At 28.8% G+C, this 670,341-nt stretch carries 592 protein-coding genes, 27 tRNA genes, 5 rRNA genes, 2 other RNA genes, 2 pseudogenes and 1 other annotated feature (1 of these 629 only partly in view); of the genes and pseudogenes, 341 read left to right on the top strand and 287 right to left on the bottom strand.

What is annotated here, in order from left to right; genetic code table 11:
- Positions 1–453, top strand: the 3' portion of a protein-coding gene (locus QIA22_RS01685; RefSeq protein WP_301611449.1) for a hypothetical protein. Its footprint begins 249 nt before the window's first position; only the last 453 of its 702 coding nucleotides appear in the window; its start codon lies beyond the left edge, outside the window; it ends in the stop codon at positions 451–453.
- A 15-nt stretch (positions 454–468) separates the two neighbouring features.
- Entirely contained in the window at positions 469–3,384 is a 2,916-nt protein-coding gene (locus QIA22_RS01690) for an insulinase family protein (RefSeq protein WP_301611450.1), read from the top strand.
- A gap of 35 nt (positions 3,385–3,419) precedes the next feature.
- Here QIA22_RS01690 and QIA22_RS01695 read toward each other — a convergent pair whose 3' ends face one another.
- From QIA22_RS01695 to QIA22_RS01730, 8 genes are all read right to left on the bottom strand, one after another.
- Positions 3,420–3,665 (bottom strand): type B 50S ribosomal protein L31, encoded by a 246-nt coding sequence (locus QIA22_RS01695; RefSeq protein ID WP_014023479.1) that lies wholly within the window; start codon positions 3,663–3,665, stop codon positions 3,420–3,422.
- 60 nt (positions 3,666–3,725) lie between these two features.
- The gene (rho, locus tag QIA22_RS01700) at positions 3,726–5,273 is read right to left on the bottom strand and encodes a transcription termination factor Rho (protein ID WP_301611451.1); all 1,548 of its coding nucleotides are present in this window, start codon (positions 5,271–5,273) and stop codon (positions 3,726–3,728) included.
- A 78-nt stretch (positions 5,274–5,351) separates the two neighbouring features.
- Positions 5,352–5,759, bottom strand: a complete 408-nt coding sequence (locus QIA22_RS01705) for a bactofilin family protein (RefSeq protein WP_301611452.1) — start codon at positions 5,757–5,759, stop codon at positions 5,352–5,354.
- A complete protein-coding gene (locus tag QIA22_RS01710) occupies positions 5,760–6,086 on the bottom strand; it encodes an HU family DNA-binding protein (RefSeq protein WP_301611453.1) in 327 nt (108 codons plus the stop codon).
- A 12-nt stretch (positions 6,087–6,098) separates the two neighbouring features.
- Entirely contained in the window at positions 6,099–6,356 is a 258-nt protein-coding gene (rpsT, locus tag QIA22_RS01715; RefSeq protein WP_183220342.1) for a 30S ribosomal protein S20, read from the bottom strand.
- 73 nt (positions 6,357–6,429) lie between these two features.
- Positions 6,430–7,257 (bottom strand): hypothetical protein, encoded by an 828-nt coding sequence (locus QIA22_RS01720; protein WP_301611454.1) that lies wholly within the window; start codon positions 7,255–7,257, stop codon positions 6,430–6,432.
- Between the two features lie 15 nt (positions 7,258–7,272).
- Positions 7,273–8,379 carry a redox-regulated ATPase YchF gene (gene ychF, locus QIA22_RS01725; RefSeq protein WP_301611455.1) on the bottom strand — a complete coding sequence of 369 codons (1,107 nt, stop codon included), beginning with the start codon at positions 8,377–8,379 and terminating at the stop codon, positions 7,273–7,275.
- Positions 8,380–8,411: 32 nt separating this feature from the next.
- Positions 8,412–10,418, bottom strand: coding sequence for a hypothetical protein (locus QIA22_RS01730; protein WP_301611456.1), 2,007 nt, complete (start codon positions 10,416–10,418; stop codon positions 8,412–8,414).
- Between the two features lie 148 nt (positions 10,419–10,566).
- Here QIA22_RS01730 and lnt point away from each other — a divergent pair, with 148 nt between their 5' ends.
- Positions 10,567–12,132, top strand: coding sequence for an apolipoprotein N-acyltransferase (gene lnt / locus QIA22_RS01735; protein ID WP_301611457.1), 1,566 nt, complete (start codon positions 10,567–10,569; stop codon positions 12,130–12,132).
- Here lnt and QIA22_RS01740 read toward each other — a convergent pair.
- Both QIA22_RS01740 and QIA22_RS01745 read right to left on the bottom strand, forming a co-directional pair.
- Entirely contained in the window at positions 12,072–12,842 is a 771-nt protein-coding gene (locus tag QIA22_RS01740) for a hypothetical protein (protein WP_301611458.1), read from the bottom strand. The genes lnt and QIA22_RS01740 overlap by 61 nt on opposite strands.
- Before the next feature lie 58 nt (positions 12,843–12,900).
- A complete protein-coding gene (locus QIA22_RS01745; RefSeq protein WP_014023488.1) occupies positions 12,901–13,503 on the bottom strand; it encodes a deoxynucleoside kinase in 603 nt (200 codons plus the stop codon).
- 408 nt (positions 13,504–13,911) lie between these two features.
- On the opposite strand from QIA22_RS01745, the gene QIA22_RS01750 reads away from it, so the two are divergent.
- The 3 genes from QIA22_RS01750 to QIA22_RS01760 all read left to right on the top strand — a co-directional run bounded on the left by QIA22_RS01750 (position 13,912) and on the right by QIA22_RS01760 (position 18,073).
- Positions 13,912–14,676, top strand: coding sequence for an MIP/aquaporin family protein (locus tag QIA22_RS01750; protein ID WP_301611459.1), 765 nt, complete (start codon positions 13,912–13,914; stop codon positions 14,674–14,676).
- A 43-nt stretch (positions 14,677–14,719) separates the two neighbouring features.
- A complete protein-coding gene (gene glpK / locus QIA22_RS01755) occupies positions 14,720–16,225 on the top strand; it encodes a glycerol kinase GlpK (protein ID WP_301611460.1) in 1,506 nt (501 codons plus the stop codon).
- Positions 16,226–16,489: 264 nt separating this feature from the next.
- Complete coding sequence (locus tag QIA22_RS01760) at positions 16,490–18,073, top strand: glycerol-3-phosphate dehydrogenase/oxidase (RefSeq protein ID WP_301611461.1); 1,584 nt, start codon at positions 16,490–16,492, stop codon at positions 18,071–18,073.
- 98 nt (positions 18,074–18,171) lie between these two features.
- Here QIA22_RS01760 and QIA22_RS01765 read toward each other — a convergent pair whose 3' ends face one another.
- Genes QIA22_RS01765 through QIA22_RS01775 form a run of 3 tightly spaced genes read right to left on the bottom strand, consistent with a single transcriptional unit; the run spans position 18,172 to position 20,233 of the window.
- Entirely contained in the window at positions 18,172–18,666 is a 495-nt protein-coding gene (locus tag QIA22_RS01765; protein WP_301611462.1) for a YaaR family protein, read from the bottom strand.
- Positions 18,653–19,207 (bottom strand): bactofilin family protein, encoded by a 555-nt coding sequence (locus tag QIA22_RS01770; RefSeq protein ID WP_301611463.1) that lies wholly within the window; start codon positions 19,205–19,207, stop codon positions 18,653–18,655. The genes QIA22_RS01765 and QIA22_RS01770 overlap by 14 nt, the downstream gene beginning before the upstream one ends.
- Positions 19,208–20,233, bottom strand: coding sequence for a M23 family metallopeptidase (locus QIA22_RS01775; RefSeq protein WP_301611464.1), 1,026 nt, complete (start codon positions 20,231–20,233; stop codon positions 19,208–19,210).
- A 195-nt stretch (positions 20,234–20,428) separates the two neighbouring features.
- Between QIA22_RS01775 and rdgB the strand changes: the two genes are divergently transcribed.
- The 7 genes from rdgB (at position 20,429) to QIA22_RS01810 (ending at position 29,289) form a co-directional block, all read left to right on the top strand.
- Entirely contained in the window at positions 20,429–21,034 is a 606-nt protein-coding gene (gene rdgB, locus QIA22_RS01780) for an RdgB/HAM1 family non-canonical purine NTP pyrophosphatase (RefSeq protein WP_301611465.1), read from the top strand.
- Between the two features lie 119 nt (positions 21,035–21,153).
- A complete protein-coding gene (pepF, locus tag QIA22_RS01785; RefSeq protein ID WP_301611466.1) occupies positions 21,154–22,926 on the top strand; it encodes an oligoendopeptidase F in 1,773 nt (590 codons plus the stop codon).
- Between the two features lie 13 nt (positions 22,927–22,939).
- Positions 22,940–23,644, top strand: coding sequence for a phosphatidylcholine synthase (gene pcsA / locus QIA22_RS01790; protein WP_301611467.1), 705 nt, complete (start codon positions 22,940–22,942; stop codon positions 23,642–23,644).
- Positions 23,641–24,258, top strand: a complete 618-nt coding sequence (locus tag QIA22_RS01795) for a DedA family protein (RefSeq protein ID WP_301611468.1) — start codon at positions 23,641–23,643, stop codon at positions 24,256–24,258. Before pcsA ends, QIA22_RS01795 begins: the two co-directional genes overlap by 4 nt.
- Before the next feature lie 20 nt (positions 24,259–24,278).
- A tRNA-Leu gene (locus QIA22_RS01800) sits at positions 24,279–24,362 on the top strand.
- Between the two features lie 101 nt (positions 24,363–24,463).
- Positions 24,464–26,986, top strand: coding sequence for a leucine--tRNA ligase (gene leuS, locus QIA22_RS01805; protein WP_301611469.1), 2,523 nt, complete (start codon positions 24,464–24,466; stop codon positions 26,984–26,986).
- 14 nt (positions 26,987–27,000) lie between these two features.
- Positions 27,001–29,289: an efflux RND transporter permease subunit gene (locus QIA22_RS01810; protein ID WP_301611470.1), complete on the top strand. Its 2,289-nt coding sequence runs from the start codon at positions 27,001–27,003 to the stop codon at positions 29,287–29,289.
- Here the strand turns inward: QIA22_RS01810 and lon (QIA22_RS01815) are convergent.
- Positions 29,286–31,706, bottom strand: coding sequence for an endopeptidase La (gene lon, locus QIA22_RS01815; protein WP_301611471.1), 2,421 nt, complete (start codon positions 31,704–31,706; stop codon positions 29,286–29,288). The two genes, QIA22_RS01810 and lon (QIA22_RS01815), sit on opposite strands and share 4 nt — an antisense overlap.
- A 269-nt stretch (positions 31,707–31,975) precedes the next feature.
- Here lon (QIA22_RS01815) and recJ point away from each other — a divergent pair, with 269 nt between their 5' ends.
- Genes recJ through rpsU form a run of 3 tightly spaced genes read left to right on the top strand, consistent with a single transcriptional unit; the run spans position 31,976 to position 35,263 of the window.
- Entirely contained in the window at positions 31,976–34,102 is a 2,127-nt protein-coding gene (gene recJ / locus QIA22_RS01820; RefSeq protein ID WP_301611472.1) for a single-stranded-DNA-specific exonuclease RecJ, read from the top strand.
- Positions 34,095–35,039 carry a M23 family metallopeptidase gene (locus QIA22_RS01825; RefSeq protein ID WP_301611473.1) on the top strand — a complete coding sequence of 315 codons (945 nt, stop codon included), beginning with the start codon at positions 34,095–34,097 and terminating at the stop codon, positions 35,037–35,039. Before recJ ends, QIA22_RS01825 begins: the two co-directional genes overlap by 8 nt.
- Positions 35,040–35,053: 14 nt before the next feature.
- Complete coding sequence (gene rpsU / locus QIA22_RS01830; RefSeq protein ID WP_002656880.1) at positions 35,054–35,263, top strand: 30S ribosomal protein S21; 210 nt, start codon at positions 35,054–35,056, stop codon at positions 35,261–35,263.
- Positions 35,264–35,300: 37 nt separating this feature from the next.
- Here rpsU and QIA22_RS01835 read toward each other — a convergent pair whose 3' ends face one another.
- The 4 genes and pseudogenes from QIA22_RS01835 to QIA22_RS01850 all read right to left on the bottom strand — a co-directional run bounded on the left by QIA22_RS01835 (position 35,301) and on the right by QIA22_RS01850 (position 41,637).
- Positions 35,301–37,664, bottom strand: a complete 2,364-nt coding sequence (locus tag QIA22_RS01835; RefSeq protein WP_301611474.1) for a DNA translocase FtsK — start codon at positions 37,662–37,664, stop codon at positions 35,301–35,303.
- Positions 37,661–38,462, bottom strand: a pseudogene (locus tag QIA22_RS01840) (undecaprenyl-diphosphate phosphatase). The gene QIA22_RS01835 and the pseudogene QIA22_RS01840 overlap by 4 nt, the downstream one beginning before the upstream one ends.
- 12 nt (positions 38,463–38,474) lie before the next feature.
- Entirely contained in the window at positions 38,475–40,628 is a 2,154-nt protein-coding gene (locus tag QIA22_RS01845; RefSeq protein WP_301612200.1) for a flagellar assembly lytic transglycosylase, read from the bottom strand.
- The gene (locus QIA22_RS01850) at positions 40,621–41,637 is read right to left on the bottom strand and encodes a hypothetical protein (RefSeq protein WP_301611476.1); all 1,017 of its coding nucleotides are present in this window, start codon (positions 41,635–41,637) and stop codon (positions 40,621–40,623) included. The genes QIA22_RS01845 and QIA22_RS01850 overlap by 8 nt, the downstream gene beginning before the upstream one ends.
- 206 nt (positions 41,638–41,843) lie before the next feature.
- On the opposite strand from QIA22_RS01850, the gene QIA22_RS01855 reads away from it, so the two are divergent.
- Positions 41,844–43,226, top strand: coding sequence for a tetratricopeptide repeat protein (locus QIA22_RS01855; RefSeq protein WP_301611477.1), 1,383 nt, complete (start codon positions 41,844–41,846; stop codon positions 43,224–43,226).
- Positions 43,227–43,233: 7 nt separating this feature from the next.
- Here the strand turns inward: QIA22_RS01855 and QIA22_RS01860 are convergent, their stop codons facing one another.
- Positions 43,234–44,487 (bottom strand): peptidoglycan DD-metalloendopeptidase family protein, encoded by a 1,254-nt coding sequence (locus tag QIA22_RS01860; protein ID WP_301611478.1) that lies wholly within the window; start codon positions 44,485–44,487, stop codon positions 43,234–43,236.
- Positions 44,488–44,548: 61 nt separating this feature from the next.
- On the opposite strand from QIA22_RS01860, the gene lepB reads away from it, so the two are divergent.
- Positions 44,549–45,055, top strand: coding sequence for a signal peptidase I (gene lepB, locus QIA22_RS01865; RefSeq protein WP_301611479.1), 507 nt, complete (start codon positions 44,549–44,551; stop codon positions 45,053–45,055).
- Positions 45,056–45,080: 25 nt separating this feature from the next.
- Here lepB and QIA22_RS01870 read toward each other — a convergent pair whose 3' ends face one another.
- The 49 genes from QIA22_RS01870 to QIA22_RS02110 all read right to left on the bottom strand — a co-directional run bounded on the left by QIA22_RS01870 (position 45,081) and on the right by QIA22_RS02110 (position 88,270).
- The gene (locus QIA22_RS01870) at positions 45,081–46,550 is read right to left on the bottom strand and encodes an Hsp70 family protein (protein ID WP_301611480.1); all 1,470 of its coding nucleotides are present in this window, start codon (positions 46,548–46,550) and stop codon (positions 45,081–45,083) included.
- On the bottom strand, positions 46,528–47,046 hold the full coding sequence (locus tag QIA22_RS01875) for a DUF6115 domain-containing protein (protein WP_301611481.1): 519 nt from the start codon (positions 47,044–47,046) through the stop codon (positions 46,528–46,530). Before QIA22_RS01875 ends, QIA22_RS01870 begins: the two co-directional genes overlap by 23 nt.
- A 19-nt stretch (positions 47,047–47,065) precedes the next feature.
- Positions 47,066–47,368 (bottom strand): hypothetical protein, encoded by a 303-nt coding sequence (locus QIA22_RS01880; protein WP_301611482.1) that lies wholly within the window; start codon positions 47,366–47,368, stop codon positions 47,066–47,068.
- A gap of 26 nt (positions 47,369–47,394) precedes the next feature.
- Positions 47,395–49,299, bottom strand: a complete 1,905-nt coding sequence (locus QIA22_RS01885) for a FapA family protein (protein ID WP_301611483.1) — start codon at positions 49,297–49,299, stop codon at positions 47,395–47,397.
- Positions 49,300–49,301: 2 nt separating this feature from the next.
- Positions 49,302–49,781: a hypothetical protein gene (locus QIA22_RS01890; protein WP_301611484.1), complete on the bottom strand. Its 480-nt coding sequence runs from the start codon at positions 49,779–49,781 to the stop codon at positions 49,302–49,304.
- 6 nt (positions 49,782–49,787) lie between these two features.
- Positions 49,788–50,675, bottom strand: coding sequence for a MinD/ParA family protein (locus tag QIA22_RS01895; RefSeq protein ID WP_002556868.1), 888 nt, complete (start codon positions 50,673–50,675; stop codon positions 49,788–49,790).
- An 11-nt stretch (positions 50,676–50,686) separates the two neighbouring features.
- A complete protein-coding gene (flhF, locus tag QIA22_RS01900; protein ID WP_014023517.1) occupies positions 50,687–51,853 on the bottom strand; it encodes a flagellar biosynthesis protein FlhF in 1,167 nt (388 codons plus the stop codon).
- Between the two features lie 3 nt (positions 51,854–51,856).
- Complete coding sequence (gene flhA / locus QIA22_RS01905) at positions 51,857–53,950, bottom strand: flagellar biosynthesis protein FlhA (RefSeq protein WP_301611485.1); 2,094 nt, start codon at positions 53,948–53,950, stop codon at positions 51,857–51,859.
- An 8-nt stretch (positions 53,951–53,958) separates the two neighbouring features.
- Positions 53,959–55,077 carry a flagellar biosynthesis protein FlhB gene (gene flhB / locus QIA22_RS01910; RefSeq protein ID WP_301611486.1) on the bottom strand — a complete coding sequence of 373 codons (1,119 nt, stop codon included), beginning with the start codon at positions 55,075–55,077 and terminating at the stop codon, positions 53,959–53,961.
- Complete coding sequence (gene fliR, locus QIA22_RS01915; protein WP_301611487.1) at positions 55,077–55,865, bottom strand: flagellar biosynthetic protein FliR; 789 nt, start codon at positions 55,863–55,865, stop codon at positions 55,077–55,079. Before fliR ends, flhB begins: the two co-directional genes overlap by 1 nt.
- 32 nt (positions 55,866–55,897) lie before the next feature.
- Positions 55,898–56,161: a flagellar biosynthesis protein FliQ gene (gene fliQ, locus QIA22_RS01920; RefSeq protein WP_002556873.1), complete on the bottom strand. Its 264-nt coding sequence runs from the start codon at positions 56,159–56,161 to the stop codon at positions 55,898–55,900.
- An 8-nt stretch (positions 56,162–56,169) separates the two neighbouring features.
- Entirely contained in the window at positions 56,170–56,934 is a 765-nt protein-coding gene (fliP, locus tag QIA22_RS01925) for a flagellar type III secretion system pore protein FliP (RefSeq protein ID WP_301611488.1), read from the bottom strand.
- 10 nt (positions 56,935–56,944) lie between these two features.
- Positions 56,945–57,571: a flagella biosynthesis regulatory protein FliZ gene (locus QIA22_RS01930; RefSeq protein WP_301611489.1), complete on the bottom strand. Its 627-nt coding sequence runs from the start codon at positions 57,569–57,571 to the stop codon at positions 56,945–56,947.
- The gene (gene fliN / locus QIA22_RS01935) at positions 57,564–57,905 is read right to left on the bottom strand and encodes a flagellar motor switch protein FliN (protein ID WP_014023523.1); all 342 of its coding nucleotides are present in this window, start codon (positions 57,903–57,905) and stop codon (positions 57,564–57,566) included. Before fliN ends, QIA22_RS01930 begins: the two co-directional genes overlap by 8 nt.
- Positions 57,906–57,951: 46 nt before the next feature.
- Positions 57,952–59,010 (bottom strand): flagellar motor switch protein FliM, encoded by a 1,059-nt coding sequence (fliM, locus tag QIA22_RS01940; protein ID WP_002656446.1) that lies wholly within the window; start codon positions 59,008–59,010, stop codon positions 57,952–57,954.
- Positions 59,011–59,030: 20 nt separating this feature from the next.
- Complete coding sequence (fliL, locus tag QIA22_RS01945; protein WP_011600934.1) at positions 59,031–59,567, bottom strand: flagellar basal body-associated protein FliL; 537 nt, start codon at positions 59,565–59,567, stop codon at positions 59,031–59,033.
- Positions 59,568–59,615: 48 nt separating this feature from the next.
- On the bottom strand, positions 59,616–60,398 hold the full coding sequence (gene motB, locus QIA22_RS01950; protein WP_044054945.1) for a flagellar motor protein MotB: 783 nt from the start codon (positions 60,396–60,398) through the stop codon (positions 59,616–59,618).
- Positions 60,398–61,180, bottom strand: coding sequence for a motility protein A (locus QIA22_RS01955; protein ID WP_014023526.1), 783 nt, complete (start codon positions 61,178–61,180; stop codon positions 60,398–60,400). The genes motB and QIA22_RS01955 overlap by 1 nt, the downstream gene beginning before the upstream one ends.
- Complete coding sequence (locus QIA22_RS01960; RefSeq protein WP_014023527.1) at positions 61,177–61,401, bottom strand: flagellar FlbD family protein; 225 nt, start codon at positions 61,399–61,401, stop codon at positions 61,177–61,179. The genes QIA22_RS01955 and QIA22_RS01960 overlap by 4 nt, the downstream gene beginning before the upstream one ends.
- A gap of 20 nt (positions 61,402–61,421) precedes the next feature.
- Positions 61,422–62,750 carry a flagellar hook protein FlgE gene (gene flgE / locus QIA22_RS01965; RefSeq protein WP_301611490.1) on the bottom strand — a complete coding sequence of 443 codons (1,329 nt, stop codon included), beginning with the start codon at positions 62,748–62,750 and terminating at the stop codon, positions 61,422–61,424.
- Positions 62,751–62,754: 4 nt separating this feature from the next.
- Positions 62,755–63,198, bottom strand: a complete 444-nt coding sequence (gene flgD / locus QIA22_RS01970) for a flagellar hook assembly protein FlgD (protein ID WP_301611491.1) — start codon at positions 63,196–63,198, stop codon at positions 62,755–62,757.
- Between the two features lie 13 nt (positions 63,199–63,211).
- A complete protein-coding gene (locus tag QIA22_RS01975; protein ID WP_301611492.1) occupies positions 63,212–64,390 on the bottom strand; it encodes a flagellar hook-length control protein FliK in 1,179 nt (392 codons plus the stop codon).
- A gap of 7 nt (positions 64,391–64,397) precedes the next feature.
- A complete protein-coding gene (locus QIA22_RS01980) occupies positions 64,398–65,015 on the bottom strand; it encodes a periplasmic-type flagellar collar protein FlbB (RefSeq protein ID WP_301611493.1) in 618 nt (205 codons plus the stop codon).
- Positions 65,008–65,439 carry a flagellar protein FlbA gene (locus QIA22_RS01985; protein WP_301611494.1) on the bottom strand — a complete coding sequence of 144 codons (432 nt, stop codon included), beginning with the start codon at positions 65,437–65,439 and terminating at the stop codon, positions 65,008–65,010. Before QIA22_RS01985 ends, QIA22_RS01980 begins: the two co-directional genes overlap by 8 nt.
- Complete coding sequence (gene fliI, locus QIA22_RS01990; RefSeq protein WP_301611495.1) at positions 65,436–66,746, bottom strand: flagellar protein export ATPase FliI; 1,311 nt, start codon at positions 66,744–66,746, stop codon at positions 65,436–65,438. Before fliI ends, QIA22_RS01985 begins: the two co-directional genes overlap by 4 nt.
- Positions 66,747–66,764: 18 nt before the next feature.
- Positions 66,765–67,685, bottom strand: coding sequence for a flagellar assembly protein FliH (gene fliH, locus QIA22_RS01995; RefSeq protein WP_301611496.1), 921 nt, complete (start codon positions 67,683–67,685; stop codon positions 66,765–66,767).
- Positions 67,686–67,699: 14 nt separating this feature from the next.
- Positions 67,700–68,734: a flagellar motor switch protein FliG gene (gene fliG, locus QIA22_RS02000; protein ID WP_002556889.1), complete on the bottom strand. Its 1,035-nt coding sequence runs from the start codon at positions 68,732–68,734 to the stop codon at positions 67,700–67,702.
- A gap of 15 nt (positions 68,735–68,749) precedes the next feature.
- Positions 68,750–70,459 (bottom strand): flagellar basal-body MS-ring/collar protein FliF, encoded by a 1,710-nt coding sequence (gene fliF, locus QIA22_RS02005; RefSeq protein WP_301611497.1) that lies wholly within the window; start codon positions 70,457–70,459, stop codon positions 68,750–68,752.
- Between the two features lie 14 nt (positions 70,460–70,473).
- Entirely contained in the window at positions 70,474–70,809 is a 336-nt protein-coding gene (gene fliE, locus QIA22_RS02010; RefSeq protein WP_301611498.1) for a flagellar hook-basal body complex protein FliE, read from the bottom strand.
- A 12-nt stretch (positions 70,810–70,821) separates the two neighbouring features.
- Entirely contained in the window at positions 70,822–71,280 is a 459-nt protein-coding gene (flgC, locus tag QIA22_RS02015; RefSeq protein ID WP_184107401.1) for a flagellar basal body rod protein FlgC, read from the bottom strand.
- A gap of 23 nt (positions 71,281–71,303) precedes the next feature.
- Positions 71,304–71,711 (bottom strand): flagellar basal body rod protein FlgB, encoded by a 408-nt coding sequence (gene flgB, locus QIA22_RS02020; protein ID WP_014023538.1) that lies wholly within the window; start codon positions 71,709–71,711, stop codon positions 71,304–71,306.
- 33 nt (positions 71,712–71,744) lie between these two features.
- Entirely contained in the window at positions 71,745–73,091 is a 1,347-nt protein-coding gene (gene hslU / locus QIA22_RS02025) for an HslU--HslV peptidase ATPase subunit (RefSeq protein ID WP_301341460.1), read from the bottom strand.
- A complete protein-coding gene (hslV, locus tag QIA22_RS02030) occupies positions 73,084–73,632 on the bottom strand; it encodes an ATP-dependent protease subunit HslV (RefSeq protein ID WP_301611499.1) in 549 nt (182 codons plus the stop codon). The genes hslU and hslV overlap by 8 nt, the downstream gene beginning before the upstream one ends.
- An 8-nt stretch (positions 73,633–73,640) precedes the next feature.
- Complete coding sequence (gene dprA / locus QIA22_RS02035) at positions 73,641–74,585, bottom strand: DNA-processing protein DprA (RefSeq protein WP_301611500.1); 945 nt, start codon at positions 74,583–74,585, stop codon at positions 73,641–73,643.
- A 9-nt stretch (positions 74,586–74,594) separates the two neighbouring features.
- Complete coding sequence (locus QIA22_RS02040; protein WP_301611501.1) at positions 74,595–75,287, bottom strand: tetratricopeptide repeat protein; 693 nt, start codon at positions 75,285–75,287, stop codon at positions 74,595–74,597.
- Positions 75,288–76,487 carry a cell division protein FtsZ gene (gene ftsZ, locus QIA22_RS02045; RefSeq protein ID WP_301611502.1) on the bottom strand — a complete coding sequence of 400 codons (1,200 nt, stop codon included), beginning with the start codon at positions 76,485–76,487 and terminating at the stop codon, positions 75,288–75,290.
- A 21-nt stretch (positions 76,488–76,508) separates the two neighbouring features.
- The gene (gene ftsA / locus QIA22_RS02050; RefSeq protein WP_301611503.1) at positions 76,509–77,750 is read right to left on the bottom strand and encodes a cell division protein FtsA; all 1,242 of its coding nucleotides are present in this window, start codon (positions 77,748–77,750) and stop codon (positions 76,509–76,511) included.
- Positions 77,750–78,493 (bottom strand): cell division protein FtsQ/DivIB, encoded by a 744-nt coding sequence (locus QIA22_RS02055; RefSeq protein ID WP_301611504.1) that lies wholly within the window; start codon positions 78,491–78,493, stop codon positions 77,750–77,752. Before QIA22_RS02055 ends, ftsA begins: the two co-directional genes overlap by 1 nt.
- A 35-nt stretch (positions 78,494–78,528) precedes the next feature.
- Positions 78,529–79,623, bottom strand: coding sequence for a putative lipid II flippase FtsW (gene ftsW / locus QIA22_RS02060; RefSeq protein WP_301611505.1), 1,095 nt, complete (start codon positions 79,621–79,623; stop codon positions 78,529–78,531).
- Positions 79,624–79,629: 6 nt separating this feature from the next.
- Positions 79,630–80,685 carry a phospho-N-acetylmuramoyl-pentapeptide-transferase gene (gene mraY, locus QIA22_RS02065; protein WP_301611506.1) on the bottom strand — a complete coding sequence of 352 codons (1,056 nt, stop codon included), beginning with the start codon at positions 80,683–80,685 and terminating at the stop codon, positions 79,630–79,632.
- A 17-nt stretch (positions 80,686–80,702) separates the two neighbouring features.
- Positions 80,703–82,094, bottom strand: a complete 1,392-nt coding sequence (locus tag QIA22_RS02070) for a UDP-N-acetylmuramoyl-tripeptide--D-alanyl-D-alanine ligase (RefSeq protein ID WP_301611507.1) — start codon at positions 82,092–82,094, stop codon at positions 80,703–80,705.
- Between the two features lie 22 nt (positions 82,095–82,116).
- A complete protein-coding gene (locus QIA22_RS02075; RefSeq protein WP_301611508.1) occupies positions 82,117–82,398 on the bottom strand; it encodes a hypothetical protein in 282 nt (93 codons plus the stop codon).
- Positions 82,395–83,285, bottom strand: a complete 891-nt coding sequence (gene rsmH, locus QIA22_RS02080) for a 16S rRNA (cytosine(1402)-N(4))-methyltransferase RsmH (protein WP_301611509.1) — start codon at positions 83,283–83,285, stop codon at positions 82,395–82,397. The genes QIA22_RS02075 and rsmH overlap by 4 nt, the downstream gene beginning before the upstream one ends.
- The gene (locus QIA22_RS02085) at positions 83,278–84,114 is read right to left on the bottom strand and encodes a hypothetical protein (protein ID WP_301611510.1); all 837 of its coding nucleotides are present in this window, start codon (positions 84,112–84,114) and stop codon (positions 83,278–83,280) included. Before QIA22_RS02085 ends, rsmH begins: the two co-directional genes overlap by 8 nt.
- Positions 84,111–85,187, bottom strand: a complete 1,077-nt coding sequence (locus QIA22_RS02090) for a hypothetical protein (RefSeq protein WP_301611511.1) — start codon at positions 85,185–85,187, stop codon at positions 84,111–84,113. Before QIA22_RS02090 ends, QIA22_RS02085 begins: the two co-directional genes overlap by 4 nt.
- A gap of 30 nt (positions 85,188–85,217) precedes the next feature.
- Positions 85,218–85,976 (bottom strand): hypothetical protein, encoded by a 759-nt coding sequence (locus QIA22_RS02095; protein ID WP_301611512.1) that lies wholly within the window; start codon positions 85,974–85,976, stop codon positions 85,218–85,220.
- Positions 85,977–86,288: 312 nt separating this feature from the next.
- The gene (locus tag QIA22_RS02100; RefSeq protein WP_301611513.1) at positions 86,289–87,128 is read right to left on the bottom strand and encodes an NAD(+)/NADH kinase; all 840 of its coding nucleotides are present in this window, start codon (positions 87,126–87,128) and stop codon (positions 86,289–86,291) included.
- Complete coding sequence (locus QIA22_RS02105; RefSeq protein ID WP_301611514.1) at positions 87,118–87,648, bottom strand: chemotaxis protein CheW; 531 nt, start codon at positions 87,646–87,648, stop codon at positions 87,118–87,120. Before QIA22_RS02105 ends, QIA22_RS02100 begins: the two co-directional genes overlap by 11 nt.
- Positions 87,649–87,691: 43 nt before the next feature.
- A complete protein-coding gene (locus QIA22_RS02110; RefSeq protein ID WP_301611515.1) occupies positions 87,692–88,270 on the bottom strand; it encodes an SAM-dependent methyltransferase in 579 nt (192 codons plus the stop codon).
- A gap of 50 nt (positions 88,271–88,320) precedes the next feature.
- On the opposite strand from QIA22_RS02110, the gene QIA22_RS02115 reads away from it, so the two are divergent.
- Entirely contained in the window at positions 88,321–89,364 is a 1,044-nt protein-coding gene (locus QIA22_RS02115; RefSeq protein WP_301611516.1) for a polyprenyl synthetase family protein, read from the top strand.
- Positions 89,364–90,050, top strand: coding sequence for a tetratricopeptide repeat protein (locus QIA22_RS02120; RefSeq protein ID WP_301611517.1), 687 nt, complete (start codon positions 89,364–89,366; stop codon positions 90,048–90,050). Before QIA22_RS02115 ends, QIA22_RS02120 begins: the two co-directional genes overlap by 1 nt.
- 1 nt (position 90,051) lies before the next feature.
- On the opposite strand, the gene QIA22_RS02125 is transcribed toward QIA22_RS02120, so the two are convergent.
- The 5 genes from QIA22_RS02125 to QIA22_RS02145 all read right to left on the bottom strand — a co-directional run bounded on the left by QIA22_RS02125 (position 90,052) and on the right by QIA22_RS02145 (position 95,666).
- A complete protein-coding gene (locus QIA22_RS02125) occupies positions 90,052–90,858 on the bottom strand; it encodes an ABC transporter permease (protein ID WP_301611518.1) in 807 nt (268 codons plus the stop codon).
- Positions 90,859–91,791 (bottom strand): ABC transporter permease, encoded by a 933-nt coding sequence (locus tag QIA22_RS02130; protein WP_301611519.1) that lies wholly within the window; start codon positions 91,789–91,791, stop codon positions 90,859–90,861.
- Positions 91,788–93,248 carry an ATP-binding cassette domain-containing protein gene (locus QIA22_RS02135; RefSeq protein ID WP_301611520.1) on the bottom strand — a complete coding sequence of 487 codons (1,461 nt, stop codon included), beginning with the start codon at positions 93,246–93,248 and terminating at the stop codon, positions 91,788–91,790. The genes QIA22_RS02130 and QIA22_RS02135 overlap by 4 nt, the downstream gene beginning before the upstream one ends.
- Positions 93,248–94,300: a BMP family ABC transporter substrate-binding protein gene (locus QIA22_RS02140; RefSeq protein WP_301611521.1), complete on the bottom strand. Its 1,053-nt coding sequence runs from the start codon at positions 94,298–94,300 to the stop codon at positions 93,248–93,250. Before QIA22_RS02140 ends, QIA22_RS02135 begins: the two co-directional genes overlap by 1 nt.
- Positions 94,301–94,607: 307 nt before the next feature.
- Entirely contained in the window at positions 94,608–95,666 is a 1,059-nt protein-coding gene (locus QIA22_RS02145; protein WP_301611522.1) for a hypothetical protein, read from the bottom strand.
- A gap of 273 nt (positions 95,667–95,939) precedes the next feature.
- On the opposite strand from QIA22_RS02145, the gene QIA22_RS02150 reads away from it, so the two are divergent.
- On the top strand, positions 95,940–97,076 hold the full coding sequence (locus QIA22_RS02150) for a LysM peptidoglycan-binding domain-containing protein (protein ID WP_301611523.1): 1,137 nt from the start codon (positions 95,940–95,942) through the stop codon (positions 97,074–97,076).
- 90 nt (positions 97,077–97,166) lie between these two features.
- A complete protein-coding gene (bamD, locus tag QIA22_RS02155) occupies positions 97,167–97,526 on the top strand; it encodes an outer membrane protein assembly factor BamD (protein WP_071983318.1) in 360 nt (119 codons plus the stop codon).
- A 20-nt stretch (positions 97,527–97,546) separates the two neighbouring features.
- Here bamD and QIA22_RS02160 read toward each other — a convergent pair whose 3' ends face one another.
- The 3 genes from QIA22_RS02160 to QIA22_RS02170 are packed head-to-tail and all read right to left on the bottom strand — an operon-like array spanning position 97,547 to position 102,431.
- Complete coding sequence (locus QIA22_RS02160; RefSeq protein ID WP_301611524.1) at positions 97,547–98,656, bottom strand: vWA domain-containing protein; 1,110 nt, start codon at positions 98,654–98,656, stop codon at positions 97,547–97,549.
- Between the two features lie 50 nt (positions 98,657–98,706).
- Positions 98,707–101,514: a periplasmic flagellar collar protein FlcA gene (flcA, locus tag QIA22_RS02165; RefSeq protein ID WP_301611525.1), complete on the bottom strand. Its 2,808-nt coding sequence runs from the start codon at positions 101,512–101,514 to the stop codon at positions 98,707–98,709.
- Positions 101,515–101,534: 20 nt separating this feature from the next.
- Positions 101,535–102,431, bottom strand: a complete 897-nt coding sequence (locus QIA22_RS02170; protein WP_301611526.1) for a 1-acyl-sn-glycerol-3-phosphate acyltransferase — start codon at positions 102,429–102,431, stop codon at positions 101,535–101,537.
- A gap of 405 nt (positions 102,432–102,836) precedes the next feature.
- On the opposite strand from QIA22_RS02170, the gene QIA22_RS02175 reads away from it, so the two are divergent.
- The 7 genes from QIA22_RS02175 to QIA22_RS02205 all read left to right on the top strand — a co-directional run bounded on the left by QIA22_RS02175 (position 102,837) and on the right by QIA22_RS02205 (position 112,066).
- Positions 102,837–104,408 (top strand): peptide ABC transporter substrate-binding protein, encoded by a 1,572-nt coding sequence (locus tag QIA22_RS02175; RefSeq protein ID WP_301611527.1) that lies wholly within the window; start codon positions 102,837–102,839, stop codon positions 104,406–104,408.
- A gap of 114 nt (positions 104,409–104,522) precedes the next feature.
- Positions 104,523–106,109, top strand: coding sequence for a peptide ABC transporter substrate-binding protein (locus QIA22_RS02180; RefSeq protein ID WP_301611528.1), 1,587 nt, complete (start codon positions 104,523–104,525; stop codon positions 106,107–106,109).
- Between the two features lie 129 nt (positions 106,110–106,238).
- Positions 106,239–107,864, top strand: a complete 1,626-nt coding sequence (locus tag QIA22_RS02185; protein WP_301611529.1) for a peptide ABC transporter substrate-binding protein — start codon at positions 106,239–106,241, stop codon at positions 107,862–107,864.
- A gap of 363 nt (positions 107,865–108,227) precedes the next feature.
- Positions 108,228–109,148: an ABC transporter permease gene (locus QIA22_RS02190; protein WP_301611530.1), complete on the top strand. Its 921-nt coding sequence runs from the start codon at positions 108,228–108,230 to the stop codon at positions 109,146–109,148.
- Between the two features lie 12 nt (positions 109,149–109,160).
- Entirely contained in the window at positions 109,161–110,210 is a 1,050-nt protein-coding gene (locus QIA22_RS02195; RefSeq protein ID WP_301611531.1) for an ABC transporter permease subunit, read from the top strand.
- 11 nt (positions 110,211–110,221) lie between these two features.
- Positions 110,222–111,094, top strand: a complete 873-nt coding sequence (locus QIA22_RS02200) for an ABC transporter ATP-binding protein (protein ID WP_014023575.1) — start codon at positions 110,222–110,224, stop codon at positions 111,092–111,094.
- Positions 111,095–112,066 (top strand): ATP-binding cassette domain-containing protein, encoded by a 972-nt coding sequence (locus QIA22_RS02205; protein WP_301611532.1) that lies wholly within the window; start codon positions 111,095–111,097, stop codon positions 112,064–112,066.
- 20 nt (positions 112,067–112,086) lie between these two features.
- On the opposite strand, the gene QIA22_RS02210 is transcribed toward QIA22_RS02205, so the two are convergent.
- Complete coding sequence (locus QIA22_RS02210) at positions 112,087–112,818, bottom strand: early set domain-containing protein (RefSeq protein ID WP_301612201.1); 732 nt, start codon at positions 112,816–112,818, stop codon at positions 112,087–112,089.
- A 138-nt stretch (positions 112,819–112,956) separates the two neighbouring features.
- On the opposite strand from QIA22_RS02210, the gene eno reads away from it, so the two are divergent.
- Positions 112,957–114,258: a phosphopyruvate hydratase gene (gene eno, locus QIA22_RS02215; protein ID WP_301611533.1), complete on the top strand. Its 1,302-nt coding sequence runs from the start codon at positions 112,957–112,959 to the stop codon at positions 114,256–114,258.
- A gap of 65 nt (positions 114,259–114,323) precedes the next feature.
- On the opposite strand, the gene rpsI is transcribed toward eno, so the two are convergent.
- The 9 genes from rpsI to QIA22_RS02260 are packed head-to-tail and all read right to left on the bottom strand — an operon-like array spanning position 114,324 to position 123,196.
- Positions 114,324–114,734: a 30S ribosomal protein S9 gene (rpsI, locus tag QIA22_RS02220; RefSeq protein WP_004790427.1), complete on the bottom strand. Its 411-nt coding sequence runs from the start codon at positions 114,732–114,734 to the stop codon at positions 114,324–114,326.
- A gap of 1 nt (position 114,735) precedes the next feature.
- Positions 114,736–115,194, bottom strand: coding sequence for a 50S ribosomal protein L13 (gene rplM, locus QIA22_RS02225; RefSeq protein ID WP_301611534.1), 459 nt, complete (start codon positions 115,192–115,194; stop codon positions 114,736–114,738).
- A 51-nt stretch (positions 115,195–115,245) separates the two neighbouring features.
- Positions 115,246–116,055 (bottom strand): hypothetical protein, encoded by an 810-nt coding sequence (locus QIA22_RS02230; RefSeq protein WP_301611535.1) that lies wholly within the window; start codon positions 116,053–116,055, stop codon positions 115,246–115,248.
- Positions 116,048–117,505 (bottom strand): Asp-tRNA(Asn)/Glu-tRNA(Gln) amidotransferase subunit GatB, encoded by a 1,458-nt coding sequence (gene gatB, locus QIA22_RS02235; protein ID WP_301611536.1) that lies wholly within the window; start codon positions 117,503–117,505, stop codon positions 116,048–116,050. Before gatB ends, QIA22_RS02230 begins: the two co-directional genes overlap by 8 nt.
- On the bottom strand, positions 117,495–118,940 hold the full coding sequence (gene gatA / locus QIA22_RS02240; RefSeq protein ID WP_301611537.1) for an Asp-tRNA(Asn)/Glu-tRNA(Gln) amidotransferase subunit GatA: 1,446 nt from the start codon (positions 118,938–118,940) through the stop codon (positions 117,495–117,497). The genes gatB and gatA overlap by 11 nt, the downstream gene beginning before the upstream one ends.
- A 10-nt stretch (positions 118,941–118,950) precedes the next feature.
- The gene (gene gatC, locus QIA22_RS02245; RefSeq protein ID WP_301611538.1) at positions 118,951–119,226 is read right to left on the bottom strand and encodes an Asp-tRNA(Asn)/Glu-tRNA(Gln) amidotransferase subunit GatC; all 276 of its coding nucleotides are present in this window, start codon (positions 119,224–119,226) and stop codon (positions 118,951–118,953) included.
- 9 nt (positions 119,227–119,235) lie between these two features.
- Positions 119,236–121,332 (bottom strand): ATP-dependent helicase, encoded by a 2,097-nt coding sequence (locus QIA22_RS02250; protein WP_301611539.1) that lies wholly within the window; start codon positions 121,330–121,332, stop codon positions 119,236–119,238.
- Positions 121,333–121,334: 2 nt separating this feature from the next.
- Positions 121,335–122,534 (bottom strand): BB_0345 family helix-turn-helix protein, encoded by a 1,200-nt coding sequence (locus tag QIA22_RS02255; RefSeq protein ID WP_301611540.1) that lies wholly within the window; start codon positions 122,532–122,534, stop codon positions 121,335–121,337.
- 11 nt (positions 122,535–122,545) lie between these two features.
- Positions 122,546–123,196: a LolA family protein gene (locus QIA22_RS02260; RefSeq protein ID WP_301611541.1), complete on the bottom strand. Its 651-nt coding sequence runs from the start codon at positions 123,194–123,196 to the stop codon at positions 122,546–122,548.
- 195 nt (positions 123,197–123,391) lie between these two features.
- Between QIA22_RS02260 and QIA22_RS02265 the strand changes: the two genes are divergently transcribed.
- The 3 genes from QIA22_RS02265 to amrB all read left to right on the top strand — a co-directional run bounded on the left by QIA22_RS02265 (position 123,392) and on the right by amrB (position 127,099).
- Positions 123,392–124,810, top strand: coding sequence for an NFACT RNA binding domain-containing protein (locus QIA22_RS02265; RefSeq protein WP_301611542.1), 1,419 nt, complete (start codon positions 123,392–123,394; stop codon positions 124,808–124,810).
- A gap of 97 nt (positions 124,811–124,907) precedes the next feature.
- Positions 124,908–126,341, top strand: coding sequence for a pyruvate kinase (gene pyk, locus QIA22_RS02270; RefSeq protein ID WP_301611543.1), 1,434 nt, complete (start codon positions 124,908–124,910; stop codon positions 126,339–126,341).
- 17 nt (positions 126,342–126,358) lie between these two features.
- Entirely contained in the window at positions 126,359–127,099 is a 741-nt protein-coding gene (gene amrB / locus QIA22_RS02275; protein ID WP_301612202.1) for an AmmeMemoRadiSam system protein B, read from the top strand.
- Positions 127,100–127,117: 18 nt separating this feature from the next.
- On the opposite strand, the gene rpmB is transcribed toward amrB, so the two are convergent.
- On the bottom strand, positions 127,118–127,396 hold the full coding sequence (rpmB, locus tag QIA22_RS02280) for a 50S ribosomal protein L28 (protein WP_014023591.1): 279 nt from the start codon (positions 127,394–127,396) through the stop codon (positions 127,118–127,120).
- A 17-nt stretch (positions 127,397–127,413) separates the two neighbouring features.
- Positions 127,414–128,979 (bottom strand): hypothetical protein, encoded by a 1,566-nt coding sequence (locus QIA22_RS02285; RefSeq protein ID WP_301611544.1) that lies wholly within the window; start codon positions 128,977–128,979, stop codon positions 127,414–127,416.
- A gap of 109 nt (positions 128,980–129,088) precedes the next feature.
- Between QIA22_RS02285 and QIA22_RS02290 the strand changes: the two genes are divergently transcribed.
- Positions 129,089–130,222: a hypothetical protein gene (locus QIA22_RS02290; RefSeq protein ID WP_301611545.1), complete on the top strand. Its 1,134-nt coding sequence runs from the start codon at positions 129,089–129,091 to the stop codon at positions 130,220–130,222.
- Here the strand turns inward: QIA22_RS02290 and QIA22_RS02295 are convergent.
- Genes QIA22_RS02295 through QIA22_RS02320 form a run of 6 tightly spaced genes read right to left on the bottom strand, consistent with a single transcriptional unit; the run spans position 130,219 to position 136,288 of the window.
- On the bottom strand, positions 130,219–132,018 hold the full coding sequence (locus QIA22_RS02295; RefSeq protein ID WP_301611546.1) for a hypothetical protein: 1,800 nt from the start codon (positions 132,016–132,018) through the stop codon (positions 130,219–130,221). The genes QIA22_RS02290 and QIA22_RS02295 overlap by 4 nt on opposite strands.
- A 12-nt stretch (positions 132,019–132,030) precedes the next feature.
- Positions 132,031–132,981: a hypothetical protein gene (locus QIA22_RS02300; RefSeq protein ID WP_301611547.1), complete on the bottom strand. Its 951-nt coding sequence runs from the start codon at positions 132,979–132,981 to the stop codon at positions 132,031–132,033.
- 33 nt (positions 132,982–133,014) lie between these two features.
- Positions 133,015–133,503 (bottom strand): CarD family transcriptional regulator, encoded by a 489-nt coding sequence (locus QIA22_RS02305; protein WP_301611548.1) that lies wholly within the window; start codon positions 133,501–133,503, stop codon positions 133,015–133,017.
- Positions 133,504–133,542: 39 nt separating this feature from the next.
- Positions 133,543–134,136, bottom strand: a complete 594-nt coding sequence (locus QIA22_RS02310; RefSeq protein ID WP_301611549.1) for a hypothetical protein — start codon at positions 134,134–134,136, stop codon at positions 133,543–133,545.
- Positions 134,129–134,860 carry a 16S rRNA (uracil(1498)-N(3))-methyltransferase gene (locus QIA22_RS02315; RefSeq protein ID WP_301611550.1) on the bottom strand — a complete coding sequence of 244 codons (732 nt, stop codon included), beginning with the start codon at positions 134,858–134,860 and terminating at the stop codon, positions 134,129–134,131. Before QIA22_RS02315 ends, QIA22_RS02310 begins: the two co-directional genes overlap by 8 nt.
- Before the next feature lie 3 nt (positions 134,861–134,863).
- A complete protein-coding gene (locus QIA22_RS02320) occupies positions 134,864–136,288 on the bottom strand; it encodes a S41 family peptidase (protein WP_301611551.1) in 1,425 nt (474 codons plus the stop codon).
- Between the two features lie 169 nt (positions 136,289–136,457).
- Here QIA22_RS02320 and QIA22_RS02325 point away from each other — a divergent pair, with 169 nt between their 5' ends.
- The 5 genes from QIA22_RS02325 (at position 136,458) to mgsA (ending at position 141,421) form a co-directional block, all read left to right on the top strand.
- Positions 136,458–136,778, top strand: coding sequence for a hypothetical protein (locus tag QIA22_RS02325; RefSeq protein WP_418456800.1), 321 nt, complete (start codon positions 136,458–136,460; stop codon positions 136,776–136,778).
- Positions 136,779–136,781: 3 nt separating this feature from the next.
- Positions 136,782–137,924: a MinD/ParA family protein gene (locus QIA22_RS02330; protein ID WP_301611553.1), complete on the top strand. Its 1,143-nt coding sequence runs from the start codon at positions 136,782–136,784 to the stop codon at positions 137,922–137,924.
- Positions 137,924–138,910, top strand: coding sequence for a prolipoprotein diacylglyceryl transferase (lgt, locus tag QIA22_RS02335; protein WP_301611554.1), 987 nt, complete (start codon positions 137,924–137,926; stop codon positions 138,908–138,910). Before QIA22_RS02330 ends, lgt begins: the two co-directional genes overlap by 1 nt.
- Before the next feature lie 20 nt (positions 138,911–138,930).
- Positions 138,931–140,943, top strand: coding sequence for a cyclic di-GMP phosphodiesterase PdeA (pdeA, locus tag QIA22_RS02340; RefSeq protein WP_301611555.1), 2,013 nt, complete (start codon positions 138,931–138,933; stop codon positions 140,941–140,943).
- A gap of 94 nt (positions 140,944–141,037) precedes the next feature.
- Positions 141,038–141,421: a methylglyoxal synthase gene (mgsA, locus tag QIA22_RS02345; RefSeq protein ID WP_301611556.1), complete on the top strand. Its 384-nt coding sequence runs from the start codon at positions 141,038–141,040 to the stop codon at positions 141,419–141,421.
- A 41-nt stretch (positions 141,422–141,462) separates the two neighbouring features.
- Here mgsA and p22 read toward each other — a convergent pair whose 3' ends face one another.
- Positions 141,463–142,050: a lipoprotein P22 gene (p22, locus tag QIA22_RS02350; protein ID WP_301611557.1), complete on the bottom strand. Its 588-nt coding sequence runs from the start codon at positions 142,048–142,050 to the stop codon at positions 141,463–141,465.
- A 125-nt stretch (positions 142,051–142,175) separates the two neighbouring features.
- Between p22 and QIA22_RS02355 the strand changes: the two genes are divergently transcribed.
- Together QIA22_RS02355 and QIA22_RS02360 are read left to right on the top strand one after the other, a co-directional pair.
- Complete coding sequence (locus QIA22_RS02355; RefSeq protein WP_301611558.1) at positions 142,176–143,552, top strand: aminopeptidase; 1,377 nt, start codon at positions 142,176–142,178, stop codon at positions 143,550–143,552.
- A 7-nt stretch (positions 143,553–143,559) separates the two neighbouring features.
- Complete coding sequence (locus QIA22_RS02360) at positions 143,560–143,835, top strand: PTS sugar transporter subunit IIB (protein ID WP_301611559.1); 276 nt, start codon at positions 143,560–143,562, stop codon at positions 143,833–143,835.
- Between the two features lie 24 nt (positions 143,836–143,859).
- Here QIA22_RS02360 and QIA22_RS02365 read toward each other — a convergent pair whose 3' ends face one another.
- The 6 genes from QIA22_RS02365 to QIA22_RS02390 are packed head-to-tail and all read right to left on the bottom strand — an operon-like array spanning position 143,860 to position 152,065.
- Positions 143,860–144,918 (bottom strand): NAD(P)H-dependent glycerol-3-phosphate dehydrogenase, encoded by a 1,059-nt coding sequence (locus QIA22_RS02365; protein ID WP_301611560.1) that lies wholly within the window; start codon positions 144,916–144,918, stop codon positions 143,860–143,862.
- Between the two features lie 17 nt (positions 144,919–144,935).
- Positions 144,936–147,227 (bottom strand): AAA family ATPase, encoded by a 2,292-nt coding sequence (locus tag QIA22_RS02370; RefSeq protein WP_301611561.1) that lies wholly within the window; start codon positions 147,225–147,227, stop codon positions 144,936–144,938.
- Between the two features lie 10 nt (positions 147,228–147,237).
- On the bottom strand, positions 147,238–148,455 hold the full coding sequence (tyrS, locus tag QIA22_RS02375; RefSeq protein WP_301611562.1) for a tyrosine--tRNA ligase: 1,218 nt from the start codon (positions 148,453–148,455) through the stop codon (positions 147,238–147,240).
- Positions 148,452–149,789, bottom strand: coding sequence for a glycine--tRNA ligase (locus tag QIA22_RS02380; RefSeq protein WP_301611563.1), 1,338 nt, complete (start codon positions 149,787–149,789; stop codon positions 148,452–148,454). The genes tyrS and QIA22_RS02380 overlap by 4 nt, the downstream gene beginning before the upstream one ends.
- 17 nt (positions 149,790–149,806) lie before the next feature.
- Positions 149,807–151,285 carry a glutamate--tRNA ligase gene (gene gltX, locus QIA22_RS02385; RefSeq protein ID WP_301611564.1) on the bottom strand — a complete coding sequence of 493 codons (1,479 nt, stop codon included), beginning with the start codon at positions 151,283–151,285 and terminating at the stop codon, positions 149,807–149,809.
- 12 nt (positions 151,286–151,297) lie between these two features.
- Positions 151,298–152,065, bottom strand: coding sequence for a hypothetical protein (locus QIA22_RS02390; RefSeq protein WP_301611565.1), 768 nt, complete (start codon positions 152,063–152,065; stop codon positions 151,298–151,300).
- A 124-nt stretch (positions 152,066–152,189) separates the two neighbouring features.
- On the opposite strand from QIA22_RS02390, the gene pdeB reads away from it, so the two are divergent.
- The 4 genes from pdeB to QIA22_RS02410 are packed head-to-tail and all read left to right on the top strand — an operon-like array spanning position 152,190 to position 155,710.
- On the top strand, positions 152,190–153,329 hold the full coding sequence (gene pdeB / locus QIA22_RS02395) for a cyclic di-GMP phosphodiesterase PdeB (protein ID WP_301611566.1): 1,140 nt from the start codon (positions 152,190–152,192) through the stop codon (positions 153,327–153,329).
- 22 nt (positions 153,330–153,351) lie between these two features.
- On the top strand, positions 153,352–154,065 hold the full coding sequence (locus tag QIA22_RS02400) for a 5'-methylthioadenosine/adenosylhomocysteine nucleosidase (RefSeq protein ID WP_301611567.1): 714 nt from the start codon (positions 153,352–153,354) through the stop codon (positions 154,063–154,065).
- Positions 154,062–155,240, top strand: coding sequence for a methionine adenosyltransferase (gene metK / locus QIA22_RS02405; protein ID WP_301611568.1), 1,179 nt, complete (start codon positions 154,062–154,064; stop codon positions 155,238–155,240). The genes QIA22_RS02400 and metK overlap by 4 nt, the downstream gene beginning before the upstream one ends.
- Positions 155,237–155,710 carry an S-ribosylhomocysteine lyase gene (locus QIA22_RS02410; RefSeq protein WP_301611569.1) on the top strand — a complete coding sequence of 158 codons (474 nt, stop codon included), beginning with the start codon at positions 155,237–155,239 and terminating at the stop codon, positions 155,708–155,710. The genes metK and QIA22_RS02410 overlap by 4 nt, the downstream gene beginning before the upstream one ends.
- An 11-nt stretch (positions 155,711–155,721) precedes the next feature.
- On the opposite strand, the gene QIA22_RS02415 is transcribed toward QIA22_RS02410, so the two are convergent.
- The 23 genes from QIA22_RS02415 to QIA22_RS02525 form a co-directional block, all read right to left on the bottom strand.
- Entirely contained in the window at positions 155,722–156,384 is a 663-nt protein-coding gene (locus tag QIA22_RS02415; RefSeq protein ID WP_301611570.1) for a hypothetical protein, read from the bottom strand.
- 26 nt (positions 156,385–156,410) lie between these two features.
- Positions 156,411–156,830, bottom strand: coding sequence for an HIT family protein (locus tag QIA22_RS02420; protein ID WP_301611571.1), 420 nt, complete (start codon positions 156,828–156,830; stop codon positions 156,411–156,413).
- Positions 156,831–156,880: 50 nt separating this feature from the next.
- Positions 156,881–158,245, bottom strand: coding sequence for a magnesium transporter (gene mgtE / locus QIA22_RS02425; protein ID WP_301611572.1), 1,365 nt, complete (start codon positions 158,243–158,245; stop codon positions 156,881–156,883).
- Positions 158,246–158,298: 53 nt separating this feature from the next.
- Positions 158,299–159,723: an MGH1-like glycoside hydrolase domain-containing protein gene (locus tag QIA22_RS02430; protein ID WP_301611573.1), complete on the bottom strand. Its 1,425-nt coding sequence runs from the start codon at positions 159,721–159,723 to the stop codon at positions 158,299–158,301.
- 112 nt (positions 159,724–159,835) lie between these two features.
- Positions 159,836–160,861 carry a nucleoside ABC transporter substrate-binding protein BmpB gene (gene bmpB / locus QIA22_RS02435; protein WP_301611574.1) on the bottom strand — a complete coding sequence of 342 codons (1,026 nt, stop codon included), beginning with the start codon at positions 160,859–160,861 and terminating at the stop codon, positions 159,836–159,838.
- Between the two features lie 96 nt (positions 160,862–160,957).
- Complete coding sequence (bmpA, locus tag QIA22_RS02440) at positions 160,958–161,971, bottom strand: nucleoside ABC transporter substrate-binding protein BmpA (protein ID WP_301611575.1); 1,014 nt, start codon at positions 161,969–161,971, stop codon at positions 160,958–160,960.
- 41 nt (positions 161,972–162,012) lie between these two features.
- Positions 162,013–163,074 (bottom strand): nucleoside ABC transporter substrate-binding protein BmpC, encoded by a 1,062-nt coding sequence (gene bmpC / locus QIA22_RS02445; RefSeq protein WP_301611576.1) that lies wholly within the window; start codon positions 163,072–163,074, stop codon positions 162,013–162,015.
- 302 nt (positions 163,075–163,376) lie between these two features.
- Entirely contained in the window at positions 163,377–164,402 is a 1,026-nt protein-coding gene (gene bmpD / locus QIA22_RS02450) for a nucleoside ABC transporter substrate-binding protein BmpD (RefSeq protein ID WP_301611577.1), read from the bottom strand.
- Between the two features lie 97 nt (positions 164,403–164,499).
- Positions 164,500–164,973, bottom strand: a complete 474-nt coding sequence (rpsG, locus tag QIA22_RS02455; RefSeq protein WP_014023624.1) for a 30S ribosomal protein S7 — start codon at positions 164,971–164,973, stop codon at positions 164,500–164,502.
- A 24-nt stretch (positions 164,974–164,997) separates the two neighbouring features.
- The gene (rpsL, locus tag QIA22_RS02460) at positions 164,998–165,372 is read right to left on the bottom strand and encodes a 30S ribosomal protein S12 (protein WP_002656492.1); all 375 of its coding nucleotides are present in this window, start codon (positions 165,370–165,372) and stop codon (positions 164,998–165,000) included.
- Between the two features lie 67 nt (positions 165,373–165,439).
- Positions 165,440–169,573, bottom strand: a complete 4,134-nt coding sequence (gene rpoC, locus QIA22_RS02465) for a DNA-directed RNA polymerase subunit beta' (RefSeq protein WP_301611578.1) — start codon at positions 169,571–169,573, stop codon at positions 165,440–165,442.
- Between the two features lie 15 nt (positions 169,574–169,588).
- Positions 169,589–173,056 (bottom strand): DNA-directed RNA polymerase subunit beta, encoded by a 3,468-nt coding sequence (gene rpoB / locus QIA22_RS02470; RefSeq protein ID WP_301611579.1) that lies wholly within the window; start codon positions 173,054–173,056, stop codon positions 169,589–169,591.
- 84 nt (positions 173,057–173,140) lie between these two features.
- On the bottom strand, positions 173,141–173,515 hold the full coding sequence (rplL, locus tag QIA22_RS02475; RefSeq protein ID WP_301611580.1) for a 50S ribosomal protein L7/L12: 375 nt from the start codon (positions 173,513–173,515) through the stop codon (positions 173,141–173,143).
- A 70-nt stretch (positions 173,516–173,585) separates the two neighbouring features.
- Complete coding sequence (rplJ, locus tag QIA22_RS02480) at positions 173,586–174,074, bottom strand: 50S ribosomal protein L10 (protein ID WP_301611581.1); 489 nt, start codon at positions 174,072–174,074, stop codon at positions 173,586–173,588.
- A gap of 4 nt (positions 174,075–174,078) precedes the next feature.
- Positions 174,079–174,759: a 50S ribosomal protein L1 gene (rplA, locus tag QIA22_RS02485; protein ID WP_301611582.1), complete on the bottom strand. Its 681-nt coding sequence runs from the start codon at positions 174,757–174,759 to the stop codon at positions 174,079–174,081.
- Positions 174,759–175,190: a 50S ribosomal protein L11 gene (rplK, locus tag QIA22_RS02490; RefSeq protein WP_014023630.1), complete on the bottom strand. Its 432-nt coding sequence runs from the start codon at positions 175,188–175,190 to the stop codon at positions 174,759–174,761. The genes rplA and rplK overlap by 1 nt, the downstream gene beginning before the upstream one ends.
- 51 nt (positions 175,191–175,241) lie before the next feature.
- Positions 175,242–175,796 carry a transcription termination/antitermination protein NusG gene (nusG, locus tag QIA22_RS02495; RefSeq protein WP_301611583.1) on the bottom strand — a complete coding sequence of 185 codons (555 nt, stop codon included), beginning with the start codon at positions 175,794–175,796 and terminating at the stop codon, positions 175,242–175,244.
- Positions 175,797–175,819: 23 nt separating this feature from the next.
- Complete coding sequence (secE, locus tag QIA22_RS02500) at positions 175,820–175,990, bottom strand: preprotein translocase subunit SecE (RefSeq protein WP_002556990.1); 171 nt, start codon at positions 175,988–175,990, stop codon at positions 175,820–175,822.
- A gap of 27 nt (positions 175,991–176,017) precedes the next feature.
- Positions 176,018–176,090 (bottom strand) — tRNA-Trp (locus QIA22_RS02505).
- Positions 176,091–176,098: 8 nt separating this feature from the next.
- A complete protein-coding gene (gene rpmG / locus QIA22_RS02510) occupies positions 176,099–176,278 on the bottom strand; it encodes a 50S ribosomal protein L33 (protein WP_002556991.1) in 180 nt (59 codons plus the stop codon).
- Between the two features lie 27 nt (positions 176,279–176,305).
- A tRNA-Thr gene (locus QIA22_RS02515) sits at positions 176,306–176,378 on the bottom strand.
- 72 nt (positions 176,379–176,450) lie between these two features.
- A complete protein-coding gene (locus tag QIA22_RS02520; RefSeq protein ID WP_301611584.1) occupies positions 176,451–177,299 on the bottom strand; it encodes a hypothetical protein in 849 nt (282 codons plus the stop codon).
- Positions 177,300–177,312: 13 nt separating this feature from the next.
- Positions 177,313–178,344: a hypothetical protein gene (locus tag QIA22_RS02525; RefSeq protein ID WP_301611585.1), complete on the bottom strand. Its 1,032-nt coding sequence runs from the start codon at positions 178,342–178,344 to the stop codon at positions 177,313–177,315.
- Between the two features lie 337 nt (positions 178,345–178,681).
- Between QIA22_RS02525 and QIA22_RS02530 the strand changes: the two genes are divergently transcribed.
- Entirely contained in the window at positions 178,682–179,341 is a 660-nt protein-coding gene (locus QIA22_RS02530) for an ankyrin repeat domain-containing protein (protein ID WP_301611586.1), read from the top strand.
- A 9-nt stretch (positions 179,342–179,350) separates the two neighbouring features.
- Here QIA22_RS02530 and QIA22_RS02535 read toward each other — a convergent pair whose 3' ends face one another.
- Positions 179,351–180,901: a hypothetical protein gene (locus QIA22_RS02535; RefSeq protein ID WP_301611587.1), complete on the bottom strand. Its 1,551-nt coding sequence runs from the start codon at positions 180,899–180,901 to the stop codon at positions 179,351–179,353.
- Between the two features lie 107 nt (positions 180,902–181,008).
- On the opposite strand from QIA22_RS02535, the gene QIA22_RS02540 reads away from it, so the two are divergent.
- Complete coding sequence (locus tag QIA22_RS02540; RefSeq protein ID WP_301611588.1) at positions 181,009–182,211, top strand: dicarboxylate/amino acid:cation symporter; 1,203 nt, start codon at positions 181,009–181,011, stop codon at positions 182,209–182,211.
- A gap of 11 nt (positions 182,212–182,222) precedes the next feature.
- Here the strand turns inward: QIA22_RS02540 and proS are convergent, their stop codons facing one another.
- Both proS and QIA22_RS02550 read right to left on the bottom strand, forming a co-directional pair.
- Positions 182,223–183,689, bottom strand: a complete 1,467-nt coding sequence (gene proS / locus QIA22_RS02545) for a proline--tRNA ligase (protein WP_301611589.1) — start codon at positions 183,687–183,689, stop codon at positions 182,223–182,225.
- Between the two features lie 52 nt (positions 183,690–183,741).
- Entirely contained in the window at positions 183,742–184,419 is a 678-nt protein-coding gene (locus tag QIA22_RS02550; protein WP_301611590.1) for a DUF2259 domain-containing protein, read from the bottom strand.
- A 165-nt stretch (positions 184,420–184,584) separates the two neighbouring features.
- On the opposite strand from QIA22_RS02550, the gene QIA22_RS02555 reads away from it, so the two are divergent.
- From QIA22_RS02555 to QIA22_RS02565, 3 genes are read left to right on the top strand one after another with little or no spacing between them, the layout of a single operon-like run.
- Complete coding sequence (locus QIA22_RS02555) at positions 184,585–185,001, top strand: hypothetical protein (RefSeq protein ID WP_301611591.1); 417 nt, start codon at positions 184,585–184,587, stop codon at positions 184,999–185,001.
- Positions 184,998–185,609, top strand: a complete 612-nt coding sequence (locus QIA22_RS02560) for a DUF3996 domain-containing protein (protein ID WP_301611592.1) — start codon at positions 184,998–185,000, stop codon at positions 185,607–185,609. The genes QIA22_RS02555 and QIA22_RS02560 overlap by 4 nt, the downstream gene beginning before the upstream one ends.
- Positions 185,610–185,619: 10 nt before the next feature.
- Positions 185,620–186,231: a DUF3996 domain-containing protein gene (locus tag QIA22_RS02565; RefSeq protein ID WP_301611593.1), complete on the top strand. Its 612-nt coding sequence runs from the start codon at positions 185,620–185,622 to the stop codon at positions 186,229–186,231.
- A 50-nt stretch (positions 186,232–186,281) separates the two neighbouring features.
- Here the strand turns inward: QIA22_RS02565 and manA are convergent, their stop codons facing one another.
- Both manA and QIA22_RS02575 read right to left on the bottom strand, forming a co-directional pair.
- Positions 186,282–187,397, bottom strand: a complete 1,116-nt coding sequence (gene manA / locus QIA22_RS02570) for a mannose-6-phosphate isomerase, class I (RefSeq protein WP_301611594.1) — start codon at positions 187,395–187,397, stop codon at positions 186,282–186,284.
- Positions 187,394–189,271 (bottom strand): fructose-specific PTS transporter subunit EIIC, encoded by a 1,878-nt coding sequence (locus tag QIA22_RS02575; RefSeq protein ID WP_301611595.1) that lies wholly within the window; start codon positions 189,269–189,271, stop codon positions 187,394–187,396. Before QIA22_RS02575 ends, manA begins: the two co-directional genes overlap by 4 nt.
- 171 nt (positions 189,272–189,442) lie before the next feature.
- On the opposite strand from QIA22_RS02575, the gene QIA22_RS02580 reads away from it, so the two are divergent.
- Genes QIA22_RS02580 through QIA22_RS02590 form a run of 3 tightly spaced genes read left to right on the top strand, consistent with a single transcriptional unit; the run spans position 189,443 to position 191,723 of the window.
- A complete protein-coding gene (locus QIA22_RS02580; RefSeq protein WP_301611596.1) occupies positions 189,443–190,072 on the top strand; it encodes a hypothetical protein in 630 nt (209 codons plus the stop codon).
- Entirely contained in the window at positions 190,069–190,947 is an 879-nt protein-coding gene (locus tag QIA22_RS02585) for a DNA/RNA non-specific endonuclease (protein ID WP_301611597.1), read from the top strand. Before QIA22_RS02580 ends, QIA22_RS02585 begins: the two co-directional genes overlap by 4 nt.
- Positions 190,944–191,723 (top strand): hypothetical protein, encoded by a 780-nt coding sequence (locus QIA22_RS02590; protein ID WP_301611598.1) that lies wholly within the window; start codon positions 190,944–190,946, stop codon positions 191,721–191,723. The genes QIA22_RS02585 and QIA22_RS02590 overlap by 4 nt, the downstream gene beginning before the upstream one ends.
- Here QIA22_RS02590 and QIA22_RS02595 read toward each other — a convergent pair.
- Positions 191,718–192,332: a diacylglycerol/polyprenol kinase family protein gene (locus QIA22_RS02595; protein WP_301611599.1), complete on the bottom strand. Its 615-nt coding sequence runs from the start codon at positions 192,330–192,332 to the stop codon at positions 191,718–191,720. The two genes, QIA22_RS02590 and QIA22_RS02595, sit on opposite strands and share 6 nt — an antisense overlap.
- Positions 192,333–192,582: 250 nt before the next feature.
- On the opposite strand from QIA22_RS02595, the gene QIA22_RS02600 reads away from it, so the two are divergent.
- Genes QIA22_RS02600 through QIA22_RS02620 form a run of 5 tightly spaced genes read left to right on the top strand, consistent with a single transcriptional unit; the run spans position 192,583 to position 197,561 of the window.
- Positions 192,583–193,440 (top strand): protein-glutamate O-methyltransferase, encoded by an 858-nt coding sequence (locus QIA22_RS02600; RefSeq protein WP_301611600.1) that lies wholly within the window; start codon positions 192,583–192,585, stop codon positions 193,438–193,440.
- 32 nt (positions 193,441–193,472) lie between these two features.
- Positions 193,473–194,600, top strand: coding sequence for a chemotaxis-specific protein-glutamate methyltransferase CheB (locus tag QIA22_RS02605; RefSeq protein WP_301611601.1), 1,128 nt, complete (start codon positions 193,473–193,475; stop codon positions 194,598–194,600).
- A gap of 24 nt (positions 194,601–194,624) precedes the next feature.
- Positions 194,625–195,839, top strand: a complete 1,215-nt coding sequence (locus QIA22_RS02610; protein WP_301611602.1) for a TraB/GumN family protein — start codon at positions 194,625–194,627, stop codon at positions 195,837–195,839.
- A 36-nt stretch (positions 195,840–195,875) separates the two neighbouring features.
- Positions 195,876–196,511 carry an adenylate kinase gene (locus tag QIA22_RS02615; RefSeq protein WP_301611603.1) on the top strand — a complete coding sequence of 212 codons (636 nt, stop codon included), beginning with the start codon at positions 195,876–195,878 and terminating at the stop codon, positions 196,509–196,511.
- A gap of 24 nt (positions 196,512–196,535) precedes the next feature.
- Positions 196,536–197,561: a hypothetical protein gene (locus tag QIA22_RS02620; protein ID WP_301611604.1), complete on the top strand. Its 1,026-nt coding sequence runs from the start codon at positions 196,536–196,538 to the stop codon at positions 197,559–197,561.
- An 18-nt stretch (positions 197,562–197,579) separates the two neighbouring features.
- Here the strand turns inward: QIA22_RS02620 and rrp1 are convergent, their stop codons facing one another.
- From rrp1 to QIA22_RS02660, 8 genes are all read right to left on the bottom strand, one after another.
- Complete coding sequence (rrp1, locus tag QIA22_RS02625; RefSeq protein WP_301611605.1) at positions 197,580–198,503, bottom strand: cyclic-di-GMP-producing response regulator Rrp1; 924 nt, start codon at positions 198,501–198,503, stop codon at positions 197,580–197,582.
- A gap of 2 nt (positions 198,504–198,505) precedes the next feature.
- Complete coding sequence (locus QIA22_RS02630; RefSeq protein ID WP_301611606.1) at positions 198,506–202,984, bottom strand: ATP-binding protein; 4,479 nt, start codon at positions 202,982–202,984, stop codon at positions 198,506–198,508.
- Positions 202,985–203,082: 98 nt separating this feature from the next.
- Positions 203,083–203,193 (bottom strand): 5S ribosomal RNA (gene rrf / locus QIA22_RS02635).
- A 23-nt stretch (positions 203,194–203,216) separates the two neighbouring features.
- A 23S ribosomal RNA gene (locus QIA22_RS02640) occupies positions 203,217–206,145 on the bottom strand.
- A 181-nt stretch (positions 206,146–206,326) separates the two neighbouring features.
- Positions 206,327–206,437, bottom strand: a 5S ribosomal RNA gene (rrf, locus tag QIA22_RS02645).
- A gap of 23 nt (positions 206,438–206,460) precedes the next feature.
- Positions 206,461–209,389: ribosomal RNA gene (locus tag QIA22_RS02650) — 23S ribosomal RNA — on the bottom strand.
- Positions 209,390–209,590: 201 nt separating this feature from the next.
- Entirely contained in the window at positions 209,591–210,430 is an 840-nt protein-coding gene (locus QIA22_RS02655; protein ID WP_301611607.1) for a Cof-type HAD-IIB family hydrolase, read from the bottom strand.
- 131 nt (positions 210,431–210,561) lie between these two features.
- Positions 210,562–211,122: a DNA-3-methyladenine glycosylase gene (locus QIA22_RS02660; RefSeq protein ID WP_301611608.1), complete on the bottom strand. Its 561-nt coding sequence runs from the start codon at positions 211,120–211,122 to the stop codon at positions 210,562–210,564.
- Between the two features lie 356 nt (positions 211,123–211,478).
- On the opposite strand from QIA22_RS02660, the gene QIA22_RS02665 reads away from it, so the two are divergent.
- Positions 211,479–211,552 (top strand) — tRNA-Ile (locus tag QIA22_RS02665).
- Between the two features lie 278 nt (positions 211,553–211,830).
- Positions 211,831–212,328: a sequence feature (16S ribosomal RNA rRNA prediction is too short), on the bottom strand.
- Positions 212,329–212,558: 230 nt separating this feature from the next.
- On the opposite strand, the gene QIA22_RS02670 is transcribed toward QIA22_RS02665, so the two are convergent.
- From QIA22_RS02670 to rsmI, 4 genes are all read right to left on the bottom strand, one after another.
- Positions 212,559–212,632, bottom strand: a tRNA-Ala gene (locus QIA22_RS02670).
- Between the two features lie 172 nt (positions 212,633–212,804).
- Positions 212,805–214,340, bottom strand: a 16S ribosomal RNA gene (locus QIA22_RS02675).
- A 211-nt stretch (positions 214,341–214,551) separates the two neighbouring features.
- Positions 214,552–215,100, bottom strand: a complete 549-nt coding sequence (locus QIA22_RS02680) for a 2'-deoxyribosyltransferase (RefSeq protein ID WP_071983401.1) — start codon at positions 215,098–215,100, stop codon at positions 214,552–214,554.
- A gap of 94 nt (positions 215,101–215,194) precedes the next feature.
- Positions 215,195–215,869, bottom strand: coding sequence for a 16S rRNA (cytidine(1402)-2'-O)-methyltransferase (gene rsmI / locus QIA22_RS02685; RefSeq protein WP_301611609.1), 675 nt, complete (start codon positions 215,867–215,869; stop codon positions 215,195–215,197).
- Between the two features lie 207 nt (positions 215,870–216,076).
- On the opposite strand from rsmI, the gene QIA22_RS02690 reads away from it, so the two are divergent.
- On the top strand, positions 216,077–216,394 hold the full coding sequence (locus tag QIA22_RS02690; protein ID WP_301611610.1) for a hypothetical protein: 318 nt from the start codon (positions 216,077–216,079) through the stop codon (positions 216,392–216,394).
- 29 nt (positions 216,395–216,423) lie between these two features.
- Here QIA22_RS02690 and QIA22_RS02695 read toward each other — a convergent pair whose 3' ends face one another.
- Positions 216,424–216,813 carry a DUF1893 domain-containing protein gene (locus QIA22_RS02695; RefSeq protein ID WP_002557021.1) on the bottom strand — a complete coding sequence of 130 codons (390 nt, stop codon included), beginning with the start codon at positions 216,811–216,813 and terminating at the stop codon, positions 216,424–216,426.
- 113 nt (positions 216,814–216,926) lie between these two features.
- On the opposite strand from QIA22_RS02695, the gene QIA22_RS02700 reads away from it, so the two are divergent.
- The 3 genes from QIA22_RS02700 (at position 216,927) to QIA22_RS02710 (ending at position 219,110) form a co-directional block, all read left to right on the top strand.
- Positions 216,927–217,532: a YigZ family protein gene (locus QIA22_RS02700; protein WP_301611611.1), complete on the top strand. Its 606-nt coding sequence runs from the start codon at positions 216,927–216,929 to the stop codon at positions 217,530–217,532.
- Between the two features lie 109 nt (positions 217,533–217,641).
- Positions 217,642–218,394, top strand: a complete 753-nt coding sequence (locus tag QIA22_RS02705) for a ParA family protein (protein ID WP_301611612.1) — start codon at positions 217,642–217,644, stop codon at positions 218,392–218,394.
- A 2-nt stretch (positions 218,395–218,396) separates the two neighbouring features.
- Positions 218,397–219,110: a hypothetical protein gene (locus QIA22_RS02710; protein ID WP_301611613.1), complete on the top strand. Its 714-nt coding sequence runs from the start codon at positions 218,397–218,399 to the stop codon at positions 219,108–219,110.
- A 265-nt stretch (positions 219,111–219,375) separates the two neighbouring features.
- On the opposite strand, the gene QIA22_RS02715 is transcribed toward QIA22_RS02710, so the two are convergent.
- The 3 genes from QIA22_RS02715 to gyrB form a co-directional block, all read right to left on the bottom strand.
- Positions 219,376–220,158 (bottom strand): ParB/RepB/Spo0J family partition protein, encoded by a 783-nt coding sequence (locus QIA22_RS02715; protein ID WP_301611614.1) that lies wholly within the window; start codon positions 220,156–220,158, stop codon positions 219,376–219,378.
- 118 nt (positions 220,159–220,276) lie between these two features.
- Positions 220,277–222,709, bottom strand: a complete 2,433-nt coding sequence (gene gyrA / locus QIA22_RS02720; RefSeq protein WP_301611615.1) for a DNA topoisomerase (ATP-hydrolyzing) subunit A — start codon at positions 222,707–222,709, stop codon at positions 220,277–220,279.
- A gap of 11 nt (positions 222,710–222,720) precedes the next feature.
- Positions 222,721–224,625, bottom strand: coding sequence for a DNA topoisomerase (ATP-hydrolyzing) subunit B (gene gyrB, locus QIA22_RS02725; protein ID WP_301611616.1), 1,905 nt, complete (start codon positions 224,623–224,625; stop codon positions 222,721–222,723).
- A 187-nt stretch (positions 224,626–224,812) separates the two neighbouring features.
- Here gyrB and dnaA point away from each other — a divergent pair, with 187 nt between their 5' ends.
- From dnaA to fbaA, 9 genes are all read left to right on the top strand, one after another.
- Entirely contained in the window at positions 224,813–226,279 is a 1,467-nt protein-coding gene (dnaA, locus tag QIA22_RS02730; RefSeq protein WP_301611617.1) for a chromosomal replication initiator protein DnaA, read from the top strand.
- A 230-nt stretch (positions 226,280–226,509) separates the two neighbouring features.
- Positions 226,510–227,667, top strand: coding sequence for a DNA polymerase III subunit beta (dnaN, locus tag QIA22_RS02735; RefSeq protein ID WP_301611618.1), 1,158 nt, complete (start codon positions 226,510–226,512; stop codon positions 227,665–227,667).
- Between the two features lie 91 nt (positions 227,668–227,758).
- A complete protein-coding gene (locus tag QIA22_RS02740) occupies positions 227,759–228,058 on the top strand; it encodes a hypothetical protein (RefSeq protein WP_301611619.1) in 300 nt (99 codons plus the stop codon).
- Between the two features lie 95 nt (positions 228,059–228,153).
- Positions 228,154–228,309: a 50S ribosomal protein L34 gene (gene rpmH / locus QIA22_RS02745; RefSeq protein WP_004789541.1), complete on the top strand. Its 156-nt coding sequence runs from the start codon at positions 228,154–228,156 to the stop codon at positions 228,307–228,309.
- A complete protein-coding gene (gene rnpA, locus QIA22_RS02750; RefSeq protein ID WP_301611620.1) occupies positions 228,290–228,625 on the top strand; it encodes a ribonuclease P protein component in 336 nt (111 codons plus the stop codon). Before rpmH ends, rnpA begins: the two co-directional genes overlap by 20 nt.
- An 11-nt stretch (positions 228,626–228,636) precedes the next feature.
- Positions 228,637–230,271 carry a membrane protein insertase YidC gene (gene yidC / locus QIA22_RS02755; RefSeq protein ID WP_301611621.1) on the top strand — a complete coding sequence of 545 codons (1,635 nt, stop codon included), beginning with the start codon at positions 228,637–228,639 and terminating at the stop codon, positions 230,269–230,271.
- Between the two features lie 11 nt (positions 230,272–230,282).
- Positions 230,283–231,014, top strand: a complete 732-nt coding sequence (gene jag / locus QIA22_RS02760; protein WP_301611622.1) for an RNA-binding cell elongation regulator Jag/EloR — start codon at positions 230,283–230,285, stop codon at positions 231,012–231,014.
- A gap of 45 nt (positions 231,015–231,059) precedes the next feature.
- Positions 231,060–232,127, top strand: coding sequence for an NAD-dependent epimerase (locus QIA22_RS02765; protein ID WP_301611623.1), 1,068 nt, complete (start codon positions 231,060–231,062; stop codon positions 232,125–232,127).
- 164 nt (positions 232,128–232,291) lie between these two features.
- Complete coding sequence (gene fbaA / locus QIA22_RS02770; protein ID WP_301611624.1) at positions 232,292–233,371, top strand: class II fructose-bisphosphate aldolase; 1,080 nt, start codon at positions 232,292–232,294, stop codon at positions 233,369–233,371.
- A gap of 454 nt (positions 233,372–233,825) precedes the next feature.
- On the opposite strand, the gene aspS is transcribed toward fbaA, so the two are convergent.
- From aspS to QIA22_RS02805, 7 genes are read right to left on the bottom strand one after another with little or no spacing between them, the layout of a single operon-like run.
- Positions 233,826–235,586: an aspartate--tRNA ligase gene (gene aspS / locus QIA22_RS02775; RefSeq protein ID WP_301611625.1), complete on the bottom strand. Its 1,761-nt coding sequence runs from the start codon at positions 235,584–235,586 to the stop codon at positions 233,826–233,828.
- 3 nt (positions 235,587–235,589) lie between these two features.
- Complete coding sequence (locus QIA22_RS02780) at positions 235,590–237,695, bottom strand: cation:proton antiporter domain-containing protein (RefSeq protein WP_301611626.1); 2,106 nt, start codon at positions 237,693–237,695, stop codon at positions 235,590–235,592.
- Positions 237,692–237,964: an HPr family phosphocarrier protein gene (locus QIA22_RS02785; protein ID WP_301611627.1), complete on the bottom strand. Its 273-nt coding sequence runs from the start codon at positions 237,962–237,964 to the stop codon at positions 237,692–237,694. Before QIA22_RS02785 ends, QIA22_RS02780 begins: the two co-directional genes overlap by 4 nt.
- A gap of 12 nt (positions 237,965–237,976) precedes the next feature.
- A complete protein-coding gene (locus tag QIA22_RS02790; RefSeq protein WP_301611628.1) occupies positions 237,977–238,270 on the bottom strand; it encodes an HPF/RaiA family ribosome-associated protein in 294 nt (97 codons plus the stop codon).
- On the bottom strand, positions 238,260–239,519 hold the full coding sequence (gene rpoN / locus QIA22_RS02795) for an RNA polymerase factor sigma-54 (protein WP_301611629.1): 1,260 nt from the start codon (positions 239,517–239,519) through the stop codon (positions 238,260–238,262). Before rpoN ends, QIA22_RS02790 begins: the two co-directional genes overlap by 11 nt.
- A gap of 2 nt (positions 239,520–239,521) precedes the next feature.
- Positions 239,522–240,055, bottom strand: a complete 534-nt coding sequence (locus tag QIA22_RS02800; RefSeq protein WP_301611630.1) for a chromate transporter — start codon at positions 240,053–240,055, stop codon at positions 239,522–239,524.
- Positions 240,056–240,069: 14 nt separating this feature from the next.
- Positions 240,070–240,657 carry a chromate transporter gene (locus tag QIA22_RS02805; protein ID WP_301611631.1) on the bottom strand — a complete coding sequence of 196 codons (588 nt, stop codon included), beginning with the start codon at positions 240,655–240,657 and terminating at the stop codon, positions 240,070–240,072.
- A 207-nt stretch (positions 240,658–240,864) separates the two neighbouring features.
- Here QIA22_RS02805 and QIA22_RS02810 point away from each other — a divergent pair, with 207 nt between their 5' ends.
- Complete coding sequence (locus QIA22_RS02810; protein WP_301612203.1) at positions 240,865–241,707, top strand: mechanosensitive ion channel family protein; 843 nt, start codon at positions 240,865–240,867, stop codon at positions 241,705–241,707.
- Here QIA22_RS02810 and QIA22_RS02815 read toward each other — a convergent pair.
- Complete coding sequence (locus QIA22_RS02815) at positions 241,704–242,852, bottom strand: glycosyltransferase family 4 protein (RefSeq protein ID WP_301611632.1); 1,149 nt, start codon at positions 242,850–242,852, stop codon at positions 241,704–241,706. The genes QIA22_RS02810 and QIA22_RS02815 overlap by 4 nt on opposite strands.
- 56 nt (positions 242,853–242,908) lie before the next feature.
- On the opposite strand from QIA22_RS02815, the gene holA reads away from it, so the two are divergent.
- On the top strand, positions 242,909–243,898 hold the full coding sequence (gene holA / locus QIA22_RS02820; protein WP_301611633.1) for a DNA polymerase III subunit delta: 990 nt from the start codon (positions 242,909–242,911) through the stop codon (positions 243,896–243,898).
- 3 nt (positions 243,899–243,901) lie between these two features.
- Positions 243,902–244,525 (top strand): hypothetical protein, encoded by a 624-nt coding sequence (locus QIA22_RS02825; protein ID WP_301611634.1) that lies wholly within the window; start codon positions 243,902–243,904, stop codon positions 244,523–244,525.
- An 89-nt stretch (positions 244,526–244,614) separates the two neighbouring features.
- Here the strand turns inward: QIA22_RS02825 and uvrC are convergent, their stop codons facing one another.
- A complete protein-coding gene (gene uvrC, locus QIA22_RS02830; protein WP_301611635.1) occupies positions 244,615–246,426 on the bottom strand; it encodes an excinuclease ABC subunit UvrC in 1,812 nt (603 codons plus the stop codon).
- Positions 246,427–246,547: 121 nt separating this feature from the next.
- Between uvrC and QIA22_RS02835 the strand changes: the two genes are divergently transcribed.
- The 4 genes from QIA22_RS02835 to QIA22_RS02850 all read left to right on the top strand — a co-directional run bounded on the left by QIA22_RS02835 (position 246,548) and on the right by QIA22_RS02850 (position 249,662).
- Positions 246,548–248,065, top strand: a complete 1,518-nt coding sequence (locus QIA22_RS02835) for a fibronectin type III domain-containing protein (RefSeq protein ID WP_301611636.1) — start codon at positions 246,548–246,550, stop codon at positions 248,063–248,065.
- A complete protein-coding gene (locus tag QIA22_RS02840) occupies positions 248,058–249,368 on the top strand; it encodes a tetratricopeptide repeat protein (protein ID WP_301611637.1) in 1,311 nt (436 codons plus the stop codon). Before QIA22_RS02835 ends, QIA22_RS02840 begins: the two co-directional genes overlap by 8 nt.
- 62 nt (positions 249,369–249,430) lie before the next feature.
- A tRNA-Ser gene (locus QIA22_RS02845) sits at positions 249,431–249,519 on the top strand.
- Between the two features lie 56 nt (positions 249,520–249,575).
- A tRNA-Ser gene (locus QIA22_RS02850) sits at positions 249,576–249,662 on the top strand.
- 23 nt (positions 249,663–249,685) lie between these two features.
- On the opposite strand, the gene QIA22_RS02855 is transcribed toward QIA22_RS02850, so the two are convergent.
- Positions 249,686–250,399: a hypothetical protein gene (locus tag QIA22_RS02855; RefSeq protein ID WP_301611638.1), complete on the bottom strand. Its 714-nt coding sequence runs from the start codon at positions 250,397–250,399 to the stop codon at positions 249,686–249,688.
- A 74-nt stretch (positions 250,400–250,473) separates the two neighbouring features.
- On the opposite strand from QIA22_RS02855, the gene QIA22_RS02860 reads away from it, so the two are divergent.
- The 16 genes from QIA22_RS02860 (at position 250,474) to QIA22_RS02935 (ending at position 262,259) form a co-directional block, all read left to right on the top strand.
- Positions 250,474–250,547 (top strand) — tRNA-Arg (locus tag QIA22_RS02860).
- A gap of 16 nt (positions 250,548–250,563) precedes the next feature.
- Positions 250,564–250,650 (top strand) — tRNA-Ser (locus QIA22_RS02865).
- A gap of 3 nt (positions 250,651–250,653) precedes the next feature.
- Positions 250,654–250,750: signal recognition particle sRNA small type (gene ffs / locus QIA22_RS02870), an RNA gene on the top strand.
- A gap of 231 nt (positions 250,751–250,981) precedes the next feature.
- Entirely contained in the window at positions 250,982–252,664 is a 1,683-nt protein-coding gene (gene dnaX, locus QIA22_RS02875; RefSeq protein ID WP_301611639.1) for a DNA polymerase III subunit gamma/tau, read from the top strand.
- A gap of 4 nt (positions 252,665–252,668) precedes the next feature.
- Complete coding sequence (gene efbC, locus QIA22_RS02880) at positions 252,669–252,968, top strand: nucleoid-associated protein EbfC (protein ID WP_014023693.1); 300 nt, start codon at positions 252,669–252,671, stop codon at positions 252,966–252,968.
- Between the two features lie 169 nt (positions 252,969–253,137).
- Positions 253,138–253,647 (top strand): nucleoside-diphosphate kinase, encoded by a 510-nt coding sequence (locus QIA22_RS02885; RefSeq protein WP_301611640.1) that lies wholly within the window; start codon positions 253,138–253,140, stop codon positions 253,645–253,647.
- Between the two features lie 283 nt (positions 253,648–253,930).
- Positions 253,931–254,458, top strand: coding sequence for a hypothetical protein (locus tag QIA22_RS02890; RefSeq protein ID WP_301341624.1), 528 nt, complete (start codon positions 253,931–253,933; stop codon positions 254,456–254,458).
- Positions 254,455–255,150, top strand: coding sequence for an LptA/OstA family protein (locus tag QIA22_RS02895; RefSeq protein WP_301611641.1), 696 nt, complete (start codon positions 254,455–254,457; stop codon positions 255,148–255,150). The genes QIA22_RS02890 and QIA22_RS02895 overlap by 4 nt, the downstream gene beginning before the upstream one ends.
- Positions 255,128–255,919, top strand: coding sequence for an LPS export ABC transporter ATP-binding protein (gene lptB, locus QIA22_RS02900; protein WP_301611642.1), 792 nt, complete (start codon positions 255,128–255,130; stop codon positions 255,917–255,919). Before QIA22_RS02895 ends, lptB begins: the two co-directional genes overlap by 23 nt.
- Complete coding sequence (gene pgeF, locus QIA22_RS02905; RefSeq protein WP_301611643.1) at positions 255,916–256,605, top strand: peptidoglycan editing factor PgeF; 690 nt, start codon at positions 255,916–255,918, stop codon at positions 256,603–256,605. The genes lptB and pgeF overlap by 4 nt, the downstream gene beginning before the upstream one ends.
- A 1-nt stretch (position 256,606) precedes the next feature.
- Positions 256,607–257,353: a Nif3-like dinuclear metal center hexameric protein gene (locus QIA22_RS02910; protein ID WP_301611644.1), complete on the top strand. Its 747-nt coding sequence runs from the start codon at positions 256,607–256,609 to the stop codon at positions 257,351–257,353.
- Positions 257,354–257,363: 10 nt separating this feature from the next.
- Positions 257,364–257,876 carry a signal peptidase II gene (gene lspA, locus QIA22_RS02915; RefSeq protein ID WP_301611645.1) on the top strand — a complete coding sequence of 171 codons (513 nt, stop codon included), beginning with the start codon at positions 257,364–257,366 and terminating at the stop codon, positions 257,874–257,876.
- A gap of 44 nt (positions 257,877–257,920) precedes the next feature.
- Positions 257,921–258,100, top strand: coding sequence for a hypothetical protein (locus QIA22_RS02920; RefSeq protein ID WP_363323322.1), 180 nt, complete (start codon positions 257,921–257,923; stop codon positions 258,098–258,100).
- A gap of 13 nt (positions 258,101–258,113) precedes the next feature.
- Entirely contained in the window at positions 258,114–258,935 is an 822-nt protein-coding gene (locus QIA22_RS02925) for a TIGR00282 family metallophosphoesterase (RefSeq protein WP_301611646.1), read from the top strand.
- An 89-nt stretch (positions 258,936–259,024) separates the two neighbouring features.
- Positions 259,025–260,308 carry a UDP-N-acetylglucosamine 1-carboxyvinyltransferase gene (murA, locus tag QIA22_RS02930; RefSeq protein WP_301611647.1) on the top strand — a complete coding sequence of 428 codons (1,284 nt, stop codon included), beginning with the start codon at positions 259,025–259,027 and terminating at the stop codon, positions 260,306–260,308.
- A gap of 586 nt (positions 260,309–260,894) precedes the next feature.
- Positions 260,895–262,259: an MATE family efflux transporter gene (locus QIA22_RS02935; RefSeq protein WP_301611648.1), complete on the top strand. Its 1,365-nt coding sequence runs from the start codon at positions 260,895–260,897 to the stop codon at positions 262,257–262,259.
- A gap of 95 nt (positions 262,260–262,354) precedes the next feature.
- Here the strand turns inward: QIA22_RS02935 and QIA22_RS02940 are convergent, their stop codons facing one another.
- Positions 262,355–262,744: a hypothetical protein gene (locus QIA22_RS02940; protein WP_301611649.1), complete on the bottom strand. Its 390-nt coding sequence runs from the start codon at positions 262,742–262,744 to the stop codon at positions 262,355–262,357.
- Positions 262,745–263,161: 417 nt separating this feature from the next.
- On the opposite strand from QIA22_RS02940, the gene tuf reads away from it, so the two are divergent.
- The 31 genes from tuf (at position 263,162) to QIA22_RS03095 (ending at position 280,528) form a co-directional block, all read left to right on the top strand.
- Complete coding sequence (tuf, locus tag QIA22_RS02945) at positions 263,162–264,346, top strand: elongation factor Tu (protein ID WP_014023706.1); 1,185 nt, start codon at positions 263,162–263,164, stop codon at positions 264,344–264,346.
- 53 nt (positions 264,347–264,399) lie between these two features.
- Complete coding sequence (gene rpsJ, locus QIA22_RS02950) at positions 264,400–264,711, top strand: 30S ribosomal protein S10 (protein ID WP_002557068.1); 312 nt, start codon at positions 264,400–264,402, stop codon at positions 264,709–264,711.
- A gap of 35 nt (positions 264,712–264,746) precedes the next feature.
- On the top strand, positions 264,747–265,367 hold the full coding sequence (gene rplC / locus QIA22_RS02955; protein WP_301611650.1) for a 50S ribosomal protein L3: 621 nt from the start codon (positions 264,747–264,749) through the stop codon (positions 265,365–265,367).
- A 9-nt stretch (positions 265,368–265,376) separates the two neighbouring features.
- On the top strand, positions 265,377–266,006 hold the full coding sequence (rplD, locus tag QIA22_RS02960; RefSeq protein ID WP_014023708.1) for a 50S ribosomal protein L4: 630 nt from the start codon (positions 265,377–265,379) through the stop codon (positions 266,004–266,006).
- A gap of 20 nt (positions 266,007–266,026) precedes the next feature.
- Entirely contained in the window at positions 266,027–266,323 is a 297-nt protein-coding gene (gene rplW / locus QIA22_RS02965) for a 50S ribosomal protein L23 (protein WP_002557071.1), read from the top strand.
- A gap of 21 nt (positions 266,324–266,344) precedes the next feature.
- Complete coding sequence (gene rplB, locus QIA22_RS02970; protein ID WP_301611651.1) at positions 266,345–267,178, top strand: 50S ribosomal protein L2; 834 nt, start codon at positions 266,345–266,347, stop codon at positions 267,176–267,178.
- 9 nt (positions 267,179–267,187) lie between these two features.
- Positions 267,188–267,466, top strand: coding sequence for a 30S ribosomal protein S19 (rpsS, locus tag QIA22_RS02975; protein ID WP_002557073.1), 279 nt, complete (start codon positions 267,188–267,190; stop codon positions 267,464–267,466).
- Between the two features lie 6 nt (positions 267,467–267,472).
- Positions 267,473–267,835 (top strand): 50S ribosomal protein L22, encoded by a 363-nt coding sequence (rplV, locus tag QIA22_RS02980; protein WP_071983452.1) that lies wholly within the window; start codon positions 267,473–267,475, stop codon positions 267,833–267,835.
- A 3-nt stretch (positions 267,836–267,838) separates the two neighbouring features.
- Positions 267,839–268,720, top strand: a complete 882-nt coding sequence (rpsC, locus tag QIA22_RS02985; RefSeq protein WP_301611652.1) for a 30S ribosomal protein S3 — start codon at positions 267,839–267,841, stop codon at positions 268,718–268,720.
- A 4-nt stretch (positions 268,721–268,724) separates the two neighbouring features.
- Positions 268,725–269,141 carry a 50S ribosomal protein L16 gene (rplP, locus tag QIA22_RS02990; RefSeq protein WP_301611653.1) on the top strand — a complete coding sequence of 139 codons (417 nt, stop codon included), beginning with the start codon at positions 268,725–268,727 and terminating at the stop codon, positions 269,139–269,141.
- A gap of 2 nt (positions 269,142–269,143) precedes the next feature.
- The gene (gene rpmC / locus QIA22_RS02995) at positions 269,144–269,344 is read left to right on the top strand and encodes a 50S ribosomal protein L29 (protein ID WP_301611654.1); all 201 of its coding nucleotides are present in this window, start codon (positions 269,144–269,146) and stop codon (positions 269,342–269,344) included.
- Positions 269,345–269,346: 2 nt separating this feature from the next.
- Positions 269,347–269,601 (top strand): 30S ribosomal protein S17, encoded by a 255-nt coding sequence (rpsQ, locus tag QIA22_RS03000; protein WP_075552160.1) that lies wholly within the window; start codon positions 269,347–269,349, stop codon positions 269,599–269,601.
- Between the two features lie 27 nt (positions 269,602–269,628).
- Positions 269,629–269,997: a 50S ribosomal protein L14 gene (gene rplN, locus QIA22_RS03005; RefSeq protein ID WP_002557079.1), complete on the top strand. Its 369-nt coding sequence runs from the start codon at positions 269,629–269,631 to the stop codon at positions 269,995–269,997.
- A gap of 14 nt (positions 269,998–270,011) precedes the next feature.
- Positions 270,012–270,317 (top strand): 50S ribosomal protein L24, encoded by a 306-nt coding sequence (gene rplX / locus QIA22_RS03010; protein ID WP_301611658.1) that lies wholly within the window; start codon positions 270,012–270,014, stop codon positions 270,315–270,317.
- 5 nt (positions 270,318–270,322) lie between these two features.
- Entirely contained in the window at positions 270,323–270,871 is a 549-nt protein-coding gene (gene rplE / locus QIA22_RS03015; protein ID WP_301611660.1) for a 50S ribosomal protein L5, read from the top strand.
- 16 nt (positions 270,872–270,887) lie between these two features.
- Entirely contained in the window at positions 270,888–271,073 is a 186-nt protein-coding gene (locus tag QIA22_RS03020; RefSeq protein WP_002557082.1) for a type Z 30S ribosomal protein S14, read from the top strand.
- 9 nt (positions 271,074–271,082) lie between these two features.
- A complete protein-coding gene (gene rpsH / locus QIA22_RS03025) occupies positions 271,083–271,481 on the top strand; it encodes a 30S ribosomal protein S8 (protein WP_184107264.1) in 399 nt (132 codons plus the stop codon).
- Between the two features lie 16 nt (positions 271,482–271,497).
- Positions 271,498–272,040: a 50S ribosomal protein L6 gene (rplF, locus tag QIA22_RS03030; RefSeq protein WP_301611664.1), complete on the top strand. Its 543-nt coding sequence runs from the start codon at positions 271,498–271,500 to the stop codon at positions 272,038–272,040.
- 17 nt (positions 272,041–272,057) lie between these two features.
- Positions 272,058–272,417 (top strand): 50S ribosomal protein L18, encoded by a 360-nt coding sequence (gene rplR, locus QIA22_RS03035; RefSeq protein ID WP_301341639.1) that lies wholly within the window; start codon positions 272,058–272,060, stop codon positions 272,415–272,417.
- 12 nt (positions 272,418–272,429) lie between these two features.
- Entirely contained in the window at positions 272,430–272,927 is a 498-nt protein-coding gene (gene rpsE, locus QIA22_RS03040; RefSeq protein ID WP_002557086.1) for a 30S ribosomal protein S5, read from the top strand.
- Positions 272,928–272,930: 3 nt separating this feature from the next.
- The gene (gene rpmD / locus QIA22_RS03045) at positions 272,931–273,236 is read left to right on the top strand and encodes a 50S ribosomal protein L30 (RefSeq protein WP_301611668.1); all 306 of its coding nucleotides are present in this window, start codon (positions 272,931–272,933) and stop codon (positions 273,234–273,236) included.
- Complete coding sequence (gene rplO / locus QIA22_RS03050) at positions 273,236–273,673, top strand: 50S ribosomal protein L15 (protein ID WP_071983458.1); 438 nt, start codon at positions 273,236–273,238, stop codon at positions 273,671–273,673. Before rpmD ends, rplO begins: the two co-directional genes overlap by 1 nt.
- 12 nt (positions 273,674–273,685) lie before the next feature.
- A complete protein-coding gene (gene secY, locus QIA22_RS03055; protein WP_301611670.1) occupies positions 273,686–274,990 on the top strand; it encodes a preprotein translocase subunit SecY in 1,305 nt (434 codons plus the stop codon).
- Between the two features lie 12 nt (positions 274,991–275,002).
- Positions 275,003–275,116, top strand: a complete 114-nt coding sequence (gene rpmJ, locus QIA22_RS03060) for a 50S ribosomal protein L36 (protein ID WP_002557090.1) — start codon at positions 275,003–275,005, stop codon at positions 275,114–275,116.
- Between the two features lie 17 nt (positions 275,117–275,133).
- Positions 275,134–275,511 (top strand): 30S ribosomal protein S13, encoded by a 378-nt coding sequence (rpsM, locus tag QIA22_RS03065; RefSeq protein WP_301611680.1) that lies wholly within the window; start codon positions 275,134–275,136, stop codon positions 275,509–275,511.
- A gap of 27 nt (positions 275,512–275,538) precedes the next feature.
- Positions 275,539–275,931 (top strand): 30S ribosomal protein S11, encoded by a 393-nt coding sequence (rpsK, locus tag QIA22_RS03070; RefSeq protein WP_301611681.1) that lies wholly within the window; start codon positions 275,539–275,541, stop codon positions 275,929–275,931.
- 15 nt (positions 275,932–275,946) lie between these two features.
- Positions 275,947–276,981: a DNA-directed RNA polymerase subunit alpha gene (locus tag QIA22_RS03075; protein WP_301611682.1), complete on the top strand. Its 1,035-nt coding sequence runs from the start codon at positions 275,947–275,949 to the stop codon at positions 276,979–276,981.
- A gap of 20 nt (positions 276,982–277,001) precedes the next feature.
- The gene (gene rplQ / locus QIA22_RS03080) at positions 277,002–277,373 is read left to right on the top strand and encodes a 50S ribosomal protein L17 (RefSeq protein ID WP_301611684.1); all 372 of its coding nucleotides are present in this window, start codon (positions 277,002–277,004) and stop codon (positions 277,371–277,373) included.
- 72 nt (positions 277,374–277,445) lie between these two features.
- Positions 277,446–278,978: a ribonuclease Y gene (rny, locus tag QIA22_RS03085; RefSeq protein WP_301611686.1), complete on the top strand. Its 1,533-nt coding sequence runs from the start codon at positions 277,446–277,448 to the stop codon at positions 278,976–278,978.
- Positions 278,968–279,756, top strand: coding sequence for a TIGR00282 family metallophosphoesterase (locus tag QIA22_RS03090; protein ID WP_301611688.1), 789 nt, complete (start codon positions 278,968–278,970; stop codon positions 279,754–279,756). The genes rny and QIA22_RS03090 overlap by 11 nt, the downstream gene beginning before the upstream one ends.
- Positions 279,737–280,528 (top strand): TlyA family RNA methyltransferase, encoded by a 792-nt coding sequence (locus QIA22_RS03095; RefSeq protein ID WP_301611689.1) that lies wholly within the window; start codon positions 279,737–279,739, stop codon positions 280,526–280,528. The genes QIA22_RS03090 and QIA22_RS03095 overlap by 20 nt, the downstream gene beginning before the upstream one ends.
- On the opposite strand, the gene QIA22_RS03100 is transcribed toward QIA22_RS03095, so the two are convergent.
- Positions 280,525–281,277 carry a GerMN domain-containing protein gene (locus QIA22_RS03100; protein ID WP_301611690.1) on the bottom strand — a complete coding sequence of 251 codons (753 nt, stop codon included), beginning with the start codon at positions 281,275–281,277 and terminating at the stop codon, positions 280,525–280,527. The genes QIA22_RS03095 and QIA22_RS03100 overlap by 4 nt on opposite strands.
- Before the next feature lie 86 nt (positions 281,278–281,363).
- Here QIA22_RS03100 and der point away from each other — a divergent pair, with 86 nt between their 5' ends.
- From der to trxB, 7 genes are all read left to right on the top strand, one after another.
- Complete coding sequence (gene der / locus QIA22_RS03105) at positions 281,364–282,665, top strand: ribosome biogenesis GTPase Der (RefSeq protein WP_301611692.1); 1,302 nt, start codon at positions 281,364–281,366, stop codon at positions 282,663–282,665.
- Positions 282,662–283,921: a hypothetical protein gene (locus QIA22_RS03110; RefSeq protein ID WP_301611694.1), complete on the top strand. Its 1,260-nt coding sequence runs from the start codon at positions 282,662–282,664 to the stop codon at positions 283,919–283,921. The genes der and QIA22_RS03110 overlap by 4 nt, the downstream gene beginning before the upstream one ends.
- A complete protein-coding gene (locus tag QIA22_RS03115) occupies positions 283,918–284,604 on the top strand; it encodes an HAD family hydrolase (RefSeq protein WP_301611695.1) in 687 nt (228 codons plus the stop codon). The genes QIA22_RS03110 and QIA22_RS03115 overlap by 4 nt, the downstream gene beginning before the upstream one ends.
- A 19-nt stretch (positions 284,605–284,623) precedes the next feature.
- Positions 284,624–291,124, top strand: a complete 6,501-nt coding sequence (locus tag QIA22_RS03120) for a SpiroCoCo family coiled-coil protein (RefSeq protein WP_301611696.1) — start codon at positions 284,624–284,626, stop codon at positions 291,122–291,124.
- An 11-nt stretch (positions 291,125–291,135) separates the two neighbouring features.
- Positions 291,136–292,707 (top strand): phenylalanine--tRNA ligase subunit alpha, encoded by a 1,572-nt coding sequence (pheS, locus tag QIA22_RS03125; RefSeq protein WP_301611697.1) that lies wholly within the window; start codon positions 291,136–291,138, stop codon positions 292,705–292,707.
- The gene (gene pheT / locus QIA22_RS03130) at positions 292,685–294,385 is read left to right on the top strand and encodes a phenylalanine--tRNA ligase subunit beta (protein WP_301611698.1); all 1,701 of its coding nucleotides are present in this window, start codon (positions 292,685–292,687) and stop codon (positions 294,383–294,385) included. Before pheS ends, pheT begins: the two co-directional genes overlap by 23 nt.
- Positions 294,386–294,455: 70 nt before the next feature.
- A complete protein-coding gene (trxB, locus tag QIA22_RS03135) occupies positions 294,456–295,436 on the top strand; it encodes a thioredoxin-disulfide reductase (RefSeq protein WP_301611700.1) in 981 nt (326 codons plus the stop codon).
- Between the two features lie 59 nt (positions 295,437–295,495).
- Here trxB and rlmB read toward each other — a convergent pair whose 3' ends face one another.
- Genes rlmB through grpE form a run of 4 tightly spaced genes read right to left on the bottom strand, consistent with a single transcriptional unit; the run spans position 295,496 to position 299,826 of the window.
- Positions 295,496–296,236, bottom strand: coding sequence for a 23S rRNA (guanosine(2251)-2'-O)-methyltransferase RlmB (gene rlmB, locus QIA22_RS03140; RefSeq protein WP_301611702.1), 741 nt, complete (start codon positions 296,234–296,236; stop codon positions 295,496–295,498).
- A gap of 1 nt (position 296,237) precedes the next feature.
- Positions 296,238–297,332, bottom strand: coding sequence for a molecular chaperone DnaJ (dnaJ, locus tag QIA22_RS03145; protein WP_301611704.1), 1,095 nt, complete (start codon positions 297,330–297,332; stop codon positions 296,238–296,240).
- Positions 297,332–299,239, bottom strand: a complete 1,908-nt coding sequence (dnaK, locus tag QIA22_RS03150; RefSeq protein WP_301611706.1) for a molecular chaperone DnaK — start codon at positions 299,237–299,239, stop codon at positions 297,332–297,334. The genes dnaJ and dnaK overlap by 1 nt, the downstream gene beginning before the upstream one ends.
- 23 nt (positions 299,240–299,262) lie before the next feature.
- Complete coding sequence (gene grpE, locus QIA22_RS03155) at positions 299,263–299,826, bottom strand: nucleotide exchange factor GrpE (RefSeq protein ID WP_301611708.1); 564 nt, start codon at positions 299,824–299,826, stop codon at positions 299,263–299,265.
- A 376-nt stretch (positions 299,827–300,202) separates the two neighbouring features.
- Between grpE and nadE the strand changes: the two genes are divergently transcribed.
- Positions 300,203–301,741, top strand: coding sequence for an NAD(+) synthase (nadE, locus tag QIA22_RS03160; RefSeq protein WP_301611710.1), 1,539 nt, complete (start codon positions 300,203–300,205; stop codon positions 301,739–301,741).
- A gap of 250 nt (positions 301,742–301,991) precedes the next feature.
- A pseudogene (locus QIA22_RS03165) lies at positions 301,992–302,181 on the top strand (inositol monophosphatase family protein); the annotation flags it as partial.
- A 24-nt stretch (positions 302,182–302,205) separates the two neighbouring features.
- Here QIA22_RS03165 and QIA22_RS03170 read toward each other — a convergent pair.
- Positions 302,206–302,628, bottom strand: coding sequence for a hypothetical protein (locus QIA22_RS03170; RefSeq protein WP_301611711.1), 423 nt, complete (start codon positions 302,626–302,628; stop codon positions 302,206–302,208).
- 103 nt (positions 302,629–302,731) lie between these two features.
- On the opposite strand from QIA22_RS03170, the gene QIA22_RS03175 reads away from it, so the two are divergent.
- Together QIA22_RS03175 and QIA22_RS03180 are read left to right on the top strand one after the other, a co-directional pair.
- Positions 302,732–304,552 (top strand): hypothetical protein, encoded by a 1,821-nt coding sequence (locus tag QIA22_RS03175; RefSeq protein WP_301611713.1) that lies wholly within the window; start codon positions 302,732–302,734, stop codon positions 304,550–304,552.
- Positions 304,545–305,333 (top strand): type III pantothenate kinase, encoded by a 789-nt coding sequence (locus tag QIA22_RS03180; protein ID WP_301611715.1) that lies wholly within the window; start codon positions 304,545–304,547, stop codon positions 305,331–305,333. Before QIA22_RS03175 ends, QIA22_RS03180 begins: the two co-directional genes overlap by 8 nt.
- Before the next feature lie 19 nt (positions 305,334–305,352).
- Here QIA22_RS03180 and QIA22_RS03185 read toward each other — a convergent pair whose 3' ends face one another.
- From QIA22_RS03185 to QIA22_RS03200, 4 genes are all read right to left on the bottom strand, one after another.
- Entirely contained in the window at positions 305,353–306,300 is a 948-nt protein-coding gene (locus tag QIA22_RS03185) for an aldo/keto reductase (protein WP_301611717.1), read from the bottom strand.
- An 88-nt stretch (positions 306,301–306,388) separates the two neighbouring features.
- The gene (locus tag QIA22_RS03190) at positions 306,389–307,198 is read right to left on the bottom strand and encodes a TIGR02757 family protein (RefSeq protein WP_301611719.1); all 810 of its coding nucleotides are present in this window, start codon (positions 307,196–307,198) and stop codon (positions 306,389–306,391) included.
- Positions 307,182–307,796: a glucosaminidase domain-containing protein gene (locus QIA22_RS03195; protein ID WP_301611720.1), complete on the bottom strand. Its 615-nt coding sequence runs from the start codon at positions 307,794–307,796 to the stop codon at positions 307,182–307,184. Before QIA22_RS03195 ends, QIA22_RS03190 begins: the two co-directional genes overlap by 17 nt.
- Positions 307,797–307,798: 2 nt before the next feature.
- Positions 307,799–309,094 (bottom strand): hypothetical protein, encoded by a 1,296-nt coding sequence (locus QIA22_RS03200; RefSeq protein ID WP_301611721.1) that lies wholly within the window; start codon positions 309,092–309,094, stop codon positions 307,799–307,801.
- Between the two features lie 194 nt (positions 309,095–309,288).
- Between QIA22_RS03200 and QIA22_RS03205 the strand changes: the two genes are divergently transcribed.
- From QIA22_RS03205 to QIA22_RS03220, 4 genes are read left to right on the top strand one after another with little or no spacing between them, the layout of a single operon-like run.
- On the top strand, positions 309,289–310,047 hold the full coding sequence (locus tag QIA22_RS03205) for an MBL fold metallo-hydrolase (RefSeq protein WP_301611723.1): 759 nt from the start codon (positions 309,289–309,291) through the stop codon (positions 310,045–310,047).
- Between the two features lie 20 nt (positions 310,048–310,067).
- Positions 310,068–310,835, top strand: coding sequence for an exodeoxyribonuclease III (gene xth / locus QIA22_RS03210; RefSeq protein ID WP_301611724.1), 768 nt, complete (start codon positions 310,068–310,070; stop codon positions 310,833–310,835).
- Positions 310,836–310,850: 15 nt separating this feature from the next.
- On the top strand, positions 310,851–311,624 hold the full coding sequence (locus tag QIA22_RS03215; protein WP_301611725.1) for a hypothetical protein: 774 nt from the start codon (positions 310,851–310,853) through the stop codon (positions 311,622–311,624).
- Positions 311,605–314,406, top strand: a complete 2,802-nt coding sequence (locus QIA22_RS03220) for a M16 family metallopeptidase (RefSeq protein WP_301611727.1) — start codon at positions 311,605–311,607, stop codon at positions 314,404–314,406. Before QIA22_RS03215 ends, QIA22_RS03220 begins: the two co-directional genes overlap by 20 nt.
- A 162-nt stretch (positions 314,407–314,568) precedes the next feature.
- Here the strand turns inward: QIA22_RS03220 and QIA22_RS03225 are convergent.
- From QIA22_RS03225 to fusA (QIA22_RS03250), 6 genes are all read right to left on the bottom strand, one after another.
- Positions 314,569–314,641: transfer RNA gene (locus QIA22_RS03225), tRNA-Lys, on the bottom strand.
- 107 nt (positions 314,642–314,748) lie between these two features.
- Positions 314,749–314,821 (bottom strand) — tRNA-Lys (locus QIA22_RS03230).
- A gap of 48 nt (positions 314,822–314,869) precedes the next feature.
- Complete coding sequence (locus tag QIA22_RS03235) at positions 314,870–315,514, bottom strand: tetratricopeptide repeat protein (protein ID WP_301611728.1); 645 nt, start codon at positions 315,512–315,514, stop codon at positions 314,870–314,872.
- Complete coding sequence (locus QIA22_RS03240; protein ID WP_002557125.1) at positions 315,511–315,867, bottom strand: bactofilin family protein; 357 nt, start codon at positions 315,865–315,867, stop codon at positions 315,511–315,513. Before QIA22_RS03240 ends, QIA22_RS03235 begins: the two co-directional genes overlap by 4 nt.
- 65 nt (positions 315,868–315,932) lie before the next feature.
- On the bottom strand, positions 315,933–316,631 hold the full coding sequence (locus QIA22_RS03245; protein WP_301611730.1) for a Bax inhibitor-1/YccA family protein: 699 nt from the start codon (positions 316,629–316,631) through the stop codon (positions 315,933–315,935).
- Between the two features lie 23 nt (positions 316,632–316,654).
- On the bottom strand, positions 316,655–318,736 hold the full coding sequence (gene fusA, locus QIA22_RS03250) for an elongation factor G (RefSeq protein ID WP_301611732.1): 2,082 nt from the start codon (positions 318,734–318,736) through the stop codon (positions 316,655–316,657).
- Between the two features lie 306 nt (positions 318,737–319,042).
- On the opposite strand from fusA (QIA22_RS03250), the gene QIA22_RS03255 reads away from it, so the two are divergent.
- From QIA22_RS03255 to QIA22_RS03275, 5 genes are all read left to right on the top strand, one after another.
- Positions 319,043–319,270 carry a KTSC domain-containing protein gene (locus tag QIA22_RS03255; protein WP_301611733.1) on the top strand — a complete coding sequence of 76 codons (228 nt, stop codon included), beginning with the start codon at positions 319,043–319,045 and terminating at the stop codon, positions 319,268–319,270.
- A 238-nt stretch (positions 319,271–319,508) separates the two neighbouring features.
- Positions 319,509–320,036, top strand: a complete 528-nt coding sequence (locus QIA22_RS03260; protein ID WP_301611734.1) for a tetratricopeptide repeat protein — start codon at positions 319,509–319,511, stop codon at positions 320,034–320,036.
- Between the two features lie 120 nt (positions 320,037–320,156).
- A complete protein-coding gene (locus QIA22_RS03265; RefSeq protein WP_301611736.1) occupies positions 320,157–320,807 on the top strand; it encodes a hypothetical protein in 651 nt (216 codons plus the stop codon).
- A 200-nt stretch (positions 320,808–321,007) separates the two neighbouring features.
- Positions 321,008–322,228 carry a ribose-phosphate pyrophosphokinase gene (locus QIA22_RS03270; protein WP_301611738.1) on the top strand — a complete coding sequence of 407 codons (1,221 nt, stop codon included), beginning with the start codon at positions 321,008–321,010 and terminating at the stop codon, positions 322,226–322,228.
- A 3-nt stretch (positions 322,229–322,231) separates the two neighbouring features.
- Entirely contained in the window at positions 322,232–323,596 is a 1,365-nt protein-coding gene (locus tag QIA22_RS03275; protein WP_301611740.1) for an FGGY-family carbohydrate kinase, read from the top strand.
- Here the strand turns inward: QIA22_RS03275 and QIA22_RS03280 are convergent.
- Genes QIA22_RS03280 through QIA22_RS03305 form a run of 6 tightly spaced genes read right to left on the bottom strand, consistent with a single transcriptional unit; the run spans position 323,579 to position 328,890 of the window.
- On the bottom strand, positions 323,579–324,388 hold the full coding sequence (locus tag QIA22_RS03280; protein ID WP_301611741.1) for an SPOR domain-containing protein: 810 nt from the start codon (positions 324,386–324,388) through the stop codon (positions 323,579–323,581). The genes QIA22_RS03275 and QIA22_RS03280 overlap by 18 nt on opposite strands.
- The gene (gene coaE, locus QIA22_RS03285) at positions 324,372–324,989 is read right to left on the bottom strand and encodes a dephospho-CoA kinase (protein ID WP_301611742.1); all 618 of its coding nucleotides are present in this window, start codon (positions 324,987–324,989) and stop codon (positions 324,372–324,374) included. The genes QIA22_RS03280 and coaE overlap by 17 nt, the downstream gene beginning before the upstream one ends.
- Positions 324,971–327,697, bottom strand: a complete 2,727-nt coding sequence (polA, locus tag QIA22_RS03290) for a DNA polymerase I (RefSeq protein ID WP_301611744.1) — start codon at positions 327,695–327,697, stop codon at positions 324,971–324,973. The genes coaE and polA overlap by 19 nt, the downstream gene beginning before the upstream one ends.
- Positions 327,694–328,092, bottom strand: a complete 399-nt coding sequence (locus QIA22_RS03295; protein ID WP_301611745.1) for a hypothetical protein — start codon at positions 328,090–328,092, stop codon at positions 327,694–327,696. The genes polA and QIA22_RS03295 overlap by 4 nt, the downstream gene beginning before the upstream one ends.
- Positions 328,082–328,501 (bottom strand): flagellar export chaperone FliS, encoded by a 420-nt coding sequence (locus tag QIA22_RS03300; RefSeq protein ID WP_301341686.1) that lies wholly within the window; start codon positions 328,499–328,501, stop codon positions 328,082–328,084. Before QIA22_RS03300 ends, QIA22_RS03295 begins: the two co-directional genes overlap by 11 nt.
- 8 nt (positions 328,502–328,509) lie before the next feature.
- Positions 328,510–328,890 (bottom strand): response regulator, encoded by a 381-nt coding sequence (locus QIA22_RS03305; RefSeq protein ID WP_301611747.1) that lies wholly within the window; start codon positions 328,888–328,890, stop codon positions 328,510–328,512.
- Positions 328,891–329,131: 241 nt separating this feature from the next.
- Between QIA22_RS03305 and ligA the strand changes: the two genes are divergently transcribed.
- Entirely contained in the window at positions 329,132–331,114 is a 1,983-nt protein-coding gene (gene ligA / locus QIA22_RS03310; protein WP_301611748.1) for an NAD-dependent DNA ligase LigA, read from the top strand.
- A gap of 21 nt (positions 331,115–331,135) precedes the next feature.
- Here the strand turns inward: ligA and QIA22_RS03315 are convergent, their stop codons facing one another.
- On the bottom strand, positions 331,136–332,626 hold the full coding sequence (locus tag QIA22_RS03315; RefSeq protein WP_301611750.1) for a hypothetical protein: 1,491 nt from the start codon (positions 332,624–332,626) through the stop codon (positions 331,136–331,138).
- A 280-nt stretch (positions 332,627–332,906) separates the two neighbouring features.
- Between QIA22_RS03315 and QIA22_RS03320 the strand changes: the two genes are divergently transcribed.
- The 6 genes from QIA22_RS03320 to crr all read left to right on the top strand — a co-directional run bounded on the left by QIA22_RS03320 (position 332,907) and on the right by crr (position 338,798).
- Positions 332,907–334,772, top strand: coding sequence for a hypothetical protein (locus QIA22_RS03320; RefSeq protein WP_301611751.1), 1,866 nt, complete (start codon positions 332,907–332,909; stop codon positions 334,770–334,772).
- Positions 334,759–335,226: a hypothetical protein gene (locus QIA22_RS03325; protein ID WP_301611752.1), complete on the top strand. Its 468-nt coding sequence runs from the start codon at positions 334,759–334,761 to the stop codon at positions 335,224–335,226. Before QIA22_RS03320 ends, QIA22_RS03325 begins: the two co-directional genes overlap by 14 nt.
- Positions 335,219–336,088, top strand: a complete 870-nt coding sequence (locus tag QIA22_RS03330) for a xanthine dehydrogenase family protein subunit M (protein ID WP_301611753.1) — start codon at positions 335,219–335,221, stop codon at positions 336,086–336,088. The genes QIA22_RS03325 and QIA22_RS03330 overlap by 8 nt, the downstream gene beginning before the upstream one ends.
- Positions 336,089–336,224: 136 nt before the next feature.
- Positions 336,225–336,485, top strand: coding sequence for an HPr family phosphocarrier protein (locus QIA22_RS03335; RefSeq protein WP_301611755.1), 261 nt, complete (start codon positions 336,225–336,227; stop codon positions 336,483–336,485).
- A gap of 19 nt (positions 336,486–336,504) precedes the next feature.
- Complete coding sequence (ptsP, locus tag QIA22_RS03340; protein ID WP_301611757.1) at positions 336,505–338,226, top strand: phosphoenolpyruvate--protein phosphotransferase; 1,722 nt, start codon at positions 336,505–336,507, stop codon at positions 338,224–338,226.
- Between the two features lie 2 nt (positions 338,227–338,228).
- Positions 338,229–338,798: a PTS glucose transporter subunit IIA gene (gene crr / locus QIA22_RS03345; protein WP_301611759.1), complete on the top strand. Its 570-nt coding sequence runs from the start codon at positions 338,229–338,231 to the stop codon at positions 338,796–338,798.
- Positions 338,799–338,833: 35 nt separating this feature from the next.
- Here crr and htpG read toward each other — a convergent pair whose 3' ends face one another.
- Positions 338,834–340,684 (bottom strand): molecular chaperone HtpG, encoded by a 1,851-nt coding sequence (gene htpG, locus QIA22_RS03350; protein ID WP_301611761.1) that lies wholly within the window; start codon positions 340,682–340,684, stop codon positions 338,834–338,836.
- 112 nt (positions 340,685–340,796) lie between these two features.
- Here htpG and gnd point away from each other — a divergent pair, with 112 nt between their 5' ends.
- On the top strand, positions 340,797–342,191 hold the full coding sequence (gnd, locus tag QIA22_RS03355) for a decarboxylating NADP(+)-dependent phosphogluconate dehydrogenase (RefSeq protein WP_301611762.1): 1,395 nt from the start codon (positions 340,797–340,799) through the stop codon (positions 342,189–342,191).
- A gap of 24 nt (positions 342,192–342,215) precedes the next feature.
- On the opposite strand, the gene QIA22_RS03360 is transcribed toward gnd, so the two are convergent.
- From QIA22_RS03360 to QIA22_RS03370, 3 genes are all read right to left on the bottom strand, one after another.
- Entirely contained in the window at positions 342,216–342,758 is a 543-nt protein-coding gene (locus QIA22_RS03360; protein WP_301611763.1) for a DUF3996 domain-containing protein, read from the bottom strand.
- Between the two features lie 170 nt (positions 342,759–342,928).
- Positions 342,929–343,453, bottom strand: coding sequence for a DUF3996 domain-containing protein (locus tag QIA22_RS03365; protein ID WP_301611765.1), 525 nt, complete (start codon positions 343,451–343,453; stop codon positions 342,929–342,931).
- Between the two features lie 82 nt (positions 343,454–343,535).
- Positions 343,536–344,138, bottom strand: a complete 603-nt coding sequence (locus tag QIA22_RS03370; RefSeq protein ID WP_301611767.1) for a BAPKO_0422 family outer member beta-barrel protein — start codon at positions 344,136–344,138, stop codon at positions 343,536–343,538.
- A gap of 208 nt (positions 344,139–344,346) precedes the next feature.
- On the opposite strand from QIA22_RS03370, the gene QIA22_RS03375 reads away from it, so the two are divergent.
- Genes QIA22_RS03375 through QIA22_RS03400 form a run of 6 tightly spaced genes read left to right on the top strand, consistent with a single transcriptional unit; the run spans position 344,347 to position 350,789 of the window.
- On the top strand, positions 344,347–344,889 hold the full coding sequence (locus tag QIA22_RS03375; protein ID WP_301611770.1) for a chemotaxis protein CheW: 543 nt from the start codon (positions 344,347–344,349) through the stop codon (positions 344,887–344,889).
- A 12-nt stretch (positions 344,890–344,901) separates the two neighbouring features.
- The gene (locus QIA22_RS03380) at positions 344,902–345,213 is read left to right on the top strand and encodes an STAS domain-containing protein (RefSeq protein WP_014023782.1); all 312 of its coding nucleotides are present in this window, start codon (positions 344,902–344,904) and stop codon (positions 345,211–345,213) included.
- A 15-nt stretch (positions 345,214–345,228) separates the two neighbouring features.
- Entirely contained in the window at positions 345,229–347,382 is a 2,154-nt protein-coding gene (locus QIA22_RS03385; protein ID WP_301611773.1) for a chemotaxis protein CheA, read from the top strand.
- Between the two features lie 57 nt (positions 347,383–347,439).
- On the top strand, positions 347,440–348,597 hold the full coding sequence (locus tag QIA22_RS03390) for a CheB methylesterase domain-containing protein (protein ID WP_301611774.1): 1,158 nt from the start codon (positions 347,440–347,442) through the stop codon (positions 348,595–348,597).
- A gap of 2 nt (positions 348,598–348,599) precedes the next feature.
- Positions 348,600–350,375, top strand: coding sequence for a BB0569 family chemotaxis protein (locus QIA22_RS03395; RefSeq protein ID WP_301611776.1), 1,776 nt, complete (start codon positions 348,600–348,602; stop codon positions 350,373–350,375).
- A gap of 39 nt (positions 350,376–350,414) precedes the next feature.
- The gene (locus QIA22_RS03400) at positions 350,415–350,789 is read left to right on the top strand and encodes a response regulator (RefSeq protein ID WP_002557158.1); all 375 of its coding nucleotides are present in this window, start codon (positions 350,415–350,417) and stop codon (positions 350,787–350,789) included.
- A gap of 191 nt (positions 350,790–350,980) precedes the next feature.
- Here the strand turns inward: QIA22_RS03400 and QIA22_RS03405 are convergent.
- Together QIA22_RS03405 and pyrH are read right to left on the bottom strand one after the other, a co-directional pair.
- Positions 350,981–351,064: transfer RNA gene (locus QIA22_RS03405), tRNA-Leu, on the bottom strand.
- An 8-nt stretch (positions 351,065–351,072) separates the two neighbouring features.
- The gene (pyrH, locus tag QIA22_RS03410) at positions 351,073–351,762 is read right to left on the bottom strand and encodes a UMP kinase (RefSeq protein WP_301611781.1); all 690 of its coding nucleotides are present in this window, start codon (positions 351,760–351,762) and stop codon (positions 351,073–351,075) included.
- A gap of 201 nt (positions 351,763–351,963) precedes the next feature.
- On the opposite strand from pyrH, the gene QIA22_RS03415 reads away from it, so the two are divergent.
- The 4 genes from QIA22_RS03415 (at position 351,964) to pyrG (ending at position 356,535) form a co-directional block, all read left to right on the top strand.
- Positions 351,964–353,040, top strand: a complete 1,077-nt coding sequence (locus QIA22_RS03415) for a glycosyltransferase family 2 protein (protein WP_301611782.1) — start codon at positions 351,964–351,966, stop codon at positions 353,038–353,040.
- Between the two features lie 71 nt (positions 353,041–353,111).
- Positions 353,112–353,918 (top strand): ATP-binding cassette domain-containing protein, encoded by an 807-nt coding sequence (locus QIA22_RS03420; protein WP_301611783.1) that lies wholly within the window; start codon positions 353,112–353,114, stop codon positions 353,916–353,918.
- Between the two features lie 6 nt (positions 353,919–353,924).
- Positions 353,925–354,776: a hypothetical protein gene (locus tag QIA22_RS03425; RefSeq protein ID WP_301611784.1), complete on the top strand. Its 852-nt coding sequence runs from the start codon at positions 353,925–353,927 to the stop codon at positions 354,774–354,776.
- A gap of 157 nt (positions 354,777–354,933) precedes the next feature.
- Positions 354,934–356,535, top strand: coding sequence for a glutamine hydrolyzing CTP synthase (pyrG, locus tag QIA22_RS03430; RefSeq protein WP_301611786.1), 1,602 nt, complete (start codon positions 354,934–354,936; stop codon positions 356,533–356,535).
- A gap of 16 nt (positions 356,536–356,551) precedes the next feature.
- On the opposite strand, the gene QIA22_RS03435 is transcribed toward pyrG, so the two are convergent.
- Positions 356,552–357,076 carry a DUF1761 domain-containing protein gene (locus QIA22_RS03435; protein ID WP_301611787.1) on the bottom strand — a complete coding sequence of 175 codons (525 nt, stop codon included), beginning with the start codon at positions 357,074–357,076 and terminating at the stop codon, positions 356,552–356,554.
- A gap of 140 nt (positions 357,077–357,216) precedes the next feature.
- Here QIA22_RS03435 and QIA22_RS03440 point away from each other — a divergent pair, with 140 nt between their 5' ends.
- From QIA22_RS03440 to recG, 5 genes are all read left to right on the top strand, one after another.
- The gene (locus tag QIA22_RS03440; protein ID WP_301611789.1) at positions 357,217–357,804 is read left to right on the top strand and encodes a hypothetical protein; all 588 of its coding nucleotides are present in this window, start codon (positions 357,217–357,219) and stop codon (positions 357,802–357,804) included.
- 242 nt (positions 357,805–358,046) lie between these two features.
- Positions 358,047–359,216 carry a methyl-accepting chemotaxis protein gene (locus QIA22_RS03445; RefSeq protein ID WP_301611790.1) on the top strand — a complete coding sequence of 390 codons (1,170 nt, stop codon included), beginning with the start codon at positions 358,047–358,049 and terminating at the stop codon, positions 359,214–359,216.
- Between the two features lie 103 nt (positions 359,217–359,319).
- Positions 359,320–362,805 carry a DNA polymerase III subunit alpha gene (gene dnaE, locus QIA22_RS03450; RefSeq protein WP_301611791.1) on the top strand — a complete coding sequence of 1,162 codons (3,486 nt, stop codon included), beginning with the start codon at positions 359,320–359,322 and terminating at the stop codon, positions 362,803–362,805.
- 11 nt (positions 362,806–362,816) lie between these two features.
- Entirely contained in the window at positions 362,817–363,395 is a 579-nt protein-coding gene (locus tag QIA22_RS03455; RefSeq protein ID WP_301611793.1) for a YggT family protein, read from the top strand.
- Positions 363,396–363,404: 9 nt separating this feature from the next.
- Positions 363,405–365,465: an ATP-dependent DNA helicase RecG gene (gene recG, locus QIA22_RS03460; protein WP_301611794.1), complete on the top strand. Its 2,061-nt coding sequence runs from the start codon at positions 363,405–363,407 to the stop codon at positions 365,463–365,465.
- Here recG and QIA22_RS03465 read toward each other — a convergent pair.
- A complete protein-coding gene (locus QIA22_RS03465; protein ID WP_301611795.1) occupies positions 365,462–366,250 on the bottom strand; it encodes a M15 family metallopeptidase in 789 nt (262 codons plus the stop codon). The genes recG and QIA22_RS03465 overlap by 4 nt on opposite strands.
- A 124-nt stretch (positions 366,251–366,374) precedes the next feature.
- Here QIA22_RS03465 and QIA22_RS03470 point away from each other — a divergent pair, with 124 nt between their 5' ends.
- From QIA22_RS03470 to murD, 3 genes are all read left to right on the top strand, one after another.
- Positions 366,375–367,724, top strand: a complete 1,350-nt coding sequence (locus QIA22_RS03470) for an MATE family efflux transporter (protein ID WP_301612204.1) — start codon at positions 366,375–366,377, stop codon at positions 367,722–367,724.
- A gap of 165 nt (positions 367,725–367,889) precedes the next feature.
- On the top strand, positions 367,890–369,236 hold the full coding sequence (locus tag QIA22_RS03475; protein WP_301611797.1) for an MATE family efflux transporter: 1,347 nt from the start codon (positions 367,890–367,892) through the stop codon (positions 369,234–369,236).
- An 18-nt stretch (positions 369,237–369,254) separates the two neighbouring features.
- Positions 369,255–370,610 carry a UDP-N-acetylmuramoyl-L-alanine--D-glutamate ligase gene (gene murD / locus QIA22_RS03480; protein ID WP_301611798.1) on the top strand — a complete coding sequence of 452 codons (1,356 nt, stop codon included), beginning with the start codon at positions 369,255–369,257 and terminating at the stop codon, positions 370,608–370,610.
- On the opposite strand, the gene QIA22_RS03485 is transcribed toward murD, so the two are convergent.
- The gene (locus QIA22_RS03485; protein WP_301611800.1) at positions 370,607–371,650 is read right to left on the bottom strand and encodes a lipid II:glycine glycyltransferase FemX; all 1,044 of its coding nucleotides are present in this window, start codon (positions 371,648–371,650) and stop codon (positions 370,607–370,609) included. The genes murD and QIA22_RS03485 overlap by 4 nt on opposite strands.
- 5 nt (positions 371,651–371,655) lie before the next feature.
- Complete coding sequence (gene metG, locus QIA22_RS03490) at positions 371,656–373,860, bottom strand: methionine--tRNA ligase (protein WP_301611802.1); 2,205 nt, start codon at positions 373,858–373,860, stop codon at positions 371,656–371,658.
- A gap of 158 nt (positions 373,861–374,018) precedes the next feature.
- On the opposite strand from metG, the gene QIA22_RS03495 reads away from it, so the two are divergent.
- Both QIA22_RS03495 and pta read left to right on the top strand, forming a co-directional pair.
- Positions 374,019–374,813 carry a 5'-methylthioadenosine/adenosylhomocysteine nucleosidase gene (locus QIA22_RS03495; RefSeq protein WP_301611804.1) on the top strand — a complete coding sequence of 265 codons (795 nt, stop codon included), beginning with the start codon at positions 374,019–374,021 and terminating at the stop codon, positions 374,811–374,813.
- Positions 374,814–374,920: 107 nt separating this feature from the next.
- Positions 374,921–375,958, top strand: a complete 1,038-nt coding sequence (pta, locus tag QIA22_RS03500; RefSeq protein ID WP_301611806.1) for a phosphate acetyltransferase — start codon at positions 374,921–374,923, stop codon at positions 375,956–375,958.
- On the opposite strand, the gene rsmA is transcribed toward pta, so the two are convergent.
- Positions 375,941–376,786, bottom strand: a complete 846-nt coding sequence (rsmA, locus tag QIA22_RS03505; RefSeq protein WP_301611807.1) for a 16S rRNA (adenine(1518)-N(6)/adenine(1519)-N(6))-dimethyltransferase RsmA — start codon at positions 376,784–376,786, stop codon at positions 375,941–375,943. The two genes, pta and rsmA, sit on opposite strands and share 18 nt — an antisense overlap.
- Before the next feature lie 36 nt (positions 376,787–376,822).
- A complete protein-coding gene (locus tag QIA22_RS03510; RefSeq protein WP_301611808.1) occupies positions 376,823–378,073 on the bottom strand; it encodes a ComEC/Rec2 family competence protein in 1,251 nt (416 codons plus the stop codon).
- Positions 378,074–378,188: 115 nt separating this feature from the next.
- On the opposite strand from QIA22_RS03510, the gene QIA22_RS03515 reads away from it, so the two are divergent.
- The gene (locus QIA22_RS03515) at positions 378,189–378,902 is read left to right on the top strand and encodes a CPBP family intramembrane glutamic endopeptidase (protein WP_301611809.1); all 714 of its coding nucleotides are present in this window, start codon (positions 378,189–378,191) and stop codon (positions 378,900–378,902) included.
- A 25-nt stretch (positions 378,903–378,927) separates the two neighbouring features.
- Positions 378,928–380,865: an AMP-binding protein gene (locus QIA22_RS03520; protein WP_301611810.1), complete on the top strand. Its 1,938-nt coding sequence runs from the start codon at positions 378,928–378,930 to the stop codon at positions 380,863–380,865.
- Positions 380,866–380,893: 28 nt separating this feature from the next.
- Here QIA22_RS03520 and argS read toward each other — a convergent pair whose 3' ends face one another.
- From argS to QIA22_RS03535, 3 genes are read right to left on the bottom strand one after another with little or no spacing between them, the layout of a single operon-like run.
- Complete coding sequence (gene argS / locus QIA22_RS03525) at positions 380,894–382,651, bottom strand: arginine--tRNA ligase (protein WP_301611811.1); 1,758 nt, start codon at positions 382,649–382,651, stop codon at positions 380,894–380,896.
- Positions 382,644–383,270 (bottom strand): hypothetical protein, encoded by a 627-nt coding sequence (locus QIA22_RS03530; RefSeq protein ID WP_301611812.1) that lies wholly within the window; start codon positions 383,268–383,270, stop codon positions 382,644–382,646. The genes argS and QIA22_RS03530 overlap by 8 nt, the downstream gene beginning before the upstream one ends.
- Before the next feature lie 21 nt (positions 383,271–383,291).
- On the bottom strand, positions 383,292–385,439 hold the full coding sequence (locus tag QIA22_RS03535) for a methyl-accepting chemotaxis protein (protein ID WP_301611814.1): 2,148 nt from the start codon (positions 385,437–385,439) through the stop codon (positions 383,292–383,294).
- A gap of 267 nt (positions 385,440–385,706) precedes the next feature.
- Here QIA22_RS03535 and QIA22_RS03540 point away from each other — a divergent pair, with 267 nt between their 5' ends.
- Complete coding sequence (locus tag QIA22_RS03540; protein WP_301611816.1) at positions 385,707–387,914, top strand: methyl-accepting chemotaxis protein; 2,208 nt, start codon at positions 385,707–385,709, stop codon at positions 387,912–387,914.
- A 9-nt stretch (positions 387,915–387,923) separates the two neighbouring features.
- Here QIA22_RS03540 and murB read toward each other — a convergent pair whose 3' ends face one another.
- Entirely contained in the window at positions 387,924–388,832 is a 909-nt protein-coding gene (gene murB, locus QIA22_RS03545; RefSeq protein ID WP_301611818.1) for a UDP-N-acetylmuramate dehydrogenase, read from the bottom strand.
- 51 nt (positions 388,833–388,883) lie between these two features.
- Here murB and QIA22_RS03550 point away from each other — a divergent pair, with 51 nt between their 5' ends.
- From QIA22_RS03550 to QIA22_RS03565, 4 genes are read left to right on the top strand one after another with little or no spacing between them, the layout of a single operon-like run.
- Entirely contained in the window at positions 388,884–390,326 is a 1,443-nt protein-coding gene (locus tag QIA22_RS03550) for a cysteine--tRNA ligase (protein WP_301611819.1), read from the top strand.
- 3 nt (positions 390,327–390,329) lie between these two features.
- Positions 390,330–391,889, top strand: a complete 1,560-nt coding sequence (locus QIA22_RS03555; RefSeq protein WP_301611821.1) for an IPT/TIG domain-containing protein — start codon at positions 390,330–390,332, stop codon at positions 391,887–391,889.
- A complete protein-coding gene (glyA, locus tag QIA22_RS03560; protein ID WP_301611822.1) occupies positions 391,886–393,139 on the top strand; it encodes a serine hydroxymethyltransferase in 1,254 nt (417 codons plus the stop codon). The genes QIA22_RS03555 and glyA overlap by 4 nt, the downstream gene beginning before the upstream one ends.
- 25 nt (positions 393,140–393,164) lie before the next feature.
- Entirely contained in the window at positions 393,165–393,917 is a 753-nt protein-coding gene (locus QIA22_RS03565) for a J domain-containing protein (RefSeq protein WP_301611824.1), read from the top strand.
- Positions 393,918–393,972: 55 nt separating this feature from the next.
- Here the strand turns inward: QIA22_RS03565 and QIA22_RS03570 are convergent, their stop codons facing one another.
- Positions 393,973–395,829 carry an integrin-binding adhesin P66 gene (locus QIA22_RS03570; protein ID WP_301611826.1) on the bottom strand — a complete coding sequence of 619 codons (1,857 nt, stop codon included), beginning with the start codon at positions 395,827–395,829 and terminating at the stop codon, positions 393,973–393,975.
- A 247-nt stretch (positions 395,830–396,076) separates the two neighbouring features.
- A complete protein-coding gene (locus tag QIA22_RS03575; protein ID WP_301611827.1) occupies positions 396,077–397,579 on the bottom strand; it encodes an L-lactate permease in 1,503 nt (500 codons plus the stop codon).
- Between the two features lie 70 nt (positions 397,580–397,649).
- Between QIA22_RS03575 and QIA22_RS03580 the strand changes: the two genes are divergently transcribed.
- The 13 genes from QIA22_RS03580 to QIA22_RS03640 all read left to right on the top strand — a co-directional run bounded on the left by QIA22_RS03580 (position 397,650) and on the right by QIA22_RS03640 (position 409,321).
- The gene (locus tag QIA22_RS03580; RefSeq protein ID WP_301611829.1) at positions 397,650–398,867 is read left to right on the top strand and encodes a D-alanyl-D-alanine carboxypeptidase family protein; all 1,218 of its coding nucleotides are present in this window, start codon (positions 397,650–397,652) and stop codon (positions 398,865–398,867) included.
- A gap of 4 nt (positions 398,868–398,871) precedes the next feature.
- A complete protein-coding gene (gene cheD / locus QIA22_RS03585; protein WP_231011786.1) occupies positions 398,872–399,363 on the top strand; it encodes a chemoreceptor glutamine deamidase CheD in 492 nt (163 codons plus the stop codon).
- A gap of 2 nt (positions 399,364–399,365) precedes the next feature.
- Complete coding sequence (locus QIA22_RS03590) at positions 399,366–401,342, top strand: ATP-dependent helicase (RefSeq protein ID WP_301611832.1); 1,977 nt, start codon at positions 399,366–399,368, stop codon at positions 401,340–401,342.
- A 116-nt stretch (positions 401,343–401,458) separates the two neighbouring features.
- Positions 401,459–402,889: a beta-Ala-His dipeptidase gene (gene pepD, locus QIA22_RS03595; RefSeq protein WP_301611833.1), complete on the top strand. Its 1,431-nt coding sequence runs from the start codon at positions 401,459–401,461 to the stop codon at positions 402,887–402,889.
- Between the two features lie 131 nt (positions 402,890–403,020).
- A tRNA-His gene (locus QIA22_RS03600) sits at positions 403,021–403,093 on the top strand.
- A 24-nt stretch (positions 403,094–403,117) separates the two neighbouring features.
- Positions 403,118–403,191 (top strand) — tRNA-Arg (locus QIA22_RS03605).
- 80 nt (positions 403,192–403,271) lie between these two features.
- Positions 403,272–403,352: transfer RNA gene (locus tag QIA22_RS03610), tRNA-Leu, on the top strand.
- Between the two features lie 5 nt (positions 403,353–403,357).
- A tRNA-Gly gene (locus tag QIA22_RS03615) sits at positions 403,358–403,429 on the top strand.
- Positions 403,430–403,469: 40 nt separating this feature from the next.
- A complete protein-coding gene (tig, locus tag QIA22_RS03620; RefSeq protein WP_301611834.1) occupies positions 403,470–404,834 on the top strand; it encodes a trigger factor in 1,365 nt (454 codons plus the stop codon).
- A 14-nt stretch (positions 404,835–404,848) separates the two neighbouring features.
- Complete coding sequence (gene clpP, locus QIA22_RS03625) at positions 404,849–405,433, top strand: ATP-dependent Clp endopeptidase proteolytic subunit ClpP (RefSeq protein WP_301341740.1); 585 nt, start codon at positions 404,849–404,851, stop codon at positions 405,431–405,433.
- 23 nt (positions 405,434–405,456) lie between these two features.
- On the top strand, positions 405,457–406,749 hold the full coding sequence (clpX, locus tag QIA22_RS03630) for an ATP-dependent protease ATP-binding subunit ClpX (RefSeq protein WP_301611836.1): 1,293 nt from the start codon (positions 405,457–405,459) through the stop codon (positions 406,747–406,749).
- Entirely contained in the window at positions 406,736–409,129 is a 2,394-nt protein-coding gene (lon, locus tag QIA22_RS03635) for an endopeptidase La (protein WP_301612205.1), read from the top strand. The genes clpX and lon (QIA22_RS03635) overlap by 14 nt, the downstream gene beginning before the upstream one ends.
- A gap of 39 nt (positions 409,130–409,168) precedes the next feature.
- Positions 409,169–409,321 carry a hypothetical protein gene (locus QIA22_RS03640; protein WP_301611838.1) on the top strand — a complete coding sequence of 51 codons (153 nt, stop codon included), beginning with the start codon at positions 409,169–409,171 and terminating at the stop codon, positions 409,319–409,321.
- Between the two features lie 62 nt (positions 409,322–409,383).
- On the opposite strand, the gene rpsD is transcribed toward QIA22_RS03640, so the two are convergent.
- From rpsD to QIA22_RS03655, 3 genes are all read right to left on the bottom strand, one after another.
- Positions 409,384–410,010, bottom strand: a complete 627-nt coding sequence (gene rpsD / locus QIA22_RS03645) for a 30S ribosomal protein S4 (protein WP_231011797.1) — start codon at positions 410,008–410,010, stop codon at positions 409,384–409,386.
- Between the two features lie 28 nt (positions 410,011–410,038).
- A tRNA-Met gene (locus QIA22_RS03650) sits at positions 410,039–410,111 on the bottom strand.
- Positions 410,112–410,192: 81 nt separating this feature from the next.
- The gene (locus QIA22_RS03655; protein ID WP_301611840.1) at positions 410,193–411,536 is read right to left on the bottom strand and encodes a cation diffusion facilitator family transporter; all 1,344 of its coding nucleotides are present in this window, start codon (positions 411,534–411,536) and stop codon (positions 410,193–410,195) included.
- A 121-nt stretch (positions 411,537–411,657) separates the two neighbouring features.
- Between QIA22_RS03655 and QIA22_RS03660 the strand changes: the two genes are divergently transcribed.
- Positions 411,658–412,026, top strand: coding sequence for a hypothetical protein (locus tag QIA22_RS03660; protein ID WP_301611842.1), 369 nt, complete (start codon positions 411,658–411,660; stop codon positions 412,024–412,026).
- A 22-nt stretch (positions 412,027–412,048) separates the two neighbouring features.
- On the opposite strand, the gene cdd is transcribed toward QIA22_RS03660, so the two are convergent.
- Positions 412,049–412,486, bottom strand: a complete 438-nt coding sequence (cdd, locus tag QIA22_RS03665) for a cytidine deaminase (protein ID WP_301611843.1) — start codon at positions 412,484–412,486, stop codon at positions 412,049–412,051.
- A 116-nt stretch (positions 412,487–412,602) separates the two neighbouring features.
- Here cdd and QIA22_RS03670 point away from each other — a divergent pair, with 116 nt between their 5' ends.
- On the top strand, positions 412,603–413,565 hold the full coding sequence (locus QIA22_RS03670) for a DHH family phosphoesterase (protein WP_301611845.1): 963 nt from the start codon (positions 412,603–412,605) through the stop codon (positions 413,563–413,565).
- On the opposite strand, the gene QIA22_RS03675 is transcribed toward QIA22_RS03670, so the two are convergent.
- Positions 413,543–415,138 (bottom strand): glycoside hydrolase family 3 N-terminal domain-containing protein, encoded by a 1,596-nt coding sequence (locus QIA22_RS03675; protein WP_301611847.1) that lies wholly within the window; start codon positions 415,136–415,138, stop codon positions 413,543–413,545. The two genes, QIA22_RS03670 and QIA22_RS03675, sit on opposite strands and share 23 nt — an antisense overlap.
- Before the next feature lie 209 nt (positions 415,139–415,347).
- On the opposite strand from QIA22_RS03675, the gene QIA22_RS03680 reads away from it, so the two are divergent.
- A tRNA-Met gene (locus QIA22_RS03680) sits at positions 415,348–415,421 on the top strand.
- A gap of 13 nt (positions 415,422–415,434) precedes the next feature.
- Positions 415,435–415,983, top strand: a complete 549-nt coding sequence (locus QIA22_RS03685) for a DJ-1 family glyoxalase III (RefSeq protein ID WP_301611849.1) — start codon at positions 415,435–415,437, stop codon at positions 415,981–415,983.
- A gap of 69 nt (positions 415,984–416,052) precedes the next feature.
- On the opposite strand, the gene QIA22_RS03690 is transcribed toward QIA22_RS03685, so the two are convergent.
- Together QIA22_RS03690 and mfd are read right to left on the bottom strand one after the other, a co-directional pair.
- Positions 416,053–417,273: an acetate kinase gene (locus QIA22_RS03690; protein WP_301611851.1), complete on the bottom strand. Its 1,221-nt coding sequence runs from the start codon at positions 417,271–417,273 to the stop codon at positions 416,053–416,055.
- A gap of 25 nt (positions 417,274–417,298) precedes the next feature.
- Positions 417,299–420,673, bottom strand: a complete 3,375-nt coding sequence (mfd, locus tag QIA22_RS03695) for a transcription-repair coupling factor (RefSeq protein ID WP_301611852.1) — start codon at positions 420,671–420,673, stop codon at positions 417,299–417,301.
- Positions 420,674–420,769: 96 nt separating this feature from the next.
- Here mfd and QIA22_RS03700 point away from each other — a divergent pair, with 96 nt between their 5' ends.
- From QIA22_RS03700 to QIA22_RS03710, 3 genes are all read left to right on the top strand, one after another.
- Positions 420,770–421,732: a hypothetical protein gene (locus tag QIA22_RS03700; protein ID WP_301611854.1), complete on the top strand. Its 963-nt coding sequence runs from the start codon at positions 420,770–420,772 to the stop codon at positions 421,730–421,732.
- Positions 421,692–423,788: a LysM peptidoglycan-binding domain-containing protein gene (locus tag QIA22_RS03705; RefSeq protein ID WP_301611856.1), complete on the top strand. Its 2,097-nt coding sequence runs from the start codon at positions 421,692–421,694 to the stop codon at positions 423,786–423,788. The genes QIA22_RS03700 and QIA22_RS03705 overlap by 41 nt, the downstream gene beginning before the upstream one ends.
- A gap of 42 nt (positions 423,789–423,830) precedes the next feature.
- Positions 423,831–423,902, top strand: a tRNA-Asn gene (locus QIA22_RS03710).
- Here the strand turns inward: QIA22_RS03710 and rnmV are convergent.
- On the bottom strand, positions 423,884–424,429 hold the full coding sequence (rnmV, locus tag QIA22_RS03715) for a ribonuclease M5 (protein WP_301611857.1): 546 nt from the start codon (positions 424,427–424,429) through the stop codon (positions 423,884–423,886). The genes QIA22_RS03710 and rnmV overlap by 19 nt on opposite strands.
- 2 nt (positions 424,430–424,431) lie before the next feature.
- Entirely contained in the window at positions 424,432–425,703 is a 1,272-nt protein-coding gene (locus tag QIA22_RS03720; RefSeq protein WP_301611859.1) for a M18 family aminopeptidase, read from the bottom strand.
- An 80-nt stretch (positions 425,704–425,783) separates the two neighbouring features.
- Here QIA22_RS03720 and QIA22_RS03725 point away from each other — a divergent pair, with 80 nt between their 5' ends.
- Positions 425,784–426,509, top strand: coding sequence for a hypothetical protein (locus tag QIA22_RS03725; protein WP_301611860.1), 726 nt, complete (start codon positions 425,784–425,786; stop codon positions 426,507–426,509).
- A gap of 20 nt (positions 426,510–426,529) precedes the next feature.
- On the opposite strand, the gene QIA22_RS03730 is transcribed toward QIA22_RS03725, so the two are convergent.
- Entirely contained in the window at positions 426,530–428,398 is a 1,869-nt protein-coding gene (locus tag QIA22_RS03730; protein ID WP_301611862.1) for a fructose-specific PTS transporter subunit EIIC, read from the bottom strand.
- A gap of 90 nt (positions 428,399–428,488) precedes the next feature.
- Between QIA22_RS03730 and pfkB the strand changes: the two genes are divergently transcribed.
- Complete coding sequence (gene pfkB, locus QIA22_RS03735; RefSeq protein ID WP_301611863.1) at positions 428,489–429,412, top strand: 1-phosphofructokinase; 924 nt, start codon at positions 428,489–428,491, stop codon at positions 429,410–429,412.
- A gap of 74 nt (positions 429,413–429,486) precedes the next feature.
- Here the strand turns inward: pfkB and QIA22_RS03740 are convergent, their stop codons facing one another.
- The 6 genes from QIA22_RS03740 to QIA22_RS03765 all read right to left on the bottom strand — a co-directional run bounded on the left by QIA22_RS03740 (position 429,487) and on the right by QIA22_RS03765 (position 440,096).
- Positions 429,487–429,804 (bottom strand): hypothetical protein, encoded by a 318-nt coding sequence (locus tag QIA22_RS03740; protein WP_301611864.1) that lies wholly within the window; start codon positions 429,802–429,804, stop codon positions 429,487–429,489.
- Positions 429,805–429,952: 148 nt separating this feature from the next.
- Positions 429,953–430,026 (bottom strand) — tRNA-Asp (locus QIA22_RS03745).
- Between the two features lie 37 nt (positions 430,027–430,063).
- Positions 430,064–431,896: an exodeoxyribonuclease V subunit alpha gene (recD, locus tag QIA22_RS03750; protein ID WP_301611865.1), complete on the bottom strand. Its 1,833-nt coding sequence runs from the start codon at positions 431,894–431,896 to the stop codon at positions 430,064–430,066.
- Positions 431,893–435,402 carry an exodeoxyribonuclease V subunit beta gene (gene recB, locus QIA22_RS03755; RefSeq protein WP_301611866.1) on the bottom strand — a complete coding sequence of 1,170 codons (3,510 nt, stop codon included), beginning with the start codon at positions 435,400–435,402 and terminating at the stop codon, positions 431,893–431,895. Before recB ends, recD begins: the two co-directional genes overlap by 4 nt.
- A gap of 5 nt (positions 435,403–435,407) precedes the next feature.
- Entirely contained in the window at positions 435,408–438,647 is a 3,240-nt protein-coding gene (locus QIA22_RS03760; RefSeq protein ID WP_301611867.1) for a PD-(D/E)XK nuclease family protein, read from the bottom strand.
- Positions 438,648–438,650: 3 nt separating this feature from the next.
- Complete coding sequence (locus QIA22_RS03765; protein ID WP_301611869.1) at positions 438,651–440,096, bottom strand: nicotinate phosphoribosyltransferase; 1,446 nt, start codon at positions 440,094–440,096, stop codon at positions 438,651–438,653.
- 127 nt (positions 440,097–440,223) lie between these two features.
- Here QIA22_RS03765 and zwf point away from each other — a divergent pair, with 127 nt between their 5' ends.
- From zwf to QIA22_RS03780, 3 genes are all read left to right on the top strand, one after another.
- Positions 440,224–441,660 (top strand): glucose-6-phosphate dehydrogenase, encoded by a 1,437-nt coding sequence (gene zwf, locus QIA22_RS03770; RefSeq protein WP_301611870.1) that lies wholly within the window; start codon positions 440,224–440,226, stop codon positions 441,658–441,660.
- Between the two features lie 306 nt (positions 441,661–441,966).
- On the top strand, positions 441,967–443,310 hold the full coding sequence (locus QIA22_RS03775; protein WP_301611871.1) for a Na+/H+ antiporter NhaC family protein: 1,344 nt from the start codon (positions 441,967–441,969) through the stop codon (positions 443,308–443,310).
- A gap of 157 nt (positions 443,311–443,467) precedes the next feature.
- Positions 443,468–444,781, top strand: a complete 1,314-nt coding sequence (locus tag QIA22_RS03780) for a Na+/H+ antiporter NhaC family protein (protein ID WP_417281427.1) — start codon at positions 443,468–443,470, stop codon at positions 444,779–444,781.
- A gap of 46 nt (positions 444,782–444,827) precedes the next feature.
- Here QIA22_RS03780 and QIA22_RS03785 read toward each other — a convergent pair whose 3' ends face one another.
- The 5 genes from QIA22_RS03785 to ylqF all read right to left on the bottom strand — a co-directional run bounded on the left by QIA22_RS03785 (position 444,828) and on the right by ylqF (position 449,457).
- On the bottom strand, positions 444,828–445,874 hold the full coding sequence (locus QIA22_RS03785; RefSeq protein ID WP_301611873.1) for an ABC transporter substrate-binding protein: 1,047 nt from the start codon (positions 445,872–445,874) through the stop codon (positions 444,828–444,830).
- 18 nt (positions 445,875–445,892) lie between these two features.
- Positions 445,893–446,684, bottom strand: a complete 792-nt coding sequence (locus QIA22_RS03790) for an ABC transporter permease (protein ID WP_301611874.1) — start codon at positions 446,682–446,684, stop codon at positions 445,893–445,895.
- Between the two features lie 3 nt (positions 446,685–446,687).
- Entirely contained in the window at positions 446,688–447,491 is an 804-nt protein-coding gene (locus QIA22_RS03795) for an ABC transporter permease (RefSeq protein WP_301611875.1), read from the bottom strand.
- A 5-nt stretch (positions 447,492–447,496) separates the two neighbouring features.
- A complete protein-coding gene (locus QIA22_RS03800) occupies positions 447,497–448,540 on the bottom strand; it encodes an ABC transporter ATP-binding protein (protein ID WP_301611876.1) in 1,044 nt (347 codons plus the stop codon).
- Positions 448,541–448,617: 77 nt separating this feature from the next.
- Positions 448,618–449,457, bottom strand: coding sequence for a ribosome biogenesis GTPase YlqF (gene ylqF, locus QIA22_RS03805; protein WP_301611878.1), 840 nt, complete (start codon positions 449,455–449,457; stop codon positions 448,618–448,620).
- Positions 449,458–449,619: 162 nt separating this feature from the next.
- Between ylqF and QIA22_RS03810 the strand changes: the two genes are divergently transcribed.
- Together QIA22_RS03810 and QIA22_RS03815 are read left to right on the top strand one after the other, a co-directional pair.
- Positions 449,620–450,318 carry an N-acetylmannosamine-6-phosphate 2-epimerase gene (locus QIA22_RS03810; RefSeq protein WP_301611880.1) on the top strand — a complete coding sequence of 233 codons (699 nt, stop codon included), beginning with the start codon at positions 449,620–449,622 and terminating at the stop codon, positions 450,316–450,318.
- 51 nt (positions 450,319–450,369) lie between these two features.
- Complete coding sequence (locus tag QIA22_RS03815) at positions 450,370–451,914, top strand: maltose/glucose-specific PTS transporter subunit IIC (RefSeq protein ID WP_301611882.1); 1,545 nt, start codon at positions 450,370–450,372, stop codon at positions 451,912–451,914.
- A 29-nt stretch (positions 451,915–451,943) separates the two neighbouring features.
- On the opposite strand, the gene QIA22_RS03820 is transcribed toward QIA22_RS03815, so the two are convergent.
- From QIA22_RS03820 to QIA22_RS03830, 3 genes are all read right to left on the bottom strand, one after another.
- Positions 451,944–452,927, bottom strand: a complete 984-nt coding sequence (locus tag QIA22_RS03820; protein WP_301611883.1) for a lipase — start codon at positions 452,925–452,927, stop codon at positions 451,944–451,946.
- On the bottom strand, positions 452,924–453,454 hold the full coding sequence (gene bosR / locus QIA22_RS03825; RefSeq protein WP_014023862.1) for an oxidative stress transcriptional regulator BosR: 531 nt from the start codon (positions 453,452–453,454) through the stop codon (positions 452,924–452,926). The genes QIA22_RS03820 and bosR overlap by 4 nt, the downstream gene beginning before the upstream one ends.
- Positions 453,455–453,553: 99 nt before the next feature.
- Positions 453,554–455,242 carry a histidine kinase gene (locus QIA22_RS03830; protein ID WP_301611885.1) on the bottom strand — a complete coding sequence of 563 codons (1,689 nt, stop codon included), beginning with the start codon at positions 455,240–455,242 and terminating at the stop codon, positions 453,554–453,556.
- A 190-nt stretch (positions 455,243–455,432) separates the two neighbouring features.
- Between QIA22_RS03830 and groL the strand changes: the two genes are divergently transcribed.
- The 6 genes from groL (at position 455,433) to QIA22_RS03860 (ending at position 461,635) form a co-directional block, all read left to right on the top strand.
- Positions 455,433–457,070, top strand: a complete 1,638-nt coding sequence (gene groL, locus QIA22_RS03835) for a chaperonin GroEL (protein ID WP_301611887.1) — start codon at positions 455,433–455,435, stop codon at positions 457,068–457,070.
- A gap of 63 nt (positions 457,071–457,133) precedes the next feature.
- Entirely contained in the window at positions 457,134–457,430 is a 297-nt protein-coding gene (locus QIA22_RS03840; protein WP_301612206.1) for a hypothetical protein, read from the top strand.
- Entirely contained in the window at positions 457,423–457,740 is a 318-nt protein-coding gene (gene yajC, locus QIA22_RS03845; protein WP_301612207.1) for a preprotein translocase subunit YajC, read from the top strand. Before QIA22_RS03840 ends, yajC begins: the two co-directional genes overlap by 8 nt.
- Before the next feature lie 83 nt (positions 457,741–457,823).
- A complete protein-coding gene (gene secD / locus QIA22_RS03850; protein WP_301611889.1) occupies positions 457,824–459,584 on the top strand; it encodes a protein translocase subunit SecD in 1,761 nt (586 codons plus the stop codon).
- On the top strand, positions 459,568–460,467 hold the full coding sequence (secF, locus tag QIA22_RS03855; RefSeq protein WP_301611892.1) for a protein translocase subunit SecF: 900 nt from the start codon (positions 459,568–459,570) through the stop codon (positions 460,465–460,467). The genes secD and secF overlap by 17 nt, the downstream gene beginning before the upstream one ends.
- Before the next feature lie 25 nt (positions 460,468–460,492).
- Complete coding sequence (locus QIA22_RS03860; protein ID WP_301611894.1) at positions 460,493–461,635, top strand: hypothetical protein; 1,143 nt, start codon at positions 460,493–460,495, stop codon at positions 461,633–461,635.
- On the opposite strand, the gene QIA22_RS03865 is transcribed toward QIA22_RS03860, so the two are convergent.
- Entirely contained in the window at positions 461,632–462,462 is an 831-nt protein-coding gene (locus tag QIA22_RS03865) for a DnaJ domain-containing protein (protein ID WP_301611895.1), read from the bottom strand. The two genes, QIA22_RS03860 and QIA22_RS03865, sit on opposite strands and share 4 nt — an antisense overlap.
- 107 nt (positions 462,463–462,569) lie before the next feature.
- On the opposite strand from QIA22_RS03865, the gene psgB reads away from it, so the two are divergent.
- Complete coding sequence (gene psgB / locus QIA22_RS03870) at positions 462,570–463,703, top strand: HemN-related non-iron pseudo-SAM protein PsgB (RefSeq protein ID WP_301611897.1); 1,134 nt, start codon at positions 462,570–462,572, stop codon at positions 463,701–463,703.
- On the opposite strand, the gene rpiA is transcribed toward psgB, so the two are convergent.
- Positions 463,690–464,376 (bottom strand): ribose 5-phosphate isomerase A, encoded by a 687-nt coding sequence (gene rpiA, locus QIA22_RS03875; protein ID WP_301611898.1) that lies wholly within the window; start codon positions 464,374–464,376, stop codon positions 463,690–463,692. The genes psgB and rpiA overlap by 14 nt on opposite strands.
- 145 nt (positions 464,377–464,521) lie before the next feature.
- Between rpiA and gpmA the strand changes: the two genes are divergently transcribed.
- Entirely contained in the window at positions 464,522–465,268 is a 747-nt protein-coding gene (gene gpmA, locus QIA22_RS03880; protein ID WP_301611899.1) for a 2,3-diphosphoglycerate-dependent phosphoglycerate mutase, read from the top strand.
- A gap of 68 nt (positions 465,269–465,336) precedes the next feature.
- On the opposite strand, the gene lysS is transcribed toward gpmA, so the two are convergent.
- Positions 465,337–466,902: a lysine--tRNA ligase gene (gene lysS, locus QIA22_RS03885; RefSeq protein ID WP_301611900.1), complete on the bottom strand. Its 1,566-nt coding sequence runs from the start codon at positions 466,900–466,902 to the stop codon at positions 465,337–465,339.
- A gap of 82 nt (positions 466,903–466,984) precedes the next feature.
- Complete coding sequence (gene era, locus QIA22_RS03890) at positions 466,985–467,857, bottom strand: GTPase Era (protein WP_301611901.1); 873 nt, start codon at positions 467,855–467,857, stop codon at positions 466,985–466,987.
- 105 nt (positions 467,858–467,962) lie between these two features.
- Here era and QIA22_RS03895 point away from each other — a divergent pair, with 105 nt between their 5' ends.
- From QIA22_RS03895 to QIA22_RS03905, 3 genes are read left to right on the top strand one after another with little or no spacing between them, the layout of a single operon-like run.
- Positions 467,963–468,319: a hypothetical protein gene (locus tag QIA22_RS03895; RefSeq protein WP_301611902.1), complete on the top strand. Its 357-nt coding sequence runs from the start codon at positions 467,963–467,965 to the stop codon at positions 468,317–468,319.
- Positions 468,320–468,328: 9 nt separating this feature from the next.
- Positions 468,329–468,739, top strand: coding sequence for a hypothetical protein (locus tag QIA22_RS03900; protein ID WP_301611903.1), 411 nt, complete (start codon positions 468,329–468,331; stop codon positions 468,737–468,739).
- Positions 468,740–468,758: 19 nt separating this feature from the next.
- Positions 468,759–469,208: a DUF192 domain-containing protein gene (locus tag QIA22_RS03905; RefSeq protein WP_301611905.1), complete on the top strand. Its 450-nt coding sequence runs from the start codon at positions 468,759–468,761 to the stop codon at positions 469,206–469,208.
- A gap of 8 nt (positions 469,209–469,216) precedes the next feature.
- Here the strand turns inward: QIA22_RS03905 and QIA22_RS03910 are convergent, their stop codons facing one another.
- Positions 469,217–469,888, bottom strand: coding sequence for a hypothetical protein (locus tag QIA22_RS03910; protein WP_301612208.1), 672 nt, complete (start codon positions 469,886–469,888; stop codon positions 469,217–469,219).
- Between the two features lie 57 nt (positions 469,889–469,945).
- On the opposite strand from QIA22_RS03910, the gene QIA22_RS03915 reads away from it, so the two are divergent.
- From QIA22_RS03915 to QIA22_RS03950, 8 genes are all read left to right on the top strand, one after another.
- On the top strand, positions 469,946–470,905 hold the full coding sequence (locus QIA22_RS03915; protein ID WP_301341789.1) for a glycosyltransferase family protein: 960 nt from the start codon (positions 469,946–469,948) through the stop codon (positions 470,903–470,905).
- Positions 470,898–471,896 carry an N-acetylmuramoyl-L-alanine amidase gene (locus QIA22_RS03920; RefSeq protein WP_301612210.1) on the top strand — a complete coding sequence of 333 codons (999 nt, stop codon included), beginning with the start codon at positions 470,898–470,900 and terminating at the stop codon, positions 471,894–471,896. The genes QIA22_RS03915 and QIA22_RS03920 overlap by 8 nt, the downstream gene beginning before the upstream one ends.
- A complete protein-coding gene (locus tag QIA22_RS03925; protein ID WP_301611907.1) occupies positions 471,886–472,428 on the top strand; it encodes a flagellar filament outsheath protein in 543 nt (180 codons plus the stop codon). Before QIA22_RS03920 ends, QIA22_RS03925 begins: the two co-directional genes overlap by 11 nt.
- 77 nt (positions 472,429–472,505) lie before the next feature.
- Positions 472,506–473,531: a flagellar filament outer layer protein FlaA gene (flaA, locus tag QIA22_RS03930; RefSeq protein ID WP_301611908.1), complete on the top strand. Its 1,026-nt coding sequence runs from the start codon at positions 472,506–472,508 to the stop codon at positions 473,529–473,531.
- Between the two features lie 66 nt (positions 473,532–473,597).
- A complete protein-coding gene (locus QIA22_RS03935) occupies positions 473,598–476,192 on the top strand; it encodes a chemotaxis protein CheA (RefSeq protein WP_301611910.1) in 2,595 nt (864 codons plus the stop codon).
- 7 nt (positions 476,193–476,199) lie between these two features.
- On the top strand, positions 476,200–477,600 hold the full coding sequence (locus QIA22_RS03940) for a CheR family methyltransferase (protein ID WP_301611912.1): 1,401 nt from the start codon (positions 476,200–476,202) through the stop codon (positions 477,598–477,600).
- An 11-nt stretch (positions 477,601–477,611) separates the two neighbouring features.
- Positions 477,612–478,097 carry a chemotaxis protein CheX gene (locus tag QIA22_RS03945; RefSeq protein WP_014023886.1) on the top strand — a complete coding sequence of 162 codons (486 nt, stop codon included), beginning with the start codon at positions 477,612–477,614 and terminating at the stop codon, positions 478,095–478,097.
- Positions 478,098–478,136: 39 nt separating this feature from the next.
- The gene (locus tag QIA22_RS03950) at positions 478,137–478,577 is read left to right on the top strand and encodes a response regulator (RefSeq protein WP_002557259.1); all 441 of its coding nucleotides are present in this window, start codon (positions 478,137–478,139) and stop codon (positions 478,575–478,577) included.
- 40 nt (positions 478,578–478,617) lie between these two features.
- On the opposite strand, the gene QIA22_RS03955 is transcribed toward QIA22_RS03950, so the two are convergent.
- Genes QIA22_RS03955 through QIA22_RS03970 form a run of 4 tightly spaced genes read right to left on the bottom strand, consistent with a single transcriptional unit; the run spans position 478,618 to position 481,692 of the window.
- Positions 478,618–479,133 carry a hypothetical protein gene (locus QIA22_RS03955; RefSeq protein WP_301611922.1) on the bottom strand — a complete coding sequence of 172 codons (516 nt, stop codon included), beginning with the start codon at positions 479,131–479,133 and terminating at the stop codon, positions 478,618–478,620.
- Entirely contained in the window at positions 479,130–480,176 is a 1,047-nt protein-coding gene (locus QIA22_RS03960) for a hypothetical protein (protein ID WP_301611923.1), read from the bottom strand. The genes QIA22_RS03955 and QIA22_RS03960 overlap by 4 nt, the downstream gene beginning before the upstream one ends.
- Positions 480,170–481,033, bottom strand: coding sequence for a hypothetical protein (locus QIA22_RS03965; protein WP_301611925.1), 864 nt, complete (start codon positions 481,031–481,033; stop codon positions 480,170–480,172). The genes QIA22_RS03960 and QIA22_RS03965 overlap by 7 nt, the downstream gene beginning before the upstream one ends.
- Entirely contained in the window at positions 481,030–481,692 is a 663-nt protein-coding gene (locus QIA22_RS03970; RefSeq protein WP_301611926.1) for an HAD family hydrolase, read from the bottom strand. The genes QIA22_RS03965 and QIA22_RS03970 overlap by 4 nt, the downstream gene beginning before the upstream one ends.
- A 258-nt stretch (positions 481,693–481,950) precedes the next feature.
- Here QIA22_RS03970 and QIA22_RS03975 point away from each other — a divergent pair, with 258 nt between their 5' ends.
- The 5 genes from QIA22_RS03975 to QIA22_RS03995 all read left to right on the top strand — a co-directional run bounded on the left by QIA22_RS03975 (position 481,951) and on the right by QIA22_RS03995 (position 489,953).
- Positions 481,951–483,561 (top strand): ABC transporter ATP-binding protein, encoded by a 1,611-nt coding sequence (locus tag QIA22_RS03975; protein WP_301611927.1) that lies wholly within the window; start codon positions 481,951–481,953, stop codon positions 483,559–483,561.
- Complete coding sequence (locus QIA22_RS03980) at positions 483,562–484,713, top strand: ABC transporter permease (RefSeq protein ID WP_301611929.1); 1,152 nt, start codon at positions 483,562–483,564, stop codon at positions 484,711–484,713.
- Positions 484,685–485,611, top strand: coding sequence for an ABC transporter permease (locus QIA22_RS03985; protein WP_301611931.1), 927 nt, complete (start codon positions 484,685–484,687; stop codon positions 485,609–485,611). Before QIA22_RS03980 ends, QIA22_RS03985 begins: the two co-directional genes overlap by 29 nt.
- A 154-nt stretch (positions 485,612–485,765) precedes the next feature.
- Positions 485,766–488,021: a methyl-accepting chemotaxis protein gene (locus QIA22_RS03990; protein WP_301611932.1), complete on the top strand. Its 2,256-nt coding sequence runs from the start codon at positions 485,766–485,768 to the stop codon at positions 488,019–488,021.
- Positions 488,022–488,051: 30 nt separating this feature from the next.
- Complete coding sequence (locus tag QIA22_RS03995; protein WP_301611933.1) at positions 488,052–489,953, top strand: methyl-accepting chemotaxis protein; 1,902 nt, start codon at positions 488,052–488,054, stop codon at positions 489,951–489,953.
- Positions 489,954–489,993: 40 nt separating this feature from the next.
- Here QIA22_RS03995 and mnmA read toward each other — a convergent pair whose 3' ends face one another.
- Complete coding sequence (gene mnmA, locus QIA22_RS04000; protein WP_301611935.1) at positions 489,994–491,061, bottom strand: tRNA 2-thiouridine(34) synthase MnmA; 1,068 nt, start codon at positions 491,059–491,061, stop codon at positions 489,994–489,996.
- 92 nt (positions 491,062–491,153) lie between these two features.
- Between mnmA and QIA22_RS04005 the strand changes: the two genes are divergently transcribed.
- The 6 genes from QIA22_RS04005 to mvk are packed head-to-tail and all read left to right on the top strand — an operon-like array spanning position 491,154 to position 497,436.
- Positions 491,154–492,377, top strand: coding sequence for a hydroxymethylglutaryl-CoA synthase (locus QIA22_RS04005; protein ID WP_301611937.1), 1,224 nt, complete (start codon positions 491,154–491,156; stop codon positions 492,375–492,377).
- Entirely contained in the window at positions 492,361–493,425 is a 1,065-nt protein-coding gene (gene fni / locus QIA22_RS04010; protein ID WP_301611939.1) for a type 2 isopentenyl-diphosphate Delta-isomerase, read from the top strand. The genes QIA22_RS04005 and fni overlap by 17 nt, the downstream gene beginning before the upstream one ends.
- On the top strand, positions 493,415–494,683 hold the full coding sequence (locus QIA22_RS04015; protein WP_301611940.1) for a hydroxymethylglutaryl-CoA reductase, degradative: 1,269 nt from the start codon (positions 493,415–493,417) through the stop codon (positions 494,681–494,683). Before fni ends, QIA22_RS04015 begins: the two co-directional genes overlap by 11 nt.
- Positions 494,667–495,605, top strand: a complete 939-nt coding sequence (gene mvaD / locus QIA22_RS04020; protein ID WP_301611942.1) for a diphosphomevalonate decarboxylase — start codon at positions 494,667–494,669, stop codon at positions 495,603–495,605. Before QIA22_RS04015 ends, mvaD begins: the two co-directional genes overlap by 17 nt.
- Positions 495,596–496,549 carry a GHMP family kinase ATP-binding protein gene (locus tag QIA22_RS04025; RefSeq protein WP_301611944.1) on the top strand — a complete coding sequence of 318 codons (954 nt, stop codon included), beginning with the start codon at positions 495,596–495,598 and terminating at the stop codon, positions 496,547–496,549. Before mvaD ends, QIA22_RS04025 begins: the two co-directional genes overlap by 10 nt.
- On the top strand, positions 496,543–497,436 hold the full coding sequence (gene mvk / locus QIA22_RS04030) for a mevalonate kinase (RefSeq protein WP_301611945.1): 894 nt from the start codon (positions 496,543–496,545) through the stop codon (positions 497,434–497,436). The genes QIA22_RS04025 and mvk overlap by 7 nt, the downstream gene beginning before the upstream one ends.
- Before the next feature lie 8 nt (positions 497,437–497,444).
- Here the strand turns inward: mvk and QIA22_RS04035 are convergent.
- Positions 497,445–497,518 (bottom strand) — tRNA-Val (locus QIA22_RS04035).
- A gap of 43 nt (positions 497,519–497,561) precedes the next feature.
- On the bottom strand, positions 497,562–498,029 hold the full coding sequence (locus QIA22_RS04040) for a BB0689 family surface lipoprotein (RefSeq protein WP_301611946.1): 468 nt from the start codon (positions 498,027–498,029) through the stop codon (positions 497,562–497,564).
- An 84-nt stretch (positions 498,030–498,113) separates the two neighbouring features.
- Here QIA22_RS04040 and QIA22_RS04045 point away from each other — a divergent pair, with 84 nt between their 5' ends.
- From QIA22_RS04045 to rnc, 14 genes are all read left to right on the top strand, one after another.
- On the top strand, positions 498,114–498,650 hold the full coding sequence (locus QIA22_RS04045; protein WP_301611947.1) for a Dps family protein: 537 nt from the start codon (positions 498,114–498,116) through the stop codon (positions 498,648–498,650).
- Positions 498,651–498,723: 73 nt separating this feature from the next.
- A complete protein-coding gene (gene fusA, locus QIA22_RS04050) occupies positions 498,724–500,733 on the top strand; it encodes an elongation factor G (protein WP_301611949.1) in 2,010 nt (669 codons plus the stop codon).
- 277 nt (positions 500,734–501,010) lie between these two features.
- Positions 501,011–502,219 (top strand): host adaptation transcriptional regulator BadR, encoded by a 1,209-nt coding sequence (badR, locus tag QIA22_RS04055; protein ID WP_301611951.1) that lies wholly within the window; start codon positions 501,011–501,013, stop codon positions 502,217–502,219.
- Positions 502,220–502,281: 62 nt separating this feature from the next.
- Positions 502,282–503,616: a signal recognition particle protein gene (ffh, locus tag QIA22_RS04060; protein WP_301611953.1), complete on the top strand. Its 1,335-nt coding sequence runs from the start codon at positions 502,282–502,284 to the stop codon at positions 503,614–503,616.
- A 12-nt stretch (positions 503,617–503,628) separates the two neighbouring features.
- A complete protein-coding gene (rpsP, locus tag QIA22_RS04065) occupies positions 503,629–503,889 on the top strand; it encodes a 30S ribosomal protein S16 (protein WP_071983611.1) in 261 nt (86 codons plus the stop codon).
- Positions 503,890–504,138 carry a KH domain-containing protein gene (locus QIA22_RS04070; RefSeq protein ID WP_002557283.1) on the top strand — a complete coding sequence of 83 codons (249 nt, stop codon included), beginning with the start codon at positions 503,890–503,892 and terminating at the stop codon, positions 504,136–504,138.
- Between the two features lie 3 nt (positions 504,139–504,141).
- A complete protein-coding gene (gene rimM / locus QIA22_RS04075) occupies positions 504,142–504,642 on the top strand; it encodes a ribosome maturation factor RimM (protein ID WP_301611958.1) in 501 nt (166 codons plus the stop codon).
- Positions 504,639–505,358, top strand: a complete 720-nt coding sequence (trmD, locus tag QIA22_RS04080) for a tRNA (guanosine(37)-N1)-methyltransferase TrmD (RefSeq protein ID WP_301611959.1) — start codon at positions 504,639–504,641, stop codon at positions 505,356–505,358. Before rimM ends, trmD begins: the two co-directional genes overlap by 4 nt.
- Positions 505,336–505,701: a 50S ribosomal protein L19 gene (gene rplS, locus QIA22_RS04085; RefSeq protein ID WP_014023911.1), complete on the top strand. Its 366-nt coding sequence runs from the start codon at positions 505,336–505,338 to the stop codon at positions 505,699–505,701. The genes trmD and rplS overlap by 23 nt, the downstream gene beginning before the upstream one ends.
- 368 nt (positions 505,702–506,069) lie before the next feature.
- Positions 506,070–506,609 carry a hypothetical protein gene (locus QIA22_RS04090; protein ID WP_301611960.1) on the top strand — a complete coding sequence of 180 codons (540 nt, stop codon included), beginning with the start codon at positions 506,070–506,072 and terminating at the stop codon, positions 506,607–506,609.
- Between the two features lies 1 nt (position 506,610).
- Positions 506,611–507,102: a pantetheine-phosphate adenylyltransferase gene (coaD, locus tag QIA22_RS04095; RefSeq protein WP_301611961.1), complete on the top strand. Its 492-nt coding sequence runs from the start codon at positions 506,611–506,613 to the stop codon at positions 507,100–507,102.
- A gap of 63 nt (positions 507,103–507,165) precedes the next feature.
- Complete coding sequence (rpmF, locus tag QIA22_RS04100; RefSeq protein WP_301611962.1) at positions 507,166–507,348, top strand: 50S ribosomal protein L32; 183 nt, start codon at positions 507,166–507,168, stop codon at positions 507,346–507,348.
- 23 nt (positions 507,349–507,371) lie between these two features.
- A complete protein-coding gene (gene acpP, locus QIA22_RS04105) occupies positions 507,372–507,614 on the top strand; it encodes an acyl carrier protein (RefSeq protein ID WP_004789379.1) in 243 nt (80 codons plus the stop codon).
- Complete coding sequence (gene rnc / locus QIA22_RS04110) at positions 507,614–508,351, top strand: ribonuclease III (RefSeq protein ID WP_301611968.1); 738 nt, start codon at positions 507,614–507,616, stop codon at positions 508,349–508,351. The genes acpP and rnc overlap by 1 nt, the downstream gene beginning before the upstream one ends.
- Here the strand turns inward: rnc and QIA22_RS04115 are convergent.
- Positions 508,322–509,554: a CCA tRNA nucleotidyltransferase gene (locus tag QIA22_RS04115; protein ID WP_301611970.1), complete on the bottom strand. Its 1,233-nt coding sequence runs from the start codon at positions 509,552–509,554 to the stop codon at positions 508,322–508,324. The two genes, rnc and QIA22_RS04115, sit on opposite strands and share 30 nt — an antisense overlap.
- 113 nt (positions 509,555–509,667) lie before the next feature.
- On the opposite strand from QIA22_RS04115, the gene QIA22_RS04120 reads away from it, so the two are divergent.
- From QIA22_RS04120 to QIA22_RS04205, 18 genes are all read left to right on the top strand, one after another.
- On the top strand, positions 509,668–511,437 hold the full coding sequence (locus QIA22_RS04120; RefSeq protein ID WP_301611972.1) for a hypothetical protein: 1,770 nt from the start codon (positions 509,668–509,670) through the stop codon (positions 511,435–511,437).
- 5 nt (positions 511,438–511,442) lie between these two features.
- Positions 511,443–511,766, top strand: coding sequence for a hypothetical protein (locus QIA22_RS04125; protein WP_301611974.1), 324 nt, complete (start codon positions 511,443–511,445; stop codon positions 511,764–511,766).
- Positions 511,767–511,853: 87 nt separating this feature from the next.
- Positions 511,854–511,927, top strand: a tRNA-Thr gene (locus tag QIA22_RS04130).
- Between the two features lie 5 nt (positions 511,928–511,932).
- Positions 511,933–512,014: transfer RNA gene (locus QIA22_RS04135), tRNA-Tyr, on the top strand.
- 209 nt (positions 512,015–512,223) lie between these two features.
- A complete protein-coding gene (gene mltG, locus QIA22_RS04140) occupies positions 512,224–513,255 on the top strand; it encodes an endolytic transglycosylase MltG (RefSeq protein ID WP_301611976.1) in 1,032 nt (343 codons plus the stop codon).
- A gap of 5 nt (positions 513,256–513,260) precedes the next feature.
- Positions 513,261–515,042, top strand: a complete 1,782-nt coding sequence (dnaG, locus tag QIA22_RS04145) for a DNA primase (protein WP_301611978.1) — start codon at positions 513,261–513,263, stop codon at positions 515,040–515,042.
- 3 nt (positions 515,043–515,045) lie between these two features.
- On the top strand, positions 515,046–516,941 hold the full coding sequence (gene rpoD, locus QIA22_RS04150) for an RNA polymerase sigma factor RpoD (RefSeq protein ID WP_301611980.1): 1,896 nt from the start codon (positions 515,046–515,048) through the stop codon (positions 516,939–516,941).
- A gap of 12 nt (positions 516,942–516,953) precedes the next feature.
- On the top strand, positions 516,954–517,712 hold the full coding sequence (locus QIA22_RS04155) for a zinc ribbon domain-containing protein (protein WP_301611982.1): 759 nt from the start codon (positions 516,954–516,956) through the stop codon (positions 517,710–517,712).
- Positions 517,713–517,738: 26 nt separating this feature from the next.
- Positions 517,739–518,090, top strand: an RNA gene (gene rnpB, locus QIA22_RS04160) — RNase P RNA component class A.
- A 24-nt stretch (positions 518,091–518,114) separates the two neighbouring features.
- Positions 518,115–519,083, top strand: coding sequence for a tetratricopeptide repeat protein (locus QIA22_RS04165; protein WP_301611983.1), 969 nt, complete (start codon positions 518,115–518,117; stop codon positions 519,081–519,083).
- 10 nt (positions 519,084–519,093) lie between these two features.
- Complete coding sequence (locus QIA22_RS04170; protein ID WP_301611984.1) at positions 519,094–520,143, top strand: rod shape-determining protein; 1,050 nt, start codon at positions 519,094–519,096, stop codon at positions 520,141–520,143.
- Between the two features lie 3 nt (positions 520,144–520,146).
- The gene (gene mreC, locus QIA22_RS04175) at positions 520,147–520,992 is read left to right on the top strand and encodes a rod shape-determining protein MreC (protein ID WP_301611985.1); all 846 of its coding nucleotides are present in this window, start codon (positions 520,147–520,149) and stop codon (positions 520,990–520,992) included.
- The gene (gene mreD / locus QIA22_RS04180; RefSeq protein ID WP_071983626.1) at positions 520,992–521,474 is read left to right on the top strand and encodes a rod shape-determining protein MreD; all 483 of its coding nucleotides are present in this window, start codon (positions 520,992–520,994) and stop codon (positions 521,472–521,474) included. The genes mreC and mreD overlap by 1 nt, the downstream gene beginning before the upstream one ends.
- Positions 521,474–523,273, top strand: coding sequence for a penicillin-binding protein 2 (gene mrdA, locus QIA22_RS04185; RefSeq protein WP_301611988.1), 1,800 nt, complete (start codon positions 521,474–521,476; stop codon positions 523,271–523,273). Before mreD ends, mrdA begins: the two co-directional genes overlap by 1 nt.
- Before the next feature lie 4 nt (positions 523,274–523,277).
- A complete protein-coding gene (rodA, locus tag QIA22_RS04190; protein WP_301612211.1) occupies positions 523,278–524,594 on the top strand; it encodes a rod shape-determining protein RodA in 1,317 nt (438 codons plus the stop codon).
- A gap of 165 nt (positions 524,595–524,759) precedes the next feature.
- Entirely contained in the window at positions 524,760–526,505 is a 1,746-nt protein-coding gene (thrS, locus tag QIA22_RS04195) for a threonine--tRNA ligase (RefSeq protein ID WP_301611990.1), read from the top strand.
- A 4-nt stretch (positions 526,506–526,509) separates the two neighbouring features.
- A complete protein-coding gene (gene pgsA, locus QIA22_RS04200) occupies positions 526,510–527,139 on the top strand; it encodes a CDP-diacylglycerol--glycerol-3-phosphate 3-phosphatidyltransferase (RefSeq protein ID WP_301611992.1) in 630 nt (209 codons plus the stop codon).
- Positions 527,126–528,571: a hypothetical protein gene (locus QIA22_RS04205; RefSeq protein ID WP_301611994.1), complete on the top strand. Its 1,446-nt coding sequence runs from the start codon at positions 527,126–527,128 to the stop codon at positions 528,569–528,571. Before pgsA ends, QIA22_RS04205 begins: the two co-directional genes overlap by 14 nt.
- Here the strand turns inward: QIA22_RS04205 and cyaB are convergent.
- Positions 528,545–529,078, bottom strand: coding sequence for a class IV adenylate cyclase (gene cyaB / locus QIA22_RS04210; protein ID WP_301611996.1), 534 nt, complete (start codon positions 529,076–529,078; stop codon positions 528,545–528,547). The two genes, QIA22_RS04205 and cyaB, sit on opposite strands and share 27 nt — an antisense overlap.
- Before the next feature lie 92 nt (positions 529,079–529,170).
- Between cyaB and QIA22_RS04215 the strand changes: the two genes are divergently transcribed.
- Genes QIA22_RS04215 through QIA22_RS04230 form a run of 4 tightly spaced genes read left to right on the top strand, consistent with a single transcriptional unit; the run spans position 529,171 to position 533,636 of the window.
- On the top strand, positions 529,171–530,493 hold the full coding sequence (locus QIA22_RS04215) for a TrkH family potassium uptake protein (protein ID WP_014023932.1): 1,323 nt from the start codon (positions 529,171–529,173) through the stop codon (positions 530,491–530,493).
- A gap of 5 nt (positions 530,494–530,498) precedes the next feature.
- The gene (locus tag QIA22_RS04220) at positions 530,499–531,281 is read left to right on the top strand and encodes a potassium channel family protein (protein ID WP_014023933.1); all 783 of its coding nucleotides are present in this window, start codon (positions 530,499–530,501) and stop codon (positions 531,279–531,281) included.
- Positions 531,282–531,290: 9 nt separating this feature from the next.
- A complete protein-coding gene (locus tag QIA22_RS04225; RefSeq protein ID WP_014023934.1) occupies positions 531,291–532,262 on the top strand; it encodes a MinD/ParA family protein in 972 nt (323 codons plus the stop codon).
- 30 nt (positions 532,263–532,292) lie between these two features.
- Positions 532,293–533,636 (top strand): ATP-dependent 6-phosphofructokinase, encoded by a 1,344-nt coding sequence (locus tag QIA22_RS04230; RefSeq protein ID WP_301611998.1) that lies wholly within the window; start codon positions 532,293–532,295, stop codon positions 533,634–533,636.
- A 25-nt stretch (positions 533,637–533,661) separates the two neighbouring features.
- Here QIA22_RS04230 and QIA22_RS04235 read toward each other — a convergent pair whose 3' ends face one another.
- The 5 genes from QIA22_RS04235 to QIA22_RS04255 all read right to left on the bottom strand — a co-directional run bounded on the left by QIA22_RS04235 (position 533,662) and on the right by QIA22_RS04255 (position 541,259).
- A complete protein-coding gene (locus tag QIA22_RS04235) occupies positions 533,662–534,993 on the bottom strand; it encodes a CoA-disulfide reductase (RefSeq protein ID WP_301612018.1) in 1,332 nt (443 codons plus the stop codon).
- A gap of 14 nt (positions 534,994–535,007) precedes the next feature.
- On the bottom strand, positions 535,008–536,399 hold the full coding sequence (locus QIA22_RS04240; RefSeq protein WP_301612020.1) for an L-cystine transporter: 1,392 nt from the start codon (positions 536,397–536,399) through the stop codon (positions 535,008–535,010).
- Positions 536,400–536,462: 63 nt separating this feature from the next.
- Positions 536,463–538,055 carry a glucose-6-phosphate isomerase gene (locus QIA22_RS04245; RefSeq protein WP_301612021.1) on the bottom strand — a complete coding sequence of 531 codons (1,593 nt, stop codon included), beginning with the start codon at positions 538,053–538,055 and terminating at the stop codon, positions 536,463–536,465.
- 21 nt (positions 538,056–538,076) lie between these two features.
- Positions 538,077–538,478 carry a ParB N-terminal domain-containing protein gene (locus tag QIA22_RS04250; RefSeq protein ID WP_071983638.1) on the bottom strand — a complete coding sequence of 134 codons (402 nt, stop codon included), beginning with the start codon at positions 538,476–538,478 and terminating at the stop codon, positions 538,077–538,079.
- Between the two features lie 6 nt (positions 538,479–538,484).
- Positions 538,485–541,259 (bottom strand): penicillin-binding protein 1A, encoded by a 2,775-nt coding sequence (locus tag QIA22_RS04255; protein ID WP_301612023.1) that lies wholly within the window; start codon positions 541,257–541,259, stop codon positions 538,485–538,487.
- Positions 541,260–541,572: 313 nt separating this feature from the next.
- On the opposite strand from QIA22_RS04255, the gene plzA reads away from it, so the two are divergent.
- Positions 541,573–542,358, top strand: coding sequence for a c-di-GMP-binding receptor PlzA (plzA, locus tag QIA22_RS04260; RefSeq protein ID WP_301612025.1), 786 nt, complete (start codon positions 541,573–541,575; stop codon positions 542,356–542,358).
- Between the two features lie 126 nt (positions 542,359–542,484).
- Here the strand turns inward: plzA and QIA22_RS04265 are convergent, their stop codons facing one another.
- Positions 542,485–543,498, bottom strand: a complete 1,014-nt coding sequence (locus QIA22_RS04265; protein ID WP_301612026.1) for an L-threonylcarbamoyladenylate synthase — start codon at positions 543,496–543,498, stop codon at positions 542,485–542,487.
- A 105-nt stretch (positions 543,499–543,603) separates the two neighbouring features.
- On the opposite strand from QIA22_RS04265, the gene QIA22_RS04270 reads away from it, so the two are divergent.
- From QIA22_RS04270 to valS, 3 genes are all read left to right on the top strand, one after another.
- A complete protein-coding gene (locus QIA22_RS04270) occupies positions 543,604–544,389 on the top strand; it encodes a septal ring lytic transglycosylase RlpA family protein (RefSeq protein ID WP_301612027.1) in 786 nt (261 codons plus the stop codon).
- A gap of 236 nt (positions 544,390–544,625) precedes the next feature.
- Entirely contained in the window at positions 544,626–545,618 is a 993-nt protein-coding gene (locus QIA22_RS04275) for a tRNA dihydrouridine synthase (protein ID WP_301612029.1), read from the top strand.
- Between the two features lie 4 nt (positions 545,619–545,622).
- A complete protein-coding gene (gene valS / locus QIA22_RS04280) occupies positions 545,623–548,250 on the top strand; it encodes a valine--tRNA ligase (RefSeq protein ID WP_301612031.1) in 2,628 nt (875 codons plus the stop codon).
- An 82-nt stretch (positions 548,251–548,332) separates the two neighbouring features.
- Here the strand turns inward: valS and QIA22_RS04285 are convergent, their stop codons facing one another.
- The 3 genes from QIA22_RS04285 to groES all read right to left on the bottom strand — a co-directional run bounded on the left by QIA22_RS04285 (position 548,333) and on the right by groES (position 550,274).
- Complete coding sequence (locus QIA22_RS04285; protein WP_301612033.1) at positions 548,333–548,929, bottom strand: hypothetical protein; 597 nt, start codon at positions 548,927–548,929, stop codon at positions 548,333–548,335.
- Between the two features lie 80 nt (positions 548,930–549,009).
- A complete protein-coding gene (gene mnmC2 / locus QIA22_RS04290; RefSeq protein ID WP_301612034.1) occupies positions 549,010–549,687 on the bottom strand; it encodes a tRNA (5-methylaminomethyl-2-thiouridine)(34)-methyltransferase MnmC2 in 678 nt (225 codons plus the stop codon).
- A gap of 314 nt (positions 549,688–550,001) precedes the next feature.
- Positions 550,002–550,274: a co-chaperone GroES gene (gene groES, locus QIA22_RS04295; protein WP_006433722.1), complete on the bottom strand. Its 273-nt coding sequence runs from the start codon at positions 550,272–550,274 to the stop codon at positions 550,002–550,004.
- Between the two features lie 143 nt (positions 550,275–550,417).
- Between groES and QIA22_RS04300 the strand changes: the two genes are divergently transcribed.
- The 3 genes from QIA22_RS04300 to QIA22_RS04310 all read left to right on the top strand — a co-directional run bounded on the left by QIA22_RS04300 (position 550,418) and on the right by QIA22_RS04310 (position 556,012).
- The gene (locus QIA22_RS04300) at positions 550,418–552,049 is read left to right on the top strand and encodes an ABC-F family ATP-binding cassette domain-containing protein (protein WP_301612037.1); all 1,632 of its coding nucleotides are present in this window, start codon (positions 550,418–550,420) and stop codon (positions 552,047–552,049) included.
- A 35-nt stretch (positions 552,050–552,084) separates the two neighbouring features.
- On the top strand, positions 552,085–553,782 hold the full coding sequence (locus tag QIA22_RS04305) for a PQQ-binding-like beta-propeller repeat protein (protein ID WP_301612039.1): 1,698 nt from the start codon (positions 552,085–552,087) through the stop codon (positions 553,780–553,782).
- A 103-nt stretch (positions 553,783–553,885) separates the two neighbouring features.
- Positions 553,886–556,012 (top strand): P83/100 family protein, encoded by a 2,127-nt coding sequence (locus QIA22_RS04310; RefSeq protein WP_301612041.1) that lies wholly within the window; start codon positions 553,886–553,888, stop codon positions 556,010–556,012.
- Positions 556,013–556,095: 83 nt separating this feature from the next.
- Here QIA22_RS04310 and QIA22_RS04315 read toward each other — a convergent pair.
- Together QIA22_RS04315 and QIA22_RS04320 are read right to left on the bottom strand one after the other, a co-directional pair.
- Positions 556,096–556,168, bottom strand: a tRNA-Pro gene (locus QIA22_RS04315).
- Between the two features lie 7 nt (positions 556,169–556,175).
- A tRNA-Arg gene (locus QIA22_RS04320) sits at positions 556,176–556,249 on the bottom strand.
- A gap of 100 nt (positions 556,250–556,349) precedes the next feature.
- Between QIA22_RS04320 and QIA22_RS04325 the strand changes: the two genes are divergently transcribed.
- A complete protein-coding gene (locus QIA22_RS04325) occupies positions 556,350–556,985 on the top strand; it encodes an endonuclease III domain-containing protein (protein WP_301612042.1) in 636 nt (211 codons plus the stop codon).
- Positions 556,986–556,993: 8 nt separating this feature from the next.
- On the opposite strand, the gene QIA22_RS04330 is transcribed toward QIA22_RS04325, so the two are convergent.
- Genes QIA22_RS04330 through QIA22_RS04340 form a run of 3 tightly spaced genes read right to left on the bottom strand, consistent with a single transcriptional unit; the run spans position 556,994 to position 559,299 of the window.
- Positions 556,994–557,854, bottom strand: a complete 861-nt coding sequence (locus QIA22_RS04330) for an ABC transporter permease subunit (protein WP_301612043.1) — start codon at positions 557,852–557,854, stop codon at positions 556,994–556,996.
- Positions 557,854–558,834: an ABC transporter permease subunit gene (locus tag QIA22_RS04335; protein WP_301612044.1), complete on the bottom strand. Its 981-nt coding sequence runs from the start codon at positions 558,832–558,834 to the stop codon at positions 557,854–557,856. Before QIA22_RS04335 ends, QIA22_RS04330 begins: the two co-directional genes overlap by 1 nt.
- Before the next feature lie 6 nt (positions 558,835–558,840).
- On the bottom strand, positions 558,841–559,299 hold the full coding sequence (locus QIA22_RS04340; protein WP_301612045.1) for a septum formation initiator family protein: 459 nt from the start codon (positions 559,297–559,299) through the stop codon (positions 558,841–558,843).
- Between the two features lie 97 nt (positions 559,300–559,396).
- Here QIA22_RS04340 and QIA22_RS04345 point away from each other — a divergent pair, with 97 nt between their 5' ends.
- The gene (locus QIA22_RS04345) at positions 559,397–560,530 is read left to right on the top strand and encodes a hypothetical protein (protein ID WP_301612047.1); all 1,134 of its coding nucleotides are present in this window, start codon (positions 559,397–559,399) and stop codon (positions 560,528–560,530) included.
- Between the two features lie 215 nt (positions 560,531–560,745).
- On the opposite strand, the gene QIA22_RS04350 is transcribed toward QIA22_RS04345, so the two are convergent.
- The 6 genes from QIA22_RS04350 to QIA22_RS04375 all read right to left on the bottom strand — a co-directional run bounded on the left by QIA22_RS04350 (position 560,746) and on the right by QIA22_RS04375 (position 567,189).
- Positions 560,746–561,759 carry a DUF4340 domain-containing protein gene (locus QIA22_RS04350; protein WP_301612049.1) on the bottom strand — a complete coding sequence of 338 codons (1,014 nt, stop codon included), beginning with the start codon at positions 561,757–561,759 and terminating at the stop codon, positions 560,746–560,748.
- Positions 561,760–561,778: 19 nt separating this feature from the next.
- Positions 561,779–563,287, bottom strand: coding sequence for a GldG family protein (locus QIA22_RS04355; RefSeq protein WP_301612050.1), 1,509 nt, complete (start codon positions 563,285–563,287; stop codon positions 561,779–561,781).
- A 4-nt stretch (positions 563,288–563,291) separates the two neighbouring features.
- Positions 563,292–564,026, bottom strand: a complete 735-nt coding sequence (locus QIA22_RS04360; RefSeq protein WP_301612051.1) for an ABC transporter permease — start codon at positions 564,024–564,026, stop codon at positions 563,292–563,294.
- Positions 564,023–564,952 carry an ABC transporter ATP-binding protein gene (locus QIA22_RS04365; protein WP_301612052.1) on the bottom strand — a complete coding sequence of 310 codons (930 nt, stop codon included), beginning with the start codon at positions 564,950–564,952 and terminating at the stop codon, positions 564,023–564,025. Before QIA22_RS04365 ends, QIA22_RS04360 begins: the two co-directional genes overlap by 4 nt.
- A gap of 8 nt (positions 564,953–564,960) precedes the next feature.
- On the bottom strand, positions 564,961–565,920 hold the full coding sequence (locus QIA22_RS04370; RefSeq protein WP_301612053.1) for a ribonuclease Z: 960 nt from the start codon (positions 565,918–565,920) through the stop codon (positions 564,961–564,963).
- Positions 565,921–566,121: 201 nt separating this feature from the next.
- Positions 566,122–567,189 carry an NAD(P)/FAD-dependent oxidoreductase gene (locus tag QIA22_RS04375; protein ID WP_301612054.1) on the bottom strand — a complete coding sequence of 356 codons (1,068 nt, stop codon included), beginning with the start codon at positions 567,187–567,189 and terminating at the stop codon, positions 566,122–566,124.
- A gap of 200 nt (positions 567,190–567,389) precedes the next feature.
- On the opposite strand from QIA22_RS04375, the gene QIA22_RS04380 reads away from it, so the two are divergent.
- The 3 genes from QIA22_RS04380 to QIA22_RS04390 all read left to right on the top strand — a co-directional run bounded on the left by QIA22_RS04380 (position 567,390) and on the right by QIA22_RS04390 (position 568,843).
- A complete protein-coding gene (locus QIA22_RS04380; protein WP_301612213.1) occupies positions 567,390–567,986 on the top strand; it encodes an ATP-dependent Clp protease proteolytic subunit in 597 nt (198 codons plus the stop codon).
- Positions 567,987–568,032: 46 nt separating this feature from the next.
- Positions 568,033–568,692 carry a hypothetical protein gene (locus QIA22_RS04385; protein ID WP_301612214.1) on the top strand — a complete coding sequence of 220 codons (660 nt, stop codon included), beginning with the start codon at positions 568,033–568,035 and terminating at the stop codon, positions 568,690–568,692.
- Between the two features lie 67 nt (positions 568,693–568,759).
- Positions 568,760–568,843 (top strand) — tRNA-Leu (locus QIA22_RS04390).
- A 12-nt stretch (positions 568,844–568,855) separates the two neighbouring features.
- Here QIA22_RS04390 and QIA22_RS04395 read toward each other — a convergent pair.
- Both QIA22_RS04395 and QIA22_RS04400 read right to left on the bottom strand, forming a co-directional pair.
- On the bottom strand, positions 568,856–569,710 hold the full coding sequence (locus tag QIA22_RS04395; protein ID WP_301612056.1) for a DUF368 domain-containing protein: 855 nt from the start codon (positions 569,708–569,710) through the stop codon (positions 568,856–568,858).
- A 38-nt stretch (positions 569,711–569,748) separates the two neighbouring features.
- On the bottom strand, positions 569,749–570,078 hold the full coding sequence (locus tag QIA22_RS04400; RefSeq protein ID WP_301612058.1) for a nucleoside triphosphate pyrophosphohydrolase family protein: 330 nt from the start codon (positions 570,076–570,078) through the stop codon (positions 569,749–569,751).
- 114 nt (positions 570,079–570,192) lie between these two features.
- Between QIA22_RS04400 and QIA22_RS04405 the strand changes: the two genes are divergently transcribed.
- The gene (locus QIA22_RS04405; protein WP_301612059.1) at positions 570,193–571,080 is read left to right on the top strand and encodes a LysM peptidoglycan-binding domain-containing M23 family metallopeptidase; all 888 of its coding nucleotides are present in this window, start codon (positions 570,193–570,195) and stop codon (positions 571,078–571,080) included.
- Between the two features lie 254 nt (positions 571,081–571,334).
- Here the strand turns inward: QIA22_RS04405 and QIA22_RS04410 are convergent, their stop codons facing one another.
- The 14 genes from QIA22_RS04410 to flgF all read right to left on the bottom strand — a co-directional run bounded on the left by QIA22_RS04410 (position 571,335) and on the right by flgF (position 584,110).
- Positions 571,335–572,693: a sigma-54-dependent transcriptional regulator gene (locus QIA22_RS04410; protein WP_301612061.1), complete on the bottom strand. Its 1,359-nt coding sequence runs from the start codon at positions 572,691–572,693 to the stop codon at positions 571,335–571,337.
- A 2-nt stretch (positions 572,694–572,695) separates the two neighbouring features.
- Positions 572,696–573,844, bottom strand: coding sequence for a two-component system sensor histidine kinase NtrB (locus tag QIA22_RS04415; RefSeq protein WP_301612064.1), 1,149 nt, complete (start codon positions 573,842–573,844; stop codon positions 572,696–572,698).
- On the bottom strand, positions 573,841–574,887 hold the full coding sequence (locus tag QIA22_RS04420) for a hypothetical protein (RefSeq protein WP_301612066.1): 1,047 nt from the start codon (positions 574,885–574,887) through the stop codon (positions 573,841–573,843). Before QIA22_RS04420 ends, QIA22_RS04415 begins: the two co-directional genes overlap by 4 nt.
- Before the next feature lie 10 nt (positions 574,888–574,897).
- Entirely contained in the window at positions 574,898–575,386 is a 489-nt protein-coding gene (locus QIA22_RS04425) for a CvpA family protein (protein ID WP_301341887.1), read from the bottom strand.
- Positions 575,383–576,474 carry an undecaprenyldiphospho-muramoylpentapeptide beta-N-acetylglucosaminyltransferase gene (gene murG, locus QIA22_RS04430; RefSeq protein WP_301612067.1) on the bottom strand — a complete coding sequence of 364 codons (1,092 nt, stop codon included), beginning with the start codon at positions 576,472–576,474 and terminating at the stop codon, positions 575,383–575,385. The genes QIA22_RS04425 and murG overlap by 4 nt, the downstream gene beginning before the upstream one ends.
- A 148-nt stretch (positions 576,475–576,622) precedes the next feature.
- Complete coding sequence (locus QIA22_RS04435; protein ID WP_301612069.1) at positions 576,623–577,417, bottom strand: PfkB family carbohydrate kinase; 795 nt, start codon at positions 577,415–577,417, stop codon at positions 576,623–576,625.
- On the bottom strand, positions 577,392–578,432 hold the full coding sequence (gene tsaD / locus QIA22_RS04440) for a tRNA (adenosine(37)-N6)-threonylcarbamoyltransferase complex transferase subunit TsaD (RefSeq protein WP_301612070.1): 1,041 nt from the start codon (positions 578,430–578,432) through the stop codon (positions 577,392–577,394). Before tsaD ends, QIA22_RS04435 begins: the two co-directional genes overlap by 26 nt.
- Positions 578,429–579,310, bottom strand: a complete 882-nt coding sequence (locus QIA22_RS04445) for a divergent polysaccharide deacetylase family protein (protein ID WP_301612072.1) — start codon at positions 579,308–579,310, stop codon at positions 578,429–578,431. Before QIA22_RS04445 ends, tsaD begins: the two co-directional genes overlap by 4 nt.
- Before the next feature lie 50 nt (positions 579,311–579,360).
- Positions 579,361–580,161, bottom strand: coding sequence for an RNA polymerase sigma factor RpoS (rpoS, locus tag QIA22_RS04450; RefSeq protein WP_301612073.1), 801 nt, complete (start codon positions 580,159–580,161; stop codon positions 579,361–579,363).
- Between the two features lie 152 nt (positions 580,162–580,313).
- Positions 580,314–580,649, bottom strand: coding sequence for a rod-binding protein (locus tag QIA22_RS04455; protein WP_301612074.1), 336 nt, complete (start codon positions 580,647–580,649; stop codon positions 580,314–580,316).
- The gene (locus QIA22_RS04460; RefSeq protein ID WP_301612075.1) at positions 580,639–581,637 is read right to left on the bottom strand and encodes a flagellar basal body P-ring protein FlgI; all 999 of its coding nucleotides are present in this window, start codon (positions 581,635–581,637) and stop codon (positions 580,639–580,641) included. Before QIA22_RS04460 ends, QIA22_RS04455 begins: the two co-directional genes overlap by 11 nt.
- A 180-nt stretch (positions 581,638–581,817) precedes the next feature.
- Entirely contained in the window at positions 581,818–582,252 is a 435-nt protein-coding gene (locus QIA22_RS04465; RefSeq protein ID WP_301612077.1) for a hypothetical protein, read from the bottom strand.
- Positions 582,253–582,451: 199 nt separating this feature from the next.
- On the bottom strand, positions 582,452–583,249 hold the full coding sequence (gene flgG / locus QIA22_RS04470) for a flagellar basal-body rod protein FlgG (protein ID WP_301612078.1): 798 nt from the start codon (positions 583,247–583,249) through the stop codon (positions 582,452–582,454).
- A gap of 12 nt (positions 583,250–583,261) precedes the next feature.
- Positions 583,262–584,110 carry a flagellar basal-body rod protein FlgF gene (flgF, locus tag QIA22_RS04475; RefSeq protein WP_301612079.1) on the bottom strand — a complete coding sequence of 283 codons (849 nt, stop codon included), beginning with the start codon at positions 584,108–584,110 and terminating at the stop codon, positions 583,262–583,264.
- A gap of 246 nt (positions 584,111–584,356) precedes the next feature.
- Between flgF and QIA22_RS04480 the strand changes: the two genes are divergently transcribed.
- The 17 genes from QIA22_RS04480 to QIA22_RS04560 all read left to right on the top strand — a co-directional run bounded on the left by QIA22_RS04480 (position 584,357) and on the right by QIA22_RS04560 (position 597,285).
- Complete coding sequence (locus tag QIA22_RS04480; protein ID WP_301612080.1) at positions 584,357–584,914, top strand: DUF2147 domain-containing protein; 558 nt, start codon at positions 584,357–584,359, stop codon at positions 584,912–584,914.
- Positions 584,915–584,977: 63 nt separating this feature from the next.
- Positions 584,978–585,508 carry an adenine phosphoribosyltransferase gene (locus tag QIA22_RS04485; RefSeq protein WP_301612081.1) on the top strand — a complete coding sequence of 177 codons (531 nt, stop codon included), beginning with the start codon at positions 584,978–584,980 and terminating at the stop codon, positions 585,506–585,508.
- A gap of 56 nt (positions 585,509–585,564) precedes the next feature.
- Positions 585,565–585,876: a 50S ribosomal protein L21 gene (gene rplU, locus QIA22_RS04490; protein ID WP_014023986.1), complete on the top strand. Its 312-nt coding sequence runs from the start codon at positions 585,565–585,567 to the stop codon at positions 585,874–585,876.
- A 5-nt stretch (positions 585,877–585,881) separates the two neighbouring features.
- Positions 585,882–586,202 carry a ribosomal-processing cysteine protease Prp gene (locus tag QIA22_RS04495; protein WP_301612082.1) on the top strand — a complete coding sequence of 107 codons (321 nt, stop codon included), beginning with the start codon at positions 585,882–585,884 and terminating at the stop codon, positions 586,200–586,202.
- Positions 586,202–586,447 (top strand): 50S ribosomal protein L27, encoded by a 246-nt coding sequence (rpmA, locus tag QIA22_RS04500; protein WP_002656482.1) that lies wholly within the window; start codon positions 586,202–586,204, stop codon positions 586,445–586,447. Before QIA22_RS04495 ends, rpmA begins: the two co-directional genes overlap by 1 nt.
- Positions 586,448–586,501: 54 nt before the next feature.
- Positions 586,502–587,488, top strand: coding sequence for a GTPase ObgE (gene obgE, locus QIA22_RS04505; RefSeq protein ID WP_301612086.1), 987 nt, complete (start codon positions 586,502–586,504; stop codon positions 587,486–587,488).
- A gap of 82 nt (positions 587,489–587,570) precedes the next feature.
- On the top strand, positions 587,571–588,152 hold the full coding sequence (gene nadD / locus QIA22_RS04510) for a nicotinate (nicotinamide) nucleotide adenylyltransferase (protein WP_301612088.1): 582 nt from the start codon (positions 587,571–587,573) through the stop codon (positions 588,150–588,152).
- A complete protein-coding gene (locus QIA22_RS04515; RefSeq protein ID WP_301612090.1) occupies positions 588,149–589,333 on the top strand; it encodes an LCP family protein in 1,185 nt (394 codons plus the stop codon). The genes nadD and QIA22_RS04515 overlap by 4 nt, the downstream gene beginning before the upstream one ends.
- Complete coding sequence (rsfS, locus tag QIA22_RS04520) at positions 589,308–589,658, top strand: ribosome silencing factor (RefSeq protein WP_301612092.1); 351 nt, start codon at positions 589,308–589,310, stop codon at positions 589,656–589,658. The genes QIA22_RS04515 and rsfS overlap by 26 nt, the downstream gene beginning before the upstream one ends.
- 113 nt (positions 589,659–589,771) lie before the next feature.
- Positions 589,772–590,065: a DNA-binding protein SpoVG gene (gene spoVG / locus QIA22_RS04525; RefSeq protein ID WP_002557374.1), complete on the top strand. Its 294-nt coding sequence runs from the start codon at positions 589,772–589,774 to the stop codon at positions 590,063–590,065.
- Positions 590,066–590,129: 64 nt separating this feature from the next.
- Positions 590,130–590,201 (top strand) — tRNA-Gln (locus QIA22_RS04530).
- A 23-nt stretch (positions 590,202–590,224) separates the two neighbouring features.
- Complete coding sequence (locus QIA22_RS04535; RefSeq protein ID WP_301612095.1) at positions 590,225–590,773, top strand: 50S ribosomal protein L25/general stress protein Ctc; 549 nt, start codon at positions 590,225–590,227, stop codon at positions 590,771–590,773.
- Positions 590,774–590,777: 4 nt separating this feature from the next.
- The gene (gene pth / locus QIA22_RS04540) at positions 590,778–591,344 is read left to right on the top strand and encodes an aminoacyl-tRNA hydrolase (RefSeq protein ID WP_301612097.1); all 567 of its coding nucleotides are present in this window, start codon (positions 590,778–590,780) and stop codon (positions 591,342–591,344) included.
- Positions 591,344–592,666: a tRNA lysidine(34) synthetase TilS gene (gene tilS, locus QIA22_RS04545; RefSeq protein ID WP_301612099.1), complete on the top strand. Its 1,323-nt coding sequence runs from the start codon at positions 591,344–591,346 to the stop codon at positions 592,664–592,666. Before pth ends, tilS begins: the two co-directional genes overlap by 1 nt.
- Positions 592,663–594,579 (top strand): ATP-dependent zinc metalloprotease FtsH, encoded by a 1,917-nt coding sequence (gene ftsH / locus QIA22_RS04550; protein ID WP_301612101.1) that lies wholly within the window; start codon positions 592,663–592,665, stop codon positions 594,577–594,579. Before tilS ends, ftsH begins: the two co-directional genes overlap by 4 nt.
- Positions 594,580–594,589: 10 nt before the next feature.
- Positions 594,590–596,074: a hypothetical protein gene (locus tag QIA22_RS04555; protein ID WP_301612102.1), complete on the top strand. Its 1,485-nt coding sequence runs from the start codon at positions 594,590–594,592 to the stop codon at positions 596,072–596,074.
- A 107-nt stretch (positions 596,075–596,181) separates the two neighbouring features.
- Positions 596,182–597,285: a thymidine kinase gene (locus QIA22_RS04560; protein ID WP_301612104.1), complete on the top strand. Its 1,104-nt coding sequence runs from the start codon at positions 596,182–596,184 to the stop codon at positions 597,283–597,285.
- Here the strand turns inward: QIA22_RS04560 and QIA22_RS04565 are convergent.
- Positions 597,282–597,911, bottom strand: coding sequence for a hypothetical protein (locus QIA22_RS04565; RefSeq protein ID WP_301612106.1), 630 nt, complete (start codon positions 597,909–597,911; stop codon positions 597,282–597,284). The two genes, QIA22_RS04560 and QIA22_RS04565, sit on opposite strands and share 4 nt — an antisense overlap.
- A gap of 13 nt (positions 597,912–597,924) precedes the next feature.
- The gene (gene tmk / locus QIA22_RS04570; protein WP_301612107.1) at positions 597,925–598,533 is read right to left on the bottom strand and encodes a dTMP kinase; all 609 of its coding nucleotides are present in this window, start codon (positions 598,531–598,533) and stop codon (positions 597,925–597,927) included.
- A gap of 86 nt (positions 598,534–598,619) precedes the next feature.
- Between tmk and QIA22_RS04575 the strand changes: the two genes are divergently transcribed.
- The 18 genes from QIA22_RS04575 (at position 598,620) to QIA22_RS04660 (ending at position 625,838) form a co-directional block, all read left to right on the top strand.
- Entirely contained in the window at positions 598,620–603,026 is a 4,407-nt protein-coding gene (locus QIA22_RS04575) for a translocation/assembly module TamB domain-containing protein (RefSeq protein ID WP_301612109.1), read from the top strand.
- 17 nt (positions 603,027–603,043) lie between these two features.
- Positions 603,044–605,509, top strand: coding sequence for an outer membrane protein assembly factor BamA (bamA, locus tag QIA22_RS04580; protein ID WP_301612110.1), 2,466 nt, complete (start codon positions 603,044–603,046; stop codon positions 605,507–605,509).
- 19 nt (positions 605,510–605,528) lie between these two features.
- Positions 605,529–606,062, top strand: coding sequence for an OmpH family outer membrane protein (locus tag QIA22_RS04585; RefSeq protein ID WP_301612112.1), 534 nt, complete (start codon positions 605,529–605,531; stop codon positions 606,060–606,062).
- Between the two features lie 165 nt (positions 606,063–606,227).
- A complete protein-coding gene (gene mutS / locus QIA22_RS04590) occupies positions 606,228–608,819 on the top strand; it encodes a DNA mismatch repair protein MutS (RefSeq protein WP_301612113.1) in 2,592 nt (863 codons plus the stop codon).
- Position 608,820: 1 nt separating this feature from the next.
- Positions 608,821–609,438 (top strand): ComF family protein, encoded by a 618-nt coding sequence (locus tag QIA22_RS04595; protein WP_301612114.1) that lies wholly within the window; start codon positions 608,821–608,823, stop codon positions 609,436–609,438.
- A 101-nt stretch (positions 609,439–609,539) separates the two neighbouring features.
- Positions 609,540–609,977 (top strand): ribosome maturation factor RimP, encoded by a 438-nt coding sequence (gene rimP / locus QIA22_RS04600; RefSeq protein WP_301612115.1) that lies wholly within the window; start codon positions 609,540–609,542, stop codon positions 609,975–609,977.
- 13 nt (positions 609,978–609,990) lie between these two features.
- Positions 609,991–611,439: a transcription termination factor NusA gene (gene nusA / locus QIA22_RS04605; protein WP_301612116.1), complete on the top strand. Its 1,449-nt coding sequence runs from the start codon at positions 609,991–609,993 to the stop codon at positions 611,437–611,439.
- Positions 611,440–611,441: 2 nt separating this feature from the next.
- Positions 611,442–614,057, top strand: a complete 2,616-nt coding sequence (infB, locus tag QIA22_RS04610) for a translation initiation factor IF-2 (RefSeq protein WP_301612117.1) — start codon at positions 611,442–611,444, stop codon at positions 614,055–614,057.
- 25 nt (positions 614,058–614,082) lie between these two features.
- Complete coding sequence (rbfA, locus tag QIA22_RS04615) at positions 614,083–614,445, top strand: 30S ribosome-binding factor RbfA (RefSeq protein WP_301612119.1); 363 nt, start codon at positions 614,083–614,085, stop codon at positions 614,443–614,445.
- 2 nt (positions 614,446–614,447) lie between these two features.
- On the top strand, positions 614,448–615,296 hold the full coding sequence (truB, locus tag QIA22_RS04620; RefSeq protein WP_301612121.1) for a tRNA pseudouridine(55) synthase TruB: 849 nt from the start codon (positions 614,448–614,450) through the stop codon (positions 615,294–615,296).
- Between the two features lie 170 nt (positions 615,297–615,466).
- On the top strand, positions 615,467–615,733 hold the full coding sequence (gene rpsO, locus QIA22_RS04625; protein WP_014024011.1) for a 30S ribosomal protein S15: 267 nt from the start codon (positions 615,467–615,469) through the stop codon (positions 615,731–615,733).
- 14 nt (positions 615,734–615,747) lie between these two features.
- Positions 615,748–617,916: a polyribonucleotide nucleotidyltransferase gene (gene pnp, locus QIA22_RS04630; protein ID WP_301612125.1), complete on the top strand. Its 2,169-nt coding sequence runs from the start codon at positions 615,748–615,750 to the stop codon at positions 617,914–617,916.
- 6 nt (positions 617,917–617,922) lie between these two features.
- Positions 617,923–619,434, top strand: coding sequence for a ligand-binding sensor domain-containing protein (locus QIA22_RS04635; RefSeq protein ID WP_301612127.1), 1,512 nt, complete (start codon positions 617,923–617,925; stop codon positions 619,432–619,434).
- A complete protein-coding gene (locus QIA22_RS04640; RefSeq protein ID WP_301612129.1) occupies positions 619,409–620,698 on the top strand; it encodes an LptF/LptG family permease in 1,290 nt (429 codons plus the stop codon). Before QIA22_RS04635 ends, QIA22_RS04640 begins: the two co-directional genes overlap by 26 nt.
- A complete protein-coding gene (locus tag QIA22_RS04645) occupies positions 620,695–621,762 on the top strand; it encodes an LptF/LptG family permease (RefSeq protein ID WP_301612131.1) in 1,068 nt (355 codons plus the stop codon). The genes QIA22_RS04640 and QIA22_RS04645 overlap by 4 nt, the downstream gene beginning before the upstream one ends.
- A gap of 29 nt (positions 621,763–621,791) precedes the next feature.
- Positions 621,792–622,919: a tRNA guanosine(34) transglycosylase Tgt gene (gene tgt / locus QIA22_RS04650; RefSeq protein ID WP_301612133.1), complete on the top strand. Its 1,128-nt coding sequence runs from the start codon at positions 621,792–621,794 to the stop codon at positions 622,917–622,919.
- Positions 622,912–624,432 carry a murein biosynthesis integral membrane protein MurJ gene (murJ, locus tag QIA22_RS04655; RefSeq protein WP_301612135.1) on the top strand — a complete coding sequence of 507 codons (1,521 nt, stop codon included), beginning with the start codon at positions 622,912–622,914 and terminating at the stop codon, positions 624,430–624,432. Before tgt ends, murJ begins: the two co-directional genes overlap by 8 nt.
- Positions 624,429–625,838: a HEAT repeat domain-containing protein gene (locus tag QIA22_RS04660; protein WP_301612137.1), complete on the top strand. Its 1,410-nt coding sequence runs from the start codon at positions 624,429–624,431 to the stop codon at positions 625,836–625,838. Before murJ ends, QIA22_RS04660 begins: the two co-directional genes overlap by 4 nt.
- Positions 625,839–625,866: 28 nt before the next feature.
- Here QIA22_RS04660 and coaBC read toward each other — a convergent pair whose 3' ends face one another.
- Positions 625,867–627,039 (bottom strand): bifunctional phosphopantothenoylcysteine decarboxylase/phosphopantothenate--cysteine ligase CoaBC, encoded by a 1,173-nt coding sequence (gene coaBC, locus QIA22_RS04665; protein ID WP_301612139.1) that lies wholly within the window; start codon positions 627,037–627,039, stop codon positions 625,867–625,869.
- Between the two features lie 116 nt (positions 627,040–627,155).
- Here coaBC and QIA22_RS04670 point away from each other — a divergent pair, with 116 nt between their 5' ends.
- From QIA22_RS04670 to miaA, 9 genes are read left to right on the top strand one after another with little or no spacing between them, the layout of a single operon-like run.
- On the top strand, positions 627,156–627,308 hold the full coding sequence (locus QIA22_RS04670) for a hypothetical protein (RefSeq protein WP_301612215.1): 153 nt from the start codon (positions 627,156–627,158) through the stop codon (positions 627,306–627,308).
- A gap of 3 nt (positions 627,309–627,311) precedes the next feature.
- Positions 627,312–628,703, top strand: coding sequence for a sodium/pantothenate symporter (gene panF, locus QIA22_RS04675; protein ID WP_417281428.1), 1,392 nt, complete (start codon positions 627,312–627,314; stop codon positions 628,701–628,703).
- An 8-nt stretch (positions 628,704–628,711) separates the two neighbouring features.
- Positions 628,712–629,659, top strand: a complete 948-nt coding sequence (locus QIA22_RS04680; protein WP_301612143.1) for a pseudouridine synthase family protein — start codon at positions 628,712–628,714, stop codon at positions 629,657–629,659.
- Positions 629,628–630,575: a hypothetical protein gene (locus QIA22_RS04685; RefSeq protein ID WP_301612144.1), complete on the top strand. Its 948-nt coding sequence runs from the start codon at positions 629,628–629,630 to the stop codon at positions 630,573–630,575. Before QIA22_RS04680 ends, QIA22_RS04685 begins: the two co-directional genes overlap by 32 nt.
- Entirely contained in the window at positions 630,565–631,971 is a 1,407-nt protein-coding gene (murC, locus tag QIA22_RS04690; RefSeq protein WP_301612146.1) for a UDP-N-acetylmuramate--L-alanine ligase, read from the top strand. Before QIA22_RS04685 ends, murC begins: the two co-directional genes overlap by 11 nt.
- Positions 631,972–631,981: 10 nt before the next feature.
- Positions 631,982–632,848, top strand: a complete 867-nt coding sequence (locus tag QIA22_RS04695; protein WP_301612147.1) for a YicC/YloC family endoribonuclease — start codon at positions 631,982–631,984, stop codon at positions 632,846–632,848.
- A complete protein-coding gene (cmk, locus tag QIA22_RS04700; protein WP_301612148.1) occupies positions 632,845–633,387 on the top strand; it encodes a (d)CMP kinase in 543 nt (180 codons plus the stop codon). Before QIA22_RS04695 ends, cmk begins: the two co-directional genes overlap by 4 nt.
- 35 nt (positions 633,388–633,422) lie before the next feature.
- Complete coding sequence (locus QIA22_RS04705) at positions 633,423–633,623, top strand: DNA-directed RNA polymerase subunit omega (RefSeq protein ID WP_301612150.1); 201 nt, start codon at positions 633,423–633,425, stop codon at positions 633,621–633,623.
- Entirely contained in the window at positions 633,610–634,530 is a 921-nt protein-coding gene (miaA, locus tag QIA22_RS04710; RefSeq protein WP_301612152.1) for a tRNA (adenosine(37)-N6)-dimethylallyltransferase MiaA, read from the top strand. Before QIA22_RS04705 ends, miaA begins: the two co-directional genes overlap by 14 nt.
- Positions 634,531–634,671: 141 nt before the next feature.
- On the opposite strand, the gene QIA22_RS04715 is transcribed toward miaA, so the two are convergent.
- The gene (locus tag QIA22_RS04715; RefSeq protein ID WP_301612153.1) at positions 634,672–635,043 is read right to left on the bottom strand and encodes a hypothetical protein; all 372 of its coding nucleotides are present in this window, start codon (positions 635,041–635,043) and stop codon (positions 634,672–634,674) included.
- 80 nt (positions 635,044–635,123) lie between these two features.
- Between QIA22_RS04715 and QIA22_RS04720 the strand changes: the two genes are divergently transcribed.
- On the top strand, positions 635,124–635,669 hold the full coding sequence (locus QIA22_RS04720) for a hypothetical protein (protein WP_301612155.1): 546 nt from the start codon (positions 635,124–635,126) through the stop codon (positions 635,667–635,669).
- On the opposite strand, the gene QIA22_RS04725 is transcribed toward QIA22_RS04720, so the two are convergent.
- From QIA22_RS04725 to topA, 4 genes are all read right to left on the bottom strand, one after another.
- Positions 635,662–636,444 carry a phosphodiester glycosidase family protein gene (locus QIA22_RS04725; protein ID WP_301612157.1) on the bottom strand — a complete coding sequence of 261 codons (783 nt, stop codon included), beginning with the start codon at positions 636,442–636,444 and terminating at the stop codon, positions 635,662–635,664. The two genes, QIA22_RS04720 and QIA22_RS04725, sit on opposite strands and share 8 nt — an antisense overlap.
- Positions 636,437–636,952, bottom strand: coding sequence for a hypothetical protein (locus tag QIA22_RS04730; protein WP_301612159.1), 516 nt, complete (start codon positions 636,950–636,952; stop codon positions 636,437–636,439). The genes QIA22_RS04725 and QIA22_RS04730 overlap by 8 nt, the downstream gene beginning before the upstream one ends.
- A 128-nt stretch (positions 636,953–637,080) precedes the next feature.
- A complete protein-coding gene (locus tag QIA22_RS04735; RefSeq protein ID WP_301612161.1) occupies positions 637,081–639,549 on the bottom strand; it encodes an ATP-dependent RNA helicase in 2,469 nt (822 codons plus the stop codon).
- Between the two features lie 2 nt (positions 639,550–639,551).
- A complete protein-coding gene (topA, locus tag QIA22_RS04740; RefSeq protein ID WP_301612163.1) occupies positions 639,552–642,104 on the bottom strand; it encodes a type I DNA topoisomerase in 2,553 nt (850 codons plus the stop codon).
- 74 nt (positions 642,105–642,178) lie between these two features.
- Between topA and QIA22_RS04745 the strand changes: the two genes are divergently transcribed.
- Genes QIA22_RS04745 through QIA22_RS04755 form a run of 3 tightly spaced genes read left to right on the top strand, consistent with a single transcriptional unit; the run spans position 642,179 to position 647,222 of the window.
- Positions 642,179–643,420: an exonuclease SbcCD subunit D gene (locus QIA22_RS04745; protein WP_301612164.1), complete on the top strand. Its 1,242-nt coding sequence runs from the start codon at positions 642,179–642,181 to the stop codon at positions 643,418–643,420.
- Complete coding sequence (locus QIA22_RS04750; protein WP_301612165.1) at positions 643,407–646,253, top strand: AAA family ATPase; 2,847 nt, start codon at positions 643,407–643,409, stop codon at positions 646,251–646,253. Before QIA22_RS04745 ends, QIA22_RS04750 begins: the two co-directional genes overlap by 14 nt.
- A 33-nt stretch (positions 646,254–646,286) precedes the next feature.
- Complete coding sequence (locus QIA22_RS04755) at positions 646,287–647,222, top strand: ROK family protein (RefSeq protein ID WP_301612166.1); 936 nt, start codon at positions 646,287–646,289, stop codon at positions 647,220–647,222.
- 16 nt (positions 647,223–647,238) lie between these two features.
- Here the strand turns inward: QIA22_RS04755 and QIA22_RS04760 are convergent, their stop codons facing one another.
- From QIA22_RS04760 to QIA22_RS04775, 4 genes are read right to left on the bottom strand one after another with little or no spacing between them, the layout of a single operon-like run.
- Positions 647,239–648,063: a hypothetical protein gene (locus QIA22_RS04760; protein WP_301612167.1), complete on the bottom strand. Its 825-nt coding sequence runs from the start codon at positions 648,061–648,063 to the stop codon at positions 647,239–647,241.
- A complete protein-coding gene (gene ileS / locus QIA22_RS04765; RefSeq protein ID WP_301612168.1) occupies positions 648,057–651,185 on the bottom strand; it encodes an isoleucine--tRNA ligase in 3,129 nt (1,042 codons plus the stop codon). Before ileS ends, QIA22_RS04760 begins: the two co-directional genes overlap by 7 nt.
- A gap of 14 nt (positions 651,186–651,199) precedes the next feature.
- Positions 651,200–653,419 (bottom strand): AAA family ATPase, encoded by a 2,220-nt coding sequence (locus QIA22_RS04770; RefSeq protein WP_301612170.1) that lies wholly within the window; start codon positions 653,417–653,419, stop codon positions 651,200–651,202.
- Positions 653,420–653,441: 22 nt separating this feature from the next.
- The gene (locus QIA22_RS04775; RefSeq protein ID WP_301612172.1) at positions 653,442–655,151 is read right to left on the bottom strand and encodes a phospho-sugar mutase; all 1,710 of its coding nucleotides are present in this window, start codon (positions 655,149–655,151) and stop codon (positions 653,442–653,444) included.
- A gap of 137 nt (positions 655,152–655,288) precedes the next feature.
- Between QIA22_RS04775 and uvrB the strand changes: the two genes are divergently transcribed.
- The 3 genes from uvrB to QIA22_RS04790 are packed head-to-tail and all read left to right on the top strand — an operon-like array spanning position 655,289 to position 663,546.
- Entirely contained in the window at positions 655,289–657,295 is a 2,007-nt protein-coding gene (gene uvrB / locus QIA22_RS04780) for an excinuclease ABC subunit UvrB (protein WP_301612173.1), read from the top strand.
- 3 nt (positions 657,296–657,298) lie between these two features.
- Complete coding sequence (gene uvrA, locus QIA22_RS04785; RefSeq protein ID WP_301612174.1) at positions 657,299–660,151, top strand: excinuclease ABC subunit UvrA; 2,853 nt, start codon at positions 657,299–657,301, stop codon at positions 660,149–660,151.
- Positions 660,106–663,546: an LPS-assembly protein LptD gene (locus QIA22_RS04790; protein ID WP_301612175.1), complete on the top strand. Its 3,441-nt coding sequence runs from the start codon at positions 660,106–660,108 to the stop codon at positions 663,544–663,546. The genes uvrA and QIA22_RS04790 overlap by 46 nt, the downstream gene beginning before the upstream one ends.
- A gap of 9 nt (positions 663,547–663,555) precedes the next feature.
- On the opposite strand, the gene QIA22_RS04795 is transcribed toward QIA22_RS04790, so the two are convergent.
- Genes QIA22_RS04795 through QIA22_RS04805 form a run of 3 tightly spaced genes read right to left on the bottom strand, consistent with a single transcriptional unit; the run spans position 663,556 to position 666,304 of the window.
- Positions 663,556–664,104 carry a hypothetical protein gene (locus QIA22_RS04795; protein WP_301612216.1) on the bottom strand — a complete coding sequence of 183 codons (549 nt, stop codon included), beginning with the start codon at positions 664,102–664,104 and terminating at the stop codon, positions 663,556–663,558.
- A complete protein-coding gene (locus QIA22_RS04800; RefSeq protein ID WP_301612176.1) occupies positions 664,073–664,672 on the bottom strand; it encodes a ribonuclease H family protein in 600 nt (199 codons plus the stop codon). Before QIA22_RS04800 ends, QIA22_RS04795 begins: the two co-directional genes overlap by 32 nt.
- 6 nt (positions 664,673–664,678) lie before the next feature.
- Positions 664,679–666,304, bottom strand: coding sequence for a hypothetical protein (locus QIA22_RS04805; protein ID WP_301612179.1), 1,626 nt, complete (start codon positions 666,302–666,304; stop codon positions 664,679–664,681).
- Positions 666,305–666,486: 182 nt separating this feature from the next.
- Between QIA22_RS04805 and arcA the strand changes: the two genes are divergently transcribed.
- Genes arcA through QIA22_RS04820 form a run of 3 tightly spaced genes read left to right on the top strand, consistent with a single transcriptional unit; the run spans position 666,487 to position 670,234 of the window.
- Entirely contained in the window at positions 666,487–667,716 is a 1,230-nt protein-coding gene (gene arcA, locus QIA22_RS04810; protein WP_301612181.1) for an arginine deiminase, read from the top strand.
- A 58-nt stretch (positions 667,717–667,774) separates the two neighbouring features.
- Positions 667,775–668,758 (top strand): ornithine carbamoyltransferase, encoded by a 984-nt coding sequence (argF, locus tag QIA22_RS04815; protein WP_301612182.1) that lies wholly within the window; start codon positions 667,775–667,777, stop codon positions 668,756–668,758.
- Between the two features lie 51 nt (positions 668,759–668,809).
- Complete coding sequence (locus QIA22_RS04820; protein ID WP_301612183.1) at positions 668,810–670,234, top strand: YfcC family protein; 1,425 nt, start codon at positions 668,810–668,812, stop codon at positions 670,232–670,234.
- The last annotated feature ends 107 nt before the right edge of the window (positions 670,235–670,341 follow it).

The following is a 670,341-nucleotide window of genomic DNA, read 5'->3' on the forward strand; positions in this document are numbered from 1 at the left end:
GAGCTTAATGAATATGTGAGCCAAATTGTAGCAAGACTTGAGATTGTTAGTAAAGAGCTTAAACCTGAGAATAAAAAATTCAACTTAAAAATAGACTATGAAATTCACCATGGATACAATATTTATACAATAATACTTATTGCAACTCAAGAAATCAATGATAGCCCTATTACAAATTACAGAAGCTATTACATTCAAGATAAAGGAAATTATATTTATAACATTGACGACATAATTAAAACAGACGAAGCATTCCCATTTTTTATAAAAAAAATTAAAGAAAAAATTTTACCTAATGAATTATTATTTGATTTACAACAGGCAGTAATTTACTTTGAAAACAAAAAACTTATTATTAAATTCCCTGAATATACATTTAAACTAGACGACACAGAGGAGCTGCCAAACATATTTGAATTTAATGAAAGTGAAATAGCACAATTTGTAAAATAAGGATTAAAGACATAAATGAAAAAGAAAAAAATTTTCAAACTAATTTCGAAAACTTATTTAGAAGAACATGATGCAGAAGGATTGTATTTTAAACACGACAGCGGTCTTGAAGTATTTCACTTAAAAAGTGATTCTTTTAAAGAAAATGCATTTTGCATAGCTTTCAAGACAATACCTTCAAACAATACTGGAGTTGCGCATGTTTTAGAACACACAATTTTTTGCGGCTCTAACAAATATAAAATAAAAGACCCATTTCTTTACCTATTAAAGGGAAGCCTAAATACATTTTTAAATGCAATGACATTCCCAGACAAAACTATCTACCCAGCAGCATCAACAATTGAAAAAGACTACTTTAATTTATTTAATATCTATGCCGATTCTATATTTAACCCATTGCTTAAAAAAGAATCATTTATGCAAGAAGGATACAACATAAATCCAAAAGATTTTAAAGTATCTGGGATTGTCTTTAATGAAATGAAAGGTAGCTATTCAAATAAAAATTCTCTAATAAACGAAATAGCAAGTAGTTCTCTTTTTGAAGAAGGAGCATATAAATACGATTCGGGCGGAATCCCAACAAATATTATTGATCTTACCTATGAAAGTTTTTTAGATTTTTATAAAAAATACTATACACTTGAAAACTGCAAAATATTTTTATACGGGAACACTCAAACTGAAAAAAATCTAAATTTCATTGAAAAATACATAATAAGGCCTTATAAAAAAGAAAAAAGCAATGTTAATGTTGACATAGAAAACGTTAAAAGATGGGATAAGGGGAAAAAATTAACATACAAAATTCCTAAAGAAAACGATAATTCTCTTGGGGTATACACAATAAACTGGCTTTGCACAGAAATTAACAATATTGAAGACAGCATTGGTCTTGAAATTCTCTCAGAAATACTTCTAGATGATTCTTGTTCATTCACAGTCAATATCTTAAAAAGCGGAATAGGTGAAGACATAGCCCATATTAGCGGAATCAATACAGATTTAAAAGAATCGATTTTCTCATTTGGACTCCAAAATGTTGTTGAAAACAAAGAAAAAGAATTTAAAAATTTAGTTTTCAGCGAGCTTAAAAATTTAGTAAAAAATAAAATCCCAAAAGAATTAATAAAAGGAATTCTTTTTGGCTACGAATTTGCTTTAAAAGAAGAAAAGGGACAAAATTTCCCTATTGCCTTAATGATAAAAAGTCTCAAAGGCTGGCTAAATGGCCTGCATCCAATCAAAACATTACAAACAAGCTACTATATAAATGAAATTACAAATAAACTGGAAAAAGGAATTTATTACTTCGAAAATTTAATTGAAAAATATCTAATATTTAATAATCACTATACATTAATAAGTTTTATTCCATCACACGACACAGAAAAGGAAATGGAAGAAGAAATTGAAAAAAAATTAATGGCAAAAGAAATTGAACTCAAACAAAATCCAGAAGAATTTTTACAATTTAAAAAAGACTATAATCAGTTTAAAAAATACCAAAATAAAAAAGACTCTAAAGCAGATATAGTAAAACTTCCCTTACTAAAAATAGAAGATTTGCCAAAAGAAATAGAAAAAAGTTTAAATCTTAATGAAATAAAAGAACTAAATTTACATTCTTTCAAATTTAAGAATAACAATATTTTTAATGTAAATTTATTTTTTAAACTAAATTTTTTAGAAAAAGAAGATTATGTATACCTATCTTTATTCAAAAGGGCTCTCCAAGATTTATCTACAAAAAATTATTCTTACATAGACATTAATAATAAAATCCAAAATACTTTAGGACAAATAAATATATCTGAGAGTTACGACGAGGACATTGATGGGAATATTTTAAATTCATTTAATATTAGCTTTAAATCTTTTAATAATAAAGTTAAAGAATCATTTGAACTGATAAAAGAAATTTTAACGAATATTAACTTTCATGATTATGAGAGATTAAAAGAAATAACACTAAGCTTGAAAAATGATTTTAAAGCCTTATTAATCCCCAAAGGACATCTTTTAGCAATGTTAAGGTCCAAATCAAAACTAAAATTAAACGAGTATTTAAAAGAATTGCAAAATGGAATAACAGGTAGAGAATTTTGGCAAAAAGCAAAAACCGATACAGAATCTTTAAAAGAAATTGCAAATAAATTAGACAATTTAAAAAATAAAATAATTTTAAAAAATAATCTATCTGCACTAATAATGGGAAATACTGATGATATTCTTAAAAACTTAGAAAATGAATTTTTCAATCTAAAAGAAAGCCTAGAAGAGAGCAATTATTACGATAGATTGCTCAATCTTGATACAAACAACAAAACATTAAGAGAAATAATAATTATCCAATCAAAAGTAGCTTTTAATGCTATATGTTTCCCCAGTTACAAAATCAACGATGAGAATTATCCAAAAGCAAACTTTCTAGAGCATGTATTAAGAAGTGGAATGTTTTGGGAAAAAATAAGGGTAATGGGGGGTGCATACGGAGCAAGTGCATCAATCACTAATGGAATCTTTTCTTTTGCATCCTATAGAGATCCCAATTTCACTAAAACGTACCAAGCTTTCGAAAACTCCTTAGAAGAATTAGCTAATAATAAAATGACAGATGGGGATATTTATACCTATTTGGTAGGTTTAATAGGGACCAACATCTATGTAAAAACTAAAGCTACAGAAGCTTTACAAAGCTATAGGAGAAAAATGCTAAATATTACCGACAGCTTAAGGCAAGATATTCGAAATGCCTACTTTACAATTACATCGCAAGATATTAAAGAAATATCTACAAAGATTTTAACACAAATAAGACAACACAATAGCATTGCGGCTTTAGTAAATAACCAAACATACGAAGAAGAAAAAAATAACCTAGAAAAATTAATAGGAAAAGAATATAGTGTGAAAAAAATTTATTAATATTTTATCAAAATTTTATACAAAAAAGCCAATTTTTAGGACTTTTTATACCTTTTATTAAATTTATCAATTCTCCCTGCTGCATCAACAAACTTTTGTTGGCCAGTATAAAAAGGATGAGATTTGCTTGTAATCTCCACAGTAATCAATGGATATTCCTTTCCATCAGTATATTTAATAGTTTCCTTTGAGTTTAGAGTAGACCTGGTTAAAAACATTGCTCCATTTGATCCGTCTTTAAATACCACTAAATTATTTTTAGGATGTATATCTTTTCTCATAAAACCTTCCTCTTAATCTTCAATAAAGTTTAATTGACATTAGAAATAATGTCAATTTATTTAATTACCATTGCTCATTGTCTTTAAAAAAATTTCATTGTTCTTGCTTTTTTTCATCTTTTCTATCAAAACTTCAACTCCCTCGTAATCATCAACACCTCCGAGTATTCTTCTAATAAGCAAAATCTTAGAACGTTCCTCTTCACTAAGAAGTAATTCTTCTTTTCTGGTACCTGACTTTTTAATATTAATGGCAGGGAAAAGCCTTCTGTCTGCCAAACTTCTATCAAGAATTAATTCCATATTCCCGGTACTTTTAAATTCTTCAAAAATAACTTCATCCATTTTACTACCGGTATCAACCAAAGCAGTAGCTATAATAGTCAAGCTTCCCCCTTCCTCTATATTTCTAGCAGATCCAAAAAACCTCTTTGGCTTATGAAGAGCATTAGAATCTACCCCTCCCGATAAAATTTTACCAGAAGTTGGCATAGTTTGATTATATGCCCTTGCAAGCCTTGTAATAGAATCAAGTAAAATAACAACATCTTTTTTGTTTTCAACAAGCCTTTTTGCCTTTTCAATAACCATCTCTGCTACCTGAACATGCCTACTGGCCTGCTCATCAAAATTAGATGCAATTACTTCACCTTTAACACTACGAATCATATCTGTAACTTCTTCTGGTCTCTCATCAATAAGCAATATCATTAAAATAACATCTGAATAATTAGTAGTTATTGCGTTAGCTATTTTTTGAAGCAAGGTAGTCTTTCCCGCTTTTGGAGGAGAAACTATTAAAGCCCTTTGTCCCTTACCTATAGGTGAAAAAAGATTAATAAGCCTTGTAGAAATATTGCAATTTTCATATTCAAGATTCAATTTCATATTGGGATAAAGGGGGGTTAAATTATCAAAAGGTATTCTGTTTTGAGCAAACGTAGGATCTTGATCATTAATAGATTTAATTTTAACCATTGCAAAAAATCTCTCACCATCTCTAGGAGATCTAATCTGGCCATATAAAATATCGCCTGTCCTTAAATTAAAAAGTCTAATCTGAGAAGGAGAGACGTAAACATCATTGCCTCCTGAAAGATAAGAATTTGATGCGGTTCTCAAAAACCCATAACCATCACTAAGTACATCAAGCACACCCGTAAATAAAACATTAATATTATTTTCGCTTAATATTTTTACCAATAAAAATATTAATTCTGTTTTTTTCATTGTTACAGCAATAGTATGATTAGTCCCAAGGCCTTCAACAATTTTTCTAACCTCTGTAATTGGCTTATCATAAAGTTTTTCAATCTCTACATAATCTTTACCATTAAAAAACTTGATGATATTACTTTGCTCTAAAGTTTTAATATTATTTTCTAAACCTGAAGAAGGAATATCATAATCAAATTCAGGAAATACTACACCGTTTGAATCCTTTGCGCTACTTAAATCTGCAGATTTTGCCAAGTTAGACGCAGAATCCTTTTTAGCAACAACTTTAACCACTTTTTTTTTCAAATTATCTTCAATCTTAAACTCTTTAGAAACATCCAACCGCCTTATTTCACTTTCTAAATCAAATCCACCATTTTTTTTATCCATATTTTCCTCTAAGAATTAAATTTTTAAGAAAGGATTTTATAAAAATCTACTTATTATTAATTAATAAAAACACTGACCCTATTGCAAAGTATCTTTTATTTGTGAAACGGTGAAAGAAAACAAATCTACAATTTCATTAGACTTTATCATTTCACACTTCCCATCAAAAATTATATTATCATTAATAAATATTTTTTTTGTTTTTACATCCCCATATATTTTACAACCGCTGTTTAAATAAACTTTACTAGTAGCATTAACATTGCCCTTCAAAATTCCTTCCACTATTAATGTATCACAAATCACCACATTGGTAATAACCTTACTGTTCTTACCAATAAAAAGCACACCCCCTTCCGAAGATATTTCACCTTCAAAAGAAGAATCAAGATACAAAGTTCCTTCAAATTTTAATTTTCCCCTAAAGGTTAAACTAGAATCCAGCTTACAATCCCATTTATAAGAATCTACAATATTAACCGGCATTTAACCTTTAATACCCCACACTCTCTCTTTCAAATCCTTGCCTGGACGAAAATAAGCAACATGATGATCCAAAACCTTAACATATTCCCCTGTTTGAGGATTGCGAGCATTTAAACGTCCCTTTCTTTTTCTAAGTTCGAATGTACCAAAAGATCTAAACTCAATAACATTATTCGAACAAAGATTGCTTTTAAGCTCTTCAAAAAAAGCATCTATTACAAGTCTTATGTATTTTTTTTCTAATTTTAGATTATTATTTCTAATATTTAAAGATATTTGATCAACAATGTCTGACTTAGTAACCTTTGGTCTTCTTGAAAAAGACATAAACTAATTTCCTTACTTTAACAGCAAAACATTTAAACGAGATTTTTTTCTAGCAGCTTTATTTTTATGAATTATTCGCTTTCTAGCAGCAGTATCTAGTTTTTTTGCAACAAACTTAAAAAATTCAATAGCTTCGTCTTTTTTGCCCGATTTTATCATGTTGATACAGCGTTTTTCTATTGTTTTTAATTCACTTTTTACACTTACATTTCTAATCTTTCTTTTTAAATTTTGACGAGAGCGCTTCAATGCAGATGCATTTTTTCTCAAGTTATACTCCTTAATAATATTATTAAACAATAACTTTAATATATCAACTAATTTAAATATAGTCAATCAAAGCTTAAGTTAATTTGGTACAATAGTTTTGATTAATATATTCAAAAACCTTTTGCATGGAACAAGAAATTTTTTTATTCAAAATATATACTTTTTTTGTTTGATGATTTCCTTTATACAAAAAGCATAAATAATTTTCATTGTTAAATTCAAATTCTCTAGCAATAAAAATTTTTTCAAAAAATTCATAAAAATAAATTTCACTTTTAAAAATTTTCCTTTCACAAACTGAATCTTTTCTAAACTCGTAAAACAACACTATATTGCTAATAACTGAAAAATCCCCTAACAAAACTTTAATATCAATCAAAAAAACAAATAAAAAAATAAATATATTGCTTAATGAAATATAATAAACAAATAAACCAATCATAATGCGAGCTAAAAACATGAAAAGATAAGCATAAGACAAATAATATCTTATTGGAAAATTTTCCAATTTTGGGACAAACAAATCTTTTCTTTTAATTTTAAGCTCTTTGAATAATTCACCTGAACCGCTGCCAGTCCAAAAACAAACCTTAATCTTTTTTTTATTTTTTAATTTTAAAATCAAAACATTATCTGATAATCTTTTTTCAAATAAAACAATATCATCAAAATCAAAATTATAACTTAAAAAAACACCCTTATAATAAATTTTAGACCCCTTAAACGAAATAGAACAAAAATATCTTAAATAAAAAAAAATTACTAAAAAATTTACCAAAAGAAGCGCCAGAACAAAATAAAAAAAACTTGCATCATAGAAAAACAAATAAAGCAAACAAATCATACTATTAAAAACAAACAAACTAATTAATTTCACATTATTGGAAAATAAATTACGCATAATATAAAAATAAATCTATACATTAAATTTAAAAAAGATTACATCTCCATCTCTTACAATATATTCTTTGCCTTCAATTCTAACAAGCCCCTTCTCTTTTAATTTTTGAACACTTTGATGTTTAAATAAATCCTCACAAGAATAAACTTCTGCTTTAATAAAACCCCTTTCAAAATCACTATGAATTATTCCAGCAGCTTTAGGTGCTCTCATGCCTTGCTTGAATGTCCAAGCTCTAACTTCTTGCAAACCTGCTGTAAAATAGGTTCTAAGACCCAAAGTATAATAAGCTTTTTTAATTAAATTACCAAGGCCGCTACCATTTATTCCAAATAATTCTAACATTTCATTTTTGTAAGATATATCCTTTATTTGGGCAAGCTCAGATTCAATTTTGGCACATAAGATTAAAAAATCATTTCCTTCTTTTAAGGCAATATTTTTTACAATATTTGTATATTTATTGCCGCTAAGTGAATTTTCATCAACATTACAAACATACAAAACTTTTTTAAAAGTCAAAAGATTTAATGATCTAATAAAGTTATATTCAAAATCATCAAATTTAAACTCAACAGCGGGATTCATATTGCTTAAATGGTCTTCAAGTCTTTTTAGCATTAAAACAATTGCCTTAGAAGATTCACTAATTTTTTTATCGGTGCTTTTAGTATTTTTCTCTTGTTTTTGAAGACTTTTTTGAACAGTTTCAAGATCAGATAGACAAAGCTCAACATTAATTGTAGTTATATCTCTCTCAGGATTAATATCATCATTAATATGAATAACCTCTTTTTCTTCAAAACATCTTACAACATGAACAATAAGAGAAACTTCGCGAATATTAGCCAAAAATTTATTACCAAGCCCTTCGCCTGCTGATGCTCCCTTGACAAGGCCTGCAATATCTACAAATTCCATAACAGCAGGAATAATTTTGCGTGGAACAATGCACTCTGAAATTTTTAAAAGCCTTTCATCAGGAATCTCTACTATTCCTATATTTGGCTCAATGGTACAAAAAGGATAATTCGCGATCTCAACATTAGATGATGTCAAAGATGAAAATAAAGTAGATTTACCCACATTGGGAAGTCCTACAATCCCTGCATTAAGTCTCATAACCTAAACCTCTAATAAAATCAAAAAGCAATCTAATTAATAAAATATGCAAACTCCCCTCTTCCTGTCTGTTGATTTATATTTGCCTCAACAGATAAATTAAAATATTTATTAGGCTCTTGAGGGCCTGGATAATAATATTCCAACAAATAAGTACCTGTTTTTTGCTCTAAAATTAAATCATAAACTTTAGATACTCCTTCATAAGATGAAAAAGGAATTATGGCACCGCCTGTTTCATTAACCAAATACTGAAGCTTACTATTAACAGGATCATTGCCAAATAGTATTAAGTAAAACCTTATATCATTATTTTTATAATAGCTTACTATTGTATCTAAAGAGTACTTTTCAAAAGCTTTGCGATTTAAAATACCACCACTAAAATAAACTACTGCTCTTCTTGAGCTTTTTGACATAAGCCCAGAACCTGCCAACTTCAAACTAACGTCTGTTTTTACAGCATCTGTACTATAAGGACCAAGAGAACTTGTATTTCTAATGCTATTTGTCAAGCTTTCAATATTATCTATAATAGGCACACTTGTTGCATTTATAAAACTAAAGTTTTTATTTTTTGATAACTCCATTAAAGCATTCAAACCTACAATTTGATCTAGATCATATTTTTTCATATAAGAAGATTTATCAAAAACAACTGCTATATTAATGTCTTTTGAAGCATTTACATTATATGCTACCTTAGGATTGACAATGTAATAATTTTCATTTGAAATTGAAAAATTTTCACTTTTAAGTCCAACAACTGGTAATCCGCTTTTACTGCTAACATTAAGCTCAACGTAAATTTTAGGCCCCCCAAGCCTAACTATTCTCCTAACATCAACATTTAAGCTGTCATAAAGACTTGAATCACTCTTGTAAACTGAAACCTTGGCATTATTAAAATCTGAGACAATCATCTGATAATTGGCATCCAAAATAGATGAAGAAATTTTAGAATTCATTTTGTCTGCTTTTAAAATTTTTGTAATTGTCTTTTTAGCAATATTATATTTATAAACACCATCTTTTGAGGATACTATAACATTATTACCGACAAAATCACTACTAAGCCCCTCTATTCCCTCAATAGAAGTAAAAACTGAATATAAATGATTACCACTGGTATCAAAAACTTCAATGGTATTCCTCAGAGAATCTGCAACATAAATGTTTTCATTCAAATACGCAATGCCTGTGGGACCTAAAAGACCCTTATAGCCTGAAGTCCTAGAGCCAAAATGCAAAATAAAATCACCCTCAAGCCCAAACTTACTTACTCTTTTATTTCCCCATTCGCTTACATAAATATAGTTTCTCTTATCAATAGCCATATACTGAGGAGCAAGCAATTCCCCATCTTTTGTACCCTTTCTCCCAATAGATTTCCTTTTAACTCCAAGAACCTTGTCATAAACACCAATTTCATCACTTGAATAAAGAGTCACATAAAGCAAATTATTAGCTTCAATAACATCATAAGGTGATTTTAAATAACTAAAGCCATCTTTAACTAAAGTATTAACATTATTATTAACATCAAAATACAATATTTCATTACCTACAAAGTTAGCAGCATAATATCCGCCGTACTTATCAGCCCTCAAAGATGTAATCTGATACCCGTGCGGCCTTTTATAAATAGAATTATCAAGAGAGGCAACTTTTACAAGTTTTTTAAAATTAAGTTCATAATTTGAAAAAATACCCCTCCTTTGCTCAATAGTAGAAATCAAATGTCTAAGATAGGGAACCTTATAACCTTGATCTTTTAAATTTCTCCATTCCATTAAAGCTTCTTCAACGTAACCCAATCTATAATAAACATTGCCAGTCCAAAAATGATAATCAAGATTATTAGGATCAAAGCTTAACATTTTTTTAAAAGATAAAAGAGCATCATCATAAATTCCATTATTATAAGAATTAAGAGCCCATTTAAACTCTTCTTGAGCATCTTTATTGGTAACTATTCCTTGAGCATGCAAACTAAAAATATTTAAAAAAAACAAACCAATAAAACCAAAAATTAACATAATCCCCTTTACTCTTTAAAGACCTATTATAAGCGTAAATTTTCTAAAAAATAATACAAAAAAATTAATACTATCATATAAAATTATTAATGATAATGTTAAACATATTACACCATTATGTTACTAATAATAGTAAAAAAGAGGAAAAATGAAAACTAGATGCTTTTGCCTAGCCGCATTTTCAGGAATTCTTACAACACTTGCAATTCCAAATGAAATTAAAGAAACCGGATATTCAATCCTGGGATTTGTTGCTTATGTACCACTTTTTATAGCTTTAAGTAAACTAGAAGATAAAAAAACATTAATAGGATTAACGGTATTTTACTTCATAATAGCCAACAGCTTGCAAAATTTTTGGCTTGGATTTTTTCATGCATTTGGATGGATTACATTCATAGGAGTGGTAATAGGGTACATTCCATATTCATTAACTTTGGGCTATTTCCTTTATTATTCTTTAAAAAGCTTTAAAAATAAAGCCATGAGTATAACAATGCTTTTTACATTTTATGATTACTCAAGATCAATTGGATTTTTAGCATATCCCTGGGGGCTTGCGGCCTTTACTGTAAATAACTTCAATAATTTAATTCAAGTAGCAGACATTTTTGGTGTATTTTTTGTATCATTTGTAGTCTACCTTTCAAACTCAGGAATTGCAGACTTTCTAATCCATAAAAACAAAACAAATTTACTAAACATAACACTTCCAATATTATTAATAACAACATCTTTTATTTACGGAATGCTTAAAAAAACAGAGCTAAAAAGCTTATTAGCAAAAGAAATAGACAGTCTAAACATTGCAGCTATTCAGCTGAACACTGATCCATGGTTGCCAGGAAATGACAAAAAAGGAATAAGAGATTCTATTGAAATTACAGAACAAGCTTTAAAAGAAAATCCAAAAATAGAATTTGTAATCTGGAGCGAAGGGGTACTAACCTATCCTTTTAGCGAAGAAGATCGGTACTTTAAAAGCTCTGATTTGCATAATGAGCTTAAAAATTTTATAAAAGAACGAAAAATCCCATTTGCTATTGGAGCTCCCTCAAATGTGAACAAAACTATAGGGATTCAACAAAATTCTATTTATATGATAGAGCCAAACCTTAACATTGCAAACATATACTCTAAAATATTCTTAGTCCCTTTTGCAGAAAAAATTCCATTTTACGAATATGAATTTGTAAAAAACTTTTTTTTAAAAAATTTTAGAATTTTGGGACAGATTGAAGGAAATAAAATTGAAATATTAAAATTGAAAAAGTTTAAATTTGCTCCCTTAATCTGTTATGACGATGCATTTCCAGAACTTTCAAGGTTTTATAAAACCCAAGGCGCTAATACATTGTTAAATTTTTCAAACGATTCTTGGTCAAAAACAAATTCAGCAGAATGGCAACACTTTGTTGTGGCTAAATTTAGAAGCATTGAAAACGGAATCAAAACTATTAGAGCTACAAATTCAGGAATTACTACTGTTATCAACGAATACGGAGAAAGCATCAAAAGATTAGAAACTTTTAAAAAAGGATACTTATTATCAACCGTAAAACTGTCCCCAACATTTACAACCATTTATGAAAAAATTGGAGACTTGTTTATACATATATTGGTGATGATGTTTTTAATCACAACACTAAGATTTCAATTTATAGAAGACAAAAACCAATTATTATCATCCTTTTTAGTAAAAATCAAAGTCTGACGTTCTTTCCAAAATGGAAAATTTTTAGTAACATCATTTTTTTTGGCATTTACATTAACAGAAAAAGAAGTATCGTTTGATTTTGAAATTTTCAAAGACTTTAAATCGTAATAATCATCAACTGACAAATACTCTAACTCATCAGCATTAGCCTTAGATGAAGCGCTTGATAAAGTTGATATAAAATCATCTTTTGATTCAAATTGGCCCATGACATTAACTTTATCTGCAATAACAGAATCAAACAAATCAAAGTTTCTAGAAATTAAAGCTCTTGCAAACTTTCCAAATTGAAACTTAATAATTTTATCTTGATTTTTGATTCTCTCTTTTTGAGCAATATATTCTATTTTAGGAGCATTTGTAAACTCATTGATTTCTATTTTTTCGTGCACTATTCCAGGTATCTCTTCAAGCTTAACATCCTCAAGCATAACAACCTTGGAATTGTCATCCTTAATCCTAGCATCAAGCTCTTTAACCGCAAGCTTAATATTAACTCCCTTTTTCAAATCTGGATAAATTTTTAAAGCTTTTGCTTGAAAAAGCTTTCCCTTTTTAACTTTACCAACGTTTATATATCTTTGGCCAACCTCGTAATAAAAAATAGCAAGCTCTTTTTGCTTATCAACATAAGAAGAACCACCTTGAGCAAACAAATTTAAAAAAACAAAAGAACATAAAAAATATAGAAGAAATAATCTTCTCATAAGAACCTCCATTAACACTCAACCTTAAAATAAAAGAATGTCAATCCACTATAAATAATTATAATACAAGTTTATCTCTAATTAAAGAAATCACTTTATTCTTATCTTCTTCACTAAAAATATTTATATTATCGTAAGAAAATTTTATTTTTGACGACAAGTTGTATTCATCGTACCACTTTAAATATTTCCTATTAAGCCCCTCAAGATAATCTCTGGGAATATTCATTTCAAAGCTTCTATTTCTATTTTTAATTCTGCGCTCAACCTCATCAATACTACAATCAAGGTAAACAAGCAAACTTGGTCGCTGAGAATGTTCAAGCATATTGTCAAGAAGATCGATATATATTTTATACTCCTCATCAGAAATGTGCCCATCACAATTTAAAAGAGACGCAAATACACAATCACCATAAATAGATCTGTCTAATATGCCCCCTTTTGTTCTAAATACACCTTTTATTAATTTAAACCTCTCATTAAGAAAATTAATTTGAACTGGAAATGCCCATCTGGATTTATCCTTATAAAATTTGTCCAATACAGCTAAAGTAAAATCATTATTCAGTTCACTGTAAAAAGGAACTTCCAACTCCCTTGATAAAATATTTCCAAGAGTAGTTTTTCCTACCCCAATTAAACCTTCTATTACAATCACCAAGTCTACCTCCAAAATAACTTAAATAAATTCACAAATAAGCTAAAAAAAGAATTACTAAAAAATAAAACTTCATTAATTAAAAAATCCAATGTAAAAATTTTAATATAAAATAAAAAATCCTTAAACAAATTTCAAAAAAGAAATTCACAATTTAAAAATTAAAATTTTTAAATTATTGACATTAATCTTAATTAAAAATAAGATATTAAATATAATTTTAATAAAACTTTTATTAAAAAAATTAATTATTTTTAGTGAAAAAGGCTAAAATATAAAAATTCTAACCATCTTGCAAAAAACACAGTAAAATTTAATTAAAAAATTTAATATATTCGAATTCAAAAATCAAAAATTAAAACTTTTAAGAAAAAATAAAAATTGTTATAAAAATAAGGAGATATAATTATGAATTATACAAAATTCCAAGAATTTATATCGGAATTTTTGGGAACATTCATCCTATTGGCTTTAGGAACTGGATCTGTTGCAATGACAGTATTATTTCCCTCAAGCCCCGAAGTACCAGGAGAAATAATAAAAGGCGGATATACAAATATAGTATTTGGATGGGGATTGGGTGTAACGTTTGGTATTTATACAGCAGCAAGAATAAGCGGAGCACATCTAAATCCGGCTGTTAGCATAGGATTGGCAAGTACTGGAAAATTTCCCGTTTCAAAACTTTTACATTACATTGTGGCGCAAATATTAGGAGCATTTACAGGTGCATTAATGACACTTGTCGTATTTTATCCTAAATGGATAGAAATGGACCCTGGGCTTGAAAATACTCAAGGAATAATGGCAACCTTCCCTGCTATTCCTGGATTTTTGCCTGGATTTATTGACCAAATTTTTGGAACTTTTTTACTAATGTTTTTAATTTCTGTTGTTGGAGATTTTACAAAAAAACACAGCGATAATCCATTTATTCCATTTATTATAGGAGCAGTAGTTTTATCAATAGGAATAAGTTTTGGGGGAATGAACGGTTATGCTATTAATCCTGCAAGGGATCTGGGGCCAAGACTTTTACTCTTATTTGCCGGATTTAAAAATCACGGCTTTAACAACCTTAGTATATTTATTGTACCAATAATCGGCCCAATAATTGGAGCAATTTTGGGAGCTACAATTTACGAATTTACACTAAAAAATAACAAAGACTAAAAGAAAAGATATTTATCTTTATTAAAGAAAAAAGGAAAAAACTATGAAATACATTTTATCTATTGATCAAGGTACTACTAGCTCAAGAGCAATGATATTTGACAAAAATGCAAACATAAAAGGGTTTGCTCAAAAAGAATTTACTCAAATTTATCCACAACCAAGTTGGGTGGAACATGATCCTAACGAAATATGGGGGTCACAACTTGGAGTTATAACAGAAGCTATGGCAAATGCAAGAATTTTGCCAAATGAAGTTGATGCTATTGGAATAACCAATCAAAGAGAAACTACAGTTGTATGGGAAAAAAATACAGGAAAGCCCATCTATAATGCAATAGTGTGGCAAGACAGAAGAACTGCAAAAATTTGTGACCAATTAAAACACCAAGGAAAAGATAAAATTATTTTGGAAAAAACAGGCTTGGTACTAGATTCTTATTTTAGTGGAACAAAAATAATGTGGATCTTGGATAATATAGAAGGTGCCAGACAAAAAGCTGAAAATGGCGAATTGTGCTTTGGAACAATAGATACATGGATATTGTGGAATCTGACTCAAAAAAAAGAACATGCAACTGATTACTCTAATGCTTCAAGAACATTATTATTAAACATTAAAACATTAAAGTGGGATGATGAACTTTTAAGCATATTAAATATTCCAAAAGCAATTTTGCCTGAGCTTAAAGAAAGTTCTACAATATATGGCAAAACAGACAAATCACTATTTGGAGCAGAAATTCCTATCGCAGGAATTGCTGGAGATCAATTTGCAGCAACATTTGGACAAGCCTGTCTTAAAAAAGGTATGGCCAAAAACACCTATGGAACTGGTTGCTTTTTAACAGTCAATATAGGAAAAGAACCAATCATTAGTCATGACAAGCTTTTAACTTCAATTGCATGGGGAAGAAAAAATTCTGTAACTTATGTTCTTGAAGGAAGTGTTTTTATTGGCGGAGCTGTAGTTCAGTGGTTAAGAGACGGCCTTGAATTTTTCAGAAAAAGCTCAGATGCAGAAGCATTAGCAAGCTCTGTCTTAGATAATGGTGGAGTTTATTTTGTGCCAGCATTTGTTGGGCTTGGTGCACCCCATTGGGATTCTTATGCAAGAGGAACAATCATCGGAATAACAAGAGGGTCAACAAAAGCTCACATTACAAGAGCTGCTCTTGAGAGCATCGCATTTCAAAGTTTTGATATACTAAATGCCATGAAAAAATCCATTTCCAACTTTGAAATTCAAGAATTAAGAGTAGACGGGGGAGCAAGTCAAAACAATCTATTAATGCAATTTCAAGCTGATCTTTTAGAATGCAAAGTCGTAAGACCAAAAATAACAGAAACAACCGCTCTTGGGGCTGCCTACCTTGCAGGACTTGCAACAGGTTATTGGCAAAGCGCAGAAGAAATTATAAGCCTTTGGCAAGTAGATAAAATATTTGAACCTTCAATGCCTAAAAATCAAAAAGAAATGCTTCTTGGGAATTGGAACAGAGCAATTGAAAAATCAAAATCCTGGATACAGAATTCTAATGGTCTATAAAAGTTCAAAACAAGACTTTGAATATCTATTGATATTGTGCATGCATTCAAGAAATAAACTGCCCAAAGTTTATAAAAAGGTCCAATTCATTGGAGTAATACAAAAAATGATTAATATCATATTAAATCTAAAGAAAAAGCACAAAAAATTGAAAAATTTATCAGCGCAATTGGTCTATAGTGCTATTCAATAAAATTAAAACAAATGGTCTTTTCGAATTTCTTAAATCTAGTATTTAACTAAAAAGAAAAGAAATTAACCAAAATGGAGGAATATTTAAATTTCATGGATAATAACAAAGAAACAAAATTAAAAGATCTTGAAAATCAAGAATTTGATCTTATAATAATTGGAGGAGGCGCAACAGGGCTTGGCATTGCAGTAGACGCAATTACAAGGGGATATAAAACAATACTTATAGAAAAATTTGATTATGCAAAAGGCACTTCCTCTAGGTCAAGCAAATTAATTCACGGCGGAGTAAGATATTTGGCCCAATGGAATATTTCTTTAGTTAAAGAAGCTTTACACGAAAAAGCCATTCTTGAGAAAAATGCACCTCACTTAATTAACGAATGCGCACTTATCACCCCTATTTATAATGTTTTAGAAATACCTTATTATTATTTTGGATTAATTTATTACCACAATCTTATGGGTAAAGAAAAAACGGCCAAATACAAAACTAAATTACTATCCAAAAAATCTACCATTGAAAAAGCTCCTAATATTAAAACAGAAGGCCTTAAATGCTCTGTTCTATATTACGACGATTCATTCGATGATGCTAGAATGGCAATAACATTGTTAAGAACTTTTACCGAAAAAGGAGGTATTGCCCTTAACTATACAGAACTTAAAAAATTCAACAAAGAAAACGGAAAACTTTCGGGGGTTCTCATACAAAACAAATTATCAAAAGAACAAATTTCATTAAAAAGCAAATGTATAATAAACGCAACAGGAATATTTTCAGATGAAATAAGAAAGCTGGATGATGAAAAAGCCTTAAACATTATCAAACCTTCCCAAGGTAGCCATTTAATAATCAAAAAAGACAAATTTCCCCAAAATCATGCAATATTAATACCTAAAACTAGTGATAATAGGATTTTATTCGCTATTCCTTGGCATGATGGTGTTGTTTGTGGAAGCACTGACATTCCAATAAAAGAAATAGAAGAAGAACCTAAAAGATTTGACGAAGAGATTGACTTTATAATAAATAATTTAAATGACTATTTAAATATTAAAATAGAAAAATCTGATGTAAAAAGCGTATATACCGGAATAAGACCATTAATAATGGATCCAAAAGCTAAGGGAAACACTTCAAAAATCTCAAGAAATGAAAAAATATTTATATCGGATTCAAATCTTATTACAATAGCAGGGGGCAAATATACTACATACAGAAAAATGGCAGAAAAAACCTTGCTTAAGGCAATAGAAAAAAATTTAATACCAAATTGTGCATCAACTACAGAAGATTTAAAGTTACACGGTTATCTTAAAAAAGAAGAGGCAATGAAAATTCCTGAACCTTTTAGAGCTTATGGTAGCGACTTTGAAATTCTAAAAAATATGCAGGGTTTTGACAAAAAAATACACGAAAACTTAGATTTAAATGAAGCTCAAATAGCTTTTTCAATTGACTTTGAGCAAGCCAAAACGATTGAGGATGTTTTAGTAAGAAGAACAAGATCGCTACCTTTAAATCCTCAAGCCACAATTGAGGCTGCTCCAAGAGTTGCTGAAATAATGATGAAAAAATTAAATAAATCTGAAGAGTGGAAAAATGAACAAATAAAAAGCTTTTTAGAAATAAGTAAAAAATATATAATTTAAAATTAATTTAATTCATGCTATTAAACAAAGGGATTGTTTAACAATCCCTTTTAATTTAAAACTTAAAATATTAAAATATTAAAATTCTTAAACCCAATTCACATTAGCAAATTCACAAGCAAGCCTTGAATCTCTTCAATACTATCTAAAAGTTTAATCTGGGTCATTTGATTTTGTAAAACAGAATAAGCAAGTCTATCCAACTTGTCGTTAATAATTTTAATAATTCTATACTTAGGACGTTTAGGATCTCCCAAACTTCCCCCTTTTTGTTCTTTCAAGCAAACAGAAGATGATATAATAATGGATATAAACTCTGAAATAACTTTTTTGTAAAAAATCACATTTTGCCTGGAGGGCTCACTCAAAAGTCTCTCGCCAGTCTCATTAATTCCATCTAACATACTTTTAATTAAATCAAGATTAAATTCTCCATTTTCAAGTAAAATAAAATGTTTATCCTCTTTAACACTTTCGGTCTGAAACACCGAAGAAAAAAGATTGTTCTTTTCAAAAGATACCTTTTTGCCACTTTTTTTATAATCTTTTGAATTAAGATTTAATGCCCCAGCAATTAAATTATTTACTTTCATCTATTTTGTTCACAACACTTGAAAAATATTTATCATCTTTGCCTTCTAAAAGTTGAAAAGATTTTTTTTCTTCTTGATGTTCCTTATTGATTTCAATTAAAAGATCTTCGTTGACCTTGTAAGAACCAGTATAAAAAAATGTATTTCTTTCAGGAGCTCTAAGATACTCAGCACCAATATCCATATATCCATCAATAATAGCGCCTTCTTCAACTTCAATCGATTTACAAGAAATATTTCCAATAACACACCCCGATGCAAATATTTTAATCTTGCTTTTAGCATAAATATTGCCCACAACCATTCCAGAAATAACAAGTTCATTAGCATCAATGCTAGATTTAACTCTACCACTCTCTCCAATAATTACTCTTTTCGTAGAGCTAATAGTGCCCATAAAATCGCCATCAAGCCGAATAAAATTATTTGAAACCAAATCTCCTTTAAAAAAATCACCAACACCCACTATTGTTTTTATTTCATCAAAAATAAACAAAGACGGGGCTTTTCTTTCTTTTTTCACAGTCAAAAAATTTAACATCTATTGCGAAGCTCCTGTTGCTAAATTTAAATACATATCGGGATTAATAACTTGAGAACCTACACGAACCTCATAATGAACATGTGGGCCTGTTGCATAACCTGTCTGCCCCATAAACCCAATTATCTGCCCCTTTTTAACATAAGACCCTTTAGAAGTATTAAGACGCGACATATGTGCATAAAGAGTCGCAAGCCCATACTTATGCTTAATTTGAACAAAATTGCCATAGCCTGCTGACTGATAACTTGCCCTAACAACTTCCCCGTCAGCAGTTGCAACAATAGGAGTTCCAATTCTAACTCCCCCAAGATCTATACCTTTGTGAATATACCACTGCCTAGTAAAAGGCTCAATAGCGGGGCCAAAATGCAAAGTAATAATTCCAGCTCCACCAGCAAGAGGCCAAAGAGAAGGAATATCATTTAAAAGTTTGTCTTGAGCGTGCAAGACCTTAACTATGCTTTTAAGAGGAGGAATTGAGCTTTCTATTTTGCTTTTAATATTTTTAAGATCGCTAAGCTCTTTTATTGAATTGGCTTCTAAAATTTGCAAATCAATAAAATCAGAAAGATCTCCATCTAGTTTATTTTTATTTAAATCAATACCATTAGAATTGATTTTTAAAGAGGTTTTAAGCTCATCTAAAACTTTAGAAAAATTTTTTGCAACAGAATTAATTTCTACAACTGTATTTCTAAAATCTTCAATCTCAGATTCTGCTAAAGAGTAATTTTTTTCTGTAGATTTGACAATTGATGAGAGAGTAACATAATTAACGGCAAGCAAAACAAACCCTATAAACCCGCCTAAAAAAAAAGTAGAAAAGAAAAATAAAGTCAAAAAAGAAATTTTAATATTTTTTACATTCCCTTTAACATGGGGAATGATAATAAAGCTAATATTTTGCTTAAAAAAAGAATGTATGACTTTAAGGGCTATAAAAAAAGAATTATAAATAGCTAAAAAAAACTTTAAAATTCCTTTAAAACCCAAAATAATCTTAAATTTAATTCTTTTCTTCATAACAAACCTTATCAAAAATTACCATACTCAAACAAAAAAATTAAAAATTTATTTTAATCCCTTAGATAAAAATCCAAATTTTTCGATAAAAACCTGGTACAAAAATACTTAATAAATAAACAAAATTAAAAAGAATAATACTTAAAACCAATATAATTATACAATTAAACTCATAAATACTTTATTATTATATAGATGAAAACACTATTTTTTGCAACAACAAATGAAAATAAAATAAATGAAGTAAAAAATATATTAGATATACCTAATTTAAACTTAATAGCCCCTCAAAATTTTAACATAAAAGAAACAGGAAAAACATTTAAAGAAAACTCTTTGCTTAAAGCAAAAGCACTGTTTGAAATTTTAAATAAAAATCAAAATGTTTTCGGAGAAGATTCTGGACTGTGCATTGAAGCACTAAACTTGGAACCTGGAATTTACTCTAAAAGATACGATACTTATAAAGTATGTAAAAAATTAAGCACTAATGAAAAAAATCAACTAATTTTAGACTTAATGAAAAATGAAAAAAACAGAAAAGCATATTTTATATGCAACATAAGCTATATATCAAAAAATGGACAAATATTAAATTTTGAAGGAATTATTAAGGGAGAAATTGCCCTAAGTTTAAATAACAAGAAAAACTATGGATTTGGTTATGATTCAATATTTTTAACTAAAAATAATAAAAAACTTAGCGATCTAACACTCGAAGAAAAAAATAAAATATCCCATCGAGGAATAGCATTTTTAAAATTTAAAAAATTTTTATTAGAATCTTTATTCAACAGTTAATCTTAAAGGCCTTTTATATATAAAGTTTAGACTTTATTGTAAAATAAAAAGCACAATGTTTATAAAATTTAGACTTATTATTTCTTTCAAAACAATAAAAAAAGATCGAGGAGAATTTAGTGATAAATAGAAATGAAATCAATGAGAATGATAAATGGGATTTATCTTTTCTATTTGCAAATGAAGAAGAATATACAAAAGCAATCAATGCTATTGAAATTAAAACCAAAGAATTTAAAAAATATGAAAAACTGGAATTAAATTTTGAGTTATTTAAAGAAACTTTAAACAACTACTACGAAATCATGGAAGATTTAGAGAAAGTTTCTTACTATGCAATGCTTCAATTAGAAACAGATGTAACCAATACAGATTCAAACAAAATATACTCTATATGTGTCAATTTAGCTACAAAAGTATCTGATGCTACCTCATACTTCATGCCTAAAATACTAAAAACAAACGAAAAAAAAATTCAAGCTTGGATAAATGATCCAGAGCTTAAGGATAAAAAAATTGCAATTGAAAAAATACTAAGAGAAAAAAGTCATATTTTAAGCGAACAAGAAGAAAAAATACTTGCTAACTACACCCCTCTTTATTCATCTTATCAAAACATATTCTCAGCACTAACAAATGCTGATATGGAATTTGGAGAAATTAATGGACATCCTTTAACCAATTCCACCTACACACTATTTCTACAAAACGAAGATCAAAAAATACGAAAAGAAGCTTTTTTAAGATTTTATCAAAAATACAAAAATAATGAGAATACACTTGCCAATCTTATTATATCAGACTTTAAGAAAAGTCATTTTATTGCAAAGACAAGAAAGTTTCAAAATACTTTTTCAATGCAACTCTTTTCAAACAATATTGATAAAAAAGTTTATACAAATTTAATCGAAACGGTCAATGAAAATTTATCTGTGCTTAATGACTATTATGAGTTTAGAAAAAAAGTTTTAAACCAAGAATATCTATATCACTACGATGTTTACGTGCCATTAACAAAAGGAATAACATTTAAAAATTCATTTGAAGAAGCTTGTGAAAAGATATTAAAATCTTTAGAAGTACTAGGAAATGAATATACAAAAATCTTAAGAAACGGTCTTTTGAAAGAAAGATGGGTTGATAAATACGAGAATACTGGAAAAAGATCGGGGGCTTTTAGCGCCGGATCATACAACGGCAAACCTTATATACTTCTTAATTACAAAGACGAATCAATAAGAGATATGTTTACGCTTGCACACGAAGCAGGGCATTCAATGCACTCTTACTTTAGTATAAAAAATAACCCATTCCCGCACTACAATTATTCCATTTTTGAAGCAGAAATAGCATCAATAATCAACGAACAAATATTAGCAGAATACTTGCTTAAAAACGAAACCGATACTAAAAAAATAAAATATATAAAACTCACACAAATTGACGACATGATTTCAACATTCTTTAGACAAACAATGTTTGCTGAATTTGAGTACATTATCCATGAAATGATTAGTAAAGAAGAGCCTGTAGTAAAAGAAACACTAATAGAAACTTATATGAATTTGCTAAAAAAATACTTTGGACCTAGCCTAAAATTTGATGAATTAAGCCCCCTTGAATGCCTTAGAATCCCTCACTTTTATTCGCCCTTTTATGTGTATCAATATGCTACAGGCATTGCAGCTGCTCTTTCAATATACAAAGATATTAAAGAAAATAAAAAAGATGCAGTAGGAAATTATATAAAATTTTTAAAAACAGGTGGTTCCAAATATCCACTAGATTCCTTAAATATTACTGGAGTAGATTTAACAAAAAAAGCAACAATAGAAAACACTATTAACATTTTCAAATGTAGACTCGAAGAGATAAAAAAAATATTCCAATAAAAGGAGATTTACTGTGAAAAATATCAATTTGATTTTAGCTTGGTTTGTACATGTTTTTACAGCATCTGGCTTGATTGTGGGACTTTACTCAATAATTTCAATTATAAATGGTGATTATTCTCTTCTTTTAAAACTAACAGTAACAGGGCTTATAATAGATGGAATTGACGGAACTATGGCAAGAAAACTTAAAGTTAAAGAATTAATACCTGAAATTGATGGCACTCTGCTTGATAATATTACAGACTACATAAACTATACATTCATACCTGTTATATTTTTTTATTTAGGAGAATTTATTGAAGAAAAATATAAAGTCGTCATTTGCATTGGAATTTTGCTCTCATCAGCGTACCAATTCTCAAGAACAGATGCAAAAACAAATGATAACTACTTTAGGGGATTTCCTTCCTTATGGAATCTCTTTGTGATATTAAACATAATCTTTAAAATGGAACAAATAACAAATCTTATTGCAATGTCAATATGTATTATAACAAGCTTTATCCCAATAAAATTTATTTATCCATCAAAAACCAAAGAATTAAGGAAAATTACCATACCAATAACAATAATAAGTTGCCTAATATTTGTTGTATCAATATTTTCAGAGCTGTCCACAACAGCATTAAAAATAGCAAAAACGGTTCTTATTCTTTACTTTGCATATTTAACTTTAGCAAGTATATATTTAACTTATAAAACAAGAAATAGATGATAAAAATGCATATAAACACAATAATAGAATCGATTGATTCAAACATAGCTTATTCCCCAATAGTATTTTTTTCTTTGCTAATTTTAGCAGGACTTAATGTTCCTATTTCTGAGGATGCAATAGTACTAATGGGTGGAATTTTATCTAGTAGAAAAAATGAATATACTGTATTAATATTTTTAGGAATTTTTTGGGGAGCCTATCTTGGAGATATAATATCTTTTTACATTGGAAAATTAATGGGAAATAAATTGTTTAAAAACAAAAAAGACAATAACCTGCTTGACAAAATAAATTACTATTATGGTCAATACGGAGTATTAACTTTATTTATAGGAAGATTTATACCCTTTGGAGTTAGAAACGCAATATTTATATCAGCAGGAATGGGTAATATGAAATCCAATCTATTTATTGTTTCTGACTTTTTTGCAACTTTGCTCTCAGTAATAGTTTATTTTACCCTAAGCTTTAAACTAGGACAATCATTTGAAATAATATTTTCAAAAATAAAAATAATTATATTTGCAATATTTATTACTTTAATAGCAACAACAATAATAATAATCTGCGTAATTAAAAAAAAGAAAAAAGTTGACAAAAATTTAAAATAAAAAATATAATGGTTAATAACGCTGTGGTGGTGGAAGTGGTAGACACGCTAGCTTGAGGGGCTAGTGGGCGCAAGCCCGTGCTGGTTCAAATCCAGTTCACAGCATCAAAATTATTAGCAGCTTATTAAATAAAATTAACATAAATAGGATCTAAAAGGATACTAGAAAATAAGTTGTTGTTATAGATTAATTTTCAAGAGGACAAATGTCTAAATACGAATTCATAAAAATTGAAAAAAAATGGCAAGAATTTTGGGATAATAACAAAACATACAAAGTAGAAGAAGATCCAAACATTCCTAAAGAAAAAAGATTATATATACTAGACATGTTCCCCTACCCTTCTGCCAACGGGCTTCATGTTGGCCATCCAGAAGGATACACAGCCACTGATATATTTGGAAGATACAAGATTTTGAATGGATTTCATGTACTTCACCCAATAGGATTTGATAGCTTTGGACTTCCTGCTGAAAATTACGCAATACAAACAGGAACTCACCCTCAAAAAAGCACAGAAGAAAATATTAATAAGTTTAAAAAACAAATAAAAGCTTTGGGGTTTGCCTATGATTGGGATAGAGAAATTAGAACACACGAGGAAAATTACTATAAATGGACACAGTGGATTTTTTTACAATTATATAAAAAAGGCTTGGCTTATGTAAAAGAAATGCCTGTATGGTACTGCCCGGAACTTGGGACAGTACTAGCAAATGAAGAGATCATTCAAACTCCAGACGGACCAAAATCTGAGAGAGGATTTTACAACGTCGAAAAAAAATATTTAAAACAGTGGGTTTTAAAAATTACAAAGTATGCTGAAAGATTGTTAGAAGACCTTGAAGAATTAGAATGGCCTGAATCTGTAAAAGAAATGCAGCGAAATTGGATTGGCAAATCAGCAGGGGTTGAAATTGACTTTGAAATTGAAGGTCACAGTGATAAAATCAAAGTTTTTACAACAAGACCAGACACAATCTTTGGCATCACATATTTAGTTATCGCACCGGAAAATAAACTAATAGAAAAAATAACAAAAAACAACTTTAAAAAAGATGTCTTAAAATATGTAAAACATGAAGAACTCAAAAGTGATCTTAAGAGAACCTCTCTTGAAAAAGACAAATCGGGAGTTTTTACAGGATCTTACGCATTTCATCCAATAACAAATGAAAAAATTCCAATTTGGGTTGGAAGCTACGTACTAGGAACTTACGGAACCGGAGCTGTAATGGGCGTTCCAGCACATGATGAAAGAGACTTTCAATTCGCTAAAAAGTATCAATTAAAAATTTTACCTGTGATATCAAAATCGGGGAAAAATGAAATATTAGAGAAAGCATTTATTAATGATGGAATTTCAATAAATTCTCCTAATGAATTTAATAATCTGAAAAATTCTGAAGTAAAAGACAAAGTAATAGAATGGCTTACTAAAAACAAAAAAGGGAAAGAAAAAGTTACCTATAGGCTTAGGGATTGGATTTTTTCAAGACAAAGATACTGGGGTGAGCCTATCCCCATTTTGTTTGATAAGCTTGGAAACGCAATACCTTTAGAGGAAAATGATCTTCCCTTAAAGCTTCCAGAAATTGCAAACTATAAACCTTCTGGAACAGGAGAATCTCCACTGTCAAGAATTAAAGATTGGGTAAACATAAAAGAAATGGGTCTTACAAGAGAAACAAACACAATGCCTCAATGGGCAGGCTCTTGTTGGTATTATTTAAGATACCTAGACCCTAAAAATCCAAAAGAGTTTGCAAACAAAAAAAAAATTGAATATTGGATGCCAGTTGACCTATACATAGGTGGAGCCGAACATACAGTATTGCACCTGCTTTACTCAAGGTTTTGGCACAAGGTTCTTTATGATCTAGGGTACGTAAATACTAAAGAACCTTTTAAAAAGCTAATAAATCAAGGCATAATAACATCATTCTCTTATCAAAAAGAAAATGGGGGTTTAATACCTAATGACCAAGTTATAGAAAAAGACAATAAATTTTTTGACAAAAAAGACAACAAAGAAGTAATCCAAGTAATTGCCAAAATGTCAAAATCTTTAAAAAATGTAATAAATCCAGACGACATTATTAAGGAATTTGGAGCAGACTCAATGAGAATTTATGAAATGTTTATGGGACCGCTAACAGATTCTAAACCTTGGAACACTAAAGGCATTATTGGTATTTTTCGATTTTTAAACAAAATTTGGAACTTAAGAGAAAAAGAACTATCAAAAGACAATCCCCCAAAAGAAATAGTATCTGAACTACATAAAGTAATAAAAAAAGTCACAGAAGACACAGAAAAACTAAATTTTAACACGGCAATCTCTGCTATGATGATATTTATAAATGAACTTTTAAAGTATGAAAAAATTTATTTAAACATATTTAAGCCGTTTATCATTATTTTATCTCCCTATGCACCCCATTTAGCAGAAGAATTGTGGGAATATATTGGAGAGCTTCCCAGTTTATTCAAAAATTCAAAATGGCCAAAATTCGATGAAAGTCTTATTATTAAAGATAAAAAAGAAATTGTTTTGCAAATAAATGGAAAAATAAAAGACAAAATTTTACTAAATAAAGAGACAGACGAAGAAGAACTAAAAGAAATAGCAATGGAAAATAGCAAAATAAAATCAAATTTATTTAATAAAAAAATAGTAAAAATAATTGTAATTAAAAACAAGCTTGTCAACATAGTGATAAAGTAAAAAAGAGGCATGACATGGACTTTGAAGGTCTAAGTATTAGATATAAAGGAATTATATTCACAATATTTATCCTAATTACTATCTTTTTAGGATTTTTTTTAAAAAATCTTAAATTCGATGCAAACATCTTAAAGCTTATACCTAAGACTAAAGAAACTGAAAGCTTAATAGACATTGACAAAAGTAATTCACTTTTATCTACAATAGTAATATTTCAAGATAAAAAAAATATTTTCAATAAAAAAAATTTTAAAACAATAAACAGCGTAATCGACGAAATAACTAAAATTTTAAAAGTATCTCCAAATGCGGTTACAAGCATATTTTCTTATTTTCCGCAATTTAAAAAAGAAATCTACACAGATAAAGATATAGAAGAAATAAAAAATAAAATAAAGTCAACTCCATTTGTAAAAAACACATTCTTAGGCAACTCAGAAAATTTAATATACTTTATAATAATCCCATCAGAGAGCGACAAAATCAACTTCAGTAGAAACTTAAAAACTGAACTTGATGAAATGGAAAAAACAATTAAAAAATATGAAACTGACGATTTAAAGTTGTATCTTACAGGAGATTTAATAGTAAGAGAAAAAATCTTAAACTACATGGTTGAAGACTTCAAAATCTTAGGCCCTCTTGCTACTTTTGTAGTAATAATTTCTCTTTATCTTATTATAAAAAATCTAATTGGAGCATTAATTCCTATTTTTATTGCATTATTATCATTGATTTGGACTTTTGGAATTAAAGGGCTTGTACAATCCCCTATTACAGTGCCAGAAACTTCAATGATTGTTTTACTTATTTCAATCGGATGCGCCAATGCTGTACACATAATAAATGAAATATTTAAATTAATAAAAAAAGAACAACTCTCAAAAGAATCCATAAAAGCAATAATTAAAAAACTCAAAACTCCCATTCTGTTAACATCTCTTACAACTGCATTTGGATTTTTATCTCTTACAACCTCTTCAATTAATGCTTACAAAACAATGGGTATTTTCATGTCAATTGGAGTCATTATCTCAATGATAATCTCATTAACTGTTTTACCTGGAATAATAACATTAATCCCATTTACAAAAAAAAGATCTTTTGAAAAAGAAAATAAACCAAACAAAATATTTTTCCTTGAAAGACTTGCCAAACTAAATATACAAATAACAAAATCTATATTAAAAAGAAAATATACATCCTCTATAATGGTCCTCATTATACTGGGAATTTCTTTTGTGGGTCTTTTAAAAATTGAAATCAATTTTGATGAAAAAGACTACTTTAAAGAAAGCACAAGTGTAAAAAAAACATTAAACCTAATGCAAAAAGAAATGGGGGGAATATCGATTTTCAAAATAGAGCTTGAAGGAAAACCTGGTGAATTTAAAAATGCTAAAGCAATGCAAACCTTAGACTTAATTACAGATAAGCTTGATGCATTTTCTGCAAAAACTCAATCCAGCTCTATTAATGGAATTTTAAAATTTACAAATTTTAAAATTAAAAAAGAATCTCCACTAGAGTATAAACTACCTGAAAACAAAATCATACTAAACAAACTAATAAATTTGGTAGATAGAAGCGATTGGACTAAAGACAATAAAAAAATGTATATTAATGACGATTGGTCATTAATATCTATCATAGTAAGAATTGAAGACAACTCAACTGAAGGAATAAAAAAATTTGAAAAATATGCTATTAAAACAATTAATGAATACATGCAAAATAATAAATATCATTTCTCAGGAGTTTATGATAAGGTGTTAATAGCTAAAACAATGGTAAAAGAACAGATTATGAACATTATAACAACTCTTGGATCAATAACTCTGCTACTTATGTTTTTCTTCAAATCTATAAAAACCGGAATAATTATTGCAATCCCAGTAGCATGGTCAGTGTTTTTAAACTTTGCTGTAATGAGATTATTTGGGATAACCTTAAACCCTGCAACAGCAACAATTGCGTCTGTAAGCATGGGAGTAGGAGTAGATTATTCAATTCATTTTTTCAATACGTTTATTTTACAATACCAAAAAAATCAAATCTACAAAACTGCACTTCTTGAATCAATACCCAGTGTATTTAATGGAATATTTGCAAATTCCATTTCTGTTGGAATAGGATTTTTAACTCTAACATTTTCGTCTTATAAAATAATATCAACTCTTGGAGCAATAATTGCTTTTACAATGCTAACGACATCTCTTGCATCGCTAACTCTTCTTCCATTATTAATTCATTTATTTAAACCTAGAGTAAAACTCGCCTCAAATAACAATTTAAAAAATTAAAATAATAATTTAATGACCTCTCGCATATTATCTACAAGATAAAAATTAATGCCGCTTTTAATGTTAATAGGAATCTCTTCTAAATCAACTCTATTTGCCTTAGGAACAATAATATGCTCAACACCACTGCGCTTTGCTGCAATTATTTTTTCTCTAAGGCCCCCTATCATCATTACATTCCCAGTAAGAGAAAGTTCTCCAGTCATAGCCAAATGGGGTCTAACAACCTTATCAAGAGCAAGAGAAATAAAAGCACTGGCTATTGTAATTCCCGCAGAAGGCCCATCTTTTGGGGTAGCTCCTTCTGGAATATGTAAATGAATAATATTTTTTTCAAAAAAAGATTTACTAATGCTCAAATCTTCTTTAATGCTATTAACATAAGTATAGGCAATATTAGCAGATTCTTTCATAACATCCCCAAGTCTACCTGTCAATTTAATTCCACCCATTTTGGACTCTGTCTTTACAGTCTCAATCATTAAAGTTGAACCCCCATAATTTGTCCAAGCAAGGCCCATTACCATCCCTGAATACATAGCATTAGGCATGCTTTCCTTTCTAAAAACAGGCACACCAACATATTCTTCCAGATTGTCATTGGAAATTTGGTAAGACTTAACCTCGGTATTCTCAATAAGCTTTCTAGCAACCTTTCTTACAATTTTGTTTAAATATTTTTCAAAATTTCTCACCCCATTATCTCTTGCATATTCTTGAGCAATTTGAACAAGAGATGAACTTTGAAATTTTAAAGAATCTTTATCAACTCCGTTTTCACTTAAAACTTTGGGAATTAAATACTTTCTTGCAATCTCTATTTTTTCGTTATCAACATATCCAGAAATTTCAATAACCTCCATTCTATTTAACAAAGGTCTTGGTATTGTTTCAACAGAATTAGCGGTTAAAATAAAAAATACATTTGAAATATCAAAAGGAAGATCAAGATAATGATCTCTAAACCTAACATTTTGTTCAGGATCTAAAACTTCAAGAAGAACTGAAAAAGGATCTCCATAACTTGAAGATGAAATCTTATCCACCTCATCAATTAAAAAAACAGGAGAATTTGTCTTAGTAATTCTTAAGCCCTGAATAATTTTTCCAGGCAAAGCACCAACATAAGTTCTTCTATGTCCCTTAATTTCTGACTCATCACGCATTCCACCAACAGAAAATCTAAAAAACTTGGTACGCAAAACCTTTGCAATAGCTGCCCCAATAGAAGTTTTCCCCACACCAGGAGGTCCCACTAAAAGAATAATCGCCCCTTTTTGGGTTTTTCTTAATTTAAGAACAGAAATATATTCAATAATTCTATCCTTAACTTCGTTCATTCCATAATGAGTTTTATCTAAAATTTTTTTAGATTTTTGCAAATCTAATTTATCAAAATTTTTTTTCAAATCTCGCCAAGGAAGCTCAGTAATAAGTTCAAGATAATTTCTAACAACAATGTATTCAGCCGAACTTGTCTCAAGAAGTGAAAATTTTTCTAACTCTTTTTCAACTACCTCTAAAGGTTCCCCCTTTAACTCTAAAGCCTTTAGCTTGGTTTTAAGCTTTTCCAAATCGCTGTTTTTTTTATCTCCTATGCCAAGTTCAGCTTTAATAGCCTTAAGCTGTTCTTTTAAAAAAAACTCTTTTTGCTGTTTCTCTAATCTCTCTTGAATGCCTTTAGCAATTTTATTTTGAATTTCAATTAAATTAAGCTCTTCATAAATCAGTTCTAAAACTTTTTTAAGCCTGTCTTTTATATTCAAAGTTTCAAGAACTATTTGATGATCATTTTTTGAAGATGAAATAGTGCTGGCCACAATATCACATAGTTTTCCCTTATCCTCAATATTAACCATATTTAATTGAATTTCCGGCATTTTTCTATGCGCAAATATTTCTTTAGTTCTAAGCAAAATACTACTGTAAACTGCCTTTGACTGAATATCATCTTTTCTAACTGGAATTTGCTTTAAATAGTCAATCTCAATTATGGGGAACTTGTCATTAAGAACAACTTTAACAAATTTAATCCTATCAAAAGTTGAAACGAATATATTGTAACCGCCGTCTGGAAGATTAATTTTTTTTATTATCTTTCCAGTAACTCCAACAGAATAAATATCTTTACTATAATCAATAATTAATTTCTGTTGAGCATTATTGTTGTTTTTCCCTAAAAATTTATCATTCAAAACAAATAAGGCAATGATTCCATTGCCTTTCATAGCATAATCGATTGCTCTCATGTCAGAATCAGAGATTATAACAATCGGAATAAACATCCCTGGAAAAACTGGGTGAGAAGGAACCGCTATTAAAGGAACTCTTGCGGGCTTATTAGAATGAGGCAAAATTGCAGCTACAACTTTTTCTTTTTTTTTATCCCCTGACCTAGCTTTCTTAGATTTATCCATAAAACTTGAAATCTCCTAAGCTAATTATAACAAAACAAATATTTTATGGAAATTCATTTAATAATATTTTTTTTTATTATAAAATGATAAAATGAGAATTTTCACAGTTAAAATTATGCCCATGAATTTGGATTACAGTAAAAATTACAATCCACTAAAACTACACCATTTAATAAAAAAATAATGGCTACTACTTAAAATTAATCTATGGTGAAGTTAGTAAAGAAGATCCTTGAAAAATCGATTAAAAATGAATTCTAGAGAAGTAAATGAAAATTTGGAAACAAAAAGAAACTAATATACAAGCCCAAGAATTAACTCGAATTGCCAAGCAATACAATATTAATGCCCTTGAAGCAACTTTACTTATAAAACGAGAAATCAAAGAAGAAGATTTTATGTTTTTCCTTGAAGACAGTGTAAATTTATTACACAACCCATTTTTATTAAAAAATATAGATAAATTTATAAACAGAATTAATAAAGCAATCAAAAATAATGAAAACATATTAATCTTTGGAGATAAAGATGCTGATGGAATCACCGCAACAATAATAATGTATGAAACTCTTAAAGACTTTGGGCTTAATGTAAGCTATAAAATACCTTCAAATGGGGAATTTTATGGACTTTCAAACGAATTGATCAACAGAGCTTTAGAAAAAAAAATCTCTTTAATAATAACTGTTGATAACGGCATTTCTAGCATTGAAGAAATAAATTATGCAAATTCTAAAGGAATAGAAATAATAATAACAGACCACCATCTTCCAAGCGAAGACTTTAAAACTAAAAGCATAGTTATAAATCCTCACCTAAAAGATGACAAATATCCATTCAAAGAAATAGCGGGATGTTGTGTAAGTTTTAAAACCTGCCTTGCTCTTAGTATGTCCTTTACAGACCTTTATTCTAAAAACCTTGTATTTTTATTTTTAGAAAAAACAAAAAATGAAATTATTCTTCATGCAATAGAAATAAACAACTACATTCTAAAACAATATCTAAGATTAAATAATAAAAATGAACCCTTAATTAACTCAAACAAACTAGAAAAATTTATACAAAACAAATACGTAGTAATCTTTAACAAAGAAGATCAAAACCAATTATTAAATAAACACTTCGCAAGAGGTATAGACATAAACACAATTGATATTAGTGAAAATTTTATAAAAAAATATCCAAATTTTAGAAAAAAAACATTAACAGACTTAATCCAAGCAACTAAATATTTCAAATATAAAGAAGTTGAGATTAAAGACAAGCTTTACTATATATTTTATAATATAGTTTTTGAAATTAACAAAAATTTGCTCCAAAAATGCCTAAAAAGACTTAGCTTTGCTGCAATAGGAACAATAGCAGATAATATGCCCATTATTAATGAAAACAGAATAATCCTAAAAGTAGGGCTTAAAGAAATCGCACTAAGAGAGAGAATGTCTATTAACTATCTATTAAAAGATGCAAACATATTAACAAAACCAAATATAAATTCAATGGATATTGCATATAAAATTGCACCAATACTAAACTCAACAGGAAGGCTTGAAAAAGCAGATATTGCAATAAATTTTTTACTAACTAACGACATTAATCAAATAGAAAATAAATTTAAAGAAATAAAAGAAATCAACGAACTGAGAAAACACAAAGAAGAAAAAGCTTGGAATTCGCATAATAAAAATACTATTTTTAAAAACGATAAATTCATAGTTTGCTATGATAAAAATACCCCAAAAGGAATAGGTTCTAGAATTGCAACTAGAATTTCTGCTTACTACCAAAAAGTTGCTATTTTTTTAACAAAGCAAGACAATATTATTAAAGGATCAATTAGATCAAACAATAAAATCAATTCAAAAACACTAATATCAATAATACCTTCCCATTTAGTAATAAATTCGGGGGGGCATAAAGCTGCTGCTGGATTTACGCTGCATGAAAATTCACTAGAAGACTTTATTAAAGAATTAGAATACGCAACTACAAAAGTTGAATATGAACCTACTGATGAAAATAAATCAATACTAATAGATGCTATTCTTCCAAAGAATTTAACAAAAGATTCTCTTTTCAAAACAATAGAAATATTTGAACCTTATGGCTATGAATTTAGAGAGCCAATCTTAATGATGGAAAATGTTTATCTTCAAGAACTCAAAATAATTGACAAAAATCATAGCTCAAAACATATAAACATGCGCATTAAATCACAAACTGATTACTATAAAGCTATTTTTTTTAACGGAACAAAAACAATAGAAGAATTAGATATAAAAGAAGATCAATACTTGGACATCATTTTTACAGTTAATGAAGATTTTTATTGTCCTAGGGAAAAAATTTTGAAAATTATAGACATAAAAAAGAGCGCTCAAATCAATGCATAGAATACAAAAAACCCTACTCATATTATGTATTCTAGGAATAGAAAATATAAATTCAGAAATAACAAATACTGTTCCTAAAGTTCAATATAAAAAAGAGGCATTTCAAGGAGATTACATATACTTTGCAAGTAACGAAAATTTTAAAAGTTTATCACTTTTAAGCACAAATAAAAATCCAATCATAAGCTCTTCTCCATTTAAATTTACAGTGGGAAGTAAAATTTATTACATAGCATTTATGGGAATTACGCCAATGATAAAAGAGGGTAAAAGAAAAATTCAAATAGAATTCGAAAATAAAAGCTACATTAAAGAAATAGAAATAAAAAAATTTAACTTCAAAAAAACAAAAATTAGCTTTAATAAAGAAAAAGCCAAGCTTATAACCCAAAAAAAATCCACAAAACAAAAAGAACAGGCTTTGATTTTGTGGAATATTATTGGCAATACTGGAGACACAACAATATACCACTATGATGCTTTAGTTAAACCAATAAAAGATCAATATATTGTAACAAGCCAATACGGAGATTTAAGGCTTTACATGCAAGGTAGCAAAAAAATTTCAAATTATACAATGCACAATGGAATTGATTATGCCCCATTTAAAAGAGAAAATACTCCAATTTTTGCTGCTGGTAAAGGCAAAGTTGTATTTGCACAAAATAGAGAGCTAACAGGCAACACCCTTATAATACAACATTTACCAGGCGTATTTACAATTTACCTTCACCTCTCAAAATTAGGAATAAGTGAAAATAAAATAGTTAGTGCTGGGGAATATATTGGACATACTGGAAATACGGGCCTCTCAACAGGCCCTCATTTACACTTCGAAGTAAGAATTAATGGCATAGCAATAAACCCAGATTTCCTTTTAAATGGCATGCTTATTGACAAAAATAAAATAATAAATAATATTAAAAGAATAGAGTAAAAGGAGGTAATTTTTTGGTAACAGTCACTGTGGACAAAAATGAAAATCTTGAAAAAGCATTAAAACGTTTTAAAAGAATGATTGAAAAAGAAGCAATTATTCGCGAATGGAAAAGAAGAGAATACTATGAGAAACCATCCACAATACGTGTAAAAAAGGAAAAAGCTTTTAAAAGAAAACAAGCAAAAAAAGTAAGAAAGTTAAAACAAAAAACTAATAGATAGAGATCACAAGAGATGTTCAAATGGATATCTCTTTATTTTAAATTAATACCTCTCTTGGTTTTGATCCATTAACAGGTCCTACATATCCCATATCTTCCATAATTTCAATAATTCTGGCTGCTCTATTGTAGCCTATCTTCAATCTTCTTTGCAGATAAGATGCTGATGCTTTTCTTGTGACTTTAACAATCTCAAGAGCTTCATCAAACATTGGTTCATCAGAAGGGCCAAGAGCAACTAAATCTGGCTCTTTTATGCTATCAATAAATATTTCATCATCAATATAATTTGGAGAACCGAATTTTTTAACCTCCTCAACAAGTCTGTAAACTTCTCTTTCCTTTAAAAATCCGCCCTGAATTCTTTGGGGAAAAGGATTTAAAGAACTAATATAAAGCATATCCCCTTTTCCTAAAAGCTTTTCAGCCCCAGAAGACCCAAGAATTATTCTGGAATCCATAGAACTGGCTACCATGAAAGAAATCCTTGAAGGAAAATTGGCTTTTATTACCCCCGTAATAACGTCGACTGAAGGTCTTTGGGTTGCAAGAACCAAATGAATCCCCACGGCTCTAGCCATTGCAGCAAGTCTAGAAATTAAATTTTCCAAATCTTTTCTTGCAGAAAGAATAAGATCTGCAAATTCATCAATAATTATTACAAGATATGGCAAAATCATTAAATTCAAATTCTCATCTTTTATTTTTTTATTATAAGAAGAAATATCTCTTACCAATAAATTATCAAGAAGCACATATCTTCTCTCCATTTCATCAAGACACCATCTAAGAGCTTCTAAAGCTCTCTTGACATCTGTAATAACTGGGGTTAATAAATGAGGAATATCATTGAAAAGTTTAAGCTCAACTATTTTGGGATCTATCATAATTAATTTCACTTCATCTGGGGATTTTGAAAAAATAATTGAAGCAATTAGCGAGTTCACACAAACAGATTTACCCGCCCCAGTTGCACCAGCTATTAACAAATGTGGAGAATTAACAAGGTCAAAAACAATATTTTCACCACTAATCTCTTTTCCAAGAGCAAAAGGAATTTTAAAATCACCTCTGAATTCCTTGCTGTCTATTATCTCTGAAATCAAAATAAACTCACGCCTTTTATTAGGAATTTCAATTCCTACAGCTTCTCTGCCAGGAATTGGAGCAATAATCCTAACCCTAATAGCTGCAAGCCTTAAGGCAATATTATCAGAAATAGAAGTAATCTTAGAAAGCTTAATTCCCTTATCTGGGCGAACAGCATACATTGTCACAACAGGGCCCTTAATAATATCAATTAATTTGGCATTAATATTAAACTCTTTTAATGTCTCCTGAAGAATCATTGATTGCTTTTGAATTTCTTTATCATACTCAATATCCTCTACATCATTTTTAATCTCTTTCTGGTCAAAAACTGAAATATCAATAACGTAAGAATCGCTTTTTTTATTCAAAGATACATTTTCGTTATAAACATGAGAAGTAGCAACTTGACTAATTATGCCCTTAGTCCTTATCTCACAGGCTTTAACTTTTCCACTAAGAATTAACTTATTATCCTCAAGATTGTCTAAATATTTATACTCACAAGACTCATCAATTTCATCTACATTTTCATCTGAATTTAAAGCGCTATCATTTAAAGTCTCCTTATTTAAAGAGCTTGCTTCTTCGAGATCTGAGCCTTCAAAAACAGTTTTGTCTAAATTAATATTGGAAGGTTTTTTATTGTTTCTTAAAAAAGCGCTAAATGACCATAAAGCTTGATATTCCTCATCATTAATAATATTCTCTTTATCATCAAAAACTTGAGAATCTTTTAGATCATCTGCAGAATCTACATAAACTTTAATATCTTTTTTTACATCTAATGAATTTGAAAAGGGGAAATAACTTAATATGTTTTCAAACAAAATTTTAATCTTAAACTCTAAAAACTTAAAAGCATCTAAAATAAAATTAATATCTTTAAAAAAGACATAATTCAAGTAAATCCAAACAACAAATTCTAAAATTAAAAGAGTAAAAATAAAAAAATTCCCTAATACTATACCAAAATTAATAAGAAATATCTTAATAAAATAGGACTTTTCAGTATTAGAATTAATTTTTATTAAAAATATTAAAGTGAAAAACAATATTACGGTATAATTCCAATTAAATACAAATCGTTTAGTAAAAATATGTTTTTTATAAGCGTACCAATTAACAATTGGATATACTATTAAATAAAATGACAAAAATGAAAAAACATTAAGAAGTATTTGTCCCAATAGATTAAAAACAAAAAATATAAATACATTGCTTAAAGGGGTCAATGCTACAAAAAGAGAAAAAGAAATAACCGAAAGCATGAAAAAAAACAAAAATTGAAAATACTGATAAAAATCTTTCATATTCTAAAAAAATAACAAACTTATAATTGAAAGTGCAAATAAATATATCGAAAAATAATACAGCTTTTTGTTATTAAGCATTTTAAAAAAGAAATTTATTGAGAAAATACCAACAACAAAAGCAACCAATGCTCCTAAGTTTATTTCAAAAAAATTTAAAACCACAAAAATATCATAAAATTCTTTATGTTTTAACAAAATCGCTCCAAAAACTATTGGGATTAAAGATAAAAATGAAATTTCAAATGCACTTTTTCTATTAAATCCAATAACCGAAGCGGAAAAGATTGTAATTCCCGAACGAGAAATCCCTGGAAACGCACCTAAACCCTGCATCAGCCCCATAAAAATTCCCACTAACAAAATATTACCTTTAAAATCAATTTTAAAAAAATTAAATTCTAGCATCAAAATTAAAATCCCTGTTATAATAAAATTAATTAAAACAAAAGGTAAAGTAAATATTCTCTCGTATTTTGAAATAAAAATCCCAACAACTCCGGTAACAATAGTTATTATTAATATCAGCAGTATTAATTTTAAATTTTCTAAATCGGATTTACCAGTTTTTCTTAAAGAAAATCTAATAAAAGTTAAAAAAAGCTCTAAAATTCTTTGGCGATAATAAATAATAATCACTAAAACTGTTGCAAGATGTAAATAAATGTCAAATATTATTGAGAGCTTTAAATTCATAAAATGCCTAAAAAGCAATAAATGTCCCGAACTAGATATTGGCAAAAACTCTGTAATACCTTGAACAATACCCAAAATAATTGCATTTAAAATATTTGTCATTAATGCTCCATGCTAATTTTTGGGAAATTCGCCCATAATTTTAACTATTACCGAATCTATTCCCTTTTTTTCATACAAAGCATCATAAAATACCGAATAAACCAATATTTTTTTAATATAATTTCTAGTCTGACTAAAAGGAATTGCTTCAATAAAAAGCTCTTTTGACAAATGTCCATAACTTTTTTCCCACTTTCTAACATTGCCAATGCCTCCATTGTAAGATGCAAGAGCCTTATAAAGACTGCCAGTCGTAGATATTCTTTTTTTTAAATAATATGTTCCAATTATTATATTATCTTTTGGAATCTTTAAATTATAATTAAAATACTTAAGTTCTTTAGAAATATCATTTGCTGTTGATGGCATAACCTGCATAAGGCCAACAGCACCAGGCTTTGAGACAGCATTTTTTTCAAAGCTACTCTCCGCTTTTATTAAAGAAAATACAACACTGGTTTCAAGCCCCCGCCTTTTAGACCAATATTCTACCAAAGATCCATACAAATAAGGATAAAGCCTTTTATAATCATTTTCCATTAAAGCCGATTCATCTTGATTTACAAGATAATTAATCACAAGAGTTGCATCGTAGTAATTTTCACTCTTTAAAAGTTCATCGTATACTTTTCGATAAAAATCGAGTGAAAATTTATATCCATTCCTAAAATCCTCAGAAATAAACCCTCTAACATAATTGGAAAGATTGAATTTTAAAAACCCTTCCAAAAAAATCTCATAATCAGATTGCTCATATTTAATATCAGACCCACCTGTAAAAAATTCATCAATATTTTGATCTAGCAAGTATCTGCTCATAAATGAAGAATAAGACCATTTATCATAATTAACAGAAGAATGTAAAAGATTCTTGTATTCTCCGCTTACACCAGGTTTAATTAATTTATGATATATAAGCCTTGCATTAATAAAAGCAAGCTTAGACAAAATAGAATTAGAAATAACTTTCTGAGCATTAGAATAAAGCTTATAAAGATTGCCATAGTCTTCAAGCTGAATTGATTCTAAAATATAATCTTCTAAAATCTTAATAAAAGTAGAATTTTTTTTATCACCCTCAGTATAAAACTTGGCTACGCTTTCGGCAAAATAATCTCTTGCACTCTTAGTAAAAATTAAATTGCTAAAAGCAGTATTAAGCAAATCAAGCCTATTAACCTCATTATTAAAATTTAAACCTTCAAGATATTCTTTTAAAAGAAGAAGTCCTAAATTATTTTTTTCTCTAAGATTTAAAATACCTAAATAATAATTTTTATATTTGCTCCTTATTTTACTAAAAAATGTTAAAGCATTTGAAATTTTACCAGAACTAATAAAGGCCTTATAAATATCACTTAATACAATGTTATTATCATAATAATCATTTAAACCATTTTTATTTAATATATTTATTGCACTATTAAAATTGCCATTTGCCACTTCATACTTAAATCTAACAAGATTTAAAAAATTTGCACCAAATAGCTTAGACTTATTTTCAATAATAAAATAATCATAAGCTCTTACATGTAAATAATTTGCAGGTAAATTCTCAAAAAGTTCATTAAAATAAATTTTTGACTCACTTACATTAGAAAGATTAAGATAAAGAGCTGCTTTTAATAAAATATTTTCATTTTCCTGATAATCAGAAAATTCCATCTTATCAAGCTTATTTAAAAGACTAATCGCCTTATCGTTTTTCTTTTGCCAATAAAGACTTTTAAAGTAACCTAAGATAATAAATTTATTATTTTCGTATTTTTTATAAAGCTTCTCCCCAATCAATTCAGATGCAAAATATTCTTTTATTGAGTTAAAATATTCAATAAGCTTAATTCCAGCAAACTGGGATGCAATACTATCCCCATTAGCTATAGCCTTTTTCATATACTCTACAAATTTCTCTTCAAATCCTATTTTTTTAAATAAATAAGCAACATATACATAAGAACTCGGGTCTATATTAAAATGCTTGTCAAAATTTTTTTTTGAATAATCAAAATTCCACAACCAATTCAAATTATTTAAATCAAACTCTTTTGAATGTGCCCTAATAAAATTATTGCCTGAGATTTCTTTTTTTGCAAAGCAAGAAACTAAACTTAAAAATAAAAAAAGAAAAAGAAAATTTTGCAATACAAAAGAACCTCTACTAAACATATTGATCTTTTTCATATCTCTCAATTCTCTTTTTACCATATTCAAAGTAATATGAAACAAAATCTCTAGGCTTTAAAATTTTTGAAAAAACTAAAAACAAAGAAAAAAATATCAAAAGAAAAAGAGAAATAAGGCTCAAATACAGCATAGGAGAGTGAACCACTCCTTCACTTGTATTTAATTTAAAACCGTTTTTCATCTCATCATTCTCAAAATCTTCTCTAAGATCTAGTTCAACATCTTCATCTGAAGTATCTATTAACTCTTTATCAATATCTGCAATAATGTCTTCAACGCTTAAATCACGCAAATCTTCTTCTTCCTCTAAAGAAGAATCTTCTAATTTTTGAAACTCAAAATTATTAAGATTTAAAGATCTCTCGTCAATATGCTTGATTTTTTCATTTTCTAAATTAAGCTCTTTAGGATCAACAAGACTATCGTCGTCATTATCATCAAAATCTTCGAAATCTGAATCATTTGTCTGAATTTTTTGATCTTCTTCGGTTTTTAGATTTAAAGAATTAATAGTAGGTATGCTTATATCAGAAACATCTTTTTTGACAAAATCATCTTTTTCTTCAAAATTTAAATCAAATTCAGAACCCAAATTTTCAACAGACAAATTATTGCCAATATCACTTTTAAAATCATTTAAAAGGTTATCTCTATTAGATTCTTTAAAAGTTTGATTAAAATCTACAAGACTTAAATCAAACTTCGATTTATCTTGAATCCCATCAGACTCACTATAAACATAAAGTATTTCATCCATAACTTTAAAATAAACATTGACACTTGAACTTTCCTTTTTTAAATTATCCAAGAAAAAAGAACCAACTAAAAAAGGATCTAAAAAATCTTCATATTCGCTAACATAAAAATTCAACTTAATACTGGTATCACCTTCAACCTTGCCCAATATTATTCTCTTAACAGAACTATCATCTAAATTTAAAACCGAATAATACTCATTATTAGATAATTTTATCGCTAAAAACCCTTTCAAAAATCATAACCTCTTTGCTTTGTTAATTTTATTGAAATCAAACTTATGTACTAATTATAGTTATCATTATTATTATAACTATAATATAATATAAATAATGTGATATTCAACTTACAAATTACTTTTATTTTAAGCAAATAACTTTTATTAAAAGTAAATATGATGATGCAAATTAATGGGATATTTTTAACTTAGGAGCAATACAAGTGCTGTCACTATTTATATTAATCTCTTCATTTACAGTATTTATTTTAGTATTTTTATTTTTTAAAATAGCATTAAAAATTACAATAGGCAAAAATATAGGGAAAATTAAAAAAGATGATGAGAGAACGCGAAAATTAATCGAAAGAGCAATTTCTCTATTAAAAACAAATCCAAACGAAATAGGTGCACTTGAAATTTTAAATAATTACTACTATAAAAATAAAGACTATGAAAATGGCATAAAATATGCAAAAAAATTATGCCAATTAATAGAAGACAACCCAATAAGTCAAGAAATAAACACATTTAAAGCTTTTTTAAGCTATGGATTTTATAATCTTAAAAGAAATTTTAACAGAGAAGCCTTGGAATATTTAAGAAAAGCTTTTATGTTAAAAAAAACAGATGAAGATGCAAATTATTATCTTGGCATAGCATTCTTAAAAAACGAAATGTATAAAGAAGCTCTATACTATCTTAAAAAAGTTCACAACTTTAATAAAAATAATAAAGATGTCCTAAAATACCTGGGAATGACTTTATTTAATCTGGAAAGCTATAGACAAGCTGTTATAATATTCAACAATATAAAAAAAAATATACAAGACGATATTGAAGCTCTTTTGGCATATGCTAAGTCTTTGTCAAAAATGAATCAAGACCATCTAGCAATAGAGATTGCCAACAAAATAAAACAAAAAGACGGAATGATTTATGAGGCTTTATTGATTACATCTGAGATTCATTCAAAAAATAAAGAATTAGAAAAATTAGAACAAAATATTAAAGAAATAATAAAAGTAAAACCTGACTTGCCTAAAAAAATTTTCCTTGAATTATTTTATAATCTTGGAGAACTCCAAATCTCTGATGAAAATTATCAAAAAGCTACAGAAGCTTTTACCAAAGTTGAAGAGATTGATCCAAATTATAAAAATATTAAAGAAAAATTAGAATTTAGCAAAAGGTTAAACGAAAATATAGCTTTAAGAATATATTTACGCAGTTCAAAAGAAAATTTTGAAAAAATAGCAAATGAAATTATTTTAAAACTATATTTAAATAAATTCCAAATAAGAGATTCTAAAATAAACGAAATAACAACACAATTTATTGATATAAACTTTCACTTAGCTAACAATCAATGGGAAGAAAATTTAATAGTGCGCTTTGTAAGAACTGAACAAGATACTTTTGGTGAATTGTTCTTAAAAGATTTCATTTCAAAAATAAAAGAAAATAAAATAAAAGGACTCTGTATTGCTCCATCAAAATTCTCTTTAAAGGCCAAACAAATGATTGAGGGAAGACTTATTGATCTAGTAGAAGGCAAAAAACTAACTCAAATACTTAAAAAAATTAACATATCTAAATACACATGAAAAAACATTATCTTAAATATTTCATAGGATTTTCAGTTTTGCCATTCTTAAAAATAGTAAAATGCAAATGATTGCCTGTACTATAGCCAGTGCTTCCCATATAACCTATTACTGCCCCTCTTGAAACTTTTTTTCCAACCTTAACGGCAAAAGAATTCAAATGTGCATATAAAGTTTGAAATCCGTTGCTGTGAGAAATAACAATATATTTTCCATACCCTCCCGCATTAAATCCCACAGTTACAACAATGCCTTCTCTTGAAGCTTTAATAGGGGTATTAGCTAAATTTGCAATATCTATTCCATTGTGAAAACTAATAACTCCTGTAAAAGGATCTGGTCGATAACCATATCCTGAAGTAATAACACCCTGCACAGGATAAATAAAAGTTTCTCCTAAAACCTCTTTTAAAAAATCTTTGGGCAATCTTCCTCCAGGAATAAACAATTTTTGCCCTAAAGATAAAACTTCATTATCAAGATTATTAGAATCTAAAATATCAACTTTGGGAACATTATAAACGCTAGCTATAGATGAAATAGAGTCATTTTTTTTAACAACATAAACAATTCCTTTCATATTAGGAACTTTAATAATTGAATTTGGCTTAATATTTCTTACATCTTTAATTTCATTAAAAGAAATTAAAGTTTCACTAGTTATTTGATATCTAGCTGCAACATGTGAAAGCGTTTCTCCAGGCTTAATTTTATGATCAAATACCTTTAATACAAAATTTTTTTTAAATTCAGGAACATTTGAAGAAATATTGGATTCAGGCAAATAACTACTAATTTGAGCTACATCTTGATCGCTATAATATAAAAATGTATCAATAAAATAATCTTTGGGCAAAGAAAGCCTATTTAAAAAAACATACGAACCATAATAAGAAAAAATATTAATATAAAATGTTAATATAAAGACAAAGATTATTACATTAAGCTTAAAAATAAGCCTATAATCGAATTTTACACTAAAGATATCAAAAATTTTCTCTCTCAAGCTCTTATAATAATATTTATATTCATAATGATTAATATTTTGTATTTTAAGATTATAGAAAAATAAAGAAACTTTTTTAAAAAAATTGATTTTTTTTTTAAAAAAGTTCTTAAACTTAAAACCTTTTTTTCTTCTTTTGCCAATATTAGAAATATTTGCAAAATCTTTTAATTCAAAATTAACATTCTTTTTACTATTGAATAAAAAATTTTTTTTACGTTTTTCTACCCTTTGCTTTTTTTTTGGTATAATCATATCATGCTATTTCATTATACAATAGAAAATTGCATTTGAATGAAAGCATCGCTTAAAAGTTATGAGAATATTTAAAGCTCACAAATATGAACTAGCATCGATTTTAGCCGCTTGCTTATTTTTAATAACCTTAATAAAGTTATTCTTATCATTTTACATAGTAAAAGGCGAATCAATGAGCCCAACAATATTTGAAAAAAATTGGATTGTAAATCATAAGTTTGCATATGGAATTAGACTTAAAAAACGCCAAAAATACCTTTTATTATGGAAAAATCCCAAAAAAAATGAAATGGTACTTATTACAGACCCCATAACAAACAAAATTGCCATTAAAAAAATTTTTGCAATTCCAGGAGAAAAATTTAAACAAATAGAAAAAAATAAAATATGCATACATGATTTAAACTTTAAAATAGATGAAAATATTTTAAAAAAAAATACTAAAAAAATTCCTGAAGACCACTATTTAGTTATAGGAGAAAATAAAAAGATCTCATTGGACTCAAGAGATTACGGATTTATAAAAATTGACAACATATTGGGAAAAATAATTTATTACTTTTAAAAAATATCTTTGTTTATTTGAGTTTTTAATCAATAATACTTGTAAAAGTGTTTGAAAGACTTTCTTTTGCTACATTGTCAGATGAACTTGTAATTTTTATTTCAATAAAATTAGAAGAATTGGTTTCTAAATCTTTAGCATTAACGCTCAAAATACCACTTTCATTTAAAGTAAAGAGTACCTCTATTTTAGGAATTCCCCTTAAAGCTTTTTGAATATTGCCAAAAGAAAACCTACCTATAGAATAATTCAAAGAGGCTTTTTTATATTCACCTTGAAGTATGTGAATCTCAATTTCATCTTGATAATCATTGGTAGTTGTAAATAGTTTGCTCCTAGAAATTGGCAAAGCAGCATTTCTCTCTATTAAAGTAAAAAATTCATTGTCCTTTATCTCAAGCCCAAGAGAATAAGGAGTCACATCCTTAAACTTGATAACAGAGTCATTTCTAGAAAGACTAAAAGCATGAATACCTGCACCGATAGCTACAACTTCATCTTGATTTAAAGCATCTAAAATTGAAACAGAAGGAAAAGATTCCTTTAAAACTTTTTCAATCAAGGGAATCCTTGTTGAACCACCAGAAAGTATGATTTTTGAAACACTACCAATATCAACCCCAGAATCAGCAATACATTCCATAGATAACTGAATAGTTTTGTCAATATATTCACTTATCATTGAATTAAATTCATCCCTTTTAAGATTATAATTTAAATGCTTACCATCAAGGAAAAGCAAAGTAATATCAACCTCTTCCATAACAGATAAATTTTTTTTACCCTCTTCAATTCGCTCTCTTAGCTGTTCTAGAAGAAAGATATCTTCCAGATTAAAATCAGGATATTCATTTTTAAAACTATCTAAAACATGCTTTTCAATGATTTTATTAAAGTCATTACCTCCAAGTCGACTTTGCCCTTTAACCGAAAGAACAGTATAAGTGTCGCCTTGTTTTTCCATAAGAGTTACATCAAAAGTTCCACCCCCAAGATCATAAATAAGAAAAATTCCATCAATCTGTCTTTCAAAGGCATAAGCAATAGCAGCTGCGGTTGGCTCATTAAGTATGGCCTTACAATTCAACCCAGCAACATTTGCAGCCTCAACAACACATCTTCTTTGAATCTCAGAAAAATATGCAGGGACTGTTATTACAACATTTTCAATCTCTTCATCTAAAAATTTTTCAGCGTTCTTTTTAACACTAGAGAGCAAATGTGCTGAAATATATTCTGCTCTATAAAATTCGTCATCTACTTTATAAAAATTATTAGAACCTATGTTAGTCTTAAAATCATAAAATGTTTTTTGTGGATTGACTAATATTTGATTTTTAGCGGCACTTCCAACAAAAACATCCTTATCTGAGAAAGAAACAATGGAAGGAGTCATTCGCTCACCCATTTCATTTAATATTATCTTAGAACTAACATCAAAATACGATGCCACAGTATTTGTGGTTCCAAGATCAATACCTATCCATTTTTTCATGAATACCTCCCCTATGTATTGAAATAATTAACTCTACCTCACCTAAATCTAACTTAAACTTTTTAGCAATAGCTTCAAAAGACATGCCTTGTTCATGAAGTAAAATAATCTGACTGCGAACATTATAACTTTCTTTTATTATATTTTTTTCAATAGTAGGCATAGAATAATCCAAATTGCTTTTATAAATTCCATCACTTTTCGATCCAAAACTAGAAGGACTATTACCAGGAATAGTGCTGTTAAACCCTAATAGCCTCTGATCAAGAATCTCAATTCTCTCGTCAACCTCTTTAATGATTCTATTTAAACTTTCAATTTTTATTTCAATAATATTTATATTTCTATCTGTAGCCTGATTAATTTCAATAATTGTTTTATCTACCTCACTTTTGAACTTTCTAAGTATGCTATTAGATTTTATTTTCAAATTAACATACACATGAAAATATATAAACATAAATATAATTAAAATAAGATAAAAAACAATAAACATATAAAAACCCTAAAACATCTTATCTCTTAATATTAACATTCTTGCCAATTTTAGGATCTTCAAATTTATCAGAATATAAACTAAGCATTACCTTCTCTTCATTCTTATTTTTTTTAACTGGAAACGAAAGCAAATAATTATCCTCTACCTTGCTAACTACACACACATTGCTAACCTCAGAATCAGTATGACAATCTCTTAAAAATCTATATCTAGCATTTTGATTAATTTTTAATCTTTTGCGCTTTTCACTTTCACTTAAAAATTGTCTAGCTTTAAAAGATCCAACAACAGACATCTTAAAAACTTCAAATGTATCCATATACAAATCCTTATATTAAAGATCATTCACCTGGCCTTAAAAGGAATATAGGTCATAACTTTAATATAATTATCATCCTCTACAAAAGTAACATTGTTATAATCTTTTGAAAGCTCATAAAAAGCATTTTTAATATAAAGCTTAACGCCTAAACAAGCTATATTTTCAACAGAAACTTTACCCTCTATCTTAGTATTTTCAAGCTCATTTTGCAAATCAATTCGCTTAGCCTCTATCATTTTTATTTCCATTCTAAGAATTCTACTCTCATTAACAAATTCATTATAACTATCAATCTTTAAGGATTTTTCTGCCTTATCTGTAATAAGCACAATATTCTTTTTCAAAGCAGCAATATCTTTAGTTAAAACTTCTAATCGCTTTTCAATCTTTTCAAGATGACTAGTAAACCTAGTTAATAAATCTTTAATTTCAGGATCATAGCCAACATCAATGCAAGTTTCACAACTTCTATCAGAACCTATAGAATAAGCCCTAACCTCTTCTTTGGCATAAACATTAGAACCAACTATTTTTGATTTTTTACCGATACAAAGAACTCTCTTTTTAGAAGAAACTGAAGAATTCACAATACCTCTTAAAACTTCAACTTCCCCGCCACAATTTAAAGTAACATTTTCTAAAAACTTAGCCCTAACATTCCCCCGAGCATAAATTTTAGAATCACCCTTACCATTCACACCACTATGAAAAATAATAGACCCATCCGTTTTTAAATTGCACCGCCCCACCAATCCTTTCACTTCTATTCCACTTTTGGCCATAATATTGTATCCGTCCAAAACATTGCCCTGCACAAGAACCATCCCATTATTTACTATATCCCCAGTAGCAGGTCCAACATCACCTTTGACTAAATAAATATTATGAACAGATATTACACCGTCTGAAACAGACATATACCCATTACATTTTGCCCGAATTTTATAACCATCTTTAAAAGTATTCTCACCCAAAATAAAATTAATATCCTGTCCACTCTCTGATTTCAACACTTTGCCAAAAACGGTATAACCATCTATACCTTTACCAAAAGGAATAATTCTGGCTAACTCCTCGCCTTCAATAACATTTCTAAATCCTATGCTTGAAACCTCATACTCGCCAAGCCTATTATTTTCATCAACAATAAAATCAATATAAGAATCCTTGCCCTTTACTGGCTCTAACCCTTTTGCAAGTTCAACAGGCTCGCCATAAACAGGATAATCCACAAATTTTGCTACTTTATCCTTAAGTATTGCAACATCTATTACTCCATATTTTCTAAGAATATTAAAAATATCTTGTGCAAAAATTTCAGCTCCATTAATTCCAGGCGCAGTAAATTCAATGGTAACTGACATTGAATTTTCTGATATTTGAACCATCATTGTAACATTTTCAGAAGGATCAGATTCAAAATCAGCAATTTTTTCATAATATCCACTAGCATTCTCAACTATACCCTTCACAATGTCTTTATTAAAAATTTCAATATTGCTATGTAATTCTAATTTAGAAATAACATCTTGATAATTAATAGGAATTCCTTGTCCCTTTGGTGAGATAACCTTTAAAAATACACCCTTTGAAGATTTTCTGATAAAAAATTCACCATCTGATGAAATCACCTCTTCTTTTTCTGAATCATTTTTTGAATCAAGAGACACCTTAGGCTTGCTAGAAGAATTCCTATAGGCAACTATTTTCCATTTTCTCTTCCCATATCCCAATATACCACTACTACCTTTTGACAAAATCTCATAGTCTAATTCTTTATAAGGCACCGAAAGCTCCAAAGAAGCATCATTTAAGGCCTCTTCAAGAGTATCTGCTTCTATTTCCATCAAATCAACATGACTTTCTCTTTCCAAGTAAGATCGCATCTTATCACAAAGTTCAGAAAAATTTATAGCCCTGTCATCCATACTTATTCCTTCTTGCTCATTAAAGTTTTAATAGCATCTGCAACAACTTTAGGATCATTATCTTCAATAAATGAAATTTTTTTATTTTTGTCGCTCCCCCTACTCATGTCTTCAGTATCAAATTTATACTTTTTAACTTCTTCTATAAAATCAACACTACCACTGTTATTTTGAGACTTCTCATAAAGAGAATTTTTATTTTGAAAATTAAGATTCTCTTTAAAATCCTTATCATTTTTCTTATCATCTTTAAGCTTATTTTCCATATCACCAGACAATTCCGTTGAAAAAAGATTCGATAAATATTTCTTATAGATAAACTCAATTAAAAGTCCAATAATAAAAAAAAATACAAACTGTAAAAAAGATCTCATTAAGATTGTAAAAAATGATAAGCCACAAAACAAACCTAAAACTGCTGAGATAAAAAGTGCTGATACACTAGCTAATAAAATATACTTTAATTCCCTGCTTACAAACATAATGTCTTATTCCACACCAAAAAATCTTAATATAAAACCTATAACCCCTCTTCTTTTTCTATTATCTAGAGAAACCTCCTCAAGAGTGGCAACAATAGAATCAAGACAATAGCTAGCTTTGCTATTTGGATTTACCAAAACAAAAGGCTTTTGCTTAAAAACAGAACTTCTAATGTTTTGATCCTCATAAATATGACCCAAATAATCAATATTTAAATTTAAAAATTGACCCGAAATATCTATAACCTTTTTAGCAACTCCCTTAGCCTCACTAACATTAGCTACTCTATTCACAATAAGTCTTAAATTTTTTAAATTCTCCATCTTATAAGACAAAACCTTTATTATTCCATAAGCATCGGTAATAGAAGTAGGTTCTGGAGTAGTAACAATAACAACATCGTCACTAGAAAGCAAAAACGAAATAACTTGCCTTGAAATTCCAGCACTAGTATCTATTACAACTATATCATATTCATATATTTTTAATAATTCTTTTATAAATTTATTAACATCAACATCAGAGAGATCTAAAAGCTCCATTGTACCAGAAGCACCGGCTAAAAGATCAATATTGTACTCTGTCTTTGTTATTACTTCTCTGATATCACGACTTTGAGCAATCATATGATATATACTATACTTAGGGATAACTCCAAGCAAAATATTAACATTAGCCATTCCAATATCAGCATCAAGTATTAATACCTTTTTACCAAGCTCAGAATATTTAAGAGCAAGTCCAATTGCAATATTGCTTTTACCAACACCACCTTTGCCACTACTAACGGCAATAAATCTTGTTTTACTGTTTTGAACTTTCTCATCAACTGAAAAATTAAATTTGCCGTTTAATCTCATCATATCTCTTAAACTTTGAGCTTGATCTTCCATTATAACTTTCCTTAATAATAAGATTTACTTTTTATCTTCTTAATAAACTCTGAATCATCGCTTATTCTGTAGCCATTTATTCTTCTAATAAAAGTAAGTGGTTCTGCAACACTGATATTATGGGGAACAATTTGCCCATCCGTAACATAAGAAACTACTTTCTTCATTTCATAAATCAAACTTATTAAATTTCCAACACAAGTGGTTTCATCCACTTTGGTAAAAATCACAGTTTTATAATTAAAAGGAGAGAATTGGTGAAATATTTCTTTTACATCTGATGTTTTTGTGGTAGAACTTACAGCCAAATGAAATTCGGCATCTCTTCCACAAGCATTAAGAAGTTCCTTCATTTCAGCAAGCTTCATAAAATCTTTAGGACTTTTACCAATTGTATCAACAAGTATAAGATCGAAATCCTTTGAATCAGTAATTTCATCTTTTAAATCTTTAAAAGACTCAATTGCTCTAACAGGAATACCCATAATATCACCATAAGTTTGAATTTGTTTTTTAGCTCCAATACGATAATTATCAATAGTAATAATTTTAATATTTAAACTCTTAGATTCTCCATTAATACCATAAATTGCTGCAAGTTTTGCAATTGTGGTAGTCTTTCCAACACCTGTTGGACCAACTAAAATAAAAACCCTTTTCTTAAGATTATCAATAATAGATCCTGAACATTTAATTGTCTTTGCAATATATAAAACAACATCCTCTCTAACTCTCTCATAATCATCAAGATCTGACAAACTAAATTCTCTCTTAATAAACTCATTAATGTCTTTAATATAGTTTTCAGAAAAATCATTTTCTCTTAAAATGTCTTCAATTTTTGTAATTGTTGGATGATTAATATTTTCTTTTTTATGAGCAAGTTCTGTTTTAAGAGACTTAACTTCTTTAAGCACATCTTCAATTGAAGAATTTTCTTCTCTTTTAATGCTTTGAAGAATCTTTCGCTTTTCATCTTCAACATTAATCTGTTGATTGCCAATGTCATATCTAACATAACCTGAAACTTCAACCCAATCTTTGCTAAATAAACCTAAAATTCCTCCATGAGGAACGGTTTTATAAGTCATAACCCTAGCATTCTTACCATATTTTTTCTTAATTATTTCTATGACTTCATTATAAGTTGGACCTTTTTCTGTAAAATACTGAACCATATATTATTCTTCAACCTCTACTGTTTTAAGAACATTAACTTTAATATTTTGGGGAACCTCTAAAACAGACATAACAACAAGATCTGGAATCTCTCTACTTGTTATCACTTTTATTATAGGTCTTGACGATTCGCTTGAGAGAATAACTGGATAAAATCCTTCTGCTTGAACTTCGTTTACAATTTTGAAAAGTTCATAAATAAATTTGGTTTTTAATTTAGGATCAATTGAGCTTATAAGCTCATGATTGGATTCTACACGAGAATCAATTATTATTTGCTCAAAACCGGAGTTTAAAGTTATTACATTAAGCTCAGAATTTAAATCTAAATACCCACTAGCTATTTGCCTTCCAATTGATTGCCTACATTTTTCAATCAAGAAAAATATGTCCTTAGTAATACTTGTGAAATCTGCAATTGTTTCAAAAATTGTAACCAAATTGCGAATTGAAACCTGCTCTTTTAAAAGACCTTGTAAAACTCTTTGAATCTCGCCAACTGAAAAATTCTTAAGAACCTCTTCAACGATAGCCCCATAATCCTTTTTAAAAACATCAAGAGTATTTTGAACATCTTGACGAGTCAAAATTTCGTAAGAATGTCTTTTAATAAGTTCTGTCATATGAGTAGCAATAATCGAAGGAGGATCTACAACAGTATATCCTAATTTTTCAGCAGTTTCTCGCCCATCATCATTTACCCAAAGAGAAGGAAGTCCAAATGAAGGATCTTTAACAAGATCTCCATCTATTCCAGAATCAATTCCAACATTTATCACTAAAAATTTTCCAAGCTTAATCTCGCCTCGCCCAACCTCAACTCCTCTTAGTTTAAAAGAATAAGCATTAGGCTCAAGCCGCATATTATCAACTATTCTAATCTTAGGCACAACTATTCCAAATTCAAATGCAATCTCACGCCTTATCTTAACAATACGATCAAGCAGTTCAGAAGTTTTTGTATCATCAACTATTGGAACAAGATTATATCCAATCTCAAGAGCCAATGGATCAAGCGGAACAATAGGGGCAACATCTTTGTCTGAATAAATTGACGCTTGCTCTTCTTCGAGTTTCATTTTTTTTTCTATTTCTTCTTTTTGTCTTATTCCTGAAAGAGAATAAGCTAAAAATGCAATTAACAAACTTATAAACATAAGAATTAGGGTTGGGAATCCAGGAAGAAAAGCTAAAAAAAACAAAAACCCAGAAACAATCCAATAAATTCCTAAATGATTTGTGAATTGCTCAAAAATCTCACCACCAAAACTATTTTTTGAAATCGACCTAGTAACAATCAGGCCTGTAGCTGTTGAAATTAAAAGAGCCGGCAATTGAGACACAAGCCCATCACCAACTGTCAATGAAACATAATTATTAAGGGCTTCGCTAAAGTTAAGACCTTGCAAAGTTATTCCCACTAACAAACCACCAAGAATATTTATAAGGGTTATTAAAAATCCAACCTTAACGTTTCCTGATACAAATTTAGAAGCTCCATCCATTGCCCCATAAAAATTTACTTCTGATTGTAAATCGTTTTTTTGCTTTGTAGCCTCTTCTTCTGTCAAATTTCCAGAACTGTAGGCAGAATCAATGGCCATTTGCTTGCCAGGAAGTGCATCAAGAGCAAACCGAGCTGCAACTTCAGCTACCCTTGTTGCTCCTTTGGTAATTACAATAAATTGAACAGCAATAATTATTATAAATATAATAAATCCAATAACAAGTCCTTGAATTCCAGAACTACCCACAACAAATGTCCCAAATGTTCTTATCATTTGCCCATCAAAATTTATACCTTTAGTTAAAATTAACCTGGTAGAAGAAATATTAAGAACGAGTCCAAAAATAGTCATCACAAGCAGTAATGTGGGAAAAACAGAGAAATCTAGAGATCTCTTAGAATAAAGAACAATTAAAATAATTAAAAGACTTATTACTAAATTAACCGTAATCAAAACATCTAAAATAACTGCAGGAAGAGGCAAAATAAATCCAGCAACAACAAATATCAAGCCGACCGAAATTATTAAATCAGACTTATTATTAAGCCCTAAATACCCTAATACAGAATTTTTTCTAGCATCCAACAATAGAACCTCTAATTAAACTTTTTAGTAATAGAATATACTCTCACAAGAATTTTTGAAACAATCTCCCAATATTCTCTTGGAATCTCTTCATTAACCTTAACATTAGTATAAAGCGCTCTTGCAAGTAGCTTATTTTCCATTAAAGGAACATTATTTTCTCTTGCAATTTTTTTAATTGTGAGAGCTATTTCATCTTGACCTTTTGCAAGCACCCTTGGAGCTAACATTGTTTCGCTATCCCACTTAATAGCAACTGCAAAATGTTCTGGATTTGTAATTACTACATCTGCTTGAGGAATAGCTACTCTTAAATTGGTATTTAAAATAACCCTCATTCTCTCTTTTATTCTAGATCGAAGTAAAGGATCACCTTCCATCTCCTTTCTTTCCTGCTTTACCTCTTCTTTTGTCATTTTCAAACTCTCAATGTACTGAGACCTTTGAAACAAATAATCAAACACCCCTACAATTGCCAAAAACATTACTGAGAAAAAACATATCTTATAGGCAAGAACCAACACAATAGAAATCCCAGATTGGAGCGTATACTCCGAAAGCTTAGAAATTTTGCCTATATTGTTTTCTATAATAAAATAATATATTAAGCATATTATAACAACTTTTAACAAACTTTTAAACAAATTGAAAAAAGCCCCTGCTGAAAAAAAAGAATTTTTTGCCCACCTGGAAAAATTAAAACTAATTCTATCCCACTTTGGCTCTAAAGATTTAAAAGTAATAAAAAAGCCTACTTGAATAATATTCACAAAAAAATTAACGGCTAAGGATGCAAAAAAAAACAAAACAACATAACCCAGAATAGATCTAATATATGCAAAACCCATAGCATAAATACTCATACGCATAACTTCAGGAAGCTTGCTTGCCTGCTCTTTAAAAACAGCTATTAAATCTAAAGCAAAATACGAAAGCATGAAAAAAAACAATGCAAATAACAATAAAAGACTAACAGCGGTATTAATTTCAGTAGACTTTAATACCCGTCCTTCTTCTCTTGCTTTTTGCTTTTTCTGATCAGTAGGTAATTCGGTTCTTCCCTCATCATCTGCAGAAAAAAAATCAAGAGGAATATACCAACTTTTAATCAAAAATTCATCTTTTGTCATTATTTTAAAACTCTAGAAAACAATTTTAAAAAACTAGCAAGAGAATCTAGGGAAAGTTCAATAACTCTTTTTGCAGATATTACTAAGCTTGGAAATCCAATATACAAAATTAACAACCCTAAAAATAGCGAGGTTGAAAAACTAATTATTAATAAATTAATTTGAGGCGATGACTTTGAAAGTATCCCCAATACCAGATAAAAAAGTAAAAGCAAGGACAATATTGGAAACGAAATTAATAACGCTTTTTCAAAAAGAAATCCAAAAGACATAAGCAAAAGCTTGACAAATTCTGAATTTCTCATATTGACCAAATGTTCAACCCTGATATTTAAAACAGAATCATGTATGCCAATCACAAAAAACCTAAGTAAAAAATCGCTTGATAAGAACAAAAGCAAAAACATATAAACAAAAATTTGTGAAATAATCATGCTTTCTTCTTCTGAAAAAACATCAAAAATATTTGCATAAGCAAGCCCAATTTGATTAGAAAAGAAAAATCCAACTAAATGAAAAACATTAAAAATTATATTAACAAAAAATGCCTGAATAAGGCCTAAAATAGCTTCTCCTAATAAAATTAACGTAAAAGAAAGCATATTGTCTAAAGGATAAATAATTTGAATCTTTTCAACAACAATTACAGAGAGAATCAAAGAAAAGAAAAAATTAAAATATCCAATTTTTATTGTTGAAAACAATGGAGAAAATTTTAAAAACATAAAAATTCTAACCATCACAGGTAAAATTGTAAAAGATTTTAAAACCAAAAAACTCAAATTCAAAACTTTATCCCAATAGTACAATTAAGCATAAATTAAACATTTTGTAATTGACTAAAAATCATATAAGTAAACTGCATAAGCTTATTCAAAATCCAAGGACCAAAAATCACAATAGTTAAAAGTATAACAATAATCTTTGGAATAAAACTTAAAGTTTGATCTTGAATTGAAGTAATAGCTTGAAAAATTGAAATCAAAAGACCAACTATAAGGGCTATAATCAACATTGGAGCTGATAAAATAATAATGTTTTCAATAGAAATTCTAATTAAATAAAGAATGTGTCCTGCAGTCATATATAACCTTACATAAAACTTTTAATAAGACCACTAGTAATTAAAGTCCAGCCATCTACCATTACAAAAAGAATAAGCTTAAAAGGTAAAGATATCATTACAGGGGGCAACATTATCATCCCCATAGCCATTAAGACAGAAGCAACAATAATATCTAAAACTATAAAAGGCAAAAATATTAAAATTCCCATCTTGAAAGCTACTTTAAGCTCATGCAAAATAAAAGCTGCAATTAAAACATGTGTTGGCACTTCGCTAAAATTTTTTGGTCGATTATAATTACTCATACTCATAAATAATCTAATCTCTTCATGACGTCCATCAGACATCTGCTTATACATAAAAATTCTAAGAGGAGCAATTCCTTTGTTATAAAATTCATCAAAATTTATTTTTGACTCTTTAAGGGGTAAATAAGCTTGTTCATATATAGAATTAAAAGTTGGCCACATGGTAAAAATGGTTAAAAATAAAGCCAATCCCATTACTATCTGCGTAGGAGGAGATTGTTGAAGAGATAATGCACGCCTAATAAAATCCAAAACTATCGATATTCGCAAAAACGAAGTCATTAAAACTAAAAACGCTGGAGAAAGGGTAATAATGGTTAATAGAATCAAAATCTGCAAAGAAAAAGCTATTTCTGAACCACCAATATTGTCAAAATTTAAAAACGGAAAATTAAGCCCATTAGTAGTCTGCAAAGATTTTGTTTGAGCAAAAGATAAGCTTGTTACACTAAAAAATAAAAAAAAATTAAAACACTTTCTCAAAATAAACCCTCTAAAATTTTTTTAATCTATCTTGTTTATCCTTAAGTGAAGTCTCAATTTTCTTCTCAAGCTTAACATAATCATTCCCAGAAAAAGGAATCTCTTCTTTTTTGAGTAACATTTTCTTAAAGATTGATTGAAAAGAATCTTTCTTAGCAGAATCATTAATTTTGCTAAGCCTAAGTTTTAAATCCTCAAGCTCTTCTTCAGATTTAATCTCTTTAAGCAAAGTAGAAGAATTGCTAGAAACTAACAATATGTAAACATTGTCTAATATGTTTATGATTCTTATTGAGTTTTTAATATCTATCTCGTAAAAAACAAGCTCCTTAATTAAATTAGAATTTTGTTCGTATTTGCTTTTTTTTGAATAAAAAATCAACTTCTTTAATAAGAAAAAGATAAAAAAAGCAATAAGTAAAAATAAAACTATTTTAACCAAATCCGAAATATTAAAAAGAGAAACCGGCTGAGCACTACCATTGTTAGCAAAATTTGCCTTATCATCTTCAAAGATTGGCAAACTAGATTCATTTTCTAAGCCAGCAGATACTAAATTTAGCTGCTCTTGTGAATTAGCATATGTATAAAAATTAAAAAACGCTAAAAAAACTAAAAATAAAAATTTATTATTCATTTTTAGTTTTAATTATCTCAGTAATTCTAACTCCAAAATTTTCATCAATTACAACTACTTCGCCCCTGGCAACTATTTTACCGTTTACTAAAATATCTACAGGCTCACCGGCAAGTTTATCAAGAGTAATAATCGTGCCCTCAGACATGCCAAGTATGTCTTTTATTTTGCGCTCTGTTCTTCCAAGCTCTACAGTAAGCTGCATAGAAACATCCATTAAAAGCCCAAAATTACTAGGATCAACCCCTTCTGGCAAAGTATCAATTAAATCAGGAAGCTTAACCCCTTTTATTTCTGGTTTTTCTCCATTATCGCTTTTTTCATCTACGCTCATAATTTTAACCTCTTAATAATTTAAGTTTAAATAAATAAAATAACTATCACTCAACCTCTTCTGTAAGCTCTTTTAATAAATCAAAACCCTTTATATCTCCAATTTTTTCTGTAATTTGCACTGAAACTTTATTCCCCATTAAACCCATTCTACATTTAAACTTTTCTTTAGTACCAACTTTTAAAGTTAAATCTTTATTTATTAGAGAAGATTCAAGATTTAAAACATCACCCTTGTCAAGCGATAAAATTTCTCTTACTTTAAGTTTAACTTCTCCTATTTCTGCTACCAAAGGCATCGCAGTATTTTCCAACTTCTCACGCAAAGCATCAAGATTCTCACTGGTAGTTCCAACCCCAATCAAAGAATGCCAATATCTTGTTGATAATTTTGAAACAATAGGTTCTATAGTAATATAAGGCAAGCAAAAATTCATAAGCCCTTCTACTTTTCCTATTTTAACCTCAAGAGTTACTAAAATAATCATTTCTGTAGGAGGAACTATTTGAGCAAACTGTGGATTGACCTCAATATGCCCAAATCTTGGCCTTAAATCAACTACTTGAGACCAAGCTTCTCTCATATTGGCAAGTATACGAATAATAACGCTTTCCATGACAGACTGCTCAATTTCTGTTAAATCTCTACTTTTATCTTTAATCGTGTCTCCATCTCCCCCAAAAAGCCTATCTACTATAGCAAATGCTATAGTTGGATCAACTTCAAAAATAGCAGATCCCTTAAGAGGGTCCATATTTATTATTGCTAAAGTTGTAGGGTTGGGTATTGACCTAATAAACTCTTCATAGGTTAATTGGTCAACTGAAGCTACATGAACATGAACCATTTTTCTTAAAAGAGCAGAAAGTGAGGTTGTAGTATATCTGGCAAATGCCTCATGAAAACTTGAAACTGTTCTAACCTGCTCTTTTGAAAATTTATCTGGCCTTTTAAAGTCATAAACCTTAACTTTTTGCTTTTTGCCTGTAGGACTAGATATGACATTAGAAAGGGATTCGTCTAAGGATAAACTTTCAGACGAGTTGATAGACTCTAAAAGACTATCTATATCATCTTGAGATAAAGCTCCTGGATTGTTTGCCATTTAAAATTCCTTTAAATTTATTACATATCAAAAATATCAATTTGGGTTAATGCTATTTCTTTAATTTCTCCATTTCTAAGAATACTATTAATTCTTGCCTTAATTTCTGCTTTTATTTGACTTTCATTCTTTATTTCTTGCCCAGTTCTTTGGCTAAAATATTCTCTAATAATATCTTTTAAGCGCACTTTTTGCCTTCCAAGTTCATTGAGAATATTAACATTATTCTCTGCATACCCTAAAGCAAGCTTTACAACAAAAGTTTTTGGAGGAACATCTAAAGTATTGCCTCTAATCTCATCTATACTTTCATACCATATAAGCATAGGTGGCTTTCCTAGGTATTCATTAGAAAAAACTGGAAAATCGCTAGGAGCTCCACTTTGGCTTACCACCATTTTAGAAACAAAATAAGAAACAATTATCATTATTGCAACGGTAAATATTCCTATTGCAAGTATTTGCAAGATTTTTATTATAATATCGGGCAATAAACCGCCTTTTCTACCAACATTGGAATCTCCCATATCTAAATTTTCATCGTCTTTATTAGGCATAATAAAATTCCTCCTATTAATTTCTTCTTCACAGTTAAAAAGAATTACTTACTGCTTAATTTCCTTGGGGAAACTTAAAGATGCATCTGTAGTAATTAATATATCAATTCTTCTATTATAAGCTCTGCCCTCAGGAGTATCGTCTGTTGCAATAGGCCTGCTTCCGCCAAAACCAGATACTTCAAACTTATTTTCAATGCTTTTAACATCAGATTGATCTAAATAGTTTAAAATATGTTCTAGCATATTAACAGATCTAGCAGCCGAAAGCTCCCAATTGCTTTTCCAAGGTCCATTTACATCAGTATCAATATTGTCTGTATGCCCTTCTATCTTAAAATTATAGCCTCTAGAACTTAAAACGCCAATAAAAGATGCTATTTTTTGAATAGAATCTCTATTCTCTTCAAGCTTAACATCTGCACTAGCAGAATCAAAAAATGCATCTGCTGCAAGAGATATCACAATGCCTCTTTCTTCTTGTCTAACTACAATATTTTTAGACTGAATCTTCTCAATAAATTCAATCATAGATTTATTTTTAGCAGTCTGAGATGCTTGTTTATTGCGCACAGTAGAAGGCAAAGACATAAAACTATTACTCAAATAAGATAATTTACTAAAATCTAAAGTTTTACCACCCTTGAAAAATCCTGCGCCTGTGAAAGAAGCAGACATTATCCTTATCACATTCTCTTGAAAAATAATATCATTTAATGAAAACATTGTAACAAAAAACACAAGCAGTAAAGTAACCATGTCTCCATAAGTCAACATATAATCTGGGGCGCCATCATCACATTTTGAGGGTTTTTTAATTCGCAAAGCCATTATTCACCCCCAATGCTACTACTAAGCTGGCTTCGATCTTTGGGGGTCAAAAACGTCATTAATTTTTGCTCTAAAATTCTAGGATTATCTCCAGACTGAATTGATAAAACACCCTCAATTATCATTGTCTTTACTGCAGCCTCCTCAGAATCAATTTTCTCCAGCTTAAGTTGAACAGGAATAAACATTAAATTTGCCATTATAGTTCCATAAAGAGTTGTAATAAGAGCAACAGCCATAGAAGAACCAAGCGCAGACTTATCCTCTAAATTGCCAAGAAGAGCTACAAGCCCAATAAGAGTGCCGGTCATACCAAAAGCTGGAGCAAGCTTTGCCCAAGTTTTGAAAAGATCTGAACCAACCTTATGCCTTTCTTGCATTTGATCAAGCTCTAAATAAAGCATAGTTCTAATTACCTCAGGATCTGCACCATCAACAACAAGCCTCATTCCTGACTTAAAAAATGGGTCATTAATTTGTTCAAGCTCATCATCAAGAGATAAAAGACCTTCTTTTCTGGCCTTTTCTGAAAGCTCTACTAATATTTTTATAATAGAAATCTTAGCATATGAATTTCTTCTAAAGAAAAATCCCAAATACGTTGGAATTTTTTTTACAGCAATAACTTCTGAAGAAGCCATAAGAGCAGAAAAAGATCCAACAACAGTAATAAAAACAGAGCTTAAATCCCAAAAAACGCCAAGTCCTGTGGGGGTAAATGCCATAGAAATTAAAATAGCCCCAAATCCAACTCCCCACCCAATTATACTAGCTAAATTCATAATTCAACGCCCCCATTTCCTTCTCCTAAAATTTTTTCAAAAGAAGCAACTTCTTTCCTATACAACTTAATCCTATTGACCACCTCTTCAACTTTTTCTTTCACAATTAACTTCTTACCGTTCATAAGAAGAATTGTAGTATCAGGATTGGCTTCAATACTTTCAATATGATAAGGATTTAAATAATATCCATCACCATTAAGCTTAGTTACAAAAATCATATGCTAAAAACAATCTTAGATTAATTTTTCAATCTTACAAGTTCTTGCAATAATTGATCAGAAGTAGTAATGGTTTTAGCGTTTGCTTGAAATCCTCTTTGGGTCACTATCATATCTGTAAACTGCTCTGCAAGATCAACATTGGCCATTTCTAAAACACCAGATCTAATATCACCAAGTCCAGCAAGTCCAGTTTCGCCTATTCTAACTTGACCTGAATTGCTTGTTTCTACAAAATTAGTATCACCTGATTTCGCAAGTCCTCCAGGATTCATAAAAGAAGCAAGAGCAATTTTGCCAAGATCTCGTCTTATACCATTTGAATAAATGCCAACTATAACACCATTTTGATCAATTTCATAATTTTCCATATATCCCATGCCGTATCCATCTTGAATAATAGCCTTTGTGCTACTAGAATCAGCAAACTGAGTGATTGAATCGGTGTAACTTCCAACTGTTCCCAATTTCAAATTTACAGTTTGTTGCTCACCAACTTCACCTACATTTGCGCTCAAAACATTAAATGTTATAGGAATTTGAAGAATGTCTCCTTTTTGGCCTGGTTGGCCATTTAAAGACGCTAATGCTCCTTCATTGTCAAACCCAAGTGTAAAATTTGAATTTTGCTCGCCATTTATGAACACTGTTGCATTCCATAAATTGGGTGTATTTAAATCTTTTACAACCCTAAGTTCAAGAGTGCTAACATTTCCAAAACTGTCATACAATGACTTATTGACAACCCAAGTTCCACGTGCAATATCTGCAGGACTTGCACCTTCTTGAATTAAAGGCAATCTCTTATCAAGATTACAAGCAAAAGTAACATTTTTAGTAGACTTTGCTCCCTCTTTATCCCCAATCGGAATAATTAGATCCTCAATATCAGCCGCTGTATTGATAACCTTTTCACCTTCTAAATCTCTTGCCATCCAGCCTTGAATTCGCATTCCATTTGCAGGATTTACAAGATGTCGATCAGAGTCCACATCAAAGGCACCGGCTCTTGTATAAAACAAATTTTTACCTTCTTTTAAAATAAAAAATCCATTGCCACTAACCCCAAGATCAGATGCTTTTTGAGTGCTTTGAAAAGCTCCTTGGGTATGAATAGTGTCAATTGAGGCAACATTCATACCTAATCCAACTTGCTTGGGATTAGTCCCACCACGAGAATCAGTAGGACGAGAAGCCCCAGAAATAGACTGCGATATCATATCTTGAAAATTTACTCTTCCCTTTTTAAAGCCAATTGTATTTACATTAGCGATATTGTTACCAACAACATCCATTCTTGTTTGATGATTCTGAAGCCCAGAAACACCAGAATATAAAGACCTCATCATATAATTACTCCTCCAAACCTACCGATAATATGTTTTTATATATATAATAATTACCATTAACCATAACTTGGGGTATTGCGCCTGTTTTAATGTTTGTAACACGACCTTCAACAATCTCCCCATCACCATGCTGAAATTTAATTACTTTACCTAATAAATCCAAATCTTTTCTTATTCCCAAAGAAGATGAAAGCTTTTCAAATGATTTACTCATATTAGTCATTTGCTCAAGAGCCGAAAATTGCGCCATTTGAGAAATAAATTCTTTATCCTTCATTGGATTTGTAGGGTCTTGATACCTAAGTTGAGTAATGAGCAACTTCAAAAAATCATCCTTACCAAGATTAACCTTATTAGATATATTCTCAACATTAAAATCTGTTTTTTCTTTAATTTTGCTGCTAATATTTAAATTAGAAACACTTTCAACACCGTTCATTTTATTCATTTAACTCCACCCTCTAAACAATTAAATTAACATTTTTATCTACATCGTAAGAAAATTCAACTTCTTCTTCAATTTGAAAAAATTTATTATAACCAAAATGGAAATTTTGATCCTTAGGGCCATCTTTAAAATCTTTAGAAAAAGAATTTAAGTTCTCACCCGCAAGAAAAAGATTTAAGCTGGCATTAAAACCACTCTCACCAAGCATTTTATTTAATGAATGCATATTTTGGTCGAAAAGCATTTTAACATTTTGATTATCCACTACAATCTTTCCCAATAAATTATTATTCGAATCAAGGTTTAAATTAATTCGTATACTACCAAGCTCTTTGGGCTTTAAAACCAACTTAATCTCTCCTGTATTATTCGATTTTAACACAACTTTAGCTTTATCCACAATATTTTTATTAATCTTAAGATTCCATTCAGGCTTTAAGCTGCTGACAAAATCAAAACCTTCAAACTCTTTAGCGTTTTTTATATTATAATTAGCAAATTCTTCAACAAAGCCTTTTAAAGAATCGTTTAATATTTCTTTAACTTTATACCTATCAACAAAATTCTGACCATCAATTGCATTCAAGCCAAACTTTGAAAAAACAAAATCATTATGATCATTATTATTCTTTTTGAAATTTTTCACATCAATGTTAATAACATTCTTTTCTTCTTTTTTATCATTTAAGCTTATCTGATTATAATAATCATCAGTCAAAGCAGTTAAAAAATCAAATCCTAAAAAAGAACTCAAATCATTAAAAGATAAACAAAGTTTTTCAATTTTTTCAAAAAATTTTTCTTTGCCGAGAAAATCAAAATTAGATGATAAGCTTTCTTTAATGCTATTTAAACCTTCAAAATCTACAAAAACGCTCATTCTAGCAATCAAGGATTTCAAATCGGAAACAAAAGCCTCATTTTCAAGTTTTTTTAAAAAAGAGGATTTATCTAAAGGTGATTCTTTAAAATTTTTAGCAATAAGTCCATTGTCTTTAAAAAAATTTAAAAAATCAAATATCATAAATTTTGTTTTAGCTAATTTTTTAGATTCAAAAGACAAGACATTTAAAAAAGAACTTGCATTTTCTCTGGGTTCCATTTTAGAAACATTTAAATTTAACCCTTTAATTGTATTCAATAAATTTAATTTGTTACCATAAGCTTTACTTAAATTTAATAAATTAATCATATAAACACTACTCCAATGAACTAACAGACATTTTTCTAATCAATATAGCAGCTTTTTTAGAATCCATAAGAGACAACCAATAAGGAACAATTGATAAACGACCCTCTTTTTTAGAAAGCTCTTCAATTTTTCGCATATAAGATATTGCAAGCTCGGGATTTAAATCCTCAAGCCGCCTAACAGCATCTTCTGGCGGCATATTCATTAAATATACAGCTGTTTGCAAAATATTTGCTTCCTCATCACTATATTTATTTATAATGTCATCTATTACCTTTTGTTTTAAATCTAAATCTTTCTGCTTTTGTTTAAGCTCAAATTCAAGCTTATTTAAGCTGTCTTCTTTTAACTTTAGATCTTCTTTAAGTTTTTCAATCTGCTGATTCTTAATATCAATAGCTTCTCTTTCCTTAACAAGTCTAGCTTCATCAAGAATTATATTAGAATTATGATCAAAAACCAGAGAAGTTTCTCCTAAAAACTTAGTTCTTACAAATTCGGGGAAATATCTCTTAGTATTATACATTCCAAGAAAATCAATAAAGAATAATACAAAGAAAAACAAAACAACAATTATAAATAACAAAAAAAATGCCCTAAAAAAGAACGATAAAAAATTATTCACTTTCATTCCTTAGATTTTGACAAACTTTATAATTTACATGCTCATCTAGCAATAAACTTTCCTTTTTTTCTCTATTTTTAATTATAGAATTATTTAAAATTTTTATTAATATCTTAATCTTTTTTTCTTGTCTATATTTATCCACGTAAATATCATAACGCTCGTTATAATGCTTTTTAAGCTCTTCAAGAATTTTAAAATTTTGGGTTTTCTTATAATTTAAACAGTCTATATAACCTCTTATGTAAAGATCATTAAAGTTGTTCAAGTTTTTTAAAAGATTAGGAATTCCATCTGAAAACTGATTTATTTTTGAAATTTTATTATTTACATTCATTAAGTCTCTCTCGCTTAGCTTTCGAAAGTAAGCTCTAATCGTCAATATTTTATTAAGCTTTTGTTTTCTAAAGTTTAAATCATTCAAGATAATATTTCCTTTATTTCATCTTCTAAATTTTTAAAATCAAATGTTTCATTTATTCCTTGAGAAATAAAATCAATAATCTTGGGATACTTGGAAATTGCAAAATCAACATCCTTATTAGATCCTTTAAGATAAATCCCTGTTCTAATAAGATCTTCATAATCTTTATAAATAGACAATAAATTTCTAGCTTTCAAAATTAATTTTTGTTTTTCTGCGCTCATTATCCTATGAATAGATCTTGAAGTTGAACTTAAAACATTTATTGAGGGATAAATTCCTCTGTCAAACAAATCTCTGTCTAAAATAATGTGTCCATCCAAAACAGCCTTAATATTATCAGCTACAGGCTCTGTAAAGTCATCTCCCTCAACAAGAACAGTATAAAACCCAGTAACACTTCCCCCATTACCACTAAAGCCTGATCTCTCAAGCAAAATTGGAATTTCAACAAAAACAGAAGGCGGATAACCTTTAGCTACTGGGGGCTCTCCTAAAGAAAGAGACATCTCTCTTTTAGCATTTGCAAACCTAGTAATAGAATCAAAAAGCAAAACTACATCTTTGCCTTGCTCCCTAAAGTATTCTGCTATCATGGTAGCAACATAAGCTCCCTTATACCTTGATATGGGCGATTCGTCAGAAGTTGAAACAACTAAAACGCTTTTTTTTAAACGCTCTTCACCAAGTTCATATTCAATAAACTCATTAAGCTCTCGACCTCTTTCCCCAATAAAAGCAATAACGTTTACATCTGCATTTGAATTTTTGGCAATCATGCCAAGCAAAGTAGATTTACCAACCCCAGAACCAGAAAAAATACCAACTCTTTGCCCTTTTGCGACTGGTAAAAACCCATCAAGAACTTTAACTCCTGTTAATATTTGCTCTTCAAAAATACTTCTATTAATTGGATTAATTTTTTCAAAAATTAACTCTTTATAGCTATTGTTCAAAAATGACCCCTTATTATCAATGGGCCTGCCAAGAGAATCAATAACTCTTCCTAAAAGCTCATCACTAAGATTTATTTCTAACCCTTTGTTTAAAGAATAGACTTTATTTCCAACTTCAATCCCGCTAAATCCTTCATAAGCCATAAGGCTAACATAAGGACCATTAAATCCCAAAACCTCAGCACATACTTTTTTATCATTTCTTTGATCAATTAAACACAAATCTCCAATAGCACACTGAGGCCCCAAACTTTCAACTAAAAGACCTTTTATTTTTTGCACCCTGCCAACAAAAGAAACAGTTTCAATATTATCTACTTGTCTTAAATAATTTTCAAAAAAATTGCTCACTAAAATTCCTTTAGATACTTAACTTAATAACGAAAAATTTTTAAACTTTTCCTCTATTTTATCAAGTTGAGAAGAAATGCGCGCATCAATCTCTCCAAAATTAGTTTCAATTATACAACCACCTTTGCCTATGTTGGGATCTTCTATAATCTCTAAATTTTCTATAACATCAAATCTAGAAATAAAATCATTCTTTTTATGTCTAACAATGTCTAAATCATCAAGATTTACGCGGATAGTAATCCGTGTTTTATCTTTTACTCTTTTTAAAACCTCTTTAACATTTTCCAAGACAATATCTTTTTGAGAATCTGTAATCCTCTTAATAACCTTAATTGCAATTTGCATAACAAGACTTACTATCTGAGCACTCGAAGATTCAAGAATACCTTTCCTTTCAGCAATCAGAGATGCCATTATAGAATGCAATTTTCTCATAACCTTGTCAAAATCTTCAAAACCACTTTCATAACCCTGTCTGTATCCTTCTTCTCTTCCTTTAACTGTTGCCATCTCAAGATCTGCTTTTAATTTTTCCTCATACTCTCTTGCTAATCTTTCAATCTCAGCATTAGATTCAGCATCAATAGATTCTTTCTTATAAATAGCTTCTCTTTGTAAAAGATCTGCTTCTTGCTTGGCTGCCTCTAATACTTCATTGGCCTTTGCCTTAGCCTCTTCAATAAGCCGCTTAGATTTAATTTGGACTTCCTCTTTGGCAAGCTCTTGCCTCTTAGCAAGCTCTTCTTCAAGTCGTAATTTTTCATCTCTTAAAAGTTGTAACTCTTCTTTAAGATTGGTGATTTGATTGTCTATGTCGTAAACCTTGCCTTCCTTCTCCTTGATTTCCAAAGATTCAAAAACAGGCTTTGCTATCTCAACAAACTCAAACTTTACTAAATTATCAACTTCTGATGATTTATATAAAACCTTAGGCAAACAAAACTCCTTTATCAGACAAGCACATCTTCTTCACCACCCCTTGAAATAACTATTTCTCCCTGTTCTTCTAATTTTCTAATAAGAGAAACAATTTTTTGCTGCGATTCCTCAACATCCTTTCGCCTAGTAGGTCCCAAAAATTCCATGTCCTCCTTAAGCATTGAAGCTGCTCTTTTTGACATGTTTTTGAAAATTTTTTCTTGGACAGGAATATCTACAGATTTTAATGCTTTTGCCAGCTCTTGACCATCTATTTCTCTTAAAACCCTTTGTATAGATCTGTCATCAAGCAAAACTATATCCTCAAATACAAACATCTTCTTCTTAATCTCTTCGGCAAGCTCTGGATCTTCTTCTTCAAGAGATTCAATAATAAACTTTTCCGTCTTTCTATCAGCCATATTAATTATCTCAACAACATTGTCAACTCCTCCTGCTGATGTATAATCTTCTGAAGAAAGAGAAGCCAGTTTTTTCTCAAGAACTCTCTCAACCTCTCTTACAACCTCAGGAGAAGTTCTATCCATCAATGCAATTCTTCTTGCAACATTGGTCTGTACCTCTGTGGGCAAACTAGAGAGAATAAAAGAGGCCTTTTGAGGATCAAGATATGAAAGGATTAAAGCAATTGTTTGGGGATGTTCTTGTTGAATAAAGTTTAAAATATTTGCAGGATCTGCTCTTCTTACAAATTCAAAAGGTCTAGACTGTAAAGCGGAACCCAAATTATTAATAATATCAACTGCTTTTTGAGTTCCAAGAGATTTTTCAAGAAGCTCTCTTGCATAATCAATTCCACCCTTTTGAATAAATTCTTGAGCCATCATTAATTCTTTAAACTCCAAAAGAACATTATCCTTAAGCTCAGAAGTAATTGTCTCAAGCTTTGCTATCTCAAATGTTAAAGACTCTATCTCTTCTTGAGAAAGATACTTAAACACTTTAGAAGAGATTTCAGAACCTATTGAAACCAACAAAATAGCGGCCTTTTGCTTACCTGTTAAAGCAGAAACATCCAGAATCTCCTTTTCTTTCTTTTCTTCCATATCAATTACTACCTTTTAAGCGTTTTTCAAAAGCCATGTTCTTATAAGCTTAGCAACATCTTCTGGCTTTTCTCTGGCCAAAAGCTCAGCATTGCTTTGAAGCTCATCGCCTTCTCTAATCCCACCAACAACATCGTCAACGCCAATATCATCACCACCATCCATTAAGGCTTGTTGACGTCTTAAATGTGCTTGCTTTGCCAATTCTTCTTCTCTAAGACGTCTTCGTCTTTCAAGTTCTCTAGAAATAGCAAAAAATATCGTAAATACTAAAATTAATAATGAAAATACTATGCTTGCAATAAATAAAAAATATTTAAACCTTTCACTTGCAAAATAATTTTCATCTATTTTTCTAAATTCATTCATACGATCAAAAGATATATTTCTAACCGTTATTGAATCGCCTCTTTCTGGCTTATATTCAAAAGAACTTTGCAAAACATCTTCAATATTTTTTATTTCTTCTAATGCCATAGGCTTATATTCTCTTTTTCTCATTCCATTTTCTATTACGAAATCTCCCTTCTCATCATACACAAAATTCCAAATACCATCCACGAAAATACCAAGAGAAACACCTACAATCCTAGCAGGCTCTTTTTCGCTTGTAGATTTTTTTTCATTCAAAGCAACATTTTTGATCTCTTGCGACTCATTATATTTGCCAGTAATATCACTTAAATCCTGATATTCAGGAGGTGTATTGCCTTCCTGCCCAGGAGGTCCCCAAGGACTATATCCTTGACCCTGATACTCTTTTTTTTGAGTCTGAGAAGAAATAATAGTTGAATCGCTTACTTTTCTGGTATTATAAGACGCTTTTGGATCTTGAGATTGAAGCTCAATAGGAGCATACTCTTTAGACTCTGTGGTTTCTTTTGAGGTATCAAGTTTTACATTTACTCTTGCTATCATAAATCTATCAACTGACAAAACCTTGCTTAATGCAGAATCTATTTCACCTCTAAGCATAGCTTCATACTTAAGCTTTAACTTACGTTCTTTTTCTGCTAAGTCTATTCTATCTATTCCATCTAAATTAGAAAAATCATTTAAAATTGTTCCACTATTATCAACAATAGCAATATTATCAGATTCAAGACCCTCAATGGCATACTGAATAAGCTTAACAAGTCCTTCAACTTTTTTTCTATTGGTAATAATATCCGAACCAGGCCTTGGGGTAATTCTAACAGATGCCTTAACGGGCTCTTGAGACTCTTTAAAAAGGGCTTTTTCAGGCATAACAAGATTCACGCTAACAGCATCAACGTCATCTAAAGCTACAATATGTTGTTCAACCGCCCTTGTAATAGATCTTCTAAGATTAATACTTCTTTCAAAATCAGTAATAGTCCACCTATCAATATCAAATAAAGCCCATGGATCCATATGAACAGGTACAAGCTCTTCTCTGACAAGAATTGCTCTCATTTTTTTTGCAAGCTTTTCATCATCTAAATAAATTCTTCCATCAGAACTCAAAAAATACTTAACATTTTCTCTGTCAAGTCTTTGCGATATCCTGTCTAAGAGATATTGATCTTTAATTTCAACTCCAAAAAGAGCAATACTTTGTCTTTTAGTAGAAAACCCTATTAAAAAAACAAGCGCAAGAATCACAAAAAAAATAATCAATCCTAAGGCTACTTTCTGAACTGTACTAGCTTTTTTGAAGACTCCTTTTGCTGAAACAAAAAATTTAGTAAAAAAATTGCTCAAAATCTTATGGCTCCTTAACGAATATTGATTATATCTTGATAAGCCTTCACACCTCTCTCAACAACAGCCTTTAAAATGCTTAAATTCATATTCGCTCTAGACATTGCTATTACAACGTCATGAACATCAATGCTACTAGGTCTAAGAATAGCTTGTTCTGTAACTTCAGAAACATTTAATTGGCTTTTGTTGACATCTGTAATCGAATTTATTAAAACATCCTTAAAAGTTTTAATATCATTGTCTTTGGCATTACTTTTAGAACTAAAAAGATTTATATCAAAATGCAAAGGACTTTTTTTAACCAAATTGACATTATTCTCTTTAAAAAAAGCATCTGTTCTCACCAATAATCTCTCCTTTTAGCCTTGAAGTATAGCTAATGCACTTCTAAACATAGATTTACTACTATTGATGACAGTAGAATTTGCCTCATAAGCGCGAGAAGCTGAAATCATATCTACCATTTCTTCAACTAAATTAACATTGGGAAGCTCCACATAACCTTTCTTATCCCCAGAACTTATTGAATCGGGATGAGTGGGATCATATTTTAACTTTAATGGAGATTTGTCTTTTTCAATGCTAGCAACCCTAACTCCTTGACCAATGCCATTATCAAGATAATCTGGAATAAAAGGCCCTTTCCAATAAGGATTATTAACCCTTGGTGCAAAAATAATCCTTTGCCTTCTATAAGGCCCACCATCAGGGGTTCTAGAAGTAGAAACATTTGCAATGTTATTAGAAATAACATCAATCCTCAACCTTTGTGCAGTTAATCCCGTTGAAGCTACATTAATGCTTGAAAATAATCCCATTTTACATTCCTTAAGATATTAATTTATTTTAATACAATATTTATACTTTTAAAATAATGCGCTTGAACATTGGTCATAAGATGATACATCATTTGATTTTGCACAAGTGCCTTAATCTCAGAATCAATATCAACATTATTGCCATTATTATTCATAGTTGAAAAATGGTCAAGAACTCTGTGGGGCTTGACATCTGAATACTTTAAATTTTTAAACCCAGACAAGTGCTTGTCACTAGATTTAATTAAGCTTAGATCATTTTTATCTTTATTTAAAAAAGCCTTTTCAAACTCTGACTCAAAAGAAATTTTGCTTCTTTTAAAATTTGGAGTATCTACATTTGCTATATTATCAGAAATGACGCTTTGTCTTAAACTTAGAACATCTAAATACCTATGTGAGAAATCTAAAGACCTTTCAAAATCATTCAAATTAAAACCCCCTCTGTTTAAAATTGCTTTTAACTAAATTATATAATAATTTAAATCTTTTTGTTCGCTAATTTGTATTTTTTTATTAACATAGTCCAAGTTTATTTCAAATTTTTTCAACTTACTACCAGGCACTTCAAAAAAAAGATCTGCAAGCACTCTTTCCATTACACCATGAAGTCTTCTGGCACCAAGGTTTTCATTTTCAAGATTCATATTAAAAGTAAGTTCTGCAATTCTATCTATAGCCTCTTCGCTAAACTTTAAATCTAAGTTATAAACCTTAAACATAGCAACATATTGTTTTATTAAAGAATTTTTTGTTTGTTTTAAAATTTTTTTCAAATCGTCTATGCTTAGGCTCTTAAGTTCAACCTTAATTGGAAATCTTCCTTGAAGCTCGGGTATTAAATCAGAGGGTTTGGCCAAATTAAATGCTCCTGCTGCAATAAATAAAATATGAGAAGTATCAACTATTCCATATTTTGTATTAACTTTAGAACCTTCAATAATTGGCAAAATATCTCTTTGAACACCTTCTCTGGACACATCATTACCACTCCTATTCTTAGCAGCTATTTTGTCGATCTCATCAATAAAAATAATTCCCATATTTTCAACTTTAGATTTTGCAATATCTGAAATGTTTTCGTGATCAACCAATTTCTCAAGCTCTTCTGCTAATATTATCTCTTTTGCCTTTTTAATCTTCAATTCTCTTTTCTTTTTTCTATCAAATATATTACCCAGCAAACCACCAATTCCCATATCGATCTCTTCAAAATTACCGCCCGTAAATATTTCTATTGTGGAAAATGGCATTTTACTAGAAATTTGTATTTCAATAGTAGTATTATCAAGCTCGCCTGCTCTAAGCTTTTTTCTAAGTTTCTCTTTTACCTTTTCTTCTGCCTTTATTTCATTTGGATCCATATTCTCAGAATTGCCAGATCCTTTAAAAAGACTCTCAACTATTCTCTCCTCTGTTCTTACTAAAGCATCATCTCTTACGGTGCTATACATCTCTTCTTTTACCATATTAACTGCAATGCCCATTAAATCCCTAACCATAGATTCAACATCACGACCAACATAACCAACCTCAGTGTATTTTGTAGCTTCAACTTTAATAAAAGGAGCTTTGATTAATTTAGAAAGTCTTCTTGCAATCTCGGTCTTTCCAATGCCAGTTGACCCAATCATAATAATGTTTTTAGGCATTACCTCATCTTTTATTTCTTTTGGAAGTCTAGACCTTATATATCTATTAACAAGAGCAATTGATACTAATTTTTTAGCTTCGTCTTGACCTATTATATATTTATCAAGTTCTGCAACTACATCTTTAGGAACTATATGGTGCTCTTCTAATTTATTCATTTTCAATCTCCTCAAGCACAATGTTAGAATTAGTATATATACACACTCTTGCTGCTATTTTCAAAGATCTAAGCGCAACCTCAAAAGCACTTAATTTTTTGTTCTCCATGTAAGCAAGAGCCGCTGAATATGCATAATTGCCACCACTGCCAATTGAAATAACATCCTCTTCAGGCTCAACAACATCACCAGTGCCAGAAATCAAAAGAATATTGTTAGAATCAGCAACAAGCATCATAGCCTCAAGCTTATGAAGTATTTTGTCAGAACGCCAATCTTTTGCAAGCTCAACAGCTGCCCTTTTAATGTCAATCAAACCATCGCCTTTTGCCTTAATTTTTTCTTCAAATTTTTCAAAAAGAGTAATTGCATCGGATGTTGACCCTGCAAATCCTGCCAAAATTTTCCCATTAAGCAATTTTCGTATTTTAATAGCATTACTCTTTAAAACAGTATGTCCAAAAGTTACTTGTCCATCTGCTGCCACCACAGTCTTACCATTTTTTTTTATTGCAATAACTGTGGTTCCTTTAAAGCCCATATTACCCCCTATTTATATATCTCTTTTAAAAGCTCTCCAATAAGAACATCAGATACATTTTTATAATCACAACATTCTTTAGAATTATCTTCAATATTATTGGAATCTACATATTTAATATTTAATAAAGCATAAAGATCCTTAACGGTTTTTATCTCTTGAGCGCCAAAATCATGCAATTTTACAGCTCCATCACCACAAAAATCTAAATCATAAACATAAATGTCAAGTCCCAAGTCAAGACCAAGTTCGGCCGTAATTAAAGCTCCTGATTTTAAAGGCGCATAAGTTATAAAAATAGCATCTGAGAGGCCTGAAACCAATCTATTTCTTTTAGCAAAAAAATAATTTTGAATTTTATCAAATGGCAAAGTCTCAGTAATTATTCCTCCACCTTGTTCTAAAAGCTTGAAAACATATTTTCGATTTTGCTTAGGATAAATATTATCAATATCTGTTGGAATAACGGCAAATGTCCTCTTATTCTCATTTATTGCTGCTATATGAGCCTCAATATCAGCCCCAACTGCAAATCCAGAAACAATCTCAACGCCATTTTTTGCAAGATGTGAAGAAAATTCTCTTGTTTTCTCAGCAAGAGTTTTACTAATTTTTCTAGAACCAACAACAGCCCAAGACAATGAAGAATAATTTGGCAAATTACCCTTGTAATAAATCGCAAAAGGAGGGTCATAAATTCTTTTAAGCTTATTAGGATAAAACTTAGACCCTAAAATAACAACTTTGGCCTTTGTCCTTTGAATAACTTTTTCTTGCAATTCTACTAATTTTAAATCGGGCAATTTAAACAATCTTCTAAATGATTTTAGAAGATAAGACTCAATATCCCTTTGGGTCAATTTAATAACATCATTAAAATCAAAACTATTAAAAAGTTTTAATTTTTCTTTGCCTTTTAAAAATTTCAAATTATCAATATAAAGCAATTTCATCATAAATAATTACTTCAAATTACTCATGATCCTAGAAACACTTTCTTTTTGCTCCTCAGTTGAAGCCTTTTTACTAGCTTTATTATAAAACAATATAGCATTACCAAGATCACCTAGCGAATAATAATTTGCACCCCTTAACATGAAAAACTCAAAATAGTCCTCACCCATATCATCAAGTTTGTTTAAATAATTTTTAGCTTCAAGTTGTTTGTCAAGATCATATACATACATATTAGAAATGGCAAAAAGAGAATCTTTAAAATCATCTCTAATTGAAAGTGATTTTAAAAAAGAATTTTCAGCAAGAATTATGTATTTTTCAACTTCATCCTTTACTCTTAAATTTTTAGCTAAATTATAAGAAGCAACACCTATGTAAAAGTGAGATAAATAATTATTAGGATTGATTTCTAAATTTTTAGCAAAATATTCAATAGCAGGTCCGTACTGACCAAGCTTAAAAAATTCAAGACCAATTAAATTAAAAAATCTGGCTTTCTTATCGATAGAATTAACTATCTTTAAAATATTTTTATCTTCTTTTTCAATAAATTCTTTATAAACTTCAATCTTAGATTCAGATCCACCGCCTGAAATTTCCAATTCTCTTAATCTAAGCCCAAGATTTGATTTTTCTTTAGACTCATTGCCACAAGATAAAAATAAATTAACAAAAATTATTAACGACAAAATTTTCATCTAATCATCGCTACTTTTTTTATTTAAATTTCTAAGAAATGTTGGAACATCAATGTCATCATCAAAATAATTAACATTTTTGGATTTTGCCGCAAAAGAAGAATCTTGTTGCTCATAAGATCCAGAAGGAATATTTTGATTGCCTGACATTAAAGTATCAAACTCTTTAGAGCTTAGAGTATTATTTTCTGGTACACTTGAAATTTCTTTTTGCTTTTTAGATGCAAAACCTGTAGCAACAACTGTAACGTAAATCTCATCTTCAAGATTTGAATTAATGGCATGACCATATATTACAGTAGCCTCATCATCAACACTAACCGTGATTATTCCCATAATTTCTTCAAGTTCAAGCAATGAAAAATCATCTCCACCTGTAACATTAACAAGAAGTCCTTTAGACCCTTCAATACGAACTTCTTCAAGTAATGGATTACTAATAGCAGAAGTTGCAGCATCAACAGCTCTGTTTTCGCCTTTGCCATATCCTATTCCCATTAAAGCATCGCCTTGACCTTGCATAATACTTTTAACATCAGCAAAATCAATATTAACCTCTCCATGCTCAATAATAAGCCCCGCAATGCCTTGAACACCCATTCTAAGAACATCATCTGCACGCTTAAAAGCATCTTTAATGGTGGTCCTTTTGTCAACAACAGTTAAAAGCTTTTGATTTGGAATAATAATTAATGTATCTACAGACTTCCTTAGGTTATTTATTCCTTGCTCAGCAAGTCTCAGCTTTTTAGGACCTTCAAACTTAAAAGGCTTTGTTACAACTCCAACTGTTAAAATACCAAGCTCTTTTGCAACTTGCGCAATAACTGGAGCCGCTCCGGTTCCTGTCCCACCTCCCATACCAGCAGTAATAAACACCATATCGGCACCAGAAAGATGGTTGCGTATAACATCTATGTCTTCCTCTGCTGCAGCTTGCCCAATCTCAGGCTTTCCCCCAGCACCAAGTCCTGCTGTAACTTTTGCTCCAAGAGCAATTTTTATGGGAGCAATAGAAGTTTGGAGTGCCTGAAGATCAGTATTGGCCACAATAAATTCAACGTCTCTTACCCCATATTCAATCATACGATTAACAGCATTACTACCTCCTCCGCCTGCACCAATCACCTTAAGAATTGTAGGATTTGTAGTAGAATCAAATCTTCTTGTATGGCTATCAATCATATTATAATCTTTCATTAACACTTCCTCCATGATTGGTCAAAACCATTCTTTCAAAAACCAACCTTTCAACTTTGAAGATATTTTATTTTTTCTTTTAACTTTACTGCTTACCTTCTTTAATTTATTGAATTTTTGTTGCTCGTGCTTATAAAGAACAAGACCAAGAGCTGAAGAAAACTTAGGATCTATATGCTCTTCTCCAATTCCATTAATACTCATTGGTAAACCTATTCTTGCAGGATAATTAAATACCTCTTCTATTAAATTAGAAATACCTGGGAATAAAGCTCCTCCGCCTGTTAAAACTATCCCACCATTAATTTTATTATAAAGTCCGCGCTTAAGTATTTCCGCTCTCATCATTTCAAAAATTTCTCTTAGTCTTGAATTAATTATTACAGACAACTCTTTTCTACTTTTCTCTTGAGGAGGTCGAGTTCCAAGATTTGGAATAATTACAGTTTCCATTTGACTCTCAAGAATAGACGGATGAGCAAGGCCAGCTGTTATTTTAATATTTTCAGCAACATCCTCAGGAACCTTCCAAACTTGAGCAATATCAAGAGTCACTCTATTAACACCAATAGGAATTACGCCTGTATAATAAGGAGAACCATCAATATAAAGAATAATATCTGTTGTCCCCTTGCCCATATCAATAAACAAAACACCCATCTCGCGCTCTTCTTTAGAAAGAGTTGCATAAGATGAAGCTAGGCTTCCAAGAACAACCTCATCAACGGCAAAGCCAGCTCGATTTACGCATCTGACTAAATTTTGACTAGAAGAGCTAGAACCCGTAATAATGTGCACTTCTCCTTCAAGACGAATACCCATCATGTCTATTGGGTTTTTTATATGGGGTATTCCATCTACAATAAATTCTTGAGGAATAACATGAAGAATTTCTCTATCCATTGGAATAACAATTGCCTTTGCTGCTTCAATTACTCTTTCAACATCTTCTTCGTTAATCTCCCTTGTTCTTGAATTTATTGCAACAACACCGCGTGAATTGGTTCCCTCAACACTACTTCCAGACATAGAAACTGAAAGTGACGTAATGTCACATCCTGATATAAGCTCTGCAGCCTCAATAGAATTAGATATTGAATCAAGAGCCGCTTCAATATTTATTAAAACTCCCTTCCTAACTCCTCTTGATATGCTAGTGCCTATTCCAACAATTTCTAATTGATCATTTAAATTTACCTCAGCAACAACAGTACAAATTTTTGAAGTCCCAACATCTAAACCTACTATCAAATTCCTAGACACTAACCTTCTCCTAACAAAATGATATCACCACTTCTTAAATCTATAACGCCGGGTTTTCCTTTAAGTACATTAACCGCAAGAAATACTTTATGCATCACATCCATTAAATCCATATCAACTGTTATCAATATTTTATTATATATACTTTTAATATACAAAATTACATTATAATCATAGAAATTCAATTTTAAAAAATTGACCTCTGATATTAAATTATACAAATATTTTTGATTTATTTTAAGATAATCAAGGCCTCTTACAACATTAAGCATTCTATCCTCTAGAAAATCTCCTACATTATTGTCACTTAAAACTAATCCGCTAATTATAGGTAAATCATAAATTAAATGCTTACTTTTTTCCAAAATTACACCATCTGATGCAATACAATAATAAGTAACATTACCATTTGCGTTTTCTAAAGCAACAGCAACGGGTATTCTTTTCTCTATTTTGATATTGATTTTATTGGGAAACTTAAGATCAACCTTAACATTTTTTACCCTTAAATCTTTTTTAAGATTCTCCTCATATATTCTAACATTAGCGTTATGATAATATGTATTGGGCTTGATTCCTGAAATCTTGATTATATCCTCTTTGGAAAGAGAAATATCATTATTGATACTAATATACCTAATCAAAAAATAAGGAGACGCAAAAATAATAATTATTATTTCAAAAAAAATTAAAGACGTCAAGAAATATATATACTTAATTAAAAATTTTCTCTCAAAAATCATAACCTAACTCAATTTACGCTACTAGAAAAATCCAATCAATTATTACTTAAGTTTTTTGAAACATTTGAAATAAGGCCAGAGAGCGCCATAGTAACAATAATAGAAGATCCTCCAGACGAAAAAAACGGTAAATTTATCCCGGTGGGAGGCAAAAGACCAATTGCAATTAAAATATTCATTATGCTTTGAAGAAAAATTGCAAGACTTGAAATAAATGCAATAAAAAATTTAAACTTACTATTAGAATGAATAGCTATAAAATAACCAAAGTAAAAAAACAAAAAAAATAAGCTTATGGCAAACAAAACACCTAAAAATCCCAATTCTTCTCCAAGAACTGAAAAAATAAAATCCGAATTGGCCTCTGGCAATTTTCCAAGTTTTACCTCTCCCATTCCCAGTCCCTTACCTAAAATTCCTCCACTTTTTAAAGCATTAAGAGATGCTATTATCTGGTAACCTTTTCCAGAAGGATCGTCGTAAGGATTAAGAAAGGCAAAAATTCTAGAAACCCTATAAGGCTCAAGCATCAAAAATATAGCAGAAACTGGCAAAAAAGTAATCACAATAGCAAAAACATAACTAAATGCCATATTAGAAACAAACAAAACAATAAAAAAAAGAATGGCAAAATAAATAGCTGTTGAATAATCGTTTTGCAAAATTATTAACACCCAGAAAATTGCAAAAATCAACATTGGCTTTATCCAGTATGAAATACCACTGTTTTTTCTTGGATCAAACTTACTCAAATAAGCCGAAAGATAAATAGTAAAAGAAATTTTAAAAATCTCAGAAGGTTGAATACTAACACCTTGAAAGAATATCCATCTCTTTGCTCCAGAAATACTTGGAGACAAAAAAGTTGCCATAATTAAAAAAAGAGTTATAATCAATACAGGAAATATTGATTTTTTCAAAAAATTTAAAGAAATTCTCTCAAAAACAAGAAAAGCTATAAAACTTAAAAAAAGATAATTAAGTCTTGTAAAAAATAAAAAATTTGGATTACCTGTCAATTCTAAGCTTAAGAAAAAGGAAGAAGTATAAAAAACTACAAGGCCATAGGCTACTAACAGTAGCAAAACAAGTAAATAGCATGTTCTAAGTGAATTTATCTCTACAATCATAATAAATTATCTGATTTTTATCGTGCTTAAAGCAATTATAGCAAATATTAACCCTATTATCCAAAACCTAATAACAACTTGCATTTCAGACCATCCAAGTTCTTCAAAATGATGGTGAAGTGGGGCCATTTTAAATACTCTTTTTTTAGTCTTTTTGTAAACAAGGACTTGAATAATTACAGACATGGTTTCAATAATAAAAACACCCGCAAGAATTGAAAAAAGTATTTCACTTTTTAAAATCAAAGCTGCCATTCCAAGAATGGCACCCAGAGCCAAACTACCCGTATCTCCCATCATAATTTTAGCAGGATAGGCATTAAACCATAAAAATCCAAAACTACCCCCAAGCAATGCCCCAAGAAATATTACAAGCTCTTCAGAACCTTTAATATTTGGAATATGCAAATAAGCTGCAAAATCAGCTCTGCTTGTAAGATAAGCAACTATTATTAGAGCTCCTGTTATAACTATGCTCAACCCAATTGCAAGACCATCAAGCCCATCTGTTAAATTAAAAGAATTAGAAGCAGAAATTAAAATAAACATGCCAAAAGGAATGTAAAATACCCCTAAATCTATTTGAAAAGACTTAATAAAAGGAAAGTAGATTATACTAACATGCTCACCACCAAAATAATATAGAATGCAAACAGAAAAAAAAGAAAATATTATTTGCCCATAAATCTTAAATCGAGCTTTAAGTCCATCTGAGGTTTTCTTTTTAATTTTCAAAAAATCATCTATAAAGCCTAAAAAAGCAAACCCAAGCATAACAAAAACCATAATCAAAAAATAAACATTTAAAATATTGCTCCAAAATGCTAAAGAGATAAAAACACAAAAAAAAATAAGAATGCCCCCCATGGTAGGAATTCCTGCTTTTTCACTCAAATGTCTTTTAGGTCCATCTTCTCTTAAAATCTGATCGGCTCTTAATTTTTTTAACCTTAAAATAATATAAGGGCCCACAATCAAAGAAAGTAAAAATGCAAAAATTGTAGCATAAGCCATTCTAAAGGTAATATATTTGAGTAAACGCAAACCTAAAAGGTAAAACATAAAAACCCCATTATCATCTAAATATAATTTAAAATTCTCTCAAGCCTATTAAACCTTGACCCCTTAATGACAATAAAAACTGAAGGTTCCAAGCTTTTTAAAAAAAATTCAATAAATTTATCAAACTCGCTAAAGTAATATAAACACTTTTCAACTAAATTCTCAGAATCCCTAACGTCCAAAAATTCTTCACCTATTAGAAAAATTCTATCAAAATTCATTGAAATAGCCTCTTGAATTAAATCTTTGTGCGTTTTGTATGCAAATTCTCCAAGCTCTTTAAAAGATCCAAGAACTATAAATTTTTTGTTTTGGATATTAAGATCCAAAATCATATTTTTTAAGGCCATAAAAGAACCCATATTACCATTATAAGAATCATTTAAAATCAAATATCCATTTTTTGTCAAAATTTCTGCCCTACCCTTTTGAAAAGCAGTTTCAATAAGACCCTCTCTTATTTCTTTTTCTTTCATTCCTAAAAATAAAGCTAAATTAATGCATCCTATTGCATTAAAAATATTATGCCGACCTAGCAATAAAATAGAGTATTCAAACCCTTTGTAAACAAAATCAAAAGAAAATTTTCCTTCTAAAAAAGAAAATGATTTAATACTAAGATTTTCAAAATCAAAATAAACGATTTTAACATTTGGATTTGCGTTTTTTGCTCTGTTTTCAAGATAAACACAATAATCATTCATTTCATTTGCAACAAAGATTTCAATGTTTTTGCCAATTATTTTACTCTTTTCAAAAGCAATAGCTTGCAACTCCTTGAAGGCTTGCATATGTGCATAGCTTATATTCGTAATAATAACAATTTCTGGTTTTAAAATTTGAGATAAAAGATCCATTTCTCCAACATAACTAACTCCAACTTCAAAAACAGCATATTCTTCATTGCCTTCTACCCTTAAAATACTAAGAGGAAGCCCAATGTCGGAATTTAAATTACCCCAAGTTTTGTAAGTTTTATATTTTTTTGAAAGTATGCTATAAAGCATCTCTTTGGTTGTAGTTTTACCATTGCTACCTGTAATAGCAATTCTTTTAAAACTTGTTTTTTCAATTAAACACGATGCTAAAGTTTGAAGAAGTTTTATTACATTACTTGTAAGCAAAAAAACTAACCCTTCATTGTCATTTAAATATTTAACACACTCGGATTCATGATCTCTTGAACATACAAAACATTTAACACCCAAATCAATTAAATATTTAACAAAAGAAAATCCATCTACTTTATTTCCCTTATATGCAAAATAAAGACTGCCACTGATATTATCATCCTTTATTTCGCGACTATCTAAGGAGTAAAAAGACACTACTCTTTCAATATTTTTTATATTCCCCACAAATTTCACATCTTTAGAAGAGATTAAAATATCCTTAATCTTTATACGCATTCAAACCTCATTCTAAAATCTTTTACTCAACAAAAATATTTATATCTTCATTAGCTTTTTTTTCCAAATCTAATTCTCCAAAACAAAAACTCTCTATTCTATCAATATTTTCAAGTTCATATATTATTGTCAGCAATCTTAAATTATCATCAATAATATTTTCCTGTTCATTGTCTAAGTGGTTAAATTCTCTAAGCTTTACAACATATCTGAAATTTAAGTAAATATTAAAACATAATATAACTGTTAATATCAAAATTAAAATACAATAAATCTCAAATTCAATCTTACTTATGCTATTCATAATTTTTTTACAACTCTAAGTTTTGCGCTCCTTGAGGGTTTGTTTTTTTTAATCTCATCAAAACTTGGGATGATAGGCTTTTTTGAAATCTTAGCATACAAATCGCAGTTCAAACTTCTAAAAAAATCTTTTACAATACGATCCTCTATTGAATGAAACGTAATAATAGCTAAAATTCCATCTTTGGCTAAATTTTCTACCCAAAAAGGCAAACTCCTTTTAAGCCTAGCAAGCTCATCATTTACATAAATTCTTAACGCTTGAAAAGTTTTTGTAGCTGGATTTATTTTAACTTTTGAAAAAGGATAAACTTTGCTTATTATGGATTGTAGCTCTTTTGTGGTTTGTATTTTTTTAATTTTTCTATATTCTACAATAGCTTTAGAAATTCTTCTAGAATAATGTTCATTGCTTAAATTATAAATCAAAGCTTCAAGGTCATATTTACTAAAAGTGTTTACAATCTCGGCTGCACTAATTTTGCAAGAAGAAGAACAAAGTCTCATATCCAAAGGTTCATCTTCAAGAAAAGAAAATCCTTTTTTACTGCCCTTGTAATGAAACATAGAAATACCAAGATCAACTAAAATAAAATTGGCTTTAACATTTAAAGGATAATTGACAAAAAAATTATCAAACCAATCATTAAAATATGTAATTCTCTCTTTAAAAACAAGAAGAAACTGCTTTGCTCTTTCTAAAATTTGAGGATCTCTTTCAATTCCAACCAAACTTAAAAAGTCATATTTCTCAAGAATTGCTTTTGCATGAACACCTTCTCCAAGAGTAGAATCAATGTATATTAAATCACCTTTTACGGGCAAATCTTCTATAAGCTTACAAATTGCATCAAGAAGTACTGGAAAATGAAAAGCATTATTATTCATTTAATTTAAACCTATAAATTATTTTTTTTTCATTTCCATAAACATCACCATATTTTATTTTAAGCTCATTTTTGCCCTTAATAAAATTAAGATCATTTATCTTAAGGCATCCCCCATCTTTTTTAATATTTAAAATATCTAATCCATAATTTTTCTCTTGAGCTAAAGTATGTGTATTATTAATCAAAAAAATATTTTGAAAATCTGAACGAAGAATGTTTTTATTATTCAAAATAGCTTCAAAATAATAAATTCCTTTAAGAGAATTTTCAAAAGATTCTGCTTTTTGAGTATGAAAATATAACAAAAGACTATATTGGCCAGAATCGACATTTAAATTTATGTTTTTTGATAATTCCAATCTTTCATCATCACCCTTTCCCTTTAAAAAAACCCCGCCTAAAGTATAAACTGTCTCAGCAACTACATTGTTCCAATTTTTGATAACAAACAAAGGATTGATAATCTTTTTAGCACCAGAATCATTAACTACTAAATCAATAACGCTCTTTTCATCTTTTAAAAAAATCTTTCCAAGCTTATAAAAAAACCCCCCAAAAACCTCTAAATTCAAATTTAAATCATTATCAAAAATGATTAAAATACTACCATCCCTATTTAAACTATTTTTTGAATATAAAATTTTATAATTATTGGAAAAAACAGATACGGCCTTTTCCAAGGGCCTTAACCTTACTCCAATATTTAATTTATTATTATCTAGCACACCAAAATCTTTAACTAAAGCAAACTTTTCATCATTTCTAAATTCCAAAAATGGATATAAATCCAAAATATTAAAGAAAAATATAAAAATGGTTAAAATCACTGCGCCAATCCCAAGTATTTTAAATCATTATTACTATTAAAATACAAAAGTCCCTTTCCAAATTCAACAAAAGAGCTTATTTCATCTTTAATAAAAATATTATCAAACAATTTAAAAGAATTTGCAGAATAAGTTTTTATATTAATAATTTTTTCACTCTCAGAATAAAAATACACTCTATACACATTTTGAAAATAATCATAGGACGCTCTTAAAATAGAATTTTTATTTTCAACTTTAAATATTCTACCACTTTTAATATTTATCACCACAAGTGAATTTTTGCCTTCAATAAATAAATTATGATAATCATCTATTTTTATAAAAGTCTCAAAACTATTAATAGTTAAATTGTTTAATTCTAAAATTTTTTTATAATTATTCTCTAAATCAATTATTTCTAAAAAATACTCAGAATTACCTTTTAGTGAAACCAAATATTTATTATCAGAGCTTAATTTAACAAAACATGTTGAAAATTTTCTCTCTAAAAAATTTTCCATATAAATTATTTTACCTTGTTTGTATATATGAATCTCGCCATTAGAAAGCCCCAAAACCAAAACTTCATTATTGTAGTCCACGCTTAAAATTGAAGATAAAAAATTGAGCATTAGTATATTATTCCCACTAGAATCATAAACCTCTAAAGTTTTATGTAAATTGTTTAAAGTAAAAATTAAATTATTTATTGCAAAAACAAAATCCTTTAACTTGAGTGTAAATAAAAATTTATTGTTTTTAACAGAAAAAACAGAATAATCCTCGCCAGAATTAAAAAGCACATAATAATAGTCTGAGTAGCTTATTAAGTTATCACTTAAAAGAGAATAACAAGATTCCTTGAAATTAAGACTTAAAACCTTATTTGATACAAAAACATTCTTGCTTAAATTTATATTTCTACAATCAGATTTATTTTCAAAATTCTTAAAATCATAAAAATTAGATACATTCATAGTAGCTCTTACAAAAAAATCAATCAAAATTATAAATAATAAAAACAAACTTAAGATCAAAAAAAATTTTAATTTTTTGATCTTAATAGTGCCCTCTTCTACATTAAAACTCAATATAACTACTTTTCCCCCACCTTAATTTATCTATTTTACTTTAACTAAATCTGAACTAAACTTTGAAGACCAAACTCCATGAAACCTTGAAAATTTTTCAGCAGCTTCTTTTTGAGAGGCTATAGTAGCCAACGCTCTTCCAGCTTCAAGATACGCAAGAGAATGTAGTCCAAATTCATGAGATCCACTAATCTCATATTTGCCCCTTAAAATAAAAGCTCCTTCTTCTAAAAGCTCCAACACTTTAACAAGGTGTTCAAATTGAAATTTATAATAAGGACTCTCAAGTTTTAAATTCTTAGAAAAATCTCTAAAATCAATAATATTTTTAGAAAAAACAATAAATTTGAGATACATATCCTCAAGAAAAACAAGAGTTTTAGAATCTTTTTTGCTAAAAATTTTAGCCAAATCAATTAAATAGCCCAGTTTTTTAACAATTAAAAACCTCTCTTCGGGATTTAAATTAAGAGCCTGGGGCATTTCAATTAACTCCCTTGGAGTAATGCTAAGAGCAGGACTAATAACTAAACTAAAATCAGAAATCAATCCAGACAAAATTTTTTTTATAGAATAATTTACTTTCAATCTAGGCCTAGTATAAAAATAATTTAAAGAAGAAATATAACTTAAAACATTTAAATTGAAATCAACAAGATTAAATGAAAGTTTAGCATTTGATGTAAATTCGCCAGCCTCTTTTATAGCTGCTATATCATTTAAAGTCCTTAAAATAAGATTATTAATATATACTATTTTTTTATAATTTTCATTATCAATTAAATCCATAAACACCTGCCTAAACTCATACAAAGGTGATTTATCAGTTATTCAATATATTGATTTTAGCAAAAAACATATTAAATATTTTAACAAGTTATAAATTTATAAAAAACACCCTTGAAACATTCACTCTGCGAATAAACAAAACATTAAAATGCTTATAATAAATTATGTAAAATTTTAACTAATTTTTAAAATTACCAAGTCTTAAAACATGCAAAACCCTCTAGCCTTATTAAAGATTAGATTAAATCAAACATTCAAATATAACCAAGAAAAATTTTCATTAAAAAGAACACTGCTTTAAAAGCATTGAACTTACAATAATTTGTTTTTCAATCTCTTAACAAAAGTATCCGTACAAAATGAAACAAAATTCAAGCTTCGAGAAGAAATTTTAAATTCAAAAACAACATCAACTCCGAAAGAACCAAAATTAATTCCATCCAAAAAAATTGATGCTGATGCTATAAAATATTCCTTTGAAAAAGAAATAGAAAGTTTACTTAATTTAGAAAACACAAAAGAACGATTATAAACAGAATGAGGAGAAATAGGTGTAAGTAAAAATCCCTCAAGATCTGCTTCTAAGATAGGGCCCCCTGCTGAGAAAGAATATCCTGTTGAGCCTGTTGGAGTAGACACAATTATCCCATCACTTTTATATGATAAAAAACTCTCAGAATTAACCATAAGATCTACATAAATCATTTTATTAAGAACGCTCGATCGAATAATAATATCGTTTAAAGCATATTTAGAAATTAAATCTTTACCCTGCTGATAAATTATCACATGGAGTAAAAATTTTTTATTAATAACCAAAGAATTGTTAAAAAATCTATCTATGACTTTTTTAAAATCCTCAATCTTAATATCTGCTAAAAACCCCACCTTGCCCATATTAATTGAAATAATTGGAATATCAATATTTTCATTTTCAAGAAGCAAATTAACAGCCAAAAGAACTGTACCATCCCCCCCTAAAGTTATCAAAAAAAGAAAATTTTCTTTTGGAAAAGAAAATAAAGGCACACCAACATCTATTAACACTGCCTCAACAAAATGCCTGGTTTCTAAATAAACTTTAATATCATTGCCTAAAATACTAGCTCCCGACTTTAAAGTATTAATGCAAATAAGAACTTTATTCTTCATGCTGATCTTTATAAGGAATATTGTCAAATTCGCATTTATCAAAAATTTTTGCAATATCAATTAATACTAAATACTCGCTCTCAAGATTATCAGCCTCCTCAAGCTTTACAACCCCAGATATATATTTTCTATCTAAAGTTTGTAAAGTAGCAGGAGGTTCTTGAACCCTAGATTCATCAAAGCTAATAACTTTAAGAACTCTATCAACAAAAATGCCTAAAAGTTTATTTTTAATCTTAACTATTAAGTATCCTGTTAAAAGCATATCTTCTTCGGTTTTTGAAATAGAAGGAACCCCAAATTTAATATTTAAATTAACTAAAGGAATAATATTGCCTCTAAGATTATAAATACCTATAATATATTCAGGAACATTTGGTATAGCATAAACCCCTTCTGATGGAACTTTAATAATTTCTCTAATGTGCTCTATTGACACCCCATAGCTTTCTTTTCCTATTTTAAAACCTGCAACTTGAAGCTGTGAATTTGTGCCTTTAAAACTTTCTTTTCTAAACATATTTTATACCTTTAAATTTGTTTATAACAATTTGATTAACTTGCTACTTGCCAAAACTTTTACCTAAAAAATAAATTTCAAAAGAATTTTTCCTTACAGCCTTGGGTCTAATTTTTTTTACAAATTTAAAATATTTCTCAAACTTTTTAAAAATTTGCATCTCATCTCCTCCCTGAAAAACTTTAACAAGTAAATTTCCTTTTTTAAGTAAAACTTCAAGCGATAAATCTATTATTCTCATGCTTAAGTTAAAAGAATTGCTGGTATCTACAAGTCTATTTCCAGTAGTCTTTGGAGCCACATCGCTAATTACAAGACTATAAGGTCTAAACGTATTAATTTTAAAAAATGTATCATCCGAAAAGATATCTCCCTTTATAAAATAAAAATTATCAACATATCTAAGACCAATATCATTTATATCAACAGACACTAGAACTCCTCTTTTAAGCTTTTTATAAGCATATTGAGAAAAGCTGCCGGGTGACGCTCCAATATCTAAAACATTGCCAGAAGAAAATAAAGAAAATTTTTCATTAATTTCTATCAACTTATATACAGACCTTGCCAAATATCCTTCTCTTTTGGCTTTTTTAGAATATTCATCATCCAATCGATACAAATCAATCCCTTTAATACACTTTATTATACTTTTTCATTATAATTCTTATTATGCAAAATAAACTATTTTTAAAAAATATTGAAAAAAATATTAATAAAATCTTTTCAACAACTAATTTTTTAAATTTATTCAAAGATAACGATTTAAAATTTACTTTTAAAATAGAAAAGAATACCCTTGATTATATTAAAGCACCAGCAATTGAAATTATTAATAGGGGCGGGAAACGAATAAGGCCAATGATAATGATTCTTTTGGCATATGCATTGGGTTTAAAAGAAAAAAATGCTAAATTAATATATAAATTAAGTTTACTGCTTGAACTTCCTCATTCTGGAAGCTTGATTATTGATGACATCGAAGACAATTCGCTAAAAAGACGAGGCACAACAGCAATACATTTAATCTATGGAATAGATAACAGCATAAATGCTGGCAATTTAATTTATTTTTTGCCTGCAAAATTAATAGAAAGATCAAATTTAAAAGAAAATCAAAAATTACTAATTTATGAAAATTTCTTTACAACTCTTTCAAATCTCCACCTGGGACAAGGAATTGATATTAAATTTCACAATGAATCATACATCCCAAGCATTAAAGAATACATTTCTTTAGTAGAATTAAAAACAGCTTCACTTTTTGGAATGGCTAGCTTTCTAGCTGCAATACTTACAAACAATGAAGACAAAGCTAAAAAAATTTACAGTACATTTTTAAAGCTTGGCGTTTATTTCCAAATAATAGACGATATTAAAAACATTAAAAATAAAATTAATGGCAAAGAATTCGGAGATGATTTGCTTGAAGGAAAAAAAAGCTTGCCAATAATTTATTTTTTACAAGAAAAAAAATTTGAACCAAAAATTATTTCAAAATTTAATCAAATAAAAAATACCAAAACTACTAAAGCAAGAAAAGAAATATTTAAACTAACGGAAATGATAAATTCATCAAAATCAATAAAAAACTCAACTATTGTTGCCTTAAAATATTTAAACGAGTTTAAAAACGAACTCAATTTATACCCGCTAAAAAATAGATATAAAAATCTACTAATAGATACTATTGAACAAATAAAAGAAGGAATATAATGAGAAAAACAATCATAATGACACTTTTTTATGGCCTAATAACAAATATTTATCCTGCTAAAATAACATCAACATTAAAACTTAATGAACAAGAAAGCAAATATGTAATAGAAAAACTTTATCAAAAATCAATGTTACTAAAAAATTTAAAAAAATATAACAAAGCAATAGCAAGTCTAAAAAAAATAATTAACATGGATCAAAATCAAGTTGATGCTCATCTTTTGCTTTCAGAATTAGAATATTTAAATAAAAACTGGAAAAAAGCAATTATTAAATCTGAAGATTACTTAAAAATAATAGACTTTAAAGATAAAAAGAACTTTTTAGATATCTCTTGGGCATACTTTTTAATAGGAGAAGTTGAAAATTCAATGGACTACATAATTAAATTTTTCCAAAGCGGTAAAGAATTGTTTAGAGAAAATATATTTATAGCAATTGATGCCCTTTTTAAAAAAAGTATTTACCATTTTATAAACAATGAAAATGCAGCATTTAATACAATATTATCCTCAACGTTTCAATTAGCGCTAAACGACGACACATTGTTTATAATTTTTTTAAATAATTTAGAAATAATAAAACAAATACCCTTCTATTATTTTAATAGAAAAAAATTAGAAGAATTATATCTACAAATCAACACTCTAAAAACAATTCAAAACACAACGTGCAGAACTTAAACTAAGGTCTATCTTTTCTCTTAATCAACGAAACCAATATATTTATTATTATTGCTACATAAAATTGAAAAGAAAGAGAAAAATAAGAATTTATATACTCTTGGGTGCGAAAAAATTGATATTCAAAAAAAACTATCAAAAAAGAAATTGGAAAAATTAATAAAGGATTTGAAAATGCAATATAAAGAATGCAAATAGCAAGCCAGCCATTGTTTAATCCTAAATTATAAGAGTAAGCATTAAGGCTTACCGCAATAAATGAGCCGGCAAGACTTGCCGTGAAAATTGATACAAAAATTGCAAAAGATTTAAAGAGGTTGCTTATTTTCTCACCCAAAATGTCTTCATAATTACCCGAAGAAATAAATTCAAAAACTGCTCTAATTCTTGAATAACTTATAACATAAACAGTAATAAATAGAAAAATGAAAAAAATAGCAATAAAAACAAAAATCTCAAAATTGCCAGATAAATTTAAAGTAAAACCAGGAATAAAATTAAAATTACTCTTCATCAAATAATCAACAAAAAAATAACAAAAAATATTAATGCCTATTCCTGCTATAAAAATATCATAATTTTTCTTTACTATAAAAGATAAAAAAAATCCAAACAAAAAGCTAATAAAAAGAGTGAAAATGGTTGACATAAAAATGCCATATCCCAAATAGATGAAAAAAGACGTTAAAAATATTGAAAGATATGAAATGCCCTCAATAGATACATTTAAAAGCCCTATTTTTTCTGTATAAAGAACTCCAAGTGCTAAATACGAAAATACAAGAGCCTGCTCAAAAATGCCAAACATCTACTTTTTCCTAACTTTAATCAAAAACAAAGATAAAAAAATTGCAATAGATTGACAAAGGCCAATAAATTCATACTTAAAGTCATAATTTATATTAAGAAAATTATTAAATTCGATTAATATTGAAAACAATAGGCTAAAAAATAATACATAAATATAATTAAATCCTGAAATTACAGCAACAATTAGACTACTCCAACCAAGTCCTGAAGTTAGCCCTAAGACCAAATACGGTTTAAAAAACACCACAAACATAGAACCTGCTAGACCATTTAAAAAAGCACTGCCAAATACAGCGAAAAATTTATATTTAAATTCATTTATATTAAAAAAAATATCTATCTTTTTTTTATTGCTTAATATTTCAAGCTGAAGCCCATAAATGGTTTTTTTGTGCATAAAAACATAGAAAAGCCAAACTGATACACCAAACAAAACCAAGTAAATAAGTGATGAATCTAAAGCAAATAAACTATTAATCCTTTTTGTCTGATTCGATAAACTACCCGTTTTTAACATATTCAAAATAAATCCATCTACCAATCTTTGATTTCCATAAGATATTAAAAGGCCTGTTAGAGCTCTATTTAATCCGAAAAAAAAAGTAATAAAAAAGGGAATAAGCCCTAAAAGTCCTACAAAAAAAGAACTTAAAAATATCCAAAATATAAAATTAAAATGGCTTAATCCAAAAAAACTTGAAAATATATAAACAAAAAATGCCCCAAAATAAACCTGGCCTTCATTGCCAAGATTTAATGAATTACTCTTGGCACAAGTGGCAATGCCTGTAGCCATGATTAAAAATAAAATAAAGCGCCAAGATATCATCTTGATATAAGAAAATTGAAAAAAATCACCAAAAAAATAACTAATACTTAATATCGAAAAAGAAAAAATTAATGCCATAAAGCTATTTCTAAACAGAGTCATAAAAATAGCAATTCCTTTAATTTTTCTTTACTAATTTTTTCTCTAGATACGTTTAACAAAACTTCTCCCATTTTCATTGCTAAAATGTTATCAGAGAGCAAAAATAATTCATCTAAATTTGAAGTAATCAAAAGAACTGGCTTTTCTTTTGAATAATTACGAATAGCAACAGACATTTCATTATAAGCTTTGTGATCTAAATTGCTCAAAGGAGAAAAACAAATTAAAAAACTTTTTGCAATATACATCTCTCTATAAAGAGCAAATTTTTTCAAAGTTCCTCCAGAAAATGCCAAAGATTTGGAATAAAGAATTTTATATATTTTTTCTTCACTATAAAATTCCATTTTTTTTTTAAAAAAATCTTTAATCTGATTAATGTAAGATTGCCTGATAAAAATTTTATTTTCAAAATTCATAAATTTAGCCAAAAAATTATCTAATATGCTGCTATTATCGGGGAATAAATTGCCAATACCTAAAGGTAAAAATCCCGCTTTACACTCAAAAATATTTATTCGCTCATATCTAATGCCATCAATTTTTATACACCCAACAAAAACAAGCTCCCCTAAAAATAATTTTTCCCAAGTTTTAATTACAGCTTCTTCGCCAATTATTCCTAAAACACCCCTTTTATTTAAAGAAAAACTAACATCATATTTCCAAAAATCTTCGAAAAACAGATTGAACTTAATAGGATCTTTTTCAAATTTATTAAAATTAATATTTACAAAAAACATTTTATCACTAGAGGATTCAAGCTTACTTAAAATAGATTCCTTGTTTATTGTTCTAAAGCACTTTCCATCTTTTAAAACAATAAACTCATCGCTAAATTTTACAGCATCTGTAATTTCACTATGGGTAATAAAAAGAGATGCAATTCCTGATTTCTTAAGCAATACAAGCAATTTTATAAAAGCTTGCGCTTCTTTTTGAGAAAAATAAGCGGCACTCTCATCAAAAATAATTATTTTTGCATTCTCTTTAAGAGAGGCAATAATAAGCAGAAAATAAATCTCTTTAATATTTAAATCTTTAATTTTTTTATCTAAATCAAAAGAAATTTTATAAAATTGCATAAGCCATCTATAATATTTATAGGTCTTAGATTTATTCATTGGCATGAAAAATGCATAACCAAACCAATATATACTCAAATATTCCCATACTCTTAAATTCATTTTCAAATTAGGAACTTGAGAAACAAGATAAATGCCGTTATTTTGAGCTTTATCTACATTCCAAGTTTTTTGCTTAATGCCATTTACCAATATTTCGCCACTGTCAAATTCAATAAGTCCGGCAATAATCTTGGCTAGAGTACTCTTTCCTTCTCCATTTTTACCAACTACTGTAAAAATTTTAACTTCCCCAATTTTTAAATTAATACTGTCTAAAATAGGCTTATCAATATCTGGGAAATACTTAACTATGTTTTTAAACTCTACCATTAATTTTGTTCCAAATTAATTTTTATACCCTTTTCACTAACCTCTTCTATTTTTTTTAAAAGATCTTCTTTTAACTTTTGACTGGTTTTCTCTAAATAAAAAACATTCGAAATATTAAATAAAACTCCTTTATGCTTTATGCCAAAAATATCAGAACTTCCATAGTTAATCTCTGACTTAAGAGCCTTATCTAAAATATATGAAACATAATATTTTTGATTTGTAATTCCTGAACCAATAATATTTTCTTTATTGTCTAAATAATTCTCACTATCAAAAAGAACAGCAGATACATCATTCTCTCTAACAGAAGAAAGCACCCCTTCAACAGCAGGCCCTACAATAGGAAGTATTACCAAAGCCCCCGAATCTTTAATTAAAGAGTCTGATAGCAATTTAGCTAAATTGCTATCATGCCAATTGCCCAAAACTCGATAATAAACCTCAGATCTCATACCAGTATCAAGAATGCCTTTTTTGAAATAACGATAAATATAATCACTCATGATAGGATAATTTTGACCTGCAATCAAAGCAGCATTCCCAAAGCCAGATTTAATAAATTCCTTTAAAAAAAGACCCACATAATACCCTAGAATATACGCCTCTTCTGCAACATTATAAGAAACCGAATAAACTTGCTTGTTGGTATTTTTTACCAAAGAGTCAAAAATGAGAAACTTGGTATGAGGATAATTACTTGAAACACTATCAACAATGTCTTGCATAGCATTATTTGTAGTTATTAAAAAATCATATTTTTTTGAGGTTAATAGTTTTTCAAGCATTTCTATCCAATCGCTTTGATTAAATCCAGCTTCTAAAACTTTAATTTCAAGATTTACATGCTTTTTTTTAAATTCAAACAAAGAATCATACATTTCTTTATAAGATGGAGATCCTGAAATAACACCAGGAATAAATAAAGCAATATTAGTTTTATTAGAAATGTCAACCTTTTGCTTCTTAAAAAAAATTAAATAAACAAATAAATATAAATGAAATATCGTAAATAAAATCCAAAACCCTTTAAAAAACACGTTTTTACTCATACAAATAAAACATCCTTTTATTAATTATTTATTAAATTCGCCTTAATACCACAAAAGTCAAAGACAAAAAATATCAATAACAAGCCATAAAAAATAAAGCCGCCAAAACTAATTAAAAAATTAATTATCCGAACGCCTGAAGAACACATCTCTATCCTTATTATAAAATTTTGGCAAACAATTTCTGAGCCCAAATTTAATAAAATATTAAGCAAATTCTGAATGTGAATTTTAAATTCCGTTGTATATCATGTCATATAACCAATAACTAACCAATAACTTTAACATAAAGCCAAATATATAAAAATTAAAATTCTCTAGGACGCAATAAATACAATTCATTAGCATTTAAATTGCTAGTAATATCATCATTTGAGCGTCTTAAATACATCTTTAGAGAATGGATTGTTTTAAAAAACTTATTTTTTAAAACATTTTTATTAGCTTTGTAATCTTTTAAAAATTTTGAAATGGGTCCATGAACAGTTATTGAATTATCGAAAAAAGTAGAAAAATATTTCAAAATATCATCTACAAAATAAAACCTATTAGCCAAATCAACAAAATTATTAAAAAGTACTCCAATTCTACCCTTTAAATAATTAACATTTTTAATCATATCAACCCTGTTACCAAATTTATAATTTTTATCTTCCAGGCTCCATTTTGAATATACAGAATTAAATTTAAAATCTTTCATTAAATAATTATACATAAAGTCAAATCTAAAACTATCTTCAATATATTTTAAAATAAAAAGATATAAAAACCTTTTATTTAAAGACATAAAATTATCTTTAGCCGTCCTTATAAAATTTTGATTAATGCCCTTTAGAGTACCTTCATTAACTTTGTGTAAAAAAGAATTTCCATTAAAAAGCAAAAGACTAGTATTGGGAAAAATTAAATATTCGGCTTTATTAATGTGCCTGATTCTACCCTTGTAAACATTAATAAAAAAATTATTAAAATAATCGCTATTGACATAAAATTTTGAAGTATTTTCAGCTTTAAATAGATTATTATCTGTTATAACAGAAAATGAAGATCCTTTAACAATGTTATAAACTATAGCATCAACACTTCCTCTAAATAAATATACTTTTGCATCTTGCAAATCTTTAAGAGAAGAATAAAACACAAAACTATTTGTATTTGAATAAAAAATTAAATCTGCAGAAATACCATTTATTTCATATAAATTTACTTTAAGCTTTGAATTTTCTCCAACCTCAATAAAATCATACTCAAAAATTTCGTCATCTAAATCCAACTTAACAGGAAATGTATTTCTAACAACATTAACTTTACCTTCTATTTCTTTTACAACTGCCACTTGAGAAAATAAAGCTCCATTTGAAAGCAATATTAAAAGGATAAAATGATATATTCTAAAAATATAGTTCTCCTGATCTTTGAAAAACTTATAAATTTAATTATACCTTGTTTTACATAAATTTATTACACTTTGAACAATAGCGAAAAAGAAGTATAATTTAATTTAAGAATTAAAAATATTAAGTTTTTATTGACATACTATAATTGCTATACTAATAAAAATAGTTAAAGTAAGAACTTTAATATTTAGAGGTTCTTACTTTAAAGATAATAGAAGCCAAGTTATTAGAAGGGTGTATTTATGAATATAAAGAATAAATTAATATCGCTACTGCTAATTGTAGTAGCAATCTCTTTTATAGCATGCAAAACGCCTCCAGAATCAAGAGAGAGTAAAAATGCTAAAATTGCACAACAAGATAATAAAAATTTTCAATTAAGAGATATAAAAGACATTAAAAATGTACTAATAAAAGAACGGGGACATCTTTTTTATTCCAAAGAGTTTAATGAAGCTGAAAAATTAGAAGAAGCAATGAAACAAAGTTTTTTAAAAAAAAAAGCAATAGAGGGAAATGAAATTGCTCTTAAAGTACTTGAAAGATACAAAACAATAATAAAAGAAACTCGGGAAAAAAAAGAAAAAACAAATTACCTTAAAGAAAATATTGAAAAGTATCTAAACGATGCAGAAGCAAATGAAGCGTACATATGGATTCCATTGGAAATCGACGAAGTAAATAACTTGTATTTTGAAGCAACAAGAAAATATAAAAATTACGATCTTGACAATGCCCTTGACATGTATAGCAAAGCCTTCAACAGAGCACAACAAGCAGCAAAAAATGCCAAAGAAGCCAAAGCTTTAAAAGAAACTGATGAGAGAATGTATAAACAATTAAAAGCACTTGAAGCGGCTTCCAATTTACCAATTTATAGCAATAATAAGCTTATAAAGCCATCTCCATGGAATGGTAGAGCATTTATTAAAGAAAGAAACAGTCACTTAAACCTTTTAAATACTAATAAAGATGCTTATCTTCTTGGAGATGCAGAAACTTCAATTCCAATAGTACTCGCATACGAAGAAAAGGTAGAAATAGCAAAAAATTCTAAACCTCAAGAACAATTCAAAACACTAGAACTTATTGAACGATCTAGAACATTATGGGAAAAAGGGGTTGAAGCTAAAAATGTAAAAAACTTTAGACTTGCCAATGAATTATTTTTAGAATCTGCAAGATACCTTGAAGCTTATCAAAGCAATGCAAGCAGTGAGCTTTATGTAATAAAAATAGGCAATACCTTATGGGGCATTTCTAAAAAATTATACAACGATCCTTATTTATGGCCAAAAATTTGGTTTGCCAACAGACAAAAAATACAAAATCCAGATCTAATTCATTCTAACTGGAAGATAATAATTCCTGCTAAATAAGCAAAAACAATCATATAGCAAGGCCTTTGGCCTTGCTTTCTTGTTTTATATCTAATAAAATTAAATAAAAATATTCTAAAAGAGACAAAAATGAAAAAGCTAATATTACTAAACTTAATATTTATTTCCTGCTATACAATTAACTTAGAAAAATTAACAAAAGAAACTCCTTATGGAATTTATCTCAGAGAGGCTCAAAAAGCTATCAATGTTAATGATTATAACTCTGCTTTAAAAGCATATGAAAAAATGATTCAAAATTTCGCTCACAATCCAAATATAGTTGCTACTGGCAAATATGAAATTGCATTCATATACTATACAACAAACAAAACAGAAAAAGCAAAAAAAATCTTTCAAGAGTTAATAGAAAATAATATGGAAATGCCTAAATGGATTAAACCTTTAGCTAAAAAAATATTAAATAAAATAGAAAATAATAAAAAATAAGAATTTAAGAAATAAAATTTTTACTGGAATATTATTCCATAAATTGTAATATCTTTTTCCTTTGCAGAATTGATAACATCTTTATAAACAACAGACCCTCTTGGATACTCATGAGGAGGTGCATCTCCTATAACAATAATAAATCTTCTTTCTGCCCGCCAATCAAATTGGGTCACAGCAGCATCAATCCCCTCAAACACAGCTTCTGGATAATCCCCCCCGCCACCAACATTAACATATTTAAGAATATTATTTAAATAAGGAATGGTATTAAAATCAAAAGCTTTGGTTAAAAAATCTTCAAGATAGTCTTTATAAAAAACAAGACCTATTCTGTAGGATTTAAACTTTTGAAGTTGAGGCTCTATTATTGAAAACAAATGCTCTTTTAGAATCTCAATATTGCTTTTCATGCTGTCAGTAACGTCAATAACAAGCACTAAATCTAAATCATAAACTGAATCTTCTGATTCTTTTAAAATTTTGTTTATTTTATCAACAATATCAATGCCATTATTAGCAATAACAACTTCATCTGAAAATTTTGTAAAAGTATCCTTTAATTCATTAAATTCAATTTTTCCATGTTTTTGGTTATCCTTGAAAAGCAATTCATAAGCATTGTCTTGATACCTACCCAAATAATCATTATACTTTTTCTCAAAAGATCTTATAGAAAACCAAAAAGGCTCTTTTTTGGTTTTTAATATCTCTAAGTCAATCTCACCACTTCTTGTTGAAAAATTTGGAAATCCATATTTTAATTTTTTTGGAATCAATATATGAAAAGCTTCTCCAAACTTTTTATTAGGAACAGGGGTAGAAGATGTCAATGATAAAAGCTCTTTATTCTTAATAACTCTTCCATTTAAAATCCGAATTTCATCGCCATTAACTTTATTATAACTTAATGTACGAAATGAATAAGTAGCCACATCTTTTTTCTTATCGGGAATTTCAAAAGACTCTGTCAATATTACTGATTTGATTGCAGGTTTTTTTCTAATAAAAAGATGAAATCCCTCTTCATGGGCCTCAACATAAACATCATCAATGCCTATTTTTAAAGAACCATCTTCAAATCCAAACAAATAAAAGCCAATAAAAAGAAATAAAAAAATTTTCTTCATAAGGAAACCGCCCTCATAAATAACTCAAAACCAACGAATAATATTTATAATTAAAGTTTTTCAGATAAATTTTCATAAAATAAAACATTTGATTTAGAAAAACTATTCTTAAAAATATTTCTGAGATTTAAACTAGCAAGATCTTTTTTAACACTTTTTACCATATCTTCATCTCTATTTAATATATCAAAAATCCTAGCTGATTCACTTAAATTACTAACTCCAGAATTAAAAAGTTTGGCATCTCTTATGGATGAAAAAGAAGCCATTACTTCTACAACCCCAAGATTATTATAAGTTTCAATTTCTTTTAACAAAAGAGTTTTATGATAATCATTTTCTTTGGGATTAAAATTCAAAACATTAGCCTTCTCTAGTTCTAAATTTTGCATCACCCTTAAATAATAGCTCCTAGAAGCTAAAAAATCTCCTATCTTATAAAGAGTTAAGGCAATAGAATTTAAAACTTCGTTACTACTTGAAAACCCAGCCATGCTCTCTACTTTAAATAAGTATTTCAATGCATCATCATAATTATTTTCCCTGTAACTAAGTAGTCCAACTTTATAGTAAACATCTGGATAATCAACACCCTCATTTATTGCTAATTTGTAAGAAGATATCGCAGACTTAAAGTCATTTAAAGATCTAAGAATATCACCCTGCTTTTCATAAATTGAAGAAATCTCCTTAGATCCTTTTATAAGATTGTGTTTTTTATAAAAAGAATAATCGCTCAAGGCCAAACCAATAATATTGCTAGCCCTAAGAGAATCTCGAGATTTTTCATAAATGTCTGCTAAAATTTTATAAGCCAATATCTTGTCCCCAGCATCTTTAATTGAATTTTTATGCCTAAAACTATTTAATGCTTTAAGTAAATAAACTTCGGCCTTCTTAAAATCCCCTATGTAATACGAATATCTTCCACTTTCAAAAAGCGCCTTGTCGTAATTGGGATTTTTATTTAATATTTTTCTGAGAATGTATTCAATCTCTGAATTCATATTAACATTATTGTCAAGCTTAAAGACAGTTCTGCCATCATTTCTTTTAAAATCAGAAAATTCCTTATTCAATAAATTTGTTTGCCCATTAAGATAATTTAAATTTATAGCAAGATTATTTGCTCTCTGATTATAAGTCACAAAAGAAATATACTTGTCTACAAGCTTTTTAGCATATTTTGTATAAACAACCTCATCAATATCTAGAATTTCATTTGACTTAATAAAATTATTAACATTGTCAGACTCGGTATCTAAATTAGCCTCAATATAAGCATTGAAAAGTTTAAATAAAATTTCCTTTTTTTGTCCATATTTAGAAAGCACAACCGTATAGCTATTAATACTATCTTTATAGTAATTAGAATTTATCTTAGCCCATTTAAAATAATTATCTCCCTTTAATACTAAAGCATCATAATCGTAAAGATCATAAGATATAATCTCGTCAAGTATTGAATTAGCCTCAGAGTGTTCTCCAAGGCTAATTTTCATAGAAGCATACGCAATATATCCTTCCTTATTAAACTTTTTTCGCCTTCTATTTGTAGAATTTTTAGAAAAAGGCTCAATGGTAAACAATTCTTCATACTTCTCTTCAGCACTATCAAAATCTCTAACGTCTTCAAACGCTTTAGCATAATTGACAAACCATTTATCATTAGGCCTAATATAATAAGCATCTCTAAAGATGGCTTTTGCAAGCTCTCTTTTATTTGCATATATAGATTCTATGCCCTCTTTATACTTGCTCTCAGAAGCAACATAAAAAAATACTACATCTACTATAAAGTATAAAGAAACTAAAACTAAAACAACAAAAATAGAGGCTATTTTTATCAAAGGTAGCAAAGCCCTTGAAACTCTATAGCTTAATTTTTGCTGAAGTTTGCTAAATTCTTCAGCCTTAAAATAAATTACGGGTAATTTAATAGATCGCCCAACAATATCACCTACAAATTTAGCAATAAATTTTAACCTTTTTGTATTTTTTTCAACAAGGTCAATTAACGCTTCAAGTTTAAACCTTGAAACATTCTCCTTAGTTAAAGCCTCAGCAATTGCAATTCTTAAATTTCTAGGATAGGAATTTAAATGTTTTAAAAATAATGGATAATTAACTTTAAATTCCAAACGTTTAAAATTTGAATTTTGATCATACTCTAAAAATTTAAAATCATCTGCAACATTTTCAAAATCATCCTCATCGGTGCCTAAATTCAAACTGTCTCCAGCAAACATCTCTGATTGTTCGTCTGTTTGGTTTTTACCATTAGCCACATCACCAATATTAAATTCATTAGATTCATTGGATTGTAAAAAATTACTATCCCCTGCTGAAACAGAAGAATCATTACTAGCTTCAAAAAAATTATTATTACTCTGATTATTAATCAATTCCTCAGAATTAAGTTCTGAGGAATTGATTAAATTATCAAAATCAAGCTGAGAAGCAATTTCTAAATCAACAGAATTATCATCAAGAACTTTGTCAATATCATTCTCAAAAGAATCACCAGAAGAAACGTCAAAATCGTTATCCAAAGTTGAAAGCTCTGAATCCACATCAACCCTCAAGTCAGAATCACTTAAAGGTAATTTGGCATTAAAAATGTCAGAATAGGGTAACTTATCCTCACTCTCAAGAGCATCAAGCATAAAATTTAAATCAAGCTCATCATCATTTTCTTCTAAAGCAAGATCCTCTCCTATCCAAGGAACAATACTCTCTCCAGGCTCAGGAAGCTTAACCTCCATACTCACGCCAAAAGATTCTTTAGACAATCTTTCATTAGAAAGATTATCTAATATTTCTCTTTTAAATTGTATTATCTTATCTAAATCAGGCATATTACAATCAAGTTCCTAGCTCATAAAAAGCTCTTTTTATAAAATTCAAGCCCTTCTGCATGAAGAACATTAAAGCGATTTTCTAAATCTTCAGCAATTTTTAAACCCAAGACTTCCTTTGTAATCTCTGTCTGAGAATCTTTCAAGCTGTTTAAAATTTTATCTCTATATTCAACAATGCTTATAACCTTGTCAGCATTATAGATAAGGGAGTCTCTTTTAAAAACATCATGAGACATATCTCCATCCTTAGAAACTTCTAAAACATTTCCATTGACTCCGATCATCAAATAATAATCAAAAATTTTAAAATAATTGCCAATTTCTAAAATTACTTTTTTTGTTTCAGGCCTTCCTTTTCTATACCTAGTAGCAGTAGGAAAAATAAGTATAATGTACCCACTATTTTTCTTTTCATAAATATATTTCATAGAATTAGCATTAAAAACACGCCTTTGCCTAGCATGCTCTAAACCAACCCCAATAAATGCGTGCGGTGGATACACCAATATTGCATTGTATCCCAAAGAAAGGGTTTTAACAAATAAATTATCTCTGAAAAGCTTAACTCCAGCTATTGGAATAATATGATCTGCAATATCACGGTAGCCCATTTTATAAAGTAAAAATTGGAAACAAGGAAAATCAAAATTACTATAATGCTCCATTAATATAATTGAAGACTTGCCAGATTTAGTCTTTTGGTAAAGTTCTAAAATATTTTGCATGCCAACAATGGTAGATCCACTCTCAAGAAGTCTCTCTATCATTCTGTCTACCAATTTTCTACTATTAGAATCTGCATTTCGATAAGATTTATCCAAATAATTAACATTTTCAACAGACTTAAATTGACTTAAAAAGTCGCTTTCCATGTCTTTAAAATATTTATCAAAACTTTCATTTTGTACAAACATAAAACCAGCACCCTTTAAAGCATTCTATGTTGCCGCTTAGCCATTAGTTATATTTTTTACTTACTACAAACAAAAAGCTCTCTAAGACTAACAATAAATAACTAATATTAAACAAGCATACATTTTTGAAAACATTTCAAACCATTATACCTTATTTATTACACAAATTAAAGTAAAATTTTAGCTTGTAACAATAGATAAATAACACTAAAAACTATTAAGGTTATTAGACTTTTTTTATTGCAAGAATTAAAGTAAAATTTAAATACAAGACAAATTAAAGTATTGGGGGCATATATATTCAAAATTAAAACAAAATAAATATTCTTTATTAAAATTTATTAAAAAAGATTAATAAAGAATGCGAACAAAAAATATATAAAAATATTGAAAAAGGAAAATCCCATGAAATATACAAAAATAGCATTGATGCTAATAATTTTCTCTTTAATAGCATGTATTAATAATGCTAAAAAAGAAAAAATAGTTTTCAGAGTATCAAACTTAAGCGAGCCATCATCACTTGATCCTCAGCTCTCAACAGACCTTTACGGCAGCAATATTATTACAAACCTATTCTTAGGCCTAGCAGTAAAAGATTCTCAAACCGGAAAATATAAGCCAGGACTTGCAAAAAGTTGGAACATTTCTGAGGATGGAATTATTTACACATTTCATCTAAGAGAAGATATAGTTTGGAGCGATGGAGTTGCCATTACTGCTGAGGAGATAAAAAAATCATATCTAAGAATTTTAAATAAAAAAACAGCTGCAATGTATGCTAATTTAATAAAATCTACAATAAAAAACGCACAGGAATACTTTGATGAGACAGTGCCTGAATCTGAACTTGGCATAAAAGCTATTGACAGCAAAACACTAGAGATAACATTAACATCTCCAAAGCCTTATTTTCCTGATATGCTAACAAACACAGCATACATACCAGTTCCAATGCATATTGTTGAAAAATATGGAGAAAATTGGACAAATCCTGAAAATATGGTTGCTAGTGGCGCATATAAACTTAAAGAAAGATCAATTAACGATAAAATCGTAATAGAAAAAAATGATAAATATTATAATGCAAAAAACGTAGAAATTGATGAAGTAATATTTTACCCAACAGAAGGTAGCGTGGCTTACAATATGTACATAAATGGTGAAATCGATTTTCTACAAGGAGCAGAAAAAAATAATTTAGAAGAAATTAAAATAAGAGACGATTATTACTCTGGATTAAAAAACGGAATGGCATACATAGCATTCAATACAACAAAAAAACCACTGGACAATTTAAAAGTTAGACAAGCCATTTCCCTTGCTATTGACAGAGAAACTTTAACTAAAGTGGTTTTAAAAGGAAGTTCAGATCCAACAAGAAACCTAACTCCAAAATTTGATGATTATTCTTATGGAAAAAATTTAATACTATTTGATCCTGAAAATGCAAAAAAACTTTTAGCTGAAGCTGGATATCCGGATGGGAAAGGATTTCCCACATTAAAATATAAAATCTCGGGAGGCAGACCAACAACAGCAGAATTCTTACAAGAACAATTTAAAAAAATACTAAACATTAACTTAGAAATCGAAAATGAAGAGTGGACAACATTTTTAGGAAGCAGAAGAACTGGAAATTACCAAATGTCAAGCGTGGGATGGATAGGAGACTATTTTGATCCTTTAACATTCTTAGACAGCTTATTTACAACAGAAAATCATTTTTTTGGAGCATACAAATATTCAAACAAAGAGTATGATGCTTTAATAAAAAAATCTAATTTCGAACTTGATCCAATAAAAAGACAAGACATTTTAAGACAAGCTGAAGAGATAATAATAGAAAAAGATTTTCCTATGGCACCTTTATATATACCCAAATCCCATTACCTTTTCAGAAATGATAAATGGACAGGGTGGGTACCCAATATTGCAGAAAGCTATTTATATGAAGATATTAAAACTAAAAAATAATAAAATTAAGTAAAATAAGTAATTTTAAAATTAAGATTTAAAATTAATATCTACTGAAAGATGAAATTAAAATTAAATTTTAAAGCAAACTTTAAAATGGAGGTATAAAAATTTATGAAATTACAAAAGTCATTATTTTTAATAATATTTTTTCTAGCTTTTCTTTGTTGTACTAACAAGGGAGAAAAAGAAGGAGTATCATTTAAAATAAGCTTGGGGGCAGAGCCAAGCAGCCTTGACCCTCAATTAGCAGACGATAATGTTGCATCAAAAATGATAGACACAATGTTTAAAGGACTTGTTACAGGAGATCCTAATACGGGAGGAAACAAGCCTGGACTAGCAAAAGGATGGGATATTTCTCCTAATGGAAAAGTTTACACATTTAACCTAAGAGAAAAAATTACTTGGAGCGACGGGGTTGCGATCACTGCAGAAGGAATTAGAAAATCTTATCTTAGAATCTTAAATAAAGAAACTGGCTCAAAATACGTTGAAATGGTTAAATCAGTAATTAAAAACGGTCAAAAATATTTTGATGGCGAAGTACCTGAATCTGAACTTGGAATTAGGGCAATTAACGAAAAAACATTAGAAATAACACTAGAATCTCCAAAGCCTTATTTCATTGACATGTTAGTACACCAATCATTTATTCCAATACCAATTCATGTTACTGAAAAATACGGACAAAGCTGGACAAGCCCTGAGAACATGGTTACAAGCGGTCCTTTTAAATTAAAAGAAAGAATTCCTAATGAAAAATATGTCTTTGAAAAAAATGATAAATACTACAACTCAAATGAAGTTGAAGTAGAAGAGATTACATTCTATACAACAAATGACAACGCAACAGCATATAAAATGTACGAAAATGAAGAACTGGATGCAATCTTTGGATCCATACCACCAGATTTAATCAAAGACCTAAAATTAAGAAGCGATTATTACTCATCAGCTGTTAATGCCATATACTTTTACGCATTCAATACACAAATCAAACCACTTGACAACGTTAAAATTAGAAAAGCCCTAACCCTTGCTATTGACAGAGAAACGCTTACATATAAAGTTCTTGACAACGGAACTACCCCTACAAGAAGAGCAACTCCCAACTTTAGTTCATATTCTTATTCAAAAAATTTAGAATTATTTAATCCCGAAATTGCAAAAACCCTCCTGGTTGAAGCTGGATATCCTAATGGTAATGGATTTCCAATTTTAAAATTAAAATACAATACAAACGAAGCAAATAAAAAAATTTGTGAATTTATTCAAAACCAATGGAAAAAAAATTTAAATATTAATGTGGAACTTGAAAACGAAGAATGGACAACCTACTTAAGCACTAGGGCAAATGGAAATTATGAAATAGCAAGAGCAGGATGGGTAGGCGATTATGCCGATCCTTTGACATTTTTAAGCATATTCACACAAGGATACACACAATTCTCATCTCACAATTACTCAAATCAAGAATACAACGAACTTATTAAGAAATCCGATCTTGAACTTGATCCAATAAAAAGACAAGACATCTTAAGACAAGCAGAAGAAATAATTATTGAAAAAGATTTCCCAATAGCCCCAATATACATATATGGAAATAGCTACCTTTTCAGAAATGACAAATGGACAGGCTGGAATACCAATATTTTAGAAAGATTTGATTTATCTCAACTAAAATTAAAAAATAAATAATTAATACTTAATTTAATCAAATAAAAATCGTCTATTAATTTATTTCTTATGGACGATTTTTATTGACTTTATTCTAAAAAAAAGATAGCTTAAAATTTATAAATAATTTTATTTTGGGAAAAGGTTAATATGAAGTTTACTAAAACTAAAAAAATAGGTAAAAAAATTAAAATAGTAACACTGCTTATGCTTGCCGTGTCTTTAATTGCATGCAATAATAATTCAGAAAAAGAAAAATTATCATTTAAAGTATACATAGGGGGAGCACCTTCATCGCTTGACCCTCATTTGGTAGATGAGACAATCGGAGCAAGAATTTTAGAACAAATATTCTCAGGACTTTTAACATTAAATACCAAAACAGGAAAGATAAAGCCTGGACTTGCTAAAAATTGGGAAGCCTCAAAAGATAAAAAAACATACCAATTTTATCTAAGAGATAACCTTGTTTGGAGCGATGGTGTTGAAATTACTGCTGAAGGGATAAGAAAATCTTTTTTAAGAATTTTAAATAAAACAACAGGATCTACACATGTTGACATGCTTAAATCAATAATAAAAAATGGACAAGAGTATTTTGATGGCAAAGTATCTGATTCTGAGCTTGGAATCAAAGCAATTGATAGCAAAACATTGGAAATAACGCTTACATCTCCAAAGCCCTATTTTCTTGAATTACTTCTACATCACACATTCATGCCAGTACCTATTCACGTTATTGAAAAATATAAGAGAAATTGGACAAACCCTGAAAACATGGTTACTAGCGGTCCTTTTAAATTAAAAAAAAGATTACCTAATGAAAAAATTATATTTGAAAAAAACGACCACTATTATAATGCGAAAGAAGTAGAACTTGATGAGCTTGTCTACATTACATCTGACAATGATCTAACTGTATACAATATGTACAAAAACAACGAAATTGATGCTATTTTTAATAGCATCCCACCGGACATTGTAAATGAAATAAAACTACAAAATGACTATTATCAACACAAAAGTAATGCAATTTATTTATACTCGTTTAATACAAAAATAAAACCCCTTGATGATGTTAGAGTTAGAGAGGCCTTAACGCTAGCTATTGACAGAGAAACTTTAACTTACAAAGTGCTAAATGATGGTACAGTTCCTACAAGAGAAATAACTCCTGATCTTGAAAATTACAATTACGGTAAAAAATTGGCTTTATTTGATCCTGAAAAATCCAAAAGGCTTTTAGCAAAAGCTGGATATCCTAATGGAAAAGGATTCCCAATGCTAACACTAAAATATAATACAAACGAAACTCATAAAAAAATTGCCGCATTTATTCAAAACCAATGGAAAAAAATTCTAAATATAAATCTTATGCTTACTAACGAAAATTGGCCTGTTCTTACCAACAGTAGAAATACGGGCAATTTTGAAATAATAAGAGTTGGGCGCATTGGGGAATACTTAGATCCACACACATACTTTACTATATTCACAAGCGAAAATTCACAACTTGCATCCTACAGATATTCAAACCCAAAATTTGACAAACTAATCAGAGAATCGGATTTTGAAAAAGATCCTATAAAAAGAAAACAATTACTCAGAAAAGCAGAAGAAATAATTATTGAAAAAGATTTTCCTGCTGCACCTATATACATATATTCTGGGCACTATCTTTTTAGAAACGATAAATGGACTGGATGGAGCCCTAATGTATCAGAAGTTTATTATCTTTCTGAATTAAAACCAATTAAAAATGCAAAGCATAATTAATTTTTAAAAGGGCTTAATATCAATAAAAATAATATTTAAGCCTAATATAAAAGCAAAGCTGCCCAAGTCTTAAGATAATAGCTTTGTTTAAAGCAAAAATACACAAATAATGTGTAAGATTCTATGATAATTTTACTTAGAATCTTACACAAAAAAATTCTTCTAAAATCAAGATAATAAAATTTTAAATAAAAAATTAAAAACAAAAAGTACATTTTATTGAAAATAAAATCATTAATTATAATACAAAAAGCCTCTTATTCTATCAAAAATTATCAACTATAGATTGAAAAACAACAAAGACTATATGATATAATTGACTAATACGTAATGTTGCCAATATCTATTCACAAAGGAGCAAAAATGTTAAAGTTTACTTTAAAAAAAATAATAGGAATGATACCAACTTTACTAGTAATAATTTTTCTATGCTTTTTTGTAATGAGAATGGCTCCTGGAAGTCCATTTGATTCTGAAAAACCCATTGATCCTCAAGTAAAAGCAAGATTGATGGAAAAATATCATCTTGACAAACCTTTTTATATTCAAGCTTTTTATTATATTTCAAATGCTCTCAAAGGAGATCTGGGACCTTCTTTAAAAAAGAAAGATCTTACAGTTAATCAATACATAAAATTAGGATTTCCAAAATCACTTACACTAGGAGTAATATCCCTTATTATATCACTATCAATAGGAATACCAATAGGCATATTAGCTGCTATTTATAAAAATACTTATATAGATTATATAATAACATCAATAGCAATATTAGGGATTTCCATACCATTATTCGTAATAGGACCAATTTTACAATACTTTTTTGCAATTAAATGGGGGTTGCTTTACACCTCTGGATGGATTACAGAAAGAGGAGGATTTTCAAATTTAATTCTACCCATAATAACTCTTAGCATGCCCAATGTAGCTATTTTCGCAAGAATAATCAGAGGATCAATGCTAGAAATAATACAGAGCGACTTTATAAGAACTGCACGTGCAAAAGGGCTAAGCTTCAAAAAGATAGTTATAAAGCACATGTTAAGAGGAGCAATGCTGCCTGTAGTAAGCTACATAGGCCCAGCATTTGCTGCTATAATATCTGGAAGCGTAGTTATTGAAAAAATATTTAGAATTGCTGGAATGGGAATGTTTATAACAGAGTCCGCATTAAACAGAGATTACCCAGTATTAATGGGAGGATTGTTAGTATATTCAATAATACTACTTATTTCTATATTAATATCAGACATTATATATAAAATGTTGGATCCAAGAGTATAAGGGGAAATCAAAATGAATAGCCTTGAAAAACAAAATGAGCAAAATAATTCTAAACTTGAAAGAAGAGCTTGGTCAAGATTTAAAGAAAATAAACTGGCATTTGGCAGTCTTTTTGTAATTGGATTTTATATCTTAATTGCCATTTTACAACCAATATTGCCAATATATAAATACCATACTCAAATAGTAGAGCATTCCGATTTGCCACCATCTTTCCAGGCTGCTGGAGAACTCTGGTATAATAAAGAAAAAAAATTTATTGAAAAATTAGCAAAAAAAGAAAAAAGAGAAATAAATGAAGAAGAACTAAAAAAACTCGAAGACATAAAAAGAAAAATAGAAAATGAAGTTCAAATTATAGATAAAAAGAAAGTAAAAATACATAAAAGAGTATATTTGCTTGGTACAGACAATCTTGGAAGAGATTTGCTTGCAAGACTAATACAGGGAAGTCAAATTTCTCTTTCTGTAGGATTTATTGGGGCTTTTTTGTCCATGATAATAGGAACTATTCTTGGATCAATAGCGGGATTTTTTGGGGGATTGACTGACAAGGTAATAACTAAAATAATCGAAATTCTTTATGTATTGCCCTATTTACTTATTGTAATAATACTAATGGCAATAATGGAAAGAAGTATAATAGGATTATTCATAGCACTTGCATTTGTATCATGGTTAACAGTGGCTCGAGTTGTACGAGGCCAAGTACAATCACTATCAAGTTCAGAATTTATACAAGCGGCCAAAACTCTTGGCGCAACAAATCAAAGAATAATCTTAAAACACTTAATCCCTAATAGCATTGGAATGATAGTTATATTCACAACAATAAGGGTTCCAAGCTTTATTATGGCTGAAGCATTTTTATCCTTTTTGGGACTTGGAATTTCAGCTCCAATGACAAGCTGGGGAGAATTAGTGCAAAATGGAATTGCAACATTTGTTGAATATCCATGGAAAGTTTTTATTCCAGCTATAGTTATGACAATATTTCTATTATTTATGAACTTTTTAGGTGATGGGCTAAGAGATGCTTTTGATCCAAAAGACAGTATCTAGGGAGAAATTGAATGGAAAAAGATAATATATTGGAAATAAAAAATTTAACAATTGAATTTAGATTAAAACATACAACAATTCATCCCGTAAGCAATGTTAACCTATCTGTAAAAAGAGGAGAAATTAGAGCTATTGTTGGAGAATCTGGAAGTGGAAAATCAGTAACAAGTATGGCTATTTTAAAATTATTGCCGGAACTTACAACAGTATATAAAAGTGGAGAAATACTATTTGAAAATCAAGATCTGCTAAAACTTAGCGAAAAAGAACTTTTAAAAATCAGAGGGAATAAAATATCAATGATATTTCAAGACCCAATGACTTCATTAAACCCATTTTTAAGAATATCAACTCAACTTGAAGAAACAATAATCTTGCACCAAGGATTAGGGAAAAAAGAAGCCAAAGAAAAAGCAATAGAAATGCTAAAAACTGTTGGTGTTGTAAACGCAGAAGAGAGAATAAAACATTTCCCACATCAATTTTCAGGGGGAATGAGACAAAGAGTTATGATTGCTATGGCTCTTAGCTGTCATCCATCCTTACTAATAGCAGATGAACCAACAACAGCCCTTGATGTTACAATCCAAGAGCAAATATTATTATTAATCAAAAATCTATCTAAAAAATTCAATACTTCTACCATATTTATAACTCATGATCTTGCGGTTGTTGCTGAAATTTGTGATACCGTATCTGTAATGTATCAAGGAAAAATTGTAGAAGAAGGAACAGTGGAGGAAATATTTAACAATCCTAAACATCCCTACACCATTGGGCTTTTAAAATCAATTCTTACGCTAGAACACGATCCAAATAAAAAGCTTTATTCAATAAAAGAAAACCCTATTAAGATCACAAAAACCAGTGCTGAGGAGTTTTAAATGAGCAGTAAAAAGGAAATAATTCTTAAAGTAGAAAACTTAATGCAAACATTCACAACAGGAGAAGATTTTTTATTTTGGAAAAACAAACAAAAAGTAAATGCAGTAAACAATGTTAGCTTCGAAGTTGAAAAAAATAAAACTTTGGGCCTCGTAGGAGAATCTGGTTGTGGCAAATCTACTACTCTTCGATCAATAATGCAACTTTACACGCCAACTTCTGGAAATATTTACTTTAACGGGAAAAACATAACTAAACTTTCAAAAAAAGAACTCTTAAAAACAAAAAAAGATATGCAAATGGTATTCCAAGATCCTCATACTTCGCTTGATCCAAGAATGACAATAAAGGAAATAATAGCAGAACCACTAGAAATATACAATGAAAATAAAATTCTTCCAAAAACAAAGCAAGAAATAGAAAAAAGGGTAAACGAACTAACAGATATCGTCGGATTACATAAAAGTATGTTAACCAGATATCCTCATGAATTTTCAGGAGGACAAAGACAAAGAATAGGAATTGCTAGAGCACTAGCTTTAAATCCCAAGCTTTTACTTTTAGACGAAGCCGTTTCTGCGCTTGATGTATCAATCAGAGCTCAAATTTTAAATCTGCTAAAAACTCTGCAAAAAGAATTCAATTTGTCTTATTTATTTATTTCTCACGATCTTGCTGTAGTAAAATATATGAGCGATAAAATTGCTGTAATGTACCTTGGAGTTATCCTAGAACTTGCACCCAGAGAAACGCTATTTTCAAACCCAATTCATCCATATACTAAAATGCTAATAGCATCAATTCCTGAAATCAACCCCGAAAAACGAAAAAATAAAAATATAAAACTGGACGAACAAACTCTAGCAAACATTAGAAAAATTCATTTATCAACCCAAGTACACCCAAAGCTTGAAGAAATAGAAAAAGATCACTTTGTATCTAAATATCTTTTTGATGAAATGAATAAATAAATAATTAAATGATTTAAAAGTTACTTATGGTCAAAATAGGAGACTTCAAAATCAATTTTATTATCAATTCCCTCAACAAAGTATAAATTAATTCTATTAACATTATTTTTATCTATCACTTTGTTACCAGAATCAACAAAATAATAATAAATTCTATCCTTGGGTAAATTTTTAAGCTTAATAGTATAAATTCCCTTATTATCCTCTTTCTCAATAAGCCTATTTAAAAAAGGATTAAAATTATTAAAACTACCAGCTATTGTAACTATTTGTCCGGGGCGACCTATATAAAAAATTTCAATTTCATTGTTATCATATGATTGTATTGGATTTCTTAAAGAAATATAACTGGACTTCTCTTTAGCAACCTTAATTTTAGAAAATGGGATTAAATCCTCATTATAAACTACATTTTTATTATACCCATCATTAGTCCAAACACCGTCTACAATAAGCCTATATTTTATATTGCTTGTGCCATGAGGAATATTGACCTTAACAAAAAAAACCCCATGCTCATTTTTTTTGTATAAATATTTCTTAGAATACTGATCAAAGTCAAAGGCAGCAAAAATTTTTCTAATTTCCTTATTAGGAGGATAAAACAACAATATGCGATTGGAATCAACCATAGGCTCAAAATTGTCTTTTCTTGTTGAAACTTCTAGAAATTCATTTAAACTTAAATCAAAATTATAAATTAAATAATCATCTGAAAAAAGATTGTTAACGCATAAAGCTACAAAAACCAATAAATACAAACACCTTTCTTTCATCGATTATACGCAAAACTCACAATAATAATTCTTTTGACAAAATGCTACACATTTAAACTTTTTAACATTATACTAAAAACATACATTAAAGTAAATAATACGAGGAGTATAAAAATGGGTTTTCACATTTATGAAATCAAAGCCAGACAAATTATTGATTCTAGAGGGAATCCAACAGTTGAAGCTGATGTCATCTTAGAAGATGGAACTTGCGGAAGAGCTGCCGTACCATCAGGGGCATCAACAGGAATTAACGAGGCTGTTGAGCTTAGAGATGGAGATAAGTCTGTATACATGGGGAAAGGGGTTTTAAAAGCAATTGAAAATATAAAAAACATAATTGCCCCAGAACTTGAGGGTATGAGCGCCTTAAATCAGGTTGCAATCGACAGAAAAATGCTTGAACTTGATGGCACCCCCACAAAAGAAAAACTTGGCGCTAATGCAATCTTAGCAGTTTCAATGGCTACAGCCAAAGCTGCTGCAAAGTATCTTGGACTTAAGCCTTATCAATATCTTGGAGCGTACAAAGCCAACATTTTGCCTACACCTATGTGTAATATTATTAATGGTGGTGCACACTCTGACAACTCTGTTGACTTTCAGGAATTCATGATAATGCCAGTAGGAGCCAAAACTTTTAGCCACGCAATAAGAATGGCAGCAGAGGTTTTTCATACACTAAAGGGCATTCTAAATAGCAAAGGATATGCAACTTCTGTTGGAGATGAAGGGGGATTTGCTCCAAATTTGAAATCAAATGAAGAAGCTTGTGAAGTGATTATAGAGGCAATAAAGAAAGCAGGATATGAGCCTGGAAAAGACATTGCAATAGCTCTTGATCCAGCAACATCTGAGCTTTATGATCCAAAAACAAAAAAATATGTACTTAAATGGTCAACAAAAGAAGAACTTACTTCCGAACAAATGGTTGAATATTGGTCAAAATGGGTAGAAAAATATCCAATTATTTCAATTGAAGATGGCATGGCCGAAGAAGATTGGGATGGATGGAAAAAACTTACAGACAAAATTGGAAACAAAATACAACTTGTTGGAGATGATTTGTTTGTAACAAACACATCGTTTCTTAAAAAAGGAATTGAAATGGGAGTTGCCAATTCAATCCTTATTAAGGTCAATCAAATTGGAACACTAACAGAAACATTTGAAGCTGTGGAAATGGCCAAAAAAGCAGGTTACACAGCAATAGTCTCCCACAGATCAGGAGAAACAGAAGACACAACAATAGCTGATCTTGTAGTGGCTCTTGGAACAGGACAAATCAAAACTGGTTCACTCTCAAGAACAGATAGAATAGCAAAATATAATCAACTCATAAGAATAGAAGAAGAATTGGAAACAATTGCTGAATACCACGGTAAAAGCGTCTTTTATTCTATTAAGCAAAAATAAATCAAATCCCTTTAAAAGGGATTTTTTTTAATTAAATAAAAATGTAAAATGTATAAAAAATAAAATTATCTTTTAGAGAATTGGAAACTTTTTCGTGCTTTTTTCTGTCCAAACTTTTTACGTTCAACCTTTCTTGAATCTCTTGTTAAAAACCCATTAGATCTCAAAATCATCTTATTAGATTCATCAAGTTCAAAAAGAGCTCTTGAAATGCCGTGCCTTATTGCTCCTGATTGACCTGAAATCCCTCCCCCATAAACATTAATATAAAGGTCATATTTTCCAAGTGTATTTGTCAAAACCAAAGGCGATAGAGCCATTGTTCTTAAATTTTCAAGTTGGATGTAAGAGTCAAAGTCTCTATTATTTACTTTGATATTGCCACTACCCTCTCTAATGTAAACTCTAGCAACAGAAGATTTTCTCCTACCAGTTCCCATTGATAAATTAACATTGCTAAAATTTGATTTTTTCATTTTACCTCTCTAAATTAGCTTCCAGCTTTATAGGATTTTGAGCTTTAAGAGTATGCTCTGAACCAGGAAAGACTTTTAAATTTCTAAAAAGATCGCGCCCTAAAGGACCTTTTGGCAACATACCCTTAATAGCAATCTCAAGAGGTGCACAAGGCTTTCTATCTGACAATGTTCTAAAAGTATCAGAATAAAGACCTCCCGGATATCTTGAATGCCTATAATAAAGTTTTTGTTGATATTTTTTCCCCGTAAGCCTAACCTTAGAAGCATTAATAATAATAACATTGTCACCTAAATCTTGATGAGGAGTATAATAAGCTTTATGTTTCCCTCTTAAAATTTTAACAACATCCACAGCAACTTTACCTAAAATTCTATCTGCTGCATCAATTAAATACCATTTTTTCTCAATAGTCTTTGGCTTGATCCAAATCGTAACATTATTGGTTATTTTATTCATAATAGCGCATTACCCTTACTATAATTTTATGCATAAATCTCATTCATTGTATTATTTGTAAGGATCACTGTCAAGTCCATCAATAAACTTATTTTTAAGAGCAAAACAAATTTTTTTAAAATTATCCAGATCTCCTTTAGAAAATTTCAAAGGAATAATAGATGGAATACTAAAATTGGGACTAATTAAATATCCAAATTTGAGAAATTCATTAAAAATTTCAGTATGATAACAAGCATCATAAAGAGGAAACATATATCTATCAGTTACTCTAAACAAAGATGTAGCAAAAGAATTAAAATCAACATCGATATTTTTCCTATAAAATAAAAGCTTGCTTAATGTATGTCTAGCTAAAGATAAAGTCACAGCATCAAAATTATCTTTAAATTCTATTTTTCTAGAAAGGTTATCCACAACAACAATACTAACAGACATAAAATCAGGCAAAGGAATATTGAAAATCATAGGATACTTAATATTCCTAAATCCCACTCTAAACTCATATATTCCTTCTTCTTTTTCCCAAGGCATAAAAAATTTATTTTTACCAGTTAAAGATAATAAAAATTTTTTTGCATCTTTTTCTAGCTTAAAAATATAAACGGATCCAGCCTCTTTAAAAAAGGTAAACACCAAATTGACAAACTGATTTTTAAAAACAGAAGGATAAGGAGATATCAAACCCCTTGAAATAGTTTGTTTAAAAAGTCGATTTAAACCCTGAACTCTATAACCTAAAAAATTCTTCCCACCATTTAAATATAAATCCAAATATCTCTTACCATGAATATCATAAAGATAAAAAAATCTTGCCCTTTTGATCACTGGCAAATTGTCTATTAAAGGCAAATCATACATTTGATAAACTTTCTAAAAGAATTTCATTTGCAAGTATAGGATTAATCTTCCCTGAAGATTTTTTCATTATTTGCCCCATCATAAATTTGATAGCATGATCTTTACCCTTTTTGTAAAGTTCAATTGATTTAGGATTTTCATCTAAAACTTCAAGCACAATCTGTTTAATAACAAACTTATCACTTACTTGCTCTAATTGATTTTCACTTATAACAACAGAAGCAGAAACTCCCCTGGTCATCATCTCTGAAAACACCCTTTTTGCCATTTTGCCACTTATTTTGCCAGCAATAATAAATTCAACAAGCTCTGTAATATAGCTTGGAAGTAAATTAAATTCAAGAACACTAATTCCTTTGTCATTAAGAACGCTTAAAACTTCAGACAATATCCAATTGGCTACTTTTTTAGGATCACTTGCATTAACAGCAGCCTCTTCAAAATATTTAAGCAGGTGCTTATCTGCTGTTAAAGTAATAACATCAAAATCACTTAGCCCATATTGGTCTTTAAGCCTAACTCTTGCATCAAATGGAAGTTCAATTAACTTCAAATTTTTAATATTATCAATATAAGTATCATCAATCTCTATTAAAGGTAGATCGGGTTCTTGGAAATAGCGATAATCAGATACTGTCTCTTTATTTCTTTGAATAACTGTTGCCCCACTCTTATCATCAAATCCTCTAGTGTGCTTACCACAACTATCAAGGGTTTTCCTAAATTGAACCCACTCCTGTTGCTGCCTTAATTCTTCATATTCAATGGCAGCTTTAATAGACTTAAAAGAATTTAAATTCTTTATTTCAGCTATAGGAGTTTTATATTCAAAATCATCCTCTTTAACGATTAAATTAACATTTACATCACATCTAAAAGATCCATTCTCCATATTACATTCAGACAAATCAAGATATCTAAAAATTTCTCTTAAAGAACTTAGAAAAGCAACTGCCTCGTCCCCACTGCTAATATCTGGAGCAGAAACAATCTCAAGCAAAGGAGCACCCGAACGATTAAAATCAACATAACTTTGATTTTCACTATCCAACAAATGCAGACTCTTACCAGAATCTTCTTCCATATGAATCCTAATAATGTTAATCTTTTTAGGACCATAAGGGGCTTCAATTAATAAGCTTCCCCCCTCACAAATTGGCTTATCATTTTGCGAGATTTGATATCCTTTTGGCAAATCTGGATAATAATAATGCTTTCTATCAAATTTAACAATATTTCTAATCTTTGAATTTGTGGCATGCCCTGCTAAAATTGCACTATTAATAAGCTCTACATTCACACTTGGCAATGAGCCAGGAAGCCCAAGGCAAATTGGACAAACACGAGAATTGGGAACTCCTCCAAACTCATTCTTACATCCACAAAAAGCCTTTGTTTTTAAACCTAACTGAATATGAATTTCTAATCCAATAACTAATTTATATTCCATTCAATCCTAATTCCCTAATCACATTTTTTGAAAAACTTAAAAGTTCAAAATCCTTCTTGCTGCGCCCAATAATTTGCATTCCGATCGACAATCCTTCCTCATCCTTAGAATACGGAAGCGAAATAGCCGGAGCTCCAATAAGATTTGCAATCACAGTACAAATATCTGAATAATACATTTTAACAGGATCATCAAAATCCAAGCCGACTTTAAAAGGTTTAACAAAGCTTGTTGGAGTAATAATAAAATCACAGCTTTCAAAAAGCTTGTTAAATTTAGGAATAATCAAATTTTGAAGAATTTCACAAGCCTTTGAATAATATTTAACATCATACCCTTCTGACAATAAATAATTTCCAAGAACAATCCGCCTTTTAACTTCTTCTGATAAGAAATTGCTCCTGTGTTTAAAATAAAAATCATTAAGACTCAAGCTTTCAGAGATTCTCTTTCCGTAACAAAGCGCAGTATAACGAGCAAGGTTAGAGGACGCTTCAACAGGAGAAATTGTATAATAAATTGATAAAATAAAATTAATCTCTTCAATTGAAACTTCTTTTATGTTAACACCTTTTGACAAAAGGTCTAATTTAAATTTGGCAAAACTACTTGCAACATTTTTATCCATTAGATCTTCGCCAAGTTCTTTGATTACAACCAAATTTTTACCTTGCAACGACTCAATTTTTAAAGGATAAAAATCATCAAAAATGTCTATGCTAGTAGAATCCATTTTATCAAATCCGCAAGTATGCTTTAAAATCAAAGCAATATCTTCAATAGAATGAGAAAAAAATCCTATTTGGTCAAAAGACGAAGCATAAGATGCAAGCCCATAGCGAGAAAGGCCCCCATAAGAAGGCTTGAAACCTAAAATTCCTGAAAAAGATGCAGGAAGCCTAACAGAACCCCCAGTATCACTACCAAGCGAAAAAGGCGCTTGAAAAGCTGCAACCACAGCTGCAGAACCCCCAGAACTACCACCTATAACATATTCTCTATTTAAAGGATTTAAAGTTGCACCATAACAAGAAAATTCACCGGTAGAGCCCATGGCAAATTCATCCATATTGGTTCTGCCAATTAAAATTGCTCCTTTCTTCTTAAGCCTTTTAATCACAGTCGCATCATAAGGAGAAATATAGCCTTTTAAAATTTCAGAAGCGCAAGTTAAAGATTTATCTTGAATTGAAATATTATCTTTAACTGCAATAAGCATGCCAATTAAAGGCAAATTTTCTAATTCACAATTTTTTAAACAGTCGTCATACTTTTTTGCAATATCTAAAGAATCATCAAAAAATTCAATATATCCATTGATATCTTTATTTAATTCATAATTATTTTTATAAGCAAGCAAAATATCATAAATTTTACATTTTCTAGTTAAAACTAATTCTTGAATTTTGGTTAAAGTTAAATTGCTTAAGTCCAATACCTTATCCTTATTCTAATATTTTAGGAGATGAAAAATATCCATCTAAAAACGAATTACTAAGCTTTTTAATTGATTCAATAGGAAGAGAAAATCTTACTTTATCCTCGCGCAAAGTAGAAATCTTTTTTTTATTTGCATCAAAATTAATTTGAACCTCAAAATTTGAAATTTCATTAACTAATTTAATAACTTTCTCAAATTTTGAAATAAATTTATCTTCACTCTCCCTGCTAAGTGTCACTAAGCTTAATTTTAAACTATTTTCTAAATGTATATCTTTCAAAATAAACCCCTAAACTTTGATAATTTTTTTAACATACTCAGGACTCAAAATAGCTTTCTTACCATTTTCCAAACTAATTTTAACAAACTGCAAGTTGCTTTGGTACCAGCTATCAACAACTATTCCCTTTTCTCCATTATAAATTATATAGTCTCCAATATTAAATCTAATATCCCTTTTGTTATCAATAAAAAAATTATTAAAATTCTCTTTTAAATACTCAGGAATAAAGGTAATGTCATAAGAGTTTTTATCAATATCTTGGAAAAAAACGGAGGGAAAAGTACCTTTATAAGAACCCCTAAAAGCTCGCCTTAAATTTAAGGTAACAATAAGCTCTGACTTAGCTCTTGTGATTGCAACATAAAAAAGCCTTCTTTCCTCTTCAAGTCTATCTTCTGTTAATTCTTCAATTTCAGCAGGCAAAAGACCTTTCTCAAGCCCAGAAATCACAACTCTGTCAAATTCAAGCCCCTTAACACCATGAATTGAAGATAAAAGTATATTGGACTTAAAATCTCCAGAAATCAAAGGAGAAAGTGAAGAATTTTCTAAAAATATAGCAAGACCTTCAAATGTGCCTGAATATTCAATTCCACTATTAATAAGTTCATCAATATTTCTTAATTTTTCGTCCTTATCAAATTTTTTATAATAATCTAAAAGGCCAAGCTTAATTACAACATCCTCAATAAAAGCAGATAAATTAATATAATTATCTTCAAAAAGTTTTTTGCCCAGCTCATCATAAACATTTAAAAACAATAAAAGAGACTCTTTGGCTCTATTTTTAAGCAAACTTAAAGTCTTTTTACTTGCACAAAATAAATTAGAATTAACATCTTCATCGTTTAAAGCACTAATTATTTTGTCTAGAGTGGTTTTTCCAATTCCTCTAGAAGGCTTATTTATCATTCTCAAGAAAGATATTTTATCCCTTTTATTTATAAAAAGCCTAAGCAAACAAATAATATCTTTTATTTCCTCTCTATCATAAAATTTAATTGATCCTAAAACCTTGTATGGGATATTTTTCTTTAAAAAAGATGTTTCAAAATGAAAAGATTGAGAATTAAATCTATAAAGTATTGCTGTCTGAATATCGTTAGGAATAAGCAAATTAGAAAAATATTCAGCTTCATCTGAGGTGCTTTGAAAAACTAAAAATTTCATCCTTTTATAAGAATTATTTTGAGTTGTTATTTCTTTCTCGTACCTATTTTTATTTTTTGAAATAACCTGATTTGCAATGCTCACTATATTTGAATTTGAACGATAATTTTGCACTAAATAAAATTTAATAACATTGCAAAAAGTTTTTTCAAATTCAAGAATATTTTCAATTCTAGCCCCCCTAAAAGAATATATCGACTGATCTTCATCTCCTACCACCATAAAATACATACCATCCAAATAAAGTTCTTTCAAAAATAAAAATTGTGAATAATTTGTATCTTGATATTCATCTACAAAAATAACTTTAAATCTGGATTGGATAGATTCTTTTAGGGATTTAGACTGCCTCAGCATTAAAATAGGCTTAATAATAAGGTCTGCGAAATCAAAAGCATTATTTTTGGCTTTCTCTTCCTCATAAATTTTAATATACTCATGTTCCTTCTTTGTAAATTCAGTAAATTTTTCTAAGAAAAAATTTTCTTTGTCTTTTAAAATCAAAGCTGCAATATGTTTTGCCATTTCAAGATTTGGAGCAAGATCAATTTGTTTAACAAATTTAACAACATCATTGGTATCCCAAATTGTAAAATTTGAATCGTAATTTTTGTCAAAATCCTTATAGTAAGCTCTCAAAAGCCAAGACCCAAAAGAATGAAAAGTTTGAATATGAAGTTTTTTGTCAAATCTTAAAAGATCATTTATCCTATCATTCATTTCATTTGCAGCTTTATTGGTAAAAGTTAAAGCCAAAATTTCATTAGGATCTATATTCATATGTTTGATTAAATACACAATTTTTGCGATTATAACTCTTGTTTTACCACTTCCAGGCCCCGCTAAAACAAGCATTGGATTTTTACTTTTACTAAAAACAATTTTTTCCTGAAAGGTATTTAAGCTAGAAAAAAAATTTTTTATTTTATCCATTATTAATAAACTTCAGAAACCTTAAGATCAAACCCTGAGGGCGTCTTTACCCAAAAAAATTGAACAGCAAAAATTTCTTTTCCCTGCTCTTTTAAAAAAGAAGTAATATCTCTGTCATTAAGAATAATATTAACATCAGAAAGTCTTGAAAAAAATAGTATCAAAGATTTCTCAAAAGCTAAATTAATAGGAATGCCTTTGGATGCAAAAAGAGACTTACCATAAAGATTGTTTTCATCGGCATATCTAAAAAACGTATCATTTAAAAAATCGATTTTTAAATCAACATTTGAAAGTTTTTGAGAAGAATATAGGGTAAGATAATCGCTACTTGGTAGTTTTTCAGTTCCCCTAACATCAAACTGCCAATTTAAAATATCAAACCTACTGTCAATATTAGTTTCAGAAACATATTTAATATTTAAAGCAAAAGACTCTAAACTTATATGAGCTATTTTCAGTTTATCATAATAATAATTCTCATAAATAATTTTGACTCTAATATTATCATCAAGATTTATCTCTTTAAATTCTCCTAAATTTAAAATATTTTTACTTTTTTTAGACTCATCAACAATAACTAAATCATCGCTAATAAACGTTGCTCTATATTTCACAATATCATCACCATATGTTAAAGATAAAAAATCACCCTCTTTAAGAGAAACATTCCAAAAATTCTTTTTATCAAAAGACACTTCATGAATATTTGAAATTATCTTTTCATCCTGACTAAGCTTGAAAAATTTTTTAAAATAAACTTTCACTTCTCTAAAATAAAAAAACACAAACAACAATAAAAGAACACCAACAATGCCTAAAAAGATTTTCAAAATACTTAAAGATTCTAAACTGAAAAAAAACAATTTTTTGTCTGAAACCTTACTATCACCTAAAAATCCTAAATTTGAAACTTTATCTTCAGATCTAATCCCAATATAACTATTATTAAGTCTACTTTTATAATCCTTAAAAAGTGTTGATATCAATCTAGAATCAATATCTAAATATTCGCTATAAGTTCTTAAAAACCCTACGGCCAAAACTTCGTTTGGGAAAATTTCAATATTAGAATCTTCAAGAGCTTTGAGATACTTAACAGAAATTTTAATATCATCGGCTACCATTTCAAGAGTCAAATTTTTACCATTTCTAACTTTTCTCAAATAACTCCCAAATTTAATAAAATCATTTTCTTCCATAGATTTAAACCTTAATTTTTTTTAATATCATATAAAAAATTATCTACCTTATTTGAAGATTTTGGAGGATCATATTTAAATTTGCTATCAAGAATTCCAACATTAAACTTCACAGCAGTTAAATCAATAACTATTTCATGCCCACCACTAGTAGGAAAAGCAGTAATTCTTCTAATTATTCCATCTGGAGCAAAAGCAATAATAAAAGAATTAATAGTAGCAGCCCCCTTGTAAAGCTTTCTAGAGAAGGTTAATTTAATATATTTTCCAGGCTCAGATGAATCAAGATCTTCTAGATTTGGAGAATTGGTATAAGATACGCTATACTCACTATTTAAAACTTTCATAAGACCTCCCCCACTGCTCCCTTTTACTAATTGCTGATTAAAAGAAGTCCCAAGAGATGGAACATAAACTGTCAAAAATTCACCATCGCTTACAAAAACTTGATTATTTGAATCTAAATTAATAATAAACTTGTCTGGAAACTTATAAAGCAAAACACCTGTTTGCTTTAATCCCTTTAAAGTAAAATTAATTGTTGCTTGCATATCCTCTATATTTTGATATTTAGCATAAATTCCTTCAAAATATTGATTTGCAGATATTTGAGCAAACACAGCAACGGGATACAAAACTAATAAAAGCATTGTTTTTATCATTCTATGAACTCTTATTATTAATAAGCTTAAGCTATTAACAAAACTACATTTAAACTATTTATTGCTAATAAACTTTATTTCCATAATACTACATATCATGGAAATAAACTATTATTAATAGTAATAGTTTAATACATAAAATAAAAATTTAAAGCTTGGGTATAAATACCTTGAAAGAATTAGGATTTGATAAAAATGTCTTTAAATTACGCTGAAATAAATACTTTGATTAAAGAAATTCCTTTCACAAACTCTTTAATAACAAAAATAATACAACCAGATTACAAAAGCTTGATTTTAGGGATTTACAATAAGATTGACAATAAAAAATTTAAAATATTAATTTCTTTAAATCCAAACACTACAAGATTCCATATAACAAAAAAAAAATTCAAAAAGAATGCTTTAAAATTAAGATTTTCTGACTTTTTAAAATCAAAAATTCACAATGGAAAAATTATAAAAGCTTTCCAGATGAAAAATGAAAGAATCGTTTCTCTTGAAATTTTAAAAAAGGAAATAATTATATTATTTATCAAATTGTGGCCATCCTCTCCAAATATAATAGCCACAAACTCAAATTTTAAAATATTAGATGCATATTACAGAAGACCAAAAATAAAAGAAACAACGGGTGAAATCTTTTTAAAAGCTAAAGAAATACATGAAAGCAATAAAATGACTGATAAAAAAATCATGGACCTGAAAGAAGAATACAATAATACCAGCTACACATCTTATTCTGAATTTCTTGAAAATTACTACGAATCGCTTAATAATCAAATTAAAAAAACCAATACAAAAGAATTGCTTATTGAAAAATATAAAAAAGAGTTAATTGTTTTAGAAAAAAGAATAGACTCTTTAAAGCAACAAATTAAACTGATTGAAAACATTGAAAACGAAAAAGAAAAAGGCGAGTTGATTTTATTAAATATTAATAAAATACAAAAAGGGATTAAAGAAATAAGCCTCTTAAATTATAAAGAAGAAAAAATAAAAATATCCTTAAACCAATCATTATCACCAAAAGAAAATGCCTTGCAATATTTTAAAGCATATAAAAAAGGCAAAAATTCTTTTAAAACCATACAAAATCAATTAAAAGATAATCTGGATAAATTTAATTTAATTCAATCAAAAATAACAATGTTAAAAGTCGAAAATTTCATTCCAGAAGAAGAATATAATCAAGAAAAAACTGCTATCAAAGAAAAAGAAAAAGCACCAAAAATAGGCTCGCATTTTACCCATTGTGGATTTGAAATTCTTGTTGGAAGAAACGCAAAAGAAAACGATGAACTTTTAAGACATTGTGTTAAAGGAAATGACTATTGGCTTCACACAAGAGATTATCCTGGAGCTTATGTTTTTATTAAAAATCAAAAAAATAAAACTCCTAGCCTTGATATCCTCTTGGCTGCCGGCAATTTATGCGTATTTTACACAAAATTAGCAAAAAAATCGGGAAGGGCAGATCTTTACTACACTCAGGTTAAAAATTTAAGAAGAGTTAAAAGCAAAAAGCTGGGCCTTGTAATTCCAAAGGCAGAAAAAAATTTACATATTAAGCTAGATGAAAATCTAATAAAAAAATTAAAAAATCAAACCTAAACACTACTTATAACAAAGTAAAGTTTTGAATTTTTTGCAAAATATTGTTATTCAAAGACAAAAAGCATAAAATTTATAAAAGTGGAGGAAGAACTTTATGATTTCAAAGTTAACAAAAATTGTAGCAACAATATCTGATCTTAGATGCGATCCAGAACATATAAAAGATTTATACGATGCGGGAGTAAATGTTATAAGACTAAATACTGCTCATCAATCACACGAAGATACAATAAAAGTAATAAATAATGTTAGAAAAATTTCAAATAAAATAGCTCTAATGATTGATACAAAAGGACCAGAAGTTAGAACAGCAAATATTGAAAATCCTATTATTGTAAAAACTGGAGACAAGGTAATCATTTCAACTTCGCCTATTAATGAGCCTAATAACTTTCAAACCAATTATGATGGATTTGTTAAAGAAGTGCCCCAAGGATCTAAGGTGCTAATTGATGATGGTGAGCTTGAAATGACTGTTGTTGGCAAATTGCCTGACCGATTAATTTGTGAAATTAAAAACGACGGCCAAATTAAAAATAAAAAATCAATCAACACTCCCGGAATTTCTCTTAAACTACAATCAGTAACCGAAAAAGACAAAGGATTTATTGAGCTTGCGGCAAAATATAATGTTGATTTTATTGCCCATTCGTTTGTAAGACATTCTAAAGACATTCAAGATGTTCAAGAAATTTTAAATGCTTCTGGAAATCCTGATGTAAAAATTATATCCAAAATCGAAAATCAAGAAGGAATTGACAACATTGAAGAAATTGCAAAAGCTTCTTACGGGATAATGGTTGCAAGAGGAGACATGGGGGTTGAAATTCCTGCAGAAGATGTGCCCATTGCTCAACTTAAAATAACACAAACCTGCATAAAATATGGAATACCTGTAATTACAGCAACTCAAATGCTTCATACAATGATTGAAAATCCAAGACCTACTAGAGCAGAAGTATCTGACATAGCTAACGCTATTTTAAACGGCACAGACGCAATTATGTTGTCCGGAGAAACTGCCTATGGGAAATATCCAATTGAAGCTGTAAAAATGATGACAAGTATTGCTAAAAAAGTTGAAAAACACAGAAAAATGACCCTATATAAGGATGAACTATTTTGCGATAAAAACATCACAAGAAACTATATTATCAAATGTGCAATTGATGCCACAAAACTTATGGATGTAAAAGCAATCATTGTAGATTCTCTAAAGGGCAAAACTGCAAGAATAATGGCGACTTACAGAGCAAGTGCTCCATTATTTATTACAACAAATAGCGAGAGACTGGCAAGAGAATTAGCATTATCTTACGGAGTTTATTCTAATCTTGTAGACAATAATTTTAAAAGAACTACCGAATTTGTAGTAACTTCTCTTAAAATGTTAAAAGAACAAAGTATTGTTAATGATAAAGATACTGTAATAATTATTTCTGGCAATCCAAATAGAAATATTGAAAAAGGAACAGAATTTATGGAAATAAACACAGTAGAAGATGCCATCAAAGGACGAAATATATAAAGCAAGTTAGAAACTCTCTGGTTGAAAATATATTTTATTCAAATAAGACAAACGGCTTATCATTTAAGTTGGAAGAAAAAAAAACTCACAAAGCCATCCTAACAGGTTATGGAAATTATGAGTTTTTTTTAAAAAATGAATGTTTGTTTAAAAAAATAATATCAAATCAAACTAATAATGTATTTATAATCTCTGAATCAAAAAGCAATTCTTTAATTAATATATCCAATCACCATGTATGGAAAATTTTTAATAAAAATATTAAAGTAAACTTAAAGATATTAAAATTATTAAAAAATTTAAATTTTATTAATATAGATGATGAATTAATCGAAAATGACCATAAAATTGAAATTACATTGAATTTTATTAGCAATATAAAGGAAAATATAAAAATAATTCCAATAATTTTTGGAAAAACTTGCAATAAGCACTTACTAAAATTTTGTGAGTTTTTAAAACCTTTTATAAGCAAAGAAGAAAATTCATTTATTTTGCTATCTTGCTTTATTTCAAAATCTACAAATATAAAAAAAGCCTTAAAGCTTGAAGAAAATTTAAAGCGTATACTTCTTGAAGAAGAATTGACTAATCTTAATCTAATACTAGAAAACTATAAATCAAAAAAAATATTTCCAGAAAATATAAATGCAATCATGACTATTTCAAGCCTTTTTAAAACTTTCGAATTTACAGACTCAAAAATAACATTTAACTCACCAGAATACTTGATATCAAGCAGTATTCTAATAAGATAAAATTGTCAAAATTAAAATTTATAAAAAGTTTTCTATTCTTTTGCAGTTTTTCTTTAAAAAAGCATCAAGCCCAATCTTTGAAATACTTCTTAATGCATTAGCAGAAACCTTAATATTAACACTTCTTCCAAGATTTGGAATAAAAAATTTTTTATTTATTAAATTAACCTTAAAGGTTCTTTTGGTTTTTACTCCAATATGTTGTCCAGCTCCACCTTTTTTCTTGGCAAGCCCCTTCCTTGGAACATTGTTTCCAAACATAGTTTTTTTACCCGTTATTTCACACTTCCGAGCCATTTTAGCACTCCTTCAATTTATGATTTTTTCTCCAAATATAAATCCATTAACTTTAAAAATAAAGCTAAACTACCCAAAATATTTTTTATTATACTTCCAAAGTTTAAATTGTTTCCATAGCTTTTAGCAAGATCCATATCAAGCTCTTTCCAATTATAAATCAACTCTCTTTCTAAAGAAACTTTTGAATAATCTGAAAGACAATCTTGCAAACGCTGCTCAATAGAATATATTTTGGAATAATACTCGCTTGATATAACAAAAGCCTTTTTATTAACATCTGCTATTATATTTAGCAATAATTTCTCCGAAGATTTATCCCCCAAAGAAGCTCTATGCAACAATGCATTTATTCTATTGCCATAACCACCATGCTCTCCTAAATTAGAATCAAAATCAATAAGACTTGCATAAATATTAATCAAAGCATGCATGTCATTAGACATCTCTCTTGAAAGCTCTATAAGCTTCCATTGTCCTTTAATAATAAGTAAATTAATAATATCGTTAAGCTCTTTTTTAACAAAATAAATAGTATATGTCTTTAAATAAACTAAAAGTTCACAATAAATATAGCCTGTAGTACTCATAATTTTAGATACAATCTTTTCATTCATTTTTTCAGTATAATTATCCAAATTTAAAAAAGATATTCCTGGGAAAAGTTGTTCGGCTAAAATTTTAGATTTGCTATTTTTTTGCAAAACTTTAACCTTCTCAATTTCATTGGCAACATGCTTAGTAAGATCATTAAAAAACATTCTTGCTATTGGATTAGGTTTTTGCCCAACAGAAATAGGAAAATAATCTGGATCCCCGCTAACATATCTTATTAGATATAAAATTTCTTTACTCTTATTTATATCCAAAATAGAAGAAATGATCTTAATCCAGGCATTCGATTTAATAGGAAAATCTTCTTTGTTTCCATAAATTTCTAAAATAATGTCATAAAGATTTTTCCAAATAGAAATATTCTTAATGCAAGAAATACATTCTAGCAAATCTTTAAGATCATCTATAATAACTCCACAACCTATAGAGCTGAATCTAGGTCTATACACAAAGTCATCTTCTGGAAGCAAGTTGTCAAAATTTTTAAGAACTAAATGATATTGATATAAGACTAAATCAAAAAAATTATTCAAAGCCTCATAAGTTTCATCTATCAACTTAATTTGTTCTTGAGTTATGTTTTTAAATAAATAAGATAAATTATTATGTAAACTTTTAGGAAGATCTGACGTAAAATTTATATTATCGCTTGCAGAAAAAGAATAAATATAATCTAAAGACTTCTTCTGACTTTCATTTAAATATTTTTCAACAACAAAATGAACAATTTTATTAGAATTTTTATATCTTTGTGCAAATGGCCTTAAGGGAGAAAAAATTTTATAAAAGTTATAAAGAAATCTAGAAAATTGAGGTAAAGCCTGAATTTTTGAAGCATTAAAAAAATTACTTACTCTGCTTAAATTAACTTTAACTTCTTTTAACCTTTTTTGTTTTATTTGCTCAGAAGTAAGCTCTTTATTAATACTAAACATAGAAAGTATAAAATCAAATAAACCCAAATTCATCATCCCCCTAAAAACTCTTCAACTGCCTTACTCTATTTTCCAATTAAACATGAAAATTAATATAACTATAAAAATTATACATAATTTATTGTAAAATAAAAGAAAAAATTTGAATAATTTTATGAGAATAAAAAATTTAATACTAATAGCAATTTTATTAATTAGCCCTAGCTGTTCAACAAATAAAAATATAGTTGTACTAACTGACAACAAAACAATACCATTTTATATAAATCAATTTAATATAGAAAATAAACTAAATTTTATAATTAAATTTAGAAATAACATTGATCTGCAAACAATAGAAAAAGAAAATGCACAAATAATTATTTCTAAAAACATTGGTAACACAAACATTGCCAACCATTTTAAATCTATAAAAATCAATTATAACCCAGATTATCCTATCTTAAAACATATTTTCAAGCAATTTGACCAAAAAATTATTCCATTAAGCTTTGACATTCCTATTTTAATCTATAAAAATACACATCAAATTAAAAAATACATAAACACTAAATACTTAAAAGAAGAATACGAAAATTTCATTAAAGACGGAAAATTTTTTATATCTCCTTATGTTTCTGAAAATTTATTTTATGTGATTTCTCAAATAAATAATGTGAGATTTTCTTTTGAAAAGAATAAATTAAATTATAATGAGAATCAAATTTTAAAAATGTTAGAATACTTCTCATCATTTTTAAATACAAAACAAATGGATTTGCAAAAAGATTTCTTTAATAAATACGGCTACCTAAAGCTAAACAAAATATTGCTTAATAAAAAATCCCTTTTAATAGCAGGATTGAGCGATATAGCCTTCTACAATAGTCTAAGCGAACAAGAGAAAGCACAAATAAAATTTTCATATTTAATAAATAATAACAATGAAATTGTTATATCAAGCCCAAATTTTATTGGCATTTTAGAAACATCTATTTTAACTAACAAATTTATAAGCTGGATCTTAGATAAAAAAACACAAATAAACCTAATTGGGCTTAACAATCACTCCCAATCAAATATATGTTTTGGATTTGCCAATGGTTTTACTCCCTACAAAGAGTTAAATTTAAAAATAAAACATTCAATTGATGGAATATCTCCTTTTATTATTGACGAAACTCAAATCAATAGCCATTCTTATATATTAAGCAAAAAAACAATTGGAAAAGAGAACTTACTAATAAATGACTGGTTTTTCTCTAAAATTAATAATATAAAAAAAAATAAAAATTAAATATGTCTTTCCTTGTAATTTACAACAATTATTTTAAAAATAAGAAAAAACAATAGCACAGAAAGAATAGCTAACGATGCGTATACGCTATTAAAAACATATATAAGAAGAGAAATAAAAACAATTAGAAAATAATTTACAAAAAGACAAATAATCCCTGAGAAAATAGCTATCATTAATGAAACTAGAAAAATCATAACCTTGGAATTGAAATTAAATTCTATTTTAGAAAACAAAGAGATAAAAACCGATCCCATTAAAACTAGCAAAATAGGAGAAATCAGCAAAAGCAAACTTAAAGAAAAAATATTAATTAATTTCAAATTTAATATAGCAACCCTATTAAAAGCACTTGACAAATTTTGAATTTTTAAAAAAAATCCTAACTCAGTAAAATTTGAAAATAAAGCCAAATTTTCTACATTTCCATTAATTCTGACAACCTCTAAAACATTTGTATCAAAACTATTAGTAGACACAAGGACTTTGGTAAGAGTAATTTCACTCTGCTCATTGTCTTTATCTAAAACATTTTGATACACAAAATTACCCTTCAAAGTAGCAAATGGAATTTTAATATGCAATATAACATTTCCTGTCTTATTAAATCTAATAAGTTCAAAATTTTTTATTATTTTAGAATGATTATTAAAGGCCACAACTTTTTGCATATAAATATAATCATAAAAACCTCTCTTAGAATCTGGTTGCAATAAAAATACATCGTTTATTCCGTAATATTCAAAATATTTTTCAATCTCATCAAAAAAAAGATATCTTTTCCTAAGCTTTTCAAGAGATTTATTTTTATAATTCAAAATTTCATTATCATTGGGCAATAGCTTATGAAGATTTGAAAATCCATAATAAGCTAATTTAAATTTTTCAGTATTAAGATATAAAAAATTTTTTTGTTTTTCTTCAGAAATCAACTGCATTTTTTCTTTTTCGAAATTCCTGTTTTCATTAATAAACTTTAAAGTCAAATTTAAAAGCGCAACAAAATTATCATCTTTTGTTGCAACATAAGCAATATAAGCAAAGTAATTGGCCGTATAATAATCATTTTGAGAAATAAATTCATTGACAATATTAAAAAAATCTTGCTTTTTAAGGCTTTGCAAAGGATATTGTGAAAAAGTTTTTTTAACCTTTTCTAAATCAACATCATAACTTGGAATTTTACTATATTCAGATTTCACTAAATAATAATTTGTTAAAAGCTCTTCATTATTTACATAAATAATTCGCATTTTATCATATATTCTAATCAAATTTTCAAGATGTTTTCTCTTTTGCTTCATTGAATCTGTCAAATCAGAAGATAAAAAAAATCTATTTGCAGACAAACTTATATCTATATTTTTAATTTTAAGAGATATTTCATTTGCTTCACTTTCAAGAAGATTATATCTGTCGTAACTAAACTTATACTCATTTCTCTGAGCAATTATATGAGGCAAAATTAAATTAAATATAAAAGCAAAAAAGAGCCCTATAATAAAAAATAATATTAAAAATGTAGAAAGCCTAGAAAATAAATATCCATTATACGATTTTAAATAAATCTTTATTTCTTGCTGAGCAAAAAAAGCAAAGTAAATGCAAACAATAAAAATAAAAAATCCATAAAAATACTTATAAAAAAGCAAAATAGAATCAAAAAAAGTTGCTATTAATCTATGCTTTTCTAAAAAATTTTCTCCAAAAAAATATGAATAACTAAAGAGCAACCCCAGGAAAAAACACAGAAAAATAATAAAATTGCTCAAAAATGCATATATTTCTCTTTTCATAAGCCTTAAGAATTAACTACCCTTACATAAATTATTATCTAAATCTTTGCTGATTTTAATATATTCTGAAACAAAGCCAAATAAATAGGTAGAAAAAAAAGTTAAAACACAAAAAACAAAAGGAATAAAATCAGAGATTATGCTCTTTCCTATTATTACATTGTAAATCTTGGGAAACTCAATCGAATAGACATTATAAATTTTTAAAAAAAGTATAATAAAAATGGGATAAAGAAACATTGCAAAACTATTTGAAAAAATAAGATTAAAAACATAGGAAAATGCAAATAACAATAAAGAAATTCCCAATATATTAAAAATTAAATTTAAATAATTGAGTGAGAGTAGAAAATTATTCAAAATTTTTAAATCCCCAAAAAGAAAATCAACAAAATTATTATAAATCTTTTGCTCTAAAAAATTATTCTCAACAAAATTAATCTTACTAGAATCAGAAAGATTTGATTGGTAAGAAAAACCTTTATCTCCTTTATCATTCTCTGAAACAATTAAAACTCCATTAAAACCATAAAATTTAGGCTTATTGCTAGAAAATATTATTTTATCATTTAAAAAATGAACAACCTCATCTTTAAGGATAAAAGTATCATTTCTTTTACTATTAATATAGTAAGAATGAAAACTATGACTAACCAAAAATCCTAAATAAGAAAACAATAAAATAAGAACAAAGATAATAAAATAAAAATAGGAAGTCTCTCTAGATGATTTTAAAACTATCCCATAAAAGGGACAAGATATTCTCATAAAAGTAACAACAAGAGACAAAGGGAAAGAATAAATATAGGCATTGTAATAAAGACTATAGCTAAAAATAGAAAAATTAAAATACAAAAACTTATATTTTAAATAAAATGTACATATAAACATTAAAGAAAAAAGACAAAATATTAAGATAAACCTACAAATTATTAAAAAGACCAATCTTAACGAATCAAACACAGCAAATCCTCCCCCCTCGAAAATTGAAAATTTTTAAGTCTTTTTCTTATCGACCAAAATATTTTTAATCTTCTTCTTAGCCTCTTCAAAGCTAATTTGCAAAGCCAAGCTAATCTCGTGTTCCAATATTAACTCAAAATCATTCAAAATCCTTTTTTCGTAAAAGGGCAGTTCCTTTTGAGTAGATTTTTTATATAAAAATTTATATAACTTTGCTGTATCTAAAATATCGCTTTTTTTATAAAATTCATGACCACCATCTTTTATTTTTTTTGAATCTATCTGACCTTCAAACTTTTTAATAACATCAAAAACTTCTTCTACCTTTTCCCTACTAACCAAAGCCCTAATTCCAAAATCGTCAACTTTAGCAACAGGAACCATAAAAATCATATCATTAAATGGAAAATATATTTCATAGTAGTCAATAATCTCACCATTAAACTCTTTGGTCCTAATATCCTTAATCGTACCTACTCCGTGCATTGGATAAACTACTGATTGATTTAGCAAAAATGCCATACTTACCTCATAAAATATAGATAATTATAATTTAAAAGCTCATAAAAAAACGCTTAAATTGGTTCTGATATTAAATTTATTTTCATAAAATAAATTTTCAAGATATCTATCATTGCAAAAGCTTATTATCACACTAGGAGTAAGTTTATTAATATTTGCAAAAAACATCTCTTTATTTCTCTTTACAGCTTTTAAATCATAATACCCAATAAAACTAATTTCTTTATGAGATTCTTTCAGTCTTAAAAACTTTTTTTTTGAAATCACTTTATCCTTGTCAATAATATAACATGTTTTATGGGCATTTTCTAGTATTTCCATTAAAATGAGAAGAACTGTATTTGAATCATAACAGTCAATATTAACTCTTTTAAAAATCCTACAAAAAAATCTTACAATCTTGGAATTTAAAAAAACAAGAGAAGAATTTTTAATGTGATTTCTAAACTTTTTAAAAATCAAAGCCTTTAGAAAAGCTTTAAACCCAATAAAAATTACTATTGAATGATAAGGGTGCCCCGAAAGGTAGGCAAATCTGCTTATAAGCTTGCTACGACTATCAAAAACATCTATAGGCACACCTAAAAAATAAAATCTGTCTGGTTTTGAATATATGTCTTTTAAATTAGCCATTATAATCCCCTAACAATGCCTTAAAATAAGCAAGTGAATAAACAATAGCCGTATCTGCTCGTAAAATCGGAGTGTTAAACCTTATAAAATTAAAGCCTTTCTCCTTAAAAAAGACAATTTCTGACTCCGAAAAGCATCCTTCAGGACCTATTATAATTCCAATTTTGCCAAAATTGTCAAAACTTTCATTCTTGCTTAAAATCATTCCGCTTGGATGAGCAACATAATATCTAGTAGTGCAAAAAGAATAAGGTAAATGAAAAAAATTATTATAAAAATTAATTTTAGGAACAATTTTATTACCACTTTGCTTTAAGGCCTCATCTATTATTTTTGAAAATCTTAAAATTTTGGCAGATGCATTGCCTATATCTATTTTAGATACAGAACGATCTGCATTAATAATATTAATTTCTGAAACTCCAATCTCAACAACCTGTCTTAACACCAAGTCTATTTTTTTACCCTTTAAACTAGAAATAAAAATAACTATCTCAAAATTATTTTTTTCAATTTTATCTATTTTATTGGTAATAAATTTAATAAAATTACTACCAATCTTTACTATTTCTGAAGCCCTTAATTCCTTATCCCTTAAAAGAATGTTAAGCTTATCGCCCTTTTTAAGTCGTCTTACATTAACAAGATGATGATATATTCTTGCATCTTTAACAATAATAAAATCGCCTGCTAAACAACTCTCATCCAAAACAATTTGCTTCACAATTTAATTACCCAATTTAGACAAATACTCACAAGCTATTTTTAAAGCTTTGTCATAATGTAGATTATAAATTGGCAATTCTTTATTATTGTCTTGATAGTAATTAAAAAACACATACTTGCCTAAAAATTCTTTATCAATTTTATATTTTGGATTTTCTTTGACAAGATTTTCAACAAAAATATCAATCTCTTGCTCTGTAATGGATTTTTTACCCTTCAAAAAGCCTTCTATTAGCTTTTTATCAAAAATTTCTTTATATATTAATGCTTCCTCCTCAGAAAAATCTGGGGATTTTATTTCCAAATCAGGCACAATTCCAACCTTATGAATACTCTTTCCAGATGGAGTATAATACTTTGAGCTTGTTATTTTAAATCCACCAGTATAAAAAGGAACCACATGTTGAATAAGTCCCTTGCCATAAGACTTTTCTCCTATAATATAGGCTCTCTTATTATCTTTTAAGGCTCCTACAAACACCTCTGATGCTGAGGCTGATGATCTGTCTATTAAAGCAACAATTTTTATATCTGCGGGCAAAACTTGTTTTGAACTTGCCTTATAATCAATAGGCTTGCTAGAATTTCTTGATTTTGTGGAAACAATGATTCCTTTAGATAAAATATCATCCGCCATTTTTATAGCTGCCTGGAAATATCCCCCAGTATTAAGCCTTAAATCTAAAATCAAAGATTTAATATTTTTATTCTTAAGATTATCTAAAGCTTTTCTAAAATCTACAGAGGTGTGTGGATTAAAGCTTACTATTCTTATATAACCAATATCTGAATTAATAACATCATACTTGATTGTTTGTATTTCTATCTTTTCTCTTGTAAGTTCAAAATCCAATGTTAAATTTTTTCCCCTAAGAATAGATACTTTCACTTTTGTGCCCTCTTTACCCTTTAAAAGATCAACAACTTTATCTACTTCCATAGAATAAACACTCTTACCATCAACAGCGGTAATACAATCTCCAGATTTAATTCCAGCCTTATAAGCCGGACCCCCTTCAAAAGGTGTAACAATAGAAACGCAAGCGCTGTTAGGATTAAGATTTTTTGCCTCGTCCTTATCTTGAGAATGCATTTTTTTTATTATAGAAATTCCAATACCAACATAATCTCCTACTGTTGTTTTTGAAATTTCTTCTAAATCCTTTTTTGTCAAATATTGAGAATAAGGATCACCTAAGGCTTGAAATATTCCTTTTAAAGCACCTTCAAAAATTACTTCATCGCTTACAGGATCAACATAATTTTCTTTTACAAATTCAAAAGCTTGAATCATCATCTGCTCATAATTTGATCTTGATAACTTATTATTAGACTCATCAAAAGCAAAAATAGATTCAACAATTACTAAAGAGCTTATACCTAAAGTCAATAAAAAATATACACATATTAAAAATTTATTTTTCATTTATTCATTCCTAATGCAAAAATTAAAACTTGATTTTATTTCCATAATATAATATTTTAAAACTATGTTAAACTCACATCCTAAAAAAACACAAAGCCTTTACAGAGCAGGACTTGTTGTTTTGCAAATTCTTGAAAGCCTTTTAATTTTAGCATTATTATACCAAGCCATTAATAAATTAATTTTCATTAATAATTACTCCATAAAATTTATGCTAACATTTATCTTATATTCACCTGAATTTTTCATGACCAATTTAACAATTTATTACTTTATCTACGAAAAATTTAAAATTCTTCACAGCACCATAGTAATAACTAAAGTATTCCAAATAATATTAACATTATTATTATTCATCCTAGGATTTACTTTTAAAATATACGTCTACCAAACCTCTCTGGCCATACTTTTAGGAATTACAGTAGTTTACCTGGCATTTAATGCAACAATACTAGTACTAATTAAAGCAAAAATAAAAAACCTGGGGTAAAGCTTGATTATTATTCCTGTAGCCAGTGGTAAGGGGGGGGTTGGCAAATCCCTTTTCTCAACAAACATAGCAATTTGCCTGGCAAACGAAGGAAAAAGCGTATTACTTGTTGATCTTGACCTTGGGGCATCAAATTTGCATTCAATGCTAAACATTACGCCCAAAAAAAGCATAGGAACATTTTTAAAAACAAAGATTAATTTCTCAGATATCATTATTCAATCTGGAATTAAAAATCTAAACTTCATTGCAGGAGATTCTGACATTCCAGAACTTGCTAATATAGCTGCTTCTCAAAAAAAAACCATAATAAAAAATTTAAAATCTTTAAAATATGACTACTTAGTGATTGATCTTGGAGCAGGAACAGCTTTTAATATCATAGACTTTTTTTTAATGTCAAAAAGAGGAGTAATAGTAACAACACCAACAGTAACAGCCACAATGAATGCATATTTATTTCTTAAAAATATAATATTTAGACTGTTATCAAGCGTGTTTAAAAGAGGGACAAAAGGAAATGAAATTCTCATAACAATAAAACAAAATTCAATCGATCTTCAAAGGGTTTATATACCTAATTTGCTGTTAAAGCTTGAAAGCGAAGATCCTGAAAATTATTTTAAATTTAACAAATTGTTTAAGACAATTAGTCCTTTTATGATATTTAATATGCTAAAAGCTCCCAAAGACATTGAAAAAACCGAAAAAATAATAAAATCGGCAAAAAACTATTTAAGCATAAATTTACAAAGTATTGGAGCAATCTATAAAGATGAAATGGTTGATCAAGCTTTAAACAGCAAAATCCCCATCACTATATACAAGCCCACAAGCCCAACCTCTAAAAGTATAAAAAAAATTGCAAAAAAATTAATCGAAATTGAAGATTTAACAAATGATGCTGAGCTTTTAAACGAAGAAGATTTAAATGAAAGTTATGATTTTGTACTAAAAGAAGCTCAAGAAGAATACATTGAAAAAATTGAATACCTTGAATCGTTGATAAAAAACAAAACAATAGAAAGTAGTGAAATTATTGATATAATAAAATCTCAGAAAAGAGAAATCGAAACCTTAAGAAAACAAAATATGTTATTTAAAAAAAAGCTTTTTGAAAAGCTTGAAAAGACTAAGGAGGTCTAATGCCAAATTACATAAACTACCCAAGTTGGTTACATCCTGAAGTGATTCAAGGCATACCAATTACATGGTATAGCCTATCTTATATTTTAATCATAATAATCTCTTACAAGTTTATTTGGTATCAAATACAATCAGACAACATTGATATCAAAAAAGAAGATTATGAAACATTTATGTTCTCACTTGTACTTGGAGCAATTTTAGGAGGCAGATTGGCATCTACCTTGGTTTACGACAAATCGGGAATTTATTATTCTAATCCTTGGTTAATCCTTTTGCCATTCGACCAGCATTGGAATTTTACAGGCTTTAGAGGTATGGCTATCCATGGTGGTTTTTTGGGAGCAATAATTGCTCCTCTAATCGTAATAAATACAAAGCTTAAAAATACAAATGTTCAAAAATATTTTCTAAAACTAACAGACTACGGATCAATGGCTTTTTCTTCTGGATACATACTTGGAAGACTTGCTAATTTCGCAAATGCAGAACTTTATGGAAGAGTAATGAAAGGAGGAATAATATTCCCCAATGCAGAACCATTTGACACAAATATACCAGGTGTAAAAGAATTTGCATCATCAGTAGGGCTTGAACTTTCTCCTCATGACCTGCTAATCAACCTCCCAAGAATACCTTCTCAACTTATTGAAGGATTTTTCGAAGGGCCTGTAACTTTTCTGTTGCTATGGTTTTTATTTAGAAAAATCAAAAAATATGATGGATTTATTTTTGGTGTATATGTAATGCTTTACGCTTTTTTCAGATTCTTTATTGAATATTTAAGAGAGCCAGACAAAGAACTTGGATTTATAATAAACTACAAGCCAATTAAAAGTTTGTCTGAATTTTCTTTTTTAAACATATCAATGGGACAAATTCTCTCACTAACACTAATGCTATCGGGCTTAATCTGGATAATAGTAACTAAAAAAATTGCAGATAAAAAAATAAAAAATACTACCAATTTGGCATTCAAAAATTAAGAAAAGAGCAAGCCAATAAAATGAACGATGTTAATAATTATCAAAATATAAATTCAGTTATAATCTCTAAAAAAGAAATTGATGTTGGAGATCTCATAAAGCTTAAATCCATTTTTAACTTAATTCAAATCGTAAAATCTGAAAAAGCTTTATACAGCGAATATGTAAAACAAAATAATATTAAATTCGCTATTATTTATAATTATGAAAAACCAATAGATTTTTCAATAAACATTGCAAATGAATTAAAAAATGCAAACAAAATCCATTCTATTATAATTAGCAATGAAAAATTTGATGAAGAATATTTAAAACTTAATCACATTGAAATAATAAAAGATATAAACGAATTAGAATATAAACAAAGCTTAATACATCAAAAAAAGCTATTTTGCGACAATAAAAACACAACTCTGGATTTCTTTTTAAATTTATCAGAGCTCATAAAAGAAATAGTAATCATCACAAACACCAAAAATGAAATTATTTATATCAATGAAAAAGGCAGTAAAAATCTTGATCTTCCAATGAAAACCTCTGGAAATATAATAAAAGTAACCGACATAGATATCAGAGATTGGGAAAAATTAGAAAAAATAGATTTAAGTTACCGCACAAATTCTATTCCTGAATTTAAAAATATATTAATAACCGATTGTCTTTTAACTTTAAAAAATAACAAAAAACTACATGTAGATATATTTATTAGCACAATCGCTCAAAACAATATCGATAAATTAATAACAATTAAAGAAATATCAAACACTAATGAAATAGAAAACTATAAATACCTAGAAATTATTGATTCGCAAGACGAGATTCAAAATGCCAAAGAAATTGAAAAATTACTAGTAAACCATATGGATATTTACAAAAAAAAAAGAATATATTTGCTTAATTTAGACGTATCCCTAACAGCAGAATATGAATACAAAGAAGATCAAGAAAAGCTTAATATAAAAATACTTAAAATAATGTATTCAAAAATAATGTCATTATACTCTGAATATATTTTTAAACTAAAACACAACAATTTCGTAGTAATCATATGCACAAGTGGTGGTGAAAAGCAAATAATCTCAATTGCCCAAAAAATCAAAAAAACAATTGCATTGGCATTTAAAAAAGAAGATATTATTATATTTAAATTCAATATTGGAATAATAGAGGTAAATTTAAAAGAAAACTTAGAATTAAAAATCCCTAAATTAATGATGGCTACAAAAATATCATCGGAATACAAAGACTCTAATCCCACTATATACAAAGAAGAACTGCCAGAAGCAGTGATTTTGAAAAATCAAAACAAAATCTTTCAATATATACTCAAAGCAATAAAAAATGATTTTTTTACTCTTTATTATCAAAAAATAAATCCTCTTAAAAAGAACTTAAGGCCTAAAATAGAAATCTTGACAAGACTTTTTGACCACATGGGCAGGCCAATTCCAAACAATCAAATTTTTAACTTAATAGACAAATATAATTTAACTGTTGAGGTTGATACATTGGTGGTTAAAAAGGCTTTAAGAGAATACAAAAGCTTTGTGTCAAAAAATGGAATTCACATTTTCTCAATTAACATATCTCCTTATTCACTAAAATCCCAAAACTTTCGAATCTTTTTAAGAGATACTTTATTGAAAAGCCAAATCCCGCTTCAAAATATATGCTTGGAAATAACAGAAACTGGAATTCTTGAAAACTTTGAAATAATAAACAAATATTTTCAAGAATTAAAAAGTTTTGGAATCAAACTAGCACTTGATGACTTTGGAAGCGGACATACATCACTCTCATATATTAAAACACTACCAATAGATTTACTTAAAATAGACGGATCTTTCATAAAAGCAATAAACTTTAGTGAAATAGATTTTGTAATAATAAAATCTATTAAAAAAATAGCAGATACAAAAAATATAAAAATTATTGCCGAATTTGTGTATAATGAGGAAATACTAAAAAAAATAAATGAACTAGAAATAGACTATGGACAAGGATTTTTATGGCACAAACCAGAACCAATATAAATTCTAAAAAATTTGAAATCTAAAAATATACTTATGACTAAACTTTATTAAATTTCAACAAAAATTATTTTACATTGGAAAAGGAATAAAATTGATGGGGAAAAAAATAGCATTAATTGCGCATGATAAAAAAAAGGAAGATTTGGTAAATTTTGTAAAACAAAACTATCTCTTCTTTTCCAAATTCAAGCTTATTGCAACAGGAACAACGGGGTCTAAAATCCAACAAGCTACCGATCTTGCGATTATTAAATATAAATCGGGACCCATGGGGGGAGATCAGCAAATTGGAGCTGAGGTAGCTAAAGGAAATATCTTGGCTATATTTTTCTTTAGAGATCCCCTAACAAGCCAGCCTCACGAACCAGACGTGTCAGCTCTTATTAGGCTTTGCGATGTACATAAAATACCGCTTGCAACTAACTTAAAAACAGCAGAAATTTTAATAAAAGGACTTGAAAGCTTGATTTTAAAATAGGCTTTAATCTAGATTAAAGCCTAAAAAATTAAAAATATAAATTAATTCGTTAGCATAGGTGAAATTTTTTCAACACCTTCGATAATATAATTAACAGATTCAAGGAAAGTCTTGGCATCTAAATTATTCTCATCAACTGTAATTTCCAATTTTGAATCTTTAATATTAAGATCTTTAAAGGTGCCAACAAGATCACTTCGAGCACCATGTAAATTACTATTTATAATCTTTTTAAAGTCAGAGGTAATCCCAACAAAAATAAACGCTTCTTTTCCAGAGATATTAATTGGAGCTTCTCCTGCATAAATATTGTCATAAAAATAAACTATTAACTTTGCACCCTCTTTTGAAGGTATTGTTTGGAGGTGTCCATCTTCTTCAGAAAAATAAAAAACCTTTATATTTTCTCCCAAACTTTTTCGATCTTTTTTTGAATGAACTACTCCCATAGCATGAAAAACATGCCCAATAGTATGTTCATCTATTTTAGAATCATCAAGCTTAGAAGATTTATCTGCTTCTTCTTGCTCCTCAACATATTCATTTGAGCTGTCTTTTGAAGCACAAGCAATTATTAAAAAAAAGAAAAACAATAGCAAATAGTTTTTCAAAAAACCATTTTTATACATAAAAATTCTCCCTCATAATTTATTAATCATATTAAAATTAAAAGTAAGTTTACAATAAATAATTTATTTTGTACACACTTTAAAAACAATTAAAATGTTAAAATGAAACAGGAGGTCTTATTAATATGAAAAAACAAAATCCATGGATACGTTTAAATGAAGAAGAAAAAAATCAAATTTTCAATTTTTCTGAAAGTTACAAAAAATTTATAAGTAAATTTAAAACAGAAAGAGAAGTTACAGCCTATGCCTTAGATAAAGCAAAAAAATTGGGATTTGTAAACGCTGAGGAGAAACAAAATTTAATGCCCGGCGACAAAATTTTTTATACCTGTAGAGAAAAATCTGTTGCTTTTGCTATTATTGGTAAAAATCCTATTGAAAATGGAATGAATTTCATTGTTTCTCACACAGATTCACCAAGACTTGATGCAAAACCTTCACCAATCTCTGAAGAAAACGAACTTACATTTCTTAAAACCAACTATTATGGGGGAATAAAAAAATACCAATGGTTATCTACACCCCTTTCAATAAGAGGCGTGGTATTTTTAAAAAATGGAGAAAAGATTGAAATCAATATTGGTGACAATGAAAACGATCCTGTATTTATAATTCCCGACATTTTACCTCATCTTGATAGAAAAATACAAAGAAATAAAAAATCAGACGAAATTGTTGAGGGTGAAAATCTAAAAATTTTAATTGGAAGCCTGCCAATCGAAACAAAAGAAAAAGATAAAGTCAAAATGGCAACTTTGCAACTAATAAAAGAAAAATACAAAATAGAAGAAGAAGATTTCGTATCATCAGAAATTGAAATAGTGCCTGCAGGAACAGCAAAAGACGTTGGATTTGACAAAGCTTTAATTGGTGCTTACGGACAAGACGACAAAATATGCGTTTACACTTCGCTAGAATCCATATTTAATCTTGAAGAGATTCCAAACAAAACAGCCATTTGCTTTCTTGTAGATAAAGAAGAAATTGGTTCAACAGGTTCAACCGGACTAGACTCAAGATATCTTGAATATTTTGTTTCTGATATGATCTTTAAAATTAAAAAATCAGAATACAGCAATCTTCACGTACAAAAAGCTTTGTGGAATTCAAAAAGCATTTCTGCTGATGTTTGCGCAGCAATAAACCCGCTATTTAGCTCAGTTCATGACGAACAAAATGCTCCCCAACTTGGCTATGGAATACCCATAATGAAATACACAGGACATGGCGGAAAAAGTATGGCCAGCGATGCTGATGCTGAGCTTGTTTCTTATATTAGGCAATTATTAAATAAAAACAATATAGCCTGGCAAGTAGCAACACTTGGAAAAGTAGAAGAAGGCGGCGGCGGAACTGTTGCTAAATTCTTAGCTAGCTATGGAATAAGAACAATAGATATGGGACCTGCCGTTATAAGTATGCATTCTCCAATGGAAATAACTTCTAAATTTGATTTATACAATGCTTACTTAGCATATAAAGCCTTCTACAAGGAATAAAATTGCTATGGTAGATTTAGAAAAAACAAATAAAATCAAAGTAGCAGAGCATATTGTAGAATGCTTTGGAGGAATTAAAAATATTAAAAATATACAAAAAGATCTAACAAGAATAAAAATTTTAGTAGACAGCAATTCTTTAGTAAAAAGAGACGATTTAACAAAAAATGACAACATAATAGGAACTATCAAATCTAATGAACTTACAGAAGTTGTAATGAATTTTGAAATAATCGAAGATGTTTATAATAAAATTTTATATATGATGAATGATCAAAAATAATAAAGCCTCTACAGAGGCTTTATTTTATTGTCTAGCATCTCTCATATACTCAATAACAGATTTGGGCTCCAGCTCTTTATTCAAAATTTTGTATATAACGCTTAACAAACTATTAGAATTGAGATCACGATTTAATTGTTTAAAAAAGGAAAAAATTGATTTCGCAGCCAAAACTCCTTCTGGCAAATATCCAATTTTTTCAATATTGCTTATCAAATCATCTATACTAAAAAAGTTTTCTAAAATATTTTTGCTCACAATTTCATTGCCAAATCGTCTATTTCTCCCAAACATGCTTCTACAAGTAACATCTAAATCGCCAGAACCAGACAAAAATAAAAACGTTTCAATATTTCTTCCCCCAAGCTCAATTGCAATGTCCTTTATATTATTTAAGGATATTGAAAATAAAAATGATTCTGTATTGCTACCTATTAAATTAGGATAATTCAATTTATAAGCATCCAAAATTCCAAATGCAATCGCAAACACATTTTTTAAAGCTGCTGCTATTTGCACCCCAAAAACATCGTTGCTATAAAATAAAGAAATTGGGGTTTTACTAAATAAATTAATAAACAAATATGCATTTTCTCTATCATTGCTAGCCGCAACAAGCCCTGTTATCACGCCAAGCCCAACTTCCTCAGCATGACTTGGACCAACAATATAAGTAATTTCGTCTTTATATCCTCTCATAACTCTCTCGGCAGCTTCAACAACTGTCTGAGTTTTACCATCAAAAGTAATAAATCCTTTTGTAAGTATTGCTAGCTTTGGCTTTATCTTTAAAGAATGTAAAAATTGATCCAATTTTTTTAAAATATCAACAGTAAAAAGAGAGGGCGTTGCAATGAAAATATAATCAGACATTGTTACAACTTCAAACAAATCTGAACTTGCAACTAAATTTTTTGGCAATTTAATCCCCTTTAAATATTTGGCATTAACATTATCATTATTAATGCTATTCTTAACATCTTCTTCAAAAGCCCATAAAAAAATATTAAATTCAAATTTATCTGACAAAGACTTTGCAATAGCTGTTCCCCAAGCACCTGCTCCTATTACTGATATTTTCATAAATACTCCCTATAACCTTATAAAAACTCATATTTTATTGTTTCATCTAAATAGATTTTTATTTTACCAGAATTTTCAATTTTCTTAAAAAGAATTTCATCTATTAAAAGCTTTCCTAACTCTTTGAATATAAATTTTCTAACACTTTTTAAACTGTAACTCTTCCCATAAATCTTTGCTCGAATATAATCAACAACGCTTTTTTCAAAAAAAACATCGAATTTTCTATCTCTTAGTATCCTTGCAAAACAATCAAGTTCATTAAAAATGATTTTTTCAAAATCTAACTCATCAATAGATTTAAATACAAACACATGATCTATTAACTCTAAAAACTTATTAGAAAATCTCTTCTCTAATATAAAATTAAAATCATTTTCCCCCACCATTTTATTTTTAAAGCCAATACTATTAAGCTCCTTACTTTCAGCATTGACACTTATTACTATTAAACTTTCTGATAAACTCACACTTTTCCCAAGACCATCAAAAAGCTTGCCTGTTTTAAACCCTTCCAAAAAAAAATCAAAAACCCTTTTATCACATTTGTCAAAATCTGATAGGAAAATAATAGAATTAGAAGATTTGTTTAAAAATTTAAAAAATCTAGTAGATTCATAATACCCTTCATTGCTTAAAACAGGCCCAATCAATCTATCAAGAGAATTAAAATCACTATACTCACCCATGTTAAGACTAAACTTTGGAATTCTAAACTCTTGTGACAAAATATCTGTCAGCTTGCATTTTCCTGATCCAGAAGCACCAATAAAGGCAAATATACCAATAGTACTTCTGTTGGCAAGCAAATTGAATTTTAATAATTTAATATTTAATATCAAATCAAATATCAAGTTATCATGCATAATAAGTTCTTTTTTTATTCTATTTTCTAAATTAATTAACAATTCACTATCATACTCTTCAAAATTAAAAATATTAGCACCAACAATAGATTTAATCAGATCACAAACATCTTCTTTTGTTATAATCCTTTTTATGCTTTCAAGCTTAAACTTAGAACCCAATTCATCTAAAATATCAAAAGCTTTGTCTGGGAGAAATCTATCTTTAATATATTTTTGAGACATGAGAATGCAAGTCCGTATTGCCTCATCTGTATATTCCACATTATGATATTTCTCATAATCTTTTTTAATCTCCTGCAAAATATTATAAGCGTCTTCAAAATTAGGCTCTTTAAGCTCTATACTCTGAAACCTTCTCATTAAAGCCTTATCTTTTAAAAAAAATTTTCTATATTCATATTCTGTAGTAGCTCCAATAAATTTAATTTTCCCTAAAGTAAGAATGGGCTTCAACAAATTGGAAATATCCATACTACCAAATGAAGTAGCCCCTGCCCCTACTATCATATGGATTTCATCAATAAAAAGCATAACTTTTTTTCTTGAGTTTAAAAAATCTAAAACCCTATTCACCCTACTCTCAAGATCCCCCCTATATTTAGTGCCTGAAATAAGCCTGCCAATATCAAGAGAATAGATTTCATATCCTATTAAATCCTTTGGAACATTCTCTGTTTTTATCTTATATGCAAGACCTTGGATTAATACTGTTTTTCCAACACCAGGTTCTCCAAATAAAATAGGATTACTTTTGTGCTTTCTAAGTATCACCTGGATTAACCGAAATAATTCTCGATTTCTACCAATTAAAGGATTGTATTTTAAATCCAAAGTATCAATAACGTTTGTCAAAAAATTGCCAATAGAATCTTTACTTTCTAAGAAAATATTATTTTGATCCAACTTATCACGCTTATCATCAAAAATATGAAAGTCTCCTTTCTTTCCTGGCGCATTACTATGAATATATTCTGCAATTAATTCACTGTCGCCTGAGGCAGATTTAGTATTTAAAGCTAAATAATCATGAACTTCAATAAGTTTGTCAAAAATAGTTAAATTAAACCCTGAGCTAATCAGCGCATCTAAAATGCTATTTTTTCTTTTTTTGACAAGCACCCATAGTAAATCTTTTTCTTGTATTTTATAAGGTTTTTTATAAAAAAAAAGAACACTAATTATATCTTCATACAAATAATCCATACTAGAAACATAGTCTGGGATATAATTGACTCTTAAGGGAAGTTTACTAAAAAATTCTTCTAGTTGTTTATTAAGCTTATAAAAGTCAATTGCACATAAACTAAGTAGTTCTTTAACTTTATCGTTTTTAATAAGCCCATAAAAAATGTGCTCTTCTGTAAACACAAGATGCTTAGATTCCATGAAAAACAAAAAAGTGTTAAAAAATACACAATTTAAAGCTCTTCTATCATACATCCAAAATCAACTATAAAACAATTCGTAAAAATTTTTTTTTACCTACTCTTAATTCAACTTCATTGTTGTTAAAATCCTTTTTAGCAAGAAGATGATTCTGATTTTCTATCCTTTTGCCATTAATATAAACACCTCCAGAATCAATCAATCTTCTGCCTTCTGATTTGCTAGGCACAATTTTTGAATTTATCATTAAATCAACTAACAATACCTCTTCTTCCAAATTAGAAAAGCTAAATTTAAAAAATGGAATATTGCTTCTATCTCCACTTCCCCTAAATGCAGCAAAAGCTGCCTCTTGAACTTTCAAAGCTTCCGATTCTCCGTGAACAATTTTAGTTATCTCAAAAGCTAAAATCTCTTTGGCTTTATTTAAAGAATTCCCCTTAAAATTTGAAATTAATTCAATCTCATCTTCTTGTAAAAAAGTAAAAAGATACAAAAAAGTTTTTACATCAGAATCTGAAGTATTTCTAAAGTACTGATAAAAATCATAAATACTGTAAAGATTGGAATCAAGATAAACAGCACCTTTTTCTGATTTACCCATCTTTTTTCCATCACTTCTTGTAATTAATGGAAACGTAAGCCCAAAAGCTTCTGATCCAATTTTTTTTCTAATTAAGTCAACCCCTGAGATAATATTCCCCCATTGATCATCCCCACCAATTTGAAGTCGACAATTTTTAATTTTATTAAGCATATAATAATCATAAGACTGTAAAAGTTGATAATTAAACTCAATAAATGAAAGTCCAAAATCAAGCCTTCTTTTATAAGTTTCAAAGCTTAACATACGATTGACAGAAAAATGCATGCCAATATCTCTTAAAAATTCAATATAATTGAGATTATCTAGCCAATTTGAATTATAAATAAAGCATTCTGAAGTAAACTTGGTTATTCTTTGAAGTTGATTTTTTATCAACAAGGCATTATTGCTAATCTCTTCTGAAGATAAAATCTTTCTCATCTCGCTTTTTCCAGAAGGATCGCCTATTTTTGCTGTAGAATCTCCAATCAAAACAATTGGTATGTGACCATGTTGTCTAAGATGCATCATTGCTAAAAAGGGAATCAAATGGCCAATATGAAGAGAACTGGCTGTTGCATCAACTCCTACATAAAAAACTATTTTTTCTCTATCCATTAAATCACTTAAAACTTTTAAAGATGTACATTGCTTTAAAAATCCGCGTTTATGTAAAAGACTTAAAGCAAGATTCATTTATTAAAATCCTCTTTGTAATTTAAAATCTCTGTCTTAATGTATGAATATAAATCATTAATAAAAATTCTCTTCTGGGTCATACTATTTCTTTCTCTAACAGTAACTCTCTCATCCTCAAGAGTATCATAGTCTATTGTTACACAATAAGGAGTTCCTATTTCATCTTGACGTCTGTACCTTTTACCGATTGTTCCACCATCATCGTAAAATATATGAAAATCATCGCAAAGCTCCATATAAATCCTTCTAGCAACCTCAATAAGCTCAACTTTTTTAACAAGAGGAAATATAGCAATTTTGTAAGGAGCCAACTTGGGGTGTAAGCGCAAAACAATACGCTTGTCTCCATCTGAGAGCTCTTCCTCAGAATAAGCATCACAAAGAGTCATTAAAACAGACCTTGTAAGACCGGCAGAAGTTTCAATAACATAAGGCACATATTTCTCTTTTGTTAACAAATCATGATACTCAAATATTTTGGGCTTGTTAGAAAATTTAGCGTGCTGAGTTAAATCATAATTACCCCTATTATGAATACCTTCCACTTCCTGAAATCCAAAGGGAAATTCATACTCAATATCAAATGCGGCTTTTGCATAATGAGCAAGCTGAGTTGAATCATGAGCCTTAAATCTTAATCTATCAGGCCTAATTTTAAGAGTTTCTATAAAAAAATTCATTCTATTTTGCTGCCAATAACAAAACCACTCGTCTATTTGCTTGGGATGAACAAAAAACTGCATTTCCATTTGCTCAAACTCACAAGTTCTAAATATAAAATTTTTAGTAACTATCTCATTTCTAAACGCTTTACCTACCTGAGCAATTCCAAAAGGAATCTTAAGCCTTGAAGAATCCAAAACATTTCTAAAATTAACAAAAATTCCTTGCGCTGTTTCAGGTCTTAAATAAACTTCACTAGAACCATCCTCCAATGCTCCAATATGAGTCTTAAACATTAAATTAAAACTTCTTGGAGATGTAAAATTATTCCCAGCTTTGCAATTTGGACAATTTTTTGACAAATCAATAAAATCGGCTCTAAATCTACTTTTACAATCTTTGCAATCAACCATAGAATCCGAAAAACCATCAACATGCCCAGATGCTCTCCAAATTTCAGGACGCATAAAAATAGCACTATCTAAACCTACAATGTTTTCATGCAAATACACCATGCTCTTCCACCACTCTCTCTTTATATTTTTTTTAAGTTCAACTCCCAAAGGACCATAGTCCCAAGCTCCTGAAAGGCCTCCGTAAACCTCTGAAGACTGAAATACAAACCCTTTTCTTTTAGCAAGAGAAATAATATCTTCCATTCTAACCATAAAAATATCCTTAATAGCTATTCATTTATATTTATTCTTAAAAATTCCTGTGCTAATTTTATTCTTTCAAAAACTTTAACCCTACCTATCAACTTTAAAGAATCAAAAAGCGGCGGAGAGACTTTGCTGCCAAGCGCCGCAATTCTAATAGGAAGAAGAATTTCTCCCAATTTAAAACCATTACTCTCGGCAAAATCATAAAAAATTTTATCATTCTCTTCTGACGATCTTTTTTCAAATCCTTCTAAAATAGGCTTTATTAATTCTAAAATAGAACAAACCTCTTTGGCTGTTTTTTTTCTGCTTAAAAATTCATCTAAATTCCAAGATTTAATGTCTTCATAAAAAAATTTAGTCATATTTAAAGCATCACTTAATTTTTTAATTCTACTCTTTATAAGAGGAATTAATAACTTTAATTTTTGATTATCTTTTAAAGTACTAGGATTAGCAACATACCCTTTTTTTTGAAAAAAAGGAAGCAAAAGATTAAACAAATCTTCATCTTTTTTTTCTCTAATATAGTAGCTATTGAAAAAATCCAACTTATGATAATCAAAAATCGCAGGAGATTTATTGATCTTCTCAATTGAAAAAAATTGCTCAAGATCATTTTTTGAAAAAAATTCCCTCTTATCATCATAAGACCAACCAAGCAAAGTAACATAATTAATAATAGCTTCTGGAAGATACCCATCTTCAATAAACTGTTTTAAAGCTGTTGATCCATGTCTTTTGCTTAATTTTTGACCATCATTTCCCATAACCATTGAAAGATGACAATAAATAGGCGGCTTCCATTTAAAAGCCTTATAAAGAAGCACGTGCAACGGGCCTGAAGAAACCCATTCTTGAGCCCTTAATACATGGGTAATTTTCATTAAATAATCATCAACTACATTAGCAAGATGATAAGTCGGCAATCCATCTGACTTGAGAATTACAGGATCAGGACTAATGTCTTTATTTGCCCATGTAATTCTTCCAAGCAAAATATCATCAAAACTCGTATCTCCTTCTAAAGGAATTTTAAATCTAACAACGGGTTTGATTTTTTTAATTAGCGCATTCTCAATTTCGTCACTACTTAAATTTCTACAATGCCTATCATATCCAGGGGGCATCTTATTAATATTTTGAATTTTCTTAATCCTTTCAAGCCTTTCAGGACTGCAATAGCAATAATAAGCATGCCCAGATTCAATTAAATATTTAGCATATTGCTTATATATCTCACTTCTTTGAGACTGAACATAAGGTGCATAATCACCTCCTACAACAGGACCTTCATCAAAAGAAATACCAAGCCATTCAAGACTTGAATAAAGATCATTTTCAGCTTCTGGAGAATACCTATTCTGATCTGTATCCTCAATCCTAAGTAAAAATTTACCTCCACAAGACTTTGCAAAAAAATAATTAAACAAAGCTGTTCTAATCCCACCAATATGTTGCAAACCCGTTGGAGAAGGTGCATAACGAACCCTTATACTCAAAACGCAACTCCTTTAATAAAAAACATCTTTTTTAGAAAAATCATAAATATAATAAAAAACAACAAAAAATAAATTTGAACCAAGTAGTTTTGTATGTTTAGAATCTATCCTGTTTTTAAATTTATAATATCGATTTCTAATCTCAATTTTTTTGCTTTCAAGCAAATCAAAAGATGCTTTTGATTTGCGCAATAAATAATAGAAATAAATAGTAAAAATATCATTTTTCAAAAAGAACTTATCTAAAAAATTTACCAACTCTTTTAGCTTTGAATACTCTTCAAATGATAACATACTAAGAGCCTCACAATATTTCACCCACTTATTCCTACTGCACTTGTAATTTAAAATTAAACTAAAAGCCTTTTCTTTTTCTCTAAAGCTAATAAGAACAGAATAAAGCTCTATTATTGTCTTATGCCTTAATCTGGTGTCTTTTAAATAAAAATAAAGCTCATCAAGACTTTTTTTATCTTGTTTTATTAAAATAAATCTAAGAAGAATAGATATTTCAAAAACACTTTTAAGCTTTTTACGAACCATTTTAAGCTTTAAAAAAGTAAATGTATCTTCCATCCCATTTAAAATAAAATACAATCTTGAAAAAAAATATTGGGAATAAATAACATTAAAAACAATCACCAATAAAAAATAAATCACAATAAATTGGTAATTAAACAAAATGAAGCTTAATTTCATTTGAAATCTTAAAATTGCCAGAAAATAAATAAATAATCCAAGAAAAATAATATTAAAACCTAAGCGTATTTTCTCTACCATAAAAATCTCTTCAAAAAAGCTTAATTCAAAAATTGAGATATAATAAATACATTATACTAATAGATGGACAATTAATAAATAATATGGTATACATGGTTAATAGGGCTTAATTTCAAGGGAATAAATGCAAAATTTTGAAAGCATTATCAAAAATATAAAAAATTCATCATATTTAATAGACAAAGAATTCTTAGTTTGGCCTGAGAATGCATTTATTGGAGACAAAAACATTGAGCTTATTGAAAAATGGAATTTAAAGTCATACATTAAAGAGAGAAAAAATTTTTTCAGTGATGATTCTGTTAAAAGAGAATATGAAGAAATACACAAAAAATTCAACGAAGAGGCTATTTCTAGTTATCATGTAATAATAAGCAATTTAGAAGAAATCTACGAAAATTGCAAAAGAAATAAAAAAATATATTACCAAGACATTATGCCTACTGTAAAAAAAGTAATAGAGTTTTACAAAAAACAAAAAAAAATTTTTATCAAATATTTTAGAATTCCCAAGCTTTCTGCAAACTATCACATTATTCATTCAGTAAATACAGCTATCCTAACAGTAGCCCTTGGCAATGAAATGGGACTAAATAACTATAAAACAGTAGAACTTTGCAGTATTGCCCTTTTACACAAAATAGGATTTTTATTCATTCCAACAAAAATTAGCGAAAAAAAAGAAGCATTAACTAACGAAGAACTAGAAATAATAAAAAAATATCCCATAATAAGCTATAAAATAGCTTCAACAAGCAATTTGTCACGATCAATATGTTTGACACTTCTAACACATAAAGAAAATCTAGACGGAACTGGTTACCCTAAAGGATTAACAAGTGAAAACATCAGTATAGAATCAAATATAATAGGCGCTGCTAGCGCCTATTCTGCCATCATTTTAGATAAGGCATATAAAAAATCTTTTAATTCTGGGGCATCTATTATTGAATTAATTCAAGATGCTGACAAAAAATTTGATAAAAGAGTTTTGAAGTTAATAATCAATGCAATATCTTCTTGTCCTTTAGACTTTATTGTAGAGCTTAATGACAATTCTATAGCCAAAATAGTAGATATAGATGATTCTAACCCAAATCTCCCATACATAAACCATATAATAAAAAATGGAAAAGTTGTAAACAAAAATGAACACCATAGTGTTCAATCTATACCAAACACAAACACAGGAATAAAAAAAATACTCAATCAAAATGAAATAGAGCTAATTAAAAATAAATATTCTTTAATAGATATTATATAAAACATTTAAAAGGAGAAAAAATATGATTTTGATAATATCAGCTATGCAAGAAGAATCAGAAGAAATAAATAAAATACTTGATAACAAAGAAGAAATTGTACTAAACGACTACTTAGAAAATAAAAAAATTTATAAAGGAAAAATTTTAGGGAAAGATGTAATCTCTTTAACTACAGGAATTGGCAAAGTTAACGCAGCAATTTGGAGCAGTCAAATTATCTCTAAATATAAAATCACTCATATAATAAACTCTGGAAGTTCTGGGGGAATAAAAGAAAACTCTAACCTTAAAATATCAGATATTATAGTATCCTCAGAAACAGCATACTATGACTTTGACTTAACCAAGTTTGGACACAAAATAGGGCAAGTCCCCAATTTGCCACAAAAGTTTAAAGCAGATGAAGAATTAGTGAAAAAAGTAGTCAATATTAATGACAACAAACTTTTAAACATTGATACCCACATTGGCTTAATACTAACAGGAGATCGATTTGTTGACAATGAAAAAAATCTTGAAACAATTAAAAAAAATTTCAAAGATGCTTTAGCTGTAGATATGGAAGGAGCTGCAATAGCTCAAGTAGCGCACATATTTAAAATACCATTCATAATCATTCGTTCAATTTCTGATTTACCAAAAAATAAAGACAACCATATAGACTTTAATAAATTTTTAAAAACATCATCAATAAATTCAAGCAAAATGATAAAGGAACTTATTAGGCTAATATGAATAAAATAATAGCAGCTAACCAAACTTTAACTTCTGAGGCTGTATCTGAAGGACATCCAGATAAAATTGCAGATCAAATCTCTGATGCCATCCTTGATGAAATGCTAAAAGAAGATAAAAATGCAAAAGTAGCTTGCGAGGTCATAATTGCACAAAATTTAGTAGTAATAGCAGGAGAAATAAATAGTCCTGTTAAAAAAAACATAGATATAAAAGAAATTGCTAAGAACATCATCAAAGATATAGGCTATACAAATATTGATTATGGGCTTGATTACAAAACAATAACAGTAATAGACGCTGTTGGTAATCAATCGCGTGACATTGTAAACGCAATTGAAAAAAAAGGATCCAATACCCTTGGAGCAGGTGATCAGGGAATAATATTTGGATATGCCTGCGATGAAACAAAAAATTTTTTACCAGCTCCTTATGAACTTGCCAATTCAATTCTAAAAAAAGCTAGCAGTCTTAGAAAATCAGGAGCAATAAAATGGTTAAGGCCTGACTCAAAATCTCAAGTTACTATCGAATACGATAAAAACAGAAACCCTATAAAAATAAAAAATATTATAGTCTCTCATCAACACCATCCAAACATCTCCCAAGAACTAATACGACAAACAATAATTGAAGAAATTATCAAGCCCACCATTCAAGACAAATCAATGCTTGATGAAAATACTGTGTATTGCATTAATCCTTCCGGAAATTTTGTAATTGGAGGGCCTACTGGAGACACCGGTCTTACAGGAAGAAAAATTATTGCCGATAGCTATGGGGGATTTGCAAGACACGGAGGAGGAGCATACAGCGGAAAAGATGCCACAAAAGTAGACAGATCAGCTGCCTACATGGCAAGATATATTGCAAAAAATATGGTGGCAGCCGGAATTTCTAAAGAATTTGAACTACAGCTCGCATATGCAATTGGAATTGAAAATCCAATATCTATTCAAATAACCGAAGGGATAACTGATCCCCAATATGCAAACAAAATATTAAATTTTATTGTTAACAACTTCGATTTAACTCCCAGCGGTATAATTAAAAAATTAAAATTAAAACAACCCATATATCTTAAAACTTGCACTTATGGTCATTTTGGAAAAAATGAATTTGAATGGGAAAAATTAGATTTTGTAAAAAAAATACAAACAGTACTAAAAAAATGAAAAAAATAACAAGCTTTACAATAGATCACACAAAACTAAACCCTGGAATATATGTCTCAAGAAAAGACACTTTTGAAAATGTAATATTTACTACAATAGATATTAGAATCAAAGCTCCCAACATCGAACCGATAATTGAAAACGCAGCAATACACACAATAGAGCACATAGGAGCCACTTTGCTTAGAAACAATGAAGTTTGGGCCGAAAAAATAGTATATTTTGGTCCTATGGGATGCAGAACTGGTTTTTACTTAATAATTTTTGGAGACTATGAAAGCAAAGATCTTACTGACCTAGTATCATGGCTTTTTTCCGAAATCGTAAATTTTTCAGAGCCTATTCCGGGCGCAAGCGATAAGGAATGCGGAAATTACAAGGAACACAACCTTGATATGGCTAAATATGAATCTTCTAAATACTTGCAAATATTAAACAATATCAAAGAAGAAAATTTAAAATATCCTTAAGATCATAAAATTTATAAAATAGAAAGTATTTCGCTTTCATTCTTTGTTGCTAAATCATACTGAAAAATAAAGCCTAATGTTATTTTATGCATTTGATTTAAAAGTAAAGGTTTGTTGTAAAAAATTGGAGAGACTGTATATTCCAAAAAAATAAAATCTATATTAATTCTAGCTCCAATGTCTACTCCCAAAACAAAATTATCCAGCAATGTCCAATTACTTGAATCTATAAAACAAATTTTTGCACCAATGTATAAAAATTTTAAACCTGTAAAAAAGATTAAACTAAACATTGGGGTATAGGGTAAAAAGAAATAATTACCATACATTCTCAATGAGAATGTAACATCTTTTATTATGAAATAATTTATAGAATGCCTCAAATATGCTTGATCATTCAACATAAATATAATCTCATCGGTGTAAGGAGTATGGTTTGGTAAAAATTTAATATCTAAATTAAATTCTCCACCAAATGCTAAATTTTGAGAAACATTAACCCCAACTCCACTGAAAAATTGATACTTAAGCCTTTCATAAAAGAATAAATCTTGAGTAAAATTATCAACACCAACCCCAATTCCACTGTATACATTAAGATAACCAGGAATTCCTGAATAAATTCTTAATGTATTAAGCATAAAAACAAAAAAGAATAAAAAGTTTCTTCTCATAAAGCATACTTTTTGGCAAAATAAAATTAAATATTCATACTTATTTGAATAGACAACTCTTTAAATTTTTCAACTTCAAGACTAAGTTTATTGCCTCTCTTAAAACCAAAACCATCATTTTTAAATCTTGGAATTACATGAAAATGAGTATGAAAAACTTCTTGCCCCGCACCAGCCCCCAAAGCAGAATAGATATTTATTCCACCATAAATACTTGAATTTATTATCTTTAAAGCATTTGAAATTTTTTTACATACTTTTAAAATTCTCTCGCTAAATTTATCATCCATGTTCAATAAATTCTCACTATGTTCTTTGGGAATAACAAGAGTATGCCCAACAGTTAAAGGATTAATGTCTAAAAATGCTAAAACCAAATCGTCCTCATAAACTTTATAACTAGGAAGCTCTTTGTTTACTATTTTGCAAAAAATACAATTATACATTAAAAATATCCTATTATAAAAAAATAACAATCAACATATTTAAATGAAATTTAAGCAGCATAACTAACTAAAACCCATTTTGCTATATTAAAATAAGCTATTAAAGTAATAGCATCTGCAATCGTAGTGATTAAAGGGCCTGCCATAAGTGCTGGATCCAACTTCAAAATTTTAGCAACAATGGGCAAAAGACCTCCCAATATCTTTGCTACTGTCAAACTTACCATCAAGCAAGATGAAACTACAAAAGCTATTTTTAACCTATCAGAATGGTGTGGAGCTACAAAAAATACAATTCTTAAAAAATTAACACCAGCAAGAATTGCTCCCACTAAAATACTAACACATATCTCCTTTAAAAACACTTTAAAAAAATCTTTTACCTTAACAGTACCAAGAGCAAGCTCACGAATTATTAAAGCAGATGCCTGAGATCCGGCATTGCCTGAAGTATCCATTAAAAGAGGAATAAAACTGGCTAAAACCACTAAAGACAACATTAAATTTTGATAATTTGAAATGATTGTAGCTGTAAAAGTAGAAGAAACCATAAGAACTAAAAGCCAAATTATCCTATTTTTTGTCATAACTAAAATAGAAGTATCAAGATAAGATGTATCTAAAGGTTTAACAGCCGCAATCATTTGAAAATCTTCGGTATTTACAGATTGAATAACTTCTAAAATGTCATCGATAATAATAACCCCTATCATTCTCCCCTCATTATCAACAACAGGAACACTGGTAATATCATGTTTTTGAAAAAGAAGTGCAACATCTTCTTTTTCATCATTAACCCCCACAATATAAAACCCACTACTTCTCATTATTGATGAAAGAATAACATCATCTTTAGCCAATATTAAATCTTCAATTTTTATAACTCCTTTTAAATGCTTTTCATCATCTGTAATATAATAAGTGTAAATATCTTCTTTGGTTTTAGCTACCCTTCTAATATAATCAAGAGCTCTGCCAACTGTGAAATCTTCTTTAAGCTCAACATACTCAATCGTTACAATCGAGCCGGCAGAATCATCACTGTAAGACAAAAATTTATTAATAATTTCTCTATTCTCTTCTGTAGAACTTGCTAAAAATCTCTGAACAACATTTGCGGGAACTTCTTCTAAAAGGTCAATAACATCATCAAGATTCAACTCATCAATCATTTCACTTATTTCTTTATTGGTAAAAGAATTTGCTAATTTATTTTTTGTAGATTGGTCAAAATTAGAAAAAGTTTCAACTGCTATTTTTTTGGGCAAAAATCTGTAGAGCAAAATCAATTCAGTTCCATTAAGTTTTTTAAGCGCCTCAGCAATATCAAAGGAATCATGCTTTAAAAATTTTTCTTTAATTTTAGAATAACTCTTCTCTTTAAGAAAAATTCTCAATTCATCAATATCTATCATTAAAAGGCCCCCAAAAATTTAAATTTTACAAGACATTTAATGAATCTAATTCATCAAAGCTTATCCAACAACATAGAACATCTTCCTGAAGGAATAGGAAGGGTTTTTTCTTTTTTATTTAATATATTTATTGTAAAATAATAAAGTTTCTCAGATTCCATTTTTATTTCCCAACCTCTTTTTCCCTTATTACAAATTATTGTAGTTTGATTCTTTTTAAGAGATAAGCTTTCTATCCCCATAATCTCAAGAGTGGGTATGTTCCAATATACAGTTTTATCGGGCAAGCTAATTGTAAGTCCAATAATATTTTCTATCATCAAACTAATACTAAAAAGAGCAAGATAACAAATAAGACCTTTCTCAGTATAAGTTTTTTTATTAGAATCAAAATATGCAGGTCCTTCTTGCATGGGTTTATAAGCTTCCCAAATGTGCCCTTTAATCTTATTAAAAGGCATTAAAGTGTCTAATATATAATACAAATGTCTTATAGTAAATTCTCTTGCAATATTTGCACGACCACAATATTCAAGGCCTTTGATCACAAAAAAATTCATATAAGTATAAACCGACCCATAATATCCATTGCCATCCTCACTAAAACCTGGTTCACTAACAGAAAGTGTTGGAAAAGGATTTGGAGTTCCAAAATGTTTAGTACTTTTTAAATAAAAAATCATTCTTTCTATTCTGTCCTCACTGGGAATCTCGGAAAGCATTGGGAAAAACCCCACTATTGTCTTAATTCCAAGAATATTTTCATTAACATCAAGATCATAATAAAATCCATCTTTTTCGCTCCACATTAAAGAATTAATTTTGACCTTAAGGGAAAAAAATCGCTTTTTGTATTCAAGTGATAAATTTTTATCATTTAAAATGTCTGCTAATTTAGAAATACAATATGCATTATGAACTTGTAATGAATTAAAATCTACAGGGTAGTATGCATCTACTCTTGGAGAATTTTTATAAAAAATTTTATTTACATCAATTGAATAAAGACCATTTTCCTTTAAAAATTTGCTCTCTATCCATTTATAATACTTATCAAGAATTGGCAAAACTTCAGAAATTCTCTTTTTATTTCCTGTTTTATGATATAAGTTATATTCAGCCCACGCAAAAATAGGAAATCCAATGTTCTCTTCATTCTCATCAAGATCAATAATAGCATTGTTGTTGTCATATCTAGCTCTGATTGCACCAGATTCTTCCTGCAATTGATAAAATTTATCAATTGCAGATGTAGATGAATATTCCCCATTACTATAGACAAGAAAAAAGCTTGACATACAAGCTTGCATCTGATCTATATAATCGCAATTTTCCGAATAATAATTTTTATCTTTTTTACCCTTATCTGTAACTTTATGTAAAATAACCTTATCTTGAATCCAAGATAGACTTTTATTATAAATATCAATAAAGTCTTGATCATAATAGTAAATTTTGGGAAACATTTTTTTATTCAATGCTAAATCCTCTAAAACAATAGAAATGTAGTTATATTATTATAACACAATAAATATAACATAATTAAAAAAATTAAAAACTGGAAAATTAAAATCTTTCTATCTAAAAAGTCTATAACTTTAATATTTGTTTTATAAAAATTTCATATCCTTCCTGATTACAAGGAACAATAATCTCTTTATCGATTATTTTTCTCTCAAGAACTTTTATGTATTCAAATTCATTCGCATTAGATAAACCAACAATACCATCTCTTAATCCCATTTGAATAACTTTTCCACCTTCCCAAACATTATTATTTTTAATATATTCGCTAGTAATCAAATATAATGCATCACCAACGTTTTTTATAACAGAAGTAATAAAATTTTTAGGAGCAAGATGTGACTGGTCTTGATCAGCTCCAATAACATAGTAACCATCGCCAAGTTTCTTTGCCGCCTCAATAACGCCAAGTCCTGCTAAACCAGCTGCAAAATGAATTACGTCTATTCCTTTTGAATACATTTTATTAGCTATGACTCTACCAATATCAACATCGGAAAAAGAATTGGAATATTCACTCATAATCTCTATATTTTTATTAGCATACTTAGCACCAGCTTCATAACCATAGCGAAATGCATCTACTATGCTACCCTTAACTCCCCCTATAAAACCTATTTTGCCAGAAAAGCTTTTTTTAGCTGCAACATAGCCAGCCAAAAAAGCACCTTCCTCCACCCTAAAAACAACAGCAATCAAATTTTTGGGAATCTGAACATCATCGCCATAAATAGGATCTATTATTCCATAGCTAATTTTTGGATTCTCTGATGAAACCGATAAAGATGCGTCTGTAAGTCTATATCCTACAAGCCAAATCAGGTCTGAACCATTCGTTTTTAAATTATCAAGATCTGAAACATAACTAGAATAAACTCCAGAAACAGCACTAGAAAAAACTTTTTCAATACTTTCTGGAAAATCTTTTTTCAAGTGCAATAAAGCCTCATTAGCACTAGAATTAAAAGATTTGTCATCAAGAACACCATCTACCAACATGGATACCTTAATTTTTCTTGAACCAGATTCTATTTCATTTCTACTAAAGCAAGAAGTCAATAAAATACCTAATATAAAAATCGCAATCCTCATATAGAAAAATTTCTCCATTTCAATCATTCGAACAAAACCAATGTGTTTTTTATACCTAAAAATAAAACATATAAATCGATTTTTTATTCAAATAAATTATTTAAGAAATTTATCATAACTTTCTTTATCATGTGGAACAATAATTTCTTTGTTGATTATTTTGCTAGAAAGACTATCAATTTCTTTTTCAAGTTCAAAGGGAATCATCTTAGGATTTCTTACAAACCCTACAACCCCTTCTTTAAGGCCATAATTTATTAATTTGCCACCTTCAAAAGTATTAGTTTTTAGATAGTTAGATGTAAAAATATTTAAAGATCTACCAACATCTTTGGTTGTAGATGTTATAACATTATTGGGAGCAAGATATGATTGATCCTCATCAACTCCAATAATGTAATGCCCAGAACCAAGTTCTTTTGCAACCTCAATAGCCCCAATTCCTCCAAGGCCTGCAGCATGATGAATAATGTCTATTTCATCGGAATACATTTTAGTTGCAATACTTCTGCCAGCTTCAATGTCAACAAAACTACCAATATACTGAGTAGATATCTTTATATCTTTATTGGCATACTTAGCACCAGCCTCATAACCATACCTGAAAGCGTTTACTATCTCCCCCTCTATTCCCCCTAAAAATCCAATTTTACCTGTTTTAGAAACTTTTGCAGCAATATAACCTGTTAAAAATGCACCCTCTTGAGCTCTAAAGGTCATACCCACTAAATTTGCAGGAATAGGATCATTAGTAGAATAAACAGGATCAATAATTGCATATTTCATATCGGAATTTTGAAGAGAAACAGCCTTTGCCACATCGCTAAATCTATACCCAATAAGCCAAATTAAATCTGAACCCGCATCCTTAAGCCCTTCAAGATCAGATAAATAAGAATTCGCTGAAGATTCTTTTAAAACAAGTTCAATCTTAAATTCCTCTTTAACTTTTTTTGCACCATTTAAAGCACTCTCATTAAAAGATTTGTCATCAAAAGTTCCATCAATTATTAAAGATACCTTAGAAGTTTCACTCTCAAGACCACCCTTACCACTACAAGATAAAAAAATAATACCTTCAAATAAAATCAACAATAATAATTTATTCATAAACTATTCCCCCTTTACAAATAAAGCTATACCTAAGTAGTTTATAACTTTGATTTAAATAAATCAAATGCATATTCACTATCAGGAACAATAATTTCTCCACTTATTATTTTATTTTCTAGATCAATAACTTCATCAACTAATCTATTATTTAAAACATCAGGATCTTTAACAACTTCTATTACTCCTTCCTTTAGGCCACGATCAATAACAATGCCACCTTTAAAAACTCCATTATTAATATACTCTGATGAAATAGAATAAATAACCTTGCCAATATCCTTAAGTATTGAGGTAATAACATTTTGAGGTGCAATATATGATTGATCTTGATTTAAGCCAATAACATAATATTTAGGTCCAAGCTCCTTAGCAGCATCATAAACTCCAAGACCAGATATACCGGCTATTGGGAAAATAACGCCTACTTTGTCCTCTTTATACATGAATAGAGCCATTGCCTTGCCTTTCTCTTTATCAAAAAGAGAGGGCGCTTTTTTTGAAACTAATTTTAATTTAGGATTAGCATAAAAAATTCCGGCCTTAAAACCAAACTTAAAATCATTTAAATATTCACTAATAGGGCCTGTTAAAAATCCAATCTTTTCTTTCCTGCTCATCTTAGCAGCAATATACCCAGCCAAAAATGCAGCTTCTTCATTTCTAAACTTAATGGCCAAGGAATTTTTAGGAACTTGAATATCACCATAATCAAAAGCATCTATAATACCATAATAAATATCTGGACGTTCATAAGAAAGCCTAACAGACAAATCGGAAAATTCGTATCCAACCATCCAAAAAAGATTTAAAGGGTTTTTTTGAACCTCATACGCATCCTCTGCCATTGCCTCACTAACAGTAAGAAGTCTTTTACCCTCAATAGGGTAAGGCCTTAAAGATTTAGTTATAAGTTTTACTCCAAAATTATCTCTGAGCTTTACAACACCGCTATGAACACTTTGATTATAACCTTTATCATAAAAGCTACCATTAGCTAAAACACCTACAACAACTTTTTCAGATTTAATAGACTTTTTATTAGATTTAAAACAAGCAAATACTAATAAAGATAAAGCAATAAAAATAAACCTTTTAAACAAAATTAACCCTCTCCTTACAAAATTTATTTAAAAAAAATTTTTAATTTTTTAAAAATTAAAATATTAACTTTATTTTACTAACAAGTAGTATTCTTTATTTATAAAATAAAAATTTCAATAAGATACTTAAAAAGATACTTCTAGCATTAATAAAAACACGGTAGTAGGAAAAAATTATTTTTCCTACATCACCATAATATCCAAATTTAAACCCTTTTGCAAAATTAATTTAAATTAAAAACTCTCTAAAATATCTTTAAAGAATAAAAAGATTTTCCACAAACCAACTCATAAAAATCGAGTTAATTTTCCATTTGCAAAACAAAATTATCATAAGATGCCTTGTCATAAGGCGCTTTTATTATGCCATTCATTATACTTTGCCCGATTTCCAATGATTTGTTATAAATCTCAGAATAATTTGATTTTAAGTTTTCATTTAAAACCAAACCAAGCCCATCTTCTTTAAGCCCAAAAAATATGGTCTTGCCCCCACCCAAAACTCCAGTTTCTAAATACTCTTTTGTTAAACTATACATCAATGAATCAACTTTCTTTACAGCAGAAACAATAACATTATTAGGAGCAAGATATGATTGATCCTGATCGACTCCAATAATATAATGATCGGGTCCCAATTCTTTTGCGGCCTCAATTACTCCTATACCAGAAAGTCCTGCAGCTGCAAATATGATATCAACCCCATCTCGATACATATTAGACGCTGTTGAGCGACCAAGTCCAAAGTCTCCAAATGTGCCAACGTATTGAGAGATCACTTTAATATTAGAATTTGCATACTTAGCACCAGCTTCATATCCATACATAAAAGATTCTAAAACTTTTCCCCTCACTCCTCCAACAAATCCGATCTTACCCGTTTTAGAAGCCTTTGACGCTAAATATCCTGCTAAAAAAGCCACCTCTTCGGATCTAAAATTAATATTAAGAAGATTTTTGGGTATTTGAACTTCATCATAAACCCCTTCTATGATTGCATAACTAACAGAAACATTCTCGTTAGCCCTTTGCAAAAGAATGTCTGACAATTTAAATCCAATCCCCCAAATCAAATTTGAATTACCATCTTCTAAGTTTGCAATATCTCCTAAATAAGAATTGCTTGTAGATGCTTTTTCAATTATATTTATATTTAAATCGGCCTTTAATTTTCTTATCGCCTTAGAAGAACTTTCATTAAATCCTTTATCATCAAAAGCACCATCAACTATAAGCGAAACTGTTTTTGCCCCGGGCTTACCGCCATCAGGGCCAGAACAAGCAACAACAAGCAAAAAAATAATAAAATAATAAACTTTTTTTAACACAAAAATACCCTCCTTACTTTTAATAAAAAAATACAAAAAATAGTTCTAATAATACACAGCATATAAACAAAAAAAGACACCTTCAAAAGGTGTCTTTTTACCATCTATAATGAGTAAAAGCTTTATTTGCTTCAGCCATTCTATGGGTATCTTCTTTCTTCTTAAAAGCAGCTCCAGTAGAATTATATGCATTTAAAAGTTCGTTTGATAACTTTTCCTTCATAGACCTACCACTAGACTTTCTAGCAGCAAAAATAATCCACTTCATAGCCAAAGCTTCTCTTCTCTCTTCTCTAACTTCAACAGGAACTTGATATGTAGCACCACCCACTCGTCTACTTCTTACTTCTACCAATGGCTTAATATTATCTAAAGCTTTATAAAAAACAGCCATCTTATCGCTTTCTTCAAGCTTATCAGCAAGCAAGTCTATTGAACTGTAAAGTATATTCTCGCTTATTGATTTTTTTCCATCATACATCATTCTGTTTGCAAACTTTGCAACAATTCTAGAATTGTACCTAGTATCAACAAAAATTTTCTTTTTGATTTTTTTATTTTTTCTTGACATATTTAATATTAATCCACCTTTCAGTTAAGCTTTAGGCTTTTTTGTTCCATACTTAGATCTGCCCTTTTTCCTATTATTAACACCAAGGGTATCTTTAGCTCCCCTAACAATATGGTACCTTACACCAGGCAAATCTTTAACTCGACCACCTCTAATTAGAACCACAGAGTGTTCTTGTAAATTATGACCAATTCCTGGAATATATGCTGTTACTTCAAATCCATTTGAAAGTCTAACACGAGCTACTTTTCTTAAAGCCGAATTAGGCTTTTTGGGAGTTACGGTCATTACACGTGTACAAATTCCTCTTCTTTGAGGACAATTTTGAAGCGCAGGAGATGCGGTCTTCTCCGTTTGACTTTTTCTAGGCTTTCTAATTAACTGATTAATTGTAGGCATTTATCAACGCTCTCCTTTTCTTGAAACTATTAATAGAATGGTAGCAAATATATCACTTATTTTCAAGTTAAGCTTCAAAATCGATATTTTCACTAACTTTAATTTTTTTATAAAGCCCCATACCAGTCCCAGTAGGAATTAAATGCCCAATTACAACATTTTCTTTCAATCCCCTAAGATCATCTATTTTTCCAGCAATTGAAGCATCTGTTAATACTTTTGTTGTTTCCTGGAAAGACGCTGCGGAAATAAAAGAATCTATATTAAGAGAAGTCTTGGTTACTCCTATAAGAATTGGACTTGCTATTGCCGGCTCACCACCTTGTTCGATCACTTTTCTATTTTGCTCATAAAAAGTGTGCTTATCTACCTTTTGCCCATAAACAAAATTAGTATCACCAACTGCTACGATCTTCACTTTTTTCATCATTTGCTTGATTATCACACCAATATGTTTGTCATTAATACTTACACCCTGTTTTCGATAAACATCCTGAATTTCCGCCAACAGAAACTCTTGCAAACTAATCCCACCTAAAATTTCAAGCACATCATGGGGATTGATTCTGCCATCACAAAGCATGTCTCCTGCTTTAACAACATCTCCATCTCTAACCAAAAGATGTTTGCCGGCTGGAATATAATGTTTATGCTCAACCCCATACTCATCTAAAATATTAATAAGTCTTTTACCTTTTTGAATTGATTTAAATTGCACAATTCCACTTACTTTGGCCATTTCAGTCAAATTCTTAGGAATTCTTGTTTCAAAAAGATCATTAACACGGGGCAATCCTCCTGTAATATCTTGGGTTTTTTCAGAACCCTTAGAAAGTTTTGCAATAATATCTCCTATATTAATGCTCTGACCATCTTCAACCTGAAGATAAGCATCCCCTGGTAATACATAAGATGCAACCTCCATGCCGCTACTATCAATAATAAAAATTCTAGGATCAAGAGATTCAAAAACATTATCTGTAATTCTTTTTTCAACATTGCCTGTTTCAGTATTTATTTCTTCTTTAAGAGTGGTTCCTAAAATAATATCCTTAAATTTAATTTTACCCTTAACCTCTGCAATAATAGGCTCTGCAAATGGATCAAATGTGCCAATAACTTTGCCTGATTCAACATAATCACCAACCTCTATTTCAAGCTTTGTACCCGCTTTCAAGGAAACTTCTTGCTCTTCTGATACTATGAAAAAATTATCGCCTCTTAATTTAACATAACCAATATAAGAAGAGAGAATCTCTGTACCTTTTTTATCAACAAACAAAGGAATTCCTTTTATTACTCTTTGAGAATCTAAAACTTTAATCTCTTTTATGTTCTTAATTTTTTCCTCATAAAAAACATTGATTATTTTTAAAGTTCCTTTTCTTGTGAAAAGAATTCCGCTGTCAACTTTAACATTAAAACCTTCTATGCCATTAAGTATAAAGGCATTCTTTAAAGATATTTTATCATCCTCACTACCAGCCTGAGCAACTCCACCAATATGGAAAGTTCTCATGGTTAATTGAGTACCCGGTTGACCTATAGACTGAGCAGCAATTATTCCTACAGCCTCACCAATGTTAACAGGTTTATTCTTAGAAAAGTCTCTACCATAACATTTTTGACAAACACCATGTTCAGCTTCACACGTTAAAACAGATCTAATCACAAGTTTTTCAATACCAATTTTTTCTAATAACTCTATTTTGGCTTCTGAGATTTCTTCATTTGCATCTAAAACAATCTCACCAGTAATTGGATTTTTTATTCTTTCAATAGAATAACTCCCAACAGCTTTTTCTTTCAAAGATTCTAATATTTCTTCACCATTTTTTACAGTCTCAACTTTTATTCCGTTTATAGTTCCACAATCTTCTATTCTAACAACAACATCTTGAGCAATGTCTACTAATCTTCGAGTTAAATATCCAGCATCAGCGGTCTTAAGAGCAGTATCTGCTAGGCCTTTTCTTGCTCCATTCGTAGATATAAAAAACTCTATCACAGAAAGACCTTCTTTAAAGTTAGAAATAATTGGAAGCTCAATAATATCTCCAGAAGTTTTTGCCATTAATCCCCTCATACCAGCAAGCTGTCTTATTTGATTCCTACTACCCCTAGCACCAGAATCTGCCATCATATATATAACATTAAATCCATCTCTATCTCTCTTTAAAATTTCCATCATCTTATTAGTAAGCTCTTCGTTGGTCTTTAACCAAACAGAAACTACATTATTATATCGCTCTTCGCCAGTAATAACACCTTTAGCATAATCATTTTGAATTTTAGCAATCTCTTTGTTGGCCCTTTCTACATAAGTTCTTTTTTCATCAGGAACAATAATATCGCTCATACTAATTGTGCACCCAAACTTAGTAGCATACCTAAAGCCGAGCTCCTTGATAATGTCAAGCATTTCAATTACGGTAGAAGAACCATGAACTACATAAACTTTTGATATTAAAATTTGTAGCTCCAAATCGCTAAGAGTTTTATTTACAAATTCAATTCCATTGGGCAAAGCCTCATTAAATATAACCCTACCAGCTGTAGTTTTTTCGTACTCACCATCAATTTTTACATAAATAGAAGCATTGTAATCTAGACTCCTATTATTTATGGCAAGAATAACATTGCTAAAGTTTAAAAACTTTTTACCTTCTCCAACAACATTCTTTTTTTCCATAGTTAAATAATATAGGCCCAAAACGATATCTTGGGATGGAAAAACAATGGGGTGCCCATTAGCAGGATTTAAAAGATTATTTGTTGAAAGCATTAAAGCCCAACTTTCAGCTTGTGCTGCTGGAGTAAGAGGCACATGTACCGCCATTTGATCACCATCAAAATCGGCATTATATGCATGACAAACAAGGGGATGTAATTTTATTGCCTTGCCCTCAACTAACACGGGCTCAAAAGCTTGAATTCCAAGTCTATGAAGAGTTGGAGCCCTATTTAAAAGAATAGGGTGCTCTTTAATAACAAGATCTAAAATTTGCCATACCTCGTCAACTTCTTGCTCTATTAAATTCTTTGCTCTTTTGATATTAAAAACAGATTCACTCTCAATCAGCCGTCTTATCACAAAAGGCTTAAAAAGCTCAAGGGCCATTTTTGCAGGCAATCCACATTGATGTAGCTTCAGCTCAGGCCCAACAACAATAACAGAACGACCAGAATAATCTACTCTTTTACCAAGAAGATTTTGTCTAAACCTTCCCTGCTTACCTTTTAATGCATCGGAAAGCGATTTGAGGGGCCTACTAGATGAACCTTTAACAACCTTTCTTTTATGAGAATTGTCAAAAAGAGAGTCTACTGATTCTTGAAGCATTCTTTTTTCATTTCTCACAATAATCTCTGGCGCATTAAGAAGAAGCAACTTTCTTAAACGATTATTTCTATTTATAACTCTTCTATAAAGATCATTAAGATCAGATGTTGCAAAACGCCCTCCATCAAGCTGAACCATTGGCCTAATCTCTGGAGGAATAACAGGAAGAACTTCCATAATCATCCATTCTGGCTTATTGCCAGAAATTTTAAAATTCTCAATAATTTCAAGACGTCTTAAGAGTTTCTTATCGGTTTTATCATCTTTATCTATCATTTGAATTCTAAGCTTAGATGAAAGCTCATCAAGATCAAGATTTTCAAGAAGAGTTTTAATAGCTTCAGCTCCCATTGAAGCATTAAAAGACATACCATATCGCTCTCTAGCCTCTATGTACTCATCTTCATTTAAAAGCTGCATTTTTTTAAGATCAGTATCACCCGGTTCAATCACTACATATTTTTCATAATAAAGAATAGAGTTCAAACTAGATGCTGTAATATCAAGCAAAAGTCCAATCCTAGAGGGTATATATTTGTAATACCAAATATGAGCAACTGGGGCTGCTAACTCAATATGCCCCATTCTTTCACGTCTAACCTTAAAATGGGTAACCTCTACATTACAACGATCACAAATAATACCTTTATATCTAACCGATTTAAATTTACCACAATAACATTCCCATTCCTTTGTAGTACCAAAAATCCTTTCACAAAAAAGCCCATCCTTTTCGGGTCTTAAAGTTCTATAATTAATAGTCTCGGATTTTTTAACCTCTCCATAAGACCAATTTCTAATTTGGTCAGGAGATGCTATTTTAATTTTTATTCTTTCAAAATCTTTTATCTCTTTCATAAAAACTCCAAAAACCTAGCTTTTATTAATCAATTCTTCTTCTTTTTCTGTCAAAGGAACCTGATTCCCAGCATCATCATAAATTGACAAATCAAGCCCAAGCCCTCTAAGCTCTTGCATTAACACATTAAAAGACTCAGGGATCCCAGATACATTAGTAGGAACACCTTTTACTATATTTTCATATATCTTGACTCTGCCTGACATATCATCAGATTTAACTGTTAAAAGTTCTTGAAGGGTATGTGCTGCACCATAAGCTTCAAGAGCCCAAACCTCCATTTCTCCAAGTCTTTGCCCACCAAATTGAGCTTTTCCTCCAAGAGGTTGCTGAGAAACAAGAGAATATGGACCTGTTGATCTTGCGTGCATTTTATCATCAACAAGGTGGTGTAGTTTAAGCATGTAAATCACCCCGACCATTACTTCATTTTCGAACGGCTCTCCTGTATAACCATCATATAAAATTTCTTTAGAAGTTGGATTAAATCCAGCTTTTTTTAATTTTTCTTGAATTTGTTCATTTGTAGCAGATTCAAAAACAGGAACATTATAAGATTCACCAAGATATTTGCCAGCAAGACCCAATTGAGATTCCATTAACTGTCCGATATTCATTCTAGATGGAACTCCTAAAGGATTTAAGCATATATCAAGAGGGGTTCCGTCTGCAAGATAAGGCATGTCCTCAATAGGAAGAATCTTTGCAACAACACCCTTATTGCCATGTCGTCCAGCCATTTTATCGCCCTCTTTAAGCTTCCTTTTTTTGGCAACATAAACTTTAAGTATTTCCTCAACTCCGGGAGAAAGATTGCCAACATCCTCTTTAGTAATCCTTTGAACATCAATAACTGTACCTTCAGTACCATGAGGAACTTTTAATGAATTATTTTTAACATCTTTTGCTTTTTCTCCAAAAATAGAAGTTAAAAGCCTAAATTCAGGAGTAATGTCTCCTTCTGACTTTGGAGTAACTTTGCCAACCAAAATATCACCGGGTTTTACATAAGTTCCTATCCGTATAATCCCATTTTCATCCAATTTGTTTAGTATTTTTTCGCTAACATTAGGTATATCTCCTGTAACTTTCTCAGGACCAAGTTTAGTTTCTCTTACTTCTATGCTAAATTCTTTGATATGAATAGATGTATAAAGATCTTCCTTTACAATTCTATCAGAAATCAATATAGCATCCTCATAATTAAATCCATTCCAAGGAATAACTCCTAGCAACAAATTATTGCCAAGAGCAAGCTCCCCAAATCTAGTAGCGGGGCCGTCAGCTATTATTTCGCCCATTTCAACCTTTTGACCCTCTTTAACTAAAACGGATTGATTAAAGCAAGTATCTTGATTTGTCCTTTCATACTTAACAATATGATATTCATCTAAATCTTTAGAATTCTCTGCCTCAAAAGGTTTAACAACTATCTTACTACTTGTTGCAAGAATAACTTCCCCACTTCTTTTAGCCTTAACAACGACTCCTGAATCCTTTGCAACAACACTTTCCATGCCCGTACCAACAATAGGAGGTTTAGGAAAAAGTAGGGGCACCGCTTGTCTTTGCATATTAGAACCCATAAGCGCTCGATTGGCATCATTGTGCTCAAGAAAAGGAATTAACGCTGAAGATACTGAAATTAATTGCCTAGGAGAAACGTCCATATAGTCTATGTTTGTGGGGCTTGTTGTAGTATAATCACCAGAAACTCTAACAGAAACTAAATCTTCAAGATACTTTCCATTAGAATTAAAAGCAGCATTAGCCTGAGCAATACACTTTTTCTCTTCGTCAATAGCAGATAAATATTCTAATTGATCAGTCACCTCTCCATTAACAACTTTCCTATAAGGGGTTTCTAAAAAACCATAATCATTAACCCTGGAATAAGTAGCCAAAGAAACAATAAGCCCAATATTTGGTCCTTCAGGAGTTTCAATGGGACACATTCTGCCATAATGAGTATAATGCACATCTCTTACTTCAAATCCTGCCCTATCCCTTGAAAGTCCCCCTGGCCCAAGAGCATTAAGACGTCTTTTGTGAGTAAGTTCAGCCAAAGGATTGACCTGGTCCATGAACTGTGAAAGCTGACTGGTTGCAAAAAATTCTTTAACAGCAGATACAATAGGTTTAACGCTTATTAATTCTTGAGGCTTTAGATTAAAAACTTCCTTGTTAGACATTCTATCTTTAGCAATTTTTTCAACCCTTGACATAGCACCTTTATATATATTAGTAAGAAGCTCCCCAACAGAACGAACTCTTCTGTTTCCCAAATGGTCAATATCATCAAGAACATCATGGCCTTCATATATTCTTAAAAGATGCGATATGGTGTTAACAATATCATCCATAGTTAAAACTGACGTACTTAAATCATCAAATCCAAATTTTTTAGAAAGTTTATAGCGCCCTACACGTCCAAGATCATATCTTCTTTCAGAAAAGAATATAGTTTTTAAATCGTTTTCAGCATTATCAATTGATATTGGCTCACCAGGAAAAAGAGAGCCATAAACAGCCAGCATAACTGATTCTTTTGGAAGCTCTTTAGAACCATCCTTTAAAGCAAAAAACGCATCCTCTTTTTCAAGGCAATTTAAAATAACATTCGAACTTACAAAACATTTTCCAGGAATATCATCATAACCATCAAAATCAACAAGCTCTATTTCATTTACTCTATTTTGTAAAAAATCTTCAACATCTTGCAGAGTAATTTTATCTCCTGCTCGATAATACATATTCTCTCTTATGTTAATACTCTTGGCTAAATATTGCCCTGGAAGATCTCTTTTTGTACCATCTTCAACTTTAATTTTTTTAATGTTATAAAAAGTTTCTATTATTTTTTCTCTCGTATCAAACCCTAAAGCTCTTAAAAAAAGAGTTATGAGTATTCTTTTTTTTCTATCTATTTTTACATAAAGATAATCTTTTTTAGAATCAACCTCAAATTCTAACCAAGAACCACGATAAGGAATTATTCTAGCAGAATACAAATCTTTTTCTTTATAAAAAACAACTCCTGGGGATCTGTGAATCTGAGAAACAACAACCCTCTCAGCCCCATTAATAATAAAAGTACCCCTTTCTGTCATTAAAGGAATAGTTCCCATGTATACGTCTTTTTGCCTTATTTCCCCAGTAGTCAAAAATTGCAAATTCAGTCTTACTTTTAAAACAGCCTCATAACTTTGACCCTTTCTTTTACATTCTTTTTCTGTAAAATTAAGAGCATCATTTTCTATATAGTATCTTTCATACTCAAGAGCAACATCGCCATTTCCACTTTTGATGGGAAATATATTTCTAAAAACAGACTCAAGGCCTTCATTAAGTAAAGGTTTTTTATTTTTTAATTTATCAAGTTGTAAAAATTTTTCATAAGAATTTAATTGTATTTCTATCAGGTTAGGTAGGTCTAAAATCTCATCAGCTCTTCCTTGTCCCAGATGAACTCTTTTTATCATTAAAAGACTCCTTTTTTAAGACATAACAAGCCGCATATCATAACGACATGCGGAATATAACAACTTTGATATATTTTTAATTTTTTATTTAACTTCAACTTTTGCGCCAACTGCCTCAAGTTTCTTTTTTAATTCCTCAGCATCTGACTTAGAAAGACCTTCTTTAATGGCTTTAGGAGCAGCTTCTACTAACGCCTTAGCTTCTCCAAGACCAAGTCCTGTAATAGCTCTAACCTCTTTTATAACATTTATCTTGCTATCCCCAAAAGACATAAGAATTACATCAAATTCGGTTTGTTCCTCAGAATCAGCTGAACTTGCTGAAACAGCTCCCCCCATACCAGCAGAAACAGCTGCAGTGACTCCGAATTTTTCCTCAATAGCTGTTACAAGGTCAACAACTTCCATAGTTTTTGCACCCTCAAGCCAGGTTAAAATATCTTCTTTATTTAGTGCCATATTAACTCCTTATATATTTTCATTTTACAGTGATAGCATGCACTCAAAAATTAAGACTAACACTGCCATGTTAATTTTTAACATCAGCCAAAGCTTTCAATGTTCTTGCAAGCTTAGAAACTGGCGCTTTTAACACGCTAGCAAATAAAGAAATAGACTCTTTTTTGGTAGGAAGTTTACTATAAGCTTGAACTTTAGCCTCATCATAAAACTCTCCTAACACAAAACCGCCCTTTACTTTTAAAGTACTACTTTTTACAAAATCATAAAAAATTTTTGCTATTACATTAGCCTCTTCTAATGCAGCAACAACAACCGTAGGGCCAACCAAACAAGAATCAATAACATTAATATTCTTTTCTTTTAAAACCATCTTCATTATATTGTTTTTAACAACTTTTAATGCTCCATGTTCGCTTTCTATTTTATTGCGAAGTTCTGTCAACTGAGCTACATTTAAACCTCTATAATCTAAGAAAAAAAAATTTTGCTTACTATCTACAAATTGTTTTAATAAATCAAACATTTCCAACTTTTTAGAATTTATCTTTGTGCTCATAATGCTACCTCCAAACAAAATTAACTTTTATAGAAGGCCCCATAGTAGATGAAATATATATACTATCTATAAAAGCTCCCTTTAAGTCACTCGGTCTTTTTTTAACAACTTCCTTGATAAATTCCTCATAATTTTCTTTTATCTTTTCATTATCCATAGAAAATTTACCAAAAGAAAAGCTTATTACACCATTTTTATTTGCTCTAAATTCTGTTCGACCTTTTTTAAGACTATTGATTGCATCTTTAAGATTATTTGTGACTGTTTGGGTCTTTGGATTGGGCATTAACCCCCTTTTCCCTAAAATAGGGCCAAGCCTTCCAACATCTTTCATCATATCAGGAGTTGCAACAACAATATCAAATTCATCCCAACCACCTTTAATCTTATTTATAAGATCATCATCGCCAACATAAGTTGCACCAAAAGCTCTAGCTTCATCTGCTCGATCACCTTTTGCAAAAACAAGTATTCTTTTTGGCTTCATAAACTGATTTGGCAAAACTATAGTGTCTCTAACAGTATGATTCTTTTTTAAATTAAGGTTAATAGATATATCTATAGTTTCATCAAATTTGGCAAACTTAATTTCTTTCAACAGTGAAATTGCATCTTCAATGCTATAAAATTTATTCTTATCTACTTTGGAAAAAGCTTCAATATATTTTTTACCTTTTTTTGACATTATTTCTCCACCTCAACACCCATTGAACGTGCACTTCCTGCAATAATTTTAAACGCTGCTGATTCTGACTTTGCATTTAAATCAGGCATTTTAATTCTTGCTATCTCCATCAACTTTTCTCTTGATATCGTTCCAACTTTATCTGTATTGGATTTTTTAGATCCTGATTCTATCCCAATAGCTTTTTTAATTAAAATCGAAGCCGGAGGGGTCTTTATAATAAAGGAAAAACTTTTGTCGCTATAAACAGTAATAATAACAGGAACCACAATGCCGGGATCCATCTTTGCGGTTCTCTCATTAAATTCTTTTACAAACTGAGGACCACTAACTCCATGAGGACCAAGCGCTTGTCCTATTTTAGCTCCTGGGGCTGCTTGAGCAGCTGGAACCTGTAATTTAATCCAAGAAATTGCTTTTTTTTTTGCCATATCATCTCCTTATGGTAATAACGCCTTCAAAGCTCCCATTAGTATTAAATTTTAAATCTTTTCTATATGCTGGAAATCAACTTCAACAGGCGTTGATCTTCCAAAAATTTGAACTGCAACTTTTAATTTCTTCCTTTCATAATCAATAGAACTAATAAGCCCCTCAAAAGAGTCAAAAGGTCCGCCTTTAATCCTAACCCTTTCTCCTTCTTCAAAGTCATAAAGCATAAAAATGGATTTATTTGCTTTAATCTCGCCAGTAAGCATAAAAACACTTTTTACTTCTTCATCATTAATAGGAATAGGTCTTTGCCCCTTACTAACACCAACAAAATTAATAACACCTTGAACTTTGATAATATTAGCAACAACATCTTTCCAACCTACTTCCGGAAGATCTAGCTCAATAAGAATATAGCCTGGCCAAATTTTTCTCTCTCTTATTCTTTTCTTTCCATTTCTTATCTCTTCTACTTTTTCAATAGGAGCCTTAACATCTAATACTATATCGCCAAAAACACCTTCGCTTATTAAAAGTCTTATGTCCTGCTCTATCTTTTTCTCATATTGAGAATAAGTTTGAACTACATACCAAGCTCTAGACATAATTTACCCTTCTTACAATAAAACTAAAATACATAAGTTACAACAAGAAACATGAGATAATCGACTATACCCAAGAAAATTGAAACAAATAATACCAGCCAAAAAACTTGTTTTCCATTTCCAACCACTTCATTATACTTAGGCCACGTCACCTTCTTAAGTTCCAAGATACTATCTTTGATAAACCTAAACACTTTAAAGCCTCACTTTAATTCTAACAACAGGTCAGGAGGGATTCGAACCCCCAGCATACAGTTTTGGAGACTGTCGTTCTACCGTTGGAACTACTGACCTATTATTTACTATTTTATTTTTCCTTCCTTGTGAAGAGTGTGTTTTCGCAATTTTGGACAATATTTCATCAATTCTAACTTTTCCTGCTTATTGCGTCTATTCTTAGTAGTGGTATAATTTCTAATTCCTGTCTCTTCACAAATCAAAGATATAAGCTCAACAGCTCCTTTACCCTTCTTTTTACCCATACAACAAAACTCCTAACTACCAACAAAAGCCCCCAATCGGACTTGAACCGACGACCCCCACCTTACCATGGTGGTGCTCTACCAACTGAGCTATAAGGGCACTAATCCCTATAAAACTCTTTATTATCTTAGTGGATTGTTTGGAAAAAAACAAGTACTAAGTTTAATTTTCTTATTTTATTACAACAAGTTTTCCATCTTGCAAAAGTTTAATGTTGTTACTATTTGAAAACAACTTATTAATAGAATGTTCATCAAGTATAATATCTGTATTATTTTTACCATAAATACTTTTGGCAACTAACTTTAAAGGACGATGTCCAACCCTATTTTTATTATTATAAAGAACATCATTGCTATACTCAAGCATTCCCCATTTTTTCAAAGCCTCTGAAGAAACCATTCTCTTATCAAAATATGGTCTAATATTTTCATCATAAATTTTGATAAAAAAAGAGTCTTCTAATTTTTTAGAACCAGAAGAATTATTGTAGACTTCACCTACATAAATCACAATTCCTGTATACTCGGTTTTATCAACATCAGAATTTACCAATGGATAAAAAGCTTTATAAGGCGTTTCATGTGAAAAAAATAAATTTATAAAATCGGGGAAAAGACTAAGCTCATACCTAACAGTTAGGCTTCTTAAATCTTCTGAATATTTTATATAAGATCTTTTCAAGATGCTATTAGGACCTGAAAAATTAAGTATTAAGCTGGGATTCAAGTCAAAATAATTCTTAAAAGTATTTTCAGAATCCATAATTATCTTAAAAAGAGATTCTCTTATTAAAGTGTCTTTAAAATCATTAATGGTTGCTATTAATTTAGACGCCGTATTTAAACCCACTGGTCTAAATTCATTTTCATTAATTTCCTTAACAATGTCAAAACAAATAACCTTCCTATCCCAATCGATTATTCTGTGTACACTTGTCTCAGCAGCTTCATCTTTTATTATAGAAACATTAGAATAAAGTAGAAATAAATAACTAAAAAGAACCTTAAGAAAATGCATTATCTCCTTCCTATTATTTTTTGCCTAAATATACACCTATCCAAGTCCAACCATTATTAATTTCTGGATCTTTAGGATAAACAATTCTTTTAAAAACAAAATACCATTCCCGAATATGATCCCATCCGCTTGATTCAAGATAAGATATGTCATCACTAGAATCTGCCTCAAGATGCTTTGCAAATTGTATTCCGTTTTTCCTTCTTCCCCCAAGCCTAATCATCGTGGTTAAAAAGCTATTAGTATTAATAGAATTGCTCTTTCCGCCCTTTTGATCCCAGCTTTGAATAAAAAAATTATTTTTATCTCTTATATTAAGCAATTTAGAAGTATTCCCAGAAAGAATAAAATTTTTAACATCCTGGATTAAATCTCCTAAATTTCTATAAACAACAAACTCTGGATTATTAAAGTAATTAATTTTTGTAACAACATTAAAATAGTCTCTAGAATCTATTTTTAAATGTGATCTTGGAATTGAAAGAAATTTTTTATAGTAAAAATAAGATTCGTCGTAATCTTGAACATCTTCCAAACTTAATGCAAGATTATAAAAATAATTACCCTTTTCCTCATTATTTAAATTATCAATCCCTGTATTTAATACAAATTTGTAATAATTGATTTTATCGATTGAATCAATATTTAAATTGACAATCTTTTTAGCCGCCCTTGTTTTCACTGAACAGTTTTCATAAACATAATCATCAAAATTATCAACAACACACCTGTAAATACTAAAAGCCACAAAATCTTCTCCCATGGAGCTATAAATATTTCCCATTAAATATAGATATAAAGGATAATATTCTCTAGATTCATCATCAATAATTCCACTATTTACAATTTCTAAAGCGTCCTCATAATTTTTATTTGCAACATATATATTAACAACCCTATCAATAATAAGAAATTTATCTAATCTATTCTTATTAGAAGACTTTAAAAGATGAGTAAGATTTTGAATCTCGCTTTGTTTTTGGCTACAAGAAGTAAGCAAAAACAAAATCAAAATAAATTTAGCAATTTCGGTCAATAGATTCATAAGAGTATTTTACAATATAAATTATACATAATAAAATGCACACCTCAATTTAAAAAATTGTTAAAATTCTTCTAAATACTAATTTAATATGACCACATATTATATTAAAATCAATACAAAAACAGCAAAACAACGAAACTAAAGCCTAAATTAAAATTTAGTATAAACTCAATATTTAAAAAATAATAAAATCATTTCATAACTGACAATTATGAACACAAAAACATTGAAAAATAATCTTATAGTGCCCTATAATAAATGTTAATTTAATGCCTATTTAAAAAAGCAATCATCTAAAATTAAACACTTTATTAAAGGAATATAAAACTCGCAAAACATGAAAAAAGAATTCATTATGCTTTTACTATTATTACAAACAATAATGAATTTAAATTCAATAAATATTAATACAAGCACTTCAATAGTAAACGAATTGCAAAAAAATTTATATGTTTTCAATAACAAGGAATATCAAAAAGATAAAGACACTTTAAATGAATTTATAAATTCAATAAATATAAACGACAAAGAAATCTTACAGGGTTTAGAAAAAGTTAAAAATGAACTTTTTCTAATATCTGTTTTTTTCAACAATAAAAAGGGAGTTTTAATTGCACTAAATCTTGGAGCAGAAATAAACTTTAGATATAAAATATCTCCAATTTCAATTTCAATAATAAACAATGAATTTGAAATCATAAAAATATTGGTAGATTACGGAATAAGCCTTAATCAAATAGATGATACCGGGCATTCTCCAATATTTTGGGCAATATATACTAATAACGAAAAAGTATTTGAATTTTTAAAAGAAAGCGGAGCTGATTTAAGCTCTACAATTAAAAATAGAAAAACACCAATGCAAGCCGCAATAGAAACAGAAAATATAAAACTAATTAAATATTTGAAAAAGAAAAAAATTTACATTGACGATAATTATAAAAAAAAACTTAAAACACTTAAAAACAAAGAAATAGTACGAATTTTAGTAAAATAAAAAATAAATTTAATACCCATCAGATACTTGAATATTTTTATCTTTATCAATAAGGTCTTTGTATATAAAAGATTTTTTAGCAAGCGACTCTTTTAAATTTTTAGAAAAGGGTAAATTTCTCCACATTATACCACGCACCAATTTCTCAAGTTTTTGAATTCCTTTACTTTCCTTTTCTATCCAAAGAAAATAATCTTCTAGAAAAAAATTTTTAACATTTCCTTTTTTAATAAATTTAACATAATAATCGTAATATTGGCCTGTAATTCCTGTTTCCATCCATCTAAAAGAAGCTTGTTCTTTTGCAAGTTCCCAAACAAAATCACCAATACCTAAAATAACCGCTTTTCTTAAGTTTTTAGCATACATGGGGATTAATACTTTACCCCTGCCATTTGCTCTGTTTTTAACATCAATTGATTCCCAGCAAATTCCTTTATCACCATAAGAGGGTATTAATATAAAATAAGGAACTACCCTGAGCAAATCTCCTCTATACGCTTTTTGAAAAAGTCTAGGCTGAATATCTTCGATTTCCCAAACAAGCTGCATAATTCTTTCTCTACTTCCAAAACATTGAGGGCTAGCAACTACATTATTTTTCAAAAGAATAGGAAAATGATTGCCTCTTGGCCCTATTGCAAGTTTATTGGCACTTCTGATAACTTCAACTTCATCATGTGCAATAGCCGATTCAACAGACATCCCAATATTATTCATTTTATTTTGAATTTCTAAAAGCTCTCTGTTAGTGTCTTCAATTTTATTAATAAAAACATTAATATCTCGATTTGATTTAATAAGATCATCAACATAATTACTAGCAAAATTTAAAGGCTTTAAAATCGAATTGGGATAAGAACTCTGCACTCCGTATTCAGTCACATAAGTTAAATCGCTTTGACTATTATTTGAAAACAAAAATTCAAACATACTTCTTAACTTATTAAGAGCCTCTTCTCTGATTTTATCAGCTCTCTTAAGACTGCTTTTTGCAAAATCAATATTTGCCAAAAGTTTTTCTTTTTTATTAAGTAAAATTTTTTCCAAATCCTCTTCTTTAAAATTATCCGCTGGCAAATCGGTTGCTAATCTACTAAGCTTAAAACTATTAACCCCATAAAGCCATTCATCAAAATAAATAAAAGACTCATTATAATGATTGTCCCAAATGGTTTTTGAAATCAATAGCTGAATTTCAGATCCAAGTGCATTTGGAATAAGGGCAGCAAATCTAAATAAAATTTTCTGCTCCATAGTCAATTGTGAAATGTTTTTTGCAATTGATCTTAAAAAAGACCAATAAATGTTAATCACTTGATTATATTTTAAAACCCTATCAACCTCTTCTGACTGCGGATTTAAATAATCTACTAAAACTTTATGAAGCTTAAAACCAATTTCTTTACTACTTGAAATAAGATTTTTATAAAAATCTTTCGTAAAAAAATTCTTATCATGCTCTTCTAAAGTTAAAATATTAGGCAATCTTGAATCTAAATCTGTATCTACAGAATCAGGATATTTATACAAAAAACCCCCAAAAACACCCACAAGCAATATAACAACACAAGTACAATTGTAACTCTAAAGTTTATATTTACAAAAAAATTTAGTACTATTTATTTATACACAGTGTACCTTAAATCTCTGAAAGGGGAAGTCGTATGAATATAAAAATCAATTTTTTTTTCACTCTGCCTATTGGAATCTTTTTAGGATTATTTTTCCCTCTTGGGATTTATAGTTCTTTATCACATGCTTTTATAAGATTGTCATATTTATCTCTTATTCCCTTTTTAATATTTTCAATTCCATTAGGAATTGAAAATATTATTGAAAATAAAAGCTTTAAAAAGCTTTTTGGTAAAACAATTTATTACGGAATTTTAACTAACATATCTGGAGTTGTTGTATCAATAATAGCTGCAACAATATATCTTCCACAAAGAATTCCAATACTAGAAAAAACAATACAAAATACACATTTTTTTGAAAAAGAAGCTTTACTAGAAACATTTTTTCCAAAAAATATTTTTAAAATATTTACATCTAGTAATCCAAATCTACTAAGCATCTACATGATTTCAATAATAATAGGTACAAGCTTTTACTATGCAAAACAAAAGGGAAGAATAGCTAGAGAACTTATGCTAAGCGCATCTAATCTTTTTTACCATGCAAATGGGTTTATTGTAAATATATTAAATATAGGAATAATTTTTATAACAGCAGATTACACTACAAACTTAAAAAACTTTAAAGATTACCAAAATTACACAAACAGCATAACATTCTTTTTGGCATGGACAATTATAATTCTATTCGTAATATTGCCAACGATTAGTTATAGATTAACAAAAAGCTTTAAAATGATATATAAAGGAATCCTTGTATCATTTCAAAACATAATATTTTCAGGAATTGCAAAAGATTCTTATTCCCCTTATGTGATATTAATAGAAGATATTAAAAATGAAAGAATAAATATAAAAAAATCCATAATTATAAATATACCTTTAATAAATTTTGTATCTAAATTTGGCACTATTTTTGTTTCAGTAATATCGTTTTTTATAATTTTAAAATCATATTCTAGCTTACCCATTTCTATTTATGAAATAAGCTATATGAGCACTTTGTCATTTTTTTTTGTATTTGCATTTCCTCATATACCAAATAGCTTAATTTATATAATTACAATGCTTTGCTCTACCTATACAAAAGGAATAGAACTAAATGTTTATAACATAACACCAATGCTACCAATATTAATCTCTTTCGCTTTACTAATCGACTTTGCTTTTAACATTGCAATCATTCATATAATAAATTTCAAAGAACTGAAAGATCAAGAAAAAATTAATTGAGGCTAAACAAATTAATAAGATTTGGCAAATAAAACAAAATATTTGGCCTTAGAAGAACAATAAATACAAGTCATGCCCGTTAAATCTCTGGCCTTAAAATCATCAGGAATACATCTTATTGTAGCTTTAGTTTCATTTTTAATAATATTTTCACAATTCAAACCGCCACACCAACAAGAAAGCACAAATCCAGAACAATCATTCACATGAACTTTGAATACCTCATAACTATCCTTGCTGTTTCTAAAAATCTCCTTAGTATTTAAGGTCCTAAAATTCAATGCTTTTTCAAATAAATCTTTTTGCATTAAATCAAGTTCTACCTTGACCTTGTTTACAAGAGAATCAAGTGATATTTGATACTTAAATTTTCTGTCTTTATCTCTTCTTGAAATAGTAACAGAATTTAAAAGAATATCATTTATCCCTATTTCAAGGCGTATTGGAATTCCTTTAAACTCGGCAGATGAAAATCTAAATCCTGGAGTGCTCCTAATATCCTTATCAATTTCAACCCTAAATTCTGCTTTTTTTAAAGTATTCACAATACAATCAGAATAATCCAAAATTTTTTTATTAATCTCATCTTCTTTTTTAAAAATAGGAATAACAATAATTTCTATTGGAGCAATGCGAGGCGGCAAAACTAAACCTTTCTCATCAGAATGAGCCATAATCAAAGCACCAATCAATCTGGTAGAAACACCCCAGCTACTAGCAAATACATGCTGCATCTTGCCATCTTTGTCTTGGAATTTTACATCAAATGCTTTTGCAAAATTTAAACCTAAATAATGAGATGTAGCGGCTTGAAGTGCCTTTTTGTCCTGCATTAATGCCTCAATTGAATAAGTAGAAACAGCCCCAGCAAATTTTTCCTTTTCAGATTTTTTACCACAAAAAACAGGAATAGCCAAATAGTCTTCTATAAATCTCTTATATACATCTAAAATAAGCAAAGTTTCTTCTAATGCCTCCTCTTCAGTAGCATGAGCAGTATGCCCCTCTTGCCACAGAAATTCAGTAGTTCGCAAAAACGGCCTTGTTCTCTTTTCCCAGCGAACAACATTTGCCCATTGATTAATTTTAATAGGAAGATCTCTGTAAGACTTAATCCACTTGCTATACATATTCCAAATAATTGTCTCAGAAGTCGGCCTTAAAACTAAAGGCTCTGACAAACTCTCCCCACCAGCATCCTTAATAATAGCAAACTCAGGTGAAAATCCATCAATATGGTCCTTTTCTCTTTCTAAAAAACTATAAGGAATAAGCATGGGAAAATATGCATTCTCATGTCCTGTCTCTTTAAATTTTCTATCAAGTATACTCTGAATTTTGCTCCAAATAGAATACCCATAAGGCATAATTACCATACATCCTTTTACGGGGCTGTAATCAGCAAGCTTTGCTTTCTGAACTATATCTAAATACCATTTAGAATAATCATCTTCTTTTGATGCTATAAAATCACTCATACATTATCCTTAATAAAGCATTGCACTTATTTTAAAAACTAAATAATTATATTCAATATTTTTTAACTTCAACCATAAAACGCTTATACCTATTCCCATAAGAATTTAACATGATTTTTTCCAAAACAAAAACAATTCCATCTTCATTTGGGAATAAAACAATCTCTCTTATTCTGTAATCAATAACATTCTTTCTATAATAATTTCCTCTTCCAACAGTCAAATGTTTTTCTAGAGTTGAATTACAATATCTGACAGATAAAAAAATATTAAAAGAAGAAGAAAGTTTTTGAGAATTAATATCCTTATTTACAAAAACTTGATATTCGTTTCCTGTTTTAAAATCAACAAAATTTAAAAAATCTGTTTCTGGAATTTCGCTCTTTACATAAAAATAAATTTCGCGCCCTCTTCTTAAATGATTAATTTTAAATTCTTTAACTTTAAAATTAATTATCTTTAAAAGCTCATAAAGACTTTTATCATAACTATCTAAATACTCAATGTGCTCCTTAAAAATTTTAGAATGTACTCCAGAGTTTGCAAAATTATTTTTAACAACATCAATAAAGTATGCAGAAGAGTAATAATATCCATCTTCAAAACTATATTCGCCAAACATAAAATATTTATCATTATTAGAAAATCCTAAATTTTTAAAAAAAATATTTTCTGGAAACCCCAATAAAAAAGAAAAAAAATAAAAAAAAACGATATACAGTTTAATCATAAGCTTTGTATAAGTTTAATAACAATAAATTGCATACTAAATCTTATTTATAATTAATTTACTCTTACTTAAAATAATATCAAAACAACATTTCAAATTCAAAACTTTGATATACTATTTGTTTATAGATTAAAAATTTAATATTCAAATTTTTGGGATAAATTTTTGAAAAAAAGAATTAATAGCCTAAAATTAACTTCAAAAGCCTTGGAGCAAATAAAGTTTTTTTTCAAGAGCTTTAAGATAAAACATTGCAAAAAAACTTATTTATTACAAATTAATAAACTAATATTTTTTTCAAAGGCAAAAAAATCACCACAAAAATATATTTCCAAAAATCCTATACAAACAAACAAGATTAACATCAATATACAGTCAAGTAGTATAATAATACCTGTATTTGTGATTAAAAATTTTTTGATAACCAAAACTTTGATACACAAAACAATAAAAAATTTAACAATAAAGTTTTGCTATCAAAATAAGCAAATAAATATCGATATTTTTAATTTTTTATGCTTTATTAAAAATATCGTAAAAATAATATCTAAAATTGAAAATAAAAAAGGAGAATTTCAATGAGAATGCTATTAGCAACAATAATACTTATATTAACAACGGGCTTATTAGCTGCCCAATCAAAAAGCAAAAGTATAACTGAAGATGACTTTGATTTTGATAAACTTCTTGCAAAAGAAGAATCTGTGCGCCGTTTATTTGGCATAGGTTTTGGAATTGGATATCCGCTTACAAACATTACAATATCTGTTCCATATGTAGACATAGACCTTGGCTACGGAGGATTCGTAGGCCTTAAACCCAACAATTTCTTGCCCTATGTTGTGATGGGTGTAGATCTTTTATTTAAAGATGAAATACATAAAAACACTATGATTTCTGGCGGAATTGGAATAGGTGCAGATTGGTCAAAAGGAAGCCCTGAAAAATCAAATGAAAAAACTGAAGAAGAGGAAGAAAATGAAGCACAACAAGTAGCTTCTCTTCAAAATAGAATAGGGATTGTGATAAGGCTGCCTTTAGTAATAGAGTACAGCTTTCTTAAAAATATTGTGATTGGATTTAAAGCTGTTGCTACCATTGGAACAACTATGCTACTTGGCAGCCCAATGTCATTTGAAGGAGCTAGATTTAATTTCTTAGGTACAGGCTTTATAAAAATATACATATAATGGAGAATAAATGATAAAAAATTTTAAAAAAATACATATTTTAACATTAATATTGGGTGTAGTACACCTTTCTTTTGCATCTGACAATTATATGGTCAGATGCAGCAAGGAAGAAGATTCAACTACCTGCATCGCAAAGCTTAAAGAGATAAAAGAAAAAAAAAGTTATGACTTATTTTCAATGGGCATCGGAATAGGAGATCCTATTGCAAACATTATAATTACAATTCCTTATGTAAATATTGATTTTGGATATGGAGGGTTTATTGGCCTTAAGTCAAACAATTTTGAAAATTATTTAAACGGCGGAATAGATATTATTTTTAAAAAACAAATTGGACAATATATGAAAATCGGCGGCGGCATTGGGATAGGTGCAGATTGGTCAAAAACATCCCTTATACCTCCTGATGAAGAGGAAGAAACGGATTATGAGAGAATAGGTGCGGTTATAAGAATTCCTTTTGTAATGGAATATAACTTTGCAAAAAATTTATCCATAGGATTTAAAATTTATCCTGCACTAGGGCCAACAATATTGCTAACAAAACCAAGCATTTTATTTGAAGGAATTAAATTCAATTTTTTTGGATTTGGATTCATAAAATTTGCATTTAATTAACCAAATAATTAAATTGGTAATTAAAATTAAGCTCATAAACAAGCTTAATTTTAATTAAAACCAGCAATAAAGGCTTGACCATTCCCATCAACAAATAAGTTTTCAGCTTTTCTGCTTATAAATATGCTCTCACCTTTCTTAAGGTTTAAGGATTTATTTATACTCACGCACCCATCTAAAACTAATAAGATCATTGCACTATTTCTATTAATACAAATGTTCTCATTCATTTTTTTTTGAATCAGTTTTAAATTAGTATTTGGGAGTCTAAATACGCTAAAATTATCTTGAAAATCAGGACTTAGAAATGATAATTCTCCTTCCTCAAATTGACCAACTCTTAACATCTCTTCTTTATCAATATACTTGGTGGTAAGACCAGCTCTAATAACATTGTCGGAATTAGTCATAAGCTCAATACAATCTCCCTTAAGATATGCATGCACCTCCTGACTATTTGTATAAACAACTTCTCCCGGCTTTAGTTTTAAAATATTCATGCCCAAAAACACTAAAAGGCCCACATCTATACCATAAATATTGTAAATTTCATTAAACCAATAGCCCCTAAAATTATCAATAAGATCCAAATTTTTTAAAACTTTTTCAATAATCTTCTCAAGTTTATGCGCTTGCAAATCAAAAATGGTCCTTACAAAGTCTTTATGTGATTGAAAGTCAAAACCTAATTTCAACATTTCACAAATTTTTTTAATCTCACCCAAAGGTAAAAAGCCTTTAAGCGCATAAAAATCACTCAAGGCATATATAAGTTCAATTTTAGGGTTTTTATCTTTATATATCCTTTTAGGATCATTAATGTCTATCCCTTTCTTATTCTCTAATTCATACCCTTTTAAGGCAATGTCTTTAGAAGGATGAATTTGGATAGATAAAGGTTTATTTGCAGATAATACCTTAAATAAAAAAGGAAATTCGTCATTACAACCCAAAAGCTCTTTATGGTCTTCTAAAAAATCGCTTAAAAGAACATATTCATTTTTATATAAAATCTTGCTAGAAAATGTCCTGTGTGCCCCAAGCCACATTTCAGCCTTAGGCCTTCCATCAATCTTATCACCCAAAAGATTGGGAATAAAATTAATTCCTCCCCAATCATATTCTTTAATATTATTTTTCATTAAAAAAATATTATCTTCATTCATTCGGATTCCTTTAATTTTAAAGATTTCAAAAAAATTACCAAAGCTGTTGCAACTGCAACTCCAACAGCAATTGCAATAATAAACTCAAATTTATTATCAATAACAGGAAGCACTATTGGCCCTCCATGTGGAGCATGATTAGCAACACCTAAAAAAGCAGCAATAATGCTTGACACAGCTCCTCCTACCACTATTGAAGGAATTACTCGTCCAGGATCACTAGCAGCAAAAGGAATGGCTCCCTCGCTAATGCCAATAAATGAAATTAAAAAGGCTATTTTGCCAGATTCTTTCTCTTCATTTTCAAATAATTTAGGCGCCAAAAAAGTTGCAAGCCCCATAGCCATAGGGGGAACAGGAATTGCTGCTGCTACCATTCCCATTATTTCTGGCACTTGAGGAATTAGCCCTACACCAAAAAGAAATGCCACTTTATTAAAAGGCCCACCCATATCAACAGTAATCATTGAACCTAATACTAAGCCTAAGAAAATTTTGCCCAACACACCAAACGTTTCTGAATTACTCTGTAAAGATTTAAGCCCACTCTCAAGCACCCCCATAAATTCTCCAACATAAACACCAACATACAACATAAAAAACCCAACAATAATAGTGCTTATTAAAGGAATTACAAATATGGGCATAACGGGTCTTAACCATTCAGGAACAGATCTTCTTGCTAAAAACCTTGCAACATAGCCTGCAAGAAACCCTGCAAATATTGCACCTAAAAACCCTGCTTTTACATTTCCAGACATTACTCCGCCAACAAGACCAGGCGCAAGACCAGGTTTATCAGCAATTGACATTGAAATAAAACCAGCAAGCACAGGCAGCATCAGCCCAAAAGCAACAGAACCAATATCTGCAATCTGCTTATAAAATGGATGCTCAGAAAAATTAGGCCCATCAGGTCCAATCCCAACAAAAGCAATGCTAAGAGCAATTAAAATTCCCCCACTTGCAACAACAGGAATCATTGGAGATACTCCGCTCATTAAATATTTATAAAAACTGCCTTTGCCTGTTACAATCGAAGCTTTAGAAGCGCTATTAGCGCCAAAGTCTTTGCTTTTAAATACTGGCGCATTAAAAGATTCCTTAATAATATTTTCTGTATTGTTTATCGCTTTTACAGTTGAAACTTTATAAACTCTCTTACCTTCAAATCTCTTTTCATCAATATCCTTATCAACAGCAAGTATTACAACCGCCGCATTTCTGATTTCTTCTTCGGTTAGAGCATTTTCAATACCAATAGATCCTTGAGTTTCCACCCTAATGTTGTAACCCTGCTTTTTAGCTTCATTTTCAATTTTCTTTGCTGCAATATATGTATGAGCAACTCCAACAGGACAAGCAGTTACAGCTACTATTTTTTCTGCTTTTGTAGCTCCAAAAACCTCTTCTTTGGCTTTTCTTTGAACATTCTCTATATAATAATAAATGTCATCAGTAGTAACAAACCCACTTAAAGCATTTTGAAAAGCATCATCTTCAAAAAGTTTAGCTATAAAAGCAATTGCCTTAAGATGCTCATTACCTTGTTGCTTTTTTGACATACAAATCAAAAATATTAAATTAACAGGAGGATTCTCTTCAGACCACTTAACCCCAGCGCCCTTAATGCAAAGCAACGAAATAAAACTGGTCTTAACAACATCTCCTATAAAATGAGGAATGGCAACCCCATTTTCCCAAGAAGTGTCACCTATCTTTTCTCTATCAAGAATTCCTTGAAGAAACTCTTGTTTATTGTCTATATAGCCCCTATCATTGACTTTTTCAACTAAAAAATCAATTACATCTTCTTTTGAATTTACTTCTGGCAAAATAAATACAAGATCTTTTTTCAAAAAATTAAAAAACATAACTGTGGTCTCCTAGTAATTAAACATATTGTATAATATACAATAAAATACATACTACAGCCACCTAATATAAAAAATATTTTTTAAGCTAAACGGGGGAATTCTCTCTAAATACATGTCATAATATTGAAAAGGCAAAACAATTTTTATATTATTTAAAATAATCTGTTTATGAAAAAAAATCCAAACATTTGCATTTTCTTAACATTGCTTATCATTCCCACTTTAAATGCACTTACAAACGAAGAAGACAATACTAATGAAAAAAATAATCAACCCAAACAAAGTTCTAATTTTTTTAGCCCAGAAAGAGGATTTACATATTCAACAGGAATTGGAATTGGAATTGGAGTTTTTCTAAATTCAAATATTAAACACCTTATTTTTAGGCCCTATTATACATTTTCTAATAATACTTTTGATTTTTTAATTGTTGCTATGATATTAACAAAAGAAAGCCTTAATATCCCCCAAAACATGCAATACTTTAAATCTTATATTGGAGGAGGAATAAACTGGCACATTGCAAACTTAATTAAAAAAACAAAATATTTTTCTGCCACCATTGGCATAGGTGGTCGTTTTTACCTATCTACAAACTTTATAGGAGACATTCGATTTTACGAAAAATTGCCTTATATAATAGAGCCTTATATGTTTATTGAAATTTCTTCTAAAAAGGCAATTCCTTTAATGGGGCTGGACTTTAAAATTGATTTTTTATTTTTAGATACATTTAACATTTCTTTTAATTTCACTATTAGATATAATTTTAAGGACGAAAACGAGTTGGAAACATGAAAAAAAGGTCAAAATTTCTTCTTTACTGCTATATTTTATGCCTAACAGGATTTTTATTTTTTTCTTTAAATCCCAAAGCCTTAAAACAAATTAAACACAAAATTTCTGACTATTTAGAAATAATAGAAAATAAATACATTACCATTACAAAATCTATTCCAATAAAAGAATCCCAATTAATACCAAAAGGATATCTTACTACTCAAATAATAAGGAAAAAACACTACACCTTAGGGTATGCTGAAAGCGCAAGACAATCCGAATGGGCTGCTTATCCACTTAAAAGAGAAATGGTAGAACTAGCATTAACTTTGTTAAAATCAAAAAAAATTAAAAGGAGCACCAAATTCTTTGAAGACACCAATATCAGGGGCACTTTTCCAAAACTTGAAGATTACTTTAAAAGCGGTTATGACAGAGGACACATAGTAAGTTCTGCAGACATGTCTTTTTCTGAAAATGCAATGACAGATACATATTTTTTATCAAATATGTCACCTCAAAAAAGCGAATTCAATTCTGGAATTTGGCTAAAACTTGAAAAATTAGTAAGGGAATGGGCAATCTCAAAAGGATATATATATATCATTAGCGCTGGAATTTTAACAGAAAATAAAGGATTTATTGGTAAAAACAAAATTTTGATACCTAAAAATTTTTATAAAATAGTACTGGCAATTAATAATAATTATTATGACATAATCTCTTTTATTATCCCAAATGAAAAAGCAAAAGACTTGGATTTGAAAAATTATGTTGTTAGCGTCGATTCAATTGAAAAAAAAACAAAGATAGATTTTTTTGAAAAACTTGATTCAAAAATTAAAAAAAAGATTAAAAAAATACAAAACACGCTTTCTTGGAAATTTAAATGAAATCACTATTTGCAAAGTTAAACTCTTCTATTAATCTCTTTCTTTTTATAATTTTTATTTTAGCAACACTAGTTATACTGACTTTCTCTTATAAAATAAAATATAATGAAAATTATCAAAATTATATTCTAGAAATTTACAATAATAATTTTATAATATTGGTTAATAAATTAGCCATATTTATTGCTGGAATCATAGGCTCGCTGTGGTCATATATTAACTACAAAAGAACCAACAATATACAATTTATATTTTTCTATTGTTTTATTTGTTCATATACATTAGAACCTATTTTGGTCTCTGAAGATTTTTTTTTAAAAAATAACCTAAATTCAAGTTATTATTTATTTACAAAATTTATCCTTTTTGTAAATACTTTTTCATTATTAAATTTATTTTTTCTAAGTTTATATATATGCGATTTCAAAATAAAATCAATACATTATACAATTTATATTATTTTGATCTTTGCCTGCATATATAGTTACACAATGCCTATTAATTCGTACGAAAATAGTCAAAACCACAGCATTCTTAAAATCGAAAGTACAAAATTTTACATAGACGCATTCTTATTGCTTATTTTAACAAACTTTATAGTAGCCTTTTTAAGAAAAAAAAGCTTTGATTATTTTTTACTTTTTGTTTCCATGCTCTTAATATTAAGTGGAATTTACTTGAATTTACTAAAAATACCTTATGCCTTTCTCCCAATCTCAATTGGCATACCAATCTACTTAAAAAAATCAGGAAAAATTTTCTTTTACTGGCTATAAAAAAAAGGAAGTTAAAAAATAGGACGAAATTGAAACAATAAGTGGTAAAAATAAATTGTCATAATTAGCAGAATCAAAAAGCTCTACCAATACTGCTAAAATTCCAAGAATTAAAGCTACTGTTAAATAAGGAAAAAAATAATAATATGAAAAAAAAGTAACACAAAATACAACAAGACTTCCAGAAATCGTTTTATTATTTACAAGCTTAAAAGAAGGAATTAATTTCCCAACAAGACTTGCAAATCCATCACCAAGACATACCGAAAATATTCCAATATAATTAAAAGGATGCATAGCCAAACAATATGACATCAATATGCCTAAAAACAAAAAAATGGGCGAAAAAGATACTTTATTCGGCAATATTTTTCTTGATTTTAATATTATGTTTGAAATATTTTTAAAGAAAAGTAATTTTTTGTTAGTAATTCTAAAAATTTCAGAACTTAAATATAAAATCATAAAAAGTATATTAAAAACAAGTCCTATCCAAAAATTTATTCCATAAAAAACCAAAACTATTAAGCTAAAAACATGAAAAAATTTTCTAAAAATTTCATACTTAATATCTTCTCTAAGAATTGCTCTTTTAATCCCATTAAACATCGTTTGATCTTTTTAAATGCATATTAAATCAACATTTGCAAATATTTATTTCCAACACTCATTAAGTTCCTCATTTATTATTGCAAATAAATTAAAATAAACAAAAACATTTTTATAAAACTATGCCTTATAGTAAAATTACTTATATTAATTTTACAATTTTTTTTCAAAAAAAATATTCTTACCTAGAGATTTATTATAAATAGGTAATACTTATTTATAAAGAGAAGAATTAATCGGGTTCCCAAAAATGCTAGAAATTGAAGATAAACTATTTTTAAAATTTTGCGATTTTATATACAACAATAGTGGAATTCGTTTTGATGAAAAAAATAAATTTGTTCTTCAAAGCAGAGTGAATGACGCAGTACGAGATCTTGCCCTTGAAAGCCCATCACAACTTTATAATTTAATAGTTAGTGAAAAATTAAAAAAAGAATATTTCTTGGATTTAGTCACAACTAATTTAACAAAATTTTTTAGAAATTCACTACATTTTCAAACTTTTGAAAAATTTATAATTCCCAATTTAATTAATATTAAAAACACAGAAGAAAAAAATAGGATTATTATCTGGTCTGCAGGATGCTCAACAGGAGAAGAACCTTATTCATTAGCATTTGTACTCAAATCAAAGCTTCCAAAAGAAATAGATTTTGTTATTATTGCATCTGATTTAAGCTTAAAATCTTTAATGATAGCAAAAGAAGGATATTATTCATCAAATAAATGTGAAAATATTCCTAAAGAATACAGGCACTATATATATCCTCATTCAAACGGATATAAAATTAAAAATGAAATTAAAAATCATATAAGATTTGACTATCATAACCTAAACTTTGAAAGTAATTTTTCACAAATTGATGTTATTTTTTGCAGAAATGTATTAATATACTTTGATGAAAAATCAAAAATTAAAGTACTTAAAAAGTTTTACAACAATATGTCTAAAAACAGTTATTTATTTATAGGGCACTCAGAATCACTTTTTGGGCTCAACCTTCCTTTTAAATTTTTAAAAACGCCTTGGGCAATAATATATGAAAAAAAAGATACTAGCGGTCAAAAAGAAAAATCTAAATCACAAAATAAATATAAGTTATAATTAAACAAGAATAAAATAGGGAAAAAGTAACGGTGGAAACAAAAATTTCTGTACTTATCATAGAATACTTTGCTGTAAAGAGAAAACTTATATCAGACCTTATCAATTCATCTCCAAAACTCCAAGTCATTGCAACTGCTTCTAATGGCAAATTTGCAACAAATAAACTTAAAAAACATAACCCCGAAGTAATATTAATGAATTTAGAAGAAAACAATATTAAAGACATTCTATTTTTGGAGAAAAAAAACAATATAACCAAAACAATACCAATTGTCGTCACATCTTCAAATCAAAACCTAATAAATATTGCTGCTTTAAAGGGCGCCGATGCTCTTATTTTAGTATCTAAAAATAAAAAATCACATGAAATTAAAAAAGAACAAATTATCAATTCTCTTTTGGCCTATGGATCGATATCTATAAAAAACAAAACTGTTTGCAATAAAAATGTGAATACAAAAAACTATGAAAGAGCTAATTTTTTTTTAAATCACAAAAATGACATTTCTTCATTAACCCAACTTGAAGAATATGCAAAAGAAAAAATATTAAATGAAAAAGAAATAAAAAAACTTAAACTGCGAAAATTTGACATAATAGCAATTGGAGTATCAGCAGGGGGCCCCGTAGCCTTAAAATCAATATTACCAGAAATACCTGAAAGCTTTCCCCCAATAATAATTGTTCAACACATGCCTAAAGGATTTACAAAAGAATTTGCAAAAAATCTTAACAATCTTTGCAAAATAAACGTAAAAGAAGCCACGAATAACGAAATATTAAAGCAAGGACATGTATACATAAGCTCAGGCGGATATCATACAAAAATCAAAAAAATCTATGGCAACTATCAAATACAAACCCTCGATGGCAAACATATAAATGGTCACAAACCATCTATTGGGGTATTATTTCAATCTATAGCAGAGATTGCAAAAGACAAAGCAATTGCTCTAATAATGACTGGAATGGGAAATGACGGATCAAGAGAAATTGGAGATATAAAAAAAGCTGGGGGACTAACTATTGCGCAAGACAAAGAAAGTTCAATGGTTTTTGGAATGCCAAAAATAGCAATAAAGGAAAATAATATAGACTATATAGTTCCACTAAACCATATGGTAAAATTATTAAAAGCTATACTAATTAATAGCTAATTTTTTTTAAACAAGGAATATTTTTTGGACAATAAACAAGAAAACGCCAAAACAGAAGACTGTTTTTCTCATGTAAGTAAATTTAATATACACAATAAAACAATATATATACTTGGAACTGCTCACGTGTCAAAAAAAAGCTCAGAAGATACTGCAAATTTAATAGAAATCTTAAAGCCAGACTATATTGCCGTTGAACTTGATGAGGCTCGCTATCATTCGATCTTAAACACCAATGAAAATGAAAAATGGAGAAACTTAGATATAGATAAAGCATTAAAACAAGGAAAGGCCTTCTTTCTCATAATAAACATAATTCTTAGCAACTTTCAAAAAAAATTAGCAAAAGAACAGGGAATAAAACCCGGTGAAGAAATGAAAACGGCTATTTTAAAAGCTAAAAAACACAATATTCCACTAATTCTTGCTGACAGAAAAATTGAGACAACTCTAAAAAGAGCTTGGATGTCTATTCCAATATTTGAAAAAGCAAAAATAATCTCAAGCCTTTTTTCCCTAACAGATGCAAAAATTACAAAAGATGAAATTGAAAAACTCAAAGAACAGGACGCTCTTTCAAAAATAATGGAAGAACTTTCCAAAGAAATACCCAAAGTAAAAAAAGTTTTAATTGACGAAAGAGACGAATTTATTACAAACAAAATACTTGAAGGAACAGGTATTATTCTTGCCGTTGTGGGCGCAGGGCATGTAAGCGGAATAATTAGAAATTTAAAAGAAATAAGTCAAAATAAAAAAATAATAAACGTTGAAGAACTTGAGAGAATCCCTAAAAAACATTTTTCATTTAGCAAAATGCTATCCTACTTGATTACAATTTCAATCATTTTACTAATAGTAGGCTCTTTTTACTTTAAGGGATTTGATTTTGCTTACAAAAATTTAAAGCTTTGGATAATATCTAACTCTCTTTTTTCAGGCATCGCATCCATTTTATTAAAGTCTAATCCTTTAACGATTTTAACAGCTGTTGTAGGTTCTCCAATATTCTCCTTAATACCATTCATAGGAACAGGCATGGTAGCAGGACTTGTTGAAGCTTATATAAACAAGCCAAAGGTCAAAGATTTTGAAAATCTACAAGAAGAATTGTCGACAATAAAAGGATATTTCAAAAACAAAGTTACAAGAATTCTATTAATAGTGCTTTTTGTAAACCTTGGATCTACGATTGGAACAATTGTAGGACTTAAATTTTTATTAAATGTTTTCAAATAAACCCTTAAAATAATAAATATTTACACAGGAGTATATATGGGGCTTGTATTTTTAGGTCCTCCAGGTTCTGGAAAGGGGACTATTTCAAAAATTATTTCTAATGAATTTAAATACCAACACATTTCAACAGGAGATTTATTTAGAGAAAATATTTTAAATTCTACGGCTCTTGGGAAAGAAATAAAAAAAATTGTTGAAAAGGGAGAGCTGGTTCCTGACCTAATTACAATCAAAATAGTAGAAGATAAAATTAAAACTATTAAAAATAGCAAAGATTTTATTTTAGATGGATTTCCGCGCAATATTTGTCAAGCCGAAGCTCTTGACAAATTTTTGCCAAATGTAAAAATAATAAACTTTTTAATTGATGAAGAGTTGGTAATAAAAAGACTCTCGGGAAGAAGAATTTGCAAATCTTGCAATAATATTTTCAATATATACACCCTAGCCACAAAAAAAATTGGTATTTGCGATGTTTGCGGAGGAGATCTTTACCAACGAGAAGATGATAAAGAAGAATCCTTAAAAACAAGGCTTAAAGAATATAAATTACAAACAAAACCATTAATAGAATTTTACTCAAAATGCTCTAGACTTAACAACATTGATGCATCAGTTAAGATTGATGAAATGAGAAAAAAAATAATTAAAATATTGTTAAAAAAAAATTAAATGTAAAAGGCATTAAAAGTAAAAATGTTAAAAAAAATTTGCTTTTGCTTGTTAATTTTGCAAGCAAAAATAATTCTTGCTCAAGATCAACAGAGCTTAAGATTCAATAATGAATACTTTTACCTTAATTTTCAATCTGCTTATTATCCTCCCCACGAGCTGGGCACAAATGGAAGCGGCTTTTCACAAAGTTTTAAACACCCTAACTTCCAAAATATTAAACCAAGATTAAAAATTCCAGTCAATTATTGGGGGAGAATAAAACTAATATCATATTTAGGCTACTATAAAAATTTCAAAGCTTTGCACAATCCCAATTCTATATTTTTTAAAAATAATGGCATAGACATAGATTTAAATATTGGATTGTCTCCTGTAAGTGTCTCATTTAAAAGTAAAGTAAGCCTTACTCCTATTGCTTTTTTAAATGTATATGCATCAAATGAACTTGGTATAGGTTGGCAAGCTTTTGGATTTAAGGGAGTTGGCGTACACATTGAAAATGGAAAATATTCAAATGCTATTGAATTTTATTCAGAAATAACAGTAGGGGGGCGATTCCAATTTGACTTAAACGCTATTTTTCAAGGAGAATGGACACATATTATTACAGTTATTGGAAATGATTTTACATACTTAATCAATCCCCATGCAAAAAAAGATCAACTTTGGAAATATAAAGCAGATGATGGTAAAAATATAAATGGCATGTTAATAAAACCTTATGCTCTTTTAGCTTACAAAATGCCAATACCTCTTAACACTATAGGGCTACTTTACGAAGGAAAAACACAAATTGGCAAAGAAAGAAACATAAGCTCTTGGAAAAATAAGGGCTGGGGAAGTGATATTTTTTATCACAATATTTCTATTGTTGCTAATTTTGAAGTTATCAAACCTTTAACACTTGGCCTTCAATTTAAATTATCTACAAATCCCACATACACAAGTAACACAGCTGGACTGGCTGATATTTCAAAAAGAATAGCAACCGGCAATTCTTATTTTTATTATGATTCTATTGGAATCTCTATAACTTATAAATACTAAAGTATAATAAATATAAATTTAATATCTAAACTGATTTCTTCCAGAAACTTTAGCCTCATAAAGCTTACAATCAGCAAGTTTTATGATATTGGTAAAATTATTATCAATAGGAATTTCTTGAGCAAGACCAATTGAAACAGTCACAATGCTAGAAGCATTACTGTGCTCATGAACTATTCTTAAGCACTTTATATCATTAATCATTGTTTTAATAATGCCAATCATTTCATTTAGACTTTTGTTAACAGAAAAAAAAATAAATTCTTCTCCTCCATATCGAGCAACATCTATTTTATATTTTAAAGAAACCTTATATAGAGCTTTAGCAATCAATTTAAGACATTCATCACCATTTGTGTGACCATAATTATCATTGTAATTTTTAAAATTATCAATATCCAACATCCCAACAATTATTATTTCCTTGCTTTCTAAAGCTTTCATCCACGACTTAGAAAATTTATCCATAAAAAATCTTCTATTTGGAATTTGAGTAAGCCCATCAATTCTAGACAAGCTTTTAAAATAATCTCTTAACCTCTTTAATTCAAGATGCGTTTTAACTCTAGCATCAATTATTCGACTATTAAAAGGTTTTAAAATATAATCTACTCCACCAACGTTAAATCCTTCAAGTTGAGCATCTGTAGAACTCCTTGAACTAATGAAAATTACAGGAATCTCTTTAGTATCAGGATCACTTTTTAGCTTTCTACATACCTCATAGCCACTAATATCTGGAAGTCCTATGTCAAGAAGTACAAGATCCGGACTATCTTTTTCAACCTGCTTTAAAGCATCAAGTCCATTTGTTGCAACCTCAATCTCATAAGCATCTTGCAATATACTTACCAATAAATCTAAATTGGTGGGAGAATCATCCACAATTAAAAGCTTTTGACTCTCTGCTTCAAAAACTTTATCTTTAATTATCATTTCCACTGCTAATATCTCTTATTATTAAGCATTTCAATAATCTCTTCAAGAATCTTAGAGCTCTCAGCAAATCTATATAGTCTTAAATTCCTGCGAAGATCACTAAATAATACCTTAATATTATCGTCTAAAACATATTTGTCAATACTCTCAAGAATTTCTCTGTATTCTCTTGGCTTTCTAGTCTTAATAGCAATTAAAAGTTTATTGAGAAGGCTTAAAAATTGATCATCATTTTTAAAGTATAGCTTATTCTCACTAACAATCTTAGACTCAACTAAAACATTTTCCTTTATGTCGCTTATTAATTGAAATAAATCATCTTTTACAAAAAAATACATTTTTTTCAACTCATCAATTGAATCTTTACTTGTTTCAATTTTTTGAAAATCTTTATACAATTCACTACGCATATTAGAAAGAGCTCCAGATATTGAGTGAGATATATCCTTAACTAAAGACAAATTTCCCTCATCAAAAGCTTTTTCTAAATCAATAATATTAATAGAGATAAAATCAACAAGCCCTCTACATAATTCAGAATATGATGCATATGAAAGATTTAACTCTTTTAAGGCCCTATTAACATCTAGATTGGGAAATTTAACAGGTTGATTGAAATCTTCATTCTTCCAAATATCATTAACTTCAAATTGTAAGTATTTTTTTAATATAGCTTTAATTGAACTTATGTGTATTGGTTTTGAGATATAATCATTCATACCACTTGCAAGACACTTGTCTTTATACTCTTGCAAAGCATGCGCTGTTACAGCAACTAAAACACACGGTTTTAAATTCTTAGCCTTTTCAAATTTTCTAATTTCCTTGGCCACTGAAAATCCATCATGCCTTGGCATTCGTATATCAATAAAAGAGATAGCATATTTTTTATTTTTTAAAGATTTTAAAGCTTTTACTCCATCATCTACAACATCAATAAAATTTTTATTAATGCCTATTACAACAAGAATATCCTTTAACACTTTTTGATTTACCTGATTATCTTCAGCTATTAAAACATTAATGGGTTCTTTTATCTTAAAAGCACTATCTATTGGAACCAAGTCTTCAAAATCCATTTCTGGGTTACAGTCTTTTTTATAAATAGAACATATACCAAGCCCCATTAAAGGCTTTTTAACATACATATATTTTAAATTTTTCAGAGCTTTATTATCTAAATAATAAAATAAAAAAATAATTTTCACATCAGAGCTTAGTCTTTCAATATTATTGGCAAATAGAATACTCTCTTGAATATTATCGTTATTTACATTTACATAAACAAAGCTATAAAAAGGATATTCTTTGAAAACTTTATAAGCATCCTCAAAAGACGCTACATAGCGCACATTAGAAGAGCATCCCAATAAAATCGAACAGTGTTCAAAAATTTTAATAGCTTTTTGGCTTAAAAGCACATTTAACACTTTATTATCACCATTTATTGATTGAGATCTATTGATTGACAAATTTTTACTTTTAAGCTCACCGCCCAATAAAAAGGGCAACATAAATGAAAAAGTGGTACCCTCTCCCACCTTACTATCAACAGCAATGCCAAGGCCACCCATTAGTCTTACAAGCTCTCTAGATATTGACAACCCCAATCCTGCGCCCTCATGAACCCTTGAAGAAGAATCATCCTCTTGTTTGAATATTTCAAATATCTTAGAAAAATTGTCTTTTTCAATACCCTTGCCTGTATCTATTACCTTAAATTCAACTGTAACTAAAGTATTGTCATCAGCTCTTGTTCTACATACTTCTTCATAGTTTAAAACAACAACACCATCATCTGTAAATTTAAAAGCATTTCCTATTAAATTAATTAAAACTTGTTTAATTTTTACAATATCACCTTTTATATAATTTTTAAAAATAGATTTAGAATAAGAGAATAAATCAATATTTTTCTTTGCACATTGAGATTGAAAAGTTTTTAAAACCATTTCCATTTCACTCTCTAAGTCAATCTCTTGACTCTCAACATATAATTCATTAACATCTATTTTAGACAAATACAATATATCATCAATTAAAGAAAGCAAAGAATCAGATGAATAATTTATCATCCTAACATAGTCTTTTTGAACATCTGTAAGAATAGTTGTATCTAAAAGCTCAGTAGCCGCCATTATTCCGTTAATAGGGGTACGAATATCATGACTGACGTTAGCTATAAAAATGGTTTTAGCAGCATTAGCAGCTTCTGCAATCTTTTTTTCATTCATTACAAAAGAATATCTTCTTTTCTGCTCAAATGATAATCTGAACATAAATATTATTACAAATCCTAAAAAAGTAAAATAAAATAAAATGACTGTTGACACTAGAAATTTGAAATTATTAACCCTGCCGCCTTTGGATTTATAATAAATATCAAATTTCCAATCATTTAAATACATCTGACTGCCAACATTCGAGCGCATAACAACTTTTTGAACAATTTCTTTCAAGATATAATCCTGATTATAAATAGCAAGACTCAAATCAAAAGCTAAGTCTCTAAAGGTAGGAAGCTTCTCAACATCAGCAATATTTAATTCTTCAAAAACAGCAGCAGCTGTATACTCATCACTAATAATCCCATCTACCTTTCCCTTATAAAGCAGAAGAAGGGCCTCTTTAAAGCTACTTACCAGAACAAGCTTTGATTTAATATTAGAGGCCAAATTTTTACTATATAAAAATTCAAGTACAGCAAACCTTTCTAAAGTTCTAGATGGAAGCACCCTTTTTTTATTTGAAAAAATATAAAGTGGAATTCGAGAATTTAATTTTATATTGAAAACATTATCTAAATTTGAATCGGTTGCATTAGTATTTAGCATATCAATTTTTCCAGATTTGATTAATTTTTTAAGATCTAAACTATTTTGAGCTTCAATTATGTTAAATTCTAAACCGGAAAACATTCTAATCTTATCAAGCAAAAATTGATTTATTCCTTTATAATTATTTGCTTCAACATAATCTATTGGATACCAATTTTTAACAACAAGATTTAATTTATTATTTTTTGATAACCAAATTTTTTCTTCTATATTAAATTTAACCTTATTCATAATTTTATAACTATTTATTCTAGAACTATTAATCTCTTCTTTATCCAACCAATTTTTATCTATTTGAAGTAAAGATTCAAATGAAATATCATCAAATATAGAATTAAGAATATATTTAATAACCTTGTAAACCCTGTTATCAATAGCTAATACTAAAAACCTATTTTTATTAAAAATCGAATCGTAAGATTTTAATCTGCCGTTATATCCATTTAATTTTAATAAATATTTTGTTGTTATTGAATTTTCTATAAATCCATATGAATTATTAACAATATCTATAAAGTTGTTAACAATATCTTTATTTTTATTTAATTGAATGTTATTAAAATTAAAATCAATAAACTGAGAATTTATTGGACCAGCATCACTATTTAGGTCTTTAGAATAAAATTTAAAATTAAGAGGATATATTGGCTTACTTACTACATAATTAACATTTTCAAATACACTATCATTACTAATAATTCCGCCAAAAATACCCACTGACTTTCCATCTAATGATTTCTTAATATCCTCTTTGGAAAATCCCTTAAAAATAGGCTTAAAGATATGTTGCCTTGAGAGAAGATTCCATAAATCCACTAAAATACCAGACAATTTTCCCTGTGAATTAATAAAACTCAAAGGGGGATAATCATTATATAAACCAACATCAATAAAATTTCCCTTAGAAGTACTATCTAAAAAAGAAATAATAAGTTCTTCAGGTATTTTCATTAAATAAGAAAACAAATCTAAATTCAAATTCTTTACTATCTCAGGTGCATTTCTACTAATAGCCACTCTATTTTTAATACTATAAAAAACATCTCCGGGAAAAATCACAAGGTCTTCACCTAAAAACCGCTTTGCAATATAATGTAAAGTCTTACAATCACCATATATATAATCAACCTTATTATTTTTTAAAGCCAATACTAACTCTTGAGAACTATCAGCCAAAAAAATAGTGTTAGCACTTTTTAATCTTAAGATATCTTCATATATTGTATTTTTAATAACTCCTATATTAAAATTGGATAAAAATGTTGAATGGGTATTTTTATATTTTTTATTAGAGCTTTTAGAAAATAAAATTGAAATGCTCCTAGCAAGTTCATTTTTAAAATAAAAAAAATCATTTAATCTTGTGTTATAAGTCAACCCTAAATATATTGCTTCGTCTTCAATTTCACTTTCATTTAAATTATCAATATGTTCAACTTTGATATCAACACTATTATCTTTTGCCCATTTATCTAAAATAGAAAAAATAAGCCCCTCATATTCTCCTTTATTATTCTTATAGTAAAAAGGAAAAAATTGATCTATAAGCTTAAACTTGAAAAAATCCTTGGGAAATAAATTGGTATTTACAAAGCAAACCAAAAGTAAAATTAAAAAATTAGTACTTAAAAAGTTTGCTTTTTTCATTTTATTTTAAAATTTCCTTATTAAAATACAATGGTTTTACCCCTGTATAAAAATAAATATACACAATAAATTTAAGGTTTAAAATATAAAAATAAAAACCCTGGCAATAACTTACTCTCCCGCGAACTCGCAGTACCATCAGCGAAAAAGAGCTTAACTTCTGTGTTCGGAATGATAACAGGTGTTTCCTCTTTTCTTTAACCACCAGGGTTTTTACAAGGAAGACAAAAATATGGCCAAAGATACGGGTAATTAGTATTAGTCAGCTTAATATATTACTATACTTACACTTCTAACCTATCAACCTGGTATTCTTCCAGGACCCTTAAAGGATATCTCATCTTGAGGAAGGCTTCCCACTTAGATGCTTTCAGCGGTTATCCTTTCCGAACGTAGCTACCCAGCACTTACCCTTGGCAGGATAACTGGTACACTAGAGGTTCGTCCATCTCGGTCCTCTCGTACTAAAGATAGCTCCTCTCAAATATCCAACGCTTGTGGCAGATAGGGACCAAACTGTCTCACGACGTTCTGAACCCAGCTCGCGTACCGCTTTAAATGGCGAACAGCCATACCCTTAGGACCTGCTCCAGCCCTAGGATGCGATGAGCCGACATCGAGGTGCCAAACCCTTCCGTCGATGTGAACTCTTGGGAAGGATAAGCCTGTTATCCCCGGAGTACCTTTTATTCGTTAAGTGACGGCGCTTCCACTTGCCACCGCCAGATCACTAAGACCTACTTTCGTATCTGTTCGACTTGTCAGTCTTACAGTTAAGCTACCTTATGCCTTTACACTTACAAAGTGATTTCCAACCACTCTAAGGTAACCTTTGCGCACCTCCGTTACTCTTTAGGAGGCGACCGCCCCAGTCAAACTACCCACCTGGCACTCTCCTCATATTTCTATAAGTTAGAAACCTAATTAAACAAGGGTGGTATTTCAAGATTGACTCCACTACCCCTAACGAGATAGCTTCAAAGTCTCCCACCTATCCTACACATATTTAATCAAATCTCAATACCAAGCTATAGTAAAGGTTCACGGGGTCTTTCCGTCTAACCACAAGTAATCGGCATCTTCACCGATACTTCAATTTCACCGAGCTCCACGTTGAGACAGCGTCCAAATCGTTACACCATTCGTGCGGGTCGGAACTTACCCGACAAGGAATTTCGCTACCTTAGGACCGTTATAGTTACGGCCGCCGTTTACTGGGGCTTAAATTCAATGCTTCGAATAAACTAACATCTCCTCTTAACCTTCCAGCACCGGGCAGGTGTCAGTCCCTATACTTCTCTTTACAGATTTGCAGAGACCTGTGTTTTTGGTAAACAGTCGTTTGGACCATTTTTATGCTACCTAATTGCTTAGGTCGTACTTATTCCGAAGTTACGTACGTATTTTGCAGAGTTCCTTAACGTGGATTCTCTCGCGCGCCTTAGAATTTTCATCCCACCTACCTGTGTCGGTTTGCGGTACGGTCCCTTATAGCCTAACCTTAGAAGTTGTTTCTTGGCACCTTGACTACCTACATTTCATACTACCTAAATAGCACTCATTATCACATCTTAGCTCTCTTAACGGATTTTCCTATTAAGATCATCACCTTAATGCTTAAACTAGGGCAACCATCGCCTAGCAGTAGTTAACCTCATGCGTCACTCCATCGAAACTATAAGAGGTACGGGAATATTAACCCGTTTCCCATCGACTACACTTTTCAGCTTTGCCTTAGGGGCCGACTAACCCTGGGAAGACGACCTTCACCCAGGAAACCTTAGGTTTTCGGCGAATGGGAATCTCACCCATTTTTTCGTTACTCATACCTGCATTCTCACTTCTGATACCTCCATCAAACTTTCCAGTTTAACTTCTCTGGCTTACAGAACGCTCCCCTACCACCTTAACTTTCGTTAAGATCCAAAGCTTCGGTAATGTGTTTAGCCCCGTTACATTGTCGGCGCTTAAGTACTCGACCAGTGAGCTATTACGCACTCTTTAAAGGTATGGCTGCTTCTAAGCCAACCTCCTGGCTGTTTACGTACCTAAACCTCCTTTTCCACTTAACACATTTTTGAGACCTTAGCTGTTGGTCTGGGTTGTTTCCCTCTCGACTATGAACCTTATCGCCCATAGTCTCACTCCTATTCATCATTTAATAGCATTCGGAGTTTAACTGAGTTTGGTACCCTTTGACAGGCCCTAGCTCAATTAGTGCTCTACCTCTATTAAACTAAAATAAGGCTGAACTTAAATCCATTTCGGGGAGAACCAGCTATCTCCGAGTTTGTTTAGCCTTTCACTCCTATTCACAGCTCATCCCTGCCTTTTTAAACAGACTAGAGTTCGGCCCTCCACTTGGTTTTACCCAAGCTTCAGCCTGGCCATAAATAGATCACTCGGCTTCGGGTCTACCACATCTAACTAAATCGCCCTTTTAAGACTCGCTTTCGCTTCGACTCCAGCACTTCTATGCTTTAATCTTGCTAGACATGATAACTCGCAGGTTCATTATGCAAAAGGCACGCCATCACCGCAATTAATTACGGCTTTGACTGCTTGTAAGTCTACGGTTTCAGTTCTATTTCACTCCCCTCCCGGGGTTCTTTTCACCTTTCCCTCACGGTACTCTTCTCTATCGGTAGCTTTTTAGTATTTAGCCTTGGAGAGTGGTCTCCCCAGCTTCAAACAAGGTTTCTCGTGCCTCGTCCTACTCAGGAACATTTTAAAAAGATATTTACATTTAAATTACAGGACTATCACCTTCTTTGGTTAATCTTTCCAGATTATTCTTCTATATAAATATTTTGTAACTTTTTTGCTTATCACAGACTAAGCCTAAACGTCCTACAACCCCATAAATGCAACGCTCTGCAGCTTGACACATTTAAAGTTTGGGCTACTCCCTTTTCGCTCGCCACTACTAAGGGAATCTCTTTGATTTCTTTTCCTCAGGGTACTTAGATGGTTCACTTCCCCTGGTATCGCCTCTATTATTTAAATAATAGATAGCTAGCATCTTGCTAGCTGGATTACTCCATTCGGTAATCTTGGGATCAATAAATGTTTGCTTCTCCCCCAAGCTTTTCGCAGCTTACCACGACCTTCTTCGCCTTAAAGCTCCTAGGCATTCACCATAGACTCTTATTACTTTGACCATATTTTTATCTTCCATCTCTATTTTGCCAATTTGTTTATGCAACATAAAATAATATATATCTTTGTTTAATCCGTGTCAATATATATTTTATTTTTTATGTTAATTAAATAATACATTAAAAAACACTAACATTTAAAAAACATAAAATAAAATCAAGATTTAAAATATAAAAATAAAAACCCTGGCAATAACTTACTCTCCCGCGAACTCGCAGTACCATCAGCGAAAAAGAGCTTAACTTCTGTGTTCGGAATGATAACAGGTGTTTCCTCTTTTCTTTAACCACCAGGGTTTTTACAAGGAAGACAAAAATATGGCCAAAGATACGGGTAATTAGTATTAGTCAGCTTAATATATTACTATACTTACACTTCTAACCTATCAACCTGGTATTCTTCCAGGACCCTTAAAGGATATCTCATCTTGAGGAAGGCTTCCCACTTAGATGCTTTCAGCGGTTATCCTTTCCGAACGTAGCTACCCAGCACTTACCCTTGGCAGGATAACTGGTACACTAGAGGTTCGTCCATCTCGGTCCTCTCGTACTAAAGATAGCTCCTCTCAAATATCCAACGCTTGTGGCAGATAGGGACCAAACTGTCTCACGACGTTCTGAACCCAGCTCGCGTACCGCTTTAAATGGCGAACAGCCATACCCTTAGGACCTGCTCCAGCCCTAGGATGCGATGAGCCGACATCGAGGTGCCAAACCCTTCCGTCGATGTGAACTCTTGGGAAGGATAAGCCTGTTATCCCCGGAGTACCTTTTATTCGTTAAGTGACGGCGCTTCCACTTGCCACCGCCAGATCACTAAGACCTACTTTCGTATCTGTTCGACTTGTCAGTCTTACAGTTAAGCTACCTTATGCCTTTACACTTACAAAGTGATTTCCAACCACTCTAAGGTAACCTTTGCGCACCTCCGTTACTCTTTAGGAGGCGACCGCCCCAGTCAAACTACCCACCTGGCACTCTCCTCATATTTCTATAAGTTAGAAACCTAATTAAACAAGGGTGGTATTTCAAGATTGACTCCACTACCCCTAACGAGATAGCTTCAAAGTCTCCCACCTATCCTACACATATTTAATCAAATCTCAATACCAAGCTATAGTAAAGGTTCACGGGGTCTTTCCGTCTAACCACAAGTAATCGGCATCTTCACCGATACTTCAATTTCACCGAGCTCCACGTTGAGACAGCGTCCAAATCGTTACACCATTCGTGCGGGTCGGAACTTACCCGACAAGGAATTTCGCTACCTTAGGACCGTTATAGTTACGGCCGCCGTTTACTGGGGCTTAAATTCAATGCTTCGAATAAACTAACATCTCCTCTTAACCTTCCAGCACCGGGCAGGTGTCAGTCCCTATACTTCTCTTTACAGATTTGCAGAGACCTGTGTTTTTGGTAAACAGTCGTTTGGACCATTTTTATGCTACCTAATTGCTTAGGTCGTACTTATTCCGAAGTTACGTACGTATTTTGCAGAGTTCCTTAACGTGGATTCTCTCGCGCGCCTTAGAATTTTCATCCCACCTACCTGTGTCGGTTTGCGGTACGGTCCCTTATAGCCTAACCTTAGAAGTTGTTTCTTGGCACCTTGACTACCTACATTTCATACTACCTAAATAGCACTCATCATCACATCTTAGCTCTCTTAACGGATTTTCCTATTAAGATCATCACCTTAATGCTTAAACTAGGACAACCATCGCCTAGCAGTAGTTAACCTCATGCGTCACTCCATCGAAACTATAAGAGGTACGGGAATATTAACCCGTTTCCCATCGACTACACTTTTCAGCTTTGCCTTAGGGGCCGACTAACCCTGGGAAGACGACCTTCACCCAGGAAACCTTAGGTTTTCGGCGAATGGGAATCTCACCCATTTTTTCGTTACTCATACCTGCATTCTCACTTCTGATACCTCCATCAAACTTTCCAGTTTAACTTCTCTGGCTTACAGAACGCTCCCCTACCACCTTAACTTTCGTTAAGATCCAAAGCTTCGGTAATGTGTTTAGCCCCGTTACATTGTCGGCGCTTAAGTACTCGACCAGTGAGCTATTACGCACTCTTTAAAGGTATGGCTGCTTCTAAGCCAACCTCCTGGCTGTTTACGTACCTAAACCTCCTTTTCCACTTAACACATTTTTGAGACCTTAGCTGTTGGTCTGGGTTGTTTCCCTCTCGACTATGAACCTTATCGCCCATAGTCTCACTCCTATTCATCATTTAATAGCATTCGGAGTTTAACTGAGTTTGGTACCCTTTGACAGGCCCTAGCTCAATTAGTGCTCTACCTCTATTAAACTAAAATAAGGCTGAACTTAAATCCATTTCGGGGAGAACCAGCTATCTCCGAGTTTGTTTAGCCTTTCACTCCTATTCACAGCTCATCCCTGCCTTTTTAAACAGACTAGAGTTCGGCCCTCCACTTGGTTTTACCCAAGCTTCAGCCTGGCCATAAATAGATCACTCGGCTTCGGGTCTACCACATCTAACTAAATCGCCCTTTTAAGACTCGCTTTCGCTTCGACTCCAGCACTTCTATGCTTTAATCTTGCTAGACATGATAACTCGCAGGTTCATTATGCAAAAGGCACGCCATCACCGCAATTAATTACGGCTTTGACTGCTTGTAAGTCTACGGTTTCAGTTCTATTTCACTCCCCTCCCGGGGTTCTTTTCACCTTTCCCTCACGGTACTCTTCTCTATCGGTAGCTTTTTAGTATTTAGCCTTGGAGAGTGGTCTCCCCAGCTTCAAACAAGGTTTCTCGTGCCTCGTCCTACTCAGGAACATTTTAAAAAGATATTTACATTTAAATTACAGGACTATCACCTTCTTTGGTTAATCTTTCCAGATTATTCTTCTATATAAATATTTTGTAACTTTTTTGCTTATCACAGACTAAGCCTAAACGTCCTACAACCCCATAAATGCAACGCTCTGCAGCTTGACACATTTAAAGTTTGGGCTACTCCCTTTTCGCTCGCCACTACTAAGGGAATCTCTTTGATTTCTTTTCCTCAGGGTACTTAGATGGTTCACTTCCCCTGGTATCGCCTCTATTATTTAAATAATAGATAGCTAGCATCTTGCTAGCTGGATTACTCCATTCGGTAATCTTGGGATCAATAAATGTTTGCTTCTCCCCCAAGCTTTTCGCAGCTTACCACGACCTTCTTCGCCTTAAAGCTCCTAGGCATTCACCATAGACTCTTATTACTTTGACCATATTTTTATCTTCCATCTCTATTTTGCCAATTTGTTTATGCAACATAAAATAATATATATCTTTGTTTAATCCATGTCAATACTTATTCCAATATTTTAATAAATAAATTTACAAAAATACATTATAAGTAAAAAATTTATATTTTAAATAGAAAATTCTACTAAAAATAACCCAAATGCATTAAACACTCGAATGCAAATTAATACTTAATATTAAGCTCAAAAAAATCAATTAAAAACTTAGCAACACCATCCTCATCATTGCTAAATTTTGTCATTTCGTTATTCGCTAAATTAATTTTAAGAAATTCATTGGCATTTTTCATTAAAACCCCTTTGCCAAGATTTTTGAGCATCTCATAATCATTATTATTATCTCCAAAAGCTAAAACATCATACAATGGAATGCTTTCAAGAAAAGCAATATTTTTAATAGCATTATATTTATTAGCATTAATATTGGTAACCTCTAATAAATCTTTAGAAGAAAAAAACACCCTTATGTCCTTGAAATCTTTACCCCTAATGTCATTGTCAAGTTTATTAAGAATTGCCAAATCATCACAATAATAAACAATCTTAGAAACAGAATCAACGTTTAGTTTGGTCAGATCCCCAATCGTAACATTTAGGCCTAAATCCCTAATAAAATGCTTCATAATAGGACTTTTAACATATGCATTAGAATACCAATTATCAAAAGTATAAAGATTAACATCAACATTGTCTTTATGTATCTTGAGAATTTCTTTTACTAAACCATAACTCATTGCATGTCTAAAAATTAAATTTTCTTGCAAAAACACTTCAGCCCCATTCGCCGTTACAAGATAATTTTCATTAATACTAATTTCTTTTAATTGATTCCTAATATTTTTAACTTCACTCAATCTTCTACCGGTTGCAATAATTATTTTAAAATCTTTCTCCAAAGCCAAAAGAACTTCAAGGGTTAAAAAAGTAATCTCATGATTGTTGTTCAATAAAGTGCCATCAAGGTCAAAAACTAGCATTTTATATCTTTTATAATTAGAATTCATATATAAATCTCTCTTGTAAAATATACTATCACAAATAATTTATTCTCAATAAATTACTCTTAAAGAAGAAAATAATCAAATTTAATAATATTATATTTTTAAAATTTTTTAAAAATATATTCAAACGAAAATCAACGCCTTGAAACAAATTTGTTATCTTTGATATAAAATCTCCAAGGCTTGTTTATATCGCTCTCTTTTGCATAATCAATATTGATTCTTTTTGAACAAGCTATATTAAAATCGAAATTCATGCCTCTTTGTAAAAAAAGCTCATTATTCCCAATAAGATCAATTTTATTAAAAGTCAAATCAATATTTAAAAATTTTGTAAGTTTCCCAGGACCATTGGTAAGAATACTTTTCTCCCCCAATAATGGAGAAATAGGCTCTACACTTCTGATTAAAACAGCTTGAGGATTATTTTTATCTGCAGTTACAATGTTAAACATATAATGCATGCCATATATTATATACACATAAGAATATCCGCCTATGCTATACATAGCACTTGTGCGATTTGTTATCTTGCCGCCATAAGAATGACAGGCGCTATCTGTTATCCCCATATAAGCTTCTGTTTCAACAATTCTGGTAACCATTTCCTCTTTGTTGATCTTTCTGATTAAAAAATTACCAAGCAATAACTTTGCAACGGTAGCAGCATCTTGCAAAAAAAAATATCGATCCATAAACTCAATTTTAAAACAAGATAATAATAAAAAAAAATATTACCAAAACACACATGCAAAACATAAAAGTATATTACCCACAATAAAAATAAAAAATAAAATAATTTAATCATCCATTAAATACATATTTAAATAAATTTTTTAGATTTTTAATCCAAAAAAACTTAAAAAGCTAAACTAATTCAACTTAAATCATATTATATGAAAATGCTAATCTAAAATATAAAATAAAGGACATTGATAAATATGTAAAAATTCTAAGCTATACACAATATCTCTTATATCTTTTAAAGATATAAGAGATATTGACAAAGTTATAAGATTTAAATAAAATTTGTAAAGAATTGTATGTTTAAGGGATCATAGCTCAGGTGGTTAGAGCGCAGGTCTGATAAACCTGAGGTCGGATGTTCAACTCATCCTGGTCCCAATATATTCCATCATTTTAAGTATGGCAGTAGCGCTTTAAGCTATTATTAATAATGTAAAAAATTATTCACCTTAAAATCTAAAATTGTAATTACTATTAAAACAAAGCTTAATTAAATATAAAACTGAATACTGCCAAACAGTTACTAAAGATTTATTTTTCTAAATTTTAAATCAAAAATTTACCTTGACTTCAAAGACTTTTCATCAAAATAAAAGCACAAAGAATGGTCAATAAAATTAGCCTTAATTTGTCTTTCTCTTAAAAAGAGACTAATCCAGCCATACTGGAAAATGCGATCGTCTTGTTGCAACCTCGCTCCTCTCCTTAAACATACCTCAAGCACCTCCCTCCCTTACGGATTAAGATAATAACTTGGGGCATCCTCAACTCAAATGACGTGACGGGCGGGGCGTGTACAAGGCCTGAGAACGTATTCATCGTATCATTCTGATATACGATTACTAGCGATTCCAACTTCATGAAGTCGAATTTCAAACTTCAATCTGGACTGAGACCTGCTTTACGCGTTTTGCTTCACATCACTATTTATCTTTGCTTTACACAGGCCACTATAGAACGTACGCAACTCAGGGTATAAGAGTAATGATTTGAACACAACCCTTACTCCCCCCACTTATAACCCAAAGTCTTATACAAATCCCTATCACTACGTGGTGGTAACAATAATAAAGGTCACGATTCGTTACAAGATTTGCCCCCAGACATCACGCTTTAACGTCCCACATTAATTCCTAATTAAAAGCTAGTAATGAATGTGGGGTGTTTATAAAATAGACTACTAGAAAATGTAATCTTGTTTAATTCTTATGATTTAGTGACACACCGTAAGTTTTTATAAGAGGTTTGCTTTTGTTTCTAGATATTCTTCTTAGTATCAAAAGATTCCATCTTTAGCCCAGAAATTCTAACTTTCTCTTTAAATAATTACTCCAACAAGATTAATTGAAAACATGCTTAATTACAATCCAAGGCACATGCCAAATGGAGGTTAAGGGACTCGAACCCTTGACCCTCGGCTTGCAAAGCCGATGCTCTAGCCAGCTGAGCTAAACCCCCAAAATGATCTAAACTTAAGTTTAAGTTTAATAAAGTTGCTTTAATATCAAAAATTTAATAAATAAGTTCCTATTAAACTTAACAAAATAACACTGGTTTTAAAAATTCTTTTATCAAAAGAAAAGAACAGGGAAGAGTTAACGGAATTAGCCTTAGTTTATCTTTCTCTTAGAAAGGAGGTGATCCAGCCGCACTTTCCAGTACGGCTACCTTGTTACGACTTCACCCCCCTCACTAAACATACCTTAAATACCTTCCTCCCTTACGGGTTAGAATAATAGCTTCGGGTATCCTCAACTCGGGTGGTGTGACGGGCGGTGTGTACAAGGCCCGAGAACGTATTCACCGTATCATTCTGATATACGATTACTAGCGATTCCAACTTCATGAAGTCGAGTTTCAGACTTCAATCCGGACTGAGACCTGCTTTATGCGTTTTGCTTCACATCACTGTTTCGCTTCGCTTTGTACAGGCCATTGTAGCACGTGTGTAGCCCAGGACATAAGGGCCATGATGATTTGACGTCATCCTCACCTTCCTCCGACTTATCACCGGCAGTCTTATCTGAGTCCCCACCATTACATGCTGGTAACAGATAACAAGGGTTGCGCTCGTTGCGGGACTTAACCCAACACCTCACAGCACGAGCTGACGACAACCATGCAGCACCTGTATATAGACCCCAAACGGGGAATAATTATCTCTAACTATATCCTATATATGTCAAGCCCTGGTAAGGTTCCTCGCGTATCATCGAATTAAACCACATGCTCCACCGCTTGTGCGGGCCCCCGTCAATTCCTTTGAGTTTCACTCTTGCGAGCATACTCCCCAGGCGGCACACTTAACACGTTAGCTTCGGTACTAACTTTTAGTTAACACCAAGTGTGCATCGTTTACAGCGTAGACTACCAGGGTATCTAATCCTGTTTGCTCCCTACGCTTTCGTGACTCAGCGTCAGTCTTGACCCAGAAGTTCGCCTTCGCCTCCGGTATTCTTCCTGATATCAACAGATTCCACCCTTACACCAGAAATTCTAACTTCCTCTATCAGACTCTAGACATATAGTTTCCAACATAGGTCCACAGTTGAGCTGTGGTATTTTATGCATAGACTTATATATCCGCCTACTCACCCTTTACGCCCAATAATCCCGAACAACGCTCGCCCCTTACGTATTACCGCGGCTGCTGGCACGTAATTAGCCGGGGCTTATTCATAAATTAACGTCATCACTTTGTCATTTCCTACAAAGCTTATTCCTCATTTATAAAAGAATTTTACAATCTTTCGACCTTCTTCATTCACGCAGTGTCGCTCCGTCAGGCTTTCGCCCATTGCGGAAGATTCTTAGCTGCTGCCTCCCGTAGGAGTCTGGACCGTATCTCAGTTCCAGTGTGACCGTTCACCCTCTCAGGCCGGTTACTTATCATCGCCTTGGTAGGCATTTACCCTACCAACTAGCTAATAAGACGCAGACTCATCTACAAGCGAAGCTTTAAAGGCTTCCTTTCATCAATTAACAAATTAACTGACTTTATTCGGTATTAGCTACTATTTCTAATAGTTATCCCCATCTCATAGGTAGATCATCCACGCGTTACTCACCCGTTCGCCACTGAATGTATTGCTACATCCCGTTTGACTTGCATGCTTAAGACGCACTGCCAGCGTTAGTTCTAAGCCAGGATCAAACTCTTCGTTATTCTTATTTTTTTTATTTAAAAAAATTAACAGGTTTTGTTTATTCTTTTGGCTTTCAACCTTACTTAACTCTTCCCTTCTCTCATCTTCCAATAATCATTTCAACCTTTAATACTTTAACAAAAGAAGAAACATATTGTCAATACCTTTTCATTATTTTATTAATATAAAATATAAAAAAATAAATTTTATTAATAAACCGTTCTAAAAGCATTAACAACCACATTTTTCATTAACAGGCAAAGTTGTAAAAATTTTTTTTAATTTATTTCCCAATTTAGCTTTTAAATAATCAAAAAAGGTTCTGAAATTTTCATTATCTCCTTTAAACTTAATCCACAATTCTTTAAAAGTCAAAATCCCTTCCCTAAGATCCTTATAATTAGAAAAAGCCGCAGTACAGTCGCTATACATTAAATTATAAAAATCAGAATCTTTTTTATCTTTAAAAAAATCTATACTTGGTATTTTTTTAGCAAAGGCAAATCCTCTTTCATAGGCCGTACCCGCATCAACATAATTAACCAAGGCCAAAACAATATCGCTACTAACTAGCTCTTTTAAATCTATTTCTCTTATCTTCTCTCTTATATCTCTATTTGCAAAGTTATCATCAACCTTCTCAAGCAATCCCATCTTTTTAACAGCATGATGCTCTGGAGAAAACACATCTAAATTAAACTCTTCAAGAAATTTCAAAACCTCATCCCTTAGTTTAATTTCCTCTTCGGTAAAAAATGGAGAAGCTAAATAAATCTTCATAAAAACCCCTATCAAAATTCAAGTATAGCATAATAAATTAATCAGATAAAATCAACAATAAATAAATCTTTGAAATCTAAATATAAAACATTTATTATAAGCGACTTCTGCTGACTAAAATAGTAAATTCTCCTTTAACCTTATCCTTGCTCGATTCAAAATATTTTTTTAATTCTAAAGGTTTGCCAATTTGATATTCTTCATAAACTTTTGTCATCTCGCGACCAACAAGAACCTTTGCATCTAAACTAACAGAAGAAATTTCAACAAGCAACTTCAAAATTCTATGGCCAGATTCAAGCAAAACAAAAGCATCTCCCCTTTTATATAGCTCGGCAATTCTTTTAAATCTTTTAAGACCTTTGTTGGGCAAAAATCCCTCAAAAAACACCGATTTATCTCTAAAAGGATTAACACTTACAATTGTATTAAAAGAACTTACTCCAGGAATTGGACAAACTTTATATCCTCCTCTAAAAGCAGCAGCAACTAATAAGCTCCCGGGATCACTAAGCCCTGGAGTACCAGCGTCACTAACAAAAGCAATAGAATATCCTTTTGCCAAATAATCCAATAGTAAACCTACCCTCTTATTTTCTGTTACGGCATTACAAGAAATCATTTTTTTGTTAATTTTATATCGCGACAAAAGTTTACTAGTAACCCTAGTATCTTCTGCAAAGATAACATTTACCGATTTTAAAATATCAATTGCTCTATAAGTAATATCTTCTAAATTGCCTATTGGCGTACCAACAATATATAACACGGCTCCTTTTAATTCCTCCAAAAAACAAAAATAAATATATTAAAAGCATTTTTCTTAATGATAAAAATCTAAAACCCTTTATTCGCCAAATACAAAAATAAGTTATAAGCTACATTTTATATGTCTATCAAAATACTTGCTTTTGTATTACATTTAGTTATATCATTAAGTATTAATGATTAAAAAGCTAAAAGAAAGGGAAAATTTATGTTTGCATTAATTAGAAAAATATTTATGATCTATTTTCTATGCATTACTCTTGCAGGTTTTGCCATGATTTTTATTGACAGCAAATTTACCGAACAGACTGATGCTAAAGAAAATCAAAACAAAATTAATCAACATACAATCGAACCTAATTTAATCATGTTTACATCTTCTATAGGAGGATTTTTAGGCGTTTACGCTGGAATTTGGATTTTTAACTATAATAAAAGCAATTTTTACCTAAATTGGGGAAACTTAATAATATTAATATATAATATAGCCCTAATTATCACTGTATACTCAAAGTCACATAGCTAGCTAAAAAATAGCTCAATTATTTTCATAATTTATAAATTATTGACTATAATGCCTCTTTTAATCATATACTTATAAACCTCTTCGGGATTTTCCAAGCTTTCAATCAAACTTTCTGCCCTGTCATTTATTTTTTCTACCAATTTTTTATAGGCTACTTTTATTCCTCTGCTTTCTAAAAAATCCTTTGCGGGTTGAGAAACAACCCCGGCTTGAACATTTTGAAGCCCTATATTATAAATAATAACAGCTGCTGCCTTGCCTACAACTTTATCATAAATTTCAAGTCCTTCTTTATTCTGGATATATTTATTGATAAAATTATCTACTTCTAAAAGGGGCTTTAATCCCCTTTCCATGTTAGAATAAAGTATTTTATGATCTTTGAATAACCTTAATGTTGGATTCAAGCCTGATATCATTTTTACCTCTTTTCTGGATATTTATAACAATCAATAATAAAAATAAACACTATTAATAATATACATAAACAATAAATACTGCAATATCTAAAAAGATAGTATACTTACGTTATATGATATTAGTGCCAAAAAACAATAGTAATTCTAAAATTGAAATAAAGAAATCCATCTTTGTTTCATATATTTTTAACATTGAAAAAAAAGACGATATAAATAAAACTATTAAAAAATACAAAATAAAATTTAAAAATGCTACGCATGTGGTTTATGGATTTAGAATCGGAAATAAAAACTCATTCTTAAATGGAATGAGTGATGACAGAGAGCCTAATTTAACGGCTGGAAAACCAACACTAGATGCTATAATACATAATAATTTAACTGATACTTTAATAATAACATTGCGATATTTTGGAGGCACTTTGCTTGGCAGAGGGGGATTAATCAAAGCATATTACAAGTCTGCCAAAGAAGTTATTAATAATACATCTATAATAGAAAAAGAGGAATTAGAAATTTTAAGCTTAAATTTAACTTACAACCAATACAATTCACTATTAAAAATGAAAAATAAACTTGAAATAGACATAATAGATTCAAACTTTTCAAACAAAATAAACACTTCAATTAAATTCAAAACAAAAAATAAGCAAAAAATATCAGAATTTTTTATAGAAAATGGCTTAATTCAAGAAATTTCAAAGTTTCATAAAGAATAATATGCATATCAAATAATCAAATATTTAAAAACTAATTTAAAGTATTATTATTTTTATCATTTATGTTTTAAAATATAAAAACAAAACCAAATAAAAAGAGAAAATTTATATGAAAATAATATCTGTAATCAATCAAAAAGGGGGCGTAGGAAAAACCACAAGCGCCATTAATATTTCTTATTCAATGACCCTGCTTGACAAAAAAATTCTTCTAATAGATATTGATTCACAAGGAAACTCTACCAGCGGCACAAACACCTCGGAGCATACAGCCGAAAACTCAAGTTATGAACTAATTAATAAAAAAATAAAGGTAAAACCTTTAAATCATTTTAAATTAAACATAATTCCTTCTAGTATTAAATTAGCCTTGCTAGAAAAAGAATTAATAAATGAACTTTCAAGAGAAAATTTTTTAAAAAATGCATTAGCGCTGTATGAAAAAGATAAATATGATTTTATTATTATCGATTGCCCTCCTACGCTTTCAATATTAACTATAAATGCCCTTATTGCAAGCAATTATTTGTTAATACCAATTGAAACGGAATTTTTTGCATTTGAAGGTATAAATCAACTAATAGATACAATAAATACTGTAAAACAAATAAATAAAAATTTAGAGATTACGGGTGTTTTTATAAATAAATACGACATAAGGAATAAAAGTAAAGAAAAATATATAAGCTTATTAAAAAAAGTTTTTAAAGAAAAACTTTTAAATACAAAAATAAGGAAAAACATAAGCATTTCAAAATCTCAAGAAGCAAAAATGCCTGTATATGAATATGACAAAGAAAGCAATGCTGCAAAAGATTTCTTAGAGCTCTCAAAAGAGATAATAAACAAAATTAAGGAATAACTATGTCTGACAATTTAGAAACTTTAATGTTTCTAATGGGTAAAAAATTAGAAACATCTTCAACCAATTCAGAAAATATCGAAAAAAAAGAAATTATTTCAATTGAAAGAAAAAACTTTGACTACAATAAGCTAGATAAAGATATTTCTGATTTTTTAAAAAAAAAGCAATATGAAATTTTCAATATTTTCAACAACACTTATACAAAAATTGGAAAGATACTCAAAGACGCTCAAGACAAATTAAAAGGAAACAATCAATATAACGGCCTTTTTTATCAGTGGTTCAAAAGTATGGGATTTAAAAAAGACAAGGTTTACGCTTTAATATCAAGATACAATCTGCTTATCGAAAATTCCGACAAGCAACTCACTATAGAAAAATTACCTTTATCATTATCATATGAAATATCTAAAAAATCTTGTCCCTCTATTTTAAAAACCGAGGTTCTAAATGGCAAAATAAATTCTTTAAAAGAATTTAAAATTGTTTATAAAAAAAAATTTGATTTAAAGGATACACACAAATCATTACTTAAAAAAAACGAAAAATATGAAAACGATATAAAAGAAGCGCTGGATTTCATATTAAAAAATATAAAAGAATTTAAAAATGTCGAATTTAAAAAATTAAAGCAAGAAAACTTAAAATTATTTTTTCATTCTATTTTAGAAATAAAGAAAAAAATAAAACATATTAAAAATAATTCTATCTAACTTTAGCACTTAGCTAGTAAGAGTATATAAAATATATTATTATTATTCATTTTTCAAATATTAAATTATTTTTTACTTTTTAATTTAGCCACACATAACAAAATATAAACTTTGCCCTTCATTTAAAGTCTAATATTTTTTATAGAAACTAAACAATTTTAAAACAAGCTTAAAAAATTTATGCGTTGTACCAAATGCCCAATAAATCAAAGCTCTCATAAAATTAAGAAAAGATATTTTACAATCTTTAAATTATAAAAACAATTTAGCTAATATGACCAAAAAAAGAAACAATTCTTCTTAAATCACCCGAAGTAAAATACTCTATCTCTATTTTGCCTTTATTTTGATTCCCTTTAATGTCTATTTTTGTTTGGATTTTATCAAATAAAAATTCTTTTATGTTGCTTAAAAAAGGATCTTGTTCTAGCTCTCTTTTTTTTACTATAGATTTGTATAAATTTTTAACATATTTTTCTGCATCTCTTACAGAAATTTTTTTTTTCAATATCATTAAATAAAGATTATACCTATCTTGCTTATCTTTTAAGGATAAAATAACTTTAGCATGCCCAAAAGAAATTTCTTTCCTATGTACTGCATTTAATATTTCTTGTTCAAGATCTAAAATCCTAACTAAATTTGAAATATAGGTCCTACTTTTGCCAATTTTTTCAGATAACTCCTTTTGAGTTAAAGAATGTTTATTCATTAAATTTTTATAGGCATAAGCCTCCTCAACAGGCGTAAAATTTTCTCTTTGAATATTTTCAACCAAAGGCATAAAATCTCTACAGGATTCTTTTATGTTAACTTCGATAACAGGAATATTTGTCATCTGAATAAGCTTAGCAGCTCTAAACCTTCTTTCTCCTACTATTATTTTATATCTATCATTTGCTTTACAAACAATTAAAGGTTGCAAAATTCCATTTTCTTTTATAGAAATGCTTAGCTCTTCTAATTCAACAAGACTAACAGATTTCCTTGGCTGATCATCATCAATATCCAAAAGATGAATATCTATCATTTTAAAAACTCCATCCATATTATCAGAACCTCCTACAACACAAAATTTTACCAGGTTATAATATTGAATTACAATTTAAGAATAAAAAAAAAGAATGTTCCACGTGGAACATTCTTAAATAAGAAAAACCAATTCTTTATTTAATAAATTTTGAAACAGAAATCAAGCTGTCATTATCAAGTGACAACACTTGAATTCCTCTAGCATCTTTGCCTTGTTCAGATACTTTTCCAGCTACTGTTCTTAAAGCTTTTGAACGTTTACTTACAAGCAAGACTTCATCATCCTCTGAAACTGCTATAGCATCAACAACACTACCCGCTTTTTTATCAGATTTTTTATAACTAGTATAACCAGTGGCTCCCCTTTTAAGCTCAGATATTTTAGATATACTTAATCTTTTTCCATACCCATTCTCAGAAATAATCAAGAGATAAGGATTTCCTCTAGCCGCCAAAACTTTAACAAAAAAATCACCCTCTTTTAATTTCATTCCACAAACACCTTGGGTACCCCTATTGGTAAGCCTAACATCCCTTGAATTAAATATAAACGCACTACCCTTCTTAGAAAGACAAATTATTTTTTCATCCTTAAAAACAATCTCTGCACTTGTAACAAAATCTTTATCATTAAGTTTAATAACAATAACACCTCGTGACTTTACTGCTTTAAAATCTGCAGATTCGAATCTAGCTATCTTTCCACTTGCAGTTGCAAGCAACAAATAAGCATCATCAGCAAAATCCTTACTATTCTTAATAGTTAATATTTCTTCTTGATCTCCCAAATTAATAAGTTCACTAATATTTTGACCCTTTGAAGCTCTTGAAGAATCTTTTATTTCATAAGCATTGATTAAATAAAGCTTTCCTTCATTTGAAATCATAAATAAATGATCATGAGTATTAACACACAAAGCAATAACAATCTCATCTCCATCATTTAGATCAAACGAACTGAGACCTTTTCCTCCCGTACCTTGCAATTTATACTCATTTTGTGAAAGTCTTTTAAGGAAACCTTTCTTTGTAAGCATAACAACAATATTTTCTTTTTGCACTAAATCCGACATACTAGTTTTTAAAACCTCCTCATCATAAATTATTTTAGTTCGACGTTCATCGCCAAATTTCAAACCTAAATTAATAGTTTCTTCTCTTATAATATTAATAATCCTTACTGGATTCAAGAGAATATCTTCATAATCTTTTATTAAGCTTAACAGCACATTAAGCTCCTCTTCAAGCTTAAAAATTTCAAGAGCTGTAAGTTTTTGCAACTTCATATCAAGAACTGAATTAGCCTGAATCTCTGAAAGCCCAAAATTTGAAACAAGCCTTTCCTTTGCATCTTTTGCTAATTTAGACGCTTTAACAATCTTAATAACCTCATCTATATTATTTAAAGCAATATTTAATCCCTCAAGAACATGTGCTTTCTCTTTTGCCTTTCTCAAATCAAATTCAATACGTCTTTCGATAATATTTTTTCTATGCTCAATAAATTCAAATAATAATTCTTCTAAATTCAACTGTTTGGGAATGCCATTAACAAGAGCTAAATTATTTATACTAAAATGCTTTTTAAATTCAGTATATTCATAAAGCAAGTTCATAATAACATGGGGATCGAATCCTCTTTTAACCTCAAGAACTATTCTAATGCCTTCTCGATCAGATTCATCCCTTATATCTAAAAGTCCTTCCAGTTTTTCTTCTTTTGCCAAAAGCGCAACTTTCATAAGAAGTGCAGATTTATTTACCGTATAAGGTATTTCTGTAACAATTATAGCATTTCTATCTTCTGTTCTTTCTTCAATATGATATCTTGCCCTAATAACAACACTTCCCTTACCAGTTTTGTATGCTTTAATTAAATTATCATTATAAACAATCTCTCCAAAAGTTGGAAAATCAGGCCCTTTAACTATCTTAAGCAAATCAAATATAGAAGCATTCTCATTATCCAGCATATAAACAATAGCATCACAAATTTCCCTTAAGTTATGAGGCGCCATATTAGTAGCCATTCCAACAGCAATTCCACTAGAGCCATTAACCAATAGAAATGGAAATGATGAGGGCATAATCTCAGGCTCACTTAAAGAATCGTCATAATTAGACTTAAAATTAACAGTCTCTTTGTCTATATCCTTAACAATATATTCAGTTATTTTTTCCATTTTAGCTTCAGTATATCGCATAGCAGCAGGAGGATCTCCGTCAATAGATCCAAAATTGCCCTGCCCCCGTATTACCGGATATCTAAGTGAAAAATCTTGAGCAAGTCTTACAAGAGCATCATAAATTGATTGATCTCCATGAGGATGATATTTCCCAAGAACATCCCCCACTATTCTACCAGCTTTTTTAAAAGCTTTATCAGAACGAAGTCCCATCTCATACATAGAATAAAGTATTCTCCTGTGAACCGGCTTAAGACCATCTCTTACATCTGGAAGAGCTCTGGAAACAATAACTGACATTGCATAATTTAAATAAGAGGTTTTTATTTCATCTTCTATCTTAACATTTAATATTTGTTCTTTATTTTCTCCAACTGCCATTAACGCTCCAATTACACATCAAGATTAATTACATTAAGTGCATTCTGTTCAATAAATTCTTTTCTAGGTTCAACTAAATCTCCCATAAGAGTAACAAAAATTTTTTCAGCTTCAATAGCATCATCTATATTCATCAATCTCATTTTTCTTCTAGCAGGATCCATAGTCGTTTCCCAAAGCTGCGTTGGATTCATCTCTCCAAGCCCTTTATATCTCTGAAGAGAAATACTATTGCGATTTTTAGTTTCAATAGAATCTAAAAATTTTTCTTTTTCCTTCTCTTCATAAAAATAATAAATACGATTGTCATACTTTATTTTATAAAGAGGAGGCATGGCTATATATATATAACCATTTTCAATTAAATCTCTCATATATCTAAAGAAAAAAGCTAAAAGCAAAGTTCTAATATGAGATCCATCAACATCAGCATCTGCCATAATAATGACCTTGTGGTAACGAAGCTTTGTAATATCAAAAGTTTTACCAACCCCTGCACCAAGAGATGCAATTATGGGAATAAGCTTATCATTGGTAATTACCTTATCTTCTCTCGTTTTCTCAACATTAAGCATTTTTCCCCATAATGGCAAAATGGCCTGAAAAAATCTATTTCTACCCATTTTAGCACTTCCTCCAGCAGAATCACCCTCTACAATATAGATCTCTCTTTCCAAAGGATTTTTAGAAGCACAATCGGCTAATTTTCCAGGCAATGCCAAGCTTTCAAATGCATTTTTTTTTCTTTCTGATTCTCTTGCTTTTCTTGCAGCTTCACGAGCACGAGCAGCTTTTATCGCTTTTCCAAGAATAATGTCTATTTCTAAAGGATTTAAATTAATAATTTTCAATAAATGCTCATATACAATAACCTCAACTATTTTTCTTATCTCAGAATTACCAAGCTTACTCTTTGTTTGGCCTTCAAATTGAGGTTCTGGAACTTTAACAGAAATAACAGCTGTAAGCCCCTCTTTAAAATCATCTCCTGTAAGATTTGGAACATCTTTTTTGCTTATTTTTGAATTTTTAAAAGCTTCGTTCATGGCCTTAGTAAGGCCACTTCTAAAGCCCATAACATGAGTCCCCCCTTCTCTTGTATTAATGTTATTAACAAAAGAAAGAATGTTGTCAGAATAGCTCTCGGTCCATTTAAGCCCTACATTAACAATAACATCATTAATAAACCCATCAATATAATAAGGTTCTGATTGAAAAGCTTTGCTGTCATTGGTTAAATAATCTACAAAAGATTTTATCCCACCCTCAAAATAAAATTTCGAAGATTTTTCTTTACCAATTCTTTTATCTTCTATTGAAATACATATTTTATCGTTTAAAAAAGCAAGCTCTTTAAGCCTTTTTTCAAGAACATCAAAATTATAATCTAAAGTTTCAAAAATTTCAGAATCTGCCAAAAAAGTAACTTTGGTTCCCGTAATAGAAGATTCCCCCACAACTTCTACTTTAGAGGTTGGAATACCTTTTGAAAAAGTTTGCCTAAAAATTTTCCCATCCCTATTAACATAAACCTCTAAAAACGAAGACAAAGCATTTACAACCGAAATTCCAACACCATGAAGCCCCCCAGAAACTTTATAAGTGCCTTTGTTAAACTTACCACCAGAATGTAGCTTTGTTAAAACAAGTTCAAGGGCGCTAATACCCTCCTCTTCATGAATATCGGTAGGAATCCCTCTCCCATTATCAATAACGGTTATAGTATTATCTAAATTAATAATAACATCTATTATATCACAAAATCCAGCTAAAGCCTCATCAATACTATTGTCAACTACTTCATAAACCAAATGGTGCAACCCATTAACAGAAACAGAGCCTATATACATGCCAGGCCTTTTCCTAACAGCCTCAAGTCCTTTTAAGACCTGAATGTTACTAGCAACATAATTCATAAACCTTCCATTCATTTAATCAAAATCTAGACACAGATAAATTCTACATTAAAAAAAAAATAATATCTATTACATACAAAGTACCAAAAACTTTTTAAAATTAACAAACAATTTAGATAGAATCTTAATCTAAGATTATACTATATAATGTTAAAAGTATAGTGCTAAAACCAACAAGGACAAAACAATGGAAAAATCAAAAAATATATGGAGCTTAATTTTAACAGAAATAAAAAAAGAACTATCAGAAGAAGAGTTTTATGTTTGGTTTGAAAATTTGTGTTTTTTAGAATCAATAGGTGACAACATTAAAATATCTACTCCAAATTTATTTCACAAAAATCAAATAGAAAAAAGATTTACAAAAAAAATTAAAGAAATCCTCACAAAAAATAGCTACAATAACGTAGTCATTGAATTTACAAATCAACCGCCCAAAACCCATTCTAACAAACAAGAAAGCAAAAAAATGGCTTTTAACGAAACTTTTCCAAATTTCGACAAACTTAAAGAAAAAAAAATCCTTAAAGAGCCTATTCAAAGTATTCAAGATCGTATAAAAATGTATATTAAAGAAAAAGAAGAGCCCACAAATTTTAAAAATCCCTTTCTTAAAAAAAGATATACATTTGAAAATTTTATCATAGGACCAAATAATAAACTTGCATACAATGCTAGCTTGTCAATCTCAAAAAATCCTGGAAAAAAATATAATCCATGTTTAATTTATGGTGGAGTTGGACTTGGAAAAACACATTTGCTTCAAAGCATAGGAAACAAAACAGAAGAATTGCATCATAACTTTAAGATATTATATGTCACAGCTGAAAATTTTTTAAATGAATTTGTAGAAAGCATAAAGACACACGAAACAAAAAAATTTAAAAAAAAGTACAGATACTTAGACATGCTGCTTATAGATGATATTCACGACTTACAAAAAAAAGAAGGTATACAAGAAGAGCTTTTTCACACATTTAATGCACTTTATGAAGACAATAAACAATTAGTATTTACATGTGACCGGCCTCCTTCTGAACTTACAAATTTTACAGATCGACTAAAAAGTAGATTCACAAGGGGACTAAATGTTGATATATCAAAACCCAATTTTGAATTCAGAGTAGCTATTGTCGAAAAAAAAGCAGAAGAGGATGGTATAAAGGTTCCTAAAGATATACTAAATCTGGTTGCTCAAAAAGTTACAACAAATGTAAGAGACCTTGAGGCTGCCGTAACAAAACTAAAAGCATATATAGATTTAGACAATATAGAAATTGACATTGACATTGTTGAAAAAATAATCAAAGAAATAATAATTTACGAAAAAGAACCAACCAATGAATCAAGCAATAAAATTAATATTGAAAATATAAAAAAAATACTCTTAAGAGAATTAAAAATTACACACAAGGATATTGAGGGGCATAGTAAAAAACCAGAGATAACAAAAGCTAGACATATTTATGCATACCTTTTGAGGAATTTTACAGGGCTATCAACAATTGAAATTGGGAAAATTATTGGAGGGAAAACCCACTCAACAGTGCTTTATTCAATAAATAAAATAAATAGAGATAGAAATAATGACAAAGAAATTAACAATTTAATCACAGAACTTATGAACAAAATAAAAAAAAATAAACCTAATTGAAAAATTAAGAATTCTTTTAAACAATTAAAACAAACAATTTATCAAAAATACAACAAAAAAACAACCGATAATTTAACAAGGTATTTCCTTATATTAAATAGCATTATATGCAATTAGACAATCAAACAGAAACTTACTACTATTACTACTATATATTTATAAAAACTAAAAATGAAAAATTTATGAAATCTTACAAAGATAAAATGTAATAAAATATACAAGGAGGCATTATGCTAAATAACACATTTTTTATTTGCAAAACAAATCAAATTATAAATGAGATAGAAAAAGCAAAGGGAATAATATTGAACAGAAACATGAATGATATTTGGAGTGCGTTGTTAATAGAGGTCAAAAAATCTAATCTCATAATTAAATCAACAGACAGAAATATTTTTTTTGAAAGTACAATTTCAATTGTTTCAGAAACAGATTTTAAGGTATTAATTAATGCTTCAAATTTTTATGACGCAGTAAAAGCATTCAGTTTTTATAAGAAAATCAAAATAGTTTTTAATGAAAATAATAGTAAATTAGAAATTATGGGTGAGTTAAAAGATGAAAAAGAAGAATATGAAGATCATTTAAAAGAACCTACTTTTTCATACGAAGAAATTGAAAATTACAATTATGATATGGTTAATGAAGATTACACTTTTGAAATTGAAATAAAACAAAAATCTTTTAAAAAAATGATAAATAGAATAGCTTTTTCAGCTCATCTTGATGAATCCAAGAATGTATTAAATGGTGTGTATTTTACAAAAGATGAAGATTCTAATTTGCTGCTTGTTTCTACCAATGGACACAGAATGTCTATCTGTAAAACAGAAGTCATGGTTGAAGAAGATGTGGATTTTATAGTTCCTGTAAAAATATTTAATTTTTTAAAACATCTTATGTCAGGAGAAGGCATGGTCAAAATAAAATCTTCGGATAAAAAATTTTATGTTGAATTTGATAATTATAAAATAGCTTGTAGTTTGATTAATGGTAATTATCCGGATTATAAGAGCATTATACCTAAGGAACAAAAGAATAAATCTTTGGTTTCGCTAAGCATTCTAAAAGATAGACTTGCAAGAGTCAATTTGTATGTTGATAAATCAAGAAAGTTGGTTCTAGCTTTTTCTGAGCTTCAATTAAAACTTCTTGGAGAAGATTTGATTACTGGAAGAAAAGGTGAATTTTTTATTAAAGATCCGAACTATCTGTATGACGGAGCAGATGAGGTTGTGGCTATTAATATTTCATATTTTGTTGAAGCTGTTAATGTTTTTGAAACTTCAAAGATAGAAATACAATTTAATTCGGGCAATGTATTTAAATTGAGTGAACCTGAAAATTTCAATTTTATGCACTTGATAATGCCGATGTCTTTAGGTTAAGGTGAATTATTAATGTTATTTTTGAATATTAAAATAAGACTTTCTAAGTTTATTTTATATTGTTTTTTGCATTGTGGTATAAGAAATTGCTATGAGTGACTCTGCTTTTAAAAAAATAGGGAATGTTCTTAAAGATTATTTAGAATCCAATTTGCTTGTTAATAAAAAAATAAGTTCAAAATTATTGATTACTGATAGATGGAATCAGATTTTTGAGACTTTATCAGATGATGTGAAATTTTTAGATTTTAAAAATGAGCAGATCCTTTTTCTTGAGGTAAGTAATTCAAGTATTTTATATAGTATATCAATCAATAAGTCAAAGATAATGAATTCAATAAAAGAATTAACGGGAATTAAAATAATAGATATAAAGGTTTTGGTAAAGTGATTATTATTGACAATCGCATTTATATGCTATACCATGGTAGTGTTCAACTTTCAGCTTAGTGGCATAAATAAAATTGTTTTTAATGGAGGAGTGTTTTGAAAAGGACTTATCAACCCAGTCGTGTAAAAAGAAATAGAAAATTTGGGTTTAGAGCTAGAATGAAAACTAAAGGTGGAAGACTTATTCTTTCAAGACGAAGAGCAAAAGGAAGAATAAAATTAACTGTTTCTGATGAGAAAAAGAAATATTAGTCTAAAATCAAAAATAGAAATTCAAAAAATTTTCAAAGAAGGCAATCTGATTAGATTTAGCAATCTTAATCTTAAAATGTTTTATAAATCAAATCATTTGGTTTATTCTAGAATTCTTGTTACCTTTTCTAAAGGTTTTAGGGGATCTGTTAAAAGGAATCGCATTAGAAGGCTTTTTAAAGAAGCTTTTAGAAAAAGATTAGAATTATTAGAAGGAATTGCTTTGGATATTATTTTTGTAGTTTCTTACAACGGGTTAACTTTGACTTATTTTAGTATTGAATCTCTTATGAAAAGTTTGGTTTTAATGGTGTGAAAGGGGCACAAGTGAATCAAGGTAGAAAAATTTTAAGGACAGTTTATTTGTCTTTATTTTTAATAGGTCTTTTCATGCTCATTAATGATATTTTTTCTTCAAACATTTTAAGTCCTAAGTCTTCTGACAAAGAAGTTCAGTTTGATTTAAACAAAAGCTTTGATGATAATGAGATGTTTTCAAGTAAGAGCAATAATTTTAATTTGATTAATAAGTCTCAAGATATTGTTGTAGAAACGGGGATATATGTTGCTACTTTTTCTACATTTAGAGGAAATTTGGTTTCATTAAAGCTTAAAAATCATTTAAATTTGGAAAAAGATCCTACAGATCTGATTAATATTGATTACAAAAATGAAACTTTTTTTGATGTTAGTTTTGACCATTTAGTAGAAGATTTGTTTTTGTATAAAAAGATAGATGATTTTAATCATGAATTTAAAGCTTATTTTAAAAATAATGGTAAAACTTATGAATATGTAAAGAAGTATACATTTTCGAAAAAAAATGAGTATTTGATGAAATTTAAAGTTACTGTAAATGGTTTTGGGGATTATAACTTATTTGATATTGATTCTTATAAAGTTATTTTTAGTTCTGAGATTGAAAGGTTGAGTGATAAAGCAAAGCTACAATATAATAATTATTTATCTCAAATAATTTATTATGATAATAAGCTTAAATATGGTAAAGATGGTCTAAGAATTAGCAATCCTAGATGGCTTGGTTCTAGTACTAAGTATTTTGGGGTATTGGTTTCTAAAGAAAATATGGAAGTTGAGTTTAAGAAGGAAAGAGGAATCCTTAAATCGTTTATTATTAATGATGTTAGAAATAAAAAAAATATTAGCGATGAGTTTTTTATTTATGCTGGACCTAAGGATAATAGATATTTAGACGTTTTTGACAAGAGTGGTGATAATACCTTTGGTTTATCTGACATTTCTTTTGGAATGTCAGTGGAAAAGAGCTTGTGGTATTTAATTCAAGTTCCTATGCAAATGGTAATGCAAGTTTTTTATAATGTTATTCCTAATTGGGGGCTTTCAATTATTTTTTTGACAATTGTTGTTAGAATACTTATATTTCCTTTGACGTTTAAGGGATTTAGAGCTACTGCAGAGCTTTCCAAGCTTCAGCCTAAAATGAAAGAGCTTCAAGTAAAGTTTAAGCATGATCCTAAAAAATTGAATGAAGAGATGGGAAGGCTTTATAAAGAAGAAGGAGTTAATCCTCTTGGAGGGTGTTTCCCTGTAATTTTACAGCTTCCTATATTTTTTGCTCTTTATTCACTTGTAAATAATTTATTTTTATTAAGAGGAGCTAGTTTTATTCCAGGATGGATCGATGATTTATCTATTGGTGACAGTGTATATCATTTTGGATATAAGCTTTATTTTGTTTCTTGGACCGATATTAGAATTTTGCCCTTTATTATGATGTTTACTCAATTGGGATCCACAATTGTTAGTTCTAATATGGATTTAAAAAATCTTGGAGCACAGCAGAAGTTTTTATATTTTGGAATGCCTATTATGTTTTTTTTCATACTTTACAATATGCCATCAGGGCTTTTGATATATTGGATTACAACAAATATTTTTACTATTTTGCAGCAATACTATATAAAGATGCATTTGTCTTAAGGGGGAATAATATGAGCTATGAATTTTACGGAAAAACCGAACAAGAAGCAATAAAGAAAGCAATGAGAGATCTAGAATTAAAAGAAGGCGAGTTTGATGTAGAAATTTTAGATAAAGAAAGAGTTGGATTTTTATTTAAGAAAGAAATGATTAAAATAAGGGTTTCTCCTCATGTAAAGGAGAAGATTAAAAAAGGCGGTTTTGAAATTAAAATTGGTGATAAAATTTGTGATAAAATTTTAGAATTTGTAAAAGAAATGCTAATTAAAATGGGATATTCTGTACATTTGACAATAGAGCTCAAAGAAGGGGGATATGTTAAGATTTCTATTGAAACAGATAGTCCAAATATTTTGATTGGACGAGAGGGTAAAAATTTAGATTCTTTACAGCTTTTAACAAATGTTTATGCCTCTAAGCTTATTGGTGAAAATGGTGCTTTTAATAGGGTCATATTGGATATTGGAGATTATAGAGAACGATTTAAATCTAGGTTTATTAATTTAGCAATAAATTCTTTTCATAAAGTCAAAAGAACCAGGCGCTCTATTTTGTTGCCATCAATGAATCCTTTTGAAAGAAGGATTATTCATACAACTTTAAATCGTTATAGTGACATAAAAACTGAAAGCGAGGGAGATGGAAATATAAAAAGAATAAGAGTCTCTTATGTTAGAAATAATAGGTATGGTATCAATAATTCTCGCAGCTATCAGAAAAGAGATATTGGTTTTAAAAAATAGATTGATGGTGTTGCTTTATGTTGAATTTTAAAGGGGAATAATGGTATGAAAATTTTTTTAACCGGAATTGCAGGGTTTATTGGGTTTCATGTAGCTAAAAAGCTTGTAGAAGAAGGGCATGAGGTTTTAGGCATAGACGTACTAAATGATTATTATGAACTCAAATTTAAGCATGAAAGGTTAGAAGCTTTGGGATTTTGTTCTAAGGATGTCAAAACGCATAAAATTATTAAGAGTGAAAAATATAATAATCTATCTTTTTTTTATCTTGATATCCTAAATAAGGATAAACTGTTAGAGCTTTTTAAAGTTCATGAGTTTACACATGTTTGTCATTTGGCTGCTCAAGCAGGTATTAGAGATAGTCTTGAAAATCCCGATAGCTATGTTTCAATAAATATTGTTGGGTTTTTTAATGTTTTGGATGTGTGCAGGGTTTATAAAGAAAAAATTGAACATTTTGTTTATGCTTCTACGTCATCGGTTTATGGTATAAATGAAAACATGCCATCTAGTGAAGATTCTATTACGGATCATCCTTTAAATTTATATGCAGCTAGTAAAAAATCTAATGAGATGATGGCGCATGCTTATAGTGCATCTTTTAATATTCCCACAACAGGGCTTAGATTTTTCACGGTTTATGGAACTTATGGAAGGCCTGATATGGCTTTATATTTATTTTCAGATGGAATTAAAAATGGCAAGCCCATTAATATTTTTAACAATGGGAATATGGCTAGAGATTTTACATATGTAAGTGACATTGCAGAAGGTGTTTACAAAGTGTTGAAAAATCCAGCTAAGAGTGATTGTAATTTTGATGTTAAAAATCCAAATTCGTCAACATCTTCTTTCCCTTACAGAATATATAATATAGGAACCGGACGCGCAACTAAACTGCGAGATTTTATTAGCGAGCTTGAAGCAAATTTTGATAAAAAGGCTTTAAAAAATTATATGCCTATGCAAAAAGCAGATGTTGTGGAAAGTTGTTGTGATATTTTAAAGCTTAAAAATGATGTTGGGTATGAGGCTAAAATTTCTATTAAAGAAGGAATAAAAGAATTTTCACAGTGGTATAAAATGTTAGAGCCCACCAAGAAGGCTTGATTTTAGTCTTTTTTATGCAAAATGATAGATTTTTAATAAATTTTATATTTGTTTTTGGTTTAATAACTATTTATTTATTGATTTAAATTCAATTCAACTTCTTAGGTGTATAATTTATTATAGGCATTTGATAAAAGAAAAAATAAATAAAAGGAGTGATGTAAATGGGTGTTTTAGACAAGATTAAACCGGGTGTAGTTTATGGGAAGGAGCTACATTTGTTATATGAAATATGTAAAAAGGATGGATTTGCTATCCCTTCTATTAATTGTATAGGAACAAATTCTATTAATGCAGTTTTGGAGGCAGCAAAAGAAATTAATTCTCCTATTATGATACAATTTTCTAATAGTGGTTCTGCTTTTATTTCTGGAAAAGGTTTGAAGATGGAAAAACCACAAGGAGTTTCAATAGCTGGAGCTATTTCTGGTGCTATGCATGTTCATTTAATGGCAGAGCATTATGGTGTTCCTGTTGTTCTTCATACTGATCATTGTGCTAAAAATTTGCTTCCTTGGGTTGAAGGACTTTTAGAGTATGGAGAGAAGTACTATAGTCAGCATAAAAAACCATTATTTTCTTCACATATGTTAGATTTATCAGAAGAACCTATTAAAGAAAATATTGAAATTTCTAAAAAATTCTTAGAAAGAATGGCAAAAATTGAAATGTTTTTAGAAATAGAGCTTGGAATTACTGGTGGGGAGGAGGATGGCGTTGATAATTCAGATAGGGCTATGCATGAACTATTTTCTACCCCTGAGGATATTTATTATGGATATTCAGAACTTTTAAAAGTTAGCCCAAATTTTCAGATTGCAGCAGCTTTTGGAAATGTTCATGGAGTATATAAACCAGGAAACGTTAAACTTACTCCAAAAGTGTTAAAAGATGGTCAAGATTATGTCATATCAAAAACAGGAGTAAATATTGCTAAGCCAGTTTCTTATGTTTTTCATGGAGGTTCTGGATCTACAATTGATGAGATTAATGAGGCACTTTCTTATGGTGTTGTAAAGATGAATATTGACACAGATACACAGTGGGCTGCCTGGGAGGGAGTTTTAAATTATTACAAAAAAAATGAAAATCGTTTGCAAAGTCAATTAGGAGATGGTAAGGACGTTGATATTCCAAATAAGAAATTTTATGATCCAAGGGTTTGGTTAAGAGAAGCCGAGGTTTCTATGAAAGACCGTGTAAAGATTGCATGCAAAAATCTTAATAATATTAATAGGAATTAAATAAAAATTCACTAATTTTTATTTGCAAGCTGCTTTATGAGCGGCTTTTTTATTATTCTAATTATATTTTAGATATTGAATTATAAAATTATTGATTGTTTGATATGTTTTTTATTGTTTATTAGGTATCTTTTTTTGTTATTTTTGTGTATTTTTTCAGAACTTAAAATATATTAATTTATTTTTAAAATTATTATTATTAAATTAGATGCTTTGTTTATGAAACTGTTTTGATTAAAGATTAAGCAAGTAGTAAAATTGTGTTTAAATTTCTAAAAAGGCATTTTGTTTTAGATTGACCTTATGTGTTTGTATATCACTTGTTGTTTGTAATAAATTAAACTTTGAGATTTAATTTCTTGAAAGAATATGAGGCATTAAAAAATTCCAAAGAATATGAGGAATAGCTGATTTTTATAATTTTAAAGGTATCTGGCATAGTTTGCATTATAAACTAAGTGTCATCAGCAACAATACTGATTCCAAGTTCTTTGAGTTGTTTATTTGAGATTTTAGAGGGAGAATTATCAAGAGGGCTTGCTGCAAAAGAATTCTTAGGAAACAGTATTACATCTTTTATTGAAGTTGATTTTGTCATCAACATTAGTAGTCTATCAATGCCAATAGCAATGCCACCATGATTAGGAGGCCCGTATTCTAATGCTTTTAGAAAAAATCCAAATCTATCTTCTGATTTTTCTTTTTGAAATCCTATTATGTTAAAAATTCTTTGTTGAAGTTCTTTATTATGTATTCTAATTGAACCTGAGCCAAGCTCTACACCATTTAAAACAAGATCGTAAACCTCACCTATAGTTTTTTTGGGATTTTTTTCTAAATTGGCAATATATTGCTTTTTGGGAAGCGAGAACATATGGTGAGCTGGCGAATAGGTTTTTGTATTTTCATCATATTCAAATAGTGGAAAATCGTAGACCCATAGAAATTCAAATTTATTTTCATCTATTAGTCCAAGATCATTTGCAATTTTTAGTCTAATTTGACCCATTGCTTTACAGGCAGTTTCCCAGTTATTATTAGCTGTAAAGAAAATTATGTCATTATTTTCTAGAGAATAGGTTTTTATTAAATTCTGCTCTTCTGTTTTTAAAAATTTTGCAATTCCTCCAGAAAATTTATTGTTTTCAATTTTTGTAAAATAAAGCCCCTGTGTTTTATAAAGCTTTGCAATTTCTTCTAAATTATTTATTTTTGTTCTTGAAAACTTATCGGCTTTATTTTTTACTATTAAAATTTTAATTGAGCCTTTGTTTTTTAGAGTATCTTTGAATATATTAAATTCTGAATTTTTTAGATTGCGACTTATATCTTGTAATTCAAGTTCAAATCTAGTATCTGGTTTGTCGCTTCCATATTTGTTCATTGCCTTTTTGTATGTTATTTTTTTAAATTTTTTAGGTAAGTTAACATTAATGCAATTTTTAAATATTAAAAAAAGCATATTTTCTATTAATTTAAAAATATTTTCTTTTTTGACAAAGCTCATTTCAAGATCAAGCTGTGTGAATTCTGGCTGTCTATCTCCTCTTGAATCTTCGTCTCTATAACAACGAGCCATCTGAAAGTATTTATCAAATCCCGCTATCATTATAAGCTGTTTGTAAAGTTGTGGAGATTGAGGTAGTGCATAAAAAGACCCTTTGTGAATTCTTGATGGGATTATAAAATCTCTTGCACCTTCTGGTGTTGATTTTACAAAAGTTGGAGTTTCTAGCTCTAAAAATTTTCTTTTTACTAAAAAATTTCTAATAAGATGAGTAGCTTGAGATCTTAAAATGATTTTGTTTTTCAAAGAATCTCTTCTTAAATCTAAGTATCTATATTCAAGTTTTGAGTTTTCACTTGCATTATTGTCATCTTCTATCATAAACGGCAATTCATTGCACTTTGAGATAATTTCAATGTTTTTTGCCAATATTTCGAAATGTCCTGTTTTCATATTTGCATTTATCATGTTAGGAGGTCTTTTGATCAACAATCCTTGAATTTTAATACAATATTCAAGTTTTATTTTTTCTGCGATCTTTAAAAGGTGTTCTTCGTTTACCAGAACTTGGGCTTTTTCATATCTGTCTCTTATGTTTAGAAAGATAAATTTCCCATGGTGTCTAATTTTTTTTACCCAAGCATTTACTTCAACTTTTTTGTTTATTAATTTTTCATTCAATTCATTACATTTGATGACTTTAAACATAATTCAGCTCACTATTATATTATAAATTTCTTTATCTGTTTTTGCATTTAAAATTTCTTTTTTGTACAAATCAACTTTACCCACAACAGATGCTAAAATTCTAGGGTAGCTAACGTAATCTTTTGCTGGGCACAGTATTAATATAAAAACATGACTTAAGTTCTTGTCAAGAGCATTAAAGTCAATTCCCCCGTGACTTATTCCTATTGCAATATGTATTTTTGATATTAAATTTGTTTTTAAATGGGGAATGGCAAAACCTTCTTTTAGTGCAGTAGTAATTAATTTTTCTCTTTCCATTAAGTCTTGGAATATTCTTTCTTTGTCAATTTCAATGTTTATTACGCTTAGAAGCTCTCTTATTACATCAGCCTTATTGCTTGATTTTAATTCTAGAATAATGTTCTCCTTTTTTATTCTTTTATTTAGGTTGATATTGCTAAGGATTTTATCATAATTTATTGAGTAATCTAGTTTTTTTGCTCTTAGGGAGACTGTTTCAACTTCTTTGGTTATTTTTTCTAGGTTTAAGATTGTTTCTCTAAAAAGATCTTGTATTATAATTAAGTGATTATTTGGGCATTCGAATGTGATTTTACTACCTTCTCGCTTTATTGAGAAGGATATATTGTTTTTTCTTGCATTAATATATTGTGAAGAATCATTTTTAATTTGTTGCGTGTAAAATCCTTCTTTTCTTAGCTCATTTTTAAAGTCCCATATGAGAATTTTGGCTAAATTATCATATTCAAATGATACGCACATGTGTGTATTTTGATCTATTGGGAGTTCTTTTTTAAGCCCGCTTTTATTTATTTTAAATAAAAAATTTATTATGGGTGTTGCAACGATTGTTGGCAAAAATACCATTATTATTATGATTCCAAATATTTTTTGGCTAATAAATCCTGAAGATAATGCTACATTTGCCATAATAAGCGAAACTTCTCCTCTTGGAACCATTCCGGTTGCAATTTTTAAGGCTCCAAGTTTGTTAAATCCCAAAAAGAGTGCTGGAATAAAGCAAAATACACTTTTAGTAATTATTGCTATTGCACTAATTGCTAATCCTAAGATAAGAACTTCTTTTGAGAGTATTTCATTAATATCTGACATAAGTCCAATTGATGTAAAAAAGATCGGTATAAAAAATCTTTCAAAGATTGTTAGTTTATCTTGTATTACATATACAATGTCTGTTTTTGACATGGCAAGTCCAAATACATAAGCTCCAACAACAAAAGACATTCCTAAATTTTGGAAAATGCTTGCAATAGTAAGGGCTAAAGAGAGTGTTATTACGGTTGCTAAGGTGACACTGTTTAATTTTTTCAACAGTCTTGAGAGTGTTTCTGATATGTATATTAAAGAGAAAGTTAAGCATAGCCAAATTACTATGTTTTGAATTATGGTTTTGATCGAGTTTGCTATATCAAGATCTGATATGGATCTTGATATAGTTATTACACTTGTAAGCATAAGCATTGAAAGAACATCATCAATAATTGAGGTTGAAATTATTGTTACTCCTTCTGAGGTGCTCATTTTTTTCTTTGCTGAGAGTATGCTTGCTGCTATTCCTGCTGATGTTGGGGTTCCAATTATTCCAATAAAAAGTGAGGTTGGACTTATTAAAGGAACGTTAAAAATTATGCTTGCCATTAGTACGAAACTTGTGAAGGTGCCAACAACCTCTGTTATTCCAATAATTCCTCCGCGTGGCAAAAATTTGATAAACAATTTTAAGTCAGTTTCAAGCCCTGCTGTGAAAAGCAGTATTATTGAAGCTATGGTAGAAATTGCAAATATTTTTTCATTTATTAAATAATTTTCTCCAATTTGAGTTATTCCTAATGGGAATAATAAAGGTATTTGAATTTTTCCAAAGGCATTTGGACTTAGAATTATTCCTGCTGTTATTTGCCCTATTACTTTTGGAATTCCTATTTTAGCCACTAGATTGCCTATTGAAATAGATGAGATTACAATGATTGCCAGACTCATGACAAAAGCTGACATGTTTACCTCAATGTCGTATTTTGTTGAGTATGAAAATAGAAGATTGGGCAAGTGTATCAATATTGTTATGTAGAAAATTTTTTTATTCATTTATCAAGCTCTTTTGAAAAAGTATATTTTAACAAATTTTCAATTGCCAGTTTTTCTTTTTTTTCTTCGACTGTTATTTTTACTTTTTCTTTGTATATTATTCCCAATATGATAATTTTGATTGTGGACTTTGTGATAGCTTTTCTGCCATCTTTTGTTGTTATTTTTATATCGCACGAAGAGTGATTATTTGCGAATTTAGCAATTATGTTTACCGATCTTGAATGTATTCTATCTTTATTTATTATTTTAATTTCTGCTTTTTGCATTTTTTACTTATCTTATTTGTTGTTTTTTTTCTCTTTCTCTTTAGTTGCTGTTTTGTAAAGTCTTGCTATTGCACTATCAATAAGATTGAAAAGTATTTTTCCATCTTCTCTTATATGTATTATTTTCCCCCAATTAAAGTGAATATGTGCGTCCAATTCAAAAAGCTCATGTTCTTTTTTAATTGTAATTTTTAAATTATCAATATGTTTTTTTATATGAGTATCAAATTTTTCTAGTTTTTTGAGAATAAAAATTTTTTCATTCTCATTTAAGCTATAGTTAACGGCTTGAATTTTAGGTTCCATAATATGTTCTTCCTTTCTCAGATTTCAATTCATTTCTATACTTGTTCACTGTTCTTCTAGAAATAGAGATTCCTTTGGATTTCAGTATAGCAGAAATCGCTTCATCTGACATCTTTTTATTTACTTCTAACAACTTTTTTACTGTTATTTTAATGCTTAATTTTGAAAATTCATTTGTTTTTGCTCCACCAACAGAGCTAAAAAGCTCTTTGATTAATATTGTACCCCATTCGCATTTTAAGTATTTGTTTTTTATTGCTCTTGATATTGTTGATTTTGATACACTAATTTTTTTTGACAAAATGCTCAAGTTCATTGGCCTTAAGCTTTTAAAACCCCTTCTTAAGAATTCTTTTTGCAATGTATATATAGCTATTCCTATTTTTGCAAGTATTTCATCTCTATATCGTAGAGATTCGATTAACCACTTTGCTTTTTTTTGTTTTTGGGGATTTTCGGCTGTCTTTTTAAGTTCTTTTTTAAAGATACTAACTTCTTTGATTTTAATTTTAAATTTGTTATTGTGATTAATTATTAATATATCTGGATCGACATAAAAATTAGTGTCGTTTGGATCTTTAAATTCGAGTGTTGGGTTGGGGTTAAGTTTTTGTCTGATAATTTCTAAAGCTTTGTTAAATTCTTTGCTTCTTATTTTGAGCTCTTCTTTCAATTTTTCTTGAGTTTTTTCAAGAAGCTCTGCTTTTTCAAGAATTTTAATAATATTAGTTTCTAGTTTATGATGCTTTGCTTGCAAAATTAACGATTCTATTATGTTGGGGACACAAATCCCAATTGGATCAAATTTTTGAATGAGTTCAATTATTTTTTTTACTTTTTCTTTTTCTTCCTTTTTAAAAAGATCATAAGGGTTTATTATATGAAAACCTTTGCTATTTAGATTGTTTATTAGTATTTCACCTATTTTAAGCTCATCTTCATTTATTCTTTGAATTCTTAATTGTAGTAAAAGGTGTTCTTTTAAAGAAGTATTTGTTTGCGTTTTTTCAAGAGCTATGTCGTGTTGATTTTTTATCATTCCATCTTCTTTATAAAAAACTTTTTTAAACCTATATGTTTTTAATGTTTCAAAAAATATTTTATTTGAGTCTATTTCTAAGCATTCGTTGTTTTCGCTTTCGTCTAGTATAAGCTTTATTAATTCTTTTTGATTAAGGCCTAATATTTTTATTGTTTGTATTTGAATTGAGTTTAAATTTTGGGATAATTTTAATTTTTGTTTAATCATATTTATATTAATGTATAAAAAAATCCACTAAGTATAATTACTAATGCGGGACTTATTTTATTATAAAAAAATAAAATAAAAAAATTAATTCCCACAATAACCAGAGTTCTTAAAAGTTCTGTGTTGTTGTTTTCTAGCTTTAAATATGTATGTTCAAGCAAAATCATTATTGTAATTATCCACAGCGCAACAATAATGGGTTTTAGATTCTCTAGGCAATAATTTAAAAAGCCGATTTTGTGTAGTATTAGAAGGATTATAATCATTATTATTATTGGAGCTGTTATTAGCGCTACTGTAGCAGTTATTGCTCCTGCAATTCCTGCAGTTTTCATTCCAACGTATGTTGCTATGTTTGTTGCAATAGGCCCGGGGGTTATTCTTGATATTGTAATCATATTGACAAATTCTTTTTTTGTTATCCAATGTTTATTATTAATTATTTCGTTGTTTATTATTGCTGCAATTCCATTGCCGCCTCCGAAATTTAATAATCCGATTTTTAAAAATGTAATGAATAAATTTATTAAAATCAACCGATATCCTTTTCTTATTTAGTTAATATTTTTTTTATTGTTATATACTTAAATGTGTATACTAAAAAGAAAATTAACAATATGTATGATATTCTTATTTTTAATTTAAAAATTGCAAAAATTACAAGAAAACATATTGTCCATTTTATTATAGAGTTATTCAACATTTTTTTGGAAAATTTTAAAACAACGGTTATCATTATGATAATTGAAGATATTTTTGCACCTTCGAGAAATTTTTCAACATGTATGTTATCTGGTACTAATTTTAGGTAAAGGAAAACTATTATTATTGCGATAATGGAAGGTAAAATTCCAGCAACAACAAGCAAAAGTGCGCATGGGAAGCCTCCAAATTTTTTCCCTACTAGGAACACAAAATTAACCGCTGTAACTCCAGGAATTACATTTGATGTTGCTAGTATTTTGTTAAAATCGTCCTCAGATATTATTTTTCTTTTTTTTACAAATATTTTTTTAAGCTCAGATATAATTATTAATCCTCCGCCAATTGTAAGTGTTGTTGTTTTAAAGACAAGTAAAAACAAGTCCAGAATTTCATATATTTTTTTTTGTTTCTTTTTATACATTTGTTTTGTCAAATTTAGTAAAAACCTTTGAATACTAATTCTATCACAAATATTGTTGTAATATTCATTTTATTGTCGAGTGGTAGCGATGAAAGCATGCTTTATTGTGGTTTTAAAACATTGCCTTATTGTTTTTATCAAGGTTTTTATTGGAAGGCTTGTTTGTTTTTTGTGCTATAATTCAATTAATTTATGTAAAGCTTGGAAGGAAAGTTTAATTTGTTTAAGGAGTTTTTTATATTTCAAGATTATTTTAATTATATTATTGAGGGTGTGGTAGGTTATGGTTTAAAAGTTACGATTGCTATAGTGCTATGGTATTTTTTAAAGTTAATTGTTAATAAAATGGGAAAAATTTTATTTAAGACTTTAGAAAAGTCTAGATTAGAAGAGAAGTTAGAGGTTACGGTTTTTAACTTTTTAAAATCTTTTTTCAAAATATTAACAGACTTTGTTATTATTTTAATAATATTGCCATATCTTGGGGTGCCTATAACATCTATTATTGCTGTATTTGGATCATTGGGGATTGCCATTGGGCTTGCTGCTCAGGGCATTTTATCTAATTTTGTTAGTGGATTTATTGTTTTGAATTCTAATTTTTTTAAGTGTGGAGATCATATTAAATGTGGAGATGTTGAAGGTTTGGTTGAGGATGTCCAAATTTTTTTTACTACACTTAAAACATTTGACGAAGAAATTATTAAAATTCCAAACAGCAAGCTTACATCCAATTTTGTTGTTAATTTTTCAGCAAATCCCAGAAGAAGGGTTGTGTTTTCGTTTCAAGTTCCCTATGATACGAATATTGGTTTATTAAAAGATAAAATAGAGGATTTAATGATTTTCAATAATAAGAAATTTAATGTTGAGATTTGTTCTCCTACTCTTATTATCAAAAAATACACTCCCTATTATATAGTTTTACAGGTTCGATTTTTTGTTGATACAGAGGTTTTTTGGGATTTTAAATATTTTATTGGGGAGTCTATTAAAAATGTTTTATTAGATATGAAAATTAAGTTTCCAATTTGTTTTATACCTTTTGATAAGCTATATTAATGATTTTTTCCTGCAATAATTTCTGAGTAATAATTTTCAATTTTTTTTGTGAAAAAATGACTGGAAAATTTAGTAGAGTATTTTTTTGCATTTTGTTTAAATGTTTTTAGTATTTCATCGTCTTTTATTACTTTATCTATGTACTGAGATAAATTTTCGTACTTTTTTATTAAGAATCCGTTTACTCCCTCTTTAATTACGTCTTTATATATATAATCATTTATTAAAATAGCAGGTATTCCAGCAGTTAGTGCTTCTATTACTGTCATTGGATATACTTCGCTTCTTGATAGACTAGCAAAAATATCAGAAATTTTGTAGTAATAGCATATTTCTTCCCACGGAATTGTTCCTATTAACAATATTTGTTTTTCAAGTCCATGTTTGATGCTAAAATTTTTTATTTCTTTTTCTTCATTTCCTTTGCCAATAATGATAAGCTTGTAATTTTTGTTTTGTATTAAAAGGTCTTTTAAGTGTATTACTAATGAATGTATGTTTTTTTCTTTATTTATTCTGCCAACAAAGATGATTATTTTGTCTGTTTGCTTTATATTGTGTTTTTTCAAAATTTCATCTTTTTTTTCTTTGCTTAGATTTTTTATAAAAAGCTTTCTATCAACCCCATTTGGAATTATTTTATAGTTAGAATTATTTGAAAGTTGGAAATACCTTTCTTTTGCCTTGCTTGATGGGTAAATAAAATGTTTTATTTTGTTATAATGTTTTTGCATCATTTTATCGGGTTTGATAAAATATTTAAAAATTCCCAAGTAATGTAAATAATAATCCCACATTGTATGACTAGTGTGAACTATTGGTATGTTTTGTTTTAATGCAATTTGTTTTCCAATTTTCCCCATAGAAAACTCGGAGTGAGTATGAATGATGTCTGGTTTATAGCTTTGAATTATTTTAGATATTTTTCTTTTGTTGGGAAAAGCTATGACAGCATCAAGTTTTTTATTTATTTGAATAGATAAGCATCTGTAAACGTTTTTTTCGTTTAAAGGTGTTTTGGCTTTTGGACAAAATATGTAAACTTCATAGCCATTTTTTTCTAATCCTTCTTTAATTTGTTTTATTGACGTTGCCACTCCATTTTTTTCTGGGATATACGTATCTGTAAATATTGCAACTTTCATATTCTCCTCCTAGCTTAAGTATAATATATTTGGCACTTGGATTATAATTTACTTTAATGCAAGTGGTTTATTTGTTGTTGGGTAATGAACAAGGTTTAAAAGAAGCTTATTTAAAAGAGCTGTTAATCAAGATGGATGCTTTTAAATCCAAAGTTTCCGTTACTAAAATTTTTTTGTCAGAATTATCAGCTGTAGGATTTGCTGAGAAACTTTTTTCTAATTCTTTTTTTTCAAAAAAAGAAATTTTTATTGTTTATGAGTCTGAACTTTTAAAAGCAGAAAAAGATTTAGAGCTAGTATGTAATGCAATTTTAAAGTCTGATAATAAAACTGTTATTTTTGTTTCTAATAGTAATACATGTAGCATTGATTTTAAAAATAAACTTAAGATTATAAAAAAAGTTTTTTATGAGATTTCTGATGATGATAAATTTACATTTGTGAGAAGAAATTTTTTTAATCTTAATATTAAAATTACAGATTCTGCAATAAACTTAATGCTTTTAATGTTAAATTCAGATACTAAAATTTTGAAATTTTATATAGATTATTTTGCGCTTTTTGCCAAGAACAATACCATTGATGAGAAAGATATAACTTCTTGGATTAGTTTTATTCGTTTTGAAAACACTTTTTCCCTATTTAATTCAATTTTGAAAAAAGATATGACGCATTCTTTGATTAAAATTAAGTCTATTTTGGATCAAGGAGAAGATTTGCTCAATGTTTTAATGAGTCTTATTTGGCAATTTAAAAGATTGTTAAAGGTGCAAATAGATTATAATGCGTGTGGCAGCTTACAGAGTGCATTGAATAAAAATAAAATCTTTTTTTCATTAAATAAAATTTATAGAATAGGAATTAAAAATTATTCAATTCCAGAAATTAAAATTGTTTTGAAAATTTTATATAAGTTTGATTTATATTCGAGAATTTATTCTAAAAATATTCATCAAAATTTGTCATACTTTTTAATATTTTCAATTTTAAAGCTTAATGATAATTTTTTAATGCAATATTCTGCAGAGTCAAAATTTAATTTTTAATGTATGAAACAAAAATTAAGTTGGATTGTATTATTTTGTTTTTTGTCTTGCAGATCTGAATCTAGATTGGCAGAAATTATTTTAATAGAGTTTTTTGATTCTGTTAAAAATTTTCAAAGCAGTCCTGAAATATTTTTTAATTATTTAAATATTCCAAGTGATGATGATCTGAGAGCAAAAATTCGTGGGTTAAAGTCTCAGGCAAAGGACGATTTTATTTTTTATCCTTTGTTTTTTAATAATCTAAGATATGAGATAATAGGTAGAAAAAATATTTTTAAGGGCTTTGAATTTGAAGTTGTTATTAAAAATATTAACTTTCAAAACGGGATAGAAAAATTTTTGTCCAAATTAAATAAAATTGAAGGAGAATCTTTAAGCATTAAAAATTTAGAAAAAAAAGAGCGTAAAAAAATATTTGACAATTTAATAAATGAAGTTATTGAAGAATTAGATAATTTTGATTACACCGAGATTGTTCATTTTTTTAGAGTAGTTAAGAGTTCTTCTGAAAGTTATAAAATAGAGCTTTTAGGAGATGTTTTAAATATACAGGTTAGAAATAAGCTTATTAATGATCTTTTTTTGGTTTTATCACCTGGGATTTCAAATGGTGTTTTATTTTAAAAAATATTAATGAATAATAATCTAGTTTAAAATTTTATAATTTTACCGTTAATTTAGAGGCTATATAAAATTTTAATTGAATTTAAAATTTATTTATCTTGATTATAATTTTTTATTGCGTTTTCTTTTACTGCAAATTCTTTTATTCTTTTTGCAAGTTGCATATTTACTTTTATTTTTTCTGAAATTTCGGTTTCACTTAAAGATAATATATCCTTATAGGTTCCAATTGATTTTAATATTTTTTGAGCTGTTTTTTCTCCAATTCCATGTATTTTTGTATAAAATAGGGTGATTTTTTCCCTTCTTTTTTTGTTAAATCCGTTGGCCTTTCTATGTGCTTCATCTCTTACATTTTGCAGTATCCTAAGCGCAGGATGCCCTTGGGGCAGATTTATTCCTTTTTTGTTAGTTGTTAAGAATATTGTTTCTTGTTTTTTTGCCAACGAACAGACTCTAACTTTATTTTCTATTTTTAAGCCTTTTAAGATAGAAAAAGCAGCATTTAATTGCCCTTTGCCCCCATCAATTAAAATTAAATTCGGTAGTTCTAAGTTGTTATTGATTATTTCTGAATATCTTCTTGAGATTACTTCTTTTATTGCCTTAAAGTCGTCAATTTCTCCTTCTAATAGCGAGCTTAGCTTGTAAAGCCTATAGTTTTCTTTAAAGGGTATTCCCATTTTAAAAGTAACCATAGAAGCTACTGTCTCTTGCCCTTTAAGATGAGCAATATCAAATCCTTCAATTATTTTGGGAAGTTTGTCCATTTCTAGAATAATTTTCAAACTTTCAAGTGCTTTGTTGCTTTTATTTTCATATTCTCTTAAAGATAATTCAGCATTGGATATGGCCATTTCCATTATTTTTAAAATTTCTTCTGTTTCTTTGTAAATAATTTCTGTTTTTGTATTTTTAATTTCATTTATTAGTTTTTCAACATTTTTAGTGTCGATATCTTTGATAAAAATATGAATTTTGTCTGGTACTATCATATTAATAGATGTGTAATATTGAATCAAAAATTGTAAAATCAGCTCATTTTCTTTGCATATACTCTCATCAAAGTTTGCATCTCTTTCAACCAATTTTCCATTTCTGTATTTTAATACTATTATTGTATTTACATTTTCTCCTGGATGAACATGTACATAATCTATGTTTAAATTGTTGGTTTTTGTAACGATTTGGATTTGATTAATTTCTATTAAAGAACTTTTAATTTCTTTTAATTTGATAGCGGTTTCAAAATCTTCTTTTTGTATGGCAAGTTTTAATTTGGTATCAATTTGGATTAATATTTCGGATATATTGCCGTTTAGTATGGATTTTGCCTTGTCTAGTTCTTTTTGATATTCTTTTTCAAGGTTTTCCTTGTAGCATACTCCAAGGCACTGTCCCATGTGGTAATATAGGCAAGGAGTATTGGATTTTTTTTTGCACTTTCTGATTTTAAATGTTTTGTTAATAAAATCTAGTACTTGGTCTAATCTTTTTACGTTGGTAAATGGTCCAAAATATTCGCTTTTGTCATTAATTATTTTTCTAGTTTTGAAAATTCTTGGATATTTTTCATGGGTCACTCTGACCATGGGATAACCTTTCCCATCTTTTAATTTGACATTGTAATCAGGTTTATGTGTTTTTATTAGATTGCACTCTAGAAGCAATGCTTCGTATTCGCTATTTGTTGTAATAACTTCTATTGATTTTACATTTTTCATTAATATTTTGATTTTATGGCTATTTTTTTCTAAAAAATAACTTTTTACTCTTGCCCTTAGATTTTTTGCTTTTCCAATATAGAGTATTTTTTTGTTTTCATTTAGCATTTTATAGCAACCGCTTGTGGTTGGCAATTTTATTACTTTTTCGAATAAACTTGTTAGGCTCTCTTTCATAATGTCAGGTAGTTTTTAGATTTTAAAAATCATCTTATGATATAATATTGTATCATAATGCAGCTTGTTTTATGTTTTGAGGTATTTAAAAATATGAATAATAACAAATAAAAGGTCAAAAATGAGATTAATTTTAATGCTCTTGCTATTTTTTTTGTGCTTTTCTATTCTTTTGTCTCAAGAATTGAAGTTAATACTTGATTCAAAAAAAAATTTTAAATTTATTCAAGATTCTAGCAATGTTACTTTTGAAAGGGATATGAGGGGTTTACTTGGCATTTATTTGGATAGATATAAAGCTGTTTTAGATTTGAATAATATTGATTTGCGCTTAGAAATAGGAAGGGATAATAAATTAAAAGACACATCTTCAAATTATTTAGTTAGTGCAAAAAGTTTGAGAGTTTCAAATGAATTTCGAAATGTTTCTAATGGGTCTTTAATTTTTTATTCAAATCAAAATCCCGTTAAGTTTAAGCCGCTGACAAAGAAAGCTTTCTTTTTTTCAGGCAATACTGTTTCTGATTTTACTATTAAGTTTTGGGTATATCGAACAACCTCTGTTACAGGGGAAATTATTTTTAGTTGGGATGGTTATAAAAAGGTTCATAATTCGTGGGTAGATCAGTCTATTAGATTAGAAAGTGATGAGGGAAATTTTGTTTGGGTTTTAAACAATGTCTTTTTAAAAGATAATAAAAACCCTATCAAAATTAGAATGAAAAGTAATGATGATTTTATTCCAAAGAAATGGCATTTGCATACTTTAAGATATAGGCAAAAGGATGGCATGCTTGAATATTTGATAGATTCTAAACCTCAGGCAATAGAATATATAACAGATAATAAGAAGGAAGGATCAGGATATTTATTAAGTATTGGTAATTTTATTGATTTTACCTTGGGAACTTATTTTACTGGTGCGGTTGAAAATTTAGAAATACATAAAAGTTTTGAAGAAGTTAGTAATGCTTTTTTTTCAAAGAATATGGGATACATTATTACAGAGCCTATTAAACTTTCTAAATATTATTCTCAAGTATTATCCTTTGATGTTGATTCCAATGTTCCTAAGGATACAGAGATTGTTTATTATTACAGATTAGATAATAAGGTATTTTATGATACAGATACTCATGGGAATATTAAAAAAAATTTAACTGGGGCGTGGATTCATTTTGATCCTAAAAAAGATTTTCCAGATTCAAAGATATCAAAATATATTCAAATAAAAGTTGAATTTTATCCCAGCGGAGATTCTGTAAGCAGTCCTTCTCTTTATAGCATGTCAATTACTTACGTTCCTGAAGCAGCACCATTTCCTCCTGTGATAACAAAAGTTATTCCAGGTTCTAGAGAGGTTTTTATTGAATGGATTCCTGTTGTTAATAGTAGTGTTGAAGGGTATTACATTTATATTGGCGTTGCTTCTGGTAATTATCATGGAAAAACCAGCGGTGCTTTAACTTCTCCTATTGATGTTGGAAATCAAACTTCTTTTAAGATTACAGGACTTGAAGATGGAAGACTTTATTACATTAGTATTGCTGCTTACAATTTGGATAAGAGTGTTAATAAGACTTCTTTTTCAAAGGAAATTTCTGTAAGGCCTATGGAGATTTTTAAAAAATATGAATAACTTTAGTTTTGAAAAGGCTTTAAATTTTTATAAAGATGGTGATTTTAAAAGTTCTCTTGACAATTTAGATGTTTTTGATGAGAATTTTGATTCTCTTGCACTTAAAGCACTTATTTATTTTAAGAAAAAGGATTATAAGGCTCTTTTGTATGTTTTAAATACTTATCCTGTTGTTTTGAGTGAATATAATTTTTTAGTTAAACTTATAGATTATGGTAAAATTGAAAAAAGTAAAGATGATCTAGGCCCTTTTGAAAATTATAATTTAGGTGTTTTTTATTTCAATTTAAAAGAATATGAGCTTGCTTTAAGGTGTTTTTTAAAAGCCAAAGAGCAAAAATCTGATTTTGTACAAGCCTTAAACAATAGTGCTGTTTTATTTGAAATGTTGGGCAATAGGGATGAGGCTTTAAAATTATTTTTTGAGGCTAGAGATTTGAATCACAACAATTCTCTAGTTAAGCTTAATATTTGGATTTTTAAAAAAAATGAAACTCCTCAAACAATAAGTTTTTTAAAGGTAGATAAAATTTTTTTTGATGCCAATCTTGCTCTTGTTGTTAATTATTTAATGTATTATTTCTATTCTATTGGGGAAATAAGCAGAGCAATTAGGCTTTCTGAGAAATTTTTAACGGATTCTCATTATTCTAAGTATATTTGGCACAATAGGGCAACTATTTTTCATAAAATAGGCAACATGACTCAAGCCACAACATCTTATGTTAAAGCCATTTTAAATTTTCCCAATATTTATACAATTTACAATATGCATATTGCAACAGTTGAACTTTTAAAATTTTCTCCTAAAAAGTCTATTGAGAGAATGGTTGATGATTATTCTAACCTAGATTTGATGTATTTATATGCAACCTTATTTTTTCTTAGGAATCGTGATCTTGAAGATGCCTATTTTTACATGAAAAAACTTTGTGAGCTTAATCCAGAGCCGTATTCAAAATTTTTAAAATTACTTGAGTCTAGCGAGGATATGTTAATTGAAACTCTGCTTGAAGAATTTGCAGTATCTTTAAGAGTAAATTGGTATTTAGAGTATTTATTTTTTATTGATAATTCTTTGAATTTAAGAGATCCTATTTTTGTTTTTGATCACAATATAAGAGTAAATACATATATTTGGAGAATTAAAGATGAGTGCATTGAATTAAAATTTAGCAACAATGAGGAAAAAATGGTTCAAGAGATCTTGCACGAAGCATGTATTTTGCCCGAAATTGACATTTTTATTGGGGATTTGCAAAATTTAATAGAAGCTTATAAAGAGTTTAGAATAAATTACTGATATTTATAATTGATTTGGTTGACAATAATAATATCTCTAAGATAATATGTATTAATGTTATAGGAGAGATGCCAGAGTGGCCGAATGGGGCTTCCTGCTAAGAAGTTGTCCTTTTAAAAGGGGACCATGGGTTCGAATCCCATTCTCTCCGTAATTATTTAAATCTTGACAGCGTGTACTTTATTTATTAAAATTTGTTTTAGCTCTGGAGAGGTGGCAGAGTGGTTTAATGCTACGGTCTTGAAAACCGTTGTAGGTGTAAGCCTACCGTGAGTTCGAATCTCACCCTCTCCGTAATTAGCATTTGATTTTAAGTATTAAGAGTGAGAGCGAAGTTTTTTATTTGACCGATATTCATTCTCTGTGTTTTCATTTATAGGAAATTGAAATTCAATTTTATCGCAGCCATTACAGGCAATTGAGAATGGATTATAAAAAACTATAATTTGGTTATTTTTAAAATAATATTTATATTTTGGAAAGATTGTTGTGAATTTTTTCCTCAATTCTTTTGGATTGTATTTTTCCTTAACATAAAAATCTTTAATTCTGCTTTTTAGCTGTTCTTTTAATACGTTTATTAGAGAGTCTAGCTGATCTTTTGATATTATTTCTGAAATTTCTATTTTTTTATTTCCTTTTAAGTTTAAAGAATAATATTTCAAGAGAGTGTTTGATTCTTTTTCTCTGAAAGATTCTTTGTATAAAATAGATGTAATGCCAATATTTTCATTTTTAAATATTGTAAAGTTAGAAAAATAAAAATATTCATTTTTAGAGTTTTCAGGTTTTGATATTTTATTCTCGATATCTTTTTTCCATTTTTTTATAAGATTTTCAAATTCAAAGTTTGTATTTTCCATAAAGGGAATTTTTGCATCTATATGGATAACATTATTGTTTTTTAGTATTTCATTTTCTTTAATATGTTTAGTTTTAATTGCAAATTCAAAATTAACTTCATTTGAGACTGGTTTAGAGCATGATAAAATAGATAATATTGAAAAAAAAATGATTATTTTAGTTTTCACAACTTCTCCATTTTCTGTTTAATATTTTTATTGTAATAAATAGTAATTTTTATTACAATAAAAATTAATTGTTTGTGTCCATAGCTCAGTTGGATAGAGCGTTAGATTGCGATTCTTAAGGTCGGAGGTTCAAGTCCTCTTGGACACGAAAAGATTGTTAGCTTGGAGAGATGGCCGAGTGGCTTAAGGCGCACGCTTGGAAAGCGTGTATACAGTAAAATGTATCATGGGTTCGAATCCCATTCTCTCCGATTCCTAGGACCCGTACTATCAAGTATTGCTGAATCCCGTCAGGACTGGAAGGTAGCAGCGGTAAGCGATTTCTTTGATGAGTACGTAAGTCTTAGGTTTAATTTTGAGCCAAAATGCAATGCTTTGCTTTATGTTAAGATATAGATTTATCTTTTTGAAATTTTCGGTTTTATTATACTTTTTAGAAAGCTTTTTTTTATTAGATATTTTTTATGTTTCATAAAATTCTTTGTTAGCTTTTTTAAAGCAGTAGTTTTGAGATATAAATATGTTGTATATTGTATATTTACTAATATTTTACTTATTAAAGCATAGGGAGGTAAAAAGTTAATGGCGTCTTCAAGAGGCACCGCTCTTAAGAAGCGACCCAGAGATTTCAACTCTCTTGAAGGGCAAGACTTTGTTGTTGAAACTCTAAAGCATTCTATAGAGAAAAATAAAATAGCCAATGCTTATATTTTTTCAGGGCCAAGAGGTGTTGGCAAGACCTCATCAGCTAGGGCTTTTGCTAGATGCTTAAATTGCAATAATGGTCCGACAGTTATGCCATGTGGGGAGTGCAGCAATTGTAAATCTATTGAGAATGACAGCAGTCTTGATGTTATTGAAATTGATGGCGCTTCAAACACTTCGGTCCAAGATATTAGACAAATTAAAGAAGAGATAATGTTTCCTCCTGCAATTTCTAAATATAGAATATATATTATTGATGAAGTTCACATGCTTTCCAATTCTGCTTTTAATGCTCTTTTAAAGACAATTGAAGAGCCTCCAAATTATATTGTTTTTATTTTTGCCACTACAGAGTCACACAAGCTTCCAGAGACAATAAAAAGCAGATGTCAACATTTTAGTTTTAAGCTTTTATCTTTAGAAAAGATTTATAATATGCTTAAGAAGGTTTGTTTAGAGGATCATATTAAATATGAAGATGAAGCTTTAAAATGGATTGCATATAAAAGTAGCGGTAGCGTAAGAGATGCGTATACTCTTTTTGATCAGATAGTTTCTTTTAGTGATTCTAACATTAAATTAGATCAAATAAGATCTAAGATGGGTTTAACCAATGATGAATTTTTGGTAAAGTTGTCAGCTAGCATTCTTAGTGAAGATGTAAAGGAGTTAATTTGTATTCTTGATTCTATTTTTTCATCTGGAGTGTCTTATGAGCAATTTCTTTTAGATTCAATTGAATTTTTTAGAGAGGCATTATTTTTAAAGATAGGTATTAAAAATTTTGAGTTTATTGGAATTAAATCTGAGGATTTGAGAAAGAAATTAATTGAGTTTGATTTGAACTATCTTGAGAGAATTGTTGTTGTTTTGCTTGAAACTTACAGGGATTTGCAATTTTCGGTTAATCCAAGATATGAGCTTGAGATTAATTTTATTAAAATTTTAAGACTTAAAAATTATATTCCAAATCATGTTTTAATAAATCAAATTCAAAATCTTGAAGACAATTTGTTAGAAAATATTGCTGTAGATTCAAACAATTTTGATGTTTTAGAAAATAATAAGAGCGAAGATGATTTAGCTTTTATTCCAGCAAAATCTAGCTTAAAATGTGACTTTTCCGAAATCGGATCTTTAGGAAAAAAGGAAGCTGATCATGATGAAAATTTGTCAACAAAAATTGATAAAAATTTTACAGAAACCAATAGTATTGACGAGATTGATGAGATTTTTATTGAAGATGATAATCCAAGTAAAGCAAATGATTTTATTGATATAAGAGATAAATTTATTTATATTGTTTCAAGATATGTTCAAACTTTAGTTCATTCAGGAGAAGTTGCTATTGATGACAATGTTCTTTATTATAAAGTGTTTAGCGAGTTTGAATATAATGAGCTTCAAAATTATAAAGGTGAGATAAGATCTGAATTTTATAAAGAATTTCCCAATTTAAGCATTGTGTTTCAGAAAAATTTTCAAAGCCTTGAAAAGGATTTTGAAAAATTAGAAGCTGTAAAAAATATTTTTGGAGCAAGTGAAGTTCTGGAGGGATAAAAATATGGCAGTAAATCCGTTAGATTTTTTAAAAAATATGTCTAGCGTTAAGGATAATATTGATAGTATTAAAAAGGAAATTTCTAAAATTACGGTTTGTGGTAAAGCGGGTAGCGATATTGTTACTATTGAGATGGATGGCGAATTTAATGTTAAAAAAGTTTCAATCAATAAGGAATTTTTTGATGATTTAGACAATGATGCTTTTGAGCAAATGGTTAAATCTGCTTTAAATGATGCTGTTTCTAAGGTTAAAGAAGAGATAAAATTAAAAACCATGGGAGTTCTTCCTTTTGGAATGTAGTTTTTAATTTTGTAAAGTTATATTTTGATTTTTCAATATAATGTTAGGCGCTTTATAACTTGTAGTATTCCATATAAATGTAATTAATCAGATATAATTTTTGTATTGAGTAAGTGTTTTTATTTATTTAATTATTGTTAAATGCATACCCTAAATTTTAGGAGGATTTATGTCAATGTTATTGCAAAAAACTTTATGTATTATTAAGCCAGATGGAGTTAGGAGAGGTTTAATTGGTGATGTAGTTTCTAGATTTGAAAGAGTAGGTTTAAAGATAGTTGCTGCTAAAATGCTTATTATTGATGAGAGTTTAGCAAAAAAACATTATTTATATGATGATATTGTCTTTAGGCATAGTGAGGCGGTTTGGAATTCTTTAATTAAATTTATTTCAAATTCTCCTGTTTTTGCATTTGTTGTTGAAGGGGTTGAAAGCATCGAGGTTGTTAGAAAGCTTTGTGGTGCTACTGAGCCAAAATTAGCTATTCCTGGAACAATACGGGGAGATTTTTCTTATCATAGTTTTAAGTATTCAAATGAAAAAGGTTTTTCGATTTACAATGTGATTCATGCATCTGCAAATGAGGCAGATGCTATTCGTGAAATACCAATTTGGTTTAAAGATAATGAAATTTTAAACTACAAAAGAGATGATGAATGTGAGCATTATTATTGTTAATTTTTATAATCTATTTTTTCAAAGGAATAAAATGTAAATTGTCTTTATGCTAATCTAAAGTAAGAGCAATTTTTGTACTTTTGCTTGAATTTTTATATTTTTAAGAGAATTCTTATACCAAAGATTGTTCTTAAGAGCAGTGTTTTTACTTTGGTTTTGTGTTTTACATTATAATTGATTATATAAATAAATTTTTTTTGATAAAGTTTTTAACGTTGTGTTGTTATGTTTAATATATTGTCAATTAAAATAGAAAAAATTTCTATTCTTGTGAAAAATATTTATGAAAATACTTAGACTTTATTCGTTATTTTTGTTTTTTTCTTGTACTTTCGATTATGATGAATATTCTAATAGATCTGATGCTGCCAAAAAGTTTCCTTCAATACAAATATTAGGAATCAAGTATTATGATGTTGTATACAATAAAGAGCAAACAGTTTTAGATTCTTTAAGTTTTAGCTATTTTAATGACTATAAAATTTATAAGGCAGAGAATGGAAGATTTTTATATCATTCACTAGATAATGAAATTTCAGGAAAGTTTAATAATTTGGAAGGTTCTTATATTACAAAGGATTTGGATATGAGAGATTCTGTAGAATTTAAAATAGAAGATAAAAATAATTATTATTTGCTTAATTCAAATAGGCTTTTATGGAAGAATAAAGACAAGAAGTTGCAATCTCCCCCAAATGAGCTAGTATTAATTAGATTTAATCATAGCAAAATAAAAGGAAAAGGATTTTCTTATTTTTTAAAGAGCAATGTTTTTTATTTTGATTCTGGGGTTGAAGGAATCATGAATTGAGGGATTTAATTTTAATATGGGTTTTTATTATTTTTGTTAACAATATTCAAGCAGTACAAATGGAATCCAGTCTTAAGCCCGAAAAACTTAAGGGAAGCGAAGAGAAAAATATTAATTTCACCTTTAAGTCAGATTTTGCACAAGGCATAGTGTCTTCTTTTTATAAAAAAATTGTTTTAAAAGGGAATTCAGAGGTTATTTCCTCAGATTTTAATCTTAGCGCAGATGAAATTGAAATTTATGGCGAAAATGGCTCTTATCTTGAAGCTAGAGGCAATGTTTTTTATAAAGATTATAAGAATAAGATGCATGTTAAAGCTCAGTTTTTGTTTTTTAATAGAAAATTGGATAATTTTTATCTGCAAAAAGGGGTTGAGCTTGAAGACTTAGAAAACAATATGCTTATTAAAGCAGAAAGAGTTGAAGGCAGCAATAAGGCTAATGTTTATATTATGCAATATTCTGTTAAAATATATAAGGATGATACTTTTGCAAGAGCTGAAAATGGGACTTATAATAAAGAAGAAAAAGAAATGATTCTTGAGGGGGTTCCAGTAATTTACCAGAAAGACAACTATTATTCTGCTTCAAGAATAATTTTTAATACAAAAACTAATAGGTATAAACTTGAGGGAAGTGTTGAGGGAGAATTTACTCAAGTTGAGAATGATGTTTCTGAAGAAAAAAAATAAAATAAAAGAAATTAAGGAAAGTCTTAACCTTAATTCTATCAATAATGTTGTTTTAAAAGCGGACAACATTATTAAAAAGTATGGTGAAAAGTTTGCCGTTAATGGTATTACGATTGACATTCATAAAGGTGAGGTTGTGGGGCTTCTTGGTCCAAATGGAGCTGGCAAAACAACAACATTTTATACTATTGTAGGCTTTATTAAGCCTAATGCAGGCAAAGTTTTAATAAATGATTATAATATTTCATCTCTTAATATGTATGAGCGTGCACGAATAGGGATTGTATATCTTCCCCAAGATGCTTCAATTTTTAGAGAACTTACAGTTGAAGAAAATATTATGGTTGCTTTAGAGCGAAGAGAAGATCTATCTAATGCTGAGCGCAAGATAGAACTTGTGAATTTACTTAAAGAATTTGAGATAAAAAGAATACAAAACCAAAAAGCTTATACTCTTTCTGGTGGAGAGAGAAGGCGAGCGGAGATAGCAAGAGCTTTGGCTGTAAATCCCTATTTTTTACTATTAGATGAACCTTTTGCTGGTATTGATCCTATTGCTATTGGGGATATAAAGAATATAATAAAAATTTTAAAAGAGAGAAACATAGGGGTTCTTATCACTGATCATAATGTAAGAGATGCTTTTGATATAATCGACAGAGCTTATATTGTTTATCAGGGGCAAGTGCTTGATGCGGGTGGCGTTGATTATATAATAAGTAGTGAAAAAGCTAAAAAGCTTTATTTGGGAGAAGAATTTAGATTATGAAAACAATAGATCATGAATTTTATTATGAATTTAAGATAGCTGATGATGTTAAAATGATTTATACTAAAAAGCCTTTTAATCTAAATTTAAAAGAACTTAGTAATGATAATTTCAACTTTGTTCCTAAGTCTAAGAAAATAAAATATTTAAAGCAATTACATACAGATATTATTTATAAAGTTGAAGATGATTTTATTAATTTTCAAGAAGGAGATGGTCTTATATCCACTTCTTTAGATGTAGCTCTTGTTGCTTACTTTGCAGACTGTCTTCCGATATACCTTTATGATTCAGTGAAAAAAATTATAGGACTTATTCACAGTGGATATAAAGGAAGCTTTAATTTGATTATTTTAAAAATGTTGTTTATGTTTGAAAAGATGGGATCAACTTTTAAGGATTTGAAAATTGTTTTTGGGCCTTATAACAGATCTTGTTGTTATGAAGTTTCTGAAATTTTCTTAAAAGAAGTAAGTAATAAGTTTAGCAAAGGTTTATTAAATGCTTCTTTTGTCACAAGAGATGGTAAAATGTACTTTGATAATGCTAGTTTTAATTTAAATTTACTTTCTAGTTTTAATTTAAATATTTATAATTCAAAGCTTTGTACGTATTGTTTGAAAAATCTTTATTCTTATAGAAGATTAAGAGAAAGTCAAAGTTATGCTTTAATTTGGAGAATTTAGTTTGGACGTAAGAGATTTATCTTTTAAGCTTAATTCAATTTTTGATATAAATAACTATGAGCATATTGATAAAAATTTAAACGGGCTTCAAGTAGGAAATTTTAATGCCAAGGTTAACAAGGTTGCTTTTGCTGTTGACGCTAGTTTTTCAACTTTAAAAGAAGCAAAAGGAAATGATTTTTTAATTACCCATCATGGTATTTTTTGGTCAAAAAAAGAGCGCATTGTTTCTAATACGTATGATAAAATTAAATTTTTGATTGAAAATAATTTGGCTCTTTATTCGGTGCACTTACCTATGGATGCTCATTCTGTTTATTCGCATAGCAAAGTGTTCTCAGATTTTTTAGGATTAAAAAATTCTTTTGTTTTTGCAAATTATGGGGGTGTTAATTTAGGAATTATTGCTGATTCTGTTTTTAGTTTTTCTGAAATTTTAGAAAAAATTAAAAAGCAAAATAAACATATTCTTTTTTCGAAAAAGTTTAAAGAATCAGTGAATAGGGTTGCGATTGTTAGTGGTTCTGGATACTCTTTTTTTGAAGAAGCTTTATATTATGATATAGACTTGTTTATAACCGGTGACACCTCTCATCAAATATATTCTTTGGCAGAAGAATTCGGTGTGAACTTGATTTTTGCAGGTCATTATTTTACTGAAACTTTTGGTTTAATTAAATTAATGGAAGATTTCAAAATTCAAGAAGATTTAGAGGTTAAATTTATTTATAAAGATACTAATTTATAAGGATTTTTGTATGGGCGCTAGAAGTAAGCAATATTTCAATATTTTTGTATTTATTATTAGTTTGATTTTTTTTGATCAACTTTCTAAGTATTTGGTTGTAAAGTATGTCAAATTGGGTTCAATATATTTTTCCTTTTTTGATGATTTTTTTAGGATAATACATGTAAGAAACACAGGCATTTTATTTTCTATGGGTTCTAATATACATTATAGCTTGAAAAAAATTTTTTTTCTTGCAATGCCTATTTTCATTTTAATATTTGTTTTTTATCTTGCTTTAAAAGAAAAAAATTGTATGACTAGAATCTCACTTTTATTAATTTTTTCAGGAGGAGTTGGAAATGTTATTGATAGATTGTTTAGACCTTCTGGGGTTGTAGATTTTTTAGATTTGAAATTTTATGGAATTTTTGGACTTGATAGATGGCCTACTTTTAATTTTGCAGACAGCTATGTTGTTATAGGCATGATTTTATTTTTGGTTTATGATTTTTTTATAAAAAGAAAAGCGCTTAATAAATGAAGATTTTGGGTTTTATTTTATGCATGTTAATGAACTTATTTTTTATGTTTTTAGTGTTCTTTTTCGAGTTTTTTTTAGTTGTTAAATTTAGCGTTATTGTAAAGCCTTATTTGCAATTTATATTGATTTTTATGATGATTGTTTTTGCTGTTTTTTTGGGGTATTTTGTGTCAATTTTTATTGTAAAAAGTTTTCTTATTAAGTTGTTTGAACTAGATCAATAAAAAGAGAGGCTTTGTGTCTTTAAGGGTTTTAATTACTGGTGAGGTTGTCGGCAAAGCTGGGATTATTGTTATAAAATCCTTTTTATCATCTTTTAAGGCTGAAAAAAAGATCGATTTTGTAATATCTGGCAATAATTTTACTACAGGTTTAAGGGGTCTTGGCAAGAGGCATGCTTTTTTATTAAAAAAGTATGGAATTGATGTTTTAACTTTAGGTGAAAATGCTTTTGCAAGGCCTGATTTGTCTGATGATCTTGATAAGTATAATTTTATTTTAAAACCTTTAAATTGTCCTGCAAAATTAAAAGGATATTCTTATTTTATTTATAATATTAATGGCAAAAAATTGGCTGTGATTAGAATTGTGGGTCAAACAGGAATAACCAAATATAAATTTAATCATCCTTTTTATAGTTTTGATTTTTTTTATCAAAGAATCAAAATGCAAACAAATAATATTATTGTTCTTTTTGATTCAAATACTACAGCCGAAGTTAATGCTTTGTTTTTTTATTTAAAATCAAGAGTTAGTGCTTGTCTTGGAACCGGGAAAAGGATTTTAACAGCTGATTTGAGAATTTTAGACAATACTGCTATTATAACTGATTTGGGCAGAGTTGGGAGTTTGGATAGTGTTATTGGATATTCTCCTGATTTAGAGGTGGATAAATTTTTGAAAGGATTTTTAAATCAGAGATTTGATGAATCTTGGGAAGGCCTTGGTTTTAACGGCGTTTTAATTGATATCGATGAGAATGGGCATTCTTTTTCTGTAGAGACTATTAGAGAATATATAGATTGTAAGTCAAGTTTAAAAGATATGGATATTGTTTGATATTTATATCTTCAGATATTCTTTAAATTTTAATAATCTTATCTGTGTGATTTAATTTTATTAAGTTTTTATGTATAGGAGGATGTATTGTGTATAGCTATATTGTAGAGGGTGGTTATAAGATAGGGGGTCAAATTACAGCTAGTGGAAATAAGAACGCTGCTTTGCCTTGTATTTTGGCTGCTTTGCTTACCGATGAAGAGGTTATTTTAGAAAACATTCCTAATATTAATGATGTAAAAGTTGTTTTAGATATTTTAAGTGATATAGGGGTAGATATTGTAAGAGAGGGGAATGCTTTAAAAATAAAAGTTTTAAATATTGTAAAAACAGAAATAGATTCCTCTTTTACAGATTTAATTAGGGCTTCCATACTTTTATTAGGACCTTTTGTTTCTAGATTTGGGGAGATAGATATGGCGCTTCCAGGAGGAGATGTAATTGGGAAGAGACGGCTTGATACTCATTTTTACGGACTTTGCAAGCTGGGGGCCAAATTAATTACAAAAGACGGAAGGATTGTTTTAAGGGCTAACAAGCTTGTTGGGGCTGAAATGTTTTTAGATGAAGCTTCAGTTACAGCCACAGAAAATATCATTATGGCTGCAGTTCTTGCTGAAGGAAATACCGTTATTATGAACGCTGCTTGTGAGCCACATGTTCAAGATTTATGCAATATGTTAAATTCAATGGGCGCTAATATTTTAGGAATTGGTTCGAATATTTTAGAAATAAGGGGTGTAAAAAAATTAAGTGGAACCGTATTTAGAATAGGGGCCGATTTTATGCAAGTTGGTTCTCTAATTAGCCTTGCTGCATTAACAGGGGGTGAGCTGGAAATTAAAAAAGCAGATCCCCATCATTTCAGATTAATTAGGTATGTATATTCAAGACTTGGAATTAATTTCGAATATGACAGGGAGAATGTATATGTAAAAGATAAACAAGAATTAAAAGTTAAGTTAGATTTTGGTGGACATGTTCCAAAAATTGATGATGGTCCATGGCCAGCTTTTCCAACAGACCTTATGAGTATTATTATAGTCACTGCAACTCAAGTAGAAGGCACGGTTTTAGTTTTTGAAAAGATGTTTGAATCTAGGATGTTTTTTGTAGATAAATTAATAAAAATGGGTGCTCAAATTGTGCTTTGTGATCCGCACCGTGTAGTAGTTACGGGTAAATCTTCTCTTAAAGGTAATGTTTTGTCTTCTCCGGATGTTCGAGCGGGGATGTCTCTTCTTATTGCGGCTTTTGTTGCTGAAGGTCGCAGCGAGATTCAAAATGTTTATCAAATTGAAAGAGGATACGAAGATGTAGCTAGCAAATTAATTAATTTGGGTGCAAAAATCAAGAAAGTTAAAAGTCAATAGTTTGGTATTGAGCTTTATTATATGTGTGATTTATGGAAAATGTTTTTAATAGAAGATAAAGATAAAGTATTAAGAGATTGAATTATGAATGAAAATATATTACATTAATTTTTAATTGGGATTTTTGTTATTTTATTTAGTTCGTCTGTAATTTAAAGGATTATTGGGGTTTTAGTATTTTTATCTAATATTGTTAATTTTTTTTATTTTATAGTTTAAAGATCTTAGTGTAAAAAATAATATTGAAAGATTGATAAAAATTTGCATAGAGATATTTCTGATTTTGAATTTTTGCTTTTATAATATTAGTTATTCTTTTAAATAAAGTATTTATTTTTTTGCTTTAATTTGTAAGAATGGTTTTAATTTTTTTGTTTTTGGTTATGATTTTTTTGGTGTTGCAGGGTTAATAGATTTTATTTATATCTTAGTCATTTAATGCATAAAATATTGACTGTTAATTGTTTTGACATTGTATATTAATTTTTAATTTTTGGAATTAAAAATTAAATACTTTTTTATTACTGATGAATAAATTTGAGTTTAGATTTTTTATAAAAAATATTTTATATAAGGATAAAATTTTATGTCTACAAATAAGAGCAAGACTAGAGAATTAATATTAAATGGCAATTTATATAAGGTTCTTTTTTTAATAAGTTTTCCTATTGTTATAACCAATATTATTCAAGCTTTTTATGATCTTACCGATATGTTTTATGTTGGCAAGCTTGGAGCAATGCCTTTGTCAGCGCTTTCGCTTGCTGGTCCTGTAAATTTTTTTATTATGGCTATTGCTATGGGAATGGCTACAGGAAGCATTTCTTTGATGTCAAAATGCATAGGAGAGGGAAATTTTTCTCGTTTTTCAAGGTATGCGGGGCAACTTATTGCTTTAAACTTTGTTTTATCCTTATTTGTTACTATTTGTGCTTTTTTTTTAATTGATCATCTTTTAGATTTGTTGGGCGTAAAAGGTGAGCTTAAAGATCTCTCAAGAGTTTATTTTTATGTGACAATTTTTGGAATACCTATTATGTTTTTAAGTATTTCAATTACATATATTTTAAATGCTCAAGGAGAAACTATCCTTTCAATGATAATAGTTATATTTGCTAATATTGTCAATTTTATTCTTGATCCAATTTTAATATTTAGTTTTAATATGGGTATTACTGGGGCTGCTTGGGCTACTTTATTTTCAAAATTGTTAACCGTTGCTTTTTATTTATTTTTAACCTACAGGCTAAATTATGGATTAAAAATTTATCTGAAGGATTTAGTGATAGATATAAGATCCATTAAAGAAATTGTTAATCTGGGATTACCTTCAACTTTTGGACAAATAATGGTTTCGTTGTCTTTTTTTATTTTCAATTATATAGTTATTGAGATTAGTCCGAAATTTTTGGCTGCGTATGGACTTACAAACACCATTATTTCTTTTTTATTTCTTCCTGCTATGGGAATTGGTACCGGAGTTATTTCAATTGTTGGTCAAAATCTTGGTGCTAAGAAAATCAATAGGGTGGGAGAAGTTTTGAGAAAAGGGTTTTTTATTTCTTTAGCAATTTTATTAATAATAAATTCAATTGTTATTTTTAATAAACAGTTTATACTAAAGCTATTTACAAATGATTTAGAAGTTTTAAATTATGCCAATAATTATTTATTGTTAACAACTATTGGTACTTTTGGATATGGATTGCAACAAGTATTTTTTGGAGGGCTTATTGGGTCTGGTAGGACAAAAATTGCAATGATTGTTATTTTTATTAGGTTGTGGCTTATTCGTCTTCCAATAGTTTTTATTTTTCAATACTTTGGCATAATTGAAAATTCTTTAGGTTATGCTTTTATAATTTCAAATTATTTAGCAATTATAATTTTAGTTGCAGTTACTTGCACTCGTTATTGGGCTAAGCCCATTTTAATTAAAAAATACAAATAGTAATGAAGATTTATGCATGTATGTATTTTACCAAAGTAAATGGCTGATTTGTTTTTAATAATTTTAATATTTTAGTTTTAAATCGTTTATTTTTGTTATTGTTTTTCAAAAATATATAATGTGTTTTTTCTTTTGGTGTTGATTTTAGTTTTTAAATGAAAAGTTTTTATCTCAAGGCCATTAAGTTTTTCTCTAATTAATTCACCTGTTTTACTGCCTTCTTTAAAAATTGCCAATGAATTTGCATTTATATCTTCTGTGCTTTTGTTTTTAAGAGTAATTATTAGATTGTTTTTGCTGTCGGATTTGTAGTTTACTATTTCTACTTTTTTGTTGGTTTTTATAGTGCTAATAAGATAGGTAATTTCTTTTGCATTTTCTTTTGATTTTATTGTGCTTGTTTTCATGCAAGATGCAAAAACAATTGAAATGCCAAAAATTGCAAGTATTAGTAGTAATTTAAGCTTAAATTTTTGAGCTTTCATCATTTTTATTATATTTTTTTATTTGAGTAGTGTTAACCTTTTTGATAAATAAAGGTGTTTGATTAATTTTAAATAGCTGCTAGATTTAAAAAAGTATTTACTATTGCTTTGAATTTTGTGCTTTTTTTAATTAATATAAAGTTCATATTAATTTTTGATGCTATTATATGTGTGGTTAATTTGGTTTAAAAGTTCAGGCGTATTGACTATATTTTATAAAATGTGTAGAATTTTAAAGCTATTAAAATTTTTTAGAAAAACACGTATAGTGCGGGTCAATTTCTAGAAATTGATTTTTTTATTTTTTTGATTATTTGTAGCTATTTTCTTATTTTAATAAGAGTAAATTTGTTTAAAATTTTTTAAAGAGATTAAATGTAAGTAGCTATTTAGAATGTGAAATTTAGGAGGTTAGTCATGGCAAAAGAAGTTTTTCAAAGAACAAAGCCACACATGAATGTTGGAACAATAGGTCATGTTGATCATGGTAAAACAACATTAACAGCGGCTATTAGTATTTATTGTTCAAAAGTAAATAAAGATGCAAAAGCATTAAAATATGAAGATATTGATAATGCGCCTGAGGAGAAAGCAAGGGGAATAACAATTAATGCCAGACATATTGAGTACGAAACAGCCAATAGACATTATGCTCATGTTGATTGTCCAGGCCATGCTGATTATATAAAAAATATGATTACAGGAGCAGCTCAAATGGATGCAGCTATACTTTTAGTTGCTGCTGATAGTGGTGCTGAGCCTCAAACAAAAGAACATTTGCTTCTTGCTCAAAGAATGGGAATAAAGAAAATAATAGTTTTTTTAAATAAATTAGACTTAGCAGATCCTGAACTTGTTGAACTTGTTGAAGTTGAAGTTTTAGAGCTTGTTGAAAAATATGGCTTTTCAGCTGATACTCCAATAATAAAGGGTTCGGCTTTTGGTGCTATGTCAAATCCAGAAGATCCTGAATCTACAAAGTGCGTTAAAGAACTTCTTGAATCTATGGATAATTATTTTGATCTTCCAGAAAGAGATATTGACAAACCGTTTTTGCTTGCTGTTGAAGATGTATTTTCTATTTCAGGAAGAGGCACTGTTGCTACTGGGCGTATTGAAAGAGGTGTTATTAAAGTTGGTCAAGAAGTTGAAATAGTTGGTATTAAAGAAACTAGAAAAACCACTGTTACTGGTGTTGAAATGTTCCAGAAAATTCTTGAGCAAGGCCAAGCGGGGGATAATGTTGGTCTTCTTTTAAGAGGAGTTGATAAAAAAGATATTGAGAGAGGACAAGTTTTGTCAGCTCCGGGCACAATTACTCCACACAAGAAGTTCAAAGCTTCAATTTATTGTTTAACTAAAGAAGAGGGCGGTAGGCACAAGCCATTTTTCCCAGGATATAGACCACAGTTCTTTTTTAGAACAACCGATGTTACTGGCGTAGTTGCTTTAGAAGGTAAAGAGATGGTTATGCCTGGTGATAATGTTGATATTATTGTTGAGCTAATCTCTTCAATAGCTATGGATAAAAATGTAGAATTTGCTGTTCGAGAAGGTGGAAGAACTGTTGCTTCAGGAAGAATTCTTGAGATATTGGAATAGGTTAAGAAACTTTAAGGATATATTTAATACTCTCTAAAGTTTAGGAGAATAAATTGATTGCTAAAGATAAGATACGCGTAAGATTATTTAGTTTTGATGTTAAAATATTAGACCAGAGTGCCGAATCTATTGTTAAAGCTGTTCAGAAGGCCAAGGCTCAGATTAAGGGCCCAATTCCTTTGCCTACAAAAATAAAAAAATATACTGTTTTACGTTCTCCTCATGTCAATAAAAAATCAAGAGAGCAATTTGAGATGAGAACTCATAAAAGGCTTATTGATATCTTAGAGCCCACTTCTGCTTTAATGGATTCTTTAATGAAATTAGAGCTTCCAGCAGGTGTTGAGGTAGATATTAAGCAGTAAATGATATTTTAAGTATATGAATTTGAGGTGTTTTAATGTTGGGATTGATTGGAAAAAAAGTTGGCATGACTCAGATATTTCAGAAAAATGGCATTGTGGTTCCTGTTACTGTTATAGAGTTTCAGCCCAACTATATTATAGGGAAGAAGACAGTCGATAGAGATGGTTATAGTGCTCTTATAGCAGGTTCTGTTGATCTTAAGAGCTCTAAAGTTTCAAAGCCTATAAAAGGTCAATATAAAAGTTTAAAAGATATTGAGCCTAAAAAATATGTGATAGAGCTTAAGGGGCTTGATGGGTATGATGCTGGTGATGAGATTAAGGTTGATGTTTTTAAGTCAGTTAAGTATGTAGATGTTACAGGTACTACTAAAGGCAAGGGTTTTCAAGGGGCTATGAAAAGGCATAATTTTAGTGGTGGGCCATCTTCTCATGGATCAAAATTTCATAGACATCTTGGTGGAACAGGACAAGCTACTACTCCCGCAAGAACATTTAAAGGGACCAAAATGGCTGGTAGAATGGGTGGAAATCAACAAACTATTCAAAATCTTGAAGTTGTTTTAATTGATGAAGAAAAGAGAGCCCTTCTAGTAAAAGGGGCTGTGCCTGGTGCTAAGGGTTCTTTTGTTGTTGTTAAGAAATCTAAAAAGTAGGTATTTAGTATGGAAAGAAAAGTTTTTTCTAAAGATGGGAAAGAGATTGGAACTATAAATTTGGATGATAGAGTTTTTAATATAGAAATTAGTCATGGGTCTATTTATAATGCTATAAAAAATGAGTTGTCTAATCTTAGGGTTGGAACATCTTCAACTAAAACCAGATCAGAGGTTAGAGGGAGCTCTAAAAAGCCTTGGAAGCAAAAAGGAACTGGTAGGGCTAGAGTTGGTACAAAGCGAAATCCAATTTGGATTGGAGGAGGCATAGCATTAGGGCCAAAGCCTAGGGATTATAGCTATAGATTGCCTAAAAAGGTAAAAAAGCTTGCATTTAAGTCTGTATTAAGTTTACGTGCTGCTGATGAAAATAGTTTTAAAGTTATTGAGAATTTTAATATTGAATCTGGAAAAACTAAAGATCTCGCCTTAATAATAAAAAATTTTGCAAGCTTTAATGGTAAGGTGGTTGTTCTTTTGGGCAATGATGATCAGATGATAAAAAGGGCCGGTAAAAATATAAGAGATTTAAAGATTTTATCTTTTGATAAACTTAGGGTTGTTGATTTGTTTTATGCTAAGAATTTAATAGCTTTAGAATCTGCTGTTAACAAACTCAATGAGTTTTACATTAAATAAAAAGGATGTTGAGGATAAGTATGAAGGCTTATGATATAATAGTTTCACCTATGCTTACTGAAAAAACTAATACTCAAAGGGAAAGTATTAATGTTTATGTTTTTAAGGTTAATAAAAGGGCAAATAAAAAAGAGGTTGGTGCAGCAATAAAAGAACTTTTCAATGTTACTCCGGTATCGTGTAATTTGCTCAATATTAAAAGTAAAGCCAAGGTTGTGGTGTCTAGAAAAGGGTATCCTATAGGGAAGGGGAAAACTTCTTCATGGAAGAAGGCATATGTTTATCTCAAGAAGGAAGATAAAATAGATATTTTTTAGTGGTTTTGGAGAAAAATAAATATGGGTATTAAGACTTATAAGCCAAAAACTTCTTCTTTGCGCTATAAGACAACATTATCTTTTGATGATTTGAGCAAAGGTAATGATCCTTTGAAATCTTTAACAAAAGGTAAAAAATTTAAATCGGGCAGAGATTCTTCTGGTAGGATTAGTGTTCGAAGAAGAGGTGGTGGGCATAAGAGAAGGTATAGGTTGATTGATTTTAATCGAAGAGATAAATTTAGCATTCCTGCTCGAGTTTCTTCTATTGAGTATGATCCTAATAGAAGCGCTAATATAGCTTTGCTTGTTTATAAAGATGGAGAAAAAAGATATATTATTTCTCCTAAAGGCATTAAGGTTGGAGATGTTTTGGAAAGTGGTCCGAATGCCCCAATTAAAATTGGCAATGCCTTGCCTCTTGAAAATATTCCTATTGGAAGAACTGTTCACAATATTGAGCTTAATGTAGGAAAGGGTGGGCAGCTTGTAAGAAGTGCTGGTGGATATGCTATGATACTTGCTTCTGACGGGAATTATGTCACTGTAAAATTATCATCTGGTGAGATGAGATTGATTTTTAAAAAATGTATTGCAACAATTGGTGAAATTGGAAATGAAGATTATGCCAATATTTCTATAGGGAAAGCTGGCAAAAGTAGGTGGCTTGGTAGAAGGCCCAAGGTTAGAGGTGTTGCTATGAATCCTGTTGACCATCCACATGGTGGTGGTGAAGGGAAAACCTCTGGAGGTCGCCATCCTGTGTCTCCTTGGGGACAGCCTACTAAGGGCTATAAGACTCGCAAGAAGAAGAGATATTCAGATAAGTTTATTATTAAAAGAAGAAATAAATAGGAGAGCATAGTGGCAAGATCTATTAAAAAGGGGCCTTTTATAGAAAAGAGTCTTTATCAAAAAGTTTTATCATCTTTTGGAAGTGAGAAGAGAGTTGTTATTAAAACTTACTCCAGATCTTCAACAATAATTCCTGAAATGGTAAGTCTTACTATATCTGTTTACAATGGCAAAACTTTTATACCCATTTATATTACTGAGGATCTTGTGGGGCATAAGCTTGGCGAGTTTTCACCTACAAGGATTTTTAGAGGGCATGCGAAGTCAGACAAAAAGGGAAGGAAGTAGGTAGTTATGTTGGTAAATAGAAGATATACAGCAAGGGGCAAAAATTTGCCCTCTTCTCCAAAAAAAGTTAGGCCAATAGCTGACAATATACGGGGAGAGTCTTATATTAAAGCTATTGCAGTGCTTTGTTCTATGCCTAATAAAGGAGCTAAGCTTTTAGAAAAAGTTGTTAAATCAGCAGCATCAAATGCGATGTATCACAATAAAAATCTTTCCGAAGACATGATATTTGTTAAAACAGTTATGGTTGATGATGGGCGTCGTCGTAAAAAGATTTGGCCTAGAGCCAGAGGTAGGGCTGATAGGCTTGTTAATAGAAATTGTCATATTTTTGTTGAAGTTGATGAAAAAAAAGATATTAAAGGATAAAGCATGGGTCAAAAAGTACATCCATATAGCTTAAGGGTAAAAATTAATAAGGATTGGAAATCAAAATGGTATTTTGATAAAAAATTGTATTCTGCAATTCTTCATGAAGACTTTTTAATAAGGCGAGAAATTATGAAGTTTCTTAAAGGGATTAAATTTGATATTTCTGATATAGAAATAATTAGAAATAATCCTCAAAAAGTAACAGTAGTAATTGTTACTCCAAGACCTGGTTCTGTGATAGGGCTTAAAGGTTCTAATCTTGAAAAGATTGGTCAATTGTTAACTAAAAAAATTTCTAAAAAGATTAGCATTAAGATTAAAGAGGTTAAAAGGCCGGAGCTTGATGCTCAAATTATTGCTAATGGAATTGCAAAGCAAGTAGAAAATAGAGCATCTTATAGAAAAGTTTTAAAATCATCCCTTTCTACTTCTATGTCAAAAGGTGCTCAAGGGCTAAAAATTAAGATTGCTGGTAGACTTGGTGGGGCAGAGATCGCTAGAAGCTTTGAGGTTAAGGAAGGTCGGGTTCCTTTGCATACTCTTAGAGCCAATATAGATTATGGATTTTCTGAAGCTCAAACTACTTATGGCATTATTGGAGTTAAGGTTTGGTTATTTAAAGGTGAAGTTTTGGGAAGGCAAACCAATTCTGATGCTGGTCAGGTAATAAATAAAAAGCCTTTTAGGGAAAGAGGTGATGCTGTTAAAAATTTTGATAAAATTTTAAATAATAGAGAAAAGACTAATGAAAAGCAAAGTAGGTTTTTGAATAAAAAAGATGGACTGTCTAAAGATGAAGTAGGTCTTTTAAATAAAAAAACCCTTAGTTCGTCTTTTTCTAAAGAAAGAGACGATTTTAGTGAGCAGGATATTGGAGGATAGTTAGATGTTAAGTCCAAAAAAGGTTAAATATAGAAAGAAGCAGAGAGGAAGATTGTCTGGAGAGGCCCAGAAGGGCAATAAAATTTCTTTTGGTGAATATGGACTTGTTTCTTTGGAAACAAATTTTATTACTGCTCGTCAAATTGAGGCTGCTCGTATTGCAATGACTCGTAAAATAAAAAGAGGTGGAAAGGTTTGGATAAGAATATTCCCCGATATTCCTTATACTAAAAAGCCAGCCGAAACTAGAATGGGTAAAGGTAAGGGGGGTGTTGATCATTGGAATGCTCCTGTCAAGCTTGGTACTGTTATGTTTGAAATGTCAGGGGTTGTAGAAGAGCTTGCTCAAGAGGCTATGTCGCTTGCAAGTTCTAAGCTTCCAGTAAAAACCATGTTTGTTGTAAGGCGAGATTTGAGGTAATTATGTTAAAAAATTTTAAAAATTTAACTCTTGAGGACATGAAGGCTAAAAGGCTGGAATTAAAGAAAGAATATTTAGATTTAAGATTTAAATCTGTTGTTGGTCATGTTGAAAATCCTTTAAAGAAAAGAGAGATTAGACGTGATATTGCAAGGCTTAATACAATAATTTATGAATATGAATTAGGTATTAGAAAGGTTTAGATATGGCAAGAGAAAATAAAAAAGAATTAATTGGTAAAGTTGTTAGTGATAAGATGTCTAAAACTATAGTAGTAGAAATTGTTCAAAGAAAGATGCATCCAATTTATCATAAGTATTTAAAGGTTAGTAAAAAAGTTAAAGCACATGATGAAAAAGAAGTTTCAAGGGTTGGCGATAAGGTAAAAATTATTGAAGTTCGACCTATTAGTAAAGATAAAAGATGGTCTCTTGTTGAGGTTTTAGAAAAATTAAAATAGTTTTGATTTTTCTAAAGGAGGTTGATTATGATTCAGATGCAGACTTATTTAACAATTGCTGATAATACTGGTGGCAAGGTAGCTCAATGCATTAAGGTGCTTGGTGGTAGTAAAAGGCGTTATGCCAAAATTGGGGATATAATAACTATTGTAGTAAAACAAGCAATTCCTAATTCTTCTGTTAAAAAAGGAGATGTTTATAAAGCCGTAATTGTTAGAACTTCTAAAGAAGTAAGACGTAAGAACGGGACTTATGTTAGGTTTGATGATAATGCTTGTGTGATACTTGATGCTAATTTAAGTCCTAGGGGCAAAAGGGTATTTGGACCTGTTGCAAGAGAACTTAGGGATGCTAATTTTATGAAGGTAGTATCATTGGCTTCAGAGGTTATATAGCAAAAGGGGGTTTTGTGAAGACAAAGTTGAAGATAGGTGATAGTGTAAAAATTCTTTCTGGAAAAGATAAGGGAAGAATAGGTAAGATTTCTAGTATAAATAGAAAAAAAAATAAAGTTATTGTTGAGTCTTGTAATATGGTTAAAAAAGTCATTAAAGCTAGGACGCCCCAAGAAAAAGGTAGAATAATAGATAAAGAGGCCGCTATAGATATTTCAAATGTGATGATATTTGTTAGGGGAGCTTCTTCAAGATTAGGCATTAGATTTGAAAATAATGAAAAAATAAGGTATCTTAAAAAAAATGGACAGAGGATATAGAGTTTATGAATTATGTTCCCGAATTGAAGAAGTATTATAAAGACAGCGTTATAAAAGAGCTTGTTAAGGAATTTGAATATAAGTCTATAATGCAAGTTCCCAAGCTTGAGAAAATAGTAGTTTCTGTAGGCGTTGGAGAGGCTGTTAGAAATAAGAAGTTATTAGATTCTGCTGTTTTAGAGCTTGCTCAGATTACTGGTCAGAAAGCGGTAAAGACAAAAGCAAAAAAAGCAATAGCCGGGTTTAAAATTAGACAAGGGCAAGAAATAGGTGCTAAAGTTACACTTAGGGGCAATGCGATGTATGAATTTTTATATAAGCTTATTCATTTAGCATTGCCAAGAGTTAAGGATTTTAGGGGAATCAATGGGGATGCTTTTGATGGTAATGGAAATTATTCTTTTGGGATAATGGAGCAAATAATATTTTCTGAGATAGATTATGATAAAATAGAGAGAATATCTGGTTTGAATATTACAATTGTGACAACAGCTTCAAATGATAAAGAAAGCAAAGCTTTGCTTTTGAAATTTGGAATGCCGTTTAGTAATTAGGGGATTAATAAGGTATATGGCAAAAAAATCAATGATTATTAGGGCTTTAAGAAAGCCTAAGTATAAAACAAGGCAAAATAATAGATGCAAGTTGTGTGGTCGTCCAAGAGGATATTTGAGAGATTTTTGTATGTGTCGAATATGTTTTAGAAAGTATGCGTCTGAAGGATTAATTCCTGGCGTTTCAAAATCAAGTTGGTAAGGGAATTTTATGGCTATTACTTATTCAGTAGGAGACATGCTAACTAAATTAAGAAATGCAAGTAGAGTTAGGCATGGATCTGTAGATTTAAAGATGTCTAATATGAATAAATCAATATTAAACATTCTTAAAGAAGAGGGTTATATTAAGGATTTTAATTTTTTAGAAAAGGAAGGAATTGCTTTTATTAGGGTTTTGCTAAAGTATGACAGCAAAAGAAATCCTGTTATAAATAAAATAGATGCCATTTCCACTCCTGGTAGAAAAATTTATTCTTCATATAAAAATATGCCAAGGATAAAGAATGGATATGGAATATTGATTATATCTTCTTCTCAAGGTGTTATTACTGGCAAGGAAGCTAAAGATAAAAAAATAGGCGGTGAGTTGATTTGCTCAGTTTGGTAGTTTAATAGGGGGATGTATGTCACGTATTGGAAGACTTCCGATAAAGATTCCAGATGCTGTTAAGGTCGATGTTAAAGACAACTTAGTAATAGTTGAAGGCATTAGGGGAAGATTAGTTCAAGATATAAAAGACAGTATTAATGTTAAAGTTGAGAATGACAGTGTTATTGTTGACCGAGTTGTTAATGATAAAAAAGCAAAAGCTTACCACGGTCTTTATAGAAGCTTAATTTTTAACATGGTAAAAGGGGTGACTGAAGGATTTTCTAAGTCTCTTACTATAAATGGTATAGGATATAGGGTAGAGCAACAAGGCAATAGCCTTTTTTTAAGCCTTGGTTATTCAACTCAGTTTGAATATGTTGTTCCAGATGGTATTAGTGTAAAGCTTGACGGAAATACTAAAATTTCTGTTGAAGGAATAGACAAGTTCAAGGTTGGTCAGGTTGCTGCTGAGATTAGAAGTTTAAAAAAACCAGAGCCATATAAGGGAAAGGGCATTAAATATGATAATGAAGTTATTAGAAGAAAAGTTGGAAAATCTGGTGTAAAAAAATAAATTTTGGGTTAATAGTTATGAAAAAAATAAAAGAAGCAGAACAGAGAAAGCTTAGACGTAAAAAAAGAATAAAGGACAAAATAGGGCGCGGAGTAGCCAGTAGGCCGCGAATTACCATATTTAAATCTAATAGGTATTTTTATGCGCAAGTTATAGATGATACTAAGGGGCATACTGTTGCAAGTATTTCTACTATTGAAAAAAGTCTTAATTTAGGCAAAAATATTGATGATGTAAAAAAACTTGGGGAAGTTCTTGCTAAAAGGCTTAAGGAGAAAAATATAAATAATCTTATCTTTGATAGAAATGGTTATAAGTATCATGGACTTATTGCAAGTTTTGCAACTTCTTTGAGAGAGTTTGGTATTAATATTTAAGGGAGTGTATTTATGGTAGATGTTCAGGCTCAGAGAAAGCAGATAGAAAAATTAATATCACTCAATAGAGTTACTAAGGTTGTTAAGGGTGGGAGAAGATTTTCTTTTGCTGCTTTCATGGTTGTTGGAGATGGAGAAGGACATGTTGGTTGGGGCTTTGGTAAAGCTAATGATGCTAGTGATGCAATAAAAAAAAGTTTAACAAGTGCTAGAAAGAATTTAAGATTTGTTCCTATTAGAAAAGGAACATTGCCACATGAGGTTATTGGTTGCTTTAAAAAAGCTAAAGTTTTAATCAAGCCAGCTACCCATGGTACTGGTGTTATTGCAGGGGGCCCTGTTCGTGCTGTAATGGAGGCTTTAGGAGTGCATGATATTTTGAGTAAATCTCTTGGCTCTAATAATTCTATGAATGTAGTAAAGGCGACTTTTAAGGCATTTGATTTGGTTTTGAATGCTGAAAAAGTGGCGGAAATGCGAGGAAAAACTTTGAAAACTTTATGGGGTTAATGTATGATTAAAAGGAAATTAAGATTACAACTAAAGAAAGCTAGGTTTAATGCTTCAAGGTCTAGGTCTAAGAATAAATGTTTTATTAGAAGAATGGAAAATAATAGAAAAATTATTTCTAAAAGTAATATTAATGTGCAAGTTTTTCTTGTAAGAAGTATTATTGGGAAGTTAAATAAAAAAGTCAAAGTTTTAAAAGCATTAGGTTTGAATAAAATAGGAGATAAAAAGGTACATTTTTTAAATGAATCTATTAAGGGCATGCTTAACGAGACTATTAATATGATTTTAATAAGCGAGGTAATGTAATGTTTAACCTGTTAAAGCCTAAGGGAGCTAGCAAGCGACGTAAAATTGTTGGCAGAGGTCCAGGTTCAGGACTTGGTAAAACTTCTGGCAGAGGTCAAAAGGGTCAAAAAGCAAGAAATACTTCGCCAAGGCTTGGATTTGAAGGTGGTCAGACCCCTCTTTATAGAAGATTGCCAAGAAAAGGTTTTTCTAATAATGATTATAAATTGGAATATGCAATTGTTAGTCTTGGAGATATAGATAAAAAATTTAAGGATGGACAAGTTGTTAATTATGATACTTTGCTTGAAAATAAACTTATAAAAAAGAAAAATAAAAAAATTAAGATTTTGTCTAATGGTAAGCTTACAAAAAAAGTTTCTTTTGAGGTTTCTAAAATTTCTAAATCGGCTGAAAGCCTTGTAATAAAAATTGGCTGTACTATTAAATTGGTTTAAAGTGGAATAAAAATGAAAGAATTGTTTTTAAGTTTATTTACCGTTAAGGATTTGAGAAATAAGTTCTTGTTTACTTTGTTTGTTCTTTTTCTTTTTAGAGTTGGTTCATATTTGCCGATACCAGGAATAGATTCTGTAGCTCTTAAAAGTTATTTCAAGTCGCAATCAGATTTTTCAATTGCTAATTATTTTGATTTTTTTTCAGGAGGAGCTTTTAGTAATTTTTCTATATTTATGCTTAGTATAGGGCCCTACATTTCAGCATCTATTATTGTTCAGCTTCTTGTTTATTCGTTCCCTTCTTTAAAAAAAATGCAAGAAGGGGATGGTGGGAGACAAAAAACTAAAAAATATACAAAATATTTAACAATAGTTGCGGCTGTAGTTCAAGGATACGCAACAAGCCTTTATGCTAAGGGTATTCCTGGTGCGGTTACCATTCCCTTTTATAGATATATATTTATTGCTATTTTAACAGTTACTACGGGAACATTTATCCTTTTGTGGTTTGGAGAGCAAATTAATCAAAGAGGTGTGGGCAATGGAACATCTTTGATAATTTTTTCTGGTATAGTGGTTAGACTTCAAGCGGCTTTGTTTAACTTATTTCAAAGTATGCAGGATCCCTCTCAAAATGTTAATCCTGTTTTTGTTATACTTATTATAAGTATATTTGTTTTAGTTGTTATATTGATTATATATGAATACAAGGCTCAAATGCGAATTGCTATTCATTATGCTAGGGCAAATTCTAATAGCACAGTTAGTTCATATTTACCAATCAAGTTGAATCCATCAGGCGTTTTGCCTGTTATTTTTGCCTCTGTTTTAATTACCCTGCCTTTACAAATTTTAAGTGGTTTTGCAGAAACTTCTTCTATAGCTAGGCAAATTTTATCTTATTTAAGGCCCAATGGGTTTTATTATACTTTCTTGAATGTAATTTTGATAATTGGATTTACATATTTTTATTCTAAGATTCAACTAAGTCCTAAAGATATAAGTAATAATATTCGTAAGAATGGGGGTGTTATTCCAGGAATAAAGTCTGATGAGATGGAAAAGTATTTAGATGAAATTATGAATAAAACTTTATTTTCAGGATCTATTTTTTTGTCAATTATTGCAATTATTCCATTTTTAGTGCAAAATATTTTTAGATTTCCACACGATGTTTCTAGGATAATGGGGGGGTCTTCTTTGCTTATTATGGTAGGAGTTGCTCTTGATACATTAATTCATATTGATGCTTATTTGAAAACTCAGGGATTTTCTCATGGAAATAGAAAGAATTATGCATTTTTGCAAAAAATTTAGGAGTGTTTGATTATGAAAGTTAGAGTAAGTGTAAAGCCAATTTGTGAAAAATGTAAGGTTATAAAAAGAAAAGGCGTATTAAGAATTATTTGTGATAATTTAAAGCATAAACAAAGACAAAAGTAAAAATTAGAGGAAATGAAATGGCTAGAATATCGGGAATAGATTTACCAAATAATAAACAATTAAAAATAGCGCTTACTTCTATTTATGGTATAGGTAGAACAAGAGCTTTAGAAGTTTGCAATAAATCAAGCATTTCTCCAAGCAAAATTGCTAAAGATTTAGATAATGATGAGGTTAATCGACTTAGGAAGGTAATTGAGAGCGATTATGTTGTAGAAGGCAAACTTAGAAGTGAAGTTGCAATGTCTATTAAAAGACTTATGGATATAGCGTGTTATAGAGGTTTTAGGCATAGGAAAGGATTGCCTTTGAGGGGCCAGAGAACTAAAACGAATGCAAGAACTAGAAAAGGGAAAAGAAAGACTGTAGCTAATAAGAAAATAGCTAGCAAATAAAATAGTTTTTAAGATTTGGAGGGTAAGTTGAGCGCAAAATTATCAACTAATAGTAAAAAAAAAATTAAGAGAAATATCGGAGAAGGAAACGTTTATATACAAGCTACTTTTAATAATACCATAGTTACTGTATCTGATATAAAGGGGAATGCTTTAGCTTGGGCAAGTGCTGGTGGAATGGGTTTTAAAGGGGCTAAAAAGTCGACTCCATATGCTGCTCAAATAACAGCAGAGTCTGCTTTAAATAAGGTGAGAGATTTTGGAATTAATTATGTTCATGTGTATATAAAAGGGCCAGGCATTGGCAGAGAATCTGCAATAAGAGCTATTGGTTCGGTTGGTATGACTGTAAAATCGATTTCAGATGTTACTCCTATTCCTCATAATGGATGCAGACCGAAAAAAACCAGACGAGTTTAGCTAGAAGGAGTTATAATGTCTGTGGAAAAATTTTTGAAAGATTTCACTATACCTGAAAAAATTGAATTTTTGAAAAGCCAGGGTGATGGATCTTATGGTAAATTTACGATATATCCTTTTGAAAGAGGCTTTGGAATTACTATAGGTAATACTTTAAGGCGTGTGTTACTTTCTTCTATTGAAGGGTATGCTATTACTGCTATGAGAGTTCAGTCTAACAATAAAGACTCTTCGTCAAAGGTTGTTTCAAGTGAATTTGATTTGATTCCTGGAGTTTCTGAAGATACTCTTGAGGTTATTGCTAATATTAAAAATATCCATTTGAAACTTGGAGAAGGAGAGCAAAGCAAGACAATAAGCTTTAGTGTTAGCGGCAAAGATACCAATGTTTTGAAAGCTTCTCATTTTGAAAGAGATGGAGTTGAGGTTTTTAATAAAGATTTAGTTATAGCTACTTTATCACATGATGTGAATTTAGATCTTGAATTTCAAATTAATTATGGTAGAGGCTATGTGTCTTCTGAGCAAAATGCTAAGTATTTAGAAGAAGTTAATGTTATTGCTTTAGATTCTATATTTTCTCCTATAGAGAAAGTTTCGTATTCTGTAGAAGATACTAGGGTTGGTCAAAGATCAGATTATGACAAGCTTGTAATGGAAATTTGGACCACGGGTGTGATTTCTGCCAAAGATGCAATCAAAAAGGCTGCTTCAATAATAAGAGAGTTTTTATTTCCCCTTGTTGATTTTGAAGACAATGTTAATACATCTTTTGAAAAATCAAAATCAGAAAGTTCTGATTTACTTGATATGAGCATTGAGAAATTGAATTTATCGGTCAGATCTTTAAATTGTTTAGCCAAAGAAAATGTTAAAACTTTAGGGGAACTTATTAGTAAAAGTGCAGAAGAGCTTTCTAAAGCTAGAAATTTTGGAAAAAAAAGTTTAGAAGAAATAATTGAAAAACTTGGTTCTTATCGATTATATTTAGGAATGTCTAAAGAAGATGCTCTATCTGTATTGAGCAAGAATGTTAAAATATCTGAATAAAAGGAGAGTTAGACTGTTTCATGAAAACAAAATTAGGTTTTAATAGATTAAGTAGGAAGTCCAGTCACAGGAGAGCACTTTTAAAAAATATGGTAATTTCTTTTTTTAAGCATGAAAAAATTTCTTCTACTAAGGCAAAATTGTTTGAAGTTAAAAGATTTGCTGAAAGATTAATTACAAGGGCAAAAGTTGATACTGTGCATAATAGGCGAGAATTATCAAAATTTGTACATGATAAGTATATTTTAAATAAGCTGTTTACCAAAATTTCTCCTGTTTTTAGACAAAGAAGTGGTGGGTATACTCGGATAATTAAATTAGGAAAAAGATATGGAGATGCGGCTGAAATGGCTATCCTAGAATTAGTTGAAAAGCCTTTAAAAGTTGAATAATTAATAATTTGAGCGCACTGTTTTAAAGATTAAATTTTAAATTGCTTTTAAACAGCATAGGAGTTAAATGATATGATATATATTATTTTTTCTTCTATTTTTGCTGGCTTTATATTAGGATTTTTAGTAAGAGTTTTTTTAGGTAGATTGTCTTTATTGGATTTAGAAAAAAATCTGAAAAAAGTAAGAGTAGAATCACAATTAGAGATAGAAAATGAAAGAAGGCAAATTATTGCTAATGCAAAATCTCAAATGCTTAAAGAAAAAAACCAGCAAGATAGGGATATAAGAGATCGGAAAAATGAGATTGTTAATCTAGAAAAAAGATTATTACAAAGGGAAGAAACCTTAGATAAGAGAATATCTGCTCTTGATAAACAGCAGTCTAGGGTTGATTTTAAAATTAAAGAATTTGAACAAAAAGAAAAAGTAATAAGAGAAAAAGAGGCTGATCTTGTTAAAAGATTGGAAAATATTTCTGGTCTTACAAGAGAAGACGCAAGGAAAATTGTAATTGAAAAAGTTGAGCATGAGTCTAAAAGAGATGCTCAAGTTATTATTAATAAAAGTGAACAGGAAGCACAGCTATTAGCAGATAAGGTTGCAAAAGATATTTTAGTATCTACTATGCAGCGCATTGTTACAGAGGTAAGTTCTGAGTTTACAGTGGCTTCTGTTGAACTACCTAATGATGAGATGAAAGGTAGAATTATAGGCAAAGAAGGGCGCAATATTAGGGCTCTTGAGACTTTAATAGGAGCAGATATCATTATTGATGATACGCCTGAAGCTGTTGTTATATCTTGTTTTGATCCAATAAGAAAAGAGCTTGCTAAGAGGACTTTAGAAAGACTTGTTACAGATGGCAGAATTCATCCTGCTAGGATTGAAGAAGTTGTGTATAATGTTACCAATGAGATAAATAGCATTATTCAAGAAGAAGGTGAGAAGGTAGTTTTTGACCTTAATATACATGGGCTTGATAAAAGACTTATTAGAGGGTTGGGAAGACTTTATTTTAGAAGTAGTTATGGTCAAAATGTTTTAAGCCATTCTAAAGAAACGGCTATAATAGGAGAAATTTTAGCCAAAGAGATGAAGTTAGATCCTGTTGTAGTAAAAAGAGCATGTCTTTTACATGATATTGGCAAGGGGATGGAAAGTATTTCTGATAATAGCGAGGGACACGCTATTACTGGTGCCGAACTTGCTCAAAGTTGCGGTGAGAGTGAAATTGTTGTTAATGCTATTGCTGCACATCATAATGAGGTTAAACCAGAGAGTCTTGAGGCTATTGTAGTTCAAATAGCAGATGCCATCTCAGCATCTCGTCCTGGAGCAAGACGGGAAAGTTTAAATAACTATATAAATAGACTTAAAAGACTTGAAGACATTGCTTATAGTTTTGAGGGTGTTCAAAAATGTTATGCTATTCAAGCTGGTCGTGAAGTTAGAATTATTGTTGACAATGCCGTGATTAATGATGAAAAATCAATTTTACTTGCAAGAGATATTGCTAAGAAGATAGAAGCTGAAATGAGATATCCTGGGAAAATTAAAGTTACAATTATTCGCGAAACCAGAGTTATTGAATATGCAAGATAGCACTATTAAAACTTTGATAATTGGGGATATAATAGGTGAGAGTGGATTAAAAAAAGTTTTTTTTAATCTTAAAAACATTAAGAACAAATATAGAATAGATTTGGTAATTGCTAATGGAGAAAATTCTTCAAATGGCTTTGGAATAACTCCAGAAATAGCAAATAATCTTTTTAGATCAGGTGTTAATGTCATTACTACTGGTAATCATGTGTATTCTAATTACAAAATAAATGATTACCTAAATAAGCAAACATATATCTTAAGGCCAAATAATTTTTCAGATTTGTTAGATGGGCATGGTTATTGTTTTTTAACTATTAGAGATGAAAAGGTTGCCGTTGTTAATGTTCAAGGGTTTTTAAATATGAATTTTATTGTTAAAAATCCTTTTGATAATACAAAAAAATTGGTTAATATGCTTAGTAATAAGACTAGAACTATTTTTGTAGATTTTCATGCTGAGAGCAATTATGAAAAGGAAAGTTTTGGATATTTTTTAAATGGTTTTGTAACAGGTGTGGTTGGTACTCATACCCATGTTATGACTCAAGATGAAAGAATATTGTCAAAAGGGACAGCTTATATTAGTGATATTGGGATGACAGGTGGATTAAATTCTGTAATAGGATTTAATCCCGACATTTCTCTTAAAGGCTTGCTTGAATATGCCTCTTTAAGAGCCGAAGTTGTAGAAGATGACATAATTTTACAAGGAGTTATTATTACTTCTAATTTAAAGACAGGCCGCGCTTTAAAAATTGAAAGGATTCAGAAATAATTTATTAAATATACTTTGCAAAAGGTATCCAGAAAAACCCCGAGAAGAATTAATGATCTTAATTTTAAAAGGGAATATATATGTGAATTCTCATAAAGAAAAAAATCCTAAAATGTTAGTAAATAAAACAAGTAAAATAGATTTAATTGAGGATGCTTGTCAAGCATTTGTATCAAGGGGAGGATACAAGCTTTTAGAGGCCCTTAAAGATTTTGAGATTGAAGTTAAAAATAAAATTTGTGTTGATGTTGGCTCTTCAACTGGCGGTTTTACCGATTGTTTGTTGCAGTGTGGGGCTAATTTTGTTTATTCGATTGATGTCGGCATTAATCAACTTTCTTATAAATTGAGAATTGATCCAAGAGTTAAAGTTTTAGAGAGAACTAATATTTTTGATGTTGCAGAATTTAAGATTGTTCCCAATTTTGCCGTTGTAGATGTTTCTTTTAGATCATCAATAAGTATCTGTGTAAATTTAATAGATAAACTTTCTGATAATTTTATTATAGTTTTGATTAAGCCTCAGTTTGAGTTTAAAGGTTTAAATTTAGATATTAAAAATTTTAATGGTGTTGTTAATGGTAAGTATTTGAAGATAATTTTGCAAAGTGTAATTGAAAAATTTTATAAAAATAAATTACAAGTTAAAAATATATTAAAGTTAAAAACCAAAGGTAAGAAAGGTAATCAAGAATTCATGTTTTTAGTTATTAAGTCAAGTGTTTTAAATATTGCAAGTTCTATGGAATTGCTTAGCAATATTGAATTTTAATATTTGTCTAAAGTCTTTTTATTTAATATTCCTGAGAAATTTAAGTTTAATTCTTCAAGTATTATTGGATTATTTTCTATTGTTAAAATTATTCCTTCAATTCCTTTAATTTCAAGACATGTTAAGGTTATTTGAGCGATTTGATTAATTATTCCTTCAATTCCGAAACTATTTTCATAAAATTCTTTAGATAAGTTTATTTTGGCAATTCCTTCGCTTAGGCTTAAATTTAAAAGCTTGGTTTTTATAGGGATTAAGCTTAAAAAATTATTTTTTAGTTCGTATTCATTTGGTCCTTTGATTAAAGATTTCAGTGTTTCTTCAAGAATATTTTTGTCGTAATATATAGCTCTTTTTACAGTCTGTCTTAAAAAATAACCTTCTGGGGTTACTTTTATAAAATAAAGTTTAATAAATTTTTTGTTTTTAAGGTTATTATTTCTTTGGTTTTGCTTGAGTTCTTCTTCAAGTTTTTTTATTTCTGGTGGTTGGATTAAAAAACTTTCATTTTTAAGTATTTTTATATTTTTATTTGTATTTTTATTGGTAGTTTTTTTAGCTTCAATTAATTTATTATCTTGTGTTTGGCTTGATTCGAATAAACCGCTATCGTAATTTTTTTCTTTAAAAATATGCATAATAAGTGAATTTTTGATTATTAATAGCACACTAATTATTGTTAAAACAATAGCAATTAAAATTAAAAGTATGTCTGATTTGGTTGAGCTTGATTTTTTTTTTCTTTTCAATATAAACACTCACGTGTAATTGGCATAAATACTAATATTTGCTATTATAATGGAAATATCGGAATAAATAAAGAGGTGTATTTGCTTTGCTTAGTTATAAAAAGGTTCTTATTGTTGGTAGACCAAATGTTGGTAAATCTGCTTTATTTAATCGAATTTTAAATACAAAAAGAAGTATTACTGAGAGTACTTACGGTGTTACTAGGGATTTGGTTGAAGAGGTTTGTAAGATTGATTCTTTTAATTTTAAATTAATTGATACTGGTGGATTTACGATCTTAAAAGATGAGATTAGCAAAATTGTTGTGCAAAAGGTTTTAAGCTCTTTAGAAAAAGTTGATTTAATTTTATTGGTTTTAGATATTAATGAAATTTTACTTGAAGATTATCAAATTATTGAAATACTGAGAAAATATAGTAGTAAGGTGGTTTTGGTTTTAAACAAAGTAGATACTAAAGATAAGGAATGTTTAGCTCATGAATTTCATAATCTAGGGTTCAAACGCTATTTTTTGGTTAGTGCAGCTCATGGCCGAGGCATTGCTAAGCTTAGAGATTTTTTAAAAGTAGAAGTTGGTGAAACTAATACTGAGAGTGGAGTTGATATTAAGGTTGGGATTATAGGTAAGCCCAATTCAGGCAAATCTACCCTTATTAATTATTTGTCTGGAAATGAAATTGCAATTGTTTCGGATCAACCCGGTACTACTAGAGATTTTATTAAAACTAAGTTCACTAGAAATGGGAAAGTTCTTGAGGTTATTGATACAGCTGGGATAAGGCGAAGGGCAAGAGTAAATGAAATTGTTGAATATTATTCTGTTAGTAGGGCATTAAAAGTAATTGACATGGTAGATATTGTGTTTTTGTTGATTGATGTTAAAGAAGAATTGACTTCTCAGGATAAAAAAATTGCTCATTATGCCACTAAAAAAGGGAAAGGAATTATTATTGTGTTTAGCAAATGGGATCTTGTGGAGCAATCCAAAGGTTATTTTGAAGCCTTAAAGAGCCGTGTGAAGTTTTTTTTCCCTATTTTAAATTTTGCTCCTATATTTAGAATTTCTGTTCATAAAAAGATAGGTCTAGATTCTCTTTTTAAAGAATCTTTTAAGTTAAAAGAGCAGCTTGAGCTTAAAACCAGTACTCCAGATCTAAATAAAATGTTAAATTTATGGATCAAAGATTATCATTTAAATATTTCTCATAAAATCAAATATATTACACAAGTTAGCACTAATCCCGTTAAGTTTATTCTTTTTGCAAATAAAATAAAGAATTTTCCAAATTCTTATTATAATTATTTAGTAAATAATTTGCGTAAAATTGGATATAAAAATATTCCAATTTTAGTAGAATTAAAGGAAAAAATAAGAGATTTAAAGTGAGATATATATTTTTATTTTTAATATTTAAGAGTCTAAATCTTTTTGCGCTTGAGAGTTTTTTTTATGATTTTAATGTAAGGACTAAATATTCAAAATATTTTAATTCAAGCTATATGCAAAAAAAAATAAGTCCAGTAAAACATTTTATTACACAAGATTATTACATTGAAGTTTCAAGTGAAGTTTCTTCTGAGTATGTTTATTATTCTTTTTTTAATAAAAAAAAGAATGTGAGTTATATTTTCCCAGGGTCTTATGTGATTAAAGTAGGCAAAGATGGTATTGAGCAGATAAAAATATTTTTTATAAACAGAGGGGATACGTTTATTAGAATAAAGTCTGCAAAATTTTCTTCTAGTGCTGATTTTTATTTAGTAAATACTTTGATTTATAAAGACGTTAAATTGCCTTTTAAGATTGAAGACATTGCAGTAATTTCTCTTTCTAATATAATAAATTATATTGGCAGGGTTATTGATTTTAGATATTTTATTCCTGAATATTTTGATATTTATAAAGATATTTCTAATATGGCAATTAGTTTAAGGAAATCTCTTGCATCTTTTCCTATTGTTGAGGTTGTTGATGGTGCAATGGATGAGTATGGCAAAATGGTGCATATAGAAACTGGGTTGTTGCAAAGAGATCCGGTGGGGTTTAATTGCTCGGGATTTGTTAAATGGGTGGCGGATTCGATTTATAAATCAATGACAGGACGACTTTTAAGAATTGATGATCTTAAGCTTAGACATATTGGTGTTAGAGGTAGCAGTTTTGCTAGGAGTCAAGAATTTAATAAGGATCCTTTTTTTGGTCTTGATTGGATTCGTAATATTGCTTATAGGATAAATAATATTAATGTAGATTTAAATTTATCTAAAATCAAGGAAAATGATGTCAATAATATTAAGTTTTTTGATTATGTGGACAATCGTGGTTATAAAATTGAAAATTTAGAGTTTTTATTATATAGTCTGGCTTTAGATGAGCCTGGGTATATTTATTTAGGATCTATTAGCACAGGTGTTAACAATTTATCAAGCATGGTGCTTCATAAACATGTTGTTTTGTTTCTTCCATTTCTTGATGAAAATAGGATTTTTAGGGTTTCTGTTAACGAAGTTAATGCTGAAACTTCAATCAAGTCTCTCCAGAAAAGATATCCAAAATCTTATATTCATTTAGTTAGAGTCAAGGTTCCTGAAAATTTATCAATAGTACCTATACCTATAAAGGCAAATAATCAATCATCATGATTAAAGCTGTAGTATTTGATTTAGATGGCACCTTGTATCCTGAGGCGGATAGAAATAAACTAATGTTTTTTGAATTTTTAACTAATGTTAAGTTTTTTTTAGCTTTTAAGCGGATTAGGAAAAAAATACGAATTTTACAAAGCAATCAATTTTCACCTTCAAATAGGGATGAGCTCTTTTCTCTTCAGGTTAAAATGCTTTCTGAGCATTTAAATCTTGATGAGAATCGGTGTGCTTTTTTATTAAATAAAATATATTACAGCCAGATTTTTAGCGATAAGTTTAAAAAACTTAAGCCATATCTTGGAGTTCAAGATTTAATCTATTGGCTTAAATTTAAGGGAATAAAATTGGGTGTAATGTCAGACTTTCCTATTTTAGGTCGTGTCAAAAATTTATTGGGTATTCAAGACAGTTTTTGGGATATTCTTTGTTCCTCAGAAGATACTGGATATTTAAAGCCACATAAAGCACCTTTTTTAAAAGTTATTGAGGATTTAAATTTAAGTAGTAATAATATTTTGTATGTAGGGAATTCTTATGAATATGACATTTTAGGTGCTAGAAATGTTTCAATGAAAGCAGCTTTTTTTTCAAAAAAGAATATAAATTACAAGGGGATAATTGATTTTATTTTTCATGATTATAAAGACTTAAGAGAATATATACGTTTGAATATATAGAATATGGGTAAAATATTTTATGATAGATTTTGCAACTATTTTAGTTAACCTTTTTTTGGTTTCAATAGTTTTATTTGTTTATAGGCAATATGATAAGCGTTCTAGAGCATTGGATAAAATCAAAAAGTTTGTTGATCTTACAAAGGTTAATCTTGAAGATTTTATTGAAGATAAGACAAAAGAGATTAATGATCTTGCTGTTGATATGGAAGCTTATCAAAGATCTAGTATAGAAATAATAAAAAAAATTGAGGAAGTTCAGCAAAAGATTAAAAATAAAAGCAATGATTTTGCAGAGGTTGAAAAAAAAATAGCCTATCATGATTCTATGCTTAAGGATCTTGATGAAATGACTTTTAAAGTTCAAGAGAATATACAAAGATTGCAAGTTGATGGGAAAATAGTAGATAAACTTTCAAAAACTTTAAAAGGATTTAATACTCAGATTGATTCAGTTGAATCAAATTTGAATTCAGTGTTAGAAAAATTTGACAAAACTAATAAAGAAAATCTCGAATCTATTAAAATTGCTAGTTGGGAAAAGTTTGACACTAATATTAAAGACCTTGTTTTTAAAATGGATAATTTAAATAAAGAGATTAGTCTTTATGAAAAAGATTTAGCAAATATTGAAGAGAGAAAAAATGATATTTTAGTTAAGGGTAATGAGAAATTAGATTTAGAATTCAACGATTTTCTTGAAAAGGTCGAATTTAATATTGACAAATATAGTAAAGAGATTGAAAGTTCTTTTAATTTTTATGAAAACAAATATAAGTTAATAGAAGATTCTATAGAGCTTATTATGGAGAGTGTAAAGAATAAAATTAATGAAAAAGAAGATTTTATTTTAAATAGACTAAATGAAGAATTGCAAAATAAATTTAAGGATATTTTTTCATATGTTGATGATCGCTCTAAAGAAATTAAAGATAAGCTTGAGGATAAATTGGTTTTAGTGGACAATGAAATTTCTTCTATGAGTTCTTCTTTTAAAGACAATGTTTATTCAAGAATTAATTCACTTGAGGAGTCAATGCGAATAGAGATGGGAAAGTATGAGGAGCAAGTTGATGATGTTTTTGATAAATTTAGATCTCAAGTTGAGTTGAATCTTAAAAATATTTATGAGGATTATGAAGATAAAATAAGTCAAGTTGATAATAACATTAGAGAAAGGGTAGAGCTTACTTTGTTAGATTTGAATTCTAAAATGGAAAGTGTTCAGATAGGTGCTATTGATTTAATAAAGAGGCTTGAAGATGATTCTAATGGAATATATCTTGAATTTAAAGATAAGTTTGGAGCAGATATTAAAGTATTTAGTGAAAGTTTTAAAGGTGATATTAATCAACTTAAAATGCAGTTAGAATCTCAACTCTTAGATATTGATTCAAATATTCAAGGCAAGCTTATTAAGCTTAATGATAATTTGATTTCTAATTTTGAAGAAATTAATGGTAAGTTTAATAATAATTATTCAAATTTAAGTGATAGTATAAATGCCAAGTACAAGTCTCTTTTTGAATCTTTGGATTCTAGTAGTTCTAAATTTGAAGATCAAATGGAGTTCAAATATAAGAGTTTTACAGATAAATTAACAGCAGAAATGGATGAATTTTCTTTAATTTATGGTGAAAAATTTGATACGCTCTCTCAAGAGACGACCAATAATTATCAAGAATTTCAAGATTTAAACAAAAAATTAGAAAATGAAGTTGGATCTTTTTATAATGTTTTTGAAAAAACCCAGGAGACTTTAAAAGAAGATTTTAATTCTAGTTTAATTAACATTAAAGATGAAATTGGTAAAAATATAGTAGAGTTTAAGGATCGTTATTACAATGAGGTAAATGTTTTTGTTACTCAACTAGAAGAAAGTAAGCTTCAATATTTAAAGTGGCAAGATGAAATGGATTCTAATTTAAAAAATATTGAATCTCAGATAAATAAAACAAATGAAGAATTTTTAAGCTTAATTCAGATTCAAAAAGACAAAGGAATAGAGCTTAGCGAGAGTGTTTTTAATGATCTTTCAGATCATATTCAAAAAAAAGCTATTGATATGCATGGCAGTTGGAAAGATGAGCTTATTGCTTTAAATAAATCTTTGCTTGATATTAAGATTTCTAGCGAAGAGCTACTTTCATCTGCTACTTTAAAAATAGAAAATTTAGAAAAAGATGTTAACGATAGAATGGAATATGTTTTGTTAAAAACAGGCGATATTGAGAGTTTAGTGATAGAAAAATACAAAGAATTAAAAGATATGTCATATTCACAAAGCGATGAGGCTATATTAGGAATTAAAGATTTTATTGATAGGCAAACAGAAATAATTAAAGATAAAAGTGTATTTATGCTTGAAGATTTGAGCAAAAAATTTGATGATAAGAATAATTTTGTTATAAGTAAGATTGAAGAATGTGATTATAAATTAAAAGATTTCAAGATTGAATCAGAAGATATTTTAAATAATTTTAAATCTGATCTTAATGAATTTGTTGAGTCAAAACTACAAATTGTCTCTAATATAAAATCGGACAATCAAAAGCAAATTGATGATTTTTTAGATAGAATTTCTAAGGATATTTTAAACAAGAAGGATTCAATTAACAATGAAGTAGATAGTAAGCTTAGTGATTGGCAAAGTAAGTTAAACGAAATAACTGTTAAAATTGAAAATTTATTATCTTCAGGTAAAGTTGATCTGGACTTAATAGATTCTGAGGTAACTACAAAAATTAAAGAGCTTAAATTTTCTATAGAAAGCCTTGAGAGTTACTATCTTGAGAAAATAGATGAGTTTAGAAATCAAGGGGCTATATATTCTGATGAGCTTTTGCAAGACATAATGAACCATTTTAATAAAGAGACTAGAGAACTTGAGGAAAATTTATCAAAGAAATTTGCTTCAGTTTTAAATAATTCAGAAGAATTTGTTAAAGAGGTTGACAGTTTGTTGCAGGATAAAAGAACCGATATTGCTTCTTTTCAGGCTAATATAGATATTACTCTTGATTCTCTTAGTGTGAAGTTTAATGATATAAACAAAGAAATTAATGGAAAATATAACGAGGTGATATCTAATTATAGGGGATATTCAGAAAATATTTCTAGTAAACTTGAAAATGAAATAATGCATGAGATTGAAAATCTAAATAGAAGATTGACAGATAGAATAGATAGTCTTGGCAAAGGTATGGATGAAAATCTTCAAAAACTTAAGGAATCTTTTGATGTATCAAAATATCAAGTTGAAAAATTTGAATTGAAAGTTAAAGATTTGACAGATGATGGAGAGGCAAAAATTAACGATCTTGTTAAAGAGATTGAACAGTATTATAAATCTAGATTAGAAGAAGCAATTGATTATAGAAGAACGATTGATAGTGATATTATGCAAGCAAAAGAGAGATTTGGAGAGATAACAAATGAGCTTAAAAATAATATTGAGAGTAAAGCCGAGTTTTTAAACGATCTTTATAAGGAAAGGTTTAAACTTATTGAGAGTAATTTTGAAGAGAGATATTCTACATTTTTAATTGAAAGCGAGGGGGCTATTTCAAAAATTAGAGATGAAATTTATAAAACACTTACAAGCAATGATGAAAATTTGCAAATTAAGATTTCTGAAATGGATCATAATTTTGAGATAATAGAGCAAAGATCAAAAGATATTTTAGATTTTGAAAAAGAATTGCAAGATAAAATTAAAGATTGTTACAGTGTTATAAATTCTCAATTTGGAGATATTAAGGCAAGTGTTGAAGAGAATATAAAAAATCATTTTGAAGTTTGTATGAAAAAGGCACACACTTTAATTGATGATGACATTGTAAAGTATGAAAATGAAATTCATAAGAGAATTGATTCTTTAAAATCAATTGAAAGTACTTTTGATAGCATAGAGAAGGATTTGAATGACAAAGTGAGTGGATGTATTGATAAAATAACCAATGATTTTAATCTTAAGTATATTGAACTTGAAGAAAGGTGTAATGAAGGGCGATTAAATTTAGAGGATAAAATTGACAACAAAATTAAAGCCATTGATAATTTGGCTTTAAGTCAATATGACGGACTTGAGAAAAAGTATGCTGACATGTACGATGAATTTTTAGAGAGATTAAATTCTTATATTGCAACTTTAAGTGAAGAGTTTAAGAGTTCGAATAAAGAGATGATCTATGAACTAGAATCTCAACTGAAAAATCTTAAAAATCTTGAATCTGATTTAAATAATGTTGAAAAGGACGTTATTAGATTAAAAGAAGAGTCTTATCAAAATGTTTCATCGCACCTTAAACTATTAGAAGAAGACTTTTTTAAAGATTTGAAAATTAGAGGCGAAGAGCTTAAATATTCTTTGGAAAACTTTATTGCCTCATATAATGATAAAATTCAAAATTTAGAATATGATTTGTCTAAAAATTTGGAAAACAAGACAGAACTTATTCAAAATTTCCACTTAGATATTGAACAAAAAATGAAAGATGATAAAGAAAATTTTTATTTAGATTTTACCAAAGAATTTTCTTCTAAAAAAAAAGATATGCAGAGTGAGATAGCTTTAATGGAAACCAATATTACTGGGAAAGTAGATGAATTTGTTGATTTTGTAAATAATAAGCAAAGTATTATTGATTCTTGGTTTTTAAATATTAAAGATGATGTAAAAAATTGGCAAGAAAAATCTTATAGCACAATAGAGAAGAGAATAAATCTTGCTGAACTTGGAATTAAATCATTTGAGAATGATATTTTTAATGTAAAGATTGGTTTAGAATCTTTTAAAGATGGTTTTGAAACTAAGGCCGAAGAGATTTTTAGCAATTTGCAAAACGAGGCTAAAAAAATTGAACAATCAGTTCAAATTGATTTTAAAAATATTGGCGAGTCATTAAATCTTAAAGTTTTAGATCTTGAAAAATTTGTAGATTTTAAAGTAGAAAAGATAGACGAAAAGGTTAATAAGAAAACCGAAGATATCTTAATTCAAGCAGAAGTGAAATTTTTAACTCAGCAAAAGGATCTTGAAGATAAGATTTTTGAGCTTAATCAGAAATTAGAGCATGAATTTACAACTTTGTCTTCTAATCTTGATAAAGCAAGGTGTGAAATGGTTGATGTAATTTCTAGTGATAAAGAAAGCTTTGAAGGACAAATTGAATTAATTAATAAAAATATTTCAGAATTTTCTGAAAAAATTAGTTTATATAGAAGTAATATTGAGACATCAATTGAGAGTGAATATAATTCCTTTTCTAAATCTATAAAATCAGAATTCGGTTTACTTGAGGATGAACTTAAAACAAATTTAAAACATTCAACATTAGAGATTGAAACTATAAAAAATGGCTTACAGGAACAAATTGATAAATTTGAGGTTGAATTTAAGAAAAATCATAAAGAATTATTGAAAGGAGTTGATACCAATATTTTAGAACTTGAATCTAAAATATTAAATTATGATATTCAATTTAACAAATTTATTAGTGAGATTAAAGACAATTTAGTTGAATATAAATCTGATTTGAGAGCAGAATTTGAAGATAGTTATGATAAAATTAATTTTCAAATTGAAAATCAAATTGAAAATTTTAAAAAATTGGATGCTGAGCTTGAAAAAAATAACTTGATATTTTTGGAGGCTTATTCTCTTAAGGACAAGTTGGAAAAATTATGGGAAACTTTAAAAAATGAGATAGATCTTGCCCAGGAATATAAAAATAATTTTGAAAACGTTAATAAAGAATTCTATAATATTCAAAAAGAAACATTGGGCATTATTGAAACTTTTAATGAGTTAAAGTTGGAACAAGAATCAATTAAATCTATTAAGAATGATTTTAATAAATTTTTTGAATTTTACTCTTCATTTGATAGTAGATATAAGAGTTTAGTTGAATCTTATGATGAAGTGCAAATTTATAAAGCTAAAATAAAAGAGATTGCCGAGGAGCAGAGAACTATTCTTGATAATTATGAAAGAATTATCAATAAAGAGAGTATATTAAAGAGTACTATAGAATCTGTTGATAAAAATTTTGATTTGATAAATGAAGTTGAGAAAAGATTTAATACTTTAAGCAAAGAGAGTGCTAAGTTTCAAGACAATCTCAAGGATATGGAAAATGTTGTTTCAACCCTCTTATTAAACAAAGGGTTGTCTGAAGAAGTGTTGATTAATGCTCAAAATTTAAAGGAAATGTTATTAGACATTGAAAATAGGTTGAAAAATACTTTGACTATGAGAGAGAAGGTGGTGAAATCTGAGACAAGGCTGGAGAATTTAAATACTGCAGCAGAAGAGAGAATAAAAACTCTTGGTATTCTTGTCAAAACCGATTCTAAATATCAAGATAATGTTGGGCTTAATAATGAAACTGTTAGGAATTCTGTAATAAAATTAATGAGGCAGGGATGGAGTGCTGAAGAAATTTCTAGAGCTACCAAATTGTCTATTGGGGAAGTTGAGCTTATTTTAGAGCTTGGTATAAGCAATAAAGGTGATTAAAGGTTATATTTATGAAGGTAAATTTAAATTTAATAAGAACATTGCATCCTCTTGAGATGAAAGTAATTGCAAACAATAAAGAAGGGGATGATATTTCTGCTTCAATTATTATTGAAAAATTGGGGTTTAATGAAGGTCAGGCAAATAAAACAATTGAATGGTTAAATTCTAGGGGAATTATTGAAGAGATTTATAGGAAATTAAATGTATTTTATAAAGCAACAGAAAAGGGTCTTGGCGCTTTAAGAGATGGGTTTGTTGAAGAAAAAATAATAAATTTAGTATCTCAAAAGGAAATTTTGGCTTCAAATTTAGCATTAGAGCTTGATATTGATATTAAAGAAGTGAGAAAAGCTTTTGGCAATTTGTTAAAAGAGGGCATTCTTTCTCTTGATTTGAATAAACAGATTGTTATAAATTATTTAGACGGCATAGAAACCAATTATCAAAAAATACGTGTTTTATTAGAAAGAGCAAAAAGTAGCGATCTTCTTAGAGAAAGTTTGACAACCGAAGAGTTTTTATTAATATCAAATTTTGCTAAGAAAAAAGGAGCAGATTCTGTATTTTTTAAAATAATAGAAAAACTTGATTTAAAGTTTAGATTATCTAGTTTTGGATTAGAAGTTAAAAATTTTTTAATGAAAAGTAAATTAATTGGGGATGAAATTACTAAGCTTACTCCTGAAATTTTAAAAAATAAAACATATGAGAATAAAAAATTTAGAGCTTACAATATTCATATTCCATCAGCTAAAACTTTTATTGGGCGTGCTAATTCTTATTTAGATTATATTTCTAAAATTAAAGACAAATTAGTAGGACTTGGTTTTCAAGAGTTTGATGGTCCTTTAGTAGAAACAGAATTTTTTAACAACGATGCTCTTTTTATGCCCCAATTTCATCCTTCTCGTGATGTTAAGGATGTTTATTACATTTCAGATCCTAGTATGCAAGAATCTTTACCCGAACCTTATTTTTCTAATGTAAAATTAGCCCACGAAACAGGATATGCAACAGGTTCAAGGGGCTGGAGGTATAGTTTTAGTGAAGATCTTTCTAAGAGATTGGTTTTAAGAACCCATGGTACCGTTCTTTCTGCAAAACAATTAATTAATGCCAAAAGTCCAAGCAGATATTTTGGAGTTATTAGATGTTTTAGATATGATCAGGTAGATGCAACTCACGGAGTAGATTTTTATCAAACTGAGGGAATTGTTATTGAAGATGGCGTTAGTATTAAAACTTTGCTGGGTCTTCTTGAAATTTTTGCTAAAGAGCTTGCAGGTGCTACAGAAGTTAAATATGTTCCCGCATATTTTCCCTTTACTGAACCTTCTATTGAAATACATGTAAAACATCCTGTTCTTGGCTGGTTTGAACTTGGAGGAAGTGGAATTTTTAGGCCAGAAGTTACAAGGCCTTTGGGCATTGATTTGCCTGTTATTGCTTGGGGGATTGGAATAGATAGAATGGCTTTAATGCATTTGGGTCTAAATGATTTGAGAGATCTATTTACTTATGATATTGGTGATGTTATTTTAAGACGAGGAAAGATAGATGCCAAAGGTAGAAATTTATAAAAATCTTTTTTTAGATAAAATAGGAAAAAATTTTACAAATTCAGAAATTTCAAAATTACTTGAACCATTTAAAGCGGAATTTGATGGATTTGATGAAAGTTCAGGAAAAATCAAAATAGAATTTAATGATACAAATAGGCCAGATTTGTGGTCTTATTTAGGGCTTGCTCGTCAGATAAAAGCTTATTTTTTTGGAGAAATGCCCTATTATAATTTTTTTTCAAAAAGGGGAGATTTTAAAAAGTTTTATGGTGAAATTTTAGTGGATGGCAAAATGTCTCAAATCAGACCGTTTATTTTTGGATTTTTAGCAAAAGGATTGATTATTGATGATAGAATGCTTGAGACATTAATTCAATTTCAAGAAAAACTTTGTCAAAATTATGGACAAAAGAGAAGAAGAATTGCAATGGGGATGTATAATTCTAATTTTATTAAATTTCCAATAAATTATGTTGCTTCATCTCCTAATCATAAGTTTGTTCCTTTGGGAATGGATTGTGAGCTTTCTCTTTTAGAAATAAATGAAAAGCATCCCAAAGGATTGGAATATTCACATATTATTAAAAATTTTGATAAGTATCCGTTATTATTAGATGATAATAATAATGTAGTCTCTTATCCTCCAATAATTAATTCTAACAATATTGGATCTTTAAAGGTTGGTGATACTGATTTATTTATTGAGGTTACGGGAATTGATTTTGAAGCAACTTTATTAGCGTTATCCATAGCAGCCTGTGATTTTTGTGATATGGGTTTTGAAATTTTGCCCGTGAAAACTGTGTTTAGAGAGCCTTTTGGTTTAGATTTTAAAGAATTGGTATGTCCTTATTATTTTCAAGAAGAAGTGGAGTTTGATGTTAAAAATATTAATAAACTGCTTGGAAGCGATTTAACATTAGAGCGTATTTGCCTTAATTTAAAAAAAATGGGAGTAAATTCTTATTCTAGAGATTTGAAAAACTATATTATTCCCCCTTTTTATAGGAATGACTTTCTTCATGAGGTTGATGTAATTGAAGATGTAATGATAGGGGAAGGTCTTTTAAGTTTTAATCCAGAGCTTCCTAAGGCTTTTGCAGTGGGAAGGCTTAGTCCTTTAGAAGAGTTTTCAAGAAATGTTAGAAATTTAATGGTGGGAATGGGATTTCAAGAGATGATTTATAATTATATGGGTTCTAAGAAAGATTTTATTGACAGAATGAATATTAATGATCAAAATTTTTTAAAAGTATCTAATCCAATCACAGAAAATTATGAATATGTTAGAGCATCAATAATCCCCAATTTATTAAAATCAGAAAGCGTTAGTTCTAATTTTCCTTATCCACATAAAATTTTTGAAATTGGCAAGGTAGCTTTAAAGAATTTAGATACTATTGAAGGAACAAGTACTTTTACGAATTTAGCTTTTTTAATGTCTGGCAAGGAAATTTCTTTTAATGAGATTAATTCAATTGTTGCAACGCTTTTTTATTATTTAAATATTGAGATTAATTTAATAGAATCAAAAACCACTTTTTATATTAATGGTAGGGGAGCAGATATTTTGATTGAAGGCTTTAATATAGGTAGTTTTGGTGAAATTTCACCTTATGTTTTAAATAATTTTGGCATTTTCATTCCATGCTCTGTTTTTGAGGTTAATATTAGTAAACTTATGATTCGATCTTAAGTATTGAATATTAGTTTTAGCAACGTTAAGATTAATATTCAAATTTTTAAGAGAGGCTTGAATTTTAGATATGTTAGAATTTGAAACTATTGATATAAATCTGTCCAAAAAGGAGAATTTATCTCAAAAAGAGGTAGAAGTTATTGAAGATGTAATAATTGTAGGATCTGGCCCGGCTGGACTAACAGCCGGGATTTATTCTGTTATGAGCAATTATAAGACTGCTATTTTAGAAGGCCCTGAACCTGGGGGGCAGCTTACTACAACCACAGAAGTTTATAATTATCCTGGCTTTAAAAATGGAATAAGTGGTAGAGATTTGATGTTAAATATGAGAGAGCAAGCAGTAAATCTTGGAGCTAAAGCTTTTCTTGAAACTGTTTTTTCTATAAAAAGGGAGAATAATATTTTCTATCTTTATACAGAAAATTATATTTATAAAAGTAAGGCTGTTATTATTGCTGTGGGATCAAAACCCAAAAAACTTGAAACTCTTAAAAATTCGGATGTATTTTGGAATAAGGGTATTTCGGTTTGTGCTATTTGTGATGGACATCTTTTTAAAGGGAAAAGGGTTGCAGTAATTGGTGGAGGCAACACTGCTCTCTCAGAATCAATTTATTTAAGCAAATTGGTGGACAAGGTTTATCTTATTGTAAGAAAAGACAATCTTAGAGCTATTGCTATGTTAAGAGATAGTGTTGCGAAGTTGCCTAATATTGAAATTTTGTATAATTCAGAGGCCATAGAAGTAGATGGTAAATCTTCTGTTTCTTCGGTTAAAATTTTTAATAAAAAAAATAATGTTTTTTATGAATTAGAAGTTAATGCTGTATTTATGGCTGTTGGATATAAGCCAAATACAGAATTTTTAAAGGGATTTTTGAATTTGGATGAAGAAGGATTTATTGTCACTAAAGATGTTGTTAAAACAAGTGTTGATGGTGTTTTTTCTTGTGGAGATGTTAGTAATAAAGTTTATGCTCAAGCTATTACGGCTGCTGCTGAAGGATTTATTGCATCTGTTGAGTTGGGAAATTTTTTAAAATAGTTTTTATTAAGATGTTTTTGGTGGTTTTTTTAAATAAAGTTTTTATTTAGTTTAATTCTTTAGAGTAGATTTAATTGCCTTTTGATTTCAAAGATTAAAATGCCTGTAGATACAGAAACATTAAGTGAGTCTATTTTTCCGCTAGTTGGGATTCTTATTAAAAAATCCGAATTTTCTTTTATTAGCTTGTGTACACCTTTTCCTTCATTTCCTAAAATAAGTGCAATTTTTTTGTCGCTTATTTTGATTTTGTTTATATCTTGTCCTTTAATATCACCAGTGTATATCCAAAAGCCAGAATTTTTTAAAAGATTTATTGTGTTGTTTATGTTTGCCACTGTTATTTTTTTTACATATTGACTTGCACCAGAGCTAGTGCGCAAAACCGTCGAATTGTCTTTTGCGCTACGTTTTTGAGTAGTAATTACAAGATCTATACTAAACTGTTCTGCTGTTCTAAGGATTGCTCCAAAGTTTTGGGGATCTTCTACCTCATCTAGAAGTAAAATGAAAGCATTTTCTTTTTTTTTAAATGTTTCTAGTAAGTTTTCGAAATCTTTGGTTTGTGTTTTTGCATTTTTATTTTTTTCAAGTTTTAATTTTAATGCAAATCCTCTGTGGTCTTTGTTTTTAAGAATTTTGTCAAGTTCATTTGTACTTATTCTTATTATTTTTAAATTTTGCGTTTTAGCCAGTTTTTCAATTTCTATAGTTTTTGAACTTTTTTTTGATATATAAAGTTCAAATCCTTTATTATTTTTTATGCTTTCAATTATTGAATTGGCATGAGTTATATACATATTATACTTTGAGTAAATTTATTTCATCACCATCTTTTAATTCTTTGCTTAAGTTTTCAAAAAGTTTAATAGCATTAGAATTTAAATTTTTAGGTGTTTTTATTTTAGTGATTAATATTAAATTTCCAAATTTTTCGGTTTGAAGAATTGGCATTCCTGCGTTTTTAATTAAAATTTGTTCTTCATTGTCTATTCCTTTTGGAATTTGTATTTTAATCTCTTTTGAAGCGATTGTTTTTATTTTTACTTCTTTTCCAAGGGCTGCTTGGGTAAAGCTTATTGGAAGCATTGCATAGAGATCTTTACCATTTCTTTTAAATATTTTATGAGATCTTATCAATATTTTTACATAAAGATCGCCGTATTCTTGATTGTCCGGATTAACATTTCCCTTGCCTTTCATTTTTATTTGTTGGTTATTATCAATACCTGGGGGAATGTTTAATTGAATAGTTTCTTGTTTTGCAAGGCTTCCTTTTCCCTTACAAGATTTACAAGGGTTTGATATTATTTTGCCCTCGCCGTAACATTTAGAACATGTTGTTGTAACTCTGAAAAATCCTCCGCCTTGTACCACTCTTCCGCTGCCGTTACACATGTTACATATTGAAGGACTTGTACCTTTTTCGGATTTTTTACCTAAACAAGAATCGCAAAGCATTTGTCTTGTTATGTTTATATTATTTTTGTACCCAAGGTATGCATTTTCAAGAGATATTTCTATGTTATATCCCAAGTCTTCACCTTTTGCATGTTTTCTATTTCTTTCTTGTCCTTTGTTTCCGGTGAAAAATGAATCAAAAATATCGCCAAAATCTTCAAAGATGTCTGAAAATCCACTAAATCCACCCGAAAATCCTTCAAATCCTCCTCCTTCAAAAGCAGAATGTCCAAATCTGTCGTATTTAGCTTTTTTATTGTCATCTATTAAAACTTCGTAAGCCTGAGTAGCTTCTTTAAAGATAGAGGCGGCTTCTTCATTCCCTTGATTCCTGTCTGGGTGATATTTAATTGCTATTTTTCTATATGCTTTTTTTATCTCATCTTTTGAGGCTCCTTTTGAGAGCCCCAAAATTTCATAATAATCTTTTTTCACTATTTTTTATCCTCGTCAACAACCTCGTAATCAGCCTCTTTACCCTCTTCGCTTGTATTACTTTGGGGGCCATTTTCTTGTTCGCTGCTTGCATTTTGCTGGGAAGAATCTTTATACATCATCTCAGCTATTTTGTAAGAAGCTTTTTGAAGTTCTTCTGTTCTAGATTTTATAAGTGAAATGTCTTCTTTTTCAAGACTTTCTTTTAATTCTTTTATTTTACTTTCAATAGCTTCTTTGTCTTCGCTTGAAATTTTTTCAGAATATTCTTTTAATGATTTTTCTGTTTGATAAATTAAAGAATTAGCTTTATTTTTTGCTTCAATATTTTCTTTTAATTTTTTATCTTCTTCTGCATGAGCTTCTGCATCTTTTACCATTCGATCTATTTCTGATTCAGAGAGCCCTGATGATGATTCAATTCTAATTTTCTGTTCCTTGCCTGTTCCCATATCTTTTGCAGACACATGAACTATTCCATTAGCATCAATGTCAAAGCTAACTTCAATTTGAGGCACTCCTCTTGGCGCTGCTGGTATTCCATCAAGTATAAAATTACCAAGTATTCTATTTTGTGCTGCCATTTCACGTTCACCTTGAAGGACTTTAATATCAACAGAAGTTTGATTGTCTGCAGCTGTTGAGAATACTTGACTTTTTTTTGTAGGAATTGTGGTGTTTCTTTCAATAAGTTTAGTCATAACACCACCCAGTGTTTCTATTCCTAGTGAGAGTGGAGTAACGTCAAGGAGTACCATGTCTTTAGTTTCTCCTGTTAAAATACCACCCTGAATAGCAGCTCCAATTGCTACAGCTTCATCTGGATTTACTCCTTTGTTAGGGTCTTGTCCAAATATATCTTTTACAATTTTTTGAATAGCAGGAATTCTTGTTGATCCGCCTACAAGTATTACTTCATTGATATCAGAAGCTTTAAGCCCTGCATCTTTAATAGCCTTAAGGCATGGTTCTTTTGTTTTTTGAACCAAATGGTCTACCATTTGTTCGAATTTTGCCCTTGTTAGAGTATGTTGTAAGTGCTTTGGACCATTTGCATCTGCTGTAATAAATGGAAGATTTATTGAAGCTTCTTGAGCGCCTGAGAGTTCTATTTTGGCTTTTTCGGCTGCCTCTTTGAGTCTTTGAAGAGCCATTTTGTCGTTTGACAAATCAATAGCGCTTTCTTTTTTGAATTCTGAAATTAAATGTTTTATTATCTCATCGTCAAAATTGTCACCACCAAGATGTGTGTCTCCGTTGGTTGACTTTACTTCAAAAACACCATCTCCGAGTTCCAATATTGAAATATCAAATGTTCCTCCACCAAGATCGTAAACAGCAACAATCTCTTCGTGTTTTTTTTCAATTCCATAAGCAAGAGCAGCAGCAGTTGGCTCGTTAACAATTCTTTTTACTTCAAGACCCGCTATTTTGCCAGCATCTTTTGTAGCTTGTCTTTGAGCATCATTAAAGTAAGCAGGAACTGTAATCACAGCCTCTGTAACTTTTTCACCTAAGTAAGCCTCTGCTGTTTCTTTCATTTTTGTAAGAGTTGCTGCTGAGATCTCAGGTGGGGACATTTGCTTTTTTATATTAGAAATGTTTACTCGCGCATCGCCATTTGGTCCTTTTTCTATTTTATAAGGAACCATTTTTATTTCGCTTGTAACCTCTTCAAATCTTCTTCCCATAAATCTTTTAATAGAATAAATTGTGTTTTCAGGGTTTGTAACCATTTGGTTTTTTGCGACTTGCCCTACAAGTCTTTCGCCTTTATTTGTGTAAGCAACAATAGATGGAGTAGTTCTTCCCCCTTCTGAATTTTGTATTACAACTGGTTTTCCATGCTCCATTATAGCTACGCATGAGTTTGTTGTTCCTAGGTCAATACCTATTATTTTGCCCATATTATAAACCTCCTTTTTTCTAATTAATTTTTACTTTGAGCAACTTTAACTTTCGCTGTTCTTAATATTCTGTCGTTGTAGCAATATCCTTTTTGGTATACTTCTACTATTTCTGGATTTTTAAGGCCTTCTTTCTCTTCAATGCTTATTGCTTCATGACGACTTGGATCAAAATTTTCGCCATTTTCTCCAAATTTTTTTAAATTATATTTTTTATCAAAGATTGACAGTATTTCATTTTCAATCATACTGATTCCTGTTAATAAGTTGTCAAAATCTTTAGATTTTTTTGAAGAGTTAATAGCTCGTTCTAAGTTGTCAAGAAAATTAACGACATCTTTCATTATGGTTTCATTTGCAAATTTAACAAAATTGTCTTTTTCTTTTTCTAATCTTTTTCTGAAGTTTTCAAATTCTGCTTGTTTTCTTAAATACAAATCTTTAAGATTGGAGATTTCATTTTCAAGCTCAGCAATTTTTTTATCAGAATTTACTAAATTTAAGTTTTCTTTTTTTTGAGATTTTGTATTTTTGTTATCTTGTTTGTTTGGTTTTTCAGATTCGCTTTTAGTTTCTTTTTTTTCCATTTTTCCTCCTTTGATAAAGCATTTTATCTTTAAAAAAAATATTTTACAAATTTTTTTCTTTCTTAAAATTTAATAAAATTGATTCATTTTGATCATTTGCAAGATGTATATTTTTCTTAAGCTTTCAGTAATAGTGTTGTATTGATACATATTGTTATTTGGTTAAATGTTCGTGTGTATTTTTTTGTCAAAATAAAAAATTTTATTTTTTTATTTATAAAAATATTTTTGGTATCATTTTTCTGATTTTGTTTGTTTTTAGTACTTTTATAGACGTTCTTAATATTAAGGCATTGTAAAATGTGGGTGAGTATTGATTTTTCGAGGCTATTAATTTTTTGTTGTAATTTAATTTATTATTGCTTATTATTTACCTATGAAAATAAGCATTGCTCAAGCGAAATACAGAGCTTTAGATTTTAATAAATGTATTACTGATTTTAAAACTAATTATGATGAAGCCTTGCTAAGAGGATCAGACGTTTTAGTTTTTCCTTCTATGTTTTTAGGCAAGACCAAGTATAGTGATTTGTTTGTGCATTCTAAATATTCTCAAAATATATGTAAGTTCACCGAATTTATGAAAGAACAGGTTAATGATAACACTTTAATTGTTTTTGGTCATAGTGTTTATAAGGGCGGCAAATTTGTAGATATTGTTTCTATCATTAGTAATCATAAAGTTATTCTAACTGTATCTCAAGGTAATTTGCCTGGGTTTTTTAGTTATAAGGACAATTTATTTGCTGTATTAAATTTTGACGATGATTTGTTGTTTGAAGAATTAATTCCCAAATTTGGCGAGGATTTAAAGAAGGCTCAGTATTTAATAATACCGTCCAAATCTTATTTCACTAAGGAAAAGAATAATCTTAGGTTAAAATTCTTTGAAAGAGTTGCTATTGAGAATAATCTAGATGTTGTTTATTCAAATTTTTATGGGGTTGAAGATTCTGCAGTTTATGATGGACGTAGTTTTTTTATTAATAGTTTTGGCAAGATAAAACAAGCCAAAGGATTTGAATTTGATTTTATATCTAATGATACATTTCAAGATTTAAAATTTGATACATGTAATGAGTTATTTGAAAAAATTATTTTGGCAATATCTCTTGTTTTAAGAGAATATGTTTCTTTTTCGGGGCTTTCTAAAGTTCATTTGGGGGTATCTGGGGGGATTGATTCTGCTCTTGTTGCGTGTCTTGCATGTTTTGCTTTGGGCGCTGAGAATGTTGTTGGAATTTCTATGCCTAGTAAATTTTCATCAGCAGATTCTATTTCTGATGCTAAAGAGCTTTCTAGAAAATTGGGTTTTAAATTGATTGAAATGCCAATAAAAGATTTATTTGAGGTAAGCAGTAGATTTTTTGAAGGATATTTTGATGTTAAAGGCGTTACGGGAGAAAATTTACAAGCTCGGTTAAGGGGGCTTTTATTAATGTCTTATAGTAATTCTCAAAATTCTTTGCTTTTAAATACTGGAAACAAAAGCGAGATTGCAGTTGGTTATTGTACTCTTTATGGGGATACTTGCGGAGGACTTGCTTTGATTGGAGATCTTTTTAAGACGGAGGTTTATGATCTTGTAAAGTACATCAATGCAAAGCTTGACCAATGTATTATTCCTGTTAATATTATTTTAAAGGAGCCTTCAGCTGAGTTAAGGTTTGATCAAAAAGATAGTGATTCTCTTCCAAAATATGAAGTTCTTGATGTTATTTTAAATAGATATTTGATTGACAATGAATCTGTAGATTCAATTTATCTTAATTTTGAAAAAGATATAGTTGATAAAGTCTTAAATCTTTATTTTAAAAATGAATACAAAAGAAGGCAGGGAGCCCCTATAGTTAAAGTTTCTAAAAAAACCTTTGGTTTTGAGCTTTCAATGCCTATTTTAAATAATATGATTTGAAATTGTGATTGGGGCTTGATTTTTTAAATTCTTTGCTTTTTTTAAAATTTTATTAATAATATTTTTTACTGGAAAAAATTGGAAAACAGTTTTTTAAGTTCAAATTGAATTTTTATGCCTTTAAATCTATTTAATAGACATAGCTTGCCATAGTACAGATCTGTTTTTTTATTGCTTGCTTAGTGTATTAATATTATTAATTTTTATGTTGTTATAGCTTAAATAATGCAAGTCCTTTTTAAGTATTAAAGGTAATAAAGTGGTCATGGTTGGTGAATTTATTGTGGCAATAAAATGGCATTGGATATCTTAGATTCAATGTATATTTTAGAACTTAGCAATTAAAAAGATGGTCCTTGAAAGATTTTTTTATTTATTTTGACAATAAATCAATAATAGACATTGTAAGAAAAGGCGCAAATAAAAAAATTAATAAGTAAGATATAGAAAAAATTTGAAAATTATTATTTATGTTTTGCGGCTTTGTTGTTATTAGATTCAATGTCGAGTGTTTTGATTAGCTTGTTTAAGGTCCAGCTTGAAAATTTTATGTAAAGCATTTTAATTGGATTTTTTGTATTTTTTTTTAGCACTTTTAATGATTCTATATTCATTAAAGCTATTATTTCTTTTAGCGTTTTTGGCAAATTATTGAAAATTTTGGAACCGACTTTATGTCCTTCTAGAATAAAATTTTGAAGAGTTATTTGATCTTTTTTTTGTAGGCGTCTCATATATAGCTTCAAAATACGCTCTTGAGATTTCATAATTTCTGAATTAATTTGTTCTTGTTTTTTAGTAATTTTTTTCTTGTTTTCAATAATAGGCTTTTTAGGTAAAGACTTGTAAGGGTTTGTTCCTGGAATATAATTTTTAGGAATTTTCATATATTTTACTCCTATTTAACTAGCTAACCCATAATTTTATTATTTTTTTTGTTTTTATGCAATCAATATTGATATTTTGATTTTTTATGATTAGAATCATCATATGAAGGAGTTTTTAAGGGCAGCGGCTTTTAATTTATTGCTTGGTGCTGTAATATTGTTTTTTGTTATTTTTTTACAATTTAGGAATTTAAACTTAAATATATTTTTTTTAAAAGATATAAAATTAGAAGTAAATAATAAGGTTGAAAATAGTGAATATATTTTAAATGATATTGTTGTTAATGTTAGGGGACTTAGGATATTTTTGTCCAAACTTAATCCACTTGTTGTTTTAGAAACAGGTTTGAATCTTTTGCCCATCTCTTATAAGGTGCAAGACACGGGTATTTATGTTTATTTTGAGAATAATATTTTTCTCGGATTTTTGCTTGATTCAGAAAATAATTTTAGTGTTGAATCAAATCTCTCTAAGAGCTTTTTGTTAAGCTATGAAGTTGAAGATCATTATGAAGTTTTATTAGATAAGCCGAATATTTCAATAAGACAAGGGGAAAATTTTGAATATAAAATCTTTTTAGGAGAAAATGTAAAAATAAGAGAAAAAGATATTTTGATTTCTCCTCAAGCAGCATTTAGAATTGGCAATGCTGTTTATATCGATTCATCAAATAAAAATATTCCAAATTCCACTGTAGAGAGCAATAGAGGCAATAAAATTAATGTATTAGATTATTCTATTATGCAGTCAAAAATTAAAGAGGTGGATAATAAAATTTTTAATGATGCTTTAAACAATTTTAGACAAAGTGCTTATGATTCTTGGAACAATCCTGTTAATTTTAATGTTTCAAAGGGAGGATGGCTTAAATACGGTGATTATAGCTTTGATGAAAATTTAATGGTTTGTTTTTTGGCAGAATCTTTAATCAGAGGGGATCACGAGTCAATATTTTTAAAATTAAATTCTTTATTAGCTAAAAATGAACATAAGTTGACCTATTTAAGTTTAAATTATTTTGCTAATTCGGATCAATTCGATAAATTTTTTTCTTATTTATCAAGAAATAAAACTTTTATTGACTCTCTTGAAGAAGACAGGCTTATGGTTTATTTAAAGGAGGATCCTCGTCTTTTGGAAAAAATTTTTTTATCAGAAAACGGTTCCAAATTAAATAGTGCTTTAAATCTTCTCAAAGATCCTAAAAAAATATTAAGTTCTAATTTTAATTTTAGCCAAGCCTATAACATTCTCTCTAATTATCTTACTTTTCTTAAGATTAGAAGTGAAGATTCGTTTTATTCAAATTTTAAAAAGGAGCTTTATAAATTTGTATTTACTTTATTTGGTGTTACAGATGAAGGAAAGGTATATATATTAAATAATATTAATTCAGCTGATGTTGTTGAGTATGCATTAAAAATTTCTGGGGTTCTTAAAAGAATAGCATTTTATTTAAAAGATAATTTAATATTAAAGCTTTCATTTAATGCGATTTATTATTCTTTAATGAGTGATTATGCCAAAGAAATTCCTTATGAAAGCTGTTATTCTGATATTATTGATAATCAATATATGCCCCAATTTATCTTTATTTTTGATAATGGATCTATCAGGTGGATATATGCTGCTTCTAGGATTTTAAATCGTGAAATTACTGATGCCAAGGTTGCAATTGATTTTGATCAAGAGCTTAATTATTCAAGTTATATATTTTTTGGAAATATTTTAAATCCGACTTTAGTTAGATTTAGAGAAATTGATTGGTTTACAGATTATAAGTTTTACGTATATTCTGATGGTTGGAAGTATTATCCTTTGAGCAAAATTTTGGTTATTAAAGCAACACCCAAGAAAAAGAAGACCTTTAGTCTTTTATTAAGATTTGACAAAATTGCAAAAAAAATAAATATTTATGAATAAGCCTTTATTATTAGAATTGATAATTGACATTGGAAATACTAGCATTGCTTTTGCCTTGTTTAAAGATAATCAAGTTAATTTATTTATTAAAATGAAAACAAATCTTATGTTAAGGTATGATGAGGCTTATAGCTTTTTTGAAGAAAATTTTGATTTTAATGTAAATCAAGTTTTTATAAGCAGTGTTGTTCCTATTCTTAATGGAATATTTAAAAACGTCATTTTTTCTTTTTTTAAGATAAAACCCTTGTTTATTAGTTTTGATTTAAATTATGATTTAACGTTTAATCCTTACAAAATCGATAAATTTTTACTAGGTTCAGATGTTTTTGCCAATCTTGTTGCGGCCATTGAAAATTATTCATTTGAAAATGTTTTGGTAGCAGATCTTGGAACAGCTTGTACCATTTTTGCTATTAGTAGGCAAGATGGAATACTTGGCGGTCTTATAAATTCTGGTCCTTTGATAAATTTAAATTCGTTAATAGACAATGCCTATCTCCTTAAGAAATTTCCCCTTAGCACCCCAAATAATCTTTTAGAGAGAACTACATCTGGGAGTGTAAACAGTGGTTTGTTTTATCAATATAAGTATTTAATAGAAGGTGTTTATCGTGATATTAAAAAGATGTATAAAAAAGAATTTAATTTAATAATTACTGGGGGTAATGCTGACCTAATTTTGCCATTAATTGAGATAGAGTTTATTTTTAATATTTATTTAACCGTAGAAGGTGTTAGAATTTTAGGAAATTCTATTGACTTTAAGTTTGTTAATTGAATTATTTGTTTTTAAAGTTTTAAATTTTTTTGTTAAATAAATTTGGGAAGTTTTTTGTTTGGTGATTAAAATTATCTAGAATTGATGTAATTTCTTTATATACTTTATCATTAATTTCTGCTTTAAATGAATTTAAGTTTGATTCTACATGATTTTCCTTGCTGAAACCCACTATAAATCCACTTAATTTTGTTTTTTTAAGCCATGAATATGTTAATTCTAAAATTGTTAGGTTATTTATCTTGGCTATCTTTTCAAGTTTATTTATGGTTTTTAAAGTAAAGGGCCAAATTTCTTTTTTAAAAAGTATAAGTTTTTCTGTTCTAGTATCATTAAATTTGTTTTTATCTTTTATATTAGATTTAGATAAAAGTCCTTGAGCAATTGTTGAATATGATATGGTGGCAATATTGTTGTTTTCACAGTAAGGAATTACATCTTTTTCTTTATTTCTAAATAAGGGGTTGTATCCTATTTGGTTTACGTCAATTTTGCAAACTTTTTTTATGCTTTCCATGTGTGATATTTCAAAATTACTTACACCTACATATTTTATTTTTTCTTTTGCTCTCATTTCTTCAAGAAATGATGCGATTGGTCTTAGGTCAAAATCGTTTTTAGGCCAGTGTATATAATAAATATCTATATAATCAGTTTTCAAATTTTCAAGACTTTCGTTAAAGTTCTTTATATATTCTGAAATTTCCATTGGATAGCATTTACTTGCAATTAAAATATTTTCTCTTATTGTTGGATCTTTTTCTATTATTTCACCAATTATTTTTTCTGAAATTCCATTTCCATAAGCTCTTGCGGTATCAATATTTCTGAGTCCGTGTTTATATGCTTTTTTTAATATATTTTTAGCGGTTTCTTTTTCGACTTGTTTAAAATATCCTCCTCCAAATTGCCAAGACCCCAAAATTAATTTACTATAAGTATTTATCTTTTCCTTAAGATTATTCACAGATTCTCCTTTTTATTTTATGATAAATTGATATTTTTGTTTTAATGATTTAAGTATGTCTTATTTTAAGTGTTTTATAAATAAAATTTTATAGTTTGTTAATATTTTTTAGTAATTTTTCTTTATTAAAATCTCTATTTATTCCAAATCTGGTTAAAGAGAAATCGTATTTTACAGGATCTTCTTTATTTTCTTTTGAAAAATAACTTGTAATTTTTATTGCTTTTTTAAGATTTACGTTTTTTATTTCTTTGATTTTAAATAGTTTTGAAGCAATATTTGTCATATGAGTGTCCATTGGCACTATAAGCTCATTAGGATTGAATTTGTTCCAAATGCCCAAATCGACGTCATCTTTACGTATCATCCATCTTAAGAATAAAAAAAGTCTTTTACAAGAACTTCCCTTTGAGGGCTTTGGAAGCAGCATTCCAAATTCTCTTCCATTTATTTTTTCCATATGCTTTATTAATTCATCTATGCTGAGTATAAAATTTTGGTTTTTATAATAAATACTGTAAAGAAGATTTTCAACTGTTTGGTGTTGTTCTTTTATTATCTTAAGGGTGCACAGTAGCCTTACAATATCTTCCTCTTTGAAAAATCTATAAACAAATCCTTTAAATATTTCTTTTAAGTCTTTTTCATTTAACAACTTAAGGGTATCAGAAGGTGATTTGCCAAGTGGTTTAAGTATTGTCTCGATTGCTTCTAAAATTTTTTCTACTTTTCCAAGTGACAATGAGGAACTAATGAGCCCCACAAGTTCAATGTCTTCTTTTTCTTTATACCTATATAAAAATTCTAAAGGATCAGGATGTATAAATTTTTTTTTATTATATTTTGAATATATTTTTTCTAGAAAATCATATAGTGAGCTTTTAGCTTTTATTTGCATTATTATATTCTAATAGTTCTAATAATATTTTTTTAAGTTTTTTATCGTAAAATTGGTCTTTTGCCCATTTCCCAGTCAAATCATATATTGTTGGAGCAGATCCTCTTTTAACAAGGTAAAATCTAGGATCAACCATATTTGATTTGATATTTTGTTTTGATGCATAAGCTTTTAAATGTTGAATATGAGCTTTAATTCCTTCTGTAATATTGGAAAAGGAATTTCCTTTTGTAAGATTATTAGTAGCGCCTATTCCTGAAAAATTGTTTTGTTCTTTTGAAACTATTCCATTAAATTTTAGAGCCCCTGTTTCTAGTAGCATTTGAGCATAGGCAATATCATAATTAACTCCCTCAATCAAAGATTCGTCTATATAGGTTTTGGCAACAGTATTTACATAGTTTTTGTCAAGGTCTGGATTTATTTCTAAAGTATATTTTACAAGATCTTCCAGTTGAGTTTTGCCTCTACTTATTAAAAAGGGAATGTATTTTTCTGTTTGTATTTCAGTACTGATTTCGATTACCTCTTCATTACTATGAGCTTTATTTGTTAGAAAGATGCTGAGCATTGCAAATAGCAAGAGTTTTTTTATCATTATTATTTTTCCTCTTCAATAAATTTATTAATTTCATTAACAATAGAATTAAATTTTGATAACATTGATTTTTTGTTTTTTAAAAAATTAAAACTTTTTAAATAGTTTCTGCTAAAAATAAGATCAGAAATTTCTGCAATATTGCTTATGTCTGTTAGCTTTATAGAGCTTGTATTAGCAATTTTTGTGTGGAGGTCCTTTTCATTTTCTTTTAAAATTAGTTGTAAGTTTTTTAAATTTCTTATTGTTTGCGGTTTTCCTCCTATATTGATATATTTTATTATGTTTGTGTTTTTTGCAAGGATAAAATTAGCAATATTTGCTTGATTTCCTAGTGTAATTAACGTTAGTTTATTAAGGTTGATTTTTGAATTTAAAAATTCTAAATTTTGACTTGATTTTGCTAGTTCAATAATGTTTTGAATATCATTCTCAGTAGATACAATATCAGCTTTTTCGTTAAGGATATTGGCAGGTTCAATTAAATAACCAATGCTTTTATTGATTACATAGCTAAATATACTTTTATGGCTATTTTTAATAAAATCGTAGCTTTTCATATGTTTATATTTTGGTGAATATAAATAAACAATTTTTCCTTTCTTAACAAGCCCGCTAACCAGGGATTTAAACATTGAATCGTGAGAATAGTAAGGAAGTATGAGCAAAACAGAATCATATAGTTTTTGGTTATTGCTAATAAAGGCTTGTTTATATATATTATTCTGTTTTGGTAAATAATTCATTTCATTTATGAAAAAAGGATTAAATTCGTACAAAAGAAATGGATTTTGTTTTTTAAGGCCCAATGTTGAGCTTACAGGGTACCAAATCGATAAGTTTAAATTATTTTTGTGATCTTTAATTCTTGCAAATCCGATTTGATAGCTATTGTTTTCATCTTTGGGATAGTTTATAAAAAGTGCTAAGTATGAAAAAATAGTTGCAATAATAACGGTTAAAATAGCAGGCATTACAAGTATTGTTTTTAGCAAAATTGAAAGAAATATTCCTTTTGATTGTTTTATAGACCTGTTGCCTCTATTTCTTCTTCTGCTATTTGCTATTGTTTTTATGTTTTTAAAGAAAATGATTAGCATAAAGATTAAGAATATACTGCCAATATATAACATTAATGGTCTGATTTCTGTAAAGTATAAAGTTATTACAAAAAATGTGCCTGGGAATATTATGAAGCAGTCTTCATAAGTAAATTCTTTTTTAAAATTAAATAAATTTACTATTAAAAATATGCTAAAACTAGTTAAGAAAATGAGTTCATAAATTTGCGTATCCATAAAAATAATTTTTCCTTAAATAATTATAAGCATAAAAGCAATTTTTCCAAAACAGTTTACAGAATTGATTATTAAATAGTGTTAATCTAATTTTAGATTTAAGAAGAGGTATTTAATTAATAGAGTTTATTTTTGTTTAATATAAAATGTTGTGTTAAAATAGATTATGTTTTACAGGCGAAAGGTAGTAACATATGGTTGGAACCTTTTTGGGAACTGGCGCTTCAAGTGGTGTTCCTATGTTAAATTGTAGCTGTAAAGTTTGTACTTCGAGTTTTAGTAAAAATAAAAGATTGAGAAGTTCTTTTTTCCTTGAGGTTTCTGGCATCAAATTGTTGATTGATACAGGTCCTGATATTAGACAACAACTTTTAAGAGAGAATATAGATAAGCTTGATTTAGTGCTTTACACCCACGAACATTATGATCATGTTATGGGTTTTGATGATATTAAGTTTTATACACGAACTGCTCCTTTAAACATTTATGCCAGAGATACTGCTATGATTCACATAATGAATGCTTTTCCACACAATTTTACATCCAAGCCTTCTTTAAGCGGAAAAGCCGACATTATTCCTAATGTGGTTAAGGATTTTAAGCCTATTTTTTTTAAAGGTCTAAAGATAGTTCCAATTCCTTTGATTCATGGAGAGATAGTTAGTTTGGGTTATAGGATAGACAATTTAGCGTATCTTACTGATGTTAAATTTATTCCTGAAGCGTCCTATGATTATTTAAAAAATTTAGATCTACTTATAATAGATGCTATGAGGATTAAGCCTCATCCGGCTCATTTAAATTTTTCAGAGGCCATTCGTGAGATTAAAAAAATCAATCCCAAAATTTCTTACTTTACGCATATTTCACACGATATAATGCATGAAGAATTTGATTATTTAGAAAAAGACAATATTTATTTAGCTTATGATGGATTAAAGATTTATATTTGATTTAAATTTAAAGAGGATTTATGAAATTAATTTCATGGAATGTAAATGGAATTAGAGCTATTTTAAAGAAAGGTTTTCTTGAGTTTGTAAAGGAATATGCTCCAGATATTTTGTGTGTTCAAGAAACTAAAGCCTTAAGAGAACAGTTGCCAAAGGATTTAATTCTTGAAAATTATTATTCTTATTTTTCAAAGTCAAAAATTAAAGGTTATAGTGGTGTTTGTATTTATTCTAAAGTTAAGCCTATTGCTGTAAATTTACTTGGAAAAGAAATTTTTGACAATGAGGGTAGGGGGCTTGTAGCATACTATGATGATTTTGTGTTAATTAATGGTTATTTCCCCAATTCTCAAGCTTTAAGAAGAAGACTTGTTTATAAACTTGATTTTTTATCTTATGTTGAAAATTTTATAGATTCTCTTGTGGATGGTGGAAAAAATGTAGTAATTTGTGGTGATTTTAATATTGCTCACACTCAGATTGACCTTGTAAGTCCTGATTCTAATAGAGATTCTCCCGGATATTATATTGAAGAAACCACTTGGCTAGATACCTTTTTAAACAAAGGATATGTGGATACATTTAGGATATTTAATAAGGAGCCCGGTTATTATACTTGGTGGAGTTATAGAGCAAGAGCTAGGGAGAGAAATATGGGTTGGAGAATTGATTATTTTGTTGTTAATGAATTTTTTAAGAGAAATGTTAAAAAATCTCTAATTTTAGACGAAGTAATGGGAAGTGATCATTGTCCTGTTTTTTTAGAGTTGGCTGATGTAGTTAGCTAAAGGGAGGAAGCTAGATTGAAAAAAAACATTGCAATTTTTTATTTAATATTTAGTGTTAATTTTAGTTTTGGCATTGATTTAAATGATTTTGATTTTTATCGCAGTCTTGAAAAGGAAGAATTAATATTTTTAATTAATTTATTAAAGAGAGAGCAACTTGTTTTGGCAAATAGTTGTGCTTTAGAGTATATTGACTTAGCTTATAGGGCGTTAAAAGAAAAAAACATAAATTTATTATTAAAAAATGACAAAGAATTAGCAGTAGATAGCAATAAGCATTTAAGACAATCTAAGAAATATAACAATGCAAGACTTATCTTTAAGGCCACAAAGGATTTAAATACTTTGGTTCATATTAGTAGGGATGGGCTTTTAAAGACTTTAGATGGTAGAAGCGTAAGTGTTAATAAGGATAATAAATTTATTATTTTAGATTCTTTTTTGAATAACGATTTTTATGATGATGTTCCAAGAGAATATACCACTATTGAAATTTATAATAAAAGCATTTTAATGCCTAATTTAAATAAATTTCTTCTAGATAAGCGTTTAAATCCTTTTATTTATCTTGAAGATTTTAATAAAAACGTTTACTTAAATGATATTCCAAAATTAAGCAAAGAAGAGTTGTTGTTTTTATTTTATGAACTATTTCCAGTTTCTAAGCTAAAGAGTTTAAAAGATTGGAATGATTTTGGATTTTCATCTATTTTAAAAGTATTGAATAAAATTTATTCTGAAAAAGCAAATTCAATAAGGGGGAGTGCAAATGAATTATCAAAGAATTAAAAATTATTTTAAATTTACAAGTGTTTTTCTATTTTTTTTGTTTTCTTGTGTTTCTAATGACATAAAGTTAGATCAAAGTTTGGTAAAAGGAAAACTTGTTAATGGGTTAAGGTATTATATTTATAAAAATCAAACCCCAAAGAATGCCGTTAATATAGGGATTGTTTTTAATGTAGGCTCTCTTAATGAAGAAGATAATGAGAGGGGAATAGCGCATTATCTTGAACATATGGCTTTTAATGGTACAAAAGATTATCCAGGCAATTCAATAGTTGATGTTCTTAAAAAATTTGGAATGCAATTTGGTGCTGACATTAATGCTGCTACTAGTTTTGATTTCACTTATTATAGACTTGATTTGTCAGATGGTAATAATAAAGATGAAATTGATGAATCTATAAATATTTTGAGAAACTGGGCTTCTCAAATCAGTTTCATGAAAGAAGAAATAGATTTGGAACGAAATATTATTATTGAGGAAAAAAAGCTTGGCGAGACTTATCCTAGTAGAATTTATGAAAAAATGTATAAATTTTTGACAAGCGGGAGTCTTTATGAATTTAGAAATCCTATTGGACTTGAAGAGCAGATTTTGTCTTTTCAGTCAGAGGATTTTAAAAAATTTTATAGAAAGTGGTATAGGCCAGAACTTGCAAGTGTTATTGTGGTAGGAGATATTAATCCTATAGAAATTGAAGAGAAAATAAAGAAGCAATTTATTTCTTGGAAAAATCCAACCGATAAAATTAAAAAGGTAAAAATAAGTTTAGATGTAGAGCTTAAAGATAAGTTTTTACTTTTAGAAGATTTGGAAGTAGGAGAGCCCAGCTTAATGTTCTTTAAAAAGGAAATTATTAACTTTATAAAGACCAAAGATGACGTTTTAAATGATATTAAAAGGTCTTTATTGTCTGCTCTTTTTGAAAATAGATTTTCTGAATTAAAGACAGCTGGGGTAAAGCATTATAAAAATGTTTCAAATAAAGAGTTTTTTTCATTTAAGTCAGATAACAATACTATTGTTGCAAGATCGATTTCTTTAAGCTTTAATCCAGATCATTTGAACGCAGGAATACAAGACTTTTTTTATGAGCTTGAGAGGATAAGAAAATTTGGATTTACCCAGGGTGAGTTTGAGAAAGTTAGATCTCAATTTTTAAAATCTTTAGAATTAAGAAAAAAGAATATAAATAAAACAAATTCATGGGCTATTTTTCAAGATTTGATAGAAATTGCTATTAATGGTTCTAATAAATTTGATGTGAATGAATATTGCGATCTTTCTGTTCAATATTTAGAAAAAATTGATTTAAAGACAATAAACAATCTTGTAGAAAGAGAGTTTGATGTAAAAAATTGTACAATTTTTTATTCTTATCATGGAGGAGCACATCCCGTTTTGACTTTTGAAGATATTGACAATCTTCAAAAAATAGCTTTAAAAGGAGAATTAAAGTCTTATGAGGATTCTTCAATTGAAGGTAAATTTTTTGAGAAGGCTTTAGATGATAAAGATATTATTAGAGAAAATGAGTTTGAAAATGAAATTTCATCATTTGTTCTTGAAAATGGGGTTGAAGTTTATTTTAAATATAATGATCAAAAAAAGGGTGTAATTGATTTTAGTGCAAGTTCTTGGGGAGGTTTGCTCAATGAGGATTTAAAACTTATTCCCGTTTTATCTTTTGCACCTAGAATAGTATCTGGTTCGGGATACGGTGATTATTCTGCATTACAGATTGAAAAATATTTATCAGATAAAGCTGTTTCTTTAAGTGTTGGTGTTGGAGCTCAAGAATCATATATTGCTGGAAGTTCAGATAAAAAAGATCTTGAAACTCTTTTCCAGCTTATATATTTTACTTTCAAGGAACCCAAGATAGATGATGTTTTTTTACAAAATGCTATTAATAACATAAAAGCATTAATAAAGAGTAATGAAAATAGCTCTAATTATCATTTTAAAAAAGCTATTGGTAAATTTTTAAACAATAATGATCCTAGATTTGAAGATGTAAAAGATAGTGATTTACAATATCTTACAAAAGAAAATATTTTATCTTTTTATAAGAAAAGGTTTACCTATGCAAATAATTTTAAGTTTGTCTTTGCTGGAGACTCAGATATTCAGACAATAAAGGCTTATTCAAAGAAATATTTAGGCAATCTTAACTTTAAAGAAATAAACGAGTATAAAGATTTAGATTACTCTTATAGTAGAAATTTTAATAAAATAGTTGTAAGGAAAGGAAAAAATTCAACTGGCTTTGCTTATGTAGTTTATCCTTTTAAATTTAATTATTTAGCAGAAACCTCGTTAAATTTAAATGCTTTAGCAGATCTTTTAACAGATGGCCTTATAAAAAATATTAGAGAAAAAATGTCTAGTGTTTATGCAATTCAAGCCTCTTTTGACTCCAATTTAAGAAAAAATATGGATTCTGATGGTATTTTGTCTATTTTTTTTACTACCGAGCCTAAGGAACTTGACAATGTTTTAAATTCCATTAATCGCTATATGGTCGAAAGGCAAAAAATAGATTTTAATGATAAAGATTTTTCTTATGTTAAGAAGAATTATATTAAAAATACAAAAATAAATTCAGAGAAGAATGGTTATTGGATTTCAAATATATTGGCGTCATTATCCTGGTATGGAGTATTTAAAAATAATTTTGGTGTTAAGTTTATAGAGACAAACTTAAACAAAGATTTAATAAATGAATTCTTTAAGAAAATTAATCTTGATGAAAGAGCAGAGATATTATTAATACCTGAATAGTCTGTGTTTGCTTAAAAAACATTCTTGTTTTCTGGGGGTTGCTAGAAAGCAAGAATGTTTTTAACCTATTATTTTATTAGCAAGACATCCTCTAGGGGAATCGAACCCCTCTTGCCAGGATGAAAACCTGGAGTCCTAACCGATAGACGAAGAGGACAAAAATGAGCTCAGTAGGACTCGAACCTACGACAAACGCCTTAAAAGGGCGCTGCTCTACCACCTGAGCTATGAGCCCAAAAGTCATTTTATGACCATTGAAAGTAATGATATATTTATTTTCCAATAATGTCAAGTTAAATTGGCATAAAATTAATAATTTATACCAAAAAGTATTTAACAATTTGAGCTGCACAGGACTTGAACCTGTAACCAGCGGATTAAGAGTCCGATGCTCTACCACTTGAGCTAGCAGCCCAGTTTATTAATTTGCTAACAATAAGAATAAGTTTTTATAAATTGAATGTCAAGGTTTGTTGTTGCTTTTTTTTAATTCTTCTAGTAAATTTTTTGCTTCTAGGTTATTAGGAGAGATTGTAAGAAGCTTAATTAGTGCTTCTTCTGCTAATATTTTATTTTTTGCATTTATTCTTGATCTTGCTAATTTTATCAATAGATTTTGGTTATTAGGAAAAAATCGCAATGCATGTTCGTATGCAAAATCGGCTTCATTGTATCTTTTTAGCTCATAGAAAGAATCTGCAATCAAATTATAAACTTTTATTATTCTTGCTCCTTTAGAATCAAGGCTAATGTATTCTTGAAAATATTTTAATGCATTTTCATAATTTTTTTGAAAAAAATAAGCTTCTCCTAGCGCTTGAATAATTCTTATGTCATATTTTTTAATACCAAGTCCTATAATCGCCTCTTTTTCAGCTCTTTTGTATTCTCCTATGGCTATTAAGCTCCATATTAATATTGTTCTAGCATCTAAGTTGCTAGGATTTAGTCGAATTTCTTCTAACGTGTTTAAAATAGCTTCTTTAAATTTTCCTTCTTTATATAGAAGAAGAGAGTCTTCTTTTTCTTTAGGCTGTGATTGTCCAAATAATAAGCTTGAATTGGATAACAGAATTAAAGTTATTTGCAATAGAAAAAAAAATTTCATTCTTCTAAATCCTCCATTTCACAATTCCCTTTAAATATTGCTCCAGAATCAATAAAAAGTTCTTTGGTTTTAATGTTTCCTATTAACTTGCCGGTTTTGTAAATTTTAATTGTTTTTAAAGCTTCAATATTTCCTTTTATTTTGCCATGATTTAATAAATGTTGACATTTTATTTCAGCTTCAACATCAGCTTTTTCTCTTAGATAAATTGAGTTTGATGAGTTTATTAAGCCTTTGAGTTTTCCTTCTATTATTATTGGCTTATTGCTTTCAATATATCCTTCAAACTCAAAATTTTTTTTTATTACATTTTGAGTGCTACTTTCTTCGAATTCTAAGCTATCTATGCTCATTGAACCCTCTAAAAATGAATGCTTTTGCCTTTAAGCATTCATTTTTGATTGAATTTTTTATGAATTTAGTCGTTTCTTCTTTGGCCCAAAAATCTTAAAAGATATAAGAATAAATTTATAAAATCTAAATAAAGTTTAAGTGAGGCTACAACCGCCATTCTGTTTTTTATTTCGGTGTCGTCTTGTAGCATGTTATCCATTTTGGAAATATTTTGAACGTCATAAGCTGTTAGGCCTGTAAATATGACTACACCTAAAATAGATATAAGGAAATTAAGCCCTGAGCTTCTAAAAAACATGTTAACAAGAGATGCAATAATGATTCCCCATAAGCCCATTATTAGATAGCTTCCCATTTTTGTTAAATCTTTTGTTGTAGTGTATCCATAAACAGACATTCCAAGAAATGTTCCAGCAGTAATTCCGAATGTGAATACTATTGATCCTTGTGTATAAATCATAAATATAGAAGATAATGTTACTCCTGTTAGTGCTGAGTAGAGTAAGAAAAGAGCTGTTGCAGTATTGCTTGATATTTTATTAAGAGCACCACTTATTGCATAGATAAGTCCAAATTGTATAAGTATTATAGCCATAAATGACATTGGATTTGATAATATTATTGCTTTGATTGTTTGATTTTCTGAGGTTGTATATGCAAACATTGCTGAGATTAAAAGTCCAATTGACATAAGCCCGAAAACTTTGGCTAAAAACTTGTTTTTTATTAGTATTTCTTGTTTTTCTTGTGTTAAATCGATCATAATAAAGCCTCCTTATTATTTTATTAAGATTTGTTTTGATCGTTAAATTTTTTGCGAAGTTCATCAAATATAGCGCTTGGAACTTTTCCATACTTTAAGAATTCCATTGAGAATTCTGCTTTTCCTTGGGTAGAGGATCTAAGGACTGTTGAAAATCCAAACATTTCGCTTAAAGGCACCTCAGCCTCAACTTTTGAAAAACTTCCGTCTTCTAGCGAGCCTGTTATTATTCCTCTTCTTTGGTTTAAAAGTCCAAACATATTGCCTTGGAATTCAGTGGGTCCTTCAAGGGTAACTTTCATTATTGGTTCAAGGATTGTGGGCTTTGCTTTTTCATAAGCCTCTCTAAAAGCGCCAATTGCTGCTAATTGGAATGCAATATCAGATGAGTCAACAATGTGATATTGGCCATCATTGATTGTAATTTTTATGTCAACTATTGGAAAGCCAATTAATGTTCCCTTTTCCATTGCTTTTTGGAATCCTTTGTCACATGATGGGATATATTCTGTTGGGATTACTCCCCCTTTTATTAGATTAACAAATTCGTACGTTTCTCCTTCTTTGTTAAGAGGTTCCATAAACCCTGCAACTCGTCCAAATTGTCCAGCTCCTCCAGATTGCTTTTTGTGAGTATAGTTAAATTCAGCTTTTCTTGTAATCGTTTCTCTATAGGCCACTTGTGGCATTCCGGTTTCAACTTCTGCCTTGAACTCTCTTTTCATTCTTTCAATGTAAACTTCTAGGTGTAGTTCTCCCATGCCTTGAATTATTGTTTCGTTTGATTCAATGTCAACATAAGTTTTAAATGTTGGATCTTCTTTTGTGAATCTTCCAAGGGCTTTAGCCATATTGTCAGCAGATTTTTTATCCTTCGGTTTTACAGAAAGAGAAATTACTGGATCTGGAATAAACATTGATGTCATTGAATAGTTGATAGATGGATCACAAAAAGTATCGCCTGATGCGCATTCTATTCCAAATAAAGCAACAATATCGCCACTTCCTCCAAATTCAATGTCTTCCGTATTATTAGCGTGCATTCTGATAAGTCTTCCGACTTTGAATTTTTTAGAAGTTCTTGAGTTGATAAGTTCTTGTCCTTTTTTTAAAATTCCTTGATAGATTCTTACATAGGTTAACTGTCCGTATTGTCCGTCTTCAAGTTTAAATGCAAGAGCAACAGTTGGGAGGTCGTTGTCAATTTTAAGATCGATTTCTTTTTCATTATTATTAAGGTCAAGAGCGGTGTTTTTTATATCATGAGGGGATGGCAAAAATCTGGTTACAGCATCTAAGAGCAATTGCACCCCTTTGTTTTTATAAGCAGATCCCATAAATACAGGGCACAATTTTAAAGCCAATGTTCCTGTTCTAGTTGCATTGTATATTATTTCGGTAGGAACAACTTTTCCTTCCATGTGCAATTCCATAAGCTCGTCATTAAAGTCGGCAAGGGTGTCAAGCATTATTTCTCGTTTGCTTTTTGCTTCTTCTAAGAGATCTGAGGGTATTTCTTTTTCTATTATTTCTGTTCCATCTTTTCCTTCAAAATAGTAGGCTTTCATTAATACAAGGTCTATAACTCCAATATGTTTATCTTCTAATCCAATTGGGATTTGCATTAAAACGGAGTTTAAGTCAAGTTTTGACTTTAGTTGATCTTTTACATTGTAGGGATTTGCTCCGGTTTTATCGCATTTGTTTACAAATGCAAGGCGCGGCACACTATATCTTTTAAGTTGTCGATCAACAGTTATTGATTGGGACTGAACTCCTGCAACAGAATCAAGAACTAATATTGCTCCGTCAAGCACTCTAAGAGATCTTTCAACTTCAATTGTAAAATCTACGTGCCCGGGTGTATCAATAATATTTATTGGGAAATCTTTCCATTCAACGTGAGTTGCAGCTGATGCTATTGTGATTCCTCTTTCTCTTTCAAGTTCCATTGAGTCCATTGTTGCACCAACTCCATCTTTGCCCTTTACTTCGTGAATTGCATGAATTTTATTACAATAAAAAAGAATGCGTTCTGTAAGAGTAGTTTTTCCTGAGTCAATGTGTGCGCTAATGCCTATGTTTCGTAATTTATTGTAGTCCATTAGACTTTGTTCCTCCTGATGATATGTGAATAGAAGATTAACTATCTTAGTAATTTTACAAAATTTTTTTTTAAAAATCTATCTTATATCGTTTTAATATTATTAAATATTTGGAAGTTTAAACTATTTTGTATGATATTTGACAGCTTGCTTGATTAAATTTGGATTAATGTATATCCTTATATTAGGGAATATATCATTTAGTAGATTTTGATTTTATTGATTAAAACTTTTTATTTTTTATTTAGTGAATTAACTCTTACTTTATTATTATACTCCTAAGATAATTATTTGGAGGAATTTGAGTTGGAAACTTTAACAATATCTAATGAATTGAGCAAAATATCACAGGTAGGTTACGATTCTGCTGTGTCTGAGCTTTCTGTGTTTTTTAAGGATGGAAGAGCTTATAAGTATTTTAAGATTGAACCAAGACATTTTAGTGCAATATCTAAACTTGTTGAGGACAGAAGATCAGTTGGTAAATATTTAACAGAAAATGTATTTAACAAATATGACCAAGAAAAGCTTTAATTTGTTTTTTAGATAGTATTAAAAGCCCTTTTGTTTTTAAAGCAAGAGGGCTTATTTATGTTTATGACTAGCTTTTAGAGTGATAAATTTTGTTTTATAGTCATCAAGATGGTTTATTTAATTTTAAAATTCAACAGCATTTAAGTTTTATATTTTGATTATTATTAGATTTAATGTTTTTGCTGCTTTGAATAATTTAAATAGTATAAATAGTATTAAGGATTCAAGTAAGTTTTTTATGTATAAATTATTGTTTATTATTGCTTTTGTTTTGTCTTGCAGCTCTATTTTTAAGGAATATCAAAACATATCAGACGAATATTATAAGCTTGCTAAATTAAATGAAGAGCTTGGTAATGATGAGACTTCTGTTTTGCTTTATGAAAAATCTATTAAATTTAATATTAATGCTGGTGATGATTCAAGTTATAATTTTATTTTAGCTTGCATTAATTTGAAAAAATATGCAGAGGCTGAGTTAAAACTTAATTCTATTATAAAAGAAGATCCAGAGAATATTTTGTTAATTAATCTTAAGGGATATTTGCTATTTAAGAAAAATGATTTGGACAATGCTTTGACTAATTATTTGAAAACTTTAGAATTTGCGCCTGCAAATAAAGAAGCTCTATTTAATATTTTTTATATTTATCATTTAAAGAGCGACAAAAAAAATGCAAAAAAATATATCTCAAAATATAAAGAGCTAAATCATCCTATACCAAGTGGTGTGGAAGAAATAGTGTCTTCTGTTCTTAAGAGTTAATTTTTTAGTTTTTATGTTTACTTTTACTTTGTGGTAATCTTTATGGTAATTATTATATAATAAGGTATGCAATATAAACCCTGTTTTATTTTTCATAAATTTTTGTAGGAGAGTTTGTATATGATTAGGCTTAAAGTTTTAATTTTGTGTTTTTTTGGGATTATTGTGGTAAATGGTTTTACAGATACTAATTTTGAATTCAATTTTGGCGGTGGGATTGCTTTTCCTGTTAGTCCCTTTTCAAGCTTTTACAATGAGGCTTTAGAGATTAATGCAAAGCTTAAGCAAAATTTGCCTTCAGATTTATCCCCAATTGAAAAAGAAGAGATAGTCCAAAATTTTTCCGATTTAGCCAATATTGCTAAAGCTGGAATAAAATATGGAACTTATGCGCAATTTGGTGCTAAATTTGATGATTTTGTTTCTATTGGATTTGAGCTTTTGTTTGACATGAATCTTCTTAAAGCAATAAAGCGTTCAGATGGAACTGCAAATGAAAATTTCTCGTTTATTATGGCAATAACACCGAGATTTTATACAAAATTAGATTTTTTTGTTTTAGCTTTAGCGTTTTTCACAGGTCCTAAGATCAATATAACAACTTCTTCTGCAGATTCTGTTTTAGCAGAATTGGGAACAATGGGCTGGGATATTGGTGCTAGACTTTCATTCTCTTTTTTAATTCTTGAAGGTTACTATATTTGGAATATTAAAAACCCTAAATTTTCTGATTTCAAGTTTGGAATAGGTTTTGAATTTGGAATTGTGTAATTTATTTAATTTTGTTTTTAGGATTATGTATAATATTTGGTTTTCTTATTAATAAGATTTTTCGATTTTTCTTTTTATTATTAAGGCTAAAATATTTTAATAACCTTGCTTTGAAAAATTTTAGTTGTTTTTGTGTGTATAAGTTTTATTAATTGTCAAATTAAGATTGTTGAGATTTTAAAAAAAGAACGAGGAGCTTGGTGAATTTACTTAAAAAAAAATCAATAGGAATTATTGCTTGTCCTGGGGGTAGGGTTTTTGCTAGCAAAATAATAGAAGAGCTTGACAGAATATTTATAAATATTGAAAATGAGATTATAGACAGTATATGTCAAGATTCTAAAGCCTTAAAGGAAGAAATTTTTAAGATTGAAAAAGTTTTATCTCCTTTTTTAGAAGGGCTTAGTTTATCTACTCTTAAAAGTAAAGAGCCTTTAGAAATTCCTGTAAAATTTGTTAAATTTGCCAATGGTGAATTTAAAACTGAAATTTTAAAAACAATCAGAAATAAGGATATTTTTATTGTTCAAGATGTTGCTAATGCTTATGAAGTTGAGATAAGCAGTAGTGAAAAAATAATTATGACAGTTAATGATCACATAATGAATTTAATGACAACAATAGATGCTTGTATGCAGGCTAAAGCCAATTCTGTTAGTGTTATTATTCCGTCTTATCCTTATTCAAGGCAAGATAAAAAGCATTCAAGAGAATGTTTAACAGCAAGTCTTATTGGAAGATTTTTAGAAGAGTTGGGCATTAGACATATTTTAACCTTGGATATTCACTCAAAGGCTATTGAGAATGTATTTAGAAAAGTTTATTTTGAGAATTTAAATGTTTCTTATGAAATCTTTAATTCTCTTAAGGATTTAATAGACATTAGAGATTCTAATTTGGTCATTGTTTCACCCGATACAGGTGCTGTAAGTAGAAATAAATTTTTTGCATCAAGTCTTAAGAGTCCCCTTGCTTTGCTTTATAAGGAGAGAGATTATTCAAGAGTTTCAAATGATGTTGTTGATTCAAATATTTCTGTAACCAAGCTTTTAGGAGATGTTGAAGGTAAGAATGTTTTTATGAGCGATGACATGTTAGCTACTGGGGGTACTCTCATTAAGGCAATGAAATTGCTTAAAAGCATGGGTGCTAAAAAGATTATATGTGGAATTAGTTTGCCGTTTTTCAATGGAGATGCTATTAAATATTTTGATAAAGCTTATGAGGAAGGATATTTTTATAAAATAATTGGAACGAATGCCGTTTGTCATAATGATGAATTAATAAATAAGCCTTGGTATCATGAGGCTAATGTTGCGCCTCTTTTTGCAGAGGCAATATTTGCAATTTATAATAAAGTTGGTTTACAAAAAATTCTTGATAGAAAGGATGATATTCAGAAATTGATTACCAAGGGTTAATTTATGAATGCTCTTAGTATTGATATTGGTACCAGTGTTTTAAAAGCAGCACTAGTTAGTTCTGAAAGTGGAGTTTTAAGTTATATTGATATTAGTTATTCAGATTATTTTGAAGTTGATTTCGAAAATTTTGACTTTAATATATGGCTTTTTTCTTTTAAGAAAGCCATATCCAATTTTCAGCCTAATAAAATAGATTGCATTTCTGTTGGTGGTATTTCACCATGTTTGATTGCTTTAAATTCAAATTTAATTCCTTTGGAAGTTTTGCATTGGAATTCTCTTAAAATTAAGCCTTATTTTAGGGGAAAATCTGTATTTTTGCCTTACGTACTTAGTACGGTTGAAAGAGGAACATATTCTAAAATAAGCTATTTTGTTTCTTGTTTTGAGTATTTTATTTATTTGCTTACAGGAAAGCTTTTTACAAGCTTTCCAAGCATAGAGTATATTCCTTTTATTTGGGATGATATAGAAATAAAAAAATATGGGCTTGATAAGAACAAATTTCCTCCGTTCATAAAAATGGGAGAAAATGTTGGTGTTGTAACTTATAAAGCAGGAGTTGAATTTGGGCTAAATAGCGGAATTAGTGTAATTAATGCTGGAGCAGATTATTTGAATGTTTTGGTGGGAAGCGGTGCTTTTAAGGAAGGAATTGTGTCAAATAGAATGGGTACGAGTGAAGGGTTTAATTTTGTTTCAAGTACATATTTACCAGAATTTTCTCTAGAATATCCTTATTTTTTAGAAGGATTTTTTATTATTGGGAGAATTGTTCCTTTTGGATATTTGATTCAATTGTTAAAAGACAGTTTTTATAAGAAAAGCTTAACTTTTGAGTTACTCTTAAAAAAGATTGTTAAAAGTGCCACTTTAAATAATGTATACTTTTATCCAAGTAAAATTAAGCTTTTTAATGATTTATTTATTTTAGATCCTTGTCTTTGCAAAGATTTAAGTAAAGGAATTTTTGGTAGTATTAAAAATCCGCTGGAGATTGGTTTATCAATCCTTGAATTTGTATGTTTTGCTTTTTATAATAGATTGGTAGAGCTAAAAGACCGTAAAAAAGAAATTTTGAGTATTTTTGTTAGTGGATCTAATTCTGATAATTTGCTTTTAAATCAAATAAAGGCAAATATTCTTGGCAAAGATTTAAAGATTTTTGATTTTAAACATTCAGAGATTATTGGGGGAGCAATTCAAGCATTCTATTCTTTAAGGGAATTTAGCAGCTTAAATGATTCTTTTTTAAAGCTTACAAAGATTAAGCATGTTGTTTCGCCTGTTGTTGAGGTTCATGAAGAATATTTAGAAAAATATCAAAAATATATTAATAATTATAGTCTATTTGTTAACGGGTAATATATAAGTTTCTTTAAATTCGCCTATTCCTGCTATTTTTTTAAAGTCTGCTTTTGCTTCTGATTTTGTTTTATAAGGACCAGATCTTACTCTGTAAATATCTTTATTATCTACTGTTGCAGAATATATTTTAGCAACTATATTATATTTGAGTAATTTTTGAATGTAGTTATCTGCATTGATTGGATCTGAGAGTGATACAAATTGTATGTAATATTCTGTATTGGGATCATATATGTTATCAATATTTAAATTTTTTTGGGCTATGGGTTGAGGCTTTTCAATAATTTTTGATTTCTGAGAAGCATTAGGTATTTTTTGAGTTGTGGGTTGAGGTTTTTCAATAATTTTTGATTTCTGAGAAGCATTAGGTATTTTTTGAGTTGTGGGTTGAGGTTTTTCAATAATTTTTGATTTCTGAGAAGCATTAGGTATTTTTTGAGTTGTAGATTGAGGTTTTTCAATAATTTTTGATTTCTGGGAAGTATTAGGTATTTTGTTTTTGCTTGTAGGTTTTTTTTCTTTATTTAAATCTTGTGTTAAATCTATGATTATTTCATTTTGAGTTTCAGATACCTTTAAAGATTTTTCATTTTGGTCAACGTTTTCTAAGGTGTTTTGATCTTTATCTTCTTCTAAAACAATATTTTTTTCTGCAATGTCTGAGGCCAAATTTTTGTTTGGAAAGAAAATAATTGTTCCAAGAAATATTATGATACAAACTGTTGCAATCGAGGTTAATGCTACAAAAAATCCTTTATTATTATCATTGTTTTCATTCAAATCTTTCATAGTTAATTATCTCCTGCATTTTTTTTTCAATTTCTTTTTCTAGATATGCATAATTCTTGTTATTAATTATATTAATTATTTTTAAGTTTATAATATTTTTTTTAAAAAAAATATCTTTTTGGATTTTGAGTATTTTATTGATTATATTTGAGTCAATGTTTGGCATAGAATATGACAATCTTTTTTTTATTATAGAATTTTTTGCCTTAAGTACAATTATGTAGTCGCAAAGTTTTTCTAAATTTATTTTAAAAAGTAAAGCAGCATTAATTATTATTTTTGTAGATTTATTTTGGATTAGAATTTTTTTTATTTTGCTGAGTATGATTGGATGGGATATGCTTTCAAGTTTTTTTAATTCTTTATTATTATTAAATACAAGATTTCTTAGTAAGAGCTTGTCTATTTCATTTTTAGTATTTAATATTTTTTGATCAAATATTTCAACTATTTCTTCTTTTTTCTCATGTAATACTGAATGTCCAAGCTTGTCTGCATTTATTTCGTAAAATCCATATTTATTGCTAATTATTTTTGAAGCAGTATCTTTGCCAGATGCAATTTTTCCTGTTACTCCAATTATTAATGGATTTCTCCCCACGATTTACCCGTTTCAATATTTGCTTTTAAAGGCAAATTTAATGTGTAAGCACTTTCCATCATAATTTTTAAGATTTTCTTTACTTCATTTTCTTCTTCAATAGGAGATTCGATGAGCATTTCATCGTGTACTTGTAGCAATATTTTTGATTCCATTTTATTATTTTTAAATTCATTAAATACTTTGACCATTGCAATTTTCATGATGTCGGCTGCACTTCCTTGAATTGTGCTATTTATTGCTATTCTTTCAGCGGCAGATCTTTCTAGATAATTATTGCTATTAATTTCTTTTATATATCTTCTTCTTTTTAAGATGGTTTCGCTATATCCAGCATTTCTTACGAAGTTTATTTGATTTATTATAAATTCTTTGATTTTTGGATAAGAGTCAAAGTAAGAGTTTATAAATCCTTTTGCCTCTTCTTTGCTAATTCCCAATTCTTTTGCAAGTCTAAAATCTGACATTCTATAAATTATTCCAAAATTAATAGATTTTGCTATTCTTCTCAAGTTAGGAGTAATTTCTTTTTCCTCTATTTTGAAAAGCTTAGAAGCAGTTTCTGTATGAATGTCTTTATTGTTTTCAAATGCTTTAATAAGGGCTTCATCTTGTGATAAATGGGCAAGTATAGCAAGCTCAATTTGAGAATAATCAGCTGAAATAAAAATATTTCCATTTTCTGGTTTGAATGCTTTTCTTATTTTTCGCCCTTTTTCGTCTTTTATTGGTATGTTTTGCAAGTTGGGGTTTATGCTTGTGATTCTGCCAGTTGCTGTTTTTGTTTGTATGAAGCTTGTGTGCAGTCTGTTTGTTTTATAGTTTATTAGTTCTATCAAATTATCTGTGTAAGTGCTCTTCAATTTTGCAATTTGTCTATATTTTATTAGATTTTCAATTGATTCATGCTGTCCTCTAAGAGATTCAAGCACTTTTATATCAGTTGAATCTTTTTTCATTTTTTCTGGTAATTTTAGATTTAATTTTTCAAATAAAATTTCATGCATTTGTTTTGGAGAATTTAGATTAAAATCAATTCCTATGCTTTTTATTATTTCTTTTTCGATTAGTTCTAATTCTTTCCCAAGTTCTTTTCCATAGCCTTTTAAATATTCTTTATCAAGGTAAATGCCATTTTCTTCCATTTCTATAATTACCTTGTTAAAAGGCATTTCTATTTCGTGCATTAAATTGTCAAGTTTGTCTTCTTTTAATTTTTTGGTAAATATATTAAATAATCTAAATGTAATATCAGCATCTTCAGATGAATAGCTTGTTGCCATTTCTAAAGATATATTTGAGAAGTTATCATTTTTTTGAATCACATCTTCATATTTAATATTTTTATGCATTAAATATTTTTCTGCAAGAAAATCAAGCGATACTTTTGAGTTTGTGTCGATAAGGTATGCGGCAATCATTGTATCAAAATAAGGTGGTATGGGGCTAAATCCATTATTTTTAAGTATTTTATAGTCAAATTTATAATTTTGACCAATTATTTTTGGATTTGACTTAAAGAGATTGTTAAATTTTTGTATTATATAATTTTTTTCTATGTAAGTTTTTCCTTTGGCTTCGATTGGAATATAGTAACCTTCAAATTCTTTAAATGAAATGGAAATTCCAATTAATTTTGCTGTGTAAGTGTCAAGCGAAGATGTTTCTGTGTCTATTGATATGTATTTAGCCTTTTTAAGGCTTTCTATTAAATCATCAAGTTCTATTTTTGTTGTTATTGCGCGGTATTTAACATTTTCGGTGTCAATTGTATTTATGCTGTCTAAGTTGGTAGTAATAAGTTCTTGTTTAAATAAGCTTTTTTGGTCTGCATTTTCTTTTTCTTGTTTTAAGATATCCTTTTTATAAGTTTTTATTAGAGCAATTGCTGAATGCTTTTCAAATAAAGATATTAACTCTTCACTAAAATTTTTTAAGGCAAAATTTTCAATTTCTGGAATTTTTAAATTTTCTTCAAGACTTACAAGTTCGTAGCTTAAAAAAGCATTTTCTTTTTCTTTGATTAAAAGTTCTCGGTGATTTTTATTTATTAGTTCTAAATTTGAATATATCCCTTCTAAGGTTTTAAATTCTCTTAATAAATTTGCTGCTCCTTTTGGGCCAATGCCTTTTATTCCAGGAATATTATCAGATCTGTCTCCAACAATAGCCAAATAATCTTTTATTTGGAAGCTATTTACTCCAAATTTTTTTATTACGTAATCATTATCCATTTCAATAAAGCTGTTGTTTTCAATTTTAAGTATTTTTATGTAATCTGACATTGTTTGTAGCAAGTCTTTATCAGGAGAAATAATGTAAGTTAAATAGTTATTCTTTGCAGCCTTTTTAGCAAAACTAGCTAAAAGATCGTCAGCTTCGTAGCCCTCGATCTCAAAGATTGGTATTTTTGCCTTTAAAAGGCCTTCTTTTATCCATCCGATTTGAGGTATTAAATCATCCGGAGGTGCATCTCTTGTTGCTTTGTAGCTTGGATATTTTTGTTTTCTAAAGGTTGGTATCTCTGAGTCAAAGGTAATAATCAAATGTTCAGGATTTTTTTCTTTTATTATGAAAAATAATGTTTTAAAAAAACCAATAAATGCGTTTACATTTTCTCCTTGTGTATTTAAAAGTGGATAATTTTTCATTACGTGATAATTTCTAAATATTATGTTTAGTGCGTCAATTAGGTAAAGTTCTTTCATATTTTAATATCTAACATTATAGGAAAATTGTTTGCTGCAAGGTTTTGATGTTTTTTAATTTTTGGAATTTTTCTTTTTGCATTTGCAATTTGTTGCAAGATTTCACAACAAATTTGATATTTAATGTATATTTCTTCTTTTAATAGATTAATTTCTTTAATAAAGTATTCGAAATTATCCAATTTTTGGTTTTTAGATTTCAACCATGCATTTATTGTTTTATAATAGTTTTTGATTGATTCTAAGATTAAATCTTTTTTAGGATTGGTTATATTTAATATTCTTATTTCTTCTCTTTGCAATTCATCACTTTCTATTGTTAGTATTAATTTCAATTCTTTTAATTCTAATAACAAATTGCTAAAATATTTCTTTAAAATTTCATTAGCCGACAATATTGATTCCTAATTTGTTGTGAGTAACATTATTTTCTTTTTTTCTTAACTCTTTCCAGGTAAAGTTTAATATTTGCAATTGTTTTATAACATTGTCAATTTTATGTATTTCTTTTTTTAAAAGAACATTTTCTAGCTCTTTATTTAGAAACAAATATATTGAGAGTAAGTTTGTAGATATGTTTCCACCTTGTTCAAAATTTAAAGTTGACATTAATTCAGTAATGATTTCTTGTGCATGAAAGATTTTTTCATTGGCTTTAACCGCATTTTTCCAATTTCCATCTTTTATAAGCTCTTTTGCAACGTTTAAATCCTGTATTGCTTTCTCATAAAGCATTATCAATATTGAGAGGGGATTTGATGTGTTTATTTGTGTTTGTTTATATATTTTTTCTTTTGCTATCAAAATTTCCTCTAATCCAAAAGTTTAATTTGTTCTATTATTTGGTCTTTTTTAAAAGGTTTTGTAATATATCCTCTAGCTCCAAGAGATAGCGCTTTTTGTATTAATTCTTGCTTTCCAATAGCTGTAACCATTAATATATTAACCTTTTTAAGCAATTTTTTATTAATTTCATACATTCTCTCAAGAGCTGTGATTCCATCCATTCCCATCATTGTTATGTCGAGTGTTATTAAATCAATATTGCTTTGTTTTTCAAATTCTTTAATAGCCTGAATGCCATCTTCGGCTTCTAAAAATTCTTTAAATCCTAATTGACTTAAGATTTTTATTAGGTTTTTTCTCATAAAAAGCGAATCATCAGCTATTAAAGCTTTTTTGCTTTCTTCCAAACTAGCACTCCTTTTATCCATTTTAACATATTAAAATATCTTTAACGACAATTAAAATATAATTCACATTTTTATAATATTGTCTTTTTGATTGACATTTTTCTTTAAAGATTATTTTAATTTGAACATAAGTAAAATAATATGTATTTTGGGGGATATTTTATGGTGTATATAGTAAGGTCGGTTTTTGCTTGTTAGAATTGTTTGATAAAATAATAAAGGATATGTTAAATTTTACTCTATGAGCAGCAAAGTACAGCAAGAAATTGCAGATCTTAAGAAGTTGATTAGAAAGTGGGATAAAGAGTATTATGTTGACTCTTTGCCTAGTGTTGAAGATTTTGTGTATGATAAGCATATTTTAATGCTTAAAGAGCTGGAAAGTAAGTATCCCGAATATAAGACCTTAGATTCTCCTACTCTTAAATTTGGCAGTGATCTTTTAAATGACTTTAAAGAGGTTGAACATTCTGTTCCTATATTAAGTCTTGATAAGGTTTATGATCTTAATTTACTAAAATCATGGATAGATAAGATTGATTTTAATAATTCTTTTAATATTTCTGTTGAGCCAAAGATTGATGGATGTTCTATTGTTCTTTATTATAAAGATGGGATTCTTGAAAAAGCTCTTACTAGGGGTAATGGAAAATTTGGCAATGACGTTACTAAAAACATTAGAACCATTAGGTATATCCCTTTATTTCTTGATGAAAAGGTTGATTTAGTATTAAGGGGTGAGGCTTATATTACTAAAGAAAATTTTTTGAAAATAAATAAATTTTTAGAAAAGCCTTATACTAATTCTAGAAATTTGGCTTCAGGAATACTTAGAAGGGTTGATAGTAGAGAGGTCGCTAATTTTCCTTTAAATATTTTTATTTATGATTTTTTGAATGCTGGATTGGAGTTTAAAACTAATGACTTAGCTACTTTAAGACTTAAGAAATTGGGGTTTAAAGTAAATCCTTTGATTAGGTTTTTTGATCAAAAAAGTTCAATCTGCGAAGTTTTAGATTATATAGCAGATATAACAAAAAAAAGAGATTCTTTTGAATATGAAATAGATGGCGTTGTTCTTAAGGTTAGTGATTTTGCTTTAAGAGAAAAATTGGGGTATACTGCTCACCATCCTAAATGGGCAATGGCTTACAAATTTGAAGCGCTTTCAGGTGTTAGTAGGGTAAATAGCATTGTTGTTCAAGTTGGACGTAGTGGTAAAATTACTCCGGTTGCAAATATTGATAAAGTTTTTGTTTCAGGGGCTTTTATTACTAGCGCAACATTACACAATCAAGATTATATAACGTCTATTGATTTGAATGTTGGTGATGTTGTTAAAGTTTCAAGAAGAGGAGATGTAATTCCTGCTGTTGAAATGGTGATAAATAAATTTTCAACAGGATTTTTCAAGGTTCCTAATAATTGTCCAGCTTGCAAAACCGTTTTAGTAAAAGAGGGGGCACATTTTTTTTGTACAAATAATAATTGTCCCTCAGTAGCAGTCGAGAGAATAAAATATTTTTGTAGTAAAAATTGTATGGATATTGAAGGGTTTTCCGACAAGATAATTTCTTTTCTTTTTGAGAAAAAATTTATTTCTTCAGAAATTGATCTTTATACATTTGATTTTTATAAACTTCTTGCATTTAAAGGGTTTAAAGATAGAAAGATAAATAATTTAATAAATTCAATTGAATCTAGTAAAAAAAAGCCATTTAGTAAATTACTTCTTAGCATGGGAATTAAAGATTTAGGAGAAAACACAATAAGGTTGTTATTCCTTAATAATTTAAATTCGTTTTCAAAACTTTTTAAGCTTTGCCAAGATAAAGATTTTGCTTTTTCAACATTATTGAAAATTAAAGGCATAGGGGAAAAAATTGCTTTAAATATTATTGAAGCTTTTAATGATTCGATAATGCTTAATAAGTTTAAATTTTTTGAAAACTTGAAATTTAAAATGGAAGAGTTTATTACGATTGATGATGAGAATAAGTTATTAGTTGGTAAAAAGTTTTGCATTACTGGAACTTTTAATGGTTATTCCAGGTCTATTGTTATTGACAAGCTAAAAAATAAAGGAGCAATTTTTAACACTTGCGTGACCAGGAGTTTAGATTTTCTTATTGTGGGAGAAAAAGCCGGATCGAAGCTTAAAAAAGCTTTGAGTTTAAATATAAAAATTATGTCTTTTAAAGACATAAAAAGTTATTTAGATTAGTTGGATTTAAAGTGTTTGTTTTTATTTAATTATTTTTATTTGCTTAAATTCAGACTTTAGATTTTTATACATAATTCCTAGTTCGTGGATATTTTTGACTTCTATTAAGTTTCTGAAAAATTCTTCTTTATTTTTTAGAGCAGGGTTAATGAAATATTTTTCAAATTTATATTTTGAGATTATTTCATGATTTTTTAAAGCTTCATTTAAATTATTAGTTGGATTTATTTCAATATAGTATGTGTTTTCTTTTTTAAATGCAAATTGATTCCCCTTTTCTTTAAATTTATAGTTATTAAGATATATGTCGGGGTAGATTTGAAAATCTGCTGTTTTGATCATAGTTGTTTTTGAGGCGCTTTTAGTATTTTCTTCTAGATCTTGGCTTTCATTTTTTTCTGTGGGCTTTAAATATTCCTTTTCTAATTTCTTATTTTCTTCTAAATCGTCATTTTTATTTGTAATACTTGGGATGAAAGTTTCTTCGTTTAAAGGTTTTTGAAAAATTTCTTTTTTTTTAAAATTGTTTAATTCTTTTTGAAGTTTTAAAATAGTTTCTTCATTCTCTTTTATTTTATCTTCTAATTCTTTGAGCTTGTGTTTATCAGTTCTTATTTTTTTTTGATTCTCCTTGTTTATTGCTTCATTTGCGCTGATTTTTCTTTTTAGATCATTGATTATTCTTCCTATTGAAGACAAGTTTTCCTCAATTTCTTCTAAGTTTTTATCTGAGTTATCTTTTTTTTTAAAATTTCTTAATTCTCTTTGTAAGTCTAAAATAGTATTTTCATTGTCGTTGATTCTGTCTTCAAGTTCATCGATTTTTTTTTCATTAATAGCATAATATTTTTCGTTTTCATTAAGATTTTCTTTTAGATTGTTTATTATTCCTTCATTAGAAGGGTAATTGTCCTCATTTGCTTCTTCGATTTCATCATTATATTCATAATTTTCTTCAAAATCATCATCAGCTTCTTCTTCAATGTTTTCAATATTTATTTTTTCGTAATTTTCATCTGTTTTAGGTTGAGCTTTTTTGCTAAGGAGCTTTTTTATTTCTTCTATTTCGTTTTTTAATTTATTGGTTAAAATTTCATATTTTTTTGCTTTTTTTTCGATTGATTCTATTTTTTTATTTTCATTTTCCGACGCTTTTTGATTTTTGTTTTTTAAAAGCTTTTCTATATTTTTAATCTTATTTTCATAATTTTCAATTACAGATTTTAGATCATTTTCGTCCATTCTTTTTTTGGGCAGGCTTTTATCTCTTATGTTTTCTGGCAATTTCAGATCTTTACCCTTTTTGGGGTCTTTATAAGAAACTATGTTTTTGTTTAAATGTTTTGAGGTATTTATTTGATCACTTTTGTTCTCAGCGCTTTTAAATTCTTCGCTTAAGTCTTCTAGGGGAATTTCAATGCTAGAGTAACTTATTGTATTATTGGCTCCAAATAATGATATACATAGAAGTATTAGAAAATATTTAAAGCTTCGATTTTTTGCTTTATTCATAAGGTCCTTGTTTTTATTTAGAAAACATCTATAATTTATAATGTTAGCATAATTTGTTTATTTATCAAAAGTGATAAATAAACATCGGGGCTATTTTTATTGACAAATAGTGCTGATTTCAAATTAGTTTTAATTGAATTTTTTATCAAGTTGCTTTTAAGCTTGTTGCATATGTTGGTAAGGTCAGCTGTTTCTGAAATTTTATTTTTTAATCCTTTTTTATTTATGCAATGTTAGGTTTTTACTAATTTAATTTTTTTGTTTAGTGGGGTTTGCGAGTTTGACAAATGTGGATGCACATGAATTTTGGGCTTTGCCAGTTTGCTGTAATGTTAAAGATTCTTTTATTGAAGATTTTAGTTTTATAGATGAACATATAAGTTCAATTTTTAGCATCAGTTATAAAGATAATATAACTTTAAAGTTTAGAGATTTTGTTGATTCTAATGAATTTAATTTAAAGCTTTTTGATAATAAAATAAGCTTTAAAGGTCAAATTCCTTTGGTTTTATATTCAGACAATTTGGATTATTTGCTAAAAGCGGAAAAAAGCGTTCTTTTTAATCTAAGAGTTGGTGATGTGAGCAATAGTTATTCTTCTGGATTTACAAAGAAAGAATCTCAAACTTGCAATGTTTTGAATGCTTGTTATGAATTTAGTGATTACAATAGTTTTTCAGACGACTTTATTTTAGTTAAAATATTTTTTGATTCTGAAAATTTAATTATTGATGCTAATGTAGACAATATTTCTTTTTTAAAATTTTTTATTAGTGAAAATTTTGGTGTAAGTAAAGACAAAATAAAAATCAATTCTCTTAATAATTACTGGTCTAGCTCTATTTTCCCTATTTCTTTTAATGCAATTTTACAAGGCATTGTAATTTCAAAAAAGATTAATAAAAGGGTTAATGTTGTTTACTACAAAAGACATTTTGGAATTTTAGATAATTTAAATTTAACTTTTTCAGTTTCTAATTGTTTATTGGCAGATAATAAGCTTTCAAAGATTGTTTTAGAAATTATAATAAATAGACCTTTAAATTTTTTATATAAATTTTATTTTAAATTTATTAATAAAATTTTCAAAAATTTGTTTTTTGATGGGTTTTTAGAAATTTTTTTTGTTGAGAATAAAAGTGATTTCATCTTTTTTTATGACAATCTTTTGGCATTTGAGACTTCTGTTTATAATTTTATTTATTCCAATTTTTATAATCTTGCTTTGTCGATCTCTTGTGAGCCAATAGGTTATTTGCTTACTCAGATTAAAGGTGATTATAGTAGGTTTTTAAAAATTTTTAAAAAACTAGATATAAAAAATTCTTTAATAAAGAAATCTTCTGTTTTAAGTGTTAATAAGGATTATGATATTTTTGATACTAGTCGAAGGGGAGTTGGTTTTGCTTATTTGAATTCAAACACTTATTTTTTAAGTGAAGAGCAATATGTTGTTGCTTTCTTGTATAAGGACGAATTAAATGTATTTTTGCCCTACAGCATTATTGACAACAATTTAAGCAACTATTTGAAAAATAGTTTGGCTAAAACATTGGGCTTGACCTATAGCAATATAAACTTTTTGATAGACGAGAGCGTATTAGATTTTGCCAATTTTTATAATCTTCTTTTTAAAGATCCTTATTTGATTGAAAAAGCAATTTTAAGTATTAAAAACAATTTTTCTTCTTTAATAGGTGGTGCAGATTTTGTAAATGGATATCCTGTTATTGTTAAAGAAAAAATAGCTATTAGCGATGTTAATGATTGCGTGCTTGGGTGTTCTGTTGAACTTAAATTTGAATTTTATTCTCTTAGTGCTGTTTTTAGCAATGTAAGCTTTTTTGTAGAGCAAGGCAAATTTTCCAAGCTTAAGCTAAATAACAAAAGAATTCGTACAATATTTGGGTTAGCGGTTGATTATGTATTTTGTCGTGCTAATGTAAGTTGTGATATTAAAAATTGTTTAAGCTTAGAGTTTGTTGAAGATGGTGAGTTTGTTTTTTCTTTTAGAAGTGTTTTTATTGTTTCTGTTTCTGCAATTCGAACTGCTTTGATTCAAGTATTTGATTTTAATGCAAGCAGCACCCCTCTTGATTTTGAAGAAATTTTAAATAGTTGGAGTATAAAAATTGACATTAATTAATTTCAATTTAAATGGAGAGAGTATTTCAAAAAAGATCAGTCTTTCTTTGGGGACTAGAAATCTTTTGGATTCTATTTTTTTTGCTAAGAATGATAGTTTGGAATACATTGTTAATAACAGATTTTTTTTAATTTTATTGGATTTCAAACTTGTTTATTCTGATTTAATTCCCGCTTTTATTTTAAATGGGCGGAGTATACTTACCCTTGAAGGACTTAAGAAAAAAAGTTTTTATAAGCATATGCAAAAGATTTTATTAGAAGACGATTTTAATTTTTGTAGCAATTGTTTTGAATCTAATGTTTTGCTGTTTTATTACTTTTTGGTAAATGAGATTGTAAGTAAATCAGATATTTTAGGCTATAGAAATTCGTTAAAATGTAATTGTATGGATGTTAATACTTTTTTATCTCTTTATTTGAAAGCTGAAGAATTGTATAGAAAAAATGGCTAATGTTAAGGTTTATTATCCTGAAAGTTTTAATATACTATCTAATTTATTTAACAAAAATTTAAATAATTATATCATTTATAATGAGCTAGATTTTAAAAAAAATCTCAGTTTGTTTAATAGAGAAACACCTGTTGATAATTTTTTTATTGTTGGTAATTTTGAAAAATTTAATAAGGTGTCTTTAAGGGGTAATTTTCTTGAAATGGGGCCGTGTGTTACTTATAACGAGATACTTCGGATTGGTAAGAAAAATATTCCAAGTTTGTTTTATGAATTTATTTCAAAATTTAATGATAAAATATATTTAAATAGCATTAACCTTGCAAATGGGTTTTATTATAAAAACACCGTTTTTGATATTTATCCTTTACTGTTAAGCCTTGATGCCCAAATTGAGTTTAAAAATATTTTAACCAAAAAAACCTATGTTTTTAGTGCTTATAATTTAAATAGAGCTGAGTATATTGCAAATCGAAGCACTGTTCTTGTTACCAAATTTAAATTTCCAATGATGAATTTATGGAACAGAAGTTTTTATCATAAAATATTTTTCAATACCTTATCTTTTGATATTTTAGAAGAAGCGGATATTATTTTTATATGCATTCTTTTAAACATAAAAAGAGACATTATAAATGATTTTTTGTTAAAAATATTTTATGATGACAAGGTGATAGTCATAAAGGATTTTCAGGTTTTGCTTTTAAACAAATCTTTGCCGCTTTCATTTTCTGAGATAGAAAATTCTCTTAAAATGTTGGATAAAAATATAAGAGATTTTAAAAATTTTAATATAGGAGAGAGAAATTTAAAGCTAATAAAGAATTTTTATTTAGACATATTAATGAGTTTTAATTTTTAATTATTCGAATAAGTTTAATTACTATCTTTAGTATGCTATATTTCTTATATAAAGGGAATATATAATTTATTTTTATGTATTATAATGTAAAAAGTTAATCAAAAAATAATATTCATAATGAGGGGTTTCTGTACTTATGGTAAAAAAAGAAGCAATTATTAAGGCTGTAAACGGTTTACATGTTAGGCCTGCATCAACTTTTGTAAAAAAAGCTAAAGAATATTCTAGTGATATAACAATAGAATCTGATGGAAAATCTGTTAGCGGAAAAAGTTTGTTTAGACTTCAAACTTTAGAATTATCAGCAGGTAAAAGGCTTTTGATATGTGCTGAGGGTGAGGATGAGGAGATCGCTGCTTCAGAGCTTGCAGAGCTTATCGAATCTTTTAAGGAATGAATTTAGAAGGATTTAAGTTATGACTTTATCGGGCAAAAGAATATCCAAAGGGATAGGCATTGGAGAAGTTCTTTGTATTAGGAAAAATTTTGATAAAACTATAAGCAGAGAAAAAATAGACTTTTCTCAAGTTGATAGCGAGATATCAAAATTCAATAAAGCGAAGTCAAAAGCAATTGAAGCTCTTAAGAATCTTGAGAGAAAAGCTATGCTTCAATTTGGAGATGATAAAAAAGGTATTTTTGAAGGCCAAGTGTTGATCGTTGAAGACGATGAGCTTTCCGAACTTGTTATTGAGTTTATTACAAAGGAAAATTATAGCGCCGCTTATTCTATTTATTTGGCGTTTGAAAATTTAGTTAAAAGTGTAGAAGACTATAAAGATCCTTATTTAAAAGAAAGAGCGTCTGATTATAAGGACATTAGAAATAGATTAATTTCTATAATTTTAGGCCAAGTAACCGATTTTTCTGAGATTAATAAAGATATTATTCTTGTTACCGAGGAATTAACCCCATCTGATACCATGCAATTTGACTTAAATTATGTTAAAGGGTTTTTAACTGCGGTTGGAGGAGAAACTTCTCATGCTGCCATTTTAGCAAGAACAATGGGGCTTCCAGCGCTTGTTATGACTTTGTTAGATATTGATGAGTTAAAGGATGGCGATAAAATAGTAATTGATGCAATATCTTCTATTGTTATTAAAAATCCTTCTTCTGTTGAGCTTGATCTTTATGAAGGTAAGATTTTGCGTCAAGTAGAGATGGAAAAAGAGCTTTTTTCTTTAAAAGATAAAGATGCTGAAACAAAAGATGGCGTAAAGGTGTTTTTAAAGGCAAATATTGGAACACCTGTTGATGTTACTTATGTTAATAAATATGGTGTTGAAGGAATAGGTCTTTTTAGAACAGAATTCTTATATATGAAATCTTTACAACCTCCAACAGAAGATGAGCAGTTTGAAACTTATAAAAGAGTTATAGAAACAATGGAAAAAAAAGGGGTTGTTACGATTCGTACTCTTGATGTTGGTGGGGATAAAGAAATTCCCTATCTTAATTTTAAGAAAGAGGAAAATCCCTTTTTGGGATTTAGGGCGCTTAGGATGTACAAGGAATATGAGGAATTGATCCAGGCGCAGTTTAATGCTATTTTTAGGGCCAGCCATTATGGGAAGATAAGGGTAATGGTACCTATGCTTACCAGGTATGAAGAGATAGAAACAATAGAATATTTTGTGAATAATGCAAAAATTAACTTAAAGTCTAGAGGTTTGCCTTTTGATGAAAATTTGGAAGTGGGTTGCATGATAGAAGTTCCTTCTGCAGCTTTAATTTCTTCTAAACTTGCCAATAAATTGAAATTTTTTAGTATAGGGACCAACGATTTAACCCAATATGTTTTAGCTGTTGATCGTGGTAATCAAAAAATATCAAATTTATATGATAAGTATAATCCTGCTGTGTTGAAATTAATCAAAAAGGTTCTTGATGATGGTGTTAGCTCTGGAATTGATGTGTCTGTTTGTGGTGAGCTTGGAGGAGATGATGCTGGAGCACTTATTCTTGTAGGCCTTGGATTTAGGTCTTTAAGTATGATTCCTGGCGCTACACTTAGAATTAAATATTTGCTTAAAAAGTACACAGTAATGGAATTAGAAGAATTGGCAAATAAGGTTTTAAATAGTGATTCCGAGCGAGAAACTTTAAGTTATTTTGATAAATTTATAGGAGATTAGTTATGGGGTTTTTAGATTTTTTTAAAAAAACCGCTACATTGGATTTGATTGCTCCGATTAGTGGAAAAGTTATGTCAATTGATAAGGTTCCCGATGAAGCTTTTGCTGAAAAAATAGTTGGTGATGGAATTGCAATTCTTCCAACAAGTAATGAGTTGTTAGCGCCTTGTGATGGGAAAATAGGTAAAATTTTTAAAACCAATCACGCCTTTAGTCTTGAAACTAAAGAGGGCGTTGAAATTTTTGTCCATTTTGGAATTAATACTCTTAATTTAAATGGCAAGGGTTTTACAAGAGTTGCTGAAGAGGGCACCAATGTTAAACAAGGTGAAGTTATTATTAGACTTGATCTTGAATATTTGAAAGAACATTCAGAATCCGTTATTACTCCAGTTGTTATTGCAAATTCTGATGAAGTTTCAAGCATAGAATATTCTTTTGGAAGGCTTGAAAATGATTCTGAATATATTTTGTTGTCCTCAACCGTTTTAACAGAAGAAATTAGGCATAAAATCTCTCAAACAAAGCCTGTTACAGCAGGCAAAGATTTGGTGTTGCGAGTTAAAAAGTAAAAAGAGAGAGCTTAAAACTCTCTCTTTGCTTTTAATTATAAGAAGTCTTTTTCTATAAATTCGTTTATTATATTTATAAATTTTCCTGGATTTTTGCTAGGCATTCCTGAAGTTAGCATTGCTTCCTCAAAAAGGAGAATACTTATTTTTTCTAATTTTTCAGGCTCTAGATTTTTTAAATTTTGGACTATTTTATTATTAGGGTTTAATTCAAGTATTGGTTTAATTTCTTTTACTTCTTGCCCCATTGACAGCATGATTTTTTGCATTTGGTAAGTTGGATCGTTGCTATCAATTATTATTGCTGAAGGTTCTTTTATTAATGTTGCTGATAGATTGACTTCTTTTATATGGTCCTTGAGGATTTCTTTTACTTTTGTAAGGGTATCTTTGAATTCTTCTTCAATTTTTTTGAAATTTTCATCTTTTAATTCATTACTGGTTTCGTTTTTATTTATTGCTTTTAGCTTTAATCCTTCGTATTCCGGAATTAGATTTAAGATAGCTTCATCAAGTTCATCGTCCATGATTAGGATTTCAAATCCTTTTTCTTTATAGGCAGCTACTATTGGGTTTTCTTTTAATATATTTTCTTTGCCGCCTGTTATATAGTAAATGCTTTTTTGGCTCTCATTCATTCTTTCCTTATACTCTTTAAAAGACACAAACCCATCTACGCTTGAGGATTTAAACCTTATTAATGAGATAAGCTTTTCTCTGTTTTCAAAGTCAGAATAAACACCTTCTTTAATGCATCTTCCAAATTCTTTAGAAAACTCAGAATATTTTTCAGGATTTTTTTTGCTTAGCTTTTCAAGCTCGCTTAGTATTTTTTTTACAGAAGATGATTTTATTTTGGACAAAATTTTATTTTGCTGTAAAATTTCTCTACTTACATTGAGCGGTAGATCTTGGCAGTCTATAATTCCTTTTATAAATCTTAGATAGTTTGGAAGCAAGCTACCTTCAGAATCTGTAATAAAGATTCTATTTATAAATAGCTTTACCCCAGGTTTAGTGTTTGGGTAATATAAATCATAAGGAGCTTTACTTGGGACGTAAAATAAACTAGTATATTCTAAATTTCCCTCGGCTTTTGTATGAATATGCATTAATGGATTTTCATAATCAAAGGTTGTATTTTTATAAAATTCATTATATTCTTCTGCTTTAATTTCGCTTTTATTTTTTGTCCAAAGAGCGGTAGTTTCATTTAATTTTTCTTCTTTTTCTTCTACTCCCTCTTGTTTTCCGTCCTTCATTATAGGTTCGCTGTATTTAATATAAATGGGATAATTTATATGATTTGAATATTTTTTGATAATTTCTTGAATTTTCCATTTATTGGCATACTCAAGACCTTCTTTATTAAGATAAAGCTTTATTTCTGTGCCTGACTCTTCTTTTTTTGCTTTTTCTATTTCATATCCTGTTTTACCGTCGCTAGACCAAATATACGCATCGCTTTCTAGTGCTTTTTTTGATGTAACTTCTACTTTTTCTGATACTATAAATGCGCTGTAAAATCCAACCCCAAACTGGCCAATTAGGCTTGCAGATTTTTTTTCATCTTGTTTTAAATTATTAATAAATTCTTTAGTTCCTGATTTTGCAATTACTCCAAGATGATTAGTTAAATCTTGTTCATCCATTCCGATTCCATTATCTTTAATTAGGATGCTTTTATCATCAAATGATATTTCTATTTTTGGTTCTAAGGCAATGTTTTTGAATTTTTCGTTTGTCAAGCTTAAAAACTTGAGTTTATCAATTGCGTCAGACGCATTTGATATCAATTCTCTTAAGAATATTTCTTTATGTGAGTAAAGAGAGTGGATGATTAAATAAAGCAAATCATTTACTTCTGTATCAAATTGTTTTTTCATGTAGCTTTTCCTTTTTAATTTAATCTTTACTTTTTTTATAATATAACATAATCTAAAAATAATAAATAAAGCAATTTATTTAAAATAGAAAATTAGAATCAAGGAGAATGCAATGGATGTAGGAATTTATGGACTTGGTGTTATGGGCGGCAATTTAGCTCTAAATATTGCTGATAACGGTTTTAATGTTTCTGTTTACAATAGAGATAGTGAAAAAACTGAAATTTTTGTTAAGCAAAATTCTCATAAAAAGATAAATGGCTTTAAAGATATTGAATCTTTTATTAAAAGCTTGAAAACTCCAAAAAAAATCATTTTAATGGTGACAAGTTCGGCCGTAGAAAAGGTTATTGAGCAACTTTTGCCCTTTATGAATAAATCAGACATAATTATTGATGGTGGAAATTCTCATTATAAGAGCACAATGAGATTGGAAAAAGAATTGTTTGCTAAAGACATTTATTTTGTAGGACTTGGAATTTCTGGAGGAGAGAGAGGAGCGAGATTTGGTCCTGCGCTAATGTATGGAGGAAGTAAATCAGCTTATGAAATTCTTGAGCCCATGTTAAATAAAATTGCAGCTAAAACCAAAAATAATGATATTTGTTCGACTTATATTGGAGAGAACGGCTCTGGGCATTATGTTAAAATGATACATAATGGCGTGGAATACGCTGATATGCAGCTTATCAGCGAGGTTTATTTTTTCATGAAAAAAGCTTTCAATTTAGATAATTTGAAAATTTCTGAAGTTTTTGAAAAATGGAATGAAGGCGATCTTTCAGGGTATTTGCTAGAAATAACTTCTAAGATTCTTAGGTATAAAGAAAATAATGAATATTTAGTTGATAAGATTTTAGATATTGCAAATCAAAAAGGCACTGGTGTTTGGACATCTATTGATGCTCTTGAATCTAGTATGCCTGTAAATTTAATTGTTGAATCTGTTTTTTCAAGATTTATGTCGGGTTTAAAGCACGAAAGGATTATTGCTAGCGATTTGCTTAAGATGGATACTGCTTCTTTTGAATTTGAGCTTAGTGACTGGATTTTAGATCTTTATTATGCTCTTTTAGTTTCAAAAATAGTAGCCTATGCTCAAGGTTTTATGATGCTTAAGACTGCGTCTTTGAATTATGGTTGGGATTTAAATTTAGGTAAAATTTCTTTAGTTTGGAGAGAAGGCTGTATTATTCGTAGCAGTTTTTTAGATAAAATTAAATTAGCTTATGATAAAAATCCGCATCTTATTAATTTGCTTTTCGATGATTATTTTTTAGATTTGCTAAAAAATAATCACAAGTCTTTAAGAAGAATAATTTCAAAGGCTAGTGAAATTGGGATTCCTTTGCCAGCATTTTATGCCAGTCTTTCGTTTTTAGATTCTTATTCTACTAATTATTTGCCTTCTAACCTAATTCAAGCACAAAGAGATTTTTTTGGTGCCCATTCTTTTGAAAGATTAGACTCAAAACGAGGTGAATTTTTTCATAGCGATTGGCAATAAATTAAATAAATTAGAACATTAGTATTAGAAGATATAGTATTTAGCAAATATTCCCCCGGCAAAGTTTGATTTTATGCCCGAGTAGGTTCGGTGTTGAGCAAGAGATCTTGTATTTGAGATGAATTCTATTGAAGGTGCTATTTTCATACCTATTTCTAAATTTTCTCTAATGTCGTAAAAAATAACCAGCGGAATTCTTATTCCAAATCCCAGTTCTACATTTATTAATTTAGATGTGTGAGACGATATGCTTATATTTCCTCCTACTCCAACTCCTAAATTTAAATTTTTTATCAAAGATATTGTAAAAATGAAATCAAGTGCTGCTATTGCTAATAAATTAAAATCATAAAATTTTGATTCAAGTTTGGGGCCTGATAGATTTATTCCATTGCTACCACCATAGCCTATTTCAAAATCAATGAAAGGAAGTGACATTATTAAGTTAATAATTGGATTTCCAATACTTGCTCCGAAGCCAATTCCTCTATTTAAATATGAATCTTTTGCAAAACTATTTGTAGATATGTTTGCAATCATGATAAATAATATAAAGATTTTTTTCACCGTTGTCTCCCAAATTTTGTCTTATCATTATATTTTATTTTTGAATTTTAAAACAATAAAAATAAGATCTTTTCTCTTAAATCTTATGTTTAAGTTTTTGGGAGCGAGCGGTTTGATTTTTTAACAATTGTTCTTTTTTAAAAGAATTTTATTATTTAAAGAATTTTATTTTAAGTAAACCAGAATCTTATTCCTAATCCTGCGAATACTTCCCACCTAAATCCAATGCCATTACTCCAAATGTTCATTCCAAGTCCTGGTGCTATTCGTAAAAATATGTCGAATTTTTTTCTAAATACTGCAATATTTAAAGCCAAAGGCAGTCTTGCTCCAATGCTCATTGGGCCTGAGCCTGACTTGCTGCCCCCAAATCTTGAAAACCATATTGTTCCATATCCTCCTGCGCCAACTGAAAAATCCAAAATATTAGCGGCTACTGGGAATGTATATATATAGAAAATATAGTCCAATGCTATAAACAGTGTTTTCCAGTCTGAAAATAAATTATTTACTCCGCTGTAAAGACCAATGTCAAGATCAAAGCTTCCTATATTAATCTGTAGAGCAATTGGTAATGGAAGTATAATTCCTGCTCCAAATTTACCCCTTGCAGATTCTTTTGAATTAGCAAAGCCTGATATTGGTGCCAATAAAAGTAAAATAATAATTGACATAATAATTATTTTTGTTTTCATTGCGTTATTGTCTCCTAAGTACAACATTTTAGTTTTTAAAAGAATTTTAGTTCAATAATTTTTTTTATCTAAAAAGTGAAAGCTATATCTTAAGAGAGCCTTTTATTCCAATAGAAAAGTTGCCTTTTATTGGAAATATTAAATTTCCGGTAGGCATTTGGCCAATGAAAATTGATGGTGTTGTTTTTATTATAATTTCAATAATGTCATAATAAGCCTCATATATTATTCCCAAGGGGAAGCCTACTCCGATTTTATAGGTAATCCCAGAAGAAACATTTGTTAAATTTGAGTTTGCAATTTTACCTATTTCAAAAAATAGGCCAGATCCCAAGAAAAAGATAAAATTTGAATTTTTAATTCTTGAATTTAAAAATATATAGTCACAATATGTTTTAAATAGCAATGTTATTGGTGATTTTGGAAAAAATTCTGAGACACTCAATATTGTTACTCCTACTCCAATATCAAAGTTATTGATACTGAATTCTATTGCAGTAGGGTAAGGTAAAATTAAGCCAAATTTTATTTTAGTTTTTGTTTTTAAGCTTTCTATTTTTGGAATAGTTGCACTATTTTGACCAGTTATGTTGTTTTTAGATTTTTCGCTTGTGAAAATATTCTCAACATTGAAAAATAATGTAATAATTATTAATAATTTGATTAATTTGTTTTTACTTTGCATTGTCAACTTTTTTTATGTGAGATTTAATTTAAAGCACAACTTTCTACCTTAAATTATAAGATAGAATTCTTTTAAAACTATATTTTTTATTGTTTTCGGGAAATTAAATTTTATTAACTTCTAATTTGTATTTATGAATATATGAGGTAATATTAATCTTGATATTAGCATTCTATTTGCGATTTAAATTACATTTAAAGGGGCGTTTATGGGCACAGATTCAGATGTGCAAGATTCTTTAAGTCAGTATCTTTTATTTAGTTTGGACGAACTTTATGCTATTGAGATTAAATATGTTGTTGAGGTTTTAGAATATACTAAGATATCAAAAATCCCAAGAACTCCCAATTACATGGCAGGAATAATAAATAATAGGGGTAAAATCGTTCCAATAATTGATATTCGAAAACAATTTGGAATGAGCGATCGAGCCGTTAATGAGGATGATAAAAAGAGAAATAAGGGAGTTAACATTTCAAACATTATTATATTGAATTTAGTTTACGAGGGGGATGAATTTAATCTTGGAATTTTAGTAGATTATGTCAATGAAGTTCTTGAATTAGATCCATTTAGTATTGATGATGCTCCTAAGATTGGATCAGGGTTTAATTCAAAATTTATTTCAGGAATTGGTAAGAGTAATGATAAGTTTATTATTATTTTAAATGTAGAAAATTTATTTGACGTTAGAGAGCTTTCTAAATTTAGAAATACAACAATATATGATCCTGAATATCAGCAGCAATAGGAGTTTTTAGTCATGATTTATAGGCCGGAAGGAGAGCTTGTAATAAATAGTATTTTTAAGGTAAAAGAAGATTTGTTGCATATTTTTAAAAAAATGAAAGAAGGGGATACTCTTACTATTGATCTTTCAAATGTTGAAAAAATAGATATTACTTTTATACAAATTTTGTATGCATCTAATAAATATGCTAAGAATAAAAATTTGTTTGTAAAAATTGAGTATCCGTCTGATGAGGTTTTAAGTTCATTAATATATGGTGGGTTTTTAGTGGATATTGAAGATGTTGATAGCTTTGATTTGGGACTTAATTTAGTTGGATTTTAGATTTAAGGAAAGCTTATGGATAGTAGTGATGTGATTGATAAATTTAAGAATTCCTTTAAGGAAGAATCAATAGAAAATATTTCAGATATTGAGCAAGCACTTCTTAATCTTGAGGTGAGCTCAGATCAAGATATTATTAATTCTATTTTTAGAAATTTACATACCATAAAGGGAAGTTCTGGTATGTTTGGCTTTAATTTTACAGCATCGCTTGTCCATGAAATAGAAACGGTTCTTGATGTTGTAAAAAATGGTAAGACCACTTTTAATCAAGCTGCTATTGATGCTACCCTAATGTCTGTTGATTTTATTAGAGAGCTTATTGAAGGCGATGAAGCAATTTCTGAGATCGACTTTGATAAGCGTAAACAATTTTTGGTAAATGAAATTAAAAAGGTTCTTGAGGCTTCTAATGATGTTAAGGGTGCTTTTAAAGAAGCTTTAGAAAATGATTTTTCAAAGTCTAATAACAGCGCGGGTTTAGAAGAGTTAAAAGAGTCTGTTAAAGTAAATTCAGAGAATAAATTTGATGATGAGGCTTTGCAATCTGAATTTAAGAGTTACAAAATCCTTTTTTCTCCGGCTAAGGGCATTTTGTTTCATGGGCACAAGCCTATAAATTTATTGAGCAAGTTGATTAATTTGGGCAGTGGTTATGTTAGAGCCAAGGTAGATAACATTCCTGATTTAGAGCTTATTTCTCCTGATAATGTTTATGTTGATTGGGAGATAAGACTAGACACAGAAGAGAGTAGAGAGAGCATTGAAGATATTTTTACATTTTTAGATTCTCAATCAAAAATTGATATTCAAGAATTGGATAAATGTTTAGAGGCAGATGAGGGCGATAATGAAGAGCCTAAAAATTTTAATTTATTGCGCCTAGAGAGAAGTAGTAAAGATTCTGCTAATTCTTCATTTGAAAAATCGGAATTTGTTGAGAAGTCCTTTTTAAATGGAGATAAAAATAGATCTAATGTTCAATATGACACTGCTAGAAGCAAGGTTAATATTGCTAGTATTAAGGTAGATTCTAAAAAGCTTGATCATTTGGTAAATCTTGTTGGAGAACTTGTTACAATACAATCAAAACTTTCAAAAGAAGCTGAAAATAGGAATAGCAATATTTTAAATTCAATATCAGCAGAATTTTCTCTACTTATTAATGAGCTTAGAGATTATACAACAGGGCTTAGAACAGTTCCTATTGAAATTTTGTTTGTGAAATTTCAAAGAATAGTAAAAGACCTGTCTACTAGCCTTGGCAAGGCAATTATTTATCAAGCTTATGGAGGCGACACTGTTCTTGACAAAAGTATTATTGAAAAGCTAAATGAGCCTTTGGTTCATTTAATTCGCAACTCAATAGATCATGGAATTGAATCGTCTAAAGAGAGAGAAAGTTTAGGCAAAGATCCCAAAGGCGTTATTAAGCTTTCAGCTTATCAATCTGGGGATTCTGTTATTGTTATTATTGAGGATGATGGAAGAGGGCTTGATAAGAATAAAATACTAAAAAAAGCTATAGAGCGCAATATAATTTCTGACTCAGTTGCCAAAACTTTATCAGATATTGATGTTTATAATTTAATTTTTGAACCTGGATTTTCAACTGCAAGTTCTGTTACTGATATTTCAGGCCGTGGAGTTGGCATGGATGTTGTTAAAAAACAGGTTGAATCCTTAAGGGGGCATGTTGTACTTGAAAGTGAATTTGGGAAATATACTAGAACTAAGTTAATTTTTCCATTGACTTTGGCTATTATTGAAGGTTGGCTTGTCAGAGTAAAAGATGAACACTTTATTGTTCCTCTTTCTAATGTTGAGTCTTGTTTAGAATCTAGCAAGTTAATTTCTCAAATAGATGGGATTGAGACTAAAAGCAATGTAATGAATTATAGGGGCAGCATGATTAGTTATATTAGACTTAGAGAGTTTTTTCAGGTTTCTAGTGAGAAGAGTTTAAATGAGCAAGTTGTTGTTGTAAATACAAATAGCGGGAAAATGGGAATTGTGGTTGATGAAGTTTTGGGGCAACATCAAACTGTTATAAAAGCTTTGGGTAAAATTTATTCTCGAGTAGAAGGGGTTTCTGGAGCTACTATACTTGGTGATGGAAGTTTGGCTTTAGTTGTTGATATTGATGCAATAACCAAACTTATAAAATAAAGAAAATCGAAAATACAGATTTTTGGTTTTAAAGGTTAAAAATATTAAAATATAACAATGAAGATATTAGTAATTGATATTCAAGGTCTTATAAAGCAGGTTTTTGTTAGAGCTTTTTCTAAAGATAATGATGTTGAGATATTAAATGCTGGTTTTAATTCTTTAAATCTTATTAATGTATTTTTACAAAAATTCCCAGATTTAGTTATTATTGATGAGAATACAGCAAGATCTAATTTTGGAAATTCTTTAAACAATGTTCTTAATAAGATATCTCTTCCGGTTGCATTTATTGCGCAAGATGAAATGTTTCCAAATTTTGGATGCCTTGAGCAAAGCAAGGAAAAGGTTAGATTAATAATAAATAAGCTTAATTTTAAGCTTACAGTTGATTTATTTCGCAGCAAGTATTTAGCTTTAATAAAGCTGGAGTTGAAAAATCTAGGCAAAAATAAATTAATATCTTCTTTTGAAGTTAAAAGGATTCATGCACCCGATTTTTCTAGTAATTCTAAAGTAGAATTGAGAGAAAATAGTTTAAATGATTCAAGTATAAGGAAAAGTTATAAAGTTTCTGATGTTATTAATTTTGCTCCCAAAAATGATCCGGATGTTATTATTAAATATCAAGGTCTTATTAATAAGCACAAAACTGGCAAAATTATTGTTGTGGGTTCTTCAACAGGGGGCACAGAGGCTTTAAGAATTTTTTTAAGGTCTTTTAAAAAAGATTCTCCTCCAATTATTATTGTTCAGCATATGCCGGGAGGATTTACAAAATCTTTTGCAAAAAACTTAAACAATGAACTTAATATTGATATTAAAGAAGCTGAGGATGGAGACATTCTTCGTCCGGGTCTTGTAATAATTGCTAATGGGAGTTATCATTTGATTGTAAAATATAGTAGCGGAAATTATTTTGTAAACTTATTAGATGGACCTCTTGTTAGTAGACACAAGCCTTCTGTGAATGTACTTTTTAGGTCTGCTGCAATGTATGCAGGCTCTAATGCTATTGGAGTTATCCTTACAGGTATGGGAGATGATGGTGCTGTTTGTATGCTTGAAATGAAAAAAAATGGCGCTTATACTATTGCCCAAGATCAAGAAACCTCTGTTGTTTTTGGTATGCCAATGGAAGCTATAAAAATAGGAGCCGTAGACAAAATCCTTCCTTTAAGCGAAATAGCTGATCATGTTTTGAGGAGATCTTAATAATGGATAATGATAATAATGGTTTTTTTGATGTCAATGATTGTTTGGCAACCTTATTTCATAAACTTGAGGCTTTTGATGAGAGTGCAAGGCATATTTATTCAAATTTAAGCAAATCAATTCCTAAATTAATAGAAAAAATTTCTAAAGATTCTAAAGATTTATCTTTTAGTATTGATTTGATTTCCAATCTTGATCTTGATAATGATGCTTCTTTGAATAATTTTATAGCTAAAATTATAGGAGCATTAGATGATTTTGTTGCTTATTTTAATTCTTCAACAACTTCTCTTGAATCTCAATTTAGCATAATACGGAGTAAGGTTAAAGATATAGAAATACTTGAAGATGTTATTGAAAGAATGAAAAAAAGCTCTCTTGATATGGAAATAATGTCTATTAATACGTTAACAGTTGCTATGAGAGCTGGTAAGGCTGGTGGAGCCTTTTCTTATATTACAAGTGAAATTAAGGTTTTAACCCAATCTATGATCAAACAGGCAGATCAACTTACAAGCAAGGGGCGCGAAGTTAAAATTGGTTTAGATAGGGCTAAAAATCAGGTATATGAAAGCAATACGGCTGAAAATAAAATTCTTGAAGAATTTAGAGATAATTTAATGAAAAAAATAGATGCTTTTTCAGATGGAATAGGAAGCGTTATTGCTCTTTATGATGATATTTTAAAAGTTTTATCACAATTTAAGTTTAAACTTGTAAATTCTATTTCTTATCTTCAGTTCCAAGATAGGCTAACTCAATCTTTGCAACATTTAAATATTATGTATTCTAATATTGATGTTTTTAAATTTAGAGATATAAGCGAGATCCAAAAATTAAAAATTTTATCAGTTTTTACTGATACATCAAAAGCTATAGTAAAAGATGTTCTTGAAAAGCTTGAAAAAAATTATACTGTTTTTGAGAAATTTATTGACTCTTCTATTGGTTCTATTCAAACTATTAACGATTTAAGGTCTGATAATTCTTTATATATAGATATTCCTAAAATAATAGAACAATTTTCGAGCATTTTGTCTGATTTGCTTAGAAGGATTGATGATGTTGAGAAGAATAATTCTAATTTTTTAAATTTATATTATGAACAGGTTAAACTTATAAAATCATTAGAATTAATGTTTTCAAATATTTCAGCTATTTCTGCTAGGTTTCAAAATATTAATATAGCCTCAAAGATAGAGGTTGTCAAAAGATCAGAGCTTAAAGCTATGGAGGGTAATATTTCAGAAATGTCTAAGATTATCAAAGAAATTGACTCTAATATTACCAAGGGAATAGAATTTTTAGATCAAATAATCTTTTTTCTTGAAAAAGTCGTTAAGGATTATGACAATAGATTTTATCTTGAAAAAAATTATTTTAATAAATTTAAAAAATTATTTATGGAAATTAAAAATGATATTCTTGATATTAAGAATATAGCTATTGATAATATTTTGTCTTATGAAGTTTTTTCAATTGAATTTATGGAAATATTTGAAGAAATGAAGTTAGAAGTCTATAATGTTAGAAATTTAAAAAATTCTCTTTTAGATATAGATGACTTTTTAAGCAATATGGAAAGCAAAATAAATTTCAATCTTAATCTAGAATTAGCTAAGGTTGGAATTCAATCTATTGAGATTGAGGATAAAGAATTTGTTAATAGAATTGCTAATCGATTTACTTTATTTGTTCATAAAAAACACTTACTATCTTTCATAGAGGAAGCCAAGGATGTTCATTCCTTTGATGAGGGTAGTGTAATTTTGTTTTAATTTTTATATACTTTTGGGAGGGTTTTAGGAGAAAATTAGATGAAAAAAAGAATTTTGGTTATTGATGACAATAGAGCAATAAGGCAAAGCGTTGCTTATATTTTAGAACAAAACGGTTTTGGTGTCTCAGAAGCAAAAGATGGTTTAGAAGGGGTTTTAAAGTTTAAAGAAGCAGTTGGGCAAGGAGATAAAGATTTTGACCTTGTTATTACAGATATCAACATGCCTAATTTAGACGGCATTGGTGTTATTAAGCAGATAAGGGAATTTGGCAGCTTTGTTCCTATACTTGTTCTTACCACTGAATCTGAGCAATCTAAGGTTGATGAGGGTCGTAAAGCGGGTGCTACTGGTTGGCTTGTTAAACCTTTTAATCCTGAAGCTTTAATGAAAACAATATCAAAGATATTTTAAGTTTATATTTTCAATTAATTTGTAGCAGGTCTTAAAGTTTTATTATAATTAATATTTTAGAATAAAAATAACATGAAGGGTATATTTTATCCTTATTATAATAATGTTAAATTTTATTGGTCAAGAAGGGGTATTTAAATTTTTATTAGTAATGCCTGATACTTTTGAGGTTTCTAAAAAATTAATTAAAATACCGGTAGTCGGAGTCGAACCGACACGAAGTTGCCCTCACCAGATTTTGAGTCTGGCGCGTCTACCAATTCCGCCATACCGGCATTAACTTTTATTTTACTATAACAGTGCCAAAAAAATCATTATTTTTGTTAAAAACTTTTTCTAAGTTTTCAATATTATTTCCGTTTACTATGTAAAGGGTAAGCCCAAGTTTTGAAGAGAGCTTTGTTGCTATTGGGTCAAAGGGTAAATTTAAGCCCGGATTCCACTTTTGGCCCACAATGTTTTGCAATTGTTCCCAAGTTAGTTTGTTAAAAGCGGTGGCGTTTTTAAATTTTTTTGGATCTTTATCATAAACTTGATTTACGTTTGTTATATTTATAATATCTTTTTTATTAAATTTTTCTGCAAATTTTACGGCAATATAATCTGTTGAAAATCCTGATTTCCATCCGGAAGCAATTAGTATTTTCCCTTTAAAAGAAAAATTTTTTAAGGGACTGGTGACAATTTTGTCTTTACAAAGCGGATTCATTACTTTACACAGAAATTCTGCGTTTAGCTTTGTTGACATTATTCCAATCTCATCAAGCTCGCGAACTTTAAAATCAGGGTTGATTTTTTTATAGGCGTCTTGGTATTCTCTTGCAACTCTTCCTCCACCAACTATTAAAATGATTTTTCTTTTTTCATTTTCTAGTAGCCATTTAAAAACAAAGTTTTTAAAGTTTTTAATGAATTCTATGTTGATTTGATTTGAATTTATTACTCCTCCTCCAAGACTTATTATTTCAAGCATTCAAGCTCCTTATTTGGGGTTAGTGTTTTTTAAATTTTTTACTTTTAATAATATAGCAATTTCTGCTAAACTTTTCATTAAAAATAAGTTTGAAAAAATATAAACTTGTTAATTATATATTACAATTTAATTGTTATGCAAAAAATTAAAAGAATTTGTTGTTAGGTGTTTTAGCTTTGATTTTGCTTAGCAGTTTTTATTTTGGAGGATATTGTGCATAAGTATAAAGTTTCTGTTATTATTTGTTTTTTTAATTCGGCTGAAACTCTTGATGCAATGATAAAGGATGCTGTTAATCAAACATTAAAAGATAAAGAAATTATATTAATTAATGATGGTTCTTATGATGGTAGTTTAGAGATAGCAGAAAAATATGCCAATAAGTATAGCTTTATTAAGATTTTTAGTCAAAAAAATATGGGACTTTCTGCTTCTAGGGACAGGGGACTTTCTGAGGCTCAAGGGGAATATGTTATTTATTGGGATAGTGATGATTCTGTAGAGAGCACCATGCTTGAGGTTCTATATAATAGAGCAAAAGCAGATAATTCTGATATTGTTTGTTCGCAATTTTATGTTTATTTTCTTGCAATAAATGTAAAAAGAAAATCCCTGCTTCCTTTCCCCAATTATCCATTAACAGGTAAAGAGGCTTTTAAAAATTTGCTTTTTACTGTTTATGCGACTTTTGGAAGGAAAAATTTTGTTGTTGGAACGTTATGGGATAAATTGATTAGACGGGAATTAATCTTAAAGAATAATATTCGGCAGCAAAATGTTGTGTTTGAAGACATAGTTTTTGTGATGCAAATTTTTTTAAAAGCCTCTAAAGTTTCTTTTGTAAATAATTATTTTTATACTAATTTCCAAAGAATGGGAAGTATGAGCTCTTCTATTAGTGTTTTACATAAATCTAAATTATCTCTTAATACAATAGAAACTTTATTAAAAAAAGAAGGTATTTTTAACGAATGTCAAAATTTGTATAAAAGATTTTTATTGCAATTTTATTATTTTATTTCTTTTAAGCAAATTTATATTATTAGCTGGAGTATTTCGGATAAGCTTATTTATAGGGCTTATAAAGAAAAGCTTATTTCTGTTCTTGATGAGATTAAAGGATTGTCTGAATTTCAAGATTGTTATGAATATGCAAAAAGTTTTGGATTTAATGAAATTCAAATTTTGCCTAGAATTATGCTAAAAATTTGGAATTTTAGCTCAAGACTTTATGTAAATTTTTCTATATTTATTTATAAGTTTTTCATAAAAAATTGAATTTATACTTTTGATTTAATTATTTTTTTATATCTTGACTTTTAATATATTAAGGATATTAAGGAGTGTTTATGGCTATTGAGGCTGTTAATGTAAAATTTTCCTATAGGAGAAAAGAAGTTTACTCAGATTTAAATTTAAACATTGAGACGCCTCAAGTATATTTGCTTCTTGGCAAAAATGGGGTTGGAAAAACAACCTTGCTTAAACTTATAAGTGGATTTTTAGAGCCTCTAAAAGGGAAAGTTTTATTTAACTCTTTAGCAGCTTTTCCAAGAGATCCCTTGAATTTAGTGAATTTGTTTTTTATTCCTGAGGAATTTTCACTTCCTAGATTGTCTTTAGCTGAATACAGCAAAGCTTTATCTATATTTTATCCAAATTTCAATAAGGCAGATTTTAAAAAATATTTATTGGATTTTGATCTTGATATTTATCTTGATTTATCTTCAGCTTCTTTTGGGCAGAAGAAAAAAAGTATTATTGCATTCTCTTTGGCTACAAATGTTTCTTGTTTGTTGTTTGACGAGCCAACAAATAGTCTTGATATTGTTTCAAAAAATGTTTTTAGAAATATGCTTTCTAATTTAAAAGATAGAATCATTTTTATTACAGGTCACAATGTAAGGGATTTGACAGGAGTTGTGGACCATTTAATTATTGTTGGGGAAAAGGCAATCCTTTTCTCCAATTCAGTATCTTATATTAATAAAAATTATAAGATTAAAATCATCAGCGAATTGAATGGAAATGAATTATATTATGAAAAAATTAAGGATGGGTTTAAGGCGCTTTATTTTGAGAGTAGCAATGGAGATGAAGCTGTTGATATTGAGTTTTTCTTTTTATATATTACTGAAAATAAAAAGGAGAGGTAATAAAAGATGTTTAGCTTAAAAAGATTTTTGAATTTATTTTATTTTGATTTTGTTTACAATAGAAAATTCTATACTTTATTAATAATTCAAATTTTAGGAATGATATTTATATCTTATTTGCTTGTTAGATTTTATTTTAATTTTTCAGCAACTGATTTTTTAAAATTTTTTGCTCCTAAAATTTTTATTTTAACCTTGATTATATCAATTTTTACCATGTGTGATTATTACAAAGTAATTCACGATCCGTTTAGAAATATTCTTTATTTATCTTTGCCCGTTTCAACTTTTGAGCATTATTTTTTCAATTTAATTAAATATTTATTTGCTTTACCTTTGATTTTAATAATTATTTATTATTTAGGGGTTAATATTTTTTTATTCCTAGATAGTGCATTCTTTTTAAGAGGTGAAGGTACTACATTCTTAGAATTAAGATATTTTTCTGATTTTTTATTTTTTCGATATTTTAATTTTTTATCTATTTTTCCAATCTTTATGTTTTTTAGAATAGCTTTTAAAACGCATCCTTTTGTTAAGGTTTTGATATTCTTTTTAGGGGTCATTGTATTATTGTTTTTTTTCACGTCTTTTCTTTATTGGGGTTTTAAATATGTGCCATGTTCTTCAGATTTAATTTTTTCTTTTGATAGATTTTTAGGTGACCTATTTTTTAAAATAGTTTATAGTTTGGGATTTTTTTTATATTTAGCTTCATATTTTAAGATAGTAGAGTTTGGCAGTATTAGAAAAAAAAGCAATTTGTTTGCTATTCTTGGATTTTTAGTTTTTTTGGCAATGTTTAATTATTACTATTTAACCAAAGGGTCATTATATTGTTTTGTTAATTATAATTAAAATAGTTTGAAAAATTTAAAACAATGTCTTAGAAATAGCTTTGTAGCTAAGCATTAATATTTTTTATTTTAGTTTAATGTTTTATCATAATTTGTGAGTTCTTCTTAAGCGTAAACTTAATTGGATTAAAATTTAAAGGTTTAATTTTGGGGTATACATGAAAAAAAACTTAAAGATTTTAGTAATAACAGGTGGAGTGATCTCTGGAATTGGCAAAGGAGTTACATCGGCAAGTATTGCAAGGTTGTTTAGATATGATTTTAGAGTTACTCCAATTAAATGTGATGGATATTTAAATACTGATCCCGGGACTATTAATCCTATTGAGCACGGAGAAGTTTTTGTGCTTGATGATGGAGGAGAGGTTGATATGGACTTTGGTCATTACGAGAGGTTTTTAAATCTTAATGCTAAGTCTAGTTGGAACATTACAATGGGCAAAATATACAAAAAGATACTTGAAAATGAAAGAAAGGGTAAATATTTGGGAAGAACAGTTCAGCTTATTCCCCATGTTACTGATGAGATCAAGTCTACAATTTTTCAGATTGCAAGTTCTGAGAATAGCGATATGTTAATAATTGAAATTGGTGGAACCGTAGGAGATATGGAAAATATTTTATTTATTGAGACAGTAAGGCAAATAAGACAAGAGATTGGAAGTGACAATATTTCTTTTATTCATTTAACCTATGTGCCAAGCCCGGCCGGAATTAATGAACAAAAATCTAAGCCTACTCAACAGAGTGTTAAAACCTTAAATAAAGCAGGTATTTTCCCCGATTTAATTATTGCTAGAAGCTCTCAAGTATTGACAGATCAAATCAGAAAAAAAGTGGCAATGTTTTGTAATGTTGAGAGTACTTCTATTATTGACAATGTTGATGTTTCTACTATTTATGAAATTCCTATATCTTTTTACAAACAAGGTGTACATAAGATTTTAAGCTCTAAGTTAAATATTAAGGTTGATCCAAAAATAGAAGAGCTTTCAAAGCTTGTAGGAGTTATAAAATCTAATTTTTTTGCGCCTAAAAAAATCATTAATATTGCTGTTTGTGGTAAATATGCTGGACTTGATGATTCTTATGCATCAATTAGAGAGTCCTTGGTTCATGTTGCAGCTAATTTAGATTTGCTTATTGAAAGTACCATAATTGATTCTAATGATTTGAATGAAAACCGTTTAAAGGAATTTGACGGCATTATTGTTCCTGGCGGCTTTGGAGGTAAAGGATATGAGGGTAAAATTATGGCCATTAAATATGCTCGTGAGAATAATATTCCCTTTCTTGGAATTTGTCTTGGCTTACAGCTTGCTGTAATAGAATTTGCTCGTAATGTTTGTGGAATACTTGATGCTGATACAGAGGAAAATTTAGCAAAAGACGAATCTTTAAAAAATCCTGTTATTCATTTACTTCCTGAGCAAAAGGGAATTAAAGACAAAGGTGCTACAATGAGGCTTGGGGGATATCCTGTTATTCTTAAAAAGAATACAATAGCCTTTAAGCTTTATGGCCAAGACCGGATAATTGAAAGATTTAGACATAGATATGAAGTTAATAATGATTATATAGATTTATTTGAAAAAAATGGACTTATAGTATCTGGATTTTCAAGTGATTTTAAAATGGCAAAATTAATAGAAATTCCTAAAAATAAATTTTTTGTAGCTTGCCAGTTTCATCCAGAACTTATTACAAGAATAGAAAATCCAGCCAAGCTTTTTATGGGGTTAATTAAAGCTTGCATTTGAGTGTCTATTTAGTTATCTAATGAGTAGGCAGGTTTTCAAAATCAATGTTTGTAGTATTCTCAAATTGCAAAATTTTGTAGCTTAAAAATAATTTAGATAATGTGGTTAGCAATATTATTATTAAAAAGTCAAAAAAAGCATTAGCTATTGTTAAATTAAATGGTCTTTTTTCATAGATTATATCGTTTATTACTTTGGGTAAGCTAAATGCAAGCCAAGTTATGCTAGATATTAGTATTGCAGATAATATATTGTAATTTAAGTCTGTTAAGTTTCCAAGAGAGTTATTGGTAAGAGTTATTAAATTGTTGAATAAATTAATAAGAGCATTTACTAAAAAACTTTGTAATAAATGATTTAAAGCTAAAATAAAGACAATAATTATTTTATATTGTTTTTTTTGGGTATTTAATGTGTTGGTACTGTAAATTATTTTTTTTAATAATATTTTTCGGTATATTATTTCTAATAATATTTTAAATAAAGTCATACTGATTATTAATATTAGATTGATATTTGAGAACATAAATTTGATTAACATAATTTTCCCTTTCATTTTAGGTAATGATTTAATTATAATTAGTATAATAATAAAATATTTTTATTTTTTTAATAAGATTCGGATTTTATTATATTTGTATAATAGCTTTAATTTTTGGCAATTTTTATTAGGAGGGTTGAATGAAAGAAGAAGACATTAGAAAAACAATTCTAATGAAAAGGTTAGTTAAATATTTTTTTGATGAGCTTAAGTATAGAATGAAGATTCCTTGTCTGAGAATAAGCAATAAAGAGATGAGTACCAAGTATATACTTCTTAATCTTTTCAGAAAAATTGCAAATCTTCCTTTTAATAAGCAATATGAGATAGAAGAGCAGTTTGCTCTTGAAGTTGGCGAGAGAGTTGTGCTTACAGATGCTGTTTTGATTAAAAGAATTGATCATGAAAAATGTGTTATTATTGGGATTATTGAAGCAAAAACGGATCAAATTGATCTTGATTATGAATTTAATAGATTTTTTCTTCAGGACAAAAAAACCAACGTTCTTTTTTGGCAACCCAAAAAAGTTATTCTCAAGCAAGATGACAAACTATTTAAAGCAGAATCAGATGATATTTTTAATTTTGATAATGATTTTAACTTGCCAAAAGTTAAGGCTAAATTAGAAGAGTTTATAGATATTTTTTTATGTTTTTTTTCTTACAGAGATGTTCTTTTTGAGTATAATGAGGTTAGTGGGCGTTACTCTTGGGTAAAGAGAAAGTAAATTTAATTTAAAATTAGTTTTAAATTTTATTAAATGAGGAGAATGATTTGTATCTTTAGATGGTTTTATGGTTTAAGATGAAATCTTAAATTTATTTCAAAATGGTTAATTTTTACCATTTAAATGTAAAAATATTTTTTTGTTTATTGGTGTATTTAATTTGATATTGAAGTTGTAATAATATGTCAAATTAAGTACTTGTTGCTCTATTCAAAAAAAAATTTTTATGGTAGAATCCCTTTATGAAAAAATTTTCGTTTTTAAAAAAAAAGAAACAAGTTGTTGATTTAAATCTTTTAAATGATGTCAATAATGACAAAAAAGATTTAAGTACTTATGAATATAAAGTTCCTGTTAAGGAAATGCTAAAGGGATTTTATCATACCAAAGCTTCCTTTTCTACTCTAAAAGTAGGATTTGAATCATTACAAAGAATTTTGTTTTCTGGAATAGAAGATTTTGATCAGATATTTTCCACTCTTGTTGGGATGACAAATAATGCTCGTGATCAAATAAGCGTTATTTTTAGTGATCTTGGTAAAAATAATAAGGAAAAATTAAATCAAATATCTTCTGTTATTGTTGGAATTCAGGGCAGTTTGGAAACAATAAGTAATTTCCTGGGTGCTACCAATATGATTTCTCTTAATGCAAAGCTTGAGGCTGCAAGAGCTAAAGAATATGGTAAAGGATTTTCTGTTGTTGCGGATGAGATCAAGCGGCTTTCTGATCAGGCAAAAGGTGTTATGAATATGATTTCTGTAAAGGAAATTGAAGAGGTTTCTAAAGATTTAATTTCTCATAACCTTAAAGATTTGCAGATTGATATTGATAAGTTCTTTGCCGAGATTCTTGAACAGCTTAATTATCTTGAGAGCATATTCAAACGTTTTTCAAGAAGTCAAGAGGAATTTTCTTCTTTGATTGAAAATCTTGAGAGTATAGATGCTAATATGGCTTATTATACAAGAAACTGTGATTCTTTGATTAGCTCTGATACTTTTATGCTGTCTAATGATGAATTTTTAAAGGAGCTAGAATTTATTCTCTCAGAACAATTTTCTTGGATTAATAATTTGAGATTACTTGTTGAGGGACAAAGGTCAATATTCATTCAAACAGATGCTTCTAAACATGGGTTTGGATTGTTTTATAAAGGATTGTCTCCTAAGAATGATTCTATCAGGCAGTTGTGGGAAGAAGTATACATTCCTTATTTAAACATTAATAAGTTTGCAGCTGAAATTTTGATTATATTTAGGGTAGAAAATCGCAATGACAGCGGTTTAAGGCAAGCTAAAGATTTTTTGTCTCAAGCTGAAAGTTTATCTGAAGAAATTGTTAGAAAACTTGAGCACATTAAAAAGATGGTAATTGAATTGGATAATCAAGGAATTAGTATTTTTTCTTGATTATTTATTTTTTGATTATTTTGATAAGATTTGTTGCAATAATTTAAATTAGAGATTTAAAAATTATTATGGCTTTTTAAATTTTTATTTATTTGACTAAGGTTTGTTAAAAATCAAGTTTTATTTTGATAAAATAATTTTAGGTATGAGTTTTAGGGCTAGGTTTATTCATCTTCATGTTCATTCAGATTATTCTCTTTTGGATGGAGCTGCAAAAATATCAGATATTATTTCAAAAGCAAAAAAATGTAATATGTCGCATATTGCATTAACGGATCATGGTAATCTTTTTGGAGCTATTAAATTTTATAAAGAAGCTAAAAAAGCAGGAATTAAGCCAATAATTGGCATTGAAGCTTATATGGCAAAAACTTCTAAGTTTTTAAAAAAACAGGATGATCTTGGGAAAATGTCTTACCATTTAATTTTACTTGCCAAAAATGAGCTGGGTTATAAAAACCTATTAAAGTTAACAAGTATTTCTTATCTTGAAGGGTTTTATTATCGTCCAAGGATAGATAAAGAGGATCTTGAAAAATATTCAGAAGGCCTGATTTGTACTTCAGCTTGCATTGGGGGGCTTATTCCAAGACTTATTTTGGCCAATAGATTTGAAGATGCTAAGAATGAAATTCTTTGGTTTAAAAAAGTTTTTGGTAATGATTTTTATCTTGAGCTTCAAAGGCACGGCATTAAAGATCAAGACATTGTAAATGAAAGGTTGGTTGAGTATTCTAGGGAGCTTGGAGTTCCTTTAACAGTAGCCAATGATTCTCATTATGTGAACAGAGAAGATGCAGCTGCTCAAGACATCATTGTTTGTATTGGTACTGGGGCTAAGAAAAGTGATGAGAATAGATTAAAAATGGAAACCAATGAATTTTATATTAAATCTCAAGAAGAAATGTGTGAACTTTTTAATGATTTGCCTGAAGCTTTAGAAAATACTGTAAGGATTGCAGAAAAGTGTGATGATTTTAAAATAACTTTTCCAGGCCCTATTTTGCCTGATTATCAAATTCCTGTTGAATTTAATACTCTTGGTGAATATTTGGAACATCTCACTCTTGAAGGGTTAAAATTTAGATATAAAACTTTGACAAGCAAAATAAAAGATAGGGCTTTTTATGAATTGAGCGTAATAATTGGAATGGGTTTTGAAGGCTATTTTTTGATTGTTTGGGATTTTATTAAATTTGCTCATGATCACGATATTCCTGTTGGAGCTGGGCGTGGTTCTGGGGCTGGTTCAATTGTAGCTTATGCCCTTAGAATTACTGATATTGATCCTTTAAAGTATAATTTACTTTTTGAGAGATTTTTAAATCCTGAGCGTATTTCTATGCCTGATTTTGATATTGATTTTTGTTTTGAAGGCAGAGATGAGATTATAAAATATGTTACCAATAAATATGGAGAAGATAAGGTAGCTCAAATAATTACTTTTGGAACTTTAAAGCCTAAGGCTGTAGTTAAGGATGTGGCTAGAGTTTTAGATATTCCATTTGCTGAATCAAATGAACTTACTAAGTTTATTCCTGATGGGCCTAAAGTTTCTTTAAAAGAGGTTTTAGATGACAATTCTTTAAAAGAGTATTTTACTAGCAAGCCTGTTTATAAAGAGTTAATGGATGCTGCATTGGTTCTTGAGGGAATGAATAGACATGCTTCAACTCATGCTGCAGGAATTGTAATTTCTAAAACCCCTTTAACCGACTATGTGCCCCTTTATAAGGATTATAAGCAAGGTTCTGTTTCTACTCAATATACAATGGATTTGCTTGAAGAATGTGGGCTTGTTAAGATGGATTTTCTTGGTTTGAAAACATTGACGTTAATAAAAAATGCAGAAAATCTTATTAGAAGTGTAAATCCAGATTTTAAAATAAAAAATATTCCAGATAATGATGTTAAGACTTTTAAGATGCTAGGAGAAGGAAGAAGTGCATCTGTTTTTCAGTTTGAATCTGAAGGAATGCAGCAAATTCTAAAAGACGCAAAGCCTGATAGCATTGAAGACTTAATAGCCTTAAATGCTCTTTATAGGCCAGGCCCTATGCAATTTATTCCTCAATTTATTGCTGCTAAAAAAGGTGTTAAGAGAATTAAATATCCTCATCCAGATTTAAAGGAGGTTTTAAGGCCAACTTATGGGGTTATTGTTTATCAAGAACAAGTAATGGAAGTTGCAAAAATAATTGGAGGCTTTTCTCTTGGCAAAGCTGATATTTTAAGACGTGCTATGGGCAAAAAGAAAGAAGACGAGATGAATGAAATGAAAGTCGACTTTTTAAGAGGGGCTATTGAGAAAGGATATGACAAAGAAATTGCTAGTGAAATTTTTGAACTTTTAAAGCCTTTTTCGGGATATGGATTTAACAAGTCGCATGCAGCTGCGTATTCTTTAATAGCATATCAAACCGCTTATCTTAAGGCCAATTACCCTGAATATTTTATGGCTGCCAATTTGACTAATGAAATTAATAATAATGATAAGCTTTCTTATTACATTGAAGAGTCAAAAGCTATAGGTATAAACGTGCTCAAACCCGATATAAATCGATCATTTAGGGAATTTCGTGTAACCGATTCTGGAATTTCTTATGGGCTTAATGGGATTAAAAATCTTGGAGGAATTGTTGTTGATTTAATAATTGATGAAAGAGAAAAAAACGGCAAATATAGTTCTTTTGAAGATTTTATAAGACGCGTAGATGATAAAGTAATTAATAAGAAATTTTTAGAATCTGCAATAAAATCTGGACTTTTTGACAGTTTGGATCAAAATAGAAAAACCTTGTTTGAAAATCTTGATCGTTTGATTGAAGTTGTTTCAGAAGATAAAAATAATAAAAAACTTGGTCAAAATAGTTTATTTGGTGCCCTTGAAAGTCAAGATCCAATTCGGCAAAGTTTTAATTATCAAACTTTTGAAGAATATTCTTATACTGAGCTTTTAGGATTTGAAAAAGAGCTTTTAGGATTTTATGTGTCGGGGCATCCTTTGGATCCTTATAAAAAGGCAATTGATAGTTTTTCCAATTTAAATGTTTTAAAAGATCTTGCTGCCAAAAAAGATAGCATTGTCCAATTTTCTGGCATTTTAAATTCAGTAAAAGTTATTCAAACTAAAAGAAATAATGCAAAAATGGCTTTTGGGGTTATAGAAGATTTTAAAGGCGCAATAGATATTGTAATTTTTACAGAAAGCTATGAAAAGTATAAAAATTTTTTGCTTGAAGGTAATGTTATTGGGGTTGTGGGCAGGCTTACGTTTAACAGAGACAAATTTTCAATTGTAGTTGAAAAAGTTGTAAATATTGAGAGACTTTCCGAAGATAAAATAAATAATATTCATATTAAATTTTTAAATAATAAATTAAATGACCTACAATTACTTAATTCTTTAAAGGAAAGTATAAGTAATTTTGAGGACAATTCTGGATTTTCAAATGTTTATTTTTATTTAAGGGAAAATGGCAAAGATTTAAAATTAAAAATGAATTCAATTTTGAATTTTGTGCCAGATGAGGACAAGCTTGATAAGTTAAGAAAGTGTGTGATAGTTGAAGATGTTTGGGTTGATTAGGAGGTGCTGTATTGATTGTTTTAATAGAAATTTTAATGGTATTTTTGCAGATTTATAGGATTTTAATTTTAATTAGAATCCTTCTTAGCTGGCTTGTGTCTTCAGGGATTAATACCAATGTATTTTTCAGATTTATACATAATGTCACAGAACCATTTTTATCTTTTTTCAGAAAAATTCCTTTTTTTACATTTGGTATGTTTGATTTTTCTCCAATTGCAGCTTTAATAACTTTAACTATTTTTGAAAGAATGTTAGCTTATGGGAATTATAAGCTTTCTACATTTATTATTTTATTCATTGTTGAAGTTTGGGGGATATTTAGAAGCATTTTTATTGCTATAGTTTTCTTTTTATTGTTGAGATTAGTATTGTTGCTTTTGAATTTGTTCCAAGGCTCAGATTTTTTAAAAACAGTCGATTCATTTTTACTTCCTTTATCTACTAGGATAAGTGGTGTAATTACTGATAAGCATATGTCTTACGCTTTACGTTTGATTGTTGGGAGTGCTTTAATGGTAGCATTTATAATTATTATTGAACAAGTTGTATTTGCTATTAGAGTTTTAGGAACATATTTGCCTTTTTAGGAGATTAAAATGTTTTTACATGAGTTTGAATATGAGCTTAAAGATATAAGTGGTCTTGGTGAGAAAGGGGTTGAAAGGTTAAATAATTTACAAATTTTTAATGTTAAAGATCTTATTGAGTTTTTTCCTGTAAAATATGAAGATCGTCAAAATATGCAAACTTTTCCGGATTTTTCTAAGGTGAAAAGTTGTGATATGATGACGGTGTTTACTGTTGTGGGGCATAAAAAATTTGGTGATAGTTCTAAAAAAAATTTAAAGTTAACAGCTAGAAGTGTAAATGATGAGCCTTTTGAAATTCTGCTTTTTAATAGGGCTTTTTTAGAAAATGTTTTTAAAATAGATAAAAAATTCTATATTTATTCTAAATTTACTTATAACGATTATAGTGGTTTATGGAGTTGTTCTAATTTTGACAGTGAGGTTTATAGTGATAAGCCTGAAAGGTTTAAAAAAATTCTTCCGGTTTACTCTTTGACAGAGGGATTAACATCAAAGAAGATTTCATTATATGTAAGGGAAGCTCTTGAATATTTTTTAAAGTTTGGCCAAACAGATATTCCTAAATTTTTAATAGAAAAGTATTCTTTATTGTCGTTAAGCGATGCTTTAAAAGAGATTCACTTTCCAAGTTCATTAGAAATGCTTGAAAAGGCAAAAAAAACTTTAATTTACAGAGAAATTTTTTTGCTTCAGTTTTTTTCAAGATATAGATCTTCTAAGGTTCTTTTTCGAGAAAAGAGGAATTTATCAAAAGATTTGCTTGAAAGGGTTGTTTCAAGTTTGCCTTTTGAACTTACAGAAGATCAAAAAATTTCTGTTGATGAGATATTCTTTGATCTTAACTCTTCTAAGCCTATGAATAGATTGCTTCAAGGTGATGTTGGGAGCGGCAAAACCCTTGTTGCCCTCCTTTCGGGTTTACCTTTAATTGAAGCGGGATATCAGGTGGCGTTTATGGCGCCCACTGATCTTTTGGCTCGTCAACATTATGATAATTTATCCAACATATTGTCGTCTTTTAACATTTCAGTCACTCTTTTGACTGGTAGTTTAAAAAAGAAGGATAAGGAACAGGCATTGGAAAATATTAGAAATGGAACTTCCGGCTTAATAGTTGGGACACATGCTATTTTTTATGAAAGCACAGAATTTAAAAGATTGGCATATGTTATCATTGACGAGCAGCATAAGTTTGGAGTTGTCCAAAGAGAAGAGCTTAAAAACAAAGGAGAAGGTGTAGACATGCTTTTAATGTCTGCAACGCCTATTCCTAGGAGTTTTGCGTTAACGCTTTTTGGTGATCTTGAAATTTCTTTTATTAAAACCTTGCCTGAGGGCCGTTTGCCTATTACTACTTATTTAGCAAAGCATGGCAATGAAGATAAAGTTTATGAGTTTTTAAGAAAAGAGCTCTTAAAGGGCCATCAGGTTTATTTTGTTTATCCATTAATTTCATCTTCAGAGAAATTTGAATTAAAAGATGTTAATAATATGTGTTTAAAATTGAAGGAAGTATTTGGCGAATATGTTGTAGACATGCTTCATTCTAAGTTGCCATCTGATTTAAAAGAAGAAATTATGAAAAATTTTTATTTAAAAAAAGTAGATATTTTAGTGGCTACTAGTGTTATTGAGGTTGGAATTGATTGTCCAAATGCAACTTGTATGGTGGTAGAGCATGCTGAGCGCTTTGGACTTTCTACTTTGCACCAAATTAGGGGTCGTGTTGGTAGAAGCAATTTAAAATCCTTTTTCTTTTTGCTTTATAAAGAGCCTTTGACAAGCGCTGGAAAATTTAGATTAAAAACTATAAAAGAAAATTTGGATGGATTTAAAATAGCAGAGGAAGATTTAAGATTAAGAGGGCCTGGCAATTTATTTGGACTTGAGCAAGCAGGATATTTAAAATTAAAAATAGCTAATTTTGTTGATGACAGAGATGTCATAGTATTGATCAGGGAAGAACTTGACTTATTTTTTTATGATAATTCTGCTTACGACAAGCTTGATATTGATTTGCTAGATAATCTTTTTTGTTCTTATTTAAATGTCGGAAGAAGTATTTAGCTTGCGTATTTTTCAATTAGCTCAATAAGAATTGTTTTGTTATGGTTCCAGAATTCAAGAAGTTTATGTTGTAAATTATTAAAATATTTTTTCTGAATAGAGCATGGTTTAGGTCCTATGTATAAATAGTGCCAAGGCTCTGCTTTATATCCAGTTTCTATTTCATATCCTTTTGGGTATGAAATGGAAAATCCATATTTTAGAGAATTTTCGTAAAGCCATTTTCCTTCTTTTGTGTTTAGTAAATTATCATCTATATTTATAAAATCTATTGCTGTTCCCATATGATGTTGAGAATGGCCCGGAATTGCTGATTGAGCTTCTGCAACTTTTCTTCCATAAGTTTTTACATTGTAATCAAATAAAAATTTTTGGTATTCTTGTGTTCTGTGAGCGGATTTAATTTTAATTTCAATTTCAAATTTTTTTGCATCTTTTATTAGTTGAATTAAATCTTTAATTAATATTCTTCTTACTTTAATATTCTTTGCTCCAAGATTCTCAAGATCTTTAAAATCATTAACATATACCAGATCAGGTATTTTATAATCTACAGGAATTGGTATTTTTTTATTTATTAGAGTTAAGAGGTTATTTTTTTCTGCATCTACTAAAGGTTTTATTTCTTTTAAGAACTGAATAGGATTTTTTTCAATAAAATTTTTGCACTCTTTATTCATTGTCTTGGTAATATTTAGCAGTATTTTTAAATCTTTTTTTAAAATGTTGTTGGCCAACAAAGATAGGTTAATAAATAGGAATAATAAAACATGAATAGATTTCATATTATTTAATTATAATATATTTTAGTATAATTAATAGTTAATTCTAAATATATATATCTATACATTATAGATTAGATTAAATTTAGTTAAAAGTAATAAATAAAGGAGATTGTATACAAGAAATATGATCAAAAAGTTTAAAAATTATGATCAGATAATAAAAGAGCTCTTTATTATAGCTATTCCCACAGCTTTTGAATCGCTTTTATTTCAAATGGTAACTTTTTTTGATAATTTCATGATCTCCTATTTGGGTTCTTTTCACGTTACAGGAGTTTCTTTAGCAAATAGAGTAACTTTTCTTTTTTTCATTATTGTGTTTGGACTTGGTACAGCTTTAAGCGCTTACGTGTCCCAAGCAATTGCAAAAAAGAAGTTTCTTCAAATAAGACAATCTTTTGCTTATATATTATCAATTGGAACTACAATAGGAATAATTTTTTTTATATTTTCATTTCTTTTCCCAAAAAACATTATCAAACTATTTACAGCTAATCAGAATTCTTTAAATTTTGGATCAGAGTATTTAAAAATTATTTCATTGTCCTATGTTTTAATGGCATATTCTTTTTTATCGGCTATGGGGTTTAAAAGTGCTAAAGAAGTAAAAATACCTTTATATGTTACTTTTATTGTTGTTTTAATAAATATTATTTTTAATTATATTTTTATTTTTGGTTTTAGCATGGGAATAAAAGGTGCTGCATATGCTACTTTGCTTGCTAGAAGTGTTGAGTTTATTTTTTATTTTTTATATAGTCTGATAAACAGTAATTCATATTATAGGATTAAGTTTAGTGATTTTTTTGTTTCAAAGGTAGTTACTAGGGCTAATTTAAAACTGATTATACCCGTTTTGTCTCACGAGATTTTTTGGGTTTTGAGTATAACTATTTTACATGCATTTTATGCCCGTGTTGGGAGCATTGAATACGCTTCATTTGCTATTGCATCAAATCTTTTTGACATTTGCTTTGTGTTGCTTCATGGCATGGGGCTAGCAACAGGGGTTGTTATTGGGCATTTAATGATTTATGATAAGAAACATGTCAGATCGGTTGGATTTTTTTTATCTTTTTTGGGATTTCTTTTAGGTATTTTTGTAGTTATTTTGCTTATTGGAATATCGGGCTTTGCACCTTATATTTTTAGCAATTTAGATTCTCCCGAACTTGTTAGCGTGTTTATCTATGTTTTTGCAAGTATTGTAGTTTTTAAGGCCTTTACAGCACAAGTTCTTGTTGGGGTTTTTAGGGCTAGTGGCGTACCAAATGTTTGTTTTTTTATTGAATCGGGGGTAATTGTTTTTTATACGCTCCCAGTTGCTTATTTATTAGTGTTTTATACAAATTTAAGTTTGCCAATAGTGGTTTTTGTTGTAAATCTGGAAGAGATCATTAAGAATGTGTTTATCATAATTGAATTTTTTCACGATGATTGGATACGCGAGATTGAGTATGAAGAGCTTGTTTGAGTATGGGAGGGGTAGCGTGATATATTTAGTGTTAATAAAAATTTTAATGATTTTAGTGAATCCAAAATTAATTCCGAATACTGATTTAAAAGCAATTTCTTTTGTTTTATTGTAGGTTCTGGTATTTGTCTTTAAAAAATCTTGATTTTTTATTTGGAGAAGTTTATGTATTCATTAAGTGCATCAAAAAAAGATAAAATTTATAAAGATCTTCTAAAAATTGCAATTCCAACTGCTATTGAGTTTTTTTTATTTAATTTTATTTCCCTTACAGATAATGCTATGGTTGCATATCTTGGTGATTATCCTGTCGCAGGAGTTTCTCTTGCAAATAAATTTTTTGAGCTGTTTGTTACTATTGGGTTTGCTATGGTAGGGGCTTACAATATAATAGCTACAAGGCAATATAATCAGGGGGATTTTAAGAGCTTTAGAAATACATTTTTTATTAGTATATTTACTATTATTTTATTTTCTTTCCCGTTTGTATTTATTTCCAGAGTGAGCCCCCTTTTTTTACTTAGATTGATTTCTAGTGATGCACAGGCAGTTTATTATGGGGCTATATATTTAAACATAGCTATTTTTTCTTTTGTATTTGCAATTATAAAAGGGCTTGTTGCTAATGCTCTTAAGGTTGTTGAAATTGTTAAATTTCAAGTTTACATTTCTGTTTTTTCAGTTTTTTTGAATTTTATATTAAATTACATTTTTATTTTTGCTTTTCATATGGGTGTCGTTGGAGCTGCTATTGCAACAACAGTTGTTCGTGCCTTTGAGCTTATTGTTTATCTTGTTTATACAGTGTTTAACAAGAAGTCAATTTTAAACCTTAAGCTTAATGATTTAAATATTAACATTAAGCTGTTTGTTCAGTTAATTAAATTTTTTATTCCAATCCTTTTAAATGATTTTATTTGGTTTTTTGGATATCTTGTTTTGACGTCAATTTTTATAGGAATTGATATTCATAGATATGCTGCTTACAGCATATCTTTTTCTGTTTATTTTATTATCTTTAATATAATTAATTCCTTTTGTATTTCTTTAAATATTATGATGGGCTATGAAATGCATAATAGTAAAAAAGAAGTCATGAAAGTTGCAATTTATTTAGGTAAAATTGGCTTAAAACTTGCTTTTTTAACATCTTTTGCGTTGTTTGTGTTTTCATTTTTTGCTCCTTATATTTTTTATACATTGAAATATTCGCAACTTATAGGAACTATTTTAAGGTATTCTTCTGTTTCTGCCTTTTTTATGGCTCTTGCGTTTCAGTATCTTTTTGGATTTTTTCGTGCGGGAGCATCTCCAAGTTTTGGCGCTATAATGGAAGGTTCTGTAACTTTTGTTTATACCATTCCTATTGCTTTTGTTTTAGCAAATTATACAAATTTGCCTTTTGAAATTATTGTTTTTATTCCAGCTCTTGAGGATGCAATCAAACTTGCTATTTCTCTTCCTTATTTTTATAGTGAAAGGTGGATTAAATCTATTAAAACAGGCTGGTAGGTTTGATATAATCTTATTGTGCGCTTAGACGAAATTAAAAATTTAAAATTTTTAGTCATGGGTTTGGGTATTAATGGAGGAGGAGTAGCTCTTTCTAGATTTTTATTAAAGCATGGGGCAAAGTTAGTAATTACTGATCTTAAAAGTGAGGCAGAATTAGCTTTAAGTATTGATTCTTTAAGAGATTTAAATAATCAAATTAGGTATGTTTTAGGTAAGCATGATATAAACGATTTTAAAAATGCTGATATTGTTGTGAAAAATCCCAGTGTGAAGCCCAATAACAAATATTTAAAGTTTGCAAAACGAGTTGAAACAGATATTAGCTTATTTTTAATATTTAACAAAAATCCTATAATAGCTGTAACAGGTACTAAAGGTAAATCGACTCTTGTGTCTCTTTTGTATCAGGTTTTGAAAAAAAAATATCCAAAAGCAAAACTTGGAGGAAATATTGGCGTGTCTCCTTTGAGTTTTTTTGATCAACTTGATGGAAGATCTCCTGTGATTTTAGAGCTTTCTTCTTGGCAATTGCAATCTTTAGATAATTTTAATCCTATTCTTAGCATTATTACAAATGTTTACAACGATCATCAAAACTATTATTTAAATTTTGATGACTATATTATCGATAAGTCAAAAATTTTTGTAAATCAAACTTCAGGAATTGTGATTATTCAGGATAAGGCTTATTCCAAATATTTTTCAAAATTTAAATCAAAAGCCAAAGTTATTTTATTTTCCGAATCCAATTCTTGTGATTTTAATCAAGATATTTTTTATTGCAGTAAAGGCAAAGTATATTTTAATGACAACCTGATTGGAAGTTTTTCTGAGTCCCAAGTTGTTTTTATGATCCCCAAGTTTATTGCTTTTTTTGCCTCGCATTATTTAAATGTAGACCTTAATCATGCGTCTCAAATTTTAAATAATTTTAAAGGCATTGAGCATAGATTAGAGTTTGTTAGATTAGTTCAAAACGTAATGTTTTATAACGATACAGCTTCAACTATTCCTGAGTCTACGGTTTTATCTGTTAAAAGTTTAAAAACACATGATAACCACATTAATTTAATTGTTGGGGGAACCGATAAAGAGCTTGATTTTTCAAGTTTTAGCAAGATAATAAATATTGTGAAAACTTGGATCTTAATAAAAGGTAGTGCAACTTTAAAAATTATTAAGATTTTAGAAAAAAGTAGCATACAATATTTTGTATTTGATTCTTTAAAAGATGCAGTAAATTATTCTTTCAAAATTTCAATTCCAGGTGACATTGTATTATTTTCTCCTGCTAGTGCTTCTTTTGAGCTTTTTAATAATGAGTTTGATAGAGGCTTGCAATTCAAAAATTTGGTTAATATGCTTGATTAAATTTTTTTCCTTATTACTTTGTAATAAAAGTATCTGAGTTTTTCAAGATTTGCATAAATCCTATAAATAAAATTTTTGTAAGTAAAATCATAACAGCCAATTCTGTGAATAATATTTCCTCCAAATCCTGTTTTAAATCCATAAAGACCATATAAGGGGTGTTTTTTATTTGCAATTGGGGGAATTCCTAATAAATCATATTCTTTTATTTCTAATTTTTTTAAGATTTGTATTGCTTTAAATTGCACTGCGTAATTGGGCATTAAATTTCTATATTCATTGCTTGAAGCCCCGTAAAGATAGACTGCTTTTTCTTTGTAAATTCCAACTATTATGCCAGAAATAATTATGTTGTTGTAAAATGCAATTATCAATTTTATTTGTGCATTTTTGTCTTGTTTGAATATTTTAATGAGGTTTTGTATATATTCTTCTGAGTGAATAGTAAATTTATCTCTTTTACTAGTTTCTTTGTAAAGTTTGTAAAATTCATTTAAATGTTTAAATTCATCGTCCATTATTATATTTAGATTTTTTTTTGTGCTGAGCTTTATGTTGTATCTTGTTTTTTTTTTCATGTTAAGCAAAATATTCTCAAGGGAATTATTTAAGTTTAATATTATTGTGTTTGAGGGTTGTATGTCATCAAATGATTTTTTTAGGTATTTGATTTTAATTTTTAGTGGAAAGTATTTGTCATTTAGTGTTCTTTGATAGTAATACATTAAATCGAATCTTAAAAAAATTGTATTTTTATGTAAGTAAGGTTTTATTTTAATGCTAAATTCTTTAATGCTTTTACTGATTGTATCAATATTAATGTTTTCAAGAGTTTTGTTTGAGAATTCTGGATGTGGAATGTATGCTAAATAAAAATTTTTAAACAATCTTCTTTGCATTACAACAATTTTACCAAGAACATCGCTCTCAAATGCTAAGGCTTTCCAATTGTTGTTTTTTGTTGTTTTTATTAATGCCCACAGCTCGCTTTGAAGATAATTTTCTTCCATTTCTTTTGTTTTTATTTTTTTAATAGTCATTAATCTTAGCAAACTGTTCCGTTTGGAATATCTTTAGACAAAATTTTGTGCTTAGAATTTTCTAATATTAAATTTATCCCGTTTATTTTAAGCTCTCCGTTTTCTGTTACTATATTGGTTTTTAAAAATTTATTTATGTCAATTTTAGGTGGATAGGTAAGATCTTTGTTTTGATCGTTTTCAAGTATTATTCTCTCTCCAGCAATAGGATTTTGGATTGAATCTTCTACAATTAGAACTTTAAAATTTTTATTTTTGTCCTCAGCAGCTATTAGCATTCCTTCTGATTTTATTCCCCTAAACTTTGCAGGCTTTAAATTATCTACTATTATTATATGTTTTCCCAAAAGCTCTTCTTCTGTGTAATGCCCCTCAAGGCTGCTTACTATTTGTTTGTCCTTGTTAGTTCCATCATTTAGTTTTAATATGAATAAGTTTTTAGCTTCGGGATTCCTTTCTATTTTATTTATTTTTACAACTCTTAAGAGCACTTTTTCTCTAAACAAGTTTTCTGGCTGTTCTTTTTCTATAAGCAGATTTTCTGCTTGTTCTTTTTCTTTCATGTTTTTCTCTCCTGAATATTTTAGCTTTAAATTATTAATTTTTTTTTGCTCTAGTTTATTGAATAATATTTCTGTGAATTCAATTTTTTTAATTCCCGATTTAGTTCCAAGAATTTTGGTTGAAAATTGATAACTGTTGCCAAAGAATTGTTGTATCTTTTTGCTTGTTTCGGGAATGAATGGCATCATTAAAATAGATAAGTCTCTGATTAGGTATATTAAGTTTGAGATTAGTTCTTTTGCTTCTTGTGGAGAGCTGTCTTTTTTTTTCCATGGTTCGTTATCTTGAAATATTTTGTTTCCAAGGGACGAAATTTTAAGTATTTCTTTGAGTGCAGATTTTAGTTCTGTCTTTTTAAAAAGATTTAGTATTTTACTATATTTTGGTGTTATTTGTCTCCAAAATTTATTTTGAATTTCTATTGTTTCTATTACATCTCCAAAGAATTTTCTTTGAAATGTTAATACTCTGTTTACAAGGTTTGAAAAATTATCAATAAGCTCTGTATTTACTCTTTCCATGAGATCTTGCCACATAAATTGAAAATCAGATTTTTCAGGTCTGTTATAATAAATATAAAATCTCCAAATATCAGAAGGGATTCCTGTGGTAATAGCATCGTTTCCGAAAATTCCTGTTCCTTCTGATTTTGAAAATTTAAGATTTTCGTAATTTAAGTATTCGCTTGATGAGAGTTGATTTAATGTTGTCCAATTTTCTTCACTTCCAATTTCTATGCAAGGGAATATAATTGTATGAAACAATATATTGTCTTTCCCAATAAATTGTACAAGATTTACTTGATCATTGTTTTTCCACCAAGATTTCCAATTTTTGACAATGTTTTTGGTAATTGAAATGTATCCTATTGGAGCATCAAACCACACATAAAATACTTTATTTTCATAACCCTTTTTAGGCACAGGAATTCCCCATTTCAGGTCTCTTGTAATTGCTCTTTCTTTAAGGCCATCTCTTAAAAAAGCTTTTGTCATTTTAAGGGCATTGGTATTCCAATTCTTGTTAGTATCTGGATTTTTTATCCATTTTTCAAGTTTTGTTTTTATTTTGGGAAGATCTAAATAAAGATGATTGGTTTTTTTCAAAATAGGTGCATTTTTGCAAATTATGCATTTTGGATTTATTAGGTCTGTTGGATTTAGAAGCTTAGAACAGTTGTCGCACTGATCTCCTTTAGCCATGCTTTGGCATTCTGGGCATTCTCCTATTACATATCTATCGGCTAAGAACATTGAATCTTTATTGCAAAAAAACTGTTCAGTTTCTCGCTCTTTAATATAACCGTTTTTTTCTAATTGTAGAAAAAAATTTTGTACAATGTCTTGATGGTGCTTGTTAGTCGTGCGACCGAAGATATCAAATTCAATATTGAACCATTTGTAAATTGATTTATGTATTTCATAATATTTATTGCAAAGTTCTAAAGGGGTAGTCTTTTCAATTAAGGCTTTGGTTTCTGTGGCTGTTCCATATTCATCTGTTCCGCAGATATAAAGAGTTTCAATTCCTGACATTTTCGAATATCTTGCAAAAGCATCAGCTGATAGTACTTGAACTAAATTTCCAAGATGAGGTATGTTATTAACATAGGGTAGAGCAGCTGTAATTAGATTCATTTTTTTCATTCAATTTCCCCTTTTTTTAAACTATTAATATTGTAATACGGATAGGATATTTTTTTTCAATTTCTTTGGCGAAAATTCTTTCAAAAATAATCTGGTTTTGACTTTTTTTTGTAAAATAATGATATAAGTATTTTTTTACTTATAAGGAGTGCAAGTTTATGAATAATTGTTTAATAAAATTTTTTCTTTTTTTATTAGTTTTTTCAAACGGGTATGTTGCTTTTTCTAAAAATGTCAATGTTTTAATAATAACCGCTATGGATTCTGAATTTGAGCAGATAAGTAAGCTTATGTCTAATAAAGAAGAAATAGTGCTTAAGGAGTATAATCTTAATAAAAAGATTTTAAAGGGAAAGTTGTCTAATCGCAATGTTATGGCTGTTGTTTGTGGGATTGGCAAGGTTAATGCGGGTGTGTGGACTGGTTATATTTTGTCAAAATATAATATAAGTCATGTAATTAATTCTGGAGTTGCTGGTGGTGTTGTTAGTGCTAAATACAAAGATATTAAAGTTGGGGATGTGGTAGTGTCTTCAGAGGTTGCATATCATGACGTTGATTTGATTAAATTTGGACATAAGGTGGGACAGCTTATGGGATTGCCTCAAAAATTTATTGCCAATAAGAATTTGATCAAGAAAGCCACAGAGGCTGTTAAATCAAAGGTTGGAGACTCTAATGCATATTCAGGATTAATAGTTTCAGGAGACCAGTTTATTGACCCAAATTATATTAATAAAATTATAGGAAACTTTAAAGATGTAATAGCTGTTGAGATGGAAGGCGCAGCAATAGGGCATGTTGCTCATATGTTTAATGTACCTTTTATAGTTATTAGGTCAATATCTGACATTGTAAATAGAGAAGGAAATGAAGTTGAATATAGTAAATTTGCTAAATTAGCAGCTTTTAATTCAGCTAAAGTTGTACAAGAAATTTTAAGAATTCTATAAGAAATATTAAATTTTGTAATTGAAAATCATGTATAAAAAAGACATTTTTAAATAAAAATGTCTTTTTTTATGCATTTGTCAATTTATGTTATATTCTTTTTTATAAGGTGTTTTGTTTAAAAGATTATGTTTTCAAGAAGGCAAGAATATTCGCAAAAGAGAATAAGCCTAGGGCTAATATAGTTTTTCCTGAAAGTGCTGATTCTAGAATTTTAAAGGCAGCTGTTATTGTTTTGCAAAAAAATCTTGCAGATTCTATTATTTTGATAGGCAAAAAAGATCCTATTATTAATTCTTTAAAAGAATTTTCTAATTGTAATGATATTTTAGAAAGAATAGAAGTTGTTGATCCAAATTCTTTTTCAGATATTGAAATGTATTTGGATGAATATTGGAGTTTGCTAAAATCAAAAGGAGCTACTAAGCAAAGTTTAAAGACCCAAGTTTTAGATGAAATTACTTTTGCGATGCTTATGGTAAGACTTGGTTATGCTAAGTCTTGTGTTTGTGGAGCGATTTCAACATCTGCTAAGGTTTTGTCTAATGCTTTAAGAATAATCCCCAAGTTGGAAGGTGTTAAGATTATATCATCTTTTATGATTATGGATACTTTAAGTATTGCTCGTAATGTTGATTTTTGTTTTGGACATGATGGAATCTTATTTTTTGCAGATTGTTCTGTAGTAGTTAATCCCGATTCTTTAGAGCTTGCAGAAATTGCATTGCAAAGTGCTAAATCTTTTAAAGATATTTTAAATGCAAAGCCCAAGGTTGCTCTTTTAAGCTTTTCAACAAAAGGGTCTTCTAGTGCTAAAGAAACTGAAAAAGTAAAGAATGCTTTAAATATTGTTAAGAATAAAGAGAGTGAGTTGCTTATTGATGGAGAGCTTCAACTTGATTCAGCTATAATAAAAGATGTTGCAGAGAAAAAATGTAGAAAATCTTTAGTAGCGGGCTCCGCTAATGTTTTAATATTTCCCAATTTAGATGCAGGCAATATTGGTTATAAATTAGTAGAGAGATTTGCTTTTGCTAAAGCTTACGGCCCCTTTTTACAAGGATTTTCCAAGCCCATTAGCGATCTTTCAAGGGGCTGCTCTGTTGATGAGATTGTATTTGCAAGTGCTTTAATGATAAGCATTTAAAGTGTTGGAAATTTGTATAAATTCTTCAACAGAAATGTTTTCAGGCCTTTTGTCTAAATATTCTTTTAAAAAATTTGCTCTCAAAGTAGCTTTATTTGCGACGAAATTAATAATAGTGTTTTTTAATTTCTTTCTTCTACTTGAAAATACAGTTCTAATCAACTTGTTGAATTCTTTGAAGTCTTTTATGTTGTTTTTTTTAGGAATTAATTTTAGTGTTGTAGACTTAACTTTAGGTGCAGGATAAAAATTGTTTTCTCCTATATCTAATATTTTAATTGCCTTGAAGTGTGATTGTACTAAGACTGTAAATGAAGAATAGTTTTTGCTATTTATTTTTGCAGTTATTCTGTCGGCTAATTCTTTTTGCACTGTGAATACCATTTCTTTTAAAAAGTTTTCTTCAATTAATTTAGATATTACTTTTGATGCAATATTGTATGGCAAATTTGAAAATATTTTATCAATGTTTTGATTTTCGTTTTTGTATTTTTTTAAAAAATCCCCTTTTATCAATTTAAAGTTTTTTAATTTTCCAAATTTTTCATTTAATATTTCTGAATATTTTAAGTCAATTTCAAATACGGTTAAAAGATTAGTTTTTTTTAATAGAATTTCAGTCATTGCGCCAAGTCCTGGACCAATTTCCCAGATTTTTTCATTTTCTTTTATGTCCAAGCTTTCTATTATTTTTTGCCTTATGTTTCCGTTTATTAGATAGTTTTGTCCCCACAATTTTCTTGGAGCGATTTTTTTTTCTTTTAATGTTTGTTTTATGCTAGCTATACTGTTATAGTTGATGTTCATAGATAAAAGAGATAGTATCATATTATTCTTAATAATGGCAGTTATTTTTAAATTATTTTAATTTTTTTTAGTTTCGTTATTATAAATAATATAAGTTATAAGAATAATGCTTAATATTAAAAATATAGGCATTTGATGATGCTTGACTATAAAGAATTTGCTAAAAAATGTTGCTGTAATTTTTATTGTTTGGAATATGTAGGCATTGATAAGGTCAAGGAGAAAAAACAAATTTAAGCTTGAAAAGTAAGTTATTAAGCTTAATATTGTTATTGCTAAAAAAATTAATATTAATGGAATAATTATTAAATTTGACAATATTGAGATTGGCGCTAGATCAAAATTATTAACATAAATTACTGGTGAGGTGAATATTTGAATAAAAAATGTTGTAAGCATTGATGATGCTAGTCTGTTAAGCCCGTATCTATTTTTTAGATGAACTGATACTGATATCCCTATTGTTGCAAGATAGGAGATTTTAAATCCTATTGAATTTAGTGTTTCGGGGAATAAAAAAGCATTTATTATAAAACTAATAGATGTGCAGCTTATTAAATTAATTTTGCCGTAAATCAGTTTGTATATTATAAGAGATTCTGTCATTAGAAATGCTCTTAGCGTTGAAGGTGCAAATCCAGTTAATATTAGATAATTTAATAAAATTATGCTTAATATTAAGTATTTTAATTTTTCATTTGTGATTATTAAAAGCAAATAGTAACTTATTAAACTTATTAGATAAAAATGTAGTCCAGATACTACTAAAATGTGGGCAATTCCTGCATTTTGAAATAATGTTTTTTCATATTTTGTTATTTCTGATTTTATATTCAAAACTATTGCCTTTGAAAAATGGGAATAACTAGGATTTAATGTAGTAAAAAAATTGTTTAACGTGTTTGTGTATTTTTCTCTAAGCTTGGCAAAAAAGGTCCTTTTAATAAGTTTTATTTTTTGATTTTCAATTTTAATGAAATCTCCTATTTTGTAAATATTTTCAATATTTTTGAAGCTAAATTTGTATGTATTTGATTTATTGTCAATTACTTCTATAATGGTTTTTGAATATTTTTTAAAATTTTTAATGTTTGTTATTTGGTAAATATTTTTTTTTAATGTTTTAAAATTTAATCTAGCTTGAAAGCCTAATAACAATATTGTGCAAAAAATAAAACTAAGTGCTAAGTGTTTGTTATTTTTTATAATAAAAAATAATGCTAGTATTGTGTTAAAATGAATTAAATTGAGTTTTAAATAGTATTGAATTGATAAATTAAGTGAAACAAGGACAAATATTAAAATCATTTATAATATTCTTATTTTTATTTAGAGATAATTATATTTTGAATTTTAATTTGTTTTTATTAATCAATCAATAATCATTCGTTGACAATTAATAATTATTTAATTAAAATACTTTATGCAATTGTTAAAAAATAAATATTCATTCAAGCGAGCCTTGCTTGATCTTTTTTTGGCCTACATCATTGTTTATTTGGCATCTCCTTTTGAAAATGTTAATTCAGAATTTTGGAATGTTGATAAAAATCATTTTTATTTTTGGATTTCAAGATCTTTTTTAATTATTTTTATAATTTATTTTTTTAAACTTACCAGTTCTTATAATGATTTTAGAGTAGAGTTTTTTATTCCTAAATTTAAATTTATTTTTATTTGGGAGTCTGTTTTAATTTTTATTAAAACAATATTGACCGCAATGATAGCCATTTTTTTAATAGCTTTTTTACTTGAATATCTGTTACCAGAATCGGTACTTGTCTATTATTTCCAAAACAATGCTGGATTTAATTGGAAGATTAGCAGTAAAAAAGCATTTTTTTTAATGACTTTTACCTCTTTTTTTACAGGAGCTTTTGAAGAGCTTTTTTACAGGGCTTTTGTTATTACCAAGTTTACACAAATGGGATTTTCTGTTGTAGTTACCGCTATTCTTAGTAGTATGTTTTTTGCTTATGGGCATTTATATTATGGAATTTTGGGATTTTTGGTTACATTTATATTAGGGATATTTTTTGCTTTTATCTATTTAAGGTATAAAAATGTATATTATGTGATTTTTATACATAGTTTTTATAATATTATTGTTAGCAGCCTGTTGCTTTTTTTAAATTAATTTTAAATTGTTATGAGGGGGATTTATGAGTGATACTGTGCCTAAGCGTTTTAAAGAGGCGGTGGCTCTTTATAGTGAGCTTGATATTTTTATATATAAGGAAGGGGAATCGAAAAGTTTTAAGAAGCAAATATATGCTGATTTTTGGAATGAGACAAAAAGAGTGGCTTCTGGGCTTTTGCATTGTGGCATTAAAAGGGGTGAAAAAGTTGTAATTATTTCTGATTCTAGAAGAGAATGGATAATAATCGACGTTGCTACTTTGGGGTTAGGCTGCATTGATGTTCCTAGGGGAAATGATTCTTCTGAGGATGAATTAACTTATATCATTAACCATTCTGAATCTACTTTTATTTTTGTTGAAAACAATAAGCAACTTCACAAAGTTTTATCCAAAAAGCATGATCTTAGATTGGTGAGATGTATTGTTGTTATTGATGATGATAAATCTTATGAAGAAAAAATGGGCAATATTACTGTATTTTCTTATAAAAAATTATTAGAACTTGGGGCTGAGTATTTAAGAGCTAATCCAAAATCATTTGATATGGAGATTGAAAAAGGTTCTTCAAAAGACATTGCAACTATAATATATACTTCTGGTACAACAGGTATGCCAAAAGGAGTAATGTTGAGACATGAATCTTTTATTTTTCAATTAGATAGACTTTATGATTATCTTCCAACGCTTAAACCCGGCAAGATAATGATTTCAATTCTTCCCCTTTGGCATTCTTTTGAGCGGGCTTGTGAATATATAGTTGCTTTAAAGGGCATAGCAATTGCATATTCAAAGCCCATAGGCCCTGTGTTATTAAAAGATTTTTTACTTTTAAATCCTCAAATGATTATTTCTGTGCCTAGAATTTGGGAAGGTATAAGAATAGGTATTATTAAAAAGGTATCGGAATCTTTTATTAAGAAGCTTGTGTTTGGAGGCTTTTTAAAAATTGGAATTATTTATGCAAAGCTTAAAGAGAGATTTTTAGGGCTTTCTCCTATTTATAAAAAAACCAATTTATTTATTTTACTTTTTTCCAAAGTATTTTTATTTGTTGGGATTGTTTTAATTTTTCCTATTAAATTATTAGGCGATATTTTAGTGTTTAAAAAAATAAAAAATGCCCTTGGACAAAAATTTGAATTTGGAGTTTCTGGTGGTGGAGCATTGGTTGATTATGTTGATTATTTTTTTAAGGCTGTAGGAATTAAAGTTCTTGAAGGTTATGGCCTTACTGAAACGGGCCCTATTTTGAGCGTTAGGCGCCTTAAGAGCCCTGTAGCAAAAACCGTAGGGCCTATTTTGCCAGATGTTGAATACAAAGTAGTTGGATTTGATGGCAATGTTTTGTCTTATGGAGAAAAAGGCGAGCTTTGGGTAAGGTCGCCACAGATAATGAATGGCTACTTTAAGGATAAGACCAAGACAAATGAAGTTTTAACAGAAGATGGTTGGTTTAACACTGGGGACTTGGTTAGATTAACAATTAATAATGAAATTTCAATTGTTGGTAGAAGTAAAGATACAATTGTTCTAAGAGGTGGGGAAAATATTGAGCCTGAGCCTCTTGAGAGAGTTTTGGGCAAATCTTTGTTTATTGAAAATATTATGATTGTTGGCCAGGATCAAAAATTTTTGGGGGCCGTTATTGTGCCTAATTTTGATAATCTTGAAAAGTGGGCAAATTCCAGTGGAGTGTCTTTTTCTTCTAGAAGTGATTTATTAGCCAATGAGGACGTTAATAAGCTTTATTCTAAGCATATTTCAGACACTATTAATACCAAATTAGGTTTTAAAAATTTTGAAAAAATAGCAGGCTTTGTTTTACTTCAGGATCCTTTTTCAATTGGAGAAGAGCTTACCAATACTCTTAAGTTAAAAAGATATTATATATCCCAAAAGTATGAAGATAAAATAAAATTAATTTTTAGCAAAAGCGACTTAGATTTAAATGGATATTAGACAAGAAAATATTGCAATATTTTCTTGTCTACATTTTTAACATATAGGGGATATTGAGTAGATACATGCAATTTTTTATTGTTTGTAGTATGGCTTTTAAAAATTCGATTCTTGCGGCTGTTAAATCAGCATTGTTTATGTCTATTACTTTAACTTCTTGATAGTACGTGCTAAAATGCTTTGCAAGCGAGTATGAATAGCTAGTAAGTATTGAAGGGTTTAAATCTTTTGCTGCCTTGATTATATTTTCTTCTAATTCTGATATAATTTTAATAATTTCCCACTCTTTTTCATGTTTTAAAAGTTCAAAATCAATTTTTTCTATTAAAGGAATATAAAGTGCATTGTATTTTTCAAGAATGCTATTAATTCTTGCTCCAACATATTGGATATATGGCCCAGAATTTCCCGTAAAAGATAAGCTTTCTTTTTTATTAAATACAATATCTTTATGTATAGCTGATTTTAGCAGATAATAGTGAATTGCTCCTAGTGCAATATTTAAAGCATTTTTTCTAGCACTCTCTTTATTCTCAATTTTTTGTGTAATTTCAGGCACTATTGATTCCATTAGCTCTAAGATTAAATTATCCGCGTCAATTACATTGCCTTCTCTTGATTTCATTTTGCCATCAATAAGATTAACCATTCCATGTGATAAATGAATAAGCTTTTTGTTTTTAGAAATTCCTAATTTTTCTGATACAAAAAATAAGCTTTTGAAGTGCTGAATTTGTTCACTTCCAACTACATAAATCATTTCTTCAAAGTTAAATTCTTTTGTTCTAACTGTTATATTTCCTAAATCTTGGGTAAGATAAATAGATGTTCCGTTTGGTCTTATGAGTACTTTTTGTTTTATTTTAGCGTCTTCTTTTTCGCTTGAGTCTAAGGGTAAGTCAATGCATATTGCGCCATCTTCTCGTTTATAACAAAATCCTTTTTCAAGCCCTTCTAACACTACATTTTTCCCAATTTCAAAAATTTCACTTTCAAGGTAAATTTTATCAAATGAGGTGTTTGTAATTTTGTAAGTTTCTTTTATTCCTTCAATTGCCCAGTTATTTAGTTTTTTCCAAAGTTCAATTGTGCTTGTATCTTTTTGTTCCCATTTTAAAAGCAGATCTTGAATTTCTTTTTCAGCATTTTCATTTTCTTGTGAGTATTCGTTGTATTTAACATAAAAATCGCCAATTAAATGGTCTCCTTTTTTAGAAGCTTTTTCAGGGGTGATGTCATTTCCAAATTTTTTGTATGCAAGCATTGATTTGCAGATATGCACTCCTCGGTCATTTATTAGGTTTATTTTTGTAATTTTTGCACCTACAGCCTTTAATATTCTTGACAGACTTTCTCCTATTACGTCATTCCTAAGATGTCCCACATGCAGTGGCTTGTTTGTATTTGGCGATGAAAACTCTAATATTATTTTTTTATTGTCTAGATATTTGCTTGTTCCATAGTTATCTTTTTGGGCATTTACCATTTGTATTGTATTTTTTATATATTCTTTTCTAGGAATTTTGATGTTTAGGTAAGGTCCCATAGCTTTAATTTCGTATTTAGCCTTAAGGATTTTTATTATTTCTTCAGAGATGGTTTCAATAGGAAGTTTCAAAGTTTTGCTAAGCTCAAATATTAATATAGAAATATCTCCCAGATCACTTTTTGGAGGTTTTTGAATATTTATATTGATATTATTTAGCTTTATGTTATTTGATAATGCTAGATCGGCAACTATAATGCTAATTTCGTCTTTAATCTTTTTTTTAACACCTTTATTCATTTTTTTCCTCTTTAACACTTTTAGTAATTTTTTTCTCTTTAACACTTGTTAGTATATTGATTAATAGTAAAATTAAAGACGCTACAATAAAAATGTTTGAGCTATGAGGTGACATTTTTGTATTTGTAAGCTCCTTTATTATAGTTATTTCATTGTTAAAAAGCTTTAAATTTCCTGTGCTTAATATTTCTCTAATAAGTGAGGTTGTTGAGCTTAAGGCAATGAAAATTAAAATTGGAATTTTAGAATATTTAATTACCATTGATGGATTTTTTAAGGTCTTAAAAGGTTCATTTTTATGAAATGATATTATTATGGCTATTAAAATGGGTATTGAAAATTTAAATTCTTTGTATAGTGTTGGTGTTAAATAGAACATGAATAAGTAAGTTAGACTGGTAAAAATTCCTATTATTAATAGATATATCCCTAATATATGGCTTTTATATTTTTTCAGTTCTATTTGATTGATTATTAGGGCAGGAAGTATAATGCATATTGAAATCCAAACAGATGCAATACTAGCATCTAAAAAGTTTTTTGTATAAGCAAAAATAGGAAATAACATTAAATGGCTTTTAAGATATTTTTCAGTATTATAAAAAGTTTTTTTTTGCATATTATTTCCTTTTAATCTAGTTTATTTGGTTTTAAATTGATCTGTACTTTCGCTAATTCCAGAAATGTGACTTGAATTTGTAGTTCCTAAAACCTTGATACGCTCAATTGCTTCTACCAGTTTATTAATCTCTTCTTTTAAACCTTTCATTGAGCTTGAGACTGTAATATTAATTTCTCCCAACAGTTTAATAGTGCTAATGATTTCTTTGTTGCCTCTAAACATATCATTTGAACCAATTTTTACTTCATATGTTATTTCCCGCATCGTATTTAAGGCCTTTAAAATTTCTTGGCTACCTATTGATTGTTCTTGCATTGTATGATTTATTTCTTCTATTACTTGAACAACTAAATTGATTGAATCGAATATTTGGTTGAAAGCTTTATTTGTTAATTCAGAGGTGTTTACGGTTTTGGTTATTGAATCCATTATTTCATTAATTGATGAGGCAACAGATTCTGATTGTGATGTTACTTGTTCTGCTAGGTCTTTTATTTCTTCTGCTACAATGGCAAATCCTTTTCCAGCTTCACCAGCATGAGATGCTTCAATTGCAGCGTTCATTGAGAGTAGGTTGGTTTGGCTTGCTATAGATGAAATTAAAGAGTTTGCTTCTTGTAATCTTGTTGAGTTTTTGAAAATCTCTTTGATTTGAGTAATAACTTCTTCTTGTTTTTTTCGTCCATCATCAGAAAATCTTTTTAGTTCTTCTGTGCTTTTTGCAGCTTTTTGAGTTATTTCCGTTATTGATTGGATTCCTCCTATCATTTCTTCGATAGCCGATGAGGATTGTTCAACGCTTGCGGCTTGAGTTTCAATTGAATTATCAAGAGATGAAATATTTTTTGAAAGACTTTCAATTATATTTGTTGTATTAGAGATGAATTCTACCTGTTTTTCTACTTCTTCTTGTGTTTTTTCTATGTATTGATTTGAATTTTTAATTGTATTATGAGTTTTGTTTATCTCGCTAAATAAATGGTCTCCGTTTTCTTTAAGCAATTTTACTCGTTCTTGTAGCGAATTAATTACATGTTTTAGATTTTCAATAAAATGCCCAAAAAGATTTATTGTTGAGCTTATTGAATCTTTGCCTTTTGATTCGATTTTAAATGTTAAGTCGCCGGTTTTAACCTTTGGAATGACAACATTGAGTTTGTCTATTTTTGATATTATTAAAGTTTTTATGGTTGATATCATTATTAATATAAAAATTATTACCAAAATAAATATAATAGAAAGTGAAACTAATCTCATATTTTTAAATTCTTTTGAAAATATGTTGTTATAATCTATTTTTATTCCTAAGTACCAATGAGATGTTGTGATCCTTGCTAGTGAGATTATTTCATTTGAATTACTTGTATTGTAATTTGTTTTCCCTTGAGATAATGCACTTAATATTTGAGTTAATGTTTTTGCGTTAAAGCCAAATATGTGTTTTATGTTTTTTAAAACCTCATCTTTTCCTCCAAATGCATCCCCACTGCTGTTTATTAAGTACACGTTAAAGTATTTTGATGAGTTTTGGCTGCTTGCATTTTGTTCTAGCAAGGAGTTTTCCAAAAGCAGCAAAAGATATTCTTTTAGTTCGGCAATTTTTTCTGAAATGTCAGCATATAAAATAATATATCCAATATTAGATTTTTTTGAATCTGTTATTTTATATGCTATTGGAATATAAAAATTGTTGTTTATTTTTACTAAACTGTTGTGCAGAATTGAAATTTGCAATGTAGTTATAGCTTTGCCCAGAAGCAATTCTTTTAAGCTTATGTATTGACCAGTTCTTTTTTTTTCGCTTGATGCGATTATGTATCCATCTTTGTTTGCATACTCTATTATTTTAATAAAAGACGGAAGTGTAATTAAAATTTTGTCAGATACTAAGTGTTCTTCGCTTTTGTTATTCAGAATTGCGGATCTATAATCATATCTGGCTGTTAATATGTTTAAAGCTTTTATTACTTCTTTAGATTCATCAGAAAAGCTTTTGATCATTGCTTGGTTAATGAATTTTGTGAAGTCTTGAAGTTCTTTTGTTATAATTTTTTTATAGCCTTGATCTAGTAGCAAAAAGGTTGTTGCAATAATGATTATTGTGTATGCCAGGATTATAAAATTGAATTTATAAAAAAGGCTAGAGTTAAGTTTCTTTCTTTTCACTAAGTCCCCTCAAAATTTTGTTTTTTCATAAAATTTTTAAAACATTAAATTTTTAGTATTCTATATGTTTTATTATATAATTATATATGCATGTAACTAAATAATAAAATAATTATTTGCAAATATTTGAAGGATTTAATTTTTAAGATTCAGAAAGAAAGGTTTAATTTGCCAATTGTTATTAGTAATTATTTGTATGTGATTTATGAAGGTGAAAGGTTTGTTTTAAGATTTTAATCATACTAATTTTATGTTTGGAGAGCTTTTATGATAGATGAGAATTTAATAGATGTTAATCTGAAAAATACTAAACGATTTCTTTATCTAGTTTTATTTGGATTTCTTTTTTTAAATTTTTTATTCATAGGTTATGCTTATATGAATTATAAAAATGAGTATTTGGATCGCTTTAAATTTGATTCTAAGTTGTTTTTAAACAGTATTTCTGCTGTTATTAAAGCCAAATATTCGGAATCTTCTAGGTTTCTTGAAGAGCTTGTAAAAGATAGCTATAGGTTTGGGATATTAGTTAATTCTTCAAAAAGCTTTCTTTTGTCTTCAAGTTTAAAATTGGGTGATAGCTTAGATGAAAATAGTGATTTGTTTTTAAAGTCAAGAGAATTTAACTCTATAAATAAAATTTTTAAAACTATTCCTTTGGCAAAAGATTCGCTTGAAGGCGTATTTTATATTCCTATAGGGAAAAATGTTTTAATATCAAATTCAAATTTTTCATCTTTGGGTTTAAAAGATGTTAGATTGGATCCAATTTATTCTGTTCCTGTAGAAAAAAATTCTAAATATTATTCAAGATACATGATAATAGACGGAAAAATTTATTCTATAATAAGTTTTCCAGTTAGAGATTCTGTTGCAACATTGGGTGTAATAGGGATTTTAGTATGCTTTGATGAGTCGTTAGATATTATTGAAAATCAGTTGTATTCTTCTCTTAAATTTAGCAGTAAGAATTATAATTTTTTTATGCTTGATAGAAATCATATGCCCATTTTTTTAAACTTTAATAATCTTCATGCCAAATCTTTTTCTCCATCTTATAATGAGAATTTTTTAAAAAAAGTTATAGCTTATGCTAAAAAAGATTCTTCTAGCTCTAAGTACACTTTTAATTATGAAAGAGATTTGTATTCTTTAAATTTTGTAAAAACCGATGATTTTTTGACTCAAGGGTTGATTTTAAATGTCAATTCCATTCCTATTATGTTTAAATCAAATTGGATTATATTCTTTGTATTTTTATTATTATCTTTTGCAATTATCTTTTATTTGTGCAAAACTTTTGTTTTTTCATTGATTAATGATTTTAACAGAATTGTTGATTATCAAAAATCAAAAAGCGATCCTTTTAGTCTTGAGCCTCCTTTAGAGGTTAAGTATTCTTCTTCTATTATTTCTTATATCAGTTCAAAGCTAGATAATCTGTCCTCTAAGAGTAATGAATCTTTTGAGAAGATAAAATTTTATTCTGAAGATTTAAATGAATATTTAAAACAAATAGAGACTGCTATATCAAATACTGAGAGTATAGACTCTAGCATTTTAGCTTACGAACAACTAAGGGATACTTTTTCTAGATTTGAAAAGTCAATTGTTGATATTTTAAAAGGCTTTGAATCTGTTGCTGATCCGATTAATGATCACAATAAGTATATATCAGAAATCTCTTCAAATTTTGAGGAGAATGTTAGTTTTTTCTATAGCATAGATAAAAATTTGGAAATTTTTAATAAGGTTGCTACTATAAATTCTGCTGATATTGAAAATATTAAAAGTAAGGTTTTTGATTTAAATATTGTTTTTGAAAATGTGAATAAAAATTTTGCAGATCTTTTGTCTCAAACAAATAGTTTGCAAAGTGTAAATAAACTTTTGGTTTCAATTTCAGCTCAGACCAATATGCTTGCTATGAATGCAGCAATTGAAGCAGCAAAAGCAGGTGATGCAGGTAAAAGTTTTGCAGTTGTTGCTGAGGAGATTAGAAAGCTTGCTATTAATTCTGGAAAATATTCTAAAACTATTAAAGATGAACTTAAAACGGTCGATAGCATTATTGCAGCAATCAATTCAGAGATTGATACAATTTATAAAAATTTCATAGATATTCAAGATAATGTGGATAACAATTTTTCAAGACACGAGAAAGTAGATCTTACTCTTGCTAAGCATTTTAAAGAAATTGGTGAGTTTAAAGAAAGGTATTTATCTCACGATACTAAGATCAGAGATGCTAAGAATATGTATAAAGAAATATTTAATAACCATTATTTTGTTAGTAGTAAGTTTAACAACTTTAACCAAGATTTAAAAGAGTTTAAAGTTTCTAAGATTAATTTGGATGCTGTAAATTCTCTTCAAGAATATTCATCTTTGGTGAAATCTTCTAAGGATAAGATATTAAAGACAAAAGAATTGATTCAAAAGATTAATGACGAGATTAAAAATATTCTTTTTTAGTTTTTTTGATTATTTAAATCCTATGTAAAGAACTTCTTCTTCAAGTAAAAGCCCAGTTTTCAAGTAGACTTCAGCTTTTACTTTTTCAATTAAGCTTTTTATGTCGTTGGAGGTAGCGTTATTAATATTGATAATAAAGTTTCCATGATATTTAGATACTGTAGCGCCCCCAATGCTTAATCCTTTGAGCTTGCACTCTTCAATTATTTGTCCACTAGGCTTTAGAAATGCTTTATTGTTTTTAAAAGTGCTTCCACTGCTTGGAAATAAATAGTGGCCTTTATTTATTCTTGCTTGTTTATTTTTAGTCATTTTTTCTTCAATAATTTTCTTATTGTCTTTTTTTAAATTCAATTCAATTTTTAATATAAGAAAGTTTTTATTTTGAAAAGGCGATATTTTATACTTAAAGTCTTCTTTTTTAAATTCTTTGCAAATAGTTTTTCCTTTGTCATTTATAAATGTAATTTTTTTTAGTATCTCAGAGATTTCATTTCCAAAGCATCTAGCATTCATCCATACAGCGCCTCCTAGTGTACCAGGTAGTCCATAGATAAATTCTAGGCCACTTAAGCTGTTATCAAGCGCAATTTTACATAAATTTTCAAAATTTGCACCACATTCGCCGATAATTTTATTTTCGTGAATTTCTATTTTGTTTAGATGTCCGGTGTATATTATTGGGAAATCAAGCTCTTTGTTATCATTGACTAAAATATTTGATCCTCCCCCAAGAATAAATAGTTTAATTTTTTCTTCTATTGCTGCTTTAAAAATATTTTCAGCTTCTTTAATATTTTTAGGGGTGAGAAATAATTTTGAAATGTTTCCAATTTTATATGTTGTATAGTCAGCTAGATTTTTTGTTTGGGGCTTAATATTGATTTTTTTAAGAAAATTATTTAGGCTTTTAGGCATACGTACTTAATAATAAATTAGATTTTTTATTTTTTCAATTTTGAGAAATGTATGATTTTGAAGTTATATAATACTAGAACAAAGGATTTTTCAGAATTAACAAATTTTGAAAATGTTAAATTGTATGCTTGCGGGCCTACTGTTTATAATTATGCTCACATCGGAAATTTTAGAACTTATATTTTTGGAGATTTATTAATTAAAACTTTAAGGTTTTTAGGATATAAAGTTAATTATGCTATGAATATTACAGATATTGGGCATTTAACGGGTGATCTTGATGATGGAGAAGACAAAGTTGCCAAGACAGCAAGAGAAAAGGGCCTTACAGCTTATGAGATTAGTGAATTTTTTACAGAGTCTTTTTTTAACGATTGTAGAAAATTAAACGTTGTATATCCCGACAAAGTTCTTATTGCAAGTAAACATATTCCCATCATGATAGAGGTTGTTAAAATTCTTGAAGAAAAAAAAATTACTTATTTCTCTAATGGCAATGTGTATTTTGATACTTCTTGTTTTAAAAGCTATGGCGAGATGGCCGGCATTGATCTTGTTGATAAAAATATGACCTTGCCCAGAGTTGATATTGATAAATTTAAAAGGAATAAAACCGATTTTGTTTTATGGTTTACTAATTCTAAGTTTAAAGATCAGGAGATGAGATGGGATTCTCCTTGGGGATTTGGTTATCCAAGTTGGCATTTGGAGTGTGCTGCTATGAATTTGGAGTACTTCAAAGATACGCTTGATATTCATTTGGGAGGAGTTGATCATATTGGAGTTCACCACATAAATGAAATAGCAATAGCAGAGTGTTTTTTGAATAAGAAATGGTGTGATATCTTTGTTCATGGAGAATTTTTGATTATGGATTATAATAAGATGTCAAAGTCACGTGGAAATTTTATTACAGTTAAAGACTTGGAAGATCAAAATTTTTCTCCTCTTGATTTTAGATATTTATGCTTGACGTCACACTACAGGAACCAATTAAAATTTTCATTGGACAATCTTCAAGCAAGCAAGATTGCTAGAGAAAATTTGATAAACAGGCTAAGTTATTTTTATGGATCCTTAGATCTAGATGATTTAAATATACTTAATAGGGATTTAAAAAATTTTGATTTTAGTTTAGAAAAAGAATATTATGATTCTTTTGTAGAAAAAGTTTCTTTTGATTTGAATGTTTCTCAAGGATTGGCTTTACTTTGGGAGATAATTAAATCTGAAAGTCTAAGCTTTGTTTCAAAGCTTAGATTAGCTTTTATTTTTGATGAGATTATATCACTTAATCTGAGAGAAGAAATTTTAAAAAATTTAGAAAACCATAATGTAGTTATTGATGAGAATATGAAAACTTTGATTGAAGAGAGAAAAATAGCTAAATGTGAAAAAAATTTTAAGCGTGCCGATGAAATTAGGGACTTTTTTGCCCAAAAAGGTTTTGTTTTGGTTGATACTAAGGAAGGAACTAAGGTTAAAAGAGGCTAATATTTGGCTATTTTTTTAAAAAACAAATATTTTTATTTAAGCTTAATTTTTATTATTTTTTTGATTTTATTTGTTTTTTCTGGATTTTTATTTTATTCAAAGCCAATTATTTATGATATATCTCCAATTCCCACTTCTCACAAGGATATTATTGTTATTAAAGGAAATAATTTGGGCTACAGTACGGGAGAGATTAATATCAACAATAATTATTTGGTTAAAAGTAGCATTATTAGTTGGAATAACACCGAAATAGTTTTTAAAATTACAGATGAAGTAAATTCCGGACTTATTTTTGTAAAAGGCGAAAGGGGTACTAGCAACGAACTTTTTCTTGTTATCAGCAGGCAAGTTCCTGTTAAGCTTAATAGGAAAAATATGCCTTTTATTTTTTCAGAGGATAAAATAACTTTAAATGCAAATTCTTTAACTTTATTACAGGGTATGAATTTGTTTTCACATTTTAGTACTATTAAGATTTTTCTTGAAACTAAGGACAAGCTTTATACAATTTTACCTCAAAATATTTTAGATGTTTCTGAGAATAAGTTAGAATTTATTTCTCCTAAAACTTTAAATTCTGGTGGGAAGCTTTATGTTTTATTGGACAATGTTCAAAGCAATAAAATTCCATTTTCTGTTAAATATGATTTTTTTAAGTGGACTTTGACTGATTCGAAAGAGTTTACAATAATTGAAGAGATTTATTTTAGTCAAGATGTTAGTAGTAATTTTGATTCAAATCCCGAAGATATTAATTTTAATATCTTCTATTTAAGACCAATTGAAAATGAGCGTCAAAAAATTGTAGACCTCAGCAATGAACAGCTTGATTTTAATATTGGTAATTTATTTTTTGAAAACCTAAAGACAAATAAATTTATTTTTAAGACTAGGATAAAGACTTCTAAACTTAATTTGGAATTTTTAGATGCGAAATATTTAGAAAGCATTGATGTTAATAGAGATATTGATAATCAAGAGTACAAAAAACATGTTCAAGATAAAAAAAAAGATTATTTATCTTACAGCTCTGTTGATTTAATGCCGTTAGATTCTCTAATTTTATCTAAGACGGATGGTAGTAATTCAGTTTATAAGTTGGCTAAAGCAATTATTGATGTTTTGACTTTGAATTTTAAGATTGTTGAGAATAATTTAAGTTTAAAGGATTCTATTAAAGCGGGAAAAATTTCATCTAGCAATTTAATAGTTCTTACGAATTTATTATTTTTAAAGTACGAGATTCCACTGAGAAATATAGTTGGGCTTTACTATGATTCTAATTCTCTTAAATTAAATGAGCATTTTTGGTTTGAATTTTTTTTAGCTGGGGTTGGCTTTGTATATTTTGATATAATAAATGCAGTATTATTTAATGATAGCTCTAAGTATTTTTTGAACATGTCTGAGAACTATATTCAATATGGATGCAAAGAGGACTATGATAAAAATGAATTTTTTGACGGATATTTAGATTCTGGGTTTTTAAAGTATAAAAGCTTGACAAACGGATCGTATTCTTTAATGCATAGGTTTGTTTTGGAGGATAATTTTAAATGAGGGATGATCAAATATTTAATTTAATTGAGAAAGAAAAATTAAGAGAAAAAGAACATATTGAGCTTATTGCTTCTGAAAATTTTACGTCTTTGGAGATAAGGCAGGCCGCTGGGAGTATTTTAACCAATAAGTATGCTGAAGGATATCCTTTGAATCGATATTATGGTGGTTGTTCTTTTATTGATGAGATTGAAACTTTGGCAATTTCAAGAGCAAAAGAGCTTTTTGGCGCAAAGTATGCCAATGTTCAACCGCATAGCGGGTCTCAGGCCAATATGGCTGCCATAATGGCTCTTATTAGCCCAGGCGACAGAATTCTTGGTATGCAATTATCTCATGGAGGACATTTAACTCACGGCAGCAGAGTAAATTTTTCTGGTATATTTTTTAATACTTATTTTTATGGTGTTTCTAGAGATTCTGAGCTAATTGATTATGATGAAGTTCTTAAGATAGCTAGAGATTGCAGACCAAATTTAATAATAGCCGGTGCTTCTTCTTATTCAAGAGAAATTGATTTTAAAAAATTTAGAGAAATAGCAGATGATGTTTCTGCTTATCTTTTGTGTGATATTGCTCATATTGCAGGCCTTATTGTTGCCGGTTTTCATAATTCCTCAATTGATGTGGCGCATCTTACTACAAGTACTACGCATAAAACTTTAAGAGGCCCAAGAGGCGGAATAATACTTTCTGGAAAGGATTTTGACAAATCAGTAAACTTTAATGGAAAAGAGAAGTCCTTGTTTAATGCTGTAAATTCTACAGTTTTTCCTGGAACTCAAGGGGGCCCTTTAGTTCATATTATTGCGGGTAAGGCTATTGCATTCAAAGAGGCTCTTCAGGAAAATTTTAAAGAATACATTGCTAACGTAATAAAAAATACTAAAGTTATGGCTGAATATTTCAAATCAGAAGGATTTCGGATTGTTAGTGGAGGTACAGACAATCATTTATTTTTGGTTGATCTTAGTAGTTCGGGTCTCACGGGTGCTGATGCTGAGAAATTACTCGAGAGTGTAAATATTACTTTAAATAAAAATGCTATTCCTTTTGACAAGAAAAGCCCCTCCTTGGCTTCTGGCATTAGAATTGGGGGCGCTGCTATTACTTCTAGAGGCTTAAATGAAAGTGACTCTTTAAATGCTGCTAAATTTGTTGTTAGAGCTTTAAAGGCAAAGTCTGATATTGAATTAAAACAAATAAAAAAGGAAGTTGTAAAATTTATTAGAGATTTTGACATACCTTGATTGCGTTGGAGGTTGTGATCAATAAATGCCAAGCCTAATTAGAATGTTTTTTTTAGTGTTGTTGTTTATTTTTATTTTTAATCCTGTTTTAATAGCAATGCTTTTTCTATTATTTCCTTTTTTGTTGATATTATTTAGTTTTTTGGGCGTTTTTAGAATATACTTTACAAGAGATTACTCATATTCTAGATCTAGAGAATTTGAATTTTATAAACTTTCTTTTTTATTAATGGCCAAATTGCTATCTATTTTGGGAACTGTAACTGGAGAGCAGTTAAATTATATTAATTTTATTATCAATTCTTTGAATTTGTCTGAACGTGGTAAATCAGAATTGTATACTATCTTTCATTCTGCTATTACTAAGAATAATAATGCTGATAAAATTTTGTATACTCTTAAGCTTGGCTATTTTCAGCACAAAGATCTTTTTATATGGCTTTTTGCCTCTCTTAAAGAAATTAACAGGCTTTCTAGGTATAAAAATTTAGAAGCTGAAAAATTTATCTCTTATGTTGGTGTTTTTTTAGAACTTGAATCTGATGGTTATGAAGCTTATAAAGATATTAATATTAAAATTATAAATCCTTACAGTATTTTAGGTTTAGCATATAGTGCTAGTGATGATGAGATTAAAAAGGCGTATAAAGGCCTTGTTATAAAATATCATCCCGATAAGTTTGCAAATGATCCTGTAAGGCAAAAAGATGCAAATGATAAATTTATTAAAATTCAAGATGCTTATGAAAAAATTTGCAAGGAAAGAAATCTAAGGTAACAATTTATTAATTATTTAAAGATAAAAAAGAAGGGCTTTGGCCCTTCTTTTGCTGTTAGCTTCCGCTGTAGGCTATTTTGAATTGCAAGAAAGCACTACCAATAGCGGCGTTATTTGCGTTTTTATTAGCAAGTTCTATGATGTTATTTGAATCCCACCCAAGAGAAATTGTTGTAAATCTTATTAGTTTTTCAAGGCTAAGCCCTGTTTTTAAATAAATTTTTGTAGCATCGCTTGAAAGTTTATTAGAGGGCCCTAAAATGTATGCTCCAATATAAGGTACCACATATGCTTCTGTTGAAATGGATGTTATTGGAATTGCATAATCAAGATATAAAGCCAAGCCGAGCTTCATTGCATCTTCAAATGTCAGATTAGGGGTTGTAGCTTGTGTTGTTGAACTTTGTCCGGCTTGATTGTCTGAATTAGTGCTTGGGTTTACTGTAGGATAGTTTTCTACAGATTTTTGTCTTAAAATATCGTAAAGACCGATAGATGTTATCCACCCTAGTCCATTTATAATGCCTTTTTTGTTGTCTTCATAGCTTGAAATTTCAACATTTAAGCTTTGAAATGAATTTTCGGATATGGTTTTTAATCTTTTTTCTGTATCTTTAGATCTGTAAAGGTTTTGTCCGTAGCTTATTCCTAGTGCAACCCCAGATTTTTTGTCTTGTTCTCCAAATAGTCTTGTACTGTAGGAATCAGATCCTTTAACTGCCCAGGATTCTTTTTCTCCGGTGTCTTTATTCCAGGCAAACCCTATGCTTGCTCCTGTTGAGAATGCAATTCCCAATTCTGTATTTTTGCTGAAATTAAGAGCATTGCCATTTGGATCAAATATATTTTCAGCTTTTTTATTAGGATCTGAGGATGCTCCTTTTTTGAAATTTGCTGCTTTTGAGATGTGTCCAAATACAGAAAAATCGCTTGCAAAAGGATCTATTCCAAAATCAGTTCCCATTTGTAAAATAAGATAGGTGTTTTTATCATTGATTTTTGTTAATCCAAGCTTATATTGAGTTCCAAAAGATGCTAAAATTGCAGAATTTGATAAAGTTGGACTCAATAAATCGTTACCAATTACGGATTTATCTTTTAAAGAGTATGTTATTGATGAATTATTGAATGTTTCATTTCCATAGGCTCCTGACAAGCCAAAATTTAATTCAAAGGGTGTTTCTGCAATTACAGATTTAGTATCTTCGTTTTGATCAAGTGTATTTTTTATTGGCTTCCATTTTGCTTGAATTCCATAAAGGACTCCTTTATATGTTTTGTTGTATGGGGTGTCTTTGTCATTTTCTTGATTTCTGTTGCCCGTGCCTGTTCCCCCTATTGCAAATGTAAGGTCGAGTTTTGGGAGTTTGTATCCCAGCTGAATTGTTCCTATGTTTTTAGAGGTGCCTCTTGCAATAATTGTTCCCCTTACTATTCTATCATTGCTTGGAAATCCATAGTAAGTGCTTTTAAATCCAGTCATAGGTGCAAAACTAAATAAAGACTCTTTATTAAAGTCAAAATCTGTCATAGTGCTTATTTTAATAAAAAAATCGTACATATTGATTTGGGCTGTTATATCTCCCACGTCAATTTTAAATTGATCACCTTTTTTGCCTTCCGCTTTTAATGCAAGATCTTCTACCTTAATGTAAGCCGAGAATGGATCGTCTTTACCTAATTCGGGATTAGCCTCAAATGGTTTAAGCTTAATGGTAATTTTGCTTTTGTTTTCAAACCCAGGAACAAGCTCGTCCATATCTAATCTGAATTCACTTGTGTTTTCAAATCCGAATGTTGGCATCCATGGGTTTATTTTAAATATATCTTTTTCCTTTAATGCGTCTGCTGCAAATATTGCTGCAGATGTGGTTAAAAATATAATTAATTTATATAAAACGTGGTTTTTCATAATTATACCTTCCTGTTGTAACTATAAACTTTTATTAGTTCTAGTTATTAATTAAACGTATTAATAAATATATTATAGACATGCTATTGTGTATAATATATTAACATATATATAACATGTATATAATATTAAAATATCAGATAAAAATTCAAGGTCATGTTATTATTTTGTGATTTTTATATTATTCAAATTTATAAATAAGATTAATTTTAGTATAAATTAATCTTATTTATTTTAAATGATTAATTTATACCAAATAAACTAGCAATCCTGTTACTAAAATGTAGCATAAAGCATAAATTATTGTTTTTGATAAAAGCTTGCCTTCTTGTCCAATTAATCCAGCAGTTGTTGTTGCTATTGTGATGTTTTGGGGAGAAATCATTTTTCCTCCAGTTGCTCCTGTTGTATTTGCTGCTGCAAGCCAGTAAGGATTTGCTCCAATATTTTCTGCCATTTGTGTTTGCAAAGGTCCAAAAAGAACATTTGAAACTGTGTCACTTCCTGTTAAAAATGTCCCAATAGCTCCAATTAGTGGGCTAAATAATGGTCCAAATTTGCCTGTTATTATTGAGATTCCATTAGCAAGATCTCTTATCATTCCACTATGTGTCATTAATCTTGATATTGCAACAATGCAAATGATTATAAATGAAGATAATGCCATTTTTTTCAAGGTTAGCATAAATATTTTTAGCTGTTTTAATATTGGAACTCCTCGTATTGAATAGGATATTAATGTTGCAAGTACGATCAAGAATCCCGGAGAGATAATCCATTTAAAGTGTAGGGGATTTGCTTCTGGATAAATGCTAATAGTGCTTTGAAAAGTTTTTAGGTATTCGTGAATTTTGTTAAAAAGAGGAGATACAAGCACTATAAATGTTACTATTAAAATGTAGGGTGAGCATGCAATAATTCCTTTTGATAAGGATATTGTGCTTTTGCTTTGGTGCTCAGTAGTTTCTTTGTTTCCAAAAAACTTTGCATAAACTATTGTTATTGTCATAGAAAGAATGCTTCCAAGGATTGCAGGAAGTTCTGGGCCCAAAGTTTTTGATATAAATACTTGAGATATTGCCATTGACATTCCTGAGAGTAGGGTAAGAAGGAATATCCCTTTTAATCCTTTAATGCCTCCTCCTGTAAGAATTACCAGCACAAAAGGTATTGTTAAGGTTGGAAGTATTAGTTGGAATGCAATCTCAGATGAAACAATGTTAACATCCAAGTTAGTTGCTTGAGCTAAAGATGTTATAGGGATTCCCACAGATCCATAGGCGGTTGATGAGGTATTCATTATTAAGCAGATTAAGCAAGCAAAAAATGGTTCAAATCCCATTGCTATTAATATTGACACAGGGATCGCAACAGCAGTTCCATATCCAGCAACTCCTTCTAAAAAGTTTCCAAATCCCCATGCTACTAGCAAGACTATAATTCTTCTATCAGAAGATACGTTTGATAAAATATTTTTAATAGTTTCTATGTCTTTTTGATCTTCTGACATTTTGTATGTAAATATGGCAGCAATAATTACAGTTGCTATTGGCCATATCCCCATTAAGGCGCCCTCAAGCATTGCAAGACTTGTGTTTACTATTCCCAAGTTTTTATAAAATATAACTATAGCAACAGTGGCTATTAATGATATGGGTATTACATAGTAAGCTGGCTTTTTTATTATTCCAAGTCCAATAATTATTAGGATTATTGGTACCAAAGCTGTTATAAAATCATAAGAATTCATAAAAATGGCTCCTTTTTAATTGTATTGTAATTAACAATTAATAAATAATATATAATTTTAATATTACAACATGAATAGTATCTGTGTTATTGGGAAATTTTTATTAACTTTATTTTTAATTTTTTTCCCGCTTTATTATGATCTTTTTGCAGTTAATTTGGTTGAGATTAATAAATTATCAAAGTATGCAAAATCAATAGTTTTAATGGACTTTGATACTAAGCGAATACTTTATTCTAAGAAGCCCAATTTGGTTTTTCCTCCAGCATCGCTTACAAAGATTGTTACAATTTATACAGCTTTAATTGAAGCTGAAAAGCGAAATATAAAATTAAAAAGCATAGTTCCTATTAGCGATTCTGCTTCATATTATAATGCGCCCCCCAATTCTTCTTTAATGTTTTTGGAAAAAGGTCAAATTGTTAATTTTGAAGAGATTTTAAAGGGACTTTCAATTTCTTCAGGCAATGATGCTTCTATTGCAATTGCTGAGTTTGTAGTAGGCAATTTAAATAGCTTTGTTAATTTAATGAATATCAATGTTTTAAATTTAGGACTTTTAAATATGCATTTTGTTGAACCTTCTGGATATAGCAGTGAGAATAAAATTACAGCACTAGATATGGCTTTTTTTGTAAAATCTTATGTAGAAAAATTTAAATTTATGCTTAATATTCATTCTTTAAAGTATTTTGTTTATCCAAAGAGTAAAAATTTAGGAACTGCTTTATCATCAAAATTTTTAAACTTAAAACAAAGAAATGCCAATTTATTAATACATGAATATCCTTATTCAGATGGTATTAAAACGGGATATATTAAAGAATCAGGCTTGAATCTTATTGCTACTGCTAAAAAGGGTGAGATAAGATTGATAGCAGTTGTATTGGGTGTTGAAAAAGGAATTAATGGATTTGGGGAGAAGATGAGAGCTTTGATTGCAAAAAATTTATTTGAATATGGATTTAATGAATATTCTAAATTTCCTTTAATAGTAAAATTAAAAGAAAAAGTCTATAATGGTACAGTAGATACAGTTGCTCTTTTTTCTAAAGAGCCTTTTTATTATATTTTAACTAAAGATGAATTTGATAAAATTAATATAAGTTATACTGTTGATAAGTTGGTTGCTCCACTTAGTGGGGATATGCCTGTTGGGAGGGCTATGATTTTTTTAGAAAATGAAAAAGTAGGAGATGTTGCTTTGTTTAGTGGTAAAGTTAATAAATTAGGGTTTTGGCAAGCTCTTTATAAGAGTTTTATAAATTTTTTTTCAAGAGAGTATTAATTTTATGTTAAACCATTTTAATTTTAAATTAAAACGCGATGTTACGATAATAGTTCCTGGTGAAGCTTTTGTTTCAAATAAAAGAGTTATTTCTACAATCCTTGGTTCTTGTGTTGCTGTTGTGCTTTGTGATGAATCAAACAATTTAATTGGAATGAATCATTATGTTCTAGTTAAGTCAGATCTTGAGATATCTCCTGACCAAAGGGGAAGATATGGGGTTTATGCTATTCCTATGTTAATAAATGCAATGTTAGAAAATGGGGCTAGTAAAAGCAATCTTAAGGCCAAGCTTTTTGGGGGAACTAATTTTATGGCAAAAGGATCGGTTAAGGTAGGGCTTGAAAATTCAGAGTTTGCCGTTAATACATTAAATAAGTATCGTATTCCAATTTTAGCTAAAGATTTTGATCAATCTAAGTCGCGAAAGATTTTTGCTTTTCCTGAAAACTTTAAAGTTATTGTTGAATATCCAGACGGAACAAAGGTTTTTTAATTTTGTCTAATGATGATTTTTTTAAAAATTCTCTCAATCAATTTCAATATGAAGCAGTTACTACTATTGAAGGTGCTCTTTTAATTATTGCTGGTGCTGGTAGTGGAAAAACAAGGGTTGTTACTCACAGAATAGCATATTTGCTTTTAAAAGGCATTGCTCAGAAGGAAATTTTAGCCTTGACTTTTACCAACAAGGCTGCTAATGAAATGAAAGACAGAATTAAAAAAATTTTAAAAAGTCCTCTTAGTAATCTAATGGTTTCAACTTTCCATGCTTTTGGGCTGTTCTTTTTAAAAGAAAATTATAAATTGTTAGGATATAGAAAAAACTTCAGCATTTACGATGACAATGATAGAGTCTCTCTTCTTAAAGAGATTTTACTTGATGAAGGTCTTTTTAATAAAAAAGTTTCTTTAAATTCACTTAGTAATGTTATTTCGCTTTTAAAAAACGGTATTCTTACTCTTAATGATTTAAAAGAAGAAGATATAAACATTTTTAAGCTTTATGAAGAGCGATTAAGGCTTTACAATTCTTTTGATTTTGACGATTTGATTTTAAAACCAAAAGAATTGTTAAGTAGTAATTCTGATATTAGAAATAAATATTCTAAAAGATATAAGTATGTTTTGATTGACGAGTTTCAAGATACTTCTTTGATTCAATACAATTTTATTCGTCTTTTAATAAATCATAATAATTTGTGTTGTGTTGGGGATGATGATCAATCGATATATTCTTGGCGTGGGGCCAATTATAACAATATGTTGCAATTTGAAAAAGATTACAATGTTAAAGAAATAAAGCTTGAACAAAACTATCGTTCTGCGAAAAATATTTTAGATGTTGCCAATTCTGTGATTTTAAATAATAAAAATAGAAAAGAAAAGACTTTGTGGTCTTCAAAGATGTGTAACAAAGTTATAGATTTTTTTATATTTGAAGATGAAATTCAAGAATCTGAGTTTATTGCAAGTCAAATCATACAGCTTTCAAGGTTAGAAGGTTTTAAGTCTAAAAAGATAGGAGTTCTTATGAGAACCAATGCTCTTTTTAAAAACGTTGAGATGATTTTTAGAAGACAAGGCATAAAATATAAAGTTTCAGGGGGAACATCTTTTTTTCAGAGAAAAGAAATAAAAGATATTATTTCTTATTTAAATGTAATAATAAATCCTAAAAGCGATTATGATTTGCTTAGAATCATTAATGTTCCAAGAAGAGGGATTGGCAAGGAATATTTGAAAAAAATTAGAGATATAGCAGACAAGAAGGGTTGTTGCATTTATGAGGCTCTTTGTGACATTACTTTTTCTTTTACAAACATTTCTAGTTATGACAAAGCTTTAAATAAGCAGGTCATTGAAAGCATAGAAGATTTTGTATCTTTTATTGAAGAGTATCAATATAAATTTAGTACAACAAAAAACACTTATTCTAATATAATCAAAGAAATGATAGAAAGCATTGAATATTGGGGATTTTTAGTTAATGAGAATCCCAATTCAATCAAAGTAGCTGAATATAAATATCAAAATATAGAAGGGTTTTTAAGCATAATCAAAAATTGGGAATCCAAACAACTTGGTGAATTGGGAGATTTAAGCAGTTTTTTAAATTACATAGTTCTTCAATCTAACGAAGCAAATGAGGAGTCTGAAAATATTAATATCAATTTAATGACAGTGCATTCTGCTAAAGGGTTAGAATTTGATTATGTATTTTTTATTGCCGTTGAAGACAATATTATTCCTCATCATAGAATTATTGAAGATAGTGAGTTTGACTTGGAAGAAGAGAGGCGAGTTTTTTATGTTGCATTAACTCGTGCAAAAGATTCTCTTGTTATTACAATGGCTAATAAGCGGAAAAAAGATAGGCAAATTTTTGATCAGGTGCCTTCAAGATTTATTTCAGAAATTCCTAAAGAATTTTTAAATTTTAATTATTGCGCAGCTTTTGTTGAAAAAGCTTAACCAATATTATTAAATTCATTGAATGAATTTAAAGATTAATTTAGTATATTATATGATTAATTATAAATTAAATCTAAGTATATTTATGGATTTAATTTAATCAAAGGAAAGTTATTATGAGTATTGTAATTGATTTTTTTAAAGAGATATCAAAAATTCCAAGATGTTCAAAAAATGTTAAAGGAATTATTAATTTTATTAAGCAGAGGGCCAAAAAATTTGGTTATCCTTTTAAGGAAGACAGTGTTGGGAATATTGTGGTGCAGATAAAATCAAATAATAATATTGATATGTCTCCTATTATTTTGCAATCTCATGTTGATATGGTTTGTGAAAAAAATGAATCCAGTTTACATAATTTTGAAACAGATCCAATTGAAATTGTTGAAGAGGATGGATATCTTAAAGGAGTAGGGACTACTCTTGGAGCTGACAATGGGATTGGAGTAGCTATGATGCTGGGGATTATGAGTGAAGCCAATAGTTTTCCTCATCCCGATTTAGAACTTCTATTTACGGTTGATGAAGAAATAGGTTTAATAGGTGCTATTGGTCTTGATCCTAATTTATGTAGTGGTAAAAGCCTTATTAATCTTGATGGAGAGGAAGAAGGTTATTTTTTAGTTGGTTGTGCGGGATCAAGACTTGTTGAGATTGTTTTTTCTCCTAAGTATAGCCTTGTAACGAAAAAAACAAAGGTAGAGATTTTGTTTAAGGGGCTTAAAGGTGGCCATTCTGGAGCAGATATTCATTTAGATTTGGCAAATTCTTTAAAATTAATGTTTTTTGCTCTTTTTGAAATTAAAGCAAATCTTAATTTTGAAATTGAAGGTATTTTTGGTGGAAACAGCAGCAATGCAATTCCAAATGAAGCCAAGGCCTTGATCTTTATAGATGATATTGATTATGATTTATTAAATAAAGAGCTTAAACTTTTTGTACTTAAAGTTAAAAGTTTATATTCTCTTGAAGATGAATTTGATATTATTGTTAATAAAAGAGAATTTTCATCAGTTAAAGTTCTTGATGAAGATAGCAAAAATAAGCTTTTAAATATGGGAATGGGATTTTTACATGGAGTTCAAAAAGTAGAAAATTATGAAAATAAGCTTATAAAGACCTCTTTAAATTTTTCAAGTCTTTTAAAAATGCAAGACGATTATATTTTTACTTTTTTAATAAGATCTTTATTAGATTCAGACAAAGATTATGTTTGCAATCATTTACAATCAATAAGTGATTTATCAGGATCTAATTTGCGTGTAATTTATGACGATCCTTCTTGGAAGCCTGATAAGAATAGCAATCTTTTAAAACATCTTCAAGACGTATACGAAGAGATGTATCTTGAATCTGCTAATGTCTCCTTAATACATGCAGGGCTTGAAACAGGCATAATATCTTCTAGGTTGGGGGGTATAGAATCTGTTACTCTTGGGCCTTGGATTGAATGGCCTCATACTACTAGAGAAAGAGCAAATATTTCTTCAACTATTAGAGTTTATGAGTTTTTGAAAAAAAGCTTAGAAAGATTTCAAAAATTTTAATTTTAGAAAATTTATTGTTTTATTATAAATTTTCTAATAAAAGACCTATGACTTTTATTATTTTTATCTTTTGTTGACTTAGAGATTAAATATTTATAAAATATTATAATAATCATAGTCACTAGTTATTGGTGGTTGTAGCTCAGTTGGTAGAGCGTCGGGTTGTGGTTCCGAATGTCGCGGGTTCAAGCCCCGTCAATCACCCTTTAGTCAATTTTATTTTCAACTGCATTCATAGCTCAACTGGATAGAGCGGCGGACTTCGAATCCGAAGGTTGCAGGTTCGACTCCTGCTGAGTGCGAAATTATTATTTACTTAAGTAGATTGAGCATACTTGCAAAAGCTTTTAAGTTTTTGTATACTAGTTTGAGTATGAAGTATGCAGGAGTGGTGGAATTGGCAGACACGCTAGACTTAGGATCTAGTGCCTTTGGCTTGTGGGTTCGACTCCCACCTTCTGTAAAATTGCGAAAGTAACTCAGGGGTAGAGTGTCACCTTGCCAAGGTGGAAGTCGCGGGTTCAAATCCCGTCTTTCGCTTTTTAATAATTATCAATAAGGTTTAATTGGGGCATTAACAGTGATTTTGAGTAAAGATATTAAGCTTCTTCCAGGTTCAAAAGTTGAGGTTGTCATTAAAGTTTCAAAAAGTGTTGTTCAGGAAAAATATAATTCATTATTGCAAGATTATTCTTCCCGACTTAAGATTCAAGGTTTTAGAATTGGAAAGGTTCCCATTAATATTATTGAAAACAAATATTCTGAGGGATTAAGAGCTACTGTTTTAGAAGAAGTGATTAATAATTCTCTTAAAGAATTTTTCAAAGAAGAAGCAAAAATGCCTTTAAGCTATGCTACTCCTACTATAAAGGAAAAAAATTTAAGATTAAATCTTGATAAAGATTTTGAATTTACTTTTGTATATGAGACTTATCCTGAATTTAAAATTCCAAGTTTTGATGAGATTGATGTTAAAGTTGAGGTTCCAGAAGTTTTTATTGATGATTCTGATATTGATGATGAGATTAGGAATCTTCAAATAGAAAATGCAATTATTATTGAAGATGAGCAAGGAGTTGTCAAGAAAGATAGCATTGTTAAAGTGGATTTTGTTGAGCTTGATAACCTTTCAAATGAGATAGTATCAACAAAAAGACAAGACTTCGTTTTTACTGTTGGAAAATCTGAGACTTATTATGATTTTGACAAAGATGTAATTGGTATGAGAATAAATGAAGAGAGGGTTATAGAAAAGTCTTATATTGCAGATTACAAATTTAAAGAACTTGCAGGTTCTTCAAGAAAATTGAAGATTAAGATTAAGAGTATTAAAAAAAGAGATCTCCCTTTAATAGATGATGAATTTGCACAGGATATTAGTGGTAAATATAATACACTAGATGATCTTAAAAATTTTATAAGGTCTAGTCTTTTAAACATTGTTGAAGAAAAAAAAGAAACTTTAAAGCTAAACAAATTTTTTTCTATTGTTTCTGAAAAGTTAGAAATAGATATTCCGCATTCAATGATTGAGGCTGAAATTGAAATTGCTTTTAAGGATGCCAAAAGGCAAAATAAAAATAATATGAGCCTTGAAGAGTTTAAAAGCATGTTCTATTCTTCAGGATATGTTGGTAGCGATAATTTAAAAGATGAGATTCTTAGGAATTTGAAATCTAAGTTGATAATTCAGAAAATGGTAGATTTAGACCCAATTAAAGTTGCTGAGAGCGATGTTGAGGATGAAATGGCCAGGCAGTCTGAAAATTCAGGCGTAAGTTATGAGGAGATTAAAAAATTTTATGAAGATCAAAATCTGATTTCTTATTTAAAGGATGATATCAAAAGAAAAAGAGCTAAGAAAAAAATTTTGGAAAATCTTAAAGAGGTAAAGGGCAAAAAAATTTCTTTTAAAGATTTTGTTAATTATAAAATTTGTGAGTAAGAAAAATGGAGTTTATGCATAATTTAATACCCACTGTAATAGAGAGTACGGGAAATTATGAGAGGGTATTTGATATATATTCAAGATTGCTTAGAGAGCGCATAATATTTTTAAGTGGTGAGATTAATGATCCTAAGGCAGATACTGTGATTGCTCAACTTTTGTTTTTAGAATCAGAAGATTCAAACAAGGACATTTATCTTTATTTGAATTCTCCAGGAGGAAGTATCACTGCAGGTCTTGCGATTTATGATACTATGCAATATATAAAACCTGATGTAAGGACAATTTGTATTGGTCAAGCCGCTTCAATGGGAGCTTTTTTGCTTGCTGGTGGTGCTAAGGGTAAAAGAGAATCTCTAGCTTATTCTAGAATAATGATTCACCAACCTTGGGGTGGAATAAGTGGTCAGGCTAGTGATATTAATATACAAGCTAATGAAATTTTAAGACTTAAAAAATTAATAATAGATATTATGTCTAATCAGATAGGTGTTGATAAGGAAAAACTGGCTCTTGATATGGAAAGAGATTATTTTATGACTTCAAACGATGCTCTTAAATATGGTCTTATAGATAGTATATTAGCAAGGGAGTAGTTTTATTTTCGGTAAAAGTTTTTATGGCAAGAGTAAAAGGTCAAAAAGTAAAAGAGTGTTCTTTTTGTGGACTTAGTGTCGCTGAGCTTGGCGGCAATGTTGTTATATCTAATGGAGTAGCGATTTGTCCAGAATGTTCTAAAATATGTCACAATCTTTTTAAAGAAAAGTTGTGTAAGCCGTTAGATTCAAAGTCCAACGGCTTGCCAACTCCCAAACAGCTTAAAGATCATTTAGACATGCATGTTGTTGGGCAAGAAGATGCAAAAAAAGTCTTATCTGTGGCTGTTTATAATCATTATAAGAGAATATTGAAAAATAATAAATACGATAATGGTATTGAGATTGAAAAATCCAACATACTTTTAGTTGGTCCTACAGGCAGCGGTAAAACTTTGCTTGCAAAAACGCTGGCTGCAGAGATGAATGTACCATTTGCAATAGCAGATGCTACAACTTTAACAGAAGCAGGATATGTTGGTGAAGATGTAGAAAATATTTTGCTTAAATTGATACATGCTGCTCATGGGGATGTTAGTTTAGCTGAGAAAGGTATTATTTATATAGACGAGATAGATAAAATTGCTAAAAAAAATGAAAATGTTTCAATAACAAGAGATGTTTCTGGAGAAGGGGTTCAACAGGCTTTGTTAAAGATAATTGAAGGTACCATTGCCAATGTTCCCCCAAGAGGCGGCAGAAAACATCCTTATGAGGATACTATTGAAATTAATACTCAAAATATACTTTTTATATGTGGTGGTGCTTTTGTTGGGCTTGAAAATATTGTTAAGAATAGAATAAATAAAAGTTCTATTGGGTTTTCAGCAATTGAAAAAAAGAATATAAGAGAAGATACTTCATTAAAATATTTAGAAATGGAAGATTTGATTAAATTTGGCTTAATACCAGAGTTTGTTGGCAGGCTTCCTGTGCATTCGTATCTTGAAAAGTTAAATAAAGAAGATTTGTTGAGAATATTGGTTGATCCCCAAAATTCTATTGTTAAGCAGTATTATCATATGTTTAGAATGGACAATGTTGAACTGGTATTTGAAAAAGACGCTTTAGAATCAATTGTAGATGAAGCCATTTTAAAAAATACTGGAGCAAGAGGTCTTAGATCTATTTTAGAAGGCCTTCTTAAAGATGTTATGTTTGAGGTTCCTTCGATTAGTAAGGCTAAAAAGGTTGTTGTTACAAAAGAATCTGTTTTAAATGCAGATATTAATCCATTAATTTTGGTGGGAAATGCAATTAAAAAACCTTGGGCAAAAGAGTTATATGAAATCAATCTTAAATATGATAAAAAATAAAAAAGAAGATCTTCCGATTGTTATTTTAAAAGAAAATGTTCTTTTCCCCAATATGACATTGTGGGTGACTTTTGATAATGAATATGTAATTAATTCCATAGCTCAATCTATGTTAGAGGAAAGATTGATTTTATTTGCTTATCCAAATGAGTCTAATTATGATGAATCTGATAGGGGAGGAGGGGTTAAAAACTTATGCTCTGTGGGCACTTATTCTAAACTTATCCAAGTTATAAAGGTCAGTAAAGACGTAGTAAAAGTTTTGGTTGAGTGTCAAAGTAGGGTTCTTATAGGTAGTGTTTTAAAAAAAAATGATTATTTGAGAGCCAAAGTTACTTTTGTGCCTGATGCTGGTGGATTAAATAGAGAACTTTTCACTTACTCTAAATTTTTAAAAGAAACTTATGAGGCTTACAGAAATTCCTTATCTTTAAAATCTTATGATACTGATAATGAGCCAATTAATTATTTTGAGAATCCAAGCAAACTTGTCGATATTATAGCCTCTAATTCAAACTTGGAAAATAGCATAAAATTAGAGCTTTTGCAAGAGCTAAATGTTAAAACCAGAATAGAAAAATTAATTGTTAATTTAAACATTGAAATTGACCTTTTAGATCTTAAAAAAGATATTAATTCTAAAGTTAGAGCCAAGTTGGATAAGGGGCAAAGGGATTATTTTCTTTCTGAACAAGTTAAAGAGATACAAAAAAGATTAGGTAAAGATGAAAACGATTATATTGACAGGTTAAATTCTAAAGATATTCCAGAAGATGTTAAATCTAAGATTGAAAAAGAAATTTCTAGATTGTCTAAAATGCAGATGAATTCCCCTGATGCTAATATTATTAGAAGTTATATAGAATTAATATTAGATCTTCCGTGGAATGAAAATACTGTTATGAAAAATCATTTAAGCGAGATTGAGTTTATCTTAAGAAATTCTCATTATGGTATGGATGAAGCAAAAGAAAAGATAATAAATTTTTTAGCTGTTTATCAAATTAATTCTAAGGTTAAAGCTCCTATTTTATGTCTTGTAGGGCCTCCTGGCATTGGCAAAACATCTCTTGTGGAATCTGTTGCAAGATCACTGTCTAGGGAATTTGTTAAAATATCTCTTGGCGGTTTAAGAGATGAGGCAGAAATTAGGGGACACAGAAGAACTTATGTTGGCTCTCTTCCAGGTGTTTTTATTAGTGCAATGAAAAGATCGGGTAAATCAAATCCCGTTATTCTTCTTGATGAAATAGATAAAATTAATAGTAGTTATAAGGGAAATCCCGAATCTGCCCTTTTAGAAGTTTTAGATCCCGAGCAAAACTATAAATTTATAGATCATTATTTAGAAATTCCTTATGATCTTTCTAATGTTTTATTTGTTACAACAGCCAATTCCCTTAATGGCATGTCAAAGCCGCTTTTGGATAGAATGGAAATAATTAAAGTTGAGGGGTATTCTTATATTGAAAAATTAGAGATTGCTAAGATTTTTCTGATTCCAAGCATAATTAAAGAGAGTTTTTTAGACAAAGTTTATATAAGAATAGAAGATGATGTTATTTTTAATTTAATTAGAAACTATACTATGGAATCTGGTGTAAGGGGGCTAAAGAGAGTTTTAACTAATTTGATTAGAAAGCTTGTAAGGGAGTTGCTTTATGAGTATTCTAAAGATCAAATCATCAAAGGCAATTTTTATGCACCAAGTTCTTTGATACATGGAAATAATTCACTTTTTACTCATGATCCTGATATTCCAGGTATTTATAAAATAATCAATATTAATAATTATTATAATTATGTTGATACTGAGTATAATTTGGATTTAATTAAGATTGATTCTTCAGGATTTGTTTATGGGCTTGCTTGGACAAATTATGGTGGTACAGTTCTGCCTGTTGAGGCAACTAAGTTTGAGAAAAAAGGAGACATTATTCTAACGGGTAGTCTTGGTGCTATTATGAAAGAGAGTGCACAGCTTGCATATTCTATAGTTAAGACCTATTCTTCTAAGCTTAATTTTGATGTAAAGGAAAGTCCTGAAATTCATTTGCACTTTCCAGAAGGAGCAACCCCAAAAGATGGGCCTTCTGCGGGTATTACCATTGCAACAGCAATTGCTTCAATACTCTCTGATAAGAAAGTTCCTTTGGATCTTGCAATGACTGGTGAGGTGACTTTAAAGGGCTTTGTTCTTCCTGTGGGTGGTATTAAAGAAAAGGTTTTAGCAGCCTATAGAAACGGTATAAGCAAGGTTATTTTGCCTAAAGACAATAAAAAAGATTATTCTAAGCTTCCAGAAGAAGTTAAGGATAATATAGATGTTAAGTTTGTTTCCAGTTTGGAAGAAGTTTTTGATTATTTGAACATTATTTAAAAATTTACATATTTAAATTTATATTTTAGGAGTAGATATATGAAAGATGGAGTTAGAAAGCCTTCGGGCAATAGAGTGTCTTTTAATGCTCAGCCTAATGTTAAAGGCTTGAAAAAGAATAGTGGTTTTTCTTGTTTTGCTAAGAATAATTTGGGAAAAAATTTTTCAAAGGGTAAAAAAAAAGGTAAATAAGAAAAAGTGGCTAATTAAAGCCACTTTTTTGTTACTTTAATAATGCAGAAATAAAAGATATGTTATGCTCTCTTTGAATAATATTCTACAACCATTTGTTCATTAGCAAGCGTAGGTATCTCGTCTCTTGATGGAGCATGCTTTACTTTTATGTTTAAATCATCAGCATTTACTTCTATCCAAGTTGGTAAATTTCTAAGAGACGAAGTTTTTTCTATATTTGATCTTATTAATTTTTTTAGGCTGTCTTTTTCTTTTATTTGAATTTGATCATTTGCTCTTAGTATTATTGAAGGGATTGTAACTCTTCTTCCATTTAATATAATAATACCGTGAGAAACTATTTGCCTTGCGTGTGCTCTTGAGATGGCAAATCCAGCTCTATATACAACATTGTCAATTCTTCTCTCAAGTATTGATAGTAAGTTGTCCCCAGTAACACCGTGATGTTTTTTTGCTTCTTTAAAAGTGTTGGTTAGTTGTCTTTCGCTTACGCCATAAGTAAACTTTATCTTTTGCTTTTCTATCAATTGTTTTCCATATTCTGTGATCTTAGCTTTTCTGGCTTTTCCATGCATTCCGGGAGGATGCGGCTTTTTTTTAAGGAGTTTGTCATATTTTGGCTGCTCAAAAATGTTGATACCAAATCTCCTTACCAGCTTGCCTTTAGCTATTTGTTTTCTATTCATCAATTCCTCACATATTAAAAATAAAGCATAGCAGGGATAGGACTCGAACCTATGACCTTCGGGTTATGAGCCCGACGAGCTACCAACTGCTCTACCCTGCGTCTTACAGTTTAAAATGTTAGCACAACTTTATTATGAGTGTCAATTATTTGTTTATTATTAATTTAATTAAACTAAAATAATTAGATTAAAAAATATATATCATTTATTTCTTTATATTCTTGTTTTATGATTTTTTTAATATCTTGTGTTTTATTTATAAAATTTTTAAAGTCATTTTCTGAATTCAAATTTATTTTGATATAAAGTATAAGTTTGTTGCCTTGATTATGAAAATTGAGTGTTTTAAAGTTTATATGTGAATTTTTTAACGTATCTTTTACGCTTCTTTTAAGATCTATATTTTGTTTTGAGAGCAAATTGTTTGCGTTATTTATTATTACGTTAAGTCCTTCTTTTATTATGATAAAGCCAATAAATATAGACATAATTTTGTCAAAGCCACTCCACATGTAAGTTGCAAGTAGCAAACTTAGTGTAATCCCACCATGTGAGAATATACAGTTTTTATCAGCTGAAGCTAGTGCTAAGAGAAGTTGATTGTTGTATCTTTTCCCTATTTGGAATTTTGTCAAATATTCTATTATTTTCACTATAAAAAAAATGAAGGGGGTTAGTGGTATCCACAAGCTTTTTTTAAGAGATTTATTTGAAAATATTTCTAGTACGTTTTTTTTATCTTCTTCGCTGTGATTGTGGTCATGGTCTTGTGGGTGGCTGTGGTCGTGTTCATATATATCATCATTTTTATTTTTGTTTTGGTGTATGTGTAGATTAAATCCAGACTCCCCCCCAAGAGTGATAAATTTATTTAATCCGGTTGTATTTAAAAATAGTGTAAATCCTGCTACAAGTATGATTATTCCCATGATAAAAGCTATTAAGCTTTCCATTAGTTTGTGTCCATGAGGATAATGGATGGTTTCGGGTTTGCTTGTAATTTTTAGACTAAAGTAAGTTATTGTAGATAAGACAAAGTCGGCCATGACGTGGAAAGCATCGGCAATAAGTGCAAATGAATTAAACAGTATTCCAACAGTAAGCTTGGAAGATATTGATGCTACTTCGGTAAATATAGAGATTATCCCTATTCCCATTACAAATTTATCTTCTTCTATTTCAGATGCTAATTCTTTTTTATATTGAGAATCTTTATGTTCAAATCCCAAGCTTAAAAGCTCTTCTTGTATTTCAGCAATTTGGCATGAAATTGTTTTAAATTTATTTTTTTTACCGTAGTGAATTAAATTACTAATCATTATTCTTTCTATGCCTTCTAATTTAAAATCATCATCAATATAAAAATGAGTTATTTCAATTTGATCAGCTTTTGCTTTTGCCTTAAGATTTGCAATTAATTTTGAATTATTTTCAATATAAATAATGCAGATGTCTTCTTTTTTTAAAGGATCCAGTTTTAAATAATCAAATTTATGAATGTTTTTTAAGCTTATTACCTTGACCATAATTGTAACATTCTCCTAGTTATTGCATAATTTTACTAATGTAACATTGACGCTACATTCTAGCATTTATTAAATTTAAGCTCAATCTTGGTTTGTTAGGGCAAAAGTGAGGGATTATTTTATGCGGCAAGCAGATTTTTTCACAAAAAAATGTAAAAAAATTATTTTAAATAATAATGATTTGCACAGTGTAATTGATAATATTGAAAATATTTTTTACGAGGTTTTAAAAGAGTTTGACAGAAAGTCATTAGAAGATATATTTAATCATTATTATGAAGCTTATGATCTTAATAATAGTTTATACAGCTTTATAGAAAAATTTGTTCCAATTATTAATTTTTTATTATTTGAAGATTTGGAATATAATTTTAATTCTGATGAGAAAAAACTTATTTTAAATGTATTTGATTTATCTGCTAATACTCTTGCAAGCAACAAATTAAATAAGCTTGCAAGTGCTTTGGTTTCTCTAAAGATATTAAATTGATTTAATTTTTTGCAAGCTGCTATTACGTAACTCTTCTTAGTTCTTTTTTATCAAAGGGGGCTTTAAGCAAATCTTTTAATGTATAAATTTTTATTGGTATTTTGTTTTCATTAAATGATTTAGATTCTGTTATTATTATTTTTGTATCTTGATCAAAAAACTCTGACATTACTTGTAGGCATATAGCGCACGGAATAGATTCAGGACTTGTATTGAGCAATAAAAAATCTATTGTTTGTACACCAATTTTTGCAATCATATTTAAAATTGCGCTTCTTTCTGCACAACAAGTTGCTCCAAAGCTTGCATTTTCAACATTTGTTCCAATAAAAAATTCGTTTGCTTTAGTCTTAATGCAGGCACCTACTTTGAATTTTGAATATGGAGAATAGGAATTGTTTCTTGCTTTTTCTGCCATATAAAATGCTTTATCTATATCTTCTTGTTTTAGTGTTTCCACAATTTTCCACCTGTTGTATTTTTTAGTGATTGTGGTTTATTTTATTGAAATATTGTAATATAGTCAATGTAAAATAAGTTAGGAACTTGTTTTATGGAAGGTTTGCGAACTTTATTATGAGAGATGTTATTAATTTTATTAAAAAGTATAATAATTTTATTATTATTGGGCACAAAGATCCTGATTTTGATTGCATAGGTTCGTCTTTAGCTTTATCTTCTTTTCTCTCAAGAATTGGTAAAAATTCTGTTTTATTAAATGAAGGCCCTTTTATTAGAAAAGAAATAATTCCTTTTAAGGATAAGTTTTTATCTGAATGGCCTAATATTGAGCTTTCAGAGTATTCGGTTATTATTTTAGATTGCTCAATTTTAGATAGGATAGGTGATGAATTTGTATTTTATGTAAAGGATATGCCCATTTTAGTAATCGATCATCATATGTCTGGTGAAAGATTGGAATGTGTAGGCTATATTGATCCTTTTGCACCTTCTACTACTTTTTTAATTGAAAAATTGATCAGAGAGTTTGGATATGATCTTACAAAAGAAGAGGCATGGTACATTTTAGTAGGATTTTGCACTGATACTGGGTTTTTTAAATTTATCTCAAGAAGTGATCCAGAGCCTTTTGAAATGGTTGCAAGATTGGTTTCAAAAGGAATAAGTCTTAAAGAAGTTTATAGCTATATAGAAGTCACCAAAAGTCTAAAATCAATAGAAACTCTTAAGTTAATGCTTAACAGCCTTGAATCTTATTGGAATGGTAAGGTTTTGTTTACATTTTTATCTTCTTCTAGTTCTGGCAAAGATGGCGGTGTTAGTGGGGTTAATGAGCTTTTTTATATGATTTTAAGTAATGTTGAGAATAATGAAATTTTAGGTATTTTAAAGGAGATGGAGGATGGTTCTATTATAGTTGGGCTAAGATCCAAAGATTCTTTTAATGTTGGTAAATTGGCAGAAGATTTTGGAGGTGGGGGACATAAAAATGCTAGTGGGTTTAGAATCAAACAAGGTTCTCTAGAGATCGTAAAAAATAGAATGCTAGCATACATTAAGGATAATATTTATTTATAATATTCCTTAAAGGAATGGTTCCTTTTGGATCAAAATCCTTAGTGAGTGTTAAAAATCCAGATTTAAATGCCAGAGGCGTTGTTCCATAAATGATTACTATGTTTTTTATCCAATTTAATTTTTTAATATATTGAGGTGTAAGAGATACAATTACACTTATTTTGTCTTTATATTCTTTTAAATTTTCTAAATATTTTAAGCTTCCGGGCGTTGATAAACTAAAGATAACTTGCTCAAAATTTTTAATTAATTTTTTAATTTCGTTGAGTTTTTTGGGATTAATCCTGTTTAGGGGATAATAGTTGTAATAATAAGCATGTGTATTTTGAAATATTTTTTTGCCTTCTGCAATCATTTTATAGTAAGGAGATATTATGAGGGTTTTTTTAGTTTTAGATATTTCTTTTTCTATTCTTACTTTTGTAATACCCCTTAATGTGTTTTGTTCAAAAAATTTTTCACCTTCTTTTGAATATATTTTCTCATTTTTATTGAAATTAGGATAAAGATCAGATTTATTTTTACTTTCTTTTAAGTATGCCAATTTTATTCTTAATATTCTTTTATTAGACTCAACAATATTATTTTTTATTTCCGAATCTTTTTTCATTAAGTTTAGCAGCATGTTGTAAGCATTTTTTTGTATATTTTCATTTAAAGATATTAAAAAAATATCACTTTTGGTTCTAACTATTCTTTCAATTGTATTGTAAACGCTCTCATTATTGTATTTTGCTGCGTTCATTAATAGATCATCAGTAATTATTATATTATTGTATTTTAATTTCTTCCTTAGTATATCTTTAATTATTTTTGTTGAGGATGATGCAGGAATATTTTCTCCATTTGTGAGCTTTGGATATGCTATATGTCCTGTCATTATTACTGGAATATTTTCTTGGATTAATATTTTATATGGTAAAAGTTCATTTAAGTTTATTTCTAGTAAATTAGAATTTATTATTGGAATATCTATGTGGGAGTCAAGAGTGGTGTTGCCGTGTCCTGGGAAATGTTTTGCAGTAGAAATTATTCCTCCCTGCTTTTGTCCTTTGTAGAAGGCCAGGGAAAGAAGTGATACTATTTTAGGATTGTCCGAATATGTTCTTGGGCCTATTGTGAAATTATTTTCATCACTATATATATCTACTATGGGTGCAAAGTTTAAATTTATTCCAATTCGACTTAGCTCTTGTGCTATGTAATATCCTGTATTATAAGAATCTTTTGGAGAAAGAGATGCTGTAATTCCAAGATTGCCAATTGTTTCTGATGTATTTGATTTTATGTGCTGTGTCCATCCACCTTCTTGATCTGTTGCTACAAATAAAGGAATTTTAAATTTATTATTTTGAGATGCTTTTTGAGCTTTATTAATACTTTCTGTTAAGTTTTCTAAATTTTTTGCGTTCCATCCAAAAATTTTAATTCCTCCAAGGTTTTTTTTACTTATAAAATCAAGAACAAAATTTGTTATTGATTGATTTGGATAACTTATCATGAACATTTGTCCTAGCAGCTCATGATCTTGCATTTTGCTTACTATTTCATTTATTAGTTTTTCTCTTTCCATTGTATCCCAAAAATCAATGGAGAAGCAGTTGTTAGTTATAAAAAGGATAATAAGATAAAAATTTCTTTTCATTTAACCATAAAATAATAAATGCTAATATATTGTCTATGTTTATTAGCAAATCATTTTGTATTATACTTTATAATAATGCTTTTTAATAATAGCATTGACAAAGCATTATTGAATTTATACACTTAATAAAGGTTTAGGCTGATGTAGCTCAGTTGGTTAGAGCACTCGGCTCATATCCGAGTTGTCGTGGGTTCAAGTCCCTCCATCAGCATTAGGGGTTGTAAATGGTAGTGGGGATTATTCTTGCAAATGGCTTTGAAGATATTGAGGCCATAGTCCCGATTGATATTTTAAGACGGGGCAATGTTAATATTCAAGTTATCAGCGCAAATGATAACAATGTTGTGATAAGTTCAAAAGGGGTTTCTTTTTTAACAGATGATGTAATATCAAACTGTAAGGAAAATTGTTTTGATTTAATAATCCTTCCAGGAGGCATGCCTGGAGCTACTAATCTTTTTAATTCAAAAGAATTAGATTTAATTTTAAAAGATATGAATGCTAGAGGTAAATATATTGCAGCTATTTGTGCTTCTCCAGTGGTAGTGCTTGCTGCTAAAGGTCTTCTGGGGCTTAATAAGTTTACGTGTTATCCGGGTTTGGAAAAAAATGTGCTTGATGGTGAATTTGTAGATAAAAATATTGTTATAAGCAATAATTTTATTACTTCTAAAGGTGTTGGAACTTCATTTGAATTTGCTTTTACTCTTCTTGAAATTGTAAAGGGGAAACAAGTAATGGAAAATGTTAAAAAGGCAACTTTACTTTGCTAGAATTAAATGTAAAACTATTTAAAATTATTTCAATAAATAAACCAGATTTTAGGTTTTAAAATTAAAAAATCATAAATTTTTTGGAATTAAATTATAAATGTTTTCAAGAATGGTTAATTCCTCATTTGTTTTTATTACCAGTATTTTTACTTTGCTATTAGTGGTTGATATTTCTTTAGATTCTAAATTTTTGTTTTGGGCCATTTCATTTTTTTCAAGGTCCAGCTCTATTCCAATTTTTTCAAACCCTTTTAGGGAAAGATCTCTTATTTTATAATCAACAATTCCAATTCCACCTGTAAAAACTATTGCATCAATATTAAAATCAAGAGCAGCAATGTAAGATCCGATATATTTTTTTATTCTATATGTCATTATATCTATTGCAAGTTTTGATTGATATTCTCCTTCTTCAATTTTGTTCCAAATATCTCTCATGTCGTTTGATTTTTCAGAAATTCCTAGTATGCCGCTTTCTTTATTTAATATTTCTTCAATTTGTTTGGTGGTTTTATTTAATATAGTGCTCATCAAATTAATAATTGATGGGTCTATATCACCGCTTCTTGTTCCCATTGCAAGCCCTTCAAGCGGAGTAATTCCCATGCTTGTGTCATAAGATTTTCCATTTTTAACAGCATTAATGCTTGCTCCATTTCCAAGATGTAATATTATTAAATTTAGATTATCTATTTTTTTATTTAAAATTTCTGAAGATCTTTTTGTTATGTACGAATAAGAAAGGCCATGAAAGCCATATTTTCTAATATTGTATTTTTTATACCAAGAATATGGAATTGCATAAAGAAAAGCATGTTCTTTTATAGTTTGATGCCATGAAGTATCAAAGCATAAAACTTGTTTTGCATGTGGTAAAATTTTAAGCACTGCTTCTATTGCGATGATTGCATTTGGGTTGTGAAGTGGAGCAAGTTCAGAAATTTGTTTTAATTTATTTAAAATACTGTTTGTAAGAATTACTGAATTTTTAAGGCTTGAGCCCCCATGTACAACTCTGTGTCCTATTATTTCAATTTCATTAATGGTTTTAAGGATGTTTAAATTACTGCTTAATAACAATTCAAACATTTTCTCTATTGCTTTTTGGTGATTTTCAATTCCTTTTTCAAATCTTTCTGTTATTGATCCGTCAGTATTTATAATTTTTATGATTGATTTTTGTGATTTTATTTTTTCAACAATTCCAGATATTATTTTTTTTGAATTTTCATATTGATAAATAGCAAATTTCAATGAAGAACTTCCTGTGTTTATTATTAATATTTTCATTTTTTTTCCTTTTGTATTTGACAAGCTATGTGTTTGTTTTTAGTAAATTAATATTTTTATATATGTAATTTATTTTCTCAGATTTTTCAATATTTTTAAAGCTTAAAAATATTGATTTTTGATATGAGGGATTTAACATTAATAAATTAGGATATTTTTGAAGTATTTCTATTATTTTTTCCATAGGGATGCTTTCTGCATTTTTATATTCTATTTCCAAAGTTCTGTTTGTTTCTTTTAATTTTATTATGTTTAAATCTTTTGCTAAAATCTTAAGTTCAGCCAACATTAATAGACTATTTATTTCTTTAGGTATTGGGCCAAATTTGTCTTGCAGCTCTGATATTATCTTTTTACTTTCTTCTTCAGTTTGAATTTCAAAGATTTTTTTGTAGATTAATATTTTATCCTGTTCATTTTTTGCATAATTGTCAGGAATAAAGCCACTATAGTTAATTTCAATATCAACTTCTTTTTCTGATGATATTTTTCCCATTTTTTTTTCAATTGCTTTGTTTAGCATTGTTAGATAGTAATCTAATCCAATCGACTCAATCTCCCCGTGTTGTTCTCTGCCAAGTAAATTCCCAACACCCCTTATTTCCATATCTTTCATTGCTATTTTAAAACCTGCTCCTAGATCTGAAAATTCGGTTATTGCTCTTAGCCTTTCAATAGAGCGTTCATTTAGCTTTTCGCTATCTTGGTATAAAAAATAAGCATAAGCTTTTTTGGATCCTCTTCCAACTCTTCCTTTTAGTTGATATAGCTGCGCAAGTCCAAACTTGTTTGCATTATTTATTATTATTGTATTTGCATTTGGAATGTCTATTCCATTTTCAATTATTGTTGTTGCTAATAAAATTTGATATGCTTTTTTAATAAAATTGTGCATTATGTTTTCAATCTCATCTCCTGTAAGTTTTCCATGAATTATTGCAATTCTTGCATAAGGAGTTAATTTTTCAATAAGCGTTTTTAAATAATGCAGTTCTTCAATATTGTGATTTACTAAAAAAACTTGACCATCTCGAGATAGTTCGCTCTCAATTGCATGTTTTATTAAAAGTTCGCTAAACGATTCTAAATAAGTTTCTATTTTTACTCTGTTTTTAGGTGGAATTTTTAAAACGGAAATATCTCTGAGCTTAATTAGTGACATGTGAAGAGATCTAGGAATTGGTGTTGCAGAAAGAGCAAGACAATCAACAGAAATTTTTATTTCTTTAAGTTTTTCTTTTTCTTTTACGCCAAATCTTTGTTCTTCATCAATTATTATTAATCCTAAATTTTTGCAAGTGAATTTTTTTGAAAGAATTTTGTGTGTTCCTATGATTATATCAATTTTCCCACTTTTCATTTCTTTTAAAATCCGGGTTTCTGTGTTATTTTTGATAAATCTGCTTAATACTTCGATTTTGATTGGAAAATTTTTAAATCTTTTTTTGAATGTATTGAAATGCTGTTCTGCTAAGATAGTTGTTGGCGAGAGTACAATTACCTGTTTGTTTCCCATTACGGCTTTAAAAGCAGCTCTCATGGCAACTTCAGTTTTTCCAAATCCAACATCTCCACAAAGAAGGCGATCCATCACCTTAAAGCTCATCATATCTTCTTTTATTTCTTTTATTGCTCTTATTTGATCTTGAGTTTCATCGTATGGAAATTCAGATTCAAATAACAATTGTAATTCGCTATCTTCTGGATATTTAATGCCCTTAATGCTTTCTCTTTTTGAATAAAGTTCTATTAATTTGTCTGCAATCTCTTCGATTCTTTTTTTTGCGTTTGCTTTGTTTTTTATCCATGTTTTAGAGCTGATTTTGTCTAATTTAATATTTTTAGGATCACTTCCAATGTATTTTTGGATTAAATTTGTTTGTTCAATTGGAATGAAAAGTTTTTCTCCTTCAGCGTATTCAATCTCAATATAATCCTTTTCAAGAGAGCTTGTTTTTATTCTCTTTATTTGCCTAAATATACCAATTCCATGGTTTATGTGAACTACATGGCTATTTTTCTCAATCTCAACGAAAGAGTCAATAGCTTTTGTTTTTGAAGATTCAAAGGTTTTGTTTATTTTTTGTCCTGTATTGAAAATGTTTGATTCAAGAATAATGGCAATTTTTTCTTTTTCTATTATTAAAGAGCTAGATATTTTTAACACCTCAATTGATACTTTTGGTAATTCTTTAAAAATATATTTAAGTTTTTCTTTTTGTGATTCAGATTCTGCTGCAATAATGATTTTAAATCCATTTTTTAGCCAATTTTCAAGTTCCTCTTTTGTAAGCGCTATATTTGAAAAAAAGTTTCTCTCACTTTCGATTTTAAATTCTATAATTTCTTTGGATTTAGGACTTTTAATCTTTGAAAATAAAACATCACTTTTTAGATTAAAGGTTTTAGAATTTAAGAGAATTCTTTTTGGATCAATTATATTTTTACCAGCTTCTTTTGCTTCTTTATAAAGCTTTTCATATTCTTGGTGTATTTTTTCAATTTCTTTTTCGAAATTATTAATTTCAAAGTTTATAATAGGTGTGTGTTTTTCAATCTCATCAATTAAGTAAGTATTTGCTACTAGTGGGTAAAACATTTCTTCTGTTTTTGTTTCTTTTTTAAAATCTAACTCTTCAAGAATCTTTTTATATTCAGCAGATTTAATCTTTGTTTTTAGGGTATTAACAGTTTCTTCGTTCCAAATAATTTCTTTTTTTGGAAGAATTTGGAATTCTAAAATTTCATTATCGTGTTTTAATTGGGTTAAGGGATTAAATTTCCTTATTTCTTCTATTTTGTCAAAGTTTAGTACAATTCTTATTGGATTTTGCTCTCCAAAGGGATATAGATCTATAATTTCTCCTTTTATTGTAAATTCTCCCGGAATTGTTACTCTGAATGTTTTTTCATATCCCAATGTTATAAGAGTTTTTTCAATGTTTGCTGTATTAATATTGGTATTTTTTTCAATTTTATATATATTTGTTAGCAATGTATTTTTATCGGGTATTTTGCTAAGCAATGATTTTAAGACCGTAATATATATTCCAGGATTTTTTTTATAAAAATTGATTAAAAATTTGATTCTTTCGTTAAAGATCGTATTTTTTGAGCCAATACCCTTGTATACAAGGGGGCTAAAATAGTTTAGCTCAAAGATTTGATTTGTAATTACCTGTAAATCGTTTTTGATTTTATCTAAAGTGTGCTCGTCTTTAACTATTAATATTATTTTTTCAGCTTTACTATATTCTTTGATTTTTTTAATTAAAAAAGCTTTGAAAAATCCTTCGTATCCTGTTAATGAAAAAAATGTATTTTGTTCTAAAAATTCTTTCATTTTTTTTAAATTGGAGTTATTTTTTAATATTGTTGTTAGTTCTTCATCTATATTCATTTTTTACCTTTTTGTTTAATTAATTTAGTATAATAATATACTATAGGTATTATTACTTTCTTTATATATAATGTGTTTAGGTTTTGAGGGGAGCTTATGAATATTAGAAAATTGCTTTTTTATATCTTTTTTATGAATATTTCTTTTGTTTTGTTTGCTGGAGATTACAAGGGCCTTGATTTTAAAATCAAGTTTTTCAATCAATCTATTTATCGTGTCAATAGCAATGTTTTTATTGAAGTTTCTCTTAGCAATTCATCTGAGAGTGTTTTAACTTTAGAAATAGGCGATATTAATTCTTTTGGCTTTGATTTTGATGTTACTGATACCACCAATATTAAAGTTAAAAGACCTATTGAGTATGTTAAAAAGAGATCTAAAAATGTTGCAATTCCTGTTAGAAATATGAGCTTGAGACCTAATGAAAAATTTTCTGTAGTTATTAACTTAAATCAATTTGTTAAGTTTAGTAAAGATGGAGTTTATTTTGTTAAGGGTATTTTTTTCCCAGACATTTCAGATCCATCTAAGAAAAAAGAATCCAATATTATTACGCTTTTTTTAAATGATGGTTTTGATGAAGATCCGGGCAGTATAGATCTTGTTAATTTATCTGAAAATAATGATATTCAAGATATCTTGAAAAAGAAAAAATTGTCTCCCGATGAGATTGTCACATATTTGCTAAAGGCATTGCAGCTTGGGAAAAAAGAAAAGTTCTTTTTATATCTTGATATTGAAGGTTTGTTATTAAATGACAAAGGCAAGGCATACCTTTATAAACAAAAGTTATCACCTATCCCTAATAAAAATGTAGTTGAAGAGTATAAAGAATATTTGTGGAATTCTAATAATTCAGATATTTCAAAAGCACCAAATAAATTTTCTATTATTGAGACGACTTATTCTGATACTTCGGGTAAGGTGATTGCTGATTTGTATTTTGACGATGGGCAATTTTATATTTCCAAAAGATATACTTTCTTCTTCAAAAAATATGATTATTATTGGATAATTTATGACTACATTGTTCAAAATACTGGCATTAAGGAAAAGTAAAACTTTTTGTGTTTTGCAAATTGTAGAGCTTATTATATTATTTTATTTTTTGATAACAAGCCCTGTAAATCTTAATGCTGATTTTGAGTATAAGGTTGTCAAAGGAGATACTCTTTTTTCAATTGCAATTAAGTATAAAGCCAAAGTAAGCGATCTTAAAAGGGTTAATAAACTTCGTGTTGACAATATTAAAGCAGGTCAAATATTAATTATTCCAAGTGATTCTAATTTAGGTCAAAACATTACCTATAAAGTTAATCATTCTTTTGGTTCGCTAGAATCTGTTAATAAAGGGGTAATTTTTTACACCGTAAAAGAGGGCGACACTATTGAGAGCGTCTCAAAGCTTGTTGGGCTAAGTCAAGAAGAGATAGTAGCCTGGAATGATTTGCGCTCTAAAGATCTTAAGGTTGGAATGAAACTTGTATTAACCGAGCCTGATTTTTTAAAGCCTTATGTGGTTAAGAAAGGTGATTCACTTTCAAAACTTTCTCAGGATTTTGATATTAGTTCTAAGGATATTTTAAAATTTAATTTTCTTAATGATGATAAATTAAGGATTGGTCAACAACTTTTCTTAAAGAAAGCTACTAAAAATGTTAATTTTCATTATGTTAAAAGAGGGGAAACTCTTGGCAGAATAGCTTATATTTATGGTGTTACTGCTAAGGATCTTGTAGCTCTTAATGGTAATCGAGCTGTTAATCTTAAAGCGGGTTCATTGTTAAATGTTTTAAAGATTGTAAATAACGATTTGGAAAAACCTGTTAAGGGAGATTTAAAAATTGAGAAAAAAATAGATAATAAGTTTATCTATCATTCAGTTGCTGTGGGGGAGACTTTGTATAGCATTGCCAGACATTACGGGGTGTTAATTGAAGATCTTAAAAATTGGAATAATTTAAGCAGTAATAATATTATGCATGATCAAAAATTGAAAATTTTTGATAAAAAACTTTTAATTGATTCTTCTATAATTAAAAATAAAAACGATTTATTTGTTAAAAACAAGGTTGATTTTAGCTCTAATTCTTCTAATAAAGTGCAAACAATAGTTAATCTTCCTTCAAGTAAAAACAAAAAGCTAAATTTAAATACTTTTGGAATTACTGCCAATCAAGATCTTTTTGATATTAGCTCTTTGGTTATTTTAGACTCCAAAATACCAATATTTGAGGTTGTTGGTGATTTCTATTATTGGTATAAACCAAGAAAGATAAGTCAGCCAAGTGAGTTTTATTCAGAAGATTGGCATTCTCCTTTGAATTCTTATAAAAAGGCAACGCAACTTTTCAAAAGTTTTGAAAAGTTGGTAAATTCTAGGTTTAATAAAGGATCAAGGCTTAAAGATAAGTTAATAATTCTTGATCCAGGTCACGGCGGTCTTGATCCTGGAGCTATTGTTAAATCTAGAGATGGTCTTGGAAATGAAGTTTTTGTTGTTGAAGATGAATATGTGTATGATATTGCCCTAAGGCTTTATGTATATCTTAAAGAAGAGGGAGCTAATGTTGAATTTACTATTTTAGCCCCTGACCATTTAATTAGGAATAGTGTTTTTGCTAACAATACTTTTGTTAATGTTAAAAACGAGGTTTACAATGATTATGATTTAAATAAAAATGATACTGTTGATTCTTGGATAAGTGGCACTCCATCAGGACTTAAAAAAAGATTGGTCGTTGTTAAAAACATTGTTAATAAATATAAACATATTAAAGATAAGGATATAGCTTTTTTTAGTTTGCATGCGGATAATAGTGTTGGAGCGCCCAAGAGTATGGGATTTTATTATCAAAAAGATGACGAGAAAAAATATGATATTCATTCAAAGTCTGCAGCAGAAAAAATTACAGAAGGAATGAAAAGAAGTTTTTATATTAAGGGTCAAAATCTTCATGTTTTAAGAAACAATATAGTAATGACAAAGCTTTTAGTAGAAGTTAGAAATTTAGCATTTCCAGAGGAAGCTTGGTCTATTAGATCTTCTAAGCTTAGAGATCAAGATTCCAAAATTCTTGCTAATGGGATTTTAAAAATATTGGAAAATAATTGACAAAAATTTTTAAATTTAAGATAATATTTCTAGTGTTCAATTTCCCCTATAGCTCAGTGGTAGAGCGGGTGGCTGTTAACCACTAGGTCGGAGGTTCAAGTCCTTCTGGGGGAGTTAATTAACGTCAATTGGTTTTTTAGGTCTGTTTTTGTTATTTTGAAGTAATTAAGTCTTTCTAAGAGTTTTTTACTATTCCCATGTCCTAAACAAAGGTGTTTTTGTATTTTTTGTCTATTTTCTTTTGAGTTTTCTCCTATTATGCCAAGTTCTAGTAAATCGCTTAATGTTAATAAATCTTTTTGATTATCTTTAGATAAAGTTCCAACCCCTTTAAGTATCTTTATTATTTCTGCTTTATTTACTGATTCTACCTCAGTGTCTTTACTATTAAGATATGCATGTTTGATTTTATTATTTTCTCCCAGATGTTTGACTATTTTTTGTCTAATAATATTTCCAGATTTGTCGCTGTCTGTTAAGATTATTATTCCTTTGTATTTTAAGGCTTTTTTTAATAATTTAATAGTTTCATTTTTTAAAGCAAATCCTTTTGTTTCTATTACTGTGCAATCAAAAGATTCTTTGATTCTTTTAAGATCATCTTTTCCCTCAACCACAATTATTTCTTTTATTTTTTCCAATTTTAAATTCCTTTTTCAAAGAAAGCCCTTAGCAATTTAATTGCCTCTATGTGGTCAGCTATTGATACTGTTTCACGTAGGGAATGCATTGCCCACATTGGTGTTCCAATGTCAATAGTTTCTATCCCTGTTCTTGCATTTGAGATTGGACCAATTGTTGTGCCCGAAGGAACATTTGCTTTCATTATTATTTCTTGAATCTTAATATTATTTTTAATAGCCAAATTTTTTAATTTTGCAAATCCCGTTGAAGTTGTTGCATATCTGAAATTGGCACTATTTTTTACAACCATACCCCTTCCTAGAGTTGCTTGATAGTTTGGATCATGTTTGGATGTATATCCCGGATGAATGCCGTTAACGCTATCAATTGAAATATTAAATGATTTGTTTGTTTTTATTAAATGCTCTTCTCTGGTTAAATTAAGAGCAAGATCGATTCTTTCTAAAACTTCTGATAAAAAATTTGAATCAGCGCCTCTTGAGGTTAAAGATCCTATCTCTTCGTTGTCAAAAAATACAGCTATTTTATTTTTATCATTGCTTGTATGAACATAAGAATTCATGATCGCATGGCATCCCGATTTGTTGTCAAGATTTTTAGAAGCCAAAAATTCTCCTTCAGTTCCTATTATTTTAGAAGGTTGTGATTCTGTAAATATTAGATCACAAGATAGAAAATCTTTATGTTCTATTCCAAGTTGTTCTAAGATAGTATTTTTTAGTGGTTTTTTTGTGCTACTTATTACTGTTAAATTGTCATGAGTATTATATTTGAATCCTTCGTTAATTTGTCGGTTTAAATGTATTGCAAGGTTTGGAATAATTCCTATGTTTTCAATATTTATTAATTTTGAATCAATATTCTCATTTTTTTTGAAATATACAATTCCTGCTAAGCTTAAGTCTCTATCAATCCAAGTAGAAATTATTGGACTACCATAAACTTCAATGCGGTTGTAAAACACTCCACTTGTTTTTTCTGTTGCGTCTATTTTTAATTTTAATCCCGGACTGTCTGTGTGTGCTGTTGCTATTAGAAACGGCTCATATTTTTTTTCAACATCAATATTAAAGGCAATAAGGCTAGTTCCTTCTTTTTTTATGTAATATGATCCTGTTTCAATTTTCCATTTTTCTTCAAGTTTTAATTGTTGTGCATTAAAATAATTTATTAATTTCTCTTCAATATAGTTTACCAGGTGATAAGGGGTAGGGCTATTGTCTAGCAGGCTTTGAAAAAATTTTGGTTCTAGTGTTTTATCGTGCACCATAGGCGGTCTCCTTTAATTTTATTGCTTTATAGCTATATATTCTATTATAATAGTTTTTAACTGTTAGTTAGGAGTTTGTTATGAGAAAATGTTTTATTAGCTTGAGTTTATCGATTATTTTTTTTGCTTGTAGTTCTAATGTTGAAATTGAGTTAAATGATGATATTAGTGGCATTGCTTCAATATTTGTTAATGTTAATAGAGAATTTGAGAAAATTAGAAAAGAACTCTTAACAACTTTAGTTGGAGAAGAAATTGCAAATATGCCTCTTTTCCCTGTAGATGAAATAAAAAAATACTTTAAAAATGGAGGGGAAAAGCTTGGACTTAAGCTTTTAAGCATTAAAACCCAAGGAGATTCTATTAATTTGGTTGTTAAGTTTGATAATTTGATTAAAATTTTGGGCGATTATATGAAAAAAACTGATATATCTGTGTTTAAGATAGAAAAAAAAGATGGTAAAAATATTATTGAACTTGATATTAATTTGGAAAACGCTACTAAAAATATTAATGAAAATAAAGAATATATTAGCGATGCACTTGCTGCTCTTTTGCCATCGGATGAGATTCCAATGTCTGCCAAAGAATATAAAGATGTTTTGGTTTATTTTTTATCGGATTTTACTTCTAAAGCAAGCGAACTTATTGACAATTCAAAACTTAATCTTATAGTTAAGACTTCTAGGAATGTTCAAGAACAATTTGGGTTCAAACAAATTAACTCAAATACACTAAGGTTTGAGGTAGACATGGTTAAAGGATTAAGTCTTGAAACACCAATAAAACTTAGATTAGTTTATTGACTAATTTCAAGAATATAAACTTAATCGTTTATATTCTTATATTCTTTTTTTAAAATTCCTATTAAAACAGCCGTTATAATAGATCCTACTAAAATAGATATTATCCACATTAATGGGTTTGCTACTATTGGTAGAATAAATATTCCGCCATGTGGCGCTATAACTTCTACCTTGAAAAGTGCAGAAACAAATCCTCCTATAGATGAGCCTAGTATGCATGCGGGTATTACCCTTAAAGGATCTGCTGCTGCAAATGGAATTACTCCTTCTGTAATAAAGCATGCCCCTAAAAAATAACAAACTTTTCCGGATTCTCTTTCTTCTTTTGAGAATCTGTTTTTAAATAAACTTGTGGCAAGAGCAATTCCTATAGGAGGTATCATTCCTCCTGCCATTATGCTTGCATGAGGAATATAATTTTTTGCAGTTATCATTGCAATTCCAAATGCATATGCAGCTTTGTTTACAGGTCCTCCCATATCTATTGCCATCATTCCTCCTAGCAAAGCTCCAAGTATTGCCATATTAGTTCCGCTAAGTTGATTTAGCATATCTGTTATTGATTTATTAATAGCAGATATTGGACTAAGCATTGCATATATCAAAATTCCTGAAATTATAACTGATAAAAAAGGATAAGTTAATACCGGATTTATTCCTCTTAAATTGTTAGGAATGATTTTGTCAGATATTTTTTTTACAGTTAGTGTAACGTAGCCTGAAATAAATCCTGCTAAGATGCCTCCCAGAAATCCTGCATTTCCATTGCTCATCATTAATCCTGTAATCATTCCAGGCGCAAGTCCTGGCCTTTCTGCTATGCTAAATGAAATATAGCCAGCAAGTATTGGGATCATTAAAGCAAATGCGCTTCCACCGCCGATTTGCATCAGAATATCTGCTATTTTATTGTAGCTTGGATCGTTTATGTCAAATGCCTTGATTCCAAACATGAATGATATTGCTATTATTATTCCCCCTGAAACTACAAATGGAAGCATAAATGAGACCCCATTCATTAGGTGTTTATAAATTCCATTTCTTTTGTGTTGTTTTTGGAGAGTTTCAGCGGATGTGTTTGTGTTACCTTTGTAAATTTGAGCTTCGTTTTTAAGAATTGTTTGGATAAGCTCTTTTGCTTTGTGTATGCCTTCTTTTACTCCCACTTCGATTAAAGGTTTTCCCTTAAATCTTTCTTTTTCGATAGTTTTGCCAGATGCAATAATGATTCCCTTTGCTTTTTTTATTTCTTCTTCTGTTATTGGGTTTTCGGTTCCACTAGATCCATTTGTTTCTACTTTTATGTTTATATTTAATTCCAAAGCTGCTTTTTTAAGGCTTTCTGCTGCCATATAGGTATGAGCTATTCCTACAGGGCATGCTGTTACGGCAAGAATGAAATCTTTTTTTGTATTTAAATTATTAGATTCATTTATATTGCCACTGTTCATAATTATTTCTAAAAATCTATCTTCATTACTTGTGCTCATAAGTTCATGTCTTAGTAAGTTGTTGCTAAAAGTATTACTTAGGTATGATATAGCTTTTATATGTGCATTGCTTGGAGTTTTTTCAGGTAGAGCCATCATGAAAAACAGTTTTGAAAGCTTTTGATCAGAAGAATTGAAATCAAAGCCATCCCCAGTAACTCTTAAAATAGCAATTCCGTGTTTTTTAATGAAATCACCTTTTGCATGAGGCATGGCTATATGCTCTTCAATGCCTGTTCCGTTAATTTCTTCTCTTTTTTTAATTTCTTTTATAAATGCTTCCATGTCATTTAAGTATCCATTTTCATTAAACATGCTAGCCATTTTTCTAATTACATCTTCTTTGCTAGTTGCATTATAATTTAAAACAATTAAGTTTTTTGAAAATAAATTTTGCATAATAATCACCTTTATATATTATATAGTGTATGTACATTTATTAAATTTTACTATTTATTTAATTGATTTTATCAATCAAAGGAGATTATCTTGATATATACTTTAACACTCAATCCTTCTGTGGATTATAAAATAGTTTTAAAAGAATTTCAGGAAGAAAGTCTTAATTATGCTTTAAATAACAATTTTTTTGCTGGCGGTAAGGGAATAAATGTAAGCATTGTTCTTAAAAACTTGGGAAAACCCAGCATAGCTTTAGGATTTTTGGGAGGTTTTACAGGTGATTATATAAGATTTTCTCTTGATTCTAAGGGCATAAAAAACGATTTTATTAAAATAAAATATGATACAAGATTAAATATTAAAATGATAGCAAATGGCAGAGAAACAGAAATTAATGCCAATTCTCCAGATATTTCTGAGAATGAATTTGAATTTTTGAAAGATAGACTTAAAAGCTTAACAAGTAATAGTATATTAGTGATGTCAGGAAGTGTTCCCACAGCTCTTGGTGAGAATGCATACAATGAAATAGCTAATAGCATTTCTAATGATGTTAAGCTTATCATTGATACTAGTGGCAAACCTTTGAGAAAAATTTTTAAATTAAATCCCTTTTTAATAAAGCCCAATGTTTATGAACTTGAGGATCTTTTTAATGCTAAGTTTAATTCTACAAAAGAATTGATTAAAATCGGGAAAAATCTTGTAGAAAGTGGGATTCAAAACATTATAATTTCCATGGGAAGTGACGGGGCTATTTTTATTGGTGGTAAAAATGTTGTTTTTAGGGCCTTTGTTCCAAAGATTAATTCTGTTAGCACTATTGGAGCAGGAGACTCTGTGATTGCAGGATTTGTGTATGCTTTTGATAATGGAAATACCTTAAAAGATTCATTTAAATTTGGTGTTGCAGCTGGTACAGCTACGGCATTAAAAGGCAATCTTTGCGAATTTCAAGATGTTAAAAAGATGCTTTGTGAGATCAGGGTTGAGGATATTTGCACTTCTTAATTTTTTAAATAGAGCTGAAGAATTGATTTTAAAACTTTACTGTAGCTTTTTAAAAGCTACAGTATTTAGTTTGCTTAAATTTTTAATTTTGATTTATATAATTTCTTTTTTGCTAGGGCTAGTCCTGTAACTACCGCTAGCAATGCAAGTATAGCCATGCTTGTAAAAAAGCCCGTTGTATTTGATTGAGAGATTTTTGCAGCGATTTCTGTAGTTTGCTCATCGCAAATACAATTAACATATCCGCATATTGGGCAAATCTCTTCTACTCCAAATTGGCTTAAGTTCCCATTTGGAATTACATTTTCTTTTGTTATTGTGTTGGTTTGTGCGAAAACAGATGTTGAAATCAATAGTAAAGTAGTCAAAAATAGACATTTTTGCAGATTCATTTTACATTCTCCTTATAGATTTTCTTTTTTAATTACTTAAATTATAACTTTTAAATTAAAGATTTATAATTTTTTTATTAAAAATTCGCTAGAGTATCAATAAATTCTCTAAGAAAAGCCGTTGACACGATAAATATGAAGTTATCATCGGGAGCGACGGGTCTCGAACCCGCGACCTCCTGCGTGACAGGCAGGCGTTCTAACCATCTGAACTACGCCCCCAAAGCTATTCTTTTAAAAGATTATAGTAGTTTTTAATTTATTTGTCAATTTCTTTAAATGAGTTTACGTGTTCTAGTATTTTTGAATCTCTTTTGCTAGATTTTTTGCTTAGCTTAATAATAGTCTCTTTGTTAGAAATTATTTCTAAGCTGTCCTTGGCTCTTGTTATTGCAGTATACATAAGCTCTTTTGTTAAAAAAGGGTTATTTTCTAATATTACTTTTATATGTTTGTATTCAGATCCTTGGCTTTTGTGTATTGTTGTGGCAAAACTGAATTCATAATTTGTTAGTAAATCTAAATTTATTTTTTTATATTTTTCATCTTTTCTTTGGAATAAAGCATAAAATTTAGAATTTTCATTAAAAATAACACCCCGTTCTCCATTAAATAATTTATTTTTATAGTCAGTTTTAGTTATCATGATTATTTGGCCAATAAAGCTTCCATAGGTCTTTTTTAGGTAAGTTTTTATTATTTCATTTAGTGTTTTAGTTCCAAATTTACCAAAATTTTTTGAACTTAAAATTATATTTTCAAGTAAAGTTTCAAGTATTATTTCAATTTTTGATTCTTTTAGTAATTTAAGATTAAAAGTGGGTATTTTTTTATACAAATTGTTTGTATATTCTATTAGATCTTTTTTTAAGTTTATTTTTTCTATTTCTTTCAATTGAATATTTTTATTGTTATTAATGTATTTGCAAATCAAAGTACTATCTTCTTTGTATATTGCGCTTGAGAGCAAATTTATTTCTTTGTTGCTTCTGAAATTTTCTTTAAGTTCTTCTACATTATCGTTATTTATTTGTTTTATTTCTAAAAGACTTGAATATACATTTCCTTCGTTTACCGATGGGAGTTGATTTTTATCTCCTACCATTATTAACTTAGTGGTTATTGGAGTTGCTTTTAGTAGCTTTAAAAAAGTATATGCATCTACCATTGAAGCTTCGTCAATTATTATTACGTCAAAATTTAATTGATTTTCTTCATCATATAGATTTTTTTTATTTATAAATTTGATTCCCAATAGTTTTTGTATTGTATTGCATTCTATTTCTAAATTTTTAAATGAATAGTCTATACTTGTTTGCAGCCTTAGGCTAGCTTTTCCTGTAGGGGCTGCAATTGCTATTAATCCTTTTTTTTTATTGTTAAATGTTTTGTTAATTGCTTTTAAGATATAGTTAATAGTTGTAGTTTTGCCTGTTCCAGGGCCTCCGCTTAATAGAAAGAAGTTGCTTTTTAATGCCTTTCTCACTGATGTAATTTGCTCTTTATTTAAATTATTGGTATTTAAATTTGATATTATATTTTGTATTTTATTGTCATTTAATTCATTTTTATGGTTTTCTAATCTTTTTATAATTTGTTTTATTAACTCTTCTTCTTCTCTGTAGTTTTTTTGAGTATAAATGTAGATATTGTTTTCCAAAATTAGTGGAGTTGTAATTTTAAGCTTATTAAATTCCATTAGTATGTTGTTTTTTTTTAAAAGCAAAACTATGTTCTTAATAGTTTCTGGATTTCCAAATGTTTCTAACTCTTTTAGCATTTTTATTAATTTGTTGTAACTTTTATTGGTTTTTTCTAGGTTTTCTTTTGTGAATATTATTGTATTTTGAATATCTTTTGCTAATAGATTTATATCAGCTCTTAGGTGGCCTTTATCAAAATAGTTAAATAAAAATATTAAAAATATTGTAATATTTTCATTGTTTGTGAACTTTGCAAGTGTTTGTGCTTTATAACAATTTTTTTTATTGATATTTAAAAGTTCAATTATTTCATATAGTTTAAGTTCAGGGGTTAAGAATTTTTTGTTTTTATCTTTTAAAAATTCTCTTAATACTAAAAAATCTCTCATAAGTGTCTTTTAATGCTTAATTCTAAGATGATTTTATCTAAATCTACGTCGTTAAATTCTGGAAGATTAAAATAAATGCCATTTTCAAATTTTGAATTTAGGCATTCAATATTGTCTTTAAATGCTCTTGTAAAAAGATATATTATCCCGCCAAATTTTTGATTATACTCTCTTTTGTTTTTAAATAATATTTTTTTTATTCCAAGAGCATATATTTTATATTGCAAATCATAATATTCCTTTTTTATTGTATTTTCTAAATTTGTTATATTATAATCATCCTTATCTTTTCCAAGATAGTTTGTTTTGTAATCTAGGATATATATTTTATTATTAGCTTTAAATATGAGATCTACTATTCCTTTTAAATATCCATCACTTAGTTTTATGTGAAGATCTTCAAAGTGTTTGTCAAAAAGATGTTTTTGGTTTTGAAATTCGGGATTTATTTTTATTAAAAATTCCATTTCTTTTTGTAATTCTTCAATATCGCACAGACGAGTATTAATTGCTCTTATATTATAGGTTAGTATGTTATAAATCATTTTAGTTAATGAATTTTGTATTTCTATTGTATTGAGATTTGAGTTAATTTTTTGTATTTGTTTTTCAATAATTCCAATGTTATTTTTTTTAAAATTATCAAATGTATCTTTTGCTGTGCTAAAGATTATTTCTTCCATAGCGGCATGTAAAATGTTCCCGCTGTCTTTTCCTTTAGGCAAAGTCTCTTCTAATCCAGGCTCGTAATCAAGATCTGTTTCTTTTTCGTAGTTAGTATTTTTAAAATCATAGTTTTCATAAAATGCCTTATGATGGGCTTGTGCTGTTAAACTTGAAAAGCTAGATGTATATTCTTTTTTAAACATGTTTTTAATTATTGGTTTTGGCGGAATTAATTTTGTATTTACATTTGTAATGCTTTTTCTTTTATTAAATCTCTTTTGGCCAATAAATTCGTATATGTTAAAGTCATGTTTAATATCATCGATAGTAAAGATTTTTGCTATTTCTAATAATTTGCTAGTTATGCTATTTGTTTTTGTAATAAAAAGAGCAAATTTAGCTCTTGTTGCTCCCACATAAAATATATTTTTTTCTTCGCTTAGTATTTTTAGTCTTGCATATTTTTTATTTTCTTCCAATTTAAAAAAATCATATTCAATTTTGCCTTCTTTATAAAATTTGTAAAATTGATTTTTTTTTGAAAGAAAATTGCTATTTTCTATTGGAGTTGTATTGATTAAAAAAACAATATTCATGCTAAGCCCTTTTGATTTGTGAATTGTCATGAGCTCTATAGATTCATTATCATTGTTTATACTGTTGGGTTTTTCTTCTATTTCTTCAGGCTCTTCGTTTATTATTAAGCTTTCTAAAGTAGAGATTAGAGATTGTATGTTTTGTTCTTTATGATATATTTTAGAGATGATCTCAAGTATTGTTTCATAGGTTTTTAAATTTTCAAGCCTACCTTCTTTAATAAGAAGACCTTTGTAATTTATTTTATTTTTTGCCCATTCAATAATTTTTTGATCTTTGGTGATATTTGCAATTTTGATCCACAAGTTTTTTTCAAATGTGATTTTGTTAATTGCATTTATTAATGTTATTTCATTTTTTTCAAGCAAAGCTGTTATATTTTCAATAAATTCTTCTATAAGGTGAATTTTGTCTTGTTTTATTAAAATTCTTTGCAAATTCCACGGTACATTTAGTATTTTACTGCTTAGAATATAGTTTAGGGTTTTAAAGCTTTGTTTTCGGTCTAAGCATTTAATAATATAGAAAATTTCGCTAAATTCTTTGGTTTTTAAAAATTTTTCTTGAGTTTTGTTTGTTTGGATTTGCTCTTTTTTTAATGCTTTATCTATTAAATTGATTTCATTTTTTCCCCTGCAAAGTACTTTAATGTCTTGCATTTTAATATTTCTAATTTTATCGTTCTGAGCAATTTTTCCATATGCAAGCAAATATTTTATTGTTAATGCTGTTTTTTGGTAAATGTCTTCTTCAGTTTCTGTATTTGCGGTTATTATATTGATTCCTTCTATTTCTTGTCCGTTGATGACGATTTTATTATTGTCGTTTTTTTGATTTGGAAGTGAATTTGTAAATTCAATTTTTTCAATGTCATCAGCTATTGCATTATTGTATATATTATTAAAAATTTTATTTAAAGGCCCTATGAGTTTTTTGCTTGATCTGTGATTTATTTTCAGCACAATTCTAGCGTCTGCGTTGATTTTATTTTTTATTTCTTTGTTATAAAATGAAATGTCTGCTTTTCTAAAGGAATATATTATCTGTTTTGGATCGGCTATGAATATTAATTTTATTCCTGCTGTTTTTAATATTTTAAATATCTCAATTTGTATTAAGCTTAAATCTTGTGCCTCATCAATTAAAATGATTTTGTATCGATTTTTGATTGCATTTAGAAGCTTTTTGTCTGCTGATTTTAAGTGATTTTTTAAATTTGAAATTATGTAATTTTGATCTATTGTGTTTGTTGATTTAATAGTTTTTTCTAGTTCTTCTTCTATATACTTTAGTATTTTGTATTCAACTTTTAAAATAACATATTGCTTTAAATTGTTTCTATTTTTATTTCTATTGTCTTCTGATTTATATTTTTCGTGTTTAATATTAATTCCTAAGCGGATTAAATCATTTTTAATCTTAAGTTCTTTAGACGATAATTTAGAAATTTTTTTAGTTTCTTTTTCTAGTAGAGTTGAAAAAAATTTATTTTTCAATAATGTTTCTGCTATTTTGAATATGTCGTTTTCTTTAGAGTATTCTATTTCAAGTTTGCCGGTTTGAATATGTTTATTGTAAAAGCTTAATATTTCATCTTTTGTCATTTTATCTAAGTCTTCTATTATTTTGTTGTAATCTTTGATCAGCTCTTCCTTTTTAAGAAGAATACTTTCAAATTCTGTTTGGGTTTTAAGCCAATCTCCAAGCTCTTGAGTTGTATCTCTTTCGTAAGCTTTTTTTATTTTTAAAACAATCTCTTCTGTTTTTTTAGCATCAGATTTAAATACTTTAAGTTCGTAGTCTTTAATATCAAGAGCTTGAATCAAGCTATCTGATTTTCTTAAAAAGTCATAAACTATTTCATCTATTTCTTTTGAAAATTTTTCTTTGGGTTTATACTTGGAATAATTTTCTGTTTCAATTTGAAAATTATTTAAGGCATGTAATGCAAATTTATTGATTGTTGATATAAAGAGTTTTTTTGATTGCTCATAAGCTTCTTTTAAAATTTCATTTGTTTTTGAGTTAAGGTAAGTATTTTCTATTACTTTTAGTATTCTTGTGTGCATTTCTTCTGTGGCTTTTTTTGTAAAAGTTAATACCAAGATTTCATTTATGGAGTATAGTTTGGTTTTTATTAAATTTATAACCACATTTTCAAGTATGTGGGTTTTGCCAGTGCCCGCTGATGCTTCTATTAATATTGTTGTGTTATTTTTAATTTTTTCTAGGATTTTGTCCATGGATTTTAATTTTTTGTCCTTACAAATTTAATGTAAAATTTTTCTATTAATGTTAGTAAATTTTCGTCTAACTTGAAATCATGAGTGTCTTTAAATCTGTTATAGTAATCGCAGAGCGTTATTTCGCTAGTTTTTAAGAATCTTTCGTGTGCTTTGCTTGTGAAATAAACTTTAGAAGGATTTTTTATCTGCATTTTTATAAAATTCTTAAAACAATTTGAAAAATTATTTTGATTTATTTTTGTTAAAATTTTAATTATCAAGCTTTGGTAAATTGGAGTTGGATAGCTTGATATGTATGCAAATTGCATAAGCATATTTTCAATGTCTTCAATTAATATTTCTTTGTGATGATAACAAATAGTTGTTTTTGCTGTTAAGCTTTCAAGATCAATTTTTACTTCCGTTAATGAATTGAAATTTTGTATTTCTTTTTTTATTAGCAGTCCTGTTATGTATAAATCTATTTCATTTTTTATTTTATCCGGGATACTACAACAGTCTTTTTTTACAAAATTTAAATAAAAATAATCGTTTTCGACTTTATATATATTCTCAATATCTTTTTTTAATTCAAATTCTATATTTTTTTTTTGAAAATTTAGTTTTATCGTTTTACAAAATTTAATTTTGCTTTTTGTCATTGCTGAAAGCTTTTTTAAGCTTTCAGTAGCATTATATTTTAATTTATTTATTTTTTTAAAGATTTCATTTGTAGTTGTTTTTTGGTCTATGTTGAAAGGAATGCTTCCTTGTTGTATTTCATATCTAATGTGGTTTTTAATAATTTCTATTACTATTTTTACATCATCTTTTTTCCCCATTATGTATTCATGAAGTAGTGTTGAATTTTTTATAAGTCTGTAAATAATTTCAATAACACTGAAAATTTGTTCTTCTTGTTTTTCTTTGATTTCATTTTCTAATCTTATGTCTTGTATTTTTACGTTTAAAGTTTTTTCATAAAAATGTTTGTAAGGGTTAGAAAGGGCGTTTTTTAATTCGTATAAAGTTAGCTTAATTGGGCTTTCTAGTTTGATTTTATTTTGCTTGAACTTAATCGATTTAGAATTTTGTAGTATTTTTGCGATATTAAAGGCTTCTGGATCATAGTTTATTAAATAATTTTCCTTTACATCTTTAAAATATGCTAGATCGTGGTTTTCATTTGGATGTTTTTCTATTTGAAAATTTTTTTCATACTTTTGTATGTGTTCAAGTATTTTGTTGATTGTTTTTGATGTATTAATTTCTGGGCTTAAGGTGTCTTGAAATGAACAGTAAAGGTAAAATTTTTCTGATGTTGCAAAAATCAAATTAAAAAGAGCCGTTATTGTCTCTTTTTCGGTGTTTTCATGCTCATAGTATTCATTTAATAAATTCATATTATCATAATTTATATTGGAGTTGAATTTTTGAAATCCCAAAAAATGAATTTCTTTTTTTTGAAGATATTCTATTTCTTTGTAATTGGCAATCAATATTCCATTTTTTTTATACATTACTCCGTATTTTTCTTTTTCAATACTTTCTTCAAGCATAATCTTAAAAAGGTAAAATTCAATTTTTATTTCATTAATTTCTTTTAAATAGTTTTTGTAAAGATTGTCATTTAAATCTCTGGGAAAATTTTTAAAGGATTTTATCTTATTTTGTAAATATTCATCGGTTGTATTAAATTCTTCAAGATCAATATATTTTTGAATAAAAATTTCTATGATTTCTGCCCATTCATATACTTTATATGCCTTATTTTTAAAATAGTTTATATCTTCGTACAAACTTTTTACTATTGTTATAAGTTTCATTATTGATTCTTGATCTTGAAATCTTGTGCTTTCTTTTTGAGTTTCTTCTTCGTATTTTTCGTCAAATATTTCAGACATTAAAAATCGATTAAATCCATCTTCCCAAGAGTTTAAAAAGCTTTGATCATAATTTAAATTTTCTTTGTGAGTTTTGTTTGCGCCAAAACTAATGTTCATTGTGTCGCTAAATTCTATTAAATAGTTTAATTCAGATGTTGATATATTAAATTTTTTCATTACTTTGTTGTTGCTTAGTAGATCAAATATTTCTTTTCTACTGAAATTGCTAATTGTTCCGTTTTTTGATATGAAAAGATCCATTAGCTTTTTTAAGGCTATTATGCTTTCTCCTATTGACAAATTGTTATAACATAGAACGCTGTATTCGATTTCATATTTATTTAGGCACTCTTCTATATATGGCAAATATTCATTAAATTTTTCTTGCAAACAAGTTATTGCTATGTCGCTTAATTTCAGGTTATTTTGTTGCATTGAGTGTATTATTTGATTTGTCAAAATTTCTACTTCGCGTTTTTGATTTTTGGCTTCTATTATTTTAAAGCTATCGTCTAATTTTGAAATTGGAGTTTTTGCTATGATATTATTTTTAATGCTTGTTAAAAAATTTTTACCTTTAAATAATTCAATGTCTACTTTTTCTAAAGCTTGATATTTTATTGGGTTGATTTTTGCTTTTGTTAACAACAATTCTTCAACAAGGGTAGATTCATAGTTGAGCAAATCTTCAAAAATTAACACATGCACTTCAAAATCAAAAATTTTTTCTAAAGAGTTGAGAATTTTTTTCTCAATCTCTCTGTTATTGTCAATAAATATTATTTTTTTAATTTCAATTTCTATATTTTTTGTTGGGGTTTCCTGAATTATTTTTTTATTTAAGTTTAAAATATTTTTTTGCTTTTCAAAGAGTTTTTTAAACAATTCTTTTTGCATATTCTCGTAGGGCTTTAAATTTTCTTCTTGGAATAAAAATCCATTGTCTTCCCACGTTTCAATTAATTTTGAAAATTTTGAGTAATAATGGTGGAATAAATCTATTATTTTTGATGCAAAAAAGTATCTATTTTTTGTTGATTTGAAATCTTTTATGTATTTTAGTTTTTCATTTTTCAATATGTTATATAAAATGAATTTTTCTGTTTCCAAGTAAAATGAGAAAGTGTTCTCTTCTATGTATTTTTTTATATTGGGATTTTTTAAAGAAATTTCATATATGCTTTTTATAGCATTTTTTTTAATATTTAGATTATAAGAAATCCCATTTAGTTTTGCTATAGTTTTTTTAATTTCTTCTCTTAAAAGATCATTTTTTACTATTATGAGTGTTTCTTTTTTAAAAATATTGTCGTTTTGAGTTAGTTCTTTTATTTTATTATAAATTTTATTTACTTCGTTAGTTTTATATATATACATATATTAATTGTTTTTGATATCTTTTATGAGCTTGTTTTTTAACTTTCTTAAGTTTTTACTGATGCTTACTTTATATATGTGGGGATTAATTATTCTTCTGTACGTATGTTCAAGTTTGCTTAAGTCAAGCTTGGTTTTATTTCTAATATTGTTTAAGCTAGGCTCATAGCCTTTGCAAAGTTTTCCATTTTCTAAGACAGTGTGAATTAGAAATTCAAAATCGTCATATTGTTTGATGATTTTAAAAATGTTGTCTTGTATTGGATGAAAAACGGTAAATTCTTTTCTTGAATCTAGATGGTCTTTGATTTTATCTTTTTCTTCTTTTAGAAAGATAAAATCAAGGATCATTTGGCCATTTAAATAGATTCTTGCAACTTCTTTTTGCTCAGGCAATGTGGATTTTTCTGCGTTATTTGATATTTTTATTTTTGGTATAAATTCCCCATTTTTTTCTATAGAGATCATTTTATATACTCCTGAAAGGTTTGGATCTCCTTTTGCTGTAACTAAATTTGTTCCAACACCCCAAATATCAATTGGAGCATTTATTGAATTTAAGTACATGATAATATTTTCGTCAAGCTCATTAGATGCAATAATTTTTACATGATTTAATCCATTTTGGTTTAATTCTTTTCTTGCGGCTTTACTTAAATATTCAAGATCCCCACTGTCAATTCTTATTGAAAAATTATTTTTCTCTTCTTGTTTTAGTTCTTTAAATACTTTGATGGCATTTTTTAATCCGCTGTTAAGCGTGTCATAAGTATCGATTAGTAAACTTACTTTGTTTGGATATGTTTTTGCATATTCTCTGAATGCTTGCTCTTCGGTTTCAAAGCTCATTACCCAACTATGAGCCATTGTTCCTGTGACTGGTATATTGTATTTATATCCAGCAAGCATATTGCTTGTAAAGTCTGCTCCTCCTATGTAGGCGGCCTTGCTGGCAGAGAGTGCCCCATTTATTCCTTGTGCTCTTCTTAGCCCAAGTTCTGCTAAAATTTTTGCACCAGATTCTTTTATTCTAGAGGTTTTTGTTGCTATCAAACTTTCAAAGTTTATTATATTTAAAACTAGTCCTTCTATTAATAATAATTCTATTAAGCGCCCTTCAATTACAACTACTGGAGTATAGGGGAAAACTAGGCGACCCTCTTCTATTGAGTTTATTTTTATGTTTAGTTTGAATTCTTTTAGAAAGTTTAAAAATTGTTTATCTAACATATTAAAGCTTTTTAAATATTCAAGCTCATTTTCTCCAAAACGAATATTTTTTAATTCATTAATTAATGTGTGCATTCCAGCTAAAACAATATATCCATTTTTAAATGGTGTTTTTCTGAAAAATACTTCAAATTTTGCTTTAGGATTAATACCTTTTGTAAAATAAGCATTCATCATTGAAATTTCATAAAAATCTGTAAATAGTGATAGATTTTTCATTCTCCTTATTATATACTAGTTTTGTTTATAAAAAAATGATATTTAATTTGAGCTTAACTTTTATTGTTGATATTTGTATATATGGTTTTTCAAAATATAATAAATTGACCAGATTGGACTAAATTCTATGAAAGAAAAAAGTGTTTCTAATTTTGATATTGTAATTTTTGGAGTTACCGGGAATTTGTCTAGAAAAAAGCTTATTCCTTCACTTTTTAATTTATTTAAAAATAAATGTATTAGCAATTTTAGGGTTATTGGTTTTTCTCGTAAAATTTTTACAGATAAAGAATTTAGATTGTATATTAAAGATTCTTTATGGCAGGAAGAGACCAATTCATTGATTGAAATTTTTTTAAATTTTTTTGTTTATGTATTTGGTGATTTTAATGAAAAGGAGCCTTATAAAAATTTATTTAAATTTTTAGATAAAAATCGAGAAACGATATATTATCTTTCGACGTCTCCTACATTTTATGGACCTATAATTAATCATTTGAAAAGGTGTTTTTTAAGCGAAAGATTGACTTTGTCAAAAATAGTTCTTGAGAAGCCTTTTGGTTCTAGCCTTGAGACAGCAAAAAAATTAAATAGCTTGCTTTATTCTGCTTTTAAAGAAGATCAAATTTATAGAATAGATCACTATTTAGGTAAAGAGACGGTTCAAAATATTTTTACATTTAGATTTGGCAATTCTATTTTTGAAAATATTTGGAATAATCGTTATGTGGATTTTGTTCAGATTACGGTAGCAGAAGAATTAGGGCTTGATGGAAGAGTAGAGTATTACGATTCTGTTGGAGCTTTGAAGGATATGGTTCAAAATCATATTTTACAATTGTTAAGCCTTGTTGCAATGGAGTCTCCTATTAAATTTGATTCTCAGTTTATTCATGATGAAAAAGTAAAAGTTTTAAAAAGCTTGAGGAAAATTAGCAAAGAGGATATTAAGAATTACATTGTTAAGGGTCAATATATAGGTTCAAAAGTTCAAGGGGTTTTTAAAAAAGGTTATAAAGATGAAACAGAATTTTTGGGAAATTCAAATACTGAAACTTATTTAGCTATGAAAGTGTTTATTAATAATTGGCGTTGGTCCGGTGTTCCTTTTTATCTTAGAACTGGCAAAGGTCTTGCTAGGAAATTTTCAGAAATATATATTCAATTTAAAAAACCAAGCTTTACCCTTTTTAACAATAGTTCTGTTGATTTTTCCAATGCTTTAATATTTAGAATTCAGCCAAGGGATGGAATTGAGATTAAATTCAATACCAAAAAACCCGGATATAATTATGAAATTCAAACTGCTAATATGGAATTTTCATATCACGGGACATTTAAAAGATTGTTTGATGAGGCTTATGAGCGTTTATTGTTAGACGCTTTTTTAGGGGATGGTACTTTGTATGCAACAAGTGATGAGATTGAAAGTTCTTGGGAATTTGTTTCAGATATTTCAAATAAATGGGCAGATATTGAAATTTGTAATTATTTTTATGGCTCTGAAGGGCCAAAAGAGATAGACTCTATTTTAGAAAAAGATCATTTTTGGCGCAAAATTTAATTTTCTAGTTTTTTAAAAGATATTTTGTAAATAGATAAATGAGATAAAATTTTTTATATAATTTATTCTTATTCCTTTTTAGCGCTTGCTTTATTTATAATGAGTTTCCTTAGATTTTTATTTCTTGTGACTTAGTAGTAAAGTTTTTGATAAATTTTATTTTTCTTTTTAAATATTTTAAGAGAATTGGGGATTTTTGTTTTTGATTTGATTGCAAATTTATGCATCGGTTAATAATTTGAGGTATCATTTAAAAATATAGGTAATCTTTTTTATAAAAACGGTGCTTATATTTAAAGGATGTATATGAAAAATATTGAAGTAAGAGGGCAGCCAAATTTTCTTGGGCTTATTCCTTTTTTTGTTTTTATTATTATCTATTTAGGCACGGGGATTTATTTAGGGGTTGTTGGTGTGGAAATGGCCTTTTACCAGCTGCCGGCTAGTGTTGCAATGTTTTTAGCTTCCATTGTTTGTTTTTTGGTGTTTAAAGGAAAATTTTCCGATAAAATTCACATATTTATTAAAGGGGCTGCTCAGTACGATATTATACTGATGTGTCTTATTTTTATGCTTTCGGGAGCTTTTTCTTCTCTTTGCAAAGAAATAGGCTGTGTTGAAACTGTAGCAAATTTGGGAATTAAGTATATTAATCCCAATTGGATTGTTTCTGGTATATTTTTTGTAACTTGCTTTCTCTCTTTTTCTGCTGGTACTTCTGTTGGATCTATTGTTGCAATTGCTCCTATTGCTTTTAATATTGCTGTTAAAAGCGGTATTAATCCGAATTTAATAGCAGCATCTGTAATGTGTGGGGCTATGTTTGGAGATAATCTTTCTTTAATATCAGATACAACAATTGTTTCTAGTCGAACTCAAGGTAGCAGCATCTTAGATGTTTTTATTAGTAGCAGTTTTTATGCTTTTCCATCTGCTATACTAACCTTTTTTTCTTTTTTCTTTCTTTCTGAAAATTTGTCCAATACCACAAGTTTTTTACATGAAAGTTCAATAGATTTGGTGAAAACTGTGCCTTATTTAATGATTATATTTTTTTCATTGGCCGGAATGAATGTTTTTATAGTTCTTTTTTTAGGCATTTTTTCTATATGTCTTATTAGCATTTTGTATGGCAATTTATACTTTCTAGATGTAATGAAAAACATTAATAAAGGATTTTTAAATATGGCAGATTTAATTTTTCTCTCAATTTTAACAGGGGGAGTTTCTTTTGCTGTGATTCATAATGGAGGCTTTAAATGGCTACTTATTAAATTAAAATCTTTGATTAGAGGAAAAAGTTCAGCGGAATTTTCTATTGGGGCTTTTGTTTCAATAGTTGATGTTTTTCTTGCTAATAACACAATTGCCATACTTATTTGCGGCAAAGTGGCAAAAAAGATAGCTTTTGAAAATAACATCAGTGTTCAAAGAAGTGCTTCTATTTTAGATATGTTCTCTTGTATTTTCCAAGGCATTATTCCTTATGGTGCTCAAATGATTATTTTAGTAAACTTTTCAAATGGACTTGTGTCGCCAATTAGTGTTTTGCCATTTTTGGTTTATTTTGGATTTTTATTGTTTTTTGTTATTTTATCTATTTTGGGGCTTGATATAAAAAAAGTTTTTTTATTTTTTAAAAAAAAATAAAAATTTTAAAAATTTTAAGATTTGCATTGTTCAATTTTTTTGATTTTATTTAGAATAAATTGTTCTTAATTATGTTATATGATTTAGGAGGTTAAAATTGGAAAGAGATTTGAAATTAGAAAGAGAACCCAATGTAGTTCCAAATTTTTGGGGGCTTATGCCTTTTTTTCTTTTTATAGGGATTTATATTGGCACAGGACTTGTTCTTTATTTTAATGGTGTAGAAAAAGCATTTTATCAAATGCCCCCTGTAGTTGCTATGTTTATTGCTATTGTTTTGACATTTATTATCTTTAGGGGATCTTTTTTGGCAAAAATGAATAAATTCATTGAGGGATGCGCTCAACAAGATGTTATTTTTATATCTTTAATATTTATGTTATCCGGTGCTTTTTCTGCTGTTTGTAAAGAAATAGGAAGTGTTGATGCTGTAGTAAATATTGGCCTTAAATATGTCCCATTGAATTTGCTAGTATGCGGCATTTTTTTAATTACTCTTTTTTTATCTTTTTCTACTGGAAGTTTTATGGGGACTGTTGTTGCTGTTGCTCCTATTGCCTTGGAACTTGCAGATAAGGTTAACATTCCCCTTCCATTGATTGCCGGTACTATTCTTAGCGCTGGTGCATTTGGGGATAATATGTCTTTAATATCAGATACCCCTATTATTTCAAGTCATACTCAAAAAGTTAATATCGTTGATGTTTTTAAAAATGGAGCTTTTTATACGTTTCCAGCAGCAATTTTAGCAAGTATTACTTTTGCATTTTTAGGTTCTTATTATTGCAAGACCGATAGTTTTATTATTGAGCCTGGTGAGATAAATTTTTTTAAAATTATTCCATATATTTTTGTTATGGCTGTTGCAATTTCAGGCTTTGATGTATTTTTAGCCTTGTTTTTGGGTATTGTTGTTGCTGGTATTATTGGAATTTATTACGCAGATGTTACTTTTTTGTTGCTGGCTAAAAAAATCAATGAAGGATTTTTAGGCCTAGGAGAAATGTTTATTCTTGTTATTTCTACAGGTGGAATTTCTTATATGACAATTAAGTATGGGGGGTTTGATTGGTTACTCTTAAAATTGCAAAAAATGTCAAAATCTAAAAAAACTTCGGAATTTGTCATTGTTGTTTTAGTTGGCATTTTAACCATGTTTCTTGCAAATAATGGGCTTGCTATTTTAATGAGTGGTTCTGTTGTAAGATCAATAACTAAGGAGAATAATTTAAATTCAAATCGTATTGCGGCTTTACTTTGTATGTCTTCTTGCTTTTTTTTAAGTATTTTGCCTCATAGTATGCATGTTATAGCTCTTATAGATTTTACAAAAGGCAAGCTTTCTCCTTTTGACATTTTTCCATTTTTAATTTATCAAGGATTTTTGGTCTTATTGATTGCTTTGTCTATAATTGGACTTGATATAAAATTAGTATTTAAATCTTTTTTAAAAAATAGTCACGAAACTTAAAAGCTTTTAAAATTTAAAGCTTTTAAGTTATTTTGAATTTAAATATTCAAGAAGATAGATTTAAATATATTTTGAGGATTTCTTCTTTTATTTTTTTAGGTATTTTTTTAAAAATTTCAAATTTGGAAAAATCTTTTGGTATAAATTTTTCTTCTAAATATAATTTCATTTCGGGGTTATTTTTTGCTTCTTCTTCTATTCTTTTTATTACGTTTTTGTTTGGAGAATTATATCTAGTTTCTTTGAAATTTTTGTAAGATGGTTCATTTTCGTATAAAAAGTTTATGAACTTGTAAGCCAAGTTTTTATTTGGAGCATCAATAGGAATTACAAATGCATCTATCCATAAATTGGTGTTTTCCGGTGCATAAAAATCTAAATTTTTGTCTTTTAGCATAGCGCTTTGTGCTTCACCGCTCCATGTGAGTTGAATAGATGCTTCTCCATTTAGCATTAATGATTTTGCTGGCACATCTGAGAAATATCCGATTAATAGTGGATTTTGGATTTTTAAAAGTTCCCCAGCTTCTTTGATTTTATCTGCATCATGTTCATTTATTGAGTATCCAAGTTTTTTTAAAGCAACCCCAATATTGTCTTTAGGGGAATCTAGCATTGTAATTTCTTTTTTATATTTTTTATTAAATAATATGTCAAAACCTTTCATGTCATTTAAATCTATTTTATTTTTATTGTAAAGTATGCCCATTAATCCCCAGTAGGCCGGCACTGAATAAAGATTGCCAGGATCATGTTCTAAGTTTGTAAGATTTTGAGTAATATTTTTTGTTACATTTGGCAATTTTGAGTAATCTAATTTTTCAATTTTGCCCTCATCGATTAATTCTTGGATTAAATATTCTGATGGGACTATTATATCGTAGTAATTATTTGTGTTGTTAAATTTAGCCATCATTTCTTCATTGTTATGAAAGATTTCATAATTAATTTTTATATTGTTTTCCTTTTCAAATTGATCTAATAAAGTCTCGTCAATATATTCTGCCCAATTAAATACGTTTAAAGTTATTGTGTCTTTTTTAGTACAAGCAAAAGTTGTAAGAATTACTATTAATATAAAAATTTTTTTCATAAGTACTCCTTTTTCATTTTAAAGCTCAGCATCTGTTGTTAATTTTTTAATTCCTATAAATTTATTAATAATAAACAAAAGGCTCAATATTGTAAAAAACAATATTGCAGAAATAGCATTTATTACGGGTTTAATGCCTCTTTTTGTTAGCGAGTTTATTAGGATAGATAAATTGTTAAATCCTTGCCCAGTAGTGAAAAATGATATCAAAAAATCATCTATTGATAATGTGAAGGCAATAAGAGCTCCAGTTGCTATGCTTCCGACGATTTCTGGATAAATGATATTGAAGAATATCTGAATTTCTGAGGCTCCAAGATCTTTGGCAGCATCAATAATATTGTCGGGGAGAGAATATAATTTGGGCAAAATTATTATTACTACGTATGGTGTTGAAAAAATTATATGTGATATTAGCATTGTGGAAAATCCTAATTGCATTTTTATTGCAGAATAAAATGTCATTAAGCTTATTCCTGTTACGATGTCGGGATTAATTATTGTTATTTTATTTGCCGATAATAATATTGTTTTCAATTTTTTGTTTTCTGATTTATAAATTGCATAAGCGCCAATAATTCCAATAACAACAGAGGTCAAAGATGAGATTGTAGCTATTAAAATGGTATTAAATATTGCGGATTTGATTTGACTTGAGGCAAAAATTTCTTTATACCATTTTAGACTAAATCCTTGCCATATAAATCCACTCTCACCAGAGTTAAAAGAATAAATTATTAAGATTATTATTGGAAGGTAAATAAAGCTGAGTATTAGAAATAAGAAGATGTTTTTAAAGGCTCTAAACATATTTTACTCTCCATTATTTTTTCGCATTAATTTTATTATTATTAAATTAAAAATTAATATTACTAGCATTAAAATAAATGAAATTGCAGATCCAGTATTCCAGTCTTCTATAAAGAGAAACTGTTTGCTTATTAGATTTCCTATTAAAATTTGTTTAGAGCCTCCTAGCAAATCTGAAATGATAAATACTGTAATTGAAGGAATAAATACCATAATTATTCCTGTTGCCAGGTAAGAGAGCGTTAGAGGTATTTTTATGTAAAGTAATATTTGCCACATTCTTGCTCCAAGATCTTGAGCCGCTTCAATGCATTCTGGTTTAATTTTTAAAAGTCCTGTGTATATTGGCAAAATCATGAAAGGCAAAAAATTGTATACCATTCCTATTGTAACAGCTTGTTCATTATAAAGAAGATCTAAAGTTCCAAATCCGATCTTTTCGAATAAGTTGTTGATGAATCCATTTTTTCCAAGGATTCTCATCCAGGCATAAGTTCTAAGCAATGTATTTATCCACATGGGAAGTATTATCATGATTATTAATTTGTTTTGAGCACTTTTTTTTGATAATGAAATTAGCCAGGCGGCAGGATAGCCTATTAAAATGCAAAAAATTGTTGCTATTGTTGCGAGTTTTAGACTTCTTGAAAAGATACTAAGATAACTTGGGTTTAAAAGCCCAATAAAGTTATAGATTGTAAATTCGTGTTTTTCATTTAAAAATCCAAGCAATATTATTATTAGTAAGGGAAAAATACTAAATGTTAATAGGAATATAGAATATATGATTAATATCAATTTTTTCACAATCATTATTCCTTGTGCATGACATGAATGTCATCAGGTTCTAAGAATATGTCAACCTCTTCTCCAACTTTTGTAAGTCTTGTGCTTTGAACTATCCAATTTGTTTTTTGAATTTCTAGAGTCATTTCGTAATGAACCCCTTGAAAAATTGCTGATGTTATAGTTCCACTTAAATGTCCTTTTCCTTTTGGAAGCAGTTTTACATCTTCTGGGCGTATTACAAGATCAACTGCTTCTTCAGCTTCAAACCCTTTGTCAAGGCATTCAAATTCATGGCCTAGCAAACTTACAACCAGTTCTTTTTTGTATGTTCCATCAAAAATGTTGCTTTCTCCAATAAAATCGGCTACAAATTTTGTTTTAGGCTCATTGTAAATTTCCTCAGGCGTTCCTACTTGTAAAATTATTCCCTCATTCATTACAACAATTCTATCGCTCATTGTTAATGCTTCTTCTTGATCATGAGTAACGTATATGAATGTGATTCCAAGTTGGCGCTGTATTTTTTTTAATTCTTTTTGCATTTCTTGCCGCATTTTTAAATCAAGCGCAGAAAGTGGTTCATCTAGCAATAAAAGCTTAGGTTCCATTACTATTGCTCTTGCTATTGCAACTCTTTGCTTTTGCCCTCCTGATAGTTCGTTAATATTTCTGTATGCATATTTTGGCATTCCTATCAATGAAAGAGATGTTTTTACTTTTTCTTTGATTATATCTTTTGGCGTTTTTTTCATTCTAAGTCCAAATGAAATATTGTCAAAAACATTCATATGGGGGAAAAGCGCATAATTTTGAAATACAGTATTAATTTCTCTTTTGTTTGGATTGGTTTTAGATATTTCTTTAGAAAAGAAATAAATCTCTCCATTTTTTTGGTTTAAAAAACCACCCAATATTTTTATTAATGTTGTTTTTCCACATCCGGATGGGCCCAGTAATGTGATAAATTCATTTTTTTTAATTTTTAAATTTATGTTATCTAAAGTTTTGTTTCCATTGTTATCATAATAATGACTTAGATTTTCAATCTCTAGGATATAATTATCCAACTAATTTCAACCTCCTTATGGCGGTATTAATACAAATCAAGATTATACTTAATATTATTATTTATGTAAATGCTTTTTTAAAAGGCATTATAATTCTTGTCAAGAATTATTTTGCCAAATTTACCTTCTCTGAATTCTTTGATTAATATTTTTGATGCTTTCTCAAGGTTAAGCTCATTTTTTTTACCGATTAATTTTCTTGCTTTTGCAAAATTTTGTAGAATATCAAGTGAATTTTTATGATATATTTCGTATTTTTTTAGTAAAATATTTTTATTATTTTGATCCATTATTTCAAGTAAATACAATGCAAGATCTATATTATCTACTATTTCATTTTTGATCATATCCAATATTGCAAGTTTTTTTGCAATCGATTGGTCTACTAGATTATGCCATAAAACTCCTGGCATATCAAAAAGATTGATTTCTTCATTTATTTTTACTATTTGTATATTTTTAGTATATCCAGGTTTATTGGCAACTTTTGCACTCTTTTTGCCGGATAATAGATTTATTATTGAAGATTTTCCAACATTTGGGACTCCAATAATCAAAACCTTTATTTTTTCTTTATAATTTTTTATCTTTTTAACAACGGCCAATTTTTTAATAATATCTATTATTTGCTTGCGCATTCCTTTTTTGTAAATATTGCTTATTATTACAGTATTGCCAAGATTTTCAAAATATTTTTTCCATTTTATAATTTCTGATATTTGAGCAATATCAGATTTGTGTAAAAGAATTATTTTAGCTTGATTTTTAATAATTTTTTCAGTTAATGGATTTTTACTGCTAAATGGGGCTCTAGCATCAAGTATTTCTAGCACAATATTAGCTTTTTGCAAATTATTTTTTATTAGATCTAAGGCCCTTTTCATGTGTCCAGGAAACCAGTTGATTTTATTTGCCATGCCTAAATTATAGCCTAATGTTTATTGGATAATAAATTATTTTTGTTTTTATGTTGCGAATTTATGTTAATTTCCTTTAAAAGAATTGTTTTTTTTAAAGAAAAAATATAATCTGTATTTGAGTTTTTATATTTTTTTAAAAAAATAAATTTTATAGGAGGTATGATTATTATTGCAAAAATCAAAAGAGGGTTAATAGTATCTTGCCAAGCTCTTGAGAATGAGCCTTTACACAGTAGTTTTATTATGTCTAAGATGGCTTTAGCCGCCAAAATAGGTGGAGCTATTGGAATAAGAGCCAACGGAGTTAATGATATTAGCCAGATTAAGTTGGAAGTTGATTTGCCAATCATAGGCATTATTAAAAAAAAATATAATAATTGCGATGTATTTATTACTCCTACCATGAAAGAGATTGATGAGCTTTGTAATGAAGGGGTAGATATAATTGCCCTTGATGCCACTTTTAGGAATAGGCCTGATGGCGTACTACTTGATGATTTTTTTGAAAATATTAAAAAAAAATATCCAAAGCAGCTTTTGATGGCAGATATTTCTTCTTTAGATGAAGCTATTAATGCCGATAAATTGGGATTTGATTTTATTGGAACAACTTTGTATGGCTATACAAAAAGTACTAATGGTTTGAATATTGCAGACAATAATTTTAATTTTTTAAAAACTTTACTTAATTCTAATTTAAAAGCTACTTTAATAGTGGAGGGGAAAATAGACACCCCCTTAAAAGCTCAAAAATGCTTTGAAATGGGGGTTGATTTAGTAGTTGTAGGGGGCGCTATTACAAGGCCCGCTGAGATTACTAAAAAATTTGTAGAAAAAATAAATCAGATTAAAAAATAATTTTAAACTTAGGGTTAGGGGTTAATTTATTTTTTATTTTAGGAGGGTTTTATGTTAAAGGGCTTTGAACAAGCTCAAAAATTTGGGCGTTCTTTTATGCTTCCTATTGCTATTTTGCCAGCAGCAGGGCTGCTTTTAGGAATTGGAGGCTCTCTTTCTAATCCAGAAACTGTTAGGACTTATTCTTTTTTGAATATATTTTTCTTACAATCAATTTTCAAAGTAATGAGCGCCTCAGGTTCTATTATTTTTTCAAATTTAGCACCAATATTTTCTATTGGAATTGCTATTGGACTTGCCAAATCAGATAAAGGTACATCTGGAATTGCAGCATTTATTGGCTATCTTGTAATGAATGCTACTATTGGAGTTTTAATTGATGTGTCAGGCAAAGCGGAGTCTTTCTCTAGTGGTGCTGTGGGCTTTGTTCTTGGGATTAAGACTTTAGAAACAGGGGTTTTTGGAGGGATTGTAGTTGGTATTTTGACTTATTATCTTCATTCTAGGTTTAACAAGGTTGATTTGCCTAAGGTTCTTGGATTTTTTTCCGGATCTAGATTTGTGCCGATTGTTGTTTCTTTTTCTAGTATTTTTCTTGCTGTTATTATGTTTCTTTTTTGGCCATTTGTACAAAGTGGAATTAATAAAGTAGGAGGCTTGGTAGATTCAACCGGTTATATTGGAACACTTATTTATGGAATTTTTTTAAGAATGCTTGGACCTTTTGGTCTTCATCATATATTTTATTTGCCATTTTGGACAACAGGCCTTGGGGGATCTGTTATTATTGATGGAAAATTGATCGAAGGGACTCAGAATATCTTTTTTGCAGAACTTGCTGCTCAAGGTACAAATAGATTTTTTATTGGAACTAGTCGTTTTATGAGTGGACGACATATTACCATGATGTTTGGTTTGCCTGGAGCTGCACTTGCTCTATATCACACCGCAAAGCGCGGGGAGAGAACAAAAGTTTTTGGTCTTTTGATGTCTTCAGCTTTAACGTCATTTTTAACAGGCATAACAGAACCGCTTGAATTTTCTTTTCTTTTTGTAGCCCCTATTCTTTATGTTATTCATGCTACATTTGATGGATTTGCTTTCATGTTGGCGCATATTCTTCAAATTACAATAGGTCAGACGTTTTCTGGAGGGTTTATTGATTTTATTCTTTTTGGTGTTTTGCAGGGAAATTCAAGAACTAATTGGCTTTTGGTGCCGGTTGTAGGCATTGTTTGGTTTTTCCTTTACTACTTTACTTTTTTATTTTTAATAAAAAAATTTGATTTTAAAACTCCCGGTAGAACGCAAGATGTAAGCTCTGAAGATTCTTCAAGTACTAAGAGTGGTGAATTTGAAGAAAATTATGCTGCTAAGGTTATTATCGGGCTTGGTGGCGCTTCAAATATTGTTGAGCTTGATTGTTGTGCAACTAGGCTAAGAATTACAGTAAGAGATGTTCTTAAAGTTTCTGAAAAAATTTTAAAAAAAACGGGTTCTAAGGGGGTAATTATTAAAGGCAATGGGGTTCAGGTAGTTTACGGACCAGGCGTTAGTGTTCTTAAGAATGAAATAGAAGAATTACTAGAGGATTGATTTTTTAATAAGTAATAGCCTTAAGGCTATTACTTATTAATCTTGTTTATGAAATCAACTACATACTTTGTGAAGTATGATGTGTTTTGGGCGCTTTTGTAGCTTTGGTTTCCAATAGGCAAGTGTGCATGCGAATTTTCAAGAAGTATAATGGGAATATCCTTTTTTTCACCTCCATAATTTTTTATAAATTCGTTTATTTTTATTGGGTCTACTGTATGATCATTGGGTGTGTGGGCTATTATTAAAGGTATTTTGATTTCATCAAAATTATATGAATTTAATAATGTGACAAGGCCCATCATTGCAATAACTGCGTCTACATGCTGTAATTTTGAAGAGTGGCTTTTTATAGTCATATGTTCTTTTCTTTTATACTCTTTTGTTTCAAATTTATTGTAACCACCTGTTATAAGATATGCAATTTGTCGTCCCCAGGGATAGTAAACAATATTTGTTCTCTTGTCATAAGGGAATATGTTAGGAGAAATTAATACCACCGAGTTTATTTCATTTGGATAGTTTGCTAAGGCCCAGATGCTGGCAGCACCCCCATTAGAGGTCCCAATTAATATTAATTTATCACCTATTAATTTGCCAATGTTAATAGCCTCATCAATGTCTTTCAGCCAATCTTGGGTAGTTATTCCCCGAAATGCATTTTTATTATTAATTCCGTGTCCTTTAAGTCTTGTAAAAAAAATATTTGCATTAAGAGCTTTTGCAATATTATTTGGAACCGGATAAATTTCATTTTTCGATGCTCCAAATCCATGAATATAGACCACAGAATATGAAGTTTTTTGTGCTTTTTCTTTATGCCATATAATTTCTTTTTTTGTATTGTTTTCTAAATTAAATTGTAATTCTTCTTTTAATAAGTAACTGTCAATTTCTTCTATGTTTTTAGGAATTGTTTTTTTTAAAAATTCATTTTTAAATTTTATTCTAGGACTAACTAGTATTAAGAGCAATAAGAATATAAGTATAAAAATGATATTTTTTATATTCATAAAGTGATTCCCTTGTTCTCTGGTGGGATATTGTTGTTGTTATGGATATCTTTTTTGTAGCAATTATTGCAATGCCCTGAGTAAATTATTTCAATAGATTTTGTTTCCCAGTTTTCTCCAAGCTTGTCTTTCAAAATATCTTTAATATCGTCAAGTTGAATAGGGTGGACTTGATTGCATTTGTTGCATTTAAAGTGTGCTATTGTGGAAGCCAAGCTTAGATAAAATTTTGTTTCTTTTTGATCAGTAGTTTTTATGTCTTTTAGTATATTTCTTTCTTTTAGAATATTTAATGTATTATATACCGTTGCTTTTGATAGGCTTGGAATTTCTTTTATAAGTTTGTTATAAACTTCTTTTGCTGTAAAGTATTCTTTTGGGTTTGATGCTATGTAGAGAATGATTCTGTTTCTCGAATGAGATGCTTTCATTCCTAATTCTGATGTTAAATTTTTCAATAATACAGGATCGTTTGTAATACCGACTTTTTCCAATGCGGAATGGACGTCTATTATGTTATCATTCATAATTATTATACCTTTTTGTTTAAATTAAAGATTAAATACTTTTTATGTTCTTCTTAAGATAATTTTATACCCAGTTATTAATATTTTACTACTTATTATTTATTTATTTTCATATTTTTTTATATTAGTATAAAAAATTAAATTTTTTATTTTTGAATTCAGTTTTATTTTGTTATCAAAATTATTATTTAATGGTAGTATCATTAAATTTAGTGTTTGAGAGTAATTTATTACATCTTGGATCTTGACTGTGTTGTAAGAACCTCCTATATTTAAAACTAACCATTTTTTAGAATTTATTTTTTCAATTTTATAATTAATTGTATGAATAATATGTTTTTCAACATTTAAAAAGCTTATAAAAAAATTACTGTTTTTATCATTTCCTTTAGATATCAAAAATTCTGTGCCATTAATGTAGCCTTTAGGATTGTTTTTAGTTATTATTATTTTTTCATAAGTATCAAGATCGCTGTATTTTGCCGTTATTTTTAAATTAGTGCCTTTTGCAATTTCAAATACAGGGATTTCAAGAGCCGAATATTCAAGAAGATAATCAGGATTGCATTTTTTTAATGTTTTTTTGTCTAGATCTATTTTAGAGGGCCATTTTATTTTGATCGATATAAAGAAGCTAGAGATAGTCTCATCTATAAAAAAATCAATTGTTGATTTTTTGGCAGAGTTAAAAGCCAAATATTGTTTTATTCCCAAAATTTTTTCATTTGAGAAGGAAAATGAGTTTTCAATAGATGCTTCTTTTATTAATTCTTTTTTTGATGAAACCTTAAAATAAGTTCTAGATGTATTTAGAAATTCAACTTTTTTATCTTTAAATTTTATTTTATTTAACTTTCCATTTTCGAATTTGATATTGTATTGATCGTGAGATAGTGTGAAATTTCCTTCCATATTGTATTCCAAATTCTTATGCACAATTGATTCTGAATTTTTTACAATTTCATCTTGGTGCTTATTTATTAAAAATTCTCTTAAGCTTTTTTCGTTAATTTGATAATCTTTAAGTCTTTTGTTTTGAAAATTTATTATTGGTTCTTGCTCTTTAAGAGAGTTAAATTTTGGAATCTCTAGTAGTTCAGTAGTAAGCTTGGATCCTTCTAGATTTTGTATCTTAATGCTGTGTAAGCTGTTTTCTAAGGCTTTTAAATAAAGTAAAAAATTTTTTAATTCTTGATTATCATAAGTTTCTTTGATTTCATAAAAATAAATAAGAGTTTCTACGTTGCTTTTTGGAGAATCTATTTTTTGTACCTCATATAAATATTGGCAGTTATTTTTATAAAAAATTAAGTAGTTTTTATTATTTTTACTCTTTCTTATTCCTTCTGTATAATTGAAATTAAGCTTTCTGTAAAGTTCAGTTACCTTTTTCCTAAACTTTTCTATGTTGTATATATAAAACATAATAGGCTTATTTTGAAATATGTCTTTGTATCCACTTTTGAATGGATTTTTTAGTGCCCAATACAAGTCTAAATGTATCTCATCGTGCAGCATGTATTCATGAGGGCTTCCACTGTAAGTTCCAGGCATATATATATCTGTATTGGTTTTGAATCTTTCAAAAAGCCATTTGTTTAACTCCTCATGTTCTCTTAAAATTTCAAAAAAGTATGTTGGGAATGTCCAATGTATTTTGTAGGCTAACTTTTTGTGTTCAATCAAATATTTTATATTTGATATTATTGATAACAGGTTATCTTCTGAAAATTTAGTTATTGAAATAATAATAATATAGGTTTTCAATTTTTTTAGTTTTCTAAACATAAATTCTTTGTCTTTATAATATAAAGATTAGTTAATATTTACATTATATAATAAAAATTTGTGCTGGTTTTGTATATTTTGTATTTTTTAATTGTATAGAAGTAATACGCTATAGCGAATGTATTAAGTTTATGTTAATCTTATATTGTTATATAAATTATTTTTATTTATAGAAAGGGGTAAAATTTTTATGGCTAAAGACATATATTTTAATGAGGATGCTAGAAAAAGCTTACTTAGTGGCGTTGAAAAATTATCCAATGCTGTAAAAGTAACTCTTGGGCCAAAAGGGAGAAATGTTCTTATTGATAAAAAGTTCGGTTCTCCAACGGTTACAAAGGATGGGGTTAGCGTTGCTCGTGAGATTGAGCTTGAAAATCCGTTTGAAAACATGGGAGCACAGCTTTTAAAAGAAGTTGCTATTAAAACAAATGATGTTGCTGGTGATGGAACAACAACAGCTACTGTTCTTGCTTATGCTATTGCAAGAGAAGGCCTTAAAAATGTGTCTTCAGGAATTAATCCTATTGGAATAAAAAAAGGAATAGATCACGCTGTAAATTTGGCTGCTGAGAAAATTCGTCAATCTGCAAAAAAGATTACAACAAAAGAAGAAATAGCACAAGTAGCTTCAATTTCTGCTAATAATGACAGTTATATAGGCGAAAAAATTGCTGAGGCAATGGATAAAGTTGGAAAAGATGGGGTTATAACAGTTGAGGAGTCAAAAACTTTTGATACTACGATTTCTTATGTTGAGGGCATGCAATTTGATAGAGGATATCTTTCTCCTTATTTTTCTACCAATAAAGAGAATATGAGTGTTAATTTTGATGATGCTTTCATATTGATATATGAGAAAAAGATTAGTTCTATTAAAGAGCTTTTACCAGTTCTTGAGAAAGTTTTAGGAACAAATAAACCTTTATTAATTATTGCTGAGGATATTGAAGGGGATGCTCTTGCTGCTCTTGTTTTAAACAGCGTTAGAGGAGCTTTAAAGGTATGTGCAATTAAATCTCCTGGTTTTGGTGATAGACGAAAAGCAATGCTTGAGGATATTGCAGTGCTTACCGGCGGTGTTTTAATCAGCGAGGAGCTAGGTCTTACTCTTGAGACAGTTGAGATTGAGCAACTTGGACAGGCTAAAACTATTAAGGTTGATAAAGACAATACTACTATTATTAATACCGGTAATAAAGAACAAATAAAGGAGCGTTCAGAGCTTATTAAAAAGCAAATTGAAGATTCAACATCTGAATATGATAAAGAAAAACTTCAAGAGCGTCTTGCAAAGCTTGTTGGTGGAGTTGCTGTTATTAATGTTGGAGCTGTTACTGAAGTAGAGCTTAAGGAGAAAAAGCATAGAGTTGAAGATGCTCTTTCTGCAACTCGTGCTGCTGTTGAAGAGGGTGTTGTGCCTGGTGGTGGATCAACTCTTATTGAAGTTGCTATGTATTTAGATACAATAGATACAAGCAAATTAAGCTATGAGGAAAAGCAAGGTTTTGAAATTGTAAAAAGAAGTCTTGAAGAGCCAATGAGGCAGATTATTTCAAATGCTGGTTTTGAGGGATCTATTTATATTCATCAAATTAAAACCGAGAAAAAAGGGCTTGGGTTTGATGCTGCTAGCTTTAAGTGGGTAAATATGATTGAGAGTGGAATAATTGATCCTGCTAAGGTTACAAGAAGTGCGCTTCAAAATGCTGCTTCGATTGCGGGGCTTTTATTAACAACAGAATGTGCAATCACCGATATTAAAGAAGATAAAAATACTTCTGGTGGTGGTGGTTATCCTATGGACCCAGGAATGGGAATGATGTAAAAAGGCTTCACCGGCAAACTTGTGTTTTTGCCGGTGAATATTTTATTATTCAAAGGAATTATTTTGAGTGAGGATGAATTTGTTTTTTGTATAGGCTTTGATGGTTTAAAAGCAATAGTAGATAGGCAACTTTTAAGAGAAAATAAAGGTAAAAGCGTTAAAGAACTTTTTGAACTTGGTCTTTACAGAAGCGCCTTTAGCAAGGCTCTTTATAGAAACGATGACGGTCTTATTAATTATTTAATTGAAGAGTATAATAAAATAAGTAACTCTAATTATACCAAAAAAGACGATTTTAAGCTTTTATTTGGAGTAGTTTATCCTGATGATATTAATAAGATAAAAGTGACATATATATAGTATAGGAGGTTTTGTGTTTTTATTGCAAGAATTTAGCGGCAATAGTAGCTTTTTGCGAAGTTTGTTAGTTTTTGTGCCTGTTATTGCTATATTTTGGTTTTTAGTGATATCTCCTCAGCGTAAGGAGGAGAAGAATAAGAAAGAAATGATAAAAAATCTGAAAAAAGGCGATAAGGTATTAACAGTAGGTGGAATTTTTGGGGTTGTGAAAAAATTAGGCGATACGGATGTTATTTTAGAGTTAAGTCCAAATAACGAAGCAGTATTTATAAAAAACTCTATTGAGAAAGTTTTGTCTGAAAAAAAATGAAGTTAAAAAAAGTGTTGTTTAAAGGTAAAATTAGAACTGTTAGCTAATAATGGTATTTTTTAAAAATTTTAAGGATTTGTATAATGAAAAAAGGATCTAAGCTTATATTGATATTGTTGGTGACGTTTTTTGCATGTCTTTTAATATTTCCGACTTTAAAGTGGTATTTTTTAATGAGCATTGAGGATAAAAAAATAAGCTCATATTCGCAAGAGGCTTTAAGGGATTATTCTAAAAAAAAAGCTTTGGATGATCTTGCTAAGCTTAAAGAGCTGTATCACAAAGATCCCAACAGCAGCATTCCAGCTAGTCTGTCTTATTTAATTCCAATAGCAAAAAATAATTATAAGTCTTCAATGAAAATTCCGCCTAATATTTTTACTGCTAAAACCTTGCGAGAAGGATTTTTGACCGATTCTGATATGGGAGAAGTAAGCTTAGAGATTTATAGATATTATGAGAACATAAAGAAGAGCAAAAGTAGAATAATACATCTTGGACTTGATTTGTCTGGGGGGATGAGTGTTACTATTTCTCTTGATTATTCAAGTGTTGAGAAAAAATTAGGCCGTTCTTTGACTTTTGCTGAGCGAGAGGATGCTATTTATCGAATAATGCAAATTCTTAAGGATAGGGTAGATAGGTTCGGGCTTACAGAGCCTAAAATTGTAAGAGAGGCTGGGGGAAATAAAATTTTCTTAGATATTCCTGGAGAAAAAGATGAGAGTAGAGTAGGGACTCTTTTAAGCGGAAAAGGCAATTTGACTTTTTATGTGGTTGATGACGAGTTTACATCTCTTTTGCATAGAAAAATATTAGAAGCGGGATCTCTTTTTTCTATTCCCGAAATTCAGGCAAATATGAACCTTCCAGATAGTAAACAAATTTTTCCTTGGTACGTTAAAGATTCTTACGGTGTGGATGATGAGGCATCAGTTCGTTATTATGTAGTTGATATGAGTCCTGAAAATTCATTTGATGGTGCTCACATTAAAGATGCTGGGGTTTCTAATGATCCCAGAACAGGTCGAGATACTGTTGCTTTTAGTCTTGATGTTGATGGAAGTGAAAAATTTTTTAAATTTACTCAAAAAAATGTTGGAAAGTCTTTGGCTGTTGTTATGGAAGGTAAAATCAAGTCTGTGGCAGGAATTGGCTATGCTATTACTGGGGGCAATGTTTCAATTCAAGGTGATTCTTTTGATAAAAAAGAGGCTCTAGATCTTGCTTTAGTCTTTAAAACTGCAGCCTTTCCTGTTGATATTAAAATAGATGATTTGAGAATAATAGGGCCTACTCTTGGTGCTAGGACTATTGATCTTGGTATTAAAGCTTCTGCGCTTGCTCTTTGTTTAGTTTTTTTGTTTATGTGTGTTTATTATGGTTTGAGTGGCGTTGTAGCTGGATTTTCACTTGTTATTTATAATGTATTTTTAATTTTGGCAATATTGTCGGCCTTTAATTTTACTTTAACTTTAACAAGTATTGCGGGCCTTATTTTGACAATGGGTATGGCCGTTGATATAAATATAGTTATTTATGAGAGAATTAAAGAAGAAATTAGAGAAGGCAGAAAATTTGAAAATGCTTTTGAAGATGGTTTTAAAAAAGCATTTTTATCAATTATGGACGCAAATATAACGACATTTATTGCGGTGCTTTTTTTAACTCTTCTTGGAACAGGGGTTATTCAAGGTTTTGCGTGGTCTCTTTCTGTTGGAATTGTGGCATCCCTTTTTAGTAGTTTGATTTTTTCAAGATTTATTTTGGAATTTATCATATCTGTTAGAAAAAGCAAATTTATAAGTATGTCTTGGAGTTCAAAATATGCAAAGAGTAATTAATTTTTCAAAATATGGGAGTAATGTTTTAATTGTCAGTGTTGTTTTGATTTTGGTTGGGCTTATTTATACTTTTTTTTATCATGGTGGATACAATTGGGGAATAGATTTTTCTTCTAGAGTTAATATTAATCTTTCAATAGAAAAATCAAATATTAAAGAAAATGAAATTAAAGAAATATTCTCTCCGATTTATAAGGCTTTAGATGTCAATAGCATTTTTTCACCAAATGAGAATAAAAGCGAATTCTCTATTATGGTAAAGTCAGATATTATTGATTATGCTTTTAAAACAGAAGTTCAAAAAACAATACTAAATGAACTTAAAAAAAAATTTGATGCTAATGTTGAAGTTTTGGATTCTTATTTTATTGATTCAAGTTTTTCTTCTACTTTGAGAATTAGGTCAATATTTTTGGTATTAGGAACATTTATTCTGATTTTGATTTATATAACTTTAAGATTTAAACTAAGTTATGCTATTGCTTCCATACTTTCAATATTTCATGATATATTTTTTATAGTTGCTTTTTTAGGGGTATTTAGAATAGAGATTAATAGCTATATTATTGTGGCAATACTAACTATTATTGGATATTCTTTAAACGACACAATAATTATTTTTGATAGAATTAGAGATAATGTTAAGCGATTAACCGACAACACATTTTTAAATGTATTAAATATAAGCATTAGTCAAACTTTGTCAAGAACTATTTTGACGTCAGTTACAACATTTGTTGCAGTATTTTCCATTTATGTGTTTACTGAAGGATCTATAAAAGATTTTTCTTTGGTATTTATGGTAGGGGTAATTGTTGGAACTTATTCTTCTGTATTCATAGCGTCTCCAATACTTTTAAATCTGTATAAAAAGATAAAGTAGATCTTAAATAAGATGATATTGCGGCATGAAATTTTTTGATTTTGGTTCATTAGGATTTTATAGATTTTTTGATTTTCAAAAATATCTTAATTTTAGTATTTTTAGGTATAGTTTAATAAATTATTATTCTTATCGAGAACAGTCAAGCCTTATTAACGATGCTAATTTGCTAAAAGATAAACTTGTATTTTTGGATAAGATTTATAAAGATTTTAATCCCAGTATCAATAAATCTTGGGATGCCAATAAAGCTATTTTTTTGGATACTTTGCTTATTATTAAAAATTTGATAAGAAAATATCATCCTAATTCCCAATTTTTAGAAATTCATGAAGATGAATTGTTAGAAGATGTTTCCTGTTTTAATAAATTTTTAGACAAACTTAAATATTTAAATTTTAGAGTAGATCTTAAACAAAAAATTGAAAATTTTGAAAAAAAGAGCAAAGCACCATTTTCTTGCATAAGAATTGCCACATTCTTTATTCAAGAAGAATTTTTAGATCGACTTAGTAATTCGTTGGATTTTTTCTCCAATGAGGCTAATAGCAATAATTTAGATGTAATTAATAAAGAAATTAATGATTACTATGAAAAAGTAGAGCAAATTAAAAAAAGTAGCAATATTAAAGAAACTCATAAAAAATTCATTATAGATCACACAAAAGAGAGAATTGATAAAATTATGAAAGATCATAGTCTTGACATTTCTAAGCTGCTTATAAAAATTGCTTTGCTTGAAATTACAATTCAATGTTTTGATAGCTATTATTTGAATTTAATAGAAATTTTACAAATTCTTTTGTCTATTAATAATATAATTGAGATTGGTTTAAATGAATTACCAGATGCTATTTTTAATGAGTGGAATGAGCTTATTTATTTACGAAGAAAAGAGTTTCAAAAATTTGTTTTAATCTCTGATTATGTTTTCCAAAAAAGGATTGTATCTACTATAAATTCTGGAAATTGGAAATTTGCCTTTTTTACTCTTGCTCCCAGACAAGGGGATGTTTTTCAGTTTTCAGTAGATATTGCTAAGAATTTTGATAATATTGAGGATGGAATCAAAGAATATGAATCTAAAATAAATAAATTTAATGAATATAGGTCGGGTTGGGAGGCAAATTTAAAAAATTTTGGTCATTTATTTTCAGAAACACTTTAGCTGTATATCTCTTTTAATCTTTCGTAAATAGTTTTTACTTCATTATTTATTATTTTTGGAATTTTTACTATCAAAGTTACTTTAAGATCCCTTTTTGAGCTGCTTCCAATTATGGGCATTCCCAATCCTTTTAAGTTCAGAATTTCTCCATTTTTTGCATCCGAAGGGATTTTAAGTTTTATTTTTTTGCCCTCAATTGTTTCAAATAGCTTTTCACAGCCCAAGGCTATTTCCCATGGGTAAACTTCTATTGCTGTTTCTAAAGTTTTTCCATTCAGTTTGAAATTTTTATAACTTGATATATTAAATTTGACTATTAAGCTTCCTTTTTCTCCAGAAATGGGATTAATAGGACCTTTATTATTTATTTTTATTTTAGTTGTTTCTAATGTCCCTTTTGGGATTATTATTTCAATTTTTTTGTTGTTTATAAGTATTATTTTTTTACTTCCCATATAAGCATCATAAAGTGAAATATTTACAGTTATTTCTCTATCTGCTGTTTTTCTTGAAGATCCTCCAAAGATTTTGGAAAAAAAATCTAAATCTTCAAAATTGCCAAATCTTGTGCTGCTAAATTCTCTTTCAAAATGGTCGTTATTGCCATTAAAATTAGTGTTACCCAAAGAGTCGTAATTTCTTTTTTTATCAGGAGAAGATAAAATTTCATAAGCCTCGTTTATTTCTTTAAACTTTTCTTCGGCTATTTTGTTTCCCTTGTTTTTGTCCGGGTGATATTTTATTGCTAATTTTTTGTAAGCCTTTTTGATTTCTTCATTACTAGCATTTTTTTGTATTCCAAGTATATTGTAGTAGTCTTTGGTCATTAAAAATCTCCTTCAGATCTCCCTTATTTATTATATTTTTAAAATATATTTTAATATTTGTACTTTATATATGTTATAATTAAACCTAAATTTTTAAAAGACCAATTATGAGAGCAGATCTTTTACCTCTTATCGAGTTAAGTTTTTATATTAATGTGTCATTTTGTTGTAAAGATTTTATCATTTTTAATAGAATTTTAAAGGAATTAAAATGTTATTTAACCTTGTTGGGTCATCCAATTATAAAAACACTTTATATTAAGCATGTAGATTTTTGTTTATGTAGTCAAGATAATTTAAAATGTATTTTTACTTCCTTGTCCAAATATATTAATTTGGCCTTATTAGAAGAGTTTACTTTAGAAATTATTCCAGGCTATGTTGATTTTGAAAAATTCAAACTTTTGGATGAATTTTGTATTACTAGAATTAATCTTAATGTTCAAAGTTTTTCTTTAGAGTTTAGAAAGATTGTGGGAATGCCTGAGATTTCTTATGAAAAATTGAATATTTTGATTAACAATATTAGAAAGTTTCCTTTTGATTTAAATATTGATATGACTATCAATATGCCTTTGCAAAAAAAATCTCATCTCAAGCGAGATTTGAAAGAATTGCTTTCATATATGCCTGAGCATATTTGTTTTAACGATTTTATATGCGAAGAGGAAGACTTTGTCTTGAGAGATTTTGATAACGGGATTGATTCGGAAAAGCTGTGGTTTTATGCCCTAGATTGCTTAGAATCTAGTGGTTACATTAATTATGAAATTACTAATTTTGCATTAAAGGGTCATGAGAGCAAGCACAATAAGCTAAATTGGAAGTTAAAACCTTATTTAGGATTAGGGGTGCATGCTGTAAGCCTGCTTTTTTGTAATGACAAGAATAATAATGTAAAGGCTTTGATTAGAAAAACAGGTAATTTTGTTAAAGCAAATAATCATTTAGTAACGTTTGAATTGTTAGATGATTTACAGTTTTTTATTTATCATTTTATTCAAGGGCTTGGAAGTATTCAAGGTGTCAGCTTGAGAGATCTTAAGCTTAGATTTGAGTATAATGAAAAACAATTTTTTAAGTTTATTAATTACTGTTCAACTTTAAGTAGAAAATTTGTTTTTGATAATAATGTTATGCTATTAAAAGGGCGTGAAAGGTTTAAGTTAGATTTTTATTTAGTAAAAATTATAAACTATTTTAATGATAACTTTTTTAAAGTTAAGTTTAGGCTTCCTTGATTTGTTTGTCTTGGTAATAAACTATTTTTGTGTTTTTATGGTTGAATATTCCAATCTCAAGTATGCCTGGAAATAGTTTGAAGTATTTTTCTGTTCCTTCAGGATTTTCCACATTCATTTTTACATCTAAGATATAATTATTGTTATCAGTTATAGTGGGTCCTTTTTTTTCTTTACAAATTCTTAAGGTTGGCTCTAAATTCATTTCTTCAAGCCTAGTCATAATAAATCCAACAGCATTTTGGGCAACTTCTATTGGAATAGGCATTTTGGTTCCTAATTTTTTTACAATTTTTGTTTCATCTGCTATTATTAGCAGTGTTTCTGAATTGTAAGCTATTACTTTCTCCATTAGATGTGCGCCACCCATTCCTTTTATTAAGCTTTTTTTTTCTAATAAAATTTCATCAGCGCCATCAATTGCAATGTCTAGATTTTTGTTAAGTTTTGAAAAATTTGATTCATAAGGAATTTGTTCTTTTGAGAGTAAATATTTTGTATCATTACTTGTTGTATAGAATTTTAAATTTTTTAAGCTACCCGATTTTATCTTTTCGCTTAAATATTTTATTGCATAATAAATAGTTGTGCCTGTTCCAATTCCAAGATTCATATTGCTTTTGATGTAGTGATCAATTGCGTATTTTGCTACTAAAATTTTTTGATTTTCCATAAATTCTTTTCCCTGCTTGATAAACTTAAAGCTTAATGTATTTTAAAGTATATCATTATTTAATTAAGGTTGAAATCTTGACTAGATTTTGTGCTAATTTATAATTATTAGTATTAGTAAATAAAATAATATACTAGGAGATTTTATGTATAAATTAGTTTTAGTAAGACACGGAGAGAGTGAGTGGAATAGAGAAAATCTTTTTACTGGCTGGACAGATGTTAAACTTTCTGATAAGGGTATCGATGAGGCTGTAGAGGCAGGTTTACTTCTCAAGCAAGAAGGTTATTCTTTTGATATTGCTTTTAGTTCTTCATTGTCAAGGGCTAATGACACTTTAAATATTATTTTGCGAGAACTAGGTCAATCTTATATTAGTGTAAAAAAAACCTGGAGATTAAATGAAAGGCACTATGGGGCTTTGCAAGGTTTAAATAAGTCAGAAACAGCTGCAAAATATGGGGAAGATAAAGTTTTAATTTGGAGACGCAGTTATGATGTTCCCCCAATGTCTTTGGATGAGTCTGATGATCGTCACCCCATAAAAGATCCAAGATATAAACATATTCCTAAAAGGGAGCTTCCTTCAACAGAGTGTCTTAAAGATACTGTTGCAAGAGTTATTCCTTATTGGACTGATGAGATTGCAAAAGAAGTTCTTGACGGTAAAAAAGTTATTGTTGCTGCTCACGGCAATTCTTTAAGAGCGCTTGTTAAATATCTTGATAATTTAAGTGAAGAAGATGTTTTAAAGCTTAACATTCCCACAGGTATTCCTTTAGTTTATGAATTGGATAAAGATTTAGACCCCATTAAACATTACTATTTAGGTGATGAAAGCAAAATTAAAAAGGCAATGGAATCTGTTGCTAGTCAAGGAAAGTTGAAGTAACGGGTTATTTGCATTAAAGTCTTAATAAGTCATATAACTATGACTTATTTTTTTATTAATTTTAAGGCTTAAATATATTTACTTGTAATCTTTTCAAAGCGATCCATACCAATTATTTTGATAAATCCAGCTAATTTAGGCCCTTTTTCTTTGTCGATTAAAATTTTATAAATTTGTTTAAAAAACAAAGCGGGTTCTATATTATTTTCTCTTGAAATTTTATATATTTCGTTTTGAATGTCCTGTTCTGTAGCAACTTCAAAATTTTTCTTTAAAAAATCCAAAAGTTCATTAATTGCTTTTTTGCTATTTTTTTCTAGTATTTCTATATTATCAAATTTAGATCTTAATGAAAATTTGAAATCTTCGGGTGCAAAATCTCTTATCCAATTAATTGCGCAGTTTATTTTGTTTATTAGTTTGTCTTTTTGGTCTTCTTGAACGTTTTTCAAGTAATTTAGAATTTTATTTATATTATTTTCAAATATTTGACAGATTACACTTAAATGTCTAAATCCGATTTGATAAGGGATTCTTTTGCTTGGCATGTATGGTTGAGATAGTTCGTAAATTCGTTTAAATGTTCTTTTTTTTTCTTCTTTTATATCTTCTACTCCGTAGTAGATCCTCTCAAACTTGTCGTAATCTTCGTATATTTTAATTACATCAAGATCGAATGAGATCGAAAATTCAGTATTTGGTTTTGTTGCTGCAAATAAAAATCTTGTGACTTCGGGTGTGTAGACCTCAAGAACATCTTTGAGCGATATGACATCTCCTGATGAGGAGGATATTTTTCCACCACGTCCTTTTATTGAAATAAAGTCATATTGAAATGTTACAGGAGGGCTGCCTTGAAAAATTTTTACAATATTTTTAGATGTATCAAAACTGCCGCCACTGCTGTGATGGTCTTTTCCTGCAGGTTCAAAGTCAACTTTTTCATATTTCCATCTCATAGGCCAATCTATTCTCCAAGGAAGTTTAATGGCCCACGTGGTTCTTATATCTAGAGATTCTTGATTTCCACATTCACATGAGTACTCAACAGAGTGATTGTTGTCATAATTATTTACAGCTGTTGTATCCTTATTGCATTTTGTGCAAAATATACTGATTGGATACCAATTTGCTTCAAGCTTTGAAGTTCTGTATTCGTTTAATGCTTCAGAGAGTTCTTTTTTATGATCAAGTGCAAATTTTATTTGGCTTGCATAAGCGCTGTTGGTATATTGTTTGCTTTGGTCAATGAATTCAGGATTGATCCCCACTATAGGCAGATATTTTTCAAATTCAATTTCATTAGCTCTTGCATAACTTGTTTTGTGGCTTCTTGTGTCAGGGACCCTTGTTATTGCTTGTCTTAAATAGGTTGTAAGAAGTTCCTGTTCTGGCATATTTTTAGGAACTTTTCGAAATACGTCGTAATTGTCCCAAGAATAAATAAATCTTACTTTTGATCCAGAGTCTCTCAGAGCTCTTGCTACAAGGTCTACCGAGATAACTTCTCTAAAATTGCCAATGTGCACAGTTCCAGACGGAGTAATTCCTGATGCTACTGTGTACAAGGTTTTTGGACCTTTTTCTTTTTTTATTTTTTCTGCGTAAAAATCCGCCCAGTGCGCTGTTTTCACATTTTATTCCTAATTTAAATTTAGATAAATTTTAACATTTTGTTTTTCAAGTTTCAAGAATTTAGAAAATTGTAGTTGAATATTAGTTTATAAGTCTTTTTATTAGCTTGTCTTCTTTGTTCCAATTTTTTTTAAGTTTTACCTGGAGGAATAGGTTGCATTTTGTTTCAAAAATTTTTGCAATTGTTTTTCTTGCTCTTTCTCCTATTGATTTTATTTCTTTCCCGTTTTTCCCCACAATTATTCCTTTTTGACTTTCATTTGCTACAAAAATATTTGCCCTGATAAAAAGGCTTCCCTTTTTATTTTCTAAGGTATCAATATCCACATACAAAGAATAGGGAAGTTCTTCTTTTAGGTTTTCAATAGCTTTTTCCCTTATTATTTCGCTAATTCTAAAATTTATTTCTTGATCGGTGTAGTATTCTTGTGGATAATAAAGCGGGCCTTCTGAAAAATTTTCATAAATTTTATTTTTTAGTTCTTCTATGTTAATTTTCTTTTCAGCAGATATTTTAATTATATTGCTATTTTCTATTTCTTTTTCTTTTAGAAATTGTGTTATTTCGTTTATTTTTGTATTTTTAAGGTCAATTTTATTAAGTATTACTAAAAAATTAATTTTAGAGTTTTTAATTATTTCTAACATTTTGTTCTCTTCTTCTCCAGGTTTGTCTTGAATGTCTATTATGTATAAAATGAGTTCAACTTCTCCTATTGAAGAGTGTATGTTTTTCATCATTGCAATATTAAACTTTTTTTTACTCAGATGAAATCCTGGTGTGTCTATAAAAATAATTTGTCCTCTGTCGTCCGTAAAGATTCCTTTTATTTTATTTCTAGTTGTTTGCGGAATAGGGGATATTATTGATATTTTATGTCCGCATATTGAATTTAAAAGGGTAGATTTTCCAGTTGATGGTCTACCAAGTATTGCTGCAAATCCCGATTTCATGTTTTAGCATCCCTTAAATATGTAATATTTATATAATTTTTATTATAATTAATTAATATAGTATTTTAAATACTTATTTTTAAGTAAAATTTGAGGAATTTTCGTTTGGCAAAGGTAAATTTTGAAGTTTTTTGCGAGCAATGTGGTGAAAAAGTTGGACTTAATCGTTCTGTTTGTCCTAACTGTGCTGCTAAGCTTGGTGATATCGAATGTCCAAATTGTAGGCACGTAGGTCCAGTTTCTGCTTTTGGAGAAGGTTGCCCTAATTGTCACTACAGTCCTTTTCAAGAGCTTAAAGAAAAACCCTTTAAAAGAAAAGAAAGAGCAAGAATGGTAAGCAATAGAGCAGCTTCTAAAGCCTTAGTAAGGCTTTTCCATTTTGGGATTAATGCGGATATTTTGCTTTATTTATTTTCAAGTTTTTCATTTGTTATACTTTTTCTTTATATTGTTTATGGCTAAAGGCTTTGTATGGGTATTACAGTTTTTTATTTATTTTCTATTTTTACATCTTTTGTTATGGGTTCTAGCATGGAGTCTGTTAAAGAGAATATTCTTAAAAGTACTATTTTTTATTATGATATTGAAGAAGTTGAATTTCCTTACGCTAAGAAGCAGACTTTACAATTTATTGCTAAAACCCATTTAAAATATGCTGTTTTTAATTTTGACAAAAATAAAATGTTTTCGTACACTTTTGTTTTTGATAAAAAATTAATATCTCAGTATTCAATTTTTATTGAGGTAAAGAAAAAGTTTGGCGAGGCTACACTGGTAACGCCTTTGAATTATTTATGGGATCTTGGTGATTGTATTATTGTTTTAAATAAAAATATTTTAAGAATGACTTTAAAATCTTATATTTTAAATTATAATAATTGATTTTTAATAAGGCTTATAATTGAAAACAATTTTAAAACGGTTTTTATTTTTAGTTTTATTGCTGTCTTTTTTATCTTTTACTGATCATTTTTATGATAAAGAAGTTGTGATAAATGGGGTTAAGTTTTTTGTAAAAATAGCATCTAATGAGTTTGATAGGGCAAAAGGCTATATGGGTACTCAAAAAGTTGAATATGGTAATGGAATGCTTTTTGTTTTTAAAAAAGAGCAAATTTTATCTTTTTGGATGGAAAATACACCTTTGCTGCTTGAAATAGCCTATATTGATTCAAATGGAATTATTAAAGAGATTTATGATTTAGAGCCGTACTCTAGGGCGAATGTTAATTCTCTTTATAAGGCAAAGTATGCTCTTGAGCTTCCAAGAGGCTCATTTTCTAAATTTAAAATAAAAATAGGTGATAAGGTGCATTTTTGCTTTGATATTAATTCTTTATTAGTAGAATGATTTTGAGATTATTGGGCTTTGATTTCTTGAAGTTCTTCTTCGATTTGATCTTCTTTAAGTTCATTTTTGTCAGATTCTTTTGTTGAATTTATTTCTTCTTGCTTTAAGGTAGATTGTTTATTTGATTCATTTGCATTGTTATTTGCTTCATTATTGTCAATGTTTTCGTTGTTTGTTGTTATTATTTTTTTAAAAATAGTTATTGTTGATGCAATCTCGTCAATTGCATCAAGCAAAAATGTATCACTTGTAAATTCTTCTGCTTTTACAATATATACCAAAGAGTTGATTCCTTTTTCTGCATTATGAATGATCTCCCATGATCCAAATACTCTGTTATTATAGCTATCGCTCATAAGGGAGTCAGATATTTCTTTTATTTTTTGTGTGTTTATGTCAAATACTTTGACAATTCCAAATATTTCTCTTATCTTTGAATTTTTATATGAGTTTAGCCTTGATCTGATTATTACTTCTTCTCTTTCGTTATTGTTTATATCTTTAAATGCTATAAAGTCATTTTCTGAATCTATTTTATATTCAATTTTGTTTTTATCTAAAAATTTTTTAATTCTCTTGTCGTAATGTATATTCTTATGGTTGCAAGAAATGAGTGCAAAAATGATAATAATCATGCTGTAGAATAATGTATTAATATTCATTATTCTTGCAATTAACATTGTATTATTTGACATATGATTATTATAATTTAATTGTAAGGATTTTAAAAGTAATTTATGCGTCTTCCAGGTAGCGGCTATTCATATACTGTTATTCAATCTAAAAATAATTATTCACAAAAATCTTCTTTTGGAATTTCTTTTGTAATATTAAGCAGGGGAACAAAAATTTTTAGAGAAGATTTGTTTGAATTTTTATCAAATTTTGATTTTATAAGAGAAATAATTTCAATTGAAAAACAGAGCAATAGAAGTTCTTTGCAGTTCATCTCAGAAAGCTACGGGAAGTTAAAATTTATTTTACTTTCTGATGATTTAAATTCGGGGGAAAAGGTTAATTTAGCAATGAAAGAATCCAGCTGTGATTTTGTTTTTGTTTTGCAAAGTGATATGTACTTGTTAAACCCTTTTTGGATTCCAAATATATTCGATGAAATAGTTAAAAAAAATGTTCTTCTTGTTGGGGGGGAGTTTTTTGACAAAGAAGAGGAAATGATCCCTTCAATTTTTCTTCCAAGTATAGATAAAAAGCAAAAGTTTAAGGTAATTTTAGTAAATTCTGAGAAAGATTATGAAAAAACCTTGATTACTATGGATTATTGCGGACTTTATTCTAAAGAGAAATTTTTACAGCTTGGGGGTTTTGACGGAAGGATTCAAAATGAATATTTTCAAAGAATAGATTTTGGACTAAGAGCTGTTTATTTTGGTGAACATGTTTATATTTATAGAAAGCTGAGAATCCAGTATACTGCATTAAATTCACCAGAAAATTTAACCAAAAGCAAAAGTTTTTTGATTTTTTTACTTAAGAATTATGTCCCAATTTTTGTTGGAAATGGCGTTGTTTTTTCTTTTTTAAGGTTTTGTAAAATTTGTTTAAAATACAAAATTAATCCCTTTCTCTTCCAAAAAGAGTTTAAAGAGATAAAAGGTGAGATTGCTAAAAATAGCTTAAGATTCAAAGGAGACTTAAAGAGTGCCATTGAGCTTTGGGAAAATGATATTATTGATTGATTTGATTTTGTTTTCATATTTAAGCTTGTATTCTAAGACCCCCGATTACTTAAATGTTCTTGATTTTTTTGATACTAATGTTTTCAAGTTCGATTTTAACATTGAAAATGATGTTTTTACAATTGAAAATGACAAAGGATATTTAAAGTTTAGGGTAGGCTTTGAATATGCGCTTACATCTTCTGGTTATTATATGTTTGTAGACCCAATTATTGACATTCGTGGAGAAATTTTAATAAGTCAAAAGGTGTTAAAACAAATTGAAAATTATTTCAGTTCTCTTAAAGGTTATAATAAACCTAGAATTACTTCGATAATCATTGATCCTGGACATGGTGGACATGATACTGGGGCTATTGTAACTTTAAAGATAAATGGCTATGATGTTGTGCTTAAGGAAAAAGATTTTGCATTAACCTATTCTATATATTTGTCTAAAATTTTAAGTAATTATTTTGTAAATAAAAATATTTTATTAACTCGTGTAAATGACGTTTATTTAACTTTAAAAGAACGGTCAGAATTTGCAAATGCAATAAAGCCAAATTTTCCAAATAATGTTATATTTTTATCCATACATGCTAATGATGCTCCAAATAGTGAAGCCCGGGGAGTTGAGTTTTGGTATCTTCCTAAGGATTCAAAAAGAGAAGTTATTAAAGATTTTAAAGGATATGATATTAAAGGTAATAGATACTTAAGCGAGCTTAATGATATACTAGATATTAAATATAAATATGAATCAAAAAGATTGGCTGAAATTTTGTATAAAGTTTTTAAAAATGAATTAAGCGAAACTAATATTAGGCCAATCAGAGAAGAGCAATGGTTCGTAATAAAAAACAGTAGTATGCCTGCTGTTTTGATTGAAATGGGGTTTTTGTCCAACATTTTAGACGCTAAATTAATTTTGGATTATAATTACATGAGCAAATTTAATATTCTAATACTTAAAGCTTTAATGGAATTTATAAATTTTTATGAAAAATAATATTTCGGATGTATTTTTTAAGTATAATGCAGTGATTTATGAATTTTTAAATTCGAAAAAAAAGTATATTGTTAAAGTGCTTTTGGGGTTTTTGGCAGCAAGCTTTTTGTTTTCTATTTGTATGGTTTTTTTAAATTATGACAATCTTTTTTCAAAAAAGGTTTTTTATTTTCATTCTAGTAAGGGATTTGTTGCTAATTTAAGATATTTAAAAGATAAAAAAAAAATAAAAGATAATTTAGATCTTTTAGTAAAAGATTTCCTTTTAGGAAGCAATGAAGGGTTTTCTTTTGGATTTTTATTAAGTGATGCAAGATTTTTATATTCTTTTTTAGAAAATGGAGTTTATTATATAAATCTTTCAAGAGAATTTTATGATTCTTTTAATAATGGTGATTATAATGAATCTTTTGATGTTAAGGTCAATCTGTTTGCAATGTCTTTAATAAAAACAATGCGCTTTAACTATCCTGGCAAAATAAAAAAGCTTGCTATTCTTATTGAAGGGTGTATCTTGAAGGAGCAAAGTTGATAAATTTAATTTTACTAATAACAACAATTAAAAAACGAAAATTTTATAAAAGATTTATATATAAGGAGTTGGTTTAAATGAAAAGGAAAGTTAAAAGTATTTTATTTTTTTTATTATCCACCGTTCTTTTTGCTCAAGAGACTGATGGATTAGCAGAGGGTTCTAAAAGGTCAGAACCTGGAGAATTAGTTTTAGATTTTGCTGAGCTTGCAAGAGATCCAAGTTCAACTAAACTTGATCTTACAAATTATGTTGATTATGTATATTCAGGAGCTTCTGGTATTGTTAAGCCGGAAGATATGGTTGTAGATCTTGGGATAAATAATTGGAGCGTTTTGCTTACTCCTTCTGCAAGGTTGCAGGCCTACGTTAAAAATTCAGTTGTTGCGCCCGCTGTTGTTAAGAGTGAGTCAAAAAGGTACGCAGGCGATACTATTTTAGGAGTAAGAGTTTTATTCCCAAGCTATTCTCAATCATCTGCTATGATTATGCCGCCATTTAAAATTCCTTTTTATTCAGGAGAAAGTGGAAATCAATTTTTAGGTAAAGGCCTTATTGATAACATTAAAACCATGAAAGAGATTAAGGTGTCAGTTTATAGCTTAGGATATGAGATAGATCTTGAAGTTTTATTTGAAGATATGAATGGTATGGAATATGCTTATTCTATGGGTACTTTAAAGTTTAAAGGATGGGCTGATTTAATTTGGTCAAATCCCAACTATATTCCTAATATATCATCTAGAATAATTAAAGACGATGTTCCAAATTATCCTCTTGCTTCAAGTAAAATGAGATTTAAGGCTTTTAGAGTTTCAAAATCGCATAGTTCAAAAGAGCAAAATTTCATCTTTTATGTTAAAGATTTAAGAGTTCTTTATGATAAGTTGAGTGTCTCAATAGATTCTGATATTGATAGTGAGTCTGTATTTAAAGTTTATGAGACTAGTGGAACCGAATCTCTTCGTAAATTAAAAGCACACGAAACTTTTAAAAGAGTTTTAAAGCTTAGAGAAAAAATTTCTATGCCTGAAGGCTCTTTCCAAAACTTTATAGAAAAGGTTGAGAGTGAGAAACCTGAAGAATCATCTTCAAAAAATTAGGTTTAAATTAATATGTAAAGCTGCCTAAAAGGTTGGCTTTACATATATGAGATAATAGGAAGTAGTATGGAAATATTAGATTTGGAAAATGAAGAGCTTTTAGGAGTTTTTTTTGAAGAGGCTCAAAATCTTGTAGATATCCTTGAAGAGAATATTATGTCACTAGAGGATGATCCTAATAATTCTGATACTATTGATGAAATATTTAGAGCAGCTCATACTTTAAAAGGAAGCTCTGCTTCTCTTGATATGATGGAGCTATCTGATTTTACCCATATTGTTGAAGATGTTTTTGATGCCATTAGAGATAGTAGGGCAAATATAAACAATGATCTTGTTGATCTGCTTTTAAGCTCATTGGATGTTATTAAGGAAATGCTTGCGCTTCGTCTTGACGGCAAGGTTTATTTGAATGATATAAGTGATCTTAAAAGTAAATTAAAGCAATTTTTAGTAATTGATGATCAGACTCGTATTAAGAGATTTGACGAAAATCCAACCAAAAATAATTTTTGTCTTTCAGAATCAGATCTTGAGGAGATAAGAGAAGGGCTAGGAATTGGACAAAAGGTTTTAAGGATCAGTGTTGTTTTTAATGCAAATAAAGATTCCGATGTGGAAAATGGCGGACTGAAAATATTTAATATTTTAAAAAATTTAGGATCTGTACTTCATACAATTCCTAAATATGAGCAAATCATAGAGAATAAATTTTTAACAAGAGTAGATTATTATCTGATATATTCAGATATAAAGGGCGTGAAAAAAAGTTTAGATTCTTCAAATTTAATTGAAAGCTATTTGGTTGATGAATTTAATGTAAAAGAAGAATTAAAAAAACTTGCAGATAAAGATATTAAAGATATTGATTCAGATTCCAATCTTGTTTTAAATGATGGTTTTGATTTTACAGAGGATGAAATTTCTGATTTATTGCTTGAGGTTGAAAATCAAAAATTATTTAGAGTTAGATTGGATTTTGTGAAAGACAATCCTATGTCTACTATTAGTGGTCTTCAAATGCTTCAAGCATTAAAAAGTCTTGGAAAAGTTTTCAAGTCTCTCCCAGATTCTAGCGAATTATTGGCAGATAAGTTTTTTGATTTTGTAATATATTACTTAATATCAAATACCAGTGCAGACAGCATTGCTAAAAAAATTAATTTACCAGATGTTGTTAGTCATTTTGAAATCAAAAATGTTAATTTAGAATCTTTAAAGAATGTGAGCCTAAAAGAAAAGGATGAAGCATCTCTTAAGGAAAATAGAAGTATTAAGAAAAATAGTCCAATTAGTGTTAATTTAATTAGAATAGATAGTAAAAAAATAGATTACATATTAAATCTTGTTAGTGAAGCTGTAATAAGTAAATCATCTTATAATCAAATAAATTCAGAAATGATTACATTATTTTATAATTTTAATTATTTTTATGATTATCAAGAAAGTTTTCAGAGAAACTTTTTAATTGACTTAAAGATAGTTTTCAAAGATGCAGGCTTAACATTAGAAGATGAGGTTGAATCACATATTAATTCTTTGATGAATCTTAAAATGGAAAAGACCCTTAATGATATATCTGAATTGAGAAATTCTTTTTTTAGGCTTCTTCAAAATTTTAAGATGACTTCTGGGCGACTGTCAAGAATAATTACAGATTTGCATGAGAGTGTTTTAAAAACTAGAATGTTGCCAATATCTAATATCTTTTCAAGGTTTACAAGAGTTGTCAGAGATCTTTCAAAGAAATTAAATAAGATTGTAAATCTTAAAATGGAAGGAGAAGAAACCGAGCTTGATAAGTCTGTTATAGATGACCTTGTAGATCCTTTGATGCATTGTGTTAGAAATTCAATGGATCATGGTCTTGAAACAGTTGAAGAGAGAGTTAAAAGGGGAAAGAGCAAAGAAGGTACTATAATTTTGCGTGCTAAGAATGAGGGCAATGTAATATCAATTGAGATTGAAGATGATGGGATTGGTATAGATCCAAAGGTTATTAGGCGAAAATTAATTGAAAAGGGAATAATAAAAGAAGATTTAATTTACTCTGATTTTGAACTTATTAATTTAATTTTTGCTCCTGGGTTTTCAACAGCAGCTCAAGTAACAGACCTTTCAGGCAGAGGAGTTGGTCTTGATGTTGTGAAAAAAAGCATTGAAAAGCTTAATGGAACTATTTTAGTGGAATCAGAAATTGGCCTTGGAACAATTTTTAAAATTAAACTACCATTGACGTTAGTGATTATACAAGGTCTTTTAATAAAGTCGGGGTCTGAGACTTATGTTATTCCTTTGAATAATGTTCTTGAAACTCATAGAATAACCGAGCATGATATAAAATTGCTTGAAAATTATCATGAAGTTTATAATTTAAGAGATGAAGTCGTTTCTGTACTCAGACTTGATAAACTTTTTAACATAACAAGAGATGATTCATTAATAGAGAAATTTTTAATAGTTGTTAATACTAGCAACATGAAAACAGCAATTGTTGTAGACTCTATTCTTGGTGAGGAAGATTTTGTAGTAAAGCCTATTAAAGATAAATTTTCATCAAGCGCGGGTATAGTTGGGGCTACTACTCTTGGTAATGGTAAGGTTGTATTAATAATTGATGTTTTTAAGCTTTTTGATTTACAAAAAGATACTAAGGAGTGAATCTCTTGTGCAGATAAAAGAAATTTATTTTGGACCCAAAATTTCAGATGATAAAAATTGCAATTCTAAATTAACCAATTTTGATTTTAAAGTTGTTTCTTTTGAGCTTGGATCGGATCATTATTTAGTAGACATTATGCAGGTTAAAGAAATTAGAAAATCTAGTAATTTTACTTATGTTCCAAATGCCAAAAAGTATGTAGCTGGGCTTGATAATTTAAGGGGTGAAATAATTCCTATTATAGATCTTAGAATAATGTTTAATTTAGAATTTAATAAAAAAGATATTGAAGATATTATGGTTTTAAAAAACGAAGACCTTCTTATAGGGGTAATTGTTGATAAAATTAATAATGTTTTTTCAATAGATTCTAGTCTTATTCAAGATCCACACCCAGTTTTATCTCAGGATTCTTTAATAAATTATATAAAAGGTGTTGTAGATTATAACGAAAAGCTTTATATACTTCTTAATGTTTTTAAAATTTTTAATTATGGTGAGGAAGAAAAGTTATTAAAATCTGATCAAAATCTTGTTGAAAAAAGCGACTCTGTAAGCGATTGTGACAATTTAGATATACTAGAGAACAATAAGAGTGAAGTTTCTAGTAATGTTTCTTCAAAAAATGATAATAACAATGAAAATTCAACTCTAAACAATCTTGCAATTTTAAATTTGGAAAGTATTAAAAAAAATCTTTTGAAATACTCGTTTAATTCTTCATTGGTAAGTGATGTGTTTTTGGAAAAAGTTGGAGTAAAATTTAATATGGTTGATGCTGATTACTTGCCTTACGATAGTTTTTTAAATGAATTTTATTCAAAATCATCAGGAAATTTATGGAGAGCTGATTTTTTGGAAGAATTTAAAAATGAGATTGTTGAGAGTCACTTAAATTTTATGGACAGCTTAAATTCTATTTTCAATGTATTGGAAATAGGTTGTGGCAGTGGAAAAGAGACTATGGCTTTAGCTAATGCCCTGTTTGAATATTATGTAAAACCGTTTAAGTTGACAGCCATTGATAATGATTTATCAAAAGTTGTTGAAACTTCTAGGTTGATGTTTTCAGAGTCAGAAATTGGTATTAGTGAAATTTATCGTAGAAACTCTTTTGAACAAAGCCCTGGAGTTTATAAATTTAAGTCAGAAATTCTAAGTAATGTTTTGTTTGAATATTCCGATGCTCTTTTTTCAGATTTGCCTGATAATTTGGGAATGGTTTTTTTAAAAGATGTTTTATGTTTCTTGGATAGTGAAAATCAGATTTTGATTTTAAATATCATTGCTTCTAAAGCTATTAAAGGGGCTCTTTTGGTTTTGGGAGATAACGAAGAGCTTAAAAATAATGATGTTTTTATAAAAGAGAAATCTACAAAATATTTTAACTTGTACAGGAAAGTCTAAAGGAGAAATTAATGAGAATAGATTATATAGAGCCATTTTTGGATGCTGCTTCTTCGGTTTTAAGAGATATGTTGCTTGTTGAGAATATAGAAATGGGCAAACCCGGGCTTAAGTCGATAAATCAAAAGATAAAAGGTGTTTCTGTAATAGTAGGACTTGCTGGGTCTGTTGAGGGTAGTATAATTATTGATATGGATATAGACACAGCTCTTTTTGTTGCTTCTAAGTTAAATTTTGAAGAGTATGATGATTTTGATGATGAGGAAACAAAAGAGATGGTTGCTGCAACTCTAACTGAGGTTGGCAACATTATTGCTGGAAATTTTGTTACTACTTTGCATGCCAAAGGTTTTGTATTTGATATAACTCCCCCAGCTTTTATTTATGGAGAAAATATGAAAATAAGTAATAAAGGTTCTGAGGCCTTAATTGTTCCTTTTTCTTTGCCTGATGGTAAAATTATAGAAGTTAATATTGCAATAAGAGAGAGGGTTTGATATGAGAAAAATTCTTTTTATTAGAAAAGAGAGGTTAATATGATCCAAAAGACTACAATTGCTGCAGATTCTTCATCTAAACCTAGAGGAATTAATTATGATACAGGTATTCCTTTTAATGTTTTAATTGTTGATGACTCTGTGTTTACCGTAAAGCAACTTACTCAAATTTTTACATCAGAGGGTTTTAACATTATTGATACGGCAGCTGATGGAGAGGAGGCTGTGATAAAATACAAGAATCATTATCCCAATATTGATATTGTCACTCTTGATATTACCATGCCCAAAATGGATGGAATAACTTGTCTTTCTAATATTATGGAATTTGATAAAAATGCTAGAGTGATAATGATATCTGCTTTAGGCAAAGAACAATTAGTTAAGGATTGCTTAATAAAAGGAGCAAAAACATTTATTGTTAAACCATTAGATAGGGCAAAGGTTCTTCAAAGAGTGATGTCTGTATTTGTTAAATAAATTATTTATAAAAAAAGTTCAATCTTTAATTTTATTATTTTCATTCCTTTGGGAAAAAAATCATTTCATTACTTATTTTATTTGAATCCTTTAAAAAATAAGTAATGTTAAGGTTGAATATTTTTAAAGGTTCTGTATTATTTTCTATGTAAAGCTCTAATTTGTAAAATCCTTTTTTTGTGTATAATAATGAATAGCTTTTAAAAATTCCATGTATATTTTTAATTTTAAATATTTTATATTTTAAAAATTTTTTATCAATAAGTTCGCTTTGAATTAGATATTTATTTGCTTCTTTGTAGTTTGAATTTAATAAACTGTAGTTAGTTTTATTGAGCATTATGCTTTGTACAAAATGTTCTGTTAGTTTATAAATATTTTTTTCTATTTCACTTATTGGAAGATTGGTATAGTATTCTTTTTCTAAAATTAAATTGTAAGATGAATATTTTTTTATTTCTTCGTTTGCTCTTTTTTCAATTGAGATGTCCAAAAGCCTAGCATTAATTGGAAAATTCAATAATGTAAATAGCGCTGTGATTATTTGAATTTTCATTTTATTTCCTGGTTTTTATTAATTATTTTTTTTACTTTTTCAATTTCTAAAGGTATTTTGCTTTTTCGCTTTGAGTTTAGTTTTTCTTTTAGCAAAAGATTGTTAAATAATTTTGCAAGTTCATATACTTTTTCTTCGCTTAAAGTAAAAGGAATTTGAATTTTTCGATATTCTAATGGGTCTTGTAAAATTTTTGTCATTAAAATAATAGGATTTAAAAAGCTTGCTTTAAAAAATTTATAAAAATTCATTAAAAAAATAGTAAATGATGCAAACAATGTAAATAGAAAAATCCCAAGAATAGAATCGCTTTTTCTTTGCAAATATTTATCTATATAAAATTTTGTTTTCTCTATTTCTATTACTCTGTATTCACTAGGACTGTAGTAAACAAATATTTCGTCTGATTTTGAGTATATTATGTCATCTTTTTCCTTGATTATTAAGATGAAGGGATATTTTTCTTTAATGTAAGCTTTTTCATTTATTATTGATATATTTTTAATAATATTAAATTCTTGTTTTTCTGGTATTGAATTTACAATTTTTGAGCTTGATATTATTATAAAAAATGTAAATGGTATTAATAAACTCATTGAAAACGTCCTAGCAAATGCTATTAGTATTAGGTTCTTTTCTTTTGAATTGTAATATATTTCTATTATTAGGTCGTTAAACCTAAGAAGTCTTAAAAATCTTAACTTGAAAAGTGATAGCATTATTGGATTTAATATTGTTTCATGAGCGACAATTATGTTTTTAAGCTGATATGAACTGTAAAATGCTAAAGGGATAAGGCAGTGAATTATATCAAAGAATAGATTGTTTCTGACGTAGATTTCTAATCTTTGGGAAAGGTAGGCTTTGGTTATTTTGTATAAAAAAATAAAAATAAAAATTGTGTCAAATAGAAAGCCAAGAAATATTAGTGCAAATCGTATTTTGTATGGTAAAAAAAGAATTATTGAGAGTTCTTCGATTAAAAGTTCAAATATTGAAAAAATTATTATTGCTTTTAAGAAAATTGAAAATTTTTTTACCATTTATTTCCCTTAGCTATTTCTAATAATTCTTTAATTATTCTTGAATCATATTCTTTAGAGCCTGACTGTTTTATTGAAAACCAACTCTCATCATATCCAATAAAACCTTTAACCGGGTTGTTTTTGTATTTTGGAGTTCTTGCTCTGGCTGAAAAAATAGCAATTAATGTTGAAATTGGAGACATTGTTTGCAAAGTTTCATATTTAAAAAAGCTTTCAATTATAAGCTTGGCCGTTTTTTCGTCTAGAAAATCGGTATCATTGCTTATTGCTTTTGAAGTGGATTCAATGTTTTTAGTAGTAAGCTCTATTCCTTTCTCAAAGCAGTATTTGATTACCAATACTTTTAAGAGAAGTAATATCTTTATATAATTTTTTATGATGTCTGATGAATAAAGTGCTTTATTTTCCTTTTGTATTAAATATATTGTATAAGAGTTTTTTCCTTCAAATAGTTTGTTTATGTAAAAAGTAATGTATCCATTGCTTATAGTATTAAAATTATAAAAGAATTCTTTTCTTAAAGACGAATTGACTTTGATAAAGTTAAATATCAAATTTAAGTCGTTTTTTGTCAATTCTTTGCTAAAAAGAGGCTTTACAATATTAAAATCAATAGCTTCAATGCCAGATAAAACAAATGGTGTAATCATTATATCTGTTTTATCTTTGACGTATTGAATCAGGTCTTTAAGTTCTGATTCAAAATCATTTTTGATGAATGTGGCAATGGTTTTTTTATTTTCTTTTAAATAGCTAAGCATTTCAATTTCTTTTTCTATAGCAGATAAACTTTTTATGCTTTCATGATTGAATAGATAATGATATAGATAAGGGAAATATGGCTTTACATTCATTTTATTAGATCCAATAGTTCAAGTGGATTATGTATTATGTGTTTTGCTCCACTTTCTTTTAATTCTTGAACACTTCTAAATCCCCAAGAAACCCCTATTGGCACAAATCCAGCGTTTAGTGCAGTTAGCATGTCTACATCGCTGTCTCCAATATATGCAATTTCTTCTTTTTGGACATTTAATTCTAATATCATATCAAGAGCATTTTCAGGATCTGGCTTTGGTGGAAATTTTTTTGAATAACCCCTGATTTCAAAAAAAAATATATTTTCAAAAATATTTTTTACCAAATTTATTAATTCTTCGTGATTTTTATTGCTTAAAATTCCAATTGGAATTTTAAGTTTATTCATAGTTTCTAGAAGGATTTTTATATTTTCGTATGGTTGTGTTTGGGATGAAAGATTTTTATTGTATTCTTTTACAAATTCTTTGTAAAGCTTGTCTTGTAGATTAGTATTATTATATTCAAGAGATAATAGCTTTAGAGTGTCTATTACAAACATGTTAAATCCTCTACCAACAAGAGCATTAAATTTGCTTAGTTCTATTTGATTGTATCCTAAGTTTGAAAGGGCAGAATTCATTGAGAATGCAATATCCATAATGCTATTTACCAGGGTTCCATCCATATCAAAAATGCAGGCTTTGATTTTCATAGTACTCTCTTTTATAATGGTTTATTTATTATATTATTTTAACATTAATTTGCTCTCTTTATTAAGGTTTTTATATTTTAAGCATTTTTTATTTACTAGTAGTTAATTTTTATAAATAATTAACTTTTATAAATAATTTATTTTGTTTTTTAAAATTTAAAATGCTATTGAAAATATAAACTTTAAGTTTTATTATATTTCATTAGAATAGAATATTGTAAGTCAGTTGTGTTTGATATTTATTAGGGTTAAAGCTTGATGAAAGAAGATGTACTAGTACTAGAAAATATTACAAAAAGTTATGGCGATTTTGTTGCCAATGATAATGTTTCTATTAAATTTAAGGCAGGCGAAGTTCACGCTATTCTTGGGGAAAATGGTGCTGGAAAGACCACTTTAATGAAAACTATTTATGGGATTCATCAAGTAAATAGTGGTCGAATTATTTTAAAAGGTCAAGAAATAAGCTTTAAAGATTCAAGCGAAGCTATTCGAAATGGGATTGGAATGGTTTTCCAACATTTTATGTTAATTCCACAATTTACGGCTGTTCAGAACATTATTTTAGGATATGAAAATTCAAAATTTGGTTTTCTTGATTACAAACAAGCTAGAAAAAAGATAAGTTATCTTTCTGAAAAGTACGGTTTAAAGATAGATTTAGAAAAAAAGGTTGAAGACTTGAGTGTTGGAATGGAGCAAAAAATAGAGATATTGAAAGTTCTTTATCGAAATGCAGATATTATTATTTTTGATGAACCCACAGCAGTGCTTGCTCCAAGCGAAGTTGATGATTTTATGAATATTTTAAAGGTACTCACTCAAGAGGGTCATACTGTAATACTTATTACTCATAAAATAAAAGAAATTAGATCTATTGCAAAGAAATGTACAATTATGCGTCTTGGGAAAGTTGTAAAAACTGTTAATATTGCTGAGATTGATGACAGAGATCTTACAAAATTAATGATAGGAAAAGAAGTTGCACTTCGCTCATCTAAAATTAAATTTGAAAATCATTTTAATGTTCTTGAAATAAAGAATTTAAGTGTTAAAGATGAGAGAGGAGTTTTAAAAGTTAAAGACGTTAATCTTGATCTGAGAAATGGGGAAATTCTTGGGATATCAGGTATTGAGGGAAGTGGACAGGAAGATTTAGTTGATGCAATTTTGGGCTTGAAAAGCATATTTAAGGGCGATATTTTGAAAAAAAATTCTTTGGGGAGTTTAGAATCTTTAAAAGGTTTAACTATTAAACAAAGAATAGATAAAAAAATTGGAAGTATTCCTTCAGATAGGCAAAAACACGGCCTTATTTTAGAATTCAATGTTATGCAAAATATTGGGCTTAAGAGCTTTGACCGTCCTGATTATTTGAAATTAAAAAAAATTCATTCAAAGAGTAATTTTGATTTAAAATTCAATTTTTTTAATTTTATTAAAAGACAATTTGATAAAGTTAAAAGACAATTTGTGGGGTTTGATCTTAATATTTTAAAAAAATTGAGCAATCAACTTGTAAGTTATTTTGATATTAGGCCAAGAGATATTTTAAGCAAGGTAAAGTATTTATCTGGAGGCAATCAGCAAAAAGTTATTGTTGCTCGTGAGATTAGTTTAGAGCCAGATATTCTTTTAGCTATTCAGCCTACAAGAGGCCTTGATGTTGGAGCTGTTGAGAATATTTACAAAAGAATAATAGAGCAAAGAGATGCCGGTAGATCTGTTTTATTGGTTTCTCTTGAGCTTGATGAGCTTGTTAGTGTTTGTGACAGGATAGCGGTAATGCATAGTGGAAGGATAGTGGGTATTTTAGAGGACAATTTTGATGTTGATGTTATTGGGAAAATGATGATAGGTTTAAGCTAAATGAAAATTAGTAAAAACGTATTTAGTAAATTTATGTTGAAATTTTTAAATTCTTCAGCATTTGTTAGTGTATTTGCGCTATTTGTTGGATTTTTAATTGTTGGACTAGTGGTGATGGGGCTTGGTCATTCTCCTTTTAGAATGTATTTTATAATATTAGAGATTATATTTTCTTCTCCCAAACATTTAGGTTATGTTTTAAGTTATGCAGCTCCTTTGATTTTTACAGGGCTTTCTATTGGCATTTCTTTAAAGGCAGGTCTTTTTAATATTGGGGTTGAGGGTCAGTTTATACTAGGCTCTATTGTTGCTTTAATAGCATCAATTTTACTTGATTTGCCTCCAATTTTACATATAGTTGTTATTTTTATTATTACTTTTATAGCATCAGGTATTTTAGGGATTTTAATTGGATATTTAAAAGCCAAATTTAATATTAGCGAAGTGATTTCGGGAATAATGTTTAATTGGATATTATTTCATTTGAATAATATAATTTTAGATTTTAGTTTTATTAAAAGAGATAATAGCGATTTTTCAAAACCCATTAAAGAAAGTGCATATATTGATTTTTTAGGTTCTTGGAAGCTCTCTCCAGAAGGTCTTGATTATAGGTCTTCTCATCCTTTTGTTAATGAACTTTTAAAAGCGCCCCTTCATTTTGGAATAATTTTAGGTATAATTTTTGCTATTTTAATATGGTTTTTGCTTAATAAAACTATTATTGGATTTAAAATAAATGCCACAGGAAGTAATATTGAAGCTTCAAGATGCATGGGCATTAACGTAAAAGCTGTGCTCATTTTTTCAATGTTTCTCTCAGCAGCTGTTGCAGGTCTTGCTGGGGCTATTCAAATTATGGGTGTTAATAAAGCCATATTTAAGCTTTCTTATATGGAGGGAATTGGTTTTAATGGGATAGCTGCTTCTCTTATGGGAAACAATTCGCCAATTGGCATAATATTTTCCAGCATTCTTTTTTCTATATTGCTTTATGGAAGCAGTAGGGTTCAAAGTTTAATGGGGCTTCCATCTTCAATTGTATCTTTGATGATGGGAATAATTGTTCTTGTAATTTCTGCTAGCTATTTTTTAAATAAAATTGTTTTAAAAGGTGTTAAGCGTGTCAAATATAATAATATTCTTGATTAGTGAAACTCTAATAAATTCTCAAACTTTAATTTTAGCTGGTCTTGGGGGTCTTATAAGTGAGAAAAGTGGAATTATTAATATTGGGCTTGAAGGAATAATGACAATAGGAGCATTTTCAGGAGCTACAGTTGCATATTTTACAAATGATCCATTGTTTTCAATTTTTGTTGGGGGGCTATCGGGGCTTTTACTTGCTGTTTTGCATGCTGTTTTTACAATTTTTTTAAAATCAGATCAAATTATAACTGGAATGGCGCTTAATTTTTTAGGACCCGCTATTGCTGTTTTTATAAGTACTTTAATTTTTTCTTCTATTTCAACTCCGCCTATAGAAATAAAGTTGCCGATACTTTTTGATGGAATTTTAAACAAAACATTTTTTATCTTCCAAATTTTTGGTAAAAGATATTCTGTATACATTGCAATCTTAAGTGTGGTTTTATTTCATATTGTTTTCAAATACACTAAAATTGGGCTTAGAATTAATGCTAGTGGCGAAAATCCAGAGGTATTAGAGTCTGTTGGAGTTAGTGTAAATAAGATTAGATTTTTTTGTGTTCTTTTGAGTGGGTTTTTAGCAGGGGTTTCAGGTGCTGTTCTTACAACAGTGGTTGCATCAAGTTATGTGCAAGGGGTTACGGGCGGACAGGGTTTTATTGCTATTGTAATGTTAATTTTTGGAAAATGGACGCCTTTGGGAGTTTTAATTGGCAGTTTTTTATTTTCATTTGTGAAAACTTTGACAATTGTTTTGGCTCAATCGCCCTTTCTGGCTTTAATAATGCCTCCTAGAGTATTAGTTATTACTCCATATTTAATTATTATTTTAAGTCTTATCTTTTTTTCAAAAAGAAATTATGCGCCTAAGTTCTTAGGAATCCCCTATAAAAAGCATTAGCAATTAATAATAGCTTATAATTTGTTTTTCATATTGTGAAAATTCTTTTAATTTTTTAAGAGTTTTTGATTTTTTGCTGTAAATTTTTTTTTGATACCCTTTGGTCTTGAGTTTGTTTGATTAAATAAGTAGATGATTTGTGAGGTAGTTTATTATGTTATTAAAGCTTAAATATAGGTTTGTTGGATTTTTATTATTGTTTTTAATTTTTATACTGTTACTTTTTTCCATGATTTTTAATTTTGTTTTATGCGGTTATTTAGAAGATTATTATAAGCAGCTTACAAGGGCACAAGTAAGAAGGGCAGCTTTTTCTACGCAATCTTTTTTAGATACCTTGTATGTCATAATCAATGGTGCAGCTTCTAATTTGGCACTCGAAACCATATCAGAATTTGCAATTTCTGAGAATAGAGGAAAAGATTTTTCTGAGTCTGAATTGATAGATTTAAGAAAAAATTCAAAATTTGTTATTGATTCTGTAAAGGTGAGCAAAAAATATCGACGTTACTTATACAATTTTATGTCCGATCTTAAAAATGATACCTTTTTTGAAGAATTCGCTTTTTTTGATTTTGAAGGGAGAATAATTGTTAGCACAAGACATGAGAATAATATGGATTTTGGTCATTCTGAGGCTAATACTAATTATTTTAAAAGAGCTGTTGAGGATTATAGGCAAAACCAATTAAAATTTATAGGCTGGTATTCAAATCTTTCTGAAGGAATATCCGCAGAAGTTGCTATTAGGTCTAGACAAAGCGAAAAAAAGGCTTTTGCAATAATTGTACCCGTATACTCTCCAGAAGACAAACTTGTTTGTGGGTATTTGGCTGGATATCTGCTTAATGATATTTTAGCAGATAGTTTTGATAGATTTAGATTCGGTTTTTATAAAAGAGGCAATTTTATTTATGTGGATCCTAATAATATAGCAGTTAATCCTTTTGAAGAATATAATGAAACTAGTAGAGTTAGTTCTAAATTTTTAAATACCCTTAAAGATGTTTTTTCTAAACCACCTCTTTTATCAAATATTCCTACCGAAGTTTCGGTTTACACTATTGATAGAATATTTTTATCCGAAATGGGAGAAGAGTGTTACTATGCGCTGCTGCCTATAAGTAGTAAGTTAGGAGAGAAGAGTGGAGTACTTATTGCTCGGCTTCCTTATAAAGATATTTACGGAGTAATATCTAGTCTAAAATTTCAGTATCTTTTATATTCTGTCTTAGGTATTGCTGTGTTAAGCTTTGTTCTTTTAATGAGAATAGATAAGATTATTAGTTTTCGTTTAAATTCAATTAGAGTTTTAGTTCAAGATATGGTTAAGGGTAATTTAGATAAAGATTATGCCCTTGATGATGATAGTGTTTTTGATGAGCTTGGAATGTTAAGTCTTCAGGTTGTGAAAATGAAAAAAGCTATTTCTGTAGCGATTGCAAGTGTTTTGAGAAATATTAGTTATGTAAATAAGGCAAGTTTAGAAGTTGCCAGTTCAAGCCAAAATTTAAGTTCTAGCGCGTTGCAGCAGGCATCTGCTCTTGAAGAAATGTCAGCTAATGTTGAGCAAATAGCCTCAGGCGTAAATATGAGTGCTAATAATTCTTATGAAACAGAACAAATTGCTTTAAAGACAAATGAAAATTCTCAAATAGGTGGTAGGGCTGTAGAAGAATCTGTTATTGCTATGCAAGATATTGTAGAGAAAGTTAGTGTTATTGAAGAAATAGCCAGAAAGACCAATTTGCTTGCTTTGAATGCGGCTATTGAAGCTGCAAGAGCCGGGGATGAAGGAAAGGGATTTGCTGTTGTGGCTAGTGAGATTAGAAAGTTAGCTGATCTGAGTAAAATTTCGGCCCTTGAGATTGGAGAGTTGGTTGAAGATAACTCTAAAGTAGCAACCGAAGCAGGAGTGATTTTTAAAGAAATGTTACCTGAAATTGAAGAAACGGCTAATCTTGTTAAGAAGATTTCAGAAGGTAGCTCTAAGCAGAGTGATCAGATTGCTCAATTTAAAATGGCTTTAGACCAGGTTGGAGAAGTTGTTCAGTCTTCAGCTTCAAGTAGTGAGCAACTTTCTAGCATGTCCGATAAAATGTTAGAAAAGTCTAAAGAGCTTAGAAAATCTGTATTATTTTTCAAAATTAAAGATTCTACGATTGAGAATCTAGAAGATGATGAATATGATTTTAGGTTAATGGATTGTCTTGAAAATTCTTTTAAAGATGAAAATCAAAATTTAAAAAGTAATGAAGTTTTAACTTTAAATGGTAATAGGAATAATAATTCTTTAGATATTGAGAGCGAGCCTTCTGTAAGAACTATTAATAAGCGAGTTGACCCTAAAAAAGCTATCGATATTGCTGATAAGGATTTAAATTTTGATGATGATTTTTCAGAGTTTTAGAATTTATTTTTTGTGAAAGAGGTGGTTAGTATGAAGCTGAAAGCTAGGATGTTGCTACTTGTTCTTGTTCTTATAGCATTCTTTATATCAATTCTGTTTTTTATTTTTGGAATGTTGATTAATAGTAAATTGGTAGATCAGCAGTTTGATCTTATGATGAATCTTATTGGAAATATTAAAAATTCTTTCAACCTTTATATTTCTTCAATGGAAGAGAAAGTTAGGGTTAGTTCTATGTATTTCAATTCTGCTGAAAAATTTAATGAGGCTAGTAAAATTAAATCCAAAAGGTTGAGTTTTATTTCAGATCAATCTGAAATGCTTATTCAAACCGGTAGTAATATGATGGTTACAAACAAAGAAGGCAAAATAGTTTTTACTTCGGCTGTTAAGGATAATAGTGATTTTGGCAAATCTATTGGAGATAGAGAATATTTTACAAAACTTAAAGAGTCTCAAGGTATTGTTTACAATTCCTTTGTTATGTTGACAGATCCTGGGTCTATTGAGGAGTCTTTGGTTAAAGATATTTCTAAGATAAAAAATAAAAAAGGTCAGATTCCTTACATATTAATAGGCATACCATTAAGAGATTTTGAAACAGGCGACATTTTTGGCTATTTTATGTTTTTCTATTCAATGGATTATATATATAGGTCTTTTAGAGGAATTAATTTTGGAATACTCTCTAGCGGCCGTGCGTTAGCTTATGATACTAAGGGTAGATTATTGGTTCATCATACAGTACTGCCAGGTGATGTTTTGACTGATATTAGTGCTTCTTATTCTAATATTATTAAAAAAACATCTGAAGATTTGTTGCAAAAAAATAAAGAAATTTCAACTATTTATTATTATGATCCTAATAGCAGTAAGAAATATGTGGGAATTAGTCAAAAGGTGTTATTAAAATTGTCTAATAATAGATTTATCCTTTTAATGAGAATTTCGGAAGATGATTTTTATTACATGTCACGAGCTACATCTATAATCTTAGGTATTAGTTTTGCATTTACATTGTTTATTCTTGCCATTGCAACTCTTTATCTTGTGAAAAAGTTAAGTTCTTCTTTGAATAAGATACTGGAATATTCTGAGCGACTTGCTTCTGGCAATTTTACTGCTGATGTTAATTTTGGTAAATGGGATAGCATAGAGCTTTATAGCTTGTACGAAGGTCTTGAGCAATTGAGAACCAATTTTTCTTCAGTTGCAAAAGGGGTCATTGAAAATCTAGATTACCTTTATGAAAATGCGATTCAAATAGCAAATGCAAGCCAGAATTTAAGCTCTGGTGCTGTTGAACAGGCTTCTACTTTAGAGCAAATGACGGCAAATATTGAGCAAATATCACAAGGTGTTTCTGAGAATACTGAAAATGCGGCTACTACTGAAAAAATTGCTGTTAATACTAATGAAAGAACTAAAGAGGGGCACAAATCTGTTGTTAAAGCTATTGAGGCAATGACTGTAATTACTGAAAAAATTGGAATTATTGATGAAATAACAAGACAAACTAATTTGCTTGCTTTAAATGCTTCAATTGAAGCTGCACGAGTGGGAGAGAAGGGCAAAGGGTTTGAAGTAGTAGCTGCTGAGGTTAGAAAGCTTGCGGATCAAAGCAAAGAATCAGCAAGAGAGATTATTGATATTGCAAACAGAAGCTTAACTGTTGCAAGTCGTGCTGGGGAAAATTTTGAACAAATAGTTCCTGGCATGGAGCAAACGGCCAGACTTGTGAAAAATATTTCTAATGAAAGTTCTAAGCAAAGTGTTCAAATAGAGCAATTTAAAAATGCAATAGAGCAGGTTAGTCAGCTAGTTCAGACTACAGCTTCAAGCAGTGAAGAGCTTTCTGCAATGTCTGAAAAAATGTTAGATAGTGTAAAAGATTTAAAAGAATCTGTTGATTACTTTAAGATCGAAAAGTAAGTAGAAGATTTAAAACTTCTACTTACTTTTTGTCTGATTATTATTCTATAATTTTAAAAATTTTAGCACCCCCTAGGCATTTTGTATTTTTATAAAAAATTGCAAATTGTCCTGGTGAGAGTCCATTATCTTTTTTATTTAAAGAAATTTCCATTAAGTTGTTTGTAATAAGTTTTAATTTGCATGAGTATTTCTTCTCACCATGTCTTATCTTAATTTTAAAATTTTCAAAATTTGAAGGTGTGTCGTTTATCCAATGTATTTCATGAACTAAAAATTTGCGTTTTGCTTGTTTTAAATAATTTTCGTTATGGGAAATATATATAATATTTTTTTCTAGGTCTTTTTCTATAACGAACCATGGTCCGTTGCTAAGCTTTATTCCTCTTCTTTGTCCAACTGTAAAAAACCAATATCCATTGTGAATTCCTATTATTTTTCCTGTTTCTTTTTCAATTATATTTCCCTTTCTCTCACCAAGATGATATTTGATAAATTCGTTATATTTAATTTTTCCTAAAAAGCAAATACCTTGACTATCTTTTCTATCTTTGTTGGGTAAATTTATGTTTTTAGCTATTTGTCTTACTTCGCTTTTAAGTAATGTGCCTAAGGGGAAGTATAGTTTTGACATTTGTTTTTGAGAGAGATGAGATAAAAAGTAGCTTTGGTCTTTAATTTTATCTTTTGCCTGTTTTAAAAAAAATTTGCCTTCTTTTATTTGTATTTTAGCGTAATGTCCTGTTACAACCAAATCATATTGGTTGTTTATTTTTTCAAAAAATGCTCCAAACTTTATCCTTTGGTTACAAAAAATATCTGGACTTGGGGTATTGCCATTTTTAAGTTCTTCAATAGTATAGCTTACTACTTTGTTATAATATTCTTCTTGAAAGTTTATTATTTCATACGGTACATTAAATTTATTGCATATAGCTTCAACATAGTTTAAGTCTTCTTGCCAAGGACAATTTCCAATATAAGATAGTTCATCTTCAACCCAAATTTTTAAATAGTAGCATTTTATATTTGAAGATCCTTTGTTTATAATTTTATAAAGGGCAACAGAGCTGTCAACCCCTCCAGATAAAAGTACAGCTATTTTCATAAACTTCCATTTTTAGGTTTTATTATATAAGATTTTGCTAATTTTTGTAAATTATAATATAATATTTAAGTTAATAATGCATTGAGGAATATATGAAAATAGGTATTAGTGATATTAGAATTTTTTTACCTTTAAATTATTTGGATTTTTCTATTCTTTTGGAAAATCCTTTATATTTTTCTAATGAAGTTTTTTTTAAAAAAATCAATAGAGCAATAGATGCAACCTTGCAAAAAGGTTTTAGGTTTACTAGTCCTAATGAGGATAGTGTAACTATGGCAAGTTCGGCTGTTAAGCTTATTTTTGACAACAATAATCTTGATTTAAGTAAAATTAGAATGCTTTTGGGTGGGACTGAGACTGGTGTTGATCATTCAAAGGCCATTTCTTCTTATGTTTTTGGAGCTTTAAGGCAATCTGGCATTTGTCTAGGAAATAATTTTTTAACTTTCCAGGTTCAGCATGCGTGTGCTGGTGCTGCTATGTCTTTGCACACTGTGGCAAGTGTTTTAAGTCATTCTAATGATTCTGAATATGGCATAGTTTTTTCTTCAGATATTGCGCATTATAGCAATCTTACTACGGCTGAGATTACCCAAGGAGCTGGTGCAACTGCAATTTTGATTGAAAAAAATCCAAAGATACTTTCGATCAATTTATCTGAATTTGGAGTTTATACCGATGATGTTGACGATTTTTTTAGGCCTTTTGGAAGTGTTGAAGCTAAGGTAAGAGGTCAATATTCAGTTGAATGTTACAATAATGCAAATGAGAATGCTTTAAGAGATTTTGCTTTCAAAAAGCAACTTAGCATGAAAGATTTATTTTCTAATTATAGGTTTGTTTTGCATGTTCCTTTTGCTAAAATGCCAATAGATTCAATGCATTATATTTTGAAAAAATATTATAGTGATGACGAATCTGTTAGAAATGCTTATTTAGAATCAATAGATTTTTACGATGGTGTTGAAGCTGCTATGGAGGTAGGGAATTTGTATGCGGGTTCAATTTTTCTATCTTTAGCATTTTATTTAAAAAGAGTATTTTCTAAAAAAGACATTACAGGGGAAAAGATATTGTTTTGTTCTTATGGGTCTGGCAATATTATGATTATTTATGAACTGACCATTGAAGAGGGTGCTTTTGAAGTTGTTAAATTATGGGATCTTGATGGGCTTATAAAAACTAGAAATAATGCAAATTTTGAAGAATATAAAGATTTTTTTCAAAATAAAATAGTTCCTGGTGAATCCAGAGGATTTTATTTAAAAGAACTAAGGAATGATGGATACCGAGTTTATGGGTATCGAGCCTAATATATTGGAAAATAAAAAAAGGCATATTGAGATTTGTTTAAATAAAAACGATGTTAAAAGTAGTTGCAATTTCTTAAAGTTTATTAAGCTAAAACATAATGCTCTTAGTGATTTTAATTTTTCCGAGATAAACACAAAAGAAGAGATATTTGGATACAATATTAGCATGCCTGTTTTTATTTCTTCCATGACTGGAGGCAGTAAAGAGGGTAATAATTTTAATAAATCTTTAGTTAGAATTGCAAATTATTTAAAAATTCCTATGGGCTTAGGTTCTTTTAAGCTTTTGTTTAAGTATCCCGAGTACATAAGAGACTTTGCTCTTAAGAGGCATGCTCATAATATTCCTTTATTTGCCAATATTGGCGCTGTTCAGATTGTTGAATTTGGTATTTCTAAAATAGCTGAAATGATCAAAAGATTGGAAGTTGATGCAATTATTGTTCATCTTAATGCAGGACAAGAATTGATGAATGTTAATGGAGATAGAAATTTTAAAGGAATAAGAGAGTCAATAGCTAAATTGTCTGACTTTTTAAATATTCCATTGATTGTAAAAGAGACAGGTTTTGGAATTTCACCAAAAGACGTTAAGGAATTATTTAGCCTTGGCGTTTCTTATATTGATCTTGCGGGGAGTGGTGGAACCAATTGGATTTTAGTAGAAGGTATGAGGGGCGATAATCTAAACATTGCATCTTGTTTTTCTGATTGGGGAATTCCTTCGATTTTTACTTTACTTAGTGTTGATGATTCTCTAAGGGCCAATATTTTTGCATCTGGTGGATATGAGACGGGTATGGATATTGCTAAAGGCATTGCCCTTGGAGCTAGACTTATAGGCGTTGCAGCAGCTGTTCTTAGGGCTTTTTATGATTCAGGAGAAGATGCTGTATTTAGTCTTTTTTCTGATTATGAGCATGTTTTGAAAATGTCTATGTTTTTAAGTGGAAGCAAGAGTTTATCAGAACTTAGAAATAATAAGTATTTTTTGAGTAATTATTTGCTTGATGAGCTTGGAGTCTTTAAGCAGTTTTATGGAACTTAGTGAAAATTTTAGACATAAAAGTGTTTTAGAAAAAAGGCAAGAGATAAAAAGTTTTCTGGGATTATCTTTTAAAGATTTTTTTTATAATAATGCCAATGAAGATTTTCTTTTTAATATGATAGAAAATTATATTGGATATTTATCTTTTCCTATTGGAATTGTAAAAAATTTAAAAATAAATGGCAAATACTATTCTTTGCCAATTGCAACAGAAGAGCCTTCTGTTGTTGCTGCCTTAAATTTTGCGGCAAAGATTCTTGAAAATGCTGATTTGAGTTATTCTTTGGGTGAAGTGCTGGGAATTTCTCAAATTTATATAAAATCGGAAAAAGATTTAAGTAAAATTTTTGTTGACCTTGGTGATAAAATCAAAACTTGGGTTGACCCCCTTTTGGTCAATATGAATCAAAGGGGCGGTGGGTTTAGAAGGTTTTCAACCAGGTATATTAAAGAGCTTGGTATTCAAAAATTAAATCTTTATGTGGATACTTGTGATGCTATGGGCGCTAATTTACTAAACTCAATTGCAGAGCGTGTAGCAGAGTTTATTTTTTTAGAATTAGGATATGAGTGCGTTTTAAAAGTTTTAAGCAATGATATTAGTGAATTTACAGCCAAAGCCCGCTTTGTTTTAGATTTTAAACATTTGCTGCCAGGTAAAGAGGATTCTTGGGATTTGGCTAAAAAAATTGAACTTATTTCTAGTATAGGTTTTTACGAGGAGGAGCGAGCTGTTACTAATAATAAAGGCATTATGAATGGAATTACAGGGGTATGTCTTGCAACTTTTAATGACACAAGAGCTCTTGAGGCCTCTGTTCATAGATTTGCTTCAAAAAGCGGCAAATATCTTCCCCTTAGTAAATTTTATACGACTGACAATTCTTTGGTTGGAGAAATTGAAATTCCTTTGCAAGTTGGAACTAAAGGCGGGGCTATATCTTTTAGTGAAGCTTCGATTTTAAGTTTTAGAATTATGAATGTAAATAGCAAGAGCGAATTTATTGGTATTCTCTCGTGTGTTGGACTTGCTAGTAATTTTGCAGCATTAAGGGCTCTTGCATTTAATGGGATTCAAAAGGGTCACATGAGATTACATGTTAATAAAATACTCTATCTTTTAAAGACAAAATATAATATTTCTGATTTTGAGAAAGACAAATTATTATTGGAAATGGAAAGAATGAATATTTATTCTTTTGATTTTGCTTTTGAAATTTTAAAGAAAATAAGGTTAGAGAATGAAAATAAAGTGTAAAGTTCATGCAAGCTTGGCTTTAATTAAATATTGGGGCAAAAAGGATGTTTTTTTAAACATTCCAGCTACTTCTAGTCTTGCTGTTAGTGTTGATAAGTTTTATTCAATAAGTGAGCTTGAACTTTCAGATCGAGATGAAATAATTTTAAATTCAAAGCCAGTTATATTAAAAAATAGAGAAAATGTGTTTTTTGATTATGCAAGAAAAATTCTCAATGAACCGAATGTAAGATTTAAAATTAAAAGTAAAAACAATTTTCCAACAGCAGCAGGTCTTGCAAGTTCAAGTTCAGGTTTTGCCTCTATTGCTGCTTGTATTTTGAAATATTTTAATAAATATTCTTGTAATAGCGCATCTAATCTTGCAAGAGTAGGATCAGCTTCTGCTGCAAGAGCTATTTACGGGGGATTTACTATTTTAAAAGAGGGCTCAAAAGAATCTTTTCAATTAAGAGATCAATCTTATTTTAATGATTTGCGAATAATATTTGCCATAATTGATAGCAATGAAAAAGAATTGTCTTCAAGAGTTGCAATGAATATTTGCAAACGCCATGAATTTTATTATGATGCTTGGATTGCCTCTAGTAAAAAGATTTTTAAAGATGCTTTATATTTTTTTTTACAAAAAGATTTTATACGTTTTGGAGCAACCATTGTGAAAAGTTATCAGAATATGTTTGCCTTAATGTTTGCATCTTCTATTTTTTATTTTAAAAATAGTACAATAGATTTAATTAGGTATGCTGCTGATTTGAGAAATGAGGGAATTTTTGTATTTGAGACAATGGATGCGGGCCCCCAAGTAAAGTTTCTTTGTTTGGAGGAAAATTTAAATATTATTTTAAAAGGACTTAAACAAAATTTTACTGGCATTGATTTTATTGTTTCAAAGGTTGGGCGTGGCTTAGAATGGATTTGATTAGTTTTTCTGTACCCGGAAATTTGCTTTTAATGGGGGAATATACTATTTTAGAGGAAAAGGGATTGGGGTTGGCAATTGCCATCAACAAGAGAGCATTTTTTTCTTTTAAAAAGAGCGATTCTTGGCGATTTTTTAGTAAAAAGAAAAAGATAGACGATTTTTCTTTAATAGAAAATAGAAACGATTTTGTTTTTAAAATGTTTTCTTACTTAAGTCAAAATTGTTTTTTTAATCTAGACAGCTTTGCATATGATATATATATTGATACAAGTAATTTTTTCTTTAATGATGGGATTAAAAGGGGATTTGGCTCAAGCGCTGTTGTTGCTATTGGCATAGTGTGTGGGCTTTTTTTAATTTATAATGCCACCAATGTTGTTGATAAGGTTAAAATTTTTAAATATTGTTTAGAAGCTTACAGGCATTCTCAAGGAGGAATAGGTAGTGGGTATGATATTGCTACTAGTATTTTTGGGGGTGTTATTGAGTTTGAAGGTGGTTTTAATCCTAAGTGCAGGCAGCTAGGCGCTTTAGAGTTTGATGATTTTTATTTGATGCGGGGTTTGCAAGCTGTTAAAACCACTGCCGCTATTTGCAAATACAATAAACATAGAGATTCTATTTTAGACTTTATATTGAAATGCAATTTGGAGATGAAAAAACTTGTTTTAAATGTTAGCAATTCTAATTCTGCATTAATTTCTAGCTTAAGAAGAGCCAAAGAATTGGGATTGGCAATAGGAGAGATAATAGGAGTTTCGGCAGCCTTGCCCTCAAGTTTTGATCACCTTTTGGGTCAGTGTGATTTGATTAAAGCTTTGGGAGCCGGAAATGAAACTTTTTTAGTTTGTAAACCCAATATTAAAGCTTTTGATTTGTCAAAAATTATTCCAATTGTTTTAGAGCATGAAGGCATTAAGTTTGAAAGCGATAAATGCTAAGAATAAGAAAGCCCGCTAAAATATTGTTCTTAGGAGAACATAGTGCTGTTTATGGGTTTCCAGTTATTGGAGCTACAGTTCCAATTTATATGGAGCTGGTTTATAGTGTGTCTAAAAATTGGAGATATTTAGGAAAACCCAGTAAAAGATTAAATAACCTTATAAGTTTTATTGTTTCAAATTATAGTAAAGTTAATCCGATTGAGTTTGCTATAATTTCTGAAATTCCTATTGGAGTTGGTCTTGGGTCTTCTGCTAGTCTTAGTTTATGCTTTGCAGAATATATTACAAGTCATTTTGAATATAAAGATTGTAATAAAATTTTATTGGCAAATCAAATTGAAAACATTTTTCACGGCAAATCTTCTGGAATGGACATTAGACTAATTGATCTTGGTGGAACTTTTTATTTAGAGAAAAAAGAAGATGTTTTGTATTCAAAAAGAATAAAAGATTCTGGTTTTTATTTTTTAATAGGAGCAATAAAAAGAGATTTAACAACTAAAGAAATAGTTCTCAATTTAAAAAGACATCTATTATCCAATGCGGATTTATTTATTTTTATTGAAAAGCTTGGTCTTGCTGTAAGCAATTCTTATGTTTCTTTTCAGAATAAAGATGTGCATTCTTTAGCTAATGAAATGAATGTTGCACAATATTGTTTAAAGAGATTAGGTTTGTCTAATGATACTCTTGATTGGTTGATAAGTAGGGGGATCAAATTGGGCGCTCTTTCTGGTAAGTTGAGTGGCGCTGGCAAAGGGGGAGCGTTTATTTTTCTTTTTGAAAGCTTAAGAAAAGCTAACACAGTGCAAAAAGAATTAAATAATATGATTAAAAATTCTAAAATAAATTTACTTTTAGAACTAAAAATAATTGAAGTTTAGATTATTTTTGGGCCCAGAGAGATTCGAACTCCCGACATCCTGCTTGTAAGGCAGGCGCTCTGACCAACTGAGCTATGAGCCCTTTTACTACTAATAAGTAGTATACAGTATAAGCTTTAATGGTGTCAATTCTTATATTTTCTTTTTCCAAAAAGAACTACAAATATATCTATATTGTCAGTTGTTTTTAATCTATAGCCACCTATTTTATCAGTATCTGTATTAACAAGAGCTTCTTTGTGGCTTGGACTATTAAGCCATGCATTAACTACTCTGTTAAGTTCAATTCCTGATGCCAGTATCTCTCTTGTTAAATTAAAGGAGTTGTCGTATTTATGTATTCTTTGCATTGGGGTTGTGCCAAAAAGGGTATGAGTTAGCGTTTTGTTTTCCCCCAGTTTAATAGCATATTCTTTTGCAACTTTTTCGAGGGTATCATCTATTTCTAGATGGTTTAGATTTAGCTTTTTTCTCAATTCAGCAATTTCTGAATATAGAATTTTCATATCTTCTTTTGTATTTATTTGGTGCATTGTGTTTAAATTGCACGCTTGAGATAAAAGCAATGTAAAAATTAAAATCAATTTTTTCATTAAATATCCTTTTAATTTATTATAGTATTAAAATTATAATTATATCCCATTATGTATTATAATGATTATATAAAGGAGATAGTTATGGAAAAGTATTTAGGCTATATAAAAAAGGATGATTTAGAAGTAATACAATTAAAATTACAAGAATTGTTAGCAAGTTTGCATATTTTTTATTCTAATTTAAGAGGTATTCATTGGAATATAAAAGATACCAATTTCTTTGTTATTCACGAAAAAACACAAAATCTTTATGAATATATTGAAAAAATTATTGATGTTGTTGCAGAACGCTCAAGAATGCTTGGATATGATTCTGAGTTTAGATATTCTGAGTTTATGAAAAAATCCTTTATTAAGGAGCTTGACATTGAATCAACTTCTAATTTTTTGCCTTCAATGCAAAGCATTGTTTGTAGTATTGATGAGATTTTGAAAAATATTTTTGGAATGAGAAAATTGCTTGATACTGCTGGTGATTATGGTACAGCTAATATTATGGATGATATCATGAGTGATCTTGAGAAGCATTTGTGGATGCATAAGGCAATACTTGAAAATTGTAATTGTTTTTGTCACGATGAGCATGAAAGCAAATATTGTGAGTGCGATACAAAATAACAATTTTATTAAAAGGGGTAACTTCTACTAATGAGTTTATCTGCATTAAGGCTGTAGTTGGCGTTGGAGATTTATGAGTATTAGAAATATTGGAATTATGGCCCATATTGATGCTGGCAAAACTACTACCACAGAAAGAATTATTTATTATACTGGCAAAAGCCATAAAATGGGGGATGTAGATTCAGGAAACACTATTACTGACTGGATGCCTCAAGAGCAAGAAAGAGGAATTACTATTAGTTCAGCTGCTATTACTTGTCATTGGAAGGATTGCCAAATAAACATTATTGATACTCCCGGACATGTTGATTTTACGGCAGAAGTTGAAAGATCTCTTAGAGTTCTTGATGGGGGTGTTGTTATTTTTAGTGCTGTTGATGGGATTCAGGCCCAAACAGAAACTGTGTGGAAACAGGCAGAAAAATATGAAATCCCACGACTTGCTTATGTTAATAAGATGGATAGAATAGGTGCTGATTTTTTTAAAGTTGTGGGAGATATTGAAAATAAATTTCAAACCATTCCTTTAGTTTTGCAAATTCCAATTGGGAATGAAAGCAATTTTGAAGGAGTGGTTGATATTCTTTTAAATAAAGAGCTTCATTTTTCAATGGAAAATGGAATTCCAAAATTAACTTATAGTCAAATTAGAGAAGAATTTTTTGAAAAAGTGATTCTTTTTAAAAAAAAAATAATAGACATTCTTAGCCAATTTAGCGAAGAAATTACTCAATTATTTCTTGAAGATAAAGAGATTGGCTTAGATATTATTAAAAGAGAGATTAGAAGAGGTACTATTTCTAGATTTATTATTCCTGTTTTAATGGGAACTAGTTTAAAAAATATTGGAATAGAGCCTTTGATTGATTCGATTGTAGATTACTTGCCAAGTCCTTTTGAAAAAAGTTTTAGTGCTTTTTCTTTAGATGCAAATAAAAAAATTTCAGTTGATCCTAATGAGCATAAAAAATTGTCAGCTCTTGTTTTTAAAGTTCAATATTCAAGTGTAATTGCTGCGCATCTTTATTTTGTTAGAGTTTATTCTGGTGAAATTAATTCTAGTAAAAGAATTATCAATGCTTCAAATGGTAAGCGTGAAAAGTTTACAAAAATTTTTAGAGTTTTTTCAAATAAAAATGAACAAATAGATTTTGTAAAAACAGGCGATATTGGTGCTGTTTTAGGATTAAAGTTTTCTGTTACAGGAGATACTCTTGTTGAAGAAAACAATAATGTTTTGCTTGAATCTGTTATGTTTCCAGAGCCGGTTGTTTTAATGTCTGTTGAGCCTGAAAGATCATCAGATGAGATTAGGTTAAAGGAAGTTTTTGAAATAATATCCAAGGAAGATCCTACCTTTAGTTATTCTGAGAGTAAAGAAACAGGGCAATTGATTATATCTGGAATGGGCGAATTACATCTTGAGATTATTTTAACAAGAATTAAAGATGAATTTAAGCTTAATGTTTATACAGGAAAACCTCAAGTAAGTTACAGAGAAAGTGCTGGTAAAATTGTAAAAGAAGTTTTTGAGTTTAACAATATTTTTGGTGGCAAAAATATTGATTTTAAAATTGGAATGATCATTAAACCTTTGTCAAGGGGCGAGGGAAATAAAATTGATTTTGAATGCAGTATTGACCCCGCAATTAAGTCTGCAATATTGAGGGGAATTACAGCCACATTTGTAAGTGGAATTTTTGGATACCCTATTATTGATATTAATGTTAGCATTTTTTCTATTATTTGTGGTGCTAATAAGATTAGCGAGAGTGCTTTTGAGTCAATTTCAGGATTTGCTTTTCATAGTATTTTCCAAAAATCAAATCCTATTAGGCTTGAGCCAATTATGTTATTAGAAATTAGAACACCTATTGAGCATACAGGAGAAATTATTTCTACACTAAATGTTATAGGGGGCGTTATTCATTCGGTTAGCAATATTGGAGAGTATGATTTGATAAAATCAGAGGCGGCGTTTGAGAAACTTTTTGGGTATGCTTCTATTTTAAGAAGCTCTACTAAAGGAAGAGGCAGTTTTACTATGGAATTTTCTTATTTTAAGGAAAAAATAAGTTAAAGTTATTAGTTTTTAAGGCAAAATGGCTTTTCTTGTGTTTATTAATCTTAAACCCAATTAATTTTTATTGATGAGTTTTTATGTAAAAATGATTTTATTCCTTTTTTTGTCAAGCTTTAAGTTTTTGATAGTTTATGAATGTGATTTTATGATGTAAAATATTTTTTAGCCTTATAAAGGCATTTTTGTCTTTTAGGAATAGATAGAATATTGTATTGGTTTTTTTAATATGATATTTTATAATATTTTTTTATTTTAAAAATAAAGGAGGTGTATTATGCAGGGTGAAAATATGGTCTCAATTAGAGGCGGGAATAGAAGAAAAATTCTTCTTAGCTTGAAAAATATGCAATATTCAAGAACAGACCTGTCTCGTAAGTTGGCCTTAACAAATGCTGCAGTTACTATTTTGACTAATCAAATGATAAAAGAAAATCTTTTGATTGAAGTTGGTTCTAGGGTGTCTGATGTTAAAAAACATGGACGAAAAGAAATACTTCTTGATATTAATAAAGATTATGCGTATTCAATGGGAGTTATTATTTCTAGCAATTATTTTCAAATAGGTATTGCTAATCTTAAATGCGAGGTTTTAATAAGCGAGACTCATTCTTTTGAGCCCCCAGTTAGTGCTTATGATATTTTAGAAAAAATAAAAGATCATATGATAGAAATTATTTGGAAGCATAATTTCTCAAGAGATAAGTTTATTGGCTTAGGCTTTAGTATTACAGGATTAATAAAGGATAAAGAATTAGGCATTGTTAATGATAGTTATGGGGCATGGGTTGAAAAAGATGTTCCTGTTAAGAGAATACTTGAGGAATACTTTTCGCTTACAGTTTACCTTGAAAGTTATGTTAAAAATTTATCTCTTGCTGAATTTATGGGCAAAAATATAGATAATATTATGTTTTTTGACTACACAGATACTGCTGAACTTTCGATTTGGTCAGGCGGCAATGTTTATCCCGGTTTTAATAATAAATCAGGTATGGTTAGTCATATGATAATTGATTATGAGGGAGAAAAAAATTGTCCAACTTGTGGTAATAAGGGCTGTGTTAATATGCTAATATCTAATTTTGCTTTGCAGAGATTAATTTCAAAAGAGTTTATGAATGGGGAGATTCCTGAGCTTTATGAAAAGTATGAAGGCAGATTGAAAAAGGTTACAATATATGACATTTTTTCTCTTCATGAAAAATATGATTTTATAAATAAAATTATGCAAGATACTGTTAAATATTTGGCAATAATTATTATTAATATTCAAAGAATGCTTGATTTTAATTATTTAGTACTCTACGGTCAAAGTTTTAAATTAAAAGCCTTTTTTGATTTGTTAAAAGAAGAGATTAAAAAGCTTAATAAAGAAAATATAGTATTAAAGCTTAGTTCATTAGACACCGAAGTTTCTGTTGTTGGGCCTGCTTCTAGTGTTATTTTTAATAAATTTTATTTGACAGGGGGAGATATTGATTAATATTGCCTTTTTTTGTATCTTATATTTGACAAGATTATTTTTGAGAATAAGGGTTATTTTTAATGCTTGAAAGTTTGGGGTCAAATTTTAGAAATTTTATAAACTATCTTTCTGGAAAATCTACAATAAATGATAAAAACATTGCAGAGGCTATTGATATTATTAAAGATTCTTTAGTTGATGCTGATGTTAACTTAAGAGTTATAAGGCGTTTTTTAAATTCTATAATTGAAGAATCCAAGGGAGTAAAAGTTTTAAGGGGTATTGATCCAAAATCTCAGTTTATTAAAATTGTCAATGATAATCTTGTTAAATTTTTGGGAGGCAAAAGTTACGAGCTTAGTTTACATCCTGCCAACAAACAATCTTATATTCTTATGTTGGGACTTCAAGGATCTGGCAAGACCACAACATGTGCCAAGCTTTCTTTAAAGCTTAAAAAGGAAAATAGAAAAGTGCTTCTTGTAGCTGCTGATACATTTAGAGCAGCAGCCGTAGAGCAGTTAAAAATATTGGGTGGTCAAATAGGTGTTCCAGTATTTTCAATTGAGGGGGAAAAAGATCCTATTAAAATTGTTAAAGCATCTATGAAGTTTGCCGAGTCTAATTTTTTTGATTCTGTAATAGTTGATACTAGAGGACGACTTGAGGTTGAATCTTTGTTAGTTGAAGAGATAAAAAAAATCAAGGGGATTTTGCAACCCGCAGAAACCATTTTAGTGGTAGACTCTATGATGGGTCAAGTTGCTGTAAATATTGCTAAGGAATTTAATGAGAATGTTGGTCTTACTGGTGCAATATTTTCTAAGTTTGATTCAGATACTAGAGGGGGCGCTGTATTATCGTTTAAAAGTATTTGTGCAGTTCCTATTAAATTTATTGGCGTTGGAGAGAAAATTGAGGATCTTGATTCCTTTTACCCAGAAAGAATTGCTTCTAGAATTCTTGGCATGGGGGATGTTGTTAGTCTTGTAGAGAAGGTTCAAAGTGTTGTTGACAAAGAAGAGGCTATTAAGCTTGAGGAAAAAATTAATAAAGCTAGTTTTAATTTTGAAGACTATCTGAGCCAATTTAGGCGAATTAAACAAGTAGGAGGGTTTTCTAATTTTGTAAGTTTTTTACCGGGCGTTTCAAAATCAATTCTGAATAGCAATAATTTAAATGAAGAGAGTTTTAATAAAGAAGAAGCTATTATTCTTTCTATGACCAAAAAAGAAAGAATAAATCCAGTGATTTTGAATAATCCCTCAAGAAAAAAAAGAATAGCCTTAGGAAGTGGAACAACTGTTTTTGATGTTAATAAGCTCATAAAAAAGTTTAGTCAAACAAATTTGATTATGAAAAAAATGAAAAATAAAGATTTTCAAAGTAAGATTGCATCCCTTTGGGGAAAATAAGGAGGAATAAATTTGAGCGTTAAGATAAGATTGAAGAGAATGGGAGCTAAAAAAAGGCCTTATTATAGGATTGTAGTTATGAATTCTACGTCTCCTAGAGATGGTAGAGCAATTGAAGAGCTTGGTTATTATCATCCTGTTGAAAAGCAAAACCAAATAAAAATTAAGGAAGATAGAATGAAAGATTGGATAAGCAAGGGAGCAATTTTAAGTGATACAGTGAAAATGCTTTTAAATAAAAACAGCTTGAATGCGAAAAGTCAGGAGGTTTAGATGAAAGAGTATGGGAATGAGATTGAACTTATAGAGTTTATAGTAAAGTCTCTTGTAGATAAAGAAGATGAAGTGAAACTAAATGTAATTGAGGGGGAAAAATCAACTATTTTGGAATTAAGGGTTTCCCAAAGCGATGTGGGTAAGATAATCGGAAGACGGGGGCGTATTGCACGGGCTATTAGAACTTTGCTTGGGGCATGTGCTGCTAAAACCAATAGGCGAGTGCAGCTCGAAATTTTAGATTAATTTATGTTTATTAAAGGCGTTATATTATCGTCTTATGGAGTTAATGGGTATGCTAAGGTTAAAAGCATATCCAATAATTTTTGTGATTTTATTAATCTAAAAAACAATAAAGTGCTTTTAAAAAAAAACAATGTTTCTAATATTGAAGTTAAAGTTGTAGATGTTAATGTAAGGGGCAATTCCTTATTTTTAAAGTTTGAAGGAATTAATACTCCAGAGGCAGTTAAGACGGTGATTGGTTTTGAATTGTGGGTTGATGATTCGCTTGCATCGAGTTTAAAAGAAGACGAATATTATTTAGGAAAACTTATTGGCTATGCTATTGTTAATAACAATAAAAAACTAGGAGAAGTTGTAGCTTTCTTTGAATATTTAAATAATGTATTTCTTGAGGTTAAAGTGGGTATTAAATTTTTCTTTATTCCCTTTTTAAGCATTTATATTGGAGATATAAATGCTCAAGAAAAAACAATTGAGCTTAAGGTTTTAGATCTTTTAAAATGAAATTTATAGTTTTATCCCTTTTTCCAGCAATAATTAAACCATTTTTTGAAAATTCAATAATGAAAAAGGCTATTGACAGGGGAATAGTAAGTTTTGAGCTTGTTGATATTAGGGATTTTTCAAAAGATAAGCATAAAAGATGTGATGATTTGCCTTATGGAGGCGGTGTTGGGATGGTATTAAAGGCTGAACCTCTTTCTTTTGCTCTTGAGCATGTAGAATCTGTCAAGAAAACAACAATATTCTTAAGTCCTTCTGGGATAAAGTATACCCAAGAGTTGGCATATTCCTTGTCAAAAAAAGAAGAAATTGTTATAATTTGTGGAAGATATGAAGGAATTGATCAGCGTATTATAGATTTGTATGTTGATTTTGAGATTTCTATTGGAGATTATGTTTTATCTTCAGGAGAGATTGCAGCTCTTGTTTTAATAGATAGTGTATATAGGCTGTTAGATGGAGTAATAAATCCTAATTCTTTATTAGAAGAATCATTTGGTGTAAAAAATGGATTACTTGAATATCCTCATTATACCAGGCCCTATGATTTTAAGGGGGCAAAGGTTCCAGAAGTTCTTGTTTCAGGGCATCATGAAAATATAAAGAAGTGGAGACTTGTTAAAGCTAGAGAAAAAACTAAGAAAAATAGATATGATTTATACCTTAAATATTTAGAGATAATAGGAGAAGATAATGGATTTGATAAGAAAAATTGAAGCTCAGAATAAGAAAAATGAGGCTTTTGTTTTTAATGTGGGAGATACTGTGAGGGTTTTTTATAAAATTATTGAAGGTAGTAATGAAAGGTTGCAGAGTTTTGAAGGGATTGTTATTGCTTTCCAAAATAAAGGAATTAGCAAAACATTTTTGGTTAGAAAAATTTCCTCAGGGATAGGTGTTGAAAAAATTTTTCCAGTATATTCTCCTATTATAGAAAAGGTTGAAGTTTTAAGAAAAGGAAAGGTTAGAAGGGCAAAGCTTTATTATATGAGGAATAGAATTGGTAAAGCTGCTATGAAGATAAAGGAGCGTCTTAATATTAAAAAAGTTAAGCATTAAGTTTTTAATTATTTTAAATGTTTTAGCAAATTAAGTCATAAAATGAATCAAATTAGATTGAGATTAAGAATTATTTTTGATTGATCTTTTGTTTTGTAAATTTTTATTCAAGATTTAGTAGGATTTTTACTATTTCAAGAAATAATTTGGGCAAGCTTGGTTGTGTATTTATTCTAATTAAGAACATTAATTAACCATTCTTATTAAATTTCAATATGGATTTAATTGTACTTTTGTCTTTAAAAAGCTAAAGATTTAAAATTTCGATCTTTTGAAAAACTTTTAAGCTATGTGAGTGATTTTGTTCTTAAATATTTGTTTTTATTTTATCAGAGTTAATATTTATTCTGTAGTTAAGGGGGTTGATTTTGAAATATACTCAAAGTAAGTTTAAGAGTAGTAATTTTCAGAAACACAATAAACGTTTTTATGGGTTTAAGAATAAAAGATTAAATTCTGAGAGCAAAAGTCAAAATGTTGCCCCGTTAAATAGTTTTAATAATAAATCAACTGTTTTTAATACAGATAAACAAAATGTTTTTAAAGGTAAGTTTAGAAGAAAAAGTATAAAATTTAGAACAAGGATAAATCTTGACATTGCTTGTGCTATTTGTGAAAAAAAAATAAATGATATTGTTTTTAGTATGTCTTTAAAGGTTGAAAATGAAGATAAACCTGTTCATTTTGATTGTGTTATCAATAAATTAACAGTTGAAAATAATCTTTCAAGTAATGAAAAATTGGTTTATAGAGGTGCTGGTAAATTTTTTATTGTGGATACATCTTCTAGAGGAGAATATTTATATTTCAAAATTATTAAAGAAATTGAATTTGAAAATTTAGAAGAGCAGCCAATATGGCGTAAAAAAATTCTTAAAGATATTAATAGAGGGTTTAGGCTTTCTTGATATGAAGGTGGCAGTTTTTCCAGGATCTTTTGATCCAATTACTTGGGGCCATATTGATTTAATTAAAAGATCTTTGGCTATTTTTGATAAAGTTGTTGTTTTAGTAGCTAAAAATAAATCAAAAAAATATTTGCTAAGTGACGTTGAGAGGTTTAGTCTTACAAAAGAAGTTGTCTCATCTTTAAATTTTTCAAATGTACTTGTAGATAGGTATAGCGGGTTTATTGTTGATTATGCATTAATTAATTCTATTAAATTTATTGTTAGGGGAATTAGGGCTTTTAATGATTTTGATATAGAGTTTGAAAGATATCTTGTTAATAATAAGTTAAATTTTAAAATTGATACTATATTTTTACCAAGTAGTGCAGAATATTTATATGTAAGGTCGGATTTTGTAAAGGAATTGATGAACAAAAAGAATGTTGATCTTTCTAATTTTGTTCCAGAATTGGTGTTTAATAGATTAAAATCTAAGTTTATTGACAAATGACTTGGTTAATATATATATTATTAAGATAATTTAATGTAGTTTAAAAGTAGTTAGGAGAAAGTAATGGCTGTTCCAAAATTTAAGCCTTCAAAATCTAGGAGTAGAACAAGGCGTAGCATAAATATGAGGAAGAAAATTCCGCAATTTCAAGAATGTTCTAATTGTGGGAATCTTGTAGTGAGACATAGGATTTGTTTAAAATGTGGATATTATAGAAATAACCAATATCTAGAGATAGGTTTGTAGCTTGTAGTAAGGAAGGTGTATTCATGGATAATGATGAAATTTTTAGCAAGGTTAGGTCTATTATATCTGAGCAACTTGATAAAAAAGAAGATGAAATTACTATAGACTCTAGATTTGTTGAGGATCTTAATGCAGATAGTCTAGATATTTATGAGCTTTTGTATTTGCTTGAAGAGGCCTTTGATGATAAGATTCCAGAGAACGAAGCCAATGAATTTGAGACAGTAGGCGATGTTGTTAATTTTATTAAAAAGAGAAAAGGTTGATGAAAAAAAATTCTTCTGATTTTTGTTTGAGTAGTGAAAGAAAAGCTCAATTAAGTGAATTTTTGGAAAATTTGAGCATTGATTTTGGTAATTTTGATTTGTTAAATACAGCATTGAGTCATTCTTCGTATTCTAATGAGTTGGATCAAAAATCTAGCAATAATGAGAGATTAGAATTTTTGGGAGATTCTGTGCTTAATTTAATTATTACAGATCATCTTTATAAAACTTATCCAAATAAAAGTGAAGGAGAACTCAGTAAGGCCAGATCTTATATTGTTAGTGAAGATTCCTTGTCTAATATTGCTAGAGAGATTAATCTTGGTTCTTACATTTTACTTGGCAGAGGAGAGGAGAGTAATGATGGTCGAAACAAAAAAGGCATTCTTGCAGATGCTATTGAAGCCTTTGTAGGCGCTATTTACCTTGATAGTGGATTTTTAAGAGCAACAGAATTTGTGGTTGGGCTTTTTGATATGTATATAAGATTGATGTTTAATAGGGGTGATTTTAAAGATTATAAGAGTTTATTGCAAGAATATGTTCAAAAGAAATATAAAATCTCACCAAGCTATAAGCTAGACAAGGAAATAGGTCCAGACCATGATAAAGTTTTTTGCGTTGAACTTTATGTTGGGGAAAATTTTATATCAAATGGGAAGGGCAAATCTAAAAAAGAAGCCGAAATGAGAGCGGCCGAAGTAGCTTTAAAAGCTATGGAAAATATTAACCTTTAAGGTTTTAATTTTTTTTATAAGATAATTTTTAGTATTAAGCTTGGGATTTTCAATTACGCAGCTTAGTAGTATGTTTAAAATTTTACCTATGTTTTTATTGTCTATTTGTTCTAGATTTTGTATATCTTTTCCATTTATTTTTAAATCTTTTAAAGAGAGAGGATTTTTTAGTAATTTTTTTCTTTTTATGTTTTTTGTTATGAATAAATATTTTTTCTTTTTTCCTTTGAGTGCTTTGTATATATCAATTATTTCCTTATAATGTTCTCTTGTGCTCTTGCTAAGTAAATATCTAATATCACTTAATTTTTTGACATTAAAAATGTTGTTATTATCGATTATGCTTCTATAAAATAAAATTAGCTTAATCTCTTTATTTGAGAATTTAAGTAAAGTTAATTTTTCTTTTAGTTCTTTTATAGGTTTTTTAATTGTCAATATTGTGATTGCCTTTAAATAAAATTTGTCTTTATTAAGTAGGGCAATTTTTTTGATTAATTTTGTTTTTATTTCTAGATTGAAAAAATTTTTAAAAAAATTGACTTTTTTAAGATAATAAATTCCTTTTTGTATATTTGTGCCTTCTAACAATTTGTGAAATTCATTTTTTATTCTTTCTTTTGAAATCATTAAAATATTTTCTTTTTTATATTTCATTGAAATTAAAGTATTTTTTTCAATGTTAAAATTAAGGGTGGATGAAAATCTTGCTGCTCTAAGTATTCTAAGAGCGTCTTCTTCAAATCTTTTATTTGGATTTCCTATGCATCTTATTATTCTCTTATTAAGGTCTTTCCCCCCGTCATAGCAGTCTATTATGTTGAAGTTGAAAATATCCATTGCAATTGCATTAATTGTAAAATCTCTTCTTTCAAGATCTTTAATTAAATTTTTAGTGTATTCTACTTGTTTAGGAGCTCTGTTATTTTCATATTCTTTTTCTATTCTGTATGTTGTGATTTCAAAGATTTTTTTATTAAAAATAATGCCAATTGTTCCATGTTTTATTCCTGTTTTAATGTTATTTGGAAATAATGTTATTATTTCTTCAGGAGTTGCATTTGTTGCAAAATCAAAATCGTAAGGTTGCTTATTAAGCAGTAAGTCTCTTAAAGCGCCTCCAACTAGATAAAATTCGTAGTTGTTTTTTTTAAATATTTTACCAATTTTAATTATATTTTGATTATCTTTGCCTAGATTCATATAAAATTATATTATAGTGTAAATATTTTTTTTCTAAAATTGATTTACAATTTTAATTTATTTGAAGTATGTTGTAAGTAATGCTTTATTTTAAATGGTTTTATTGGGGTTTTATGAGTGGTAATAACAATAGTGTATACAATGCTATAGGTCAACTTTCAAAAGAGACTAAAAATAGGTTGATGAATGATATAAAAAAAAGCTTAGGTTTGAATTCTTCCGATTTTGTTTTACCCAATGGCAGCAATGAGCCCTATGTTGATTCTCAGCTTGAAAAATTTCTTTCGGGGCGTTTAATGGAAGAATCATTTCTTATTAGAATGTGGTTAACTATTTTAAATTTTTTTCAGAAAGATAAAAGTAAAGAAGATATTTATAAAGCTTATGTTATAAAAAACCTGGAAAATCAAGTTAATGAAATGTGTAAAAATCCAGTAATAGATTTTAAGAGAGAATGTTTGCATATTGGTTTTGTAGAAATGTTTTTTAGTGTTTACCGATATTCAATGGAATTGAAAGAATTTTTTAAGAAATTAGAAAAAGGTGGCATTATTGTTGAGCAAACTATTTTAGAAATCATTCAAAGCAAAGTTCTTAATTCTAAAAAAAATTTGGAAGATTTCTTAGATGAGGGCGAATATGAGCTTTTTTTGAAAAAAGAAAAAACTCAAAACGATTTAGAAGAATCTCTTAAGATTAAGATAAATGAGTATATTAATTCTATTTCATCTAATACTTACAAAATTGTCTTTGATATGTTTGAGTTTTATTATGTTTTTAATAGTTTGGCGTTTTTTCCTTATAAATCTTTTTTTTCATTTTTCAATGTAGATCTTTTAGATAATACTGAAAATATTAGCATTGTTGACCTTGAGGTTGGATTTGGAACTAGCTTTTCAAGTGTTAGTAAGTATTTGAATTCTTTTTTTGACATTTTGTATACATTAAAAGATATTGAGATAGATGAGGATATCATTAAAAGCATTATATCGAATTATTTTTCAATATCTGATGATATTAGTAATTCAGAGATAATTTCAAGAGAAGATCATATATCTCGAGTAGAATACGTATTGAAAAATGTTTTATCGATTGTATCTAAAATTGTTGGCTTGTCAAGAACTTTACCTTATTTAGATGTTTTTAAAGTATATTGCAAAAACCCTGCTGCATCTCCTAAAAAATATGTACCCTTTTTTGATGTAAAAAATTTTTATGAGAACATTTTATTTTTAAATGTTATGGGCCAGGCTATTAAAAAGCATGAAAGCTCTTTAAAAGTTCTTGTGATTAAAGAAATAAAAAGTCTCGTTAGAGATCCTGGGGTAGTTTTAAATTTAAAGGGTGAGATTTTTAATGAATTAAATGGTCGGTATAGTTTTAAAAAGTTATATTTTCTTAATGATTTTTTTAAAAACATATATGATATTAGAATGATGGAAGTTTTAAGAACTATAAATAATGTCGTATTAATTAATAATCATGATTTGAGAAATACATATGTTGACATTGAAAATAATATTACTGCTTTGAAAAAAGAAATTTATAATATTTACTTTGAGATTGATTATAAAAATGAGGAATTTGAAAGGTATAAAAGAGAGAACAAAATTGATGACCCTTATAGGGAAAGGATTTTGAAGTGGTGCTTAAATGAATCGACTTCTATTGATAAGGTTTCAAATAGATTTGTGGATTATTTTATTGAACTTAAAAAGAGATGTTTGGCTTTGTTGGAAAATCAGAATGTTTTTATTCGAAAATCTTTAACGGTTTCTTACAAATCAATGGTAAATGAAAATAAAACAATTACATTGGCGGATGTTATTGGTAATCTTTTAGAAATCATAAATCAGGCACTTTTTATAATAAAAAATTTATAAATTTTATGAAAGTTTTTAAAGTAAAAAATCTAAGACGTTTTTCAAATTTTATTAGAATTTTGGTTATTGTATTGTTTTTAAATTCTTTATTAAGTTTATTTGTGTTTTTGGCTGGTTCTTACAATATTTTTGTTTACAATTTTCAGAAATTTTATCTTGATCTTACCATTATTTTAAGCTCTATCTCTTTTGGCCTTGAATCTACTAGGTTGATATTTTTTTATTTATTGAGAAATAAAAAAATTAATTACTACTTAATTTTAATGTTTAGTTTTGTGATTTTTTTTTGTGCTCTTGTTTTTAAAATTTTTCTTTCTGGTAACAAGTAGATTAATAGGATTATTGTATTAATTATTTATCAATATTCTATTGACTAATGAATTTTATTTTTATAAACTAACTATTAGTTTATATTTGCCGACTTAGCTCAGCTGGCCAGAGCAGCGGTCTTGTAAACCGCAGGTCGTCGGTTCGACTCCGACAGTCGGCTTTTAGGGGGCGGTACCGAAGTGGTTAACCGGGGCAGACTGTAAATCTGTTGGCTTTGCCTACGTGGGTTCGAATCCCACCCTCCCCAATTTAGTGGGATTATAAGTGATTGCCTTTTTATAGTTTTGATTGTGATCTTTTAAATGTGTGATTTCGTTTCATTTTGGTGCTTGTATTTTTGTCTATTTAGAAAAGTTATTATTGGTTATAAAATATGATGTTAGCTATCAATTAAAAATTTTAATTGATAGCTAAAGTGTAATTAATAAAAACTTTTGCTTTAGCTAGGAGATTCTTGTGCTTATTAAAATTGGGAAAGTATTTATTCTTTTCTTCTTTTTAGGATCTATTTTGTCAATTTTTATATATTTCTTAAATTTATCTTCTTTAGCAAATGGCTTAGTTTATGAATTTAATATTGAGAAAGGTTGGGGAGTCAAGAAAATAGCTAAAGAATTAAAAAAGCAAAAGTTAATTAAATCCGAACTGCTTCTTGTTTTTATTTCGTATATTTTAGGTAGTGATAAACAATTTAAAGAGGGAAGATATTTAATTAATGGTGATCTTTCTACGTTTGAAATATATAAAGAGTTCTTAAAGGGATCTTCTAATGTAAACATTGATGTTACAATACCTGAAGGGTATACTAGCAGAAGAATCGCTTTAAAGCTTAAAGAATTTTCTGTCATTGATAATGTTCAAGATTTTATTTTTTTAATCAATAATAAATCATTTATTTATGAGTTTGGATTTGATTACGATTCTCTTGAAGGATTTTTATTTCCAGATACTTATAAATTTTATAAGGGTATAGAAATAAAGAATGTAGTTCGTATGTTTGTTGATAATTTTTTAAGCAAGCTTAAATCTATAGGTGTTGTTTTTAGTGATTATTCAAGTAAGGAGCTTTACAATAGGGTAATAATAGCATCTATTGTTGAACGCGAGTATAGGGTTAAAAGCGAAGCCCCAATAATGTCTTCGGTTTTTTATAATAGAATAAAATCTGGTATGGCATTACAATCCTGTGCCACTATTGAATATATTATTACAGAGGAGCTAGGACGAAGCCACCCTAAGAGAATTTATTTTTCAGATTTAGAGATAGATTCTCCTTATAACACATATATTAATAAAGGATATCCTCCCGCTCCAATTTCAAATGCCGGCATTATTTCGCTGCAAGCAGCTTTTTTCCCAAAAAATACGCAATATTTATTTTTTGTGGTAAAAGACTCTAGGTTGGGCACGCATCAATTTTCATCAGATTATTCCTCACATCTTTTAGGGGCAAAAGATTATATTAAAAATTTTATTACTAAGGATTGAGAGTTATGAAGTATTTACAAACGGCAGCCTCAATTAAAAGCAAATTTGATATTGTAACTATTGTGGAGCAGTATATTAAGCTTGTTAAATCGGGATCTACTTATAAAGGTCTTTGCCCTTTTCATGCTGAGAAAACCCCCTCTTTTTTTGTAAATCCTTTGCAAGGATATTTTTATTGTTTTGGATGCAAAAAGGGCGGGGATGTTATTGGATTTTTAATGGATATGGAAAAAATCAATTACAATGATGCTCTTAAGATTTTATGTGAAAAATTCGGTATTCATTATAATGATTTAAAAATAAGTAGAGAAAGTGAAAATAAAAATGAAAATAAAGACGTAGTTTCAAAAATTTACTCTTTGAATTCTAGGTTAATTAATACCATTAAATTTTTTTTGAATAAAAACAAAAAAGCTTTAGATTATGTTTTAAATAGTAGAGCAATATCTAAGGAAATCGTTGATTTATTTGAACTTGGATATTTGCCATTTAACATTAAAAATGGGTTAGAGCTTCATGATTTTTTGGTTTCAAAAGGATACTCTTCTGAAATACTTAGAAAAAGTGGTTTGTTTTCAAAAACGAATCCCAAAGCTTCTATTCTATCTCAAAGATTAATTTTTCCAATTAAAGATTTTAAAGGAAATGTTGTTGGTTTTGGGGGTCGAGATTTAGATGGGAAAAGTTCTAAGTATATTAATTTAAGTGAAACTGAAGTTTTTAAAAAAAAGGAGCTTCTTTATGGATTTTATGAGGGTTTTGAGGAGATTAAATCTACAAAATCAGTTATATTGGTAGAAGGATATATAGATGTTCTTGCTTTTTTTACATCTGGGATTAAGAGAGCTGTATCTACTCTTGGCACTGCTTTTTCAAAAGAACATCTAGCTTTGATTCAAAGATATGCTGATGAGGTAATATTATCTTTTGATGGGGATGATGCTGGACTTTCTGCAACTTTAAAAGCTTATCAAATTTGTTTGCCATTTAATATCAATGTTAGTGTTGTTAGAATGGATTTTGGTCTTGATCCCGCAGATGTTTTTAAAAGTGAGGGTGCACACTCTTTGCAAAAAATTTTAAATAATAGATGTGATGCTTTTGAATATCTCTTAGATGTTTATTCTAATAAATATGATTTAAATAAAACTGTAGATTTAAATGCCATGATTAATTTATTTTTAAATTTGATAAATTTATCAAAAGTAGATACTCAGAAAAAAATTTTTTTAGACAAGCTAAGCAATAAGCTTGGTATTGGTGTGACAACTTTATTAAAAGATTATTATAGAATAAAAGAAAGATTTGTAGTTGACAATAATAAAAGAAATTTGTATGCTCATAATGATGATTCTTATGAGAGGTATCTAATAGTAGCTTTGTTGAAAAATTTTAGTTATTTTAGCACAGTAAGGCGCAATATTATTGATAGTGATTTAATTAATATTGATGCCAGAAAAATTTTTATGTGCTTTGAAAATTTATTTGAAAATAATAAAGATTTTTCGTTAATGGATTTAAAAAAAGATTTAAAGGATACCTATAAAGTTAGTGAATTTTTTTTTGAAGAAATTTTAAATTCTGAGTTTGAAGTAGATGATGAGATGCTCATTCATATTTTGCTTGCAATCAAGAGAAGAAAAATAGATTCTCGTGTTTTGCTTTGCAAAAAAAGATATGATGGGGACTCTTTGGTAAATGCTAAGATTCAAATAAATGAGTTAATGTTTTTAAATATGCAGAGAAAGAATTTAAAAATCTACATAGATGATGTTCCAGGGAGTTAGGTTTTGTCGGATTTGGAAAAGAAATATTCGAAGCTGATAGAGGGTATTATTGCTCATTTGGGAGATAGAAAATCTCTTAGTTTTAGTGAATTATCAAATTTACTTCCCGATGACATATTAGAACCAGAGATTCTTGACTGTATTTGCTCTGTACTTGAAGATAGGGGCATAAGATTAGTTAATAAAATTTCGGAATTAGATCTGGTTGTTAGCGAAGATGGAAATGATGAAGAGGAAGAGGTTGAAATTGAATCTGATAGAAATTTTATGATTTTAGATGATGGTTTTCAAAGTGATGAGGAAGATATTGATATTGATGATAAGCTGGATGATTGTGATGAAGAAGATATTTCTGTCAAGGATGATTTAGGTTCAGGGTATATTAAAAACAATGTCTTAAAAGATAGCCACTCAGAAGATCCAATCAAGCTTTATTTAAAGGAAATAGGAAAAGAGTTTTTATTAACAGGAAATCAAGAAGTTGAACTTGCAAAACAAATGGATTCTGGAGAGAGCATCATTGAGAATATTCTTAAGAATGAAGGACTTGTTATAGAAAATTATTATAATCTTGTGAATACTATTTACTCAAGAATGGAAAGGGAAGAATTTTTTAAAAGAGAAAAAGATAAGGATAAAGAGAATAGTCCTGATTATTATAATAAAAAAAAAAGAATTGCCTCTTTTTACAAAATTCCTTTAAAGCCAATTCAAGATCGTTTAATAAGTTATGTAGATAATAAGCATAGGGTGTATGATCTTGGGGGGGATATTTTTGAAAAGAATTTAAAAAAAGAAAGATTAGCCCTAAAAGAGCTTTTAAGGGACATTCCTTTGTATCAAGAGGAATTAAGGATTTTTTCAGATGATTATATTGACTCTGCTAATAAAATAAAGGATTTGCAAAGACAGCAAAGAATAATTCTAAGTAGATTGAAAATTGAAAAAATAAGAGATTTGAGGGTGCTTGGAAGAGATTTAACTATTGTTGAAAAAAAAATAGAGATAGAAAAATCTCTCAAACTTAAAGAAGATGCTATTAAAGAGCAGATTACAGAGGCTCAGCTTGCTCAAAAAGAACTTGAGAGAATTGAGATGTATTATGAATATCCAACGGATAAAATAATAAGCATGTCAGAAGAGATTGCTAAAGGCAAGCAAATGATGCAGCACGCTAAAGATCAGCTAATTAAGGCTAATTTAAGGCTTGTTGTAAGCATTGCTAAAAAATATGCAAACAGAGGTCTTCATTTTTTTGATCTTGTTCAAGAAGGCAATATTGGATTGATTAAAGCTGTTGAAAAGTTTGAATATAAGAGAGGCTTTAAGTTCTCAACTTATGCTACTTGGTGGATTAGACAAGCTATAACAAGGTCTATTTCTGATCAAGCTCGTACAATCAGGGTTCCTGTGCATATGATTGAACAGATAAATAGGCTTAATAGAGAAACTAGGTATTTAATCCAAGTTTTAGGCAAAGATCCCACAGACGAAGAGCTTTCAGATAGACTTGGATGGGAGCTTAAAAAGGTAAAAACCGTAAAGAGTGTTTCAAGAGAGCCTGTTTCTCTTGAAACACCAATTGGAGAAGAGGAGGATTCTGTTCTTAGCGATTTTATTGAGGATAAGGCAATAAAAAATCCCGCAAATCACACATCTTTTGTAGTTTTGCAAGATCAAATAAGAGCAATTCTTGGAACTCTTCCTGAAAGAGAACAAGAAGTTGTGAAAATGAGATTTGGGCTTGAAGATGGCTATTCTTTAACTCTTGAAGAGGTTGGACTTCATTTTAATGTTACAAGAGAAAGAATTAGACAAATTGAATCTAAAGCATTAAGGCGGCTTAAAAATCCCAAAAAAACTCAAAAGTTAAAAGATTATCTTGAAGATTTAAATTGAACAGGAGGATTGATGGAAAATAATATTGATACATTAAAAAAACTTGAAGTTATATATAAGTCTAAGTTTGAGCTTGAAGAAAGGCGAAAAAGTATTCCCAAGTATTTGGAGGCGAAAAAAAATCAAATTGAAGAATTATCGAGAGTTCTTGTTGATTTGCAACAAAAGTTTAAGGAGTATCAAAAAGAAGATTCTGCTTTAAAGTTAGATATTCAAGATATTAATTTAAGAAAGAGTAAGGCTGAAGAAAAAATTGATAGCATTAAAACGCAAAGAGAGTATGAAGCTCTTGAAAAAGAACTTCAAGTTATTATTGACGATGAAGTTACGATTAGAAAAAAGATGACACATGTTAATGGGCTTAAAACCAAAATAGAAAAGGAAATATTAGATGTCAACGAGAAGCACAGCAAAGAAGAAGAATGTTTTAGAGTTGAAAGCAGTAGTTTTGAGCAAGAGCTTCTGGAAATTGAAAAAAAACTTTTAGAAATAGAGAGTGAAGAGTTAAATTGTGCTTCTAAAATGAATGAAGATTTTTTATTTAAATTTCAAAGAATAATAAGAAATAAATCAAATGGAGTTGTGCCTTTGGTGAACAATGTTTGCAAAGGTTGTCATATGATACTTCCTGTTGAATTTGCAAATAAAGTTAGACGTGAGCCCAACGATATTAAATTTTGTCCTTATTGTAGTAGAATACTTTATTATCAGGATAAAATTCAAATAAGTGATGAAATAATTCCTGGTAGTTTAGCAGATCTTGTTGAATAAAATTTATTAATTTGATACTTTTTATTTAAGCTGGCAGTCAGCCATCGCTTAGCTTTATTAATTAAAGCTTAAGAGGAAAGTCCGAGCTCCAATAAGAACATAATGCTAGGTAATGCCTAGGGGTTTTAAACCTAAGAAAGTGTCGCAGAAAATTACCGCCTTAAAAGGTAAGGGTGAAAAGGTGAGGTAAGAGCTCACCGCTTATTTAGCAATAAATACAGGCAAGATAAACCTCATTAGGAGCAAGATCAAGTATGTAAGTAGCCTTTGTTCTTGAGGACATGCTTACGGGTAGATCGCACGATTTTTTTAGCGATAAAAAAACAAGAGAGATGATGGCATAGTACAGAACTCGGCTTATGGGTGTCAGCTTAATTTCATTAGCCTAAAAGAGAGTTTTAAATGGAAATAAGATATTTAAGATATATTTTTTACTCATTTATGATTTTCATTTTCATTTTTTTAATTTATTATATTTTATCATATTTTAAATCTTTTTCTAGTTCTTATTTAAAAGCAGGGCCAACAGAAGTTGATTTGCTTTTATTGTGGGATAAAAAAGAATATAAAGAGATAATAGATTATGCTGAGAATGATATTAAAAATCATAGATTTGATTTTAATTTAAATTTACTTTTGGGATTTTCATATTTTTATTATTCTTTAATAGTAAATGAAGGATATTTAAAGGGAGAATTTTTAGATAAATCCATAGAAAGATTGAGATTTTTAATTTCTATAAATGATGGAGTCTCTATAAGTCCTTTGTATTACATATTAGGAAAGGCATATTCTCATAAAGGAGAGTTTTATAGTGAGCTTGCTGTAAAATTTTTAAAGAAGGCTTTAAGCGCTGATAATTTTGATTTCATGAACATTAAAGAAGATATTTTTGAATATTTGGGATATTCTTATCAGCTTTTAAGAGATTATAAGTCCAGTTTAAAGTTTTTTGAAAAAGCTTTTAATGAAAATAAATCAGATTTAGTGCTTTGGAGTTTGGCGTATGTTAATTATAAACTGAATGATATAAACAAAAGCATTGAGTATATAAAAAAAATAATAGAAGAAGAAAAAAGAAAATTGTCAAAGGGTGAGAAAACGGATGAAAATTTAATTCAAAAGGTATATTTGCTTTATGGAGACATTTTATTAGATAAAGGCGATTATGATAATGCTTTTAATTACTATAATAAAGTTCTAGAAATTAATAGTTCAAATTCTAGCGTTTATGTTAAAATAGGAGATATATATAGGAAGAAAGATAAAGATTATCCTAAAGCTAGAAAATACTGGAGAGAAGCTCTCAATCTTAATCCTTATTTAGAAGCAGCAAGAGAGAGACTTGGAATTACTTTGGAAGACTTTTAGGGAGGTTGATTTGAATTTGTTTAAGTCTTTTTTGATAGATATTGGCATTGATCTTGGAACATGTAATACATTGGTTTATATTAAAGATTATGGTGTGGTTATGAGTGAGCCTTCTGTTGTTGCAATAGATGTTACCAAAGGTAATAAAGTCGTTGCGGTTGGCAGAAATGCTAAAAAGATGCTTTGGAAAACTCCAGAAAATATCAAAGCTGTGCGTCCACTTAGAGATGGGGTTATTGCTGACATTGAGAATACAGAGAAGATGATCAAATATTTTATTAATCAAATTTTTTCTCGTAAAAAATTGTTTTTTAAGCCAAGAATGGTAATAGGCGTTCCCACTTGTATTACAGAGGTTGAAAGAAGGGCTGTAAAAGAGAGCGCAATGAATGCTGGTGCAAGAGAAGTTAAAGTAATAGAAGAATCCCTTGCAGCTGCTATTGGATCTGATATTCCTATTTTTGAACCTACAGGTCACATGGTATGTGATATTGGAGGTGGAACTACAGAAATATCTGTTATTTCTCTTGGCGGCATGGTTGTAAGTAGAGCAATTAGAACCGGTGGTGACGAATTTGATGAGAGCATAATAAAGTATATGAGAAATTCTCATAATATTATAATTGGTCAACAGACAGCAGAAAAATTGAAAATTAAGATAGGAAATGTATATCCTGATATTCAAAATTTAAAAGTAGAAAAAATAGATATTAAGGGTACAGATGCTGTAACTGGTCTTCCTAGAAAGCAACTTGTTGACTCTATGGAAGTAAGAGAGTCTTTACAAGAGCCTATAAATGTTGTTGTGGATGAAGTTAAGCGCACTCTTGGTGCAACGCCTCCAGAGCTTGCTACAGACATTGTTGAGCGTGGCATCATTTTGACAGGCGGAGGTGCTCTTCTTAAGGGTTTAAATAGGCTTCTTTCAAAAGAGACCGGAGTTCCTGTTTATGTTGCAGATAATCCACTTCTCTCTGTAGCTGTTGGTGCCGGTTTATTTTATGATTATGCCAATAGAATAGATATTAGCAAGAATATTTACAGTTTTATCAATGAATAAGTTATGAATTTTCTTGTCAAATTCAAGAATTTTATCAAAGTACTTTTAGTATTGATAGTTTCTCTTGTTTTTATGATTTATGATTCAAGCAGCATTCAAAAAAGAAGATCTGATAATTTTTTGTTTTTTACTCTTAATTCTTATATTCAAAGCAGAATGCATGGGATTTTTAGTTTTATTTCCAATGTTTTTAAAACTGTAAATGAATACAAAAATTACAAGGACAAGATAGAATTTTATAAAAAAAGAATACAACAGCTTGAAATAGTAACTCAGAATATACAGTCACTAAGGCAAGAGAATGTTCGTCTTAAAGAGCAATTAAATTTTTATTCGTCAAGATCTAGTGATTTTATTTCAGCAGAGATTATATATCTAAACTATTCAAACATATCGACTTTAATGGCTATTAATAAAGGATTCAATGATGGGATAGAAAAGGATATGATAGCAGTTGCATATCAAGATGGATTTAGTGGTCTTGTAGGCAAAGTTGTAAAGGTCTATTCTAATACTGCTAAAATTTTGCCTTTAACTAATTATGAAAATTTTGTGTCTGCAAGGATTCAAAGTAGTAGGTTTATAGGTCTTATAGAAGGTAATGGTTATGGTAAAAAACTTGAAATGAATTATGTTAATAGACTTGCTGAAAAAGATTTAAAAATAGGAGATTCCATTGTTACTGCTGGATTTAGTGAATATCCAGTTGGTATTTATATTGGAAAGATTACAAATTTTCATATTCTTGATTACAATTCTCTTTTAAAAATAGAAGTAGAGCCAGCTATAGCTTTAGATAAGCTTGAGTATGTTTTTCTTGTTAAAAATAACAAAGAGATTGGTGAATAATGGCAGCATTTTTTACATATTTTATTTCTAGCGCATTTTTAGGTAAAATTTTTCAACACTATTTTGCAACTTATTTTTATTTTTCAATAGATATTTTTTTAATTTTTCTAGTTTTTAATTCTTTAAATTTTATTTTTAATGTGGGATTATTATCTAGTATTTTATATGGGCTTCTTATGGATTATTTTACAGGGTTGCCACTTGGGTTTTTTGTTTTTGGGTATACAATAATATTTTATTTTAACAATAAAATAAAGTTATTCATGCCTAAAAATATGCTTAGCATGACAATATTTTTTATTCTTTCAAAAGTTATATTATGGTTTTTAGCTATTGTGTTTTATGATTTTATAGATTTAAAATCTTTTAATTATTCAATTTTTAACCTTGATCTTGTTGTAAATATAATGTCTATTAACTTTTTATATCCAATTCAAAATTATTTTACTAGAAATTTTTATTCTTTTAAAGAGGATTATTAGTGGGTGTTATAACAAATTTTAGATATAAGTTCGGCATATTTTTTTTAATAGTAATTATGCTGCTTTATTTGGCAATTTTATTTCAAATGCAAATTGGCAAGCATTTATTTTACGACAGAGAAGCCAATGTTTTTTTATCGAGATTGGAAAAAATCAATGCTTCAAGGGGTGAGATTTTAGATTCTAATTCCAATATTTTGGCAAATAATTTAACCATGTTTATTTTAAAGATAAGTTTACAACAGTATTATAATATGCCTGTTGCTACTAGAATTGAGATGATAGATTTTTTATCAAGCACTCTAGATATTGATAAATCAATTATTTTATCTAAGCTTCAAGAACCTGGTGGGTATCTTAAAGATGTTGAAATAATTGAACTTACCCCAAAGATGTTATTTAAAATTTCTGAAAAAAAGTTTTATTATCCAGCTCTTTTATGGACCTATTCTTTTAAGCGCAACTATTTAGTTGACGACTCATATTCTCATTCAATCGGTTATGTTGGGCAGATAAATCAAAGAGAACTTAGAACGTTTTATAATGTTAGTGGATATGATAATACTTCTACGATAGGAAAGTTAGGCATTGAGCAAGTTTATGATAATTACATTAGAGGGCAAGAGGGATTAATAAAATACAAAGTAGACTCTAAAGAGAGAAGAATAGACGATGGTTCTATTATAAGAAATATGGTGCCAGGTAATGATGTTGTGCTTAATATTAATAAAAATATTCAAGATCTTGCTAAGAATGCTTTAGGCAAAAGGTATGGTTCTATTGTAGTATTAAAACCATCAACAGGGTCTGTTCTTGCTCTTCATAATTATCCTTATTATTCTATGAGAGATGTTTACAACAAAGATAATAAGGAAGATTACTCTTTTTTAAATAAAGCAATTCAATCCGTTTATCCGCCTGCGTCTATTTTTAAATTAGTTGTTGCTGCTGCCATTCTTGAGGAGAGAGTTATAGATAAAGATCGTAAGATTTATTGTCCTGGACATTTTAAAGTTGGAAATAGAATTTTTCATTGTTGGAAGCCTGGTGGGCATGGGTATGTTAATTTAGAAGAGGCGATTGCACATTCTTCTAATGTGTATTTTTATACACTTGGGCTTAAGTATCTTGGGGTTGATAGAATTAGAAAATATGCAAAAGAATTTGGTTTTGGAGAAAAAACAGGAATTGATTTGCCAAATGAAGTAGCTGGCCTTCTTCCTAGTCCTGAGTGGAAAGAAAAAACTTTTAATCAGCCTTGGGTAGGAGGAGATACTGTAAATTTTTCAATAGGTCAAGGATTTTTAAATGCTACTCCTATGCAGATTGTTAATATGGTTGCTATGATTGCAAATGAAGGTGTTGTATATAAACCCAGAATTGTAAATAAAATTTTAAAGGGTGGTACTAATGAAGTTATTCTTGAGAATAAACCAGAAATATTAAGAAAGACAAATCTTATTAGTAAAAACACATTTAAACTTCTGAAAAAATATATGAGAAGTGTTGTAACTTATGGTACAGCAAGATATGCAGTTCTTACAAAAGCTGTTAAGGTTGGGGGAAAAACAGGTACTGGTCAAACTGGTATAGATGGTTTTGAAAATAGTTCTTTTATTGGACTTGCCCCTTATAACGGTTCATCTGATAATCAAATTATTGTTTTTAGTTTGGTTGAGGCAAAAAGTAATGTGGATTGGTGGCCTGCAAAATCTACAGATTTAATAATGCAAGGCATTTTTGCAAATCAAAGTTATGAAGATATTCTTAAGGGTTATAGGCCATGGTATATTAGGTAGATTAATGGTTTTTAGAAAAAATTATGATTATTTAGCTTTGATAAGCTTACTTATAGTTTCGTTTGTTGGCATATTGTTGATTTATTCTAGCGATTATAATATTAATGGATCTTTAACTAAGAATGAATATATAAAACAAACCTTTTGGGTAGTTATTGGATTTTTTTTAATTTTTATAGTGGGTAAATATGATTTAAAATTTGTGTATAGCATGGTATATCCTTTGTATTTTTTATTAATATTGGCTTTAATTTTTACTGCATTTTTTGGAATAACTGTAAACGGAGCAAAGTCTTGGATTGGTATATGGAAACTTGGAGGACAGCCTTCTGAATTTGGTAAAGTTATTATTATTTTAACCCTTTCAAAATTTTATACTGAAAAAAAGGGTTATAATGAATTTTTTACCTTTATTGCTGCATTTTTATTAATTTTTCCATCGGTGATTCTTATATTGTTGCAACCTGATTTTGGGACAGCAATAGTATATTTAACCATTTTTATATTTATTTCTTTTTTTGCAGGAATAGATTTGCATTATGTTTTAGCATTTGCGTTGATAGGGTTTTTTTCTTTTGTTTTTGCAATTTTGCCAGTTTGGTATGAATATAAGGTAAATATGGGTAATGTATTTTATCTTATTTTCTCAAATCCTTTTTATTTTAGAGTAATAATGGGAGTGCTGCTTTTAATACTTTTGATTTCTGTTTTAGGATTTTTTATTTCTAAATATGGTTTGAGTATTAAAATAATTTATTTTTATGTATTTTTTGCAAGTTCTATTTTATTGGTTTCAATAGTGCTTTCAAAGATCCTTTCAAAGTTAATGAAGACTTATCAGATTAAACGGTTTTTGGTATTCTTAGATCCGGCTATTGATGCTAAGGGTGCTGGGTGGAATTTGAATCAGGTTAAAATAGCAATTGGTTCTGGCGGTCTTTTTGGAAAAGGATTTTTAAAGGGGCCTTATACCCATGCTAATTATGTGCCATCTCAAAGCACAGATTTTATTTTTTCTATTCTTGCTGAAGAGTTTGGGTTTTTGGGTGTTAGTACTATTTTAATATTATTTTTTTTTCTTTTTTTAAAATTTTTGATAATAATGAATAAAAGTCAAGATAGGTATATGGCCTTAGTAATATCTGGAATTTTTGGACTTTTATTTTTTCATACCTCTTTTAATGTTGGAATGTCTTTAGGGGTTCTTCCTATTACTGGGATTCCATTCCCTTTTCTCTCTTATGGGGGTTCTTCTACTATTACATTTTTTTTAGCAATGTCTTTTTATTTTAATATTGAATCAATAGTTGCTATGGATTGAGAATTTATTTTCAGGTTTTTGTTTTTTTGTCTCTATTTTTTTAGAAAATTTTTTTGTATATTTTAATTTAGTAATTATAAATATTTAAGGTGCGTATTTTTACGTAAGAGTGATGAATGTGAATTTTAATTTTTTAATAAAAATCGAAAGTTTAAGGGTATTGTTGTGAGCAAAGATTTAGACAAAGAAGATATTCTTTATAAAAAAAGACACTCAATAGCTCATGTTATGGCAGAGGCTGTTTGCGATTTGTTTCCAAATACTAAGATTGCAATAGGGCCCCCTATTAAAGATGGTTTTTATTATGATTTTGAATTTAAAAAGCAAATTACAGAAGATTCTCTTTTAGATATAGAAAATAGAATGAGAGAAATTTTAAAGACTGGGAGTTCTTTTGAAAAAGAGATAATAAGTGTAGAACAGGCTTTTGAAATTTTTAAAGATGAACCTTATAAGATTGATTTGATTAAAAATTTTGATTTACAAAATGAAGTTTCTATTTACAAGAGTCACAATTTTATTGATCTTTGCAGGGGACCTCATGTTGAGAATATGAATAAAATTGATCCAAAGGCATTTAAACTTACTAGTATTGCTGGAGCTTATTGGCGGGGCAGTGAAAAAAATCCAATGCTTACCAGAATTTATGGAACTTTGTGGAATAATGAAAAAGAGCTAAGATCTTATCTTAATTTGAGAGAGGAAATAAAAAAAAGAGATCATAGAAAGCTTGGAAAAGAGCTTGATTTATTTTCTATTCATGAAGAGATTGGTCCAGGGCTTGTTTTTTTTCATCCCAATGGTGCTAAAATAAGAGCTTTAATAGAAGATTTTTGGAGAGAAGAGCACTCTAAAAATGGATATGATATTCTTTTTACTCCTCATGTTGGTAAATCTTGGCTTTGGCAAACCTCTGGTCATTTAGACTTTTATAAGGATAGCATGTTTGAAAAAATAGAAATGGATAAAAGTGATTATTATCTTAAGCCCATGAATTGTCCTTTTCATATTGCAATTTACAATACAGGTAAGCATTCTTATAGGGATTTGCCATTTAGATGGGCTGAACTTGGCACTGTATATCGTTATGAAAAGATAGGCGCTTTGCATGGTATGATGAGAGCCAGAGGGTTTACTCAGGATGATGCTCATATTATATGCACTCATTCTCAAGTTTTAGATGAGATTAAAGAGGTTCTTAGGTTTGCTATTTATATGTGGAATAAATTTGGCTTTAGCAACCTAAAGGCGTATCTTTCTACAAAGCCTGACAAGTCTGTTGGAAATGATGCTGATTGGGAAATGTCTTTAAAAGTTCTTGAAGAGACTTTAAGCGACTTTAAAGTTCCTTATGAAATTGATAAGGGCGGAGGTGCTTTTTATGGGCCCAAAATTGATCTTAAGATAGTTGATTCGCTTGAGAGAGAGTGGCAGATGAGTACAATTCAATTTGATTTTAATCTCCCCGAGAGGTTTAATATGACTTATACTGCTGAGGATGGTAAAGAAAAAAGACCATTTATGATTCATCGAGCTTTGCTGGGGTCTATTGAAAGATTTTTTGGAATTCTTATAGAACACTATGGTGGAGCGTTTCCTTTATGGTTATCTCCTGTTCAAGTAGTAATCATTCCTGTTAACAATATTGTAGAAGATTATGCTATTAGGGTTTTTAATAAATTTAAAAATGAGGGGATTAGAATAAAACTTGATAATAGCTCCTCAAGAATGAATGCTAAAATTAGAGAATATCAGGCCAAAAAAATACCTTATATGTTTATAATTGGTGAGAGAGAGGCAGCAGAAGATAGGATATCTATTAGAACAAGAACAAATGAGCAAATAAATGGAATCAAACTTGATGAAGCTCTTAACTTTATCTTATTTAAAATAAGAGATAAGGAGATTTGATAAATTGAATAATTTAATCAAGGTTATTACCCCTAATAAAATAACATTAGCGAGGATTATACTTTCCTTTATCATATTAATTTTATTTTTTTTGGAAAATATATTTTTTTCGTATTTGTTTTTTGGAATTATTTGGTTTTTAATCATTTTTAATGAATTTACTGATTTTATTGATGGGTATATTGCAAGAAAATATGATCTTGTTAGCAATGTAGGTAAAATTTTAGATCCTTATGCGGATGTTTTGCAACATTTAACATATTTTGTTTTTTTCTTTTACAAAGGCATTACCCCTTATTATTTTTTTGTAATATTTATTTATCGTGAAATTTCTATTGGGTTTGTTAGAAATTTGATTATTCAGTTTAATGTAGTTCAACAAGCAAAATTTTTGGGAAAATTAAAGTCACTTTTTTATGCTGTTTGTACTTTTGCAAGCCTTTTATTTTATACTTTAAATCAACTCAACTTTACAGAACCTGTTCAAAATTTTATTAGCTACATTTTAACTTTTGAATTTAAATTTTTATTCGTTGTTCAAATGACATATGTTTGTGCTGCTTTTTTTGCAATTTTATCATTTTTAGAATATGTATTAATATTTTTGAATGTAAAAAAATATGAAAATAAATAAGACATTAATTTTGTTATTTTTATTTACAAAACTTTCTTTTATTCAAGCTCAAGTAAATCAAATATTAACAGAAATTAGTCCCTTAAGTGTTTTAAATAAAAATGGGAAAGGAAGTGTTTATTTAAAAGTCAGCAAATCTTCTGATTATATTTTAACCCTAGATAAGAGTTCAAATTCTGATTTTGTTTTTAAAATTTATGATATTTCTAATAAAAAATATATAACTGATAAAGTAAAAAGAAGGGATTTTAAAATAAGATTAGATAAAAATTCTCTTTATGCAATAATATATGTTGGCACTAAAAATGAAAGCATAAAGTTTTCGCTTACAGATTTAGATTTTTCAATTTTAAGTGGCGATTTCCTGAAAGCTAAAACATCTAAGATTGAAAAAGAAGATTTATTTTTTACTTTAAAAGATTTGCCTGTTTTAAATTTAACCGCTAAGCTTAAAAAGTATGTATTAAGGATTTATAAAAGCAATATTTATATTGCCTATCAGTTAGAAAATAGCGATGACATTAAAGTTGCTGAATTTATTGAGGATGTTGGTTGGTTTAATCTTGATTCATCTGTTAATGGAAATATTACCAATATAGTTAATTTTGATTTTTCAATTAATTCGAAAGGAAATTTATATATTGCTTTTGTTACAAAATCGGGGCCTGATTTTGCCAGTGAGCTTATAGTTAAAAAATTTAATAGTAGAAAATGGATTGATATTAGTCCTGGCCACATAGAAAATTTTGGATCTTTATTAAATATTAGCATTGATTTAAAAGATAGGCTGTATTTGGCATATTTAAGAGAAATTGGGGTGGAGTATAAAATAAATTTAATCTCAAATATGGGCTACGGAAGCATTTGGACTGATGTAATACATGCTTATTTAAGCAAAGGTGATTCTAATGTTAATTCATCAAGCATTGGGCTAATATCTGAACCTTTTTTGGGCATTTTTTATAATTATAGGTCAAATAATGAGATTAAATCTGAGTTTATTATAAACAACGAGAATACTTGGGTAAATGCAAATCTTCCTTCTGTTTATATGGCTAATTTTATTAAAGGCTTTTTTGATTCTAATTTTAATCAAATAATTATGAGTTTTGTTTCTGAAAATAGGCCTATTGTAAACATTTGTCCTTTGAAAAGTAGTAGATGGATTAATATAAGCCCTAATGTTGAAATGGAGGGTTCAAGTACTGATATTGGGCTTTATAAAAATAATTTGTTTTTAGCTTTTGAAAACAATAATAATGTAAGATTAATTTATTTTAAGAATAAAAATTGGTACTTTTTAAATAAGTTGGAGAATTTTAAAAGTGATGTTCATAGTCCTCAGATTGGAATTTATGGCAATCAAGGGATTGTAATCTCTACTTTAAGTTCTAATTCCAATGAATTATTTTTTACTTTGGTTTGCCAATGAGAGTAATTCAGAGTAAGGTCTAATTTCAAGGTTTTCTTTTAATCCAAATTGATCGATTATGCTATCAATTTCTTTTTTTGCCAAGTCTATATCATTTTGATTGTTAATTATTTTTTCTATTTCTAAAAAAAATCCAAGATTTTTTATTTCGTTTATCTCTACATTTAAATTATTAGTTTGATAAATTAAACTTTTTTTTATCTTTTTGTATAGCTTTTTAAATTTAAGCTCTTTTATAAGGATTAAAAAATTGTTAATACTATCTATTTTGAATTCTATCTCTTTATTAATTTCTATAGCATTGTTATTATCTAATATTTTTTTTTTAAATGTAACAATTTTTTCTAGAGTATTTAATTTTCTTATTCTTATAATTTTTTTTTGGTTTGAGTAATAGATATCAGTTTTTATTTCTTCTTTAATAAATTTAAATTTTTTATTTGCTAGCTTAATAATTCTTTTTAACTCTTTTGGAGGAATAAATGCTTTTGATTCTATTTCAAACATATATTAAAAATAATGTAATTATGATAATATTTCAATGTTAAAATATTATGCTATGATAGATTTTTAATAATTTAAACAACTTTTTGTATTATATGTTGAAATTTGAATTTAGCGACAGGTTTTTACTTTTTAGTTATTTTGTTTTAATTATGTTTATAGGCTCTCTTTTGTTGATGTTGCCTATTTCCTGGCAAGGGGATGGTAAATTGGCATACATTGATGCTCTTTTTACTGCTGTTTCTGCTGTAAGCATTACAGGCCTTATAACGGTTAAAATGGAAGGTTTTTCTACTTTTGGATTTATTTTGATAATGTTGCTAATCCAGCTTGGGGGACTTGGATTTATAAGTATTACTACTTTTTATTTGCTTATACCTAAGAAGAAAATGAATTTAACAGATGCAAGAATAATAAAACAGTATTCCCTTTCAAATATAGAATATAATCCTATTAGAATTTTAAAAAGCATATTATTTATAACTTTTTCAATTGAAATGATCGGTTTAATATTAATACTTATTTTTTTTAAACTTAGGGGAGTTAATATTTCATTCTTAGAGGCTTTATTTACGACAATATCTGCTTTTTGTAATGCAGGTTTTTCCATGCACTCTGAGAGTATTTATGCATGGCGAGATGTTCCTGAAGCTATAGTTGTGGTTTCTATTTTAATAATTTGTGGTGGTCTTGGGTTTATGGTTTATAGAGATGTAAAGAATACTATTAAGAACAAAAAAAAACTATCGCTTCACGCCAAAATAGTTTTTTCTTTAAGTTTTTTTTTAATTGTAATTGGCGCAATTTTATTTTTTTTTACAGAGATGCATAAATTAAAAGCTGGTTATTCAATGAGTACTCTAATATTTAATTCAATTTTTTATTCGATTAGTACTAGAACAGCTGGTTTTAATTATCTTGATAATTCTTTAATAAGTGGAAGAACCCAAATAATTTCTCTACCATTCATGTTTATTGGTGGTGCGCCCGGATCAACTGCAGGAGGAATTAAGATCACAACATTTTTTTTAATTGTATTAGCTGTTGTTAAAAATCAAAATGGCAATGGATATATTATTGGGTCTTACAAAGTTTCAATAGATAGCATAAGATTTGCACTTTTATTTTTTGCAAGAGCTATTTTTATTTTAAGTTTTTCCTTTTTTATGTTGCTTTTTTTTGAGGGAGGATCTGGCAAATGGAAAGTTATTGATTTGGGTTATGAAGTATTTTCTGCTTTTGGAACGGTTGGTCTTTCAGTTGGAGTAACTCAGGATTTGTCATTTTTGGGGAAAGTCATTATAATTTTTACTATGTTTGCAGGACGAATAGGGCTTTTTTCAATGGCTGTTTTTGTTTCAAGAAAATCACGTTTTGAAGAATTTACAAGGCCAAGGCAAGATATTTTGGTTGGTTGAAGCATATGAAAACATTTGTTATTATTGGACTTAGTAATTTAGGAATTCACTTGCTTGAAGATTTAAGCAGGCTTGATTGTCAAATTATTATTATAGATACATCTAAAGAGCTTATTGAAGAATATGACGTGATATCTACAGAAAGCTTTGTTGTTGAGCAATTTACTAAAAATGCTTTAAAAAAAATAATTCCAGTAGATACAGACGCTGTTGTTATTGACTTTGATGATGATCTTGGCAAAAGTGCCCTTGTTACTCACTATTGCAATCTTTTAGGTTTGAAAGAAATATGTGTTAAGACAGAAAATAGGGATGATGCTGAAATATTAAAAACTCTTGGTGCAACAAAAATTATATTTCCAAGTAAAGATGCTGCAAGAAGATTAACTCCATTATTAGTATCTCCAAATCTTTCAACTTATAATATTATTGGGTATGATATTATTGTTGCTGAAACTGTTATCCCTAAAGAATATGTTGGCAAAACTCTTTTTGAAGCCGATTTGAGAAGAGAATGTGGGATTACAGTTATTGCTGTTAGAAATTTAAGTAATTCTAGGTATGAATTTGTTGATGGCGATTATTTTTTTTTAAAAGATGATAAAATTGTAATTTGTGGAAAGCCAGATAGTATTGAAAATTTTACAAACAATAAAGATTTAATTAAAGATTTAATCTCAGGCTCTAAAGAGGATGAAAATTTAAATAAAGATGCTGAGAAGAAATCGAGATTTTTAGGGATTTTTAATTTTATGAAAATTTTTAAAAAAGATCATAAGGATAATTAGGGTTTAAGAATGACTAAAATTATTCCTGTAGCAAGTGGCAAAGGTGGTGTTGGAAAAACATCTTTTGTTGCAAATGTTGGTTATAAGCTTTCTAGTTTGGGTAAAACCGTAATACTTGTTGACCTTGATCTTGGTGGCTCTAATCTACATACGTGTTTGGGAGTTAAAAATAAGGGTGTGGGCATTGGTTCTTTTATTAATAAAAAGAATAAAAGTTTTTCAGATTTAGTATGCAAAACATCTTATGATAAACTTTACCTTATTCCAGGTGATGCTCTTTATACAGGAACAGCCAATCTTCCTTTTTCTATTAAGAAAAAGATTATAGAATCCATTCAAAAAGATCTTATTGCCGATTTTATTTTTTTAGATTTAGGATCTGGAACTTCTTATAATACAATAGATTTCTATTTGGCATCTTATAGCGGTGTAATTGTTACAATCCCGGAAACTCCTTCCATACTTAATGCTTATTCTTTTTTAAAGAATGCCCTTTATCGTCTTTTATATTTAGGATTTCCGCAAAAAAGTCCTGAAAGAGATTATATTGGTAATTTTTTTAAAGATAAGATTGAAGGGACAAACCTTGGATTTAAAGATTTGGTTGTTGGGATTGAGCTTATTTCTTTGAGTTCTTCTTTGAAAGTTAAGAGGATGATGAATAATTTTTATCCTAGAGTGGTGTTAAATAGAATAGAAACTAGCGAAGAGATTGCTATGTGTGAAAATTTGATTAATGTTGTTAAGAACAATATTAATATACCAATAGAGTTTATAGGCTTTGTACCTTTTGCAAAAAGTTTTAGAGAGGCTATTAATAATAGAGTGCCATTTATTGATTTTGAGAAAAGTTCAAAATTGAATAAATATTTTGAATTCATAGCTGGCAATTTAATTAAATCTCCTATTGAAGGGTCTCCTTATATTTACGATGACATATACGATATGATTAAAGATCAAAGTCGATTTATTAGAAAATAATTAAGTTATAATTCTATAAAGGAGTATTTGGTGTATAGAATTAAAAATGAAAATTTGGATTTTAAAATAGATAGTTTAGGAGAATGCAAGCAAAACAATCCTTTGATTGATTTTTATGCTAGTGAGGGTTCTTCACATTTTGTTAATGAAAAAAATAAAATCAAGTTTAGTGTATATAGGAATGAAGATGAGGGAGATAGGTATGAAGATGTTCTTTTAGAAAAAGCCGGACCTAGAGAAAAAATTTATTTTGTGCCCAGGCATGTTAAAGCTGCTATTACTACTTGTGGTGGGCTTTGTCCCGGCTTTAATGATGTTATTCGTTCTATTGTGCGGACTTTATGGAAAATTTATGGAGTTCGAAATATTTATGGAGTAAAATTTGGATATCAAGGGCTTCTTCCTGAGTCAAATTCACCTTTTATTAATCTTAATCCAGATGTTGTTGATGATATTAATAAATTTGGAGGCACTATTCTTGGCTCTTCAAGGGGTGGTATTAAACCCGTGGAAATAGTTGATACTTTAGAGAGAATGAACATTAATATGATTTTTAACATTGGTGGGGATGGTACTCAAAAGGGATCTCTTCTTATTGCCGAAGAGATAGAAAAAAGAAATTTAAAAATAGCAGTTGTAGGCATTCCTAAAACTGTAGACAATGATTTTATGTTTGTTCAAAAATCTTTTGGATTTGAGACCGCTGTAGAACAAGCTGTTGCAGCTGTTGCTGGCGCTCATTTTGAAGCTAATAGTGCTTATAATGGTATTGGACTTGTTAAGGTTATGGGACGAGATTCTGGTTTTATTGCCGCTCATACTGCGCTTTCTTCTAATGATGTTAATTTTTGTTTAATTCCGGAGCTTGATTTTGATATAGAAGGTCCTAATGGATTTCTTGTTCATCTTGAAAGACGACTTTTAGAAAAAGAAAGCTTAGAAGAGATTCCTCATGCAGTAATATTGATAGCAGAAGGAGCAGGTCAAAAATATTTTGCCCATTTTCCTAAAAAGAAAGACGATTCTGGGAATTTGCTTTATGAGGATATTGGGCTTTATATTAAAGATAAAATTACAGAATATTTTAAATCAAAAAACATACAATTTACTCTTAAATACATTGATCCTAGCTATATTATTAGAAGTTCACCTGCTAATGCTAGTGATTCGCTTTATTGTGCTAGGCTTGGGTCGAATGCTGTGCATGCTGCAATGTCTGGTAAAACAAAAATGTTGATTAGTTTGTGGAGTACGAAATTTGTGCACATACCGATTAAGATGGCAGTAATTGACAGAAATAAGGTTAATCCAAATGGTTCTTTTTGGAGAGACGTTCTTTCAAGCACAGGGCAACCAATTAGCATGAAGAATTAAATTAATTAAATCAATTTAATTCTTTCTATTTGGCAGCATTTCCAGCAATGTTTAATATATCCCAAGTTCTTGAGAAGGGTGGAGAATATGAGAAATCCATCATCCCCAACTCATTTGTTGTAAGTTTTGAATAGATTGCAATTGCTAAGGCATGAATTCTTATTACGGCTCCATTTTTTCCTATTGCTTGTGCTCCAAGTATTATTTTAGTATTTTCCTCATAAATTAATTTAATATAAAGATCTTCTTGGCCGGGATAATAATTTGTATGATTTTTATCCTTTACAAAAATCGTTTTATAGTTTATTTGAAGCTTTTTTGCATCTTTTTCTGTAAGCCCTGTTCTTGCAGCTTCTAAAGATAGTACTTTAATTGAAGCTGAGCCCAATGTGCCTTTAAATGCTATGCGATTGCCAGCTAAATTTTCACCAATTATTCTTCCAAGTTTGTTGGCTGTTGTTGCTAGGGGTATGTATTCATTTTTTTTACTTACTATATTATAAATGGTTGCGCAATCTCCTGCAGAAAAAATATTTTTTATGCTAGTTTCGCCATACTCATTTACAATTATTGCCCCATTTTCAGTAGTTTTAAGCTGATTTTCTAAAAATTCAGTAACAGGTTTTATTCCAGTAGCAAGTATAACAGCGTCAGCTTGATAAGTATTTTTGTTTGTTACCACCCCTTCTACCTTTTTTTCTCCTATTAAACTTTTTACAAACTCATTTGTGTGAAGATTAACCCCTTTTTTTATTAGTTCTTCTTCCATTATTGTAACTATTTCTTCGTCAAAGGAATCTATGAGTATGTGTTTGTCTAGTTGAATTAATCTTATATTTTTTCTTTTATTTTTTGCTGCTTCTACCATTTCAATTCCAATGTATCCAGCACCAATTATTACTATATTTTTAATCTCTTCTTTGTCCATTAAATTTTTTATTTTTTGACCGTCTTCTAAATTTCTCAGTGTATGAAAATTTTTTAGATTGATATTATTGATTGGTGGGATAATAGGTTTTGCACCAGTTGCTATCATAAGTTGGTCGTAAGTATTGTTAAAAATGCTTCCCGTTTTTTGATTTTTTATTACAATTATATTGTTTTTTGCATCTACTTTGATAACTTCATGGTTAGTTTTAACAGAGACTCCAGTTTTTTCGAATTCTTCCTTTGTTCTTGAGATCATTGTATTTGGATTGTCAAAAAATCCTCCTACAAAGTAGGGCAGGCCACAGGTTCCAAAAGATACAATATTTGTTTTTTCATAGACAGTAATGTCTAGCTTTTTGTTTAAGCGGTTTGCTTTAGCTGCGGCACTAGTTCCTGCTGATGTGCCTCCAATAATTATTATTTTCATCATTGTTTTCCTGTTTATTTGTTTACAAGCTCTTTTTGGTTGTATATATTGTGGTTTAATTGTTTAAGTTGTTTGGCAGATATAACGCCTGCAAGCATTGAACCGCCCACATTAACAGCTGTTCTTCCCATGTCAATTAAAGGTTCAACAGATATTACAAGTCCTACTAATCCCACTGGAAAGTTCATTGCTGAGAGTACCATTAATGAAGCTGTTGTTGCACCTCCGCCAGCGCCAGCAGATCCAAATGAAGTTATTATTATTAGTCCAAGAAGTGTGAGTATAAATGAAATATCTGTAGGGTTTATTCCTTGAGTTGGCGCTATCATTATTGCAAGCATAGCGGGGTGGATTGCTGCACAACCATTTTGCCCAATTGATGTTCCAAAGGAGCTTGATAAATTTGCTATTCCTTCGCTTACTCCCAGGGTTTTAGTTTGAATTTCTACATTAATAGGTATAGTTGCGGCACTAGATCTAGATATGAATGCAAATGTTAGTGCTGGAGATATTTTTTTTATAAAAGTAATTGGGTTTAATTTGTTTATTGCAATTAATGTCATATGCATAAGAAATGTGAGCCCTATGGCAATGTATGAAGCAATTACAAATTCCCCAAGCTTTATTATGCTTTTGATTTCGCTGGTTGCTGTAATTTTTGTCATTAAAGCTAATATAGCATAGGGTGTTAGTTTTAAAATTAGAGTTACTATTCCTAATATTATGTCTTGAAGAGTTAATATGATTTTTTTAAAAAATTCTATTGATTCTGGTTTTTTAACAGATGTTTTAAGAGCGGCTATTCCTATGATGGCTGAGAATATCACAACTCCGATTGTTGAGTTTTTTCTAAGTCCTGCTAAATCCTCAAATACATTTTGTGGAATAAGCTCTGTGATTTTTTTTGTGATTGGTGTTTGATTTAATATTTCAAGACCTTTTTGCAATTTTTCGCTTTGTAAAATTTCTCTGGTTCCTACTTGTAGTCCTTCAGCTGTTAACCCAAATATTAAAGCAGTGAAAATGCCAATTATGGCAGCAATACCTGCTGTAAATACCAGTGTTAATATTACAAACAAGCTCATTCTTCCAACATCTTTACTGTTGGTTAATTTTATTATTGCAGATATTATTGATGTTATTATTAAGGGGATTATAACCATTTTAAGAAGCCTTACGTATCCATCACCCACAATATTTATCCAATTGATAGTTTCGTTTGTTATAGATGAATTTGTGCCATAAAAATATTGGATAGTCATTCCAAATGCTATTCCTATTGCTAATGATATAAACACTCTTTTTGTAAAAGAGACATTTTTCCTTTTACAAAAATAAACAATGCTTATTAGAATAAGCATTATTATAATATTAATTAATGTATATAATATACTTACCTTATCCATTCTTGCCTCTTGTATAAGCTTAGTGCATTCTTTTTAAACTTTAAGATATATATTTAAAATTAATTAATGTTGTTTTAAAATTTTTTTAGAATAAGATTCTATTATTTCATCTTCAAAAGTGTCGTTTTTTAAAATTTGATTTGCAATAATTTTCCCCAGCTGAACTCCTTCTTGGTCGAATGAGTTTATATTTAATAAAAATCCCTCAAACATTACTTTATTCTCGTAATGGGAGAGTATTGCTCCTATTGCATAAGGTGTTAATTCTTTTGAATATATTAGTGCAGAAGGCCTCTCGCCTTTAAAATTTTTATTTTTGTTATCATTTCCTTTGCCCTTTGAAAATGCTATTATTTGAGCTATTAAATTTGCTTTTAATTTGTCATTGCTTGAACTATTATCAGATATTACATCTTCTTTAAGTTGTGTCTCATTAAAACCTATGAAATCCATTGGAACTATATCTGTTCCTTGATGAAGCATTTGAAAGAATGAGTGTTGAACGTCTGTCCCAATGCCTCCCCAAATTATTCTTACGGTTTTATAGTTTATTGTTTCGTTAAACCTGTTTACACTTTTTCCATTACTTTCCATTTCAAGTTGTTGTAAGTGAAGATAAAAATTTTCCATTGCTTTAGAATAAGCAATGATGCAGTTGCTGCTGTAGTTTAGAACATTTCTTTCATATATGCTAATTAGTGCTGCTAAGAGAGTTGCGTTGTCTTTTACGTTTTTGTTTAATGATTTTTTGTCAGCCCTATTGGCTCCTTTTATAATTTCTTTTACAATTTTTTCTGTGAAACAAAGAGTAAGTAGCGTAAGTCCAACTGCTGATGTTGGAGAAAATCTTCCACCTATTGAATCATGCATGAAGAAATATTCAAGATATCCTTTTTCTTCTAGTGCCAACATACTATCTTTTAATGTTATAATAACTATTTGTTTTTTATATTCTTTTATGCCATTTGATATTAATTTGTTTATTAAGAATTGCATATTAGCTTTGGTTTCTAATGTATTTCCACTTTTTGAGACAATAATAAAAAGCGTTTCATCAACATTAATACTGCTTAATACTTCTTCTGATTCGTCTGGATCAATGTTTGAAATAAAATACCCATTCATTAAGGCCAGATTGTGTTTTTTTGCATAATTTTTTAATGCGCTATAAAGAGCTTTTGGCCCTAGGCTGGATCCACCAATTCCTATTTGAACTACATTTTTAAACTTTTTACCATTTGCACTTTTAATATTCCCAGAATGGATTTGATTTGCAAAATTATATATTTTTTCAAGTTCTGATTGGAAGAACTCTCTCATGTTTTCTTTATTATCTTCTATTATGTCTTTGCCAATTTGTCCTCTTGTAAGGTGATGAAGAACTTTTCTATTTTCACTAATATTAACCTTTCCCCCATCAAGCACTTCTTTGTATTTTTCTATTAAATTTGCTTCATCGCTTAAATTTTGAAAAATTTTAAGGTGGTTATCATTGATTTGCTTTGAAGCATAGTTATAATGTACACTATCTCCTTCTATTGTAATGTCGTATTCTTTTATTCTTTTTCCAGTTAATGCCGTTTTGAGCACTTCTGGAGCAATCCCTTCAAGGATTTTAAAATTTTCAAGTTCATTAAGATTTTTGTAATTTAACATAAACACACCTCTTTGTATGGTTTAAATTTTTCTGTTTTTTCTTTTACACATGTTTTTAATTTTTAAGATAATAAATTTAAGGAATCTTATTATTATATTGCTTTCAGAATAAATTTTTAAGTAAGCTTCTCCCTCGTTTGCCTCACTTCTTGTAAATGATTTTCTAACATTATTCTCATCAAGTTCAATTTCAAGTAAAGTTTTTTTGTTCTCAATTGAGATTACCTTTACTTCAACTTCTTTATAACCTATTTCTTTTAAAGCTTGATATCTTCTAAGCCCTGCTATCAAGTTTTTATTTTTATCTATTATTATTGGATAAATTAATCCATGTTTTATAATACTGTTTTTAAGAGTTTCAATGTCTCCTAGATTTTTTCTAATTCTTTTTTTTATTTTTATTTGATCGATATCTATTAACATATTGTTTTAATCCAATTGGATATCTTCTCCGTTGACGTCTTTATTGTTAATTTTCTCATTTTCATTATTGTTTGAATTTAATTCTTTTGTGTTTTGTGCTTCTGTATTTGTTTCATTAACAATTCCCTCGTCTTTAATTTCTTTGGTGTTTTCTCTAAGCATTTCCCGGTTATTATTATTGTTTAGATCTTGTTGTGAGTTTTCATTTTTTATTTCATTTAAGGGTTCTTTAATGTTCATTTCTATTTCATTTTCATTTTTATTTTCTTCATTATTATTAATGCTTTCAAGGTTATTAATATCAGTATCATTATTATTGTTGTTATTAATGCTTTCAAGATTATTATCAAGATATTCAAATTCAGGAGTATCAAAATTTATTTCATCGTTATTATTAATCTCATCAATTCCATATATGTTAAATTCTATTGTATTTTTAAATTCTAGTTTATTTTCATAATATTTTGATTTTTCGACTGGCTGGGTGCCGGAAATAAATAGTTCATTTATTATTTTTTCATCAGCAATTTCTTCTGGTAGTAGACCTGTTTCTGCTTGTACGGGGACACTAATTATTCCTGCAGGTTTTATAAAAACTTTTTTGGGTAAGTTTTTATGATATTCTGCCATAAATTCTCCCCAACTAGGTCCTGCTAATCCTGTTCCTGTCCCAGATATTCCCAGTGAATATCCTTTCTTATCAAATCCAACCCAAAACGCTGTTGTTATATAAGGAGAGTATCCTATTGCCCATCCGTCTGCCCAATTTTGTGTTGTTCCTGATTTTCCAGCAATGTCAGATTTAAAATTTTTGAGATTTGTATATCTTTGATTTGCCAAGGTTCCGTATTGAATTGTTGATTTCATCATATCTGTGATGATATAAGCAGTTTGAGGAGATACTATTTGAGTTTGATGTTCTTTGCTTTTTATTTTAGCCAATATGCTTGCTTCTTCATTTGTTATTATTCTTCCAGCTCTGTCTTCAATATATCTTATTCCATAAGGTTCGATTTCGTTACCATTATTTCCTAAAATTGCAAAGGCTCTTGCCATTTGGATTGGAGAAACCGATATTACACCCAGTGCTAGTGGATAAACTTTTGGAAACGTTTTTTCTATTTCTTTTGGATCTGTTATTCCTAATAGTTTTGAGGAGTAGCTAATTGCAGAGTCAAAACCTAACTTGTCTAATATTCTTAATGCTGGAATATTTAAGGACAAAGCTAGTGCTTGGCGTGTTAAAACGTTGCCCCTCCATTTGCCACCATAATTTCCCGGAGCATAAACTTCTCCACCTTTATTTAGAAATGCTACCGGAGAGTCTGAAAACATTGTAGCAGCTGTTATTTTTTTTAGATCAATTGCGGCTGCAAAATATAATGCTTTGAATGCACTTCCAGGCTGGACTTTTGCTTGTGTGGCTCGATTAAATTCATTGTCTTTAGTATGTCCACTTCCCCCAACCATGGCTCTTATTGCTCCGCTTGTTGTATCTATTGCTATCATTGCTCCTTCAGGCTGTGCAATGAGTTTTGGTGTTAATTTATTTTTAATAATATACTCTTTTGTTGCCTTATCTATTTTATCAATTCCAAGTATAGCTCCAAAACTTGCAATTAGATCGATATTGTCTTCGTAAAATTTTCTTTTTCTCAGTTTTTTGTATTGCCTTCCATTTATTCTTAAATTTTTAATTCCCAATAAATCTGATATTGCATCTACTACAGGGACAATTTCTGAATTAATAATTATTGTTTCAGATGATCTGTTTAAATTGTGCATTGTTCTTGCTTTATTAATCATATCATTTGTAACTTTATCTGCATATTTTTGTGCCTCAAGGTCAAGAGTTGAATATATTGAATATCCATCTTTATATATGTTTGCACCATCTGGTAAATATTTTAGTATTTTTTGCCTTATATATTCAGAGAAATAAGGAGCTTGGTCTTTTTTGTTTGAAATTGCAGATGTGTCAGCCATTCTGGTCCAATCGTAGTTTTGCCAGTATTCATTAAATTCTTTTTCAGCAATTTCAGCTTTGACTATCCCATTTGATACAACTTGGTTTAAAACTGCGCGTTGTATTTTTTTTGAAAATTCTGGATTGTAAAGAGGTGAATAAAGTTTTGCATTTGGAAGCTGGATTATCATCATCACAGATTCTGCTGTATTTATTTTATTTACACTTTTGCCAAAAAAGAATTTTGATGCTGCAACTATTCCATAGTTTCCATTTCCGAAATAAACCTTATTAAGGTACTTTTCTAGTATTTCGTATTTTGAGAGTTTTTTTTCAAGTTGGATTGCCCACCAGATTTCATGTAATTTCCTTAAAATAGATCTTCTTGCTTGATTTGTGTAGAGAAGCTTTGCAAGTTGTTGGGTTAATGTACTTCCGCCTGAAAAATATCTGCCAAGAACAATATTAAATGCGGCCCTAAATATTCCTATCAAGGAAAAACCTCGATGAGAAAAAAAACCAATATCTTCTCGTATTAAAAGTGTATTAATTAAATTGTCAGGCATTTTCCTTAAGGGCATTAATTCTCTATTCTCATCAGATATAAATTGAGTTATTTGTTTCCCATTAATATCTAAAAGCCTTGAAGGAACTGCTGGATTTATATATCCAAAATTTTTATCTTTTTGTATGTTTATAGTCTTAGATATTGCTAATGAGAGTGTGATAATAGAAAAGCTAACTGCGAAATATGTTAAATAAATAAGCAGCTTGTGTGTATTTATTTTTTTCAAATTGGGGCTATTTAATCTCATACTTTTTACTAAAGTATACTATAAGTACGTAAGAATTAATAATGTTATAGGTTGATTGTTATAGTGTAAAATTATTGTTATAATTTTACACTATGTAAAAAGCATTTTTAAGTTTTGTTAATTAAATAGATGTTGTAGGTGGGGGGTGTGGGTGATGGTATGTTTTTGATTTTAAAAGTAGATTTATTGATTGTTGATCAAGTGTGCTTACAGCTTAATTGTTTTGAACTTTTTTATTGGTGTAAAACTGTTTAAAACAGTTTTAAGCTTTATTTAGTATTTTTATATTCAAAAAAGGAGAAAGGAGAGGTTTATGCTTTTATCTAGAAAAATAAGAGATTATGGGGCTAAGTATAGGGGTAAAGAGATTAAAATGAGCACAGAGATAAATAGTTTTTTAAATCTTCGCAATACTATTGAAATGAGAATAGGCTCTTATACTGTTTTTGGAGTAATTTATTCTATTTCTATGGATTCTCTTAAGCTTATTTTTCAAGAAGATACCGTATTGCCTGCTTTGGCTAAAAATAAAAATTTAGGTTCTATTCAACTTAAGAAAAATTCAGATTCCAAGAGTAGTGCGGCTTTTTTTCCCTTTTTGTCTGTAAAATTATTGAGTGCTTCTGCTTATTCTTCTCTGAATAAAGAATATAATTTATTAACATTAGAGTTTTTATCTCCTGTGCCAGAAGAGATTGCTATTAAAGTTGGAAAGCTTCTTGATTTAAAACTTGGGCAAAATCAGAGAATCCATGAGAGGATTATTATCGATAAAGATTCTATTAGAAAACTAAAAATTGATTCTGATAAAGCTTATATCAAGTTTAATGGGGTAAAACATAAATGCTTAATAAAAGATTTATCTTATGGGGGTGCTTTAGTAATTTCTTCTTTTGATTATGGAGATGTCGAGGAAGATGCAATTGATTTGATTTTTAGTTTTGAATTTATGGATGAAGAAATTTTTATTGAAGGTAAGTCAAAAAGCTTAAGCGTTATTCAGACGCCCAGTGGAAAGGTTTTTGCGCTTGGTATTGCTTTTGATGAAGACAAAATACCACTTGAATATACTATGCTAATCCATGATTATTTCAATTAATTAAAAGATTGAAATTTTTCTTATGTGATTGTGCGAAAATTTATTTATAATACTTAGTTTAAGTCTTATTGGTTTTGTTAAGCTTATATTTATTGCTTTTTGAATTTTTAAAATAACAATTTGGCATTATTTTTTGTTAATAAATCTATTTGAACTGGCTTTTTTGATTCTATTGTTTATTGAGTATCCAAGTTCTTCGTCTTTTAAGAATTCACTAAGTATTTGTTTGTAGTTGTTTTCAGAATTTACAAGCTCTTTGTAAAGATTTTGTGCGTATTCTTCAAGAGTGTTAAACACTGTAATATTTTTTTTATCCCACAAAAAATTAAATAAATAGGATTTTAGAGTAGCTTTTGTGATAAGTATTTTTGTATCTTTGTTTAAATATCTTCTTATGTTATCTTGACTTTTAAATAAATAGACGGGAATTTTTGGCTTGTAATGTTCTATTATGTTTCCGGGTGATTTTTCTAGTTCTATTTTTGTTTCTGCGTAATTTACTGTATATTTTCCTTGAAGTTCATTTTCTATCATTTTTTTTGTTATTGCACCCGGTCTTAATATCAGTACGTTATCTTTTAGGTCAAATCCAATTACAGTTGATTCTATTCCAATATTAAATTCTTTGCTCTCTTCTGTTTTTATTATTCCCTTTACAAGTCCATTTAATTCTTTTAAGGCCATTTCAAAATTTGTTGAACTGGGTCTTTTTGATATATTTGCAGACGGTGCTACTATGGGGACTTTAGATGCTTTTATTAAGCGCAAAGCTGTTTTATTTGCAGGAATTCTTATTGCCACTGTGTCTAGGTTTCCACTTACAAATCTAGATATTTTTATTGATTTTTTAAGAACATAAGTTAAAGGGCCCGGACTAAACTTTTTGATTAGCATGAGAGCACTTTTGGGAATATATTCTGATAATTCTTTTATTTTTTTTACTGTATCAACGTGTACTATTAAAGGATTGTTAATAGGCCGTTTTTTTACTAAAAAAATCATTTTTACAGCATCTTCATTGTAAGCATTTGCGCCAATTCCGTAAACTGTTTCTGTTGGGAATACAACAAGTTCTCCCATTTCGATAAGTTTTGCTGCTTTTTGTATTTGGCTGTTGCTGATTATTTCTGTTAATATCATTTTTAGACTTTTTTCTTTTTATAATTAAATCAAAAAAAATGTAAATAAGCAATTTTGCAAGCTTAATTGTTTGTTGAAATATGTTTTTATATTATAATAAACATTATGAGAAATTTAATTGATGTCATCTTAAGAGATAATAAAAACTTTGTTTTTCTCTTTGTATTTTTTTTTATTGCTTCTCATTTAAATTCTGCCACAGTAGGCCTTGCTTCATGGTATGGTGAAGCTTTTCACGGTAAAATTACTGCTAATGGCGAAAAATTTGATATGATGGCGCTTACTGCGGCTCACAAAGAATTGCCTTTTAATACTACTGTAAGGGTTACAAATCTTTTAAATAATAGATCGGTTGTTGTAAGAATTAATGATAGAGGTCCTTTTAGGAAAGATAGAATAATCGATTTGTCAAAAAATGCTGCTGAGAAGCTTGATTTTTTGGGAATAGGAGTTGCTCCTGTAAAAATTGAAGTAATTAGTGCAAATGAAAAAAGACCTTCTGTATCAAAATCTAGTGACTTTAAAAAAATATTTAATACTCCTGAGATTGAAGAAGAAAGAAAAACCAAGCAATCAGAAGAAAATATTTCTGTTGAAAATAAATCTTCAGATTTATTAGCAGATCGCTCAGTTTCTGCTGACAAAGAAGTAGATTTTTACATACAAGTTGGATCTTATAGAAAAAAAGATTATGCTGATAGGGCTTATCGAATATTAAAAAAAGCGGGTCTTTTTGTTGTAGTAAATTCTCATGGGCCGTTTTATACTGTTTTTATCCCTACTAATGCTGATGATGTTCAAAAAAATGTAGAGCTTATTAAATCTGCTGGATATAAAGATACTTTAATAAGAAAAACCAAGGTTCCAGGCGAGAGCCTTGTTATGGATTGATTTTTTAAATTATTTTTTTATTAAAATTATTTGTTGACTTTTAAAAAATTTATGATTATGTCCTTTATTTGCCGGTCTTTTTTGGGTGTTTTTTTATTTTAAAAATTGCAGTATTTTTTTTAGAAATTCAAATTTATTAAGCGGCTGTTTTACTTTGCTTGAAATTGTATTTTATTATTATATATTTTATTATTATATATTTTATTATTATATATTTTATTATTATATATTTTATTATGAAGTTTTTATTTGATATTTCTCTTCCAATTATGATTTTGGCCCCAATGGAGGACGTTACCGATACTGTTTTTAGAAATTTAATTCATTTAATAGGATCTGAAGAAGGAGAGCCCCACATTTATTTTACCGAATTTATTTCTACAAAAGGAATTTTAAATGGATCAAAACAATCTATTCAACATGTTTTTTTAAAACCCAATGAACTTAATAGACCTTTAATTGCTCAAATTTGGGGCAATGTTCCTGAGCAATTTTACAGAGCAATAGAAATATTAGGAGGTATGGGGTTTTGGGGAATTGATATTAATATGGGTTGTCCTAAGAGTAAAATAATTAAAAAAGGAGTTTGTTCAGCTTTAATTAATAATAAATCTTTAGCTAAAGAGATAATTCTTGCAAGCAAAGAAGCTTGTGCTAGATTTAATTTGCCTCTTAGTGTTAAGACCAGGCATGGATTTTCATATCCAGAAGTTGATGATTGGTTGGGATTTTTATTAGGCCTTAAAATTGATATGTTAACGGTTTATCCAAGACTTGCTGTTAATCAGAGCAAAGGTCCTGTTAATTTTGATATTTTTTATAAACTTGTTAAATTGCGAAATAGTCTTAGTCCTTCTACTCTTATTATTGGCAATGGAGATGTTTTGAGTCTCAAGGATGCTAGATATTATGTTGACAAATATTTAATTGATGGGATTATGTTTGGTCGTGGAATTTTTGAGAATTTAAATTTATTTAAGCCCTCTTCGAAACACTTTTTAGATAGTAATTTAAATTTTAGGTTAAATATATTAAAATTCCATATAAAGGACTTCCATGCTACTTGGGGACTTGAAAAAGATTTTAATAAACTTAAAAAATATTTTAAAATATATTTTACTGAGCAGGAAAGACAGAGTAAATATTTCTCAAATCTTATAAATTCAAAAACTTATGAAGAGCTTTTTGAAAATTTAAAAGTTGTTGAGGAGATGGCAGGAGATTTTTAAAACGATGAATTGTAGACCTCTTGAAAAATATGATCCTAAGGCATTTGAAGATGAAATTTACACCAAGTGGCTTAAAAATAATGTTTTTTTACCAGATAGTTCTTTATTTGAAAAATTTAGCATGGTTGCGCCTCCTCCTAATGTCACTGGCGTGCTGCACATGGGGCATGCTCTTAATTTTGTTTTGCAAGATATTCTTGTAAGGTATAAAAGAATGAAAAGACACAATACTTTGTGGCTTTTTGGCACAGATCACGCAGGAATAGCAACTCAGGCTGTTTTTGAAAGACATCTTAAAAAGATTGGTAAAAGCAAGGATGATTTTGAAAGAGAAGAGCTTGTTAGAGAAATTTTTAAATTAAAAGATAGGCATAGGGGTATAATTGTTAATCAGATAAACAAACTTGGAGCGTCTTATGATCACTCAAGAGAAAGGTTTACTCTTGATGAGAGTCTTTGTAAGGCTGTTAACAAAGTTTTTAAGGACCTATATTCTAAAGGTTTGATTTATAGGGGGGAGTATCTTGTTAATCTTGATCCTGGATCTGGGAGTGTTGTTAGCGATGAAGAGATTGAATACAAAGAAGTTGATGGTAAACTTTATTTTGTTAAGTATTTTATTGACGACTCTTCTTTTATTGAGATTGCAACAACTAGGCCTGAGACAATGTTTGGGGATGCTGCTATTGCTGTTAATCCTAATGATGAGAGATATAAGTCTTTAGTTGGCAAAGAAGTTACAATTCCTTTGACAACTAAAAAGATAAAAATTATTGCAGATTTTTATGTTGACAGCACTTTTGGTACTGGGGCTTTAAAAGTTACCCCTGCGCATGATCCTAATGATTTTGAAATTTCAAAAAGGCACAATATTCCTAAAGTCAATATTTTAACTCAAGATGGAAAACTTAATAAAAATGTTCCTTTGCAATATCAAGGATTAAGCGTGAAGGAGGCAAGATTTAAAATTGAGACAGAATTAATGGAAAAAGGTTTTTTGCAAGATGTTAAGAAGCATAGACAACAGGTTGGGCATTGTTATAGGTCAGGTGAGGTTGTTGAGCCTTATTTGTCTACTCAGTGGTTTGTAAGAATGAAGCCTTTAGCAGACAAAGCTTTAAAGGCTTTAGAGAGTGGAGATTTAAGATTTTACCCTAAAAAGTGGGAAAATACATATAAATATTGGTTGTCAAATATTAGAGATTGGTGCATATCAAGACAGCTTGTTTGGGGACATAGAATACCTGTTTGGTACAATGTTGATACATCTGAACTTATTGTTAGTGATACTGATCCTTCTTTGGAGGAAAAGAATGTGGGGAAGAGGTTTGTTCAAGATCCAGATGTCCTTGATACTTGGTTTTCTTCTTGGTTATGGCCTTTTTCTTCGCTTGGATGGCCCAATGCTACTCTTGATTTTAAAAATTATTATCCAACAAATACCCTAATAACAGCTTACGATATAATATTTTTTTGGGTTGCAAGAATGGTGATGGCAGGATTAGAATTTACAGGGCAAATTCCTTTCAAAGATGTTTATATCACACCTCTTTTGCGTGACAAACAAGGCAAAAAAATGTCAAAGTCCTTGGGTAATGGAATAGATCCTCTTGATATTATTCATGAGTATGGAAGTGATTCTTTGCGGTTTACTTTATCCTTTTTATCTGTTCAGGGTCAAGATTTAAATATTGATGCTAAAGATTTTATGTTTGGAGCTAAGTTTGCAAACAAAGTTTTTAATGCTTCTAAATTTATTCTTTTAAATTTAAAAAATAGAGAAATATTAAATGATTTGAAATTTAACGACATTGATAAATGGTTGCTTACAAGCTTAAATTCGACTATTCTTGGCGTAGAGTTTTCTTTTGCAAATTATAAATACAATGAAGCTTCAAAATTTGTTTATGAGTTTTTTTGGAATGATTTTTGTGATTGGTATATTGAAATTAGCAAAATTGATTTAAATAGCAAAAATATTGACATTCAAAATATGGCTATATCTAAGTTGCTATTTTTTCTTAAGAAAGCATTGTTAATTTTACATCCGTTTATTCCTTTTGTTACAGAAAAAATTTATTCTGAATTTTCAGAAAAGGGAGATATTTTAGCCTTAAATGAATATCCAGGTTTTGATATTGCTAATAATTTTCAAGAAGAATTTGAAAGTTTTAAAGTATTGAAAACTTTCATTATAGCTATTAGAACACTTAAGAGCGAATTTAATATCCCTGCCAGCATTGAAATTGATGTTGCTTTGAAGTTTGATGCTGATTTTAAATATGAGGAATATTTTAAGACTAATCAAAACATTGTAAAAAGAATGATTAATTTTAAAAATATATTTTACAATGAAAATTATTATGGTATGCTTGGTGTAGCTGCAGTTGGTTTTGAAATTTATGCAGATGTTAAGTCATTGATAGATAAAGCTAAAGAGTTGATAAGGCTTGAAAAGCAGCTTGAAAAATATAAAATGCTCAATATTTCTGTTTCAAAGAAACTTGAAAATAAAAATTTTTTAATGAATGCTCCTAAGGAAATTATTGAATCTGAAAAATTGAAATTTATAGAATTTTCTTCTTTAATTAATAAAATAAATAGTTATATTATTAATTTAAAAAATTTATAAAAAAGTTAAAAATTATTATACAATGAAATTGGTTATGATCAACTTTTCAGCAAAATGCTATTATAAATAGCATTTTAAATCTTTAATTATCATTTAATATTTGAGGAGATAAAAAGTTTGAATCTTGTAGTTTCATGAAGCTGTTTATTATTGTTGATACATCTTCTTCTTTAATGTAAATTGATGGAAAAGTTTTTCTTTGGTCAAAGATAAACTCGAAATCAAGAATTAAATAAATTTGATTACTTTTTCGAGTTACGCTTAGCTTTAATTCAAAATCATCATCGTCTTTGTATCGTTTATAGGGATTTTCTTTGATCATTTTTGTTTCTAATAATATGATTTCATTTTCTTTAATGTTTTTTGGTCTGCTATCAAACAAGCTTAAACTTTTAATTATATTACTAGTATTTAAAAGATTAAAAAAGCTGAAATTTCTTCTATATCCGCTTTCTTTTAGGATAAGTTTAACTTCTGAATCGTGATCTTTAATGTATGGTCCGTTATGTTCAATTTCAATAATGCCCTCAAGGCTTGCATTATTTAGAACCTCGGAATATTTTTCTTTTTTTATTAGTATATCTTTTATAAAGAACAAATCTTTAATTGTTTCTTTTGCAAAAACATAATTATTAGATATTAAAAAGATTAAGGCTATAACAAATATTTTTCTTGTCATTAAAATTCTCCTTGTGTCATTTGATAGTATATCATATTTGTTTGAATTGTTTTTTAAAGGCTTATATTGAAATTGAATTTTTAATTTTTTTGAGCTTTTATCATATGTCTTTTATTTCCAAATCCTTTTTCTATGTAAATATATTTGAAATTAGCAAGTTTTAAACCATCTTTTACAATTCTTGCAGAGGAAAATGTTGAAAGCTTACATTCTGGACTGCTTTTCTCAGAAATTAAATTGAAGATTTGATTGTTCCACATTTCAGGATTCTTTTTAGGATTAAATCCATCTAAAAACCAGTATTCTACATTTTTTGGAATTTCTTTGATTTTCATTTTAGCGTCTCCAATTAAAATTTTTAAATTAACGTTTTCTGTTATTTTTAGTTTTAAATTTTTTTTTGGAATTTTAGGATAATTTTTTAACATTAACTTAAAATAATCGGTTTCTTTAACGAAGAACTTTGAAATTTGTATTAATGTTTTTTTTTCGAGTGGAAATTTTTCTATAGAATAATAATTAATTTTTGAGTTTATATTGTTTTCTTTTATGAATTTTAAAAGACATATAAAGTTTAATCCTGTTCCAAATCCCAACTCTGCTATTAAAAGATTTTCTTTTGTTTTTAATTCTAAATCTAGATTGCAGCCTTTAATAAATGTATAAAAACTCTCTTCAATTCCATACTTTGGATTGTAATAGATGTCATCGAATTTGCTTGAATATATGGTTTTTTCTTTAAAAATTGGCTTTTTCATTTTATTTTATTTTTTCAAGCTTACAAAATTTTGTAAGCTTGAAATTTTTAATTTGATTGATCAGAATAATAAGTTTTTATGTATAAATTTGTAATTTTTATTAAATATTGCAAGTTTTAAAAAAACTTTTGACTTATAAATATTTGTAAATTTTAGTAATTCTTCTTTCAAGAATACAAAACTTTCTGCCACTTCTACTTTCTCTTTAAGTTGTTGTAACTTTTTTTATTCATGCTAAAACTATAGCCTTATTTTTCAATAATTTTTATAAAATATTTTATAAAAATTAAAGCTAAGTAGCTAAACTTAGCTTTTTACTCTTCTATTATTGCAACTATTTCTTTTGCTTTTAGTATTAAATGTTCTTTATTCTCGATTTTTACAGCAGCTCCTGCATACTTTTCATAAAGCACAGTATCACCAACTTTTACAGTGATCTCTTCTTTGTTAGAACCAATAGCTACAACTGTTCCAATGTTTGTTTTTTCTTTCGCATTTTCTGGTATGTAAAGTCCTGAGATTGTTTTACTCTCAGCTTCTTTGATTTTTATTAAAACTCTATCAGCTAACGGCTTAATATTTTTCATTTCAAACATCTCCTTATGTTAATAATATTAAATATACGAAAAAATTGAGAGTTGAGTCAATATATTTATATGGTGCTTGAAAATTAAATTAATTTTCAAGATAATTTTGTTATTAGAATATTAATTTTAGGCAGGGTAATGGTTTGATAACTGTAAGTAATTTAGAAGTTGCATTTGGGGAGAGAGTTTTATTCAAAGATGTGAATATTAAATTTTCTTCTGGAAATTGTTATGGAATAATTGGTGCTAATGGGGCAGGGAAAAGCACCTTTTTAAAAGTATTAGGGGGAACGATTGAAGCTAGTAAGGGTGAAATATCTATCCCTAAAAATCAAAGAATAGCGGCTCTTGAACAAGATCAATTTGCTTATGATGCATATAAGGTTATCGATACTGTTATTATGGGGCACAAAAGACTTTATTCTGTTCAAAAAGAAAAAGAGGAAATTTACAGTAAACCTGATTTTACTGATGAGGATGGGATTAGAGCCGGAGAGCTTGAAGCAGAATTTTCAGAGCTTGGAGGATACGAGGCCGAATCTGATGCAGCGGTTCTTCTTAAAGGGCTTGGAATAGATGAGGCAATTCATAATAATTTAATGAGTGATGTTGAAGGGGCTTTAAAAGTTAGAGTTCTTTTAGCTCAAGCACTTTTTGGCGATCCTGATATATTGCTTCTTGATGAGCCTACCAATAACCTTGATTTACAATCTGTTAAATGGCTAGAAGAGTTTTTAATTAATTTTGAAAATACGGTTATTGTTGTATCTCACGATAGACATTTTTTAAATCAAGTTTGTACTCATATTGTTGACATTGATTATGGAAAGATTCAAGTATATCTTGGAAATTATGATTTTTGGTATGAAACAAGCCAAATTTTAAACAAACAGCTAAAAGATGCTAAAAAGCGATCTGAAGATAAAATTGCTGAACTTAAGACATTTATTCAAAGATTTTCTAGTAATGCATCTAAGTCTAGGCAAGCAACATCAAGGAAAAAGTTAATTGAAAAAATAAGGGTTGAAGATTTAAAACCTTCTTCAAGGAAGTTTCCTTATGTTAATTTTAAAAGCGAAAGAGAACTTGGCAAGAATGTTCTTACAATTAAAAATTTAATAAAAGAATTTGAAGGGAATTTAATTTTAAATAAATTTAGCATTATTATTGAACCTCAGCAAAAGATTGTTTTTTTAGGAAATCCCATGTTTGCAACTTTTTTGTTTGATATTATTACAAATGAAGATAGAAATTATAAAGGTCATTATGAATGGGGATCTACTGTTAATTTTTCATATTTCAATAAAGATAATGGGAAATACTTTGATTTAGATTTAAATTTGGTTGATTGGTTACGTCAGTATTCAAAAGAACAAGATGAAACTTATATTAGAGGATTTTTAGGCCGAATGCTTTTCAGTCAAGATGAGGCTTTAAAGAAGGTAAATGTTCTCTCAGGAGGAGAAAAAGTAAGATGCATGCTTGCTAAGGCTATGCTTAGTGGAGCTAATGTTTTAATACTGGACCAACCCACAAATCACTTAGATCTTGAAGCAATTACGTCTTTAAATGCCGGTCTTAAAGAGTTTAAAGGGGTTGTTCTTTTTACATCACATGATCATCAATTTATAGATACTGTTGCTAATAGAATTATCGAGTTTACTCCAAGCGGAATAATTGATCGATATATGACTTTTTCTGAGTATGTTGATGATGCTAAGATTAGGGATCTGAGAAATAATCTTTATGGCAATAATGCTGGTTTTAGGCTTTAGTAGCAGGTTTTTAGAAACCCAAAAGGTTTTTTATTTTGAGAGGTCTACTTTTCATATTTGTGTTTTCAGCTTCTTTTTCAAGGCTATATTCTGGTATTAATTTATATTTTCAAAAAGCATTAACTGGTAAAGTTGCAGGCAATCCAATTATTGATGAAAAACGTGATACCATTACGGTTTTAACAAAAGATAGATGGCTAACTACTTATACAATGTCACTTGAGAAGAAATATTCTTATAGACTAAATAGAATGCCATATTCTTTTCTTTTGAAAGATTTTGATAATGGGTATTATGTTATTACAGTTAGAAATGAAGTTCAAAAGATCAAAAGAGGAAAGCTTGTTTGGAAGTATAAGCTTGATTTTTCACCTTTGATCTCTCCTGCTATAGGAAATGATAGCATTTTAGTTCCTCTTGTTAATGAAAAGGTTGTTTCTATTGATTTAAATAGTGGGGAAAAAATGTTTGAAGTTGACATAGGCGGCAGGCCCGCTACTTCTCCTGTAGTTTTTGATAATGGAGATTTTTGTATTGCAAGTGAAAATGATGAAATATTTTTGTTTGATTCTTTGGGTAATAAGAAATGGTTTTCCAGGCTGGTTGCTTTCCCTTTTTTGTTAATGATAAATACAAAAAAAGAGATAGTTGTTGGGCATAAGTCGGGCCATATTGTTGCTTATGGGAGAGATTTTGGGGAAGTTGTTGACTCTATTAAGTTAGACTTTCCTATTAATTTTTTGTTTGAAAAGTTTAATGGTGAATATGTTGCAATTTCAAGTGTTGGGATGTTTTTTAATTTGAATAGAAACTTCAAGCTTAAATTCAAAAAAAAAATGAAATTTGAGATTGAGAAAGCTGTTCTTTATAATAATAGAAATCTTTTAATTTCAACAAAATCAAATGGAATTTTGTCTTTTGAAGAAGATTTTAATATATCTTTTTCAGATGCTAAACTTAAGGGCTTGTCAGGACTTAGTGCTAATTCAGGTATTATTGTCTTAGGGGGAGGTGATTGGGTTCTTAGTACTTATTATTACGAATACGAGAAAGAGCTTGATGTTAGTGTTTGGAACCATTTTAAAGGTAATAAATATAATCAAGGCAGAATAGATTTAAAAGAAAAACGTTTTGTAGATTATGATAAAAATTATTTACTTCTTGAGGAGATCCTTAATTCTAATTATAGTGATGTTGCTTATAATAAATTTTTAGAGATTTTGGATTTTCTTGCATCTGAACATGGAAATTTTCCCACAAAATATTTAAATTTATATGAAAAAGCTTTTAATGTGTGGCTTTTGTCAGAAAAGAAGTTTGATAGAATTGCTTCAAGAGGCAAGCTTTATAGGTATTTTACATATGTTAATGATGAGGCTTCAATTAAGAGTTTTATTAATTTGGCAATTAGAGAGAGAGATATTAATAATATAATTACCATAGTGCAAACTATTACTAAATTTGAAAGTTATTATGGGCAAGATTGTATTATATATAATTACATCCAAAATATAGTGTTAAATTATCAAGGCAACTTAGAAATAGCTTATTCTGTGATTTTAAATTTGAGAAATATAATTTTAAATTCAACAGCCGAACTTCTTAGCCTTTGTAAGCATAAGTATATAAAGTTATTAATGTTTATGAAGCGTCAAAATTTTTCTGAAAATATTAACAAGTACATTAATGAAATTATTTCAAGCATTCAAGATATTTCAAGCATGCAAGATTGAATTAGCTGTTTTGCATATAAATCCGATTGTGTTAAAATTAGGTTTAAATTGGTGAATTTAGTTGGTAAGGTAGATTATAATTAAATATAGGAGAATTTCTTTTATGAAAAAAATGTTACTAATCTTTAGTTTTTTTCTTATTTTTTTGAATGGATTTCCTCTTAATGCAAGGAAAGTTGATAAGGAAAAATTAAAGGATTTTGTTAATATGGATCTTGAGTTTGTAAATTATAAAGGTCCTTATGATTCTACAAATACGTATGAACAAATAGTGGGTATTGGGGAGTTTTTAGCAAGACCGCTGACCAATTCCAATAGCAACTCAAGTTATTATGGCAAATATTTTATTAATAGATTTATTGATGATCAAGATAAAAAAGCAAGTGTTGATGTTTTTTCTATAAGCAGCAAATCAGAGCTTGACAGTATATTGAATTTAAGAAGAATTCTTACAGGGTATATAATAAAGTCTTTCGATTATGACAGGTCTAGTGCAGAATTAATTGCTAAGGTTATTACAATATATAATGCTGTTTATAGAGGAGATTTGGATTATTATAAAGGGTTTTATATTGAGCCTGCTTTGAAGTCTTTAACTAAAGAAAACGCAGGTCTTTCTAGGGTTTACAGTCAGTGGGCTGGAAAGACTCAAATATTTATTCCTCTTAAAAAGGATATTTTGTCTGGAAATATTGAATCTGACATTGATATTGACAGTTTGGTTACAGATAAGGTGATAGCAGCTCTTTTAAGCGAAAATGAAGCAGGCGTTAACTTTGCAAGAGATATTACAGATATTCAAGGCGAAACTCATAAGGCAGATCAAGATAAGATTGATACTGAATTAGACAATATCCATGAAAGCGATTCTAATATAACAGAAACTATTGAAAATTTAAGGGATCAGCTTGAAAAAGCTACAGATGAAGAGCATAAAAAAGAGATTGAAAGTCAGGTTGATGCTAAAAAGAAAGAAAAGGAAGAGCTAGATAAAAAGGCAATCAATCTTGATAAAGCTCAGCAAAAATTAGACTCTGCTGAAGATAATTTAGATGTTCAAAGAGATACTGTTAGAGAGAAAATTCAAGAGGATATTAATGAGATTAATAAGGAAAAGAATTTGCCAAAACCTGGTGATGTAAGTTCTCCTAAAGTTGATAAGCAACTGCAAATAAAAGAGAGTCTAGAAGATTTGCAGGAGCAGCTTAAAGAAGCTGGTGATGAAAATCAGAAAAGAGAAATTGAGAAGCAAATTGAAATCAAAAAAAGGGACGAAGAACTTTTAAAAAGTAAAGATGGCAAAGTAAGTAAAGATTATGAAGCATTAGATCTTGATCGAGAATTATCCAAAGCTTCTAGTAAAGAAAAAAGTAAGGTCAAGGAAGAAGAAATAACTAAAGGTAAATCACGGGCAAGCTTAGGCGATTTGAATAATGATAAAAACCTTATGTTGCCAGAAGATCAAAAATTACCTGAAGATAAAAAATTGGATAGTAAATTAGATGGTAAAAAAGAATTTAAACCAGTTTCTGAGGTTGAAAAATTAGATAAGATTTCCAAGTCTAATAACAATGAGGTTGGCAAGTTATCACCATTAGATAAGCCTTCTTATGATGATATTGATTCAAAAGAGGAGGTAGATAATAAAGCTATTAATTTGCAAAAGATCGACCCTAAAGTTAAAGACCAAACTACTTCTTTGAATGAAGATTTGGATAAAGATTTGACTACTATGTCTATAGATTCCAGCAGTCCTGTATTTCTAGAGGTTATTGATCCTATTACAAATTTAGGAACCCTGCAGCTTATTGATTTAAATACTGGGGTTAGGCTTAAGGAAAGCACTCAGCAAGGCATTCAGCGGTATGGAATTTATGAACGTGAAAAAGATTTGGTTGTTATTAAAATGGATTCAGGAAAGGCTAAGCTTCAAATACTTAATAAGCTTGAAAATTTGAAAGTGGTATCAGAGTCTAATTTTGAGATCAATAAAAATTCATCTCTTTATGTTGACTCTAAAATGATTTTGGCAGCTGTTAGAGATAAGGATGATAGCAATGCTTGGAGATTGGCTAAATTTTCTCCTAAAAATTTGGATGAGTTTATTCTTTCAGAGAATAAAATTTTGCCTTTTACTAGCTTTTCTGTGAGAAAAAATTTTATTTATTTGCAAGATGAGCTTAAAAATCTAGTTATTTTAGATTTAAATACTTTGAAGAAAGTTAAATAATTTTACAGTTTGATTAAATTTGTGTAAATTGTTAAAAAACTAAGAAGCTAAAAACAGAAGTTTTTAGCTTCTTTAACATTTTTTCGGGATGGTGGGATTCGAACTCACGATCCCCTGCTCCCAAAGCAGGTGCCTTAGCCACTAGGCCACATCCCGAATAAAGCGCACCAATTAGGACTCGAACCTAAAACCTACAGATTAGAAGTCTGTTGCTCTATCCAATTGAGCTATTGGTGCATCTTAAATTCTAATGATGAGTATATCATTTTGAAAAATCCTTGTCAATAAAGTCTAAATACCTTTACTTTGCATATTTTTTATTTTTGTTTTGTGTATAATGTTTTATAATTTTTTTATGATTAATCTTGATTTGATTGTTGATGAAACTTTGTTAAGATATCCTAATGTTAAACCTTTTTTAAATTATAAAAACAATTATGAACTTTTAATAATGGTTATTTTAAGTGCAAGAACAACAGATAATTTGGTAAATAAAATTTCTCCAGACCTTTTTAAAAGGTACGAGAATTTTGAAAGTTTATCAAGAGCAAATGTGAGAGATGTTGAAAAATTAATTTATAAGACTGGTTTTTATTCAAGGAAAGCTAAAAATATTATAAATTGCTCTATTGATATTTTAGAAAAATTTAATGGTGTTATTCCAAATAATATTTTTGATCTTGTTAAGCTGCCTGGAGTAGGTCGAAAAACAGCAAATGTTATTCTTGGGTCTGTTTACAATAAGCCTGCAATTATTGTAGATACTCATTTTAGTAGAGTTGTTACAAGACATGCTCTTTCTTTGGAAAATTCTCCTATTAAGATTGAGTTGGATCTAAAAAGAAGAATAAAGCCTTGTAAGCAGTATAGATTTTCTATGGCTATCAATAAGCATGCAAGAGAAATTTGTACTTCTAGGAGTGTAAGTTGTGATAGTTGTTTTTTAGAAAAATTTGCCCCAAGAGTTTGTTAATTTTTTATTTAAGATGATATTAAATGTTTCATTTTTTTTCTCAGCTGAAAATTTATCATTGCTAGTATTATGTTAATGCCTATTAATATGATTAAGGGATTAATCCATATCCATAGATATTCATTGCCCATTTGCATATAGTTTAGTAGTTCTCCAAGACTGGGATATAGATTTTTGTCTTGTTTTTGCAAAAAGCTTACTACTTCAAAAGTAGTAAGACTTCTTCCCATTTGTAGTGGGATTATAGATGATATTGATGAGAATACTTCTGGAAAAATATGATTCAATATTATTCTAATTTTGCTTGCTCCCATAGCTTCACTGGCTTTAACATAATCTAAATTTTTTATTATTAATGTATTGTTTCTTGCAATAAAAGCAAATCTAATCCATCCATGAATCAAGGCCAATAGTGTTGCTGCTTGAAGCATATTGTAAGTTTTTTGTTTTAAAAAGTAATAAAAAACCAGAGACACAATGTAAAAAAAAGGTAACGTTTGCAATGTTTCGATTGGTTTTGAAATTAGCATGCTAATTTCAAAACTAAACATGCCAATTATTGTCCCAATAAAGATTCCAATTATTGCAGAAATTGTTGCGTAGCTTAGTGAAAGTAGAATAGAGTTTCTGGTTGCAAGTATTAGTCTTGCCATAATATCTCTTCCCATTTTGTCGATTCCTAGTGGGTTGCCTTTTGTGGGTGGCATAGGTATGTTTTTAATAGGTTTTAAATAAACTTTATTTGGATCTTTTTTATAGATTGCAATTTTTGAATTTTCATTAACCAGTGATGGAGTAATAATTAGCAATACAATAAATATTGTAAAGAGTGCGATATAAATTTTTTTTATTATTGTATCTGGTTTCATTAGCTTAGAGTGTCCTTATATGGGTTGATTTTGTAAATTAGAATATCTGTTATTATATTTGGAATGAGCATAATGAAAACTCCAATAAAAATCAAATCTTTAGAAATAGCGTAATCATTGAATTTCAAAGCATTTAAATATAATGCTCCGATTCCATCAATTTCAAACATTGATTCAATCATTGATGCTCCAAAAAAAGCGGTTGTAAGAATAGGTCTCATGTTCGTGAGCAGCGGTGTTATTGATGGAATTAACGCATGTTTTAAGATTATTTGTAATTTATTTATTCCTCTTGATTTTGCGGCTTTTATGTAAAATTCTGATAAAGTTTTATCAAGAGATTGTTTAAAAATTACAGAATTAAATATGAAGAATGAAAAAAACCATGCAAATCCACCTATTATTAAATTTTTTGGATTTAAATTAAGGTAATATATTAAAGACAATATTAAAAATACTGTTAAGTTTCTTGGCATGGAGTGGAGTAATAACATTAAATATTCTAGAATATTATTTATTAGGTTGTTTTTTATGTAAATTTTCCAAATTATAATAAGGACTATTGCTGCAATATAAGAGAGCAAGGCGCCCGGAATTGAGACTTTTAAAGTATTGAATATTTTTTGAAAAATTATTTTAGTAGTTGGCTTTCCTTTACTTAGCAAAGAATATCGATGCTTACCCCACAGTATTCCTTGATTTTTTGTTTTGTATATTATATATGAATTGCCGGCTATATGTTTTAAAAAGCAATCTTTTTCTAATTTTGATTTAGGATTAAGGTTATGTATCAGGGAGTATCTTTCTATACTTTTATATATTCCAATATATTGTAAGTAATTTTTTAGGATATTTGTTTTAACAAAAGGATTATACTGGGGTTCATTTGAAAAAAAATTTACTAAGGATACGCAAAAAAATGATGCAAAAATTAAATTAATTAATAAATATATTATATTTTTAAAAATAAATATTTTCAATAAAGACTAATCCTTCGGGTTGTTGGAGGCAGGTTTATTGCTTTTTATATTTTTTTTGGTTTGGATAATGCAACTTGATAAAAAATAATAAATTAAACCTATTGCTATTGATATAAGGTAAAAATTTTGATTCTTGGAAAGGGGCTTTTGTAAGTTTAATATTTGCCCTTGGTTATATTGATCTTTATTGGTGTTAGTTTTTATTACTGTTGAGTTTTTTGGGTAGTAGCCCAATTTTTTAGCTTCTTTTAGAATTTCTGATTTAGATACTTGTAGATTAATATATCTTGCTTTTAATTCTTTTTGAATTTCTTTTAGTTTTTCGATGTGATTTTTTATTAATATTAAGTTGTTATCCAATTTTTGATAATTAACAAATCCTCTCTCTCCAAATATGGGAGCTATTATAAAATAGCTTAGTATTCCTGAGTAAAAAGACATTGCAATTTTTTTATAAATGGTCATATAGCTTGTAATTATATTCTTAATATACTATATTTACAAGTAGTTAAAGTTGGTTTAGATTGTAGTTCTATTAGTAGTTTCGGAGAGCAAGTTTGGCATGAAGGAAAGTATTTTTTTTATCAAGGAAGGTCCCAAGGAAGTTGATTTTGATATTGAAAAGGTATTTTTAAGAGGTGAATCTGTTGATATTGTTCCTACAACTTCAGATAATCTTAAAACTTTTTTAGACGAAAAGCTGTTAAAACTCGATAACATATTAAAAGAAAGGCATGGCGAGTTGATTAATTGTTTAAAGGACGTTGAGCTTCGTGTTGAGAGAGTTGAAAAAGAAATGCTTGACAATAGTCTTAAGCTTGTTCAAAGAGATTTTATTTCTTATGATTCTAAGGCTTTTGAAAAAAAGTCATCTGAGACAGATGACTCATTTCCTAAGAAAGAAGATAATTTGCCTAATATTTCTATTGGTCAAGAAGAATTAGATGCGCTTCTTGAAGGTATCAATTATGTCCCAAAAGAAAATGAAGAAGTTCAGCACGATGTTAAATTTAATAGAGATAAAGATTTAAGCTTGACTAGCAATTTTCATGTGGATGATAATTTGTCTAATAATAATATTTTAAAAAAAGAAGATATTAATGCTGGCAGTGATAATGTGTCCACAGAAAATATTGAGTTAAATAATAATAACGATCACAGTGAAAAATTGGAGAGCTTTACAGATAATAAACAACGTTTAGATTTGATTGATGAGAATGGAAACATTAAGCATGAGAATGGTAGCAATTGTGCGATTCTTGAGAGCTCTGGTGAGCGTTTTGAGCTAAAAGAATTTGATGACTTTGAAAATATTTTAAAAGAGGACCTAGGCTCTAAGGTTGCCGAGGGGTCTTTTTCTAATGATGGAGAGAAAGATTCGCATGATCATTTGAGTGATGAGGCAGATCAAAACCAAAGCAATGATTTTGCTAATTATAAAAAGTCCAGCTCTCAAAACACAACTAAGGATCCTTCTAATTTTAATTTTAAGGATGTTGAAAGGGTTGTGAGCAAATTTAATGCGCAAGAATCTTTAAATAATGTTGCGCTAAGTAGCGATGAAAAAGCCATATTAATAAATTTTATTGATAGAGTAGAAAGTGAGCTTGAGTTAAATCCTAATAGAAATATTTTTAAAATTAAACAAGAGTATGAAGTTTTAAAAAAAGTTAAATTTTTACTTACCAAAGGTTAAAAATCCATTCGTTTAAATTCTATTTTTTACAAAAATTCTTAATTCTTAAATTAATTTTTGATAGCTTGGGGTGTTCTTGTTTTAACTTATTAAGTTTGGTTTAAAAGATATTATCAGTAAAGCCAAACAACATCTTATCTTTTGATAAAATGTTGTTTTTGTCATGGTTACATTTTAATTATATTTATTTTTATGCTTTTTATATATAAGCAAGATTAATCTGCATTGTTGTGATGTTCATGGTGATCTTTTTGATTATCATTGCTAGAAGTATTATCTTTTTCTAATAATTTTTTTTCTAAGTCAAATACATCAAAAAAAGTCCATTTGCTAGTAGTGTAGTAATATTCATCTTTATCTTTTTTAATTAATATGTCTTTGTCATTTTCTTCTTTTTTATTAAAATAAACTTCAATATTATTGACACTTTTATTGCTCCATTGGACTTGAATTCTGTACTGAAGATTGTAGTCATCTATTTTAGATTTATCAATTTCAAGTCCATCAGCTTTAAATTCAGCAATAATATTTAAAGGCCTTTCCTTTATCATTTTTTGGTTATTTAAAAAATAAAGGCCATCTTTAGTGGTAATTTCATAGTTATTATTTATATTATTTTCATTTTCTTTGTTTAATTTTCTTATTATTTTGAATGATAAAGTTTCTAATTTTGTGTTTTTTTCTTGGAATAATGCAGTATCTGAGAATGTATTGTAAGAATTTCCTTTATATGATAAGAAAATGTTTTTTGTTAAGTAAACATTTTCGTCGCTGCCTTTAATGTATGCTAGTCTTGAATCGCCTTCTCCTGATTTTCCAACAAAAATTTCTGTTAACAGTTTGTTATTATTGTCAAATAATTTAAAACTTGGGTTTTCCCCAATTCCCAGTTCTTTGTGTTTTTTTTGATCTCTGCTTACAAGTTTATTTTTTTGAAGCTCGTCTAATGCTTTAATTAGAGAGTTAACTTTTTTATTGTCAACAGGAATATTTTGTTTATTGTATGTTAGCATCCAATCTTTGCCAAGTTTTGTTAGTGTTCCTTCAAGCTCTGTTTCAATTTTAGAAATTAAATTAAAATCAAAATCAAAGAATTTTTCTTCCAGGATCCTTGCTACTTTATTTTCATTTGAAAAAATTATTCCCAATAAGAATGTAGATGTTAACACTATTATTGTCAATATTTTTATTTTTTCTTTATTGATTGAGAATATTTTTGGTTTTGTCATAAATACTCCTTTGTTCTTATTAATTTGTTTTTCTTTTTCTAGTAAATCTAACAAGTCCAAATATTAATATTATTGTTGGAAGAATAATTAAGTTAACAATTATTAATGAAAACTTTGCATTGACCATTTCGTTTGAAGAGCTTGCAAATTTTAATTTAGCTCGTACTTCTCTGGACTTAATATTAAAAAATTCTTCCTTTTGCATTAAATAATCTGAAATTCTTCCTGATAGTTCAAAGTTTGATGGAGAACCGTTGTACATATAATCACTAAATATCATGCTTGATCCTGTTAGGATTATTTTAGAATTTTTGGAATATTGATCTTTATAAGGACTTTTAATTTTCCCTTCAATTGCATATCCTAGTATTTTAATTTTATTCTCTTCAAATTTATTTGGAATTTCAAATGCATTCAAAGATATGTTTGAAAGATTAGGCTCTTTAACTTGCCATGATTGTTTGGAGCTTGCAAATAGAGGTAAAAATTTTACTTCTGTTTCGTCTTTTTTTATAAGTTCTAATGAGCTGCTCCAAGGAATTGTAGCGGTATAAAAATTTTTAAGTAATGGCATGTCTTTTTTTATAATATTGCTTTTGTCTATTAAAATCCATGGATAGTAAGTTTGGAAATTGCCACCCAAAAAGATTGTGGGTGCTCTTTTATCAAGAATAATATTATCGTTGTATTTTATACCATAACTTTCAAATAGATCAAATAGGCCGGATTTAATAGGAGCTATGCCATATGGATTTTGAGGATTGTAGTCAATTGCACTTGTTGCAACAAATATTTTTCCATCATTAACAACAAAATCGTCAATTTTTTTTGCAATTTCTTTATCAATTTCTTTAGCACCAATAATGAATAATCCATTTATATCTTTTCTAATGTCTTCTAATTTTTCAGTTTTTAAATCTATCTCTTTTATTTCAATTCCAAATGCTTTTTTCATTATTTCGGAAAAGTTTTTGTGTGCTTCTTTTAAAGTGCTGTCTCCAAAAGCAAGTCCTAAAACTTTTTTTGTATTGTTTATTAGTTTGTCAAGTACATTTGCAAGGTCATATTCTAAATTACTAATTTCTGTTACAACCGGTATTACTTCTCTTTTGCCCTCGTAAATAATCTCAATTCCTGAATATATTTTAAGTATTGAGAGCTGATTAATATCTCTTAAATCGATTTGCTGAGAAGGAATGCCAATGTGCTCTAATGGTGTTGAAATTTTATCAGCGTCAAGTTCTTTGTAAATTACCTTACCTTTTGAAGCATCAGAAAAACTTATTAAAAAATTTTTTACTTGGCTTGGAAAAGCAAAATAGTTTTCAAGGCTTCCCGAATTGTAATATGTTATATATATTGTTTCATTTGCACTTGAGAACAAATTTTTTGTAACTTTAGATATTGTAAAAGCTTTGTGTTTTGTAAAGTCTATTTTAAAAATGAAAATAGATATATTACAAAAAATCAAAAAGATTATTGTAAGGTTCAGTGTTAGGTTTAAAACTTCATTTTCTTTATTTTTCATAAATTTATCTCCATTTTTTTAGTGTTATGCTGTGTGTGCTTAGTATTAGAAATGTGATTGTGAATGTAATAAAATAAATAAAGTCTGATAAGTTTAATATGCCCATATTAAAATAGCTAAAGTGATTAGTTATTGAAACAAAATTAAGCATTTCTCCTATTATATTTTCTTTTCCGAATATCATAACCAATTTTCCAGAAAATAATATTAATATCAGTGTAAATACGGTTAGAATGTAAGAGACTATTTGGCTTTTTGTAATAGAGGATATAAATGTTCCCATGCTTAGCACTGAGAGAGAATAAAGAATTATTCCTAGGTATTGAAGAAATATTATTCCAAGATCAAATTCACCCATGAAAATTGTCATTATTGTAAGGGGTAGGGTAAGTGAGAATAATATTAAGGTAAATATTTTAAGAGTAATAAATTTACCTAAGACTATCTCTTGAGGGCTTAGCGGCAGAGCATAAAGAAGTTCAATGCTTCCTGTTTTATGCTCTTCTGAGAATACTCCCATGCTAAGTGCTGGCAGTACCAACATTAAAATAATAGGCATTGAAGAGAAATAAGAGGTAAGAGATGCATTGTCTTTAATAAAAAATCCTGATAAAAAAATAAATGAAAAGTTTATGAATATTAAAAAAAATAGCATCACAACGTATGCAGTTGGAGTTCCAAATAATATTTTTAGTTCTTTTTTAGAAAGCGATAAAGATTTCTTTAAATCTATTTTCATTTTTCTCTCTCCTTGGTTAATTTGCTAAATATCTTTTCAAGACTTTCATGTTTTGGGATCATTGCTTTTAAGATTATATTATTTTTTACTATGTAGCTAAAGAGATCTTCTTCTGTTTTGCCTTGAGATAGTTTTAATGAAATATTTAAGTCTTTTTCGTGTTCTTCAAATTTTATTAATGTAAAAATATCATTTTTGCTATTGAAAATTTTTTTTTCATTTTCAGATTTTTTTAAAACTATTAATTCTATTTCAATCTCTTTAAGTTTATTTTTAATAATATTTTCTTTTGTGTCATCAGCAACAATTACTCCGTTGTTGACAATAATTATTCTTTTACAAATAGATTCTACTTCACTTAGTATGTGTGAAGAGAATAATATTGTACTTTCTTTTGCAAGCTCTCTTAAAAATTCTTTAAATTCAATTATTTGATTTGGATCAAGACCATTTGTTGGCTCATCAAGTATTACAAGTTTGGGATTGTTTATTAAAGCGCCAGCTATTCCCACTCTTTGTTTAAATCCTTTTGAGAGTTGAGAAATCAGCTTATCTTCAACTTCTTTTAATTTGAATATGCTTATTACTCTATCAATTTCTTTTTTTAATTTTTTAACACCTTTTATTTCTGATATGAACTTTAAATATTCCTTAACAGAAAGCTCTGGATAAAGAGCTAGTTTTTCAGGAACATATCCTATTTGTTGTAGTATTTCTTTTGAATGCTCTACAATGTCTTTTCCAAAAATTTTTACATTACCTTTGCTTGGATAATGAAATGATGTTAAGATTTTGATTAATGTGGACTTTCCGGCTCCGTTTGGGCCAAGTATTCCAAGCACTTCGCCTTCTTCAACCTTAAAGCTAACATTAAATAGTGCTGTAAATGGCCCATACATTTTAGTAACTTTTTCTACATTTATCATATACCCTCCTATTTAATAATAAAGTTATTTTTATTTGCTTCAAGTCTCATCCCATCTCTTGTTAAAAAAATTTCTCCGTCTGGATATTCCAATTTTGCCTCCTTTAGTAAGTTTTCAAGATCTTTTCTTAATGTATATCTTTCGCTAAAATGAATAAGGCCTGTTTGTAAAACTTTTGCTTGCTTGACAATATTTGCAGCCCCACCAGCTGTTAAGTGAAGTTTTTTATCTGCTTCCTTTTTTAGCTCATTTTTAAATGTACTCTCAATTATTACAAGGTTAAAATTTTTGATTTGTTGTATGAGTTCTTTAAAATAACCAGTATCTGTAAGGTATGCAACTTTTAGTCCTTTTTTAGATTTTCCAAGTATTTCTGATGGCTTTATAATTTTTCCGTTTACCAATATTTCTTTTCCATCTTGTAGGGCTTTTCTAATAGGCCCTTTAGGAATATTTAACTCTTCTGCTTTTTCTGTATTGAATTTTCCAGGCTTATCTTTTTCTATGAATAAATATCCAACACATTCTATTGAATGTTTTAGTTTGGTATATTCAATTTTTTTTGTTTTGTCCTCATATATTATTTTGTCGGTTTTATTTATGATTATTTCTTTATAAATTATTTCATAATTTTTATATATTTTAAGCATATTTATATTGGCTTTTGTATAGTTTTTTATTCCAACAGGCCCAGCAATTATTAATGGGTCTTTTCTTGTTTCTCCACTTTGTGACATCAGCATCACTATTCCGAGTAGTCCTGTGATGTGATCAGCATGCAAATGCGTAATGCAAATCATTTTTATTTTTTGCCAAGATATTTTTTGCTTTCTTAAAGACATTTGGGTTCCTTCTCCACAATCGAATAAAAAATTATCCCCATTGTATTCGATTAGCACGGACGACAAATATCTGTTATGGAGCGGCCTTGTTCCTCCAGTTCCTATAATGTTAATATTGAATCCCAAAGATTATTCTCCTGGTTTGTTCTGAAAGTATTAATTAATTTTAATTGGTTTGTTAAATTTTGCCTCACTTTCTAGTTTCTCTTTGGACAAGAATTATTTTAGCTTAACTTAAACATTATATTATTTTTTTTTGAATTTAGAAATATTTAGAAATATTAAGAGATATAATCGCGTATTAGCATAGATTTGAAAATTTTGATTTTAAGAATGATCCAAAATATTATAGTATTTTTCATATCTTTTAATATTATAATGATTTGGAATTTTGTCAATTTTTTCAATATTATTAATTAATAAATTAGATAAGTATGGTGCCATTGATATGCCCCTTGTTCCAAATCCATTTAATATGAAGATATTTTTATGCTTGGGGTGTTCTCCTAAGAAAGGCTCTCTGTCAAGGGTTGAAGGTCTTATGTGGGCTTTTTGATCAATAACTTTGCATTTTAGATTTGTTATTTTTTTAAATTTTCCCAATAATTCTAATTTTGCCCATTCATTTGTAAGCGTATTCCAAGTGTTCCATTCATAAGTCCCCCCAAGGTAAAATTTATTGCCCTTTAAGTGAATTAAGGATACGTGTCTATTGTAAACCTCTTTAAAATTTAATTTGTTACATTCTAATATAATGATTTCTCCTTTTGCAGGCTCAAATGGGAGATAAGAAAAAAATCCTTTGAGTTTTTCTTTATATCCTTTTGCAAATATTAATTTTTCAAATTTGAAATCTTCTATTTTGAAAGAATTTTCTTTAAGTTTAATTTGATTTTCGTCTATATTTTTGTTTATATATGAATTTTTTTTGATTAAATATTTTTTAATATTTTTTATATAGATTTTTGTATTAATCCTGGCGCCTTTTATTATCATTCCGCCGTTAGAGTCGTTTGAGAAATTGTAAATTTTTCCATCTTGTATTTTTAAAATAAAGTTTTTTATGTTTTTATCATTTTTAAGTTTATCAATCAGTTCATTTTTTTGATTTTCAGTAGTAAAAGGTCTAAAAATATTTTTTTCTATAAAAAAATTAGATTTAATGGTTTTTTCAATTTCTTGATAGTAATTTTTTGCAAATTCAAAAATATGTGGTTCTCTCCAAGCAATGTTCATTTTCCTACCCATAATGGGATTAATAAGTCCGCCTGCTACTATTGTTGCTTTTGTATCTTCATTGTCAAAAAGAATTACTTTTTTATTTCTTTTAAGCAGTTCGTAAGTAACAGTGCTTCCCGCTATTCCTCCCCCAATAACTGCAAATTCATAATGCATTATAAACTCCTTTTTGAATTTTACTTATTTGTAAAATTTAGAGTATTTTTTGGCTTTGATGAAGTTTAATTAAAGATTTATTAGTCTTTTTATTTTCAGAGAGTAAGTGCAATTGTTTAATTTTTGTGCTTTTTTATCATTTAAAAACCTTTTATTTTCAATTATAATATATCATTATGTTTTTGTATAAGGGATGTTTTATGGCCGGGAAAGAAGATAATGATGCTTGTGTTTTGCATGATAAATCATTGAAATTAGTTTTAAAGAGTAGATCAATAGTTGTTGCTGGTGAGATTACTAAGGATGTTTCTAGGCTTTTCCAGGAAAAAATATTATTGTTAGAGGCTTTAGATTTTAAAAAGCCCATATTTGTGTACATTGATTCAGAAGGAGGCGATATTGATGCTGGATTTGCTATTTTTAATATGATTCGTTTTGTTAAGCCTAAAGTTTTTACAGTTGGAGTAGGGCTTGTAGCTAGTGCTGCTGCTTTAATTTTTTTGGCAGCAAAATTAGAAAATAGATTTTCACTACCTTTTGCCAGGTATTTATTGCACCAGCCTTTGAGTGGATTTAAAGGAGTTGCTACAGATATTGAGATTTACACTAATGAGTTAAATAAAGTTAAAAAAGAACTTAATAATATTATTGCAAAAGAAACAGGTCAAAAAATTTCTAAAATAGAAAAGGATACTGATAGAGATTTTTGGCTAGACAGTGGCGCTGCAAAAAAGTATGGACTTGTATTTGAAGTTGTTGAGACAAAATGCCAACTTGAAGAGTTTGTTTCTTCTTAATGTTTTATTTTTTTCCTGCAATTTTGTAGATACAGATTTTAGTGTTTTGGAGCTTAAGGTTGCAAATTTTAATTTAAATGATGACTCTTCTCAAGGTTTACTCGATTCTGCTTATAATATTTTAAGTCAAAGTTTTGATTTGATAATTATTAAGAATCTTGAGAATAAAAATGTACTTGATTTAATTAATAATAGAGTTTTATTTGGAACTTTTAAGAATGCTTATTTTATTGATCAAGGCAAGGAACTTTCTGTTAGTATTCTTTCTAAGCACAAAATAAATATTAAAGTTTTAAGTGTAATGCAAAATTCTTGTGATTTAAAATTAGGATTGCTTGTGGATTTTAAATTTAAGAGCAATCACTATGGTATTGTTATTTATAATTTAAGCAAGGATTTTATTAAAAATCCTGCTAGTTTGCAAATTAATGAGCAAATTTTATATTTAAAAGCTCAAATAGATAAATTAATTTTTATTTTAGATGAATCTGAATTTGTTATTTTTGATTTATTGATCAAAAATGGGTTTTTTAGCTTAATAAATGATTCAAACAATGTTTCAATGTTAGCAAATAAAATTGATTTTAGAGTTTTTTCTAATTTTTTTGCTAGGGTTTCTTTATATTCATTTATGTTTGTAATTGCAGATTATTTGCATAGCAATTATGTTATTGAAAATTTTCCTCAAAAAATAGTTATCAATTAAGTTTTTATATTTATTTTATTATTTAGCTTGACATTGCAATATATTATTATTTATTATATTATTCTATGCCGAAGTGGTGGAATTGGTAGACACACAGGACTTAAAATCCTGAGGAGGAAGCTCCGTACCGGTTCAAGTCCGGTCTTCGGTATTTTTTAATTTTTTATTGAGATTTTTCAGCCAATTTTTTGTTTATAAAGATTCCCAGTGTAAATAATATTCCTAAAGACACAAAAGATGTAAAGCCGATTTTAAAGTTCAATTTTAATACAATTAATATCATTTGTAGAATTGATCCAAAAATTAAGCCTTTTGATAAATAAATAAAATTATTTAAGTTATTATCTATTATTTTCTTTATTATTAATATTGATGTAATTATTCCTATTGTTGCAGCTGTTGCAAATATTGTAATAAGGGTAATGTTAAATTCAGATATAATAAGTATTATTTCTTTATAAAAGCCAAGTAGCAAAAGCATTGCAGATCCTGAGATTCCTGGTAAGATCATTGATGCTCCGCTTATTGTTCCAGAGGATATCAATAATAAGTAATATTTTATTGAGTTTTTGTCTTTAGGTATTGTACTTTGCAATTGTATATTAGATTCTTTGATTATTAACAAGAGTACAATAATGCTCATGCCAATAAAAAACAATAAATTATTTAATATTTTTGTATTACTATTTATTTCTTTTATAGATATTTCTGTTTTTAGTGTTAGCATATTTCCAAATGCTAATCCTATAAAAAATGTTATTAGCAGCGCTTCTATTATTCCATTGTCAAAAGCATATTTAAATATTTTAGCAGTTAGTAATATTGAGGTTAGCATTCCTGTTGCCAAAATAGTTAAAAACATTAAATTTTTTTTAATTTCTGTGAGTTTTAATATTTCTGAGATAGAGTCTATTATTTTGTAATAAATTTTTAATATTAAAGCCAGTGTTCCCCCAGAAACCCCCGGAATTATGTTTGCAATTCCAAGTAAGATTCCCTTGATATAAATATTAAGCATTTTTATTTTAGGCTTTTAATATTTTTAATTTAAATGTCTTATCTGTCATCGCCTTCGCCATTTATTGTGCCATTTTCATGTCGTTTTTGTATTTTTCTTAGGTTTGTAAGGGCAACATCTTCAAGGGTAATGCCCAAATTATTGCTTAAACTTGACAGGTACCATAATACGTCCCCAAGCTCTTTTTTAATTGATATTAAATATTCATCATCAATAATGTAATTTTTGTCTCTTCCCAATTTTTTTATTTTTTCAACAACTTCTCCAGTTTCACCAGCAAGACCAAGTGTTGTTAAAATTAATTCTTCTTTTTTATTTTTGTATTTAGCAGTTTTTTTTGCTTTTTCTTGGTATTCGTTTAGCTCCATGTTGAGAGAAAGTTTATTACAGTTTATTATTATTTGCAAGTCCAAACAGGATTTATTTTTTTTATGTTTTTTATTATATTTGATTAATTAATCGTAAAAGAATTTGTAGTATGAATGAGTAAAACTTTTTTGTTATTTAAAGTAGTTTTTATTTTTTTTAATATAATTTGTGTTTTTTCTTATCCAGAAATAAAAAATTTTTCAAGAAAAGACCCTGTTTTTTCTGATCTTAAAATTAAAGTTTTAAAATATAACAAAAAACAGCATATTCCCTTGTTTTTTTACTTGTATAAAGTTAAAAAAGGAGATACTTTTTTTAAAATTGCCAATAAAATAAATGGATGGCAGTCTGGCATTGCTACTGTTAATTTATTAGATTCTCCTGTTGTGAGTGTGGGAGAAGAGATTCTTATTCCTAGCAAAAAAGGAGTTTTTGTTTTTGATAGTAAGGATTATAGGTTTAATAATTTGCTTTTAGCAACAAGAGATCTTACTAAAGCTGAAAAGGTAAAAATTAAAAGGAATGATAGAGTTTATGAATTTTATTTTTTTGATTTTGTCAAAAACCCGGATTTTGGACTTTTTTCAGGCACAGAGTTGCTTTTTTTCTTAAATGCCAACTTTATTTTTCCTTTAAAAAAATTTATTGTTAGTTCTGATTTTGGTTTTAGAAATGATCCTTTTACCGGCAATAAAAGTTTTCATACGGGAATAGATCTTGCAGCTCCAATGAATACGGAAGTGTATTCTTCTTCTTCTGGAGTAGTCATTGAAGTTGGATACAACGATCTTTATGGTAATTTTGTTGTAGTTGGTCATAAAAATAATATTAAATCTCTTTATGGGCATTTAAATTCATATTCTGTAAAGATAGGGGATTTTGTTAAATCGGGTGAATTTCTTGGAAGAGTAGGGCAAACGGGGCGTTCAACGGGGCCTCATTTACACTTTGAAATATTAAAAAAAAATATTCCCATTAACCCCTTGAAGGTTTTAAAATAAAGCTAGTTGCAAGCCAGCTAAATATATGATATTATCAAATTGTATTGATTATTAATAAATAATAGTATATAATTATTTGTTTGATAAAAATATTTTTACACTTTTACACCAAGATTTTAAAAGAAAGTGTTTCATTTTAATATAATTATTGGTATTAAAAAATTTTTTGGTTTCAAAACTATACATTTAATTTAAAGCAATGTTATTTTTTTGTATTTATTATAATTTAATAATGTAATAATTTAAAATAAATCTTATTGATCAATGTGATATTCGATTATTTTATTGTGTAAAGTTTTTCTTCCTATTTTTAGTATTTCAGCGCATTTGCTCTTGTTGTTTTTAGAATGAAAAAGCGTTTGTTTTATTATTTCTTTTTCGGCCTCTTTTAGGCTAATTCCTATTGGTAGTGTTATTTTAAATATAAGATTTTCATTATTTTTGATTTTTACTGGTAAATCTTCTTTAGTGATTTGTTTGCCCTTTGATAATATTAATGCGCTTTCAAGTACATTTTTTAATTCTCTAATATTTCCTGGCCAATCGTAATAATAGAGAGCTTTCATTGCATCATTAGAAAGAGTTTTTTCTTCTCTGTTGTTTTCTTTTGCAACGTCTTTTATTAGTATGTTTGTTAAATAAGATATATCATCTTTTCTCTCTCTTAAAGGCGGTATGTTTATATTAATAATATTTAATCTATAAAATAAATCTTCTCTAAATTTTTCCTTTTTAATTTCCTCTTCAATGTTTTTGTTTGTTGCAGCCAGAAGCCTGATATCAACTTTAATTGTAGTTTCTCCCCCAACACGTTCAAAGGTTTTGTTTTGCAGTACTCTTAAAAGTTTAACTTGAATTTCAGGCGAAATTTCTGCTATCTCATCAAGGAAAATTGTGCCTTTGTTTGCAAGTTCAAATCTGCCTTTTTTTTGGGAAATTGCTCCAGTGAATGCTCCTTTTTCATGGCCAAAAAGTTCGCTTTCAAGAATGCTTTCAGAAAGTGCAGCGCAATTTACTTTTATAAATGGTTTGTCATTTCTATTTGAAAGATCAAAAATAGCATCCGCTATTATTTCTTTGCCAACACCGCTTTCGCCTGTTATAAGAACAGATGCATTTGATTTTGCTATTTTTATTACAAGTTCAAAAATTTTTTGCATTAATAGTGATTTTCCCATGATTTTTTCATAGTATTTTAGGTCTTTTCTTATTAGTATATTTTCTAAATTGGCATTTTCATTATCGTTATTTTCTTTTTTATTTAGTGATCTTTTTATTATTAGCAAAAGTCTTTCAAGGTCTAAGGGTTTTGTTAAAAAATCGTAAGCACCCTCCCTCATAGCATCCACAGCAGAATCAACTGTTCCGTGGGCAGTTAGAATAATAAAAGGTATTCCTAAGTTTTTTTCTTTAACTATTTTGAGCAATTTTTCTCCAGATATCTGAGGCATTCTCAGGTCAGATATTATTACATCAAGATTTTCATTTTCAATTGTTTCAAGAGCCTCTTCTCCGTCACTAGCAGTGAAAACAAAATATCCTTCATCCTCAAGATAAGTAGCAATTCCTTCTCTAATATTCTTTTCATCATCAGCTACAAGTATTTTGCTCATTTTCAATACCCTTCAATTAAAATATTTTTTTTATTTAGTTTGGGAAGTGTAATTGTAAAAATAGTGCCTTTGCCTTCTTTGCTTTCCATAAAAATTTCACCCCCAAGCTCTTTTATTATTTTATAAGAAATAGTAAGGCCTATTCCACTTCCTTTTTCTTTTGTGCTAAATTGAGGTTTAAATATTTCCTCTTTTACTTCATCTTTTATTCCATTTCCATTATCTTTTATGTTGATATGTATTTTATTGTCTTTTTCGAAAAGAAAAATTTCTATTTTTTTTATTTCTTTTTTTGTTTCAAGTAATGCTTCTTCTGCATTTTTAACTATGTTTATAATAACTTGTTTTAACAGTTTCTCATCAATGAGAATATTGCTTATTTTGTCTAAATTAAGCAATAGTTTTATGTTTTTGTTTTCTAATCCAGGATTTAACAATTCACACACACTGCCTAATACTTGTTTAATGTCTTTTTCTTGTAAGTTAATTTTTATTGGCCTTACGGTTAATAAAAATTCTGTTACTATTTTATCTACTCTGTTTATTTCTTCTTTTATTACTTTAAAATAATTTTCAGCTTTGTTATTCTTTATATTTTCTTTTTCAATTTCCTTTTTTAGCAATTGTAAATTTATATCGATTGCTCCAAGTGGGTTTTTGATTTCATGGGCAATATTTCTTGCATGTCTTGTAAAAGAGGCTAAAGCCTCAACTCTTCTAAATAGCTCCTCTTTCTTTTTTTTCTCTTTAATGTCTTCGATTAAAATAATATTGCCTTCAAGTTTTTTTTCTTTTACATAAGGCATAAATGAAATTTTAATATATATGCTGTTTGAGATTGGAACTTCTAATCCTATTATTTTATCTTCTGTTCTAACTAGTTCTTTTATTAAATTTATTAAGATTGGAATTTGAATATCATCAAGAATTTCTATTTTTGATTTAGACGTTAAAGCTAAAATTTGGTATAAAATCTTGTTTGAGTAGATTATATTGTTTTGTTTGTCAAGTACAATGATGCCTTCATTAATTGATGCAAATATTCCGTCATATATTTCTATTTTTTTGTAAATTTGTTCAATAAATTTAGTTTTTTCTTCATTAGATAATTTGTTTAGCTTTGTTAAAGCTTTTTTGAAAAAATTATTCATATCTCCTCATAATTTAGCATCAAGTTTTCTATTATTAATTTTTTATTTTGATTATAGGGGCGATATTTGTAAATATTTTTTAAATGCTGTGTGTATTTGAGATATTGATTTATGTTTATTTTTTTTTCTAAAAAATCTTTTCTAATGTTAATTGCAAGTTCGTTTAAAAATATTTTAAAGCTTTGATCATCTTTTATAAATTCGCTTTCTTCAAGATTAAATATGGATTTTTTTTCTTTTATTATATTTAAAATTTTTATCAATTCTTTTTTTATTTTTTTGCTTTCTTCTTTGTAAAATGAGGCAAAATACTCTTCAATTGTTATATCTTTATTTATTAGAAAGCTTTCTTTGAATCTTTGAATTTCTAAGTTTCTTTCTGATTTTGTGAAATTGTAGACTCTAAGTCTTGAAAGTATTGTTTTTGGTATTTTATTTTTATTTCTTGCTGCTAAGATAAAGTAAATATTTGAAGGTGGCTCTTCTAGTATTTTTAAAAGTGAATTGTGCACGTTGAATGATAAATTTTCGATTTCGTTTATGTATATTACCTTTGGTTTTACTTTTTCAGAAAAAATCCAAGTTTGAATTTTTTTTACATCATGAACAGTAATGCTATGATTTATTTCTTTGTTTATATTTTCTATATTTTTTATAAGCTCATTTTTTATTTTTTCATTGTATTCTTTTTCATAATAAACAGAATTAATATAGTTGATATTTTTCTCTATTTTTTTCAAATTTTTTTCATTACTGAAATTACATTTGGTGAAAATTACAGTTTTAATATACTCTAAGTATTTATTTGCTATTTGGTGTGAATTTGTAGAAAGATGCGCTTTTGCTTCTACTGTATCGAAATTTGAGAAAATGAGTAAATTGGGGTTTGTTAAGTTTTTCCCGTTTAATATTTTTTTTGCAATCTCAATAGCGCTGATCTTTTTTGATGAAAATTTTTCTCCTAGTAAAAGAATTGCATTTGGCAATATTTTTTGATCATATGCGTTTATTATGTCTTTGGCAATTTTGGGAAGCATTGTCATTTTTGGCTCCTTATTTTGTTTTTGAAATTTTAAAGAGATAGTTTATTCCAGGGTTTAAATAATCAAGTAGTTTGCTTTCTTTTAGGAAATATTCGGGTTTAAATATTTGTTGTGAGTGTATTATGTAAACCACGATTGCAATTATTCCAAAAGCTTCAAGCAGGCCAAGTACTAGGCCCAGTATTCTATTAAAGAATAATAATTTAAGTTGGCTTATTATTGACTCTATTAATGCCTGTAGGATTAAAAATCCTATATGTATGAGCAGAAAAAATACAAGTAGTGCTTGAATGTAGGATAGTTCAACAATAGGCTCAATCAGTCTTCTAAACTCTTCAGTTTTTTTGTAAAGCAGTAATATTAAAACAAAAACCTCAGCAAATCCACTAATTTCTTTAATAAATCCTCTTAAAAATCCTCTAAATCCTAAAGATGTAAAAATTATTATTATTAGTATGTCTACTATTCCGGTTATTTTTACAGGATCGTTTGTTATCATTTAGATTTTGTCTCCTTAATATCTTTTATTAGTAATTTGGCTATTAAAGTTGAAGAATGCTTATTGTTGAATTTTTCGATATTTTCTTTAAGAGAGTTGATTTTTTCTTTATCTTTTAAAGTTTCTTTTATAATTTTTAAAATATTTGTATTTAAAATTTCATCTTCGTCTATATAAATACAAGCATTTTGATTTTCTAGTAGTTTTGCATTTTTAATTTGATCTCCTCTAGAGCCTTTTTTAAATGGAATCAAAATTACACATGTGCCAGCATTTGCAAATTCTTTTATTGCTCCAGCTCCAGCTCTGCTTATTATTATATTGGAAAATTTAACTATGCTTGCCATTTCTTCTGCGTTAAAAAATTGTCTTCTCAGGTAATTGTCTTCTCTTAAGGCATTTAAGTTTTTCCCCGATTGATGGATGAAGTAGATTCCAATATCCCTTTTAATACAGAGTGCAAGGTTGTTTAAAGCATTAGCCCCAAGAGATCCCCCAAGTATGCTAATAATTGGTTTATCAGTGTTTTGTGTCAATTGTTTGATGATTTTGGGGTTTGGAGTTAAAAATTCTCTTCTTATGGGAGATCCTGTGTAGACAATGTTTTTGTGGTTTTTGAAGTATTTTTCGCTTTCTTTAAAGCTTATGTGTATTTTATTTGTGAATTTAGAGTTAATTTTTGTTGCAAGTCCAGGGTCTAGATCCATTTCATGGGTTATTCTTTTTATTTTTAGCAAGCTAGATGCAATAATTGCAGGAGTTGAAACAAATCCCCCAGTTGCATAGATAATCTGAGGTTTATATTTTTGCAAAATGTAGAAGCTTTTTATTATTCCGAGTATTACTTTGAAAAAGTCAGTAAAGTTTTGAAAAGAAAAATAACGCCTAAGTTTGCCACATGGAACCGAAATAAATTTAATATTATTTTGTTCTTTTATTAATTTTTCTTCTATAGAATTTTTTTTGCCTATCCAAAAAAAATCAATTTCATTGTCAAGTTCTTTTAATGTCTGTATTATGGATATTCCTGGAAATACGTGACCCCCAGTCCCTCCTCCTGTAAAAAATATTATTTTTTTATTTGACATATATTTTTTTACTCATAAAAATAATAAAGTACACGCTTTGTAATAGATTTTTTGTACATTTTATGCTAGGAATATATTTAAATTCAAATATTTTCTTTGTACTAAAAATCGATTCATTTTTTTAAATTGAATTTAATGAAATTTAAATTCAAAATGTATTTTTTAAAAATTTTTCAATCTGAACCCCTTCTTTTTTTAAAACATTTTCTTTAATTGAATCTTTTATTATTAAGTGGATAGCTTTTGTTGTTTTTTCTAGGGCTTGTTCTATTTCGAATTTTTCCAAGTATCCTATAAGCAAGCTAGTAAATAAATCTCCTGTTCCACTGAAATTTTGTTCTAATCTTTCTAAAAAAAATTCTGAGTATTCTTTGTTTTTTGGATTGTAACAAATGTTTCCCAAAAGATCTCCTTTTTTAACGCTTGTAACAACTACTATCCCTTTGGTATCAAGATTTAATATTGCTTTTATGATATCATCTTTGTTTTTAAGTTGTGAGCTTTTGCTTAGCATTTCAAGCTCTGTGATATTAGGTGTTATTATGTTTGCATACTTTATTATTTTTCGAAATCCACTAATTATTTTATTATCAAATATGGGGTAAATTGTTCCATCGTCAGCAAACACAGGGTCAATTACAATTTTTTCAAATTTTATTAATTTAATTATTTTTTCTATTGTTAGCTGTTGTTTTTCGCTTCCCAGAAATCCCGTATAAAGTATGTCAAAGTGTTCATTTTGCTCTTTCCATATATTGATAAATTTTTCCAAATGATCGGTTAAATCTACTATTTCAAATTTTTTATAAGTTGTAGAAGCAGAAAGGACGGCTGTTACAAAAGGACAAACTTGCATATTAAACGAAGATATTATCGGTATGCATATTGTAAGAGATGTTCTTCCCATGCTTGAAATATCATGCATTGCTAAAATTCTTTTCATTATTTTTCCCTCTATGCTGGTTTTTGTAATTTTCTATTCTTGAATTTGCATCAATTTCTATTGGACTTTCTCCATATTTTAAATACATATTAAATCCAAGTCCTGCAATCATTGCTCCATTATCTGTGCAAAGATCAATAGGAGGGTAGTAAGTTTGTATTTTAAGTTTATTTATTTTTTCTCTTAAATATAAATTGCTTGCAACTCCGCCTGCTATTACCAATTTGTTAATTTGAGTATCTTTTATAGCTCTTTTTAGCGGGGTGATTAGATTTTCAAATGCAGCTTTTTGGAAGCTTGCAGCTATATTATTTTTTGTTATTGGATTATCTTTGATTTTGAATTTTTCGAGTTGGTGTATGCAAGCTGTTTTTAGTCCAGAGTATGAAAAATCATACCAGTTTTCTTTTTTTTTAAAGGTGGCAACTGGAAATTGAAATGTGTTTTCATCTCCATTTTTAGATATTTGTTCGATGTTTGGACCTCCCGGAAACCCCATATCATAATGTTTTGCTACTTTGTCAAAAGCCTCTCCGCAAGAATCATCTAGAGTTCTTCCAAGTATTTCAACATCATCGAAATTTTTTTGTTTAGCAATCAATGTATGTCCACCACTTAATAATAATGATATAAATGGATATTCTATTTTTGAGTGCATTAAAGGAGCATAAAGATGCCCTAAGATGTGATCAATGCAAATAATAGGTTTTTTTAATGAAATTGCTAGACCTTTGGCAAAGTTTAATCCAACTATTAAGGACCCAATAAGTCCAGGTCTAGATGTTACAGCTATTAAATCAATTTCAGATATTTTAGTATTTGCCTTTTTGAGTGCTTTTATACAAACAGACATAATAGCTTCAGTATGAAGTCTTGAGGCAATCTCAGGTACTATGCCATAATATTTTTTGTGTTCTGTTTGACTTAATTTTATATTGCTTAAAATATGAATTCCATTTTCTACTACAGCTACGCAACAGTCGTCACAAGAGGTTTCTATTCCAAGTACTTTCATCTGATTGTTTCCTCGTAAAGATTTAATAAGTTTTCAAATTCGAATTCCTGGGTTAAATCAGGCTCCTCTTTTTTAAGGACTTTTAGCGTATTTTTAGACCAAATGTGTCCGATTACTTTTACTATTCCGTTTTTTCTGGCAATATTTTTTGCTTTTTCAAGTTCCTTTATTACGGATTCTTCTGTATCTTTGCTATCAAGAAATACATCTCTTTTTTCTACTCTAACCCCAATTTCTTTGCCTATTATTTCTGGTACGCTTCCTGCAATAGTTACGCTGTCGAAAAAATATCTGTCAATCTCTTTAAGCTTTTCTAAAATTATTCTCATCAAATCTTTGTTTGAAGTGATTAAACTTCCCATATGGTTATTCATTATTTTTGCATCAGGATACTTTTTAAATGCTTTTTCGATTTTTTTGTGTATTTCTTCTTTTTTATCTTTTATGTTTATATGAAATTTTTCTATTGAATTTCTATGTTTTGATTGCATTGGGAAGTGTATTATTACTGATTTGTTAGCATTTATAAGTTTTTTGTATAAACTCATTGATTTTGCTAAAAAAGGAATTATTGCATAATTTATTTTAAGATTAAGTTTTATAAATTGTTCTAACATAAATTCATCATAACCCACGTCGTCGATGATTAAGTAAAATTTAGGTTTGCTTTTGGCTTTTCCATTGGTTTTGTTGTTTTTTATTATTAAGTTGGTTTTTTGTATTTTTTCAAATCTATTTTTAAGTGGGACATTTGCAACTTTTGAATTGTTGTTAAAATATAAAAAACTTGCAAATGTCTGAGTTACTGCAATAATAATAGAAATTATAATAAAAACGACAATAATAAACTTGTTTTTTTTAATATAAAATATAAACATTCATGACCACTGACTTAAAAGTAGACCAGAACATGCCATGAATGTCAATGTTAATTTATCTCTTCTTTTAGTTTTTTAAGAACCCTTTTTTCAATCTGTCTTACAGTTTCTGATGATATTCCAAGTTCTGTTGAAATATCTTTTAAGGTGCTTTTTTTGGGGCTATTGTCTAAGTTGTATCTTTTTTTGATTATGTATCTTTCCTTTTCATTTAATTTTGTTTCAAGTATATAATTTAAATGTTTTAGAGTTGAATCTTGTTCAAGTGTAATTTCAGGGTTAAAAGAATTATCCTCGTAAAGATTCAAGAGTGTTGAATTTTCTGATCCCTCTATTTCTTTGTCCAGAGAATATTCTTTTTCAAGATAAGGAATAATTTTTATATACTGGGCAGGAGATAAATTGAATCTTTTCATTATTTCTTCTTTTTTGGGCGATTTTTCTTCTTCTGTTAAATATTTATTTATTTGTAGTATTAGATTTTCTTTTCTGTATGGGACTTTTACCAATCTAGTTTTAGTATTTAATGCTCTTTGTAGTGATTGCTTGATCCAGAATGATGCATAAGTTGAAAATTTGGTATTTTTATTTGGGTCATATTTCTCAGCAGCTCTTATTAATCCCAAGTTGCCTTCTTGAATTAAGTCTTCAATTTTTAGTCCTTTGCCCGCATATCTTTTTATTATTTTTAAAACAAGCCGCAAATTTGCATTTATCATCTTGTTTTTTGCTTTTGCATTGCCTCTTTGTATTTGACCGGCAAGTTTAATCTCTTCTTCGTGAGTAATTAATTTGTGTTCCCTTACCGATTTTAAATATATGTTTAAATCCTCGCTACTAAATATATTCATAGTATTATATTTTCTCCCCTTTCTTGAATATTGTGATTAAGTTTTACTACTTAGCTTTCATGCAAAAATTGTGCCAATTTAGTTTAAAACCATTTTTAAATTAAATTGGATATAATTTTTAGGGTTTGTGGGTGGGATATTTTTCGAATTATTTACTTTTTTTGTAATTGATTGTAAATTAAATCGGCAAGTCCAAAGCTTTGAGATTGTGCTATTTGTTTTGCTCTTTGTTCGCAAAGCATGTCTTCAAAAATTTCTTCTACTTGGCCTCCATTTAACAAATTTTGATCTTTGTTAAGAGTTTTTTTCATGCTTTCAAGCATTTGCTTGATAAACATAGCTTCAAATTCTAAAGAAGCTTTTCGAAGTTCTTTGTTTTTTTGAAAGGATTTTTTTATTTCTACAGGATTTTTAAAATTATTTATTTGATTTTTCAATTTTAGATTTTGTGAATTAATTAGATTTTGTAAATTAATTTTAGTTTCCATCAACTTCCTCCAAGATAAGTTCTCCATTTAATTTATTGATTTTTTTTGCAGCTTGAATTATTTGAATTAATTCTTTATTGCTAAGATTGTCGGAATTTTTTAATATAAATTCATTTAATTTCATTGAGTTTACTTGAATTGCTGTTTTGTTATTTTTACTTAAAATGTTTTGATCGTCTTTTTCAATGGAAAATGTAAACGTTCCTATTTGTGCATTTTCACTTGCTAGAATAATGCCATTTTTTTTGTCTATTAATATTTTAGGGCTGGTTTCTATTTTAATATTTTCAATCTCTTCTAATAGGCTTATATTTTTTGCTTCTATTTCTATTGTGCTATCTGATTTAATTTTGTTGTTGATTTTTTTAGAGGTTAATATTTTATGAATTTTATTTATTAATGTATAATTTCCTTTTTTAAGAATTATATTATAATCGTAGTTAATATTTTGATTATCATTTATTATTACACTGTCTAGAGTATATCCAGATCCTTTTAATTTATTATTGGGCTGTATAATTCCTGATGCAATTGCTATTATTTCTCCCTCTTTATTTTTAAGGTTTGTTTTTAAAAGTATTCCATTTGTTAAATCTTTTGAGTCTAATATTGATGCAATGCAAGCTTTATGTTTTGAGCCTTTGATTGCATTGCCTTTTACTTGAAGGCTGACATTTACTAGTGCAATATTTTTGCTTTCTATGTTATTAGGGCCTATTTCATTTATTGTATTATTTTCTTCTAAAATTTTAATTATAAGGTCTTTTTGTTTTGTAGAGTCTCCTTTTCCAACAAGACCGGCTACTATTCCAATGCCCGTTAAAAAATTTGTATTTGTGGGATAAATATCTGCAATTTCTTTTAGTTTGACGCTTTCAGACAGGTTATTGTTAAATGATTGCTCTGTTTTTAGTCCTGTTGAATCTGTGTTTGTTTGGGCTAGCAGACTTGTTGCAAATGCAGTTAACATCAACATTAGTTTGTTCATTCTTTACCCTATTTATTTTATTTCTTTAATATCTATTATTTTATATCAATTATTGTAATTAATGAAACTTTTTTCGTAAAATTATTAATTAATCCTTGATTTGTTAAATATTATCTGCTTATCTGTATTAAGACAGATAAAAATTAATAATTCTTAGATTGAGAAAGATGAAATAAGGAATTATTCTTTTTGCACGTTATTTAATCTTATCTCTTCATTTTTAATTGTGTTGCGTATAACTTTATATTTACTATTGTTTAATTCATTTAAACTTAAAACATCATTTATTCTTGTTGTGTTAATTTTGTATTTAAAGTATATATTGTGCTCATTAAGGATTTCATTTTTTTTCAGATTTTCTTTTGCAAATACAATTGGCTCGATTATATCAATGTACATATTAATGTAATTGTGTCTTTTATAGCTTTCAAAGTTTTTTGCATAATAAACCAGAGTTTTTTGAATTGGAATATTTTTGTATGAATTGTTGTTTTTAATTTTAAATTTTATTTTTTTGAAAAATTTATCTTCTATGTTTATTTCAGATTCATCAAAGTTGAATTGAAGTATATAGATATTTTCATTTGATAAATTTTTTGTGATGTAATAAATCATTTCAAAAATTATTGATTTTTTTGTTAAATGTGGCGGGACATATATTTTTGATAAGTTTTGATTGTTGCATATTTTTGAGTACTTCTTTGAAAAGAAATATGCTTTACTAGGAGTAATGTTGAAGCACAGATCATGAGCAGTGCTTATAATTGAGCTTGTTGTAAAAAATAAAATAAAAATAAATAATCTTTTTTTTATTTTATTGCCTTTTTAAGTTATTTGCAATTCCTAGCATATTGTCTGAAGTTTGAATGGCCTTTGAGTTTATTTCATAAGCCCTTTGAGCTACTATCATTGTTACCATTTCTTCAGCAATAGATACATTTGACATTTCAAGTATGCCTTGTCTTAGCCTTCCCATGCCCTCACTTCCCGGTATTCCTGCTATTTCTTGGCCTGATCCGGCTGTTTCTTTAAATAAATTGCTTCCAATAGCGCTCAGTCCTGCAGGATTAACAAATCTTGATATTTCAATTTGTCCAAGCTCTATTGGGTCGTTGCTGTTATCAATTTTTACCGATACTATTCCTTGCTCAGATATTGCAATTGAGCTTTGGATATATTCTTCTGGGAAAAATATATTGGGCAATACCTTGTATCCTTGGCTTGTTACAAGCTCCCTATTAGAATCGATTTTAAATGATCCATCTCTAGTATATGCATAAGTCCCATCGGGCAGAAGAATTTTGTAAAATCCATCTCCCTCAATAGCAACGTCAGTGAGTAAATTGGTCGCTTGCATTTTCCCTTGTTCAAATATTCTCTGAGTAGCAGCAATTTTTGTTCCGTGTCCAACTTGATTCCCGAGTGGTCTTAAAGTATTTTCAGTTGCGGGGGTTCCTGCTCTGTATTGAGTCTGATAAATCAAATCTTCAAATTCTGCTCTTATCTTTTTAAAGCCCGTAGTATTCACATTTGAAAGGTTGTTGGCAATTGTGTCTACATTGTATTGTTGGGCAGTCATTCCGCTTGCTGCTGTCCATAATGCTCTCATCATAAAATATGCTCCTTAATATTTTCCAATTTCATTTATTAATTTTCCTAAGAGACTGTCTTCAGTTTGTATTGTTTTTTGATTAGCTTCATAAGCTCTGTTGATTTCAATCATTAAAACCATTTCGTTAACAGCATTAACATTGGAAGCCTCAAGTGTTTCTGTTTCTATTTTAGGTCTTAGTGATACGTCAATCTCTTGTGCCTTGCCAGAGGTTTTTGTATCGATCCATAAAGAATTTCCCTGTTTTTTGAGAAATCTTGGATTTTCAAAATTTACAATTCTAATAGTATCAAGTAGCTCATAATTTTCCCAAGAATTTTCATACTCACTAACAAGTCTTTTTGGGTTTGATTCAAAGTTTGAATTGTGAAAGATTTGTCCTTGAGGTGTTATTTTAAAATTATTTTTTTTAAGATATATATATCCCTTTTCTCCTAGGACGGGGAATCCGTTTTTTGTAACAAGGATTCCCTCTTTTCCAATAGTAAAAGAACCGTTTCTTGTATATCTTTCTCCATCTGAAGTTTGTATTACGAAAAATCCTTGATCGGTGAGTGCTAAATCCAATGGATTGCCAGTAGTTTTTAATGGACCTTGTTCAAATACTGTGTATATTTCATTTTCTTCAACGCCTGTTCCTAGTTTGCCTACAACCGGAGCTGTTTCAAGATGTCCTTTGGGAAATTTATAAAGGCCATCATCATTTAGTCTTCTTATTAACATTTCTGGAAATGCTTTTTGAATAGACAAATCTTTTTTATATCCAATAAGATCTATGTTTGCCAAATTATTTGATACTGTGTCAAGCTTGCGCCTTTCTGCCATCATTCCGCTGGCAGCTGTATAAATTCCTCTTACCACGGTTAAATCCTTAAAGACAATTAACTTTATTAATATTAGCATTAATTGTCCCATATAACAATTAATTAACTTATTGCGTTTTTACTTAATTTCCTATTTTTTTCTTCAGGTTTTTGTCTTAACAATTAAAATTATAAAGATAAGTTGTATAATTGGTTTTGTGGCTAATTTTTAAATTAGCCACTTTAAATGATTAATTTAAAAAAAGAGCTATAATTTAGGATTATTTAGTTTTAAGGAGGATTAATGAATAGGCTTTTTTCAAAGTTTTTTCTTTTTTTTTGTTTTTCAATGTTTTTGTTTGCAACCTCAGAAGATTTAAATGAAAAAAATGTTAATAAGGATGAAAATCTTGATTTTGAAAATGAAGTTTTAGGATATTGGGTTGGTTATAATGATGTGAGCAACATAAAAAATTCTATTATTTATATTTATAAATATAATGGAGAAATTTATGGTCGAATTTTGACCGTAATAAAAGATGGCAAAGAGTATGATACTAAGAATCCCTCAGGAGACACTGTGGTTGGATTTGAAAATCTTGCAATAGAGGGTCTTGATTTTATGTGGGGTCTTAAGTATTCTTCTTCTTCTAAAAGGTGGGATGGGGGTAAAATAATAGATCCTAAAAACGGTAAAATTTATAATTCTGAGATGAGTGTTGATAGTAAGACCGGAAATCTTATTACCAAGGGGAAAGTTTGGATTTTTGGCAGAAGCAAAATTTGGACAAGAGCTAAAGATGATGAAATACCAAAAGTAGTTTTACATAATCTTGTTCCAGCGCCCCCTGTAAAAAAATAAATTTAGCTTTTGGTTTTGCTATTTTGAAAAAATACATAAACATATAGATGGGATAAGTAGGTTATGAAAAATAAGACAGAGTATTATGATCGGTTTATTTCAAAAATACCCGATTTTCCTAAAAAGGGTGTTCTTTTTTATGATATTACTAGTGTTTTGCTAAAACCCGAAGTTTATAGTTCATTAATAAATGATGTATATTCTTTTTATAATTTAAAAAAGATCGATTGCATTGCTGTTGTTGAGTCTAGGGGGTATTTAATAGGTGCTCCTTTGTCTTTAAAAATGCAACTCCCCCTTGTTTTAATTCGAAAAGAGGGTAAATTACCCAGAGAGGTTTTTAGCGAAAAGTATGAGCTTGAATATGGTTTTGGAAGAATAGAGGTACACAAAGACGATGTTAGGACGTATTCCAATATTCTTTTAATAGATGATATATTAGCTACCGGTGGAACTTTAAAGTCGTCTGCAATTTTGTTAGAGAGAGCCGGGGGTAGGGTTAAAGATATTTTTTGTTTTATTGAGCTTTGTGGTATTAATGGTAGACAAAGCCTTGAAAGTTATGAAGTCAATTCCCTTGTAAGGTATAATTAGTTTAATGCTTGACTTTTCTTTTTTATTAAATTTACAATGTTTAGTTGAGGTAATGTATGTATGCACTGGTAGAAATAAATGGCAAGCAATATAAGGCCATTGAGGGTGAATTTTTAAAAATAGATAAAATTTCTCCTATTGAAAAAGATAAGCTGGAATTTAATAGTGTTTTGCTTGTTAATAAAGACGGAGAGGTTAAAATAGGAAAGCCTTATGTTGTAAATTCTCTTATTAGATGTACCTATAAAGAAGATAAAAAAGATAAAAAGGTTGTTTCTTACAGATACAGAAGAAGAAAATCAAGTGAGAGAAAGGTTGGTCACAGACAAACCTATTCTTATATTTTGGTTGATGAAATAGTTTTTTAAGTTTATTGATTAATGTTTTAGTAAAAGTAAAAGACGATGTAATCATTTATCTTTTGGCCAATGGTCATGCTATAAGCAAAAATAATGTTAACGTTGTCTGTTCTTCTTTTTCTTTTATTTTGAGAACTTTTTTTAGTGTTCTTAATCTTGAGGGTGAGGCTTTTGTTGTGAAGAATTCAAAAAGAGGTTATTTAGAATTTAAGCCCTTTTTTAAGGATTTAAACAAGGAAAGTCTTTTTTATTATAGCAGGTTTTTAATTAGAGGCATAAGTGATTTGTCATATGAGTATCCTGATGATATTAAATTAGTTTTGGAGGAAAATTAATGGCAACAAGTAAAAGTGGTGGTAGTTCAAAAAATGGACGAGATTCTATATCCAAGCGACTTGGAGTTAAAAGAAGTGGTGGGCAGTTTGTTAAGGCTGGAGAAATAATTGTTAGACAAAGAGGTACAAAATTCCATAAAGGCAAAAATGTTGGTCTTGGAAGAGATTATACAATATTTGCGCTTTCGTCTGGCAAGGTAGAGTTTAAAACCTTGAAGGGACGAAAATATGTAAGTATTGTTTAGTTTTAATTGAAAAGATTGGAGATTTTTAGTTTCTATTGAAAAATTGGAGAAAGTTTGTATAACTTTAAGGACTCTGTAAATATAACGGTAGTTTCGGGCAATGGGGGTTCTGGATGTGTTTCTTTTTTAAGAGAAAAGTTTAATGCAAAAGGCGGTCCAGATGGCGGAAACGGCGGGAGTGGTGGGAGTGTAATTTTTAAGGTAAGAGAAAATCTTAGCACTTTGTCTTTTTATAAAAATGGTCATGTGCTTTGTGCCGAAAATGGTAAACCTGGAATGGGTTTTAAGAGAAGTGGTGCTAATGGTAAAGATTTAATTCTTTTTGTTCCCCCAAATACAGAAGTTTATAATGGAAATGATGGAACTCTTTTGTGTAGGCTTAAAAATTTAAATGACGAATTTGTTGTTTTAAAAGGTGGCAGAGGCGGTCTTGGCAATTGGAATTTTAAAACTTCAGTTAGAAGGGCGCCAAGGTTTGCTCAACCTGGAGAATCAGGCAATAGTTTGAGCGTGCGCCTTGAACTTTTTTTGGTGGCAGATATTGGGCTTGTTGGTTTACCTAATGCTGGCAAATCTTCTCTTCTTAATAGAATAACTTCGGCAAAATCTAGGGTTGCAAATTATCCCTTTACAACAAAGATTCCTCATCTTGGTGTGCTGAGGCGTTTTCATGATGATTTGATTATTGCAGATATTCCTGGAATAATCAAAGGTGCTAGTTTTGGAGTAGGACTTGGAACCAAATTTTTAAAGCATATTGCTAAAACTAAAATTTTAGCCTTGGTTATTGATATTTCTGAAGCAGATTTTTTGGAATCATACAGCATTCTTTTAAATGAAATAAAATCTTATAACCATGAGCTTTTTAATAAAAAAAAAATTATTATTGCCAATAAACTTGATTTGGATGGTTCTGAGAAAAATTTTGATTGCTTGATAAAAGCTTTAGGAAAAGAAAAGGTTATTGGCATCTCTATTTATGAGAATAGTGGAATTGATGAGCTTATTAAAGAATTTTTTATTTTGGCTAAAACTTTTTAATAAAGTTGATCTTTATTATTGTGGGCTTTTTTACTTTTAAGACTTGGTTTTTGGATATCAGATTTGATTTAGGAAAGAAATCATGAGAATTGCAATATTGGGGGGCACCTATAATCCAGTTCATATTGGACATATTTTTTTGGCTAAAGAAATAGAATATTTATTAAATATTGATAGAGTAATATTTATTCCTACTTGCAATCCAGCTCATAAATTAATTGGGGAGGATGTTAGTGTTAATAATAGAATAGATATGCTCAAGCTTGCATTAGAGAATGAAGATAAAATGTTTATAGATGATTGCGACATAATAAATGGTGGCATAACTTATACCGTTGATACTATTTCTTGTGTTAAAAAAAAATACAAAAATGACAAACTTTTTTTAGTTATTGGTGATGATCTTTTTCAAAATTTTGATTCATGGAAAGACCCTCAAAGCATTATAAGTTCTGTTGATCTTGTTGTTGCTCACAGAATTTACAAAGAGAAACTTAAAAGTTCTTTTAAGCATATTTATATAGATAATAAAATAATACCGATTTCTTCATCAGAGATTAGAAATAGAATTGCAAATGGATTTCCTGTCAGTTATTTATTGCCTTTTGGTGTGTTAAAATACATTAAAGATAATAATTTATATTTTAAAAAGGTAAATGTTTGAGAAAGGATTTATTTTTTTTATTTTTAATTGTTCTTATAATAGCAAGTGTAGTAATTTTTTTTATTAGAAGTTCTAAAAAAGAGTTGGTTTACTTCGAACTTAATACAAAGAGTAATATTAGTTTTTTGTTTCTAATAGAAGATCTTAACAAGAACCTTGTAAGTATGCAAGAAATTTTTATTAATATGAAAACAGGAAATATTGGGTTTTTAGATATTCCAATTCATACTGGATATGAAGATTTAAAGGGGAATATCTCTTGGTTTAAAGATCTTTATAAAAAAAATTCTTTTAATAAGTTTTTATCTAAAATTTATACACAACTATCTCATGAATCAGATTATTATATACGTTTTCAAAAAGAAAATTTTGTTAAACTTATTGATTACTTAGGGGGAGTCAGGCTTCTTGTTAAAAACCCAGTAAAAGTTTATAACTTTGAGGATTCTATTTTAATACCCTCTGGCACTTCTAACTTTGATGGTGATAAGGCTTATGATTATTTAAGATATTTTAATGATGTTAATCAGTTTGAAGAGAGAGTTGAATTTTTTAAAGAGTTTTTTAAAAGACTTCTTTTTCAAATTTCAGATTTTGGCATTGAAAATGACAATTTTTTTAAAATATATTCCATGTTAGATACTAACCTTTCAGAGGTTGTTTTTAAATATATTGTTAAAAATTATAAAATAAATAATGATAAAATTATTTCTATTAATATTAAAGGACAAGAAGAGATTTTTAAGGATAATGATAATAATTTGATAAAGGTGGTTTTTCCTTATTATGGGGGCACTATTTTAAAAGAATCGGTGGATAAATTAAATAAAGAGCTTGTTAATGAGGGCGCAGAAGAGATAGTAAAGATTGTTATTTTAAATGGAACAAAAGTTGTTGGGCTTGCAAAAAAAACAGCAAATATTTTTAATTCTTTAAAATTTAAAGTTTTAAAATTTGGCAATGCAGATAAAAATTCTTATAAAGATACCTTGATTATAAATAATTCGGATAATTTAGAAATGGCTGTTAGGGTTGGAGAGGCAATTAAAACTTCAAATATTAAGCCAATTTCTGAGGTTCAAACTAAAAGATTGTTAGAACTTAATAGTCTTGATATTAATCCCGATGTAATAGTTATTTTAGGAGATGATTTTGATGGAAGATATGTTAAAAGTAAATGATATTAATGATTTATGTAAAATAATAAGTGATTTTAATGGAATTGATGTTATAGGTATTAATGTTAGCGATATTTGTAATTGGACTGATTTTTTTATAATAGCTACTTTTGTATCATTTAAACAAATGGAAGCTTTATATGTTGATAAGATAATTAAATTTTTTAAAGAAAAAAAAATTAATCTTAATGTTCAAGAAAAAGGGTTGGTTTATGACTGGACTGTTGTTTCGGGCGCAAATTTGGTAATTCATTTAATGAGCGAAAAGTCCAGAGAATACTATGAGCTTGAAAAAATATGGTCCAAGGGAATTATTATTTATCCTTAATTACTGTTTAATTAAAATTAATTAAAAAAACTAAAAATATCATAAAAATATGTTTACAAAAAATAGAAAATATTTTAGATTTAAGTTATGTACTTTTTGCGGGAGGCTTATAAGTGGATATTACAGACATAAGGATTAAGAAAGTTGATAGTAAAAATTCTGGTTCTAAATTATTAGCATATGTTGCAGTTACTTTTGATAACTGCTTGGTTCTTCACAATATTAGAGTTATTAAAGGGCAAAAAGGAGTATTTATTGCTATGCCTAACAGAAGAACTAGAGTCGGTGAATATAAAGACATTGTACACCCTATTAGTCAGGATTTTAGAAAAGCTTTACAAACTTCTATTTTTAAGGAATATATAAGAGAAAATCCAGCCGATCTTGAGCTTGAATTAGATTTTTAGATAATTGTTGACAAAGCTCGTTGTATCTTGTATGCTTGTCAATTGTAAGTATTAATAAGGTATTTGGGACGTCGACAAGTGGTAAGTCAACTGGTTTTGGTCCAGTCATTCGAGGGTTCGAATCCTTCCGTCCCAGTATTTTACATTAGGAGTTTTTTGGTGGAAAATAGCAGGATTTTAAGTTGCCAATATAGATCAAGTTTTGGGTCTTCTAATGCTCGCAGAATAAGAGCTAAGTGTGAAATACCGGCTGTTGTTTACGGGCAAGGCAATGATGTTTCACACTTGAGAATTAAGAGTAGTGAATTTAATAAGAAATTTGCAAAGTTTACAGATAATACCGTCTTAATATTAGATGATGGCAAGCTTGAAAGATGCGTTTTTGTTAAAGATGTTGCAGAAAATATTGCCAGCAAGCTTATTTATCATATTGATTTTTACGAAGTGGATAAGAATGTTGAGCTTGAAAAATACGTTCCTATTAAGCTTATTGGAGCTTCTATTGGGGTTAAAGAGGGTGGAATTTTGACTGTTTTAAAAGAGCAGGTTAAGGTAAGGTCCTTGCCCTTGGATTTGCCAGAATTCATCGAGCTTGATTTAACTCCTGTTAATAAAGGGGATAGTGTTCTTCTTAAAGATCTTGTTTTGCCTTCTAATGTTAGGCTTGCAGAAAATGACGAGAATTTAGAAGTTGTTATTATAAAGTGATTTTATGGGTTTATTGATACTTGGATTAGGAAACCCCGGATTAGAATTTTCCTTAACTAGGCATAATGTTGGTTTTTCTCTTTTGGATAAAATTATTTCTAAAAATGGCCTTTTTTTAAAGAGAAAAAAAAAATATGAATATTCAGAATTAAGAATGATTTCCAGAAGAGTAATTTTGGTTAAACCTTTGACTTATATGAATCTAAGTGGGTCTTTATTTCCTTCAATATTTTCAGATTTTTATATGTGTATAAAAAATTTATTGGTTGTTCTTGATAATGTTGATCTTCCTTTGGGGAAGTGCCGACTTAAAGAGCGAGGTGGTGTGTCTACTCATAATGGCCTTAAGTCAATTTCAAGTGTTCTTGGAAGCTCTAACTATAGCAGGCTTTATATTGGGGTTGGAAGCAATGTTATGTGCGATATAAAGAGTTTTGTTCTTTCTAGATTCTGCAAAGATGAAATAGATAGGCTTGAAAAATTGTATGATTTTTTAAGTGATGAGCTGATTGATATTAGCGAGGCAAATTTCAAAAATAAGGTTCAAAAAATCAATTCTAGTAATTTTTAATGCATTTCTTAGACGATAATATACAAATTAAAATAGATAGATTTTATAAAAAATATTCTTTAAATAAAAATCGAGTTATTGTTGCTTTTTCTGGCGGGGCTGATTCTACAACTTTATTATTAAATTTAAAATATTACTTGAGCAATAATGTTATTGCATTTTATTTTGCTCATTTTATTAGATCTGATAATGAGCAAAATCAAGAGATAGAGCATGTAAGGGGGTTTTGCGATCTTTACAATATTGCTTTGCAAATTAAAAAATGCGATATAGATATAAAAAGTGAATCGGCTAGGTTGGGAATATCTATTGAAGAGCTTGCAAGGAAATACAGATACAATGCTTTAGAAAATGCTCTTAAAGAAAATGGCGCAAATTATATTGCACTTGCTCATAATGAGAACGATCAAATTGAAACAATAATTATGAGATTTTTTCAAGGATCTTTTTTAGATGGTCTTTCGGGGATTCCTTGTGTCAATAGGAATATTATAAGACCCTTGCTTGAGGTTTCAAGGTTAGAAATTGAGAATTTTTTATCTTTGAATAATATTAGGGCTTTTGTTGATAGCACAAATGCTCAAAATTTATATTTAAGAAACAAGGTTAGAAATAATTTACTACCCGCTATAAAAAATGTTTTTAAAGGATATGAAAAATGTCTTAAAAGAATATCTGAATTTTCAAAGGAATTTGCAGATTATTTTGAAAAAGATGAATTTTTTCCTGTTGAGAAAGGCAAATATTATTATTCTTTTGATTTGAAAACTTTTTTAGATTTTCCTAAATATTTAGTGTTTAGATTGATTTTTAAAATTTTAAATTCAGAAGGAATTGTAGCTAAAGTTTCCTATAAGGCTCTTAATGAAGCGTTTAAAGTAGATATTGGTAGAAAGAAAAATAATGTTTTGATAAAAACCAATGATTTTTTTTTAGAAAAAAGGCATAATAAAATTAATTTAATTTTTAAAAGGGATGAAAAGTTTTACAAACCTTTTGATTTTATTTTGGAAGTTGGCAAATGGTATAGTTTATCTTTAGGTAAGATTTTGCTAAAATATTTAGAGTGCAATGCAGCTTCTGCATCAAGATTAAAATGTTGTTCTTATGAGTTTAGGTATAAATTTTTTAAGGATAGATTGAAAGCAAAAAAATTTTTTTCTAAGTTTATAAGGTGTAATCCAGCTTATTTAATGTTGTTAGCATTAGATAACAGGTTAATTGGAATTATTGATTTAAATACTTTAAACTTAGTATGGAGTGAAAAAAGCATTCTTAAAAAAATTAGTATATCTTTGATTGGAGGGCTTTTAAAGGAATGAATGGCAATAATAATATGAATAATAATGGAAAATCTAATAATAAAAAGAAGAATAAAAATTGGATTTTAGGACTTGTTGTTGTTTTTCTAATTTCAGCGATATTTATGTCATATTTTATAAGGGGAGGGGAAAGCTATAAAAATGTTCCTTATAGTACTTTTCAGAGTTATTTAGACAATGGCTTAGTTGAGTCTGTAGTGATAATTGATAAAAATTTGATTCAATTTGTTGTCAAGGGCTCTAACTTTGCAAAGTCTTATTTTTCTACCAGTATTCCCTATCTTGATATAAATCTACTTGCAGAACTAAAAAGTAAAAAAGTAGAGCTTAGCTCAGGGAAAAGTCAAGCTTCTCTGATTGGGGTTTTATTACAAACTTTGCCATGGATTTTATTTTTTATTTTCTTTTTCTTTATATTTCGTCAAACTCAAGGTGGCGGTGGAAAAGTTTTTACATTTGGGAAAAGTACCGCACAAAAGTATGAAGCTGGAAAGAATAAAATCACCTTTAAGGACGTGGCTGGTCAAGAAGAGGTTAAGCAAGAGCTTTACGAAGTTGTTGAATTTCTTAAAAATCCAAAAAAATTTGAAAAAATAGGTGCAAAAATCCCCAAAGGGGTGCTTTTAGTTGGTTCTCCGGGTACTGGCAAGACTTTGCTTGCCAAAGCCGTTGCCGGTGAGGCTGGAGTTAGTTTTTTCCACATGTCAGGCTCCGATTTTGTTGAAATGTTTGTTGGGGTTGGAGCAAGTCGTGTTAGAGATTTATTTGATAATGCTAGAAAAAATTCCCCATGTATTATTTTTATTGATGAGCTTGATGCTGTTGGTCGAAGTCGTGGTGCAGGGCTTGGCGGTGGGCATGATGAAAGAGAGCAAACTCTTAATCAGCTGTTGGTTGAAATGGATGGATTTGGAACGCATACTAATGTAATTGTTATGGCTGCTACAAATCGTCCAGATGTTCTTGACTCTGCTTTGCTTAGGCCTGGACGATTTGACAGGCAAGTAACAGTTTCTTTGCCTGATGTTAAGGAAAGAGAGGCAATATTAAATATTCATTCTTCAAAAACAAAGCTTTCAAAAGATATTAATTTACAAGTAATAGCAAGAGCTACTCCTGGTGCTAGTGGTGCGGATCTTGCAAATTTAATTAATGAAGGGGCCTTAATAGCTGCAAGGAATAATCAAGATGAAATTTTAATGAAGGACATGGAAGAGGCCAGAGATAAAATATTGATGGGGGTTGCAAAAAAATCCATGACTATTACTGATAGGCAAAAGCTTGAGACTGCTTATCATGAGGCAGGCCATGCTTTGCTTCACTATTATCTTGAACATGCTGATCCACTCCATAAGGTTACTATTATTCCAAGGGGCAGGGCACTTGGTGTTGCATTTTCTCTTCCAAGGGAAGATAAGCTTTCAATAAACAAGCACCAAATTCTTGATAAAATAAAGATATGTTATGGTGGTTATGCTAGTGAGCAAATAAATTTGGGTGTTACAACAGCGGGCGTTCAAAATGATTTAATGCAAGCTACTAGCTTGGCTAAAAAAATGGTTACTGAGTGGGGAATGGGTGAAGAAGTTGGCCCAATATTTTTAGTAGACGATGAAGCACCCATTTTCCTTCCAAAAGAGTTTTCAAAGGCTAAGGCTTATTCTGAGAACACTGCTGATAAAGTTGATAGAGAGGTAAAAAGAATACTTGAAGGATGTTTAAAAGAGGCATCAGATATCCTTGTAGAACACAAGGATCAACTTGTTAAGCTTGCAAAAGAACTTGTTTTAAAAGAAACTTTGACAGACAAAGAAGTAAGAGAGCTTTTGGGTTTTGAGCCCAATAAAGATGAATATTTATTTTCAGCAGAATCTACTATAAAAGAAGTAAAGGAGGAAGATACAAAAGGTTAGGCAAGTGTTTATGTTTTATTTAAAGGGGATGTTCATTCTTTTTATTTCTATAAACCTATATGCAATTTCAGTCAAAGAAGATGAAGATATTTCAAATATTCTTTTCAATGAGTCTAAAAATTTTTCCAATTTACAAAGAGGAAATGATTTAATTTATGGATCTCTTGATTTCAATTTGCTATCCTCAGATTCTCTTTATGAGCTTTCATTAAAAGAGAATGTTTCTTTATCGGATAAAATTTATTTATTAAAAGAAGCAATTAATATTAATAACTTTAAAGTAGCAACTCTTAAAGAAGTATACACTTATTATTTTGCGTTGCTTTTAAGACAAAATGAAAATAAGAGTATGTATGAAGAAATTATTGCTTTGTATGGAAGCTTAAATGAAGAGTTACAAATAGATAAAGATTTGATTTGCATGAGGCTTGAAGCTTCTGGAAGACTTGAAAGTTTTGGAGATGATTTTAAAAAAATTTTATTTAAAGCTTTTTCTTTGTATGGTAATGATTTTTTATTTTTTAAATGGTTTTTAAAAGAAGATAGGTTTTTTTTTAGCATTTTTAATACTATTAGATCAAAAGAAGATTTTTTCTTTACACCCGAAAACATTAATTATATATTTAGAAATTCGAATTTTAATTATGACAATTCTGTCTCTTTGTTTTCTTTTCTTAAGGACAAAATTAAAGAAATTAATGGAATTCACGGTATTTATTTTTTAAAGTACAAACTTTTAGATCCCGCGGAAGCTTATAGGGTTTTTAAAAAATTTCCTCCTGAAACAATAAATGAATATAAAATGTTTTATGATCTTTTAGAGGATCCCGACATGAAGAGTAAATTTTTAGAAGATTATAAAAGTTTATCAGGAATTTATTGTATTGATAATAAAAATAATGTTGCCATACTCAAAGATGGAGTTTTAGTAGGTATTTTTTCAGGAATAGTAGATTTTGACAACAAATTTAGTTTAAATAGCAGCAAGTATTTTAATAAAATTTATTTTAAAGACAAGTCCCCAGTTTATTATGAGAATAGTTTGCTTGGTTATAAAATAAATTATTCTGTTTACCCTTACGTTGATATGATTGAGGTTCAATATCCTGATAAAAGGGATGTTTATACCTTTGCTTTACATGCTTTTAAGTGCAATCTTTTTAACAATTTGGGTTGCAATTTTAATAGTCTTGGGGTTAGAGAGTTGTTCTTGCTTGATAGTAAAGATTTTTTTATGCCAAATACTTTAAATGTATTTTTTGAAAAAACTTCTGCTTTAGATATTAGATCAAGCTTGATAAGTAAAAAAAAATATTTTGGATCTAATTTAGTAGAAATTAAAAATTATGTGGTTGGAAGTTTGGTTTCAATTTATAGAAAAGTTAATGGTTCTAAAAAATTTAATTATATTGAGATTTATGAGAAGAATAAACTAAAAATAAAGAAAGCTTTATTGGATGATGATAGTTTTGAAAGTTTTTATTCTTTTGAATAAAAACTTTAATAGAATTTTAAGTTATTAATTTTTTCGACTTTTAATGTTAATGTTTTTTGTTGTTCTTTGTTTGTATAATTGAGTTTTAATTTACTTTAGGGGGACTTTTGGGCTTTTGTTTGGACTTTGCTAATAAAGAAGATGCTAAATTAAATAACATTGTCTATATTAGTCATTTTGATTTTAAAGTCAAAGTAAACTTAATTCTTGTAGTTGGACCTATGGGAAGTGGAAAAACAGAATATGCTGCAAAAATTTATAAAGATTCGCTTGTTGTAAGAAAAAAATCTCTCAAGGTATTGGGCAATATTATTAAAGGAAATAGAAGCAGGGTTAATGTATTTTTTATTAGAAATTTTCTCGATAAGAGAAGGTTTCAAGATTATCCAGAAAACGTAATACCATATAGGGGTGGCGGAAAAGATAAAATTGATGAGATTGGTTTTGCTAAAAACTCTTTTGATATTGAAAATTTAATAGCTTCTAATCCCAGTTGTGGCACTTTTATTATTGATGAGGCATGTTTTTATGATGAACGTTTAATTTTTGTTTTAAATAAAATTTCATTAAATGAGAATATTTTATTTATATTACCTACATTGCTTTATAATTTTAGAAAAGAATCTTTTAATGATACTGCTAAGCTTTTGGTAGAATATTCAGATAAGATTTATAAGCTTGGTGCTTATTGTGGACACATTGATTGCATGGAAGAATCTTTTTTTTCGTATAGGTATTATTTTTACAACAATAAAGAAATTCCAGCTCCTTATTTTGATCCTTTGCTTATTGTTGGTGGCGATGAAGATATTGAATCTGCTATTTATCCAAATTACTCTACAAGATGTTCAATGCATCATTATCTTGTAGGCAAGGAATATTTTTTTTCCTTTTTAAAGCCATTTGCTTTGCTGTATTCACAAGGGGATAAAAAATTTCTTGAAAATGAGGTTGTAGCGTTAAGTACTGATGTTGAAAATTCAAATTTTGTAAATTCTTTGGCTAGTGAAAAAGCGTGTGTATTTAGATCTGAAATTTTAAGAAATATTTTAGAACTGCCTTTTTTAGCAGAAAGAGCGTTAATAACTCTTTTCTCAGAATATAGCATTTTGAGTAAAGATAATTTTAAAGATCTTGTTTTTAAGTTTTCTTTAAATAAGGATTATATAAATAAAATTTTTTTTTCCAAAGATGGCAAAGAATTTTTTTAATAATAATTTGGCCTTTGTTCAAAAAATGCTTTAGTTTCGTCGATCCTTAGTAGTTCTTTTTTAATAATGTCATAGTAATTAAGCTTTTTAAGAGAAATTTTATGATATTCATCTTCCCAGTTTGTTATTCCATCGTTTTTCAGCTTAACAGATTTGTAATTTTCAAGCTTTTTGTGGTATTTTAGTGCTTCATTGTAGTAATTAATAGCCATTTGATATAATTTTTTTGATTTTTCTAGGTTGAGAATAATTCCATTTTTTTCTGGAGTTTTGAAAAAATATAAATTTCTTGTGTCGAATAGATCTCCCAAATTTAAATTTTGCTTAACTAAAAGCAAGTTTACATGCATTTTGAAAAGAAGTTTATATTTTTCCCACTGCTTTTTAGTTTCTATTTTAGTTAATGAGTATTTTGGATTTCCAAATGGGTATTTTAAGGCTTTTTGGAGAAAAAATATATTTTTTTTGTAGTTTTCAGGCTTCTTTTTCATTTGAGAGTTAAAGATTACATACCATTGTTCTGCATAATAAAATTTGGACGATGCATTTACCTTTACAACTGCTACTAAAAGAAGTAAAATTAAATTTATTTGAAAGGTGACGTTTTTAAGGATATAATTAATCATATGATTAATTATATTAAAATTTTATTAGATTAAAAATTTTTTTTGCGTTTTTATCTAAATTATCTTTTATTGAATTATCAATGTAAATCACATTAATTTTTTTTTCTAATTTTTTAAATATTTTTAAGTATTTTAGGGCAATTTGTTCAAAAGTTTTGTATTTTTCAAGCTCAAAAAGATCACTTTGTGTTCTATTTTTTTGTATTCTTTCATAAGCTATATTTGGATCTGTTTCAATAAAGAATACTTTTTCAGGCAATGGAAAATTTTTATTTAATTCATATCCTAATTTTCCTTGATAGGCAATTGATGAGAATAAATAGCGATCAGTTATTATTTTTACGGGTTTTGTGCTTAAAATTTCTATTATTCCACCTTTTTTATATAAATGATCATGTCGATCTGCAGCATAAAGATATGCAAATGTTGATTCTTTTAAAGGATTTTCAAAATTCATTAATTGTTTTCTTATCATTTCTCCAATTATTCCGCTTGATGGTTCTTTTGTAAAATAATACCTTGATTCATCGTTGCAAAGAGCTTTCAGTTTATTGGTGATGCTTGTTTTTCCGCTTCCATCAATTCCTTCTATGCAATAAAAGTTTTTCAATATTTTAATCACAAATATTTTTTTCTTCCTTTCTTTTGTTGTCAATAATTAGGTTATTGATAATTATTATATAATAATAATTATCAATATATGAGTTTATGAATTTGTTGTTTTTGAGAAGTAAGACATTTTTATTGTTGATTTTACCATTTTTTATTTTTGTTTTAATAATTTTTTCCATTAATCTATTTGTTCAAGTTCAAATTCATTCTGCAAAGTTTTTTGCTATAAAATATCTTGAATCAAAATTTGGCTTTAGTATTAAATATGATAAAATTTCACCGTATTTCTTGTCGTCAATTAAGATAGACGGTTTAGAGTTAAGCCTGGATGGAAAAGATAAAATATTAATAGATATTGTTAGGGTAGATTTAAATCTGTTTAAATTGATTTTAGGTGATGAAAATATTATTTTAAATGTTTATGTTAAAGGGAGTAATTTTAATTTTGATATAAACGACTTTAGTTTATCTGGCGATTTAAATCCCAGCAATGTTTATCCTGACAATGGCAATGTAATTTTAAATAAAATTTTAAACTATCTTTATAGATTAAATATTAATTTAGAAAATATCAATATTAATATTAAGCTTAATAATAGTAGTTGGTTGAATTTTAAGGTTAAAAATTTTTCCTTAAGTACCGTAGATGAAGATTTTTTATTTAGCTCTGTAGTTGATTTTGGTGTTGTTAAAAATTTAGAAATTAATTTGCCGTCCGAAAGAGTTGATAATGGAATTTTAGATTCAACTTTCTATTTTGAGGGGAAGTTTAAAAAAGGCTTTAAGGATGGTTATGTTAATTTTAGTTTTTTTGAGCTTAAAACAAGTTATTTTTCTTTACTTGAGCAAGGGTTCCAAATAAATTATTCAAAAGGAAATTTAAAAATTTTTAATTTACGAAGAGAGAATTTTGATTTTAATTTAAGCTATGATAAGGCTAATGGTTTTGTTCGATTAGATGCTTTATTTTTCAATATTAATCTTTTAGATTGGATTAAGCTAAACAAAGGTTTTGAAGTTTATAAAGATTATTTTGACATAAGTTTAAATGGGCAATTTGCATTTTCTTATGATTTTAAGGATAAAGATTTAAGATATGCAGGAATAATAGATTCGTCTTTAAATGTAGACACTATAGGTAAAGAAATTCAAGGCTTGCAGCTTGAAATCAAGGGGGATGATAGAATTGTAAGTGTTAAGAATGCTTTTTTAAAGCTTAAAAGGGGAGTTGTGAACTATAAAGGTTATTATTCTCTTAAAGATTTGCTTCCAATAGGGCGTCTTAACTTTAAGTCTGCAAAAATTTTAAACTTTAACGACCTAAATGGATATTTGGATTTTAATAAAGATAAAGATATTTTTTCGGTTAAGTCTGATAATTTTAGTCTTGGAAATCTTAATTTTCAAAATTTAAGTTTAAAAACTTCTTTTTTAAAGGATAAAATTTTTGTTGACTATTTGATTTATTTGGAAAATAAAGACTCTCAAATTTCTTTAAAAGGAGATCTTAATGATGAAGAATTTTCTCTTAATTTGGGTATTAAAGAATTTCCTTTGCTTTTTTTAAAAGAAGTTATTCCTAGTTCTCACCCAATAAATCTTTTTCCCAAGACTTTATTTTCAGGTAAGTATTTAAATTTAATTTCTGATTTTAATTTAAATAAATTTGATTATCATAAAAATAAATTAAAAAAATTCAATTTAATGGTATTTTCAAAGTTAGACAATTTCAAATTTGTGCTTGATGCTAGTGGAGGAAAAAATTTCTATAAATCAAACAATTTCGATTTGCAGTATAATGATCACAATTTGCATTCCAGTGTATTTGTTGAGCTACTTGAAAGTGGATTTAATATTAGTACGAATTTTTATTATTTGGACAAAGTTTATCCTTTGCATTTTGATGTTAATCTTAAAGATAAGTTTATTATTGCTGAATCCCCTCTTGGTATCAAATTAGATTTTAATTATTTTGATTCTAAAATGGTTTATGCCCTTAATGTTAATGATTTTAGGGTTTACAATAAAACTTCTGATCTTTTGATAAATATAAATTTTAATGGGAACTATTTAGGCCTTAATGAAGATTTGAAATTTAAAATAGATAAGTTTAATATAATAAAAGCTTCTAAAATACCTGCCTACAATTTCAATTTTGGTTTTAAGGGTTTATATGAATATGATAAATTGTACATTTCTGATGTTAAACTTATAAACAAACTTTCAAATTTGCAAGGATATGGACAATTTAATTTAAAAGATAATTTTAATGGAAGTTTGAATCTATTTTCTAGCTTAAATTCAGAGAGATATTTTTTAGGGATTAATTCCGATGAATATGGAAGTTATTTTTTGCTTAAATTTCAAGACTTAGATTTTTACAATTTTAATTCTTTATCCCTTTTAGAAGGAAAGGTTAATGGTAATTTTTTGCTAAATTTTAAAAAGAATGATTTTAAAAATTACTCTTTGAGTGGATATCTTGAGACAGATAAATTAACTTTATTGGGCGTTCCAGTTCAGTTTTCTATGAATTTAGGATTATTGGACAATAAACTTAATATATATGATATAAAAGCCAAACGCAATAAAAAAGAGTTTCTTACTGGGAGTCTAAGATACGATCTAGGCAGTTCTATAGGCGTATCTAATATAGTTTTTAATAGCGACTTGTTTTCTTATAAGTTTAATGCAAATTTTAGAAATTTCCAAAGTGGAGATGAAGAGCAATTTGGAGTTTTGAAAACCAAAACAGAGGGCGAATTTTTCTTTCGAGATATTAAATATAAAAATGAATTTTTATCCAATCTTACGATTGAATTTAGTAATGATTTTGAAAAATTTAATATGATTTCAATTGATTATGATCTTATCAATGTTTTATACCATTATGGCAGCGGAGAATATAGCTTTATTTTAAAAGATTATTTGCCTCTTAGTTTTAATTTGTCAGGCAAAATAATTAAAAATAAAATTCTTGGAAGTGTAAAAGATATTAAATTTGATTCAAAAATAATCACCAAAGATTTTTTGGATTCACATTTTTTATTTAATGTTGACAATCATTTTATTCTTTATGATCTTGTTTTAAATGGCGAATTTGATATTGATGGAGACTTGTATAATCCCAATATTAATGGAAGTTTAAATGTTCAAAAAGGATCAATTAGCACTGAATATTTAAGAGCTTCTAGAAAGTTTGGTGGTGATAGAGCTTTAGAAATATTTGATATGCCGGTTGAAATTCAGGATAATAAAATCATTTTTAGTAATGAGTTTAACCTAGATCGATATTCTAAGATTTTTGTTTCTACTAGTTTAAATTTAAATTTTTTAAGTGATACTATTATTGATTATTACAAAATAGATATTAATGTGACTGGTAGAACGGGAATTCCTATTAAATTTGACAAAATTGCCTTAAGCTTTACAGGCTATGCTTTAGGCGATTTTTCAATCGAAGGAAATGCTGATGAAATTATGTTTAAAGGCATTTTAAATATTTCAAATGCTTGGGTTTATTCTCTTGAAAGTTCTGTTGTTGATTTATTAATAAATCCTTTCAAGCGAGCAAAAAGACCGCAAACAGTTGATATTAATCTTTTAGATTTTGATATTTTAACTGATCTTGAGATAAATTTTGACAGTGGCGTTACTTTTCATTGGCCAGATAGTAATATTTCTTTTTTACAAGCTACTATTTCAAGGGGGGATAAACTTATAATAAAATCTGATACAAAAACAGATGATTTTATTATTAAAGGTGATTTGAATATTGCAAGTGGTTTTGTTAATTATAATAATAAAAAATTTATCTTTAAAAGTGGCTCTTATATATCCTTTAATGAGAGTAGAGCTAAATTTGATCCATGGATAAAGGCGGAGGCTACAAATACTATTAAGGATAGAAATGATAAACTGCTTGTTACAATAAGTATTGATAGTCCTTTAAGCTTATGGAAAATTGAGTTTATGTCTTATCCTTCTAGAAATGAGCAGGAGATTAAATATTTGCTTTCAGGCTCAACAATAGGGGCGACTGAGGGAGAGGGAGGATTGCGATCGGCAGGGACTAATGCTGCTGAAATGGCAATTGGAATAGTGAGTGATATTGCTCTTGATTTTTTAATTCAACCCATTGAAGATTATATGCGTTCTGTATTAAACTTAGACTTATTGAGTATAAAGACAGATATATTGAAGAATTCTATTAATAGTAATTTTTTCAAAATCGGGAATCCCACTTTTGTTGATGTTCTTGACAATACAAGTGTTAAGGTGGGTAAATATCTGGTTGAGGGTGTTTTTATTAGTGGAGGCTTTGGTTTTTTAAAAGAACAAATGACTCCTTTTTCAAAAGATTTAAATTTTGTTATCAATTTGGGTATTGAGTTTGATTCTCCATTTTTTTTGGTTAATTATGAGTTTGATTACAATTTTATGAAAAAAGGTTTAGATGGAATAGGAAATAATATAGGCATTTCTTGGAAATTTAAATATTGAATTGTTAAGAGGTTAAGATGGGTTCAATTAGAGGTTTGTTTTTTGTAAGTTTTTTAATATTTTTTGTTGTTTTTAGTTTTGCTCAAGTTGAAAATTACAAAGGGAAAATAATAAAGGGTATTAATTTTGAAGGACTTAAGAATAAAAGGGAAAGAGATTTTGTTGATATTTTAAAACCTTACATTGGCATGGCATATTCTAATGAAATTTTTGATAAATTGCAAGTTGATCTTTATTCTCTTGATTATTTTTCTGGGCTTATTAAGCCTCTGTTTAAAATAGACGGTGAGGACCTTTTTATCACATTTATTGTAAAAGAAAAATCTTTAGTTAATTCTGTTGTTTTTTTTGATAGCAGTAGAGTTTTTTGGAATAGTGAACTTGTTGAGAAGGTGAATATTAAGACCGATGAGCCTTTAAATCTTGCAAGTGTTAATAAAGGCATTGACAAACTTGAAGAGATGTATAAAAACATGGGATATCTTGATGTTTCTGCAAATTTTGAAATCAAAGAAGAAGGAAATTTAGTTGATATTATTTTTAATATATTAGCTGGCCCCAAATATGTTGTTAAAGGGATTGATTTTGAAGGAAATTTAAGCTTTAAAAGCAGTACTTTGAGAAAATCTTTAGCATCAAGAGTAGTGTCTCTTTTCTCAGATGGTAAATATTTAAAAAGTAATATTGATAAGGACAAGCGTCAACTAGAGTCTTTTTATAAAAATAATGGATATATTGATGTTAAGATTATCAATAGTACTGTTGATGTTAAAGATTCCCTTAAAGATTCTAAAAGATCGGAAAAGGAAGTTTTTTTGAAATATTTTCTTTCAGAAGGCAATGTTTTTAAATTTGGAAAGCTTGAAATTTCTGGTAATTCAGTTTTTAGTCTAGAAGAATTAAAAAGTTTTATTACCTTTAGCGAAGGTGATATTTTTAATGATTCTAAATTTGAGCAAGATTTTGCCAAAATTAAGGAGAGTTATTTTAAGGAAGGGTATATTTTTACAGAAATTATTCCTTCACAAAAGATAAGAGGGGAGTTTGTTGATTTATTAATTAAAATTTCAGAAAAGGATAAAGCTCATATTGAGTCTATTGCTGTTTCTAAAAATAAAAATACAGCTTCGCATGTAATACTTAGAGAGATTCCTCTTCAAGAGGGAGATGTTTTTAGTTTGGACAAGTTTAAGATGGGCATGGCAAATTTACAGCAGCTTGGTTATTTTTCAAATGTAATTCCAGATATTGTTCCGAGCAATACAGAAGGGCTTATGAAAATAAATTTAAACATTGAGGAGCGAGCAACAAGTAATTTTGGATTTGGTATGAATTTTGGAGGTAATGCAAATTCTTCGTTTCCATTCTCAGTATTTGGGCAGTGGGAGCTTTCTAATTTTTTAGGCGAAGGCTATTATTTTGCCGCAAGACTAAATTTGTCTTTTTTAGAGCAAAGCCTTAGTTTGACATTTAGAGATAATTGGTTTTTGCAGAAAAGATGGACGGTGGGTGGATTTATAGATTTTTCACATTCTGTTAATACTGCTTATCAGGATATTAATGGGCCTATTTTTTCTGGCAAAAGGGAAGTTCCTGATCCATTTACAAGCTGGGAAGAATATCGAGATGCTAAAAGCTTTTCTGATTTTAATGCTATGAATTATTCTTTACTTAAACTTAGTTTTGGAACGTTTACAGGGTATACTTTTTCTAATTATCTTGGCAAGCAAACCCTTCTTGGTACTTTGCAGACCGCTTTAAAATATGTTTTTTATGACAATGAGGTTAACAGGCCTTCAAATTATTATTTAAGAGATAATTATAAGACTTTTAGATTTGAAAATTCTCTTAGTTTGAGCGCGGCTTGGGATACAAGAAATTCTACCTCTTTATCTAATAATGGATTTTTGCTAAAGCAGCAGTTTGATTTTTTTGGTGGATTTTTATTTGGTCAAAGCCATTTTGTTAAATCTTCTACAACTTTTGAGAGATATTTTTCTCTTTTAGGATATGAGGATGTGTTTACCCCTTATTTTGATATTATTTTGACCTTAAGGAGTGTCTATTCAAATATATTGCCTCCTCTTGGTAATGGTTTTGAAATTGAAATTCAGCCCCATCACCACATAATTCTTAGTGAAAATTTTATGCAAGCTAGAGGTTGGGGGATTTTGAAAAATATTTATAGTTCTTTTGTAAATACTGTGCAAATATCTATTCCTTTGTTAAAAAATATTTTAGTTTGGGATGCTTTGTTTATAGATTTTGCTTCTTATTCTTTAGAAGGGCAAGAAAATTCTTTGTTTAGACCTTTTAGTAGTTTTGCTTTTAGTTGGGGAACTGGAATTAGAAGTCTTTTACCCCAATTGCCGCTGTCTTTTGTAATAGCTTATCCTTTTTATTTTGACAATGATAAAGCTAACAGTTATTACAAATATTATTCTGGATTTAAATTTTTCTTAGGAATTGAAATGAGATATTAATTATACTATGGAGAAATTTGTGTTTTTTTTGATTTTACCATTGTTTTTTTTATTATCTTTTAATGTTTTTTCGATAGATGTTATTAAAATAGGAATTGTTGATTTTGATAGAATTGTGATTGAGGTTTTAAATCCTCAATTAAAAGCTAATCTTGATCAAATAAAGAATCGGTATCAAGAACAAATCAATACGTTAAATTTAGAGCTTAAGAATTTAAGACAGATGTATGATAAATCGATTGCTGATAATGATTTAGATAATGCAAGATCTTTTGGAAACCAATATAATTTGAAAGTTGATGAGCTAAAGAGACTGTCTAGTTTAGCAAAGAATAACTTAGAGCATCAGAGATTGGCCAATATTAATAGTTTAAACAATAATAGTGAATCTTTAAGCAAAATACTTCGTGGTATTCAATATGTTGCAGAGATTAATGGGTTTTCTTTGATTATGAAAAAAAATAATCCATATATCCTTTACCACAATAGCACTGTTGATATAACAGACGATGTTGTTAAGCATCTTTTGGAAAAGGACAATAAAAATCCTTAAAGACTTTTCCTTTCAAGGCTTTACTTTCTTTTTTTAGTCTATATAGCACTTAGTTGTATAAAACATCGCTTTTAGAGTCTTTTTATCATTTTATATTCTTGCTTTTTAATTGAATTATATTTATTTTATAATATCAATTGTAATTCAATATTATTTAGGAAGCATATGGAAAAAAATGTTACCCCAATGATGAGGCAGTATTTAGATATCAAAAAAAAATATAAAGATGCCATTCTTTTTTTCAGAGTAGGAAGTTTTTATGAAATGTTTTTTGATGATGCAATTGAGGCAAGCAAGCTTCTTAATTTAACATTGACAAAAAGAGAAAATGTTCCAATGTGTGGTGTGCCTTATCATACTAGTAAGGAATATATAAGAAAATTAATTTTATTTGATAAAAAGGTTGCAATTTGTGAACAGGCGTCTAATCCTAGTTCTGGAGGGCCTTTAGAAAGAGAAGTTGTTGAGGTAATAACCCCAGGTGTTATTATTGATGAAGATTTTTTAAATGATGATGTTAATAATTATTTAGTTGCTATTAGTGATTATAAAAATTATTATTCGTTTTCTTATATAGATTTATCTACTTCTAGTCTTGGAATAATGTTTTACGAGAATAGTTTTTTTGAAAAACTTAAAAGGGATCTTGAGAAATACTCTCCTAAAGAGATAATAGTTTCTGAAAATTTTTATTATGAATACTCAGATAAGCTTAATCTTAGTCGGTTTTTAATTAATAGGGTTCCCGCTTGGCATCTTGATAAAGATATTGCAATAAAAACAATAAAGGAGCATTTTAACATACTTGGATTGAGCTCTCTTGGATTTGACGAGGAAAAGCCTTATTACATTTCAATTTTTCTCATTATAAATCATATAAAAAATAATTTAAAAAATTTATTAAGCAATATTGATAAAATAGATATTAATAATGATTCTTCGTACATGTTTCTTGATGATGTAACTCAGGTTAATCTTGAGCTTGTGAAAAATAATAATGATTTTTCTTCTCAATATTCATTATATTCTGTGTTAAATGATTGCAAAACTGCAATGGGAAAGAGACTTTTGCGAGAATTTATTTTAAATCCAATTTTAAATATTTCTGAGATTAATACCAGACTAGATCATGTTGAATTTTTTTGCAAAAATATTGGCTTAACTGTGACTTTAAGAGAAACTTTTATTAATATATGGGATATTGAGAGAATAATATCTAGGATTCAAATGAAAAGATATATTAAAAAAGATTTTTTGTTTATTGAAAAAGCCCTTTCTGTATTTTTTACGGTAAAAAATTTATTCAATAAACATAATTTTGATTATTGGAATTTTAATAAGTTTGAAGAAGACAGTATTTCTAAAGTTTCTTTATTAATAAATAGCGCAATTTCAAACTTACCCGATGAGCTTATTAAAAGAGGTTATGATTTAAAGCTCGATAGTTTAAAAGATTTAAAGATTAATGCAAATAAATATATTGATAAATATCTTGAATCAGAGAGACTGCTTAGCAAGATCAATAATCTAAAGATTAGAAAAACTAATAATAGGGGATTATTTTTTGAAGTTACAAAGAGTAATTATGCTCAAGTGCCACCGCATTTTATGGAAAGTCAAACTTTAAATTCCTCAAAAAGATATAAAACAGAAAAACTTATTTCTCTTGAAGTGGATATTAATAATGCTGAGGACAATGTAGTTGCTTTTGAGCAGGAAATTTTTGATGAAATAGCATTAAATGTTGTTAAGCATAATAAAGTTCTTAAAAAGGTTGCAGAATTTTTTGCATATATTGATTTAGTTGTTAACTTTGGTTATTTGGCAAAAAAAAATGAATATAAAAGACCTGTATTGACGTCTGGTAAGGAAATTTTTCTTGAAAAGTCTAGGCATCCTGTTGTTGAGCATTATGTTAAAAACACTGAAATCTTTACTGAAAATTTTGTAAGGATTGATAAAGAAAGGCATTTTTGTTTAATTACTGGACCTAATATGGCGGGTAAATCAACTTATTTGCGCCAGGTGGCTTTAATTACTTTAATGGCTCATATAGGTTCTTTTGTTCCAGCTTCTAAAGCTGTAATAGGCATTACAGATAAAATTTTTTGCAGAATTGGAGCAAGTGACAACATTGCCAAAGGGGAATCCACTTTTTTGGTTGAAATGAATGAAACAGCTAATATTTTAAGAAATGCAACAGAAAAGAGTTTGATAATTATGGATGAGGTTGGAAGAGGTACTAGTACGAATGATGGACTTGCTATTGCTTATTCTATTATAGAGTATATTTTAGAGTATATTAAAGCTAGAAGTTTGTTTGCTACACATTTTCATGAATTGTCGTCTATTAATCATAAAGCTTTTATTAATCTTTCAATGAAAATTGAAAGGCAAGGCAGCGATCTTGTTTTCTTAAGAGAAGTTGAAGAAAAACCATCTCTTAATTCTTATGGGATTTATGTTGCTCGCATAGCAGGACTTCCTTTAAGGGTAATAGATAGAGCCAATGTTATTCTAGAAAGTTTGCTTGACAGAAAGAGTAACTCTTTTTTGGAGTTTCTTCCCGCTGTTTCTTCTGATAGTAATGATGGGGAGGAAGGTTTGAAAAATGACGCTGATATTCATGTTAAATTAAATGAGTATTTGGAGTTAAAAAATTTTATTTCTAACATAGATATTAATAATATTACCCCTTTTCAATCAATTGAGCTGTTAAATCAAATTGTTTTAAAAGTTGTTTCTCAGTCCAGTTAGTATGAGTTATTTAAATGTCCTAAAGAGTATATTTTTGCCTTTTTGTGTTTTTTGTGGGAAAAGATATGTATCTTCTAATGCTCTTTGTGACCAATGTAAGTCACTTTTTAATTTTAAAATTAAATTTAATGAAAATTTGATGTATTTTTTTGAATATAAAGAGCATTACAGATTTTTAATTTTGTCTTACAAGAGAGATGCTCAAAAGTCAATTGGTAGATTTTTAGCAAGTGAAATTGCTAAATGTTTAAATAATATTGATTTTGATCAAATAGTAACTGTCCCTTGTAGTTTTAAAAGAAAATTATTTTATGGTTTTGATCATATGGAATACATTGGTATTTTATTAAGCCGTTTTGGATTTAATTATATAAATGTTTTTTCAAGAAAGTATGGAAAAAGTCAGAAGTTAATGAAAGGGAATCTTAGATTTAGAAATCTTGAAAATAAAATTAAATTAAGATCAAAATATAAAAATTTTCAATTCAAAAAGATTGTTTTGCTTGATGATATTGTTACTACAGGAGCATCTATGTGTATTTGTGAAGACCTTATTATGCAATTGGGAGCTTATAAGGTTATAAGGCTTTCGTTGGCCAAATCTTATAATTTGGTTTAATGTTGACATTATTTTTGCTAAGTGTTAATCTTGACTTAAGGTTTAGTTTATGTATTTAATAAGGTTCTTATAAAAGAACCTTATTATTTTTAGGGATACAGTTGATTAAATGTTTTGACAAAAGTAATGAAGTTTTTAATTTGATAAAAGATTTAACAAGGCGATTAAATGTTGAGATATTAGAAATTAATATCTTTAGAAATAAAAATAATGGAAAAATTCAAATAGTTCTTTATAGTAAAAATTTTTCCTTGGGTATTGATTTGCTAACTGATTTGCATAAGATAATTTTATTAATTTTAGAAGCAAATCTTAAATATAGTTTTACTTTAGAGCTTTCTACTCCAGGAATAGATAGAAAAATAAAAAGTGACAGAGAGTTTAAAATTTTTGAAGGTAAAAAGATTAAGTTGATGCTAGATAATGAATTTGAAGAGGGCTTTATATTAGAGTCAAAGCCAGAAAGTTTTATTTTTAAAACAGATAGCAAAGAAATAAATGTTTTTTATAGTGATGTTAAGAAGGCCAGATTAGTTTAAGGAGGAAGTTTGTATGATAAAGGGCACGGGACATATGATTGTAAATATTGCAAACGATCGCAGCATGAGTATAGATTCTATTAGAAAAACAATTAAAGAATCAGTATTAATAGCTTATAAGAAGTATTTTGGAAGTAATGAGAATGCTTTTATTAAGTTTGATGATGATACGGGAGATTTGGCTGTTTATGCAAAAAAGAAAATTGTAAAAGAGGTAAAAGATTCTTTGCTTGAAATATTAGAAAAAGATGTCTTAAAGGAAAATATTGTAGAAGGTGGTTATGCTTATATTGAAATTAATCCTAAAGTTTTTGATAGGCTTTCTATTCAGGTTGCAAAACAAAGAACCAAAAATGACTTGCAAGGAATTGAGGATAATGAGATTTTATCAGAATTTAAAAGCAAGTTAAATAAGGTTGTTATTGGATACGTTCAACAAAATAGAAATGGTGATCTTTATGTTAATCTTGGCAATACTGACGGTATAATTCCTAAGAAGTATCAGTCGCCAAGAGAAGTTTACAATATTAATGATAAGATTAGAGTTTTAGTTTACAATGTCAAAAAGGGTAAAAATGGCATTGAGGTTATTCTTTCTAGAACCCATCCAAAGTTTATTGAAGAGCTTTTAGCGCTTGAAATTCCAGAAATTGAAGAAGGTATTATTAAAATTCATAAAATAGTTCGCGATCCGGGTTACAGAATCAAAGTTGCTGTTTATTCTGAAAAAGAAGAGATTGATCCTGTTGGTCCTTGTATAGGTCAAAAAGGAGTTAGAATTCAATCTATAATTAAGGAGCTTGAAGGAGAAAAAATCGATATTATCCCTTATAGTAAAGATATTAAAGAATTTATAAAAGATTCTTTGACTCCTTCTAAGATTGAGCATGTTTATATTCTTGACGAAGATTTACATAAAGCCTTAGTGGTTGTTAGCGATGACCAACTTTCTCTTGCTATAGGTAAAATGGGTCAAAATGTTAGGCTTGCTAATAGACTTCTTGACTGGGCTATTGATGTTAAAACTAGCAGTCAATTTGCAGAAATGAAGGCTAATTCAGAGTTTAAGCAAGAAACGCTCGAAATGTTTGATAAAGTTATGCAGGATGTTGTTGAAGAGGAGCAATTTGAAGAGATCAGCAAAATAAGTGATCTTAAATTGCTCGATTCTTCTGTGATTTCTAATTTATCAAAAGAGGGGCTTGATGATATTAACAATTTTTTACAAGCAGATGAGGGAGTGCTTTTTAATCTTGGCGTAAGTTATGAAAAACAAGAAGAAATTAACAAAATATTAAAAGAAGGAATGATAATAATTGCTAATGACAATGATGAGTCTATAGAAAAGATAGAAGAAGATGAAGAGCTTCTTTGCCCTGAATGTGGTGTTGTTATTAATGAAAATATGACCTCCTGTCCGGGTTGTAAAATAGGGCTTAGTTTTGAGTTTGAGGAGGAGTAAATTTGTCGAAAAATATTGATGATATTAAAAATGAAGATGGCAAAAAAATTAAGATTATTAAGTTAAAAAAGAAGGTAGTAAAAATTGTAACGCATAATGATTTAAGTGGTAAAAGTGATTCAAATAGCTCTGTTGATTTTCATAAGCACAACAGCAAAGCTGAACATCCGCAAAATAGAGATAACAGAACTGGAGGATATTCTCAAAATAGAGATAACAGAACTGGAGGATATGCGCAAAATAGAGATAACAGAGCTGGGGGATATGCGCAAAATAGAGATAACAGAGCTGGGGGATATTCTCAAAACAGAGACAACAGAACTGGGGGATATTCGCAAAACAGAGACAACAGAATTGGGGGATATGCGCAAAATAGGGACAACAGGACTGGGGGATATGCGCAAAATAGAGATAACAGAGCTGGGGGATATGCGCAAAATAGAGATAACAGAGCTGGGGGATATGCGCAAAACAGAGACAACAGAGCTGGGGGATATGCGCAAAACAGAGACAACAGAACTGGAGGATATTCGCAAAACAGAGACAGTTTGTCATCTCAATATCAAGGTTCGCCAAAGAAAACATATGTTGCCAAAAATAATTCTCAAAATAAATATACTACTTCTGTGTCTTTTAGAAGAGTTATAAAAACTAAAGTCCCTGTTATTGTTAGCAGCACATCTTCATCAGATTCTGAGAATAGTAAAGAGTTAAATCGCAAGCTTGGTGAGAAAAAAAAGCAGCAACAAGAAAGTCAAAAAAGTTATAAGAGAAAAAAAGCAGAGACTGAGAGCAAGACAATTGAACAAAAAGTTTTTGAACAACTTCAAAAAAAGAAACGAGAAAATTTAGCTAATCCTATTCCAAAGTCAATTGACATTATGGGCAGCATTACTGTTTCTGATCTTGCAAGAAAGATGAATTTAAAATCTTCTGATTTGATTGCTAAATTAATGGCTTTGGGTGTAATGGTGACTATTAATGAAAAAATAGATTCTGATACAGCAACTATTTTAGTTGAAGAATATGGTTCAAAAGTTAATGTTGTTTCTATTTATGATGAAACGGTTATAGAAGAAGAGGTAGAGGATCAAAGCAAAAGAATTGAAAAACCTCCTGTTATTACAATAATGGGTCATGTTGATCATGGTAAGACCAAGCTGCTTTCTGTGCTTCAAAATATAGATATAAATCAAACGGAGTCTGGTGGTATTACTCAGCATATTGGAGCTTATACTATTGTTTATAATGGTCGAGAAATAACATTTTTAGATACTCCCGGGCATGAAGCTTTTACTATGATGCGAAGTCGTGGGGCTCAAGTTACAGATATTGTTGTTCTTGTTGTATCAGCAATTGATGGTGTTATGCCCCAAACTATTGAGGCTATTAATCATGCAAAAGAAGCAAATGTTCCAATTATTGTTGCTATAAATAAGATTGATTTGCCAGATTCAAATCCCGATAAGATTAAACATCAGCTTTCAGAATACGGCTTAGTATCTGAGGATTGGGGGGGAGACACTATTTTTGTGTTGATTTCTGCTCTTAAAAAAATAGGAATTTCTGAACTTCTTGATATGATTCTTTTACAATCAGATATGATGTTATTAAAGGCAAACCCATCCAAAAGAGCTATTGGAAAAGTACTTGATGCCAAGATTGATTTGGGTCGCGGAATAGTTTGTTCTGTTATTATTGAGGATGGAACCCTTTATGTGGGAGATTCTTTTGTGGGCGGAGCGTGCTACGGCAAAGTTAAAGCGTTAATTAATGACAAGGGTGTTTCTGTTAAGAGTGTTGGACCTGCTAAAGCCATTAGTGTTTTAGGATTTTCTTCAATGCCTCAAGCTGGGGATCCTTTTCAAGTAACTAAAACTGAAAAAGAAGCAAAATTGATCAGCTCTAAAAGACAAGATCTTAAAAAATATGAATCTTCCAAAAATGTAAAGAAAGTTACCATGTCAAATCTTTATGATTCAATCAAAGAAGGAACGCTCAAAGAGCTTAAAATAATTTTAAAAGCAGATGTTCAAGGCTCAGTCGAAGCTTTAAAGAATTCTCTTGAAAAATTAACAAACGATGAGGTTAGAGTAAGAGTTGTGCATTCATCAGCGGGGGTAATAACTGAAACAGACATTAGTTTTGCTTCAGCAAGCGATGCTATTGTTATTGGATTTCATGTAAGGCCTACTGCAAAAGCTCAAGTATTAGCAGATCAGGAAAAAGTTGAGATTAGAAAGTACAATGTTATTTATGATGCTATAAATGATGTTAAGTCAGTTCTTGAGGGAATGCTTGAGCCAGATGTTGAGCAGCAGTTTATTGGTTTTGCTGAAGTGAGAGCTGTAATAAATGTTCCTAAAATCGGGGTAATTGCTGGCTGTTATGTTTCTAGAGGACTAATAAAGCGAGATGCGATTACTAATGTGATGAGAGATGGTTTGCAGATTCATTCCGGGAAAATATCATCTTTAAAGCGATTTAAAGATGATGTTAAAGAAGTTGCTGAGCAATATGAGTGTGGTGTTGTGATTGATAATTATGCTAATATTAAAGAAGGAGATATAATTGAAGCATTTGAGATAAAAAAGGTGAAAAAATCTTTTAAAACTTAGTATTGTTTTATTTATATATGTGTTTATGTATAAGAATATAAAAAAGTTTAAACTTGAAAGTTTTATTGCTCAAGAAATTGGCAATTTAATAGTAGGTGGGGGGATTAAAGATCCCAGAATTCATTCATTTTTAACCGTGGTTAAAGTAGAATTTTCAAAAGATTTAATAAATGCCAAAGTGTTTGTGGGCTCTATTAAGGAAGGCGCTTCTTTGGATAATGCAGTTAAAGCTTTAAATAATGCTAAGGGATTTATTCAAAGTCAAATTGTTAAGCGAATTAAAGTTAGAAGTACTCCTAAATTATTATTTGTTAAGGATGATTCTCTTTCTAAATCATTTTATGTTAATAAGTTAATTGAAGGATTAAATACTACAAGAGAGAATTAAATTTGGAAAATGGATTCCTTTTAATTAATAAAGAACAAGGTAAAACTTCTTTTGAAACTCTTTTTCCTGTGAAAAAATATTTTAATACAAATCGTGTTGGGCATGCTGGAACACTTGATAAATTTGCAAGTGGAATTTTGATTGGTCTTGTAGGAAAATATACAAAGCTTTCAAGTTATTTTACTTCTTTAGATAAAGAGTATTTAGCAGAATTTAGATTTGGATTAGAAACAGATACTCTTGATCCTAATGGAAGAATAGTTGGCAAAACAGATTATATCCCTAATTTAGAGGATATAGATTTAAAGCTTAAAGATTTTGTAGGAGAGATTTATCAAAGTCCCCCTAGATTTTCTTCTGTTCATATTGATGGTAGCAGGGCCTATAAACTTGCTTTGAATGGAAAGTTTTTTGAAATTAAAAAACGAAGAGTGACTGTTTATAATATTCAAAGATTAAATTATGATTTTAGCTCTTCTTTGCTTAGTTTAAAAATTAGCTGTTCAAAAGGTACTTATATTAGGAGTATTGCAAGAGATTTGGCTTATTCTCTAAATTCTTGCGCTTATGTTAGCAATTTAAAAAGAACTAAAGTAGGTATGTTTAGGTTAAAAGATTCTACATTGTGTGAAAATTTGAGCAAAGCCTCCTTAATTAGCCTAGAATCTTTAAAAAGTTTTGAAAAAGTTTACATTGATTCTGATAAGATAAATCTTGTTAAAAATGGTGTTTATGCTGAAATTAAAATCAATATTAATGAATTTAAGATTTTAAAATCCAGAGAAGAAAAAATATTAGCAGTAATTCAAGGAGTTGGTTTGAATAAATATAAATATATTATTATATTTTAATTTTATATTTATTTTTTTAAACAATTTAATAATTTATTATTAAAAATAACTCGAAAAGGATAAATTGCTTTTGTTATTTTTAAGAAAAAATATTATAATCTATCATAGTAAGTTTAAATTATGGCAATAGGTTTGTTAGAGCTTTGCTATAATGGTATAGGAGTTGCTTTATGATAGATAAAAAGCAAAAGCAAAAAATAGTTTCTGAATTTGGAAAAAATGAAAGCGATACTGGTTCTGTTGGGGTTCAGATCGCACTTATTACAGGTAGAATAAAGTATTTAACTGAACATTTAAAGACAAATAAAAAAGATCACAGTTCAAAAAGAGGCTTGTTAAAGTTGGTAGGGCAAAGGCGAAGTTTATTGCGGTATTACCAGAAAAAAGATTTAGAAGCCTATAGGATGTTGATATCTAAACTTGGTCTTAGAAAATAAAAAGAGGTTGAATTTTGAGGAAAATATTAAAGTTGAAAATAGGCAGAGACGAGTTAGTATTTGAGACTGGATTTATGGCTAAGCAGGCTAATGGGTCGGTTCTTGCAACTTATGGGGGATCTTCGGTTCTTGCAACTGTTTGTTGTTCAAGCAGTGTAAGAGAAGATTTAGATTTTGTTCCGCTTTCTGTTGAATATAATGAAAAATATTATGCAGCTGGTAAAATTCCAGGAGGATTTATCAAAAGAGAGGGAAAGCCAAAGGACAAAGAAATACTTGTTTCCAGGCTAATAGATAGGCCAATGAGACCACTTTTTGATAAAAGATTTGGTCGAGAAATTCAAGTAATTCCTACGACTTTAGCTACAGATCAGCTCAATCCTCCGGATATTGTGGGAATGAATGCTGCTTTTACCGCAGTTTTTTTGTCGGATATTCCGTTTAACGGTCCAATTGCAGCTGTTAGAATGGTTTATTTGAATGGTAAGTTTATAGTAAACCCTTCGTTTGAAGAGATTCATGATTCTGATCTTGATATTGTTGTTGCCGGAAGTTTAAATGGAATTACTATGGTAGAAGGTGGTGCTAATGAAGTTAGTGAGGATATTTTGCTCTCAGCAATAGACAGTGCTCATGAATATATTAAGCAAATTTGCAATGCTCAAAAAGAATTTTTAGATATTGTAGGGGAAAAGGAAAAACTTCCTTTAGCTTTTGAAGAAAAAATATTTGAATTTAAAGAGGAGCTTAGGGATTTTGTTTATGCAGAGCTTAAAGAAGCTTGTTTTGTCAAGGGAAAGCTTAATAGAGATAAAGCTATAACTTTGTTGCGAAATAAATCTTATGAGCATTTTTCTTCTCTTGAGAAATTGACCGATAGTAATGAGTCTCTTTTTCATAAAGCTTTTGATGATTTTGAGAAGGAGATTGTTAGAAATTCTATTCTTAACGATAATATTAGAACAGATGGCAGAACGCCTAATGAGATAAGAGATATTATTTCAGAAGTTGATATTTTAAGTAGAACTCATGGATCTGCACTTTTTACAAGAGGAGAGACGCAAGCTTTAGCAGTAACTACTCTTGGTACAAGCATTGATGAACAAATAATGGATGACATTGATGGGGATAAGCGCCTTAATTTTATGCTCCATTATAATTTTCCACCATTTTCAGTTGGTGAGACCGGCAGACTTATGACTGGCAGGCGCGAGATTGGCCATGGTCATTTAGCTCAAAGAGCTTTAGAATCAATGGTTCCTGGGAAAAATGATTTTCCTTATACTATTAGGGTAGTTTCTGAGATTTTAGAGTCTAACGGATCTTCTTCAATGGCTACTGTTTGTGCTGGGAGTATGTCTTTAATGTCAGCAGGGGTTCCTGTTAAAGGGCAAGTTGCAGGAATAGCTATGGGGCTTATTAGCGAAGGTGATAAATATGTAGTTTTAAGTGATATTCTTGGAGAAGAGGATCATTTAGGCGATATGGACTTTAAAGTGGCCGGTACAAAAAATGGAATTACTGGATTTCAAATGGATATTAAGATTGAAAATGTTACTAAAGATTTAATGAGAGATGCTCTTGAGCAGGCAAGAATAGGTAGAATACATATATTGTCTATTATGAATAATGTAATTTCTAATTCAAGAGTTGGTATATCTAAGTATGCTCCCAAAATTGTTCAACTTCAAATTGACATTGACAAGATATCTCTTGTTATAGGATCTACTGGAAAAACTGTTAAGGCCATAACAGATGAATTTGAAGTTAAGGTTCAAATTGAGCAGAATGGAAAAATTATTCTTTTCGGGGATGATGATTTTAAGATGCAAAAGGCTAAAGAAAGAATAGAGAGTATTGTAAGAGAGCCAAAGGTAGGCGAAATTTATGAAGGAACTGTTAAAAAGATTAATAGCTTTGGGGCTTTTATTGAACTTACCCCTTCAAAGGAAGGATTTTTAAGTACTCGTTTGAAACCTAGAGACAGCAAGTATGGTTCTGGAAGATTTGGAAATAGTAATAGATATTCTAGATTTGGTGGTGGCGCAGATAATATAAGGGGTAATGCAGGGTTAGTTCGCCCTCCAAAATTAGAAGAAGGTCAGCGAATTAAAGTTAGAATAATTGATATAGACAAATTTGGGAAAATTGATCTTGAAATTGTTAGAGATAAAGATTATTAAAATAATATGAAATTTGTTTTGAATAATTTATTTAAAGGTTGTCTTCTGTGTTGTGTTTTGTTTTGTTCTTGCCTTACTACAAATAGATCTATTCAAGACTCTCATGTTGGTGATATTTTAGATAAAAAAAAAGAAGCAGTCATTATTGATGATAATAATGTTGTTCTTGAGAGTGAATTTAAAAGAGACTATTTGATAGGATTAAAGGATAATGAATCTTTTTTCCTTAGCGATGCTTTTTTAAAAGAAAATGATTTTTATTTTAAAAAAGCCAGAGAAAGTTATGCTAAAAAAAATATTGGCTTGACAAATTATTATTTGAATAAAATAGTAGCTAATGAGAATCAGCACAACAGGGAATTACTAGCTAAGGCAAATTTGTTTTTTGGATATGTAAATTATGAGAATGGTTTTTATGATCTTTCTGAATATAATTTTGATCTATTTTTAAAAGATTATAAATATTCTCATGCTAGTTTAAGATCAGCTGAATTAAAATATCTTGCTAAAGAAAAATTGGATGCAATTTCTGCATTTAAAGAAATTAATCAATTTTCTATATCAGGTTATGATAAAGAGATTTATGCTTTTTTAAGCAATAAACTTGGAGTAAGTCATTTAAACTTAGAGTCTTTAGGATTTCTTGACAATAGCGTTTTTGATACATTTGTCTTTAATGATAATATATTTGTAACTAATATATTGGGGGGGCTTTTAAGATATAATATTAAAAAAAATGATTGTAGGGTCTATCTTAAGGATAAAAAAAGCATTTTTTTAAATGGCATTAGGGGTTTTACGGATTATAATGGAACAATTTATATTGGTGGTAAAAATGTTGTTTATTATATAGATGATGTTGATGGAGATTTAAAACAAATAAATGTTCCCGCTAATGCTGATTTTAGCAATGTGCAAGTTTTGCTTGGTGTTAAAAATGGAATATTTGTTGGTACTCTAAATTCTGGGTTATGGTTTTATGATTTAAAAAATTGGAAAAATATACCGCTTGGATCTAATAAAATTTCTTCACTGTGCTTTGATAGTTTGAAAAATTTATTACTGGTTGGAACAGTTGATAAGGCCATTTATAGTATTAATGTTGATAATTTGAAAAATATTAAACATTTGGATTTTTTTAGCAAAAATGATAATGAAAAAAATATTAATTTTATAAAAGAATATAAAGATAGTTATTTTGTTGGAACATATGGCGGGGGTCTTTTTGAATTAAATTTAAATAAAAATAGCTATAAAAAGCACGTTATTGCCAATAATATTGATGTTAATTATTTTATGGATATGGAGATTAAAGGTAAAAAGTTATTGTTTGCAACCTTTGATCATGGGTTATTGATTTATGATTCTGAAAATGATAATTGGGATTATTTTGGACCCAATAATGGACTTCTTAATTTGAATTTAATAAAAGTTTCTAGATTTGAAAATTATGTCATACTGGGCACTCTTAATAACGGTTTGGTTTTTGTAGATGAAAATATTAAAAAACAGTTATGAGTCTTACATAATTACTGAATTTTTTAAATATTTTTTAATTACGTTTTTATTTTTCTTTTTCGTATTTTTTATAAATCAAATTTTATTCTTTATGAGAATACTTCTTCAAAATTATGTTCCCTTTTTTAAGGCTTTTATTTTTATTATATATTCTCTTCCTATGGTGATTGCACTTTCCCCTCCTTTTGCTTCTTTGATTTCAGTAATTCTTACTATTCATAAATTCAAACTTCACAATGAAATTTTAGCTTTTCGTTCAATTGGCATATCAATTTTTGATTTACTTGTTCCATTTTTTAAATTGGGAGTAGTTATTGCTTTTATATCTTTTATATCTAATGATATTTTGCTTCCACTTGGATCTATTGGTAGGTTAAAAATTTTTAATGAAATAAAAGAAGAAGTTCCCCATTTAGTATTAAAGCCCTATTCAAGCAAACAGTATGGAGATTTGATTTTTGTTTCTGGTGAGAAATCGGAAAATGGTTATAAAAATGTAACTTTTTTTGATAACACTGGACTTAAGGGTTTTGATAGAATATTTATGGCAAAAAATCTTGATATTAAAAAAGAAAATTTTCAAGTGTATTTTATTTTAAATGATGTTTTATCTATTGCTTTAACAGACAGCGAGAGTGGATTTTATGATTATTTTTATGCAGATAAGATGAAATATTCAATCGATCAGGTTACATTTAGTGATAGTTTTTTATTAAATTATGTAACTCCTTCTCAAATGAGCATGAGGGATGTTATAAAATTAATTAAAAAACAAAATAATTTAATTGCAGATTCAAATATAAAAAATAATCTAGAAGGGGATTTTTTAAGTTTAAATTTTTCAAATCTTTATTTAAATTATTTATACAATCAAAACTATTATGTAGATGAATCTTATGTTTTTGAAAATTTAAACTATATGTATAACTTAAATTTAAATTTTAAACCTTATCAGGATAAAAGTATGAAGCAAAATTTGGCTCTTTTTAATCTTGAATTTTTTCAAAAAATTAGTTTACCGCTTTCGGTTTTATTTTTCATTTTTTTGGCCTTTTCAATGGGAATGTATTCTAATAAAAAGTATTCTATTATTCTTGAGCTTGTAATTTCAATTCTTGTTTGTGTTTTTTATTGGGTAATGTTTATTGGTGGAAAAGTTTATACTGTGCAATATGCGCCAAATCCCCTTGTTGTTACTATTTTGCCCAATTTAATTTTAGTTGTTGCAGGGGCAATTCTCTTTTTGAGATTGTTGAAAAAATGAAAATAGATAAGCTTTTTGTAAAAAGCATCATTCTTACTTTTTTATCCATGAACTTACTTTTCATGATTTTAATTATTCTTGGTGATTTATTTGTAAATCTTCTTAATTATCTTGAAAAGAATATTGGCTTTAAGGATATTCTTTACATTTATTATTTATATTTACCAAAGGCGTTCTCAGATGGAGTGGCTTTATCTTTTCTTTTTGCTATTTCTAATCTTATTGGCAATCTTTCTATGAGAAATGAAATAATAGGCCTTTTTAGTTGTGGAGTTTCACTTACCAGGATATTAAGACCAATCATTTTAATTAGCATATTTATTTCAGTTGTTCTTTTCTTTTTTGATAATTATTTGGTAATAGATACTGTAGCAAGAAGAGATATTCTTATTAAGAATAGCATTGGTAATAGTAGATCTGGCGATAAAACTATAATAATAAGAGATCTTGCTAGAGAAATTTATAATATTAAATCTTATGATATTGATGAGAATACTTTTGCTAACTTGATGATTATAATTAAAGACAGTAAAGATGAGTTTCAAACAAGGTACGATATAAATAAGGCCGAATGGAAAGATAATAAATGGAAGCTTTATGGTATTAGAGAGTTTGTTAAGATTGGTAGAAAAATTAAGGAGAATACCTATGATGTTCTTGATGGGACAGGAATTATTAAGCTGGCGCCCGATTACATAAGAACCGTGATGCTCTCATCAAAGGCATTAAATTTTACTAAACTTATTAATTGGATAAGTTTTCTTAAAGCCGAACGTTTAAATTATTCTGATGCATTGTTTGATTTGTTAAATAGGGTATTCTTTTCATTTAGATTAATTCTTCTTAGCTTTACTGTTGGGTTTATTGCTCTTGCTCTTAAAAAAAATATTTTTATACTCAGCTTATTAAATAGCATTGCTTTTGCTGTTGTTTATGTCATTTCTATTGTAATTTTTAATTTTTTAGCGGATCTTGGTTATTTACATATATATATAGCAAGTTCTTTTACAACTATATTTTTTTTGATTATCAATTTTTTTGTTTATAGGATTGTTAGAAAATAATATATATAATAATTATTTGGGATATTTATATGTTTACTGTAATCAAGAACGACAAACATTCTAATGCAAGGGTTGGATTTCTCAATCTTCCTCATGGTAGAGTAGATACTCCTTGTTTTATGCCGGTTGGTACTTTGGGCGCAATGAAAGGATTAAAACATACTATTCTTGAGAAGTTAGAATGCAATTTGATGCTTGCAAATACTTATCATTTATATTTAAGGCCAGGGATTAAAACCATTGAAAAATATGGCGGTCTTCATAATTTTACAACTTGGAATAAAAATTTTTTAACCGATTCGGGTGGATTTCAGGTATTTTCTCTTTCTGGTTTGAGAAAAATTGATCTAAAAGGTGTACATTTCAAATCTCATCTAGATGGATCTTATCATTATTTTACTCCTGAGGGAGTATTTGCTATGCAAGAGATTTTTGGCAGTGATATTATTATGCCGCTTGACATTTGCAGTTCTTACGGGATTGATTATAATGAAGCCAATTTATATACAAATATTACAACCAATTGGGCCCGCAGCACATTCAAGTCTTATAAAAACAGAAAAGAGGGATATAACGGGCTTTTATTTTTAATAACTCAGGGAAATTTTTTTAAAGATTTAAGGAAAAGAAGCATTAATGATATATTAGAATTAGATAGTCCAGGTATTGCTATCGGAGGCATTTCTGTTGGAGAGCCAAGAGAGAAATATTTAGAAATTCTTGAATATAGTTCTTTGTTGATACCAAAAGAAAAACCAAGGTATGTAATGGGTATTGGCACTCCCCATTACATACTCGATGCAATATATTACGGCATTGATATTTTTGATTGTGTTAATCCCGCAAGAATTGCTAGGCATGGGTCTCTTTTAACAGATAATGGGGTGATGCGGATTGGTAGAAAGGAGTATAAGGATGATACTTCCCGGGTAGAGAAGAATTGCGATTGTACTTTATGCACAAGGTATTCAAGAGGATATTTAAGACATTTGATAAAATCGAAAGAACTTTTTGGGATAGTTTTGGCAAGTGAGCATAATATTCACTATATGTTTCGGTTGATTTCAAAGATCAGAACCGCAATTCTAAATGATAATTTTTTAAACTTTAGAACTGAATATTTAAAAAAGTATGAAGAGGGAAATTTTGATGAATAAATATGTGGTTTCTACAATTTTGGTCATGATTTCCACTTTTTTTTCAAGAATAATGGGCTTTGTAAAGATAAAGATTTTCTCTTATTATTTTGGTGCAAATCTTGATGCTGATATTTTTAACTATGTTTTCAATATTCCTAATAATTTGCGCAAAATCCTTTCAGAGGGTGCAATGACTTCGGCTTTTTTGCCTGAATTTACACATGAAAAAAACAAATCGCACGAAAAAGCTGCTACTTTTTTTAGAACTGTTATAACTTTTAACGTTATTTCCATTGGGCTGATTGTTTTAGTTATGATTATTTTTTCAAAGCATATTATTTATTTTATATCTTATTATAGGGGTGAAAACTTAATTTTTGCAAGTTCTGTATTTAGGTATTTGGTATTATATATCTTGCTAATAAGTCTATCATCAATTTTCGTATCTGTTCTAAATTCATATAAAATTTTTTTCATTCCTTCATTTTCGCCTATTATGCTTTCTTTGGGAATAATATTGAGTATATTCTTATTTTATAGTCGGTTTGGAATATATAGTGCTGTTATTGGCGTAATTTTTGGGGGGTTTTTACAATTTTTGATTCCGTTTGTAAATTGCCTTATGATTGGTTTTGCCTGGAAGCCATCATTTTATTTTAGAGAAAAAGTATTTTTAAATTTTTTAACCAGATGGCTTCGTATGATTTTTGGATTTTCCATTTCAATTGTTACTCAGCAGATTTCATTTGCATTAGCGTCTACTCTTGATATAGGAAGTGTTTCTATTCTTAGTAATGCTGTAGTTTACTATCAGCTTCCTGTGGGAATTTTTTATATTTCTATTGCAACAGTAATTTTCCCCAAAATGGCAGAGTATGCTGTTTTGGGGAATAATATAAAGTTAAATACCCTTTTAGTGGATGGAATTAAAATTTTATTATTAATTTTTATTCCAGTCTCTTTTTTAATGTTTATTTGGTCAGACCATATTTTAAATTTATTTCTTATGGGGGGTAAGTTTTCTATTTATGATACTCAAAAAACGGCGGGTGTTTTGAAATGTTTTCTTTTAGGCTTACTTTTTTATTCAATATTTGGGTTTTTTCAAAAATATTATTTTTCTGTTCGTGATGCAAAGACGCCATTTTATTTGAGTGTTTTATTTTCTATTCTTGATATTGCACTTTCTGTTTTTGGTATTAATTATTATGGTTTGAATGCTTTAGCATTAGCTCAATCTATTTCTTTTATGATTTGTGTAATTGTTTTTTATTTTATAATTTTAAAAAGAGGAGTTAAAATTGATTTAATTGAGATTTTATTTGTTCTTTTAAAGTCAATTATTACGCTTTTCCCTTTATATGTAGTTTATTTCTTTTTTGAAAAGTTTCAGTGGGATATGGGGTTTAGTTTTAAAAATCTTTATTTTTTAATTACAGCCGGAATTGTTAGTATTTTTATTTTGTTTATTTGTTATTCTGTTTTAGGAATAAATAGGCTTTTTAGGTTTATCAGGAGGGATACTTTATGAAATACTTTGATTTATTATTTTTTTTACTTATTTTGAATGTGTATGCTCAAAATGTTAACCCCCCAACTTTTCCTAGTCCCCCTTTGTTGCCCGAAATTACAGAAAATAAGCTTGTTGAGAGAGAAAATTCTTCTAAGGGCGAGAATTTTTCTAATATTGGTTTAGATGGTAAGTATGTTAATGATACAATTCTTTATGGACTTGACAGTCAAGTTACAAACATTATAAAAGCTCTTAAAAAATCAAGTGATAGTCAATATAATTTGTCTCTTAAGAAAAGGCTCGAGAAAACTTTTAATGCTGAGATTAAAAAGGAAATACTTGAATTGTTTATTTCTCTTAAGTATTCAGGGGGCATTGATACAGCAAATTATATTCTTGAAAATTATGAGAGTAAGAGATATTCAAATGCTTTATTTGGCTTGGCAATTTCGTATCTTAAGGAGTTTGATAATAAAGAGAAATTAAAAAAAACCCTTATTGATATTCTTGAAAATAAAGAGGGTAATGTGGTATCTATTGCAGCTTATTATTTGGGAGAGCTTAATTCTCTTGAGTATTCTAAAAATATGATGGAAGTTTTTGAAAAATATTCTGGAAATGATGGCGCTAGAAGAGAAATACTTATTGCTCTTGGGAAAATGGTCGCTGTTGAGCATCAGGATAGAATTTATGAAATTTCGTTAGATAATTATGAGACCCCATCAATTAAGGCTGCTGCAATCGAGGCGTTGTCATATCTTGCTCCGGATAAAGTAACTACAAATGCTGATTTGTATCTTCAGAGTAATAACAATAATTTAAATGTTAAATTGGCTATTATTGTTTCTTTATCTAAAGATCCTTCTTTAAAGTCTAAAGAGATTTTACAAGGATTTTTAAGAGATTCTGATGATAATATTAGATTTAAGGCTATTAATGCAATCAAAGGACATAAAGACTCTTCAGCAAAGGATATTTTGATTTATAAGCTTAAAAGCGATCCATCTCTTAAAGTTAGGGAGGCTTCTGCTAAGGCTTTAATTGATATGGATCTTGGGGACATTGAGATGAAAAATATTATGTTTGATTTTAAGATTGACAATAATTTTAAAATTTCAATGTTTAGTTACCTTTTAGATAAGGATTCTCCAAAAGCATTGTCAATTGCTTTAGAAATTGTTAACAAAGAAAATGTTAATAAACCCTCAAATGTTTTAAAAGGGATTGCTTCAATGCTGGCTGGTAAAAAGGGCAATTTTGATAATTTTTATTCTAAAATCATTGACAGTAAAAATGTTGATTTAAAGCATTTTGCATTAAAAGGGGCTGTTTATAATAAATCTTCATCGCTTTCTGATAAACTTAAAAAAATTAAAAGTGAAACGAACTCTCAATATATTAAAGTGCTTTTAAAAGATTATTGATTATTAATAATCTGCTAGCATATTAGTATTAGTACAAAATTTTTAAAATTTCTTTAGCCACTTCTGATTTTCCCATTTCTGGCAGTTCTTTTGTGCTTTGTTTATTTATTATATAAACTTTGTTTAAGTTTGAACCAAAATATTTAAGTTCATTTGCAACGATAAAGTCCAAATTTTTATTTTTTAATTTTTCTTTAGCTTTTTGAATTAAATTTTTAGAATCCTCAGCGCAAAATCCAATAACAATTTGGTTTTTAAGTTTATTGTGTCCCACGTATTTGATTATGTCAGGATTTTTTACTAATTTTATATATAATCTATTGGTTTTATTTTTTTTAATTTTACTACTTAAAATGTGTTTGGGTTTAAAATCGGCAACAGCTGCAGCTCCAATTATTATTTCAAATTTATTATATATCTTGAGAACTTCTTTGTACATTTCCATTGCAGATTTTATTTTTATAATATTGACCCCTTCAGGCTCAGTTTCATTGGTTGGGCCTGTAATAATTGTAACTTGAGCCCCCAGTTTAACAGCCTCTTGTGCTAAGCAGAACCCCATTTTTCCCGTTGATGTATTTGAAAAATAACGAATTGGGTCTATTAATTCTTCAGTTCTAGATGCTGTTATAAGTATTTTTTTGTTTTTTAGGTAATCTTTTTGATTAAATTCATTCAATATTGTTTTTATAATTTTGTCTTCATTTTTAAGCCGCCCCAAAGCATTTGATGAGCAAGCTAAAAATCCTTTATCAGGCTCAATGAATTTATAATGATAGGCTTTAAGCTTTTTTATATTTTCTTTTAAAATAGGGTTTGAATACATTGTGCTATTCATTGCTATTGCAAAATAAGTAGGAGCTGTGCTTGCAGATATTATTGTAGTTAATCCATCATCAGCAATTCCTGATGCAATTTTAGATATTGTGTTGTAAGTAGCAGGAATAATAAGAATTAGATGTGCCCATTTTGCAATTTTTATATGTTCAACTTCATTGTGATCTAAATCCCATAAATTAGTAATTATTTTATTCTTAGAAATGGTTTCTAAAGTTAATGGAGTAATAAATTTGGTTGCATTTTGTGTCATTATAACTTTAACTTTGTATCCTAATTTAACTAAACTAGAAACTATGTATACTGACTTGTAAGAGGCTATGCCCCCACATATGCCAATTAATATATGTTTATTTTTATTCATATAATATATATTATATAATATACGTTATATTTGAATTTATAAATTTTAATGTCCTTTTGTTAAGGTTGTTTTAAATGAAAAATAGGATTTTGTACGCTGTATTATTGTATGTTTTTATGTTTTTATTGTGGTTTTATTTTGCCTATTTTATTGACACATCAGCTACTATATTTAATATTCCTTTGTGGTTTTTTGGATCAGGAATTTTATTCCCCAGTATAAATTTTTTTTTGGTTTGTTTTTTTATTTTAGCAATTAGTAAAACTTGATACATTGTCGATAATTTTTTTGTTTTTAGATTTAAAAAGAAAAGAAATAGAGGTAAGTTTTTGTTATTAAATAAATATTTTCTTGCAAATCGAAATATTAATTTTATTGTTATGGCTTTGTTATTTGCTTCTAGCTATATTAGTGCTAGTAGTTTTATTTCTGGTCCTTCTGCTGTTTATCAGTATGGGTTATCTTTTATATTATTAGCTACCATACAAATTCCCACAACTTTAATTGTTTTTGTTATTGTTGGTCAGAGATTAAATCGCGAATCAAAAAAAATTAATGCAATTAATATTATTGATTATATTAGGCATAGATATGAAAGTGATTTTTTAGCGTTAATTAGTGGATGTGTATTGATTTTTTTTTCAATGTTTTTGATTTCTGCCCAATTAATAGGTGGTGCTAAGCTTATAGAAGTTTTTTGGGGTATTGACTACGTAGTTGGTCTTTTGTTTTTTGCCTTATTAATTTTTATTTATGTATTTTTTGGTGGCTTTAAGGCAGTAGCTTATACGGATTTGATTCAAGGACTTTTAATGCTAGTTTCATCTGTTATTTTGTTTTCTAGGATATTAGATTTGGGAGGAGGTATTAATAATTTATTCAAAACAGCAACATCTAGCTTAGATAAAAGCCTTTTATTTCCTTCAAATGTTGACCTAAAGCCACAATATATAATTTCTTTTTGGATCTTAATAGGAATAGGAATATTAGGGCAGCCTCAGATTGTTAATAATTTTATAGCATTTAAAGATGAGAATGCTATAAAGTTATCTCTTCCCATTTCTACTTTTATTATCAGCTTTTTAATTGTTTTGATGCATTTAATAGGGTTTTTTGCTGTTATTCTTTTTCCGGATTTAAATCCAAATGATAAAGTTGTTTTAAATGTAGCTTTAAAAGTTTTAAGTCCTTTTTATTGTTTTATGTTTTTTATGGGTCTTTTATCTGCAATAATGTCTACGGTAGATTCAAATTTGCTCTTAATGACATCTGTTTTAATAAAGTCAATATTTATTTATAAAAAAGATTTAAAAGAAGATGCAAAGGTTAGCAGGATAATAATGATTTCTAATATCTTTTTTATTGCAACAATACTTATATTTTCTCTCTTTCCTCCCAATTTTTTATTCTTTGTTAATATTTTTGCTTTTGGGGCTTTGGAAGTTTCATTTTTTCCCATTATTGTTTTTGGACTTTATTTAAATTTTGTAAGCAAAATGGCAGCTTTTGCTTCTATGTTTTTAGGTTTAATATTTTATTTGTGCATTTTACTCTTTGGTTTAAATATTTGGTTTTTTCACCCCGTTTTTCCATCATTTTTTGTTTCTATATTTACATTTTTAATAGTTAATTTTTTTTATAAAAAAAATAGTAAGGCTTGTTAGGGATATTTTTGCATTTGGATAAGTATATTTTGTTAGAAGTACTTGCTAATGATAATGGCAAGCGACTAGATTCAATTTTGATTAAAATTTTGAATTTTTCTAAAGCGCGGATAATAAAACATATTAGAAAGGGTGATATTAGGCTGAATGGCCTAAAATCACATTTTTCATGCAGAGTTTGCAAGGGTGATAAAATTTATTTATATAAATCTTTAGCCCAAAGTTTGAACTTAATTGTGGATGAATGCTTTAAAAGCAATATTGACTTTGAATGTATTCGAAAAAGAATAATTTATGAAGACAGCGATTTACTTGTTTTGGATAAGCAAAGAGGCATTTTAGTTCATGGAGGTAAAAATTCTCTTGATTTTTTAGTGAATGCTTATCTTTTAAGTCAAAATTTAAGATCGCTAAGCTTTAAGCCCTCTGCAGTTCATAGGCTTGATAGAAATACTTCTGGTATTGTTATTTTCGCAAAAAATATAAATACAGCAAGAAAGCTAAGTGCGGCGTTTAGTGGCGGATCTATAATTAAAAAATATTTTGCAATACTTTTGGGCGAGGTTAAGTCAACTGTTGTTTATAAAAATTATTTATTTAGAAATAAAAGGTTGAGAAAAACTTTTGTTTTAGAGGATAAAGGGGATATTAATGCAATTACAAAGGTTAGTCCAATATTATCTTCCAAAAGAGCTACTCTTGCCGAGATTGTTATTGAAACAGGCTTTACTCATCAAATAAGGTCTCAGTGTTCCTTTAACAATCATCCTTTAATTAATGACAAGAAATACTATGAGAAATTCAAAAAAAGCGATTACTTTTTACATGCTTTTTTGGTAAAATTTAATGGAACATTCTTTAAAAAGAATGAATTTTACTCTAAGCCTAGTTTAGAATTTTTAAAACAAGTAAAAGATATTTTTGATGTCTATGAATTTTCAGAATTTTTCAAGTGATTTTTTTTTAAAAAAAATATTAAGCAAGGTTAAAAACTTTGCAACTAGCATTAAGCATAAATTTGTTAGAGTTAAAGTGTATGCATTAGTAGGATCTGCTGGAACTGGCAAGAGCTTTAGATCGCATTTGGTAGCAGATAAATATTCAATACCTTTAATCATTGATGATGGGGTGTTAATTAAAAACATGAAAATTATTGCTGGAAGTTCTGCTAAGTTTGAAGATAATGTTTTTAAAGCAGTAAGGCGATCTGTATTTGAAGATGATGATCATTGCAGAGAAATGCTTGAAGTACTTGCAAGAGAAGAATTTAATAAAATATTAATATTAGGAACAAGTCTTAAAATGATAGATAAAATAATTTCAAGACTTTTGTTGCCAAATGTTTTTAAGATTATTTACATAACAGATGTTTCAACCAGACAGGAAATAGAAAAAGCAAGGATTTCAAGGCAAATGGGGGAGCATGTTGTACCAGCAGCTGCTTTCGAAATAACGTCTATTAGACCCAATTTGCTATTAAATTCAATTAAAGTTTTTTTTAAAAGTGGATGGTTCTTTGCTAGGAAGAAAAATTATATTCGATCTGTTGTAAGGCCCCATTTTTATGAAGAAGGGGTTTTATCTATTTCTAAGAGAGCTGTAAGGCAAATTATTGAACATTGTGTTTCTGAGTATGATAGAAATTATATTGTTTATGATCTTAAAATCAAAAAAGATGGCAACAATTACCTTTTTAAGCTGTTTTTAAATATTCCTCTTGGAAATAACTTGCTTAATAATACTGAAATGCTTAGAACTTATATTATTACGAACGTACTTAAGTATACAATAATTAATATATTATCTATTGATATAGTTATACATAAATTTTATGACAAAAAAGATTATTTAGAAGAGAGTTATGAAGGTTGATTTTGACAATTTGAATAATATTTTTTTTGTAGGGATTAAGGGTGCTGGGGTTTGTTCTCTGGCTTGTTTTTTAAATTCAAAGGGGTATTGTGTAGAAGGAGTAGATGTCTCTGATAAATTTTATACTGATGAAATTTTAAATAATAATAAAATATTTTATTATGAGAATATTTATGAATTTTCATTAAAAGAGCTTGATAGGTCTTTTGATTTAATAGTATATTCTTCAGCTTATAATAAGGATAGTTTGCAAGTTTTGCTTGAGGCAAAAGAATTAAATATCCCCATTTTATCTTATCCTGAGGTTCTTGGTGAGCTTTCTAGAAAGTACTATAGCATTGGAATTGCAGGTTCTCATGGTAAAACTACCACTACGGCGTTTTTAGGTATTCTTTTTAATAAATTAGGATTAAATCCTAATGTTATTGTGGGGTCAAGTGTTAAAGATTTTAAAGATAATTCTTCAATAGCAGGTATTAGTAATATTTTTATTGTAGAGACTTGTGAGTATAAAAAACATTTTTTGAATTTTAGCCCCAATATGCTTATTTTAACCAATATTGACTATGAGCATGTTGATTTTTTTAAAAATTATGAGGCTCTTGAAGACGCTTTTTTACAGTATATTAATAATTTGAAGAAAAATGGAATATTAATAATTAATTCAGATGATAATAATTTGCTTAAAATTAAAAGGCAAATTAACAGAAAAGATATAAATATTTTTAGCTTTGGATCTAAAGATTTGTCTGATTTTCAAATAAGTAATATTACAGTTAAGAGTGAATATTTTTGTTTTTCTTTTTTAGGTTTGTTAAACGTTGAGCTTAAGACTGTTTTATTTCATAATGTATTAAATTTTTCAGCAGCTCTTTTGGCTTTAAATCTTTTTTTAGAAAGCAATGGAAAGTCAATTTTTGATTTTGAAGAAGCAGTAAAAAGAATTGCAAGAAATTATAGTGGTATAAAAAGAAGGGTTGAAGTTGTTAAAGAGGAAAATGGAGTGATTTACATGGACGATTATGCTCACCATCCCAGAGAAATTAAAAATACCCTTTTTGGTATTAAAAATTTTTATAAGAACAAACGTATAATTTTGGATTTTATGCCCCATACATTTACAAGAACAAAAGAATTTTTTGCTGATTTTGTTGAAGTTCTAAGTGTTGCTGATATATTAATTTTGCACAATATATATCTTTCAAATAGGGAGAATTTTAATCCAGATGAACTTTCTTTTAAATTGTTTTTAAATATTAAAAAAATAAATAAAAATACTTATTTTTTTAAAGATGTCAAAGACTCTATTGACTTTATAAAAAGTTTATTAATATCAGGAGACTTGTTTATTACAATGGGCGCTGGAAATAATTTTATTTTACACGATTTTCTGTAAGGGTGTTATAGTGAAAAGTATGACGGGATTTTTTTATTTGGAAAAGATAATTGGTAACTATATGTTTAGTGTTAATTTGAAATCTTATAATGGAAAGTTTTTAGAATTTAAATTTAGGTTACCAGAAATTTTTTCCGGCTATGATCTTGATATAAGAAATTTGATTTCAAAATATATTAGCAGAGGCAATGTTTTTTTAAATGTAGGATATAAAGAATTGGTTCCTCGTGTGAATTTTGCAGTTAATCCTAATTATATTGAGGCTATTTCTAGACTTAGAGATTCTTTGGCGCATACCAATCTTAATATTAAAAACGAACTAAGTTTAGGTGATTTTTTATCATTAAAGGGAGCTTTGATAATTGATGAGGATAGTGAGCATCAAGAAGAGATCTATGGGTTGTTTAAAGGTGTTCTAGAGGAAACCTTATTCCATTATAATAATGGAAGAAGTTTTGAAGGAGAGAATACTAAATCGGATATCGTGTCAACTCTTGCGTTAATAGAGCGGGACCTTAAAATTGTTAAAGATGCTTGCAGTGATATAAATGTCAGATTATTTGCAAGCATTAAAGAAAATATCTCTAAATTAATGGATGAATTTAGAGATTTAAGCATTGCAGAAGAGGCCGCTAAAATGGCAATTCGTTTAGACATTAATGAAGAGATTATTCGTTTGGATTCTCATATAGAAGCTTTTTATAAAAATCTTGAATATGAGATATGTGGCAAAGTTCTTGAATTTATTTCTCAAGAAATGCACAGAGAAATAACAACTATGAGTAATAAGGCAGTTGATCTTGATATTAAGAATTTGATTTTGAATATGAAGTTAAATTTAGAAAAAATAAAAGAGCAAATAAGGAATGTTGAATGAAAATAGCACTTTCTGGTAAGAGTGGTTGTGGTAATACTACTGTAAGTGGCATGATTGCCAAACATTACGGTCTTGAGTTTATTAATTATACTTTTCATGATATTGCAAGAGAACATAATATCCCTTTTTCAGAGTTTTATGAAAAAGAGATAATAGGAAGAGATGATTATTATTGGGATAGGTATCTTGATAATAGATTGTCTATGCTTTCTAAAAAAAATAATACAGTGCTTGCTTCTCGTCTTGCTATTTGGATTTCTAAGAGTGCTGATTTAAAAATATATCTTTATGCTAAAATGGAAGTTAGAGCTGAAAGAATAATGACTAGAGAGGGGGGCATGTATTCTGATGTTTTAAGCACTACTTTTAGTAGAGATGAAAATGATAAAAAAAGATATTTAGCTATTTACAATATAGATATTGATGATTATTCTTCAGAGACCGATTTAGTGATTGATGTTACAAACATTAATCCAAATGAAGCTTTTGAATTAATTAGAGATGAAATTGATAAAAGAAACTTGAAAAAAATTAGCTAAACTTATGTGATATGTTTATTTTATAAGGAGATTAAATGACTAAAGTGCCTTTAAAAAAAATACAAGATTTTGATGGAAATTTTTATGAACTTGTTGTTGCAACTATAATGCGCACAGAGCAAATCATAGACAATATTTCTTTAGCAGAACATGCTACTTTTGATGATAAAATATTAGGACAAGCTTTTAATGACATTTTAACTGGTAAATTTAGCTATTCAATTGAAGGAAGATAGAATAGTTTTTATTTTTGGCCCTACAGCTGTGGGCAAAAGCAATATTTTGTTTCATTTTCCAAAAAATAGAGCAGAAATTATTAATGTTGACTCTATTCAAGTGTATAAAGAGTTTAATATAGCCTCTTCAAAGCCAAGTAAAAATTTAATGAAGCATATAAAGCACCATTTAGTAGATTTTTTAGATCCCCAAAAGGAGTATACTATTGGAATTTTTTACGAACAGGCTTTAAAAATAGTAAAAGAAATAAGACAGAAAAATAAAATTCCCATATTTGTAGGGGGTACCGCTTTTTATTTTAAGCATTTAAAGGACGGATTTCCTTTAACACCTTTGGTTACTTCTGAAATAAGAATTTATGTGAACAATCTTTTAGATCTTAAGGGCAAATCTTATCTTTTAAAAGAGTTGAAAAATGTAGATCCCATTAGATTTAATATGTTAAATAAGAATGATATTTATCGCATTAAAAGATCGCTTGAGGTTTACTATCAAACAGGAATTCCTATTAGTCAATTTAAAAAAAAACAAAATATCGAGTTTAAAAATATTGTGATTATAGGCCTTAAGAGATCTTTTGAAGATTTAAAGACTAGAATATCAATAAGAATCAATGAAATGCTCAATAGTGGATTGCTTTCCGAGATTAAGGGTTTGTTTAGCAAGGGTTACAATGAAAATACCCCAGCTTTTAAAGGGATAGGCTATAATGAGTTTTTGTTATGGAAAAGTAGACCTTGTTATGGTTTAAATGATATAATAAGTTTAATAAACAAAAATTCGTTTTTATATGCAAAAAGGCAAATGACCTTTTTTGCCAAAATTTCTGATGTTTTATGGCTTCATCCAGAGGATGATTTAGATAACATTTTGAATTTAATTTTTAAAGTTGATAAGGAGATTTAGGGAGTGCCTTGCGGAAGAAAAAGAAAATTAAAAAAAATTTCTACCCATAAAAGGAAGAAAAAAAGAAGAAAAAATAGACATAAGAAAAAAAATAAATAATTTATTACATAGATCGGGCTTTTGTCCGGTTATGTAGTGGAGCTATTTAGAATGTTCAATTATTAGATTGTTGACTATATTTATATCTTTGCTAAAGATATATCTTTTAGTTCCCTTGTAATTGACTAGGATCCAATTTCCTTCAATTCCATAGCGTTCTGTTTTTTCTAGCGTTTTTTCAATTTTTACGACTTCATCTTTTCTGAGTAGAGCTGCGTAATCATAATCCAATTCGCTATTTTTCTTAGTGCTTTTACTAAGAAAAGCATAATCTTTTATTATTATACCCATTTTATTGCTAAACCCCAGAATGCTACTTTTGGGCAAATTTAATTTTTGAATGAGAGGAATTTTGTTATTGTTATTGCAGGCTAAAAGAATTAAGGATATTAAATATAATGTTTTTGTATTCATAATTTCCTTGATTTTTTATATACTATTTTAGTGTGTTACTATAATAATATAGTATTTTTTAGAATTTTTAAGGATTGTTAATGAGGAAATATCTTTTTTTTATTTTATTTCTCATATCTTCTAATAATTTGATTTTTTCTTATCCACTTTCTTTTGGTGGAGGGTTTTCTTATCAATTTACTAATTATACTGATAAAACAGGCGCCACTAAATTTGCTCCAAATTTTACTAGAGCAGATCATGGGATTAATTTAAATTTATTTTTTGATGCAAATTATGCACTTTTTGAAATGTCTTACAAAGAGGCTTTTGTTGATGCTCACAATGGTAGATATTTTTCACTTGGGCTTTATGGAACATATCCGATGGTTTTCAAAGAGCAGGTTAGAATGCTTTTCCCATTGATTGGGTTTAAATACGCTTTTGATTTGAGCTCTAATAATTTTAATCTCTTTTTTTTAAGCATGGGGCTTGCTGCTGATCTTTTTATTCCCGATCTTGAGGGTTTATACATTAGGCCTTTGTTTATGCTTTCTATATCTCCATTTTCTAATAATAAAAATTTTTCTGGGTTAACAACTGAGATTATGCTTGGATTTAATATCGGTTGGAGATTTTTCAATTAGGAAGTTTTATTCCTAAATGAAATGGGACAGATCTTTCCTGTCCAAAGATGTTTGCAGTGAAATTTAATTTGTAAGGAGCGTTATTTGATTTTACAACAAGAGTGCTTGAGCCCCCGCCATCTAGATTAATGGCGTTAGTCATGCCATAGCTTAATGCAAAATCAATGGCTTCATTAAGAGAGGCCCCTTTGCTATTATTGACACCCCTTCCTTCTATTGTAGCAAGAAATAAATACTTATTATTTTTATCAGTTCCTATTATTGTTCTTGGGTGCTTTGTTTCTTTGAAATTTTTTTTATACTTTCCGTTTTTGATTAAAACAAAAAATCCACTAAATCCATAATCGCAGTTTTCTATTTCGTCTTCTTTGGGATTTAATATAATTTTATTGTGTTTTATTACAATTTCTCCGTAGTTATTTATTTGTTTTGAAATCATTTTTTTATTATATATGTATAGTCCTTTTGGGAAAAACATGTTTTGTTTAACTTCATATGGACTTGTATTAATTGCAATGTCAACATTGTTGGAAATTAAGAAATGGCTTGTTGTTTGGCCTTTAAAGTAGTAATTGTTTAATTTTTTGTCGTAAATAGGTTTTGATATGGTGAATTTTAGATCTTTATTTTCAATTTTAACTAGAACATAATTACTATTTATGAAATAATCTCTAATAATTTTGTATTTGGCTTGTTTAGTGATTGATTTGGATAGCATTAGCCCTGAGAAAATGCTTAAAATCAATACCAGCAGTGTTAATATTTTTTTATTCATTTCTTTTTATTTTATAAGAATAAATGCTTTTGGGATAGTTTGTTAGTATGAGGTTTTTAATTTTAGTTGCTAATTTTTCATTTTTGAATTTTATAAGACTAAATATTTGATAAATTATTTTGACATCTATATTTTTTTCGTTATTTAATATTTTTTTAATTTCTTCTTCATTAATCTTATCTTCATTTATTCTTAATTTTAATGAAATGATTTCGTTTTTTATTTTTTGATTTTTGATCTTTTTTTGGTTTATTTTTTTTAAAAAATTATTAGCTTCTTTATATTTTTTTATTTTTAGATAGTATTTTGTAATTAGCAGATAATATTGTTCTAAGTCAAAATTTTTAATTTTATTTATTGTTTCTAATTCTTTTGACAGGTTATTAGTTAAATCATAAAGCATATGTAGCTTTATTAAATTTTCTATATTTTCTTTATTATTGCTCTTTAATTCAAAAGGAGAAATTACTAAAAATAATAAAACAAAAAAAAAGGATAGCCAGTTCATAATTTATTATAAACTTTGTTTTAAGAATAATGAAAATAATTTGAAATTATTGTCAGTATTGATTCTAACTTTGAAGAATGTTTGATTATTATCTTTTCTATTATAATAAGGCTTTCAAAGTTTAGTTTTTAAAAAAAGTAATTTAATTTTTTGTAAACTTTATTTATTAATTTCTTTATAAAATGTAACTTTTGTATGTATTCTTTGTTTTCTATGAGGCTTTTGATGCTTTCCATAGATTCTTCTATTGCCATTATGAAATTTTGTTTGGGTTTTAGTCTAAAATTTCCAGAATAATCTGTTTCCAATGATAAAAAAAGTGCATTTTTTTTAGAGGGAGAGCTTATAAATTGCATTGTACATTCTAAAAGATTTTTCATTTTTTCAAGTTCATTAATGTTTACACTGTTTGTTTCATATTTTTTTATATAATGCCAATCTTTTCCCATGTTTTTAACTATTTCTATAGTTTCTAAAAATTTTTTGTTGTTAAAAACCGTTATATTTTTATGCATCAATTGTATTTTAATTTTTTTCAAATCTTCATTATTTTGATTGTTTGGTTCGCTTTTTAAAATCATTTCTTTTAGCGATTCTAGGTTAATTTTTATTACATAAATGTTATTTTTGTATTCCGCTTTGAAAATTTTTTTCCCTATTTTGATTTCATTGATAATTTTTGTCTGCTCAGTATTTGCTATTTGTTTCTTTTTGTCAGATATGTCTTTATTTTTAAACTCTTCATTTATAATATCATCAACCCATTCTTTTTTTAAGACGCCAATAGATCTTGCATACATTTTTGTAGTTTCTATAATTTCCCCTGCAACAAAATATTTCACAGAATCGGTGCTAATAAGTGATCCTGGATGAATTATTACGTTTTGAGCCCTGATGGTTTTATATTTCTTTTTTGAAGTTTTAAAACAAATATAATCCCTCATTCCTTTCATTATTGATTTTAAATATCCTTCGTTGTCAAAAACACCTTTTTGTATTATTGGTATATTTAATTTGCTAACAATGTTTTCAAGTTGCATTTGTACGTTTGCTATCTCTTCAAGTCCTTGTAGATCTAAATAATTTTCCTTTGTGAAAGCTTCTTTATTTAAAGCTTTTTTAAAATCTTCAAAGATATTAACAAACCCAATTAAATCTCCCATTGGATTTTTATATTTTAAGTGAGCTTGTCTGGCTTCCATCTCTTCATTTTGGGGTAGTAGGAAAATTCCACTTGTGGATAAAAATGATAGACCTATTGTGGTTTGATAGATTGCTTGTGGATAATTTATCATTGCTTCGACTAATGCTCTTGAATGTGCAGGTATCAATGGGAATAGTATCATATATTTCCCAATTTCTGTAAGTTCGTTTTTATTGTTTATAGCATCCAGAGATTTTAATATTTTGCTTGCAGTTTGAATTGAATGTGCTGATGGTTTTGAGATAAAGTCAAAGTGGGTAAAATCTCTAATTCCAATATCTGCCATTCGCAGTACTACTTCAGATAGGTCTGTTCTATATATCTCTTCTTTTTGATAATCTTCTCTTAATTGATAATCTTCTCTTTTGTAAAGTCTGTAGCAAGTTCCTTTTGAAAGTCTTCCTGCTCGACCAGCTCTTTGAGTGGCTGATGATTTTGAAATTGGAACTTCTTGGAGCGAATAGGTATGAGTTTTTGTTTGGAATTTGTTTGTTTTAACTTTTCCACTATCTATTACTATTTTAATATTTTCAACTGTGATTGAAGTTTCTGCTATGTTTGTTGAGACTATTATTTTTCTTTTATTTTTAGGAGTAGGCATAAATATTTGCTCTTGAGCTTCTTTAGGCATTCTGCCGTATAAAGGGAATATTATTAAATTTTTTTTTGAGTTTAATTCTTGTAATTCTTTAATAGTTTCTTTTATTTCTTTCTCTCCAGATAAAAATATAAGAATATCTCCTGCTTTTTTTTCTTTTATTACGTTTAAGACAATTTCTTTTATTTTTAATATCATCCCTTTTGATGTGTTTAAAAGAGGAGGATTGTATATTATTTGTACTGGGTAAGTGATAGTTTCAATACTAACAACCGGTGCATTATTGAAATATTTTGAAAATATTTTTGTGTTTATCGTAGCAGATGAAACTATGATTTTAAAATCATCCCTTTTTCTTGAAATGTCTTTAATAAGACCCAATATAAAATCAATGTTTAAACTTCTTTCGTGTGCTTCGTCTATTATGATTACGTCATATTCATAAAGTAGTGTATCTTTTTTTAGCTCTTGTAGAAGCACTCCGTCAGTCATTAATTTGATTTTGGTTTTTGGGCTTGTAATTTCTTCAAATCTTATCTTATAGCCAACTTCTTCTCCAACATTTACGCCAATATGCTTGGCAATATATTCAGCTATTGATACTGTGGCTATTCTTCTTGGTTGAGTTACTCCAATTTTTCCTAATTTTGCAAAACCCGCCTCATAGATTATTCTTGGCAGTTGGGTGGTTTTTCCACTACCTGTTGGACTTTCTACAATTAAAACATTATGTTTTTTTAGTACTTTAATTAATTCATCTTTGTATTTATAAATTGGGAGTTTTAAATCATTCATATTTATAACAAGCTGAATACATATTTTTCATTTACTTCGTCAAGATTAATGTTATCAGGTAAATCAATCTTCTTTCTCTTAATTTTAGCATAAAATTTATCGTTTTTTTTGTAAATATATATTTTGTTGCCGATTTTGTTTTTAGAAAATGTGATTATTTTAACGATTATACCTACTTTATTGGCTCTTTCGTTGAGTAGGCCGATGGCCTTGTCTAGTGTTATGTCATATGCTTTTAAATCTTTTTTTAGTGAGCAAGCAATACTTCCGCTTTCAGTTTTAATATAATCCCCAAAAACACCAGTTGCAGCAATGATTTGTTCATTAGTTTGAGGATGTTTGCCGATTGTTTTTGGCAGTGAGAGCAATTTTAAAGCAAGTTCTAATGTTATGTTTTCAGGGTCAATTTTTTTAGTTGATGCTTTTTTTGCTTTTATTATTTTTAATTTTTTAGGTTTTCCTTTTTTTGTATATTCTTGAGGGGCATAGGTATCTTCTCCAAGTTGGACAATGTTTCCATAAATTGTATTTTTAAAGAATACATTAAGTCCTGTTAAAGGATCAATGCCGAGTATATTTGGTTTTAACTCTTTTTCATTTATTATTTTTTCTATTTCATCTTTTTTATACAAATTTTCTAATGGAGTTTTTGTATTAATTGAGTAATTATGTCCTTTGAATATCAAATAAGGTCCGTATTTGCCAATGTTTATTGTGTAATTAATGTTGTTATCATTTTTATTTTCTATGTCTTGACTTTCAATAACGGTTCTAAATTCAGAGGAATCAATTTTAGGTTCTAGTTGCATTACTGTATCTTTTAGTCCTTTTTTGCCATTATAAAACTTACTTAAATATTTTATTTTATCTAGTTTTCCTACTGCTATTTTATCTAATTTTTCTTCCATATTAGAGGTGAAATTTAGCTCAATTAGTACTGGAAAATATTTCTCAAGAAGATTTATTACAGCAGCTCCTTTTATAGTTGGCATTAAGGTGTTGTTAAGTTTGAAGGCATATTCCCTTTCTAAAAGTGTTGATATAATTGTAGAATAGGTCGAGGGGCGACCTATTCCTTCTTTTTCCATTTTTTGCACAAGAGACGCTTCTGTGTATCTAAATGGAGCCTTTGTTTCGTGTTCGCTTGTTTTCATTTTGACTATTGAAAATGTATCTCCTTTTTTAATTAAGTCAAAATTTATGTTAAGACATTCATCTTTTTCTTTAGTGTGTTTAAGAAATCCATCAAAAATTATTTTTGTAAAGCTTGATCTAAAAATTAAGTTTTTATACTTAAAAGTCAGTTTTATATTTTCTTTTATTGCATCTTTCATTCCAGAAATAATGGTTCTATCCCATATTATTTTGTAAATTTCTTTAGCGGTTTTGCTTTCTATTTCTATGGTTTCATTTGGAATAAACATTTCAGAAGGCCTTATTGCCTCATGTGCATTTTGAGCCATTTTTTCTTTTTCATAAATTCTGTCTTTTTTCTCTACATAGTCTTTCCCATATTTATTTTTTATTATTTTTGTTATTTTATCTTTTGCAATTTTAGCAATATTATGAGAGTCTGTTCTCATATAGGTAATGTATCCGTGTTCGTAAAGTTTTTGAGCGTATTGCATGATTTGTTTTGTTCCAATTTTAAGGCGCTTATTTATTTCTTGTTGAAGTGTAGAGGTAGTAAATGGCTTTGGAGGAGGTATTTTTATTTTTTTAGTTTCTATTGAAATTAATTCAATTTTTTGTCCATTTTTTAATTCTTTCTCAAGCCCTAGCATTAAATCTTGGGTTATTATTATTGTTTTGGCGATATTTTTAAGTTTTCCAGTTTCATTTATAAAGTCTTTCCCCTCTGCTATATTTTTGCCGTCAATTTCTTCTAATTTTGTTTCAAGCAACAAGTCTTTTTTCTCGTGTTTACATTGAAGTAAAATTGAATAATAATTGGCCTTTTTGAAATTTATTCTAGTTTTTTCTTTTTCTATTAATAATTTTAATCCAACAGATTGTACTCGCCCAGCAGAAAGTCCGTAGGCTACTTTTTTCCAAAGTAGAGGAGAGATTGTATACCCGTATAGCCTGTCTAATATTCTTCTAGTTTCTCCAGCATTAACAAGGTTCATGTCTATATTTCTAGTATTTTTTAGTGATTCGGTTATTGCAGTTTCTGTGATTTCATGAAATATCATCCGTTTATAATTTTTGATTTTTAATACTTCTTTTAAGTGAAATGCTATAGTTTCTCCTTCTCTGTCTTGGTCGGTTGCAAGATATATTTCATTTATTGTTTTTACTAATTTTTTTAGTTTTGATACAATTGGTTTTTTATTGCTAGGAATAATGTAAATTGGATTAAATCCATTGTTATAATCTATAGAAATATTTGCCCATTCGTATTTTTTATATTCTTTGGGGATTTCTTTTGCATTGTTTGGCAGGTCTACTATGTGCCCAATGCATGCTTCTACTAGGAATGATTCATCGAGAAACTTTTTTATTGTCTTGGCTTTTGTTGGCGATTCAACTATTATCAATTTTTTATTTTCCATAAATTCCTTATGTTTATATATTGTATTATAATATATAAATATAATTTAAGAATTAAAAAAAGTGAGAGTATTTTGTGAACAATTATAAAATTTTGCATACTTCGGATTGGCATATTGGAAAAAAAATTGAAAATTTTTCAATACTTAAGGAGCAGAAAAATTTTTTATCTTTTCTTTTAGAATTTCTTAAAAAAGAAAAGATTGATCTTTTACTTGTTGCTGGGGATGTTTATGATTCTAAAAGGCCTGGTTTTGAAGAGCAAAGATTGGTGAATGATTTTTTTTATGAGCTTTCTTTTACTTCTTGTAAATGGTGTGTGGTTATTTCTGGGAATCATGACAAAAAGGATTATTTAAGTATAAATAAAAAACTCCTCTCACGGTTTAATTTTTTTTTAATAACAGAATATGATTCTGATGAGCAAATAGTTTTATTAAAAGATAATGGAAATCTTAAGTTTATTGTTGTTTGTCTTCCGCATATAAATGAAAGGCTTATTTTGGGGCAAAATTTTGATAATATTTTTGAATTAGAAGATCAGTCTTCCAGTAAGCTATTTCTTGAAAATTTAGAAAATGCCTACAGAGAAAAGATATCAAATTTATCTAATTTTTTAGAAAACAAGTATAAAGAAATTCCTAAAATATTAATGGCGCATTCTTTTTTTGGCAGCAGTAAAAAGATTGATACCCTGGGAGGTAGTTATATTGTTCCTTTTAATGTTTTTGGGAATAGTTTTTCTTATGTTGCCCTAGGGCATATTCATAAATTCATGAAGCTAAGAGATAATATTGTTTATTCAGGATCTCCCATGCAATATTCATTTAATGAGTCTTGCGATAAATACATAAATGTTTTACATTTTAATAACAATAAATTAATCTCGCAAGAAGCATTTTCGGTGCCGATTTTTAATAAATTAATCTTTGTTAAAGGTTCTTTGAATGAAGTTCTTGACTTTTTTGCTAATTTCAAAAAAGAAGAGTCTTTTACTATTTATTTGAAAATTGAACTTAATGAGGCAGTTGATACTAGCGCTGAGGAGACCATTTATGATTTAGCAAGGCTTAATTTTATGAATTTAGTTTCTATTTCCTATTCTTTACCCTCAAGCCAGGATTTTCAAGACGATTCTAACTTTATTGGAGAACTTGAAGTGCTTGAAATGGATGAAAAATATTTTTTTGAGAAAAAGTTGAGACGAGATTTTGAGAACGGCGTTATTAGGGATATCAGATTTAATGAAGAAGAGCTTATTTCTCTTTTTAACGAGGTTTTAACTAACGGATATTTGGGTGAATATGAGGATAAATAAGCTCATATTTAAAAATATTGCTTCTTATAAAGGTGAGCACGAGTTAAATTTTGATACACTTCTTTTAAGGCAATCGGGCATTTTTTTAATTTCTGGCAATACTGGAGCAGGCAAAAGTACTATTTTAGATTGCATAACTTTGGCGCTATATGCTCGTGTTTACAGACTTGGAAAAAAAATTGTAGACATTATATCAAAGGGCGAGACTAGCGCTTACGTTAAATTAACGTTTACTATTTCTGGCAAGATTTATGAATCTTTTGTTGAACTTAATGTAAAAAATATAGAAACCCCTAAGAGCATGTTGCTTAGTTGTTTTTTTGATAACAATATTATTGAGGGTAGAACCGATGTTTTAGAGTATATTAAAAGTCTTTGTCGATTAGACTTTAACCAATTTTGTCAAACTGTAATTTTACCACAAGGCAATTTTCAAGAATTTTTAACGTCAACTCCCAAAGATAAAACCGCAATAATTGATAATATTTTTAATTTGAAAAAATATGATAATTTGGAATTTTATTTAAAAAGTGACTTCGAGCGCACAAAGTTTAATATAGATAAATTGTTGAATTCTGAATCTTATGAAAAATCAATTCTTGATTATGATGAGAGTGAGTATAAATCCCTTAAGGATTATTTGGATTTAGTTAATATTGATCGATTAGAAATTGATCTTGAAAATGTTAGAAGAGCTATTTCTTTATGTAATCAGGCGATATCGGCTAATGAGAGATATTTGGGGTTGGAAAGTGAAATGTCTTCTCTAGAGAATCAATTATCTTATCAGGTTGAATATCTAAATTCTTTGGAGAGGGATTATTCTGTTCAAAAGAAATTAAAAGAAAATTTGGATTTAGATCGGAAAATTTATTTATGTTCAGATTTTTGGAATTTGAAAAATCTAGTTGCTATGCAAGGTGACTTGTTTAATGATAGCAGATCGCTTGATTTAGAACTTTCAAAAGTAATGAGTAATTTAAAAGAAATTAAAGATTTGGATAGCGATAATTTTAATTTTAGTTATGTTAAGGAGCTTTATAACAAAAATTGCAATCTTTTTAATTTAAAACTTGTTGAGAATGATTATCAAAGCTTGCTTTTAAGGAAAAATAGTCTTGAAGATGAAAAAAAAGAATTATTAAGGTCTCAGAGTAAAAAAAATGATGAGATTAAAAGCATTTCTTCTGATAAATCTAATTTTGATTTTGACAAATATGTTTACTATGAAGCATTGAAATTGTTTCAAGCTTTTAATGATGAGTTGATTTCAAAATATAGAGATAGGTTAGAATTTTTATTAAAAGTTGCTGAGAAAGAAGGTTTTAATAAAAATAAGGAAAAAAATATTATTAAGATTGATTTATATAAGGAGTTGTTAAAATATCTTGATGATAAAAATTTTTCTATTGAGAGCGATAAAGAAAAACTAAAATATATTGAGGCTGAATATAAAAATTATCAACATAAAGATAAATTATCAATTTGCAGCTTGAAAGAGCTTTACGCTTTAAATTCAAAACTTCATTTAATACAAAATCAACTTGATGAGCTTAAATATCAAATATCTTGCAGACAAGAAGAAATCTCTAAGCAAGAGGCTAATGTTTTAGAGTTTAAAAATAATAATGCTGAGATTTTAAGATTGATTGGAAAAAATTTATTTGACAAATACATAAGTTATTTTGACAGAGAAAAAATTTTAGCATTTGAAAGTAAATTAGAAAAGCTTAAACAATTTAAGGTTAGGGAAAAAGATTTAAAAATTGAGATTTCTTTGAAAAATAAAAATTTTGATCAAAATCTTTTAAAGATTAAGGATTTATTATTAAAGCTTAATTTAAATTTAAGCTTTAATGATTATTCTTCTTTGGAAAGGGAATTTAATGTTGTTTTGGCTAAGCAGAAAAGTATAGAAAATGAATGGAATATGCTTGTTTTAAATCTTAAAAATTTAGAAGATTTAAAAATTAAAACCGAAACACAAATTAAATTTATAAAGGAATCCATATTGACTTTAAAAGCGAGATTAAATGAAGAGCAAAATAGTTTTATTAATATAATTTCAAATTTAAAAAGTGTGTTTTTTAGCTCATTTTCCTTTGAATTAGAAGCTGCTTTAGAGCAAATTAATAAGAATAGTTTGTATTTATTGCAAGAATTGAGTTTGTCAATTAGCTCTAAGCTTGAATTTTTATCCAGAGATATCGAAAAGTATAAAATCAAGCTTTTAAATTTTCAAGCTCTTCAAAAAAAGATCAATCAGCAAAAAATTAATTTAGACTTGCTAAGAGGTGAATTAAATCTTGCCAAAGAAAGGAAAGATAAGCTAGATGTTTTAAGGAAGGTAGTTATTAGATCTTCTGGATTGAAATATTATGTTCAAACTTTTTTAATTAATGATATTTTAAGGTTGGCAAATGAAAAGTATTTAAGGTGGATTTTTCCTGATTTTGAGCTTAAAACCAATAAAGAGAGCAAGGAGTTTGATTTTTTAATTGAAGACAAAAAAGATGTTAATAAAATAAGGACGGTAAAAACTTTGTCTGGTGGTGAGAAATTTCTTGTGTCTTTAGCCTTGTCTTTAGCTTTATCTGATAAAATAAGGGATAGTGAGTTGAAAATAGAAGCTTTTTTTCTAGATGAAGGGTTTGGCAATCTTGATGAGGATACTTTAGCTCAAGTTATGCCTAAGCTTTCTAAGTTTCAAATGATGACCGGACGACAAATTGGCATAATTTCTCATGTTTCTTATTTAAAGGAAATAATTAAAGCGCAAATAGTTATAAACAAGATTTCTAAAATTTCTTATATTGCTATGGAAAATTTATAATCATTTATGTACAATTAGGCTCTGAGGATAGATATGAAACGATATTTAGCGATTGATATTGGCGGGACTAGTACTAAATATTCGCTTGCAGATTCAAGTGGTGTTTTTTTTGATAAAAATGAAATAAGCACAGGCGCTACTTCTGATGAACAAGTAAATATTTTAATTAATCTTATTAATTCTTACAAAGAATCAAATGATATAGCGGGAGTTGCAATTTGTATTCCTGGGTTTGTTGATCTTAAGGGAAATGTTCTTAGGGTAAATGCTATTTCTGGATTTGTTAATTATCCTTTAAAAGAGCGATTAGAATCTTTAACCGGAATAAGTACAGAGATTGAAAATGATGCTAATTGTGTAGCTTTGGCAGAAAAATTTAAGGGCAATGCTATTGACTCTAATGATTTTATTGCTATGACTCTTGGCACAGGAATTGGTGCTGGAATTTTTGCAAATGGCAAGCTTTTAAGAGGAAATTCTTTTATGTCCGGAGAGGTTGGATTTATGATTACTAGAGGTATTAGTAATAATATTCCTTTTAATTGTAGATGGGAATCCATTGCTTCTGTTTTGGCCTTAAGGAAAAGAGTTGCTATGCGATTGGGAAAGCCTTTAAAAGAAATTTCAGGAGAATTTGTTTTTGATTTAGCTGAAAATGGAAATATTCATGCCAAAAATGAGGTTGAAAGATTTTTTGAAAATTTATCATTTGGTATTTTTAATTTAATTTTTATTTTAAATCCTGAAAAAATTTTGATCGGAGGAGGAATAAGTGCAAGGTCTGATTTAATAGATAGAATATATGAGAAATTAGAAAATTTATGGTCTTTAGAAATGGCTTTTGATAATAATAATAATATAAAAAATCTTGTAACTCTTGAGCCCACTAAATTTAATAATGAATCTGGTAAAATTGGAGCCTTGTATCATTATTTTACTTGCAAAAGGCAAAATAATATCTCATTTTAATGGAGCGATAAAAATTTTAGGTTTGAATATTTGAAGCCAGCTTTTCTATAAGGCTTTCAACACTAGATTTTTGAATATTAAATTCTATTTCTACTGTATTTTGGTCTTTTATTGTGGTCTTTATTTGGCTTGATATTGCGAGATTAGTCATGTTTGCTAAGACGGTTGGAATTAACTTTTTTGACAATATTTTTAGTATTGGTGGGTTATTTGTTTTGATTAGGGATTTAAAAATATATTCGTTTTGATTTAAGCTATTTATAGACAAAGTTCCGCTACTAAAAGGGATTAAATTTTTGCTGTTTGCCATTTGGTTTGGGAGCAATAATGCTGAATCTTGAATCCAAAAAAACATCTCATTTTTTTCTACTTCCCCAATATATTTTGTTGTTAGTATATTATTGTCTTTTACGGGTTTATCTTTTTGGGTTATTGTAATACTGGTTCTAGCTTTATTTGGAATAATGTATATGTTTGAATTTTTAAGTTTCCATTTTGGATTTGTAAGTATATTTCCTATTGATTCTGTATTTCTATTTTTATGAATTCCCCAGAAAATATCTTTTGGGAAATTACCCATTATTAGTATAGCAAAGTCGTTGTTTTCTTTCTTATAACTAAAGTATAAATCGCTTACAAGCCCGAGTGCGGATTTATATTTAGGGCCTAAAGAGTTAAAAATAGACCTGTTTTTAATTAAATTTACATGGGCATATAAGTTTGCGTCAGGCAAAAGCTCCATTAAGTAATTTAGATTTTGTTTTGGAGGACTGTAATGCAGGCTGGCGCATCCCACTATGAGGCATGAAATGGTAATTATTTTTGTTAATGTTTTTAGCATTTTTCAATTCCTATTAGTGCAAATATGTCATCGGCAAGGTTTATTTTTTTTTCTAGCTTACTTTTGTTTAATATGATATTTAACGCCAATGTTTCAGTTTTAATGTATTTTTCAAATTTATTTAGCATTTCTGTTAAAGCCTCATTATTTTCTATGTACAAATTTATTCTATCGCTAACATCAAAATTTTTTTCTTTTCTTAAATTTTGTATTTGTCTTACAAATTCTCTTGTAAGTCCCTCCAAGTACAACTCTTTAGTGATTAGTGAGTCTATTCCTATTGTAATGGATTCTTCATTGATTACTTTTAAGTTCTCTTTTTCTTCTCTTTCTAATATTATATCATTTAATGATAAATAATGCTTTGTATTGGCTACTTTTATCTCGTAAGATGTTCCATTTATTATTTTTATTATGTCTTCATTTTTTAGTTTGCTAATCTTAGTAGATACCGCTTTCATATCTTTCCCAAGCTTTTTCCCAAGTTCTTTAAAGTTTGCCTTTGCTTTGTAAGTTATAAGCTCCTCTTCGTTAGTTTTTATTTTCATTTCTTTTGCATTTATTTCATCTAATATTATTTCTTGCATTTCCATTAGCATATTTTGTTCGTTTTGATTTTTTGTGACGATATATATTGTACTAATAGGCATGCGTATTTTTATATTATGCAATGATCTAAGTGATCTTGCCATCGAAGTTATTTTTCTTGCAAGATTTATTTTTTCTTCAATTGTTTTGTTAATGAAATTTTCATTTGCTTTTGGATAATCGTTAAGGTGTATTGATTCTTTATCCCCATCGGTTTTTAAATTTTGATAAATTTCTTCTGTTATAAATGGAATAAAGGGTGCAAGTAAAATCATTAAAGTTTTGATTGCATAATATAATGTTTCGTAGGCATCATTTTTGTCTTTATCGTTTTCTGATTTCCAAAATCTTCGCCTTGATCTTCTTATGTACCAATTGTTTAATTTATCTATAAATTCAAGTAAAGATTCTATTGACTTTGTTAGATTGTATTTGTCTATTTCTATATTTAGTATTTTTTTTAGGCTTTCAAGTTCGCTTATGATCCATTTGTCAAGGATATTGTTTTTAACTAGGTTTAGATTTTTTGGAGGTTTGAATTTATCAATTATTGCATAAGTTGTAAAAAATGAATAAGCGTTCCAAATGGGTATTATTATATTTTTAAGAACGTCTCTTACTCCGTTGTCGCTATATTTTAAATCATCAGCTTTAACTACAGGGCTCATTATTAAATAAAGCCTTAAAGCATCAGCTCCAAAGGTGTTTATTACCTCCATTGGGTCTGTATAATTTTTAAAGGATTTTGACATTTTTCTTCCATCGCTTGCAAGCACAAGTCCATTTACAATGACGTTTTTGAATGCTGTGTTTTCAAAAAGAGAAGTTCCTAGTATTGTAAGAGTGTAAAACCATCCTCTTGTTTGATCTAGACCTTCTGCAATAAAGTCAGCAGGAAATATATTTTTAAAATTACTTTCGTTTGTGAATGGGTAATGGTTGCTTGCGTAAGGCATTGCTCCAGATTCAAACCAACAATCAAGAACCTCGCTTGTTCTGATAAATGTGCCACCGTCTTTGCTTGGCCAGGTTATTTTATCTATTTGGTCTTTGTGTAAGTCTTCAATTTTTTGACCGGATAGAGCTTCAAGCTCTTTTTTTGATCCAACGCAAATTTTTTTTCCTGTTTTTGAGCATATCCAAATTGGGATTGGATTTCCCCAAAATCTATTCCTGCTTATTGCCCAATCTTTTGCATTTTCTAACCATTTCCCAAATCTTCCTTTTTTTAAATGAGCTGGCATCCAATTAATTTTTTCATTTACTTCTAAGAGTTTGGTTTTTATTTTTTCTACATTTACAAACCATGAGCTTATTGGTCTGTAAATAATTGGGCAGTTTGTTCTGTAGCAAAATGGATACCTGTGCAGATAATTTTCTCTTTTGAATAAAAAATTGCGTAATTTTAGGTTTTCTATTATTTTTTTATCAGCATCTTTTACAAAAAGTCCTTTAAAATCTTTTACCTGATTTGTAAATTTACATTCAGCATCTAAGGGATCTATTATGTCGACATTTGTGTATTTTTTAAGTATTGTATAGTCTTCTTCTCCAAAAGGAGCAAGATGAACGATTCCTGTTCCATCGTCAGTTGTAACATAATCGGCTGTGTGCACCTTGAAAGCCCCTTTATCTTTTTGTTCTAAAAAGTAGTTAAAAATAGGTTCATATTCTATGCCTTCAAGCTTATTTCCTTTGAATTTTTCTATAATAGTATATGAATTTTTATCATCATAATAGCTATTAAGCTTTTTTGATCCAAGTATTAAAATTTCTTCTTTTTTTTTGTCAAAAATTTTAGAATATTCTATTTCTTGTCCTACTGCAATTCCAAGGTTTGAGGGCAATGTCCAAGGGGTGGTTGTCCATACTAGTAAATATTCGTTTTTATCTTTGATTTTAAATTTTATTGTTAATGATGGGTCATTGACCTCTTTGTATTCTCCAAGGTTCACTTCGAAATTTGAAAGTGGAGTTGCAAGTTTTGGGGAATAGGGTAGTACATAGTAACTTTCATAAATTAAACCTTTGTTATAAAGATTTTTAAATACCCACCATACGGATTCCATGAAGTTTATATCCATAGTTTTGTAGCCTTTTTCAAAATCTACCCATCTTCCAAGCCTCAAAATTATATTTTTCCATTCTTTTGTATATCTGAGTACTATTTTTTTACATTCTTTGTTAAAATTTTCAATACCATAATTTTCTATTTCGTATTTGCCAGAAATTCCCAATTTTTTTTCTACTTCGTATTCAACAGGTAACCCATGAGTATCCCATCCAAAATTTCTTTTAACATATTTGCCTTGCATTGTTTTATATCTTGGAATTATGTCTTTTATTGTGTTTGGAACAAAATGTCCAAAATGAGGAAGTCCTGTTGCAAAAGGCGGTCCGTCATAAAATGTAAATTCTTCACATCCTTCTCTTTGCTTTATTGATTTTTCAAAGATCTTATTGTCATTCCAAAATTTTAATATTTTTTCTTCTATTTTAGGAAAATTTGCCTTGTTTTCTACTTTTTTAAACATATTATAATTCCCCTTTATTCTATTATTATATTTTCTTTTTCTAAATAAATTGTTATTTTATTTATGTTTTGATTTTCAGCTATTTTGGTGATAATATTTTCTTCTATTTTTTCTTTTATTGCGGCAATTACGCTTCTTGCTCCTGAATTTTTTTTATAGTATTTTTTGGTTATAAATTTGTCAACATCTTTTTTTATTTCTATCTCGATTCCTTTAGAGTAAAATTTTGCCTTAAGGGTACTTAAGTAGTTTTTGCAAATTTCTTCTACATTGTCCTTTGTAAGAACATTTAGGATAATTTTTTTTTGAATTCTGTCTAAAAAGGATAACTTAAATCTTTTTTCAAGATCTTGTTTTATTTCTTCTTTAAAGTTTCTTGCCTCTAAGCTTTTTTGTTGATTTTTGTTAAATCCAATATTTTTTTCTCCAAGAAGCATTCTAGACCCAATGCTTGTAGTCATTATTATAATTGTGTTTTTAAATAGTATTTTGTCTTCTTTGCTATCAATAAGTTCTCCATTTTCAAGCATTTGACTTATTAGGTTTAATACAGAGTTGTGTGCATTTTCAATGTTTTCAAACAATATTAAAGTTTCAAATGAATATTTTAATTTATTTGTCAGAATGCCCCCATCAGAGTAACCTACGTATCCCGGATTTGTGCCAATTAATTTTGAAATAGAGTTTTCTTCTTTATAGTCTGACATATCCAGTTTTAATACTGAGTTTTGATCCTTGATAATTTTTTTAGATATTTCATCAGTTAAAGTAGTTTTTCCACATCCACTTGATCCTATTAACAATATTGAGGTTAAGGGTTTAGAATCGTCATTAAGTCCAAGCTTGACTTTAATAATTTCTTTAATAAGTTCACTTACTGCATGTTTTTGTCCGATCACTTTTTTATTTATTTCGCTTTCTACTTCTTTTAATTCCAAAATTTCTTCTTTAGTGTTATTTGCTGTTTTAATAGATAGTATTTCATTTATTGCCTTTTGTATATCATCTGATGTTATGATATTGTCTTTTGTAAGTTCTTCTTTTTTAATTGCGCCGGCAATGTCTATTATGTCTATTGCCTTATCTGGAAATCTTTTATTTATTAGATATTTGGATGAAAGTTTAATTATGTTTAAAAGCGCATTTTTTTCATAGATCACCCCATGATAGTCTTCAAAATTTTTTGCAATATTTTCGATTATTTTTAGCGTATCTTTTTCATCAGGCTCTCTTACAGTAATTGTTTGGAATCTTCTGGCGAATGCTTTGTCTTTTGAAATATATTTTCGATATTCATTGTAAGTTGTTGCTCCAATGATTTGTATTTCGGCTCTAGAAAGTGATGGTTTTAGTATATTGGATGCATCAAGAGCTCCTTCGGAGTTTCCAGCTCCTATTAGAGTGTGTATTTCGTCAATAAATATGATTGTGTTTTTGTTTTTTTCAATATACTTAATTATATTATTTAAACGGTCTTCAAATTCGCCTCTATATTTTGTTCCCGATACCAAGTTTGAAACCTTAAGCATTAAAATTGTTTTGTCTTGTAGTTTGCTACTTATTTTTTTTTGTACTATGCTTGATGCAAGTCCTTCAACTATTGCTGTTTTCCCCACACCAGGTTCGCCTATTAGCATTGCGCTATTTTTGTTTCTTCTCAAGAGTATATTTGTAAGAGCTTTAATCTCTCTTTCTCTTCCAATCAAGGGGTCTAATTTTTTGGCTTTTGCAAGTTCTGTTAAATTTTTGACATACTTTTCAATTTCAAAGTGTTCATTTTCAAGTCGTATTTCTTCATCAAATTCTTTGTAGGTTTCAATTAATCTTATTTTATTTTTTTCCATGTATTCTAATATATTTTGATCTTTAAAGTTAAAGCTAGACTTACTTAGTTTGTGCTTTTTAAGAAGTTTTTTATTTTTTAGTATTTGATAAAAAATTTCTTTTGCTCCTATTAAAGGTTTAGATTTAAACTCCTTTTTAGCTTCTTTTATTAGAGTAAAGATTTCTTTATTGATTTTTGGAATAATTATCTCGTTTTTTTCTATTAAAATTTTCTCTAATTTATCTATTTCGCATATAACTTCTTGTTTAATGTTTTTTAGAGTTTTGGTATCTATAAATTTTATTTCAGATTTTTTTGGAGTGGTAATTATAGATAGTAATAAGTGCCAAATTGAAACTTCTTTATTTTTATTTTTTCTTGCAATTTCTTTTGAATCTATTTCTACCAAATTTATTAAATTTTCTGTTATGTTAATATTTTTCTATCTCCATCTTTATTGCATTTATTATACCAAATATTTTATGTTTTTCCTTATATTCTAGTTTTACAGATATGTAAAATTTAATTTTTGGCTCTGTTCCAGAGGGTCTTACAATGATTACAATTTCGTTTTCAAGTATAAATTTTATTGCGTTTATGGGGTATTTATATTCCTTGATTTCTGAAATTTCATCTTTAAAATTAATCTTTTTAAGAGTTTCATAGTCTAATTTTTCAATTATTTTAATTCCTGCGAATTGTACTTTTTGTTCTTTCCTCAGTTTGAGCATTAACTTTTCTCTTTGAATTTCCCCATTAGCCCCTTCAAAGTTTTTTTCTATATTAAATTCTTCATAGTATCCAAATTCTTTGTATATCTTTTCAAGATAATTCTTAATTGTTTGCTGTTTGGCTTTTAAGTCAAGCGCTAAAGAACAAATCCCTTTTATGGCTGAAAATGCATCCTTATCTCTAACCCTTTTCCCTATTAGATATCCATGACTTTCTTCGCATGCAAAAGCAAATTTTTTATTTGGTTCATTTTTTTCCATTTCATTAATTAAATTTCCTATCCATTTAAATCCTGTGTAAGTTCTAAAAATTTGAGAACCATATTTTTTTGCAATTTTTTCTAGCATTGGTGTTGTTACAAACGATGATATTACAAATGTATTTTTAGGATTTATTTCTTTTGAGAGTATGTAGTTCATTAAAATGCATGATATTTGATTTCCGTTTAGGAATATCCATTCGTTTTGATCTTTGAACGCAACCCCTATTCTGTCAGCATCTGGATCTGTTGCAAGGGCAATGTCACAGTCTTCTTTTTTTGCAAGCTCTATTACTTTAAGCATTGACTCTTGTTTTTCTGGATTAGGGTAATTTATTGTTGGAAATTCAGGGTTTGGAAGTATTTGACTTTTTTCTAAAAAAAGCTGTACTTTGCTATTTGCAAAGAGTTTTTTTATTATGGTTCCACCGGTGCCATGTAGTGCTGTGTAGGCTATTTTTAAGGCTGTTTCTTTGCTATTCTTTTCAAAATCAGGGAATTCTTTGTTTATTGTTTTTACATACTCTTCGTCTATCTCGTTGCCAATTTCTTTGATGATCCTTTTTTTAATGCCCTCTTTTATGGTAATTGTATTTATTATGTTTTTTACTTGTTTAATTTCATTGGTTATTAGTGTGTCATGGGGTGGTATTATTTGGATTCCACCTTTCCAATATGCTTTATAGCCATTATATTCTTTTGAATTATGGCTTGCTGTTATCATAACGCCAACATCACAATCAAATTTTCTTATTGTATAAGATAGTTGGGGAGAAGGTCTTAAGCTTTTATATATATATGTTTCAAAATTATTTGAGGCAAAAATTTGAGCAGCATTGTAAGCAAATTCTTTTGAAAAATATCTTGAATCATAGCTTATTGCAACTTTAGGGTTTTTATTTATTTTAAGTATGTAGTTGCATATTCCCTGGCTTATTTTTTTTACATTATATGTGTTGATGTAGCATGTTCCAGCTCCAATGACTCCTCTTATTCCAGCAGTGCCAAATTCTAAATCTTTATAAAATCTATTTAGAATTTCTGTTGAATTATTTGTTTTTTCAATTTTTATTGCCTCTTCTTGAAAATATGTATCTTCTTCAAGAAGAATATAATTTTTTAATTTTTTTTTGGCTTTGATTTTTTGCATTAATTGTCCCTTTTATTTTATTTTATTAAACAAAGATTAATTTAATTATATTGATTTATAATGAATTATATACTTGATATAGAATTTATTATCATATAATTTATAATAATGTGTATTAAATTTTGGTCGTTAAATTAATGATAGATTTTTTTTTGAAGTCAGAATATCTTCCTGCTGGCGATCAGCCCAAAGCAATAAAAAAGATTGAAAATTCTATTTTGATGGGAAATAAATATCAAACATTAAAAGGTGTTACAGGCAGTGGAAAGACTTTTACAATTGCAAATATAATCAAAGATCTAAACAGGCCTGCTTTAGTTGTCAGTCATAACAAAACATTAGCAGCACAACTTTATAGAGAGTTTAAAGATTTCTTTCCAAACAATGCTGTTGAATATTTTGTTTCTTATTATGATTATTATCAGCCTGAATCTTATGTTCCTTCAAAAGATTTATTTATAGAAAAAGAAGCCACTATTAATACTGAGATAGAAATCAAGCGAATAAGGACGGTAACATCTCTTGCTAAAAGACGAGATGTCATTGTTGTTGCAACTGTATCTTCAATTTATGCTCTTGGATCTCCAGATTTTTTCAAAAAATCAGCACGAGAATTTTTTGTAGGTCAAAAAATTTCTATTAAAGAAATATCAGATATTTTTGTAGAGCTTTATTATGAGAGAACTTTAATGAATTTAGAAAGAGATAAATTTTCAATTAGGGGAGATATTGTTGAAATTTGGCCTAGTAGTGAGCATGGGGAGTTTGCTTATCGAATTTGTTTAGATTTTGATGAAATTGTTGAAATATATAGGATTAGTTCATTTTCTAAGAAAAATTTAGGAGCTACAAATAGTTTTACTCTTTTTGCTAAATCTTATTTTGTAATTCCTTATAAAAACGTATTAGAAGCGATACCTAAAATATCTCATGATTTAAGTCTTCAGTGTCAATATTTTAAAGATAATGGCAAGCTTGTAGAAGCCGAAAGGCTTAAGCAGAGAGTAGAGTATGATTTGGAAATGCTTAGAGAAACAGGATTTTGTTCAGGCATTGAAAATTATTCTAAATATTTGAGTGGAAGTACAATGGAAAGACCTTATTGTCTTTTTGATTTTTTCCCAAAAGATTACTTATTATTTGTAGATGAATCTCATGTTACATTGCCGCAATTTAGGGGAATGTATAATGGAGATCATTCTAGAAAATTAAATCTTGTTAACTTTGGGTTTAGACTTCCTGCAGCGCTTGAAAACAGACCCCTTAAATATGATGAATTTGATGCATTAATTAATCAGGTTGTTTTTGTATCTGCAACTCCGGGCGTTGAAGAAAATGATAAGAGTAGTGTGGTTGTTGATCAAATAATTCGTCCCACAGGGCTTGTTGATCCTGAAATTATTACTAGGCACTCTGATGGGCAAATGGAAGATCTTTACATTGAGATTAAAAAAAGAGTAGCTCTTAAAGAGCGGGTTTTAATTACTACTTTGACAAAAAAAATGTCTGAGGATTTGACTGAATATTTAGTAAGTCTTGGCGTGAGGGCAAAATATCTACATTCAGAACTTGACACTCTTGAGAGAGTGGAAGTTATTTCGCTGCTTAGAAAATCTGAAATTGATGTTATTGTTGGCATTAACTTACTTAGAGAGGGCTTAGATATTCCGGAAGTATCTCTTGTTGCAATATTAGATGCTGATAAGGTAGGGTTTTTAAGATCTACTACTTCATTAATACAAACAATTGGTAGGGCTGCTAGAAATTCTAATGGACTTGTAATAATGTATTACGACAAAATAAGTATAGCTATGCAGGAGGCAATTGAGGAGACTAACAGAAGACGTCAAATTCAGATTGATTATAATAAAAAGAATAATATTACTCCTAAGACAATTGTTAAAAAGATTCAAAATATTTTAGAAAAAGAACTCAATAATAAAAATAAAAATGTTGGTTATGATTTTGAAAAAATTATTTCAGGGGAGAGATTGTCTAAAAAAAAGCTTATTGATAAGCTTAAATTTGAGCTAGAAGAAGCTGTTAATGATGAAAGATTTGAAGATGCAATTGTTTTAAGAGATAAAATAAAAGAGCTTAGTGGCAAAATTAGTGTGGCTCGTAATAAAAAAAGAGAGGTATAATTTTTGGAAAAAAGTTTGAAAAAAAAAATTATTGTCAGAGGAGCAAAAGAGCATAATTTAAAAAATATTGATGTAGATATTCCAAAAGATGGTTTAGTTGTAATATCTGGCAAGAGTGGCTCTGGTAAGTCTTCTCTGGCTTTTGATACTATTTTTGCAGAAGGGCAAAGAAGGTATATGGAATCCGTTTCAGCTTATGCAAGGCAGTTTTTGGGTGTAATGAAAAAACCCAATGTTGATTATATAGATGGCCTTTCTCCTTCTATAGCTATTGAGCAGAGAACAATAAGCAATAATCCCCGCTCTACTGTTGGAACAATTACTGAGATTTATGATTATTACAGACTAATATTTGCAAAAATAGGTAAAGCATACTGTCCAAATGATGGTAGATTAATAGAAGAGCAATCTTTAGATAAAATAGTTAATACTATTTTAAGTTATTCTGATGGATCTAAGGTTATACTTTTTGCGCCAGTTGTAAGGGGCTCTAAAGGCTCTCATAAAAAGGTTTTAGAAAAAATATTAAATCAAGGTTTTAATAGAGTTAGAATAAATTCTAAAGATTATTTAATAGAAGATGCACTTAATTTAAATTTGCATAAAAATAAAAAACATACCATTGAAATTATAGTTGATAGGATTAAGCTTGGTAATAATGTTAGAATTAGACTTGCAGAATCTATTGAGACTGCTCTTGCTGTTTCTAATGGATATTTAAGAGTGGAAATTGATAATGATTTAGAAAAAATAGATAAACTATTTACAGAGCACAATAGTTGTCCTTTGTGTGGATTTTCACTTCCTCTTATAGAGCCTAGACTTTTTTCATTTAATAGTCCCTTTGGTGCTTGCAGTGAGTGCTCTGGTCTTGGCGTTACACTTGAGTTTGATTTTGAGAGCATTTGTCCCAATACTAGTCTTTCTTTTAATGACGATGCTTTTCTTACGTTTAAGACAAGTTCGTCTTGGTCTGTGGCTATTTTTAAAGGACTTGCCAAGCATTATAATTTTGATTTAAATACCCCTATAAAAGACATTCCAGACAAAGTTCTTAAACAGATTTTATACGGCTCAAATGAAAAAATAGATTTTATTTACCAGTCCAAAGAAATGGAAGCAAAGGAGGTAGATGGAGGATTTCATTATTCTAAAACATTTGAAGGACTTTTACCTCTTTTAAAAAGACGATATCTTGCAACAGAATCAGAGAGTACTAAAATTTTTTACGAAAATTTGATGTCTAAAAAAATATGTAATTCATGTAAAGGGAAACGTTTAAGCGTTGGAGCTTTAACTGTGAAAATTAATGGGAAAGACATTCAAGATCTTACTAATTTGTCTGTATTTGATTCTTATGTATTTTTTGAAAACTTGCAGCTTGATTTGGTAGATGAAAAAATATCTAAAGAAATTTTAAAGGAAATTAAAAGTAGACTTAAATTTTTAATTGATGTTGGTCTTTCTTATTTGTATTTAAATAGAATATCAGGCAGCCTATCTGGTGGTGAGGCTCAGCGCATTAGGCTTGCTACTCAAATAGGCTCAGCACTTTCAGGCGTTATTTATGTTCTTGATGAGCCAAGTATTGGCCTTCATCAAAGAGATAATGAAAAATTAATCTCTACTCTTGTTAATCTTAAAAATCTTGGCAATACTGTAATTGTTGTTGAGCATGATGAGCAAACTTTGCGCACCGCAGACTATATTATTGATATGGGTCCTGGTGCTGGAATTCTTGGAGGGGAAATAGTTGCAAAGGGAGCCCTAATTGATATTTTAAATAGCAAAAACAGCTTAACTGGCCAATATCTTAGTGGTAAGTTTAAAATAGATATTCCAAGCTCTAGAAGAAAGACAGATAAGGGAGAAATTTTACTTTTAGGTTCTAATAAAAATAATCTTAAAAATATAGATGTAAGTATCCCTTTGGGAGTTTTTACCGTAATAACAGGTGTTTCTGGTAGCGGAAAAAGTACTTTACTTAACGAAGTATTGTATCCAGCTCTTGATAGTAGATTAAAGCTTAATGAAAAGTATTGTGATGGTTTTAAAGACATTGTTGGATACGAAAAAATCGATAAAATTATTCAAATAAATCAAAAGCCAATAGGTAGAACTTCAAGGTCAAACCCAGCAACTTATGTTGGATTTTTTACAGAGATTAGGGAGCTTTTTGCTAAGCTTCCAGATGCAAAGTCAAGGGGTTTTAAAGCCGGTAGATTTTCTTTTAATGTTAAAGGTGGGAGGTGTGAGAAATGCCAAGGAGATGGGTATCTTAATATTCAAATGCATTTTTTACCAGATGTTTTTGTTCCTTGTGATTTGTGTAAGGGTAAAAAATTTAATGAAGAAACTTTAGAAGTTAGATACAAAGGAAAAAATATACACGATGTTTTAGAGATGAGTGTGGTTGAAGCAAGTAAATTTTTTGAAAATGTTCCTAAAATTAGTCATTATTTAAAATTTTTAATTGAAGTTGGTCTTGAATATATTAAATTAGGACAATCTGCAACAACTTTATCAGGAGGTGAAGCTCAACGCATTAAGTTAGCTTTTGAGTTAAGCAAAAAGAGCACAGGCAAAACCTTTTATATTGTTGATGAACCAACAACCGGATTGCATTTTGATGACATAAAAAAGTTATTAGAGGTTTTGCAGCGGTTAGTTTCCAATGGTAATACAGTTGTGCTAATAGAGCATAATTTAGATGTAATCAAACAGGCAGATTATATAATAGATTTGGGTCCTGATGGTGGTTTGGCAGGGGGGAATATCGTTGTTTCTGGTATTCCTGAAGAGGTTGCAAAATGCGCGAATTCCTATACAGGAATGTTTTTAAAAAATCTTTTATAGTATTTTTAATTTTTTTAATATTTTCTAATGCAATTTTTGCCCAGACTGTAAATGACAAGAATTCTAAAAAAAGAGATAAGCTAACCTTAAGCCAAAAATCTTATTTAAGAGAACTTGAGCTTTCAACTGACGAGGATTTAAAAAAATGGGCCTTACAAGAGGGCCTAAAAGAAACAGATGTTTCAAAAATACGAGAATTGCTTTTAAAAAAGTTTGGAATAGATCCCGAGCTTTTTGTCAAAGGAAAAGGGCTTGCCGGATCTGGTAGATATAAAATAATAATTGAAACTACAGATAATCTTGAAAATTTCACCTATGGGCTTACTAAGGATGAAAGCGTTGTTTTTGAAGGAAGAGTTAATATCTTGGTTGAAGATATTAAAGAGAATAAAAAACACAATATTAAAGGCGACAGGATAGTCCTTAATAGGAACTCTAAAAAACTTTATTCTATTGGAAATGTCGAATATATTCTTGATATGGATACCAATGAAAAGCTTTATTTTTATGGCAATGAATTTTTTGTTGATTTTGATTCTCAAAATTTTTTATTAAAAGATGGTATTCTTCAAAAAAAAATGCAAAAAAATCAAATAGATCATATTCTTTCGTTTGGAGGAAAGGTTTTAAAAAAGATAGACAATGATGTTACTATTTTGGAACAAGCTTTTGCAACAACTAGTAAAATTCCAGAACCGTACTATTCAATTAAAGCTTCTAAAATATGGGTATTGCCTTCGGGAGATTTTGGGTTTTTAAATGCTATATTTTACATGGGAAGAGTTCCAGTATTTTATATTCCCTTTTTTTTCAGACCGGGAGATAGTTTATTTTTTAATCCATCTTTAGGCCTAAATCCACGAAAAGGTTTTTCTGCTTTTAATACCGTTTATCTTTTTGGTAATAAATCCTCAAGTGAAGATTCTTCTTTTTTAGACTTTGATTTCAATTCTGTTTATAATTCAGGTAAAAAACCTTATATAAGAAATGGATATTTAACTTATTTTTTTGCAGAAAATTTAGCATCCAGTCTTAATAAAGATTATGTTAAGTTGATTTTTGACATTTATGCTAATCTAGGATTTTATTCCGGAATTGATTTTAATTTGAGCAATACTTTGGGGCATTTTAAAACTTTGGAAGGAAATTTTGGATTAGGTTTTACTAGGAATGTTTATAGTTACGATGGAGGATATTATCCTTTTGACAATAGGACTTTAAAACAATCTCTTTTTAGTTTTTCTAATCTTAACAAAGGAGATATATTTGGGTTTGAAGTTCCTTTTAGATATTTACTTAAATTTAAAACGGAATTTCTTTTAAGCGATGCGCTTTTTTCAGTTGTTTTAGAGCACTATTCTGATCCATATGTTAATATTGATTTTAGAGATAGAATAGAAAGTGCTACATTTTTTTCTCTTTTAAATTTAGATAAAGATTCGGTTAAAGAGCAAACCACCATTAGTACTTTTGATTGGAATTTGTCTTCTTTTTATAAGCGAACATTTAATGACGGTTCAATCTTAGATTACAAATTAAATAATTTAGGCTTAAGTTTTAAATTATCGGGTTATGAGAATCTTTATGTTAAATCTCCTTTGGAAAAACCAAAAGATATTAATGATCCTACAAGAAAATGGTTCTATCTGGAGAGAATTTATGCTCCATATATTGATTTAAATTTTCAAAAAGACCTTTACAATAATCAATGGACATTTTCAGCTGATACCAAAGAAATGATAATGCGTCCAGAAATTAAAAATCTAGAAGATAAAGATAATAATAAAAAGAATGTGAAGGATAAAAATGCTAAAAAAGCAGCAGAATTAACCAAAGATTTATATATTCCTCCAGAACCAATTACTTTGACAAATATTGATCAATCCGATTCTTTTTTTATTAGGTTTGGCATTAATCCTTATTTAAGAAATAATGTTTTTTTTAATAATTATGGCATAACAAGTCCAAAGGACTTTAATTATGAAATAAAAAATTATTTATTTGATATAAAAAATAAAACGGATATAAAAATTCATGCTGATTTTTATAATCGTTTAATTACTTTTGAAAATTTATTATATCTTAATACTATTGAGTATAATCCTTTAAATAAAGATTTTAAGATTGAAGATAAAGATAAAAAAAGTGAGCACTCTATCATTAACCAAATAAATTTAAACCTACTTCCTTTTATTAGGTATCCTTTATTTTCTAGAAGTACTTTAAAGTTTGAAAATAAGACTACTTTGTATTCATTTAATAAAAAATATGATTCTGATGCAAAATCTTTAGTTAATAAGAATAGTAGTATTTTTTTATCTGATCCGGAAACTTTTTATCAAAGTTTAACAGCTTCTTTAATTTATGATTATGATTATTTTAGTGCTGAGCTTTCAAGCGAATTAAAAAATAGTTTTGAAGATATTAAGGCTTCTTCTGAGCTTAAATTTTCTTTAGATTTTCCTTATTTGTTACAAGAAGCTGGAATTGGAATTAAATATTATAAAAAATTTAAAGAAGATGCTATGAAAAACTCTGAAATTTCTACTGTTCAAAATCCCTTGGAGCCTCAAAAACCAGCATCACCTTATAAAAATTTAGAAATGTCTCCCGCTTTGTATTATAAAATTGAACCGAGATATTTAGATTATTTTAAATTTAGTTTTTTGGCCGCCTATGATCCTTTGATAAATAGAGTTTCCGAGCTTTCTTTTAAGCTTAATATTTTTGATTTTCAATTTTTGTTTGCTATGAAAGATGACTTTGAATATAATTATGATTCTTTAAAAGGAGATTTTTCCAAAGTTGGAACTACAACCAAACTTATTCCATATTCTGTAGATTCTAGTTACAAGAAGGACTTGTATGTTTTAACTTTTTTTGATAAGAAGCTTTCTTTTACTTTGGGGGTAAATGTTGGCTGGAAAATAAATTTGCAGAAATTTACAGATAATGAACTTCGATCTGCATTGACCTTGAAGTTTAAATATACAGAATTTTTAGAAATTTACTTTTCTACTTTTTCTATTAATACTAAAACTTTTAAATACTTTAAAGGATATATGGATCAAATTGGCCTTGAACCTGTCAATGTCTTTTCTGATTTATTAAAATCTTTCAATTTCTTTAATTCTCAAGACAGAAAAGATTCGCTTTTTAAAATTAAAAAATTTTCATCAGGCTTTAAATTCAATTTTTATGATTGGAAATTTGTTGGCGAATATAATTTAGAGCCAGATTTGTTAATAGGATCTGATGGGATTTATTCTCCTATTTGGAGAAATAATTTTACAATTTATATTTCTTGGAATTTTTTTGCCCCTATAAAAGCATCATTTGAGAGCAGTAAAGATACAAACTATGATCTTATCATTAATAGAAAAACAAAAAAATAATAACGATTTTTATGTATTAGTAATATTAATTTTTATAGTTCTTGTTATTAAAACATTTATTGTTTTTTTTGTTTCAATTCCTATTTTTGCTATGTTGAGTTTGAAAATAGACGGATATTTAATATCTGAGCTTAAGTTATTGCTAGTTTTGTTTTTAGAGTGAATTTTTAGTGGATATGCTTTAAATTCAAATGAAGTTTTAGGACCAATAAAAAACTCTCTGTATTTATTTTTATACTCTGTTTCATTGTTTATTGTAAGATCTTCTTTTTTTAAGACGATTTTATTGTTGTTAAGACTAGTGTTTTGCCAACTTATTTTTACTATGTCTAAGCTGTTGTTTGTAATTTGAATATAAATATATTCATTTGTAGCTTTAATTACACCTATGTTAATGTATTTATAGGGAGATTCTAGAACTTTAAAATCAGTTTCATAATCATGGTTTACTTTTATTGTCGTACAACAATAAAAGTAAACCATTGAAATGAGAAATATTGTTTTTATGTATTTTTTGACAATATTTCTACCTAGTTTTATGAAAACCAAGATCCGCAATATTTTCATTTCCCGGAATAAAAGAAATTTTTCCACCTTTCTCTTCAAATTTTTTCCTTAGTTCAGTTGTCTTTTTGATTAAATTAATAGTAATTTGTGTTAATTTTTTGCTATTATAGATTCCTTTTGACCAATAGTCAATTATTAATTTGCTGTCGCCAAATATATTTGTTATATTTTCTTTTAATGCTATTTTGAGGGCTGTATATAGGGCAAGCAGTTCCCCAAAATTATTGCTAATCCCTTGAAAATTTTTGACATAATAATTTCCATATTCATTAATCAGAGATTTATCTAAGATTTTATCCAATATTGAAATTTTTTTTTCGTTTACAACTCTAATTTCTACGCCATTTCCTCTTCCTGTTCCAGAATCAAAATATATTCCAATTGGGTGGTGATGAATTTTGTTATCATTATTAAATAGCCAATTTTGAGCTTGTTCTATTGTTTTAAAACTTTTTATTTTATTATTTTTTCCTTTAATAGCGGTTTTGCATTCTTCCCAGGATTTGAAAATAATTTTTTCATTACTATTAATCAAAATACAGGCATAATATTTGTTCATGGTTTATTAGCTTCCTGAGCACCAGATGTTTGTTATATTGCAAGCTCTTCCAAAAATTTTTTCTTTCGATTTTTTTAATTCTACTGTATCTACTATTTCTTTGTTGTAGCCAATGAATTTTTCTTTTAGGGTTGGTTTAATGAGCCTTTTTGGAAGCATGCTTGGAAGTATTCCTGTAATCGTATAAGACATGTAAAAATTGTAAGCAGCCGCATTTATTTCTCCAGGGGTAATTATTCCTGAAATTTCATAATTTCTTGATACATTAAGTCCTGCTATTTTATATATTCTATCAACTACTAAAGAGCAATAAGTTTTGTTGTGAATTTCTTCAAGATTAAATGAATCTGTCCACAAATTAGAGGATATTAATGGAACCATATATCCAAAGTTGTTGTCAATGTATCTGTTTCTTCCGAAATTAATAGCTTTTTTAATTGTTCTTGTGTCTGTTATTGGTGAGAATATTTTTAATATTCTTGACTGTACATATGTTGAAAGTTTTTCATATCCTGAGCCTTGAGTAGATGCTGTATCAAATTTGATTTGATTGCTTGTAATTATTGATTTTATATCGAAACTATCATTTCCATTGAATGCAATTTTTTTAGTAGCTTCGTATTTTTCTTCATCAAATATTCCTACATGTTGCCAAAAATAAAAAAACTCTGTCCAATCTATTTTTGGTTTTATTAGTATTATGTCGCCATTTGATAAAATAGATCTTAAATTTTTAGGAGTTATTTCAATGCCTGTATTTGGGTCTATTATTTTTGGTATTATATCGTATTTATTGTTATTGTCGGAGTCAACGGTTGACCTTTTTCTTCTTCTGGGTGCTGTTTGCTTTGAATAATACAATTCATTATGAAGATCTGAAATTTTTTGTTTTTCAATTATTGTTTCTATTTTGCTGTTTTCAATTTTTAAAAAGTTCATAAATTGTTTAAAATATCTTTTATCTTTTATTTTTAATAATTGATTTGCTATTGTGTGCGGTGCAACATATTCTTTTCCATCTATTATTTCTTTTGTTATTGAGTTTATATTTTCTTTAGGGAAGAATGAATTGATATGACTTAATTGTATATATCCTAAATTTTTATCATGAAATGTTTGCTCAATTAAGTTTAAAATTTCTTTTTCTAGATACATTTGTAGTTCTATTAGTTCTGTTAAATTTTCATTATCTGAATTTGTATGATTAAAATTTGTTTTTTTTTCAAAAGCAGTATCAATTTTAATTGTTAGATTTCCATTGACGCTGCTTTGATCTAAAAATTTTATCCATTCTGTTTCATTATTTAGATAATTTCTATAAGCATTTAAATAGTTTTTTATTTCTTCAAGTTTTTGTGGACTTATTTTGATTTTGACTGCTGTTTGTTTTATTAAAAATGAATTATCGTTATTGTTTAAAATTTCTTGGATGCTAGATATTGGTATTCGATATTCTACATTAGAAGAATTTTGTATTAAAGAGCTTTCTAGTGGTGTTTTTTGTGTTAATATGATTTCTGATGCACTTAGATTTTTTGACTTGTTATCTGGAATTAAGGCACAAGAGAATAATAAAATGTTTATAGTTAATATTAATATTAATATTAATATTAATCTATTAATTTTCTTCATGAGTAGTATTTTAGCATAATTTTTTGTCAATGTTTTTGATTTAAAGTTTTATGAGCTGCTTTTTTTATTTTTGCAATTTTTACATCTATATTAATTTTTTAAATTTTTTAAAAAATAGTTGATATTTTTTAATATAAACTATAATATTTTAATATATGGTAATTTTCATAAAGGGGAAATAGATGGAAGAATATTTAAACCCAATAAATATATTTTCGGAAATAGGTCGTTTGAAAAAAGTTTTGCTTCATAGGCCAGGAGAAGAATTGGAAAATTTGACGCCCTTTATTATGAAAAATTTTTTGTTTGATGATATTCCTTATCTTAAAGTTGCAAGACAAGAACATGAAGTTTTTGTAGATACTTTAAAAAATAATTCAGTTGAAATTGAATATGTTGAGGATCTTGTTAGCGAGGTTCTTGCTTCTTCTGCAGCACTCAAAAATAAATTTATATCCCAATTTATTCTAGAGGCAGAAATAAAAACAGATGACACAATTAATATTTTAAAAGATTATTTTTCTAATTTAACCGTTGATAATATGGTTTCTAAAATGATTTCGGGTGTTACAAGAGAAGAGTTTAAAGATTGTGCATTTTCGCTTGATGATTTGGTTAATGGCGCAAGTCTTTTTATTATTGATCCTATGCCCAATGTTTTATTTACTAGGGATCCTTTTGCTAGCATTGGCAATGGAATTACAATAAATAAAATGTTTACCAAGGTTAGGCGCAGAGAGACAATATTTGCAGAGTATATTTTTAAATACCATTCCATTTACAAAGAAAATGTTCCAATTTGGTTTAATAGGTGGGAAGAGACTTCTTTGGAAGGTGGAGATGAGTTTGTTTTAAACAAAGATCTTTTGGTTATTGGAATTTCCGAAAGAACAGAAGCGGAGTCTGTAGAAAAACTGGCCGTTAGTCTTTTTGAAAATAAGGCCTCATTTAACACAATTTTGGCTTTTAAAATTCCAAAAAGTAGAGCTTATATGCACTTAGATACAGTTTTTACTCAAATTGATCATAGTGTTTTTACAAGTTTTACAAGTGATGATATGTATTTTTCAATTTATGTTTTAACTTATAACTCAAATTCTAGTAAAATTAATATTAAAGAAGAAAAAGCTAAGCTCAAAGATGTTTTGAGTTTTTATCTAGGCAGAAAGGTTGACATAATAAAATGTGCGGGTGGAGACTTAATACATGGCGCAAGAGAGCAATGGAATGATGGTGCTAATGTTTTGGCGATAGCTCCAGGAGAAGTAGTTGCTTATTCTAGAAATCATGTAACCAATAAGTTGCTTGAAGAAAATGGCATTAAAGTTTATAGAATTCCGTCTAGTGAGCTTTCAAGAGGTCGTGGTGGGCCAAGATGTATGTCCATGCCTTTAGTAAGGGAAGATATTTAATGCTTAAGCATGAGTTTAATGAGTTTTTAAAACTTGATTGTAAAGGTTGGTGGGGTTGATGTATAATTTACGAAATAGAAGCTTTTTAAATCTTTTAGATTTTACAAGCAAAGATATTAAGTATTTACTTGATTTATCAATTGATTTAAAAAAGTCAAAATATGCAGGAATTGAAGTGCAGAAACTTAAAGGTAAAAATATAGTTATAATTTTCGAGAAAGATTCAACAAGGACCCGGTGTGCTTTTGAGATTGCAGCGTATGATCAAGGGGCAAATATTACTTATTTAGGACCTAAGGGGAATCAAATAGGTTCAAAAGAGTCTATGATAGATACCGCCAGAGTTTTGGGGCGCATGTATGATGCTATTGGGTTTAGAGGGTTTTCTCAACAGGCTGTTGAATGTTTAGCAAATTATTCCAATGTTCCTGTTTACAATGGATTGACAGATATTTCTCATCCAACCCAAATACTAGCCGATTTAATGACAATAAAAGAACATAAAGGGAGTTTGAAGGGGATTAAAATAGTCTTTTGTGGCGATGGTAGAGGGAATATTGCTAATTCTTTATTGAAAGGCTGTGCTATTATGGGGCTTGATTTTAGAATTTTTGCCCCCAAGGAGCTTTCTCCAGGCCCCGATTTGACGCTTAAGGCCAGGGCTTTGGCACTAGAGAGTGGGGGTAAAATTACAATTACAGATTCTAAAGAAGAGGCTGTTAAATGTGCTGATGTTGTGTATACAGACGTGTGGGTATCTATGGGAGAGAGTAATTGGGAAGATAGAATAAATATTTTAAAGCCCTATCAGGTTAATAAAGAGATAATGAGCATAGCAAAAGATGATGCAATATTTATGCATTGCTTACCCGCTTTTCATGACTTAAACACCACGATTGGTAAGGATATTTTTGATAAATATGGACTTGATGGAATTGAAGTTACAGAAGAAGTTTTTGAAAGTAAAAATTCAGTTGTTTTTGATGTGGCTGAAAATAGAGTGCATACCATTAAAGCTATTATGGTATCAACTTTAGGATAATGGTATTTTTTATATGAAATTAAATTTATGAAATTATTTAGGAGGAATATTATGATCAAAATGCCAAGTAGTTTTACAATAATATTTTCTTTAATTATATTTGTTACCATTTTAACGTATGTGATTCCTGCTGGTAAGTTTGATAAAGAATTTAAGCAAATGGGTGATGGGTCCAAAAGGGAAATAATTGTTGCTGGAACTTATCAATATGTCGATCGAGGTCCTAGAGGATTTTTGCATCCTTTTATGACTATTTTAACTGCAATGTCAAAGGGCATGGAACATGCAGTTGAAGTTATTGTTTTTGTTTTAATTGTTGGGGGTGCATATGGGATTATTATGAAAACCGGAGCAATAGATGCAGGAATTTATTGGTTAATTAAGAAGTTGGGGCATAAAGATAAATTACTTATTCCTTTGTTAATGTTTATTTTTTCAATTGGTGGAACTGTAACCGGAATGAGTGAAGAGACCCTTCCTTTTTATTTTGTTATGATTCCTTTGATAGTAGCTTTGGGTTATGATAACCTTGTTGGAGCAGCTATCATTGCTTTGGGAGCTGGAGTAGGTACTATGGCTTCTACTGTAAATCCATTTGCGACAGGAATTGCATCTGCAATAGCTTCTATTAGTTTGCAGGATGGGTTTTATTTTAGAATTGTTCTTTATTGTGTATCAGTATTAGCTGCTATAATCTATGTTTGTGTGTATGCATCTAAAATTAAAAAGGATCCTTCAAAATCACTTGTATATTCTCAAAGAAATGAGCATTATCAATATTTTGTTAAAAAAGATGGACTTTCTTCTGGAGATAATACTCAGAGTGACCTTGAGTTTACTTTTGCTCATAAATTAGTTTTACTTTTGTTTGGATTTATGATATTGATTTTGATATTTAGCATTGTTAATCTTGGTTGGTGGATGCAAGAAATGACAATGTTGTATCTTGGAGTTGCTATTATAGCGGCGTTTATTTGTAGATTGGGTGAATCTGAAATGTGGGATGCGTTTGTGAAAGGTTCTGAAAGTTTACTAACGGCTGCTCTTGTTATTGGACTTGCTAGAGGTGTTATGATAGTATGCGATGATGGTTTAATCACAGATACTATGTTAAATGCTGCTACTAATTTTTTATACAATCTTCCAAGACCCCTTTTTATCATTTTGAATGAAATTATTCAAATATTTATAGGATTTGTTGTCCCATCTTCATCAGGACATGCTAGTCTAACTATGCCAATAATGGCCCCACTTGCTGATTTTTTGGCAATTCCAAGATCTTCAGTTGTTATTGCTATGCAAACTTCTTCTGGGCTTATTAATTTAATAACACCTACCAGCGGAGTTATAATGGCTGTATTGGGGATATCTAGATTGAGTTATGGTACGTGGTTTAAGTTTGTTTTACCATTGTTTGTTATTGAGTTTTTTATTTCTATTTTAGTTATTATCGCTAACATCTATTTGAACATTTAGAATGAGAATAATGTGGTATGAGCTTTTTTCTTTCTTGTTTGAGAGGTAGGGTTGAAATGCCGAGGATTTCCTCGCTTTTGAGTAATTAAACTAAAAACCAAATAACA

The sequence above is a fragment of the Borreliella kurtenbachii genome, assembly GCF_030437945.2.
GTDB classification, from domain to species: Bacteria; Spirochaetota; Spirochaetia; order Borreliales; family Borreliaceae; genus Borreliella; species Borreliella carolinensis.

Coding starts and splice junctions, on each gene's coding strand:
- QIA22_RS01690 (WP_301611450.1), top strand. CDS start 469: ATGAAAAAGAAAAAAATTTTCAAACTAATTTCGAAAACTTATTTAGAA.
- QIA22_RS01695 (WP_014023479.1), bottom strand. CDS start 3,665: ATGAGAAAAGATATACATCCTAAAAATAATTTAGTGGTATTTAAAGAC.
- rho (WP_301611451.1), bottom strand. CDS start 5,273: ATGGATAAAAAAAATGGTGGATTTGATTTAGAAAGTGAAATAAGGCGG.
- QIA22_RS01705 (WP_301611452.1), bottom strand. CDS start 5,759: ATGCCGGTTAATATTGTAGATTCTTATAAATGGGATTGTAAGCTGGAT.
- QIA22_RS01710 (WP_301611453.1), bottom strand. CDS start 6,086: ATGTCTTTTTCAAGAAGACCAAAGGTTACTAAGTCAGACATTGTTGAT.
- QIA22_RS01720 (WP_301611454.1), bottom strand. CDS start 7,257: ATGCGTAATTTATTTTCCAATAATGTGAAATTAATTAGTTTGTTTGTT.
- ychF (WP_301611455.1), bottom strand. CDS start 8,379: ATGAGACTTAATGCAGGGATTGTAGGACTTCCCAATGTGGGTAAATCT.
- QIA22_RS01730 (WP_301611456.1), bottom strand. CDS start 10,418: ATGTTAATTTTTGGTTTTATTGGTTTGTTTTTTTTAAATATTTTTAGT.
- lnt (WP_301611457.1), top strand. CDS start 10,567: ATGAAAACTAGATGCTTTTGCCTAGCCGCATTTTCAGGAATTCTTACA.
- QIA22_RS01740 (WP_301611458.1), bottom strand. CDS start 12,842: ATGAGAAGATTATTTCTTCTATATTTTTTATGTTCTTTTGTTTTTTTA.
- QIA22_RS01750 (WP_301611459.1), top strand. CDS start 13,912: ATGAATTATACAAAATTCCAAGAATTTATATCGGAATTTTTGGGAACA.
- glpK (WP_301611460.1), top strand. CDS start 14,720: ATGAAATACATTTTATCTATTGATCAAGGTACTACTAGCTCAAGAGCA.
- QIA22_RS01760 (WP_301611461.1), top strand. CDS start 16,490: ATGGAGGAATATTTAAATTTCATGGATAATAACAAAGAAACAAAATTA.
- QIA22_RS01765 (WP_301611462.1), bottom strand. CDS start 18,666: ATGAAAGTAAATAATTTAATTGCTGGGGCATTAAATCTTAATTCAAAA.
- QIA22_RS01770 (WP_301611463.1), bottom strand. CDS start 19,207: ATGTTAAATTTTTTGACTGTGAAAAAAGAAAGAAAAGCCCCGTCTTTG.
- QIA22_RS01775 (WP_301611464.1), bottom strand. CDS start 20,233: ATGAAGAAAAGAATTAAATTTAAGATTATTTTGGGTTTTAAAGGAATT.
- rdgB (WP_301611465.1), top strand. CDS start 20,429: ATGAAAACACTATTTTTTGCAACAACAAATGAAAATAAAATAAATGAA.
- QIA22_RS01795 (WP_301611468.1), top strand. CDS start 23,641: ATGATAAAAATGCATATAAACACAATAATAGAATCGATTGATTCAAAC.
- leuS (WP_301611469.1), top strand. CDS start 24,464: ATGTCTAAATACGAATTCATAAAAATTGAAAAAAAATGGCAAGAATTT.
- QIA22_RS01810 (WP_301611470.1), top strand. CDS start 27,001: ATGGACTTTGAAGGTCTAAGTATTAGATATAAAGGAATTATATTCACA.
- lon (WP_301611471.1), bottom strand. CDS start 31,706: ATGGATAAATCTAAGAAAGCTAGGTCAGGGGATAAAAAAAAAGAAAAA.
- recJ (WP_301611472.1), top strand. CDS start 31,976: ATGAAAATTTGGAAACAAAAAGAAACTAATATACAAGCCCAAGAATTA.
- QIA22_RS01825 (WP_301611473.1), top strand. CDS start 34,095: ATGCATAGAATACAAAAAACCCTACTCATATTATGTATTCTAGGAATA.
- QIA22_RS01835 (WP_301611474.1), bottom strand. CDS start 37,664: ATGAAAGATTTTTATCAGTATTTTCAATTTTTGTTTTTTTTCATGCTT.
- QIA22_RS01845 (WP_301612200.1), bottom strand. CDS start 40,628: ATGTTTAGTAGAGGTTCTTTTGTATTGCAAAATTTTCTTTTTCTTTTT.
- QIA22_RS01860 (WP_301611478.1), bottom strand. CDS start 44,487: ATGATTATACCAAAAAAAAAGCAAAGGGTAGAAAAACGTAAAAAAAAT.
- lepB (WP_301611479.1), top strand. CDS start 44,549: ATGAGAATATTTAAAGCTCACAAATATGAACTAGCATCGATTTTAGCC.
- QIA22_RS01870 (WP_301611480.1), bottom strand. CDS start 46,550: ATGAAAAAATGGATAGGTATTGATCTTGGAACCACAAATACTGTGGCA.
- QIA22_RS01875 (WP_301611481.1), bottom strand. CDS start 47,046: ATGTTTATTGTTTTTTATCTTATTTTAATTATATTTATGTTTATATAT.
- QIA22_RS01880 (WP_301611482.1), bottom strand. CDS start 47,368: ATGGATACATTTGAAGTTTTTAAGATGTCTGTTGTTGGATCTTTTAAA.
- QIA22_RS01885 (WP_301611483.1), bottom strand. CDS start 49,299: ATGGATGACAGGGCTATAAATTTTTCTGAACTTTGTGATAAGATGCGA.
- QIA22_RS01890 (WP_301611484.1), bottom strand. CDS start 49,781: ATGTTTGTAAGCAGGGAATTAAAGTATATTTTATTAGCTAGTGTATCA.
- QIA22_RS01895 (WP_002556868.1), bottom strand. CDS start 50,675: ATGGAAGATCAAGCTCAAAGTTTAAGAGATATGATGAGATTAAACGGC.
- flhF (WP_014023517.1), bottom strand. CDS start 51,853: ATGGTTCAGTATTTTACAGAAAAAGGTCCAACTTATAATGAAGTCATA.
- flhB (WP_301611486.1), bottom strand. CDS start 55,077: ATGACAAAAGATGAATTTTTGATTAAAAGTTGGTATATTCCTCTTGAT.
- fliQ (WP_002556873.1), bottom strand. CDS start 56,161: ATGACTGCAGGACACATTCTTTATTTAATTAGAATTTCTATTGAAAAC.
- QIA22_RS01930 (WP_301611489.1), bottom strand. CDS start 57,571: ATGAATAATAAATTTTTATTTTTAGTTTTTTTAGCGTTTTTTAATTTT.
- fliN (WP_014023523.1), bottom strand. CDS start 57,905: ATGAGCGTAGATGAAAAAAGCGATAATGGAGAAAAACCAGAAATAAAA.
- fliM (WP_002656446.1), bottom strand. CDS start 59,010: ATGGCAAACAATCCAGGAGCTTTATCTCAAGATGATATAGATAGTCTT.
- fliL (WP_011600934.1), bottom strand. CDS start 59,567: ATGCCTAATAAAGACGATGAAAATTTAGATATGGGAGATTCCAATGTT.
- motB (WP_044054945.1), bottom strand. CDS start 60,398: ATGGCTTTGCGAATTAAAAAACCCTCAAAATGTGATGATGGCGCCCCA.
- QIA22_RS01955 (WP_014023526.1), bottom strand. CDS start 61,180: ATGAATTTAGCTAGTATAATTGGGTGGGGAGTTGGATTTGGGGCTATT.
- QIA22_RS01960 (WP_014023527.1), bottom strand. CDS start 61,401: ATGATTTTTGTAACTAAGCTTAATGGTGATGGATATTATTTAAATCCT.
- flgE (WP_301611490.1), bottom strand. CDS start 62,750: ATGATGAGGTCTTTATATTCTGGTGTTTCTGGGCTTCAGAATCATCAA.
- flgD (WP_301611491.1), bottom strand. CDS start 63,198: ATGAATAAAATGAACGGTGTTGAAAGTGTTTCTAATTTAAATATTAGC.
- QIA22_RS01975 (WP_301611492.1), bottom strand. CDS start 64,390: ATGATTAATTTATTAAATTTAAGTAAAGCTTATGGTAACAAATTAAAT.
- fliG (WP_002556889.1), bottom strand. CDS start 68,734: ATGGAAGAAAAGAAAGAAAAGGAGATTCTGGATGTTTCTGCTTTAACA.
- flgC (WP_184107401.1), bottom strand. CDS start 71,280: ATGGGATTATTTTCAAGCATTAATGTAGCTTCAACGGGATTAACTGCA.
- hslU (WP_301341460.1), bottom strand. CDS start 73,091: ATGAATAAATTAGAAGAGCACCATATAGTTCCTAAAGATGTAGTTGCA.
- hslV (WP_301611499.1), bottom strand. CDS start 73,632: ATGGGCTTTAAAGGAACCACAGTTATTGCAATAAAAAAAAATGGTAAG.
- dprA (WP_301611500.1), bottom strand. CDS start 74,585: ATGAAATTGCTTTATATTGATAATTTGAAATTTTTAAAAGGCAAAGAA.
- QIA22_RS02040 (WP_301611501.1), bottom strand. CDS start 75,287: ATGAAAATTTTGTCGTTAATAATTTTTGTTAATTTATTTTTATCTTGT.
- ftsZ (WP_301611502.1), bottom strand. CDS start 76,487: ATGAAAGATTATAATATGATTGATAGCCATACAAGAAGATTTGATTCT.
- QIA22_RS02055 (WP_301611504.1), bottom strand. CDS start 78,493: ATGATTTTTGAGAGAAAATTTTTAATTAAGTATATATATTTCTTGACG.
- ftsW (WP_301611505.1), bottom strand. CDS start 79,623: ATGATTGTAGAGATAAATTCACTTAGAACATGCTATTTACTTGTTTTG.
- mraY (WP_301611506.1), bottom strand. CDS start 80,685: ATGTTTTACCTTTTAGGTTTGCGTTTACTCAAATATATTACCTTTAGA.
- QIA22_RS02070 (WP_301611507.1), bottom strand. CDS start 82,094: ATGCGTATAAAGATTAAGGATATTTTAATCTCTTCTAAAGATGTGAAA.
- QIA22_RS02075 (WP_301611508.1), bottom strand. CDS start 82,398: ATGAATAGCATAAGTAAGATTGAATTTGAGATTTATTGTATTTTAATT.
- rsmH (WP_301611509.1), bottom strand. CDS start 83,285: ATGAATAATAATGCTTTTCATTTTCCAGTACTTCTTGATGCAATTTGT.
- QIA22_RS02095 (WP_301611512.1), bottom strand. CDS start 85,976: ATGGATTTAATTGATAATGAAAATTATAAAAAAATAGTATATATTAAT.
- QIA22_RS02100 (WP_301611513.1), bottom strand. CDS start 87,128: ATGAAGAATAAAGTTCTTATTTGCATTAATACTTTAAAGTCGGGAGCT.
- QIA22_RS02105 (WP_301611514.1), bottom strand. CDS start 87,648: ATGTTTAGAAAAGAAAGTTTTAAAGGCACAAATTCACAGCTTCAAGTT.
- QIA22_RS02115 (WP_301611516.1), top strand. CDS start 88,321: ATGCAAAATAAACTATTTTTAAAAAATATTGAAAAAAATATTAATAAA.
- QIA22_RS02120 (WP_301611517.1), top strand. CDS start 89,364: ATGAGAAAAACAATCATAATGACACTTTTTTATGGCCTAATAACAAAT.
- QIA22_RS02125 (WP_301611518.1), bottom strand. CDS start 90,858: ATGTTTGGCATTTTTGAGCAGGCTCTTGTATTTTCGTATTTAGCACTT.
- QIA22_RS02130 (WP_301611519.1), bottom strand. CDS start 91,791: ATGACTCTGTTTAGAAATAGCTTTATGGCATTAATTTTTTCTTTTTCG.
- QIA22_RS02135 (WP_301611520.1), bottom strand. CDS start 93,248: ATGGTAGAGTTTAAAAACATAGTTAAGTATTTCCCAGATATTGATAAG.
- QIA22_RS02140 (WP_301611521.1), bottom strand. CDS start 94,300: ATGAGTAAAAACGTGTTTTTTAAAGGGTTTTGGATTTTATTTACGATA.
- QIA22_RS02150 (WP_301611523.1), top strand. CDS start 95,940: ATGAATATAAAGAATAAATTAATATCGCTACTGCTAATTGTAGTAGCA.
- bamD (WP_071983318.1), top strand. CDS start 97,167: ATGAAAAAGCTAATATTACTAAACTTAATATTTATTTCCTGCTATACA.
- QIA22_RS02160 (WP_301611524.1), bottom strand. CDS start 98,656: ATGAAGAAAATTTTTTTATTTCTTTTTATTGGCTTTTATTTGTTTGGA.
- flcA (WP_301611525.1), bottom strand. CDS start 101,514: ATGCCTGATTTAGATAAGATAATACAATTTAAAAGAGAAATATTAGAT.
- QIA22_RS02170 (WP_301611526.1), bottom strand. CDS start 102,431: ATGTTTGTACAAAATGAAAGTTTTGATAAATATTTTAAAGACATGGAA.
- QIA22_RS02175 (WP_301611527.1), top strand. CDS start 102,837: ATGAAATATACAAAAATAGCATTGATGCTAATAATTTTCTCTTTAATA.
- QIA22_RS02180 (WP_301611528.1), top strand. CDS start 104,523: ATGAAATTACAAAAGTCATTATTTTTAATAATATTTTTTCTAGCTTTT.
- QIA22_RS02185 (WP_301611529.1), top strand. CDS start 106,239: ATGAAGTTTACTAAAACTAAAAAAATAGGTAAAAAAATTAAAATAGTA.
- QIA22_RS02190 (WP_301611530.1), top strand. CDS start 108,228: ATGTTAAAGTTTACTTTAAAAAAAATAATAGGAATGATACCAACTTTA.
- QIA22_RS02195 (WP_301611531.1), top strand. CDS start 109,161: ATGAATAGCCTTGAAAAACAAAATGAGCAAAATAATTCTAAACTTGAA.
- QIA22_RS02200 (WP_014023575.1), top strand. CDS start 110,222: ATGGAAAAAGATAATATATTGGAAATAAAAAATTTAACAATTGAATTT.
- QIA22_RS02205 (WP_301611532.1), top strand. CDS start 111,095: ATGAGCAGTAAAAAGGAAATAATTCTTAAAGTAGAAAACTTAATGCAA.
- eno (WP_301611533.1), top strand. CDS start 112,957: ATGGGTTTTCACATTTATGAAATCAAAGCCAGACAAATTATTGATTCT.
- rpsI (WP_004790427.1), bottom strand. CDS start 114,734: ATGAAAAAATCAAATTTTAGCAATGTTAATTTATCAATGGGAACTGGT.
- rplM (WP_301611534.1), bottom strand. CDS start 115,194: ATGAATAAAATAACCAATAATGTTACGATTTGGATCAAGCCAAAGACT.
- QIA22_RS02230 (WP_301611535.1), bottom strand. CDS start 116,055: ATGTATGATTTGCCTTTAATAGACAATTTGCCAGTGATCAAAAGGGCA.
- gatB (WP_301611536.1), bottom strand. CDS start 117,505: ATGGAATATAAATTAGTTATTGGATTAGAAATTCATATTCAGTTAGGT.
- QIA22_RS02250 (WP_301611539.1), bottom strand. CDS start 121,332: ATGGATAAAATAAAAAATTTTTTTTCTAGCTTAAATACCTTTCAGGAA.
- QIA22_RS02255 (WP_301611540.1), bottom strand. CDS start 122,534: ATGGAAGAAAATGATTTTATTAAATTTGGGAGTTATTTGAGAAAAGTT.
- QIA22_RS02260 (WP_301611541.1), bottom strand. CDS start 123,196: ATGATAAAAACAATGCTTTTATTAGTTTTGTATCCCGTTGCTGTGTTT.
- QIA22_RS02265 (WP_301611542.1), top strand. CDS start 123,392: ATGTCTTTAAATTACGCTGAAATAAATACTTTGATTAAAGAAATTCCT.
- pyk (WP_301611543.1), top strand. CDS start 124,908: ATGATTTCAAAGTTAACAAAAATTGTAGCAACAATATCTGATCTTAGA.
- rpmB (WP_014023591.1), bottom strand. CDS start 127,396: ATGGCTCGGAAGTGTGAAATAACGGGTAAAAAAACTATGTTTGGAAAC.
- QIA22_RS02285 (WP_301611544.1), bottom strand. CDS start 128,979: ATGAATTTGGGTTTATTTGATTTTATACTTTCTATGTTTAGTATTAAT.
- QIA22_RS02295 (WP_301611546.1), bottom strand. CDS start 132,018: ATGAAAAGAGAAATATATGCATTTTTGAGCAATTTTATTATTTTTCTG.
- QIA22_RS02305 (WP_301611548.1), bottom strand. CDS start 133,503: ATGGCATTTTTGCTAAATCAATCAGTAGTTTATCCAATGCACGGAGTA.
- QIA22_RS02310 (WP_301611549.1), bottom strand. CDS start 134,136: ATGGCTAATTTAAAAGACATATATTCAAAACCAGACAGATTTTATTTT.
- QIA22_RS02320 (WP_301611551.1), bottom strand. CDS start 136,288: ATGAAAAATAAATTTTTAATATGTGTATATTTTTTATTGACTTTAGGT.
- lgt (WP_301611554.1), top strand. CDS start 137,924: ATGCCAAATTACATAAACTACCCAAGTTGGTTACATCCTGAAGTGATT.
- pdeA (WP_301611555.1), top strand. CDS start 138,931: ATGAACGATGTTAATAATTATCAAAATATAAATTCAGTTATAATCTCT.
- mgsA (WP_301611556.1), top strand. CDS start 141,038: ATGGGGAAAAAAATAGCATTAATTGCGCATGATAAAAAAAAGGAAGAT.
- p22 (WP_301611557.1), bottom strand. CDS start 142,050: ATGTATAAAAATGGTTTTTTGAAAAACTATTTGCTATTGTTTTTCTTT.
- QIA22_RS02355 (WP_301611558.1), top strand. CDS start 142,176: ATGAAAAAACAAAATCCATGGATACGTTTAAATGAAGAAGAAAAAAAT.
- QIA22_RS02360 (WP_301611559.1), top strand. CDS start 143,560: ATGGTAGATTTAGAAAAAACAAATAAAATCAAAGTAGCAGAGCATATT.
- QIA22_RS02365 (WP_301611560.1), bottom strand. CDS start 144,918: ATGAAAATATCAGTAATAGGAGCAGGTGCTTGGGGAACAGCTATTGCA.
- QIA22_RS02370 (WP_301611561.1), bottom strand. CDS start 147,227: ATGTATGATAGAAGAGCTTTAAATTGTGTATTTTTTAACACTTTTTTG.
- tyrS (WP_301611562.1), bottom strand. CDS start 148,455: ATGAATCTTGCTTTAAGTCTTTTACATAAACGCGGATTTTTAAAGCAA.
- QIA22_RS02380 (WP_301611563.1), bottom strand. CDS start 149,789: ATGGTTAGAATGGAAGATATTATTTCTCTTGCTAAAAGAAAAGGGTTT.
- QIA22_RS02390 (WP_301611565.1), bottom strand. CDS start 152,065: ATGGTAGAGAAAATACGCTTAGGTTTTAATATTATTTTTCTTGGATTA.
- pdeB (WP_301611566.1), top strand. CDS start 152,190: ATGCAAAATTTTGAAAGCATTATCAAAAATATAAAAAATTCATCATAT.
- QIA22_RS02400 (WP_301611567.1), top strand. CDS start 153,352: ATGATTTTGATAATATCAGCTATGCAAGAAGAATCAGAAGAAATAAAT.
- metK (WP_301611568.1), top strand. CDS start 154,062: ATGAATAAAATAATAGCAGCTAACCAAACTTTAACTTCTGAGGCTGTA.
- QIA22_RS02410 (WP_301611569.1), top strand. CDS start 155,237: ATGAAAAAAATAACAAGCTTTACAATAGATCACACAAAACTAAACCCT.
- QIA22_RS02415 (WP_301611570.1), bottom strand. CDS start 156,384: ATGAGAAGAAACTTTTTATTCTTTTTTGTTTTTATGCTTAATACATTA.
- QIA22_RS02420 (WP_301611571.1), bottom strand. CDS start 156,830: ATGTATAATTGTATTTTTTGCAAAATAGTAAACAAAGAGCTTCCTAGT.
- mgtE (WP_301611572.1), bottom strand. CDS start 158,245: ATGATAGATATTGATGAATTGAGAATTTTTCTTAAAGAGAAGAGTTAT.
- bmpB (WP_301611574.1), bottom strand. CDS start 160,861: ATGAGGATTGCGATTTTTATATTAGGTATTTTATTGACTTCTTGCTTT.
- bmpA (WP_301611575.1), bottom strand. CDS start 161,971: ATGAATAAATTATTATTGTTGATTTTATTTGAAGGTATTATTTTTTTA.
- rpsG (WP_014023624.1), bottom strand. CDS start 164,973: ATGTCAAGAAAAAATAAAAAAATCAAAAAGAAAATTTTTGTTGATACT.
- rpsL (WP_002656492.1), bottom strand. CDS start 165,372: ATGCCTACAATTAATCAGTTAATTAGAAAGCCTAGAAAAAGTCAAACG.
- rpoC (WP_301611578.1), bottom strand. CDS start 169,573: ATGAAAGAGATAAAAGATTTTGAAAGAATAAAAATTAAAATAGCATCT.
- rpoB (WP_301611579.1), bottom strand. CDS start 173,056: ATGATAAAAAGAGTTCATCTGGGACAAGGAAGAGCTGATGAGATTTTA.
- rplL (WP_301611580.1), bottom strand. CDS start 173,515: ATGGCACTAAATAAAGAAGATATTTTAACCTGGCTTGAGGGTGCAAAA.
- rplJ (WP_301611581.1), bottom strand. CDS start 174,074: ATGAGCACAAAGATAAATTCTAAAAAGTTGGAAATGTTTGATTTATTA.
- rplA (WP_301611582.1), bottom strand. CDS start 174,759: ATGTCAAAAAAAGGTAAAAAATATATTGAAGCTTTTTCCAAAGTAGAT.
- rplK (WP_014023630.1), bottom strand. CDS start 175,190: ATGGCAAAAAAAAAAGCAATTTCTTGGATTAAATTACAGGTTCCAGCT.
- nusG (WP_301611583.1), bottom strand. CDS start 175,796: ATGTCTAGAGCTTGGTATGTAGTTCAAACTTATTCTCAATATGAGAAA.
- rpmG (WP_002556991.1), bottom strand. CDS start 176,278: ATGGGTAAAAAGAAGGGTAAAGGAGCTGTTGAGCTTATATCTTTGATT.
- QIA22_RS02520 (WP_301611584.1), bottom strand. CDS start 177,299: ATGCATTTTCTTAAGGTTCTTTTTAGTTATTTATTTCTACTTTATTCT.
- QIA22_RS02525 (WP_301611585.1), bottom strand. CDS start 178,344: ATGAATCTATTGACCGAAATTGCTAAATTTATTTTGATTTTGTTTTTG.
- QIA22_RS02530 (WP_301611586.1), top strand. CDS start 178,682: ATGAAAAAAGAATTCATTATGCTTTTACTATTATTACAAACAATAATG.
- QIA22_RS02540 (WP_301611588.1), top strand. CDS start 181,009: ATGAATATAAAAATCAATTTTTTTTTCACTCTGCCTATTGGAATCTTT.
- proS (WP_301611589.1), bottom strand. CDS start 183,689: ATGAGTGATTTTATAGCATCAAAAGAAGATGATTATTCTAAATGGTAT.
- QIA22_RS02550 (WP_301611590.1), bottom strand. CDS start 184,419: ATGATTAAACTGTATATCGTTTTTTTTTATTTTTTTTCTTTTTTATTG.
- QIA22_RS02560 (WP_301611592.1), top strand. CDS start 184,998: ATGAGAATGCTATTAGCAACAATAATACTTATATTAACAACGGGCTTA.
- QIA22_RS02565 (WP_301611593.1), top strand. CDS start 185,620: ATGATAAAAAATTTTAAAAAAATACATATTTTAACATTAATATTGGGT.
- manA (WP_301611594.1), bottom strand. CDS start 187,397: ATGAATGAAGATAATATTTTTTTAATGAAAAATAATATTAAAGAATAT.
- QIA22_RS02575 (WP_301611595.1), bottom strand. CDS start 189,271: ATGTTTTTTAATTTTTTGAAAAAAGATCTTGTATTTATTTTGCCAGAA.
- QIA22_RS02580 (WP_301611596.1), top strand. CDS start 189,443: ATGAAAAAAAATCCAAACATTTGCATTTTCTTAACATTGCTTATCATT.
- QIA22_RS02585 (WP_301611597.1), top strand. CDS start 190,069: ATGAAAAAAAGGTCAAAATTTCTTCTTTACTGCTATATTTTATGCCTA.
- QIA22_RS02590 (WP_301611598.1), top strand. CDS start 190,944: ATGAAATCACTATTTGCAAAGTTAAACTCTTCTATTAATCTCTTTCTT.
- QIA22_RS02595 (WP_301611599.1), bottom strand. CDS start 192,332: ATGTTTAATGGGATTAAAAGAGCAATTCTTAGAGAAGATATTAAGTAT.
- QIA22_RS02600 (WP_301611600.1), top strand. CDS start 192,583: ATGCTAGAAATTGAAGATAAACTATTTTTAAAATTTTGCGATTTTATA.
- QIA22_RS02615 (WP_301611603.1), top strand. CDS start 195,876: ATGGGGCTTGTATTTTTAGGTCCTCCAGGTTCTGGAAAGGGGACTATT.
- QIA22_RS02620 (WP_301611604.1), top strand. CDS start 196,536: ATGTTAAAAAAAATTTGCTTTTGCTTGTTAATTTTGCAAGCAAAAATA.
- QIA22_RS02630 (WP_301611606.1), bottom strand. CDS start 202,984: ATGAAAAAAGCAAACTTTTTAAGTACTAATTTTTTAATTTTACTTTTG.
- QIA22_RS02655 (WP_301611607.1), bottom strand. CDS start 210,430: ATGAATTCTAATTATAAAAGATATAAAATGCTAGTTTTTGACCTTGAT.
- QIA22_RS02660 (WP_301611608.1), bottom strand. CDS start 211,122: ATGGATCGATATTTTTTTTTGCAAGATGCTGCTACCGTTGCAAAGTTA.
- QIA22_RS02680 (WP_071983401.1), bottom strand. CDS start 215,100: ATGAAGATTTATTTAGCTTCTCCATTTTTTACCGAAGAGGAAATTAAA.
- QIA22_RS02690 (WP_301611610.1), top strand. CDS start 216,077: ATGTTTGCATTAATTAGAAAAATATTTATGATCTATTTTCTATGCATT.
- QIA22_RS02695 (WP_002557021.1), bottom strand. CDS start 216,813: ATGATATCAGGCTTGAATCCAACATTAAGGTTATTCAAAGATCATAAA.
- QIA22_RS02700 (WP_301611611.1), top strand. CDS start 216,927: ATGATATTAGTGCCAAAAAACAATAGTAATTCTAAAATTGAAATAAAG.
- QIA22_RS02705 (WP_301611612.1), top strand. CDS start 217,642: ATGAAAATAATATCTGTAATCAATCAAAAAGGGGGCGTAGGAAAAACC.
- QIA22_RS02710 (WP_301611613.1), top strand. CDS start 218,397: ATGTCTGACAATTTAGAAACTTTAATGTTTCTAATGGGTAAAAAATTA.
- QIA22_RS02715 (WP_301611614.1), bottom strand. CDS start 220,158: ATGGATGGAGTTTTTAAAATGATAGATATTCATCTTTTGGATATTGAT.
- gyrA (WP_301611615.1), bottom strand. CDS start 222,709: ATGGCAGTTGGAGAAAATAAAGAACAAATATTAAATGTTAAGATAGAA.
- gyrB (WP_301611616.1), bottom strand. CDS start 224,625: ATGAATTATGTTGCTAGTAACATTCAGGTCTTAAAAGGACTTGAGGCT.
- dnaA (WP_301611617.1), top strand. CDS start 224,813: ATGGAAAAATCAAAAAATATATGGAGCTTAATTTTAACAGAAATAAAA.
- dnaN (WP_301611618.1), top strand. CDS start 226,510: ATGCTAAATAACACATTTTTTATTTGCAAAACAAATCAAATTATAAAT.
- QIA22_RS02740 (WP_301611619.1), top strand. CDS start 227,759: ATGAGTGACTCTGCTTTTAAAAAAATAGGGAATGTTCTTAAAGATTAT.
- rnpA (WP_301611620.1), top strand. CDS start 228,290: ATGAGAAAAAGAAATATTAGTCTAAAATCAAAAATAGAAATTCAAAAA.
- jag (WP_301611622.1), top strand. CDS start 230,283: ATGAGCTATGAATTTTACGGAAAAACCGAACAAGAAGCAATAAAGAAA.
- QIA22_RS02765 (WP_301611623.1), top strand. CDS start 231,060: ATGAAAATTTTTTTAACCGGAATTGCAGGGTTTATTGGGTTTCATGTA.
- fbaA (WP_301611624.1), top strand. CDS start 232,292: ATGGGTGTTTTAGACAAGATTAAACCGGGTGTAGTTTATGGGAAGGAG.
- aspS (WP_301611625.1), bottom strand. CDS start 235,586: ATGTTTAAAGTCATCAAATGTAATGAATTGAATGAAAAATTAATAAAC.
- QIA22_RS02780 (WP_301611626.1), bottom strand. CDS start 237,695: ATGAATAAAAAAATTTTCTACATAACAATATTGATACACTTGCCCAAT.
- QIA22_RS02785 (WP_301611627.1), bottom strand. CDS start 237,964: ATGCAAAAAGCAGAAATTAAAATAATAAATAAAGATAGAATACATTCA.
- QIA22_RS02790 (WP_301611628.1), bottom strand. CDS start 238,270: ATGGAACCTAAAATTCAAGCCGTTAACTATAGCTTAAATGAGAATGAA.
- rpoN (WP_301611629.1), bottom strand. CDS start 239,519: ATGATTAAACAAAAATTAAAATTATCCCAAAATTTAAACTCAATTCAA.
- QIA22_RS02815 (WP_301611632.1), bottom strand. CDS start 242,852: ATGAAAGTTGCAATATTTACAGATACGTATATCCCAGAAAAAAATGGA.
- holA (WP_301611633.1), top strand. CDS start 242,909: ATGCAAGTGGTTTATTTGTTGTTGGGTAATGAACAAGGTTTAAAAGAA.
- QIA22_RS02825 (WP_301611634.1), top strand. CDS start 243,902: ATGAAACAAAAATTAAGTTGGATTGTATTATTTTGTTTTTTGTCTTGC.
- uvrC (WP_301611635.1), bottom strand. CDS start 246,426: ATGAAAGAGAGCCTAACAAGTTTATTCGAAAAAGTAATAAAATTGCCA.
- QIA22_RS02835 (WP_301611636.1), top strand. CDS start 246,548: ATGAGATTAATTTTAATGCTCTTGCTATTTTTTTTGTGCTTTTCTATT.
- QIA22_RS02840 (WP_301611637.1), top strand. CDS start 248,058: ATGAATAACTTTAGTTTTGAAAAGGCTTTAAATTTTTATAAAGATGGT.
- dnaX (WP_301611639.1), top strand. CDS start 250,982: ATGGCGTCTTCAAGAGGCACCGCTCTTAAGAAGCGACCCAGAGATTTC.
- efbC (WP_014023693.1), top strand. CDS start 252,669: ATGGCAGTAAATCCGTTAGATTTTTTAAAAAATATGTCTAGCGTTAAG.
- QIA22_RS02885 (WP_301611640.1), top strand. CDS start 253,138: ATGTCAATGTTATTGCAAAAAACTTTATGTATTATTAAGCCAGATGGA.
- QIA22_RS02890 (WP_301341624.1), top strand. CDS start 253,931: ATGAAAATACTTAGACTTTATTCGTTATTTTTGTTTTTTTCTTGTACT.
- lptB (WP_301611642.1), top strand. CDS start 255,128: ATGTTTCTGAAGAAAAAAAATAAAATAAAAGAAATTAAGGAAAGTCTT.
- pgeF (WP_301611643.1), top strand. CDS start 255,916: ATGAAAACAATAGATCATGAATTTTATTATGAATTTAAGATAGCTGAT.
- lspA (WP_301611645.1), top strand. CDS start 257,364: ATGGGCGCTAGAAGTAAGCAATATTTCAATATTTTTGTATTTATTATT.
- QIA22_RS02920 (WP_363323322.1), top strand. CDS start 257,921: ATGTTTTTAGTGTTCTTTTTCGAGTTTTTTTTAGTTGTTAAATTTAGC.
- QIA22_RS02935 (WP_301611648.1), top strand. CDS start 260,895: ATGTCTACAAATAAGAGCAAGACTAGAGAATTAATATTAAATGGCAAT.
- QIA22_RS02940 (WP_301611649.1), bottom strand. CDS start 262,744: ATGAAAGCTCAAAAATTTAAGCTTAAATTACTACTAATACTTGCAATT.
- tuf (WP_014023706.1), top strand. CDS start 263,162: ATGGCAAAAGAAGTTTTTCAAAGAACAAAGCCACACATGAATGTTGGA.
- rplC (WP_301611650.1), top strand. CDS start 264,747: ATGTTGGGATTGATTGGAAAAAAAGTTGGCATGACTCAGATATTTCAG.
- rplD (WP_014023708.1), top strand. CDS start 265,377: ATGGAAAGAAAAGTTTTTTCTAAAGATGGGAAAGAGATTGGAACTATA.
- rplW (WP_002557071.1), top strand. CDS start 266,027: ATGAAGGCTTATGATATAATAGTTTCACCTATGCTTACTGAAAAAACT.
- rplB (WP_301611651.1), top strand. CDS start 266,345: ATGGGTATTAAGACTTATAAGCCAAAAACTTCTTCTTTGCGCTATAAG.
- rplV (WP_071983452.1), top strand. CDS start 267,473: ATGTTGGTAAATAGAAGATATACAGCAAGGGGCAAAAATTTGCCCTCT.
- rpsC (WP_301611652.1), top strand. CDS start 267,839: ATGGGTCAAAAAGTACATCCATATAGCTTAAGGGTAAAAATTAATAAG.
- rplP (WP_301611653.1), top strand. CDS start 268,725: ATGTTAAGTCCAAAAAAGGTTAAATATAGAAAGAAGCAGAGAGGAAGA.
- rpmC (WP_301611654.1), top strand. CDS start 269,144: ATGTTAAAAAATTTTAAAAATTTAACTCTTGAGGACATGAAGGCTAAA.
- rpsQ (WP_075552160.1), top strand. CDS start 269,347: ATGGCAAGAGAAAATAAAAAAGAATTAATTGGTAAAGTTGTTAGTGAT.
- rplN (WP_002557079.1), top strand. CDS start 269,629: ATGATTCAGATGCAGACTTATTTAACAATTGCTGATAATACTGGTGGC.
- rplE (WP_301611660.1), top strand. CDS start 270,323: ATGAATTATGTTCCCGAATTGAAGAAGTATTATAAAGACAGCGTTATA.
- QIA22_RS03020 (WP_002557082.1), top strand. CDS start 270,888: ATGGCAAAAAAATCAATGATTATTAGGGCTTTAAGAAAGCCTAAGTAT.
- rpsH (WP_184107264.1), top strand. CDS start 271,083: ATGGCTATTACTTATTCAGTAGGAGACATGCTAACTAAATTAAGAAAT.
- rplF (WP_301611664.1), top strand. CDS start 271,498: ATGTCACGTATTGGAAGACTTCCGATAAAGATTCCAGATGCTGTTAAG.
- rplR (WP_301341639.1), top strand. CDS start 272,058: ATGAAAAAAATAAAAGAAGCAGAACAGAGAAAGCTTAGACGTAAAAAA.
- rpsE (WP_002557086.1), top strand. CDS start 272,430: ATGGTAGATGTTCAGGCTCAGAGAAAGCAGATAGAAAAATTAATATCA.
- rpmD (WP_301611668.1), top strand. CDS start 272,931: ATGATTAAAAGGAAATTAAGATTACAACTAAAGAAAGCTAGGTTTAAT.
- rplO (WP_071983458.1), top strand. CDS start 273,236: ATGTTTAACCTGTTAAAGCCTAAGGGAGCTAGCAAGCGACGTAAAATT.
- secY (WP_301611670.1), top strand. CDS start 273,686: ATGAAAGAATTGTTTTTAAGTTTATTTACCGTTAAGGATTTGAGAAAT.
- rpmJ (WP_002557090.1), top strand. CDS start 275,003: ATGAAAGTTAGAGTAAGTGTAAAGCCAATTTGTGAAAAATGTAAGGTT.
- rpsM (WP_301611680.1), top strand. CDS start 275,134: ATGGCTAGAATATCGGGAATAGATTTACCAAATAATAAACAATTAAAA.
- QIA22_RS03075 (WP_301611682.1), top strand. CDS start 275,947: ATGTCTGTGGAAAAATTTTTGAAAGATTTCACTATACCTGAAAAAATT.
- rplQ (WP_301611684.1), top strand. CDS start 277,002: ATGAAAACAAAATTAGGTTTTAATAGATTAAGTAGGAAGTCCAGTCAC.
- rny (WP_301611686.1), top strand. CDS start 277,446: ATGATATATATTATTTTTTCTTCTATTTTTGCTGGCTTTATATTAGGA.
- QIA22_RS03090 (WP_301611688.1), top strand. CDS start 278,968: ATGCAAGATAGCACTATTAAAACTTTGATAATTGGGGATATAATAGGT.
- QIA22_RS03115 (WP_301611695.1), top strand. CDS start 283,918: ATGATTAAAGCTGTAGTATTTGATTTAGATGGCACCTTGTATCCTGAG.
- QIA22_RS03120 (WP_301611696.1), top strand. CDS start 284,624: ATGATAGATTTTGCAACTATTTTAGTTAACCTTTTTTTGGTTTCAATA.
- pheS (WP_301611697.1), top strand. CDS start 291,136: ATGAAGGTAAATTTAAATTTAATAAGAACATTGCATCCTCTTGAGATG.
- pheT (WP_301611698.1), top strand. CDS start 292,685: ATGCCAAAGGTAGAAATTTATAAAAATCTTTTTTTAGATAAAATAGGA.
- trxB (WP_301611700.1), top strand. CDS start 294,456: ATGTTAGAATTTGAAACTATTGATATAAATCTGTCCAAAAAGGAGAAT.
- rlmB (WP_301611702.1), bottom strand. CDS start 296,236: ATGTATATAACTCATGCCAATTCAATAATTGAAAGCATAAAAAATAAT.
- dnaK (WP_301611706.1), bottom strand. CDS start 299,239: ATGGGCAAAATAATAGGTATTGACCTAGGAACAACAAACTCATGCGTA.
- grpE (WP_301611708.1), bottom strand. CDS start 299,826: ATGGAAAAAAAAGAAACTAAAAGCGAATCTGAAAAACCAAACAAACAA.
- nadE (WP_301611710.1), top strand. CDS start 300,203: ATGAAAATAAGCATTGCTCAAGCGAAATACAGAGCTTTAGATTTTAAT.
- QIA22_RS03170 (WP_301611711.1), bottom strand. CDS start 302,628: ATGAAAATTCCTAAAAATTATATTCCAGGAACAAACCCTTACAAGTCT.
- QIA22_RS03175 (WP_301611713.1), top strand. CDS start 302,732: ATGAAGGAGTTTTTAAGGGCAGCGGCTTTTAATTTATTGCTTGGTGCT.
- QIA22_RS03180 (WP_301611715.1), top strand. CDS start 304,545: ATGAATAAGCCTTTATTATTAGAATTGATAATTGACATTGGAAATACT.
- QIA22_RS03190 (WP_301611719.1), bottom strand. CDS start 307,198: ATGCAAATAAAAGCTAAAAGCTCACTATATGATTTTCTAGAAAAAATA.
- QIA22_RS03195 (WP_301611720.1), bottom strand. CDS start 307,796: ATGATAAAAAAACTCTTGCTATTTGCAATGCTCAGCATCTTTCTAACA.
- QIA22_RS03200 (WP_301611721.1), bottom strand. CDS start 309,094: ATGGATACGCAAATTTATGAACTCATTTTCTTAACTAGTTTTAGCATA.
- QIA22_RS03205 (WP_301611723.1), top strand. CDS start 309,289: ATGGTTGGAACCTTTTTGGGAACTGGCGCTTCAAGTGGTGTTCCTATG.
- xth (WP_301611724.1), top strand. CDS start 310,068: ATGAAATTAATTTCATGGAATGTAAATGGAATTAGAGCTATTTTAAAG.
- QIA22_RS03220 (WP_301611727.1), top strand. CDS start 311,605: ATGAATTATCAAAGAATTAAAAATTATTTTAAATTTACAAGTGTTTTT.
- QIA22_RS03235 (WP_301611728.1), bottom strand. CDS start 315,514: ATGAAATTTTTTTTTCTATTGCAAATAACTTTAATTCTGTTATCCAAT.
- QIA22_RS03240 (WP_002557125.1), bottom strand. CDS start 315,867: ATGAGCATAGATAGCTTAGAATTCGAAGAAAGTAGCACTCAAAATGTA.
- QIA22_RS03245 (WP_301611730.1), bottom strand. CDS start 316,631: ATGATCGATTTAACACAAGAAAAACAAGAAATACTAATAAAAAACAAG.
- fusA (WP_301611732.1), bottom strand. CDS start 318,736: ATGGACTACAATAAATTACGAAACATAGGCATTAGCGCACACATTGAC.
- QIA22_RS03260 (WP_301611734.1), top strand. CDS start 319,509: ATGTATAAATTATTGTTTATTATTGCTTTTGTTTTGTCTTGCAGCTCT.
- QIA22_RS03265 (WP_301611736.1), top strand. CDS start 320,157: ATGATTAGGCTTAAAGTTTTAATTTTGTGTTTTTTTGGGATTATTGTG.
- QIA22_RS03275 (WP_301611740.1), top strand. CDS start 322,232: ATGAATGCTCTTAGTATTGATATTGGTACCAGTGTTTTAAAAGCAGCA.
- QIA22_RS03280 (WP_301611741.1), bottom strand. CDS start 324,388: ATGAAAGATTTGAATGAAAACAATGATAATAATAAAGGATTTTTTGTA.
- polA (WP_301611744.1), bottom strand. CDS start 327,697: ATGAAAGAACTTTACCTAATTGACGCACTAAACATAATATTTAGAAAT.
- ligA (WP_301611748.1), top strand. CDS start 329,132: ATGAGCAGCAAAGTACAGCAAGAAATTGCAGATCTTAAGAAGTTGATT.
- QIA22_RS03315 (WP_301611750.1), bottom strand. CDS start 332,626: ATGAATAAAGCAAAAAATCGAAGCTTTAAATATTTTCTAATACTTCTA.
- QIA22_RS03330 (WP_301611753.1), top strand. CDS start 335,219: ATGGCTAATGTTAAGGTTTATTATCCTGAAAGTTTTAATATACTATCT.
- QIA22_RS03335 (WP_301611755.1), top strand. CDS start 336,225: ATGGTAAAAAAAGAAGCAATTATTAAGGCTGTAAACGGTTTACATGTT.
- ptsP (WP_301611757.1), top strand. CDS start 336,505: ATGACTTTATCGGGCAAAAGAATATCCAAAGGGATAGGCATTGGAGAA.
- crr (WP_301611759.1), top strand. CDS start 338,229: ATGGGGTTTTTAGATTTTTTTAAAAAAACCGCTACATTGGATTTGATT.
- htpG (WP_301611761.1), bottom strand. CDS start 340,684: ATGAAAAAACAATTTGATACAGAAGTAAATGATTTGCTTTATTTAATC.
- gnd (WP_301611762.1), top strand. CDS start 340,797: ATGGATGTAGGAATTTATGGACTTGGTGTTATGGGCGGCAATTTAGCT.
- QIA22_RS03365 (WP_301611765.1), bottom strand. CDS start 343,453: ATGAAAACAAAAATAATTATTATGTCAATTATTATTTTACTTTTATTG.
- QIA22_RS03370 (WP_301611767.1), bottom strand. CDS start 344,138: ATGCAAAGTAAAAACAAATTAATCAAATTATTAATAATTATTACATTA.
- QIA22_RS03375 (WP_301611770.1), top strand. CDS start 344,347: ATGGGCACAGATTCAGATGTGCAAGATTCTTTAAGTCAGTATCTTTTA.
- QIA22_RS03380 (WP_014023782.1), top strand. CDS start 344,902: ATGATTTATAGGCCGGAAGGAGAGCTTGTAATAAATAGTATTTTTAAG.
- QIA22_RS03385 (WP_301611773.1), top strand. CDS start 345,229: ATGGATAGTAGTGATGTGATTGATAAATTTAAGAATTCCTTTAAGGAA.
- QIA22_RS03390 (WP_301611774.1), top strand. CDS start 347,440: ATGAAGATATTAGTAATTGATATTCAAGGTCTTATAAAGCAGGTTTTT.
- QIA22_RS03395 (WP_301611776.1), top strand. CDS start 348,600: ATGGATAATGATAATAATGGTTTTTTTGATGTCAATGATTGTTTGGCA.
- QIA22_RS03400 (WP_002557158.1), top strand. CDS start 350,415: ATGAAAAAAAGAATTTTGGTTATTGATGACAATAGAGCAATAAGGCAA.
- pyrH (WP_301611781.1), bottom strand. CDS start 351,762: ATGCTTGAAATAATAAGTCTTGGAGGAGGAGTAATAAATTCAAATCAA.
- QIA22_RS03420 (WP_301611783.1), top strand. CDS start 353,112: ATGGCTATTGAGGCTGTTAATGTAAAATTTTCCTATAGGAGAAAAGAA.
- QIA22_RS03425 (WP_301611784.1), top strand. CDS start 353,925: ATGTTTAGCTTAAAAAGATTTTTGAATTTATTTTATTTTGATTTTGTT.
- pyrG (WP_301611786.1), top strand. CDS start 354,934: ATGAAAAAAAACTTAAAGATTTTAGTAATAACAGGTGGAGTGATCTCT.
- QIA22_RS03435 (WP_301611787.1), bottom strand. CDS start 357,076: ATGTTAATCAAATTTATGTTCTCAAATATCAATCTAATATTAATAATC.
- QIA22_RS03440 (WP_301611789.1), top strand. CDS start 357,217: ATGAAAGAAGAAGACATTAGAAAAACAATTCTAATGAAAAGGTTAGTT.
- QIA22_RS03445 (WP_301611790.1), top strand. CDS start 358,047: ATGAAAAAATTTTCGTTTTTAAAAAAAAAGAAACAAGTTGTTGATTTA.
- recG (WP_301611794.1), top strand. CDS start 363,405: ATGTTTTTACATGAGTTTGAATATGAGCTTAAAGATATAAGTGGTCTT.
- QIA22_RS03465 (WP_301611795.1), bottom strand. CDS start 366,250: ATGAAATCTATTCATGTTTTATTATTCCTATTTATTAACCTATCTTTG.
- QIA22_RS03470 (WP_301612204.1), top strand. CDS start 366,375: ATGATCAAAAAGTTTAAAAATTATGATCAGATAATAAAAGAGCTCTTT.
- QIA22_RS03475 (WP_301611797.1), top strand. CDS start 367,890: ATGTATTCATTAAGTGCATCAAAAAAAGATAAAATTTATAAAGATCTT.
- QIA22_RS03485 (WP_301611800.1), bottom strand. CDS start 371,650: ATGACTATTAAAAAAATAAAAACAAAAGAAATGGAAGAAAATTATCTT.
- metG (WP_301611802.1), bottom strand. CDS start 373,860: ATGAAAAAAATGAATCTAATTACAGCTGCTCTACCCTATGTTAATAAC.
- QIA22_RS03495 (WP_301611804.1), top strand. CDS start 374,019: ATGAATAATTGTTTAATAAAATTTTTTCTTTTTTTATTAGTTTTTTCA.
- rsmA (WP_301611807.1), bottom strand. CDS start 376,786: ATGATACTATCTCTTTTATCTATGAACATCAACTATAACAGTATAGCT.
- QIA22_RS03510 (WP_301611808.1), bottom strand. CDS start 378,073: ATGATTTTAATATTTGTCCTTGTTTCACTTAATTTATCAATTCAATAC.
- QIA22_RS03515 (WP_301611809.1), top strand. CDS start 378,189: ATGCAATTGTTAAAAAATAAATATTCATTCAAGCGAGCCTTGCTTGAT.
- QIA22_RS03520 (WP_301611810.1), top strand. CDS start 378,928: ATGAGTGATACTGTGCCTAAGCGTTTTAAAGAGGCGGTGGCTCTTTAT.
- argS (WP_301611811.1), bottom strand. CDS start 382,651: ATGAATAAAGGTGTTAAAAAAAAGATTAAAGACGAAATTAGCATTATA.
- QIA22_RS03530 (WP_301611812.1), bottom strand. CDS start 383,270: ATGCAAAAAAAAACTTTTTATAATACTGAAAAATATCTTAAAAGCCAT.
- QIA22_RS03540 (WP_301611816.1), top strand. CDS start 385,707: ATGATAGATGAGAATTTAATAGATGTTAATCTGAAAAATACTAAACGA.
- murB (WP_301611818.1), bottom strand. CDS start 388,832: ATGCCTAAAAGCCTAAATAATTTTCTTAAAAAAATCAATATTAAGCCC.
- QIA22_RS03550 (WP_301611819.1), top strand. CDS start 388,884: ATGATTTTGAAGTTATATAATACTAGAACAAAGGATTTTTCAGAATTA.
- glyA (WP_301611822.1), top strand. CDS start 391,886: ATGAGGGATGATCAAATATTTAATTTAATTGAGAAAGAAAAATTAAGA.
- QIA22_RS03565 (WP_301611824.1), top strand. CDS start 393,165: ATGCCAAGCCTAATTAGAATGTTTTTTTTAGTGTTGTTGTTTATTTTT.
- QIA22_RS03570 (WP_301611826.1), bottom strand. CDS start 395,829: ATGAAAAACCACGTTTTATATAAATTAATTATATTTTTAACCACATCT.
- QIA22_RS03575 (WP_301611827.1), bottom strand. CDS start 397,579: ATGAATTCTTATGATTTTATAACAGCTTTGGTACCAATAATCCTAATA.
- QIA22_RS03580 (WP_301611829.1), top strand. CDS start 397,650: ATGAATAGTATCTGTGTTATTGGGAAATTTTTATTAACTTTATTTTTA.
- cheD (WP_231011786.1), top strand. CDS start 398,872: ATGTTAAACCATTTTAATTTTAAATTAAAACGCGATGTTACGATAATA.
- pepD (WP_301611833.1), top strand. CDS start 401,459: ATGAGTATTGTAATTGATTTTTTTAAAGAGATATCAAAAATTCCAAGA.
- clpP (WP_301341740.1), top strand. CDS start 404,849: ATGCATAATTTAATACCCACTGTAATAGAGAGTACGGGAAATTATGAG.
- clpX (WP_301611836.1), top strand. CDS start 405,457: ATGGCAAGAGTAAAAGGTCAAAAAGTAAAAGAGTGTTCTTTTTGTGGA.
- lon (WP_301612205.1), top strand. CDS start 406,736: ATGATAAAAAATAAAAAAGAAGATCTTCCGATTGTTATTTTAAAAGAA.
- QIA22_RS03640 (WP_301611838.1), top strand. CDS start 409,169: ATGAAAGATGGAGTTAGAAAGCCTTCGGGCAATAGAGTGTCTTTTAAT.
- rpsD (WP_231011797.1), bottom strand. CDS start 410,010: ATGAATAGAAAACAAATAGCTAAAGGCAAGCTGGTAAGGAGATTTGGT.
- QIA22_RS03655 (WP_301611840.1), bottom strand. CDS start 411,536: ATGGTCAAGGTAATAAGCTTAAAAAACATTCATAAATTTGATTATTTA.
- QIA22_RS03660 (WP_301611842.1), top strand. CDS start 411,658: ATGCGGCAAGCAGATTTTTTCACAAAAAAATGTAAAAAAATTATTTTA.
- QIA22_RS03670 (WP_301611845.1), top strand. CDS start 412,603: ATGAGAGATGTTATTAATTTTATTAAAAAGTATAATAATTTTATTATT.
- QIA22_RS03675 (WP_301611847.1), bottom strand. CDS start 415,138: ATGGAAAGAGAAAAACTAATAAATGAAATAGTAAGCAAAATGCAAGAT.
- QIA22_RS03685 (WP_301611849.1), top strand. CDS start 415,435: ATGGTAGTGGGGATTATTCTTGCAAATGGCTTTGAAGATATTGAGGCC.
- QIA22_RS03690 (WP_301611851.1), bottom strand. CDS start 417,273: ATGAAAATATTAATAATAAACACAGGAAGTTCTTCATTGAAATTTGCT.
- mfd (WP_301611852.1), bottom strand. CDS start 420,673: ATGAATATAGATGAAGAACTAACAACAATATTAAAAAATAACTCCAAT.
- QIA22_RS03700 (WP_301611854.1), top strand. CDS start 420,770: ATGAATATTAGAAAATTGCTTTTTTATATCTTTTTTATGAATATTTCT.
- QIA22_RS03705 (WP_301611856.1), top strand. CDS start 421,692: ATGACTACATTGTTCAAAATACTGGCATTAAGGAAAAGTAAAACTTTT.
- QIA22_RS03720 (WP_301611859.1), bottom strand. CDS start 425,703: ATGGTGCACGATAAAACACTAGAACCAAAATTTTTTCAAAGCCTGCTA.
- QIA22_RS03725 (WP_301611860.1), top strand. CDS start 425,784: ATGAGAAAATGTTTTATTAGCTTGAGTTTATCGATTATTTTTTTTGCT.
- QIA22_RS03730 (WP_301611862.1), bottom strand. CDS start 428,398: ATGCAAAATTTATTTTCAAAAAACTTAATTGTTTTAAATTATAATGCA.
- QIA22_RS03740 (WP_301611864.1), bottom strand. CDS start 429,804: ATGAATCTGCAAAAATGTCTATTTTTGACTACTTTACTATTGATTTCA.
- recD (WP_301611865.1), bottom strand. CDS start 431,896: ATGAGAGATTTTTTAGTATTAAGAGAATTTTTAAAAGATAAAAACAAA.
- recB (WP_301611866.1), bottom strand. CDS start 435,402: ATGGACAAAATCCTAGAAAAAATTAAAAATAACACAACAATATTAATA.
- QIA22_RS03760 (WP_301611867.1), bottom strand. CDS start 438,647: ATGTATATATATAAAACTAACGAAGTAAATAAAATTTATAATAAAATA.
- QIA22_RS03765 (WP_301611869.1), bottom strand. CDS start 440,096: ATGAAAAATCTATCACTATTTACAGATTTTTATGAAATTTCAATGATG.
- zwf (WP_301611870.1), top strand. CDS start 440,224: ATGAAAGAAAAAAGTGTTTCTAATTTTGATATTGTAATTTTTGGAGTT.
- QIA22_RS03775 (WP_301611871.1), top strand. CDS start 441,967: ATGAAAAATATTGAAGTAAGAGGGCAGCCAAATTTTCTTGGGCTTATT.
- QIA22_RS03780 (WP_417281427.1), top strand. CDS start 443,468: ATGCCTTTTTTTCTTTTTATAGGGATTTATATTGGCACAGGACTTGTT.
- QIA22_RS03785 (WP_301611873.1), bottom strand. CDS start 445,874: ATGAAAAAAATTTTTATATTAATAGTAATTCTTACAACTTTTGCTTGT.
- QIA22_RS03790 (WP_301611874.1), bottom strand. CDS start 446,684: ATGTTTAGAGCCTTTAAAAACATCTTCTTATTTCTAATACTCAGCTTT.
- ylqF (WP_301611878.1), bottom strand. CDS start 449,457: ATGGCAAATAAAATCAACTGGTTTCCTGGACACATGAAAAGGGCCTTA.
- QIA22_RS03810 (WP_301611880.1), top strand. CDS start 449,620: ATGATTATTATTGCAAAAATCAAAAGAGGGTTAATAGTATCTTGCCAA.
- QIA22_RS03815 (WP_301611882.1), top strand. CDS start 450,370: ATGTTAAAGGGCTTTGAACAAGCTCAAAAATTTGGGCGTTCTTTTATG.
- QIA22_RS03820 (WP_301611883.1), bottom strand. CDS start 452,927: ATGAATATAAAAAATATCATTTTTATACTTATATTCTTATTGCTCTTA.
- bosR (WP_014023862.1), bottom strand. CDS start 453,454: ATGAATGATAACATAATAGACGTCCATTCCGCATTGGAAAAAGTCGGT.
- QIA22_RS03830 (WP_301611885.1), bottom strand. CDS start 455,242: ATGTTTAGAAAACTAAAAAAATTGAAAACCTATATTATTATTATTTCA.
- groL (WP_301611887.1), top strand. CDS start 455,433: ATGGCTAAAGACATATATTTTAATGAGGATGCTAGAAAAAGCTTACTT.
- secD (WP_301611889.1), top strand. CDS start 457,824: ATGAAAAAAGGATCTAAGCTTATATTGATATTGTTGGTGACGTTTTTT.
- secF (WP_301611892.1), top strand. CDS start 459,568: ATGCAAAGAGTAATTAATTTTTCAAAATATGGGAGTAATGTTTTAATT.
- QIA22_RS03860 (WP_301611894.1), top strand. CDS start 460,493: ATGAAATTTTTTGATTTTGGTTCATTAGGATTTTATAGATTTTTTGAT.
- QIA22_RS03865 (WP_301611895.1), bottom strand. CDS start 462,462: ATGACCAAAGACTACTACAATATACTTGGAATACAAAAAAATGCTAGT.
- psgB (WP_301611897.1), top strand. CDS start 462,570: ATGAGAGCAGATCTTTTACCTCTTATCGAGTTAAGTTTTTATATTAAT.
- rpiA (WP_301611898.1), bottom strand. CDS start 464,376: ATGGAAAATCAAAAAATTTTAGTAGCAAAATACGCAATTGATCACTAC.
- gpmA (WP_301611899.1), top strand. CDS start 464,522: ATGTATAAATTAGTTTTAGTAAGACACGGAGAGAGTGAGTGGAATAGA.
- era (WP_301611901.1), bottom strand. CDS start 467,857: ATGAAATCGGGATTTGCAGCAATACTTGGTAGACCATCAACTGGAAAA.
- QIA22_RS03900 (WP_301611903.1), top strand. CDS start 468,329: ATGGGTATTACAGTTTTTTATTTATTTTCTATTTTTACATCTTTTGTT.
- QIA22_RS03910 (WP_301612208.1), bottom strand. CDS start 469,888: ATGTTAATTGCAAGAATAATGAATATTAATACATTATTCTACAGCATG.
- QIA22_RS03915 (WP_301341789.1), top strand. CDS start 469,946: ATGCGTCTTCCAGGTAGCGGCTATTCATATACTGTTATTCAATCTAAA.
- QIA22_RS03925 (WP_301611907.1), top strand. CDS start 471,886: ATGAAAAATAATATTTCGGATGTATTTTTTAAGTATAATGCAGTGATT.
- flaA (WP_301611908.1), top strand. CDS start 472,506: ATGAAAAGGAAAGTTAAAAGTATTTTATTTTTTTTATTATCCACCGTT.
- QIA22_RS03935 (WP_301611910.1), top strand. CDS start 473,598: ATGGAAATATTAGATTTGGAAAATGAAGAGCTTTTAGGAGTTTTTTTT.
- QIA22_RS03945 (WP_014023886.1), top strand. CDS start 477,612: ATGAGAATAGATTATATAGAGCCATTTTTGGATGCTGCTTCTTCGGTT.
- QIA22_RS03950 (WP_002557259.1), top strand. CDS start 478,137: ATGATCCAAAAGACTACAATTGCTGCAGATTCTTCATCTAAACCTAGA.
- QIA22_RS03955 (WP_301611922.1), bottom strand. CDS start 479,133: ATGAAAATTCAAATAATCACAGCGCTATTTACATTATTGAATTTTCCA.
- QIA22_RS03960 (WP_301611923.1), bottom strand. CDS start 480,176: ATGGTAAAAAAATTTTCAATTTTCTTAAAAGCAATAATAATTTTTTCA.
- QIA22_RS03965 (WP_301611925.1), bottom strand. CDS start 481,033: ATGAATGTAAAGCCATATTTCCCTTATCTATATCATTATCTATTCAAT.
- QIA22_RS03970 (WP_301611926.1), bottom strand. CDS start 481,692: ATGAAAATCAAAGCCTGCATTTTTGATATGGATGGAACCCTGGTAAAT.
- QIA22_RS03975 (WP_301611927.1), top strand. CDS start 481,951: ATGAAAGAAGATGTACTAGTACTAGAAAATATTACAAAAAGTTATGGC.
- QIA22_RS03980 (WP_301611929.1), top strand. CDS start 483,562: ATGAAAATTAGTAAAAACGTATTTAGTAAATTTATGTTGAAATTTTTA.
- QIA22_RS03990 (WP_301611932.1), top strand. CDS start 485,766: ATGTTATTAAAGCTTAAATATAGGTTTGTTGGATTTTTATTATTGTTT.
- QIA22_RS03995 (WP_301611933.1), top strand. CDS start 488,052: ATGAAGCTGAAAGCTAGGATGTTGCTACTTGTTCTTGTTCTTATAGCA.
- mnmA (WP_301611935.1), bottom strand. CDS start 491,061: ATGAAAATAGCTGTACTTTTATCTGGAGGGGTTGACAGCTCTGTTGCC.
- QIA22_RS04005 (WP_301611937.1), top strand. CDS start 491,154: ATGAAAATAGGTATTAGTGATATTAGAATTTTTTTACCTTTAAATTAT.
- fni (WP_301611939.1), top strand. CDS start 492,361: ATGGGTATCGAGCCTAATATATTGGAAAATAAAAAAAGGCATATTGAG.
- QIA22_RS04015 (WP_301611940.1), top strand. CDS start 493,415: ATGGAACTTAGTGAAAATTTTAGACATAAAAGTGTTTTAGAAAAAAGG.
- mvaD (WP_301611942.1), top strand. CDS start 494,667: ATGAAAATAAAGTGTAAAGTTCATGCAAGCTTGGCTTTAATTAAATAT.
- QIA22_RS04025 (WP_301611944.1), top strand. CDS start 495,596: ATGGATTTGATTAGTTTTTCTGTACCCGGAAATTTGCTTTTAATGGGG.
- mvk (WP_301611945.1), top strand. CDS start 496,543: ATGCTAAGAATAAGAAAGCCCGCTAAAATATTGTTCTTAGGAGAACAT.
- QIA22_RS04040 (WP_301611946.1), bottom strand. CDS start 498,029: ATGAAAAAATTGATTTTAATTTTTACATTGCTTTTATCTCAAGCGTGC.
- QIA22_RS04045 (WP_301611947.1), top strand. CDS start 498,114: ATGGAAAAGTATTTAGGCTATATAAAAAAGGATGATTTAGAAGTAATA.
- fusA (WP_301611949.1), top strand. CDS start 498,724: ATGAGTATTAGAAATATTGGAATTATGGCCCATATTGATGCTGGCAAA.
- badR (WP_301611951.1), top strand. CDS start 501,011: ATGCAGGGTGAAAATATGGTCTCAATTAGAGGCGGGAATAGAAGAAAA.
- ffh (WP_301611953.1), top strand. CDS start 502,282: ATGCTTGAAAGTTTGGGGTCAAATTTTAGAAATTTTATAAACTATCTT.
- QIA22_RS04070 (WP_002557283.1), top strand. CDS start 503,890: ATGAAAGAGTATGGGAATGAGATTGAACTTATAGAGTTTATAGTAAAG.
- rimM (WP_301611958.1), top strand. CDS start 504,142: ATGTTTATTAAAGGCGTTATATTATCGTCTTATGGAGTTAATGGGTAT.
- trmD (WP_301611959.1), top strand. CDS start 504,639: ATGAAATTTATAGTTTTATCCCTTTTTCCAGCAATAATTAAACCATTT.
- rplS (WP_014023911.1), top strand. CDS start 505,336: ATGGATTTGATAAGAAAAATTGAAGCTCAGAATAAGAAAAATGAGGCT.
- coaD (WP_301611961.1), top strand. CDS start 506,611: ATGAAGGTGGCAGTTTTTCCAGGATCTTTTGATCCAATTACTTGGGGC.
- rpmF (WP_301611962.1), top strand. CDS start 507,166: ATGGCTGTTCCAAAATTTAAGCCTTCAAAATCTAGGAGTAGAACAAGG.
- acpP (WP_004789379.1), top strand. CDS start 507,372: ATGGATAATGATGAAATTTTTAGCAAGGTTAGGTCTATTATATCTGAG.
- rnc (WP_301611968.1), top strand. CDS start 507,614: ATGAAAAAAAATTCTTCTGATTTTTGTTTGAGTAGTGAAAGAAAAGCT.
- QIA22_RS04115 (WP_301611970.1), bottom strand. CDS start 509,554: ATGAATCTAGGCAAAGATAATCAAAATATAATTAAAATTGGTAAAATA.
- QIA22_RS04120 (WP_301611972.1), top strand. CDS start 509,668: ATGAGTGGTAATAACAATAGTGTATACAATGCTATAGGTCAACTTTCA.
- QIA22_RS04125 (WP_301611974.1), top strand. CDS start 511,443: ATGAAAGTTTTTAAAGTAAAAAATCTAAGACGTTTTTCAAATTTTATT.
- dnaG (WP_301611978.1), top strand. CDS start 513,261: ATGAAGTATTTACAAACGGCAGCCTCAATTAAAAGCAAATTTGATATT.
- QIA22_RS04155 (WP_301611982.1), top strand. CDS start 516,954: ATGGAAAATAATATTGATACATTAAAAAAACTTGAAGTTATATATAAG.
- QIA22_RS04165 (WP_301611983.1), top strand. CDS start 518,115: ATGGAAATAAGATATTTAAGATATATTTTTTACTCATTTATGATTTTC.
- mreC (WP_301611985.1), top strand. CDS start 520,147: ATGAATTTTCTTGTCAAATTCAAGAATTTTATCAAAGTACTTTTAGTA.
- mreD (WP_071983626.1), top strand. CDS start 520,992: ATGGCAGCATTTTTTACATATTTTATTTCTAGCGCATTTTTAGGTAAA.
- rodA (WP_301612211.1), top strand. CDS start 523,278: ATGGTTTTTAGAAAAAATTATGATTATTTAGCTTTGATAAGCTTACTT.
- QIA22_RS04205 (WP_301611994.1), top strand. CDS start 527,126: ATGAAAATAAATAAGACATTAATTTTGTTATTTTTATTTACAAAACTT.
- cyaB (WP_301611996.1), bottom strand. CDS start 529,078: ATGTTTGAAATAGAATCAAAAGCATTTATTCCTCCAAAAGAGTTAAAA.
- QIA22_RS04215 (WP_014023932.1), top strand. CDS start 529,171: ATGTTGAAATTTGAATTTAGCGACAGGTTTTTACTTTTTAGTTATTTT.
- QIA22_RS04220 (WP_014023933.1), top strand. CDS start 530,499: ATGAAAACATTTGTTATTATTGGACTTAGTAATTTAGGAATTCACTTG.
- QIA22_RS04225 (WP_014023934.1), top strand. CDS start 531,291: ATGACTAAAATTATTCCTGTAGCAAGTGGCAAAGGTGGTGTTGGAAAA.
- QIA22_RS04235 (WP_301612018.1), bottom strand. CDS start 534,993: ATGAAAATAATAATTATTGGAGGCACATCAGCAGGAACTAGTGCCGCA.
- QIA22_RS04240 (WP_301612020.1), bottom strand. CDS start 536,399: ATGGATAAGGTAAGTATATTATATACATTAATTAATATTATAATAATG.
- QIA22_RS04245 (WP_301612021.1), bottom strand. CDS start 538,055: ATGTTAAATTACAAAAATCTTAATGAACTTGAAAATTTTAAAATCCTT.
- QIA22_RS04250 (WP_071983638.1), bottom strand. CDS start 538,478: ATGTTAATAGATATCGATCAAATAAAAATAAAAAAAAGAATTAGAAAA.
- QIA22_RS04255 (WP_301612023.1), bottom strand. CDS start 541,259: ATGAGATTAAATAGCCCCAATTTGAAAAAAATAAATACACACAAGCTG.
- plzA (WP_301612025.1), top strand. CDS start 541,573: ATGCTTTTATCTAGAAAAATAAGAGATTATGGGGCTAAGTATAGGGGT.
- QIA22_RS04265 (WP_301612026.1), bottom strand. CDS start 543,498: ATGATATTAACAGAAATAATCAGCAACAGCCAAATACAAAAAGCAGCA.
- QIA22_RS04270 (WP_301612027.1), top strand. CDS start 543,604: ATGAGAAATTTAATTGATGTCATCTTAAGAGATAATAAAAACTTTGTT.
- QIA22_RS04275 (WP_301612029.1), top strand. CDS start 544,626: ATGAAGTTTTTATTTGATATTTCTCTTCCAATTATGATTTTGGCCCCA.
- valS (WP_301612031.1), top strand. CDS start 545,623: ATGAATTGTAGACCTCTTGAAAAATATGATCCTAAGGCATTTGAAGAT.
- QIA22_RS04285 (WP_301612033.1), bottom strand. CDS start 548,929: ATGACAAGAAAAATATTTGTTATAGCCTTAATCTTTTTAATATCTAAT.
- mnmC2 (WP_301612034.1), bottom strand. CDS start 549,687: ATGAAAAAGCCAATTTTTAAAGAAAAAACCATATATTCAAGCAAATTC.
- groES (WP_006433722.1), bottom strand. CDS start 550,274: ATGAAAAATATTAAGCCGTTAGCTGATAGAGTTTTAATAAAAATCAAA.
- QIA22_RS04310 (WP_301612041.1), top strand. CDS start 553,886: ATGAAAAAAATGTTACTAATCTTTAGTTTTTTTCTTATTTTTTTGAAT.
- QIA22_RS04325 (WP_301612042.1), top strand. CDS start 556,350: ATGTTTTATAATTTTTTTATGATTAATCTTGATTTGATTGTTGATGAA.
- QIA22_RS04330 (WP_301612043.1), bottom strand. CDS start 557,854: ATGAAACCAGATACAATAATAAAAAAAATTTATATCGCACTCTTTACA.
- QIA22_RS04340 (WP_301612045.1), bottom strand. CDS start 559,299: ATGACCATTTATAAAAAAATTGCAATGTCTTTTTACTCAGGAATACTA.
- QIA22_RS04345 (WP_301612047.1), top strand. CDS start 559,397: ATGAAGGAAAGTATTTTTTTTATCAAGGAAGGTCCCAAGGAAGTTGAT.
- QIA22_RS04350 (WP_301612049.1), bottom strand. CDS start 561,759: ATGACAAAACCAAAAATATTCTCAATCAATAAAGAAAAAATAAAAATA.
- QIA22_RS04355 (WP_301612050.1), bottom strand. CDS start 563,287: ATGAAAAATAAAGAAAATGAAGTTTTAAACCTAACACTGAACCTTACA.
- QIA22_RS04360 (WP_301612051.1), bottom strand. CDS start 564,026: ATGAAAATAGATTTAAAGAAATCTTTATCGCTTTCTAAAAAAGAACTA.
- QIA22_RS04365 (WP_301612052.1), bottom strand. CDS start 564,952: ATGATAAATGTAGAAAAAGTTACTAAAATGTATGGGCCATTTACAGCA.
- QIA22_RS04375 (WP_301612054.1), bottom strand. CDS start 567,189: ATGCATTATGAATTTGCAGTTATTGGGGGAGGAATAGCGGGAAGCACT.
- QIA22_RS04380 (WP_301612213.1), top strand. CDS start 567,390: ATGGCCGGGAAAGAAGATAATGATGCTTGTGTTTTGCATGATAAATCA.
- QIA22_RS04395 (WP_301612056.1), bottom strand. CDS start 569,710: ATGCTTAATATTTATATCAAGGGAATCTTACTTGGAATTGCAAACATA.
- QIA22_RS04400 (WP_301612058.1), bottom strand. CDS start 570,078: ATGGAGCTAAACGAATACCAAGAAAAAGCAAAAAAAACTGCTAAATAC.
- QIA22_RS04405 (WP_301612059.1), top strand. CDS start 570,193: ATGAGTAAAACTTTTTTGTTATTTAAAGTAGTTTTTATTTTTTTTAAT.
- QIA22_RS04410 (WP_301612061.1), bottom strand. CDS start 572,693: ATGAGCAAAATACTTGTAGCTGATGATGAAAAGAATATTAGAGAAGGA.
- QIA22_RS04415 (WP_301612064.1), bottom strand. CDS start 573,844: ATGAATAATTTTTTCAAAAAAGCTTTAACAAAGCTAAACAAATTATCT.
- QIA22_RS04420 (WP_301612066.1), bottom strand. CDS start 574,887: ATGACAATGCTTCCCAAAATTGCCAAAGACATAATAAACGCATATGAT.
- QIA22_RS04425 (WP_301341887.1), bottom strand. CDS start 575,386: ATGATAACAAACGATCCTGTAAAAATAACCGGAATAGTAGACATACTA.
- murG (WP_301612067.1), bottom strand. CDS start 576,474: ATGTCAAATAAAAAAATAATATTTTTTACAGGAGGAGGGACTGGGGGT.
- QIA22_RS04435 (WP_301612069.1), bottom strand. CDS start 577,417: ATGAAAAGAATTTTAGCAATGCATGATATTTCAAGCATGGGAAGAACA.
- tsaD (WP_301612070.1), bottom strand. CDS start 578,432: ATGAAAGTACTTGGAATAGAAACCTCTTGTGACGACTGTTGCGTAGCT.
- QIA22_RS04445 (WP_301612072.1), bottom strand. CDS start 579,310: ATGTTTATATTTTATATTAAAAAAAACAAGTTTATTATTGTCGTTTTT.
- rpoS (WP_301612073.1), bottom strand. CDS start 580,161: ATGAATATATTTAGTAGCGAGGATTTAAACATATATTTAAAATCGGTA.
- QIA22_RS04455 (WP_301612074.1), bottom strand. CDS start 580,649: ATGGAAACTAAAATTAATTTACAAAATCTAATTAATTCACAAAATCTA.
- QIA22_RS04460 (WP_301612075.1), bottom strand. CDS start 581,637: ATGAACAAACTAATGTTGATGTTAACTGCATTTGCAACAAGTCTGCTA.
- QIA22_RS04465 (WP_301612077.1), bottom strand. CDS start 582,252: ATGATTTATTACATCACAAAAAATTTATCAAATGAAAATATCTATATA.
- flgG (WP_301612078.1), bottom strand. CDS start 583,249: ATGATGAGAGCATTATGGACAGCAGCAAGCGGAATGACTGCCCAACAA.
- QIA22_RS04480 (WP_301612080.1), top strand. CDS start 584,357: ATGAATAGGCTTTTTTCAAAGTTTTTTCTTTTTTTTTGTTTTTCAATG.
- QIA22_RS04485 (WP_301612081.1), top strand. CDS start 584,978: ATGAAAAATAAGACAGAGTATTATGATCGGTTTATTTCAAAAATACCC.
- rplU (WP_014023986.1), top strand. CDS start 585,565: ATGTATGCACTGGTAGAAATAAATGGCAAGCAATATAAGGCCATTGAG.
- rpmA (WP_002656482.1), top strand. CDS start 586,202: ATGGCAACAAGTAAAAGTGGTGGTAGTTCAAAAAATGGACGAGATTCT.
- nadD (WP_301612088.1), top strand. CDS start 587,571: ATGAGAATTGCAATATTGGGGGGCACCTATAATCCAGTTCATATTGGA.
- rsfS (WP_301612092.1), top strand. CDS start 589,308: ATGGAAGATATGTTAAAAGTAAATGATATTAATGATTTATGTAAAATA.
- pth (WP_301612097.1), top strand. CDS start 590,778: ATGGGTTTATTGATACTTGGATTAGGAAACCCCGGATTAGAATTTTCC.
- tilS (WP_301612099.1), top strand. CDS start 591,344: ATGCATTTCTTAGACGATAATATACAAATTAAAATAGATAGATTTTAT.
- ftsH (WP_301612101.1), top strand. CDS start 592,663: ATGAATGGCAATAATAATATGAATAATAATGGAAAATCTAATAATAAA.
- QIA22_RS04555 (WP_301612102.1), top strand. CDS start 594,590: ATGTTTTATTTAAAGGGGATGTTCATTCTTTTTATTTCTATAAACCTA.
- QIA22_RS04565 (WP_301612106.1), bottom strand. CDS start 597,911: ATGATTAATTATATCCTTAAAAACGTCACCTTTCAAATAAATTTAATT.
- QIA22_RS04575 (WP_301612109.1), top strand. CDS start 598,620: ATGAATTTGTTGTTTTTGAGAAGTAAGACATTTTTATTGTTGATTTTA.
- bamA (WP_301612110.1), top strand. CDS start 603,044: ATGGGTTCAATTAGAGGTTTGTTTTTTGTAAGTTTTTTAATATTTTTT.
- mutS (WP_301612113.1), top strand. CDS start 606,228: ATGGAAAAAAATGTTACCCCAATGATGAGGCAGTATTTAGATATCAAA.
- QIA22_RS04595 (WP_301612114.1), top strand. CDS start 608,821: ATGAGTTATTTAAATGTCCTAAAGAGTATATTTTTGCCTTTTTGTGTT.
- nusA (WP_301612116.1), top strand. CDS start 609,991: ATGATAAAGGGCACGGGACATATGATTGTAAATATTGCAAACGATCGC.
- rbfA (WP_301612119.1), top strand. CDS start 614,083: ATGTATAAGAATATAAAAAAGTTTAAACTTGAAAGTTTTATTGCTCAA.
- rpsO (WP_014024011.1), top strand. CDS start 615,467: ATGATAGATAAAAAGCAAAAGCAAAAAATAGTTTCTGAATTTGGAAAA.
- QIA22_RS04635 (WP_301612127.1), top strand. CDS start 617,923: ATGAAATTTGTTTTGAATAATTTATTTAAAGGTTGTCTTCTGTGTTGT.
- QIA22_RS04640 (WP_301612129.1), top strand. CDS start 619,409: ATGAAAATATTAAAAAACAGTTATGAGTCTTACATAATTACTGAATTT.
- QIA22_RS04645 (WP_301612131.1), top strand. CDS start 620,695: ATGAAAATAGATAAGCTTTTTGTAAAAAGCATCATTCTTACTTTTTTA.
- tgt (WP_301612133.1), top strand. CDS start 621,792: ATGTTTACTGTAATCAAGAACGACAAACATTCTAATGCAAGGGTTGGA.
- murJ (WP_301612135.1), top strand. CDS start 622,912: ATGAATAAATATGTGGTTTCTACAATTTTGGTCATGATTTCCACTTTT.
- QIA22_RS04660 (WP_301612137.1), top strand. CDS start 624,429: ATGAAATACTTTGATTTATTATTTTTTTTACTTATTTTGAATGTGTAT.
- coaBC (WP_301612139.1), bottom strand. CDS start 627,039: ATGAATAAAAATAAACATATATTAATTGGCATATGTGGGGGCATAGCC.
- QIA22_RS04670 (WP_301612215.1), top strand. CDS start 627,156: ATGTTTTTATTGTGGTTTTATTTTGCCTATTTTATTGACACATCAGCT.
- QIA22_RS04685 (WP_301612144.1), top strand. CDS start 629,628: ATGTCTATGAATTTTCAGAATTTTTCAAGTGATTTTTTTTTAAAAAAA.
- murC (WP_301612146.1), top strand. CDS start 630,565: ATGAAGGTTGATTTTGACAATTTGAATAATATTTTTTTTGTAGGGATT.
- cmk (WP_301612148.1), top strand. CDS start 632,845: ATGAAAATAGCACTTTCTGGTAAGAGTGGTTGTGGTAATACTACTGTA.
- QIA22_RS04705 (WP_301612150.1), top strand. CDS start 633,423: ATGACTAAAGTGCCTTTAAAAAAAATACAAGATTTTGATGGAAATTTT.
- QIA22_RS04715 (WP_301612153.1), bottom strand. CDS start 635,043: ATGAATACAAAAACATTATATTTAATATCCTTAATTCTTTTAGCCTGC.
- QIA22_RS04720 (WP_301612155.1), top strand. CDS start 635,124: ATGAGGAAATATCTTTTTTTTATTTTATTTCTCATATCTTCTAATAAT.
- QIA22_RS04725 (WP_301612157.1), bottom strand. CDS start 636,444: ATGAATAAAAAAATATTAACACTGCTGGTATTGATTTTAAGCATTTTC.
- QIA22_RS04730 (WP_301612159.1), bottom strand. CDS start 636,952: ATGAACTGGCTATCCTTTTTTTTTGTTTTATTATTTTTAGTAATTTCT.
- QIA22_RS04735 (WP_301612161.1), bottom strand. CDS start 639,549: ATGAATGATTTAAAACTCCCAATTTATAAATACAAAGATGAATTAATT.
- topA (WP_301612163.1), bottom strand. CDS start 642,104: ATGGAAAATAAAAAATTGATAATAGTTGAATCGCCAACAAAAGCCAAG.
- QIA22_RS04750 (WP_301612165.1), top strand. CDS start 643,407: ATGAGGATAAATAAGCTCATATTTAAAAATATTGCTTCTTATAAAGGT.
- QIA22_RS04755 (WP_301612166.1), top strand. CDS start 646,287: ATGAAACGATATTTAGCGATTGATATTGGCGGGACTAGTACTAAATAT.
- QIA22_RS04760 (WP_301612167.1), bottom strand. CDS start 648,063: ATGCTAAAAACATTAACAAAAATAATTACCATTTCATGCCTCATAGTG.
- ileS (WP_301612168.1), bottom strand. CDS start 651,185: ATGTTTAAAAAAGTAGAAAACAAGGCAAATTTTCCTAAAATAGAAGAA.
- QIA22_RS04775 (WP_301612172.1), bottom strand. CDS start 655,151: ATGCAAAAAATCAAAGCCAAAAAAAAATTAAAAAATTATATTCTTCTT.
- uvrB (WP_301612173.1), top strand. CDS start 655,289: ATGATAGATTTTTTTTTGAAGTCAGAATATCTTCCTGCTGGCGATCAG.
- QIA22_RS04790 (WP_301612175.1), top strand. CDS start 660,106: ATGCGCGAATTCCTATACAGGAATGTTTTTAAAAAATCTTTTATAGTA.
- QIA22_RS04800 (WP_301612176.1), bottom strand. CDS start 664,672: ATGAACAAATATTATGCCTGTATTTTGATTAATAGTAATGAAAAAATT.
- QIA22_RS04805 (WP_301612179.1), bottom strand. CDS start 666,304: ATGAAGAAAATTAATAGATTAATATTAATATTAATATTAATATTAACT.
- arcA (WP_301612181.1), top strand. CDS start 666,487: ATGGAAGAATATTTAAACCCAATAAATATATTTTCGGAAATAGGTCGT.
- argF (WP_301612182.1), top strand. CDS start 667,775: ATGTATAATTTACGAAATAGAAGCTTTTTAAATCTTTTAGATTTTACA.
- QIA22_RS04820 (WP_301612183.1), top strand. CDS start 668,810: ATGATCAAAATGCCAAGTAGTTTTACAATAATATTTTCTTTAATTATA.